The sequence below is a fragment of the Streptomyces sp. E-08 genome, from assembly GCF_049913095.1.
Taxonomy (GTDB): Bacteria; Actinomycetota; Actinomycetes; order Streptomycetales; family Streptomycetaceae; genus Streptomyces.
The window spans coordinates 2,032,817-2,939,943 of record NZ_CP183971.1 but is presented as its reverse complement, the minus strand read 5'-3'; the positions used below and the strand labels follow the sequence as shown (position 1 = coordinate 2,939,943).

Sequence of the window (907,127 nt, the reverse complement as noted above, 5' to 3'; positions counted from 1 at the left end):
CGCTTGGTCAGGCGCAGCGGGAAGCCCTGGTTGTCGATCCAGAACTCGGCCTGGGCCAGGGCCCGCAGGTACGGCCGGCTCCAGCGCTTGACGAGTACCGCGTCCTCCGGGAATCCGGTCGGCCGGGCCCCGGCGTAGGACCAGACGCCCTGGAAGGCGACGCCCTGGCGGCGCATCTCCTCGTAGATGGCCCGGGGGCTGTCGCTGTACTGCTTGCCGAGGTGGCTCTCGAAGACGACGAGTCCCTTGCGGATCGGCAGCCTGCTGTAGAGCCGGTGGTAGAGGCGGAGCTTCGTCTCCCCCGAGTTCAGGTTGCGCTTCGCGTGGAGCAGTCGCTTCAGTCCGGTCTTCGCGAGGCCGGCCGCGCGCCCGTGCATGGCGCCCTCGATCGCCGCCGAGGTGCGCACGGCCGCCCTGCCCTCGGCCGCGAGGACGTACGACAGGTTGCCCTTCCTGGTGACCTGGGGGACGAAGCGGTCGGAGACCAGCTGGGTCAGCCGGGGGCGGATCCGGACGGGGCCCGCCTCGTCGATGGGGGCGCCGCCGACGGAGACCCTGGTCCTGAGCTTCCTGCCGTCGACGGTGAGGACCAGCCGGACGTCCCAGACGGCGTCGATGATGCCGAGCGGGCGGACGCTCCGGGCGATGTCCACCCGGCCCTCCCACTCGATCCAGGCGCCGGCGTGGCGGACCGAGGTGACCGGGACGTGCGCGGCCTTCCCACTGACGCTGCGCCGGGCCGAGATCTCCAGGACGGCGCCGAGCTCCGCGTCGGGGGAGATCCGGCCCAGCGGGTTGACGACGCGCCCGGCGAGTTCGACGACACCGCCGGAGCCCGCGTACGAGGTCAGCCGGTTGCCCAGGGCGAGCGAGGTGAGCGGACGGGTGTCGTAGCCGGCGGCGGTGACGTCCAGGATCCGGCGGCCCTGCTCGGTGTCCAGGTGCTCGGCGCACCAGTAGACGCGCCCGTCCCGCTCGGCGAGCGCGGTGGTGAGGCGCCCCGGGTTGGTGAGCGCGTCGGTGGCCGGGAGGAGGTTGGGCCAGTCCTCCTTGCTCAGGAGGTAGGCGCAGATGGCGTGCAGGGGCTGCACCTCCTCGTACGCCCGTGGGTCGATCTCGGCGAGGTAGCCGTTGGCCACCTCGGCGAACTCGCGCCGGTAGTCGTCGCCGAGCAGCGGCAGGTCGCGCAGGTGCAGGACGAGGTCGTGCTTGAGGAACTTGATGTCCTTGCGGTACTTGAGCTCGTCGTAGCCCCTGCTCTCCAGGAGCGCGTCCACGCGGCGGTGGATCTCCATGCGGTGGACGAAGTTGGCGATCTCGTGGCGCCGGTTGCTGATCGACTTCGCGGAGGCGCTCTCCTGCACGTTCCAGTAGTAGACGTGGTTCGGGATGAGGGTGATGCGGCTCGCGGCGACATAGGCCTGCGCGGAGAAGAGCAGGTCCTCGTAGTGGATGCCGACGGGGAACTCCAGGCCCTGTTCGAGGAGGAACGCGCGCCGGTAGCACTTGTTCGTCGACAGCGTGTCGAAGACCAGCAGGTCGGACAGTTCGGTGATCGATTCGATCGTCCGGGTCCCGGAGTAGAGCCACGGGTACCACTCGGTCGTCTTGCGGTTGCGGCTGTCCAGGTGGACACGGACGCAGAGCCCGGAGACGAGGTCGGCGCCGGTGCTCTCGGCGGCGCCGAGCATGTTGCGGCAGGCGTTGCGCTCCAGGACGTCGTCGCTGTCGAGGAACATGACGTACGTGCCGGTGGCCTGTCGGATGCCGAAGTTGCGCGGCGCGCCGCAGCCGCCGCTGTTCCGCGGCAGCTGGAACGCCCTGACACGGTCCGGGTGTGCGGCGGCGAGCGCCTGGGCGACGGCGAAGGTGTCGTCCTTGCTGCAGTCGTCGACGATGACGACGTCGACGCCGTGCAGGGTCTGCTCCAGGACCGACCGTACGGCCGTCGGCAGACGCTCTGCGTCGTTGTAGGCGATGACGACCACGGAGACGTCAGGCACGTGCACCTCGATTCACTTGTCTTTGGCTGCACCCGCACTTCAAACTACCTGGCGTTCACCATCCGTTACGGCCTGTCACCCTTCGCAGAGGTGTACGAGTCACGGTCGGCCCAGTCGATCCACCCCGTAGTACCGGGCGGCGCACTGCGCGACCCAGTCCCGCGCGTACGCGTTCGTGAAGAAGGGCTCCGCGAGGCCGCCGACGAGCAGCGGACGGTACGTGACGACCGGGCGGCCGGCCGCGGCCTCCGCGCGGATCCGGGCGTCCTGCCGGTCCCAGGCCAGACTGCGCTCCACGGTCGTCGTCGTCAGCGTCCGCGTCGGCGGCACCAGGGCGGCCGTCCCCGCCACGGCGACGATCCCCGCGACCCCCGCCACGGCCGCCGCGAGTGCGGACCGGGCTCCCAGGCGCCGTCCGATCCGGTGGCCGAGCCACACCCCGTAACCGCAGAGCGCGATCAGGAACGGCACCAGGAAGCTGGTCCACGCGCGCGCGTACGTCCAGCCGCCCGCCCCGTAGCCCCCGCGCAGGCCGTACGCGGTCACCAGGCTCCCCAGCGCGATCAGCGGCACCGGCAGGACGGCGATCGCAAGCACCGTGCCGCGCGAGGGCCCGCCCGCCGCCCGGGGGGCGGGGCGCCGGCCCGTGAGCGCCACCGCCAGGCCGAGGAGCACCCCCGCGGCGCCCGCGCCCGCGTACGCCCACTGGCCGCCGATCGTCTCCCAGATCCGGGACCAGTCGTGGAGCGTCGCCCCGAGCTCCTCCAGGGACAGCGGCCGCTCGGGCTGCTGGGCGCGCCGCCAGCGGGCGCCGGGGGAGGTGTAGAGCACCACCGTGCCGACCACGAGTCCCAGGCACCAGGCGGCGCACCACGTCGACGCGAAGCGGTCGGAGGTGACGCGCAGCCGGGGGAGGCACAGCACGCCGGCCGTGGCGGCGAACAGCCCGGACATCGCGACGAAGGGCTCGCTCAGGGTGCCGACCGCCGCGCCGAGCACGACCGCCGAGCCGACGGCGACCGACCGGGCCCAGGGCCGCTGGCTGCGGGCCGCCCACACCCCGGACAGCGCCGCCCAGACGCCGATGACGCCCGGGAGCGTGTGGGAGATCGTGGCCGGAGCCCACAGCAGCACCTGGTACGACCGGGTCCCCGCGAGGAACAGCAGCGCCTCGACCACCAGGACCGCCGTCACGGCCGCCACCACCGGGAACGGCAGGCGCAGGGCGCGCAGCACCTCCCGGGCGAGGAGGAACAGGCCCACGCCCAGCGTGAGGATCAGGAACGCGGGCAGCAGCTTCGGCCCCCGCATCCCGTCGGAGTAGAGCAGGCCGGTGAGGAAGGCGTTGGTGACACGCCCGTTCTGGGTGCGGTAGAAGTCCGAGGTCGTCCCGAGGACGCCCAGGTCGCGGGCCTTCCAGAGGGCGCACCAGTCGTCCGAGGTGGGGCGTACGTAGACCCCGAGGAAGGCGCCGACCGAGAGCAGCGCCCCGGCTCCGGCGGCGACGACCGGCGCGATCCACGGCAACACCCGCCGGAGGCCGCTCTCCTGGCGCCCGGCCGGGTCCTCCGCCCCCGCGCCGGTCTCCGGGTCCGCCCCCGTTCCCGGCCCTCCGGAATCCGCGGTGTCGTCCCCCTCCATGCCGTCCTGCCCGCCGTTCCGCATGTGCGCGTCACCGTGCTCCGAGATGGTCGTCCTGCTCAACGGTCATCGCTCCAGCTGGCCAAGGTCCGTGGCGTGTCGCCCCTACGGGTGACAAATGGGTGAAAAAGCCACGTACATCAATATCTTCCCCGCATGCTTTGCTCCATGGACGACATGCCGACCAGGGGCGGCCACTCGGACGACGCCGGGCGGTCACCGCTCCGCCGTACCGTGGCCGCGCAGCTCGAAGGAGAGTCCGGTGGCGGTCCTTCCAGTCCCTCGGGACGTCCTCTCGCCCATCCCTCTGGAGTGACCGTTCCATGACCAGGCTTTCCGTCGTCGTCCCCTGCTTCAACGAGGAAGACGTCATCGAGCGGTTCGACGCGCGGATGCGACAGGTGCTCGACGCACTCCCGGTCGGATACGAGATCTGTTACGTCGACGACGGAAGCTCCGACGGAACGCTGGGCAGACTCCGCGAGATCGCCGCACGGCACCCGCAGCAGACCCAGTACGCCTCCTTCAGCCGCAACTTCGGCAAGGAGGCCGCCATGCTCGCCGGCCTGCGCAAATCCACCGGCGACGCCGTGGTCATCATGGACGCCGACCTCCAGCACCCGCCCGAGCTGCTCGCGCGCATGCTCGACCTCTACCACCAGGGCCACGACCAGGTGATGGCGCGGCGCACCCGCGAGGGCGACAAGAAGGTCCGTACGGCCCTCAGTCGTGTGTACTACCGGGCCGTCAACCGCTGGGTCGACGTCGAACTCACCGACGGCGTCGGCGACTTCCGTCTGCTCTCCCGGCCCGCCGTCGACGCCCTGCTGTCGCTTCCCGAGTACAACCGCTTCTCCAAGGGCCTGTTCTCCTGGATCGGCTTCGACACCGTCACCTTCGACTACCAGAACGCCGCGCGCGAGGGCGGTGAGACGAAGTGGCGGTTCAGCTCCCTGCTCAACTACGGCATGGACGGGCTGATCTCCTTCAACAACCGCCCGCTGCGCATCGCCCTCTGGCTCGGCATGATGCTCACCGGCCTCGCCGCCCTCTACGCGGTCTGGGTGACCGTCGCCGCGATCACCCAGGGCGTCACCGCGCCCGGCTACGTCACCCTCGTCGCGATCATCGTGGGGCTCGGGGGCGTGCAGATGGTGATGCTGGGCCTGATCGGCGAGTACATCGGCCGCATCTACTACGAGACCAAGCGCCGGCCGCACTTCCTCGTGAAGGAGACCCACCGCTCCTTCGGCCGCGCCGCCGCCGAACGCATCCGCGTCGTCACCGCCGAGCGGGACCGCTGATGGGGGCGGCCTTGGAGACCGGTTCCGCCACGCGCCGCGAGCGGCTCGCCGAGATCTTCCGGTTCGCCCTGGTCGGCGGGGTCAACACCGGCACCTTCTTCGGGTGTTACCTGATCCTGCACCCGTGGATGCCGTACTTCGCCGCGTACTCCCTCGCCTTCCTCCTCAGCATGATCGGGTCCTTCTTCCTCAACACCTACTTCACCTACCGCACCCGGCCGACCTGGAAGAAGTTCGCCCTCTTCCCGCTCACCAACGTCACCAACTACCTGGTGCAGAGCGTCGGCCTCTACGCGCTCGTCACCTGGGCCGGAATGGACGACAGGATCGCGCCACTCGCCGCGGCCGTCGTCGCGATCCCCTTCACCTACCTGATCTCCCAGCGGATCCTGGTGCCCCGCGGCACCGCCCGCTCCTCCGCCGACGCCGGTCCAGGGAGCGAAACGGACGAGCGGCAGCCCTCCCGCCTCGCGTAGATTGCCTGGCAGCCGCGGCGGGGAGCGCGCGGCGCGTGGGACAGCCGAGTGAGGACGACGCAGGTGGCGACGCAGGTGACGGGACAGACGGACGTGGCAAGGCAGTACGTGACGGAGGCCCGCAGGATCGTCGTCAAGGTCGGCTCCTCCTCGCTCACCACCGCCTCCGGAGGCCTCGACGCCGACCGCGTCGACGCCCTCGTCGACGTCCTCGCCAAGGTCCGCAGCGGCGGCGAGAAGGAGATCGTCCTCGTCTCCTCCGGCGCCATCGCCGCGGGACTCGCCCCGCTCGGCCTCACCCGCCGCCCCAAGGACCTCGCCCGCCAGCAGGCCGCCGCCAGCGTCGGCCAGGGCCTCCTCGTCGCCCGCTACACCGCCTCCTTCGCCCGCTACGGCGTCCGCGTCGGCCAGGTCCTCCTCACCACCGACGACACCAGCCGACGCGCCCACTACCGCAACGCGTGCCGGACCCTGGACCAGCTCCTCGCCATGGGCGCGCTGCCCGTCGTCAACGAGAACGACACCGTCGCCACCGACGAGATCCGCTTCGGCGACAACGACCGGCTCGCCGCCCTCGTCGCCCACCTCGTCCGCGCCGACCTGCTCGTCCTCCTCTCGGACGTCGACGGCCTGTACGACGGGGACCCGTCCAAGCCCGGCACGTCGAGGATCGCGCAGGTCACCGGCCCCTCGGACATCGCGCACGTCGAGATCGGCACCGCCGGCAAGGCCGGCGTCGGCACCGGCGGCATGGTCACCAAGGTCGAGGCGGCCCGGATCGCCGCCGCCGCCGGCATCCCCGTGGTCCTCACCTCCGCGAGCCGCGCCGCCGACGCCCTCGGCGGCCGGGACACCGGCACGTACTTCCACCGCACCGGCCGCCGCTCCGCCGACCGGCTGCTCTGGCTCGCCCACGCCTCCACCCCGCAGGGCTCCCTCAGCCTCGACGACGGAGCCGTACGGGCCGTCGTCGAGGGCAAGAAGTCCCTGCTCGCGGCCGGTGTCGCGGCCGTCGAAGGCGACTTCGTGGCCGGCGACCCCGTCGAACTCCGCGACGCCACCGGCCGGGCCGTCGCCCGCGGACTCGTCAACTTCGACGCCAAGGAGCTGCCCCGGATGCTCGGCCGCTCCACCCACGAGCTCGCCAAGGACCTCGGACCCGAGTACGAGCGCGAGGTCGTCCACCGCGACGACCTGGTCGTCATCCGCTGAGACGGCCGACGCCGAAACGGCTGAAAGTCTGGCCATCCGGAAGGGACGTTTACCAAAACCGCCCCATGTGCCGCCTCGGACTGGTCAACTTTGTCTCGGGGGTAAGACAAGGCGGGGTACAGCACCACACGCATCACACAGGAGGCCGCCGGTGAGACGAGCGCGCCCAGGGGCACCGCCCCGCGGGACTGCCGAACGCGCCCTGACCAGTGTCGAGGCCGGAGCCGACTTCGACGAGGCACGGGACAGGTCCACGGACAGGAAGACCGAGACCACCACCGAGACACGCGAGGAACGGCCGGTGTCCAAACTCTGGCACATCACCCTCAGCGTGTCGGGCGTGGAGTCACCGCTGAAGGAGGTGCGACGCGGGCTCGAACAGCTGGCCCACGACCACCCCTTCCTGCTGACCAGCCGCTATGCCAACGACCACGCCGAGATCCGGTACTGGGAGGAGGCCCGCGACCTGCACGACGCGGCGGCCGTCGCCCTGCGCCTGTGGGGCGAGCACCGGCAGACCGCCAAGCTTCCGCCCTGGGAGATCGTGGGCCTAGAGGTCATCGACCGCGAGACCTACCACCAGCGGATCGCGGAGGGCTACGGCCCGCCACCGGCCGCCCCCGTCGGCGTCCACCCCTACTGACGGCACCCACCCCGCCCGGCGGCGGGGGTACGTCTCGGAGTGCGGGATACGTGAGGGATGTCCGCAGGGGTGCCAGTACCCTGCGGGCATGACCTCGCTCACGCCCCTCGACAACCTCTCCCCGGTCACCCGGGCCGCCTACCGGGCCCGTGGCGCCGCCGCCGAAATCGCGCCACTCCCGCGCGCGGCCAAGGACGACGCGCTCCTCGCGATCGCGGACGCCCTCGAAGTCCGCACGGCCGAGATCGTCGAAGCCAACGCCGTGGACATCGCCAAGGCCCGCGAAGCAGGGACCAGCGAGGCCATCATCGACCGGCTGACCCTCACCCCGGAGCGCGTCCGGGCCATCGCCGCCGACGTCCGCGACGTCGCCGCGCTGCCCGACCCCGTCGGCGAGGTCGTCCGCGGCTCGACGCTCCCCAACGGCATCGACCTGCGCCAGGTCCGCGTGCCCCTCGGCGTCGTCGGCATCATCTACGAGGCCCGCCCCAACGTCACCGTCGACGCCGCCGCCCTCTGCCTCAAGTCGGGCAACGCCGTCCTGCTCCGCGGCTCGTCCTCCGCGTACGCCTCCAACACCGCCCTCGTGACCGTCCTGCGCGACGCCGTCGGCGGCGCCGGACTGCCCGCCGACGCGATCCAGCTCGTCCCCGGCGAGTCCCGCGAGTCGGTCCGCGAGCTGATGCGCGCCCGCGGCCTCGTCGACGTCCTCATCCCGCGCGGCGGCGCCTCCCTGATCAGGACGGTCGTCGAGGAGTCCACCGTCCCGGTCATCGAGACCGGCACCGGCAACTGCCACGTCTACGTCGACGCCCAGACCGACCTCGACATGGCCGTCGACATCCTGATCAACTCCAAGGCCCAGCGGGTCAGCGTCTGCAACGCCGCCGAGACCCTCCTCGTCCACCAGGACGTCGCCGGGGCCTTCCTGCCCAAGGCCCTCGCCGCCCTCGCCGAGGCCGGCGTCACCGTCCACGCCGACGAGCGGGTCCTCGCCCTCGCCGAGGGCTCCAAGGCCACCGTCGTCCCGGCCACGCCCGAGGACTGGGAGACCGAGTACCTCTCGTACGACATCGCCGCCGCGGTCGTCGACTCCCTCGACAAGGCCGTCGAGCACATCCGGATGTGGTCCTCCGGTCACACCGAGGCGATCGTGACCACCTCGCAGGCCGCCGCCCGCCGTTTCACCCAGCTGGTCGACTCCACCACGGTCACCGTGAACGCCTCCACCCGCTTCACGGACGGCGGACAGTTCGGCTTCGGCGCCGAGATCGGCATCTCCACCCAGAAGCTGCACGCCCGGGGCCCCATGGGCCTTCCCGAGCTCACCTCGACCAAGTACATCGTCACCGGCGACGGTCACGTCCGGTAACCCCTCCTTTCGGTACGGGGAGGGACGGGCGGGGAGGCTTCGCACTCTCCCTGCCCAAAACCCCCTCGCGGGTCTACTCTGAATCCGTGCCGGACGACGTGGGGGGCAGGCCGTTCCAGGACGGCGGGGACCCCGAGGACTCTGTCGACCGCGGAGGCGCCGACGAGGTCCACGCCGACGTGGTCTTCGACGAGGACTTCGTCAGGGCCGCCACCATCCACGAGCCCAGCGCGGTCGAGCGGCTCCTCGCCGCCGCCCAGGCCCGTGCGGAAGCCGAGGCCGCCCGCGCCCGCGCCGGCGGCGGATCCGTCGAGGACGACCCGTACGAGGACGGCCACGACCCCCTCGGCCTCACCTACGAGCCCGACGACATCGGCGACGACGCCAGCCCCTACGGCCGCCACGGCGGGGCCCTGCGCCCCTACCGGGGCCGGGCCCGCTGGCTCCGTCCCGTCGCCTGGGTCCTCGCCCTCGTCATGGGCGTCGGCATGGTCGCCCTCGCCTTCAGCGCCGTCTACCGGGGCGCCGCCGCCAACCACGAGGACCAGGTCCCGCCGCCGGCCACCACCGGCGTCGACACACCGAACCCGAACCCCGCTCCACCGGCCGCCCAGGCCCCCGCACCCGCCCCCGCGGCCGGATCGCCCGCCGGGTCCCCGGCCGGGGCGGCGTCACCCCGATAGGCGCCCCGCGCGCGCCGGGACACCCTGACGGCGGAATTCTTCCGAGCTTGTCGTATACCTGGACGTTTACCGAAGCCCCCGCGGACCTACCCTGAAGGTATGGCAGGGCGTGGCGACCCGCCTGAGGGGACACCCGAGGGGTTCCCCGGCGGTGGTGAGGACGAGTACCGATCCGTCGTCTTCGACGAGGCGTTCATCCGTGCTGCCCACCTCCAGGAGTTCTCGGCCCAGGAGCGGATGGGCGAGCACGCCCGCGCCGTCCGCAGCCGCTCCTCCTGGGAGAACCGGAGCGGCTCCCGCCAGGCGGTCCTGCTGGTGCTGCTGATCCTCCTCGCCTTCGGCACCGCCATCTACCTGGGCGTACGCAACCCGTACATGCCCCCCGTCGACCAGCGCGCGGAGCCCCTGCGGACCACCGTGGTCCCGCTCGCCCCCCGGGGCACCGTCCCGGGCGGCACGCCCGCCCAGCTCTTCGCCCACAGCCCCGCCGCCGAGTACCGCACCGGGGCCGCGGGCATCAACCTGCCCGTCGCCGGACGCACCTCCCACTTCGCGGAGAGCCAGGTCGTGGCCGGCCTCAGCATCGCCAAGGACTACCTGGTTGCCTCGTCCCTGGAGCCCGACGTCCTGTCCGGGGCGACCGTCCGGCCCGCGCGCCTGCTCCTCGACCCGGACCAGCTGGAACAGTTCGACCGGAGCGTCGAGTCCCCCGCCGACGACGGCCGGCACGCCCTCGCGGCCTGGCTGGTCCGCTTCGACCCCCGGCAGGTGGCGCTCGCGGAGCCCGCGGCCCGCGTGCAGGGCACCCTCCGCTTCGAGGAGACCGGCCCCGACACCCTGGACGTCACCGCGGACCACACGTACACCTACGCCCTCCGCCCGGCCGTCCGGGGCAGCGGCCCGGTCGCCGCGGCGTCCCTCTTCACGGTCCACCGCGTGGTGCACTTCCGCTTCGACCGCGAGGACCTGCGCATGCACCGCGCCGAGCTCCTGACCAGCACCGTGGAGGCCGGACCGCAGGCCTGCGGCGCCGACACCACGGGCTCCCTGAAGCCGCTCCTCGCGGGCACGCGGGCCTCCGACGCGGGCGGCGGCCCGGCGGTCACCGACCCGTACGCCACCGCCCGGCCCGCCGCCCCCGCGCTGTGCGGAGTGCTGGCGCCGAGCGCTCAGCCCTCGCTCTGACCGTCCCCGGTCCCGCCGTCCGCCTTTCCGCCGTCGGCGGGCTTGCCGTCCCCGGTCGGCGAGCCGTCCGACTTCTGGCCGCCCTGGCCGCCGCCGAACCGGTTGCGCAGCCGTCCGCCCAGGTCGCCCGCCAGGTCACCGGCGCCGCCGGCTATGTCCCCGACCAGCTTCAGCAGCGGATCCTTGCTGGTCCGCACCGTGTCGGCGTAGTGCCCCGCCGACTCGCGGAAGGAGTCCGTGACCGAGGTGTCCTTGTCCTCCGAGCGCTTCGGGTAGTGGCCGTCCATGATCCGCTGGTAGTCGCGGTTCTCCGACCACTTCTTCAGCTCCGCCGCCCGGACGGTGGTGAAGGGGTGCGAGCGCGGCAGCACGTTGAGGATCTTCAGGACGGAGTCCCGCAGGTCACCGGCCTTCTCGTACTCGTCGGCCTGGGCGAGGAACGCGTCCACGTTCATCTCGTGGAGATGGTTGCCGCCGGCGATCTTCATCAGGCCGCGCATCGAGGCCTGCACGTCCTGGCCGACGAGGAGCCCGGCCCGGTCGGCGGAGAGCTCCGACTTGCGGAACCACTCGCGCAGCGCGGTCACGATCGCCGTGATCGCGACCGTCCCCAGCGGGATCCAGGCGATCTTGAGCGCGAGGTTGGTGAGGAAGAGCAGGACCGTCCGGTACACGGCGTGCCCGGAGAGCGCGTGCCCGACCTCGTGGCCGACGACCGCCCGCATCTCCTCTTCGTCGAGGAGCTCCACCAGAGCGGTGGTGACCACGATGATCGGCTCGTCCAGGCCGATGCACATCGCGTTGGGCTTCGGGTCCTGGACGACGTACATCGGCGGGACCTTCTCCAGGTCCAGGATGTAACAGGCGTCCCTCAGCATGTCGTTGAGGTGGCTGAACTGCGCGTCGCTCACCCGGACGGAGTCCGAGAGGTAGAGGAGTCGAAGACTGCGCTCCGGCAGCAGCCCGCTGAGCGCCTTGAAGGCCGTGTCGAAGCCGCTGAGCTTCCGCAGGGCCACCAGGGCCGAACGGTCGGCCGGATGCTCGTAGGCCCGCGAGGAGATGCCCGGGAACCGCTTGCGCTGCCTGCTCGGCACGTTCCCCTGGTCGTTCTCGGTCATGGATGCCCCCTGTTCGTACGAGTCGGTGCTCGTCCCCCTGACTGAACCCAGCCTAGGGGCTGGCGCTACCGTGTGGCGGGGCCTGTGGATAACTGGGGCACCGAGGACGACCGAAGGGCACGACCGACATGCCGGACACCGCCGCCGCCACCGCGCAGCTCGCCGCCGCCGCCTCACAACAGGGGCTCGGCGACACGCTCCGGATCGTGCTGCTCGCCTCGATCGTGGGCGGGGCGCTGCTCGCCTGGCTCCTGCTCCGCGGATACCGCACCGACGACGGCGACGACAACGACGGCGACGCCGGTCGTGACGCCAACGCCTGAGTCGGCGTGAGCGCGCCGCGACCGCCCGCATACGATGTGCGCGAAGTCTCCGCTCCCATCCCCGATCGATAGGTCTGTCGAAGATGAGCCTCCACAGCACCGCCGCCAACCTGGTCACCCTCGCCGAGGGGGCCGAGCACGGCGGCAACCACGAAAGCCTCAGCCCCTACCTCACCGGCTTCGGCGCCTTCGGCGTCCTGCTTCTCCTGCTGTGGATCACCACCCGCTTCAACCGCGACCGCTGAACCGGAGACCGCTGATCCGGCGTCCGTCGCCGTGCCAGTAGGCTCTGCACGCATGGGAGAGCAGGAAGTGCCTACTGGCGGGCGCGGCAAGCGCCGACTCGGCGTGATGGGCGGAACCTTCGACCCGATCCACCACGGACACCTGGTGGCGGCCAGCGAGGTCGCCGCCCTGTTCCACCTGGACGAGGTGGTGTTCGTACCGACCGGGGAGCCGTGGCAGAAGAACCACAAGGTCGTCTCCGCGGCCGAGGACCGCTATCTGATGACGGTCATCGCCACGGCGTCCAACCCGCAGTTCTCCGTGAGCCGGATCGACATCGACCGCGGCGGCGCGACGTACACCATCGACACCCTGCGGGACCTGGCGTCCCTCAACAGCGACTCGGACCTGTTCTTCATCACCGGGGCCGACGCGCTGTCCCAGATCCTCACCTGGCGTGACGCCGAGGAGCTCTTCTCGCTCGCCCACTTCATCGGCGTCACCCGGCCGGGCCACGACCTTACCGACGACGGACTGCCCAAGGGCGGCGTCTCGCTCGTCGAGATCCCCGCGCTCGCGATCTCCTCCACCGACTGCCGGGTGAGGGTCGCTCAGGGCGATCCCGTCTGGTACCTGGTCCCGGACGGCGTGGTGCGCTACATCGACAAGCGCCAGCTGTACCGCGGCGAGTGAGCTTCGGGGAGGGGCACCGGTGAACGATCAGCAGCACCCGTACGACCCGTACTATCCGCAGCCGCAGATCATCGGCTACGACGAGTACGGGCAGCCGGTGTACCAGCAGCAGGCACAGCAGCAGGCGCCCGCGCAGCACTACGACCCGTACGGCGGGCAGCAGCAGCAGCCGCAGCAGCAGGCGTACGGCTACGACCCGTACGCCCAGCAGCCGGCCGCCCAGGAGCCCGTCCAGCCCGCGCCGTACGACCCGTACGGGCAGCAGGGCTACGCCTACCCGTCCTACGACCCCGGACAGCAGTGGGCCGCCCAGGCCGAGCCCGCGCCCGCCCCGGTCCAGGCACCCGTCCAGGCGCCCGCACAGGCCGCGCCGGCGGCCCCCGCGGGGCCGGCCGCCCCGGTCGCGGCACCGGCCGGGGTCCCCGGCCAGCGCCCCGCGTCCGAGCGCCCCGCCCCGCCGCGGCGGGACGAGGACGACCGCGCGTACCGCACCGAACAGTTCTCGTTCATCGAGGAGCCCGACGAGGACTCCGAGGACGTCATCGACTGGCTCAAGTTCACCGAGAGCCGTTCGGAGCGGCGCGAGGAGGCCAGGCGGCGCGGCCGCAACCGGATCGTCGCGCTCGTCGTCGTCCTCGTCCTCGCCGCCGCCGGAGGCGTCGGCTACCTCTGGTCCGCGGGCCTGCTCCCCGGTTCGTCCGACCCGGAGGCGAAGGGCGGGACCGCGGCGACCGGCCCGCAGCAGCGCGACACGATCGTCGTCCACCTCCACGACCTCAAGAACGGCACCACCTCCACCGCCCTGCTCGTGGACAACACGACCACCCGCCAGGGCACCACGGTCCTCATCCCCAACGCGGTCGTCGTCGCCGACGCCGAGGGCTCCGGGACCACCCTCGGGAAGTCCGTCGAGGACGACGGCTCCAGCGGCACCCGGGAGGCGATCGGCAACCTGCTCGGGACGGAGATCGCCGGCACCTGGCGGCTGGACACCCCGTACCTGGAGAACCTCGTCGAGTCCGTCAGCGGCATCGAGATCGACACCGACACGGACGTCCCCGACACCAAGAAGGGTGCCGACCCGCTCGTCAGGAAGGGCGAGAAGCAGACGCTGAACGGCCGCTCCGCCGTCGCCTACGCCACCTACCGGGCGCCCGGCGAGGCCGAGGCCGCGCAGCTCCAGCGCTTCGGGAAGGTCATGTACGGGGTGCTGCGCAAGTTCTCCAGCGACCCCGAGTCGGCCACGGTCACCATCGAGACCCTCCAGCAGATCCTCGACCCCTCGCTCCCCGAGAAGGACCTCGCCGCCTCCCTGGCCAAGCTCGCCGACCACGCCAAGATCGGCGACTACAAGACGGCCCTGCTCCCCGTGGGGCAGGACGGCGCCCTGACCGAGGGCGCGAGCGACAGCGTGGTCAAGGACATCCTGGGCGGCAAGGTCACCGCCCCCGAGGCGGGCGAGGTGCCGCGGGTCTCGGTCCGGGACGGATCCGGCAGGAAGGCGGCCGAGGCCGCCCGGGTCGCCCTGGTCAACGGCGGCTTCGCCTTCGTGGGCGGCGCCGACGCGCCGGCCAGGGAGGAGTCGCAGGTCCTCTACGGCGACGACGCCCAGAAGGCGACGGCGACCGAGGTGGCCAAGACGCTGGGCCTCCCCGCGGGCTCGGTGGCGAAGGGCAAGCCCTCGGGAACGATCGCCGTCACCGTGATCCTGGGCCAGGACTACAAGGCCCCGGGGGCCCGGTAAGGGGACCCCGGAAAACGCCGACAGGGCCGTCGGCGGTCCGTGAGACCCTGGAGGGGTACTGGACCGCCGACGAAAGCCTGCTTGTGACCGCTACGGACCGTTCCATCGAGCTCGTCAAGACCGCCGCCCAGGCGGCCGCCGACCGGCTCGCGCACGACATCATCGCGTACGACGTCAGCGACGTGCTGTCGATCACCGACGCCTTCCTGCTCGCCTCCGCGCCCAACGACCGCCAGGTCAAGTCGATCGTCGACGAGATCGAGGAGCGGCTGCAGAAGGAGCTCGGCGCCAAGCCGGTCCGCCGTGAGGGCGACCGCGACGCGCGCTGGATCCTCCTGGACTACGTCGACATCGTCGTCCACGTCCAGCACAGCGAGGAGCGGGTCTTCTACGCCCTGGAGCGGCTGTGGAAGGACTGCCCCGAGCTCGACCTGCCCGAGGACGCCCTGAAGACCCGCGGCAAGGCCGCCGAGCACGCCGCGCTGACCGGCGCCGACATCGAGGCCGGCTCCGGCCTTCCCGAGGGACCGGACGGTGAGCTGAGCTGAGCACCACCAAGGGCGGCAGCGGCCGCCGCATCGTCCTCTGGCGGCACGGCCAGACCTCGTGGAACCTGGAGCGCCGCTTCCAGGGCTCGACCGACATCGAGCTGACGGAGACCGGCGTCGCCCAGGCGCGCCGGGCCGCCCGGCTGCTCGCCGCGCTCCAGCCGGACGCCATCGTGGCCTCCGACCTGAAGCGGGCGGCGGCCACCGCCGCCGAGCTCGCCGCGCTCACCGGCCATGGCGTCGCGTACGACTCCGCCTTGCGCGAGACGTACGCGGGGGAGTGGCAGGGGCTGACCCACGACGAGATCGTCGCGCGGTACGGCGAGCAGTACGCCGCCTGGAAGCGCGGCGAGCCCGTGCGCCGGGGCGGCGGCGAGCTGGAGACCGAGGTGGCCGACCGGGCCGCCCCGGTGGTCCTGGAGCACGCCGACAAGCTTCCCGAGGACGGCACGCTCGTCGTGGTCAGCCACGGCGGCACCATCCGCACCACCATCGGCCGGCTCCTGGGCCTGGAGGCCGAGCACTGGGAGAGCCTGGGCGGGCTCTCCAACTGCTGCTGGTCGGTGCTCGGTGAGGGCGCACGCGGCTGGCGTCTGATGGAGCACAACGCGGGCACGCTGCCCGAGCCGGTCCTCGGCGACGACGACTGAGCCCCCCCGACCGGCCTGCCGGGCCAGGATTTCACTTTCCGGCAGGTCACAGGCTAAAGTTCTTCTTGTTCGCAGCGCGGAGCGCGAAGAACACGAGGGGCTATAGCTCAGTTGGTAGAGCGCCTGCATGGCATGCAGGAGGTCAGGAGTTCAATTCTCCTTAGCTCCACAGTCACCGGATCCCGTCCCCAGCAGGGGGCGGGATTCGTCGTTCCCCCACCTTCTTCTTCCTCCCCGCCTTCTCCGTCCTCCCCACCTCGGGCGTTCCCTCAGCTCGGCTCTCCTCGCCTCGGCGCCTTCGTGCGGCGCAGGATCTCGATCCCCTCCCGGCTCTCCTCGTCGGTCGGTGTGTACGTCACGATCCGGCACTCCGGCATCCCGTTGACCGAGAGGGAGACCGAGGTCAGCCTGACCTCGCCCACCAGGTCGTGCCGGAAGACCTTCACCCGGGTCCCCGGGGGCACCACGTCGCCGCTGCGCCAGAGCCGGGCGAACTCCGTGCTGTTCTCCGCGAGACGCCGTACGAACTCCTCCCACTCGGGCTCGCCCACATGGTGGCCGTACGCGCCCCGCAGCTGGGCCACCATCAGCGGCAGCTCCCGCTTCCGGTCGACGATCGGGCACTTGGGTCCCGGGACGCTGAAGAGCGCCCAGAGCACGTTGCGCACGCCGAACGGCCCGGTGTCCAGGCCCGGCCCGTCCTGCATCAGGAGCCGCTCGTACAGGGCGTTGGTCGCGAGCACGTCGTACCGCGCGTTGTAGAGCACCGCCGGGAGCGGGTCCAGGGCGTCGAGGATCCCCTGGATCTCCGGGCTGACCTCCGGGATGTCCGCGGCCGACCGGTCCGGGGCGTACGGCACTTCGGCGAGATGGTAGAGGTGCTCGCGCTCCGGCCGGTCCAGCCGGAGGGTGCGGGCCACCGCGTCGAGGACCTGCGCGGAGGCGTTGATCGGCCGTCCCTGCTCCAGCCAGGTGTACCAGGTGACGCCGACGCCGGAGAGCTGGGCGACCTCCTCGCGGCGCAGCCCCGGGGTGCGGCGGCGGAGCCCCGGCGCCATGCCCACGTCCTCGGGGGTCACCCTGGCGCGGCGGCTGCGCAGGAAGGCGGCCAGTTCCGGTCGTCTCCGCCGATGCGTCGGTAGTGCTGCCACAATCGTCACGCCCCCATGGTCGAGTCCCCGTGCCGCCGCTGCCAGGTGGTGTCAGTACCAGCATCGGCGGGCTCTCGTTACCCGTATCCGATCGCGGTCACGCTCGTCGCATGACCTCGACCGCAACACGTCCCGTACTCAGTAAAGACCGTGCCACCGACAACCGCCCCGGCCTGATCCTCGGGGTCGTGCTCGCCGCCCAGTTCATGGCACTCCTCGACGTCTTCATCGTCAACGTCGCCGCCCCCACCATCCGGACCGAACTCGCCGCGTCCGGCGGCGCGCTCCAGCTCGTCATCGCCGGATACACCATCACCTACGCCGTGTTGCTGATCACCGGAGCCCGCCTCGGTGACCTGCTCGGCCACCGCCGGGCGTACCTGGGCGGGCTCGCGCTGTTCACCGCGGCCTCCCTCGCCTGCGGACTCGCCGGGGACGCCGGTCAGTTGATCGCCTTCCGGCTGGTGCAGGGCGCGGGCTCGGCCCTGATGATCCCTCAGGTGCTGAGCCTCATCCAGCGCACCTTCACGGGCGAGGGCCGGGTCCGGGCCCTCAGCGCCTACTCCGCGGTCCTCGCCACCGGCGCGGCCGCCGGCCAGGTCGTCGGCGGCATCCTGGTGAGCGCCGACCTCTTCGGCACCGGCTGGCGGCCGGTCTTCCTGGTCAACGTCCCCATCGGGATCGCCCTGCTCGTCCTCGGCGCCCGGGTGCTGCCCCGTGAGGCCTCCGCCGGGTCCACGCGTGCGCGTGCCCTCGACCTGCCGGGTCTGCTCCTGCTCGCGGCCGCCGTGTCCCTGCTGACCGTCCCCCTGGTGCTCGGCCAGGAGCAGGACTGGCCGCTGTGGTCCTGGCTCTCCCTCGGCGGCTCTCTGGTGCTCGCCGCCGTCTTCGGCGTGTACGAGTCCCGGCTCGCCCGGCGCGGCGGCGCCCCGCTGATCGCCCCGCGCGTGCTGCGCATCCCCGGGATGGGGCGGGCCGTCCTCTGGATCTCCGTGGCGATGGGCGTCAACGCCGGTTTCCTGTTCACCCTCACCCTGCACCTGCAAGGCGGGCTCGGCCACAGCGCCCTGCGCGCCGGACTGACCTTCGGCCCCGCCGCCGTCGTCTTCGGCGCCGTCGGTCTGACCTGGCGGCGCTGGCCGGCGCGGCTGCACCGCGCGCTGGTCCCGGCCGGCTTCCTGCTCGCGGCAGCCGGGGCGCTCGCCGTCGGAGCGCTGCTCGGCGACGGCGGCACCGGCGGCTGGGGGCTCTACCCTGCCCTGGGCGTACTCGGCGCGGGGATCTCGTCGGCCTTCAGTCCGGCTCTGACCGGGGCGCTGGCGACCGTACGGCCCGAGGACGCCGCCGACGCCAGCGGACTGCTCGCCACCGTCACCCAGCTCGGCCAGCTCGTCGGCGTCGCCTCGTTCGGCACGCTCTTCCTCGGCCGGTACGCGGGTTCCGGAGCTCAGGACTCCGCCGACGCGCTGTGGGTGACGGCGCTGGCACTGGCCGCGGCCTCCGTCGTGGGCGCCCTCGCGGGACTGCCGCGACGATCGCGCTGACCCCCCTTGCGGGGCCATGGCAGAATCGGACGGCCGGAGGGGGACAGGATCCGGACGGGAGGGTGACCCAAGTGCTCGGCGACCACGGCAGGGTGTCCTATGGGTGCACGGCCTGCGGCCACAGCTGGAGCTGATTCATGGGTGCACACAGGCGGAAGTGCGACTGGTGCGGCAGCGGCACGCCCATCGTGCGCGACATGGATCCCGTCAATCCCGGGTTCCAGTACTGGTGCGAGGAGTGCGCGCGGGCGCTGATCATAAAAGGCGACCCCATCGAGACGTACCGCGAGCTGGAGGGGGAGCCGATCTACGGCCGGCTCCTCGACGAGCACTGCACCCTCAAGCGGTTCTACTCCTTCGCCACGGCCTGACGCGCTTCGTCCCGCCTGACGTCCTTCGCCGCCGGGTGACGTCCTTCGTCCTGCCCGAGGTCCTTCGCCGCCGGGTGACGTCCTTCGTCCTGCCCGAGGTCCTTCGCCGCCGGGTGACGTCCCTCGTCCTGCCCGAGGTCCTTCGTCCGGCCGGTCGTCCGCAGCGTCAGCGCGTAGCCCACGAGCAGCGCCGTCGCCGTCAGCGGATAGATCGCCGACAGCAGCATCTGCCCCGCGTTCTGGTCCAGTTCGGGGCGGCCCGGGTCGTGCGGGACCCACCACAGCGCGAACGAGGCGAAGGCCAGCGCCACCGCCCCCGTCACCAGCCACGCGCGCGTGGCGCGGTCCGCGAGCAGGATCAGCAGGGGCACGCACCAGACCCAGTGGTGGGACCACGAGATCGGGCTGATCATCAGCGCGGTGAACGCGCAGACGACCACGGCCACCGCCTTGTCGCCGCGCACCGCGGCCCGTACCGCGAGCACCATCGCGGCGCCGCCCAGGACGGCCGCCGTCACCGCCCACCACATGCCCGGGTCGTCCGTGTGCATCAGCCGGGCCAGGACCCCGCGGATCGACTGGTTGGCGGTCTCCTCGGCGAAGCCGACCCGGCCCGTCTCGAACAGGGTCTCCGTCCAGAACCGCTTCGAGTCCGCCGGCAGCGCGATCGCCACGGCCAGTGTCGTCGCGAGGAACACCCCGGTCGCCGTGAGTGCCGTGCGCAGCCACTGGTTCATGGCCCGGTCCCGGCGCCACAGCAGCAGGCCGGCGGCGAGCAGCAGGACCACGAAGAGTCCCGGTGTGAGCTTCACCGCGGTCGCCAGGCCGATGCCCAGGCCGGCCCAGCGGCTGCCCTCGCGCCGCGTGAGGTCCCAGAGCACCGCCACCGCTATGAGCAGGTTGATCTGCCCGTACCGCAGGGTCGTCCACACCGGCTCGCACCAGACCACGACGGCGGCGACCCAGAGCGTCGTGCGCCACAGATCCGTACGGGACAGCGAGGGGCGGACCAGCTGGAGCGACAGCTGAACCAGGGTGATCACCAGGAGCAGGTTCCCCGCGGTGGTGAGCGTGCGCATCAGCGGTACGCCCACCAGCGTCAGCGGGACGAACAGCAGGGCCGCGAAGGGCGGATAGGTCATGCCGAGGTTCGCCGAGGTCGCGCGCATCGCGTACAGATCGCCGCCCGCCCTGACCGTCTCGCCCTCGGCCCGGTAGACCATCACGTCGAGCATGTTCACGTGGGCGAGGCGTTGCGCCACCCAGAAGGCCGCGAACGAGAGCAGACAGACCGCCGCGGCGGTGGCCAGGGGCCACGGCCGGGCGCGGGTTTTGGAGAGCACGGAGACGGACACAGTCGGCGACCCTACCCGGGGGCCCCGACGGGGCGGAGAAACCGATTTGGCGATCTGCCGCGCGGGCCGTTACTGTTCTGTCCGTCGCCGCGAGCGAGATCGAAGCCGGGACGACAATCAAGGGGCTATAGCTCAGTTGGTAGAGCGCCTGCATGGCATGCAGGAGGTCAGGAGTTCAATTCTCCTTAGCTCCACAGAACGGGACTGAGCCATCCGCATCGGATGGCTCGTGCCGGTTCTGCGGAAATCTGAACATTCCCGCGTACGGGGCTATAGCTCAGTTGGTAGAGCGCCTGCATGGCATGCAGGAGGTCAGGAGTTCAATTCTCCTTAGCTCCACAGAAGAGAAGCGGGCCACCCTGATCAGGGTGGCCCGCTTCTTCGTCTCCACGGCCGTCCACGACCCCCGGCACCCCCTTCCGCTCCGTGGAACGCCGGTGCGGCCCGCTCGGGCCCTGCGGTACCCTGGCGCCATGCGTGCCGTACGCCTCCTGCTTACCGAGCCGCGCTGACCAGTCCCGACGGATGACAGACATCCCGTCGGAGTCGGCGCGGCATCCCCTCCTGTGCGAGGGGATTTTTCATTTCGGGCAGTTCGTGGCAGTGGGCAGAGACGATCGATGGAGCATCAAGGACCATGACCGAGATCACGACGGCCGCCGAGACGGCGGCCCCTCATCGCTACACGGCGGCCATGGCCGCCGACATCGAGGCACGCTGGCAGGACTTCTGGGACGCCGAGGGCACCTACGAGGCGCCGAACCCCACCGGTGACCTGGCGGGCGACCCCGCGGTCGCCGCCCTGCCCAAGAAGTTCATCATGGACATGTTCCCGTACCCCTCGGGTGCGGGCCTGCACGTCGGCCACCCGCTCGGCTACATCGCCACGGACGTCTTCGCCCGCCACGCGCGCATGACCGGCCACAACGTGCTGCACACCCTGGGCTTCGACGCCTTCGGCCTGCCGGCCGAGCAGTACGCCGTGCAGACGGGCACGCACCCGCGTGTGTCCACCGAGGCCAACATGGAGAACATGAAGGTCCAGCTGCGCCGGCTGGGCCTGGGCCACGACAAGCGCCGGTCGTTCGCCACGATCGACCCGGAGTACTACAAGTGGACCCAGTGGATCTTCCTGCAGATCTTCAACTCGTGGTACGACGACGAGGCCGCGAAGGCCCGGCCGATCGCCGAGCTGATCGAGCAGTTCGAGAACGGCACGCGTGAGGTTCCCGGCACGCGCGCGTGGAGCGAGCTGAGCGCCGCCGAGCGCTCCGACGTCCTGGGCGAGTACCGCCTGGCGTACGCCTCCGACGCGCCCGTCAACTGGTGCCCCGGCCTGGGCACCGTCCTGGCCAACGAGGAAGTCACCGCCGACGGCCGCTCCGAGCGCGGCAACTTCCCCGTCTTCAAGTCCAAGCTGCGCCAGTGGAACATGCGGATCACCGCCTACGCGGACCGCCTGCTCGACGACCTGGACGCGCTGGACTGGCCCGAGGCCATCAAGCTGCAGCAGCGCAACTGGATCGGCCGCTCCGAGGGCGCCCGCGTCGACTTCCAGGTCGGCGACACCGGGGCCATCACCGTCTTCACCACCCGCCAGGACACCCTGTTCGGCGCCACCTACATGGTCCTGGCGCCCGAGCACGACCTGGTCGAGAAGATCGTCCCGGCCGCCTGGCCCGAGGGCACCCACGAGGTGTGGACCGGCGGTCACGCCACCCCCTCCGAGGCCGTCGACGCCTACCGCAAGCAGGCCGCCTCCAAGTCCGACGTCGAGCGCCAGGCCGAGGCCAAGGACAAGACCGGCGTCTTCACCGGCGCCTACGCGACCAACCCGGTCAGCGGCCAGAAGGTCCCCGTCTTCATCGCCGACTACGTCCTGATGGGCTACGGCACCGGCGCGATCATGGCAGTCCCGGCGCACGACAGCCGCGACTTCGCCTTCGCGCGCGCCTTCGAGCTGCCGATGCGCTGCGTCGTCGAGCCCGGCGACGACCGCGGCACCGACCCGGCGACCTGGGACGACGCCTTCTCCTCGTACGAGGCGAAGCTGGTCAACTCGGCCAACGACGAGATCTCCCTGGACGGCCTGGGCGTCGTCGACGCCAAGGCGAAGATCACCGCCTGGCTGGCCGACCGCGGCATCGGCGAGGGCACCGTCAACTTCCGCCTGCGCGACTGGCTGTTCAGCCGCCAGCGGTACTGGGGCGAGCCCTTCCCGATCGTCTACGACGAGGACGGCGTCGCCCACTCGCTGCCCGAGTCGATGCTGCCCCTGGAGCTGCCGGAGGTCGAGGACTACTCGCCGCGCACCTTCGACCCCGACGACGCGGACACCCAGCCCGAGACCCCGCTGTCCCGCAACGAGGACTGGGTCCACGTCACCCTGGACCTGGGCGACGGCTCCGGCCCGCGCCGCTACCGGCGCGAGACCAACACCATGCCGAACTGGGCCGGCTCCTGCTGGTACGAGCTGCGCTACCTGGACCCGCACAACGCCGAGAAGCTGGTCGACCCGGCCGTCGAGCAGTACTGGATGGGCCCCCGCGAGGGCATGCCGACCGGTGGCGTCGACCTGTACGTCGGCGGTGCCGAGCACGCCGTGCTGCACCTGCTGTACGCGCGCTTCTGGTCCAAGATGCTGTTCGACCTGGGTCACATCTCCTCGGCCGAACCGTTCCACAAGCTGTACAACCAGGGCATGATCCAGGCCTTCGTCTACCGGGACGCGCGCGGGATCGCCGTGCCGGCGGCCGAGGTCGAGGAGCGGGACGGCGGCTTCTGGTACCAGGGCGAGAAGGTCAGCCGCGTCCTGGGCAAGATGGGCAAGTCCCTGAAGAACGCGGTCACGCCGGACGAGATCTGCTCCGAGTACGGCGCCGACACCCTGCGCCTGTACGAGATGGCGATGGGCCCGCTGGACGTCTCGCGCCCCTGGGACACGCGCGCGGTGGTCGGCCAGTACCGCCTGCTGCAGCGCCTGTGGCGCAACATCGTCGACGAGGCGACCGGCGAGGTCACGGTCGTCGACACGGCGGCCGACGAGGACACGCTGCGCGCCCTGCACAAGGCGATCGACGGTGTCTCCCAGGACATGGCGGCGATGCGCTTCAACACCGCCATCGCCAAGATCACCGAGCTGAACAACCACCTGACCAAGTCCGGCGGCGCGATCTCCCGGCCGGTCGCCGAGCAGCTGGTGCTGCTGGTCGCCCCGCTGGCCCCGCACATCGCCGAGGAGCTGTGGCGCAGGCTGGGCCACACCGAGTCGGTCGTCCACCAGGACTTCCCGGTCGCCGACCCGGCGTACGTCGTCGACGAGACCGTGACCTGCGTCGTGCAGATCAAGGGCAAGGTCAAGGCCCGCCTGGAGGTCTCCCCGTCGATCACCGACGCTGAGCTGGAGACGCTGGCGCTGGCCGACCCGCACGTGGTCGCGGCGCTGGGCGACGCACAGATCCGCAAGGTGATCGTGCGCGCGCCGAAGCTGGTCAACATCGTCGCCGGCTGACCATCGGGGCGACGACGGACCGCGGCCTTCCCCTAGGGGGAGGCTAGGGGCAGGTTGAGGGTTCGAAGGGAACCGTCGGCCTGCCCCTTCCGTTTACCGTGGAAGAACAACAGTCGAGGCCGGAGGGGCACACATGGAAGCCACGATTATCACGATCATGGCCCTGCTCTTCTTGTCCTTCGTGGCGCTCGGGGTGTTCGTCACCGTGAAGGTCGCGAAGGCCGCCAAGCGCGGGGTCGACCGCACCATCGACCAGGCCCGGCGCACGGTCGAGGACACCACCCTGCGGGCCAAGAGCATCGGCCAGGTCGGGGCCGCCGGTGAACTGGCCCGGCTGCGGCTCTCCCTGCGCACCTCGATGCGCGCCACGCAGGAGGCGCTCCAGGCAGGCGTCGGCGAGGACGCCTCGCTCAAGGAGTCGCTCGACCTGTTCCACCGGCTCAGCGCCCACGGGCTCGAACTGGACGCGGACCTCAAGCGCCTGGAGCGTGAGCCCGACCGGGCGTGGGTGGCCGGGCAGCTGCCCGAACTCGCCGCGCGGACCGAGCGGATCACCGGCTCGGCCGACGCGCTGCGCCGCGCCGCGCGGGACCGGGCGCTGAAGTTCGCGGAGGACGACCTGTCGACGCTCAGCGCGCAGATCGACGTCGAGGCGGGCGCCCTGCGCCACTGGACGGGCCCGGAGCCCACGCCGGGGACGACCGCCCGGACGGCGGCCGGTACCGGGGCGGGAGCCGGGGCGCCGGACGGGTCGACCGCCGACGGATGGGGACACCCCGCCCGGCCCGCGGGTCACGCCGGTCCGGGGACCGGCGGAGAGCCGTCCGCGATCACGGCGCCCGATCCGCGCCGGACCGCCTACCCCTGGGAGAAGTCGGCCCGCCCGGAGACCACCACCTGACCCGACGGCCCCACGCGAAGGCGCGGTGGGGCTCGAAGGCGCGTCCGGTGGGGGGCCGGGCTGCCGTGCGAAGGCCCCGGCGGGTAACCTCCCGCTCATGTCCCGGCATGTCGCGATCCTCACCGATTCCACGGCCTACCTGCCACGCCAGACGAGGGAGCGGCACGCGATCACCACGGTCCCGCTGACCGTCGTCATCGGCGACCGCGCCCTCGAGGAGGGCACCGAGATCTCGGCGAAGGCCCTGGCCGAGGCCCTGCAGAAGCGCCGGCCCGTCACCACGTCCCGGCCGAGCCCCGAGGTCTTCGCCGAGGCCTACCGCGAGGCCGCCGCGGCGGGTGCGCGAGGCGTCGTCTCGCTGCACCTGTCCGCCGAGGTCTCCGGGACCTACGACGCCGCCGTGCTCGCGGCCAAGGACGCCCCCGTGCCCGTACGGGTGGTGGACACCCGCATGGTCGGCATGGCGCTGGGCTTCTGCGCCCTCGCGGCGGCCCAGGTCGCGGAGGCGGGCGGTTCCCTCGACGAGGCGGTCGCCGCGGCCGAGAAGCGCGCCGGGGGAACCTCCGCCTACTTCTACGTCGACACCCTCGACTATCTGCGCAGGGGCGGACGCATCGGCGCCGCGCAGGCACTGCTCGGCTCCGCGCTGGCGGTCAAGCCGCTCCTCGAACTCGACGGCGGGCGGATCGAACTGCGGGAGAAGGTACGGACGGCCTCGAAGGCGATCGCGCGCCTGGAGGAGATCGCCGTGGAGCGGGCCGGTTCCGGTTCCGTCGACATCGCCGTGCACCACCTCTCCGCACCTGAGCGGGCCGCCGCGCTCGCCGACCGGCTCCGAGAGCGCGTACCCGGAGTCGAGGAACTCCAGGTCAGCGAGGTGGGTGCGGTCATCGGCGCCCACACAGGACCCGGGCTGCTCGCGGTCGTCGTCTCGCCGCGCTGAGGACGCCGGGCCCTCGCGCGAGCCTCTGCCATCCCCCTTGAGGGTGAGGGAGTTCTCCACAACGGAGCGGCTGTCCACGGAAGACGGATGAGCTCCGCACGGGCCGTCCGTGACTCCTACCGTCACGGACATGACTCCTCGTACACGCATCGCATCCACCACCCCCAGGACCTCCCGCGCGGCGGGTGCCCCGACGAGCGGGCCCGGACGGGCGCCCGGTTCGGACGGGCGTGCTCGTTCCGGAGGGCGCGGCTCGCCCCATGGGCGGGTGCGGGGGCGCGGCCGGGTCGGGAGGACCGCGGTGATGCCGGGAGGGGCCGTGCGGAGGCGGGGGGACGCCCTGTTCCCGACGGCGACACCGGCGACGCCGCCGGTCGTACCGCCTCCGGTGCGCGCGCCGGAGGTCCGGGAGGTGCCGGAGGCGCAGGAGCGTGGCTCCCCTCCGGGCGTGCGGGAGCGGCTGGCCGCGCTGCTCCGTGACCGCGCCCCGGTGTGGGTGCAGACCAGGTGCGGGCTCGAACCGAGGGCGCTCGGGGCGCTGACGGTGGTCCTGCTCGTCGCCGCGGTCGTCGCGGGCGGGTACTTCTGGACCGGTCGGCCCGAGCCGGTGCGCGCTCCTGAGCTCGTCCGTGCCGCTGCGCCCGTCGCCCCCGCGACCTCCGTGCCCGGGCCGGGAGCCGGTTCGCGGCCCGGTGCGGGGGCTTCTGCCGGGGCGCGGGTCGTCGTGGACATCGGCGGCAAGGTGCGCAGGCCCGGGGTGCTGACCCTGCCTGCGGGCTCGCGGGTGGCGGACGCCCTGTGGGCGGCGGGCGGGGCGGAGCCGGGCGCGGATCTCACCGGGGTCAACCGGGCGCGGGTCCTGTTCGACGGCGAGCAGGTCCTGGTCGGGCTGCCGGGGGCGCCGGCGGGCGGTTCCGGTCCGGGCGGCGGTGTCGGGGGCGGTGCGCCGGGGGTTCCACTGAGCCTCAACTCGGCCACGGCGGAGCAGCTAGACGGCCTCCCGGGGGTGGGGCCCGTGCTCGCGCAGCACATCGTCGACCACCGGACGGAGCACGGCGGCTTCCGGTCGGTCGGGGAACTGCGCGAGGTCGACGGCATCGGTGAGCGCAGGTTCGCCGATCTCGAACCGCTGGTCCGGCCGTGAAGCACGAGGAGGCGCTCGACGGGGCGCTCGGTGAGGAGCGCGGCGCGGGGCCGTCGGGTCGGCGGGAAGGGCCTGCCGATCTCCGGCTCGTTCCGCTCGCGGTGGCGGCCTGGGCGGCGGCGGCCTGGGCCGTGGGCGCCACCGGATGGTGGACGGCGGCCGGTGTCGCGGTCTGCGTGGGGGTGGCCCTGGCCCTGTCGGCGCGGGGGCGGGCCCGGGGGCGAGGCGACCCGGGCGAGGATCCGGGAGCCGCGGTGCCGGGGACCACGGCGGGGTGGAGGCTGCGGGCGACCGCGTGGGCCGGGGTGCTGCTCTGCGCGGCGGCCGGGGCCACCTCGGCGGGGCTGCACGCAGCCGACCTCCGGCGGGGACCGGTGCCGGAGCTGGCGCGGGAGTACGCGCGGGCCTGGCTGGACGTGGCGGTGACCTCCGATCCACGGCTCACCCGGCCCAAGGTGCGGGGCAACGCGATGGCGCCGGTCTCGATCGTCCTGGAAGGAGAGGTCACCCGGGTCGAGCGGCTGGACGGCTCGGTGCACCGGACCCGGACGCCGGTGCTGCTGATCGTGCCGTCGGGGGACGGGCGGGAGGAGTGGCTGCGGCTCCTGCCCACCACCCGGCTGAGGGTCGGTGCCCGGCTCGCGCCGCCGCTGCGGCCCGGCGAGCCCTTCGCGGCGGTGCTCAAGGTCGACGGAGGGGGACCACCGCGGATCGTGGGGCCGCCGAGCGCGCCGCAACGGACGGCGGGGGAGCTCCGCGCCGGGCTGCGGAAGGCGGCCGAGGGGCTCGGTCCGGATGCGCGGGCCCTGCTGCCCGGACTGGTCGTCGGGGACACCTCCCGGGTCGGTCCCGAGCTGCGGGAGGCGTTCGAGGCGACGGACCTGACCCACCTTCTGGCGGTGTCCGGAAGTAACCTCACCATCGTGCTGCTCCTGCTCATCGGGCGGCCCGGGCGGGCGCACCGGGTGGAGCGGGGCGGGCTCGCGCCACGGCTCGGGCTGTCGCTGCGGGTCACCGCGGTGGCTGGGGGAGGGCTGACGCTCGCCTTCGTGATCGTCTGCCGGCCCGATCCGAGCGTGCTGCGCGCGGCGGCCTGTGGGCTGGTGGCCCTGCTCGCGATCGGGACCGGACGCAGGAGATCGCTGATCCCCGCGCTGGCGGCGGCCGTGCTGCTCCTCGTGCTCTACGACCCCTGGCTCGCGCGGAGTTACGGCTTCCTGCTCTCGGTCCTGGCGACCGGGGCGCTGCTGACGATCGCCCCGCGGTGGAGCGACGCCCTGCGGCGGCGCCGGGTGCCGGACAGGCTGGCCGAGGCGCTGGGCGCGGCCCTCGCGGCACAGGCGGTGTGCGCGCCGGTCGTGGTGGTGTTCGCCGAGCGGATGAGTCTCGTCTCCGTCCCGGCGAACCTCTTCGCGGAGCTCGCGGTGGCGCCGGCGACGGTGTGCGGGTTCGCCACGCTCGCCCTGGCGGCGGTCTGGATGCCCGCTGCCGAGGCCCTCGCGTGGGTGGCGGGATGGCCGGCCGGGTGGATCGCGTGGGTGGCCCGTACCGGCGCCGCGCTGCCGGGGGCCGAGGTGGCCTGGCCCGGCGGGTGGTGGGGCGGTCTCGCCCTGGCGCTGCTCACGGCGCTGGTGGTCCTCGGGGCGCGCAGGCTGCCGTACCGGGGTGTGGTCGGTGCGGTCGTCGCGGGGCTGCTGCTGCTCGTGGTGGCGCGGCCCGTGCCGCTGGCCCGGTGGGTGACGGGGTGGCCGCCGCCGGGCTGGGTGTTCGCGATGTGCCAGGTGGGCCAGGGGGACGCGACGGTGCTCGCCGCGGGCGGGGACTCCGCCGTCGTGGTGGACGCGGGCCCCGACCCCGTACCGGTGGACCGCTGTCTGCGTGAACTCGGGGTGCGGCGGGTGCCGTTGCTGGTGCTCACCCATTTCCATGCCGACCATGTGGCCGGACTTCCCGGGGTGTTGCGGGGGAGGGAGGTGGGGGCGATCCAGACCACGGGGCTCGAAGAGCCGCCCGCCCAGGCGGCGTTCGTGCGGCGGACGGCGGCCGCCGCGGGGGTGCCGCTGGTCCGGGCGGAGATGGGTGAGCGGCGGAGGATCGGGGCCCTGGAGTGGCGGGTGCTGTGGCCGGGAGGCGGCTCCGAGGGGGTCGTCGAGGGGCCCAACGACGCCAGTGTGACGTTGCTCGTCCGTACCGGGGGAGGGCTGAGTCTGCTGTTGCTCGGGGACCTGGAGCCGCCGGCTCAGCGGGCGTTGGCGCGGGCTCACCCGGAGTTGGGGCCGGTGGACGTCCTCAAGGTCGCCCATCACGGTTCCGCGCACCAGGACCCGGGCCTGATGCGGGTCGTGCGGCCGAGGCTCGCGCTGGTGTCGGCGGGGCGCGACAACCCGTACGGCCATCCCTCGCCCCGGACGCTGGAGGCGCTGCGGGCGGGCGGCGCGCGGGTGCTGCGGACCGATCGGGACGGAGCCGTGGCGGTGGTGGGGGTGGGGCAGGGGCTCACGGCCGTACCGGGAGGGGGGTGAGGACGCGGGGGAGGCTCGTAGAGAAATGCTTGTAAAGAAGTCTTTCTAAAGATACCTTTTCATCATGCCGGAGACCAGCGCACCGCAACCCGGGGGCGAGCAGCAGCCCCGCAGCATCCGACTCACCGACCCGCGCGCCCTGCGGGCCTACGCCCATCCGCTGCGGATGTCGCTGGTCGGGCTGCTGCGCAGCAGCGGGCCGTTCACCGCGACCCGGGCCGCCGAGCTGACCGGCGAATCCGTGGCCAGCTGCTCGTACCACCTGCGGATACTCGCCAAATACGGACTGGTGGAGGAGGCGCCCGGCGGGCGGGGACGGGAGAAGCCCTGGCGGGCCACGGCCCGGTACACGGAGTGGCCCGAGTACAGCGAGGACGCCTCGGTCGCCGAGGCGGCCGACGCGCTCAGCACCGCCGTCGCCGAGCGTTACTTCGAGCGGGTCACCCGGGCCATGGAGAACCGGCACCGGTTGCCGAGGGAGTGGCGGGAGGCCGAGGAGTTCGGCGACTCCCTGCTCCACCTCACCCCCGAGGAACTGGCCGGCCTCGGGCGGCGGATCGACGAACTGCTCCGGCCCTACGAGGCGCGCGCGTCCGACCCGTCCCTCAGGCCGGAGGGCGCACGGCCCGTCAGCATCCTGCGGATCGCCTACCTGGACCAGGACATCCCCGACAGCGAAGAGGAGTGAGCGAGATGGCCCTCGTGGAACGCATACCGGCGCTGCTGCGCGAGCGGACCTTCCGCCGGTACTGGACCGGGCAGACCATCTCGCTCGCCGGGGACCAGATCTCGCTCATCGCGATCCCGCTCGCGGCCGTCCTGGCCCTGGGCGCGGACGCCACGGCCATGGGCCTGCTCAAGACCGCCGAGCTGCTGCCCGCCCTGCTGCTCAACCTGCCGCTCGGCGCCTGGGCCGACCGGCAGGCGAGCCGCAGACGCGCCATGATCGCGGCCGACATCGGGCGGGCGGCACTGGTGCTGACCCTCCCCGTCGCCTACGCGCTGGACGCGCTCACGCTCGGGCAGCTGTACGCGGTGGCCTTCGGGATCGGCGCGCTCACCGTGCTCTTCGAGGTCTGCAACGCCACGCTGTTCGTCGCGCTCGTCCCCACCGAGCGTTACGTCCAGGCGAACTCGCTGGTCAACGGCAGCCGTTCGATGGCCTGGCTCGCCGGACCCGGTGTCGGGGGCCTGCTCGTACAGTTCCTGACCGCGCCGTTCGCACTGGTCGCGGACGCCGCCACCTATCTGGTCTCGGCCGGCTACCTGACCCGCATCAAGCCGGTCGAACCCGCGCCGGCGCCCGTGGCCAAGGGGCACTTCACCGAGGGGCTGCGCTGGGTGATCCGGGAGCGTTCGATGCGCGCGCTCTTCGCCGCCTCCGGCACGGTCCAGTTCTTCAACCTCATGTTCCACACCCTCTTCGTCCTCTACGCGACCACCGAACTCGGCATCGACGCGGGCCTGCTCGGCCTCATGCTCGCCGCCGGAGCCGTGGGCGGTCTCCTCGGGGCGATGGTGAGCGGGGCGGTCGTCCGGCGGATCGGGATCGGCCGCTCGCTCGTCGCCGGCTTCCTCGGATTCACGGTGCCGCTGCTCCTGGTACCCCTCGCGGACGGACCGCTCCCGCTGGTGGTGGGCGTGCTCTTCGTCGCGGAATTCCTCTCCTGCGCAGGGGTGATGATCGTGGACGTCGCCGCGGGATCGTTCCAGATGGCCGTGATACCCGACGCCGTGAGGGCGAGGGTCATGGGCGCGTTCCGCACGCTCAACCACGGTTTCCGTCCGCTCGGCGCGCTCGCCGGCGGCCTGCTCGGCACCGCCGTCGGGCTGCGCCCCACGCTGTGGATCGCCACCGCCGGCGCCGCCCTCGCCGTGCTCTGGCTGCTGCCCTCGCCGCTGGCCAGGATGAGGGAACTCCCCGTGAGGGAAGGGGAATCGGAGCCCGCCGGGACGGAATTGGACGAGAGATCCGGATCGCCGGAAGGCAGACTGCCGGTATGACCACACATGAACCCGCCACCATCGACGCCTATCTGCGCCGCATCGGCGCGGAGCGGCCGGGACGCGCGGACGCCGCCGCGCTGCGCGAGCTGCATCTGCTGCACCTGCGGACCGTGCCCTTCGAGAACCTCTCCATCCATCTCGGTGAGCCCGTCGTCCTGGACGAGAAGGCGCTCCTCGACAAGGTGGTCGGGGCCCGCAGGGGCGGGTTCTGCTACGAGGTCAACACGGCGTTCGCCGTGCTGCTGCGGGGGCTCGGGTACGAGGTCGCGCTGCTCCAGGCGCGGGTGATCGGGCCGGACGGGACGCCGGGCATCCCGTACGACCACATGGCGCTGCTCGTGGAGACGGCGGAGGGGGACCGGTGGCTGGCCGACGTCGGGTTCGGCGACCACAGCCACTACCCGCTGGCCTTCGCATCGCGCGACGACCAGGTGGACCCGGGCGGTGTCTTCCGGATCGTGGAGACGGCGGACGGCGATCTGGACGTGCTGCGGGACGGGAAGCCGCAGTACCGGCTGGAGCGGCGGCCGCGGGAGCTCGCCGACTTCACGGCGGGCGCCTGGTACCACCAGACCTCGCCCGACTCGCACTTCCCGCGGTCGCTCATCTGCTCGCGGCTCACCGAGGACGGCCGGATCACCCTCAGCGCGCCGAAGCTGATCACCCGCACCGGGGGCGAGCGCGAGGAGCGGATCCTCGACGGCGAGGACGAGGTGAGGAGCGCGTACCGGGAACTGTTCGGCATCGAGCTGGACGTGCTGCCGTCCGTGCGGACCGGAACCCCCAATTCGGACCCTCGGTAACACTTGCCCTCACACACCCCGTTTGCCTCGAACGGTTCAATGGTGATCGAATGCGACTTCGTTGCATAGTGAACGAGTCGCACGGGGGTGCGTGAAGAATGTTCGATCGTCTCTTCGGGAAGCGTGCGGGGGGAGCCGCCCGCGGCGGCCCGCTCGCCGGCCTCGCGGTCCCCTCCTCGGCGGGTCTGCTCAGCTGCCGGGTGCTCGACCCCGTGCACGAACCCGTCCGGCAGGCCGAGTTCGTCGTCAGCGACACGGCGGGCCGCAAGGTCCTGGGCGGCGAGACCGACCCGTACGGCACGGTCCTCGCGACCGTGCCGGCCGGCGAGTACCGGGTCGCCGTCACCTCCGAGGGCTACACGCCCTACCACGGCAGCGCCGTCGTCGCCGTGGGCGAGCACCACGGCCTCGGCGACGTCCTGCTCCAGGTCGCGCCCCAGCCGCAGCTGCCGGCGCCCGGGGACTGGGAGATCGACCCCACGCACTCGCAGATCGGCTTCACCGCGCGGCACATCGGCCTGGCCCGGATCCACGGGCGGTTCAACGGCTTCGCGGGCGCGGTGCGGATCGCCGAACGCATGGAGCAGTCCGCGATGCACGTCGTCATCGACGCGGCCTCCATCGACACCGGGGTGCAGATGCGCGACGACCACCTGCGCTCCGGCGACTTCCTCGACGTCGGCGCCTACCCGACGTTGGAGTTCTTCAGCGAGCGCTTCGTCCACCGCGGCGGCAGCCGCTGGGCCGTCACCGGGGCGCTCACCCTCCACGGGGTGAGCCGCACGGTCACCTTGGACACCCAGTACCTCGGCCTCGGGAACGGCCTGGAGGGCGAGACCCGGGGGGCCTGCCGGGCCACCACCGAGCTGCACCGGGAGGACTTCACCCTCACGTGGCAGACACTGCTCGCGCGGGGCATCGCGGCCGTCGGGTCCAGCATCAGCATCGACCTCGACATCCAGATCGTTCCGAAGACGGGGCGCCCCCAACGCCCCTAAGGGGCTTCCAGCCAGCCCTCGTACTCGGCGGCCAGGGCGTCCAGCGCCGCCGGGTCGAGGCGGGCGTCCGGGTCCTCCACGACCACCAGCCACTGCGCGTCCTCGGCGTCGTCCTCGCCGGCCAGGGCGTCCCGCACGAGCTGCGGTTCCTCGGCCAGGCCGAAGCGGTCGGGGAGCTCCCCGGCGACCTCCTCGGCGGCGTCGCGGTCGGGGAGTACCAGTACGTGTCGTTCACTCACCCCGCCATTCTCGTCCCCCGTACGGGCGGGGGTGTCAGTGGCCCGTGGGATGCTGGATCGCGATGGCCACCAGAAAGACTTCCCCCGACGACCTCCTCGGCCCCGTGACGCTCGCCGTGGGGCAGGAGGACCTGCTCCTCGACCGCGCCGTGCGGGAGGTGGTGGCGGCTGCCCGGGCCGCCGACGCCGACACGGACGTGCGCGACCTCGCCCCCGAACAGCTCCAGCCCGGGGCGCTGGCCGAGCTCACCAGCCCCTCGCTCTTCGCCGAGCGCAAGGTGCTGATCGTGCGGAACGCGCAGGACCTCTCCGCCGACACGATCAAGGACGTCAAGGCGTACCTGGACGACCCGATCGAGGACATCTCGCTCGTCCTGCTCCACGCCGGCGGCGCCAAGGGCAAGGGGCTGCTCGACGCGGCGCGCAAGGCGGGGGCCCGGGAGGTCGCCTGCCCGAAGACGACGAAGCCGGCGGAGCGGCTGACGTTCGTACGGCAGGAGTTCCGGACGCTGGGGCGGTCGGCCACCCCCGAGGCCTGCCAGGCGCTCGTGGACTCCATCGGCAGCGACCTGCGCGAGCTCGCGTCCGCGGTTTCGCAGCTCACGTCCGACGTGGACGGGACGATCGACGAGGCCGTCGTCGGGCGGTACTACACGGGCCGCGCCGAGGCCTCCTCCTTCAACGTCGCGGACCGCGCCGTCGAGGGGCGGGCGGCCGAGGCCCTGGAGGCCCTGCGCTGGTCGCTCTCGACCGGGGTCGCGCCCGTGCTCATCACCAGCGCGCTGGCCCAGGGCGTACGGGCGATCGGCAAGCTCTCCTCGGCTCGGGGCGGGCGTCCCGCCGACCTGGCGCGGGAGCTGGGCATGCCGCCCTGGAAGATCGACCGCGTGCGGCAGCAGATGCGGGGCTGGACCCCGGACGGGGTGTCGCTCGCCCTGCGGGCGATCGCGGAGGCGGACGCGGGGGTGAAGGGCGGGGGGGACGACCCGGAGTACGCCCTGGAGAAGGCGGTGGTGGCGGTGGCGCGGGCGGCGAGGATGCGTCGGGGGTAGGCGGGGTTTGATCCCCCACCCCACCCCTTCCCGAAACCCTGCCGGGGGCTGGTGGGGGGTGAGGTCGTTGTTCTTCCCCGGGGGCTCCGCCCCCAGACCCCCGCAGAGGCTGCGGCGGCTTCGCGCCGCCCGCGGCGGCTGCCCCGCTGGGGTTGTGGCAGCCTCGCGCCCGTGTCAGATGCCTGGGCTCTGGTGGGGGAGGGCGGCGGCTTCCCGGGCCCCGGTGGGGGTGCGGCGGCTTCGCGCCGCCCGTGTTTGGTTGCTCCGGGCCCCTGTGGGGGTGCGGTGGCTGCGCGCCCTCCTGTGGTGGCTGCCCCCGGCCGCCGCCGCGACCGGCTTCGTGCCGCCCGCGTCAGCTGCCCGGCCCCCGTGCAGGCCTCGGCAGTTTCGTGTCGCCCGCGTCGGCCGCCCCGGCCCCCGAGCGGGCCTCGGCGGCTTCGTGTCGCCCGCGTCAGCTGCCCGGCCCCCGTGCGGGCCTCGGCGGCTTCGCGCCGTTCGCGGCGGCTGTCGGGTGTCTGGTCGGCCCTCGGGCCTCGGTGCGGACCGGCTGGTCGACCCGGTCGTGGCGCCGTACCGGCCGCTTGCTTCCGGGTACGGCGAAGGCCCCGCTTCTCCTGGGGAAGGAGAGGGCGGGGCCTTCGGCGTTGTATCGGGTGGGCTCACGCCCGCGTGGCGAACGCGTCCGTGCGCGAGTCCGGGTGGCCGGGCGGGAGCGGGAGAGAGGGCCCGCTGTGTCCCGTGCGGCCGGTTACATCAGAGCTCAGCCCTGGAGAGCGGCAACCTTGGTGGCCAGCGCCGACTTCTTGTTGGCGGCGGCGTTCTTGTGGATGACGCCCTTCGAGACAGCCTTGTCGAGCGCGCGGGAGGCGGCGCGGGAAGCCACGGTGGCCTTCTCGACGTCACCCGCGGCGACGGCCTCGCGGGCCTTGCGGATCGCGGTCTTGAGCGAGGACTTGACGGCCTTGTTGCGCAGGCGCGCCTTCTCGTTCGTCTTGTTCCGCTTGATCTGGGACTTGATGTTCGCCACGAAAAGAGCCTTTACAGGTTCGATGTTCCTTCTGGATGCGCCCCGCAGCTGAGAGGGCATGCGAGACACAGCTGTCCACACTATCAGCCACCCCCGGGGCCGCCCAAACCGGGCGCAGGGCGCCGGGCATGGGACCATGGTCTCTACGTGTCCGTTCTGAACATCGCCCGAGACGAGATCCCTGCGTGCCCGCGACTCCTACCAACGTGCCCGAGCCGAGCCGTACCGACCCGGCTCTGATCCGCAACTTCTGCATCATCGCGCACATCGACCACGGCAAGTCCACGCTCGCCGACCGGATGCTCCAGCTCACCGGTGTGGTCGACCAGCGGCAGATGCGTGCCCAGTACCTCGACCGCATGGACATCGAGCGGGAACGCGGCATCACGATCAAGTCCCAGGCGGTCCGTCTGCCGTGGGCGCCGACCGAGGGGCCGGCTCAGGGCAGTACGCACATCCTGAACATGATCGACACCCCCGGGCACGTGGACTTCACCTATGAGGTCTCGCGGTCCCTCGCGGCCTGCGAGGGCACGATCCTGCTCGTCGACGCGGCCCAGGGCATCGAGGCGCAGACTCTCGCGAACCTGTACCTCGCGATGGAGAACGACCTCACGATCGTCCCGGTCCTCAACAAGATCGACCTGCCGGCCGCCCAGCCCGAGAAGTTCGCCGAGGAGCTCGCGAACCTGATCGGCTGCCAGCCGGAGGACGTCCTCAAGGTCTCCGCGAAGACCGGCATGGGCGTCGAGGCGCTGCTCGACCGGGTCGTCCGGGACATCCCGGCCCCGGTCGGTGTCGCGGACGCCCCCGCCCGCGCGATGATCTTCGACTCCGTCTACGACTCCTACCGGGGTGTCGTGACGTACGTACGAGTCGTCGACGGCCAGCTCAACAAGCGCGAACGCATCCGGATGATGTCGACCGGCGCCACCCATGAGCTCCTGGAGATCGGTGTCTCCTCGCCGGAGATGACCGCCTCCGACGGTCTCGGCGTCGGCGAGGTCGGCTACCTCATCACCGGCGTGAAGGACGTCCGCCAGTCCAAGGTCGGTGACACGATCACCTCCCTGCACCAGGGCGCGACCGAGGCGCTCGGCGGCTACAAGGACCCGAAGCCGATGGTCTTCTCGGGTCTCTACCCGCTCGACGGCTCCGAGTACCCGGACCTCCGCGAGGCCCTCGACAAGCTCCAGCTCAACGACGCCGCGCTGGTCTACGAGCCGGAGACGTCCGCCGCGCTCGGCTTCGGCTTCCGCGTCGGTTTCCTGGGTCTGCTCCACCTCGACGTGATCCGCGAGCGGCTGGAGCGCGAGTTCGGGCTCGACCTCATCGCCACCGCGCCGAACGTGGTCTACCGGGTCGTGATGGAGGACGGCAGCGAGCACACCGTCACCAACCCGAGCGAGTTCCCCGAGGGCAAGATCGACGACGTGTACGAGCCCGTCGTGCGCGCCACGATCCTCGCCCCGAGCGAGTTCATCGGCGCGATCATGGAGCTCTGCCAGACCCGTCGCGGCACGCTCATCGGCATGGACTACCTCTCCGAGGACCGGGTCGAGATCCGCTACACCCTGCCCCTCGCCGAGATCGTCTTCGACTTCTTCGACCAGCTGAAGTCCAAGACCCGCGGTTACGCCTCCCTCGACTACGAGCCCACCGGCGAGCAGGCCTCCAGCCTCGTCAAGGTCGACATCCTGCTGCACGGCGACAAGGTCGACGCCTTCTCGGCCGTCACCCACAAGGACGCCGCGTACGCCTACGGTGTCCGGCTCGTCGCCAAGCTGCGCGAGCTCATCCCGCGGCAGGCCTTCGAGGTGCCGATCCAGGCCGCCATCGGCTCCCGGGTCATCGCCCGCGAGACCATCCGCGCCATCCGGAAGGACGTCCTCGCCAAGTGCTACGGCGGTGACATCTCCCGTAAGCGGAAGCTGCTGGAGAAGCAGAAGGAAGGCAAGAAGCGCATGAAGATGGTCGGCTCGGTGGAGGTGCCCCAGGAGGCCTTCATCGCCGTCCTGTCGAGCGACGAGTCCTCCGGCAAGAAGAAGTAGCCGGGCGGGCGAGAAGTAGCTGCCTTGTGCAACCAACGGGTCCACGCGCCATGTGCGCGTGGACCCGTTCGTTATGAAGCGACGTCCTGCAAGGCCTTACGCGCCGGTCCCGGGCCCCTTAGTCTGATCCCGGCTCGAAGGTTACTCGCCAGTTAGTTACGAACCACCAGAAGGCACCGCCGCCGCCCGGAGGACGTCGTGAGCGACACACAGACCCAGATCGAGAACCGGCCGCCCTCCGTGGCGTCGCTCTTCCTTGAGCGCGTCGGGCGGACCCCGGATGCGGAGGCCTACCGCTACCCGGTACCCGCCGCGTCCGGCACCGGCCCGGACGACTGGAAGTCGCTCAGCTGGGGACAGGCCGCCGAGCGGGTCTACGCGATCGCCGCCGGCCTCGTCGACCTCGGCGTCCAGCCCGAGGAGCGCGTCGCGCTCGCCTCCTCCACCCGGGTCGAGTGGATCCTCTCCGACCTCGGCGTAATGTGCGCGGGTGCCGCGACCACCACGGTCTACCCGCAGACCAACGCCGAGGAGTCGGCGTTCATCCTCTCCGACTCCGAGTCGAAGGTCCTCATCGCCGAGGACGCCGCCCAGCTGGCCAAGGCCGTCGAGCGCCGCGCCGACCTGCCCCACCTGCGGCACGTCGTGGTCGTCGACCCCGCGGGAGCGGACATCGACGGTGAGTTCGCCCTCTCCCTCGCCGATCTGGAGGCACGCGGCAACGCGTACCTGGAGGAGCACCCCGAGGCCGTGAAGGAGCGGGTCGGGGCCATCACCTCCACCCAGCTCGCCACGCTCATCTACACCTCGGGCACCACCGGCCGCCCCAAGGGCGTCCGCCTCCCGCACGACAACTGGTCGTACATGGCCAAGGCCATCGCCGCCACCGGCCTCGTCACCCAGGACGACGTCCAGTACCTGTGGCTGCCGCTCGCCCACGTCTTCGGCAAGGTCCTGACCTCGGGCCAGATCGAGGTCGGCCACGTCACCGCCGTCGACGGCCGCGTCGACAAGATCATCGAGAACCTGCCGGTGGTCCAGCCGACCTACATGGCGGCCGTGCCCCGCATCTTCGAGAAGGTCTACAACGGAGTCGCCGCCAAGGCCCGCGCCGGCGGCGGCGCCAAGTACAAGATCTTCCAGTGGGCGGCCGGTGTGTCCCGCGAGTACGCCAAGGCCACCCAGGACAACTTCCGGCGCACCGGTACCGCCGCCGCGCCCTTCGGCCTCTCGGCGAAGCACAAGGTCGCCGACGCCCTCGTCTACGGCAAGATCCGCGAGGCCTTCGGCGGCAACCTGCGCGCCTGCATCTCCGGCTCCGCCGCCCTCGCCCCCGAGATCGGCTACTTCTTCGCCGGCGCGGGGATCCACATCCTGGAGGGGTACGGCCTCACGGAGTCCTCCGCAGCCTCCTTCGTCAACCCGGGCGAGGCCTACCGCACCGGCACCGTCGGCAAGCCGCTCCCCGGCACCGAGGTCCGGATCGCCGACGACGGCGAGATCCTGCTGCGCGGCCCCGGCATCATGGAGGGCTACCACGGCCTGCCGGAGAAGACCTCCGAGGTCCTGGAGTCCGACGGCTGGTTCCACACCGGCGACATCGGCGAGCTGTCCGCCGACGGCTACCTCCGGATCACCGACCGGAAGAAGGACCTGATCAAGACGTCCGGCGGCAAGTACATCGCGCCGGCCGAGGTCGAGGGCCAGTTCAAGGCCGTCTGCCCGTTCGTCTCCAACATCCTCGTCCACGGCGCCGACCGGAACTTCTGCACCGCCCTCATCGCCCTCGACGAGCCCTCCCTCCTCGGCTGGGCCGCCGAGCACGGCCTCGGCGGGAAGTCGTACGCCGACGTCGTCGCCGACCCGCGGACCCAGAAGCTGATCCAGGGCTACGTGGACCGCCTCAACGAGGGCCTCCAGCGCTGGCAGACGATCAAGAAGTTCCGCCTGCTGCCGCGCGACCTCGACATCGAGCACGGCGAGCTCACCCCGTCCCTGAAGCTGAAGCGGCCGGTCGTCGAGCGCGAGTACAAGCACCTCATCGAGGAGATGTACGCGGGCTCGCGCGAGTCCTGAGCCGCGGAGCAGGACCGTCACCCCGGGCAGTACGGGACAATGGGGCTCATGCCTTCCGTACTGCCCGATGGTGAGTCCGTTCCCGACGACGGGGCGCTGCCCCCGCGCGCCCTCGAAGGAGCCGGGGAGCGGCCGCTCGGGTTCTACCTGCACGTGCCGTACTGCGCGACGCGCTGCGGCTACTGCGACTTCAACACGTACACGGCGAGTGAGCTGCGCGGCACGGGCGGTGTGCTCGCCTCCCGCGACAACTACGCCGACCAGGTCACCGAGGAGATCCGGCTCGCCCGCAAGGTCCTCGGGGACGACCCGCGACCCGTGCGGACCGTCTTCGTCGGCGGCGGCACGCCGACGCTGCTCGCCGCCGGAGACCTCGTACGGATGCTGGGGGCGATCCGCGACGAGTTCGGGCTCGCCGACGACGCCGAGGTGACGACGGAGGCCAATCCGGAGTCCGTCGACCCCGCCTACCTCGCCGAGCTGCGGGAAGGCGGCTTCAACCGGATCTCCTTCGGCATGCAGAGCGCCCGGCAGCACGTCCTGAAGGTCCTCGACCGCACGCACACGCCCGGACGGCCCGAGGCGTGTGTCGGCGAGGCGCGGGCCGCGGGGTTCGAGCACGTCAACCTCGACCTCATCTACGGCACGCCCGGGGAGACCGACGACGACTGGCGGGCCTCCCTGGACGCGGCCATCGGCGCCGGGCCGGACCACGTCAGCGCCTACGCCCTCATCGTCGAGGAGGGCACGCAGCTGGCCCGGCGCATCCGGCGGGGCGAGGTGCCCATGACCGACGACGACGTCCACGCCGACCGCTACCTGATCGCGGACGCGGCCTTCGAGGAGGCGGGCTTCTCCTGGTACGAGGTGTCCAACTGGGCCACCTCGGAGGCCGGGCGCTGCCTCCACAACGAGCTGTACTGGCGCGGCGCGGACTGGTGGGGCGCCGGGCCCGGGGCGCACTCGCACGTCGGGGGCGTCCGGTGGTGGAACGTGAAGCATCCCGGCGCGTACGCCGCCGCGCTCGCCGAAGGCCGCTCGCCCGGGGCCGGGCGGGAGATCCTCGCGGAGGCGGACCGGCGGGTCGAGCGGATCCTGCTCGAACTGCGGCTGCGCGAGGGCGTCGAACTGTCGATCCTCAAGCCCGCGGGGCTGGCGGCGTCGCGCAAGGCCCTGGGGGACGGTCTGCTCGACCCCGAGTCGTACGAGGCGGGGCGCGCCGTCCTGACCCTGCGGGGCCGACTGCTCGCGGACGCGGTGGTGCGGGACCTGGTGGACTGACGGCGCGGCGCCTCCGCCGGTGCCGTCGTGGGCAATCGTTCCTCCCCCAGAGGGACGATCGCCCACACGGCAGTGGGCGGCGGCCCGTGCGGGCGCGAGCTGCGGGTGCAGGCCCGAGCGGGTGCCGGCTAGGGCGCCGTCACGAAGTCGATCAGCTCTTCCACCCGGCCCAGCAGCTCCGGCTCCAGGTCCTTGTAGGACGTCACGCGCCTGAGGATCGCCTGCCAGACCGCGCCCGTGTTGTCCGAGGGCCAGCCGAGCGCGCGGCAGACGCCCGTCTTCCAGTCCTGGCCGCGCGGGACCGCCGGCCAGGCCGGGATGCCCAGCGCGGACGGCTTCACCGCCTCCCAGACGTCGATGTACGGGTGGCCGACCACCAGGACGTCGGGGGAGGTCACCTGCGCGGCGATCCGCGACTCCTTCGAGCCCGGCACCAGGTGGTCCACCAGGACGCCGAGCCGGGCGTCCGGCCCCGGGCCGAACTCCGCGACGATCGCGGGCAGGTCGTCGACGCCCTCCAGGTACTCCACGACCACGCCCTCGATGCGCAGGTCGTCGCCCCAGACCCGCTCCACCAGCTCCGCGTCGTGGCGGCCCTCGACGTAGATCCGGCCCGCCCGCGCCACGCGCGCGCGTGCGCCCGGCACGGCGACCGAGCCCGAGGCCGTACGGGTGGGGCGTGCCGGAGCCGAGACCGGCCGCACCAGCGTCACGACCCTGCCCTCCAGGAGGAATCCGCGCGGTTCCAGCGGGAAGACCCGGTGCTTGCCGAAGCGGTCCTCCAGGGTCACCGTGCCCGCCTCGCAGCGGATCACCGCCCCGCAGAAGCCCGTCGAGACCTCCTCGACCACGAGGTCGGGGTCGGCCGGGACCTCCGGGACGGGCGCCGACTTCTTCCAAGGGGGCGTCAGGTCCGGGTTGTAGCTGCGCATTTGCGCGACGTTATGACACCTCGAAGCGGCGTGCCAGTTCATCGCGCTGCGCCCTCACGAACGTGGCGTCCACCACAGCGCCGTGCCCCGGTACGTACGCCGCCTCCTCGCCGCCCAGGGCCAGCAGCCGGTCCAGGGCGTCGGGCCAGCGGGACGGGATCGCGTCCGGGCCCGCCTGCGGCTCGCCCGACTCCTCCACCAGGTCGCCGCAGAAGACGACCTCGCGCGCCCCCGGGACGCAGAGCGCCAGGTCGTGGCCCGAGTGGCCGGGGCCCACGTTCGCCAGGAGGACCTGGCGGTCGCCCAGGTCGAGCGTCCACTCGCCCGAGACCACGTGCCGCGGGGCCACCAGGACGTCCGCCGCCGCCTCCGCCGCCTCCGCGTCCAGTCCCTGCCCGACCGCGTCCGTGCGCAGCTCCTCCCGGGCCCGCGCCCCGCCCAGGAGGTCGTCCGAGCCCACCGCGCCGAAGACCTCCGCACCCGCGAAGACCGCCGTGCCGAGAACGTGGTCGAAATGCGGGTGGCTGAGTGCGATGTGCGTCACCTTCCGGCCGCCCGTGAGCGCCGAGATCTGCGCCCGCAGCTCGGCGCCCTCCGTGAGCGAGGCCCCCGTGTCGTACAGCAGCACCGCCCGTGAGCCCAGGACCAGTCCGACCGTGGCGTCCCAGACCGGCAGCCGCCGCCGGCCCACCCCGTCCGCGAGCCGCTCCCATCCGTGCGCTTCCCAATCGATGTCCATGGGGCGACGCTAACGGGTGCGGGCGCCGCCTCCTTGCCAGGAGCGATGTCCGCCGCCGTACACTGGCCGGGGGATCGCTGGCACTCGGACAGGTCGAGTGCCAAAAGCGGAGCAACCGGAACGACGACGACAGCTGGAGGTGCGCACGATGCTCAGCGAACGCAGACTCGAGGTCCTGCGCGCCATCGTCCAGGACTACGTCGGGACGGAGGAGCCCGTCGGCTCCAAGGCGCTCACCGAGCGCCACAAGCTCGGCGTGTCCCCCGCCACCGTGCGCAACGACATGGCCGTCCTGGAGGAGGAGGGCTTCATCGCCCAGCCCCACACCAGCGCCGGCCGCATCCCGACCGACAAGGGCTACCGCCTCTTCGTCGACCGGCTCGCCGGCGTCAAGCCGCTGTCGACGCCCGAGCGGCGGGCCATCCACAACTTCCTCGACGGCGCCGTCGACCTCGACGACGTCGTGGGCCGCACGGTCCGGCTGCTCGCGCAGCTGACCCGCCAGGTCGCCGTCGTCCAGTACCCCTCGCTGACCCGTTCGACCGTCCGGCACGTGGAACTGCTCTCGCTGGCCCCCGCCCGCCTGATGCTCGTCCTCATCACCGACACGGGCCGGGTCGAGCAGCGGGTCGTCGACTGCGGCGCACCCTTCGGCGAGACCTCGCTCGCCGACCTCCGGGCCCGGCTCAACAGCCGGGTCGTCGGCCGCCGGTTCGCCGACGTGCCGCAGCTGGTGCAGGACCTCCCCGAGTCCTTCGAGGAGCCCGAGGACCGCGCCACGGTCTCGACCGTGCTTGCGACCCTCCTCGAAACCCTCGTCGAGGAGCACGAGGAGCGGCTGATGATCGGCGGCACCGCCAATCTCACCCGCTTCGGACACGACTTCCCCCTGATGATCAGGCCCGTCCTTGAGGCTCTGGAGGAGCAGGTCGTGCTCCTCAAGCTGCTCGGCGAGGCCAAGGAATCGGGCATGACCGTACGCATCGGGCACGAGAACGCCCACGAGGGGCTGAGCTCCACGTCCGTCGTCTCGGTCGGCTACGGTTCGGGCGGCGAGGCAGTCGCCAAACTCGGCGTGGTCGGACCGACCCGCATGGACTACCCCGGAACGATGGGAGCGGTACGCGCAGTGGCACGTTACGTCGGACAGATCCTGGCGGAGTCGTAAGTGGCCACGGACTACTACGCCGTACTCGGCGTGCGCCGCGACGCTTCCCAGGACGAGATCAAGAAGGCCTTCCGGAGGCTCGCACGCGAGCTGCACCCGGATGTGAATCCCGATCCGAAGACGCAGGAACGCTTCAAGGAGATCAACGCCGCCTACGAGGTCCTCTCGGACCCGCAGAAGAAGCAGGTCTACGACCTCGGCGGCGACCCGCTCTCGGCCTCCGGCGGAGGCGGCGCGGGCGGCTTCGGCGCCGGTGGCTTCGGCAACTTCTCCGACATCATGGACGCCTTCTTCGGCACGGCCTCGCAGCGCGGACCGCGCTCGCGGACCCGCCGCGGCCAGGACGCCATGATCCGTCTGGAGATCGACCTCAACGAGGCGGCCTTCGGCACGACCAAGGACATCCAGGTCGACACGGCGGTCGTCTGCACCACCTGTTCGGGTGAGGGCGCCGCTCCCGGCACCTCCGCCCAGACCTGTGACATGTGCCGCGGCCGCGGCGAGGTCTCCCAGGTCACCCGGTCCTTCCTGGGCCAGGTCATGACCTCCCGGCCCTGCCCGCAGTGCCAGGGCTTCGGCACCGTCGTCCCGACCCCGTGCCCCGAGTGCGCGGGCGACGGCCGGGTCCGGTCCCGCCGCACCCTCACGGTCAAGATCCCGGCCGGTGTCGACAACGGCACCCGGATCCAGCTCGCGGGCGAGGGCGAGGTCGGCCCCGGCGGCGGCCCCGCCGGCGACCTGTACGTCGAGATCCACGAGACCCCGCACGAGACCTTCCAGCGGCGCGGCGACGACCTGCACTGCACGGTCACCCTCCCGATGACGGCGGCCGCGCTCGGCACCAAGGTGCAGCTGCAGACCCTCGACGGCCTCGAGGAGATCGACGTCCGTCCGGGCACCCAGTCCGGCCAGTCGATCCCGCTGCACGGCCGCGGCGTCACGCATCTGCGCGGCAACGGCCGGGGCGACCTGATCGTGCACGTCGAGGTGCAGACCCCGGGCAAGCTCGACGCGGAGCAGGAGCGCCTCCTGCGCGAACTGGCCAAGCTGCGCGGCGAGGAACGGCCGACCGGCCAGTTCCAGCCCGGGCAGCAGGGGCTGTTCTCGAGGCTCAAGGACGCGTTCAACGGGCGGTAGGCCTGTGCGTACGGGAAGGGGCGGCACTCCGGTGCCGCCCCTTTCCGTTGCTTCGGCCCGCTCATGACACGATGCCCATATGTCCACCACCGCACTGAACGATCTCTCTCGGTTTCCGATCGTGCAGGCCCCCATGGCGGGTGGCGCCTCCTCTCCCGAGCTCGTCGGAGCCGTCTGCGAGGCCGGGGCGCTCGGCTTCCTCGCCGGTGGGTACAAGACGGCCGGAGGCCTGTACCAGGAGATCAAGCGGGTGCGCGGGCTCACCGCACGCCCCTTCGGAGTCAACCTCTTCATGCCGCAGGACGGGCGGCCCGCCGACCCCGCCGCCGTCGAGGTCTACCGCCACCAGCTCGCCGGCGAGGCCACCTGGTACGACACCCCGCTCGGCGAGGCGGACGACTGCCGTGACGACGCCTACGACGCCAAGCTGGCCATCCTCCTGGAGGACCCGGTCCCCGTCGTCTCCTTCACCTTCGGCTGTCCCGCGCGCGAGACCTTCCACGCCTTCGACCGCGTCGGTACGTACACGCTCGTCACCGTCACCTCCGCCGACGAGGCCCTCGCCGCGGAGCGGGCCGGCGCCGACGCCGTCTGCGTCCAGGGCGTCGAGGCGGGCGGGCACCAGGGCACGTACCGCGACGACCCCGCCGACGAAGGCGCCCCCGGCACCGGGCTCCTCACCCTCGTCACCCAGGTCCGCGAGGCCGTCGCGCTGCCGATCGTCGCCGCCGGCGGGATCATGCGCGGCGCGCAGATCGCCGCCGTCCTCGCCGCCGGTGCCGACGCCGCCCAGCTCGGCACCGCCTTCCTCTGCTGCCCCGAGTCGGGCGCCCACCCGCTGCACAAGCGGGCCCTGACGGACCCGCTGTTCACCCGGACCGCCCTCACCCGGGCCTTCTCCGGGCGTCCGGCGCGCGGCCTAGTCAACCGCTTCATGCGCGAGCACGGGCCGTACGTCCCCGCCGCCTACCCCGAGATCCACCACCTCACCGCCCCGCTCCGCAAGGCCGCCGCCTCCGCCGGGGACGCCCAGGGCATGGCCCTGTGGGCCGGCCAGGGCCACCGCCTCGCCCGCGAACTCCCCGCCGGGCAGCTGGTCGAGGTGCTGGCCGCCGAACTCGACACCGCCCTCTCCGGGCTCGCCCACAGGAGCACCTCATGACCGCACCCGTCTTCGTCGTCGACACCGTCCCCGGTGCCGGGAGCTTCCTCCTGGACGGGCCCGAGGGGCGGCACGCCGTCTCCGTGAAGCGGCTGCGGGCCGGGGAGGAGCTCGTGCTGGCCGACGGGCGGGGCCGCTGGGCCGAGTGCGTCGTGGTCTCCGCCGAGGGCAGGGACGAGCTCACCGTGCGGGTCGACGAGGTCCACGAGGACCCCGAGGAGGAGCCCCGCATCACGGTCGTCCAGGCCCTCCCCAAGGGCGACCGCGGCGAACTCGCCGTCGAGACCATGACGGAGACCGGCGTGGACGCGATCGTGCCCTGGGCCGCCTCCCGCTGCATCACCCAGTGGAAGGGCGACCGGGGGCTCAAGGCGCTCGCCAAGTGGCGCTCCACCGCGCGCGAGGCCGGCAAGCAGTCCCGCCGCACCCGCTTCCCCGAGGTCGCCGAGCTCATGTCGACCAAGCAGGTCGCCGCGCTCCTCGCGGGCGCCGACTTCGCGGCCGTCCTGCACGAGGACCGCGACCACCCCAGCGGCGCCCTCGCCACCGCCGACCTCCCCGCCAAGGGCTCGGTCGTGCTCGTCGTCGGCCCCGAGGGCGGGGTCTCCCCGGACGAACTCGCCGCCTTCGAGGCCGCGGGGGCGAGGCCGTACCGCCTCGGCCGCAGCGTCCTGCGCACGTCGACGGCCGGCACGGCCGCCACGGCCCTGGTCCTGGGCCGCACGGGCCGCTGGAGCTAGGGCCTGTCGTCACCTTCCCGTGACGACACCCCCCAGAGCCCCTCGGGCGCCGTCAGCGTGTCGTAGAGGGGCCAGGCGTGCTCCTCGCGGACGCCGTGGGCGGTGGGGAGGAGGCCGCGGGCCCCGGCCTCCTCGAGGAAGCGGCGGGCGACGCCGGGCAGGTTCAGGTTCAGGACGTCGCCGTCGGCCGACGCCACGTCGCCCAGGCCGAAGGGGTATCCGGCCACGATCCGGCCCGGACCGTCCCGGAAGACCAGGCGGAGCTGCGCGTGGCGGTGCTCCGCGCGGCGCAGCGACAGCACGGTCCGGCAGTCGGGGTGGCGGTGCCGGACGTTCCACAGCCACACGGTGCCGTCCACGGTCATCCTGCGCGGTGCGGCCTCCCGTCTCATGGCCCGCACCCTACGCCCGGCGCCCTGCCGCACCCGGTGGACGGGGGAGCGGGCGGCTTTTCTAGGCTGGCCCGTATGGCCGACGAGTCCCCCCTCATCCGCAGTCTGCGCGCCGCCGTGGCCGCCGCCCCCGGTGACGTGCCCCTGCGCCTCCACTTCGCCGAGCTCCTCCTCGCGGAGGGCCGCAACGACGAGGCCGTCGCGGAGGCGGCCGTCGCGCTCCAGCACGCGCCGGGCGACGCGGACGCCCGCGCGCTCATGGTCCGGGCGATGGGGATGCCCCCCGCGCCCGCGCCGGCATCCGCGCCCGAGGTGCCCGCCGCACCCGCGCCCGCGCCCGAGGTGCCCGTCGCGCCGGCCGCCGTCGAGCCCCCGGCGCCCGAAGCGCCCGCCGCGCCCGCCCCGCCCGCCCCCTCGTTCGACTGGGACGCCGCCGAGCAGCAGGTCCAGGACCTCGTCGGGCCACGGTTCCTCGACGACCCGCAGGCCGACGGGGCCGCGGGGACCGCCGGGGACGCCGCCGCCTGGGACGTCGACGCCCCCGGGGCCGTACGCCTCGCCGACGTCGGCGGCATGGAGGAGGTCAAGGAGCGCCTGGAGGCCGCCTTCCTCGCCCCCATGCGCAACCCCGAACTGCGCAGGCTGTACGGCAAGTCGCTCCGCGGCGGCCTGCTCCTCTACGGCCCGCCCGGCTGCGGCAAGACCTTCATCGCGCGGGCCGTCGCGGGCGAGCTCGGCGCGAACTTCCTCACGGTCTCGCTCTCCGACGTCCTCGACATGTGGATCGGGGCCTCCGAGAAGAACATCCACGACATCTTCGAGACCGCCCGCCGCCAGGCGCCCTGCGTCGTCTTCCTCGACGAGCTGGACGCCCTCGGCGCCAAGCGCTCGCGCACCCACCACAGCGGCCTGCGCAACGTCGTCAACCAGCTCCTCACCGAGCTCGACGGCATCGCGAGCGGCGCCGGGAACGAGGGCGTCTTCGTGCTCGCCGCGACCAACGTGCCCTGGGACGTGGACATCGCGCTGCGCCGCCCGGGCCGCCTCGACCGCACCCTGCTCGTGCTGCCCCCGGACGCCGCCGCCCGCGAGTCGATCCTCCGCTACCACCTGCGGGAGCGCCCGATCGAGGCCGTCGACCTGGTCAGGCTCGTCAAGGCCACCGAGGACTTCTCCGGCGCCGACCTGGCCCACGTCTGCGAGTCGGCCGCGGAGGCCGCGCTCCTCGACTCCGCCCGCACCGGCTCCGTACGGCTGATCACCACCAAGGACCTGCTCGGAGCTGCCAAGCAGATCAAGCCGTCCACGGAGCCGTGGTTCGCCGCCGCCCGGAACGTCGCCATGTTCGCCAACGAGGGCGGTCTCTACGACGACCTCCTCGCCCACCTCAAGCGGAAGCGCAAGCTGTGACCGCCTCCACCGCCCTCGCCCGCGCCGAGGCGCTCTACGAGACCGGGCGGTACGCGCAGGCCGGCGAGCTCGTCGCCCGGCACCTGGCGGGCGAACCCGAGGACGCCGAGGCGCTCGTCCTGCTCGCCCGCTGCCACCACCGGGCCGGCGACCGGGCCGCCGCCCTGGACGCCGTCGACCAGGCGCTGCGGGCCGAACCCGAGCTGCTCGGGGGCTGGCTGATGCGCGTCCACGTCCTCCTCGCGGCCCGGCGGTTCCAGGAGGCCGAGGCCACCGCCCGGCACGCCGTCGCGCTCGCCCCGCAGTACTGGGGCACCCACTACGCGCTCGGCAGCGCCCTGGTCGAGCACGCCGAACACGCCCGCACGCCCGCGCGTACCGTCGAGGCGTACGAGGCGGCGCGGACCGCCGTCGGCCTCGCACCCGAGGAGGACTCCGCCCACTTCCTCGTCGGCCTCACCGCGCAGCGGCGCGGCGACCACGCCACCGCCCAGCGGGCGTACGAGACGACCCTGCGCCTCAACCCGCAGAGCAGCGAGGCCCACAACAACCTGTCGCTGCTGCGGCTGCGCCGCCGCTGGTTCCGGCGCGGTGCCTGGACCCAGGCCGCGGAGGGCTTCGTCGCCTCCGCCGCGCTCGACCTCCAGGACCGCAAGGCCCGCTACAACCTGGAGGCCATGGCCTGGAACACCGCCGCCGGGGCCCGCTGGGTCGCCCTCCTCGGCTTCCTGGCCTCCGCCGTCGCCCTCGCCGCGATCCCGGCCCCGGCGACCTGGGCCGACGCGGCCGTCGCGCTCCTGGTCGGCGGGGCCGTGATCCTCGGCGCCTGGGCCGGGTGGGCGGTGTGGATGGCCCGCCGGGTGCCGCCGCGGCTGCGCCGGCCGATGCTCCTCGTGGCGCGCAACTGCCGACCCGTGCTGTTCATGGCCGGGGCCGTGGGGCTCCTCGGCCTGTACTCGCTCGCCTCGCTGGCCCTGTGGTCCTTCGACTCCGGCCTGGTGAGCGGACTCGGCACGCCCCTGTTCTGGGGCGTGATCATCACGTACTGGGTGAGCCGCTCCGCGCTCAGTCGCCGCATGCCGAGGGAGTAGGGGAACGGGGCGGATAGCATGACCGGGCCGTGATCGTCAGCGATCGGCGGCAGTGATCGGCATCAGTGATCGGCATCAGACCGAGGAGGTCCGGGACATGGCCGGAGAGCCGCAGAGCGACTGCCTGTTCTGCAAGATCGCGGAGGGGGAGGTCCCGGCGACGATCGTGCGCGAGACGGAGACCACCGTCGCGTTCCGCGACATCAACCCGCAGGCGCCCACGCACATCCTCGTGATCCCGCGCGTCCACTACCCCGACGCCGCCTCGCTGGCCGCCGCCGCGCCGAGCGTCGCCGCCGACATACTGCGCGAGGCGGGCGAGATCGCCGCGCAGGAGAAGGTCGACGGCAGCGGCTTCCGGATCGTCTTCAACACCGGCGCGGGCGCCGGCCAGACCGTCTTCCACGCCCACGCGCACGTCCTCGGCGGCCGTGGTCTCAACTGGCCCCCCGGATAGCCCGTGTCCGTACGCGAACTGGTCGTCCTCGGGACCGCGAGCCAGGTCCCGACCCGGCACCGCAACCACAACGGCTACGTGCTGCGCTGGGACGGCCGCGGCATCCTCTTCGACCCCGGCGAGGGCACCCAGCGGCAGATGCTGCGCGCCGGGGTCGCCGCGCACGACCTCGACCGGATCTGCGTCACGCACTTCCACGGCGACCACTCGCTCGGCCTGGCCGGGGTGATCCAGCGGATCAACCTCGACCAGGTCCCGCATCCGGTCACCGCCCACTACCCGGCGAGCGGGCAGCACTTCTTCGAGCGGCTGCGGTACGCCACGGCCTACCGCGAGACCGTGCGGCTGACCGAGGCGCCGGTGTCCGCCGACGGGCCGCTCGCCGTCACCGAGGACTTCACCCTCGACGCCCGCCGGCTCTCGCACCCCGTCGAGTCCTACGGCTACCGGCTCACCGAGCCCGACGGGCGCCGCCTCCTGCCCGAGAAGCTCGCCGCGCACGGCATCAAGGGCCCCGACGTCGGCCGGATCCAGCGCGAGGGCAGCCTGGACGGCGTCGGTCTCGACGACGTCAGCGAGGACCGGCGCGGGCAGCGCTTCGCGTTCGTCATGGACACCCGGCTCTGCGACGGGGTCCACGCGCTCGCCGACGGCGCCGACATGCTCGTCATCGAGTCGACCTTCCTCGACGAGGACGTCCGGCTCGCCACCGACCACGGCCATCTGACGGCCGGACAGGCCGCCGCCGTCGCGCGGGACGCGGGCGTGCGGCACCTCGTCCTGACCCACTTCTCGCAGCGCTACTCCGACCCCGCCGCGTTCGAACGGCAGGCGCGGGCCGCCGGGTTCGAGGGCGAGCTGAGCATTGCCCAGGACCTCATGAGGGTCCCCGTACCGAAACGAACGTGAACATGCCCGTACCCAAGGCCGAACTGCACCTCCACATCGAAGGCACCCTCGAACCCGAGCTGGCCTTCGCGCTCGCCGCCCGCAACGGCGTCACCCTGCCGTACGCGGACACCGCGGCCCTCCGCGAGGCGTACCGCTTCAGCGACCTCCAGTCCTTCCTGGACCTCTACTACGGCCTGATGGCCGTCCTGCGCACCGCCGAGGACTTCACCGAACTCGCCGACGCGTATCTGGAGCGCGCCGCCGCGCAGGGCGTCCGGCACGCCGAGATCTTCTTCGACCCGCAGGCGCACACGGCCCGCGGGGTCCCGATCGGGACCGTGATCGAGGGGCTCGGCGCCGCCCTCGACCGGGCCGAGGAGCGGTACGGGATCTCCACCCGGCTCATTCTGTGCTTCCTGCGCGACGAGTCGGCCGAGTCGGCGCTCGCGACCCTGGACGCCGCGAAGCCGTACCTCCACCGGATCACCGGGGTCGGCCTCGACTCGGCGGAGGTCGGCCACCCGCCGGCCAAGTTCCGCGAGGTGTACGAGGAGGCCGCCCGGCTCGGCCTGCGCCGCGTCGCCCACGCGGGCGAGGAGGGCCCCGCCGCCTACGTGCGGGAGGCGCTCGACGTCCTCGGCGTGGAGCGCATCGACCACGGTCTGCGCTGCATGGAGGATCCGGCGCTCGTCGAGCGGCTGGCGCGCGAGCGGGTGCCGCTCACGCTCTGCCCCCTGTCGAACGTCCGGCTCCGCGTCGTCGACACGCTCGCCGACCATCCGCTGCGGGAGATGATGACGGCGGGGCTGCTGGTCACCGTCAACTCCGACGACCCCGCGTACTTCGGCGGGTACGCCGGGGACAACTTCGACGGGGTGCGGGACGCGCTGGGCCTGGAGCCGGAGCAGCTGCGCGAGCTGGCTCGGAACTCGTTCGAGGCGTCGTTCCTGGAGGACGACGAGCCGCGCCGGGAGCGGTACCTCGCCGAGGTGGAGGCCTACGAGTTCGGGGGCCGCTGACCCGGAGGCGCCGGGCGGACGTGTTTGCGGATTGCGGGTTTCCCGGTCCGGCCGTGGGGTGATACTCGGGCGACGACAGTTGTTTCGGGGGGAGCAGCACGTGTCAGACACGCCCGGTCCCGCAGGGGACACCGCGGCCACGCCGCCGAGTCCCGCCGCCTCGGGAGCAGCCCAGGGAGCCGCCCCGGCCGATCGGGCGGCTCCGCATCCGCCCCGGTGGGCCTGGTGGGTGGCCGGGGTGGTGGTGCCCCTGGTCGGTGCTCTCGCCACGGTCCTGACCCAGACGCAGCGCACGGGCAACACGACGGCGCCGCCGCCCGCACAGGACCTGCCCGCGGCCGTCTCGTCCACCACGAGCGGGACACCCGGCACGGGCCCGACGGCCGCGACGCCGTCCCCGACGGCAACCACGACCACGGCGCCGGGGACGGCCGCGCCCACCTCCGTACCGGCGCCGACCCGTGCCCCCACCCGGGCGCCGGAGACGACCCCGCCGGCCCGGCAGCCACCGACGCGGGTGCCGCCCCCGCCGCGGGACGGCGGCGTGCGGCCTCCGGTGGGGGTGTCCGTACGGATCGTGAACGGCAACAGCGGCCTGTGCCTCGCGGTGCCCGGCGCCTCGACCGCGGTCGTCGACCTGAACCAGTTCGCGTGCGGTTCGTACGCCGACCACTTCTGGCGCCTTCGGTCCGCCGGGGAGGACGGCGCCGGACGGGCCCGCTACCGGATCGTGAACGACAACAGCGGCTACTGCGCGGCCGTTCCGGGGGCGAGCAGGGACACTGCCGTGAACGTCAACCAGTACCCCTGCGGCGACTACCCGGACCACTTCTGGCGGGTCGAGTACCAGAAGCGGGACACGGCCGGACGCGCGCTCTACCGCATCGTGAACGTCAACAGCGGGCTCTGCCTCGCCGTCCCCGGGGCGAGCACCCGGCAGACCGCGCCGGTCAACCAGTTCCCGTGCGGCCCGTACCCCGACCACTTCTGGCGGTTCGGGCAGGGCTGACGGGCCCCTCCCCGGCCCTCCTACCCCCGGCCCTCCTACCCCCGGTCCGACGGCCTCGCCAGGCCGAACGACGATCGTGTCGGGCGGCGGGCGGACGACCGGACCCGGACCGCCGTCACCGTGAGGCCCGCCGTGGAGGTGTGCGCGTGGCGGGCGACCGCCGTCATCGGGGCCGCCACCAGCAGGAGCAGGGTGCACAGGGTCAGGCCCATGGCCGGGTAGCCGGCGCCGGCGGAGAGCAGGGAGCCGGCCGCCGGGCCGCAGGCCACGCCGAGCGAGGACGCCGCGCCGACCGTGACGGCCCAGCGGCCGCGCGGGTCCAGGGAGGCCGCCAGACCCAGGAGGTAGGACAGGACGACCGGGTAGACCGCGTTCCACAGGATCTCGCCGGTCGCGAAGGTGGCGAGGTCCCGGGCGGTCGAGCTCAGCAGGACGCAGCCCGCGATCGTCACCGTGCCCGCGCCGATCGGGACCGCCCGGCCCAGGCGCGGGCCGAGCGCGCCCGCCGCCGTGACGCCCGCGAGGCCCGCGCCGAGCGCCGCCGCGAAGACCGCGCCGACGGTGACCTCGGAGAGGCCGGCCTGGGTGAGGCCGATGCGGCCGCTCACGCCCCAGAGGGCGTTCTGCGCGAGGGACCAGCACAGGATGCCCCCGGCGAGGACGGCTCCGGAGCGCCGGTGGGGGAGGGGGCCCGAGGCGGCCGTCGTCTCCCGGACGCCGCGCGGGAGGGCCGGGAGGCGGGAGGTGACCGGCCACACCAGGACCGCCGCGCAGGCGATGGCGAGGAGCGGGGGCGTGTGGCCGCCGCCCACGTGCGGGAGCGCCAGGTAGAGGGCGCCCGCCGTCGCCGACACGGAGAGCAGGCCGAGGGTCGAGGCCCGGTGCGGGTCGCGCCGGCCGGCGATCCCGGCGACGGCCACGGCCGTCGCCGTGCCCGAGCCGAGGCCGCCGAGGACGGCGCCCGCGACCACCAGCGGCACGAGGCCGGTCGCGGCGGCGGAGCCGTATCCGACGGCCATCGCGAGCAGGCCCGCGCGGGCGGCCCGGCGCGGGGCGATCCGCTCCCCGCGCGCGGCGAGCGTGAAGCCGGCCGTGGAGGAGCCGAGGAGCAGGACGGAGCCGACCAGGCCCGCCCGGGTCGGGGTGAGGCCGAGACCGGCGGAGAGGCGGCCGACGACGGTCGGCAGGAGGTACGGGGCGAGGTAGCCGGCCGTGAAGAGGGCGACGAGGGCGACGAGGGCCCCCGAGCGGCGAGTCCGCGAGGACATGGGCGTTCCCGGAACGAAGGGGAGGGAGGGTGGAGCGCCCGGTGGTGTGCGCGGGGCACGGGGTCGCGGGACATGTGTATCAAGCAGGAGAGTGGCGGGAGAAGACGGTTTCCGCCCGTTCGGCATGTGATGTGGGTCACTATGGGTTTGGTGTACGGGTTCCTGGGTAAGAGGCGGCTCTTCCTGTGCGTCCCACCCGTCACCCCAACCCCATCGGGCACACTGATCTGATCCGCACCGCGACCGGGGAGCCTGCCGTGACCACAGCAAGGGGAGAGCAGCCGCAACACGACGCCGGGGTCGACCCGTTGGTGTGCCTGCGCGAGCCCACCGACCCCGCCTGCGACGTCTTCCTGACCGGCACCGTCTTCCTCGACATCATCTTCACGGGCCTCGACAGCGCCCCCGTCCGCGGCACCGAGTCCTGGGCCCGGGGCATGGGGTCGAGCCCGGGCGGCGTCGCCAACATGGCCACCGCCCTCGCCCGCCTCGGGCTGCGCACCTCGCTCGCCGCCGCGTTCGGGGACGACCACTACGGCGAGTACTGCTGGGACGCCCTGGAGCAGGGCGAGGGCATCGACCTCTCGCTCTCCCGGACCGTCCCCGGCTGGCACTCGCCCGTCACCGTCTCCATGGCCTACGAGGGCGAGCGCACGATGGTCTCCCACGGCCACGAGGCCCCGCCCCTCGACGGCGCCCTGCCCGCCTACCCGCCGCACGCGCGCGCGGCCGTCGCCTCCCTCGTGCCCGGCCGCTCCGAGGAGTGGGTCGCCCAGGCCGCCCGCGGCGGCGCCAAGGTCTTCGCCGACGTCGGCTGGGACGACACCGGCCGCTGGGACCTGGCCGGCCTCACCGACCTCCAGCACTGCGAGGCCTTCCTCCCCAACGCCGCCGAGGCGATGCGCTACACCCGCACCGACTGCCCCCGGGCCGCCGCCCGCGCCCTCGCCGACAAGGTCCGCTACGCCGTCGTCACCCTCGGCTCCGAGGGCGCCTACGCCGTCGACGGCGCCACGGGAGAGACCGCCGAGGTCCCCGCGATCCAGGTCTCCGCCCTCGACCCCACCGGCGCCGGGGACGTCTTCGTCGCCGGCTTCGTCACCGGCACCCTCGCCGACTGGCCGCTCGCCGACCGGCTCGCCTTCGCCGGCCTGACCGCCGCGCTGTCCGTGCAGGAGTTCGGCGGCTCGCTGTCCGCCCCCACCTGGGGCGAGATCGCCGCCTGGTGGCAGCACGTCCAGGGCCACGCCCGGCAGGACCCCGAGGCGCTGCGCGGCCGCTACGCCTTCCTGGAGCGGCTCCTGCCCGCCCCCGCCCGCCCGTGGCCGCTGCGCAGGGCGGTGCCGACGATCGGGTTCCGGGCCGCGGCCTCGTAAACCGCTACGGGCTCGCCGGACCCGAGTCGTAGGCTTGGTAGCCCAGAGGCCGTCGAGCGGCGACAGCCCTGCAACGGGAGGTGTGTGCAGGCCACAGTGCCGGCCCATGACTCAGACACCCACATCGCCCAACGGCGCGCCCGGCGAGGCCCGTGCCCACTTCACCGTCCCCGCCAAGCACCCGATGGTGACGATCCTCGGATCCGGTGACGCCCTGCTCCGCGTGATCGAGCGGTCCTTCCCGCAGGCCGACATCCACGTCCGGGGCAACCAGGTCAGCGCGGTCGGCGACGCGGCGGAAGTCGCACTGATCCAGCGCCTGTTCGACGAGATGATGCTGGTGCTCCGCACCGGTCAGCCGATGACGGAGGACGCAGTGGAACGCTCGATCGCCATGCTCAGGGCGAGCGAGAACGGATCGGCGGACGGCGGCGACGAGACCCCCGCCGAGGTGCTCACCCAGAACATCCTCTCCAGCCGGGGACGCACGATCCGTCCCAAGACGCTCAACCAGAAGCGGTACGTCGACGCGATCGACAAGCACACGATCGTCTTCGGCATCGGCCCCGCCGGCACCGGCAAGACCTACCTCGCCATGGCGAAGGCGGTCCAGGCCCTGCAGTCCAAGCAGGTCACCCGGATCATCCTGACCCGTCCCGCCGTCGAGGCGGGCGAGCGGCTCGGCTTCCTGCCCGGCACGCTCTACGAGAAGATCGACCCCTACCTGCGCCCGCTGTACGACGCGCTGCACGACATGCTCGACCCCGACTCGATCCCCAAGCTCATGGCGAGCGGGACGATCGAGGTCGCGCCGCTGGCCTACATGCGCGGAAGGACGTTGAACGACGCGTTCATCATCCTCGACGAGGCGCAGAACACGAACCCCGAGCAGATGAAGATGTTCCTCACCCGCCTCGGCTTCGACTCGAAGATCGTCATCACCGGTGACGTCACCCAGGTCGACCTGCCGAACGGGACGAAGAGCGGTCTGCGGCAGGTCCGCGACATCCTCGACGGAGTCCCGGACGTGCACTTCTCGACGCTCACGTCGCAGGATGTCGTCCGGCACAAGCTCGTCGGCCGTATCGTCGACGCGTACGAGCAGTACGACCTCCGCAACGAGAGCGGCGGCGACAGCCGCGGTGAGCACCGTCGCGGCCGCAACGGGAAGTAGAACGCAGAACACATGTCGATCGACGTCAACAACGAGTCCGGTACCGAGGTCGACGAGCAGGCGATCCTCGACATCGCCCGCTACGCGCTCGCGCGCATGCGCATCCACCCGCTCTCCGAGCTCTCGGTGATCGTCGTGGACGCGGAGGCGATGGAGCAGCTCCACATCCAGTGGATGGACCTGCCCGGGCCGACGGACGTCATGTCCTTCCCGATGGACGAGCTGCGCCCGCCGACGAAGGACGACGAGGAGCCCCCGCAGGGGCTCCTCGGCGACATCGTCCTCTGCCCCGAGGTCGCCACCCAGCAGGGCAAGGACGCGCCGACGCAGCACTCCATGGACGAGGAGCTCCAGCTCCTCACCGTCCACGGGGTGCTGCACCTGCTCGGGTACGACCACGAGGAGCCGGACGAGAAGGCCGAGATGTTCGGCCTCCAGGCGGCGATCGTCGACGGCTGGCGCACGGACAAGGGCCTCACCGGCCCGTCGCCGGCGCCGACCGTCTCCTGACCCGATGGACGTCTCGCTGATCCTCGGCGCCGTCGCGCTGGTCATCGTGGCCTGGCTCGCCGCCTGCGCCGAGGCAGGCCTCGCCCGCGTCTCCACCTTCCGCGCCGCCGAGGCCGTCCGGTCCGGGCGGCGCGGCGCGGAGAAGCTCGCGCAGGTCGCCGCCGATCCGACCCGCTACCTCAACGTGGCGCTGCTCGTCCGCGTCGCCTGCGAGATGGCCGCCGGCGTCCTCGTCACGTACGCCTGCCTGGAGGCCTTCCCGGAGACCTGGGAGGCGCTGCTCGTCGCGATCGTCGTCATGGTCCTCGTCTCGTACGTGGCCGTCGGCGTCTCGCCGCGCACCATCGGCCGCCAGCACCCGCTGAACACGGCGACCGCCGCCGCGTACGTGCTCCTGCCGCTCGCCAGGATCATGGGCCCGATCCCACAGCTGCTGATCCTCATCGGCAACGCGCTGACCCCGGGCAAGGGCTTCCGCAAGGGCCCCTTCGCCTCCGAGGCCGAGCTGCGGGCCATGGTCGACCTCGCCGAGCAGGAGTCGCTGATCGAGGACGAGGAGCGCCGCATGGTGCACTCGGTCTTCGAACTGGGCGACACCCTCGTCCGCGAGGTGATGGTGCCCCGGACCGACCTGATCTGCATCGAGCGGTACAAGACGATCCGCCAGGCCCTCACCCTCGCGCTGCGCTCCGGGTTCTCCCGGATCCCGGTCACCGGGGAGAACGAGGACGACATCGTCGGCATCGTCTACCTGAAGGACCTGGTCCGCAGGACCCACATCAACCGGGACTCCGAGGCCGACCTGGTGTCCACCGCGATGCGGTCCGCCGCCTTCGTGCCCGACACCAAGAACGCCGGTGACCTGCTGCGCGAGATGCAGCAGGAGCGCAACCACGTCGCCGTCGTCATCGACGAGTACGGCGGCACGGCCGGCATCGTCACCATCGAGGACATCCTGGAGGAGATCGTCGGCGAGATCACCGACGAGTACGACCGGGAGCTGACGCCCGTCGAGGAGCTCGGCGACGACCGCTACCGGGTCACCGCCCGCCTCGACATCGGCGACCTCGGCGAGCTCTACGGCTTCGGCCCCGACGAGTACGACGACGAGGACGTGGAGACCGTCGGCGGTCTGCTCGCCAAGGCGCTCGGCCGGGTCCCGATCGCGGGCGCCAAGGCGGTCGTGGAGCTCCCGGACGGGCGCTCGCTGCGCCTCACGGCCGAGGCCCCCGCCGGCCGCCGGAACAAGATCGTCACCGTGCTCGTGGAACCGCTGGAACCGGAGGAGAAGCCGGAATGACCCCCGACGAGCTGCGCGCCTTCTGCCTGGACTTCAACGACGCCGCGGAGGAGTTCCCGTTCGGGCCGGACACCTCCGTCTTCAAGGTCGCCGGGAAGATGTTCGCGCTCTCGTGGCTCGACGGCCGGCCGCTGCGCGTCAACCTCAAGTGCGACCCGGACGACGCCGTACGACTCCGCGAGGAGCACCCGGCGATCGCTCCCGGCTACCACATGAACAAGCGGCACTGGAACACCGTGACCGTCGGAGAGCTCCCGGACCGGATGGTCCGGGAGCTCGTCGAGGACTCGTACGACCTCGTCGTCGCCGGTCTTCCCAAGGCGGTACGGCTGCGCCTCGACCGCCCCTGACTCAGGACCGGCGCCGCAGGCCGAGGGCGATCAGGACCGCCGCGCCGACCACGATCGCCGCGTCCAGGGCGATGACCGTCCGGACCCCGTCGAAGAGGTCCGAGCCGGTGGTGGCGAGCACGCCGAGCAGCGGGATGCCGACGGTCAGACCGACCTGCTGGGTGGTGGTGACCAGGCCCGTCGCGAGCCCCTGCTCCTCGTCGCGGACGCCGGACGTGACGGTCACGCCGTACGAGATGATCGCGCCGAGGTGCAGCATCGACGCCAGGGAGACGGCCACCGTCGCCAGGACCGCGCCCGACTCCCGGCCGATGCCGAGCAGGGCGAAGGTGAGCAGGCCCTGGCCGGCGAGCGAGACCACCAGGGTGCGGTGGGCGCCGAACCGCCCGATCACCTTCGGGGTGACCATGCCGGCGAGGACCGAGAACGCGCCCTGGACGCCGAAGACGATGCCGGAGGCGAGGGCCGAGAGGCCGAGGGTCTCCTGCAGGTACAGGGTCAGCGCGAAGACGATCGTCGACATCATCGAGAAGGTGACCAGACCGCCCACGTTGCCGAAGGCGACGGTACGGCGGCGCAGCACCGGCAGCGAGACCAGCGGGGCCGGGTGCCGGGACTCGATCACGCCGAAGGCCACGAGCAGCAGGACGCCGAGGGCGAGGGTGACGGGGACGTCCACGCCGCCGAAGCCGCGCTCGGCCGCCGTCGTCAGGGCGTAGATCAGGGAGAGCAGACCGCCGGTGACGGTCAGCGCGCCGGGCACGTCGAGACGGGGCCGCTCGGGGGTTCGGGACTCGGGCAGCAGGCCCGGGGCGATCGGCAGCACGATCAGGGTGAAGACGGCGAGCAGGCCCATCGTGGAGCGCCAGCCGAGCGTGTCGGTCATGACACCGCCGAGCACCATGCCGATGGTGAAGCCGAGGGACATCAGCGTGCCGGAGATGCCGAGCGCCCGGGCCCGCAGCGGGCCCTCGGGGAAGGCGGTGGTGAGCAGCGCCATGCCGGTCGGCACGATCGCCGCCGCGCCGAGGCCCTGGAGTGCGCGGCCGGCGAGGAAGGCGCCGGGGCTCCAGGCGAAGGTGGCGAGCAGGGAGGCCGCGCCGAAGAGCACGAGACCGGAGAGGAAGAGCTTCTTGCGGCCGAAGAGGTCGCCGATCCGGCCGAAGAGGAGCAGGAAGCCGCCGGAGGGCAGGGCGAAGGCGGTGACCGCCCACTGGAGGGCGGACGGGTCGAAGCGGAGGTCGGCGCCGAGGACGGGCAGGGCGACGTTCAGGACGGAGAAGTCGAGCGCCACCATGAACTGGGCGGCGCACAGCACGAAGAGGACGAGCCGGTCGCGGCCCGACAGGGCCGGGGGAGCGGCGGGGGTCGCGGCGGCGGGGACGGTGGGGGCCGTGGGGGACTCGGGCGGTGTGGTCGTCGTTGCCATGCCCCCACCTTCGGGGGACGGGAACAACGCTGGGGAGCGGGAACTTATCCTGTTGGTCGCACCACCAGGCACCACCAGGCACCACCAGGCACCACCAGGCACCACCAGGCACCACCCGGCATCCGCCATTTGCGTCCAGGGGGAGGAAGCACACGTGGCCACCGCTCTCGAGAGCACCAGCGCGAAGCAGCACCGACTCGGGGAACTGCGCGAGTTCCTGATGAGCCGCCGGGCCCGGGTCAGCCCGGCCGAGGCGGGACTCCCGGACGGCGGTGCGCGCCGCCGCACGCCGGGCCTGCGCCGTGAGGAGGTCGCGGTCCTCGCGGGCGTCGGCGTCTCCTGGTACCAGTGGCTGGAGCAGGGCCGGGACATCACCGTCTCCGCCCAGGTCCTCGACTCGGTGGCGCGGGTGCTGCGGCTGAGCCCGGCGGAGCGCCGCCATCTGTACGTCCTGGCGGCGCTGAACCCGCCGGCCCTGGAGGCGGCCCCGGAGGACCGGGACATGTGCCACGGCCTGCGGCGGCTCATCGACGCGTGGATGCCGTTCCCGGCGCACATCATGGACCAGTACTGGAACACCGTGATGTGGAACGACGCGGCGGCGATCGTGCTCGGCATGCGCCAGGAGATCGTGCAGAACTGCCTGATCGCGTTCTTCACGGACCCGTTGTACCGCTCGCGGTCGACGCGCTGGGAGGAGCTCGCGCCGAAGGTCGTCGCGCAGTTCCGCTCGGCGTGCTCGGAGTGCCCGGACGACGAGGGCTTCCAGGCGGTGGTCGAGTCGGCCAAGGAGCAGAGCCCGGAGTTCGCGGAGCTGTGGGAGCGGCGGGACATCCTGCCGGGCGGCCAGAACCGCAAGGAGATGGAGCACCCGCTGGTCGGCACGCTGGTCGTGGAGGCCACCCAGCTGAGGGTCCCGGCCCGTCCGGACCTGGTCATCGTGATGCACACGCCGATGCCGGAGGCGAACACGGCCGAGAAGCTGGAGTGGCTGGTGTCGCCGGAGGGGCGCCGCGGGGCGATGTACCCGGTCGCGGGCTGATCATCCTCACGGATCTATGCTCGGTCCATGACACTCAGCAGCGAGCACGGCGACCTCGGCGCCGAGGACCTCAAGATCATCACTCTTGCGCGGAGTGCCCGCGCCCGTAACGGCGTGCCCGAGGGGGCGGCCGTACGCGACGAGACGGGCCGCACCTACGTGGCCGGCACCGTGGAGCTGGAGTCGCTCAAGCTGAGCGCGCTGCGGACCGCGGTCGCGATGGCCGTGGCCAGCGGGGCGCAGTCCCTGGAGGCGGCGGCCGTGGTGTCGAACGCCGAGGCGGCCTCCGACGAGGACCGCGCGGCGGTGCGGGACCTCGGCGGGCCTCAGACCCCGGTGCTGCTCGCGGGTCCGGACGGGCAGCTGCGCCTGGCGGTCACCGCGGGCTGAGGCGAGCGGCGGGAACAGGACAGCGGGGGCCCGGCGGCGCGCCGGGCCCCCGCTTCCTTGTGTCCTTGTGAGGATCACCGCATCTTCTCTTGCCTTCCCATGCCGTCTGCGCGTCAATGACAGCGGTTCGTCCGACGGACCGTCAGATCTCCACCATTCACGCAGTGTCCGCACCCCTGCGTTCGGTATCGGAAGGGGTTCGAACTCGCCATGAGAAGCAGAAGCACCTTAGGAACCGTCGCGGTACTCACCGGGGCGCTCGCCGCCGCCGGACTCGCCTTCGCGCCGACGGCCGGCGCGGTCGCGCCGGGCACGGCCACGGCGACGTACGACTGCGGCAGCTGGGGCGGTGGCACCGCCACCCTCACGGCCACGCAGAGCGGCACCGCCGCGACCATCACCATCAGCTCCTCCGTCACCACGCCGGTCGCGGTCGGCACCGACACGATCAGCTCGACCCTGACGCTGGCCAAGGCGGGCGGCGGCACCCGGGTCTTCACCGGGAAGAGGAACCCGTCCCGCACGGCCGGGCAGTCCGTGATCATGGGTCCGCTGAGCGGGACCGTGGCCTCGGGCGACAGCCTCAACTCGTACTTCGCGGGGGTCGCGCTCAAGATGGTGATCTTCGGGGTCACGGTGAACTGTGACGCGGTGACCTCGCAGTCGCCGGGTCCGTTCGTCTTCAGCTGAGCCCGTTCCCACCCGGACCGGTGTCGCCCTGGGCGGCACCGGTCTCTGTCGTGACCTGGGAATATGTCCCTCATATCGCGATCTTGACAGTATCTGATGGGTCATCAGTCAATGGAATCGGATTCCATTGACTTCTCTGAGCCCGCAGCCGTCAATGGCGCCCACTCATCCCTCAGGAGGGGGCATACCCATGGCACTCACCCGATCCCGGGCGGCGGCCCGAAGACGGCGCTGGACCGCCGCCCTCGGCGTCACCGCCCTAGCGGTCGCCGGCGGCGGCGCGCTCGCCGCCCCGGCCGGTGCGGCGACCACGTCGCAGTCGGTGGAATTCCAGACCCGCTGCGTCCCGCCGCCGATCGCCGGCATCCCGCCCATCACGGGAACCACCACCGCCGCGATCACGGTCGACAAGGCCAGTCCCAAGGTCGGCGAGACCGTGACCGTGACCTACACGATCACCAAGCCCGCCGCGTCCAACCCGGTCGACCTCGCGCTCCCGGCCGACATCATGACGCCCACCGGCAAGGTGGTCCTCGGCGGCGCCCAGACCGGCACGGTCACCGTCACCGGCCCCAAGAAGAACCCGCCGGTCCCCGGCAAGGGCTCCTTCCCGGCCTTCTCCATGACGGGCACCTTCACCGCCACCGAGGCCGGATCGATCACCCTCGCCCCCGGCGACTACAACATCCACACCAGCTACCTCATGGAGCTGGACACCCCCTGTACGGTGCTCGACCCGCCCGCCCCGGTCTCCGAGACGGTCGTCGCGAGCCCCGTCACCAGCCCCAACACCCGCGCGCTCCAGCTCGACAACGCCTCCGGCGACCCGGGCGTCCGGGTGACCGTCACCGGCTCCAGGTTCACCCCGCTGACCGAGGTCACCGTCGTCGGCCGCGCCGGAGCGGCGGAGACCGCCGACCGGATGACCGTCACGACCGACAGCGAGGGCGGCTTCGCCGCGCGCCTGAAGGTCAACGACGTGGCGACCACCGGGATCGTGGCGTACGAGGGCGCCGCCTGGGACTCCGAGAAGGGCGCGGGACCCGCCGCGTACAAGGTCATCGTCCCGGCTCCGCCGAACAGCCAGACGATCACCGCGGCCGTCACGCCCGGTGAGCTGTCCATGACCCAGGCCGGGGACGCCGTGCAGCTGTCGTCCGTCGACTTCGGCGCGGGCGGCGCGGCCACCGGCGCGCTCCAGACGGTGACCGTCAAGGACTTCCGCGGCGGCCCCGCCGGCTGGTCCCTGACCGGCAAGGTCACCGACTTCACCGGCCCCGGCGGCGCCATCGGAGCCGGGAGCCTCTCCTGGACCCCCGCCTGCACCGCCAAGGCCGGCAGCCCCAGCACCTGCGCCGCCGGCTCGGCGGGCCCGGTCGGCAGCGGCGGCGCGACCCTCGCCTCCACGCCGAACGGCACCCTCACGGGCGGCGAGTTCACCGTCGACGCGCAGCTCTCCCTCGACGTCCCGGCGTTCACCGCGCCCGGCTCGTACGCGGGCGTGCTCACGCTGACCCTGTCCTGACCGCCCCGCGGGCCGGGCGCGCACCCGGCCGGCCCGCCCCGATCCGCACCCCGGGGGTCCGCACCCGTGCGCACGAAGCCGTACGTCCTCCTCCTGAGCACGCTGAGCACGCTGAGCACCCTGAGCGCCCTCGCCGTGCTGCTCGGCCTCGCGCCGGGCGCCCAGGCCGCCGAGAACGGCGAGTGGGCCGTCTACCCGGCCGCCTCCCGGCTCGGCGGCCGCCCGTACTTCTACCTCTCCGCCGACCCCGGCACGAAGCTCACCGACCGGGTCACCGTCGCCAACAAGACCGCCGCCCCGCTCACTTTCCGGCTGTACGGCGCCGACGCCTACAACACCGACCGGGACGGCGGCTTCGCCGTCCGTACGCAGAAGGAGAAGCAGACCGGCGCCGGTGCCTGGATCAAGCCCGAGCGGACCCGGATCACCGTCCCCGCCCGTTCCGCCGTCACCGTCCCGTACACCCTGACCGTCCCCGCCGACGCCGACCCCGGGGACCACCCCGGGGCCCTCGTCGCCCTCGACGAGCGGATCGCCCCGGGCGGCAAGGGGGCCGTCGCCATGGGCGTCCAGCGCGCGGTCGGCGCCCGCGTGTACCTCCGCGTCAACGGGCCGACCGTCCCCGCCCTCGCCGTCGAGGACGTCACCCTCGACCAGGACCGGCCGCTGGTCCCCGGCACCCGGACGAGCAGCGCCCTCGTCTCGTACACCCTGTACAACCGGGGCAACGTCACCCTCAACCCCAAGGTCGTCCTGAAGGCCCGGGGCCTCTTCGGCCGCACCCTCCTCGACCGCGACCTGGCCGAGGTCCCCGCCGAGCTCCTGCCCCGGCAGAAGATCCGGCTCACCGAGCGCTGGACCGGATCCCCGCAGCTCGACTGGGGCGACGTCACCCTCACGGCCACCGCGAAGGACGTGAAGGAGAGCGGCACCGTGTCCTTCCTGGCCCTGCCCTGGCTCGCCGCCGCGGTCCTCGCCGTGGGCGGCGCGGCCGGGCTCTTCGGCCTGCGGATACGCCGCCGCCGGGCACTGAGTGCGTGAGGCGGGCGCTCATCGGGGACAATGGCCCCCATGAGCGCTCGCAACCAAGAAACCGAAGCCGTCCACCGGGCCGGCTTCGCCTGCTTCGTCGGCCGCCCCAACGCGGGCAAGTCCACCCTCACGAACGCTCTGGTCGGCCAGAAGGTGGCCATCACCTCGAACCGGCCGCAGACCACCCGGCACACCGTCCGCGGCATCGTGCACCGCCCGGAGGCGCAGCTGATCCTGGTGGACACCCCCGGCCTCCACAAGCCGCGCACCCTCCTCGGTGAGCGGCTCAACGACGTCGTGCGCACCACCTGGGCCGAGGTCGACGTGATCGGCTTCTGCCTGCCCGCCGACCAGAAGCTCGGCCCCGGCGACAAGTTCATCGCCAAGGAACTCGCCGGGATCAAGAAGACCCCCAAGGTCGCGATCATCACCAAGACCGACCTGGTCGACTCCAAGACCCTCGCCGAACAGCTGATCGCGATCGACCAGCTCGGCAAGGAGCTGGGCTTCGAGTGGGCGCAGATCGTCCCGGTCTCGGCCGTCGGCAACAAGCAGGTCCAGCTCGTCGCCGACCTGCTCATCCCGCTCCTGCCGGAGTCCCCGCCGCTCTACCCGGAGGGCGACCTCACGGACGAGCCGGAGCAGGTCATGGTCGCGGAGCTGATCCGCGAGGCCGCGCTCGAAGGCGTACGGGACGAGCTGCCGCACTCGATCGCGGTGGTCGTCGAGGAGATGATCCCGCGCGAGAACCGCCCGGCGGACCGGCCGCTGCTCGACATCCACGCGAACGTGTACATCGAGCGCCCCAGCCAGAAGGGCATCATCATCGGCCCCAAGGGCAGCCGCCTGAAGGAGGTCGGCATGAAGTCCCGCAAGCACATCGAGGCACTCCTCGGCACCCCGGTCTTCCTCGACCTCCACGTGAAGGTCGCGAAGGACTGGCAGCGGGACCCCAAGCAGCTGCGCAAGCTGGGCTTCTAGGCGATCTTCTAGGCGGAGTGCGGGGGCGCGTGCCAGCATGGCGCCGTGACAGAGATCGTCAAGGGGGGAAACCTGCCGGTCCCCGGGCAGGTGTGGCGGATCGCGGTCGTCCGGCGGGCCGCCGGCGACGGAGTGCCGGAGGTCGACGCCTCGGCGCTGCTGCTCGACGCCGGGGGCCGGGTCAGGGGCGACGGCGACCTGGTGTTCTACAACCAGCCCGCGCACGCGTCCGGCGCGGTGCGCCTGCTCGGGCAGGTGCGGGACGAGGAGCAGCGGGTCGCCGACTGGCTGGAGATCGACACCGCGCGCGTGGAGCCGGGCGTCCGGCGCATCGCGATCACCGCCTCCGTCGACGAGGGGACGTTCGGCCGGGTGCCGGGCCTGCACATCCGGACGATCAGCGCCGCCACCGGCGAGCAGCTGGCGCTGTACGAGGTCGACGACGCGAGCACCGAGACGGCGTTCGTCCTCGGCGAGTTCTACCTGCGTGACGGGGCGTGGAAGTTCCGCGCCGTGGGCCAGGGGTACGACTCCGGCCTCGTCGGCCTCGCCGAGGACTTCGGCATCGAGGGCAGGGACCCGGAGCCCGCCCCCGGGGCCGAGCCCGCCCCCGCCGACGAGCTCGCCCTCGACGACGGGCCCGCCCCCGAGGACGAATCCGCCCCCGCCGACGCCCTGCCGGAGGCCATCCCGGAGGAGCTCCTGGCCAAGGTCCGGGCGGCCGAGGCCGCTGTCCCGGCGCGGGCCAGGGTCCCCGTCCAGCGGCCCGCGGGCGTCGGCCCGCGGTCGGACGCCGAGCTCTTCGGCGGGGACTTCCCGGAGTTCGTCCGCGGCGGCAAGGGCAGGACGACCCTCACCGTCGACGTGCCGATCCCGGCCGGATATGTCGTGGTCGACTCCACCCGGGCCGGCGAGGGCTACTTCTGTGTGGAGAGCCTCGACGAGAAGGGCGACCCCAACGGTCTGCTGGCGAACACGACCCTGGCGGACTACGAGGGCCGCGGGCTGCTGCGGTACGACGGCCAAAGCCCGCTGCGCCTGCGCGTGGGGGCCGGCGCCAGTGCGTGGACGCTCGCCGTCCGGCCGGTCCGCACCGTGGAGGAACTCGGCCGCCGCGCCCGGGGAAGAGGCGGCGACGTGCTGCTGTACACGGGGCCGGCCGGCCACCTCTCCTCCCGGCTCCGCACGGGGTTCGACCACGCGTACTTCCTCGTCCAGGGCTACGAGCCGGACGGCAGCGACCACCTGCTCGCCAATGTGGCGAGCAGGCTCCCCCGGGACGGCCGCCCGTTGCCCGGGGGGCCCGTGCTCGTGCAGGTCGAGAGTGCCGACGGCGACTGGTCCCTGGAGGTCCGCCCGCCCCGCCAGAGCAGGTTCTGGCGCCGGGCCTAGGCCGACAGGGCCTAGGCGCCTTCCTTGAGGACCCTCGTCACGAGGGTCCTCTGGGCGTCCGTGAGGTGCGGGTCGCAGCAGCGGACCGTGCGGCCGTCGACGGTGATCTCGTACGAGAAGCCGTCCGGCACGCCCCGGGCGTCACCGCCGCTCTCCGCGAGGACGGCGGAGGACAGGGACTCCCACTCGGGTCCCGTGACCTCCACCTCCGCCGACCGCTCGATGCCCGCGAAACCGCCCGTGCGCCGCACTCGAATCCGCATGGGCCCTGTCTACCAGCCGGCTCAGGCCGTCGGTACTCCGACGCCCGACCAGGCGCGCCGCACGGCCTCGGCCGTCTCGTCGCCGTAGAGGTCCCGCGCCGTCGCCACCGTCGCCCGCGCGAACTCGGAGAACCGGGTCTCCTCGGTCAGCGTGCCGCCGGTCATGGTCGCGTACCAGATCCGGCCCGGCCGCTCCCAGGCGTTGCCGCCGAGCTCGGTGGCCAGCAGGTAGAAGGCGCGGTTGGGGATGCCGGAGTTGATGTGCACCCCGCCGTTGTCGGAGCTGGTGCGGACGTAGCGGTCCATGTGGTCGGGCTGCGGGTCCTTGCCGAGGACGTCGTCGTCGTACGCGGTGCCGGGGGCCTTCATGGACCGCAGCGCCGTGCCCTTGTCGACGGCGGGGCCGAGCAGCCCGGCCCCGATGAGCCAGTCGGCCTGCTCCACGGCCTGGCCGAGCGCGTGCTGCTTCACGAGCGTGCCGAAGACGTCCGACACGTGCTCGTTGAGCGCCCCCGACTGGCCGTAGTACGCGAGGTTCGCCGAGTACTGGGTGAAGCCGTGGGCCAGTTCGTGGCCGATGACGTCGACCGGGATCGTGAAGTCGAGGAACAGCTCGCCGTCGCCGTCGCCGAACACCATCTGCTCGCCGTTCCAGAAGGCGTTGTCGTACTTCTCGTCGTAGTGGACGGTCGCCGTCAGCGGCAGCCCGGCGCCGTCGATCGAGTCGTGGCCGAAGGCGTTCAGGAAGAGGTCGAAGGTGGCGCCGAGGCCGGCGTAGGCGCGGTTGGCCGTGTCGTCGGTGGTCGCCGGCTCACCCTCGCCGCGCACCTCGTGGCCGGGCAGCCGGGTGCCGTTCTTGGCGTCGTAGATCGTGCGCCGGGGCTTTCCGTCGGCGCCCTCGGCCGGGGCGGGCAGGGTCCGCTCGGTCCGGGTGGTGCGCTGGGCCAGGTCCACCGCGAGGGTGCGGCGGGCGGCTTCGGCGACGGCCGGGTCGGCGTGCTCGGCGAGCCGCTCCAGGACGTGCGGCGGGACGATCGAGCAGAAGACAGGCGTGTGGGAGGTCATGTCAGCAATGTGGCACTGCGTACCGTCGGTGTCACGGGTAGCGACGATGATTGGCGAAATGGAGTGATGGGTCACCTTTCGGGCTTGACGTGGGGGCCGTCCCGCATACTGAAACGGGACGTCCGCCTCGGCCGACCCTGGGCTATGGTGACGGACATCATGCGTTTCGGGCTGCTTCTCCTTAGCTGCCGCGGCGAGGGCCTGTAGTCGTAGGCCGACCCCCTCCCCGCGGGACCTGGTGTTGCGTTCGACAGTCGGCCGTCCCTCCCGCAGGACCCCGAGGAGCCCTACGCAATGTCTCAGTCGCCTTTCGTCAGCCGCCCGACGCCCATCACCAACGCGACCCACACGCAGCAGCCGTCCGGGATGCCGATCCACAAGTACGGCCGGTACGAGGCCGTCGTCATCCCCGACCGGACCTGGCCCGAGCAGCGCATCACCAAGGCGCCCCGCTGGCTGTCCACCGATCTGCGTGACGGCAACCAGGCGCTGATCGACCCGATGTCCCCGGCCCGCAAGCGCGAGATGTTCGACCTGCTCGTACGCATGGGCTACAAGGAGATCGAGGTCGGCTTCCCGTCCTCGGGCGAGACCGACTTCGCGTTCGTGCGCTCCATCATCGAAGAGGGCGCGATCCCGGACGACGTCACCATCTCCGTCCTGACCCAGGCCCGCGAGGACCTGATCGAGCGGACCGTGGAGTCCCTGATCGGCGCCAAGCGCGCCACGGTCCACCTGTACAACGCCACCGCGCCCACCTTCCGCCGGGTCGTCTTCCGCGGCTCGAAGGAGCAGATCAAGCAGATCGCCGTGGACGGCACCCGTCTGGTGATGGAGTACGCGGAGAAGCTGCTGGGCCCGGAGACCACCTTCGGCTACCAGTACAGTCCCGAGATCTTCACCGACACCGAGCTGGACTTCGCCCTGGAGGTCTGCGAGGCGGTCTGTGACGTCTGGCAGCCGGGCCCGGGCCGCGAGATCATCCTGAACCTGCCCGCCACCGTGGAGCGTTCGACGCCGTCCACGCACGCGGACCGCTTCGAGTGGATGGCCCGGAACCTGACCCGCCGCGAGCACATCTGCATCTCCGTCCACCCGCACAACGACCGCGGCACGGCCGTGGCCGCGGCCGAACTGGCCGTCATGGCGGGCGCCGACCGCATCGAGGGCTGCCTGTTCGGGCAGGGCGAGCGCACCGGCAACGTCGACCTGGTGACGCTGGGCATGAACCTGTTCTCGCAGGGCGTCGACCCGCAGATCGACTTCTCCCAGATCGACGAGATCCGCCGTACCTCCGAGTACTGCAACCAGATGGAGGTCCACCCGCGCCACCCCTACGCGGGCGACCTGGTCTACACCGCCTTCTCCGGCTCCCACCAGGACGCCATCAAGAAGGGCTTCGACGCCATGGAGGCCGACGCGGCCGCCCAGGGCAAGACCGTCGACGACATCGAGTGGGCAGTCCCGTACCTGCCGATCGACCCGAAGGACGTCGGCCGCTCCTACGAGGCCGTCATCCGGGTCAACTCGCAGTCCGGCAAGGGCGGCATCGCGTACGTCCTGAAGAACGACCACAAGCTGGACCTGCCGCGCCGGATGCAGATCGAGTTCTCGAAGATCATCCAGCAGAAGACCGACACCGAGGGCGGCGAGGTCACGCCGGCCGCGATCTGGGCCGTCTTCCAGGACGAGTACCTGCCCAACCCGGACAACTCCGCGGCTCGTTGGGGCCGCATCCAGCTGCGCTCCGGCCAGTCGACCTCCGACACCGACGGCACCGACACCCTGACCGTCGAGGCGGTCGTGGACGGCGTCGACACCGTCCTGACGGGCGCCGGCAACGGTCCGATCTCCGCGTTCTTCGCCGCGCTGCAGTCCATCGGCGTCGACGCCCGCCTGCTGGACTACCAGGAGCACACGATGAGCGAGGGCGCCTCCGCGCAGGCCGCCTCGTACATCGAGTGCGCCATCGACGGCCAGGTCCTGTGGGGCATCGGCATCGACGCCAACACCACCCGCGCCTCCCTGAAGGCGGTCATCTCGGCGGTCAACCGCTCCGCCCGCTGACCCCCGTCACCCCGCTGTCCGCTGCCCCGCACCCTTCCTCCCGGAGGGTGCGGGGCAGCGGCGCGTGTGAGCCGCGTCACGCTTATGAGGGGCTTCAGGTTCGCTTAAGGAAGATGATCCCGGCATGCCGGATTCGGCGTCATATCAGGTGAGTTGACGGCACATCGGGGAATGGCGGAAGGTCGGCACGTCCACTCGGACACACCCCCCACGCGCCCTCCCCGTACCTCCCTGACCTGGAGTTTCGCATGCGCACGACCGCTGCCGTGGCCGCCGTTCTCACGGTGACCGGTGCCGCCCTCGGCTGGGCCCCCGCCGCTTCCGCCGCCACCACGGAGTGCGCCGCCTCTCCGCTGGGCACGGCCGGTCTCTACGCCGAGTTCGTCGAGAAGGACTCGGTCCGCCACTCGGACTCCGAGGGCGCGGTCGCCGTCGGCGGCGACGCGTACTTCGGCGACGCGAAGACCGGCCAGGGGTTCTCCGTCGGATACCAGCTGACCCCCGCCGACCTCGCGAAGCTGCCTGGCGGGCACAGCCTCGTCGTCGCCGGCACGCTCCACGCCAACCAGGTCGTGATCACCAAGGGCACCGGCGTGTACGGCGAGCTCGACGACCGCTCCCACAAGGGCAGCGGCTTCGGCGTCGACGGCCCGAGCGCGAAGGGCGCCTCGCCGGTCGACTTCGGCAAGGAGTTCACGAACCTGCGGGCGCTGTCCACCGGCTGGGCCGCCACCGCGCCCCACGGCAAGGTCTCCACCGCCGGCGACGGCATCTTCCTCACCGGCACCGACAAGACCCTCAACGTCTTCGCCGTGAACGCCGCCGACCTGGAGAAGTTCCGCGCGATCACCTTCGACGTCCCGGTCGGCTCCTCGACCCTGGTGAACGTGCTCGGTGCCTCGTACGACATGAGCACCTCGGCCACCTACGGCGTCTACTACAAGAACCTCTCCGGCGGTGCGCCCGTCATCGACGACTACGACGTGCCCGGCGACGCGTACCGGCAGATCCGCTCCAAGCTGCTGTGGAACTTCCCGCAGGCCGGGAGCGTCAAGAAGAACTACACCTCCTGGCCCGGCACGATCCTCGCCCCGAACGCCAAGGTCGAGATGGGCGGCAAGAACGTCGGCCCCGGCCACGTCAACGGCTCCGTCATCGCCGAGGAGCTCGTCACCGTCCCCGGCGCCGAGACCCACCAGATGAACTTCACCGGCTGCCTCCCGAAGGAGCCGACGCCGGGCCCGGTCGTCACCCCCGAGCCGCCGAAGCCGACGGAGACCCCCGTCCCCACCCCGCCGGCCACCCCCGAGCCCACCCCGAGCGAGAGCGGCTCGACCCCGGGCGCCTCCGAGACCCCTTCGGGCTCCGCGTCCCCGTCCGCCCCGGCCACCCCGGCCACGCCGGGTGAGGACACCACCGCGCCCGCCACCGCCCCGACCCCGGCTCCGTCCGCCACCCCGGAGGGTGATCTCGCGACGACCGGTTCGGCCATCGGTCCCGGTGTCATCGGTGCCGCCGCGGCCTCCGTCGTCGTCGGCGGAGGCTTCCTGGCCTTTGCGAAGCGCCGCCGCCGCGCTTCCTGACCCCGCGCGAGGGATGACGTGTCTCGGCCAAGTCGGTGGTGATCTGACGACGGGGTGCTGACGCCACATCAAGGATGTGGCTAACATCACGCCAACGCCGGCAGTGCAGCCGGGCCGTTGAGGAGGTGCGTGTGCGGTCTGCCCGGAATTCACGTGGTGGGAAAGTGGGCGTCTGCGGAATCCGTACCTCCTGGAACACCGTCGGAGACGGCGAGTTCTTCTGCGAGGAGTGCGGGGGCGACCGGAACTACCGGCGCCGCACCGGCCGCCGCAGGTTCGCCGTCCTGGGCGTCCCCGTCCTGCCCCGGGGCTGTACCGGCCCCGTCGTCGAGTGCGCGGCCTGTCACACGCACTTCGGTACGGAGGTGCTCGACCACCCGACGACGAGCCGCTTCTCCGGAATGCTGCGCGACGCCGTGCACACCGTCGCCCTGGCCGTCCTCGCGGCCGGCGGCACCGAATCCCGCGAGGTCCTGGACCGGGCCGTCACCGCGGTCCGGTCCGCCGGCTTCGCCGAGTGCACGGCCGTCCAGCTCGTCGACCTCGTCGAGGCGCTGGAGGCCGACACCGGCCGCTTCATGCCCGAGGTGAACCCCGAGGGCACGCTCCTCTCGATCGAGCTCCACGAGGCCCTGGAGCCGCTCACCCCGCACCTGGCACCCTCCGGACGGGAGTCGATCCTGCTCCAGGCCGCCCGGATCGCGCTCGCCGACGGCGCCTACACCCCGGCCGAGACGGAGGTCCTCGGGACCGTCGGGAACGCGCTGGCGCTCGCCCCCGAGGACACCGTCCGCCTCCTCGCCTCGGCCCGCACCGTCCCCTAGGGTCACGGGACGATGTTCTGGTTCAGCCGGAACACGTTGTCCGGGTCGTACCGGCGCTTCACCGCGCGCAGCCGGTCGTAGTTCTGGCGGTAGTTCACCCGCACCCGGTCCTGGTCGTCGGTGTCCATGAAGTTCACGTACCCGCCCTCCTGGGTGTGCGGCCGCAGCGCCGCGTCGTAGGCACGGGTCCAGGCGATGTTCCGCTCCGAGTCCGCCGGGTCGGTCCACGTCCCGCCGAACGAGTGCGAGAAGACGGCGTCCCGGTAGGCGAACGCGGTCTCCTCCGGGCCCACGTCGTGACAGGCCCCGTCGATCGGGAAGATCGCCGTGTCCGACTCCATCGACGGCATCGTCGCACCGAACTCCACGTGGACCGCGATCGCTCCGTCCGACAGCTCGCGGCTGAAGTTGCCCTTCCAGTAGTGGTGGAGCCCGGGCGGCAGCTGCTCGTCGAACAGTGTGTTGATCACCGGGTACGGCATCCGGTCCATGAACCGGCCGACGACCGGCCCGAGACCGTCCAGACCGGCCAGGACCCTCTCGTCCTCCTCCGCCGGGCCGCTGTAGCAGGTGAACGCGGCGCAGATCGGGCGACCGTGCCAGCGCTCCGGCAGGAACGGCTCCTCCGGGCCCAGCGCCACGACGAGGATCACGTTCAGCTCGACCGGCGCGGCGGCGTTCAGCTCCCTCCAGGCACGGGCGACGTCCCCGTCGAGGGGGTAGCAGGTGATCCCGCCGAAGATCACGTCGACCGGGTGCAGCCGGTACGCGAGCGAGGTGACGACACCGAAGTTCCCGCCGCCGCCGCGCAGCGCCCAGAACAGGTCCGGGTTCCGCTCGGCGTCGCAGGAGACGAGCGTGCCCTCGGCGGTCACCACGTCCGCCGCGACCAGGTTGTCGCAGCTCAGACCGCAGCGCCGGGCCAGGTGGCCCATGCCGCCGCCGAGCGTCAGCCCGCCGACGCCCGTCGTGGAGACCACCCCGCCGGTGGTGGCGAGCCCGAAGGCGTGGGTGGCGTGGTTGAAGTCGCCCCAGGTAGCGCCGCCCTCGGCCCGCGCCGTACGGGCCTCCGGGTCGACCCGGACGCCGCGCATCCGGGACAGGTCGACGACCAGGCCGTCGTCGACGGTGCCGAAGCCGGCGACCGAGTGCGAGCCGCCGCGCACGGCCAGCGGGAGCGCGTGCTCCCGGGCGTGGCGCACCGCCGCGATCACGTCGCCGACGTCCACGGCGTGGACGACGACGGCCGGGTGGCGGTCGTGCAGGGCGTTGTAGACCCGCCGGGACGCGTCGTACGACGGGTCGCCACGGGTCACGACGGTGCCGCGCACGGCACCGCGGAGGGTGTCCAGGGGGTGGGTGGTGGTGGTCATGCGTCCGGTGTATCCCCCGGCGCCCGGGGCGCGCATCGCCGGAACGGCCCATGTGCGGGGACCCCGCATGGGCGGTTCGACCCAGGCCCCCGTGTGGGCAGGCGTCCCGCGGGGCGGGAGGGGTGGGCACACGGGACGGCGCGCTCAGCGGCGCATCCGCGTTCCGGGCCCGGACCCGCACCACCGGGGCGGCGCACCTGCCGGTGCGGGTCAGGCGCGGAAGCCGCCCACAGTCAGGGCGCGGAAGCCGCCCCCGACGGCGGGCGCGGGCGTCAGGTCAGGTCGTGGGCGTAGGCGTAGGCCGTCGCCGCCGCCCGCGAGCCGACGCCCAGCTTCGCGAAGATGTTGTTCAGGTGCCGCGCCACCGTGTGCTCGCTGATCACCAGCGTTCGCGCGATCTCCCGGTTCGTCCCGCCCGAGGCGACGAGGCGCAGCACCTCCGCCTCCCGGGCCGTCAGCCCGCCCGGCAGCCGCCGCCGCGATCCGCCGGTCAGCAGCGCCGCCGCCCGCCGTGCGTCCGGCACCGCCCCGAGCCGCTCGAACACGGCCCGCGCCGCGTGCAGCTCCAGCCGGGCCGCCTCCTCGTCGCCCACCGCCCGGTCGGCCGCCGCGAGCAGCATCCGCACCTGCGCCGCCTCGTACGGCACCCGCAGCCCCAGCCATCCGGCGAGCGCCCGGCGCAGCAGCCGCAGCGCGGGTTCCGGCCGGGCCTCCGCCAGGGCCACCGCGCCCCGCGCCGAGTCCGCCATCGCCCGGAGCAGCGGCACGTCCCCGGCGAGCACCTCCAGCTCGGCCGCCGCCCCCGCCGCCCCCGGCACGTCCCGGACCGCGAGGGCGACCTCGGTGCGGGCGGCGAGCAGCCGGGCCCTGCCGAGGACGTCGTGGCGGGCGTCGCCCTGGCAGGCGAGCGCCAGGTCGACGCCCGCCACCGCCGCGTCGGTCCGGCCCTGCGCGAGCCGCAGCAGCGCGAGGCCGGGCTGCGGGATGCGGCCGAGTTCATGGGCGTGCGCGTACGAGGCGGCGGCCTCCTCCAGGCGGCCCTGGCGCCGCTGGACGTCCCCGGCGGCGTAGTACGCGGCGGCCGCCGACTCCAGGCAGTCCACCGGCACCTCCCGGCACGCCTGCCGTGCCTCCGCCTCCGCGAGCGCCCATGATCCGAGGAGGTCGAGCACCTGGACGCGGTGCGCCCGGCAGGGTCCTCGGAAGGGGTTCTCGCCGGAGGGCACGGTCATCGGGGCGTCGGCCGTGACGGGGCTCGGCCCGGCGTCCGCCGGGCGGCCCGTCCACGGCGGCGCGCACCACTCCATCGCCGCGTTCGTCCATTCCACGGCTCGGCCGAAGTCGGCGGCCCGCATGCACTGGGTCAGCGCCAGGCAGTACAGCCAGCCCGTGAACACGCCGCTGAGTTCGCCGGCCGTGACCGCGCACATCGCGTCGTCGAGGAGGGCGAGGGCCTCGGCGCGGCGGCCGTCGGCGAGGAGGACCGAGGCCTCGGCCTGGCGGCTCAGGGCCAGCAGGTCCGGGCTGCCGGAGCGGACGGCGAGCCGGGTCATGCGCCGTGCGGCGGCGAGGGCCGCCGCACGGTCGCCGCGGGCCACGGCCTCCTCCGCGTCGGTCCAGGCGAGGAAGCACTGCTCGGGGCAGGGGGGCCGGCCGTCCAGGTGGTGGTGGGCCCGGTGCAGCCAGCCGGACGCCGCCGCGGGCCGCCCGAGGCCCTCGTACTCGTACGAGAGCCACCAGGAGGCGAGCCCGGCGCCCCGGTGGTCGCCGCTCGCCACATAGGCCGCGTGGGCCCGCAGCCGGGCGGTCACGGACTCGTCCACGTGGCCCGACCACCAGGCCGCGTCGGCCAGGACGGTCAGGTCGTCGGCGGTCAGCGCGCGCGAGGGGTGGGCGTCGTGGGCGCGCAGCAGCCCGTACGCCTCGGCCCAGGACTCCCGTGCCGCGGCGTCCCGCGCCTGCGCGATCCCGTCGATCGTGGGTGCGGACATGGCCCTCACCTCTTCCGGGTCCTTCCAGCGTAGGACCGGGAGGGGGCGAGGGCCCCGCGACCGGCTAGTCGATCGCGCCGCTCGCGCGCAGCATGTCCTCGCGCTCGACGATCTTCACGCGCTCGCGGCCCTGCGGCTCGCCGAGCGCCTTCTCGGCGGCGTCGAGGGCGTACCAGCCCTCCCACGTCGTGTACGTGACGCCCTTGCCCTCCAGGAAGGCCACGACCGCGTCCGTCTCCGGGGTGGCCGGCGTGAGCAGGCGCCCGTTCGCGAAGTCGTCCAGGAGGTTCGCCACGGTCTCGTTGGCGTCGCCCTTGGTGTGGCCGATGAGGCCGACCGGGCCGCGCCGGATCCAGCCGGTGCAGTAGGTGGAGGCCAGGTGCTCGCCGGTCTCCTCGATGACACGGCCGCCCGCGTCCGGGACGGTGCCGGACACGACGTCCCAGGGCAGCTTGGGCAGCTCGTCCGAGAGGTAGCCGACGGCGCGGTACACGGCCTGGACGTCCCAGTCGGTGGTGGCGCCGGTGCCCTTGACGTTGCCCGTGCCGTCGAGCTCGGTGCGCTCGGTACGGAGGCCGACGACCTTGCCGTCCTCGCCGAGGATCTCGACGGGCGACTCGAAGAAGTGCAGGAAGAGCTTGTGCGGGCGGTCGCCGACGTCGCGGATCGCCCAGTTCTCCAGGGTCTTCGCGACCATGTCGGTCTGCTTGTTCTTGCGGCGCTCGGCGATCGAGCCCTCGTCGTAGTCGATGTCCTCGGGGTTGACGATGACCTCGATGTTCGGCGAGTGGTCGAGCTCGCGCAGCTCCATCGGGCTGAACTTCGCCTGCGCGGGGCCGCGGCGGCCGAAGACGTGGATCTCCACGGCCTTGTTCGCCTTGAGGCCGTCGTACACGTTGGCCGGGATCTCGGTCGGCAGCAGCTCGTCCGCCGTCTTGGCGAGGATGCGCGCGATGTCGAGGGCGACGTTGCCGACGCCGAGGACGGCGACCTTCTCGGCCGACAGGTCCCAGGTGCGCGGGACGTCCGGGTGGCCGTCGTACCAGGACGCGAAGTCGGCGGCGCCGAGGGAGCCGTCCAGCTCCACGCCGGGGATCTTCAGCTCGCGGTCGGCCATGGCGCCGGTCGAGAAGATCACCGCGTCGTAGAAGGCGCGCAGGTCGTCGAGGTGCACGTCGGTGCCGTAGTCGACGTTGCCGAAGAGGCGGACCTGCGGCTTGTCGAGGACCTGGTGGAGGGCGGTGATGATGCCCTTGATGCGCGGGTGGTCGGGGGCGACGCCGTAGCGGATGAGGCCGAAGGGCGCGGGCATCCGCTCGAAGAGGTCGATCGACACGCCCGGCTCGGCGGCGGCCTCGGACTTCAGCAGCGCATCGGCGGCGTAGATCCCGGCGGGGCCGGCGCCGACGATCGCGACCCGGAGGGGGCGGGGCATGACGGGGTTTCCCTTCGCAAGCGACGTGGCGGCGGAGCCGCCGACACTTAGGCCACCCTAAATAACTCCTCGCGCGGAGTGGTACCCGCCCCCGGTCTATGGGCTCATAAGGCGAACTTATGACTTCCATAAGTCTCGCTAGGCCGCTCCGGAGATCGCCCCGGGGTCGGTGATCGCGATGACGGCCAGCGCGATCAGGCCGGCGAATCCGAGGAGGGCGACGAAGGCGAGGAACAGTCCCAGGGCGAGCTCCGCGCGCCGGAACAGGGCGGCCCGGGGAAGGACGACGTTCCCGGGGTCGGCCGGGTCGTAGCTGACCTTGACGGCGATGCCGCCCGCCCAGGTGAACACGTGGCGGATCCGGCCCGCCGGGTCCGTGTACAGGTACATCCCCGGCCGCTCCGGGGCCTCGGCGGCGAAGGCCGTGATGCCGTGCCGGACCAGCCGCCACTCGCGGTACCAGTTGGCCAGCGCGTTCGCGCCGACGGCGAGGGCCGCCGTCACGACGAGACCTCCCGGTACGAGGGCGATCATGGTGGCCGGGTCCCCGGCGACGCCGACGGCCACGCACGCGAGGACGATCACACCGAGACCGCCGGCCGACAGCCAGCCGATGCGGCGCAGCTTCCTCGTCCGCCGGCTCAGCGGGAGGGCGCGCGTCTCGACGAGGGCGGTCCCGTCCGCCGCGGTGTCCCGCCCGGGCGTCCCGGGCAGGGCGGCGTTCACGGTCGCGGCGAACAGGGCGGCCCCCGCCTCGCTCACCCCGCCGATCCGGTGCGCGTACCGCGTGGTCCCCGCGGGTGCCGTCAGCTCGACGGTGATCGACCGGCCCTCCGGCCGGATCCCCTCGATCGCCGCCAACGGGATGCGGGCCTCCTCGTGCGGAGTGCTCAGGAGCACGGCGTCGCCGTCGAGCCGGAGCGACGTCTTCCTGGAGCCCTGGACGACAGGCGTGGACGGGATGATCGACATGGCGCCGATCGTAGGGGCCGGGCGGGCCCGGTTGAACCCCTCGCGGAGGTACGGTCCACAGGACCGAAGCCGGACCTGAGGCAAAGAAGAGTGACTGGCGCGCCCGGAAACCATGCCGTTCCGCTCGACGAGACCGTCGACGCCCTCTCCGACGTCCTCGAACTGATCCATCTGCGCGGCGGAGAGCTGACCACGGTCCGCCCCGGCGACGGGGGAGAGGTCCGCCACCCGGCCGGCGGAAGGGTGCTGCACATCGTCGAACGGGGCCCGGTCGAACTGGCGGTCACCGGGGGAGAGGGCGCCGGTCTTGGCCAGGGCGACCTGGTGCTCCTCGCGACGGGGGCCGAGCACCGGCTCCGGGCGGTCGCGGGCGGGGCCTGGATGAGCGGCGCCTTCCTCGTCGAGGAGCAGGAGGCCGCACCCCTGCTCGCGGTGCTGCCGCCGGCCGTCGTCATCCGGGGCTCCGAGCCCGGACGGGAGTGGCCTCCGCTCTGCGCGCAGACCCTGGCGGCCGAACTCGCCGTCCCCGGCGCCGGCTCGAAGGCGATGGTGTCCAAGGTCCTGGACCTGCTGTTCATCCTCGCCCTGCGGACCTGGTCCGCCCCCGACGGCCCGCGCGAGGCGGGCTGGCTGACCGCCGCGCTCGACCAGCCGCTCGGGCCCGCCGTACGGGCCATCCACCGGCAACCCGAGCGGCCGTGGTCCGTGGCGGAGCTGGCGGGCCTCGCCTCGCTGTCCCGGGCGGCCTTCTGCGCACGCTTCGTCCGGCTCGTCGGCGAGCCGCCGGCCCGCCACCTGACCCGGCTGCGCCTCGCCCGCGCGGCCGACCGGTTCGCCGACGACGTCCGACGGGATCGGCGCGATCGGCAGGGCGGTGGGGTACGCCTCCGAGGCGGCCTTCTCCCGCGCCTCCGCCCGCGCGTATGGCAGCGCCCCGAGGGCCTGGCGCACCGCGCGGAAGGGATGACGTCCGAAGCGTCCGGGCAGAGAACGGCGGCGGTTCGGTCATGTCGCTTCGCCCGCTACGAGCAGCGCGGGCTGAAGGTGATCACCCCCGGCTACCCGGGCATCGAGCCGGGCACCGCCGGCGTCGAGGCGCTCCGCGCCGACCCGTCCCTCCGTCAGCCCGTGATCCCGGCCACGAACGCGGACCAGGCGGCGGCGGGCACGACGAGGACGGGCCCGTCGGCGACCTTGCTGTCCCGGACGGGGACGACGCCGGTGAAGCCGTACGCGACCTCGACGCAATCGCCGCCGTCGCCGTTGCTGTAGGAGCTCTTGAACCAGTGGGCGTTGTTCAGGTCGTACTGGCGCATCGTCTGTAGTCCTCCGCCGCCGATTCGATCAGGGCCAGGGACGCCTCCGGCGACAGCGTGGCGACCCTGAGCAGATCGTAGGCGCGCTGCGCTCGCTTCACCACCGCCGGATCATCGAGGAGAGTCCCCGAAAACGACGTCTCTGTATAGGCCGTTGGGAGCTGGTCCTCGAACTCCATCAGCTTGAGTGTTCCGTTCATGGAGGCGTGCGCACCCACGGTCCGCGGGAGCACGACCGCTCCCGGATCAGGGCTGTGATGGGGTCGAGCTGTCTGGCCATCACGCCCGGGCCGCCCACCGGCGTGCGTACCGCGTTCTCGTGGAGGATCACCCAGTACTCGGGCCTTGTCGCGTCCTTGAGGATGCGGGCTCGGTCCGTCCTGGCGGTGACCTTCTCCTCGATGAACTCCTCTGCGGCGAACGGGTGCATCGCCACCGTCACCGCCCGCGCGTACTCCGCCGTCTGCAGCAACCCCGGCACCACCGTCGGCGCGAACTCGCAGATCTTCGTCGCCACCGCCTCCAGCTCCGCCACCTCGCTGAAATAAGAGGCGTACGGTGACTTGTTGATGAGGTTGCGCCACGTGCGTTCGAAAATACCGCCGGTTTGTAGGACCTCGTCGATTCGCACCGCCACATCCCGTTGCGGCTTTCGAATTCCCTGCTCGAACAGGCCGATGTACGCCCCGGATACGAACACCCGTCTGCCCAGCTCGCTCTGTGTGAGCCCCGCCGTCTCCCGCCGTTCCTTCAGGAGATCGCTGAAGAACTCCCACGCGTCCTGCTGCTGGCTCTTGGCCATGACTTAACTCCCCGACCCTACGCGTCAGTTGTACGACCTGCGCATCTGCCGATTCTACGTATCCGCCCCCACCCTGGAGAGGCGAAGCAGGAAATGGATTCAGAAAGGCATACGTTGGTGAAGGAAGACATCATGAAGACGACCACGGGCGCACTCGGAACCGCTCAAGAGGCAGTGGCGGAATTGCGCGATGCCCTGGCGAGGGCGGGAATCACGCTCCCCTCGCTCGGGCTCGACGTCGTGACGCTCGCCGCGGAGCCCCCGCGGCCGCTCGTGGAATTGGGATGCTGCACGGTGGAAACGGCCCGGCTCCTCGCCGCCGCCGTACTGCCGAGGGAGGAGAGTCGTTCGTGACGCTGCCCATCGGGTCGTACGTCGTCGAGATCCTGACCGGACGTGTCGGAAGGGTCATGGGGCACGAGGGGCCCTACGTGCAGGTGCGCCCGCTCGGAGGCGGGCGCGAGTGGGACGTGGAGCCCGACGGGGTGCGGGAGGCGACCTCGGCCGAGCGGCTGAGCGCGGCCACGGCGCACGTGAACGCGCGCAGCCGCGGCGAGGTGCCGTGACGACGCCCAGGGGCCGGGTCAGCGGGCGCGGCGGCGGACCTGCTGGACCTCGCGGGTGATGGCCCAGGCGTCGGCGACCGGCCCGAGGTGGCCGAGCTTGTCGGGGTTGAGGACCGCGCGGATCGTCTGGACCTGGCCGTCGAGGACGTCGAGGACGATGGCCTGGAGGATCCGGCCGTCGCGGTCGCGGTAGAGCGCGCCGGGCTGGCCGTTGACCTCGCGCGGTTCGCAGGTGACGTCGAGCTCGGTGAGCACGGGGAAGGCGGTGCCGAGGAGTCGGGCCACCTTGTCCGCGCCGGCGATGATCCGGGCGAGGTTCGGGGCCTTGCCGCCGCCGTCGCCGACGAGCTGGACGTCGGCGGCCAGGAGGTCCTGGAGTCCGACGACGTCGCCGTTCTGGAGGGCGTCGAAGAACCGGGTGGCCAGTTCCCGCCGTTCCTCGCGGTCGGCCGTGAACCGGGGGCGTCCGTCGTGCATGTGGCGCCGGGCCCGTACGAGCAGCTGCCGGCAGGCCGCTTCCGAACGGCCCACCGCCTGGGCGATGTCCTGGAAGTCGAAGGCGAAGACATCCCGGAGGAGGAAGACCGCGCGTTCCAGGGGGCTGAGGCGTTCGAGGAGGAGCAGTGAGGCCATGGAGACCGAGTCGGCCAGCTCCGCCGCGCGTGCCGGGTCCTCGTACGGATCGCTGAGGAGGGGCTCGGGGAACCAGGGGCCGACGTACTCCTCGCGCCGGACCCGCGCGGAGCGGAGGACGTCGATCGAGAGGCGGGTGACCGTGGCCGACAGGAAGGCCTTGGTCGAGTCGGGCCGGGTCGAGGAGCCGTCGAAGCGCAGCCAGGTCTCCTGGACGGCGTCCTCGGCCTCGCCGACGCTGCCGAGGATCCGGTAGGCGATCGAGAACAGCAGCGGGCGCAGTTCCTCGAACTCCTCGACCTTGCTCATGACGACTTCCTCTCCCCGTTCCCGTACGTCCGCGCGACGCGGACGCTTCATGATCATCCAGGAGGGTGTCCCTCAGTGGAACCGGCCGACCTCGTAGTCGCCCGCCGGCTGCCGGGTGATGGCGTTCAGCCGGTTCGCCAGGTTCATGACTCCGATGTGGAGGACGAGGGCGGCGAGCTGGTCCTCGTCGTAGTGGAGGGCGGCGCGCTCCCACACCTCGTCGCTGACCCCGCCGGCCGCGTCGGCGATCCGGGTGCCCTCCTCGGCGAGCTCCAGGGCGGCCCGCTCGGCCTCGGTGAAGACCGTGGCCTCCCGCCAGGCCACCACCAGGTTCAGTCGCACCGGGGTCTCGCCGGCGTGGGCCGCCTCCTTGGTGTGCATGTCGATGCAGACGGCGCAGCCGTTGATCTGGCTCACGCGCAGCGCGACCAGCTCCTGGGTCGCGGCCGGCACCGTCGACTCCTTGATCGCCTTGCCCGCCGCCATCAGGTGCTTGAAGGCCTTGCCGGCGGTGGGGCTGGCGAAGAGGTCGAGTCGGGCGTCCATGGGGTGCTCCTCGGGGGTGCGTCATCGGCTGGCTACAACCCCTGAGACGAGGCAGCCCGGGCCCCTGTGACACGGGTGGATGTGACCTGCGTCTCTCCGGGGCCACGCGTCCTGTCCGCCGTCGCCGTACGCGAGAATGGGCCCATGAGTCTGTTCCGCGACGACGGCATCGTGCTGCGCACCCAGAAGCTGGGTGAAGCGGACCGCATCATCACGATCCTCACGCGCGGTCACGGCCGCGTGCGCGCCGTCGCGCGCGGCGTACGCCGGACGAAGTCGAAGTTCGGGGCGCGCCTCGAACCCTTCTCGCACGTGGACGTGCAGTTCTTCGCCCGGGGGAGTGAGCTGGTCGGACGCGGCCTGCCGCTCTGCACGCAGAGCGAGACCATCGCCGCGTACGGCGGCGGGATCGTCACCGACTACGCCCGGTACACCGCCGGCACGGCCATGCTGGAGACGGCCGAGCGGTTCACCGACCACGAGGGCGAGCCCGCCGTGCAGCAGTACCTGCTGCTCGTGGGGGGCCTGCGGACGCTCGCGCGGGGTGAGCACGCGCCGCACCTCATCCTGGACGCCTTCCTCCTCCGGTCCCTCGCCGTGAACGGCTACGCGCCGAGCTTCGAGGACTGCGCGAGATGCGGACTCGACGGGCCGAACCGGTTCTTTTCGGTCGCGGCGGGCGGGGTCATATGCGGCGACTGCCGCGTGCCCGGAAGCGTCGTACCCTCTGCGGAGGCCATCGGCCTGCTCAGCGCGCTGCTCACCGGCGACTGGGCGACGGCGGACGCGTGCGAGCCGCGTCACGTCCGGGAGGGCAGCGGGCTCGTGTCCGCCTATCTGCACTGGCACCTGGAGCGCGGACTGCGCTCCCTGCGGTACGTAGAGAAAAGCTAGGAGAGACCACTCATGGCCATCGCACGACTCCTCGGGCGCCAGCGTCGGGAGTACAGCGCCCCCGAGCCGCACCCGTCCGGTGCCCGCCCGCCGAAGCTCCAGTCGGAGCTGGTGCCGGAGCACGTCGCGATCGTCATGGACGGCAACGGCCGCTGGGCCAAGGAGCGCGGGCTGCCGCGCACCGAGGGCCACAAGGTCGGCGCCGAGCAGGTGCTCGACGTGCTCCAGGGCGCGATCGAGATGGGCGTGGGGTCGATCTCGCTGTACGCCTTCTCCACCGAGAACTGGAAGCGCTCGCCCGAGGAGGTGCGCTTCCTCATGAACTTCAACCGTGACTTCATCCGCAAGTCCCGCGACCAGCTCGACTCGCTCGGCGTCCGGGTGCGCTGGGTCGGCCGGATGCCCAAGCTGTGGAAGTCCGTGGCCAAGGAGCTCCAGGTCGCGCAGGAGCAGACCAAGGACAACACGAAGCTCACGCTCTACTTCTGCATGAACTACGGCGGTCGCGCCGAACTCACGGACGCGGCGCAGGCGCTGGCCGAGGACGTGAAGGCCGGCCGGCTCGACCCGTCGAAGATCACCGAGAAGACCATCCAGAAGTACCTCTACTACCCGGACATGCCGGACGTGGACCTGTTCCTGCGGCCCAGCGGCGAGCAGCGCACCTCCAACTACCTGATCTGGCAGAGCGCGTACGCCGAGATGGTCTTCCAGGACGTGCTGTGGCCCGACTTCGACCGCCGTGACCTGTGGCGGGCCTGTGTCGAGTTCGCCCAGCGCGACCGCCGCTTCGGCGGCGTCGACCCGGCCGACCTCGCCGTCCTCGAAAAGGGCTGAGCCGGCGGTGGGGGAGCGGCTGGAGCTCGTCTACTCGGCCGAGTTCGCCGAGGTGAAGGAGGCGGTACGGGTCCGGCTGCGGTCGACCCGCTGGTGGCCGTCGTTCCGGTGGGCCACCCGCGGTGTCTGCGCGCTGGCCTTCCTGGTCGGCGCCGCGGCCCTGTGGCAGGGCGACGTCCGGGTGACCGTCAAGCTCGTGTTCCTCGGCGCGGTGGCCGTGACCTGCGCCGAGCTGGTGCCGTGGGCCACCGCCCGGAGCCTCTTCCGGCTGATCGGGTCCCAGGGCGAGGCCCGGGCGGTCGTGGACGAGGACGGCGGGCGGTGGATCTCCCGGGACACCGACATGTCGATCCGGTGGGCGCTGCTGACCCGGTACGCGGAGACGCCCCGGCTCTTCGTGCTCTTCACGGACCGCAGCTCCGGCACCGGCTTCGCGTACCTGCCCAAGCGGGGGCTCGCCGGTCCGGCCGACGAGGACCGGCTGCGGGCGATCCTGGACCGGAACACCAGCCGGGCCTGAGACGCACGAGGGGCCCGCACCGAATGATCCGGTGCGGGCCCCTCGTATGTCAGGTCACTTCCCGGCGCACTCCGCGCACGTGCCGAAGATCTCGACCGTGTGCGCCACGTTCACGAAGCCGTGCTCCGACGCGATGGTCTCGGCCCACTGCTCCACCATGGGGCCCTCCACCTCCACGGCCTTGCCGCAGACGCGGCAGACCAGATGGTGGTGGTGGTCGCCGGTCGAGCAGCGGCGGTAGACCGTCTCGCCGTCGCTGGTGCGCAGTGCGTCGACCTCGCCCGCGTCCGCGAGGGACTGGAGCGTGCGGTAGACGGTGGTGAGGCCGACGGAGTCGCCGCGGTGCTTGAGCATGTCGTGCAGCTCCTGGGCGCTGCGGAACTCGTCCACCTCGCTCAGTGCCGCCGACACCGCGGCCCGCTGCTTGGTCGAGCGGCCGCGTACGGGGGGTCCTGCCGTCGCCACGGGGGCCTCCTTGGATGCTTGTCTGCCCCCGCCATTCTGCCAGCCCCCCGTGCCCCCGGGATCTGCCGCGGATCAGATCTTCACGTCGTCCGTCGGACGCCGGGTGGCCGGAACCTGCGCGTCGCAGTCCCGCGTGGCCGCTTCCGCGGCCCTGGCCCGCCGTTTGGCGAGCGGAGTGGCGAGCAGGGTCAGGACGATGAAGATCCCGATCGCGTACAGGACGATCGTCGCGCCGGGCGGCACGTCCTGGTAGTACGAGGTGACCGTGCCGGCCAGGGTGACGGTGACGCCGGTCGCCACCGCGAGGACGAACGTCGCGCGGAAGGACTTCGACAGCTGCTGGGCCGCCGCGACCGGGACCACCATGAGCGCGCTGACCAGGAGCAGGCCCACGACCCGCATGGCGACCGTGACGGTCACGGCGGCGGTGACCGCGATCAGCAGGTTCAGGGCGCGCACCGGCAGGCCGGTGACCCGGGCGAACTCCTCGTCCTGGCTGACGGCGAAGAGCTGCTTGCGCAGGCCGACCGTGACGAGGACGACGAAGGCGGCGAGGACGCTGATCGCCGTGACGTCCTCGGTGGAGACCGTGGACAGCGAGCCGAAGAGGTACGACTGGAGGTTGGCGTTGGAGCCGGTCTTCGAGAGGCTGGTCAGCATCACGCCGCCCGCCATGCCGCCGTAGAAGAGCAGCGCGAGCGCGATGTCGCCGCGGGTCTTGCCGTACGCGCGGATGAGCTCCATGGCGACCGAGCCGACGACGGCGACGAGGGTCGCCATCCAGACCGGGCTGGAGTTCAGCAGGAAGCCGAGGCCGACACCGGTCATGGCGACGTGGCCGATGCCGTCGCCCATGAGGGCCTGGCGGCGCTGGACGAGGTAGATGCCGACGGCGGGGGCGGTGATGCCGACGAGGACGGCGGCGAGGAGCGACCGCTGCATGAAGGCAGGTTCGAGGAAGTCCATGGTCAGGTCAGCAGTCCCGTGCGGAGCGGCTCGCCGGCCGCGTGCGGATGTACGTGGTCGTGGCCCGGCAGCGCGTGCTGGCCGACGGCCTCCGGCGGCGGCCCGTCGTGGACGACGCAGCCGTCGCGCAGGACGACCGCGCGGTCGATGAGGGGCTCCAGCGGGCCCAGCTCGTGCAGGACGAGGAGGACGGAGGTGCCGCCGGCGACCTGCTCCCGGAGGGTCGCGGCGAGGATCTCCTGGCTCGCGAGGTCCACGCCGGCCATCGGCTCGTCCATGATCAGGAGTTCGGGTTCGGAGGCGAGCGCGCGGGCGATCAGGACCCGCTGGTGCTGGCCGCCGGAGAGCGCGGAGACGGAGTCCTTGGCGCGGTCGGCGAGGCCGACGAGGTCGATGGCCCGCTCGACGGCGGCCCGGTCGGCCTTCGTCGTCCAGCCGAACCTGCGGCGGGAGAGGCGGCCCGAGGAGACGACCTCGCGGATGGTGGCGGGGACGCCGGCGGCGGCGGTGGTGCGCTGCGGCACGTAGCCGACGCGGGCCCAGTCGCGGAACCGCTTCCGCTCGGTGCCGAACAGCTCGATGGCGCCGCCGGTCAGCGGGACCTGGCCGATGACCGCGCGGACGGCGGTGGACTTGCCGGAGCCGTTGGCGCCGAGCAGGGCGACGACCTCACCGCGGTGGACGGTGAGGTCGACGCCCCGGAGGACGGGGCGCGCGCCGAGGGCCGCGGTGGCTCCGCGGACGGAGATGACGGGCTGGTCGTCGCTCACGACGTGTACCTCCTACTTGGCGCCGAGCGCGGTCTTCAGGGCGGCGAGGTTCGACCGCATGACCGCGAGGTAGTCATCGCCCTTGGACTTGTCCGTGATTCCCTCCAGCGGGTCGAGCACGTCGGTCCTCAGACCGGTGTCGCCCGCGAGGGTCTTCGCGGTCCTGTCGCTCGCGAGGGTCTCGAAGAAGACGGTGGAGACCTTGTCCTTCGCCGCGATGTCCTGGAGTTCCTTGATGCGGGCGGGGCTCGGCTCGGACTCGGGGTCGATGCCGGTGATGCCCTCCTGCTCCAGGCCGTAGCGCTCGGCGAGGTAGCCGAAGGCGGAGTGGGTGGTGATGAACGTCTTGGTGGCGGTGTTCTTCAGGCCCGTCTCGAACTCGGTGTCCAGGTCGCCGAGCTTCTTCACCAGGGCCGTGGTGTTCTTCTCGTAGTCGGCGGCATGGTCCGGGTCCGCCTTCTGCAGGGCGCTGCCGACGCCCTTGGCGACCTCGGCGTACTTCACGGGGTCGAGCCAGACGTGGGGGTCGGCGCCGGCCTCGGACGCGTGGTCGTGCCCGGCCTCCTCGCCCTCGTGGTCGTGGCCGACCTCGGTGCCGTGCTCTTCCAGCTTCGTGAGGGTGGTGGCGTCGACGGTGTTCTTCACGCCGGCCTGGGCGATGGCCTCGTCGACGGCGGGCTGGACGCCCTTGAGGTAGAGGATGACGTCGGCCTCGCCGAGCTCGCCGATCTGCTTCGGCTTGAGCTCCAGGTCGTGGGGTTCGACGCCGGGCTTGGTGAGCGTGTCGACGGCGACGTGGTCGCCGCCTATCTGCTCGGCCAGGTACTGCATGGGGTAGAACGACGCCACCACGTCCAGCTTGCCGTCGCTTCCCTTGTCCGCGGCGTCGGACGTTCCCGAGCAGGCGGAGAGGGAGACGATCCCGAGCGCGACGGCTCCGGCGAGGGCGGTGCGCGGTATGAGGCGACGTACGTTCATGACACTCATTTTCAACAAAACTGGAAACGGTTGTCAATTGCCCTCCGTGTGGTCCGTCCCACGCGGCCCTCGCGGGCCCCGGCCGCGGAACCGATTTGATACCGGGGGCGTGCGCGCCGGTAACCTGAGGCATTCGCACTTCGTCGTCGTAATGAAGAGAGCACCGTGGCCGCCGACAAGATCGACACCATCGTCAGCCTGAGCAAGCGCCGTGGCTTCGTTTTCCCCTGCAGTGAGATCTACGGCGGTCAGCGCGCCGCCTGGGACTACGGGCACCTGGGCGTCGAGCTCAAGGAGAACATCAAGCGCCAGTGGTGGCGTTACATGGTCACCGCGCGCGAGGACGTCGTCGGCATCGACTCGTCGGTCATCCTGGCCACCGAGGTCTGGGAGGCCTCCGGCCACGTCGCCACCTTCACCGACCCGCTGACCGAGTGCACCTCCTGCCACAAGCGCTTCCGCGCCGACCACCTGGAGGAGGCGTACGAGGAGAAGCACGGCCGTCTCCCCGAGAACGGCCTCGCCGACCTCAACTGCCCCAACTGCGGCAACAAGGGCACCTTCACCGAGCCGAAGAACTTCTCCGGCCTGCTCTCCACGCACCTCGGCCCGACCCAGGACAGCGGCTCCGTCGCGTACCTGCGCCCCGAGACCGCCCAGGGCATCTTCACCAACTTCGCCCAGGTGCAGACGACCGCGCGCAAGAAGCCCCCGTTCGGTATCGCGCAGATGGGCAAGTCCTTCCGGAACGAGATCACTCCGGGCAACTTCATCTTCCGCACGCGCGAGTTCGAGCAGATGGAGATGGAGTTCTTCGTCAAGCCGGGCGAGGACGAGCAGTGGCAGGAGTACTGGATGGAGCAGCGCTGGAACTGGTACACCGGCCTGGGTCTCCGTGAGGAGAACATGCGCTGGTTCGAGCACCCGCAGGAGAAGCTCTCCCACTACTCGAAGCGCACCGCCGACATCGAGTACCGCTTCTCCTTCGGCGGCAGCGAGTGGGGCGAGCTGGAGGGCGTCGCCAACCGCACCGACTACGACCTGAGCGCGCACTCCAAGGCCTCCGGCGCCAACCTCTCCTTCCTGGAGCAGGAGTCGGGCGAGCGCTACACGCCGTACGTCATCGAGCCCGCGGCCGGTGTCGGCCGCACCATGCTCGCCTTCCTCCTCGACGCGTACATCGAGGACGAGGCCCCCAACGCCAAGGGCGTCATGGAGAAGCGCACGGTGCTGCGCCTCGACCACCGCCTGGCCCCGGTCAAGGCCGCCGTCCTGCCGCTGTCGCGCAACCCGCAGCTCTCCCCGAAGGCCAAGGGCCTGGCGGCGGACCTGCGCCAGAACTGGAACATCGAGTTCGACGACGCCGGCGCCATCGGCCGCCGCTACCGCCGTCAGGACGAGATCGGCACCCCGTTCTGCATCACCGTCGACTTCGACACCCTCGACGACAACGCCGTGACCGTGCGCGAGCGCGACACCATGAAGCAGGAGCGCGTCTCCCTCGACCAGATCCAGGGCTACCTGGCCAGCCGCCTCATCGGCGCCTGAACCGTCTGACCGCGGGTACGGGAAAGCCCCCGGTCCCTTCCCTCGGGAAGGGACCGGGGGCTTTCCCGTGTCGTCAGGCGGTCGCGGCGCCGGAGGCCGCCGCGGCGACCGCCTCGGCCTGGCGGCGGGCCCCCTCAGCCGCGCGGCGCTTGCCGAACCAGGCCGTCCACACGCCGACGGCGCCGAGGACGCCGTAGATCATGATCGGGCTGAGCGTGACCATGGTCCTGGTGTCGAGGACGTACGTGAGGGCGATGCGGACCAGCGCCTCGGTCACGTACGCCACGCCCCAGACCAGCGTCATCGTGCGCATCGTGGAGCGGAAGCCCTCGAACTCCCACATGCCGTTCCACCAGGCCGTGGAGGCCGGGGTGCCGTCGGTCGCGAACTTGCGGCCGAAGTAGAACATCAGCGGGCGCGGCGCGAGCAGCGTCCCCAGGCAGAGCAGACCGAACAGGCCCGTCACCGACGAGTCCTTGACGAGGAGCGCGCGGGCGGTGTGCGGACCGACCAGCGAGACCACGGCCGTGATCACCAGGAAGACCAGGGTGACCATCGCGAACTCGTCGACCTTGCGGCGCCAGGCCACCATGATCGCGGTGTCGAGAACCGGCCACGCGCCGCTCAGGAGCAGCGCGGAGAACTCGGACCAGCCGTGGTCCTCCGTCAGCGTGTTGTACGTGAGGATCGGCGCGACGACGTTGAGGCCGATGGTGAGGACCCACCCGATCGCGGAGGAACCGCCTGAACGGGCCGGCTTGGCGGGTGTGGACATGGTTCCCCCTGGGATTGCTTACGGTCGCGGTGCGGGAGAACGCTAGTCATGCACCGGACAGGGAAGGGGAAACTCCAAGCCAAATGATCTTCAAAAGGGTGCGCTTCAGGCCTTCAGTGCCCGCTGCACCAGGGAGACGACCGCCGTGAACGCCTCCTCGGCACCCGGGGCCGACCAGTCGGCGGCGTGCGCCGGATTGTGGAAGCGGTCCGTGGCGTCGAAGACCGCGCGGGCCGTGGTCGCGAAGTCCCGCTCCGGCGCCGCGAACAGGCCCTCGCGGTGACCGTCCGCCAGGATGCGGGCGATCTGCTCGACCAGGTGCTCCTCGTGCCGGTCGACCACCGCGCTGTTCTCGCCGATCAGCACCTGGAAGGTGGCCATCAGCTCCGGGTCGCCGCCCGCCTTCTTCCGCTTCAGGCCGAAGAGGGCCGTGAGCCAGCCGGTCAGCCGCTCGTCCGCCGGACTCCCGGCCTCGACGTACGGCACGAGGGCGACGATCGTCCGCTCCAGCCACCGCTCGGTGACCGCCTCGCGCAGCGCCGCCTTCGTGCGGAAGTGGCGGTAGACGCTGCCGTGGCTGACGCCGAGGACCCGGGCCACGTCGACCACGGTCGCCTTCGCCGGGCCGTAGCGCCGCAGCACCTCCTCGGTGGCTTCGAGGATGCGCTCTGCGGTCAGGGTCTCGGTGGCGGCCATGGAACGACAGTACCCGTCAGTGCTCGCTGTCCAGGTGGGCCATCTGCGCCGCCGGGTAGCGGTCGCCGGATGCCGCGCCCGCCGGGACGGCCTCCTCGATCGCGGCCAGGTCGGCGGCGTCGAGCGTGACGTCCAGGGCGCCGAGCGCCTCGGTGAGCCGGTCCCGGCGCCGGGCGCCGACCAGGGGCACGATGTCCTGCCCCTGCGCCAGGACCCAGGCGATCGCCGTCTGGGCGACCGTGACGCCCTTGGACCCGGCGACCGCGCGCAGCCGGTCCACCAGGTCCAGGTTCCGGCCGAGGTTCTCGCCCTGGAAGCGCGGGGACATCCCGCGGAAGTCCCCGGGGCCCAGCTCCCGGTCCCGGGTGAAGTGGCCGCTGATCAGGCCGCGGGAGAGGACTCCGTACGCCGTGACGCCGATGCCCAGTTCGCGGGCGGCCGGCAGGATCTTCTCCTCGATGGACCGGGAGATCAGGCTGTACTCGATCTGGAGGTCCGCGATCGGGGCCACGGCCGCCGCCCGGCGCAGGGTGTCCGCGCCGACCTCGGACAGACCGATGTGCCGCACGTGCCCGGCCTCGACCAGCTCGGCGATGGCGCCGACGGTCTCCTCGATCGGCACGTCCGGGTCGACGCGGGCGATCCGGTAGACGTCGATGTGGTCGGTGCCGAGGCGCTGGAGCGAGTACGCCGCGAAGTTCTTCACGGCGGCCGGGCGGCCGTCGTAACCGGTGAAGCCGCCCTCGACCGTGCGCAGGGCGCCGAACTTCACGCTGGTCAGCGCCCGCTCGCGGGCGGCGGCGGGGGCGGTCCGCAGCGCCTCGTTGATGAGGAGCTCGTTGTGGCCCATGCCGTAGAAGTCGCCGGTGTCGAGCAGGGTCACGCCGGCGTCCAGGGCGGCGTGGATCGTCGCGACCGACTCGGCGCGGTCGCTCTCGCCGTACAGCGCGGACATGCCCATGCAGCCGAGGCCGAGCGCGGAGACGGCGGGGCCGGTGGTGCCGAGGCGACGGGTGGGGACGGGCTTCTTCGATGTGGTCGTCATGGAACAACCATGACATGTGCGATGACAGATTTCAATATCTGTCACTCCATCCTTCTGTTCGAGTCCTACTTCACCGTGCGGGGGAGGCGCAGGCTCAGCAGCAGCGTCAGCGCCACCACACCCAGCTGGACGAGGAGCGTCGTCCGCAGCGCCGAGCCCATGTCGGCCGGCGAGGCGGCCAGCGACAGGAACAGCGAGCCCAGCGTCGCCACGCCCAGCGTCAGCGCCGACTGCTGCGTGGTCACCATGACCCCGCTGCCCACGCCCGCCCGCTCCGACGGCACCTCGGAGAGCACCACCCGGAACAGCACCGGCAGCTGGAGCCCCTGACCGAGACCCGCCACCGCCATGCCCGGCACCAGGTCCCAGGCGGACAGCCCCTGCCAGTCGTGCCCCACCGACCAGGCGATCGCGGCGATCCCGAGCCCCTGGAGCAGCGCCCCCACCGGCACGACCCGGGTGCCCCAGCGCCGTACGAGACGCGGCCCCGCCAGCGAGGCCCCGAAGAACGCCAGCGCCATCGGCACCAGCGCCAGGCCCGAGGCCACCGCGCCCATCGCCAGGCCCTGCTGGAGCGCCACCGCGATCACGAACATGAAGCCGCTGAAGCCCAGCGAGAGCGGCAGCACCACCACCAGCCCGCGCCGCAGCGGCACCAGGGCCAGCAGGCTCGGCGGGACCAGCGGGGTCGCGCCCCGGCGGTCCGCCCGCCGCTCCACCCACCAGAAGGCCCCGGCCGCGAACGGGAACACCGCGAGCGACACCCAGGTCCACAGCGGCCAGCCCGCCGCCCGGCCCTCCGTCAGCGGGGCCAGCAGGGTGAGCAGTGCGAGCGCCAGGAGCAGCGTGCCCGGCACGTCCACCGGCGCCGGCCGCTCCGAGCGGGTCTCCGGCACGGTCCGCAGGGCGAGGGCGAGACCCGCCACCGCCACCGGCACGTTCACCAGGAACACCGCACGCCAGCCGGAGCCCGCGATGTCCGCGGTCACGAGCACCCCGCCCAGGATCTGTCCGCCCGCCATCGCGAGACCGGCGGTCGCCCCGTACAGGCTCAGCGCCCTCGCCCGGCGCGGCCCCTCGGTCGAGGAGGTGATGGTCGCCAGCACCTGCGGCAGCATCAGCGCCGCCGCGGCGCCCTGGGCCACCCGGGCCGCGACCAGGGTCCAGGCGTCCGGGGCGAGCCCGCAGGCGAGCGAGGTCAGTCCGAAGGCGGCCATGCCCACGAGGAAGAGCCGCCGGCGGCCGAAGAGGTCGCCGAGCCGCCCGCCGAGGACGAGCAGCACCGAGTACGACAGGCCGTACCCGGCGACCACCAGCTCCAGGAGCGCCGGGCCCGCGGCCAGGTCGTGGTCGATGGACGGCAGGGCGACGTTGACGATGAAGAAGTCGATGAGGGGCAGCGCGGCCCCGAGCAGGACGGTGAACAGGCCGAGGGTGCCGAGCGTGGGGGCCCGGCGGCCGGCCGGGGCCGCCGTACGGACGGAAGCGGAGGTCGTAGTCACGGGACCGAGCCTCCGCCCCCGCTCAGCCTGGTACCAGAGTGTTCTTATCCTGGTACAAGCACTACCTGGAAACGGGCTGACCGCCCCGGCACCCTGGAGGCATGACCGTCATGGCGATCAGCGGACCCGAGGCGCGCACCGAGCAGGACGTACGGCGGCACGAGCTCGCCGCCTTCCTGCGCAGCCGCCGCGAGCGCATCACCCCCGAGCAGGCCGGCCTGCCGAGGGGCCGGCGCCGCCGCACCCCCGGCCTGCGCCGCGAGGAGGTCGCGCACCTCTCCGCCGTCGGCGTCACCTGGTACACCTGGCTCGAACAGGCCCGCGACATCCAGGTCTCCCCGCAGGTCCTCGACGCCCTCGCCGGAGCCCTCCTGCTCGACCCGACCGAACGCAGCCACCTCTTCGCCCTCGCCGGGGCCGCCGACCCGCACCCCGAGGCGCCCTGCGCCGCCGTCACGCCCACCCTGCGCCGGCTGCTCGACCAGCTGGAGCCCGTGCCCGCCGCGATCCAGAACAGCCGGTACGACTTCCTCGCCCACAACCGCACCTTCGGCCGGCTCTTCTGCGACCTCGACGCGCTGCCCCGCGAGGACCGCAACTCCCTCTGGCTGGCCTTCACGAACGAGGACTTCCGCGCCTCGGTCACCGACCTGCCCGAGGTCACGCGCGCGCTCGCCGGGAAGCTCCGCGCCGCGATGGCCGAGCACCTGGCCGAACCCGCCTGGAAGGAGCTCGTACGGCGCCTCGAAGAGGCCTCGCCCGAGTTCCGGGAGATCTGGGCCCGGCACGAGGTGGTCGCCCCCGGCGGCCGGGTGAAGGTCATCCGCAACGCGCGCGTGGGGCTGCTGAGCTTCGAGCACACCAACCTCTGGCTCGGCCCGAACGCCGGGACGCACCTCGTCACGTACGTCCCCGTGGACGACGCCACCCAGGCCGGCGTCGCCCGCCTCCTCGACCTGGTGGTCCAGGAGCGGGAGGCTCACGAGGCGGACGCCCTGGCCGTGGCCTGAGGCCCCTCCCGCTCCTCCTCCGGCGCCAGGCACCGCGCCGTCCGCTCCGCCGTGCGCCGCGCCCACGGTCCGCTGGTCAGCGCCCCGACCACCAGCACGGCGAACCCGCAGCCCGTGATGATCCAGTAGCCCGGGCCGGCCGCCGCCACGAACGCCTCCGCGTCCGGCACGGCGCCGACCCCCGCCGCCAGGACCGTGCCGATCACCGCCACGCCCAGCGTCTGCCCCACCTGGCGGCTCGTCGAGGCCACCGCGGCCGCCACCCCGGCCTGCGCGCGGGGCATCCCGGAGACGGCGGTGTTGGTGATCGGGGCGTTCACCAGGCCGAAGCCGATGCCGAAGACCACGTACCCGGTGAAGAGCAGCGGATCGCTGGTCTCGGCGGAGAAGGCCGCGAAGAGCAGCGGCCCCGCCGTCATCGCCGCCCCCGCGAGCAGCAGCGAGGGACGCGGCCCGCGCGCCGCCGTGAGGCGTCCCGACAGCGGGGCGAAGACGAAGGTCATGCCGGCCATCGGCAGCATCCAGAGCCCGGCGTCGAGCGGGGAGAGCCCGCGCACGTCCTGGAGGTACAGCGTGTTCAGGAAGAGGAAGCCGCCGAGCGAGGCGAACGCGCAGACGGCGATGACGGTGGCCCCGCTGAAGGGCGCGCTGCGGAAGAACCGCAGGTCGATGAGGGGCTCGCGGCGGCGGGGCTCGTAGAACAGGAGGCCGGCGAGGGCGACGGCCGCGAACCCGGCGAAGAGCGGGTCGGTCTCGATGATCGCGTACGTGACCGAGGCGAGGAGCGCCGTCACCAGGAGCTGCCCGACGGGGTCGGGGCGCCGGGGCCGGGGCGCGCGGGACTCGGGGACGTACCGCAGGGTCAGGAGCAGGGCGACGAGGGCGACCGGCAGGTTCACCCAGAAGATCGACCGCCAGCCGACCGACTGGACCAGCACACCGCCCACCAGCGGCCCGGCGGCCATGGAGACGCCGACGACCCCGCCCCAGACCCCGATGGCACGCGCGCGTGCGGCCGGTTCCGTGAAGGTGTTGGTGATGATCGACATGGCGACCGGGTTCAGCATCGAGCCGCCCACGGCCTGGACCGCCCGGAAGGCGATCAGGGCCTCCAGGTTCGGCGCCAGGGAGCAGAGCAGCGAGCCCAGAGCGAAGACGGCCAGGCCGGTGACGAAGACCTTGCGGCGGCCGATCCGGTCGGCGGTGGAGCCCGCGAGCATCAGCAGGGAGGCGAGGACCAGGGTGTAGGCGTCGATCGTCCACTGCATGCCGGCGACGGTGGCGCCGAGATCCTCGCGCATGGCGGGCAGGGCGACGTTCAGCGCGGTGTTGTCCAGACTGACGATGAGCAGGCTCATGCAGCAGATCGCGAGGACGACGAGGCGGTGGCCGCGTGTGAGCTCTGGCATGTGCGGATCGTATGGCTGTCTAAGAAACTCCGCAGTGCGGGACAATGGCCGAATGACCGCGTTCACCCCTCTCGCCATCGGGCCGCACATCGTGCAGCCGCCGGTGGTGCTCGCCCCCATGGCCGGCATCACCAACGCCCCCTTCCGTACCCTCTGCCGTGAGTTCAGCGGCGGCAAGGGGCTGTTCGTGAGCGAGATGATCACGACGCGCGCCCTGGTCGAGCGCAACGAGAAGACGATGCAGCTCATCCGCTTCGACGAGACGGAGCAGCCGCGCTCGATCCAGCTGTACGGCGTGGATCCCGTGACGGTCGGCAAGGCCGTGCGGATGATCGTCGACGAGGACCTGGCCGACCACATCGACCTGAACTTCGGCTGCCCGGTCCCCAAGGTGACCCGGAAGGGCGGCGGCTCGGCCCTGCCCTACAAGCGGCCGCTGCTGCGGGCGATCCTCAACGAGGCCGTGGGCAACGCGGGCGACCTGCCCGTCACGATGAAGATGCGCAAGGGCATCGACGACGACCACATCACCTATCTCGACGCGGGCCGGATCGCCGTCGAGGAGGGTGTCACCGCCATCGCCCTGCACGGCAGGACCGCCGCCCAGCACTACGGCGGCACGGCCGACTGGGACGCGATCGCGCGGCTCAAGGAGCACGTGCCGGAGATCCCGGTGCTCGGCAACGGCGACATCTGGTCGGCCGACGACGCCCTGCGGATGATGCGGGAGACGGGCTGCGACGGCGTCGTCGTGGGCCGCGGCTGCCTGGGCCGCCCCTGGCTCTTCGGGGACCTGGTGGCGGGCTTCGAGGGCACCGGAACGTACGCCCAGCCGGGTCTGCGCGTGGTCGCGGACGCGATGGTGCGGCACGCGCGGCTGCTCGGGGAGTGGCTCGGCGACGAGGCACGCGGTGTCATCGACTTCCGCAAGCACGTGGCCTGGTACCTGAAGGGCTTCGCGGTCGGCTCCGAGATGCGCAAGAAGCTCGCCATCACCTCCTCCCTGGACGAGCTGCGCGCTCAGTTGAGCGAGCTCGACCTGGACCAGCCGTGGCCGGTGGGTGCGGACGGCCCCCGGGGCCGTACGTCCGGAAACAACCGAGTTGTCCTGCCGGACGGCTGGTTGAAGGACCCCTACGACTGCTCCGGGGTGAGCGAGGACGCCGAGCTGGACACGTCCGGCGGCTGAGATCCGGCCCTTCTGGGGGAGTGATCCTCGCCACCCTTGAGGGGGGTACTGCTCAGATGAGCAGGTTACGGATAGCTGCACAGCCTGAAGGGGTGGCACTGAGTGCCACCCCTTTTGCGTTCAAGAGTTGAACGCAAGTGCTCGATTGGGCGCTCATGTGAGCGTTTAGGTGCTGGATTCGGCCATGTGGCCTTCGGGGCGTGAAATCGGAATCTTCGGATCGGTAACTTTCGAAGTGCTGGCGGACGGGTGGTTAAGACCGCGTGACCGGTAGGCGTACCTCCCCAGAAGCCTTCGATCTGGGTATGTTCCTCGCCGTCAGGGCAGCCAACCGAGTCATCGAGGAGTCGGGACCCGTGTCGGAAAACAATGATCAGAAGTTCGTCTACGACTTCACCGAGGGCAACAGGGACCTGAAGGACCTGCTCGGTGGCAAGGGCGCCAACCTCGCCGAGATGACCAACCTCGGCCTCCCGGTGCCTCCGGGCTTCACGATCACCACCGAGGCGTGCAAGGTCTACCTCGAGAGCGGTTCGGAGCCGGTCGAGCTCCGCGACGAGGTCAGCGCGCACCTCGACGCCCTCGAGCAGCAGATGGGCAAGAAGCTCGGCCAGGCCGACGACCCGCTTCTCGTCTCGGTCCGCTCGGGCGCCAAGTTCTCCATGCCGGGCATGATGGACACCGTCCTCAACATCGGCCTCTCCGACGAGTCGGTGACCGGCCTCGCCCGCCAGGCCGACAACGAGCGCTTCGCGTGGGACTCGTACCGCCGGCTCATCCAGATGTTCGGCAAGACCGTCCTCGGCGTCGAGGGCGAGCTCTTCGAGGACGCCCTCGACGAGGCCAAGGCCGCGAAGAAGGTCGCCAGCGACACCGACCTGGACGCCGCCGACCTCAAGAAGGTCGTCAAGCACTTCAAGAAGATCGTGAAGGCCGCGACCGGCCGCGACTTCCCGCAGGACCCGCGCGAGCAGATGGACCTCGCCATCGAAGCCGTCTTCAACTCCTGGAACACGGACCGCGCCAAGCTGTACCGCCGCCAGGAGCGCATCCCGGGCGACCTCGGCACCGCCGTCAACGTCTGCTCGATGGTCTTCGGCAACCTCGGCCCGGACTCCGGCACCGGCGTCGCCTTCACCCGCGACCCCGCCTCCGGCCACGCCGGCGTCTACGGCGACTACCTGCAGAACGCGCAGGGCGAGGACGTCGTCGCCGGTATCCGCAACACCGTGCCGCTGGCCGACCTCGAGTCGATCGACAAGAAGTCGTACGACCAGCTCATGCACATCATGAACACGCTGGAGACCCACTACAAGGATCTCTGCGACATCGAGTTCACCATCGAGCGCGGCCAGCTCTGGATGCTTCAGACCCGGGTCGGCAAGCGCACCGCCGGTGCCGCCTTCCGCATCGCCACGCAGCTCGTGGACCAGGGCCTGATCGACGAGGCCGAGGCGCTCCAGCGCGTCACCGGCGCCCAGCTCGCCCAGCTGATGTTCCCCAAGTTCGACGAGGACGCCAAGGTCGAGCAGATCGGCCGCGGCATCGCCGCCTCCCCGGGCGCCGCCGTCGGCAAGGCCGTCTTCGACTCGTACACGGCCGTCAAGTGGTCCCGCTCCGGCGAGAAGGTCATCCTGATCCGCCGCGAGACCAACCCGGACGACCTGGACGGCATGATCGCCGCCGAGGGCATCCTCACCTCCCGCGGCGGCAAGACCTCGCACGCCGCCGTCGTCGCCCGCGGCATGGGCAAGACCTGTGTCTGCGGCGCCGAGGAGCTGGAGGTCGACACCAAGCGCCGCCGGATGACCACGGCCGACGGCCAGGTCGTCGAGGAGGGCGACGTCGTCTCCATCGACGGCTCCACCGGCAAGGTCTACCTCGGTGAGGTACCCGTCGTACCGTCCCCGGTCGTCGAGTACTTCGAGGGCCGCATGCACGCCGGCGCCGACGACGCCGACGAGCTCGTCGGCGCCGTGCACCGGATCATGGCCTACGCCGACCGCGTCCGCCGCCTCCGGGTCCGCGCCAACGCCGACAACGCCGAGGACGCCTCGCGCGCCCGCCGCTTCGGCGCCCAGGGCATCGGCCTGTGCCGCACCGAGCACATGTTCCTCGGCGAGCGCCGCCAGTACGTCGAGCGCCTCATCCTGGCCGACACGGACGCCGAGCGCGAGGAGTCGCTGAAGGCGCTGCTCCCGCTGCAGAAGCAGGACTTCATCGAGCTCTTCGAGGCCATGGACGGGCTGCCCGTCACGGTCCGCCTGCTCGACCCGCCGCTGCACGAGTTCCTGCCCGACATCACCGAGCTGTCGGTGCGCGTCGCCCTCGCCGAGTCCCGCAAGGAGCCGCACGAGAACGACCTGCGCCTGCTCCAGGCCGTGCACCGGCTGCACGAGCAGAACCCGATGCTGGGTCTGCGCGGTGTCCGTCTCGGCCTGGTCATCCCCGGCCTGTTCACCATGCAGGTCCGGGCGATCGCGGAGGCCGCGGCCCACCGCATCGACGCCAAGGGCGACCCGCGCGCCGAGATCATGATCCCGCTCGTCGGCACCGTCCAGGAGCTGGAGATCGTCCGCGAGGAGGCCGAGCAGGTCATCGCCGAGGTCCGGGCGCAGACCGGCGTGGACCTGAAGCTCGCGCTCGGCACCATGATCGAGCTGCCGCGCGCCGCCGTGACCGCCGGTCAGATCGCCGAGGCCGCGGAGTTCTTCTCCTTCGGCACCAACGACCTGACACAGACGGTGTGGGGCTTCTCCCGCGACGACGTGGAGGCCTCGTTCTTCACCGCGTACCTGGAGAAGGGCATCTTCGGCGTCAGCCCCTTCGAGACCATCGACAAGGACGGTGTCGGCGCGCTCGTGCGCAGCGCCGTCGAGGCCGGCCGCGCCACCCGCCCCGACATCAAGCTCGGTGTCTGCGGCGAGCACGGCGGCGACCCGGAGTCGGTGCACTTCTTCCACGAGGTCGGCCTCGACTACGTCTCCTGCTCGCCCTTCCGGATCCCGGTGGCGCGCCTGGAGGCCGGCCGCGCGGCGGCCGAGGCCAAGGGCAGCGACAGCCGCTGAGCCTGCTGAACCCCGGTTCAGCAGCGGCCTCCGAGCCTGCTGAACCGGGGGTCAGGAGCGGCGGTCGGGCCCTCCTGAACCCCGGTTCAGCAGCGGTTTCACACCACCGGGGCCGCCGTCGGTCACCTCTTGACCCTCACCGACGGGCGGCGGCCCCGGATTCACAAAAAGAGACGGGACGGACACCTTTGTGCGGAGGTGTCCGTCCCGTTGTTTGTTCGTTTGTTTGTCGAGCTGATGTGAGTCAATGTTCAATTGCGGCCGATTGAATTATTGGGCATTGAACTTGTTGGATTCATCGCCGCAAAGAACGGAGCGGGCGCGACCCCCGGATCCCCACCCGGAGGCCGCGCCCTTTACCGATGCCGGGCAGGTGAGCCGCAACCTCGCCGACCGCCGCCGGACGGGCAAAGCCCCCCACGGTCTTCACCACGTCACCTCGGTCCTGAAGGTTTCCTGCCCGACCCGTACAGCTTTTCGGTTCCGCCCTGATTGCCGCGATGCCTTTCAACTGTGGCTGAAACACCCTGGTAACGTGCAGTGATGCTGTGCATACTCGTCGTCGGGGGTGGTTGCGAGTGCACAGGTGGGGACGTTCATGCTGCGGATTCATTTCACCGGAAACGACTTGGCGGGGGTGCGGACGGCCGCCCGGCCGGACGTTCTGTGGGAAACGATTCTGAGCTTTCACCGTTTAAGGGACCGGCGCGGCCCCGTCGTCTACGGGGAATGGCGCGCCGACGCCCGGATGCGGCTCGGCGGCGAGACCCGGCTGCTCGCCGCGCTCGTCCCCAGCCGCGGATATTTTCCCGACTTCCTGACGCCCGCGGAGGGCGTCCACGGGCTCGACGAGGGCCTCCAGGCCATCCGCGCCACCGAGCAGGGACGGCTGCGCGGCGAGCTCTCGCTGCTCGCCGCCGACCGGTCCGGCGGCCGGACCGTGCCCCACTCGCTGCGCGCCCTCGCGGACGGCGGCGCGGAGCCCTTCGACCGGCTCGTGGGCGCCCTGCGGAGCTACCACCGGGCCGCCGTCGAGCCCTACTGGCCGCACATCCGGGCCCGCGTCGAGGCCGACCGGGCCCGCCGCGGCCGGGCCCTCCTGGACGGCGGGGCCGAGGAACTGCTCGCCTCGCTGCCGCCGATGCTGCGCTGGCGCGCGCCCGTCCTGGAGGCCGACTACCCGGTCGACCGGGACGTCCACCTCGACGGGCGGGGGCTGCTGCTCCAGCCCTCGTTCTTCTGCCGGGGGACCCCGGTGGTGCTGCGCGACCCCGCGCTGCCGCCGGTCCTCGTCTACCCCGTCACGCACGGCGAGACGCCGACCGTCCGCGCGCCGGGCGGCTCCTCGCTGGCCAAGCTCGTCGGCCAGACCCGCTCGGCCGTCCTGCACGCCATCGGGGACGGCGGGACGACCAGCGAGCTGGCCCGCAGGGCCGGGGTGTCCCTCGCCTCGGCCAGCCAGCACGCGGGCGTGCTGCGCGAGGCCGGGCTCATCGCGACCCTCCGCCACGGCAACGCGGTCCTGCACACCCTGACGCCGCTGGGCGCCGCCCTGCTCGGCGGCGCCCAGCGCCAGGTGGACCTGCGCTGCTACACGCGGAGCTACGCCCGGAACGGGCCGGTCACCTCGTAGCCACGCGCGGAGCCGGCGGCTACGCGCGGAACGGGCCCTTCACCTCGTACGTGATGCCGCCCGAGGAGCTGCCGCTCGTGCCGCGCTGGCTGGAGAAGTACAGCCGCGTGCCGTCGGGGGAGAAGGCCGGTCCGGTGATCTCGGAGCCGGACTGGCCGGTGATCCGCAGGAACGGCGCGACGACGTCGTCCGGCGTGATCACGCAGATCTCCATGTTCCCGCCGTCCTCGGCGACGAACAGGTCGCCGGAGGAGCTGCCGGTGATGTTGTCGACGCCGGTCAGCGGGGCGCCGCCGCCCGTCACCAGCGAGTCGTCGTAGGCCAGCTGGTACGTGCCGGCCGCGAGGTTCACCTGCCAGACGCGGTTGTCGCCCTTGGTGGTGAACCAGACGGTGTCGTCCGCGTAGTGGCAGCCCTCGCCGCCGTTGAAGCGCTTGGCGCCGGAGACCTGGCTGCGGGTGGTGGCCGGGGAGCCGTCCGGGTCCGGCACGTTCTGCCAGGTGAAGGCGCCGGAGGCGGCGGTGCCGGCCTTGAAGACCTGGAGGGTGCCGGAGGAGAGGTCGCCCCAGGTGGTGGGGACGAAGCGGTAGAAGCAGCCGTCCGTCTCGTCCTCGGTCAGGTAGACCACCTGGCGGACCGGGTCGGCGGCCGCCGCCTCGTGCTTGAACCGGCCCATCGCGTCCCGCCGGGTGGCGGTGCCGCCCCACGGATTCGTCTCGTAGACGTAGCCGAGGGACACCTCCTCGCAGGACAGCCAGGTGTTCCACGGGGTCTTGCCGCCCGCGCAGTTCTGGCGGGTGCCGGAGAGGATGCGGTACGCGCCGGTGATCACGCCCGCCGCGTCGAAGCGCACCGCGCTCGCGCCGCCGCTCGGGTTGATCTCCGAGTTCGAGACGTAGATCCATCCGGTGCCGTCGGCGAAGCAGGCGCCGCCGTCCGGGGCGCTGTGCCAGGCGTACGAGGTGCCGGTCACGGTCTGGCCGGACCGGGCGATCACCCGGCTGGTGAACCCGGCCGGCAGCTGGATGCCGTTCGCGTCCGCCGCGGCGAGCGCCCCGTAGGGGCCTGCGCCGGGCTGGGCGGGGGCGGCGAAGGCCGCGCTCTGCCACAGGCTGCCGCCGAAGGCGGCGGCCGAGGTGCCGATGACCGCTCCACGCAGGAAACTGCGTCGCTCCACGTCTCACTCCTGAGAGGGTGGGAACCGCCCCGCCGCACCGGTCGGGCGACGGGGTCGCGCGCTTCCGGAACCTAGAGGTACGGAATTGACCGGGCGTCAACGAGCGGTGAAGGGCAGACGGGCGCTCGCTGTCGGTGCGGGGCGCTCCACCGCCGGACGGCCGGCGGGCGGGGACCTTCGGCACTGGGCGCCGGACCCGGGGCGGGGGACACTGGGGAGCATGCGCGAGACCCCCGACATCCGTGATCGTCACGACCTCGACGTGCTGCTGCGGCGGTTCTACGGTGCCGCCTTCGCCGACCCGCTGATCGGGCCCTTCTTCACGCAGATCGCCGGGACCGACCTGGAGGCCCACCTGCCGCGCATCGCCGGCTTCTGGGAGCGCGCCCTCCTCCGTACCGCCGGCTACGGCCGTGACGCCTTCGCCCCGCACGCCGCCCTCCACACCGCCCGGCCGCTCACCGCCGCCCACTTCGGCCGCTGGGTGCAGCTCTGGCACGCGAGCGTCGACGGGCTCCACAGCGGGCCCCGGGCCGAGCGCGCCAAGGCGCAGGGCGAGCGGATCGCCGTCGCCATGCTGAAGCGGCTGGGCGACGGGTCGACGGAGGGCACCGGCGGCGGTTTCGTCCCGCTGGCGGCCCTGGAGCTGCGCTCGGTCGTCTGAGCGAAAAGAATCCTCGGGAGAGCGATGAGTTCCGAGGGGCAGGCCCGTCTTACCTCTCGACAGCACCGCACGAGAGAGAAGAGAGCGCCATGGCCCCGCAGATGATCTTCGTGAACCTGCCCGTCAAGGACGTCGACGCCAGCAAGGCCTTCTTCGAGAAGCTCGGCTACTCCTCGAACCCGCAGTTCAGCGACGAGACCACCGCCTGTGTGGTCTTCAGCGACACGATCTTCGCGATGCTCCTCGAAGAGCCCAAGTTCAAGTCGTTCATGGCGCCGGGCAAGGAGATCTCCGACGCGACCAGGTCCTCCGAGGTCCTGGTCACGCTGAGCGCCGAGAGCCGGGAGGAGTGCGACCGGCTCGCCGACGCCGCCCTCGCGGCCGGCGGCTCCCCGGCGAAGGAGCCGCTGGAGATGGGCTTCATGTACGGCCGCTCCTTCGCCGACCTGGACGGCCACCACTGGGAGGTCTTCTGGATGGACCCGGCGGCCGTCCAGGGCTGAGCGCCCGGAGCCGTACTCAGGCCGAGACGCCGCCGTCGATCACCAGGTCCGTGCCGACGGCGGAGCCCGCGTCGTCCGACGCGAGGTACAGCACCGCCGCCGCCACCTCGGCCGCCGACGAGATGCGGCCGAGGGGCGACTGCTCCTTCATCCGGACCTCCCGCTCGGCCTCGCTCTCGCCGGGCCGGAGCGACATCGTGGACTCCGCGGCGCCGGGGCTGACCGCGTTGATCCGGACCCCGTCCCCGATGTGGTCCAGGGCCGCGGCCCGGGTGATCGCGGAGACCGCGGCCTTCGAGACCTGGTAGCCGAAGAGCCCGGGGATCCGGACGTGCGGGCCCAGGTTGGACGCGATGTTCACGATGGCCCCGCCGCCGTTCGCCCGCATGTGGGCGACCTCGGCCTGGAGCGCGTGCAGCACGCCCGTGACGTTGATGTCGAGCAGCGTCTGCCAGTCCTCCAGGGGGAGGTCCGCGGCGCTGTGGCCGCCGCCCCGGAAGACCCCGGCGTTGTTCACGGCCACGTCCAGGCCGCCGAACAGCCCGACCGTGCGCCGCACCAGCTCCCGGGTGGACCCGGCGCTCGCCACGTCGGCGGTGACCGCGGCGGCGGTGCCCCCGGCGGCCTCGATCAGGGCGACCGTCCCGTACAGGGACTCCGCCGTACGGCCGGCGACGACGACCTTCGCGCCCTCGGCGGCGAAGGCGAGCGCGATGGCCCGGCCCAGACCGGAACCGGCGCCGGTGACGAGGACGGTGCGGTCGGTGAAGCGTGCGGACATGAGTGACTCCCCTGTGTCTTCTCAGTGGGTACGGATCATGGCGGCGGCGAGGACGGTGAACAGGACGGCCGCGGCCGCCAGCGACACCGCGTCGCCGCCGAGGGTGAGCAGGGCGGCGAAGAGCACGGTCGGCCCGAGCTCCATCGCCGTGTTCAGGACGCCTCCCGCGAGGCCCGCGCGGTGCGCCGGGACCCCGTCGGTGGCGAGGACGGCGGCACCCGCGAAGGACAGGGCGCCGCCGGCGGGCAGCAGGACCAGGCCGGGCAGCAGTCCGTACGCGTACGGGGCGGAGGTGTCGAAACCGGTCGCGGCGAGCAGCGCGAGCCCGGCGGCGGCCGTACCGAGCCCGGCGGCGGTCACCCGCCCGGGGCCGTACCGTCCGATCAGCGGGCCCGCGAGCCGGCCCGAGCCGAGCAGGGCGACCGCGAAGGGCACGAACGCGCCGGAGGTGAGCAGCGCGGACCAGCCGCGGCGCTGCTGGAGTGCGAGGGACAGCAGGACGAACACCGTGGCCGTGCCGGCCGCCGTGAGCCCGATCGCCGCGAGGCCCAGGACGCGGCGGCCGTCGCGCAGGAAGTCCGGCGGCAGGAGCGGGTCGGGGGTCCGCCGCTCGACGGCCCCGAAGGCGGCGAGCAGGACGAGGCCGGCGAGGAGCGGCACGAGGACCGGGGCGGAGCCCCAGGGGTGGGCGTCGGTGAGGACGAGCCCGTAACTGGCGAGCGTGATCCCGGCGGTGGCGAGCAGCGCGCCGGGCAGGTCGAGGGCGCGGCGGGCCCCGGGCGCGGTGTGGCCGGCGGACGGCTCGGTCGCCGGCAGCAGCCTCGGCGCCAGGAGCAGGGCCGTCGCCGTCACGGCCAGCGGGACCGCGAAGGTGGCGCGCCAGGAGGTGGCCGCCACGACGACCCCGGAGAGCAGGTTCCCCGCGGTCGCGCCGAGCACGGAGAGCCCGCCCCAGGTGGCCATCGCCCTGCCGTACGCGGCGGGTTCGGGGTGCAGCGCCCGCAGTACCGCCATCGCGGCCGGGGCGACGAGCGCCGCGCCGACGCCCTGCCCGAACCGGGCGGCGAGCAGCGTCCCGTAACCGGGGGCGAGCGGCGCGAGGGCGGAGGCGGCGCCGAAGACGAGGAGTCCGGCGGTGAGGGCCCGGCGTCCGGCGGAACGGTCCGCGAGCCGGCCGCCGAGGAGCAGCAGTCCGGCGAACGTCAGCCCGTAGGCGGCGCTCAGCAGGATCAGTTCGGCGCGGTCGAGCCGGAACTCGGCGCCGATGCGGGGGAGCGGCACGGCGAGGGAGGCGAGCGTGAAGATGAGCGTCATCTGGACGGCTCCGAGCAGGAGGAAGCCGTGGCGGGCGGGCCGGGGGCGGCCCGTTGCCCCGGGCCGCTCCCGCAGTCCTGTCGTCGCCATCCCAGCCCCCTGAATCCGTTCTGAACTTGACCGTTCATTCCATAATGCGCGCCGAAGAAAGGGCGCCCCCCGTGGGCGCCCGTTCCTCAGTCCAGCAGTCCCAGCGCCTGCTCCGCCGCGTCCAGGACCCTGCCCGGGTCGCTCGACGCCTTCCCGACCACCCGGATGCCCTGGAGCAGGACGAGCAGCATCCGCGCGAGCGCCTTCGGGTCGCGGTCGGCCGGGAGCTCGCCCCCGGCGCGGGCCCGGGCGAGCGCGCCGTGCAGGAGCGTCTCGATCTGCTCCCAGCTCAGCTCGACCCGGCGCGCGACCACGGTGTCGTGCGGTCCCAGCTCCGCCGCCGAGTTGGTGACGAAACAGCCGTTCAGGCGCTCCCCGTCCGCCGCCGCCTCGGCGGCGAAGCGGCGGACGAGCGCCCGCACGGCCGGCAGGGCCGGGCCCGGCGCGGACAGCTCCTCCACCATCCCCGGCTCGCGGGTCTCCAGGTAGCGGTCCATCGCCTTCAGGTACAGCTCGTGCTTGTTCCCGAAGGTCGCGTAGATGCTGGCGCGGCCGATGCCGAGGTGCTCCACGAGGTCCGACATCGTCGTCGCCTCGTAGCCGCGCGCCCAGAACAGTTCGAGCGCTGCCTGGAGCGCGGCCTCCGGATCGAATTCCTTGGTCCTGGCCACGAGAAGACCGTACGGCTATCTGGAACGAGCGGTCAAGTTACTTCTCCGTTGACGCCGGCCCGGACCGGACCGGATACACCGCCACCGCGACCTCCTCGTCGTCCAGGCACCGGCCCGTCTCCAGATCGAAACGCTGCTTCAGGAGCGGCGACGCCACGAACGGCCGCCCGTCCGCCGAGCCGACGAGCCCCCGGGACAGCACCTGCGCCCCCGTGAAGGGATCGCGGTTGTCGATCGCGTACGTCCGGCCCGACCGGTCCCGGAAGACCGCCGCCTGCCGGCCGTCCGGCAGCAGCGCCGCCACACCCCGGCCGGGCGTCAGCCGGGCCTCCTCGCAGACCGCCATCCAGGCGTCGGGGGACAGGGAGAGTTCGAGCGTCGTCATCGGGAGGTGGCTCCTTCCAGGTTGCCGATCGTGAGGATCGTGAGGTCGGGCTTGATCTGGTCGCGCTCCGGCACGAACCGCACCGACGGGTCCGGCGCCCCCGGCGCGTTCACGAAGGAGACGAAGCGCCGCAGCCGCTCCGGGTCGTCCAGGGTCTCGGCCCACTCGTCCCGGTAGCCGGCCACGTGCGCGGCCATCAGCGCCTCCAGCTCGTCGCAGAGGCCCAGTGAGTCGTGCACCACCACGTCCCTGAGGTGGTCGAGCCCGCCCTCCAGGCGCTCCAGCCAGGTCGACGTCCGCTCCAGACGGTCCGCCGTCCGGATGTAGAACATCAGGAACCGGTCGATCAGCCGCACCAGTTCCGCGTCCGACAGGTCCTGCGCGAGGAGGTCCGCGTGGCGCGGGGTCGCGCCGCCGTTCCCGCCGACGTACAGGTTCCAGCCGTTCGCCGTCGCGATGATCCCGAAGTCCTTCGACTGCGCCTCCGCGCACTCGCGGGCGCAGCCCGAGACCGCCGACTTCAGCTTGTGCGGGGCGCGCAGGCCCCGGTAGCGCAGTTCGAGGCCGATCGCCATCCGCACCGAGTCCTGGACGCCGTAGCGGCACCAGGTCTGCCCGACACAGGACTTCACCGTGCGCAGCGCCTTGCCGTACGCGTGCCCCGACTCGAAGCCCGCGTCGACGAGCCGCGTCCAGATCGACGGCAGCTGGTCCACCCGGGCGCCGAAGAGGTCGATCCGCTGACCGCCGGTGATCTTCGTGTAGAGCCCGAAGTCCCGGGCCACCTCGCCGATCACGATCAGCTTGTCCGGGGTGATCTCGCCGCCGGGGATGCGCGGCACCACCGAATAGGAGCCGTTGCGCTGCATGTTGGCGAGGAAGTGGTCGTTGGTGTCCTGGAGGGACGCCTGCTCGCCGTCCAGGATGTAGCCGTTGTTGAGGCTCGCCAGGATCGAGCCGACCGTCGGCTTGCAGACCTCGCAGCCCTCACCGCCCCGCGCCTCCTCCCGCCCGTGCGAGTCGAGCAGGGCGGCGAAGGAGGTCAGCCGCAGGGTGCGGGCGATCTCGTACAGCTCGCTCCGGGTGTACGAGAAGCAGCCGCAGAGCCCCTTGTCGGTCGCGGCCGGCAGCAGCTTCTCGATCACCTTCACGCAACTGCCGCAACCCGTACCGGCTTTGGTGCACTTCTTCACCTCGGGCAGGCTCGTGCACTGACCGATCGCGTGCTTCGTGACGTTGTGGCAGGAGCAGATCACCGCGTCGTCCGGCAGCGCGGACGGGCCGAGCGCCACCGGGGCGCCCGCGCCCGCCGGGAGCACCAGCTGCTCGGGCGAGACCGGCGGCACGGAACCGGTGAGCGGGCGCAGCAGCCCGTACTGCTCGGCGTCACCGACCAGGACACCGCCGAGCAGCACCCCGTCACCGGAGACGACCAGCTTCTTGTAGACGCCCGAGCGGGAGTCGGAGTACACGACGTCGAGGCAGCCCTCGGCCGTCCCGTGCGCGTCGCCGAACGAGGCCACGTCCACCCCGAGGAGCTTCAGCTTCGTCGACATGTCGGCGCCCGTGAAGCCGTCCCCGGCCTCCTCCCCGGCGATCACCGCCGCCGCCGTCTGCGCCATCTCGTAGCCCGGCGCCACCAGGCCGTACACCCGGCCGTCCACCGCCAGCGCGCACTCGCCGATCGCGAAGACCGCCGGGTCGGAGGTCCGGCACAGCTCGTCCACGGCGATGCCGCCGCGCTCACCCACGTCCAGGCCGCAGTCGCGGGCCAGCTGGTCCCGGGGGCGTACACCCGCCGAGAACACGACCATGTCCGTGGCCAGTTCGGAACCGTCCGACAGCCGCATGCCCGTCACGGCGCCGTCCGCCGTCACGACCTCCTGCGTGCCCGTCCCGGTGTGGACCGCCAGGCCCATCCGCTCGATCGTACGGAGCAGGGCCGTGCCGCCGCCCTCGTCGACCTGCACCGGCATCAGCCGCGGCGCGAACTCCACGACGTGCGTGTCGAGCCCGAGGCCCTTGAGCGCGCCCGCCGCCTCCAGGCCGAGGAGCCCGCCGCCGACGACCGCGCCGGTCGTCGCCGTCTTCGCGTACTCCTCGATCGCCAGCAGGTCCTCGATCGTGCGGTAGACGAAACAGCCGCGGGCGTCCTTGCCGGGCACGGGCGGCACGAAGGGGTACGAGCCGGTCGCGAGCACGAGCGAGTCGTACGCGAAGACCCGCCCCGAGCGGGCCGTGACCGTCCGCGCCTCCCGGTCGACCGTCTCGGCCGGGTCGCCCACGTACAGCTCGATGCCGTGCTTCGTGAGGAAACCGTCCTCGACCATCGACAGGTCGTCGGGCGTCTTCCCGGAGAAGTACGAGGTCAGCTGTACACGGTCGTAGGCCGGACGCGGCTCCTCGCAGAGGACCACGATCCTGGCCCGCTCGGTGACGCCACGGTCGGCGAGCGCCTCCAGGAACCGCTGGCCGACCATTCCGTGGCCGACCAGGACGATGGTGGGGGTGGTCATGAGGGGCCTCCGTCGTGGGTGAGCAGGTGGATCAGGGGGGCCTCGTCGGGCAGGGCCTCGTCGCCCTCCCAGGCCCGGGCGAGCGCGCCGACCGCGGCCAGGTCGCCGAGGAGGACGCCCCCGACGAGCCGGTCACCGCGGACGACGACCTTGCGGTAGGCGCTGCGCGTGGAGTCACTGAGCTCGACGACGTCGTCGCCGGGCCCGGCCGTCACCTGCCCGAAGGCGGCGAGGTCCAGTGGGCTGGGGCCGGTGAGGGTGAGCCGGGTGAGGGCGCGGGTACCGGTGTACCGCGCGGTGGGCGGTCGCCCTCCTGCCGTGGGCATGCGTTCCGCCCCGGCGGAACGATCGCCCGCACGGAGGTGGGCGGAGGTCTCCGCGAGCAGCCGGTCCGACAGGACGTCCGCCTGGTCCAGGGCCGGGCCCGCCAGGCCGTACACGCGGCCCGCGTGCTCCGCGCAGTCGCCGATCGCGTGGATCAGGGGGTCCGACGTCCGCAGCTCGTCGTCGACCACGATCCCCGTCGCGACGGACAGCCCCGCCTCCCGCGCCAGGGCCACCCGGGGACGGACCCCGCACGCCAGGACCACGACCCGCGCGTCGAGGACGAAGCCGTCGGCGAGTTCGACCGCCGTGACCGCCCCGTCCCGCTGCCGCAGACCGCTCACCCGGCACTCGGTGTGCACCTCGACCCCGAGGGCCTCGACGTGCTCCCGGAGCAGCGCCGAGGCCCGCTCGTCGAGCTGCCGTTCCATCAGGCGCTCGCCCTGCTGGGTGAGGACCACGTCCGCGCCCCGCTCGGCGAGAGCCCGCGCGGCGGAGACCCCGAGGAGCCCGCCGCCGACGACCACGGCCCGCACCCCGGGCCGTACGAGGGCGCGCAGCGACAGGCAGTCGTCGAGGGTGCGGAAGGGATGGACGCCGGACGGGAGGGCCGCTCCGCGCAGCCCGCGCAGCGGCGGGAGGACCGGGTTGGAGCCGGTGGCCAGGACCAGCCGGTCGTAGCCGACGCGCGAGCCGTCCGCGCACTCCACGGTCCGGGCCGCCCGGTCGATCCGTACCGCCCGCGTCCCGAGCCGCACCGGCTCCCGGGCCCCGGGCAGGGCGATGACCTCGGGGGCGTACCGTCCGGCGAGGACGTCGGCGAGGAGCACCCTGTTGTACGGGGCGTGGGTCTCCTCGCCGAGGAGGGTGACAGGCAGGCGCTGGGCGAGCCGGGCGCCCGCCGTTCCGCCCCCGACCACCACGATCCGTGTACTCATACCGGAAGGGTGCGGGGCGGGTGTTACCCGTCGGCATCCCGGCTGTTTCCCGTACGGAACGCTGATCTCCGTCCGGGGCGGGGCGCGCTGTGAGGCCCTCCGGATTAACGCGCGGTCAGTCTCGGCTCAAGGCCGCCTTAAGGAGGCCGTTTCCGTATACGGGCCGCCCTAGGGTGCCGGACGTGACCACCGAGGCCAGCCACCCCCTCTACTCCCCTCTGCCCGTCGAGCTGTCCGAGCGACCCCCGGCCGAGCTCCCGCCCGCGCCCGTCCTGCGGTTCGCCCCCGAGCGGCTGCGGAACGGGATCGCCGCCGGCGCCGGGGCCGTCGCGCTCCTGTGGGGCGTCCAGGCCCGGCCCTCCGCCCGCCTCGACGCGTTCTTCGCGACCGGCGCCCACCTCACCGGCCTCCTCGCCGGGTACGGCGTCCTCGTCCTGCTGCTGCTCATGGCCCGCGTCCCGGCCGTCGAGCACGGCGTCGGCGCCGACCGGCTCGCCCGCTGGCACGCCCTCGGCGGCCGGTACGTCCTCGGTCTGATCGGCGCCCACGCCCTCCTCGCCCTCTGCGGCTACGCGGTGCACACCCGTACCGACCTCGTCACCGCCACCGGCGACCTCCTCGCCTACGGGGCGATCGCCGCCGCCACCGCCGGCACCGGCCTCTTCGTCGCCGTCGGCGTCACCTCCGCCCGGGCCGTCCGCCGCCGGGTCCGCCACGAGACCTGGCGGGCGGTCCACCTCGGCGCCCTCCTCGCCGCCGCGCTCGGCTTCGTCCACCAGCTCGCCGGCCCCGACCTCGCGGGCGGGCTCCTCACCCGCTGGCTCTGGTCGATGGCCCACGGCACCGTCGCCGTCCTCCTCGTCTGGTACCGGCTCGTCGTCCCCGTCCGGGCCGCCCTCCGCCACGACCTGCGGGTCGCCGAGGTCCGCGACGAGGGCCCCGGGGTCGTCTCCGTCCTCGTCCGGGGCAGGGGAGTGGCCCACCTGCGCGCCGAGCCCGGCCAGTTCTTCCGCTGGCGCTTCCTGCGGCGCGGGCTCTGGGCGACCGCCCTGCCGTTCTCGCTCTCCGCGCCCGTCCGGGACGACACCCTGCGGATCACCGTGAAGGCGCTCGGCGACCACACCCGCCGCATCCGCAGGCTCCGCCCCGGCACCCGGGTCCTCGCCGCCGGCCCCTTCGGCGCGTTCACCGCCCACCTCCGCACCCGCCGCAAGGTCCTGCTGCTCGCCGGCGGGGTCGGCATCACCCCGCTGCGCGCCCTCTTCGAGACCCTGCCCGGGGCGCCCGGCGACGTGACGCTCCTCTACCGGGCCTCGGACGAGACCGGGCTCGTCCTGCGCGCCGAGCTGGAGACCATCGCCCGGGAGCGGCAGGCCGCCCTGCACTTCCTGCTCGGCCCCTCGGACGGCGCCTTCGACCCGCTGGCGCCCCGCGCGCTGCGCCACCTCGTGCCCGATCTCGCCACCCACGACGTCTATCTGTGCGGACCGCCCGCGATGTCCCGCGCCGCGACCGCCTCCCTGCTCAGGGCCGGGGTCCCGGCCTCCCGCATCCACAGCGAGGACTTCGACCATGCCTAGACACAGCGCGCCCCGCAGCAGCGTGGAGTCCGCCCGGAAACGGCTCGCCGCGGCGCTCCTCGGCACCGGGGCGCTCGCCGGGGCCCTGCTCACGGCCGTCGTCACCCCGGCGGCCCCGCCCGCCCCCGACCGGGAACCGGGGGCCGCAAGCTCAGAACTGGCTCAATCATCAGGAGATTGATGGACGGGGCAACGATCGCGTCCCTAGGCTCACGGCCATGCCCGACATCTCGCTGACCACCCTTGTCCTGCTCTGCCTCGCCGCGCTCGTGGCGGGCTGGATCGACGCCGTGGTGGGCGGTGGCGGGCTGCTCCAGCTGCCCGCGCTGCTGCTCGGGCTGCCGCACGTGCCGGCCGCGCACATCCTCGGTACGAACAAGGCCGTCTCCATCGTGGGCACCACCGGGGCCGCGATCACCTACGTCCGCAAGGCGCCCGTGCGGGTGTGGACGGCGGTGCGCATCGGGTTCGCGGCGCTCGCCGGGTCCATGGCGGGTGCCTTCTTCGCGGCCGGGATCAGCAGTGAGGTGCTGCGTCCGGTGATCATGGTGGTGCTGCTCGCGGTCGCGGCCTTCGTGATGCTGCGGCCCTCCTTCGGCGCGAAGGCCGAGGGGGAGGACCGGGCGCCGCTGACCCGGGCGCGGATCGTGACCGCGATCGTGCTCGTCGGCGGTGGCATCGGCTTCTACGACGGCCTGTTCGGGCCCGGTACGGGGACCTTCCTGGTCCTCGCCCTGACCGCCGTGCTCCACCTGGATCTGGTGACCGCCTCCGCCACCGCGAAGATCGTCAACGTCTGCACCAACGCGGGCGCGCTCGCCATGTTCGCGTACCAGGGCACCGTGTACTGGCAGCTCGCGGCCGTCATGGCCGTCTTCAACCTGGTCGGCGGGACGGTCGGGGCCCGGATGGCGCTGAGCAGGGGCGCCGAGTTCGTCCGCGGGGTGCTGCTCGTCGTGGTGCTGTCGCTGGTCGCGAAGCTGGCCTTCGACCAGTGGGCCTGACGCGCTACCTCACCCCGATGAGGTGGCCGAAGGCGACCACGTTGCCCTGGTAGCCGTTCTTCTTCGAGAAGCCGCCCCCGCAGGTGATCACCCGGATCTCGGCCCGGCCGGCCTCCGCGTACACCTTGCGGTCCGGGAAGTCCTTGTTGTCGTACACCTCGATCGCGTCGACCGTGAAGACGGCGGTCCGTCCGTCCGCCCGGTCCACCTCGATCCGGTGGCCCTTCTTCAGGGCGCCCAGGGTGTAGAAGACGGCCGGCCCGTCGGCGTTGTCGACGTGGCCCGCGACGATCGCGGTGCCCTTCGCGCCGGGCGTGGTGCCGTCCCCGTACCAGCCGGCCATGTTCCGGTCGGCGGCCGGCGGCACGTCGAGCGCCCCGTTCGCCGCGAGGCCGAGCCGCATCACGGGGGCGTCCACGTCCGTCTCGGGGATCCGCAGCCGGACCGGCACCGAGGGCGGCAGCGGGTCGGCGGCGGCGTCGGTGTGCACGCTCGGCCCGGCGGCGAAGGCCTGCGCGGCCGACGGCACGGGCGGGGTGACGTTCTCCGAGCCGTTCTGGACGAGCCAGAGTCCGACGCAGGCGGCCGCGGCTATGCCCCAGCCCTTGCTCCTGTTGCTCACCCGGTCTCCCTCGGTCGCCCCGGTCGTTCCACGGATGTGGCCCTGCCCCCGCCGGGCCGTGTTCGGGCGCGCGGCGGGGGCAGGACAGGCGGTGGTCTCAGTGGCTCCGCGCGCCGCTCGCCCGGCGCCGCATGAGCCAGACACCGCCGACGGCAGACGCGGCCAGCACCGCCGCGCCCGCCGTGATCTGGGCGGTGTCGGGGCCGACGCTGCCCCCGACACCGGTCTGGACGTGACCGCTCGGACTCCGGTGCTTGACGGTCAGGTCGCCCCGGGCCGTCTTGCCGTTGTCGCAGGCCACGCTGATCCAGTAGGAACCGGCCTTCGCGTGCTCCGGCACCCTGAACTGTCCGACCACGACCTCCTTGTGCGTGCTCGGGCTCAGCTGGAACTCGCCCGCGCCGAGCGAGTTCGCGTCCCCGACGCCGTGCCCGTGCTTGCCGCAGGCTTCCGTGTTCACGGTGACGGTCTCGCCCGGGGACACGGACGACGGGAAGATCTCCAGGGATCCGCGGCTCCCGCTCGACTCGTGGCTCTCGCTGTTCCACTCGTTGCCGTCGCCGCTCGCGTGGGCGGAGGGGGCGCCGAACGCGCCGATCGCGACGACCGCCAGTGCGGTACCGGTGAACAGGCGGGCAGTGGTGCGCATGGGGTCCTCCGGGGCGCGCGAGCGGTCATACCGGCTGGTCCTCCCGGGAGGGACGTCCCGGAGCCGGACCTTCTAAGACCGAGATAAGAGCCGCGCCGCCCGCCCCGCCTGCTGATGGGGCATCAGGATTGCGCCGTCCGATACGGTGTGTCGACTGGATTCCGGACGTTTTCGCAGGTCAGAGCGGTTTACTGGTCGTCAGCTGACGGCCCGTGCCGAACGGGTGACCGCCGCCGCGGTCCGGGCCTCAGACCGACGGCTCCGCCCCCGGGACCCAGTTGCCGTGCAGGCCCAGGGGGACCCGTACGGGCAGGTGGACGCGGGCGAGGGGCTCGCCGGTGAAGTCGCGGGCCGACAGGATCACCAGATCGGTCGCGGCCCGCTCCGGGGCGAAGACGTACGCCATCACATAGCCGTCGTCCTCGGCCACGGCCGACTCGGCGGGCACGAACACGCCCTCCCCGACGGTCCCGTCCCGCCCGAACTCGTGCGCCTCGGTCGTCCCCCGCTCCAGGTCGTGCTTGAGCAGGGCGTTGCCGAAGCCCTCCTCGGGGCGGTCGTCGTCCGGGCCCGCCGGGGCGGCGTACAGCTCGACGGCAGCCGTGTACCCGTACCGGTGGGGGCGGCCCGTCCGGCGCGAGTCCACGCGCGGGAACTCCTGCACCCGGTCGTCGAGCCGGTCCTCCCGCGCCGTCCCCCGGGCGAGGTCGAGTGTCCAGCGGTCCAGGGTCGGCCGGCTCGCGCCGACGTCACGGATGTCGAAGCCCTCGCCGTGCCGGACCACGTCGACGACGATCCGGCCGTCGCCCGTCTCGTACGCGTTGAGGGTGTGCCCCACCAGGCCGGGCGCGAGGCCGAACCAGCGCACCGCCCCGCCGCCCTCGCGCGGCAGGACGCCCACCCGCGCCCCGCGCTCCGGGTCCCAGGCGAACGGCACGCCCGTCGCCAGGTGGGCGGGGCTGAACACCACGGGCGAGTCGAAGAGCAGCACATGGTGCTCGGTCAGCGCGAAGTCGTGCATGTACGGGTTGCCGGGCACCCGGATCGTCCTCACCCGCCGCACGGTGCCGCCGGCGTCCATGACGATGTGCTGGACGTCGTCGGAGCCGTACCGGAAGGCCAGCGAGTGCAGTTCGCCGGTGTGCGGGTCGAAGAGGGAGTGGGCGTTGGCGCTGTACCCCTCCGGGGTCGCCCCCAGGTCGCAGGGGCCCAGGGTGTTCAGCTCGTAGTCGAGTTCGTACGGGCGGATGCCGCCCTCGATGAGCGCGAAGGTCCGGCCGGCGAACCCCGCGACCTGCACGTTCGGGGAGATGTCGAGGCGCTCGTCGACCGGGGTGCCGCGGCGCGGCTCGCCGAGCCGGTCGGCGACGGAGCCGGAGCGCACCCAGCGGTTGCGGTACCACTCGGCGCGCCCGTCGCGGATCCGTACGCCGTGGACCATGCCCGCGCCGAGCGTCCAGAGGTGCGCGGCCGGGTCCTCGACGCCGAGCGGGTTGGGGCCGTTCCGTACGTACCGGCCGTCGAGGTGGGCGGGGATCCGCCCGGTGACGGGCAGGTCGTGGGCGGTGACCTCCTCGGTGACGGGGGCGAAGCGGCCGGACAGGTAGCGGTTGCGGCGGGTGGTCGTCATCGGGAGGCCTCCTGCGGGAGTTCGGCCGGTGCGCCGTACGCGCGGCCCACCGCCGCCATCAGGGCGTCGTAGCGCGGCCCCGCCTCCTCCGGGGCGAAGTGCCCGGCGATCTCCAGGCTCACGGCGCCGTGCGACGCGGCCCAGAGGATCTTGGCGAGTTCCCGGGGGTCGCCCGGCCGGAGGGCCCCGGCGGCCATGCAGGCGGCGACGGCCGCGGTGGAGGCCTCGAAGGCGGTGCCGGCGACGGCGAGCGCCTCCGGGCCCGGCCGGAAACCGGGCACGGGCTGCTCGAACATCACCCGGTAGTAGGCCGGTTCGGCCAGCGCGTGGTTCCGGTAGGCCGCGCCGAGTGCCGTGAGGTGGGCGAGCGGGTCGTCGCCGCGGGGGACGCGCTCCTGGGCGCGCCGCAGCCGGGCGAAGCCCTCCCGGTACAGGGCGTCGAGCAGTCCCTCCTTCCCGCCGAACATCGTGTAGAGGACCTTGGTCGAGGCGCCGATGTCGGTGGCGATCCGCCGCATGGTGAGCGCGGCGGGTCCCTCGGCCACGAGCAGGGCGATGGCGCGGTCGAGGATCGTGGTGCGCACGGCGTTCTGGCCGTTGCGCTGGGCTTCCTGGTAGAGCGAGCTCATGGGTGACAACGTATCTGTGAGGTAACGCTGTTACCCCCCGAATGTGCCGCCACCGGGAAGATGGCCGGAACGGGCCGTAGCGGCCCGCCAGGGGCCCCTATGGCCGGATCTCGTCGCCCTCCACCGCCCCGTACGCCGCGAACACCCGCCCCATCAGCTCCTCGTCCACCGCGAACGTCACCTCGTCGATCGCCGTCACGGGCGCGATCGTCCGGGAGTTGGTCACGAACGCGGCCCGGTAGCCCCGGAGATCGGCCAGCGTGACCGGACGCCGGACCGACTCCAGGCGCGGCTCCAGAAGGGCCATGGTGATGCCGGCGAGGCAGGGCGCCGAAGGCCAGACCACCGAAGTTCCGTCCCAGAAGGCGATGTTGGTGACGGCGCCCTCGGCGATCTCGCCGTACGGGGAGGTCAGCAGGGCGTCGTCGAAGCCGGCCCGGCGGGCCGCCTCGCCGTGGTAGGCCTGGCCGAATCCGCCCAGGTGCTTGATGTGCGGCGCGGGCCGCCAGTAGTCGACGGCCGTCAGGCGCTGCGGCGCGCCGGGGCCGTCGGGGGCCGGGGCGGCGACGGTCACCACGGTGCGGACGCCCGGGTACACGTACACCCGGACCGAGGCGTCCCGCCGCCCGGCGTTCGCGAGGGCCCCCGTGATGAGCTCGCGCACCCGCTTGCCGTCCAGCTCCCGGCCGAACAGCTCGCGGGTGGAGCGGTCGAGGCGGTCGAGGTGGAGGGCGAGGCCCTTCGCCCGCCCGTCCCGTACCTGCATCGCCGTGAAGTGGCCGAAGCCGGTCAGGAGGGCGGCGAGGAGCTCCGGATCGGCCGCCGGGGTGCCGTCGATCTCGACGTGCGGGGGAGGAGTCGTCATGCCCTCACCGTACGGCGCCGGGGCGGCACTTGACCTCAAGTAAACTTGAGGTACCACGATCCTCGGCATGCTGTTCCGACTGCTCGCACCCCGCCTCCGGCCCCACCGGTCCCTCCTCGTCCTCCTCGTCGCCCTCCAGCTCGTCCAGACCCTCGCCTCCCTCGCCCGGCGCCGGCAAGACGACCCTGGTCAACCTCCTCATGCGGTTCCACGAGGTCACCGGAGGCCGGATCACCCTCGACGGCACCGACACGGCAGCGATGACCCGCGAGGAACTGCGCTCCGCCACCGGCATGGTCCTCCAGGACACCTGGCTCTTCGGCGGCGCCATCGCCGACAACATCGCCTACGGAGTCCCCGGCCAGGTCTCCCGCGAGCGGATCGTCGCCGCCGCCCGCGCCGCCCGCGCCGCCCACGCCGACCGGTTCGTCCGCACCCTGCCCGACGGGTACGACACCGACCTCGACGAGGACGGCGGCGGCCTCAGCGCCGGCGAGAAGCAGCTGGTCACCCTCGCCCGCGCGTTCCTCTCCGACCCGGTGATCCTCGTCCTCGACGAGGCCACCAGCTCCGTCGACACCCGCACCGAACGCCTCGTCCAGCAGGCCATGACCTCCCTGCGCGCCGGCCGCACCAGCTTCGTCGTCGCCCACCGGCTCTCCACGATCCGGGACGCCGACACGATCCTGGTGATGGAGAGCGGCGCGATCGCCGAACAGGGCACCCACGAGGAACTCCTCGCCGCCGGGGGCGCCTACGCCCGGCTGCACGCGGCCCAGTTCGCCCGTACGGTGGAGACGTGATCGTCACCGTCCGCACCACCACCGACGCGCGCGCCAAGGCAGACGCCCTGGCGCGCGGCGCCGTCGAGGCCCGGCTCGTCGCCTGCGCGCAGATCACGGGCCCCGTCACCTCCGTCTACCACTGGCGGGGCGCGATCGAGACCACCGAGGAGTGGGAGGTGGTGTTCAAGACCACCGAGGCCCGCTACCAGGCCCTGGAGGCCCACCTCCTCGCCGCCCACGACTACGAGACGCCCGAGATCCTCGCCACCCGCGTGACCCGCGTCAGCGAGGGGTACGCCCGCTGGGTCGAGCACGAGACCGAGGCGGCCGCGGTGACCGTGAGCCCCGCGAGCGACGAGCTGCCGTTCTTCGTGTACGGGACGCTGCGCCCCGGCGCGTACAACCACGACCGGTTCCTCGCCGGCCGGATCGGCACCGAGGCGGACGCCGTGCTGCACGGCGCGGTCCTGCACGACGGGCCCGGCTATCCGTACGTCGTCCCCGCGGACGAGGGCCGGGTCGTCGGCACCCTGCTGACCCCCTCGGCCGGCGACTACGGCGAGCTGTTCGGCCTGCTCGACCGCCTGGAGCTGCCCGTCGGGTACGAGCGGGTGGCGAAGGACGTCGTCCGGGTACGGGACGGGGCCCGGGTCTCCGCCTGGGTGTTCCTGGCGGCGCCGGACGCGCCCCTCGGCCCGGTCATCGAGAGCGGGGACTGGTTCGAGCGGAGTCCGGCACCGGCTCCAGACGCACCGCGCACACCTTGAACTCGGGCATCCGCGAGACCGGGTCCAGCGCCGGGTTCACCAGCGTGTTCGCCCGCCCCTCCCCGTACCAGTGGAACGGCATGAAGACCGTGTCCGGGCGGATCGACGCGGTGATCCGGGCCGGGGCGACGGCCCGCCCGCGCCGCGAGACCACCGCGAGCTCCTCGCCCTCGGCGACCCCCAGCCGCTCGGCGAGCCGGGGGTGCAGCTCCACGAACGGCCCCGGCGCGGCGGCGTTCAGCTCGGCGACCCGCCGGGTCTGCGCCCCCGACTGGTACTGGGACACGACCCGGCCGGTGGTCAGGACGACCGGGTAGTCGGCGTCCGTCTCCTCGGCCGCCGCCCGGTGCACCACCGGCACGAACCGGGCCCGCCCGTCCTCCGTCGCGAACCGGTCCAGGAAGAGGCGCGGCGTCCCCGGGTGGTCCTCGTCCGGGCACGGCCAGAAGACGCCCTGCTCCTCCTCGATCCGCCGGTAGCCGATGCCCGCGTAGTCGGCGGGCCCGCCCGCCGAGGCGCGGCGCAGCTCCTCGAAGACCTCCTCCGGATCGGTCGGGAAGCCCTTCTCCCGGCCGAGCAGCCCGGCGAGCGCGTGCAGCACCTCCAGGTCGCTGCGCACACCCGCCGGGGGAGTGAGGGCGCGGCGGCGCAGCAGCACCCGTCCCTCCAGACTGGTCATCGTCCCCGTCTCCTCGGCCCACTGGGTCACGGGCAGGACGACGTCGGCGAGCGCGGCGGTCTCGGAGAGCACGACGTCCGCGACGGCGAGGAAGTCGAGCGACCGCAGCCGCCCCTCCACGTGCGCGGCGCGCGGCGCGGAGACCACCGGGTTGGAGCCCATGAGGAGCAGCGCCCTCACCTCGCCGCCGAGCGCGTCGAGGAGCTCGTACGCGCTCCGCCCGGGCCCCGGCAGCGACTCCGGCGCGACGCCCCACACCCCGGCCACGTGCGCGCGGGCGGCCGGGTCGTCGAGCTTGCGGTAGCCGGGGAGCTGGTCGGCCTTCTGTCCGTGCTCGCGGCCGCCCTGGCCGTTGCCCTGGCCGGTGAGGCAGCCGTAGCCGCTCAGCGGCCGGCCCGCCTTCCCGGTGGCGAGGCAGAGGTTGATCCAGGCGCCGACGGTGTCGGTGCCCTTGGACTGCTGCTCGGGGCCGCGCGCGGTCAGCACCATGCCGGTCCCGGCCTCGCAGAACATCGCGACGGCCTCGCGGAGCTGCGGTACGGGGACACCGGTGATCCGCTCGACCTGCTCGGGCCAGTGCGCCATGGCCCCGGCGCGGGCGCCCTCCCAGCCGTCGGTGCGGTCCCGGACGAACTCCTCGTCGACCCGCCCCTCGGCGACCACGAGGTGGAGCATGCCGAGGGCGAGCGCGAGGTCGGTGCCGGGGCGCGGGGCGAGGTGCAGGTCGGCCTGCTCGGCGGTGCGGGTGCGGCGCGGGTCGACGACGATCAGCCGGCCGCCGTTCTCCTTCAGCTCGGTGAGGTAGCGCAGGGCGGGCGGCATGGTCTCGGCGAGGTTGGAGCCGACGAGGATCACGCAGCCCGTCCTCGGGATGTCCTCCAGGGGGAAGGGGAGCCCCCGGTCGAGTCCGAAGGCCCGCTGGTGCGCGGCGGCGGCCGAGGACATGCAGAAGCGGCCGTTGTAGTCGATCTGCGAGGTGGCGAGGACGATCCGGGCGAACTTGCCCAGCGTGTACGCCTTCTCGTTGGTGAGGCCGCCGCCGCCGAAGACCCCCACGGCATCGGGACCGTGGTCGGCGCGGGTCCGGCGCAGCCCGTCGGCGACGGCGGCGAGTGCCTCCTCCCAGGAGGCCGGTTCCAGGGCCCCTGTGCCAGGGCGTCGGACCAGGGGCTCGGTGAGCCTGACCCGGGAGGAGAGTACGGAGGGGGCGGTGCGGCCCTTGCCGCACAGGGCGCCCCGGTTGACGGGGAAGGCGGTCCGCTCGACCACCTCGGCGGGCAGTTCCGGGTCGCCGGTGGGGCGCAGCGACATGCCGCACTGCAGGGCGCAGTAGGGGCAGTGGGTGGGGACCGCGGAGGCGTCGGACATGCGGCCAGCGTGCGTCCGGCGTGTTACGCGGGGCGGCGCGGCGTATTACGGGCGCGGTGCCATGCCCTCCGCCGGGCGGGCGGGGCCGGGTGAGGCCGACGGCTGTGCGGCCAGCGCCTCGGCGACGCCCTTCTCCGCCGGGCCCAGGAAGTGCGGGTCGGGGCGCAGACCGGCGTCGAGGGCGGCCTTGCCGGCGGCGAAGAGCTCCCGCGTGGTGCCGTAGTACCAGGTGCGGTCGTGGGGCTCGGGGACCCCGACGCCGTACGCGTCCACGCCGGCGCGGTCGCACAGCGCGACGGCCCGCTTGATGTGGAAGTCCTGGGTGACGAGGACGGCCCGGTCGACGCCGAAGACCTTCCGGGCGCGGACGCAGGAGTCCCAGGTGTCGAAGCCCGCGTAGTCGCTGACGATCCGGTTGTCCGGCACTCCGCGGGCGGTGAGGTACGCGCGCATGGCGCTCGGTTCGTCGTACGAGGTGCGGCTGTTGTCGCCGGTGACGAGCAGGACCCGGACCTTGCCGGTGCGGTACAGCTCGGCGGCGGTGTCGAGGCGGTGCGCGAGGTACGGGGTGGGGCGGCCCTTCCACAGGCCGGCGCCGAAGACGACGGCGACGTCCCGGGCGGGCACGTCGGCGGTGGTGCGGAGCTTCCCGGCGGAGGCGGTCTGCATCCAGGTCGCGGGGGCGAGCGCGAGGACGGCGCCCAGCATCACGGCCTGGACGGTGCGGCGGCGGGCCCGGGTGGTGCGGGGGACCAGCCGCGTGAGCCGTGCCGGCATGCGGGAACCTCCCTGGTTCGGCGGCGTTCTGTCACCCCGTCCGACGCGCGCCGGAGGCGTTCGGTTCGCCGGACGCCCGGTCTGTTCCGTACAACACACCGGCGAGGCCCATCCCGAGCAGCATGCCGAGCAGTTGCGCGGCGGCGAAGGCGGGCACGGACGCGGGGGCGATGCCTGTGAAGGAGTCGGAGAAGGAGCGGCCGAGGGTGGCCGCCGGATTGGCGAAGGACCCGGAGGAGGTGAACCAGATCGCCGCGCCGATGTACCCCGCGACGGCGACCGGGGCGAGGCCGGGCCGCCCGATGTGCCGCAGGCCGCGCACGACGAGCACGAGCCCGGCCGTGGCGACGGCCTCCCCGAGCAGCAGGTGCGGCGCCGTGCGCGGCTCGGTGGCCCAGGAGCCGGGCGCCCGCCCGAACATGGCCTCGGCGAGCAGGGCGCCGGTCACGGCCCCGGCGATCTGGGCGGCGATGTAGACCAGCACGTCGCGCCCCCTGCCCTCCTGCCGGCGGGACCACCACTCGGAGAGCGTCACGACGGGGTTGAAGTGGGCGCCGGAGAGCGGGCCGATGAGGACGATGAGCAGCCCGAGGCCGAGGGCGGAGGCGGCGGCGTTGGCGATCAGCCGGACGCCGATGTCCTGGCTGAGGGAGTCGGCGCGGATGCCGGAGCCGACGACGACGGCGACGAGGGCGGCGGTGCCGATGAACTCGGCTGCGGCGCGCCGGGGGAGCGCGGGCGGGGACATTCTCATGGTGGAAAAGATATTCCGTGATTCGGAAGGAAAAAAAGGGGGGAGGGGAGGGGCGACGCCCGCCTACGATCCGAACCATGATCATCGATGACGTCCTCGGGGACGCGGTCCGCAACAACGCCGACTGGTGCCAGGCCATGTGCCGCGCCCACGGCCTCACCGGCACCTTCGGCCCGCGCGCCTGGACCAGCGCCGCCCGCACCCCGCTCTACTACCCGGACGCGGTGACGCTGACGGAGGACGCGGAGGCGAAGGACGTCCTGGAAGGCATCGACCGCTCCGTCCCCGCCGCCTCCGTCAAGGACAGCTACGCGCGCGTGGACCTGGCCGCCGAGGGCTTCCGGCTCCTCTTCGAGGCGCAGTGGATCGCCCGCCCCGCCGGCGCCCCGGCCCCCGCCGCCACCGGCGACTGGCGCCCCGTCCGCACCCCGGAGGAGCTCGCCGCCTGGGCCCTGGCCTGGAGCGGCGACGACGCCGAGGACGCGGCGCTCTTCCGCCCGGAGCTCCTCGCCGACCCCGCGACGACGATCGTCGCGGGGTACGCGGACGACGGCCGGATCCTCGGCGGCGGCGTCCTCAGCGCGAGCGCCCGCGTCACGGGCGTCTCGAACCTCTTCGCCACGGGGGACACGGACCCGTCCGTCACGTGGTCGGGCGTCCTCGCCGCCGCCCCGGCGGACCGCCCGGCCGTCGGCTACGAGTCCGGCGACGACCTGCCCCCCGCGCTCGCCGCCGGCTTCGCGGCGATCGGCCCCCTGCGGGTCTGGCTGGGCGCCTGACACCGCGCGCACGGAATCCGTGAGGTCACGGCAACCAGTCGTGACCCCCGCGCAACGGGCAGGCAACGTGCTCCGTCCAGGATCGGTCCATGACGGACCCGGACAGCACGTTCGACAGCGCCGCCGGGCTGCTCGGCAGGATCACCGAGCTGCTCGGGACCCGGCTCAGCCACCTCCCGCACCCGAGGACGCGCCCACCCATGAACGCCCCCACCCTCGTCGCCGTCGGCCACGGCAGCCGCGACCCCCGCGCCCGGGCCACCCTGAGCCGCCTCCTCGACCGGGTCCGCGAGCTGCGCCCCGGGCTCGACGTCCGCCTCGCCCACATCGAGCTGAACGCCCCGCTCGTCGGCGAGGCCCTCGCGCGGACGGCCGCCGACGGCCGGGACGCCGTCCTCGTCCCCCTCCTCCTCGCCCCCGGCCACCACGTCACCCACGACCTGCCCGCGGCGGCGGCCGCCGCACCCGTCCCCGCCCGCGTCGCCGCACCCCTCGGCGCCCACCCCCTCCTCGTCGAGGCCCTCGCCGACCGCCTCGCCGAGGCCGGCTGGACGCCCGGCCGGGGCGACGGCGTCGTCCTCGCCTCCGCCGGCTCCCGCGACCCCCGGTCCACCGCCGAGACCCGCCGCATCGCCGCCCTGCTCGGCGAACGCCTCGGCGGCGTCCCCGTCGTCCCCGCGTACGCCTCCGCCGCCGCGCCCACCGTCCCCGAAGCCCTCCGCGCGCTCGCCGCCCGGGGCCGGCACCGGGTCGCCGTCGCCTCCTGCTTCACCGCCCCCGGCCTCTTCGCGACCCGCACCGCCGCCCACGCCCCCTGGCTCGCCTCCGCCCCGCTCGGCGACCACCCGGCCCTCGCCCGCCTCGTCCTGCACCGCTACGACCGCGCCCGCACCCCCCTTCCGGCGAGGGAACTCGCCGCCGTCTGAGCTCTTCTGTCGGTCCCTCCGGTTACCTTCGAGACATGGAAGGCATCGAGGACACCAAGGACAGCGCAGACATCACCGACACCCCCGGATACGACTCCGCCGCGACCGCACGCTGGGCCGCGGAGCCCGACAAACGCCCCGGGCGCACCGCCTTCCAGCGCGACCGCGCCCGCGTGCTGCACTCCTCGGCGCTTCGCAGGCTCGCCGGCAAGACGCAGGTCGTCACGCCCGGCACCCGCAGCCACGCCTGGGACGCCAGCCCCCGCACCCGGCTCACCCACTCCCTGGAGTGCGCCCAGGTCGGCCGTGAGCTCGGCGCCGCCCTCGGCTGCGACCCCGACCTCGTCGAGGCCGCCTGCCTCTCCCACGACATGGGCCACCCGCCCTTCGGGCACAACGGCGAGCAGGCGCTCAACGACGTCGCCAAGGACTGCGGCGGCTTCGAGGGGAACGCCCAGTCGCTCCGGCTCCTCACCCGCATCGAGCCCAAGCGCTTCGTCAAGGACGCCGAGGGGGAGCCCGTCAGCGTCGGGCTCAACCTCACCCGCGCCGCCCTCGACGCCGCCACCAAGTACCCGTGGGCGCGCGGCGGTCACCCCGAGGACCCCGGCTCGCCCAAGTTCGGCGTGTACGAGGACGACCTGCCCGTCTTCGAGTGGATCCGGCAGGGCGCCCCCGCCGACCGCAAGTGCTTCGAGGCGCAGGTCATGGACTGGTCCGACGACGTGGCCTACTCGGTCCACGACTTCGAGGACGGACTGCACGCCGGGCACATCGACCCCAACATGCTGTACGCCGAGCCCGAGCGCGCCGACGTCTTCGCCGTCGCCATCGGCCGCTACGTACCGGAGGACACCGACCCGCAGGAGCTCGCCGAGGCCCTCGACCGGCTCGTCGACCAGGAGTGGTGGCCGCACGGCTACGACGGCTCGGCCGTCGCGCAGGCCCGCCTCAAGGACGCCACCAGCCAGCTCATCGGCCGCTTCTGCCTCGCGGCCGAGGGTGCCACCCGCGGGACCTACGGCTCCGGACGCCTCACCCGGTACGCCGCCGAGCTCGTCGTCCCCCGCGCCACCCGCAACGAGTGCGCGGTCCTCAAGGCCGTCGCCGACCGGTACGTGATGCAGCGCGCCGAACAGGAGGCGCTCCGCGCCGACCAGCGGATCGTCGTCGCCGAACTCGCCGAGGCCCTCGTCGCCCGCGCCCCCGACGGACTCGAACCGCAGTTCCGGGCCGCGTTCGACACGGCCCGCGACGACCGGGCCCGCAAGCGCGTCATCGTCGACCAGATCGCCAACCTCACCGACGCCTCCGCCCGCGCCCTGCACGCCCGCCTCCGCGTCCCGCGCTAGGGGGTGTCCGGCCCGATCGGCAAGACGCCCCAGGCCGGTACGGCCCTCTTCCGTCGCCTCCCTCCGTACGGGACCCTCGCAGGCACGGCCCGGAGCGGTACGACGGGACGAACGCCCGGGGGCGTAGGTTGGAACCGGTCGCAACGAGGAGGAAACGACGTGGTCGACGCAGATCAGACCTTTGTCATCGTCGGCGGGGGCCTGGCAGGGGCCAAAGCGGCGGAGACCCTGCGTGCCGAGGGGTACAACGGCCGGGTGATCCTCATCGGCGACGAACGCGACCACCCGTACGAGCGCCCACCACTCTCCAAGGGCTACCTGACCGGTGCCAAGGAACGCGACAGCGTCTTCGTCCACGAGGCCGCCTGGTACGCGGCGAACGACGTCGAGCTCCACCTCGGGCAGTCCGTCACCGCGATCGACCGCGAGGCCCGCACCGTCCGCCTCGGCGACGGCACCGTCATCCGCTACGACAAGCTGCTCCTCGCCACCGGCGCCGAGCCGCGCCGCCTCGACGTCCCCGGCACCGAGCTCGCCGGCGTCCACCACCTGCGCCGTCTCGCCCACGCCGACCGGCTCCGCCAGGTCCTCGCCGGCCTCGGCCGGGACAACGGCCACCTGGTGATCGCCGGCGGCGGCTGGATCGGCCTGGAGGTCGCCGCGGCCGCCCGCGGCTACGGCGCCGAGGTCACCGTCGTCGAGGCCGACCCCACCCCGCTGCACCGGGTCCTCGGCCCCGAGCTCGGCCAGCTCTTCGCCGACCTGCACAGCGACCACGGCGTCCGCTTCCACTTCGGCGCCCGGCTCACCGAGATCGTCGGCCAGGACGGCATGGTCCTCGCCGTCCGCACCGACGACGGCGAGGAGCACCCGGCGCACGCCGTCCTCGCCGCGATCGGCGCCGCCCCCCGTACCGTCCTCGCCGAGAACTCCGGGCTCGCGCTCGTCGACCGGGCCGACGGCGGCGGCATCGCCGTCGACGAGTCCCTGCGCACCTCCGACCCCGACGTCTACGCCGCCGGGGACGTCGCCGCCGCCCACCACCCGCTCCTGCACACCCGGCTCCGCGTCGAGCATTGGGCCAACGCCCTCAACGGCGGCCCGGCCGCCGCCCGCGCCATGCTCGGGCAGCACGTCTCGTACGACCGGGTGCCCTACTTCTTCTCCGACCAGTACGACCTGGGCATGGAGTACTCCGGCTGGGCGCCCCCGGGGACGTACGACCAGGTCGTCGTCCGGGGCGACACCGGCAAGCGCGAGTTCATCGCCTTCTGGCTCAAGGAGGGCCGGGTGCTCGCCGGCATGAACGTGAATGTGTGGGACGTCACAGGCCCGATCCAGGACCTCATCCGGGCCCGTACGGCCGTGGACCCGGAGGCTCTCGCCGACCCCTCCGTACCCCTGGAGAGCCTGATCTGAATGGGGTGGGACACCCGTAGACTTCATGCGTGGCAGGCAGGATCAACGATGACGACGTGAAGGCGGTACGGGACGCGGTCCCGATCGACGCCGTCGTGTCCGAGTACCTCCAGCTGCGCAACGCGGGCGGCGGAAACCTCAAGGGCCTCTGCCCCTTCCACGACGAGAAGTCGCCCTCCTTCCAGGTCAGCCCCAGCAAGGGACTCTTCCACTGCTTCGGCTGCCAGGAGGGCGGCGACACCATCGCCTTCGTGATGAAGATCGACCACCTCTCCTTCTCGGAGACGGTCGAGCGCCTCGCCGCGAAGGCGGGCATCACCCTGCGGTACGAGGAAGGCGGCTACAACCCCGGCCACCAGCGCGGGGAACGCATCCGCCTGATCGAGGCCCACAAGATCGCCGCCGAGTACTACGCCGGCCAACTCGACTCCGCCGAGGCCGAGATCGGCCGGAAGTTCCTCGCCGAGCGCGGCTTCGACCAGGCCGCCGCCGCCCACTTCGGCGTCGGCTACTCCCCGGCCGGCTGGGACCACCTCACCCGCTTCCTGCGCGGCAAGGGCTTCTCCGACAAGGAACTGATCCTCTCCGGACTATCCCAGGACGGCCGCCGCGGCCCGATCGACCGCTTCCGCGGCCGCCTCATGTGGCCGATCAAGGACGTCGGCGGCGAGATCGTCGGCTTCGGCGCGCGCAAGCTCCGCGACGACGACAACGGCCCCAAGTACCTCAACACGCCCGAGACGCCGGTCTACAAGAAGTCCCAGGTGCTCTACGGCATCGACCTGGCCAAGAAGGACATCGCCAAGGTCAGCCGGGCCGTCGTCGTCGAGGGCTACACCGACGTCATGGCCTGCCACCTCGCCGGCGTCACCACCGCCATCGCCACCTGCGGCACCGCCTTCGGCGGCGACCACATCAAGATCCTCCGCCGGCTCCTCATGGACAACGGCTCGGCCCGCGTCATCTTCACCTTCGACGGCGACGCCGCCGGTCAGAAGGCCGCCCTGCGCGCCTTCGAGGACGACCAGAAGTTCGCCGCCGAGACCTACATCGCCATCGCCCCCGACGGCATGGACCCCTGCGAGCTCCGCCTCGCCAAGGGCGACGAGGCCGTCGCCGAACTCGTGCAGCCCCGCACCCCGCTCTTCGAGTTCGCCCTCCGCCAGATCGTGCGCCGCTACGACCTGGAGACCCCGGCGGGCCGCGCCGCCGCGCTCGACGAGGCCGCGCCGATCGTCGCCAAGATCAAGAACATCGCCTCCCAGCACGAGGTCGCCGTCCAGCTCGCCGGCATGCTCGGCATCCTCGACACCCAGTTCGTGGTCCGGCGCGTCGCCCAGATCGCCCGCTGGCAGCGGCAGGGCGGCGAGCGCGGCCCCGGCCGGCAGCAGCAGTCCCAGCGGACGTACGACACCCCCGCTCCGGCCGCCGCCCCCTCCGGCCCCGCGCTCAACCTGCGCAGCCCCGCCCACCGCACCGAGCGGGAACTCCTCAAGCTCGCCCTCCAGCGGCCCGAACTGGTCTCCCCGGCCTTCGACGCCTACGGGGCCGACGAGTTCACCGCCCCGCCCTACGCGGCCGTCCGCCAGTGCGTCCAGGACGCGGGCGGCGCCACCGGCGCCCCCTCCGACTACCTCGACGCCGTCCGCGAGGCCGCCCCCAACGACTCGGTCCGGGCCCTCGTCACCGAACTCGCCGTCGAGACGATCTTCGCCAAGACCGTCGACGAGGCCTACGCCGGCGACCAGCTCGTCACCGTCCGCCTCCGCGCCGTCGACCGTCGCATCCGCGACGTCCAGGGCACCCTGGCCCGGCTCGGCGCGAACGGCGACCCCGAGCGGCTCGCCGCCGTGCAGAACGAGCTGTGGGTCCTCACCCAGTACGGCCAGTCCCTCCGGAACAACGGCGCCGCCGCACTCTGACCGTCGGTCACGGTCCGGACTCAAAAAGTCACCGCACGCCCCTCGTGGCGGCGATGTGTCGTACCCCACACTGGGTGACGGAGTCGTTCCGCCCCTCCTGGAGGTCGCCCGCCGTGCAGACCGAGATCCAGACCACCACCGAACCGGACGAGCCGGCCGAACTCCCGGAGATACCCGTCCAGCGCCGCCGCACCGGCGACCTCGGCGGCAACGGCCCCTCCTCCGACCTGTTCCGCCAGTACCTGCGCGAGATCGGCCGCATCCCCCTGCTCACCGCCGAAGAGGAGGTCGACCTCGCCCGACGCGTCGAGGCCGGGCTCTTCGCCGAGGAGAAACTCACCGGCACCACCGACCTGGACGACCGGCTGGCGAACGACCTGGACCGGCTCGTCGTCCTCGGCCGGATCGCCAAGCGCAAGCTCATCGAGGCCAACCTCCGCCTCGTCGTCTCCGTCGCCAAACGGTACGTGGGCCGGGGCCTCACCATGCTCGACCTCGTCCAGGAGGGAAACCTCGGACTCATCAGGGCCGTCGAGAAGTTCGACTACGCGCGCGGCTACAAGTTCTCCACGTACGCCACCTGGTGGATCCGCCAGGCCATGTCCCGGGCCCTCGCCGACCAGGCCCGGACCATCCGCGTCCCCGTGCACGTCGTCGAACTCATCAACCGGGTCATCCGCGTCCAGCGCCGCATGCTCCAGGAACGCGGCTACGAACCCACCGCGGAAGAGGTCGCCGCCCAGCTGGACCTCGCCCCCGAACGGGTCGGCGAGGTCCTGCGCCTCGCCCAGGAACCCGTCTCGCTGCACGCGCCCGTCGGCGAGGAGGAGGACGTCGCCCTCGGCGACCTCATCGAGGACGGCGACGCCGCCTCACCCGTCGAGTCCGCCGCCTTCCTGCTGCTCCGCCGCCACCTGGAGGACGTCCTCTCCACCCTCGGCGAACGCGAACGGAAGGTCGTCCAGCTCCGCTACGGCCTCGACGACGGCAGGCCCCGCACCCTGGAGGAGATAGGACGCATCTTCGGCGTGACGCGCGAACGCATCCGCCAGATCGAGTCCAAGACCCTCAACAAACTCCGCGACCACGCCTACGCCGACCAGCTCAGGGGCTACCTGGACTGACGAGGGGGTGCCCCGCCGGTCAGGCAGGACACCCCCCCGGGCCGGGCCGCGTCAGTCGACCTCGGCGACCGCCTGCGCGAACTGTGCCGTGTACAGGCGGGCGTAGGCCCCGCCGGACGCCAGCAGCTGCTCGTGCGTGCCCTGTTCGACGATCGAGCCGTTCTCCATCACCAGGATCACGTCCGCGTCCCGGATCGTGGAGAGCCGGTGCGCGATGACGAAGCTCGTCCGGCCGTGGGCCAGGCGCGCCATCGCCTTCTGGATCAGGACCTCGGTGCGGGTGTCGACCGAGCTCGTCGCCTCGTCCAGGACCAGGATCACCGGGTCGGACAGGAACGCCCGCGCGATGGTGATCAGCTGCTTCTCGCCCGCGCTGACCCCCGCCCCGTCGTCCTCGATCACCGTGTCGTACCCCTCGGGCAGGGTCCGGATGAACCGGTCGGCGTGCGCGGCGCGCGCCGCCTCCTCGACCTCGGCGCGGGTCACCGTGCGCGTGGCGCCGTACGCGATGTTGTCCGCGATGGTGCCGCCGAAGAGCCAGGTGTCCTGGAGGACCATGCCGATGCCCTTGCGCAGCTCCTCGCGGGACATCCTCGCGACGTCCACCCCGTCCAGGGTGATCCGGCCGCCCGTCACCTCGTAGAACCGCATGAGCAGGTTCACCAGCGTCGTCTTGCCGGCGCCGGTCGGGCCGACGATCGCGACCGTCTGGCCCGGGTCGACGGTGAGCGACAGGTCCTCGATGAGCGGCTTGTCCGCCTCGTAGCGGAAGGAGACGCCCTCCAGGGCCACCTTGCCCTTGAGGTCGACCGGCTTCTCGCTCGTCGGGGAGTCCGGCTCCTGCTCCTCGGCGTCGAGCAGCTCGAAGATCCGCTCCGCCGAGGCGACGCCCGACTGCACCAGGTTCGCCATCGACGCGACCTGGGTCAGCGGCATCGAGAACTGGCGCGAGTACTGGATGAAGGCCTGCACGTCACCGATGGACAGGCTGCCCGTCGCGACCCGCAGACCGCCGACCACGGCCACCAGGACGTAGTTGATGTTCGAGACGAAGAACATCACCGGCTGCATCACACCGCTGTTGAACTGCGCCTTGAACCCGGCCTCGTACAGCGCCTCGTTCTGCTCGCGGAAGTCCTTCGCGGACTCCTCCTGCCGGCCGAAGACCTTCACCAGGCCGTGCCCGGTGTACATCTCCTCCACGTGCGCGTTGAGGGTGCCCGTGGACTTCCACTGCTGCACGAAGTGCGGCTGCGAGCGCTTGCCGATCTTCGCCGCGACGAAGACCGAGACCGGCACCGTCACCAGCGCCACCAGGGCGAGCAGCGGCGAGATCCAGAACATCATGAAGAGCACGCCGACGATCGTGAGCAGCGAGTTGATCAGCTGCCCCATCGACTGCTGGAGCGTCTGCGAGATGTTGTCGATGTCGTTGGTCGCGCGGGACAGCACCTCGCCGCGCTTCGCCTTGTCGAAGTACGACAGGGGGAGCCGCGCCAGCTTCGTCTGGACGTCCTCCCGCATCCGGTAGACCGTCCGGTTGATCACCTTGATCGACATGCGGGTGGAGACCAGCATCAGCAGGCCCGCCGCCACGTAGATCGCGAGGACCCACAGCAGCACCTCGCCGACCGCGCCGAAGTCGATGCCGTGGCCGGGGGTGAAGTCGACCCCGGACAGCATGTCGGCCATGCCGCCGTCGCCGTCGGCGCGGAGCTTCTCCAGGGCCTGTGCCTTCGTGGCGCCCTCGGGCATGTTCCGCCCGACGACTCCCGCGAAGATCAGGTCCGTCGCCCTGCCGAGGATCTTCGGCCCGACCACGGAGGCCGCCACCGACAGCACGCCGGCGATCAGCATCACCCACAGCGTGCCGCGCTCGGGCGCCAGCTGCCGCAGCAGCCGCTTGCCCGAGCCCTTGAAGTCCATCGACCGCTGGTCGGGGCCGCCACCGGCCATCATGCGTCCGCCAGGACCGGCCATCAGGCTGCCTCCGCCTCGGTCAGCTGGGAGAGCACGATCTCCCGGTACGTCTCGTTCTCGGCCATCAGCTCACGGTGCCGTCCGGTGCCCACGACCCGGCCCTCGTCGAGGACCACGATCCGGTCGGCGTCGCGGATGGTCGACACCCGCTGGGCGACGATCACCACGGTCGAGTCCGCCGTCTCCTCGGACAGCGCGGCCCGGAGCAGGGCGTCCGTCTCGTAGTCGAGCGCGGAGAAGGAGTCGTCGAAGAGGTAGATCTCCGGCCGCTGCACGAGCGTCCGCGCGATGGCGAGCCGCTGCCGCTGCCCGCCGGAGACGTTGGTGCCGCCCTGCGCGATGGGGGCGTTCAGACCGCCCTCCAGCTTGGACACGAAGTCCTTGGCCTGTGCGACCTCGAGCGCGTGCCAGAGTTCGTCGTCGGTCGCGTCGGGCTTCCCGTACCGCAGGTTCGTCGCCACGGTGCCCGAGAACAGGTACGGCTTCTGCGGGACGAGCCCCACGGTCCGCGCCATCAGCTTGGGGTCGAGCCGGCGCACGTCCACGCCGTCGACGAGCACCTCGCCGCCGGTGGCGTCGAACAGCCGGGGCACGAGCCCGAGCAGCGTCGACTTGCCGCTGCCCGTCGAACCGATGATCGCGGTGGTCTCCCCGGGCCGGGCGACCAGCGCCACGTCCTTGAGGACCGACTCCTCCGCGCCCGGGTACCGGAAGTCCGCGCTCCTGACCTCCAGGTGCCCGCGCCGGAGCAGCTTCGTCACCGGCTCGGCCGGCGGCACGACGCTGGTCTCCGTACCGAGGACCTCCTCGATGCGCTCCGCGCAGACCTCGGCGCGCGGCACCATCATGAACATGAAGGTGGCCATCATCACGGCCATCACGATCTGCATCAGATAGGCGAGGAAGGCGGTCAGCGCGCCGATCTCCATCCCGCCGCTGTCGATGCGGTGCGCGCCGAACCAGACCACGGCGACGCTGGAGACGTTCACGACGGTCATCACCGTCGGGAACATCAGCGCCATCAGCCGACCGGTCGCCAGCGACACGTCGGTCAGCTCGCCGTTGGCCCCGCGGAAGCGCTCCTCCTCGTACCCGTCCTTCACGAAGGCACGGATGACCCGGTTGCCGGTGATCTGCTCGCGCAGCACCCGGTTCACGGTGTCGAGGCGCGTCTGCATGGTCCGGAAGAGCGGCCGCATCCTCCGGACGATCAGCGAGACGGCGACGCCGAGGACCGGCACCACCGCGAGCAGCACGCCGGACAGGGGGACGTCCTGGCCGAGTGCCATCACGATGCCGCCGACGCACATGATGGGCGCGGAGACCATCAGGGTGAACGCCATCAGGACCAGCATCTGGACCTGCTGCACGTCGTTGGTCGTACGGGTGATCAGCGAGGGCGCGCCGAAGTGGCCGAGCTCCCGGGCGGAGAAGGACTGCACCCGGTCGAAGACGGCGCCGCGCACGTCGCGGCCGAGCGCCGAGGCGGTCCGCGCGCCGTAGTACACGGCCCCGATGTTGCAGACGACCTGGACGACGGAGACGCCGATCATCAGGGCGCCGAGGCGCAGGATGTAGCCGGTGTCCCCGTTGACGACACCGTTGTCGATGATGTCCGCGTTCAGGGTCGGCAGGTAGAGGCTCGCGCAGGTCTGCAGGAACTGCAGCAGGACGAGCAGCGCGATGGGTTTTCGATACGGCCGCAGGTGGGTTCGGAGAAGTCTTATGAGCACGGCTCCTACTATCGCCCGCACCCCGTGAGCGTTACGACTCGGTTTCGGGGTGCGGGTGGAGCCCTGGTCAAGACTTTACGATCCGAACGCGCCCGGGTGGATCTGATCCCGCGTCGCCACGTACTGCTGCCGCACCGCCTGCCCCGCGGACAGGTCGTCGCCGGGCTCCAGGATCTGCGCGGCGGCGCCCTGCCAGGCCGGGGGAGCGGACGGGGACAGCGTGCCCCGCGCGACCCCGAGCGCCCAGGCGGCCTGCCGGGCCGCGCCGAGCGCCGCGTAGTCGGCCGGCTGGGGCACGACGACCTGGGCGCCGAAGAGCGCCGGAGCGAGGGCCTGCACGGCCGGGAGGGCGGCCGCCGCGCCGAGCAGGAAGACCCGCCGGACCTCGACGCCCCGGCCGCGCAGCACGTCCATGGCGTCGGTGAGCCCGCAGAGCATCCCCTCGAACGCCGCCCGCGCGAGGTGCTCGGGCTTCATCGACTCGCGCCGCAGCCCGCTGAGCGTGCCGGCGCTGTGCGGCAGGGACGGGGTCCGCTCGCCTTCCAGGTAGGGCAGCAGCACGAGCCCGGAGGCGCCCGGCGTCGAGGTGAGCGCCAGCGCCGACAGTTCGTCCAGCGACTCCAGGCCCAGCATCTCGGCGGTGCCGCGCAGCGCCCGCACCGCGTTCGAGGTGGAGACGACCGGCAGGTACATGCCGGTGGCGTCGGCGAAGGAGGTGATCATGCCGGTGGGGTCGGCGAGGGCCTCGTGGTGCACGGCCATCACGGAGCCGGAGGCGCCGAGCGAGACCACCGCGTCGCCGGGGCCGAGGCCCAGGCCGAGCGCGGCGGCCATCGTCTCGCCGGTGCCGGCGGAGACGAGGAGGCCCTCGGGGGTGATGCCGGCCGCGTCGGAGGGCCCGAGGACCTCGGGCAGCACGGCCTGGTGACCCAGGGCCAGCTCGACGAGGTCGGGGCGGTAGGTGCCGGTGCCGACCGACCAGTAGCCGGTGCCGGAGGCGGCGCCGCGGTCGGTGGTGCGGCGGGCGGGGCGGCCGAGGAGCTGCCAGACGAGCCAGTCGTGCGGCTGGAGGACCAGGGCGACCCGCTGGGCGTTCTCGGGCTCGCTCCGGGCCAGCCAGCGCAGCTTGGCGACCGGCTGCCCGGCGCCGGGCACGCTGCCGACGGCCTCGGCCCAGGCCTGCCGTCCGCCCAGCGACTCGACGAGGTCGGCGGCGGCGACCTGCGCCCGCTTGTCGTTGCGGACGAGCGCGGGCCGCACCAGACCGCCCTGCGCGTCGAGCGGCACGAGCCCGTGCTGCTGCGCGGAGACGCCGATGGCCTCCACGCCCTCCAGGAGCCCGCCGGTGGCGGCCTCCCCGAGCGAGAGCAGCCAGGTCTGCGGATCGACGTCCGCGGCCTTGGGTTCGCCGGGATGTGCGGCGTACCCCTGCCGCAGTACGGCACCCGTGTCCGTGTCACAGACGACGATGCGTGTGAACTCCGCAGAGCTGTCCAGTCCGGCGACTATCCCCATGACACATGATTCTGCCGCACGCGGGGCCTCAGGTGTTGCTGGTGCCCCAGTCCTCCTCGTCGACCTTGCCGTTGACCCGGCCGCGCCGGCGCAGCGTCTGGACCCGGTCGGTCACGGAGGACGGCAGCCGGTCACCCACCTTGTCGCCCACGAGGTGCGCCGCCTTGCCCGCGGCCTGCCGCCCGGTCTGGGCGGCGGACTCCGCGGCGTTCCGCACGGCCGGGTTCTGCGCGAACTCCTTCGCGGACTTCTTCATCTGTTCGTAGCGCTCGCGCCCGGCTCGTGTGCCGACCACGTAACCGAGGGCGAGTCCCACGACGAACGTCAGCTTGTAGCGCACGGCTGCGATCCTTCCCTGGAGGCCCTGGGGATACCGATTGGCGGAGCACCCCCCTGCTTGCGCTAATGTATGTCTCGCAGCGAGCGAGCGCCCTCCCGGTTCAGCCGGACTGGGTACGATCGGTGCACCGCAGCAATCCCCTGTAGCTCAATTGGCAGAGCAGCCGGCTGTTAACCGGCAGGTTACTGGTTCGAGTCCAGTCGGGGGAGCGCGATCCCCTGTAGCTCAATTGGCAGAGCAGCCGGCTGTTAACCGGCAGGTTACTGGTTCGAGTCCAGTCGGGGGAGCAGGACGGAAGAGGACCCTTCGGGGTCCTTTTTCGCGTCTCCGGGAACCATCCGGAGCGCTGCGCGGTCTTCATGGTCGAGCAGAGCCGATCATCCGGAGCAGGAGATCGTATGAGCGGCTATGCTGCGGCAGACGGCGCGCACACATGTACGCGCCTCACCGATCGGGGCGGTAGCTCAGCCGGTTAGAGCAGCGGACTCATAATCCGTCGGCCGTGGGTTCGAGTCCCACCCGCCCCACCACTGCATGACGCAGCAGAATCGATCGGACCAGGCACTTCACCGGTCAGACGTGAGCGCGAAGGGTCTTGGCGGCCCGTCCTAGGCAGGAAAGCACACCTGATTGGACAGCCGTTGGACGCGAGTCACACGACGCGCTCGAACCCCTCGTTCGGCGCATCGGTGAGCCCGTCCCGCGTCACCGGCGCCCCCTCGGCAGGGTCCAGAGCCGCGTGATCAGCGGCACATTTACCCGGACTGCGTGAGCTGCCCTTGCCCATGCCCGCGTCCCCTGCCCATCGCATCTGCCCCGACCGCGCGGTGCCTCCACCCCCGTCACCGTTCGAGGTCGATTACCTCTCCACCGGACACGCGAAAATCTATGTCGGCCGGAGTAGACATTGGGTGGTGGCGTAGTTATGGTTTCTCTCGTAGCCCAGAGAGATAGCAGGGCCTGGCAGAGACGAACTGCCGGCAAGTGGTACCAGCAGTAAAGGTAGTTGCAGTTCACAGGACGGTGCGGCGGTGGAGTTTCGAAGCCAGGGATGTTGTAGGACGGCGACGGGACTGACGGCCGGGCCGGGTGGCCCGCAGTGATCAGGGGCCGCCGGAGCGGGACCGCGGTCATGGCAGAGGCGGTACCCGCGAGCGCAGTTCGCGGTACCCCGCAGTGAAGTGAGTAGCGGTACCCCTGGTGAAGGCGTCGGCTGCGGACGCGCGCACCGGGAAGTTCGGCAGTGGGGTTCTAAGCCAGAGAAGACGCAGGACGGGCAACGGGGCTGACTGCCGAAGAGTGACGCTGTCACAGGTCGCTCAGCAGTACGCATCACCCGCAGTACGCAGTACCCCGATGGTAGGAAGTTGATCACCGAGGGAAGAACGGAGGAACGAAGCACCACCAGGATCGCCCGGACGGAAGTCTCGAGTACGGGTACCGCAGGACATCGATAGTGAGGTGGTCTCCGGTCAAGCAACCGCGATCCCCGCACTCCCGACAGCGACTTGGTCGGGTGGGCGGACGCAGAAGGCCGGCGCGGTATCAGGGCCGGCGGGTGGTGTAGAGGTTCCTTCGGGGCCCTGGTGCCGTACGGCACCAGGGCCCCTCCACGCGTTCCCGAGAGAGGTGCAGATGACAGCAGACGACTCGTACGGCCGTCTCGACGACGACGACTACCCCGCCTACACGATGGGCCGGGCCGCCGAGATGCTCGGCACCACACAGGGCTTCCTCCGCGCCATCGGCGAGGCCCGCCTGATCACCCCGCTGCGTTCGGAGGGCGGCCACCGCCGTTACTCCCGCTACCAGCTGCGCATCGCGGCCCGCGCTCGGGAACTCGTCGACCAGGGCACACCGATCGACGCCGCCTGCCGCATCATCGTCCTCGAGGACCAGCTTGAGGAAGCCCAGCGCATCAACGCCGAATACCGCCGCACCGCCCAAGCGGCCGACCCGCCGGCCGCGGCCTGAGACGGTGCGCGCCCCGCCGTACCTCGGCGGGTCCGTTCCCACTTGGAGGAGCCCTTCTGGTGACGGGGTGTGCGCATGTGTACCGCCCCCGTTAGCTTTCGTTGTTCGGAAGTTCCTTTTGCCCACGCCTTCGGCGTGGGCGTTTTGCTGTGCTGTGCCGCAGGAACCAGGGCGAACCGGGGGCGCTGGGCTCAGGGCGCACGGCTGCTTCGAGCGTTCCGAGTCGAGTGTCCCCGGAACGTGCTCATGGACTTGTCACCACCATGGAACTGGTGGAATGAGCGAGGCCCACCTCCCACGGTCGCTGCGAGGACACCGCGGTCCGTGTCCTCTTTCCCCTCGCCTCACCGCGTCCGCCTGCTCGGCGCCCTTGCTGTCCTGGCCGCCGTCTTCGTGGGCGGCTGCTCCACCGACTCTCGGCCGCGGCACTCCGAGCGGCTGCAGAAGGGCCGCCCGCCTGAAGACCCTCAACGTCGATGCGGCTACGCCGCGGTCTCAGTGATGAGCACGGCAGCGGTTGTCGGGACCTGGACGTCACTCGTGGCCGCGACGGTCACGGCGTCCCGGACGGCCCGGGCGACTTCCAGAGGATGACGGCCGGGTGCGACCGCGAGCTGGACCTGAATGTGTCGCGCGGGCGGATCGTCCTGGTGCGTCACCCTGACGGGGTGGCCGCCCAGTGGGGCGGTGAGGCGGGCGACGCCCGGCACGGCCGACGCGACGTCGGCCAGCTCTCCGATCGGCCCCCGCAAGGGTACGGTTTCGGTCGCGGGGGTCGAGCTTCGCGTGGTCGCTTCTTGGGCCGGGGGCGTCATGGCGTTCTCCGCGGCCTGCGGTCCTCCGTCTGCCTCCGTGCCCTCGTGGAGATCCGTGACGCGCAGATCGACTGTCACAGTCCTCAGGCCGAGTTCTTCGTCGGCCGCCTTGAGCAGAGTCGTCCTCAACTGTTCGGAGGCTTGAGGCACGGGCAGTGTCACGGACCCGGTGAAGGCCGCCTCGATCCTGAGCGGGCCGGGCGGGAGCGCGCCGGCAGGCGGGCGAACAGCTGGTTCGAGCACGGGCTCGAGCGGGAACGGTCCGATGCGCATGCTCTCCAGTCGAACACCGGGAACCCCGGCGGCCGTGCGCCCGAGAGCCCGGACGGCCGCCTGTTCGGTGATCCACGTGCCGTCGTCCGGCCCCCCGAGCGGCAGCAGTCGACCCAGGCCGAACCGACCACGTACTGACTGCATCAACGCCTCGGTCTTCACCTCTCCACCCTCTCCCTCGCTCGCGACGACCGGATAAAACGGTCTATAACGAATATAATTCGAACAAGGGATGCATGGCTGACTTCTCGAGGGAGGAGTGCCTGATGACTGAGCACACCGGCGCGCCCGGTTCTCGTGGCCGGACATCCATCGCCGATGTGGTGGTGGAGAAGATTGCCGGGATGGCGGCACGGGACGTGCGCGGCGTCCATGCCCTGGGCAGCGGGTTCGCGCGCTCGATGGGATCCATGCGGGAGCGGATGCCTGGCGCCGGTAGTGGCAAGTCCGTCACCCGCGGGGTCAGCGTCGAGGTCGGAGAGGTGCAGACGGCCATCGACCTGGAGCTCGTCGTCGACTACGGCGTCTCGATCACGGACGTGGCCGGGGCGGTGCGGGAGAACGTGATCTCCGCGGTGGAGCGGATGGCGGGTCGGGAAGTCGTGGAAGTCAACATCATGGTCAGTGATGTGAAGCTGCCCGACGAGGAGGACGAAGGGGAGGAGGGGCAGGAGCGGCAGCGGCTCCAGTAGCCCGACGGACTCGGCTACCAGGTGAAGGAGCGTGTGATGAGCAGATCCGTTGTGGGTTTGGCCGCCGGAATGGCGCTGGGTTTCGCCGCGTACTTCGGTGACTTCTGGGCCTTCCTGCTGGTGCTGGTGCTGGGCGTCGTCGGACTCGTGGTCGGGCGTGTGATGGAGGGCGATCTCGAACTCGGAGACTTCATACGCCGCCGGGACGATCAGGAACGTATTCGTGACGACCAGCGCCGGGCACGGAGAGACTGGCGGCAGTGACCGGGGAAGCCGAAAGGCGCCCGGCCGTGCCCCGCCGGGAGCGGGGTGCGACCTCCGTCGCCGACCGGGTCGTCGCGAAGATCGCCGCCCAGGTGGCGCGTGAGGCGCTGAGTCGTTTCTCCGGGTCGACCGGCCACGTGCCTCCTGGCCACCGCACGCCGCACGTGACGGCGATGGTGCGAGGGGCACCCGAGAGGAGCGGCTCGGAGAACGCAGGCGGTCCTGCCGGGAGCCGACCGATGTTGGGTCAGGTGCGGTTGAGCATCGCCGTGGAGCTGGGCTATCCGTCGGACATCGGGGCGCAGTGCGCGGCGGTGCGCCGAGAGGTGACCGACCGAGTCACGGCATGGGCCGGTGTGGAGGTTTCCGACCTCGTGGTGGCCGTCGAGAGGCTGCATTCGGCTCACTCGCGGCGGACAGGACGGGAGAGGGTGAGATGAGCGCGCACACGGGGCGGCTCGGCGACGGCGACCTTCCCCCGGAGCCTGCGAAGACGGCTTCCTCCGCATCGGACCAGGACACCGACGCGACACCGGCAGAGCGGGAACAGGCCGGATCGCCCCGTCGTTTCTGGTCCGTGCGGAGGGCCCCTGCGGTCATCGTGGCCCTGCTGTCCCTCGCGGCCGTCGGGCTGCTCCTGTACGACGTGGTCTCGGTGCGGGCGGGCCGGCCCGGAATGGGCTGGCGACGCCGGCTCGCGGACGAGCTGGCCACAAGGCCGCTGGACGACGTCTGGATGATCGTCGGGGCCGCGGTGTCGATGGCCCTCGGCCTGTGTCTCGTCGTGCTGGCGGTGACACCGGGACTGCGCAGACTGCTTCCCATGCGGCAGCCCACCGGCACCCGAGGAACGGGCGAGGTCCGCGCCGGTCTCGACCGCCGGGCGGTCGCCCTGATCCTGCGTGACCGGGCCGTACGGGTGTCCGGTGTCGAGTCCGCTCGGGTCGATGTCGGGCGCCGGAAGATCAAAGCCCGGGCGCGGGCGCATTTCCGCGATCTCGACGAGGTCCGCGCCGACCTTGATGCCGCGCTGGGCGAAGCCGTGGCGACCCTGGGCCTCGCCCGGCGACCCACGCTGACCGTCCACGTCCGACGCCCGAAGAAAGGCTGACGCTGATCCCGATGATCAAGACAGTGAACCGGGCGCTGCTGGGACTGCTCGGCCTCGGACTGTTCGCCCTGGGCGGCGCCGTGCTACTGGGCGGTCTGGACCTGCAGCGCCGATGGGGTTTCGACGTGCCGGGCTGGTGGCCCTTCCGCGGCCCGGCCGATGTCGTCCTGGGCGACGAGGGTCGCCTTCGATGGCGGGCGGAGGGCTGGTGGTGGCCGACCGTCATCGCGGTGCTCGCCGTGGCGCTGGTGCTGCTGCTGTGGTGGCTCTGGGTGCTCCTGCGCAAGGACCGGCTGCACCATGTCCTCGTCGACAGCCAGGACGGCACGGCGGCCCGGCTCAACGGCCGCGCCCTGGAGGACGTGATGGAGAAGGAGGCGCAAGCCTTGGACGGAGTCGCGCGGGCACGGGTGCGTCTGAGGGGTCGGCGTACCGCCCCGGTCGCGCAAGTGCGGCTGTGGCTGGAGCCTCACGCGGAACCGGAACGGATCCTGGACCGACTCGATCGGGACACGCTCACACGTGCACGGGACTCGACGGGCCTCGACCGTCTCCCGTCGGAGGTCAGCCTCCGGGAAGTCCGTCACCGCGCCCATCGGGTCGACTGAGAGTGCTGCGCCGTATCCAGGCACGGAATCCCACCCGCCGGCTCCCGGTCGCCACATCGCAGCTGATCGGCTTGCCGATCAGACAGCTTCTGTTCATGCCCGCTGGAAGCGGCAGGGAGTGACAGCCTGACAGGCCGCCTCGGCGGGTTGCGCCTACGCTGGAATCGAGGTACGTGCGAGGCCGGAGGTCACCATGATCATTCTCGGGATCATCCTGCTCGTCATCGGGTTCGTGGCCGGAATTTCCATCTTGTGGACGATCGGAATAATCCTGGTCGTCATCGGAGTCATCCTGTGGATCCTCGGGGCGGTCGGTCACGCGGTCGGCGGACGCCGTCATTACTGGTAGGCGGCTCGGCCCCGAGCCGACGCAGCCCCCTGGTCGAGTCTTCACAGGCCGTCCCGCCCCAGGGAGGCGTAGCGCCATGGTCCTCTTCCTGATTCTGCTCAGCAGCGCCATCACACTGATCGTCATCGGCGCCGTCGTGGACGGAATGCTGTACCTGGTCTCCATCGGAGTGCTGGTTCTCGTCGCCGCCGTGATGTACCTGCTGGTGCGCTCGATACTGCGCTCGCGCCGACGTAGGCCCACCGCGTTCTGACGGTGGGGGCCCGGCCCACCACGTTCCGTGGGAGTGGACCGCCGGCCCTCGCGTTGCGGTCCTCCCGAGGGCCGACGAGCGGGTGAGACGGCCCGCGTCCGCTCAGTGAGCGGCGAGAAGGATGGCGATGTAGTGGGCGGTGAAGGCTGCCACTGTCAGCGCGTGGAAGACCTCGTGGAAGCCGAACCAGCGGGGTGAGGGGTCGGGGCGCTGGAGGGCGTAGACGACCGCGCCCGCGCTGTAGAGAAGCCCGCCGGTCACGATCAGACAGACCACGGCCGCCCCGCCGCTGTGCAGGAAGTCGGGCAGGTAGCGCACAGGCGCCCACCCCAGAGCCAGGTAGCAGGGGGTGTACAGCCAGCGGGGAGCTCCGACCCACAGGACACGGAAGGCGATGCCGACCACAGCGCCCGTCCACACGATCCACAACAGGAAGGTCCACTGGTCGCGGGAGAGCAGGAGCACGGCGAGCGGGGTGCACGTTCCGGCGATGATCAGGAAGATGTTGGCGTGGTCGAGGCGGCGCAGAACGGCCTCACCGAGCGGTCCCCAGGTGCCGAGGTGGTAGACGGCACTCGTCCCGAACAGCAGCCACGCCGTCACGGAGTACACGGTGCAGGCCCGCACGGCCTGTGGCGTCCCAGCCAGGCAGATGAGGACGATGCCCGCCGCCAGCGACGCGGGGACCATGCCGGCGTGAAGCCAGCCACGTAGTTTCGGCTTGATGGGGATTACCAGATCGGCTGCCCGCTCGACCAGATCGGCCACCGGACGGGAGCCATCGGCTGCCTCGTCACGCGGTGGTTCCGAGGGAAGGCCGTCACTGCGGGATGCGGCGTCCTCTCGGGACACTGCTTCCCCTCCCGGGTCGGACTGCTGGGTGTCACGGGCAACCATGTGCACATGCTAGGAACCTGACCGCGACGGGAGCCCCAGAGGTCCCCTTCATCGCCTATCCGGTTCCGTCACCCTACGATCCCGACGGTTCGGAGGAGAGCGAAGCCGGCTACGCAGCCGTCGCCCCGCAGGTTGGTTTCGTGGAGACTTGTAGACGGACTCCGGTCCCCTGGAGTGATCCAGGCCCCTGGGTGCGGGACGGTCCGAACGTGGGTGGTGACTCCGACCCTGACCTGCGGCGCCCGCCCCGACGGAGGGTGCGCTGTTCAGGGGGTCCGGCACATGGAGGTGCCAGAAATGGAGCGCAGTCAGGGTATTCCGGCTCACCCCAAGTCGCGGGGACGGCGTGTGGCTGACAGTCGTGCGGTGGAGGTCGCGTCCAGGGTCGGGCTCTGCGCCCGGGGCGTGATCTACGTGCTGGTGGGGATTCTGGCCGTGCGAATCGGCCTCGGCAGCGACACCGGCCAGGAGGCCGACCGCTCCGGCGCGGTGGGGACCCTCGGCGAGCAGCCGTTCGGCCGGGCTCTGCTGTGGGCGCTGGTGGTGGGGCTGGCGGCGATGGCGCTGTGGCGGCTGTGCGAGGCGGCGTTCGGGCAGACGGTGGAGGGCGGGGAGAAGTGGTCTCGTCGTCTGGGTTCTTTGGGGATGGCGGCGTTCTACGCCGTGATCTGTGTCGGCGTGGTGCAGACGGCGCTGGTCGGCGGTTCCTCCGGGAGCCGTCCGAGTGACGAGACGTCGAAGGAGTACACCGCCAGGGTGCTGGACTGGCCGGGCGGTCGGGGGATCGTCGGCGTGTTCGGAGCCGTGCTGATCGTCGTGGGCGTGGTGATACTGGTGCGCAGCCTGATGCGGAAGTTCGAGAAGAATCTCCGCATGGACGAGATGCGCCCGGCGACGCGGCGGGTCGTCGCGTTCCTGGGCATCGTCGGCGGTGCGGCGTGCGGAGTGGTCGCGGCCGGGGCCGGCCTGTCCGTCCTGCTGGCCGCCGTGCGGTACGACCCCAGCGAGGCCAAGGGCCTGGACGAGACCTTGCGCTCGTTCGCCGCAACCCCCGCAGGGCCCGCCCTGCTGATCGCCGCCGCTGTGGGCCTCCTGTTGTTCGGCCTGTACTCGTTCTGCGAAGCCCGCTGGCGCAAGGCCGCCGAGCACAGGACGCCGGAGGAACAGCCGACCGGGGCTACAGGCCCGGGGCACGCCCCGGTGCGGCCTAGCAAGGGGAGCGACGAGGTCGATGATCAGCAGGCAGAACAGTCCTTCGGCGACCGCGCCGAAGATGCCCAGCACGATCGCGGCAATGACGAGGATCAGGAACAGCGTCACGGCTGAGCACCTCCGCAGGAAAGGCCGATCGCCCACCGTTCGCACCGGGTTGATAGGGCGGGCCTTTTCGGCCGCTTCTCGCCCTGGAGTCCGGCTGCGCCATCACTCGATACGTGCCGGTACAGAGCGGTGGGCCAGCTTCGATGGACACCGTGGCGCCGAACGCGTGCCGGCATCGCTTGGGCGGGGGTTTCCTCTTGGTGACGGGGTTGTCTCCCTATAGCCTGAGGGCAGACGTTGGGCCGACGACACGGCCGTGAGGCTCCGCCCCGAGTACGGGGGCGGAGCCTCTGCGCGTTGTAAAGGGAATCCGTCGGGCGAGAGTCCGTAGCGGCCTGGTGAGCAGGCTCGAAGCCCAGGCGGCACGGCGAATGGCCACGGATGGGACGGGGATTGGACAGCGATTGGACACAAGGACAGGAAAGGACTGACAAGGGCCGGAGAGGAGGAGGTCATGTCACCCCGCCTGACCAGGCAAAACGTCATTCCTGATCATCAAAAGGGCAAGGGCCGCCAAGATCCCCAAAGGACTCATAATCCGTCGGCCGTGGGTTCGAGTCCCACCCGCCCCACCGAAGAAAAACGTTCTGACCTGCGGAAGCGCCCCTGAGGAGGTGTTTCCGCAGGTATCGCGTCGCACCGGTGTGGCGAGACGGGCGGCGTCGACCTGCCTCGCCGGGATCGAACCCTCTGGACCTGCGGCTCCGGTGGGTCGTGGAGATGCGAAGTCGCGACGATCCTCCCACGGAGATCCCACGGCTCCCGCGTGTGACACGCCGCACATCGCCCCGAATGTCCGCGCCCTCGTCGAAGGCTGCTCGGTGCCCGCTCGGTACGGAACGGGCAGGGCCCCTCGTCGTGTCCGCGTGATGAGTGGACTCACCACGCCGACGACGAGGGGCCCTGCCGGCCGCCGAGGCGCTCCCGGTCAGGGAGCCGCGGCCGAGGTCAGGACTGCCGGGTGGCGAGCCGCTTGGCCGATGCGCGGCGTTGGGGCTGGAGAGGGTCCAGGAGGACGCCCGAGCCCTGGCCGGGAGTGTGGTTCCAGCCACGGATCTTCGCCGCGGTCCTGGTGAGGCGCTCGTCGCCGGGCGGCACGTCGATGGAGAACAGTGACTCGTCCGGCTTGGCGTCGTCACCACCCCAGCGCACCACGCCCTCGCAGTCGGCGAGGATGTCCCGGATCACCACCTCTTCCAGGGGGAAGAAGCCGCCGCGGGCCCCGGAGGGATAGGAGCCGGGCCGGATCTGGACGGCCGTGCCGGATGCCAGGTTGGACTCCGCCAGACCCTTGCGCACCGAACCGGGCGCGCGCCAGCCGACGACCTCTCCCGCGCGCAGGGCGTCGATCTCGTAGTGGAAGCGGGTGATCACGTGGACCAGGACGGTCTCCACGTCGGCCATGCGCATCTGGACCCCGTCGAGCGGGGTGCCGGGCACCGGCCTGGTGTAGATGTGACCGTGGTCGTCCGCGGTCCACTCCATCTCCCAGCCGTTCTTGGAGGGAGTACCCGTCAGCACGCGCTTGTTGCGCTTCTGCGCCTTGCGGATCTCGTCACGGATCTTGTCCGGATCCGGGGTGCTGCCCGCGGCGAAGGCGGGAAGGGACAGTGCCTGCGATGCGGCGACGCCGACCGCCAAGAAGGCGGCGCGTCGCAGGACGGCACGGCGATTGATGTCCACGGTCACTTCTTTGTCTCCTCGAATCGCTTCACAAGGGTGGGGCGCACGGCCACGTCAGACGTTCCGGGAGATGGAGTTGTACTTCTCCATGATCTGGTAAAGGGCCGTCCGCTGCCGGGCGTGATCGGTCGCCTCGGTGCCCTCGGCGCCCTGGTAACGGCGCAGGATCTGGTAGATCTCGCTCTCCGTGTAGTCCAGGCTGATGGGGCGCAGGGCCTTCTCCGGAATCGCGCTGCCCGGAGCACCGCCCGCGTTCCAGAGGTGGATCAGGGGGACGGTGGACATGGCGAACTGCTCGTCGAAGCGGCACTTGTTCCAGATGTTGTACTTGGCCTCGGCGTTGGTGACGTCGCGGATCTCACCCGTCTCGTAGCCGTTCCGGATGGCGTAGTTCCACGCCAGAGCGGCCGTCAGGCCGAACTGCTGGGCTATGCCGGTGGAGCTGTCCTTGAAGTAGCCGGTCGTCAGGAACGTGTCACGGACCACCTCGTCGACGGTCAGGTCGATCGGGTCGATGTGCCGCATCTCCCAGTAGGCGGTCGTCTGGATGAGGGCCTTGCGCATCTTGTACTTGTAGGCGAGGTAGGTGGTGACGGTGTCCCATTCGAGGACGACCCTCCGGAAGCACTCCTCGTGGGTGTGGGACCTGAGGCCGCCGTCGTTGGGGAAGCCGATCGACTCCATGTACTTGCCGACGTCCGTGCGCATCGCCGAGATGACGCTGGAGGAGAGGTTGGTGTCCGGCAGGGGAGTACGGGGCGCGTTGAACGAGCCCTGTCCGGTGTCGCGCCCCGAGGCGATGTTGACGTCGAGGTTGATCGCACCGTCGCCGCTGCCGATGGTGCGGGTGACGATCTGGTCGTAGGCCCAGTTCGCGGGCAGCGGATATCCGAAGTTGCCGGAGAACCCGGACGACATGTCGGAGACGAACGAGGCCGTGGCGTGACCGGCCTCGCCGACGCGCGTACAGACGTTCCGCGGTCCGTAGACGCCGATGCCGAAGCGGTTGCCGTCGTCGGCGATCGCGTCCGCGATGCCCTTGAAGTGCGGCAGGACGTTGCTGCTGACGTCCGCGTCGAGGGCGTCGAAGTCGACGGCGAAGAAGATCCGCGTCCCCGTCTTGAAACCGTGGTCCAGTGCCGCGTTGATGGCGGACTGGCCGGCGGCACGGCCCTGGGGGTAGCTGAAGTTGGAGGCGTCGCGGCCGAACGTCTGATAGATCGGGAAGCAGCGCAGCCCGTTGTCGGCGATGGTCTTCAGTTCGCCGGGCTGGATCGCCTTGTGACGCAGGGGGTCCTGGTCGTTCTCCGGCGGGACGGGGTTCGTGAGGTAGCGCCCCACGTACTTGATGCCGTTCGCCTTCAGCGTGGCCGCCCGCGCCGGGGTGATCAGCGTGATGCCGTCGCAGGCCTCGCCGTTACGGGACTGATCGCCGTACGAGACCAGCAGGGAAGCCCAGGTCGAGAAGTTGCCCGTGCCGGTGACCGGAAGCATCGCGAACGACTGGAAGGCGCTGACGGCGGAGGAGAGGCCACTGGTGAAGGTGGAGGTGAAGTCCACGGGCCGCTGGTTGAGGATCATGCCCGCCGAGAACAGCCGCACCCACGTGCCGGAGTCGCCCGTGGCGACGGGGTGGCTCCTCAGCCCGCTCTGCGTGCCGGGTCCGAAGACGCCGTTCGCCGTACCGTCGGCCATGCCCAGCTCGTACTGCACGGCGAACAGCATGGACTTGGCCACGTCCCGCGAGTGGTGGCCGTCTGCCGGAATGATGTTGAAGTCCCGGCGGTTCAGGTACGACCCGTTCAGCCATCGCTGCACGGCCCGGATGGATTCCGAGCCGCCGTTGACGGTGACGTAGGCGTCCATGTTGAGCAGGCCCTTGAAGACCTTGGGGACCAAGGAGTCGCCGGGGAAGGCGGATTCCACTCCCATGTCCCGCTTCAGGCTGGTGATGGACGCGGACACGCGGGAGTTGTACTTCCCGTCGATGTCGCCCCCGTCGTAGCCCTTGCAGTACAGGCCGGACTGGATGATCCGCGCGAAGTTCGCCGACGGCACCGTGCCGGCGTTGAGGGCCGGGTACTTCGACTGGAGGGTGTTCAGGGTCGTGGGGCCGAACGTGTCCGAGAGGGCCGTGATGCCGAGTTCGTACTGGAGGGCTCGGGTCAGCGCGAACATCACCTTCCAGCTGGTGATCCCGTTCTCGGCGAGGGGCTCGATGCCCAGCATTCCAGCGTAGGTGACGTTGATGAATTTCTGAGCTCTGAGCACCATCTCGTCGGCCATGCGGCAACTCCTGTCGATCGCGGCAGAGGCATGTCACGGCATGGCGATGCGACCTCCACGACCACAATGCCCCCCCGGCATTGGTTGGCGCCGTGCTCCGGCCCTCTGACCAGGACAGCACCGCGTTTGATCAACTTAAGTGCCGGAGTGCACACATGGCGGATCAGAGGGTGATTGGCGGGGAAGTTGGCCCGAAAAGGCCGGTCGGCGGCAGAGTCTGTCAGCAGGCCTGGCCGGGTGCGCACTCCATGGCGAACTCCCAGAAGAGCAACGCGAGGGCGCACACGACGAGGGACACCACACTCATGATCGCGAAGCGCCGACGGGCCGGTCGCCGCCGCGAGCGGAAGGCGATCAGGAGCCCGGCGGCGGGGGCGACCACCACGCCGCCGATCCCCGACCACAGCAGCACGACGGAGACGATCTCCCAGAACGGATCGCGATCGCGCGAGCCGAGGCCGACCACCGCGGAAAGGACGAAGGCGACGGGCGATGCCAGCCACCACAGGGACAACCCGGCGATGATCCGTCCGGTGGAGGTGGAGGTGGAGGTGCTGGGAGGGCTGCCGGACGGGGCGCTGTGAACGGGAGCGGAACTGTTGGACGGCATGGGGCGAACCGTACGTCCTCCTCCGTGCCGCGGGTCAAGGTGCGGCGGCCCGTGCGTCGACGACTTCGCTATGTGGCGGTTTGCCGGTGACGAGGTCGGTGCCGAAACCGACGGGAACGGAATTCCGGCCGAATCGGCGCCGTTCGTCGTTATCCGCTATCAGGCGGATCGTCGCCGGAATCCGGCGCGCGGGAATCAGTCCTGCCGGGTCCGGGTCTCTCCCGTGCACGCGGCACGGCCGAATGCGCCGATGGCGGTGGCGCGCTGGACGTGCTTGTCTCGGACGGTGAGCGTGCAGGACGCCTGTCCGCCCTTTTCGTCGAGGACGATGGTGACGGCCGGGGTCTTGTCGAGGGGCATCCGTACCGATGCGGTCCAGGGGAGCGTGACGCTTTTCTCGACCGTGGCCGTACCGGCCTCGCCGCGGGCGAGGTAGGAGATCTCCGCGGTCCCCGTCCCCGTGACGTCGTACGTCACCTCGGCGCTCGGTGCGGCGCCCCGCTGGGGCTGCTCGTCGGTACCGAGCAGGCCGTGGCCGACGAGTCCGACGAGTCCGGCGCAGGCCAGCAGGGCGACGCCGGCGATCAGCCACCCCCGCCGACCCGGGGAGCGGCCCGTGCCCTCGTGCTCGGTCTCCTCCGGCGCTGCGCTTTCCGCGGGTTCATGGGACGACATGAGAGAGCCGGCTTTCGGTCGGTGAGCAGATGAACCGGGCGTTTATACACCACGCCGCCGGTCGATTGCGAGCGACCGGAGGAATCGGGCGAACCGCATCCCCCCGGTCATTTATTTGTCCTTTATGTCTCGGGGGTTGACCGGGCCTCGCAGGAGTGGCTAGAAAGCCCGCTGCAATGCCTGTGAGCTCGTGGTTCTTACTTTCCACGATCACTCCGCATTGCTCCAAGCTGGGCGGAGATCTCCGCATCAGCTCGTTCGGCATGCCCATTTCGCGTGCAGCGATGCGGGTGTGACGATGCCGAAAGGTATTGAGGTGAAAGTTCCGTACAGGAGATACCTCTCCTGTGTTGTCGTGGCGACGGTAGCGGGCACACTGTGGCCGCAGGTCGCCTACGCGACTCCGCAGCCGTCGGCGGCGGGTGACGACAAGAGCGTCTCCGACACGATCGCCGGCTGGTTCTCGGGGGACGAGGACCAGGACGCGCCCCACGCGTCCGAGGCGCCGTCGACCGGTGGGGCTTCGGTGGTGCCGAGCCGGGAGAAGCTGCCGAGGGGCAAGGCGGCGGCGAAGGCGAAGCGTGTCGCGGAGCTGACGGGGAAGCGGACGGCGAACGCCCGCTACTGGCAGTTGTCGGACGGGCGGGTGCAGGCCGAGGTGTCGGCGGTGCCGACCGGGTACCGGGCGGGCAGGTCCTGGAAGGACATCGACCCGACGGTCGTCCCGTCCGGCGCCGAGGGCTTCGCGTTCTCCAACACGACGAACGCGGCGTCCAGTTGGTTCGGCGCGGACGCGGAGCGGCTGCTGCGTTTCCAGGCTGCCGGGCACACGGTGACCCTGGGTCTGAAGGGTGCGGGGAAGCTCACGCCGGTCGCCGAGGGTGACACGGTCACGTACAAGGACGCGGTGTCGGGTGCGGATCTTTCGTACGTGGTCGGTCCGGGGCGGGTGAAGGAGAACATCGTCCTGGACGCGAAGCCGTCCGGTCCGGTGTCGTTCACGTTCACGCTGGATGCGGGCGGGCTGACGCCGAAGCAGAACAAGGACGGCTCGCTCTCCTTCTTCGGTGAGGGCGCCGATCCGGTCCTGGTGATCCCGGCGGCGTTCATGACGGACGCGAGGAAGGACGCGAAGGCCGCGTACGGTTCCGCGTACAGCGGGAACGTGACCCAGAAGCTGACGCGGGCGGGCAAGGGCTGGGACCTCACGGTCACGCCGGACGCGTCGTGGCTGGCGGCGCCCGGGCGGCAGTATCCGGTGACGATCGATCCGACGCTGTCGATCGCGCCGACGCCGACGACGGCGCAGGACGTGATGATCTCGTCGGACGGTGCGACGACGAACTACGACGACAACTGGCGTCTGTCGGTCGGCAACACCTCCACCGGTACGTCGCGTGCGCTGATCCGGTTCCCCGTCGGCAGTATTCCGGCGGGCACGAAGCTGGACTCGGCCGATCTGAAGCTGTACTTCGACCAGACGCACACCACGGGTGACTCCGAGGTGCAGCTGGAGGCGCACCGCGCGACGCAGGCGTGGACGGAGTCCGGGGCGACCTGGAGCAATGCGAGCGCCATCACCGGTGAGCTGTCGGGCACGGCGGTCGTGGTGGACAACGCCGAGGCGGGTCGTACGGCGGCGGTGGGTGCGTGGCCGGCGTCGGGGAACACGGCGTATACGCAGTACGCGGTGAACCAGACGTACATGTACAACAAGGATGCGGTCGCGGGTGACTCGTACACCTGGCAGCCGAGTCTTCCCGAGGACGGCGTCTACCAGGTCGAGACGCATAACGTTCCGGCCTCGGATCGTGCGACGAACGCGCCGTTCACCGTCACCTACGACGGTGGGACGAAGCAGTACCTCGTCGACCAGCAGGCCGGTACGGCCGGTGTGTGGAAGACGCTGGGCTCGCATCCGTTCAAGGCGGGCACGCTCGGGAAGATCGTCCTGGGTGACGGGCCCGCGTCGGCGACGACTTCGGTGATCGCGGACGCGGTGCGGTTCACCAGGGGCGGTGTGGTCACCAAGCAGCCCGGTGAGCTGAACACCTGGCACTCCTTCCCCGTCACCAAGACGGTGCAGTCGTGGATCGACGGCACGAACGTCAACAACGGTTTCGTGATCAAGGCCGGTGACGAGTCCGCCAACGGCCCCAAGGGCGGACCCCGTTACGAGGGCAGCGAGTTCGGGTACGGCGGCGAGACCGCCAACTACCCGCGTCTGGTGCTGACGTTCGGCCGTCAGGGCGTCGACCTCGCCGCCCCGACGACCATCCACGACACCGGCGCGGAGCTGTCCTGGTCCGCGTACCAGGACAAGGACCCGGTCGCCACCGGCGACGACCTCGTCGAGTACCAGGTCCACCGCTCCGTCAGCCAGACCTTCACGCCTTCGGCCGCCACGCTCGTCGCGCCGGTCGCGCCGGGTACGACGTCGTACACGGACACCTCGGCGACGCCGACGAAGGCGGACGACGCCGACCCGTTCGGCCGGGCGTACTACTACATGGTCGCGGTCAAGACGAAGGACGGGCAGGTCGTCGCCGCCCCCACCCAGCTCGTCCGCCTGCCCAAGGCCGGCCGCACGACGAAGGTGTTCACCGCGACCCAGGACACCACCCTGTCCTCGGCCCAGACGACGCTTCCGCACGACACGATCGACGACAGCGGCGCGAAGAACTGGCTGAGCGTCGGCAACAACTCCGCCACCTACGGCGACACCCGCGCCCTGCTGAAGTTCCCGGCCCTCGGCATCCCCGCCACCGCCCGGGTCCTGGACGCCAACGTGCGCCTGTGGTCCACGCAGACCGCCCAGGACACCACCGGCGCGCTCTACGAACTCCGCCCGCTGAACCGTGACTTCGACGAGGCCACGGCGACCTGGGTCAAGGCCGACGCGGCCACGAACTGGACGACGGCCGGCGGTGACTTCGGCGCCTCCGTCGCCGACACCGGCGCGATGACGAACGACCCGGCCCGTCACGACTGGAACGTCACCTCGCTGGCACAGTCCTGGGTGAGCACCCCGGCCTCCCAGAAGGGCGTCGTCCTGAAGATGGCCGACGAGGCCGCCTCGCAGGAGCGCACCCTGTTCCTGTCGTCCGAGGGCACCGAACCGCGGCTCGCGCCCAGGATCGTGGTCACCTATGTCGACTCCACGACGGAGTCGACGTACTACGCGCCGCAGACCCCGGCGCGCATGACGCCGAACAGTGACTACACGGTCGACTTCACCCTGACGAACACCACCGCCTCCTCCTGGACGTCGGCGGACAACGTCCTGACCTACAAGTGGGCGCTGCCCGACGGTTCGGACGTCACCACCGGCGGCAACCAGGTCCAGACGGCGCTGCCGACGAACGTCGCCCCGGGCGGCTCGGTCAGCCTGCAGGCGCAGGTGAAGACGCCGATCAACTCGGACAACGGCAACAAGCGCACCGACTACGTGCTGACCTGGGACGTCTACAACAAGACGACCGGCACCTGGACCTCGGGCACCTCCGGCATCCCCGGCCTGAGCCAGAACATCGCGGTGGAGGACCCCACCTCGAACACCCTCGGCCTGGAGAAGTTCTACGGCTACACCGGCAAGAACACCGGCGCCGGCGCCAGCATGATGAACAACATGTCCTCCGGCAACGTGGTGTGGTCGTACAACGCGTTCAACAACCCCGGCCGGGGCCTGAACACGTTCTTCCGGCTGGCCTACAACAGCCTGGACACCTCCGACACGGTCTCCGGCTACGGCTGGTCCATGCAGGCGTCGGGGCCGATCCGCCTGGGCGCGCCGCTGGAGTTCCAGCCCAAGCCGAACCCGACCGAGATCCGTCTTCCCGACGGTGACGGCACGACCCACGTGTTCCGCTGGGACTCGGCCACGAGCTCGTGGAAGGCGCCGGCCGGTGTGCACTACAAGCTGACGGCGAAGCCCGGTCTGGACTGCACCCCGCTGAAGGACCCGATCCCGGACGCCTGGACGATGCTCCGTCCGGACGGGACCCGCTTCCTGTTCGGCTGCGACGGCTACCTGACCTCCACCGTGGACAAGAACGGCAACACCATGCTGTTCACCTACGAGGAGCGGAAGTCCAACAACAAGCCCACCAAGTTCCTGAGGTACATCACCGACCCCGCGTCGCGGCAGACGCTGACGGTGGACTACTTCAAGAAGGGCGACAACTCCTACGAGTACGTCACGGACACGGGCACCATCGCCACGGGTTCGAACCTGACCAACTCCAAGATCTACGACCACATCAAGTCGGTCACCGACATCTCCGGTCGCAAGATCAACTTCTGGTACACCGACAAGGGTCTGCTCGGCCGGTTCACCGACGGTGTGGGCTCCTCGCAGCCGAAGGTGTTCGCGTTCACCTACGACGCCACGCAGGGCAACAAGAACGTCAAGCTGGTGGCGGCCACCGACCCCCGGGGCAACGCCACCAAGCTGGGCTACTACGCGCCCAAGACCGGTGACGACCCGAAGTACCACTGGTGGACCAAGACCATCACGGACCGGCTGAACAACGACACGACGTTCGCCTACCAGGCGGACGCGACGAACCCGAAGTTCACCGACACCAAGGTCACGGACTCCGAGTCGCACTCCTCGGACTACGTCCTGGACGACTTCGGCCGCCAGGTGAAGGCCACCAACGCCAAGTCCGAGACCGTGGACATGTCCTGGGACGCGGACAACAACGTCATCCTCATGAAGGAGGCGAACGGCGCCCAGACCACCTGGACGTACGACCAGAAGACCGGCAACCCGCTGACGATGAAGGACGCGGAGGCCAACAAGAACGGCACCGCGGCCACGGTCTACACGTACCAGACCCGTGCGGACGGCTTCTCGGCCGACCTGTCCACCAAGACCTCTCCCGAGGGCCGCACGTGGCAGTTCGGCTATGACGGCTTCGGCAACCTGAAGACGGTCGCCGACCCGAAGGGCGTCGCCACCACCTCGGTGCCCGGCGACTACACCACGACGTACGACTACGACGCCTACGGACAGCTGGCCAAGGCCACCGACGCCAACGGCAACGCCACCGTCAACTCCGACTTCGACGTCATGGGCTACCCCCGGACGATCACCGACGCGGAGAGCCACGCCACCTCGTTCGTCTACGACGAGCGCGGTCAGGTCACCTCGGTGACCGACGCCCTGGGCACCACCACCACCCAGACCTACGACGCCTTCAAGCGTCCGCTGGTCAACAAGCTGCCCAAGGACCAGGCGCAGGGAGTGTTCATCACCACTCCGGCCCCGGTGTACGACGCCAACGACAACGTCACCACCAGCACCGCCGCGGACGGCGTGGTGTCCACCGCGGTCTACGACTCCGCGGACCAGGTGACCGAGTCGACCGGCCCGGACAACAACCTGAGCGGTCGCACGACGCGCTACACCTACGACAAGGTCGGCAACCTCAGGACCACGACCGAGCCCAAGGGCGTGGCGACGACCTCCGTGCCCGACGACTACGTCACCACCAACAACTACAACGAGATCTACCAGCTCATGTCGGTGGTGAACGCCCAGGGCGACAAGGTCTCCTACGCGTACGACAACGTCGGCAACCCGGTCACGGTCATCGACCCGAAGAAGAACGCCACCGCCGACACCACGGACTACACCAGCAAGACCTCCTTCGACCTCAACCACCGCGTCACCAAGGTCACCGACGCGGCGGGCAAGTTCACCACGAGCGAGTACGACAAGGACTCGCTGATGGTCAGGAGCACCGACAAGGAGGGCAACACCAGCGAGGTCGTCTACGACCAGCGCGGCAAGAAGATCGAGCAGCGCGTCCCGTACGCGGCCGGCACCCTGCGCGTCACGAAGTTCGAGTACGACCAGATGGGCAACGCCACCAAGGTGATCAGTCCGCGCGGCACCGCCACCGCGGCCGTGGACGACTTCACCAGCCGCACCGAGTACGACAGGCTCAACCGCCCGGTCAAGCAGTACCAGCCCTACGACCCGGCGGACGCGCGCTACAACGACCCCAACGTCTACACCCAGACGACCTACGACGCGGTCGGCCGCGCCTCGCGCGTCTCCGCGCCGCCGTCGGCGGGTCAGACGGTCCGCAACGACACCGACTACACCTACTTCGACAACGGCTGGACGAAGGCGTCCACCGACCCGTGGGACATCGTCACCTCCTACGGCTACAACCAGACCGGTCAGCAGATCTCGCGCACCCTCGCCTCCGCCGGCGGCTCCAGCTCGCGGACCCAGGGCTGGGCGTACTACCCCGACGGCAGCCTCCAGGCCCGCTCCGACGACGGCGTGCCGGTCGGTGCCCACGTGGTGGTGGCCGACGACTCCGACAGCCAGACCGTCGCGGCGACCGGCACCTGGGCCACGGCCTCGGCCACCGGCCAGCAGGGCTACGACCACCGCACCCACGCGGCGGGGACGTCGACGGACACGTTCACCTGGACCCTGAACGTCCCGCAGGACGGCACCTACACCGCCTACGCGAAGTACCCGACGACCTCGGGCGCCTCCACGGCGGCGAAGTACACCGTCACCCACGACGCCGGCACCACCGCCAAGACGGTCAACCAGACCACCGGCGGCGGCACCTGGGTCTCGCTGGGCTCGTTCGCCTTCAAGCAGGGGAACGCGTCCAGGATCACCCTGGGGACCGACGCCTCCGGCAAGGTCGTCGCCGACGCGGTGAAGATCGTCCGTACCGTCACCGAGACGGACAACGAGAAGAAGAACTTCACCTACGCGTACGACCTCAACGGCAACCTCACCTCGATCACGGACGCCTCCTCGGGTGCCAAGATCGACACGTACGCGATGACCTACACCGGCCTCAACCAGGTCCAGAAGGTCAGCGAGTCCCTGGCCGGCGTCGAGAAGAAGGCCACGTCGTTCACCTACGACGCCAACGGCCAGAAGGCGACGACGACCCACCCCGACCAGTACGCGCAGTACCTCTACGACCTGCGTGAGCTGGTCAAGACGGTGAAGGTCGGCAAGTCCGCCTCGGACGCCTCGCCGAAGATCACCGACTACACCTACACCGACCGCGGCATGCGGCTGAAGGAGACCAAGGCCAACGGCAACACGGTCGACTACACCTACTACCTCAACGCGGCGCTGAAGGCCCAGACCGAGAAGAAGCCCAACGGCACGCTGGTCTCCTCGCACACCTACGCCTACGACGCCGACGGCAACCAGGCGCAGGACGTCGCGTCCAAGATGAACGCCGACAACCACGGCGCGTATCTGACCTCCACCACGGACTACACCTACGACCCGGTCAACCGGCTCGCCCGGTCCGTGAAGACGGGAACCGGCGCGGGCACCGAGACCTACGTCCACGACAACAACGCCAACGTCGTCACCCAGACGATCAAGAACGTCACGACCGACTACACCTACGACCGCAACCGGCTCCTCAGCTCCAGCGTCGGCGCGGCCACCAACAACTACAACTACGACCCGTACGGCCGGCTGGACACGGTCGTCGCGGCCGGCAAGGTCGTCGAGGACCGGGACTACGACGGCTTCGACCACGTCGTGAAGAACGCCAAGCTGCAGACCGACGGGGTCACGACGAAGACCACCACCTACGTCTTCGACCCCCTGGACCGCACGGCGTCCAAGACGGAGGCCGGCAAGACCACCGACTTCAACTACCTCGGAACCTCCAGCGAGGTCCTCAACGAGGCGGTCGCCGGCGAGGTCACCAAGTCCTACCAGTACAGCCCGTGGGGCGAGCGCCTGACGCAGCTGAAGAAGAACACCGACGGCTCCGAGGAGCTCGGCGTCTACGGCTACAACGGCCACACCGACGTCGAGACCCTCACCGACACCAGCGGTGACACCAAGTCCACCTACGGCTACACGGCCTACGGCACCAACAACGACGCCGAGTTCACCGGCATCGACAAGCCCGACACGGCCCAGCCCGACAAGGAGGCGTACAACCCCTACCGCTTCAACGCGAAGCGCTGGGACGCCGCCAGCGGTACCTACGACATGGGCTTCCGCGACTACAGCCCCGGCCTGAACCGCTTCACCAGCCGGGACATGTACAACGGCGCCCTCGCCGACATGCGGCTGGGATCGGACCCCTTCACGGGGAACCGCTACGCCTTCACCGGTGGCAACCCGATCAGCAGCGTCGAGATCGACGGGCACAACTGGTGCGAAGGGGGAGCCTTCTGCCCCTGGGACGACAACTTCGCCTCTGCCTGGGTCGGCACCGTCGAGACCGTCGCCGACACGCTCGCCAGCCCCGTGATCGCCGCGGAGCCGCTCCTCCGGGAGCACTGCCCCGGCTGCTTCGGGACCCCCGGCAATCCCAATGGCGTGGACCTGGGATTCGAATGGGTCTCGGGCACCGGCCCCAAGCACCGGGACTTCGGCGGGAACGACGCCTTCACGCAGTCGCTCATGGACCACTACCACGTCCAGCGGGTGCGGGAGATCGCGGCCAGCAACGTCAACGGCGGAAACTACAACCTGGGTGCCGACGTCAAGCAGTGGACGGACAAGGACACGGGCGTCACGTACAACAACGGACTGAATCACTCGCTGAACTCCAAGACCGTCTTCATGGACTTCACGTCGAACATGTCCGCGGCGTTCCTGGGTTCCTACAACATGGACTACACGGTCAAGTCCGTCGACAAGGAGGCGGGGACCGCGACCATTCAGTTCCATGTGAGCAACGACAGCACCATGAACTCGGGGACCCATATCGCCCCGGAGCTCGGCGGGTACAGTGACTGGTGGAGCGAGAACATCGCCAAGCCCCTGAACTCGTATTACGATTCGGGGCGTTTCAGCACGAAATCGCAGGACATCACGTGGACGGAGACGGTCGACCTCGACGACCCCCAGTCTCCGTCGGCGCCATCGGGATCGTCCGGGTCGTCGGACTCGTCCGGCGGCGGCCTGCTGGACAGCATCACGAGTTGGGTCTCCAGCCTCTTCTGACGGAGGACTGACGGAAATCTGACGAAAACGGCGGGGCCGCCCACCAGGGGATCCCTGGTGGGCGGCCCCGCCGCCAGAACGACTGGAAGCAGACGGCATGAAGCTCGACGTATCTCGCATGGGCGCAGTCCTTGCGACCGCCGCTTTGACGGTGATCTCCTCGACCGCCTGCGGGCCGGGAAAGCCCGCCCCTGTGATCCCGAAGGCCGTACAGCATTCCGAACTGGTCGGCCGGTGGGACGGGGAGTCGAAATGCGGCTCGCCGGTCATCCGGCTGCGTGACGACTACACCTTTACCGGAAAGGACGTTCCGGTCGCGTGGGACGGCCCCGTGCCGGACGCGAAGGTGACGCGCCGTTCGGCCGACGGAAAATGGCATGCGGTCAATGACGACCCCGGGCTGCCGCCCTATCTGGTGCTTCGTTTCGACCACCGGAACGACCACCAGACTCTTTCGTTCACGTTGGTGCAGGGAAAGCTGCAGATGAACGGGAGCGTCGAGGCGGACGGGGGGGATCCCTATTCCTATCCGTGCCATTACAGGCGCACTTCCGCCGACCCGGAATTCGGCGGATAGCGTGCCGAAGGGGCGGACGGGTCATCGGACCCGTCCGCCCCTTCGTCGTCTTCCTAGTAGGTCAGGATGCCCGGGTCCGAGACGTCCGGGGTGCCCGTCTCGATGTGGCCGGCGAGGCGGCGGAGGTAGTCCGCGCTCGACGGGGTCGTGATCGTCACGTCGTACCAGCGGTGGCCGGCGGGCGGGGTGACGGTGTGGGTGACGGTGGCGCCCCGCGCGACCGAGAGGGTCGTGGGCGAGCCGCCGTAGGCGTTGGTGACGGTCACGGTGGCGGTGGTGCCCGCGTTGGTGAACGTGAGGTCGAGGCGGCCCGTGCCGGCGTTGTGGCGGGCGGTCACCTCGGGGACGGCCGTCTTGCCGGGGGAGCGGAAGCGGCGCAGGAAGCCGTTGGGGCCGTGGACCGTGAGGTCGGTCACGCCCTTGGAGTACTTCGTGTTCCAGGTGTCGGCGATCGACTTGTTCGCCTCCGCCGTGTACGTCCACGGCACGTCGGTGCGGTTGGCCGACGTCACGTAGAACTGGGCGCCCGCCGCCGGGCCGCCGCTGAAGGTGAGGCGGTAGGTGCCGGCCGTGGTGTCGGCGGAGCCGTCCACGTACGGGGCGTACTTCAGCGGGCGGGTGGGCTTGGCACCCGGCTCCTGGCGGGGCATCGTCCCGACGGCCGGGGCGGTGGCGGGGAAGTCGGGGTGGCGGTTCTTGTCCGGCGGGTAGTAGCCGGCCGTCGGCGGCAGCGGGGCGGGCTGCGTGTTCGTCCGCGTGAAGTCGAAGGCCGAGGTCAGGTCGCCGCAGATGGCCCGGCGCCAGGGCGAGATCTGCGGCTCGCGGACGCCGAAGCGGCTCTCCATGAAGCGGATCACCGAGGTGTGGTCGAAGGTCTCCGAACAGGTGTAGCCGCCGGTCGACCAGGGCGAGACGACGATCATCGGGACGCGCGGGCCGAGACCGTAGGGGCCGGCCACGTAGCCGGTCTTGCCGCCGAAGTAGTCCAGGGCGGTCGGGGCGGTGGACAGGCCCTGTGCCGCCGAGCCCGGGGCGTACGGCGGCACGACGTGGTCGAAGAAGCCGTCGTTCTCGTCGTACGTGATGAACAGGGCGGTACGGGCCCACACGTCCGGGTTCGAGGTCAGCGCGTCCAGGACCTGCGCGATGTACCAGGCGCCGTAGTTCGAGGGCCAGTTGGCGTGCTCCGAGAAGGCCTCCGGGGCGGCGATCCAGGCGACCTGGGGCAGCCGGCCGCCCTGCACGTCGGCGCGCAGGATGTCGAAGAAGCCCTCGCCGGCCTTGGCGTTCGTGCCGGTGCGGGCCTTGTCGTGGAGCGGGTTGCCCGGCTGGGCGTTGCGGTAGTTGTTGAAGTAGAGCAGGGAGTTGTCGCCGTAGTTGCCGCGGAAGGCGTCGTCGATCCAGCCCCACGAGCCGGCCGCGTTCAGGCCGTCGCCGATGTCCTGGTAGATCTTCCAGGAGACGCCCGCCGACTCCAGGCGCTCGGGGTAGGTCGTCCAGCCGTAGCCCGCCTCGGCGTTGTTCAGGACGGGGCCGCCGCCCGTGCCGTCGTTGCCGACGTGACCGGTCCACATGTAGTAGCGGTTGGGGTCGGTCGCGCCGATGAACGAGCAGTGGTAGGCGTCGCAGATGGTGAAGGCGTCGGCGAGCGCGTAGTGGAACGGGATGTCCTCACGGGTGAGGTGGGCCATCGTGGCCTTGGTCTTGGCCGGGATCCAGTTGTTGTACTTGGCCTTGTTGAAGGCGCTCTGGCCGCCCTGCCAGTCGTGGTTCAGGCCCTGGAGGTGCTCCATGCCCAGCTTGTCGCTGGTCGGGCGGAAGGGCAGCGTGACGTTCCCCGAGTTGTCCTCCTGGTTCCAGACGGACTTGCCGCTGGGGAGGGTGACGGGGCGCGGGTCGCCGAAGCCGCGTACGCCCTTCATCGCCCCGAAGTAGTGGTCGAAGGAACGGTTCTCCTGCATCAGGACGACGATGTGCTCGATGTCCTGGATCGTGCCGGTGGATCCCTGCGCCGGTATCGCGGCGGCGCGGGCGATGCTGTCCGAGAGCATCGTGAACGCGGCGGCGCCGCCGGTCAGCTGAAGGAACCGGCGGCGGTTGAGGTCGGCCATGGGGGAGTTGCCCTCCGGGTGTGAGTGCGTGCGTGGGGGTGCGGGTGCGGCGACCGTGCGGACGGGTCGACGGGCGCCCCACAGGAGAGCGCCCGCGAACCACCGCCCGGCGGCCGTCCCATGACTGCCCGTCGTACGGCAGACGAATCCCCCGTGCCCGAACGTGAAAACTCACAACCGAACGCCCCTGGTGGGTCGATGACCACCAGGGGTGTACGGGAACCAACAGAAGGCCACGCGCCGAACTGCGCGGAGAGCCGCTCGGAGGACTACTCGACGACGAGCTCGACCGCGATGTTCCCGCGGGTGGCCTTCGAGTACGGGCAGAAGGCGTGCGTCTTCTCCAGGAGGGCGAGGCCGGCCTCGCCCTGGAGGTGGTCGGGGAACTCGGCGCGCATCACGACCGCGAGGCCGAAGCCGCCGTCCGTCGCGTCCTTGCCGATGGAGACCTCGGCGGTGACGGAGGCCTCGGAGATGTCGATCTTCTCCTGGCGGGCGACGACACCCATGGCGCTGGCGAAGCAGGCCGCGTACCCGGCGGCGAAGAGCTGCTCCGGGTTGGTGCCCTGGCCGTTGCCGCCGAGCGCCTGCGGGTGGGCGAGGGGGAGGTCGATGTGGCCGTCGGAGCTGACGGCGCGGCCCTCGCGGCCGTTGGCGGTGGCGACGGCGGTGTAGATCGCGTCCATGGGGTCTTCCGTTCCTCGGAGGGTCCGTGTCGTGCTGCCCTCATATTGTTAGTGCGCGATTCAGTTGTGCACAACTCAATCGTGTGTGATGCGCGTCTCCCGTACCCTGGACCCCATGGACGAGGACTACCTCCGGCTCGACAACCAGATCTGCTTCTCCCTGCACGCCGCCACGCGCGCCTTCAACGGCGTCTACCGCGAGGCACTCAGGGAGCTCGGGCTCACCTACCCCCAGTACCTCGTCATGCTCGTGCTCTGGGAGCACGGCGAGCTGCCCGTGAAGGGCATCGGCGAGCGGCTGCGGCTCGACTCCGGCACCCTGTCGCCGCTGCTCAAGCGCCTGGAGGCGGCCGGCCACGTCGAGCGGCGCCGCAGCCCCGAGGACGAGCGGTCCGTCACCGTCCGCCTCACCGACGAGGGCGCCGCCCTGCGCGGGAAGGCCCTCGGCGTGCCCCGCCGGATCGCCGCCGCGACCGGCCTCGGCCTCGACGAGATCGGCGACCTGCGGGAGCGCCTCGACGCGCTGGCCTCCCGGCTCGACGCCGTCGACCCGAACGACCTCGCCTCCTGCGCGACGGGGCTCTGACGATCACCGCGCGGTGATCACCAGGGCCGCGTTGTGCCCGCCGAAGCCCACCGACGTGGAGACCGCGAGACCCAGCCGGGCCCCCCGGGCCGTCGTGGGGACGTCCAGGTCGATGCCCTCGCCCGGCTCCGCGAAGTTCGCCGTCGGCGGCACGGTGTCCTGCGCCAGGGACAGCACCGTCAGCGCCGCCTCCACCGCCCCCGCCGCCCCCAGCAGGTGCCCGGTCACGCCCTTCGTCGACGTCACCGGCGGCCGGTGCGGCAGCAGCGCCGCGAGCACCGCCGCCTCCACGGCGTCACCCCGCGGCGTACCCGTCCCGTGCGCGTTCACCAGGTCGACGTCGCCCGGCACCGCGCCCGCCTCGGCGAGCGCGCCCCGGACCGCCGCGGTCAGGCCCGAGCCGTCGGGCCGGGGCGCCACCACGTGGTGGGCGTCCGAGGTCGCCCCGTAGCCGCGGATCACCGCCCGGACCCCGGCCCCGCGCGCGGCGGCGTCCGCCGGGCGCTCCAGGACCAGGAACCCGGCGCCCTCCGCCATCACGAAGCCCTCCCGGTCCCGGTCGAACGGCCGCAGCCCGCCAGCCGGGTCGTCGAACCGGCGGGACAGCGCGCGCAGCCGGTCGAAGCCCGCGAGGTAGAACGGGCTCAGCGAGGCCTCCGCCCCGCCCGCGAGCACGATGTCGCAGCGCCCCAGGGTCAGCAGGTCCAGTGCGGTGCCGATCGCCGTGGCCCCCGCCGCGCACGCCGTGGTCACCGCCGCCGACGGGCCCCGGACGCCGAACTCGACGGCCAGCTGCCCCGCGACCCCGTTCGGCAGCGCGCCCGGCACCGCGAACGCGGACATGTCCCCGGGGCCGTCCGCCCGCAGCACCTCGCGCTGCGCCTCGAACGTGAGGACGCCGCCCGCCCCGATCCCGACGACCACGCCGACCCGCGCCCCGTCCCAGCCCGCGGGGTCGAGGCCGGCGTCGGCGAGCGCCTCCCGTGCCGCGACGAGACCGAGGAGCGCGCTGCGGTCGGGCCGCCGCGCCGTCACCGCCCGGCCGAGGTCCCCGGGCGGCTCCGGCGCCCGGCAGACGAGGTACCGCAGTCCGTCCCGCTCCTCCAGGACGGCGGTGGCCTTCCCGGTACGGACGGTCTCCCAGGTCGTCGCCGCGTCGGCCCCGGCCGGGGTGAAGAGGCCGACACCGGTGACGGCCGCCCCGGGGCCGGGCCGGCCGCCGGGCATCAGGCCACCTCCGCGTACCGGGAGACGAGCTCCTCGATCGCGGTGACCGTGGGGGCCGCGTACAGCTCCTCCTCGGGGACCGGGACACCCCGCTCCCTGCGCAGGACGAGCGCCAGCTCGGTCAGCAGGAGGCTGTCGAGCCCGGCCTCCTCGCGGGTGGACTCCGGGGTGATGTCCGCCGGGTCGAGACCGAGCGAGACGAGCACGGTCTTCAGATCGTCGAAGGTCATGGAACGTTCCTCAGGGAGTGGGGGAGAGGCGCGTGCCGCAGGCGCGCGCGTGGTTCAGGCCGAGCAGGACGCACACGTCCGTCAGGACGGGCACGTGGTACGTGAGCGGACGCGGCCCGACCTGGTCGGGCCGCGAGACGAAACCGCCGTCGGGGCGCTGCCGCTCCAGGAGGTGCCGCACGGCCCGCTCCGCCGAGGCCCGGGCGGACGGCGTCCGGGCGACGGCGATCAGCGCGTACGCCGTACTGATCGGATCGCTGGGGTCCGACGGCACATGGCCCCAGCCGCCGTCGGCGTTCTGGGTGTCGACGAGCCGGGCGACGGCCCGGGCCCGCGCCCGGGCGACCTCGTCCAGAGCCGGGTGGCCGGGCGCGGCCGCCCGGAAGGAGTCGTACGCGAGGACCGTACGGAACAGCGCGTTGCTCTCGTTGAGGCTCCAGCTGCGCTCGTACCGCCGGCCCGACTCCCGCGGAGCCATCAGGAACCGCACCGCCCCCTCGACCACCGGCAGGTACGCGGGCCCCGGCGCGAGCGCGTTCACGGCGCCCGCGGTCATCGCCGTCTCGGAGGCCGTACCGCGCTCGAACGTCGGGAAGCCGCCGTCCTCGCCGCGCCGGGCGAGCAGGTACCGCTCGCCGGCCGCCACCCGCTCCCGGAGCCGGTCCGGGGCGATCGCGCGCAGGAACTCCACGCAGTACGCGGTGTCGTCGACGTCGCTCTGGGCCACACCCCGGTCGAAACCCCACCCCCCGTCCGGGTTCTGCTGGAGGGCCAGCGCGTCCGCGAGGACGCCCGTCGTCGGCCGGGGCGCGCCCGCGCCCGCCAGGGCGAGCCCGCCGGTCGCCGTGGCGAACACGGCGAGACCGGTGAAGGCGGGGAGCCCGCCGTCCGGGCACAGCCACTCCCGCAGCTCCCGCGCCCGCGCCCGGACCCCGGCCGCGTACCGCGGGTGATGGCGGAGCGCCAGCAGCGCCAGTATCCAGGCCAGATGATTGCCGTACGGGGGCGGGCCGGGCCGCGAGCACGGCGCGAGGGCCTGCCAGTCCGGCGGGGCGACGCGCCCCGGTTCGCCGGTGCCGAAGGCGTGGAGGACCTTCAGCGCGGCCATCTCCACGGACAGCCACCGCTGTTGCCCCCGCGCGTCGAACGAGCGCTCCGGGTGCGGCAGTCCGAGGTGCGGGTGGGCGTCCAGCTCGGCCAGGATCGTCTGGAACATCAGCCGCTTGCGCCCGGCGGTGAAGTGGTCGAAGTCGCCGAGCAGCCGGTCGAGCGCGGCCCGTCCGTCCACGTACTCGCCCAGCGCCGCGCGGGCCGCGGCCTCCTGCACGGGGTCGGGGGCGCCCTCGTTCACGGCGGTCTTCAGGCGGCGGGCAAGCCGCTCCTGGCCGTCCGGGTCCACTCCCGTCACCGTGAGCAGCCGCAGGGCCAGGGCGGTCTCCAGGACCCGGCTGTCGCACGGGGCCCGCAGCAGCCCGTCGGGTCCGGCCGCCGCGAGCAGGCGGGTGGCGAGCCGGGCCCGGGCGCGGTCGAGCCGCTCGGTTCCCGGGACGGGTTCCGGCCGGGGACCGGGCACGGAGAGGGAAGGGCCGGTTAAGGGCAGCGCGCGGTACGTCATGGGGGAGGAGTCCTCACAGCGGTGTCGTACGAAGGACGAGGAGGGGATGGTCAGCGGGGGAAGAGGCGCCGTAGGGCCTCCGCGCCGGCCGGGACCAGCGGGGTGTAGCCGCCGGTCAGGACCGCGAGCGGCGCGACGAAGCCGCACCAGGCGATCTCGCGGGGATCGGGCAGGGGCGCCCGGTCCGCCGTCCAGCGGTGGACCGTCAGGAAGCAGGCGCCGTGCGGATCGTCGACGCGGGTCCGGTACGCCTCGGTGAGGCCGGGCGCCCGCTCCCAGCCCAGTTCCTCGCGGAGCTCCCGGAGCGCGGCCGCGCGGTACTCCTCGCCGCTCCGCACCGCCCCGCCGACCAGGACGTCGAAGTGGTCCGGGTAGGCCCGCGCCGAGGCGGTCCGCCGGTAGAGGAGGACCCGGCCGGCGCGGTCGGTGCAGACGGTGGCCGCGTACCGGCGGAGCAGCCCGGCGGGAGGCCCGGAGCCCCGGCCGCCCTGGGTCACCACCCGGTCCCGGCGGTCGACGTAGTCGACCCGCTCGGAGGACCAGGCGGGGGAGGTGCGGGTCTCGGGGGACCCGTACCCGGGCGGGCCGTACCGGTTCGCGTCGCGGTCGTCCGGGGCGGGCGCGTTCACGGGCGCTCGCGGACGCGTGCGTGCAGGGGTCCGGCCGGGCGCAGGTTGATGCCGAACACGGGCTCGCCCACCGGCCCGGTCGTCTCCACCGTGAACCGGGCGAGGAGCGCGCCGAGCAGCACCTCCATCTCCCGCATCGCGAACCGGGTGCCGAGACAGGCGCGCGGGCCGATGCCGAACGGCAGGTACGCGCCCGGCGGCAGCGGCGACCGGACCGGGAAGCGGCCCGGGTCGAAGGCCTCGGGCTCGGGCCAGACCTCCGGGTCGCGGTGGGTGAGGTACGGGCAGACGAGGAGGTCCGTACCGGCGGGGAGCGCCCAGCCGTCCAGCGTCCCGTCCGCCACGGCCGTCCGGGGCAGCAGCCAGCCCGTCGGGTACAGCCGCAGCGTCTCGGACAGCACCGCCTCCACGGCCCCGCTGTCCCCGGCTGCCCGCTCCATGACTTCCGGATGCCGGTCGAGCAGGACGAAAGCCCAGGTCAGCGTCCGGGCGCTGCTCTCGTACCCGGCGACGAGCAGGGTGACGAGCTCGTCGCGGATCAGCCGGTCCGTGTACGCGGGATCCGACGCGGCGGCGTCGAGCAGCCGGTCCAGGACGCTCACCCCGGCGCCGCCCGCCCGGTGGCGGGCCCGCGCGTCGGCGAGCGCCCGGAACATCCGCTCGTCGAGCGCGGCCAGCGCCGCCTCCGCCGCCGGCGGCAGTGTGGCCGTGCCGCCCACGTCGGCGGGGAGCGCCGCCACGATGTCCTGCACGGCCGCCAGGTCGACGTACGTCTCCCGGTCCAGGGGCCGGTCCGTGAGCGAGCGCCAGATCGTGTCGACGGTGAAGAACTGCACGTCCTCGGCGATGTCCGCCGGCTCGCCCCGGCGGGCCCGCTCCGCCCAGCGGTCGACGACGCACGCCGCCGCCCCCGCGATGTGGTGCTCCCACCGCTGGACGCCCCGGCCCGTGAACATCGCCTGGAGGACCCTCCGTTGGGACCGCCAGGCCTCGCCCGTCGCGCTCAGCATGCCGTCGCCGAGGAGGGGCCGGGCCCGGTGCGACCGCTTCACGTACCGGTCGCCGCCGACGCCGAGCACCTGGTGCACCTGCCGGGGCGCCGTGACCAGGACCGCCGACCGGCCGCCGCGACGGAATCCGGTCAGCCGGCCCGGGGCGTGCGCCTGACGGAGGAGGTCGACGAGAGGTGCTCCGGAGGCGGTCCAGGCCGCCACCGCCGCGTCGTCGAGGAAGTCGGGAGGCACGCCGTCCGTCACGCATTGCGCTTGCATGATGACGTATCGTAGCGGTCCGTGCGATCTTGTGATCCGACGCGACCCTCCCCGGCGGTGCCGCTCGCCACCCTCGACCGGCTCGTCCTCGACCTGGCGGCACTGCACGCCACGGACTCCGCCCTGCATCTCGGCGGCCTCGTCACCTTCGAAGGGGAACCCCCTGCACGTGCCGCGGTGTTGGCTCACCTGGCCGGTCGCGTCGGCCGGCTCCCGGAGCTCGCCCACCGCCTCGCGGGCGGCCCGGGACGGCCCCGCTGGGAGCCCGACCCCGGCTTCGACCCCGACCGTCACCTGCACGAGACGGCCGGAGGCGACGAGCCGTTGACGGTCGTCGCCGAGCTGCTGCGCCAACCCCTGCCGCGCGACCGCCCGTTGTGGGGGATCTGGCTCGTCCGCCGGGTGGGCGGCGGACGGTGGGGGCTCTGCTACCGGGCCCACCACGCCTTCCAGGACGGCGCCGCCGCCGTCGCGACCCTGGAGCGCCTCCTCGGCCCCGACGAGCCGCCGCGCGCCAGGGCGCTCACCTTCCGGCCGCCCCGGCCCGTGTCCTGGGCCGCGGTCCTCCCCGAGTTCCGGCCGGCGCGCCGCGTCACCTGGTGGCCGGCACTCGACGTCCCGCCCGCCCAGGCGTACGCCGCCTCCTTCGCGGACGTCGACACCGCCCGGCTGCACGCGCTCGGGCGGCTGACCGGGGCCACCGTCCCCCAGCTCTGCCTGGCACTGACGACCGAGGCCCTGCGCGCCTGGCACCCCGACAGCTGGGGACCCGGCGGCCCCGGCCAGGGCCGGGTGCTGCGCGCCAACCTCGGGATCGGCGTCCGCGACCCGGAGGACCCCCGCCCCCTGCTCGGCAACCGGGTCGCCGTCGCCGGGGTCGACCTGCCCTGCGGCGAGCCCGACCCGGCCCGGCGGCTCGCCCGCCTCGGACGCGCCCTCGACCACACCCGGCTCGCCCGCCTCGCTGACGCCCACCGGGTCGTCCTCGGCCGACTCCCCTACCGGATCGGCCGGTTGACGCTCCGGCACGGCATCGACCCCCGCCACACCCCCCTCACCGTCGCCGACCTGCGGGTCCGGCGGCCGCTCGGCTTCGCCGGAAACCCGGCGACCGGCGTCCACGCCCTGCCGATCATGACCCCGGGCCAGCCGCTCTTCGTCGCCTGGGTCACGCACCGCCGCCGCCTCCACGTCACCTTCCTCGCCGACCGCGCCCTCCCCGGCGCCGAACGGCTCCCCGAGGCCTGGGAATCGGCTCTCGCCGCACATGAACGGCGTGCGCGAGAAGGCGCGTTCGCGATGCCCTGCGGAGGGGCGGCCACGCGATGACCCGCCCGGCCGACCCGTCCCCCGTGTCCCCTCCGCGGTACGGGTGCGCCCCCGGGGGATGGCCGCTGCTCGGGCACCTGCCCCGACTGGTCTTCCGGCCGCTGGCCTTCCTCGACTCGCTGCCCGGTCACGGCGACGTGGTCCGGGTGCGGATGGGGACCCGGCTCGTCCACGTCGTGAGCCACCCCGAGCTCGTCCGCCGCGTCTTCACCGACCGCCGGTCCTTCGACCGGAGCGGTGTCCTGTACGAGAAGGTCCGCGCGCTCCTCGGCAACGGCCTCGCCACCTGCCCGAACGCCGAGCACCGCGACCAGCGGCGGGTCCTCCAGCCCGCCTTCCACCCCTCCCTCATGGACCGCTACGCCGCCGTGATGACGGCCGAGACCCAGGCCCTGACCGCGCGCTGGCGGCCCGGCGCGGTCGTGGACGTCACCGAGGAGGCGTTCCGGCTCACGACCGCCGTCGCCGTCCGCACCCTCTTCTCCGCCGGAATCACCCCGCGCGCGGCCGAGGAGCTGCGCGAGGCCCTCGAAGTGCTGCTGCGCGGGCTCTACACCCGGGTCGTGGCGCCCGCCGTCGACCGGGTCCCCTCCCCGGCCCGCCGCCGCTACCGCCGGGCCCTGGCCCGCTGGCGCACGGGCGTCGCCGCCATCGTCGCCGCGTACCGGGCGGCCGGGGTGGACCACGGCGACGCCCTCTCGCTGCTGCTCGCCTTCCGGGACGAGCGCGGCCGGGCGCTGTCGGACGCCGAACTCGGCGACCAGGTCGCCACCCTGGTCCTGGCCGGCGCCGAGACCACCTCCTCGGTCGTCGCCTGGGCCCTGCGCCTCCTGGCCGACCACCCCGGGGCCGCCGCCCGGCTGCACGCGGAGCTCGACGCGGTCCTCGCCGGGGGCCCGGTCACCCGGGCCGACCTGCCCCGGCTGCCGTACACCGCCGACGTGGTGCGCGAGGCCCTCCGCCTCTACCCGCCGGCCTGGGCGATCACCCGCACCACCACCCGCGGGACCGAGCTCGCGGGGATGCCGCTGCCGCCCGGGTCCATCGTGATCTGCTGCCTCTACCTGCTCCACCGGCGGCGCGAGCTCTTCCCGGAACCGGACCTCTTCGACCCGGGCCGGTGGGCGGCGGGGGAGGTGCCGCGGGACGCCTGGCTGCCGTTCGGGGTCGGTGCCGGCAAGTGCGTCGGCGACGCCTTCGGCACCGCCGAGGCCACCCTCGCGATCGCCGCGATCGCCTCCCGCTGGCACCTGACGCCGGTCGCCCCGCGCCCGCCCCGCCCGGTCCCGCGCCTCGTCCTCTCCCCGGGGCCCCAGCCGATGCGACTCGCGGAACGGACACCGGGGGCCGCCCGTTCATCGAATTGTAAGGAGCAGAAACCGTAATCGCTCCTATACTCGCTCCATGTCCGACATCAGCATCCGGCGCGCCACCGCCGACGACTCCAAGCGGCTCACCAGGCTCGTCCGGACCTCCGGTGCCTACCGCGGCGACTACGCCGCCATGGTCGAGGGCTACCAGGTCGGCGGTCCGTACATCGAGCACCACCCCGTCTACGTCGCCGTCGACGACGGCGACGACGGCCGCGTGCTCGGGTTCTACGCGCTCCTCGTCGACGAGGCCGAGCTCGACCTCGCGTTCGTCGCCGACGCCGCCCAGGGACTCGGCATAGGACGGCTCCTCATGGAGCACATGACCGAGCGGGCCCGGGCCGCCGGACTCCGCTCCGTGCGGGTCGTCGCGCACCCGCCCGCCGAGGAGTTCTACCTGCGCACCGGCGCCGTCCGCACCGGCACCGTGCCGCCCACCGGAAGCATCCACTGGGAGCGCCCCGAGCTGCGGTACGACGTCGCGTGACCGCCACCCAGGAACAGGACCGCCGCAAGGTCCTCGCCGACCTCACCCCGCTGCGCACCTCCGCGCACTACCGCCGCCTCTGGTTCGGGAACACCGTCTCCTGGGTCGGGCAGGGCATGACGGCGCTCGCCGTCTCCCTCCAGGTGTACGACATCACCCGCTCGCCCTTCTCCGTCGGGCTCGTCGGGCTCTGCTCCCTCGTCCCCCTCGTCGTCTTCGGCCTGTACGGCGGCGCCATCGCCGACACCGTCGACCGCCGCACACTCGGCCTCGCCAGCGCGAGCGGCTCCGCCGTGCTCTCCGTCGCCCTCGCCGCCGCCGCGTTCGCCGGCTTCCACCACGTCTGGTTCCTGTACGGGATCGTCGCCCTCCAGGCCATGTGCACCGCGCTCAACGCACCCGCCCGCTCCTCGATGATCCCCCGCCTCCTGCCGCCCGAGCAGCTGCGCGCCGCCAACGCGCTCAACTCGATGGTCATGACCTTCGGCACCCTCATAGGGCCGAGCCTCGGCGGCCTGATCGTCGGCTTCGCCGGCTACCAGACCGCATACCTCGTGGACGCCGTCGCCTTCACCGCGAGCCTCTACGCGATGTGGCGGCTGCCGTCCATGCTCCCCGAGCGGACCGGAGACAAGAGGGCCTCCGTCCTCGACGGGCTGCGGTTCCTCGCCACCCGCCCCAACCTGCGCATGACGTTCTTCTCGGACTTCTGCGCGATGATCCTCGCCCACCCCCGCGCCCTGTTCCCGGCCGTCGCCGTCCTCTGGTACGGCGGCGACGCCAAGACCACCGGACTCCTCGTCGCCGCGCCCGCGTTCGGGGCACTCCTCGGCGGGGTGCTGTCCGGCTGGCAGGGCCGCATCCGCCACCACGGGCAGGCGATCCTCCTCGCCGTCGCCGCCTGGGGCACCGCCATCGCCGTCTTCGGACTCACCCGGAACCTCTGGCTCGGGCTGCTCATGCTCGCCCTCGCCGGCTACTCCGACACCGTCTCGATGATCTTCCGGAACACGATGATGCAGGTCGCCGCCCCGGACGAGATGCGCGGCCGGCTCCAGGGCGTCTTCATCGTGGTCGTCGCCGGCGGGCCCCGCCTCGGCGACTTCCTCGCGGGCTCCGTCGCCGACCTCACCTCGCCGGCCGTCGCCGTCACCGGAGGAGGGATCGCCTGCGTCCTGGCGATCGGAATCCTCGCCCTGTACGGGCGCGGATTCCGCCGCTATGACGCCCTCGACCCGACTCCGTGACCATTCACCCCCGAACGGACCCTCCCGTCCTGGCGGTTGGCCGCCACGGCACATAACCGCCAGGAGCGACAGGGGTCAACACCCGCCCCACGGGCCAAGACTCCTCGCGGCACCCGGAAACACCCCCGACCCCGGGTCCGCGAGGAGTTCGAACGATGACGTCGAGGACCACACCCTTCGACAGAGGGAGGGCCGCGCTGATCGCCGCGGGCGTCTCCCTCGTGATGCTCTCGGCCGGGCAGACCGCCTCCGCCGCGAACACCGCACCCACCGTGCCGGACACCTTCAGGGCGTCCGCGACGAGCACCACCGTCACGCTCGTCACCGGCGACCGCGTCACCCTCACCGAACTCGGCGACGGGAACCGGACCGTCACCGTCGACCGGGCGAAGGGCGCCACCGGCGCGATACGCACCCGGACCGCGAACGGCCGCGTCACCGTCGTCCCCGACGAGGCCCGCCCCTACCTGGACTCCGGCGCGCTCGACCCGCGGCTCTTCGACGTCACCGGCCTCGTCGAGCAGGGCATCACCGGCGAACTCCCTCTGATCGTCAGCTACGGCGGGAAGGGCGCCCGCACCGCCGCCGCCCCGCGCGGCGCCGAGACCGTCCGCGCCCTGCCCAGCATCGGCGGCGCCGCCGTCACCGCCACCGACCCCGCCGCCTTCTGGCAGGGCTTCACCGCCCGCGGCACCGCTCGCGCCGCGGCCCCCGGCAAGGTCTGGCTCGACGGCCGCGTCAAGGCCGCCATGGCCGAGTCCAACGCCCAGATCGGCACCCCGAAGGCCTGGGAGGCCGGGCTCACCGGCAAGGGCGTCAAGGTCGCCGTCCTCGACACCGGCGCCGACCTCGGCCACCCCGACCTCGCGGGCCGGATCTCCGAGACCAAGTCCTTCATCGAGGGCCAGGAGGTCGCCGACCGCGGCGGCCACGGCACCCACGTCACCTCCACCGTCGGCGGATCCGGCGCCGCGAGCGACGGCAAGGAGAAGGGCGTCGCCCCCGGCGCCACCCTCGCCGTCGGCAAGGTCCTCAGCGACCAGGGCTCCGGCACCGAGTCGCAGATCATCGCCGGCATGGAGTGGGCCGCCAAGGACATCGACGCGAAGATCGTCTCGATGAGCCTCGGCTCCAGCGAACCCAGCGACGGCACCGACCCGATGGCCCAGGCCGTCAACACCCTCTCCGCCGAGACCGGCGCCCTCTTCGTCATCGCCGCGGGGAACTCCGGCTACCCCGGCTCCATCGGCTCGCCCGGCGCCGCCGACTCCGCGCTCACCGTCGGCGCCGTCGACTCCGCCGACCGCGCCGCCTACTTCACCAGCCAGGGCCCCCGCTACGGCGACCAGGCCCTCAAGCCCGACGTGTCGGCGCCCGGCGTGGACATCCTCGCCGCCCGCTCCCAGCTCGTCGCCGGCAGCGGCCTCTACACGACCATGAGCGGCACGTCGATGGCGACCCCGCACGTCGCCGGCGTCGCCGCGCTGCTCGCCGAGAAGCACCCCGACTGGACCGGCGCCCAGCTCAAGAACGCGCTCATGTCCTCGTCGAAGACCCTCGACGCCACCTCGTACGAGCTCGGCGCCGGCCGGGTCGACGTGGCCGCCGCGATCGCCGCGGACGTCACCGCCACCGGCTCCGCCGACCTCGGCTTCACCTCCTGGCCGTACGAGGAGAGCAAGCCGGTCACCAGGACCGTCACCTACACCAACTCCTCCGACGCCCCGGTCGAGCTGAACCTCGCCGTCGAGGGCATGCCCGCCGGCGTCGCCGCCCTCGCCGACACCGCCCTCACCGTCCCCGCCCACGGCTCGGCGTCCACCACCGTCACCGGCGACGGCACCAAGGCCCCCGTCGGCCAGTCCTCCGGCCGGATCACCGCCACCGTCGGCGGCGCGCCCGTCGCGCACACCGCCCTCGGCCTCGTGAAGGAGGAGGAGCGCTACACCCTCACCGTCCACGTCAAGGACCGCGACGGCGCCGCCACCCCCGCCTACCTCGGCGTGCAGCAGCTGACCCAGGGCGTGGACCCCTTCCCGGCCACGGTCGGCGAGTCCGGCACGCTCGAACTCCGCCTGAAGCCCGGCACGTACACCGTCGACACCTTCCTCGACGTGCGCGGCTCCCACGGCAAGGACTCCCTCGGCCTCGGCTTCCTCACCGCGCCGGAGATCACCCTCGACCGCGACCGCGAGATCACCCTCGACGGGCGGCAGCTGCGCGAGATCCGCGCCGAGGTCGAGAAGCGCACCGAGACCCGCCAGCTCCTCATGGAGTTCGACCGGAAGGCGAACGGCGCCTCCTACGGCGGAGCCGTCCAGGTCCCGCCGATGTACGACTCGGTCTTCGCCGCGCCCACCCGGAAGCCCGCCACCGGCACCTTCGAGTACCGGACCGTCTGGCGCCTCGGCAAGCCCATGATGGAGGCGAGCGTCGACGGCACCCGCCTCTCCGACGTCACGCCGCAGGCCGGCGCCACCCTCCTCGAAGGCGGTCACCGTCTCGGCCTCGTCGACGCGGGCACCGGCACCCCCGCCGAGTACACCGGCAAGAACGTCACCGGCAAGGCCGTCCTCGTCCGGCTGACCGAGGGCGCCGACCCGAAGCAGCTCGCCCAGAACGCCCAGGACGCGGGCGCCGAGGCCCTCTTCGTCACCGACGACCAGCCCGGCCGTCTGATGAAGTTCTTCGGCACCGCCGACTACGAGGACCGGCCGCTCGCCGTCGCCACCGTCAACACCGCCGACGCCCAGCGCCTCGCCACCGCCGCCGCCCGCGGCAAGCGCGTCGACCTGACCGGCACCCGCTTCACCCCGTACACCTACGACCTCTCCGAGGGACACCCCGGCGCGATCGGCAAGGACCTCGTCTTCCGGCCCGGCAAGGACGAACTCGCCACGATCGACTCCACGTTCCGCATGCCGACCAGGCGGAAGGAGCTCGGCGGCGAGTTCCGGTACTCGATCACCGACACCTTCCGGATCGGCTTCGGCTTCAAGGAGTGGATCGCCTTCCCGGCCGAGCGCACCGACTACGTCTCCACCGGCACCGGCCAGCGCTGGCACGAGTCCGTCGACCTCGGCGACTCCCTGGAGCAGCGCGGCGGCCAGTCCGTCTACCAGGGCGGCAGCCGCACGGACCTCGACTGGTTCGGCCCCGTCTGGCACCCCTGGCTGGGCACCGGCCTCGGCTGGGGCCAGCAGCGCACCGGCAACGACCTGCGCTTCAACACCCCCGGCTGGGGCGACTCCGGCACCGACCACACCGGCTTCGGCAACGTGTGGAGCGACGACACGATGACCCAGTACACCGAGGTGTACGTGAACGGCGTCCGTGTCGACCGCAAGAAGAGCTCCGGCGCCTACGCCTGGGACGCCCCGGCGGAGGAGGCCACGTACAAGGTCGTCACTGACACCGCGCTCGACGCGGACCGCTGGCGGCTCGGCACCAAGGGCCACAGCGAGTGGACGTTCCGCTCCGCCGAGACGCCCTCCGACAAGGTCACCTACCTGCCGATGCTCAACCTCGGCCTCGACGTCGACACCGACCTGAACGGCGACGTCCGCGCCGGCGGCAAGCTGCCCGTCGGGATCTCCGCCGAGTACGTGAAGGGCGCGGCCGGGACCGGCACGATCGGCACCGGCACCCTGGAGGTCTCCTACGACGAGGGCGCCACCTGGACGAAGGTCGCGCTCAAGAAGTCCTCGCACGGCGCCTCCTGGACCGGTGAGCTGCGGATCCCGAAGGGCGCGGGCTCCGTCTCGCTGCGGGCCGGGGCGAGCGACGACCGGGGCGGCTCCGTCACGCAGGAGCTGATCCGCGCGGTCGGCGTGAAGTAGCGGGCACGCGAGGCCGGGCCCCTCTGCTCCGAGGGGCCCGGCCTTCGTGCGTTCAACGGGCGTTCGGCAGCGCCTTCTTCAGGATCTTGCCCATGTCGTTGCGGGGGAGCGCGTCGAGATAGCGCACCACCCGGGGACGCTTGTGCGGGGCGAGCAGCCCCGCCACGTGGTCGGCGAGCTCCGCCTGCGCCGGCGGCCTCTCCCCGTCCTGCGGCACCACCCACGCCACGATCCGCTCGCCCAGGTCCGGGTCGGGCTCGCCGGTGACGGCCGCCTCCCGGACGCCCGGGTGGTCGAGGAGCGCGTTCTCGATCTCGCCCGCCCCGATCTTGTAGCCGCCGCTCTTGATGAGGTCGGTCGCCTTCCGGCCCACCAGACGCACCCCGCCGTCCGGCTCACGGACCGCCATGTCGCCCGTGCGGAACCAGTCGCCGTCGAAGGCCGCCGCGGTCGCCTCCGGCCGGTTCAGATAGCCGGAGAAGAGGTTCGGGCCGCGCACCTGCACCTCGCCGACGGACTCCCCGTCGAGCTCCTCGATCTCGGAGCCGTCCTCGTCCACGAGGCGCAGGTCCACACCCGCGAGCGGGAGCCCGACGGTTCCCGGACGCGGCTCCCCGCCCGGCACCACGCTCGTGTTCATCAGCGTCTCGGTCATCCCGTACCGCTCCACGACCGTCCGCCCCGTCGCCGCCGCGATCCGCTCGTGGTCGTGCACGGGAAGCGCGGCGGACCCGGAGACGAGGAGCCGGGCACCGGCCAGGGCCTCTCCGAGGCGGGCGTCCCCGTCGAGCGCGTCGGCGAGCCGGTGGTACATGGTCGGTACGCCGAACAGCATCGTGCCGCCGTTCTCCAGCTCCTCCGTGACCCCGTCCACCGAGAAGGAACCCAGGTGCCGGACCTCGCCGCCGCGCCGCAGCGGGCCCAGGATCCCGAGGACCAGGCCGTGGACGTGGAACAGCGGCAGCGCGTGCACGAGGACGTCGTCCGCCGTCCACGACCAGGCCCCGGCCAGCGCGTCGAGGGACGCGGCGACCGCCCGGCGGGACAGGAGGACGCCCTTCGGGGGGCCTGTGGTGCCGGAGGTGTAGACGATCAGGGCGGGCGACTCGGGGTCGACCGGCGCGGCCGCCTCACCGGACGCGGTGAGGTCCACGTCGATCCGGGGGAGCCCGGCGAGCCCGGCCGGCAGCGCGTCCTCCGGCCCCGCGAGCACCGCGTCGGGCGCGGAGTCGCCGAGGATGTGTGTCAACTCCCGCTCACCGGTGCGCGGATTGAGCGGTACGGCGGGCACGCCCGCGAGCAGGGCCCCCACCACGGCGACGGCCGTCCGGGCGGTCGGCGTGGCCCAGACGGCGACGCGCCGCGCCGCGCCGATCCGTCCGGCCAGGGCGCCGGCGGCCCGCGCGAGCTCCTCGTAGGTCAGGACGTCGGCGCCGAAGCGCAGGGCGGGGCGGTCGGACGGGTCCGTCAGGGCGGGGAAGAGCGCACTCACCGGTCGAACTCCTCGGGTCGTCGAGGGCAGGGGCTACCAGGAGGAATTCTGCCCGTGCCGCGGGGACGGCGCGGCCGACGGCCCGGGTCGGGGACGACTCCGCGCACTCCGCGGCGGGCGCGCGGCGACCACCGCGCACAGGACCGCGAGGGGGAGCTCCGCGCACACGGCCATGGCGACGGCGACGGCCAGTTCCGGGCCGGCGGCGGAGGTGGCGAGGTCGGCGCAGGCGTCCACGAGGAGGAGCGCCGCCGCCGCGGCCGCGGGCGCGCGGTGACGGCCGCCGCCCCGCAGCAGACGGCTGCCGGCGGTGAGCAGCGCGGCGGCCTCCAGGGCGTCGAGGGCGACCCAGGCGGCGGCCTCGGCGGGCGGGAGCGTACCGGCGAGATAGCCGAGCCAGGGCAGCAGGGCGAGGCCCGCACCCACGAGCACGAGGCCCTGCCGGCGGCGGGCGCGGCCGGGGCGGAGCTCGCCGTGCGCCGTGCCGCGCGCGGGGCGACTGCCGTCGGCGGCAACGGGGATGAAGGAGGCGAGGGTCATGGCGGAGGTCTCTTCCGGTGTCATGAACCCGGCCGTCGGGCTCGTGATCAACCCTCCGCTCGCCGCGCTCCGGAGTCAGTAACACCGGTGTCCGTCCTGGGGTGGTACTGGTTGCACCCCCGATGCGGACGACAGGTTCATGGCAGGCCGTCGGGACCGGCGCCTACGGTGGGGGGCATGAAGATCCGGACCCGGCTGCGGCGCGCGCTCACCCGCCTGACGCGCGACGCGTCCTTCCTCGCCCTGGGGGCGCCGCTCCATCTCCTCATGGTTTCCCTGCTGTCCGTGATCTTCGGCCTCCTGTGGGGGGTCATCGCGGGAGCGGACGACAGCGCGCCGATCGTCCTGGGGTTCGTGGTCGTGGTGACGGTGTTCTGCGTGCCGGCGCTGACCGTGGCTCAGTGCTGGCGTTTCCGGCGGCTGCTCGGCATCGACATCCCCCGCCCGGGATGGCGGCGGCCGTGGCGCCAGTTCGGCTACCACTCCCTGGCCGGGGCGCTGTTCGGCATGCTCGAAGCCGTGGTGGTGGCGCTGATCCCGGCCGGACTGGCCGTCTCCCTGACCTCGGTGTGGGTCTACGCGATCCCCTGGGAATGGCGGATCAAGCACCCCGGATACTCCACGCAGGCCGCCTTCCTCACCGTGACAGGACTGCTCGTGCTTGCCGCCGTCCCGTCCCTGGCCGCCGCCCTCGTACGCCTGGAGAGTCAGGTGGTCCCCACCCTGCTCGGGCGCAGCAGGGAGGAGGACCTGGCCCGGCGGGTCGAGGACCTCACCGAGAGCCGGGCCGGCGCGGTGGACGCCGCCGACGCCGAACGGCGGCGCATCGAACGGGACCTGCACGACGGAGCGCAGCAGCGACTCGTCTCGCTGGCGCTGAACCTGGGCATAGCCAAGGCCACCCTCGTGGACCTGCCGCCCGAGGCGCGCGAGGTGATCGACACGGCGCACCGGGAGGCGAAGGAGGCGATCGAGGAGCTGAGCAGCCTCGTGCGCGGCCTGCACCCCGCCGTCCTCGACGAACTCGGCCTGGACGCGGCCCTGTCGGGACTCGCGGCCCGCGCCCCGCTGACCGTACGGCTGAGGACGGACCTGCCGCGACGGCCGCCGCCGGCGATCGAGGCGGTCGCCTACTTCGTCGTCTCCGAGGCGTTGACGAACGTCGCCAAGCACGCACGCGAGGCGACCCGGGCCGATGTGACGGTCACCCGGCTGGGCGGGATACTACGGGTGGTGATCGAGGACGACGGCCTGGGCGGGGCCGACCCCGGCAAGGGAAGCGGCCTGACGGGGCTCGCCCAGCGTGTGCGGTCGGTCGACGGAACGTTCCGGATGAGCAGCCCGGTGGGGGGACCGACCATGATGAGCGTGGATCTGCCGTGTCAGAACTGAAGGGCGCGGGGCGCGAGGAGCGCGGTGTGCGGCGTGCGGTGATCGCCGAGGACTCCGTCCTGTTGCGGATGGGGCTGGTCAAGGTGGTCGAGATGGCCGGCTTCGAAGTGGCCGCCGAGGTGGGCGACGCCGAGGGCCTGCTCGCCGCGGTCGAGGAGCACCGGCCCGACCTGGCGGTGGTGGACGTCCGGATGCCGCCGGGCTTCACGGACGAGGGGGTGCGCGCCGCGCTGTCGATCCGCCGCAGCCGGCCGTCGATCGCCCTGCTGCTGCTCTCCCAGTACGTCGAGGAACGCTACGCGGCCGATCTGCTCGCCGCCAACACCAGCGGCGTGGGGTATCTGCTCAAGCAGCGGGTCGCGGACGTCGAGGAGTTCATCGAGGCGCTGCGGCGGGTCGCGGACGGTGGCACCGCGCTCGATCCGCAGGTCGTCGCCCAGCTGCTGGTACGGCGGTCGGACGATCCGCTGGAACGGCTGACGGCCCGCGAACGGGAGGTGCTCTCCCTCATGGCCGAGGGCCGCTCCAACGCGGGCATCGCCGCCCAGCTCGTCGTCAGCGAGAGCGCGGTCGCCAAGCACATCAACAGCATCCTCGCCAAACTCGACCTCCCCAGGGCGGACGCCGACCACCGCCGGGTCCTCGCCGTGCTGCGTTTCCTGGGAGTGGGCGCCTGAGGGCCTGGAAGGGACCTACGGCCGGCCCGCCGTGACCTCGGCGGGCTTCGGGTCCTGCGACTCGCCGTCCGGGCGGATCCCGCGCATCCGTCCGTACGCGTACACACACCCCGCCAGCGCCAGATCCGACAGCAGCATGAAGCCGATCGAGTACGAGCCCTTCGCGCTGTAGATCGCGCCCATCACCAGCGGCGGCAGGAACCCGCCGAGGCCGCCCATCGCGCCGACGATGCCGGTCACGCTGCCGACCTTGGCCTGGGGAGTGACCTGGGAGACCAGGGCGAAGACGGAGCCGCTCGCCGTGCCGAGCCCGGCGGCCATGATGAGCAGGGCGACCGTGCCGTCCGGGTTCAGCGGCGGGTCGAAGGCCTGGACGATCGCGAGGAGGGCGACCACCCCGAGGGCGGCGGAGGTCACGAGCGCCGGGTGGACGCGGTCCGAGAGCCAGCCGCCGATGGGCCGGCACACGACCGTGACCAGGGCGAAGCCGGCCGCCTTGGTGCCCGCGTCCGTCGGGTCGAGCTCGTACCAGGTCTTCAGGTACGTCGGCAGGTAGACGCCGAACGCGACGATGCCGCCGAACCCGATCGCGTACAGCGCCGACAGTTCCCACGTCACCCGCAGCCGCGCCGCCGAGCCGAGTCGGGTGGCGAGGGAGGCGGTGGGCACGGGCCGGTCCGGCCGGTCCGTGATGAGGAAGACGGCGAGCACCGCGTACGCGGCAAGGGCGATCGCGACCACGATGAACGGCAGGTTCTCGCCGTGCTTCGCGATCCGGGGCGTGAAGTATCCGGACAGCGCCACCCCGCCCATGCCCATGCCGAACACCCCGAGCGCGAGGCCGCGCTTGGAGGGCGGGAACCAGGAGTTGACCAGCGGGATGCCGATGGCGAACGTCGTGCCGCCGAGGCCGAGGAGGAAGCCGACGACCAGCATCAGGCCGTAGCTGTCCTTGGCCACGACCAGGAGCAGCACCGGGACGATCGTCAGCGCCGACACCAGCGGGAACATCAGCTTCGCCCCGTACCGGTCGGTCAGCGCCCCGGCCGGGATGCGGCCGACGGAGCCGACCAGCACGGGCACCGCCACCAGCAGCGACTGCTCGAAGGAGCTGAGGCCGAGCCGGTCGCCGTACCAGCTGGCGAGCGGCGCGATCAGGTCCCACGCCCAGAAGGTGAGCGTGAAGCCGATGGTGGCCATCACCAGGTTGCGGTAGGCCGCCGCTGTCGGGGGCTTGGTCTCGGTGGTCACGTCATCAGTCAAGGTCCGGGGGAGGGGCTCGGCGCGCCGAGTTGGGCCGTACGGGTCAGGGCCAGGTCACCGTGACCGGCGGAGCGGCGTCGTCCTCGACGCGCAGCCGCGCGCCGCCGTCCCCGGCCGACACCTCGACCGTGATCGCGCCGACCCCCGGCCGCCGGTGCGCCGCAGCGAGCGCCCCGCGCAGGACACCGAGGAGCCTCTCCGCCGTCGCCTCGTCGACGAGCGTGTCGACCGCTCCGGCGAAGTGCACGGACGGCTGGAAGCCGAGCAGGGCCGCGGCCCCGCCGGTCTCGCGCAGCACCCGTCCCCGGAAGGACGTGGGCGCGTCCGCCGGCGGCTGCTGGAGCGCGAAGATCGTCGTCCGGACCTCCTGGATCGTCGAGTCCAGTTCGTCCACGGCCCGGCCGAGCAGCGCGTTCTCTTCGGAGGAGCCGGCCGCCCGCCGCCGGGTGGACTCCAGCATCATCTCCGTGGCGAAGAGCCGCTGCACCACCAGGTCGTGCAGGTCCCGCGCGATCCGGTCGCGGTCCTCGAATACCGCGAGCCGCTCCCGGTCGTGCCGCGCGCCCGCGAGGACCAGCGCGAGCGCCGCCTGCGAGGCGAACTGCGAGGCGAGCAGCCGGTCCACCGCAGAGTAGGGCGGGCCGCCGCGCCGCCGGGGCAGGGCGAGGGTGCCGATGAGCTTCCCGCCGCTCTGCAGCGGCAGCATCATCGACGGGCCGAAGCGGGACCGTACGTGGGTGGTCATCCGGGGGTCGGTCGCCGAGTCCTCGACGAACACCGGCTCCCCGCCCAGGAGCTGGACCAGGACCGGGGAGCCGGGCGCGATCGTCGTGCCGACCAGGTCGCCCGGGTCGTCCGTGGTGGAGGCGGCGACGATCTCCATCCCGCCCTCCGCGGTGGGCTGGAGGACCACGCCGGCCGAGGCGCCGGCGAGGATGCGGGCCTGTTCGGCGACGGTCGTCAGGGCGTTCTCGGCGGTGGCGCCGGTGAGCAGGGCCGTGGTCACGGCGGCCGCGCCCTCGATCCAGCGCTCCCGCTGCCGGGCGGTCTCGTACAGGCGGGCGTTGCCGATGGCGATCCCGGCCTGGGAGGCGAGGACGCGGAGCAGGGCGAGGTCCTCCTCGGTGAAGCCGCCCGCGGGCTTCTCGGTGAGGTACAGATGGCCGAAGACCTCGGTGTGGACGCGGATCGGGACGCCGAGGAAGGTGCGCATCTCCGGGTGGCCCGCGGGCACGCCGCAGGAACGCGGGTCGGCCGTAAGGTCGTCGAGCCGCAGCGGCTGCGGGTCCTGGACCAGGACGCCGAGGAGCCCGGTGCGGCCGTCGGGGAGGCGGCCGATCCGCTGCCGCTCCTCCTCCGTCATGCCGGAGGTGAAGAGCTCGGTGAGGCGGTGGCGCTCGGGGTCGACGACCCCGAGCGCCCCGTAGCGGGCTCCGGTCAGCTCCGTGGCGGAGTCCACGATGTGCTGGAGCGTGGTGCGCAGTTCGAGGTCCGTGCCGACGCCGAGGACCGCTTCGAGCAGCATGGGCAGGCGGGGCGTTCCCGTGCCGTCGTCGGTGCCGGCGGCCTCGTCCATGATCGTCATGGTCTCATTGTCGTACGAATCATCCGGATTCGGCCGGTTCAGTCCTCGTCGTCGGCGAGCGGGTCCCGCTCCGCCAGCGGGTCGAGCACCATCGGCTGGACCTTGCCCTCCAGCATTGCGCCGAGACCCAGGACCGCGCACACGTCCGGCCGTTCGGCGATGTGCACCGGCATCCCGGTCGCCTCGCGCAGCATCTGGTCGAGGCCGGGCAGCAGGGCGCTGCCGCCCACCATCATGATCCCGCGGTCCGCGAGGTCGGCCACCAGGTCCGGCGGGCACTCCCGCAGCACCTTCCCGATGCCGTCGAGGACCGCCGTCAGCGGGGTGTGGATCGCCTCCCGTACGGCGGCGGTGTCGACGGTCACCGAACGGGCCAGCCCCGTGGCGACGTCCCGGCCGTGGATCTCCGTCCAGGCGGGCCCGTGCGTGGTCAGGCCGTTCCCGCTGAGGGCCAGTTGCAGCGGGCGCACCGACTGGCTCGGCAGCATCAGCTCGTGGTGGTGGCGCAGGTGCTGGATGACGGCGTGGTCGATGGCGTCGCCGCCGACCGGCATCCGCTCCGCCGTGACGATCGCGCCGAGCGACAGCACCGCGACCTGCGTGGTCGCCGCCCCGCACACCAGGATCATGGTCGCGGTCGGCTGTTCGACGGGAAGCCCGCAGCCCACGGCCGCCGCGATCAGGGTGTCGACGAGTTCGACCCGGCGCGCCCCGAGACCCACGAGGGTCTCCACGGCGGCGCGCTGCGCCAGCGGATCGCTGTCGTGCGGGGTGCAGGCGGCCGCGCGCAGCCGGGGCTTGCGGCGCAGCTGCCGGCGCAGCTTCTCGCCGAGGAGGTGACGGAGCATCCGCTGCGCCATGTCGATGTCGACGACCGTGCCGCCCGAGACCGGGCGGACGACCCGGATGTAGTCGGGGGTGCGGCCGGTCATCTTCTCGGCGAGGGCGCCGACGGCGATCAGCGCTCCGGTACGGGTGTTGACGGCGGCGACGCTCGGCTCGTCGACGACGAGTCCGGCGCCCTTGACGAAGACCCGGGTGCGGGCGGCACCCAGGTCGACGGCGACATGGCAACGACGCAGCTGCTCAAGGCTGACGGTCACGGCGGATCCTCCGGAGTGCGGTGCTGGCACGGGCGAGGCGGGTCGCGGCGATGCGCGGTCCTGTTCGCATCGTCCGGCCGTCCGGGGCTCGGCGCGCGTTGGGATGAGCCGCCCGGGGCGCCGGTGCGGGCGGTGTCGGAGGCCGCACTCCGGGTGAGGGGCCTTCCGGAGGCGATCCTTCCCGAAGCGGGAGAATCACGACGCACCGCCGACGACCTGCGGTTTCCACACAGGATCCTCACGTCTGTGCCTACCTGACGCCGCACCGGGCCGCATAGCCTGCGGGCCCCATGGACTACTGCCAAGCGTGCCGGCGGCATCTCAACGGGGCCCTCGCCTGTGCCGGGTGCGGGACTCCCGTCGAGGAACTGCGGTACGAGACCCCCCACGTACCGGTCCACACCCCGGACCACAGCTACGGCGAGCCCGACCGGCCCGCGGCGTACGGCGAGCCGGACCGGCCCGCGATCTACGACGAGCGGCCGGCGGGTCCCGGCGTGCCCGACGGGCCCGAGGCCCATGACGGGCCGGGCCGGGCCGCGCCCGAGCACGTCTACGAACTGGACGTCCTCGAACCGCCGCGCCCCGCGCCCGGCGGGCGCCGTGCCGCCCGCGTGGCCGCGCAGGACCGCGCCGGCCGGGGCCGCTCCGCCGCGCGGCGGGGGAAGAGGTCGCGCAAGCGCGGGGGCCGTACGGTCCTGGTGGGGACGGTGGGACTGGTCCTCGCGGCCGGGACGCTGTCCCTGGCGCGGCTCGCCCTGGAGGAGCCGCCGCCGAACGGCGCCGCCACGGCCGTGGAGGAGCTGGAGGCCACCGCGTCCCCGCTCTCGCCGGCGCCCGTCGAGACCTCCGAGACGCCGGAGGGGGCGAGCCCGGTCCCGGAGTCGGGCGCGCCGAGCGCCGTCCCCACGCGCCCCCGTCAGGTGAGCACGGGCTCCGGCCCGGGCCGGGGTACGGGCTCGGGCTCGGGCTCGGGATCCGGTACGCGCCCCGGCGCGGGCACAGGGTCCGGTCCGGGTACCGGCACCGGTCAGGGCGGTGACGGCGGCCCGACCTCCGCGCCGACGACCACCGGCCCGGCCTCGCCGTCCGCCTCGCCCACCGCCACCGTCTCCCCGACGGCGAGCGGTCCGACGCCGACCGGCCCGGGGACGCCCGGCGGACCCGCGCCCACGGCCACCGGTCCCACGCCGAGCCAGACCCCGACGCCCGATCCGACGCCGACGTGCACCCGATTCCTCTGGTGGTGCGTGTAGGCGTTACGCCGGGTCCGTGCCCAGCATCCGCTTCAGCAGGTCCCGCAGCAGGGTCCGCTCGGCCTCGGTCAGCTCGCCCAGCGGCTCGCGTGCGAAGTCCAGGGACTCGCGCAGCCGGCGGGCGGTGTCCCGGCCCTCGTCCGTGGGGACGGCCAGCTTGACCCGCCGGTCGTCCGGGTCGGGCCGCCGCTCGACCAGGCCGCGGGCCTCCAGGCGGTCGACGATCCCGGTGATGTTGGACGGCTCGCACTTCAGCTTCTGGGCGATGCGGCGCATCGGCAGCGGATCGAGCGAGAGCAGGCCGAGGACGCGGGCCTGTGCGCCGGTCAGCGCGTGCTGCGCGGCCGCCTGCTCGTACTCCTCGTAGTAGCGCGCCACGACCGTGCCGATCAGCTCGACGACTTCGAGGGTCAGGGGGTCCGTGCGTGAGGTGGCCATGGGCTCCATCCTACCCAGATGCTTGACAGCATGAAATATCCAGGCGCATGGTTGTTTCAGTCAGTGAATCTTTTGCGATGTCAAGCTTTCCCCGGAGGCCTTGCTCATGTCCGTTCTTCCCGCGTCCAGCCGTGAGTGGCACCTCGTCTCCCGTCCGCACGGCTGGCCCGTCCCGGCGGACTTCGCCCTGCGCGAGACCCCGGTCGCCGAGCCCGCCGAGGGCCGCGTCCTCGTGCGCAACCTGCACTTCTCCGTCGACCCCTACATGAGGGGAAGGATGAACGACGTGAAGTCGTACATCCCGCCCTTCAAGCTGGACCACCCGATGGACGGCGGCGCGGTCGGCGAGGTCATCGCCTCGAACGCCGAGGGCTTCGCCGTCGGCGACCACGTCCTGCACGGCCTCGGCTGGCGCGAGTACGCCGAGGTCCCGGCCCAGCACGCCACCAAGGTCGACCCCGAGCTCGCCCCCCTCTCCGCGTACCTCGGCGTGCTCGGCATGACCGGCCTCACCGCCTACGCCGGCCTCTTCGAGGTCGCCTCCTTCAAGGAGGGCGACGCCGTCTTCGTCTCCGGCGCGGCCGGCGCCGTCGGCAGCCAGGTCGGCCAGATGGCCCGGCTCAAGGGTGCCTCCCGCGTCATCGGCTCCGCCGGCTCCGACGAGAAGGTCAAGTTCCTCGTCGAGGAGCTCGGCTTCGACGCCGCCTTCAACTACAAGAACGGCCCGGTCAGGGACCAGCTCCGCGAGGCCGCCCCGGACGGCATCGACGTCTACTTCGACAACGTCGGCGGGGACCACCTCGAAGCCGCGATCTCCTCGCTCAACGTGCACGGCCGCGCCACCATCTGCGGCATGATCGCCCAGTACAACGACACCGAGCCGGTCCCGGGCCCGCGCAACATGGCCATGATCATCGGTAAGCGGCTGCGGCTCCAGGGCGTCCTCGTCGGCGACCACTACGGCCTGCAGAACCAGTTCGTCCAGGAGGTCGGCGGCTGGCTCGCCTCGGGCGAGCTGAAGCACCGCGAGACCTTCGTCGAGGGCATCGAGAACGGCGTGGACGCCTTCCTCGGCCTGCTGCGCGGCGACAACACCGGAAAGATGATCGTCTCGGCGACCCGCTAGTCTTCCCTCAGCCGTCGCGATCGTGGGCGCGAGTCGCGGCGAACCGCAGAAGGAAGTACCCAGCATGTCCATCCAGCAGTCCGACGTTCTCTACACCGCCGTCGCCACCGCCGAGAACGGCCGTGACGGGCGCGTCGCCACCGAGGACGGTCAGCTCGACGTCGTCGTGAACCCGCCCAAGGCCATGGGCGGCTCCGGCGCGGGCACCAACCCCGAGCAGCTCTTCGCGGCCGGCTACAGCGCCTGCTTCCAGGGCGCGCTCGGCGTCGTCGCCCGCAACGAGAACGCCGACATCTCGGGCTCGACGGTCACCGCCGAGGTCGGCATCGGCAAGAACGACGACGGCTTCGGCATCATCGTCAAGATCTCGGCGACCATCCCGAACGTGGACGCCGAGACCGCCAAGAGCCTGATCGAGAAGGCCCACCAGGTCTGCCCGTACTCCAAGGCGACCCGCGGCAACATCACGGTCGAGCTCGCCGTCTGATCCCGGACGCGCACCGCACGAGGGCCGCACCCCGACCGACCGGGGCGCGGTCCTCGTCGCGTCCGGACGGGCTTGCGGCATCATGTCCGTGTCGGTGGACGGGGGGAGCGCGGTCGTGGCGTACGACGGGTCGGAAAAGGTCGATCCCGAGCTGATCGGCGGGCGGTACCGGCTGGGCGAACGGCTCGGCCAGGGCGGCATGGGCATCGTCCGGCGGGCCACCGACGAGCTGCTCGGACGCCAGGTCGCGGTCAAGACCCTCGCGCTCGACTCCGGCGCCGACCCGGCAAGCGCCCTGCGGGAGGCCAGGGTCGTCGCGCAGGTCCGCCACCCCCATGTGATCGTCGTCCACGACGTCGTCGAGCACGAGGGCCGGCCCGCCCTGGTGATGGAGCTCGTCGAGGGCGGCTCCCTCGCCGACCGGCTGGCCGCCGGCGAGGTGTTCTCCCCCCGGGAGGCCGCCCGGCTCGGACTCGACCTGCTCGACGCGCTGACCGCCGCCCACGCCCGTGACGTGCTGCACCGGGACGTGAAGCCCGCCAACGTCCTCCTGGAGAAGGACAGCGGCAGGGCGGTCCTCACCGACTTCGGCATCGCCAGCCTCCCCGACGCCACCACGCTCAGCAGGACCGGGGCCTTCATCGGCACCCCGGAGTACACGGCGCCGGAGCGGATGCAGGGCGGCGACGCGGGGCCCGCCTCCGACCTGTGGTCGCTCGGCGCGGTCCTGTGCGCGGCGGCGACGGGCACCTCGCCCTTCCGCCGGGACTCGATCGGCGCCGTCCTGCACGCGATCGTGTACGAGGAGATCCGGCCGTCCGCGCGCATGGGACCCCTCGTGCCCGTCGTCCGGGGCCTGCTCGAACGGGATCCGGAGCTGCGCCTCGGGGCCGCCGAGGCACGCCGGCTGCTCGCCGCGTGCGCGGCGGGGGAGGACCCGGCGGCCCTCACCCCCCTCCCGACCCTGCGCGAGGACGCCCTGCCCGCCGCCGCCCCGGCGCCGGCGGGTGCGGACACGACCGCCGGGGGCCGGGGGAGCGGCCGCCGGCGAGCGGGGGCGCTGCCGTTCGTGACGGCCGCCGTCGCGGTCTGCGCGGCGGCGGCCACGGTGGCGGTACTGCTCGCGATGCAGGACGAGCCGCCGGCGGGGACGCCCGGCGCGACCGGCACCGGCTCCACGGCGACGTCGGCCCCGGCGACCACCCCTCCCCGAACCCCGGTCTCCGGGCCGGGGCAGCCGGTGTCCCGGCAGGTCACCGACGAGAGCGGCTTCACCCTGCTCGTCCCCTACGGGGCGATCCGCTCGACCGACGGCGAGCGGGTCGTCTACACCTCGCCCGACGGAGCCGTCCGGGTCGGGGTGCGGATCCGGCCGGTCCCGCCCGGCGGGGCGATCGGGGTGATGCGCGCCTCCGCAGAGGACGGTCCGAAGACCAACCCGGGGTACCGCGACGCCAGGGCCGAGGAGACGACGCACCGGGGGCTGCCCGCCGCCCGCTGGGAGTTCACCTGGGACGGCTTCACCCGCGCCGAGGGGGCCCGGCACACCTTCGACATCGCCTGGGAGGAGGACGGGACCCTGTACGACGTGTGGGTGTCCGCCCCGGTGAGCCGCCTGGAGGAGGCCCGGACCCGCTTCGGGGCGACCGTGGAATCCTTCCGCGCGACCGGCGGTTAGGGTGACCTCCATGCGTGATCTCGGGGTGGGTTTCAAGTACCTGTTGCAGGGCCAGAAGTGGGTGGGCCGGCACGGACGGTGGTTCGGCTTCGGGCTGCTGCCCGGGCTCGTGACGCTCGTCCTCTACGCGGCGGCGCTCGTCGGCCTCGGTTACGGCGCCGACGACCTGGCCGCGTGGGCGACGCCGTTCGCCGACGACTGGACCTCGCCCTGGCTCGGGATCTTCCGCGGCACCCTGACCGCCCTCGTCTTCGCCTTCGGCCTCTTCCTCGCGGTCATCACCTTCACCGCCGTCACCCTCCTCGTCGGCCAGCCCTTCTACGAGTCGCTCTCCGAGGAGGTCGACCGCAGCCAGGGCGGCGAGGTGCCCGAGTCGGGCCTTCCGCTCCTGCGCGAGCTGTGGATCTCGGCCCGTGACAGCCTGCGGATCCTGCTGCGGGTCGCGCTCTACGGCATCCTGCTCTTCGCCTGCGGGTTCATCCCCGTCGTCGGCCAGACCGTCGTCCCCGCCATCGGCTTCTGCGTCTCCGGCTTCTTCCTCACCGAGGAGCTGACGGCCGTCGCGCTCCAGCGCCGGGGCGTCGAGCTCAAGGAGCGGCTGCGGCTGCTCCGCGGGCGCCGGATGGCCGTCCTGGGCTTCGGCGTCCCGCTGACGCTCGCCTTCCTGATCCCCTTCGTGGCCGTCTTCCTCATGCCGGGAGCGGTCGCCGGAGCCACCCTGATGGTCCGTGACCTGCGCGGCGAGACGGCCGACGGCGAGGCGGACGGGGACGACGAGCACGACCGGAACGGCGGCGGCCTTCCCTCCGCGGGTGACGGGCGGGAGGCGCACCACCTCTCCCGCTGAGCCCGCTCAGCCCTCCAGGACCGGGTGCAGTTCCGGCCGCGCGTCCCACCACACCCGGTGGAAGGCGTTGTTGCCGACGTTCGCCAGATAGGCGCGGGCCGCCGCCCCGTACAGCAGCTCCGCCTGCGGGGCGGGGACCGCCGCCCGGTTCCAGGCGAGCCGGATCCGTCCCGTCACCGGGTCGCCCTCCAGGGGGCGCAGCACCGTGCCCTCCGCCGCCGGGGCCGTCGGCTGGCTCATCGAGATCGCCCGGCCCGACGCGATCAGGTCGTAGTGCATCTTGCGGTCCGCGACCCGGTGCCGGAGCGAGGGCGTGAACCCGGCCTTCTCACAGGCCGCGACCAGCGCCTCGGGGCCGCCGTCGTCGTCCTCCACCAGCGTCATCCAGGACTCGTCCGCCAGCTCGGCGAGCGCGATCCGCTCCCGGCCCGCCAGCGGGTGCGCCGCCGAGAGACGCACGCAGAACGGCTCCTTGGGGACGAGGGTGCGGGCCATCGTCCCCTCCGGCAGCGGCACCTCGTGGTCGTTGACCTCCCCGTACAGCACGGCGTCGTACCGTCCGGCGCCGAGCTGCCGGGTCAGTGTCGTCGCCGAGTGCTCCACGGTGACGGCGATCTCCTGCCCCGCCACGACCCGCTCCAGCTCCCCGAGCAGCCGGTCGACGAGGACGAGCAGGATGCAGCCGAGGCGCAGCGGGGTGTGCGGGGCGACGGCCCGCGCCCCGGCGGCCAGCGCGTCCATCTCGCCGAGCACGAGCCGCGCCTTGGAGAGCACGAACTCGCCGAGCGGGGTGGGCTCCACGCCGTGCCGGCCGCGCAGGAACAGCTCCCCGCCGGCGACCCGCTCGATGCGGCGGAGCTGCGCCGAGAGGGCCGGCTGAGAGACCCCGAGCCGCCCGGCGGCCCGCCCCAGGCTGCCCGCCTCCGCTATCCGGCAGACGGCCTCAAGATGCCTCAACTCCAGCTGCATCTCAGCAGCGTACGCAGCGGCGCACGGGCGCACCATAACCCGCGTCTTATGCCGCGTGAGATGTCCCGAACTGGCCATGTCCACGCCCATACTCGGCGCGACGATCCGTCTCCCCCACCACGATCCACACCCCGATCGGAGCAGACGTTGCACCCCACCAGACTCACGGCGACCGTGGCCGCCCTGGCGCTCTCGGCGAGCCTCGCGACCGCCCTCGCCGGCCCCGCCGCCGCGGCCCCGCAGGCGCAGCCCGTACCGCCCGGGCACGGCAGGTCCCTCGCGCTCGCCGCCGCGGACAAGGCCGCGGCGAGCGGTCTCGACGAGCTGCGGCACGGCGCCGACGAGGACCTCGTCCGGACGTCCGTCACCCCCTGGGCGAACGGCCTGTACTACGCCTCGTACGAGCGCAGCTACCGCGGCCTCCCGGTCGTCGGCGGCGACGCGGTCGTGGTCTCCGACAGCTCCGGCAAGGTCCGCGAGGTCACCGGCGCCACCGCCCCCGCCATCCGGGTCTCCACGAAGGCGACGGTGACGGCCGCCGCGGCCCTCGCCACCGCCCGCGGACAGCTGGCCTCGGTCGAGAGCGCGAGCACCCCGGAGCTCACCGTGCTCCTCAAGGGCGGCAAGGCCGTCCTGACCTGGCACACCCTGGTCATCGGCCGGACCGCGCAGGACGCCCCCAGCTCCCTCGACACCTTCGTCGACGCGCGCACCGGCTCCGTCGCCCGCGCCACCGACAAGATCCTGCACGCCGACGGCCGCGGCTACCACAACGGCAACGTCACCATCGACACCGCCGCGAGCTCGATGACCGACACGAGCCGCGGCTCCTTCAAGTGCGGCGGCCAGAACGGCAGCGCCTACACGGGCTCCTCGCCCTGGGGCAACAACGCCGCCAACGACCTGGTGACCGCCTGCGTCGACATCATGTACGCGGCGCAGAAGGAACACTCCATGCTCAAGGAGTGGTTCGGCTACAACGGCCAGAACGGCCAGGGCGGCATGGTCCCGGCCCGCGCCGGACTGAGCGAGGTCAACGCGTACTACGACGGTACGAAGACCACGTACGGCCGCAACCAGAACGGCACCATGCAGCTCACCGGCATCGACGTCGTGGCGCACGAGTACGGCCACGAGATCTTCGACCGGACGCCGGGCAGCTCGGGCTCGTCCAACGAGAACGGCGGCATGAACGAGTCGACGGGCGACATCTTCGGCGCCCTCACCGAGCACTACGCCAACAACCCGAACGACACCCCGGACTACACCGTCGGCGAGAAGCTGAACTTCACCGGCAACAACCAGCCGATCCGCAACATGTACAACCCGTCGCTCATCAACAACGACCCCAACTGCTACACCCAGCTGACCTCCGGCACCGAGGTGCACGCGGGCGCCGGTCCGCAGAACCACTGGTTCTACCTGCTCGCCGAGGGCTCCAACCCGGGCGGTGGCAAGCCCAACAGCCCGATATGTTCCGGCGGTCCGTCCTCCGTGACCGGCGTCGGCATCCAGAAGGCCGGCAAGATCTTCATGGGCGCCCTGCTCATGAAGACCTCCTCCTGGAACCACCTCGCCGCCCGCAAGGCCACCCTGACCAGCGCCAAGAACACCTACGGCAGCGCCGAGTGCAACGCGGTGAAGGCGGCCTGGAACGCGGTCGGCGTGCCGGCCCAGTCCGGTGAGACCGACTGCGGCGGCACCACCACGCCGGACTTCTCGCTCGCCCTGAACCCGTCCTCGGGCTCGGTCCAGGCCGGCGCCTCCGTCACCTCCACGGTGAACACCTCCACCACCGGCGGCAGCGCGCAGACCGTGCAGCTCTCCGCGAGCGGCGCCCCGAGCGGCGTCACCGTCTCCTTCAGCCCCGCCTCGGTGACCTCCGGCTCCTCGTCCACGATGACCGTCCAGGTCGCCGCGGGCACGGCCAACGGCACGTACCCCCTCACCGTCACCGGTACGGGCTCCGCCACCCACACGGTCACCTACCAGCTGTCGGTCGGCACCACGACCCCGCCCACCGGCTGCGACGGCACCGAGCACACGTACCAGGGCACCCTGGCCTCCGGTCAGGCCGCGGCCCAGCCGGACGGCTCGTACTACTACTCGGCGACCTCCGGCACCCACGTGGGCTGCCTGCGCGGCCCGGCCGGCACCGACTTCGACCTGTACCTGCAGAAGTGGAACGGGTCGACCTGGGTGGACGTGGCCGTCGGCGGCACGGCGACGGCCGACGAGGACACCAGCTACTACGGCACCGCGGGCTACTACCGGTACGTGGTCCACGCGTACAGCGGCTCCGGCGCGTACACGCTGGGCCTGAGCGCCCCGTAAGGGGACGAGCTCCCCGCAACGGGGGCGGGGGGCGTCGCGGACCGGGGGTTCCGTGACGGCCTCCCGGGGGCCGGACGGTCGTATGTCCCACGACCGTCCGGCCCTTCTCCCGTGCTCAGCGCACCTCGGCGAGGACGAACCCGGGCCCCTCGGTCCCGGCGTCCGCGATCCGCTCGCCGTCCGGACCCCAGGCCCCGGCCCGGCCGACGCCGACCCCGTCCTCGTTGGCGCCCAGGACGTTGCCGAGGACCACGTACAGACCGAAGTCGCGGGCCCGCACCGGATACACCTTCTCGAAGGAGTCGTTGCCGGCGCCCAGCACCGAACTCGCCAGGTACACCGAGCAGTCGTCGGCCACCGCCCGTTCGGCGAGCTCCGGGAAACGGTTGTCGTAGCAGGTGGCCAGGGCGAACCGGACCCCGTCGAGCGCGAACCGCCCGTCGGCGGCGCCCGGCGCGAAGACCTCCGCCTCGACCCCGTACAGGTGCCGCTTGTCGTAGCGGGCGAGGAGCGAGCCGTCCGGGCCGATCACGAGCGAGGTGATCCCGGCGCCCGGACCCTCCGTCCGTACCGGCCCGTTGACCACGGCCGCCGCGCCCACGGCCCGGCACGCCTCCCGTACGGGATCGAGGCGGGGGTCGTCCTCGGCGAGGACCAGCGCGGGCGTGTCCCGGATCAGGGACGGCTCGTACCCGGTGAGCGAGAGCTCGGAGAAGACCACGACCCGGGCCCCCTCCGCCCCGGCCGCCCGGACCAGACCGGCGATCGTACGGACGTTGGCGTCGATGTCCCCGGCGGCCGGGGTGAACTGGGTGGCTGCGACGATCATGGCCCCCATCATCCCGCGCCCCTCCGTAAGGATCAAGAGTGGGTAGTGGGTATTAGTTCCTCCGCCGTCTCGCGGAGCAGGCCGAGGAAGGCGGTCGCCGCGACCGTCGGGCTCGTCGGAGTGGCCGCGCAGATCCGGCGGTACGGGACGTCGTCCGGATGGATCGTGACGAGCGCGACGTCCCGGCGCACCGAGGCCGCCGCCAGCGCGGGCACGAGCGTGACGCCGAGCCCCGCAGCGACCGCCCCCAGCTTGGCGATCCAGTCGTGCGCGAGCAGCCCCGTGCGCGGCCGGAACCCGGCGGCGACCGCCGGACGGAACAAGGTGTCCTCCAGTCGCTCGTTGCCGACGATCCACTCCTCGTCGGCGAGGTCGGCGAGCCGCACCGCCCGCCGCCGTGCGTACGGATGCCGCTCCTCCAGGGCCACCAGCATCGGCTCGTCGAGCAGGTGATGCAGCGTCACGCCGGGCGGCGGGGCCGTGACGGGCGCCGGACTCACCACCGCGAGATCCTCCTCCCCGGCGACGACGAGCCCGAGGTGCTTGGCCGAGGGGCCCTCCACGCGCGTGACCACGACCCCCGGGTGCCGCTCCCGGAAGGCGGCCTGCGCGCGCGGTACGAGGGAGGCGGTCGCGCTGGAGAAGGCCCCGAGCCGCAGCAGCCCGCCGTCGAGCGTGCGCAGGGCGGCCAGTTCGGCCCGGGCGGCGGCCAGCCGGTCCCGTACCGCCTCGGCGTGCGGCAGCAGCACCCGGCCCGCCTCGGTGAGCCGCACCCCGCGCGGCAGCCGCTCGAACAGCTCCGCGCCCATCTCCTCCTCCAGGGCCTGGACCTGGCGGGACACCGCGGACTGCGTGAACCCGAGGGTGTGGGCGGCGGCGGTGAGGGAGCCCGCGCGGGCGACCGCGAGGAAGGCCTCGTACAAGCCATGCGAGACGGACATGGCAACCATGCTAGACATTCGCTTGTCGCATGCGGGAGCCGGGCCTAGCGTCGACGCCATGGAGAACACCCCGCAGAAGACCGCTTTCCTCGGCCTCGGATCCATGGGCCTGCCGATGGCCCGCCGCCTGCTCGACGCCGGACACCCCCTGACCGTCTGGAACCGCACCGCCGCCAAGGCCGACGCCCTCGTCGCCGGCGGCGCCGTCCGCGCCGCGACCCCCGCCGAGGCCGTCCGGGACGCCGACGTCGTCGTCACGATGCTCGCGGACCCGGCCGCCGCCCTCGCCGTCGCCGACGAGATGATCCCCGCCCTGCGCCCCGGCACCCACTGGATCGACACCTCGACGGTCGGCCCCGACACCGACGCGGCCCTCGCCGCCCGGGTCCCCGCCGGGGTCACCCTGATCGACGCGCCCGTCATGGGCAGCGTCGACCGGGCCGCCTCCGGCGAGCTGATGATCCTCGCGGGCGGCGACACCGCGCCCGTCGCCGCCGTCCTCGACCGGCTCGGAACCGTCACGCCCTGCGGCGGGCCCGGCTCCGGCGCCGCCCTCAAGCTGGTCCTCATCAACGCCGCGATCGGCGGGGTCGCCCTCGTCGCCGAGGCCCTCGCGCTCGCCGGCGCCCTCGGCCTGCCCCGCGAGCTGGCGCTCCGCACCCTCGGCGCGGGCCCCCTCTCCGGCGCCGTCGGCCGGGCCACCGCCACCGGTTCGTACTTCCCGGTCGCCCTCGCCGCCAAGGACGTCGCCCTGGCCACGTCCGCGGCGAAGCTCCCCGTCCTGGAGGCCGTCCACGCCCTCCTCACCGAGGACCCGGCCCTCCTGGCCGAGGACCTGGCGGCGGTCGCCCGCTAGCCGCGCTCCCCGGAGCCGTCCCCGCCGTGCAGCAGCCGCAGGAAGTCCCGGAAGGCGCCCGGCATGTCCACCGCCGACGGATCCAGGAGCCACTGGTACTGGAGGCCGTCCATCACCGCCGTGAGCAGCGGCGCCGCCCGCTCCGGGGTGAGGCCGCCCGGCAGCCGCTCGCCGAACTCCAGGCGCAGGACGTCCGCCATGTTGGCCCGCACCTGCGCGTACCGCTCGGTGAAGAACTCCCGCGCCGGATGCCCGTCGGTGACGCTCTCGCCGAGCAGCGCGGAGAAGGTCTGCACGATCCCCGGCCGCATCGCGTTGTACTCGACGAGGGACTCCAGGAGGTCGAGCCGCCAGCCCTCCCGGTCCCGGCCGCCGCTGGTGTCCCAGCGGTCCCGCTCCTCCAGGACCGCGACGAGCAGGGCCTCCTTCGTCGGGAAGTAGTGCAGCAGCCCCTGCTGGGTCAGCCCGACGCGCTCGGCGACGGAGCCGAGGGTGGCGCCCCGGTAGCCGCGCTCGGCGATCACTTCGAGGGCGGCGCGCAGGATGTCCGCGCGCCGCTCCTCGCTTCTGGCCCGCACCATCGCCGTGGCCCCCTTTCGCAGGTTCGTCCGACAGGACCGTACCTCCTCGCCGCGACCTTAAAGCAACAGAATGATAACGTCACCTACCGAACTACAGGTAGGTGGGTGCACGATGGGCGCATCGGGGTCATTCGGTACGTCAACGAGGAGGTACGGCCATGGCGGAGACCAGCGCGGAGACCGTGAGGAACACGGTCGTCGAGGCGGCGCTCGGCAAGCTCGACCTGGACGCCAAGACCCGGCTGCTGGCGGGCCAGGACATGTGGTCCCTGCCCGCCGTGCCGGAGATCGGCCTGCGGTCCCTGGTCATGTCCGACGGCCCCATCGGCGTCCGCGGCGTCCGCTGGACCGCCGACGACCCGTCGGTCGCGCTCCCGTCCCCGACCGCCCTCGCCGCCACCTGGGACCCGGCGCTCGCCCGCCGGGCCGGCCACCTCCTCGCCCAGGAGGCCCGCCGCAAGGGCGTCCACGTCCTCCTCGCGCCCACGGTCAACCTGCACCGCACCCCGCTCGGCGGCCGCCACTTCGAGGCCTACAGCGAGGACCCGTACCTCACCGGTGCCATCGGCACCGGCTACGTCCAGGGCGTCCAGGACGGCGGCGTCGGCACCACCGTCAAGCACTTCGTCGCCAACGACGCCGAGACCGACCGCTTCACCGTCGACAACCGGATCGCCCCGCGCCCGCTCCGCGAGCTCTACCTCGCCCCCTTCGAGACCATCGTCGAGAACGCCCGCCCCTGGGGCATCATGACCGCCTACAACCAGGTCAACGGCGTGACGATGACCGAGCACCACGAGCTCGTGAACGAGGTCCTGCGCGGCGAGTGGGGCTTCGACGGCTACAACGTCTCCGACTGGATGGCCGCCCGCTCCACCACCGGCGACATCCGGGGCGGCCTCGACGTCGCCATGCCCGGCCCCGACACCGTCTACGGCCCGGCCCTCGCCGCCGCCGTCCGCGCCGGCGAGGTCGAGGAGTCCCTGGTCGACACCGCCGTGCGCAACGTCCTGCGGCTCGCCGCCCGCGTCGGCGCCCTCGAAGGCGCCCCGCCCGTCGTCACCGAACACCCCGCCGCCCTCGACGGCGACGCCCTCGCCCGCGAGATCGCCCGCCGCGGCTTCGTCCTCGTACGCAACGAGAACGGCGCCCTGCCGCTCGCCGCGGGCACCACCGTCGCGCTCTCCGGCGCCGCCGCGCGCGACGCCCGGGTCCTCGGCGGCGGCTCCGCCCAGGTCTTCCCCGAGCACGTCGTCTCCCCGCTCGACGGTCTCACCGCCGCCCTCCCCGACGGCGCGCTGACGTTCACCGTCGGCGCCGACCCCAGCGAGGAACTCACCCCCGCCGATCAGGGCTTCACCCTGCGCGCCCGCTGCCGCGACGCCGAGGGCCGCCTCCTCGGTGAGGGCTCCCTGCCCAACGGCCAGGTCCAGTGGATCGGCGACGACCTCCCCGAGGGCGTCACCCACCGGGCCCTCGCCTCCATCGAGGTCGTCGGCACCTTCACCCCGCGCGAGTCCGGCGAGCACGCCTTCGGCACCCGCGGCCTCGGCGCCTTCACCCTCGCCGTCGCCGGCACGACCGTCTTCGACGGCGTCCAGGCCATGGGCCCCGAGACCGACCCCTTCGAGGCCTTCTTCGGCTCCCCGGTCGAGCGCGCCAAGGTCACGCTCACCGCCGGCGAGACCGTCGAGGTCTCCCTGCTCCACACCCTCGACAAGGAGTTCGCGGCCCCGCTCCCGGCCGTCATGTTCTCCTTCGTCCACCTCGGTCCCCGCCGTGACCCCGACGAACTGATCACCGAGGCCGTCGAGGCCGCCCGCGCCGCCGACACCGCCGTCGTGGTCGTCGCCACCACCGAGCGCGTCGAGTCCGAGGGCTTCGACCGCAAGGACCTCGCCCTCCCCGGCCGGCAGGACGACCTCGTACGGGCCGTGGCCGCCGCCAACCCGAACACCGTCGTCGTCGTCAACGCCGGCTCCCCGGTCGAACTGCCCTGGCGCGAGGACGTGGCCGCGGTCCTGCTCAGCTGGTTCCCGGGCCAGGAGGGCGGCGCCGCACTCGCCGACGTCCTCACCGGCGCAGAGGAGCCCGGCGGGCGCCTCCCCACCACCTGGCCCGTCGCCCTCGCCGACGTCCCCGTCACCGAGGTCACCCCGACCGGCGGGGAACTGCACTACACCGAGGGCGTCTTCATCGGCTACCGCGCCTGGGACAGGGCCGGGGCCGTCCCCGCGTACCCCTTCGGCCACGGCCTCGGCTACACCACCTGGTCGTACGACTCCCTGGTCGCGGCCCCCGGCACGGTCACCGCCCGGATCACCAACACCGGCGACCGGCCCGGCCGCGAGACCGTCCAGATCTACCTGGCGCCGGTCGACGACACCGTCGAGCGCCCCGCCCGCTGGCTCGCCGCCTTCGCGAACGTCGAGGCGGCGCCCGGCGAGACCGTCGAGACCGAGATCGCGCTGCCCCGCCGCGCCTTCGAGATCTGGGACGACGAGAAGAACGACTGGACCCTCGTCACCGGCGCGTACGAGGTCGTCGCCGCCCACTCCCTCACCGACGCGCGCCTGACCGCCACCCTGGAGATCTGACCTCCCGGGATCCCCGAGAACCGGCCCCGGGGCGGCACCTGACAACCGCCCCGGGGTCCCTCACTCCTTCGTGATCCGCCGGTACGCCAGCTCCGCGAGCCGCGCCTGCCCGTCCCTGCTCGGATGGAACCAGTCCCAGGGGCTCAACTGACCGCCGTCGAAGCGGAACCCGAAGACCGCCCCGCCGTCGTACCGGCAGCGCGCGTCCTTCGCGCAGACCTCCTCCAGGACCTCGTTGTACGCCACCACCCGGTCCCGCACCGCGGCCCGGCGCCGCTCCGCCGCCGCACCCAGGTCCTCCGCGTCGGCCAGCATCGCGCCGCAGATCCCCAACTTCCACACCTGAAGCCCCATCGGGCTCACCCGCCCCGTCGACCACAGGTGCTTCAGGTCCGGCACGCTCGCCACGTACACCTGCGCCTTCGGCGCACCCGCCCGCAGCCGGGCCAGGGCCGTCTGGAACGAGGCACGGAAATCGGCGACCGGGGTCATCAGGTCCGGCGTCGCCCGGCAGGCGTCGTTCGCCCCCATCATCACCGTCACCAGCTCCGGCTTCTCGGCCGCGGCCCCGGCCATCTGCTCCGGGAGCTCCGCCATCAGCGCGCCCGTCCGGGCCAGGTTCCAGCTGTGGGTGGCCACCTTCGCCGGGCCGAGCAGCCGCAGCGCCAGACTGTTGACGGCGGTGTCCGTCCCGGTCGCCCACGACACCTCGGGGCAGTCCGACAGGACGGAGCACGCGTCGAAGGCGCGGGTCACGGAGTCGCCGACGGCCGCGACGGACGCGGGGGAGACGTCCCACAGCGGCGTGGGTCTCGGGGTCGGGCGCGGGGTGGACCGGGCGCTCGGAGCCGCCGCCTCCGGGTCCCCGGCGGTGCAGCCGGAGAGCACACCGCCGCACAGCAGCGCGGCCGTCGCGGCGGCGACAGCGGTACGGAATCGGCGTCGGCCGCGCATCCCCGGCCCTCCTTCGGCGTCCTGGCGGGTGAAAGCTTCGTGTTCACTCGCCCCCGGACCGACCGTACGTCACACCGATGACGGTGCGGCACGGTAGCTTTTCCCCCGTCGAACCAGAGGCGCCTTCGCCGACCGGCTCCGGTAAATTACATCACGTCACATACTGTCCCCTTTTTGACGGTTTGCGGTGTTCTGCTCCTGATGCTGTTTACTGAGGCCGCTGGACAAGGCGAACCTCGTCCCACACTGGAGGTCCCGGTGACGACACGTGGAGTCCTGTACGTACACTCCGCACCGCGCGCGCTGTGCCCGCACGTCGAATGGGCGGTGGCGGGCGTCCTCGGTGCGAGGGTCCAGCTCGACTGGATCCGCCAGCCGGCGTCCCCCGGCACCTGGAGAGCCGAGTTCTCCTGGAAGGGCCAGACCGGCACCGCCTCGAAGCTCGCCTCCGCGCTCCGCGGCTGGCAGATGCTCCGCTTCGAGGTCACCGCGGAGCCCTGCCCCACCGCCGAGGGCGAGCGCTACAGCGCCACCCCCGACCTGGGCATCTTCCATGCCGTCACCGGCATGCACGGGGACATCCTGATCCCCGAGGACCGGCTGCGGGCCGCCCTCGCGCGCTCCGCGCAGGGCGAGACCCAGCTGGAGGCGGAGATCGCCAAGCTGCTCGGGAAGCCCTGGGACGACGAGCTGGAACCCTTCCGGTACGCGGGCGAGGGTGCCCCCGTCCGCTGGCTGCACCAGGTCGTCTGACACCCCCTCACCGGCGGCACCTGACCGACGGGCCGGGCGGCCCTCGTGTGCGCCCTGGTGAGCGGGGCGCTGGGGGCGACGCTCCTCGTGGGACGGCGGCGCGGCGGGACGCAGAGCCCCGGCCCCAGCCTCGACAAGGGGGACGCGAATCCGGCCCGGCCGGTCCTCGCTGGTCGCCGCCGCCGTGGTCTGGGCCCTCGCGCTCCTCGCGGGCGGCATCTGGGCGCTCACCGCCGGGGACGGCGACGCGGACGACACCGACCCGGCGGGCAAGGCACCCGCGAAGCCCTCTCTCGCCCCCCGGCCTGCCGTCGCGTGGACCGTGCCGCCCGCGGGCCGGGCCGGCGACGAGTCCGTCGGCTTCTGGGGCCTCGGCTCCGCCGTCGCCCAGGGCCGGACCGACGGCCTCTTCGCGTACGACGCCGCCGACGGCCGCGTCCGGTGGAGCGTGCCCGCGCCCACCCGCGAGGCGCTCTGCGCGATGACCCCGGACACCGAGGAGGGCGTCGGGCTCATCGCGTACGGCCGCCACGACAAGCCCTGCGCCACGAAGAAGGCGGCGATCTCCATCTATCCCGAACTCGTCCCGGTCCCCGGCGGACACGTCGTCCTCAACCAGATCCTGATGCACGCGGAACCAGCGGCCTACGCCCTCCGCTGACACACGACGAAGGCCCGCCCCCCGTGTGGGGAGCGGGCCTTCGTCGTGGGTGCGTCAGACGGTGCGGAACGCCAGGACCACGTTGTGCCCACCGAAGCCGAAGCTGTTGTTGATCGCGGCGATCGTGCCCTGCGGGAGTTCGCGGGGCTCGTCGCGGACGATGTCGGCCTCGACCGCCGGATCCAGGTCGTCGACGTTGATCGTCGGCGGGGCCAGGCGGTTGTGGAGCGCCAGGACCGTCGCGACGGTCTCGATGCCGCCCGCGCCACCCAGCAGGTGACCGGTCATCGACTTCGTCGCGGAGATCGCGACGTGGTCCAGGTCGTCGCCCAGGACCTTCCGCAGCGCCTTGATCTCGGCGACGTCGCCCTGCGGCGTCGACGTGGCGTGCGCGTTGAGGTGGACGACCTCGGACGGCTTGAGGTCCGTCGAGTCCAGCAGGTTCTGCATCGCGGCGGCGATGCCCCGGCCGGTCGGCTCGGGCTGCGCGATGTGGTGGCTGTCGGCCGACAGGCCCTGGCCGAGCACCTCGCAGTAGATGCGGGCGCCGCGCGCCTTCGCGTGCTCCTCGGACTCCAGGATCACGACGCCCGCGCCCTCGCCGAGCACGAAGCCGTCGCGGCCGGTGTCGTAGGGACGCGAGGCCTTCGTCGGCTCGTCGTTGTTCTTGGACATCGCCATCATGTTGGCGAAGGCGGCGATCGGCAGCGGGTGGATCGCGGCCTCGGTACCGCCGGCGACGACCACGTCGGCACGGCCGGTACGGATCATCTCGACGGCGTAGCCGATCGCCTCGGCACCCGACGCGCACGCGGAGACGGGGGTGTGGACGCCCGCCCGGGCGTTCACCTCCAGGCCCACGTTCGCGGAGGGGCTGTTCGGCATGAGCATGGGCACGGTGTGCGGGGAGACGCGGCGGACGCCCTTCTCCTTCAGCACGTCGTACTGGTCGAGCAGGGTCGTCACACCACCGATGCCGGAGGCGATGACGGAGCCGAGCCGCTCGGGCACGATCTTCTCGTCCTCACCGGCCGGGCCGGTGTAGCCCGCGTCGGCCCATGCCTCACGGGCCGCGATCAGCGCGAACTGCGCCGAGCGGTCCAGCTTGCGGGCCAGCGGGCGGGGCAGCACGTCGCCGGGGTCGACCGCGGCGAGGGCCGCGATCTTGACGGGCAGTTCGGCGAAGCGCTCGCCCTCGAGGGGCTTGACGCCGGAGCGTCCCGCGATCAGACCTTCCCAGGTCGATGCGGAGTCGCCACCCAGCGGTGTGGTTGCGCCGAGACCGGTGACGACCACGGTGCGATTGGTCGAGCTCACAGGAATTCTTTCTCCACGTGTGTGATGGTCGAAGTACGGCGCCACCGCCGGGTGGCGGACCGAGTCAGCGAGGGCCGAATCAGGCCTGGTGCTTCAGGATGTAGTCGGCGGCGTCGCCCACGGTCTTGAGGTTCTTGACGTCCTCGTCGGGGATCTTGACGTCGAAACGCTCTTCGGCGGCGACGACGACCTCGACCATGGACAGCGAGTCGACGTCCAGGTCGTCGGTGAAGGACTTGTCCAGCTGGACGTCCTCGACCGGGATACCGGCGATCTCGTTGACGATCTCGGCGAGGCCCTTGAGGATCTCTTCCTGGGTGTCAGCCATAGTGCTGCTCCTTCTTGCGGTTACTTCGGTACAGGGGCTTCCGGAAGATCCGGTGTGCCTAGGGGAGGGTAACGACCGTCGCGGCGTAGACGAGACCCGCCCCGAAGCCGATGACGAGCGCGGTGTCGCCGCTCTTCGCCTTCCCGGTCGCCAGGAGCCGCTCCATCGCGAGCGGGATCGAGGCGGCCGAGGTGTTGCCGGTGGTCTCCACGTCACGGGCGACCGTGACGTGCTCCGGCAGCTTCAGAGTCTTCACCATCGAGTCGATGATCCGCATGTTCGCCTGGTGCGGGATGAAGACGTCCAGGTCGTCCGCCGTGATGCCGGCGGCGTCCAGCGCCTGCTGGGCGACCTTCGCCATCTCGAAGACGGCCCAGCGGAAGACCGCCTGACCCTCCTGCGTGATGGCGGGGAACTTGATCTCGCCCTGCTCGTTGAGCGGCAGCTGCGAGACGTCGCCGACGTGGAACTCGTTCCACGGCACGGTCTGCTTGATCGTCTCGGACTTGTCGCCCTCGGAACCCCAGACCGTGGGGCCGATGTGCGGCTCCTCGGACGGGCCGACGACCACGGCGCCGGCACCGTCGCCGAACAGGAAGGCCGTCGCGCGGTCCTCCAGATCCGTCAGGTCGCTGAGCCGCTCCACGCCGATGACCAGAACGTACTCCGCCGAACCCTCGACGATCATGCCCTTGGCGAGCGTCAGGCCGTAGCCGAAGCCCGCGCAGCCGGCGGAGATGTCGAACGCGGCCGGCTTCCCGGCGCCGATCTTGTCGGCGATCTCGGTGGCGACGGCCGGCGTCTGCTTGAAGTGCGAGACCGTGGAGACGATCACGGCACCGATCTGCTCGGGGCTGATCCCGGCGTCGGCGATCGCCTTGCCCGAGGCCTCCACCGACATGGCGGCCACGGTCTCCTCCGGAGAGGCCCAGTGACGGGTGGCGATGCCGGAGCGCGAGCGGATCCACTCGTCGGACGAGTCGATCTTCTCGAGGATCACCTCGTTCGGCACGACCCGGGTGGGGCGGTAGCCGCCGACACCGAGGATCCGCGCGTACGGGGCGCCCTTGCTGGGCTTGATCTTCGACATGTTTCTCGACACTCCTTGTCAGACGGCCGCGTGCTCGGCGATGAGCGTACGGGCCGCGTCGAGGTCGTCGGGAGTCTTGAGCGCGACCGTGGCCACGCCCGGCAGGGCCCGCTTGGCGATACCGGTCAGGGTGCCGCCGGGGCACACCTCGATCAGCGCGGTCGCGCCGAGCGCCTGGAAGGTCTCCATGCACAGGTCCCAGCGGACCGGGTTCGCGACCTGGCCGACCAGCCGGGCCACGACCTCGGCGCCGTCGGTGACGACCTGGCCGTCCTTGTTGGAGACGTAGCGGGTGACCGGGGCGGCCGGGGACAGCTGCTTCGCCGCCTCCTCCAGCTTCGCCACGGCCGGGGCCATGTGGTGTGTGTGGAACGCGCCGGCGACCTTGAGCGCCACGACCCGGCGGACGCCCTCGGGCTTGTCCGCCTCCAGGGCGGCCAGCTGCTCCAGCGTGCCGGCGGCCACGATCTGGCCGGCGCCGTTCACGTTGGCCGCGGTCAGGCCGAGCTTCTCCAGGTGCGGGACGGTCACCTCGGGGTCGCCGCCGAGCAGCGCCGACATGCCCGTCGCGGTGATCGCGGCGGCGTCGGCCATCGCGAGTCCGCGGGTACGGACCAGGCGGAGCGCGGCCTCGTCGTCGAGGACGCCCGCGAAGGCGGCGGCGGTGAACTCGCCGACGCTGTGACCGGCGACGACGCCGGGGGCCACGTCACCGAGCGCGGCCGCGGACAGCAGACCGGCGGCGACGAGGAGGGGCTGTGCCACGGCGGTGTCGCGGATCTCGTCCGCGTCCGCCTTCGTGCCGTAGCGGACGAGGTCGAGCTCGATCGCGTCCGACCAGGCCGCGATGCGGTCGGCGGCGCCGGGGAGTTCGAGCCAGGGGGTCAGGAAGCCGGGCGTCTGAGCGCCTTGGCCGGGAGCGACGAGTACGAGCACCCTCACACTCTCTCTTGGGGACGGCTTCGAGCGCCCGTGGGGACAAGGACGAAGAACCGTCGGGGGAATTGTTGGTGTTCGACAAAAGTCTAGGACTGCTGATCTCCGTCGGCCAAGCGTCCGAGAATGAGGGCGATCCGCAGCGTGAACGCGGAGCGCACATCGGAGGGTGACCAGCCGGTGACGTCGGTCACACGTCGGAGCCGGTAGCGCACGGTGTTCGGGTGGACGAAAAGCATGCGGGCCGCGCCTTCCAGGCTGCTCGCCTGCTCCAGATAGACACTGAGAGTTTCGAGCAGCGCGGAGCCCGCTTCCTCCAGTGGTCTGTAGATCTCCTCCACCAGCTGCTCGCGCGCCGAAGGGTCGGAGGCGATGGCGCGCTCGGGGAGGAGATCGTCCGCCAGGACCGGGCGCGGCGCGTCCTGCCAGGCCGAGCAGGCCTTGAGCCCGGCGGCGGCGGCCTGCGCGGAGCGGGTCGCGGCGAGCAGGTCGGGGACGACGGGGCCGGCGACGACGGGGCCGGCCGCGTACGGCCCGATCAGCGCCTTGGCGACGGCGAGGGGATTGTCGTTGCCGCCCGCGATGACGACGAGCCGGTTGCCGAGGACGCCGGTGAGGACCTGGAGCTTGGCGTGCCGGGCGGCCCGGCGGATCGCCTCCACCGTCAGCTCGCTGTCCCCGTCGGGGGCGGTGCCGAGGACCACGCACACGTGGTCCGGCGAGTTCCAGCCGAGCGCGGCGGCCCGCGACACGGCGCCCTCGTCGGCCTCGCCGGAGAGCACGGCGTTCACCACCAGCGACTCCAGGCGCGCGTCCCAGGCGCCCCGGGCCTCGGCGGCCTGCGCGTACACCTGCGCGGTGGCGAAGGCGATCTCCCGGGCGTAGACGAGGAGCGCCTCGCGGAGCACGGACTCGTCGCCGGGGGCGGCGACCTCGTCGATGGCCGACTCCATGACCTCGATGGTCGTCCGGACCATCTCCACGGTCTGGCGCAGGGTGATCGCGCGGGTCAGCTCGCGGGGGGCCGTGCCGAAGACGTCCGTCGAGATGGCCTGCGGGGTCTCCGGGTGCCGGAACCACTCGGTGAACGCGGCGATGCCGGCCTGGGCGACCAGACCGATCCACGACCGGTTCTCGGGCGGCATCGCGCGGTACCACGGCAGCGTCTCGTCCATGCGGGCGATGGCGCCGGCGGCGAGCCTCCCGGACGACTGTTCGAGACGCTTCAGGGTCGCGGCATGCGGATGGGCGGCGTTCACGGGTTCAGGCACGGGGACAAGACTGCCTTATCGGGACGCCGGCGTGCGGGGTCGGGGCCGTTTCCCCGGGCTACGGTACGTCCGTGATACGCATCCAGCGCGCGGGCGACCGGTATCCCGGAGGCGACCCCGGGGCCGGGATCGAGACCCGGCACGCCCTGTCCTTCGGTCCGTACTACGACCCCGACAACCTCCGCTTCGGCGCCCTCCTCGCCTGCAACGAGGAGCGGCTCGCGCCCGGCGCGGGCTTCGACGAGCATCCGCACAGCCACACGGAGATCGTGACCTGGGTGGTGGAGGGCGAACTCACCCACGCCGACACCGCCGGGCACACCTCGGTGGTCCGCCCCGGCGACCTCCAGCACCTGAGCTCGGCGGGCGGCGTACGCCACGTCGAACGCAACGACGGCGACGTCCCCCTGACCTTCGTCCAGATGTGGCTCGCCCCGCTGACGCCGGGCGGGGAGCCGTCGTACGACGTGGTGCGGGGCGTCGAGGACCCGTACGCCCTCCCGGCGGCGGGAGCGGTCCTGCGCGTGGAGCGCCTCGGGCCGGGCGACTCCGCGACGGTCCCGGCGGCGGACTTCACGTACGTGCACGTGGTACGGGGCGGGGTGACGCTGGGCACGGAGGAACTGGGCCCGGGCGACGCGGCGAGACTCACGGCCGAGAAGGCCCTCGAAGTGACCGCCACGGCGGCCACGGAACTCCTGGTGTGGACGATGCGAACCCCCTGACGCCCCCGCCGCGGACGGCGCCCGCCGCCCGCCGCCCGCCGCGTGCGGGCGCGGGCACGGCGGGGCGTGGTGCGGGCGCGTCAGCGCAGGGCGCTCTTCGCCTTCCACTGCTCCCAGCTCAGATTCCACGCCCCGTAGCCGTTCCCCTCCGCCACGACCCCCTTCGTCTCCCGCCCCTTGATCTCGAAGGGGTCGCCCACGTTCACCGAGGCGTAGAACGACGCCGCGTTCTCGTCGCTCATGCCGATGCACCCGGAGCTCTTGTTCGCCTTGCCGAAGTACGGCGCGTTCCACGGGGCCGCGTGCGCGTACATGCCCGACCAGGTCAGGCGCATCGAGTAGTCCACGTCCTTGTCGTAGGCGTCCCCGAGGCCGACCGTCTCCGAGTTCATGTTGATGGTGCCCTCCTTCGCCATCAGCACGGCCGTGCCCCGCCAGGACCGCTTGTCGCCGCCCGGGGTGCCGCCGGAGACGGGGATCGTCCGCACGGTCCGCCCGTCCCGTACGACACTCAGCCGGTGCGCGTCGAGGTCGACCTTGACGACCTGCGAGGCGCCGACGGTGAAGCCGGTGCGGTAGTCGCGTACGAACCAGCCGCCGCCCGAGTCCGTACCGTCGAGGTCCGCTTCGAGGGTGACCTTCGTGCCCGGCTTCCAGTAGTCCCGGGGGCGCCAGTCCGCCCTGTCCCGGCCCGAGTAGTCCTTGACCCAGCCCCAGGAGCCCTCGGTTCCGTTCGAGGTGGTCACCTTGAGCTGCTTCTCCACGTCCGCCTTCCGCGTCACCGGCAGGTCGAAGACGATGGAGAGCGGATGCCCGATGCCGACCGTGGTGTTCTTGCCGGGGGCCAGCGTCACCTTGTTGACCTTCTCGGGCTCCGGGGTCGCGAACGACGACAGGCTCGTCGACTGCTTGCCGTCGGAGGTGCGGGACGTCACCTCGACCGTGTACGAGGTGCCCGGCGCAGCCTTGCGGTCCGAGGCCCAGCTCGTACCGCCCGCCCCCGTACGGCCCTTGAGGATCCCGCCCTCGCCGTCGACGACCTTCACCTCCGTGAGCGTCCCGCCGGTCGCGGTCACCGACACCGGCTTGCCGGCCGCCCGGTCCACGACGGTCACCTTCACCGGGGACGCGTCCTTCGCCGCCCCGGACCCCGAGCCGGACGAGCCCCCGTCCGCCGCCTGGGCCGTGCAGGCGGTGAGGGAGGCGACGAGCGCCACGGCGGCCAGGACGGGGCGGGACATGCGTATCGGCGGCGCGGTGCGTATCGGCAGCACGGAAGACCTCCGCGGTGTGAGGAAAAGGTGGGATGTCCTGGACTGTAGGACGCTCCTCCACCCCCGTGGGGCGCCGGACGCCTCTGTGACGAGGGCTGCGGCACAACCGTCACCGTCCCGTCACAATCACCGCGCGCACCCGTCGAATTCGGCTGTGAGCCTGCTGTGCGCCCCACCATCGAGGGGCGGAACAAGGAGGCTCCCGTTGTGTCAGCGCTGCTCGTGACGGCCGCACCCACCGACCGCCGCGCCCCCGCAGGACCGGTCAGGCTCGGGCCCGTGACCCCCGAGGCGTACCGCGCGTTCCTCGGCTCCCGCTCCGGCGCGGACGGGCCCAGCTTCCTCCAACTCCCCTCCTGGGCGCAGGTGAAGGACGGCTGGAGCCACCAACTCGTCGGCTGGGGACGCGAAGGGGCGGCGCTCTCCGGCGTCGCGCTCGTCCTCCTCCGTCCCTTCCCCGGCACCCGGAAGTACTTCGCCTACCTGCCCGAAGGGCCCGTCGCCGACTGGGCGGACCCCGACCTCGACGGCTGGCTCGCCCCGCTCCTCGGCCATCTGCGCTCCCTGGGCGCCTTCGCCGTCCGCATGGGGCCCGGGCCCGCCTACCGCCGCTGGAACGCCGCCACCGTCAAGGCCGGCACCGGACCCGGCAGCCGCCTCTCCGACGTCCTCGCCGACGAGGTCGACCCGCTGGGAACCGCCGTCGCCGAACGGCTCCGCGCCCGCGGCTGGCGCAAGTGCGGCGGCGACTCCGAGGACGGCGCCGACGCCCAGCCCCGCCACGTCTTCCAGGTCCCGCTCGCCGGCCGCAGCACCGACGACCTGTGGACCGGACTCAACCAGGAGTGGCGGCGCAACGTCCGCAAGGCCCGGAAGTCCGGCGTCGAGGTCGTCGTCGGCTCCGCCGCCGACCTCCCCGAGTTCTACCGGCTCCTGCGCATCACCGAGGAACGCGACGGCTTCCGCCTCGGCCGCTCCCTCGCCTACTACGAGCGCCAGTACGCCGTCCTCAACGCCGAGCAGCCGGGCCGCATGCGGCTCTACCTCGCCCGCCACGAGGGCGAGATCCTTGCCGCGCACACCATGCTCACGGTCGGCGGCCGCGTCTGGTATCAGACCGGGGCCTCCGCCGATCACCGCCGCGAGGTCCGGCCCTCCAACGCCCTCCAGTGGCGCATGCTCCTCGACGCCCACGCCCTCGGCGCCGCCGTCTACGACCTGCGCGGGGTACCCTCCACCCTCGATCCGGGCGACCGCGCCCACGGGCTGCTCCGCTGGAAGCTCGGGACGGGCGGACAGGTCGTCGAGACGCTGGGGGAGTGGGAGACACCTATGCAGGGCACGACCAACGGGGCGCTGTACCGCGCGTTCCAGGCCTACATGGCCCGACGATGACGGCGACGCTCACCACGGCACCACCGGCGCCGAAGACCTCCGCGCTGCGCAGCGGCGCCCTCATGGCCGCCGGCTCGCTCGTCTCCCGGGCCACCGGCTTCGTGCGGGCCTCGGTCGTCGCCGCCGCGCTCGGCGCGGGCCTCGTCGCCGACGGGTACGCGGTCGGCAACTCCGTCCCCACGATCGTCTACATGCTCCTCCTCGGCGGCGCCCTCAACGCCGTCTTCGTCCCCGAACTCGTCAAGGCCGCCAAGGAGCACGAGGACGGCGGAGTCGCCTACACCGACCGCCTCCTCACGCTCTGCGCGCTCGCCCTGACCGCGCTCACGGCGGTCGCCGTCCTCGCCGCTCCGCTGATCGTCGACACGTACACCGACTACGCGGGCGGACAGCGGGACATGACCGTCGCCTTCGCGCGCGCGTGCCTGCCGCAGATCTTCTTCCTCGGACTCTTCACCCTGCTCGGGCAGGTCCTGAACGCCCGGGGCCGGTTCGGCGCCATGATGTGGACCCCCGTCCTCAACAACGTCGTCGCCGTCACCGTCTTCGGCCTCTTCCTCGTCGTCAGCGACGGCGGCGAGCTCACCCCCGGGGAGACCGCCCTCCTCGGCTGGGGCACCACCGCCGGCATCGCCGTCCAGGCCCTCGCCCTGCTGCCCTCGCTGCGCGCCGCCGGCTTCCGCTGGCGGCCCCGCTTCGACTGGCGCGGCAGCGGCCTCGCCGCGCCGCTGCGCTCGGCGGGCTGGCTGGTGCTGCTCGTCCTCACCAACCAGGGGGCGTACTGGGTGACGACGTGGCTGGCGACCACGGCGGGCGACTCGAAGAACAGCGGCGGCACGGGCCTCGCCGCGTACAACAACGCCTACCTCCTCTGGACGGTCCCGCACGGCATCATCACCGTCTCCCTCGTGACGGCGCTGGTGCCCCGGATGAGCGGAGCGGCGGCGGACGGCGACCTGGCCGGAGTCCGACGGGACGTCTCGTACGCCCTGCGGACCAGCGCGGCCGCGATCGTCCCGGCTGCCTGTGCGCTCCTCGCCCTCGCCGTCCCCCTGATGACGGTCGTCTTCCGGTACGGGGCGACCACGGCCGACGACATCCGCGCCATGTCCTGGACCCTGATGGCGTTCGCGCCCGGTCTGGTCGCCCTCTCCGGCCAGTACGTGTGCACCCGCGCGTTCTACGCCCTGCGCGACACCCGGACCCCGTTCTTCCTGAACCTCGTCATCGCGGCCCTGAACGCGGGCCTCTCCCTGGCCGCGTACCACGTCCTGCCGACCCGCTGGGCGGTCACGGGCATGGCGGCGGCGTACTCGCTGGCCCTGTGGGCGGGCTGGGCGGTGACGGCGTACGCGCTCCGCCGCCGCCTGGGGGGCGCGTCCGGCGGGGCCTTCCCCGCGCTCGCCCGGCTCCTCGTCGCGGCGGTCCCGGCGGCCGGATACGGGCTGTTCGTGGCGGACGGGACGGCGGTGGCGGGGCCGGTCGTGGCGGGCCTGGCGGGCGCGGCGACGGTGCTCGCGACGTTCGCGCTGCTGTCGCGGCCGCTGCGCCTCACGGAACTCCAGACGCTCCTGGCCTCCGGCACGGCCCGCCTGCGCACCCTGACCCACCGAACCTGACACCGAGCACCCTCCCCGGCAGGGGACGCCATCGACCTTGGGATACTCCACACATGCCCCGCGTGCTCCTGATAGAAGACGACCCCTCCGTCCGTGAGGGCGTCGAGCTCGGCCTCCGCCGCCGCGGGCACGACGTGCGCACCGCCCCCACCGGCGAGGCGGGGCTCGCCGCGCTCGGCGAGTTCCGGCCCGACCTGCTGCTCCTGGACCTGATGCTGCCCGGCATGAACGGCGTCCAGGTCTGCCGCCGGGTCCGGGAGAGCAGCCAGCTGCCGATCATCATGCTCACCGCGCGCGGTGACGACTTCGACGTCGTCGTCGGCCTGGAGGCCGGGGCCGACGACTACATCGTCAAGCCCGCCCGTACCGAGGTCATCGAGGCCCGGATCCGCGCCGTGCTGCGCCGCATCGAGGAGCCCGCGGCCGGCCGGTCCGCCGTCGAGTTCCACGGGGAGCTCGCCATCGACCGGGTGGGTCTGACCGTCGCCAAGTCGGGCGAGCGACTCGCCCTCGCCCCGTCCGAACTGAAGCTGCTGCTGCACCTCACGGCCGCCCCCGAGCAGGTCTTCAGCCGCCAGCAACTGCTCGAACACGTCTGGGAGCACAGCTACCACGGGGACGCCCGGCTGGTGGACGCCTGTGTCCGCCGCCTGCGGAACAAGATCGAGGACACCCCGGGCGAGCCCCGGTACATCCAGACCCTGCGCGGCTTCGGCTACCGGTTCGGGCCCCTGTGAAGGCCTGTGTGAGCCCCGAGCCGGACGGCGCTCAAGAGGCGGCCGACACCGGACGGGCCCCGGGGCGCCGCCGCCGCGCCGGCACCCCCCGCCTGCGCCCCTTCGGCCTCCGCACCCGCCTGGTGCTCGCCTTCCTCCTCGTCGCGGCCGTCGGCTGCGGCACCACCGCCGCGCTCACCTACCGTGCCGCCCGCAACGCCATCCTGGAGCAGACCCAGAACACCGCCGTCTCCGCCCTGCGCGACCAGGTCGAACCGCTCGTCCTCACCCTGCCCGTCGACACCGGTCAGCTGCACGACGTGCTCCTCAGCATGGCGCGGCAGGGCAAACCGCGTCCCTGGCGCGTCTACGCCGAGTACGGCTCCGTCCACCTGTCCTCCACGGACCGCCCCACCTCGTCCGTCATCACGCCCGAGCTGCGGGCCCGCGCCCATGCCGGCTCGGCCACCGCGCACAGCAGCTTCCAGCGGGTCGTGAAGAACGGCACCCCGTACCTGACCATCGCCGTCCCCGCCGTCTTCCGGACGGACAAGGACAAGGGGACGGCGCAGCCCACCGGTCTCGTCTTCTACGCCGTCATGGAGCTCGACGACGAGGAGGCGAACATCGAGGCCATGGTCAGCGCCGCCCGCGACGGCGCCCTTCCGGCCCTCGCCGTGGCCCTGATCCCCGCGCTCATCGCCTCGCGCGGCGTGCTCCGCCCCGTACGGGAACTGCGGCACGCGGCGCACAGCATGGGGCGCGGCCGGCTCGACACCCGCATCCACGCGAAGGGCAGCGACGAACTCGCCGATCTCGCCCGGACGTTCAACGAGTCCGCCGCCGAGCTGGAACGTTCCGTCACGGAACTCCGCAACGCCGAGGCCCGTGCCCGCCGCTTCGCCTCCGACGTCTCGCACGAGCTGCGCACCCCGCTCGCCGGGATGCTCGCGGTCACCGAGGTCCTCGACGAGGACGCCGAGAGCCTCGACAGCGACACCGCCCGCGCCGTCCGGCTCATCAGCGCCGAGACCGGGAAGCTCGCCGTGCTCGTCGAGGACCTGATGGAGATCTCCCGCTTCGACGCGCGGGCCGCCGAGCTCCACACCGACGAGGTCGACGCCGCCGACTGCGTCCGCAAGACCCTCCAACACCGGCACTGGACCGATCCGGCGCACGTCGTCGCGTACCTTGGGCAGGGGATCAGGGCCCGGCTCGACCCGCGCCGTTTCGACGTGGTCGTCGCCAACCTCGTCGGCAACGCGCTGCGGCACGGGGCGGCGCCGGTGACGGTCAGGCTGTACGCGGAGGGGGACGAGCTGGTGACGGAGGTCGCCGACCGGGGGCCGGGCATCGACCCGGACGTCCTGCCGCACGTCTTCGACCGCTTCTACAAGGCGGACCGGGCGAGGACCCGTTCGGCGGGCAGCGGCCTCGGCCTGGCGATCACCCTGGAGAACGTCCGGCTGCACGGCGGCACCGTCCGCGCCGCCAACCATCCGGCGGGCGGGGCGGTCTTCACCGTACGGATGCCCCTGTGAAGCGCCACGGGGATGCCACCGTGCGGGGCCGTACCGACGCCCCCGCGAGGTGCCGGTACGGCCCCGCTGTCCCCGTGAGGCGCCGCGCGATCGCCGCGGCCCTGCTCGGCATCCTGTCGCTCGCCGCCTGCGGCATACAGGACAGCGACGTCGTCGAGGCGGGCGGCGCCGCGACCATCGCCGTCCCCCCGGCGCCCGAGTTCCGGATGGTGCTCTACTTCCTCGGGCCGGACGGCCGCCTGGTCCCGGTGGCCCGCGAGGTCGGGATGCCGGTCCCCGAGACGACGTTCGCCTGGGGCGGCACGGACAAGGAGGCCGAGCGGAAGGCCCAGGGGATGGGCTCCGGCCAGTCCTCGCAGGAGCACGGCGCCCGGGTCGTCACGGACAAGGTGCTCGCCGCGCTCCTCGCGGGCCCGGGCGGGGCCGACACCGCGGCGGGCCTGACCACGGACCTCCCGAAGTCGGCGCAGGCGCCGCGCACCGAGCAGGTCACGGCGGCCGGGCTGACCCCGGAGGGGCGCCACACCGTCCGGATCCGCTCGCCGTTCCCCGTCAGGGACCTGTCGGACGCGGCCGTCCAGCAGCTGGTGTGCACGGCCGCGTACGCGGAGGACGGCGGGGGCATGGTCGAGGTGATCCTCACGGGCGCCGACGGCACCCTCCCCGCGACCGCGTGCGAACGCTGAGCGGTGTGCGCGCGGTCAGCGCGCCCGCAGATCCGCCAGCACCGCGTCCGTGAACGGCGGCCACGCCTCGACCGCCCACGGTCCGAAGGGCCGGTCCGTGAGGGCCACGCAGGCGGCCCGCGCGTCCGGGTCGATCCACAGGAACGTGCCGGCCTGCCCGAAGTGCCCGAAAGTGCGCGGCGAGGAGCTCGCGCCGGTCCAGTGCGGGGACTTGCCGTCACGGATCTCGAAGCCGAGCCCCCAGTCGTTCGGCCTCTGGTGCCCGTAGCCGGGCAGGATGCCGGTGAGACCGGGGTACGTGACGGTCATCGCGTCCAGGACGGTCCGCGCGTCGAGCAGCCGCGGCGCCTGCACCTCGGCGGCGAACCGCACGAGGTCGTCCACCGTCGACACGCCGTCCTTCGCGGGCGAGCCGTCCAGGGTCGTCGACGTCATGCCGAGGGGTTCGAGGACCGCCTGGTGCAGGTACTCGGCGAACGGGATGTCGGTGGCCTTGGCGACGTGGTCGCCGAGGGCCTCGAAGCCGGTGTTGGAGTAGATCCGCCGGGTGCCCGGCGCGGCCATGACCCGGTTCTCGTCGAAGGCGAGCCCCGAGGTGTGGGCGAGGAGGTGGCGGACGGTCGCGCCCTCGGGCCCGGCCGGCTCGTCGAGGTCGATCGCCCCCTCCTCGTACGCGACGAGGACGGCGTACGCCGCGAGCGGCTTGGTGACCGAGGCGAGCGCGAAACGCTGTCCGGTGGGGCCGTGGGACCCGGCCACGGTGCCGTCCGCGCGGACGACTGCGGCGGCCGCGGTGGGGACGGGCCAGTTCTCGATCGACGCCAGGCTCGGCACGCTGCTCTGCATGGGGCCGAGCCTACTTGCTTCGAGTGCACTCCAACGTTTTAGCGTGGGGTCCATGAGCGTGATCGAGAGCGTCGAGAGCACGACGAGAACCGCCGGGAAGGACCGCTACACGATCAGCGAGGTGGCCGCGCTGACCGGTCTCACCGCGCACACCCTGCGCTGGTACGAGCGGATCGGTCTGATGCCGCACGTCGACCGTTCCCACACGGGACAGCGCCGCTTCACCGAGCGTGACCTGGACTGGCTGGCCTTCGTCGGCAAGCTGCGGCTGACCGGGATGCCGGTCGCCGACATGGTCAGGTACGCCGAGCTGGTGCGCGAGGGCGACCACACCCGGGACGCGCGGCGGGAGCTCCTGGAGGCCACCCGGCGGGACGTCCTCACCAGGATCACCGAGCTCCAGGACACGCTCGCCGTGCTCGACATCAAGATCAGTCATTACGGGACCGCATGCGGAGGAACGTCATCATGACCAGCGTGACCAGGATCGACACCGTTCGTCTCGGCGGCCAGGACGGGCCGGAGATCGGCGTCCAGGGCTTCGGCGCCATGGGCATCAGCGACTTCTACGGGGACACCGACGAGGCCGCCGCCCGCGACACCCTCGACGCGGCCCTGGAGGCCGGCGTCACCCTGATCGACACCGCCGACATCTACGGCAGCGGCGCCAACGAGGAGTTCCTCGCGCCCTTCCTCGCCGCCCACCGCGACGAGGTCACCCTCGCCACCAAGTTCGCCATCGAGCGCCGCGCCGACGACCCGGCCTACCGGGCCGTCCGCAACGACCCGGCGTACGTCAAGAAGGCCGCCGAGGACAGCCTCCGCCGCCTCGGCGTCGAGACGATCGACCTCTACTACATGCACCGCCGCGACCCGGGGATCCCGTTCGCCGAGTCCGTCGGCGCCATGGCCGAACTCGTCCAGGAGGGCAAGGTCCGCTTCCTGGGCCTGAGCGAGGTCACCGGGCCCGAGCTGCGCGAGGCCCACGCCGTGCACCCGATCACCGCCCTCCAGTCGGAGTGGTCCCTCTTCTCGCGGGACGTGGAGCGCAGCGCCGTCGGCGCCGCGGCCGAGCTCGGCGTCACCTTCGTGCCGTACTCGCCGCTCGGCCGGGGCTTCCTCACCGGCGCGTTCGTGGACGCGGCCAAGGACCTGACGGGCGGCGACTTCCGCCGGCACCAGCCCCGGTTCACCGGCGAGAACGCCGAGCGGAACGCCGCCCTCCTCGACCCGGTCCGCAAGATCGCCGCCTCCCACGGCGCGACCCCGGCCCAGATCGCCCTCGCCTGGGTCCAGCAGCGCGCCGCCGTGCACGGCCTCACCGTCGTCCCCATCCCCGGCACCCGCAAGCGCTCCCGCCTCCTTGAGAACGCCGCCGCCACCCGCATCACCCTCACCGCCGACGAACTCGCCGCACTCGAGCCGATCGCCGGCCTGGTGGCGGGCGACCGCTACCCGGACATGAGCTCCACGTCGGCGGCCCGGGAGGCCTGAGGTCCCGGGGAGCCCGAGGCCCGGGAGCCTTGGGACCGCGGGGAGCCCGAGGCCCGGGGAGCCCGAGGCCCGGGGGGCCTGAGGCCCCGGCGGGCCTCACGCCAGCCCCAGGGCGAAGACCGCGAAGCCCGCCGCGAGGAGACCCGCCAGGGTGCGCCGGGCCGGTCCGGTCTTCGCCCACGGGGACTCGAAGCCGCGCGCGTACCGGCCGATCAGGACCAGCAGACCGGCGAAGACCGGCATCCAGGCGAGCCGGGCGAGGATCCAGCCGACCGAGTCCGGCGCGCCGACCAGACCGGCGATCTCCCCGAAGTACGAGGCGGGGACCGCCGCGGCGAGCATCGCCGTCTGGTGCCAGCACAGGATCGTCATCGCGGACAGGTTGACCACGACGACCGGCGCCCACACCGCGGGCCGCTTCAGGAACCGGCCGAGCCGGTCCCGCAGCAGGATCGCCGCACCGCTCTGCGCGGCGGCGAGGGCCAGCACGAGCAGCGACGGCGGGTGCGAGTTGGTGCGCGCCTCGCCGGGGACGCCGACCATCGACGCCGGGTAGCCGAAGGCCAGGAGCAGGGCGGCGAACAGCGCGGCGCCGCCGAGCAGCAGCCCCCACGCGTGGCGCCGGGTGACCCGGCCCTCGCCCCACGAGACACCGAGCTGGTACGCGAACAGCCAGCCGGGCAGGATGTTCAGCAGGCTCAGCCAGGACGGCACGGCGTCGGCGTACGGCCCGTACCGCAGGAAGTCGACGACGGCGACCGAGCCGAGCAGCGGCGCCGCGGCCCACACCCCGAGGCGGCGGGCCGCCCGCACGCACAGCGGCGTCAGCGCGGTGACCACCGTGTACACCCCGACGAACCAGAGCGGCTGGATCACCAGCGTGGACGCCGTCCGCAGGGTGTCCACGGGCACCCCGAGACCGAAGTGCAGCACCGGCAGCAGCGCCGCCCACACGGCGGTGACCCCGAGCACCGGCCGCCCGAGCCGGGCGAGCCGTCCGCCGAGCCACGCGCGCATGGAGCCCTCGTGGCGCCGGTACGACAGGACCGAGGCGTAGCCGCCGACCAGGAAGAAGATCCCCAGCATCTGGAGGACCCAGCTGACGGGCGCGAGCCCCGCGAACGTGCCCAGCGGGCTCGCGTTGTGGATCGCGCCGTCGGAGGAGAGCGTGAATCCGCCGAGCAGCCAGTGCCCGGTCGGCACGGCGAGCAGCGCGAGGGCGCGGAGCCCGTCGATCGCCCGGTCGCGGTGGGCGGGGGTGGAGGACTCGATCTTCGCGACGAGCGTCTTCATCGGACATCCCCCTCGGCGATCGCGGCGAACGCGCGGAGGGAGGACGTGCCGGGCGCGAAGTAGCCGCCGTGCCCGTCGGCGTCCCCGGCCGGGATCCGGCGCGCCCCGAAGGCCGGGTCGGTGGGGTCGGCGCCGTGCCCGAGCCCCGCGAACTCGACGTTCGGGACGCGGTCGATCCAGTCGGTGGGATCCTTCGCCGCCCAGACCCGGGCGGACGTTCCGAGGTCGGAGACGTTCTCGGCGCGCATCCCGGGGGAGCCGAACACCACCAGGTCCTTGACCTTCAGCTGATGGGCGGCGAGACCGCAGACCACGGAGCCGTAGCTGTGGCAGAAGAGGGACGGCTCGGCCGCGCCGACCGCGGCGAGACCGTCCGTGAACCGGGTCAGCCGGTCCGCCCCGGCCTCGGCGAGCCGGCCGGTGGCCGCGTCCAGGCCGACGCCCCGGGGCGTCGTGTACCCGGCCCAGGCGACGACCGCCGTACGGCCGCCGGTCGCCCGGCGCAGCTCGGACGCCATGTCCGCGAGCGGCCGCACACGAGCCGCGTCGACGTCGGAGCCGGGCACGATCACGGCCACATGCTCGGCCCGCGCCAGGTCCCCGTAGACCAGCGCCACCTGCCCCCGGCCGCGCGGATCGTGGGCGAGGACCCGCGCCCCGCCGAACTTCCCGCGGGTGGAGCGGGCGTTGGCCTCGTACCGCAGCTCCAGGGGCGCCCCGTCGAGGTTCCCGACGACCGTGGGGTGCGCCCGGGCCAGCTCCCGCTGCCGTACGGGACTCAGCCCGGCGAAGAAGCGCGCGACCTCGGCCGGGCCCATCCGCTCCGGGTCCGGCAGCCCCGCCGCCCGCCACGCCGCGGTCCCCATCGGGGCCCCGGTGACGGCCTCCTGGCTGTTCCCGGACGCCCAGCCGGCGGTGCCGGCGATCACACCGGTCACCACCGCGGCGGTGATCAGGGTCCTCGTGAAGCGGCGCATCGGCCCGCCCTCCCTCGCTCTTCTCGTTGGCGAGAGGAAGGTAGGAAGACGACGGGTGACGACACGTCACACCGGGGGGCCAACTCCCCTTTGATACCGGGGTAGGGGGTGGAGGAGCAGCCAACCGGAGGGAAGGGGTGGGGCTAGCCCCCGGGTGCTAGGGGGTGTCTTGCCGATCAGGCCGGGCTCGCGGCGTGATCGACAAGGCACCCCCTAGCGCGAGTCCCCGGGCGTGACCAGGCCCGACTCGTACGCGAAGACCACCGCCTGCGCGCGGTCGCGCAGGTCCAGCTTGGCGAGGACCCGGCCGATGTGCGTCTTCACCGTCTGCTCGGCGAGGACCAGGCTGTCGGCGATCTCCTGGTTGGACAGGCCGCGGGCGATCAGCTCCAGGACCTCCGTCTCGCGCGGGGTGAGCCCGTTCAGGCGCAGCGCCGCGGTGTCCCGGCGCGGCGCCGGACGCGAGGCCGCGAAGTCGGCGATGAGGCGGCGGGTCACGGACGGGGCGAGCAGCGCCTCGCCCGCCGCCACCACCCGTACCGCCGCGATGAGGTCCGCCGGCGGCGCGTCCTTGAGGAGGAAACCGGACGCGCCCGCGCGCAGCGCCTCGTACACGTAGTCGTCGACGTCGAAGGTCGTCAGCATCAGCACCTTCGGCCGGTGCGTGACCCCGGCCGGCGGGTGCAGGATCTCCCGGGCGGCGGCGAGCCCGTCCAGCTCCGGCATCCGTACGTCCATCAGGACCACGTCCGGGTGCGCCGAGCGCGCCACGTCCACGCCCTGCCGCCCGTCCGGCGCCTCGCCGACCACGTCGATGTCGGGCTGCGCGGCGAGCAGCGCGGCGAAACCGGCCCGCACCATGGCCTGGTCGTCGACGATGATCACGCGGATGGTCACTCGGTGTCCTTCGTACGCAGGGGAAGCCGGGCCGCGACCCGGAAGCCGCCGTCCGGCAGCGGCCCGGTGTCCAGCGAGCCGCCGGTCAACCGTACGCGTTCCCGCATGCCGACGAGCCCGTGGCCGGTGCCGGGGACACCCCGCTCCACGGAGGAACGCTCCTCCAGGGACGGCCCGTTGACGACGAGGACCGTCAGACACCCCTCGTCGACCCGGACCGACACCCGGGTCGAGGCCCCCGGCGCGTGCCGCACCACGTTCGCCAGGGCCTCCTGCACGATCCGGTACGCGGACAGGTCCACGGCCTGCGGCACCTCCCCGAGGTCCGCGGCGAGCCGCAGCTCGGCCGGCACGCCCGCGCGTACGGTCGCCTCGACGAGCTGCTGGACCCGGTCGAGACCCGGCTGCGGGGCGCGCTCGCCCTCGCTGCCGTCACTGCGGAGCACGGAGAGCAGCCGGCGCATCTCGGCCAGCGACTCGCGGGCGCTCGCCGCGATGGACGTGAACTCCTCGCGGGCCGCGTCCGGGAGTTCCGGGATGCGGTACGGGGCCGAGTCCGCCTGCACCGTGATCACGGACATGTGGTGGGCCACGACGTCGTGCAGCTCCCGCGCGATCCTGGCCCGCTCCTCCAGGAGCGTCCGGCGGGCCCGTTCGGCCTCGTTGATGGTCTCCTGCTCGGCGAGCCGCCGCTGCGCGTCGCCGCGGGCGCGGACCGCCGAGGTGAGGAGCAGCAGCACGCCGCTGAGGACGAGCAGCAGGGCGTGGAGGCTGGTGAGCCCGGCGGGCTGGAACGCCTCCAGGGCGAAACCGGCCACGCCGGTGGCCAGCCACACCCCGAACAGCGCCCGGCGGGACTCGCGCAGCCCGAGCGCGACCATCAGCGCGCAGTAGCCGATGACGACCGGCGGGGTCCACGGCCACAGCTCCGCGTGGGGGCCGTCCGAGCCGAGCAGCACGAGCGCGCCGAGCACGTCGGCGGTGAAGATCACCCACCAGGCCTGGAGGGGGCGGGTGACGGCGAGGAGGAGCGGCGCGGCCTGGGCGGTGCCGAGGGCGCCGGCGAGGGCGCCGTTGACGCCGTAGTCGTTGACGAGGAGCAGGACGGTGGAGGGGAGGAGCGCGGCGCTGAACGCGACGGCGACGACGTACGGCAGCAGCCGCACCCACCGGCCCGAGGCACCCGCGAGCAGCGGGGCGCCCGGCGTGGTGGGCGTGGTGAGCGCGGCCCCGAGCCCCTGGAACATCTCGCGGGACCGGCCCCAGAGACGGCGGGCGGCGGGCAGGGAGGCGGAGGGCGGCTCGGGCCGCGATGCGGTAACCATGACCCGCCCAGCGTAGGCAGCCCGCCCACCCCCCGACGTCATACCGAGGACCGGACCGAGACCTGATACCGAGGTATGACCCCACCCCACCACGCACCCCCACCCGGCCCCGTTGTGGGCATGCGTTCCGCCGGGGCGATGGGGGTCCCCCCTGCTCGAGCGAAGCCGAGAGCTTGGGGGAGGGTGGGCACAACGGAACGGCGCCCATGCCGGCGCCAGAGGCTTCAGCGCCTGAACCCGCACCCGTGGTGACGGCACCCGGTGGTGCGGGTCAGGACTCCGGAGGCGCCGCGAAGGGCGCCGGACGGGCCCACACGGACGCGGGGCGGGCCCACGCGGGCGCCCGGCAAGGCGCGCCCCCTCAAAGCTCCGCCAGGAGTTCCGCCTTCTTCGCCGAGAACTCCGCATCCGTGACCAGCCCCGCCTGATGCAACTCCCCCAAATGCCGAATCCTTTCAGCCACCGCCCCAGGATCCCGGCGCTCCCCGCCCCCGCCCGCCGCGACGGGGACAGGCACGGGCGCGCGGTCCTTGCCCCGGATCGCGGCGAGGACCGCCGCGGCGAAGGCCAGGGACTCGTGGACCGGCCCGTAGCGCCCGAAGACGACGCACGACGGGTCCTCGTCGGGCCGTTCGGCCCGGGGCCCGCCGCCCCGTGGCACCAGCCGCAGGTACCCGTCGACGCCGTCCGGCGAGCGCCATTCGACCCCGCAGAGGTCCCGTACGGAGAAGACCTGGTCGCCGGCCTTCCACTTCTCCGTGGACGCCCCCGTCCAGGACCAGCGGAAGGCGACCTCGGAGGTCCCGTCGAAGGTGGCCTTCCCGTCGTACGCCTTGAAGGACTGCGGCCCCGTGGGGGGCGCCACCAGGAACCGGTCGGCGGGTGCGACGCCCCCGACGACCCCGTCGCCCGGCGCGTACGCCTCGTACCCGGCGGCCCCCGCGGCCCCCGCGTGCGCGGCGAGGAGCGCCCGCAGCTCGTCCCGGTGGCGCTCGGCGAGCGGCTCGCGTTCCGCCGGGAGCACCAGGCGGTACGGATCGCTGCCCTCCTTGAGCTGCCCCGCGGCTGCCTCCATCAGCGGATCGGCGCCAGGCCGCGGCACGGCGTGGAGCACGACGGTGCCCCGCTTCCCGGGCGTGAGCGTCACCGACGCCAGCGCCTCGAGCGGTACGCGTCTCTCACGCAGCGCGTGGAGGAGCTTCGGCGTGCGGATCCCCCGATCGAAGCGGATGACGAGGGCGTCGCTCTCGAGCTCCCAGGTGGCATGAATTCCGGCCAGCACATCACCCATACGCCTCATCGTAAGCGGCGCGTGCCCTGGCGTCGCCCCTGTGAAAGGTCCCGAAATCGCGCGATCTACGCGCGTCAGAGCCCTTCCGTGCCGGATATTCCGTCGTGGCAAGCGCTGTCGGCACGTGCGCAGACGACCCGCGGGTACGCCCCGACGCCTATCGCGGCGAAGTTGCCGAGGCTCTGGGTCCCCGGCTCGAAGTAGCCGCTGTGGCCGATCGCCCCGCGTGCGGAGAGCAGCCGGGCGCCGAACTCGGGCGCGACCGGGTCGGCCCCGTGCCCGAGCCCGCCCACCTCCAGGTGCGGCACGTCCGCTATCCAGTCGTCGGCGTCCCGCATGGCCCACACGCGCGCGGGGCTGTCGAGTTCGGCGGCCCGCTCGACCCGCATCCCGGGGCTTCCGGCCACGGCCACGTCGGTCACCCGGGAGGGCAGCCGGGGCGCGGCGACCCCGCAGAGCACGGAGCCGTAGCTGTGGCAGAAGAGCGCCACGCGCGCGTGCGGGGGCAGCGACTCGGTGAGTCCCACGAGGCGTATGGCTCCCTCCTCGGCGAGCCGGCCGGTCGCCGCGTCGACGCCCACGCCGGCGGGCGCGGTGTAGTCGGCCCAGGCGATCACGGCCACGCGCGTGCGGGGCGCGGCCCGCCGCTCGGCCGAGTAGAGGGCCTCGGCCATGCCGGCGGGGGCGCCGTACCGGCCGTGGGTCTTCTGGAAGGTGAGCAGGTTGGTGTCGACGCCGGGCACGATCACGGAGACGCGCCGGGCCCGCCCCAGGTCGCCGAGGACCTCGGCGGCCCGTCCCGTACCGCTCGGGTCGAAGGCGAGGACCTGGCGGCCCGGCCGCATCAGCGAGGCGAAGCGGTCGACGCGGCGGCGTGCCTCGTGGCGGCCTTCGGGGGAGAGTCGGGTGTCGTCGACCCTGCCCCGCTCGGCGGCGTACGCGCGCGCGAGGGTGATCCGGTTGGCGCGGTAGCGCAGGGTGACCGGGGCGCCGTTGAGGTTGCCGACGACGAGCGGATGCCGGGCGGCGAGCCGGGCGCCGTCGGCCGGGCCGAGTCCGGCGAAGAACGCGGCGACGGTGGCGGCCGGTGCGCCCGGGTCGGGCAGGGGACGGTGGTGGATGCGGTCCCGCACCCAGGCGGCGAGCGCGGCCTCGCGGGACGACCACGGCACGGGCTGGTGCCGGATCGTGGTCCACCCGGTGGTCGCGAGGAGCACGAACACGACGGCGAGCGCGAGGAGCGCGCGCGTGGCGACGAGCGCGGGCGAGGTGTCGACGGAGGTCACGGGCGGCCACCCTACGGGGCGTGGGTGACGGCACCGGACCTGCGGGGGGTCCTACCGCTCGCGGTCCCAGTGCGGGGCGAGCGCCGGGCCGAGGTGGTCGAGGTAGGCCTCGGTGAGCGCGCGGATGGCCTCCAGGCTCTGGTCCGTGCCCCGGCCCCACATCTGGCCGGTCACCCGCATCACCCCGCTGAACGCCGCGACCGCGATCCGGGGGCGGGGGTCCTCGTCGACGTCGAGGCCCTCGCGCGCGGCGATGATCCGGGCGATGGTCTCCTCCATCTCGGTGGAGCGGCGCAGATGGACGGCGAGCAGCGCGGGCGTCGACTCGATCATCCGGTACGTGCGCAGGTACAGCTCGACGGGGACGACCTCCGCGATCGCCTCGCCGATGGTGTCCCAGGCGGACAGGACGGCGTTGCGCATCGCGTCGAGGGGGGCCTCGTCCGGCGGCCGCTGCCCGAGGGCGTGCACGAACCGGTCCTCCACCATGTGCTGGACGGTGAAGGCGACCTCCTCCTTGGAGGAGAAGTACCGGAAGAAGGTGCGCTGGGAGACCTCCACGGCGTCGACGATCTCGTCGACGGTGGTCCGCTCGTACCCCTGCGTGGTGAAGAGCTCCAGCGCCACCCGGGTCAGCGCGTCGCGCGTGCGCTGCTTCTTCCGCTCGCGCAGTCCGGGCACGGTCACGTCGAGGTCCTCTTTCCAGCGTTTCGTCCTGCTCAGCGTACCTGTGAGCTACGTGACAGTTACCGACGCGTGAATCGCTTTGTCAATTGTCAGTGACTGTCACTAGCCTCGATCACATGACTAGTCAGACCACAGTGGAAAAGGCCCCGCAGGGTCAGGGGGGCGTCCGGGAACCCGTACCGGTCCCGGCGAAGGGACTGCGCGGCCACCCCTGGCTGACCCTGTTCGGCGTGGCCGTGGGCGTGATGATGGTCGCGCTCGACGGCACGATCGTCGCCATCGCCAACCCCGCCATCAAGACCGACCTCGGCGCCAGCCTCGCCCAGGTCCAGTGGATCACCAACGGCTATCTGCTCGCCCTCGCCGTCGCCCTGATCACCGCCGGCAAGCTCGGCGACCGCTTCGGTCACCGGCAGACCTTCCTCATCGGCATCGCCGGCTTCGCCGCCGCCTCGGGCGCGATCGGCCTCTCGGACTCCATCGGGGCCGTGATCGCCTTCCGCGTCCTGCAGGGCCTCTTCGGCGCCCTGCTGATGCCGGCCGCGCTCGGCCTGCTCCGCGCCACCTTCCCCGCCGAGAAGCTGAACATGGCCATCGGCATCTGGGGCATGGTCATCGGCGCGTCCACGGCGGGCGGCCCGATCGTCGGCGGCCTGCTCGTCGAGCACGTCAGCTGGCAGTCCGTCTTCTTCGTCAACGTGCCGGTGGGCGTCGTCGCGCTCGTGCTCGGCCTGCTCATCCTGAAGGACCACCGCGCCGAGAACGCGCCGCGCTCCTTCGACGTCCTCGGCATCCTGCTGCTCTCCGGCGCCATGGCCTCCCTCGTCTGGAGCCTCATCAAGGCCGGTGAGTCCTGGGGCTGGTCCAGCGGCAAGACCTGGGGCTGCCTGATCGGCGCGCTGTTCCTGTTCGCGGTCTTCGCCTTCTGGGAGACCAAGGTCAAGGAGCCGCTGATCCCGCTGGCCATGTTCCGCTCCGTGCCGCTCTCGGCCGGTGTGGTGCTGATGGTCCTGATGGCCTTCGCGTTCATGGGCGGCCTCTTCTTCGTCACCTTCTACCTCCAGGGCGTGAAGGGGCTCAGCCCGGTCGACAGCGGTCTGCACCTGCTGCCGCTGACCGCGATGATGATCGTCTCCTCGCCGCTGGCGGGCGCGCTCATCACCAGGTTCGGGCCGCGCGTGCCGCTCGTCGGCGGCATGGTCTGCACGGCCGTCGCGATGTTCGGCATGATCACCCTCACGGCCGGCACCGGCACCCTCGCCATGTCCCTCTGGTTCGCCCTGCTCGGCCTGGGGCTCGCCCCGGTCATGGTCGGCGCGACCGAGGTCATCGTCGGCAACGCGCCGCTCGAACTCTCCGGCGTGGCCGGCGGTCTGCAGCAGGCCGCCATGCAGGTCGGCGGCGCGCTCGGCACGGCGGTGCTCGGCGCCGTCATGTCCTCCAAGGTCGCCGACTCCTTCGCGGGGAACTGGAAGGAGGCCGGCATCCCGGCCCCGGTCAACCCGCAGCTGGAGCAGGCCGCCGAGTTCGGCATGGCCCCGCCGGAGCTGGCCCAGGCGCCGGGGATGACCCCTGACCTCCTCCAGCTGATCACCAAGGTCATCCACGACACGTTCCTCGACGGCATGGGCCTGGCCTTCACCGTCGCCGGTGGCGTCGCCGTCGTCGCGGCCCTGGTCGCCACGCTCACCAAGCGCGGCGAGAACGCGGAGGCGGGCGGCATGGGCGGTCACATCTGACGTCCGGCTCTCGGGGTTCCCGTAGGGGGCCGTCACCCGTTCGCGTGAACGGGGGCGGCCCCTCTTCCGTCGGCGGGGGACGTCCGGCATTCTCGTGATTACAGAGAGTGACGAAACGGGGGTTCATCAGCATGTATACGAAGACGACACTCGCGCTCGCGGCCGCCCTGGCCACGTTCCTGACCACCTTCCTGGCCACCCAGCCGGCGGGAGCCGCCGAGCCCGCCGGGGCCTCCCCGCCGACGCTCGGGGCCGCCGCGCCCGCCGGGCGCGTGCCGGGGGCGGCCGCGCCGACCGGGACCGTGCTCGGGGTCTGTGGGCCCGGTCGGCTCTGTCTCTGGCCCAAGCCCGACTTCAAGGGCAGGCCGTGGACGCACGAGCTGGCCACGACCGACATCGACAGCTGCGTCGCCCTGCCACCGGGCACCTCGGCGCAGTCCCTCGCGAACCGCACGGGGCGGCCCGTCACCACCTACCAGTCGGCCGAGTGCGGTGAGACGGGCGAGTTCGAGACGTACCCGGGGCGGGGGACGTGGGTGCCGCAGACGGCCTACGAGGTCAGAGCGTTCAAGCTCTGGGAGCGGTAGGCGAGGGGACCTCGCGCGGCTCGTTCGGCCCCGGCGGGGGCGAGAGCCGGGCCACCTCGGCGCGGAGCTCCCGGACCTCCAGGGTGAGCGCCTCCAGGAGCTCGGTCTGCCGGCGCTCCACCGCGTCGTCGCGGTCGAACCGCGAGATGAACCAGGCCGCGATGTTGGCCGTGACGACACCGAGCAGGGCGATGCCCGAGAGCATGAGGCCCACCGCGAGGACCCGGCCGAGACCCGTGGTCGGGGCGTGGTCGCCGTAGCCGACCGTGGTCATCGTGGTGAACGACCACCACACCGCGTCCCCGAGCGTCTTGATGTTGCCGTTCGGGGCGTCCCGCTCCACATGCAGCACGGCCAGCGAGCCGAACATCATCAGCCCGACCACCGCGCCCGCCACATAGGTGGTGAGCGTTATCTGCGGGGCCATCCGGGCCCGCCGGCCCACGAGGAGGAGCGTGGAGACGACCCGCAGCAGCCGCAGCGGCTGCACCATCGGGAGTATCACCGCGAGCAGGTCCAGCGGATGGCCGCGCACGAAGCGCCAGCGGTCCGGGGCGAGCCCGAGACGGACGAGATAGTCGAGCGCGAAGGCGCCCCAGACGACCCACTCGACATGGGTGCAGAGCCGGTGCACCCACGGTTCGGCGCCGGGAGCCACGATCGGCACCGCGTAGGCGAGGCCGAACGCGACCGCGAGCACCAGGAGCGGTGTCTGGGTGCGCTCTTCCCAGCGCAGCTTCTTGACGGGCATGACCGGCATCGTAAGGAATGACGAAGGGCGGCGGGACCGCGTCCCACCGCCCTCACCAGCCCGAACGAGCCACCACCGCCGGCCACCACCGCCGGCCACCGGCGCCGACCACCGGCACCGTCAGCGGTCCACCGTCAGCGATCCACCGTCAGTGGCCCACCGCCGACGGCCCACCGCAGACGGTCCACCGCCGACGGTCCGCCGCAGGCGGGCCCGCAGGCGGCCGGTCCCGTCGTCAGGCGTCGCCGCCCGCGGCGCCCGGGTCGGCGGCGGCCACGTCGAGGAGCTGGTAGCGGTCCACGGCCTGCTTCAGGGCCGAGCGCTCGACCTTGCCCTCGCGGGCGAGCTCCGTCAGCACGGCCAGCACGATCGACTGCGCGTCGATGTGGAAGTAGCGGCGGGCCGCGCCACGCGTGTCCGCGAAGCCGAAGCCGTCCGCGCCCAGCGAGGTGTAGGAGCCCGGCACCCAGCGGGAGATCTGGTCCGGCACCGCCCGCATCCAGTCCGAGACCGCGACGAACGGGCCCCCGGCGCCCTGGAGCTTGCGCGTCACGTACGGGACGCGCTGCTCCTCGTCCGGGTGGAGCAGGTTGTGCTGCTCCACGGCCACGGCCTCGCGGCGCAGCTCGGTCCAGGAGGTCGCGGACCAGACGTCGGCCCGGACGTTCCACTCCTCGGCCAGGATCCGCTGCGCCTCGATCGCCCACGGCACGGCGACGCCCGAGGCCATGATCTGCGCCGGGATCGTGCCCGCCTCGCCGGCCCTGAAGCGGTGGATGCCCTGGAGGATGCCGTCCACGTCCACGTTCTCGGGCTCGGCCGGGTGCTGGATCGGCTCGTTGTAGACGGTCAGGTAGTAGAAGACGTCCTCGGCCTCGGGGCCGTACATCCGGCGCAGACCGTCCTTGACGATGTGCGCGATCTCGAAGCCGAACGCCGGGTCGTAGGCGATGCAGGCCGGGTTGGTGGAAGCGAGGAGGTGCGAGTGTCCGTCCGCGTGCTGGAGGCCCTCACCGGTCAGCGTCGTGCGGCCGGCGGTGGCGCCGAGGACGAAGCCGCGCGCCAGCTGGTCGGCCATCTGCCAGAACTGGTCGCCGGTCCGCTGGAAGCCGAACATCGAGTAGAAGACGTACACCGGGATCAGCGGCTCGCCGTGCGTGGCGTACGCCGAGCCGGCGGCGATCAGCGAGGCCGTGCAGCCGGCCTCGGAGATGCCGTCGTGCAGCATCTGGCCGGTGGGCGACTCCTTGTAGGCGAGGAGGAGTTCGCGGTCCACCGCCTCGTACTGCTGGCCCAGCGGGTTGTAGATCTTGGCGCTCGGGAAGAACGCGTCCATGCCGAAGGTGCGGTACTCGTCGGGGGCGATCAGCACGAAGCGCTTGCCGATCTCCTTGTCCCGCATGAGGTCCTTCAGGATGCGGACGAACGCCATCGTGGTGGCGATCGACTGCTGTCCCGAGCCCTTCCTGGCGGCCGCGTAGGTCTTGTCGTCGGGGAGGGCCAGCGGCTTCGCCCGCACGACCCGGGTCGGGACGTACCCGCCCAGCGCCTTGCGGCGGTCGTGCATGTACTGGATCTCCTCGGAGTCCCGGCCCGGGTGGTAGTACGGCGGCAGGCCGTCCTCCAACTGCCGGTCCGTCACCGGGATGTGCAGCCGGTCGCGGAAGCGCTTGAGGTCGTCGACCGTCAGCTTCTTCATCTGGTGGGTCGCGTTGCGGCCCTCGAAGTTCGGGCCCAGTGTCCAGCCCTTGACGGTCTGCGCGAGGATCACGGTCGGCTGGCCGGCGTGCGCCTTCGCCGCCGCGTAGGCGGCGTAGATCTTCTTGTGGTCGTGTCCGCCGCGGCCCAGGTGCAGGACCTGCTGGTCCGACATGCCCTCGACCATGGCGCGCAGCCGGTGGTCGTCGCCGAAGAAGTGGTCCCGGATGTAGCCGCCGGTCTCCGTGGCGTACGTCTGGAACTGGCCGTCCGGGGTGGTGTTCAGCTTGTTGACCAGGATGCCGTCGCGGTCCTGCGCGAGCAGCGGGTCCCAGGAGCGGTCCCAGATGAGCTTGATGACGTTCCAGCCGTTGCCCCGGAAGATCGACTCCAGCTCCTGGATGATCTTGCCGTTGCCGCGGACCGGGCCGTCGAGGCGCTGGAGGTTGCAGTTGACGACGAAGGTCAGGTTGTCCAGACCCTCGCGGGCGGCGATGGAGAGCTGGCCGAGCGACTCGACCTCGTCCATCTCGCCGTCGCCGAGGAACGCCCAGACGTGCGACTTGGAGGTGTCGGCGATGCCGCGCGCCTCCATGTAGCGGTTCATCCGCGCCTGGTAGATCGCGCCGAGGGGGCCGAGGCCCATCGACACGGTCGGGAACTCCCAGAAGTCCGGCATCAGCCGCGGGTGCGGGTACGAGGAGAGGCCGTCCGGGAACTTCGACCGCTCCTGGCGGAAGGCGTCGAGCTGCGTCGCGTTCAGCCGGTCGAGGAGATACGCGCGGGCGTAGATGCCGGGGGAGGCGTGCCCCTGGAAGAAGATCTGGTCGCCGCCGTCGCCCTCGTCCTTGCCGCGGAAGAAGTGGTTGAAGCCGACGTCGTACAGCGAGGCGGAGGAGGCGAAGGTCGCGATGTGACCGCCGACGCCGATGCCGGGGCGCTGGGCGCGCGAGACCATCACGGCCGCGTTCCACCGGGTGGCGTTGAGGACCTTGCGCTCGATCTCCTCGTTGCCGGGGAAGAACGGCTCGTCCCTGGTGGCGATGGTGTTGACGTAGTCCGAGCTGCGCATCTCGGGCACGGCCACGCGCTTCTCGCGGGCCCGCTCGATCAGCCGGAGCATGAGGTAGCGGGCTCGCTCACGGCCCCGCTCGTCCACGGCCGCGTCGAGGGAGTCGAGCCATTCCTGGGTCTCTTCCGGGTCGAAATCCGGGACCTGGCTGGGAAGGCCGCCAATGATGATCGGGTTGCGATCGGATCCGGGAGCCACGCTCTTCCTTCGCTGTTCGGTGGTGCCCACGGGGCCACGGAAGTGGTCGGGATGTCCATCGTGTACCCCGCGTGCGCCAGGCGTCACACTTACCGAGGGGTAACCCCCAGGGGTGTCTCCGTGCGTCTGGGTGCGCTCAAATCGCAACCTTACGCCCAACCCGCGCATGCGTTTCGTCCGGGCGTTCGGCAGACTGAAACCGCAGAAGTCAGTAAACCGGGACGAATCATGTGTGCTTGATCACCGAGGAAGGTCCGACGATGCCGGAAGTTGCGGCGAGACGGCCCCAAACGTCACCGTTTCGGCGGTCTCGGCGGCCGGGTACTTGCGCGATCCGCCCCGGCACGTGTGGACTACGGCCAGCGCCGCGCGCATACGCGTGGCCCACAGGATTTTCCGAATGAGCAGGAGGCAAGCCGTGAGCGCGACCGCGGACCACGCGGAGGAGCGGACCAACCCGGCCGGCAGGCTGGGGTTCGAGCCCGGACAGGTGGTCCAGGAGATCGGCTACGACGACGACGTCGACCAGGATCTCCGTGAAGGCATCGAGTCCGTCATCGGAACCGACCTCGTGGACGAGGACTACGACGACGTCGCCGACGTCGTCGTGCTGTGGTTCCGGGACGAGGACGGCGATCTCACCGACGCCCTGGTGGACGCCATCGGTCTTCTGGAGGACGGCGGCAACATCTGGCTGCTGACCCCGAAGACCGGCCGTGACGGCTACATCGAGCCGTCCGACATCCAGGATGCCGCGCAGACAGCGGGTCTCTCCCAGACCAAGAGCATCAGCGTCGCCAAGGACTGGACGGGCACCCGCCTGGCCGCCCCCAAGCGCTGATCACCACGCTGCGAGTAGCCCCCGCCGGTCCACCGGCGGGGGCTTTCGTGCGCAGGCCGTAGGGTGGGGTCCACCCGGGTTCACCGATACGGCCCAAGGCCCGGACCCCGTCGGAAGGGACGCGTACGCGATGGCGATCGAGGTCGGCACCCAGGCCCCGGATCTCGAGCTCAGGGACAACCACGGCAGGACCGTGCGGCTCTCCGATCTCCGCGGCGAGAAGAACGTGGTGCTGCTCTTCTACCCCTTCGCCTTCACCGGTGTCTGCACCGGTGAACTGCGCGAGCTCCGCGACAACCTCCCGGCGTTCGTCAACGACGACACCCAGCTCCTCGCCGTCTCCAACGACTCCATCCACACCCTCCGGGTCTTCGGCGACCAGGAGGAGCTGGAGTTCCCGCTGCTCTCCGACTTCTGGCCGCACGGCGAGGCCTCCCGGGCCTACGGCGTCTTCGACGAGGAGAAGGGCTGCGCGGTCCGCGGCACCTTCGTCATCGACAAGGCGGGCGTCGTCCGCTGGACCGTCGTCAACGCCCTGTCGGACGCCCGTGACCTGGGCGATTACGTCAAGGCTCTCGAAGCGCTCTGAGCGCCCCGGAGCCGACACCCGCGGATTCACCGGGCGAATCGACTGTTTCGACCGGGAACCCGTCACTAGGATCCAGACGTTGATCCGATGCCAACGCACGACTGGGGGCGCTGCCCCTGGAAACCTATGGAGGGACTCGTGGGAGTCAGCCTCAGCAAGGGCGGCAACGTCTCGCTGACCAAGGAGGCCCCTGGCCTCACCGCCGTGACCGTCGGTCTGGGCTGGGACGTCCGCACCACCACCGGTACGGACTTCGACCTCGACGCCAGCGCCATCCTGGTGAGCGAGGAGGGCAAGGTCCGCAACGACCAGGACTTCGTCTTCTTCAACAACCTGAAGAGCGCCGACGGCTCGGTCGAGCACACCGGTGACAACCTCACCGGCGAGGGCGAGGGCGACGACGAGCAGGTCAAGGTCAGCCTGGCCACCGTGCCGGCCGACGTGGCCAAGATCGTCTTCCCGGTCTCGATCTACGACGCCGAGAACCGCCAGCAGTCCTTCGGCCAGGTGCGCAACGCGTTCATCCGCGTCGTCAACCAGGCCGGTGGCGCCGAGATCGCCCGGTACGACCTCTCCGAGGACGCCTCGACCGAGACCGCGATGGTCTTCGGCGAGCTGTACCGCCACGGCGCCGAGTGGAAGTTCCGCGCCGTCGGCCAGGGGTACGCCTCGGGTCTGCGCGGCATCGCGCAGGACTTCGGCGTCAACGTCTGAGCCGAACCGTTCGAACCGTCCGGCGCCGCACATCCCGTGCGGCGCCGGTCGTGCCTCGTCACCACCGGGGAGGAAACCTCGCCGGTCGTGCCTCGTCACCACCGGGGAGGAAACCTCGCCGGTCGTGCCTCATCACCACCGGGGAGGAACCGAATCATGGGCGTCACGCTCGCCAAGGGAGGCAACGTCTCCCTCTCCAAGGCCGCACCCAACCTCACCCAGGTCCTCGTGGGGCTCGGCTGGGACGCGCGCTCCACCACCGGAGCCCCCTTCGACCTCGACGCCAGCGCCCTGCTGTGCCAGGCCGGCCGGGTGCTCGGGGACGAGTACTTCGTCTTCTACAACCAGCTCCGCAGCCCCGAGGGCTCCGTCGAACACACCGGCGACAACCTCACCGGAGAGGGTGACGGGGACGACGAGTCGCTCATCGTGGACCTCACCAGGGTTCCGGCCCACTGCGACAAGATCGTCTTTCCGGTGTCGATCCATGACGCCGACAACCGCGGCCAGAGCTTCGGCCAGGTCAGCAATGCCTTCATTCGCGTCGTGAATCAGACGGACGGGCAGGAACTCGCCCGCTACGACCTCTCGGAGGACGCTTCCACGGAGACCGCGATGATCTTCGGCGAGCTCTACCGCTACAACGGCGAATGGAAGTTCCGGGCGGTGGGACAGGGGTACGCGTCAGGGCTCCGGGGCATCGCTCTAGACTTCGGGGTCAACGTTTCGTAAAGCCATGTAATTTCACGATGGGGTAGACAGTGGTTCTGAAAACCTTCGGCTGGTCGTTCGCGATCACTGCGCTCGGTCTGATCGCAGCAGTGCTCTACGGGGGGTGGGAGGCGTTCGGGATCGTCGCGATCCTGTGTGTCCTCGAGATCTCCCTGTCGTTCGACAACGCGGTGGTCAACGCCGGAATCCTGCAGAAGATGAATGCCTTCTGGCAGAAGATCTTCCTCACGGTCGGCGTGCTCATCGCCGTCTTCGGCATGCGCCTCGTCTTCCCCGTCGTGATCGTCGCCGTCAGTGCGAAGATCGGCCCCATCGAGGCCGTCAACCTCGCGCTCAACGACGCGGACCGGTACCAGGAACTGGTGACCGACGCGCACCCGTCGATCGCCGCCTTCGGTGGCATGTTCCTGCTGATGATCTTCCTCGACTTCATCTTCGAGGAGCGTGACATCCAGTGGCTGCGCTGGATCGAGCGCCCGCTGGCCAAGCTCGGCAAGGTCGACATGCTGTCGGTCTGCATCGCCCTCGTCGTCCTGCTGATCAGCGCGATGACCTTCGCGACCCACGCCCACCAGCACGGCGGCACGCACGTCGACAAGGCGCAGACGGTCCTGATCTCCGGCATCGCCGGCCTCATCACGTACCTCGTCGTCGGCGGTCTCTCCGGCTACTTCGAGAACAAGTTGGAGGAGGAGGAGGAGCGCGAGCACGAGGCCGAGGAAGAGGCCAAGCGCAGCGGCAAGAAGGTCACCGTGATCCAGCTCGCGGGCAAGGCCGCCTTCTTCATGTTCCTCTACCTGGAGGTCCTCGACGCCTCCTTCTCCTTCGACGGTGTCATCGGCGCCTTCGCCATCACCAACGACATCGTCCTGATGGCGCTGGGCCTCGGTGTCGGCGCCATGTACGTCCGGTCGCTGACGGTCTACCTGGTCCGCCAGGGCACCCTCGACGACTACGTGTACCTGGAGCACGGCGCCCACTACGCCATCGGCGCCCTGTCCGTGCTGCTCCTGGTCACCATCCAGTACGAGATCCCCGAGGTCATCACCGGCTCCATCGGCGTCCTCCTGATCGCCTGGTCCTTCTGGTCCTCCGTCCGCCGCAACAAGCGGCTCGCGGCGGCCGAGGGCGGATCGGGCTCGGACGACAAGACCGAGGTGCCGTCCGGGGTGTGACACCCCCGGCGGTGAGGAATGCTTCTCTGCGGGGCGGCCGGTGCATCCGGCCGCCCCGCAGGCATGTGCACGGTGTTGACGATCAGCGGTGTTGACGATCAGTGGGGGTGAAGGCGTCATGGCCTTCTGGGACAACCTGTTTCCGGGGAGGGCGGCGCAGTTCGACTCGGGCAGCGCGGCGTCGAACGCGATCGACCTGACGAAGCGGCGTCCGACCGTCTCGCTCACCAAACAGGGCGCCGCCACCGGCAACCTCCGGGTGAACCTCTCCTGGCGGATGCGGACCTCCGACATCGAGGGCAGGTCCCGGCAGAGCGGACGGCTGCTGCGGAACCCCGCCCTGTTCTTCAAGCCCGAGGTCGTCCAGGCCCACACCCAGGGCGTGGTCAACGTCGACCTCGACCTCGGCTGTCTCTACGAGCTGACCGACGGCAGCAAGGGCGTGGTGCAGCCGCTCGGCGGCTTCCTCGGAGACCTGAACGAGGCCCCGTACGTCCGCCTCAGCGGCGACGACCGCTTCGGCGGCTCCTCGGGCGAGACGATCTTCGTCAACCTGGACCACCGGGACGAGATCAAGCGGCTGCTGTTCTTCGTGTACATCTACGACCAGACGCCGGCCTTCGACCGTACGCACGCCAAGGTCACGCTCTACCCGAGCAACGGCCCCCGGATCGAGGTCGAGCTCGACGAGCGCGCCCCGCAGGCCCGCTCCTGCGCCGTCTTCTCCATGGAGAACGTCAAGGGCGAGCTGACCGTCCGCCGCGAGGTGCGCTTCGTGTACGGCTTCCAGGCCGAGCTGGACCGGCTGTACGGCTGGGGACTCCAGTGGGGGCGCGGCTACAAGACCAAGGCGTAGCCTTGCCCGCCGCTTCAGCTCCGGACGAACTGGGGGCCCATCGGCGGCATGCGGAACTCCGGCGCCGGGTTCTGCTCGGGGGCGGTCACCGGCTGTGGGTAGCCGTACGCCGGGACCGGGGCGTTGACCGGTTCCTGCGGGTAGCCGTAGGCGGGCGCCCGGTCCGGCATCGGCGGCAGGGTCGGCTGCGGCGGTACGGGGGTGTGGACGACGGTCAGATCGAGGTCGCGGTCGTGCGCCCCGGTGGAGCCCGTGGCGGGGGAGCCGCCTGCGGGGGCCTCCGGGAACCCGGGGACGCCCTCGCCGGGCCTCTCGGGCGCCCGAGAGGCCTCCTGGGCGGTCTCCTGGCCGCCCTCCCGGCCGGCGTCCTGAGCGGCGTCCTGAGCGGCGTCCTCGTCGACCGAGATGCCGAAGTCCGTGGCGAGGCCGACGAGCCCCGTCGGGTAGCCCTGGCCCACCGCGCGGAACTTCCAGCCGTCGCCGCGCCGGTACAGCTCGCCGCAGATGACCGCCGTCTCCTCGCCGGTCTCCGCCGTCACGTCGAACAGCGCCAGCGGCTCGCGGTCCGGCCCTGCCACCGCGTCGTACAGCAGGATCCGCAGGTCGGAGACGGACCGGAAGGTGCCGCCGTCGGAGGAGGCCGCGATGACCACCCGGTCGACGGAGACGTCGAGCCCGGCCAGATCGGCCTCCACGGTGTCGGTCAGACCCTCGGCGACCCGCTTCTTCGGCAGCCGCCGCACCAGGCCCGAGGGGTGGCGCGGCTGGTTGTAGAAGACGAAGTCCTCGTCGGACCGGACGCGGCCGGAGGGCCCGAGGAGCAGGGCCGAGGCATCCACGTCGGGGACCCCGGGGCCCGGGGTCCAGCAGAGCACGGCCCGTACGGCCGCGGTGTCGAGAGGGACGTTGGAGCCCTTCAGCATCGCGTGCGTCATGACCGCAATCCTGCCCTCCCGCCCGACCCGCGGACAACGCGGGGGCGCCACCGATACCCGGACGGGGCGACGGATGCCGACGAGTTACCTGAATTTCATGCACTGAGGGAACTACGGACACCCGCACCTACGTACTATTACCGGCCACATGTCATCAGGGCCCGGAGAGGCAGACGGGGGACTTACATGCGTCATTTCGGGCACATCCCGTCCGCGGTGCGGACCGGGCTGTTCCATCAGGAGCCGGCCGAGTTCACATCCGACTCGCCCGCCCGCACGCTTGCCGTGGCCCTGGGCGCCACGCTCTACAGCCCGGCCACACGGCCCCGGCTGGCCGACGCCGTGCGCAAACAGGCCGGGCGCGGAGTGGTCTCCATGGTCCTCTGCCTGGAGGACTCCATCAGCGATGCCGAGGTCGAGGCGGGCGAGGCCAACCTGGTCCGCCACTTCGCCGACCTCGCGGCCGGGACCGCGGCCGCCCCCGAGGCAGACCCCTCCGCCGGGACCGTGACGGACGCCGACACCGCCACGGACCTGCCCGAGACCGCCACGGACCTGCCCCTGCTCTTCATCCGGGTCCGCGAGCCGCGCCAGATCACCGACCTCGTCGACCGCCTCGGCGCCTCGGTGCGCCTGCTGTCCGGATTCGTACTGCCCAAGTTCACCGAGTCCCGCGGTCACGCCTTCCTCGAAGCGCTCACCCAGGCCGAGCGGACGACCGGCAGGCGCCTCTTCGCCATGCCCGTCCTCGAGTCCCCCGAGCTCCTCCACCTGGAGACCCGGGCCGAGACCCTCGCCGGGATCGCCTCGATCACCGACAAGTACCGCGACCGCGTCCTCGCCCTCCGGCTCGGCGTCACCGACTTCTGCTCCGCCTACGGGCTGCGCCGCTCGCCCGACATGACCGCGTACGACATCAAGATCGTCGCGAACGTCATCGCCGACGTCGTCAACGTCCTCGGCCGCTCCGACGGCACCGGCTTCACCGTCACCGGGCCCGTCTGGGAGTACTTCCGTCCCGGCGAGCGCATGTTCAAGCCGCAGCTGCGCCGCAGCCCCTTCCTCGAAGGCCGCGCGGAGGACCTGCGCACCGCCCTCATCGAGCACGACCTCGACGGCCTGCTGCGCGAGATCGAACTCGACCGGGCCAACGGCCTGCTCGGCAAGACCTGCATCCACCCCACCCACGTGGTGCCGGTGCACGCCCTCTCCGTCGTCAGCCACGAGGAGTGGAGCGACGCCCAGGACATCCTCCGGCCCGACCGGGACGGCGGCGGGGTGCTGCGCTCCGCCTACACGAACAAGATGAACGAGGTGAAGCCGCATCGCGCGTGGGCCGAGCGCACCCTCCTGCGCGCCGAGGTGTTCGGCGTCGCCAGGGAGGACGTCGGCTTCGTGGATCTGCTCACCGCCGGCCTGGCCGGCTGACGAAGGGACGTCGACGACGTGGTGTGGACCGGAACGTGGGTCGCGGAGCGACTGGGCGTCGAACTGATCGGCGACGAGGAGCTGCCCGCCCTGTTGGGCCTCGCACTGCGTCGCAACCCCAAGCGCGCGCACCTGCTGGTCTCCAGCGTGCTCGGCAAGCACGTGCCGCAGCGCCCCTCCGTCGTGTACGGCTCCGGCCTCGGCCTCGGCCGGCGCGTCCGGGAGCTCCTCGGCGACGAAGAGGCCGCCCGGTCCGTCGTCCTCGGCTACGCGGAGACCGCCACCGCCCTCGGGCACGCCGTCGCCGACGGCCTCGGCCTCGCCCCGTACCTCCACTCCACCCGCCGCCCCGTGGCCGGCGTGGCCCGCGCGGGCGGCTTCGAGGAGTCGCACTCCCACGCCACCTCGCACCTCCTGCTGCCCGAGGACCCCGAGCTCCTCGCGGGCGACGGACCGCTGGTCCTGGTCGACGACGAGTTCTCCACGGGCAACACGGTCCTCAACACCATCCGCGCCCTGCACGAGCGCTACCCGCGCGGGCGCTACGTCGTCGTGGCCCTCGTCGACATGCGCTCCGCCGCCGACCTCGGCCGCCTGGACGCCTTCGCGACGGAGATCGGCGCCCGCGTCGACCTGATCGCCGGAGCCGCCGGCACGGTCCACCTCCCGGACGGCGTCCTGGAGAAGGGCCAGGCCCTGGTCGCGGCACACGAGGGACCGGCCCCGGCCCCCGCGCCCCTCCCGCGCGAGGCGCCCGTGCGGGTGGACCTCGGCTGGCCCGAGGAACTCCCCGACGGCGGACGGCACGGCTTCACGACCGGCCACCGGGAGCACCTGGAGACGGCCCTGCCCGCGATGGCGAAGGCGCTGGCCGAGGCCCTGCCCGCCCCGGCCCCCGCGGAACGGCCCCGGGTGCTCGTCCTCGGCTTCGAGGAGCTGATGTACGCGCCGCTGCGCCTCGGCACCGCCCTGGAGGACGCCGGGCACGACGTCCGCTACTCCACCACCACCCGCTCGCCCGTCCTCGCCGTCGACGACCCCGGCTACGCCATACGCACCCGGCTCGTCTTCCCAGCCCACGACGACCCAGCGGACGGGCCCGGCGAGCGCTACGCCTACAACGTCGCGGGCGCGGGCTTCGACGCCGCCGTGCTCGTCGTGGACTCCGCCGCCGACACCCCGGCCCTGCACGCCCCGGACGGCCTGCTCGCCCAGCTCGCCGCACACATCCCACGCGTCGTGCTCGCGGTCGTCCCGTCCTACACACCCACGGTCCGCGTCACCGAAGTCACCGAAGCTCCCGAAAGGAGCTCCATGCTGCCCGAGCCCCTCCGCGGCCCCGCCTTCTCCTCGTACGCACCCGAAGAGGTCGGCTGGCTGCTCCAGGACCTCTCGGACGTCGAACTCGAAGCCCCCACCGAGGAGCGGGAGGAGGCCATCCAGAGCGGCGGCGCGCACTACGCCGAGTCGCTCCCCGTCGAGTACCAGCCCAGCGAGCGCTACCAGGAGCTCTTCCAGGCGGCCCTGGAGAGCTCCGCCGCCCGCATCGCCCGCGCCGTCGGCACGGTCACCGAGACCGTCCTCGCCGAGCGCTCCGCGCGACCGGTCCTGGTCTCCCTGGCCCGGGCCGGCACCCCCGTCGGCGTGCTGATGCGCCGCTGGGCGAAGGCCCGCCACGGCCTCGACCTCCCGCACTACGCCGTCTCCATCGTGCGCGGCCGCGGCATCGACGCCAACGCGCTGCGCTGGCTCGCCGCCCACCACGACCCGGCCGACGTCGTCTTCGTCGACGGCTGGACCGGCAAGGGCGCCATCACCCGCGAACTCGCCGAGGCCGTCAGGGATTTCAAGGGCTTCGACCCGGAGATCGCGGTCCTCGCCGACCCCGGCTCCTGCGTCCGCACCTACGGCACCCGCGAGGACTTCCTCATCCCCTCCGCCTGCCTCAACTCCACCGTCTCCGGCCTGATATCGCGTACGGTTCTCCGCTCCGACCTCGTCGGACCGGACGACTTCCACGGCGCCAAGTTCTACCGCGAGCTCGCCGGGGCCGACGTCTCCGGGGCCTTCCTCGACGCCGTCGCCGCCCGCTTCGACGAGGTCGCCGCGACCGTCGACACGGACGTCAAGGAACTCCTGGCCGCCGACCGCACCCCCACCTGGGAGGGCTGGGCGGCCGTGGAGCGGATCAGCGAGGAGTACGGCATCCACGACGTCAACCTGGTGAAGCCGGGCGTCGGCGAGACCACCCGGGTCCTGCTCCGCCGCGTCCCCTGGAAGATCCTCGCCAAGCGGGGCGCCGACGCCGACCTCGCGCACGTCCGGCTCCTCGCCGAGCAGCGCGGCGTACCGGTCGAGGAGGTCGACGAACTCCCGTACAGCTGCGTGGGCCTGATCCACCCTCAGTACACGAAGGGCGCCACAGGCGCCGACGGGAAGACGGTGGTGTCCCAGTGAGCACGTCCACGTCCGCCCGGACGCTGGTCGCGAGCGACCTCGACCGCACCCTCATCTACTCGACCGCGGCCCTCGCCCTCGGCATGCCGGACGCCCAGGCGCCCCGGCTGCTCTGCGTGGAGGTCCACGAGTCCAAGCCGCTCTCCTACATGACCGAGGACGCGGCCGACCTCCTGGCGCGGCTGACCGCCGAGACCGTCTTCGTGCCCACGACCACGCGGACGCGCAAGCAGTACCAGCGCATCCAGCTCCCGGGCACCGCACCGGCGTACGCGATCTGCGCCAACGGCGGGCACATCCTCGTCGACGGCGTCTCCGACCGCGACTGGCACGAATCCGTCGTCCGCAGGCTCGCCGACGAATGCGCGCCGCTCTCCGAGATCCGCGCCTACCTCACCGCCACCACGGACCTGTCCTGGGTGCGCAAGCACCGGGTGGCCGAGGACCTCTTCGCCTACCTGGTCGTCGAGCGGGAGCGGCTCCCCGAGGACTGGCTGGACCGCTTCGGCGCCTGGGCGGGCGACCGCGGCTGGACGGTCTCGCTCCAGGGCCGCAAGGTGTACGCGGTGCCGAAGCCGCTCACCAAGAGCGCGGCAGTCCGCGAGGTCGCCCGCCGCACCGGCGCGACGCTCACGCTGGCCGCCGGGGACTCGCTCCTCGACGCCGACCTGCTGCTCGCCGCGGACAGGGCCTGGCGCCCGGGCCACGGCGAACTGGCCGACAGCGACTGGACGGCCCCCCACCTCGACGTCCTCGCGGAGCGCGGGGTCGCGGCGGGGGAGGAGATCCTCCGCCGCTTCCGGGCGGCGGCAGCGGCCTAGGTGTATTGACCTGCGGCGTTGTTGACGCGGGTCAATACACCTAGGACCTGCCTTCCGGAACTCCCGGATCAGGTCCCGCGAGCCCGGCCCGATCCGAAGGCAGGCCCGAGGACTCAGCCGCAGCAGCCCCCACCGCAGCAACCGCCACCGCCGCCACCGCCCTGCGCGGGGGCGGCGGAGGCGCTTCCGCCGACGGCCACGGCCGAGAGCAGCTTCACGGTGTCGTCGTGCCCGGCGGGGCAGGCGGCGGGGGCGGAGGACTCGGCCATGGGACGGCTGAGCTCGAAGGTGTCGCCGCAGGTACGGCAGCGGTATTCGTAACGAGGCATGGGAACAGGCTAGCGGCGGACCGCACCAGGCATCAGTGCCACGCTCCTCACGTCAGTGCGCGCCGCCCCGGTCCTCCCGGATCTGGCCGACGACGCGCGCGGCCGCGGAGCGGACGGCCTCCAGCTCGGTCAGGAAGTGCCAGTAGTCGGGGTGGCGGCCCTCGAGACCGCCCACGGCCCGGTCGAGCCGGGCGACGGCCTCGTCGAGGGGCCGGGCGTGCCGGGGGTCGGGCGTGCTGCGCCCCGCCATGGCGAGCCGCTGGGCGTCCCGTACCGCGAACCGGGTGCGGTCGATCTCCGCCTTCGGGTCCTTCGCGACGGCGTCCAGGCGGCGCAGCCGCTCACCGGCGGCCGAGACGGCCTCGTCGGTCGAGTCGAGCAGCGCGCGGGCGGTGGAGAGCAGCGAGGTCGCGTCGGGCCAGCGCTGCTCGGCCCGCGCCTTCCCGGCCTCGGCGAGCCGGTCCCCGGCCTGCCGGAGGGTCACGACGGCCTGCTCCGGCACGTGCTGGAGGTCCTGCCAGCAGGCGGCCGAGTACCGGCGGCGCAGCTCGGAGAGCAGGGGCTCGACACCCCCGGCGCGGGTGGTGAGCGCCTCGGTGCGGGTACGCAGCGACACGAGCCGCTTGTCGATCTCGGCGGCCCGCTCGGGCAGCCGCTCGGCCTCGGCCCGTACGGCCTCGGCGTCCCGCAGGACACGGTCGGCCCGCTGGAGCGTCTCGGGGACGCCGTGCCGGCCGGCGCCCTCGTTGAGCAGGGTCAGCTCGGGTCCGAGCGCGGCGAGGCGCGCGGCCAGGTCGTCGGCGCGCAGCCCACCCTCCCGGACGCCGTCGAGGGCCCCGCTCGCACCCCGCAGGGCCTGCCGGGCGCGCTCGACGGCGGGCGCGAGGCGGGCGAGCTGGGTCTCGGCACGGTCGAGGAGCGGAGCGAGGCCCTCCTCGAACCGGTCCAACTCGCCCCTGACACGGTCGAGCTCCTCCTTGGCGCGGGTCAGATCGGCGCGGGCGCGGGAGGCGGTGGCGGCGTCGAGCTCGTCCCGGTCGAGATCATGAGCGTCGACGGCTCCGATGTAGAGGTGACTGACGTCATCGATCCGCCGCCCGAGCGCCGCGAACCCGTCGACGGCGCGCCGCGCCTCCGGCGAACTGTCGACGGCGGTGATCGTCTCGATGGAGATGCGGAGCCCGCGCTGGGCGGTGTCGAGCTCGTAGAAGGCGGCGGCCGCGGCGTCCTTGGCGGCCTGCGCCTCGGCCCGCTGGCTCTCCCCGCGCCCGCCGAACCAGCGGCGGGTCCCGCCGCCGGCGAAGGCCTGCGGCAGCAGCGCGCCCACCAGCAGGGGCAGCGCGAGCGCCAGCCGGAACGCGGAGGAACCCCTGGGCGCCGATGTGCCCCTATCGCTCGCCGCCACGTACTACTCCCCGTGCTGTGTCCGCCGTGCCCGGTCAGGCTTCATTCTCCCACCCGGTAAGGACGAACACACGGCCCGGTCAGTTCGCCGTACGGACGGTGACGTCCCCGTTGTCGCTGCGCAGGCTCACGACGCGCTCGCTGTCGTCCCGGCGGGGCACGTCGAGACGGACGTCACCGTTGTCACTGGAGCCGGCCACGGCGTACTCGGCCTCGGGCACCGTCACCGTGACGTCCCCGTTGTCGGTGACGACGTCGACCTTGCGGGGGACGACGCCGAGGGTGATCTGCACGTCGCCGTTGTCGGACCGTACGGAGACCTGGGACGAGGTGACCGAGTCCGCGACGTCGACGTCCCCGTTGCCGCTCCCGAGATCAAGCCCTCCACTGACCTTCCGGACCCGCACGTCGCCGTTGTCGGACCGCACCTTCAGGGGGGTGGTGAAGCCCTCGGCGGTGACGCCCCCGTTGTCGTCCTCGACGGAGACGGCGACCCCACGGGGCACCTGGATGCGGTGGACGGCCCCACAGCTGGCGGCGACCCCGTCGCAGTCGACCCGGAGCGTGAGCCGCCCGTCGACCAGCTTCCAGCTGGCCTCGGGCCCCGACCCCATGAACACCCACCCGTCGACCTGCCGCTCGACCCGCACGTCGTCGATGTCGGCGGGCGTGATCACCAGCTCGGAGTTGTCCGAGTCGATGGTGAGCGCGTCCCCGCCGAACGCGAACGCCTTCCGCTCCACCGGCGCCCCCTCGACATCGGCGGCCCCACACCCGGCGAGCGCGAACACGGCGACCCCGGAAGCGAGCAGCACACGGAACGGACGACCTGCGACCATGACGATTTCCCCCAGAGGCGACGCGACGATCCCCCGACGCTACGACCCCACCACCCCACGCCACGATCCGGCGACCCACCGTCCCGGGGGTGGGGCTACCCCCCGAGAGATACCGGTTTGCGGCACCCACCCCAGGTCCATGTAGGCTGTTGCCTCTTCCACGGGTGCGTAGCTCAGGGGTAGAGCGCTGCTCTTACAAAGCAGATGTCGGCGGTTCGAAACCGTCCGCGCCCACCAGCAGGTAGCAAGGCAAAGGCCCAGGTCACCGGTACTGAACCGGGAGCCTGGGCCTTGTTCGTTCCTCGGTGGGGGAGGGGCGTCGTGACAGTTGCGGGCCGGGTGGTTCGTCGGGCTCCGTAGGGAGGGCCTTCCTGATCTGCTCGTCGACGTGGGTGGCGATGGCGTGGTCGCGCCCGTTCGCGGTCCGTACCGACGAGTGCCCCATCCGCTCGCGCGTCGTGGCGCCCTCGGTCGCTGCGTCGTCGAAGGGGCCCGTCTGCGTCTCGAAGGCGGGGAGGGACCTGTCTCTGCTTCGTCGTTGTGTGAGTTGATGTTTACAACTGACATTTATGGCGGCCCCGCGCGGGCGTCCCGGCGCGTCCGAGTCGTTCGTGCTCGCCCTGGGGAACGGCCTCCGGTGCAGGTCAGGGCATGGATGTGGTCGTATGGGGGGATGAGTACCCTGTATGTGTTCGCCAGTGACGCCGAGCCCCTTTTCGACATCGCCCGTGTCATCGAGGACGCGCAGGCCGAGGGATGGGACGTCTGTCTCGGGCTCAGCCCCACGGCTGCCCGCTGGCTCGCCGGGTCGCTCGACGGGCTTGCCGCGCTCACCGGGCATCCCGTGCGCTGGGACTACCCGCTGCCCGGTGAGCCCGACGTGTGGCCGGCCGCTTCCGCGATCCTGTTCGCGCCGGCCACCTTCGCCGCGGTCAATCAGTGGGCGCTCGGCATCGCCGACACGTTCGTCGTCGGGGTCGTCGCGGAGGGCATCGGTCAGGGGATCCCGATGGTCGCGATGCCTTGCGTGAACGAAGCCCATGCCCGCCACCCGCAGTTCGAGCGGTCCGTCGAGACGCTTCGCGGCGCCGGGGTCTCGGTGCTCCTGCCCCATGAGCCGGCCGTGGGGTTCCCCTGGTCGCTCGCCCTCTCCGCCGTGCGTGAGCGGATCGTTGTCGGTTGAGGGGGCGCTGCTCGGGCACCCGGGCCAGAACGAACCGCACCCGCCCGAGCCGCCCGACGAGGCCGAGAACGACGTCGGAGGACATCACTCTTCTGCGGAGGGTGGGCAGCCGCGACGAGGTGCGCGTGTGGACGCGGGACGGGATCGGTGCGCTCGTCCGGGAGGCCACGTCGCATCTCTGAGCCCCGCAACGGGACGCGAGTTGACGGGGGCTCGTCCCTGACTGTGTACTCCCCGCATGGCTGAGGTGGGGGACGCGCCCGAACCCGGGCTGCACGGTGGCGAGATGACGCCGCAGCGGTACATGGAGACCAGACTCGCGCAGTACCAGGGGTGGTACGACGCCAAGGCGACCCGGATGAAGGCGATGCATCTGCGGATGCGGACCGTCTCCGTCGTCGGCGGGGCGCTCGTGCCCGTGTTCGTGAACGTCGATCTGGGCTTCGCGCGGATCATCGCCACGGTGCTGAGCGTGGTCGTCGTCGCCGCCGTGTCGCTGGAGAGCGTCTACCGGTACCGGGAGCAGTGGAAGAACTACCGGTCCACCGAGCAACTGCTCGGGCACGAGCGGGTCTACTTCGAGACCAAGGTCGGGCCGTACCACGACCTCGGCAGGCGCGAGGCGTTCGCCGTCCTCGTCTCCCGCGTCGAGAAGGCCATCGCCAACGAGAACTCCGCGACCCTGAACGTCATGACGCTCGGCGGGCAGGTCAACTCCGACGTGCAGCAGCACGGGGGCGGCGTTCCCGGCGCCCGGCAGGAGTCGGAGGCCTCCTGAGCGTGCCCGTGGGCCCCGGCTCGCGGGGCCCACGGAACGTCACGCCCGGTGAGGCGTCCGGGTCAGCACCACTTGTAGTCGACCCGCGTCGAGTTGTACGAGCAGGTGTCGACGGTCGTGCCGTTCGACTTGCGCAGCTTCGCCGTGTCCCGGTCGTTGTTCCAGACGTACGCGCCACGGTTCTGGTACACGTTCGCCGAGGTGTTCGTGCCGCGCCCCGTGCGGACCGTCACGATCTTGCCCTTGCCGAGCGTGTAGCTGCCGAAGGTGTACTTGTGGTTGGCCGCGTCCGTCAGCGTCCAACCCCGCAGGTTGACCGCCGCGCCGGTCGTGTTGCGTATCTGGACGTACTCGCCGTTCAGGCTGCTGTTGGAGCGGTTGTCCGAGCCCGGGCTGTCGTAGTAGATCTTGTACAGGTGGACCGAGCCGGCGGCCTGCGCCTGCGAAGGCAGCAGCAGGATGCCGGAGGCGGCGGCCGCGGTCACGGCCGCGAGCGTGCGTACGCGAAGCATGAATGTCCCTCAGTTCTCTGCCGGATGCCCGCCGATGGGACCCGGCGAGCACACAGGATACGCACGCCCTTCACCGGTTCCGCACAAGTTCCGGCCACTCGCCGGCAACCGGCCTAGACTCGGCCCATGGGCGACGACTTGCTGCGGATCACCGTCCTCGGGTCCGCCACCCCCTTCCCCCGGCCCGGCAACGCCTGCTCCGGCTATCTCGTCGAGGGCGGCGGCGTCCGCCTCTGGGTGGACGCCGGCACCGGCACCCTCGCCGAGCTCCAGCGGTACGTGGCACTCGGCGACGTCGACGCCGTGTGGATCTCCCATCTGCACGCCGACCACAGCGCCGACCTGCTCACCGCCTTCTACGGGCTGCTGTACGCAGGGCTCGACCTCCCGCACCCCCTGCCCCTCTTCGGCCCGCCCGGCATCGCCGACCGGCTCGCCGCCTTCCTCACCAGCGGACCCGACCGCAGCCCCGTCGAGAGCGCCTTCCGCGTGGAGGAGCTCTACGACGGACACGTCGCCCGCGTCGGCGGACTCGCCCTCCGGTCCCGTGCCGTCGAGCACGGCGGACCGCCCGCCTTCGCCCTGCGCGTGGAGGACGCGGTAGGGCGCTCCCTCGTCTACTCCGGGGACTGCGAGCCGTGCGACGCCCTCGTCGAACTCGCCCTCGACTGCGATCTGTTCGTCTGCGAGGCCGACGGCTGCGTGCCCGGGCACCACTCGGCCGCGCAGGCCGGCCGGAGCGCCGCCGACGCCCGTGCCGGCCGTCTCGTCGTGACCCACGTCGGGCCGGGCACCGCGCCCGCCGACGCCGTCGCCCTGGCCGCCGCCGAGTTCCCCGGCGACGTCACCCACGCCGATCCCGGGGCGCGGTTCGAGGTCCTCGCCGCCGGTGCCGGTGCCGGGGCGGAGTTCGGTGCCGGCGCCCTCACGCGTCGAAGTCGTACTCCAGGACGTACGACGACGAGTCCAGCGTCATCTCGTTGAGCTCCACCGCCACCCCCGGCCCCGTGAAGGCCGTGCGTCCGATCAGGACCACCGGCGTCCCGAACTCCAGGGAGAGCCGGTCCGACTCGTCCGCCGTCGGCATCCGGCAGCGGATCTCCTCCCGGAACCGCACCGGCCGGTGTCCCAGCTCCGTGAGCCGCGCGTAGGTGCTGCCCGGGCCCGTGTCCGGCTCGGTGATCGGCGTACCGCGGACCAGCTCGGCCGAGAGGTACGACACCGAGAGCAGCACCGGCTTGGCGTCGAGGACGAACCGGCGGCTGCGGACGCACACGGGCGTTCCCGGCGTCAGGTTCAGCGCACCCGCGACCCGGTCGCCGGCCTCCGTCTCGCCCACCTCGATCTGGTCGACGACCAGCTCCCGGTCCTCCACGTCCGCCGCCCAGACCGAGCGGCCGCTGCCCCACTGGTCCCCGGCGAGGCGCGGGATGCCCCGGCGCCGCAGCGGACGGAAGACCCGGACGAAGACCCCGGCACCCTTGCGCGCCTCGGCGAGCCCTTCCGTACGCAGCACGGAAAGGGCCTGGCGAGCGGTCATGCGGGCCACGTCGTACGTCGACATGAGGTCGTTCTCGCCGGGGAGCCGATCGCCCGGCGCGAAGGCACCCGAACGGATCGCGGTTCTCAACTCGTCGGCGATGCGCTGGTACTTGGGCCGACGAGCGCTGTCCTGGTCAGTCACGGGTGGACCACTCCCTTCGTCTGCGGGACACCCTACGGCGCGCTCATCGGCCCGGGGGCGCACCCGTACGCCGTCCCGGCCGGTCGATCCATCCATCGGGGGACATCTCTAGAGATACGTTGACAGGGCGGGGTCGCCGCGCTTCCCTGAGTGTCCCCAAGCTTCAGGAATCGGGACGGAGGGGATGCGTGCAGCCACTGCCCGAGGTCGGTGACCTCGTCCGCGACACCGCCACGGGGCGGGTCGGTTTCTATGTGGAGAGCGTCTCCGGGCGCCTTCGGATCCGCGCGGTCCACGGCGGCGGCGAGTGGGAGGCCGAGCCCCTCGACGTCCAGCCCGCCACGCCCCTGCACGAGCTGCGCGCCCGCACCGCCGAGATCAACGCACGGAGCAGACGCGGTTTCGGCGGGTAGCGGGTAGCTGGACGGGGCGGGGGGACGGCCCCCGTCGGCCTCCGGGCGGTTGTCAGTGGCGCGCGCCACACTGGAGGCATGTGCCGAAGCATCAAGACGCTCCGTCCGCCCGCGCTGCCCGAGGAGGCGACCGAGGACGACATCCGCGCCGCCGCCCTGCAGTACGTCCGCAAGGTCTCCGGCTTCCACGCCCCCGCCGCCCACAACCGTGAGGTCTTCGAGCGGGCCGTGGACGAGATCGCCGACGCCACCGCGAGACTCCTCGACGGCCTGGAGGTGCGCGGCGCGCACCCCACCGCCGCCCGGATCCGCGAGCCTCGGCCCGCCGCCGTCAGGCCGCGGTCGCGGGAGCCGCAGCCGGACGCCGTATGAGGTACGCGGCTAGACCGCCCGCCAGGAAGAGCGCGAGGGTCGACACCCCCGCGCTGAACCAGGTGGCGCCCAGCCACTGACCGCCCAGCCAGCCGAGCCCCACGCTGTACGAGGCCCAGACCACACCCGCCAGCGCCGACCACGGCAGGAACTCCTCGACCCGCCGCTTCGCCGCGCCCGCGCCCAGTGAGACCACGGAGCGGCCGGCAGGGGCGAAGCGCGCGAGCACCACGAGCAGGCCGCCACCCCGGGTGAGCGCGGTGCCGAGACGTTCCTGCGCCAGCGAGAGGCGGCGCGAGCGGGCGATGACCCTGTCCAGCCTCGCGCCCCCGCGCAGGGCGAGGCGGTAGGCCAGGAAGTCGCCGAGTACGGAGGCACTGGCCGCGCAGGCGAGCAGGGGGAGGAGCGACGGCACGCCGGAAGCGGCCCCGGTCGCCGTGGCCGCCGCCGTGGCGGCGGTGATCACCAGGAAGCCGCTCGGCAGCACGGGCAGGAAGACGTCGAGCAGGATCGACGTCGCCACCACCGGATAGATCCACGGGCCGGCGGTGAGCGACCGCAGCGAGCCCAGGCTGTCGAGCAGATTCACAGGGCCAGAGCCTACGCGGGGGCGGCGGCCCCGCGGTCGGTGGGTGCGGGGAGTCGGGGCGGGAAGGGGTTGGGCGGGGCGAGGCGGGAGGAGCCGGGGTGGGGCGGGGCGGGAGGAGCCGGGGTGGGGCGAGGTGGAAGGGGGGTGGGGCGGGGTGGGAGGAGTCGGGCGGGGCGAGGCAGGACGAGACGGAGCCGGGTGAGCCGGGACCGGGCCGGACGGGGCGGTACGGGATCGGAGGGGGTGGTGCGGGGAGGGTGAGTCGGGGCCGGGCCGGACGGGGCGGGCGCGACGGGGTCGGGTGGTTGCCGTGCGGCGGTTCCTCAGTTCTGGGCGGGGATGTCCAGGGCGGTCCCGTACAGGCGCGAGACCCGGACCAGGATGGTCACGCGCCGGTCGGGCAGCGGCTGCTCGCCGGGGGCCGCCCCGTCGGCCGGGTCCGCTATCTCCGCCTCTCCCTCCGCCACGGCGAACGACCAGACGTCCGGGCCGCTGACGTGCAGTGAGGTGTGCGGCTCGCGGCGCAACTGGCGGACCTTGAGGCGGTCGGCGGTGGAGGAGATCCGCAGGACGCGTTCCTCGGCGTTCCAGTCGTAGAGGACGGTCGACAGGTGCGGGTGGCCGGTGCTCCTGATGCTCGCGAGTACCCCGAACTGCTGCCGGCTCAACAGGTGGGAGAGCTCCTGGTCGGTGAGCACTCGGGGGGCCGGGCCGTCGTTCTGGGTGGTGCCGGTGGTGGTCTCGGCGGCGGTGTGCTCGCGCATGGCGGTCAGCCTTTCGGTCTCTCGACGGTCGGGGTGAGACGGGTGGGACGGGAGCAACGAGGAGACCGTAGCAGATAGTTTTGTTGCGGACTATTTGTTTCGGCCTCACTCATCCCGAGCCCGCGGCCCGACAGGCCGACAGCTCGCCATCCGACGAGAAGGGCCGGAAACCGCGCTGCGGAATCCGGCCCCTTCTGTCAGGCGGTGGGTGTGTCAGGCCGCGACCGGCGCGCCCCGCTCCTCGCGGGCCTTCGCGTCCGTCGCCTCCCCGGCGCCGAACAGCCGGTCGAGGGCCAGCGCTCCCGGGCCCGTGAACACGAGCAGCGCGAAGGCCCAGCAGAACATGGCCGCGCCCTCGCCGCCGTTCTGGAGCGGGAAGAGCGACTCCGGCTGGTGGACCTTGAAGTACGCGTACGCCATCGAGCCCGAGGCGAGGAACGCGGCGCTCCGGGTGCCGAGTCCGGCCAGGACCAGGATGCCGGCGCCGAGCTGGATGACGGCCGCGTACCAGCCCGGCCAGGTGCCGGCCGGTATCGCCGTGCCGCCGAGGAGGCCGAAGAGCGACGCGGCGCCGTGGCAGGCGAAGAGCAGGCCGACGACGATGCGGAAGAGGCCGAGCGCGTAGGGCTGTGCCCGGTTCAGGCGGGCGGTGAGGCTCGTGGGGGTGGGGGCGGTGGTGCTCTGGGCGGTCATGGGGGTGGGACTCCTTCGGCCTGGCCCCGTCCGTGGGGAACGGGGTGTGGGGGACGGAAACCGATGAGGCCGTAAGGTTAGGCACCCCTCACTAGTGCTTGCAAGTTCAACATTCGGACATCGGGGGGCGTGTGGCGAGGCTCACTCCCCGATGCCCGTCGCTGACGTGCGCTCAGTGGGCGTGTGCTCAGCAGCCGTTGAGGACGGACTGGAGCGCGCTCTTCTCGGCGGAGTCGACGCTGAGGTTCCAGTAGTACTTCACCTGCACCCACGCCCTGACGTACGTGCAGCGGTAGGCCGTCCGCGAGGGCAGCCACTTCGCCGGGTCCAGGTCGCCCTTGGCCTGGTTGACGTTGTCGGTGACGGCTATGAGCTGCGGCCGCGTGAGGTCGTTCGCGAAGGACTGGCGCTGGGCGGTGGTCCAGGAGTTCGCGCCCGAGCGCCAGGCCTCGGCGAGCGGGACCATGTGGTCGATGTCGAGGTCCGAGGCGGCGGTCCAGGTGGCGCCGTCGTACTCGGAGTACCAGCTGCCGCTGGTCGCGGCACAGCTGGAGTCGGTGACGACGTTCACGCCGTCGCGTTTGAGGACGGTCTCGCGCGTGTTGCAGGTGCCGGACTGGGTGATCCAGTGCGGGAAGAGGTCCCGGCTGTAACCCGAGGTGGAACCTTCCGCCTTGACCGTGAGGGCGGCCAGGTAGGTACGCGCGGTCGCCGCGCTGACCGGGGTGGGCATGGCGGCCTGTGCGGCCGGGGCGGTGGTGAGGAGACCCGTGACGGTGAGGGCGGCGGAGGTGGCGAGCACGGCGAGTCGACGCGCGTAGATCATGCCGATGGGCATGTGAACTCCCTTGGTGTGAGGGGACCTTGGCTGGCTGCCGTCCCCGCGGGGTGCCGGGCGGTGGGCCCGGTCATCGTGGCGGCGCCAGGTTTCGGTGGGGGGTGCGCCAGGTAACAGAGTGACGACATGGACACGTCACATCAAGGGGTGTGACGCACCTGATGGAGCGCCAGATTCCGCCCGGCGTCCAGCGGTTCGGGACGCGGGAGCCGGGGGGCGGGAGGCGGGAGCCTGGAGCCCGGAAGGGAGGCGGGAGCCGGGAGTCCGGAAGGAAGCCGGGAGTCGGGAGTCCGGAAGGGAGCCGGGAGTCCGGGGTCAGGGGCAGGGTGCCGAGTGTCGGGGCGACGGTTCGGAGCTCGACGGGAGTCCGCCCGGACCCGGAAACGCCTCGCGCGCGGCCGGAGTGTCCGGCCGCGCGCGAGGCGGAGAGAGGGGGAGGAAGCGGGTTACGCCAGGACGGTCAGCGTGATCGAGCCGTCCGCCGCGGGCTCCACTCGCAGCCGCGTGAGGTCGGCGACGTGCACGTCCGGAGCGAAGGCCGCCGCGCGGGGGCCCACGCCGACGACGCGCATGCCGGCCGCGCGGCCCGCCTGGATGCCCGCCTCGGAGTCCTCGAAGACCACGCAGTCCGCCGGTTCGAAGCCCAGCGCCGCCGCACCCTTGAGGAAGCCTTCGGGGTCGGGCTTGCTGGCGCCGACGCTCTCGGCGGTGATCCGGGTCTCCGGCGTCCGGAGCGCCGCCGCACCCATCCGGGCCGCGGCGAGAGCCCTGTCCGCGGAGGTCACCAGGGCGTGCGGGAGGTCCGCGATCGCGGCCATGAAGGCCTGGGCGCCGGGGACGGGGACGACCCCGTCGAGGTCGGCGGTCTCCTCGGCCAGCATCACCCGGTTGTCGGCGTGGTTCTCCGCCATCGGGCGGTCCGGGAGCAGGACGGCCATCGTCGCGAACCCCTGGCGGCCGTGGACCACCTTCAGGACGTCGGCCGCGTCGAGACCCTGGCGGTCCGCCCAGCGGCGCCAGCAGCGTTCGACGACGGCGTCCGAGTTGACGAGGGTGCCGTCCATGTCGAGGAGGAGGGCGCGGGCGGTGAGCGTTGCCGGGGTGGTGGCGGCCATCGGGTCTCCAGAAGGGGTGGCACGGAGAACGAAGCGGTCCCGCCCACCGGTCAGGGAGTGCGGGCGGGGCCACTTTGTTCTTCTACGATACAAAACCGGAGGCCGTCTTGGCCAACCGGCCGCCCGGCCACCCCCTACAGCCAGGTGCTCCGCTCCAGGGCCTCGCGCGTGTGGGGGCCGTACACACCCTTCGGGTCGCCCTCGATGTACATCCAGGACTGGTAGCTCTTCACCGCGCGCCAGACCTCCTGGTCGTACTCCCCGTCCACGTCTCCGTGGTACGCCCCCGCCAGGGTCAGCCGGGCCTGGAGCTCGACGACCTCGTCGCCCGACGAGCCGATGCTCAGCGTGACCGCCGCCTCATCGGTCTCCGGGGGCGGCTCCGAGGGCGGCGTGGCGGTCGTCGGAGCGGCGGTCGTCGGGGCGGCGGTGGGGGTCGCCGCCGGAGGGGCGGCGGAGCTCGCCGACGCGCTCGGGCTCGCGGTGGTACGGCTCGGGGACGGGGTGGCGGACGGTGACGCGGACGTCCGGTCCGGGGTCGGCGACGAGGTGGTCGGCTCCGGGGTCCCGGAGGAGGGGGACGGCGCCTCCGACACGGCGACGTTCAGCGACGCGCTCGTGGTCACCTCGGGCACGGCCGCCCGGTCGTCGGTGTCGTCCGCGCCGCCGAGGACGGCCGCCGCCAGGGCGGCGGTGCCCGCCACGGCGACGGCGGCCACCGCGGCGACCATCACGCCGCGCTTGCGGCCCCGCGCCCGCGCCGGCTCGTGCTCGTGGGCGTGGCCGTGCTCGCGCCCACGCTCGTATCCGTGCCCATGTCCATGTCCGTGTCCGGGTCCATGTCCGTGTCCGTGTCCGGGTCCGTGTCCGGGGGCGGGAGGTACGTCGCCGATGCCGCGCAGTAGCAGCGGCATCGTCTCGGAGGGGTCGCCCTCCGGCGCGGTGCCGGGGTGCGACTCCGGGCCCGAGCCCGACCCGTTCGGGTGGGCCGCCGGTACGGGTGTCGGCGCCGTGGGGCCGGCCTCCGGGCGTACGGCGGCCAACTGGGCGGTCGGCGGGTCCTCCGGCGCGTAGGCCGGCAGGTACGCCGTCGGGTCCTCCGGTGCGTAGGCCGGCAGGTGCCCCGTCGGGTCCTCCCGGCCCCCGGGCCCCTCCGGCCCCTCGGGGGCGTCCAGGGTCACGTACGGCCTGATCCGCAGCGGGTCGAAGTCCTCGGCCGCTGTCGTCTCGGCCGCCAGGCCCGCCGCCCTGGCGCAGGCGCAGCCAGGTCTGTGTACACCGCATTCAGGACAGACGTGTCCGGTCATGATGGGTCCCCTCCCCGAGACAACTGCGAGCGATTATGCAGCCCGCCCCTGTCCGACGGGCGAACGAGTGTGCCCTTCGGGAGGCCATATCGGGATATTCCGATCAGGATGGAGCCGCGGACGCGGGCGCGGACGCAGCCTCGGACGCAGATGCCGACGCACAAGGAGACCCAGCCGCACACACAGACACGGACCGAGACCGAGACGGAGTCGGAGACCCCATGGCCCAAGACACACGCCCGTCCCCACTCGGTGACGCCCCCGTGCCCGGCGCGGGCCAGAGCCGCCGCACCGTCCTCGTCGCGATCGGCGCACTGCTCCTCGGCATGCTGCTCGCCGCACTCGACCAGACCATCGTCTCCACGGCCCTGCCGACCATCGTCAGCGAGCTCGGCGGCATGGAGCACCTGTCCTGGGTGGTCACCGCGTACCTGCTCGCCTCCACCGCCGGAACCCCCCTCTGGGGCAAGCTGGGCGACCAGTACGGCCGCAAGAAGCTCTTCCAGGCCGCGATCGTCCTCTTCCTCATCGGCTCGGCCCTCTGCGGCATCGCCCAGAACATGCCGCAGCTCATCGGCTTCCGCGCGATCCAGGGCCTCGGCGGCGGCGGCCTCATGGTGCTGTCGATGGCGATCGTCGGCGACCTCGTCCCGCCCCGGGAACGCGGCAGGTACCAGGGCCTGTTCGGCGCCGTCTTCGGCGCCACCAGCGTCCTCGGCCCGCTGCTCGGCGGCCTCTTCACCCAGCACCTCTCGTGGCGCTGGGTGTTCTACATCAACCTGCCGATCGGGATCGTCGCCCTCTTCGTGATCGCCGCCGTGCTGCACATCCCCGTGCGGTCCACCCGGCACACGATCGACTACCTCGGCACGTTCCTCATCGCCGCCGTCGCCACCTGCCTGGTCCTCGTGGCCTCCCTCGGCGGGACCACCTGGGCGTGGGGTTCGCCGCAGATCATCGGACTCGCCTTCCTCGGAGCCGTACTCCTCGTCCGGTTCGTGTACGTCGAACGGCGGGCCGCCGAACCCGTGCTGCCGCTCAAGCTGTTCCGGATCCGGACCTTCGGCCTCGTCTCGGTCATCAGCTTCGTCGTCGGCTTCGCCATGTTCGGCGCGATGATCTACCTGCCGACCTTCCTCCAGGTGGTGCAGGGCGTCACGCCGACCATGTCCGGCGTCCACATGCTGCCGATGGTCCTCGGCATGCTGATCACCTCGACCGCCTCCGGCCAGATCGTCTCGCACACCGGCCGCTGGAAGGTCTTCCCGATCGCCGGCACCGCCCTCACGGCGCTCGGCCTGCTGCTCCTCCACCAGCTGACGGAGACCAGCTCGACCCTGTCGATGAGCGTCTGCTTCTTCGTCTTCGGCGCCGGGCTCGGCCTCGTGATGCAGGTCCTCGTCCTGGTCGTCCAGAACGCCGTCCCGTACGAGGACCTCGGCGTCGCCACCTCCGGAGCCACCTTCTTCCGCTCCATCGGAGCCTCGTTCGGCGTCGCCGTCTTCGGCACGGTCTTCACCAACCGGCTCACCGGCACGCTCGACGACGTGTTCGCGAGCGCGGCGAGCGCGGGGACGGAGCTCCCGCCGGGCCTCGGCCCCGGGCAGGTCGCCGCCGACCCCCGGGGCATCGCCGGGCTCCCGCCCGAACTGCGCCCCTCCGTGCTCCACGCCTACGCCACGTCCATCACGGACGTCTTCCTGTACGCGGTGCCGGTCGTCCTCGTCGCCTTCGTCGTCGCCTGGTTCCTGAAGGAGGACAAGCTGCGGGCCTCGGTCACCGTGCCCGACACCAGCCAGACGCTCGCCTCCCACCCCGTCGAGCGCTCCTCGTACGACGAGTGCGCCCGCGCGCTGTCCGTCCTCGGCTCCCGGGAGGGCCGCAAGGCGATCTACGTGGAGATCACCGACCGTTCCGGGCTCGACCTGCTGCCCGCCGCAAGCTGGCTGCTGCTGCGCGTCCGCCGCCACGGGACCGTCGAACCCTCCCGGCTCGCCGAGACCACGCCCGTGCCGCTGCGGGTCATCACGGAGGCCTCCCGGCAGGTGGAGGAGCAGCGTCTGGTGACCCGGGAGGGCGTCCAGCTGACCCTCACCGAGGAGGGGGTACAGGCGGCCACGGTCCTGGCCAAGGCCCGGGAGGAGTCGCTCGCCGAACTCCTCGGCGACTGGTGGGGGCCCGACCGGCCCACCGACCTCGTACAGCTGGTGGAGGAGCTGACGGCCGAGCTGTGCGGCTCGGACGGGGAGAGGCCCCACCCGTCGGAGCCGCCCCGGGACCATCAGGCGTAGACCGGCCGCTCGCTGCTCGGACGGGGAGAGGCCCCACCCGTCGGAGCCGCCCCGGGACCACCAGGCGTAGACCGGCCGCTCGCTGCTCAGAGCTCCTTGCCGTACCAGATGTCCATGTAGGGACCGGTGCAGTACGCGGGGATCTCCGCGTATCCGTGGCGGGTGTACAGGGCGCGCGCCTCGACCAGGTCGAGGCGCGTGTTGAGGACCATCCGGCGCGCCCCGAGCGCGCGCGCCTCGTCCTCCAGGCGGCGCAGCAGAGGACCCGCACCGCCGACGCCGCGGAAGGCGTGCCGGATGAAGACCCGGGTCAGCTCGGCGCGTTCGCCGTCGAGCATCAGCACCCCGCCGCAGCCGGCCGGCTTCCCCTCCAGGCGTGCCACCAGGAACTGCCCCGTCGGCGGGGTCAGCTTCTCGACCCCGTCGCCCGTCAGGCCCTCGTCGACCTCGGCCTCGGTCGCGGGCCGCTTCCAGTACCGGCCGGCGACGTCGGCGTAGTAGTCCCGCCGCAGGGAGGTGGCGTCCGAGGTGTCGACGCGCTCAGGGGAGAAAGTCCAGGTCATGCGGGTCATTCTGCGGCCCGCACGACCACGCTCGCCGCCGAATTACTTGGGCGACGCCTGCTGGACGACCTCGAACGACCACAGGGTGGAGCCGGACGCCGCGGGCTTGGGCCGCTCGCCACCCTCGCCGCCGCCCTGGTGGGCGGCCTTCATGGAACCGTTCATCCAGTTCTGGAAGTCCTCCTCGCTGCGCCAGCGCGTGTACACCAGGTACTGGTCGGTGCCCTCCAGCGGGCGCAGCAGCTCGAACCACTCGAATCCGTCGGACCCCTCCACGGCCCCGGCCCGGGAGGCGAACCGCTGCTCCAGCACCTCACGCTGCTCGGCCGGCACGGTCAGGACGTTGATCTTTACCACACTGGGCACTTGACACCTCTCAGGAAGCACGGGCCGGGCGCTGCGCCGAGCCTTGATCACCTCCGTGCAGTCTCTTACATCCACCGGTCAAAGTGACGTGAGGACGACTCGCGGGGGCGCCCGTGGCGCCCTTCGCCGGGCTGCCGCTCTTCGGCGGACGGCGGTCCGGCGTCCCCGTTTGACGATCCCGGTCGGCGGGCGTAGTCCGGAGTCAGGGGGTCCGGTCTGAGAGGAGTCCCACCATGCTCGGCGAACACTTGGGCACGATCTCCGGAGAGACGACGGGGCTGCGCGTCCTGTCCGCGGAGGGCGGTCACGCCGTCACGGAGACCTCGTTCATGGCGACGGGCACGCTGATCGGCGTGGCCATCAAGGACATGGGGACCTACGAGGCGGTCCTGCGGGCCGACGGCACGCTCTACGGCGAGGGCCAGGGCGTCAGCATGACCCAGGCCGGAGAGAGCATCACCTGGCACGGCACCGGTGTCGGCCGCTTCGACGATTCCGGCGGCGTGAACTGGCGCGGCGCGATCTTCTACGAGAGCGCCGCAGCCCAGTTCGCCCGGATCAACGGCATCGCGGCCGTCTTCGAGTTCGACACCGACGAGAGCGGAAAGGTGTCCGGGTCGATCACCGAGTGGAAGTAGCGCCGGTGGACGCAGTCGGTGTGGGTCGCCCGTGGACGCGGTCGGCCGGTGTCGGCCCGAGGGCGTGACCGGTCGGCCGGTGTCGGCCCGAGGGCGTGACCGGTCGGCCGGTGTCGGCCCTACGACGTGACCCGGGCCAGCAGCAGGCCGTCGTAGCCCTTCGTGCCGACCGTCTGGATCGCCGTCGCGTCGAGGCGGGGCTCGGCGGCGATCAGGTCGAACATCGCGCGGGTGCCGGTGATCGCCGGGTCGTCCGGCTGCTCGGTGGCGACCCGGCCGTTCCGGACCACGTTGTCGACGATGATCAGTGTGCCCGGGCGGGAGAGCTTCAGCGCCCAGGCCACGTAGTGCGGGTTGTTGACCTTGTCGGCGTCGATGAAGACGAGGTCGAAGGGGCCCGCGCCCTCCGTCTCCAGCAGGGGCAGGGTGTCCAGGGCCGCGCCCGTCCGGACCTCGACGATCTTGTCGAGGCCGGCGCGGGCGATGTTGGCGCGGGCGACGTCCGCGTGGGCGGGGTCGTACTCCAGGGTGATCAGCCGGCCGTCGGCGGGCAGCGCGCGGGCCAGCCAGATCGTGCTGTAGCCGCCGAGGGTGCCGATCTCCAGGACGTTCCGCGCGCCCTGCGTCGCGGCGAGCAGGTGGAGCAGCTTGCCCTGGTTGGGGGCGACGGCGATCTCCGGCAGGCCCGCCGCCGTGGAGTCGGCGAGCGCGGCCGTCAGCGCCTCGTCGGCGGGGGCGATCGTCTCGGTGAAGTAGTCGTCGACCGCGGTCCACTGAGGGTTCGTCATACGGCCGAACGTACACCCGCGTTCGGGCTCGGGCGTCGCCTGTTCACCCGTACGGCGAGCAGCGTCGCGAGCAGTGCCGTGAGCAGCAGTCCGGCGCCGACCGTCAGGAGCCAGACCGGGATGCCGGCGCCGACGGTGAGCAGCCGGTCGGTGTACTCGACCCGGCGGTACGGGGTGTCGGCGACGGTCCGCAGATGGTGGTCGTCGTCGATGCGCCCGGGGTGGGGGAAGTGCTGCTCCAGTACGGTGAGACGGGCCGGCCGGTCGCCCGTGAGGTCCGCGACCGCGCCCTCGGGGTGCTCGATCCGGCCCGCGAACGTCACCTCGGGGCGGTCGCCGCCGATGGGGGAGCGGGGCTCCATCCGGTGGTCGGCGAGGACGTACAGGCCGAGGGTCTGCGGGGTCTGCGCGAGGCGGGACAGCCGCATGGGGTAGACGAGTTCGGGGGAGGCGAAGGTGATCCGCAGCGGGGTCAGTTCGCCGTAGAGCGTCGCACCCTGCTCCTGCGGGGCGAGGCGGACGGCGACGTACTCCCACTTCCGATCGACGTACGGCCCGAGCGCGCCGGTGAGCCGTGCGGGCAGCTCGAAGCCGTTGGCGCGCAGCCAGTCGCCGAGGGCGTCGGGGTCGGTGGCGGTGAGCCGTGCCACATCGAAGGGGCCGAGCCGTTCGCGCCCGACGACGCCGACGCCGCCCTTGCCGGGCGGCGCGGCGGCGGCACCGTCCCCGGTGGAGACGTCGAACGGCCAGTCGCCCTCGCGCGGCCAGAAGTGGAAGCGGTCGCGCTGCTCGGGCTCCGTGAGCCGGTCGAGCTCGTCGAAGAGCGCCGGGTCGCCGAGGGCGACGTCGGCGCGGCCCGGCACCGGCATGATCCAGGCCGCCCGCCGGGCGTTGCCGTGCACGGAGAAACGCATGACGACGGTCTCGGTGCGCCCGTCCCAGCGGACGGCCGACTCCTCCCGGTCGACGCCGATGCGCTCGGCCCGGCTCGGGATCATGGCGCCGCAGCCGCAGGCGTACGCCGGTGCGACGAGCGAGCCGAGCTGGAGCGCGAGCAGCGCGACGATGGTGGTCAGGATCCTTCTGAGTGTCCCCCGCATGGGGGATCAGACGTGGCCGGTCGCGTTCCGGTTCCGCCTCCGGTTCCCCTTCGGGCTCCGTGCGTCCGGATCACGCGAGGTCCGGACCCGGAGTTCCCGTTCCGGTTCCGTGCGTCCGGATCACGCCGAGGTCCGGACCCGGAGTTCCTTCACCCCGTTCAGCCAGGCGGCCCGCAGCCGGCGGGGTTCGCCGGCGAGGGTGAGGTCGGGCAGGGCGTCGGCGATGGCGTTGAAGATCAGCTCGATCTCCTTGATCGCGAGGGACTTGCCGAGGCAGAAGTGGGGTCCGCCGCCGCCGAAGCCGAGGTGCGGGTTGGGGTCGCGGGTGATGTCGAAGCGTTCGGGGTCGGTGAAGACCTCGGGGTCGTTGTTGGCGGAGGAGTAGAAGAGGCCGACCCGGTCGCCCTTGCGGATCTTCTGTCCGCCGAGCTCGGTGTCCTGGGTCGCGGTCCGCTGGAAGGAGACGACCGGGGTCGCCCAGCGGACGATCTCCTCGGCGGCGGTCGCGGGGCGCTCCCGCTTGAAGAGTTCCCACTGGTCGGGGTGGGTGAGGAAGGCGTGCATGCCGTGGCTGATGGCGTTGCGGGTGGTCTCGTTCCCGGCGACGGCGAGCAGCAGCACGAAGAAGCCGAACTCGTCGGAGGAGAGGTTGCCCTGGCCCTCGGCGGCGACGAGCTGGCTGACGATGTCGGAGGCGGGGCACTTTTTGCGGGCGGCGGCCATGTTCATCGAGTAGCCGATGAGTTCCATGGCGGCCTCGGCGCCGATCTCCTCGGTGATGGCGTACTCGGGGTCGTCGTACGCGACCATCTTGTTCGACCAGTCGAAGATCCGGGAGCGGTCCTCCTGGGGTACGCCGATGAGTTCGGCGATGGCCTGGAGGGGGAGTTCGACGGCGACCCGGGTGACGAAGTCGAAGGTGCCGTCGGCGTCGGTGCCGCGCCGGGCCTCCTCGACGATGGAGCGGGCGCGCTCGCGCAGGGCGGTCTCCAGGTTCCGGATCGCGCGCGGGGTGAAGCCGCGCTGGACGATCTGGCGGACCCGGGTGTGCTCGGGCGGGTCCATGTTGAGCATGATCAGCTTCTGGACCTCGATCTGGTCCCGGGTGATGTGCTCGTTGAAGCGGATGACGGCGGTGTTCTCGTTCGAGGAGAACAGCTCGGGGTGGGTGGAGACGTACTTGACGTCCGCGTGGCGCGTGACCGCCCAGTACCCGCTGTCCGCGAAGCCGGTGACGCCGGCCGGCTGGGGGCACCACCACACGGGAGCGGTCTGCCGCAGCCGGGCGAACTCCGGGAAGGGGACGCGGTCGCGGAGCAGGTCGGGGTCGGTGGCGTCGAACCCTTCGGGGAGCCCCTCGGTGAGGTGCCCTTCGGGGAGCTGTCCTCCGGGGAGATGCGGGCAGGCCATCGGCAACACTCTCCATATCTGATGGACCATCAGAAGTTGCCGGGAAAGTTAGTAACGAGTTCTACAAGTAGCAAGGGGCGGAGCGGGAACTGTTGCTTCCCGGACCCTTGCGTACCGGCGGTAGCAGTCATAAGACTGCACTCAGAACTAGAACGCGTACTAGTTCCCCCGTGACGCCGACCGACCGGGGTGCCGGGACACCCCGTCCGGTCGAGGAGAGGACGAGCTCATGGCCGCGGAACCCGTCATCGTCGAAGCCGTACGCACCCCCATCGGCAAGCGCGGAGGCGCGCTCGCCAACCTCCACCCCGCCTACCTCCTGGGCGAGACCTACCGCGAACTCCTCGGCCGCACCGGCATCCACGCCGACTGCGTCGAACAGATCGTCGGCGGTACGGTCACCCACGCCGGCGAGCAGTCCATGAACCCGGCGCGCACCGCCTGGCTCACCATGGGCCTGCCCTACGAGACCGCCGCCACCACCGTCGACTGTCAGTGCGGCTCCTCGCAGCAGGCCAGCCACATGGTCGCCAACATGGTCGCGGCCGGCGTCATCGACATCGGGATCTCCTGCGGCGTCGAGGCCATGTCCCGCGTCCCGCTCGGCTCCGGCTCGAAACACGGCCCGGGCAAGCCGTTCCCCGACGAATGGAACGTCGACCTGCCCAACCAGTTCGAGGCCGCCGAGCGCATCGCCCGCCGCCGCGGCCTCACCCGCGAACGCGTCGACTCCCTCGGACTGCTCTCCCAGGAACGGGCCGCGATCGCCTGGTCCGAGGAACGCTTCAAGCGCGAGACCTTCGCCGTCCAGGTCCCCACCACCGAGGCCGAGCAGGCCGCCGGTCAGGGCATGTGGCGGCTCGTCGACCGCGACGAGGGCCTGCGCGACACCACCATGGAGGGCCTGGCCCGCCTCAAGCCCGTCATGCCCACCGCGATCCACACCGCCGGAAACTCCTCCCAGATCTCCGACGGCGCCTCCGCCGTCATGTGGGCCTCCAAGCGCATGGCCCGCGCCCTCAAGCTCCGCCCGCGCGCCCGGATCGTCGCCCAGGCTCTCGTCGGCGCCGACCCGCACTTCCACCTCGACGGGCCGATCGACGCCACGCGGGCCGTCCTCGGCAAGGCCGGGATGAGCCTGAAGGACATCGACCTCGTCGAGATCAACGAGGCCTTCGCGTCCGTGGTGCTCAGCTGGGCGCAGGTCTTCGACCAGGACCTGGAGAAGGTCAACGTCAACGGCGGCGCCATCGCCCTCGGCCACCCCGTCGGCGCCACCGGCGCCCGGCTCATCGCCACCGCCCTGCACGAGCTGGAGCGCACCGACAGGGAATTCGCGCTGATCACCATGTGCGCGGGCGGGGCGCTCGCGACGGGGACGATCATCCAGCGCCTCTGACCGGCCCGGGGGGCCCGGAAAACGCCGCAGGCCCCGCCCCTCCGTGAGGAGGGCGGGGCCTTGCGGATGCGCTGTGCGGCAGTGGTGCTTCTTAGTACCAGCCGTTGGCCTGCCAGAACGCCCAGGCGGCGTTCGGGGAGCCGTAGCGCTCGTTCATGTAGTTGAGGCCCCACTTGATCTGGGTGGCCGGGTTGGTCTTCCAGTCGGAACCGGCGGAGGACATCTTCGAGGCCGGGAGGGCCTGGACGAGACCGTAGGCGCCGCTGGACGAGTTCGTCGCGGTGTGGTTCCAGTGCGACTCGTGCTCGACGATCTTGCTGAAGGACGCGTACTGCGAGGCGGGGACGATCTGACGAGCGAGCTCCTGCGGGCTGGCGGCCGAAGCCGAGCCCGTCGTGCCGAGCACCGCACCCGACGCACCCAGCAGCACGGCTGCGGAGACGGCGATCTTCTTGTTGCGGGCAGAGGCACGAGTGGTGAGCGAGCGGATCAAGGTATCGACCTAACTTCGGGGACAAGGGGCGCGCCAGGCGTTTTCGGCAAGCCGGAACCAGAGCCCGGGGGACCCGGGAGCTGGGGGAGACCGGCTGTCCGTGGCGCTGCGATGAGCACCGGCTGCCTGGCGACGTCCACCAGACAAGCAGGGCCGGAACGCCGACGCAACGACCCCCTGTACGAGGAAGGTTCGGACCCGGGGGGCCTACGGCGGTGGGACACCCTATGGCGTTTCCGCAGGTCATGCGGGGATGTGGGGTGATTTGGCCCGGTGTGCGGGTCTACTACTCCCGTTCGTACGTGACGTAGGTCCTATGAGGCGCCTCACCCCGGGAGGGCGTTTCCGGGGCCTCGAATGTGACCTGGGCCTCGAAGTTCGCACGCCGCGTGGCCCGCCGCAGCGCCCTCAGGAGAGTCCCGCCGACGGTCAGGGTCAGAACGACGGTCAGGGCGGCCCGGCCGAGGTCCCAGCCGAGGGACGTGGCGAGGACGTAGGCGAGGAAACGGACCAGGTTCTCGTCGAGCGGCGCACCCGGCACGAAGGAGATCCCGCTGCTCAGACCCTGGAGCAGCACCCAGCCCTGCAGATTCATGACCGTGCCGTACGCGAACGCCGCCACGAACCCGTACGCGGACAGCATCAGCAGCTCGGCCCGCCCCCGCAGCCGCTCAGGGCCCGGCAGCAGCCCCGCGCCCATCGTGAACCAGCCCATCGACAGCATCTGGAACGGCATCCACGGGCCCACCCCGCCCGTGAGCAGCGCCGACGCGAACATCGTCACCGAGCCCAGGACGAAGCCGAAGCCCGGCCCGAGGACCCGGCCGCTCAGCACCATCAGGAAGAACATCGGCTCCAGACCGGCCGTCCCCGCCCCCAGCGGGCGGAGCGCCGCGCCCACGGCGGCGAGCACGCCCAGCATCGCCACCGCCTTCGCGTCCATCCCGCAGTCCGCGATCGTCGCCACCACCACCGCGACCAGCAGCGGCAGCAGCGCGGCGAACAGCCACGGAGCGTCACCGGCGTGCGAGGTGACCGCCGAGCCGGCGTCCGCGAAGAGAGGCCAGCAGAAGGCGAGGACCCCGACGAGCGAGACGAGGACCAGGGCCGCGACCGAGCGGGGGCCGAGGCGTACGGGACGGGTCGACCTCACAGCGCCGCCTCCACCTGCTCGACCGTGAGCCACGGCTGCGGGGCGAGGATCTTCGCCACCTGCGGCGAGAACGCGGGCGAGGACACGACGACCTCGGCCGTCGGGCCGTCCGCGACGACCTCGCCGTCCGCGATGATCACGACCCGGTGCGCCAGCTCGGCCGCCAGCTCCACGTCGTGCGTGGCGAGCACGATCGCGTGCCCGTCCGCCGCGAGGGTCCGCAGATGGGCGACCAGGCGGGCCTTCGCCGCGTAGTCCAGGCCTCGGGTCGGTTCGTCGAGCAGGAGCAGCGGCGGGCGGCCGGTCAGGACGACGGCCAGCGCGAGCGCGAGCCGCTGGCCCTCGGACAGGTCGCGGGGGTGGGTGTCGTCCGCCACCCCCGGCAGCAGCTCCTCCACCAGCGCCCGGCACGTCCCGGGCGTCACGCCCGCGTCCGCGTCCGCCGCCGCGCACTCTGCGGCGACGGTGTCCGCGTACAGCAGGTCCCGCGGCTCCTGCGGCACCAGGCCGACCTGGCGGATCAGCTCGCGGGGCGCGGTGCTGTGCGGAGGGCGGCCGGCGACGAGGACGGTGCCCGTCGTCGGCTCGATCATGCCCACGAGCGTGGAGAGGAAGGTGGACTTCCCGGCGCCGTTGCGCCCCATGAGCGCGACGGTCTCGCCGGGGGCGACCTGGAGGTCGACACGGCGGAGGGCCTCGACGCGGCCTCGGCGTACGCCCAGGCCTTCGGTGAGGAGAAGGGGGGCGGTGGTCGGGGTGGTGGGTCGGGTGCGGCGCCGTCGGAGGAGGGAGAATCCCCCACCCCGCCCCTTCCCGAAGCCGGGGGCCCCGCCCCCGGGCCCCCGCGCCTCGAACGCCGGCAGGGCTGAGTCGGACCCCGACGGGACTGCGTGTGGGCTCCGGCCTGGCGGGGCTGAGTCGGACCCCGACGGGACTGCGTGTGGGCTCCGGCCCTCCAGCCTCGCCTTCAACGGCGTCGCCCTCCGCCGCGCGTCCCGCACCGTCAGTGGCAGGGGGTCCCAGCCCGCCAGGCGGCCCAGGGACACCACCGGGGGGTGCACCGGTGAGACGGACATGATGTCGGCCGGGGGGCCCATCACCGCGTCCGGCAGGAGGAGGACCTGGTCCGCGTACTGGACCACCCGTTCCAGGCGGTGCTCCGCCAGGAGGACCGTCGTGCCCAGGTCGTGCACCAGGCGCTGGAGCACCGCGAGGACGTCCTCCGCCGCCGAAGGGTCCAGCGCGGAGGTCGGTTCGTCGAGGACGAGGACCTTCGGGTGCGGGGTGAGGACGGAGCCGATCGCGACCCGCTGGCGCTGGCCGCCGGAGAGCGTCGCGATCGGACGGTCGCGGAGTTCCGCGAGGCCCAGCAGGTCCAGGGTCTCCTCCACCCGGCGCCGCATGACGCCGGGCGCGAGCCCCAGGGACTCCATCCCGTACGCGAGCTCGTCCTCGACCGTGTCGGTGACGAAGTGCGCCGACGGGTCCTGCCCCACCGTGCCCACGAGGTCCGCGAGCTCGCGCGGCGGATGCGTGCGGGTGTCCCGGCCGTCGACCGTCACCCGCCCGGTCAGCGTGCCGCCCGTGAAGTGCGGGACCAGGCCCGAGACCGCGCCCAGGAGGGTCGATTTGCCGACACCCGAGGGGCCCACCAGGAGGACCAGCTCTCCCTCGGGGATCGCGAGGTCCACGCTCCGCAGGGTCGGCTCGGCGTCCTCCTCGTACCTCATCGAGACGTTCTCGAAGCGGATCACACGTTCTCCTTGGGGACAGGGGCCACGAACGCCGGGACCAGACCCACCAGCACCGACACCGCCGGCCACAGCGGCAGCTCCGGCGCCTCCAGGGGGACGACACCGGGGTGCAGCGCCTCCGGGGCGTAGGCGTTCGCCCAGATCATCAGGACCGCGACCGCCACCCCGGACCCCGAGACCAGCCAGGCCCGCGCGCCCCAGCGGTCGGGCCGGTAGCGCGTGCGGACGGTCCGGCGCCCGCCGAGCCGGAGCCCGGCCATCGCGGCGAGCAGTCCGGCGCCGAGCAGCGGGAGCCCGTACCCCGCGCCCTCCGCCGCCAGCAGCCCGTACGAGCCCGCGCAGACGCCGAGGAGCCCGCCCAGGGTCAGGACGTTCGTGGTGCGGCGCACCGCCGCCGGGACCCGGGCCGTGCGCCCGTACCCGCGCGCGTCCATCGAGGCCGCCACCGCGATCGACCGCTCCAGGGCGCCCTCCAGGACCGGCAGGCCGATCTGGAGCACCGCCCGCACCCCGCCGGTGGGCCGGCCGCGCAGCCGGCGGGCGGTCCGCAGCCGGACGACGTCGGCGACCATGTTCGGCGCGAAGGTCATCGCCACCACGACGGCGACCCCCGCCTCGTACAGCGCCCCCGGCAGCGACTTCAGCAGCCGCGCCGGGTTGGCGAGCGCGTTCGCGGCGCCCACGCAGATCAGCAGGGTCGCCAGCTTGGCGCCGTCGTACAGCGCGAACACCAGCTGCTCGGCCGTCACCCGGCCCCCGATCCGTACGCCCTGCGCCCAGTCCGGCAGCGGCACCTCGGGCAGCGTGAACAGCTCGTGCTCGCCGGGGATCGGGGAGCCCAGGAGGAGGGAGAAGGCGACCCGCAGGCCGACCACGAACAGGCCCAGCTTCACGAACGCGCCGTACGAGCGGGCCCAGGGCGCGTCCGTGCGCCGGGCCGCCACGACGTAGCCGGCCACTCCGACGAGCAGCCCGAGCAGCAGCGGATTGGTCGTCCGGGAGGCGGCGACGGCGAGGCCGAGGGCCCACAGCCACCACGCGCCCGCGTGCAGGGCGTTGGCCCGGCTCGCCGCGGGGGCCGTGAACACGCCGCGGAGCGACGCCGCCGCGCTGCGGGACGACCCTGCCGCCGTGCTACGGACCTTTCCTGCCGCCGCGCTGCGGGCCGACCCCGCCGTCACGCCGCGCGCCGACGCCGCCGTCACGCTACGGACCGACGCCGCCGTCACGCTACGGACCGTACTCATCCGCGACGGCGGGCCTTCCAGATCGCCGCCCCGCCGAGGGCCAGGACCGCCGCCCCGCCCGCGAGCACGCCGACGGACGGGCCGCCGCTCCCGCCCGACTCCTGCGAAGCCGTCGGCGCCTGGGTCTTCTTCCCGGCCTCCCCGGCGTCGCCGCCCACCTCGACCTGCTCGCCGCAGCCACGCGCCGGGTATCCCGCGATCCCGCACAGCATCGCCGCGCTGTCGTACCGCAGCGGCTTCGCCACCGCGGCCAGCGCCTCCGCGCCGGTCGCGTCCTCGCGGACCTCCGCGCAACCGACCTTGATCAGCTTCTCCGGAGGGGTCTCCCCGGGCGGCGCGTCGACCGGGCCGCCGAAGTCGACGACGACCGCGATCCGCTTGGTGCCGTCCTTCTTCTCCACGCCCTCGCAGATCCCCGCGAAGTCGGGGGCCACGGAGGGCTGCGAGGTGTCGTCCGTGCCGTTGCTGATCGCGAAGCGGAAGCCGAGGGCGTCGCCGTCGGCGGGCCGGGCGGTCGCCGGGCCCTGCGTGGCGTACGCCCAGGGCTTCCCGCCGTCGCTCTCCCAGAAGGACCAGTAGCGGTATCCGGCGGCCTGCGCCGGGGCCGCGGCGAGGGCGGTCAGGGTGAGGAGCGCCCCGGCCGTCGCGACCGCGGCCCGCATCCGTCCGCTCACTTCCTGCGGCCGCTCACGAGGAAGCCGATGCCGACGCCGACGACCGTGCCGATGCCGATGATCCACCAGATGTCGAAGCCGGAGTCCTCGTCGTCGCTGGTGGAGGAGGCGGAGGTGTCCGGGGTCTTGGGCGCGGGGCCGGTGGCGTTGAGCTGCTCGACCAGGTCCGCCGTGCCGAACTCGCGCGGGTCGGTCTCCGTCGCACGCGCGGCCAGGATCAGCTGCGCGTACGCGGCCGGGCCGCCCTCCTTCGCCCAGGCGGCGGAGTTCTTCTCCAGCCAGGTCAGGGCGGGCTCGGCCTGCTTCGTGGCGCCGGAGGCAGCGAGCGCGACGACGGCGTCGGCGGTGTTGCCGATGTCGGGCTGCTCGGTGGTGTCGGTGGCGCCGGGCATCGGCGGCAGGGTCAGGTGGCCGGTCTTCGCGAGGGCCTTCGCCAGGTAGGAGGCGCCGTTCAGGGCGGCCCGCTCGACGGTCGGCTTCGTCAGGTCGGTGCAGGCCGGCGGCTGGTCGGGGGAGGCCTTGGTGGCGACGACGCTCTTGCCGAGCCCGGCGAGGGTGGCCGCCGCGGTGGCGTCGGCGTTGGCGAGGAGCTTGCCGGTCTTGTCCGGCTGGTACGCGAACGCGCCCGCGCCGTCCTTGTCCGAGCAGGGAAGGGCGAAGGTGAGGAGCGCGTCGTACGGGGTGCGGCCCTCGGCGGAGGTGAACGAACCCGGGCGCACGCCGATCGCGGCGAGCGCGCCGACGACGACCGAGGTCGAATTGGCGTCGCTCGCGCCGCCCGCGCCGTAGCCCCAGCCGCCGTCCTTGTTCTGCACGGTCCGCAGCCAGTCGGAACCGGCCTTGACGGCCTTGTCGATGCTCTCCGGGGAAGCGGCCTGGCGGCGCACGGCGCGGAGCGCCTGGACGGCGACGGCGGTGGCGTTGGTGTCCCGCAGCGTCTTCGCGTCGCAGGGCTTCGACACGTCCGCGCGGTACGAGGCGAACGAGCCGTCGTCGCACTGCTGGCCCAGGAGCCAGTCCACGGCCTGGTCGGCGGGCTGGTAGCCGGTGCCGCGCTGGGCGAGGAAGGCGAGCGACTGCCGCCAGACACCGTCGTACGTCGGGTCCTTCGTGCCGTACAGGCCCGACGGGAGCGAGCCGGTCGAGGGGGTCGGGGACGGCGTGGCGGCGGCCGGGACGGCTGCTGCGGTGCCGAGCACGACTGCGGCGGCGGCGAGCGCGGCGGCGCCGCGGCGGACGGTGTTCATGGGGCCCTCTCCTGCGGCCGGGCACCGGCACGCCACGGGGGCACCAGGCTCCGGCTCCGTATTCCTCGACGGTGCCGGCGGTCACGTCCCGGGCGGGGCATTCCGACTCGCCCCCCGAAGGGTGGCTCACGGCGTGGGGTGTCCCCTGCTCGAGCGAAGTCGAGAGCTTGGGGAAGGGTCGGTGCCGGATTCGCACCGGCTTCCCCCCGTACGGGCATGATGACGACGGGCCCACTCTACCGGCCCGTAGGGCGGGTTCCCCGGGGGTGCGAGGCGCCTCACACGGGGGTGGGAAGGGGTTCGCCGATCTGATCCCCGGGAACTGATCGCTGTGCCATGCTGACGCCGCCACGACGGCAGGACGACGGCGTCTTCACGGGGGTGCGGTATGCGGGCGTTGACCGGGAGCGACCCGCGGAGGGTCGGTCCCTACCGGCTGCTCTACCGGCTGGGCGAGGGCGGGATGGGCCGCGTCTACCTGGGCCGCTCGCGGGGCGGCCGGACCGTCGCCCTCAAGGTCGTGCACGACACGCTCGCCGGCGACCCGGGCTTCCGGGCGCGCTTCGCCCGCGAGGTGCGGGCCGCCCAGTCGTTACGCGGAGCCGGTACGGTCCCGGTCCTCGACGCCGACCCGGACGCGGAGGTGCCCTGGCTGGCCACCGCGTACGTGCCGGGTCCCGCGCTCTCCGACGCGGTCCTCGCACACGGGCCGCTTCCCGAGCCGGCCCTCTGGCGGCTGTTCTCCGGCCTCGCGCACGCCCTCGACGGCGTGCACCGGGCGGGGCTCGTGCACCGGGACGTCAAACCGTCCAACGTGCTGCTCTCGCCGTCCGGGCCCCTGCTCATCGACTTCGGCATCGCGCGCTCCGCCGACGAGACGGCCCTGACGGGGACGGGCCTGGTCGTGGGCTCGCCCGGGTTCATGTCGCCGGAGCAGGCGGAGGGGCGGACGGTCGGGCCGGCCGCGGACCTCTTCTCGCTCGGTGCGGTGCTGGCGTTCGCGGCGACCGGGCGCGGGCCCTTCGGGGGCGGCTCGGTGGCGGAGCTGCTGTACCGGCTCGTCCACCACGAGCCGGACCTCGCCGGGGTCGAGGGGCCGTTCGCGGAGCTCGTACGGCGCTGCCTGGCGAAGGGGCCGGACCAGCGGCCGCCGGTGGCCGAGCTCGCCGCGACCGCGGACGCCCACCGTGAGGAGACGGGGAGCTGGCTGCCGGCTCCCGTGGTCGCGGCCATCGCGCAGAAGGCGGAGGAGCTGCTCAACGCGGAGGCGGAGGAGCTGCTCAACGCGGAGGCGGAGGAGCTGCTCAATGCGGAGGCGGAGACGGAGGCGGAGGGGGAGCCGGGGCCGGGGCCGGGGCCGAGGGGCGGGGAGCCCGGGCCCGCCCCCGGGCCGACCGCCGTCACTGTCGCCCTGCCGCCCACGGAACCGCCCCCGACGGCGGTCCTGCCCGCGCGGGAGACCCAGGGGGAGACCCGGCAGGATGCCCCGCGGCGGTCCGCGCCCCAGCCCCCGCCGGAGCCCGCCGCACGGCTGACCCCGCCGGAGCCCGCCGCACGGCCGGCCGCACCCACGCCCGCCCGGACCCCCTCCGTGCCCCGCAACCGCGCGGCCGTCCGCGGTCCCGCCGCCGAGCCGCGGGCCCGTGCCTCCTCGACCGGGGTGCCGACCGCGCGGGAGCGCGCCGTACGGACGCTGACCACGGGTCTGGGGAGGCCCCTGTTCGGGTTGTTCTACCTGGTGCCGATGGTCGCCTTCCTCGTGGGCGGGATCGACCTCCTGAGCCGGGCGGAGGCGTACCCCTCGCTCTCCGACCAGGCGCAGGGCCCCTACCAGTGGGCGATGAACGACGGGTGGCGCGTCCCCGCGACCCTGCTCCTGATCGCCGCGATGGTCGGCCTCCACGGTTACCGGCGGCGGCTGCTCACGGTCCGGCCCGGCGGGGTCCGGCTGTGGTCGGCCGGGGTCGCCGTCTACTGGATCGCGCTGATCGCCGTCCTGACCCTGCACCTCCTCTGGTTCCTGTTCGTCCACAACGGCTACGACCACTACGAGCACGGCGGGCAGCACTGGCTGTGGTGGGTGGCGGGTCCGGTGATGGTGCTCGGCGGCGGGATCTCCCCGCTGGTCCTGGTCATGTCCCTCATCCGCCTCTTCAAGGCGTGAGGCGGGGCCTCACACCGCCACGTACGTGACCGGGTCGGTGCCCGCCACCGGCTCGGCGCGGCCCAGCTTCACCAGGCGGCGCAGGTGCGCCTCGGCCTCGCTGACGGCGATGGTGCGGGAGCCGTAGGGGATCTGGTCCCAGGGGCGGTTCCACTCCATGCGCTCGGCGAGCTGCCACGGCGTGAGCGGGGTGGCGAGGAGGCCGAGGAGGCCGGTGAGGCGCTCCTCGTGGTGGTCGAGGAGTTCGCGGACCCGGCCGGCGGCGTCGGTGAAGGCGTACTGGTGGGCGGGGAGGACCTCGGCGACGCCGAGGCGGCCGATCCGTTCGAGGGAGTCGAGGTAGTCGCCGAGCGGGTCGGTCTCCGTGGCGTCGTCGGGGTCCTCGTACAGCCCGATGTGCGGGGAGATCCCGGGCAGCAGGTGGTCGCCGGAGAAGAGCCGGCCGTGGCCGGGCAGCCGGGACGGGTGCTCCTCCTCCAGGTGGAGGCAGACGTGCCCGGGGGTGTGGCCGGGCGTCCAGACGGCGCGTAGCCGGCGGCCGGCCAGGTCGAGGAGTTCGCCGGGGACGATCTCGCGGTCGGGGAGGGCCGAGCGGAGACCGGGCAGGGTCCGCATCCGGCCGGATGCGCGGGCGGCGCGCAGCGGGGCGATGTGGTCCTCGGGGGCGCCGACGGCGGCGAGTTTGCGGGCGAGGTAGTCGAACCAGGTGCCCGGTTCGGCCTCACGGGTGCGGCGGACGACGGCCGTGTCGGCGGCGTGCATGGCGATCCAGGCGCCGGACTCCTCGCGGACCCGGCCGGAGAGGCCGTGGTGGTCGGGGTGGTGGTGGGTGATGACGACCCCGTGGATGTCGCGGACGGAGAGGCCCAGGGCGGTGAGCCCGTCGGTGAGTTCGGTCCAGGAGGCGGGGTCGTCCCAGCCGGTGTCGACGAGGACCGGGCCGCGGCCGGTGTCGAGGACGTGGACCAGGGTGTGGCCGAGCGGGTTGTCCGGGATGGGCACCCGCAGGGACCAGACGCCTCCGCCGTGCTCGGTCACCTGGGTCATGAGCGTCCTCGTCTCTGTGTACCGGTACGACCATTGCCCACCATAACTAGAACTGGTATCAGTTCTGAAGCGTCGTCAGAAAGTCGCGGTGTCAGGGACTCGGGACATTCATCTCCTCGGGAGGCAGCGGTCATGACCGAGCTTGTGGAGCACGGAAAGCTGTTCATCGGCGGGGAGTTGGCCGATCCGCTCGGCGACGGGGTCATCGAGGTGATCTCCCCGCACACCGAGCAGGTCATCGGCCGTGTCCCGCACGCCGCCCCCGCCGACGTGGACCGGGCCGTGGCCGCCGCCCGCCGGGCCTTCGACGAGGGGCCCTGGCCCCGGATGACGGTCGAGGAGCGGATCGCCGTCGTCACCCGGATCAAGGACGCGATCGCCGTGCGGTACGAGGAGATCGCCCGCTCCATCAGCGCCCAGAACGGCTCCCCGTACTCCTGGTCCGTCCTGGCCCAGGCGCTCGGCGCCATGATGGTCTGGGACGCGGCGATCACCGTCGCCCGGGACTTCCCGTACGAGGAGCGGCGCGGCGGGGTCCTCGGACCGCTGCTCGTACGGCGCGAGCCGGTCGGCGTCGTCGCGGCCGTCGTCCCGTGGAACGTGCCGCAGTTCACCGCCGCCGCCAAGCTCGGGCCCGCGCTGCTCGCGGGCTGCACGGTGGTCCTCAAGCCCTCGCCGGAGTCGCCCCTCGACTCGTACATCCTCGGCGAGATCGCGGCGGAGGCCGGGCTCCCGGAGGGGGTCCTGTCGATCCTGCCCGCCGACCGCGAGGTCAGCGAGTACCTCGTCGGTCACCCCGGCGTCGACAAGGTCTCCTTCACCGGCTCGGTCGCCGCCGGCAAGCGGGTCATGGAGGTCGCCTCCCGCAACCTCACCAGGGTCACGCTCGAACTGGGCGGGAAGTCGGCCGCGGTGATCCTGCCGGACGCCGACCTGGAGGCGGCGGTCGCCGGGATCGTCCCGGCCGCCTGGATGAACAACGGCCAGGCGTGCGTGGCCCAGACCCGCATACTCGCGCCCCGCTCGCGGTACGAGGAGATCGCCGAGGCCCTCGCGGCGGCGGCCGGCGCGCTCGTCGTCGGCGACCCGCTCGACCCGGCCACCCAGGTCGGTCCGCTCGTCGCCCGGCGCCAGCAGCAGCGCTCCCTCGACTACATCGGGATCGGCCAGGCGGAGGGCGCCAAGCTGCTGACCGGCGGCGGCCGCCCGGACGGGCTCGAACGGGGCTGGTACGTCGAGCCGACCCTCTTCGGCGACGTCGACAACTCCATGCGGATCGCCCGCGAGGAGATCTTCGGGCCGGTCATCTGTCTCCTGCCGTACGGGGACGAGGCCGAGGCCCGGCGGATCGCGAACGACTCCGACTTCGGGCTCAGCGGCAGCGTCTGGACCGGGGACGTGGAGCACGGCATCGACTTCGCCCGGGGCGTGCGCACCGGCACCTTCAACGTCAACACCTTCAGCCTCGACATGCTCGGCCCGTTCGGCGGCTACAAGAACTCCGGCCTGGGAAGGGAGTTCGGCCCCGAGGGCTTCGGCGAGTACCTGGAGCACAAGATGATCCACCTCCCCGGCGGCTACGAGGGCGGCGCGTGATGGGGGACCGCTGGCACGTCGAGGTCGACCGGAGCGTCTGCATCGGCTCCGGCATGTGCGTCAACCACGCCCCGGCCGGTTTCCGCCTCGACACGGCCCGCCAGTCCCACCCGGTGGAGCCGGAGACGGACGCGGGCGAACGCCTCCTGGCGGCGGCCGAGGGCTGCCCGGTGGAGGCGATCCTGATCACCCTGGCGGACGGCGGGGAACCGGTGTACCCACCGGAGGAGTGACCGGGAAACCGCCTGCGGCGACACGGCCGGCCCGTGCCGCACTGCTCCCTCGCTCGGCCGGTTCGAGTCCGTGGTGGGCGAGTTGAGCGAGCCCGGCCTGATCGGCAAGACGCCCCATAGGCCGAGGGGATGGCGCAGACGGTTCTCGTGGAGCGCGGAGGGTCGCTCGTGGCGGAGTTCCGATCCCTTCCCGGGTCGGACCCGTACATCAGCCTGGCGGCCTTCGACCGGGCCTGTGTGAAGGAGAACGGTGGGATCAGCGCACCGCCCGGATCCCTTCGGGAGCGGAACAGCTCTGAACGCAGGCGGTCGGTGCGCCGCCCGGCCGTTCCCACGTGCAAAACTGGGCCCCTTGATCACGGGGGCAAGGGGCCTTCGTGCGCGCGGAATCGGGAGTGTTGTGCGCAAGGCGATGTGGGTGGCCGCGGCCGCCGGTGTGGTGCTGCTCGTCGCGGGCTGTGGCGCCGAGGGCGGCGCGGACAAGGGCGGTTCGTCCTCGGCCGGTTCGGCTTCGACGGGCGGTTCGGGCGAGGGCGGCTCGGGCAGCGAGAAGCTGGACGCGGCCGCCGTCAGCAAGCAGTTGACGGAGGCGGCGACGGAGGCCGGCTTCACGCAGGACGCCTCGGGCGAGCAGGTGCCGGCCGAGCTCAAGGACTGCATGGTCTCCTGGACGGCCGACGGCGAGAAGGCCGCGGACCCGAAGAAGTCCTACGCGGACACGGTCTCCACCCTGGCGGGCGGCGGCTGGACGGAGGCGCGGAGCTTCGAGCAGAGCGGCTCGCAGATCAAGACGCTGAAGAAGAGCACCTGGCAGCTCCAGGCGAGCAACCACTCGGCGGGTCCGCTGAAGCTGGTCATGTTCGTCGCCACGGACACCGGCCCGGAGTGCGCCGCGATCCTCGCGGAGAACAACGCGAAGAACAAGACCTCTTCCTGACCCGGGACCGCTCCCGCCCTTCGCGGGAGCGGTCCGTTCAGTCCGTCGTCGTCGGTACCGGCGCCGTCAGGTCGATCAGCCGGCAGACCGTCTCGATGTCGATCTTCACCTGTGCGATCGAGGCGCGACCGGACAGCCAGGTGATCAGCGCCGAGTGCCAGGTGTGCTCGATGACCCGGACCGCCGAGAGCTGGCTCGGCGTCGGGTGCTCCGCCCCCATCGCGTCCAGGATGATCGCGGTGGTCAGCCGGGACACCGTGTCGACCTCGGGGCTCACGCTGCGGTCCGCGAAGGTCAGCGCCCGCACCATCGCGTCGGCCAGTTGCGGCTCGCGCTGGAGCGCCCGGAAGGCGCGCATCAGGGTCTCGGCGACCCGTTCCGCCGGGTCCGCGCCCGCGGGCGGCCGTTTCCGCAGCGTGGTGTGCATGTGCTGGAGCTGGTCCTGCATGGTCGCCACGAGCAGGTGGATCTTGGACGGGAAGTACCGGTACAGGGTGCCGAGGGCGACCCCCGCCGCCTCGGCGACCTCCCGCATCTGCACGGCGTCGAAGCCGCCCCTGGCCGCGAGCTGGGCGCTGGCGTTCAGGATGCGGCGGCGCCGCGCCTCCTGGCGCTCCGTGAGGGGCGGCGACGCGGGTCTGTGGTCCGCTCTGTTGTCTGCGGTCATGAGGTCCCGTTCCGTGCGGTGGGGAGCGACAGTATGGCGCTGCGGCCGCCGTGGCGCGAATCACCTGTTCCGGCTCTCACCACGGAGCTACCTGCCGGTAGATTCTGTGCTCCTTGAAGGATCAAGAACGATCAAGTCTGTAACTTGTTCTAGATTAGCGCGAGCGGTTACGCTCCGGCGAAACGCACGCTCGAAGGGGGTCGCGCATGACCGCTGAGGCCATAGAGGCAAGCCCCCGACAGGGCGTCACCGCTGCCGGTGACGGTCCGTTGCGGATCGCTCTCCTCACGTACAAGGGGAACCCGTTCTGCGGTGGCCAGGGCGTCTACGTCCGCCACCTCTCCCGCGAGCTCGCCCGGCTCGGGCACAGCGTCGAGGTCATCGGCTCCCAGCCGTACCCCACCCTCGACGAGGGGGTCCCGCTGACCGAGATCGCCAGCCTCGACCTCTACCGCTCGCCGGATCCCTTCCGGACCCCGAAGCGCGACGAGTACCGGGACTGGATCGACGCCCTCGAGGTCGCCACCATGTGGACCGGCGGCTTCCCCGAGCCGCTCACCTTCTCCCTGCGGGCCCGGCGCATGCTGGCCGCCCGCCGCGGCGACTTCGACGTCGTCCACGACAACCAGACGCTCGGCTACGGGCTCCTCGGCGGCCCGCGCGCGATCGGCGCGCCGCTCGTCACCACGATCCACCACCCCATCACCGTCGACCGGCAGCTGGAACTCGACGCGGCCGCCGACTGGAAGCGCCGCGCCTCCGTCCGCCGCTGGTACGCCTTCACCGGCATGCAGAAGAAGGTCGCCCGCCGGCTGCCGTCCGTCCTCACCGTCTCCGGCACCTCCCGCCAGGAGATCGTCGACCACCTCGGTGTCCGCGAGGACCGCATCCGGGTCGTCCACATCGGCGCCGACACCGACCTCTGGTCCCCGGACCCGTCCGTCGTCGAGGTCCCGGGCCGGATCGTCACCACCTCCAGCGCCGACGTCCCGCTCAAGGGCCTCGTCCACCTGATCGAGGCGCTCGCCAAGCTCCGCACCGAGAACCCCGACGCGCACCTCGTCGTCGTCGGCAGGCGCGCCGAGGACGGGCCGGTCGCCGCCGCGATCGAGCGGTACGGGCTCGACGGCGCCGTCGAGTTCGTCAAGGGCATCAGCGACGCCGAGCTCGTCGACCTCGTGCGCTCCGCCCAGGTCTCCTGCGTGCCCTCGCTGTATGAGGGCTTCTCGCTGCCCGCCGCCGAGGCGATGGCCACCGGGACGGCGCTCGTCGCGACGACCGGCGGGGCGATTCCCGAGGTCGCCGGGCCCGACGGGGAGACCTGTCTGGCGGTGCCGCCGGGGGACGCGGGGGCGCTGGCCGCGGCGCTGGGGCGGGTGCTGGGTGATCCCGAGCTGCGGGCGCGGCTCGGCGCCGCCGGGCGCGAGCGGGTGCTGTCCCGGTTCACCTGGGCGCGGGCCGCGCAGGGGACGGCCGAGCTGTACCGCGAGGCCGTGGCCCGTCAGGGAGCCGGAGTCCGCCGGTGACGCTTCAGCCTGGTCGCCGGGTGCGGCCCGGTGGGTGGGTTGTGCCCACCCGTTCCGCCCCGGCGGAACGACTGCCCACCACCTTCCTCAACCTCGAAAGCAGGCTGTCCTCGTGCTGACCGTCGACTTCACTCGCTTCCCGCTCGCCCCCGGCGATCGTGTGCTCGATCTGGGCTGTGGTGCGGGCCGGCATGCCTTCGAGTGCTACCGGCGCGGCGCCCAGGTCGTCGCCCTCGACCAGAACGGCGACGAGATCCGCGAGGTCGCCAAGTGGTTCGCCGCGATGAAGGAGGCCGGCGAGGCCCCCGCCGGCGCGACCGCCACCGCGATGGAGGGCGACGCCCTCAACCTGCCGTTCCCCGACGAGTCCTTCGACGTCGTCATCATCTCCGAGGTCATGGAGCACATCCCGGACGACAAGGGCGTGCTCGCCGAGATGGTCCGCGTCCTCAAGCCGGGCGGCCGGATCGCGATCACCGTGCCCCGGTACGGCCCCGAGAAGGTCTGCTGGGCGCTCTCCGACGCGTACCACGAGGTCGAGGGCGGCCACATCCGCATCTACAAGGCCGACGAGCTGCTCGGCAAGATCCGGCAGGCCGGCCTCAAGCCGTACGGCACGCACCACGCGCACGCGCTGCACTCGCCGTACTGGTGGCTGAAGTGCGCCTTCGGCGTCGACAACGACAAGGCGCTGCCGGTCCGCGCGTACCACAAGCTCCTGGTCTGGGACATCATGAAGAAGCCCGCCCTGACCCGGGTCGCCGAGCAGCTGCTCAACCCGGTCGTCGGCAAGAGCTTCGTGGCGTACGCGACCAAGCCGCACCTCCCGAAGGCCGACGCCGTGGACGCGGGCAAGTGACGTCGCCCGAGCGCATCGCGGAGCACCTGGTCCTGCCCGGGGTGCTCACCGCCGAGCAGGCCGCCGAGACCGTCTCCGGGATACTCGCCGTGCAGCGCGAGGACGGCGCCGTCCCCTGGTTCCGGGGGCATCACCTGGACCCGTGGGACCACACCGAGGCCGCCATGGCCCTGGACGCGGCCGGCGAGCACGAGGCCGCCGCCCGCGCCTACGCCTGGCTCGCCCGCCACCAGAACCCCGACGGCTCCTGGTACGCGGCGTACCACGACGGCGACCCCGAGCAGGTCACGGACCGGAGCCGGGAGTCCAACTTCGTCGCGTACATCGCGGTCGGCGTCTGGCACCACTACCTGTCCACCGGCGACGACGCCTTCCTCGACCGGATGTGGCCCGCCGTGTACGCGGCCGTCGAGTTCGTCCTCGGGCTCCAGCAGTCCGGGGGGCAGATCGGCTGGAAGCGCGAGCCCGACGGCACGCCGGTGAACGACGCCCTGCTGACCGGCAGTTCGTCGATCCACCAGGCGCTGCGCTGCGCCCTCGCCATCGCGGAGGTCCGCGAGGAGGCGCAGCCCGACTGGGAGCTGGCCGCGGGGGCCCTCGGTCACGCGATCCGTCGGCACCCCGAGCGCTTCCTCGACAAGTCCCGCTACTCGATGGACTGGTACTACCCGGTCCTCGGCGGCGCGGTCACGGGGGCCGACGCGAAGGCCCGGATCGACGGCGACTGGGACCGTTTCGTCGTCCCCGGTCTCGGTGTGCGCTGCGTCGTCCCCAACCCGTGGGTCACCGGAGGCGAGAGCTGCGAGCTGGCCCTCGCCCTCTGGGCGATGGGGGAGTCCGACCGGGCCCTCACGGTCCTCCAGGACATCCAGCACCTGCGTGCCGGGAACGGCATGTACTGGACGGGGTACGTCTTCGAGGGCGCCACGGTGGCCGACAAGGCCGTGTGGCCCGAGGAGCAGACCGCCTGGACCGCCGGCTCCCTCCTCCTCGCGGTGGCGGCCCTCGGCGGCGAGGAGGCGACCGTCGCGGTCTTCGGCGGCGAGCGTCTGCCGAGCGGCCTGGAGCCCGACTGCTGCGCCTGAACTCCCGCCCCGATCCGGCCTGATAGGTGCTTGACACACGCATATCGGGTTGCGCGGAGCACCCCTTACAGCGCTCTAGGATATGCACGTCCATGGCTGGCATGGACATGCATATCAGGGAGAATCGGTCACAGATGGACCGTGCGGGGTCGGTCAAGGACCTGGCGGGCGAGCTGCTCGCGTTGAAGAAGGCATCGGGTTCGAGCTTCGTCCAGCTCAGCGAGAAGACGCACTACGCCAAGTCGTCGTGGGAACGCTGGGTCAACGGCAAGCAGTTCCCTCCGCGCGACGCCGTGGAGCGTCTCGCACGGATCTGCGGGACCGATCCGGCCCCGCTGCTCGCGCTCTGGGCCGAGGAGGACGCGCGGCGCTCGGCGGCACCGGAATCCGAGGACGCAACGGAAGTCGGGGCCGAGCCCGGAGCGGAAGCCGAGGACGGGAACGGGGCGGCAGCGCCAGCGCCCCGGAGGCGCCGAGTCCTGTGGGCCTCGGTCGTGCTCGCCGTCCTCCTCGTCGCGGGCGCGATCTCCTACGCCGCCCTCTCCGGCTCCGGCGAACCGCCGGCCGCCCCGCGCCCGAAGCCGGTCGTGACGGTCGCGGGACCGGCCACCGGCTGCACCCTCGCGGCGTGCGAGGGCCGCGACCCGAAGAAGATGAACTGCGGCGCCGACGCCGTCACGGTGCGCACCGGTTCCATCCCCAAGGACCTCGTCATCGAGCTCCGGTACAGCCGGGCCTGCAAGGCCGCCTGGGGCCGGATCTCGTTCGCCCAGGTCGGCGCCACCGTCGTGGTCAACAACTCCGACGGCGCCGCCCAGGCCGACGTCGTGCACTTCGACCGGGACGTCTACACGCCGCTGATCGCGGCGCCCGACGACGGCTCGGTCTGGGTCTGCGCCGCCCTCCCGAAGGACGTCCGGCGCAGCTGCACCGGACGCTTCATCCCGAGCGAGGAGAAGGCGCAGCAGCCGTAGCGGGTGCCGCGAGCACCTCGCGCGCCGCCTTGTCCTGGCGGGCGAGGAGGGCCGTCCAGTCCTTGGTGACGGCCGGGTTCCGGTCCAGCCAGTCCTGCTGGACGGCCGCGAGCCGGGTGTAGGCGAGGGTCAGATAGCCGGTCGTGCTCTTGCAGCTCAGGTCCGCCCGCAGGATGTCCCGGCCGCCGAGGCGGGCCCGCTGGGTGGGCAGGGTCTTCAGGAGCGCCTGAGGGTCGTTCTGGCCCGGGAAGCCGGCCCGGTCCATGCACTGCCGCCAGCGGCCCGTCGCGTCCCGGAACCTCGGGTCCTTCTCCAGGGCCGTACGGGCCTGCTCCTGCCCCTCGTAGAACAGGATCTGCGTCCGGATCCAGCGCGTCCGGCCGTCGCCGAGCATACGGGTCTCCGCCTCGGCGAGGCAGCCGTCTCCCGGCCGGGAGACGCGCATCCCGTGCTCGCCCTCGACGGTCACGCGCTTGTCCTGGTCGCCGAAGAGCGCCTTCGCGTACGCCGGGGAGGCTTCGGGACTGCCGGGCTTCGGCGGCTTCTCACCGGGCTCCGCCGGGGCGGGCGGGGGAGTCGAGGAAGGGGGCGTCTCCAGACCGAAGGGACGGGGGCGTTCGTCCTCGCCGGAGCCTGCCGGGGGCGTGGCCTTCGGGGCGTAACGGAAGCCCTGGCGAGCCATGCAGTCGATGGCGTACCGGCGCTGGGCCTCAGCGCTGCGGGCCTGGGCGTCGGTCCAGGCGAAGACGCGGTCGGTCACGGGTGGCATCCGGTGCAGCCGCTCCAGGGCGGCCGTCGACACGAGTGCCTCGGCGGAGTCCCGGGGCGCGTCCTGGGCGGAGGCGAGGAGCGTGCCGCCGACGACGGCCGCTCCGCCCGCCAGGACGGCGGTGAGCGTGAGCAGGGCACGGCGGGGACGACGGGTCCCGGTCATGGTGCGGATGCCTTTCGTCGGCGGTGGGGTGGGTGGGGGCCGGCGCACCCCCGTGGCACCGGCCCCCGTTCACGCGCGGAGCGCGCGGTTCACTCAGAAGCAGTGGATCGTCGTCGACGGGCGCAGCAGCAGGGAGCTGGCCGCGTCGCGCTGCCAGTCGGCGAGGCCGCTCATGTAGACCTCGCTGCCCGGGTTCACGCAGAACAGCAGGCCGCCGCCGTAGTTGATGTCCCGGTAGTAGTGGCTCTCGTAGCCGCCGGTGCTGGAGTTGCTCGCGGAGGAGACGTTGTCGTTGACGACCGCACCGGTGCCGGGCGCCGGGTTGTTGTCGTTGAAGTAGTCGTTGGTGAAGTTGGCGTCGCTGTTGTAGAAGTCGTGCGAGCCGCTGTCGCCCAGGTTGCCCCAGTACGCGCAGTGGTATCCGGCGCCGCACATGTAGCCCGCGGAGGCCGAGGTGGCGGTGACGACACCGCCGCCGACGAGCAGCGCGGTGGTGGCGGCGACGACAGCGGCCTTCTTGCGGAGCGCCGTGACCATGCTCATGTTTCGTTCCCTCTGTTGTCGGCGATGCGTGCGCGACCGCACGCGTGCGCAAGACTTCCGTGCGGCGCCCGGTCCCGTATTGGAGAAAATCGCCACGTCCGCGGCGTCATCCGGCGATCCAGGCGCTGGACGTCCCCCGCTCCGCGAGGAAGCGGCCCGGCGGCATCCCGGTCATCGCCTTGAACTCCAGGCCGAGGTGGGCCTGGTCGTAGTAGCCGCACCGGGCGGCGGTGTCGGCGGGCCTGCCGCCCGCCGACAGCAGCCGGATCGCGCGGTTCAGGCGCAGGATCCGGGCGAGCCGCTTCGGGCTGAGACCGATCTGCTCCCGGAAGCGGCGCTCCAGGTGCCGCAGGCTGGTGCCCGTGGCCGCCGCGACCTCGCGGATCTGCACGGCCCCGGCGGACCGCTCCAGGAGCCGCCACGCCTCCAGGACCGCCGGCGCGGGCCCGCCGTCCCCGGCTCCGTCCCCGGCCCACCGCAGCAGCGTCTCGTCGAGCAGCGCGAAGCGCTCGGCCCAGCCCGGGGCGTCCGCCAGGGCCTCGCCCAGGCTCCGGGCGCGGTCGCCCAGCACCTCGGCCGGGTCGGCGAGGACGTCGGTGAGCTCCGCCAGCGGCGTGCCCCCGAGGAACCGGCGCGCCGCCCACGGCGCGAGCGCGAGCTCCACGCCCTGGACGTCGCCGCCGTGCCCGAGGACCCGCGCGCGGGTGTGCAGCCCCGACACCAGCGAGGTGTGCCGGCCCGCCCCGCGCACCCGCAGCTCGCCGCCGAAGCCGATGAGCAGGGACACCCGTCCGCTCGGCACCACGAGCCGCTCCTGCGGCACGCCCGCCGTCGAGCGGAACCCCCGGTACGTACCGATGCCCGGCCCGAGACGGGCGTCCGGCCTCCCGTAGTACCACTGGCACCGGCCGCCCCCCGTACACACGCGGCGTCTCACCATCGACTCCTCGATCTCCCGCGCCCGGATCCGTCCCGGGCCGGAGATCCACTCTCGGGAGGGCGGGGAGACGGGGCCAGAGGTGGCGGCGTCCCAGGGATGTGGAGGGACGTCCCTCGGCCCTGACCTGCGGAGACGTCGAGCGGGAGGGATGCCGGAACCCGTACGGAGTCACACCGGTGGCAGGCTCGGCGGCCCCGGGTGAGGCTGGCGCCACAGCCATCAGGGAGGTCTCGTCTTGCCCAGAACCGTTTCGCGCGGAGTCGTGGCGCTGCTGCTGTCCTGCACGCTGCTCCTGACCACCGCGGCCTGCGACGACGACGACAAGGCGAGTGCGAGCTCCTCCTCGACCCCGACGGCCTCGGCGAGCTTCGAGCAGCAGAAGCTGGCGAAGACGCGGTTCGTGGCGAACGCGGGTCTGGCCGCGGGCGCCACGTACCAGTGGATCGTGAAGCCGTACCGCGCGGGCAAGTTCAAGAAGGGCGCGGACGGCCGGACCTTCGCCCTGGTGAAGGCGGGCCTCGCGGGCGCCTTCACGTACAACCGGCTCAAGGCGGCGGTGAACAACGCCAAGGGCGACCCGCTGCTGTCGAAGGCGGTCGCGCCGCTCACCGCCGGCATCGAGTCGCTCAAGGAGCTGGGGACGAAGCTCCGCAAGGGCGAGGTCGGCGACGCGGACGTCGGCGCCTTCGAGAGCGTCATCAACAGCGTCAAGGAGGCGGGGAAGAGCGCCGGCGCCGAAGTCAAGGACCAGATTCCCAGCACCTCGCAACTGGGCGGCTGAAGCCTATGCGTTGAGCTCCGCGAGGAGGCGGAGCGTGGCGGGGTCCGGTGCCGTGACCAGCAGGTCCGTCACCGGGCCCCGCCGCCACTCCTCCAGGCGCTCGGCGATCCGCTCCCGGGGGCCGACGAGCGAGATCTCGTCTGCGAAGGCGTCCGGCACGGCGAGCACCGCCTCCTCGCGGCGGCCCGCCGCGAACAGCTCCTGGATGCGCCGGGCCTCCTTCTCGTACCCCATGCGCCCCATCAGGTCGGCGTGGAAGTTCCGGGCCGCGTGCCCCATGCCGCCGATGTAGAAGCCGAGCATCGCCTTGACCGGCAGCAGCCCGGCCGCCACGTCCTCGCAGAGCCGCGCCCGCACCATCGGGGCGACGAGGAAGCCCTCCGGGAGGGCGTCCGGGAGGGCGTAGACCTCCGCCCAGCGGTCGGGCGTCCAGTAGAGGGGGAGCCAGCCGTCGGCGATGGCGAGGGTCTGCGCGATGTTCCTGGGGCCCTCGGCGCCCAGCAGGACGGGGACGTCGGCGCGCAGCGGGTGGGTGATCGGCTTGAGGGCCTTGCCGAGTCCGGTGCCGTCCGGACCGGTGTACGGGTGGGAGTGGTGGCGTCCGTCGAGCCGGACGGGGCCCTCGCGGCGCAGGACCTGGCGGATCACGTCCACGTACTCGCGGGTCGCGGTCAGCGGGGAGCGGGGGAAGGGACGGCCGTACCAGCCCTCGACGACCTGCGGCCCGGACAGGCCGAGCCCGAGCATCATGCGCCCGCCGGAGAGGTGGTCCAGGGTGAGCGCGTGCATCGCGGTGGTGGTGGGGGCGCGGGCGGCCATCTGTGCGACGGCGGTGCCCAGCCTGATGCGGCTGGTGTGGGCGGCGATCCAGGTCAGCGCGGTGAAGGCGTCGGAGCCCCAGGCCTCGGCGGTCCACACGGAGTCGTAGCCGAGCCGCTCGGCCTCGCGGGCGAGGTCGAGGTGGGCGGGGGAGGGGCCGCGGCCCCAGTAGCCGAGGGCGAGCCCGAGTCGCATGCTCCACATCCTTTCTGACGCTCCGTCAGGTCCGATGCGGGGACTGTACGGCAACGGCCCCCCACCCGGAAGGGATTCCGGGCGGGGGGCCGTCGGGTGGAGCGGGGGATCAGCCGCGCTGGATGCCGGTGGTGTCCTGGAGGACGCCGCGGCGGCCGTCCTGCGTCTGGGCCACCAGGCCCGGACCGCGCTGCTCGACCGCCAGGTACCAGGTACCCGGGGCCAGTTCGGCGATCGGCGCCTGCGAGCCGTCCTCCGCGTACAGCGGACGCGCGACCGGGACCGCGAACCAGAACGGGGAGAAGTCCCCGGCCGGCTGCGGCGCCGGAGCGGCGGCCTGCGGCTCGGGCTGCTGCGGGGCCTGCGGCTGCGGGGCGGCGGCCTGCGCGCCGAACGGCTGACCGGCACCCTGCGACGGGTCCTGCGGTCCGCCGTACGGCGGCTGCTGCGCGCCCGGGTAGCCGTAGCCGCCGGGGACGCCCGGCTGACCCGGCTGACCGGGCTGCATGCCGTACGGCTGCGGCGTCTGCGGCCTGGGCGCGCCGACGAGCGGGGCCTTGAGGGCCGGGACCATCGGACCGGCGACGGCGGCACCGGCCAGCACCAGGGAGGCGATGAAGCCGAGGATCAGGCCGGCGCCGGCGTCGACCTGGCCGAGGTCGATGATCGTCCAGAAGAGAGACCACGCGGTGAAGACCGTCGCGGCCGTGCCGAACTGGCCGAGGTCGAGGCCGACGACCTTGCGGGGCTGGGGCAGGGCGCGGGTGAGGACGATCAGGGCCGCACCGATGACGCCCACCATGTACACGCCGATGGCGTTCCCCAGTGATTCCCAGGCGTTCGGGGCGTCAACCGAGAGGCCCTTGTAGGAGAAGAAGTCCAGGAACGAGGCGATGAACAGCAACACCGCTGCACCGATCAGCACGCCATCGCCTCGGGTGAGGGAGCGGATATTCACGTAAGAGTCCTTCGTCGGGTCGTCGGTCGTCGCGTCGGGTGGCGCTCAGGTCGTGGCGCTCGGGTTCATGGCACGGGGGTGGGGCCCCATCGTACGGAGCGAATCTATCGCTCGCGGGTCCTACCCCCCGAGGTAGGTGGCGATGCCGTCGGCCAGTCCCTGGGCGGCCTTCTGCCGCCACGTCGACGACGTGAGCAGCTGTGCGTCCTTCGGATCACGCATATTGCCGCATTCGACGAAGACCTTGGGCACGGTCGAGAGATTGAGGCCGCCGAGATCGTCCCGTACGTCCAACCCCGTTCCGGAACCGATGTAGTTGGAGGGCGAGGTTCCGGTGGCGCGGGCGAACCTGTCGGCGATCCGCTCGCCGAGGGCGCGGGAGGGCGCGACGATCCGTGAGGTGTCGGCGGAGCCCGCCCGCACCTTCGCGGGGAGGATCACATGGAAGCCGCGGTTGCCGGCGGCCGAGCCGTCCGCGTGGACGGAGACGACGGCGTCGGCGCGGGCGGCGTTGCCGATCCGGGCCCGCTCGTCGATGCAGGGGCCCCAGGGGCGGTCGCCGTCGTGGGTGAGGACCACCTCGGCGCCGCGCGCCTTCAGGAGGTCCCGTAGCCGGTGGGAGACGTCGAGGGTGAACGAGGCCTCGGTGTAGCCCGCGTCGGTGGACGTGCCGGTGGTGTCGCACTCCTTGCGGGTCGTCCCGATATTCACCTTCTTGTTGATTTCGGTGGAATGACGGAAATTTCCGGAGTTGTGACCCGGGTCGATGACGACGGTCCTCCCCGCGAGCGAGCGGCTTCCCCGCGGAGGGACCGGCGAGGGGGTCGGCCGGGGCGCGGCGGAGGCGGAGACCGGCGGCCGGGACTGCGTCCCGCTCTCGGCCCGGGTCGCCAGGGACTCCGCGGCCTTTCCGTTCGGCGACGAGGCCTGTGAGGTCGCACACCCCGCGAGCACGGCGCAGCAGCCCGTGGCGGCGAGGGCGAGGGCGAGGGTACGGCGGGCGGTGTTCCGGTGGTCGTACGGCACCCCGCGACTTTAGGCCCTGTGGGGGGCGAAACGCCGCACGGGTACGTCGCAGGTTGGTCACCGCCTTCGCGGAACGGTGGACGCGTGTGAGCGAAGCGTGAAGGGTAGGGGGGAAAGGGCGACGGTGGGGTGTCACCGCGCATGGACCCACGAGGGGGAACCGTGGTGGGGGAAGAACCGAACGACGCACGTCCCGAGCCGACCGACAGACCTGCGGGCGACGGCGGCTTAGACCCGAGGAACCACGCGGCGGCCGAGCCGCCGTCCGGACCGGTGGCGGGAGGCACTTCGAGTGCGCCCCAGCCGCCGTGGGCGGCCCCGGCGCCGCCCGCCGCCGCACCGGGTGTGAGCCCGCCCACGCTCGCCTTCGGCCCGCCGCCGGACACGGCGCCCCCGGGATCCACCCCGGCAGGTGCCGGTGCCGGACCCTCGGGTGCCGTCCCGGCTGGTGCTGGTGCTGGTGCTGGTGCTGGTGCTGATGCCGGTGCCGGTGCTGGTGCCGCTGCCGGGCCCGCGACCGCGGCCGGGTGGGCCGGGTCCGGGACCGCACCGCCGCCGCCGGGCGCCCCGCCCGGCTTCGGACCGCCGCCGGGGTACGGCCCGCCCGGTTACGGCCCGCCGCCCGGTCAGAGCCCGCAGCCGCCCGCACAGCCGCCCGGCGACGCGAACCCGGCGCAGGCCGCCGCGATCGCCCTGCTCAACCTCTCGGGCCTCGGCCTCGGCTACGTCCTGCTGCGGAACTGGATCGGCGCCGCGCTCTGCTGGCTCGCCACCGCCGCCCTGCTCGTCGCCGCCCTTCCCGCCGACGTCGACGGCGTGCCCCTCGGCTTCCTCGTGGGCTACGGCGTCTTCCTGCTCGCCGCCGCCGCCGACGGCGCCCGCCGAGGACTGCGCGCCACGCTCCGGATCGGCGCCTCCTTCCGGCGCCTGGCCCTGCCGCTCGCCCTCGTGCTGCTCGCCGTGCCCGCCGGTGGCTCCCTCGCGTACGGCTCGGCCCGCGACGAAGCAAAGGAGCAGGCGCTCCTCGAACGGCTCGCGGCGGCGGACGCGCTGGTCGAGTCCGCCGACGACGGACTGACCTTCGACAAGGCCGAGCCGGTCTACCGCAAGGCGCTCGCCACCTACCAGGAGCTCGCCGCGAAGCACGCGGGTTCGCGGGCCGGGAAGCTGGTCCCCGCGCGCCTCGACACGTACTACGAGACGGTCTCCCGCCCGTACGCGAAGAAGGCGTACTGCGAGGCCGTCGCGCCGCTCAAGCACCTGCGGGGGCTGGCCGGCACGGTCGACAAGGAACTGCTCGGCACCCGGCCCGCCAAGACCGACGAGCCGCTCGCCGAGTCCCTCTTCAAGTGCGGGACGGATGCACTCGGCGTGACGGCCGCCGACCCGCCCGCCAGCGAGAGCCTCAACGCGCTCTACGACACCTTCCCGAAGTCGCCCCAGGCGACCCGGGTCGAACCGGCTGTCCGAGCGGCGATCAAGACCCGGACCTCTGCTCTCACCAGTGGCGCCACCCCCTGCGAGACCACCGAGGAACTCCGTACGCTCCACTCCTCCCTCGACAACATGACGGACCCCGGACTCGAGGACGCCACGGAGGAGGCGGCCGGTGCGGTCCAGCGGGGCGACTTCGCCTGCGGCAGTGCCCAGTTCAAGGACAAGGAGTTCGACGACGCGGTCAAGACCATGACCCAGTACGCCAAGGACTACCCGAACAGCCCGGACGCGGCGCACGCCCGCTCCATCGCCATCGCCGCCGAGATCGCCGAGGAGGAGCCCGCGGCCGGCAAGAGCCTGCCCCCGGCCGACGTCCCCGGCGGCGCCCGGATGGTCATGGTGATCAGCAACGACGGCCCCGGCGAGGTCGAGGTGCTCTACACCGGCCCGATGACCGGCAAGGTCACCCTGAAGGCGTGCGGCACCTGCACGAAGTACCCCAGCCCGATCTTCGCGGGTTCCAAGAAGATCAAGGCCTGCACCGGCCCGTCCTCGAAGTACCCGAAGGCGACCCTGCTGCTGCCCGCCGGTGACTACCACTTCCTCCAGAAGCGCGCGGCCACCGGCACCTCGACCGCCGGGGACACCAAGTCGAGCAAGACCAAGATCGAACCCGGCTACAGCTACACCAACTGCCTGTACGTGACGTCAGGCTTCTGACCGCAACTCAGCCCAGGCGGCGCAGGACCCGTAGCGAGTCGGTGACCGAGAGCTCCTCGAAGTCGCCCGACTCCAGCGCCCGCAGATAGATGCGGTACGGGGCCTGCCCGCCGTCCTCCGGGTTCGGGAACACGTCATGGATGACCAGCAGGCCCCCGGGGGCGACCTTGGGGGCCCAGCCCTCGTAGTCGTTCGTGGCGTGCTCGTCGGTGTGCCCGCCGTCCACGAACACGAGCCCGAGCTGCCCGCCCCAGGCCTTCGCGACCAGCGGCGAACGCCCGACGACCGCGATCACGTGCTCCTCCAGGCCCGCCTTGTGGAGCGTCCGGCGGAACGTCGGCAGCGTGTCCATCAGCCCCACCTCCGGGTCCACCACGGTCTCGTCGTGGTACTCCCAGCCCGGCTGCTGCTCCTCGCTGCCCCGGTGGTGGTCCACGGTCACCGCGACCGTCCCCGCCTGCCGCGCCACGTCCGCCAGCAGGATCGTCGACCGGCCGCAGTACGTCCCGACCTCAAGGAGGGGCAGCCCCAGCTTCGCGGCCTCGGCGGCCGCCGTGTACAGCGCCAGCCCCTCCCCGACGGGCATGAAGCCCTTGGCGGCCTCGAAGGCGGCGAGGATCTCGGGCGACGGCTCGGACATGGTCACTCCTACTGGCGGGTACGCGTCTACGGGCGCCCATGCTGCCCTATGCGTCGCACGCGAACCACACCGTCTTCCCGTCGGCCCTCTCCTCCACCCCCCACCGGTCCGTCACGGCCTCCACCAGCACGAGCCCCCGGCCGCGCTCGGCCAGCGGATCGGCGGCCTTCGCGATCAGCCCGCCGGGGACCCCGTCCGTCACCTCGACCCGCAGCCCCTCCGGCTCCCGCAGCATCAGCACGTGGCACCTGCGGTCCGGCACGTGCCGGACGACGTTCGCGACGAGCTCGGTGAGCGCGAGGGCCGCCGGGTCGGCGAGGTGGCCGAGCCCCCACCGCGTGAGGAACATGCGCAGGATGCGGCGCATGTGGCCGGCGGAGTGCTCACCGACGGTGAACCCCATGCGGTAGCTGTGGGTAACTTCCGCAGGGTAGAGGTCAGTTGCGTCATTCATGCCACCAGGTTGAAGCCTCTTCGTTACGCTCGGCTACGGACTGAACGCAACGCCTCACCGCGTGAGCTTGGGGGTGACCTCGCCGTGGTCAACATCCGCAACCTGGATCCGAGTGCCTCGCCGCTGGACTACTTCGGTTCGGAACTCCGCCGCCTGAGGGAGGAGGCCGGCCTCAACCAGCCGCAGCTGGGCAAGATCCTGTTCTGTACGGGCTCCCTCGTCGGCCAGATAGAGACGGCGAAGAAGGTCCCGACGCGGGAGTTCTCCGAGCGGCTGGACGCGGCGCTGATGACGAGCGGCTCGTTCTCACGGCTGGTGGGCCTGGTCCTGCGCAGCCAGCTGCCGACGTGGTTCCAGGCGTACGCGGAGATGGAGGCGCGGGCGACGTACCTCTCGACGTTCCAGGCCCAGCTGGTCTACGGCCTGCTCCAGACGGAGGAATACGCCCGCGCGGTCCTGGGCGTCAGGACGGAGGGGGACCTCGACACGAAGGTCGCCGCCCGAATGGAGCGGCAGCGGATTCTGCAGAGGGAGACGCCGCCCCTGCTCTGGGTGGTCATGTCCGAGGCGGTGCTCCGTCAGGAGATCGGCGGACGACAGGTGATGCGCTCGCAACTCGCCCATCTGTTGCGTGTGCAGGAGGAGGAGTGGGTGAAGATCCAGATCCTCCCGTTCGGGGCCGGGGCGCATGCCGGACTCATGGGCTCGTTCAACCTGCTGCGGTTCGAGGACGATCCCGACCTCGTCTACACCGAGGACTTCGTCCAGGGCCATATGACCGCCAATCCGGCCGCGTTCAGGGAGGGGTCGCTCCGTTACGATCACCTGCGAGCGGCCGGTCTCTCCCTGGAGGACTCGACCGCACTGATCGCCCGCGTGATGGAGGAGCACTATGGGGACCAACCAGAACCTGCCGGGCGCGCACTGGCGTAAGTCCTCGTACAGCGGCGACACCGGCGGTGACTGCGTCGAGTGCGCTCCTCTCGGTGCTGCCGCCTGGCGCAAGTCGTCCTACAGCGGCTCCAACGGCGGCGAGTGCATCGAGATCGCCGACCTCGCCGCCCACGTCGCCGTCCGGGACTCCAAGAACCCCGACGGGCCCGTCTTCCTCTCCGGGCCCGCCGCCTTCACGGCCTTCGTGAGCGCCGCCGCCCAGGGGCTCATCGGGCGCTGACCCGTGGTGACCCTCATAGGAATGGTGATCCTCGCCGTCGTCCTGCCGACGTGGGCGGGGATCACCTACGGGGGGCTGCGCCGGGCCCGGCGGGAGAACGCCGGGCTGCCCCCGCAGCCCCGCCCCCGCCGTACCCCCGCCAAGAAGGCCGCCTGGGTCGCCGCGCTCGCCTTCGTCGCGGGCGGGGCGCTGCACCTGTACGGACTCTCGTACCTGCCCTTCCTCCAGCCGGAGGACGCGTGCTGGTTCAACGCCGGGTACATGAAGGTGCCCGACTCCAGCAGCGCGCTCCCCGTGAGCCTGGTGTGCGCGGGCGAGGAGATCGTCCCGTGGTGGGTGAACCCGGGACTCCTCGTCCTCGCCCTGACCACCGCCTCCGCGACCGCCACGAGCATCGCGCTCGCCCTGAGGAGGAGCAGATGAGCGAGCACGGGTTCGACGTGCCGCCCAAGGCTCCGCCGGAACTCCTCGCCGAGTGGCACGACCTCGCGGACCGGGTCTGCCGTGAACTGACGCGGGCCGGGCTTCCCGCTCGCCGAGGGGACCGTGAGGGCGGCGGGGCGGGTGCCGGTGTCGAGGTCCACGTGGACCCGTTCGCCGACGGCGGGGGCGGGGTGTACGCGGACTGGCGGACGGACGAGGAGTTGACGACCGCCGTCGTCGAACTCTTCGAGAACGGCATCGACTTCACGGATCCGCCCCCGGTCGTGCGCCACCACCGGGACGTCCACCGGTTCATGCAGGAGGCCCTGTTGGGAATCCTCGCCTCGGCCGGATTCGAGGTCGAGGTGCCGGATCCGCACACGTACGGGAGCGCGGCGTACGTGAAGGGCTTCCGGGCCTGACCCGGGCGTCACGCCCCCGCGAGCACCGCCCTCAGCTTCCGTACCCCCGCCTTCCACTCCTCGCCGTCCGACTCCTCCCAGAGCTCCAGGAGTTCGGACGGCTCGACCAGGACCCGGTCCAGGGCCTCGACCGCCGCCGGACGCAACTCCGCCGGGAGTTCGGGCAGGGGCTTCTTCGGGCCGTACGAGGTGGTGACCGGGTCGCCGCCCGGGCACTGCGCCGCGACCAGGGCCGCCGACGCGATCGCCTCCACCGCGAAGTCCGCGTCGAGGTACTCCTCGCCCGTGCCGGTCACCTCGCGGAAGGCCGCCAGCAGGACCTCCGCGCGCTTCTCCTCCGGGGCCTCGTCCACCCGGTACGAGAAGTCCGCGGCGGTGTCGTTGTCGAAGGGGCCGATGTCCCAGGTGCCCATGGCGTTCTCGCTTCCCGTGTCGCTTCAGGTGTCCGGGAATCGTGGCAGGCGCCACTGACAATCAGTCGTCCGCGATGCCGAGGTCGGTCCGCATGGCCACCTTCAGCCTCCCCAGGTACGGCCAGACCTGCACGTGGAGCGCCGTTCCCAGTGCCGCCAGTTCGGCCGCGTACACGGCCGGGTCCGCCGTGTACTTCCGCAGCATGCCGTACGCCTCGTTCATGTGGTCCTTCGCGTCGCTGGACGCACGCGCCACCGCGCTCGGGACGATCATCTGGGCCTCCGCGTAGCTGTCGCGGTAGGCCGCCCTGCACTCCTCCAGGCGCTCCAGGGAGGCGGTGGCCTCCTCGCCGCGCCGCAGCGCGTGGATGTGGTTGGTCATCGCCGTCACGAACTGCCGTGCGGCGGTGTTCAGTGTGATGTAGCAGGCGCGCCGGCGCTCCAGGCTCTCGCTCGCCCGCTGCCGCTCCAGCTCCGCGTGTCGCAGCCGCTCGGCGTGGTCGCGTTCCTCGCGCCGCTGGTCTGCGGCGGCCTGGAGCTCCATGCGTTTGGTGCGGTCCGCGCGGTTCTGCGTGAGCAGCGCCGCTCCCAGAGTTCCGGCGACGCCCACCACGGCGATCAGCAGTGCCGTCAGACTTGCACCCACGATGTCCCCCCGCGTGGTCCGTTCCCCGCCTCGATGCTGCCACAGTTCCCCCCGCGTCAGGCGCCGGGGCCTTCGAGGTTCTCGATCATGCGCTCCAGGACGCGGACGGCCGTGCCGTACTCCTCGGGGCTGATGCCCTCGACGGACCGGGTGCGGAACGCGGCGACCTGCTCGCCGACCTCGGTCAGGCGGCGGGCGCCGTCGGGCGTCAGGGCGAGCCGGTCCGGGGCCGGGCGGGACGTCCAGCCGCCGGTGAGGGTGGTCTCGACGGCGGCGATGAGGGCGGGGGCGTCGGCGTTCGCCGAGAGGACCGTCAGGACCTCGGCGTCGGTCGTCCCCTCGCCGTCCGCGACGACGTTGAGGACCTGCCAGGCGAGGCGGCTGAGGCCGAACTCCCCGAGCGTGCCGTCCATGACACGCGTGAGGGCCTCGTCGGTGCGGTTGAGCAGGTAGCCGATGGGCTTCGGCTTCGGTGTGCGCTCCATGCGGGTCTCCAGGGCTACGGGCGGGCGGGCGCGGGCTGTGGCGTCAGTATCGACGTCCAGTCCCGCGTCCGGGCCCAGTCGGCGAAGCCGTGCCAGCCGACCTCGGGGAACTCGCGGCGCAGCCCGGCGACATCGACGTCGAGACCGGTCGTCGTGAAGTAGGAGAACATCGCGGCCAGGTCCGTGGAGCGGGTGCGGACGTAGTCCAGGGGAACCTCCCGGTACGTGACCGGGCGGCCCATCGCGGCCGCGAGGATCGTGGTCATCTCGCCGGGGGTGAGCTCGTCGGAGGCGATGTCGACACGACGGCCGGTGAAGTCCTCGCGGCGCCCGAGGGCGAGCGCGGCGAACGCGCCGATGTCCCGCGAGGAGATCAGGGTCAGCGGGCGGTCGGCCGGCATCGGCCAGGCGAAGGTGCCCTCGCGCAGGCCGTCGGCGGTCCAGCCGCCGGTGTAGTTGTCCATGAAGGCGGCCGGGCCGATCACCGTCCACGGCGTGCCGGAGGCGCGGAGGTGGTTCTCGACCAGTCGCTTGCTCTCGTAGTGCGGGACGCCGGTGTCGCGGTCGGCGTGAGCGACGGAGGTGAGGACGACGTGCCCGACGCGGGCGTCCGCCGCCGCGTCGACGAGGGTCCTGCCCTGGCGGACCTCGGCCTCGATCCCGGCCTCGAAGGCGGTGACGGCGAACAGCGAGTCGGCGCCCGCCAGGGCGGAGTCGAGCGAGGAGCGGTCGTCGAAGTCCGCGCACCGCACCTCGGCGCCGAGGGCGCGCAGGGCGGAGGCGGCGGGCGAGTCGGGTCGGCGGGTGAGGGCGCGCACCCGGTGGCCCGCGGCGAGCAGGCCGCGGGCGGTGGCTCCGCCCTGGGCTCCGGTGGCTCCGGTGACGGCGACGGTGAGCATGGTTCCCCCTGGGGTAGATTCGCCTGCGTGATGCATCATCTGCTTCACGCAGATGAATCTACCCCACCTTCTCTGCGTCATGCAGGTTTTCTTCGATCACGTTTCTGACCTTCCGTCAGAATGGAACGTGTTCTAGTCTGCGCCCCATGGGCATCGCCATCACGCACGAACAGCGGGAGCTCGCCCGATCCGTCCGGGGCTGGCTCACCCGCGCCGTACCTCCCGAGGAGGTCCGCAAGCACCTGGACGTCCCCGACACCGCCACCGGCCGCCCCACCTACTGGGACGCCGCCGCCGAACAGGGCCTCCTCGGGCTGCACCTCCCTGAGGAGCACGGCGGCGGAGGCGGTGACCTCGGGGACCTCGCCGTCGTCGTGGAGGAGGCCGCCCGCGCCCTGCTGCCCGGCCCCTACCTCCCCTCCGCGCTCGCCGCCGAGCTCCTCCACCGGTGCGGGCACCACGCCTCCGCGGGCGCGCTCGCCCGCGGGGAGCGGATCGGCGCCGTCGCCCTCGGCGGCACCGGCACCCTCACCGCCGTCCGCACCGCGAGCGGCTACCTCCTCGACGGCACCGCGCCCCCCGTCCTCGGCGGCGCCCAGGCCGACCTGGTGCTCCTCCGGGCCGCCACCGCCGAGGGCTCCGTCTGGCTCGCCGCCGCCACCGAGAGCCTCGCCGTCCGGCCCCACGACAGCGCCGACCCGACCCGGCCCACCGCCGAGATCACCGCCCGCGCCGCCCATGTGCCCGCCGCAGGCGCCCTGGACCTCGACACCGCCCTCGTCCACGACCTCGCCGCCGTCCTCTTCGCCGCCGACGCCTGCGGCACCGCCGCCCGCGCCGTCGACACCGCCGCCGAACACGCCCGCACCCGCGAGCAGTTCGGCCGCCCCATCGGACAGTTCCAGGGCGTCAAGCACCTCTGCGCCGACATGCTCGTCCGCCTCGAACAGGCCCGCGCCCTCACCTGGGACGCCGCCCGCGCCGGCCAGGACGAGGCCCGTTCCCTGACCGCAGCGCTCGCCGCCGCCACTGCCCTCGACACCGCGTACACCTGCGCCAAGGACTGCATCCAGATCCTCGGCGGCACCGGCTTCACCTGGGAGCACGACGCCCACCTGCTGCTCCGCCGCGCCCTCGTCGCCCGCCAGCTCCTCGGCACCGGCGACCACCACCGGCTCGCCGCCCTCCGGCACGCCGCCGCCGGCGTCCGGCGCGGCCTCCGGCTCGACCTGCCGCCCGAGGCCGACGCGTACCGCAGCGAGGCCCGCGAGGCCGTCGCCCCCGCCGCCGGGCTCGACCCGGCCGCCGCCCGGCGCGCCCTCGCCCCCACCGGCTACGCGGCCCCGCACCTCCCGGAGCCGTACGGACTCGGCGCCGGCCCGCTCCAGCAGCTCGCCGTCCAGCGGGAGCTGGACGAGGCCGGGATCACCGTCGCCGGACTCGGCATCGCCACCTGGGTCGTCCCCTCGCTCCTCGCCCACGGCACCCCGGAGCAGCAGGCCGAGCACCTCGGCCCGACCCTGCGCGGCGAACGCCTCTGGTGCCAGCTCTTCTCCGAACCCGGGGCCGGCTCCGACCTCGCCTCCCTGCGCACCCGCGCCGAACGCACCGAGGACGGGCGCTGGCGGATCAACGGCCAGAAGGTGTGGACGAGCGCCGCCCAGTGGGCCCACCACGGCATCCTGCTCGCCCGCACCGACCCCACCGCCCCCAAGCACCAGGGGCTCACCTACTTCCTCGTCGACATGCGCAACACCCCCGGGATCGAAATCCGGCCGCTGAAGGAGATCACCGGGGACTCCCTCTTCAACGAGGTCTGGTTCGACGACGCCCTCCTCCCCGCCGACGCCGTCGTCGGCGAGGTGAACGACGGCTGGCGGGTCGCCCGCAACACCCTCGGCAACGAACGCGTCCACATGGCCGACCAGGTCGCCTTCGACACCGGCCTCGAAGCCGTCATCGCCCAGGCCGACCGGGTCGACAGCTCCGTACGCGTACGGATCGGGGCGCTGCTCGCCGAGGCCCACGCGCTCGCGTGCATCGGCCTGCGCACCACCCTCCTCCAGGTGTCCGGCCTGGAACCCGGCGCGGGCGCCAGCGTCCGCAAGCTCGTCCAGACCCTCCACCAGCAGAGACTCGCCGAACTCACCCTCGAACTCCGCGGCCCCGAGGGCGCCGTGCGCGAGGGCCCCGGCGAACGGGCCGTCCACGGCCTGCTCATGTCCCGCTGCCTCACCATCGCGGGCGGCACCACCCAGGTACAGCTCAATGTCGTCGCCGAGCGCCTGCTCGGCCTTCCGAGGGACTGAGGGAGAAACGCGATGACCACCAAGGCGTACGTCGTCGGCGTCGGGATGACCAGGTTCGAGAAGCCGGAGACCCGGGACTGGCAGTACTGGGACATGGCGAAGGAGGCGGGCACCGCCGCCCTCGCCGACGCCGGCGTCCCCTACGCGCGCGTGGAGCAGGCCGCCGTCGGCTACTGCTTCCAGGCCTCCACCGCGGGCCAGCGCGCCGTGTACGAGCTCGGGCTCACCGGAATCCCCGTCTACAACCTCAACAACAACTGCGCGACCGGCTCCACCGCCCTCATGACCGCCCGCCAGTTCGTCGAGGGCGGCATCGCCGACTGCGTCCTCGCCCTCGGCTTCGAGAAGATGGCCCGGGGCGCGCTCGGCGGCGGCTCGGGAGCCGGGGACTTCAAGACCTCACCCGTCGCCCGGCACTACGGCATCATGGCCGCCGCCCACGGCTTCGAGATGTCCCCGCCCACCGCCCAGATCTTCGGCAACGCCGCGCGCGAGCACATGGAGCGGTACGGGACGACCGAGGTGCAGCTCGCCGCCGTCGGCGCCAAGAACCACCAGCACTCGGCGAACAACCCGAACGCCCAGTTCCAGGACGTCTACACGGTCGACGAGATCCTCGCCGCGAAGACCGTCCACCGGCCGCTCACCAAACTCCAGTGCTCGCCCACCTCCGACGGCGCCGCCGCGGCCGTCGTCGTGTCCGAACGCTTCGTCGACGAGCACGGGCTGCGGGGGAGGGCGGTGGAGATCGCCGGGCAGGCGATGACCACCGACACCGAGAAGTCCTTCGCCTCCGGCTCCTGCATCGACGCCGTCGGCCGCCCCATGTCCCGGGCCGCGGCCCGCCTCGCGTACGAGCGCTCCGGCCTCGGCATCGAGGACGTCGACGTCGTCGAACTCCACGACTGCTTCTCCATCAACGAGCTGCTCACCTACGAGGCGCTCGGCATGTGCGAGGAGGGCGCCTCAGGCAAACTCGTCCAGTCCGGCGCCACCACGTACGGCGGGCGCTGGGTCGTGAACCCCTCCGGCGGCCTCATCTCCAAGGGCCACCCGCTCGGCGCGACCGGCCTCGCCCAGGCCGCCGAACTCGTCTGGCAGCTGCGGGGCGAGGCGGGGCCCCGGCAGGTGGCGGGGGCGCGGGTCGGCCTCGCCCACAACATCGGCCTGGGCGGCGCGGCGGTGGTGACGCTCCTACGGAAGGCCTAGGACGGAATCCCCATGTACGGGGCGGACCCGGTCTGCGACCATCACACTCATGCCGCAGACCGACTCCGCCACCACGACCGCGCCCTCCGCCACCCGACTCCCGACCCGTCCCTGGACGGTCGTCCTGACCGCCTGTGCGGGGCAGTTCCTCGTCGTCCTCGACGTCTCCGTCGTGAACGTGGCCCTGCCGTCGATGCGGGCCGACCTCGGGCTCTCGGCGGTCGGACTGCAGTGGGTGATCAGCGCCTACGCGATCGCCTTCGCCGGGTTCATGCTGCTCGGCGGGCGGGCCGCCGACCTCTACGGGCGCAAGGCGATGTTCCTGCTCGGGCTCGGGCTCTTCACCGCCGCCTCCGTCGCGGGCGGCCTCGCTCAGGAGGGCTGGCAGCTCGTCGCGGGCCGCGCGGTCCAGGGCCTCGGCGCGGCCGTCCTCTCCCCGGCCACGCTGACCCTGGTCACCGGAGCTGTCACGGCCGGAGCGGCCAGGACCCGGGCCATCGCCACCTGGACGGCGGTGGGCGCGGCCGGCGGCGCCGCGGGCGGCTTCGTCGGCGGGCTCCTCGTCGACCTGCTCTCCTGGCGCTGGGTCCTCCTCGTCAACGTGCCCATCGGGGTCCTCGTCCTGGCGGGCGCGATGCTCTGGCTCCGCGAGAGCCGCACCGCCACCGGCCGCCGCCTCGACCTGCCGGGCGCCGTCCTCGTCACCGCGGGCCTCGCCACCCTCGCGTACGGCATCGTGCAGACCGAGGAGGCCGGCTGGAGCGACCCGTCGACCCTCCTGACGCTCCTCGGCGGCCTGGCGCTGCTCGGGGTGTTCGTGATCGTCGAGGCCCGCACGGCGGCCCCGCTGATGCCGCTGAAGCTGTTCCGTACGCGCGCGGTGTCGGCGGCCAACGTCGGGATCCTGCTGTGCGGTTCGAGCTCGTTCGGCATGTGGTTCTTCATGACGACGTACGCGCAGAGCGTCCTCGGCTACACCCCGCTGCAGGCCGGCCTCGCACTCGTCCCCAGCTCCCTCAGCGTCATCCTCGGTTCCAAAATGGCCCCGCGCCTCATGCCGGCGGTCGGCGCCCGGAACCTCGCGGCGGCCGGTGCGCTCATCGGGGCCGCCGGGTTCGCCTGGCAGTCCACGATGACCGCCGACGGCAGTTTCCTGACGACGATCCTCGGCCCCGGGATCCTGATGATGGGCGGCATCGGCCTGGCCACCACCCCGCTGGCCACCCTCGCCACGTCCAGCGCCGCCCCCGGCGACGCGGGTCTCGTCTCCGGCCTCGTCAACACCTCGCGCACGATGGGCGGCGCCCTCGGCCTCGCGACCCTCACCACGCTCGCGACCGCCGTCACCGGCCCGGCCGCGACCCCGGCCGCCCTCACCTCGGGCTACGCGGCGGCCTTCCGCGTCTCGACGGCCGTCCTCGTCGTCGCGGCCCTGCTGATGCTGCTCTGGCTCCCGAAGAGGACCACCAGGTTCTAGGTGTCTTGTCGATCAGGCCGGGCTCGCGGCGTGATCGACAAGACACCCCCTACAACCACCCCTGCCGCCGCGCCGCCCGTACCGCCTCCATCCTGTTCCGGGTGCCCGTCTTGCCGATCGCCGACGACAGGTAGTTGCGGACCGTGGACTCCGAGAGGTGCAGGGCGGCGGCGATGTCCGCGATCGTCGCGCCGTCCACCGAGGCCGCCAGGGCGTCCCGCTCACGCCCCGTCAGCGGGTTCGGGCCCGCGCTCAGGGCCGCCGCCGCGAGGGCCGGGTCGATGACCGTCTCGCCCCTCAGCACCTGCCGGACCGCCTCGGCCAGGTCCTCCACGGGACCGTCCTTCACGAGGAAGCCCGCCGCGCCCGCCTCCATCGCGCGGCGCAGGTAGCCGGGGCGGCCGAAGGTGGTGAGGATCAGCACCCGGCACTCCGGCACCTCGTCCCGCAGGGCCGCCGCCGCGTCCAGACCCGAGCGCCCCGGCAGCTCGATGTCGAGCAGGGCGACGTCGGGGCGGGAGAGCAGGGCCGCGTCGACGATCTCGTCGCCCCGGCCGACCTGGGCGACGACCTCGATGTCGTGCTCCATCCCGAGCAGCAGGGCCAACGCCCCGCGCATCATGCCCTGGTCCTCGGCGAGCAGAAGTCTGATCATCCGGTGGGCTCCCCCTCCAGCGGTACGGAGGCCTCCACGGGGAGTTCCGCGGTGACCCGGAACCCGCCCCGCGGAGCCGGTCCCGAGTCAAGAGTGCCGCCTGCCGCGGCGACCCGCTCGCGCAGGCCGCGCAGTCCGCTCCCCGGCGTGCCGTCCGCCGGGCCGCGGCCGTTGTCCGTGACGGTGAGCCGGACCCGGTCGGCCGAGCCGGAGAGGTCGATCTCGCAGCGGGACGCGCCGCTGTGCCGTACCGCGTTGGTCGCCGACTCCCGCACCACCCAGCTCAGCAGGGCCTCCGTCTGGGGTTCCAGGAGCGGGCCCGAGCGGCGTACGACCGGTTCGATGCCGGCGGTGGAGAGCGCGTCGCGCGCCCGGTCCAGCTCGGTGGCGAGGCTGCCCTCGCGGTAGCCGGTCACCGCCTCCCTGATCTCCGTCAGCGCCTGACGGCCCACCGACTCGATGTCCGCGACCTGCGCGAGCGCCGCGTCCAGGTCGCGCGGGGCGAGCCGCCGTACGACCTCCGACTTCACGACGATCACCGAGAGAGTGTGGCCGAGCAGGTCGTGCAGGTCCCGCGAGAACCGCAGCCGCTCCTTCTCGACGGCCGCCCTGGCCAGTTCCTCCCGGGTCTCCCGCAGCTGCCGGACCGTCTCGTCGAGCGCGAGGATCGCCGCCGTCACCATGATCGAGATGAACGTGCCGTACACGATCCCGATGGAGTTCCAGCCGTCCCGCCAGAACGTCACCACCCCGACCCCGAGGACCAGCGGGAAGGCGATCGCGGGCAGGAGCCGGCCGCGCCGGACCACCGCGCCGACCCCGAGGCCCAGGAGCGGGAAGAGGAGCAGCCACTCGCGGCCGTACCCGATGGCCAGGGCGAAGGTGAGCACCCCGAGAGAGGTGAGGAGTCCCCAGGTCAGGCGCGATTCCCGGCGGCGCGGGTCGAAGGCCCGGAACACGATCGCGATGTACAGCGTGTTGAAGGCGAGCAGGCCCGCCGCGCCGATCCACGGGTTGGGCGCCTGGCCGCCGAGGAGGTGGGAGAGCGCCCCCAGGCCCATCAGGAGCCAGGGGAGGAGGCTCAGCCCGCTGGGCCCCCGGTCCTGGCGCACTCGTGCCCGCGCTCCCCACAGCTGCCGGATCCTCATGTCCCTCTCCCTATGCCGTCTTCGCCGAACGACGGTACGAGACCGTGGCGTACGCGCCGAACAGTGCCGCCCAGACGGCGACGACCGCGAGCGCCGCCGCCCCGGGGGCGTGCCCGTCGGCGACCGAGACGCCGAGCTCGGCGAAGCGGTTGGTCGGGGTGTACTCGGAGAGCGAGCGGAGCCAGCCGGGGAAGAGGCTCACCGGGAACCACAGACCGCCGAGGACCGCGAGGCCCAGGTTGCAGGCGATGTTCACGACGCCGGTCGTCTGGGCGGTGAGCCGGTAGCCGTTGCCGATGCCGAGGAGGGTGAACGGGAGCGAGCCGAGCCAGAGGGTGACGGCGACCAGGGCCCACTGCCAGGCCGCCAGGTGGACGCCGTTGACGAGGCCGCCGGCGAGGAGGACCCCGACGATGGCCGGGAGCACCACCACCGAGCCGGTGAGGGCGCGTCCGGTGACGACCTGGCGCGGGGTCATCGGCGTGATCCGCAACTGCCGCAGCCAGCCGGACGACTTGTCCTCGGCGACGCCCGGGCCGATCGACAGGGCCGCGCCGAGGGCGCCGTACGCCGCCATGCCGACCATGGAGGCGGTCTTCCACTCCTCCTCGTTCTGGCCGCCGAGGTTGGTGAAGAGGAGGTACATCATCACCGGGACGGCGATGGTGCCGATGGCGAAGCCGGTGTCGCGCAGGGTGCGGCGGACTTCGAGGCGCACGTACTCGGTGATCATCGGGTCGTCTCCAGGGAGCGGGCGCGCGCGGCCGGGGCGTGCGCGGTGAGGGCGAGGAAGGCGTCGTTGAGGGAGACGGGGGCGACTTCGAGGCCCCGGATCGCGTTCCGTTCGGCGAGCGCGCGGACGGTCGCGTCGGAGTCGCCGGTGTGGAGCCGGGCGCGGTCGCCGCGGATCTCGACCGAGGTCACCCCGGGGAGCAGGTCGAGGCCCTCGCTGGGGCCGCCGGCCAGGTCGAAGGCGACGAGGCTGCCGCCGGCCGCGCGCTTGAGCTCGTCGGCGGTGCCGTCGGCGAGGACGCGGCCGGAGTCGATGACGACGATCCGGTCGGCGTGGGCGTCGGCCTCCTCCAGGTAGTGGGTGGAGAACAGGACGGTGTTGCCGCGCCGGGCGTAGCCGCGCATCGAGTCCCAGAAGACCTCGCGGGCCTCGACGTCGAGGGCGGCGGTGGGCTCGTCGAGGACGATCAGTTCGGGGTTGCCGGCGAGGGCGACGGCGAAGCGGACGCGCTGGACCTGGCCGCCGGAGAGGCGGTCGACGCGGCGGTCGGCGAGGTCGGTGAGGCCGGCGAGCGCGAGGGCCTCGGCGACCGGCAGGGGCTTCGGGTAGGTGCGGGCGACGAAGGTGACGAGCTCGCGGATGGTCACCCGGGGGACGGGGCGGCCGTCCTGGAGCATCGCGCCGGTCCGGCCGGCCGCGACGGCCCGCGCCGGGGTGTCGCCGAAGAGGCGCACCTCGCCGCCGTCGGGCTCGTCGAGGCCGAGGAGGAGGCCGATGGTGGTGGACTTGCCGGCGCCGTTGCGGCCGAGCAGGGCGACGGTCTCGCCGCGCCGGATGGTGAGGTCGATGCCGTCCACGGCGCGGACCGGTCCGAAGGACCGGGTGACTCCGGTGAAGGCGACCGCTGTCTCGTTCTTCATGGGGACGACGCTACGGATCGGGGGCTCCCGCCCGGCAGGCGTGGATGTACGGACCTGGCCGTGACAAATGTCCCGGGTGCCTTGCCCCGAACCGTTTCTGACATGTCGTCAGGAGGGTTCACAACTCCTTCCGCCTCGGCTATACATGGGGTCCACCGACCTAGAACGCGTTCTAGAACGGCCGCGTACGGGACGGTCCCCGCACGGCCTCGGTGCGGCCGACGGTGCGGACGGCCGCGCCGAGGTCTTCACCGCCACGAGGAGCAGCAGCCCGATGCCCATCGACCCCGCAAAGGCCGTCGCCGCGGAACCCCGCAGCGCCGAGATCTCCTGGGACCACAAGGACGTCCAGCTCTACCACCTGGGCCTGGGCGCCGGAACGCCCGCGACCGACCCCGACGAGCTCCGCTACACCCTGGAGTCCCGCCTCCACGTCCTGCCCAGCTTCGCCACCGTCGCGGGCGCCGGCATGGGCGTCGTCGGCGGACTCTCGGCCCCCGGCATCGACATCGACCTCGCCGCCGTCCTGCACGGCGGCCAGTCGATCACCCTCCACCGCCCCCTGCCCACGAGCGGCCGGGCCGTCTCCACCTCCCGAGTCGCCGCCGTGTACGACAAGGGCAAGGCCGCCGTCCTCGTCCTGCGCTCCGAGGCCGCCGACGCGGACGGCCCGCTCTGGACCAGCGACGCCTCGATCTTCGTACGGGGCGAGGGCGGCTGGGGCGGCGACCGCGGCCCCTCCGAGCGCCTCACGGTCCCCGACCGGGAGCCCGACGCCACCGTCGAACGGCCCGTCCGCGAGGAACAGGCCCTGCTCTACCGGCTCTCCGGCGACTGGAACCCGCTCCACGCCGACCCCGAGTTCGCCAAGCTCGCCGGCTTCGACCGGCCGATCCTGCACGGGCTCTGCTCGTACGGCATGACCCTCAAGGCGGTGGTGGACACGGTGCTCGGCGGGGACGTCACCCGCGTCCGCGCCTACCGCACCCGCTTCGCCGGGATCGTCTTCCCCGGCGAGACCCTGCGCATCCGGATGTGGGCCGGGGACGGCCGCGTCCAGGTGACGGTGACGGCCGTGGAGCGCGACGACGCCCCGGTCCTCGCCGACACCCTCGTCGAACACTCCTGATCGCCTGAACCCTCGATCTGCCTGATCGTCTGATGGGAGCCGCACCATGCGCGCAGCCGTACTGCACGAGATCGGCCAGGACAAACTCGAAGTCCTCGACGACGTCGAGGCGGTGGGCTTCGGCCCGGGCAAGGTGCGGATCCGGGTGAGGGCCACCGGCCTCTGCCACTCCGACGTCTCCGCGATGAGCGGCGTCCTCCCGCAGCCCGCCCCCTTCATCCCCGGCCACGAGGGAGCCGGCGAGATCCTCGACGTCGGCGACGGCGTCACCGGCCTCGGCCAGGGCCAGCGGGTGCTGCTCTGCTGGCTGCCCGCCTGCGGCAGCTGTCCGGCCTGCAGGCGCGGCCAGACCCAGCTGTGCCTGGCCGGCTTCATGAACGCCGGCACGCCCAACTTCAAGCGCCCCGGCGGGGACGTCTTCGGCTTCGCCGGCACCGGCACCTTCACCGAGGAGGTCGTCGTGGACGCCGGCTGCGCCGTCCCGATCCCCGACGACGTGCCCTTCGACATCGCCGCCCTCATCGGCTGCGGCGTCACCACCGGCCTCGGCGCCGCCATCAACACGGCCAAGGTGGAGGCCGGTTCGTCCGTCGCCGTCATCGGCTGCGGAGGCGTCGGCATCTCCGCCATCCAGGGCGCCAAGCTCCAGGGCGCCGCCCAGATCGTCGCCGTCGACCCCGTCGAGTCCCGGCGCGAGGCCGCGCTGAAGTTCGGCGCCACCGAGGCGGTCGCCCCGGACGCGCTCGCCGACGCCCGGCAGCGGATCACCGGCGGCGAGGGCTTCGACTACGTCTTCGAGGTCGTCGGCAAGTCCGCCACCGCCCGCACCGCGTACGAGACGACCCGGCGCGGCGGCACCCTCTGCGTCGTCGGCGCCGGCGCCCTCGACGACTACCTCCAGCTCAACATGTTCGAGCTGTTCTTCGACGAGAAGCGCATCCTGCCCTCGATGTACGGCGGCGGGGACGTGCTCCGGTCGTACGAGCGGGCCATCGCGCTCTGGCGGGCCGGCCGCATCGACCTGGAGTCGCTCATCACCCACCGGGTGCCGCTGGCGGGCATCAACGAGGCCCTGGAGCAGATGCGGACCGGCGCGGCCCTCCGTACCTGCATCGAGATCTGAGAGGACCCACCCGAGATGTCACTCCCCCTGGAGGGCCTGAGCGCCGTCGTCACCGGCGCCGGGCGCGGTCTCGGCCGCGCCGAGGCCCTGGAACTGGCCCGACTCGGCGCCGCCGTCGTCGTCAACGACTACGGGCAGCCCGGCCGCGACGGCTCGGGCGCGGCCTCCGCCGCGCCCGCCGAGGAGGTCGCGGCGGAGATCCGCGCGGCGGGCGGCCGGGCGGTCGCGCACCTCGGCGACGTCTCCGACTTCGAGACGGCGCGGGCCCTGGTCGACCTGGCGGTGGCCGAGTTCGGAAAGCTGGACGTCCTCGTCAACAACGCGGGCATCCTGCGCGACCGGATGGTCTTCTCGATGAGCGAGGACGAGTGGGACTCGGTCGTACGGGTCCACCTCAAGGGCCACTTCAACACCACCCACTTCGCGGCGGTGCACTGGCGCGGCCGCGCCAAGGCGGGCGAGGCCGGCGTCTACGGCCGCATCGTCAACACCTCGTCCGAGGCGTTCCTCGCGGGCTCGGCGGGCCAGCCCAACTACGCCGCGGCCAAGGGCGGCATCGTGGGCCTGACCACCTCGTCGGCGCTGGCGCTCGCCCGGTACGGCGTGACGGCCAACGCGATCTGCCCGCGGGCCAGGACCCGGATGACCGAGGACGTCTTCGCCGGCTTCGGCGAGCCCGGGGAGGGGGAGCTCGACCCGCTGTCCCCTGACCACGTGGCGCCGCTCGTCGGCTATCTGGCCTCCCCGGCGGCGGCCGGGGTCAACGGTCAGCTGCTCGTCGTGCACGGCGGGATGGTGGCGGTGGTGGACCGGCCGAAGGTCTCGGCCAAGTTCGACACGGCCAAGGAGACGTTCACGTACGAGGAGCTGGACTCCCTCCTGACCCCGCACTACGCGTCCCGCCCGGCGGGCGAGACCTTCGCCGCGACGGAGGTGCTGGGTCTGAAGAAGGGCTGAGCCACAGGGGTGGTGGGGAAGGAGCAGGGCCCCGGGGGAGACCCCGGGGCCCTGCTCGTCTCTTCTCCTACTGCGCGTGGGCGTCTGCCTCGCGGCGGTGCCGGCCGTGCGGCGAGGACGTGGAGTCCTCCGCCGGCGACGCCTGACCGCGATGCTTCCCGGAGCCGTGCGACTCCGTACCCTGCGTGCTTGCTTCCGACATGCTGGAACTCACCCCGTACGTCTTGCTCTTGCTGTGCGGCCGTGAGTCTAGCCAGCGGGCCTCCGGTCCGTCAGCGGAGCCTGCTGCAAAGGCACCGGACGGCACACCCGGGGCTCCTCGACGACCACCACGGGCTCGGCGGGCCCGGGTTCCGGCGGCACCTCCAGGCCCGCGAGCCCGCAGGGCACTTCGGCCGTCGCGTACGGCAGCCGCAGCTCGCCCCCGGCCGTCCACAGGCCCGCCCCGGCCAGCCAGCCCCGGGGCGCCGCCAGCTGGGCCATCCGGCGGGACGCGGGCTGCCAGGCGCCCACCCAGCTGCCGCCCGCCGCGTCGATGCGCAGCGCCACCGCGCAGCTCTCCGGCATCAGCACCTGCCCCGGCTGCACCGCGAACGGCGTCACCGCCGCGTCGTCGAGCCGCAGGCACTCCGGGAACCGCACGGGCAGCAGGCTCCCGAGCACACCCCAGCCGAGCCGGTCGTGCCCCGGGGACGGCGCGTCGGAGCGGATCAGGAGCAGCCCGCTGTCCGGGTCCGCGAGCAACAGCCGGTCGTCGCTCCCCTCGGTGATCTGGAGCAGCGGCGTCACCTCCCCGCCCCGCTCCAGATCGACGGCGACGGCCTTCACCGGCCCGCCGTCGAGGCGCCGGTCGAGCGCGAGCATCCGGCCCGTGCGGTCGAGCCACACCCCGCCCGTGCAGCGGCCCCGGACCTCGGCCACCCGCTCCGGGCCGAAGGCCCCGCCCGCGACCAGCCACAGCGTCGTCGTGCCGGGGCCGACGCACATCGCGTACGCGCAGATGCCGTCCGGCGAGGGCGGGAGCAGCACCAGGTGCTCGGAGCCGGGCGCCTCCACCGAGCCGAGCTGGAGCTCGCCGGTGGCCGGGCCGGTGGGGTAGAGCAGGGAGAACGTGTGGCGCCGTCCGTCCACGCGGCGGGCGACGAGGACCCGGCCGTCGGCGAGGGGCAGCAGCTGGGCGCCCGGCTCCTCCGGCTGGCCGAGGGGGAGCGGGACGGCGTACGGCTCCGGGCCGTCGAGCGTCCACCTCTCCACGTACAGGGCGTCACCGGCGCCCGCGAGCCTGGCCGCGTACGCGCCGTTGGCCGTGATCGTGAAGCCCGCCGGCCGGGCCGCACGGGGGTCGCGGTCGTCGTCCTCGGCCGTGGTCTCGATGGCACACGCTGTCATCGACTCGTCACCTCCGGCCACGAAGCTAGTTTTCGCACTTCCAGCCGAACAACACGAGCCGGGTCACTTCACACATAAGGGTGGCCCTGCGGCGGTTCTGCTGAGGGTGCGGGGGTGGTTGTGCTGGAGTGACCCATGGTGAGTAAGGTAAGGCGAACCTAAGCGGAGCTTGAGGCTCCGGTCGGTCGCGCCCGCATCCACGCCCGTCCCCGCCAGGACGACCCGTACAGGAGCCTTCTCATGTCCCTCCGCCGCCGCGGCACCGCCGCCGCCGTCGCCCTCGCCGCCGCACTCTCGCTCGCGGCCTGCGGAGGCGGCGACGGGTCCTCCGACCCCGCGAAGAAGGAGGACACCGCCAAGAAGAAGGACGTCGCCACCGGCGGCAAGGACTTCGGCGACGCCGCCGCCAAGACCGCGGCCATGGGCACCGACGCGAAGCCCGGCCAGTTCCCGCGCACCCTCACCCACGCCCTCGGCACGACCGAGCTCAAGGCCGCCCCCAAGCGGGTCGTCGTCCTCGACGTCGGCGAGCTCGACAACGTCGTCTCCCTCGGCGTCAAGCCCGTCGGCTACGCCCCCTCCGAGGGTGACGACGGCATCCCCGGCTACCTCGCGAAGGACGCCGGCACCCCGAAGTCCGTCGGCACCATCAACAACCTCAACCTGGAGGCCATCGCCAACCTCCAGCCCGACCTCATCCTCGGCAGCCAGCTCCGCGCCGCCGACAAGTACGACGAGCTGTCGAAGATCGCGCCGACCGTGTTCTCCATCCGCCCGGGCTTCACCTGGAAGGAGAACTACCTCCTCAACGCCGCCGCGCTCGACCGGACCGCCGAGGCGAGGGCGAAGCTCGCCGCCTACGAGACCAAGGCGAAGCAGCTCGGCACGGACATCGGCCCCGACAAGCCGACCGTCTCCATGGTCCGCTACCTCCCCGGCAAGATCCGCCTCTACGCCAAGGCCTCCTTCATCGGCACGATCCTGGAGGACACCGGCCTGCCCCGGCCGAAGAACCAGCAGATCGACGAGCTCGCGGCCGAGATCAGCCCCGAGAGGATCGACGAGGCCGACGCCGACTGGATCTTCACCGGCGTCTACGGCGACGCCAAGGCCACCAAGAAGGACAGCGCCCAGGCCAACCCGCTCTGGAAGAACCTCAAGGCCGTCAAGGCCGGCCGGGCGGAGGACGTCCCGGACGAGACCTGGTACCTCGGCCTCGGCGTCACGGCCGCGAACAGCGTCCTCGACGACCTGCGCGCCGACCTCGTGAAGAAGTAGCCCGGGGTCCCGGAGTCATCCACAGGGAAGAAGTGGCCCGGGGTCCCGGAGTCATCCACAGGCCCGGACGGCGGGGCGCGGTGGGCAGGTAGCCTTTCCCTCGTGCCCCGTCTGTCTGAAGTCATCGCCGAGCTCGACGCCCTCTGGCCGCCCGAGCGAGCCGAGTCGTGGGACGCCGTCGGCACCGTCTGCGGCGACCCCGACGCCGAGATCGGCCGCGTCCTCTTCGCCGTCGACCCCGTCCAGGCGATCGCCGACGAGGCGATCGCCCTCGGCGCCGACCTGATCGTCACCCACCACCCGCTCTACCTGCGCGGGACCACGACGGTCGCGGCCGGCCACTTCAAGGGCCGCGTCGTGCACACGCTCATCAAGCACGACATCGCCCTCCACGTCGCCCACACCAACGCCGACACCGCCGACCCCGGCGTCTCCGACGCCCTCGCCGGCGCGCTCGACCTCCGGATCACCGGACCCCTCGTCCCCGAGAACAACCTCGGCCGGATCTGCGAGCTCGACCACCCCGAGACCCTCGCCGACTTCGCCGCCCGCGCGGCCAAGCGGCTGCCCGCCACCGCGCAGGGCATCCGCGTCGCCGGCGACCCCGGCATGCTCCTGCGCCGCGTCGCCGTCAGCGGCGGCTCCGGCGACAGCCTCTTCGACGCCGTACGGGCCGCGGGCGTCGACGCCTTCCTCACCGCCGACCTGCGCCACCACCCGGTCTCCGAGGCCACCCAGCACTCACCGCTGGGCCTGGTCGACGCCGCCCACTGGGCCACCGAATGGCCCTGGTGCGAGCAGGCCGCCGCGCAGCTCGACTCGATCTCCGACCGCCACGGCTGGGACCTCCGCGTCCACGTCTCGAAGACGGTCACCGACCCCTGGTCCTCCCACCACACCTCTCCTGGAGCCCCCAACTGAACGCCGCGCCCGCCGACCAGATCCGCCTCCTCGACGTCCAGGCCCTGGACGTCCGCCTCCAGCAGCTCGCCCACAAGCGCCGCTCGCTGCCCGAGCACGCCGAGATCGAGGCGCTGACCAAGGACCTCACCCAGCTGCGCGACCTGCTCGTCGCCGCGCAGACCGAGGAGAGCGACTGCGGCCGCGAGCAGACCAAGGCCGAGCAGGACGTCGACCAGGTCCGCCAGCGCGCCGCGCGCGACCAGCAGCGGCTCGACTCCGGCGCCGTCTCCTCCCCGAAGGACCTGGAGAACCTCCAGCGCGAGATCGTCTCCCTCGCCAAGCGCCAGGGCGACCTGGAGGAGATCGTCCTGGAGGTCATGGAGCGCCGCGAGTCCGTCCAGGAGCGCCTCGCCGAGCTGACCGAGCGGGTCTCCGCCGTGCAGGCCAAGACCGACGACGCCACCACCCGCCGCGACGCCGCCCAGGCCGAGCTGGACGCCGAGGCCGGCTCCGTCACCAAGGAGCGCGAGCTCGTCGCGGGCTCCGTCCCGGACGACCTGCTCAAGCTGTACGACCGTCTGCGCGAGAAGCAGGGCGGCATCGGCGCGGCCCGGCTGCACCAGCGCCGCTGCGAGGGCTGCCGCCTGGAGCTCGACGTCACCGAGGTGAACGAGATCCGCGCCGCCGCGCCCGACAAGGTCGTCCGCTGCGAGAACTGCAGCCGGATCCTCGTCCGCACCGCGGAGTCCGGCCTGTAATGCGCGAGGTCGTGGTCGAGGCGGACGGCGGCTCCCGGGGAAACCCGGGGCCCGCGGGCTACGGCGCGGTCGTCCTCGACCCGGCGACGGGGGAGACCCTCGCGGAGGCCGCCGAGTACATCGGCGTCGCCACGAACAACGTCGCCGAGTACAAGGGTCTGGTGGCGGGCCTGAAGGCGGCCCGGGAGCTCTTCCCGGACGCCACCGTCCACGTCCGCATGGACTCCAAGCTGGTCGTCGAGCAGATGTCCGGCCGCTGGAAGATCAAGCACCCCGACATGAAGCCGCTCGCGGCCGAGGCGGGACGGGTCTTCCCGCCCGGCCGGGTCCGCTACGAGTGGATCCCGCGCGAGCGGAACAAGCACGCGGACCGGCTCGCGAACGAGGCGATGGACGCGGGCAAGCGGGGCCGCCAGTGGGAGCCGTCCGGCTCCACGGCCGCCCTGGACGCCTCGGCCGCCCGCAACGCCGCGACCCCGCCCCCGTCGGGGCCGCCGGGCGACGCGACAGCGGGCGCGGCGAGGGCCCGGGCGGCGCTGACCGCTTCCGCGTCGACGGCATCCACGGGCGGTACGGGCACGGCGACGGACCCGGCCGCCGGGACACGGGCCGGGACCCCGATCGGCTCCCCGACGGGCTCGGGCGCCTGGCCGGGCGCCGTGGCGCATCCGACCGCCGTGTCGCGCCCGGCGGCCCAGGACGCCGGACCGGACGATGGCCTCTTCGCCGCCGAGGAGGCCGTCACGGCCTCCGGCGACTTCGAGGCCGAGGCGGGCCTCCTGGCCCCGACGGGCCACGCGGCGCGCGTCCAGGTGCCCGTCCCGCCGACCGCACCCCCCGGGACGGGCGGGGCGACCCCCGCTCCCGCACAGAGCTCCGCCCCCCGCCAGGGCTGGGCCGGGCCCGACATGGGGGCGCCGGCCACCTTCGTGCTCCTTCGGCACGGTGAGACCGCGCTCACGCCCGAGAAGCGGTTCTCCGGGAGCGGCGGGAGCGACCCCGAGCTGTCGGCGGCCGGGCTCCGGCAGGCCGAGGCCGTCGCCGATGCGCTCGCCGCGCGCGGCACCATCCAGGAGATCGTCAGCTCGCCCCTGACCCGCTGCCGCCAGACCGCCGGCGCCGTCGCCGCGCGCCTCGGCCTCGACGTCCGCGTCGAGCAGGGCCTGCGCGAGACCGACTTCGGTGCCTGGGAGGGGCTGACCTTCGGCGAGGTGCGCGAGCGGCACCCCGAGGACCTCGACGCCTGGCTGGCCTCACCGAAGGCCGCGCCCACCGGCGGCGGCGAGAGCTTCGCGACCGTCGCCCGGCGCGTCGCCGCGACCCGGGACCGGCTGACCGCCGCGTACGCGGGCCGCACGGTCCTCCTCGTCACCCACGTCACGCCGATCAAGACCCTCGTCCGGCTCGCGCTCGGCGCCCCGCCGGAGTCGCTGTTCCGGATGGAGCTGTCCGCCGCCTCGATCTCGGCCGTGGCCTACTACGCCGACGGCAACGCCTCCGTACGCCTCCTCAACGACACCTCGCACCTCCGGTAGAGGAAACGGCGGCAACATCCGGAAGCACCGCGGTCCCCGGTCGGCGAACCCGGACCTCCGGAGAGGACACGGCGGCAACCGCGTACCTCCGGAAGCACCGCGGTCCCCGGTCGGCGACCCCGGACCTCCTGTAGCGCGCAAAGCGGTGGCGCGGGCCCCGTCCCCGTACCACCATCGCCCGCATGACGTGGTCCTTCACCGACAGCACCGCCGCCTTCCGGGCCGCCGCCGCGGGGCATCTCGCCGCCGACCCCGCGCGCAACACCGCCGTGCTCACGCTCCTGGACACGGCCGGACCGCTCGGCTGGTGGGCGGAGCCCGACGGCCGGGTCACCGGTGTCCTCGCGGTGTCGCCGTCCGGCGTGCCCGTCTTCGGGGCGGTGCCGGAGGAGGCGGCCCGCGCGCTCGCCCGCGTGGGACTTCCCGGCGGCGAGGAGCCGGCGGAGGTCCGCGGCGAGACCGCGGCCGTGGAGGCGTACGCGGAGGCCACCGGCCGCCCCTGGGCGCCCGCCGTCCGCATGCGGCTCTTCCGGCTCGGCGAGCCGGTCCCGCCGGACCCGGCCCCCGAGGGCCGCGCCCGGGTCGCCGGCGAGGCCGACGTCCCGCTCGTGGCGGCCTGGACGAGGGAGTTCGCCGTGGCCATCGGGGACGAGCCCGCCGAGGACTACACCGGCTTCGTCACCGAGCGGATCTCCGAGGGGCGGCTCCTGCTGTGGGAGGGGCCCGACGGCCGCCCGGTCTCGATGGCGGCGGTCTCCCGCACGATCGAGGGCCAGGCCCGTGTCCACCTCGTCCACACCCCGCCCGCCGAGCGCCGCCGGGGGTACGCGGCCGGTGTCACCGACGCGGTCGGCCGGGTCGCGCTCGACGGGGGCGTGGCGCAGGTCCTGCTCTTCACCGACCTCGCCAACCCCACCAGCAACGCCCTCTACCGGCGCCTCGGCTACCGCCCGGTCACCGACCACCTCGGCGTGAGGTTCACCGGCTGACGGGCCTTCCCAGCTTCGCCGCCCCCCGCGCGAGGGACTCCACCCGTGCCCAGTCGCGGGCCGCGAGCGCGTCGGGCGGCAGCATCCACGTGCCGCCGACGCAGCCGACGTTCGGGAGGGCCAGGTAGGCGGGGGCGGAGGCGAGCGAGACGCCGCCCGTGGGGCAGAAGCGGGCCCGGGGCAGCGGGCCCGCGAGGGACTTCAGGTACGGGACGCCGCCCGCCGCCTCCGCCGGGAAGAACTTCATGTCCGTGACGTCCTGTTCGAGCAGGGTCACGACCTCCGAGGCCGTCGAGACCCCCGGCAGGGACGGCACGCCCGAGTCGCGCATCGCGCCGAGCAGCCGCGCGGTCCACCCCGGGCTGACCAGGAACCGCGCCCCGGCGCCCACGGCCTCCGCGACCTCGGCCGCCGAGACGACGGTCCCGGCGCCGACGACGGCGTCCGGGACCTCGGCCGCGATCGCGCGGACGGCGTCGAGTGCGGCCGGGGTGCGCAGGGTGACCTCGATCAGCGGCAGCCCCCCGGCCACCAGGGCCCGCGCCAGGGGCACGGCGTCGGCGGCGTCCTCGATCACGACGACGGGGACGACGGCGGGGCCGTCCGGGGCAAGGTCGAACACGCTCGTCATGGGCGCCATCCTGCCCAGGGCGAGCGTCACCCGCAACGATCGTTGCGGAGGGTGCAACGAGAGCTAGTGGATCTCGTCCACGAGCACGTCCAGCGCGCCCGCCTTCCCGGTCTCCTCCACCACGTACCGCAGATCCCGCAGCGCCTCCGCCAGCTCCACCGGCGAACCCGGCTCCGCGCCCGCCTCCAGGAGGCTCCGCACGATCCGGCCCTTCGTCGCCTTGTTGAAGTGGCTGACCACCTTCCGGGTCGGCGCGTGCAGCACCCGCACCGTCGCCGTCCGGGCCGCGAGCTCCCCCTTCGGCTTCCATGCCGAGGCGTAGGCCGACGAGCGCAGGTCCAGGACCAGACCGTCCCCGGCCGCCTCCGGCATCACCGAGGCCATCGCGCCCCGCCAGTGCGCCCCCAGCGCCCCGAGCCCCGGCAGCTTCACGCCCATCGAGCAGCGGTAGGACGGGATCCGGTCCGTCACCCGCACCGCGCCCCACAGCCCCGAGAACACCAGCAGCGAGCTCCCCGCCCGCTTGCGGGCCGCCGCGTCGAGCGTCGCCAGGCCCAGCGCGTCGTACAGCACGCCCGTGTAGATCTCCCCGGCCGGACGCGCGCCCGCCGTCCGCAGACCGGTGTTCTTCGTGACCTCGCCGCGCAGCCCCTCACTGAGACCGAGCACCTCGCGGGCCTTGTCCTCGTCGGCGGCGCACAGCTCGACGAGCTCGTCCAGGACCGCCGCCCGCGCCTCCGCGAGCCCCGGCAGGGACAGCGACTCCGGCTTCAGCGGCGCCCCGCGCCCCGAGGAGGCCTTGCCTTCGGAGGGCGGCAACAGCACGAGCACGGTGGTTCTCCTTCGTCCGTACGGGGATGGGGGTGCGGCCCCGGCCGTCCAGCGTACGAGGTGCCGGGACGCGCCCGTGCCCGCGACCACTCGACGTGCCGCCCCCCACCCCGCGCCCTACGCTCGGTCCATGCCCCGCCGCCACATCCACGTGACCGGCGCAGCCGAGGCTCCGCTGCGGGCCGCCCTGCGCGCACTCCGTACCGAGCTCGCGATCCCCGAGGGCTTCCCGCCCGCCGTCCTCGCCGAGGCCGAAGCCGCCGCGAAGGCGCCCCGCCTTCCCCCGTACGACGCCACGGACCTGCCGTTCTTCACGATCGACCCGCCCGGCTCCACCGACCTCGACCAGGCCATGCACCTGGCCCGGCGGGCCGACGGCGGCTACCGCGTCCACTACGCCATCGCCGACGTCGCCGCCTTCGTCACCCCCGGCGGCGCGATCGACGCCGAGGCCCACCGGCGCGTCCTCACCCTCTACTTCCCCGACGGCAGGGTCCCCCTCCACCCGCCCGTCCTCTCCGAGGGCGCCGCCAGCCTCCTCCCCGGCGAACCCCGCCCGGCGCTGCTCTGGCGCATCGACCTCGACGCCGAGGGGCGCAGGGTCGCCACCGACGTCCGCCGTGCCCTCGTCCGCAGCCGCGCCCGACTCGACTACGCGGGCGTGCAGCGGGAGATCGACGACGGGACCGCCGAGGAGCCGCTGGCCCTCCTCCGCGACATCGGCCGGCTCCGCGAGGCCCTCGAGACCGAACGCGGCGGGATCTCCCTCAACGTCCCCGAGCAGGAGATCGTCGAGACCGACCACACCTACGCGCTCGCCTACCGTGCCCCGCTCCCCGCCGACGCCTGGAACGCCCAGATCTCCCTGCTCACCGGCATGGCCGCCGCCGACCTCATGACCGCCGCCGGCACCGGCATCCTCCGGACCCTCCCCACCGCCCCCGACGGCGCCGTCGCCCGGCTGCGCCGCTCCGCCCACGCCCTCGGCGTCGACTGGCCGCACCACGTCTCGTACGCGGACGTCGTCCGCTCCGCCGACCCCGCCGACCCGCGTCACGCCGCCTTCCTCCAGGAGTGCACCACCCTGCTGCGCGGCGCCGGATACACCGTCTTCACCGACGGCCACATCCCCAGCCCGGCCGTCCACGCCGCCGTCGCCGACGAGTACACACACTGCACCGCGCCGCTGCGCCGCCTCGTCGACCGGTACGCGGGCGAGCTGTGCGTGGCGGCCGTCGCCGGGGACGAGCCGCCCGAGTGGGTACGGGCCGCGCTGCCCGCCCTCCCCGACGAGATGGCCGGCGGCGCCCGCCGCGCCAGCACCGTCGAACGCGAGAGCGTCGACATCGTCGAGGCGGCGCTCCTGCGGGAACGGGTCGGCGAGATCTTCGACGCGTACGTCATCGACGTGAAGGAGCGCGAACCGGCCGTCGGCACCGTCCACCTCGACGACCCGGCGGTCGTCGCCCGGATCGAGGGCGGGGAGGCGAAGCTGCCGCTGGGGGAGTGGCTGCGGGTCAGGCTGTCGGAAGCGGACCCGGGGACGGCGAAGGTGCTGTTCGCGCCCGCGTGACCTCGTTCACGAGCGCCCGCGGGTCGTCGGCGTGCAGCCGGATCAGCCGTACGGGGCGGGGTGCGCCCAGCAGCCGGGGCGCGTCGACCGGCTCGGTCAGCTCGATCGTGACGGAGGTCTGGGAGCCGACGGCGAGGTTCAGCTCGCCGTCGCGCTTCTCGTGGGAGAAGAGCGACTCGCGGCGGACGCCCGCGATCCGGTCGAGCGGGACGCGGACGTCGACGTGCGCGGCCTGCCGGACCCGGAGGAAGCCTCCGGCGAGCGTGTGCGGACGGGTCACGGAGGCGGCGTGCAGCCCGAGGACGAACAGCACGGTGTAGACGTCCAGGACGAGGACGACCGCGTGGACCAGGGGCCAGTCGGCGAGCAGGTACGACATGCCGACCGTCTCCACCACGCACACGAACGCGAAGCCGTACATGAGGGCCGCCTGGTCCCGGGCGTGCGGGAACACGCCGTCCGCGCCCGCCACCCCGTGCGGCCGGCGCGCGACCCACCGTCCGAGCCCCGCCATGAGCCGCAGCTCGTGCCCGACCAGCCGCAGCACGGCCTCGGGCACCAGCTCCGCCAGGGCGGCCCGGGCGGACAGCCCGCTCCGGAGGAGCCGGAGGAAGACCGTGGCCTCGGTGACGAGGAGCCCCAGTACGAGCAGCTCGCCGACGAGGAGCACGGCCACGGGTATCCGCACCCCGGCGACCAGGCAGACGGCGAGCACGAGCTCGGCGGGCAGCACGGCGTACGCGACCGCGCGCAGGAACCGCAGCACGCGACCGCGCGGCCGGCGGGTGGTGTCCGTCATCGGTCCGCTTCCCCTCGTCCCGTCCCGTCCTCGCCCCGTCGTGCCGCCACCAGCTCCACCGCCCGCCGCACCGCCGCCGACTGGGCCGGGGCGAGGTCCGCGAAGAAGGTGTCGGCGAGACCCCCGGCGCCCGCCGGAGGCAGCTCCACCGCGATCCCGTCCGGCAGGACGGCGGCCAGGGCACGGGCGGCCCCGTCCACCCGGGGATCGTCCGGCGCCGCGTCGGCGAGGGCGTCGAAGAGCCCGTACACCTCCCGCGCGCTGCCGGCCACGTCGTGCATCAGCTCCATCAGCCGGGCCCGCTCGGCCTCGGGGGCGACGGCGTCGAGCAGGGTCAGGATCTCCCGGTCCTTCGCCGCCATCGGCGACCCGGGAAGCTCGCCGACACCCGCGAGCAGCGCCGCGAGCTCGGGCGAGACGGGTCCCTCGGCGGGCAGGCGCCCGGCGCGGGCCTCGGCGAGGAGGGGGGCCAGGCGCTCCCGGCGCTCCCGGATCACCGCCTCCTGCCGGGCCAGGTCGTCCGCCAGCTCCTCCAGGACGTCCACGAGCCCCCGCCCCTCGTCGTCCGCGAGCACGTCCCGCACCTCGTCGAGACCGAGGCCCAGTTCGGTCAGCCGCCGGATCCGGGCGAGCAGGACGGCGTCCCGGACCCCGTACTCCCGGTATCCGTTGGCCCGCCGCTCGGGCTCGGGCAGCAGCCCGGACTGGTGGTAGTGCCGCACGGCCCGGGGGGTGACCCCGACGAGCGCGGCGATCTCGCCGATACGCATGCGCCCAGTAGAAACCCTGACGCTGCGGCAAGGTCAAGCGGTGTCCGCCCCGCCAGGTAGCATGGTCGCCACGGCAGACGAGCCGGGCGGACGGCCGCGTGGAGATCCTCGGATCTTCCCGAGGAACGTCCGGGCTCCACAGAGCAGGGTGGTGGCTAACGGCCACCCGGGGTGACCCGCGGGACAGTGCCACAGAAAACAGACCGCCGGGGACCTCGGTCCTCGGTAAGGGTGAAACGGTGGTGTAAGAGACCACCAGCGCCTGAGGTGACTCAGGCGGCTAGGTAAACCCCACTCGGAGCAAGGTCAAGAGGGGACACCCCGGTGTCCCTGCGCGGATGTTCGAGGGCTGCTCGCCCGAGTCCGCGGGTAGACCGCAGGAGGCCGGCGGCAACGCCGGTCCTAGATGGATGGCCGTCGCCCCGACGACCGCGAGGTCCCGGGGCACAGAACCCGGCGTACAGCCCGACTCGTCTGTCGGCCCGTGTGGGAAGGGCCCCCGTCCAGGCATCCGCCTGGACGGGGGCCCTTCTCCGTGTCCGTCTCAGGGGCGCCGGACCTCGAAGTGGAAGCAGCCGTACTCGACCGCACGGACGTGGACCAGGGCGACGGAGGGGTCCGCGAAGGCCTCGGTGAGGGCCTCGTCGAAGCCGGTCCCGGGGGCCTCGGGGAGTTCCAGGAGGCGGCCGCCGACGATCCGGCCGGCCGCGTCGTAGCGGCGGAGCGTGCGGAGCGCTCCCGCGCGGGAGAAGGGGTACTCCTCCGAGGGCGCGGGGCCGCCGCAGTCGGCGGCGTGGATGAAGACCGGGCCCTGCTCGTCGTACGCGCCGGGCTCGGCACCGGTCTCCGCGGCCCAGCGGCGCAGCGGCGCGTACGAGACGAGGGCGATCCGCTCGCCGGGCGCCGACGCCCGCAGGCAGCAGCGCAGGGGATCGCCGCCCTCGGCGGCGGTGTGGGCCACGCAGGCGCGGCCGGCGTCGTCGGTGACGCGCAGCCGGTCGAGGGCGGCGGGGGAGATCGGGCGGGGGGAGTAGGTGGTCATGGCGCCAGCGTCGCGCGCGGCGGGGCCGGACCGCTGGCGCAATTCGGACGGCGAGCTGGGAGTGTGACTTCGCCGGGCGCGACGCCCCTCGCTTCGGTACCGTCGCCTCGCGAACCGCTACGAACGGAGCAGCCCGGATGAGCCGACGTTTCCAGGTCACCTTCGACGCCCACGATCCGCGGGCGCTCTCCTCCTTCTGGCGTGACGCGCTGAAGTACGTCCACCCGGGGCCGCCCGGGGTGGAGGTGCCCGAGGGGACCGATCCGCTGGACGCCTGGGACGAGTTCCTCGCCCGGATCGGCGTACCGGAGGACCAGCGCAACTCCCGGTCGGCCATCGAGGACCCGGAGGGGGAGGGCCCCCGCGTGTTCTTCCAGCAGGTCCCCGAGGACAAGGTCGCCAAGAACCGCGTCCACCTCGACGTCCGCGCCGCCCCCGGGCTCCAGGGGGAGGAGCGGATGGCCGCCCTGGAGGCCGAGTGCGACCGGCTCGTCGGGCTGGGGGCGAAGCGGGTGCGCCGCTTCGAGCCCGCCCCGCCGATGAGCGCCGGCCACATCGTGATGACCGACCCCGAGGGCAACGAGTTCTGCCTGGACTGACCGCTCAGCCGCGGCAGGGGGCCGTGTCCACGACGGCCCTCTGCCCGGACCGGCCCGGTCAGCTCCGGCAGAGCGCCGTGTCCACGACGGCCTCGACTCGCCGCGTGTCCTCGATCGCATCGGGGACGGTCGTCACCGCGATGTTCGCGGCGCGGCCGTCGTCCGTGACGCCGCCCCGTGTCTCGTACCCCACGATGTCGCCGCCGTGACCCCAGTACACGCCACCGCACGACAGCGGCCTGCTCATCAGGCCGAGGCCGTAGTGGGCGCCGGTGTCCGCCACCGGAACGGTCGTGCGCATCTGGGCGAGCTGGGCCGGGGGCAGGAGCCGCCCGCCCAGGAGCGCGGTGAAGAAGCGGTTGAGGTCGGAGTTCGTGGAGATCATCTGGCCCGCCGCCCAGGCCGCCGACGGGTCGATCTCCGTGTACTCGCGCAGCGGCTCGCCCGCCGCCGTCACGCGGTAGCCCTTCGGGTGGGGTTCCCTGACGGTCCGGTCGCCGGGGGCGGGGAAGTACGTGTGCCGGAGCGCGAGGGGCTCGACGACCCGGCGGTCGATCTCCTCGGCGAGCGGGCGCCCGGTGACCTTCTGGATGATCAGGCCGGCCACGACGTAGTTCGTGTTGCTGTAGCTCCACCGCGTGCCCGGGGCGAACACGGCCGGGTACTTCAGCGCGATGTCGACCAGGTCGCGCGGGTCGTAGTACCGGTCCCTGATGGCGTCGTCGCTGATGTGGTTCCCGTACTCGGGAAGTCCGCTGGTGTGCTGGAGGAGCTGACGGACCGTGATGCGGCGGCCGTCGATGCCCTTCCCGCGCACGAGGCCCGGAAGGTACCTGTCGACGGGGGCGTCGAGGCTGATCCTCCCCTCGCCGACCAGTTGGAGCGCGACCACCGCGGTGAAGGTCTTGGTGTTGCTCCCGATGCGTACCTGGCCGTCCACGGGCACCTTCGCGCCCGTGGCCAGGTCGCCCACCCCCGCGGTGTACGTGCGGAGACGGCCCGCGCGGTCCGTGACGCTCGCGAGGGCGGCGGGCTGCCCGCCGCGCACCAGCGCCTCCAGGCCCTCCCTGACGGTGTCCGGGCGGGCGGCGGCGGAGGCCGTGGGCGGGGTGAGGGCGCCGGTGGTGAGGGCGCCCGCGGTCAGCAGGGCGAGCGCCGCCGCGGTCACCAGCCTGCCGCGGCGTCCGCCGTGCCCGTGGATGAGGCCGTTCCGTTTCTGAGCGCGCATCGGTCGACTCCTGGGAGATCGTGGGGTGTCGATGCCCGGTCGTGACCGGCCGGGCAGGGCACGATCATCGATGCCGGGGGCTCCGGGGCACATCGCGGGAAAGCGGGAGACCGGGCTCCCCCGATCGGGGGAGGCCCCGGGCCGGCCGTGTGTCCATACTGGACGATCATGATCAAGGGAATGCGGACCCTGCTGCGCCGCTCCACGTACTCGGGTGCGCTGTTCGCCTTCGGCGCCGTCCCGCTGAGCCTCCCCGCGCTGTTCCTCGCGCTCGTTCCGGCGGCGGCGTGGCGGTCCGCCCCCGAGGGCGTGCGGATCGCCGTGGTGCTCTTCCTCTGGGCCGTACTGATCGGGCTCGCCGGGCTGGCTCCCACGACGCGACGGGTGCTGATCCGGTCCGCGCGGCTGCTGCTGAAAGCGCCGTTGCCGGACGCCGGTGCCCTGCGCGTGGCTCCCGGCCGCCGCTGGCGGACCCCTCTCTGGCTGCTGCTGCACGTGGCGATCGGCTGGACCGGGGCGGCGGCCGCCGGACTGCTGCTCCTCGTGGGCCTGACCCTGCCCGGGGGCTGGCTCGACGCCGAGTTGGGGCTGAGCCTCTCCGGGTGGAGCGTACGGGTGCGGGGAGGCTGGCAGAGCTGGGTCCTGGCCCTCGTCTGCCTGCTGCTCGCGGCGGTCGTGTGCGCGGTGGTGGCGAAGACCATGCGGTGGTCGGCGCCCCGGCTGCTCGGGCCGTCCGCGGCGGAGCGGCTCGCGCTGGCGGCCGAGCGGGAACGGCACCTCGCCGCACGTAACCGGCTGGCCCACGAGCTGCACGACTCGATCGGGCACACGCTGACGACCACCACGATCCAGGCGGCGGTGGCGGGCGAGGTGCTCTCCGCCGACCCGGTGGCGGCGCGGGCCGCCCTGCGCAGCATCGAGGAGTCGACGCGGGCGGCGCTGGAGGACCTGGACTACGTGCTCGGCGTCCTGCGCGAACGCGAGGCCCCGACGGCCCCGGCCCGCACGCTGGCCGATCTGCCCGAGCTGTTCGAGCGGTTGCGGCACGCGGACGCGGTGGTGGAGCCGGACGTGTCGGGCGACCTCGCCGGGGTGCGCGGGACGCTGTCCCGGGCCGCCTACCGGATCGTCCAGGAGGGCCTGACGAACGCGATGCGGCACGGAGCGGCCGGGCCCGTCGAGGTGCGGGTGGCGGTCGGGACGGAGTACCTGGAGCTGGGGGTGGTCAACCGGACCGGGGGGCCGGGCGGTTCACCGGGGACCGGACAGGGGCTGCCGGACGGTTCTCCGGGGCCGGGGCCGGGGCGCGGGCTGCCGGGTGGTTCCCCGCGGTCCGGGCGGGAGCTGCCGGGTGGTTCCCCGCGGTCCGGGCACGGGCTGCCGGGTCTCGCCGAGCGTGTGCGGCTGTTGCACGGGGAGATCGAGGCCGGGCCGGACGGGCCCCGGCACTGGCGGCTGGCCGTGCGGCTTCCCGTACGGTGGTCGGCATGACCGAGGACGTCGTCACCCTGCTGATCGCGGACGACGACGAGGTGACCCGCACCGGTCTGCGGACCCTGCTCGCGGCCCAGCCGGGGCTCGCGGTGGTCGGGGAGGCCGCCGACGGCGTCGAGGCGGTCGAGCAGGCCGTGCGGCTGCGTCCGGACGTGGTCCTGATGGATGTGCGGATGCCGCGCCGGAACGGGATCGAGGCCACCCGGCAGCTTCTCGCCGGGCCCGAACCGCCGAAGGTCGTGGTGATCACCACATTCGAGAACGACGACTACGTCACCGCCGCGCTCAGCGCCGGCGCCGGCGGGTTCGTGCTCAAGCGGCTGCCGGTCCGGCAGATCGCCGAGGCGGTGCGGGTGGTGGCGGCGGGGGAGGCGATCCTCTTTCCGGCGGCCCTGCGCCGGATGGTCGCCGCCCGCCCGCTGGAGGCGGCCCGGGCACTGCCGGGGGCGGAGCTGACGGGGCGGGAGGAGGAGGTGCTGAGGCTGATGGCGACCGGCCTGTCCAACCCCGAGATCGCGGAGTCGCTCACGGTGAGCCAGGAGACGGTGAAGACCCATGTCGGGAACGTGCTGGCCAAGCTCGGCGCGCAGAACCGGACCCATGCGGTCGTGATCGCGTACGAGTGCGGTCTGGTCGTCCCGGGGTTCACCGCCTGAACGCGATCGCCCACCCCCCTGGGCGCGGACGGCGAACGTGCAGGTCATACCCTGTGTGGCGCCGAGTCGTCGTCAGGGAGGGGCAGGGTCGGGTGGGCGTGTCGCCGGGCAGGGAGTCCGTTCGGGAGGAGCCGTGGTGGCGCCGCCCCGGGGCCGTCGTCTTCTGTCTGGTCCTGATGCCGCCCTTGGGTGTCTTCCTGGCCTGGCGCAGCCGTTGGTCGCCGGGGCGGAAGGTGCTGGCGAGCGTGCTGTCCTGCGTCTGGTTCGTGGCCCTGGGCACCAGCGGCCCGCCGGCGGACACGCCGGCGGCGGCCGGTGCCGGGCCGAAGCCCCGCGCGGTTCCGTCCTTCACCCCGTACACCCCGCCCACCCCCACGCCGACGCCCCTGGTGCGACGGGTGGTCGCCGACTACACCGGGCAGAACCTGGAGACGGCGTCGAGGGCGGCGTACGAGGCCGGGTTCCGGGCGCGTTCGCACGACGCCACCGAGGACGACAGGACGCAGCTCGTCGACGGCAACTGGAAGGTGTGCTTCCAGGAGCCGGCCGCCGGGGCGACCGCCACGACCGAGGAGGGGCGGCGGGCCGGGATCGAGTTCGCCGTGGTCGAGAAGAGCAGCCCGTGCCCGGCGCGGGACGGTGCGGCCGTGGTCTTCCCCGAGGTGCCGGACGTCGTCGGAAAGACCTTCGCCGCCGGTTCCGCGGTGCTCCGGAAGGCGGGCCTCACCGAGATCCGGGGCGCCAGTGCGTACACGGACGTCGACCTGGCGGCCCGTCACGACGACTGGCGGATCTGCTTCCAGGACCCGGAGGCGGGCGAGGACATCGAACGGCCCTCGTCCATGTCCGTACGGCTCTCCCTGACGCGCCCCGGCGTCTCCTGCCCCGGCGAGGACCACGCCCGACTGCACCCGGACCCCGACCCGGACCCGGACCCGGACCGCCACGGCTCCGGCTCGAACTCGGGCGGCTCAGGCTCAGGCTCAGGCTCAGGCTCAGGATCCGGCTCCGGCTCCGGCTCCGGCTCCGGCGGTTCGGGAGGCGGCGGGGCCGCCTACTACAAGAACTGCGACGCCGTCCGCGCCGCGGGCAAGGCCCCGATCTACGCCGGCCAGCCCGGCTACCGCTCGGGCCTCGACCGCGACGGCGACGGCAAGGCCTGCGACTGGTCCTGAGCGCTCCGGACCGGCTGTCGGAGGGACCTCACGGCCGGGGCACGGCGGGGGAAGGGCCCCTCGGGTGTACGGGTGAGGGGTGACCATTCCCGTGAAGCAGCTCAGTGATCCGGTCGTGCGTGCGTTCGTCACGGCCCTCAACGCCAACGACGAGCCCGGTCTCTTCGAGGTCCTCGCGCCCGGTGCGACCATGTCCGACGACGGGTCCGACCGTGATGTGCGGCAGTGGCTCGACAAGGAGGTGTTCGCCTCGCGCGGGCACATGGACGTGGAGAGCGAGGCCGACGACGGGCGATCCCTCGTCGCCGCCTACCGCAACGACACCTGGGGCGAGATGCGCACCAAGTGGGACTTCAGCGTCGAGGGCGGGAAGGTGTCGCGGTTCGAGACCGGGCAGGCCTGACCGTCCGGCCGGGGGTGGTTCCCGCCCCCGGCCTCATCACCGGCCTCACCCCCGGCCTCACCCCTGGCCTCATCCCCGGCCGATGTACGGCATCGCCGTCGCCATCACGGTCGCGAACTGCACGTTCGCCTCCAGCGGCAGCGCCGCCATGTGCACCACCGTCGCCGCCACGTCCGCCGCGTCCATCACCGGCTCCGCCGCCAGTTCGCCGTTGGCCTGCAGGATGCCGGTCTGCATGCGGGCCGTCATCTCCGTCGCCGCGTTGCCGATGTCGAGCTGGCCGCAGGCGATGCGGTAGGGGCGTCCGTCGAGCGACAGGGACTTCGTCAGGCCCGTCATCGCGTGCTTCGTCGCCGTGTACGCGATCGAGTGCGGGCGCGGCACGTGTGCCGAGATCGAGCCGTTGTTGATGATCCGGCCGCCCTGCGGCGACTGGTCCTTCATCGTGCGGAAGGCGGCCTGGGCGCAGAGGAACGCGCCCGTCAGGTTCACGTCCACGACCGCGCGCCAGGTCTCGGGGGCGAGGTCCTCGACCGGCGTGCCGCCGCCCGCGAACGTACCGGCGTTGTTGAAGAGCAGGTCGACGCGGCCGTAGTGGTCCCGTACCGAGGTGAAGAGGGCGGCCACCGCCTCCTCGGAGGTGACGTCCGTCGGGACGCACAGGAAGTCGCCGGAAGGGAGGGCCGCCGCCGTCTCTTCCAGGGCCTCGGCCCTGCGGCCCGCGAGGGCCACCGACCAGCCGGCCGCCGCGAGGGCCAGTGCCACGCTCCGGCCGATGCCCGAACCGGCTCCCGTCACCACTGCGATGCTCATGGGCGCGCAGCGTACGCGAGACGCATGCCCCATGAACTCATCCGTCCGACACGTGGATGTTCTGTACTCGACAATGAGAGGTCGTTCCCTCCCCCTCGAATGACGGCAGAACAGCATCCGTCTGGGGAGGGGCACATGCGTCACACGCTCGAACACTCCGAGGAACTCCGCGCCGCGGCACGCCACTTGGGACGCCGGCGGTTCCTGACCGTCACCGGCGCCGCCGCCGCGCTCGCCTTCGCCACCCAGCTGCCCGCGGCCGGCGCCGCGGCCGCCGCCGAGCTCGACGCCCGGCGTGTCACGGAGGACCCGTTCACCCTGGGCATCGCCTCGGGCGACCCGCTGCCCGGCTCCGTGCTCCTCTGGACCCGGCTCGCGCCCCGGCCCTTCGAGCCCGGGGGCGGACTGCCCGCCGAGCGGGTCTCCGTGCGCTGGGAGCTCGCCCACGACGAGCGGTTCACCCGGATCGTCCGGCGCGGGCGGGCCACCGCCCACCCCGAGTTCCGGCACACCGTGCACGTCGAGGTCGACCACCTCGACCCCGGCCGTGTCTTCTTCTACCGCTTCCGCGTCGGCGACTGGACCAGCCCGGTGGGGCGGACCCGTACGGCCCCCGCCCCCGGTGCGCGGAACAGCGAGCTGAAGCTCGCCGCCGTCTCCTGCCAGGCCTACCACGACGGCTACTTCACGGCCTACGGCCACCTCGCGGAGGAGGACGTCGACATCGTCTTCCACCTCGGCGACTACCTGTACGAGTACGCCGTGAACGCCACCGGCGGCGCCCGCGCCTACACCGACCGCCGCCTGCCCGACCTGTTCGACCGCGAGACCCTCACCCTGGAGGACTACCGGCTCCGCTACGCGCTCTACAAGTCCGACCCCGACCTGCGCGCCGCGCACGCCGCCCACCCCTTCGTCGTCACCTGGGACGACCACGAGACCGAGAACAACTACGCGGGCGACACCCCCGAGAACGACGTCCCGCCGGAGGAGTTCCTGCTCCGCCGCGCCGCCGCCTACCGGGCCTACTGGGAGCACCAGCCGCTGCGCCGCCCCCAGCGGCCCGAGGGCCCGGACATGCGGCTGTACCGGCGGCTGCGCTTCGGGCGGCTCGCCCAGTTCGACATCCTCGACACCCGCCAGTACCGCTCCGACCAGGCGTACGGGGACGGCTGGCAGGTCCCGGGGCCGGAGTCGGAGGACCCGGCGCGGACCCTGACGGGGGCGGCCCAGGAGCGCTGGCTGCTCGACGGCTGGCGCGGCTCCCGGGCCCGCTGGAACGTGCTGCCGCAGCAGGTCGTCCTCTCCGAGCGCCGTGACCGCGCCACCGCCGACTTCAAGCTCTCGATGGACTCCTGGGACGGCTACCCGGCCTCCCGGCAGCGGATCCTCGCGGGGGCCCGGGCCGCCGGCGTCGAGAACCTGATGGTGCTCACCGGTGACGTCCACGTCGGCTACGGCCTCGACATCAAGGCCGACTTCCGCGACCCGGCCTCCCGGACCGTCGGCACCGAGATCGTCGCCACCTCGATCACCAGCGGCAAGGACGGCGCCGACCGGCCCTCGAACTACGACAAGCTCATGCGGGCCAACCCGCACCTGAGGTTCTTCAACGGGCGGCGCGGCTACGTGACGGTCGCCCTCGGCGAGGAGAGCGCCCGCGCCGACTTCCGTACGGTGCCGTACGTGACCCGGCCGGGCGCCCCCGTCACCACCGCCGGCTCCTTCGTCACGGAGGCGGGCGACCCGGGCCTCAAGCCCGCGTGACCTCCTGCGGATAGCGGACGCCGACGCGGTCCCGTACCGCGTCGAGCGTCCGCATCACCGCGAGCGAACCGTCCAGGGGGACGAGCGGGGACTCCGTCGCGCCCGCCCGAAGGCAGCGCATCACCTCGGCGGCCTCGTGCCGGAGGGAGTGCGGGTCGTCCGCCGACACGAACTCCTCCGGCTCCCGGCCGGCGCGGTGCAGGGTGAACCGCTCGGGGAAGAAGAAGCCGCGCGGGACGTCGATGCGGCCCGCCGTGCCCGTCACCGAGGCCGTCAGCGGCGTGTCCGCCTCCAGCGAGCAGGACAGCAGCGCGGAGGCGCCCGAGTCCCAGCCGAGCAGCATCCCCGTGTTCAGGTCGACGCCCTCCGGCGAGATCCGCGCGTGCGCGTGGACCGCGGACGGCTCGCCGAGCAGCAGGTGCGCGAACGACACCGGGTACACCCCCAGGTCCAGCAGCGCCCCGCCGCCGACCGCCGGGTCCCGCAGCCGGTGGGCGGCGTCGAACGGGCCCGCGAGCCCGAAGTCGGCCTGGACCGTGCGGACCTCGCCGACCGCCCCGTCGCGGACCAGCTCCGCGATGCGCCGGATCAGCGGGTTGCAGTACATCCACATGGCCTCCATGAGGAAGAGGCCGCGGCCGCGCGCGAGGGTGACGAGTTCCTCCGCTTCGCGGGCGTTCAGTGTGAGAGCCTTCTCGCAGAGCACCGCCTTGCCCGCCTCCAGGGCGAGGCCGGCTGCCGCGCGGTGCGCGTGATGCGGAGTCGCCACGTACACCACGTCGACGTCCTCGTCGGCGACGAGCCCGGCCCACTCCCCGTACGCCCGCGGGATCCCGAACCGGTCCGCGAAGGCCTTCGCGGACGCCTCCGTCCGGGACGCGACCGCGACGACCTCGGCGCCGTCGAGCGCCCGCAGGTCCATGGCGAACCGTTCCGCTATACCGCCCGTCGCCAGGATTCCCCAGCGCACTGTCCTGTCCGCGTCCATCCCCACCCCACAGGTCTCGACCATGCCGGTCGAGCTGAGAGCATAGGCAAGGTTTCAACGAAATGGAGCAGTCGATGCCGGAGAGCGGCCAGAAAGCAACACAGGGACACATAACCGAACCCGCCCCGGTCGTCACCACCGCCCGGCGGACGGGGCTCCTCGTCACCCTCGTCCTCGGCGGGCTCACCGCCCTCCCCCCGCTCTCCATGGACATGTACCTCCCGGCGCTGCCGGAGGTCACCGGCGCGCTGCGGGCCCCCGCCGCGACCGTCCAGCTCACCCTCACCGCCTGCCTCGCCGGCATGGCCCTCGGCCAGCTCGTCGTCGGCCCCATGAGCGACAAGTGGGGACGCAGGCGCCCGCTGCTCATCGGCATGGCCGTGTACGTCCTCGCCACCGCCGTCTGCGCCCTCGCGCCCACCGCCGAACTGCTCATCGGCTTCCGGCTGCTCCAGGGCCTCGCCGGGGCCGCCGGCATCGTCATCGCCCGCGCCGTCGTCCGCGACCTGTACGACGGCGTCGAGATGGCCCGCTTCTTCTCCACCCTGATGCTGATCTCCGGCGTCGCCCCGATCATCGCCCCGCTCATCGGCGGCCAGATCCTGCGGATCACCGACTGGCGCGGAGTCTTCTACGTCCTCGCCGTGATCGGCGTCCTGCTCACCCTGATCGTCTGGCGCTTCCTCCACGAGACGCTGCCCCCGGAGCGCCGGCACGAGGGCGGGGTCGGCCAGGCCCTGCGCACCATGCGGGGGCTCCTCGCCGACCGGGTCTTCACCGGCTACATGCTGACCGGCGGGCTCGCCTTCGCCGCCCTCTTCGCGTACATCTCGGCCTCGCCGTTCGTGATCCAGGACCTCTACGGGGCCTCCCCGCAGACCTTCAGCCTGCTCTTCGGCCTCAACTCCGTCGGGCTCGTCGCCGTCGGCCAGATCAACGGCAAGCTCCTCGTCGGCCGCGTCAGCCTCGACAAGGCGCTCGGCTTCGGCCTCGGCACCCTCCTGCTCGCCGCCGTCGCGCTCACCCTCATGACCACCGGCGTCTTCGGCGAGACCGGGCTCGCCCCCATCGCCGCAGGGCTCTTCGTCCTGATGTCGGCGATGGGCCTGGCCATGCCCAACACGAACGCCCAGGCCCTGATGCGCACGCCGCACGCCGCCGGATCCGCCTCCGCCCTCCTCGGCACCTCCTCCTTCCTGATCGGCGCCGTCGCCTCCCCGCTCGTCGGCATCGCGGGCGAGCACACCGCCGTCCCCATGGCGGTCGTCCAGCTCGGCTGCGCCGTCCTCGCCCTCGCCTGCTTCCTGGGCCTCTGCCGACCCTGGCGCACGGCGGAGACCCAGGCCGGGCCCGCCTAGAATGTCTCGGTGAACGCCGTCTCCTCCGCCTCCGCCGACTCCCTGCGCGCGGCCCTCGCCGCCGTCCTCGACGGGCTGCCGCCCAACCGGGCGGCGCAGGCCGTCGAGCGGCTGATCGCCAACTACCGGGGCACCACCCCGACGGACGCCCCCGTGCTGCGCGACCGCTCCGACGTCGCCGCGTACGCCGCGTACCGGATGCCGGCGACCTTCGAGGCGGTACGGGGCGCCCTCGACGCCCTCAGGGCGGCCGCGCCCGACTGGGAGCCGCGCACCCACACCGACGTCGGCGGAGGCACGGGCGCGGCGAGCTGGGCCGTCGCCGAGGCCTGGGCGCAGGAGCCGCCCCGCACCACCGTCCTCGACTGGGCGGAGCCCGCGCTCACGCTCGGCCGCGAGCTGGCGGCCGGGGTCCTCGACGCCGAGTGGCGGCGCGAGCGGATCGGCTCCGCACTGAGCCTTGCCGAGGCCGACCTGGTCACCGTCTCGTACGTCCTCAAGGAGCTGACCGAGGCCGACCGGACGGCGCTCGTCACCGAGGCGGCCCGCGCCGCGCAGGCCGTCGTGATCGTCGAGCCCGGCACCCCCGACGGCTACGAGCGGATCATCGCGGCCCGCACCCGTCTCGTGGAGGCCGGTTTCACCGTCGCCGCGCCCTGCCCGCACAGCGGGGCCTGCCCGATCGTGCCCGGGACGGACTGGTGCCACTTCTCGGCCCGGGTGAGCCGCTCCTCGCTGCACCGGCAGGTGAAGGGCGGTTCGCTGCCGTACGAGGACGAGAAGTTCGCGTACGTCGCCGCCGTCCGGTTCCCGGTGACCCCGGCGCCCGCCCGCATCACCCGCAGGCCGCAGATCCGCAAGGGCCTGGTCCAACTGGAGCTCTGCGGGCCCGAGGGCCTCGGCCGGGACACGGTCACCAAGCGGCACGGGCCCCTGTACAAGCAGGCCCGTGACGCGGAGTGGGGCGACTCCTGGCCGCCCGAGGAGGACCTCTAGGACCTCAGGGGGCTACGGCCGCAGCTCCTGGGTGCAGCACTTCACGCTGCCGCCGCCCTTGAGGAGTTCGCCCAGGTCCATGCCGACCGGCTCGAAGCCGCGGTCGCGGAGCGGGCCGAAGAGGCCCACCGCGGCCTGCGGGAGCAGGACGTTGCGGCCGTCGCTGACGGCGTTCAGGCCGAGGGCCGCCGCGTCCTCCCCGGTCGCGATCAGGGCGTCCGGGAAGAGCCGGGCGAGCACCGCGCGGCTGCCGGGGGAGAAGGCGTCCGGGAAGTACATGACCTCGTCCCGGGCGTCGTCCAGGACGCACAGGGCCGTGTCGAGGTGGTAGTAGCGCGGGTCCACCAGCTCCAGGCCGATCACCGGGCGGCCGAAGAACTCCTGCGCCTCGTCGTGCGAGAGCGGGCTGGAGCGGAAGCCGCGGCCGGCGAGGATCCAGGAGGCGGTGACGGCGAAGTCGCCCTCGCCCTCGTTGACGTGCTCGGGGATCCGCACGTCGTCGTCCGCCCAACCGTTCCTGCGGAACCAGGCCAGATGGGCGTCGGCCTCGGCCGCGCGCTCCCGGTGGGCGAATCTCGCGCCGAGGACCCGGCCGTCGACCACGGTCGCGCCGTTCGCCGCGAAGACCATGTCCGGCAGTGCCGGGTCGGGGGTCAGGAGCTCCACGGTGTGGCCGAGCGAGCGGTAGCGGTCGCGCAGGTCCTCCCACTGGGCGAGGGCGAGCGGCAGGTCGACCGGTTTCGCGGGGTCCATCCAGGGGTTGATGGAGTACGTCACCGTGAAGTGCGTGGGTGGGCACATCAGATAACGGCGGGGCGAGGACGTGCGCGGAGTGGAGCGCAATGAAGCCTCCTCACGGAGAAACGGTCGCTGATCGGTGGACCCCATGGTCCGCTCTCGGCGGCCTTCGCGCTGTGGACCGTTCGGGTGGTTCGGGCCCCTTCGAACGGCGAGACGTCTCGTCTCGTCCACTGTTAGATTGAGGGCATGTCCGACACCAGGCCCGCCAAGGCCGCCCCCGACGCCTCCCGCCGCAGCGAGCGCTCCCGCCGCGCCATCTTCGACGCCGCCCTCGCCCTCGTCTCCGAGACCGGCTACGCGAAGACCACCATCGAGGGCATCGCCGCCCGCGCCGGCGTCGGCAAGCAGACCATCTACCGCTGGTGGCCCTCCAAGGCAGCCGTCCTCCTCGACGCCTTCCTCGACCTCGCCGCCCGCGCCAACGAGGCCCTCGGCGGTGCCGCCGACAGTGAGATCCCCGACACCGGTGACCTCGCCGCCGACCTCAGGTACGTCCTGCGCGCCACCGTCGACGAGATGACCGACCCCGCCTTCGACGGCCCCACCCGCGCCCTCGCCGCCGAAGGCATCGTCGACCCCGAGCTCGGCGCCCGCTTCACCGAGGCCCTGCTCGAACCCCAGCTCCAGTACTACGTCCGCCGCATCGAGGCCGCACAGGCCAAGGGCGACATCGACCCGGACGCGGACCCCCGCGTCGCCGTCGAACTCCTCGTCGGACCCCTCCACCACCGCTGGATCCACCGCACCCTGCCCCTCACCCACGCCTACGCCGACACCCTCGTCGACCTCGCCCTGCGCGGCCTCGCCCCCCGCTCCTGACCACTCCGGGCACCCCGGTTCCGCACTCCGGTCACCCGGGGCGCAGGATGGTGGGACCATGGGCAGAGCCGAACGGGCGAGCATGAGGTGTGAGGGGATAGATGGGCGACGGCATCGGCCGCTACCGCGGCACGGAGAGCAAACTCGCACAGTGGCTGCGCAGGCGCCCCAAACGCACCGCGGCCGACGACGGTGACGACCGCGAGAAGCTGCTCCTGGCCGTCGCCGCCGCCGGGCTCCCCCTGGCCCCCGCCGCGTACCCCGTCGGCTACAGCTGTTCCTGTGAGCGGATCGGCTGTCCCACCCCCGCCCGGCACCCCGTCTCCTTCGCCTGGCAGACGCAGTCGACCACCGACCGCGCCCAGATCGAGCGCTGGGCCCGCAACGAGCCCGCGGCGAACTTCATCACCGCCACCGGCATGGTCCACGACGTCCTCGACGTCCCGCTGGCCGCCGGCCGCGCCGCCCTGGAGCGCCTCCTCGCCGAGGGCGTCGAGGTCGGGCCCGTCGCCGAGTCCGCCGACGTCGACACGGTCGGCGGGCGGATGCTCTTCTTCACCGCGACCCGCGGCACCCCCGAGGACGAGGACGAGTGGTGGCCGTGTGAGCTGGACTGCCACCCCGAGACGATGGACGAGCACCCGGGGCTGCGCTGGCACTGCCGCGGCAGCTACGTCCTCGTACCGCCGGCCCGGCTCCCCGGCGACGAGGACGCCCATCCGGTCGTCGCCTGGGTCCGCGGCCCCGAGCACCCGCTGCCCGACCCGCTGAACCTCCTGGAGACCCTCCAGGACGCCTGCGCCCGCCACGCGGCCGAGCGCGGGGCGGACGGGGACGGCGGGCACCCGGCCCACGAGATCGCCTGGCCGCTGACCCGCTGAGCTGCCGCCGGGGCGGCGCGGGAAGGGCTACGAGCCCTCCGCGCCCACCACGCCCTGGAGCCGGCCCGCGACCGTGACCCCGTTCCGGTCCGTGCCCGCCGGCTTCACCAGGACCGCCTGGCTGGACACCCACTCCCGGGTGACCGTGTTCTTGATCTCGCCCGTCAGCAGCGCCTTGGTGTCGGCGCCGACCTTCGGCCGGTAGCCCTTCGCCGTCGTCTGCCGCTCGAAGTACCGGGTCGCGAAGAAGACGAGCGCGCCGCCGTCCCGGGTCCGCAGCCCGAGCGGCGCGAAGTCCCCCTGGTCGGTGACGCGGTCGATGTACTGGGTGGCGATGCCCGGCCGCTTGGCGGCCTTCTGCCGCTGCGCCCGCCACTCCGTGGTGTGCAGGCCCGGCGCGAACGGCCCCGCCTGCCCGTCCTTCAGATACGCGACGTACTTCTCGCCGAGGTCCCCGGGCGCGACCGCGAGCGCGTCGCTGTCCGCGGCGACCTGCACCGCGTACCCCTCCTCCTCCGCGAACTCGGGGACGTCACCCCGGGGGAGGATCGAGAGGTAGGCGGCCTCCCACGGCTGGTCGGGCCCGTTGCGCACGAAGGCCAGGAGCCAGCGCTGGTCGCCGGAGCTCCGGTTGGACGCCGTGTCCGCGACGAACCAGCGCGGCCAGCCCGCCTTCCGGGGCAGCACGAACCGGGCGTCCGTGAGGGCGAGGGGCTTGTGGTCCGGGTTGCCGCCGGGCGTGGTGATCGACCGCGCGCGCAGGCCCGCCTGGTTGATCGCCCCGAGCGGGCCGGTGACCCGGCTCGCGTCGAGAGCCGGGTCGTAGGCCTTGTCGGCCCGGTTGTAGGCCGCCGTGAAGTCGGCGAGCGCCTGCGTGGCCTCGGCCTTCGTCGCCGGCGGCAGCAGGGCCAGTTCGCCGTGCACGGTCACGCAGCCGCTCGCCGTCAGCGACAGGACGGTCGCCGCCGCCGTCGCCGCGAGGAACCTCGCCGGTCGGCGGACCCCCGGGGACGACAGCCGCTCAAGCGGTCGTCTCGGCGCTCGCCTCAGCCTCAGCCTGCTCATCGGTCGCCTTCTGCTTCTTCACCCGCACGGACGGACCCGACCCTATCGGGGCCAGGAACACCGCGAGCGTCGGGATCAGATACAGCGCCCACACCGTGACCTGAAGGACCGTCGGATCCGGCTGGAAGTTGAAGACGCCCTTGAGGAGCGTGCCGTACCAGCTGTCCGGCGGGATCGTCGCCGAGATGTCGAAGGCCTTGTCCGCGAGGCCGCCGAGGAAGTCGGCCTCCTGGAGGTCGTGGACACCGTACGCGAGCACGCCCGCCGCCACCACGACCAGCATGCCGCCGGTCCAGGTGAAGAACTTCGCCAGGTTGATCTTCAGCGCGCCCCGGTAGAACAGCCAGCCGAGGAGGACCGCCGTGACCAGACCGAGGAGGACCCCGATCAGCGGCGCGTACGTGCCGTCGGAGGAGGCCCGCACCGACGCCCACACGAACAGCGCCGTCTCCAGGCCCTCACGACCCACCGCCAGGAACGCGGTGGCGACCAGCGCGCCCGTGCCCATCTGCAGGGCCGCGTCCAGCCTGCCGTGCAGCTCGGACTTGAGGTGCCGGGCCGTGCGCCGCATCCAGAAGACCATCCAGGTCACCAGGACCACCGCGACGATCGACAGCGAACCGCCGAGCAGCTCCTGCGCCTCGAAGGTCAGCTCCTGGGAGCCGAACTCCAGGCCGGCACCGAAGGCCAGCGCCACGCCGACGGCCACGCCGATGCCGATCCAGATCGGCCTCAGCGCGTCACGGCGCCCGGTCTTCACCAGGTAGGCGATCAGGATGCAGACGACGAGACTGGCTTCGAGGCCCTCGCGCAGGCCGATCAGATAGTTACCGAACACGTCGGTTCCCCTCCTCGATCACGAGAACAGCGCCCGGCCCCACCAGTCGTCCTTGTCCCGGACGCCCGGCGGGATCGCGAACAGCGCCGAACCCACGTGCTGGATGTATTCGTTGAGGGCGTCGGACGCCAGCGAGGTCTGCACCGGGATGAAGCCGGTACGGACGTCCTTCTGGTAGGCCAGGAAGAACAGGCCCGCCTCCAGACGGCCGAGGCCGTCCGTGCCGTCCGTGAAGGAGTAGCCGCGGCGCAGCAGCGTCGCCCCGTGGTTGCTGTCGGGGTGGGCGAGCCGGACGTGGGAGTCCGGCTTCATCGCCTTCAGGAACGGCTCGTCGTGCTCCTTGGCCTTGCCGACCGGGGCACCCTCGCGCTTGTCGCGGCCGAAGATGTCCTCCTGCTCGGCGAGCGGGGTGCGGTCCCAGGTCTCGACGTTCATGCGGATGCGGCGGGAGACGAGGTACGAGCCGCCGTCCATCCAGGCCGCGCCGCCCTCGGCGTCCTTGCCGGAGACCCACACGTGCTGGGCGAGCCGGTCGGTCTCGGTGCCCGCGATGTTGCGGGTGCCGTCCTTGAAACCGAAGAGGTTGCGCGGGGTCTGGGCGTCCGGGGTCGTCGAGGACGTCTTGCCGAAGCCGAGCTGCGACCAGCGCACCGCGACCTTGCCGAACCCGATCCGCGCGAGGTTGCGGATGGCGTGCACGGCGACCTGCGGGTCGTCCGCGCAGGCCTGCACGCACAGGTCGCCGCCGCTGCGCGCCGGGTCCAGGTTGTCGCCCGGGAACCTGGGCAGGTCCACCAGGGCCCCGGGCCGCCTGTCCTTCAGCCCGAAGCGCCCGTCGAAGAGCGAGGGGCCGAAGCCGATCGTGAGGGTGAGACGGGAGGGCTTGAGGCCGAGGGCCTCGCCCGTGTCGTCCGGCGGGGCCTCCGGCAGACCGCCGTACGCCCCGTCGCCGACCTCGGCGCCGGCCGTCATCCGCTCGGCGGCCCGCGTCCAGTCCTTGAGGAGCTGGATCAGCTCGTCGCGGTCCTTCGTCTTCACGTCGAAGGACGCGAAGTGCAGACGGTCCTGCACGGCGGTGGCGATGCCGGCCTGGTGCGGGCCGTGGAAGGGCACGGCGCCGCCGCTGTCGGCGACCGGGACGGCGGTGTCGCCGTCACGGGTCAGCGCGACGGCACCGCCGGCCGCGGCGGCACCGAGCGCGAGCCCGGCACCGCCCCAGCCGATGACCGTACGGCGCGAGGGCGCGGCCGGCCCGGCGGCCGCGGTCTGCTCCTGGGTGTCCTCGGACATGTCGGTGTTCCCGTCCCTGATGACTCGGCGACTACTTGACGACCGCGGCGGCGAGCTTGGAGAGGGGCTCGGCCAGCGCGTTGACGCCGTCGGAGAGCTCCTTGCGCTCGGGCTTGCCGACCTTCTCGTACGAGGTGAAGACGTAGCTCGTCTTGTCCGTGCGGTACTTGTCGAGGAGCGTGTTCAGCGCGGCGAACTGCTTGTCGAGCTCGGCGACGAGCGCGGGGTCGTTCTTCGTGGCGACCGGCTTCAGCAGCTCGAAGGACTTCTGCGCGCCCTCGACGTTCGCCTTGAAGTCGACGAGGTCGGTGTGGGAGTAGCGCTCCTCCTCGCCGGTGACCTTGCCGCTCGCGACCTCGTCCAGGAGCTCCTTGGCGCCGTTGGCCATGGAGGTCGGGGTGATCTCGGCCTTGCCGACCCGCTTCACCCAGTCCGCGAGGTCCTTGTCGAGGAGGCCGGCGAGCTCCTTCTCGCGGTCGCCGATCTTCTTGTCCTGCCAGAGCGCCTTCTCCAGGCGGTGCCAGCCGGTCCAGTCCTTCGCCGGGTCCTGGCCGTCCTCCAGGCCGTCCTCGCGGACGTCGACCTTCGGGTCGATGTCGCCGAAGGACTCGGCGACCGGCTCGGTGCGCTCCCAGCCGATGCGGGACTCGGCGTAGGCCTTCTTCGCGGCCTCGACGTCACCGGCGCGGACGGCGTCGGTGAAGACCTTCACCTTGGGGAGGGTCGCGTCGGCCTGCGCCTGGACGTACTGGCGGTAGGCGGCGACGGCGGCGTCCATCTCGGGGGAGCGCTTCGCGGACGCGGCGCCCTTGCCGGTGACCTTGACCTGCTGGCGGATGCCGTCGCCCTTCATGCCGGGCTTGCACACGACGGCGTAGTCGCCGGCCTTGATCTCGGCGGTGAGCGTGGCCTTGATGCCGGGGCCGATGTTCTCGCGCTCGGCGACGATCCGGTCGTCCGGGTACAGGACGTAGACCTCGGTCACCTTGGAGCCGCGGTTCTCCACGTTCAGCTTCACGTGCCCGGCCGGGAAGTCCTTCTTCGAGACCTCGCAGGAGTCGTCCTTGGCGACGACGGTCACCGCGCCGTCCTCCGCCTTGGAGTCGCTTTTCTCGGCGCAGCCCGTGACGGCGGTCAGAGCGGCCGCGGTCGCGGCGGCGGTGACGACGGAGAGACGGACGGCTCGCATAGAGGACTCCAGGAACGCGGGGGACGGTGCTGAGGCGGACCTAACTTAACCGAGGCTTACCTCAGCAATACCCACCCGTCCAGTGATTCAGCTCTCAGGCCGGGCGTACCGGACACGGCCTGATCACGAAGGCTTCATGGAGTCCTCATGGCTTGGTCAAGAGAAGGTCAAGGAGGGTGTTTTGAGGTGAATTCAGCTACCTGTCGTTACAGATCGGTTCGGCTCGGTTCGGCTCGGTTCGACGAGGGGGCTGACCGCCGCCGCGGGCGCCGCCGTCGTCCTCACCGTCCGCCGCCGCGCCACGGCCTCCTGATCCGCTCCGCGGTCACCCCCCCCACCAGGCAGGGCCGCACCCCGGAAACGGCGGTGCGGCCCTGCCGTCTTCCGCCGGGTGATTCAATTCCGCCATGAACACGACGGCCACTGACATCGACGTCCTCCGGGTCTTCTGTGCGGGCGACGGCCGGCACGGCAACCGCCTCGGAGTCGTACGGGACGCCCGTACCCGTCCCGACGAGTCCTCCCGACAGGCACTCGCCAAGGAACTCGGCTTCAGCGAGACGGTGTTCGTGGACGACCCGGAGCGCGGGATCGTCGACATCTACACGCCCGGCCTGCGGCTGCCGTTCGCCGGGCATCCGCTCGTCGGCGCGGCCTGGCTGCTGGACCTGGAGGTCGTCCACCCGCCGGCCGGTGAGGTGTGGGTGCGCGGCGACGGGGAGTTCACCTGGATCGAGGCGCGCGCCGAGTGGGCGCCGCCCCGCACCCTGCGCCAGTACGGCTCCGTGGCCGAGGTGGAGGCCCTCGACGTGCCCGAGCCGGGAGAGTGGATCTACGCCTGGGCGTGGGAGGAGGAGGCCGCGGGCCGCGTCAGGGCGCGGGGCTTCCCGGGCCGCGGCGACGGCATCGACGAGGACGAGGCGACCGGCGCGGCGGCGCTGCTCCTCACGGCGGAGCTGGGACGGGCCCTGAACATCACGCAGGGCCGGGGTTCGCAGCTGCTCACTGCCCCCGGCCCTGACGGCATCGTGGAACTCGGCGGACGGGTCCGCCTGGAAGGAACGCTCACGCGCTGAATCGTTCACGCGCCGCTCATCGGGCGCGTGCTTCGGTCACCCGCAGCTCGCTCGGCGCGTGCGTCGGTCACGCGCCGCTCATCGGTCGCGTGAGTCGTTCAAGCGCAGCTCGCTCGGCGCGTGACCGTTCACGCGCTGAGCGAGTACTCCCCGCCCAGCTCGCGGAAGACCGCGCTGTTGAAGTCGAAGGCGCGCTTGCACTCGTCGACGATCCGCTGCTTCTCCAGGTCGTCGGCGTTCACCCCGTCGAGCAGCTCCCGGTACGCCCGCTTGAACGCCGCCGGGTTGGAGATCCCGTCGAAGACGTAGAAGCGGACGCCGTCGCCCTTGCGGTCGAAGCCCCAGGTCCGCTCCGCCTTGTCGCGGATGATCTGGCCGCCCGACAGGTCGCCCAGGTAGCGCGTGTAGTGGTGGGCCACATAGCCGGCGGGCCAGTCGCGGGCGCACTCGGCCACCCGCTCGGCGTACGCGACGGTGGCGGGCAGCGGGGAGACCCCGGCGCGCCAGTCCGCGCCGCGCAGATGGGCGAGGTCCTGCTCCAGGGCGGCCGTGCGGAACAGCTCGGGCTGTATGAACGGCCCGGCGACGGGGTCCTCGCGCAGCGCCTCCGCACCCTCCTCCAGGGCCCGGTACACGAACCAGAGCTGCTCCGTGTAGCGCGCGTACGCGTCGACCCCCAGGCGTCCGCCCAGCAGGTCACCCATGAAGGACGAGGTCTCCGCCTCCGTGTGCTGCTCGTGGGAGGCCGTACGGATGAGCGTCGAGAAGGGCGTGTCCAAGGCGTGCCTCCGAGACCGATGGGACGGGAACCAGTGACGATCCTGCCAAGTTAGGCTTACCTAAGTCAACTGGTTCCCGACGTCCTGTCGGTAAAAAGCTACCCACTCGGGGAGTCAGGGCAACGTAAGGATTTCCGCCCCGGTCTCGGTCACCACGAGCGTGTGCTCGAACTGGGCGGTCCGCTTCCGGTCCTTGGTCACCACGGTCCAGCCGTCGTCCCACATGTCGTAGTCGTGGGTGCCGAGCGTCAGCATCGGCTCGATCGTGAAGGTCATGCCGGTCTTGATCTCGGTGGTGTGGTGGGGCGAGTCGTAGTGCGGGACGATCAGGCCGGAGTGGAACGACGAGTTGATCCCGTGCCCGGTGAAGTCGCGCACGACCCCGTAGCCGAAGCGCTTGGCGTACGACTCGATGACCCGCCCGATGATGTTGATCTGGCGGCCCGGCCTCACCGCCTTGACGGCCCGGTTGAGGGACTCCCGCGTGCGCTCCACGAGCAGCCGCGACTCCTCGTCGACGTCGCCGCAGAGGTAGGTGGCGTTGTTGTCGCCGTGGACGCCGTTGATGAACGCGGTGACGTCCAGGTTCACGATGTCGCCGTCGCGCAGGACGGTGGAGTCGGGGATGCCGTGGCAGATGACCTCGTTGATCGAGGCGCACAGCGACTTCGGGAAGCCGCGGTAGCCCAGCGTGGACGGGTAGGCGCCGTGGTCGCACATGTACTCGTGCGCGACCCGGTCGAGCTCGTCGGTGGTGACACCCGGGGCGATGTGCTTGGCGGCCTCCTCCATCGCCTGGGCGGCGATGCGGCCGGCGATCCGCATCCGTTCGATGGTGTCGGAATCCTGCACCTCGGGCCCGGTGTACGGGGCCGGTGCGGGCTTCCCGACGTACTCGGGGCGGCGGATGGAGCCCGGGACGGAGCGATGGGGGGAGAGCTCCCCCGGTACGAGAAGCGACTGGCCAGACATGCCAGCGAGTCTAACGACCGGGTCTGGGGCAGCATGGTCCCGAAGGAAGGAGCCGAAGACGATGGCCCTGTTCAAGAAGCGCACCGTGGGCAAACCGGGCGAGTGGTACTACTGCCTGGAGCACAAGAAGGTCGAAGAGGGCCCCGAGTGCCCGGCGAAGAACCGCTTCGGCCCGTACACCAGCCGTGAGGAGGCCGCCCACGCCATGGAGACCGCCCGCGAGCGGAACCTGGAGTGGGAGACCGACCCGCGCTGGCACGAGTCCGCCGGGAAGGACACGACGCCGGAGGACTAGGGGACCCCTGGAGTCCGCAAGGGCCGCTCAGACGGCCCCTGCGGACTCCCTCCGGGTCGCCTCCTGCTGGGCCTTGCGGCGCAGCGAGTCCTCGTCCGTGGCGGAGTCGTACGTCAGGAGCTTCGGCAGCGCCAGACAGAGCAGCCCCACCGAGGCGACGCACGCCACGCCGCCCGTCCAGACGGCCGCCCGCGTCCCGGTCCAGCCGGCCATCGCGCCCGCCCGGACCTGGCCCAGCTGCGGGCCCACGCTGTAGGAGAGCACCTCGATGCCGGCCAGCCGGCCGCGCAGCTCCTCCGGGATCGTCTGGTTCCAGATCGTGGCGCGGCCGAGCCCGCTCAGCATGTCGCCCGCGCCCGCGAAGGCCAGGCACACCAGCACCAGCCAGATGTTCCCGAACCAGCCCGCGGCCGCGATCGCCAGGCCCCAGCCCGCCGCGCCACCGGCCACCAGCAGCCCGTGCCGGCGCACCTTCGAGGTCCAGCCGCTCGTCAGGCCCAGGACCAGCGAGCCCACCGAACCCGCCGCGTACATCAGACCGAGCGACCAGTCCGCGTCCAGCTCGTCCGCGAGGAACGGGAAGATCGTGTTCGGGAACGCGAAGAACATCGCCGCCAGGTCGATCACGTACGTGCCGAGCAGCACGGGCCGCGACCAGGCGTACCGCGCCCCCTCCGCGATGCCCCGCAGCGAGGGCTTCTCCGCGTCGTGCGCGGGCGGCGCGGGGGAGAGGCGGCGGCACATCAGGACCGAGAGCGCGAAACAGGCGATCGTCACCCCGTACGCGGGCGCGTGACCCGCGTACGCCACCACCAGACCCGCGACGGCCGGGCCCGCGATCGACCCGATCTGCCAGCGCAGCGAGTTCAGCGCGGCCGCCGCCGTCTGCTGGTCGTGCGGCACGATCCGGGCGAGCAGGGAGTCGAGCGCCGGACGCTGGAGCCCCGCGAGCGCCGACACCCCGGCCGCGACCACGTACAGCGGCCAGAGCATCGGGTCCGGCAGCAGCGCGTTGAGCAGCAGCAGGACGGCGAGCAGCCCGAGCCCCGCCTCCGTCCCCAGGATCACCTTCCGCCGGTCCACCGCGTCCGCGAGCGCACCGCCGTACAGGCCGAACACCACGAGCGGGACCAGCTCGACCGCGCCCATCGCGCCGACCGCGAGCGGCGAACCCGTCAGTTCCTTGATCTGGAGCGGCAGGGCGATCATCGCCATCGCACTGCCGAAGTACGTGACGAGCCCCTGGACCCACAGCAGCCGGAAGTCGGCCGACGCCCGCCACGGCGAGAGATCGGGAAGCAGGGCCGAGAGCCTGGTCAGGAGCGAGGCGCGAGGGGAGGACACGAGAGGCCATGCTCCGGCCGCCGGAAGCCGCGGGCAACCGAATTAGCAGCGCCCGGCCGCTCCCGTACGGGTGGAACCTTCCCGATCGCCCCCGCGCGGGCCCCGGCTCGGGCAGGATGCGGGCCCATGGATGCCGTACGGGTCGCCTTGCTGCGGGACGTGCTCGCCGGGACGGAGTGGCCCGGGGCGGCCCGCCGGTTCGCGGGCGCGCTCCGCTCCTCCGTCGTACCGCACCGGGGCGGACTGCTCCTGGTGGGCACGGAGGAGTACGAGCCCTGGCACCTGGCGGCGCACCTCGTCGACGAGTCCGCCTGGTCGGGGCTCCCGGAGCTGGCGCCGACACTGGTCCGCCACCGGGTGCGGCCCGGCGCCCCGGCCCACCTGGCCGTCGGCCTCGGCCGCCTGGAGGCCGCCGGGCGCGGCGCGACCCTGCTCATGGTCGCGCCGGCGCGGCCGGACGCGGGGCTGCTCCAGCGGGTGCACGACGCCCGGCGCGCGGGGGCGACGGTCCTCTCGCTCGACACGGGCGACGAGGAGGTGCGGGGCCTCGCGCACGAGACGCTCACCGTGGCGCAGGACGCTGGGGTCGACCTCGACACGGTCCAGCACCTGGTGAGCGCGGCGGCCGGGGAGAACAGCCTGCCGTCGCCACGGGGCGGCCGCCGCCTCCGGGACCGCCTCTCCGGCCTGGCGGACCGCCTGACGGCCCCGCCCCCGGCGCGCTGGTAGCGCGCGGAGGTTCCGTCCCGGCCGCGCCGACCGGTCGGTAATGTCGGGGCCATGACTTCGACTGAGAGCAAGCCCGCCCCCAAGGACCCCTGGGACCTCCCCGACGTCTCCGGACTCGTCGTCGGCGTCCTCGGCGGCACCGGCGACCAGGGCCGCGGCCTCGCCTACCGGCTCGCCAAGGCCGGCCAGAAGGTGATCATCGGCTCCCGCGCCGCCGACCGCGCCCGGGACGTCGCCGCCGAGATCGGCCACGGCGTCGAGGGCGCCGACAACGCCGAGACCGCCCGCCGCAGCGATGTCGTCATCGTCGCCGTGCCCTGGGACGGCCACGCCAAGACCCTGGAGTCCCTGCGCGAGGAGCTCCGCGGCAAGCTCGTCGTGGACTGCGTCAACCCGCTCGGCTTCGACAAGAAGGGCGCCTACGCCCTCAAGCCCGAGGAGGGCTCCGCCGCCGAGCAGGCCGCCGCGCTCCTCCCGGACTCCCGGGTCGCCGCCGCGTTCCACCACCTCTCCGCCGTCCTCCTCAAGGACACCACCATCGAGGAGATCGACACGGACGTGATGGTCCTCGGCGAGGAGCGCGCCGACGTCGAGATCGTCCAGGCCCTCGCCGGCCGCATCGCCGGCATGCGCGGCGTCTTCGCCGGACGCCTGCGCAACGCCCACCAGGTCGAGTCGCTCGTCGCCAACCTGATCTCCGTCAACCGCCGCTACAAGGCGCACGCGGGACTCCGGGTCACCGACATCTGAGCCGGTCCCGTCACGGACCGGGGCATGGGGGACACTGGACGGGCACGACAACGCCGTACCCCGACAGGAGCCGACCCCCATGCCCCGCCTCGCCCTCTACGCCCTCGTGGTCTGCGCCCTGGCCGTCGCCGCGGCCGTCGTCTCGTTCGTCGAGGGCAGCTTCCTCGGCATCGTCTGGGTGCTCCTCGCGGGCCTCTCCTCCAACATGGCCTGGTACTACATCCGCCGCGCGAAGGTGCAGGCCCAGGGCTAGGGGGTGTCTTGCCGATCAGGCCGGGCTCGCGGCGTGACCGACAAGACACCCCCTAGACCCGGCAGAACTCCGGCGGCGCCCCCTCCCAGAAGCGGAACAGCTGCGAGCCGCAGTACCGGCTCGCCTCGGGCACCCCGAGGGAGCGCAGCAGGGCGTCGATCGCGTCGAAGAACGCGTTGTTGACCGCCGGCACGAACAGCAGGGCGATCACGATGAAGAAGCCGTACGGCGCGTACGGCGCGATCTGCCGCTTCACCTTGTACGACAGCCAGGGCTCCACCACCCCGTAGCCGTCGAGCCCCGGCACCGGCAGGAAGTTCAGGAGCGCGGCCGTCACCTGGAGGAACGCCAGGAACGCCAGCGCGAACTGGAACGCGAACGGCACGCCGTCGAGCGCGCCCAGCCAGAACGGCGCCGTGCAGACGATCGCGAACAGCACGTTCGTCAGGGGGCCCGCCGCCGAGATCAGGCTGTGCTTCCAGCGGCCCTGGATCCGGCCCTGTTCGATGAAGACCGCACCGCCCGGCAGACCGATCCCGCCCAGGATCACGAACAGCACGGGCAGGACGACGCTCAGCACGGCGTGCGTGTACGCGAGCGGGTTGAGCGTCAGATAGCCCTTCGCGCCCACCGTGATGTCGCCGCCGTGCAGGGCGGTCCGGGCGTGCGCGTACTCGTGCAGACAGAGCGACACGACCCAGGCCGAGGTCACGAAGAGGAAGACGGCCACACCGGGCGAGGCGGCGAAGTCCGTCCACACCGCCCAGCCGGTGACGGCCATGACGGCGAGGATCGCCAGGAAGACGGGGCTGATCCGCCGTTCGTGGCGCCGGGTGGTGGCCGTGGTCATCTCGGGGGCTCCCAGGGGACGGAGGACTGAACCGTGCCCGGGAAACGTACCGGCCCTCGACCGAAGTTCCACCCCGCGCGTCGTGGGCTGCGCCCGCCCCGTTGCGGGCGGCGCCCCGCACGGCGCAGAGCCGCGGGGGCATCGGCCCACCGGGCGCGGGCCGCGTGGGGCCGGGGCGGGGGCGCGTGCGGACTCGCGGAGAATGGGGGCGTGCGTTACTTCGTCCTCGGGCCGACCCTCGCCCGCACCCCCGACGGCACCGACCTCCCCGTCGGCGGCCCCCGGGTCCGTGCGCTGCTCACCGTCCTCGCCCTGCGGGCCGGCCGGACCGTTCCCGTACCCGATCTCGTGGACGAGGTGTGGCACGGCGACGAGCCGCCCGCCGACGCGCCCGCCGCGCTCCAGGCCCTCGTCGGGCGGCTCCGCAGGGCCCTCGGCCGGGACCGGGTGGTGTCCTTTGAGGGCGGCTACCGGCTGGACGCCCGGCCCGAGGACGTGGACGCCCGCAGCTTCGAGCGCCTCGCCGCCGACGGCGTGGCCGCGCTCGGCACCGGTGACCCCGCCCGCGCCGCCGCCCTCCTCGACGAGGCGCTGGGGCTCTGGCGCGGCCCCGCCCTCGCCGACCTGCCGGACCGGGACGCGGAGGCCACCCGCTGGGAGGCCCGCCGTCTCGACGCCCGCCGCGCCCGGCTCGACGCGGCCCTCGCCCTCGGCGACGCGCCCACCGCCCTCCCCGAGCTCACCGCCCTGTGCGCCGCCCACCCGCTGGACGAGCCGCTCCAGGTCCTCCGGATCCGCGCCCTGCGCGACACCGGCCGGGCGGCCGAGGCGCTCGACGCCTACGAGTCGGTCCGCCGCGCCCTCGCCACCCGCCTGGGCACGGACCCGTCCCCGGTCCTGCGCGCCCTCCACGCGGAGCTCCTCGCCCCGGAACCCGCGCGGACGCCCCTCCGGGGCAATCTCCGCGCGCGGCTCACCAGTTTCGTCGGGCGCGACGAGGAGATCGCCCTCGTCCGGGACGACCTGCGCGGCGCGCGGCTCGTGACGCTGCTCGGGCCGGGCGGGGCCGGGAAGACCCGGCTGTCGCAGGAGGCGGCCGAGCGGGGCACCGAGGACTGGCCGGACGGCGTCTGGGTGGCCGAACTCGCGCCCGTACGGGACCCGGAGGCCGTCCCCGAGGCGGTCCTCGCGGCCGTCGGCGCCCGCGAGACCGTGCTGCGCGGCGCCGGGGCCGAGGAGCTGCGCGGCGGCGGCGACCCGCTCGGCCGGCTCGTCGAGCACTGCGCCGGGCGGCGCATGCTGCTCCTCCTCGACAACTGCGAGCACCTCGTCGGCGCCGCGGCCGAACTCGCCGAGACGGTCCTCGCACGCTGCGCCGGGGTCCGGGTGCTCGCCACGAGCCGGGAGCCGCTCGGCGTCCCGGGCGAGGCGGTCCGGCCCCTCGGACCGCTGCCGGACGGGATGGCGCTGCGGCTGCTCGGGGAGCGGGGCGCGGCGGTCCGTCCCGGCTTCCGCGTCGAGGACGACCCGGTCGCCGCGGGCGAGGTCGTGCGGCGCCTCGACGGCCTGCCGCTGGCCATCGAACTGGCGGCGGCCCGGCTGCGGATGCTGACCCTGCGCCAGATCGCGGACCGGCTCGACGACCGCTTCCGGCTGCTGACCTCGGGCGCCCGGACCGTCCTGCCCCGGCAGCAGACCCTGCGGGCGGTCGTCGACTGGTCGTGGGACCTCCTGGACGAGGCCGAGCGGGCCGTGCTGCGCGGCCTGTCGGTGTTCACGGGCGGCTGCGACCTGGACGCGGCGGAGGCGGTGTGCGCCGCCCCGGGGAGCCCCGGCGTCCTCGACGTGCTCGGGGCCCTGGTCGACAAGTCCCTCGTCGTCGCCGCGCCGGGCGAGAACGGCATGCGCTACCGGCTCCTGGAGACCGTCGCGGAGTACGCCGGCGAGCGGCTCGACGAGGCCGGGGACCGGGCCGCCGCCGAGCGCCGGCACCTCACGTACTACCGCGAACTGGCCTGCCGCACCGATCCGGAGCTGCGCGGCCCCGGGCAGGTGCAGGCCGTCGCCCGGTTCGGCACCGAGTACGGGAACATCCGCACCGCGCTGAGCCGGGCCATCGACGCCCGCGACGAGGACGAGGCGCTGGTCCTCGTCCACTCGCTGCTCTGGTACTGGCAGATGAGGGACCTGCGCGGTGACGCACTGCACTGGGCGGAGTCCGTCGCCGCGCTCGGCCCCGACCCGTTCGGGACTCCCGCCGCCCCCGTCGTACCGCTGCACGAGCCGTGCACCGCCACGGCCCCGCCGCTCTCCGAGGAGCAGCGCTGGGAGGCCCGGCGCGGGGTGCGGCTGATCGAGCTCCTCAACATGGACCACGAGACGGGCCGCTGGACGACCCCCGCGGGGATCGAGCGGCTGCGGCGGATCAACGCGGTCTACGCGCCGGGGCTCCCGCAGACCTGCCGCCTGCCCGGTTCCTTCGCGGTCTTCGCCGTCCTCCTCATCGGCGAACCGGGCCGGATGGGCGAGGCCCTGGAGGCGCACGTCGCCGCCTGCCGCCGCTACGGCTACGACTGGGAGCTCGCCAACGCCCTCCAGCTGCGCGCCAACATGCTCGCCAACCGGTCCGACCTGGCCGAGCGGGCGGGCGCCGACGCCGAGGAGAGCCTGGAGATCTTCGTACGCCTCGGTGACTCCTGGGGCGCGGCCGAGGCGCTGTCCTCGCGGGCCGAGGCCCGTGAGCGGCGGCTGGAGTTCGAGGGCGCCGCCCAGGACTACGCCGACGCCATCGCCTACGCGGAGCGGATCGGCGCGCAGTCCCAGATGGCCCTGCTGCGTGCCCGGTACGCCGACATGCTGATCGAGACCGGCCGCCGTGAGGAGGCGGAGCAGATCCTGCGCGAGGTGGTGGAGGGCGAGCACGGCCGGGGGCACGAGCCGATGCTCGCGGCCCGGATCTTCCTGGCGCTGCTGCTCGGCCGGACCGGCCGGACGGCCGAGGCCCGTGTCCATCTGGAGCGGCTGCTCGACGAGTTCAGCTCGGAGACGTTCTCCATCTTCGAGGGCTTCACGCTCGGCAGCCTGGCCTGGGTGTTCAACCTCGAAGAGCGGTACGGCGCGGCGCTCGGACTGTCCCGGAAGGCCTACGAGCGCTCCCTCGGCGCCCTGTCGCTGATGGTCGCCCCGCAGATGCCGGCGGTCCATCTGATCACCGCCGCCTGGGCGCTCGCCGGGCTCGGCGGCCCCTCGTCCCGTACCGCCGCCGTGCTGCTCGGCGCGTACGAGGGACTGCTGCCGCCCGGGCATCTGCCGCCGCCCATGGAGCGGGAGAACCGGGCGCGGGCGACGGAACTGGCCCGGTCCGCCGTCGGCGACGGGGAGTTCGAGGAGGCATACGCGGAGGGCGGCGGCCTCTCCCTGGAGGAGGCCGCCGCCCTGCTCGGTCGCGCCGCCGACGCGATCAGTGAGCGCGCCGAGTCATGATCCCCCGGTCGGGACTCAGGTCTTCTTGCGGAACTTGGCGACCGCGAGCGGCGCCGTCACGACGGTGATCAGTGCCGCCCAGCCGAGGGTCATCCACACCGAGTGGGCGACCGGCCCGCCGTTGATCAGGTTGCGGGCGGCGTCGGCCAGGTTGGACAGCGGGTTGTAGTCGGTGAAGGTCTCCAGCCAGCCGGGCATCGACGTCGGCGGGGCGAAGATCGAGGAACCGAACTGGAGCGGCATCAGGACCAGCATCGCCATGCCCTGCACGGCCTGGGCCGTCTTCATGGTGAGGCCGAGCAGGATGAAGATCCACATGAGGGACGCCCCGAAGACCATCGACAGGCCGATGGCGGCGAAGAGGTGGAGCACCGAGGTGTGGATCGTCAGGCCGAGCAGGAAGCCCATGCCGAGCAGGATCGAGGTGGCGATGAGCATGCGGCCCACCTCGACGAAGATCTTCGCGATGAGGACGGAGGACCGGGCGATCGGCATCGTCCGGAACCGGTCCATGACCCCCTTCTTGAAGTCGTCGTTGATGCCGACTCCGACGGCCATCGCGATGTTCATGCCCATCATGGCCATCAGGCCGGGCGTCACGTAGTTCACGTACGCGTCGTTGTTGCCCTTGCCGGCGATGGCGCCGCCGAAGACGTACACGAACAGCAGGATGAAGATGATCGGCATCAGGACGGCGTCGAACATCGACTCCGGGTCCTGCTTGATCTGGAGGGCGTTGCGCCGGGCCAGGGCGCCGATGTGGCGCAGGTTGGCCCGCAGGCCGATCCGGCCCTCGGCGGCGGGAGCGGTGCGCGTCGCGGCCGGACCCCGGGTGTCGGCGGGGGACTTGGTGACAGTGGTCGTGCTCACGCGGCGACCTCCTCGGTGATCGCGTCGGACAGTTCGGCATCGGCGGTCTTCTGGCCGGTGATCGCGAGGAACACCTCGTCCAGGCTGGGCAGGTGGGTGCCGATGTGGGCGATGCCGAAGCCGCGGGCGCCGAGCAGGGCCACGACGGCCGTCAGCTGCTCGTCGGCGAGGATCGGCACGTACAGCGCGCCCTCGTCGGGCACGACGGTCGAGCCGGCGACCCCGTCGAGGCCGGTCTCGCGGAGCGCGGCGGCCATGGCGGGCAGCTGGCCCGGGTCCACGGGGCGGACCTTCAGGGTCCGGCCGCCGACCTTGGCCTTGAGCTCGTCGACCCCGCCCCTGGCGATGACCTTGCCCCGGTCGATGACGGTGAGCTCGCTCGCGAGCTGCTCCGCCTCCTCCATGTACTGGGTGGTGAGGAGGACGGTCACGCCCTCCGAGACCATCCGCTGCACCTCGTCCCACACCTCGTTGCGGGTGCGGGGGTCGAGGCCGGTGGTCGGCTCGTCCAGGTAGAGGACGGCGGGCTGTCCGATCATCGAGGCGGCGAGGTCGAGGCGGCGCCGCATGCCGCCGGAGTAGTTCATCGCCGGGCGCTTGGCGGCGTCGGTGAGGGAGAAGCGCTCCAGCATCTCGTCGGCGCGTCGGCGGGCGTCGGCGCGGGAGAGGTCGAGCAGCCGCCCGATCATGTAGAGGTTCTCCCAGCCGGACAGCTTCTCGTCGACCGAGGCGTACTGACCGGTGAGGCCGATGGTGCGGCGCAGCTGGCGGGGGTGCTTCACCACGTCGTAGCCGGCGACGGTGGCGGTCCCGGCGTCCGGGACGAGGAGGGTGGACAGGCAGCGGACGAGGGTGGTCTTTCCGGCGCCGTTGGGCCCGAGGACCCCGAGGACCGTGCCCTCCCGGACGTCCAGGTCGACCCCGTCGAGGGCCTTCGTCTCGCCGAAGTGCTTCACGAGGCCCCGGACCTCGACGGCGTTGGTGTGTGATCGCGTCATGTCCACCATGGAACAGGGCGCCACCGACAATCCCCCGACAGACGACCGACAGCCCGCCGATGGGGGATGTCGGCGGGCTGTCGGGTGGTGCCGCAGTGGCTCGAAGCCCTTGAGGTGGGCGAGGGCGTGTTCGGCCCGTGCCCGCCGCTCGGCGAACGGCTTGCTCCTCGTCCTACTGGTGGTGACCTCGGATGCGCTGCGGTAGGCCCGGCCTCCGATGAGCAGCTGGTGACCGGTGAGCTGGTTGGGGATGGTCGCAGGGAGGCCGGCGAGGACGTACCTATGTCACGGGCAGCCTGTAGCGCATCCGGTAGCGGTGCGCAGCCTTCGTCATCAGCGTGACCTCGATCGGACGCCGGGCGTCGGAGTAGACCACCCGGAAGGCCACCAGTACAGGCATGTCTTTCGGGAGCTCCAGTGCCACGACCTCTTCCTCCGTCGGGATCTCGGAAGACAGCTCGTCCACGAACTCGCGTGGAGGAAAGCCCATCGAGTCGAGCAGAGCCGGCGTGCCGCCTCGGATCCGCTTCTTCTCCAGCACGGCCGTGCCCTCGACCAGGCTCAGTGGGTAGTACGACCTCGTGAGTTCCGTCGGCTCCTCATCCAGGAAGAGGATCTGCTTGCGGAGTACGGCTCGCTCGCCGTCCTCCAGCTCCAGGACTTCGGCCACCTCCTTCGGCGGGGCGACGACCTCGACGGCGAGGAGCTGCGACCTGCCGACCTGCTGCCGCTTCGCGGCTTCGGACATCCACGGGTAGGGCTCGTCAGGTCCGACCGGCCTCATGTAGACGCTCGGCTCGACGGACTGCTGGGCGTGCTGTCGCACGTACACGCCCTTGCCCGGGAGCCCTTCGAGGAGCCCCTCGGCCTTCAATGTCTGGAGGGCCTTCTGGACGGTCGTATTGGCCACGCCGCCGTACTGCTCCATCAGCTCGGCCGTCGAGCCCAGCTTGCTTCCTGGAGGGAGGTCTCCCCGGGTGATCTGCCGTCGAAGCTCCGCCGCGATCTTCTGGTGCGGTGATCTCGGATCTTTGAACTCCCTCGCCATCACGCGTCCTTCTTCCCGAGCCGGTATGTGAGGTGTCTGCCGGCCGGCATGGTCATCAGGGATGCCTCCATCGGTGTTCCGTCGGCGGTCAGTGTCAGGCGGAGCAGGTGGAGGACGGCGCTGCCCTCCGGCAGGTCCAAATGCTCGCGCTCCTCCTCGGTGGCGAGGGCGGCGCTCACGTCCTCGACGACCTCGGTGCCGGTGTACCCGAGTTCCTTGAGCAGGGTGAGGGCGCCGCCGGGCACCTTGCTCGGTTCCTCCAGGGGTGTGCCTGCGGCGATGGGCATGGGGTAGTAGGAGTCGGCCAGCTCCACGGGCTGGTCGTCGAGCAGGATCAGCCTGCGCCTGACGACCACGCGCTCGGTGTCGGACAACCGCAGGGCGGTGCGGACGGCGTCGGGGGCTTCCGCTTCGCCTGCCTGGAGGAGCCGTTGGCCGCCGCGGCGTCCACGGCGGGCGGCCTCGTCGGTCCATGCGTCGCTCTGGCCGGGCTTGCGAGGGGCCAGGTATGGCGCGGTCTCGCTGATCCATGCATCGCCCGACATGTTCCTACCTCCGGCTCACTTGTTGTCAGTGACCCTACTTGCTCGCTCTCGCAGGGAACCCGACCTTAAGTGCTTGCAACTTAAAGTCGGTTGCGCTTATGGTTGGTGCATGGAAGCGACGGATGCTGACGAAGCGCAGCATGGTGTTCCCGTACCGCCGGAGGGCTTGAGCCCGGCTCTCCGAGCTCGTGCCGAGGCCGGGTGGCAGAAGTTCCTCGACCGGTGGTTCGACGCCTGCGAGGAGTCCGAACGGTGAGCGCGCCGGGTGCCGAGGGCGGGGATGGTCACCCCCTCCTTCACCGGAGGGTTCGCGACATCGCCAGCCGAGGTGAAGGAGTGCTGACGGCCATCGTTCACGAGTGGCACGGCGGCCGGCTCCTGCGTTTCGCATACGTCCAGCCCGCCACCGGCGTCGCCTGGACGACGGCGGTCGACAACATCGGGCCCGCCTTGTGGCGTGAGGCATCGCCCGCCGAGGAACCCTCGGAAGGGGGCCCGGATTCATGACGTGCGCGAGATCCAGAAGGGCTTGCAGAGCATTGACAAGGGCAATTTTGAAGGGAGGTGACGGTCATGCGGCACGCCCAGGCGCAGCGGAAGTACCGGGGGAAGAGCAAGGCCCCGAAGTGGACCAAGCCCGACGGCGGGATCGTGTCCGTGATGGTGCTGCCCCTGGCCGTCACCGACCCCGCCGACATGGCCCGGATGGAGAAGCTGTTCGGCGCGATGTGGTCGGTCAAGCGGGCCGTCCAGCGCGACGCCCGCGCCAAGGTCGACGCGTACTGGGCCGCCTTCCACGAGCGCAACGAGCGCGGGGCGAAGGCCGTACGGCAGCGCCTCGGCCTGTCCCGTGAGGCCCTGGAGCGCTGCGCCTACAAACACCTCGAAGAGTCCGGGCATCTCAAGCACCACGCCTCCAAGGCCCTGGCCATGCACATGGCCGACGAGGTGTGGAACGGCGTGCAGCGGCACCTGTTCGCCGACACCACCAGCAACCGCCACGGCCGCCCCCGCGTCGGACGCCAGCACGACTTCACCCGCATCCCCGGCCGTGCCCGCTCCCACACCACCGCCAACAAGTGGGAGACCTTCCGCCTCGTCGGCACCCTCCACGGCCACGCCATGGCCTACGCCGACGGCGGTCGGCACGACCTGACGCAGCCCCGCCGGATGCCGACCCCGGCCAAGCCGGACGGCAAGATCCCCACTCACAAGGGGATGCGCAAGGCCACCTGGTGGGACCACACCGGCCCGCTCGCCGTGGTGTTTGCGGGCGGCCCAGACGGCAAGCGCGGTGACCTCGTCCTGCCCGTCCGCATCCCCCAGGGACCGGGCCAGGAAGCCCGCGCCCGGCACTTCCTTGAGGTCGGTGCTCGCTGGCACAAGGTGGACCTGGTACGCCGCCGCAAGGCGTCTGCGCCGGGCGGCTGGGCGTACGAGGCGCACCTGATGGTCCTCGGCCCCGGCTACGCCTCCCCGTCCGTCCGGCGGATGCGGCAGCAGGCCGCCGGGCTGGACCGCATCGGTGGGGTGGACGGCAACGTCTCCAACCTGTCCGTGGTGTCCTTCCCGGCGAACCTGGCCCCCTCGACCGGCACCGCCGTCTCCTCCGAGATCGTCCTCACCGACGCCGAGCGGGCGCGGCTGGAGAAGGAGGCGAAGAAGCGGCGCGGTCGGGCCAGGGCGCTGGAACGCTCCCGCCGGTCCACGAACACCGGACAGTACGGACTGTCGAAGAAGCAGGCCCGCCGGGCGGAGCGCAGGGCCACCAAGGGACTTCCGGAGAAGACCGTCACCGCGCCGGGGGGTGCCCGCGACTCCTGGATCGATGGGGTGCCGAAACAGGCGTTCCGCCGCGACCGGCTCTCCCGCGGCTACCGGGAGCTGCGCGCCCGCCAGGCCGAAGCCGCAGCCTCCGCGGCCGAGTACCGGCGTCACCGGGCCCGCGCAGTGGCCCGCGACGTCGTCGCCGCCCACGGCCCCCGCCTGACGGTGGAGGACTGCGACATCCGCACCTGGTACCGGCTGTGGGGCAAGCGCCTCTCCCAGACCACACCCGGCATGTTGATCTCCGCCCTGGAGATCGAGTGCCGGGCTGCCAGTGGCCGTCTCGTGCGTGCCTCCACCTGGTCCACGGCCCTGTCGCAGCACTGCCTGTGCGGCGAGCGCGTCATCAAGACGCTCCGGGACCGGGAACACAAGTGCACCGCCTGTGGACTCGTCGGCAAGCGGGACCTTGTCTCCGCCGCCCTGGCCGCCTTCGTGGACCTGACCGACCCCGATGACCCCAAGACCGCCCGACTGGACTCCGCCCGGTCGCGGCACGCGCAGATCGCGTACGGAGAAGGGCTGGAAGAAGCCCTGCGTGAGTCAACCACACCGTGCCAGAACACCCCTCGGGGTGCTGGTCGCGTGGCAGTCCCCGCCCAGCGGGTGACCTCTGCTCACCGAACCGCCGAACGACGGGACCGGGCAACCCCAGATGAGCCGCGCCACCTGCGCGACCACGCTGGAGCGCCCGGCACCCGAACGGCGTGCAGTCCGCAGCTCACCATCTGGTGAATTGCGGAACAAGTCTTAGTGGAAGGTGTGCTCCTCGGCGGGGAAGGCCCCGCCGCTCACGTCCTCGGCGAAGGCGCGGGCGGCGTCGCCGAGCGTCTCGCGGAGGTTGGCGTACTGCTTGGTGAAGCGCGGTACCTTGCCGCCGGTCAGTCCGGCCATGTCGGTCCAGACGAGGACCTGCGCGTCGGTGCCGGCGCCGGCACCGATGCCGATGGTCGGGATGTGCAGCGAGCGGGTGACCTCGGCGGCCAGTTCGGCCGGCACGAGCTCCAGGACGACGGCGAAGGCGCCCGCGTCCTGTGCCGCCTTGGCGTCGCTGAGCAGCCGGTGGGCGGCCTCGTCGGAGCGGCCCTGCACCCGGTAGCCCATGGTGTTGACGGACTGGGGGGTGAGGCCCAGGTGGGACATGACGGGGATGCCGGCCTGGACGAGCAGCTCGGTCTGCGGCAGCGAGCGCTCGCCGCCCTCCAGCTTGACCGCGTGGACGCCGGCGTCCTTGACGAGCCGGGTGGCGCTGCGCAGGGCCTGGACGGGCCCTTCCTGGTACGAACCGAAGGGGAGGTCGCCGACGACGAGGGCACGCTTCGTGCCCCGCACGACGGCGGCGGAGAGCAGGGTCATCTCGTCCATCGTGACGGGCACGGTGGTGTCGTAGCCGAGGTGACAGTTGCCCATCGAGTCGCCGACGAGGATCACCGGGATGCCGGCCTCGTCGAAGACGGAGGCGGTCATGGCGTCGTAGGCGGTGAGCATGGGCCACTTCTCGCCGCGCACCTTGGCGGCGGCGATGTCGTGGACGGTGATGCGGCGCGTGCCCTTCCCGCCGTACAGCGCCTTGCTGCTGTCGGCGGGCGGTTTCTGGGCAGCCTGAAGCGTCATGGTGAACGGCTCCTCTTGTCATCTCGAGGCGCCCTGTGGCGTCCCCGGACCACGTCCATGGTGGCACTTCGCCGGGCGGGCGGGGAAGTGGGCCGGAGTGGCGCTGTTCACACCGCCGCAACGTAAAGCCTTCCTCAGTTTTTTCGATACGAGACGGTCTCGTATCGAAATACCCCTAGGGTGGTGCCCATGTCACAACCGTCCACCGCACCCGCCGCACCCGCCGGGCCCCGCGTCCCCGAGGCCGTCCACCGGCGCCGCTGGGCCGTCCTCGGCGTCCTCATGCTCAGCCTGCTGATCGTCGTCCTCGACAACTCCATCCTGAACGTCGCCGTCAGGACGATCGCCGCGCCCGCGCCCACCGGCATCGGCGCCACGCAGAGCGAGCTGGAGTGGGCCATCAACTCCTACACGCTCGTCTTCGCCGGACTCCTCTTCACCTCCGGCCTGCTCGGCGACCGGCTCGGCCGCAAGAAGGTGCTGCTCTTCGGCATCACCGTCTTCGGCATCGGCTCCGCCCTCGCCGCCCTCTCCGGCTCCCCGGGCGAGCTCATCGCCTACCGGGCCGTCATGGGCCTCGGCGCCGCGTTCGTGATGCCCGCGACGCTCGCCGTCCTCATGAACGTCTTCGAGCGCGACGAGCAGCCCAAGGCCATCGGCATCTGGGCCGGCAGCGTCGGCCTCGCCATCGCGATCGGCCCCATCACCGGCGGCATCCTCCTGGAGCACTTCTGGTGGGGATCGATCTTCCTCGTCAACGTGCCCGTGGTGCTCCTCGCCCTCGCCCTGATGGTCTGGCTCGTGCCCGACTCCCGGGACCCGAACCCCGGCCGCGTCGACATACCCGGCGTGCTGCTCTCCGTCGTCGGACTCGTCCTCCTCGTGTACGGGATCATCCACGGCGGCGAGCTGGCCGACGTCACCGACGTGACCGTCTTCGCCCCGGTCCTCGGCGGCCTCGCGGTCCTCGTCGTCTTCGTCCTCCACGAGCGGCGCAGCGACCACCCGGCCATCGACATGTCGTACTTCAGGAAGCCCGCGTTCTCGGCGGCCGTCGCCGCGATCGCCCTCGTCTTCTTCGCCCTCATGGGCGTCACCTTCTTCTCCGCCTTCTACCTGCAGAGCGTGCGCGGCTACAGCGCGCTGGAGTCCGGGCTGCTCATCCTGCCGCTCGCCGTCGCGCAGATGGTCTTCGCGCCCCGGGCCCGGCTCGTCGTCGACCGCTTCGGCGCCCGGGTCGTCTGCACCGCCGGCATGCTGCTCGTCGCCCTCGGCCTCGCGGCCTTCTCCCTCTTCGACGCGACGACCCCGGTCTGGGTCCTGGAGGTCGTGTTCTTCCTCCAGGGCGCGGGCATGGCGCACATCATGCCGCCGGTCACCGTCGCGATCATGCAGGCGCTGCCGCGCGAGAAGGCGGGCTCCGGCTCCGCCATCAACAACACCTTCCGGCAGGTCGGCGGCGCGCTGGGCGTGGCCGTCCTCGGCTCGGTGCTCTCCTCCACCTACCGGGGCGAGATCGAGGGCCACCTGGGCCAGGTCCCGGCAGCCCTGCGCGACACGGCGGGCGAGTCCATCGAGGCGACGCTCACGGTCGCGGAGAAGCTCGGCCCGGCGGGCAAGGACCTGGTCGCCCCCGCGTACACGGCCTTCCTGGACGCGATGCACGTCACGGCGATCGCCTCGGCGGCGATAGCCCTGGCGGGCGCGGCGGTGGTGGCGGCCTTCCTCCCGGGCCGTGCCGTGACGGACGGCGGCGGTACGGGCACCGACGCGGCGCCGGACGACGGCGGTACGGGCACCGACGCGGCGCCGGAATCGAACCCGAGCAACCCCCGCGCCTCGACCCCGGCGCGTTAGCCCGACCACGGGGCGGGCCTCGCGCCGTGGCTGGTGGCGGCCCGCCAGGGCACGGGCCTCGCGCCCTGGCGGGCGGTGCCCGCCGCCGGGCGCGTGCCCGCGCACGCGGGGGCCCGGGGGCGTGGGGTGGTGCCGGGTGGGAGGGGCGCGCGGGAGAATCGGGGGACGGCAGGCAGTACCCGGATCAGAGACGGAGCGCACGTGTCCCTGCAGGACAGCGGGAACCCCGACCCCCAGGACGACGGGCCGAAGGCCGACGCACCCGCGCCCGAGGCGGCCCGGCGCGGGCGGCCCCGGTCCGAAGGTGTCGAGCGGGCGATCTTCGACGCCGTCGGCGGCCTCCTGGAGGAGGGCCTCCCGCTCTCCGAGCTGTCCATCGAGCGGATCGCCCGTACCGCCGGGGTCGGCAAGGCCACCATCTACCGCCGCTGGCCCGGCAAGGAGGAGCTCTTCGTCGAGCTGCTCCGCTCGCTGGAACCCCAGGACCCGGTGCTCACCGGCGTCTCCGTCCGCGAGGACCTCGTCATGCTCCTGGAGATGCTGCGGCAGCGCGGCCTCGCCAAGCGCTCCTCCGCCCTGCTCCACAACGTGTTCTCGCAGATGCAGGCCTATCCCCGGCTGTGGGAGGCCTACCAGAGCACCGTCATCGAACCGCGCCGCCGCCTCGGCCTCGACACGGTGCGGCGCGGCATGGAACTGGGGGAGATCCGCGACGACCTCGACGTCGAGTTCGTGAACGACCTCTTCACCGGGCCCCTGCTCCTCCGTACGGTCATCCGGCCCGGCGCCACCCTGGAGCCCGGCCTCGCCGAGCAGGTCGTCGACGCCGTCATGGAGGGCCTGCGTCCCCGAACCTGACGGACAACGCCCCTGACGGAGGACGTCCCCTACGGAAGACGCTCCGACGGAAGACGCTCCGGCGGGAACGTCTCCGACGGAAGCGGGAGCAGCCGCCCCGACCCGTACGAATGTGCGCGTTCTGTCACAGCCTCCCCGCCCGCGCCACCTGCAGGAACCCGCCACGCGCCCGTGTCGTCCCTGGGGGAGTACGACGGACCCGTCATCGCCTAGTGTCGACGTCGGGTCACGGAGCGGGACAGCGGTACGGCAAGGCAGCAAGGCAGTGAGGACAGTGCGATGGCGCGGGTGGACATGACGGAGACCGACCACGGCGGCACGGGGGGCGGGCGTCCCGGATCCCGGTTCCGGACCGCGCTCGGCGGGCTCCGGCACGACCGGGGGATCTGGCGCCGGGGCATCCTGCTCGCGGTGACCGCCGTGGCGCTCACGGCGCTCATGGTGTTCCACTCCGACATCCCCAACCGGATCGGCAACCTGGGCAGTCTCACCGAGACCTTCCTGCCCTGGCTCGGCCTCTTCGTGCCGGTCCTCCTCGTGCTCGCCCTCGTGCGGCGCTCCGCCACCGCACTGATCGCCCTGCTGCTGCCGGCCGTGGTCTGGCTCAACCTCTTCGGCGGTCTCGTCGCCGACAAGTCGGCCCCGGGCGGCGACCTGACCGTCGCCACCCACAACGTGAACGCCGACAACCCCGACCCCGAGGGCACCGCCCGCGCGCTCGCGGCCTCCGGCGCCGACGTGCTCGCCCTGGAGGAGCTGAAGGGCGACATGGTCCCGGTCTACGAGAAGGGGCTCGCCGAGACCTACCCGTACCACTCCGTCCAGGGCACGGTCGGACTCTGGAGCAAGCTGCCGCTGCGCGCCGCGCAGCCCGTCGACATCCACATGGGCTGGACCCGCGCCATGCGCGCCTCCGTCGTCACCCCGAAGGGCGAGGTGGCCGTCTACGTCGCCCACCTGCCCTCCGTCCGGGTCAAGCTGAACGCCGGCTTCACCGCCAACCAACGCGACTCCAGCGCGAACGCGCTCGGCGAGGCCATCGCCGACGACCGCCACGAGCGGATCGTCCTCCTCGGTGACCTCAACGGCACCATGAACGACCGCGCGCTCAACGCCGTCACCTCGCAGCTGCGCTCCACCCAGGGAGCGGCGGGCGACGGCTTCGGCTTCAGCTGGCCGGCCTCGTTCCCGATGGCCCGCATCGACCAGATCATGGTCAAGGGCGTGGAGCCGGTGTCCTCCTGGGCGCTGCCGGAGACGAACAGCGACCACCTCCCGATCGCCGCGCGCGTGAAGCTCTGAAACCTCTCCTTCACCCTCCGGAAGCCCCCGGGAAGGAAACGTCTGAGACGATTTGTTTCGTCGAAGAACTAATTCCCGGGAAAGGCCCCTCACCATGCCCCTGGCGCTGCTCGCGCTCGCCGTCTCCGCCTTCGGCATCGGCACCACCGAATTCGTGATGATGGGCCTGCTCCCGCAGGTCGCCGACGACCTCGGCACCTCCGTCCCCACCGCCGGGTACCTCGTCTCGGCGTACGCGATCGGGGTGGTCGTCGGCGCCCCGCTGCTCACCGCCCTCGGCTCCCGGATCCCGCGCAAGCGGATGCTGCTCCTGCTGATGGCGCTCTTCACGGTCGGCAACCTCGCCTCCGCGCTCGCCCCCGGCTTCGGCTGGCTCGTCGCGGGCCGGGTCCTCGCCGGGCTCCCGCACGGCGCGTTCTTCGGCCTCGGCGCGGTCGTCGCCGCGCGTCTCGTGCGCGAGAACCGACAGGCGCGGGCGGTCGCCACGATGTTCCTCGGCCTCACCGTCGCCAACATCCTCGGTGTGCCGGCCGCGACCCTGCTCGGCCAGCACCTCGGCTGGCGCGCCACCTTCCTCGTGGTCTCCGTCATCGGCCTGGCGGCCATCGCCGCGCTCGCCCGCCTCGTCCCGCACGTGCCCGTGGACGAGCGGCAGGGCCTCGGCCGCGAGGTGCGCGCCCTCGGCAGGCCCCAGGTGCTTCTCGGCCTGCTCACGGCCGTCTTCGGCTTCGCGGGCGTCTTCGCGGTCTACTCGTACCTCGCCTCGATGACGACCGAGGTGATGGGCTTCGGCGACTCCACCGTCACGGTCGTCCTGGCCCTCTTCGGCCTGGGCATGACCGGCGGGGCGCTCGCCGCGGGCCCGCTGACCGACCGGGCGCTGCGCCCCACGCTGTACGGCTCGCTCGCGGCCCTCGTCCTCGCCCTGGTCGCCTTCCGCTTCACCGTCCACGTGCCCTGGCTCGCCCTGGTCACGGTCGTCGTGCTCGGCGCGGTCGGCTTCATGACGACCACCCCGCTCCAGATGCTGGTCATGAACAAGGCGAAGGACGCCCCGACGCTCGCCTCCGCCTCCAACCACTCCGCCTTCAACCTCGCCAACGCGGGCGGTGCCTGGGCCGGCGGGGCCGCCGTCGCCGCCGGCTGGGGCTGGACCTCCCCGGCCCTCGTCGGCGCGGGCCTCACGGCCGTCGGGCTGGCGATCGCGGCGGTGGCGGGCCTGCTCGACCGGGGTACGGCGAAGGGGGCCTCCCGGGTCGTCACGGGAAGCCCCCTCACGGCGGAAGGCGCCGACGTCAGCCGGACGCCGTCTCCCGCCAGCCGTTCGTGATCGGCAGCCGCCGGTCCTTGCCGAAGCCCTTCGCCGAGATCTTGGTGCCCGGCGGGTACTGGCGCCGCTTGTATTCCGCCCTGTCCACCATCTGCAGCGTCCGCGCCACCAGCTCCTCGTCGAACCCGGCCGCCACGATGGCGTCGAGGCCCTGGTCCCGGTCCACGTACAGCGCGAGGACCGCGTCCAGGACGTCGTAGTCCGGCAGCGAGTCCGTGTCGACCTGGCCCGGCCGCAGCTCGGCGCTGGGCGGCTTGCTGATCGAGCTCTCCGGGATCGGCGGCGTCTGGCCGCGCTCCTCGGCCGCCCGGTTCCGCCAGCGCGCGAGCCGGAAGACGTCCGACTTGTAGACGTCCTTGATGGGGCCGAACGCGCCGACGGAGTCGCCGTACAGCGTCGAGTACCCCACCGCCAGCTCCGACTTGTTGCCGGGCGCCAGGACGATGTGGCCCTCCTGGTTGGAGAGCGCCATCAGCATCGTGCCGCGCAGCCGCGACTGGAGGTTCTCCTCGGCGAGCCCGGTGAGCCCGAGCGCACCCATGTACGCGTCGAACATCGGCTCGATCGACACCGTGCGGAAGTGCAGCCCGGTCCGGCGGGCCAGTTCGGCCGCGTCGCCGCGCGAGTGGTCGGAGGAGTACCTGGACGGCATCGACACGCCGTACACCTGGTCCGCGCCGAGCGCGTCGCAGGCGATCGACGCGACGAGCGCCGAGTCGATGCCGCCGGACAGGCCGATCAGGACCGAGCGGAAACCGTTCTTCGCGACGTACGCCCGCAGTCCGATCACCAGCGCCGAGTACACCTCCTCGTCGTCGTCGAGCCGGTGCGCGTAGCCGCCCGTCAGCTCCGGCTCGTACGCGGGCAGCGGCTCCTCCGACAGCACCACCCGGTCGATCCGCAGCCCGTCGTCCACCAGGCCCTCGGGCGCGTCGGCCCCGGCCGCCGGCAGCTCCAGATCGAGGATCACGCTGCCCTCCACGAACTGCGGGGCCCGCGCGACCACTTCGCCGGCCGCGTCCACGACGATCGAGTCGCCGTCGAAGACCAGCTCGTCCTGACCGCCCGTCATCGCCAGGTACGCGGTGACGCACCCGGCCTCCTGGGCCCGCTTGCGGACCAGTTCGAGCCGGGTGTCGTCCTTGTTCCGCTCGTACGGCGAGGCGTTGACCGACAGGAGCAGTCCCGCCCGGGCGCTGCGCGCCGCCGGCACCCGGCCGCCCTCCTGCCAGAGGTCCTCGCAGATCGCGAGGGCCACGTCCACGCCGCGGACGCGGACCACCGGCAGGGTGTCGCCCTGCACGAAGTAGCGGTACTCGTCGAAGACGCCGTAGTTCGGCAGGTGGTGCTTGGCGAAGCGCAGCACCACCTCCCCGCCGTACAGCACGGCGGCGGCGTTCTCCGGCGACCCGGCGGGCCTGCCGAGCCTCGGCGCGGCCCGCTCGGAGCGGTCGAGGTAGCCGACCACGACCGGCAGCTCCCCGAACCCCTCGTCCGCGAGCCGCCGGGCGAGCCCGCGCAGGGCCGTCCGGGACGCCTCGACGAAGGAGGAGCGCAGCGCGAGGTCCTCGACGGGATATCCGGTCAGCGCCATCTCGGGGAACGCGACGAGATGCGCGCCCTGCCCGGCGGCGTGCCGGGTCCAGTGCACGATCGTCTCGGCGTTCCCGGCGATGTCTCCCACGGTCGAGTCGATCTGATTCAGGGCGAGGCGTAGTTGAGGCACCCGCCCAGTGTAATCGTCAGACCGACGCTATGTCCTGGGGTACGTCCACTCCGACCACCGAAAGCCTTCCGCCGCACCCCGGCGTCCGAGCCGGTACGTCCGGGCGTGTCCCGCGTGCGGCCGGCGGTCTGCTCACGGACCGTCGGGCCACCCGGTGACGCGTGACCGCCCGGACGCGGTGGCCCGGGCGGTCCCGCGTACCGGTCAGGAAGCGGAGTAGACGCTCATGCAGAACGACTTGATCTGCTCGTCCGACAGGTGCTGGGCCAGATCGGCCTCGCTGATCATGCCGACGAGCCGCTTGTCCTCGATGACGGGAAGCCGCCGGATCTGGTGGCCCTGCATCTCCTCCAGGACGGCGCCGACGTCCGCGTCCGACTCGACCCAGCGCGGGGTGCCCTTCGCCATCTCGCCGCAGGTCACCTTCGCCGGATCGCGGCCCATGGCCACACAGCCGACCACGATGTCGCGGTCCGTGAGGATGCCGCAGAGCCGTTCGTTCTCGTCGGCGATGGGCAGTGCGCCCACGTTCAGGTTGCGCATCAGCTGGGCGGCGCGGTCGAGCGTCTCGTGTGCCGGGATCCACTGGGCCCCGGGATGCATGATGTCCTTCGCCGTGGTCATGGGGTGCGTACCTTTCGTCGAACACCGTCGTACGAACTCCCCGAGCCCACCCATTGTCGGCGGACGGCTCGGCCCCCGCGACCGCAGCGGGTCACGGGGGCCGAGCGCCTCGTCCGGCGGGGGTCAGGCCCCGCGCTTCCTCAGCATGTCCGCCATCAGCGCCATCTCGGACGTCTGCGCGTCGACCATGCCCTGCGCGAGGTTCCGCTCCAGGGCCACGCCGCACTTCTGGACGCAGCCCTCGGCCATGTGGACCCCGCCCCTGTGGTGCGCGGTCATGAGCTTCAGGTACAGGACCTCGGCCTTCCGGCCACTGGCCTTGCGCAACTCGTCCAGCTGCGCGTCCGTCGCCATGCCCGGCATCAGGGCCCCGTCCAGCGAGTCCGCGTCGGCCGAGACGCCCATGCCCATCCAGGTCATCGGCTCGACACCGGACTCGTTCTTCGGCAGGCCCCACAGGTCGAGCCAGCCGAGCATCATGCCCCGCTGGTTGGCCTGCGTGTTGGCGATGTCGTACGCGAGCCGCCGGACCTCCTCGTCCTTCGTCCGGTCCCGGACGATGAACGACATCTCGACGGCCTGCTGGTGATGGACCGACATGTCCCGGGCGAAGCCGGCGTCCGCCGACGTGGAGGCCGGGGTGTCCGGGGCCTCGTCGCGGTCGGCGGAGGCGACGGTGACCGCGCCCCCGGCGAACAGCAGCGCCAGCGCGACGGCGGTGACCGCCGCCCCCTGCGTCCGGTTGAGCCTCACTGGCCCATCCCCGTACCGCCCTGCCCGTCCGCACCGATGCCGCCGGTGCAGGCGGCACCCGGCTCCGGGGTCTGCGGACCCTGGACGTACTTCGTGAAGAAGGCGTCGACGCGCGGGTCGTCCGCCCCGTCCACGGTCACCTGCTTGCCCCAGGCGGACAGCATGATCGCCCCGGTCTGGTCGTCCATGGGGCTCATCAGCGAGTACTTGGTCTTGCCGACCTTGTCGGCCAGCTTCTTCACGTCGGCCTGGGACGCCTGCTTGTTGTACGTCACCCAGACGGCCCCGTGCTCCAGGGAGTGCACGGCGTTCATGTCGCCGACCTTCTTGTCGTAGACGACGCCGTCGCAGTTCATCCAGACCTGGTTGTGGTCACCGCCGACCGGCGGCTTCATGTCGTACTTCACGGTCGTGGTGACGTGGTTGCGGCCGAGCTTCTTCGCGTCCCACGTCTTCTCGCCGGCGATCGGGGCCTTGGCGGCGGCCTCGGCCTTGTCCTTCTTGTCGGACTCCTTCATCAGGATGAAGGTGCCGAAGCCGACGAGGCTCAGCACGACGACGGACGAGATGCCGATGGTGATCAGACGGTTGCGGCGCTCGCGTGCCTGCTCGGCGCGGCGCATCTCCTCTATTCGGGCGCGGCGGTCGGCGGTGGCGGAGCGGTTGGCGGCCATGGTGGTGTCGTCCTTCTTCAGGAGTGGGGTGGAGTTCGGGGGTGGACGTGCGGGGGCGGGGTCCGCCTCGTGGCGGGACGCCCGACGCCGTCACGTCCGGAGAACTTGAAGGACGTGCAGGTCCGGCGCGCGCGGCCGGGCGTCCGGGCGGCGCGCCGCCCCGTCACCGGAAGGCGGTGCCAGACGCGGCGACCCGCCCGTCGCCTGGAGCGGGGGGTCGAGCGGGGGCGCGCTGAGCACCGCGGGGGAGAGCGAGGGGAAGAGGGAGCAGCCGCCGCGGTCGTACGGGCAGACGTACTCGCCGGTGGCGGCCGTGGCCGCGGAGACGGCGGCACCGGCCGCGCCCGTGGCCCGCGGAGCCTCCTCGTGGTGGGTCCGTGCCCCGTCCGGCCCCGTCCCCAGACAGAGGAAGAGCGCGGCGAGGAGCGTCGCCACGGCACTCGCCAGTGCCATGGGACGCGCGTGTCGGGACAGGCGTACGAGCCGTGGGGCCCCCATGGGCGCAGATCGTAGTGGGCGGGAGGCCCTTGTGGGCCGAACGGGGTACCACTCGGTACCGGCGGGCAGACACCGGTCGGGTGCACAACCACCCGGATCCGGCCGTTCTCCCGTTACCTGAGTCACACCCGAGCAGGCAGTATGGGTGTGCAACGTGCGCGAAACCATGTGGTGGGATGCTCAGGTGCCCCCCGATGTACCGGAGGCGGTGGGAGCAGGCGGCCTGACCAGCGAGGATGGGTGTGGAAATGGACAAGCAGCAGGAATTTGTGCTCCGTACGCTCGAGGAGCGCGACATCCGCTTCGTACGTCTGTGGTTCACCGACGTGCTCGGCTTCCTGAAGTCGGTGGCCGTGGCCCCCGCCGAGCTGGAACAGGCCTTCGACGAGGGCATCGGCTTCGACGGCTCCGCGATCGAGGGCTTCGCCCGGGTGTACGAGTCGGACATGATCGCCAAGCCGGACCCGGGCACCTTCCAGATCCTGCCGTGGCGCGCCGAGGCCCCGGGCACGGCGCGGATGTTCTGCGACATCCTCATGCCCGACGGCTCGCCGTCCTTCGCGGACCCCCGGTACGTCCTCAAGCGGGCCCTGGCCAAGACCTCCGACCTCGGCTTCACCTTCTACACCCACCCCGAGATCGAGTTCTTCCTCCTGAAGGACAAGCCGCTCGACGGCACCCGGCCGACCCCGGCCGACAACTCGGGCTACTTCGACCACACCCCGCAGAACGTCGGCATGGACTTCCGCCGCCAGGCCATCACCATGCTCGAGTCGATGGGCATCTCGGTGGAGTTCTCCCACCACGAGGGCGCGCCCGGCCAGCAGGAGATCGACCTCCGCTACGCGGACGCGCTGTCCACGGCGGACAACATCATGACCTTCCGCCTGGTCATGAAGCAGGTGGCGCTGGAGCAGGGCGTGCAGGCCACGTTCATGCCGAAGCCGTTCTCGGACTACCCGGGCTCGGGCATGCACACCCACCTGTCGCTCTTCGAGGGCGACCGGAACGCGTTCTACGAGTCGGGCGCCGAGTACCAGCTGTCGAAGGTGGGCCGCTCCTTCATCGCGGGCCTCCTGAAGCACGCGGGCGAGATCTCCGCCGTCACCAACCAGTGGGTCAACTCGTACAAGCGCATCTGGGGCGGCTCGTCCCGGACGGCCGGTTCGGGCGGCGAGGCCCCCTCGTACATCTGCTGGGGCCACAACAACCGCTCGGCCCTCATCCGCGTCCCGATGTACAAGCCGGGCAAGACGGGCTCCTCCCGCGTCGAGGTCCGCTCCATCGACTCCGGCGCCAACCCGTACCTGACGTACGCGGTCCTCCTCGCCGCGGGCCTCAAGGGCATCGAGGAGGGCTACGAACTCCCGGCCGGCGCCGACGACGACGTCTGGGCCCTCTCCGACGCGGAGCGCCGCGCGATGGGCATCGAGCCGCTCCCGCAGAACCTGGGCGAGGCGATCGCCCTGATGGAGAAGAGCGAACTGGTCGCCGAGACGCTGGGTGAGCACGTCTTCGACTTCTTCCTCCGCAACAAGAAGCAGGAGTGGGAGGAGTACCGCTCCGAGGTCACCGCCTTCGAGCTCCGGAAGAACCTGCCGGTGCTGTGACGGGGGACGCTTCCCGGCGCGGTCCGGTCACGGAGCTCGTGCCCACGCGCGTCAACCGCGTGGCCCACACGGTGCTCGGTCTCGCGCCGGGGGCCGGCCTCCTCGCGTACGGGGTGGAGGCCGCGACCGTCCCGGAGCGGGCGGTGGCGGCCGTCGCCGTCCTGGTGTGCGGGGGCCTGGCCGTGCGCGGGTACCGCGCGGGGGTCCGGTGCGAGCCCGAGCGGCTCGTGGTCCGCGGGTTCCTGTGGTCGCGGGCGATACCGCGGGCGGCCGTCACCGGTGTCACGGGATTCCCCGCCGTCCGCTGGACCTCGCCCGGGGGCCGGCGCCGCCGGACGCCGGTCGCGGCGTTCACGACGGTCTCGGGGGAGACCGGCGGGGTCCGGTCGCGCAAGCGGGACAACACCGCGCGGCTGCGGCGCTGGGCGGCGCGCGGCTAAATCCGTTGCCCGCGTCCCCGGAGCCGCTTCACACTGCGGCAGTGAAGATCGAATCCGTCGCCACCGCGCGGCTCCTGTTGTATCCGTTGAGCGTGGACGAGGCCGAGCGCGTCGTCGCCCGGGAGTCCGGGCCCGGGGACCGCTGGGGGGAGGGCTATCCCGGTGACGGGGACGTCCGGGCCAACACCGGGTTCCTGCGGGGACTCGCCGAGCGCGGGGATCCGGGGCCGTACCGGACCTACGAGATACGGCTCGACGGCGTCGCCGTCGGCGGCATCGGCTTCCACGGGCCCCCGGACGAGATCGGCGTCGCGACCGTCGGGTACGGGCTCGTGCCGTCCGTGCGCGGGAAGGGCTACGCCTCCGAGGCGCTGCGGGCGCTCCTGGAGATCGCCCGGACGGCCGGCGCCGCCGGGGTGAAGGGCGACGCCGACCTGGACAACCCGGCCTCCCACCGGGTGATGGAGGCCGCCGGGATGCGGTGCGTCGCGGAGGACGACGAGCTCCGCCACTTCTACCTGGGTTTCTAGGGCCTACGGCTCCGCCCGCGCTAGCGTCGGGCCTCATGCGGGAACCCGAGAACCGTGTCTGGTACGCCGCCTACGGCTCCAACACGCACGCCGAGCGCCTGCGGTACTACCTCGACGGCGGCCGTCCGCCGGAAGCCGCGCGGGAGTTCCCCGGGTGCCGGGACCCGCGCCCGCCCGAGCGGTCCGTGCCGGTCGTGCTGCCCGGCCGGGTGTACTTCGCGGGCGACTCGCCCGTGTGGGGCGGCGGGCTCGCCTTCTACGACCCGGCGCCCGACGGCACCGCGTGGGGGGTCGCCCACCTGCTGACGGCCGGCCAGTTCTCGGACATCGCGGCCCAGGAGATGTACCGCGAGCCCGGTGACGACCTCGATCTGGCCGAGGTCGTCGCCACTGGGTGCGGCGCGCTCGGCCCCGGGCGGTACGAGACGCTCGTGTGCCCCGGTCTCCTCGACGGGCTCCCGGTGCTGACGTTCACCGCCCCGTGGTCGATGCCGCACGAGGACGGGCTGCGGGCGCCGTCCGCCGCCTACCTGCGGCACCTGGCGGCCGGGCTGGGACGGACCGGGGCCTGGGCGCACACCGAGGTCGCCGCCTATCTCGCCGCCTGTCCCGGTGCCGCCGGGCACTGGACGGCCGCGGCGGTGGCCGGTCTCAGCGTTCCGACAGCTCCGACGGGGCCTCCTGCACCACCCAGCCGTTGCCGTCCGGATCCGCGAAGGTCATGAACGAGTTCCAGGTCTCGCCCTTGCCGTCCTCCCAGCCCGCCGCACCGACGTGCATCATCGGCGAGACGCCGACCCCCCGGGCGACGAGCGCCTCCCGCGCCGCGTCGAGGTCCGTGACGCACAGCTGGAGCCCCTGCAGGCTGCCCGGAGCCATCTCCTTCGTGCCGGGCATCTGCGGCATGCCGCTGACCATCGCGATCGAGCAGCGCGAGCCGGGCGGCGTCGCCTGGATGACGCGCACGCCGGGCGCCACCTCGTTGTCCAGGTCGATCGTGAAGCCGCACTTCCCGCCGTAGAACTCCTTCGCCCGGTCCAGGTCGGTGACGGGGACCGTGACGACTTCCAGCGTGATGTTCATGGGGACCACGGTCCCGCACGGGACCGGTCCACGCACCCGGAACGGCGTACCGGAACGAGGTCAGCGTGCCGCCGGCGTCCAGTGCAGCCGGCCGTCCAGGCCGATCGCCGCCACCCCGTCCGTACCGGCGTCCGGAGCCCCGGAGAACAGGAACTTCTCCAGCGTCCACACCGGGCGCGTCCCGGCCCGCCCGTGCGGGGCCGTCGCCAGGAAGCCGGTGCGGGACCGGACCGCGAGGAGGCCGTCGCCGCCGCTGACCGGGCCGAAGCCCGCGACGCCGGTTCCGGCCAGCTCCGTGATCGGGGAGACCGGGCCCGCGCCGGAGAAGTCGGCGCTGCGCAGGTCGCCGGAGGCCGGCTTGCGGAACCAGAGCCGTACGCCGTCGCCGTCCGGCGCCGCGCCCGCGCTCAGCGCGAGGGTCGTCGGCGGCAGCCCGGTCAGGGACGGGCCGGTCAGCGGCCCGCCGGGGGTCCGCTCGGCCCAGGCGAGGACGGTGACGGGGGTGCTGGCGAAGACGTGGCCGCGGCCGTTCGCGTCCGTCGCGGCCACCGGGTCGCCGTAGACCTCGGTGCCGCCCAGCGACCGCCACGGGGCCCAGCCGCCGTCGGCCAGCTGCTCGCGGGCCGTCAGCCGGTGCAGGCTGTCCCGCACGATCACGGTGGCCCGGCCGTCGGCGGCCACCGTCACGGCGGGGGCGCTGATGTCCGAGGTCCCTTCGGCGTCGCTCCGCTCGGGCGTGCCGAGCGAGTTCCAGGCGCCGAAGGCGCCGCCGGGGGCCGACTGGACGGTGGTGACGACCTCGCGGCGGTAGGCGGCCGCGTCGCCGCCGAGCACCGTACGGGTGCCGAAGACGGCGATGCGGCCGTCCGGCAGGGTCACGGAGGTGACCCCGCTGTCGAGGCCCGCGCCGGGCAGCAGCTCAGGACCCCGCCAGGCCACGGCGTCGGCCGGCTTCCGCCAGGCCGCCAGGTGCCCGTCGAGGACGGAGAAGGCGTGCAGCCCGCCGTCGGGGTCGCGCTGGACCCAGGAGGTGGAGGTGCCCCGGGCGTAGCGGACGGTCTGGGTCCAGCCCCGCCCGCCGGGCCGCGCGGCGACCTTCAGGTCGCCGCAGCCGGCGTCGGTCTCGCAGTCGTGGACCCCGTCCAGCCAGGAGTAGGTCTTGAGGGTCTTCAGCTTCGCGTCGGCCGTCACGGGGTCGAGGGTGTGCGGCAGGACGCTGGTCGGGTAGCCGAGGTAGTTCTGCACGCCGACGTGCGGGTGCCCGGGCAGTTGCGCGTACCGGGCGAGCGCGGTCTGCACGAACCGCGCCCCGAACAGGTGGTCCTGGTGGTCCCGGAACTTCCCGCTCCCCGGGTACGTGCCGGGGCTCGGGTCCTGCATCCGTACGAAGGTCGGCCGGAACCGCTCCAGGATCCCGGTCAGCGTGGCGACGACCTGTTCCCTCGTGTAGGCGAAGTCGGCGGAGACCGGGGTGCCGGCGGAGCGCTGCGACTCCAGCGTGGTGATCCGGCCCGTCCACAGGCCGTGGAGACTGTGCGGCCGGTCGCCGTTGGTGGCGCCGGCCTCACGTATCTGCAGCCACACGAGCTTGATCTGCGGCCGGGCGCGCAGGGTGTCCAGCTCGGCCCACCCGCCGCCGGCCGTGGGTATCGCCTCCCGGTCCCAGACGGAGGTCCTGCTGCCGGTGGCCATCTCGGCGTACGCGGCGCGTATGCCGTTCTGCCGGGCCTCGGCGTAGCCGGCCTTGTCCCGCGGGGCGGCCTTGGCGTCGCGGGGGCGGGCGTTGACGCCGTCGGACTCGCCGGCGGTGAGGTAGACGCCGGTGAGGGGGCTGCCGGAGCGCAGGGACTGAGAGGTGTCCGGGTTCATGAAGAACAGGTCGTCGTCCGGGTGGGCCACGATCTGCACGACGGACACCGGGGACCGGGTCCCCCGTCCGGGCTTCCCGGCCTTCCCCGGCTTCCCGTTCGCCTCGGCCGGCAGGACCCTCGTCGGCGCGTGCGTCGCCGGGGACGTCGCCGGGGAGGTGGTGTCCTCCACCGCGTGCGCCGACGGCGTGCGCGGCGCCCCGGTCACCGTGAGGAGCCCGACGAACGTGCCGCCCACCAGGGCGGCCGTCACCACCGTGGCGGCGGTCCTGCGGCGGGACGGGCGGGCGGGGCGGCGGAGGACGCGCATGTTCGGTGGGGTGCTTTCCACAAGAGGTCGGACGAGCGGGACCGTCCCGCGGAAGGCAAGACGAACTTTCAAGGAATACGGTTCATCGGCCTCGAAAAGCCACCGATGTGCGAGACGTCACGTGCGATCCGCCGCGAACCGCAGGCCTGGACGCCCGCGCGTCCGGCGGGGGCTAGGCTCGATGTCCCGGGTTCGTCCCGGGGCTTGGACCTGCTCGGAGGGAGCGGCGGAATGACGGTGCCGGGACGCAGGAGCAGCACGTTCTCACGTCTGCTGCGGCACGGGTTCACCGACCCCTCGGGGGCCGAACGGCTCCTGGACGTGCCCGAGCTGTCCGCGCTGCGCGGCGACTCCGTCCTCCTCGACGCCCTCGGCGCCACCGCCGACCCCGATCTCGCCCTGCGCGGCCTGGTCCGGCTCGTCGAGGCCCAGCCCGAGACGGAGCGGGGGACCCTCACCACCACGCTGCTCTCCGCGAAGCCGTTCCGGGACCGGCTCCTCGGGGTGCTCGGCGCCTCCGAGGCGCTCGCGGACCACCTGGCCCGGCACCCCCGCGACTGGGAGACCCTCGTCACGTACGAGGCTGCCGACCTGCACCCGGGGGTCGCCGAGTTCGAGCAGGGGCTCGCCGAGGCCACCGACCCGGTGTCGCTGCGGGTCGCCTACCGCCGCTGCCTGCTCGCCATAGCGGCCCGTGACGTGTGCGGCACCGCCGACCTCGCCCAGACCGCCGCCGAGCTCGCCGACCTGGCGACGGCGACCCTGCGCGCCGCGCTCGCCATCGCCCGTACGGCCGAACCCGCCGACGCCGCGATGTGCCGGCTCGCGGTGATCGCCATGGGCAAGTGCGGCGGCCACGAGCTGAACTACGTCTCCGACGTCGACGTGATCTTCGTCGGCGAGCCCGCGGACGGCGCGGACGAGGGCAAGGCGATCCAGGCCGCCACGCGGCTCGCCTCCCACCTGATGCGGATCTGCTCGGAGACCACCGTCGAGGGCACCATCTGGCCGGTCGACGCCAACCTGCGCCCCGAGGGCCGCAACGGCCCCCTCGTCCGCACCCTCTCCTCCCACCTCGCCTACTACCAGCGGTGGGCGAAGACCTGGGAGTTCCAGGCGCTCCTGAAGGCGCGCGCGGTGGCCGGGGACCCGGAGCTCGGCGCCCAGTACATCGACGCCGTCTCCCCGCTCGTCTGGCAGGCCGCCGAGCGCGAGAACTTCGTCCCCGACGTGCAGAAGATGCGCCGCCGCGTCGTCGACAACATCCCGGTGGCCCAGGTCGAACGCGAGCTCAAGCTGGGACCCGGCGGACTCAGGGACGTCGAGTTCGCCGTGCAGCTCCTCCAGCTGGTGCACGGCCGCAGCGACGCCACGCTGCACAGCGGCACGACCCTCGACGCGCTCGCCGCCCTCGCCGCCGGCGGCTACGTCGGCCGCGCCGACGCCTCCCAGCTCGACGAGGCGTACCGCTTCCTGCGGTCCATGGAGCACCGCATCCAGCTCCACCGGCTGCGCCGCACCCACCTCGTCCCCGAGGACGAGGCCGACCTGCGCCGCCTCGGCCGCTCCCTCGGGCTGCGCACCGACCCGGTCTCCGAGCTCAACAAGGAGTGGAAGCGGCACGCGGCCGTCGTCCGGCGGCTGCACGAGAAGCTGTTCTACCGGCCGCTGCTCGACGCGGTCGCCCAGCTCGCCCCCGGCGAGATCCGGCTCAGCCCGAAGGCCGCCGGGCAGCGCCTCGAAGCCCTCGGGTACGCCGACCCGACCGCCGCCCTGCGCCACCTGGAGGCGCTGGCCTCCGGGGTGAGCCGGAAGGCCGCGATCCAGCGGACGCTGCTGCCGGTGCTGCTCGGCTGGTTCGCCGACTCGGCGGACCCGGACGCCGGACTCCTCGGCTTCCGCAAGGTCTCCGACGCCCTCGGCAAGACCCCCTGGTACCTGCGGCTGCTCCGCGACGAGGGCGCCGCCGCCGAGAACCTCGCCCGGGTGCTCTCCGCCGGGCGCCTCGCCCCGGACCTGCTGCTCCGCGCCCCCGAGGCCGTCGCGATCCTCGGCGACCCGGAGGGTCTGAGGCCGCGCGGCCGGGACCATCTGGAGCAGGAGGTCCTGGCGGCGGTGGGCCGCGCGGACGACGCCGAGCAGGCGGTGGCGGCGGCCCGCGGGGTGCGCCGCCGGGAGCTGTTCCGTACGGCCGCGGCCGATCTCATCGGCTCGTACGGCACCGAGGACAGCCCCCGCGAGCCCGACCCGGGCGCGCTCGTCGACCGGGTGGGGGAGGCCGTCACCGACCTCAACGCGTCGACGATCGCCGGCGCCCTGCGGGCCGCCGTGCGCGCCGAGTGGGGTGACGAGCTGCCGACCCGGTTCGTGGTCATCGGCATGGGCCGCTTCGGCGGCCACGAGCTGGGGTACGGCTCCGACGCCGACGTGCTGTTCGTGCACGAGCCGCGGGAGGGCGTCGACGAGCTGGAGGCGGCCAAGGCCGCGAACCGGGTGGTCGCCGAGATGCGACGGCTCCTCCAACTTCCCACCGCCGACCCGCCGTTGCTCATCGACGCGGACCTGCGGCCGGAGGGCAAGAGCGGCCCCCTGGTGCGCAGCCTGAAGTCGTACGAGGCCTACTACCGCCGCTGGTCGCTCGTCTGGGAGAGCCAGGCGCTGCTGCGCGCCGAACCCATGGCGGGGGACCGCGAGCTGGGCGAGCGGTTCGTCGAGCTCGTCGACCCGCTGCGCTACCCGGCCGAGGGGCTCGGAGAGGACGCGGTCCGCGAGATCCGCCGCCTCAAGGCCCGGATGGAGTCCGAGCGGCTGCCGCGCGGCGCCGACCCGACCCTCCACGCCAAGCTCGGGCGCGGCGGGCTCAGTGACGTCGAGTGGACGGTCCAGCTGCTCCAGATGCGGCACGGCTGGGTCGAACCGGGCCTGCGGACGACCCGGACCCGCGAGGCCCTGCGCGCCGCGCACGCGGCGGGCCTGATCCCGACGGAGGAGGCGCAGACCCTCGACGAGGCCTGGGTGCTCGCCACCCGCGTGCGCAACGCGGTGATGCTGGTCCGCGGCCGCCCGGGCGACACGTTCCCCTCGGATCCGCGCGAACTCGCGGCGGTCGCGCGGTACCTGGGGTACGAGCCGGGGCACGTCGGCGAGATGGTCGACGACTACCGGCGCATCACCCGCCGGGCCAGGGCCGTCGTCGAGGAGCTCTTCTACGGGGCGTAGCGGCGGCGCTCAGCCGAGCCCTTGGTGCACCCGGAGCAACAGGCCCTGGAGCAGGGCCCGTTCCTCCGGTTCCAGGGGGGCGAGCAGCTCGTCCTGGACGGACCTGGCCTCGGCGTCGAGCTCCGCGAGGAGGGCGCCGCCGGCGGGCGCGAGGGAGACGGAGACCCGCCGCCGGTCCTCGGGGTCGCGCGCCCGCTCGACGTATCCGCCGGTGGCCAGCTGGTCGACCAGCTTGGCCATGTCGCTCGCATCGACGCCGAGCCGGACGACGAGGTCGCGCTGCGCGTGCGGCCCGAAGTCGGAGAGGGCGGCGAGGACCGCCATGTCCCAGAGGCGCAGGCCGCGTTCGGCCAGGCGGTCCGCGAGGCGGCCCCGGGCGGCCTTGCCGATCCGGGAGAGCAGATAGGTGCTGAGGCCGAGCAGGGCGGGCGGGGTGGATCGCGCGGAGGACATGACAGAAGTCTAAGGTCCGCTCCTATAGTGGGTGCACACCTACTATTCTTCGAGGAGCCCGCCGTGGACGCCCCGTACCCCCGTCTGCTCGTCAGCCGCTTCGCCGACTGCTTCCGGTTCTACGCGGCGGTCCTGCCGCCGCTGACCGGCGCGGATCTCGACAAGGGCGCGCCGGACGGGCCGTACGCCAACTGGGAGGCCGACGGCAGGGCCGTCCTGGTGCTCTTCGACCGCGGCGCGATGGCCTCGGTCCTCGGCACCGGGGCCCTGCCGGCCCGCCCGGCACCCGCCCAGGACACCGCGATGCTCGTCCTGCGCGTGACCGACGTGGACACGGCCCTCGCCCTCTGCCTGGAGTCCGGCGCCGAACCCGTACGGGGTGCGGCCGACCGTCCGGAGTGGGGGCCCGGCCTGCGGACCGCCCATCTCCGCGACCCCGAGGGGCATCTGATCGAGCTGCAGTCCTACAGCTGATCCGCGTCGAGCAGCGTCCGGACGTGCTCCAGATAGCCGGCCAGGGCCAGCTCGAAGGCCTGGTCGGAGCGGGACTCCGGGGCCGCGCCGAGGGCGCGGGCCAGCTGGGGCGTGGCCGTCTCGTCGGCGAGCTCCCACATCGCCTCGGGAGCGGCCATGTCGAGGGCCGAGCCGAGGACGACGTTCTCCAGGGCGATGATCACCGGCATGACGTCCGCCAGGGCGAACCCCGCGTCGAGCAGGCGGCCGACCGCGCGCTCGTACTGGGCGAGGACCTTGGGCGCCCGCACCGGTGAGGTGGTGAGGAGCGGGATCGTGCGCGGGTGGGCGGCGAAGGCGGCCCGGTAGGAGCGGGCCCAGGCGGCCATGGCGGCGTCCCAGGGCTCCCGGTCGAGGGTCGCGCCGTCGATGGCGGCGGCCACCCGCTCGCGCAGCAGCTCGACGATGCCGTCCCTGCCGTCGACGTGGTGGTAGACGGAGGCCGTCTGCACCCCGAGCCGCCTGGCGATCTGCGGGACGCTGAACTCGCCCTGCTCGTCGACGATCTCGAGCGCCGTGGTGGTGATCCGCTCCCGGTCGAGGAGCGGTCTGCGCGGCCGGCCCATGAATCGTCACTCCCTGTTCGGCTGCTGCCGGTTCTGATGTTCGTCGGGTCTTCCCGAACGGTCGAGGCCGAGGCTACATTGCGCAAACCGAAAGCCTTTAGGTTTCCTGTCGCGGAAAGGCTTCCCCCGCCATGCCCTCACCCACCCCCGACGCCACCCCCGACGAACCCCCGGGCCTGAGAACCGGCACCCTCGGCACCGCCGACATCTCCTTCTTCGTCGTCTCCGCCGCCGCCCCGCTCACCGTCATGGCCGGCGTCGCCCCCGTCGCCATCCTCCTCGGCGGCATCGGCGCCCCCGTCGGCTACCTCCTCGCCGGCCTCACCCTCACCGTCTTCGCCGTCGGCTTCACCACCATGAGCCGCCACGTCCGCAGCGCCGGGGCCTTCTACGCGTACATCACCCGCGGCCTCGGCACCCCGGTCGGCATCGCCGCCGCCCTCGTCGCCATGCTCGGCTACAACGGCATGGAGATCGGCGTCTACGGACTCCTCGGCTCCGCCACCTCCGACACCGCCGCCGCCCTCGGCCACCACGTCCCCTGGCTCCCCGTCTCCCTCGCCGGGCTCCTGATCATCTGGTACGGCGGCTACCGCTCCATCGACTTCGGCGCCAAGGTCCTCGGCGTGCTCCTCGTCGCCGAGACGGGCATCCTCGTCCTCCTCGCCGGCGGCGTCCTCCTCGACGGCGGAGCGGACGGCCTCTCCGCCGGCGGCCTCGCCCCCGCGCACGTCCTCACCGGCGGCACCGCCGCCGTCCTCGCCTTCGCCTTCGCCGCCTTCACCGGCTTCGAGTCCACCGTGATCTACCGGCGCGAGGCGAAGGACCCCGAGCGCACCATCCCCCGCGCCACCTACATCGCGGTCGCCTTCCTCGGCCTCTTCTACGCCTTCGTCGTCTGGACCGTCATCCAGGCCTTCGGCGAGGACAAGGTCGTCCAGGCCGCCGCCGACGACCCCGGCGGCCTCTTCTTCGCCGCCATCACCACGTACGTCGGAGCCTGGGCCGCCGACCTCATGCACCTGCTCATCATCACCAGCGTCCTCGCCTCCCTCCTCGCCTTCCACAACGCCATCAACCGCTACGCGCTCTCCCTCTCCGAGGAAGGCGTCCTGCCGAAGACCCTCGGCCGGATCCACCCCCGCCACCGCTCCCCGTACGTGGCCGGAGCGGCCCAGACCGTGCTCGGCGCCCTCGTCGTCCTCGCCTTCGCGCTCGCCGGCGCCGACCCGTACCAGCAGCTCCTCCTCTGGGTGAACACCCCGGGGATGATCGGCCTGATGATCCTCCAGCTGCTCGCCGCGCTCGCCGTGCCCTGCTTCTTCCGGCGGATCGACCACCGCGAGGGCGTGCTGCGCACCGTCGTCGCCCCCGTGGCGGCCTTCGTCCTGCTCGCCGGGGCGATCGGCCTGGTCACCGCCCACGTCGACCTCTTCACCGGGGCCTCGACCACGGTCAACACCGTGCTCGTCTCCCTCGCCCCCGCCGTCTTCCTCCTCGGGCTCCTCCTCGCGCGCCGGCTCCGCCGCACCCGCCCCGAGGTCTACGCCCGCTTCGCCGCAGAACCCGACCCCGAAGGAGCAGACCCCTCGTGTCCGCACCCGACCTCGTCCTCGTCAACGCCCGCGTCCGCGACCCCGAGCCCACCGGCGCCACAGCCCTCGCCGTCCATGGCGGACTGATCACCGCCGTCGGCACCGACGCGGAGGCCCGCACCTGGGCCGGGCCCGGCACCGAGACGATCGACCTCGCCGGCGCCACCCTCACCCCCGGCCTCACCGACGCCCACAGCCACCCCGTCTGGGGCCTGGAGATGTTCACCGGCACCGACCTGTCCGGCGTCACCGACCTCGAAGGACTCCGCGCCGCCCTCCGCGCCGCCGAGCGCCGCGACGGCTGGGTCGTCGGCTTCGGCCTCGACCACAACGCCTTCGGCGGCCGCCCCGTCCACCGCGAGCTGATCGAGGACGCCCTCGGCGGAGCCCCCGCCCTCCTGCGCCTCTACGACGGACACTCCGCCCTCGCGAGCGCCGCCGCCCTCAAGGCCGCCGGCGTCGAAGGACCCCGCGCCTTCGCCCAGCACTCCGAGATCGTCTGCGACACCGACGGCCGCCCCACCGGACACCTCGTCGAGCACGCCGCCATGGACCTGATGACCCCGGTCCTGCCCACGCAGCCGTACGCCGAGCGCCGCGACCGGCTCGTCGAGCTCCTCGGCGCCATGGCCGCCACCGGCCTCACCGCCGCCCACGTCATGGACCTCGGCGGCCACGACGTCCCCGGCCTGCTCGCCGGCATCGAGGAGGACGGCGACCTGCCCGTCCGCCTCCGCCTCGCCCCCTGGTGCATGCCCGGCGCCACCGCCGAGGAGCTCGACGGATTCGTACGGCTCCAGGAGCGGGCCGGACGCCTCTGGGCGATCGGCGGCGTGAAGTTCTTCATGGATGGCACCGTCGAAGGCGGCACCGCCTGGCTGGAGCACGCCGACTGCCACGGCCAGGGCACCGACGCCTTCTGGCCCGACCCGGCCGCCTACTCCGCCGCCGTGCGCCACCTCCACCGGGCCGGGGTCGGCACCGCCACCCACGCCATCGGCGACGCCGCCGTCCGGCACGTCCTCGACACCGTGGAAGCCCTCGGCACGGGCGGCCCCCGCCACCGGATCGAGCACATCGAGACCGTCCCCGACGACCAGCTCGGCCGCTTCGCCGCGCTCGGCGTCGTCGCCTCGATGCAGCCTCCGCACACCGCGTACACCCGCGCCGACCACACCGACGAGTGGTCCCGACGGCTCGGCGACGAGCGGGCCGCCCGCGCCTGGCGCTGCCGCGACCTGCGCGACGCCGGCGCGCACCTCGCGCTCGGCTCGGACTGGCCCATCGCCCACTACGACGCCCGGCAGGTCCTCGCCACGGCGCGCGCCCCGCGCGGCGCGGCCTCGACCCACCGAGGCCTGACCGGTCTGATGGCGCTGGAGGGGATGACCACGCACGCGGCGGTCGCCGCGGGTGAGGAGACGGTCACGGGCCGGATCGCCCCGGGCTTCCGGGCCGACCTCGCCGCCTTCGCCGTGGACCCGGTCGAGGCCCCTGCGGACGAGACCGCCGAGGCCCCGGTCCGGCTGACGGTCGCGGGCGGCAGGGTCACGCACCGGGGCTGACCGGCGGCGGGATCACCTGCCGGAGCGGACCTGCTCCTCGGTGTCCTCCGGGGCGCGGTCCGTCCCCTTCGCCGGGGGCGGACCGCCCCGCTCGACGACGCCGACCTGCTCCACCAGCTTCGGCAGCCGGTGCGGGCGCGAGCCGTACCAGAAGTAGGAGACGGCGAAGCCGAAGGCCAGGCAGATCATGCCGCCGACCGCGTCCATCCAGAAGTGGTTGGCCGTGGCGACGATGACGACGAGGGTCGCCGTCGGGTACAGCAGGCCGAGGATCCGCGCCCAGGGCGCCTTGGCCAGCAGGAAGATGGTCACTCCGCACCACAGCGACCAGCCGATGTGCATCGACGGCATCGCCGCGTACTGGTTCGACACGTGCTTGAGGTTCCCCGAGGCCATCGAGCCCCAGGTGTGGTGGACGAGCACCGTGTCGACGAAGCTCTGGCCGTTCATGAGCCGGGGCGGCGCGAGCGGGTACAGGTAGTAGCCGACCAGGGCCACACCGGTGGTGGCGAAGAGGACCGTACGGAACGCCGCGTAACGGCCCGGATGCCCTCGGTACAGCCACACCAGCACACCGATGGTCACGACGAAGTGCAGCGTGGCGTAGTAGTAGTTCATCGACACGATCAGCCATGTCACCGAGTTCACGGCATGGTTGACGGCGTGCTCGAAGGCGAGACCGAGGGACTCCTCGGTCTTCCAGATCCAGTCGGCGTTCTTGAGCGCCTCGGCCTTCTGCTCCGGCACCGCGTTCCGGATGAGCGAGTACGTCCAGTAACTCACCGCGATGAGCAGGATCTCGAACCAGATCGTGGGGCGCCGGGGCGTGCGCGCGCGCAGCCGCGCGAACCTGCCCTCGTCGTTCACGATGGGTGACGACGGGGTCGTCCGGCTGTCCAAGCTCTTCACGGTCGTTTCACCCATAGCGAGAGAGTCTGCCAGATCCCGTCCCCCCGACCGATCATCCCTCGGTCGGGTTCCGGGTGCACCCGGTCCACCTCAGGAAGGAGTGCGCACGGGCGTCGGGGCGGATGCGGTCGAGCCGCGAACCACCAGCTCAGGCATGAAGACGAACTCGGAGTGCGGGGCCGGGGTGCCCCCCACCTCCTCCAGGAGCGCGCGGACCGCGGCCTGCCCCATCGCCTGCACCGGCTGCCGGATGGTGGTCAGCGGCGGATCGGTGAAGGCTATGAGCGGAGAGTCGTCGAAACCGACGACCGAGACGTCCCGGGGGACGTCCAGACCCTGCTGCCGGGCCGCCCGGATCGCGCCGAGCGCCATCATGTCGCTCGCGCAGACGACCGCCGTGCAGCCGCGGGAGATCAGCGCCCCCGCCGCCGCCTGACCGCCCTCCAGGGTGTAGAGGGAGTGCTGGATCAGTGCCTCGGACTCCTCGGGGCCGAGACCGAGCCGCTCCTGCATGCCCTGCTGGAAGCCCTCTATCTTGCGCAGCACCGGCACGAAGCGCTTCGGCCCGACGGCGAGTCCGATGCGGGTGTGCCCGAGCGCGGCCAGGTGCGTCACGGCGAGACGCATCGCCGCCCGGTCGTCGGGCGACACGAAGGGCGCCTGGACCTTGGGGGAGAAGCCGTTGAGGAGGACGTACGGGACGCCCTTGCCGCGCAGCTGGTCGTAGCGCGTCATGTCGGCGGTGGTGTCGGCGTGCAGACCGGAGACGAAGATGATGCCGGCGACACCGCGCTCCACCAGCATGTCGGTGAGCTCGTCCTCGGTGGACCCGCCGGGGGTCTGCGTGGCCAGGACCGGTGTGTATCCCTGCCGGGTCAGGGCCTGCCCGATGACCTGGGCGAGGGCGGGGAAGATCGGGTTGTCCAGCTCGGGGGTGATGAGGCCGACGAGCCCCGCGCTGCGCTGGCGCAGACGGACGGGCCGCTCGTAGCCGAGCACGTCGAGCGCGGCAAGGACGGACTCGCGGGTGGCGGCTGCCACGCCCGGCTTGCCGTTGAGCACGCGGCTGACTGTGGCCTCACTGACCCCCGCCTGGGCTGCGATGTCTGAGAGCCGCGCGGTCATGAAGGTGGACTGTACCGGTCACAGGGCGTATTGCCCACCGCTACCCCACAGACCGTCACGGCGCGAACCTTGCGCAAGCTCTTGCAGGCCTTGCGGGCGCTTTTCGGGGGCATAGGGGTGGGAACGGGAGCGGGAGAGGGGGGTGCCGACCCCTGTCAAGCGATCCTTCGGCAACCTTCGGGACACGCGGATGTAACGATCGCCGGGTCTTGCGGAAAGTTCTCGCAAGGTCTTTCGGCGCGTTTTCATCCCTGTTACGTTCCTGGCAACCCGGAGCGCCGCGAGGGAGCGGTCGCATGAGGAAGGTTCCAGCCCCTCGTCTCCCCGGGATCATTGAAGGAGTTCACATGCGGCGTGGCATAGCGGCCACCGCGCTGGTCGCGGCCCTGGGCGTGACCCTGGCGGCGTGCGGCGGAAGCGACAGCGGTTCCAACGGCGGCTCGAAGGGCTCGGGCGAGCTCTCCGGCACCGTGACGTGGTGGGACACCTCCACGGTCGGCTCCGAGGACAAGGTCTTCAAGAAGGTCGCCGAGGACTTCAAGAAGCAGCACCCCAAGGTCACCGTCAAGTACGTGAACGTGCCGTTCGGTGAGGCGCAGAACAAGTTCAAGAACGCCGCGCAGTCCGGCTCCGGCGCGCCCGACGTCATCCGCTCCGAGGTCGCCTGGACCCCCGAGTTCGCCGACCTCGGCTACCTCGCCCCGCTGGACGGCACCGCCGCCCTCAAGGACCAGGACGACTTCCTGGAGCAGGCCGCCGCCTCCACGAAGTACAACGGCAAGACCTACGCCGTCCCGCAGGTCATCGACTCCATGGGCATCTTCTACAACAAGAAGATCTTCAAGGACGCCGGCGTCGAGGTCCCCAAGACCATCGACGAGCTCAAGTCCGTCTCCGCCAAGATCAAGCAGAAGACCGGCAAGACCGGCCTGTACCTGCGCGGCGACGACGCCTACTGGTTCCTCTCCTTCCTGTACGGCGAGGGCGGCGACCTCGTCGACGCCGAGAACAAGAAGATCACCGTCGACAACCCGGCCGGCGTGAAGGCCTTCAAGGTCGTCAAGGACCTGGTGGACTCCGGCGCGGCCAAGACCGACGCCACCGACGGCTGGAACAACATGCAGACCGCCTTCAAGGAAGGCAAGGTCGCGATGATGATCAACGGCCCGTGGGCCGTCGCCGACACCTACGCCGGCAAGGAGTTCGCCGACAAGGCCAACCTGGGCATCGCCCCGGTCCCGGCCGGCTCGGGCGGCCAGGGCGCCCCGCAGGGCGGCCACAACCTCGCCGTCTACGCGGGCTCCAAGAACCTCGACGCCTCCTACGCCTTCGCCGAGTACATGACCTCGGCCGAGACCCAGGCGAAGATCTCGAAGGAGCTCAGCCTCCTCCCGACCCGCGAGTCCGTCTTCATCAAGCCGGACGTCGCGACCAACGAGATGATCACCTTCTTCAAGCCGGTCGTCGACAAGGCCGTCGAGCGCCCCTGGATCCCGGAGACCGGCAGCCTCTTCGCGCCGCTCGTCACCGAGTACACCAAGGTCCTGACCGGCCAGACCACCCCGGAGACGGGAGCCAAGACGGTGGGCGACGGCTACCGCAAGCTCCTGAAGGACTGGAAGTAACAGGAAGGCAGGCCGGCTGATGGCTGTGGACACCCCCAGCCAGTCGGTGGCGAAGGCCGCGGGCGACGACGTCGCCCGCGGCCGGAGCCGCGGAACTGGCAGTCACCGGGGCGCGCCGAAGCGCTCCCTCTCCACCCACTGGTACGCCTGGGCGATGGTCGCCCCGGTGACCGTGGTGATCGCCGTGATCATCGGCTACCCGCTGGTCCGCGGCATCTACCTGTCGCTGACCGACGCCAACGAGCGGAACGTCGCGCGGTCGATCGGTGTCAACGAGATCCCGGCCACCTACGAGTTCGTCGGTCTGGACAACTACACCGACGCGCTCACCGGGAGCCAGTTCCTCGGGACGCTCGGCTGGACGATCGTCTGGACCGTCTCCTGCGTGGCGCTGACCTTCGCCCTCGGCCTCGGCCTCGCCAACATCCTGAACCGGAAGATCGCCGGCCGCTCCTTCTACCGGCTGCTGCTGATCCTGCCCTGGGCCGTGCCCGGCTTCGTCTCCGTCTTCGCCTGGCGCTTCCTCTACAACCAGGACAACGGCCTGCTCAACAAGGTCCTCGCGGGCGGCGGCATCGACGCCGTCCCGTGGCTCAACGACCCCACCTGGGCCAAGATCTCGGTCATCGCGACCAACGTCTGGCTCGGTGTCCCCTTCATGATGGTCGCCCTCCTCGGCGGACTCCAGTCCATCCCCGGCGAGCTGTACGAGGCCGCCGAGATGGACGGCGCGGGCGCCTGGCAGCGCTTCCGGCACATCACCATGCCCGGACTGCGCTCGGTGTCGACGACGGTGATCCTGCTCTCCACCATCTGGACCTTCAACATGTTCCCGGTGATCTTCCTGCTCACCCGGGGCGGGCCCGGAGAGGCCACCCAGATCCTCGTCACCCAGGCCTACAAGTTCTCCTTCGAGGTCAGCCCCCGGGACTTCGCCCAGTCCTCGACGTGGGGCGTGCTCATCCTGGTCCTCCTGATGGTCTTCGCCGCGTTCTACCAGCGCGTCCTCCGCAAGCAGGGAGAAGTCTGGTGACCACCACGACCCCCACCCCCCAGGCCGTGAACGCCCCGGTCCGCGGCCGCCGTTCGCCGCTCGCCTCGGTCGCCCTGCACGTCACCCTGATCGCGGCGTCCGTGATCGCCGTCTTCCCGGTGCTGTGGGTGCTGCTGACCTCGCTGAAGCCGGCGCAGTACGCGACCACCACGGACTTCTTCAAAGAGACGACGTTCGAGAACTACACGAACCTGCTGAACGACACCCCGTTCCTCACCTGGTTCGGCAACTCGCTGCTCGTCGCGGGCCTCACCACCGTCGTCGGCGTCTTCATCTCCGCCACCACGGGCTACGCCGTCAGCCGCTTCAGGTTCCCCGGCAAGCGCGGCCTGATGTGGACGCTGCTCATCACCCAGATGTTCCCGGTCGCCGTCCTGATCGTGCCGATCTACAACATCATGGCGTCGATGGGCCTGCTCAACCAGCCGGCCGGCCTGGTCATCACGTACCTGACCATCGCCGTCCCGTTCTGCGCCTGGATGATGAAGGGCTTCTTCGACACCATCCCGCGCGAGATCGACGAGTCCGGCTACGTCGACGGCCTCACCCCCTTCGGCACGTTCTGGCGGCTCATCCTGCCGCTCGCCAAGCCGGGCATCGCCGTCACCGCCTTCTACTCCTTCATCACCGCCTGGGGCGAGGTCGCCTACGCCTCCGCCTTCATGGTCGGCGACGAGAACCTCACGCTCGCCGGCGGACTCCAGAAGTTCGTCAACCAGTACGGCGCCCAGTGGGGCCCGATGGCCGCGGCCTCCGTGCTCATCGCCGTCCCCGCCGCCCTGGTGTTCCTCTTCGCCCAGCGGCACCTGGTCACCGGCATGTCCGCCGGTGCCGTCAAGGGCTGAACCGCACCCCTCCCCATGTCCTTACGACCCAAGGAAGACATGACCCAGCACCTCGCCACCCCCGCCGCCGCCCCGACCACCGGCACGCACACGGGCTGGTGGAGAGACGCGGTGATCTACCAGGTCTACCCTCGCTCCTTCGCCGACGGAAACGGCGACGGCATGGGTGATCTGGAGGGCGTCCGCAGCCGGCTGCCGTACCTCAGGGAGCTCGGCGTCGACGCCGTCTGGCTCTCCCCGTTCTACGCCTCGCCGCAGGCCGACGCCGGCTACGACGTCGCCGACTACCGGGCCATCGACCCCATGTTCGGCTCGCTCCACGACGCCGACGCGGTCATCCGCGAGGCGCACGGGCTGGGCCTGCGCGTCATCGTCGACCTGGTCCCCAACCACTCCTCGGACCAGCACGAGTGGTTCCAGCGCGCCCTGCGCGAGGGCCCCGGCTCGGTGCTCCGCGAGCGCTACCACTTCCGCGCCGGACAGGGCGTGAACGGCGAACTCCCGCCCAACGACTGGGAGTCCATCTTCGGCGGCCCCGCCTGGACCCGTACGGAGAACCCGGACGGAACCCCCGGCGACTGGTACCTCCACCTCTTCGCGCCGGAGCAGCCCGACTTCAACTGGGAGCACCCCGCCGTCCGCGACGAGTTCCGCTCCATCCTGCGCTTCTGGCTCGACATGGGCGTCGACGGCTTCCGCGTCGACGTCGCCCACGGCCTGGTCAAGGCCGCCGGCCTGCCCGACATCGGCGCCCACGACCAGCTGAAGCTGCTCGGCAACGACGTCATGCCCTTCTTCGACCAGGACGGCGTCCACGAGATCTACCGCTCCTGGCGCAACGTCCTCGCCGAGTACGACGGCGAGCGCGTCCTCGTCGCCGAGGCCTGGACCCCCACCGTCGACCGCACCGCGAACTACGTGCGCCCCGACGAGATGCACCAGGCCTTCAACTTCCAGTACCTGGGCACCCACTGGGACGCCGCCGAGCTCCGCACGGTGATCGACGCCTCGCTCGACGCGATGCGCCCGGTCGGCGCCCCCACCACCTGGGTGCTCTCCAACCACGACGTCACCCGGCACGCGACCCGCTTCGCCAACCCGGCGGGCCTCGGCACCCAGCTCCGCGAGGCCGGCGACCGCGAGCTCGGCCTGCGCCGCGCCCGCGCCGCGACCCTCCTCATGCTGGCCCTGCCCGGCTCCGCCTACGTCTACCAGGGCGAGGAGCTCGGCCTGCCGGACGTCACCGACCTGCCCGACGAGGTCCGCCAGGACCCGTCCTTCTGGCGGGCCAGTGGCCAGGACGGCTTCCGCGACGGCTGCCGCGTGCCGATCCCGTGGACCGCCGAGGGCTCCTCGTACGGCTTCGGCGACGGCGGCTCCTGGCTGCCGCAGCCCGCGACCTGGGGCGCCCTGAGCGTCGAGGCGCAGACCGGCGACCCCGGCTCCACCCTGGAGCTGTACCGCAGCGCGCTCGCCGTGCGCCGCGAGCGCCCCGAACTCGGTGCGGGCGAGGCCGTCGAGTGGCTGGAGGCGCCCGAGGGTGTGCTCTCCTTCCGCCGCGACGGCTTCGTCTGCACCGCCAACACCACCGGCCGGGCCATCACCGTCCCGCTGCCCGGCCGGTATCTCCTGTCCAACGAGGAGATCAAGATCGTCGACGACGAGGCCGTCGTGCCCGCCGACACCACCGTCTGGTGGGCGGTGTGACGATCCCCCTGCCGCGGGGCGCCGGGAACGGCGCCCCGCGGCTCGCGGACATCGCGGCCCAGTCAGGGGTCAGCGAGGCCACCGTCAGCCGTGTCCTCAACGGCAAGGCGGGGGTGGCCGGCGCGACCCGGCACAAGGTGCTCGCGGCGCTCGACGTGCTCGGCTACGAGCGCCCCGTACGGCTCAAACGCCGCAGCGCGGGCCTCGTCGGGCTCGTCGTGCCCGAGCTCACCAACCCGATCTTCCCCGCGTTCGCGCAGGTCGTCGAACAGGTCCTCGCCGGGCACGGCTACACCCCGGTGCTCTGCACCCAGATGCCCGGCGGCGCCACCGAGGACGAACTCGTCGAACAGCTCGTGGAGCGCGGGGTGGCCGGCATCGTCTTCCTCTCCGGGCTGCACGCGGACGCCACCGCCGACCCCGCGCGCTACGCCCGGCTGTCGGCCCGGGGCGTCCCGTACGTGCTCATCAACGGCTACAACGAGCACATCGACGCCAACTTCGTCTCCCCGGACGACCGTGCCGCGGCCCGCATGGCCGTCCGCCACCTGGTCGAGCTGGGCCACGAGCGGATCGGCCTCGCCATCGGCCCCACCCGCTACGTCCCCTCGCGCCGCAAGGCCGAGGGCTTCACCGCCGAGCTGTACGAGCTCCTCGGCGTCGACCGCACCGAGGCCGAACGGTTCATCAGGCCGACGCTCTTCGGCGTCGAGGGCGGGCACGCCGCTGCCGAGATCCTGCTCCGCGAAGGCTGCACCGGCATCGTCTGCGGCTCCGACCTGATGGCGCTCGGCGTCATCCGCGCGGTCCGCGCCCGCGGCCTCGACGTGCCCGGCGACGTCTCCGTCGTCGGCTTCGACGACTCGCCGCTCATCGCCTTCACCAGCCCACCGCTCTCCACCGTGCGCCAGCCCGTGCAGGCCATGGCGACGGCGGCCGTCGGCGCGCTCCTGGAGGAGATCGAGGGGAACCCGGTGCAGCGCACGGAGTTCGTCTTCCAGCCCGAGCTGGTGGTGCGCGGCTCCACGGCGCAGCCGCCCGGCAGGCTTCCCCAACTCCTTTCGTAACAAGTCGCGTCGGGGCGTCCGGAGGGTTGACCGGGCGCCGGGGCACTCGTACGGTCACGGCTGAAAACAGTTGCTGAAGTTTTCGGCAACTTCTTGCGACAGTGAAGTCAGCAGGAGGAGACATGGCCAGAAAGACCGTGGCAGCTGCACTCGCCCTCGTGGCGGGAGCCGCTGTGGCCGTCACGGGCAACGCCCCGGCGCAGGCCGCCCCGCCCGGCGAGAAGGACGTCACCGCGGTGATGTTCGAGTGGAACTTCGCCTCGATCGCCCGGGAGTGCACCGACCGCCTCGGCCCCGCCGGATACGGATACGTCCAGGTCTCGCCGCCCCAGGAGCATCTCCAGGGCGGCCAGTGGTGGACCTCGTACCAGCCGGTCAGCTACAAGATCGCCGGACGTCTCGGCGACCGCACCGCCTTCAAGAACATGATCGACACCTGCCACGCGGCGGGCGTCAAGGTCGTCGCCGACTCCGTCGTCAACCACATGGCGAACGGGTCCGGCACGGGAACGGGCGGGACCCCGTTCTCCAAGTACGACTACCCCGGCCTCTACTCGGGCGCGGACATGGACGACTGCCGGTCCTCCATCTCCAACTACCAGGACCGCGCCAACGTCCAGAACTGCGAACTGGTCCAGCTCCCCGACCTCGACACCGGCGAGGACCACGTCCGAGGGAAGATAGCCGGCTACCTGAACGACCTGGCCTCGCTGGGCGTCGACGGCTTCCGCATCGACGCCGCCAAGCACATGCCGGCCGCCGACCTCGCGAACATCAAGTCGCGGCTGACGAACCCGGGCGTCTTCTGGAAGCAGGAGGCCATCTACGGCGCCGGCGAGGCCGTCTCCCCGAGCGAGTACCTCGGCAACGGCGACGTCCAGGAGTTCCGCTACGCCCGCGACCTCAAGCGGGTCCTGCAGAGCGAGAAGCTCGCCTACCTCAAGAACTTCGGCGAGGCCTGGGGCTACATGCCCTCCGCGCAGTCCGGCGTCTTCGTCGACAACCACGACACCGAGCGCGGCGGCGACACCCTCAGCTACAAGGACGGCGCGAACTACACCCTCGCCTCCGTCTTCATGCTTGCCTGGCCCTACGGCTCCCCGGACGTCCACTCCGGCTACGAGTGGACCGACAAGGACGCGGGCCCGCCCAACAACGGCCAGGTCAACGCCTGTTACAGCGACGGCTGGAAGTGCCAGCACGCCTGGCGCGAGATCTCCTCGATGGTCGCCTTCCGCAACACCGCCCGCGGGCAGGCCGTCACGAACTGGTGGGACAACGGCGGCAACGCGATCGCGTTCGGCCGCGGCTCCAAGGCCTACGTGGCCATCAACCACGAGTCCTCGTCCCTGACCCGCACCTTCCAGACCTCCCTGCCCGCCGGCGCCTACTGCGACGTGCAGAGCAACACCGCCGTCACGGTGAACTCGTCCGGTCAGTTCACGGCCACCCTCGCCGCGAACACCGCGCTCGCCCTCCACACCGGGGCCATGAACTGCGGCACCCAGCCGGTCACCGCCGGTGCCTCCTTCCAGGTGAACGCCACCACGGTCACCGGCCAGAACATCTACGTCACCGGCAACCGCGCCGAGCTCGGCAACTGGGCCCCCGCCGCCGCCCTCAAGCTCGACCCGGCCGCGTACCCCGTCTGGAAGCTGACGGTGTCCCTGCCCGCCGGAACGGCCTTCGAGTACAAGTACGTCCGCAAGGACGCGGCCGGGAACGTCACCTGGGAGTCCGGTGCCAACCGCACCGCGACCGTCCCCGCCTCGGGCCAGGTCGTTCTGAACGACACCTTCCGCAACTGACGTCCCCCGCACCGGACGTCCCCCGTCCCCCTTTCCAGGGAGCACCCCCGTGATACGCAAGAGAACGGCGGTCGCGCTGGCCGCCGCCCTGTGCGCCGCCCTCGTGCCCGCCGTCCCCGCGACGGCGGCACCCCGGCCGCCCGCCCCGCCCTCCGACCGGGCCCTCGCCGCACAGCCCGCCCGCCAGGACCTCACCCGCGAGCAGTTCTACTTCGTCCTGCCCGACCGCTTCGCCAACGGCGACACCTCCAACGACCGCGGCGGACTCACCGGCAGCCGGACGCAGACCGGCTTCGACCCGTCCGACAAGGGCTTCTACCAGGGCGGCGACCTCAAGGGCCTCACCCGGCGGCTCGACTACATCAAGGGACTCGGCACCACCGCCATCTGGATGGCGCCGATCTTCAAGAACCGGCCCGTGCAGGGCACCGGCAAGGACGCGTCCGCCGGCTACCACGGCTACTGGATCACCGACTTCACCCAGGTCGACCCGCACTTCGGGACCAACGAGGACCTGGAGAGGCTGATCGCCGCCGCCCACGCCAAGGGCATGAAGGTCTTCTTCGACGTCATCACCAACCACACCGCCGACACCGTCGACTACGCGGAGAAGAAGTACGGCTACCGCCCCAAGGGCGCCTACCCGTACCTCGACACCTCCGGCCGCCCCTTCGACGACCGCGCCGCGACGGGGAAGGTGAACGCGGACTCGTTCCCGTACACGCCGACGACGACCGGCGGCAAGGTCCCCGCCTGGCTCAACGACCCCACGATGTACCACAACCGGGGCGACTCCACCTGGGCCGGGGAGTCCGCCGAGTACGGCGACTTCGTCGGCCTCGACGACCTGTGGACCGAGCGCCCCGAGGTCGTCGAGGGCATGAAGAAGATCTACGAGAAGTGGGTCCGGGACTTCGACATCGACGGCTTCCGCATCGACACCGTCAAGCACGTCGACCTCGACTTCTGGACCCAGTGGGCCACCGCCCTCGACGCGTACGCGAAGAAGCGGGGCCGCGAGGACTTCTTCATGTTCGGCGAGGTCTACTCCGCCGACACCGCCGTCACCTCCCCGTACGTCACCCGGGGCCGGCTCGACGCCACCCTCGACTTCCCCTTCCAGGACGCCGCCCGCGCCTTCGCCTCCCAGGGCGCCGGAGCCGACCGCCTCGCCAAGGTCTTCGCCGAGGACTACCGGTACACCACCGACAAGGCCAACGCCTACGAGCAGGTGACCTTCCTCGGCAACCACGACATGGGCCGCCTCGGCACGTTCCTGAAGCAGGACAACCCGAACGCCTCCGACGACGAGCTCGTCCGCCGCGACCGGCTCGCCAACGAGCTGATGTTCCTCTCCCGGGGCAACCCGGTGATCTACTACGGCGACGAGCAGGGCTTCACCGGCCCCGGCGGCGACAAGGACGCCCGCCAGACCCTCTTCGCCTCGAAGACCGCCGACTACCTCGACGACGACCAGCTCGGCACCGACCGGACGCACGCCTCCGACGCGTACGACACCACGCACCCGCTGTACCGCACGATCGCCGCCCTGTCGAAGCTCACCCGGGACAACCCGGCCCTCCGCGACGGCGTCCAGCGCGAGCGCTACGCCGAGGGCTCCGTCTACGCCTTCACCCGCACCGACCCGAAGCAGCGCACCGAATACCTCGTCGCCACCAACAGCGCCACCACGCCGAAGACCGTCACCGTCCCCGTCGACTCCGCCGCCTTCCGCACCCTGTACGGGGGTCAGGGCGCCGTCGCGGCCTCCCGGGGCAAGATCACCGTCACCGTCCCGGCCCTCTCCTCCCTGGTCCTCAAGGCCGAGGCCCCGCTGCCCGCCCCGGCGACGAAGCCCACCGTGTCGCTGAAGGCCCCGGCCGCCGGCTCCACCGGCACCGTCGAACTCTCCGCCGACGTCACCGGCGGCGGCCTCGAACGGGTCGTCTTCGCCGCCCAGGTCGGGAACGGCCCCTGGCAGGTCCTCGGCACCGCCGACCACGCCCCCTACAAGGTCACCCAGCACGTCACCGCCCCCGCCGGCACCGCCCTGCGCTACAAGGCCGTCGTCGTCGACGCCGCCGGCCGCACCGCGAGCGCCCTCGCCGCCACCACGGCCGGCGCACCCCCGGCCCCCGAGAAGCCGGTCGCCGTCGAGCGCGCGTACGCCGTCGTCCACTACAAGCGCCAGGACGGGAACTACGACGGCTGGACCCTGAAGGCCGCCGGCCAGGACGCCGCCTTCACCGGACGCGACGCCCACGGCGCCTTCGCCTGGGTCAAGGTCCCCGAAGGCGCCTCCACCGTCCCGTACACCGTCGAGAAGGACGGTGCCGCCGACGGCCCGCAGCGCAGCATCAACCTCGGCCGGACCGGCGAGGTCTGGATCACGCAGGGCGCCGACGGCCAGTCCGACACCGACCCGGCCCCCGCCACCGCGGACAAGACGAAGGCCGTCATCCACTACCAGCGGGCCGACGGGAACTACGACGGCTGGGGCCTCCACACCTGGACCGGCGCCGCCCAGCCCACCGACTGGTCCAAGCCCCTCATGCCGGCCCGCTTCGACGCGTACGGCGCCGTCTACGAGGTCCCGCTCACCGAGGGCGCGAGCTCCCTCTCGTACATCCTCCACAAGGGCGACGAGAAGGACCTGCCCACCGACCAGTCCCTCGACCTCGCCACCTACGGCCACGAGATCTGGTCGCTCTCCGGACAGCCCGCGTACCTCCTCCCGACCGTCGGCGGCTCCCCGAACCTCGACCTCGGCAAGGCCGAGGCCCAGTGGATCGACCGGAACACCGTCGTCTGGAAGGTGAAGACCACCGACGCCACCAGCCAGCAGCTGGTGTACGCGAAGGACGGCGGGATCACCGTCACCGACGGCGCCCTGAACACCGAGGGCCAGTGGCTCCGCCTCACCCCGTCCACGCTCACCGACGCCCAGAAGGCGAAGTACCCCCACCTCAAGGACTACCCGGCCTTCACCGTCGACCCGCGCGACACCGACCGGGCACGGGACTCCCTGCGCGGCCAGCTCATCGCCACCCAGCGCGCCGCCAACGGCGCCCTGCTCGCCGCCACCGGCGTCCAGACCGCCGGCGTCCTCGACGACCTGTACGCGGCGAAGGCCACCGGCGCGGACCTCGGGCCGACCTTCCGGAACGGCCGCACCACCCTCTCCCTCTGGGCCCCCACCGCCCGGACCGTCGCCCTCGAACTCGACGGGAAGACCGTGCCCATGCGGCGCGACGACGCCTCCGGCGTCTGGTCCGTCACCGGCCCCCGCACCTGGACCGGCGAGCCCTACCGGTACGTCGTGACCGTCTGGGCCCCCACCGTCCAGAAGATCGTCGAGAACCGGGTCACCGACCCCTACTCCACCGCCCTCACCACCGACTCCGCCCGCAGCCTCGCCGTCGACCTCACCGACCCGAAGCTCGCCCCCACCGGCTGGAAGACCCTGCGGAAGCCCGCCGCCGTACCGCTGCGGGACGCCCAGATCCAGGAACTCCACATCCGGGACTTCTCCGTCGCCGACCCCACGGCGAAGGCCGACCACCGCGGCACCTACCTCGCCTTCACCGACAAGGACAGCAAGGGCTCCGAGCACCTGAAGGCGCTCGCCGCCTCCGGCACCTCCTACGTCCACCTGCTGCCCGCCTTCGACCTCGGCACCGTCCCCGAGAAGAAGTCCGCGCAGACCACCCCCGCCTGTGACCTGAAGGTCTACGCCCCCGACTCCGAGGAGCAGCAGGCCTGCGTCACCGCCGCCGTGGCGAAGGACGCCTACAACTGGGGCTACGACCCCCTCCACTACACCGTCCCCGAGGGCTCCTACGCCACCGACCCCGAAGGCACCCGCCGCACGGTCGAGTTCCGGCAGATGGTCCAGGCACTCAACGGCGACGGACTGCGCACCGTCATGGACGTCGTCTACAACCACACCGTCGCCGCCGGACAGTCCGACAAGTCCGTCCTCGACAGGATCGTGCCCGGCTACTACCAGCGCCTCCAGGCCGACGGCTCCGTCGCCACCTCCACCTGCTGCGCCAACACCGCGCCCGAGAACGCCATGATGGGCAAGCTCGTCGTCGACTCGGTCGTCACCTGGGCGAAGGAGTACAAGGTCGACGGCTTCCGCTTCGACCTCATGGGCCACCACCCCAAGGCCAACATCCTCGCCGTGCGGAAGGCCCTCGACGGGCTGACCGTCGAGAAGGACGGCGTCGACGGCAAGGCGATCGTCCTCTACGGCGAGGGCTGGAACTTCGGCGAGATCGCCGACGACGCCCGCTTCGTCCAGGCCACCCAGAAGAACATGGCCGGCACCGGCATCGCGACCTTCTCCGACCGGGCCCGCGACGCCGTCCGCGGCGGTGGCCCCTTCGACGAGGACCCCGGCGTCCAGGGCTTCGCCTCCGGCCTCTACACCGACCCCAACGCGTCGGCCGCCAACGGCACCCCCGAGCAGCAGAAGGCCCGCCTCCTGCACTACCAGGACCTCATCAAGGTCGGCCTCACCGGCAACCTCGCCGCCTACTCCTTCACCGACACCTCCGGGCGCACGGTGAAGGGCTCCGAGGTCGACTACAACGGCGCCCCCGCCGGATACGCCGCCGCCCCCGGCGACGCCCTCGCCTACGCCGACGCCCACGACAACGAGTCCCTGTACGACGCGCTCGCCTTCAAGCTCCCGGCGGACACGTCCCCGGCCGACCGCGCCCGCATGCAGGTCCTCGCCATGGCGACGGGCACCCTGTCGCAGGGCCCGGCGCTCTCCCAGGCCGGCTCGGACCTGCTGCGCTCCAAGTCCCTGGACCGCAACTCCTTCGACAGCGGCGACTGGTTCAACGCGATCCACTGGGACTGCCGCGACGGCAACGGCTTCGGCCGCGGCCTGCCGCCGGCCGCCGACAACAAGGCCAAGTGGTCCTACGGAAAGCCGCTGCTCACGAACCCGGCCCTCACCGTCGGCTGCGCGCAGATCGACGGCGCCTCCGCCGCCTACCGGGACCTGCAGAAGATCCGTACCACCGAGCCGGTCTTCTCCCTGGCCACGGCGGACCGGGTCCAGGAGGCCCTGTCCTTCCCGCTCTCCGGCCGCGACGAGACCCCCGGAGTGATCACCATGCGCCTCGGCGACCTGGTGGTCGTCCTCAACGCCACCCCGGGAAGCACCTCGCAGAAGGTCGACGGCCTCGCCGGGAAGGGCTACCGCCTCCACCCGGTCCAGGACGGCGGCTCCGACCCGGTCGTGAAGACGGCCGCGTACGACCCGGCGTCGGGCACCTTCACCGTCCCGGCCCGCACGGTCGCGGTCTTCAAGGCCGCCAACTGACCGGAGGCACTGGCCCGGCGCCCGTCACACCAGCGCCTTCTCCATGAGCCGCACCGCGTACCGTCGGCCGTCGGCCCCCACCTTCTCCAGGTGGGGGCCGGCGGCCGTGTACCCGGCCCCCTCGTAGTACGTGCCCAGGACGAGGTTGCGCGCCTCGCAGTCCAGCCGGGCCAGCGTCCGGCCCGCGGCCGCGATCCGCTCCTCCGCGTGCGCGAGCAGCGCCCGCCCCGCACCCGCCGGCGCCGCCTCCCGGTCGGTCATCAGCCGGTGCACGTACCCGGCCACCGGCGGCTGCGGCCCCCAGACCTCCCGGTCCTCCCACCACAGCTCGTACGCCCCCACCGTCCGGCCCCCGTGCACGGCGAGCCACACCTCGCCCTCGGCGATCCGCGCACGGAAGTGCCCGGGGCCCCGGGCGCCCGGCTTCCACTGGTCGATCCCGCCGCGCACCATCCAGCGCGCCACCCCGTCGAACAACTCCACCAGAAGGTCGAGATCGCCTTCGTCCGCCTGCCGGAAGGTCACTTGTGTCGTCATGGCGATCACCGTAAAGGTGTGGCCAGACATCCGTTCCCCCAGGAGTGACCCCCATGCCGCAGATCACCGTCGACTACTCCGCGCCGCTCGACCGGCGCGGCTTCGCGCGCGCCCTGCACCCGCTCGTCGTGGAGACGGTCGACGCGACGCTCGACGCCTGCAAGACCCGGTTCCGGGAGGTCGAGGAGCTGGTCGTCGGCGACGGAACGACCGACGACGTCATCGTGCACGTCGAGATCGCCCTGCTCGCGGGCCGTACGGACGAGGCCAAGGCCCGGCTCGCGGACGCCGTCCTCGACCTGCTCCCCGCCCACCTCAAGGCCACCGAGGGGGTCAGGCTCTCCGTCGAGATCCGCGACCTCGACGGGTCCTACCGCAAGCGCTGATCGGGCAGCACCGGCGACGCCTGCGGGACCAGCGCGGCGAGCCGGCCCACCAGCTCCCCGAAGGGGCCGTCGGCCGGCTCGTCGGCGAGGATGCCGACCAGGATCTCCGCCATGTCCGCGTCGTACGCGGCACTCACCGCGGCCAGCGCCGCGAAGTCGTGCACCAGCTGGAGCTCCAGCTCCGCGCGCGGGACCCGGCGGCCGTCCAGCCAGAGCAGTGCCGTCGACTCGGCGAGCGACACCCAGGAACGGACGACCAGTTCGAGCCGCGCGGAGGGCCGCTCGACCTCCAGATGCGCCAGGATCTGCTCGTACGCGGCCTGCCGGACCTCGTCGATCATCGCGTTCGTCGTGGACGAGCCCACCGCGGGGCCGCCGCGCATCAGCGCGGCGAAGCCGGGCCCGTGCTCGTCCACGAAGTCGAAGAACCGGCCCATCACCCGCAGCAGCCGCGCCCCGAGCGGCCCCTGCGGCGGCTCCACGAACCTGGCCGCGAGCTCGTCCGCCGCTCGCCGCAGCGCCGCCTCGTAGAGGCTCTGCTTGCCGGGGAAGTAGTGGTAGACCAGCGGCCGCGAGATGCCCGCGGCCGCGGCGATCTCGTCGATGGAGACCTCGTCGGGAGAGCGGTGGCTGAAGAGTTCGAGGGCCACCCCGATCAGCTGCTGCTTGCGCTCCTCGACGCCCATCCTGCGGCGTACCCCGGTCGTCATACGAACAGCCTAACCGCGTCCGTTACGCTCCTGCCCCATGAGCGCTTCCGACCAGGACACCCCGACGGCAGAGGCCCCGGAGACCGAAGAGCCCCGGGCGACCGGAAAGGCCCCGGGAACCCCCGACTCCCCTGCCCCGGAAGGGGAGGAGAAGTCCTCGGAGCCCGAAGGTGAAGGGGAGTCCGAGACGCCCGAAGGCGAGGAGGAGTCCGGGACGCACGCCGGCGAGGAGGAGTCCTCGCAGTCCCCGGAGTCCGAGGGTGAGGAGGAGCCTTCGGAGTCCGCCGGCGCGCTCACGCCCAAGCAGGCGCGACGGCTGCGCGTCGCCGCCGCGTCCGTGCTCCTCGTCGCCATGGCCGTGGTACTGGTCATCCGGCTCGCCAGCCGTACGTCCGTCCTGGTCGTCGGCGTGTACGGCCTCGCGATGATCCTCTGCGGGATCGTGATCGAGCTGTCCCGCAACGGCCGCACACGGCTCGGCACCTGGCTCCTGGTGGGAGGCCTCCTCGCCGCGCTGGCCCTGGACTGGCTGGTCCTTCCCTGACCGCTACAGGTCGAGGACGAGCCGCTTCCCGGCGCAGCGCGAGACGCAGATCAGCATCGAGCCGTCCCGCTCGTCGTCGGTGAGCAGCTCGTCCCGGTGGTCGATCTCGCCCTCCAGGACCCGCTGTTGGCAGGTGCCGCAGAAGCCCTGTCGGCACGAGTACGTGATCCCCGGCAGCTCCTCGCGGACCGCCGCGAGGACCGACTGGTCGGCCGCCACCTTCACCGTGCGCCCGGAGCGGCGCAGTTCTACCTCGAAGGCGGTGCCGCCGGCCGGCGCGGCGGCGCTGAAGCGCTCCAGGCGCGGCGCCCGGCCCTCGGGCATCGCCGCGGCCACCGCGTCCATCAGACCGTCCGGCCCGCAGCAGTAGACGGCCGTCTCGACGGGGAGCCGCCCGAGGAACTCCAGCTCCGGGAAACCGGATTCGTCCTCGGCGACGACGGTGACCCGGTCACCGCCCCCGATCCGCCCGATCTCCTCCAGGTACGGCATGGTGGCGCGGCTCCGCCCGCAGTACACGAGCCGCCAGTCCGCCCCGGCCGCCTCGGCGGCGCGCACCATGGGCAGCACCGGGGTGATGCCGATGCCGCCCGCGACGAAGACGTACGCGCGGGAGCCGACCAGCGGGAAGCGGTTGCGGGGCCCCCTGATCTCGATCTCCGCGCCCTCGTGGAGCTGCTCGTGGACCTCGCGGGAGCCGCCGCGCCCGTCCTCGATGAGACGGGTGGCGACGGTGTACGAGGACGGGTCGGCCGGGTCCCCGCAGAGCGAGTACTGCCGGACGAGCCCCGACGGCAGGACGAGGTCGATGTGGGCGCCCGGCTGCCAGGCGGGCAGTCCGTCGCCCTCCAGGCGCAGTTCGACGACTCCCTCGGCGGGTGTGGCACGGCCGGTGACCGTGACCTTGCGCGGGACGGTGCTGCCCCGCCCGTACCCGGAGACGGGTGTGTCGAGGGCGGGCATGGGCCAGAGCGGGGCCGTGGACATGCGGCTGCGGACGGCGCGGCGGACGAGCAGCGCGGCGCCCGCGACGAGGGCGACGGTGGTGAACCGGGGCATCAGCGGCCTCCGTTGGCGCCGGGGGAGGAGGCGAGGTAGGCCATGGCCTGCGCGGTGTCGCCCTCCTGGGAGGGGTGGTAGGCGCGGCTCAGGTAGCGGGGTATGGAGCGCAGCATGGCCGGGGTGGAGGGCAGCACGCCCTGCCGGCCCCTGCGGACGAAGTCCGCGAAGGAGGACTTCGGGTCGAGCAGGCTGGGGTCGTTCTCCATGAAGAAGCGGATGCCCCGCTGCCAGAGGAAGACGAGCGCGGAGAAGGCGAGTGCCCAGGTGCGGGCGCGGCGCCGGTAGCCGCCGTCGAGGTGCATGAACAGCTCGAAGGCGACGGCGCGGTGCTCGACCTCCTCGGCCCCGTGCCAGCGCAGCAGGTCCAGCATGGTCGGGTCGGCGCCGACCCGGTCGAGCGCGTCGGCGTTGAGGACCCAGTCGCCGAGGAAGGCGGTGTAGTGCTCGATGGCGGCGATCAGCGCGACCCGCTCCATCAGCCACCAGCGGCGCGGCCGACCGGGCGGCAGGGTCCGGTCCCCGAGGAGCTTCTCGAAGAACCAGTCGACCTGCGCGGTGTACGGGGTGGGGTCGAGGCCCAGCCTCCGCAGGTGGGGGAGGACGTCGTCATGGGCCTGGGAGTGGATGGCCTCCTGGCCGATGAAGCCGATGACGTCCTCGCGCAGCCGGTCGTCGGTGATGTACGGCAGCGCCTGCTTGTAGACGTGGACGAACCAGCGCTCGCCGGCCGGCAGCAACAGGTGCAGCACGTTGATGGTGTGCGTGGTGAAGGGGTCGCCCGGAACCCAGTGGAGCGGTGTCTCCTCCCAGTCGAAGGAGACCTTGCGGGCCTTGAGCTCGACGTGCTCCGACGCCACCGGTGCAGGCTGCGTATTAGACATGCCGTCAATGTACTGAGGGGTAAGGCGGTGACAACAGGCCTCGCGCACGTCTTTTTCCGGGATCAGCGCAGCGCGCCCACCCAGGTCCCGTCCCGCAGGGTGCCGTCCAGGTCGGCCCGCGCCCCCGCCGTCGCCCGCACCGCCAGGAGCGGGCCGTCGGAGCGGCCCCGCACCCCGCCCGAGGTCTCCAGGGACGTGAAGCCGCCGCCGCCCGCCGCCAGGACGAACCAGCCGCCCCCCGGCGCCCGCCACAGCACGCCCGCGAGGACCCGGGGATCGCGCACCCCGCAGGCCGGCGAGCCCTCGGAGACGGCCGCGAGCGCGGCGGGGACCCCGGGCGACGGGACCAGGAACTGGGCGAGGACCCTGCTGCCCGTGCCCCGCCAGGTCTCCGCGCGGGTGCACACCCAGGTGGCCGTCCCGGCGCCCTCCGGCAGCGGCTGCCGGGCGAACGGCCAGGCGTTCACGGACCGCACCCCGTGCGCCCGCACCGCCGTCAGCCGGCACGCCGTCCGCGCCCAGGCCCCCCGGGCCTCCGCCCCCGTCGCATCCACGGGCGAGGCGGGCGGCCCCCACAGCAGCCGGGCGGGCGCGAGCTCGCCGAGGTCGGTGAGGAGGCGCGCCCCTTCCCGGTCCCGCACCTGGACCGTGTTCCACCGGGTGCAGCCACCGGCCTGCGCGGGGGTCGGTACGGGATCGGTCACCCCGTAGGCGTCCCGAGCCAGCGCCCGGGGCTCCTTCGCGGGCGCCAGCAGGTCCCGTACGGCCGTCTCCCGCACCCAGGGGGCCGTCAGATAGCGGACGTTGCCCGCGGCGCGGGAGACGACGAGCGCCGAGGAGCCGACGGTGTCCGCCGCGTCCGTCCGCGCGAAGTCGAGCGCGGCGCCCGCGGTCCCCTCGACGGGCTCCGCGTACCGCACGGCCCGCAGCCCGTCGTGGAACAGCACCACGCGCATGGCGTCGACACGGCCCGCGAACAGCAGCTGCGGCGGCCCCATCGGCGGCCCGACGGGGGTCCCGGGCGTGGCGGAGGACCGCACGGACTCCCCGGGCCTGGCCCACACGGCGAGCGCCCGCCGCAACAGCGCGCTGTCGCCGGTCAGCCCGCCGCGCGCGGGCCACACGGAGAAGTCCTGCCGCGTCGCCCCCGGCCACACCGCGGGATCCACCCTCTTGACCGCGGTGGGGTCGAGGGCGGCCTCGGCGGCGGGGTTACGGGCGTACGAGGGGGCAGCAGCACCGTTTCTGCCCCAGCCGTCGCCGGGAAGCCCGAGCAGGGTCCCGCAGACGACGAGCGCCACGACGGCGACGACAGCGGCCCGGACGTGCTGACGCCGCCGCATCAGATCGGTGGGCCGCGCCTGCAGCGCACAGGGATCGAACTCGTCCGACTCGAGGAGCGCGGCACCACTGAGCCGCCGGCTGTCGCTGCCCGTGGTCCCGCGCGTCGCGGTCCGTTCGGGGGTGCCGTGGGCGGCGGGACCGGTGCCGTCAGCCGTTCCGTGCGCCCGCCCGCCGCCGTCACCGCCCGCGCGACCGTCCCGGTCCTCCCGGCCCGTGGCCGCGCCACGACGGCCCGCGGCCCGGCCCGGACCGGCCTGTTCACCGACCCGGTCGGAGCGACCGCCGGGGAGGTCGGAGCGACCGCCGCGCAGGTCGCTGGCCCGGTAGGAAGGGTCCCCGGCTCGGTCGGAAGGGTCCCCGACCCCGTCGGACCGGCCCCCGGTCCAGGGGTCGTATCCGTCCGGGCCGGCGGGCCCGCCGGCTCCGGCTCCGGCCCCGGCCGCGGGGGCCGCGTCGTCCTCCGTCGTGTCCAGCCCGTCCGCCTCCGCCAGGGCCGCAGGCGGGTCCTCGACGCCCGCCGCCGCCAGGACGCGCAGGACCTCCGGGTCGCCCTGCCGCTCCAGACCGCGGAGCACGTACGCGGCGCGGCCCGGGCCGGAGAGCCGGGACAGCCGCTGGTCCAGGGCGAGTTCGTCGGCGCCGCCCACCCGGGGGAAGAGCCGGAGCCCCCACACGTGCGGCAGGAGCGGCGGGAGCTGGGCCCGGCGCGGCAGCGCGAGGCGCCGGAGCGGCAGTCCGGCGATCAGCGCCTGACGCAGCACCTCGCCCCGTACGTACGCGTAGCCGGGATCCACCGCGTCCTCGGCCTGCCGGGGCCCCGGCACGGCGGGCCCCGGGACCCGGCGGCGCGGCAGCGACCGCTGGACGAGTGCGTGCGCGGTCAGCACCCGGCGGTTGCGCCCGAGCGCCGGCGGCAGGACGAGATAGGCGATGCGGACGAGCCGCGGGTACCGCTCGACGAGCGCGGCCTCGGCCTGCTCGACGTCGACGGGGCCCACGGGCGAGGGAACGAGATCCTGGGTGCTCACGTTCAGCAGAACGAGCGATTCTTCCGATGGTCACCCCGGGACCCGGCCCCCGCCCGGGCGTCAGGCCGCCGTGACCGTCAGCCGCTCGCGGATCAGGGCCGTCACCTCGTCCGGGACGCCGAGCCCCTCCCGTACGTACTTCTCCATCGACCCGTGCCGGACGGCCACTTCGTCGAGCGCCGCGTCCAGGTACTCCGGAACGACCCCGATCAGATCGAGCGCGAGCTCGGGGTCGCCGCCCTGGGCCGTGAACCCCTCGATCATCGGGGCGAACGCCAGCCGCACCGCCGGGTTGACCGACAGGTACTCGGCCCGCACGGTCTCCTCGTCCGCGCCGAGCAGCGACAGGACGACGGTCGCCGCCCAGCCCGTACGGTCCTTGCCCGCCGAGCAGTGGAAGAGCAGCGGCCCGGCGCCGGGGGTGCCGAGCTCGCCGAGCAGCGCGCGGTAGGAGGCACGGGCGGAGTCGCCGGAGACGAAGGTCCGGTAGGTCCGGGCGAAGGCCGCCCGGACCCGGCCCCCGCCGAGGTGCTCCTCGGCGAGCGCGGGGTCGGTGAGCAGGGCCTTCAGGCGCGCGGCGGGCGGCAGTCCGCTGCCGGCCAGGTAGTCGGCGAGGACGTCGGCGACGAGCAGCCGCGCGCCGGGCGGGAGCCGGTCCGGCCGGTCGCCGCGCTCGGTCTCCGTACGGAGGTCGACGACGGTACGGATGCCGAGTGCGGCCAGGGCGGGCTCGTCCGGGTCGAGCCGGTCGAGCTGCGCGGAGCGCAGGACGAGGCCGGGACGGACCGAGCGCCCGTCACCGAGGGGCAGGCCCCCGAGATCGCGGAGGTTGGCGACGGAGGTGGCGGGGATGGCGGGCATGGCGTCGACTCCTCCGATTCGTGCACGTTCGTGTCGACGGTAGTGGATCGTCCCGGTCCGGGCAGATCCGCGCCATGCGCCCCCTACCCCTTCGCGAGCGCCGCCAGGACCTCCGCCTCCCGCTCCGGGGTGAGACCGGCTCCCGCGCGGTCCGGGCGGTGCGGGGCGACGCCGCCGAGGGACTCCAGCCACGTCCACGTGCCCGCGACGGTCTCGTCCACCGGGCGGCAGCGCAGCCCGGCCGCGACGGCGCGGGAGACGTCGGCCGTGTGCATCGCGTCGTACATCTCGCCCGGCGGCAGCCACACCGGCAGCTCCGTCCAGGGCGCCGCCCCCGCCGCGATCAGCGCCTCCGGCTCCGTCCAGCGCAGTTCGGCGTCGCTCCTGGTCACCCGTACACAGGCGTCGAGCAGTTCGCCCATCGTCGTGTGCCCGGGCGGCGAAACCAGGTTGTACGGCCCCGAGAGCCCGGCCGCCACCGCGTCCAGCGTCCAGACGGCGAGGTCCCGGACGTCGATGTACTGGACCGGCGCCGTGCGCGGCCCGGGCGCGAGGACGGGGCCGCCGCGCGCGATCCGGCCCAGCCACCACGGCAGCCGGCCCACGTTCTCGTACGGGCCCAGGATCAGGCCCGCGCGCACGAGCAGCGTCCGGTCGGGCCCGAACGCGCCGGTGACGGCGAGCTCGCCGCCCCGCTTGGCCTCCGCGTACGGCACCTCCCCGTCGTCGGGCGAGCCCTCCACCAGCGGGCCGTCCTCCGCGAGCCCCGCCGCGGGCGGCCAGGCGTACACGGAGCGGCTCGACACGTACGCGAACCGCCCGACCCGGTCCGCGAGCAGCCGGGCCGCGTCGCGGACCGCCGAGGGCGCGGCCGACCACGTGTCCACGACGGCGTCCCAGGAACCGGTGGCGAGGGCGGCGAGACCGTCGGGTGCCGTGCGGTCCCCGATCAGCGACGTGACCCCCGCGGGGGCCGCGTGCCGGCCCCGGTGGAAGACCGTCACCTCCCAGCCCCGTTCGAGCGCGTCCTCGACGATCGCGCGGCCGACGAACTCCGTACCTCCGAGCATCAGCAGTTTCATGATCAGAGCGTGCACGGCGACGGCGGCCGGTACCAGGGCGTTCCGCTCCCGGAGGATTCCGCCACGGGAGGAACGGCACGGGGAGGGGGCCTGTCCGGCCACTTGGCCGGGATGACACCATGGCGGCGATGACGGATGCCCGGTCGCCCCTGCGCGCCCTGCGAGCCGCACTTTTCGCGGTCGTGTGCGTGACTCTGGCCGCCGTGGGGCATTCGTCCATGTCTGACCACCAGCTTCCGGCGACCACGCTGTCCGGCGCGTTCGCCGTGACGGCGGCGGCCGCCTGGGCCGCGGCCGGACGGCGCCGGGGCGCGCCCGCCGTCGCGGGGGCCATGCTGGTCCTCCAGGGCGCGCTGCACGTGCTGTTCGCGACGGCGGGTCACGCCGTGCCGGGGACGGACGGCACGCACGCGATGCCGGGCATGGAGGCGATGCCCGGCATGGGCGCCATGGACGGCATGGCAGGCATGCACGGCGCCGACGCCATGGACGGCATGGCAGGCATGCACGGCGCCGACGCCATGGACGGCATGGTCATGGCCACCGCCGACCCCATGGGCACGACCTCCGGCGCCGGCATGCTCGCCGTCCACCTCCTCGCCGCCCTCCTCTGCGGCCTCTGGCTCGCGCACGGCGAAGCCGCGTTCTTCACGCTCGCCCGCGCCGCCCTCGCGTACGCCTTCACCCCGCTCCGCCTCCTCCACGCCCTCGTCCCCGTCCCCGGGACCCCGCGCCGCCCGGTCCGCCGGGCCCGGCGGACCGCCCCGCGCCCGCACACCGTCGTCCTCGCGCACACCCTCTCCCGGCGCGGCCCGCCGCGGCTGTCCGTACCCCGCGCCACGGCCCTCGGAGCACACGTCTGACCCGGGGGTCGCTTCCCCCTGTCGAGACACCGACTCCAAGGACAGTCCGTCATGACCATCGACGATCTCGCGCGCCCGGAAACTCCCGGTTCCGAAGCGCCACCGTCATCGAAGACCCCCACCCGGCCCGGCACCTGGAGCGCCCTGCGCCCCCTCGTCCTGCGCCTCCACTTCTACGCGGGCGTCCTCGTCGCCCCCTTCCTCCTCGTGGCCGCCGTCAGCGGTCTGCTCTACGCGCTCTCCTTCCAGGCGGAGAAGGTCGTGTACGCGCACGAACTGGAGGTCCCCGTCGGCGACACCACCCTGCCGCTCTCCCGGCAGGTCGACATCGCCCGCGAGGCCAACCCGAACGGCACCGCCACCGCCGTCTGGCCCGGCGCCGAACCCGGCGCGACCACCCGGGTCCTGATGGCCGACCCCGACGTCCCCGAGGACACCTCGCTGGCCGTCTTCGTCGACCCGTACACAGGTGACGTACGCGGACAGCTGCCCAGCTACGGCAGCTCCGGTGCCCTCCCGCTGCGCACCTGGATCGACGGCCTCCACCGCGATCTGCACCTCGGCGAGCCCGGCCGCAACTACAGCGAACTCGCCGCGAGCTGGCTGTGGGTGATCGCGCTGGGCGGTGTGCTGCTCTGGGTCGGCCGCCGCCGGAAGAACCGCCGCGCCCTCGTCCTGCCCGAGCGGGGCCCGAAGTCCCGCCGCCGCACGCTCTCCTGGCACGGCTCGGTCGGCCTGTGGGCGGCGCTGGGCCTGGTCCTGCTCTCCGCGACCGGTCTGACCTGGTCGCGGTACGCGGGCGAGAACATCGGCACCGTCCAGGACGGTCTCGGCGGCGCGACGCCCACCCTCTCGGCGGGCGCGAACCCCGGTGCCGAGCACGAGGGCCACGGCGGCGCGCACCACGGCGGGACGACCCCGCAGGGCCCGGACATCGGCCTCGACAAGGCGGTCGACGCGGCCCGCGCGGCGGGCATCGACAGCCCGCGGATCTCGGTCGTGCTCCCCGCCGAGGGCAAGGGGTACGTGGTCAAGGAGACCGACACCCAGTTCCCCGTCGAGCTGGACTCGGTGGCGCTGAACCCGACGGACGGCACGGTCCTCGACCGACTGCGGTTCAGCGACTATCCGCTGCTCGCGAAGCTCACCCGCACGGGGATCGACGCGCACACCGGCGTGTTCCTGGGGCTGTTCAACCAGCTGGCCCTCGCGGCCCTCGCGCTCGCCCTGGTCCTGCTGATCCTCTGGGGCTACCGCATGTGGTGGCTGCGCCGCCCGGGCCGCCCGGTGGCGCGCGGGTCGTGGCGGAGGGTCCCCGTGACGCTGCTGCTGCCGCTCGCGGCGGCGACGGCGCTCGTCGGCTGGTTCGTCCCGCTGCTCGGTCTGAGCCTGCTGCTGTTCCTGGCGGTCGACCTCACCCTCGCCCTGACGGCGAAGGTGAGGTCGGGGTCCCGCACAACCGCCTGATCAGGGGGTGTACTTGTAGCCGACCCGCCGCACGGTCTGGATCGTGTGGCGGTGCTCGGCGCCCAGCTTGCGGCGCAGCCGGGCCACGTGCACGTCGACGGTCCGGCCGTCGCCCACGTGCCCGTACCCCCACACCGTCGTGACCAACTGGTCGCGGGTGTGCACCCGGTGGGGGTGTGCCACCAGATGGGCGAGCAGCTCGAACTCGAGGTAGGTCAGGTCCAGCGCCTCTCCGTTCACGAGGGCGATCCGCTGGACGCCGTCGATGGTGACCGGACCCTGCTCCTCCGCGGCGACGGGCGCCGTGACGGGGGCGGGGGCCACGGGCAGGTGCGGCTGCTGGTCGGCCGGGACGAGGACGAGGTACCCGACCATCGGCGGGCGCCCCGGCAGCGTCGGCAGCGCGTGCTGCGGCGCGGGCAGCAGGGTGGCGCCGGGCGGCAGGAAGTCCGCCACCTGGGAGAAGTCGACGACCTCGTTCGGATCGACGGCACGCAGTCGGTGCCGGCCGGGACGGACGGCCGTGAGGGAAGCGCTCTGGGTGTGGGCCATGGCAGGTCAGCTCTTTCGCGCGGGGAACGGACGGAGAGGTCTCGTACGTCGTGCGCGTGCGGCCGAAGGCCGGGATCGGAGCGTACCGATCGGGGCGTTAGAGGGCCGACGCGTTCCTCACGCGTCGACAGCACCGGTCGAAGTCGTGGTGCTGCCGGGAAGGCCAGAACGGCTCGAGGTCGTGGCGACCCGTCGCGGTGTCGTTCTGCTTGATGGCCATATCCCTATTGAACCAGAAGGGAATGCCCCCGACGACCCTCCGGCGCCCGGAATCCGTGTCGTCCATCCCACATGACGAGAGGGGCGCCCACCGTGTGAAACGGTGGGCGCCCCTCAGGCGTTGGTGCGGGAAGCGGTGCGGATCAGACCTGGCCGGCCTTCTCCAGGGCCTCGCAGCAGGTGTCCACGATGAGGCGGGTCACCACGTACGGGTCCACGTTCGCGTTCGGGCGGCGGTCCTCGATGTAGCCCTTCTGGTCCTGCTCGACCTGCCACGGGATGCGGACCGAGGCGCCGCGGTCCGAGACGCCGTAGGAGTACTCGTCCCACGGGGCGGTCTCGTGCAGACCCGTCAGGCGCTCGTCGATGCCGGCGCCGTAGTTCTTGACGTGGTCGAGCGGCTTCGAGCCCTGGCCCAGCGACTCGCACGCGGTGATGATCGCGTCGTAGCCCTCGCGCATCGCCTTCGTGGAGAAGTTGGTGTGCGCGCCCGCGCCGTTCCAGTCGCCCTTCACCGGCTTCGGGTCGAGCGTCGCCGAGACGTTGAAGTCCTCGGCCGTGCGGTAGAGCAGCCAGCGGGCGATCCACAGCTGGTCCGAGACCTCCAGCGGGGCCAGCGGGCCGACCTGGAACTCCCACTGGCCGGGCATGACCTCGGCGTTGATGCCGGAGATGCCGAGACCGGCCTTGAGGCAGTTCTCCAGGTGCGCCTCGACGACCGGGCGGCCGAAGATCTCGTCCGCGCCGACGCCGCAGTAGTAGCCACCCTGAGCGGCCGGGAAGCCGTTGACCGGGAAGCCGAGCGGACGGGTGCCCTCGAAGAAGGTGTACTCCTGCTCGATGCCGAAGATCGACTCCTGAGCGGCGTAACGGGTGGCGACCTCGGCCAGCGCGGCACGCGTGTTGGTCTCGTGCGGCGTCATGTCCGTGTTGAGGACCTCGCACAGCACCAGGACGTCGTTGCCGCCGCGGATCGGGTCCGGGCAGACGAAGACCGGCTTGAGGACGCGGTCCGAGGCGTGGCCCTTGGCCTGGTTCGTGCTGGAACCGTCGAAGCCCCAGATCGGCAGCTCGTCGAGCGCGAGGCCCTCACCGGCGATGATCTTCGTCTTGGAGCGAAGCTTCGCGGTCGGCTCGGTGCCGTCGATCCAGATGTACTCAGCCTTGAAGGTCACGGGTCTCATCCTTTGGCGTGCTGCTGCGGGTTTCCGCTGCGGCTCGCGGCACTGCGAGAAGCTGCGGTCTCTGCGCTGACTGCGCGGTGTGTGTTCGACCGCAGCTTGGCAACACGGGATTTCCCGTCGGTTGCCCGTTTGTGAACCCCGTGTTACTCAGCTTTTCCGATCGTCGCGCAGCCGCCGCACGGCAGGAGGTGTGGCGGGCCGACACCCGGGGTCCCGCGAAGCCCTCCCCGTCGTATACGGGGGCCGGCGCACCCCGCTCGTCCAGCGCGAGCCCCGGTGGCGGTACCGCCACCGCGGCCTGTCGGTGGTGCCCGGCAGACTGGGGGCATGGCGAAGAACCTCGGCGTGAAGCCCCGCATCGGACTCCTCGGCACCGGTCCCTGGGCCGCCCGTACGCACGCGCCCGCGATCGCCGGGCATCCCGGTGTCGAGTTCAGCGGGGTGTGGGGCAGGCGCCCCGAGGCGGCAGCGGCGCTCGCCGCCGCGTCCGGCACGCGCGCGTACGAGGACGTGGACGCCCTCTTCGCCGCGAGCGACGCCGTCGCCCTGGCCCTCCCGCCCGACGTCCAGGCCCCCCTCGCCGTCCGCGCCGCGGCCGCCGGATGCCACGTCCTGCTCGACAAGCCGGTCGCCACGACCGTGCCGCTCGCCCGCGAGGTGGCCGGGGCGGTCGAGGCGGCCGGGGTCGCCTCGGTCGTCTTCTGCACCCTGCGGTTCGCGGAGCCGACGGCCCGCTGGATCGACGAGCAGGCGGCCGCGGGCGGCTGGTTCCTCGGCGAGGCCCACTGGCTGGGTTCGCTCTACGGCCCCGGCTCCGCCAGCGCGTACGCGGCCTCGCCCTGGCGGCGGGAGAAGGGCGGCCTGTGGGACGTCGGCCCGCACGTCCTCTCCGTCTACCTGCCGGTCCTCGGCGACGTCACCGGCATCACCGCCGCGCCCGGCCCGGACGACACCCACCACCTGGTGCTGCGCCACGCCTCGGGGGCGAGCAGCACGGCCACGCTCACCCTGAGCGCGCCCCCGGAGGCGGCGGAGGCGGCCCTCACGTTCCACGGCTCCGGGGGCCGGGCCGACATGCCCCGCTGGGACGGCGCGGTGGGGGCGTTCGCCGCCGCCGTGGACGCCCTCGTCACGGCCGCCCGCACGGGCGAACCCCACGCCTGCGACGCCCGTTTCGGCCTCCGGATCACGGAGATCCTGACGGAGGCGGAGCAGCGTGCGGCCCGCGCCTGACGGCGGTGCGGGTGACGAGCGGGTCATGACGAAGAAGCCGGGCGCTGCCCCTTGAGGCCTTCCGCGAGGGCCTCGCACAGGGCGTCCAGGGCCGCCCCGTACAGCCGTTCCGGCGGGGTGGCGTAGCCGACGACCAGGCCGTCCGGGCGGGCGGGGCCCCGGGCATCGGGGTGGCGGTAGGAGGCCAGGCCCTCGGTGGCGACCCCGTGCCGGGAGGCCGCGGCGAGCACCGCGCGTTCCGTGCCGGGGGGCAGTTCGAGGACGGCGTGCAGACCGGCGGCGATCCCCGTCACCCGTACCTCCGGCACCCGTGCGGCGAGCACGGCGGCCAGCCGGTCGCGCCGTTCCCGGTGGCGGCGCCGCATGCCGCGGACGTGCCGGTCGTACGCGCCGGAGCCGAGGAAGTCGGCGAGGGTGAGCTGCTCCGTGGCCGAGGCGTACGGCTCGCGCGCGCCCTTCGCGGCGACGACCCGGTCCACGAGCGAGGCCGGCGGGCACATCCAGCCGAGCCGCAGCGCGGGGGAGAGGCTCTTGCTGACGGAGCCGAGGAGGACGGTCCGTTCGGGGTCGAGGCCCTGGACGGCGCCCACGGGCCGGCGGTCGTATCGGAACTCCCCGTCGTAGTCGTCCTCCACCACGAGCCCGCCGGAGCGCCGCGCCCACTCCAGGACGCCGGCCCGCCGCTCGGGGTGCAGGGGCCCGCCGGTGGGGAACTGGTGGGCGGGCGTGAGCAGTACGGCGCCGGCCTCCGGCGGGAGCTCCCCGGGCAGGGCCCCGTCCTCGTCGACGCCCACCGGCACGGTGCGGACCCCGGCCTCGGCGAGGAGGCCCCGGTGGAAGGGCAGCCCGTACGCCTCGACGGCCCAGGGGCGCTCGGTGCCGAGGACCCGCGCGAGCAGCCGCAGGGCGTGCCCGGCGCCGGAGCAGACCACGATCCGGTCGGGTGAGGTGCGGACGCCCCGCACGCGCGCGAGGTACTCGGCGAGCGCCCGGCGCAGTTCGACGCGGCCGTGCGGGTCGCGGGTCGCGAAGGCCTCGTGCGGCGCCTCGGTGAGGGCCCGCCGGACGGAGGCGAGCCAGGGGCCGCGCGGGAAGGCGCCGGGGTCGGGCCTGCCCTGGACGAGGTCGTACGGGAGGGGCGGCGGCGCGGCCGGCCGCACGGGCCCGGGGGCGGGCGCGGCGACGCGGTCGGCGACCCGGGTGCCGGAGCCCTGGCGGGACGTCAGCCACCCTTCGGCGACCAGCTCGGCGTACGCGTCGGCGACGGTGTTGCGGGCGATCCCGAGGTCGGCGGCGAGCGAGCGGTAGGGCGGCAGCCGCGTCCCGGGGGCGAGCCGGCCCTCGCGGACGGCCTCGCGCAGGGCCAGGACGAGCGCGGCCCGCCGGCCGCCGCCGGCACCGAGCTCCAGGTGCAGATCGTTCCCGAGCACGCCGGTGACCTCCCCTCAGCGGGACAGCGCGTCCCGCACGGCCTCCTCGGTGCGGCCGACGACGGCCGTGCCGTCCTCCGCCGTGATGATGGGCCGCTGGATCAGCCTGGGGTGCGCCGAGAGGGCCTCGATCCAGCGTTCGCGGTTCGCGTCGTCCCGGGGCCAGTCCTTCACGCCGAGCTCCTTGGCGTCGGCCTCCTGGGTCCGCGTGATGTCCCAGGGTTCGAGCCCGAGCCGGTCGAGCACGGCCCGGATCTCCTCGGGCTTCGGCACGTCCTCCAGGTAGCGCCGCACGGTGTATTCGGCGCCCTCCGCGTCGAGGAGGGTGAGGGCGCTGCGGCACTTGGAACAGGCGGGGTTGATCCAGATCTCCATGGCCCCCACGGTACCCCCCAAGGCTCTCTCCACCACCCCCCAAACCCCATCTGGCCAGGGGCGATTGTCAGTGGGGGTCTCTAAAATAGGGGGTGAAGGTGAGGGTCCCGGGGAGGGCCCGCACTCCACCGTTCGCCAGGAGGTAGCCCATGGCTCTCGCCGTGATCCGGACGCCGTCCCTCGAACCCTGGAAGCCGCTCCAGAGGAAGCCGCTGCCCGCGGGCCGCCCCCGCGAGTGGTACGTCTCGCACAACCGCCGTCTGAAGGCCATGCGCCTCGCGATCGCGCTCCTCGACGCCGGCGTCTACGTCCCGTCGAAGGCGACGAACGCGACGATACGCACGACGGCCGAGACCATCGGGATCCACCCGCCCTCGGACACCACCTGCCGGATGGTCCGGGCCCTGATCCGCTACGGCCGCTGACACCCGAGGGGCGCTGCCCGGCCCGTGCCGGGCAGCGCCGTCACCGGATCCCGCCCGCTACCAGGCCACCGGCAGCCGTTCGGGGAGCCGCTTCATGAAGTTGGTGCGCCACACCAGCTGCTCGACCGGCACCGCGAGCCGCAGCCCCGGCAGCCGGTCGAGGAGCGTCTCCAGGGCGATCTCGGCGTGCCGCTTGCCGAGCGCCGTCGCCGGGCAGTAGTGCCGCCCGCCACCGAAGGAGAGGTGGTCGGCGGCGTTCTCCCGGTCCGGCCGGAAGGACAGCGGGTCCGGGAAGTGCTCCGGATCGTGGTTCGCGGCCTCCACGAGCACCAGGACGAGGTCACCGGCCGGCACCTCGACCTCGCCGAGGCGTACGTCCTCCAGGGCGATCCGCGGCAGCCCGTCGCCGATCGACAGGTTCACCCGCAGCAGTTCGTCCATGGCCCCGGCGACCCCGTGCGCGCCGCCGGCGGTCAGGGCCTCCCGTACGTCGGGCCGGGTCAGTACCGACACGAGCGCCATCGCCAGGAACCCGGCGGTGGAGATCACCCCGGCGCCGAAGAGGGTCACGCCCACCGTCGCCAGCATCTCGTCCGTCAGGTGCGCGTAGTCGGGATCCTCGCGCAGCGCCGCGAGCTCCGCCATCAGCCCGCCCGTCGCCGGGTCGTCCAGGCGCTCGGTCATGTAGGCGATGTCCCGGTCCCAGTGGAGCCGGGCCGCCTCGATCTCGCGGGGTGCGTTCATGAAGGCCACGTCCAGGCTGCGCAGCAGCCGGGGTCCGTCCTCCTCCGGGATGCCCAGCATCCGGCAGTGCAGCCCCGTCGAGTACGGATCGGCGTAGGCGCTCCGCAGTTCCCCGGGCGCCCCCTCGGCGACGAGCGCGTCCACCAGGGTCCCGGCCCGCGCCCGCAGCCACTCCTCAAGGCCGGGCGCCTTGGGGTTGATCGCCTTCATGACGGCCTTGCGCAGCCCGGCCCCGGTGATGTTGCCCATGTTGTTCACCACGTGCGGCGGGATCGTCAGCGCGTACTGTCTGGGCGCTCCCGGGGCCGAGGTGTCCTTCAGGCTGAACCTGGGGTCATCCAGGACCTGTCTGCACAGTTCGTACGAGGAGACCAGCCAGGCGTCGGCCCCGGCGATGGTGCGGACCCTGCGGACGGGTTCGGCGCGCAGCGCGTCGATCTCGGCGGGCAGCCGGGTCCCGTCCCAGTCGAAGGGGAAGGCCGGCGGGTTCGTGACGGCGACGCTCATCGCGCGGCTCCTTCGACGGGGGTTCCGATGGGGGTGAGGATGCCGTGGCCCTGGTTGCGGGAGGCCCGGAGTCCCGGCCCCCGCCCGTACAGCAGGTCGGCCAACGGCAGTGCCTGGTGGTAGCAGTTGAGTGAGGACGGCACCCCGAGGATCGCGGGCGTGTCCAGGAACAGCGGCACCTCGGCGCAGATGTACGCCCGGCACACCTCGCGCTGCCGCTCGTCGGTCCGCTGTCCCGGCGCCAGCTTCCCGGCCAGGAAGATGCCGGTCAGCGCGTCGCAGGTCTCCCGCACCACGGGGTCTGCCGCCACCGCGTCGAGCACCCGGCGGTGCAGCTCGCGGTAGGCGGGGACGTCACCGAACTCCGACATCCCGCGGGCCCGTACCCGTACGCCCGTGGGATCGGCCTCGGCGACGGCCGTCCCGACCTTCGCCCGCACCCCCCGCAGGTTCTTGACGGCCTTGCGGCGCGCCTCGTCGGCCGCGTACCCCAGTGCCTCGTACATGTCGGCGACATGCAGATCGGTGTAGACGAGATCGACCTGTTCGAAGTGGTCCAAGCCCCAGCGCGTCAGCTCGCGCAGCCGCTGGGCGGTGAAGTAACTGTTTCCCGGGGAGACGCCGATGACCACGTGCGCGCCCTCGTCGGCGATGACGCGGCAGTGATCGGTGTACGGCTGGAGTCGGAGCGTCTCTGCAGGGGCGAAGGCCGCCTGAGTCACGTAGGAAGTCCTCATCGCGCCAACTAGTCCCAGCGGAGCCCAGTGCTCCGGGTGTGGCGGCAGCGACGACGACACGCTATCGGCCGGTCGCGGAGAGTGAACCCCTTACTCGCAGGTACGGACGATAGTTCGTCAGCTGTTCGCACTCTCGTGATCTTGGCCGGAAAACGGCGAGGCCCGCCGCCCCCTCGAAGGGGACGACGGGCCTCGGAAGAACCTCGCTCGCGCGGTACGGCCTAGAGGTCGAAGTAGAGCTCGAACTCGTGCGGGTGCGGGCGGAGCTGGATCGGGGCGATCTCGTTGGTGCGCTTGTAGTCGATCCAGGTCTCGATGAGGTCCGAGGTGAAGACGCCGCCGGCCTGGAGGTACTCGTTGTCGTCCTCGAGGGCGTGGAGGACGGCCTCCAGGTTGGTCGGGACCTGCTGGACGTTCGCGTGCTCCTCCGGAGCCAGCTCGTACAGGTCCTTGTCGATCGGCTCCGCCGGCTCGATCTTGTTCTTGATGCCGTCGAGGCCCGCGAGGAGCAGCGCCGAGAAGGCGAGGTACGGGTTCGAGGACGGGTCCGGCGCACGGAACTCGACGCGCTTGGCCTTCGGGTTCGAGCCCGTGATCGGGATGCGCATGGCGGCGGAGCGGTTGCGCTGCGAGTACACCATGTTGACCGGGGCCTCGAAGCCCGGGACCAGGCGGTGGTACGAGTTCACCGTCGGGTTGGTGAAGGCGAGCAGCGACGGGGCGTGCTTGAGGATGCCGCCGATGTAGTAGCGGGCGGTGTCCGAGAGGCCCGCGTAGCCCGTCTCGTCGTAGAACAGCGGGTCGCCGTTCGCCCACAGCGACTGGTGGACGTGCATGCCCGAGCCGTTGTCGCCGAAGATCGGCTTCGGCATGAAGGTCGCGGTCTTGCCGTTCCGCCAGGCGACGTTCTTGATGATGTACTTGAACAGCATCAGGTCGTCGGCCGAGGCGAGCAGCGTGTTGAACTTGTAGTTGATCTCGGCCTGGCCGGCGGTGCCGACCTCGTGGTGCTGGCGCTCGACCTGGAGGCCGACGTTCTCCAGCTCCAGGGACATCTCCGAGCGCAGGTCGGCGAAGTGGTCGACCGGCGGGGCCGGGAAGTAGCCGCCCTTGTAGCGGACCTTGTAGCCGCGGTTGTTCTCCTCCGCACCGGTGTTCCAGGCGCCCGCCTCGGAGTCGATGTGGTAGAAGCCCTGGTTCGCCGAGGTCTCGAAGCGCACCGAGTCGAAGACGTAGAACTCGGCCTCGGGGCCGAAGTAGGCGGTGTCGGCGATGCCGGTGGAGGCGAGGTACGTCTCGGCCTTCTTCGCGATGTTCCGCGGGTCGCGGCTGTAGGCCTCGCCCGTGATCGGGTCGTGGATGAAGAAGTTGATGTTCAGCGTCTTGTCGCGGCGGAAGGGGTCGACGCGCGCGGTCGACAGGTCGGCGCGGAGCGCCATGTCGGACTCGTGGATGGCCTGGAAGCCGCGGATCGACGAGCCGTCGAACGCGAGCTCCTCGGACGGGTCGAAGGCCGTCGCCGGGATCGTGAAGTGCTGCATCACACCCGGAAGGTCACAGAACCGGACGTCGACCATCTTGACGTCGTTGTCCTTGATGAACTTCTGGACCTCGTCGGCGTTCTGGAACCCGTTGTTCTGGGACATCCCACTCCTCCTACTCCCGGCCCGGGGAGGGGCGGGGTCTGCAGCGGTCGTGCGGCCAGTGCGGTGGCACACGCTGGACCCGACCATAGGCAGGCGGGATTTCTCAAGCATGACCCAATTGTTTCGTCGAAGTTAACCGGGCCGGGTGTGCCTACGCCGTCCGGCAGCCGTACTCCGACCCGGGCCGAAGTGATCAAAAACGGGCGCAGTACCGTGGTCGGGTGGACAACAGGCAAGCACTCGGATCTTGGCTCTCCGGCCCCCGCGCGGCGGCCGAGGACGCAGGCGTCGACTTCGGTTACCGCGGTGAGCAGCTCGGGCTGCCCGAGGAGGGTCCCGGCTCGATCGCCCGCCCCGGGCGGCGCCTCGGCGCCCTCGCCGTCGACTGGGCCCTCTGCATCCTGATCGCATACGGCTTGATCACCGACGGCTACAACCAGGCGACGGGCAACTGGGCGCTCGTCATCCTGTTCGTGCTCGGCGTCCTGACGGTCGGCACCGTCGGCTTCACGCCCGGCAAGCGGCTCTTCGGCCTGCGGGTCGTCTCCGTGCGGGGCGGGCGCCTGGGCCTGTTCCGGGTGGCGCTGCGCTCCCTGCTCGTCTGCCTGGCGATCCCGGCCCTCGTCTGGGACCGCGACGGCCGCGGCCTCCACGACCGCCTCTCCGGCGCCGTCCAGGTGCGGATCTGACCCACGCGCACGAGAAAGGCCCCGGACCGCGCGGTCCGGGGCCTTTCTCGCGCTCATGGGTGGGGCTGGTCGTCAGCGCGTCTTTCCGCCGCGCGGCATCCGCATGCCCTTCGGCATGGGGCCCTTGGGCAGCGGCATGTTGCTCATCAGGTCGCCCATCGCCCGCAGCCGGTCGTTGGCCGCGGTGACCTGCGGGCCGGTGAGCACGCGGGGCATCTTGAGCATGGTCGTACGGATCTTCTTGAGCGGCACCTGGCCCTCGCCGTCGCCGACGATGAGGTCGTGCACCGGCACGTCCACCACGACGCGGTTCATCCGCTTCTTCTCGGCCGCGAGCAGGGTCTTGACCCGGTTCGGGTTGCCCTCGGCCACCAGCACGATGCCGGCCCGGCCGACCGCGCGGTGCACGACGTCCTGGCTGCGGTTCATCGCGACCGCGGGGGTCGTCGTCCAGCCGCGCCCGACGTTCTGCAGCACCGCGGCCGCCGCGCCCGGCTGGCCCTCCATCTGACCGAAGGCCGCGCGCTCGGCACGCCGTCCGAAGATGATGGCCGCCGCCAGGAGCCCCAGGACGAAGCCCAGGATGCCCAGGTAGACCGGATGACCGATGAGGAAGCCGATCCCGAGGAGGACACCGAGTACGACGATGCCCACGCCCGCGACGACCAGACCGACCTTCGGGTCCGCCTTCCGGGTCATCTGGTACGTGAGGGCGATCTGCTTGAGCCGCCCTGGGTTCGCAGCGTCAGCGCTGCCCGTGTTTGCCTTCCTCGCCATGTCCTGAAGTTTACGTGGCCCGGGAAGCCCGACCGGACGCGACCTCCATCACGTGCTGGGCCTCGACCCGGTCCTTGGCGCGGCGGCGGTCCTCCAGGACGGAATTCCAGGCGTTGCGCCGGGCGGTGCGCTGGCCGGCGCCCAGGAGCAGGGCCTCCACGGCCTTCAGGGCGTCGGTGACGGACGGGATCGCGGTGACGCGGACGTGCGTCGATGCGGCCGGCATACGGGGTCCTCCCTCGATTGCGGGTGAGACGAGGCGGGGGTGTGAGCGGGTGGTGGCGGTGAGTGAAACCAGGCTCACAGATCGGTGTTACCAGGGCGTGACCCGGTGGTCAAACACTGATGAAACGTTGATGCGGCCGGTCGGGCGAGCCGGGAACGACCGTGCGGTCCGCACGTCCCCGCTGAGCTGCGGGGTCGTACGGACCGCACCGGATCCGGCCACTACTGGCCAGTAACTACTTGTGCGCCGATTCACACGGCGTGGGGCGGCCTCAGACCGCCTGCGTGGCGTTGTCCACCGCGCCGCGCTTCTCGATCGCCTGCTGGTACAGCCGGCCCGCGCGGTACGAGGAACGGACCAGCGGGCCCGACATCACGCCGGAGAAGCCGATCTCGTCGGCCTCCTCCTTCAGCTCCACGAACTCCTGCGGCTTCACCCAGCGCTCCACGGGGTGGTGGCGGACCGAGGGGCGCAGGTACTGCGTGATCGTGATGAGCTCGCAGCCCGCGTCGTGCAGCTGCTGGAGCGCCTCGCTGATCTCCTCGCGGGTCTCGCCCATGCCGAGGATCAGGTTCGACTTCGTGACCAGGCCGTAGTCGCGGGCCTGGGTGATGACGTCCAGGGAACGCTCGTAACGGAAGCCCGGACGGATCCGCTTGAAGATGCGCGGGACGGTCTCGACGTTGTGCGCGAAGACCTCGGGGCGCGAGTCGAAGACCTCCTTGAGGAGCTCCGGCACCGCGTTGAAGTCGGGGGCGAGCAGCTCGACCTTGGTCCGGCCGTCGGCGCGCTCCGCCGTCTGCTGGTGGATCTGGCGCACGGTCTCCGCGTACAGCCAGGCGCCGCCGTCCTCCAGGTCGTCGCGCGCGACGCCCGTGATCGTGGCGTAGTTCAGGTCCATCGTGACGACCGACTCGCCCACGCGGCGCGGCTCGTCACGGTCCAGCGCCTCGGGCTTGCCCGTGTCGATCTGGCAGAAGTCGCAGCGCCGGGTGCACTGGTCACCGCCGATGAGGAAGGTCGCCTCGCGGTCCTCCCAGCACTCGAAGATGTTGGGACAGCCCGCCTCCTGGCAGACCGTGTGCAGCCCCTCGCTCTTCACGAGGCCCTGCATCTTCGTGTACTCGGGCCCCATCTTCGCGCGGGTCTTGATCCACTCGGGCTTGCGCTCGATGGGGGTCTGGGCGTTCCGGACCTCCAGGCGCAGCATCTTGCGTCCGTCGGGTGCGACTGCGGACACATCGGCTCCTGTAGCTTCGATTCTTCGGCGTACACCAGGGTACGCCCGTTGCTTCCATGCCTTGCTTCTCCGTCTGGCCAACCCATGGCCAGAGGCCGGCATTCCTCAGGCCGAGGCGGGCTCCGGGGCCCGCTCCTCCACGTTCTCGCCCTGGCCCGCGCTCGCGCGCTCGACCTCCCGCGGCTTCAGCTCCGCGTTCTCCAGGACGTCCCGCAGGTGCCTCTCCACGACCGGGAGCACCTCCTCGATCGTGAGGTCCCGGCCCAGCTCGTTGGCGAGCGAGGTGACACCCGCGTCGCGGATGCCGCACGGGATGATCCGGTCGAACCAGGCGTTGTCCGGGTTCACGTTGAACGAGAAGCCGTGCATCGTGACGCCCTTGGCGACCCGGATGCCGATGGCGGCCAGCTTCCGGTCCTCGCGGCGCTGGCCGGCGTTGGACGGGGCGTACTCGGGGCCGTTCAGCCGCGGGTCGAACTCCTCGTCGGTCAGCCGCGGGTCGAAGTCGAGGGAGAGCCCGCCGATCGCCGGGCGCTGCTCGACCGGGTCGCCGAGCACCCACACGCCACTGCGGCCCTCGACCCGCGTCGTCGCCACGCCGAACTCGGCGGCGGTGAGGATCAGGGCCTCCTCCAGGCGGCGCACGTGCGCGACGACGTCCACCGGACGGGGCAGCTTCATGATCGGATACCCGACCAGCTGGCCGGGGCCGTGCCAGGTGATCTTCCCGCCGCGGTCGACGTCCACGACCGGCGTCCCGTCGAGGGGCCGCTCGTTCTCCTGAGTACGCCGCCCGGCCGTGTAGACCGGCGGGTGCTCGAGGAGCAGACAGGTGTCGACGATCTCGTCGGCGAACCGCGCGGCGTGCACCTCGCGCTGCTTGTCCCAGGCCACCTGGTAGTCGACGGCTTCCTCGCCGAACCCAAGGCGGACGAATCGCAGCTCACTCACGGCCATGCCTCCTCCTGGGTGCCGGGAGCCGGGGACCGGGGATCATCCCGGGCCGGCGCGGCACCATGCGTCATTCGCGCCCATGCCACTGTACGGCGGCGCGGCGGACACTCCTCCGGCAGGTGGACGGGGGCGCCTACGTCAGCGACGCCGTCAATCCTCACACGATCGGATGAATGTGGGGCGAAGGTGGCGGTACGGGCCGTGTGGACCGCTAAATTCACGCCGTTCCATGAGGGTCCGACCGGGACTGCCGCCCGGACCCGGAAGGCAGGAGACCGCACAGCTGATGACGGAACGACCACCGCAGCGCATCCCGAACCGCCAGCTCGCCGCGCTCATCGCCGAAGCGGGGTTCTCGAACGCGGGGCTCGCCAGACGGGTCGACCAGCTCGGTCTGGAACACGGGCTCGACCTGCGGTACGACAAGACCTCCGTGACCCGCTGGCTCCGCGGTCAGCAGCCGCGCGGTACCACCCCCGCCCTCATCGCCGAGGTCTTCACCCGCCGCCTCGGCCGCCGCCTCTCCGCCCAGGACCTCGGCCTCGACGCCTGCGCGCCCGTCTACGCGGGCCTGGAGTTCGCCGCCACCCCCGAGGAGGCCGTCGACATCGTCAGCGGCCTGTGGCGCAAGGACTCCGGCAGCCACGCCGAACTCCGCAAGATCGCCTTCACCCCCGCCGGGCTCGTCGTCCCCAGCCGCGACTGGCTGATCGGCCGCGCCGACGACCGGGTCGCCCGCGGCGAGCCCGCCCCCGCCGCGCCCCGCGCCGCCGCCGGAGCGGCCGCGCACGACCCCCGGGTCCCGCCCCAGAGCCGCTTCTCCGTCCCCCGCCAGCGCGGTACGGACAGGGGCCCCGGGCAGCGCGTCTCCAGCGGCGACATCGCCGCCCTCCGCTCCGTCGGCGAACTCTTCCGCACCCTCGACCACGCCTACGGCGGCGGGCACGCCCGGCAGGCCCTGGTCCGGTACCTGGAGCACGAGGCCGAACCCATGCTGCGCGGCACGTACGGGGAGAGCACCGGGCGCCGCCTCTTCGCCGCGGCCGCCGACCTCACCCGGCTCGCGGGCTGGACCTCGTACGACATCGCCGCGCACGGCCTCGCCCAGCGCTACTTCGTCCAGGCGCTGCGCCTCGCCCAGGCCGCCGGGGACCGGGCCTACGGCTCGTACGTGCTCCTCACCATGAGCTGCCAGGCCGTCTACCTCGGCCACGGGCGGGAGGCCGTGCAGCTCGCCCGGGTCGCCCAGCAGGGCGTCGGGCCCGCCGCGCCGCCCGTCGTCCAGGCGATGCTGCACGCCGTCGAGGCGCGGGGGCACGCGGTCCTCGGCGAGGCGCGCGCGTGCAGCGCCGCACTGGTCCGCGCCGAGCGGGCCCTGGAGGCGGCCCGGCCCGGCGACGAGGTCCCCTACTGGGCCCGCCACTTCGACGAGGCGCAGCTCGCCGACGAGCTCGGGCACTGCCACCGGGACCTCCAGCAGTACCGGCCCGCCGCCCAGCACGCCGAACGCGCCCTCCAGCTCAGGGCGCCCGGCTTCGCCCGCAGCCGCCTCTTCTGCCGGGTCGTCCTCGCCACCTCCCGGCTGGCCCTCGGCGAACTGGACCAGGCGTGCGCGCTGGGCGCGGAGGCGGCGCAACAGGCCTCCGAGATGCGGTCCGCGCGGGCGGTCGAGTACGTCCGGGACTTCGAGCGGCGCCTGGAGCCGTACCGCGACGCGGCGGCGGCCCGCACGTACCGCGACCGAGTGGCCGCGATCGGCTGACGCCCCCGAGGGGCCCGCAGCGGGGCGCGTGCCCGCTGCGGCGGGGGCGGGTCTCAGGCTGCCGCGTTCGGGGCCGACACGGGTGGGTGGGCGTCCAGGTCCGTCAGGAGGGCGGACGTCGCGCGGCGGGCCGACGTGAGCGCGCCCGACACCGTGGACGTGTCGCGGTGGTCGCCGCACACGTACAGGCCCGCCAGCAGCCGCACCGGCCGGTGCGCGTCGTGCGGCGGCGGCATCGCCGGGACCGCCTCCCGGGTGTGGTGGAGGGCCAGGAGCTCCCAGTCGTCCGTGGACGTCCCGTACAGCGTGGCCAGGTGCTTGCGGACCCGGCGTTCCGTGTCGTCCGGGGGTGTGCCGAGGACCGTGGAGGTGACGAGGACCCGACCGGCGGGCGCCCGGGTCGGGTCGACGGCGCTCATCACCGCCGTGTGGGCGACCGGGCCGCCCGGGTCGGACTCCAGGAGCAGGGTCGGGTCCGAGGCGGGCGCCACGGGCGCCGTGTGGTGGAGGACCGTGACCGGGTGGAAGGCGGGGACGCGGAGTCCCGGCAGCAGTTCCGCCGCCGTGCGCGCACCCGTGGCCAGGAGGACCGAGCGGCAGCCGAACACGCCGTGCCCGGCCGTCGCGACCCGGGTCACGGACACGTCCGTGACCCGGACGCCGGTGCGGACCGTGCCCGGCGGCAGCGCGGCGGCGAGCCGCTCGGGGAGCGCCGCCGCACCGCCCTCGGGGACGGCCGGCCGCCCCCGGGCGAAGGCCCGGAGCGCCAGGTCCGCCTGACGGCTCGACATGCCGAGGTCCGGGTCGGCGAGGAGCGCCGCGAGCAGGGGCCGCAGCACGCCCTGCACGGTCCGGGCGGGGAGCCGGGAGGTCAGGGCCTCCCGGGCGGTCCGTTCGGGCCGGGCGAGCAGCCGCTGCGCCGGTGTCGCGGCGAGCCGCACGAGCGAGGCGCCGAGGCGCGCCTGGTCGAGCGAGGCGGCCGGATTCCGGGGGGCGCTCGCGAGGGCGCGCGCCACGCTGAACGCTCCCCCCACGCCCCGGTGGACCCCGCCGCCCCGGTGGCCGGCCGTGCGGCGCGGGTGCGGGACGCCCCACCGCGCGTACCGCCCGTCGCTGTGCACGAGCACCCCGGGGGTGAAGGGGCGGAGTTCCAGGCCGTCGAGGCCCGGCGTGGTCCGCAGTTCCTCGGGGGAGAGGGTGAGCAGCGGGCCCACCCGGTCGAGCAGGAAGCCGTCGACGAGGTCGGTGGCCAGCCGGCCGCCGACCCGCGGCTCCGCCTCCAGGACGGCGACCTGCAGTCCGGCGCCGGTCAGCCGGTGCGCGGCCGCGAGACCGGCCGTCCCGGCTCCTACGATGACGACGTCGACGGCCTCCACGACGTCCTTGTGCTGTGCGCTGGTTGCGGTACTGAGCACGTGCCCCTCCCCAGGTCGGCGCCGCCGGTGGGAGGCGTTATGCCCCCGACAGGCCTCCGGAATGCCCGAGTTCGCGTTCGTATCGAACGGTGGTCTTCGAACGGTGGGCATCGAGCCTAGGCAGCGGCTCCCCGGAAGTCGGCCCGCGCGCGGCGGGGTTCACGCAGCACGGGGGAGCGCACCCCGCGGGGGAGGGGTGTCAGCGCAGTGCCGCCCGGATGGAGTCGTCGATCGTCGGGAAGGCGAAGTCGAAGCCGGTCTCCAACAGCCGTCCCGGCAGCACCCGCTGACTGCCCAGCACGTCCTGGGCGAAGTCGCCGAGCACGACCTTCAGGGCGGGTGCGGGGACGGTGAGGAGGGTCGGGCGGCGCAGTACCCGGCCCATCGCCGCGGTGACCTCGCGGTTGGTGACCGGTTCCGGGGCCGTCAGGTTCACCGGACCGGAGAGTCCGGGGGTGTCGACGAGGTGGCGCAGGGCGGCCACCTCGTCGTGGAGGGAGATGTACGACCAGTACTGGCGGCCGTCGCCCATGCGCCCGCCCACCCCGGCGCGGAAGACGGGGAAGAGACGTCCCCAGGCGCCGCCCTCGCGGGCCACCACCAGGCCCGTGCGGGCGTACGTGACCCGGATGCCGGCCTCCTCGGCGGGGGCGGCCGCGGCCTCCCACTCCACGCAGACCGAGGGCAGGAAGCCCGTCCCGGCGGGGGCGCTCTCGTCCACGGCGCGCGTGCCGGTGTCCCCGTACCAGCCGAGTGCCGTGCCGCAGACGAGCGTCTCCGGCGGGTCGGCGAGCGAGGCGAGCGCCTGGGCGACGGCCGTGGTGCCGAGGACCCGGCTGTCCCGGATCTCCTTCTTATACGCCTCGGTCCAGCGGCGCTCGCCGACGCCGGCGCCCGCCAGGTGCACGACGGCGTCGACGCCGACGAGCCCGGCGGCGTCCACGTACAGCCGCTTCGGGTCCCATTCGACCTCGTCGGCGGTGCGGGCGGGGCGGCGGACGAGGCGGAGGACGTCGTGGCCGTCGGCGCGCAAGGAGCGGACCAGGGCCGAGCCGATGAGCCCGGAGGCGCCGGTGACGGCGACACGCTTGCGGATCGCGGAACGCTGCATGGTCCCCATCCTGCCCTCCCCGGCCGGGTGCGTGGCACAGTGGCCGTCATGATCGTGCCGGAGACGCTGATACGGACCGCCGTGCAGGACGACGACGCCGCTCTCGCGGAGCTGGACCGCACCACCTGGTCGACGCTCCACGCGGTGCTGCCCGCCCCGGAGCCGGGCGCGCCGTTCTTCGACGAGCGCCATCCGCCCGCGGACTACCTGGTGGCGGTGCGCGGGGGAGCGGTCGTCGGTTACGTCCGGGTGGTGCCGCCGACCCCGCTCGCCGCCACCGCCCACGTCCGCCAGATCCAGGGCCTCGCCGTCGCCGGGTCCGCCCGGGGCGAGGGCGTGGCCCGGGCGCTGCTGCGGGCCGCCATGGACCGGGCCCGAGCGGAGGGGGCCGTCCGGATCACGCTGCGGGTCCTCGCGCACAACACCCCGGCCCGCGCGCTCTACGCCTCGGAGGGCTTCGCGGTCGAGGGCGTGCTGCCGGGGGAGCTGTTCCTCGACGGGGCGTACGTGGACGACGTCCTCATGGGCCGCTCGCTACGCGACTGAGGAGCCGTCCCGCAGCAGCCGCATGCCGCCCATCAGTTCGCGCAGGCAGCGGACCGCGAGGGCGGCCGGGGCGCCCTCCCCGCGCTCCGGGGCGTCCGTCTCGGCCCAGCTCTCCAGGGCGATCCGGATGGCGTCGGTGGCCGCCGCCGCCGCGAGCCGTACCTCCAGCGGGTCGGCGTCCGGTCCGGCGAGCCCGGCGACGACCTCCCGCAGCCGTTCCTCGGACTCCTGGTTGACCCGGTACCAGACGGCCCGGAGGGCGGGGTCCTCGGCGGCGGCCCGGAGCAGTCCGCGCGTCCAGCGCAGGCCCTCCTCCGCCGCCGCGGACTCCGGGGTGAGCGACGCGGCGATCGAGCGCTCCAGGGCCTCGGGCACGCCGGCGCCCGGTTCCGTCGCGGCGAGCTGCTGCCGCCAGCGGTCGGCGCCGCCCGCGAGGAGCGGGGCGACGGCGTCCTGCTTGGACCGGAAGTAGCGGTAGAAGGTGCGCAGGGCGACGCCGGCCCGCTGGGCGATCTCCTCGGCCGTGGTGCCGTCGGGTCCGCGCTCGGTGAAGAGCTCGGCGGCGGCGCGGGCGATGTCCAGCTGGGTGGCGGCCTTGCGGCGTTCCGTCAGCGAGGGGGAGGGGGGCGTGGCCCCCTCGGGCTTCGTGCTCACCCGTGAAGCGTACGCCCGCGACTGCCGTACATGCATGACGTGCAGGTGTGGCAAAACGTGCCACTCGGGCGTACGGTGGCAGCAATCCCCGGAAAGCTTGACATCGAGAGGTTGTCGACATGAACCAGCTGACCCGTTACGAAGGACGCCGCGCCCTCATCACCGGCGGCGGCTCCGGCATCGGCCAGGCCACCGTCCTGCGCATGCTCGCCGAGGGCGGCCGCGTCGTCGCCGCCGACATCAGCGAGGACGGCCTCAAGGACACCGTCGCCAAGGCCGGCGACGCCGCCGACCGCCTCACCACCACCGTCGTGAACGTCGGCGACGAGGCCTCCGTACGGGCCGGCGTCGCCGCCGCCGTCGAGGCGCTCGGCGGCCTGGACGTGCTGGTCAACGCGGCCGGCATCCTGCGCTCCTCGCACACCCACGAGACGAGCCTCGACTCCTTCGAGCAGGTGATCCGGATCAACCTCACCGGCACCTTCCTCATGATCCGCGAGGCGATCCCCGCCCTCCTGGAGGGCAACGGCTCCGCCGTCGTGAACTTCTCCTCCACCTCCGCGCTGTTCGCCCACCCGTACATGTCCGCCTACGCGGCCAGCAAGGGCGGCATCCAGTCCATGACCCACGCGCTCGCCGCCGAGTACGCCAAGCAGGGCATCCGCTTCACCGCCGTCCAGCCCGGCTCCATCTCCTCCGGCATGACCGACGGCACCGGCGCCAGCCGCCAGAGCGTCGGCCCCGGCCTCCCCGAGGACGCCGACCTCTCCCTCTTCATGAAGCTCGCCCCCGCCCTCGGCCAGGGCTTCGCCGGCCCCGAGACCGTCGCCGGCGTCGTCGCGATGCTCGCCTCCGACGACGGGCAGTTCATCACCGGCACCGAGGTCCGCATCGACGGCGGAACCCACTTCTGATGACCGCCGCCGAGGTCTTCCACGGCCGCACCGCCGTCATCACCGGAGCCTCCTCCGGCATCGGCGCCGGCCTCGCCCGGCACGCCGCCGGGCTCGGCATGAAGCTGGTCCTCGCCGACATCGCCGCCGACCGCCTCGCCGTCTTCGCCGAGGAACTCCGGGCCACCGGCGCCGAGGTGGAGGCGGTGGTGACCGACGTCGCCGACCCCGCCTCCGTCGAGGCCCTCGCCGACACCGCGTACACCCGGTTCGGCGTCGTCGACCTGCTCGTCAACAACGCCGGGATCATGGCCATGGGCTACTCCTGGGAGATCCCGGCGGAGCGCTGGGACGCCATGCTCCGGATCAACATCGGCGGCTACGTCAACGGCATCCGGGCCTTCGTCCCGCGCATGCTGGAGCGCGGCGAGAAGGCCTGGGTCGTCAACGTCTCCTCGGTCGGCGGCATGCTGCCGAGCCCGCTGATGGCCCCGTACAGCGTCACCAAGTTCGGCACGCTCGCCCTCACCGAGTCGCTGCACCACGAGATGCAGATGAAGGGCGCCCCGATCCAGGTGTCCGTCGTGACCCCCGGCTCCGTCAAGAGCGAGATCTTCAGGGCGGCCCCGCCGGGCGAGACCGCCCCGCCGGAGATCGCGGCCTTCAGCCGGCACCTGCAGGCGATGGCCGACGAGCACGGGCTCACGCCCGAGGAGCACGCCGAACGCGTCTTCGAGATGGTCGCGGAGGGCAGGTACTGGGCGATCCCCCAGCCCGAACAGCTCTTCCCGGCACTCCAGCCGCGCACGGACATGATCCTCGCGCGGGAGAACCCCCGGCTCCAGCCGGGCTGAACCACCCGGGGCGCGGAGCCCTCCCTCCGCGCCCCCGGGCCTCACACCGTCCCGAAGCGCTCCCACAGCCGGGGGAAGCGGGCCGCGAGCACGTCGTCGTCCTCCAGGTCGAAGGGCGCGCCCGACGGCTCCCCGCCCGGCATCGGAATCCCCAGATCGGGCGTCTCCGCACCGGTCAGCGCCTCGTACGCCTCGTCCGCCGCGAAGCCGATCTCCTCGCCGTCCCCGTCGATCTCCACGTCGAAGTCGCCGAGCAGCTCCGCCAGCGAGTCCGGATCGTGCACGCCCCCCTCGTAGACCTCCCGGCCCTGGCCGATCAGCCAGCAGCGGAACGAGTCGAAGGTCTCCTCGCCCGCCCCGTCGAAGAGCACCGCCGCCGCCCCCCACAGCTCCCAGAGGTACGCGCGGTTGAAACGGGCCTCGAAGTGGCGCGCGTAGTCGAGCACCGAGTCGGGGTCCAGCCGGGTCAGCCGCTCCACGAGCAGATCGGCCTGCTCCTCGGGGTCGCCCTCGGCGTCCTCGCGGGTGGCGTCGATCAGCTCCCAGAACTCGGTCTCGTCCATCACGGCACCAGCATCGTGGCTCGGGGAGTCCGACGCACCCGGAAACCCCGAAACGAATCCGGACAGAAGATGTCGTGCTTTCCTGTCAGCCTGGGGTCCATGACGACTGAAACGACACCCCTGCGCGGACGGATCTGCCTGGTCGCCGGGGCCACCCGGGGCGCCGGACGGGCCATCGCCGTCCAGCTCGGCGCCGCCGGAGCCACCGTGTACGTCACCGGCCGCACCACCCGCGAGAAGCTCAGCGAGGTCGGCCGCGCCACCGAGACCATCGAGGAGACCGCCGAACTGGTGACGGCCGCCGGCGGCGAGGGCGTCGCCGTCCCCACCGACCACCTGGAGCCCGGGCAGGTCCGCGCCCTCGTCGAGCGGATCGACCGGGACCACGGCCGGCTCGACGTCCTCGTCAACGACGTGTGGGGCGGCGAGCACCTCGTCACCTTCGGGAAGAAGACCTGGGAGAACGACCTCGCCGGCGGCCTCAGGATGCTCGAACTCGGCGTGAAGACCCACGCCGTCACCTCGCACCTCGCGCTCCCGCTGCTCATCCGCAACCCCGGCGGCCTCGTCGTCGAGGTCACCGACGGCACCGCCGCGTACAACACCACCCGCTTCCGCGAGAACCTCTACTACGACCTCACCAAGAACGCCCCCATCCGGATGGCCTTCGGACTCGCGAAGGAACTGGAGGAGTTCGGCGGCACCGCCGTCGCCGTCACGCCCGGTTGGCTCCGGTCGGAGCAGATGCTCGCCGGCTTCGGCGTCACCGAGGAGAACTGGCGCGACGCCACCGCGAAGATCCCCGACTTCGCCGTCTCCGAGTCACCGGTGTACGTCGGCCGGGCCGTCGCCGCCCTCGCCGCCGACCCCGACCGGCACCGCTGGACCGGCCGGTCGCTCTCCAGCGCCGACCTCGCGAAGGAGTACGGCTTCACGGACGCGGACGGCTCCCGGCCGGACGCCTGGGGCTTCATCGTCGCGGGCGAGACGGGGAAGCCGGACGTGGCCGACTACCGATAAGCCGGACGTGGCCGACCACCGATGAGCCGGGCGCGGCCGACCACCGACAGGTCGGACGCGGCCGACCACCGACAGGCGTCCGGGGCCGACTACCGATGAGCCGTACGGGGAGTACGGCCCTCCCCGTACAGCGCCGCCATGCCCCGGGCCGCCTCCGTGAACCTCTTCCGGAGCGCGTCCGGGGCCAGTACCTCCACCTCCGGGCCGAGGCCGAGCAGCTGACCGAAGGCGACCTCCTCGCTCTCCACCCGCAGGACGACCCGCAGCAGGCCGCCCTCGGCGGTCCCCGCCGCGAGCGCCTCCCCGGCGGCCGCGCGGTCCGTGACGTGCGGCAGCCGGCGGGCGCCCGCCTCCGTCAGCCGCACCACGACCTCGGCGCGCAGGATCGACCGGGCGAACTCCGCCGCCCGCTCCTCCCAGAAGACGGGCAGGTCGAAGTCCGGGTCCCGGTCGAAGCGCTCCTCGCCCACGGCGACCGCCGTGAACCGGTCCACCCGGTACGTGCGGAAGGCGGAGCCGGAGCGCGCGCACACGTACCAGACGCCCGCCTTCAGGACGAGGCCGTACGGTTCGAGCTCCCGCTCCACCTCCGTGCCGTCCCCGCGCCGGTACCGGGCCGACACCCACCGGTCGTCCCACACGGCCTCCGCCACCGGCGCGAGCAGCTCCGGGGTCTCGGGCTCCTGGTACCAGCCGGGCGCGTCGAGATGGAAGCGCCGGGCCGCCGACTCGTGCGCGTCCCGCAGGGACGGCAGCAGCGCCGCCGACACCTTCAGCCGGGCCGCCGAGGCCGCGTCCTCCAGGCCCATGTCCCGCAGTGCGCCCGGCAGTCCGGACAGGAACAGGGCCTCCGCCTCACCGCGCGCGAGCCCCGTGAGCCGCGTGCGGTAGCCGCCGACGAGCCGGTAGCCGCCGGCCCTGCCCCGCTCCGCGTAGACCGGCACCCCGGCCTCGGAGAGGGCGAGCGCGTCCCGCGTGATCGTCCGCTCCGACACCTCCAGCTCCGCCGCCAGTTCGGCCGCCGTCATCGACGGACGCGACTGGAGGAGCAGGACCAACTTGATGAGGCGGGCGGCACGCATGACTCCATCATGCGTGCCGCCCGCCTCTGCGGAGCAAGGACCTTTACAGGCCGTAGCGCTCGCGCGCCTCCTTCACGGCCGACGCCGGGACCTCGCCGCGGCGGGCCAGCTGGGCCAGGGCCGCGACGACGATCGACTGGGCGTCGACGCCGAAGTGGCGGCGGGCCGCGTCGCGGGTGTCCGAGAGGCCGAAGCCGTCGGCGCCCAGCGAGCTGTAGTCCTGCTCGATCCACTGCGCGATCTGGTCCGGGACCTGGCGCATGTAGTCGGAGACCGCGAGGACCGGGGAGTCGATGCCCTCCAGGGCCTTGCGGACGTACGGCACCTGCTCCTCGCCGCGCAGGAGGGCCGCGTCGGCCTCCAGCGCGTCGCGGCGCAGCTCGGTCCAGGAGGTCGCGGACCACACGTCGGCGCCCACGCCCCACTCGGCGGCGAGCAGCTTCTGCGCCTCCAGGGCCCAGTGGATGGCCGTACCGGAGGAGAGCAGCTGGATCCGCGAGGCGTTCGCGGGCAGGTCGAGACCGGCCGACTCCGCCGTGTTGAAGCGGTAGAGGCCCTTGACGATGCCCTCGTCGATGCCGGACGGCTTGGCCGGCTGCGGCATCGGCTCGTTGTAGACCGTCAGGTAGTAGAAGACGTTCTGGTCCTCGCCCTCGGCGGCCTCGCCGTACATCCGGCGCAGACCCTCCTTGACGATGACCGCGACCTCGTAGGCGAACGCCGGGTCGTACGTCAGGGCGGCCGGGTTGGTCGCCGCGATCACCGGCGAGTGCCCGTCGGCGTGCTGGAGGCCCTCACCCGTCAGGGTCGTGCGGCCGGCGGTCGCGCCGACGAGGAAGCCGCGGCCGAGCTGGTCGCCGAGCTGCCACATCTGGTCGGCGGTCCGCTGCCAGCCGAACATCGAGTAGAAGATGTAGAACGGGATCATCGCCTCACCGTGCGTGGAGTACGCGGTGGACGCGGCGATGAAGTCGGCCATCGAGCCGGCCTCGGTGATGCCCTCGTTCAGGATCTGGCCGTTGACGGCTTCCTTGTAGTACATCAGCTGGTCGCGGTCGACCGGCTCGTACGTCTGGCCCTTCGGCGAGTAGATGCCGAGCGACGGGAACAGCGACTCCATACCGAAGGTACGGGCCTCGTCCGGGACGATCGGGACCCAGCGCTTGCCGGTCTCCTTGTCGCGGATCAGGTCCTTGATCAGTCGCACGAACGCCATCGTCGTGGCCATCGACTGCGAGCCGGAGCCCTTGTCGAACGCGGTGAACGCCTTGTCGGCCGGGGCCGGCAGCGGGGCGAGCGGGTGCGTGCGGCGGGCCGGGGCCGGGCCACCGAGGGCCGCGCGGCGCTCCTGGAGGTAGCGGACCTCGGGGGAGTCGGCGCCGGGGTGGCCGTAGGGCACCTGGCCGTCGACGAACTGCGCGTCCGAGATGGGCAGTTCAAGAAGGTCACGCATGTTCTTGAACTCGTCCGTCGTCAGCTTCTTCATCTGGTGGTTCGCGTTCTTCGACGCGAAGCCCTCACCCAGGGTGAAGCCCTTGACGGTCTGCGCGAGGATCACCGTCGGCGCGCCCTTGAACTCCAGGGCGGCCTTGTACGCGGCGTACACCTTGCGCGGCTCGTGGCCACCGCGGGAGAGGTGGAAGCACTCGAGGATCTTGTCGTCGGACAGCAGCTGCGCCATCGCGACGAGCGCCGGGTCCTTGCCGAAGAAGTCCTGGCGGATGTAGGCGGCGTCGCGGGTCTGGTACGTCTGGACCTGCGCGTCCGGCACCTCGCGGAGGCGGCGGACGAGGGCGCCGGTGGTGTCGAGCGCGAACAGCTCGTCCCAGGCGTTGCCCCACAGCGACTTCACGACGTTCCAGCCGGCGCCGCGGAACTGGGCCTCCAGCTCCTGCACGATCTTGAAGTTGGCGCGGACCGGGCCGTCGAGGCGCTGCAGGTTGCAGTTGATGACGAAGGTCAGGTTGTCCAGACCCTCACGGGCCGCCAGGGCGAGGGCCGCGGTCGACTCGGGCTCGTCCATCTCGCCGTCACCGAGGAACGCCCACACGTGCGAGGCGGAGACGTCCTTGATGGCGCGGTTGGTCAGGTAGCGGTTGAAGCGCGCCTGGTAGATCGCGGAGAGCGGGCCCAGACCCATGGAGACGGTGGGGAACTCCCACAGCCAGGGCAGGCGGCGCGGGTGCGGGTAGGAGGGCAGGCCGTTGCCGCCGGACTCCTGCCGGAAGTTGTCGAGGTGGGCCTCGTCCAGGCGTCCGTCGAGGAACGCGCGGGCGTAGATGCCGGGGGAGGCGTGGCCCTGGATGTAGAGCTGGTCGCCGGAACCGTCGGCTTCCTTGCCCTGGAAGAAGTGGTTGAAGCCGGTCTCGTAGAGCCAGGCCGCGGAGGCGAAGGTGGCGATGTGGCCGCCGACGCCGTGCTTGGAGCCGCGGGTGACCATCGCGGCCGCGTTCCAGCGGTTCCACGCGGTGATCTTCCGCTCCATCTCCTCGTCGCCGCCGAACTCGGAGATCGAGGGCTCGGCGGAGGTGGGGATGGTGTTGACGTAGTCCGTCTCCAGGAGCTTGGGCAGGGCCAGGCCCGCGCCCTCGGCGTGCTGGAGCGTGCGGCGCATCAGGTAGGCGGCCCGGTGAGGGCCGGCGGCCTTGGTGACGGCGTCCAGGGAGGCCGCCCATTCGGCGGTCTCCTCGGTGTCACGGTCCGGGAGCTGGTCGAGCTCACTCGGAATCTTGCCTACGGGATCGGTCATGATCGCCGCCTTCCGGACAGGTGGGGTGGAGATGGTGGCCTTGTCTGGCAGGACAGGGCGAAGGGCCGGGTGTGGCCCGCCGAAGACTCTAAACCGGCGATCGATGATCGATCAAAGGGTTGAAGGGGAAAACCTCTTCAGATCGAGAAAGTCGGCACAGGGTGCCAAGGAAGAGGGCACCCGGTGCCTCGCTCTGTGGCCTGTTTTCGCAGGTCGGAAGCGTTGTCCGAGGGTTGTGCGCGCACGAATGAGCGGGCCCGTCGACGGACGGGCCCGCTCACTGTGCGTAAAGTCATGGCTCAGGCTCGCGGCGCGCAGCCCAGAACGTGCGCCTTCACGAGCGCACCGATGTTCGGGTCGCCCCGCCGGAAGGCCTCCACCAGCTCCTGGTGCTCCTCCGCGTACGACTTCTGGACCGTGCCCAGCCAGCGGATCGACAGGGCCGTGAAGACCTCGATGCCGAGCGTCTCCCAGGTGTGCAGCAGGACGCCGTTCCCGGCCGCCTTCACCAGCTCCCGGTGGAAGGCCACCGTGTGCCGCACCTGCGCCGTCCCGTCCGCGGCCGCGTCCGCCTCGTACAGGGCCGCCACGTGCGGCTCCAGGGCCGAGCAGTCCGCCGCGAGCCGCCCGGCCGCCAGCTCGGCCGCGATCTGCTCCAGACCGGCGCGTACGGGGTAGCTCTCCTCCAGGTCCGCCGCGGTGAGGTTGCGGACCCGGACGCCCTTGTTCGGCGCCGACTCGATCAGCCGCAGGGACTCCAGCTCGCGCAGCGCCTCGCGGACCGGGGTCTGGGAGACCTCCAGCTCGGTCGCGATCCGGCGCTCCACGATGCGCTCGCCCGGCTTCCAGCGGCCGCTGACGATCCCCTCCACGATGTGCTCGCGGATCTGCTCGCGCAGCGAGTGGACGACGGGGACGGTCATGAAGCGGCTCCTCGGGGAGTGTTGACCCTTAGACAATACGGCGGCGCCCCCGTCCGGAAACACTTCCGGACGGGGGCGCCGCAGGTGAGGCTCGTTACGTTGCCTTTCGGCGACGTGCCTTACAGACCGAGGTCGACCTCGAACTCGCCGGCCTCCAGGATCGCCTTGACGGCGGTCAGGTAGCGGGCGGCGTCGGCGCCGTCCACCAGGCGGTGGTCGTACGACAGCGTCAGGTAGGTCATGTCGCGGACGCCGATGACGGTGCCCTCAGCGGTCTCGATGACGGCCGGACGCTTGACCGTGGCACCGATGCCCAGGATGGCGACCTGGTTCGGCGGCACGATGATCGTGTCGAACAGCGCACCGCGCGAGCCGGTGTTGCTGATGGTGAAGGTCGCACCGGACAGCTCGTCCGGCGTGATCTTGCTGGCGCGGACCTTGCCGGCCAGCTCGGCCGTGGCCTTGGAGATGCCGGCGATGTTCAGGTCGCCCGCACCCTTGATGACCGGCGTCATCAGACCCTTCTCGGAGTCCACGGCGATGCCGATGTTCTCCGAGTCGAAGTACGTGATGGTGCCCTCGTCCTCGTTGATCCGGGCGTTGATGACCGGGTGGGCCTTCAGCGCCTGGGCCGCCGCCTTCACGAAGAACGGCATCGGGGAGAGCTTGACGCCCTCACGGGCGGCGAACGCGTCCTTGGCACGGGCGCGCAGCTTCATCAGCTTGGTGATGTCGACCTCGACGACCGAGGACAGCTGGGCCTGGCCGTGCAGCGCCTTCATCATGTTGTCGCCGATGACCTTGCGCATGCGGGTCATCTTGACCGTCTGGCCACGCAGCGGGGAGGCCTCCAGGGCGGGGGCCTTCGGCGCGGCGGCCGCCGGGGCGGTGGCGGCGGGAGCGGCAGCGGCGGCCTTCTTGGCCTCGGCGGCCGCGAGGACGTCCTGCTTGCGGATGCGGCCGCCGACGCCGGAGCCCTTGACGGCCGCCAGGTCGACCCCGTTCTCGGTGGCGAGCTTGCGGACCAGCGGGGTCACGTAGGCGCCATCCTCCGCCGGCGCAGTCGACGCAGCCGGCGCAGCCGGAGCGGCCGCGGGGGCCGCCGGGACCGGGGTGACCACGGCCGGGGCGATGGACGGGGCGGCGGCGACCGGAGCCGGAGCGGCGACCGGAGCGGCCGGGGCGACCGGCGCGGGGGCCGGAGCCGGGGCGGCCGGGGCCACCGGGGCCGGAGCGGCGGCGGCGGGGGCCGGGGCGGCGGCCGGGGCCGGAGCGGCCGGAGCCGGGGCGGCGGCCGGAGCGGCACCCGCGGCACCGATGACGGCCAGCTTGGCGCCGACCTCGGCGGTCTCGTCCTCGGCGACGACGATCTCCAGGAGAACGCCGGAGGCGGGGGCGGGGATCTCGGTGTCGACCTTGTCCGTGGAGACCTCGAGCAGCGGCTCGTCGGCCTCGACGGTCTCGCCGACCGACTTCAGCCAGCGGGTCACGGTGCCCTCGGTGACGGACTCGCCGAGCGCCGGCAGGACGACGTCGGTGCCCTGGGCGGCACCGGCGGCCGGAGCCGCGGCGGGCGCCTCGGCGACCGGGGCCGGGGCGGCCGGGGCCTCGGCCACGGGGGCCGGGGCGGCGGCGGGGGCGGCGACCGGCTCGGCGGCCGGGGCCGGGGCAGCGGCGGGGGCGCCGGTGCCGTCGTCGATGATGGCGAGCTCGGCGCCCACCTCGACCGTCTCGTCCTCGGCGACCTTGATGGAGGCCAGGATGCCCGAGGCGGGGGCGGGGATCTCGGTGTCGACCTTGTCGGTCGAGACCTCGAGCAGCGGCTCGTCGGCCTCGACACGCTCACCCTCGGCCTTGAGCCAGCGGGTGACGGTGCCCTCGGTGACGCTCTCGCCGAGCGCCGGCAGGGTTACGGAAACCGACATGGTTTCAGTTGCTCCTAACGAATTGCGGAAAGTGGTCGTCGCGCCCTGTGATGACGTGAGCGTCAGTCGTGGGAGTGCAGAGGCTTGCCGGCGAGGGCCAGGTGGGCCTCGCCGAGCGCCTCGTTCTGCGTCGGGTGGGCGTGGATGAGCTGCGCGACCTCGGCCGGCAGCGCCTCCCAGTTGTAGATCAGCTGAGCTTCGCCGACCTGCTCGCCCATGCGGTCACCGACCATGTGGACGCCGACCACGGCACCGTCCTTGACCTGGACGAGCTTGATCTCGCCCGCGGTCTTGAGGATCTTGCTCTTGCCGTTGCCCGCGAGGTTGTACTTCAGGGCGACGACCTTGTCCGCGCCGTAGATCTCCTTGGCCTTGGCCTCGGTGATGCCGACGGAGGCGACCTCGGGGTGGCAGTACGTCACCCGGGGCACACCGTCGTAGTCGATCGGGACGGTCTTCAGACCGGCCAGGCGCTCCGCGACGAGGATGCCCTCGGCGAAGCCGACGTGCGCGAGCTGGAGCGTCGGGACGAGGTCGCCCACGGCCGAGATCGTCGGCACGTTGGTGCGCATGTACTCGTCGACCAGGACGTAGCCGCGGTCCATGGCGACGCCCTGCTCCTCGTAACCGAGACCGGCGGAGACCGGGCCGCGGCCGATGGCGACCAGGAGGACCTCGGCCTCGAAGGTCTTGCCGTCGGCCAGGGTGACCTTGACGCCGTTGTCGGTGTACTCGGCGGACTGGAAGAAGGTGCCGAGGTTGAACTTGATGCCGCGCTTGCGGAACGCGCGCTCAAGAAGCTTCGAGCTGTTCTCGTCCTCGACCGGGACCAGGTGCTTCAGGCCCTCGATGACCGTGACGTCGGTGCCGAAGGACTTCCACGCCGAGGCGAACTCGACGCCGATGACGCCGCCGCCCAGGATGATCGCGGACTCCGGGACCCGGTCCAGGGTCAGCGCGTGGTCCGAGGAGATGATCCGGTTGCCGTCGATCTCCAGTCCGGGCAGGGACTTCGGCACGGAACCGGTGGCCAGGAGGACGTGACGACCCTCGACGCGACGGCCGTCCACGTCGACGGAGGTCGGGGAGGACAGGTGACCGGTGCCCTCGATGTACGTCACCTTGCGGGAGGCGACGAGACCCTGCAGGCCCTTGTACAGGCCCGAGATCACGTCGTCCTTGTACTTGTGCACGGCCTTGATGTCGATGCCCTCGAAGGAGGCCTTGACACCGAACTGCTCCGCCTCGCGCGCCTGGTCGGCGACCTCGCCGGCGTGGAGCAGGGCCTTCGTCGGGATGCAGCCGTTGTGCAGGCAGGTGCCGCCGAGCTTGTTCTTCTCGATCAGTGCGACGTCCAGGCCCAGCTGCGCTCCGCGCAGCGCCGCGGCGTAACCGCCGCTACCGCCGCCGAGGATCACTAGGTCGAAAACGGTGCTGGCGTCGTTCGCCACGTCACGTCCTCCATGCATGTGCGCTCGTCGCCGGTCGTCGACGACCTGGCGGCGGCTGGTGTCCGGCCGCTTTATTTCGGCCCTGTGGTGGGGGCCCTGTCCTGCCGAGAACCCATCTTCGCACTTGTTGACGGACGACGGGACGCGGGGCCGTGCTCTGAGACGGCCGATCGTCCGTCCGGCGGGGTCACGAGAGCGTACGAACCTACGGATTTCGTCGCGAGCGAACAGCCGCGGACGCATCGACGCGCCCGAAACGGGGGGAAGGCCCCGGAGCCGGAGCTCCGGGGCCTTCCGTCACGCCCGTCGTGCTCAGAGCTCGCCGGCCGCCGTGCGCTCGGCCAGCTTCACCAGGGTGCGGACCGAGGAGCCGGTGCCGCCCTTCGGGGTGTAGCCGTACGGGGCGCCCTCGTGGAAGGCCGGGCCCGCGATGTCCAGGTGGGCCCAGGTGATGCCCTCGCCCACGAACTCCTGGAGGAAGAGACCGGCGACCAGGCCGCCGCCCATCCGCTCGCCCATGTTGGCGATGTCGGCGGTGGGGGAGTCCATGCCCTTGCGCAGGTCCGCGGGGAGCGGCATCGGCCAGGACTGCTCGCCGACCTCGTCCGCGATCTCGTGGATCGCGGTCCGGTAGTCGTCGTCGTTGGCCATGATGCCGAAGGTGCGGTTGCCCAGCGCCAGGACCATGGCGCCGGTCAGGGTCGCCACGTCGACGATCGCGTCCGGGTGCTCCTCGGAGGCCCGGGTCAGCGCGTCGGCGAGGACGAGCCGGCCCTCGGCGTCGGTGTTGAGGACCTCGACGGTCTTGCCGCTGTACATGCGCAGGACGTCACCCGGGCGGGTGGCGGAGCCGGACGGCATGTTCTCCGCGAGGGCGAGCCAGCCCGTGACGTTGACCTCCAGGCCGAGGCGGGCCGCGGCGACGACGGAGGAGAACACGGCGGCGGCGCCGCTCATGTCGCACTTCATCGTCTCGTTGTGGCCGGCCGGCTTCAGGGAGATGCCGCCCGAGTCGTAGGTGATGCCCTTGCCGACCAGGGCGAGGGTCTTCTCCGCCTTCGGGTGGGTGTAGGCGATCCGGACCAGGCGCGGCGGGTTCACGGAGCCGATGCCGACGCCGAGGATGCCGCCGAAGCCGCCCTTGGTGAGCGCCTTCTCGTCGAGGACCTGGACCTTGAGGCCGTGCTCCTTGCCGGCGGCCTGGGCGGCGGCGGCGAACGCGGCCGGGGTCAGGTCGTTCGGCGGCTGGTTGATCAGGTCGCGGGAGCGGTTGATCTCCTCGGCGACGGCCTGGGCGCGCTCGGCGGCGGCCTTGTAGGCCTTGTCGCGCGGCTTGGCGCCGAGCAGGGCCACCTCGGCGAGGGGCTTCTTCGCGTCGGCGTTCTCCTGGTACGCGGTGTAGGCGTACGCGCCGAGCAGGGCGCCCTCCGCGATGGCGGCGGCGTCCTCGACGGCGAGGATCGGCAGCGCGAAGGCGGCCTTCTTCGTGCCGGTCAGGGTGCGGGCGGCGGTGCCGGCGGCGCGGCGCAGGGTCTCCGCGTCGAAGGACTCACCGTCCTCGGGGGCCGCGCCGAGGCCGACGGCCAGGACGACGGGGGCCTTGAGACCGGCGGGGGAGGGCAGCTTCGTCGCCTCACCTTCGGCACCCGAGGCGCCCAGGGTCTCCAGGACGGCGGCGAGCCGGCCTTCGAAGGCCTTGTCGACGGCCTCGGCGCCCGGGGCGACGACCAGCGTCTTCCCGGACTTCGCGACGCCGACGACGAGGGCGTCGGCGCGCAGCGTCGCCGCGCCGGCAGTGCTGAGAGTGAGAGCAGTCACGGTGGTGAAATCTCGCTTCCATTGAGTTCTGTGGCGGTCGAGGGATGGGCCGACCGTGCCCGCCGCATCGTATTTCGGCCCGGAGAGCGCCGAGAACGAGCCTACGCTCGCTCACCCGGTTCGCTCACGGCGGCGCTGATTCACTCATCCGTGGTGTCTCTTTCATGTTTACCCTTCCGGTCCTCGTCGCCCCGCCACACTCGCCTCATTCACGCAAGGACGACACACCGTTCTTCGCCTCATCTGCGACATCTCCACGGGTCCTGCCGCTCCGCGCGGGCCACGTCGAGGGGGGACACCAGCCATGGACTCCGGCCGAATCCGTACGCCCAGAACCGCGCCGCGCACCGCCGCCGGCGGCCGCACCGCGCCCCGTACGGGCAGGATCGCGGCCCTCGCCGCCGCCGCGCTGCTCGCCACGGTCGTCCCGTCCGCGCAGGCGGTCGCCGCCACGGCGCCCCGCGTGGACCTCACCGTCCTCGTCGTCGACGACGGCGGCAGCGCGGTCGGGGCGATCGCCGCCGAGCTGAAGGGCTCCGGCGTCCCGTACCGCAGGATCGACCTGAACGACCCGAACCGGCCGGTCCTCGACACGGCCTTCCTCAGCGACACGGTCGACGGGCGCCCCCGCGCCCGGTACCAGGGCGTCGTCCTGCCCCACGAGAGCGCCTTCGGCCCCGACTCCGCCGAGGCCGCCGCCCTCCACACGTACGAGCGGACCTTCGGGATCCCGCAGGTCGACGCCTACACCTGGTCGCACCCCGGCGTCGGCCTCGACTACACCGACCAGGGCGGCTGGTCCGGCGTCCTCGACGGCGTGACGGCCGGTGTCACCGCCGCCGGGCGGACGGGCCCCTTCCGGTACCTCGCCGGTGCGCTGACCTTCGAGGACAACGACCCCTCGATCGGCGAGAGTTACGGCTACGCGGGCCGCCCCCGCGCCGGCTACACCAGCTACCTCGACGTGCCCGCCGCCGACGGCGGCCGGGCCAGCCTCGTCGGCGAGTACGCCGCCGACGGGCGCCGCGAACTCGTCGTCACCTTCGCCTACAACGCCTACCAGCGGCAGTTCCGGGCGCTCGCCCGCGGCATCGTCGACTGGCTCACCCAGGGCGTCCACCTCGGCCAGAGCCGCAACTACCTCTCCGTCCACGTCGACGACGTCTTCGCCCCCGACGCCCGCTGGGACCCCGCGCTCGACTGCACCCCCGGCGACTTCGACTGCGTCGGCGACGACGGCGACGGCGTGAACCCGATCCGCATGACGGCCGCCGACGCCCAGTACGCCGCCGCCTGGCAGAAGTCCTCCGGCTTCACCCTCGACATGGTCTACAACGGCGGCCAGGGCGAGCAGTGGAAGACGGAGCACGGCGGCACCGACCCGCTCACCGACCGGCTCGTCGCCGACCGCGCCCAGTACCGGTGGATCAACCACACCTACACCCACCCCTTCCTCGGCTGCGTCCAGGACAACAGCGTCGTTCCCTGGCGGTGCGCCACGGACACCGCCGGCAAGACCCTCTGGGTCAGCCGCTCCGAGCTCTCCGGCCAGATCCGGAACAACCACAACTGGGCCGTCGGCAAGGGCATCTCCGTCGACCGCTCCGAACTCGTCACCGGCGAGCACTCCGGCCTGAGGACCCTGCCCCAGCAGCCCGCCGACAATCCCAACCTCGCCGGCGCCCTCGCCGACAACGGCGTGAAGTGGACCGGGAGCGACAACTCCCGCGAACCCCAGCAGCGCGCCGTCGGCACCGGCGCCGCGAAGACCGTGCCCCGCCACCCGATGAACGTGTACTACAACGTGGGCACCGCCGCCGAGATGGCCGACGAGTACAACTGGATCTACACCTCCCGCGCCGACGGCGGCAGCGGGATCTGCGAGTCCAACCCGGCCTCCACCTGCCTGCCCGCACCGCTCCCCACGGCCACCGGCTACGCCGACCACATCGTGCCGCAGGAAGCCCGCACCGCCCTCTCCCACGTCCTCGGCAACGACCCCCGGCCGCACTACGTGCACCAGTCCAACCTGGCCGAGGAGCGGCTGCTCTACCCCGTCCTCGACCGCGTACTCGCCGACTACCGGGCCCTGTTCGCGGCGAACACGCCCCTGGTGAACCCGGCCCAGCGGGACGTCGGCACCGAACTGGACCGCCGCGCCACCTGGGACCAGGCCGTCGCCACCGGAAAGGTCACCGCCTACCGCATCGGCACCACGGTCACCGTCAAGGCGCCCTCCGGCGTCACCATGCCCGTCACGGCCCCCGAGGGCACCCGCAAGAACCTCCTGCTCGGCACCACCGCCTTCGGCACCGCCTACGCGGGCACCCGCTCCGCCTGGACCACGCCCGAGCTGCTCCAGACCGCCGTCACACTCACGCTCCCGACCGCCTGACCAGCACGTCCTGGGGGGAATCCGCTCATGCCGAGCAGTGGCCGTCACGTCACCATGCTCACCGAAGGCACCTATCCGCATGTCCACGGCGGCGTCAGCACCTGGTGCGACCAGCTCGTCCGCGGCATGCCCGAGGTCGACTTCGAGATCCTCGCGCTCACCGGCAGCGGCCGCGAGCCCGTCACCTGGGAGCTGCCGCCCAACATCACCCGGCACACCGCCTACCCCCTCTGGGGACCCGCGCAGGGCCCGGCCGTGCGCCGGCCCCTGCGCGGGCGCGAACGCCGCCGCTTCCTCGACGCGTACGAACGCGTCCTGCTCGCCCTCCTCGACCCCGACGCGGGCTGCGACTTCGGCACCGGGCTCTACGAACTCGCCGAACTCGCCCGGCAGGGACGGCTGACCGCCGCCCTCCGCTCCGAGCCGGCCCTGCGCTCCCTGATGTGGATCTGGACCATGCCGCACCTGCCGACGCTCGCCGCCCGGCCCACCGTCCACGACGCGCTCACCGCCACCGACCTGCTGGAACACGCCCTGCGTCCGCTCGCCGCCCGGATATCCACCGGCGGGGTGGCGCACGCCGTCTCCAGCGGCCTCGCCACGCTGCCGGCACTCGCCGCGCAGCACTTCGAAGGGGTGCCCTTCCTGCTCACCGAACACGGCATCTACCTCCGCGAGCGCTACCTCGGCTACCGCACCGAAGCGCAACGCTGGCCCGTCAAGGCCCTCATGCTCGGCTTCTACCGCGAGCTCAACACCCTCGGCTACCGCAAGGCCGACCTCATCACCCCGTGCAACCAGTACAACCGGCGCTGGGAGGAGCGCGGCGGAGCCCCCGCCGACCGCATCCGCACCGTCTACAACGGCGTCGACCCGGCCCTCTTCCCCGAGGCCGGACCCGAACCCGAGACCCCCACCCTCAGCTGGTGCGGCCGCGTCGACCCCATCAAGGACCTGGAGACCCTGATCCGGGCGTACGGGATCTGCCGCGCCGAACTCCCCGCGCTCAGACTCCGGTTGTTCGGCCCGGTCCCGGCCGGCAACGAGGACTACCTCACCCGCCTGGAGAAGCTCACCGCCGAACTCGGCGTGGCCGACGGCGTCTCCTTCGAGGGCCGGATCAGCGACGTCCCCTCGGCCTACGCAGCCGGCAGCGTCGTCATGCTCTCCTCCATCAGCGAGGGCTTCCCCTTCTCCCTCATCGAGGCCATGTCCTGCGGCCGCGCCACCGTCTCCACCGACGTCGGAGGGGTACGGGAGGCCGTGGGCGACACCGGGATCGTCGTCCCGCCCCGCGAACCGGCCGTCATGGCGGCCGCCGTCTCCGCACTCCTCCACGACGGGGCCCGCCGCGCCGAACTCGGCCGCCGCGCCCGGCAGCGGGTCATCGACGAGTTCACCCTGCACCGCTCGGTCGACGGCTTCCGGCGGATCTACCGCGAACTGGCGGGCGCCGGCCCCGCCCCGACCACCCTCACCCCCGCGCCCCTGCGCCTGAGGATCCCCGCCCCGCGCCGCACCTCCCCGGCCCTCGTCCCCGGAGGCACCCCGGCATGAGCGGCTCCCTCTGGCTGAAACCCCCGAAGGCGGAGACCCCGCTCCCGGCGATCCCGCGCCCGCGCGGCGCCGGCCGCGCGGAACGCCCCGCACCCCCGCCCCCCGCCGAGGACGGCCTCGCCGCCGACCCCGTCGACGAACTCGCCCGGCGGCTCGACGGGTTCGTGGCCGTCGCCGTGCACCCCGACGAGATCGCAGCGATCCTCGAGTCCGACGGCATGACCGACGAGCACATCCGGCTCACCTACGGCCGCGCCGACTCCTTCTCCCTCGCCGAGGACCTCTACGCGCGCGTGGAGCGGCGCCACCCCGAACCGGCGGCCCCGCCCGCCGGCGCCTGGTACGGGGAACTCGCCGGCTGTCTGCTGCGCGGACTCGTCTTCGCGCTGCCCGGCCTCGCGTACGTCCTCGCCGCGCCCCTGCTCGCCGGCGCCCACGGCCGGTTCGGACTCCCCGCCGGAACCGTCCCGCTGCTCGCCGGGGCCGTCACCGGCTGGGTGTGGAACCAGGCCCTCTCCCACCGCGCCTACACCTGGCTCGGGCTCGGCGACCGGCCCGCCGCCGCCCGCGCCCTGCTCACCGGCGCCCCGGCCGGCGCCCTCGCCGGGACGGCCGTCGCCCTCGCGACCGCCGGGCCCGGCGAGATCCCGGCCGCCGTCTTCGCCGCCGGACAGTCGCTCTACCTCGCCGCCGCGACCGTGCTCCTGGTCCTCGGCCGCGAACGGGCCCTGCTCTGCGCCCTGCTGCCGCTCACCGGCGCCGTCCCCGCCTTCCGCTGGGACCTGCCGGACGCCCTGCGGGCCGCCCTCCTCCTCGCCTCCCTCGCCGCGTCCGTCGCCTTCGCCGCGCTCGTCCTGCGCCCGGGCGCCCGCCGGGGAGCGGCGGGCCGCGCCGGACCCCCGCGCGCCGCCTCCCTCCCGTACGGCCTCTTCGGCCTCGGCAGCGGCCTGCTCGTCCTCCGGGCCGGCGTGGGCGACACGACGGTGAGCGGGGCGGGGGCGGTCATCGCGCTCACCCTCTCCATGGGGCCCGCCGAATGGCTGCTCCACCGCTTCCGGGACGGCAGCCTCGCCCGGCTGCGGACCCTCACCACCGCCCGAGAGTTCCGCCGGGCGGTCACCGGAACCCTCGTCCTCTGCCTCGGCGGCTACCTCACCGTGCTCCTCGCCCTCGCCCTCGCCGCGGCCCTGGCCTGGCCGGGCGCGCCGTGGCCGACGCTCCCGCACCTGGTCACCCTGCTCCTGATCGGCACCGTGCTCTGGCTCGGGCTGCTGCTCCAGGCCTTCGGCGCGGTGCTCAGCGCCGCCACCGTCTGCCTCCTCGCGGCGGCGGCCCAGACCGTGGAACCGGCCGCGGGCCCGGTGGCCGCCGGGGGAGCGGCGGCGGTGCTCGCGGCCCTGACCTGTGCCCTGCTGGTACGACCGACCGCCCACCGCGCCTAGAGGTGTCATGACCGTCCCTTCCCTCCTGGTGCCGTACTACGAGCACCCGGCCGAGCGGCCCGAGGCCTGGTCGGCGCTCGTCGACGCGGCGCCGTCGCTGTACGGCGTCGTCCTCAACCCGGCGAGCGGCGCCGGCGCGGCGCCCGACCCGGCGTTCGCCGGGGCCGCCGGGCGGCTGCGGGCGGCCGGGGTGCGGGTCCTCGGCTACGTGGACACCGCCTACGGCCGCCGCCCGCACGCCGAGGTCGTCGCCGAACTGGTCCGCCACCGCGACTGGTACGGCGCCGACGGCGCCTTCCTGGACCAGGTGGCGACCGCGCCCGCCGCCCTCGCCCACTACCGCCGCGTCGCGGTCGCCGCCCGGGCCGCCGGGGCCGCCACCCTCGTCTTCAACCACGGCGCCCACCCGGACCCCGGCTACGAGGCCCAGGCCGACCTCCTCGTCACCTTCGAGGGCCCCTGGGACACGTACCGGACGCTCGATCTGCCGGTCGCCGCCCACTACTGCCACCTCGTCTACGCCGCCCCGCCCGGCGTCCGCCCGGCCACCCCGGTGCACTGTGCCGTCCCCGGCACCGGCGCGCACCCCTGGGGCACCCTTCCGCACCTCCTGGAGCCCGCCCGATGAGACGACCGACGGCGCCCCTCGTGGGGCTGCTCCTGCTCGCCACGGCCTGCACGGCGGCGCCCGACCCGGACCCGAAGCCCGTCGCGGACCGCTGGCGCCCGGCCCCCGGCCTCGCCTGGCAGTGGCAGCTCAGCGGCCGGCTGGATCCGGCCGTCGACGTCCCGGTGTACGACATCGACGGCTTCGACCACCCGGCGTCGGCCGTCGCCGACCTCCACCGCCGCGGCCGCAAGGTCGTCTGCTACCTGTCCACCGGCGCCTGGGAGGACTTCCGCCCCGACGCCGGCCGCTTCCCGAAGGCCCTCCTCGGCGAGGGCAACGGCTGGAAGGGCGAGCGCTGGCTCGACATCCGCCGCACCGACCTCCTCGGCCCGCTCATGGCGAAGCGCCTCGACATGTGCCGGGACAAGGGCTTCGACGCCGTCGAACCCGACAACATGGACGGCTACCGGAACCGCACCGGCTTCCCCCTCACCGGCGCCGACCAGCTCCGCTACAACCGCCTCATCGCGACCATGGCCCACGACCGGGGCCTGGCGGTCGGCCTCAAGAACGACCTGGACCAGATCCCGAAGCTGCTCCCGGACTTCGACTTCGCCGTCAACGAGCAGTGCGCGGAGTACGACGAGTGCGGCCGCCTCGCCCCGTTCACGGCGGCGGGCAAGGCCGTCTTCCACGTCGAGTACGGGCTGCCGACGGAGGAGTTCTGCCCGCAGGCCCGGAAGCTGGGCCTCAGCTCGATGCGGAAGCGGTACGAGCTGGACGCGTGGCGGAAGCCCTGCTAGGGCCTGTCGTCACCTTCCCGTCTGCCCCGCGACGCCTGGCACGCGCTCTCGCCGCACCGGGCGAAAGCCCGCGTACGTCCAGTACGCGGACTTCCCCCCCGGCGCACCGAGAGCACGCACCAGACGCCGCAGGGCCGCCCTTCGGGCGACGACGGGAAGGTGACGACAGGCCCTAGCCCAGGGTCAGCGCGACCAGCGCCACCGTCCCCGCCGTCTCCTCCACCGCGCCGAACACATCGCCCGTCACCCCGCCGAAGCGACGCACGCACCGGCGCAGCAGCAGCGCCGCCGCACCGAGCGCCGCGCCGGCCGCCAGGACGTTGCGGACGGCGTCGTACGAGGAGAGGAGGAGGCCCGTCGCGGCGCACAGCACCAGGAACAGGGCGGTCGTGAGGGTCGCGGGCCGTGTCGGGACCGTCTCCGCGACGATCGCCCCGAGGCCCTCGGGCCGGGCCGCGGGGACGCCCTGGCGGGACGCGTGGGTGAGGGCGAGACGGGCCACGGTGGCGGCGAGGACGGCGGCGATCACGCCGTGCGCCCAGCCCTCCCCGTACAGCCGGTACAAGGCGGCGACCTGGGCGAACAGGACGAGGACGAGGGCGATGACGCCGAAGGGCCCGATGTCCGACTGCTTCATGATCCGCAGCGCGTCCTCGGCCGGCTTGGCGCTGCCGAGGCCGTCGGCGGTGTCCGCGAGGCCGTCGAGGTGGAGGCCCCGGGTGAGCAGGGCGGGGACGGCGGTGGTGGCGACGGCCGCGAGCAGCGGACCCGATCCGAGCAGCAGGAGCACGCCTCCGGCCGCGGCGGAGCAGAGCCCGACGACCAGGCCCGCGAGCGGGGCCGAGAGCATGCCGGCGCGCGCCGCGTCCCGGTCCCAGCGGGTGATGCGGGCGGGGAACACGGTGAGGGTCCCGAAGGCGAAACGCAGGCCGTCCATCCGGGCAGGGTAATCGGCGCCACCGGACGGTAGATTGCGCATACCGCGCATATCGGATCGGGGTGGCATGGGTCACTGGTTCTCCCGGAACATCGTCGAGCCGGGCAAGCTCCCGACGCTGCTCGCTCTGACCTCCTTCGTCCTGACATTCCTGGTCACCCGCACCATCACCCGGCTGATCCGGGCGGGGAAGGGCCCCTTCAAGAACGTCTCCACGGGGGGCGTCCACATCCATCACGTCGTGCCCGGCGTGGTCCTCACGGTCCTCGGCGGCTTCGGCGCGGTGGCCAGCGACCGGCACGGCCTCGGAGCGGCGGTCTTCGCGATCGTCTTCGGGATCGGCGCGGGGCTCGTCCTGGACGAGTTCGCGCTCATCCTCCATCTCGACGACGTGTACTGGTCCGAGGACGGCCGCAAGAGCGTCGAGGTGGTCGTGCTCACCACGGCCCTCGTGGGACTGACGCTCAGCGGCTTCTCGCCGCTGGGCGTCAACGACATGACCGCCGAGGAACAGCAGGACCGGGTCACCTTCGTCCTGACCCTCGTGCTCAACTTCGCCCTCATCCTGGTCACGCTGGTGAAGGGGAAGTTCCGGATGGCCGTGTTCGGGGCCCTCGTCCCGTTCGTGGCGATCGTCGGCGCCGTCCGCCTGGCCCGCCCCGGCTCCTGGTGGTCCCGGAAGTTCTACCGGCGCCGCCACCGGGCCAGGGCCCGCTCCCGGATCCGCACGTACCGCCACGACAGGCGCTGGACCAAGGTGCGGCGCCGTCTTCAGGACCTGATCGGCGGCTTCCAGGAGCGGGTGCCCCGACGCGGCTCGACGCCGCCGTCCTGACGGCGCCCGCGCAGCGACTCGACCGCGATCAGGACGAGGACCGCGGCGATCGCCGCGAGGTGCTCCTTGCCCGCCAGGTTCGACTTGATCACCACCTCGACGGCCATCGCCACGACGACGAGACCGGCCGTCCAGTACGCCCGGTAGCGCCAGCAGACGTAGACCGCGAGGCCCACCACCGCGGCCGAGGGCCCCGTGTCGACGACCCGCGCGTCGGAGGCCGGAAGCCCGAACGGGCTGTCAGGACCGAGCGCGATCCCCACGCGCGCGTAGAGCGTGCCGGCCAGGGTGGCCAGGTACGCGACGCCCAGCGTCCGCCACCGCCCGAGGCAGATCTCGGCGATCCCGAACACCAGCAGCACCTGCGCGAGGGCGCCCCACACGGGCAGGTCGAGCGCGGGGACGAACAGCGAGAGCGGGGTCCGCAGCAGCGCGAGCCACAGCGGGTCCTCGGCCCGTACGGAACCGATGTCCTGGACCGGCTGATAGCCCCAGTCCTGGTTCTGCACGAGCTGGAACAGGGCGATGAGACAGACGGCGGCCAGCGTCATCGGGACCGCCCTCCACCTCCTGGTGACGAGCGCCGTCCGCACGGTGGTGAACAGCGGCCCCCACTCCCGGCGGGCGAACTCCCTGACGGCGTGTCTCAACGGCTGCTCTCCAGGTGCCTGCGGTGCAGCCACTTCGGCAGCCCCGGGGCCTCCAGGAAGCCCTCGGCCCGCCCTGCGGCGAGGCCGATGCGCAGCAGGTCCGCACTCTTCTCGAAGAGCATGAATCGGGGCTCCCAGATCGGTCGGTACTTGGCGTTGGCGCGGTACAGCGACTCGATCTGCCACCAGCGGGAGAAGAAGCTGAGCAGCGAACGCCACATGCGCAGCACGGGTCCCGCCCCGAGCTTCGAGCCGCGTTCGAAGACGGAGCGGAACATCGCGAAGTTGAGCGAGACCTGGGTGATCCCGATCTCCTTGGCGCGCTGCAGGAGTTCGATGACCATGAACTCCATCAGGCCGTTCTCGGAGTCCCGGTCCCGGCGCATCAGATCCAGCGAGAGCCCCTTCGGCCCCCAGGGCACGAAGGACAGCACCGCCCGCAGCTCACCGCGCTCGTCCATGCACTCCAGCATCACGCAGCGGCCGTCCCGGGGATCGCCGAGCCGGCCCAGCGCCATCGAGAAACCGCGCTCGGTGGCCCCGTCCCGCCAGTCGTCCGCCTTGCGCAGCAGCTCCGCCATCTCGTCCGCGGGGATGTCCTCGTGGCGCCGGATCCGGACCTCGTACCCGGCCCGCTTCACCCGGTTGAAGGCCTGCCGGACCGTCCGCATGGCCCGGCCGTCCAGGGTGAACTCGTCGGTCTCCACGATCGCCTCGTCGCCCAGCTCCAGGGCGTCCAGACCGTGCCGGGCGTAGATGACCCCGGCCTCCTCGCTCGCGCCCATCACCGCCGGGATCCAGCCGTGTTCGCGCGCCTCGGCGAGCCAGGGCTCGATCGCACCGGGCCAGGCCTCGGGGTCGCCGATCGGATCGCCGGAGGCGAGCGAGACGCCGCCGACCACCCGGTAGGCGATGGCCGCCTTCTCGCTCGGCGACCACACCACGCTCTTCTCGCGCCGCAGCGCGAAGTAGCCCAGCGAGTCGCGGTCGCCCTGCTTGTCGAGCAGGACCCGCAGCCGCTCCTCGTCCTCCTCGGTCAGCGGGTCGACGGCCCGCCGGGAGCGGAACGCGGCGAAGAGCACCGCGAAGAGCAGCAGCGTGGACAGGACGTTGATGGTGACGTCGACCCAGCCGGGGGTGTTGATCCCGGCGAAGCGCGAGTCGTCCGAGGCCAGGGTGATCAGCCTCATCACGCCGTACCGCCAGCGCTCCAGGAAGGTGGAGGAGGTGGTGGACGTGTTGGTGACGGTGACCAGGACGGCCGCGAGCAGCGAGGTGACGAGCAGTCCGCCGACCGCGACGATCGCGGCGAGCCACGGGTTGGAGCGGTCGCCCTTCGCGTAGAACTCCTTGCGGCCGAGCAGCAGCGCGAGGACGAACGCGGCGGTCAGGGCCAGCGAGACCCAGTTCTGGGCGTGCTGCCGGATCTCCGGGAAGAACATCACCAGCGCGAAGAGGAGCAGGAAGAGCCCGCCGAGCACCATGTTGAGGATCCACGCGGCCCGTTTGCGCCGCCGCATGGTGATCGCCAGGAAGAGGGTGAAGACCCCCGAGGCGAAGCCCGCCGTGAGCAGGTACGGGGTGAAGTAGTTGTCCTCGTTGTGGCGGCGCAGGTCCTGCCCGAACGAGACCCAGACGGCGCTCAGGAAATTGATGAACGTGACGACGCGCAGGTACCAGACGGCGAACGCGGCGCTGCGCCGTGAACGGGTGGTGCTGCCCCGGGGGGCGGTGCTCCGGGGTGCTGCTTCGGCAGACAAGCGGACTTCTCCCATGAAAAGCGATCATATGGGGCGGTACCTGCCGTACGGAGACGCCGGAGACGGCCACGCGCGCGTCGCGCGTGACCGCCCCGGAGTCGGCCGTTCCCTTCCGCCCGCTCAGACCTCCGAGCCGCTGTCGGCCTCCGGAGTGGTCGGATCCGGACGCTCGGGCAGCTCCGCGGCGAACGCCGCGGCGGCCTGGACGAGGGGAAGTGCGAGCAATGCCCCTGTTCCCTCACCCACATGGACGCCGTGGTCGAGCAGAGGGTTGAGCGCCATCCGGTCCAGTGCCTTCGCCTGCGCCGGCTCCCCGCTCACCTGACCCGCCAGCCACCAGTCCGGCGCCCGGAACGCCGCCCGCTGCGCCACCAGCGCACAGGCCGCACCCACCACACCGTCCAGGATCACCGGCATCCGCCGCACCGAGGCCTGGAGCAGGAACCCGGTCATCGCCGCCAGATCCGCCCCGCCGACCGCCGCGAGCAGCTCCAGCTGGTCACCGAGCACCGGCCGGGCCCGCCGCAGCGCGTCCCGGATCGCCGCGCACTTGCGCATCCACGCCAGATCGTCGATCCCGGCACCGCCCCGGCCGGTCACCACCGAGGCGTCCGTCCCGCACAGCGCCGCGATCAGCGTGGACGCCGGGGTCGTGCCGCCGACGCTCAGATCCCCGAGCACCACCAGATCGGTGCCCGAGTCCGCCTCCTCGTCGGCGATCGCGATCCCGAGCCGGACCGCCGCCTCGGCCTCCTCGACCGTCAGCGCGTCCGCCACGTCGATCCGGCCGCTGCCGCGCCGCACCCGGTGCCGCACCACCTCGGCCGGCAGCAGCTCCGGATCGCAGTCCAGACCGGCGTCCACGACCCGTACCGGCACCGCCATCGAACGGGCGAGCACCGCCACCGGGCTCGCCCCGTCGAGCACCGCGCGCACCAGCTCGTGCGCCGTGCCCGCCGCGCGGCCCGACACGTCGAGCGAGGCCACCCCGTGGTCGCCCGCGAACAGCACCACCTTCGGCTGCTCGATCGCCCGCACCTTCACCGAGGCCTGGGCCGCGGACAGCCACTCGCCCAGCTCGTCGAGCCGGCCCAGCGCCCCCGGCGGCACGGCCAGCCGCTCCCGGCGCTCCTCGGCATCACGCCGTATCCCGCCGTCGGGGCGCTCGATCAGATCGGAGAAGTCGTCCAGGTTCACGGGTTCCGCCTAGTGACAAGTCGCGAGGTCCATCAGCGATCGGAACCCTACCCGCGCAGCACCAGCGCCTGCCCCGCGACCACCAGGACGACCTCCTCGCACTCGTCCGCGAAGGCCGCGTTCAGCCGGCCCAGCTCGTCCCGGAAGCGCCGCCCCGCCGCCGTGGCCGGCACCACCCCCGACCCGACCTCGTTCGTCACCGCCACGACCGTCCGGCGCGTCGCCCGCACCGCGGCCACCAGCTCCGCCGTCCGCTCCCGCAGCGCCGCCTGCCCGCCGTCCCGCCACCGCTCGTCGTCCCAGGCACCCACCCGGTCCATGGCGTCCGTCAGCCACAGCGACAGACAGTCGACGAGCAGCGCGGGACCGTCCTCCGCGAACAGCGGTACGAGCTCGCAGGTCTCCGCCGTACGCCACGAACCCGGCCGCCGCTCCCGGTGCAGCCCCACCCGCTCCGCCCACTCCGGGTCGCCCTCCCGCGTCCCGCCCGTCGCCACGTACAGCACCTCGGGGAAGGTCTCCAGGCGCCGCTCCGCCTCCACCGACTTCCCCGACCGGGCCCCGCCCGTCACCAGGGTCCGCCGGGGCACGTCCGGCACCTCGTGGTAGTCGCCGACGTACAGCGTCGTCCCGTCCGGCACCGCCCGCGCCCCAGCCGCCGCGAGCCGCCGGTCCAGCTCGGCACCGGCCGGCGCGTCGTGGTCCAGGTGCACCGCGATCACCTCGGTCGCCGGGCCGACCGCTCCTGTCGCCCGCAGCCGGGCGAGCCCGTCCGGACGCCCGGTGACATCGGCCACGACCATGTCGTACGGCGCCAGGTGCTCGTCCGTGATCCCGGCGGGCGCGCCGCCCGGCGGCAGATAGAGCAGCCGCTCGCCGTCGGCCGAGGTCACCTCGTACCCGGTCCCGGGGGAGTCCATCGGCACCGCCCGCACCCGGTGCCCGCTGATCAGCGTCAACTCGCGTCCGTCCGGCACCCGCCCCGCCGTGGGAAGCCCCGCGGGCACCTCCACGGCCGGCCCGTCGTGCGGATGCGTCAGCAGCACCTGGCGCACCCCCACCAGCGAATGCCCCGACCGCGCGGCGGCGAGCGCGGCCCCGGGGGTCAGATCCAGCAGAAGGGCCCCGTCCACGAGCAGCGAGGTCGCGGCCCTCGCCCGCCCCCCACGGGACAGCGCGCACACGGCGCAGGGGCAGTCGGGGCGGGGGAGTCCGAGGGGCGCGCCGGTGCCGAGCAGAGTCAGTTCCACGCTCAGATCCTCCCGCGCCACCGCGAGGCGTGCGCGCCCGGCTACGCTGCGGGCAGGAAACCGATCATCCGGTGAGCGCCAGGAGGCTTGCATGGCATGGACGTGGCGGTTCGAGAAGTCCGACGGCACGGAGGTCGAGCCGGTGGTGACCCCCGAGGAGTTCACCACCCAGGGCGACGCGGAGAGCTGGATCGGGGAGAACTGGCGTGACCTCCTCGGCGGCGGCGCGGACCAGGTGACGCTGTCGGAGGACGGGACGAAGATCTACGGCCCGATGCCCCTGGACGCGGAGGGCTAGAGCCCCGTCGCGGGCGGTGCCCACCCGTCCCTCCCAAGGACTTCGTCCAGGGGGACCCCCATGCGGGACGATCGCCCACACGGCGGTGGGCACCGTCCCGCCAGGGCGCCCGCACGGCGGGTGGGTGCCGGGGCCCGGGGTCACAGCTCGCCCAGGGTGACCTCGGCCTCTCGGGTCGTCGTGCCCCGCACGTACGTCACCGTCACCTTCTCCCCCGGCGTCATCGACGCCAGCGCCTCCGACAGCGACGTGATCGTCGTGATGTCGGTGGCGCCGAGGCGCGTGATCACATCGCCCGGCTTCAGGCCCGCCTTCCCGGCCGCCCCGTCCGCCGGCGCCTCGACGACCGCCACGCCCGCCGGCCGGTAGTCGTCGTCGAGGACCGTACGGCCGGTGATGTTCAGGGCCGCCCGCCCGGAGTCCGTCACCCTGCCGTTCCTGATGATCTGGCCGGCGATCGTCCGCACCGTCGACGCGGGGATCGCGAAGCCGATGCCGGCCGCCGCGCCGCCGCCCAGTTCGGGGTCGGTCGCGGCGAGCGTGGGGATGCCGATGACCTCGCTGTCGAGGTTCACGAGGGCGCCCCCGCTGTTGCCGGGGTTGATCGCCGCCGACGTCTGGACCATGTTCGCGATCGTCGCGCCCGTGCCGCCGTCGGTCCGGCCCTCGCTGACCGTCCGGCCGGTCGCCGAGACGATGCCCTGGGTCACGCTGCCGGACAGGCCCAGCGGGGAGCCCATCGCGAGGACGATCTGCCCCATGTCGACGGTGGCCGAGTTGCCGAACCTCGCTGGCCTCAGCCCTTGCGGGACGCTGTCCAGCTTGATGACCGCGAGGTCCTGTTCGGGGTACGAGGAGACCAGCCGGGCCGTCACGGGCTGCCCGCCGGTGGCGGCCGTGACCTTGAAGGTCTTCTCCTGGCCGATCACGTGCGCGTTGGTGACGATGTGCCCGTTGCCGTCGTAGGCGACCCCGGAGCCGAGGCTGTCGCCCGCCTCGATCTGCACGACGGAGGGAAGGACGTTCCTGATGACGGCCTGGTAGTCGTCCTGGAGCTCGTTGGAGACGAGCGGCGCCGCCGCCTGGGTGGAGCGCTCCGGAGCGCCCGTGTCCCCGCCGGAGGACGAGCGGCCGCCGGCCAGTGCGACGACGCAGGCCCCGGCGGCGAACGCGGCGAGAGGGAGACGGGCGCGTCGGGCACGGGATACGTCCATGTCCGGAGTATCCGGTTCCGCCCCGCTCCGGGCCCGGCGAGCGCACCCGATCAGGGGTGCGCGACCGCCGCCCGCGCCTCCGTCAGCCCCGTACGCCGCACAGGTGAAGCAGCGCCGCTATCCGCCGGTACGGCTCCGTGCGCCCGGCCCGGTCCTCGGCGGCGAGCAGCCGCTCCAGCTCCTCGGCGGCGGGCAGGCCCGCGTCGGCGGGGACGTCGTCCGTGAAGACCCGCACCCCGTACCAGGCGTGCAGCGGCGCGGCGATCCCCGCGAGCGTCGACGTGAGCGCGTCCAGCCGGTCGGCCCGCACCTTCACGCCGTTGTCGTCCGTGTAGACGTCCGAGTCGAAGGCCGAGAGAGCCCCCGACCAGTCCCCGGCGAGCCCCGGCCGCATGGACAGGGCCTCCGCGTTCCGTACCACCAGGGACAGCAGGCCGCCGGGGGCCAGCATCCGGGCCAGGCCGGCGAGCAGCGCGTCGGGCTCGTCCGCGTACATGAGCACGCCGTGGCAGAGGACCACGTCGAAACTGCCGGGCAGGAAGTGCACCCCGGTCTCGCGCCCGTCGCCCTCGATCATCCGGACCCGCTCGCGGATCCCCGCGGGCTCCGTCGCCAGCGACTCACGGGCCGCCTTCAGGAGGTCCGGGTCGGCCTCCAGGCCGGTCACGGTGTGGCCGGCCCGGGCGAGGCGCAGGGCCTGGGTGCCCTGTCCCATGCCCGCGTCGAGGATCCGCAGCCGCTGCCCCACCGGGTAGCGGCCGGTTATCTGCTCGTCGAGCTGACGGGCGACGATCTCCTGCCGGATGGTGTCGCGCAGCCCGCCGGGACCGGCGGGCCAGTGGGCGACGGCCGGCAGCACCGGGGCGCCCGACTCCGACGTGGCCCCGCCGAACGCGCGGCCGCCGGACTCCGGCTCCGAACTGTCGGCGCTCAGGGCCGCTCTCCGCGCTTGACCTGCGGCTTCGGGAGACGCAGTCGGCGCATCTGGAGCGTGCGCATCAGGCCGTAGGCGATGGCACCGCGCTTCGGCTCGTTCGGGAAGCGCTCGTTGAGCTGCTTCCGCAGACGGATCCAGATGCCGATCGAGTCGATGACGATCAGGATGATCACACCGAGCCACAGCAGCAGGGAGATGTTCTGCAGGCCCCGGTTGGCGTTGCCGAACAGCGACAGCACGAGGATCACCACGGCCATCGGCAGGAAGAACTCGGCGATCACGAACCGCGAGTCGACGAAGTCGCGCACGAATCGGCGGACCGGGCCCTTGTCGCGGGCGGGCAGGTAACGCTCGTCGCCGTTGGCCAGCGCCTCGCGCTGCCGGGTCAGGTCCGAGCGGCGTGCCTCGCGCTGGCGCTTGGCGGCCTCCTTGCGGTCGGTCGGCACCGTCGCGGCGCGCCGGCGCTGGGTCTGCGCCTCGCTCCGCTTCGGGGTCGGGCGGCCCTTGGGGGCCTCGGGGTCGCGGGGCTGCTTGGTGGAGAGGTCCGCCGTCACCTTGTCGGTGGGGGCCTTCTCGTCCTTCGAACGGCTACGGAACACAAAACCCAAGGGTACGGGGTGGCGGGCATGAACCCCATGCCGGGCGGGAACGATCCGCTAACGGACTGCGTCTTCGGGCGTACGTACGGAGGACGGGCGCGGTCTCCCCCGAGATCCATCTACTCCCTGCGCGGGAGGGAACACCGCGCGCAGTCGTCCTTGGGGAGGAGCGCATCCCGCTCCGAACAGTGCGGTAATGGAGACAGGGCCCGTACTGTGGATCCTGTTGAAAGAGCTGGAGCCGAGTCCGTCAGAAGGGGGCGCGCGAAGCCCATGAGCGGTGTCATGAAGCGTATGGGGATGATCTTCCGCGCGAAGGCGAACAAGGCCCTTGACCGGGCCGAGGATCCGCGCGAGACGCTCGATTACTCGTACCAGAAGCAACTGGAGCTGCTGCAGAAGGTGCGGCGGGGCGTCGCCGACGTCGCCACCTCCCGCAAGCGGCTCGAACTCCAGCTGAACCAGCTGCAGGGCCAGTCCGCGAAGCTGGAGGACCAGGGCCGCAAGGCGCTGGCGCTCGGCCGCGAGGACCTGGCGCGCGAGGCGCTGTCCCGGCGGGCCGCGCTCCAGCAGCAGGTCAGCGACCTGGAGGTGCAGCACCAGACGCTGCAGGGCGAGGAGGAGAAGCTCACCCTCGCCGCCCAGCGTCTGCAGGCCAAGGTGGACGCCTTCCGCACCAAGAAGGAGACCATCAAGGCCACGTACACGGCGGCCCAGGCGCAGACCCGGATCGCCGAGTCGTTCTCCGGCATCTCGGAGGAGATGAGCGACGTCGGTCTCGCGATCCAGCGGGCCGAGGACAAGACCGCCCAGCTCCAGGCGCGCGCCGGCGCGATCGACGAGCTGCTCGCCTCGGGCGCCCTGGACGACCAGTCCGGGCTCGCGAAGGACGACATCCAGGCGGAGCTGGACCGGCTCTCCGGCGGCACGGACGTCGAGCTGGAACTCCAGCGCATGAAGGCCGAGCTGGCCGGGGGCCCCTCGGCGCAGCAGCAGGCCATCGAGGGCGGTGGCGCGGCCGCGCCGCAGGACCGCGCTCAGCAGCAGTCCCACCCGCGCTTCGAGAAGTAGGCGACAGACAGGACGCGTCATGATCGTACGGATCATGGGGGAGGGCCAGTGGAAGCTGGCCGACAGCCACCTCGTCGAGCTGAACAGGCTGGACGACGAGCTGCTCGAAGAGATGGAGTCGGGGGACGAGGAAGGGTTCCGGCGCACGCTGGGCGCCGTACTCGAAGCCGTCCGCCGGCTCGGCACCCCCCTGCCGGACGACGCGCTGGAGCCGTCGGAACTCATCCTCCCGGCCGGGGACGCCAGCCTGGAGGAGGTCCGGGCGATGCTCTCGGACGACGGACTGATCCCGGGCTGAATCCCCACCCGAAGGATCCCGCCCCCCACAGGGCAGCGGGATCCTTCCTATTTTCCCACCCCGTGCGCCCGCGCCCGGCCCCCGGACCTGGACCTGTCGGGGCGGGCGCCCCGCCCCGTACCGTTGTCCCCCGTGACCCCCTCCGGCCCCGGGCCCGCCACCGGCACCCTCTACAGCCGTCTTCGTGACTGGTTCCGCGCGCATCCGCTCGCCTTCGACGCCACGATCGCCGCCGGCGCGCTCGTCTGCATGATCGCCGGGTCCTTCACCGATCCGCACGGCAGCCCGGACGGGCCGACCTTCGGGGACCGCAGCCCCGGCGCGTGGAGCGTGCTGATCATGGTCCTGGGGGCCGCCGCACTCGTGATGCGCCGGCGCCGCCCCTTCGCCGTGCTCGCCTTCACCGTCGCGATCAGCCTCTTCGAGCTGGTCAACGACAACCGCCCGGCCCCGATCGCGATGGCCGCCGTCGTCGCGCTCTACACGGTCGCCTCGCGCACCGACCGGCCCACCACCTGGCGGGTCGGGCTCGCGACGATGGCCGTGCTGACCGCCGCGGCCATGGCCTTCGGGCCGACCCCCTGGTACGCACAGGAGAACCTCGGCGTCTTCGCCTGGACCGGGATGGCGGCGGCGGCCGGGGACGCCGTCCGCAGCCGCCGGGCCTTCGTCGACGCGATCCGGGAGCGGGCCGAGCGGGCCGAGCGGACCCGTGAGGAGGAGGCCGGACGGCGGGTCGCCGAGGAGCGGCTGAGGATCGCCCGTGACCTCCACGACGTCGTCGCCCACCACATCGCCCTGGTGAACGTCCAGGCCGGCGTCGCCGCCCACGTCATGGACAAGCGCCCCGACCAGGCGAAGGAGGCCCTCGCGCACGTCCGCGAGGCCAGCCGCTCCGCCCTGGACGAGCTGCGCGCCACCGTCGGGCTGCTGCGCCAGTCCGGCGACCCGGAGGCCCCCACCGAGCCCGCGCCGGGCCTCGCCGTCCTCGACGGGCTGCTCGACAGCTTCCGCAAGGCCGGCCTCCCGATCGCCCTGGCCCGCGCCGACGAGGGCCTGACGCTCCCCGCGACCGTCGACCTCGCCGCGTACCGGATCGTGCAGGAGGCCCTGACGAACGTCCGCAAGCACGCCGGTCCGGACGCGAAGGCGGAGGTGAGCATCGTCCGGGTGGGCCGTACGGTCGAGGTCACCGTCCTCGACAACGGCACGCCGAGGACCGACCCGCCGCGGGCCGTCGAGCAGCCCCCCGTCGGCGGCCACGGCCTGCTCGGCATGCGCGAACGGGTCGGCGCCCTCGGCGGCACCCTCACCGCCGCCCCCCGCTACGGCGGCGGCTTCCGCGTCCAGGCGATACTGCCGGTGACCCCCCGCACGGGGGGGACGGGGGAGGACCACGCATGACGATTCGCGTACTGCTCGCCGACGACCAGGCTCTGCTCCGCAGCGCCTTCAAGGTCCTGGTGGACTCCGAGCCCGACATGGAGGTCGTGGGGGAGGCGCCGGACGGCGCCGGGGCGGTCGCGCTCGCCCGCTCCACCCGGCCCGACGTCGTCCTCATGGACATCCGCATGCCGGGCACCGACGGCCTCGCCGCCACCCGGATGATCACCGCCGATCCCGAGCTCGCCGACGTACGGATCGTCATGCTGACCACCTTCGAGGTCGACGAGTACGTCGTGCAGTCGCTGCGCGCCGGCGCCTCCGGCTTCCTCGGCAAGGGGGCCGAACCGGAGGAGCTCCTCGGCGCGATCCGGATCGCGCACGCAGGCGAGGCGCTGCTCTCCCCGGCCGCCACCAAGGGGCTGATCGCCACCTTCCTCGCGCAGGGCCCCGGGGCGGAGACCGCGGGCGCGGGCGGCGGCGCCCGCACCGAGCGGCTCGGCGCGCTCACCGCCCGGGAGCGCGAGGTCCTCGTCCTCGTCGCGGGCGGCCTCTCGAACGACGAGATCGCCGAGCGGCTCGACGTCAGCCCGCTGACCGTGAAGACGCACGTCAACCGGACCATGGCCAAGCTCGGCGCCCGCGACCGGGCCCAGCTGGTGGTCACGGCGTACGAGTCCGGTCTCGTACGCCCCCGGGTGGAGTGAGCGCGTACTCCAGACGCGGTATGCGCGGGATAAGGAAGTGGACCCGGGGGCCGAGGATTTTCGGACGTGGATCGCTGATCGTGTAGGTGGGGGGTGCCGCGGTGTGCCCGCCTGTCGACGCGTACGCCACAGAAGAGAGACCCCATGTCCTGGCTGTCCAGATTCAGCCTCGCGCAACGGGCCCTGATCGGGCTGATGTCCATCGTCGCGATCGTGTTCGGCGCGATCGCGATCCCGCAGCTGAAGCAGCAGTTGTTCCCCTCGATCGAGCTGCCCATGGTCTCGGTCCTCGCCCCCTACCAGGGCGCCTCTCCCGATGTGGTCGAGAAGCAGGTCGTCGAGCCGCTGGAGGACAACCTGAAGGCCGTGGACGGCCTGAAGTCGGTCACCTCCACCGCCTCCGAGGGCATGGCCGTCGTCATGGCCTCCTTCGACTACGGCGACGAGTCGACGAAGCAGCTGGTCGCCGACGTCCAGCAGGCGGTGAACCGGGCCCGCGCCCAGCTGCCCGACTCCGTCGACCCGCAGGTGATCGCCGGTTCGACGGACGACATGCCGACCGTCGTCCTCGCCGCCGCCTCGGACAAGGACCCGCAGGCGCTCGCCGACCAGCTGGAGCGGACCGTCGTGCCCGCCCTGCAGGACATCGAGGGCGTCGGCCAGGTCTCCGTCAGCGGCGTCCAGGACCTCCAGGTCTCCGTCACCCCGGACGAGCGGAAGCTCGCCGAGGCCGGACTGAACACCATGAAGCTCGCCGAGGCCCTCCGCTCCGGCGGCGCCACGATGCCGGCCGGTGCCTTCTCGGAGGCCGGCAAGTCCCGCACGATCCAGGTCGGCGGCGGCTACACCTCGCTGCGGCAGATCGAGGACCTCCGCATCCCGGCGGCCGTCCCCGGCAAGGGCAGGGCGGTCCGGCTCGGCGACGTCGCCACCGTGAAGCAGGAGGAGTCGCCGCGCACCTCCCTCACGCGGACGAACGGCAAGCCCAGCCTCGCCGTCATGGCCACCATGGACAAGGACGGCAGCGCCGTCGCCATCTCCGACGCCGTCGAGGAGAAGCTGCCCGAGCTGCGCCGCGACCTGGGCGCCGGCGCCCAGCTGACCGTGGTCTCCGACCAGGGCCCGGCCGTCGCCAAGGCCGTCTCCGGTCTGACCACGGAGGGCGCGCTCGGCCTCGTGATGGCCGTCCTGGTGATCCTGGTCTTCCTCGCGTCGATCCGCTCGACCCTGGTGACCGCGGTCTCCATCCCGCTCTCGGTCGTCCTCGCGCTCATCGTGCTGTGGACCCGCGACCTCTCGCTGAACATGCTGACGCTCGGCGCGCTCACCATCGCCATCGGCCGGGTCGTCGACGACTCGATCGTGGTCCTGGAGAACATCAAGCGCCACCTGGGCTACGGCGAGGAGCGCGAGACCGCGATCCTCACCGCGGTCCGCGAGGTGGCGGGCGCCGTCACCTCCTCGACGCTCACCACCGTCGCCGTCTTCCTGCCGATCGGTCTGACCGGCGGCATGATCGGCGAGCTGTTCGGCTCGTTCTCGCTGACGGTCACGGCGGCGCTGCTCGCCTCGCTGCTGGTCTCCCTGACCGTGGTCCCCGTGCTCTCGTACTGGTTCCTGCGCGCCCCCAAGGGCACCTCGGAGGACCTGGCGGAGGCGCGCAGGCTGGCCGAGGAGAAGGAGGAGAAGAGCCGCCTCCAGCGCCTGTACGTGCCGGTCCTGCGGTTCGCGACCCGGCGCCGGTTCATGAGCCTGGCCCTCGCGCTCGTCGTCCTGGTCGTCACCTTCGGCATGGCCCCGCTCCTGAAGACGAACTTCTTCGACCAGGGCGAGCAGGAGGTCCTCAACGTCCGGCAGGAGCTGGCGCCCGGCACCAGCCTGAGCGCCTCGGACGAGGCCGCGAAGAAGATCGAGAAGGTCCTCGCGGCGACCGAGGGAGTCAAGGACTACCAGGTCACCGTCGGCTCCTCGGGCTTCATGGCGGCCTTCGGCGGCGGCACCGGCTCCAACCAGGCCTCGTACAAGGTGAGCCTGGACGACTCCGCCTCGTACGAGAAGACCCGTGACGCCATCGACAAGGGCCTCGGCTCCCTCGACGGCATCGGCGACACCACCATCGCCGCGGGCGACGGCTTCGGCTCGGGCGACCTGAGCGTGGTCGTGAAGGCCGCGGACCCGGAGGTCCTCAAGAAGGCCTCCGAGCAGGTCCGGTCCGCGATCGCCGGGATGAAGGACGTCACGGACGTCCAGAGCGACCTCTCGCAGTCCGTCCCGCGGATCTCCGTGAAGGCGAACGCCAAGGCGGCCGACGCCGGCTTCGACACCGCCTCGCTCGGCGCGATCGTCGCCCAGTCCGTCCGGGGCACCCCGGCGGCGAAGGCGATCCTCGACGACAGCGAGCGGGACGTCCTCATCACCTCGGCCCACCCGGCCACCACCCTGGCCGCGCTCAGGGCGCTGCCGCTCGGCCCGGTGAAGCTGGGCGACATCGCCACCGTCGAGCTGGTCCCCGGCCCGGTCTCGATGACCCGGATCGACGGCGCGCGCGCCGCGACGATCACGGCCAAGCCGGTCGGTGACAACACCGGCGCGGTGAGCGCCTCCCTGCAGTCGAAGATCAGCGCGCTCGACCTGCCGGAGGGCGCCACGGCGACCATCGGCGGTGTCTCCGAGGACCAGAACGAGGCCTTCCTCAACCTGTTCCTGGCGATGCTCGCGGCCGTCGCGATCGTCTTCATGCTGCTGGTGGCGACCTTCCGTTCGCTGATCCAGCCGCTGATCCTGCTGGTCTCGATCCCGTTCGCGGCGACCGGCGCGATCGGTCTGCTCGTGGTCACCGGGACGGCGATGGGCGTCCCGGCGATGATCGGCATGCTGATGCTCATCGGCATCGTCGTCACCAACGCGATCGTCCTGATCGACCTGATCAACCAGTACCGGGCGCAGGGCCTGGGCGTCGTCGAGGCGGTGATCGAGGGCGGCCGGCACCGGCTCCGCCCGATCCTGATGACCGCCCTGGCGACGATCTTCGCCCTGCTGCCGATGGCCCTCGGCATCACCGGCGAGGGCGGCTTCATCGCCCAGCCGCTGGCGGTGGTGGTGATCGGCGGCCTGATCACGTCGACGCTGCTGACCCTGCTGCTCGTGCCGACGCTGTACGCGATGGTGGAGCTCCGCAAGGAGCGCCGGAGGCTGAAGAAGGCGGGGAAGGGCGCCGCGGACGCCGTGGACGCCGTCGACAACGTCCTGGACGTCCTGGGCGCCTGATCCGTACGGCATGAGGAAGGGGCGGCCCCCGCGAGTGGGGCCGCCCCTTCCGGCGTACGTACGGGAGAACCGTTACGGCAGCGCCAGCATCCGTTCCAGGGCGAGCTTGGCGAAGCTCTCCGTCTCCTTGTCGACCTGGATCTGGTTGACGAGGTTGCCCTCGGCCAGGGACTCCAGGGTCCACACCAGGTGGGGGAGGTCGATGCGGTTCATGGTCGAGCAGAAGCAGACCGTCTTGTCGAGGAAGACGATCTCCTTGTCCTGGTCGGCGAATCGGTTCGCCAGCCGCCGGACGAGGTTCAGCTCGGTGCCGATCGCCCACTTGGAACCGGCCGGGGCCGCCTCCAGGGTGTTGATGATGTACTCGGTCGAGCCCACGTAGTCCGCGGCGGCGACGACCTCGTGCCGGCACTCGGGGTGGACGAGCACGTTCACGCCCGGGATGCGCTCGCGGACGTCGTTCACCGAGTCCAGCGAGAAGCGGCCGTGGACCGAGCAGTGACCCCGCCACAGGATCATCTTGGCGGCGCGCAGCTCCTCGACGGTGAGACCGCCGTTGGGCTTGTGCGGGTTGTAGAGCACGCAGTCGTCGAGGGACATGCCCATGTCGCGGACGGCGGTGTTGCGGCCCAGGTGCTGGTCCGGCAGGAAGAGCACCTTCTCGCCCTGCTCGAAGGCCCAGTCCAGGGCCCGCTCGGCGTTGGACGAGGTGCAGATCGTGCCCCCGTGCTTGCCGGTGAAGGCCTTGATGTCGGCCGAGGAGTTCATGTACGAGACGGGCACGACCTGATCGGCGACGCCGGCCTCGGTCAGCACGTCCCAGCACTCGGCGACCTGCTCGGCGGTGGCCATGTCGGCCATCGAGCAGCCGGCCGCGAGGTCGGGCAGGACGACCTTCTGGTCGTCACCGGTGAGGATGTCGGCCGATTCGGCCATGAAGTGCACACCGCAGAAGACGATGTACTCCGCCTCGGGCTTCGCGGCGGCGTCGCGCGCGAGCTTGAAGGAGTCACCGGTCACGTCGGCGAACTGGATGACCTCGTCGCGCTGGTAGTGGTGGCCGAGCACGAAGACCTTGTCCCCGAGCTTCTCCTTCGCGGCGCGGGCGCGCTCCACGAGGTCCGGGTCGGAGGGCGACGGCAGATCGCCGGGACACTCCACGCCGCGCTCGCTCTTCGGGTCGGCTTCGCGACCGAGCAGGAGCAGGGCGAGCGGCGTCGGCTGCACATCCAGGGGCTGGGCGGTGGTCACGTCACGCACCCTTTCTTCAGGGTCTTCGGGAAACGCTTTTCGTCGAAATGACGCTATCTATCATAACCGCTTCACGTCAGGATGACGATGGCCATAGTGTCGATGTGACGAATTCGCGGTCCGTGGTTCCTGGACAGGGTGTGCGAGCATGAAAGAGGGAAGACCCCACTCGGCCCGGAATGAATCCGGGGCACCGTCGGTTGCAACCGTCGGCAAGCAGTCTCCGTACACACCGGGAGAGAAGCAGATGTCCGTATCGGACGAGAAGACCACTGTCAGCGACGGCATCCTCCTGTCCGACGCCGCCGCGGCCAAGGTCAAGGCCCTCCTCGACCAGGAAGGCCGCGAGGACCTGGCCCTGCGCGTCGCCGTTCAGCCCGGCGGCTGCTCCGGCCTGCGTTACCAGCTGTTCTTCGACGAGCGCTCGCTCGACGGCGACGTCGTGAAGGACTTCGACGGCGTCAAGGTCGTCACCGACCGCATGAGCGCCCCGTACCTGGGCGGCGCGTCGATCGACTTCGTCGACACGATCGAGAAGCAGGGCTTCACCATCGACAACCCGAACGCCACGGGCTCCTGCGCCTGCGGCGACTCGTTCAGCTAAGCCTGTACGTGCGTGAGGGCGGTGGCCCCGGGAATGCCCGGGGCCACCGCCCTCACGTGTGCCCGGGGGCGCTCATCGCCGCGGCACGGCCTCCCCGCTCGCCGCGTCCACCACGGACCGGTCACCCAGCGGGCTCTGCAGCGTCACGCTCACCGTGATCTCCTTGGCGATCGCGATGCACACCCGTCCCGGGTCCGCCTTCTCGTCGATCCGCACGGTCACCTTCTCCGGGGTCTCCACGGCCTTGGCGGTGTACGTGCTGCACACCCCGCCCCAGAACGTGACCGTCAGCTTCCGGCCGTCCTCGGCCGTCCGGTACGACGTGATCTGCCGGGCCGGCGCCGTGCCCTCGTCCGGCGGCGTGGGCTTCGTCGGAGGAGCCAGGTGCTCCGGCGCCACCGCCGTCTCGATCACGGTGTACGGCGCCGCGTCCACCGGGTCCGCCGTGAACAGCCAGGAGGGTACGAGCAGCCGCTCGCCCGCCACGTCCTTCGCGGCCAGGCCGAAGACCGCAGCCGTCACCGGGACCTCGGTCGGCGGCGCCATCTCGGCGATCGACTGGCAGGGCGGGACCGGGTCCTTGCCGCTGCCGTCGACGGGGGCCGGGTCCTCCTTCCCGTTCCCGTCGACTCCGGCCGACGCCGGCGGGTCGGTCGCGCAGCCGCCGATGCCGACCGGGCCCGTGCCCTTCGCGTCCTCGTTCAGCTCCGCGAGCGCCTTCTCCGCCCCGACCACCGGGTACGTGTCGCCCTTCACCGGCTCCTTGAGCGTCCCGCTCCCGGCGACCGGCCGGCCGTCCGGGCCGATGTGCAGCCCCGTCGACCAGCCGTACGTCGGCAGCCCGCCCACCACCGGATCGGCGTTGACCACCCGCACCGAGCCGTCCATCACCTGCGTCGCGGTCACCTTCGCGTCGTCCTGGCCGAGCGCCTTCAGGACGGGCGCCGCCGCCGCCTTCGCCGCGGCCTCGCTCACCGGCGAACCGCCGCTCGGGGGCTTCACCTCTCCCGGCGGCGGGCACGCCCTGCCCTTGAGGCAGGAGTCGCCGACCGGGCCGCCGTCGTACCAGGAGTACGACCAGCTCCCCGGGGCGGCCTTCGCCACGTCCAGGCGCGGCCCCTGACCGTCCTTCTCCGGCCGGATCGTCCAGACGTCCCCGACCAGCACCGGCCGGCCCTCGACCCCGAGCGCCGCGGCCAGCCTGGTCACCTCCGCCGAGGTGACCAGGCCCTCGGGCCGGTGGACCGCGGCCGAGGAGGGCCCCTGGGGGAGTGGACCCTCGGCTTTGTAGACCGTCCCGCTCGGGCCGCCGCCCGGGTCCGGCTCGCCCGGCGCGATGCCGTGACCGCCGCCGCTGTCGCCGTTCCCCAGCCGCAGCGGCGGGGGCGACGCGGCCACGTCGGCGACCTTGCTCCCGGCCCCGGACGGCGTGGCGTCACCGCTCGCCGTCGCCGCGACGGCGAGATAGACGCCACCGCCCCCGGCGAGCAGCACACCCGCCGCCACCGAGGCGGCCAGGACGTTCCGCCGCCTCCGTACGTTCTCCGTACCGCTCACCGCAACGCTCCCTCGTCTCGACCGAACGCCGATGGGACGGAGCGGAGGCCCGGACGGTTCCCCTCCGTCAGCCGCCGTACTCGGCGGTGGCGTCGATCAGCCGGGCCGAGGCCGCCGGAACGACCACCCCGTGGATCGACGCGGGGGAGACCGGAAGGGGGGCCGGATCGGCCGGAGTCACCCAGTGGGGGGCCATCCGGGCACCGTCCCCGCGCAGCTGGGCGAGGCTGAACTCGGACTCGTGTCGCTCACGAGGAGCGGGGTAGATGGTCATGGGCGCACCGTATGCACCACACCGCTCCGGGGAAAAGGCCTACTCTGGGGTAGTTTCCACTGTTCGGCAGGGAGCGCCGCACCCGGTAGCGTGAACTGTCATTACCGCCTTCCCGCAGGAGCGCCCCGCCGTGCGTATCGCAGTCACCGGCTCCATCGCCACCGACCACCTCATGACCTTCCCCGGCCGGTTCGCCGACCAGCTGGTGGCCGACCAGCTCCACACGGTGTCCCTCTCCTTCCTCGTCGACAACCTGGACGTGCGCCGGGGAGGCGTCGGCCCGAACATCTGCTTCGGCATGGGCCAGCTCGGCGGCGCCCCGGTCCTCGTCGGCGCGGCCGGCTACGACTTCGACGAGTACCGCGCCTGGCTCGACCGGCACGGCGTCGACACCGGCTCGGTGCGGATCTCCGAGGTCCTGCACACCGCGCGCTTCGTCTGCACCACCGACAAGGACCACAACCAGATCGGCTCCTTCTACACCGGCGCCATGAGCGAGGCCCGGCTGATCGAGCTCAAGGCCGTCGCCGACCGCGTGGGCGGCCTCGACCTCGTCCTCATCGGCGCCGACGACCCCGAGGCGATGCTCCGCCACACGGAGGAGTGCAAGGACCGGGAGATCCCCTTCGCCGCCGACTTCTCGCAGCAGATCGCGCGCATGGACGGCGAGGAGATCCGCACGCTCCTCGACGGCGCCACCTACCTCTTCTCCAACGAGTACGAGAAGGGCCTCATCGAGTCCAAGACCGGCTGGACCGAGGCGGAGATCCTCTCCCGCGTCGGCCACCGCGTCACCACGCTCGGCTCGCGCGGCGTGCGCATCGAGCGCGTCGGCGACACGCCCATCGAGGTCGGCTGCCCCGAGGAGACCGCCAAGGTCGACCCGACCGGCGTCGGCGACGCGTTCCGCGCGGGCTTCCTGACGGGCCTGTCGTGGGGCGTGGGCCTGGAGCGCGCGGCGCAGGTGGGCTGCATGCTGGCGACGCTGGTGATCGAGACGCTGGGGACGCAGGAGTACACGCTGCGGCGGGCGAACTTCATGGAGCGCTTCACGAAGGCGTACGGCGAGGACGCGGCGACGGAGGTCCAGTCCCACCTCCTCTGACACGACGGCGCCCACCCACGAGCCCGCGCCGGGTGGGCACGCCTCGGCGGGCGGCGCCCCCGCCGTGTGCGCCCGCGCGGGGAGGCCCCCCGGGCCCGCCCGTTGCGCCCGTGCCCTGCAGGGCGCCGCCCCCGCCGCCGTGTGTGCCCGCGCCCGGGTGGGCGGTGCCCCGCTGCCGTGTGTGCCCGCGCCGTGGCCGGGCGGTGCCCACCGCCGTGTGGGCAATCGTCCCGCTGGGCGGGACGGGTGGGCACACGGGACGGCGCCCTTCGCGGCGCCTCCGCGTTCCGCGCCTGGACCCGCCCCCATGCCCGGTGCGCATCCGGTGCGGGTCCAGGCGCTACAGCCTCTGGCGCCGGCAAGGGCGCCGTCCGTTGTGCCCACCCTCCCCCAAGCTCTCGGCTTCGCTCGAGCAGGGGGACCCCCATCGCCCCGGCGGAACGCATGCCCACAACGGGGGGGGGCACCGCCCCGGCGGAACGCATGCCCGCAGCGGGCGGGGCGCAGCCCCCAGGGAACGCCTGCCCGCGACGGGCGGGGGTGCCGGCGCCGCCACGGGCGCGGGCCCGGCGCGGGCGCGGTCGGCGGTCACGTCGCGCGGCGGACCACGTAGGCCGTGCCTCCCCGGGGGGACGTCTCCTCGCCCACGTACACCTGCCCCCGCATCTCGCACCACGCCGGAATGTCCAGCCGCGCCGCCGCGTCGTCCGACAGGACCGTCACCGTCCCGCCCACCGGTACCTCTCCGATCACCTTCGCGAGTTCGATCACCGGGATCGGGCACCGCTTGCCCAGGGAGTCCACGACCAGGGAGCCCGAGGGCGCCGGCGCGGGCGTCACAGCCCCGGGGGCCCCCAGCCGCTCCCGTACCCCCGCCACCACGCCCGGCAGGACCGTGAGGAAGCGGTCCACGTCCTCCTCCGTGGTGCCGGTCGGCAGGGACACCCGTACGTTCCCCTCGCTCAGGACCCCCATCGCGCGCAGCACATGGCTGGGCGTCAGCGTCGAACTCGTGCACGACGAACCGGACGAAACGGAGAATCCCTCCCGGTCGAGTTCCGACAGGAGCGTCTCGCCGTCCACGTACAGGCAGGAGAACGTGACCAGGTGGGGGAGGCGCCGCACCGGGTCGCCCACCACCTCCACGTCCGGCACCAGCTCCGGCACCCGCGCCCGGATCCGGTCCACCAGGCCCCGCAGCCGTGCCGCCTCCGCCGCCGCCTCCGCCCGGACCGCCCGCAGCGAGGCCGCCGCCGCCACGATGGCCGGCAGGTTCTCGAAACCGGGCGCCCGCCCCGACTCCCGTTCGTCCGCGGGGCCTTGGGGCGCGAACCGGACGCCCTTGCGCACCGCGAGGAGGCCGACGCCCGCCGGGCCGCCCCACTTGTGCGCGCTCGCCGCGAGCAGTGACCAGCCCTCCGGCACCGGACCCCAGCCGAGCGACTGCGCCGCGTCGACGAGCAGCGGCACGGACGCCGCCCGGCAGGCCTCCGCGATCTCGGCCACCGGCTGCTCCGTCCCCACCTCGTGGTTGGCCGACTGGAGACACGCCAGGGCCGTCCCCGGAACGGCGAGGGCGGCCGTGAAGGCGTCCGCGTCCACCGCCCCCGACCGGCCCACCGGCACCTCGGTCACCGTGCCGCCGGCCGCCGCGAGCGACTCGCCCGCATGGAGGACGGAGGAGTGTTCGACCGCCGAGACCACGAGCCGGTTCCCGACACGCCGACGGCCCGCGAGCGCCCCGGAGATTCCGGCGTGAACCGCGCGCGTCCCCGAAGGAGTGAACACGAGCTCGTCCGGACGGCACCCCACGGCCTCCGCGGTGGCCTCCCGGGCGGCGTCGAGGAGCAGCCGGGCCCGCCGTCCCTCCCGGTACAGCCGGGCGGGGTCGGCCCAGCCCTCGTCCAGGGAGGCGAGCAGCGCCTGGCGGGCGACGGGGTGCAGCGGAGCCGCGGACGCGGCGTCGAAGTACGGCATCCGCCCACCGTAGAGGCCGGGGATCCGCGAGCGGCGGACCGGGATCCGGCACGGCCGCACCCCCGCAGCCCCGCACCCCCGCAGTCCTGCGGCTCCTGCCCCGAAGCCCCGCGCCCGAAGGCCCCCGGGCCCCCGCGCCCAAGGCCTCCGCGCCCGAAGGCCCCCGGCCCCCCACCACCCAAGGCCCCCGCCAGAGGCCCCCGGCCCCCGCGCCCAAGCCCCCGTCCCGCCCCCCGGGACCCGCCCCGCCCGAGCTCCCCGCCCCCTGAGGCGCTCACCCCGTGAGCCCTCGTCAGAAGCCCGCCCCGGTGCGTCGGCAGACGGCCGAACGGGCGTCTCGGACCCCCCTCCGGAACCCCGGAGTCCACCCCTTCGGGGACTCGGACGGCGCGTTGGGCACCCTCCCCGCGCGACCCCAAATAGCGTCCAGTAGGGTTTGGTCCGCATAAACATCCAAACCCCTGCCCGCGGCCGGGGCGGCGACCGACCAGCGAGACGGACGGCCGTGGCCGACCAACGCGGGCCGAGACTCTCGGGAAGGCGCTACGTGAGTCCCAACGGCTCCGACCGCTCGTCGCGGCGCCCGATGCGGCGGAAGCTGCCGCAGGTGCTGACTGCGGGCCTGATCCTGGCGACAGCCACGGGCTGCTCGTACAACTGGGAAGACTTCCCCCGCCTTGGTATGCCCACCCCCGTCACGGAAGAGGCTCCCACGATCCTCTCCCTGTGGCAGGGCTCCTGGGCCGCGGCCCTGATCACGGGCGTCCTGGTGTGGGGCCTGATCATCTGGTCCGTCATCTTCCACCGGCGGAGCAGGACCAAGATCGAGGTACCTCCGCAGACCCGTTACAACATGCCCATCGAGGCGCTGTACACGGTCACCCCGCTCATCATCGTCTCGGTGCTCTTCTACTTCACCGCGCGCGACGAGTCGAAGCTCCTCGAGCTCACCCCGAAGCCGGCTCACACGGTCAACGTGGTCGGCTACCAGTGGAGCTGGGGCTTCAACTACGTCGAGAACGTGCCCGGTGTTCAGGGTGACGCCAAGACGGACAAGAACCTCGCCTCGATCCCCGACAAGTTCCTCGAGGACTTCCCGGAGAACGCGGGCGGTGTCTACGACGCCGGTGTCCCCGGTGACCGGAACCCGCAGACCGGCAACCCGGGTCCGACCCTGTGGCTGCCGAAGGGTGAGAAGGTCCGGTTCGTCCTGACCTCCCGTGACGTCATCCACTCCTTCTGGGTGGTCCCCTTCCTGATGAAGCAGGACGTCATCCCGGGTCACACCAACTCCTTCGAGGTCATCCCGAACCAGGAAGGCACCTTCCTCGGCAAGTGCGCCGAGCTGTGCGGTGTCGACCACTCCCGGATGCTCTTCAACGTCAAGGTGGTCTCCCCGGAGCGCTACCAGCAGCACCTGAAGGAGCTGGCCGAGAAGGGGCAGACCGGCTACATCCCGTCCGGCATCGAGCAGACGGACCCGGCTAGGAATGCGGAGAAGCACCAACTGTGAGCATCCACAACGAAACCCAGGGTGCCGCCGCAGCTGAGGACTCGTACGAGAACGAGTTGCCCGTACGGCGCAAGCAGCCCGGCAACGTGGTCATCAAGTGGCTCACCACCACGGACCACAAGACCATCGGTACGATGTACCTGGTCACGTCGTTCGTCTTCTTCTGCATCGGCGGACTCATGGCGCTCTTCATGCGCGCCGAGCTGGCCCGTCCGGGTACGCAGATCATGTCGAACGAGCAGTTCAACCAGGCGTTCACGATGCACGGCACGATCATGCTGCTGATGTTCGCGACGCCGCTGTTCGCCGGATTCGCGAACTGGATCATGCCGCTGCAGATCGGCGCGCCCGACGTGGCGTTCCCGCGGCTGAACATGTTCGCGTACTGGCTGTACCTCTTCGGCTCGATCATCGCGGTGGCCGGCTTCCTCACCCCGCAGGGTGCGGCCGACTTCGGCTGGTTCGCCTACTCCCCGCTGTCGGACGCCGTCCGCTCGCCGGGTGTCGGCGCCGACATGTGGATCATGGGTCTGGCCTTCTCCGGCTTCGGCACGATCCTCGGTTCGGTCAACTTCATCACCACGATCATCTGCATGCGCGCTCCGGGCATGACGATGTTCCGTATGCCGATCTTCACCTGGAACGTGCTGCTGACCGGTGTCCTGGTCCTGCTCGCCTTCCCGGTCCTGGCGGCCGCGCTGTTCGCCCTGGAGGCGGACCGCAAGTTCGGTGCCCATGTCTTCGACGCGGCCAACGGCGGCGCCTTGCTGTGGCAACACCTCTTCTGGTTCTTCGGACACCCAGAGGTGTACATCATCGCCTTGCCCTTCTTCGGCATCGTCTCCGAGGTCATCCCGGTCTTCAGCCGCAAGCCGATGTTCGGCTACATCGGTCTGGTGGCCGCGACCATCGCGATCGCCGGTCTGTCCGTGACCGTGTGGGCCCACCACATGTACGTCACCGGTGGCGTGCTGCTCCCGTTCTTCTCCTTCATGACGTTCCTCATCGCCGTACCGACCGGCGTGAAGTTCTTCAACTGGATCGGAACGATGTGGAAGGGCTCGTTGTCCTTCGAGACCCCGATGCTCTGGACGATCGGCTTCCTGGTCACCTTCACCTTCGGTGGTCTGACGGGCGTCATCCTGGCCTCGCCGCCGATGGACTTCCACGTCTCCGACTCGTACTTCGTCGTCGCGCACTTCCACTACGTCGTCTTCGGCACCGTGGTCTTCGCGATGTTCGCCGGGTTCCACTTCTGGTGGCCGAAGTTCACGGGCAAGATGCTGGACGAGCGGCTCGGCAAGATGACGTTCTGGACGCTGTTCATCGGCTTCCACGGCACCTTCCTGGTGCAGCACTGGCTCGGTGCCGAGGGCATGCCGCGTCGTTACGCGGACTACCTGAACGCCGACGGCTTCACCGCGCTGAACACGATCTCGACGATCTCCTCGTTCCTGCTCGGTCTGTCGATCCTGCCGTTCCTCTACAACGTCTGGAAGACCGCCAAGTACGGCAAGAAGATCGAGGTCGACGACCCGTGGGGCTACGGCCGCTCGCTCGAGTGGGCGACGTCCTGCCCGCCGCCGCGGCACAACTTCCTCACCCTGCCGCGGATCCGTTCGGAATCCCCGGCGTTCGACCTGCACCACCCTGAGATCGCGGCAGTCGACCAGCTCGAGAACAAGCCGCACGAGGCCGCGGCCCTCACGGGCAGCAAGGAGGCCGGCAAGTGAAGATCCAGGGCAAGATGTTCATCTGGCTGAGCGTCTTCATCCTTGCCATGGCGGTCCTGTACGGCGTCTGGTCCAAGGAGCCGGTCGGCACGACGGCGCTCTTCCTGGCCTTCGGCCTGTCCATCATGATCGGCTACTACCTGGCCTTCACGGCCAAGCGTGTCGACGCGATGGCGCAGGACGACAAGGAGGCCGACGTCGCGGACGAGGCCGGTGAGGTGGGCTTCTTCGCCCCGCACAGCTGGCAGCCGCTCTCGCTGGCCGTCGGTGGCGCGCTCGCCTTCCTCGCCATCGCGATGGGCTGGTGGATCCTGTACTTCTCCTTCCCGCTGATCCTCGTCGGCCTGTTCGGCTGGGTCTTCGAGTTCTACCGGGGCGAGAACCAGAACCAGTAGCGGTACCCCGCTCCGCACCGGAGCACACCGAGGGGCCCGGACACTTCGTCAACGAAGTGTCCGGGCCCCTCTTTTGCAGCACTCGGCGCGCTGGTCGCGAGGATTGTCCTTAGCGTGAAGTCATGAACGACACGCCGCGCATTCGGACTGTTCTGAGCTGCACTCTTCTGGCCGTCACCGTCCACGCGGGCGCCACCGCGTGCGCGGGCTCCGACGGTCACCCGCTGTCGGAGAGGGCCTACGACGCTGCCGACCAGCTCGCGGTCAGCGCTCCCGCCGACGGCGCCAAGGCGGACCCCGAGAAGCCCCTGGAGATCACCGCCAAGGACGACGACGCCCGGATCACCGACGTCACCGCCATAGATTCCTCAGGCCACCACCTCGCCGGCGAACTCACCGCGGACGGGCAGCGGTGGCGCTCCACGGCCGCTCTGGCGGCCGGCGCCCGCTACACGGTCCAGGTGGCCACCGAGGACGAGGACGGCGCTCCAGGCGCCCGTACGTTCACTTTCGAGACGGCTCCGGCCAAACGGGCCCTGACCGTGACCTTCGGGCCGGAGGCGGGCACGTACGGCGTCGGACAGCCCATCACGGCGGAGCTCAGCCTTCCGGTCAAGGACCGGTCGGCCCGCGCCGTCGTCGAACGGGCCCTCAAGGTCCGCTCCACGCCCTCCGTCGAGGGGGCCTGGTACTGGGTGGACGACAAGAAGCTGCACTTCCGTCCGAAGGAGTACTGGCCGGCCGGGGCGCTCGTCACGGTCACCGGCAACCTGGACGGCCTCAAGGTGGGCGACAAGCTCTACGGCGGCGCGTCCAAGCCGCTGAAGCTCACCATCGGGGACCGGATCGAGGCCGTCGCGGACGCCGCGTCGCACTACATGACGGTGAAGCGCAACGGAGAAGTGATCAACACCATTCCGGTGACCACCGGCAAACCGGGCTTCTCCACCCGTAACGGCATCAAGGTGGTGCTCGGCAAGGAGTACTACGTCCGGATGCGGGGCACCAGCATCGGCATCGCGGAGGGCAGTTCCGACTCCTACGACCTGCCGGTGTACTACGCCACCCGGGTGACGTGGAGCGGCGAGTACGTCCACGCCGCGCCGTGGTCCGTCGGCTCTCAGGGCGTCGAGAACGTCAGCCACGGCTGTGTCGGCATGTCGACGGGGAACGCGGCCTGGTTCTTCGAGACCGTCCGCCCCGGAGACCTCGTCCGTGTCGTCAACAGCTACGGCGACACGATGGACACCTTCGGCAACGGCTTCGGCGACTGGAACCTGGAGTGGAACAAGTGGCGCCAGGGCAGCGCCCTGGTGGAGGCCGCCGGAAACCCCGTGGCCCCCACCGAGAAGGGCAACCTGAGGCCCTCGATCTGACTAGCGCACGCGCCCCGGACGGCTCACGCGTCGATCGACAGGCGTGAGCGCAGCAGGGACGCCAGGGACGCCGCGAACTCGACCGGTTCCACCGGAAGGGTCACCGCGGCGTCCGCGCGGCTCCAGGTGGCCAGCCAGGCGTCCTGGGGCCGCCCGATGAGCAGCAGCACCGGCGGGCACCGGAAGACCTCGTCCTTGATCTGCCGGCAGACGCCCATGCCTCCGGCGGGCACCGCCTCGCCGTCGAGGACGCACACGTCGATCCCGCCCTCGTCCAGGCGCTTCAGGACCGCGGGCAGCGTCGCGCACTCCACGAACTCGACCGGGGGAACGTCGGTCGCGGGCCTGCGTCCGGCCGCGAGCCGCACCTGTGCGCGGGTGTTCGCGTCGTCGCTGTAGACCAGGACCGTGGCACTCGACTGCATCGTTCCTCCGTGGGGAAGTCCGTGGGAAGGTCGTCGATCGATGCGCCGGATGCTACTCCGGTCCACACTCCGTCAACACCCGTTCAGCACCTGTTCGAACGGCGCCCGGGCGCCTCCGCACTGGGCCGTTCGGGCTGGACACGACCCCCTGACACTCCGAACGGCACCCCCCGGAGTGAGGGCGGGATAAGCGACCGACATAATGTCGGTCGTGGCGACAGTAACGACAGTAGAAACAGGGCACGCGCACCCGTCGGTCAATCGACCGAACCTCACCAGCGTCGGAACCATCATTTGGTTGAGCTCCGAGCTGATGTTCTTCGCGGCCCTCTTCGCGATGTACTTCACCCTGCGATCGGTGACGGGTCCCGAGTTCTGGGCGGAACAGGCCTCGGCCTTGAACTTCCCCTTCTCGGCGACCAACACCACGGTCCTGGTGCTCTCCTCCCTCACCTGCCAGCTCGGCGTCTTCGCCGCCGAGCGGGGCGATGTGAAGAAGCTCCGGACGTGGTTCATCATCACGTTCGTGATGGGTGCGATCTTCATCGGCGGCCAGGTGTTCGAGTACACCGAGCTGGTCAAGAAGGACGGCCTCTCGCTGTCCTCCGACCCGTACGGCTCGGTGTTCTACCTGACCACCGGCTTCCACGGCCTGCACGTGACGGGCGGTCTCATCGCCTTCCTGCTGGTCCTCGGCCGGACGTACGCCGCCAAGAGGTTCACCCACGAGCAGGCAACCGCCGCCATCGTCGTGTCCTACTACTGGCACTTCGTCGATGTCGTCTGGATCGGCCTCTTCGCCACGATCTACATGATCAAGTAATCGGCGCCGCCTCCACGGCGGACCGAGACATCCAGCAAGCATCGACGCAGAAGATCCTGACACCGGGGTAATCCGTGAAAAAGCTCTCCGCACGACGACGCCATCCGCTGGCGGCGGTCGTCGTCCTACTTCTCGCGCTGGCGGCCACTGGGGGGCTGTACGCCGCGTTCGCGCCCGCGGGCACGGCGAAGGCCGATGAAACCGCCCAGTCCCTCGCCATCGAGGAGGGCAAGAAGCTCTACTCCGTCGGCTGCGCCAGCTGCCACGGAACCGGCGGTCAGGGCACCACTGACGGCCCGTCCCTCGTCGGCGTCGGTTCGGCCGCGGTCGACTTCCAGGTCGGCACGGGCCGTATGCCGGCCCAGCAGCCGGGCGCCCAGGTCCCGAAGAAGAAGGTCATCTACTCGCAGGCTGAGATCGATCAGCTCGCGGCGTACGTCGCCTCTCTCGGTGCCGGTGCGATCACGCCGACCGAAGGCCAGTACAGCCCTGACGGTGCCGACATCGCCCGTGGTGGCGAGCTGTTCCGCACCAACTGTGCCCAGTGCCACAACTTCACCGGCGAGGGTGGCGCGCTGACCTACGGCAAGTACGCCCCGAGCCTCGAAGGCGTGAGCCCGAAGCACCTCTACGAGGCCATGCAGACCGGCCCGCAGAACATGCCCTCCTTCCCCGACACGACCATGCCGGAGAAGGAGAAGAAGGACATCATCGCGTACGTCCAGGCCGTCAACAGCGACAAGGCCGACAACCCGGGCGGTCTCAAGCTCGGTGGCCTCGGCCCCGTCAGCGAGGGCCTGTTCGCCTGGGTCTTCGGTCTGGGTGCGCTGATCGCAGTTGCCATCTGGGTCGCGGCCCACACCGCTAAGGCCAAGAAGTCATGAGTAGCCAAGAGATTCCAGAAGAGAACCTGCCGGCAGGGCAGGACACCGCGCACGGCGCGGTGAAGGTCGCCGACGACCCGTTCGCCGACCCGGGCCTCCCGCCCCACAAGCCCCGCATCCAGGACATCGACGAGCGGGCCGCCCGTCGGTCCGAGCGCGCGGTCGCCTTCATGTTCACGCTGTCGATGCTGGCCACCGTCGGCTTCATCGCCTCGTACGTGATCTTCCCGGTCGACAAGATCGTGTACATCTGGCCCCTCGGCCGGGTGTCCGCGCTCAACTTCGCCCTGGGTCTGACCCTCGGTGCCGCCCTCTTCTTCATCGGCGCGGGCGCGGTCCACTGGGCCCGCACCCTGATGTCCGACGTCGAGGTCGCCGACGAGCGTCACCCGATGGCGGCGTCGCCCGAGGTCAAGGCGAAGGTCATGGCGGACTTCGCGGCCGGTGCCGCGGAGTCGGGCATGGGCCGCCGCAAGCTCATCCGCAACACGATGTTCGGCGCGCTGTCGCTCGTACCGCTCTCCGGCATCGTCCTGCTGCGTGACATGGGCCCGCTGCCCGAGAAGAAGCTCCGGACCACGCTGTGGACCAAGGGGCTCCAGCTCATCAACATGAACACGCACGAGCCGCTGCGTCCCGAGGACGTCGCGGTCGGCTCGCTGACCTTCGCGATGCCCGAGGGCCTCTCGGAGCACGACGAGCACTTCCAGACCGAGATCGCCAAGGCCGCCCTGATGATCGTCCGGATCCAGCCGGAGGACATCAAGGACAAGCGCGAGCTCGAGTGGTCCCACCAGGGCATCGTCGCGTTCTCGAAGATCTGCACCCACGTGGGCTGCCCGATCTCCCTGTACGAGCAGCAGACGCACCACGTGCTCTGCCCGTGCCACCAGTCCACCTTCGACCTCTCCGACGGCGCCCGCGTCATCTTCGGCCCGGCCGGTCACGCCCTCCCGCAGCTGCGGATCGGCGTGAACGACAAGGGCTTCCTGGAGGCGCTCGGCGACTTCGACGAGCCCGTCGGTCCTGCCTTCTGGGAGCGCGGATGAGCACCGTGACGGAATCAAAGAAAGCACCCGCCGGTGAGCGGGTCGCGGACTGGGCCGACGGCCGCCTGGGGATCTACACGCTGGCCAAGGCCAACATGCGGAAGATCTTCCCGGACCACTGGTCCTTCATGCTGGGCGAGGTCTGCCTCTACAGCTTCCTCATCATCATCCTGACGGGCGTCTATCTGACGATGTTCTTCCACCCGTCGATGAACGAGGTGGAGTACGTCGGACCGTACGTCCCGCTCCAGGGACAGCTGATGTCCGAGGCGTTCAACTCGACCATGCACATCTCCTTCGAGGTGCGCGGTGGTCTGCTCATCCGGCAGATCCACCACTGGGCGGCGCTGATCTTCCTCGCCGGCATGTTCGTGCACATGATGCGCGTGTTCTTCACCGGCGCGTTCCGCAAGCCGCGTGAGATCAACTGGCTGTTCGGCTTCCTGCTGTTCTTCCTGGGCATGTTCACCGGCTTCACCGGTTACTCGCTCCCGGACGACCTGCTCTCCGGCACCGGTGTCCGCTTCATGCAGGGCGCGATCCTGTCCGTGCCGGTCCTCGGCACGTACCTGTCGATGTTCCTGTTCGGCGGCGAGTTCCCCGGCGGCGACTTCGTCGCCCGGTTCTACTCGGCGCACGTGCTGCTGCTCCCCGGCATCATGCTGGGCCTCGTGGTCGCCCACCTCATCCTGGTGTTCGTCCACAAGCACACGCAGTTCGCCGGCCCCGGCCGCACGAACAACAACGTCGTCGGCATGCCGCTGCTGCCCGTGTACATGGCGAAGGCCGGAGGCTTCTTCTTCCTGGTCTTCGGTGTCATCGCGGTCATCGCGGCGATCGCCTCGATCAACCCGATCTGGGCCATCGGCCCGTACCGTCCGGACCAGGTGTCCACCGGCGCCCAGCCCGACTGGTACATGGGCTTCGCCGAGGGTCTGATCCGTGTCATGCCGGGCTGGGAGATCAACCTGTGGGGCCACACGCTGGTCCTCGGCGTGATGATCCCGCTGGCGATCTTCCCGGCGGTCCTCGCGGCCATCGCGGTCTACCCGTTCATCGAGTCGTGGATCACCGGCGACAAGCGCGAGCACCACATCGCGCAGCGCCCGCGCAACGCTCCGACGCGCACCGCCTTCGGTGTCGCCTGGATCACCGCGTACATGATCATGCTCGTGGGTGGTGGAAACGACCTCTGGGCGACCCACTTCCACCTGTCGCTCAACTCGATCACCTGGTTCGTGCGGATCTTCTTCTTCGCCGGTCCGGTCATCGCGTTCGTCGCCACGAAGCGGATCTGCCTCGGCCTCCAGCGCCGCGACAAGGACAAGGTGCTGCACGGCCGCGAGTCGGGCATCATCAAGCGCCTGCCGCACGGTGAGTTCGTCGAGGTCCACGAGCCGCTCAGCCAGGGCGAGCTGCACCGCCTCACGGCGCACGAGCAGTACGACGCCGCGGAGCTGCCGCCGGCCGTCGACGAGAACGGCGTGGAGCGCAAGATCGGCCGCATGGAGAAGCTGCGGGTCAAGCTCAACAAGGGCTACTACGGCGACGACAGCCAGATCGCCAAGCCCACGGTCGAGGAGTACAAGGAGATCCAGAGCGGCCACGGCCACCACTGATCACCTTGAACACCTGACCAGCTGAAGGTCGCCACGGCGAGAGCCCCGTCCATTCGATGGACGGGGCTCTTTGCCGTCCCCGGAGGTCGATAGGGTTAAGCCGTCACCTATTGCGCACGCAACAGACCAGGAGCTGCCATGAGCGCTGCGACCCCCGCTGGAGGACCTACCACGGCGGGCCGCTCCTGGCCCGTCCTGCTGAACGGCCTGCTCGACGGCAGGGACCTCTCCGCCGACGACACCGCCTGGGCGATGGACCTGATCATGAGCGGCGAGGCGACCGACGCGCAGATCGCCGGCTTCATGGTGGCGCTGCGCGCCAAGGGCGAGACCGTGCAGGAGATCACCGGCCTCGTCCGGACCATGTACGCGCACGCCAACGTGATCGAGGTGCCGGGCCCCGCCGTCGACATCGTCGGCACCGGCGGCGACGGCGCCAAGACGGTCAACATCTCCACCATGGCCTCGATCGTGGTCGCCGGCACGGGCGCCAAGGTCGTCAAGCACGGCAACCGGGCCGCGTCCTCCGCCTCCGGTTCCTCCGACGTCCTGGAGAAGCTCGGCATCAACCTCGACCTGACCCCGCGCCGGGTCGCCGAGGTGGCCGAGGAGGCCGGCATCACCATGTGCTTCGCCGTGCGGTTCCACCCCTCGCTGCGGCACGTCGCCGCGGCCCGCGGCCAGCTGGGCATCCGGACCACCTTCAACGTCCTCGGCCCGCTGACCAACCCCGCCAAGGTGCGGGCCCAGGCCGTCGGCGTCGCCGACCCGCGCATGGCGCCCGTCGTCGCCGGGGTCTTCGCCGAGCGCGGCAACTCGGCCCTCGTCTTCCGCGGCGACGACGGCCTGGACGAGCTGACCACCACCTCCACCTCCCGCGTCTGGGTGGTCAAGGACGGCGGCGTCACCGAGGAGCGCTTCGACCCGCGCGACGTCGGCATCGAGCTCGTCCCCCTGGAGGCGCTGCGCGGCGCCGACGCCTCGTACAACGCCGACGTGGCGCGCCGGCTGCTCGCGGGGGAGACCGGTCCGGTACGGGACGCGGTGCTGCTCAACGCGGCGGCGGCGCTCACCGCCCTGGAGCCCGGAGCGGGCACCCTCGTGGAGCAACTCGCCGCGGGCATCGCGAAGGCGGCCGAGTCGATCGACTCCGGCGCGGCCCACCGCACCCTGGAGCGCTGGATCGCCGCCAGCAACGCCTGAGCCTGTGTGAACGGCGTATGTCGACCCCGTCCCGGATGCCGGGACGGGGTTGCGGCGTCCTGATCGACTGGCATAGGTTCTGGAACAGGTCATGAGTGACAGCTGCAAGGCCCCGGCCGGCTGTCCGGCAACCCTCCGTCCGTGGCGGGGTGCCCCGGGTGAAGACCAGGCCGTACGGCAGAAGCCTGCGGCAAGCGCGGACCCCTGCGCGTCACCCTGGGGTCCTTGGTCCTCTAGGGAGCGTTGTCTCGTGAGCAAGCGAATGCGTTAGGGCCCTTCAGGCCCCCTCTCTCCACCCTTCACCCGTACGCGGCACCCTTCGTTCGCGCTGCCCTGCGGGCCCCTTCACGCCTTTTCGCGCCCCTTTCATGCCGGGAGACACCGCTATGTCCGCACGCCCGAACGCCGCCACCGTAGCCACCGTCGACACTGCCGCAGACTCCGCCGAACCCTGCTGCGACGCCCCGCTGCCGGTCCTCGGCCGGGACGTCACCGTCCCGCTCGTCACCGGCGGCGAGGTGACCTACGCGGCGCTCGACTACGCGGCCAGCGCACCGGCGCTCCAGCGGGTCTGGGACGACGTGGCCGCCTACGCCCCCTACTACGGCAGCGTGCACCGCGGCGCCGGCTACCTCTCCCAGCTCTCCACCGACCTCTTCGAGAACAGCCGCGTCACCGTCGCCGAGTTCCTCGACTGCCGCCCCGGCGACCAGGTCGTCTTCACCCGCTCCACCACCGACTCGCTGAACCTGCTCGCCGCCACGATCCCGGCCGGCTGCCAGGTCTTCGTCTTCGAGACCGAGCACCACGCCTCGCTGCTGCCCTGGAGGGACGCCCGCGTCACCTACCTCAACGCGCCGCGCACCCCGGAGCAGGCCGTCGCGACCCTGGAGCGCGCCCTCGCCGACCGCGACCCGTACGGTCCCGCCCTGGTCTGCGTCACCGGCGCCTCCAACGTCACCGGTGAGCTGTGGCCGGTGAAGGAGCTCGCCGCCGCCGCGCACGCCCACGGTGCCCGGATCGTGCTCGACGCCGCCCAGCTCGCCCCCCACCACCCGGTCTCCGTGCGCGAGCTCGACGTGGACTGGGTCGCCTTCTCCGGGCACAAGCTGTACGCGCCCTTCGGCTCCGGCGTCCTCGCCGGCCGCGCCGACTGGCTCCAGGATTCCGAGCCCTACCTCGCGGGCGGCGGCGCCTCCCGCAAGGTGGCACGCCGGGCCGACGGTGGTGTGGACGTGGAGTGGCACACCACCGCGGCCCGGCACGAGGCCGGTTCGCCGAACGTCATCGGCGTCTACTCGATCGCCTCCGCCTGCAAGGCGCTCACCGAGGCCGGCTTCGACTCCCTCGTCGCCCGCGAGCGGCACCTGATCGACACCGTCCGCGCGGGCCTGGCCGAGGTGCCCGAGGTGCGGGTGCTCTCGCTCTTCGGCGACGACGCGCCCCGCGTGGGCGTCATCTCCTTCGTCGTGGAGGGCTGGAACAGCTCCCACTTCGCCGCCGCGCTCTCCGCCGAGTACGGCATCGGCGTCCGCGACGGCCTCTTCTGCGCCCACCCGCTGGTCCGCACCCTGCTCGGCAGCGACCCGCAGGACCCGGGCGAGTGCGGTGCGCCGGAGGCCGCCCCGGGGGAGCGTTCGCTCAACGCCATCCGGGTGAGCTTCGGCGCCGGTACGCCGGACGAGCACGTGGAGCGGTTCGTCGGCGCCGTGAAGGAGCTCGTCCGGGACGGCGCGCAGTGGAAGTACCGCACCGAGGACGGCCGCTGCGTCCCGGACCGCGGCTGATCGGTCACTCGTACGGGTGAAGGGGGCCTCCCGGTCGGGAGGCCCCCTTCGGTCGTGCTCGGGTGCGCGGTGTCAGGACTCCAGGCCGATGGCGAAGGCCGCCTCCAGGTCGTGCTGGGAGTACGTCCGGAACGCGACGTGCGTGTCCGTGGCCTCGACGCCCGGAATCTTGCTGATGCGGCCGGGGATGACGTCGGCGAGGTCGTCGTGGCGCGGGACCCGGACCATGGCGATCAGGTCGTATGTTCCGGTGACCGAGAAGACCTCGCTGACGCTGTCGAGCGCGGCGATCGACTCGGCGATCTCGGGAATGCGGTCCACGCTGGTCTTGATGAGCACGATCGCGGTGATCACGGCTGGCTTTCTCCCTCGGTCGCCGCGGCTGGGACTTTCACTCTATCCCCACCGCGGAAGCGCCCCCAGGCGTAGAGGAAGCCGACGGAGAAGCCCACGACGTGGGCCAGGTAGGCGACGCCGGGTCCGGCGCCCGCCGCCCGCGCGGCCATCCACTGGAGCGTGAACCAGAAGATCAGCACGATCCAGGCGGGGAAGCGCAGCGGCAGGAAGAACAGGAAGGGGAAGAGGCTCGTGACCCGGGAGCGCGGGAAGAGGAAGAGGAACGCCCCGAGCACCGCGGAGATCGCCCCGGAGGCGCCGACCAGGGTCTGCTCGCTGTCCGCGTGCGCCACCGCGTACCCGAGCAGGGCGACATAGCCGGTCCCCAGGTAGAAGAGGCAGAACTCGACGGGCCCCATGCGTTCCTCGGCCATCGCGCCGAAGACGTACAGGAACAGCATGTTTCCCAGCAGGTGGAGCCAGCTGCCGTGGACGAAGAGCGCGGTCAGCGGGGTGAGCAGGGCCCTGGAGTCGCCGCTCATCAGCTCGGCGGGGACGACGCCCCAGCGGCGGAAGTAGGCGCCCTGGGCCGCCAGGAGCTCGTCGCCCGTGCCGTACCCGGGGCTGAGTCCGGAGACCGGGCTGATCACGAAGAGCAGGCAGCAGGCGGCGATCAGTGCGTACGTCACGGTGGGTCCGCCGCGGGTGCCCCGCCAGGCCCCGAGCGCCGCGCCTCGCCAGTCGATCATGGACAGATCATGGCGTACCGGGGCCGAAGTGGACAGAGTGCCTCGCCGTGTCCCGCCCTCCCCGCGAGGCCTTAGTGTTACGGGCACCACCGACCGCAGTTCGACGGCGCACCGCGGCTCCCGCACCTGGTACCACGCAACAGGAAGAAGGACGGCACCGATGACGACGGTTCCCCTGCCGACCGACGAGACCCGCTGGCGCTGCACGCTCTGCGGCAATCTGACCCGCTTCGACGTGACCCGCTCCTCCAAGGTCGTGGAGTACGTCCATCTGGACCTCGCAGGAGACCCGACGGTCGAGGAGCGGCAGGTGGTCAGTGAGACCATCGAGTCGGTCCGCTGCCGCTGGTGCAACGCGGTGGACCAGATCGAACTGGTGGACAGGCCGGGCGCCGCCTCCTGAGGGACGGCGCGGACGACATAGGGGTGACGGATCGTGGAGCAGCCCGCGCACGGTGGTGAGCCGGCCGGCGCGGCAGGTGACGCTGCCGAGACGCTCGACCACCCGCTGCCGGAAGGCGTACGGCGGCGGGTCGTCGCGCTGGTCGCGGACGCCTTCGGCGGGCTGACCGTCGCGGAGCTGCCCGGACCCCTGCGGCAGTACGCCCGCTTCACCGCGAGCCGGCGGGCCAAGTTCGCCGGCAACGCGATGGCCGCCGCGCTGGAGAGCGACCCGCTCTTCCGGCAGCGGATCGGCGAACGGTTCAAGCAGGGCCAGCCCGAGCTGGCCGGGGCCGTGGAGACCGGCACCCCGCCCGCGGCCGCCGACCCCGTCGACGTGGCGGCGGCCGCCTATGTGCTGCGCCCGCCCGGCTGGGTCAAGCTGGTCGCCGCCGCCGGCGAGGAGGCCCAGCGGGCCGACGCCGAGCGGGCCGACGAGGCCGGACGGCGCGAGCTGGAGCGGCTGCGCGAGGAGCTCGCCGCCGCCCAGGACCGCTCCCGGGGCGAGACCGAGCAGCTCCGGCGCGACCTGGACACCGCCCGCAGGGAAGCGGAATCGCTTCAGCGCAAGCTGCGCAGCGCCCAGAGCGACGTCAAGCGCGGCGAGGCGGCGCTGCGCAAGGTCCAGGGCGAGATCGAGGCCGCGCGCGCGGAGTCGGCGACGCAGGTGTCGGCCGCCGAGAGCGAGACGCGGCGGCTCAGGGCCCGGCTCGGCGAGGTCGAGGCGGCCCTGGAGGCCAGCCGCAGGACCGCCCGCGAGGGGCGCTCGGTGGAGGACATGCGGCTGCGGCTGCTGCTCGACACGGTCCTCGACGCGGCGCAGGGGCTGCGGCGCGAACTCGCGCTGCCGCCCGTCTCGGTGCACCCGGCGGACACCGTGGACGCGGTGGAGCCGGGGCGGATGTCCCCGAAGGACATCGCGGCGCGGGCACTGTCCGAGACGGATCCGGCGCTGCTCGACCAGCTGCTCGCGCTGCCGCAGGCGCATCTGGTCGTCGACGGCTACAACGTCACCAAGACCGGCTATCCGACGATGCCCCTGGAGAAGCAGCGGCTGCGGCTGCTCGGCGGGCTCTCGGCCCTGGCGGCCCGCTCGGGCGCCGAGGTCACCTGTGTCTTCGACGGGGCGGAGCTGGCGGCCCCGGTGCTGCTCGCGCCGCCGCGCGGGGTGCGGGTGCTGTTCTCCAAGCCCGGTGTCACGGCGGACGAGTTGATCCGGCAGCTGGTCCGGGCGGAGCCGCCGGGGCGGCCGGTCGTGGTCGTCTCGACCGACCGCGAGGTGGCCGACGGCGTCGCGAAGGCGGGGGCGCGGCCGGTGGCGTCCGCCTTGTTGCTGAAGCGGCTTTCGCGGCTCTCGTGACACATCGCAACTCCTGAGCGGTATGCCCGAATTCTGGATGGCGCACCGTCAAGTGCTCATCACTGGCCGTGTGATGTATGTAAATAAAGTGGTGCGTGGGCGAGATTTTTGCCAGTGGGATTTGAACTGATCACAACTTGGTCACTAGGGTCGAGCCTCGAACCTTCGCGCGGTTGATCACCCATCCGGGGTGGCGGCGGAGGAACCGCCTGCCCGTGACCGGTTGGGCGGCTCTGAGGAAGAAGGAGCTCGCCTTCGTGGCGTCCCACCGTCGTCCCAAGCAGCCGAGCCGTACCCGTGTGACCGTGTTCACCGCGGCCGCGGCCGCTGCAGTCGCCCTCTCCGCCCAGTCCGGTGCCCAGGCCGCCCCCGCGCAGCCGAAGATCGACGACGTCAAGTCGAAGGTCGACAAGCTGAACCACGAGGCCGAAGAGGCCACGGAGCAGTACAACCTGGCCGACGAGCGCCGCGGCAAGCTGCAGAAGGAGATCGGCCAGCTCCAGGACAAGGTGGCCCGGGGTCAGCAGGAGCTCAACACCCTGCGGGACCAGATCGGTTCGGTCGCCAGCGCCCAGTACCGCTCCGGCGGCATCGACCCGGCGCTCCAGCTCTTCCTCTCCGCCGACCCGGACACCTACCTCGACAAGGCGTCCGCGATCGACCAGATCAGCGCCCAGCAGGCCGACGTGCTGACCTCGATCCAGGCCAAGCAGCGCACGCTCGCCCAGGAGCGGGCCGAGGCGACCACGAAGCTGGCCGACCTCGAGGACGTCCGCAAGACGCTCGGCGAGAAGAAGAAGAAGTTCCTGGGCAAGCTCGCCGAGGCCCGGAAGCTCCTCAACACCCTGACCGCCGAAGAGCGCGCCAAGATGCAGGAGAAGGAGCAGCGCGCCAGCCGCGCGGCCGGCGAGCGCGTGAACCTGGGCAACGAGGTCCCGGCCTCGCAGCGCGGCGCCGCCGCCCTCGCCGCCGCCGCCACCCAGATCGGCAAGCCGTACTCCTCCGGCATGGAGGGCCCCAACTCGTACGACTGCTCGGGTCTGACCATGTGGGCCTACGGCCAGGCGGGCGTCGACCTCACCCGCACCACCTACACCCAGCAGAACGACGGCGTGAAGATCGGCCGCAGCCAGCTCAAGCCGGGCGACCTGGTCTTCTTCAACGGTCTGCAGCACGTGGGTCTGTACGCGGGCAACAACACGGTCCTGCACGCCCCGTACCCGGGCGCCTACGTCCGCTACGAGTCCATGAACACCCTGGGCTCGTTCATGTTCGGCGTCCGCATCTGACGCACGCCGAACCGCTCCGCCATGCCGCCCGAACGGGTGGTTCGCGGTGACACGCGCTGACCTGACGCCCCGCCGGTGACCTGTGTTCTCCGGCGGGGCGTCACTTTGTGTGCCCGGCGCCTTCGTTGGACGAGGAGTGATCAGCGGCTACTGTCTGCCGCGCCAGTCTGCGTCGAGCCGAACGGAGCGCGATCCGTGGCGTCCCACCGCCGACCCGCCCGGGTCACCGTCCTCACCGCCGCCGCCGCGGCCACCGCGGCGGCGTCCCTCGGGGCCGTCCCCGCGAGCGCCGACCCCGGCGCCACGCCCGCGGCCACCCGCGCCACGGTCGACCGCCTCTTCGAGGAGGCCGAGAAGGCCACCGAGGGCTACAACCGGGCGGACGAGAAGGCGGACGCGCTGCGCCGGACGGTCTCCCAGGCGCAGGACAGCCTCGCCCGCGGCCAGGAACGCATCAACCGCATGCGGGGCGCGCTCGGTTCGGTCGCCGGGGCCCAGTACCGCTCCGGCGGCATCGACCCCGCCCTCGCCCTGCTGCTCTCCTCCGACCCGGACAGCTACCTGGACCGGGCCACCGCCCTGGACCGCGTCACCGCCCGCCAGAGCGCCGCGCTCGGCGAACTCCGGCGCGCGCAGCGCGGCCTGAACCAGAAGCGGAGCGAGGCCCGCACGGCCCTCGCCGAACTGGAGCGCAGCCGGGACGAGGTCGCCCGCCACAAACGCACCGTCGAGCGGAAGCTCGCCGAGGCCCGCCGGGTGCTCGCCTCGCTCACCGTCGAGGAGCGCGCCGACTACGACCGCGCCTCCCGCACCGGCGAGCGCGCCGAGGGGCCCGCCGAGGAGCTCCCGCCGCTCGCCGACCTCGGCCCCTCGCGGGCCGCCGCCGCGGTGATCGCCGCCCGCAGCGCGATCGGCAGGCCGTACGTGTGGGGGGCCACCGGTCCCTCGGCCTTCGACTGCTCGGGCCTGATGGTCTGGTCGTACCGGCAGGCCGGGATCAGCCTGCCGCGCACCTCCTCGGCGCAGCGTCACGCGGGCCGGCAGGTGCCGCTCTCGCAGGCGCAGCCGGGCGACCTCGTCACGTACCGCGGCGACGCCAGCCATGTGGCGATCTACGCCGGGAACGGCCAGGTCATCCACGCCCCCTATCCGGGCGCCCGGGTCCGCTACGACCCGGTGAACATGATGTCCCACGTCACCGTCACCCGCGTCTGACACCGCCCCCGTACGATCGGGGGCGTGGCGGTTCGGCTGAGTGGAGCGGTGCGCGGCGCGGCGGCGGTCCTGCCGGCCGTGGTGCTCGTCCTCGGCGGATGCGCGGCCCCCGCCCCGGACGGTCCGTCCTCCCGGGAGATCCAGAGCCTGCTCGACCAGCACGCGCGGGCGCTGCTCGACCGGGACGAGCCCGGCTACCTCGCCGCCCTCGACCCCGCGCTCGCGCCGGCCGCCCGCACCGAGTTCGACCGGCTCGCGAAGATCCCGCTGGGCGGCTGGTCCTACCGGGTCACCGACGTCGACCGGACCGGCGAGGGCCGGGTCACCGCCCGGACCGAGCTCGGCTACCGGATCAAGGGCTACGACTCCGGGCCGGCCACCACCGAGCGGGTCCTCGACCTCGCCGAGCGGGACGGCCGCTGGTACGTGACCGGGGACCGCGCCGCCGAGGGCGCCCCGCAGCAGCTGTGGCAGCAGGGCGAGGTCACGACCGTGACCGGCGCGCGCAGCCTCGTCCTGGGAGTGGGGCAGAGCCAGGAGCGGCTGCGGGAGATCGCGGCGGCCGCGGACCGGGCGGTGCCCGCGGTCGGGGACGCCTGGCACGGGAACTGGGCGGGCCGGGTCGTGGTCCTCGTGCCCGCCTCGATCGACGCCATGGGCCGGCTCCTCGGCGGTCCTGCCGACTCCTACCGGGGCATAGCGGCCGTCACGACCGGCCGGGCGGGCGGCGGTCCCACCGCGCCCGCGGACCGCGTGATCGTGAACCCGGACGCGTACGCGGTGCTCGGCGCGTTCGGCCGGCAGCTGGTCCTCACCCACGAGACCACCCATGTCGCGACCCGCGTCCAGACCACGAAGGCCACCCCGGTCTGGCTCTCCGAGGGCTTCGCCGACTGGGTCGCCTACCGGGGGACCGGCCGCACCGCCGCCCAGGCCGCCCCCGAGCTGCGCCGCGCGGTCCGTGCGGGCGACCTCCCGGCGGAGCTCCCCGACGACGAGGCCTTCGCCTTCGGTGGCGACGCGGACGCCCTGGCCCGGGCCTACGAGGGCGGCTGGCTGGCCTGCGAGCTGATCGCGGACCGCTGGGGCGAGGAGAGGCTGACGGCGTTCTACCGGGCGGTGGGCGCGCACCCGGCCCGCGACGGCGCGGTGGAGAAGGCGCTCCGCGAGGTCCTGGACACCACACCGGACGAGTTCACCGCCGACTGGCGCGCGTACCTGGGGGAGCGGCTGGGCTAGGGCCTGTCACCCCCTAGCTAGCCCTCGTCCAGCCGGGCGAGCGCCTCGGTCAGCCAGGCCTTCTCCTCGGTGCCCGTCGCGCGGGCGATCCGCAGCATCCCCTGGCGGAAGAGGTCGGGCTCCCGCTCGACGGTGACCGGGGTCCCGCCCTCGTAGAAGAAGCTGGCGGGAGTGTTCAGGAACTCCTGGCGGCGGCGGAGGACGGCCGCCTGGTCCGCCGCGTCGGGGAGGTGCCGCAGGAAGGCGAGCAGGGTGAAGAACCGCTGGCCGTCGGTGATCTCGGCGTCCTTGGGGGTGCGCAGCCGGGCGAGAAGCTCCTGGCGGCCTTCCGGGGTGAGCGAGAGCGTGCGGCGCGGGGCCGCGCTCGCGCCCGGTTCCGTACGGCTCTCGACCAGGCCGTTCTTCACCAGGCGGGTGATCGCCGGGTAGAGGGCGCCGTCGCTGACCGGGCGGACGTGGCCGCTGAGGCCCTGGATGCGTTCCTTCAGCTCGTAGCCGTGCAGCGGCTTCTCGTACAGGAAGCCCAGGATCGACAGCTCCAGCACCGGGGCACCGCTCCTTCTCGCTTGTCGGGTGACTGCTCGTCATGCTACCTCTTTTCGAGGTGCCTCTTTTCGAGGTATCTCGAAAAGAGGGGGTCCTTTCGCCATGTCCGCGCACCGCCGCACGCTCGTCCGGCTCGCCCGCCCGGTCTACTTCGAGCTCCTCGCCGGGGTCGCCGCCGGCATCATCAACATGATCTGGGTCGCCCGGCTCGGCGGGGACGCCGTCGCCGCCGTCGCCGTCGCCACCAACGTCGAGAACCTGCTCCTCGGCGTCGTCCTCATGGCCGGCTCCGGCACCACCGTCCTCGTCGCCCGCGCCCGGGGCGCCGACGACCCGGGAGCCGTCCGCGCCGCCGTCCACGGCGGCACCGCCCTCTGCGCCCTGCTCGTCCCGCCCGTCGCCCTCGGCGGATACGCGCTCCGCGACCCGCTCGCCGCCCTCCTGCTCGGCGGCTCCGGCCACCCCGCCCACGCCCTGGCCACCGCCTACTTCGCGATCTCGCTCCCCGGCACGGCCGTCTTCTTCGCCACCAACGTCCTCGACGGCATCCTCAAGGGCGCCGGAGACACCCGCACCCCCATGCGGCTCGCGTTCCTCGCCAACGGACTGATCCTCGTCCTCGACCCCCTGCTCATCCACGCGTACGGGGTGCCCGGCGCCGCCCTCGCCACCGTCACCGGCCGGACCGTCGCCCTCGCCGCCGGACTCCTCGCCCTGCGCCGCGACCCGCTGCTCAGGGCCGCCCGGGCCGCACGGGCCGCCGTGCCCACGGCCGCCGCGCTGCGCCGCACCGCCGCCACCGGACTGCCCATGGCCGTCGACTTCGCCGTCCGCATGGCCGGAGCCCTCGCCCTCGTCGCCGTCGTCGCCCGCCTCGGCGTCGCCGAGATCGCCGCCTACGGCATCGCCACCAAGGCCATGTACGTCGCCACCATGGCCTTCTACGCCGTCCGGCAGGCCGCCGCCATCCACAGCGCCCACCTCCTCGGCTCCGGCCGGGACGAGCGCCGTGCCGTCGGCCGGCAGGCCCTCCTGCTCGGCGGGACCCTCAGCGCGGGCGCCGCCGGGCTGCTGCTCCTCGGCGCCGGACCCGTCATGCGGGCCTTCGGCGCCGAGCCCGCGGTCGCGGAGGCCGGCACGCTCTTCCTGCGCTGCCTCGGCCCCTACCTGCTGCTCATGGCCGGGTACATCGCGCTCGCCGGGGTCTTCGAGGGCACCGGCGCGAGCCCGTACCTCGCCCGGATCACCGTCGCGGGCGTCCTCGTCCAGCTCCCGCTCGCGTACGCCCTCTCAGGCGCCGGCCTCCCCGGGATCTGCCTGGCCATGGCCCTCGCCATGGCGGCCCAGTGCGCGGCGCTCGGCCTGCTGCACCGCCGCACGGTCCCGGCGGCCGAGCGCGCTCAGAACGAGCCGGACAGGGCCTTCTCGCGCTCCGGCTGACCCGCCTGCGCGGGCACCTTCGCGGCGCCGGCGAGCCGCGGCTCCGTCACCGTGTGCCGCCACAGGATCCGGCAGGCGATGAGCGTCGCGGCGATCAGCAGACCGTTCCGCGTGAACAGCACCGCGATGCCCAGCGGATCGCTCCGCGTCACGTGCGAGAACCACACCGGGAACTCGAACTGCGTCACCGCCGTCGCCCACAGCACCAGGTGCGCGGGCTTCCGCATCCGGCTCGACCGGTACGCGAGGCACACCGCCGCCAGACCGACCAGCCACAGCATGTACTGGGGGGAGAGCACCCGGCTCGTCGTCGTGAACAGCAGCACCGCGACGAAGGCCGCGTCCGCCACCGTCGACGAGACGAAGCGGCGCGCCCGGAACCGCCACACGAGCAGCCAGCCGAAGGCGGCGACCGTGAGCACCAGCGCGGCCGTCGACACCGTGGACACGTACGGGCCGAGGAACTCGATCGAGCCGTAGTTCATCCGCGCCTCGCCCGACCAGCCGAAGTGCCGGACGACGTGGAAGACCATCGCGCCCAGCGACTCGACCTCCGTGCCCCGGTCGCGCTGGAAACCGAGGAAGGTCAGCGCCCCGGGCATCCACACCAGGCAGAACGCCAGCACCGCCGCCGCCGCGCCCACCGCCGCCGGCCAGGAGCGGAACGTCGCCCGCCCCTTCGGGGTGCCCGCGAGCAGCAGCACCGGCCACACCTTCAGGACCGCGCCGAACCCGGCCAGCGCGCCCAGCACCCGCGGGCTGCGGCCCGCCGCGAGCAGCGCCATGACCGCGACCGCGGTGACCATCACGTCGTACCGGGCGTACGCCGTCGGGCCGAGCAGCGGGACGCCCGCGAGCCAGAACCAGGCACCCCGCAGCGAGCGGCCCGCACGGCGGCCCGTGTGGACGAGCAGCCCGAACACCACCGCGTCGCAGAGGAAGGCGAGGACGAAGAACGCGGACGCGTAGCCGAGGAACGGCAGCAGACCGGGCGCGAGGATCGCGAACGCCGCGGCCGGCGGGTACTGCCACGTGACGTCGTCCAGCGGGTACGTGCCCGTCCGCAGGACCTCGTACCAGCCCTGGTAGATGTCCGAGACGTCGAACGTGATGTCCGGGCCCGGGATCACCACGATCTTGAAGACGCACAGCAGCAGCAGGATCCGGGTGAGACCCCACAGAGCGAGCGGAAGTCGCAGACCCGTGCGTGATCCGTTCCCCACGGCACCCGTCGTCACTGTCGCGTCCCTGTCCTGTCGGCCCGCGGTGGCGGGGCGGTCGTGTTGCCGGGCGGTGGATGCGATCGCGTACTGTCGGCCACGATGCACAAGACCCTGATCGTAACCAACGACTTCCCGCCGCGTCCCGGCGGAATCCAGGCCTTCCTGCACAACATGGCACTCCGCCTGGACCCCGACCGGATCGTGGTCTACGCCTCCACGTGGAAGCGCAGCCGCGAAGGGATCGAGGCGACGGCCGCGTTCGACGCCGAACAGCCTTTCACGGTCGTGCGGGATCGCACCACCATGCTGCTGCCGACCCCTCGCGTCACCGCCCGCGCCACCGCGCTCCTGCGCGAGCACGGCTGCGAGTCCGTGTGGTTCGGCGCCGCCGCGCCGCTCGGCCTGATGGCCCCCGCGCTGCGCCGGGCCGGCGCGAAGCGGCTCGTCGCCACCACCCACGGGCACGAGGCGGGCTGGGCCCAGCTCCCCGCCGCCCGGCAGCTCCTGCGCCGCATCGGCGAGGGCACGGACACCATCACCTACCTCGGCGAGTACACCCGCTCCCGGATCGCGACCGCCCTCACCCCGGCCGCCGCGGACCGCATGGTCCAGCTCCCGCCCGGCGTCGACGAGAAGACCTTCCACCCCGGCTCCGGCGGCGACGAGGTCCGTGCCCGCCTCGGGCTCAGCGATCGCCCCGTCGTCGTCTGCGTCTCCCGGCTCGTCCCGCGCAAGGGCCAGGACACCCTGATCAGGGCCCTGCCGCAGATCCTCCGCCGGGTCCCGGACGCCGTCCTCCTGATCGTCGGCGGCGGCCCCTACGAGAAGGACCTGCGCCGCCTCGCCGCCGAGACCGGCGTGGCCGGATCCGTACGCTTCACCGGCGCCGTGCCCTGGGCCGAACTGCCCGCCCACTACGGCGCCGGCGACGTCTTCGCCATGCCCTGCCGCACCCGGCGCGGCGGCCTCGACGTCGAGGGCCTCGGCATCGTCTACCTGGAGGCCTCCGCCACCGGCCTCCCCGTCGTCGCCGGCGACTCCGGCGGCGCGCCCGACGCCGTCCTCGACGGCGAGACCGGCTGGGTCGTCCGCGGCGAGTCCGCCGAGGACACCGCCGACCGCGTCACCACCCTGCTCCTCGACCCCGAGCTGCGCGCCCGCATGGGCGAGCGCGGCCGGGCCTGGGTCGAGGAGAAGTGGCGCTGGGACCTGCTCGCGGAGCGACTGCGCGCACTCCTCTAGGGCCTGTCGTCACCGTCCCGTCGCGGGGCAGACGGGAAGGCGACGACAGGCCCTGGGCGTACGGAAGGGGCCCGGGGCGGCGTGATCGCCCCGGGCCCCTTCCGTATCCGCCGCTACTTGGTGTAGATCGCCTCGATCTCGTCCGCGAACTCCTTCGCCACCACGTTCCGCTTCAGCTTCAGGGACGGGGTGATGTGGCCCGCCTCCTCCGTGAACTGGGCCGGGAGGATGCGGAACTTGCGGACCGACTCGGCCTTCGAGACCGCGGCGTTGCCGTCGTCGACCGCCCGCTGGACCTCCGCGATCAGCTCCGCGTCGTCCCGGAGGGACGCCGCCGTCGAACCGGCCGGCTTGCCGTGCTCGCTCGCCCAGCGGCCCAGGAACTCCTCGTCGATCGTGACCAGCGCGCCCACGAACGGACGCCCGTCGCCGACCACCATGCACTCCGCGACCAGCGCGTGCGCCCGGATCCGGTCCTCGATGACCGCCGGGGCGACGTTCTTGCCGCCCGCCGTCACCAGGATCTCCTTCTTGCGGCCGGTGATCGCGAGGTAACCGTCCTCGTCGAGCGTGCCGATGTCACCCGTGTGGAACCAGCCGTCCGCGAGCGCCTCGGCCGTCGCCGCCTCGTTGTTCCAGTACCGCGAGAAGATGTGCTCGCCGTGCAGCAGCACCTCGCCGTCGTCGGCGATCCGCACCACCGAGCCCGGCAGCGGCTGCCCGACCGTGCCGATCTTCTGCCGGTCCCAGGGGTTGAACGCGGTCGCCGCGCACGACTCCGTCAGGCCGTAGCCCTCCAGGACCGTGAAGCCGATGCCCCGGAAGAAGTGACCGAGCCGCTCGCCCAGCGGCGCGCCGCCCGAGATCGCGTACTCGCCGCGCCCGCCGAGCACCGCCCGCAGCTTGCTGAAGACCAGCTTGTCGAAGACCTTGTGCTTCAGCTTCAGACCGAAGGACGGGCCCTGCGGGGTGCCGATCGCCCGGCTGTACGCGATGGCCGTGTGCGCGGCCTTGTCGAAGATCTTGCCCTTGCCGTCGGCCTGGGCCTTCGCCCGCGCCGAGTTGTAGACCTTCTCGAAGACGCGCGGCACGCCCAGGATCAGCGTCGGCCGGAACGAGGCCAGCTCGTCCGTGAGGTTCTTGATGTCCGGGACGCAGCCCAGGCGGATCGGCGCCATCACGGACGCGACTTCGACCAGCCGCCCGAAGACGTGCGCGGCCGGCAGGAACAGCAGCACCGAGCACTCGCCCGTACGGAACAGGGGCTTGAGCCGCTCCACGATGTTGCCGCACTCGGCGAAGAAGGCCCGGTGGGACAGGACGCAGCCCTTGGGACGGCCGGTCGTGCCCGAGGTGTAGACGATCGTCGCCGGGTCGTCGGCGTTCGCCGCCGACATGCGCGCGTCGAGCAGCTCGTCCGAGACCTCCGCGCCGGCCGAGGTGAGCCGCGCGACCGCGTCGTCCTCGATCTGCCAGACGTCCTTGAGTTCCGGAAGGTGCTCCCGCACCGACTCCACGGCCGCCTGGTGCGCCGCGCTCTCGACGAGCGCCAGGGCGGAGCCCGAGTCGCCGAGGATCCACTGGATCTGCTCCGCCGAGCTCGTCTCGTACACCGGCACGGTCACCCCGCCCGCGCTCCAGATCGCGAAGTCGAGGAGCACCCACTCGTACCGCGTACGGGACAGCAGCGCGACCCGGTCGCCCGGCTCCACACCGGAGGCGATCAGACCCTTGGCGACCCCGCGGACCTCGGCGAGGAACTGCGTGGCCGTGACGTCCGTCCAGACGCCGTCGACCTTGCGTCCCATCACGGCGACGTCTGGGTGCTGGGAGGCGTTGCGGCGGATGAGATCCGTCAGGTTGCCGTCCGTGGGGACCTCGTACAGGGCCGGAAGGCTGAACTCGCGCAAGACTGCTGCTCCTCATCGGGCGCCGGCGCCACGGCTCTGTGTGATGCACCGGTGAAGTCCATGATCGGGCAGGTGCTCAGTGGGGGTGAGCACGACTGGACTGCCCCGGACGTTACCCACCAGTACATGGTTCCCGATAGGGGGTCCCGGCCAGATGTTCCGTGCGTCACACATGCGTGGCGGTGCTCTGCGCACAGTAATCCACCGGTTTCGCGACTCCCAAGTAACCGCAGGTGACACCCCCTAAGGTGGGCTCATGCGAGTCCATGTGGTCAGTGACGTGCACGGCAACGCCGGCGACCTCGCCAAGGCGGGAGAGGGCGCCGACGCCCTCATATGTCTCGGTGACCTGGTCCTCTTCCTCGACTACGCCGACCACAGCCGGGGCATCTTCCCCGACCTCTTCGGCACCGAGAACGCCGACCGGCTCGTCGAGCTCCGCACGGCGCGCCGCTTCGACGAGGCCCGCGACCTGGGCCGCAGCCTCTGGGCCGGCCTCGACGTCGACCGCGACACCGCCATCGAGGCCGCGGTCCGCCGCCAGTACGCCGAACTCTTCGCCGCCTTCCCCACGCCCACGTACGCCACGTACGGGAACGTCGACATCCCCGGGCTCTGGGCGGACTTCGCCGGCCCCGGCACCACCGTCCTCGACGGACAGCGGATCGAACTCGGCGGCCTCACCTTCGGCTTCGTCGGCGGCGGACTGCGCACCCCCATGCGCACCCCGTACGAGATCTCCGACGAGGAGTACGCGGCGAAGGTCGAGGCCCTCGGCGACGTCGACGTCCTCTGCTCCCACATCCCGCCGGACGTGCCCGAGCTGACCTACGACACGGTGGCCCGCCGCTTCGAGCGCGGCAGCCGGGCTCTGCTCGACGCCGTCCACCGCGTCCGGCCCCGGTACGCCCTCTTCGGCCACGTCCACCAGCCGCTGGCGCGCCGCATGCGCATCGGTGTCACGGAATGCGTGAACGTCGGCCACTTCGCCTCGACCGGCAGGCCCTACGCCCTGGAGTGGTGACGGCGCGGCCACGGGGGCGCGATAGCCTTCCGTCGGCACGTCTGTGCCCCTTTTACTTCCGCCGGACCGCACAGTGGAGGAGCCACCGCGATGGCCGAACACACCAGCTCGAGCATCACCATCGAGGCGGCGCCGGCCGACGTCATGGGCGTGATCGCCGACTTCGACCGCTACCCGGAGTGGACGGGCGAGGTGAAGGAGGCCGAGGTGCTGTCGGCCGACGAGGCCGGCCGCGCGGAGAAGGTCCGGCTGCTGCTCGACGCCGGCGCGATCAAGGACGACCACACGCTCGCGTACACCTGGACCGGGGACAACGAGGTCAGCTGGACGCTGGTCAAGTCCCAGATGCTCCGCTCCCTCGACGGCTCCTACCTGCTCAAGGCCCTCGGCGACGACCGCACCGAGGTCACGTACCAGCTGACGGTGGACGTCAAGATCCCGATGCTGGGCATGATCAAGCGCAAGGCGGAGAAGGTCATCATCGACCGCGCCCTGGCGGGCCTGAAGCAGAGGGTGGAGTCCGGCGCGTAACGCTGCGCGGGGTCCCGCGCCTTGGCGGGCGGCGCCAGGGTGGGCCCGCGCCCCGCGCTCGTGTGCGCCCGCGCCTCGCGTCGGCCGGCGCCCGTCGCCCACCGCCGCGTGTGCCCGCGCCCACCCCCGCGTGTGCCCGCGCCGGGCGGGGCGGTGCCCCGCCGCCGTGTGGGCAATCGTCCCGCTGGGGCGGGACGGGTGGGCACACGGGACGGCGCCCTGTGCGGCGCCTCCGCACCCTGTGCCTGGACCCGCACCACGCGTGGCGGCGCGCATCCGGTGCAGGTCAGGGCGCGGAAGCCTAGGCCCGGCACGGGGCGCCGTTCCGCCGTCCCGCCGGGTGCATGCTCGCAACGGGCGGGGTGCCGCCCGGCCAGGCGCGGGTGCGCTGTGGGGGCCCGGTAACGTTTCGAGGCATGGGGATCATGCTTGTCACCGGACCCGGCGGCGCCGGCCGCACCACCCTCGCCGCCGCCACCGCCCTCTCCGAGGCGAGGGCCGGCCGCAGGGTCCTGCTCGTCTCCGAGGACGACGCGCACGTGAGTGACGGGAACCTCCGGGTCCTGCGGCCGCGGCCCGGGAGCGACTTCCGGCGGGAGTTCCTCGACCTCCAGGCCCGTTCCTCTGCGGCCCTCGACCTCCTCGGCGCCGCCCCCTTCGAGGACGCCGAGCTCACCGAGCTTCCCGGGAGCCGTCCGTTCGCCCTGCTGCGGGCCCTGCGCGACGCCGCCACCGGTGACCACGACCTCGCCGTCGTCGATCTGCCCCCGCTTCCCGAGGCCCTCGCCCTGCTCGCCCTCCCCGGCCAGCTGCGCCGCTACCTGCGCCGCCTCCTGCCCCCGGAGCGCCAGGCCGCCCGCGCGCTGCGCCCGATGCTCGCGCAGCTCGCCGGCGTGCCGATGCCCGCGCAGTGGCTGTACGAGACGACCGCCCGCTGGGAGGCCGAGCTCGCCGCCGTGCAGGCCGTGATCGAGGACCCCTCCACCACCGTCCGGCTCGTCCTCGAACCGGGTCCCGCCGCCGCCCGCGCCCTGCGCGACGCCCGGCTCGGCCTCGCCGTCCAGCGCCTCGCCCTCGACGCCGTCGTCGCGAACCGGATCCTCCCCGCCGGCTCCGACGACCCCTGGCTCGCCGGGCTCGTCGCCGAGCAGCACCGGCACCTCGCGGAGCTCCGTACCGCCGCCACGGGCGAGTTGTACGAGCTGCCGCACCTCGGCCGTGCCCCGCGCGGGGCCGACGACCTGGTCCTCCTCGCGCCCGCCCGGACGGCGGAGCCTGTCCCCGTACCGGAGTGGGCCGTGGAGGACCGGCGGGAACAGGACGGCGTCCTCGTCTGGCACATCCCCCTGCCCGGGGCCGTCAAGGAGGAGCTCTCCCTCGTCCGCCGCGGCGACGAACTGCTCCTGACCGTCGGCGCGTTCCGGCGCGGCGTCCCGCTGCCGGGCGCCCTGCGCCGCTGCACCGTCACCGGCGCCGGGCTCGTCGACGGGGACCTCCGGGTGCGCTTCACGCCCGACTCCGGGCTGTGGCCCCGTACCCCCTGAGGCGCGTGTACCGTCGAAGTACGCAGCCATTGAGGAGAACGCCATGAGCGATTCGGACGCCTGGGCCAAGGCCTGTGCCGAGGACCTGGAGGCGGAGAAGGCCCGCCGCCGGGCGCAGCGCGCGACCGAGCCGGGCTCGCCCGCGGAGGAGTTCCGCAAGCTCTTCGAGGCCGTGGCCGGCAAGGTCTCCGGCGGCCTCGGGAACCCGCTCCTCGGCGGTCAGGCCGCGCAGACCGTGCAGCAGCTCGTCAACCAGGCGAAGGCCGTCGTCGAGCCCGTCATCGAGCGCAACCCGCAGGTCTTCGATCACCTCGCCGCCGCCGGCAGCGAGCTGCTCGCCGCGTACCGCTCGGCCGTCGAGGGCCACGAGAGCCGCTGGACCCGCGGAGGCGCGGGCGGCGCCGTCCCCGACGCGGACGACCCGCGCCGGGACGCGGACACACCGCAGGCCGGTGAGCACGAGGACGACCACGAGGACGACCACAAGGACGACCGCAAGGACGACGAAGGGCCCGGAACCGGCCAGCACATCGACCTCGACTGAGCGGTGGGCCACCTCCCCTCGGGTACGGTGGGCCTTAGCGGGGCTCGACCGAAAACTGAGGGACACATGGGACTCACCATCGGCGTCGACATCGGCGGCACGAAGATCGCGGCCGGCGTGGTCGACGAGGAGGGCAACATCCTCGACACCCACACCGTGCCCACCCCGCCGACCCCCGAGGGCATCGTCGACGCCATCTGCGCCGCGGTCTCCGAGGCCGGCAAGGGGTACCAGATCGAGGCCGTCGGCATCGGAGCCGCGGGCTACGTCGACGACAAGCGCGCCACCGTCCTCTTCGCGCCGAACATCGACTGGCGGCACGAGCCGCTCAAGGACAAGGTCGAGCAGCGCGTCGGGCTGCCCGTCGTCGTCGAGAACGACGCCAACGCGGCGGCCTGGGGCGAGTACCGCTTCGGCGCGGGCCAGGGCCACGAGGACGTCATCTGCATCACCCTCGGCACCGGCCTCGGCGGCGGCATCATCATCGGCAACAAGCTGCGCCGCGGACGCTTCGGCGTGGCCGCCGAGTTCGGCCACATCCGGGTCGTCCCGGACGGCCTGCTGTGCGGCTGCGGCAGCCAGGGCTGCTGGGAGCAGTACGCCTCCGGGCGTGCGCTCGTCCGGTACGCCAGGCAGCGCGCCAACGCCACCCCGGAGCGCGCGGAGATCCTCCTCGGCCTCGGCGACGGCACCCCGGAGGGCATCGAGGGCAAGCACGTCAGCCAGGCCGCCCGCGCCGGCGACCCGGTGGCCGTCGACTCCTTCCGCGAGCTGGCCCGCTGGGCGGGCGCCGGTCTCGCCGACCTGGCCTCGCTCTTCGACCCGTCGGCGTTCATCGTCGGCGGCGGCGTCTCGGACGAGGGCGACCTCGTCCTCGACCCGATCCGCAAGTCCTTCCGCCGCTGGCTGATCGGCGGCCAGTGGCGCCCGCACGCGCAGGTCCTCGCCGCCCAGCTCGGCAACAAGGCCGGCCTGGTCGGCGCCGCGGACCTCGCCCGCCAGGGCTGAGTCCCGCACCGGCATACGACGACCGCCCGCCGCGTCCTCCCGGACACGGCGGGCGGTCGTCGTATGTTGGCCGTCATGGCGATCAGTGAGCTGCCCAACTCCCGCACCGAGAGCGACGGTTCGGCCGTCCTCCGGGTGCTGAGCTACAACGTCCGCTCGATGCGCGACGACGAGGACGCCCTCGCCCGGGTGATCCGCGCCTGCGCCCCGGACCTCGTCTTCGTCCAGGAGGCCCCGCGCTTCTTCCGCTGGCGCAAACACGCCGCCCGGCTCGCCGCCAAGAGCGAGCTCGTCGTCCTGAGCGGCGGCGCCACCGCGGCCGGGCCGCTCCTGCTCTGCTCCCTGCGGGCCACCGTGGAGCGGACCGAGGACGTCCTGCTGCCGCTCACCCCGGGCCTGCACCGGCGCGGCCTCGCGACCGCCGTGGTCCGCTTCGCGGGGGCCCGGCTCGGGCTCGTCAGCTGCCATCTGAGCCTGCGGAAGGACGAGCGGTACGCCCAGGCCGGGATGGTCCTCGACCGGGTCGCCGCCCTCGGCACCCCGCACGCCCTCGTCGCCGGTGATCTGAACGAACGCCCCGGAGGCCCCGCCTTCACCCGTCTCACGAAGGAGCTGCGGGACGGCTGGGCGGTCAGCCCCTGGGGCGGCGAGCACACCTCGACCCCCGCCGACCCGCACCAGCGCATCGACGCGATCCTGGCGACCCCGGGCGTCGAGTTCCTCGGCTGCGGGGTCCCGACCGACCTCGACCCGCAGGACCTCCGGGCCGCCACCGACCACCTCCCGGTCCTGGCGGCGGTCCGGGTGCCCGCCACGCTCTGAGGCCCCGCACCCGGCCGGCTCAACCCGGCCCGGCCACCCGCCCGGCGGACGGAGTCCGTCGGGAGGATCCGCCGCCGGGAGGATCCGCCTCCTACACGACCGCTCCGCGGCCCGGGTCGTCGAAGCCGTCGTCGTCATCGTCGTCGTCGTGCTTCATACGGCCCACCAGGGTCGCGAAGCCGCCCAGGAAGCCGCCCACGCAGAGCGTCGTCAGCCACCAGGTCATGTCCCACTGGAGCAGGACGGCGAGCAGCATCAGGACCGGGCCGCCGACGACCGCGAGCCAGGCGAACTTGGTCGTCGCGTCCGCCTCCGGGAGCGGGGGTGGCTCCGGCGGGACGAAGTGGCCCTCGTCGGAGCCGCCCGGCGCGTCGTCCGGCTCGGCCGGCGCGTAGTCCCGCGGGCCCCCGGCCCGCACTCCGGGCGCGAACACGATCGAGCTGCCGAGCGCGGGCCGCTCGGGGCCCTCCTCCGGCTCCTCGTCCGCCTCGGGCTCCTCGGGCGCCGGTTTCGGCCTCGGCTTCCAGGCCGTGCCCTTGATGGGCCGGATCTCCGGGGCGCCGTCCTCCTCGTCCTGCTCCTCGGGCTCGGGCAGCGACAGGTTCTCGACGGGCCGGAAGGGCTTCGCCCCCGGGGGGTCCGCGGGCTCCTCGCCGTACCCGGCGACGATCGCGGCCCAGGCCGCCTCCTCGTCGATGGGCTGCGGCTCCCGCCCGTCGCCGTCCTGCTGCTCAGCCACCGCTCCTGCTCCCCTTCCCGTCGACCAGATCCGGGGCCAGACGCTCGACGAAGGCCAGGCTCTCGTCGAAGATCCGCTCCGCGTCATGGTCCAACGTCGCCACGTGGTAGCTCTGTTCCAGCAGGACCTCCCGGACGTCCGTCGAGGAGATGCGGGAGAGGATGCGGGCCGAGTCGACGGGCGGCACGACGTGGTCCTGGGGGCTGTGGAGCAGTACGACCGGCTGGGTGACCTGCGGGAGCTGCGCGTCCACCGCCCGGAAGAGCTGTCGCAGGGAGTGCGCGGCGTGCAGCGGCACCCGGTCGTAGCCGACCTCGACCGCGCCCTCCTTGGCGATGTCGCTGGCGATGCCCTTCGTGGACGGGACCAGGTGCCGGACGACGGGCAGTGCGTGCGCGGCGAGGCCGTGCACCTTGTTGCCGGGGTTGACGAGGACGATGCCCCGCACCGCGTCTCCGTGCTGGGCGGCCAGCCGCAGGGTCAGGGCCCCGCCCATGGAGAGGCCGAAGACGAAGACGGTCCGGCACCGTTCCAGGAGCTCGCGCAGGGCGCGGTCCACCTCCGCGTACCAGTCGTGCCAGGTGGTGAGCTGCATGTCCTGCCACCGCGTGCCGTGGCCGGGCAGCAGCGGCACCGAGACCGACAGGCCGCGCTCGGCCAGGTACTCGGCCCACGGGCGCATCGACTGCGGGGAACCGGTGAATCCGTGACAGAGAAGGACGCCGACCTCTCCGCCCTCATGGCGGTACGGCTCGGCTCCGGGAAGGACCGGCACCGGGGTCTCCTGTTCGGTTGCGACTCCGGCGTCCTCGGGGTGCGCCGGAGCGACGGCAATGGGGAAGGACCTTCACGGTACGCGACCGGACCGACACCGACCAGGGCCGTAGCGGGGGCCGTGCGTCGGTAGGGGATAAAGTCGTGGCGACGGCACACGGAAGGCATGGCGAATTGATCTACGGCGCAATGAAGTTCTCCATCGGAGGGTCCCTGAAGCTTGCCTTCCGGCCCTGGGTGGAGGGTCTGGAGAACATCCCCGCCGAGGGGCCCGCGATCCTCGCCAGCAACCACCTGTCCTTCTCGGACTCCTTCTTCCTGCCCGCCGTGCTGGACCGCAAGGTCACCTTCATCGCCAAGGCCGAGTACTTCACCACCCCGGGAGTGAAGGGCAAGCTCACCGCGGCCTTCTTCAAGGGCGTCGGCCAGCTTCCGGTGGACCGCTCGGGCGCCCGCGGCGCGGGCGAGGCGGCCATCAAGGCCGGCATCGAGGTCATCGAGGGCGGCGGGCTCTTCGGGATCTACCCCGAGGGCACCCGCTCGCCCGACGGCCGCCTCTACCGGGGCAAGCCCGGCGGTCTGGCGCGCGTGGCCCTGGCCACCGGCGCGCCCGTGATCCCCGTCGCCATGATCGACACGGAGAAGATCCAGCCGCCCGGCAAGGTCGTCCCCAAGCTGATGCGCCCGGGGATCCGGATCGGCAAGCCGCTGGACTTCTCCCGTTACCAGGGCATGGAGGGGGACCGCTTCATCCTCCGCTCGGTGACCGACGAGGTCATGTACGAGATCATGAAGCTGTCCGGCCAGGAGTACGTCGACATCTACGCGACCGCCGCCAAGCGGCAGATCGCGGACGCGGAGAAGGCGGCCAAGGAGGCCGTCAAGGCCGAGATCGCCGCTCGGGAAGAGTCCGGCGCGTAGGTCCCCGCGAGGGGTTTTCCGGGGGTGGGGGAGATGGCCAAGCGCGAGCGTGTCGTGCGCATGTCGGTCGAGCAGCCGCTGTGGCGGGCACTGACCGGCTACCGCGTCCTGACGATGGTCTACGCGGTCCTGCTGGTCGCCTTCGGCCGGGATCGGTACGAGCGGCCGTGGATCGCCGTCGTCTATCTGACGGTGCTCTGCTGCTGGACCCTGGCCACCCTGCCCAAGGTGGCGAACGCGGCCAGCTGCACCAAGCGCTTCCTCGGCGCCGACCTCACCGTCGCCCTCGTCGGCATCCTCCTCACCCCGCTCGCCGACGCCCAGGCCCAGTCGTTCGACGGCCCCACCCTGCCGTCGATATGGACGGCCGGTTCCGTCCTCGCGTACGCGATCAAGGGCGGCTGGCGCTGGGCCGGCGTCGCGTCCTCCCTGGTCGCCGTCGCCAACATCGTCGAGCGGGGGCATCCCAGCCGGGACACCTTCCACAACGTGCTCCTCGTCTGGGTCGCGTCCATCGCCATCGGCTACGTCGTCGAGGTCGCCCGCGCCTCCGAGCGCACCCTCGCCCGCGCCCTGGAGATCGAGGCCGCGACCCGGGAGCGGGAGCGGCTCGCCCGCGACATCCACGACAGCGTCCTCCAGGTCCTCGCGATGGTGCAGCGGCGCGGCACCGCGCTCGGCGGCGAGGCCGCCGAACTCGGCCGGATGGCGGGGGAGCAGGAGGTGGCCCTCCGCACCCTCGTCGCGGGCGGTCTCACCCGGCCCAGCCTGGTCTCCGAGGACGAGTCCGAGGGCGCCTTCGTCCGGGTCGTCGAGGTGGACGACGAACCGGACGACGACACCCCCGTCGACGTCCGCGTCCTGCTCGCCCCGCGCGCCGGGTCCCGGGTCACCCTCTCCGAGCCGGGCGCCCCGGTCCTCCTTCCGCAGCCCGCCGCCCGTGAGCTGGCCACCGCGGTCGGCGCCGCCCTGGACAACGTCCGGGTGCACGCCGGGGAGGACGCGCACGCGTGGGTCCTGATCGAGGACTGGCCGGACGAGGTCGTCGTCACCGTCCGGGACGACGGCCCCGGCATCCCCGAGGGCCGTCTCGCGGAGGCCTGGGGCGAGGGCCGGATGGGCGTCGCCCTGTCCATCCGGGGGAGACTGCGGGATCTGGGCGGTTCGGCCGAGCTGATCTCGGTCCCGGGCCAGGGCACGGAAGTCGAGTTGAAGGTTCCACGGGGGAAGGCAGGGGAGAAGTGAGCGAGCAGCGGATCAAGGTGATGGTCGTCGACGACCATCCGATGTGGCGGGACGCGGTCGCCCGCGACCTCGCGGAGGCGGGCTTCGACGTGGTCGCCACCGCAGGCGACGGCGAGCAGGCGGTGCGCCGCGCGGTCGCGGCCGTTCCCGAGGTCCTCGTCCTGGACCTGAACCTGCCGGTCAAGCCGGGCGTCCAGGTCTGCAAGGAGCTCGTCGGCGGCCGCCCCGAGCTGCGGGTCCTCGTCCTCTCGGCGAGCGGTGAGCACGCCGACGTCCTGGAGGCGGTGAAGTCCGGTGCCACCGGCTACCTCCTCAAGTCGGCCAGTACGGAGGAGCTGATCGACGCGGTGCGCCGGACGGCCGTCGGCGACCCCGTCTTCACCCCGGGCCTGGCCGGCCTGGTCCTCGGCGAGTACCGCAGGCTCGCCTCCGAGCCCGCCCCGGCGGCCGGCGCCGACGAGCCGAAGGCCCCGCAGCTGACCGAGCGCGAGACCGAGGTCCTGCGGCTCGTCGCGAAGGGCCTCAGCTACAAGCAGATCGCCGAGCGCCTGGTCATCTCGCACCGCACGGTGCAGAACCACGTCCAGAACACCCTGGGCAAGCTCCAGCTGCACAACCGTGTGGAGCTCGTCCGGTACGCCATCGAGCGAGGACTCGACGACGCCTGAGACGGCCGGGCGTCACGACGGGTCGTATATTCGCCGATATACGGCCCATCGTGACGTTGAGGGGAAACGCGTGGAGATCCTGGCATTCGGCGTGCAGGCGGACGAGAAGCCCCTCATCGAGAAGGCCTTCGAGGGACACCACGACGTCCGCTGCGTGGGCGTCTTCCTCACCGAGGACACCGCCCCCATCGCCGCCGGCTACGAGATCGTCTCCACCAGCGTCAACGCCAACCTGAACCACCGCGTCCTGCAGACCCTCGCGGCCGGCGGGACCCAGATGATCGCCCAGCGCTCCACGGGCTTCAACAACATCGACCTGGAGGTCGCCGAGCGCCTCGGCATCACCGTCGCCCGCGTCTCGTACTACTCGCCGTACTCCGTCGCCGAGTTCGCCTGGACCCTCGCCATGGCCGTCAACCGCCGGATCGTCCGCGCCTCCAACCGGACCCGCGACTTCGACTTCCGGCTCGACGGGCTGATGGGCCGCGACCTGCGGGGCCGTACCGCCGGCGTCCTCGGCACCGGCAAGATCGGCGAGGCCTTCACCCGGATCGCCCACGGCTTCGGCATGGACCTCCTCGGCTGGGACGTCGCCGAGAACCCCGCCTGCGTGGAACTCGGCATGACGTACGTCGACAAGGAGCGGCTCCTCGCCGAGGCCGACCTCGTCAGCCTCCACGTGCCGTTGCTCCCCGCCACCCAGCACCTCGTGGACGCCGCCGCCCTCAAGGCCATGAAGGACGACGCCATCCTGGTGAACTCCAGCCGCGGCGGGCTCATCGACACCGAGGCCCTCGTCACCGAGCTCAGGGCCGGCCGCTTCACCGGCGTCGGCCTGGACGTGTACGAGGCCGAGGCCGGGCTCTTCTTCCTCGACAAGTCCCTGGAGGTCGTCGAGGACGACACCCTGGCCCGCCTCGTCACCTTCCCGAACGTGGTGGTCACCTCCCACCAGGCGTACTACACGAGCGACGCGGTCGGCCAGATCATCGACACCACCGTCCAGAACGTCCTCGACTACACCGCCGGGCGCCGCAGCGAGAACGTCCTGGTCCCGAGGGCCTCCTAGGGGCTGTCGTCACCTTCCCGTCTGCCCCGCGACACCCCCTAGACCAGCACCCCCGCGAGCAGCGACGCCGTCAGCGCGGCCCCGTCCAGGGTGAGCACCGACTCCGGGTGGAACTGCACCCCGGCGAAGCCCGGTCCGCGCAGGGCGTGCACCTCGCCGGTCTCCGCGTCCCGGCTCACCTCGATGCGGTGCAGCGCCAGCTCCGTCGCCGTCCGGTCGTCGCAGCGGGCGGTGAAGCTGTTGTAGAAGCCGACCGTCCGCTCCTGGCCGAAGAGGTCGATCCGCAGCTGCGCCCCCTGGAACGGCGTCCGCTTGCGGACGATGTCCAGGCCCAGTTCGGCCGCGATCAGCTCGTGCCCGAGGCAGACGCCCAGGAGGCCGTGGCGGTGGCCCCGTACGAGCTCCGCCGTCAGGCCGCGCAGGAACCGCATCTTCGGGTCGGCGGCGTCCGAGGGGTTGCCCGGCCCCGGCCCCAGGACGACCGGCCCCTCGTGGGCGAGCGCCAGCTCCCGCAGCCCCGGCTCGTCGTACCGCAGCACCGACACCTCAAGGCCCGAGGAGCGCAGCACGTGCGCCAGCATCGCCGTGAACGTGTCCTCGGCGTCGACCACCAGCGCGTGCCCCGCCAGCTCCGCCGAGCGGACCTGCATCTTCAGCCAGAACGGCGCGAGGTCCGCGCGGCGCGCGTCCAGCGCGGCCCGCACCCGGGGGTCGTCGGCGAGCCGCGCGGGCGCGGTGGCGCTCGCCTCCGGAGCCGGCCGGCCCTCCCGCACCCCCAGGGCCGTCAGGACGCCCGCCGCCTTCGCGTGGGTCTCGGCGACCTCGCCCGCCGGGTCCGAGTGCCGCACCAGCGTCGCCCCGACCGGCACCCGGAGCCGGCCGTCGGACGCGATGTCGGCGGTACGGATCAGGATGGGCGAGTCCAGCGTCTGCGCCCCGCTCGCGTCCGTACCGAGCAGGGCGAGGGCGCCCGCGTAGTAGCCGCGCCCGCCGCTCTCGTGACGCTCGATCACCCGGCAGGCGTTCTGCACCGGGGACCCGGTGACGGTCGCCGCGAACATCGTCTCCCGCAGCACCTCCCGCACGTCCAGCGAGGAGCGGCCGCGCAACTCGTACTCCGTGTGCGCGAGATGGGCCATCTCCTTGAGTCGCGGCCCGACCACCACCCCGCCCATGTCGCCGACCGTGCACATCATCTTCAGCTCCTCGTCCACCACCATGGAGAGCTCCTCGGTCTCCTTGCGGTCGGCGAGGAAGTCCAGCAGGTCCTCGGCGGTCGGGGCGGCCCCGGCCGGGTAGCGGTACGTGCCGCTGATCGGGTTCATCACGACCGTCCCGCCCGACATCCGGACGTGCACCTCGGGGCTCGCGCCGACGAGCGTCCGGTCCCCGGTGTGCACCACGAACGTCCAGTACGCGCCCCGCTCGCCCGCGAGCAGCCGCCGGAACAGGGCGAGCGCGTCGGTGCGCCCGAAGCCCGGGATCTCGCCCGTGTAGGTGCGCCGGATGACGAAGTTGGCCCCCTCTCCGGAGCCGATCTCCTCGTCGATGACCCGCCGCACGGTCTCCGCGTAGGCCTCGTCGGAGACGTCGAAGCCGCCGCCCTCCACCCGTACCTCATGGCTCGGCAGTGCGGCGAGGGCCTCGTCGAGCGGCAGCTCGTGGGACTCGTCGGCGACGAGCACGGAGAGCGGGGTGCCGTCGTCCCGCACGTCGAAGCCGCGCTCGCGGATCTGCCGGAACGGCACGAGGGCGAGCGTCGGCAGCGGGCCCACGGGCAGCTCCGCGAGGCGCTCGGCCTCGTGGACCCGGCCGATCAGCACCTCGACGGTGTCGTGGTCACGGCCGGGGGTGCGGCGGCGGAGCAGGGCGAAGGGCGGGCAGGAGTCGTCGAGGAGACGGGAGAGGTCCATGGGGCGGGTCGTTCCTTCCGGGTGGTGTACGGAGAGGAGGAACGGCCCCGGGTACGAGAAAGGCCGCCCCTCGGGCGGCCTTCGCGTGTCAGTCGGTGTACGCGCGATCAGTGGGCCGCCGGATGAGCGGTCCACCACCAGTTCTGGATCTGCGACGTGTACGACATGCGAGCACTGTAACCCAGCCGGGCACGGGAACGGGGTCCGTCCCGCACCGTGGACGGTGTGGAACGGACCCCGCGGCCTTCCGATCCGATGGTGGGATCAGACGATCAGGTTGTAGGTCCCCCAGCCGCCGCCGACCGAGACGCGGGTGGCGTACGGGTTCGGGTAGCCGTTGGTGTTCTTGTAGAACCACAGGCCGCCGGCGGCGTCCCGGGCTATCAGGTCGGGCTTGCCGTCCTTGTCCAGGTCGCTCGGGCCGACCATGACGTTGTAGACGCCCCAGCCGCCGCCGACCTTGGCACGGGTGGCGTACGGGTTCGGCGAGCCGCCCGTGTTCTTGTACATCCACAGCGTGCCGGTCGTGTCGCGCGCGATCAGGTCCGGCTTGCCGTCACCGGTCATGTCACCGGTGCTGATGAGCTCGTTGTAGACGTTCCAGCCGCCGCCGACCCGGACCCGCGTCGCGAAGGGGTTCGGCGAGGCGCCCGTGTTCGTGTACAGCCACAGGACGCCCGAGGCGTCACGGGCGATCAGGTCCGGCCGCCCGTCGGCGTTCATGTCCCGCGCGCCGAGCAGCTTGTTGTAGACGCCCCAGCCGCCGCCGACCTTGAGCCGCGCCTTGAACGGGGAGGAGGGGTTGCCGCTGCCCTTGTAGTACCAGAGCACGCCGTCCTTGTCCCGGGCGACCATGTCCCCGGTCCCGTCGGCCCGCAGCGCCGTCATCGGCTGGATCGCGTTGTACACGCCCCACCCGGGCCCGACCCGGTACCGCGCCAGGAACGGCGAGGCACCGGAACCGGCACCCTGGTACTGCCAGAGGACGCCGTCCTTGTCGCGGGCGATGACGTTGTAGCGGTCGGTGGTGGCGACGGCCGGCTTGGCCGCGACCTCCTTGACGTCGCTCGCCTTCACCCACGCCAAGCGGTGGTTGTAGCGGATCGGGATGAAGATGTTGGTCGTGCCGACGACCCGGGTGCCGTCCTTGTTGTACGCGCTGTAGTAGTAGTCGCCCGGCACGGGGTTCCCGGCCTTCGCGTACGACTGCCCCGCCGGGAGGCTGTACTTGGTCAGCGACGCGTTGTTGTTGCTCTGGACCGGGACACCGGTGCCCGCGTAGGCGGCGTCCTCGGGGTAGGTGCGGCCGTAGACCGGGATCGACGCGGCCCCGTCCTTCGCGGTGATCGCCGTACCCGAGTTCACCGGGGCCGTGTACTGGCCGCCGGGGTTCTGGAACCAGGCCTTCTTGCCGCCGTACCAGACGGCGGTCCAGTCGGTCCGCGACTCGGCGACGACGTGGGTGCTGCCCGCCGTGACCTTGTTCGTCCAGTTGGCGCCCTCCTGCCAGTTCGCCGTGACGTACGGGTCGGTCAGCGCCTTGGTCTGGTCGGCCACCGGCTCCGAGTACAGGTAGCCGAAGTTGACCGGGAGCGGGACGGTGGTCTTGGTGACCCACTGACCGTCGACCTTCTCCGTGTACTTCATCGCCTGCTGGTTGGCCGACGTGAAGGGCGGGACGATCCGGACGAGCTGACCGGCCTGGAGGAGGCCGCCCGCACCGCCGGCACCGGTGGGCGCGCCCACCAGGCTCATGAAGTGGTTCCAGTCCCAGAACGGGCCCGGGTCCCAGTGGTCCTGGATCGTGGTGTCCAGGATGCTCGGCACGTCGTCGTGGCCGATGACGTGCTCGCGGTCCAGCGGGATGGAGAACTTCGCGGCCAGGTACTTCACGAGGGCCGCGGACGACTCGTACTCCGGCTCGGTGTACCAGCCGGCGTCGCCCTTGATGGCGTAGCCCTCGTGCTCGATGCCGATCGAGTGCATGTTGAGGGTCTTGTTGCCGGCGTGGTACGCCTCGTTCTTGGTCTCCACCATCTGCGTCACGCGGCCGTCGGCGCGGACGATGTAGTGGGCGCTCGCGTAGCTGAGCGGGTTCTGGAAGACCGCCACCGCGCCGTCGTGCGAACCCTCGATGTCGTGGATGACGATCTGGCGCACGTCGAAGCCGCCCGTGCCGCGGCTCGCGATGTTGTAGTTGCCGTCGTTCTGCGAGTAGGCGGCGGGGATGAACGTGCAGACGGGAGCCGTCGCCCCGGTCGGGCACTCGGCCGCCGGGGTGTCGGTCGCCGCGGCGGAGCTCGCGGTCAGCGGGACGTTCGACGGCTTGACGGGCTCCACCGACGGGTCCGCGGGCAGGACGACCTGCTCGCCGTCCGCGGTGACCTCCTGCTCACCCGTCCTGATCGACTCGAAGACGCGCTTGGCGAAGAGGTCCGCGCCCTTCCGGTCCGAGGACTGGCTGTAGCGCGCGACGGCCGGGTACCAGACGCCCGGGTCGTCGGACAGCTCCGCGCCGGCCTGCTTCTGGTAATCGGCGAGCAGGGCGGCGCCGGCCCGAATCGAGGCCTCGCTGTCCCGCTGGACCGTGTCGGTCGAGCCGTCGATCAGCTCGGCGGCCTTGTCCAGGGTGTGCAGCGCGGGGCTGGAGGTGTCGACCTTCTTCTCGGGGAGAGAGGCCAGCGCCTTCTTCTTGTCGAACTTCTTCTCGATGCGGGGGTCGCCGCTGCGGTTCATCAGATCGAGCAGCTGCTCGTCCGTGTCCTGCTCGACGTCCTCCGGGTCGACCTTGGTCAGCCCCATGACGTTGTACGCGCCGGTGGTGCTCGGCTGCCCGTCGTGGGACTCCCAGCGCGTCTGCCGGTACGACACGGCCATCAGCACGCTCTGCGGCACGTCGAACTCGCGCGCCGCGTTTGCGAACTGTTCCTGGAGGGAAGCCTCACCACCGGGCTTGTTGTCGCCCGCCGCGCCGAGAAGGCTCGGTGAGGCGACCGCGATGGTGCCGATCGTGGCGGTGGCGACGACGGCCGCCGCCGCTCCGTACAAGAGTCGTTTCTTCTTGCGATCCCTGCGGTGCCTCTGGGTCACGCCCACCCCTGTGAATTCGACTTTGCTCTTGTTAAACGGGCCAGAGGGTAACACCACTCGATGGAATGAAGATCCCGATGTGACATTTCGGGCGCGCGTCTCAGTCCATGGGCAGGGGGACAGGACCGGACGAAGAACCCCGTAATGTTGTGCATGTGACCGTGAACGCTGATTCCCACGCCGTCGCCAAGGCGACCTGGCGAGACCTGCCCGCGGCGCAGCAGCCCGAGTACCCCGATGCCGAGGCTCTGCGCGATGTGATCGCGGACCTCGAGTCGTATCCTCCGCTCGTCTTCGCCGGCGAGTGCGACCAGCTGCGCGCCCGGATGGGAGCCGTCGCCCGTGGCGAGGCGTTCCTGCTCCAGGGCGGCGACTGCGCCGAGGCCTTCGACGCCGTGTCCGCCGACCACATCAGGGCCAAGCTCAAGACGCTGCTCCAGATGAGCGCCGTCCTCACCTACGCGGCCTCCGTGCCCGTCGTGAAGGTCGGCCGCATCGCCGGCCAGTACTCGAAGCCCCGCTCCAAGGGCACCGAGACCCGCGACGGGGTGACCCTGCCGACCTACCGCGGCGACTCGGTCAACGGCTTCGACTTCAACGAGAAGGCCCGCATCCCGGACCCCGAGCGCCTGAAGCGGATGTACAACGCGTCCGCCTCCACGCTCAACCTGGTCCGCGCCTTCACCACCGGTGGCTACGCCGACCTGCGCCAGGTGCACGCCTGGAACCAGGACTTCGTGAAGTCGTCCCCCTCGGGCCAGCGCTACGAGGCGCTCGCCCGTGAGATCGACAACGCCCTGAACTTCATGAAGGCCTGCGGCACCGACCCCGCCGAGTTCAAGGCCGTCGAGTTCTACGCCTCCCACGAGGCGCTGCTGCTCGACTACGAGGGCGCCCTGACCCGTACGGACTCGCGCACCGGCAAGCTGTACGACACCTCCGGCCACATGGTCTGGATCGGTGAGCGCACCCGCCAGCTCGACCACGCCCACATCGAGTTCGCCTCGCAGATCGCGAACCCGATCGGCATCAAGCTGGGCCCGACCACCTCGGTGGACGACGCGCTCACCTACATCGACCGTCTCGACCCGGACCGCGAGCCGGGCCGGCTGACCTTCATCGTCCGCATGGGCGCCGACAAGGTCCGCGACAAGCTCCCCGAGCTGGTCGAGAAGGTCACCGCCTCCGGTGCGGTCGTCGCCTGGGTCACCGACCCGATGCACGGCAACACCTTCGAGGCCGCCTCCGGCCACAAGACCCGCCGCTTCGACGACGTGCTCGACGAGGTCAAGGGCTTCTTCGAGGTCCACAAGGCGCTGGGCACCCACCCGGGCGGCATCCATGTCGAGCTCACCGGTGACGACGTCACCGAGTGCGTGGGCGGCGGTGACGAGATCTTCGTCGACGACCTGCACCAGCGCTACGAGACGGCCTGCGACCCGCGGCTCAACCGCAGCCAGTCGCTCGACCTGGCGTTCCTGGTCGCGGAGATGTACCGCGATCAGTAAGTAGGTTCCTACGGAGATGGGGCACGGATCGCTGTGATCCGTGCCCCATCGTCGTATCCGGGGCTTTTGGGGCTCCGGGGTGCCGGGTAAGGTTAGGTTAGCCTTATGGATCCCGGTGGGAGGTGAACCGCGTGTACGTCTGCTCATGCTTCGGTGTCACGGAGAAGCAGGTCAAGGAGCACGCGGACGCGGGTGCCTGCACGCCCCGCCAGATAGCCTCCGCCTGCAAGGCCGGCACGGACTGCGGTTCCTGCGTCCGTCGCATCCAGGCCATTCTCGGGCGCGGCAGCTGCCCGCGACGCGACCTCCTGGACCAGGGCATGCCCGCCCTGACCACGGAGGCGGTCGCGGAGCTCGGGGAAGCGGCCTGAGGCCTCCGGGCGGGTCCTAGCTGGGCTGCTCGATGAGCGTCGAGATGTACAGCGCCTCACCCAGGGACTCGATCAGCTCCAGCTGCGTGTCCAGGTAGTCGATGTGGTGCTCCTCGTCGGCGAGGATCTCCTCGAAGAGGTTGGCGGACGTGACGTCCCCCTTGGCCCGCATGACCTCGATCCCGCGCTTCAGCCGGTCGATCGCCTCCACCTCGACCTGGCGGTCCGCCTGGAACATCTCGGTGAGCGTCTGGCCGACCCGTACGTGGAAGAGCCGCTGGTAGTTGGGCAGGCCGTCGAGCATCAGGATGCGCTCGGTCAGCTTGTCCGCGTGCTTCATCTCGTCGATGGACTCTTCGCGGGTGTACTTGGCGAGCTTCGTCCACCCCTTGTTGTCCTGGATGCGGTAGTGCAGCCAGTACTGGTTGATGGCCGTCAGCTCGCCGGTCAGCTGCTCGTTGAGGAACTCGAGGACCTCGGGGTCGCCCTGCATCGCTTCAGGATCCTTCCACGCTACGTGTCCACACCGTCACCGGGCGGGATGGCCGCATCCTCGCACCCCTAATGGGGGGCGTCCAGTAAGTGCAGGCTTAGTCGGAGTTGCCCGAATCGAGTCGCCCGGGTGGTCGCCTGGTCATGACCACCCCTCGCCGTCTGTCACCATGGATGACATGGGTCAGCCGGAGAGCGGAGTACACCGGGAAGCGGGTCAGCCGGATCGTTCGCCGGACCTTCCGCCGGATCTGCCGCCGGGACAGCGGCTCCAGCGCGGCTGGCCGGTCACCCATTACGGGCCCGTCCCCAAGTTCAAGCCCGACCGCTGGGAGTTCCGCGTCTTCGGGGCGACGGCCGACGGGGACAAGCGCTGCTGGAACCACGAGGAGTTCTCGGTCCTCCCGTTCTCCACGGTCGAGGCCGATCTGCACTGCGTCACGAAGTTCAGCATGCTCGGGGCCGAATGGGGTGGTGTCCGCGCCCGCACGGTCCTGGAGCTCGCTCCGCCCGCGCCCCACGTGACGCACGTGATGGTCTGGGCCGAGTACGGCTACAGCGCCAACATGCGGCTGGCCGACTTCGCCTCGGACCGTACGATCTTCGCCACCCACAAGGACGGGGAGCTGCTCACCGCCGAGCACGGTTTCCCGCTGCGGCTCGTCGTCCCGCACCTGTACGCCTGGAAGGGGCCCAAATGGGTCCGGGGCGTGGAGTACATGGCGGCCGACCGCCGGGGCTTCTGGGAGGAGCGCGGCTACCACAACCTCGGCGACCCGTGGACGGAGCAGCGCTACTCGTACCAGGAGGAACCGGGAGACGGCCCGGAGCTGTAGCAGCTCCGGACCGCCCGTCCGGTCCGTTCAGTGGTGGTACTGGTGGACCACCGCGTGGCCCTTGCCGCGGCCGATCATCCACTTGTTGACCGGGGTCGTGACCACGAACGCGGTGGCCAGCGAGATGGCCAGCACGACCCAGAAGAGCGGCTCGTCGAGGTGCGCGTCCATGGCGCCGGGCCAGAGCGCGATGACGCCGTTGTCGATGAGCTCCATGACGGCGATGGAGAGGGTGTCGGCGGCGAGGGCGACCTTGAACGCCGTCCTGAAGTCGACGCCGGCCGACAGGATGCCGCGCAGGGTGAGCGCGTAGCCGAAGAAGAAGGCCAGGACGATCGCGAGGATCATCGTCGGCACGTTGCCCCAGCCGAACGCCGTACCGATGATCATGCCGAGGACCTCGCCGATGGCGCAGCCGGTGAGGCAGTGGAGCGTGGCCTTGGCGGCCATGGACCAGGAGACCGTGCCGGGGGCGTGGTGGTGACCGGCGTGGCCTTCGTGACCGTGGTGGGCGGTGTGGTCCTCGTGGCTGCCGTGACCGGTGTGGTTCTCGTGACCGGCGTGGCCTTCGTGGCCGTCGTGGGCTTGATGGTGTCCGTGGTGCGCGTGTGCGTCGTGCTGCATGGGAGTGCCCCCAACCCCGAATAACCGTTCTGTCGTCGACAAGAACGGTATACCCCCCTGGGGTATTCCTCAAGGGGAGGTGATCATCAGCCCCGGCGCTCGCGGAGCTTCTTCAGGAGCTCGATGTCCGCGACGTGTCCCTCCTTGCCGCCCGGGGTCTCGATGATCAGCGGCACGTTCTCGGTGGCGGGGTGCCGCAGGAGCTTCGCGAACGCCTCCTCGCCGATGTGACCCGCGCCGATGTTCGCGTGCCGGTCCTTGTGGGCGCCGACGACGTCCTTCGAGTCGTTGGCGTGGATCAGCTTCAGGCGCCCCTCGCCGACCGTCTCCACCAGCAGGTCCAGGGTCTGCGTCGCGCCGTGCGGGCCCGCCAGGTTGTGCCCGGCCGCGAAGATGTGGCAGGTGTCGAGGCAGACGCCCAGCTTCGGGTGGTGGTCGAGGGCGTCGAAGTACGGGCCGAAGTCCCAGGTCCGCGAGCAGAGCGAGAAGCCCTGGCCCGCCGTCGACTCCAGGAGCAGGTACGGATCGTCCTCGTGCGTCAGCTCGTCGAGGAGCGGCAGCATCCGCTCCCGCACCTGGGCGAGGGCCACCTCGCGCGGGCGCCCGCCGGTCGCCGAGCCGGTGTGCACCACCACGCCCTTCGCGCCGATCTCCCGGCCCCGGCGCAGCGAGTGCCGCAGCGACTCCACCGACTTCTCCACGGTGGCCTCGGTGTGCGAGCCGAAGTTGATCAGGTACGGGGCGTGCACCCAGGCCGAGATCGACCCGGCCTCGCACTCGGCCCGGAACCGCTCGTCCTGGGCCGGGTTGCCGGCCGGGGTCGCCCAGCCGCGCGGGTTGGCGACGAAGACCTGCACGGTCTCGGCGCCGAGCTCGCGGGCGTAGCCGAGGCCGGTCGTGGCGAGGCCACCGGCCACGGGGACATGCCCGCCGACGGGGTTGCGCATGAGTCTCTAGAGTCCCTTGATCGTGAGGGTGATGGTGGAGCCCTCGGGAGCCGTCTCGCCGCCCTCCACGGACTGGCTCGCGACCGTGTCGCCGAGGTAGGGGAAGGACTTCTTGACCTCCACCTCGAAGCCCTCGTCCTCCAGGGCCGTGCGCGCGTCCGCGGTCGACTCGCCGGTCACGTCGGGGACCTCGACCAGCTTCGGGCCCTTGGAGACGGTGAGGGTGATGACGTCGCCCTCGGCGGCCCGGCTGCCGCCGGCGAGGGACTGGGCCGCGACGCTGCCGGCGTCCTCCGGGGAGTTGATCCGCTCCGGGGCGACCCTGACGGTGAGCCCCTCCTCCTGGAGGAGGGCCGTGGCGTCGGCCACGGTCTCCCCGCTGACGTCGGGCACGTCGATGGGCGAGCCCTTGCTGACGACCAGGGCGACGGCCGAGTCGGGGCTGCGCTCGGTGCCGGGCTCGGGGTCGGAGCCGATCACGGAGCCCTGCGCGACGGAGTCGCTGAACTCGCGGGTGATCACCCCGGGGGCGAGCCCCTCCTCGCGCAGGATGCGCTGGGCCTCGGCGAGCGGCTTGTTCCTGAGGTTGGGCACCTTCACGATCTCCGGGCCCCGGGAGAGCGTGAGGACGACGGTGGCGTTGCCCCGGACGCGCTCGCCGGGGGCGGGGTCGACGGCCATGACCGTGCCGCGCTCGTACACGTCGCTGAAGGCGCGCTTCGTGGTGCCGACGTCGAGACCGGCGTCGGTGATGCGTTTCGTCGCGGCGGCCTCGGTCTGGCCGAGGACGGCGGGGACGCGGGTGAACTGGCCGGAATTGATGTACCAGACGCCGGCGCCCAGACCGAGGGCGAGCAGGACGGCGACGACGATCAGGAGAGGGCCGCGCGGGGGACGCCTGCGGGCGGCGGGCGGTGCCTCCGGGGCGGGCAGCCGGTTGGTGTGCTCGGTCGCCGCCGGTACGGGGCGGGCGATCACGCTCGTCCGGTCCTCGGCGGTGTCCCGGGCCTCCGTGCGGGACAGCGGGGGCACCGCGTCCAGCTGCTCGTCGCCGAGCCCGGCGCGGGCCTCCCGGAGCAGGGCGAGCAGGGCGACCGCGTCGTGCGGGCGGAGCTCGGGGTTGCGGGCCGTGGCCGCGGCGACCAGGTCGTCCAGCTCCGGGGCGAGCCCGGGGACGGTCGCCGAGGGAGCGGGCACGTCGGTGTTCAGGTGCTGGTAGAGGACCTGGGCGGGGGTGTCGCCGGCGTGCGGCTTGCCGCCCGTCAGCATCTCGTAGAGGACGACACCGCAGGCGTACACGTCGGCGCGGGTGTCGGCGGTGCCGTGCTCGATCTGCTCCGGCGCCAGGTACGAGACCGTGCCGAGGACCGAGCCGGTGGTGGCGGTCGCCGAGCCCACGGCCCGTACGAGACCGAAGTCCGCGACCTTCACCCGGCCGTCGTCCCCTATCAGGACGTTCTCCGGCTTCATGTCCCGGTGCACGAACCCGGCCCGGTGCGCGGCGCCGAGCGCGGCGAGCACCGGCTCCAGGATGTCGAGGGCGGCACGGGGCGAGAGGGCGCCGCGCTCGCGCAGGACGTCGCGGAGGGTGCAGCCGGCGACGTACTCCATCGCCAGATAGACGTACGCGCCCTCGGCGCCCTGGTCGAAGACGCCGACGACGTTGGGGTGCGCCAGCCGTGCGACGGACTTCGCCTCGCGGATGAAGCGCTCGACGAAGGCGGCGTCGGTGGCGAGGGCGGGGTGCATCACCTTGAGCGCGAGGACGCGGTCGAGGCGGGTGTCGACGGCCCGGTAGACCGTGGCCATCCCGCCGACGGCGATGCGCGCGTCCACGCGGTAGCGGCCGTCGAGCAGCCGCCCGACGAGGGGGTCCTGAAGGGTCGTGTCCACGGCGACGAGTCTACGAGGGCGGTGCGGGGGGCTTGCGCGGTCGGCGACGACTGCAGCCCACCTGTGACGAGCCTCGCGCCCGGTCCGGCCCTGGGCGGCGCCCACCACCCGGTGCGGCCCTGCCCTCCGGCCCGCGCGGGCCCTCGGCAGACCGGCGCCCCCGTGTGCGCCCGCGCCCGCCGTCGGTGCGGGCCGGCCGCCCGCTGCCGTGCGTCCCGCGCCGGGCGGGGCGGTGCCCCGCCGCCGTGTGGGCAATCGTCCCGCTGGGCGGGACGGGTGGGCACACGGGACGGCGCCCTCGGCGGGCGCCTCCGCCCCTTGTGCCTTGACCCGCACCTCCAGGGTGCCGCCACCTGTGGTGCGGGTCCAGGCTCGGAAGCCTCTGGCGCCGGCAAGGGCGCCGTTCCGTTGTGCCCACCCTCCCCCAAGCTCTCGGCTTCGCTCGAGCAGGGGGGACCCCCATCGCCCCGGCGGAACGCATGCCCACAACGGGGGTGGGAACCGCCCCGGCGGAACGCGTGCCCACAACGGGGTGGGCGCCGGACCGGCGAAACGCCCGCATCGCGCGGTGCGCGGCGGTCAGAAGGCCGGGCGTTCTGGGTCCAGGTGGGGGCGGCCCTCTGTGGGGGACGATGCTTCGGCGAAGTGGCGGCGCGGGATCCGCCCCGCCCGCCACGCCAGCCGCCCCGCCTCGACCCCGTGCCGCATCGCCGCCGCCATCAGCACCGGCTCCTGCGCCCGGGTGACCGCCGACGCCAGCATGACCGCCGCGCACCCCAGCTCCATCGCGAGCGCCGCGTCCGAGGCGGTTCCCGCGCCGGCGTCGAGGATGACCGGGACGCCGGCCCGTTCGACGATCAGCTGGAAGTTGTGCGGGTTGCGGATGCCGAGTCCGGAGCCGATGGGGGAGCCGAGCGGCATGATCGCCGCGCAGCCCACGTCTTCCAGCTTCCGGGCGAGGACCGGGTCGTCGTTGGTGTAGGGGAGGACGGTGAAGCCGTCGTCGACGAGGGTCTCGGCCGCGGCGAGGAGTTCCTCCCCGTCCGGGAGGAGGGTCCGCTCGTCGGCCACGACCTCCAGCTTGACCCAGTCGGTGCCGAGCGCCTCCCTCGCCAGGCGGGCCGTGAGGACGGCCTCGCCCGCCGTGTAGCAGCCGGCGGTGTTGGGCAGGACCTGGATGCCGAGGCGTTCCAGGACGGAGAGGACCGAGCCCTGGACGGTCGGGTCCAGGCGCCGCATGGCGACCGTGGTGAGCTCCGTACCGCTGGCGACGAGGGAGCGTTCCAGTACGTCGAGGCTGGGGGCGCCGCCGGTGCCCATGACGAGGCGGGAGGAGAACTCCGTACCGGCGAGGGTGAACACGTCGTCGGACATCGCTCAGCCTCCCTGCACTGCCGTGAGGACTTCCACCCGGTCGCCGTCGCCGAGCAGCGTCGTCGTCCACTCGCCGCGCGGCACGACCGTCTCGTTGAGCGCGGCCGCGACGCCGGAGCGGGCCGTGGTCAGGGTCGCCACGAGGGCGTCCAGGGAGAGGGGTCCGGAGAGCTCGCGGGCCTCTCCGTTCACGGACACGTTCATGCGGGCTGCTCCTGACGTACGGGAGGGGCGGGGGAGAAGCGGCGGGGGGTGAAGGGGCGCGCCTCGTCGGGGAGGGTGCCCGTGGTGAGCACCTCCGCCATGACGTCGCCGGTGACGGGGGTGAGCAGCACCCCGTTGCGGTAGTGGCCGGTGGCCAGGTGGAGGCCGGGCAGGGCGGTGGGGCCGAGCAGCGGCGCGTTGTCGGGGGAGCCGGGGCGCAGGCCCGCCAGGGTCTCGGTGAGCGGCAGCTCGGTGATGCCGGGGACGAGCTCGTGGGCGTCGCGCAGCAGCTCGTACACCCCGCCCGCCGTCACCGTGGTGTCCCAGCCCAGTTCCTCGCTGGTGGCGCCGACGACGAGTTCGCCGTTCGCGCGGGGCACCAGGTAGACGTGGCTGCCGCGGACGACGGCCCGGACGGTGCGGGAGAGGAAGGGGGCGTACGGTGCCGGGACACGCAGGCGCAGGACCTGGCCCTTCACGGGGCGGACCCGCGGGAGCACCTCGTCGGGCACGCCCGCGAGCCGCCCGCTGAGACTGCCCGCGGCGAGCACGACCTGGTCGGCCGTCAGCTCCTCGCCGTCGGCGAGGAGGACCCCGCGGGCCCGGTCGCGGACGACCGTGAGCCGCTCGGCGAGCGTGCGGTGGAAGACGACGCCGGCTCGTTCGCAGGCGCGCAGGAGCGCGGCGGCCAGCCGGCGCGGGTCGACCTGGTGGTCGCCGTCGACCCTCAGCCCGCCCCGGACGCCGGGCGCCAGCATCGGTTCGAGGCGGCGGCACTCGCGGCCGCTGAGCCACTCCGAGACGAGCCCGCAGCGGGTCTGCAGGGCGTGCAGTTCGCGCAGGTGGGCCCGGTCGTCGGCGTCGAGGGCCACGGCGAGGGTGCCGCAGGCGCGGTAGCCGACGTCGTGCCCGGCGGCCTCTTCCAGTTCGGCGGCGAACGCGGGGTAGCGCGCGGCGGAGGCGAGGTTGAGCCCGAGCAGGGTCTCCTCGCCGTAGTGGAGTTCGGTGACGGCGGCGAGCATGCCGGCCGCGACCCGCGCGGCCCCGCCGCCCGGGTCCGGGTCGACGACGGCGGTGCGCAGTCCGCGCTGCGCGGCCCGCCAGGCCGTGACCAGGCCGATGATGCCGCCCCCGACCACGAGGACATCGGAAGAACGCATGGGCGTCCAGCCCCTCCCTTCGCCGGCATGACCCGGATCAGGTTCGTACGGTCGGAGGCCGTCCCAGCCTCCCTCTCAGCCCGGTGCGTCCGGGCTCCCGCGAGTGCTTTACGCCCGCCAGACTAGCCCGCGTCCGCGGGGGGCCACAGACCCCACCCTTCCTGACGGTCCGTCAGATGCGTAAGGTGGTCGGGTGAGCGAGCAGAAGCAGGCACAGCAGCACGTCGTGATCGTCGGCGCCGGAATGGCGGGCGTCCAGACCGCCGTCGCCCTGCGCGAGCAGGGCTTCGCCGGCCCCGTGACCCTCATCGGGGCCGAACCCCACCAGCCCTACGACCGGCCGCCGCTCTCCAAGGCGATCCTGCTCGGCAAGGCCGAGGACTCCGCCTTCGAGATCGACTTCGAGGACCTCCGCATCGAGCTCCGCCTCGGCCTGGACGTCACCGGGCTGCGCGCCGCCGACCACGAGATCGACACCGAGTCCGGACCCGTCGCGTACGACGTCCTGGTCCTCGCCACCGGAGCCCACCCCGTCACCCTGCCCGGCGCCGAGGGCGTCCCCGGGGTCCATCTGCTGCGCACCCTCGACGACGCCGTGCGCCTCGGGCCGGTCCTGGAGCGCCGCCACTCCGTCGTGGTCGTCGGCGCCGGCTGGATCGGCGCCGAGTTCGCCACCGCCGCGCGCGAGGCGGGCTGCGCCGTCACGGTCGTCGAGGCCGCCGACCGCCCCCTCGCCGCGGCCCTGCCCGCCGAGGTCACCGCCCCCATGGCCGACTGGTACGGGGCGAACGGCGCCGAACTCCTCACCCACGCGCGCGTGCACACCGTCGAGCCCGGTGCGCCCGGCCGCGTCGTCCTCGCCGACGGCCGCGAACTGGCCGCCGACGCCGTCGTCGTCGGCATCGGCGCCCGCCCCGCCACCGGGTGGCTCACCGGCTCCGGCATCGCCCTCGACCCGAGCGGGGCGGTCACCGCGGACGACCGGCTGCGCACCTCCCTGCCCGACGTGTACGCCGTCGGGGACTGCGCCTCCTTCCCCTCCGCCCGCTACGGGAAGCGGCTGCTCGTCCACCACTGGGACAACGCGCTCCAGGGCCCCCGCGCGGTCGCCGCGGCGATCACCGGGTCCGCCGACGCGCCCTACGACCCGGTGCCCTACTTCTGGTCCGAGCAGTTCGGCCGCTTCGTCCAGTACGCCGGACACCACGCGGACGCCGACGAGCTGCTGTGGCGCGGCGACCCGGCCGACGACGCCTGGTCCGTGCTCTGGCTGCGCGCCGGGGTGCCGGTGGCCCTCCTCGCGGTCGGCCGCCCGCGCGACCTGGCCCAGGGCCGCAGGCTCATCGAGGCCGCCGTCCCGGTCGACCCGGAGCGCGCCGCGGACCCGTCCGTCCCCCTGAAGGCCGCAGTCCGGTAGGGCCCGACTACCGGCTGTCAGTCCGGGATGGCAGGCTTGTCCTGTGACCGAGATTGACGTAAAGATCGATGCGCTCGTCCCCGCCTGGCTCTACGTGCCCGACATCGCGGAGATGCTCGATGTCGACGTGGTGCGCGTGCGACAGCTGATCAAGGAAGGCCAGCTCATCGCCGTGCGCCGCGGCGAGAACAACGCCCTGCAGATCCCCGCCGCCTTCATCCAGGGCGACAAGATCGTCAAGGGCCTCGTCGGACTGCTGACCGTCCTGCGGGACGACGGCTTCACCAACGAGGAGATGCTGGAGTGGCTCTTCACTCCGGACGAGAGCCTGCCGGGCACGCCCGCGCAGGCGCTCAACGAGAACCGCGGCACGGAGGTGAAGCGCCGCGCCCAGGCGCTCGCCATCTGACGCGCGCACGCACCGAAGACACCACCCGCGGGTGTCGCGGCGACCGGCCCGAGAGGGGCCGGCCGTCGCGGCACCGGCGACTCGAACGGGGGGACCCACCCATGCCCACGCCTCGTGAGCGGCTCGCCGACGCCCGGCTCTACCTGTGCACCGACGCCCGGAAGCGCCAGGGCGACCTGCCGGACTTCCTCGACGCCGTGCTCTCCTCCGGCGTGGACATCGTGCAGCTCCGCGACAAAGGCATGGAGGCCGGTGAGGAGCTGGAGCACCTCGCCGTCTTCGCCGAGGCCGCCCGCCGGCACGGCAGGCTCCTCGCGGTGAACGACCGGGCCGACGTCGCCCACGCCATCGGCTCCGACGTCCTCCACCTCGGCCAGGGCGACCTGCCCGTGCCCGCCGCCCGCGCGATCCTCGGCGACGAGGTGTTGATCGGCCGCTCCTGCCACGCCGAGTCCGAGGCCGCCGCGGCCGCCGCCGAGCCGGGCGTGGACTACTTCTGCACCGGCCCCTGCTGGCCCACCCCCACCAAGCCCGGACGGTACGCCCCGGGGCTCGACCTCGTGCGGTACGCGGCGGGCCTGAACCAGGACCGGCCATGGTTCGCCATCGGCGGCATCGACGAGACCAACCTCGACGAGGTGCTGGACGCGGGCGCCCGCCGGATCGTCGTCGTCCGCGCCATCACCGAGGCGGACGACCCGGCCGCCGCGACGGCCGCCCTGGCCAAGCGGGTCCGCGAGCGCGCCGGGGCCTGAGACCCCGGAGGACGCCACCGCGGGCGCTCGGCGGCGGTCCGCGGCGCGCCCGACCTCCGCCCGGCGCCCGGCCCCAGCCCGTCCGACCTCCGCCCCCCGACCTCCCTTCGACCTCCGTCCGGCGGCTGTCCGAAAAGGTGTCCACCACTCGGACGGGGAGTACGCGGCGCCACGCGCCGCGTCTAACCTGCCGGTATGGCCCTTGGTACCGCTTCCGTCCGCTCGGACCGCGCGCGCACCGTCCGCGAGATCCTCGCGGACGGCGACACGTCGTACTCCTTCGAGTTCTACGCGCCCCGGACCGAGAAGGGCGAGCAGGTCCTCTGGAACGCCATGCGCCGGGTCGAGGCGGTCGGCCCCAGCTTCGTGTCCGTGACCTACGGCGCCGGCGGCTCCACCCGCGGCGGCACCGTCAAGGCCACCCAGAAGATCGCCTCCGACACCACGCTCACCCCCGTCGCCCACCTCACGGCCGTCGACCACTCCGTCGCCGAGCTGCGGAACATTCTCGGCCAATACGCCGACGCCGGAATCCGCAACATGCTCGCCGTGCGCGGCGACCCGCCGGGCGACCCGCTGGGCGAGTGGGTCGAGCACCCGGAGGGCGTGAAGTACGCCGCCGACCTCGTCCGGCTGATCAAGGAGTCGGGAGACTTCTGCGTCGGCGTCGCCGCGTTCCCGGAGATGCACCCCCGGTCCACCGACTGGGACACGGACATCCGGCACTTCGTGGACAAGTGCCGCGCGGGCGCCGACTACGCGATCACCCAGATGTTCTTCGACCCGGAGAACTACCTGCGGCTCCGCGACAGCGTGGAGAAGGCGGGCTGCGAGACCCCGATCATCCCCGAGGTCATGCCCGTCGTGAACGTGAAGACGCTCGACCGGCTGCCCCAGCTGAGCAACGCCGCCTTCCCCGCGGATGTGAAAGACCGCATCCTCGCCGTCAAGGACGATCCCGCCGCTGTACGCTCCATCGGTATCGAGTTCGCGACGGAGTTCTGCGCGCGTCTGCTCTCCGAGGGTGTCCCCGGACTGCACTTCATCACGCTCAACAGCTCCACCGCGACGCTCGAGATCTACGAGAATCTCGGACTGCACCAGCAGTCGTGACCGGTCGTACCCGCCCCGACCCGCGGCGGTGACCGTGGAGAGGGGCGGCGGGGCATGGGGTGGACGGTCCTCTACATCGCGTTCGGCGTGGTCGCACTGTGGCTGCTGGGGGAGGTGCTCCTCCAGTACAAGGCGCGGCTGCGCTGGCGCCTGCTGGCCTTCGGCGGTTTCCTCTTCGTCGTCCTGGGCGTCCTGCTGCCCTCGGTCCTCGTCATCGTCGCCGGGGCCGTCGCCTTCGCCGTCGGCCAGACCTATGTGACGCTCTCCTTCCGCCGCGGCTTCTCCACCGGCTGGGCGATCGGCGGCAACCCGGGCGCGAGCCGCCGCCGAAAGGCCACCGGTCCGGCCGCGGCCGGCCCGACCCTGGAGGTCACCGAGGTCTCGTACGACACCATGGACGGGGCGTACGGCACGGAGGACGGGACCGGGCACGACCCGCACCCCGAGACCGCGGCCGAGACGACCGCCGTCTACGAGCCGCAGCCGATGCCGGAGGACACCGGCCAGTACGGGGTCTACGACGCGGCCGCCCAGGGTGCCGGAGCCGGGTACGGCACGGGGTACGACCCCTACGCGTCCGGGTACCAGCAGCCCGGGTACGAGCAGCCGGCCTACGAGCAGCCGGCCTACGAGCAGCCGGCCTACGAGCAGCCGGCCTATGAGCAGCCCGCCTACGAGCAGCAGCCGGCCTACGACTACGGCCACGCCGCGGGGCAGCAGCAGTACGCCGCGTACTCCGACCCGTACATCGGCCCCGGCACCGACGGCCAGCAGTACGGCTCCTACTACGCCGACCCCTACGCCCCCTCGTACACCTACGACACCCCGCCCGGCGGCGTCTGGGTCCCGCAGCAGCGCGACAACGAGCCCGCCCCGCAGCAGCAGGCCCCGTACGGCTACGAGCAGCAGCCGCACCCGGACGACCAGCAGCAGTACCGCTACTGAGCCCGCCCCCAGGTCACTGGGAGCCGCGGAAGTCCGCGCCCTCCACGATGAGTCCGGCGACCAGCGACCCCGACATGCCCGCGTGGGCGAGCCCGCCGCCCGGGTGCGACCAGCCGCCGGCGAAGTACAGCCCCGGGACGGGGGAGAGGTTCGCCGCCGGGAGGTACGTCCCCTGGGCGTCCGCGAGGGCGGGTCCCGGGATCTCGGCGGCCCCGGTGGCCGCCCGCACGTGCTCCGGCGTGCGGATCTCGCGCCAGAGCAGCCGCTCGGCGAGCCCCGGCACCGCCCGGCCGGCGGCCTCGACCATCCGGTCGGCGAGGCCGGTCAGGTCCTCGTCGGAGCCGAGGTCCAGCATCGTCGAGACGGTCACCGACTCGTGCTCCGCGTCGGGCCGCAGCTCCGGGTCGTCGGGCCGCAGCACGGTCACTCCGGGCCGGTCCCCGTCGCCGTGGACGACCGTGCGGTGCACGGCTCCCTCCTCGCGGGCCCCGCGCAGGGCCAGCAGGACCGTCAGGCGGCCGGTGGACCCGTGCGCGAAGGGCGGCCACTCGTCGCCGTGCTCCCACGGCAGGGTCTGCTCACGGTAGAGGGACGGCACCGGTGCGCCCGCCACCACGTGCGCCGCCTCCACCGTCTCGCCCGAGGCGAGCCGGATCCCGACGGCCCGGCCGGCCTCGGTCAGCAGCTCGTCCACGCACGCGTCGAAGACGAACTCCACCCGCCGCTCCCGGCACCGCTCGTACACCGCGTCCGCGAGCGCCCGGATGCCGCCAGCCGTGTACCAGCTGCCGAAGGTCTGCTCCATGTACGGCAGGACGGCGGCGGACGCCGGGGCGACCGACGCCGGGAAGCCGTACGCCTCCGCGTAGGAATCCAGGAGCGCGACCAGCCGCGGGTCGCGCAGCTCCCGCGCGCCCACCTGGGCGAGCTGCGTCGTCGGGCGGCGCAGGAAGCCCGCCTTGAGCGCCGGGTACGGCGCGAAGGCGAGGGCCTTCCGGTCGGCCGGCTGAGGTTCTTCGAGGAGCGGGCGCCGGGTCCGTTCCCAGGCCTCGCGGGCTCGCGTCAGGAAATCGCCCCAACGCTCGCCCGCGCCCGCGCCGAGCGCCGCGTCCAGGGCGGCGACCGTGCCGGCCCGTGAGGCGTTCGGCAGGTCGACGCGGGTGCCGTCGGCGAAGACGTGACGGGCCGCCGGGTCGACCTGGGTCAGCCCGACGTACTCCTCCAGGGGCTTCTTCCCGGTCTTCACGAACAGGTCCCGGTAGACGGCGGGCAGGTGCAGCAGCCCGGGGCCGGTGTCGAAGGCGAAGCCGTCGCGCTCGAAGCGGCCGACGGCGCCGCCGTACGTCGACGTCTTCTCGTACACCGTCACCGTGTGTCCGGCGACCGCCAGCCGGGCCGCCGCCGCCATGGCGCCGAGTCCCGCGCCGATCACCACAATCCGTGCCATGCGGGGGAGCCTATCCGGCGCCCCCGACGGCGGCCGCAGTCCGGTGGGCGGGGGTCAGAAGTGGTCGGACCCGTCGTTTGGTGGGGCCGGGGACCGTGGGCGCGTCCCCACGGCCGCGAGCCGTCTCTCGTCCCGCCGCTGGGACCAGCGCCGCCAGCCGCGGCGGATCTGCTTGGCCAGGAAGACCAGTATCGCCAGGCCCGCCACGAGCAGGACGGCCGCGATGGTCGCCGCCGCCACCGGATGGAAGACGGCGAAGGTGACGATCGCCGCCACCCCGAGGTCCTCCGCGAGGCTCAGCGCGATGTTCGAGAACGGCTCGGGCGAGGTGTTGACCGCCATCCTCGTCCCCGCCTTGACGAAGTGGCTGAGCAAGGCCGTCGAACCGCCGATCGCGCCCGCCGCCAGCTCCGGCAGCGAACCGTTCTGCCCGGCGAGCAGGGCACCGACCACGGCGCCCGCGATCGGCCGGATCACCGTGTGGACGGAGTCCCATATCGAGTCGACGTACGGAATCTTGTCCGCCACCGCCTCGCACAGGAACAGCACGCCGGCCGCGACGAGGACATCGGTGCGCTGGAGTGACTCGGGCACCTCGTCGGTCAGCCCGGTCGCGCCGAAGACGCCGAACAGCAGGACCACCGCGTACGCGTTGATCCCGCTCGCCCAGCCGCTGGTGAACACCAGGGGGAGTACCGACACGCCCGCGATCGTAACCAGGACTGAGTACCCGTACCTAGAGGGCGAGATGAGTAGGTGCGCGGATGGGGCCGGGCACGCCGGGAGGAGAGAGTGGAACCCAACGGAAGGAGCGCGGCTCCGGTACCGCCGGCACGGGGCTGCGGAACGGGGCCGCGCACCTGCCGGCACGGGGGTGCGAGAAAGACGCCGGTGCGGCGAGGCTCGGGGGGATCGAGCCTCACCGCACCGGCGTTTCGCGTGTCCGCGTCCGTCCCGTGTCCGGGTCAGCGGCCGCCGACGCGGCCGTGCAGCAGACGGGAGAGCGCCGCGTGCACGTCGTCGAGCGAACGCTCGCTCTGGAAGGCCTGCCAGTCGAGCGCCGCCACGAGCACCATCCCGACCAGCGCCGCGGCCGTCAGCTGGACGTCGATCTCCTCGCTCAGCTCGTCGGCCGCGACGGCCTCGCGCAGCACCCCCTCGACCACCGCGACGGCCTCCTGACGCACCACCAGGAGCGTGGAGTTCCAGGCCCGGTTGGTGCGCCAGAGCTCGGCCACGTACAGCTGGGTGAAGGCCGGGTAGCGGTCGATGAACACCAGACCCGCCCGGATCATCGCGTCCAGCGCGTCGATCCGGCTCCCGCCGCGCGCGGCGGTCTCCTCGGCCGCCGTGCGCAGCGAGGCGGTGAGCAGCGACACCCCGTGGCGCAGCAGCTCCTCGAAGAGCTCGGTCTTGCTCTTGAAGTTGTAGTAGACCGTGCCCTTGGCCACACCGGCCCGCTCCGCGATCTCGTCCACCGTCGTCGCGGAGAAGCCCTGCTCCGCGATGAGGGTGACGGCCGCCTCGTAGAGCTTCGTGCGCGTGGCCTGGCGTCGGGTGCTGCTGCTGTCCATGGCGTCGATTCTCACAGGTTCAGAGCGACAGTTCGGGGTGGAGCCGGTCGAGCGTCCAGACCTGCTTCCTGCGCGCCGAGAGGGCGGTCAGGGCCAGGGCGCCGACGGTGAAGGCCGCCAGGACCGCACAGGCCTGCCAGACCGGGCCGATCCCGCCGCCCGTGATCAGCCGGCGCAGCGCCTCGACCACGTAGCTCATCGGCAGGAAGGGGTGCACGGCGTTGAAGAAGGCCGGGCTGGTCTGGACCGGGTACGTGCCGCCCGCCGAGGTCAGCTGGAGCATCAGGAACGCGAGCACCAGGATCCGGCCCGCCGCGCCGAAGCGGGCGTTGAGCCACTGGATGATCGCGGCGAAGCAGCAGGTGACCAGGGCGAGGAAGCCGACCGTGCCGGCGGCCCGGGTCATCTGGAGGCCGAGGCCCCAGTGCAGGACCGACATCAGGGCCCCGACCTGGAGGACGCCGATCGCCGCCACGGGGAGCCAGCCCGCCAGGGCGATCCGCCAGGCGGAGCCGCCCGCGGCGAGGGCGCGCCGGTTCAGCGGCTGGATGATCATGTACGCGACCATCGCGCCGACCCAGAGGGAGAGCGGGATGAAGTACGGGGCGAAGCCGGTGCCGTAGTTCGGCGCCTTGTGCAGCGACTGGGAGGCCAGCTGCACCGGGTCGGCCATGACCTCCGTGCGCCGGTCGCGGTCCTGCCGGTCGTAGTCGGGGATCTGGTCGACCCCGTCCTTCAGACCGGTGGCGAGGGTGCCCGAGCCGTCGGCCAGCTTGAACAGGCCGCCGTCCAGGTCGCCCGCGCCCTTCTTGAGCTTGCCGACACCGGTGTCGAGGCTGACCGAACCGGCCCGCGCGTCGGTGATGCCGGTGTGCAGCCGGTCCGCGCCCGCCGCGACCTTCCTGGCGCCCGTGTTGAGCTCGTTGATCTTCCTGATGGCGCCCTCGACGTCCTCGTCGAGGTGCGGAGCGCGGGCGGCCAGCTCGTCGGCCTGCTTCACCAGCTTGGCCAGACGGGCGTCCAGGGTCTTCAGGTCGTCGGTGCTGCCGTTGGTGAGCTCGTGCACGTCGTCGGCGATCGTGGCCACGTCGTCGGCGGTGACCGAGGCCTTCTTGAGCTTCTCGCAGACCTTCGGGTCGAGCGGCGGGACGGTGGCGGGGGCGTCCACGCAGACCTCGCGGTGGATCCGGGCGAGGTCGTCGTCGGCCTTGTGGGCGGCGCCGCGGACCAGCGGCGCGCGCTTCACCAGGTCGTCCAGGTTGTGGCGGACGGCGGTGGCGGAGTCGGAGACCAGCCGGGCGGTGTCGCGGATCGACTTGCCGTTGTTCGCCAGGTACGGCCGGACCTTGTCCGCGGTGCCGTTGACCTTGTCGGCGAGGGTCTGGGTGCCGTTCGCGACCTTGCGGGAGCCGCTCTCAAGGTCCTTGGCGCCCTTGTCGAGCTTCTTCAGGCCGGCGGCCAGGTCGCCGCTGCCCGCCTTGGCGTCCGTGAGGCCCTCGGACAGGCTCTTGGAGCCCTTCTTCGCCTTGTCCACGCCCTGCTTGAGGTCGGCCGCGCCCTTGGCGGCCTTCGCGGTGGCGTCGTGGATGTCGGAGAACGAGATGAAGATCTTGTCGAGGAAGGTGCGCGAGGACTTCGTGGAGGCCGCGGTGCGCACCTCGGAGAAGACCGTCCGGGAGATCTGGCCGACGATGTAGTTGTTGGCGTCGTTCGTCCGCACCCGGAGCGCGCCGGTCTCGGGGGAGTCGCCGGAGCTGGAGGCGATGCGGCTGCTGAAGTCGCCGGGCATGGTCAGGGACAGGTAGTACGTCCCGTCCTCCACGCCCGCGCGTGCCTCCGCGTCGCTCACCCGGTGCCACTCGAAGGTCTCGCTCTCCAGGAGCCCTTCGGTGATGTCGGCGCCGGCGTTGATCTCCTTGCCGCCGGCGGTGGCGCCCCGGTCCTCGTTGACGAGGGCGACGGGGATCTTGTCGAGCCTGCTGTACGGGTCCCAGAACGAGTACAGGTACAGGGCGCCGTACAGCAGGGGCAGCAGCAGGATCGCGACGAGCGCGGCGCGCGGCAGCCTTCCCCTGCCGAAGCGCTTCAGCTCAAGCGCGGCCAGTTTCGGCGAGCGCATCGGCCGCCCCCTCCTCGGTCGTGGCGTCGGTGGTGTCCTCGGCCGCCGTCTCCCCGACGGCGGTCCGGTCGGCGGCCGTGCCGCCGGATGCGGTGACTTCGGCGGTGCGGTCCTCGGCGGAGCCGTCTTCCGCGGTGCCGTCTTGCTCGGCGGTGCGGCCTTCCGCGGTGCCGTGTTCCTCGGCGGTGCGGCCTTCCGCGGTGCCGTCTTCCGCGGCCCGTGCTTCGGCCGCCGGTGCCGCGGTGGTGCGCGTGCCGGAGAGCGTCGTGATGCGCAGGGCGTCCTCGGGGGCCTCGCTGCAGACGGCGAGGACCGTCGTCCCGGCGGCGGCCAGGGAGCGCAGCAGCGCCCAGGCCTCGGCGCGGTCGGCGTCCGAGAGCTTCAGGTCCGTGTCGTCCACGGCGAGCAGCCGGGGGCGGCCGATCAGGGCGAGGGCGATCGAGAGCCGCAGCGCCTCCAGGCGCTCCAGGTCCCGTACGGAGGTCCGCTCGCCCTTCGGGAGGGCGTCGAGGTCCAGACCCGCGGCCGCCACGGCCTCCTCGATCCGGGCCCGGGCGGTCGCCGCACGCTCGGCGGGGCGCCGCAGGAGTGCCCGTACGGAGCCGTCGAAACGGCGCTGGAGCAGGGCCCGCTCGCGCAGGTGCTCGGCGACCGTGAAGGCGGGGTCGAGCTCGCTGACGCCCGGGACCTGGCCGAGCGCGCTGATCCGGCGCACGGCGGCCATCCTGCGGGGCAGCGGGAGGCCCCCGACCTCGGCGGTGCCCTCCTTGGCCTTCATCCGGCCGGTGAGCGCGAGCAGCAGACACGTGCGCCCCGAGCCCGACGGCCCCTCGATCGCCACCAGCGCGCCGGGCTCCGCCCGGAAGGAGACCTCCCGGAACGCCCATCCGCGCGGGCCCTTCAGTCCGAAGCCGTCCGCGACGACGGCGGCGCCGTGCGGCTGCTCCTCGGTTTCCGCGCCCACGGACTCACCCCCCATTCCCCTTTTTGAACTGACCAGTCAGTTCAAAAGTTACCAACGGGTTGGGCTTCAGGCAAAACCCCAGGTGTCCGGTCCTCGCGAACCTGGCGGATGTGTACTGAACCTGGCGAAGTGTCCGCTTCGCGTCCCGCTGGAGTTGGCGAAAGTGGCGAAGGGGGCGGCCTCAGAGGAGCGAGACCAGATGTTCCTCAGGCCCGGAGTACCTGATCCGTATCCCCGTGATGCTCATCTGCAGACGCGGGCCGGGTCCATGTAGCGTCAGTGCCAGGGGGGATGAGATGAACTTCGACGAGAACGAACCGCAGTCTGTTCGAGAGGAGCGCTTTGCCGCAGAACGGGCCGACCGCAGAGAGGCACGCAAGGCTGCGTCGCTCGACTTGCGGGGAGCCCACCTCGGCGTGGCCATCGTGACCATCGCCCTGGCCCTCCTCGGCTGGAACGGGAAGCTGGTCGCCCTGGGCATCGTCGGCGGAGTCTTTCTGCTCTGGTTCTCCGCAGCCCTCGCATGGGCCTACGCCGACGGAGACCACGGCCGACACGCACTCCAGCGCGCGTACAACGTCACTTTCGGATGGGGCGACGGGTTCTGAGCACCAAGGCCAAAGCAGAGGGGGCGATTTGACGTTCGAGGTGTTGAGGTCCGCTCTGGCCCGGAACGGCTCCGTCAGCGGGCCCGCGGCCTTGGCTGCTCTGCTGTCGGGCGCGCGGTGGGAGGTCCCTTCGAATACGGCCTCGGCCCGCTCGTTGTGGGCGATCTGGTGCGACCGGCTGGACATGTTGGTGGAGACGGAAGGATCTGATCCGGGTCTGCTGGAGAGCCTGGCTCAGGCCGTGGACGGGCTCCACGATGCAGGAGACGCACGGGTGTACATGGCCACGGTGATCGACCCGCCACGCCGGTTTCACGTCTACCTCTCAGAGGACCTCGCCCACTGTGTCGGGGCGTGGGAGGGTCGCGTGAACGAGCAGGCTCCCCGAACGGCGACCTGAACCGAGGCGGCCAGGTCTTCCTGTGAGAACTGGCGAACCATGAACCGCTCGTCCCGGTGAATCTGGCGAAGGTGGCGAGCAAGGTGGTTCGTAGCTCGCCACCGTGGAGGCATGGGTGCGGTTTTGAGATCGGTGACCGGGGGCGTCCCTTCTCCGGGCGCTGGGTTCGAGGTGGCATACATCGACCGGGACGGTGGTGAACACCGCGTAGACCTGTGCGACGCGGCGGCGGTTCCGTTCGAGGGCTGTCGCCCGGTGAGGTCGTTCCCGTCGTGGAAGGGCCAGCGCAACTATCCGGGGTTGTGGTGGGCGGCCACGCTCGGCCGGCACGTCGGGTACGAGTCCTGGCTAGAACGGGATCACGCGATGCTGTTGGACTTCGACCAGCAGGTCACGGCGTTCGCGTCGCAGCCGATGTGGCTGTTCTGGACATCCGGCGGGCGCCGCCGCTCTCACGCTCCGGACTGGTTCGCGCGAAAGGCGGACGGCACCGGGCTGATGGTGGACTGTCGGCCTCTGAACCGGATCAGGCCGCGGGACGCGGAGGCGTTCGCCGCGACTGAGCAGGCCTGCCGGGAGATCGGTTGGGAGTTTCGTCTGGCCGGGGCGCCCGATGGCGTCTTGCTGGCAAACGTCCGCTGGCTGGCGGGATACAGGCATCCCCGCCATCTGGTGGGCGCCGTTGCGGACCGGCTGCTGGGTGTCTTCGGTCGAGAGAGGGCCTTGCGCGACGGGGTGGAGCGGGTGGGCGATCCGATCGCGGTCCTGCCAGTGCTGTTCCATCTGCTGTGGTCAGGACGCTTGGCAGCGGATCTATCCGTACTGCTGGGCGAGTACACCATGGTCCGCAGGGTGGAGGCGGCGTGATGGCTGGGCTGTCGTCCCGGCCGGGGGTGCTGCGCGTCGGTGACCGGGTGTTGTTCGAGGAGACCGAGCACACGGTGGTCGGCATTGAGGGCACCGCCGTGCGCTTGCACGGCGACGACGGGCGGGACCAGGTCGTCCTGCTGCCCTACATGCTGGCCTCGGACGGCTTCGTGCTGATCGGCTCTGCCTCGGACCCAGAGGAGTTCGCCGCGGTCGGGGTCCTGGAGGCGTTGCCGCCTGCGGCAGTGGCCGAGGCCCGGTTCTGGGAACGACATGTGACGGAAGTCGAGCACGGATTGCCTTGCGATGCCGCCCCAGGTAGCCGTCCCCGCCCGGATTACGATCCAGCCCGCACCTCGCTGGCGGAACGGGAACGGACCAAGGCCGATGAACTGGCGGTGCTTGGGCAGCCGGTGGGGAGACGGACGCTGCAACGGATGCGGGCCCGCTACCGGGCACAAGGCCTGCTCGGTCTGGTGGACCGTCGGGCGATGCGCCCGTCGTCTCCGACCGGACGAGCCGACCAGCGGGTGATCGATGCGATCGTCCGAGCAATCGGAGAGGAAACCGACGTATCGACGGGCACCCGATCGCGCCTGATGCGGCGAGTCGGGCAGATCCTGGACGACGAGCATGGGCCCGGAGCGGTCCCGATGCCATCCCGGACGTCCCTTTATCGCCTGGTCGACCAGCTGTCCGTGGGGCGACACACCTTCGCCGCGGCCACCACCCGGCGGCAGAACGCCAACCGGCCGACTGGTCCGTTCACCCTGACTATGGCGAGCCGTCCGGGCGAACAGATACAGATCGACACCACCAAGCTTGATCTGCTGGCCGTCCTCGACGACGGAACAGTTCGCCGGCCGGAGCTGACCATCGCGGTCGACATCGCCACGCGGACGATCTGCGCGGCAGTCCTGCGGCCGGAGAGCACGAAGGCGGTGGACGCCGCCCTGCTGCTGGCGAAGATGCTGGTGCCCGAGCCTATGCGGCCGACCTGGCCCCAGACCCTTGCCGCGTCGGCGTCCCGGCTTCCACACGCCCGGCTGATGGAGATCGACGCTCGGTTCGAGCACGCTGCTGCGAAACCGGTGATTGTCCCGGAGACCATCGTCACCGATCACGGCACTGTCTACTTGTCGCAGACGTTCACCGCCGCCTGCCAGCGTCTGGGTATCTCCGTTCAGCTCGCCCACCCTGGAACCCCGACCGACAAGGGCGTCGTCGAGCGGACGTTCTCCTCGATCAACACCCTGTTCTGCCAGTATGTCGCCAGCTACACCGGACGGGACGTCAGCCGGCGCGGCGTCGACCCGGCTCGCAAAGCGGCCTTCAGTCTTGCCGAACTCGACGACCTGCTCCAGGAATGGGTCATCGCCGGGTGGCAGATGCGTCCGCACGACGGGCTGGTACACCCCTTCCTGCCCGGCCGGTCCCTGTCACCCAACGACGCATACGCGCTCCAGGTCGCCGCCAGCGGCTATCTGCCGATACCGCTCGGTGCGTCCGACTACATCGAGCTGCTGCCGGTGACCTGGCGAGTGATCAACGAGTACGGCATCCGTATCGCCAACCGCACATACGACGCGTCTGAGCTGGCTGCCTACCGAAGGCAGTCCTCCGGTGTCGCGGTCCAGCGCGGCAAGTGGGAGGTCCACTACGACCCCCACGACCTCAGCCACATCTTCGTACGCAACCACCGCCAAGGCGGCTGGATCACTGCTGAGTGGACCCTGCTACCTCTCGTCGCCCGCCCGTTCTCCGACGCACTTTGGCGTCAGGCCCGGCGCCAGGCCGTCGAACGCGGCCAGGACGGCGACGACCAGACTGCCATCGCCAGGGCCCTGGACGCGCTGCTGCGACGGGCAGAACGACAGGCGGAGCCCCGCAAGATTCCGCCGCCCAGGGCGGGGACGAGGAACGCGCCTGAGGCGATTCCGCTGCGGACGGCCTCGGAACTCGACACGGACGACAGCGGCGACGACCAGGACGAGACCGCTCCGACGGAGCTGGCCAAGGTCATCCCGTTCGGCGTCTTCGACCCCTTCAGCGAGGAGGACTACCGGTGACCGCCACCGAGACGGCCGACCGCGAGTTCCCCCTGACCACGAAGGAGGGATGGAGTCGCTTCGTCCAATACGCTCCGGTCAGCACGCCCCCGTTGGACCGTTCTGCACTGCTGGCCCTCAGCGACATCGAGCGCGAGCTCTACGACGAGGCCCGGGCTGAGCACCACACCCAGCTGTTCGTCGCGAAGACCCCGACCATGATGGAAGTGATCCGCACCGGTCGGGAGCTGACCCTCCTCAACCGCCGCCAGGTCTCCGCCCGCCGCGGCCTGATCGTCTCCGGCGAGCCCGGCACAGGCAAGACGACCGCGATCACCCAGCTCGGCAAAGCCCACGAACAGCATGTCCGCCGCCGACTTCCCGCCGACAGCGGGCCCCGGCTGCCCGTCGCCTACGTGACCGTTCCCCCGGCCGCCACCCCGAAGATGCTCGCGGTCGAGTTCGCTCGGTTCCTCGGCATCCCCCTCTTGCAGCGCATGAACCAGACCGAGATCACCAATGCGGTCTGCGAGGTCCTGGCCGAACTGCGCTGCGAACTGGTCCTGGTCGACGAGATCCATAACATCTCGCTCACCACCAGATCCGGCGCCGAGGTATCCGACCAGCTCAAATACCTCTCCGAGCGGATCGCGGCCACGTTCGTCTACACAGGCATCGACGTGGAGTCCGCCGGACTGTTCGCCGGCACCCGCGGCAAGCAGATCGCCGGACGTTTCGTCAGCATCCACGCCGAAGCCTTCACCATCGCCACCGCCGCCCAGCGTCAGGAATGGCTCGCCCTGCTGGCCACCATGGAACAGTCCCTACGGCTCCACCGGCACACCCCCGGCCTGCTGGCAGCCCACGCGGACTTCCTCTATCAGCGGACCTCCGGCATGATCGGCAGCCTCGCGCACCTGATCAGGGCCGCAGCCCTACGGGCCATGACCTCCGGCACCGAGAAGATCACCAAACAGCTGCTGGCGGAGATCCCCCTCGACACCGCAGCCGAGACAAGCGCACCGCTCAGCGCCCGTTCGCGCCGAGCCCGCACCGCGCAACGACGCGCCGGATGAGCCGCGTCCAGCACGCCCCCGAAGCCTTGACCGTCGCGCGGAGCCTGTGCATCCCCGTCCGCCCCTGGGGAGGCGAGTCCCTGCCCTCCTACGTAGCTCGCCTCGCCCAGGCCAACCGCATCCCGCACACAGCCCTCTGGAGATACATCGGAGTGCCCCACAGAGCCGGAGCGAGCAGCACCACGCTGCCCTGGGAAGCCACCCTCAACCAGCCGGCCGTCGCACGACTCGCCGTCATGTCCGGGATCCCCGCCGAGCGGCTGCAGAGAGCACTGCCCGCACTCTCCTGGTCGACCCGAGAGGCGTCAGCGCTGCCCGCGGACGTTCCCACCGTGTGGATGCGCCAAGCTCACTCGCCCAACGCGGTCATCTGCCGCCCTTGCACCCTTCGTCGCGGCATCACAACCGAAGTCCGAGCGCACTTGGCCCTGCCCGACATCGTGTGTCACCGCCACCACGTCTGGCAGACGCCGAAACCTTGGGACATATCACCAGTCCCCGAGATCGGGCGAGCGCAGCAGAGCCTTCGCCGGCTCCAGAGGACCCACGGAAGCCACATCATGGCCCGCTGCATCAGAGATGCCCGCTGGATCATCGGAGGATGGGTCCACCTACCAGGCCGTGAGCCGAAATTTGAAGATCTTTGGCGACATCGTCGCGAGAAGCTGGGCCTGCCCGAGTGGTTTCGTCCCTGGGAGCTGCCCGCCCACATCATGACCCACCCGGAAGTCGTGACCCTTGCATCCGAGCTCGTGCCGATCCACGTGGACGTGGGCTACCTCCGCAGCCTCGGCCTCCAGAAGTGGAAGTTCAAGGCGCACCTGCGAGCTCGCCTCGGTCTGGACCCTCGGCGCCAAGTCAAGGGCGATCCCCTCGACAGGTTCTTCTACGTGGTCCAGATCGATCGGGCCCGCTGGCGGAACCCCAGAAGCGCCATGATCACTGAGATGGCGACACCGCGAATCGCTCAGTGATCATGGCGAGCTCCAGCTCAGGAGAGGCTCCACTCGCCACCATCACTGAGAAAGAACACCAGGTCAGAGCGATTGTCAGTGGGGCGCGGCACGATGAACACATACGGCCGCAGCGCCGTCACGCGACGACAGGAGGCTCGTCATGGCCCGCCCATCCGCAGCAGCCACGCCCCGCCGCCGTCCCACCCCCGGGGAGCCGGGCCCCGGGTCCGACATCCACCCCGTCCCGCGCCGCTCCGCGGCCCCGCCCGCCGCCCTCGACCTCCTCGCCAAGTCCCGCGCCGGACTCGCCGAGGCCGCCGTCCTCGACCGCCCCCACGAGCGGTACGCCACCGCCCACCTCGCCGCCCTGCGCGCCGCGGCCGCCGTGCTCGCCGCCCGTGCCAGACCCGACACCCGGCCCCGCCACCGGCAGCGGATAAGGAGCACCTGGGAGCTCCTGACCGACCTCGCCCCCGAGCTGACCGAGTGGAGCGCCCTCTTCGCCGCCGGGGCCCCGCGCAGAGCCCGCGCCGAGGCCGGCATCAGCGGAGCCGCCACCCGGCGCGAGGCCGACGACCTGCTCAGGGACGCCGCGCACTTCCTGCGCCTCGTCGAGCGGCTGCTCGCCCTCCCGCCCGTCCTGCCCCGCCAGAGCGGTACCGACGAGTCCGGAGGATGATCCGAAAGCCGGGAGCGAGGCCATAGGGTGGGGAGCGTCCGTACCCGTCACCGAGGAGTCAACAGCCGTGCCGGACCCTTCCCCTGTCTTCGGTCGAGAGACGTCGTCGCGCCCGTCGCGCGCCTCCCTGCGTACCGCCGTCGTCTGGGACGTCCTCAAAGACGCTCTGGACCGCCGGGTCGAGGCCACCGGGAAGGACGGCCTCGACGTCCTCGACACGGGCGGCGGCTCGGGCAACTTCGCGGTGCCGGTGGCCCGCCTCGGCCACCGGGTCACCGTCGTCGACCCCAGCCCCAACGCGCTCTTCGCGCTGGAGCGCCGGGCCGCCGAGGCCGGCGTCGCCGACCTGGTCACCGGAGTCCAGGGCGACATCCGCGGCCTCTTCGACGTGGTCGGACGCGAGGAGTACGACACCGTGCTCTGCCACGGCGTCCTGGAGTACGTCGACGACCCCGCCGAGGGCGTGCGCAACGCCGTCGCCGCGCTCCGCGCCGGCGGCAGCCTCAGCCTGCTCGCCGCCGGGGTCGGCGGCGCCGTCCTGGCCCGTGCGCTCGCCGGCCACTTCACCGAGGCCCGGCACGCGCTCGACGACCCGGCGGGCCGCTGGGGCACCGGCGACCCCGTGCCCCGGCGCTTCACCGCCGAGCAGCTCACCGAGCTGGCCGACGGGGCCGGACTCGCGGTCGGCGCCGTGCACGGGGTCCGGGTCTTCGCCGACCTCGTCCCCGGCGTCCTCGTCGACACCGAACCCGGCGCCGCCGAGGCCCTGCTGAAGCTGGAGGCCGCCGCCGCCGAGCTCTCCGCCTTCCACGCCATCGCCACCCAGCTGCACGTTCTCGGCGAGAAGCGGGCCTGATCAGGACGGCCACCCGATCGGCGGTGCGGGCCGCGGCGTGCCATGGAGTACGCCACAGCCCGCCCGATGAAGGGCTCCGCCCCGTATGATCGGGGGACACCATCCGGCATGACGGACAAGGGGCTGGGGAATCAACGCCTCAGCAACCGATCCGCATGGCGGCCCGGATTGGCTTTTCGGCATTGAGGGCGGGTTTCACGGGGGCGATTCCCTGCCTATCCTGAAAGGGCCGCAAACCGGTCGCCCCCGCGACCGACGACTAGGAGGACTCCGTGCCGCTCTCGGAGCACGAGCAGCGAATGCTCGAGCAGATGGAGCGAGCGCTGTACGCCGAAGATCCCAAGTTCGCGACAGCGCTCGAGGGAAGCGGACTGCGTACGTACACCCGGCGACGGGTTTACCAGGCAGTCGCCGGCTTCCTGGTGGGTATCGCGCTCCTCATGGCCGGAATGGTCGCACAGCAGATCTGGATCAGCGTGGTGGGTTTCCTCGTCATGCTGGGCTGCGCGGTCCTGGCGGTCACCGGATGGCGCAAGGCGCCCAAGCCGGGTGAGCAGCAGGCCAGGGGTGGGATGGCGGCCGGTGGCCGTCAGACCCGGCAGCGACGCTCCATGATGAACCGGATCGAGGAGCGGTGGCAGCGCCGCCGCGACGAGCAGCAGGGTGGCGGCCACTGACGGCCCCTGAGCGGTAGCCCCGCACCTCCGTAACGCCACCGAGCCCCGCAGAGCCCGCGCCTTAGGGCGCGCCCTCTGCGGGGCTCGATGCGGTCGGGGCGTGCCCGCGTCCGGTCGGGGCGGCGCCCCTGTGTGGGGCCGTCGCCCGCTGCCGTGTGGGGCCGTCGCCCACCGCCGTGTGGGGCCGTCGCCCGCTGCCCGTGTGGGCAATCGTCCCGCTGGGCAGGACGGGTGGGCACACGGGACGGCGCCCTGTGCGGCGCCTCCGCTCCCTGTGCCTGGACCCGCACCCCAGTGACGGCGCACATCCGGTGCGGGTCCGGGCGCGGAAGCCTAGGCCCGGCACGGGGCGCCGTCCGTTGTGCCCACCCGTTCCGCCCTGCGGAACGATTGCCCACAACGCGGTGGGTACCGCCCCGGCGGAACACACGCCCACAACGGGGGTGGGCGACGCCCACCGTGGGTGGCCGTCCGGTGCGGTGTGGGGCCGCAGCGGACGGCGTGCCGTCAGTTCGCTTCGCGAGGGGCGCGGCGGAGGCGGGTCGTCAGGGTGCGGCGCCGCTCCGACCATTCCGCCGACGTGGACGCCCACCGCGCCGACGCCGTCCAGCGGACGCGGACGGCCGAGCGCGGGGCCAGGAGCGCGCGGAGCCGCGTGCGGCGGTCGGCGCCCGCGTGGAACCCCGCGCGGACCCGCCCCGCCTCCTCGGCCAGGCCCGCCACCGGCTGCGGCCGGGGCGCGTACAGGACCTCCTCGACCGCCCGTGCCACCCGGTGCACCGCGTCGGCGGACTCGCCCCGCAGCTCGCCCAGGCGGACGATCCGCGCCGCGGCCTTCCTCGGCGTCAGCGAGTCGTCCGGCTCGACCCCGTGGTCCCAGGCCGTGTCGTTGATCTCCTCCCAGACCGCGAGGGTCCGCGCCGCCGTCTCCTCCGGGCCGCGGGCGCCGGTCGAGCCGAGCCGCCCGGCCCGTACCCGGGTCCGCCAGAGCAGGGGGAGGAAGGGGAGGGAGAGGACCAGCAGGGCCGCGAGCGACAGCAGGAGCACCGTCGTCACGTCCGGGCCCGAGCCGTCCGAGGACGCCCCGGCCACCGCCGCGTCCGGGCCGCAGTCGCCGAGCCTGCGCATCTGCGGGGTGCAGCTCTCCGAGGCGCTCGGCGCGGCGGACGGCTGCGCCGAGGCGCTCTGCTGCGGCTGGGCGGGCCCGGTGGCCGTGCCCGAGGGGGTGTTCTCCCGGGTGTAGGAGGGGGTGGAGCCCCGCGAGGGGGTCGGCTCGAACCGTGTCCACCCGGCACCCTCGAAGTACAGCTCGGGCCAGGCGTGGGCGTCCCGGATGCCGACCGAGACCGATCCGTCGGTCTGGGTCGTGCCCGGCATGAAGCCCACGGCCACGCGGGCCGGGATGCCGAGCGAGCGGGCCATCGCCGCCATGGAGAAGGAGAAGTGGACGCAGAAGCCCTCCTTGTCCTTCAGGAAGCGGGAGATCGCCTGCACGCCGGTGCCGGACTCGACGTCGACGTCGTAGCGGAAGCCGCCGTCCCGGGCGAACCAGTCCTGGAGCTTCACCGCCCGCTCGTAGTCGTTGCGCGCGCCCTTGGTGACGGTCAGGGCCGTGGCCCGCACGTCGGCCGGGAGTGACGCGGGGACCTTGGTGTACTCGCGGCGCAGCTTCTCCGGGGCGGGCCCGGAGACGGCGAGCTGACCGCCCGTCGGCTGCACGTCCAGGCTGGAGACCTGGTAGCGGGCGCCCTTGGTGGTCTGCTTGTCGTCGCCGACGAGCATCCGGCCGGCGGGCTCGTACCGCCAGCGTCCTTCGATGTCGACCCGGCCGGCCGGGTACGGCATGGGCAGCCACTTCTGCTCGTACGCCTCGGAGGCGACGAAGTTGCTGGTGATCTCGGTGATCTTGACGCTCTGGGAGAGGCCGTCCGGCCAGGGCAGCTGCTTGGGCACGTCCTCGATCGGGCGGACCGAGGACTTCCACGAGGTGCCGTCGAACTGGTCGAGCGCGACGAGCCGCAGGTAGAGGCCGCTCGTGTCACGGGCGTTGGTCCGGTAGCGGAGGACCTCCCGGTCCTCGGGCTGGCGCAGATTGTTCTGGAGGGACACCAGCGGGTTCACGGCCGAGATCGTGCCGCCCTTGCCGGCGCCCCCGCCGCCCTCGCCGTTCCCGCCGAAGAGCCCGCCGGAGAAGCCCGGCAGCGCGAACGGCACGACCAGCGCGACGCCCATGGCGACGGCGCCGATCCGGCGGCCGGTGCGGGCCGGCGCGAAGGCGGGGCCGCCGCCGGCGACGGAGGAGCCGGGCCGGCCGGAGCGCTGGGCGCCGCCGAAGACCCGCCCCCACTGGGAGAGCCGGTCACGGCCCTCGGCGAGGAGGAGCAGCAGATAGCCGGAGGCCGCGAGGAGGAACCAGAGCCAGCCCGCACCGCCGCCGGAGAGCCCGGCGGCCACCGAGTACAGGGCGAGCAGCGGCAGGCCGGCCGGGGCCGCCTTGCGGAAGGTGACCGCGAGGGCGTCCACCAGGAGCCCGATCGCGACGACGCCGCTGACCAGCATGAGCCGGATGCCCTCGGTGTCGGGCGCGGGGATCGCGTACCGCCCGACGTCGTCGGCGCCCGCCCCGAACAGTTCGACCGCGTGCGTGACCGCCTCGGGTCCCGGGACGAGCCACAGGAAGGCCTGCTCGCGGGCGAAGAACAGGGTCAGCGCGAGGAGCGCGGCGAGGATCTGGGCCAGGAGGGTCAGCGGCCGGGCCAGCGGCACCCGCCGGGCCAGCGTGCCCACCCCGCTCACCAGGGCGAGGACGAAGGCGGCCGTGAAGATCCAGGTCGCCGGCTTCACCAGGGGGAGCAGCGCCCCGGCCGCCATCAGGGTGGCGGCCCACGAAGCGAGCGTCAGCCGTGTGCGGCCGCTCATGACCATCCTCCGTACGTGTCGGCGGCGGTGTCCGCGCGGAGACCGGCGGCCTGCTGCCACAGGTCGGCGAGCGAGGCGCCGGGCGGTACGGCGAGGGCCGTCCAGCCCGCCTCCCGCAGCTGCCGCACCCGGTCCTCGACGGCTCCGGCGACCGCGCCGCCGGTGAGCCAGGTGCCGGAGTCCAGGACGAAGGCGACGGCCGCGCCGCTCCGCCCGCGCATCCGGGCGGTGAGGGCGGCCTGCTCCTCGTCGAGGTCGCCGAGGAAGGCGATGAGCAGCCCGTCGCCGCCGCCGCGCAGCACGTCGGAGGCGCGGGAGAGCCCGGCCCCCTCGGAGTGGTCGACGACCGCGAGGGTGTCCATCATCAGACCGGCCGCCTCGGCCGAGTCCTGCGCCGAGCCGGCGAAGCCCTCGGACCCCTCGCCGGGGATGGCGCTGCCGGTGTCGGTGAGCAGCCGGACCGCGTAGCCGCGCTCCAGCATGTGGACGAGGGCGGAGGCGGTGCCGGAGACGGCCCATTCGAACGCCGAGTCGGGGCCCGCGCCCTGGAAGGCGATCCGGCGGGTGTCGAGGAGGACGGTGCAGCGGGCGCGCTGGGGCAGCTCCTCGCGGCGGACCATCAGCTCGCCGTAGCGGGCGGTGGAGCGCCAGTGGACCCGCCGCAGGTCGTCGCCGTGGCGGTAGGTGCGCGGGATGACGTCGTCGTCGCCGGCGAGCGCGAGGGAGCGCGACTGGCCGTCCCCGTACCCCGAGGCCTCGCCGAAGAGCTTCACCGGCGGGAGGGCCTCGGTCCTGGGCACGACGGTGAGGGTGTCGTACGCGCTGAACGAGCGGGTCAGCTCGCACATTCCGAAGGGGTCGTTGAGCCGCAGCTGGAGGGGGCCCAGCGGGAAGCGGCCGCGCAGGTCGGAGCGGACCCGGTAGGACACCTCGCGCCGCCCGCCGGCCTCGACCCGGTCGAGGACGAAGCGGGGGCGGGGTCCCAGCATGTACGGCACGTGGTCCTGGAGCATCAGGAGGCCGGTGGGCAGCTTGGAGACGTTCTCCATCCGCAGCTGGACCCGTGCCTCGGTGCCGGTCTCCACCCGCTGGGGGGTGAGCCGGCGGGACGCGGCGACCCGGTAGCGGGTCCGGTGCAGCACGAGGACGCAGATCAGCGGGAGGGCGGCGAGCAGCAGCCCGACGCGCAGCAGGTCGGCCTGGCCGAGGACGTACGCGCAGGCGGCGGCCGCCACCCCCGCGGCGAGGAACGAACGGCCGCGGGTGGTGAGACCGCCCAGGGCGGCCCGCAGCCCGCCCCGGTCGTCCTCGTCGCCCCGCTGTCCGTCCGGCACGGCGGCGCCACTCATCACAGCCGCCGGGCGCCGGGCTGCTGCTGGCCGTAGAGCGGTCCGGTGGGCGGGGCCGCGGACGGGACGGGGGTGCGCTGCAGGATCTCCTGGACGACCTGCTCGGCGGTGCGGCGGTTCAGCTGGGCCTGCGCCGTCGGCAGCAGCCGGTGTGCGAGGACCGGCGCGGCGAGGGCCTGCAGGTCGTCGGGCAGGACGTACTCGCGGCCGCTGAGCGCCGCGGAGGCCTTGGCGGCCCGCAGCAGGTGGAGCGTGGCGCGGGGGGAGGCGCCGAGCCGCAGGTCGGTGTGGGTGCGGGTGGCGGCGACGATGTCGACCGCGTACCGGCGGACGGCGTCGGCGACGTGGACCCCGCGCACCGCTTCGATCAGCTTGAGGATGTCGTGGGCGTGGGCGACCGGCTGGAGGTCGTCCAGCGGGGAGACCGAGCCGTGCACGTCGAGCATCTGGAGCTCGGCCTCGGGGCTCGGGTAGCCGATGGAGACCCGGGCCATGAACCGGTCGCGCTGGGCCTCGGGCAGCGGGTAGGTGCCCTCCATCTCGACGGGGTTCTGGGTGGCGACGACCATGAACGGGCTGGGCAGCTCGTACGTCTGGCCGTCGACCGTGACCTGCCGCTCCTCCATGGACTCCAGGAGCGCGGACTGGGTCTTCGGCGAGGCGCGGTTGATCTCGTCGCCGATCACGATCTGGGCGAAGATCGCGCCGGGCTTGAACTCGAAGTCCCGGCGCTGCTGGTCGAAGATCGAGACGCCGGTGACGTCCGAGGGCAGCAGGTCGGGAGTGAACTGGATCCGGCGCACCGAGCAGTCGATGGACCGGGCCAGTGTCTTGGCCAGCATGGTTTTGCCGACGCCGGGCACATCCTCGATGAGGAGGTGCCCCTCGGCGAGCAGCACGGTCAGCGAAAGCCGTACGACCTCGGGCTTGCCCTCGATCACACTCTCCACCGACCGGCGGACTCGCTCCACAGTGGTGGTCAGATCAGCGAGGCTCGCTCGATCGTCATAGGTCGTCACCCCGGCCCTCCTCGGCCTTTCGGAACTGTCGTCCGAGCATTGTTGTTGCCGTGGCCGGGCCTGTCACTTGCGTACGGACAAGTGCGAGGGAAATGCCAGGGTTTGACGGGTTACGCCGGGTCGATCTCGCGCAGGAGACCCGTGGTCACGTCGAAGACGAAGCCCCTGACGTCGTCGGAGTGGAGCAGGAACGGGGAGGTCCGGACCCGCTGCATCGACTGCCGGACGTCCTGGTCGACGTCGCGGAAGGCCTCGACCGCCCAGGCGGGGCGCTGGCCGACCTCGTCCTCCAGCTCGTGCCGGAAGTCCTCGGTCAGCGATTCGAGGCCGCAGTTCGTGTGGTGCACCAGCATCACGCTGCGGGTGCCCAGGGCCCGCTGGCTGATGGTGAGGGAGCGGATCACGTCGTCGGTGACCACGCCGCCGGCGTTGCGGATGGTGTGGCAGTCGCCGAGTTCGAGACCGAGGGCCGCGTGCAGGTCGAGACGGGCGTCCATGCAGGCGACGACGGCGACGCGCAGCACGGGCCGCGCGTCCGTTCCCGGGTCGGCGAAGTCGGCGGCGTAGCGTCCGTTGGCCTCGACGAGACGGTCGGTGACCGTGGCGCCGGTGCGTATGGCGTCGGCGGAGGGGTGCGCGGAGGTCGACATGGTTCCGACGGTAATGGTCACGCCCCTTTCCGGCCCGCTGTGAGGACGGGCAAAGAGCGACAATGAGCCCTGTTGTGAGCTAAACCACAGATGGCGCTCTCCGGGTCACGCGGCGCGCCAGTCGGTTGATTGACCGGCGGGTCCCGTGGACTAAAGTGACGCGGAGTTCACGGAGACAACGAGCGATTTTCCGCGGTTTCTCCCCCGTGTGTGCGGCGGTACCTCCGGCTCGGCCCCATCCCGCGGTACGTGCCTCCGCGCCGGATCTGAGAGGGCGCTTTGAGCAACGACCGACACGTCCCGGTGATGCTCCAGCGGTGCCTGGACATGTTGGCCCCCGCCCTGCAGCGCCCCGGCGCGGTCGTCGTCGACTGCACCCTGGGGCTCGGCGGCCACAGCGAGGCCCTGCTCGAACAGTTCCCCGAGGCGCGGCTCATCGCCCTCGACCGCGACAAGGAGGCCCTGCGGCTCTCCGCCGAGCGGCTCGCCCCGTACGGGGACCGGGCCACTCTCGTCCACGCCGTGTACGACGAGCTGCCCGAGGTCCTCGACCGGCTCGGCATCCCCGCGGTGGACGGCGTCCTCTTCGACCTCGGCGTCTCCTCCATGCAGCTGGACGAGGCCGACCGCGGCTTCGCCTACGCCCAGGACGCCCCGCTCGACATGCGCATGGACCAGACGACCGGCATCAGCGCCGCCGAGGTCCTCAACACCTACCCGCCGGGCGAGCTGGTCCGGATCCTGCGCGCGTACGGCGAGGAGAAGCAGGCCAAGCGGATCGTCTCCGCGATCGTGCGCGAGCGCGCCAAGGAGCCCTTCACCGACAGCGCCCGGCTCGTCGACCTCATCCGCGACGCCCTGCCCCAGGCCGCCAAGCGCACCGGCGGCAACCCGGCCAAGCGCACCTTCCAGGCCCTGCGCATCGAGGTCAACCGCGAGCTCGACAGCGTCGAGAAGGCCATCCCGGCGGCCGTGAAGGCCCTCGCCGTCGGCGGCCGGGTCGTCGTCCTCTCGTACCAGTCCCTGGAGGACCGGATCGTCAAGGGCGTCTTCGCGGCCGGCGCGGCGACCACCGCCCCGCCCGGCCTTCCGGTCGTCCCCGAGAAGTACCAGCCCCGCCTGAAGCTGCTCACCCGAGGCGCCGAACTGCCCACCGAGGAGGAGGTCGCCGAGAACCGGCGCGCCGCCCCGGCCCGGCTCCGGGGCGTCGAGCGCATCCGGGAAGACGTCCTGTGAGCACGGCGAAGGGGCCCCTCAAAGGGCGGGCCGCGCGACTCGGACGGCTCATGCCGTCCGGGCCCAGCTCGGCCGCCCGCACCCCCTTCGTCCTGCTCGTCTTCGTCCTCCTCGGCGGCGGGCTGATCACCCTGCTCCTGCTGAACTCGGCCCTCAACCAGGGCTCCTTCAAGCTGAACGAGCTCAAGGACAAGACCACCGAGCTCACCGACGAGGAGCAGGCGCTCCAGCGGGACGTCGACGACTACGCGGCCCCCGACGCCCTGGAGCGGCGGGCCCGCGAGCTCGGCATGGTCCCCGGCGGCAGCCCCGCCTTCCTCGCCCCGGAGGGCAAGGTCCTGGGCGAGCCCTCGGTCGCGGAAGCGCCGAAGCCACCCCCGAGGCCCAAGCCGAAGCCGCCCGTCCAGAAGCCGCCGGCGACGTCCGCGACCACGCCCGCCACCCGGACCGGCACCTCGACGGGCCCCCGTACGTTCGACGGCCCGGCCGGCATCGCGGGAGCGACGGCGGACACCGGCACGAGTCCGGCCGACACCCTGCCCACCGGCGCCGGCCCGGCCGGCACCGCGGGAGCGACGGCGGACACCGGCACGAGTCCGGCCGACACCCTGCCCACCGGCGCCGGCCCCGCCCTCCCGGGCCCCACCGGCACCGGCCGGACACGGACGGAGCCGGGGCCGGACGCGCGTCAGACCGTGCAGGACCCCGTCCAGGAACCCGTACCGACACGACCCGGCAGGTGACCGCAGTGCCCCCCAAGGAGCCCCCGCGCCGCCGCGTCCCCGGACCCGCCCGGCCCGCGCGCCCCCGGCCCGCCTCCGCCGGAGCCCGTGCGTCCGGAGCCCGCCCGTCCCGGCCCGCCCCCCGCCCGGCGGGGAGGCGGCCCCCGGCCCGGCAGTCCCGCACCATCCGGCTCGGCAGCCCCCGGCCCCGGCTGCGTCTGATCTCCCTGGGCCTGACCCTCGTCATGCTGGTCTTCGTGGTCCGGCTGCTCCAGGTCCAGGCGGTCGACGCCAGTGCGTACGCGGCCAAGGCCGACAAGTACCGCTTCCAGGAGTACACGCTCTCCGCGGAGCGCGGCGAGATCACCGACCGCAACGGCATCGCGCTCGCCGCGAGCGTCGACGCGTACGACATCACCGCGGACCCCAAGCTCTTCACCCGCGAGGAGTCGAAGACCACCGACGCCCCCGAGCAGGCGGCCGCGCTCCTCGCCCCGATCCTCGGCAAGGAGCCCGCCGAGCTGGCGAAGAAGCTCCGCACCCCGAAGTCCCGCTACACCCTGCTCGCCCGCAAGCAGACCCCGCAGGTCTGGAACCAGATCAAGGACCTCAAGCGGGTCTACGGGCAGAAGGCCCAGGCCGTCGGCGGCAACGGGGTCAACCTCCTCGGCGGCATCCTCAGCGAGCCCAGCACCAAGCGCGTGTACCCGAACGGCGAGCTCGCCGCCGGGATACTGGGCTACGTCAACGCCGAGGGCAAGGGCGCCGGCGGCGTGGAGTCCATGCTCGACCCGGAGCTCGCCGGCAAGGACGGCAAGATCCGCTTCACCCAGTCCGGCGGACGCCAGGTGCCCACCGCGGGCTCCCAGGGCACCCCCGCCGTCCCCGGCTCCGACATCGAGCTGACCATCGACCGGGACATCCAGTGGGCCGCCCAGCAGGCCATCACCGAGCAGGTGAAGAAGTCCAGGGCCGACCGCGGCTACGTCGTCGTGCAGAACACGAGGACCGGCGAGGTCCTCGCCATGGCCAACGCCCCCGGCTTCGACCCCAACGACCTCTCGGCCGCCAACGCCGCCGCCATGGGCAACGCCGCCCTCCAGGACGCCTACGAGCCCGGCTCCACCAGCAAGGTCATGTCCATGGCCGCCGTCCTGGAAGAGGGCAAGGCGGCCCCGGACACGCACGTCACGGTCCCCAACCGGCTCCACCGCGGCGACCGGCTCTTCCAGGACGACATCGACCACATCACCTGGTACCTGACCCTCAACGGCGTCCTCGCCAAGTCCAGCAACATCGGCACCATCCTCGCCACCGGCCGGCTCGGCGACACCCAGGCGGAGGCCAACCGGGTCCTCCACGCCTACCTGCGCAAGTTCGGCATCGGCAGCCCCACCGGCCTGGACTTCCCCGGTGAGACACCCGGCATCCTCGCCAAGCCCCAGAACTGGTCCACCTCGCAGCAGTACACGATCCCCTTCGGGCAGGGCCTCTCCGTCAGCGCGATGCAGGCCGCCTCCGTGTACTCGACCATCGCCAACGGAGGCGTACGGATCGAGCCGACCCTCGTGCGCGGCACCAAGGGGCCCGACGGGCGCTTCGCCGCGGCCCCCGCGCCCAAGGAGTCCCGGGTGATCAGCGAGAAGACCGCCAGGACCCTCGCGCAGATGCTGGAGTCCGTCGTCAAGGACCGGGAGGGCACCGGCAACAAGGCCGCCATCCCCGGCTACCGCGTCGCGGGCAAGACCGGCACCGCCAACCGCGTCGACCCCGAGCTCGGCCGCTACAAGGGCTACACCGCCTCCTTCGCCGGGTTCGCCCCCGCCGACGACCCGCAGATCACCGTCTACTGCGCCATCCAGAACCCGACCAAGGGCAGCTACTTCGGTGGCCAGATCTGCGGACCCATCTACAAGAAGGTCATGGAGTTCGCCCTCAAGACCCTCCACGTCGCGCCAACGGGCAGCGACCCCGCTCGACTGCCGGTCACCTTCGAACCCACCCCGTGACACTCCGGGAGCACCAGTGACAACGATCACCCCCCATTCCGGGAACCGGAAATCGAACTCCGGCGAGGCCCCGGGCTCTTTTGGCCCCGCACAGGGTGCGCCCGGTACGCTCACCGCCGTGCCACACGCTGATCAGTACCGAAACACCCCACCCCGGCCGGAACAGGCCCGCCCGACACCCCTGGGCGACCTGGCCGCGCAGCTCGGGGCCGATGTCTCCGGGACCGCCGAGATCTCGGGGATCACGCACGACTCGCGGGCCGTGCGCCCCGGGGACCTGTACGCGGCCCTGCCCGGCGCCCGCACCCACGGAGCCGACTTCGTCGCCCAGGCCGCCGGACTCGGCGCCGTCGCGATCCTCACCGACCCGGCGGGCGCCGAGCGCGCCGCCGCGACCGGCCTCCCGGTCCTCGCCGTGGAGAACCCGCGCGGCCGGATGGGCGAACTCGCGGCCGCGATCTACGGCCGGCCCGGCGAGGACCTCCTCCAGATCGGCATCACCGGCACCTCCGGCAAGACCACCACGGCGTACCTCGTAGAGGGGGGCCTGCGCGCAGCGCTGTCGGCCAAGGGTGGTGGTGGGCGACGGGAGGGCCTGCGCGGCTCCGGACGGCGGACCGGCCTCGTCGGCACCGTCGAGATGCGGATCGGCGACGAACGCATCAAGTCCGAGCGCACCACCCCCGAGGCCACCGACCTCCAGGCGCTCTTCGCCGTCATGCGCGAGCGGGGCGTCGAGGCCGTCGCCATGGAGGTGTCCAGCCACGCCCTCGTGCTCGGCCGGGTCGACGGCTGCGTCTTCGACGTCGCCGTCTTCAACAACCTCAGCCCGGAGCACATGGAGTTCCACTCCGACATGGAGGACTACTTCCAGGCCAAGGCCGGGCTGTTCACGCCCCAGCGCAGCCGCCTGGGCGTGGTGAACCTCGACGACGCGTACGGCCGCAGGCTCGCCGCGGAGGCGACCGTCCCGGTCGTCACCTTCTCCGCCGAGGGCCGCGCCGAGGCCGACTGGCGCGCCGAGGACCTCGTCCTCGGCTCCCACGACTCGACGTTCACCGCCGTCGGCCCCGAGGGCGCGCGGATCCCCGCCACCGCCCCGCTGCCCGGCCCGTTCAACGTCGCCAACACCCTCGCCGCGATCGCCACCCTCGCCGCCGCCGGCCTGGACCCCAAGGCCGCCGCCGAGGGCGTCGCCGCCGTTCCCGGCGTCCCGGGCCGCCTGGAGCGGGTCGACGCCGGCCAGCCGTACCTCGCGGTCGTCGACTACGCGCACAAGACGGACGCCGTCGAATCGGTCCTGCGCTCCCTGCGCGAGGTCACCGAGGGCCGGCTGCACGTGGTCATCGGCTGCGGAGGCGACCGGGACACCACCAAGCGCGGCCCGATGGGCGCAGCCGCCGCCCGGCTCGCCGACACCGCCGTCCTGACCTCCGACAACCCCCGCTCCGAGGACCCCCTGGTGATCCTCAGCGCCCTGCTCGCCGGTGCCGCCGAGGTGCCGGCGGGGGAGCGCGGCGACGTCCTGGTCGAGCCCGACCGGGCCGCGGCGATCGCCGCGGCCGTCGCCCGCGCGCGGCCCGGCGACACCGTCCTGGTCGCCGGCAAGGGCCACGAGCAGGGCCAGGAGATCGCCGGGGTCGTACGCCCCTTCGACGACCGTCAGGTCCTGCGCGAGGCGATTCTCAGCCAGCAGAACCAGCAGGACGCACACCGTCACGAGAACAGTCAGGGATGAAGCAGTGATCGCCCTCTCCCTCGCCGAGATCGCCGAAATCGTCGGCGGGCAGGCGCACGACATACCGGATCCGGCCGCCCGGATCACCGGCCCCGTCGTCATCGACTCCCGCGAGGTGCGGGCCGGCAGCCTCTTCGCGGCCTTCGCCGGTGAGCACGTCGACGGCCACGACTACGCGGAGCGCGCCGTCGCGGCGGGAGCGGTGGCCGTGCTCGCCGCCCGCCCCGTCGGCGTCCCCGCCCTCGTCGTCGACGACGTCCAGACCGCGCTGGGGGCCCTCGCCCGCGCGGTCGTGGAACGGCTCGGCACCGATGTCGTCGCCCTCACCGGCTCGGCCGGCAAGACCTCCACCAAGGATCTGATCGCCCAGGTCCTCGAACGGCACGCGCCCACCGTGTGGACGCCCGGTTCGCTCAACAACGAGATCGGCCTGCCGCTCACGGCGCTCCGCGCGAGCGACGAGACCCGGCACCTGGTCCTGGAGATGGGCGCCCGCGGCATCGGACACATCCGCTACCTCACCGGCCTCACCCCGCCCCGCATCGGCCTCGTCCTCAACGTGGGCACCGCCCACATCGGCGAGTTCGGCGGCCGGGAGCAGATCGCCGTGGCGAAGGGCGAGCTCGTCGAGGCCCTGCCGTCCGCCGAGGACGGCGGAATCGCGGTCCTCAACGCCGACGACCCCCTCGTCCGTGCGATGGCGAGCCGCACCAAGGCCCGCGTGACCCTGTTCGGCGAAGCGGACGAAGCGGCCGTACGGGCCGAGAACGTCCACCTCACAGAGAACGGACAGCCTTCTTTCAGGCTTCACACACCCACCGGGTGCAGTGACGTGACCTTGCGCCTGTACGGTGAGCACCACGTGTCGAACGCGCTCGCAGCGGCCGCCGTCGCGCACGAGCTGGGCATGCCTGTCGAAGAGATCGCCACCGCGCTCTCCGAGGCGGGCACCCTTTCGCGCTGGCGCATGGAGGTCACCGAGCGTCCGGACGGCGTGACGATCGTCAACGACGCCTACAACGCGAACCCCGAGTCCATGCGAGCCGCCCTGCGCGCGCTCGCGGCCATGGGCAGGGCCGCACAGGCCCGAGGGGCTCGTACGTGGGCGGTGCTCGGCAAGATGGCCGAGCTCGGTGACGCATCGCTCGTCGAGCACGACGCGGTCGGACGGCTCGCCGTCCGGCTCAACGTCAGCAAGCTCGTGGCGGTCGGGGACAGGGAAGCGTCCTGGCTGCAACTGGGCGCATATAACGAGGGTTCGTGGGGTGAGGAGTCGGTGCACGTGTCCGACGCGCAGGCGGCTGTCGACCTGTTGCGCAGTGAGCTGCGCCCGGGGGATGTCGTCCTTGTGAAGGCTTCCAGGTCGGTCGGTCTCGAAAAGGTCGCGCTGGCGCTCCTCGACACCGAGGGCGAGGTCACCGGCCGATGAGGCAGATCCTCTTCGCGGGGGCCATCGGGCTCTTCCTGACCCTGATCGGCACGCCGCTGCTGATCAAGCTCCTTGCGCGCAAGGGGTACGGGCAGTTCATCCGGGACGACGGCCCGCGCGGTCACGCCGGGAAGAAGGGCACGCCCACCATGGGCGGCATCTCCTTCATCCTGGCCACGCTCATCGCGTACGCGCTGGCCAAGGTCATCACCGGTGAGGACCCGACGTACTCGGGCGTCCTGGTGCTGTTCCTCATGGCGGGCATGGGCCTCGTCGGCTTCCTCGACGACTACATCAAGATCGTCAAGCAGCGTTCGCTGGGGCTGCGGGCCAAGGCGAAGATGGCCGGCCAGCTGATCGTCGGCATCGCCTTCGCCGTGCTCTCGCTGCAGTTCGCGGACCTGCGCGGGCTCACCCCGGCGTCCACGAAGCTCTCCTTCATCACGGACTTCGGCTGGGCCATCGGCCCGGTGCTCTTCGTGGTCTGGGCGCTCTTCATGATCCTGGCCATGTCCAACGGCGTGAACCTGACGGACGGTCTGGACGGTCTGGCCACCGGCGCCTCGGTGATGGTCTTCGGCGCGTACACCTTCATCGGGCTCTGGCAGTTCCAGGAGTCCTGTGCCAACGCGGTGACGCTGACGAACCCCAACGCCTGCTTCGAGGTCCGCGACCCGCTCGACCTCGCGGTCGTGGCCTCCGCGCTGATGGGCGCCTGCTTCGGCTTCCTGTGGTGGAACACCTCGCCCGCCAAGATCTTCATGGGTGACACCGGCTCGCTCGCCCTCGGCGGCGCCCTCGCCGGTCTCGCCATCTGCTCCCGTACGGAGCTCCTGCTGGCCCTGCTCGGCGGCCTGTTCGTCCTGATCACGATGTCCGTGGTCATCCAGGTCGGCTCGTTCAAGATGACCGGCAAGCGCGTCTTCCGGATGGCACCCCTCCAGCACCACTTCGAACTCAAGGGGTGGTCCGAGGTCCTGGTCGTCGTCCGGTTCTGGATCATCCAGGGCATGTGCGTGATCGTGGGCCTGGGCCTCTTCTACGCGGGATGGGCAGCGGACAAGTGACAGAACAGCTCGACTGGAACGGCAAGCACGTCACCGTCGCGGGGCTCGGCGTCTCCGGAATCCCGGCCGCCCGCGTCCTGCACGCCCGCGGCGCGCTCGTGACCGTCGTCAACGACGGCGACGACGAGCGCTCCCGGGCGCAGGCCGCCGCACTGGAGGCGGAGGGCATCACCGTCCGCCTCGGCGACGGGGCGACCCTGCCGACCGGCACCGAGCTGATCGTCACCACCCCCGGCTGGAGGCCCGACAAGCCTCTCTTCGCGGCGGCCGCCGAGGCGGGCGTGGAGGTCTGGGGCGACGTCGAGCTGGCCTGGCGGCTCCGCGGCCCGGACGCCGCCCCCTGGCTCGCGGTCACCGGCACCAACGGCAAGACCACGACCGTGCGGATGCTCGCCTCGATCCTGGAGGCGGCCGGACTGCGGACCGCCGCCGTCGGGAACATCGGCGTCTCGCTCCTCGACGCCGTCCTCGGCGAGGAGGAGTACGACGTGCTCGCCGTCGAGCTCTCCAGCTACCAGCTGCACTGGGCGCCGTCCGTCCGCGCCCACTCGGCCGCCGTACTCAACCTGGCGCCCGACCACCTCGACTGGCACGGCACCATGGAGGCGTACGCCGCCGACAAGGGCCGGATCTACGAGGGCAACCGGGTCGCCTGCGTCTACAACGTCGCGGACAAGGCCACCGAGGACCTGGTGCGCGAGGCCGACGTCGAGGAGGGCTGCCGCGCCATCGGCTTCACCCTCGGCACCCCCGGCCCCTCCCAGCTCGGCGTCGTCGAGGGCATCCTCGTCGACCGGGCCTTCGTCGAGAACCGGCAGAAGAACGCCCAGGAGCTGGCCGAGGTCGCCGACGTCCAGCCCCCGGCCCCGCACAACATCGCCAACGCCCTCGCCGCCGCCGCCCTCGCGCGCGCCTTCGGCGTCGAGGCGAAGGCCGTACGGGACGGCCTCAAGGCCTTCCGCCCCGACCCGCACCGCATCGAACTGGTCGAGGAGATCCAGGGAGTCACGTACGTCGACGACTCCAAGGCCACCAACACCCACGCCGCCGAGGCCTCGTTGGCCGCCTACGACCCGATCGTCTGGATCGCCGGCGGCCTCGCCAAGGGCGCGACCTTCGACGAGCTCGTCCAGAGGTCGGCGAAGCACCTGCGCGGAGCCGTCCTGATCGGCGCCGACCGCGCCCTGATCCGCGAAGCCCTGGCGCGACACGCCCCGGAGGTCCCGGTGGTGGACCTCGACCGGACCGACACTGGGGCGATGTCCGAGGCGGTCCGCGAGGCGGCCCGGCTCGCCCGCCCCGGGGACACGGTCCTGCTCGCCCCGGCCTGCGCCTCGATGGACATGTTCACCAACTACAACAAGCGGGGCGAGGCCTTCGCGGACGCCGTCCGCGCCCTCGCCGCCACCGGGGACGCCTGACCCGACCAGCGGGAGGGTCCGGCCGGACCGGGCACGACTGGAGGGGACAGCGACCATGCCGAGCAAGATCGCCGGGACACGCCGGCCCTCCGCCGCACGCGGCGGAGGGCGGGCCCCCGCGACCCCGCGGCGGGCGCGCGGCGGCGGCGTACGGGGGATGTACGAGCGGCTCCGCAAGGCCTGGGACAGGCCCCTCACGGCGTACTACGTGATCATCGGCGCGGGGCTGCTCATCACCGCGCTCGGCCTCGTGATGGTCTACTCCGCCTCGATGATCACGGCGCTCCGCTACGACCTGGTGCCCTCGTACTTCTTCCGGAAGCAGTTCTTCGCCGCCCTCCTCGGCACCGGACTGCTCCTGGTCGCCTCCCGGATGCCCGTCAAGCTGCACCGCGCGCTCGCCTACCCGATCCTGGTCGGCGCGGTCTTCCTGATGGTCCTCGTACAGATCCCCGGGATAGGGCACGCGGTCAACGGCAACCAGAACTGGATCTCCCTCGGCGGCCCCTTCCAGCTCCAGCCCAGCGAGTTCGGCAAACTGGCGCTGATCCTGTGGGGGGCCGACCTGCTCGCGCGCAAGCAGGACATGCGGCTGCTGACCCAGTGGAAGCACATGCTGGTGCCGCTGGTCCCGGGCGCCTTCATGCTGCTCGGACTGATCATGCTCGGCGGCGACATGGGCACCTCGATCATCCTGGCGGCCATCCTCTTCGGCCTGCTGTGGACGGCCGGCGCGCCCACCCGGCTCTTCGTCGGCGTGCTCACGGTGGCAGGCGCGATCGGTGTGCTGCTCATCAAGACGAGCGCGAACCGGATGAAGCGCTTCGACTGCATCGGCGCGACCGACCCCGGCGGCGAGGGAGCCCCCTGCCTGCAGGCCGCGCACGGAATCTATGCTCTGGCCTCGGGCGGATGGTTCGGTTCCGGACTCGGTGCGAGCGTCGAGAAATGGGGCCAACTGCCCGAGGCGCACACCGACTTCATCTTCGCGGTCACCGGTGAGGAACTGGGTCTCGCGGGGACGCTGTCGGTACTCGCCCTGTTCGCGGCTCTAGGCTATGCGGGTATCCGCGTGGCCGGAGGCACGGAGGACCCCTTCGTGAGGTTCGCCGCGGGAGGTGTGACCACCTGGATCACGGCTCAGGCCGTGATCAACATCGGTGCGGTGCTCGGCCTGCTGCCGATCGCCGGTGTCCCGCTCCCGCTGTTCTCCTACGGAGGGTCGGCCCTGCTGCCGACCATGTTCGCCGTCGGGCTCCTCATCGCCTTCGCGCGACAGGAACCCGCCGCGAAAGCGGCCCTGGCCATGCGCCGCCCCGGCTGGGGCAAGCGGGCCGGGAAGAGATGGAAGTCGATGCGACGGCGCGTCAAGAAGCGCCCGTCCGGAGAGCGGTGAATTTCGGTGCATGTCGTACTCGCCGGCGGGGGGACCGCCGGCCACATCGAGCCCGCGCTGGCCCTCGCGGACGCCCTGCGCAGGCAGGACCCCAGCGTGGGGATCACGGCGCTCGGCACGGAGAAGGGTCTGGAGACCCGGCTCGTGCCCGAGCGGGGCTACGAGTTGGCGCTCATCCCCGCCGTACCGCTGCCCCGCAAGCCCACCCCCGAGCTGATCACCGTCCCCGGACGGCTGCGCGGCACGATCAAGGCGGCCGAGCAGGTCCTGGAGCGCACCAAGGCGGACTGCGTGGTCGGCTTCGGCGGTTACGTGGCCCTGCCCGGCTATCTCGCGGCCAAGCGCCTCGGGGTGCCCATCGTGGTCCACGAGGCCAACGCGCGGCCCGGCCTGGCCAACAAGATCGGTTCGCGGTACGCGGCCGGGGTCGCCGTCGCCACCCCGGACAGCAAGCTCCGCAACGCCCGGTACATCGGCATCCCGCTGCGGTACACGATCGCGACCCTCGACCGGGCGCGGGTGCGGCCCGAGGCGCGCGCCGCCTTCGGCCTGGACCCGAACCTGCCGACCCTGCTCGTCTCGGGCGGCTCCCAGGGCGCCCGGCGGCTCAACGAGGTGATCCAGCAGATCGCCCCGGTGCTCCAGCGCTCCGGCATCCAGATCCTGCACGCGGTCGGCCCGAAGAACGAGATGCCGCGTGTCGACAACATGCCCGGTATGCCGCCGTACGTGCCGGTACCGTACGTGGACCGCATGGATCTCGCGTACGCCGCCGCCGACATGATGCTCTGCCGCGCGGGCGCCATGACCGTCGCCGAGCTCTCCGCCGTCGGGCTGCCCGCCGCGTATGTCCCGCTGCCCATCGGCAACGGCGAACAGCGGCTCAACGCCCAGCCGGTGGTGAAGGCCGGCGGCGGACTCCTCGTCGACGACGCGGAGCTGACGCCGCAGTGGGTGCAGGGCAACGTCCTGCCCGTACTGGCCGATCCGCACCGGCTGTACGAGATGTCCCGCTCCGCCGCCGAGTTCGGCCGCCGGGACGCCGACGACCTGCTCGTCGGCATGGTGTACGAGGCGATCGCCGCCCGCCGGCAGGCGTAGCGGGGGACTAGGGAGACGCCAGGTGACAGCCGGACCGACGACCGCGGAGAAGAGCGGTACCAGAAAGCCGAAGGGGTCGTCGGAGCGGTCGTCCGGCTCCGGCACCCGGAACCCTCGGTTCCGGGTGCCCGCCCCACGGGTGCTCCTCGTGACGCTCGGCCTCGTCGCGCTCGTGGCCGGCGGGGTCTGGGCGCTCTACGGCTCGACCTGGTTCCGTGTGGAACGTGTGAAGACTTCCGGCACCCGGGTGCTGACGCCGACCGAGGTCGAGGCCGTCGCCGCCGTCCCGATGGGCGCCCCGCTCGTCACCGTCGACACCGACGCGATCGAGGCCCGGCTGCGGCAGAGGCTGCCGCGGATCGAGTCGATCGACGTCGTGCGGTCATGGCCGCACGGAATCGGGCTGAAAGTGACGGAACGGAAGCCCGTTCTCCTTGTCGAAAAGGGCGGAAAGTTCACCGAAGTGGACGCGACGGGGCTGCGGTTCGCCACCGTCGACACCGCGCCCCGCGGCGTCCCCCTGCTGGTGCTCGACAGCGCCTCCTCGCCGAGCCTCCGCCGCTTCGGCGCGGACCGCCTGCTCCAGGAGGCGGTGCGCGTCAGGGGTGAACTCCCGGCGGAAATCGCCCGGGACACTCGTGTCGTGCGCATCACCTCGTACGACTCCGTCACTCTGGAGCTGACCCGGGGCCGAACGGTCTTCTGGGGCAGTGGTGAGCACGGGCCGGTCAAGGCCCGGGTGCTCACCGCCCTCATGAAGGCCACCCCCAAAGCGGGGCACTTCGACGTAAGTGCCCCCACGGCCCCCGCCTCGTCCGGAAGTTGACGGGCATCTCCGCTGGCCAGCACCCTGGTTGGCCAGCGCTACGGGTGATCACATAGGGTGAAAAGAAAAACGGGAGGTTCGGCGTGTTCGTTGAACGTGCGCCACTTGTCGACTTAGTGTCCTGTTCGGAAGAGTCCAGCGAACAGAGACACTGGTAACCCTAAACTTCAACGTTAGGGTTTGGGTCGGCGTTTCGGACCGTCCCAATCGGCATCCGTCGGAGCGGCGCGACCAACCGCGCAGCGACGACACGTAACTCGAGGCGAGAGGCCTTCGACGTGGCAGCACCGCAGAACTACCTCGCAGTCATCAAGGTCATCGGTGTCGGCGGCGGTGGTGTCAATGCCATCAACCGAATGATCGAGGTCGGTCTCAAGGGCGTCGAGTTCATCGCGATCAACACCGACGCGCAAGCGCTGTTGATGAGCGACGCCGACGTCAAGCTCGACGTCGGCCGTGAACTCACCCGCGGCCTCGGGGCCGGGGCCAACCCGGCCGTCGGTCGCAAGGCGGCAGAGGACCACCGTGAGGAGATCGAGGAGGTCCTCAAGGGGGCCGACATGGTCTTCGTCACCGCCGGAGAAGGCGGCGGCACCGGCACCGGCGGCGCGCCCGTCGTCGCCAACATCGCGCGCTCGCTCGGCGCCCTCACGATCGGTGTGGTCACCCGGCCGTTCACCTTCGAGGGCCGGCGTCGCGCCAACCAGGCGGAGGACGGCATCGCCGAGCTCCGCGAAGAGGTCGACACCCTCATCGTCATCCCGAACGACCGACTGCTGTCGATCTCGGACCGCCAGGTCTCCGTGCTCGACGCCTTCAAGTCGGCCGACCAGGTCCTCCTGAGCGGTGTCCAGGGCATCACCGACCTCATCACCACCCCGGGTCTGATCAACCTCGACTTCGCCGACGTCAAGTCGGTCATGTCCGAGGCCGGTTCGGCGCTCATGGGCATCGGCTCCGCCCGCGGCGACGACCGCGCGGTCGCGGCGGCCGAGATGGCGATCTCCTCGCCGCTCCTGGAGGCCTCGATCGACGGCGCCCGCGGCGTGCTGCTCTCCATCTCCGGCGGCAGCGACCTCGGTCTCTTCGAGATCAACGAGGCCGCGCAGCTGGTCAGCGAGGCGGCCCACCCCGAGGCCAACATCATCTTCGGCGCCGTCATCGACGACGCCCTCGGCGACGAGGTCCGGGTCACCGTCATCGCGGCCGGCTTCGACGGCGGCCAGCCGCCGGCCCGCCGGGACAACATCATCGGCTCGGTCTCGGCCAAGCGCGAGGAGCCGGCCCCGGCGCCCCGCGTCACCGAGAGCGCCCGCCCGCTGGGCGGCATCGGCACCGTCGCCCCGCGCGAGGAGCCGGTCTCCCTCCCGGTCGAGCCCGCCCCGGCCGTCAACGAGGCCCCGCTGACGCCCGCCCAGCCGGTCGTCCCGCCGGCCCGTCCGTACGCGGACAGCCAGGCCGAGGAGCTGGACGTCCCGGACTTCCTGAAGTGATAGGACAGCGCTTCGACGCGAACGGCGCGCACTTCGCCTTCACCGACCGGTGGGGCGGAGTGAGCGCCGTTCCGTACGAGGAGCTCAACCTCGGCGGAGCGGTCGGGGACGATCCCGCGGCCGTCCTCGCCAACCGGGCGGCGGCCGCCGGGTCCCTCGGGCTCGACCCGGCGCGGGTGGTCTGGATGAACCAGGTCCACGGTGCCGGTGTCGCCGAGGTCGACGGACCGTGGGGGGACGGGGAGATCCCGTCCGTCGACGCGATCGTCACCGCCCGGCCCGGACTCGCCCTCGCCGTCCTCACCGCGGACTGCGTCCCCGTCCTCCTCGCCGACCCCGTCGCCGGAGTCGCCTCGGCCGCCCACGCGGGACGGCCCGGCATGATCGCCGGAGTCGTCCCCGCCGCCGTCGGCGCGATGGTGAAGCTCGGCGCCGACCCCGCCCGGATCACCGCCCGCACCGGCCCCGCCGTCTGCGGCCGGTGCTACGAGGTGCCGGAGGCGATGCGCGCCGAGGTCGCGGCCGTCGAACCGGCCGCGCACGCCGAGACCTCCTGGGGCACCCCCGCCGTCGACGTCGCCGCCGGAGTGCGCGCGCAGTTGGAGCGGCTCGGGGTCCGGGACATCGTGGACGCCGGGGTCTGCACCCTGGAATCGCGCGACCACTACTCGTACCGCCGGGATCGCACCACGGGGCGACTCGCGGGATATGTCTGGTTGGCAGGAAAGAGCTGATGACGGACCGCAAGTCGGAACTCGCCGCGAACCTGGCCCGGGTGGAGGAGCGCATCGCCGCCGCGTGCGCCGCCGCCGGGCGCGAGCGGGAGGAGGTGACCCTGATCGTGGTCACCAAGACCTACCCCGCGAGCGACGTCAGACTCCTGCACGAGCTCGGGGTGCGGCACGTCGCCGAGAACCGGGACCAGGACGCCGCCCCCAAGGCGGCCGCCTGCGCCGACCTCGACCTGACCTGGCACTTCGTGGGCCAGTTGCAGACCAACAAGGTCAGATCTGTGGTGGGTTATGCCGGTGTGGTGCAGTCCGTCGACCGCTTGAAGCTCGTTTCCGCCCTCTCCGCGGCCGCGGAGAAGGAGGGCCGCGAGCTCGGCTGTCTGATCCAGGTCGCGCTCGACGCCGAGTCCGGCGAGCGGGGCGACCGCGGCGGCGTGGCACCGGACGGGATCGAGGAGTTGGCCGCGGCCGTGGACGCCGCGCCCGGACTGCGGATCGACGGACTGATGACCGTCGCCCCGCTCGCCGGGGAGTACGCCGGACGGCAACGCGCCGCCTTCGACCGGCTGATGGATTTGTCGACTGCCCTGCGCGCGACCCGTCCGGCTGCGAACATGGTGTCAGCAGGGATGAGTGCGGACCTCGAGGAGGCCGTCGCGGCCGGGGCGACACACGTACGCGTCGGTACGGCGGTACTCGGTGTGCGCCCGAAGCTCGGGTAACGTCGCGAAGCAAGTCGGACCACAGCAGAAAATATGGTCATTCCGCAGAACGGCGGGGTGGCTCGTGGATCGCCGGAGCTTGGTGACAAGGCCGATCCACCACAGAGCGGAGGACTCAGAGCATGGCCGGCGCGATGCGCAAGATGGCGGTCTACCTCGGCCTCGTGGAGGACGATGGGTACGACGGCCGGGGCTTCGACCCCGACGACGACTTCGAACCCGAGCTGGAGCCGGAACCCGAGCGCGACCGGCGCCACACCCCCCCGCGACAGGTGGAACGCGAGGAGCCGGTACGCGTGGTGCAGCCGCCGGCCCAGCGGGAACCGATCGCTCATTCTGTCCCGGTACTCGCCGAAAGCGGACGTCCGGCCCGAATTGCCCCCGTGGCATCCATCACACCCGAACGCCCGAGCCTGGAGAAGAACGCACCGGTGATCATGCCCAAGGTCGTGTCCGAGCGGGAGCCGTACCGCATCACCACGCTGCACCCGCGGACCTACAACGAGGCCCGTACCATCGGGGAACACTTCCGTGAGGGCACCCCGGTGATCATGAACCTCACGGAGATGGACGACACGGACGCGAAGCGACTTGTCGACTTTGCCGCCGGACTCGTCTTCGGGCTCCATGGCAGCATTGAGCGCGTGACGCAGAAGGTGTTCCTGTTGTCGCCTGCTAACGTCGATGTCACGGCGGAGGACAAGGCCCGGATCGCAGAGGGCGGATTCTTCAACCAGAGCTGAGAACACGAGAACCGGACGGACCGGTCGCGAGGCGACCGGACAAGCGAGAGCACGAAAGCCAGGGGAGAGGGAAACGCGGGATGGGCGTCGCACTACAGGTGGTCTACATCGTGCTGATGTGCTTCCTCGTCCTCCTGATCGTCCGGCTTGTCATGGACTACGTCTTCCAGTTCGCCCGTTCATGGCAACCCGGTAAGGCGATGGTGGTCGTCCTTGAGGCCACCTACACTGTCACCGATCCACCGCTCAAGCTTCTGCGGCGACTCATCCCGCCGCTGCGTCTCGGGGGCGTGGCACTCGACCTGTCCTTCTTCGTTCTGATGATCATCGTCTACATCCTGATCTCCATCGTGAGCAGCTTCGCGAGGTGATGGTGGAGGAACAAGTGGACGATACGGTCTTGCCGACTGCCGACGACTACGTAGAGGTGAAGAAGAGATGCCGCTGACCCCCGAGGACGTGCGGAACAAGCAGTTCACGACCGTCCGCCTTCGAGAAGGCTATGACGAGGACGAGGTCGATGCCTTCCTCGACGAGGTCGAAGCCGAACTGACCCGCCTGCTCCGCGAGAACGAGGACCTGCGCGCCAAGCTGGCCGCCGCGACGCGTGCCGCCGCGCAGAACCAGCAGCAGCAGGGCATGCGCAAGCCCCCGGAGCCGCAGGATCGTCCCGTCGGTCCCGGCGCGCCCGTGCCCGCCGCCATATCCGGACCGCCGGCCCAGCAGCAGCAGCCGCAGATGGGTCCGCCGCAGCTTCCGTCCGGTGCCCCCGCGCTTCCCCCCGGCCCCATGCAGGGCGGCCCCATGCAGGGCGGGCCCATGGGCCCCGGCCCGATGCAGGGTGGCCCCATGCAGGGCGGCCCGATGGGTCCCGGCCCGATGCAGGGCGGCCCCATGGGTCACCCGCAGCAGCAGATGCAGCCGCAGATGCAGCAGCAGCCGCAGCAGGGCCCCGGTGGCGACAGTGCCGCGCGTGTCCTCTCGCTCGCCCAGCAGACCGCCGACCAGGCGATCGCCGAGGCGCGCTCCGAGGCCAACAAGATCGTCGGCGAGGCGCGTTCCCGCGCCGAGGGCCTGGAGCGGGACGCCCGCGCCAAGGCCGACGCTCTTGAGCGGGACGCGCAGGAGAAGCACCGCGTCGCGATGGGCTCCCTGGAGTCCGCCCGCGCCACGCTGGAGCGCAAGGTCGAGGACCTGCGCGGCTTCGAGCGCGAGTACCGCACGCGTCTGAAGTCCTACCTGGAGTCCCAGCTGCGTCAGCTGGAGACCCAGGCGGACGACTCGCTGGCCCCGCCGCGCACCCCGGCCGCGGCCTCCCTGCCGCCGGCCCCGTCCATGGCCTCGGCGGGCGCGAGCGCGCCGTCCTACGGCGGCAACGGCGCGATGGGTGGTGCGCCGTCCATGGGTGGCGCCCCGTCCTACGGCGGCCAGCAGCAGATGTCCCCGGCGATGACCCAGCCGATGGCTCCGGTCCGGCCGCAGGCACCGCAGCCGATGCAGCAGGCGCCGGCGCCGATGCGGGGCTTCCTGATCGACGAGGACGACAACTGAGGCGGCGGTCGCACGCGTGCTGAGCACGTAGCCGTCGGCAGGCCTTGAAGGGCCGGTTCCCCCTGGGGAACCGGCCCTTCGGCGTACCCCCGCCACCCGGGGCAGCGCCCCGGCCCCGCGCCCGCGCTGGGTGACGCCCCGACGTGTGGTCCGCGCCCGCGCTGGGCGTTGCCCCGACGTGTGGTCCGCGGCCCGGGCCCGTGCGGGCCTGGCCTGCCCCGGGCGGTGCGCTGGCCCCGCCGCGTGCCTGCGCCCCCGCGTGTGCCCGCGCCCACCGTCGCGTGTGCCCGCGCCTCCGCGTGTGCCCGCGCCCACCGTTGCGTGTGCCCTTCGCCCGCTGCCCGTGTGGGCAATCGTCCCGCTGGGCGGGACGGGTGGGCACACGGGACGGCGCCCTTCGCGGCGCCTCCGCTCCCTGTGCCTGGACCCGCACCACCAGCGACGGCGCGCATCTGGTGCGGGTCAGGGCGCGGAAGCCTAGGCCCGGCACGGGGCGCCGTTCCGTTGTGCCCACCCGTTCCGCCCTGGCGGAACGCATGCCCACAACGGGGTGGGAGCCGTCCGTGAGGGTGGGTACCGCCCCGGCGGAACGCCTGCCCACAACGGGGGTGGGCGACGACCACAACGCGGTGGGGCGGCGACCACGACGGGGTGGGTAGGGCGAAGGGCCCGGCGCCCGGGGTCGGTGCCGGGCCCTTCGGGAGGGGGTTACGCCTTGCGGAGGCGGAAGGTGAGAGGGAGGGTCTCGTCTTCGAACGGCGTGCCGTACGTGTCGTCGGCCCCGCCCTCCGCGTAGTCCGTGGACAGCACCTCGTCCGCGATCAGCTCCGCGTGCGCCGTCAGCGCGTCCGTCGTCTCCGGGGACGTGGACGTCCACCGCAGCGCGATGCGGTCCGCCACGTCCAGGCCGCTGTTCTTGCGGGCCTCCTGGATCAGGCGGATCGCGTCACGGGCCAGGCCCGCGCGCCGGAGCTCCGGGGTGATCTCCAGGTCCAGGGCGACCGTGGCACCCGCGTCGGAGGCGACCGACCAGCCCTCACGGGGGGTCTCCGTGATGATGATCTCCTCGGGGGTGACGGTGATCTCCTCGCCGTTCACCGAGAGGGTCGCCTCGCCCGAGCGGAGGGCCAGCGAGAGGGCCGCGGCGTCGGCCGCCGCCACCGCCTTCGCCACGTCCTGGACGCCCTTGCCGAAGCGCTTGCCCAGGGCCCGGAAGTTCGCCTTCGCGGTGGTGTCGACGAGCGAACCGCCCACCTCCGACAGGGAGGCGAGGGAGGAGACGTTCAGCTCCTCCGTGATCTGCGCCCGGAGCTCCGGCGACAGGGCCGCGAAGCCCGTCGCCGCGACCAGCGCACGGGACAGCGGCTGACGGGTCTTCACGCCCGACTCGGCCCGCGTCGCCCGGCCCAGCTCGACCAGGCGGCGCACCAGGAGCATCTGCTCGGAGAGGGTGCCGTCGATCAGCGAGGCGTCCGCCTCGGGCCAGGTGGAGAGGTGGACGGACTCCGGGGCGTCCGGCGTCACCGGCACGACGAGGTCCTGCCAGACCCGCTCGGTGATGAACGGGGTCAGCGGGGCCATCAGGCGGGTGACCGTCTCGACGACGTCGTGGAGCGTGCGCAGCGCGGAGGCGTCGCCCTGCCAGAAGCGGCGGCGGGAGCGGCGCACGTACCAGTTGGAGAGGTCGTCGACGAAGGCCGAGATGAGCTTGCCGGTGCGCTGGGTGTCGTACGTCTCCATCGCCTCGGTCGTCTCGGCGACCAGCGTGTTCAGCTCGGACAGCAGCCAGCGGTCGAGGACCGTGCGGTCGGCCGGCGCCGGGTCGGCCGCGGACGGCGCCCAGCCGGACGTACGGGCGTACAGCGCCTGGAAGGCGACCGTGTTCCAGTACGTGAGGAGGGTCTTGCGCACGACCTCCTGGATGGTGCCGTGGCCGACGCGGCGAGCCGCCCACGGCGAGCCGCCGGCCGCCATGAACCAGCGGACGGCGTCGGCGCCGTGCTGGTCCATGAGCGGGATCGGCTGGAGGATGTTGCCCAGGTGCTTGGACATCTTGCGGCCGTCCTCGGCGAGGATGTGGCCCAGGCAGACCACGTTCTCGTAGGACGACTTGTCGAAGACGAGGGTGCCGACGGCCATCAGCGTGTAGAACCAGCCGCGGGTCTGGTCGATGGCCTCGCTGATGAACTGCGCCGGGTAGCGGGACTCGAACAGTTCCTTGTTCTGGTACGGGTAGCCGTACTGCGCGAACGGCATCGAACCCGAGTCGTACCAGGCGTCGATGACCTCCGGCACGCGGGTGGCGGTCTTCGCGCACGTGGGGCACGGGAAGGTGACCGCGTCGATGAACGGGCGGTGCGGGTCGAGCTCCGACTGGTCGGTGCCCGTCAGCTCGGTGAGCTCCGCGCGGGAGCCCACGCAGGTCAGGTGGTCGTCCTCGCAGCGCCAGATCGGCAGCGGGGTGCCCCAGTAGCGGTTGCGGGAGAGCGCCCAGTCGACGTTGTTCGTCAGCCAGTCGCCGAAGCGGCCATGCTTGACGGACTCCGGGAACCAGTTGGTCCGCTCGTTCTCCGCGAGCATGCGGTCCTTGACCGCGGTCGTACGGATGTACCAGGACGGCTGCGCGTAGTAGAGCAGGGCCGTGTGGCAGCGCCAGCAGTGCGGGTAGCTGTGCTCGTACGCGATGTGCCGGAAGAGCAGGCCGCGCGCGTCCAGGTCGGCGGTGAGCGCCTCGTCGGCCTTCTTGAAGAAGACGCCGCCGACCAGCGGCACGTCCTCCTCGAAGGTGCCGTCGGGGCGGACCGGGTTCACGACCGGCAGGCCGTACGCCTTGCAGACCTTGAGGTCGTCCTCACCGAAGGCGGGGGACTGGTGGACCAGACCCGTGCCGTCCTCGGTGGTGACGTACTCGGCGTTGACGACGTAGTGCGCCTCGGCCGGGAAGTCGACGAGCTCGAAGGGGCGCTGGTACGTCCAGCGCTCCATCTCCGCGCCCGTGAAGGACTCGCCCGTGGTGACCCAGCCCTCGCCGAGCGCCTTCTCGACCAGCGGCTGGGCGACGACGACGCGCTCGTCGCCGTCGGTGGCGACCACGTAGGTCACCTCGGGGTGGGCGGCGACGGCCGTGTTGGACACCAGGGTCCAGGGGGTCGTCGTCCAGACGAGGAGCGCCGCCTTGCCCGCGAGCGGGCCGGACGTGAGCGGGAAGCGCACGTACACGGAGGGGTCGACGACCGTCTCGTAGCCCTGCGCCAGCTCGTGGTCGGAGAGGCCGGTGCCGCAGCGGGGGCACCAGGGGGCGACGCGGTGGTCCTGGACCAGGAGGTCCTTGTCGAAGATCTGCTTGAGGGACCACCAGACCGACTCGATGTACGAGGGGTCCATGGTCCGGTACGCGTCGTCGAGGTCGACCCAGTAGCCCATGCGGGTCGTGAGCTCGGCGAAGGCGTCGGTGTGCCGGGTCACGGACTCGCGGCACTTCTCGTTGAACTCGGCGATGCCGTACGCCTCGATGTCCTTCTTGCCGGAGAAGCCGAGCTCCTTCTCGACGGCGAGCTCGACGGGCAGGCCGTGGCAGTCCCAGCCGGCCTTGCGGGCGACGTGGTAGCCGCGCATGGTCCGGAAGCGGGGGAACACGTCCTTGAAGACGCGGGCCTCGATGTGGTGGGCGCCGGGCATGCCGTTGGCGGTCGGCGGGCCCTCGTAGAACACCCACTCGGGGCGTCCCTCGGACTGCTCCAGGGTCTTGGCGAAGACCTTGTTGTCGCGCCAGAAGTCGAGCACGGCGTGCTCGAGCGCGGACAGGTCTACCTGGGCGGGTACCTGGCGGTACTGCGAAGACATCGATCTTCCTCCGGCGGATGTTCCTCGTTCCGTCCGGAGGGACGAGAGCACTGCTCCCGCGGTACCACCCTCCTTGGCCCCGGGCGGACGCCCTGAGCCCCCTCATTGGGGTCGCGCTGCCGGGTCTAGTCGCCGCGCTGTCGTGCGGCTTTCTTCCGACGGCTCCGGGGTGATGCTTCACATCGGGCTCGCCCCCGGGCTCTCACCGTCCCCGGGTCGCTCATGGCTGCTTGCGACGCTACTCGTCCCCATCCAAGCCTTTCGCTTCCGCCAGTGTACGGGCCGCCGGGGGCGGCGGCAGACCGGTTTTCGCGTGACCCGAATGGCCACACGGGCCGTGTCCGACTTCGTGTGGGGCCATGTGGGGGAGTGGAGGGACGGATAACCGGGCGGGGAGCTGGGCACAACGGAGGCAGGCCCGCCCCGAGGGGAGCGGGGGCGGGTGGGAACGGCGGCGTGCCCCGTTGCCGCGGGCCTTGGGCCGATTTATCGTCCCAGCACGATTCGCGAGCAAGATCACAAAATGTGAAGGGGCCGCGACATGGTGGCGAAGAAGACCGCCGCGAAGAAGACCTCGGTCGCCGGTTCCACCGGTTCGGCCGAGGGCGCCAAGGACGTGTCCGGCAAGAAGTCGGCGGTCGACGGGAAGCCGGTCGCGGCCGCGAAGAAGACGGCCGCGAAGAAGACGGCGGCCAAGAGGACGGTCGCGAAGAAGACGGCCCCGGCCGGGAAGGCGGCCGCGAAGAAGGCGCCCGCCGGAAAGGCCGCCGCCCGGACGGCGGCCGCCGGGGACGCGGCCCCGGAGGACGCCGTCGCGGAGGAGGCCGGTGCGGCCTCCGCCCCGAGGACGCCGGCCAGGAAGGCCGTGGCGAGGAAGGCGGCCGCCAGGAAGGCGCCCGCCGCGAAGAAGCAGACAGGAGCCAGGACGGTGGCAGCGAAGAAGACCGCGGGTGGCGTCACGACCGTCGGGGACGGGGCCGCGGTACCCCCCGCGCGCGCCGGTGAGCTCGCGGTGCGTCCCGGCGAGGACCCGTGGACGCCGGAGGAGGTCGCCGAGGCCCGCAGCGGCCTCCAGGCGGAGGTGCTGCGGCTGCGCAGCGAGCTCGTCCACTCCCAGGAGGAGCTGACCGGTCTGATGCGGGACTCCGGCGACGGCGCCGGGGACGACCAGGCCGACACCGGCACCAAGAACATCACGCGCGAGCACGAGCTGGCGCTGGCGGCGAACGCCCGGGAGATGCTGGAGCAGAGCGAGCACGCCCTGGAGCGGCTCGACGCGGGCACGTACGGCCTCTGCGAGGTGTGCGGCAAGCCGATCGGCAAGGCGCGGATGCAGGCCTTCCCGCGGGCCACGCTCTGCGTCGAGGACAAACAGCGACAGGAGCGGCGCGGCTGACGATCTCGGCTGCCGGTCTCGTACGCCTGTGCCGTAGTCTCGGTGCACGGTCAGGCATCGAGGTCGAGGGACTCACTCACGTGGCAGAGGCGGAGCGCATCATCGGTACGCCGGATTCAGCAGGGGCCGACGAGACGGCCGTCCCCGACGACGGCACGGCCGCTCCCGACGGCACGGCCGCTCCCGAGGAGCGGCCGAGGGGCAGGCGCCGGATCGTCGCCCTCTTCGTCGTGGCCGTGCTCGCCTACCTGCTCGACCTCGGCAGCAAGATGCTCGTGGTCGCCAAGCTGGAGGGCCACGAGCCGATCGAGCTGGTCGGCGACCTGCTGCGGCTCGACGCCATCCGGAACCCGGGTGCCGCGTTCGGCATGGGCGAGGCCTTCACGATCATCTTCACCTGCATCGCGGCCGCCGTGATCGTCGTGATCATCCGGCTGGCGCGGAAGCTCTACAGCCTGCCCTGGGCGATCGCGCTCGGACTGCTGCTCGGCGGTGCGCTCGGCAACCTCACGGACCGCATCTTCCGCTCCCCGGGAGTCTTCGAGGGCGCGGTCGTGGACTTCATCGCCCCCGCGCACTTCGCCGTCTTCAACCTCGCCGACTCGGCGATCGTCTGCGGCGGCATCCTGATCGTCTTCCTGTCGTTCCGGGGCCTGGACCCCGACGGCACCGTCCACAAGGACTGAGCACGCAGGACCGAGCACTCCCGGCACAAGGCATACTCGACGGGTGAGCACGAGTCCCGAGATCCGCACCCTGCCCGTTCCCGATGGCCTGGAGGGCGAGCGCGTCGACGCCGCCATCGCCCGTATGTTCGGGTTCTCCCGTACGAAGGCGGCCGAGCTGGCCGCCGCCGGGAAGGTCCAGGTCGACGGCTCCGTCGTCGGCAAGTCCGAGCGGGTCAGCGGTGGCGCGTGGCTCGAGGTCGAGATGCCGGGCGCGGCCGCGCCCGTGCAGGTCGTCGCGGAGCCCGTCGAGGGCATGGAGATCATCCACGACGACGACGACATCGTCGTGATCATGAAGCCGGTCGGCGTCGCCGCGCACCCCAGCCCCGGCTGGACCGGCACCACGGTCATCGGCGGTCTCGCCGCCGCCGGGTACCGCATCTCCACCTCCGGCGCCGCCGAGCGCCAGGGCATCGTGCACCGCCTCGACGTCGGCACCTCCGGCCTGATGGTGGTCGCCAAGTCCGAGTACGCGTACACCTCGCTCAAGCGCCAGTTCAAGGAGCGCGTGGTCGACAAGCGCTACAACGCGCTCGTCCAGGGCCACCCGGACCCGATGAGCGGCACCATCGACGCGCCGATCGGCCGCCACCCGAACCACGACTACAAGTGGGCGGTCACCGCCGAGGGCAAGCCCTCCGTCACGCACTACGACCTGATCGAGGCGTACCGCTCGGCCTCCCTGCTCGACATCAAGCTGGAGACGGGCCGCACCCACCAGATCCGGGTGCACATGTCCGCCCACCGCCACCCCTGCGTCGGCGACCTCACCTACGGCGCCGACCCGACGCTCGCCAAGCGCCTCGGCCTGACCCGGCAGTGGCTGCACGCCGTCCGCCTCGGCTTCGAGCACCCGGGCGACGGGTCCTGGGTCGAGTTCGCCAGCACCTACCCCGAAGACCTGCAGAAGGCCCTCGACCGGATCGCCTCGGAGAGCCAGTGAGCGACACGTACGACGTCCGCGAGGCGGTCGGCGACGGCGACCTTGAGGCGTGCTTCGCGGTGCGCCGCGAGGTCTTCGTCGAGGAGCAGGGCGTTCCGCAGGACCTGGAGTACGACCCGTACGACGCGACCGCGGTGCACGTGCTCGCGGTCCGCGCGGACGGGGTGCCGCTGGGCACCGGACGCCTCCTGCACGGGGCGGACGCGCTCGGCAGGACCGGCGGGGACGCCTCCGTGGGCTCGCTCGGCCGGCTCGCCGTCGCGAAGGCGGCGCGCGGCCTCGGGATCGGCGCGGCGCTCGTGCGGGGCATCGAGGACGTGGCGCGGGAGCGCGGCCTGAGCGCCGTCGACCTGCACGCGCAGACCCACGCGCTGGGCTTCTACGAGCGGCTCGGGTACGTGGCGTACGGCCCCGAGTTCCCGGACGCGGGCATGCCGCACCGGGCCATGAGGCGCACGCTCTAAAGCCTCCAGTGGGGGCGATTGCCTTCAAAACGGGCGTACGTGACAGGGTGGGGCCGTGGATCAATTGGCCCTGCTCTTCCTGCTGCTCCTCGGCGCCCTGCTCACCGTGCCGCTCGGCGACCGGCTGGGACTGCCCGCGCCCGTCCTGATGACCCTCATCGGGATCGCGCTGGCCTTCCTGCCCTTCGTACCGAACGTCGACATCCCGCCGGAGTTCATCCTCCCGCTGGTGCTTCCGCCGCTGCTGTACGCCTCCGTGCAGCGCACCTCCTGGCGGCAGTTCGCGGCCAACCGGCGGCCCATCTTCCTGCTCGCGGTGGCCCTGGTCTTCGTCACCACCGCCGCCGTCGGCGCGGTCGCGCACTCGCTCGTGCCGGGTCTCCCGCTGGCCGCCGCGCTGGCCCTCGGCGCCCTCGTCGCGCCGCCGGACCCGGTCGCCGCGACCGCCGTGGCCGGCTCGCTCGGGCTGCCCCGCAGGCTGGTGTCGATCCTGGAGGGCGAGGGCCTCTTCAACGACGTCACCGCGATCGTGCTCTACCACGTGGCGATCGCCGCCGTCGTCAGCGGCTCCTTCTCCTGGCCCGACGCGCTCGGCGAGTTCGTGCTGTCCGCCGTGGTCGCCGTGATCGTCGGCCTGGCGCTCGGCTGGCTCTGCAACAAGCTCATCGGCCTCCTCGGCGACGTCACCCTGCAGACCGGCCTCACCCTGCTCGTCCCCTTCGTGAGCTACGTCCTCGCCGAGGAGCTGCACGGCTCCGGCGTCCTCGCGGTCCTGGTCACCGCGCTCTTCCTGGCCGAGCACGCGGCCGACGCCGACGACGTCATGGGCCGGCTCGCCGGACAGACCTTCTGGCAGATCGTCGACACCCTCGTCACCGGCATCGCCTTCGGCCTCATCGGCCTGGAGCTCATCCACGTCTTCGGCGTCGCCGAGGGGCGCGGCTGGCGGATGCTCGGCTGGGGCGTCGCCGTGGTCGGCGTGGTCGTCGGCGTCCGGCTCCTGTGGCTGCTCCCCGCCACCTGGCTGGCGAAGAGACTGCACACGTTCCGGGACGTCGACGAGGAGATCCCGATGAGCTGGCGGGAGACGGTCGTCATGTGGTGGGCGGGGATGCGCGGGGTGGCCTCGGTCGCGCTGGCGCTCGCCATCCCGCTCCGCACCGACGACGGCGCGCCCTTCCCCGGCCGCGACGAGATCGTCTTCATCGCCTTCTGCGTGATCATCGCCACCCTCGTCGTCCAGGGCCTCACCCTGCCCTGGCTGGTCAAGCGGCTCGGGGTGCGGGCCGACGCGGACGCCGAGCGCGCCCTGGAGCGGGACCTCGCGATCCGGGCCGCGAAGGCGGCCAAGCGCAGGCTGAAGGAGATCGAGGAGGTGGAGGAGCTGCCCGAGGAGGTCCAGGAGCGGCTGCTGCGCGGGGCGTACGACATCGGGGCGCGGATCAGCCCCGACATGGTGGACGACGAGCGGCGGGCCGCCTTCGTGGAGCGGACGAAGCGGTTCAAGGCGGTGCAGCGGATCCAGCGGGAGCTGATGTCGGCCGCCCGGCACGAGGTCCTCGCGGCGCGCAGCGAACCGGGCGCCGATCCCGAGGTGGTGGACCGGGTGCTGCGCCAGCTGGACGTGCGCAGCATGCGCTGACGGCCGGGCTCCCGGTGGCGGGTGGCAGGATGGGACGCATGGACATCATGCTCTTCCACTCGGCCTACGGGCTGACCCCTTCCGTCGAGGCGGCCGCCGATCGGCTCCGGGCCGCCGGGCACCAGGTCTGGACGCCGGACCTCTACGACGGCCGGACGGTCGGGACGGTCGAGGAGGGCGTGGTGCTGCGGGACGAGATCGGCAAGGACGAGCTGCTGAAGCGGGCGGTCCTGGCCGCCGCGCCCTACTCCGAGCGGGGCCTGGTCTACATGGGCCTCTCCCTCGGGGCCTCGATCGCGCAGACCCTGGCGCTCGGGGACGAGAAGGCGCGCGGCCTGCTGCTGCTCCACGGCACCTCGGACATCGCGGAGTCCGCCTCGGTGGACGAGCTGCCGGTCCAGCTGCACGTGGCCGAGCCCGACCCGTTCGAGACGGACGACTGGCTGTCCTCCTGGTACCTCCAGATGCGCAAGGCCGGGGCGGACGTGGAGATCTACCGCTACCGGGGCGCGGGGCACGTGTACACGGACCCGGAGCTGCCCGACTGGGACGAGGAGGCGGCCGAGCGGACCTGGGCGGTGGCGATGTCCTTCCTGGACAGCCTGTAGGACGGTACGGAGAAGGGGCGTGGCCCCCGGGGAGCTCCCCGGGGGCCACGCCTCTCCGCTTCGGGCACTCCGTCAGGCGCGGTACGCCGTCCAGGAGTCGTTCATGCGGGTCACCTGGCCCGAGGTGAACTGGTACATGCAGGAGTCGTACGTGTAGTCCATGAAGTTGTGGATCGGGTCCACGCCGGCCTTGGAGGTGCAGGAGTCACGGCCGGTCGGGCACTCGAACGCGGCGCTCTTCTCGGCCGGGGTGTCGGAGACGTAGTCGCCGTTGCCCGTGCAGCCGCCCTGGAAGGTGTGGTAGAGGCCCATCCAGTGGCCGACCTCGTGGGTGGCGGTGTCGCCCTCGTTGTAGTTGGCCGCGGAGCCGCCGGGCAGCGAGGCGTCGAGGATGACGACGCCGTCCATCTTCGGGCTGGCCTTGTACGAGGACGGGAAGGTCGCCCAGCCGAGCAGGCCGCCGCCGAGGTTGGCGGTGTAGACGTTCAGCGCGTTGGCGCCGCCCTTGCGGAGGGTGTTCTTCATGTCCTTCTCGGCCTGGGTGCCGTCGGACAGGTTGTACCAGGTGGCGTTGTCCGTGTAGTCGGTCCCGGCCAGGGTGAACTGGAAGTTGGTGTTCGCGTTGCCGGTGCCCTGGCCGCCGTAGGCCGCGTTCAGGACCGCCATCTGGTTGTTGATGGCGGTGGCGCTGAGCTTGCCCGTCGTGCCGCTGTGGATCACGTGGAAGTAGACGGGGACGGTGGCGCCGGCGGCGGCCGCCGTGGCGCTGAGCCGGCCGGAGGCGCGGGCCGCGGAGACCTTCTTCTTCAGGTCGTCGTCCATGGCCTTGGCCTTGGCGGCGGAGACCTCGTTGGGCTCGGCGGCGTGGTCCGCGGCGCCGCGCGCCTTGCGGGCGCCGGAGAGCGCCGTCGTGCCGTCCGCGCACTCCTCGGCGGAGGCCAGGGTGGCTCCGGCGGGGGCGGCCACGGGGGCGGACAGGGGGGCGATGGCCAGGGTTCCGGCCAGAACGGCGGTGCCCATCAGACGACGTGTCATACGCGGCGATATGCGGACAAGAGCACGCACGGTGACTCCTTGCGGGGGGTTGTGAAGAGGGACTTCCTCGCCACCGCCCGGAGATTACGCGTCCATGTCACAGGTCGTTGAGGATTGATCAAGCCCAATCATTCGTGGGGCAATTCGGGGCATCGGGAAGAAAAACTTGCGCCGCTTCCAGGGTTTGAGACACGGACGTAACGAGCCATGTGACGGAGGCGGGTGGTGTGTCCGGATTCGATCGCCGGAACCCACCACCCGCCGTAGCGATGTGATCTCCCGTTAACAAAGGGGATCATGGCTGAAAATCGCCGTCAGGAGGGCGATCACAGCACCGGCTGGTACACCCGCTCGACACGCTGCGTTCCGCTCAGCGTCCGGTACGAGCGCGCCCAGGCCGTCGTCGCGGCCGGGTCCGCCTTGTCGGAGACCGTGTAGTAGTCCATCTGCGAGCGCGCGGCGGTCACGTCCAGCACGCCGTAGCCGTGGTGGTCCATGTCCACCCACTTCACATGCCGGTTGGCCGCCTTCACGGCGCCCGCGGCCACCACCGAGAGCGTGCCCGGCGCCACGTGGAGCAGGTCGTCCAGGTTGTCCGAGGTCACCGAGGTGACCACGAACTCGGTCGCCGCCGAGGCCGAGAGCGGGTACGTCGCGGCCTTCACCGGCACGTCGTTGGCCCAGGCCATGTGGATGTCACCGGTCAGGAAGACCGTGTTCCGGATCGACCGCGCGGTCAGGTGCGCGAGCAGCTCCTTGCGGTCGTCCGTGTAGCCGTCCCACTGGTCGACGTTGACCGCGATCCCCTCCTTCGGCAGGCCGAGCAGCCCGGCCAGCGGCTCCAGGAGGTGGGCGGGCAGGGCGCCGAAGGCGACCGGCGAGATCATCACCGAGGTGCCGACCAGCTGCCAGGCCGCGTCCGAGCCGGCGAGCCCGGCCTTCAGCCAGTCCAGCTGCGCGCGGCCGGTGATGCTCCTCTCCGGGTCGTCGACCGTGCCGCTGCCCGTCTTCGCCGGCGCGGACCGGAACGACCGCAGGTCGAGCAGGTGCAGATCGGCCAGCCTGCCGAAGCGCAGGCGCCGGAAGACCGTGCCCTCCGTGGAGGCCCGGACCGGCATCCACTCGAAGTACGCCTGCTTGGCGGCGGCGACCCGGGCCGCCCAGTCGCCCTCGGCGCCCGGGGTGTGGTTCTCGGCGCCGCCCGACCAGGCGTCGTTGGCGAACTCGTGGTCGTCCCAGATCGCGATCACCGGGTGCGCCGCGTGCAGGGCCTGGAGGTCCGCGTCCGTCTTGTACTTCCCGTGCCGGGTGCGGTAGTCGGCGAGCGAGACGATCTCGTGGCGCGGCTCGTGCTGCCGGACGACGTACTTCGCCTCGGGGTAGGCGCCGGTGGCGTACTCGTACAGGTAGTCGCCGAGGTGCAGGACGGCGTCCAGGTCGGCGCGGGCCGCGAGATGGCGGTACGCGGAGAAGTGCCCGGACTCCCAGTTCGCGCAGGAGACCACGCCGAACCGGACACCGGGGGCGGCGGCGTCGGCCGCCGGCGCGGTGCGGGTGCGGGCGGTGGGGGAGACGGAGTCGCCCGCGGTGAAGCGGAACCAGTAGGCGGTGGCCGGGCGCAGGCCCCGGACGTCGGCCTTCACGGTGTGGTCGGAGACGGCGCTCGCCGTGGTGGTGCCGGAGGCGACGACCCGGGCGAAGGAGCGGTCCTCGGCGAGCTCCCAGCCGACCGGGACGTCGGGGCCGAGCCCGGATCCGGGCACGGCCTCGGGGGTGGGGGTGACGCGCGTCCAGAGCAGGACGCCGTCGGGCAGCGGGTCGCCGGAGGCGACGCCGTGGAGGAAGGCGGGTGCCCCGGTGTCCGCGAGCGCCGGGTACGCCGCGCCCAGGAGCGCGGGCGCGACGACGGCGGTGGCGGCGGCGGCCTTGACGACCGAACGACGGGTGGGGGCAGGGGATATGAAACGACTGGTCACGGGCAGTCAGATTACTGACGAGTACGCCCGAGGGGCAGGCGAATTCAGGAAGTTCGCCGACTCGTCGCCCCACGGACGCCCGAGCCGGGTGACACGCCGGCCCCGGACGCGTCCGAGCGGGGGTGCGCGCCGGCCCCGGACCCGTCCGAGCAGGAGGTACACCTCGGCCCCGGACCCGTCCGAGCAGGAGGTACACCTCGGCCCCGGACCTGTCCGGTCCGGGGCCGAGAGGAGGGGGGAGGGAGGGCGTCAGGCCTTCAGGGCCGCGGCGATCGCCGTGTCGAACTCGGCCACGGTCATCGGCGGGTTCTTCGTGCCCGCGACCGTGACCGCCTTGCCGTCCATCTTCAGCGTCGGGGTGCCCGTCACCCCGCTCGCGTCGAAGGCGCTCGACATCTTCATCGCCCACGCGTCGAAGGTGCCGTCCTCGACGTCCTTCTTGAACTCGGCGTTCCCCTTGAGGGCCGGGACAGAGTCCGCGACCTCGAGGAGGTAGGAGTCCTTCGCGAACTTGTCGTCCTTCTCCTCCGGGTGGAACTTCGTGGAGTAGAGGGCGGCCTTGTACTTCAGGAAGGCCTCCGGGCTCACGTCCAGCGCGGCGCCGAGGGCCGACAGGGCGTTCTTCGAGCCCTCGCCCGGGATGCCGTTGTCGATGAAGGTGGCACCGACGTACCGGATCTTGTACTTGCCGGCCTCGACGTCCTTCTCGACCGTCGAGCCCACGGTCTGCTCGAAGGTCGCGCAGACCGGGCAGCGCGAGTCCTCGTACAGCTCCAGCGTCTTCTTCGCGGAGTCCTTGCCGATGACGACGGTCGTGCCGTTCGTGCCCGTGGTGTTCTTCGGGGCCGTCACCGACTTCGCGTCGGCGGCCGCCTCCCAGCGGGAGGGCTTGTTCGACTGGACGACGGCGTAGCCGATGCCGCCGGCGGCGGCCAGGACGGCCACGGCCGAGACGCCGACGATCACCTGCCGGCGAACCCGGTCCTTCTTCGCCTGACGCTCGCGCTCCTCGCGCAGCCGCTCGCGGGCGGCGGCCTTGTTGGCGTGGCTGTTGCGTGCACTCATGATCGTGATCTCCGTGAAAGTGGGGAAAGGCAGGGGGACGCGCGGGACCCGCTCAGACGAGAGCGAGCACCTGACGCGGCGGCCCCCGCCGCCCGACGGAGTGCACGAGGAGCCGGGCACGGGAGGACCGGGGCCGCCCGGCCGGACGCCCGGCCCGCAGCGGCGCCGGACCCACGGCCCGGAAGAAGGCCACCACGAGGAGCAGCGGCCGGAACGCGAAGGCCTCCACCGCGCGCAGCAGCCGGGCCAGGGCCCGCTCCCCGCCGCGCAGCCAGCACGCCGCCGAGAGTCCCACGCCCACATGGGCCAGGAGCAGCAGCCACGGCAGCGCCGGGTCGGGGGAGTCGAGCAGCGCGGCCGCGTCCCCGCTCTGCGGGGTCGCCACACCGGGCAGCGGCGTGCCCACGGCGCCGCCGCAGAACACCTCCACCCCCACCGCACGCAGCGAACCGGCGACCGGGCCGCCCGCGGGGCCGTAACAGACCGCCTGACCACTGGTGAACAGGGTGTCGGCGGCCAGCTCCAGCGGGACGAGGAGCCCGGCGATCGGGCCGAGACCGCGCTCGCGGCCAGCCAGCGCGTACGCCACGGCGAAGACGCCGGCCGCGACCGGGACGACCGTCCCCAGCGGCAGCGGCACGCGGGAGAGCAGCACGTGGGACGCCACGGACAGCGTCACGACCAGTGCCGTGAAGAACGCCGCCCGCAGCGCCCTCAGCTGCGTCCCTGCCATGTCCATCGTCGTGGAGTGTCCCATGCCGGCCCGTAAGACGTCCTTAAAGGAAGTCTGTGGAGGGCCGCACCGGCCCCTACAGTCCCGGGATCCGGCCGTTGCGGAAGAGGTCCACGAAGATCTGGTGGTCCGCCCGCGCCCGCGCCCCGTACGTGTGGGCGAAGTCGACCAGGAGCCCGGCGAAGCCCTCCTCGTCGGCGGCGATGGCCGCGTCGATGGCCCGCTCCGTCGAGAACGGCACCAGGGAGTGGCCGCTCTCGTCGTCCGCCGCCGCGTGCATCGTGGCCGTCGCCCGGCCCAGGTCGGCGACGGTGGCCGCGATCTCGTCGAGGTCGTCGATGTCCGACCAGTCCAGGTCCACCGCGTACGGCGACACCTCGGCGACCAGCTGGCCGGCGCCGTCCAGCTCGGTCCAGCCCAGCCACGGGTCGGCGTGCGCCTGGAGCGCCCGCTGCGAGATCACGGTGCGGTGGCCCTCGTGCCGGAAGTAGCCCCGCACCGCCGGGTCCGTGACGTGCCGCGAGACCGCGGGGGTCTGCGCCTGCTTCAGGTAGATCACGACGTCGTTCTCCAGGGCGTCGCTGTTGCCCTCCAGGAGGATGTTGTACGAGGGGAGGCCGGCGGAGCCGATGCCGATCCCGCGCCGGCCGACGACGTCCTTCACCCGGTACGAGTCGGGGCGGGCCAGGGAGGACTCCGGCAGGGTCTCCAGGTAGCCGTCGAAGGCCGCCAGGACCTTGTACCGGGTGGCCGCGTCCAGCTCGATCGCGCCGCCGCCCGCCGAGAAGCGCCGCTCGAAGTCGCGGATCTCGGTCATCGAGTCGAGCAGCCCGAAGCGGGTCAGCGCCCGGGCCTCGCGCAGGGCGCCGAGCAGCGCCCCGTCGGCGGTCTCCAGGGTGAAGGCGGGGACCTCGTCGCCCTTGGCGCCGGTCGCGAGCGCGTGGATCCGCTCCCGGTAGGCCGCGGCGTAGACCCGGACCAGGTGGGTGATCTGCTCGTCGCTGAGCGCCTTGGCGTAGCCGATCAGGGCGAGCGAGGCCGCGAGGCGCTTCAGGTCCCAGGTGAAGGGGCCGACGTAGGCCTCGTCGAAGTCGTTGACGTTGAACACGAGCCGGCCGTTGGCGTCCATGTACGTGCCGAAGTTCTCGGCGTGGAGATCGCCGTGGATCCAGACCCGGCCGGTCTGCTCGTCCAGGTACGGGCCGGCATCTATGCTCCCGCCCACCCGCCCGGCGGTGTCGCGCTCCAGGTCCGAGTAGAACAGGCACGCCGTGCCCCGGTAGAAGGCGAAGGCGGATCCGGCCATCTTCCGGAACTTGACGCGGAAGGCCGCCGGGTCGGCGGCGAGGAGCTCGCCGAAGGCGGTGTCGAAGACGGCGAGGATGTGCTCACCGCGCTCGGCTGCGGTGGGCTGCGGGACCGACATCGAGGGTGCCTCCTGGTGCAATGCTGCTCATGACAAATGGGACAGGTGTTCCCGGTCCTCCAACGCGCGACCGTACCCCCGAGTGCCCGCGTGTTGTCAGTCGGCCGACGTAGACTTCCACGCTGTCCCCCCAGAAATTCAGTCGGAGGCCTCCCCCGTGACCAAGCCGCCCTTCACGCACCTCCACGTCCACACCCAGTACTCGCTGCTGGACGGTGCCGCGCGGCTGAAGGACATGTTCAACGCGTGCAACGAGATGGGCATGACCCACATCGCCATGTCCGACCACGGCAACCTGCACGGGGCGTACGACTTCTTCCACTCGGCGAAGAAGGCGGGGGTCACGCCGATCATCGGCATCGAGGCGTACGTCGCCCCCGAGTCGCGGCGGAACAAGCGGAAGATCCAGTGGGGACAGCCGCACCAGAAGCGGGACGACGTCTCCGGTTCCGGCGGTTACACCCACAAGACGATCTGGGCGGCCAACGCCACCGGACTCCACAACCTCTTCCGGCTCTCCTCCGACGCGTACGCCGAGGGCTGGCTGCAGAAGTGGCCCCGGATGGACAAGGAGACCATCTCCCAGTGGTCGGAGGGGCTCATCGCCTCCACCGGCTGCCCCTCCGGCGAGCTGCAGACCCGGCTCCGGCTCGGCCAGTTCGACGAGGCCCTCAAGTCGGCCTCCGAGTACCAGGACATCTTCGGCAAGGAGCGGTACTTCCTGGAGCTGATGGACCACGGCATCGAGATCGAGCGCCGGGTCCGCGACGGGCTCCTGGAGATCGGCAAGAAGCTCGGCATCCCGCCGCTGGTCACCAACGACTCGCACTACACGTACGCGCACGAGGCCGGCGCGCACGACGCCCTGCTCTGCATCCAGACCGGCAAGAACCTCTCCGACCCGGACCGCTTCCGCTTCGACGGCACCGGGTACTACCTGAAGTCCACGGACGAGATGTACGCCGTCGACTCCTCGGACGCCTGGCAGGAGGGCTGCCGCAACACCCTCCTGGTCGCCGAGCAGGTCACCACCGACGGCATGTTCGTCGAGAAGAACCTCATGCCGAAGTTCGACATCCCGGAGGGGTTCACCGAGGTCACCTGGTTCCGCGAGGAGACCATGCGGGGCATGCACCGCCGCTTCCCCGGCGGCATCCCCGACGACCGCATGAAGCAGGTCGAGTACGAGATGGACACGATCATCTCGATGGGTTTCCCCGGCTACTTCCTCGTCGTCGCCGACTTCATCATGTGGGCGAAGAAGCAGGGCATCGCCGTGGGCCCCGGCCGAGGCTCCGCGGCCGGCTCGATCGTCGCGTACGCCATGGGCATCACCGACCTCGACCCGATCCCGCACGGACTGATCTTCGAGCGCTTCCTCAACCCCGAGCGCATCTCGATGCCCGATGTCGACATCGACTTCGACGAGCGCAGGCGCGTCGAGGTGATCCGGTACGTGACGGAGAAGTACGGCTCCGACAAGGTCGCCATGATCGGCACCTACGGCAAGATCAAGGCGAAGAACGCCATCAAGGACTCCGCGCGCGTCCTCGGCTACCCGTACGCCATGGGCGACCGCCTCACCAAGGCCATGCCCGCCGACGTCCTCGGCAAGGGCATCGACCTCAACGGCATCACCGACCCCTCGCACCCGCGCTACAGCGAGGCCGGCGAGATCCGCGCGATGTACGAGAACGAGCCGGACGTCAAGAAGGTCATCGACACCGCCCGGGGCGTCGAGGGCCTGGTCCGCCAGATGGGCGTGCACGCGGCCGGCGTGATCATGTCCAGCGAGCCGATCGTCGACCACGCGCCGATCTGGGTGCGGCACACCGACGGCGTCACCATCACGCAGTGGGACTACCCGCAGTGCGAGTCGCTCGGCCTGCTCAAGATGGACTTCCTGGGCCTGCGCAACCTCACGATCATGGACGACGCCGTCAAGATGGTGAAGGCCAACAAGGGGATCGACCTCGACCTCCTGGCCCTGCCGCTCGACGACCCGAAGACCTTCGAACTGCTCCAGCGCGGTGACACCCTCGGTGTCTTCCAGTTCGACGGCGGCCCCATGCGCTCGCTGCTGCGGCTGATGAAGCCCGACAACTTCGAAGACATCTCCGCCGTGTCCGCCCTGTACCGGCCGGGCCCGATGGGCATGAACTCGCACACGAACTACGCCCTGCGCAAGAACGCGCAGCAGGAGATCACCCCGATCCACCCCGAGCTGGAGAAGCCGCTCGAAGAGGTGCTCGCGGTCACCTACGGCCTCATCGTGTACCAGGAGCAGGTGCAGAAGGCCGCCCAGATCATCGCCGGCTACTCGCTCGGCGAGGCCGACATCCTCCGCCGCGTCATGGGCAAGAAGAAGCCCGAGGAGCTGGCGAAGAACTTCACCATCTTCCAGGCCGGAGCCAAGAAGAACGGCTACAGCGACGAGGCCATCCAGGCCCTCTGGGACGTCCTGGTCCCCTTCGCCGGCTACGCCTTCAACAAGGCCCACTCGGCCGCCTACGGCCTGGTCTCCTACTGGACCGCCTACCTCAAGGCCAACCACCCCGCCGAGTACATGGCGGGACTCCTCACCTCGGTCAAGGACGACAAGGACAAGTCCGCGGTCTATCTGAACGAGTGCCGCCGCATGGGCATCAAGGTCCTGCCGCCCAACGTGAACGAGTCCGAGTCGAACTTCGCCGCCCAGGGCGACGACGTGATCCTCTTCGGCCTCTCCGCCATCCGGAACGTCGGCACCAACGTCGTCGAGTCGATCATCAAATCGCGCAAGGCCAAGGGGAAGTACTCCTCCTTCCCCGACTTCCTCGACAAGGTCGAGGCCGTCGTCTGCAACAAGCGCACCGTCGAGTCGCTGATCAAGGCCGGCGCCTTCGACGAGATGGGCCACACCCGCAAGGGCCTGGTCGCCCACCACGAACCCATGATCGACAACGTGGTCGCCGTCAAGCGCAAGGAGGCCGAGGGACAGTTCGACCTCTTCGGCGGCATGGGCGACGAGACGAGCGACGAGCCCGGCTTCGGCCTGGACGTCGAGTTCTCCGACGTCGAGTGGGAGAAGTCGTACCTGCTCGCCCAGGAGCGCGAGATGCTCGGCCTCTACGTCTCCGACCACCCGCTCTTCGGCATCGAGCACGTCCTGTCCGACAAGACGGACGCGGCGATCTCCCAGCTGACCGGCGGCGAGCACGGCGACGGCGCGGTCGTCACCATCGGCGGCATCATCTCCGGCCTCCAGCGCAAGATGACCAAGCAGGGCAACGCCTGGGCGATCGCGACCGTCGAGGACCTGGCCGGCTCCATCGAGTGCATGTTCTTCCCGGCCACCTACCAGCTGGTCTCCACCCAGCTCGTCGAGGACACGGTCGTCTTCGTCAAGGGCCGGCTCGACAAGCGCGAGGACATCCCCCGCCTCGTCGCCATGGAGCTGATGGTCCCCGACCTGTCGAACGCCGGGACCAACGCGCCGGTGATCCTCACCATCCCGACGGTGAAGGTGACCCCGCCGATGGTCAGCAGGCTCGGCGAGATCCTCAAGCACCACAAGGGCAACACCGAGGTACGGATCAAGCTCCAGGGCCCCCGGACCACCACCGTGCTCCGGCTCGACCGGCACCGGGTGACGGCCGACCCGGCCCTCTTCGGCGACCTGAAGGTGCTGCTCGGCCCGTCCTGCCTGGCCGGCTGAGTCGACTCCGGTCCCCGCACCGGGGCTCTCGCACACGCGCAAGGGGCGCGCCCGTCGTCACGGGCGCGCCCCTTTGCCGTCGAGAGCGTCAGTTGTGGCCGAAACGCTTCTGGCGACCCTTGCGTGCCATGTCACCCGGTGTGACCTGGCTCGCGCGCTGCTCGGCCTGCGACTCCATCGCGGACTGCTGCGCCTGCTGCTGGCCGCGCTCGGCCTGCGACGGCTGCTTCTGACTGCGGTTCTGGTTGCGGTTCTTGGCCATGGGGATGCCTCCTCAAAGGGACCTAGGGGCCAGGGCCGCTGTCAGACTCACACACCGTATGAACCGCCGCATTTTGGATCATTACGGAGGGTAGTGGCCCAGTGGGCGTGATACTCGCCACGCCGATGATCCAGTTCCGGACGTCAAGCACCTGGCCGTCGGGCAGACTCGAAGGAACCCGAAGCACCCTTTCGAATCCGAGGCTCCCGAAAGAGGGTGGAACACGTGGACCGCTGCGTCGTCCTGGTGGACGCCGGCTACCTGCTGGGCGCCGCCGCCAGTCTCCTCGCCGGGGAACCGGCCCGCTCCCGGATCACCGTCGACCACGCCGGCCTGATCCAGCAGCTGCGGCAGCGCGCCGAGGCCGAGACCGCCCTGCCCCTCCTGCGGATCTACTGGTTCGACGGCGCCCCCGACCGGGTGCCCCAGCCCGAGCACCGCAGACTCCGCGTGATGCCCCGGGTCACCGTCCGGCTCGGCGCCCTGACCAGGAGCGACGGGCGCTGGGCGCAGAAGGGCGTCGACGCGGCCATGCACACCGAGCTGACCGAGCTCGCCCGGAACAGGGCCTGCTCCGACATCGTTCTCGTGACCGGCGACGGCGACCTGCTGCCCGGCCTCATGTCGGCCAAGGAGCACGGCGTCGCCGTCCACCTCTGGGCCGTCCAGGCGGCCGACGGCGACTACAACCAGTCCGAGGACCTCGTCGCCGAGGCCGACGAGCGGCGGGTCCTCGACCGGGCCTGGATCACCCGCGCGGTCCGCGCCAAGGACCTCACCGGCATCTGCTCGCCGCCACCCGCCCCGCGCCCGGAGATCGCCGCCATCCTCTCCGCGCCGCTGCCCGAGGCGGCCCTCGCCGCCTCCGCGGAACGGGCCGCAGAGGCTGCCGCCGCGGCGGCCGCCCGGAACGGGTCACCGGCTCCCACCGACACGAACGGCAACGGCAACGGCGGCCACGGGCACCTGCGCGGCGACGGCGGTCACACGTACCCGCACGGCAACGGCCACGTCGACGGCGACGAGCACGTCAACGGCGGCGTCCCCGCCCCGGCCTCGCCCGGCAAGGGCGTCCCCACCCCCAAGGACCTGGCGGGGCTGCGCGGCCCCGGTGCCACCGGGACACCCGGCGGCGTCCCCGCCCCGGTCCCGCAGGGCGCGAGCGCGCTCCGCTGGTCCTCCGACCGGGGCTGGGTCGAGCGCCCCGCCCCCTCCCTCGGCGAGCCGGCCGAGACCGCGACCCTGCCCACCCTCGCCGCGCTCACCAGCGCGGAGCAGCGCTGGGCCGACCGCGAGGAGGACATCACCACCGTCGGCGGCGACCCCTTCGAGGTCGGACAGGTGTTCGCCCGCCGGTGGATGGAGCGGCTCCCCGAGCAGAGCCACGTCCAGAAGCTCTCCACCCTCTACCCGCGCATCCCGCACCGCATCGACGGCGAACTCCTCCGCTATGCCGCCCGTTTCGGACTTCTCGCCCACAAGGACGACCAGATCGACGAGCACGACCGGTACGCGATCCGGGCCGGGTTCTGGCGGGAGATCGACGTCCGGGCCGCCGCCGAACCCGCCCCCGCGCCCGGAGCGGGCCCGGCGACCCCGTAGGCTCTTCCCCCGTGAGTACGGTGTGCGTGGTGCGGGATCTGGTCAAGACGTACCCCGCCACGCGCGGCAGGCGCGGTGCGCCCGCGACCCCCGAGGTGCGGGCCACCGACGGGATCAGCCTCGACGTGCGCGGCGGCGAGATCTTCGGCCTGCTCGGCCCCAACGGCGCCGGCAAGTCCACCCTCGTCCGCCAGCTCACCGGGCTCATGCGCCCCGACTCCGGCACCGTCGAACTCCTCGGCCACGACCTCGTGCGCCATCCCGAGCGGGCGGCCCGGCTCCTCGCCTACCTCGGCCAGGAGTCCACCGCGCTCGACGAGCTGACCGTCTCCCTGGCCGCCGAGACCACCGGACGGCTCCGCGGACTCACCGCCCACGACGCCCGCGCCGAGCGCGACGCCGTCCTGGAGGAGCTCGGCCTCGGCGAGCTCGCCGGCCGCCCCCTCAAGAAGCTCTCCGGCGGACAGCGGCGGCTCGCCTGCTTCGCCGCCGCGCTCGTCGGCCGCCGGCCCGTCCTCGTCCTCGACGAACCCACCACCGGCATGGACCCCGTCGCCCGGCGCGCCGTCTGGGCCGCCGTCGACCGGCGCCGCGCCGAGCACGGCACCACGGTGCTCCTCGTCACCCACAACGTCATCGAGGCCGAGACCGTCCTCGACCGGGTCGCCGTCATCGACCGCGGCCGGGTCATCGCCTGCGACACCCCCGCCGGACTCAAGGAGCGGGTCGCCGGAGAGGTCCGCGTCGAGCTGGTGTGGCGCGACGCGCCGCCGCTCCAGCTCCCCGAGATCGCCGCCCTGCGCGGGCTCGCCCAGGAGACCGGCCGCCGCTGGCACCTCCGGCTCGCCCCCGACGAGGCCCGCGCGGCCGTCGCGACCGTCACCGGCGGGCCCGCGTTCGCCGCGCTCGACGACTTCACCCTGGCCACGCCCAGCCTGGAGGACGTGTACCTCGCCCTGGGCGGCGCGACCGAGGGACTGGTGAAGGTGTGACCCGACCCGCATCCGGTGGGGGCGTGACCCGACCCGTGCCGCAGACGTCTCACGTACGGCACACTTCTCACGTACCGCACGTCACCCTCAGGAGCTGCACGCAGTGAGCACCCTGCCCGCCGAGGCCCTGCCCACCGGCGCGCTCCCGGCCCGGTCCCACGGCGACGAGGACGGCGCCGCGCCCCTCGCCCCGCGCGCCCGGCTCCTCCCGGCCCTGGCCGCCGTCTACCGCGCGCAGCTCTCCCGCGCCCGCGTCGCCCGCATCCCGCTGCTCTTCGTCGCCACCTTCCAGTCCATCGGGATCATGGTCCTGATGCGCGGGGTCGTCGACGGAGGCTCCGAGGCGCGCGCCGTCGTCGCCGGCTCCACCGTCCTCGTCGTCGCCTTCGTCGCGCTCAACCTGCTCGCCCAGTACTTCGGGCAGCTGCGGGCCGGCGGCGGCCTCGACCACTACGCCACCCTGCCCGTGCCGCCCGCGGCCGTCGTCCTCGGCGCCGCCGGGGCGTACGCCTCGTTCACCGTCCCCGGCACCGCCGTCACCGCCGTCGCCGGTTCCGTGCTCTTCGGGCTGCCCCTCGGCCATCTGTGGATCCTCGCCGCCGTCGTCCCGCTCTCCGGGGCGGCCCTCGCCGGGCTCGGCGCGGCCCTCGGGCTCCTCGCGCCCCGCCAGGAGCTCGCCACCCTCCTCGGCCAGCTCGGCATGTCGGCGGCCCTGCTCCTCGGCGTCCTTCCGGCCGAGCGGCTGCCGGGGCCGATCGGCTGGGCGCGGGACCTGCTGCCGTCGACGTACGGTGTGGAGGCCCTGGCCCGCACCTTCGACCCGCACCCCGACTGGGCGGCCGTCGCCGTCGACCTCGCCGTGTGCGGGGCGGTCGGCCTCCTCTCGCTCTCCCTCGCCACCTGGGCCTACCGGCGGGCCGCCGTCCGCTGAGGCGGGCCACAGGCACACCTGGCACGATGGCGGGGTGACCGCACCTCTGACTCCGCCTCACCAGCCGCCGCACGATCCCGACTGGCCCCCGCCGCCTCCGCCGCTGCACGGACCGGCCGGTGACCCGATCACGGCGGCCGAGGTCGTGCAGGGCGTGCTGGTGACCCTCGCCTCCGCGGTCGCGGGAGCGCTCCTCGGGGTGCTGTGGCTGAACCTGGCCCCGCGCGTCCTGCTCATCTCGGACGGCAAGGGCGTCTACCTCCGGAACTCCGAGGGGGAGCAGGCGATCGGCGCCGACGGAACGTTCGTGCTCCTCGCGCTGGCCTTCGGCGCGGTCGCCGCGCTCGTCGTCTTCCTGCTGCGCCGCAAGGGCGGCGTCCCGCTCGTCCTCGGCCTGGCGCTCGGCGGCGGCCTGGGCTCGCTGCTCGCCTGGTGGATCGGGACGAGCTTCGGCCCCACCGACGACGTGGTCGCCCACGCGAAGGCGGTCGGCCCGAACGTCGCCTTCGAGGCGCCGCTCGAACTGAACCTGGCGGGCGTCGCGATGCTGGCCTGGCCGCTGGCCGCGATGATCGTCCACCTGGCGCTCACGGCGGTCTTCGGCCCCCGCGACCAGGAGCCGGAGCCCTGGGGGCAGCCGAAGCCGTACACGCAGGGCCCGGGCTCGCACTGACGGCCCCGGCGGAGGCCGCGCCGTACGTCAGGCGCGGCCGATCGGGGCCACGACCGCCGAGGTGAGGGCGGCGAGGTCCGCGGGGGAGAGCTCCACCTCCAGGCCGCGCCGGCCCGCCGACACGCACACCGTCGCGTGGTCCGAGGCCGAGGAGTCGAGGACGGTACGGAGCCGCTTGCGCTGGCCCAGCGGGGAGATGCCGCCCCGGACGTACCCCGTCGTGCGCTCCGCCGCCGCCGGGTCGGCCATCGCGGCGCGCTTCCCGCCGACCGCCGAGGCCAGGGCCTTCAGGTCCAGCTGGCCCGCCACCGGGACCACCGCGACCGTCAGCTCGCCGTCGACGTCCGCGACCAGCGTCTTGAAGACCCGGTCGGGGGAGACGCCGAGGGCCTCCGCCGCCTCCTCGCCGTACGAGGGCGAGGCCGGGTCGTGCTCGTAGGCGTGCAGCGTGAACGGGGTGCCGGCCTCCGCCAGGGCCACCGTCGCCGGAGTGCCTCCGCTGTTCTTCTTCTGCTTCTTCGCCACGCGCTCTTCCTCGGCTGGGTCGCTCCGGCGGGGGCCGGGTCAGTTCGGGTACGTCGGGGTCTGCGTCAGGTCCACGACCGGCAGCGACGGCAGGTGACGCAGCACCGCGGTCTCCGCGCGCAGCAGCGTCAGCTCCTCGCGCAGCCGGGTCGCCGTGTCCGGCGCCTGGAGCAGCCGCTGCTTCGACGGGGTGTCGAGCACCGCTGCCGCCGCGACCAGGTACGACACCACGGAGGGATCGTCCGGCAGCTCACTCGTCGTCAGTGAACGCTCCCGGGCACCCGCCAGGCGCTTCTGGTAGCTCCGGAAGGCCCGCAGCACCCCCTCGGCGAGGGTGCCCGCCTCCTCGCCCTGCTCCTCGGGGATCTCCTCGACCTCGGCCGTCAGGAACGGCCCGCTCGCGTCGACGGAGAGCAGCTTCACCCGGGTCGTGCCGGTCGCCATCACCTCGAAGCTGCCGTCGGCGCGCTCCCGGATCGACGCCGCGTCGGCGATACAGCCGACGCGGTGGAAGGACTGGATGGGATCGGAGCCGAAGCCCGCCGCCGGGCCCTTCTCCGGCAGTGCCGTCTGGTCGGGCATGCCCGGAGCCGTCGGCGCGACCTCGCGGCCGTCGCGGATGGCGACGACGGCGAAGCGCCGGGGCTCGGAGTCGTCGATCGAGAGCAGCTCGCGCATCATGGCGCGATAACGCTCCTCGAAGACGTTCAGCGGCAGCACGAGGCCGGGGAACAGCACCGCGTTGAGCGGGAAGAGAGGCAGGCTGGCGGTGGTCACAGCCGCCAAGCCTAATGGCCGCCGGGCCCGCCCCGTCCGGCGCTTCCACGACCCGGTCCCCTCAGCGGTGTCCGGCGGGCCAGTTCGCCCCGCACCCGGTCCCGCGCGGCCAGGAAACGGACGAGGGGGTCGCCCCCGCTGGAGCGAAGCCGGGAGCCCGGGGGAGGGTCCTGCGGTACGGAGCCCCGTGCGGCACCCCACGGGAAGGAGGTCGCGTGCGGGCCGACCCGCCCGAACTCCTCCCAGGCCTCCGCCCAGCGCCCCCGCTCGACCAGCACGTGCGCGAGCAGGTTGCGCACCTCGGCCGGCCACGGGTCGCCCGCGGGGAAGGCCGCCGACAGGGCCAGGGCGCGCACCACCGCCCGGTCGACGCGGGCGGCCGGCACGGACCCGTCGGGACCCGGCGGCACGCGGAGCCCGTCGTAGGCCGCGCGGACCGGGAGCGCCCCGACGAGCGAGTCCGGGGCGGCGTCGTCGGCGGCCTGTTCGGCGAAGTCGAAGGCGGCGCGGTGCGAGCCGTACCACTGCGCCGAGAGGTACTTCAGGGCGGCGACATGGCAGCCGTAGTGGTGCGGGGAGCGGCGCACGGCCTGCTCCCACAGCGACTCGAAGACCGCGGGCCCGGCGTGCGCCCCGCGCGCGTGGTCCAGGGCCAGCCGCCACGGCACCGGGTCGTGCGGGGCCTCCCGGGCGATGTCCTGGACCAGCGGGGCGAGCTCGCGCAGCCGCTCGGCCCGCGCCGGGGACTCCCAGGCCCTGCGGACGGCGAGCTGCGCCGTGACGAGGAGGACGTCGGGGTCGCCGGGGGCGGCGGAGTGCCACCGGGTGAGCCAGTCGTCCCTGGCGTACGCGAAGGTGGCGAGCCGGGTGACGTACCGGTCGCGGTCCTCCCACTCGGCGGCGTCCCGGGTGGTGGCGAGCAGCTTCGCGGCGGGCTCCGGGTCGCCGAGGGCGGCGGCGACCAGGGCGGGGGCGAGCCGCTCGTCCGGGGCGTCGAGCAGCACGTCGTCGTCCGGCACGAGCCCGGCGGCGAGCCGTGGTGCGTGCCGGGCCGAGCGGACGGCGCCGACCAGGGCGCGGAGCAAGGACATGGTGCTGTGCATTCTCTCCCGGCCGGGCCCACCGCGGCAGCCGCATCACGGGGTCGCGACAGCACCCTCACCGCACCGCGACACCACCCTCACCCCCTCCGCAGCAGCCGGGTCGCGCCCGCCGCCACCGTCGTCGCGAGGATCCAGCCGAGGAGGATCAGGGCCGCCGCCGCCCACTGCCACAGTCCTTCGAGCCGCCAGTAGCCGTCCTGGCCGAGGTTGATCACGGGCAGCAGCAGGTCCAGGGCGTACAGCGTGCCGTTCCACTCGGGCGCCTCGTCCGCCTTCAGCGCCGGCGGGCGGTAGTGGGAGAAGGCGACCGTGCCCGCCGCCCACAGCACGGCCATCCACAGCGCCGCCCGGCCCGGCCGGTAGCCGTACGCCACCGTCCAGTCCTGGACGTAGCCCCACAGCTTCCCCGCGATCGGCAGGGTCTCGCGTCTGCGCCGCTGCTTGGCGAGCAGCACCTCGCGGGCGTCCGCGTCCTCGCCGCTGTTCCGCAGGACCGTCGCGAGGCGTTCGTACGGCTCGGGGGCGTACTCCGGGGTCGCCGCCGCCACCCACTCCAGCCGCCGGGCCAGCGGGAAGTGCCCGTACGGCACGAGGTTCTCGTAGGCGAAGCCGCCCATCGCCAGCCCGCCGGGCCCCGGCCAGCTGGTCGACAGGTCGATCAGGGTGACGACCTTCGCGCCGTTCAGCACGACCCGCCCCTCCTCCGGCCGCTCCCCGTTGAACCGCAGCTCGGGGGTGACGATCCGGCGCAGCGACAGCTCCTCCCGGCGCGCGCCGTCCAGCAGGAAGCGCGCGTGGTGGAGGTCCACCGCGTCACCGAACCGGCCGTCGTCGAGCCGCACCCCGCCGTGGCACTCCACCGGCTTGCGCCGGGCGCCCTGGGCGGGCGTCACCCCGTACGGCGGAGTGGCCGTGGAGCTTCCCGCGGAGCCAGAGCTCCCCGACTCCTCGTACACCCAGGCCGCGTTCAGATAGAGCGAGCGCTCCACCGTCAGCTGCGGGGCGTTCAGCGCGCGGCGGCCCTGCGCCCCGCGCAGCACGCTGCCCCGCAGGCTGAGCGAGACGCCCACCTTCGCCCCGCGCAGGCTCAGCTCGCCATGGGCCTCGATCAGCTCGGCCTGGAGGTCCTGGGCGACGACCATCCCGTCCGCCGTGATGGCCCGCCCCCGCCGGTCCGGCCACACCTGGATCTGGTTGATCAGCAGGTCCGTGCCGATCTGGGCGTCCGTCAGGCGGATGCCCCACCGCACCCGGCAGCGCGGCAGGTGCAGGTCCCCCTCCGTGTGCAGCCGGGCCGCCTCGAGGCGCGGCAGCAGGCACTCGACCATCCGCAGGGTGCCGAAGCGGGCCTCCGGCAGCACCACCTCGCCGTCGAACCGGCAGCCGTGCAGCTCCACGTACGGCCCTATCGTCCCGCCCGCCAGGTTCAGCACGCCGGTGATCCTGACCCCGCGCAGCTTCAGCGCGGCCACCCGCCCCGACCGCGCCGGCGGTCCGTCGAGCAGCAGCAGCGCCACCACGTCGGCGCGGACACTCCGCTCCTCTCCCCACTCCCGTCCTCCGAAAGGGTCGTCCCGCTCCGCGATCCCCTCCGTCAGGTCGCAGGTCCTGCCGATCCGGAACGCCCGCCACACGGCCCGCTCAGGGCCCGTGAGACCGTCCGGCATCCCGTCCTCGTGCGGCTCGGTCACTGCCGCCCCCTCGCTCTCCCCGATGCGCTCCCACGATTCCGGTTTCCGGGATTCGTGGATTCGTACAGTCGTTCTTCCCGTGCTGTGACGGGCTGAACGCTAACGGTCAGGAGTGGCGAGGAGACGCCACCGTGGCGTGTATCAGCCAGTGATACGGGCGTCCGACGCTGTGGGCCGTCTGAGAGAATTGACCCGTGATCTCTCGAATCGATCTGCGCGGCGACACCCTCCCCGAGGGTTCCGCCCTGCGTGACCTGCTGCCCCGTGCCGAGTTCGACGTGGAAGCCGCCCTGGAGAAGGTGCGGCCGATCTGCGAGGACGTCCGGCATCATGGCGCGGCGGCGGTGATCGACTACGGGGAGAAATTCGACGGCGTCCGCGTCCCGGGCCTGCGCGTCCCGGCCGAGGCGCTCACCCGCGCCCTCGACGAGCTCGACCCGGCCGTCCGCGCCGCCCTGGAGGAGTCGATCCGGCGCGCCCGGCTCGTCCACCGCGAGCAGCGCCGCACCACCCACACCACCCGTGTCGTCCCCGGCGGCACGGTCACCGAGAAGTGGATCCCCGTCGAGCGCGTCGGCCTGTACGTGCCGGGCGGCCGCTCCGTCTACCCGTCCTCCGTCGTGATGAACGTCGTCCCGGCCCAGGAGGCCGGCGTCGAGGGCGTGGCCATCGCCTCGCCCCCGCAGAAGGAGTTCGGGGGCCTTCCGCACCCGACGATCCTCGCCGCCTGCGCCCTGCTCGGCGTCGACGAGGTGTACGCGGCCGGCGGCGCCCAGGCCATCGCCATGTTCGCGTACGGCACCCTCGACGGCACCGGGACGGCCGACGAGCCCGGCTGCGCCCCCGTCAACCTGGTCACCGGCCCCGGCAACATCTACGTGGCCGCCGCCAAGCGCCTCCTCAAGGGCCGCATCGGCATCGACGCCGAGGCCGGCCCGACGGAGATCGCGATCCTCGCGGACTCCACCGCCGACCCCGTGCACGTCGCCGCCGACCTCATCAGCCAGGCCGAGCACGACCCGATGGCCGCCTCCGTCCTCGTCACCGACTCGGACGAACTGGCCGCCGCCACCGAGGCCGAGCTGAAGACCCAGGTCGCCGCCTCCAAGCACGTCGACGACCGGATCGTCCCGGCCCTGTCCGGCCGCCAGTCCGCGATCGTCCTCGTCCGCGACCTCGCCGACGGCCTCAAGGTCGTCGACGCGTACGGCGCCGAGCACCTGGAGATCCAGACCGCCGACGCCGCCGCCGTCGCCGACCGCGTCCGCAACGCCGGCGCGATCTTCGTCGGCCCCTGGTCGCCGGTCTCGCTCGGCGACTACTGCGCCGGCTCCAACCACGTCCTGCCCACCGGCGGCTGCGCCTGCCACTCCTCGGGCCTCTCCGTGCAGTCCTTCCTGCGCGGCGTGCACATCGTGGACTACACGCGCGACGCCCTCGCCGACGTCGCCCACCACGTGGTGACCCTCGCCGAGGCGGAGGACCTCCCGGCCCACGGCGCGGCGATCAAGGCACGGTTCGGATGGAAGGTCCCCGAGAGCAAGTGACCGAGAACGACATCATCCAGATCGACGACCTGCCCGTCCGGGACGAGCTGCGCGGCAAGTCCCCCTACGGCGCGCCCCAGCTCGACGTCCCCGTCCAGCTGAACACCAACGAGAACCCCTACCCGCTGCCCGAGCCGCTGGTGGCCCGGATCGCGGAGCGGGTCGCCGAGGCCGCCCGCGGCCTCAACCGCTACCCCGACCGCGACGCGATCGAGCTCCGCACCGAGCTCGCCGCGTACCTCACCCGCACCGCGAAGCACCCGGTCGCCGTCGAGAACGTGTGGGCGGCCAACGGCTCCAACGAGGTCCTCCAGCAGCTCCTCCAGACCTTCGGCGGCCCCGGCCGCACCGCGATCGGCTTCGAGCCCTCGTACTCGATGCACGCCCTGATCGCGCGCGGCACCGGCACCGGCTGGATCTCCGGCCCGCGCAACGAGGACTTCACCATCGACGTGGAGGCGGCCGTCCAGGCCATCGCGGAGAACGCGCCGGACGTCGTCTTCATCACCTCGCCCAACAACCCCACCGGCACCGCCGTCGGGGCCGACACCGTCCTCGCCCTGTACGAGGCGGCCCAGGCGGCCAGGCCCTCGATGGTCGTCGTGGACGAGGCGTACGTGGAGTTCAGCCACCGGGACTCGCTGCTGCCGCTCCTGGAGGGCCGCCCGCACCTGGTGGTCTCCCGGACCATGTCCAAGGCCTTCGGCGCCGCCGGGCTCCGCCTCGGCTACCTCGCCGCCCACCCGGCCGTGGTCGACGCCGTCCAGCTGGTCCGCCTGCCGTACCACCTCTCGGCCGTCACCCAGGCCACCGCGCTCGCCGCCCTGGAGCACACCGACACCCTCCTCGGGTACGTCGAGCAGCTCAAGGCCGAGCGCGACCGGCTCGTCACCGAGCTGCGCGCCCTCGGCTGCGAGGTCACCGACTCCGACGCCAACTTCGTGCAGTTCGGGAGGTTCCCCGACGCGCACGCGGCCTGGCGCACGATCCTCGACCGGGGCGTCCTGGTCCGGGACAACGGCGTACCGGGATGGCTGCGGGTCACCGCCGGCACCCCCGAAGAGAACGACGCGTTCCTCGACGCGGTCCGTGAATTGATGAAGGAGCAGGAACGATGAGCCGCGTAGGCCGCGTTGAGCGCACCACCAAGGAGACCTCCGTCGTCGTCGAGATCGACCTCGACGGCACCGGAAAGGTCGACGTGTCGACAGGGGTCGGCTTCTACGACCACATGCTCGACCAGCTCGGCCGCCACGGGCTCTTCGACCTCACGGTCAAGACCGACGGCGACCTGCACATCGACTCGCACCACACCATCGAGGACACCGCCCTCGCCCTCGGCGCCGCCTTCAAGCAGGCCCTCGGCGACAAGGTCGGCATCTACCGCTTCGGCAACTGCACGGTCCCGCTGGACGAGTCGCTCGCCCAGGTCACCGTCGACCTCTCCGGCCGCCCGTACCTCGTGCACACCGAGCCCGAGAACATGGCGCCGATGATCGGCTCGTACGACACGACGATGACCCGGCACATCCTGGAGTCCTTCGTCGCCCAGGCGCAGATCGCGCTGCACGTCCACGTGCCGTACGGCCGCAACGCCCACCACATCGTGGAGTGCCAGTTCAAGGCCCTCGCCCGCGCCCTCCGCTACGCCTCGGAGCGCGACGTGCGCGCCGCCGGAATCCTCCCCTCCACGAAGGGCGCGCTCTAGTCGTGAACGGCCTCTCCACCATCCTGATCCTCGTCGGGCTCTTCCTGCTCGGCGGCATCTACTCCTTCGTCAAGCAGAAGATGCCCAAGGGCCTCGTCGTCCTGCTCGCCATCGGCGCCGCGATGTGCCTCTCCGCCGGCGTGCTGCGTCTGGACGTGTGGTCATGAGCACGGCTTCCCCGAAGAAGGTCGTCGTCTTCGACTACGGCTTCGGCAACGTGCGCTCCGCCGAGCGCGCGCTCGCCCGCGTCGGCGCCGACGTCGAGATCACCCGCGACTACGACACCGCCATGAACGCCGACGGGCTCCTCGTCCCCGGCGTCGGTGCCTTCTCCGCCTGCATGCGGGGCCTCAAGGAGGCCCGCGGCGACTGGATCATCGGCCGCCGGCTCGCCGGCGGCCGCCCGGTCATGGGCATCTGCGTCGGCATGCAGATCCTCTTCGCCCAGGGCATCGAGCACGGCGTGGAGACCGAGGGCCTCGACGAGTGGCCCGGTACGGTCGAACCGCTGAACGCCCCCGTCGTCCCCCACATGGGCTGGAACACGGTCGACGCGCCCGCCGACACCCAGCTCTTCGCGGGGCTCGACGCCGACGACCGGTACTACTTCGTGCACTCCTACGCGGTGCGCGAGTGGACCCTGGAGGTCGGCAACAAGAACATCCGCGCCCCCAAGGTCAGCTGGGCCACCCACGGCGAGCCCTTCGTCGCGGCCGTGGAGAACGGCGCCCTGTGGGCGACGCAGTTCCACCCCGAGAAGTCCGGCGACGCCGGAGCCCAGCTCCTCACCAACTGGATCGGAACCCTGTGAGCACTCTCGAACTCCTCCCCGCCGTCGACGTCCGCGACGGCCAGGCCGTCCGGCTCGTCCACGGCGAGTCCGGCAGCGAGACCTCCTACGGCTCCCCGCTGGAGGCCGCCCTGGCCTGGCAGCGCGCCGGCGCCGAGTGGCTCCACCTGGTCGACCTGGACGCCGCCTTCGGCACCGGTGACAACCGCGACCTGGTCCGCCAGGTGACCGAGGCCATGGACATCAAGGTCGAGCTCTCCGGCGGCATCCGCGACGACGCCTCGCTCGCCGCCGCCCTCGCCACCGGCTGCACCCGCGTCAACCTCGGCACCGCCGCCCTGGAGACCCCCGAGTGGGTCGCCAAGGTCATCGCCGAGCACGGCGACAAGATCGCCGTCGGCCTCGACGTGCGCGGCACGACCCTGCGCGGCCGCGGCTGGACCCGCGACGGCGGCGACCTGTACGAGACGCTCGCCCGCCTCGACTCCGAGGGCTGCTCCCGCTACGTCGTCACCGACATCGCCAAGGACGGCACCCTCCAGGGCCCCAACCTGGAGCTCCTGAAGAACGTCTGCGCGGCCACCGACAAGCCCGTCGTCGCCTCCGGCGGCGTGTCCTCCCTGGACGACCTGCGGGCCCTGTCCGGCCTGGTGCCGCTCGGCGTCGAGGGCGCGATCATCGGCAAGGCGCTGTACGCCAAGGCGTTCACCCTCGAAGAGGCGCTCGCGGCGGTGACGTCGTGACCTCCGAGGTCCGCAAGATCGTCACCGGCGCTCCCTGGGAGGAGCAGTTCGGCTACTCCCGCGCGGTGGAACTCCCGAACGGCACGGTCCTGGTCTCCGGCTGCACGTCGGTGGTCGGCGGCCAGATCGCCGGGGGAGGCCCCCACGAGCAGACGGTCAACTCCTTCAACGTGGCTTTCGACGCGCTGAAGCAGCTGGGCCTGGGCCCGGAGCACGTCGTCCGCACCCGGATGTACATCACGCACGCCCGGGACGTGGACGAGGTCGGCCGCGCCCACAAGGAGCTGTTCGACGCCGTCCGCCCCGCCGCTTCGATGATCATCGTCTCCGGTTTCGTCGACCCGAGCCTGGTCGTCGAGGTCGAGGTCGAGGCCTACAGGGGGGACGCCGCATGAGCCTCGCCGTACGGGTGATTCCCTGCCTGGACGTGGACAACGGCCGGGTCGTCAAGGGCGTCAACTTCCAGAACCTGCGGGACGCGGGCGACCCCGTGGAGATGGCCAAGCTGTACGACGCCGAGGGCGCCGACGAGCTGACCTTCCTCGACATCACCGCCTCCTCCGGCAACCGGGAGACCACCTACGACGTGGTGCGCCGCACCGCGGAGCAGGTCTTCATCCCGCTCACGGTCGGCGGCGGCGTCCGCTCGGCCGAGGACGTCGACAAGCTGCTGCGGGCCGGTGCCGACAAGGTCGGCGTCAACACCGCCGCCATCACGCGCCCCGAGCTGATCCAGGAGATCGCGGAGCGCTTCGGCCGCCAGGTGCTCGTGCTGTCCGTGGACGCGCGCCGCACCGCCTCGGGCTCCTTCGAGGTGACGACGCACGGCGGCCGCAAGGGCACCGGCATCGACGCCGTCGAGTGGGCGCACCGGGCCGCCGAGCTGGGCGCGGGGGAGATCCTGCTCAACTCGATGGACGCCGACGGCACGAAGGACGGCTACGACACCGAGATGATCGCGGCCGTGCGCAAGCACGTGACGGTCCCGGTGATCGCCTCCGGCGGCGCCGGCAAGCTCGCCGACTTCCCGCCGGCCGTGGCGGCGGGCGCGGACGCGGTGCTCGCGGCCTCCGTCTTCCACTTCGGAGACCTGCGGATCTCGCAGGTCAAGGACACGCTGCGGGAGGCGGGCCACCCGGTCCGCTGACCGGACGTTCCGCTTCCGGGAAGGGCCCCTTCGGGGGCCCTTCTTCTTTCCCGGATGCGCAGGATCAGTTGCGCAATTTCTGTTGCGCAAGTTTTCTTTCGTATCTAGGGTCGGTGTCATGACCTCGTCGGAGAACCGCCGGATCACCGATCTCGGCACCCTCAAAGCCATCTCGCACCCGCTGCGGATGCGTCTCTACCGCGCCCTCTTCGTGGCCCGCACGGCCACCGCCTCCCAGCTCGCCGACCAGGTGGACGAGGCCGTCTCCCTCGTCAGCTACCACCTGCGCAAGCTCGCCGAGCACGGCCTCATCGAGGAGGCCGAGACCCAGTCGACGGACGGACGCGAACGCTGGTGGCAGCCGAGCTCGTACGGCTTCAGCATCCGTGACGAAGACCTCCGCGACGCCCCCGAACTCGCCGCCGCGAGCGCCGCCTTCGGCCGTACGGTCGACGAGCAGCGCCACCAGATGTACGCCCGCTTCCTCGACGAGCGGCACACGTGGTCCGACGAGTGGCGCGCCGCCTCGGTCAGCTCCGAGTGGCTGCCGCGCCTCACCGCCGGGGAGCTCGCCGCCCTCGGTGCCGAACTGGACGCCGTCCTCAGGAAGCACGACCAGAAGGCCCGCGCCGCCGAGGCCGCCGGCGACACCGAGGGCCGCGAGAACGTCGCCGTCCACCTCCACGGCTTCCCGTACCGGGGCTGACCGACGATGACGACGATCACGACCACCGCCGCGCCCGCCGCCCGCCCCGCCCACCGCGACCCCCAGGTCCTGCGCTGGCTCGGCGCCTACACCGCCTCCACCCTCGGCGACAGCGTCTTCTACCTCGCCCTCTCCTGGACCGCGGTGAGCAGCGGCACCCCCGCCCAGGCCGGGCTCGTCATGGCCGTCTCCGCCGTGCCCCGCGCCCTGCTCCTGCTCGTCGGCGGAGCGATCGCCGACCGCCTCGGCCCGCGCCGGGTCGTCATAGCCTCCGACACCGTCCGCTGCCTGGTCGTCCTCGGCCTCGCCGCGACCCTCTTCCTCACCGCGCCCGGCCTGTGGGCGCTCGCCGCCGTCGCCCTCGTCTTCGGCGTCGTCGACGCCGTCTTCCTGCCCGCTGTCGGCGCCCTGCCGCCCCGGGTCGCCGCACGCGACCAGCTCGCCCGCGTCCAGGGCATGCGCGGCCTCTCCCACCGTCTCGGCGCCGTCCTGGGCGCCCCGCTGGGCGGCCTCGCCGTCGCCCTCGGCGGCTCCGCCACCGCCTTCGGCATCGCGGGGATCCTCTTCGCGTTCTCCCTGCCGCTGCTCGCCGCGCTCAAGCTCCGCCCGCTGCCCCGGGAGGACGAGGCGCGCGACGGCACGGCCCTGCGTGACCTCGCCGACGGCCTGCGCTACCTCCGCGGCCACCGTGTGCTCGGCCCGCTGATGATCGTCGTGCTCCTCAGCGACCTCGGCTTCGTCGGCCCGCTCAACGTCGGCCTCGCGGTCCTCTCCGAGCAGCGCGGCTGGGGCGCCTCCGGCATCGGCTGGGTCCTCGCCGGGTTCGGCGTCGGCGCAGGCGGCGCCTCCCTGCTGCTGACCGTCAAGGGCCACATACCCAGGACCGGCGTCGTCATGGGCTGGACCATGGTCGTCGGGGCCGTGTCGATCGGCGCCCTCGCCTTCATCCCCCAGCTGCCCTTCGCCGTCCTCGCCGCCCTCTCCATCGGGCTGCTCGCCGGACTCTCCGGAGCCCTCTGCAACGCCCTCGTGCAGACCGAGTGCGACCCCGCCTACCTCGGCCGGGTGAGCGCCGTCTCCAGCCTGGGCAGCCTCGGCATCGCCCCGCTGAGCTTCCCGGTCACCGGCGCCGCCCTCGGCGCCTGGGGCCCCGGCCCGGTCTTCGTCGTCAGCGCGGCGGTCTGCGCACTGTCCGGCGTGTACGCCCTCGCCGTCCGCGCCGTCCGCCGCGCCGAACTGCCGAAGAGCTAGATCCCCAGCTGCTTCGTCTCCCGCAGCCTCTCGATCGCGTCCGGCTCGCCCTCCAGGGCCACCTTCGCCGAGTCCTGGCGGCCGTACAGGTACATCACCAGCTCGCCCGGCTCCCCGGAGGCCGTCACCACCGGGGTGCCGCGGTGGGCGACCGCCGTCTGGCCGTTCGGGCGGCGGAGCACCAGACCCACCGGGGCCTTGCGCCCAAGCAGCCGGGCCATCCGCTCCAGGCGGGCCCAGAGGGCGTCCGCGAAGACCGGGTCGAGCTCGCGCGCCGACCACTCGGGCTGGGCCCGCCGGACGTCCTCCGCGTGCACGTAGAACTCGACGACGTTCGCCCCCTCGTCCACCTGCTTGATGGTGAAGGGCGAGAACCGCGGCGGACCCGACCGGATGAGCTGGATCAGCTCCTCGTACGGCTTGGCGGCGAACTCCGCCTGCACCCGGTCCTGCCGCGCCTTCAGCGCCGGTACGACAGAACCCGCCGCCGCGTCCGGACGCCGCTCCCGCACCACCACATGGGCCGCGAGGTCCCGCGTCCGCCAGCCCTCGCAGAGCGTCGGCGCGTCCGGGCCCGCCGCTTCCAACAGATCGGCGAGCAGAAGCCGTTCACGTTTCGCATGGGTCGACATGCCCGCCAGCGTACGACCGGCGCCCGCGGTCCGCCCAGTGGACGCCCCGCCGGACACCGCCCCGGATCGCGGCACAATGGCGCCATGAGCAGCACGCCCCGGACCCCCAGCGACCTCGACCCGGCCATCGCCGCGCGCCTCAAGCGCAGCCCCGACGGCCTCGTCCCCGCCATCGCCCAGCAGTACGACACCGGCGAGGTGCTGATGCTCGGCTGGATGGACGACGAGGCCCTCCACCGCACCCTCACCACGGGCCGCTGCACCTACTGGTCGCGCAGCCGCAACGAGTACTGGGTCAAGGGCGACACCTCCGGGCACGTCCAGCACGTCAGGTCGGTCGCCCTCGACTGCGACGCCGACACCCTCCTCGTCAAGGTCGACCAGGTCGGAGCCGCCTGCCACACCGGCGCCCGCACCTGCTTCGACGCCGACGTGCTCCCCGTCTCCCAGTAAGGTCCGGTGCCATGGATCTCGAGACCTTCCGCAAGCTGGCGGCCGACCGCCGCGTCATCCCCGTCAGCCGCAGGCTCCTCGCGGACGGCGACACCCCGGTCGGGCTCTACCGCAAGCTCGCCGCCGAACGCCCCGGCACCTTCCTCCTCGAATCCGCGGAGAACGGCCGCAGCTGGTCCCGGTACTCCTTCGTCGGCGTCCGCAGCGACGCCACCCTGACGGTGAAGGACGGACAGGCCCACTGGCTGGGCACCCCGCCCGTCGGCGTCCCCGTCGACGGCGACCCGCTCGCCGCCCTGCGCGCCACCGTCGAGACCCTCCACACCCCCCGCGACCTCGCGTCCGGGATGCCCCCGTTCACCGGCGGCATGGTCGGCTACCTCGGCTACGACATCGTCCGCCGCCTGGAGAAGATCGGGGACTCCACCCGCGACGACCTGGAGCTCCCCGAGCTCACCATGCTCCTCACCAGCGACCTCGCGGTCCTCGACCACTGGGACGGCACGGTCCTGCTGATCGCCAACGCGATCAACCACAACGACCTGGAGACCGGCATCGACGAGGCGTACGCGCACGCCGTCGCCCGCCTCGACGCCATGGAGGCCGACCTGGCCCGCCCGATCGCCACCGTGCCGACCGCGCTCCCCGCCTCCGCGCTCCCCGAGTTCTCCGCTCTCTGGGGCGGCCCGGCCTACCAGGCCGCCGTCGAGGACGTGAAGGAGCGCATCCGCGCCGGCGAGGCCTTCCAGGTCGTGCCCTCGCAGCGCTTCGAGACGCCCTGCACCGCCACCGCGCTCGACGTCTACCGGGTCCTGCGGGCCACCAACCCGTCCCCGTACATGTACCTCTTCCGCTTCGAGAACGGCTTCGACGTCGTCGGCTCCTCGCCCGAGGCCCTCGTCAAGGTCGAGGACGGCCGGGCCATGGTCCACCCCATCGCCGGCACCCGGCACCGCGGCGCCACCCCGCAGGAGGACCACGACCTCGCCGAGGAACTGCTCGCCGACCCCAAGGAGCGCGCCGAGCACCTCATGCTCGTCGACCTCGGCCGCAACGACCTCGGCCGGGTCTGCGCGCCCGGCTCCGTCGAGGTCGTCGACTTCATGTCCATCGAGCGGTACTCGCACGTCATGCACATCGTCTCCACCGTCACCGGCGACGTCGCCGAGGGCCGCACCGCCTTCGACGTCCTCACCGCCTGCTTCCCCGCCGGGACGCTCTCCGGCGCGCCCAAGCCCCGCGCCATGCAGATCATCGAGGAGCTCGAACCCTCCCGCCGCGGCCTCTACGGCGGATGTGTCGGTTATCTCGATTTCGCCGGCGACGCGGACACCGCCATCGCCATCCGCACCGCGCTGCTCCGTGACGGGACGGCGTACGTGCAGGCCGGAGCGGGTGTCGTCGCCGACTCCGACCCGGTCGCCGAGGACAACGAGTGCCGCAACAAGGCCGCGGCCGTGCTCCGCGCCGTCCACACCGCCAACCGGATGAACGCCGGCTGAGCACGTAGGGGATAGTGGGGTACGTGAGTGCCGTACCCGTACCCCAGCCCCGGGCCGCCCGTGTGGCCGCCCCCACCGGCGGCCGCCGCAGCCTGGCCGCGGCCCTCCTCCTCGGCGCCCTCGGCGCCACCGTCGTCCTGCTCTCCGCGGGCCAGATCTGGGCGGAGGGCACCGCGTCCGTCGGCGGCGGCACCGTCCCCGTCGAGGCCGACGGCGGCACCGTGACCGGCGTGCCGACCGCCCTCGCGATCGTCGGCCTCGCCGCGCTCTTCGCCGTCTTCGCCGTCCGCCGCACCGGCCGCACCCTCGTCGCCGCGCTCCTCGCGCTCAGCGGTGCGGGCGCCGCGCTCGCCGCGGTCCTCGGCGCCTCCGACAGCTCCGCGCTCGACGCCGAGGCGGCCAGGATCAGCGGCGACACCGCCGCCGCGGTCGCCGGCCTCACCCACACCGCCTGGCCGTACGTGACCGCCGCCGGCGCCGTCCTCATCCTGCTCGCCGGCCTCTTCGCCCTCCGGTTCGGCAAGAACTGGCCGGCGATGGGCGGACGCTACGAGCGCTCCGGCACCCCGCGGGCCGCGCGCAAGGCACCGACGGCCGACCCGGACCGGCCCGAGGACCTCTGGAAGGCCCTGGACCGCGGCGAGGACCCGACCCAGGGAGCCTGAGCGGGGGAGCCGACCGCGACGCGTGATCGTCCCGGTACCCCCGATTCATCCTCGCGTGCCCGCGTGCGGGACAATGAGCGCCGAGTGTCCGCGCACGCGAGACCTCACCATCGAGCAACTGCAACGAGGAGCAACTCATGGCGGGCAGCGCCCACGGACACACCCCGGCCGCCTGGACCGGTGTCATCATCTCCTTCATCGGCTTCTGCATCGCCGGCGTCTTCATGGTGGCCGCCAACCTGCCCGGTTTCTGGGCCGGCGTGGGCGTCATCGTCCTCGGCGGCATCGTCGGCGGCGCGATGAAGGCGGCGGGCCTCGGCATGCCGAAGGAGTCGGCGGCCGTCGCGGCCGCCCGCGAGGCCGCGACCGAGACCGCCCGGGCCCGCGCCTGACGCGACACGACGCATCCGAGGGCGCAGTCCGGCCGTGCCGGGCTGCGCCCTCGCGCGTCAGGGGCGAGAATCACCGGGTGGACGCGCAGCCGACGGCCGGAGCCGTGACCGATTCCCCCACCCAGCCGGGTGAACCTGCACGACCGAATGCCACGGCACCGGAGCCGGGCGGTGCGACCGTACCGCCGTGGGGAGCGGGCGGGGCCGTACCGCCGGGGCACGCCCCCCGGGACGCCACCTGGGCCGGTCCGTACGTGCCGGCCCCACAGCCCCCGGCCCGGTCGCTCGCGCGGCGGCTGCTCGCGCCCGTCGGCACCCTCGCCGGGGTCGCCGCCGCCTTCGCCTACGTCGGGACCGTCGATCCCAACGAACCCGGTCACTACCCCGTCTGCCCGCTCCTCCGCTTCACCGGCGTCTACTGCCCCGGCTGCGGCGGGCTCCGCAGCGCCCACGCCTTCGTCCACGGCGACCTCCCGGCCGCCCTCGGCTCCAACGCCCTCGCCGTCGTCGGCTACGGGATCTTCGCCGTCGTCATGGCCGTCTGGCTGGTTCGCGCCGTCCGCGGAGCGCCCATGCGCCTCGCGGTCTCCCCGTACCTGTGGTGGGGGATCGGGGCCGTCCTCGCCCTCTTCACCCTGGTCCGGAACCTTCCGTTCGGCTCCGCACTGGCCCCCTGAGGGCCCCACGCGGACCCGCGGGGACCCCGTCGGGAGTCCCAGCAGGTGGGACGCGACTCCGGCCGATGCGAGTCCGGGGCCGTCCTGCGGATAGGATCGAAGTGGCTGAACCTGGTTCATCATCACCGTCCCGGAAGGGGGCCCCTCGCGTGAGTGTGCTCGACGAGATCATCGACGGCGTGCGCGCCGACCTCGCAGAGCGGCAGGCGCGGGTCACCCTCGACGAGCTCAAGGAGCGCGCCGCCAAGGCGCCGCAGGCCAAGGACGGCGTCGCCGCACTGCGCGGAGACGGCGTCAAGGTGATCTGCGAGGTCAAGCGCTCCAGCCCGTCCAAGGGCGCGCTCGCCGCGATCGCCGACCCGGCCGGACTCGCCGCGGACTACGAGGCGGGCGGTGCGTCCGTCATCTCCGTCCTCACCGAGCAGCGCCGCTTCGGCGGCTCGCTCGCCGACCTGGAGGCCGTCCGCGCCCGGGTCGACATCCCGGTGCTCCGCAAGGACTTCATCGTCACCGCGTACCAGCTCTGGGAGGCGCGGGCGTACGGAGCGGATCTCGCGCTCCTCATCGTCGCCGCCCTGGAGCAGGAGGCGCTGGTCTCCCTCATCGAGCGTGCCGAGTCCATCGGGCTGACCCCGCTGGTCGAGGTCCACGACGAGGAGGAGGTCGAGCGAGCCGTCGACGCGGGCGCCCGCATCATCGGCGTCAACGCGCGCAACCTCAAGACCCTCAAGGTCGACCGCTCCACCTTCGAGCGCGTCGCCCCCGAGATCCCCGCGCACGTCGTCAAGGTCGCCGAGTCCGGCGTCCGCGGCCCGCACGACCTCATCGCCTACGCCAACGCGGGCGCCGACGCGGTCCTCGTCGGCGAGTCCCTCGTCACCGGCCGCGACCCGAAGGCCGCCGTCGCCGACCTCGTCGCCGCCGGCGCCCACCCGGCCCTGCGCCACGGCCGGAGCTGACCGAGTCATGACCCCCCGCCACGACACGCCGACACCCCCGGGCAGCGCCCGGGGGCCGGTCGGCGTGCCGTCGGCGACCTCCGTGGGACGCCGCCGCCTGCTCCGTACGGCCGCGTCCGTCCCCACCCACGCCCCCCTGGCCAGGGGCTGCCGTCCGCGCGGCTGCCGCGCGCCCGCCCGCCGTGTCCACGGCCGCCGGGTGCGGTACGTCATCGGCTCCGAGCCCGGCCAGGTCAACGGCATGCGATGGCGCCGGCGCCTCGCGCGCACCTTCACGTACGACGCCTAGCCACCGCCTCCGCCACGCCCGCCGTCCTGTGGGCCCGCCCCCGCCCGTGTGGGCAATCGTTCCGCAGGGCGGAACGGGTGGGCACACGGGACGGCGCCCTCAGCGGCGCCTCGCTCCCAGTGCCTTGACCCGCACCACCCGTGCGGTGCACCAGGGTGCGGGTCAGGGCGCGGAAGCCTCTGGCGCCGGCAAGGGCGCCGTCCGTTGTGCCCACCCGTTCCGCCCTTGCGGAACGTATGCCCACAACGGACGGGGCTGCCGTACGTGAGCGCGTCGCGCGCATAACGTGACCACCAACCCCACGTATCCCGGGGCGCACCCGCCCCGCGAGGAGCATCCGCATGTCCAGCGAGTTCTTCATTCCGGACCTGGACGGTCAGGTCCCCACCCCCGAGGGCTACTTCGGTGCCTTCGGCGGCAAGTTCATCCCGGAGGCGCTCGTCGCCGCCGTCGACGAGGTCGCCGTCGAGTACGAGAAGGCCAAGGCCGACCCCGAGTTCGCCCGCGAGCTCAACGACCTGATGGTCAACTACACCGGCCGGCCGAGCGCCCTCACCGAGGTGCCCCGGTTCGCCGAGCACGCCCGCGGCGCCCGGATCTTCCTCAAGCGCGAGGACCTCAACCACACCGGCTCGCACAAGATCAACAACGTGCTCGGGCAGGCCCTCCTGACCAAGCGCATGGGCAAGACGCGGGTCATCGCCGAGACCGGCGCCGGCCAGCACGGCGTGGCCACCGCCACCGCCTGCGCCCTCTTCGGCCTCGACTGCACCATCTACATGGGCGAGATCGACACCCAGCGCCAGGCCCTCAACGTGGCCCGGATGCGGATGCTCGGCGCCGAGGTCGTGGCCGTGAAGTCCGGCAGCCGGACCCTCAAGGACGCCATCAACGAGGCCTTCCGCGACTGGGTCGCCAACGTGGACCGGACGCACTACCTGTTCGGCACCGTCGCGGGACCGCACCCCTTCCCCGCCATGGTCCGCGACTTCCACCGGGTCATCGGCGTCGAGGCCCGCCGCCAGATCCTGGAGCGCGCCGGGCGCCTGCCCGACGCGGCCATCGCCTGCGTCGGCGGCGGCTCCAACGCCATCGGGCTCTTCCACGCCTTCGTCCCGGACGCCGACGTGCGCCTGATCGGCTGCGAGCCGGCCGGCCACGGCGTCGAGACCGGCGAGCACGCGGCCACCCTGACCGCCGGCGAGCCCGGCATCCTCCACGGGTCCCGCTCCTACGTCCTCCAGGACGAGGAGGGGCAGATCACCGAGCCGTACTCGATCTCCGCCGGACTCGACTACCCCGGCATCGGCCCCGAGCACGCCTACCTCAAGGACAGCGGCCGCGGCGAGTACCGGGCCGTCACCGACGACGCCGCCATGCAGGCGCTGCGGCTGCTCTCCCGTACGGAGGGCATCATCCCGGCCATCGAGTCGGCGCACGCCCTCGCGGGGGCCCTGGACGTCGGCAAGGAGCTCGGCAAGGACGCCCTGCTCCTCGTCAACCTCTCCGGGCGGGGCGACAAGGACATGGACACGGCGGCCCGCTACTTCGGGCTGTACGACGGGGAGGGCTCCAAGTGACGACCGGAAACATCCAGCTGCTCGGCGACACCCTCGCCAAGGCCAAGGCCGAGAACAGGGCCGCGCTCATCGCGTACCTGCCGGCCGGCTTCCCGACCGTCGACGGCGGCATCGCCGCGATCAAGGCCGTCTTCGACGGCGGAGCCGACGTCGTCGAGGTCGGACTCCCGCACAGCGACCCGGTCCTCGACGGCCCGGTCATCCAGACCGCCGACGACATCGCCCTGCGCGGCGGCGTGAAGATCGCCGACGTCATGCGGACGGTCCGCGAGGCCCACGCCGCCACCGGCAAGCCGGTCCTCGTCATGACGTACTGGAACCCGATCGACCGGTACGGCATCGAGCGCTTCACCGAGGAGCTCGCCGAGGCCGGCGGCGCGGGCTGCATCCTGCCCGACCTCCCGGTCCAGGAGTCCGCCGTGTGGCGTGAGCACGCCGACAAGCACGGTCTCGCGACCGTCTTCGTCGTCGCGCCCAGCAGCAAGGACGAGCGCCTCGCCACCATCACGGCCGCCGGCTCCGGCTTCGTCTACGCCGCCTCGCTGATGGGCGTGACCGGCACCCGCGAGTCGGTCGGCGAGTCCGCCGCGGACCTGGTCCGTCGCACCCGCGCCACCTCCGAGCTCCCCGTCTGCGTGGGACTCGGCGTCTCCAACTCCACGCAGGCGCGTGAGGTCGCGGCCTTCGCCGACGGCGTCATCGTGGGCTCCGCCTTCGTGAAGCGGATCCTCGACGCCGACGGCGACGAGGCGGCCGGGCTCACCGCCGTAAGGGAACTGGCGGCCGAACTCGCCGAGGGCGTCCGCCGCGATTCCTAGTCCGTTCGGGTGGATCTGGGACCGGGGAGGCGCGGATGTGCCTCCCCGGTTCGTTGCCTGGGGCGTGAGCGAGAACAAGCGGAACGGTCCGCAGAGTGCCCGGGAGCGGCTCAAGGAGCAGCGCGAGCGCGACAAGGCCCGAGAGAAGCAGCGGCGCGTCCTGATCGTGTCGGCGGCGGTGGTCGGTGTCCTCGGCCTGGCCGCGATCGTCGGCGTGATCGCCGCCGGCGGCGACAAGGACAGCGGATCCGACAAGGCGGGACCGGTGGTCGCGCCGACCGGGGCGACCGACGAGGACGCCAAGCCCGCGATCCCCACGGGCAAGGCGGACGCCCCGTCGACGCTCACGATCTGGGAGGACTTCCGCTGCCCGGCGTGCGCCCAGTTCGAGAACGTCATGCGGGACTCGATCCACGAGCTGGAGGCCTCCGGCGCCCTCAAGGCCGACTACCACCTCGCCACCCTCATCGACGGGAACATGGGCGGCAGCGGCTCGCTGCGCGCGGCGAACGCCGCCGCGTGCGCCCAGGACGCGGGGAAGTTCACCGCGTACCACGACACGCTCTACATCAACCAGCCGCCGGAGACGGACGACGCCTACGGCAAGAACGACAAGCTGATCGAGCTGGCGGCGAAGGTGCCGGGGCTCGACACGCCCGCCTTCCGCAGCTGTGTGAACGACGGCACGCACGACAGCTGGGTGAAGAAGTCGCACGAGGCCTTCCAGAACGGCGGCTTCCGCGGCACCCCGTCCGTCCTCCTCAACGGGGAGTCGATCTTCCCGACCAAGGGGAACGAGCAGATCTCCCCGGAGAACCTGAAGAAGTGGGTCGCCGAGGCCAACAAGGGCAAGAAGGCGGGCACCGCCTCCCCGTCGGCGGGCTAGCCGGGGCCCTCCTCGGACGATTGGTTACCCAGAAGTTGCCGGGCGGGCTGCCGTCCCGCCCGCCCGGCAGGGTAGCGTCGGTCCTGCCATGGACCTTGCCTACATTCCCAGCCCGTCGACCGGCGTGATCCACCTCGGACCGATCCCGCTGCGCGGCTATGCCTTCTGCATCATCATCGGTGTCTTCGTTGCCGTCTGGCTCGGCAACAAGCGCTGGGTCGCCCGGGGCGGCACAGCCGGCACCGTGGCCGACATCGCCGTCTGGGCGGTGCCCTTCGGCCTCGTCGGCGGACGCCTCTACCACGTGATCACCGACTACCAGCTGTACTTCAGCGAGGGTGAGAACTGGGTCGACGCCTTCAAGATCTGGGAGGGCGGCCTCGGTATCTGGGGCGCCATCGCGCTCGGCGCGGTGGGCGCCTGGATCGGCTGCCGCCGCCGGGGCATCGCGCTCCCGGCGTACGCCGACGCCATCGCCCCCGGCATCGCCTTCGCCCAGGCCATCGGCCGCTGGGGCAACTGGTTCAACCAGGAGCTCTACGGCAAGCCTACCGACCTGCCCTGGGCGCTGAAGATCAGCGAGGGCGCGAACCGTGAGGCCGGGCTCTACCACCCGACCTTCCTGTACGAGTCGCTCTGGTGCGTCGGCGTCGGCTTCCTCGTCATCTGGGCCGACCGCCGCTTCAAGCTCGGCCACGGCCGCGCCTTCGCCCTCTACGTCGCCGCCTACTGCGCGGGCCGCGTCTGGACCGAGTACCTGCGCGTCGACGAGGCGCACCACGTGCTCGGCCTGCGTCTGAACGTGTGGACGGCGATCGTCGTCCTCCTGCTCGCGGTGGTCTACCTGGTGCTCTCGGCGCGGATGCGTCCGGGCCGCGAGGAGATCGTGGAGCCGAAGAAGGCAGAGAAGGACGCGAAGGCCGGCGACACCGCGGACGCGGAGCCGGAGGACGCCGCCTCGGACACGGACACGGACACGGACGCCGGGAAGTCCGAGACGTCCGAGACACCCGAGGAACCCGATACGGAGAAGTCGGGCAACGGGGCCGGATCGGCCGCCAAGAGCTGATCACCACGGGTCGGAGGGCCGTCGGGACCGAGAGGTCCCGGCGGCCCTTTCCCGTGTGTCACCCCGTGCGGGCGGCGAGGGCGAGGACCCTGCGCGCGCCCTCCACCACCGCTGCGTCGACGAAACGGCCGTCCGGCAGGGCGAGGGCCCCCTGCCCGGTCGCGGCCGCCTCGACGACCTCACGGGCCGAGTCGATCTCCTCCTGGGTGGGCAGGTAGGCGCGCTCGATGACCGGGAGCTGACGGGGGTGGATGGCCGCCCGGCCGAAGAAGCCCATGGCCCGTCCCCGGGCGCAGCCGGCGGCCAGCGCGTCCAGGTCGCCGACGTCCGGGTGGACCGACTGGACGGGCGGCGGGAGGGCGGCCGCCCGGGCCGCGACCACCACGCGCCCGCGCGGCCAGTCGAGGCCGCTGTCCTCCCGTACCCCCAGGTCGGCGCGGAGGTCGGCCTCGCCGAGGGAGATGCCGCGGACGGCGGGGTGGGCGGTGGCGATGGCGTACGCGTGCTCCACGGCGAGGGCGTTCTCCAGGAGCGGATAGAGGGGGAGGCCCGGGGCGAGGGCCGCGATCCGGTGGATGTCAGTGGCGTGTGTCACCTTGGGTACACGGATACCGCGGAGGCCGGGGAGGGGGGCCAGGGTGGGGATGTCGCGCGGAGTGTGGACCCGGACGTGCACCGGGACGGGGTGGTCGTCGGCGAGGAGATCCGCCGTGGCGTCGAGGGCGTACGCCTTGCGGTGCGGGGCGACCGCGTCCTCCAGATCGACGATCACGATGTCGGCGCCGGAGGCCAGGGCCTTGCGGACGACCTCGGGGCGGTCGCCGGGGGCGTACAGCCAGGTGAGGGGGGTGCGCGGAGGCGCCGTGTTCCGCGGGGCGGGCGCGCCGGGCACGCCGGTCCGCCCGCCCGCGCCGGTCCGTTCTCGCTCGGCGGGGCCGTTGAGGGGGCTCATACCGCTCCCTGCTCGCGGAGGGCGTCGATCTCGGCGGGGGTGAGGCCGAGCTCGGTGAGGACGGCGGTGGTGTCCGCGCCGTGCGGCCGGCCGGGCCAGCGGATGCCTCCGGGGGTCTCGGAGAGCCGGAAGAGGACGTTCTGCATCTTGATCGGGCCGAGCTCGGGATCCTCCACCTCCGTCACGGTGCGGAGCGCCTGGTACTGGGGATCGGCGACGACGTCCCGGATGTCGTAGACGGGGGCGATGGCGGCCTCCGCCTTCTCGAAGGCCGCCATCGCCTCGTCACGGGTGTGGCGGGCGATCCACGAGCCCACCGCCTCGTCGAGCACCTCCGCGTGCTCGGCCCGGCCCGTGCCGTCGGCGAACCACGGCTCGTCGATCAGCTCCGGACGGCCGACGAGCCGCAGCACCCGCTCGGCGATCGACTGGGCGGAGGTGGAGACGGCGACCCAGGAGCCGTCGGAGGTCCGGTAGGTGTTGCGCGGGGCGTTGTTGCGGGAGCGGTTGCCGGTCCGGGGCTGGACGTATCCGAGCTGGTCGTACCAGAGGGGGTGGGGTCCGATGACGGAGAGCATCGGTTCGATGATCGCCATGTCGACGACCTGGCCGCGGCCGGTCGCCGTCCTGGCGGTGAGCGCGGTCATCACCGCGTACGCCGTGGCGAGGGCGGCGATGGAGTCGGCGAGGCCGAAGGGCGGCAGGGTCGGCGGGCCGTCCGGCTCGCCGGTGATCGCGGCGAAGCCGCTCATCGCCTCGGCGAGCGTGCCGAAGCCGGGGCGATGGGCGTACGGCCCGAACTGGCCGAAGCCGGTGACCCGGGCGAGCACCAGACGCGGGTTGACGGTGGAGAGCTCCTCCCAGCCCAGACCCCAGCGCTCCAGGGTGCCGGGGCGGAAGTTCTCCACGATGACGTCCGCGTCGGCGGCGAGCGCCAGCAGCGTGTCGCGGCCGCCCGGTGAGGAGAGGTCGAGGGTGATCGCCCGCTTGTTCCGGCCGAGGACCTTCCACCACAGGCCGATGCCGTCCTTGGCGGGGCCGTGGCCGCGGGAGGGGTCCGGCTTGCGGGGGTGCTCGACCTTGACGACGTCGGCGCCGAAGTCGCCCAGCATCATGGCCGCGAGCGGGCCGGCGAACAGCGTCGCCAGATCCAGGACGCGCAGCCCGTGCAGGGGCGGCGCGGGGTTCTCCGGCACGCTGGGACGCTTCGGCTCGGTGGGGTTCTCCGGCGCGGTGACCGGGGCGTGGGTGGTCATACGGCGTCCGCCTCCAGGATGTGGGGGGAGAGGAAGGCGGCCTCGATCTCGACGCGGTACGGCATCGAGGTCGACGCGCCCTCGCGCTGGACGGAGAGTGCGGCGGCCGTCTGCGCCCAGGCGAGCGCCTCCGGGGCGGGACGGCCCTCCCCGAGGGCGACCGCGAGGGCGCCGACGAAGGTGTCGCCCGCCCCCGTGGTGTCCACGGCCCGGACCCGGGGCGCGGGCACCGTGAGCGGTTCGGCGCCGCGCGCCGCGTACAGGCTGCCGGCCGCGCCGAGGGTGACGACCACCTCGGGGACGTCCCGCAGCAGGGCCTGCGCGGCGGCGCGCGGGTCGGTGAGCCCGGTGAGCGCGGCGGCCTCGTGCTCGTTGGGGACCAACAGGTCGGTGGCGGCGAGGAGTTCCGGCGGCAGGGGCTGCGCGGGGGCGGGGGTGAGGACGGTGCGGACACCGAGCCGGCGGGCGGTGGCGGCGCCCTCGACGACGACGGAGAGGGGGAGTTCGAGCTGGAGGAGCAGGGCGTCGGCGGTGCCGATGAGGGCCTCGTCGCCGTGCGAGAGGGAGGTGACGGTGCCGTTGGCGCCGGGGACGACGACGATCGCGTTGCCGCCCTCGTCGTCGACGACGACATGGGCGGTGCCGGAGGAGCCCTCGACGGTGCGCAGCAGATCGGTGTCCACCGCGCAGTGCTCCAGGGTGGCGCGGAGCCGTGCCCCGAAGTCGTCCGTGCCGACCGCCCCGATCATCGCCACCTCGGCGCCCGCGCGGGCGGCGGCGACGGCCTGGTTGGCGCCCTTGCCGCCCGAGATCGTACGGAAGGAGCGTCCGGTCACCGTCTCACCGAGGGCGGGGGCCCGTGGCACGTAGGTGACGAGATCCATGTTCGCGCTGCCGAGCACGACGATGCTGATCATGGGCGTACTGCCTCCGTGTGTGTCAGTTCGGCCAGGGTGTCGAAGCCGATGCCGTCGAAGGACGGCACCGAGGTCGCCAGACGATTCTTGAGGGGGGAGGTCCAGCGCTCGGGCAGCCGGTCCGGGTGGCCGGCGAGGAGCCCGGCGACCGAACCGGCGGTGGCGCCGTTGGAGTCGGTGTCCCAGCCGCCCGAGACCGCCGCGCAGACGGAGCGGGAGAAGTCGCCGTCGGCGTGGGTGAGGGCGGCGGCGAGCAGGGCGGCGTTGGGGACGGCATGCACCCAGTGGTACCCGCCGAGTTCCGCGTGCAGGCGGTCGACGACGGTGTCGAAGTCGGCCGTGTCCCGGGCCGCCGTGACGCCCAGCCGGACGGCCGCCGCCAGACGCGAGCGCGGCGGGATCACGCCGAGGCCGGCCGCGAGCGACCGGTGGACGTCGGCGGTGCCGGTCGCGGCGGCGGCGAGGGTGCCGGCGACGAACATGGCGCCGTAGACGCCGTTGGCGGTGTGCGTGAGCACCGCGTCCCGGTACGCCTGGGCGGCGGCGGCCGCCGGGTCGCCGGGGTGGGTCCAGCCGTGGACGTCGGCCCGGATCTGGGCGCCGATCCACTCGCGGAAGGGGTTGCGGCGGACGGCGGTCAGCGGGGGTTCCACGCCGTCCAGGAGGTTGCGGTAGGCGACGCGCTCGGCCGTGAAGGTGCGGCCGGCGGGGAGTTCGTCGAGCCAGAGGCGGGCGACGTCGGCGGTGGTGAAGTCGCTGCCGTACCGCTGGAGGAGCAGCAGGTTGAGGAGGGGGTAGTTGAGGTCGTCGTCCTCGGGCATGCCGTCGATGTTCTCGGCGAGGGAGGTGGCGGCGGAGCGGCGGTTCCAGGGGTGGGCGGCGAGCAGCTCCGGCGGGACGCCGCGGGCCGTGAACCAGGTGGTGAGGGGCCAGTTGCCGGCGGCGCGGGCGAGGGCGCGGAGGGCGGGGAGGGAGAGCTTCTCGACGGGCTTGCCGAGCAGGCACCCGGCGGCGCGGCCCAGCCAGGCGGCGTGGAGGCGGTCCCGTAGGGCGTTGCCCTCCGGCCCGGGGGCCGCACCCCCGGTCGGGGGAGGGGCGGTACGGGGGGCCGTCGAGGCCTGGATCGCGGGGAGGGACGTGGGCTCATGCGCCGCCAGGGGCGAGGGGAGGGACGCCAGGGTGTCCAGGAGTTCCTCCGCCAGGGGGCGGAGGGCCGGGCGGGGGGACTCCGATGCGCCCGCCGTCTCCGGGGCCGGGGGGCCGCCCGCCTGCTCCCAGCGGGCCGCCAGGGCATGGGCGTCGCGGCCGTCCTCCGCCGCCAGCCGGAGTTCGTGGCCCACCAGGTCCTCCGGCTGGACCCAGGTCAGGCGAAGGGTCACCGGTCCGCGCTCGTCAGCGTCGCGAAGGCCGACTCGTGGGCCCGGCGCACGTCCCGGTCCCGGGCGAAGACCTCACGGGCCACCTCCGCCAGCGCCCTCGCCGGGGCGTGCAGGTCCAGGCGGCTCGCCTCCGCCACCTGCTTCGCCCACGCGGACGGGACGGCGGACTCGCCGTGCAGGGCGCCCACGATCGCGCCCGCCATCGTGGCGATGGAGTCGCAGTCGCGGCCGTAGTTGACCGCGCCCAGGACCGTACGCCGGAAGTCGCCGCCGCCGACGAGCAGCATGCCGAGGGCGATCGGGAGTTCCTCGATCGCGTGAAGGCGGGAGGGGCGTCGGGCGCCGAGGGACGGGGCGCGGTAGTCGGGCCCGACCGTGTCGAAGGGGGCCACCGCCCTGCGCAAGGGGATCAGCGCGGTCTCGAAGTCCGTGTGATCGGCGGCGACTTCGGCGACCGCCCCGATCGCGGCACGCGTTCCGTCCTTCGCCAGGGACAGCGCCGCGGCCACCACCGACGACGGTGTCGCGCCCGGGGCGCAGGCCGCCGCGACCGCCGCCGCGAAGACGCCCGCCGCCTCCCGGCCGTACGAGGACTGGTGCGCGCCCGTCAGGTCGACCGCCTCGGCGTAGGCGGCCTCCGGGTGGGCGGCGTTGACCAGGCCGACCGGCGCCATGTACATCGCCGCGCCGCAGTTGACGACGTTGCCGTTGCCGGCCTCGCGGGGGTCCGCGTGGCCGTAGTGGAGCCGGGTCACGATCCACTTCTCGGCGAGGAAGATCCGCTGGAGGGGGAGCGCCTCGGCCTCCAGCTCCGGGATCCAGACGGGGGAGCCCATGAGTTCGGGGACGAGGTGGTCCGCGACCGCGTACGCGTCGAGGTGGCCGCGGACCTTCTCGTACACCCGGATCAGCGCGTGGGTCATCAAGGTGTCGTCGGTGACGTGCCCGTCGCCCTTGTGGTACGGCGCGATGGGCCGGGCGGTGCGCCACTCGCCGCCGTTCCAGGGGCCGACGATCCCGGTGACGCGGCCGCCGTGGCGCTCCAGGATCTGTTCGGGGGTGTAGCCCTCCACGGGGCCGCCGAGCGCGTCGCCGACGGCGGCCCCGAGGAGACTGCCGGTGATCCGGTCATCCAGGGTGGGCACATCCGGTGTGGGTGTCATGCCGGAATTGTCCACCTGGGGCGGCCGGTTCCGTGGCTCCCAGCAGCCCGGCGAGTTCCACCAGGTCCGTACCCGCGAGCCGGGGGAGCGCGCAGCCCGCGAGCGTCCTGCACGCCTCGCGCCAGCTCGCCGGGACCGAACGGCCGCCGCCCAGCGCGCCGGTGAGCGCGCCCGCGAGCGCCGGGGCCGAGTCGGCGACCCGGGACAGACAGGCGGCGGCCGGTACCGCCGCCGTCATCTCGCCCCGGGCGGCGGTGGCGAGGGCCAGGGCGACCGGGACGGTCTCGGCGGCGGCGATGCCGTAGCTGTAGACGTGGTCCACGATCTGGTGCTCCAGGAGCGGGACCAGCTCGAACGCCGAGCCGGCGGCCCGGGCCAGCTTCACGGCGTGCCGGGCGTTGCGGCCGATCTCGGTGACGGGCGGCAGTTCGGCGAGCGCCGCCTCGACGGCCTCGTCGACCGTCGCCCCGCCGAGGGCCGCGGCGACGGCCGCCGCCGTCGCGCGGGCGCCGTGAACGCCGTCGCCGTCCTGGGTGTACCGCGCGTCGAACTCGGCGAGTCCGGCGGCCGCGCGGGGGTCACCGGGGTGGACGACGGCGAGGACCGCGGCCCGGACGCAGGCCGCGTCGTCGAAGAAGTGCGGGTTGTCGTGGCCCGTGGCGGGCGGGCGCAGGCCGGTGGCGAGATTGCCGAGGCCCGCGTGGACCGAGATCCGGGCCCGGAGGGGAAGCACCGCCGACTCGACCTCGGGAGCGCGGTCCGCGGCGGCGGCGACCTGGCCCGCGAGGGCGTTCCAGGCCAGGTCGACGGCGGCGCGCAGCCGGCGGTCCGGCGGGAGGCCGGCGAAGACCGGGCCCGAGGCGGCGAGGACCGCCTCGGCGGTGAAGACCGCCCACTCGGCGTCGTCTGAGGGGCCGAGGCGGAGGGGCTCGGGGGGCTGGTTGAGGGCGATGGGGACGGGGAGGGTCGTCGTCGCGTTCTGCTCGGCGAAGGTGTCGAGTTCTCGGGTGAGGCGGCGGGTCCATTCGGGCATGCGGGCGGCGCGGTGCCGGGCGGCGGGCCAGCCGGCGGCGTCACCCGCGGCGATCCCGAGCAGCAGGCCCTCCGTCCTGTCGCGGGTCGCCCGGCGGGGGGCGCCGGGGTGCGGGGCGGTGTGGACGCCGCCCCACGAGCCGGTGCCGCGGACGGGGGCGGGAGCCTGCGCGAGGTCCTGCGGGGGCAGCCCCAGTGGCTGCGTGCCCGGCACCGGGGCGGGGCCCTGCGGGGCGTAGCCCGTTTCGTCCGTGGCCGGCACCAGGGCGGGGTCCTGCGGGGCGTAGCCCGTTTCGTCCGTGGCCGGCACCAGGGCGAGGTCCTGTGGGGCCGGTCCGCGTGCCGCCGTGCCCTGCACCGGGGTGTGGTCCTGCGGGTCACCGGGCAACGGGCCGGAACCCGGCATCGGGGGCTGCGCCCACCCTCCCCCGCGCTCTCGGCTTCCCTCGGGCAGGGGGGACCCCCCTCCCCCTGCGGGACGATGGTCCACGGCCGGGTTCGTCGTCGTCATGTCCGCGCTCATGCCGCCTCCTCCGGGGTCAGGAGGTCCGCGATGTCCAGGACGTGGTAGCCGCGCATCGACGGGAGGCAGCTGCCCGTCACCGGGGCGATGGCGGAGGCCCAGTCCCGCGGGATCGCGTCCACGCCGCCCGCCGCGCCCGCCAGGGCGCCCGCCACCGCCGCCGTCGTGTCGGCGTCGCGGCCCATGTTGACGGCCGTGAGGACCGCCGTACGGAAGTCGCCCCGGGCCGCCGCGAAAGCGCCGAACGCCAGCCCGACCGCCTCCGGGGCCAGGTCCGTCCAGGGGTAGCCGCCGATGACGACCGCCGAGCGGACCTGGCGTTCCCGGGTGAGCGGGTCCGGTTGGACGCGCTGGGCCGCGACGACCGCGCGGCGCAGCGAGCGGGCCGTCCAGGAGTCCATCGGGACGACGGAGAGGGCCGCCGCGATCACGGACGTGACGGTCGCTCCCGCCATCGCCGCCGCCACGCCCGCCGCCACCGCCTGGCCGCCGTAGATGCCCTCGCCGTCGTGGCTGACGCTGCCGTCGATCGCGACGAGCCGGGCCGCCTCCGCCGGGCGCCCCGCCGCGAACACCCCGAAGGGTGCCGCGCGCATCGCGAGGCCGTCGCTCCACGCGTGGCGGTGCTGGGCCGAGATGGGGGCCGCCAGGCCTCGGCGGAGGTTCTCCAGGGTGCCGCGCTCGGAGAATCCCGCGCCGCGGAAGGGGCCCTCGTCGAGGTCGGCGATCCAGTGGTGCCAGGCCCGTTCCACGTGCTGGACGGTGAGGGCGGAGCCGTGCCGGGCGAGGAGCAGCGCCGAGAAGATCGCGTACTCGGTGTCGTCGGTGCCCGCCGGGCTGTCCGTCACGAACCCCTCGATGCGGCCCCAGCGGCGGCGGATCTCGGAGGGCCGCATGTTCTCGGCGGGCGCGCCGAGCGCGTCGCCGACGGCGAGGCCGAGGAGTGCCCCCCTCGCCCGTTCACGCGTGTCGCAGGCCGTGCTGTTCACCATCTCGCGCCCCTTCCTCGGTGGAGGCGCCGACAGCGGCGCCCCGATGCCTGGATCTGTGCCACCCCGGGCCGCGAACTCGCCGAAGAAACGTCTCTGTCACCCGGCTGACACCTCGCCAGATAGGGGTGACCTCAGTGAGGCGGGCCTTAGTAAGTACGGCCTGGCTTGCTGGCGGACCCCTTACATCGCGCGTATTTTCGAGGTGTTGGGGGCGGCGGGTGCATCCCTGCCCGCCGGAACGAGGGGAGAGCCATGTCCATCATCGAAGCTCAGGCGCCACTGCACGAGGCCCACCGCGACAACCACACGCACCGCGACGTGAACGGCGGTTGGCTGCGCCCGGCGGTGTTCGGCGCGATGGACGGACTCGTCTCCAACCTCGCTCTGATGACCGGTGTCGCCGGTGGCTCGGTCTCCGCGCAGACCGTCGTCATCACCGGGCTCGCGGGCCTCGCGGCCGGCGCCTTCTCCATGGCGGCCGGCGAGTACACCTCCGTCGCCTCGCAGCGCGAGCTCGTACAGGCGGAACTGGACGTCGAGCGCCGCCAGTTGCGCAAGCACCCCATCGACGAGATGGAGGAGCTCGCCGCGCTCTACGTCTCCCGGGGCGTCGAGCCCGCGCTCGCCCGCGAGGTCGCGATGCAGCTGTCGAAGGACCCCGAGCAGGCGCTGGAGATCCACGCCCGCGAGGAGCTCGGCATCGACCCGGACGACCTGCCGTCGCCGATGGTCGCCGCCGTCTCGTCCTTCGGCTCCTTCGCGCTCGGCGCGCTCCTCCCGGTCCTGCCGTTCCTGCTCGGGGCGACCGTGCTGTGGCCCGCCGTCCTGCTCGCCCTCGTCGGGCTCTTCGCCTGCGGCGCGCTGGTGGCCCGCGTGACCGCCCGGGGCTGGCTCTTCAGCGGTATGCGCCAGCTCGTCCTGGGTGGTGCCGCCGCGGCCGTCACGTACGGGCTCGGCATGCTCTTCGGGGCCGCGTTGTAGCCCCCGTGGGGGATGTGCGGATTCCGTACCCACGCAGACGACCGAGAGGCCCCCGAAAGGGGCCTCTCGGTCTTTTCGCGACACCTTTTCGGGGCGAAACGCCCGTAAGCGCTGTGACGTATATCCCTGGTCCGATCCGCCGCTGCGATGAGACACTATGCGGGACGCCACATAAGTAGCCGGTTACCCGGCGGTTTCGAACCCGTGACCAACGGGAAAGAGGCCTGAGCGTCACCGGGCAACGAAGCCCACTTCCAGTGACGGGTCGCCGGAGACCCGAAGGTCTTCCGGACCCCCGATCCGTCCCCGCGGGACAGTCTCTGTCACCGCACCCCACAGGTGAACCCACACCACCGCTGCGTGTCGGCGGTGTCCGCATGCTGGAATGAGCTATCCACTTCGCGAGAAGCCAGCCATCATGTAACCTGCACGAAATTTCGCGGAGGGCCAACGTCGTCCCTCGGCAGTTGCATATGCCACGACGACGACGGGAGAGCCGATGCGTTCCGACGCCTGGTCGCCCATGGACGGTCGCCCCGCTCCGCAGGGGATGTACGACCCCCGTAACGAACACGACGCCTGTGGTGTCGGGTTCGTGGCCACCCTCACCGGTGTAGCCAGCCACGCGCTGGTCGAGCAGGCGCTGACCGTACTGCGCAACCTCGAGCACCGCGGCGCCACCGGCTCCGAGCCCGACTCCGGTGACGGCGCCGGCATCCTGCTCCAGGTCCCGGACGCCTTCCTCCGCGAGGTCGCCGGATTCGCGCTCCCCGAGGCCGGCGCGTACGCCGTCGGCATCGCCTTCCTCCCCGAGGACGGCACCGAGGAGACCGCCGCGAAGATCGAGACCATCGCCGCCGAAGAGGGCCTCACCGTCCTCGGCTGGCGCGAGGTCCCCGTCGCCCCCGAGCTGCTCGGCGCCTCCGCCCGCGCCACCATGCCGGTCTTCCGCCAGCTCTTCGTCGCCGACGGCGAGCACACGGGCATCGCGCTCGACCGCAAGGCCTTCGTCCTGCGCAAGCGCGCCGAGCGCGAGGCCGCGACGTACTTCCCGTCGCTCTCCGCCCGCACCATCGTCTACAAGGGCATGCTGACCACCGGCCAGCTGGAGCCCTTCTTCCCGGACCTGTCGGACCGCCGCTGCGCCACCGCCGTGGCCCTGGTCCACTCCCGGTTCTCCACCAACACCTTCCCGAGCTGGCCGCTGGCCCACCCGTACCGCTTCGTCGCCCACAACGGTGAGATCAACACCGTCAAGGGCAACCGGAACTGGATGACCGCCCGCGAGGCGCAGCTCGACTCCGGCGTCTTCGGCGAGGGCTCGCTGGATCGGATCTTCCCGATCTGCACCCCGGACGCCTCCGACTCGGCCTCCTTCGACGAGGTCCTGGAGCTCCTCCACCTCGGCGGCCGCTCCCTGCCGCACGCGGTCCTGATGATGGTCCCGGAGGCGTGGGAGAACCACGAGACCATGGACCCGGCCCGCCGCGCCTTCTACCAGTACCACTCCACGATGATGGAGCCCTGGGACGGCCCGGCCTGCGTCACCTTCACCGACGGCGTCCAGGTCGGCGCGGTCCTCGACCGCAACGGTCTGCGCCCCGGCCGCTACTGGGTCACCGACGAGGGCCTCGTCGTCCTCTCCTCCGAGGTCGGCGTCCTCGACATCGACCCCGCCAAGGTCGTCCGCAAGGGCCGCCTCCAGCCCGGCAAGATGTTCCTCGTCGACACCGCCGAGCACCGCATCGTCGAGGACGACGAGATCAAGGCCGCCCTCGCCGCCGAGCACCCCTACGAGGAGTGGCTGGAGACCGGGGAGATCGAGCTCTCCGACCTCCCCGAGCGCGAGCACATCGTGCACACCCACGCCTCGGTCACCCGCCGCCAGCAGACCTTCGGCTACACCGAGGAAGAGCTCCGCGTCATCCTCGCGCCGATGGCCCGCACGGCCGGCGAGCCGCTCGGCTCCATGGGCACGGACTCGCCGATCGCGGCCCTCTCCGCCCGGCCGCGACTGCTCTTCGACTACTTCACGCAGCTGTTCGCGCAGGTCACGAACCCGCCGCTGGACGCCATCCGCGAAGAGCTCGTCACCAGCCTCCGCTCCTCGCTGGGCCCCCAGGGCAACCTGCTCGAACCGACCTCCGTGTCGTGTCGCAGCGTCACCCTGCCCTTCCCGGTGATCGACAACGACGAGCTGGCCAAGCTCATCCACATCAACGCCGACGGCGACATGCCCGGCATGAAGGCCGCGACCCTCTCCGGCCTCTACCGCGTCTCCGGCGGCGGCGACGCCCTCGCCGCCCGCATCGAGGCCATCTGCGCCGAGGCCGACACCGCCATCGAGGGCGGCGCCCGCCTGATCGTGCTCTCCGACCGGCACTCCGACGCCGAGCACGCGCCGATCCCCTCGCTGCTGCTCACCGCGGCCGTCCACCACCACCTCATCCGCACCAAGCAGCGCACCAAGGTGGGTCTGCTGGTCGAGGCCGGTGACGTCCGCGAGGTCCACCACGTCGCCCTGCTCATCGGCTACGGCGCCGCGGCGGTCAACCCGTACCTGGCGATGGAGTCCGTCGAGGACCTGGTCCGCGCCGGCACCTTCATCGAGGGCCTGGAGCCCGAGCAGGCCATCCGGAACCTGATCTACGCCCTCGGCAAGGGCGTCCTCAAGGTCATGTCCAAGATGGGCATCTCCACCGTCGCCTCCTACCGCGGCGCCCAGGTCTTCGAGGCCGTCGGCCTGGAGGAGACCTTCGTCGCCACGTACTTCAACGGCACGGCCACCAAGATCGGCGGCGCCGGTCTCGACGTCGTCGCCAAGGAGGTCGCCGCCCGCCACGCCAAGGCGTACCCCGTCTCCGGCGTCCCCTCGGCGCACCGCGCCCTGGAGATCGGAGGCGAGTACCAGTGGCGCCGCGAGGGCGAGCCGCACCTGTTCGACCCGGAGACCGTCTTCCGCCTGCAGCACGCCACGCGCAACAAGCGGTACGACATCTTCAAGAAGTACACGGAGCGGGTGAACGAGCAGTCCGAGCGCCTCATGACGCTCCGCGGCCTCTTCGGCTTCACCACGGGTGCCGATGGCCGTTCGCCGATCTCCATCGACGAGGTCGAGCCGGTCTCCGAGATCGTCAAGCGCTTCTCCACCGGCGCCATGTCGTACGGCTCCATCTCCCGCGAGGCACACGAGACGCTCGCCATCGCCATGAACCAGCTGGGCGCCAAGTCCAACACCGGTGAGGGCGGCGAGGACCCGGACCGCCTCTACGACCCGGCGCGCCGCTCCGCGATCAAGCAGGTCGCCTCCGGCCGCTTCGGCGTCACCAGCGAGTACCTGGTCAACGCGGACGACATCCAGATCAAGATGGCCCAGGGCGCCAAGCCCGGCGAGGGCGGCCAGCTGCCCGGCCACAAGGTCTACCCGTGGGTCGCCAAGACGCGTCACTCGACGCCCGGCGTCGGCCTCATCTCGCCGCCGCCGCACCACGACATCTACTCCATCGAGGATCTGGCCCAGCTGATCCACGACCTCAAGAACGCCAACCCGGTCGCCCGCATCCACGTGAAGCTGGTCTCCGAGGTCGGCGTCGGCACGGTCGCCGCCGGTGTCTCCAAGGCCCACGCGGACGTCGTCCTCATCTCCGGCCACGACGGCGGTACGGGCGCCTCCCCGCTGACCTCCCTGAAGCACGCGGGCGGTCCCTGGGAGCTCGGCCTCGCCGAGACCCAGCAGACGCTGCTGCTCAACGGCCTGCGCGACCGGATCGTCGTCCAGACCGACGGCCAGCTGAAGACCGGCCGCGACGTGGTCATCGCCGCGCTGCTCGGCGCCGAGGAGTTCGGTTTCGCGACCGCGCCGCTCGTCGTCTCCGGCTGCGTCATGATGCGCGTCTGCCACCTGGACACCTGCCCGGTCGGCATCGCCACCCAGAACCCGGTCCTGCGCGACCGCTTCTCCGGCAAGGCCGAGTACGTCGTCAACTTCTTCGAGTTCATCGCCGAGGAGGTCCGCGAGCTCCTCGCCGAGCTGGGCTTCCGCAGCATCGAAGAGGCCGTCGGCCACGCCGAGCTGCTCGACACCAGCCGCGCGGTCACGCACTGGAAGGCGCAGGGTCTCGACCTGGAGCCGCTCTTCTACGTGCCCGAGCTGCCCGAGGGCGCGGTCCGCCACGCCCGGATCGAGCAGGACCACGGCCTGGAGAAGGCCCTCGACAACGAGCTGATCCAGCTCGCCGCCGAGGCCCTGGGCGCCGCTTCCGCGGAGGAGGCCCAGCCGGTCCGCGCCCAGGTCGCGATCCGCAACATCAACCGCACGGTCGGCACCATGCTCGGCCACCAGGTGACGAAGAAGTTCGGCGGCGCCGGCCTCCCGGCCGACACCATCGACATCACCTTCACCGGCTCCGCCGGCCAGTCCTTCGGCGCCTTCCTGCCGGCCGGTGTCACGCTCCGCCTGGAGGGCGACGCCAACGACTACGTCGGCAAGGGCCTCTCCGGCGGCCGTGTGATCGTCCGCCCGGACCGGGGCGCCGACCACCTGGCGGAGTACTCGACCATCGCGGGCAACACCATCGGCTACGGCGCCACCGGCGGCGAGCTGTTCCTCCGCGGCCGCACCGGCGAGCGCTTCTGCGTCCGCAACTCCGGTGCCCTGGTCGTCTCGGAGGGCGTGGGCGACCACGGCTGCGAGTACATGACCGGTGGCACGGCGGTCGTCCTCGGCGAGACCGGACGCAACTTCGCGGCCGGCATGTCGGGCGGCGTCGCCTACGTCGTCGACCTCGACCGGGACAACGTCAACTCCGGGAACCTGGAGGCGATCGAGGCCCCGTCGGACTCCGACAAGGCGTGGCTGCACGACGTCGTGCGCCGCCACTTCGAGGAGACCGGCTCGACGGTCGCCGAGAAGCTCCTCGCCGACTGGGACGCCGCGGCGGCCCGGTTCAGCAAGATCATCCCCACCACGTACAAGGCAGTGCTCGCCGCCAAGGACGCCGCTGAGCTCGCCGGTCTCTCCGAGACCGAGACCACCGAGAAGATGATGGAGGCTGCGTCCCATGGCTGACCCCAAGGGCTTCCTGACCACCGGGCGCGAAGTCGCCCAGACCCGGCCGGTGGGCGAGCGCGTCAGGGACTGGAACGAGGTCTACGTCCCCGGCTCCCTGCTCCCGATCATCAGCAAGCAGGCCGGCCGCTGCATGGACTGCGGCATCCCGTTCTGCCACAACGGCTGCCCCCTCGGGAACCTCATCCCCGAGTGGAACGACTACGCCTACCGCGAGGACTGGTCGGCGGCGCAGGAGCGCCTGCACGCCACCAACAACTTCCCGGAGTTCACCGGCCGCCTGTGCCCGGCGCCGTGCGAGTCCGCGTGCGTGCTCGGCATCAACCAGCCGGCCGTCACCATCAAGAACGTCGAAGTCTCCATCATCGACAAGGCCTGGGACGCGAACGACGTCAAGCCGCAGGTGCCCGAGCGCCTCTCCGGCAAGACCGCCGCCGTCATCGGCTCGGGCCCGGCGGGTCTCGCCGCCGCCCAGCAGCTGACCCGGGCCGGCCACACCGTGGTCGTGTACGAGCGCGCCGACCGCATCGGCGGCCTGCTGCGCTACGGCATCCCCGAGTTCAAGATGGAGAAGCGGCACATCAACCGCCGCATCGAGCAGATGCGCGCGGAGGGCACCAAGTTCCGCACCGGCATCGAGATCGGCCGCGACCTCACGTCGACGGACCTGCGCAAGCGGTTCGACGCCGTGGTCATCGCCGCCGGCGCCACCACCGCCCGCGACCTGCCCGTCCCGGGCCGGGAGCTCAACGGCATCCACCAGGCGATGGAGTACCTGCCGCTCGCCAACAAGGTCGTCGAGGGCGACTTCGTGGCCCCGCCGATCACCGCCGAGGGCAAGCACGTCGTCGTCATCGGCGGCGGAGACACCGGCGCGGACTGCGTCGGTACGGCACACCGCCAGGGCGCGGCCTCGGTCACGCAGCTGGAGATCATGCCGAAGCCGGGCGAGGACCGGAACGCCGGCCAGCCCTGGCCGACCTTCCCCATGCTCTACAAGGTCACCTCGGCGCACGAGGAGGGCGGCGAGCGGGTCTACTCCGTCTCCACCACCCACTTCGAGGGCGACGAGGACGGCAACGTCCAGTTCCTCCACCTCGTCGAGGTCGAGTTCGTCGACGGCAAGCTGACCCAGAAGCCGGGCACGGAGCGGAAGATCCCCGCCCAGCTGGTCACGCTCGCGATGGGCTTCACCGGCACGGACGTGGAGAACGGCCTGGTCGCCCAGTTCGGTCTGGACCTGGACGAGCGCGGCAACATCGCCCGTGACGCGGACTTCGCCACCAACGTCGACGGCGTGTACGTCGCGGGTGACGCCGGCCGCGGCCAGTCGCTGATCGTCTGGGCCATCGCGGAGGGCCGCTCGGCCGCCCGCGGCGTGGACCGCTACCTGACCGGCGCCAGCTCCCTGCCGGCCCCGATCCGCCCGACGGACCGTTCGCTGACGGTCTGATCCCACCGGATCACCCCGAGAACGTCCCGTACAACGACGTACGGAACTGAGCGCAGCACCTCCCGAATGTCCCCGACCGGACGCCTGGGAGGTGCTGCGGTGCGTTCCTAGCGCGCCCCGCGGAAGTGCGGGATCACGTGGGCGCCCCACTGCCGGATCGTCTCCAGGCAGGCCTCCTGGGGGACCGTGCCCATCTGGATCAGGCACATCACCTCGTCGACGCCGATCTCCCGGAGCCGTTCCACGTAGGCGATCGCCGTCGCCGCGTCCCCGTAGGCGTGGTCGGTGTTGTACGTGCCCGTGTCGACCGGGCGGGCCGGGATGTCCGCCTCGTGGAGGCGGGCGATCAGCTTCCGGCGCTCCTGGTCCAGTGCCTCCGCGTGGTCCTCGTGCTCCGCGTACCCCGTGGGGGCCGGGGCGCCGCCGTACCAGTGGGCGATCGACTCGGCGAAGAAGCGCTGCCCCCGGGTGCCGAGCCGCAGGGCTCGGGCGGCGTCGTCCAGGACGATCGTCGGGCAGAGCGCCGAGAAGTGGTCGTTGACCTCCGTGGAGACGAACCGGGACCCGTCCCGGGACGCGAGGGCCTCGTCGTACACCGCCCGCATCGCGCGGACGTCGTCGGCGCCCGCGAAGCCCATCACCAGCGCGCCGATGCCGAGTTCGGCCGCCTGCCGCAGGGAGTCGTGCTGCGAGCAGGCCATGAAGAGCGGCGGATGCGGCGTCTGGACGGGGCGGGGCAGGACCGCGCCGGGGCCGATGTCGAGCGTGCCGTGCCACTCCAGCTCCGGCTCCCGCCAGGCCGCGGCGAAGATCCGCAGGGCCTCCTCGGTCTGCGGCCGGGTGTCCTCCCGGCGCACCCCGAACATCCGGGTCTCCTGGCGCGTCGCGCCCCGGCCGGCGCCCACGTCGACCCGGCCGCCGGAGAGCACGTCGAGCATCGCGGCGCGCTCCGCGACCCGGACCGGGTGCTGGTAGCCGAAGGGCATGGTGACCACGCCGTGGCCGACGCGGATGGTCCGGGTGCGGGCGGCGACCCAGGTCAGGAAGATCTCGGACGCGCTCATGTGCGCGTACTGGGTGAGGGAGTGGTGCTCGACCGCCCAGATCCGGTCGAAGCCCATCTCCTCGGCGAGGACGGCCTGTTCGACGCAGTCGTGGATGACGCGGCGTTCGCGGTCGGGGGTCGGGTCGACGAGCTGTGCTTCGAAGATCATGGAGAACTTCACGGGACGCTCCTCCCGAAGGATTCTATGCCTAATCGAAATACTTCTAGCAGGCATAGAAGGAGGGGGGAAGGGTCGTAGACTGCCGTCCGTGGTGGACCGAGAGAGCGTGCCAGGACTTCCCGCGACCAGCTGGGCGGTGCTCGGACTGCTGTCCCACGGACGGGAGTTGTCCGGCTACGACGTCAAGAAGTGGTCCGACCGGTCCCTCGGCCTCTTCTACTGGAGCCCCTCCTTCAGCCAGATCTACAGCGAGCTGAAGCGCCTGGAGAACAGCGGTTACGCCACCTCCCGGCTCGTACCTCCCGAGGCCGGCACACGCGACAAACGCGTCTACCGCATCACCGGCGAAGGCCTCGACGCCGTCCGCACCTGGGCACGCACGGCCCCCCTCGACCCGCCCGTCCTCAAGCACGGGCCGATGCTGCGACTCTGGCTCGGACACCTCCTCGAACCCGAGCGGATGCGCGAGATCCTGCTCGCACACCGGGAGTACGCCGAGCGCATGCGGCGGCGCGCCGAGGCCGACGTGGCGGACGCGGGGGCGGACGAGGCCTGGGCCCACCCCCGGCTCACCCTGACCTGGGCCGAGCGGTACTACGCGGCCGAACGCGACCTGGCCGACGCCATGCTCGCGGACGTCGAAGCACTGGAGAGGGAGCGGTAGATGGCACTCAGCCTGCGGAAGGTCGAGGAGACCGCGCCCGCGCTCGTCAGCCTCTACAAGGAGGCGGGGGCCTCGCTGCAGCGGCACGGGATGGGCGGGCAGCGCGTCGCCGTCTACCTCGTCGTCGACTACTCGGGCTCCATGAAGCCGTACTACGCCGACGGCACCGTGCAGGCCCTCGCCGACCGGGTCCTCGGGCTCTCCGCGCACCTCGACGACGACGGGCGGGTACCGGTCGTCTTCTTCTCCACCGACATCGACGCCGAGACCGACATCCGGCTCGACGACCACGCCGGCAGGATCGACCGGATCGTCGCCGGGCTCGGCCACATGGGGAAGACGAGCTACCACCTCGCCATGGACGCCGTCATCGACCACTACCTGGACAGCGGCTCCACCGCGCCCGCGCTCGTCGTCTTCCAGACCGACGGAGGGCCGATCAACAAGCTCGCCGCCGAGCGGTACGTCTGCAAGGCGGCCCGGCTGCCGATCTTCTGGCAGTTCATCGGCTTCGGCGACCCCGGCAGCCGGCAGTTCGAGTTCCTGCGCCGGCTCGACGAGCTCGACGTGCCGGGGAAACGGCCCCTGGACAACGCCGGCTTCTTCCACGCGGGCCACGACCCGGGCCGGGTCCCGGACGCGGAGCTCTACGACCGGCTCGTCTCCGAGTTCCCCGTCTGGCTCGCCGCGGCCCGCGCCCAGGGCGTCGTCCGGTCATGACCCGCCGGCCGCGCGTCCGGAAACCTGGTGGAACCCGTCGCGGGCTCGGGCGATCATGACGCCATGAGTTCTCTCGTGCGACACGTGACCATCGACTGCGCCGACGCCTACGCCCTGGCGACCTTCTGGGCGAAGGCCCTGGACTCCAAGGTCTCCGACGACGACAAGCCGGGGGACGAGGAGGCACTCGTCGAGTCGGCCGGGGCGGGCCTCCTCTTCATCCAGGTCCCCGAGGCGAAGGCGGTGAAGAACCGGGTCCACCTCGACCTCCAGCCGCAGGACCGCACCCGCGACGAGGAGGTCGAGCGGCTGCTCGGCCTCGGCGCCACGCTCCTCGACGACCGCCGGAACCCGGACGGCACCGGCTGGGCGACCCTGGCGGACCCGGAGGGCAACGAGTTCTGCGTGGAGCGCAGCGCGGGGGAGCGCGCGGCCACCTCCTGACCCCGAACCGACCTCGCGGGTCCTGTCCGGCCCCGCCGCTCCGAAGACATCCGGAGTAATCCGGACCGTGGCTGTCGGGTATCCGGTGTTTCCTGGACCCATGGGAGACACCGGAACCACCTGGCCGGCCTTCGAGGCCGCCGAGCCCGAGTTCGCCGCGACCGTGCGGGAGCGCTTCGGGCAGTACACCCACCACGCCCTCGCCACCCTCCGGAAGGACGGCTCGCCCCGCCTCAGCGGCATCGAGGCGGACTTCCGCGACGGAGAGCTCTGGCTCGGCATGATGCCGAGCTCCCGCAAGGCCCTCGACCTGCGCCGCGACCCCCGGTTCTCGCTGCTCGCCAACCCGGGACCCGGCACCGACATGGGCGGCGGCGACGTCCGGATCTCCGGGCGGGCGGTCGAGATCACCGACCCGGAGGCACTGGACCGGTACGCGGCCGTGGCGGGCGCGCCCCAGCCCTTCCACCTCTTCCGCGTGGAGCCGACCGAGGTCGTACGGACCTGGGTGGACGGCGAGGAGATCGTCTTCCGCAGCTGGGCGCCGGGACACCCGCCGCGGACGATCCGGCGCGGCAACGACGACAGCCCGCCCCGCGAGGACGCCTGACCCCTGACCGGGCCGGCGCGGGTGGGACCAGAATGGGCACGTGCCGAACACAGCAAGCAAGAAGAAGACCCAGATGGGCGGGGGGCCCGAGCGGCGCCGTGAACTCCTGGACACGGCGGCCGAGGTCTTCGCCGCCCAGGGGTACAACGCCACCACCGTCCGCAAGATCGCGGACGCGGCCGGGATGCTCGCCGGCAGCCTCTACTACCACTTCGACTCCAAGGAGTCGATGCTCGACGAGATCCTCTCCACCTTCCTGAACGAACTGTGGGAGGGGTACGACACCGTCCTCGACGCCGGGCTCGGCCCCCGCGAGACCATCGAGGCCCTCGTCACCGAGTCCTTCCGGGAGATCGACCGGCACCGCGCCGCCGTCGCCATCTACCAGAAGGAGGCGGTGCACCTCGTCGACCTGCCCCGCTTCGGCTACCTCACCGAATCGCAGCGCAGGTTCGAGAAGGCCTGGCTCGGCACGCTGGAGCACGGTGTCGCGGCCGGGGTCTTCCGCGCCGACCTCGACGTCCGGCTCACCTACCGTTTCGTGCGCGACACCGTCTGGGTCGCCGCGTCCTGGTACCGGCCGGGCGGACAGCACAGCCCGGAGGAGATCGCCCGCCAGTACCTGTCCATGGTCCTGGACGGGATCGCCGTACGCGATCCGGAGGCGTCCGGGGCGTCCGGGGATCAGGGGGCCGGGGCGGGAAGGTCCTGAGGCGCACTATTGTTCCGGTAGAGACATCCGGGATCCGTATCGCGTTTTCCGGGAGACAGCCGGGGCCCGTATCTCGTGTTCCGGGTAGAACAGCCGGGGCCCGCATCGCGCAGGTGCGGGCCCCGGCTGTGCCGCGCACCGGCCAGGAAGGCACGAATGACCCGCTCCGAACGTTCCCAGAGGCGAGGCCCCCGCACCGCCCAGGCGAAGTCCACGTCCCAGCCGAAGGGCCCCCGCGGCGGCCGTCGTCCCGCCGCGCCCCCGCCGCCGCAGGAGTTCACTCCGCCGGAGACGGTGACGCCCGCGCTGCCTGCCGTGACCTCCTTCGAGGACCTGGACATGCCGGCCGCGCTGCTGCGGACGCTCACCGAGCAGGGCGTCACCGAGCCCTTCCCGATCCAGGCCGCGACCCTGCCGAACTCGATCGCCGGGCGTGACGTCCTCGGCCGGGGGCGCACCGGTTCCGGCAAGACCCTCGCCTTCGGGCTCGCGCTCCTCGCCCGCACCGCCGGCCGCCGCGCCGAGCCGACCGCGCCCCTCGCGCTGGTCCTGGTGCCGACCCGCGAGCTCGCCCAGCAGGTCACCGACGCCCTCACGCCGTACGCCTCCGCGCTGCGGCTGCGGATCACCACGGTCGTCGGCGGCATGTCGATCTCCCGGCAGTCCTCGTCCCTGCGGCGCGGTGCCGAGGTCCTCATCGCCACGCCGGGCCGGCTCCACGACCTCATCGAGCGTGGTGACTGCCGCCTCGACCAGGTCGCCGTCACCGTCCTCGACGAGGCCGACCAGATGGCCGACATGGGCTTCCTGCCGCAGGTCACGAAGGTGCTCAAGCAGGTCGAGCCGGGCGGGCAGCGGTTGCTGTTCTCCGCGACCCTCGACCGGAACATCGACCGGCTGGTCAAGATGTTCCTCGACGACCCGGTCGTGCACTCGGTCGACCCCTCGGCGGGCGCGGTGACCACGATGGAGCACCACCTCCTGTACGTGGCCGACGAGACCGACAAGAAGGCCGTCACGCTGCGGATCGCGGCCCGCGACGGCCGGACGATCCTCTTCATGGACACCAAGCGGTCCGTGGACCGGATGGTCAAGCGGCTCCTCGCCAACGGCGTGCGGGCCTCCGGGCTGCACGGCGGCCGCTCGCAGCCGCAGCGCAACCGGACCCTGGACCAGTTCAAGACCGGCCAGGTCACGGCGCTCGTCGCGACGAACGTGGCGGCCCGCGGCATCCACGTCGACGACCTCGACATGGTCGTGAACGTCGACCCGCCGATGGACCACAAGGACTACCTGCACCGGGGCGGCCGCACGGCCCGCGCCGGCGAGTCCGGCAGCGTCTTCACCCTGGTCCTGCCCGAGCAGAAGCGGGACATGGGCCGGCTGATGTCGAACGCGGGCATCAGCCCCCGTACGGCGCAGATCAAGTCCAGCGACGAGGAGCTCGTCGAGCTCACCGGCGCCCGGGAGCCCTCGGGCGTCCCCATTGTGATCGAGACCCCGCAGCCGACCCCGCCGCGCAAGGCGGCAGGGGCCGGCGCCGGCACGGGCGGCGGCCGTCGCCGTCGCCGTCCGGCCGGTTCCGGAGCCGGTGGTACGGGCACGGCCGCACCGGGCTCGGGCCGCGGCTCCGGCACGTCCGCCGGCCGCGGGTCCGCCACGTCCACCGGCCGGGGCTCCGGCGCCGCGACGGGCACGGGCCGGGGTTCCGGTGCCGCGGCCGCCGCGGGTCGCGGCTCCGGTTCGGGGCGGGGCTCCGGCGCCGGTGCGGGCGCCGGTCGAGGTGCGGCGGCCGGTGGCGGCCGGGGCGGGCGTCAGGCGCCCGGCGCCAGCCGTTCGCGGAGCGCCGCGAGCTCCCGCAGCTCCAGGCCGAGGCCGACCGACACGTAACGGAAGAGGCTGCCGTAGGAGGTGCGGACCTGGTCGAGGGCGGTGTCCAGGTACTCGGCCCGCACCTCCTGGAGCGGCACGATCAGCTCCGGGTTCTGCATGAGCCCGCCCTGCTTCAGGCCCTCCCGCACCCGCGCGTCGTACGCGGCGCGGAAGGTGTTGGAGGCCAGGTAGTCCGCGCGGGCGGAGCTCTCGGGCACCCCGAGCAGGGTGAGCAGGAGGTAGCTCGTCCAGCCGGTGCGGTCCTTGCCGGACGTGCAGTGCAGGAGCAGCGGTCCCCGGCGGGGATCGGCCAGGTCCCGCAGGGTGGCCGCGAGGGCGGCCCGGTTCGCCGCGTCGGTGACGAAGGGCCGGTACACCTCGCGCATGAAGGCGGCGGCGCGCCCGCCGCCGAGCATCTCCTCCTGCCGCACCGGGTCGCGGGAGCCGATCGCGGCCATCAGCTGCCCGAAGAGACCGTTGTCGGTGACGGGCCGGGCGACGCGGGCCGGGCCCGCGGGCAGCCGGTCGGCGCCGTCGTACTGGACCTCCTGCGCGATCCGCAGGTCGACCACGGTGCCGAGGCCGAGCCCGGCGAGGGTGGTGAGGTCGGCGTCGGTGAGCTTGGCGAGGTGGTCGCTCCGGTAGGCGAGGCCGTGCCGGACGCGGGCGCCGTCGTAGGTGACGTAGCCGCCGAGGTCGCGGACGTTGACCGCGCCCTGGAGCGGGATCTGGCGGATCGCGTTCGCGGCGCGGGGGCGGGCGCCCGCTTCCGCGGGCAGGGCCGAGAGCAGGACGGCGGCACCGGTGGTGGTGAGCAGTGCGCGGCGGGACAGGGGCATGGCTGGACTCCCTTGCGGACTGACGGACGTACGGCGCACAGGGCCGTACGGCTGACGGACTCGGGTGGGACAGCCGTGGGCGGACGGGCCCGCGGAACGCGCGGCCACTCTTCCATCAAACGTTAGTTAGGTGACCTGGCGGCAAGGAACGTAGCAGCCGGACGGGCCGAAGGGGAGGGGTCTGCGGCCACTGGCCGCGCGGGCCGCTCCGTGAGGGCCGTTCCGCGCGGGCCCCTCTGCAGAGGGGGTTCCGCGCGCGTTACTCCGCGAGGCGCTTGGTGGCGGCGCGCTGGCGTGCGGTCGCGCCCGTCAGGAAGCGGGTGATCGTCGCCAGCTCCTCGGTGGTGAACTCCTCGTAGAGCTCGTGCACCTCGCGCGCCCAGTCGTCGAAGAGCGGGGCGAGCTCGGCCAGCTTCTCCGGGCGGGGCTCGACGAGCACCCGCCGCTTGTCCGTCGGGTGCTTGACCCTGCGTACGAAGCCCTTGCGCTCCAGGCGGTCGACGAGTCCCGTGACGGAGGCGGGGGCCAGGCCCGAGTGCTCCGACAGTTCCTTGGCGGTGAGGGGGCCGTGCCGTTCGAGCAGGTCGAGCGTCTTGGTCTCGGTGGCGCCCAGGTCCTGCTGCGCCGCGATCGCCGAGTGGAAGGCGACGGATGCGGCGCTGGAGTCCCGGCCGGCGGCGGTGAGGGCGGCGATGGCCGCGCCCCGTTCCTGATCCTGCTCGCTCATGGCGGCAGTCTAGCGAAAATCATTTCGTTCGTCCGAACGAAAGACTTGTGATCACGGGTCCGTGCGTGGCACTTTTATTTCGTTCGCTCGAACTAAATACATCTCGCGAGAGATCGCGAGAGAGGAGGGCCGAGATGTCCACGACCGTCACGACCGCCGTCACCGGCGACCCGTCCACCGCCCACCCCCGCCGCTGGGCCGCCGCCGTCGTCATGATGGTCGCGGCCCTCATGGACCTCGTGGACGTCACCATCGTCAACGTCGCCCTGCCCTCCCTCGGGCACGGGCTCGGCGCCTCCGAGAGCGCCCTCCAGTGGACGGTGTCCGCCTACCTCCTGGGCTTCGCCGCGACCCTCGTCGTCGCGGGGCGGCTCGGCGACCGGTACGGCCGCAAGGCGCTCTTCCTCGCCGGCACCGCCGGATTCGGCCTCGCCAGCCTCGCCTGCGGCCTCGCCCAGAGCCCCGGTCAGCTGATCGCGGCCCGCGCCGTGCAGGGAGTCACCGCCGCCGTGCTCATGCCGCAGGTGCTCGGCTCCTTCCAGAGCCTCTTCCGGGGCAAGGACAGGGGCAAGGTCTTCGGGATGTACGGGGCGGTGGCCGGCTTCGCCTCCGCGATCGGGCTGCTGCTCGGCGGGATCCTCACCGACGCGGACCTCTTCGGGCTCGGCTGGCGCAGCGTCTTCCTCGTCAACGTGCCGATCGCCGCCCTCACCCTCGCCGCCGCCGTCGTCCTCGTCCCCGACACGCGCGAGCGCGCCGCCACCCGGCCCCCGCTGCCCGGCAGCCTCGTCCTCGCCGCCGGACTCGTCGCCGTCGTCCTGCCGCTCGTCCAGGGCCGCGGCTGGGGCTGGCCCCTCTGGGGCTGGGGCCTCCTCGCGGCCGGCGTCCTGGCGGTGGCCGGGGTCGCCGTGCGCGGCTCGGTGCTGCCCCGGCGCGTCTTCACCACCCCGGCCTTCTCGTACGGCCTCACCGTCCAGCTGCTCTTCTCCCTCGGCATGCAGGGCTTCTTCCTGGTCCTCGCGATCTGGCTCCAGGGCGGCCAGGGCTACAGCCCGACGCAGGCGGGCGTCCTGATGGCGGCCTTCTCGGCCGGCGGCTTCCTCACGGCACCCGCCGCCGAACCCCTCGCGGTCCGGCTCGGCCGGTACGTCCCCACCACGGGCGCCCTCCTCATGGCGGGCGGCTACGGCTGGGTCTGGTACGCGATGGAGGCGGCGGTCCCCGTCCACACCGGGGCCTGGCCCCTGGTCCCCGGCCTCGCCGTCGCGGGCGCCGGACTCGGCCTCCTCGTCGTCCCGCTCGTCGGCATCGTCCTGTCGGCCGCCCCGGCCGAACTCGCGGGCGGGGCCTCCGGCGTCTTCTCCACCGCCCAGCAGTTCGGCGGCGCCCTCGGCGCGGCGGCCATCGGCACCGCGTACTTCGCGGACCTCTCCCTCGCCGCCGCCATGCCCTGGGTCCTCGCGGCCTACGCGGGCGCCGCCCTGCTGAGCCTGCGGCTCCCGGCGGCCACGACGCCGGTCCAGGTGACCGACGGGGGGTGAGCCCGCGCCGGGGGAGGAGGCAGGATGGGCCGGGACGGAGAGGGGGAGACATGGGTACGGGCGAGGGGGCGGGCATGTCCGGAGGGTTGGCCGGGTTCGTCCCGGGCTGGCAATGGATCGGGCTCAACCGCGCGGTCCCCGACGAGCTGCTGCTCCGGCTCCTCACCGTCGATCCGGGCTTCCCCACCGCGACGACCTGCCCGCCGCCGTCGTCGAGGCCGCCGTGGGCCACCCCGACCGGACCGTCCGCGAGATCGTGTCCGCCGCCCGGTCGATGCTCACGCCCGAGCAGTGGGACCGGCACCTGGCCGCCGAGCCGTCGGCGGCCAGGCGCGCCGTGTTCGTCAAGGACGCCGCCCGCTCCCGTACGGTGCTCGCCCCCGGCGTCCGGCTCCGGCTGACCGGCGACGCCTCCCCGCTCGTCCGTGCCGAGGCGGCCCGGCTCGCCGGGCTCCCCGGGGAGCAGCTCCGTGTCCTCGCCGCCGACCCCGACGCCGCCGTACGGGCCGCCGCCTGCGAACCCGCCTGGCCGCACCTCACCGCCGCCGCCCGCGCGGCCCTGCTGGCCGACCGCGACGAACGCGTCCGCACCGCCGCCCTGACACGGCATCACCGCGACGAGCCCCTCGGCGAGGACGGCCTCGCGGCGCTCGGCGGGCCCGCCTTCCACGGCCTGGAGCACTGCCGGGTCGACCCCGCGCTCGCCCACCGCCTCGCCGCCCACGAGGACGCGGACGTCCGGCGGCGGATCGCCCGCCACCCGGACCTGCCGCCCGCCGCCGTCGCGCTGCTCGCCGAGGACCCCGAGGAGCGGGTCCGGCGGGAGACCGCGCTGCGGCCCGGCCTCACCGACGCACAGCGCGCCGCCGTCCGCGTCGACTTCGACCCCGACGGGCTGCGTTACGCCCTGCCCTGGGTGACGGCCCTCCACGGCGACCCCGCGGCCATGCGCCGGCTCGCCGCCTCCCCCCATCCGTACATCCGCAGCAGCGTGGCCCGCGCCCGCCGGCTCCCGCCGGACGTCGTGGCGCTCCTCGCCCGCGACGAGGACCGGATCACCCGGCTCTTCCTCGCCGAGTCCTGCGACGACGCCCCCGCGGACCTGCTCCTGGAGGTGTGGCAGTGGTGGACCGGCAGCCTCAGCCACCCGGGCCGGCCCCGCACGCACCCGAACTTCCCGCGCACCGGACTGCTCCGCTTCGCCGCCGACCCGAACCCCCGGCTCCGGCGCCTCGCCCTCGACGACCCGGACTCCACGCCGTCGCTCGTCGAGGAGTTCGCCCGTGACGCGTCCGAGGAGGTGCGCCGCGACGCCGCCCAGGACCCGCGGCTGTCCCCCGAGGCGGCCGCCCGGCTCGCCGACGACCCCGACGACTCCGTCCGGGCCTTCGCCGCCCGGCACCCCGCCCTGCCGGCCGACGTCCTGAGCCGGCTGCTGCACGACCAGGAGACGGCGAGGCACGCCATCCTCAACCCCTCCCTGCCCGTGCCCGCGATGCGGCGGATCATCGACGTGCTCGCCGCACTCGTGGACGAACGGCGAGGGGTTGCGAACGCCCGGTGAGCGGCGGTGAACGTCCGGCGAATTGAAGGCGGTCGGGCTTCCGGGCCCGGGTCTACGCGCGTCAGCATCTCCCCATGCGTATCCCCCCTCGATTCACCCTCGCCGGCGGTGTCGCCACCGCCCTCCTCTCCTCCCTCCTCCTCGGCGCCCCGGCCACCGCCGCGCCGGCCCCCGCGCCCGCCGCGGTCGCGTCCCCGTTCGCGGCGGTCGCGTCCGTCGGGGACATCTGCTACTCCGACCTGCCCAGCCAGGCGCACGACACCCTGCGGCTGATCGACGCGGGCGGCCCCTTCCCGTACAGCCAGGACGGGGTCGTCTTCCAGAACCGGGAAGGCGTCCTGCCCGCCCACACGTCCGGCTACTACCACGAGTACACGGTCACGACCCCGGGCGTCCCCACCCGCGGCGCCCGCCGGATCGTGACCGGCAGCGCGGCGGACGAGGACTACTACACCTCCGACCACTACGCCACGTTCGACCTCGTCGACCACACCTGCTGACCGCCGCCGGGGCCGGCGTCAGCCCCGGCGCGGCGTCGTCCACTCCAGGCGGGTCCTGACCCGCGGGTCGTGGACGTGCTCCAGGGCCGCGAGCGCCGTCTCGCGCGCCGCGCCCTCCGCCTCCCCGTCCGCCAGGATCGACGCCAGCGCGTCCACGGCGCGCGGATCCTGACGGATCGCGAGGCCGCGCGCCGCCTCGGCCGCGGTCTCCGGATCGGTGTCGCCGAGCCGCTCCGCGAGCCCCTCCCGTACGAGCGGGGTGTCGTCGGGCAGCTCGGCGAGCGCCAGCGTCGCCCAGTCCCGCACCCGGGCGTCGCCGTCCCGGCTCAGCGCGAGCAGCACCCCGAGCGCCTCGACGTGCCCGTGCGGCACGATCCCGGCGAGCGCCGCCGCGACCGCCCGGCGCACCACCGCGTCGGGATGCCCCGCCACCGCGAGCAGTTCGGGCACGGCCGACGCGTCCGCGCACTCCCCGAGCGAGAGGACCGCGGAGAGCAGCGGCTCCCGCGCCGGGGGCACGGCCTCCTCCACCAGGCGCCGCAGCACCGGGACCGCGCCCGGGCCGAAGCCCGGCAGTGCCCCGAGCACCCGCGCGCCGAGCGCCCGTCGCAGCGGATCCCGGTAGGCGCACCAGCCGGCCGCCGCCACGAACGTCTCCTCGTCGGCCCGGCCCGCCAGTTCGGCCACCGCCGTCGTCCAGTCGTCGAGCTCGGGGTCGCCGCAGCGCAGCGCCCGCGCCGCGAGCTCCTCGTGCGCGGTGTGCAGGCCGAGCGCCGCCTCCAGGAGGGTGGCGATCGCCGCGTGACCGGTCCCCCGGTCGTCGCCGCGCCCCGGTGCGCCGTTCTCGCGCAGCAGCTCGACGCACACGGTGATCCCGCCGTCCTCCCGGACCCGCCGGACGACCGCCTCGTACGTCTGCCCGCCCTCGTTCCCGGCGACGAGCCCGCGCCGCAGCTCGGCGGCGATGTCCGCGCCGATCCACCGCCGCGCCTCCCGCAGCGCCGCCTCCCGGGACTGCGCCCCGTGGTCGAGGAGCGCCCGGACGCAGCCGGTCGAGCCGCGCCGGGCGGCGGCGACGAGCGGGAGGAGCCCGTCGGGTCCGGGCCGGTCCGGGTCGGCGCCCTGCTCCAGGAGCACCCGGGCCGTGTCGGCGTGGCCGAGGCGGAGGGCCCAGGCGAGGGCGGTGAAGCCGAACTCCTCCTCCTGGTCGGCCGCCGCGCCCGCCGCGAGCAGGGCCCGCACCACCTCGGTGTGCCCGCCGCAGGCGGCCCCGCACAGCGGCAGGTCGCCGCCGTCCTCGCCGCTGTGCCGGGCCGGGTCGGCCCCGGCGGCGAGCAGGACCCGTACGATGCCGGCCTCGTCGCCGACGGCCGCCCGGTACAGGGCGGTCTCCCCGTCCTCCCGGCCCTCGGGGTCCGCCCCGTCCCGCAGGAGCCGTACGGCCCCGTCCTCGTCCCCGGCCCGGATCGCGTCGAACAGCGTGCTCATGCCCCGACCCTGACGCGCCGTCGGCGCATGGCGCAAATCGATTCGCGCGCCCGAGGGTCAGGAGGCGCACTCCAGGACCGAGCCGCACACCCCGCAGCGGGCCCGCAGGGACCGTCCGGCCGGGATCCTCAGGCGCTGGAGGCAGACCGGGCAGAGGAAGGAGACGCCGGTCGCCGGGGCCCCGCCCTCGAAGGTGTACGGGGCGTCCTCGCCGGCCCTGCCCCGGCGTCTCTGCAGGCCGTAGCGGCGGCGCTCGGCCCAGCCCGCCGCGGCCAGCGGCGGTGCGGTCCGCTCGCGCGCGGCCTCCGCCCGGCCCCGTACCCACGCCTCGTACGCCACCGCGCTGGTGAACCACGGAGAGGGGTCCTCGCCGAAGACCTCGGCGCGCTTGGCGAGGACGTAGCCGAACTCCTCCGGGGTCAGGTATCCGAGCTTCTGGCTCTCGACGCCGTCCCGCCGGTAGGCGTCGAGCAGCAGCCAGCCGGCGCCCAGGTAGGCCGTGGTCACGTCGGTGAGGACCTCGTTCTCGGCGGTGGAGGGGAAACCGAGGCCGAGCCGGTGCAGCAGCACGTGGGTGATCTCGTGGGCGAGGGCCGCGCCGATGTCCCGGCGGCGGGTCCGGAAGCGGTCGTTGAGCTCCACGAAGTACTCGGGGCCCGCGGTGAGCTCGACGGCCGCCGCGTACTCCATCGGCCGGAAGCTCACCACGATGCGCGCCTCGGGCAGCCGCAGGTGCCGGACGAGGGCGCGGGCCACCCGCTGGGTGCCGAGGTGGAGGTCCTCGTCGTCGCCGAGGGCCACGTCGTCGGCGGTCACGCTGGACGGGTAGCGGTGTACTCCGTCGGGGGAGAGGCGGCGGTAGAGCGCGGTGAGCGAGGCCCGCACCGTGGGGCGGTGCGGGAAGCCGTGGATGACACGGTCGGCCTCATGACGGTTCGGCATGCCGGATCCCCCCTCGCTTCCACTGTACGGTCCCTCCACCGGATCTGGCCGAAAAGGCTTTCTTGTGGCGGCAGTTGAGCGCTGTCCATAATCCGGACATGCCTTGACGAGCGCATGTCATTGCGGTGGGTCCCCGCCCGCCCGGCACCGCCCGTCGAGACCGACCCCCCACGAGAGAAGGAAGACACGTGAAGCAGAACCGCATGGTCCGTGCCCTCCAGAAGCTGGCAGCCGCCGGCGCCGTCGTCCTGGCGGCCGTCAGCCTCCAGCCCACCACCGCCTCCGCCGCCCCGGCCCCCGTCGTCGGAGGCACCCGCGCCGCCCAGGGCGAGTTCCCCTGGATGGTCAGGCTCTCCATGGGCTGCGGCGGCTCCCTGATCAGCCCTCAGGTCGTCCTCACCGCAGCCCACTGTGTGAGCGGCTCCGGCAACAACACCAGCATCACCGCCACCGCCGGAGTCGTGGACCTCCAGTCCGGCAGCGCCATCAAGGTCAAGTCGACCAAGGTCCTCCAGGCCCCCGGCTACAACGGCCAGGGCAAGGACTGGGCCCTGATCAAGCTCGCCAGCCCGATCACCTCCCTGCCCAACCTGAAGATCGCCGACACCACCGCGTACAACAGCGGCACCTTCACCGTCGCCGGCTGGGGCGCCGCCCGCGAGGGCGGGGGCCAGCAGCGCTACCTGCTCAAGGCGAACGTCCCGTTCGTCTCGGACGCCTCCTGCCAGGCCTCCTACGGCAGCGACCTCGTCCCGGCCGAGGAGATCTGCGCCGGCTACAGCCAGGGCGGGGTCGACACCTGCCAGGGCGACTCCGGCGGCCCGATGTTCCGCAAGGACAACAACGGCGCCTGGATCCAGGTCGGCATCGTGAGCTGGGGCGAGGGCTGCGCCCGCGCCGGCTACCCCGGCGTCTACACGGAGGTCTCGACCTTCGCCGCCGCCATCACGTCCGCGGCCGCCACGCTGTAACGGCGGACCGCCGAACGGGTGCGCCGTCACACGGCGGCGCACCGCACGACGTGCCCCGGAGCGGCCTCGGCTCCGGGGCACCCCGCCGTCTCAGAGGACGTCCAGCTCCACCGAGGCCGGCGCCCCGCCCTCCAGCTCCAGGACCCACACCTCGTTCGCGCCCTCCCGCAGCACCGGGCCCGGCACGAACAGCGCCTCCTGCGGGCCCGCCGCCCAGTAACGGCCCAGACAGAAGCCGTTGACCCACACGAAGCCCCGGGTCCCGCCCGGCAGCCGCAGCCACGCGTCGCCCGCCCCGGTCACGTCGAGCGTCCCCCGGCAGAGCCCCGGGCCACCGGCAACCGGCCCGAACGGCACCCGGCCGACCGCCGCCGCCTCGAACGCGTCCAACCGCAGCCCCCGGGCCCGCACCCCGTGCAGATACTGCCGCTCGTGCCGTACGCCGCCGGTGATCCCCTTCGGCTCCGCGAGACGCGGCCCGTAGTTGACCCGGCCCAGCGACTCCACCCACAGGTCCACCCGCGCCGGACCCGCCACCGGCCCGGGAAGGACGGCGTCCTCCCCGTCCGAGGTGTCAAGGACCCCCGCCGGCAGCCCGTCCACGTACACCACCGCCCGGTCCCGCAGCCCCGTCACGCCCAGCGGGTACGGCTGCCGGGGACCCGGCACCGCCACCCGGTAGCGGACCAGACCCCGGTCCACACCCAGCTCCTCGAAGGTCGGCGGCACCGGCGCCACCGTCTCCTCACCGCCGAGCACCTCCAGGACCCCGTCGAGGGACGCGAAGCCGTCGAGCACGCCCGAGACCGGCGCCCCCAGCCGGGCCGGCGGCTCCGGCACCTCCGGCAGCGGCCCCTCCGCGTACGCCGCGAGCACCTCGCGGAACGCCCGGAACTTCTCCGTCGGCCGCCCCGCCTCGTCCACCGGCGCGTCGTAGTCGTACGAGGTCACCGTCGGCCGCAGCGGACCGTCGTGCAGCTCACCGTCCCGGTTCGCGCCCGCCCAGCCGCCGAAGTTCGACCCGCCGTGCGCCATGTACACATTGACCGAGGCCCCGCACTCCAGGATCTCGCGCAGCGCCGCGGCCGCGTCCCCCGCCTCCCGCACGGAGTGCTCCGTGCCCCAGTGGTCGAACCAGCCGCACCAGAACTCCATGCACATCAGCGGCCCCGACGGCTGGTGCCGCCGCAGCGTCGCGAAGCCCTCCCGCGCCCCCGAGCCGAAGTTCGCCGTCGCGAGCACCCCCGGCACCGAACCGCCCGTCAGCATGTGGTCCTCGGGCCCGTCCGAGGTGAACAGCGGCACGCTCACCCCGCAGCCCCGCAGCAGCTCCGCCAGCCACTCCAGATAGGCCAGGTCGCTCCCGTAACTCCCGTACTCGTTCTCCACCTGCACCAGGACCACCGGACCGCCCCGGTCCACCTGCCGCTCCACCACCTGGGGCAGCAGCCGCCGGAACCAGGCCTCCACCGGCGCCAGGAACTCCGGGTCGAGGCTCCGCACCCGCCGCCCCAGGGGGCCCGTCAGCCAGTGCGGAAGCCCGCCGTTCTCCCACTCGGCGCAGATGTACGGCCCCGGGCGCACGATCGCCCGCATCCCGGCCCGCTGCACCGCGTCCAGGAACCGGCCGAGCGCCTCCACGTCCGCGTACCGCCCCGGCTCCGGCTCGTGCAGGTTCCACGGGACGTACGTCTCGACACAGTCGAGGCCCATCGCGCGCAGCATCCCGAGCCGGTGCTCCCAGTGCCCCTCGTGCACCCGGAAGTAGTGCAGCGCCCCCGACAGCAGGCGCACCGGCCGCCCGTCGAGCAGAAAGTCGTCGTCACCCACAGCGAACGTGCTCATGGCCTCACCCTGACCCCCTGGCGGAGGGACGGTCCATGGACAAAGATCGTCGCAGTTTGGACGTTACGGAGAGGCTCGGCGATGTACCACACCTGGATGCGTTACTTCACGCCCAGCCCCGTCCACCACCGCCTCGGCCTCGTCTGCCTCGGCGTCGGACTCCAGCACGGCACCCTGCCCACCGTCGGCCCGCGCACCCTCGACCACCACGTCGCCGTCGTCGTGTCCGCCGGCACCGGCTGGTACCGGGGCGCCGACGGACGACGCACCACCGTCACCGCCCCCGCCCTCCTCTGGCTCACCCCCGGCACCCCCCACCACTACTCCGCCGACCCCGGCACCGGCTGGGACGAGGCCTTCGTCGACTTCACCGGACCCGCCACCGCCACCTACACCGAACTCGGCTACATCGAGCCCGACCGGCCCGTCGTCCCGCTCTCCGACGCCGCCCCCGCCCGCGCCGCCATCGGCCGGATCGCCCGCGCCGCCCGCGCCGGCAACCCCCTCCTGGAGGTCGAGACCGGCGCCGCCGTCCACGAGCTGCTCGTCGCCCTGCGCAGGGCCCGCGCCGACACCAACGCCGACGGCGACCCCGTCCTCGCCGCCCTCGCCCGTGACGCCTTCCAGCCGCTCTCCGTCGCCGAGCACGCCGCCCGGTACGGCATGACCGCCGCCGAGCTGCGCAGCGCCGTCCGCCGCGCCGCCGGATGCAGCCCCAAGGACTACCTGCTCACCGTCCGCCTCGGCCGCGCCAAGGAACTCCTCGCCGCCACCGAACTGCCCGTCGCCGCCGTCGCCCGCCGCGTCGGCTACGACGACCCCGCCTACTTCTCCCGGCTCTTCACCCGCCGCGTCGGCACCGCGCCCATCCGATTCCGCGAGCAGCAGGGGCGCGCCGTGCACGGCGGCTGGAGCAACAGCGTTCCGGATCCCGAACACCCGCCCACGATCCTCCCGAGATCCGTCTAAGCTCGCAGATCATGAGCGACACCAGTGCCATCGACCCCACCGTCACCGCCGAGCTGACCCGGCTGCGCGAAAGCATCGACAACATCGACGCGGCGGTCGTGCACATGCTCGCCGAGCGCTTCAAGTGCACCCAGCAGGTCGGCTTCCTCAAGGCCGAGCACCAGCTCCCGCCCGCCGACCCGGCCCGCGAGGCCCGCCAGATCGCCCGGCTGCGAGAACTCGCCGAGAGCGCGAAACTGGACCCGGCCTTCGCGGAGAAGCTCCTCAACTTCATCATCGCCGAGGTCATCAGGCACCACGAGACGATTGCGGACGGAGCACGCTGATGGGCCGCGTCACGGTCTTCACCCTCGGAGGCACCATCTCCGCCCGAGGCGGTGACGCCGCCCGCATGACCGGTCAGGAGGTCCTCGCCGGGCTCGGAGCCCCCGAGGACGTCGTCCTGCGTGACTTCCGCCGCGTCCCCAGCTCCACCCTCTCGTTCGAGGACCTCGCGGCCCTCGCCGACGAGGTGCGGGGGGCCGTCGCCGACGGCTCCGGCGTGGTCGTCGTCCAGGGCACCGACACCCTGGAGGAGACCGCCTTCCTCCTCGACCTGCTCTGCACCACCGAACAGCCGATCGCCGTCACCGGCGCCATGCGCCGCCCCGACCTGCCCGGCGCCGACGGCCCCGCCAACCTCGCCGCCGCGCTCGCCGTCGCCGCCGACCCCGCCTGCCGGAACCTCGGCGTCCTCGTCGTCCTCGCCGACGAGATCCACGCCGCCCGCCTCGCCCGCAAGACCCACACCACCTCCCTCGCCACCTTCGCCTCGCCCGGCGCGGGCCCCCTCGGCACCGTCGTCGAGGGCGAACCCCGGATCCTGCTCCGCCCCGCGGTCCCCACCGCGCTCTGCCCGCTGAAGCTCGACCCGTCCGTACGCGTCGCCCTGGTGACCCTCTCCCTCGGCGACCGCGGGGAACTCCTCGAAGCCGTCGACCACCGCTTCCAGGGCCTCGTCGTCGCCGCCTTCGGCGCCGGACACGCCCCCGCGCCGCTCGTCGAACCCCTCGCCGAGATCGCCCGGCGCATCCCCGTCGTCCTCGCCTCCCGCACGGGCGGCGGCGCGACCCTCACCGACACCTACCGCAGCCCCGGCTCCGAGTACGACCTGCTGCACCACGGACTGATCCCGGCCGGCCCGCTCGACCCCGCCAAGGCCCGGATCCTGCTCCACACCCTCATCTCCAGCGGCGCCGCCGGACCCACCGGCTACGACCGCCCCCGCATCGCCGCCGCCTTCACCCACCTGAACGGATCCGGCCTGGCCTGAGCCGCGCATACCCCCTGCACCGGGACCGGGCGATCGGGCAGCATAGGGCCCATGTCCGTACTGACGCGCGACGAAGCGCAGACCCGTGCCCAGCTCCTCGACGTCCACCACTACCGCGTGGACCTCGACCTCACCGCCGGCGACGAGACCTTCGGGTCACGCAGCCTCATCCGCTTCACGGCCCGCGCCGCGGGGGACACCTTCGTCGAGCTCAAGCCCGAGACCCTCCGCTCCGCCCTGCTCGACGGCGAGCCCCTCGACGTCACCACCCTCGAAGGCAACCGGCTCCCGCTCAGCCTCACCGAGGGCGAGCACACCCTCCGGATCAGCACCACCATGCGGTACTCCCGCACCGGCGAGGGCATGCACCGCTTCACCGACCCCACCGACGGCGAGTCGTACGTCTACACCCAGCTGTTCATGGAGGACGTCCAGCGCGTCTTCGCCGCCTTCGACCAGCCCGACCTCAAGGCCGTCTTCGAGCTGAGCGTCAAGGCCCCCGAAGGCTGGACCGTGCTCTCCAACGGCATCACCGAACAGCAGCCCGACGGCCGCTGGCAGGCCGCCCCCACCCCGCTGCTCTCCACCTACTTCGTCTGCGTCGCCGCCGGCCCCTGGCACACCATCCGCACCGAGCACGCCGGCCTGCCCTTCGGCATCCACTGCCGCCGCTCCCTCGCCGCCCACCTCGACGCCGACGCCGACGAGATCCTCGCCGTCACCAAGGCCTGCTACGACCGCTACCACGAGAAGTTCGACGAGCCCTACCCCTTCGACTCGTACGACCAGGCCTTCGTCCCCGAGTTCAACGCCGGCGCCATGGAGAACCCCGGACTCGTCACCTTCCGCGACGAGTTCGTCTTCCGCTCCGCCGTCACCGTCACCGAGCGCCAGACCCGCGCCATGGTCATCGCCCACGAGATGGCCCACATGTGGTTCGGCGACCTCGTCACCCTGCGCTGGTGGGACGACATCTGGCTGAACGAGTCCTTCGCCGAGTACATGGGCTTCCAGACCGTCAACGAGGCCTGCTCCGACCTCTTCCCCGACACCTGGATCGACTTCGGCGTCACCCGCAAGTCCTGGGGGTACGAGGCGGACCAGCGCCCCTCCACCCACCCCGTCGCCCCCGACCCGGAAGCCGTCCCCGACACCGCCTCCGCGCTCCTCAACTTCGACGGCATCTCCTACGCCAAGGGCGCCTCCGCGCTGCGCCAGCTCGTCGCCTGGCTCGGCGAGAAGGACTTCCTCGCCGGCATCAACATCCACTTCAAGCGCCACAAGTTCGGCAACGCCACCCTCGCCGACTTCATCGACAACCTGGCCGCCGCCACCGACCGCGACGTCCACGCCTGGGCCGAACAGTGGCTGCGCACCACCGGCGTCGACACCCTCACCCCCCGCCTCGAAGGCGAGGGCACCCGGTGGCGCCTCCACGTCGACCGCGACGGCAGCCGCCCGCACCGGATCCGGGCCGGGATCTACGACCGGCAGCCCGACGGCGAACTCGCCCTGCGCGAGCGCCTCGAACTCGACGTCCCCCAGGAGGCGCCCACCGAGCTGACCGGCCCGCGGCCCGCCCTCGTCGTCCTCAACGACGGCGACCTCACCTACACCAAGCTCCGCTTCGACGCGGACTCCGAGGAGACCGCCCTGCGCGGCCTCTCCCGCATCCCCGACGCCCTCACCCGGGCCGTCGTCTGGAACGCCCTGCGCGACATGGTCCGCGACGGCGACCTCGCCCCGGCCGACTACCTCGAAGTCGCCCTCGCGCACCTCCCCGAGGAGACCGAACTCGCCCTCGTCCAGGGCGTCCTCGGCTTCGCCCGCACCCAGATCGCCGACCGGTACACGACCCCGGAGGAGCGCCCCGCCGCCCTCGCCACCATCGGCGAGATCGCCCGCGCCCTGCTGCGCCGCACCGAGGACGGCGAAGCCCCCGGCCTCCGTCTCACCGCCGTCCGCGCCTGCATCGACAGCTCCACCACCCCCGACAAGATCGCCTCCTGGCTGGACGAGGGCACCGTCCACGGCGGCCCGGAGCTCGACCCCGAGCTGCGCTGGCGGATCCTCGCCCGCCTCGCCGTCCTCGGCGCCACCGACGAGACCGTGATCACCGCCGAAGCGGAACGGGACCCGAGCGCCACCGGACAGGAGGGCGCGGCCCGCTGCCGGGCGTCCCTCCCGACCCCGGAGGCCAAGGCCGCCGCCTGGTCGTCCCTCTTCGACTCCGACGACCTCTCCAACTACCTCTTCACCGCCACCGCCCAGGGCTTCTGGCAGCCCGAACAGGCCGAGCTGGTACAGGAGTACGTGCCGCGCTTCTACGAGGCGGCCGTCGCACTCGGCGACCGCCGGGGGCCCGCCATGGCCGAGGCCGCCGGGCGCTACGCCTTCCCGGCGTACGCGATCGACGCGGAGTCGCTGGCGCTGGGCGAGACCCACCTCACCTCCGACACCATGATCCCCGCGCTCCACCGCAAGCTCGTCGACCAACTGGACGACCTGAAGCGATCCCTGAACATCCGCACCCCCTGACACCCCCGTCGCCGTCCCCCGTTCGGGTCACAAGCGGTGACTCGCCGGACACCGCCCCCCGGTGACCGCCACCCTGTCGTCCATGCGTGCCGCACCCCCGCCCCTCGCCGCCGACCCCGTCGCCCTCAGCCGTCTCCTGGGCACCGCCCTCGACGCCCTTCGGGAAGGGGCCGGGGTCAGGGGCGGGCCGCTGCCCGCCGGGGGGCCGGCGGCCGTGGCCCGACGGGTGGCGGGGCTCGGGGACGTGCTCCCCGAGACCGGCAGCGGCCCCGACGAGGCCCTCCGCACCATCGTCCAGGTCCTCGCCGAGGGCGCCGCCGACCCCGCCCACCCGCTCTGCGCCGCGCACCTCCACACCCCGCCCCTCGCGCTCGCCGCCGCCGCCGACCTGGCGGCCTCCGCACTGAACCCGTCCATGGACTCGTGGGACCAGGCGCCCGCGGCCTCCGCCCTGGAGGCGGCGGTCACGGCGGCCCTCGCCGCCGAGGTCTTCCCCGGCACGGAGAACCCCGACGCGCTCGTCACCACCGGCGGCACCGAGTCCAACCAGCTGGCGCTGCTCCTCGCCCGGGAGCGGCACGGCGCGGGCCTGCGGACCGTCGTCGGGGCCAACGCCCACCACTCCCTCCGCCGCGCCGCCTGGCTCCTCGGCCTGCCCGCGCCGCTCACCGTGCCCACCCCGGACGGCACCATGGCCCCGGCCGCCCTCGCCGGGGTCCTCGCCCGTACGGAGGGGCCCGTCCTGGTCGCCGCCACCGCCGGTACCACCGACGAGGGCCTGATCGACCCGCTGCCCGCGCTCGCGGACGTCTGCGCGGCCCACGGCGCGGAGCTCCACGTGGACGCGGCGTACGGCGGGCCCGTCCTCTTCAGCCGCACCCACCGCCCCCTCCTCGACGGCCTCGACCGGGCCCGAACCGTCACCGTCGACCTGCACAAGCTCGGCTGGCAGCCGGCCGCGGCGGGACTCCTCGCCGTACGCGCCGCCGACGACCTCGCCGTCCTCGGCCACACCGCCGACTACCTCAACGCCGACGACGACACCGAGGCCGGTCTCCCCGACCTCCTCGGCCGCTCCCTGCGCACCACCCGCCGCCCCGACGTCCTCAAGACCGCCGTCACCCTCCGCGCCCTCGGCCGCACCGGCCTCGGCGCGCTCGTCGACACGTGCACGGACCTCGCCCAGGAACTCGCCGGCCTGGTGGAGAAGGACCCACGACTCGAACTGCGCGCCCGCCCCACCCTCACCACCGTCCTCTTCCGGCCGGCCGGCGCCGCCGACGAGACCGTCGCGGCGATCCGCCGCACCCTCCTCGCCGAGGGCCGCGCCGTCCTCGGCCGCGCCGTGGCCGACGGCCGCCTCTGGCTCAAGGCCACCCTGCTCAACCCCCACACCACCCCCGGCGACCTGGCCCAGATCCTCACCCTCGTGACCCTCGCGGAAGGCAGCACGCACCGATGACCGGCAGCACCCCCCAGCAGGACCTCGATCAGCCCCACGACCTGGTGGGCGTCGGCATCGGCCCCTTCAACCTCTCCCTCGCCGCCCTCGCGCACGGCGTCCCCGGCGGCTTCGCCGCCACCTTCTACGAGCAGCGGCCCGCCTTCCACTGGCACCCCGGACTCCTCCTCGACGGCGCCACGCTCCAGGTGCCCTTCCTGGCCGACCTCGTGACCCTCGCCGACCCGGCGAGCCCCTGGTCCTTCCTCAACTACCTGAAGACCCGCGAGCGCCTCTTCCCCTTCTACTTCGCCGAGAAGTTCCACATCCAGCGCGCCGAGTACGACGCCTACTGCCGCTGGGTCAGCGAGCGGCTGCCCGGACTCCAGTTCGGCCACCAGGTCGACTCCGTCCGCTGGAACCCGGAACGGCGCCTGTTCGAGGTGGACTTCACCCAGCTCGACCCGGAGGGAGAGGCCGAGGCCCTGGGCCGCGCCTACACCCGGAACGTCGTCCTGGGCGTCGGCACCGAGCCGTACGTCCCCGAGCCGCTCCGCCCGCTCGCCGACGCCCCCGGCGTCCCGGTGATCCACTCCGCCGACTACCTGACCCACCGCGAGACGCTGCTGCGGGCCGGGCACGTCACCGTCATCGGCTCCGGCCAGTCCGGCGCCGAGGTCTTCCTCGACCTGCTGCGGGCCCGCCCCGCCGGAGCCGAGCGGATCCACTGGCTGGCCCGTACCGAGGCCTTCGCCCCCATGGAGTACTCCAAGCTCGGCCTGGAGCACTTCACCCCGGACTACACCCGCTACTTCCACGCCCTTCCCGAGCCGGTGCGGGGCGAACTCATGCCCCGCCAGTGGCAGCTGCACAAGGGCATCGACGCGGACACCATCGCCGCCATCCACGACGAGCTCTACCGCCGCACCCTGCACGGCGGCTGGCCGGACGCCGTGCTGACCCCGGGTGTCCGGGTCCGCACCGCAGGCCGGGTCGCCACCACCCAGGTCGAACTGCACCTGGAGCACGTCCAGGAGGGCAGCCGCTCCCGGCTCACCACCGACGCCGTCGTCCTCGCGACGGGCTACCGGGAGCGGCCGGTGGACCGGATGCTCGCCGGCCTCGACCCCTACCTGCGTCACGACTCCGCCGGGCGCCCCCGGATCGACGAGCGGTACCGGTTGGTCCTCGACCCCTCCGTCACCGGCTCCGTGTACGTACAGAACGCCGAGCGCCACACCCACGGCGTCGGCGCCCCGGACCTGGGCCTGGCGGCCTGGCGCAGCGCGACCATCCTCAACTCGGTCACCGGCAAGGAGCCGTACCCGCTGCCGCGCCGCACCGCCTTCACCCGCTTCGGTCTGGAGACGCGAGAGGCGCCGAGCATCCCGGCCCAGGACCGGAAGCTGACGCCCCTCGTGCAGCACTGACCCGCTAGAAGACCGAGACGCCGTCCCGGGTCAGCTTCCAGTCCACCGACGCGAAGGTGCCCGGGTCCACCGTCCCCCTGGCCTTCACCCACTGGATGATGGTGTTGCGGATCTCGTCAGAGTTGGCCCACAGCTGCTGGGCGCCCGCGACGTGCGGGAACGCACCGCCGCCGCTCGCCCGGTAGTTGTTCACCGCGAGGACGAACTTCGCCGCCGGGTCGAGCGGCCTGCCCTCGAAGGACAGGCCGGTGATCCGCTGACCGACCGGCTTCGCGATGTCGATGTCGTACGTCAGGCCGGACACGGAGTCGTAGTTGTAGTCCGGCGTGGCGTCCGCGTTCGTGAGCTTCGCGGTGTCGACGGGCGCGCCCGCCGGGGTCTGGACGTAGTACTTCGCCGAGTACTCCAGGTAGTCCTTCAGCTGGGCGCCCGTCAGGAGACGCGCCTCCAGGGTGTTCTCGAACGGGTAGAGGCCGGCGGCGTCCTTGATGCTGATCTCGCCGGCCGGGATCCGGGCCGTGCGCGAGAAACAGGAGGCCTGCGAGAGCACCGGCAGGGCGGCGTACGCGCCGCCCGCGAGGGCCGCCTTCACCGTCTCGGCCTGGACGACGTTGATCAGGTCGATGATCGGCTCGTCCTTCCACGGCGCGTCGGCCGTGGTCATGGCCGCCGTGGACGTGCCGATGACCTGGTTGACGTACGCCACGACCTTCTTGTGCTCGTCCGCGAGCAGACCGGTGATCTCCGGGTCCTCGGCGACCGTGTTGGAGTTGAGGACCTGCGCGCCGGCCTTCTCGACCACCCAGCGGCCCTTCTCCCACACCAGGTCGAAGTCGAAGAGGGTGAGGCGCTGGCCCCACTTCAGCGGCTCGGACAGGACGACGTCCTTGCCGGTCTCCTTGTTCTTCACCCGGTACTCGGGGATCTCGGTGTGCGCGTGGCCGACGAGGATCGCGTCGATGCCCGGCACCTGCTCGGCGACGAGCCCGGCCGCGTTCTCGATGTACGGGAGCTGGTCACCGTACGAGGACGTGCCGCTGGAGCCGGAGTGGGCCGACACGATCACGACGTCGGCGCCCATGGAGCGCAGCTTCGGCACCCACTTCGCGGCCTGCTCCTCCAGGCCGGGGAAGACCATCCTGCCGCTGACGTTCGCCTTGTCCCAGATGGCGATGCCCGGGTTGGTCAGACCCAGGACCGCGACCCTGACGTCCTTGCCGTGCGGGGTGCACAGGCGGTGCATGCTGTACGGGGCGAAGGCCGGGCGCAGGGTCTTGGCGTCGAGCGCGTTCGCGCCGAGCAGCGGGAAGTCGCACTGCTCCTCGAACTTCCGCAGGACCGGGATGCCGTAGTTGAACTCGTGGTTGCCGAGCGCGGCGGCGTCGTACCCGATGGCGTTCATGGCCTGGGCCATGGGGTGGACGGGGCCGCGGCGGGCGGTGATCGGGTCGACCTTGGCGTAGTAGTAGGACAGCTGGGTGCCCTGGATGGTGTCGCCGGCGTCGATGAGCAGGGTGTTGCGGCGGCCCTTCGCGGCGCGGACCTGGTCGACCAGGGTGGAGATCTTGGCGAGGCCGACGTCGTTGTGCGCCTTGTCGTCGAACTCCTTGTCCGTGAAGTAGTCCCAGTTGAAGACGTTGCCGTGCAGGTCGGTGGTGCCCATCACGGTGAACGAGTACCGCTTCTGCGGACGCGGGCGGCCGTGGCCGTCGTGGGCCTCGGCGGGAACGGCGACTGCTCCGGCGACGGCCACTCCGGCCCCGGCGGCGGCCGAGCGCTCCAGGAACGTCCTGCGGTTCAGCGGCATCTGATTTCTCCCCTTTGGTTCTGTGGCGCAGGCGCCGACCGTGGCGCACAACGCGCGTAGATTCTGGCTCAGACGGCACGTCGGCAACAGACCTTTCGGGTTACGGAGTGGGAAAGTGTTCGGTGGACGATCGCTGCCGAACACGGAGGACTCAGACGTGACACACGCACACGGGACCCCGGACGCGCCCCAGGTGACGGTGCGTGGGGAGGGTCGCCTGGACGTCGAGCCGGAGCTCGCCCGGATCTGGGTGACCGTCTCCGCGCGCGGTACGGACCGCGCGGAGACGCTCGCCGACCTCACCCGCCGCAACACGCGGGTGCTCGACCTGGTCAAGGCGCTCGGCGACGCGGTCGAGAAGCTGGAGACGGGGAGCTTCTCGCTCTCCCCGGAGCTGACCAGGAAGGGGCGCGGCGAGCGGGTCCACGCCTATACGGGCCGGGTGCGGGTGGCGGCGGAGCTGACCGACTTCACCGCGCTCGGCGAGCTGGTGACCCGGCTCGCGGACCTGGAGATGACGAGCGTCGACGGTCCGTGGTGGGAGCTGCGGCCGGCCTCGCCGGCGTACGCGGAGGCGCGCCGGCTCGCGGTCGAGGAGGCCGTGCAACGGGCGCGTGCCTACGCGGAGGCGCTCGGCACCTCGCTCTCCTCACTCCTCGAACTGTCGGACGCGGGTCTCGACCGGGGCCCGATGCCGAGGCGCGCCGGGTTCGGCGCGGCGACGGTGGCCTTCTCGGCGGAGGCAGCCGGCGAGGCGCCGCCGCTGGACCTCGAACCGCAGCGGCAGACGGTGACGGCCGAGGTGGTGGCACGGTTCACGATGCGGGCGCCCGCACTCTGAGACGGGCGCGCCGGGGGCGCTGAATTCGCTCATCGGAGCACCCCGGCGCACAGATTCAAGACTTGTCAACAACCTTTCACGGAAAGGTTGTTGAGTAGTCATGCCCAGCCAATTTCCTACTGGTGGGTAAGGCCTAGGCTCGACTCATGCGCCGAGCGAAAATCGTTTGTACCCTTGGGCCCGCCACCGAAACATACGACCAGATCAAGGCGTTGATCGAGGCCGGAATGGACGTGGCCCGCTTCAACCTCAGCCACGGCGGCTACGCCGACCACGAGAAGCGATACCAGCACGTTCGCGAGGCCGCCGACGAGACCGGCCGCAGCGTCGGTGTCCTCGCCGACCTTCAAGGCCCGAAGATCCGCCTCGGCCGCTTCCGCGAGGGGCCGGTACTCCTTGAACGCGGCGACGAGTTCACCATCACCGTCGAGCCGACGGAGGGCGACCGCCACTGCTGTGGGACGACCTACTCCGGCCTCGCGGAGGACGTGAACGCCGGCGAGCGCATCCTCGTCGACGACGGCCGCGTCACCCTGGAGGTCACCTCCGTCGACGGCCCCCGCGTGCACACCACGGTGATCGAGGGCGGCATGGTCTCCGACCACAAGGGCCTCAACCTGCCCGGTGTCGCCGTCTCCGTCCCCGCGCTCTCCGAGAAGGACATCGAGGACCTGCGCTGGGCGCTGCGCATCGGCGCCGACGTCATCGCCCTCTCCTTCGTCCGCAGCGCGCAGGACATCGACGACGTGCACCGCATCATGGACGAGGAGGGCCGCCGGCTCCCCGTCATCGCCAAGATCGAGAAGCCGCAGGCCGTCGAGAACATCGAGGAGATCGTCGCCGCCTTCGACGGCATCATGGTCGCCCGCGGCGACCTGGGCGTCGAGATGCCGCTGGAGCAGGTGCCGATCGTCCAGAAGCGCGCGGTGAAGCTGGCCAAGCGCAACGCCAAGCCGGTCATCGTCGCCACCCAGATGCTCGACTCGATGATCGACAATTCCCGCCCCACGCGCGCCGAGGCGAGCGACGTGGCGAACGCGGTCATCGACGGCACCGACGCCGTGATGCTCTCCGGCGAGACCAGCGTCGGCCGCTTCCCGATCGAGACGGTCCGCACCATGAGCCGGATCGTCGAGGCCGCGGAGGAGGACGTCCTCGCCAAGGGCCTCCCGCCCCTCACCGATCGCAACAAGCCCCGGACCCAGGGCGGCGCCGTGGCCCGCGCGGCCGCCGAGATGGGCGACTTCCTGGGCGCCAAGTTCCTGGTGGCCTTCACCCAGTCCGGCGACACCGTCAAGCGGCTCTCCCGCTACCGCTCGCCGATCCCGCTCCTCGCCTTCACCCCGGACCCGGCGACCCGTTCGCAGCTCAACCTCACCTGGGGCGTCGAGACCTTCCTCGGCCCGCACGTGGACTCCACCGACGCGATGGTGGCCCAGGTCGACGAGGAGCTGCTGCGGATCGGCCGCTGCCGGCCGGGCGACATCGTGGTCATCACGGCGGGCTCCCCGCCGGGCGTCGCGGGCTCCACGAACCTGGTCCGCGTGCACCACATCGGCGAGTCGCTGTCGTAGGGGTCAGTGCTTGGGGCCGACGTGCAGGTCCATGAGGGCGACGGATGCCTTGCGGGCGACGGAGATGTTCTGCGCGGTGCGCGACTGGTTCGCGGACTTCCACTCGACGCCGACGCGGTCGAGGGCGTCCGTGAAGAGCCCGATGATGTCGGCGGACGAGTTGGTGAAGAAGTAGCGGGGGTACTCGTACCGCTTCCGCTCGCCGCCTATGAGCCGGGTCGTCCAGTTCGTGATCCGGCTCCCGTCGGAGTGGACGAGCCCTCGGATGAAGTCCCACGGGTGCAGGCCGACGATCTCCTGCTGCCAGGCTTCGAGCACGATGCGCCGCTCGTGCTTCCTGCCGGGTCCGTGCTGCGGGAACAGGCATGTGAGGTGCTTGGAATAGATCTTGACCTCCGAGCACCCCTGCCGCTGGACCTTCGATGCGTGATTGCCGGGCAGTACGGATTGCATGGCCTGCACGCAGGCGTCGATGAGACCCGGCCAGCTGTCGGTGCACGAGACGGAGAGGCTCGGAACCCGCATCGCTCGGCTGTGGGCGATGTGGCCGTCACCGAGGTAGAGCCCCAGCAGATACGCGTACGCGACCTCGTCGAGCTCACGCCCGTCGCACCGTGGACACGAGGGGTTGTGCCTACCTGGGCACTCGTCCCGCTTCGCACGGTCCTTGTGCTTCCAGTAGCTGATGGTGCCCTGCGGGACGTTGAGCTTGCGGGCCACGTCCGCGTTCCTGGTGCCGTCGCGCAGCAGTGCGAGTGCTCGCTGCCGGACTTCTGTGCTGTGGAAGTTCATGCGATTACCCTGTGCAACGAAACGTCGCCGTGTGCAGCAAAAAGCGGACATTCACACGAAGGTGAACGTCCGCTTCAGAAGCTGTGCCGGGTGCGGGACTCGAACCCGCAAGCCCTCGCGGGCAGATGTGTTTGAGACATCCGTGTATGCCATTCCACCAACCCGGCAGATCGCCAATCGGAGTGTACCCGGTCACTGGTCCGGCCAGCAGCTAGGTAGGCTTCTTGATGCAGCGCACTGCCCCGCAACGAGGAGCCCCCGTGACCGCCCCCGAGTCGCCCCAGCCCGCCGACGACGCCGAGGCGTCGCACGTCCCGCCGCTGACGACCCGCGTCGTCATCGCCGAGGACGAGGCCCTCATCCGCCTCGACCTCAAAGAGATGCTGGAGGAAGAGGGCTACACGGTCGTCGGCGAGGCCGGAGACGGAGCCACGGCCGTCGAGCTCGCCCGCGAGCACCGCCCCGACCTCGTCATCCTCGACGTCAAGATGCCCGTCCTCGACGGCATCTCCGCCGCCGAGAAGATCGCCGGCGAGTCCATCGCCCCGGTCCTCATGCTGACCGCCTTCTCGCAGCGCGAGCTCGTCGAGCGGGCGCGGGACGCCGGCGCCATGGCGTACCTGGTGAAGCCGTTCAGCAAGAGCGACGTCGTGCCGGCCATCGAGATGGCGGTCTCCCGCTTCGCCGAGCTCCGCGCCCTGGAGAAGGAGGTCGCCGACCTCTCCCAGCGCCTGGAGACCCGCAAGCTCGTCGACCGCGCCAAGTCGATCCTCCAGACCCAGTACGGCCTGACGGAGCCGGCGGCCTTCCGCTGGATCCAGAAGACCTCCATGGACCGCCGCATGTCGATGCAGCAGGTCGCCGAGGCCGTCATCGAGGACGCCGAGGAGAAGAAGGCGGCCAAGGGGCAGTAACCGCCGCCCCCGCCCCGTACACGAGAAGGCCCGCCCCACGGCTCTGTGGGGCGGGCCTTCGGTTCGTGGTGCTCAGTCCTCGCCGAGGTACGCCTTGCGGACGGACTCGTCGTGGAGCAGGTTCTGCCCCGTGCCCGAGAGCACGATCTTGCCGATCTCCATGACGTGACCCTGGTCCGCCAGGGCGAGCGCGGCCTGGGCGTTCTGCTCGACGAGCAGGATCGTGGTGCCCTGGGCCTTCAGTTCGGCGATCGTCGCCATGATCTTCTGCATCATGATCGGCGAGAGACCCATGGAGGGCTCGTCGAGCATGAGCAGCTTCGGCTGCGACATCAGCGCCCGGCCCATGGCGAGCATCTGCTGCTCACCGCCGGAGAGCGTGCCCGCGGCCTGCTTGCGACGCTCGCCCAGGATGGGGAAGAGGTCGTAGGCGCGCTGGACGTCCTTGGCGATGCCGGGGGCGTCCTTCCGGAGGAAGGCACCGAGGAGGAGGTTCTCCTCGATCGTCATCCGGGGGAAGATGTGCCGGCCCTCGGGGGAGTGGGCCAGACCCAGCGAGACGATCTTGTGCGCGGGGATCTTGCGGAGGGACTTGCCCTCGAACTTGATCTGCCCGCCGACCGGCTTGAGGAGTCCCGAGAGGGTCCGCAGGGTGGTGGTCTTCCCGGCGCCGTTGGTGCCGATGAGGGTGACGACCTCACCGGCGTCGACGGAGAAGGAGATGCCCTTGACGGCCTCGATCTTTCCGTAGGCGACGCGCAGGTCCTCGACTTCGAGCAGTGCGGTCATGCGTCGTTCTCCTTGCCCGAAGCAGAGTCGTGCTTGGTGTCCTCCGAGGGCGCCTCGTCGGACTCTTCGGCTGCCGGGGCGGCGTCCGAGGGGGCCGCGTCGGCCGGAGCCTCGTCGGTCTCGGACGTCTCGTCGGCCTCGGGGGCCTCCGTGGCTTCCTCGGCTTCCTCGGTCTCCTCCGCCGCCGGAGCCGCCGCGGGGGCCGCCTCCGACTCGACCGGCTCGCCCAGGTACGCGGCGATGACGCGCTCGTCGCCCTGGACGGTCGCGCTGTCGCCCTCGATCAGCTTCTGGCCCTGGACGAGCACGGCGACCCGGTCGCAGAGGTTGAAGATGAACCGCATGTCGTGCTCGATGACCAGCACGGCGACGCCCATGTCCCGGATCTTGAAGATGAGTTCCTCCGCCGCCCGCGTCTCCTGCGGGTTCATGCCGGCGGTGGGCTCGTCGAGCAGGATCAGGCCGGGGTCGCTCGCGAGGGCGCGGGCGATCTCCAGCTTGCGCTGCTCTCCGTAGGGGAGGTTCTTGGCGAGGTGCTGCGCCTTGTCCTGGAGTCCGATGAACTCCAGGAGCTCCATGGCCCGCTGCTCGGCCTCGGCCTCGGTCTTCTTGAAGCCGGGCAGGCGGAGCAGCGCGGCCCAGAGGCCCTGCTTCATCCGGGTGTGGCGTCCGACGAGGACGTTCTCCAGGACGGTCATGTTGTGGAAGAGCCGGATGTTCTGGAACGTCCGGGCGATACCCGCGTCGGTGACCTTGAAGGACGTGGGCGGCAGGACCTTGCCCTTGTACCGGACCTCACCCTCGGTGGGGATGTAGAGACCGGTGAGGCAGTTGAAGAAGGTGGTCTTGCCGGCGCCGTTGGGGCCGATGAGACCGACGATCTCGCCGCTGTTCACGGTGAGGTTCACGTCGCGCACGGCGGTGAGGCCGCCGAACCGCATGGTGACCCCGCGTGCGTCGAGCACGGGCGTGCCGGCGGCCGTCTCCGTGGCCGTCTCGGCCTGGTTGGTGGTGGTCGTCATGGTTCAGGCACCTGCCTTGGCGAGCGTGGCGGGCGTCTCGTCCTTCTCGTGGAACTCCAGCTGGTTGCGCCGGTTGGCGATGATGCCCTCCGGGCGGAAGCGCATGAGCAGGATCAGCGCGACGCCGAAGGCGAAGAGCTGGTACTCGCCCATGAACTGCAGCTTGTTCGGGATGAGGAAGAGCAGGGACGCGCCGACCAGGGGGCCGCTCATGGTGCCCATGCCGCCGAGGACGACGGCCGCGAGCAGGAAGGCGGAGTTGGGCGGGATGGGACCGGCGAAGAGGTACTGCTCCGGGGTCACCGTGTAGGTGACGTGGGCCTGCACGGTGCCGGCGAGGCCGGCGAGGGAGGCGCCGAGCGCGAAGGCGATGAGCTTGACCCGGAAGCCGTTGATGCCCATGGCGAGGGCCGCGGTCTCGTCCTCGCGGATGGCGACCCAGGCGCGGCCGATGCGGGAGTTGCCGCTGCGCCGGAAGACCAGCACGACGACCGCCATGATCAGCAGCATCAGGAAGAAGTAGTTCGCGAAGCGGCCGATGGTGAAGCCGGCGATCGAGTGCTCGGCGCCGAAGTCGAACCCGAACATGCTCAGGTTCGGGATGGACGCGATGCCGTTGGAGCCGTTGGTGATGTCGGGACCGGAGGTGCCGTCGGTGTTCATCACGGCGATGCGGAAGATCTCACCGAAGCCGAGCGTGACGATGGCGAGGTAGTCGCCCCGCAGGCGCAGGGTCGGGGCGCCGATGAGGACACCGAAGACGAGAGCGGCTCCCGCGCCGACCAGGATGGCGGCCCAGAAGGGGAAGTGCACGCCGAACGGGGAGGTGGGGGCGCCCGAGACGAGGGCCGCCGCGTAGGCGCCGACGCCGAGGAAGGCGACGTAGCCGAGGTCGAGGAGACCGGCGAGGCCGACGACGATGTTCAGGCCCAGGGCGACCGTGGCGAAGATCAGGATGTAGACGCCGAGCGTCGCGTACTGGTCGTCGGTCTGGGTGAAGGGGAAGAGCGCCGCGGCGGTGAACGCGCCCGCGATGGACAGGTTCTGGTGCTTGCCGGTGAGCTGCGTGGCCTGCGCGATGAGACCCGACTTGCTGACCGCGGCGAAGCCGAGGCCGGCGGTGATCAGGAAGCCGAGGAACAGCTCGTCGTACTCGGTGCCGACACCGTAGGTGAAGACGCCGAGCGCCACGGCGAGGACGCCCGCGATGATCAGGATCTCGAGGGAGGAGTGCATCGTGGGCAGTCGGCGCACCGGGCCGGTGCCGGCGAAGGCCCCCTTGAAGTTGGTCCAGCTGTTGCCCGCGCGGTGCTTGAACTGGTCCCAGCCGGTGTCCTCGGGGTCCACCGGCAGCGTCTTCGGCCGCTCGAAGGGGAGGGCGAGGGCGCCGAGGAGGGCGAGCAGGGTGGCGAGTGCGACGACCGCGCCGCCCGGCTCCAGGTTGACCGGGCCGCCGAGCTCGACGCTGATGGCGCCGACCGTGAACCAGGCGGTGCCGAAGGTGGCGAGTGCGGCGAGCTTGAGGGCCGCGTCACCGCCGGCCGGGGTCAGCCAGCGGGTGCCCTTGACGCCGTACGACGAGAGGGCGAAGAGGGTGGTGAGCAGGCCGAGGACCAGGACCTGCATCTGGAGGCCGGCGGGGGAGCCGTAGAACGTGAGGTCGCCCGGGAACGTGGGCGTCCAGGTCCAGGCGAGGAAGCAGCTGGCGATCGTGAGGACGCCGCCGCCCAGGGTGAGGGCGCGGGCGATCCGGGCCGGCACGAAGCCGATGAGACCGGTGGCCTCTGCCGACTCGGGCGCCGCGGGCGCCGTCGTGTTCTCGGAGATGGTGGTCATGGTGCTCACGCCCTGTCCGCGACGCGCTCGCCGAGGAGGCCTTGTGGCCGGGCGAGGAGTACGACGATGAGGAGTACGAAGGCCCAGACGTCGGCCCAGGACTGGCCGCCGAGCTGATCCATACCGGGGATGTGGCTGATGTACGCCGTCGCCATGGTCTCGGCGACACCGAGGACCACTCCGCCGATCATGGCTCCGTAGATGTTGCCGATGCCGCCGAGGACGGCGGCCGTGAAGGCCTTGAGTCCGAGGAGGAAGCCCATCTTGTAGTCGACGACGCCGTACTTGAGGCCGTAGGCGACGGCGCCGACGGCGGCCATGGCGGCGCCGAGGGCGAACGCGATCACGATGATCCGGTCGGTGTTGACGCCCATGAGCTTCGCGGTGTCCGGGTCCTGCGCCGTGGCCTGCATGCCGCGGCCGACGCGGGTCCGCATGACGAAGAAGGCGAGGACGGCCATGCAGATCGGGGCGGCGATGAGGAGGAAGACGTCGCCGGTCTGGATGGTGACCGGGCCGAGCTCGATCGGGCCGCCGGGGATCTGCGGGAAGGTCCGGGCGGACTTCGCCTCCGGGTACCACACCCACACCGCGTACTGCAGGGCGAGCGAGAGACCGATGGCCGTGATGAGCGGGGCGAGGCGGGGGCCACCGCGCAGGGGGCGGTAGGCGAACCGTTCCGCTCCGATGGCTATGGTCGTCGCGACGACCACGGCACCGATGATCATGACGGGCAGCGCGACCCACATGCTGGTGCCGCCGGGCAGGATGAGCCAGACCGTGAGCGCCCCGAAGCCGCCGGTCATGAAGATCTCGCCGTGGGCGAAGTTGATGAGCTGGACGATGCCGTAGACCATCGTGTAGCCGACGGCGACGAGCCCGTACATGGATCCCAGTAGCAGGCCGTTGACCAGCTGCTGCGGCAGTTCGTTCACCGCATTGTCCTCCGAGACTTTCGACGGATGTGACACCGCGCGGGGCGCCTGGTGCGGCCCCCCGCGCGGTGAAAGTGGTGCTGAGTGGTACTGAGTGCTGCTGAGTGGTGCGTGGTGCTGAACGTGGTGCTGGGGATCAGCCGCCGAAGGTGCCGGACTTGACCGGCTTGAAGGCACCGCCCGTGACCTTGTAGACGGTCAGCTGCTTGTTGGTGGTGTCACCGAACTCGTCGAAGGCGACCTTGCCGGTCACACCCTCGAAGGAGACGCCCTGCATGGCCTCGACGACCTTGGCGCGCTCGGGGACCTTGCCGCCGTTGCCCTCGGTGGCCTTCTTGACGGCCTCGATGATGGCCCAGGTGGAGTCGTACGCGTAGCCGCCGTAGGCCTCGTAGGCCTCCTTGTAGCCCTTGGCCTTGTAGTTGGCCAGGAAGTCCTTGGCGGACGGGAGGGTCTCGATCGGCGAACCGACGGAGGTGGCGATGTCGCCCTCGGCCGCCGGGGCGCCCGCGAGCTTGACGTACTCGGGGCTGAAGATCGCGTCACCGCCGACGACGGTGACCTTCGCGCCGGCCTCCTTGATCTGCTTGGCCAGCGGGCCGGCGGCCGGGTACTCGCCACCGTAGTAGACGACGTCGGCGCCGGAGCTCTTCACCTTGGTCGCGACCGCGGAGAAGTCCTTGGTGTCGGGGTTGATGTGCTCGGTGCCGAGGACCTTGCCGCCGAGCTTCTCGAACTCGCCCTTGAAGGTGCCCGCGAGGCCGGCGCCGTAGGTCTTCTTGTCGTCGATGATGAAGGCCTTGGTCTTCTTGGCCTCCTTGACGACGTACTGCGCGGCGAACGGGCCCTGGATGGCGTCCGTGGTCGCGGTGCGGAAGTAGGCCTTGTAGCCGCGCTTCTTGTCACCGGAGGCCCAGTTGGCGCCCTGGCTCAGCGACGGGTTGGTGTTGGCCGGGGAGACCTGCACCAGCTTGGCGTCGTCGAAGACCTTCTGCATCGACTCGGACACCGAGGAGTTCAGCGGGCCGACGACACCGAGGACGGCCTTGTCGGCGACGAACTTGGTGGCGTTCTGCTGACCGGCGGAGGGCTGCGCCTGGTCGTCCAGGGACTCCAGCTTGAAGGTCACGCCCTTGACGTAGGCCTTCTCGTTGGCCGTCTTGACCGCGAGGTCGGCCGAGTTCTTGATGCCGAGGCCGAGGGCGGACAGCTCACCCGTGAGCGGGGCGTCGAGACCGATGGTGACGGTGACGTTGCCGTTGTCGCCGTTCTCGGCGCCGCCCTTGTCGTCACGCGAACCACAGGCGGTGAGCGTGAGCGCTCCCGCGGTGACCGCGGTGGTGAGTATGAGCAACGAACGGTTTCGCACGAAGGGTCCTTTCCCTGGCGCGGCCCCCTCGGAATGAGGCGGTGCCGTGAAGCAGCGGAGCGAGGGGTGCCGTTTTGGAACGCCGGGCCGTACTGGGTTGGTACAGGGCCGTGCAGTAGGACGCGCCCGGCGGCGCGGTGACTGGCGGTGACTCTAAGCGCAGGTGGGGAGGGTCGGGGAGCGGCGAGGTCAGGATGTGACTGTCTTGTTATGCCGACGGGGAAAGAGTGTGCGCGCCGACTGGGAAAACCGGGGCATAGGGGTCTGTAATGCGGTGTTCACATACTGAGAACGCGCAGTTCCGCTAAGGGGCTTGAGTGAATCTTGGTCCTGTCGCACCGCTCCCGCGACTCTCCGGATATCGGACAGTGGCAGAAACCTGAGCGGACGAAACGGCTCGCGCCCTTTCCTCTTTTCCACATGGTGCGAAGATCACGGAGAGTGATGAGGAGTGGGGTAGGGGACGGGGGCGAGGGGCAGGGGCGAGGAACGCCGAAGGGGCGGCACCCGTGGGTGCCGCCCCTTCGTGGTTCGTCCGTCGCGCGTCAGGCGCCCGTGACCGCCCCCGGCTCCGGGAGGTTCCCGGCGTCCTTGGCGGTGACCTCGCGCAGCAGGCAGGTCAGCCGCGCCGAGCAGACCCGCCTGCCCTGCTCGTCGCTGATCACGATCTCGTACGTGGCGGTGGTCCGCCCGCGGTGCACCGGGGTCGCCACACCCGTCACCAGGCCGCTGCGCACCCCGCGGTGGTGGGTGCAGTTGAGGTCGACGCCGACGGCGATCTTCGAGACCCCGCCGTGCAGCATCGAGCCGACGGAGCCCAGCGTCTCGGCGAGCACCGCGGAGGCGCCGCCGTGCAGCAGCCCGTACGGCTGCGTGTTGCCCTCCACCGGCATCGTGCCGACGACCCGGTCGGCCGAGGCCTCCAGGATCTGCACGCCCATCCGGTTCCCGAGGTGCCCGGCCGAGAAGAGCGCCGGGAGGTCGACGCCCAGCGCCGCGTACTCGTCGATGACCTCCTGCGGGAACTTCACGTGCTGCTGCTCACCCATGGGCCCGGCTCCGTTCGTCTTCGTACGGCTGCGTGTCGCGTCCGGCACTTGTCGCGTCGCGACCGCCTGAGCAAACGCTTAGGCGGACTGTGATTGTTCCAGACGCACGATCACGGACTTGCTCGCGGGGGTGTTGCTGACGTCCGCCGTCGACTCCAGCGGGACCAGGACGTTCGTCTCCGGGTAGTAGGCCGCCGCACACCCCCGGGACGTCGGGTAGTGCACCACCCGGAAGCCGGGCGCCCGCCGCTCGGTGCCGTCCGTCCACTCGCTCACCAGATCCGCGTACGCCCCGTCCTCGAAGCCGAACGCCGCCGCGTCCTCGGGGTGCAGCAGCACCACCCGGCGGCCGCCCTTGATGCCCCGGTAGCGGTCGTCCAGGCCGTAGATCGTGGTGTTGTACTGGTCGTGCGAGCGCAGCGTCTGCAGCAGCAGCCGGCCCTCGGGCACCCTCGGGTACTCGACGGGCGCGGCCGTGAAGTTGGCCTTGCCGGTCTTCGTGGGGAAGCGGCGCTCGTCGCGCGGGCCGTGCGGCAGCGCGAAGCCCCCCGGGCTCGCCGCGAGACGGGCGTTGAAGTCCTGGAAACCGGGCACCACGCGCGCGATGCGGTCCCGGATCGTGGCGTAGTCCGCCTCGAACTCCTCCCAGGGCGTGGCCGATCCGTCGCCGAGGACGGCCCGGGCCATCCGCGCCACGATCGCCGGCTCGGACAGCAGGTGCGGGCTCGCCGGCGGCAGATTGCCCCGGGAGGCGTGCACCAGGCTCATCGAGTCCTCGACGGTCACGAACTGCTTGCCGCTCTTCTGCACGTCCTTGTCGGTGCGGCCGAGTGTCGGCAGGATCAGCGCGCGCGTGCCCGTCACCGCGTGCGAGCGGTTCAGCTTCGTCGAGACGTGCACGGTCAGGCGCGCGTTCCGCATGGCCGCCTCCGTCACCTCCGTGTCCGGCGTCGCCCCCACGAAGTTGCCGCCCATCGCGAAGAACACCTTCGCCTCGCCGTCCCGCAGCGCCTGGATCGAACGCACCACGTCGAAGCCGTGGTGGCGCGGCGAGACGATCCCGAACTCCTTGTCCAGGGCGTCGAGGAAGGCGGGCGCGGGGCGCTCGAAGATGCCCATCGTGCGGTCGCCCTGCACGTTCGAATGGCCGCGCACCGGACACACGCCCGCGCCGGGACGCCCTATGTTCCCGCGCAGGAGCAGGAGGTTGACCACCTCGCGGATGGTCGGCACGGAGTGCTTGTGCTGGGTCAGACCCATCGCCCAGCAGACGATGGTCCGCTCCGAGGCGAGCACCATCTCCAGGGCCCGCTCGATCTCGGAGCGCCCGAGACCGGTCGCGGCGAGCGTCTCGTCCCAGTCGGCCGCCTTCGCCGCCGCCGCGAACTCCTCGTATCCGTGGGTGTGTTCGCGTACGAATTCCTCGTCGACCGCCCCGGCCGTCTCCAGGACCAGCTTGTTCAGGAGCCGGAAGAGGGCCTGGTCGCCGCCGATCCGGATCTGGAGGAAGAGGTCCGTGAGCGCCGCGCCCCTGAGCATGCCCTGCGGGGTCTGCGGGTTCTTGAAGCGCTCCAGGCCCGCCTCCGGCAGCGGGTTCACCGAGATGATCCGGGCGCCCGAGGCCTTCGCCTTCTCCAGGGCCGACAGCATGCGCGGATGGTTCGTCCCCGGGTTCTGCCCGGCCACGATGATCAGGTCCGCCCGGTGCAGGTCCTCCAGGGAGACGCTGCCCTTGCCGATCCCGATCGTCTCCGTCAGCGCCGAGCCCGAGGACTCGTGGCACATGTTGGAGCAGTCCGGCAGGTTGTTCGTGCCGAACTCGCGGGCGAAGAGCTGGAGCAGGAACGCCGCCTCGTTGCTCGTACGCCCCGAGGTGTAGAAGAGCGCCTCGTCGGGGGAGGACAGGGCCCGCAGCTCCTCCGCGATGATCGCGAACGCCCGCTCCCAGGTCACCGGCTCGTACCGCTCGCCGCCCTCCGCGAGCAGCATCGGCTGCGTGATGCGGCCCTGCTGGCCCAGCCAGTAACCGCTGCGGGTCGCGAGATCGGCCACCGGATGCGCGGCGAAGAACTCCGGGGTCACCCGGCGCAGCGTCGCCTCCTCGGCGACCGCCTTCGCACCGTTCTCGCAGAACTCCGCCACATGCCGCTTGTCGCCCTCCGGCCAGGCGCAGCCGGGACAGTCGAACCCGTCCTTCTGATTGACCTTGAGCAGGGTCCGCGCGGTGCGCCGCAGGCCCATCTGCTCCTGCGCGATCCGCAGCGTGTGCCCGATGGCGGGCAGGCCGGCTGCGGCGTGCTGCGGCTCCGTGACCTGCGGTGCGTCCTGGACCGGGTCACCGGCGGGCGGCTTGCTGACCATCGCGCTCTCCCTTGAGCGGTAATCCTTCGGCGTACGTCTCCGATCCTGTCACGCGGCACCGACGGACCGGCACCCCGACCGGTGTGGACGGGATTGTCAGCGGGCCGTGGCAGGATCGTCGTGTGGCCGAGACAGCATCGAAGAACCCCGCAGACACCCGCCCCCGCCTGCTCCTCATGGACGGGCACTCGCTCGCGTACCGGGCGTTCTTCGCGCTGCCCGCGGAGAACTTCACCACCGCGACCGGACAGCCGACGAACGCGATCTACGGGTTCGCCTCGATGCTGGCGAACACGCTGCGCGACGAGGCCCCCACCCACTTCGCGGTGGCGTTCGACGTCTCCCGCAAGACCTGGCGGTCCGAGGAGTTCCCGGAGTACAAGGCGAACCGCTCGAAGACCCCCGACGAGTTCAAGGGACAGGTCGAGCTGATCGGCGAGGTCCTCGACGCGATGCGCGTGCCGCGCTTCGCCGTCGACGGCTTCGAGGCCGACGACATCATCGCCACCCTCACCACCCAGGCCGAGGCCGAGGGCTTCGACGTCCTGATCTTCACCGGCGACCGGGACTCCTTCCAGCTGGTCTCCGACCGGACCACCGTGATCTACCCCATCAAGGGCGTCTCCGAGGTGACCCACTACACCCCGGAGAAGGTCCAGGAGAAGTACGGTCTGAGCCCCTCGCAGTACCCCGACTTCGCCGCCCTGCGCGGCGACCCGTCCGACAACCTGCCGAGCATCCCCGGCGTCGGCGAGAAGACCGCCGCCAAGTGGATCAACCAGTTCGGCTCCTTCGCCGAGCTCGTCGAGCGCGCGGACGAGGTCAAGGGCAAGGCCGGGCAGAACCTCCGGGACCACCTGGAGTCGGTGAAGCTCAACCGCCGCCTGACGGAGATGGTCCGGGACGTCGAGCTGCCGAAGACCGTCACCGACCTCGCGCGCGAGCCGTACGACCGCACGGCCCTCGCCCTCGTCCTCGACACCCTGGAGATCCGCAACCCCTCGCTGCGCGAGCGGCTCCTCGCCGTCGACCCGGGCGCCGCCGAGGAGGCCCCGCCCGCCCCCGCCGCGGGCATCGAGCTCGACTTCACCGTCCTCGGCGCCGGAGAGCTCGCCCCCTGGCTCGCCGAGCACGGCACCGAGCCCCTCGGCATCGCCACCGTCGACAGCTGGGCCCTCGGCACCGGGAACGTCGCCGAGGTCGCCCTCGCCGCCGCCGGGGGAGCCGCCGCCTGGTTCGACCCCAGCACCCTCGACGAGGTCGACGAGCGGGCCTGGGCCGCATGGATCTCCGACGCCGGGCGGCCGAAGGTCATGCACAACGCCAAGGGCGCCATGCGGGTCTTCCCCGAGCACGGCTGGAGCATCGCGGGCGTCACCATGGACACCGCCCTCGCCGCCTACCTGGTCAAGCCCGGCCGGCGCTCCTTCGCCCTCGACGCGCTCACCGTCGAGTACCTCCACCGCGAGCTCGCCCCGGCCGCCGCCGCCGACGGCCAGCTCGCCTTCGGCGCCGACGACACCGCCGAGGCCGAGGCCCTCATGAGCCAGGCGCGCGCCGTCCTCGACCTCGGCGGGGCCTTCGAGGAGCGGCTCGGCGAGGTCGGCGCCCGCGAGCTCCTCCACGAGGTCGAGCTCCCCACCTCCGCCCTCCTCGCCCGCCTGGAGCGGCACGGCATCGCCGCCGACCGCGACCACCTGGAGGCCATGGAGCAGCAGTTCGCCGGCGCCGTGCAGCAGGCCGTGAAGGAGGCCCACGCCTCCGTCGGCCACGAGTTCAACCTCGGCTCGCCCAAGCAGCTCCAGGAGGTCTTCTTCGGCGAGCTGAACCTGCCGAAGACCAAGAAGACCAAGACCGGGTACACGACGGACGCCGACGCGCTCGCCTGGCTGGCCGGCCAGACCGAGCACGACCTGCCGGTGATCATGCTCCGCCACCGCGAGCAGGCCCGTCTGCGCTCCACCGTCGAAGGCCTGATCAAGACCGTCGCCGCCGACGGCCGCATCCACACCACCTTCAGCCAGACGGTCGCCGCGACCGGCCGCCTCTCCTCGACCGACCCGAACCTGCAGAACGTGCCGGTGCGGACCGACGAGGGCCGCGCCATCCGGCACGGCTTCGTCGTCGGCGAGGGCTTCGACGCCCTCATGACCGCCGACTACAGCCAGATCGAGCTGCGCGTCATGGCCCACCTCTCCGAGGACGAGGGCCTCATCGAGGCCTTCGCCTCCGGCGAGGACCTGCACACCACCGTCGCCTCCCAGGTCTTCGGTGTCGAGCGGTCCGCCGTCGACGCCGAGATGCGCCGCAAGATCAAGGCCATGTCGTACGGCCTGGCCTACGGCCTGTCGGCGTTCGGCCTCTCGCAGCAGCTGAACATCGACCCGGGCGAGGCCCGCGGCCTGATGGACACCTACTTCGAGCGCTTCGGCGGGGTACGGGACTACCTGCGCCGCGTCGTCGACGAGGCCCGCGCCACCGGGTACACCGAGACGATGCTGGGCCGCCGCCGCTACCTCCCGGACCTCAACAGCGACAACCGGCAGCGCCGCGAGGCCGCGGAGCGCATGGCGCTCAACGCCCCCATCCAGGGCACGGCCGCGGACATCGTCAAGGTCGCCATGCTCAACGTCGACCGGGCGCTGACCGAGGCGGGCCTCGCCTCCCGGATGCTCCTCCAGGTCCACGACGAAATCGTGCTCGAACTCGCCCCCGGCGAGCGCGAGCCGGTCGAGGCCCTGGTCCGCGAGCAGATGTCGGCCGCCGCCGACCTCCGCGCCCCCCTGGACGTCTCGGTGGGCGTCGGCCCGAACTGGGACTCGGCGGCACACTGACCCGACCCGTCGTGGGCAGTCGTTCCGCGGGACGGCTGCCCGCACGGGGGCGGTGTGCGCCAGGTGGACCAGTCGGAGGGCGGCCCGGGCACCCGCCTCCCAAGACTGGGAGGCATGATCCGCCGCTCCCACCTCTCCACCTGCGCCCTCGTCGGCGCCCTCCTCGGCGCGTCGGTCACCGCATGCCCCCGGCCCGCCGAGGCCCACGCGGCGCCCGCACTCTGCACCTCGCCCCGCGAGCCCGCCCTCGCCGCCCGGCTGTCCCGGGACATCGCGGAGGCGCTCAAGGGCCGTGAGAGCACGGTCTCCCTCGCGGTCCACGACCCCGGGCGCGGCCTGCGCTGCCGACTGACCGACACCCTCGCGTACGACTCCGCCAGCATCGTCAAGGTCCTGATCATGCAGGCGGTCCTCGGGCGCGCGGAGGAGCTGGGCCGGGCGCCCACCCGGCCGGAGGCGCGGCGGCTGAAGGCGATGATCACCCGCTCGGACAACAAGGCCGCCACCGAGCTGTGGAACGGACTGTCCCGGGCCCGGCTGAAGAGGGTGCTGCGGGAGGCCGGCGCGGGGGACACCGTCCTCGGCCACGCCGGCTACTGGGGGCTCACCCGCACCACCGCACGCGACCAACTCGCCCTTCTCGCCGCGGTCTCCCGCCGTGCCGAGGCCCTGTCCCTGATGGGGCAGGTCGTTCGGGAACAGGCCTGGGGAGTCTCCGCGGGCGCGCCCCGCACGGTCAAGGTCCACCTCAAGAACGGCTGGCTGCCCCGCGCGACCCACGCCTGGCGCGTCCACAGCATCGGCATCGTGCGCCCGGCGACCACCGCGACGGCCCCGGGCACGCCCACCGGCGGCGGTACGAGTACGGGTACGGGTACGGACCGGGGCAACGGCACCGGCACGGACACGGACACGGACCGGGGCAATGGCACAGGCACCGGCACGGATGCAGGCACGGGCACGGACACCGGCAGGGACGCGGACACGGACTCGGGCACCGACACGGGCACCGATACAGACGCGGGCACCGGGACAGACGCGGGCACCGGGACAGACGCGGGCACCGGGACAGACGCGGGCACGGAGACCGACGTCGGGGCGGGGCACCCCACCGTCGACTACCGGATCGTCCTCCTGAGCCACGACAACCCCACCAAGCGGTACGGCGTCCGCACCCTGGAGCGCGTCGCCCTCGCCGTGCACCGCAGGCTCTCCGGTGGCGCCGCGGCCCGCGACTTCACCCCTCCCGAGAGGATCAGCGAGATCCCTGACGGGAGCGCTCCGGCAGAGCGTCCGGCTCCGGGCGGCCAGGGGGCGCCGGAGCGGCCGGGGGGCGTCGTCCGGGCCCGCGGCGATCCGAGGAGCCGCGCCCCCGTCCCGTACAGCACGAGCCCGACGGCGAGCCCCGCGCCGGCGCCGAAGCAGGCCGTCGGGATGACGTCGAGGGGCGTCTCGATCCGGTCCCATCCCCAGTACGCGGCCCAGCGCAGCACCCGGTGGGCGATTCCCGCCAGGACGCAGCCGCCGATCAGGGCGGCGGCGAGGAGCCGACCGCGCCGGCCCGGCACCGGGACCCGGGAGGGCGGCTCCGCCCCGGCGACGGAGGAGCGCAGGGCCCGCGCCGTGCACCAGGCGAGCAGCCCGAGGGCCAGCGCCGAACCCCCGTACTGCGCGTAGAGGTAGACGGGGAACCCGGCCACGACCTCACCGAGGAACGGGATCGCGCGGGTGCCCCACCGGTCGAGGTGGGTGAAGGAGTCCCACACCACGTGGGTCGTGGCGCCGAGCATCGCCGAGAGGCAGAACCACCCGGCGAGCGCGGCCGGATGCCGCTCACGCCAGGGGCGTCCCCGGACGAACCCGTGGACCCGGCCGCGCCACCGGGCGGGCAGCAGGACGACGAGCGGCTCGCGCACGGTCAGCCACAGGGCCACGAGCACGGCGGTGATCAGCACGTCGGCCGTGACGATCCCGAGGGGGGAGTGGGTGACGTCCCCGAGCTCCATCGCGCCGGGGAACGCCGTCGCGGCGAAGTAGGTCATGTCGGGCGAGAAGGACCCGGCGACGAGCGCGGACGCGACCAGCGGCCCGCGCGCGGTCCCGTCCCTGCGCAGCGCGGGCAGCACGGCGGCGGCATGGCTCAGCGTGAACGGCAACGGGAGTTCCCCCAGGGGTGCGGTGACGACGGCGGCCGGAGTGTCCGACGTGAGTGGTGTGGCGAGGAGTGTGCGGGGTCGGCCGGAGTGCAAGAGGGTGGGGGTGCTCCGGTCGGTTCCCGAACTCACCTGGTCGACAGGCGGCCAAGAGGTGACGAAACCGTGAAACACGGTCAGGAGCCGTTACTCGCCGGTCCGGAGTTGGCATAGGGTCGCCAGAGGTTTCACGCGGGGAGCGTGGGGCCGCGTCGATCGGGAGGGGACGACGGACATGGCAGCGAACATCGGCCACCGGCTGCGCAAGGGAGCCACCAGCGGTGTGGTGATGGCCGCGGCGGTCGCCGCGCTCGCCGCCTCGCAGGCACCTGAGGCGATCCCGCCGGCCGCGGACAACACCGGCGGCGACCACGCCATCGGCGCCGGTGACACGGCGCCGCCGTCGGGGGACCACTCCGCGACGGGCGACACCCCGTACTACACGGACCTGCCGACGCTGACCACGCCGAACAAGCCCGGGGCGAGCACCCAGCTGCCGGTCATCGCCGGCCCGGCCGAGGCCGGCATACCCGCGTCCGTCTACTCCGCCTACAAGCGGGCCGAGCTGTCGATACGTTCGACCGACCCAGGGTGCAACCTCCCCTGGCAGCTGCTCGCCGGCATCGGCAAGGTCGAGTCCGGTCAGGCCGGCGGCGGCAAGGTCGACGCCAACGGCACGGCGTCGCCCGCGATCCTCGGGCCCGCCCTCAACGGCAACGGCTTCGCCAACATCACCGACACCGACGACGGCGCCTACGACGGCGACAAGATCCACGACCGGGCCGTCGGCCCGATGCAGTTCATCCCGTCCACCTGGGCCACCTGGGGCCAGGACGCCAACAGCGACGGGAAGAAGGACCCGAACAACATCTACGACGCGGCGCAGGCCGCCGGCCTCTACCTCTGCGCCAACGACCGCGACCTGGCGCTCAAGGCCGACCTCGACCAGGCGATCCTCAGCTACAACCGCTCCCGGGAGTACCTGAACACGGTGCTGTCCTGGGTCGCCTTCTACGAGCGCGGCACCCACCAGGTCCCGGACGGCACGGGCGTGCTGCCGGTCGACCGCAGCGACAACGGCGGCCGGGGCAACCGTCCCGCCCCCGTCAGCCCGCTCCCGACCGTCCCCAAGACGCCGACCCCGTCGCCGAAGCCGGTCACCCCGACGCCGAAGCCCTCGGAGACCCGCCCCGGAACGGTCAAGCCGCCGACCGTTCCCACCAAGCCCCCGGTCACCCCGCCGGTGACGCCGCCCAGCATCCCGCCGGCCGCCAAGGTCACGCAGCTCGCGATCGTGGCCAACCAGAAGCTGACCGCGACCACGGGCAGCGCCTTCACCGGAGCCCCCCGGGTCGCGGCGCTCGACGCCTCGGGCAAGCCGGTCGCCGGAGTGAGCATCCGCTTCGAGATCACCGGGACCACCGACACCCGCTTCGCCGGCGGCGGCACCACCGCCACCGTCCCCACCGGGGTGACCGGCCTCGCCTCCTCGCCCGCCCTCCGGGCCGGCGAGAAGACGGGATCCTTCACGGTGCGGGCCACCGTCGTGGGCCGGACCCTGGCAGCGGCCGACTTCGCCGCCACCGTCACGGAGCGCCAGGCGGACACACTCACCCGGCTCGACGGCGCCGCCCTGTCGGCCACGACCGGCACCTCCTTCACCCAGCAGGTCCAGGTGAAGGCCACCGAGAAGGGCGCCCTCGCCCCCGGCGTCCTCGTCACCGCGGTGATCGTCACCTCGAAGGACGACCCCAAGGCGGCCACCGAGGGCCCGTCCTTCAAGGGCGCCGACGGCACGCAGGTCCGTACCGTCACCCTCAAGACCGGTACGAACGGACTCCTCACCTTCGCGTCGGGCGACCTCCTCGCGGGCGACAAGGCGGGCTCGTTCTACATCCAGCTCACCGCACCGGGCGGCGGCACCACCTTCGTCGACCTCACCGTCACCGCGCCCGCGACGCCGGACCCGGGGACGACCCCCGAGCCGACGCCCTCCGGCAGCGGCACGCCCGAGGCCACCCCCTCGCCCGACTCCTCCCCTTCGGCCTGACCGCTCGCGTCCGGCACCGGGCTCCCGGCGCCGGGTTCGTGGTGCTGGGCTCGTGGCACCGGGCTCCCGGTGCCGGGCCCGTCCGCGTCGCACCGCACCGCACCGCGTTCCTCGCGCCGCCTTCCTCCGCGCCGCCCCTCCGTCCGCACCGGACGAGGGGCGGCGCTTCGCGTTACCCGGGTGCAACGTGTTCTCATCTCGCGGTCGCGTTGCTACGGTGCCCCCGCCCTGACGACCTATCAGATCGCATTCCGGGAGGCCGACCATGCGCGCCCTCGTCGCCGCCGCCATCGGACTCGCCCCAGTCCTCCTCTTCGTCCTGCTCCTCGCCGTGGTCGATCTGCCGCCCGACGGTCCCACCTCGCCCAAGCCCCTGCTGACCGCCGATCCCGGCCTCAAGAAGTAGGGGGACGACCGTGCGCCGCCGAGCCAGCCTCGTCCTCCTCGCCCTCGCCGTCTTCTGCGCCGCGATGGCCCCGACCCTGCGCTGGTACGCGTTCCCCCGCCTTGCGAAGATTCCGGCGAACCAGTACCAGGACACCGTGCTGGAGGCGCGGCCCGCGACCCTCCTCAACTACTCCACGCTCAAGTCCGAGAAGGTCGACAAGATCACGATCATCCAGACCCTCAAGGGCAACGTGGAGGAGTCGCGGCGCATCGAACGCGACGCCGGGCGCGACGTCGTCGTCTGGGACGCCCTCGCCTACGTCACCGGACCCGACGGCAAGATGGTCTCCCAGGTCCCGGAGCGGTACATCTTCGACGCCCACACCCAGGACCCCGTCCACGCCACCGGCGAATCGGTCGACGGCGACCCGGTCCGGCGCGAGGGCATCGAGTTCAAGTTCCCCTTCCTCACCGAGAAGCGGGACTACCAGTACTTCGACGCCCAGACCCGCACCGCGGCCCCCATCCACTACAAGGGCACCCGCACCTTCCGCGGCATGGAGGTCTACTACTTCGAGCAGACCATCCCCTGGACGAAGGTCCCCATGCCCAAGGCCATGCCGGTCAAGGGCATCACCCCCAAGATCCTCGCGGACTCGGGCCTCACCCGCTGGTACACCACCAAGCGCATGTTCTGGATCGAGCCCGTCACCGGAGCCCCCGTCAACGGCGAGGAGATCCACAAGGAGGAGCTCCGCAACGCCGAGAAACTGATGGGGCGGGACACCCTCACCGTCTTCGAGGGCCACGTGAAGATGCGCGAGGACTACCTGGAGAGCGTCGGCGAGCTGGTCTCCTCCAACCGCCTCATGGTCCTCATGCTGGTCTCCTACATCCCGTGGAGCCTCACCCTCCTCGCACTCGCCCTCCTCGCCCTCGCCCTCTGGCTGGAGGCCCGCTCGCGCCGCCCCCGGCCGGAACCGCCCGCCACCCCCGCCCCCGTCCCGGTCAGCGCTCCCCTCTGAGCCGGGCGCTGGTGTGCCGGGTCGGCACCGCCGCGGACGGATCCTCCGGCCACGGGTGCTTCGGATAGCGCCCCCGCAGCTCCGCCCGCACCGCGCGGTAGCCGTCCCGCCAGAACGACGCCAGGTCGGCCGTGACCGCCGCGGGCCGGCCGGCGGGGGAGAGGAGATGGACGAGCACCGGGACCCCCGCCACCCGGGGCGTCTCGGCCAGCCCGAACATCTCCTGGAGCTTCACCGCGAGCACCGGCCGCTCACCCCCGTACTCGACCCGGATCCGCGAGCCGCTCGGGACCTCGATCCGCTCCGGCGCCAGCTCGTCGAGCCGGACCGCCTCGCCCGACGCCCACGGCAGCAGCCGCCGCAGCGCCTCCCCGGCGTCGATCCGCCCGAGGTCGGCCCGCCGTGACGCCCGGGACAGCTCCGGCTCCAGCCACTCACCGGCCCGGTCGACGAGCGCCCCCTCCGACACGTCCGGCCACGGCTCCCCGAGCTCCCGGTGGAGGAAGGCGAGCCGCTCGCGCAGCTCCTCCGCCTCCCGGCGCCACCGCAGCAGCCCGAGCCCCTCGCGCCGCAGGCCGTCGAGCAGCGCCTCCCGCACGAGAGCCGGCTCGGCGCCCGCCCCCAGGGGGCGTACCGTCAGCTCGACCGCGCCGAGCCGGTCCACGGACCGGGCGACCACGTCCCCGTCCTCCCAGTGGACCTCCTCGCCGGTGCTCCGCAGATGCCCGGCCGCCCGGCACGCCACGGCCTCGTCCACCACGGCCGCCAGCCGCACCCGCGCCGTGGCGTCCCGCGCGGTGCGGTCCGCCACCGCCACGGCGAGCCACGGACTGGACCGCAGCCGGGAACCCTCGGCGAGCCGAGCCCCGCTCCCCGACACCATCAGATAGCCGCCCTGATCCCGGGCCCTGGCCACCCGCTCCGGGAACGCCAGCGCCGTCACCAGACCGGCCACGGCGTCGTCGCCGTCCCCGGAAGCACCGACCCTCTCCTCGGAAGCACCGGCTCCGCCCCCGCCGAGCGCCTCGCCCGCCGACCGCTCCAGCCGGCGCACCTCCGTCCGCCACCGGGCGCCGTACCCGTCGGAGCCCTGACGGGCCGCACGCCAGGCCGCCACTAGGTCGTCCCCGTAGTCCCGCGGCGTATCCTCGCCGATCAGTGCCACCACCTCCGCCGCCCGCCGCACCCCGACCTCGGGCGCCCCGTCCAGGAGCGCGCGCCCCAGCCGGGGGTGCAGCCCGAGCCGGGACATCCGTACCCCCCGCTCCGTGGCCCGGCCGTCCCCGTCGACGGCCCCGATCGACCCGAGCACCGCGCGGGCCGCCGCCATCGCCCCGGCCGGCGGCGCGTCGAGCAGCGCGAGCCCCTCCGCCGTCGGGTCGCCCCAGCAGGAGGCCCGCAGGGCGAAGTCCGCCAGGTCGGCGACCTTGATCTCCGGCGCCGGGAAGCGCGGCCTGCCGCCGTCGCTCGCCTCCGCCCAGCAGCGGTACACGAACCCGAAGGCCTCACGGCCCGCCCGGCCGAGCCGCTGGGTGGCCGTCGCCTCGGACACCGTCACCGTCGCCAGCGAACCCAGGCCCCGGGCGTGGTCCATGCGCGGCTCCCTGGCAAGCCCCGAGTCCACGACGATCCGGACCCCCGGCACCGTCAGGCTGGACTCCGCCACCGAGGTCGCGAGCACCACCCTGCGCCGCCCGCCCGGCTCCGAACCGCGCAGCACCGCGTCCTGCACCGCCGCCGGGGCACGGCCGTGCAGCTGGAGCACCTCCGCGTCGACGCCGGCCAGCATCCCGGCCGTCCGCGCGATCTCCCCCGTACCGGGCAGGAAGCAGAGGACGTCCCCCTCGTGGCGCTCCATCGCGAGCCGGACGGTCGCGGCGACGTGCCGGAGCAGCGCCGGATCCACCCAGGTGCCGTGCGCGGGCCGGATGCCCGAGGGCGGCTCCGCGAAGAAGACCCGGGAGCCGTGGCCCTCCCCCTTGCTCCACACCACCGGCGCGGGCCCGCTGCCGTCCAGGACCGTGAGGAGATCGGCCCAGGCCGCCGCGTCGCTGGTCGCCGACGCGGCGATCAGCTTCAGCTCCGGCCGCAGGGTGGCCCGCACGTCCACCAGGAAAGCCATCGCCGTGTCGGCGTCGAGATGCCGCTCGTGGCACTCGTCGAGCAGCACCACGTCCACGCCCGCCAGCTCGGGATCGCGCTGGAGCCGCTGGAGCAGGATGCCCGTGGTCACCACTTCGACCCGGGTCGAGGGACCGGCCCGCCGCTCGCCCCGCACCGCGAACCCGACCGCGCCGCCGACCTCCTCGCCGAGCAGCCAGGCCATCCGCCGGGCCGCCGCCCGCACCGCCATCCGCCGCGGCTCGGCCACGAGCACCCGGCGCTCCGGTCCGTCCCCTATGAGCCCCGCCAGCGCCAGCGGCACCAGCGTCGTCTTGCCGGTGCCGGGAGGAGCGGACAGCACCGCCGTGCCGCGCTCCGCGAGCGCGGTGAGCAGCTCGGGGACGGCATGGCGGACGGGGAGGCGGTCGAGTGCGTCGTTTCGGATCACGCACTCAGTCTCGTACGCACAGAGAAGAAGGAGGGCCCCGTTGTCCACAGGGCCCTCCATTAATACGACGAACGAGCGGGGCTAGCCGTCCCGCTCGCAGACGAAGATCGCCGTCCCCGGGATCAGGTTCCCCCGCAGCGGGGACCAGCCGCCCCACTCCTGGCCGTTCCAGGCGGGCCACTCCGGCTCGACCAGGTCCACCAGCCGGAAGCCCCCGGCCACCACGTCGCGCACCCGGTCCCCGACGGTCCGGTGGTGCTCCACGTACACGGCCCGCCCCTGCTCGTCCTGCTCGACGTACGGCGTGCGGTCGAAGTAGGAGGCGGCGACCGAGAGGCCCTCGGGACCCGGCTCGTCCGGGAACGCCCAGCGGATCGGGTGCGTCACCGAGAAGACCCAGCGGCCGCCCGGCCGCAGCACGCGCCGCACCTCGCGGAAGACCCGTACCGGATCGGACACGAACGGCACCGCGCCGTACGCCGAGCACGCCAGGTCGAACGAACCGTCCCGGAAGGGCAGCGCCCCCGCGTCCGCCTCCACCAGCGGCACCTCCCCGCCGATCCGCAGCGCGTGCTGGAGCTGCCGGTGCGAGAGGTCCAGGGCCACCGGCCGCGCCCCCCGCGCCGCCAGCCACCGGGAGCACTGTGCCGCCCCCGCGCCGATCTCCAGGACGTCGAGGCCCTTCAGCGAGTCGGCCGGCCCGAGGAGTCCGGCCTCGGCCTCGTCCAGGCCCTCAGGGCCCCATACGAACCGGTCGTCGCCGAGGAAGGAACCGTGCTCGCTCTGGTACTCGTCGGCGTTCCGGTCCCACCAGCCGCGGCTCGCCCTGCTGCTCTCCGCGTCCCCCGCGTCACGCCGGGTCGCCTCGGCCTCGTCGGCGTCCCCGTCGACCGCGTCTTCGTGTCCGTACTCTTGGTTCATCTCGCCCGCCGATGTAGTTTGCGCTCAGTGCCGCCGTGCGGCGGACCACCGCCGTGGTGGCGCAAGAGCCATGACTTCTGCCGGAATTGAGCAGATCTGCCCAGGGTGCGCGCTTCGCGCATTGACCCTGTCCGGCCGCCCCCGTATGCTAAAGGTTGCGCTGCGGGCCTGCGCGCCTCAGACGGAGCAGGCCGCGCTCGTACCTGTTGTATGTCCCCTCGGTTTTCGAGGTTCCCTCCCGTTCGCGGAAGGGCACTTCATTGGCTGTCCGGCTTCTTGGTGCGATACGGGCTCTCGGCGTAGCAGTACCTACGACTTTCTGTCCGTAACCGGAGCCCTTTCCCACATGACGAGCAGCACCGAGACCACCGCCACCAGCACCACCCCGCAGGTTGCGGTCAACGACATCGGTAACGAGGAAGCCTTCCTCGCCGCGATCGACGAGACGATCAAGTACTTCAACGACGGCGACATCGTCGACGGCGTCATCGTGAAGGTCGACCGGGACGAGGTCCTGCTCGACATCGGTTACAAGACCGAAGGTGTCATCCCGAGCCGCGAGCTCTCGATCAAGCACGACGTCGACCCGAACGAGGTCGTCAAGGTCGGCGACGAGATCGAGGCCCTGGTTCTCCAGAAGGAGGACAAGGAAGGCCGCCTGATCCTCTCGAAGAAGCGTGCCCAGTACGAGCGCGCCTGGGGCACCATCGAGAAGATCAAGGAAGAGGACGGCATCGTCACCGGTACCGTCATCGAGGTCGTCAAGGGTGGTCTCATCCTCGACATCGGCCTCCGTGGCTTCCTGCCGGCCTCCCTCGTCGAGATGCGTCGTGTCCGCGACCTCCAGCCCTACGTGGGCAAGGAGCTCGAGGCGAAGATCATCGAGCTGGACAAGAACCGCAACAACGTGGTCCTGTCCCGCCGTGCCTGGCTGGAGCAGACCCAGTCCGAGGTTCGCCAGACCTTCCTCACGACCCTCCAGAAGGGTCAGGTCCGCTCCGGCGTCGTGTCCTCGATCGTCAACTTCGGTGCCTTCGTGGACCTGGGTGGCGTCGACGGCCTCGTGCACGTCTCCGAGCTGTCCTGGAAGCACATCGACCACCCCTCCGAGGTTGTCGAGGTCGGCCAGGAGGTCACCGTCGAGGTTCTCGACGTCGACATGGACCGCGAGCGTGTCTCCCTGTCGCTGAAGGCGACGCAGGAGGACCCGTGGCAGCAGTTCGCCCGGACCCACCAGATCGGTCAGGTCGTCCCGGGTAAGGTCACCAAGCTGGTTCCGTTCGGTGCGTTCGTCCGCGTGGACGAGGGCATCGAGGGTCTGGTCCACATCTCCGAGCTGGCCGAGCGCCACGTGGAGATCCCGGAGCAGGTCGTCCAGGTCAACGACGAGATCTTCGTCAAGGTCATCGACATCGACCTCGAGCGTCGTCGCATCAGCCTCTCGCTGAAGCAGGCCAACGAGTCCTTCGGTGCCGACCCGGCCTCGGTCGAGTTCGACCCGACCCTGTACGGCATGGCCGCGTCCTACGACGACCAGGGCAACTACATCTACCCCGAGGGCTTCGACCCCGAGACCAACGACTGGCTCGAGGGCTTCGAGACCCAGCGCGAGGCCTGGGAGACCCAGTACGCCGAGGCGCAGGCTCGCTTCGAGCAGCACCAGGCTCAGGTCATCAAGTCCCGCGAGGCCGACGAGGCCGCCGCTGCCGAGGGCGCTGCCGCCCCGGCCGCCGGCAACGCCGGTGCGGGCATCTCGGGTGGTTCGTACTCCTCGGAGTCGGACGACAACTCCGGCGCCCTGGCGTCGGACGAGGCGCTCGCCGCCCTCCGCGAGAAGCTCGCCGGCGGCCAGAGCTGAACAGGCTCTCCGCTGAGCGCTAGCCGCTAGCGAACCGAGGCCCGTTCCCCTTCGGGGGAGCGGGCCTCGGCCGTTTCCAGGGGTGCCCGGGCCCGTTCAGGGCGTGACGGCGATGTTCGTCAGACCGTTCCCGCCGGTCACCGTGTTCGAGGCGTACACCGTGGTCGTGCAGCCGCCGCCCTGGTTGGTGACGTTGATCGCGAGCCGCTGGGCCCCGGTCGCGCCGGTCAGATCCGAGCGGTTGCCCCGAAAGACCGTCCCGCAGCCCCAGCCGCTCTGCTGGGTGTGGGTCTCGAAGCCGTTGTTCGTCGTGTTCACGCCGGTGTTGTCCGCCACCAGGACGCCGTTGCCCTTCACGTCGACCCAGGAGTCGTCGAAGTTGGCGCCGGTCAGACCCCGCCCGTCGAAGGTGTTGCCGACGATCCTCGCCCCGGTCGTGCCCTCCTTGACGTCCACGCTCTCGCCGCCGACGTCCGGCCCGATGACGTTGTTCAGGATCTGCGCGTCGTCGCTCCGGTCGGAGAGATTGCCGGCGGTGCCGACGTACACCCCCTCGCCCATGCCCCGGCCGTCGTTCCCGGTGTCGTAGATCCGGGAGTCCCTGAGGACCCCGTTCCTGCTGGAATTGCGGAAGTGCACGCCCTCCATGTCCAGGCCGTGCACGGTCACCCCGTCGATCACCACGCCGTTCGCGGCGTCCGCCATGATCCCCTTCTGCCCGCCGGTCACGGTGATCCCCTCGACCGTCCAGTACGAGGCGCCGTTCAGGTGCAGCCCGTAGCCGCCGCCCGCCGTGAGCACCGCGCGCGTGGAGCCGGTCAGGGTGATCCGGGCCGAGGAGGTGCCCGGGGTCGTGGCCTTGAAGTTCCCGGTGTACGTGCCGTCCGCGAGGTGGATCGTGTCGCCGGGCCGGGCGTTGGCGAGTGCCGTCTTGAGCTGGGCCGCGGTGGAGACCTCGACGGTCGCCGCGGAGGCCGTCGCGGTGGCCGTCGCGGTGCCGAGGGGGACGGCGAGGAGCGCCGGGAGCAGGGGGAGGAGCAGCGTTCGGGTGCGCATGGGATGCCTTCCGGGCGGCGGACAGGGCAGGGGTGTTCCTGTATGTGCACGATGGTCGAGGTGCTGAACGCGATGCTGTCCCGAGACGGTAGGGAGGGCTCGTGGGCATGTCAAGGTCTGGACCAGTGGGCCGCCGTTCGTCCGTGCCGATTTCCGCTCCGGAAGATCGCGCGACCCGGGAATGGTCGTGCCGCGCCACGCGTTTTCAGAGAGAACACGAGGAGGAGCGGTAATCGTGCTTGATCCCCAGGATTTGTACGAATGGGACCCGAAGGGCGTGGCCGTCGTCGACCTGGCCCTCGCGCAGGAGTCGGCGGGGCTGGTCATGCTCTACCACTTCGACGGCTACATCGACGCGGGTGAGACCGGCGAGCAGATCGTCGACGGGCTGCTCGACACCCTCCCGCACCAGCTGGTGGCCCGCTTCGACCACGACCGGCTCGTGGACTACCGCGCCCGCCGCCCCCTGCTGACCTTCCGGCGCGACCGCTGGACGGCGTACGAGACGCCGACCATCGAGGTCCGCCTCGTGCAGGACGCCACGGGCGCGCCCTTCCTCGTCCTCTCCGGCCCCGAGCCGGACGTGGAGTGGGAGCGCTTCGCGATCGCCGTCCGCCAGATCGTCGAGCGCCTCGGCGTGCGCCTCTCCGTCAACTTCCACGGCATCCCGATGGGCGTGCCGCACACCCGCCCCGTCGGCCTCACCCCGCACGGCAGCCGCACCGACCTCATGCCCGGCCACCGCAGCCCGTTCGACGAGGCCCAGGTGCCCGGCAGTGCCGAGTCCCTCATCGAGTACCGGCTCTCCGAAGCCGGCCACGACACCCTCGGCGTCGCGGCCCACGTCCCGCACTACGTGGCCCGCTCCCCGTACCCGGACGCGGCCCTGACCGCCCTGGAGGCCGTCACCGCCGCCACCGGCCTCGTCCTCCCGGGCGTCGCCCACGCGCTGCGGACCGAGGCCCGTCGCACCCAGACCGAGATCGACCGCCAGATCGGCGAGGGCGACGAGGAGCTCGTGGCCCTCGTGCAGGGCCTTGAGCACCAGTACGACGCGGCGGCAGGCGCCGAGACCCGCGGCAGCCTGGTCGCCGAGCCGGTCGACCTGCCGTCGGCCGACGAGCTGGGCCGCGAGTTCGAGCGCTTCCTCGCGGAGCGGGAGGGCGACGCCTAGCCCGCACGCGGCAGGCCCTAAGCTGCCGCTCATGCTGAAGGTGGGCCTGACCGGCGGGATCGGCGCCGGCAAGAGCGAAGTGTCACGGCTGCTCGTCTCGTACGGAGCCGTACTGATCGACGCGGACCGGATCGCGCGCGAGGTCGTCGAGCCCGGCACCCCGGGGCTCGCGGCCGTCGTGGCGGCCTTCGGGGACGACGTCCTCACCGCCGAGGGGACGCTCGACCGGCCGAAGCTCGGCTCCGTCGTCTTCGCCGACGCCGAGCGCCTGGCGACCCTCAACGCCATCGTCCACCCGCTGGTCGGGGCCCGGTCGGCGGAGCTGGAGAGCCGCGCGGGCGCCGGAGACGTCGTCGTCCACGACGTACCGCTCCTCGCCGAGAACGGGCTCGCGCCGCTGTACGACCTGGTCGTGGTCGTGGACGCCTCCCCGGAGACCCAGCTCGACCGGCTGGTACGGCTCCGCGGCATGGCCGCGCCCGAGGCCGAGGCCCGGATGGCGGCCCAGGCCACGCGCGCGCAGCGGCTGGCCGTCGCCGACCTCGTGATCGACAACGACGGGCCCCTCGACGCGCTCGAACCGCAGGTGCGGAAGGTCTGGGACGAGCTGGCGCGCCGCGCCGAGGCCACGGTGGGCGGGAGCTAGGGCCTGTCGTCACCTTCCCGTCTGCCCCGCGACGCCTGCCCTAGCGGTGTCAGGAAGGTAGCGCCATCCGCCCGGAGGGCGGGGCTGGCGGCGGAATGCGGTCGCCGGGTCCGGTGTTCAACCACCGGATCGAGGGGAAGGATGCCATCGTGGCCGACAGGAACCCGGAAACGCACGTCATCGACTTCCGCGCCGCCGAGCATCTGCTGGCCGCGCGGGACCCTCGTGGGGCCGTGAAGCTGCTGGACTCGGTGATCGCCGCCCATCCCGAGAACACCGCGGCCCGCCTGCTGCGTGCCCGGGCGTTCTTCGCCGCCGCGCAGCTCCGCCCGGCACAGTTGGAGTTCGAGCTGGTCCTGGAGCGCGAGCCGGACAACGCCTTCGCGCACTTCGCGCTCGCCCGGACCTTCGAGCGCTCCGGACAGACCGCCCAGGCGATGCGCCACTTCCGCCTCGCCGCCGCGCTCGACCCGAAGCCGGAGTACCTCCAGGCGGCGGGCTTCGACACCCGGAACTGACGGGCGGGGCGTCAGCGCCGCGTACCGCCGTGATCCGGTTCGTACGGGGGGATGCTCCGGCCCGGCTGCCAGTGCGGGCCCCGGTGGATGTGGTGCGCCACCACCGCCAGGTCGACCGTGATCACCAGGAACAGCACCCCGCAGGCCGCCGCCCAGCCGGGGCGCCCCACCAGGGAGAACACGGCCGTGCCGAAGACGGCCCAGAGCAGCCCCCACACGCTCAGCCAGAACCGCAGGCGCAGGGCGCTCCGCGCGTTCGCCGGCTCGTTCCCGGTCCGCACGACGACCCATCTCCCCTCGGGGCTTCGAGGTCACTTCCAGCATGGACCCGGAGCGGGGGAAACGGAACGGCCGGCGGGAGGCCGGGGTGGCCGCTCAGTGGATGACGCTGAAGCTGCGCCAGGGCAGGGTGTCCGGGGCGATCCAGTTCGCGGAGTTGATGGGCACGTAGATGGAGTTGGGGCCCGTGCAGTCGCGGGTCCGCCACATCACGATGTCGGTCAGGGAGTTGTTCTGGACCTTCGTCACGCCCGAGGGCGCCAGGCGGTGGCAGCCGTTCACGGAGGGGCTGGTCACGGACACCAGGAGCTCACGCTCCGTCTCGTACTTGATCGTGCCCACGCTGGTGCGGCCGAGGCCCGAGCAGCCGGCGACGGCGAGAGTGAGCAGCACGGCCCCGGTGGCGGTCGTGAGACGCCGGCGAACGGACATGGCGGATCCTCTTCTCTCGTGTCTCTTCAGGCCACCATCCCGTCCGCGGAGACCGCTGTCATCCGCTGCTGGGCCGCCCGGGGGAACCGCCCGGCGCCCGTTGTCAGACCTCACCCGTAAGGTCGGAGGTCCTGGGAAACGACGGACAGCGGGAGGAGAGCGGAGCCGTGGCACACACCTGGACGACCAGCGCCGCCGTCTTCCTGCCGGCCGCCCTGCCCCGTGACGGCCGGGTCGCGTTCTGGGCCTCCGACGGCGGCGCGCCGCCGGAGCCGGGGGAGAGCGGGGCCGAGCGGGTCGAGCTGACCGTGGCCCGCCGGCACGGCAGCGGCGCCCGGGGCCGCTCCGTCCCCGCCGTGACCCTGCCCGTCGCGGCCGCCCTGCCGCATCTCGTCGCGGCCCGCCACCACCCGGCCGCGCACCCCGCCACCGCCGCCTGGGGAGCCGCGGCCCTGCACGCCCTGCACCTGGCCGCGCGCGGGCGGCTCCTGCCGGGACTGACCGCCGACGACCTGGACGCCTGGCGGGCGGGACCCCTGGACGCCGAGGACATCGCGCATCTGCGGGCCGTCGCCGCCGCCCTGCCGTACGAGGGGTACGCCGTGCCCGTGCCCGGGCGGGGGCCGCTGCGGCTCCCCGAGCCCGAGGCGCTCGTGCGCGCCTTCCTCGACGCCGTCGCCGACGTGCTGCCCCGCACTCCGGCCGCGGCCCACGCGGCCGGGGCGCCGTTCGCGGCGCGCGAGCCGCAGCACCTGCCCCGCGCGCGTGCCTGGGCCGCCGAGGCGGCGGCCGGGATGGACGCGGGGGTGCGGGTCTCGCTCCGCCTCGACCTGTCGCCGTACGAACTCTTCGACACCCCCGACGCCACGGAGAGCACGGGTGGGGGCGGGGCGACGGGCGGGGAGCGCCATGCCGCCGCCGCGCTCCTCCAGATCCACAGCCTCGCCGACCCGACCCTCGTCATCGACGCGGCGGAGCTGTGGGCGGGGGACGGCGAGCACTTCGGGCCCCGCGCCCGGATCGACGCCGTCCTCGCCCTGCGCCGGGCCGCCCGCGTCTGGCCCCCGCTCACCCGGCTCCTGGAGCGGGACGTGCCCGACGTCCTCGCCGTCACCGAGGACGAGCTGTACGAGCTGCTCGGCCCCGCCGCCGCCCGGCTCGCCGACGCCGGGGTCGCCCTCCACTGGCCGCGCGAACTCGCCCGCTCCCTCAGCGCCTCCGCGGTCGTCCGGCCCGCCCGCGCCGCGCCCGGCTCCGCCACCGACGGCACCTCCTTCTTCGACAGCGAGGAGCTCCTGCGGTTCAACTGGCAGCTGGCCCTCGACGGCGATCCGCTCACCGAGCGCGAGATGGACCTGCTGGCCGAGGCCCACCGGCCGATCGTGCGCCTCCGCGACCAGTGGGTCGTCGTCGACCCCGCCCTCGTCCGCAAGGCCCGCAAGCGTGAGCTCGGCCTGCTCGAACCGGTCGACGCCCTCGCAGCCGCCCTCACCGGCACCGCCGAGGTGGACGGCGAGTCCGTGCCCGCCGTCCCCGTCGGGGCCCTCGCCGCGCTCCGCGACCGGCTCCTGGCCGGCCCCGAGGACGTGCAGGCCCCGCCCGGCCTCACCGCCACCCTGCGCGACTACCAGCTCCGAGGCCTCGCCTGGCTGGACCTGATGACCTCGCTCGGCCTCGGCGGCTGCCTCGCCGACGACATGGGCCTCGGCAAGACCGTCACCCTCATCGCGCTCCACCTCCGCCGCGCCCGCCGCGCCCCCACCCTCGTCGTCTGCCCCGCCTCCCTCCTCGGCAACTGGCAGCGCGAGGTGCGGAGGTTCGCCCCCGACGTGCCCGTCCGGCGCTTCCACGGCACCGACCGGGACCTCGACGGCACCGAGGGCGGCTTCGTCCTCACCACCTACGGCACCCTGCGCACCAGCGCCGCCCGACTGGCCGAGCGGGAATGGGGGATGGTCGTCGCCGACGAGGCGCAGCACGTCAAGAACCCGTTCTCCGCGACCGCCAAGGCCCTCCGGGAGATCCCCGCACCCGCCAGGGTCGCCCTCACGGGCACCCCCGTGGAGAACAACCTCTCCGAACTCTGGGCGCTCCTCGACTGGACCACCCCCGGTCTCCTCGGCCCGCTCAAGGCCTTCCGCTCCCGCCACGCCCGGGCCGTCGAGAACAACGAGGAGATCGAGCACGCGCAGGCCGTCGAGCGGCTGGCCCGGCTCGTGCGGCCCTTCCTGCTGCGCCGCCGCAAGTCCGACCCCGGCATCGTCCCCGAACTCCCGCCCAAGACGGAGTCCGACCATCCCGTCGCCCTCACCCGCGAGCAGACCTCGCTCTACGAGGCGGTCGTCCGCGAGACCATGGCGCGGATCGAGGGCGCCGAGGGCATGGCCCGCCGGGGCCTCGTCATGAGCCTGCTGACGTCCCTCAAGCAGATCTGCAACCACCCCGCGCAGTACCTCAAGGAGCAGGCCCCGCGCGGCAGCGGCACCGCACGGCTGGCCGGCCGCTCCGGAAAGCTCGCCCTGCTCGACGAGCTGCTCGACACGATCCTCTCCGAGGACGGGTCCGTGCTCGTCTTCACCCAGTACGTGTCGATGGCGCGGCTCCTCGCCGACCACCTGGCCGCGCGCGGCATCCCGGCCCAACTCCTGCACGGTGGCACCCCGGTGGCCGAGCGGGAGCGGATGGTCGACCGTTTCCAGGCTGGCGAGGTGCCCGTCTTCCTGCTCTCCCTCAAGGCCGCGGGCACCGGACTCAACCTCACCCGGGCCGGCCATGTCGTCCACTACGACCGCTGGTGGAACCCGGCCGTGGAGGAGCAGGCCACCGACCGGGCCTACCGGATCGGGCAGACCCAGCCGGTCCAGGTCCACCGGCTCATGGCCGAGGGGACCGTCGAGGACCGCATCGCCGAGATGCTCCGCGCCAAGCGGGCCCTGGCCGACGCCGTCCTCGGCTCCGGCGAGGCCGCCCTCACCGAACTCACCGACCGGGAGCTCGCCGACCTGGTGTCCCTGAGGAGGCCCTCGTGAACCATGCCCGGGGCGCGCGGGCCGCACGGGGTGCCGCCCCCCGCCACGACGACCGCCGACGCAGCTTCCCGCCGGTCGCGCCGCGCTCGGCCCCCGACGGCCGGTTCGCCGCCTCCTGGTGGGGGAACGCCTGGGTCGCCGCCCTGGAGGCCACCGCCCTCGACCAGGCCCGGCTCGCGCGCGGCAAGGCCTACGCGGGGCGCGGCCACGTCGACGCGATCACGGTCACCCCCGGCCGGGTCGTCGCCTACGTCCACGGCAGCCGGCCCCGCCCGTACCGCACCGAGATCAGGATGCGGACCCTCGGCGACGACGGCTGGGAGCGGTTCCTCGACGAGGCCGCCGCCCGCCCCGACCACATCGCGGCCCTCCTCGACAAGGACGTGCCGCACGCCCTGGAGGCCGTCGCAGGGCTGCTGCCCGCGCCGGGCGACCTCGTGCCCGACTGCTCCTGCCCGGACGACGGTTACCCCTGCAAGCACGCCGCCGCCCTCTGCTACCAGGCCGCCCGGCTCCTCGACGAGGACCCGTTCGTCCTCTTCCTGATGCGCGGGCGCGGGGAGCAGGAGCTCCTCGCCGAACTCACCCGGCGCAACGCCGCCCGGAGTGCCGCGGAGACGGGTGCCGCCGCCCCGGTGATGCCCACGGTCCCCGCCCGGATCGCGCTGGGCGCGGCCACGGGTGCCGGGCTTCCGCCGCTGCCGCCCGAGCTGCCGGTCCCGGACCGGCCCGGCCGCCCTCCGGTCTTCCCGCCGGATCCGGACGCCCCCGATCCGCTCGCCCTCGACCTCCTCGCCACGGAGGCCGCCGCCCGCGCCCATGCCTTCCTCGCCACCGGGCGCGACCCGGTGGCCGCGCTCACGCCCTGGCAGGACGCCGTCCGGCTGGCCGCCGCGCACCCCGGTTCCGGGCTGACCGCGTCCTCCCGCGCGCTCTACCGCGACCTGGCGTACGCCCTCGACCGCACCCCCACGGACCTCGCGCGCGCCGTCGCCGCCTGGCGGCAGGGCGGTGCGGCGGGCCTCGCGGTCCTCGAAGAGCCCTGGGACCCGCCGGCCGGACCGTTCGACCGCGCGAGACCCGCGCTGCTCGCCGCCGACTTCCCGGCGCTCCGGCCCTGGCGCAACCGGCTCTCCGGGGAGGCCCTCCAGCTCCGGCTCGGCCGGGACGGCCTCTGGTACGGGTACGAGTCGGACGCCGGCCGCGAGGACTGGTGGCCGCGCGGCGCCCCCGACCCGGACCCGGTCGGCGCCCTCACCGATCTCCTGGGCCGCTGACGGGTGTTGACGGCCGTTGACGGGTTTCGGATGTGCGTCGAGGGTGCCGGAAGGTGTTGCCGGCGGGGACGGATGTTGACCCGACACTCGAACGGAGTCCCACTCGATGGAGTGAAACCCGTCAACGGCCGGATCCGGCACGCACGTTTGTCGCGTTGATTCCGGTACGGGCACTTGCCCGTGTACACCTCCGGAAGGCAGGAAGCCATGAGGCAGATTCGCCGAAGTGGTCTGGCCACACTGTTGGTCACGGGTGGAGCGCTCGCCCTCTCGGCGGGCGCCGCGCACGCCGACGCCGGCGCGCAGGGCGCCGCGGTCGGTTCGCCGGGAGTCGGTTCCGGCAACACGCTTCAGCTGCCGGTGCACGTGCCGGTCAACGTCTGCGGAAACACGGTCAACGTCGTCGGGCTGCTCAACCCCGCCGCGGGCAACAGCTGTGCCAACCGCTCGTCCGCGCCCGAGACCGGGGGCTACGGGGACGAGAAGGGCGGCGGTCACTCCCACAAGGACGAGCCCGGCACCCCGCGCGGCGGGGAGCAGGCCGGCGGTTCCCAGGGCGGCGGCTCGCACGGCGGCCCGTCCCACGGCGGCTCCTCCAACGACGGCGGGTCCACCGCCGAGACCCACGCCGCGGGCTCCCCGGGCGTCCTCTCCGGGAACGGCATCCAGCTGCCCATCGACCTCCCCGTGAACGTCAGCGGGAACTCGGTCAACGTGGTCGGCATCGCCAACCCGGCCATCGGCAACACCGCGGTGAACGGCCCGGCCAAGCCCGAGCAGCCGATCGAGAAGCCGACGCCCCGCCCGCAGACCCCCGTGCGGAACGTGCCGGTGCCGCAGGCCGAGACCGTGACCCCGCCCGCCCCGGCCCCGCAGGGTGAGACGAGCACGGCCTCGCTGGCCTCCACGGGTTCGGACGCCATGGGCCTCGCCGCGGCCGGAAGCGCCGCGCTGCTCCTCGGCGGCGCCGTGCTGTACCGCCGGGGACGCCGCACCGGCGACCAGGCCTGACGGTCCGCCCCTCGTGGTCCGGCCGGCACGCGCTGACGCCCGAGCCGTCAGCCGTGCTCCCGGCCGCCGGCCGTCCCGCCGCCCCCACGCCAGGTCCGGAGCACCGCCTCGACGGCTGGTGCGATCCTCGTCCGGGCCTGGTGCCGGGGAACCCCCTGCATCAGCAGGGAGTCGTACGGCGTGTCCACGTGCCGTACGGAGGCCCGCACCGCTGCGGTGACCGCGCCGCGGTCGAGCGAGCGGCCCGCCGCGGTCCGGCCCACCCGGCCCGTGCCCTTCGCCGACGCGTGGACGGCGATCTCCGTGGCCCGGTCACCCGGGCAGGACGGGAAGAGCCGCAGGATCTCCGTCCGGAGGACCTCGGTGATCTCGGCGTCGAGGGCCGCGCGCCGCACCGCGTCCCGGGCCCGCCGCGCGGCCCGCGCGTCCGCGTCCGCCAGGCAGGCCCGTTCCGCCTCGGCGAGGGCGGCCTCCTCGACGAGCAGGCCCTGGCGCTCGTACCGGGTGCGGCGCCGGTTGTGCCGTACGACCACGGCCCAGAGCGTGCTGGCCTCCCGGGCGCGGCGGGTGAGCGCCGTGTCGCCGCGGCGCAGGAAGACCAGATGGCCGAGGTCGGCGCAGTCCAGGCAGACCGGCGCGTTGAACTCGACGATCATCCGCTCCATGGGCCCCCGGTGGCATTCCGAGCAGCGGCGGCGCCTGAGCGGTTCGACGACGACGGGCGCGACGAGGTCCACGGCCGGTCCCCGCTCAGCGGACGCCGGGCGCGGCGGCGGCGATGAACACGGCGAGCGCCTCCTTCGCCTGCGCGGAGCGGCGGGCGCGGTCCGCCTCGTCGACGGCCTCGTGCATGCAGTGGGAGTCCACGAAGGCCGCCTCGGCGAGCCGGCGGACCTCCGGGTCGTCGCACACCAGCTGGACGCGGAAGAGGGCCTGCCGGGCGGCGGTGCGCTGCCGGTAGGAGGCGTGCCGGGACTCCTCCGCCTCCTCCGAGCCGGGCTGCCGGAGCGCCCGGAACCAGCGGTCGTTCTGGCTGTGCCGGTAGTCGACGACCGCGCCCGCGAAGGCGCTGTAGGTCGAGATCCGCTCCTGCCGGAGCTGTTCGGTGCGGGCGAGGGCGGCCGTGCGCTCGGTGGCCCGCCCCTGGAACCAGTGCGTGAAGACGACGCCCAACAGAGTTCCCGCCACGGCTATCAGCGCCGCATCCATGACCGGCCGCCCTCCCGTATCCCTCGGCCTTCAGACCCGTAGATCATGACAGGAGAGGGGGTCCTGCGTCACTGCCGGTAGCCGCTCAGGAATCGGCCGATGCGGCTGATCGCGGCGTCGAGGTCGTCGGCGTACGGCAGGGTCAGGATGCGGAAGTGGTCCGGGCGCGGCCAGTTGAAGCCGGTGCCCTGCACGACCTGGATCTTCTCCCGCAGGAGCAGGTCGAGGACGAACTTCTCGTCGTCGTGGATCCGGTGCACGGCCGGGTCGAGGCGCGGGAAGGCGTACAGGGCGCCCTTCGGCTTCACGCAGGAGACGCCCGGGATCTCGTTGAGCTTCTCCCAGGCCCGGTCGCGCTGTTCGCGCAGCCGCCCGCCCGGGGCGGTCAGTTCGTGGATGGACTGCCGGCCGCCGAGCGCGGCCTGGATGGCGTACTGGGCGGGGGCGTTGGGGCAGAGCCGCATGGAGGCCAGCATGGTGAGGCCCTCCAGGTAGTTCCTCGCGTGCTGCTTGGGTCCGGTGACGACCAGCCAGCCGGAGCGGAAGCCCGCGACCCGGTAGGTCTTGGACAGTCCGCCGAAGGTGAGGACGACCAGGTCCTGGGCGAGGGAGGCGGCCGGGTGGTGGACGACGTCGTCGTACACGATCTGGTCGTAGATCTCGTCGGCGAGGACCATCAGGCCGTGGCGGCGGGCGAGTTCGAAGATGCCCTCCAGGACCTCCTTCGGGTACACGGCGCCGGTGGGGTTGTTGGGGTTGATGACGACGACGGCCTTGGTGCGGTCGGTGATCTTCGACGCCATGTCGTCGAGGTCCGGGTACCAGTCGGCGGACTCGTCGCACAGGTAGTGCACGGGCTTGCCGCCCGCGAGCGTGACCACCGCCGTCCACAGCGGGTAGTCCGGGGCGGGTACGAGGACCTCGTCGCCGTCCTCCAGGAGGGCCTGGACGGCCATCGAGATCAGTTCGGACACGCCGTTGCCGAGGTAGATGTCGTCGACGTCCACGTCCGGCAGGCCCATGGACTGGTAGCGCTGGGCGACCGCGCGCCGGGCGGAGAGGATGCCGCGCGAGTCGGTGTAGCCGTGGGCCTTGGGGAGCATCCGGATCATGTCCTGGACGATCTCCTCGGGAGCCTCGAAGCCGAAGAGCGCCGGGTTGCCGGTGTTGAGGCGCAGGACGCTGTGGCCCGCCTCCTCCAGCGCGTTGGCGTGCTCGATCACCGGACCGCGGATCTCGTAGCAGACCTCGCTCAGCTTGCTCGACTGCCGGAACTCCATGTCCGACCTCCCCAGGTCCCCGGAATCAGTGTTGCTTGGTTTTACCAAGTTCGAGCTTGGAAAGTCCAACAACATGTCTAGACTGCGTCGCATGCCACGTCAGCCACGCCGCCGCAGCTACGACCAGCACTGCGCCGCCGCGCGCGCCCTCGACCTCGTCGGCGACCGCTGGACCCTGCTCGTCGTCCGCGAACTCCTCGCCGGACCGCGCCGCTACACCGACCTCCACGCCGACCTGCCCGGCGTCAGCACCGACATGCTCGCCGGCCGGCTCAAGGACATGGAGGGCGCCGAGCTCGTCACCCGGCGTCGGCTGCCCCCGCCCGCCTCGGCGTACGTGTACGAACTCACCCCGCGCGGACGCGACCTGCTGCCCGTCCTGCGCACCCTCGCCGCCTGGGGCGCGCCCGACCTCGGGGAGCCGCGGCCCACCGACGCCGTCCGCGCCCACTGGTACGCGATTCCGCTGCTCGGCGCGCTCGCGGAGCTCGGTGCGGGCGTCGTCCAGGTGACCCTCGACGAGGGCGAGTTCCACGTACGGATCGGGGCCGACGGAAGCGCGGCCTACGGGGACGGAGGGGTGGCCGCCCCCGACGCCCGGCTGCGGACCGACACGGCGACCTGCCGGGCCCTCGCCGCGGGGGAGCTGACGCTGGGCGAGGCGGTCGGGGCGGGCCGCGCCGCGCTCGAACGGACCGCGCCGGCGGGCGTGCCGGCCTGAGTTCAGGTCTGCGCGGCCAGGGCCTTCGCCAGCCGGTCGCGGGCCGCGGTCTGCGCCGCGATGCGCGCGTCGATCACGGCCAGCCGCTCGCGGGCGATCTCCAGCGCGCGGGCGGACGGCGGGACCGCGGAGACGTCCCCGTCCAGACAGGTGCGGAACGCGGACACGTCGTCCAGGGTGAACCCGGCGTCGAGCAGGTACCGGATGTTCGACACCCGCGCGACCGCGACCTCCTCGTACACCCGGTACCCGTTGGGCGCGCGGACCGACGCGATCAGCCCCGCCTGCTCGTAGTGGCGCAGCGCGCGGGCCGACACCCCGGTCCGCCGGGCCAGTTCACCGATGCGCAAGGACGCCACCTCCTCGCGCAGTCGTATCACGCGACCAGCGCACCGCCGTCGACGGGCAGGACGGTGCCGGTCAGGAAGGCGGCGTCCGGGGCGGCGAGCGAGGTGATCGCCCAGGCGACCTCCTCGGGCCTGCCGACCCGCCCCAGCGGGGTGTGCGCGATCTGCCACGCCCGTACCGCCTGCCGCTGCTCGGGGGAGAGACCCATGTGGTCCGCGATCGGCGTCTCGATCGCACCGGGCGCGACCGCCACGACCCGGACACCGGCCGGCGCGAGCTCCACCGCCCAACAGCGGGTCAGGGTCTCCAGGGCGCTCTTGGTCGCCGGATACACGGAGTTGGCGGGCCAACCGCGCTGACCGATCGTCGTCGTCACGTTCACGACGACGCCCCGGGACTCCCGCAGCGCGGGGACGGCCGCCTGGGTGAGCAGGACCGGGGCGACCAGGTTCGTCTCCAGGAGCGGGGCGATCACGGAACGGTCGAGGGTGCCGAGCGGGCCGCCGGCGGCGATCCCGGCGTTGTTGACGAGGACGTCGAGACGGCCGTGGGCCGCCAGCACGGAGCGGACGATCTCCTCGGCCGCGCCCTCCGCCGTGACGTCGGCGGTCAACGGGCGGATGCCCGGATGCCCCTCGGCGGTCTCCCGCAACGGCTCCTCCCTGCGGCCGACGGCGACGACCGTCGCGCCCTGCCCGGCGAAGGAGCGCGCGGTGGCCCGGCCGATGCCGGTGCCCGCGCCGGTGACGACGACGACCCTGGTGGGTGTGGTGGTGTCCATGAACCGATGGTCGGACCGTGACGCCAGTGACAAGGTCAAGCCGTGACGCGGGATCAGCGTGCGGGGCAGAGGAACTCCAGCCGGTTCCCGTGGCAGTCCGCGACGTAGAAGCGCCGGTGGCCAGGGAAGTCGTCGTCCCACGTCACCTCGACGCCCCGGCCGGTCAGCCGCTCCGCCAGGCCGTCGATGTCGCCGACCAGGATCCCCGGGTGCCCCTTGCGGGACGGCCGGAAGTCGTCCTCGACGCCCAGGTGGATCTCCAGCGCGTCCGAGCGCACCCAGAGGCCCCCGCGTGCCGCCAGGACCGGCGGCTTCCGGATCTCGGTCATGCCGAGCACGTCCACGTAGAACCGGCGGCACACCTCCTCCTCGCCCGGCGGCAGGGAGAGCTGCACGTGGTGCAGCCCGAGCCCGAAGGGCGTCGTCGTCTCCGTGGTCTCGTAGGGAAGCGCTTCCTGACGCGGGCTCATGGGGACCTCTCTTCCGGGGGTGCCGTACGGTCGCACGGCCAGGTCACCGTAATGCGGTGGGTGTCAGCCGGTACACGTCAGGGGGGCGACGGGCAGGATGAGCGGGATGCGATACGAGGCGATCACCTGGAACCGGCTGGCGGAGGCGCTCGCCGGCCACCTCGACGCGTCCCCCGCGGCGGAGGGCGACGCCTGGCTCAAGGTGGGCATCGACGGGCCGCCCGCCGCGCCCGGGGACGAGCTCGCCGGACTCCTGGCCGAGGCGCTGCGCAGCCGCGGGCGCGCGGTCCACGTCGTCGGCACCGGCGGGTTCCTGCGGCCCGCCTCCCTCCGGTACGAGTACGGGAAGCAGGACCCCGACGCGTACTACAGCGGGTGGACCGACACCGGAGCCCTGTGGCGGGAGGTCTTCGGCCCGCTGGACCCCGGCGGCACCGGGCGCGTGCTGCCCGACCTGTGGGACCCGGTCACGGACCGCGCGACCCGCAGCCCGTACGTCACGCTGCCGCCGCGCGGGGTGCTCGTGCTGCACGGGCCCTTCCTGCTCGGCCACTGGTTCCCCTTCGACCTCACCGTGCACCTGCGCCTCTCGCCCGCCGCCCTCGCCCGGCGCACGGAGGAGCCCTGGACCCTGCCCGCGTTCGCCCGGTACGAGGCGGAGGTCGGTCCCGCGGAGTCGGCGGACGCCGTCGTGCGCGCCGACGACCCGCGCCACCCGGCCTGGACGGGGCTCAGGTCGTAGGGGGGCGGACTGCCGGGCGTCGGGAGCCGACGGCCGTCAAGAGCCGCCGGAAGCCAGCAGCCGTCGGCCATCAGTAGCCATCAGTAGCCATCGGTCCTCAGCCGTCGGTCCTCAGCCGTCAGCCGTCGGTCCTCAGCCGTCAGCCGTCAGCCGTCAGCCGTCAGCCGTCAGCCGTCAGCCGTCCGCCGTCCGCCGTAGCCGTCGGCCGGGTCGGCCGGGGGTCTGCCGCCCACCGTGGTGACCGCCTCCGCGCCCGCGCGGCAGCCCGCCACGGCGGCCTCGGCCGCGTCCGCGCCCGCGAGCCGCGCGGCCAGGAACGCGCCGGTGAACGCGTCGCCCGCGCCCGTCGAGTCCACCGGCCGCGCCGGGGGTGCCGCCACGCGCGCGGTGACCGTGCCGCCTTCGGCGACCAGGGCGCCCGCCGCCCCGAGGGTGACCACGACCAGCGGGAAGCGCCGGCTCAACTCGGCCGCAGCCGACTCCGGTTCTCCGCAGCCGGTGAGCGACCGGGCCTCGTCGGCGTTGGGCAACAGCGTCTCGGCGTCCTCCGCCGCCGCCAGGAACCGGTCCGCCCCCAGCTCCGCCAGGAACCCCGCCGACGCCGGGTCCACACTGACCGGCACGCCCGCCTCCCGTGCGTCCCGCAGCGCCCGGCGGGCCGTCTCGCGGCTGGTCGCGGCGAAGAACAGGTACCCCGAGAGGTGCAGCCGGGCCACGCCGTCAAGGAGGGCGGGCGACCAGTCGGCGGGGGAGAGGCGCAGCGCGGCCCCGCTGTCCGTCAGGAAGGTGCGCTCCGCCGAGCCGTCCACGAGCGCGATCACGGTGGCCGTCGCCGCCTCCGGGTCCGGGACGAGCAGGGGGCGCACGCCCGCCCTCCGCAGCGCCCGCTCGTGCCACCCGGCCGCGTCCGCGCCCACCCGGCCGAGTATCCGCACCTCGGCGCCGCCCGAACGCGCCGCCCAGCAGGCCGCGTTGGCTCCGGCGCCGCCGGGAAGGGTCCGGATGTCCGCCGCCGTGTCCGTGGCGGGAGCGAGCGGGGTCCGGTGCCGGGCGACGACGTCGGTGACGACGTCCCCGACGACGAGCAGCGCGCCCCCGGTCCGGGTCACCGTCCGCCGGCGCCGGGCGCCGCCCCCGAGGCGTACGCGCCCGCGATGCTCGCCGCGAGCCGCACATTGCCCCGTACCGCCGCGAGGTTGGCCTCCAGGGACGCCCCTTCCGTGTGCACCATCAGGTATTCGAGGAGGAACGGCGTCACCGCCTGCCCGGTGATGCCCTTCTCCCTCGCCGCCGCGAGGCCCCGCCCGAGCACCCGGTCGTGCAGCGCGGGATCCAACTGCTCGGCCACCGGTACCGGGTTGGCCACGACGAGCGCCGCCCGGGGGCCGTCGAGACCGTCCTGTGCCCGTATCACCCCAGCCACCTCCTCCGGGGTGCGCAGGGTCCAGTCGACCGGCTCGCCCGAGGAGGACAGGTAGAAGCCGGGGAAGTGCTCCGTGTCGTAGCCGACGACCGTCACCCCCAGGGTCTCCAGGCGCTGGAGCGTCGCGGGCACGTCGAGGATCGACTTGACCCCGGCGCACACCACGGTGATCCCGACCCGGGCGAGCAGCCGCAGGTCGGCGGACTCGTCCTGCGTATCGCTCCACTCGCGGTGCACGCCGCCGAGTCCGCCCGTCGCGAACACCCGTATGCCCGCCGCGTCCGCCAGCCAGGCGGTCGCCGAGACCGTCGTCGCCCCGGTCGCCCCGGTCGCCAGGGCCGGGGCCAGATCGCGGTGGCCCAGTTTCCGCACCGACGGGTCCTCGGCGATCCGGGTCAGGGCCGCCCGGTCGAGGCCGATCCTGGCCGTGCCGTCGACCACCGCGATCGTGGCGGGGACGGCGCCCCCGGCCCGTACCGACTCCTCCAGCTCCTCCGCCACGGCGAGGTTGCGCGGGCGCGGCAGACCGTGGGCGATGAGCGTCGATTCCAGCGCGACGACGGGCCGGCCCTCGTGGAGCGCTTCCCGTACCTCTTCGGACACCTGTGTGGACATGTCCCATTCCTTGGCGCACTCACCGGCCCCGCAAACCTTGGCGGCGACCTCCCGCCACACGCCGGGAGGCCGCCGCGGAATCCGTGACGGACCGCTGGACGCCGGTGCCCGGGACGGCCGTGACGCCCTTGGGGCGCCGCGCCCGGGGGCCGGTGCGGATTTCGTCGCCGGTGCCGGTCCTTGGCATCGCGCCTGGTGGGAGCCGAAACGGAGGCTGTTCTTCCAGCCGGTCCCGGCCTCGGAACCCCTCCGGGGTCCGGCTACAGTCACCGCCCATGACGACTCATGACGCGCCTTCCTTCGCCGTGCACATCCCCGACGCGGAGCTCGAGGCCGAGCCCCTCGACCCCGCCCAGATCGTCTCCGGCACGCCCGAGGTGACGGGCAAGGTGCTGTGGGAGTCGGCCGACGGCAAGCAGCTGCGCGGCATCTGGCAGATCACGCCCGGCGTCGTCACCGACACCGAGGCCAACGAGCTCTTCGTGGTGGTCTCCGGGCGCGCGACCGTCGCCGTCGAGGGCGGCGACACCCTGGAGATCGGTCCCGGTGACGCGTGCGTGCTGCGGGAGGGCGACCGGACGACCTGGACCGTGCGCGAGACCCTGCGCAAGGCGTACCACATCAGCCTCTGAGGCCTCGCCCGCACCGCGTGAACTCGGGGCGGACGCCCAGGAGTCCGGGGGTCTGGTAGGAAACCTTCCTGTCCGCTAGTCTCCCCGGCAGCGGCTCGGCGCGGCGCCCCACCCGAGGGGCGTGACGCGCTCAGCGAGAGCTCTGACCCGGCCGCCGAGCACCGCTCCACCGCGTGGCGCCCGAATCGCCACCCGGCCGGTCGCCCGTGCCCGCACCACGCGGCACGGGCGACCCGGTCCGCGCCGTCCGACGCGGCCGTGGTGCCCGCACGGTGTCCAGCTCTCGCCGCCCCTCAGGCCAGGGAGCCCAGGTATGCGCCCGTTCGCCTCCGCCCCACCTCGCCGCACCACCACCGACCGTCCGCACCTCGTCCTCGCCGCCGTGCTGCTGCTCGTCGGCGGACTCCTGCTCGCCCTCCCGGACCGCGCCGGAGCCGCCGCCGACACTCTGATCTCCCAGGGAAGGCCGGCCACCTCCTCCTCCGTCGAGGACAGCACCCTCGGCCCGGAGAAGGCCTTCGACGGCAACGCCACCACCCGCTGGGCCAGCGCCGAAGGCTCCGACCCCCAGTGGATCCGCGTCGACCTCGGCCCCTCGGCCACCGTCTCCCGCGTCAAGCTCGTCTGGGAGGCCGCCTACGCCAAGGCCTACCGCGTCGAGATCTCCGCCGACGGCACCACCTGGACCCGGCTCGCCACCGAGACCGCGGGCAACGGCGCCACGGACGACTGGACCGGCCTCACCGGCACAGGCCGCTACCTCCGCGTGTACGGAACCGCGCGCGGCACCTCGTACGGCTACTCGCTCTACACCGTCGAGGTCTACGGCACCACCTCCAGCACGCCCCCGCCCACCGGCGCCTTCACCGTCGTCGCGGCCGGCGACATCGCCGCCCAGTGCACCGCCTCCAGCAGCTCCTGCGCCCACCCGAAGACGGCCGCGCTCGCCCAGCGGATCGCGCCGGCCTTCTACCTGACGATGGGTGACAACCAGTACGACGACGCCCTGCTCTCCGACTTCCGGAACTACTACGACAAGAGCTGGGGCGTCTTCAAGGCGAAGACCCGGCCCGTGCCCGGCAACCACGAGACCTACGACCCGGCCGGCCCGCTCGCCGGCTACAAGTCGTACTTCGGTGCCATCGCCTACCCGCAGGGCAAGCCGTACTACAGCTACGACCAGGGCAACTGGCACTTCGTCGCCCTCGACTCCAACTCCTTCGACGACGCCGCGCAGATCCAGTGGCTCAAGGACGACCTCGCGCGCAACACCAAGGGCTGCGTCGCCGCCTACTTCCACCACCCGCTGTACTCCTCCGGCGGCCACGGCAACGACCCCGTCTCCAAGCCCGTCTGGCAGATCCTCTACGGGGCCAAGGCCGACCTCGTCCTCAACGGACACGACCACCACTACGAGCGCTTCGCCCCGCAGGACCCGACCGGCCGGGCCACCGCCGACGGCATGGTCGAGATCGTCGGCGGCATGGGCGGCGCCGAGCCCTACGACATCGAGACGGTCCAGCCCAACAGCCAGAAGAGGATCAGCGGCACGTACGGCGTGCTCAAACTGGACCTCACCGACACCACCTACACCTGGCAGTACGTCGGCACCGACGACCAGGTCAAGGACTCCGGCCCGACCTACACCTGCCACTGATGTACCTCGCGACCACCGGTCGCCGCGACGCGCCGCCCGCCCCCTCGGGGGTCCGGCGGCGCGTCCCCGGCACCGTCCTCGCCCTCGGCACGGTCAGCCTCGTCACCGACGTCTCCTCGGAGATGGTGACCGCCGTCCTGCCGCTCTACCTGGTCCTCGGCCTCGGCCTCTCCCCGCTCCAGTTCGGGCTCCTCGACGGCCTGTCCACCGGCGCCACCGCGCTGGTACGGCTCCTCGGCGGCGCCACCGCCGACCGCGGCGGCCACCACAAGCGGATCGGCGGACTCGGCTACGCCCTCTCCGCCTGCTCCCGCCTCGGCCTCCTCCTCGCCGGCGGGGCGACCGGCTGGATCGCCGGGGCGCTCGCCGCCGACAAGCTGGGCAAGGGCGTCCGCACCGCCCCGCGCGACGCGCTCATCACCCTGCACAGCCCGCCCGAGGACCTGGGCCGCGCCTTCGGCACCCACCGTGCCATGGACACCACCGGCGCCCTCCTCGGACCGCTCGCCGCCTTCGCGCTGCTGTGGGCGACGGCCGACACGTACGAGGCGGTCTTCGCCGTCAGCTTCTGCGCGGGCGCCTTCGGCGTGCTGCTGTGGCTGCTCCTCGTCCCCGGGCGTGCGCGGAACACCTCGCCGAGCGGGACGGCGGGGCCACGCGCGCGGATCGGGCTCCTCGCCGCCTTCCGGCACTCGCCCGCGTACCGCCGGATCGTGCTCTGCGCCGCGCTCCTCGGCGCCGCCACCGTCGGCGACTCCTTCCTCTACCTGCTGCTCCAGCGGCGCCTCGCACTCGACCCCACCTGGTTCCCCTTCCTGCCGCTCGGCGCGGCCGGCGTCTATCTGCTGCTCGCCGTCCCCGCGGGCCGCCTCGCCGACCGCTTCGGGCGCCGCGGGCCGTTCCTGTACGGGCACGGGGCCCTGCTCCTCGCCTACGGGCTGCTCCTGGCCCCCGTGCCCGGCGAGGCGGCCCTCGTGGGCGTCCTCGTGCTGCTCGGCGTCTTCTACGCCGCCACCGACGGCGTCCTCATGGCCCTCACCGGACCGTTCCTCGCCGAAGGAGGGCGGGCCGGCGGCCTCGCCGTCGTCCAGACCGCGCAGGCCCTCGCCCGGCTCGGTGCCGCCGTCGCCTTCGGCGCCGTCTGGACGGCGAGCGGACCGGAGACGGCCCTCGTGGCGGCGCTCCTCGCCCTCGCGGCGGCCCTCTGCGCCGCCGCCCGGCTGCTGCCGTCCGGGCCGAACCCCGAAGGGACCACGACATGAACGTCCCCGCCTCCACGCGCGCGCGTGCGGCGATCCTCGTCCTCGCCCTCCTGCTGCTCGGCGGCGGAGCCACCGCCTACACCCTGCGGGCCGCCTCCGGACGGCCCGCAGCCACCGGGACCGCAGACCCCGGCTTCACCCTGGACACCGGCCCCGGCGCGCTCTACGTCCGGGACACCGCGAGCGGGCGCGTCGCCCGCGTGGACCCGGCCGCACCCGGCGGCCGGGTGGCCGGCGGCCCCTCCTGCGACCGCTTCCACGCGGCCGGGGGCACCGCCCTCTGCCTCCAGAAGCGGCCGGGCGTCCCGGCCCGCTCGTACGTCCTCGTGCTCGACCGGCGACTGCGCGAGGTCCGCCGCATCGGCCTGCCGGGCATCCCCAGCCGGGCCAGGGTCTCCGCCTCGGGGCGCATGCTGTCCTGGACGATGTTCGCCACCGGCGACTCGTACGCGCGCTCGGCCTTCTCCACCCGCACCTCGATCCTCGACCTGCGCACCGGCTATCTGGTGAAGAACATCGAGCAGATCCCGCTCACCCTCGACGGCCGCCGCCACCACGCCCCCGACGTCAACTACTGGGGCGTCAGCTTCGCCGCCGACGACAACCGCTTCTACGTCACCGTCTCGACGGGCGGCCGGACCCGTCTCGTCGAGGGAGACATGCGGAACTGGTCCGCCCGGGCCCTGAGGGAGAACGTCGAATGCCCCTCGCTCTCCCCGGACGGGAACCGCGTCGCCTTCAAGAAACGGGTGTCCGACGGCCCGCGCGAGCCCTGGCGGCTGTACGTGTACGACCTGCGCACCGGGCGCGAGCACGCCGTCGCCGAGCGGCGCGGCATCGACGACCAGGCGCTGTGGACGGACGCGAGGACCCTCGCGTACGGATACGGGGGAGCGGTCTGGTCGGTGCCGGCCGACGGTACGGGAGCCCCGCGGCGGCTGGCCGACGGGGCCTCGTCCCCGGCGGCGCCGCGCTGAGGACGCCGGCGGCCACCGCGGCGGCCGTCCGGATCAGGCCTTACGGAGCGCGCCCCGCAGCGCGAGCGCCGCCATCGGCAGCAACAGGCACGCGGCGATCGCGTTCAGCGGCCCGTAGCCCGCCTTCGCGACGATCAGGCCCGCCGCGAGGCCACCGACCCCGGCGGCCGTGTTCATGACGAAGTCGGAGAGCCCCTGGACGGCGGCCCGCGCGGCCTGCGGCACCGAGTCGGTGAGCAGGGCCGATCCGGACACGAGCCCCGCCGACCAGCCCAGGCCGAGGATGAAGAGGCCCAGGGCGGTCCGCCCGTGGGACGGCCCCGCCGTGCCCGCGACGAGCGCCGCCGTGCCGATCAGCCCGACCGCGAGCCCGATCACGGCGAGCCGGCCCAGCCGGTCGGACAGCCAGCCCATCAGCGGCGAGAACGCGTACATCCCCGTGATGTGCCCGCTGATCACGAGTCCGACCAGCTGGATGTCGGCGCCGTGATGGGTGAGCGCCACCGGCGTCATCGACATGATCGACACCATGGCGGTGTGCGTGCCGGCGATGGTGACGAGGGCGATCCGGGCCCGCGGGGACTTCCGCACCGCGTCCATCCCGGCCCGCAGGGAGTGGCCCTCCGCCGTCTCGCCCGCCCCGGCGTCCAGCGCGCGGGCGGTGAGCAGCGGGTCCGTGCGCAGCAGCACGGCCACCACGGCGGCGGCGAGCACGAAGACGCCGGCGGCCCAGACGAACGGGCCCGCGGCGGCCGGGACGCCCAGGCCCGAGACGCTCTTCCCGGCGGGCGCGGCGACGTTCGGGCCGAGCACCGCGCCGATCGTGGTCGCCCACACCACCGTGGAGATGGCCCGGGCCCTGCGGTCCGGCTCGGCCAGGTCGGCGGCGGCGAAGCGGGCCGCCAGGTTCGCCGAGGACCCGGCGCCGAAGCCGACGAGCCCGGCCAGCAGGAGGGGGAAGTTCCCGAGGACCGCCCCGAGCACCACCACACCGGCGCCCACCGCCGCGAGGAGGTACGCCAGGACGAGCCCCGCCCGGCGCCCCCGCCGGGTCATCAGCGTGGCCAGTGGCATGGCGAGCAGCGCGGAACCGGCGACCGACGCCGTCGACGCCAGACCGGACAGGGCCTCGGTGCCGCTGACGTCCCGCGCCAGGACGGCGGCGAGGGCGAAGCCGATGGCGATGCCGAGGCCTCCCAGGATCTGGGTGGCGATCAGCCCGGCCTGGACGCGCCGGCGGAGCGCGGGCAGCTCGGCGGGAGTGACAGGGACGGATATGTGGCCGGGCACGACGGCGTCAGGGGCGCTGGGGGTATGCGTCACTTACGTGAGTGTGCCAGCCGTCCCATCTGATGGGAACGCCGCCTCCCTCCCTGACGCCACCGGGCGCTCAGAAGAGTGGGGCGGGCAGCACGCCCTCCAGGGCCAGCAGCTGTCTCTTCGTCTCCAGGCCGCCCCCGAAGCCGCCGAGGCCGCCGTCGCTCTCGACCACCCGGTGGCAGGGCACCACCACCGGCAGCGGGTTGGCGCCCATCGCCGCCCCGACCGCCTGCGCCGCGCCCGGCTGCCCCACGCGCCCCGCCAGCTCCCCGTACCCGACGACCGTGCCGTACGGGACACCCGCCGCCAGCTCGCGCAGCACCTGCCGGTTGAAGCCGGTCGTCAGGGACCAGTCCAGCGGCAGGTCGAGGTCGTCCGGCTCGCCCGCGAAGTACCGGTCGAGACGGCGTATCGCCTCCGTGAGCCGTCCCGAGGCGCACTCCACCGGCTCCGCGCCGAGCTGCCCCGCAAGACGGTCGAGCATCCGCTCCCGCCGAGCCGGGTCGGCGTGGAACTCGACCCGCACGAGCCCCCGCCCGGTCGCGGCCAGGAAGAGCGGCCCGATGGCGCTCTCCACGACCGTCCACTCCACCGTGCCGGCCCGCTCCGGGCCCGCCGCCCCCGCTGCCGCTCCCGTGTCGATGTCCATGCCGCCCACGGTACGACCCGCCACCGACAACGCGGTCCGGAACCTTCACCGGCAGCGAGGCGCGGACCCGCCGCCGGTGGTGGGTCCGGGCCGATCGTCCGCGGCCAGGTCCCCGGAGCGGCGCCGGAAGCCGGTCCGGAGCCCTCACCGAGGTCACGGACCGGTCTCGCTCCGGTCTCGCGAACGGAAATTCCCCGGTCACGTGGTCGCCGGGGCCCCTGCGCGCCATAATCTCGCCCCGGTAGTACTACCCAGCGGTACCGACTGTTTTCGGACGACGTTGCACCAGGGGTGGAGGACACACGCTCATGCAGGGCACGGTCGACGGATTCAGCTACGGGCTCGTGACGCCGGTGGCCGCCTTTCTCATGGCCTGCCTCGGCGGCGCCCTCGGCCTGAGGTGCACCACCAGATCGCTCCGCCACCGCGACACCTTCAAGGCGGGCTGGCTCGCCCTCGGAGCGACCTCGATCGGCACCGGCATCTGGACGATGCACTTCATCGCGATGATGGGCTTCTCCGTCCAGCAGGCGCCCGTCACCTACGACCGCCCCCTCACCTTCGCCAGCCTGGGCGTCGCCGTCCTCATGGTCGGCATCGGCATCTTCATCGTCGGCTACCGCGGGGCGACCGCCCTCACCCTGGTCACCGGCGGCACCATCACGGGCCTCGGCGTCGCCACCATGCACTACCTCGGCATGGCCGGTATGCGCCTCCAGGGCCGGATCGAGTACGACACGCTCACGGTCGCCCTCTCCGTGGTCATCGCCGTCGTCGCCGCCACCGCGGCCCTCTGGGCGGCCGTCTCCGTGCATGGATTTCTGGCCAGTCTCGGCGCGAGCCTGGTGATGGGCGGAGCGGTCAGTGGTATGCACTACACCGCCATGGCCGCCGTCAGCGTCCACCTGCACGGCACCCAGGCCCGCACCGGAACCGGGGACACCGCGACCTCGCTCCTGCTGCCCATGCTGATCGGCCCGGCGGTCTTCCTGATCCTGGCCGCCGTCGTCGTCATGTTCGACCCGCTGCTCGTCATGGGCGACCCGGACTGGCAGCGGCCCGCCGCCCGGACCCCGCACCGCCCCGGCGTGCCCGCCCCGCGCCACGTGCCGTCCTACGGCGAGCCCGCCAACTGGACCTCCCGTCCCGCCCGCCGCCCCGCCGGACGGACCGGCCGCCGCTCCGCCGGCAGGAGCGTCCCGCGCGCCGGACACCGTTCCCAGGACTGGTGACGGGACGCCCCGCGGCCGGGCGGTGAGCCGATCACCGCACGACTGTCAGTGCAGGGTCGTACGGTGGTTGCATGCGGCCCGTTTCCAAGATCGAACGTTCGGTGGCGCCCTTCGAGGTCGTCAGTGAGTACAAGCCCAGCGGCGACCAGCCGACCGCCATCGCCGACCTCGAGCGGCGCATCCGCGCGGGGGAGAAGGACGTCGTGCTCCTCGGTGCCACCGGCACCGGCAAGTCGGCGACCACCGCGTGGATGATCGAGAAGCTCCAGCGCCCCACCCTGGTGATGGCGCCGAACAAGACGCTGGCCGCGCAGCTGGCGAACGAGTTCCGCGAGCTCCTGCCGAACAACGCCGTCGAGTACTTCGTCTCGTACTACGACTACTACCAGCCCGAGGCCTACGTCCCGCAGTCGGACACGTACATCGAGAAGGACTCCTCCATCAACGAGGAGGTGGAGCGGCTCCGCCACTCCGCGACGAACTCCCTGCTCACCCGCAGGGACGTCGTCGTGGTCGCCTCCGTCTCCTGCATCTACGGCCTCGGCACCCCCCAGGAGTACGTGGACCGGATGGTCCCGCTCAAGGTCGGCGAGGAGATCGACCGCGACCAGCTGCTCCGCCGCTTCGTCGACATCCAGTACACCCGGAACGACCTGGCGTTCACCCGCGGCACCTTCCGGGTGCGGGGCGACACCATCGAGATCTTCCCGGTGTACGAGGAGCTCGCCGTCCGCATCGAGATGTTCGGCGACGAGATCGAGGCCCTCTCCACCCTCCACCCGCTCACCGGCGAGGTCATCAGCGAGGACCACGAGCTGTACGTCTTCCCCGCCAGCCACTACGTCGCGGGCCCCGAGCGCATGGAGCGGGCAGTCAACGACATCGAGCGCGAGCTGGAGGGCCGCCTCGCCGAGCTCGACAAGCAGGGCAAGCACCTGGAGTCCCAGCGGCTGCGCATGCGCACCACGTACGACATCGAGATGATGCGGCAGATCGGCTCCTGCTCCGGCATCGAGAACTACTCGATGCACTTCGACGGCCGCGAGCCCGGCTCCGCGCCCAACACCCTCCTCGACTACTTCCCCGAGGACTTCCTCCTCGTCATCGACGAGTCGCACGTCACCGTGCCGCAGATCGGCGCCATGTACGAGGGCGACGCGTCCCGCAAGCGGACCCTCGTCGACCACGGCTTCCGGCTCCCCTCCGCCCTCGACAACCGCCCGCTGAAGTGGGAGGAGTTCCAGGAGCGGATCGGCCAGACCGTCTACCTCTCCGCCACCCCCGGGACGTACGAGCTCTCGCGCGGCGACGGCTTCGTGGAGCAGATCATCCGCCCCACCGGACTCGTCGACCCCGAGGTCGTGGTCAAGCCCACCGAGGGCCAGATCGACGACCTCGTCCACGAGATCCGGCTGCGCGCCGAGCGCGACGAGCGGGTCCTCGTCACCACCCTCACCAAGAAGATGGCCGAGGACCTCACCGACTACTTCCTGGAGCTCGGCATCCAGGTGCGCTACCTGCACAGCGACGTCGACACCCTGCGCCGCATCGAGCTCCTCCGCGAGCTGCGCGCCGGAGAGTACGACGTCCTCGTCGGCATCAACCTGCTCCGCGAGGGCCTCGACCTCCCCGAGGTGTCCCTCGTCGCGATCCTCGACGCCGACAAGCAGGGCTTCCTGCGCTCCGGCACCTCCCTCATCCAGACCATCGGCCGCGCCGCGCGCAACGTGTCGGGCCAGGTCCACATGTACGCGGACCGGATCACCCCGGCGATGGAGCAGGCCATCGACGAGACCAACCGGCGCCGCGAGAAGCAGGTCGCGTACAACACCGAGCACGGCATCGACCCGCAGCCGCTCCGCAAGAAGATCAACGACATCGTCGCGACCATCGCGCGCGAGGAGATCGACACCGAGGAACTGCTCGGCAGCGGCTACCGGCAGGGCAAGGAGGGCAAGGGTGCGAAGGCCCCGGTGCCCTCGCTCGCCGCGCACGGCCCCGCGGCCGGGGGCAAGGGCCGCAAGGCGGGCTCCACCGTCGAGCTCGGTGACCGGCCCGCCACCGAACTGGCCGCGATCATCGAGGAGATGACCGACCGGATGCGCGCCGCCGCCGCCGAGCTGCAGTTCGAGGTGGCGGCCCGGCTCAGGGACGAAGTGGGCGAGCTGAAGAAGGAGTTGCGCCAGATGAAGGAGGCGGGACTCGCCTGACGGGGCGGCAGCGGACCCGACGACGGGGCGGGGGCGGACTCGGCGACGGGGCGGGGGCGGACTCGGCGACGGGCGGTGCGGACGGACGGTCCGGTGTGTTGCAAGACCGACACAAAACCGGACCGTGCCTCCGCGGTGTCGGTGCCGCTGCGTAGGGTGCTCGACAACCGCACGCACCGGACAGCGGGCGCGGGGAATCGCCAACGAGAGGGGCAAACGCGTGTCGGTCAACATGACCAAGGGTCAGGCCATCAGCCTGGAGAAGAAGGGCGGGGGCAGCCTCACCCAGGTGCGGATGGGGCTCGGCTGGCAGGCCGCGCCGCGCCGCGGTCTCTTCGGCTCGCGCACCCGGGAGATCGACCTGGACGCCTCGGCCGTGCTCTTCGCCGAGAAGCAGCCGGTCGACGTCGTCTTCTTCCGTCACCTGGTCAGCGACGACGGCTCGGTCAAGCACACCGGCGACAACCTGGTGGGCGGCGCGGGCCAGGGCGGCGACGACGAGGCGATCCTCGTGGACCTGGAGCGGGTCCCGGTCCACATCGACCAGATCGTCTTCACGGTGAACTCCTTCACCGGGCAGACGTTCCAGGAGGTGCAGAACGCCTTCTGCCGGATCGTCGACGAGACGAACGGGCAGGAGCTCGCGCGCTATACCCTCGACGGCGGCGGCAACTACACCGCGCAGATCATGGCGAAGGTGCACCGGGTCGGCTCCGGCTGGCAGATGACCGCCCTGGGCAACCCGGCCAACGGCCGCACCTTCCAGAACCTGATGCCGGCGATCCTGCCGCACCTGTAGCCGGGCCCGGCACGGCACACCCGCAGCTCCCGGAGGCACCAGGCCGCCGGGAGCTGTCCCGCATGAACTTGCCCGGCACCAGGAAACGCTGAGGGGACAGAGACGATGACGGCCGAGCTGGTCCGGGGGCAGAACCACCCCCTGCCCGAGACCCGACTGGAGATCCGGGTGTCGGCCGGCCACCCCGTCGTCGCCGGGGTCACCCTCGGCGACGCACAGGGGCGGGTCGCGGGCGCGGAGTGGATCGCCCACCCCGGAGCCCCCGCCCTCCCGGGTGTCGGCGTGCCCGGGCCGGCCGCCGCCGACCACCGGCTCACCGTAGACCTGGACGCGGTCCCCGGCGCCGTCCACCGCCTCTCGGTCCTCCTCGCGCTCACCGGCTCCGCCGCCCGCTTCGGAGCCCTCGCCGCCCCCTTCGTCGCCGTCGCCGGCGCCGACGGCACCGAGATCGCCAGTTACACCCTCACCGGACTCGACCGGGAGTCCGCCGTCGTGGCTCTGGAGCTGTACCGCCGCCAGGGCGCCTGGAAGGTCCGCGCCATGGGCCAGGGGTACGAGGGCGGGCTCGCCGCCCTCCTCGGCGACCAGGGCCTGGAGCGCGCCGCGGAGCTGGCCGCGTCGATCCTGGCGGCGGTGGCACCCGAGCGGGACCGGCCGGCCGAGGCCCCCGCGCCCCGCGTCCCGCAGGCGGAGCGCGTCCACCACACGACACCGCCCACTGCGGACCCGGCGTCCACGCCCACGCCCGCCCAGGGCCCGGCACCGGCACCCGGCGGGCCCCTGAACTACGCCCACCCCCGGCGCCAGACCGCCGCCCCCGCTCCCGAACCCCGGCAGGCGCCGCCCGTGCCGGTCGCCGGGGACGCCTCGGGCTGGTCCATGGACGAGCGGCTCTACAACCAGGTGTGGGGCATGTTCGAGGACCTGGCCCGAACCGCCGCCGCCTACCGCAGCGCCTGCGACTTCGCGGAGTCCCGGCTCGACCGCGAGCTCGACGAGACGCTCACCGACTACCGGGCCCGGGCCGACGGCGCGAACGACGCCGCGCGGGCCGCCGCCCGAGCCCGGCACGACGCGCTCGTGGAGCGCGCCCGGGAGGCCCTGGACCGGGACCTCGCCCAGCTCGCCGCCGAGTCCGAGGTCGTCGAGCCCGCGCTGCCCGTCGCGTACGCCCGCTGGGACAGCCCCGTCTGGCACGCGTACCGCGTCCCGGGCGAGGAGCCGATGGCCGTCCGTCTCGGCGACCTCCACCTCCCCGAGCGCACCGACCTGCGGATCCCCATGCTCGTCCGGCTGCCGCTGGAGCGAGGGCTGTGGGTGGACTCCGGCCGCGACCGGAGTGAGGCGGCCGGGCTCCTCGACGAGACCGAACTGCGGCGGCTCGCCCTGGACAGCGCGGTGGCGCACGCGGCGCGGCTCCTCGCGGCGCACCCCGCCGGCGAGTTCACCGTCCATGTCGTCGACCCCGCGGGCGCGGGCGCCGCCGCGCTCGCGCCGCTCGTGGAGACGGGGGCGGCAGCGCCGCCCGCCCGGGGCGCGGCCGGTGTCTCGGCGGTCCTGGAGCAGCTCACCGAGCGGGTCGACCTGCTGCAGATGGCCCTGCGCGGCGGTGCGGCCGACGCGCTGCCGCCGGGTCTGGACGCGGCCCGGCAGTTGCTGATCGTGCACGACTTCCCGCACGGCTTCGACGACCGGGCGGTCACCCGGCTGCGGTACCTCGCCGACGAGGGCCCCTCGGTCGGCGTCCACCTGCTGATGGTCGCGGACCGGGAGGACGCGGCGGCGTACGGGCCGCTGCTCGACCCCCTGTGGCGTTCTCTGCTGCGGCTCACACCCGTGCCCGACGACCACCTCGCCGATCCCTGGGTCGGCCACGCCTGGTCGTACGAGCCGCCGGTCGTTCCGCAGGGCAGCGCGATCCTCCGTCAGGTCCTTGAGCAGGTGGCGGCCGCTCGCCATGGAAAGCGGCTCTGACCTGGTCTTTTGAGGCCTCTTTACCCTTTCCTTTACCTTCTCTTGGTCTTTCGGGTAGTCTTCTTGGTGCGGAGGGGAGTACTCCCCATTGCGCGGCGTACCCGTCAATACGGACGGATCATCATCGATCCGATCCCGGGGCGTCGGCCCGGCGGCCCGTCCGCCGCCCGGGTGGAAGAGACCTCCGGCAGCGACGACGCTGATCAGTAGCCGTACGACGCCGGAGGCGCAGTGGACGTTTCAATGACCCTGTGGGTAGTGACCATTCTTGGTCTCGCTGCCCTGATCGGTGCCGACTTCTTCATCGGGCGCAAGCCCCATGACGTGTCGGTCAAGGAAGCCGGAATCTGGACGGTCGTCTGGATCGTGCTGGCCGTGCTCTTCGGCCTCGGCCTGATGGTCTTCGGCACCAGCCAGGCGTCCGGGGAGTTCTTCGCGGGCTACGTCACCGAGAAGTCGCTCAGCGTCGACAACCTCTTCGTCTTCGTCCTGATCATGGCGAAGTTCGCGGTCCCCTCCCACCTCCAGCAGCGCGTGCTCCTCGTGGGTGTGGTGATCGCCCTGGTGCTCCGCACGATCTTCATCGCCGCGGGCGCCGCGATCATCGCGAGCTTCTCGTGGGTCTTCTACCTCTTCGGCGCGTTCCTGATCTACACCGCCTGGAAGCTCATCCAGGAGGCGCGCTCCGACGAGGAGGAGGACGACTGGGAGGAGAACCGTCTCCTCAAGATGGCCGAGAAGAGGTTCGGCGTCGCCGACCGCTACCACGGCACCAAGCTCTTCATCGTCAACAACGGCAAGCGGATCATGACCCCGCTGATGGTCGTCATGCTGGCCATCGGCACCACCGACATCCTCTTCGCCCTCGACTCCATCCCGGCGATCTTCGGCCTCACCCAGGACCCGTACATCGTCTTCACCGCCAACGCCTTCGCGCTCATGGGTCTGCGGCAGCTGTACTTCCTGATCGGCGGCCTGCTCAAGAAGCTGGTCCACCTCAGCTACGGCCTGTCGGTGATCCTCGGCTTCATCGGCGTGAAGCTCGTGCTGCACGCGCTGCACGAGTCCGGGGTGCACGTCCCGGAGATCAGCATCCCGTTCTCGCTGGCGGTCATCGGCGGTGTCCTGGTCATCACGACCGTCACCAGCCTGATCGCCTCCAGGAAGCAGGCCCAGCGCGAGGCCGCGGAGGCCGCCGCGACGCCGGCCGCCTCCCAGGACACCCCGAAGGACAGCGTCGAGGCCTGACGCCCTTCCGCACACACCGACGGCCGACCGGATCCCTTCCGGTCGGCCGTCGCCGTGCAGTGCGGCGGGAACCCGGGCCGCGGGAACCCGTGCCCCGGAACCCCCGCCGGGGGCTCAGGCGGTCGCGGGCTCGGGCGCCGGTTCGCCGGTGCGGCCCGGGAGGGTCTCCGGGAGGAGGGCGAAGCAGCCGAGGCTCACCAGGGCGACCAGGGTGAGGTAGGCCGCGACACCCCAGGGCGGGCCGGAGCCGCCCTCGGAGAGGGTCGTGGCCACGATCGGCGTCAGCGCGCCGCCCAGGACGCCGGCCAGGTTGTAGCCGACGGCGGCGCCGGTGCAGCGGACGCGGGGCTCGTACAGCTCCGGGAGGTACGCGGCGACCACCGAGAACATCGTGATGAAGGCCAGCAGCGAGCCCAGGAACCCGAGGAACATCAGGGGCGGCCGGGCGGTGTGCAGCAGGGCCACCATCGGGAACATCCACAGCGCGGAGCCCGCGCAGCCCGCCAGACAGAGCGCCCGGCGGCCCCAGCGGTCGCCGAGGAGCGCCACGAACGGGGTCACCACGCCCATGACGGCCACCGCCGCCATCACGCAGGCCAGCATCACGGTGCTGCTCACCCCGAGCTTCTCGGTGCCGTAGGCCAGGGCCCAGGTGGAGACCGAGTAGAAGACGGCGTACCCGACGGCGAGCGCCCCGGCCGTCAGCAGCACGAGACGCCAGTGGTCGCGCACGATCTCGGCCAGCGGGGCGCCCGCGCGCCGCCCGGACGCGGACAGCTCCTCGAACTGCGGGGTCTCCGCCAGCGAGGAGCGCAGCAGCAGCCCGACGAGCGCGAGCAGCCCCGCCGCCCAGAACGGCACCCGCCAGCCCCAGGAGCGGAAGTCCGCGTCGCTCAGCCCGGCGGTGAGCGCCAGCATCACCCCGTTCGCCAGGAGGAAGCCGATCGACGGGCCGATCTGCGGGAAGCTCGACCACAGTGCGCGCCGGTTCTCGGGGGCGTGCTCGGCGGTGAGCAGGACCGCCCCGCCCCACTCACCGCCCAGCCCGAGGCCCTGGAGGAAGCGGAGGGTGAGCAGGAGCGCCGGGGCGGCGATGCCGAGCGTCGCGTACGTGGGGACGAAGCCGACCGCGACGGTGGCGCAGCCGGTCAGGAGCAGCGAGGCGAAGAGGACCGGCCGCCGGCCGTACCGGTCGCCGACGTGTCCGAAGAGGACCGAGCCCAGGGGGCGGGCGAGGAACCCGGCGGCGAAGGTGCCGAAGGCGGCCAGGGTCCCGGCGAGGGGCGAGAAGGTGGGGAAGAAGAGCGGCCCCAGGACGAGGGCGGCGGCGGTCCCGTAGACGAAGAAGTCGAAGAACTCGATGGCGGTGCCGACGAGCGAGGCGGCGGCGAGCCGCCCCATCGAGGGCGTCCGGGGCGGCGACGGAGGGTGACTTTGGCGCATGTGGCGCCAACTACCCCGCCGCCGTCCCGGTTACGGGGGCGTACGGAGGTGCGCAGCTCGGGGGACACGCGCCGGGGGTCACCAGCCGCGCTCGTGCCACTCCGCGAGGTGGGGGCGCTCGTCACCGAGCGTGGTGTCCCTGCCGTGGCCGGGGTAGATCCAGGACTCGTCGGGCAGGACCGCGAAGAGCTTGGTCTCCACGTCGTGGATCAGGCTTGCGAAGGCCTCCGGGTCCTTCCACGTGTTGCCCACGCCGCCGGGGAAGAGGCAGTCGCCGGTGAAGACGTGCGGGTGGCCGTGCGGGTCGTCGTAGACCAGGGCGATCGAGCCCGGGGTGTGCCCGACCAGGCGGCGCGCGGTCAGCTCGACCCGGCCCACCCGGATCGTGTCGCCGTCCTCGACGGGCACGTCGGTCGCGACCGGGATGCCCTCCGCGTCGTACGCGCCCGCGTACGTCCTGGCGCCGGTCGCGGCGACGACCTCCTCCAGGGCCTGCCAGTGGTCGCCGTGCCGGTGGGTGGTGACGACGGCGGCGATGCCGTCGTCACCGATCAGCGTGAGGAGCGTCCCGGCGTCGTTGGCCGCGTCGATCAGCAGCTGCTCGCCGGTCGCGCGGCAGCGCAGCAGATACGCGTTGTTGTCCATCGGGCCGACCGCGACCTTCGAGATCATCAGGTCCGTCAGCTCGTGCACGTCCGCCGGGCCGCCGACCTTCACCACTCCGCTGTACGTCATGGCCTCAGACTAGCCCCGGGGGGTGACAGTGGCGGCTACAGCGGGGGGAGTTCCGGCAGGGGGCCGCCCTCGGTCTTCAGGGCGGAGCCGTCGCGCCGGCCGGCGAGCCAGCCGAGGAGCTCGGGGGCGGGGCCCGTCACGACGACCTCGCCGGACGTGCCGCCGGTGGTCCAGCCCTGTCCGTCGGAGGCCCGGAGGGTGGTGGCGGGGACGCTCTCCAGGCCCTTGAACCGCTCCGCCAGGAAGTCGATCTCCCGCAGGACGAACTCCTCCGGCAGGTCCTCCAGCTCGTAGCCGACGCCCAGGTCGACGTGGTGCAGGGCGACCTCCACCCAGCGGCGGAAGGGGATCCGGGAGGCGCTGTCGGTGACCCCGTTGCGGAGCTCGACCGTGCGGCTCCAGTCGGCGGGCTCCGCGCCGGCGGCCTGGAAGCGGTCGCCGCTTTCGCGCAGGTCGGCGAGGTGGACGTCGAGCGGACGGCCTGCGTCGCGCTCGATGTCGGCGTCCCGGGTCGCGGCGTCGGCGTACATCGGACGTCCCTGGAGGACGTTCACGAGGGCGTCGGCGTTGCGGGCGACGTGGGCGAGGACATGGCCGCGGGTCCAGCCCGGAAGCCGTGACGGCTCCGCCGTCGCCGCGTTGTCCCAGGAGGCGGCGGCGGCCAGCAGGCGGTCGGTCGCCTCGCGCACGGAGGCAAGGTCACGTTCGTGATCGATCATGGCGCCGACCCTAGCGCCGCCACTCGTTCGGGTGAAGCGGTCTCGGGACGGCCGGAAATCGAATGTGCGTGCTATAGGCTCGATGGAAGCATCCGGCATCCTTGGTTGTTGGGTGTGTCAGGCACATCCGCTCTCTCAAGAAAGGTGCGGACCGGCGTGGCCGACCGTCTCATCGTCCGTGGCGCTCGCGAGCACAACCTCAAGAACGTCTCGCTCGACCTCCCGCGTGACTCCCTCATCGTCTTCACCGGGCTCTCGGGGTCGGGCAAGTCCTCCCTCGCGTTCGACACGATCTTCGCCGAGGGGCAGCGCCGGTACGTCGAGTCGCTCTCCTCGTACGCCCGGCAGTTCCTCGGCCAGATGGACAAGCCGGACGTCGACTTCATCGAGGGTCTCTCGCCCGCCGTCTCCATCGACCAGAAGTCGACCTCGCGCAACCCGCGCTCGACGGTCGGCACCATCACGGAGGTCTACGACTACCTCCGCCTGCTCTTCGCCCGCATCGGCAAGCCGCACTGTCCCGAGTGCCGCCGCCCCATCTCCCGCCAGTCGCCGCAGGCCATCGTCGACAAGGTCCTGGAGCTCCCCGAGGGCAGCCGCTTCCAGGTGCTCTCCCCGCTCGTGCGCGAGCGCAAGGGCGAGTTCGTCGACCTCTTCGCCGACCTCCAGACCAAGGGCTACAGCCGCGCCCGGGTCGACGGCGTGACCGTGCAGCTGAGCGAACCGCCGACGCTGAAGAAGCAGGAGAAGCACACGATCGAGGTGGTCGTCGACCGCCTCACCGTGAAGGACGGTGCCAAGCGCCGGCTCACCGACTCCGTCGAGACCGCGCTCGGACTCTCCGGCGGCATGGTCGTGCTCGACTTCGTCGACCTCGCCGAGGACGACCCCGAGCGCGAGCGGATGTACTCGGAGCACCTCTACTGCCCGTACGACGACCTGTCCTTCGAGGAGCTGGAGCCGCGCTCCTTCTCCTTCAACTCGCCCTTCGGCGCCTGCCCCGACTGCACCGGCATCGGCACCCGCATGGAGGTCGACCCGGAGCTGATCGTCCCCGACGAGGACAAGTCCCTCGACGAGGGCGCCATCCACCCCTGGTCGCACGGCCACACCAAGGAGTACTTCGGCCGGCTCATCGGCGGACTCTCCCAGGCCCTCGGCTTCCGCACGGACATCCCGTACGCCGGGCTGCCGCAGCGCGCCAAGAAGGCCCTGATGCACGGCCACAAGACCCAGGTCGAGGTCCGCTACCGGAACCGGTACGGACGCGAGCGGGCGTACACCACCCCGGCCTTCGAAGGCGCCGTCTCCTTCGTCAAGCGGCGGCACACCGAGGCCGAGAGCGACTCCAGCCGCGAGCGCTTCGAGGGCTACATGCGCGAGGTGCCCTGCCCCACCTGCGAGGGCACCCGCCTCAAGCCGATCGTCCTCGCGGTCACGGTCATGGACCGGTCCATCGCCGAGGTCTCCGGGATGTCGATCAGCGACTGCGCCGAGTTCCTCTCCCGCCTCACGCTCAACGCCCGCGACAAGAAGATCGCCGAGCGGGTCCTCAAGGAGGTCAACGAGCGGCTGCGCTTCCTCGTCGACGTCGGCCTCGACTACCTCTCGCTCAACCGGGCGGCGGGCACGCTCTCCGGCGGAGAGGCCCAGCGCATCCGGCTCGCCACCCAGATCGGCTCCGGCCTGGTCGGCGTGCTCTACGTGCTCGACGAGCCGTCCATCGGCCTCCACCAGCGCGACAACCACCGGCTGATCGAGACCCTGGTCCGGCTCCGGGACATGGGCAACACGCTCATCGTCGTCGAGCACGACGAGGACACCATCAAGGTCGCCGACTGGGTCGTCGACATCGGCCCCGGCGCAGGCGAGCACGGCGGCAAGGTCGTCCACTCCGGCTCCCTGAAGGAGCTCCTCGCCAACGAGGAGTCGATGACCGGGCAGTACCTGTCCGGCCGCCGGGCGATCGCCACCCCGGACATCCGCCGGCCGGTGGACCCGGGCCGCCGGCTCACCGTGCACGGGGCCCGCGAGAACAACCTGCGGGACATCGACGTCTCCTTCCCGCTGGGCGTCCTCACGGCGGTCACCGGGGTCTCCGGCTCCGGCAAGTCGACCCTGGTCAACGACATCCTCTACACCCACCTGGCGCGCGAGCTGAACGGCGCCAAGTCGGTGCCCGGACGGCACACGCGCGTGGACGGCGACGATCTCGTCGACAAGGTCGTGCACGTCGACCAGTCCCCGATCGGCCGCACCCCGCGGTCGAACCCGGCGACGTACACCGGCGTCTTCGACCACGTCCGCAAGCTCTTCGCCGAGACGATGGAGGCCAAGGTCCGGGGCTACCTGCCCGGCCGCTTCTCCTTCAACGTCAAGGGCGGCCGCTGCGAGAACTGCTCCGGCGACGGCACGATCAAGATCGAGATGAACTTCCTCCCGGACGTCTACGTCCCGTGCGAGGTCTGCCACGGCGACCGGTACAACCGGGAGACCCTGGAGGTCCACTACAAGGGCAAGTCCATCGCCGAAGTCCTGAACATGCCGATCGAGGAGGCCCTCGACTTCTTCGAGGCCGTCCCGACCATCGCCCGGCACCTGCGCACGCTCAACGAGGTCGGACTCGGCTACGTCCGCCTCGGCCAGTCCGCGCCGACGCTCTCCGGCGGCGAGGCGCAGCGCGTCAAGCTCGCCTCCGAGCTCCAGAAGCGCTCGACGGGCCGCACGGTGTACGTGCTGGACGAGCCGACCACCGGTCTCCACTTCGAGGACATCTCGAAGCTGATCAAGGTCCTGTCCAACCTGGTCGACAAGGGCAACTCGGTGATCGTCATCGAGCACAACCTCGACGTCATCAAGACCGCGGACTGGGTCATCGACATGGGCCCGGAAGGCGGCAGCGGCGGCGGCCTCGTGGTCGCCGAGGGCACGCCGGAGGAGGTCGCCTCGGTCCCGGCGAGCCACACCGGCAAGTTCCTCCGCGAGATTCTCGGCGCCGACCGGATCAGCGACGCCGCGGGGACGATCCCGGCGGCCCGCGGGACGAAGAAGAAGACGGCGGCGAAGGCTCCCGCCAAGAAGACCGCGACCAAGGCGGTGGCGACGAAGACCGCCGCCGGCAAGGCCACGGCGACGAAGGCGGCGGCGACCAAGGGCACCGCCACCAAGGCGGCGGCGACCAAGGCCGCGGCCAAGAAGGCGACGGCCAGGACCCGCAAGGCATGAGGTCCCGGGCAGAGCCCCCACACGGGGGCCCTGCCCGGCCCTCGCACGGGGCCTTGCCCGGCCCTCGCACGGGGCCTTGCCCGGCCCTCGCACGGGGCCTTGCCCGGCCCTCGCACGGGGCCTTGCCCGGCCCCCGGACGGGGCCTTGCGCAGCATCGGGCCCGGCCGTCGGCGGGGGAGGGGGCGCCGGTATCGTCGGTTCGGTCAGCCGTGGGGGTCTTGTCCCCGATTCGAACCGTGGAGCGCTCATGTCCGGCCAGTCCAGCCGCCGCACCGTACTGAAAGGCGCGGCCCTCGCCGGAGCCGCCGGGCTGGGCGTCGCCGCCTGCTCCACCGAGTCCAAGCTCGGCCACGCCGAGGTCCCGACCCCGACCGCCCCGGTCCCGCTCGGCGCGCCCGACGAGATCCCGGTCGGCGGCTCCAAGCTCTACCGCGAGCAGCGGCTCGTGGTGAGCTGCCCGGCCAAGGGCCAGTACAAGGCCTTCAGCGCCCAGTGCACCCACGCCGGCTGCGTCCTCGACAAGGTCGAGGACAACGAGGGCAACTGCCCCTGCCACGGCAGCCGCTTCGACGTGACGACCGGCAAGGCGCTCCATGGCCCCGCCACCGTCCCGCTCCCCGAGGTCCCCGTCCGCGTCGAGGACGGCAGGCTGGTGGCCGGACCCGAGGCCGCCGCCCCCAAGGCCTGAGGCCTCACGCCCAGTCCCAGTCGACCCCCAGGATCCCCGGGCGCACCCCCTGCTCCACGACGTGCACCGTGCGGTGCCGGCCGCTCAGGGTCAGCTCCGCACGGCCGCCGCGCGGCGCCCCCGCGGAGACCTGAGCGAACCTCCGGCACCGCACCGGGAGCGCCGCCTCGTCGAAGCGGACCTGGAGCACGTACTGCCCGCCCGCGAAGCTGAACCCGCGCACGTACTCCCCGCTCGGACCCGCCGTACCGTCCTCGAAGCCGTACGAGAACAGGTATGTGTCCCCGGCCCGCAGCCGCGCGTCGAAGAGCAGCTCCGCGACCACCACGCCCGTCCCCGCATGCCACCGCACCCGGCCCGTCCGGCAGTTCTCCACCGCCCGCACCTCCACCCGGGACGGGTCGCAGCCGGGGTCCCCGTGGTGGATGGCCAGGTAGCGGTCCACGCCGTCCCGGTGCGCCCGCACCACGTGCTGCGACTCGCGCCCCACCAGCTCCCGGCCCGCCCCGATCCGTACCCGCTCGTGGTGCCCCACCGTGTGCAGCCCGCCGTCCGCCGGGGACTCCAGCTCGGCGAGCAGCTCCTCGACCGAGCCCGAGGCCTCCACCAGTGAGCGGTACGAGCGCCCCGCCGGGCGCTCCACCTCGGAGCGGGCGGCGCCGTCCCCCGTCAGGAGCCGCAGCAGCGAGTTCCCGGGCAGCTGGAGCACCTCCTCCAGGGCCCGGACGGCCTTCAGGGACTCCGGCCGCTGCGGCCGGCGGGCGCCCTGCTGCCAGTAGCTCAGACTCGTCACCCCGACCTTGACGCCCCGGTGCGCGAGATGGTGCTGGACCCGCTGGAGCGGCAGCCCGCGCACGGCCAGCGCGGTGCGCAGCGCCAGATGGAAGGGACCGGTGTGCAGCAACTGCGCCAGATCGGCCTCGGTGTGGCTCACGAGGTCTCCTCAGTGAACGTTCACGGCGGGGGCACGGACCGTCGCGCCGCGAGGGGTGGGCGGGCAGGTGGGCCGTGGGCGTCCGTTCACACCCGGGTCACACCGTTCACAGTCCGATGTCACCCCGCATTGAAGCGTGTTGACCCGTTCCGGACAACGGCCGATGCTCCTGACCAGCGTCCGGACGCGCTCCTCCACCCCCCACATCCCCACCCCCCCCACCTTCGGGAGGAACGCGATGCGCAGAAGAAAGCTGAACCTCGCGGCACTCGCCGCTGCCGCCCTCTTCCTCGTCCCCACGACCTCGGCCTCCGCCGCACCCGCCGGCGAGGACTCCGCCCTCGCCTCCAAGCGGCTGAACATCACCATGCAGGCCCAGCAGAAGACCAACTGGTGCTGGGCGGCGAGCGGCAACACCATCGCCACCTGGTACGGCCGGAACTACAGCCAGAACCAGTTCTGCAACGCCGCCTTCAACCGCCAGCAGGGCTACGACTGCCCCAACTCGCAGGCCACCCTCGGCAACGTCCAGACCGGACTGAGCTGGGCGGGCATCAGCCCCGGCTCGTACGTCGACGGCTGGCTGCGCTACTCGACCGTCCAGACCGAGATCAACGCCGACCGGCCCGTCGAGACGCGCATCCAGTGGTCCAGCGGCGGCGGCCACATGCACGTGATCTACGGCTACGACGACGCGAACAGCTGGGTCTACTGGGGCGACCCCTGGCCCTCCAGCGACCGCTACAACTGGGCCTCGCACGCCTGGTACGTCAACAACAGCTCGTTCTCCTGGACCCACTCGCTCTACCGGATCGGGGCGTGACGACGATGAGGACCGTACGGACGGCCGCCGCGCTCGGCCTGCTCACCGCGCTCGTCGCCCTCGGGGCGCTCCCGGCGGCCGCCGCCGAGAGCCTCCCGCCCGCGCCGACCCCCGAACAGGCCGCGTCCTCGCCGCAGACGCTGGACACCCTGTCCCGGTTCTTCGCCCGCGACGGGGCCCTCGCGCGCACGGCGGCCGCGCCGCGCGTCGACGGCGCCTCCGTTCCGGTACGGGTGCTCTCCCCCGACTTCGTCGCCGGGAAGCCCGGGGCGCCGGTCGCCCGCGTCGAGTTCCGCGCCAGCAGGGCCGTCGCCTCCGACGGGCAGAAGGCCTCGCTGTGGACGGTGAAGCAGCCGGGCGGCTGGCAGGTGGTGAACATCGCCACCGGCGACGACGAGATCCGCTACGCGGAGATGGGCGGCGGCGGTCTCGTCTTCCGCGAGCCGCAGATCGACGCCTGGTACGTCCAGAAGGGGGCGAAGGTGCTGCCGCTGGACGAGGACGCGGTACGGGCCGTCGGCCGCGACGGGACGAGCCTCGCGGCCTACCGGTCGCGGGTCGCCCACGCCTACGGCGACAAGCTGCCGGGCTCGGCCTACGCGAAGAAGGGCGCGGCCGGGGGCTACGAGGAGACGGCCGCGGCGGAGGCGAGGCCGGGGGCGGCGGGCACGGTGACGGCCGGCGTGGGTGCCGGCGCGGTCGGCGCGGTCGTGGCGCTCGCGGCGGGGACGGCGATACGGCGCCGGCGCCGAATCTGAGCCCCACCGCTGTGGGCCCGGGCCCGGCCCGTCGCGACCATGCGTCCCGCCGGGCCGGTGCCCGCCCCACCCCCCCGTCGCGGGCAGGCGTCCCGCCGGGCCGGTGCCGGCCCCCCCGTTGTGGGCAGGCGTTCCGCAAGGGGCGATGGGGGTCCCCCCTGCTCGAGCGAAGCCGAGAGCTCGGGGGAGGGTGGGCACAACGGACGGCGCCCCTGCCGGCGCCAGAGGCTTACGCGCCCTGGCCCGCACCCGTTGCGCACCGAGCGAGGGGTGCGGGTCCAGGCACAGGGAGCGGAGGCGCCCGCCAAGGGCGCCGTCCCGTGTGCCCACCCGTCCCGCCCCAGCGGGACGATTGCCCACACGGGGGTGGGTGACGGGCACCGCCCCGCCCCAGCGCGGGGACGCACGGCAGCGGGCGAAGGCCCGCACGGGACACCGTTCACACGGGGCCGGCCCACACGGCAGCGGGTGACGGGCCCACACGGCAGCGGGCGAAGGCCCGCACGGGCAGCGGGCGCAGGTCCGTGCGGGGTGGGCGTTCAGCGGGCCAGGTAGCCGCCGTCCACCGGGAGGATCGCGCCCGTGATGAAGGACGCCTCCTCCGACGCCAGGAACACGATCGCCGCCGCCACCTCCTCCGGCGTGCCGAAGCGGCCCATCGGGTGGCCCCGGGCGACCTCGGCCAGGTACTCGGGCCCGCCGGGCTCCACGCGCGCGGCGGCGACGCGTTCGGTCTCGATGGTGCCGGGGGCGACCGCGTTGACGCGGATGCCGTGCTCCGCCCACTCCACCGCCAGGTGCTTCGTCAGCCCCGTGGCCACGAACTTCGCCGGGCCGTAGACCGCCTGCCGGGCCTGGCCGGCGACGCCCGAGATCGACGAGGTGCACACGATGGCCCCGCCGCCCGAGTCGAGCATGGCCTCGATCGCGTACTTGCAGGTCAGGAACATGCCCCGGCCGTCGACGGCCATCACCCGGTCGAAGTCCGAGGCCTCCGCCTCGGTGACGGAGAGCAGCGGGATCACGCCCGCGTTCGCCACGAGGACGTCCAGCCGCCCGAAGCGTTCCACCGCCGTGTCGATCATCCGCCGGGCGTCCTCCTCGCGGGAGACGTCGCCGACCACCGGGGTCACCCCCGCGAGCGTGGCGAGGCGGTCCCCGTCCACGTCCGCGGCCACCACCCGGGCCCCTTCCCGGAGGAAGCGTTCCGCGGTCGCCCGCCCGATTCCGCTCGCCGCGCCGGTGATCACGCACGCCCGGTCCGCCAGCCGTCCTGAAGTGTCCTGAGCCATGCACGGCCAACGAGCGCGCCCGCTCTGAGTGTCGGTGCCCGCCAGTAGGGTGGGGAGCATGGCCGACCCCTCCAGCTACCGCCCCAAGCCGGGTCAGATCCCCGACTCCCCGGGGGTGTACAAGTTCCGCGACGAGCACCGCCGGGTGATCTACGTCGGGAAGGCGAAGTCCCTGCGCCAGCGGCTGGCGAACTACTTCCAGCCGCTCGCGAGCCTGCACCCGCGCACGGCCACCATGGTGACGACGGCCGCCTCGGTGGAGTGGACCGTGGTGTCCACGGAGGTCGAGGCGCTGCAGCTGGAGTACTCCTGGATCAAGGAGTTCGACCCCCGGTTCAACGTCAAGTACCGGGACGACAAGAGCTACCCGTACCTCGCGGTGACCATGAACGAGGAGTTCCCCCGCGTCCAGGTCATGCGCGGGCACAAGAAGAAGGGCGTGCGCTACTTCGGGCCGTACGCGCACGCGTGGGCGATCCGCGAGACCGTCGACCTGATGCTGCGGGTCTTCCCGGTGCGGACGTGCTCGGCGGGCGTCTTCCGGAACGCGGCCTCGGCCGGACGCCCCTGCCTCCTCGGCTACATCGGCAAGTGCTCCGCGCCCTGTGTCGCCCGGGTCACGCCCGAGGAGCACCGGGAACTGGCCGACGACTTCTGCGACTTCATGGCCGGCCGCACCGGCACGTACATCCGCCGGCTCGAGAAGCAGATGATGATCGCGGCCGAGGACATGGAGTACGAGAAGGCCGCCCGGCTCCGCGACGACATAGAGGCCCTGCGCCGGGCCATGGAGAAGAACGCGGTCGTCCTCGCCGACGCCACCGACGCCGACCTGATCGCCCTGGCCGAGGACGAGCTGGAGGCCGCCGTCCAGATCTTCCACGTGCGCGGCGGACGCGTCCGGGGCCAGCGCGGCTGGGTCACGGACAAAGTCGAGGCCGTCGACACCGCGGGCCTCGTGGAGCACGCGCTCCAGCAGCTGTACGGCGAGGAGAGCGGCGACGCGGTCCCCAAGGAGGTCCTGGTCCCGGCGCTCCCCGAGGACACGGAGTCCGTCGCGGCCTGGCTCTCCGGCCGCCGGGGCTCCCTCGTCTCGCTGCGCGTCCCGCAGCGCGGCGACAAGAAGGACCTGATGGAGACCGTCGCGCGCAACGCCCAGCAGGCGCTCGTGCTGCACAAGACCAAGCGCGCCAGTGACCTCACCACCCGCTCCCGGGCCCTGGAGGAGATCGCCGAGGCCCTGGACCTGGACTCGGCGCCGCTGCGGATCGAGTGCTTCGACATCTCGCACCTCCAGGGCGAGGACGTCGTCGCCTCGATGGTCGTCTTCGAGGACGGGCTGCCCCGCAAGAGCGAGTACCGCCGCTTCCAGATCAAGGGCTTCGAGGGCCAGGACGACGTCCGGTCCATGCACGAGGTGATCAGCCGGCGCTTCAAGCGGTACCTCGCCGAGAAGGACCGCACGGGGGAGTGGGGCGCCCTCGCGGAGGGGGAGGCCCCGCCCGGTGGAGAGCCCCCGGCCGGCCGTGAGGTCCTTCTCGGCGGTGAGGTCCCCGCCGAGGACGCCCAGGACGACGGGCGGCCCAAGCGCTTCGCGTACCCGCCGCAGCTCGTCGTCGTCGACGGCGGGCAGCCGCAGGTCGCCGCGGCCCGCCGCGCCCTCGACGAGCTCGGCATCGACGACGTCGCGGTCTGCGGCCTCGCCAAGCGCCTGGAGGAGGTCTGGCTGCCCGGCGACGACGACCCGGTGGTGCTGCCCCGCTCCAGCGAGGGGCTGTATCTGCTCCAGCGGGTACGTGACACGGCTCACGACTTCGCCATCCGCTACCAGCGGTCCAAGCGGACCAAACGCCTCCGGACCAGCCCGCTCGACGCCGTCCCCGGCCTCGGGGAGTCGCGCAAACAGGCCTTGATCAAGCATTTCGGCTCGGTGAAGCGGCTGAAGCAGGCGACAATCGAGCAGATCTGTGAGGTCCCCGGCTTCGGCCGGAAGACCGCGGAGGCGGTCGCCGTGGCCCTGGCCCAGGCGGCCCCCGCCGCACCCGCCGTGAACACGGCCACAGGAGAGATCATGGAAGACGACGGGGGCACCACCGCATGAGCGAGCGCGACACGCACCACCCGCACGACCGAGAAGACGGAGCAGGACACGTGAGTACGGGCACGAAGGAGACCCCCGGCGACAACGGCGCCGAGGCGGCCATTCCCGAGCTGGTGATCATCTCCGGCATGTCCGGAGCCGGCCGGTCCACCGCGGCGAAGTGTCTGGAGGACCTCGGCTGGTTCGTCGTGGACAACCTGCCGCCCGCGCTGATCCCCACCATGGTGGAGCTCGGCGCCCGCTCCCAGGGCAACGTCGCCCGGATCGCCGTCGTCGTCGACGTCCGCGGCCGGCAGTTCTTCGACAACCTCAGGGAGTCCCTCGCCGACCTGGACTCCAAGCAGGTCACCCGCCGGATCGTCTTCCTGGAGTCCTCCGACGACGCCCTGGTCCGGCGCTTCGAGTCGGTCCGCAGGCCGCACCCCCTCCAGGGCGACGGCCGCATCACCGACGGGATCGCCGCCGAGCGCGACCTGCTGCGCGAGCTGCGCGGCGACGCCGACCTGGTGATCGACACCTCCAGCCTCAACGTCCACGAGCTGCGCGCCAAGATGGACGCCCAGTTCGCCGGCGACGAGGAGCCCGAGCTCCGGGCCACCGTGATGTCCTTCGGCTTCAAGTACGGCCTGCCGGTCGACGCCGACCTCGTCGTCGACATGCGCTTCCTGCCGAACCCGCACTGGGTCCCCGAGCTGCGCCCCTTCACCGGCCTCAACGAGGAGGTGTCGAACTACGTCTACAACCAGCCCGGCGCCAAGGAGTTCCTCGACCGCTACACCGAGCTGCTCCAGCTGATCGCCGCGGGCTACCGCCGCGAGGGCAAGCGGTACGTGACGATCGCCGTGGGCTGCACGGGCGGCAAGCACCGCTCCGTCGCCACCGCCGAGCGCCTCGCCGCCCGCCTCGCCTCCGAAGGGGTCGAGACCGTCGTCGTCCACCGGGACATGGGGCGCGAGTGAAGCCGTACCGTCGGCGTACCTCCACCCTCGCGGTGCGGCGTACGCTCCGCAGGCGCGGCGCCCAGCCCAAGGTGGTCGCGCTCGGCGGCGGCATGGGCCTGTCGGCCTCCCTCGCCGCCCTCCGCCGGATCACCGGCGACCTCACCGCGGTCGTCACCGTCGCCGACGACGGGGGCTCCAGCGGCCGGCTCCGGGAGGAGCTCGGCGTGCTGCCCCCGGGCGACCTGCGCAAGGCGCTCGCCGCGCTCTGCGGCGACGACGACTGGGGCCAGACCTGGGCCCGGGTGATCCAGCACCGCTTCCAGTCCAAGGGCGAGATCAACGGCCACGCCGTCGGCAACCTGCTGATCGTCGCCCTCTGGGAGCAGCTCGGCGACCCCGTCCAGGCCCTCGACCTGGTCGGCCGGCTCCTCGGAGCCCAGGGCCGGGTGCTGCCGATGTCCGCCGTGCCCCTGGAGCTCGAGGCGCTGGTCAGGGGGCACGACCCGGAGCGGCCGGACGACGTGGACACCGTGCGCGGCCAGGCGACCGTGGCGCTCACCCCCGGCGAGGTGCAGTCCGTGCACCTCGTGCCGCACGACCCTCCGGCCGTGCCCGAGGCGGTCGCGGCGGTCCTGGACGCGGACTGGGTGGTGCTCGGTCCCGGCTCCTGGTTCTCCTCTGTGATCCCGCACCTCCTCGTCCCCGAGCTCCTCGACGCCCTGGCCGAGACGAAGGCCCGGAAGGTGCTCTCGCTGAACCTCGCGCCGCAGCCCGGAGAAACAGACGGCTTCTCCCCGCAGCGTCATTTGGAGGTTTTGGGACGACACGCCCCTAAACTCGCCCTGGACGTGGTGCTGGCCGACGAGGCCGCCGTGCCCGACCGCGAGTCCCTCGCCGATGCCGCCAAGCGGCTCGGTGCCGCGGTCGAGCTGGCGCCGGTGGCCGGGCCCGACGGCTCCGCGAAGCACGACCCGGAGCTGTTGGCCGCCGCGTACGACCGTATTTTTCGGATGCATGGAAGGATCGGCCCATGGCGATGACGGCAGCGGTGAAGGACGAGATCTCCCGGCTTCCCGTCACCCGGACCTGCTGCAGGAAGGCAGAGGTCTCGTCGATCCTGCGGTTCGCGGGCGGGCTGCACCTGGTGAGCGGCCGCATCGTGATCGAGGCGGAGCTCGACACCGCGATGGCGGCCCGCCGCCTCAAGCGGGACATCCTGGAGATCTTCGGGCACAGCTCCGAACTGATCGTGATGGCCCCCGGCGGTCTGCGGCGTGGCTCGCGCTTCGTGGTGCGGGTGGTGGCGGGCGGCGACCAGCTGGCCCGGCAGACGGGTCTCGTGGACGGCCGCGGCCGTCCCATCCGGGGCCTCCCCCCGCAGGTGGTCTCCGGCGCGACCTGTGACGCCGAGGCTGCCTGGCGCGGCGCGTTCCTCGCGCACGGCTCGCTGACCGAGCCCGGCCGTTCCTCCTCCCTGGAGGTGACGTGCCCGGGTCCGGAGGCCGCGCTCGCCCTGGTCGGCGCGGCCCGCCGGCTCTCCATCGGGGCGAAGGCCCGTGAGGTGCGGGGCGTGGACCGGGTCGTCGTCCGCGACGGCGACGCGATCGGCGCCCTGCTGACCCGGCTCGGCGCGCACGAGTCGGTGCTCGCCTGGGAGGAGCGGCGGATGCGGCGCGAGGTCCGCGCCACCGCCAACCGCCTGGCCAACTTCGACGACGCCAACCTGCGCCGCTCGGCCCGCGCCGCGGTCGCCGCAGGGGCCCGGGTGCAGCGCGCCCTGGAGATCCTCGGCGAGGAGGTGCCCGAGCACCTCGCCGCGGCCGGACGGCTGCGCATGGAGCACAAGCAGGCCTCCCTGGAGGAGCTGGGCGCGCTCGCCGACCCGCCGCTGACCAAGGACGCGGTGGCCGGCCGGATCCGCCGGCTGCTCGCGATGGCCGACAAGCGGGCGCAGGACCTGGGGATCCCCGGGACCGAGTCCAACCTGACGGAGGAGCTGGACGACAGCCTCGTCGGCTGACGGGATCCCTCCCCGTACGGAACGTGCGTACGGAACGGTGAACTCCGGGCTGCCGGTGCCTTTCTGAGGCGCCGGCAGCTTTTCCGTACGCCCGCGAGGCACCCTTGACAGGCCCATGAGTGCCCAAGAGCCTGGCGTCTGTTCACCTTCGTGACAGACAACAGCAAGGGGGGCTCATGAGACGCAGAGCGAGATCGATCCTCGCCGCGGCTTCACTGCTGATCGCCGGAGTGGCGGCGGCACCCGCCGCCGGAGCGCAGCCGAACGACCGGGACGGCGGCGACGCCCTCTCCGTCTGGCGTGCCGAGGTCACCAAGGAGCAGGTCCCGCTGCTCCTCGACGCCGGTGCCGACGCCCACGAACTCACCGAGCAGGTCCCGGCGAAGGGATCCGCGACGGTCGAGCTCTTCCTCACCGGCCGGCAGGCCGGGCAGCTGCGCGGCCAGGGCGTCGAGATCGCCGAGCACAGCATCGGCGCCCAGGCCGAGAAGCGGGTCGCCGCGGCCGGGGACGGCGTCTTCCGCCCGTACGGAGGCCCGAACGGCCTCAAGCAGGAGATCCTGGACACCGCGCGGGCCCACCCCGGACTGACCAAGGTCGTCTCCATCGGCAAGACCCTCAAGGGTCAGGACATCCTCGCCCTCAAGCTGACCAGGGGCGCCCAGCGCGCCAAGGACGGCTCGAAGCCCGCCACGCTGTACATGTCCAACCAGCACGCGCGCGAGTGGATCACCCCGGAGATGACCCGGCGGCTGATGCACTACTACCTCGACAACTACGGCAAGGACGAGCGGATCACCCGCATCGTCGACTCCACCGAGCTGTGGTTCGTGCTCTCCGCCAACCCGGACGGCTACGACTTCACACACGCCGACCCCGACCACCGGCAGTGGCGGAAGAACCTCCGCGACAACGACGGCGACGGGAAGATCGGCCCCGGCGACGGAGTCGACCTCAACCGCAACTTCGCCTACAAGTGGGGCTACGACAACGAGGGCTCGTCCCCCGACCCGGCGGACGAGACCTTCCGCGGCAAGGCCGCCATGTCGGAGCCCGAGACCAGGGCCCTGGACGCCTTCCAGAAGCGCATCGGCTTCGCGTACGGCGTCAACTACCACTCCGCCGCCCAGCTCCTGCTGTACGGCGTGGGCTGGCAGGTCGCCACCGACACCCCCGACGACGTGGCCCTCAAGGCCCTCGCCGGCACCCCGCAGAACTCCGCCGTGCCCGGCTACCGGCCGCAGGTCTCCTCGGAGCTGTACATCACCAACGGCGAGGCGGACGGACACGCCGCCAACGTCAACGGGATGCAGATGTTCACCCCGGAGATGTCGACCTGCACCACCGCCTCCCGCGTCGACCCGAACGACGCCTGGAACCCGGCCGAGTGCGCCTCCGTCTTCACCTTCCCGGACGACGAGAAGCTGATCCAGGCCGAGTTCGCCAAGAACGTCCCCTTCGCGCTCGCCGTCGCCGAGACCTCCGCCCACCCGGACCGGCCCGTCTCCCCGGTCGGCATCGACGCCCCCGACCTCACCCCGAAGACCTTCACCACCTCCTACGCCCGCGGCGAGGAGCAGGAGGTCGCCGTCACCGCCCGCAAGTCGCTGCGCGCCAAGACCCTCAAGTACCGGATCAACGGCGGCCGCACCCACAGCGAGGCGCTGGAGGCCTGGAGGGGCGGCGAGACCTACGGCGGCGACGACAACCTCTACTTCGACGAGTACCGCTCCGAGGTCGCAGGCGCCCGCCCCGGCGACTCCGTCGAGGTCTGGTTCACCGCCCGCACCCGGGAGGGCCGGGCCACCTCCTCCGCCCCCTTCACGTACAAGGTGGCCGAGCGCCCGCGCGGTGACGTGCTCGTCCTCGCCGACGAGGGCGGCACCACCGCCGCCCGGCACACCGCCGCGTACGTGAAGGCGCTCGCCGCCAACAAGCGCGGGGCAGCCGTCTGGGACGTCGCCACCCAGGGCGCCCCCGACGCCCTCGGCGTGCTCTCCCACTTCCGCACCGTCGTCTGGTACACCGGCGCCGAGCGCCCCGACGGCGCCGCACAGCTCGCCGTCCGCGCCTACCTCAACGAGGGCGGCAAGCTCATCAACGCCGGCGAGAAGTCCGGCGGGCTCACCGAGGTCGGCCTCGCCGAGACCAACGACTTCGCCCAGTACTACCTCGGCGCCTACCACCGGGCGGGCCTCAAGAACCCGCCCGCCTTCTCCGGCTCGGGCGCCTTCGCCGGCACCGGCGCGTCGCTCGCCGCCGCCGACGACAACCCCCTCGACAACGCGGGCGCGTACACCGTCACCTCGGACACCCTGAAGCCGAAGGACTTCCCGCAGTTCGCCGACAGCGCCTCCGCCGGTGACTACCCGGGCATCCGCACCCCCTTCGAGCCCGCCGAGGGCGCGACCTTCGCGGCCGTCAAGCACACCGACGACACCTGGGCCCGGCTCGCCAGGACCGTCGACCTCACCGCCGTCGCCGCCGCCTCCGGGCCGCGCCTGGACTTCCAGGTCAGCTACGACACCGAGCCCGGCTACGACAACCTCGTCGTCGAGGCCCACACCGTCGGCCAGGACGACTGGACCACCCTGCCCGACACCCACGGCGGGACGTCCACCGAGCCGCCCGCCGACTGCGGCGAGGGCTTCTACGTCCGCGGCCACCCCTTCCTCGCCCACTACCTCACCGTCGGCGAGGACGGCTGCGCGCCCACCGGCACCACCGGCGCCTGGAACGCCTTCACCGGCCCGTCCAACGGCTGGCGGCAGGCCTCCGTCGACCTGAGCGCCTGGGCCGGCAAGAAGGTCGAGCTCGCGATCTCGTACGTCTCCGACCCCGGTACGGGGGAGACGGGCGTGTTCGTCGACGACACCCGGCTCGTCACCGGGAGCAGCACCGAGGCCGAGGGCTTCGAGACCTCCCTCGGTGCCTGGTCCACGCCGGGCGCACCGGCCGGCAGCCCCGGCAACGCCTCCGACTGGACGCGCTCCGGAGCGCTCTTCCACTCCCAGGCCGCGGTCACCACGCGCGACACCGTCCTCCTCGGCTACGGCCTGGAGCACGTGCCCGGATCCGCGGAGCGCGCACGGCTCGTCGGCCGCGCCCTCGCGGTGCTCCGGCGCTGACGGAGAGTAGTGGGGACAAAGGTCCCACGTCGGCCCGTACCCGTTGGTAGGTACGGGCCGTCGGCCGTTCTCCCTCACTTTCCGGGCTCGTACGGCTGCGCGGGATGTCACCGGCGGGCAGCCGGGGAGGTAGGGTCGTAAGCGGTCGGGGACATCCCAAAAAACAAAAATCTCGCCGGCGTCGATACACCGGCGTTCCTAACGAGGAGATCGGTTCGTGACGATCCGCGTAGGCATCAACGGCTTTGGCCGCATCGGCCGGAACTACTTCCGCGCGCTCCTTGAGCAGGGTGCTGACATCGAGATCGTGGCTGTCAACGACCTCGGCGACACCGCGACCACGGCACACCTGCTGAAGTACGACACCATCCTGGGCCGTCTCAAGGCCGAGGTGACCCACACCGCCGACACCATCACCGTCGACGGTCACACCATCAAGGTGCTGTCCGAGCGCGACCCGGCCGACATCCCCTGGGGCGACCTGGGCGTCGACATCGTCATCGAGTCGACCGGCATCTTCACCAAGAAGGCCGACGCCGCGAAGCACCTCGCCGGCGGCGCCAAGAAGGTCCTCATCTCGGCTCCGGCCACCGACGAGGACATCACCATCGTCATGGGCGTCAACCAGGACAAGTACGACCCGGCGCAGCACGACGTCATCTCGAACGCCTCCTGCACCACCAACTGTGTCGCGCCGATGGCCAAGGTCCTCGACGAGAACTTCGGCATCGTCAAGGGCCTCATGACGACGGTCCACGCGTACACCAACGACCAGCGCATCCTGGACTTCCCGCACAAGGACCTGCGCCGCGCCCGCGCCGCCGCGGAGAACATCATCCCGACCACGACGGGCGCCGCCAAGGCCACCGCCCTGGTCCTGCCGCAGCTCAAGGGCAAGCTCGACGGCATCGCGATGCGCGTCCCGGTCCCGACCGGCTCCGCCACCGACCTGGTCGTCACCCTCGACCGCGACGTCACCAAGGACGAGGTCAACGCCGCGTTCAAGAAGGCCGCCGACGACGGCGACCTCAAGGGCATCCTGTTCTACACCGAGGACCCGATCGTCTCCTCCGACATCGTCAGCGACCCGGCGTCCTGTACCTTCGACGCCTCCCTGACGATGGTCCAGGACGGCAGCACGGTCAAGATCCTCGGCTGGTACGACAACGAGTGGGGCTACTCCAACCGTCTCGTCGACCTCACCGTCTTCGTCGGCGGCCAGCTCTAAGCTTCAGGGCAGGTTTTCGATGGGAGCAGGGCTCGGGCAGCGCGACGATGCGCTGTGCGAGCCCTGTTTGTGTGCTCCACCGCGTACCAAGGAGTCTGTTAACAGATGAAGACGATCGACGAGCTCCTCGAAGAGGGCGTCGAAGGCAAGCGCGTGTTCGTGCGTGCCGACCTCAACGTGCCGCTCGACGGCACCACGATCACCGACGACGGCCGCATCCGCGCCGTCGTCCCCACGGTCGAGGCGCTCGCCCGCGCCGGCGCCCGTGTCGTGGTCGCCTCGCACCTGGGGCGCCCCAAGGGTGCCCCGGACCCGGCGTTCTCGCTCGCCCCGGCCGCCGCACGCCTCGGCGAACTGCTGGGTGCCGAGGTGGCGTTCGCGACCGACACCGTCGGCGACTCGGCCAAGGCCACTGTCGCGGGCCTCGCCGACGGCCAGGTGGCCGTCATCGAGAACCTCCGCTTCAACGCCGGCGAGACCTCGAAGGACGACGCCGAGCGCGGCGCCTTCGCGGACGCCCTGGCCTCCCTCGCCGACCTGTACGTCGGCGACGGCTTCGGCGCCGTGCACCGCAAGCACGCCTCGGTCTTCGACCTCCCGGCGCGCCTCCCGCACGCCGCCGGCTACCTCATCGCCACCGAGGTCGGCGTCCTGAAGAAGCTCACGGAGGACGTCCAGCGGCCGTACGCGGTCGTGCTCGGCGGCTCCAAGGTCTCCGACAAGCTCGGGGTCATCGACCACCTCCTGGAGCGCGCCGACCGCATCCTGATCGGCGGCGGCATGGCGTACACCTTCCTCAAGGCCCAGGGCCACGAGGTCGGCAGCTCGCTGCTCCAGGAGGACCAGATCCCGGCGGTGCTCGAATACCTCAAGCGCGCCGAGGACAAGGGCGTGGAGTTCGTGCTCCCCGTCGACGTCGTGGTCTCCGCGCAGTTCCCGGACCTCAAGGGCAAGGCCCCGACCGAGCACCGCACGGTGCCCGCGGACGCCATGCCCGCCGGTTTCATGGGCCTGGACAACGGCCCCGAGACCGACAAGCTGTACGCGTCGAAGCTCGCCGACGCCGCCACCGTCTTCTGGAACGGTCCGATGGGCGTCTTCGAGCACCCCGACTACGCCGAGGGCACCCGGGCCGTGGCCCAGGCCCTCGTCGAATCCCCGGGCTTCAGCGTCGTCGGCGGTGGTGACTCCGCCGCGGCCGTCCGCACCCTGGGCTTCGACGAGAACGCGTTCGGACACATCTCGACCGGCGGCGGCGCCTCCCTCGAATACCTCGAGGGCAAGAAGCTCCCCGGCCTCGTCGCACTGGAGGACTGACCCCCTTATGACCACCCGCACCCCGCTGATGGCGGGCAACTGGAAGATGAACCTCAACCACCTCGAGGCCATCGCCCACGTCCAGAAGCTCGCCTTCGCCCTGACCGACAAGGACTACGACGCCTGTGAGGTCGCGGTCCTGGTTCCCTTCACCGACCTGCGGTCGGTCCAGACCCTGATCGACGGCGACAAGCTCAAGATCAAGTACGGCGCCCAGGACATCTCGGCGCACGACTCCGGTGCCTACACCGGCGAGATCTCGGGCCTGATGCTGTCCAAGCTGAAGTGCGCCTACGTCGCCGTCGGCCACTCCGAGCGCCGCCAGTACCACGCCGAGAACGACGAGGTCTGCAACGCCAAGGTGAAGGCCGCCTTCAAGCACGGCGTCACCCCGATCCTCTGCGTCGGCGAGGGCCTGGACGTCCGCAAGGCGGGCAACCAGGTCGAGTACACCCTGGCCCAGGTCGACGGCGGCCTGAAGGACGTCCCGGCCGAGCAGGCCGAGACGATCGTGATCGCGTACGAGCCGGTGTGGGCCATCGGCACCGGCGAGGTCGCCACCCCCGAGGACGCCCAGGAGGTCTGCGGGGCGATCCGCGGCCGCCTCGCCGAGCTGTACTCGCAGGAGCTGGCCGACAAGGTCCGCATCCAGTACGGCGGCTCGGTCAAGGCCGGCAACGTCGCCGCGATCATGGCGCAGCCGGACGTCGACGGCGCCCTGGTGGGCGGCGCGGCGCTGGACGCCGACGAGTTCGTCAAGATCGCGCGCTTCCGCGACCAGTGAGTATGCGGTAGCGGAGTTACGTCGTACCCTTGCGGGGGTCGGGCAGGTGCCCGGCCCCCGTCCGTATAAGTCCGAGGAAGTTGGTCCAGCCGTGGTTATGGGGTTCTCGATCGCCCTCATCGTCTTCAGCGGGCTGCTGATGCTGCTCGTGCTGATGCACAAGGGGAAGGGTGGCGGCCTCTCCGACATGTTCGGTGGCGGAATGCAGTCCTCCGTCGGTGGCTCCTCGGTCGCCGAGCGGAATCTGGACCGCATCACCGTCGTGGTCGGTCTGCTCTGGTTCGCCTGCATTGTGGTACTTGGTCTGCTGATGAAGTTGGACGGGTAACTCCAATCACTGGACGCGCGTTGGGCCTTACGTAGACTGGGGCATCTTCGAGCACCATCACGCAGGGAGTTACGACCGTGGCAAGTGGCAACGCGATCCGGGGAAGCCGGGTCGGAGCGGGGCCGATGGGCGAGGCCGAGCGAGGCGAATCTGCGCCGCGCGCCCGCATCTCGTTCTGGTGCTCGAACGGGCACGAGACGCAGCCGAGCTTCGCCAGCGACGCGGCGATCCCGGAGACCTGGGACTGCCCGCGCTGCGGCTTCCCGGCAGGTCAGGACCGGGACAACCCGCCGGACCCGCCGCGCACGGAGCCGTACAAGACCCATCTCGCCTATGTCCGTGAGCGGCGCAGCGACGCCGACGGCGAGGCGATCCTCGCCGAGGCGCTCGCCAAGCTGCGGGGCGAGATCTGAAGCCTGGTGTGACGGTGTGACGAACGGGCCTTGCCCGCGAACTCGGTTCGCGGGCAAGGCCCGTTCGCGCGTTCCGTTGTCAGTGGGGTCCTCTACCGTCGGTCGGAGAACGAGATCGACCGAGGGGGCGCCGTGGCGACGACGGAGGCAGTGGGCGGAACCAGGGCCGCGCCCGCGTGGAGGGGCGGCTTCGGGCGGCTGTGGACGGCCGCGGTGGTCTCGCGGTTCGGCGACTCGCTGCGCACGGCCGCGCTGCCGCTGCTCGCCGCCTCGCTCACCGACGACCCCTTCCTCATCGCCTCCGTCACCGCCTGCGGCTTCCTGCCCTGGCTCCTCTTCGGGCTCCTCGGCGGGGCCGTCGCCGACCGCGTCGACCAGCGGCGCGCCATGTGGGCCGTCGACCTCGTCCGCGGCGGACTCGTGGCCGCCTTCGCCGCCGCCGTCGCCCTCGGACACGCCACGATCGCCCTGCTGCTCGTCCTCGCCTTCGCCCTCACCACCCTGCAGACCCTCTTCGACAACGCGGCGACCGCCCTGCTGCCCGCCCTCGTCCCCGCCGACACCCTCGCCGGGGCCAACGCCCGCCTGATGACCGGTCAGCAGCTCGCCGGCGGCCTCCTGGCCGGACCCGCGGTGCCGGTCCTGCTCCTCGCCGGGCCCGCCGTCCCGTACGCGGCCGACGCCGTCACGTACGTCCTGGCCGCGCTCCTCATCGCCTCCCTGCGGACCGGCGTGCCCGAGCGACCGCCCCGCCCGGCCGGGTCCACCCTCCGCAAGGAGATGGCCGAGGGGCTCGCCGTCCTGCGCGCGGACCGGCACCTGAGACGGCTCTGCACCGCCACCACCCTCTGCAACGTCGGCATGGGGGCGCTCATCGCCACCCTCGTCGTCCACGTCACCGACGGCCTGCGCGCGGGGAACGCCGGATACGCCGCCACGATCACCGGCTACGCGCTGGGAGCCGTCGCCGGCGGCTTCCTCGCCCGGCGGATCGCCGAGCGGACCGGACGGATACGCGCCGTGTTCCTCGCCGGGACCGTCCAGACCGGCTGCCTGCTCCTGATGGGTGCGGTGCCCGTCCTCGCGGTGTCGATCGGGGCCATGGCGGTGTTCGGCTTCATGGGGACGGTGTGGAACGTCCAGCAGACGACCCTCATGCAGGAGCGCGCCCCCGAGGGGATGCTCGGCCGCATCGCCGCGGCCTTCCGCACCCTCGCCGTGGCGGGCGCCCCGCTCGGGGCCCTCCTCGGCGGCGCGGCGGCCGCCGGCCTCGGACCGCACACGCCGGCCCTCCTCGCGGCGGCGCTGTTCGCGCTCGCCGTCGCGTCGTTGGCCCCTCTGATCAATTAGGTTTGGGGGTGCAGCGGGGCAGACAAGCAGTATTGAGAAGGAATGGGCGATGTCCGAGATGACCAGCGAAGGCCGTACCAGGCTCAACCGGCTGCCCGAGTGGGCGGCTCTCGCCAAGCACCGTGAGCAGCTGGGCGACACCCATCTGCGCGAACTGTTCGCCGCCGACCCCGAGCGGGGCACCCGCCACACCCTGCGCGTCGGCGACCTCCTCCTGGACCACTCCAAGCACCTCGTCACCGACGAGACGCTGACCCTGCTGCGCGAACTCGCCGCCGTCACCGGCGTCGCCGAGCTCCGTGACGCCATGTTCCGCGGCGAGAAGATCAACACCACCGAGGACCGGGCGGTCCTCCACACCGCGCTGCGCGCCCCCCGCGGGGCCGTGATCGAGGTCGACGGGGAGAACGTCGTCCCCGGCGTCCACGCCGTCCTCGACAAGATGGGCGCCTTCTCCGACAGGGTCCGCGCGGGCGAGTGGACCGGTCACACCGGCAAGCCGGTCAAGAACATCGTGAACATCGGCATCGGCGGCTCCGACCTCGGCCCCGCCATGGCCTACGAGGTCCTGCGCTCGTACACGCAGCGGGACCTGACGCTCCGTTTCGTCTCCAACGTCGACGGTGCCGACCTCCACGAGGCCGTCCGCGACCTCGACCCCGCCGAGACGCTCTTCATCGTCGCCTCGAAGACCTTCACCACCATCGAGACGATCACCAACGCCACCTCCGCCCGAGACTGGCTCCTCACCGGTCTCGGGGCCGGTCAGGAAGCCGTCGCCCAGCACTTCGTGGCCCTCTCGACCAACGCCGGGAAGGTCGAGGAGTTCGGCATCGACACCGCCAACATGTTCGAGTTCTGGGACTGGGTCGGCGGCCGCTACTCCTTCGACTCCGCCATCGGCCTCTCCCTGATGATCGCCATCGGGCCGGACCGCTTCCGGGAGATGCTCGACGGCTTCCACCTCGTCGACGAGCACTTCCGCACCGCCCCGCCCGAGGAGAACGCCCCGCTGCTCCTCGGCCTCCTCGGCGTCTGGTACGGCGCGTTCTTCGACGCCCAGTCGCACGCCGTCCTGCCGTACTCCCACTACCTGTCCAGGTTCACCGCCTACCTCCAGCAGCTCGACATGGAGTCCAACGGCAAGTCGGTGGACCGCCAGGGCAACCGCGTCGACTGGCAGACCGGGCCGGTCGTCTGGGGCACCCCCGGTACCAACGGGCAGCACGCCTACTACCAGTTGATCCACCAGGGCACCAAGGTCATCCCGGCGGACTTCATCGGCTTCGCCCGTCCCGTCGACGACCTGCTGCCCGGCCTCGTCGCCCAGCACGACCTGCTCATGGCCAACTTCTTCGCCCAGACCCAGGCGCTGGCCTTCGGCAAGACGCCCGAGGAGGTCCGTGCCGAGGGCGTCGCCGAGGAGCTCGTCCCGCACAAGACGTTCCAGGGCAACCACCCGACCACCACGATCCTCGCGGAGGCGCTCACCCCGTCCGTCCTCGGCCAGCTGATCGCCCTCTACGAGCACAAGGTCTTCGTCCAGGGCGCCGTCTGGAACATCGACTCCTTCGACCAGTGGGGCGTCGAGCTCGGCAAGGTCCTCGCCAAGAAGATCGAGCCGGTCCTGACCGGGGGCGAGGGAGCCGAGCAGCTCGACAGCTCCACCGCCGCGCTGGTCTCCGTCTACCGCTCGCTGCGCGGACGGTAGACGCATGAGGGGGGAGAACGCGGTGCGGCTCAGGCCGCCCAGGAACGCCGTCGACGAGCGGGCCGTCACCTGGTGGCGGACCCGGCTGCTGGTGACCACCGCCGTCCCGGTGGTGGTCCTGGCCGTGCTCGGTGCGCTGATCGGGCCCGCCCGGTCCTGGCTGCTGCTCTCGGCCGGAGCCGTGGCGGCCCTGGGCCTCGCCTGCACCGCGTTCTTCCCCGCCTGGTGGTTCCGGGTGCACCGCTGGGAGGTCACCGACGAGGCCGTCTACGTGCGCACCGGAGCCCTCTGGCAGGAGTGGCGGATCGCCCCGATGTCCCGGATCCAGACCGTCGACACCGTACGGGGCCCGCTGGAGCAGGCCTTCCGGCTCGCCACCGTCACCGTCACCACCGCCTCCGCCAAGGGCGCCCTCCGCATCGAGGGCCTCGACCACGAGCTCGCGGCCGAGCTCGCCGAGCGGCTCACCCTCATCACCCGGGCCACCCCCGGGGACGCCACATGAGCGAGGAGTGGCGGCGGCTCGACCCGCGCACCCTCCTCGCCGGTGCCGCCGTCCTCTGCGGGGTGGCCGGCGGCGCGGCCCTCCCGGCGTTCGCCGGCCTCGCCGGGGGCAGGCCCCTGTGGCAGGCCGTCGCCTGGGTCCTCGCCGGTGCCGCCCTGATCGTCCTCGTGGGCACCGCCGCCGACTGGGTCCGGCTGCGCCGCACCCGCTACCGCGTCGGCCCCGAGCGGGTCGACCTCCACACCGGGCTCCTGCTGCTCAAGCGCCGTTCCCTGGCCCGTGAGCGGATCCGCAGCGTCGACCTCACCGCCCACCCGCTCCAGCGCGTCCTCGGCCTGGTCAAGGTCCGCATCGGCACCGGCGAGCACACCGGCGGCGAGTCCACCCTCGAACTCGACCTGGTCACCCGCGCGGAGGGCGAAAGGCTTCGCCAGGAGCTCCTCGCCCGTACCGCGGCCCCCGGGGACACCGGCCACGACAGCGCCCTGGCCACCCTCGACCCGCGCTGGATCCGCTACGCCCCCGTGTCCTTCCTCGCCCCCGCCCTCGGCGGTGCCGCCGCCGGTGCCGTCATGCAGGTCAGCGACTGGTTCGGCGCCCAGGGGAAGGTCATCGACTGGATAGGGGACCGCTTCCAGGACGTCTCCGTGACCTGGATGATCCTCGACCTGGTCCTGATCGCCACCGCCGCGGGGGCCGTCGGCGCCCTCGGCCTGTGGGTCGAGATGTGGTGGAACTACCGCCTGGAGCGCGAGCCCGGGGGCACGCTCCGCGTCCGCCGCGGCCTGTTCACCGCCCGCTCGGTCACCCTGGAGGAGCGCAGGCTGCGCGGGATCGAGCTCGTCGAGCCGCTCGGGGCGCGGCTGTTCGGGGCCGCCCGTGTCGACGCCGTCGCCACCGGCCTCGCCCAGGACGACGACGACAAGCACGGCGACCTGAAGAACCTGCTGCCGGCCGTCCCGCGCGAGCTCGCCGAGCGGGTCGCCGCCCAGGTCCTGAGCGAGCCGGAACCTCCGACCGGGGCGCCGCTCGCCGCCCACCCCCGGGCGGCCCGCGGCCGGCGGCTGCGCTGGGCCCTGTGGAGCGTCCTGGGGCCCACCGCGCTCCTCGCCGTCCTCGGCCCGCTCCTCACGCCGGTCCTGCTCTACGTGGCGGCCGGTTGGGCACTCGTCCTCACCCCGGTCGCCGTGCTCTTCGCCCTCGACGCGTACCGCGGGCTCGGACACGGCGTCAGCGGCGCCTACCTGGTGACCCGTTCGGGTACGGTCCGGCGCAGGACGGTCGCCCTCCAGCGCTCCGGCGTCATCGGCTGGACGGTCAAGCGGTCGTACTTCCAGCGCCGCGCCGGCATCCTGACCGTCACCGCCACCACGGCGGCGGGCGACGGCGCGTACGACATCCTCGACGCGGGCGAGAGCCAGGGCCTCGTCTTCGCCGCCGAGGCCGTCCCCGGGCTCCTCACGCCCTTCCTGGAACCCGTACACACGCCGGAGGCCCGGCTCACCGAGCGGTGAACCGGGCCTCCGGACAGGTGCGTCAGGCCGAGGCCGGCGGATACAGGCTCCGCGGCAGCTCCGACGCGGCGGCCGCGTCGAGCAGCCACAGCGTCCGCGAGCGGCCGTAGGCTCCGGCCGCCGGGGCCTGCACCTCGCCCGCGCCCGAGAGGGCGATCGCCGCGGCCTTCGCCTTGTCCTCGCCGGCCGCGAGCAGCCAGACCTCCTTCGCCGCCCGGATCGCCGGGAGGGTCAGCGAGACGCGGACCGGCGGCGGCTTCGGTGCGCCGTGCACCCCGACCACCGTCCGCTCGGTCTCGCGGACCGCCGGCAGCTCGGGGAAGAGCGAGGCCACGTGCGTGTCCGGGCCGACGCCCAGCATCAGCACGTCGAAGGACGGCACCCCGCCGTGGTCGCCGGGACCCGCGGCGGCGGCCAGCTCCTGCGCGTACGCCGCCGCGGCGGCGTCGACGTCGGAGCCGTACGGCCCGTCCGAGGCCGGCATGGCGTGCACCCGCGCCGGGTCGAGCGGCACCCGGTCGAGCAGCGCCGCACGGGCCTGGGTGACGTTCCGCTCGGGGTCGCCCTCGGGCAGGAACCGCTCGTCACCCCACCACAGGTCGAGCCGCGACCAGTCGACCGCGTCCCGCGCGGGCGCCGCACCGAGCGCCGCGAGCAGGCCGTTGCCGTTGCGGCCGCCGGTCAGCACGACCGAGGCGGAGCCACGGGAGGCCTGGGCGTCCACGATCCGGGTGATGAGCCGGGCCGCGGCGGCCTCCGCCATCAGCTCCTTGTCGCGGTGGACGACCAGCTGAGGGGTGCTCACTTGGCCGCCGCCTTCTTGGCCGGGGACTTCTTCGCGGCGGGCTTGGCCGCGGGGGCCTCCTCGACGACGGTCTCCTCCACGGCCACGGTCTCCTCGACGGTGGGACGGGCCGCCTCGGGGGCGGTGGTCGCCGCCTCCTCGTCGAGCCGTTCCAGACCGAACCTGAGCGCCGTCGCGTAGGTGTCGTCCGGGTCGAGCCGGCGCAGCTCCTCCGCGATCAGCTCGGCGGTGTCGCGGCGCTTGAGCGCCACCCCACGGTCGGGCTGGCCCTGGATGGAGAGCGTCGCGAGCGAGCCGTCCGGCCGGTCGAGCACGATCGGGCCGGAGCTGGTCTCCATCCGTACGGAGGTGAGACCGGGCCCCGCCGACTTCGAGCGCCGCACGGGCACCTTCAGCCGGTCCGCGAGCCACATCGCGAGCAGCTCGACGCTCGGGTTGAACTCCTCGCCCTCCACCTCGGCCGAGGTGACCTCGCAGACCACCTGATCGAGCGCGGCGGCCAGCATCGAGCGCCACGGGGTGATCCGGGTCCACGAGAGGTCCGTGTCGCCCGGGGTGTACGCGTCCGCGCGCGCGGTCAGCTCCTGGATGGGCTGCTCGGCGGAGTACGTGTCGGTCACCCGGCGCTGGGCGAGCGCGCCCAGCGGGTCGTTCGCCGGGTCGGACGGCGCGTTCACCGGCCACCAGACGACGACGGGGGCGTCCGGGAGGAGCAGCGGCAGCACCACCGACTGGGCGTGGTCGACGACCTCGCCGTACAGCCGGAGCACCACCGTCTCGCCGGTGCTGGCGTCGGCGCCGAGGCGGACCTCGGCGTCGAGCCGCGCCTTGGCACGGTCCCGCGGGGAGCGCGAGACCCTCTTGATGACGACGAGGGTCCGCGAGGGGTGCTCGCGGGACGCCTCGTTGGCCGCCTTCAGCGCGTCGTAGGCGTTCTCCTCGTCGGTGACGATCACGAGGGTGAGCACCATGCCGACTGCCGGCGTGCCGATCGCCCGCCGCCCGAGCACCAGCGCCTTGTTGATCTTGGAGGACGTGGTGTCCGTCAGGTCGGTCTTCATGGCCGGCGCCAGCTCCTGCCGTCTCGTGCGAGCATCTCGTCCGCCTCGACCGGACCCCACGTCCCGGACTGGTACTGCGCGGGCTTGCCGTGCGTGTCCCAGAACTGCTCGATCGGGTCGAGGATCTTCCAGGACAGCTCGACCTCCTCGACGCGCGGGAAGAGGTTGGAGTCGCCGAGCAGGACGTCGAGGATGAGCCGCTCGTACGCCTCGGGGCTGGACTCCGTGAAGGACTCGCCGTAGGCGAAGTCCATGGACACGTCCCGGATCTCCATCTGGGTGCCGGGCACCTTGGAGCCGAACCGCACCGTCACGCCCTCGTCCGGCTGGACCCGGATCACGATGGCGTTGCGGCCGAGCTCCTCGGTCGCGGTGTGGTCGAAGGGGGAGTGCGGGGCGCGCTGGAAGACGACCGCGATCTCGGTGACGCGGCGGCCCAGGCGCTTGCCGGTCCGCAGGTAGAACGGGACGCCCGCCCAGCGGCGGTTGTCGATCTCCAGCTTGATGGCCGCGAAGGTGTCGGTCTTCGACTGGGGGTCGATGCCGTCCTCCTGGAGGTAGCCGACGGCCTTCGCGCCGCCCTGCCACCCGGCCGCGTACTGGCCGCGGACCGTGGACTTGCCCAGGTCCTTGGGCAGCTTCACCGCGCCGAGGACCTTGGTCTTCTCGGCGGCCAGCGCGTCGGCGTCGAAGGAGGCGGGCTCCTCCATCGCGGTCAGCGCGAGCAGCTGGAGCAGGTGGTTCTGGATGACGTCACGGGCGGCGCCGATGCCGTCGTAGTAGCCGGCGCGGCCGCCGATGCCGATGTCCTCGGCCATGGTGATCTGCACGTGGTCGACGTACGACCGGTTCCAGATCGGCTCGAAGAGGGTGTTGGCGAAGCGGAGCGCCAGGATGTTCTGGACGGTCTCCTTGCCGAGGTAGTGGTCGATCCGGAAGACCGCCTCGGGCGGGAAGACCTCGTGAACGACCTCGTTGAGCTCCTTGGCGGACACCAGGTCGTGGCCGAAGGGCTTCTCGATGACCGCGCGGCGCCAGGAGTTGTCCTTCTGGTCGGCGAGGCCGTGCTTCTTGAGCTGCTGGACGACCAGCGGGAAGAACTTCGGCGGCACGGAGAGGTAGAAGGCGAAGTTGCCGCCCGTGCCCTGTGCCTTGTCGAGCTCCTCGATCGTCGACTTGAGCTGCTCGAAGGCCGTGTCGTCGTCGAAGTCGCCCTGGACGAACCGCATGCCCTGGATCAGCTGCTGCCACACCTCCTCGCGGAAGGGGGTGCGCGCGTGCTGCTTGACGGCCTCGTAGACCTCCTGCGCGAAGTCCTCGTCCGCCCACTCGCGGCGGGCGAAGCCCACGAGCGAGAAGCCCGGCGGCAGCAGACCGCGGTTGGCCAGGTCGTAGACGGCAGGCATCAGCTTCTTACGGGACAAATCGCCCGTGACGCCGAAGATCACCAGACCCGACGGCCCCGCGATGCGCGGGAGCCGTCGGTCTGCGGCGTCACGGAGCGGGTTGGCTCCGTGGACTGCGCTCAAAGTGCTTACGCCTCCGAAGATCCGCGGCGCGCCAGCTCCGCCTCGGTGGACTTGAGCAGGTCGTTCCAGGACGCCTCGAACTTCTCGACGCCCTCGTCCTCCAGGAGCTGGACGACGTCGTCGTAGCTGATGCCCAGCTTCTCGACGGCGGCCAGCTCGGCCCGCGACTGCTCGTAGGTGCCGCGGATGGTGTCGCCGGTGACCTCGCCGTGGTCGGCGGTGGCCTCCAGGGTCGCCTCCGGCATGGTGTTCACCGTGCCGGGCGCGACCAGGTCCACGACGTACAGGGTGTCCTTGTACGCCGGGTCCTTGACGCCGGTCGAGGCCCACAGCGGACGCTGCTTGTTGGCCTGCGCCTTGTCGAGGGCGGCCCAGCGCTCCGAGGAGAAGACCTCCTCGAAGGCCTCGTAGGCCAGACGGGCGTTGGCCAGGGCGGCCTTGCCCTTGAGCGCCTTGGCCTCGTCGGTGCCGATGCCGTCCAGGCGCTTGTCGATCTCCGAATCCACGCGGGAGACGAAGAAGGAGGCCACCGAGTGGATCTTGGAGAGGTCGAGGCCGCGCTCGCGGGCCTTCTCCAGACCCGCCAGGTAGGCGTCCATGACCGCGCGGTAGCGCTCCAGCGAGAAGATCAGCGTGACGTTGACGCTGATGCCGAGGCCGATGACGTCGGTGATCGCCGGCAGACCCGCCTGGGTGGCCGGGATCTTGATCAGGGTGTTGGGGCGGTCCACCAGCCAGGCCAGCTGCTTGGCCTCGGCGATGGTCGCGGCCGTCTCGTGGGCGAGCCGGGGGTCGACCTCGATGGAGACCCGGCCGTCCTGGCCGTCCGTCGCCTCGAAGACCGGCCGCAGGATGTCGGCGGCGTCACGGACGTCCGCCGTCGTGATCATGCGGATGGCCTCGTCGACGGTCACCTTGCGGGCGGCGAGGTCGACGAGCTGCTGCTCGTAACCGTCACCCGAGGAGATGGCCTTCTGGAAGATCGACGGGTTCGTGGTCACACCGACCACGTGGCTCTGGTCGATGAGCTCGGCCAGGTTGCCGGACGTGATCCGCTTGCGCGAGAGGTCGTCCAGCCAGATCGCGACGCCTTCGTCGGAGAGGCGCTTGAGAGCGTCTGTCATGAGAATTGCATCTCCATTAAGTCGTACGTATGGACGTCAGCGCGCGGCGGCGGCCACGGATTCCCGCGCGGCGGCGACGATCGCCTCCGGCGTGAAACCGAACTCGCGGAAGAGGACCTTCGCGTCCGCCGAGGCACCGAAGTGCTCCAGCGAGACGATCCGGCCGGCGTCACCGACGTACTTGTGCCAGGTGAGACCGATACCGGCCTCGACCGCGACCCGGGCCCTGACCGACGGCGGCAGGACGGAGTCCTTGTACGCCTGGTCCTGCTCCTCGAACCACTCGACGGACGGCATCGAGACCACCCGGGTCGGGACACCGGCGGCCTGGAGCTGCTCGCGGGCCTCGACGGCCAGGTGCACCTCGGAGCCGGTACCGATCAGGATGACCTCGGCGTCGCCGCCTTCGGCGTCGAACAGCACGTAGCCGCCCTTGACCGTGTCCTCGTTCGGCGCGTACGTCGGCACGCCCTGGCGGGTCAGCGCGAGGCCGTGCGGGGCACCCTTGCCGAACACCTTGGTGTGGCGCTGCATGATCTCGCGCCAGGCGATCGCCGTCTCGTTGGCGTCGGCCGGACGGACCACGTTGAGACCCGGGATCGCGCGCAGCGAGGCGAGGTGCTCCACCGGCTGGTGCGTCGGGCCGTCCTCGCCCAGACCGATCGAGTCGTGGGTCCAGACGTACGTCACGGGCAGGTGCATCAGCGCGGAGAGGCGCACCGCGTTGCGCATGTAGTCGGAGAACACCAGGAAGGTGCCGCCGTAGATGCGCGTGTTGCCGTGCAGCGCGATGCCGTTCATCTCCGCGGCCATGGAGTGCTCGCGGATGCCGAAGTGGATCGTGCGGCCGTACTTGTCGGCCTCCGGCAGCGGGTTGCCCTCGGGCAGGAACGACGAGTCCTTGTCGATCGTCGTGTTGTTCGAGCCCGCGAGGTCGGCCGAGCCGCCCCACAGCTCCGGGATGACCGCGCCGAGCGCCTTGAGGACCTGGCCGGAGGCGGCACGGGTGGCGACACCCTTGCCCGCCTCGAAGACCGGGAGCTTCTCGGCCCAGCCGGCCGGCAGCTCGTTCGCCTGGATGCGGTCGAACTCGGCCGCGCGCTCCGGGTTGGCCGTACGCCACTCGGCGAGCTGCTTCTCCCAGGCGGCGCGGGCCTCGCGGCCGCGGTCGCCCAGCGCGCGGGTGTGCGCGATGACCTCGTCGCCGACCTCGAAGGTCTGCTCCGGGTCGAAGCCCAGGACGCGCTTGGTGGCCGCGATCTCCTCGTCGCCGAGCGCCGAGCCGTGCGCGGCCTCGGTGTTCTGCGCGTTCGGGGCGGGCCAGGCGATGATCGAGCGCATCGCGATGAACGACGGACGCTCGGTCTCGGCCTCGGCGGCCTTGACCGCCGCGTACAGCGCGGCCGGGTCCAGGTCGCCGTTCGCCTGCGGCTCGACGCGCTGGACGTGCCAGCCGTACGCCTCGTACCGCTTCATCGTGTCCTCGGACACGGCGGTCTCGGTGTCGCCCTCGATCGAGATGTGGTTGTCGTCCCACAGCAGGATCAGGTTGCCGAGCTTCTGGTGGCCGGCGAGGGAGGAGGCCTCCGCGGAGATGCCCTCCTGCAGGCAGCCGTCACCGGCGATCACGTAGATCCGGTGGTCGAACGGCGAGGCGCCCGTGGCGGCCTCCGGGTCGAACAGACCGCGCTCGTAGCGGGCGGCCATCGCCATGCCCACGGCGTTGGCGACACCCTGGCCCAGCGGGCCCGTGGTCGTCTCGACGGCGGCGGTGTGGCCGTACTCCGGGTGTCCGGGGGTCTTCGAGCCCCAGGTACGGAACGCCTTCAGGTCGTCCAGCTCGAGACCGAAGCCACCCAGGTACAGCTGGGTGTAGAGGGTCAGGGACGAGTGTCCCGCGGAGAGGACGAACCGGTCGCGCCCGACCCACTCGGGGTCGGCCGGGTCGTGCCGCATCACCTTCTGGAAGAGGGTGTACGCGGCGGGCGCCAGGCTCATCGCCGTACCGGGATGGCCGTTGCCGACCTTCTGTACGGCGTCCGCGGCCAGGATGCGGGCGGTGTCGACAGCCCGCTGGTCCAACTCGGTCCACTCGAGGTCTGTGGTGGTCGGCTTAGTGCTCACCCTGGGTCAGGGCTCCTCTCCACATGTCTGTAGCCGGTGACTGAGGGTGTACCGGCGTTGTCGAGCCTACCCCCGCGGAACGCCCCTCTTTTCGTGTCCATGCCCCTCAAATGAGCGGAGAAATGAAAGGACACAGCAAGAGTGCCGGTGGTCGTGGGAGTTCGCCTCCCGAGCCGGGCCCGCAGCCGCCCCCGAACCGTGTCCACCCCTTGGGACGTACCGCACCAACACGACCCCACCCCCGCGAAGATCGGCGTCTGGGCAACGTCTACAGTGGCGTGGTACGCGCAAGCTTTACCCCGTCTTCACCCGGGGAGCTTGCTGGGAATTTCTCTGTCAGGGGTGTGCGTGACGGCCGTCGAGTCCCGACCCGCAGGGGTCGTCTTGACTCCCAGCCCGGGGGGCCATCGGCCGTTCGGGGCCCGCGTCAAGGCATTCGTGGCGCTGACCAAGCCGCGGATCATCGAGCTGCTGCTCATCACGACCGTTCCGGTGATGTTCCTCGCCGAGCAGGGCGTGCCCGACCTGTGGCTGGTGCTCGCCACCTGCTTCGGCGGCTACCTCTCCGCGGGCGGCGCAAACGCGCTGAACATGTACATCGACCGCGACATCGACGCGCTGATGGACCGCACGTCCCAGCGTCCGCTCGTCACCGGTGTGCTCACCCCGCGCGAGGGCCTGGTCTTCGGACTCACCCTCGCCGTGGTCTCCACGCTCTGGTTCGGGCTGCTCGTCAACTGGCTGTCCGCCGCACTCTCGCTCGGCGCGCTCCTCTTCTACGTCGTGGTCTACACGATGATCCTGAAGCGGCGCACCGCCCAGAACATCGTCTGGGGCGGCATCGCCGGCTGTCTGCCGGTGCTCATCGGCTGGTCGGCCGTCACCGACTCGATGTCGTGGGCCGCGGTCATCCTCTTCCTCGTCATCTTCTTCTGGACGCCGCCGCACTACTGGCCGCTGTCGATGAAGGTGAAGGACGACTACGCACGCGCGGGCGTGCCGATGCTTCCGGTGCTCGCCTCCAACAAGGTCGTCGCCAAGCAGATCGTGATCTACAGCTGGGTCATGGTCGCCGTCTCCCTGCTGCTCACCCCGCTGGGCTACACGGGCTGGTTCTACACCGCGGTGGCCCTGGTCACCGGCGGCTGGTGGCTCTGGGAGGCGCACGCGCTCCTCAACCGCGCCAAGGCCGAGGTGACGGGCGTCAAGCTCAAGGAGATGCGTCTCTTCCACTGGTCCATCACCTACGTCTCGCTGCTCTTCGTGGCGGTCGCCGTGGACCCCTTCCTGCGCTGAGCCACCCGCTCATCCGATCGCGTACGGCCGACGGCCGGGCCACGTGGGACAGCCCACACGGCCCGGCCGTCGCCAGTGGAACTACCCCTCGGTAGCATCCGTGTCATGGCAGAAACGAAGAAGGAAGAGCGCAAGGCGGCCAGGCTCGCCAAGGAGATCCAGGCCTTCTCGAAGGCGCACGGCGGCTCCGAGGGACACCTCGCGCACATCGGCCAGGCGGGCACCCGCATCGTCCTGGTCGGCACGGACGGCGGCTGGGGCGACCTCGTCGCGCCGACGTACGCGGTCGCGCAGCAGGCCGCCGAGAAGGCCGGCCTGACCCTCCACGAGGAGTTCGACGGCGAGTTCGCCGCCAAGGTCGCCACCGGTCCGTACGAGTGGACCCGGATGGCCGGTATCCAGATCGGCGGCGCCTCCCAGAGCTGAGGCAACAACCTCGCGCGGGGCTCACCCGTTAGGACGTGTGGAGACACGTCCACACAGGGAGCCCCCCGAGATGATCGACACGCCGAACCTGGTGGACCAGTACTGCCACGGGGTGCTCCGTACGGAGCTCGGCCTCGGCACCTTCGAGGCCCACCTCGGCGCCCATCTGAGCGCCCACCCGGGCAGTGCCGCGGTTCCGCCCGCCTCCGGAACCACCTTCTTCGACACCCAGACCGGCTTCGCGGTGCGCCGCTGGTGCCCGCCGCTCCTCGGCCTGGAACCGCACTGCCCGCCCGCCCGCTACCTCGCCCGCCGCAGGGAACTCGGCGCCGCCGAGGCCGGCCGCCGGCTGCTCCGCGCCTCCGGGATCTCCACCTATCTGGTCGACACCGGGCTCCCCGGCGACCTCACGCCCCCCGCCGAGCTCGGCGCCGCGGGCGCCGCCGAGGCCCACGAGATCGTCCGCCTCGAACGCCTCGCCGAACAGGTCGCCGACACCTCGGGCACCGTCGAGGGCTTCCTCGCCCACCTCGCCGAGGCCGTCCACGCGGCGGCCGCCGGAGCCGTGGCCCTCGCCTCCGTCTCGGGCGTCCGCCGGGGGCTCGCGAGCGCGCCCGACCCGCCGGGCCCGGGAGAGGTGCGCGGCGCCGCGGGGCGCTGGCTGGCCGCCCGCCCGGCCGGCGGCCCGCTCACCGACCCGGTCCTGCTGCGCCACCTGCTGTGGATCGCGGTCACCGCGGGGCGCCCCCTCCAGCTGCACACGGGCGACCGGGACCCGGCCGTCCTCGCGGACTTCGCCGCGGCCACCACGGGCCTCGGTACCGACCTCGTCCTGCTGCACGCCTATCCGCACCACAGGGCGGCGGCGCACCTGACCGGACTTCACCCGCACGTGTACGCCGACCTCGGCCCCGTCCTCGCCCACACGGGCGCCCGGGCGGCCGCCGTCCTCGCCGAGGTCCTGGAACGGGCGCCGTTCGGCAAGCTGCTGTTCTCCAGCGGCGCCCGGGGGCTGCCCGAGCTGCACGCGGTCGCGGCCGGAGCCTTCCGCGCGGCGCTCACCCGGGTGCTGGGCGAGTGGGTGAGGGACGGCGCCTGGTCCCTTACGGACGCGCAGCGGGTGGCGGCGATGATCGCGGCGGAGAACGCGCAACGGGTCTACCGGCTGGCGTGACCCGGCCGGACCGGGCTGTCGGTCCCCGTTGACAGCGTTCCCGCGCAAGATCGAACAGGGCACGGGGAGCGGAACATGCGGGAAGTGGCACGGCACGAGGTCGACGGGACGAGGGCCGGGAAGGAGTGCGCCCTCGGCGTGCTGGGCGTCGGCTGCTTCCCCGAGGGGGACTGGGACGTCCCGCTGCCCCTGGCCGACGAGACGCTCTCCAGTGACGACCAGCTCTTCGACGAGGGCCGGGACCGGGGCCACCGGGTGCCGACCGCCCGGACGTGGGTCGAGGTCTTCGGGCTGTGCCTGATCAGCGGGCTGATGTGGGAGCGGCGAAGGGTGATCGGCCCGCTGCTCCGGGAGGACTACGCCCCCGCGATCCGCTCCGGGGTGCCGTACTCGCGGTTCGACGCGGTCTCGGAGCCGGCCGACCTCGCCGAGATGGACGCGCTGTGCGCGTACCTGACCGTCGTGAGCGGCCGGTACCCCGGTTCCGTCCCCGGGCCCGTCCCGGTGGCCCGGCCGGGCGAGGAGGAGCGGGCGGGCGCGGCGCGGGCGCTCGACGAGGCGGGTGCGCTCGGTCCGGACCAGCGGCTGCTGCGCGTGCTGCTCGACGACGACCGCGAGGCCTTCGAGCGGGCGCTCGCGGACCGGCTGGAGGAGCACCGCGCGAGCGTCGGAGCCGATCCCGCGCCGCGGACCCTGCTGCCGGCGGGCGCCGTCACGCTGGCCGCGCTCGCGCACCTGGCGCACGGGTGGGAGCCGGGCGTCCGCTCCGGTTATCTGCCCGAGGCGCTGCTGCGCGCGCCGGTGTCCGTCCAGACGGAACCGCCGGGACCTGTGACGGGGCCCGGCGGTTCCGGATGGCGGCGGAGGTGGTCCGGGGCTCAGGCGGTCGCGAGCTCGGGGTCGGCCTGGGCGGGGATCTCCGGGGCGGTGGCCGGGCGCTCGCGCAGGCTCAGGGCCAGGCGCAGGACCGCGATCCACATCAGCGAGGAGCCGAGCATGTGGGCGGCGACCAGGAGCTCGGGGACGCCGGTGAAGTACTGGACGTAGCCGATGGCCCCCTGCGCGAGCAGCACGACCAGCAGGTCGCGGGCGCGGGCGCGGGTGTCGTCCGGGGCGTCCACCACGCGCAGGACCAGCCACATGGCGAGCGCGAGGGCGCAGACGACCCAGGCGGCGATCGCGTGGACGTGGGCGGCGTTCGTCCAGTCCCACGGCATGCGCGGGACGTCGCTGCTGTCACCGGCGTGCTTGCCGGCGCCCGTCACGGTCGTGCCGAGCACGATGAGGAGGGCGGAGACGATCGTGATCGCCCAGGACAGCTTCCGGACAGGGCGGGGCACGCGCGGCCGGGGGGCGGTGTCGCCCTCGCCGGTGCGGTGCCAGGTGATGACGGCGACCGTGAGAAGGGAGTTCGCGGCGATGAAGTGGCCGGCCACCGTCCACGGGTTGAGGCCCATCCACACCGTGATGCCGCCGATGACGGCGTTGCTCATCACGATCCAGAACTGGGCCCAGCCGAGCCGGGTGAGCCCGCGCCGCCACGGCTTGGTGGACCGGGCGGCGACGATCGCCCAGCCGACGGCCGCCGACAGGACGTACGTCAGCATCCGGTTGCCGAACTCGATCGCGCCCCGGTAGCCCTGCTCGGGCGTCACGATGAGGCTGTCGTCCGTGCACTTCGGCCAGGTGTCGCAGCCGAGACCGGAACCGGTCAGCCGGACCGCGCCGCCGGTGACGATGATGAGCACGCTCATCACGACGGCGGCGAGCGCGGCGCGCCGGAGCGTCCGGGGGGACGGGGTCCAGCGCTGGGCGATGGAGGCGAGGGGGGTCTGCACGGGCCCTATCGTAGGACGGCGCTTGTGCGCGCTTTCACGAGGGGGGCGTATATGGCGGAACGGAACCTTACGGTTACTCCCAGCGGAAGAACTTCGCCGCCGCGCCGAGGCCCAGGACCCCCCAGACGGCCAGGATCGCCGCGTCGCCCCACGGCATCGAGGCCCCGTCCCCGAGGACGTCGCGCAGGCCGTCGGAGAGCGCCGAGATCGGGAGCAGCGCGAGCACGTCGCCCGCGGCGCCGAACTTCTCCAGCGGGACGATGACCCCGCCGCCCACCAGGAGCAGCAGGAAGACCAGGTTCGCGGCGGCCAGGGTGGCCTCGGCCTTCAGGGTGCCGGCCATCAGCAGGCCGAGCCCGGAGAAGGCGGCCGTGCCGAGGACCAGGAGCACCAGGACGGACAGGGGGTTCCCGTGCGGGGACCAGCCGAGGGCCAGGGCGATCGCCGTCAGGAGGACGATCTGGAGGACCTCGGTGACGAGGACGGAGAGCGTCTTGGCGGTCATGAGCGCCCAGCGGGGGAGCGGTGAGGCGCCGAGGCGCTTGAGCACCCCGTACCGCCGTTCGAAGCCGGTCGCGATGGCCTGGCCGGTGAAGGCGGTGGACAGCACGGCGAGCGCGAGGACGCCGGGGGCGAGGAAGTCGACGGCCTTGTCGGTGCCGGTGTCGACGATGTCGACGGTGGAGAAGAGCACCAGGATCAGCGAGGGGATGATCACCGTCAGGAGCAGCTGCTCGCCGTTGCGCAGCAGCATCCTGGTCTCCAGGGCGGTCTGCGCGGCGATCATGCGCCCGACGGGGGCGGCCCCCGGCTTCGGCGCGTACGTACCTGTGCTCATCCGCGCAGCTCCTTGCCGGTCAGCTCCAGAAAGACGTCTTCGAGGGTGTGGCGTTCGACGGCGATGCCGTCGGGCATGACGCCGTGCTGGGCGCACCAGGTGGTGACCGTGGCGAGCAGCTGCGGGTCGACGGTGCCGGTGATGCGGTACGTGCCGGGGAGCGGTTCCGCGGCGGCCGAGCCGTCCGGCAGTGCCTTGAGCAGGGAGCCCAGGTCGAGGCCGGGGCGGCCGGTGAAGCGCAGGGTGTTCTCGGCGCCGCCGCGGCAGAGCTGCTCGGGGCTGCCCTGGGCGGCGACCCGGCCGGCGTCGATGATGGCGACGTCGTCGGCGAGCTCCTCCGCCTCCTGCATGAAGTGGGTGGTGAGGACCACGGTCACGCCGTCGGCGCGCAGCTCGCGGACCAGCTCCCAGGTGGCGCGGCGGGCCTGCGGGTCGAGTCCGGCGGTGGGCTCGTCGAGGAATGCGAGCTCGGGGCGGCCGACGACGGCCATGGCGAGCGCGAGGCGCTGCTGCTGGCCGCCGGAGAGCCGCCGGTAGGTGGTGCGGCCGCAGGAGCCGAGGCCGAGCCGTTCGACGAGGGCGTCCACGTCCAGGGGGTGGGCGTGCAGCTTCGCCATGTGGCGGAGCATCTCGTCGGCGCGGGCGCCGGAGTAGACGCCGCCCGACTGGAGCATCACGCCGATCCTGGGGCGCAGGGCCGCGGCGTCGGCGACCGGGTCGAGGCCGAGGACGCGGACGGTGCCGCCGTCGGGCCTGCGGTAGCCCTCGCAGGTCTCGACGGTCGTGGTCTTGCCGGCCCCGTTGGGGCCGAGGATTGCGGTGACGGTGCCCGCGCGCACATCGAGGTCGAGGCCGTCGACGGCGGTCTTGTTTCCGTACCGCTTCAGCAGGCCACGTACCCGGACGACGCTGCCGACGGACTCGTTTGACATGCCGGGAAGTCTAGAGAGCGGGTGCGGGGCGGTGGTGCCCGGGGCGGCGGATTCATCCCACGAATGATCGTTTACGCAGGTCAGGTAAGCCTTACCTGAGTGATGCATGGCACCGTGACCGGATCCGGCGCCGCTTGTCACCTTCCGATTAATTACGCAACAATGGCGTTGTGAAAAACGTTGGCGCGGCTCCCGTGGAGGAACTCGCGACCCGAGAGCGTTCGACGCGCAACCGGGTCGCGCGGTCGATCCTGGACCACGGTCCCTCGACCGTCGCCGATCTGGCCGAACGGCTCCGCCTCACCCAGGCGGCCGTCCGCCGGCACCTCGACTCGCTGGTCGCCGATAACGTCGTCGAAGCCCGCGAGAAGCGCGTCTACGGGACCCGGGCCCGCGGCCGCCCCGCGAAGGTCTTCGCGCTCACCGACTGCGGCCGGGACGCCTTCGACCAGTCGTACGACTCCCTCGCCGTCGAGGCGCTCCGCTGGATCGAGCGCAACGCCGGAGGGGAGGCGGCCGTCGCCGCCTTCGCCCGCGACCGGATCGAGGCCCAGGCCGGGGCGTACCGCGAGGCCGTCGAGTCGGCCGAGCCCGCCCACCGGACCGAGGCGCTGGCCAAGGCCCTCACGGTGGACGGGTACGCTGCCACTGCGCGGAACGCGCCGGTCGGCGAGCAGCTCTGCCAGCATCACTGCCCGGTGGCCCACGTCGCCGAGCAGTACCCCCAGCTGTGCGAGGCGGAGACGGAATTCTTCTCCCGCCTCTTGGGAACGCACGTCCAGCGTCTGGCCACCATCGCGCATGGTGACGGCGTCTGCACCACGTTCATCCCGCACAGCGCTCCACAGACCACCGAATCAGCATCCGTAAGCACGGCCGGGAGGAACCCCGCATGACCACCGAGATCAGCCACCCCGAGCTCGAGGGCCTGGGTCGGTACGAGTACGGCTGGGCCGACTCCGACGCGGCCGGTGCCACCGCCAAGCGCGGACTGAACGAGGACGTCGTCCGCGACATCTCCTTGAAGAAGAACGAGCCCGAGTGGATGCTGAAGCTGCGTCTCAAGGGTCTGCGTCTCTTCGGCAAGAAGCCCATGCCGACCTGGGGCTCCGACCTCTCCGGCATCGACTTCGACAACATCAAGTACTTCGTGCGGTCCACCGAGAAGCAGGCCGAGTCCTGGGAGGACCTGCCGGAGGACATCAAGAACACGTACGACAAGCTCGGCATCCCGGAGGCGGAGAAGCAGCGCCTCGTCGCCGGTGTCGCGGCCCAGTACGAGTCCGAGGTCGTCTACCACCAGATCCGCGAGGACCTGGAGGAGCAGGGCGTCATCTTCGTCGACACCGACACCGCGCTGAAGGAGCACGAGGAGCTCTTCAGGGAGTACTTCGGCACCGTCATCCCGGTCGGCGACAACAAGTTCGCCTCCCTGAACACGGCCGTCTGGTCCGGCGGCTCGTTCATCTACGTGCCGAAGGGCGTGCACGTCGAGATCCCGCTCCAGGCCTACTTCCGCATCAACACGGAGAACATGGGCCAGTTCGAGCGGACGCTGATCATCGTCGACGAGGACGCCTACGTCCACTACGTCGAGGGCTGCACCGCCCCGATCTACTCCTCCGACTCGCTGCACTCCGCGGTCGTCGAGATCATCGTGAAGAAGGGCGGCCGCTGCCGCTACACGACCATCCAGAACTGGTCGAACAACGTCTACAACCTGGTGACCAAGCGCGCCGTCGCCTACGAGGGCGCCACCATGGAGTGGGTCGACGGCAACATCGGCTCCAAGGTCACCATGAAGTACCCGGCCGTCTACCTCATGGGCGAGCACGCCAAGGGCGAGACCCTGTCCATCGCCTTCGCGGGCGAGGGCCAGCACCAGGACGCCGGCGCCAAGATGGTCCACATGGCCCCGAACACCTCCTCCAACATCGTCTCCAAGTCGGTGGCGCGAGGCGGCGGCCGCACCTCCTATCGCGGTCTCATCGAGATCGGCGAGGGTGCCCCGGGCGCCAAGTCCAACGTGCTCTGCGACGCGCTGCTCGTCGACACGATCTCCCGCTCCGACACGTACCCCTACGTGGACGTGCGCGAGGACGACGTCTCCATGGGCCACGAGGCCACCGTCTCCAAGGTCTCCGAGGACCAGCTCTTCTACCTGATGAGCCGCGGCCTCACCGAGTTCGAGGCCATGGCGATGATCGTCCGCGGCTTCGTCGAGCCCATCGCCAAGGAGCTCCCGATGGAGTACGCCCTGGAGCTCAACCGGCTGATCGAGCTCCAGATGGAAGGCGCGGTGGGCTAGAGCGCCCCGCAGACCAGGCAAACGACCCGGGCTCAGTCGCTGAGCCCCGCGAGCCCGCCGCACGACGGCAGGTCCCCGGCCGGCGCCGCAAGGCGTCCGGCCGGACCCGCCGCCCGCACGGGGCGGGCCCGTAAAGACGAGGCAGGAAGAGAGCAAGACGACAGCCATGGCTGAGGCTCAGAACATCCCGGCGGGCTCCACCACCGCCGGCTCGATCGCGGTGGCCGCCGAGTCCACCGTCGCCACGCGCATGAGCGCGCCCCCGTCCTTCGACGTCGCGGACTTCCCCGTCCCGCACGGCCGCGAGGAGGAGTGGCGGTTCACCCCGCTGGCGCGTCTGCGCGGCCTCCACGACGGCACCGCCGTCGCGTCCGGCGAGGGCGTCAAGGTCGAGGTCGAGGCCCCCGAGGGCGTCACCGTGGAGACCGTCGGCCGTGACGACGAGCGCCTCGGCAAGGCCGGCACGCCCGTCGACCGCGTCGCCGCCCAGGCGTACTCCTCCTTCGAGAAGGCCGCGGTCGTCACCGTCGCCAAGGAGGCGGTGCTCACCGAGCCGATCCGCATCTCCGTGCACGGCCAGGGCGGCGTCGCCTTCGGCCACCAGGTGATCGAGCTCGGCGCCTTCGCCGAGGCCGTCGTGGTCATCGACCACACCGGTGACGCCGTGCTCGCCGCCAACGTGGACTACGTCCTCGGCGACGGCGCCAAGCTGACCGTCGTCTCCGTCCAGGACTGGGACGAGAAGGCCGTCCACGTCGCCCAGCACAACGCGCTGGTCGGCCGTGACGCCTCCTTCAAGTCGGTCGTCGTCACCTTCGGCGGCGACGTCGTCCGCATCCACCCGCGGGTGCAGTACGCGGCCCCCGGCGGCGAGGCCGAGCTCTTCGGCCTGTACTTCACCGACGCCGGCCAGCACCAGGAGCACCGCCTCCTGGTCGACCACAACACCCCGCACTGCAAGTCCAACGTGGCCTACAAGGGCGCGCTGCAGGGCCAGGACGCGCACGCCGTCTGGATCGGCGACGTGCTCATCCAGGCCGCCGCCGAGGGGACCGACACGTACGAGCTCAACCGGAACCTGGTCCTCACGGACGGTGCCCGGGTCGACTCCGTGCCGAACCTGGAGATCGAGACCGGCGAGATCGCCGGCGCCGGCCACGCCTCGGCCACCGGGCGCTTCGACGACGAGCAGCTCTTCTACCTGATGGCCCGCGGCATCCCGGAGGCCGAGGCCCGTCGCCTCGTCGTCCGCGGCTTCTTCGCGGAGCTCGTCCAGCAGATCGGTCTGCCGGACGTCCAGGAGCGGCTCCTCGCCAAGATCGAGGCGGAGCTGGAGGCCTCCGTCTGATGGCCTTCGTCCGAGTCTGCGCGCTGAGCGAGCTGGAGGCCGACACCCCGAAGCGGGTCGAGGTCGACGGCACGCCGGTGTCGGTCGTGCACACCGAGGGCGAGGTGTACGCGATCAACGACATCTGCTCGCACGCGAACGTCTCCCTCTCGGAGGGCGAGGTCGAGGACTGCGCGATCGAGTGCTGGCTGCACGGCTCCAGCTTCGACCTGCGCACCGGCAAGCCCTCCGGCCTTCCCGCGACGCGCCCCGTCCCCGTATACCCCGTAAAGATCGAAGGGGACGATGTGCTCGTCTCCGTCACCCAGGAGTCCTGAGTCACCCATGGCTACGCTTGAAATCCACGACCTGCACGTCTCCGTCGAGGCGGAGAACGGCCCCCGCGAGATCCTCAAGGGCGTCGACCTGACCATCAAGCAGGGCGAGACCCACGCCGTCATGGGCCCCAACGGCTCCGGCAAGTCGACCCTGGCGTACTCCCTCGCCGGTCACCCGAAGTACACGGTCACCGGCGGCACCGTCACCCTCGACGGTGAGGACGTCCTGGAGATGTCGGTCGACGAGCGCGCCCGCGCCGGCGTCTTCCTGGCCATGCAGTACCCGGTCGAGGTCCCCGGCGTTTCGGTCTCCAACTTCCTGCGCACCTCCGCCACCGCCGTCCGCGGCGAGGCGCCCAAGCTGCGCACCTGGGTGAAGGAGGTCAAGTCCGCGATGGAGCAGCTCCAGATGGACCCGGCCTTCGCCGAGCGCAACGTCAACGAGGGCTTCTCCGGCGGTGAGAAGAAGCGCCACGAGATCCTCCAGCTGGAGCTCCTCAAGCCGAGGATCGCGATCCTCGACGAGACCGACTCCGGCCTCGACGTCGACGCCCTGCGCATCGTCTCCGAGGGCGTCAACCGCGTCCGCGAGACCGGTGAGGTCGGCACCCTGCTGATCACCCACTACACGCGCATCCTGCGCTACATCAAGCCCGACTTCGTGCACGTCTTCGCGAACGGCCGCATCGCCGAGTCCGGCGGCGCCGAGCTCGCCGACCAGCTCGAGAACGAGGGCTACGACAAGTACGTGAAGGGTGGCGCGTCCGCGTGACTTCTGCCCATCAGGGGCTCTCCGGCCTCCTCGACACCGAGGCGATCCGCAAGGACTTCCCGCTCCTGGATCGCGTGGTCCACGACGGCAAGAAGATCGTGTACCTCGACTCCGCGGCGACCTCGCAGAAGCCGCGGCAGGTCCTCGACGCGCTCAACCAGTACTACGAGCGTCACAACGCCAACGTCCACCGCGGCGTGTACACGGTCGCCGAGGAGGCGACGGCGCTGTACGAAGGCGCCCGTGACAAGGTCGCGGCCTTCATCAACGCGCCGAGCCGCGACGAGGTGATCTTCACCAAGAACGCCTCCGAGTCGCTCAACCTCGTGGCCAACATGCTGGGCTGGGCCGACGAGCCCTACCGCGTCGACCACGAGACCGAGATCGCCATCACGGAGATGGAGCACCACTCCAACATCGTGCCGTGGCAGCTGCTCTCGCAGCGCACGGGCGCGAAGCTGAAGTGGTTCGGCCTCACCGACGACGGCCGTCTCGACCTCTCGAACATCGAAGAGGTCATCACCGAGAAGACCAAGATCGTCTCGTTCACGCTGGTCTCGAACCTGCTGGGCACGATCAACCCGGTGGAGACCATCATCCGCCGCGCCCAGGAGGTCGGTGCGCTCGTCTGCATCGACGCCTCCCAGGCGGCCCCGCACATGGTCCTGGACGTGCAGGCGCTCCAGGCCGACTTCGTGGCCTTCACCGGCCACAAGATGTGCGGCCCGACCGGCATCGGCGTGCTGTGGGGACGGCAGGAGCTCCTGGAGGACCTCCCGCCCTTCCTCGGCGGCGGCGAGATGATCGAGACCGTCTCGATGCACTCCTCGACGTACGCGCCGGCCCCGCACAAGTTCGAGGCGGGTACGCCCCCGATCGCCCAGGCCGTCGGCCTCGGCGCGGCCGTGGACTACCTGTCGGCGATCGGCATGGAGAACATCGCGCGCCACGAGCACGCGATCACCGAGTACGCCGTCCGGCGCCTCCAGGAGGTTCCCGACCTGCGGATCATCGGCCCCACCACGGCCGAGGACCGCGGCGCGGCGATCTCCTTCACGCTGGGCGACATCCACCCGCACGACGTGGGCCAGGTCCTCGACGAGGAGGGCATCGCGGTCCGGGTCGGCCACCACTGCGCGCGGCCGGTCTGTCTGCGGTACGGAATTCCTGCGACCACGCGGGCGTCGTTCTATCTGTACTCCACCCCGGCCGAGGTCGACGCCCTGGTCGCGGGTCTGGAGCACGTACGGAACTTCTTCGGCTAGGGGACGGCTCGTGAAGCTGGATTCGATGTACCAGGACGTCATCCTGGACCACTACAAGCACCCGCACGGGCGCGGTCTTCGGGACGGCGACGCCGAGGTGCACCACGTCAACCCGACGTGTGGTGACGAGATCACGCTCCGCGTCAAGTACGACGGCTCGCGCATCGAGGACGTGTCGTACGAGGGCCAGGGCTGCTCCATCAGCCAGGCCTCGGCGTCCGTCCTCAACGAGCTGCTCGTCGGCAAGGAACTGGCCGAGGCGCAGAAGATCCAGGGCACCTTCCTGGAGCTGATGCAGTCCAAGGGACAGATCGAGCCGGACGACGCGATGGAGGAGGTCCTGGAGGACGCGGTCGCGTTCGCCGGGGTCTCCAAGTACCCGGCCCGTGTGAAGTGCGCGCTGCTCAGCTGGATGGCGTGGAAGGACGCGACCGCCCAGGCGCTGGGTGAAGCGGAGAGGAAGTCGGCATGACCGAGAACGCCGAGGCCACGATGAAGCCGGCCTCCGAGGAAGAAGTCCGTGAGGCGCTGTACGACGTCGTCGACCCCGAGCTGGGCATCGACGTCGTCAACCTGGGCCTGATCTACGGCATCCACATCGACGACTCGAACGTCGCGACGCTGGACATGACCCTGACGTCGGCGGCCTGCCCGCTGACCGATGTGATCGAGGACCAGGCGAAGTCCGCGACGGACGGCATCGTCAGCGAGCTGAAGATCAACTGGGTCTGGATGCCCCCGTGGGGTCCTGACAAGATCACGGACGACGGCCGCGAGCAGCTGCGCGCGCTCGGCTTCAACGTCTGATCGCGAACGTACGTGAGAACGGCCGCGCCCTTCGGGGCGCGGCCGTTCCGCGTCTCCGGAGCCGTCGCGGCTAGAGGAGTCCGGCCGCGCGGGCCAGTTCCGGCGCCAGGTTCTCCTTGCGGATGCGCTGGTCGACGTAGAGCAGGCCGGCGACGAGCGCGGGGAAGAGGGAGACGATCGCCTGGCTGACGAGCTGGCCGATGGCGAGGAAGCCGAAGAGGACCGCGAAGGAGGCGATCAGGGCGCCGGAGTCGTCACCGGAGAAGTCGACGGCCGCCAGGGGTGCCGTGATCAGCAGGGACAGCAGCTGCTGGATCACCCAGCTCGCCACGGAGGCCATCAGGCCGACGAGGAGCAGCGAGCCGAAGATGCGCCACCACGAGCCGCGGACCAGGACCGATGAGCGGCGCATCGAGGCGATGGCGCCCTGCCCTTCCATCACCGCCGCCGCCGGGGCCAGGCTGAACTTCACCCAGATCCAGAGCGCGAGCGGGGTGATGAGCAGGGCCACGACGATGGCGACCAGGGGAATGATCCACAGGCCGTTCTCCAGGCTGTCCGCGGAGTCGGCCGCGGTCGCGAGGAGCGCGGCGAACGTGCCGACGAAGGCCACGACGGCGAGGGCGAGCGGGATCGCCAGGGCCAGGCTCGTCAGCAGCACCGTGCCCAGGACGGACGGCATCCGGGCCCAGGAGCGGCGCCAGAGCGTGCCGAAGGCGAGGGGCCGGCCGAGGACGGCCTCCTGGAGCACGGCCGGGGCGGCCGCCGCCACGACGCCGTTGGCGCAGATCATCACGAGCATCGCGACGAGCCACACGCAGACGAAGGCGACGATCAGCGGGCGGATGTCGTCCCACCGCGGGTCCTGGCCGGACGGCACGTCGAACACGGCCGGGAAGAGGTCGCCGACGGCGGCGTACGCGATGCCGAGCGCCGCCCCGACGAGCAGCAGCGCGGCGCCGTAGACGGTCCCGGTCACGCCGAGCAGCTGCTTCCAGTGGCGGCCGAAGGCGCCGAAGGCCCCGGACAGGATGGTGCCGAGGGAGAGCGGCGCCAGGGGTATCACGCCGGGCTTCGGCGGCGGGGGCGGCGGCGGGTAGCCGTAGCCGTAGGGAGGGCCTGGCGGACCTGGAGGATACGTCATGCGGGACACCGTATCGGGGACCGTGCGTACGCCCGTGCCCATATATGTGTACGGCCGTACGCAACGCTGTGTACGCTCGTACGCATGGGTTACGGACTCCTTGCGGGCGCCATCGCTGCGGAGATACTCGCCACCACCTCGATGAAGTACAGCGAGGGCTTCACGAAGCTCTGGCCCTCGCTCGTCACCGGCGCCGGCTACCTCATCGCCTTCGCGCTCCTCGCCCAGGCGCTCAAGACGCTCCAGGTCGGCACCGCCTACGCCATCTGGTCCGGGGTCGGCACCGCCGCCGTCGCCGTCATCGGGTTCCTCTTCCTCGGCGAGAGCCTGGGCGCCGCCAAGATCGCCGGAATCCTGCTCATCATCGCCGGGGTCGCCGTCCTCAACCTCGGCGGCGCGCACTGATGGCCCGGACCCGGCGGTACGACCCCGGGCGGCGCGAACGGATCGTCGACGCGGCCCTCACCGTCGTCGGCCGCGCCGGGCTCGGCGGCCTCAGCCACCGCACGGTGGCCGCCGAGGCCGACGTGCCGCTCGGCTCCACCACGTACCACTTCGCCTCCCTCGACGAACTCCTCGTCGCCGCCCTCCGCAAGGCCAACGAGGGCTTCGGGCGGCTGCTCCGCGAGCACCCCGCCCTCACCGCCCCGGACACCGGCCTCGCCGCCGCGCTCGCCCGCCTCCTGGGGGAGTGGCTCGGCGGCGAACGCGCCCGCGTGGAGCTGGAGTACGAGCTCTACCTCGCCGCCCTGCGCCGCCCCGCCCTGCGCCCGGTCGCCGCCGAATGGACCGAGTCCGTCGTCACCGCCCTGGCCCACCGCACCGACCCCGTGAGCGCCCGCGCCCTGGTCGCCGTCATGGACGGCATCTGCCTCCAGGTCCTGCTCACCGACGGCGACTACGACGAGGAGTACGCGCGCGAGATCCTCGCGCGCGTCCTGAACGAAGCACCGAAACCGCCGCTCGCGGGCTCGTCGGAACCTCCCGCGGACCCGACCGACACCTGAGACCGGTTGGCCCGGGCGGGGGCCCGCCGGTTAGGTTTTCCGTCATGACCACTGCTCCTCGCACCACCGGCGCCGTCGCCGCCGGCCTCGCCACCATCGCCGGCGACGGCACCGTTCTCGACACCTGGTTCCCCGCCCCCGAGCTGACCGAAGCGGCCGGCCCGGCCGGCACCGAGCGCCTCACCCCCGACGAGGCCGTCAACGCCCTCGGCGAGGGCGCCGCCAAGGCCCTCGGCGTGGACGCCCGCCGCGGCGTCGAGGTGGTCGCCGTCCGCACCGTCATCGCCTCGCTCGACGAGAAGCCGATCGACGCCCACGACGCCTACCTCCGCCTCCACCTGCTGAGCCACCGGCTGGTCAAGCCGCACGGCCAGAGCCTGGACGGCGTCTTCGGCCTGCTCGCCAACGTCGCCTGGACCTCGCTCGGCCCGGTCGCCGTCGACGACATCGAGAAGGTCCGGCTCAACGCCCGCGCCGAGGGCCTGCACCTCCAGGTGACCTCGATCGACAAGTTCCCGCGCATGACCGACTACGTCGTGCCCGCCGGCGTCCGCGTCGCCGACGCCGACCGCGTCCGCCTCGGCGCGCACCTCGCCGCCGGCACCACCGTCATGCACGAGGGCTTCGTCAACTTCAACGCCGGCACCCTCGGCACCTCGATGGTCGAGGGCCGCATCTCCGCCGGCGTCGTCGTCGGCAACGGCTCCGACATCGGCGGCGGCGCCTCCACCATGGGCACCCTCTCCGGCGGCGGCAACGTCGTCATCTCGATCGGCGAGCGCTGCCTGATCGGCGCCGAGGCGGGCGTCGGCATCGCGCTGGGCGACGAGTGCGTCGTCGAGGCCGGTCTGTACGTCACCGCCGGCACCCGGGTCACGATGCCCGACGGCCAGATCGTGAAGGCCCGCGAGCTCTCCGGCGCCTCGAACATCCTCTTCCGCCGCAACTCGGTCACCGGCGCCGTCGAGGCCCGCCCGAACAACGCGGTCTGGGGCGGCCTGAACGACATCCTGCACAGCCACAACTGATGCCGGTGACCGTGCGTTGACAGAGCGCAGGGTCACCGCACGTGGACAAGGCGAGGAGTCGACATGAGGACGAGGCCCACGGTCACCGGAGTGCTCACGGCGGCGGCCGTCCTGCTGCCGGCCGGCACGGCCGCCGCGGACGAGACGCACAGCCACTCGCACAACGGACCGAACGTCTCCCTGATCTCCACCGGGCAGATCGACGACCCGCTGGAGGACGTCCTGGAGCACGCCGCGATCCTCGGTCACACCACCACGAGCGACTCCGCCTGAACCAGCGCCTCGTGCGCCGCCCGCAGCCCGTCGGCCGTCTCCCGGCCGGCGGGCTGCAGCGGTTCCCGCACCGGACCGCCGAGCAGCGCCTTCACGGTCACCGTGCCCGGCAGGCCCGAGGCCATCATCAGCTCCGCCAGCGGCAGCGTCCGGGCGTTGAGCCGGGCCGCGCCCGCGGTGTCGCCCGCGTCGAAGGCGTCCAGGACCGCGCGCAGCTGACGCGGCGCCACGTTCGCCACCGTACTGACGTAGCCCGCGCCGCCCACCGCGTACAGCGGCAGGTTCAGTTCCTCGCAGCCCGAGTAGTACGCGAGCCCCGTCTCCGCGATCAGCCGGGCCGAGCCGAGCAGGTCGTACGAGCAGTCCTTCACCGCCACGATCCGCGGGTGCCGGGCGAGCCGCCGCATCGTCGCGGGCTCGACCCGGGTGCCGGTGCGGCCGGGGATGTCGTAGACCATCACCGGAAGCCCGGTCGCGTCCGCGACCTTCAGGAAGTGCGCCTCGACGGCCGCCTGCGGGGGACGGCTGTAGTACGGGGTGACGACCAGCAGCCCGTCCGCGCCCGCCTCCTCGGCCTGCCGGGCGAGCTCCGCGGTGTGCCGGGTGTCGGCCGTGCCCACCCCCGCGACGACCGAGGGGCCGGAGCCGACCGCCGCGCGGACGGCACGGAGGAGCGCGGCCTTCTCGGCGTCCGTGGTGGTCGGCGACTCACCCGTCGTGCCGTTGAGGACGAGGCCGTCGCAGCCCTCCGCGACGAGCCGGGCGGCGAGCTCCCCGGCCGCGTCGAGGTCGAGCGCGCCGGCCGGGGTGAACGGGGTGACCATCGCGCAGAGGGCGCGCCCGAAGGGGCGTTCAGTGTTCATCCGAGAAGTCTGTGCGCGAACGACCGTGAAGGTCCACTTAGATCTGCTTGGTTCGAAAATTCAGTTTCTGTGAACGATGGCGTCTGGCATGATCGGCCGGGCGCGACAGGGGGAGAAGGAGAACAGCACACCATGAGCGAACAGCGCGTCGCACTCGTCACCGGCTCGTCCTCGGGCATCGGGGCCGCAGTCGCCCGACGGCTCGCCGACGCCGGCTACCGGGTCGTCGTCAACTCCGCGCGGTCCGTCGAAGCCGGTGAGGCGCTCGCCGCCGAACTGCCGGACGCCGTCTACGTCCGGGCCGACGTCTCCGACGAGGCGCAGGCCACGGAACTCGTCACGGCCGCGGTCGAGGCGTACGGCCGCCTCGACCTCCTCGTCAACTGCGCGGGCACCACCCGGTTCATCCCGCACGACGACCTCGAAGCCGCCTCGCCCGAGGTCTGGCGCCACCTCTACGACGTCAACGTCATCGGCGTCTGGCAGACCATCACCGCCGCCGTCCCGCACCTGCGGAAGACCGGCGGCAGCGTCGTGACCGTCTCCTCCCAGGCGGGCGTCCGGCCGGGCGGCAGCTCCATCCCGTACGCCGTCTCCAAGGCCGCCGTCAACCACATGACGAAGCTCCTCGCCAAGACCCTCGGCCCCGACATCCGCGTCAACGCGGTCGCGCCCGGCCTCATCGACACCCCCTGGTTCGACGGGGTGGAGGGCGCCGAAGCGGCCAAGGAGCACGTGGCCGGCGTCGTCCCGCTGCGCCGGGTCGGCCGCCCCGAGGACATCGCCGGGGCCGTCTTCGACCTCGCCCACGCCTCGTACATCACCGGCGAGGTGCTCCTCGTCGACGGCGGCGGGCACCTCCTCGGCTAGGGCCTGTCCTCCGGACCAGGCCAGGGCGCACGGGCCCTAGAGCGCCAGTTTGAAGCCGTCGTGGCTGCGGGCGAAGCCCAGCGAGGCGTAGAAGCGGTGGGCCTCGGTCCGTCGCTTGTCGCTGGTCAGCTGGACGAGCGCGCAGCCGCGTCCCCTCGCCCGCGCCACGGCACGCTCCATCAGCTCCCGGCCGAGTCCGCCGCCGCGCCGGTCGGCCCTGATCCGGACCGCCTCGATCAGGGCCCGCTCGGCGCCGCCCTTGCCCAGGCCCGGGATGTACGTGGCCTGGAGGCAGCCCAGGACGAGATCGCCGTCCATCAGGACCAGCATCTCGTTGCGCGGATCGCCCTCGATGTCCGCGAAGGCCCGCTCGTACGCCTCGGTGACGACGACTGCACCGGGGTCCACGACCCTCTCCTCGTCGGCGAGCAGGGCGAGGACGGCGGGCAGTTCGGCGCGGGTGGCGGGGCGAAGGATCATGGCGCGAAGTCTCCCACGGTGGAACCCCTTGACCTCAACCAAGGTTGAGGGAGGAGGGTCGGGTCATCGAACCGAGCAGGAGGAGACACCCCATGAACGCCGTCGCGCACCCCGATGCCCGCCCCGATCTGCACCGCCCCGGAGTCGGCGCCGTCCTCGTCAGCACCTGGCGGGTCGGCACCCCCGAGCGCCAGCGCGCCGCCGTCGAGGCCATCCGGACGGCCTGGGAGAGCCGCGCGTGGCCCGACCTCGGACTGCTCTCGTACAGCGTCCTCGCCGGCACCGACGGGGACACGCTGCTGCACTACTCGCAGTGGACCGAGCAGGGGGCCTACGACGACTTCGTGCGCACCTACCGCGACGACCGGAACGCCGAGATCGACGCCGCCGTCCCCGGCATCGAGCGGGTGGAGCTCCGCCGCTACGGGCGGATCCACCGTTCCACCGTCCGCCGCGCGACGAGCACGGGGGAGCTGCCCGGGGTCGTCGTGATCGTCGAGGCCGACTTCGACCCGGCAGGGGACGCGGCCGGCGCGGGACAGCGGGAGGACTGGGTGGACGGTGTGTTCGCCGCCCTGGACGAGGACGCGGCGACGCGGCCGGCGCCCGGCGGCGTCAGCGGCCAGTTCCATCTGTCCACCGACGGCGCCCGGGTCCTGAACTACGCCGAGTGGGAGAGCGAGCAGGCCCACGTGGACTGGCTGGCGGACGAGGCCCCGCTGAGCGAGGCCTGGAAGCGGGTGCAGCACGACCCGCGGCTCACGGGCGGCCGGGTGCGGCGGTACACGCCCGCGCTCAGTCTGAGCGCGGGCGTGTGACCTGACGTGCGACCTGACGTGTGGGCCGGGCGTCTGACCCGGCGGGCCGTCAGGGGCGGAAGCGCAGGACCTGCGGGTCGTGGTCGCTGTCCTGGTCGGCGAACTCCGCGTTGATGTGGACGCTGTCGTACTCGAAGTGGTGGACGCCCGGGCTGGTCAGGATCTGGTCGAGGACCTGGGTGTTGCCCTGGTACACGTACGAGTAGCGCTCGCTGCGCGGCAGCGACTTCACGGCCGGGTACAGCGCGCCGTCCTCGGTCAGCGCCTGCGTCGTCCCCGAGAACTCGAAGTCGTTGATGTCGCCGACCACGAGCACGTCGGCCTGCTTGTCGATCGCGGTGATGTCCTTCACGAAGGCGTTGACGGCCTGCGCCTGGAGCAGGCGCTTCGCCTCGGAGGAGCGGGTCGGCGGCTGGTGGTGGGAGACGATGGACTCGTCGCCGCCCTTCGAGCCGAAGTGGTTGGCGATCACGAAGACCGTGCGGCCGCGGAAGACGAACTCGCCCGCGAGCGGCTTGCGGCTGGCCTCCCAGGCGGCGTTCGCCGGGTCGACGCGGCCGGGGGAGAGGGTCAGCGCGGCGCGGCCCTTCGAGCCCGTCACGGCGGTGGCGGTGGTCGCGTCGCCGCCCGCGCGGTCCGTGAAGGAGACCCGCTCGGGGTTGAAGAGGAAGACCTGACGGATGTTGCCGCCGGGCTCGCCGCCGTCCTTGCCGTTCTCCGGGTCGATCGAGCGCCACTCGTACGCCGGGCCGCCGGCCGCCACGATCGCGTCCGTGAACTTCTTCACCGTCACGTCGGCCGCGACCGTGCCGTCGTTCTTGGCGCCGTTGTTGTCCTGGATCTCCTCCAGGGCGACGATGTCGGGCGAGGCGAGGTTCTCCACGACCGCCTTCGCGAGCGCGTCGAACTTCTCCTGCGGGTCCGTCGGGTCGAGGTTCTCGACGTTGTACGTCGCGACGGCCAGCTCGTTCTTGTGCTGCTTGTCCGTGGTCTCGCGCTCCAGGCCGTTGTCGACGACCGTGCCGAGGGTACGGGCGGTCAGGGTGTAGCCGCCGAACTGGTTGAAGTCGAGCGGGCCCTCGGTGGCGCCGGTCAGCCGGTCGCCCACGTTCGCCTTGGGGAACGGCTGCTGGGCCAGCGGGGTCAGCGACTGGATCTGGAGCCGGCCCGTGTTCTGGGACTCGTACGAGCCGTAGACCGTGCCGCCGCGCAGGTTGCGGTTCTCCCACGGCTTCACCGTCACCCAGAGCTCCGCGTACGGGTCGGTGGCGCCGACCACCCGCGAGGAGCCGATCGCGACGTTCATGCCCTCCAGGGACTCGTAGTGGTCCAGGGCGTACGTCTCGGGGTCCAGGGTCAGGCCGTTGATCGAGCCGCCCGCGGCCGGGTCGCCCTCGGGGGCGTACTCGTCGGGGACCGACCACGCCGAGATCGTCACCGGGGCCGGGACCGGGTTGCCCTTCGACACCACGGTGACCACGGGCTTCGAGATCTGGGTCAGCGACTGGTTGCCGGAGGTCAGGCCGCCGGGGACGTACTCGGTGACCGTGCCGTTCAGGCTGACCGCGTCGCCCACGGCGACGGTCGGGACCGAGCTGGTGAAGACGAAGACGCCCTCGCTGGTGGCCGGGTTCGCGTCCGCCTCCGGGTCCTGGATCCAGAAGCCGCGCGAACCGTAGGTGCGGACGCCGGTCACGATGCCCGTGACGCCGGTGACCTGCTTGCCGACGAGGGGGGAGACGCGCGTCGTGCCCTGGATGTCGTGGATACGGACGCCGGCGGCGTCCTCCGCGACGGCGCTCGACGAACCCGCGAGCAGGCCGGCGGCGAGGGCGGAGGCGACGACGGCGGAGACGGCCGCGAATCTCGGTATGGACGAAGACATCAAAGGCTCCGGAGGGTGCTTGGAGGAACGGCAGATGAATCTACGCGCGTCAATCTCTTGCGAGAGCGGTGGACTTGTCAAGAGTCGACGGGTGTACGAAGGCTGACGGATCCGTGAACCGACGGACGGGGGTCCGGATGCGTCTACGCTGAGGACCGCTCTCCGAGCCCCTTCACCATCACCCACGCACGCGTCGAGGAGACCCCCCAGATGTCAGCGGAGCACCCCACCCTTCCCCCCGTTCGGCTGCGTGCGGACGCGGAGCTGGCGCGGGACGCCCTGGCCGCCCCCCTCCTCGCCCAGGCCGTCCGGCTCGCCCGCTGGGCCGGGCCCGCGACCCGGGTCGACGCGGGCGGCGAGCTCGTCGACGAGCAACTCCCCGAGGCCGCCGAGGTCCTGGGCCTCGCCGACGACGAGGACGGCGAGACCTGGGCCGGCGACGCCTGGCGGCTCGCCGTCGACACCGGTCTCGTCGCCGTCGAGGACGGGGAGGAGCGCGAGGACGCCGACGTCCCCGGGCGGGCCGGTCCCGGCGAGAACCTCGCGCTGGTCACGGGCGGTTCGCCGCAGGACGTCCTCGGGCTCTGGCTGGACGGCTTCGACGCCGTCTTCGCCGACGCCGTCGCCCCCGTCCTCGACGACCTCGACGCGATCGTCGGCGAGGACGGCGAGATCGACTTCGAGGCGCTCGACTGGGACCCCGAGGCGGAGGCCGAGTTCCTGGAGGGCGTCCTCGGCAACCTCTACCTGCTGACCGTCAGCGAGGGCGGCGCCGGCGAGGGCCCCGTGCCGCTGCCCGCGCTCGCCGCGTCGATGGTGGTCCCCGACGACATGGGCGAGCCCACCGACGACGTCCTGGAGCAGGTCTCGGACGCGATGATGCGGCTCGACGAGCAGTTCCGGCTGCTCGAACCGATCGGGCTCGTCGAGTACCAGCCCGTCGACGAGGCCCTGATGGCCGAGGAGGGCGAGGAGCCCGAGCCGCCCGTCGACGACGAGGACGTCACCCGCTACGGCATGGTCCGGCTCACCCCGCTCGGCCTCTACGGCATCCGGGCCCGGATGCTGGAGGCCGGCGTGGACGCGCCCGCCGTCGGCGACCTGACGGACAAGGGCGCCGACGCGCTCCTCGACGGGATCGCCGGCTACCCGGAGGCCGCGGCCCGCGAGGAGACCGCCGCGTGGCTGGCCGGCCGGGACGCGCTCGGCGCGGCGCGCGAGCTGCTGCACGCCGCGCGGGGCGCCGACGCGGGCTCCCCGCTCCGCCGCCTCCACTGCCAGCAGACGCTCTCCCTCGTGGGCGCCGATGCGGAGCCCGCCGTCCGCGAGGTCCTCGACGACGCCGAGCTCGGCGGCCTCGCCCGGGTCTGGCTCGCCGAGCGCGGCGCGGCGGACGTGCCCGCGCCGCCGGAGTCGATGATCTTCTGGCTGGCGATCGACACGATCGCGGCCCAGCTCGACTCGGACGGCGACCTGCAGGAGCTCCAGGAGCTGATCGAGGGTCTGACCGGCCGCCACAGCGGCTTCTTCGAGGCGGCCTGGCGGGTGGAGCACCCGGCGACGGCGGAGGTCCTGGAGGCGATGGGCCGCCTGCACCGGGACAAGGCGACGGCGAAGGAGGCCCGCAAGTCGGCCTTCAAGGCCCGCTCCCGCACGGGCTCGCCGAGCGCCTGACGCCCGCGCGGGGCGTCGGCTCTGACCGGGGCGTCGGCCCTGACCGGGGCGTCGGGCCTGCGCGATGCCGGGCGGCACGCCGCCCGGCCCCGGGCCCCGGCGGCTGTGGGCCCGGCGCGCAGGGGCTGTGGGCCCGGCGCGCAGGGACGCTCGCCGTGCGGTCACGTGGGGGGAAGCCCGGTGGTGTTCCCGTGGTGTTCAGGCGGTGTTCTCGGAGGCGCGGGAGGGTGGCCCGCGAGATCCGGCCACCACAGGGAGACCCCACCACCATGCCGCTCAACCGCAGAGAGTTCACCAAGCAGTCCGCCGTCGCCGGTGCGGGCCTCGCCCTCACCGGTGTCGTCGGGGCTCTCGCCACCGCGCCCGAGGCGCTCGCCTCCGACGAGCCGGAGGCGTACGGGGCCGGGCACGGCCACGGTCACCACCACGGGCACGCGCTCGGGTACGGCCCGCTGGTCGCCGACCCCGACGGGATGCTCGCCCTCCCCGAGGGCTTCTCGTACCGCGTCGTCACCCACAGCGGCGTGACCCGCCTGGAGTCCGGCGAGTTCACCCCCTCCAACCACGACGGCACCGCCGCCTTCGCCGGCCCGCGCGGCACCACGTACCTCGTCAACAACCACGAGCTCAAGGGCCCCCGCGCCTCCTGGCCCCACCCCGTCCCGCTCACCGAGGGCCTCGTCTACGACCCGGCCGCGGCCGGCGGCTGCACCGTCGTCGAGGTGCACCGCGACGGCAGCGTCGCCGAGTGGGTCGGCATCGCCGGCACCTCCACCAACTGCGCGGGCGGCCGCACCGCCTGGGGCACCTGGCTGACCGGCGAGGAGACCGAGGACCTGGCCGGCAAGAACGGCATGACCAAGGACCACGGCTACATCTTCGAGGTCGACCCGCGCGACCGCCGCGCCAACCTCGCCCCGAAGCCGGTCAAGGCCTTCGGGCGCTACGCCCACGAGGCCGTCGTCATCGACCCCAGGCACGGCCACGCCTACCTCACCGAGGACGCGTCCGGCCCCAACGGGCTGCTCTTCCGCTGGGTGCCGCCGCAGGGCTTCGAGCACGGCCGCGGAAAGCTCCGTACCCTCGCCGACGACGCCGGCGTGCTCCAGGCCTTCAAGTGCATCGACGCCTCGGGCCGGTTCGTGGACGACCTGTCCCGCGCCACCCGGATCGGCACCGTCTACGGCGTCGACTGGGTCGACGTCCCCGACCGTGACGCCCGCACCACCCCCGTCCGCAAGCAGTTCACGGCCGGCCAGGTCACCCGCGCCCGCAAGCTGGAGGGCATGTGGTGGGCCGACGGCGGCGCCTACGTCGTCTCCTCCTACGCGCGCGAGGAGAGCCCCGGCACCGCGCACGACGGCCAGGTCTGGTTCTACGACCCCAAGCGCCGCACCCTCACCCTCAAGGTGCTCCTCGGGGTGAACGCGGCCCCGGACGAGGACGGCGCCTTCGACGGCCCCGACAACATCACCGTCTCCCCGTACGGCGGGCTCGTCATCGCCGAGGACGGCGAGGGCGTCCAGCACCTCTTCGGCGCGACCGACTCGGGCCGCACCTACCCGATCGCCCGCAACGACCTCAACGGCAGCGAGTTCACCGGCGTCGTCTTCTCGCCCGACGGCGACACGCTGTTCGCCAACATCCAGGACCCGGGCATCATGGTGGCGATCACCGGCCCCTGGCGCCGCCAGCCCCGACGCTGAGACAGTTGAGGCCGAAACTGATCTCTGGTCAGTCCATGGACTGACATCTAACATGTCAGTCCATGGACGCACTGCGGCCCGTGGGCCGGACCCTGCTGCGTGACCGGGCCTACGAGGCGCTGCGCGAGGCCATCGTGCGCGGCGACCTCGCCCCCGGCGCCTCGCTGAAGGACGCCGATCTCGCCGACCGGCTCGGGCTCTCGCGCGCACCCGTGCGCGAGGCCCTGGCCCGGCTCGGCGACGAGGGGCTCGTCGAGTCCAAGCCGCAGAGCTACACCCGGGTGACCCGGCCGGTCAGCCGGGTCGTCCGGGACGCCGCCTCGGTGGTGCGGGTGATGCACGAGCTCGCCGCCAGGACCGGCGTGCCGCTGCTCGGCCCCGAGGGCATCCGGACCATGCGCGAGGCCAACGAGCGCTTCGCCGCCGCCGTCCGCGCCTCCGACGTGGAGGCCGCCCTGGACGCCGACGACGAGCTCCACCAGGTCCTCGTCGTCGCCAGCGGCAACCACGCCGCAGCCGCCACCATCGCGCGGTACACCCCGCTGATCCGCCGTGTCGAGCGGCGTCTCTTCGGCGACGCCGGGAGCTGCGGATCGGCCGAGCTGCACGCCCGGCTCATCGAGGCGTGCGCGGCGGGGGACGCGGAGGAGGCGGTGCGGGTCACCACGGAGATCTGGGCCGCCCTCGAACAACTGGCGGACGACGCGATCGAGGTGGCCGAGGTCACCGGCATCCCGGCACCCGTCGATCCTCCCGAGCGGCCGTAGCGCGTCCAGGACCTCCAGCCGTCGCCACCCACCGGGAGCCGCCATGCCGATCACCGACTTCGACCGCTACCCGCTCCTCTTCGGGCCCTCCCCGGTCCACCCGCTGGAACGGCTCACCCACCACCTCGGCGGCGCCACCCTCTGGGCCAAGCGCGAGGACTGCAACTCGGGTGTCGCCTACGGCGGGAACAAGACCCGCAAGCTGGAGTATTTGGTCGCCGACGCCCTCGCCCAGGGCTGCGACACCCTCGTCTCCATCGGCGGGGTCCAGTCCAACCACACCCGCCAGGTCGCGGCCGTCGCCGCCCGCGCCGGCCTCAGGTGCGTCCTCGTGCAGGAGAGCTGGGTCGACTGGCCCGACTCCGTCTACGACAAGGTCGGCAACATCCTGATCAGCCGCCTCGCGGGCGCCGACGTGCGCCTGGTGAAGGCCGGGTTCGGCATCGGCTTCAAGGAGAGCTGGGAGCAGGCCCTGCGGGAGGTCGAGGAGGGCGGCGGGAAGCCGTACGCGATCCCGGCGGGCGCCTCCGACCACCGGCTCGGCGGCCTCGGCTTCGCGAACTGGGCGTACGAGGTGGCCGAGCAGGAGCGCGAGCTCGGCGTCTTCTTCGACACGGTCGTCGTCTGCTCGGTGACCGGCTCCACCCAGGCCGGCATGGTCGCGGGCTTCGCCGCGCTCGCCGAGGAGGGCGGCCCGGCCCGCCGGGTCATCGGGATCGACGCCTCCGCGAAGCCCGTGCCGACGCACGAGCAGATCACCCGGATCGCCCGGGACACCGCCGCCCTCATCGGCGTCGAGCGCGAGGTGACGGCGGCCGACGTGGAGCTGGACGAGCGCTATCACGCCGGGGTGTACGGCGTCCCGGACGAGACCACCCTCGACGCGATGCGGCTCGCCGCCCGCACCGAGGGCATGGTCACCGACCCCGTCTACGAGGGGAAGTCGATGGCGGGACTGGTCGACCTGGTGGACCGGGGGGAGATCGGCCGGGACTCGACCGTGCTCTACGCCCACCTCGGCGGCCAGCCCGCCCTCAACGCCTACAGCGCGCTGTTCTGAGGCCCGCCGGGCCCCGCCCGGGACCCGGGCGGGACCCTCAGCGCCGGTGCCTCGCTCCTACAGCGCCTGGGCGGCCGGCTTCACCATGCCCCGGACGGTCCGCGACTTCACGAACTCGCCCATGGCCGTCATCTCCCACTCGCCGGAGAACTGCTTGATCAGCTTGGCCATCATCACGCCGGTCTGCGGCTCGGCGGTGGTGAGGTCGAAGCGGACCAGCTCTTCGCCCGTCGCCGCGTCGATCAGCCGGCAGTAGGCCTTGGCGACCTCGGTGAACTTCTGACCGGAGAAGGAGTTGACGGTGAAGACCAGGCCGGTGGCGTCGGCCGGGAGCCGGCCGAGGTCGACCGTGATGACCTCGTCGTCGCCCGCGCCCTCGCCGGTGAGGTTGTCGCCGGAGTGCTTGACCGAGCCGCCGAGGATGGTCAGCTTGCCGAAGTAGCAGCTGTCCAGGTGGTTGCGCTGGGGGCCGTACGCGATGACGGAGGCGTCCAGGTCGATGTCCTTGCCCCGGTACGCGGGCTCCCAGCCGAGGCCCATCTTCACCTGGGAGAGCAGCGGCCGGCCGCCCTTGACCAGGGACACCGTCTGGTTCTTCTGGAGGCTGACCCGGCCCTTGTCGAGGTTGATCTTGCCGGTGGAGACGGGGGCGGCTGCCGGGGGCGCGGCCGGCGGGGCCGGGGCGGCGACGCGCGGGTCCACGGGGGCGGCGGGCGGCGCGGGCGGCACCGGCGGGGCGACGGGGGCCGGAGCGGCCGGGGCCGGGGCGACGGGTGCCGGGGCCTGGGCGGCGGCGGGCTCGTCGTCCACCGAGACGCCGAAGTCGGTCGCGATGCCGGCGAGCCCGTTCGCGTACCCCTGACCGACCGCACGGGCCTTCCACGCGCCGTTGCGCAGGTAGATCTCGACGACCACCAGTGCCGTCTCCGTGGCCAGCTGCGGCGGTGTGAACGTGGCGATCACGGTGCCGTCGTCCGCGTTCCGGATGGTGGCCGTGGGCTCGATGCCCTGGAAGGTCTGGCCCGGGGCGTCCGGGCTCGCGGTGACGACGATCCTCTCGATGCCGGCGGGGAGGGCGCCGGTGTCCACCTGGATCGCGTCGGGCGCGGTCCCGCCGCCGGAGCGGTAGGTGACACCGGGCCCGGCCGGCTGGTTGTAGAAGATGAAGTCGTCGTCCGAGCGGACCTTGCCGTTGGCGCCGAGCAGCAGGCCCGAGACGTCGAGCCGCACGGGGGCGGCCACGTCCACCGCCACGCGCGCGGCGGTGAGAGGGATGTTCGAGCCGGGGGTCATAGCGGTCATGCCAGGGCTAACGATCCGGGTCCCTTTGCCGTTCCCTTACCCGCGCCCGGTTCGGCCGGTCCGGTTACGCGGGTGGTCCCTGGCCTGGCGTTCGTTGCCGAAGCGGTACGCGCCCGTCCAGCGGGCCATGACCAGCTGGGCGTCGCCCGTCTCCACCTCGGCCAGGAACTTCGCGGCGCGCCCGCCGCGCAGCACGCCCGCGGCGCGGCCCCGGTGGGTGAGGACGACGGAGCCGTCACGGCGCTGTTCGTAGGTGAATCCCTCGGGTCGTGGCATGCCGCGCATCCTGCCGTTCCCGGTCAGATCCGTCATATGAATATTCTTTCGGTCCATGGGGAGTGTGGGGGCCGCGCGCGGCGCGGGTGCTGTGGGCGGGAGCTCGTTCCGGACGGGCGACGTGGACGAGGCGCGCGTGGAGCTCGACGCGCGCTACTACGCGAACCGCATGGCCGTCGTCGACCGGGAGCGGCGCCCCTTCGCGGCCCGCTTCGACACCGTGGCGCTCGGGCCGCTGGTCATCGGCGACCTCAGCTGCGGCGCCGACGTGCGGATGAGCTTCGGGGAGCTCGGCGCGTACCACCTGAACGCGCCACTGAGCGGGACGATGGAGATGCGCCAGGGCAGCGGCTCCCGGATCGTCGCGACGCCCGCGGAGGCGCTGCTCCTCGACCCGGCCGGGGACACCTTCCTCGACCGCTGGAGCGGGGACTGCCGGACCCTGTCGGTGAAGGTCGGGGCGGCCGAGCTGCGCGACCGCCTCGAACAACTGACGGGACGGCCGCCGCGCGGCCCGCTCGTCTTCGCGCCCCGTCTGGACATCACGCGCGGCCCGGGCCTGAGCTGGGTGCGCTTCGCCCGCCAGGTCGCCGCCGAGGCCCTGGCCGGTGAGGGCCTCGCCACGCACGAGCTGGTCGCCAGACCGCTCCAGGAGGCGCTCCTGAACGGACTCCTCCTTGCCGCCGAGCACCCCTGGCGCGAGGCGCTCGCGCACCCGGGTGAGGTGCGGCGCCCGGCCCCCGTCAAGCGCGCGATGGACGCGGTGCGGGAGCGCCCGGAGCACCCGTTCACGACCACCGAGCTCGCCGCCCTGGCCCGGGTGAGCGTGCGCCGCCTCCAGGAGTCCTTCCGGGAGTACGTGGGGATGTCGCCGATGGCGTACGTGCGGGAGGTCCGGCTGGACCGGGTCCGCGAGGAGCTGCGGGCGGCCGCGCCGGACGAGGTCAGCGTGAGCGAGGTGGCCTGGCGCTGGGGCTTCGCCCACCAGGGCCGGTTCGCGGCCCGCTACCGGGAGCGGTTCGGCGAGTCGCCGTCCCGCACGCTCCGGTCGGGCCGCTGACGGCCGCCGGGGGTGTCGGCACGGCCGCCCCGGCCTCCGGCGGGGTGACGGGGGCTCTGACGGGGTGACGGGGCCCTGACCGGGGCGACGGGGCCCTGACGGGGCGATCGGGGCCCTGACCGGGGCGCCGGGGCCCTGACGGGGTGACGGGGCGCGTTCACGGGTGGGCACGTGCTTCTTTGCGCCAACCCACCGCGCAATCCGGACAGCTGCCGCGTTCCGCGGCTCGCGATGATCTTCGGCCGCGCCTACGGTGAGCTGGTCAGGTGCGCCGAGGCGCGCACTGCGACCCGGGCCCCGGCCGGCTCCCCCGTATCAGTCCGGCCGGGTCCTGCGTAACCCCCGCTGCTCACGCCAGCCCTCCGTTGCTCATCAGCAGCTGCCCGTTGACCCACTGGCCCTCGGGGGGGCAGAGGAAGTCCACCAGGTGCGCGGTGTCCCGAAGCGTGCCGAGGCGGCTGAGTGGGGTCTGCCGGACCATCTCCTGCCGGAGCCCCGCCGTCATCCAGCCGGTGGCCCGGGGTGACGGCGTTGGCCGTGACCCCGAGATGCGCGAGCTCCCGCGAGCCGACGGTGCGGCCGACGCCGGTGACGAGGGCGAGTGGACGGGGCGCGGGGTGTCTCCTGAGTCGCTGCGGTCCGGCGGGCGGGTGTGGGCCGGGGGCCGGGTCAGTGCGGCCAGCGGGGCGGGTCCACGCAGAACCGGCCGCCGAGGTAGAGGTCGTCGGGGCTGCCCTCGGGCGGGAGGCCCTGCTCGGCGATCAGCTTCTCCGCGTACGGCTCCGAGTCGTCCCGCGGCGCGTAGCCGAGCGCCCTGGCCGCGGAGAGGTCCCAGTACGCGCGCGTGTTTGCGGACGAGCCGTACACGACGGTGTGGGCCACGTCCTCGGCGCCGAGCGCGGCGTGCAGGAGCCGGGCGCAGTCGGCGGGGCTGAGCCACAGCGAGAGCATCCGTACCGAGGTGGGCTCCGGGAAGCAGGAGCCGATGCGGAGGGAGACCGTCTCGATCCCGTGCAGGTCCCAGTAGAGCTGGGCCAGGTCCTCGCCGAAGCACTTGGAGAGGCCGTAGAAGGTGTCGGGCCGGTGCGGGGTGCCGACCGGGATCGGGTCCTCGCCCTCGCGCGGGCGCCGGGTGAAGCCGACGGCGTGGTTGCTGGAGGCGAAGACCACGCGCCGGACGCCCTCCTCGCGGGCGGCCTCGTAGAGGTGGTGGGTGCCGGCGATGTTGGCGGCCAGGATCTTCTCGAAGTCGGCCTCCAGGGAGATGCCCGCCAGGTGCACGACCGCGTCGACGCCCCGGACCGCCTCGCGCAGCGCCGCGCGGTCCGCGAGGTCGGCGACGATCGCGTCCGGTGCCCCGGGCACGGGGGCGGCGTCCAGGAGGCGGAGCGCGTAGCCGTACGGGGGCAGCAGCTCCCGCATCAGCGTGCCGACGCCCCCGGCGGCGCCGGTGAGCAGGACGGTGCGGGGTGCGGACATGGAGCGGGTCTCCTCCGTCGAGTGCCATGCACATGAGTGCGATTCACAACCGTGGACACGCTAGGGAGGGCTCCGACGGAGCGTCAAGAACCTTTATGGAGGTGTGCAATCGCCTTGACCGGCCGATCGGCGCTGCTCTAGCGTGCGTGAGGTCAGCGTTCATGCATATGGATGAAAATCATGACTGTGCACGACGGATTCTCCTGGGAGCACCCGTGACCACCGCCCCGCTCGCCGGCCGGCTCGACGGCCTGCTGTTCTTCCCCGTCACCGCCTTCGCCCCCGACGGCTCCGTCGACCTCGACGCCTTCCGCGCCCACGTCCGCGCCGGGGTCGAGGCGGGCGCCGGGGCCGTCTTCGCCTGCTGCGGCACGGGTGAGTTCCACGCCCTCACCCCCGAGGAGTTCCGCGACTGCGTCGCCGCCGCCGTCGAGGAGACCGCCGGCCGCGTCCCCGTCGTCGCCGGCGCCGGCTACGGCACCGCCCTCGCGATCCGGTACGCGCGCCTCGCCGAGGAGGCGGGCGCCGACGGGCTCCTCGCCATGCCCCCCTACCTCGTCGTCGCCGACCAGGCCGGGCTGCTCCGCCACTACACCGAACTCGCCGCCGCCACCTCGCTCGACGTCATCGTCTACCAGCGGGACAACGCGGTCCTCACCCCCGGCACCGCCGTCGCCCTCGCCCGCACCGACGGCGTCATCGGCCTCAAGGACGGCCTCGGCGACCTCGGCCTCATGCAGCGGATCGTCAGCGCCGTCCGCACCGAGGGACTCGACCTGCTGTACTTCAACGGCCTGCCGACCGCCGAACTCACCGGGGCCGCCTACCGGGGCATCGGCGTCACCCTCTACTCCTCCGCCGTCTTCTGCTTCGCCCCCGACCTCGCCCTCGCCTACCACCGCGCCCTCGCCTCCGGTGACGACGCCACCGTGGACCTGCTCGTCGACGGCTTCTACCGGCCCCTCGTCGAACTCCGCGCCCAGGGCAGGGGATACGCCGTCTCGCTCGTCAAGGCGGCCGTCCGCAGGGGGGGCCTCGACGTCGGCGAGGTGCGGCCCCCGCTCAGCGAACCCGCCCCCGAGCACGTCGACGCGCTGATGCGCCTCGTCGCGCGCGGCCGCGCCCTCCTCGCGGGGACCGGGGCGTGACGGCCGGGGGCACGCGCGCGGGAGCCTTCCTCTACCCCTGGGACGTCGACGGCGATCCCGCCGCCCCCGGGCTGCTCGCCGGACTCGGCCTCGCCCAGGTCACCCTCGCCGCCGCCTACCACTCCACCCGCGCGCTGACCCCCCGTCACCCGGCCCGCCGGATCGTCACGGCCGGACACGCCGCCGTGCTCTACCCGCCGGACCCCGGCCGCTGGGCGGGCCGCGGGCTCCGCCCGTACCCGGCGGGGGAGTGGGCCCTCGGCGACGCCTACGGGCGGGCCGCCGAGGCCCTCGCCGCCATCGGCCTGGAGGTGCACAGCTGGGTCGTCCTCGCGCACAACTCCCGCCTCGGCGCCGAGCATCCCGAGACCTCCGTCGTCAACGCCCACGGCGACCGCTACCCGTGGGCCCCCTGCATCGCCCGTCCCGAGGTCCGCGCGCTCCTCGTCGCCCTCGCCGCCGAGGCCGCCGTCCGGCCCGGCGCGGCCGGCACCGAGCTGGAGTCCTGCGGCTGGTACGGCCTCGCCCACCTGCACGCCCACGACAAGACCGCCGGGATCGCCCTGGGAGAGCGCGAACAGCTCCTGATGTCGCTCTGCTTCTGCCCCTCCTGCCGCGAGGGGTACGGGGGCGAGGGCGCCGACCCCGACGAACTGGCCGCCGCCGTGCGCGCCGCCCTGGCGCCCGTGTGGACCGGCGCGGGACCGGCGGGCGGGCTCGGCGCCCTGGAGGCCCCGGCCCTCGCCTGGCGCGCACGGACCGCCCGCGCCTTCCAGGAGGCCGCCGTCGCCGCCGTGCGCGCCGCCGCTCCGCCGGGCTTCCGCGTCCTGCTGCACGCCGACCCCGACCCGTACCGCTGCGGCGCCGACGCCGGCACGGACCCGGCGCATGTCCTGGGCCTCGCGGACGGCGTCGTCGCCCGGCCGCCGAAGCTCGCCGGCTTCGCGGCGCACGCCCGCCCGGGGAGCGTCCTCGCCGCCAACCTCCCGATCGTCGCCGGCCTGGGCGGCGCCCCCGGGCGGCTCGCCCGGGACGCCGGTCAGGCGCGCGAGGAGGGAGCGACCGAACTGCGCCTCTACCACGCGGGACTGGCCTCGGACGCCGACCTGGACGCCGTCCGCACGGCGCTGCGGGAGGCCGGCTAGCGGGCGTCCGGGGAAGCCGCCGGAGCAGCGGCCGGCGAGCGTCCGCGAAAGTCGCCGGCGCAGCGGTTAGCGGGCGTCCAGGGGAGCCGCCGTCGCAGCGGCTAGCGGGCGTCCAGGGGAGCCGCCGTCGCAGGGGTCTCCCCGTTCGCCGTCCGTCGCTCCTCGCGCCGGCGTCGCCAGGCGAGCGTGAAGCCGATCCCCGCGACGAGCGCCGGGACGGCCGCCTCCGCCGTCAGGGCCGAGACCCACTCGGGGTTGAGCCGCGAGGTCAGACCGCTCGCGTACCGGCAGGTGGCCTGGGGCGGGAAGAAGGAGTACTCCATTGTCGTCGGCGGGTGGTAGCGCCAGTCCCCGCCCCTGACGCAGGCCGACGACGGGCCCGCGAGCAGCTTCCATCCGGCCAGCGCGTACAGCAGCAGGAACACGGAGCCGGTCACGAAGAACGCCGTCTTCGTCCGGCTCAGCTTCTCGGTCCGGGACATCGGCCGCACCCAGCGGCCGCCGGGGCGCGGCTCGAACCACTCCGCGACCAGCGCCGCGAACAGGCAGACGACCAGGACCGCGAGAGCGATCCAGAGCAGCGGGCCGAGAACGCTCCAGCCGTCGAGGGACGAGACCTCGCCCCGCTCGAAGACGCAGACGGTGGCCGGGGGGAACGCCTGGTTCCGGGTCCGCAGCAGCTCGCCCGGGCCCCGGACCAGCCCCTGCATGCACTGCTCGTCGTACTCGAGCATGCCGAACAGGGCCACCCCCGAACCGAGCAGCAGAGCGCCGGACGCGGCCCCCGCCACGGCCCACAGCCCGCCCGTCCGGTAACCGCCGTGCGCCCGCGTGTCTGCCATCCCGGCACCCTAGCGGGTGACCGGTGCGCGTCCGGGACGTCCCGCCCGGCTCCGCTGTCCCGACCTGCCTCAGGCGGTCTCAGGCAGCTCCGCCAGCAGACGCAGGGTCGAGGTGCGGGTGTCGGCGACGTGGGCGCGGGCCAGGGTCTCCGCGCCGTCCTCGTCGCGGTCGCGCAGCGCCTCGAAGAGCCGCTCGTGCGCCCCGCACATCGGCTCGCCGTCCGACTGCGCCGAGGTGAGCCGGAAGAGGCGGCGCAGCCGCGAGTCGAGCGGGGCCATCAGGTCCACCAGGAGCGGGTTCCCGGAGAACTCGACGATCCGGCGGTGGAAGTCGGCGTTGAGCGAGACCGCCTCGCGCAGCCGCCCCGACTCCGCGGCCTTCCGCGCCCGCGCGAGGAGCCGCTCCAGGTCCCGGAGCCGCTCGGCGCTCGCGTGCCGGGCGGCGAGCCGCGCGGCCAGGCCCTCCAGGTTCTCCCGTACGTCGAAGAGGTACGCGGCGTCCTCCGGGCCGAACTCCGCCACCACCGACCCCCGGCGCGGCTGCACCGAGAGGAAGCCCTCCGACTCCAGGCGCTGCATCGCCTCGCGCACCGGCACCCGGGAGACCCGCAGCTCGTCGGCGATCTCCCGCTCCACGAGCCGCAGCCCCGCCGGGTAGTCGCCCTCGATGATCCGCTCGCGCAGCTCGACGTACACCCGCTCGCGCAGGGACGGATGGGTGTCCCCGATGGCGGTGCTGCGGCCGGCGGGGCGGGGGGTGGTCATCGGCGGGGCTCCAGTCGGCGGGGAGTGCGGGACGGCGGTGGTTCCCCGATCTTCGCAGACGGGTGCGAGCGGGTTCCGAACTGAGGGCCCTCCAGGCATTGCCTGGTATTCGGTATACCAATTACCTTTGCGCCACACCGCGGTCACCAGGGGGATCCCGACGCGCGCCCCCGCCACCCGTCCGTACTTCGCGAAGGAGACACCATGAGCGAGGCCTCCGCCCCGCCCGGGCCCACCGCCCTCCTCGGCGCCGCCCTCCCCGACGGCCGCACCGCCGACGTCCACCTCCACGACGGGCGGGTGAGCGCCGTCGAGGCGCACGACCCGGCCCGACCCGCCCCGCCCGGCGCCCTCCACCTCGGCGGCGCGCTGCTGCTGCCCGCCCTCGTCGACGGCCACGCCCACCTCGACAAGACCCTCCTCGGCGCCCCCTGGCGCCCGCACCGGGTCACCACCGCCCTGCGCGAGCAGATCGCCGCCGAGCGCGCCTCCCGCCGCACCGAGGAGGTGCCCGTCGCCGAGCGGGCCGCCGCCCTCGCCCGCCGGATGGTCTCCCTCGGCACCGGACACGTCCGCTCCCACGTCGACGTCGACCCCGACACCGGCCTCGACCACCTGCACGCCCTCCTCGGCGTCCGCGAGGCGTTCCGCGACCGGCTCGGCATCCAGCTCGTCGCCTTCCCGCAGTCCGGGATCGTCACCGCGCCCGGCGTCGCCGAACTCCTCGACGCCGCGCTCGCCGACGGCGCCGACCTCGTCGGCGGCCTCGACCCGGTGGGCTTCGACGGCGACGCCGCCGGCCAGCTCGACACCGTCTTCGGCCTCGCCGAGCGCCACGGCAAGGGCATCGACCTGCACCTCCACGACGGCGGCGAGACCGGTACCGCCCAGCTGCGGGACATCGCCGCCCGCACCGCCACCCTCGGCCTCGGCGGCAAGGTCGCCGTCAGCCACGCCTACGCCCTCGGCGACGTCGACGACGCCGAACTCGACCGCACCTGCACGGCCCTCGCCGCCGCCGGGGTCGCGATCATGACCAACGGCCCGAGCGGCTCCGTACCGCCCGTCCTCCGGCTGCGCGAGCACGGCGTCCGGGTCTTCGCGGGCTCCGACAACATCCGCGACACCTGGTGGCCCTACGGCACCGCCGACATGCTCGAACGCGCCACGATCATCGGTCTCAGGACCGGACTCATGACCGACCCCGAGCTGTCCCTCGCCGCCTCCCTCGTCACCGGCGAGGCCGCCGCCGCGCTCGGCCTCGCCGACTACGGCATCGCCCCCGGCGCCCGCGCCGACCTCGTCGCGGTCGCCGCCGCCTCCGTCCCCGAGGCCGTCGCCGCACACCCCCGCCGCCTGCTCGTGTTGCACGCCGGACAGGTCGTCGGCCCCTTCGCCGACGACACCTACCCCGCGCTCGTCCCGCCGGCGCTCCTCCCGTCCGCCGGAGGAGCCGCGTGAGCACCGACACCACCCCCCGTACGGCTCCGCAGGCCCCCGAGACGGCGGGGAAGCTCGCCGCCGGCCGGATCGGCACCTTCGACCTCGTCTTCTTCGTGGTGGCCGCCGCCGCGCCGCTCACCGTCCTCGCCGGCGTCGCCCCCTTCGCCATCGGCATCGGCGGCCCCGGAGCCCCGCTCGCCTACCTCGTCTCCGGCGCCCTGCTCGCCCTCTTCGCCGCCGGGTTCACCGCGATGAGCCTGCACGTGCGCAACGCCGGGGCCTTCTACGCGTACGTCGCCCGCGGCCTCGGCCGCACCCTCGGCGTCGGCACCGCCTACGTCGCCGTCGTCTCGTACAACCTCGTCACCCCCGGCGTCGCCGCCGCCTTCGGCTACTTCGCCGCCGGATCGATCCGCGACGCCACCGGCACCGACGTGCCCTGGTGGCTGCTCTCCGGGCTCTGCGTCCTCGCCGTCGGCGTCCTCGGCTGGCTGAAGGTCACGCTCAGCGCCAAGGTGCTCGGCATCGCCCTGGTCCTGGAGGTCCTCTCGCTCGTCGTCATGGACGGCGGCATCCTCGGCGAGCGCGGCACCGCCGCCCTCGACACCGCCTCCTTCGCCCCCTCCACGCTCGCCGCCGGCGGCGTCGCCGGCATGTTCGTCCTGGTCATCGGCGCCTTCACCGGTTTCGAGGCCACCGCGATCTTCGCCGAGGAGGTCCGCGAACCGCGCCGGACCGTCCCCCGGGCCACCTTCATCGCGATCGGCTTCCTCGCCGTCTTCTACTCCCTCGGCTGCTGGCTGATCATGGGCGCCTTCGGCACTGACGAGGCCGTGGAACTGGCCCGCGCCGCCGACGGCCCCGAACTCACCTTCCGGGCCGCCGAGCTGTACGCGGGACCCTGGCTGGCGGACGCCATGCACGGGCTCATCGTCGTCAGCGCCTTCGCCGCCACGCTCGCCTTCCACAACGCCGGAGCCCGGTACCTGTACGCCCTCGGCCGCGAGGGCCTGCTGCCCCGCCGCCTCGGCGCGGTCTCCGGGAAGCACGGCTCGCCCGGCGGCGCCGTCGTCGCCCAGACCGGCTTCAACCTCGCCGTCGTCGCCGCCGGTGCGCTCCTCGCCGCCGACCCGTACGGCGAGGTCTTCCTGTGGACCAACAGCGTCGGCGTCCTCGGCATCATGGGCATGCAGGCCCTCGCCGCGCTCGCCGTCTGGTCCTACTTCCGGCGCGACCGGAGGGGCCTCTCGGCCGCCCGGGTCGTCTGGGCGCCGCTGATCTCCTGCGCCGGCCTCGCCCTGCTCACCGTGCTCGCCGTGGTCCACTTCGACCTGCTCACCGGCCGCACCGGCGCCGTGAACACGGCCCTCCTGGTGCCGCTGCCCGTGGTCCTCGCGGCCGGCCTGCTCGTGGCCCTGCGCATCCGGCGCACGGACCCCGGGCGGTACGCCTCGCTCACGACGGTGGACGTGGAGCGGGACTGAGCGCGCGCGTACGGGGGTGGGGCGGCGCCCACCCCCGTACGGCTCACACCAGGCGGCCGTCCCGCGCCACCACGCGGCCCGCGCGGACCACCAGGTCGCGGCGGGGCAGGTCCACCACCGCCTGCGGCAGGCACTCGCCGTCGACGAGCATGAAGTCGGCGGGGGAGCCCGGCCGCAGGTCGGCCCGCTCCAGGCCGAGCAGCTCCGCGCCCCCGTCGGCGGCGAGCCGGAAACAGCCCTCCAGCTCCTCGTCGAGCCGCGCGTCCAGGGCCCAGGCGGCGAGCCAGGCGCGGTGCAGCATGTCCGCGTTCCCGAAGGGGCTCCAGCTGTCCCGGACCCCGTCCGAGCCGAGGCCGACCGTCACCCCGCGCTCGGCGAGCCGCCGGAACGGCAGGATCGTGGTCACGGACAGCGCGACCGTGGTGAGCGCGACCCCCGCCTCCGCGAGCAGGTCCGCCGTCTCGTCGAGCTCCGCGCCGGAGAGACCGGCGACCGCGAAGGCGTGCGCCACGCTCACCCGCCCCTGGAGCCCGAGGGCGCGGGTGCGGGCGGCGATGTCCCGCAGCGGCGCGAGGCCCTGCTCGCCCCGGTCGTGGAGGTGGATGTCGAGCCCGAGCCCGTGCTTCTCGGCGAGCCCGAACACCGTCCCGAGCTGGTCGCCGTCGGCCCCGTGGCCGCCGTCCGCGTCGAAGCCGGCCGGGTCGATGCCGCCGATGTGGGTGACGAGCCCGCTCGCGGCGGCCTCCGCCAGGAGCCCGGCCACGCCCGGCGTCCGGACCACCCCGTGCTGCGGGAAGGCGACGAGCTCCACGTCGACGATCCCGGCGAGCTTCCGGGCCGCCTCGGCGACCCCCTCGATGCCGGAGAGCCCGTAGGCCGGGGCCACGTCCGCGTGGGCGCGCATCGCCCGGGTGCCCTGGGTGGCGGCGTGCGTCATCAGCCGCAGCGCCCGCTCGGCCACCGGGGTCGGCAGGGCGCGGGCCAGCTCCACGTCACCGGCGACGTACTCGGCGATGCCGTGCGCGGGCCCGCGGCTGTGCCAGGGCTCGCCCCAGGAGGTCTTGTCGGGGTGGATGTGCGCGTCGACCAGGGTCGGCAGCGCCAGTCGGCCGCCGCCGTCGACCCGCTCGACGACGGCGCCCTCCGGGACCCCGTCGACGAGCAGTCCGTCCACGGCGACCAGGTCACGGGCCGGTCCGCCGAAGGGCCGGACGTCGTGGAACAGGGTGGCTGTGCGGGGCGGCGGGGTCACGGGGTCTCCTCGGGGTCACGGGAACGGGACTCCATTTGGTATACCAGAAGGTGTCTCCGGTCCCCCCGCGCCAGGGCCCCTCTCACCACGCCAGGTCCTCCAGTGCGTCCAGGTCCGGTACGACCATCGCCACCGGCTCGGAGCCGTCACCGTTCACCCGCAGCTCCGCCCAGATCGTCTTGCCCCGCCGGGCGTACCGCGTGCCCCACCGCTCCGCGTACTGGGCGACCAGATAGAGACCGCGCCCGCCCTCGTCCGTCGCCGCTGCGTGCCGCAGGTGCGGCGAGGTGCTGCTGCCGTCCGAGACCTCGCAGATCAGCGTCCGGTCGTGGAGGAGGCGTACGCGCACCGGATCCGCCCCGTACCGCACCGCGTTCGTGATCAGCTCGCTGAGGATCAGCTCCGCCGTGAACGCGAGCCCGTCGAGCCCCCACTCCGACAGCTTCGCCGCCGCCGCGTTCCGCACCGGCGACACCGCCGACGGGTCCCGGGGCACCTCCCACTCGGCGATCCGCTCCCGGTCCAGCAGCCGGGTCCGCGCCACGAGCAGCGCGATGTCGTCGCGCGGGGTCGGCGACAGCAGCGTCGCGAGCACGTCCGCGCAGGTCTGCTCGGGGTTCCGATCCGCCCGGGCGAGCGTCGAACGCAGCAGCCCGAGCCCCGTGTCCAGGTCCCGCCCGGGGTCCTCCAGGAGCCCGTCGGTGAACAGGACCAGCTTGCTGCCCTCCGGCAGCACCAGCTCCGTCGACTCGAACGGCGCGTCGCCCAGGCCGAGACCCAGCGGCAGCCCCGGCGCCAGCTCCGGGAACTCGACCCGCCCGTCCGGACCCACGAGCGCCGGACCCGGATGCCCCGCGCTCGCCACCGTGCAGTTCCCGGACGCAGGGTCGTAGATCGCGTACAGACAGGTCGCGCCCGTGATGCCCTCGTCCCGCCGCCGCCCCTCGCCGTCCGTCCCCTCGGACTCCTGGTCGTCGATCCGCGCCGTCAGCTCGTCGAGATGGCCCAGGATCTCGTCCGGCGGCACGTCCAGGGTCGAGAAGTTGTGCACCGCCGTCCGCAGCCGCCCCATCGTCGCCGCCGCGTGCAGCCCGTGCCCCACCACGTCCCCCACCACCAACGCCACCCGCGCCCCCGGCAGCGCGATCACGTCGAACCAGTCGCCGCCCACCCCGGCCTTCGCCGGGAGGTAGCGGTACGCCACCTCCACCGCGTTCTGCTCGGGCAGCACCCGCGGCAGCAGGCTCCGCTGGAGGGTCACCGCCATCGCGTGCTCCCGGGTGAACCGGCGCGCGTTGTCGATCGCGACCGCCGCCCGCGCCGCCAGCTCCTCCGCGAACGACAGGTCCTCCTCCCCGAACGGCTCCGGGGTGTCCGCACGCCAGAAGTTGGCCATCCCCAGGACCACCCCGCGGGCCAGCAGCGGCACCGTGAGCAGCGAGTGCATCCCGTACGCCAGGGCCTGCGCCGCGCCCTCCGGATCCTGCGCCCGCCAGCCCTCCGCCGCGGCCAGCTCCGCCTGCACCACCGCGTGCCCCGCGTGCAGGGCCGTCGCCATCGGGGTGCTGGAGACGTCGAAGCGGATGGTGTCCCCGACCGGCTGGAGCGGCTGGTCGGGCCGCAGCCCGCTCAGCGCCGTCCGCCGCATCTCGGTGGGCGTGGACGGGTCCGCGGCCTGCCGGGGCTCCTCCCCCCGCAGCACCGGTTCGAGCAGCTCCACCGTCGCGAAGTCCGCGAACCGGGGGACCGCCACCTCCGCCAGCTCCTCCGCCGTCCGTACGACCTCCAGCGTCGTCCCGATCCGCACCCCCGCCTCATACAGCAGCTGCAGACGGCCGCGCGCCACCGCCGCCCGGCCGGTCACCGCCGCGAGCTCGGTGGTGTCCCGCATCGTCATCACGCACCCCGACTCCGAGCCGTGCGGCAGGGTGGGCCGTACGCTCACCGCGAGGAGCCGGTCGCCCGCCGGGTGCACCACGTCCGTCGCCGACCGCCCCGACTCCAGGAGCTCGACCGTCCGCGGATCGAGGCCGAGCTCCGACACGTGCCGCCGCTCCGCGTCCGCCGTCAGGCCGAGCAGCCGGCGCGCCTCGTCGTTGGCGAGCAGTAGCCGGTGGTCGGCGCCCACGATCAGGACGCCCTCCCGCACCGCGTGCAGCACCGCCTCGTGGTGCTCCTTCATCCGGGTCATCTCCGCCGGACCGAGCCCGTGCGTCTGCCGCCGCAGCCGCCGGCTCACCAGCGCCGCCCCGCCCACGGCCGCCGCGAGCGCGCCGCCCGCCACGCCGACCAGCAGCGGCAGCCGCCCCTGCACCGCGTGCGAGATGCTCTCCACCTCGATGCCGCTGGTGACCATGCCGACGACCCGGCCGTGCGCGTCGAGCACCGGCACCACGGCCCGCACCGCGTCGTTCGGCGCGCCGTGGAACAGCTCCGTGAACGCCTCCCCGTTCACGGCCGCCCGCGAGAGGTCACCGGTCGCCTTCTGGCCGATCAACGCCGGCTCCGAGTCGGTGTACCGCACCCCCGTGGGGCTCAGGACCGCGATGAAGTCCACCCCCGTCGCCTTCCTGGTCGCCTCCGCCCGGCTCTGCAGCACCGCCGTCGGATCGGGCGAGGTCAGCGCGGCGTCGATGCCCGGCGCGTGCGCGAAGGCCTCCGCGACCGCGAGCGAGCGGACGCTGGCGTCCCGCTCGGTGTCGCTGCGCGCCTGATGGAACGTCACGAACACGGCCGCCGCGATCACCAGGAGCGCGATCAGCGCCTCCAGCGCGAACACCTGCCCGGCGACGCTCCGCAGCCCCGTACCGCGCCCCCTGTCCTTCTCCCGCCCCTGCCCACGGCCCCGGGTCATCCCGTGCTCCGCGCGATGAGGAGGGCCACGTCGTCCGGCGCGCCCGGCCGGCGCAGCGCCCGCAGGAGCCGGTCGCAGGTCTCCTCAAGGGGTCCGCGCGTCTCGTCGAGGAGCCGTACGAGCAGGGCGAGCCGGTCGTCGATCGAATCCGTACGGGTCTCGATCAGGCCGTCCGTGTAGAGCACCAGCAGGTCCCCGGGCCGGAAGGTCACCCGGGTGGTCCGGAAGGTCCCGCCGCCGACCCCCAGCGGCACGCCCGTGGAGAGCCGCACCAGCTCGGCCGGCCCGTCCGCCGGGACCCGCACCGGCGGCAGATGGCCCGCGTTCGCGATCCGGCACCGCTGCCGCACCGGGTCGTGCACGGCGAAGAGACAGGTCGCGATGTAGTGCTCCAGGCCCGCCGTGATCCGGTCCAGATGCCGCAGCACCTGGGCCGGGGACAGGTCGAGGTCCGCGAACGCGCACGTCGCCGTCCGCAGCCGGCCCATCGTCGCCGCCGCGTCGATCCCGCTGCCCATCACGTCCCCGACGACCAGCGCCGTCTTGTCGTCGGGCAGCGCGATCACGTCGTACCAGTCCCCGCCCACCTCGCTCGACGCGTGCGCCGGCTGATACCGGGCGGCGACCTCCAGGCCCGCCCGGTCCGGGGGAGCCCCCGGCAGCAGACTGCGCTGGAGCGTCACCGCCGAGTTCCGCACGCTCTGGTACCAGCGGGCGTTGTCGATGCTGACGGCCGCGCGGGCCGCCAGCTCCGTCGCGAGCAGGACGTCGTCCCCGTCGAAGGGCAGCGCGTTGCGGTCCCGCTTGAGGTCGAGCGCGCCCAGCACCTCGCCGCGCGCGATCAGCGGCACCGCCAGGTACGAGTGCACCCCGGCCCGCGCGAGCAGCTCGGCCGCCTCCGGGCTCCGGGCGATCCGCGCCAGGTCGCCGGGCCCCACGTGCTCCACCAGGACCGGCAGACCGGTGTGCACACAGCGGGTCACGAGCCGGTCCGCCCCGTACATCGCGACCTCCCCGGGCGGGTCCGCCGCGGGCAGGGCCTCCGTGCGGCCCTCGGCCTTCACAGCGAGCGCCCGGAACAGCTCGGGACCCTCCTCGGGCGCGCCGGGCCTGCGCAGCGCCAGGACGGAGTCGAGGACGTCGACGGCGGCGATGTCCGCGAGCTGCGGCACCACCACCGAGGCCAGCTCGTCCGCCGTCCGCTCCACCTCCAGGGTGGTGCCCACCCGGGCCGAGGCGTCCGCGATCAGCGCGAGCCGCCGCCGGGACCGGTCGGCGTCCGCGTCCGCCCGGTGCCGCTCGGTCACGTCGATCACCGAGGCCGCGACGCCCTGGACCCGGCCGTCGGGACCCTCCAGACGGTAGAAGGAGAGCGACCAGGTGCGCTCGTGCTCCGGATCCGCCGGGGTCCGGCCCACCACGGAGTGGTCGAGGATCGGCGTCCCGGTCGCCAGCACCGCGCGCAGTGCCTCCTCCAGGGCCCCGGTGTCGACCTGCGGGAGCATGTCGCCGATCCGCCGCCCGAGGTGCTCCGCCGCCGGGAGCCCGTTGATCCGCTCCAGGGCGGGGTTCACCAGGACGTAGCGCAGATCGGTGTCGAGGACGGCGAGGCCGATCGGCGACTGGGACACCAGCCGGTCGGAGAGCGCCAGCTCGGTCTCGATCCGCTCGACGGCGGCACCGTCGGCGGCGATGCCCAGGGCGTACAGGTCACCCACGTCGTCGGTGAGCCGCATGTTGCGGAACTCGATCCGCCGGACGGATCCGTCCTTGTGCCGTACGGGAAAGGTGCCCGCCCACGCGGCGCCGCCCCCCAGCACCTCGGCGAAGAGGCGCATCGCCTCCTGCCGGTGGTCCGCGCCGACGATCAGCCGGGCCACGTACTGTCCGAGGGCCTCGTCGGCGCGGAAGCCGAAGAGGGCCTCGGCCTGGGGGCTCCACAGCACGATCCGGCCGCGGGAGTCGACGACGATGGCGGCGACTCCGAGCACGTCGAGGAGCCCCTTGCCGTCGAGGGGCACACCGACCCGCCCCGCCGTCCCCGGGAAGGAACCGGCCGTCACCCTGCCCTCCTCCCGCCGAGCGCACACCTGTCTCCATGCTCCCCGCCCGCAGGTCCCCGCGCCCGTTGTGGGCGTGCGTTCCGCCGGGGCGGTGCCCGTCCCACTCCGTTGTGGGCAGGCGTTCCGCAAGGGGCGGAACGGGTGGGCACAACGGAACGGCGCCCTTGCCGGCGCCAGAGGCTGTAGCGCCCGGACCCGCGCCCCGCGCGCCGTCACTGGGGTGCGGGTCCAGGCACGGAACGCGGAGGCGCCGCGAGAGGGCGCCGTCCCGTGTGCCCACCCGTCCCGCCCAGCGGGACGATTGCCCACACGGGCAGCGGGCGACGGCCCACCCGGGCGCGGGCTCACACGGCAGCGGGCGGCGGGCACCGCACGGCAGCGGGCGACGGGCGCCACCCGGGCGCGGGCGTGGGCCCCTGCAGGCCGGGGCGTGGGCCCCGTGGTGCTACAGCGTCCCGCTCGCCCGTGCCAGGAGGCCCTGGCGGTACGTGCCCGTCAGGAGGGTGCCCGCCCAGGCGAGGCCCGTCGTGGCCAGCAGGGGGAGGAGGACGCGGACGTCGGTCACCGCGACCAGGCCCGCACCGAGCGCGATGGCCAGCGCGTTCGGGGCCATGACCAGGGTGTTCGCGCTCGCCGCCACCCGCCCGACCGCCTCCGCCGGGGCCTCCCGCTGGACGGCCGTCATCACCGCGACCAGGACCCATGGCATCCCCAGGCCGATCACCGCGCTCGCCGCCAGGGCTGTCGCCTCGTACGGCAGCGCTCCCCGTACCCCCATCGCCGCAGCGAACAGCGCGAGACCGACGGCGGCGAGGGTCCGCTCCGGGATCCTGCGGAGCAGGGGGCCCGTGAGCAGGCCCGCGAGGACCGAGCCAACGCCCTGGACCGCGTAGAGCACCCCGGCGTACGCGGGGGAGTGCCCGAGCCCCCGGTCCACCACGGCGTAGATCGCGGCGCCGTTCACCCCGGCGAGCAGCATCGTGAAGGCACCGGTCGCCACGAGCGGCCGCAGCACCCGCGAGGCCCGCAGCAGGCGCACGCCCTCGGCGGTCTCCCGCCACCAGTTCCGTGCCTCGGGCCGGGCGGGACGCGCCTCCCGGACCGGCATCAGGGCGAACACGGCCGCCGCGACCGCGAAGCTCGCCGCGTCGAGGAGGGCGACGGGCCCGCCGCCGTACGCGGCGAAGAGGCCCGCCGCGACCAGCGGGGCGATCAGCTTCATGGACTCGTTCGCCGTCATCCGCAGCCCGTTGAACGTGCCGAGCCGCTTCCCGTCGACCACGGACGCCACGAGCGCCTGCTCGGCCGCGTCGTGGACGGAGCCCTGTGCCCCGTACAGCACGAGGACGGCGAAGAGCAGCCACACCCGGTCCGCCGACTCCACCCACAGCAGCAGCGGCAGCAGGCCCGCCATCGCCAGGTTGAGGACGACGAGCAGCGGCCTGCGCCGCACCCGGTCGGCGAGCGTGCCGAGCAGCGGCCCGAGCAGCACGGGCGCCCAGAGGGCGAAGGCGGCCAGGGCCGCGAGACTGTCGGAGCCCGTGAGGGACTTGACCCAGACACCGGAGACCAGCCACATGGCCGTCGTGCCGAATCCGGACACCACGACACCTGTCAGATACCAACGCATGGCCGAAAGAGTGTCGGCTGAGGTGCCCCGAGCGGATCGGTCGGATGCCCTATCCCGCCGGCGTGCCGACCGGCACCGCCCGCTTCTCGTACCGCAGGGCGAGCCCCGTCACCACCGCGCCGAGCCCCTCCCACAGGCCCACGCCGACGAAGCCGGCCGGGGCGCGGCCGGTGACGACCGCCAGGGTGAAGACGGCGCAGGTGAGCAGCCGGAAGGGGACCGTCCAGCGGAAGAAGGGCTTCCAGTCGGCGAGGGAGGCCAGGACGTAGTAGACGCCCATGTTGAGCGCGGCCATCGAGGAGGCCGTCAGGAAGACCAGGGTGTGGTCTCCGTCCGCGCGCCCGCCCTCGGGCACCGGCTCGAAGCCCATGACGGTCAGCAGGGCGTCCGGGGCGACCAGACCCACCACCCCCAGGGCGGCGGCGAGCACGCCGAAGACCGCCATGGTCCAGCCGGACAGGGAACGGGGCAGGCGCACGGCGGTCCTCCGTGGGACGAAGAGCAGGGGCACACCCCGCGATCCGAGTACATGTACGAATCCCGGGATGTGCCCCCTGCATATCGTGTGACGGGACCCGGCGGCCAATCGGCCCCCGGCTCATGTCACTTCAGCGCCGCCTCCATCATCTTCTGCGCCACCGGGGCCGCCAGGCCGTTGCCGCTCACCTCGGAGCGGGCCGCGCCCGAGTCCTCGATCATCACGGCGACGGCGACCTGCTTGCCGGTCGACGCGTCCTTGGCATACGAGGTGAACCAGGCGTAGGGCGTCTTGCTGTTGTTCTCGCCGTGCTGCGCGGTGCCGGTCTTGCCGCCGACCTCGGCGCCGTCCACGGCCGCGTTGGTGCCGGTGCCCTTCTCCACCACGGTCACCATCGCGCTCCGCAGCTGCTCGGCCGTCGAGGAGGAGACGACCCGCTCGGTGTCCCCGTCCTCGAACGAGGTCAGCGGGTCGCCGTCGGAGTCGACGACCTGCGCGACCATGTGCGGGGCGGCGAGCAGGCCGTCGTTGGCGATCGCGGCCGACACCATGGCCATCTGGAGCGGCGTGGCGGTCACGTCGAACTGGCCGATGCCGGTGAGCGCCGTCTGCGCCTTGTCCATGCCGGAGGGGTACACGCTCGCGTAGGCGCGGACCGGGACGTCCAGCTCGGCGTCGTCGAAGCCGAACTTCTCCGCCATCGCCCTCACCTTGTCCTGCCCCAGGTCGGCGGCCATCTTGGCGAAGACGTTGTTGCAGGAGTACTGGAGCGCGGTGCGGATCGTGGCGTTCTCGCAGGGCGCGGAGGCGTTCTCGTTCCGCAGCACGGTCCGGGTGCCCGGCAGCGTGTACGGGTCGGGGCTCTTCGTCGCCGTGTCCACGGAGCCGTACAGGCCGTCCTCCAGGGCGGCGGCCGCGACGACCAGCTTGAAGGTGGAGCCGGGCGGGAGCGGCTGCCGGAGCGCGCGGTTCACCAGCGGCTTGTCCTCGTCGGTGGTCAGCTCCTTCCAGACGTCCCCGTCGTTAGTCCCGGAGATCTTCGACGGGTCGTAGGACGGGGTGGAGACCATGGCGAGGATCCGGCCGGTGGCCGGGTCGACGGCGACGGCCGCGCCCTTCTTGCTCCCGAGCGCCTCGTAGGCGGCCTTCTGCACGTCCGGGTCGATCGTGGTGACGACCGCGCCCGGCTCCTGCTGCTTGCGGGTGACGGCGTCCACGGGGTTCTTCAGCCGGTCGTCGGTGCCGTCGAGGACACCGGAGTAGATGCCCTCCAGCTGCGTGGCGCCGTAGGCCTGCGAGCTGTAGCCGGTGACCGCCGCGTACAGCTCGCCGTCCGTGTAGGTGCGCTTGTACGCGAGATCCGATCCCTCCGTCCTCTTCGAGCCGGTGACCGGCGAGCCGGCCACGACGATGTTCCCGAGCGGCTGCGCGTACTGCGCGATGGTCTTCCGCCGGTTCTTCGAGTCGTCCGCGAGCGCCTTGCCTTCGTATGCCTGCACCCAGGTGGCCCGCCCGAGGAGGGCGAGCACCAGGACCAGGACGAAGACCGACGTGTGCCTGATCGTCTTGTTCATCGCACTTCTGGGGACGAACGATGCGGTGCCGGACGTTCCGGATGTGGCCCGTTTCTCAGCGAACCTTCATGTCGGCGCGCCGTGTGATCATCATCAGGAGGGCCCTGGGGAGGGGCCGGAGACGTACGGGGCGAGGAGTCGGCGTGACCACGGGTGGGGAGAAGGACGGTTCGTCCGTGCCGGACGAGGTGTGGGCGGAGTTCCTGAGGACCTCCGCGGAGGGCGGGGCCGACGCGCCGAAGGAGCCGTCCGCGCGGGCCCGCGAGGTCGCGGGACGGCTCCGGGACCGGCCCGCGGAGCCGACGGCCTGGCGCGCCTACACGCCCGCGCGGCCCCGGCGGGGGAAGGGCTGGTACGTGGCGGGGCTCGTGGCCTCGCTGGTCCTGCTGGTCGTGGCCGTGGACCCGGGCGGCTTCATCGGCTGGTCCGGCGGCGACGCGGACGGGACGCCCCTCGCACAGGAGTCGGCGAGGCCCGAGCAGGCGCCTCCCGCGGAGCCGGGCGGGCGGGCCACCCTCGACGAGCCCTTCCGGGGCTCCCCGGCGGCGCGCTGGGCGGACGGCACGGCCGGCATCACCGTGCCCGCCGCGAAGGCGACCGGCTGGATGAGCAGGGCCGAGGTGGAGCGGGCGCTCGCGCGGACCCGCGACTTCCTCGCCACCTCCAACCTGGACCCGGCGGTCCGGCGCGGCGCCCGCCCGGAGAAGGCGATCGCCCTGATGAACCCGCACCAGAAGGACGTCATGACCTTCGTGACGACCTCGCTGCGCACCCCGGACGCGGACCACGACCCGCTGCTCCTCTTCAGCCGCTTCGACCCCGCGCAGGCGCGTCCGGCCGGGGACGTGGTGAAGACCCGCGGCCGCCTCTCCTACCGCGAGGGGCGGCTCGGCGCCCTGGAGGTGACGGCCGACGTCACGTACGTCTACCCGGTCGCGCCGGCCGGCGGCGGCGACGAGGTCGTGCGGGTGATCGTGCGGCGGGAGACCGTGGTGAGCTGGGACGATCCGGCGAAGGTCATCACCGAGAAGGGGACCTTCAGCCTCCTGTCGTACAAGACCGACATGACGAACGGCGGCTGCGACGAGACGACCGGATCCTTCCGGCCGGAGTTCGGCGGGGGAGGCGCGGACGCCGGCCCGAGCGGCGGGACGGTCGACCCGTACGACCGCACGGCCCCGATCGCCGAGGGCCACGGCGGCTGCGCGACCGCGACGCGCTCCTGAGCCGAGCGGCGCCCGGACCGCGCGTCCGGGGCTCCGCGGCTCCCCGGCCTCGCCCGGGGCTCGGCCTTCGTGGGTGGGGACAGGCTGCTCAGCCCGTCCGTACGAAGCCCGACTCGTACGCCAGGATCACCGCCTGGGTGCGGTCGCGGGCGCCCAGTTTCGCCAGGACCGCCGCCACGTGCGTCTTCACCGTGGCGGGGCCGACGCCCATCCGGCCGGCGATCTCGGCGTTCGTGAGGCCCGTCGCCACCAGGCGCAGGACCTCCGCCTCCCGCTCGGTGAGCCGCCCCGCCCAGGGCGGCGCCACCGGCGGCCGGCGGCGGGCGTGCTCCGCGGCCAGACCCCGTACCGCCGCCGGGTACAGCAGCGAGTCGCTCCGCGCGACCAGGCGGACCGCGCTCACCAGCTCCTCCGCCGCCGCCCGCTTCAGCAGGAAGCCCGCCGCGCCCACCCGCAGCGCGTCGTACACGTACGCGTCGTTCTCGAAGGTCGTCACCACCACGATCCGCGGCGGCTCCGCCATCCCGGCGAGGATCTGCTCGGTCGCCCGGATCCCGTCGATCTCCGGCATCCGCACGTCCATGAGGACGACGTCCGGCCGCTCCGCCCGCACCACCGACACCGCCTCGGCGCCGGTGGACGCCTCGCCGACGACCTCCAGGCCGTCCTCCGCGTCCAGGATGACCCGCAGGGCCGTACGGACCATCCGCTCGTCGTCGGCGAGGACGACCCTGATCGGGGCGCTCACCGCGGGATCCTGACCGCGAGGCGCCAGACGCCGTCCGCCGGGCCCGCCCCGGCGGTGCCGCCGAGCAGCCGGGCGCGCTCGGCGATCCCGCGCAGGCCGCGCCCGCCGTCGGGCCGGGTGACCGCGGGACGGTCGGGCAGGGGGTTCTCCATGGTGATCTCCAACTCCTCGGTACGGGCGTCGAGCCGTACGGTCACGGGCGCGCCGCCCGCGTGCCGGGCCGCGTTCGTCAGCCCTTCCTGGACGATCCGGTACGCCTCCCGGGACAGCGCCTCCGGTACGGAGCCCAGGGCGCCGTCCACCGTCAGCGCCACCCGCGGCCCGGCGCCCCGCGCCAGGGCCTCCAGGGCGTCGAGCCCCGGCCCGGGGCCCTGCTCCGGTGTTCCGTCGTTCCTCAGCAGGCCGAGGACCCAGTCCAGTTCGCCGACGGTGCGCCGGGTGGTCTCCTCGATCGCGGTCAGCGCCTCCCGTACGAACTCCAGGTCGGCCGCGCCACCGTCCAGGACCCGGCGGGCCGCCCCCGCCTGGAGGGTGACCGCGCTCAGGGCGTGGCCGACCGAGTCGTGCAGTTCGCGGGCGAGCCGGTTGCGGGACTCTGCCTCGGCGGCGCGCCGCTCGGCCGCCGCGAGCCGGTCCGCCGGGCTCGGCCCGAGCAGCCGGGGCGCCTGCCGGGCGAGCAGGGCGCCCGTCGCGGCGGCGACGGCGGCGAGCGCGAGCAGCATCAGGAGGCCCGCGGGCAGCGCCGCCCAGACCCAGGCCCGGTCGAGGCCCCAGTACCGGCCGAGTTCGGACGCGCGGAGACCCGGCGAGAACGGCAGCGCCATGACCGCGACCGCGAACGGCGGCAGTGCCAGCGTCGCCCCGCTGATCAGCGCCCCGGTGCCCAGGTGCAGGGTGAACCAGGCGGCCGTCCGGCCCCTGGCCTCCCGGCCGCGCGCCGGGCCGTCCGCGAACCGGTCGGCGTCCACCCCGCACAGCGCCCGCGCCGCCGCCACCGACATCGGCCGGGCCAGTGGGAAGAGCGCGACGACCGCGGCGAGCGGCAGCCCCACGGCGTACGCCAGGAACTGCACCCCGAGGTCGCCGGTGAACAGGCCGCCGCCGCCGAGCAGCGGCCCCGCGGCCAGGGAGCCGACCATCCAGAAGGGCATGAACAGCGCGCCGCCCAGGATCAGATGGAGCCAGCGCAGCCTGGCCCGCTGCCCGAACAGGGCCCGCGCCGGTCTCACGCCTCGGCGCTCCGCCGCCGCAGGAACAGCGCCACGCACGCGGCGAGAAGGAACCCGGTGATCATCTCGCCAGCGTAGGACAGCTGTACGAGCCCGGGGATGCGCTTCGTCGGATCCGGATCCGGCAGCAGGGCGACGAGCGACATGTAGGCGCCCCAGCAGCCGACGGCACCCGAGGCGGTCCAGGCCAGGGCGAGCGTGGTGCGGACCCGGAGGCGGGCGGGCCGGCGCAGCACCAGGAACAGGGTCAGGACGACGGCGGCGACGAGGAAGGCGGCCCACTGGGCCTCCAGGACGTAGAAGTCGGAGTCGCGTTCGGCGATCCGCCGGGCGGACAGGCCCGTGGTCGAGCCGGCCGCCCACAGCACGTGGAGCGCGGCGGGCACGAGGGCGACCACCGCCCCGGCCACGGCGAGGGCCCGCGCGCCGGGCCCGGACGTGCGGGCGGGCAGCTCGCCGAGCCGGCCCCGCCAGAGGTGGCCCCAGCGGTCGCGGGTGTACAGGGCGAAGAGGGTGCCGAGCGCGAGGCCCTGGAGGATGAAACCGCCGTAGACGACGGCGAAGACCCAGTCGTCCAGGAAGGGTTCGGCGGGCGCGGCGGCCTTCTCGTCGCCCGTGACGAGGGCGACCGCGAGCTGCGTCGGATAGCCGGTCATGATCGGGGTGAGCAGTCCGGTCGCCGCCCACATGGGGAGGGCGAGCAGCCAGGCGGGGAACCGTCGGCCCCAGGCCTGGGTGAGCAGCAGGGCCAGGACGACGACGAGGACGTCGGCGACGACCGAGACCGAGTTGGCGACCACCAGCAGCTGCCGGTGCTCCAGGAGCGCGCTCCCGGCCGGGATGCCGATCTCGCTGCCCGCCACCCAGGCGATCTTGAGCGAGATGTACGGGAGGCAGGCGAGGATCGCGAGGGTGCGCAGCGCCCGGCGGGCGGCGCTCGCGGGGTGGCCGGCGGCGGGTGCCGGGGTGAGGGGGGACGCGGTGCGTGTCATGGCTCCACGCTCCCGTGGGGGCCCCGTCCGCCACCTCCTGCCGGGAGGTGAACCGCCTCCGCCGCACGGGGGAGGAACCCTCCTCCCGGTCGTCGCGCGTGACTGGATTGACCCATGTTTCTCATGATCAATTGCCCCTGTCCGACGGGTCAATGACCTTCTAAAGTAGTGATCATGAACGAGATCGAGACCTTCGCCCCGCTCCTCACCCGCGCCGCCACCGCCGAGACCACGGCCGACCCGAGCAGCGTGATGACCCTCCTCGCCGACTCCGACACCACGGGCGGGCAGCTCACCAGCTACCGCTCCTCGTTCGCGAAGGGCGCGGTCGGCGCCCCGGCGCACTTCCACACCAAGGCCTCGGAGATGTTCTTCGTGCTCGGCGGCTCGCTCCAGGTCCTGGTCGGCGAGGAGCTGAGCGTCCTGGAGCAGGGCGACTTCCTCCTCGTCCCGCCGCACACCCCGCACGCCTTCGCGGCGGCGCCCGGCGCCGAGGCCGACGTCCTCTTCGTCTTCACGCCGGGAATGGCCCGCTTCGACTACCTGCGCCTCCTCGGCCGCGTCATGCGGGGCGAGGCGAGCTTCGAGGAGATCAAGGCCTCCTCGGAGCAGTACGACAACCACTACGTCGACAGCCCCGTGTGGCAGAAGGCCCTCGCCGACCGCGCGTGACCCGGCGGTTCAGAGGCGGCGGGTCGCCAGCGTCAGCCGGTCCCGCGCGTCGAACAGCGCGTCCTTGATCATCTGCTCGTGGGCCGGGGTGAGCCGCGCCACCGGCACCGAGCAGCTGATCGCGTCCCGCGCCGGGGTCCGGTACGGGATCGCGACGCCGAAACAGCGCAGCCCCAGGGTGTTCTCCTCGCGGTCCACGGAGTAGCCCTGCTCGCGGATGACGCGCAGCTCCTCGATGAGCTGCTCGCGGTCGGTGATCGTGTGCTCGGTCAGCGCCGGGAGCGTCTCCGGGAGCAGCTTGCGCACCTGCTCGTCGCTGTGGGTGGCGAGCAGCGCCTTGCCCAGTGAGGTCGAGTGCGCCGGCAGCCGGCGCCCGACCCGGGTGAACGGCCGCAGATAGTGCTGGGACTGACGGGTCGCCAGATAGACCACGTTGGTGCCGTCGAGCCGCGCCAGGTGGATGGTCTCCGTGGTGTCGTCGGAGAGCCGGTCGAGGGTGGGCCGGGAGGCGGCCACCACCTCGTCGCCGTCGATGTACGAGGTGCCGACCAGCAGCGCCCGCACCCCGATCCCGTACCGCGTGCCCGTCGCGTCCGTCTCCACCCAGCCCAGCTCGACCAGGGTGCGCAGCAGCATGTACAGGCTGGACTTGGGGTAGCCGACGGCCTCCTGGACGGCGGCGAGCGAGTGCATCCCGGGGCGCCCCGCGAAGTACTCGAGCAGCTCCACGGTCCGCACGGCGGACTTCACCTGTGCCCCACCCGCGTCGGCAGTCGCCATGGCCCTCGCCCCTTTTCCGTTGTCCGGCCGTCCACCGGCCGGCCCGGCCGGACCGGGCCCTTGTGGAGACGGCCGGGCCGTCAATAGAGTCCCGTCCAGATGCGTTCATCTACGGGAACTGTGTTCAGAATAGCGAACAGGGGCGTGGCGGTGGCAGCAGAACCAGTGTGGAGTGTGGACCCCCGGACGGGGAAGCCGCGCGAGCAGGTTGCGGTGGAGGCCACATCCGACGAGGTCGACCGCGCCGTCCGGGCCGCGCACGCCGCCCGCGAGGCCCTCGCCGACCGCGCCGTCCGGGCCGCCTTCCTCCGTACCGCCGCCGACCTCCTCGACGCCTCGGGCGAGCACGTCGTCGAGGCGGCCGACGCCGAGACCGCCCTCGGCCCCGTCCGCCTCACCGGAGAACTCGCCCGCACCACCGCCCAGTTGCGGGCCTTCGCCGAGGTCGTCGAGGACGGCTCGTTCCTCGACGTCCGGATCGACCTCCCCGACCCCGCGGCCACCCCGCCCCGGCCCGACCTGCGCCGCTGGAAGATCCCGCTCGGCGTCGTCGCCGTCTACGCCGCGAGCAACTTCCCGCTCGCCTTCTCCGTCCCCGGCGGCGACACCGCGAGCGCCCTCGCGGCCGGCTGCCCCGTGGTCGTCAAGGCCCACCCCGACCACCCGGCCACCTCCGAACTCTGCGCCTCCCTGCTGCGCCGGGCCGCCGCCAAAACCGGACTCCCCGAGGACGTCGTCGTGCTCGTCCACGGCTTCGACGCGGGCGTCGGGCTCGTCCGCCACCCGCTCGTCTCGGCGGCGGGCTTCACCGGCTCGATCCGCGGCGGCCGGGCCCTCTTCGACGCGGCCGTCGCCCGGCCCGTCCCCATCCCCTTCCACGGCGAACTCGGCTCCCTCAACCCCGTCGTGGTCACCGAGGCCGCCGCCGCGGAGCGCGCCGGGGAGATCGGCGCCGGGCTCGCCGGGTCCCTGACCCTGGGCGCCGGCCAGTTCTGCACCAAGCCCGGCTTCGTCCTCGCCCCCCGCGGAGAGGACGGCGACCGCTTCCTCGCCGCCCTCACGGCCGCCGTCAGCGACACCGAACCGGCCGTCATGCTCGACCGCCGCATGCGGGACGCCTTCGTCGCCGGGGTCGCCGAGCGCGCCGCGCTCGCCGGGGTCGACACCCCGGTCACCCCCGGGGCGGGCGGCGCCCACACCGTCAGCGCCGGAGTCCTCGCCGTCGACGCCGCCGCACTGTCCGGCGACGGCCACCGCCTCCTCCTGGAGGAGTGCTTCGGACCCGTCACCGTCGTCGCCCGCTACTCCACCCGCGAGGAGGTGACCGCCGTCCTCGGCCTGCTGCCGGGCAACCTCACCGCCACCCTGCACATCGCCGAGGATGCCGCCGAGGACCCCGACGCCGCCCCGCTGCTCGCCGCCCTCACACCGCTGGCCGGCCGCGTCCTCGTCAACGGCTGGCCCACCGGCGTCGCCGTCGCGCCCGCCCAGCACCACGGCGGCCCCTACCCGGCCACCACCTCCACCTCCACCTCGGTCGGCGCGACCGCGATCGAGCGCTGGCTGCGCCCGGTCACGTACCAGTCGACCCCCGGCCACCTCCTGCCGCCCGAACTCCGCGACGGCAACCCGCTGGGGCTCCCGAGGCGCTAGGGCTCCGAGGCGCTGGGCCGCCAGGGCTCCGAGGGGCTGAGGGGTCAGTGCTCCACCCGCACCACGATCTTCCCGAGGTGCGTGTTCGACTCCATCAGCCGATGGGCGTCGGCGATCCGCTCCAGACCGTCGAAGGTCTCGGCGATCACCGGCGCCAGGGAGCCGTCCCGCAGGCCCGAGCCGATGAACCCGGCCGCGCGCCGGCGCCCCTCCTCGGTCCTGGCCAGCGCCCCGTTCGCGTACCCGTGCGTGGTCAGCGGCCAGTTCCGCGACAGCTCCGTCGGCCGCGGGTCCAGCCAGCCGTACAGCACGGCGGTGCCGCCGGGCCGCAGCGCGTCCCCGAGCCGGGCGAAGCCGGGCCCGCCGATCGCGTCGAAGGCCAGGTCCGCGCCCGCCCCGCCGGTGATCCGCCGCACGTGCGCGACCAGGTCCTCGGTGTCCGTGGCGACCACGTGCGCGGCCCCCACGTCGAGGAGCCGCTTCCGCTTCCCCTCGCCCCGGGTGGTGGCGATCGGCACCGCGCCGACCCGCAGCGCGATCTGGATCGCGGCGGTGCCCACCGAGCTCGACGCCCCCGTGATCACCACGTGCTCGCCCGCGCCGAGACCGCCGGTCAGCACCATCCCGCCGTACGCGGTGAAGTAGCTCAGCCACACCGCCGCCGCCGTCACCGCGTCCACCCCGTCGGGCCGGGCCACCACGTACTCCTCGGGGAGCACCACCCGCTCCGCGTACACGCCGTACCGCCCGAAGTCGAAGTTGGCCGCCGCCATCACCGGGTCGCCCGGGGCGTACGCGGTGACCCCGGCGCCGACCGCCTCGACCACGCCCGCCGCCTCGTAGCCGAGCCGCGAACCCGGCAGCGTCGCCGGGTAGTAGTAGGTGCCCTCGCGGAACAGCGCCTCGGCGCGGTTGAGCCCGATCGCGTCGACCCGGACGAGCACCTCCCCGGGACCGGGCGCCGGCAGCGGCACCTCCTCGACCCTCAGCACCTCGGGGCCGCCCAGCTCGTGGAACAGAACCGCCTTCGTCGTCATGCCTGTTGTCGTCATGACCTCGACGTTAGGAGCGGTGAGGAAGACGATCCATGTCTCCTCGGCTTCCCACCATGTCCGATCGTCTCGCACGCTACCGTTCAGGTCATGGACGTACTGAGCGATGCCATCGCCGCCATGCGCACCGGGCGCCCCCACTCCTCCCGCACCGTCCGCTTCGCCCCCTGGGGCTTCCGCTTCCCCCCGAGCAAGGGCGCCGGATTCCACGTCGTCCTCCAGGGCGCCGCCTGGCTGCTGCCCCCGGACGACGGCGCCCCCGTCCGGCTCGGCCCCGGCGACGTCGTCCTCCTCGCCCACGGCACCGGCCACGGCCTCGCCGACCGGCCCGACACCCCGCTCGTCGACGCCCTGCCCGCCCCCGACGGCTCCTGGCCCACCCGCCCCGACCGGGGCCCCGTCGGCGCCGAGGAGACCCTGCTCCTGTGCGGGGCCTACCAGCTCAGCCGGGCCCGCGCGCACCCCCTGCTCACCGGCCTGCCGCCGTACGTCCACCTCCCCGCACGGGTCGGATCCCACCCCCGGCTGCGCGCCGCCGTCGACCTGCTCGGCGCCGAACTCGCCGAGCCCCAGCCGGGATCCGACGCCATCGTCCCCGCCCTCCTCGACACCCTGCTCCTGTACCTGCTGCGCACCTGGTGGCTCACCGAGCGCGCCGACCGCTCCACCGGCTGGTCGGCCGCACTGAGCGACCCGGCCGTCGCGGGCGCCCTGCGGGCCCTGCACGGCGAGCCCGCCAGGGCGTGGACGGTCGAGGAGCTCGGCGCGCTCGGGGGCCTCTCCCGCGCCGCCTTCGCCCGCCGCTTCACCGCCCTCGTCGGACGCCCGCCGCTCGCGTACCTCACCTGGTGGCGCATGACCACGGCGGGCCGTCTCCTCCGCTCCGACGACCTCCCGCTCCGCGCCGTCGCCGAACGCTCCGGCTACTCCTCGGAGTTCGCCTTCGCCAAGGCCTTCAAGCGCGCCTACGGGGTGGCACCCGGCCAGTACCGCAAGGGCGCCTAGGGCCTGTCGTCACCTTCCCGTCGCGGGGCGGACGGGAAGGTGACGACAGGCCCCAGGAGCGTCTATCGGCCTCCCCGGCGCGGCAGCCGCAGCGAGGCCAGTGTCGTCACGGTCAGCAGGCCGGCGCTGATCAGGAGGCTCGTGCGCAGGGCCGTCGCCATGTCCTGCGCCGCGAGCGAGCCGAAGACCGCGATCGCGAGGGCGCCCGCCGTCTGCCGGATCGCGTTCAGGAGACCCGCCGCCGTGCCCGCCCGCTCCGCCGGGACGGCCTCCATCATCGCCGCGATCAGCGGCGGCAGGGAGAAACCGGCGCCGAGCGCGAGCGGGACGAGGAGCAGCGCCTGCGCCACCCGCGAGGAGTCCGCGTCCACGGTCAGCAGGCCGAGCAGTCCGGCCACCGCGACCACCTGGCCCACCACGATCGGCAGCCGCGCCCCGTACCGCGCCGCCACCCGCGCCGACAGGATGTTCACCCCGGCGAGCAGCCCCGTCATCGGCAGGAACATCAGCCCCGCGCCGAGCGCCGAAAGCCCCAGCACCTGCTGGAAGAAGAGGCCGAACACGAAGACCATGCCGTAGAAGGCCACGCTGTTCGCCGAACCGGCCGCCACCGCCACCGCCACCGTCGGGTTCCGGAACAGCCCGAGCGGCACCATCGGATGCCGCCGCCGCGCCTCGATCAGCAGGAACGCGGCGAAGGCGGCCACCGCGATCCCCAGCGCCCACCAGGCTTCCGTCCCGCCCTCGATCGCCGCGAACGTCAGGGCCCCGAGCGCCGTCATCGCCGTCAGCTGCCCCGGCAGGTCCAGGGGGGCCGGCCTCCGCTCCGAGCGGGCCACCCGGGTCAGCAGGGCGAGCGCGAGGATCCCGAGGGGCAGGTTGATGAAGAAGATCCCGCGCCAATCCCAGGCCGTGGTCAGGGCCCCGCCCGCGACCGGGCCGAGCGCCACCGCGACCGTGCCGCCCGCCGCCCACAGCGACACCGCCCGCGCCCGTCGCCCCGGATCGCCGTACGCCTCCCGTACGAGCGCCAGCGAGGCCGGCAGCATCACGGCCGCCGCCGCGCCCTGCACGGTCCGGGCCGCCAGGAGCCCCGCGAGGCCGGGGGCCAGACCGCAGGCGGCCGAGGCGAGGGTGAAGACGACGACCCCCGCCCCGTACGCCCGGCTCGCCCCGACCCGGTCGGCGAGGGCCCCGCTGGAGAGCAGCAGCGCGGCGAAGGCCAGCGTGTACGAGTCGACCACCCACTGCAGGCCCGTCATGCCGGCCCGCAGGTCGGCGCCGATGGCGGGCAGGGCGACGTTGACGACGGACGTGTCGAGGGTGATGAGGGCGAAGCCGAGCATGGCGGCGGCGAGCGCGGGACCGGGGGAAGGAGCGCCGGGACGGACAACGGGCGCCTGGGTGACGAGTGTTGAGGACATGCGCCCAGCTTCGTGACCTGCGGGGCCGTACAGTAGTGGCTGGAATGCCATACGACCGGAGGTTCTGGCCATGTCCGTCGACACCCGGGTCCGGCGCGTCGCCGTGATCGCCGCCCAGCCCGTCTCGATGTTCAACCTGGCCATCCCGGAGATGCTCTTCGGCAAGGTCGAGATCGACGGCCGGCCCGGGTACGAGACGGTCATCTGCGCCCCCGACCCCGGGCCCGTCACCACCACCGGCGGCCTCGACCTGGTGATCCCGCACGGCCTCGAAGCCGTCGCCGGGGCCGACACCGTGATCCTCGCGGGCAGCGGCGCGTACGAGAAGCCCGACCCGCGCGTCCTCGACGTCCTGCGCGCCTCCGCCGACGGGGGCAAGCGGATCGCCTCCATCTGCACCGGCGCGTTCGCGCTCGCCGAGGCCGGACTGCTCGACGGCCGGTCGGCGACGACGTACTGGGCGTACCGGCCGCTGCTCGCGGCCCGGCACCCGGCCGTCGACCTCCAGGACGACGTCCTCTTCGTCCAGGACGGCCCCGTGCTCACCTCCTCCGGATACGCGGCGGGCATCGACCTCTGCCTGCACGTCATCCGCACCGACCACGGCGCCGCCGTCGCCAACACCGTCGCCCGGCTCGCCCTCGTCGCACCCGTCCGGCCCGGCGGCCAGACCCAGTTCACCCAGACCCCGCTGCCGCCCGAGCGCGGGGTCTCCTTCGCCGACACGCGCGCGTGGGTGATGGAACACCTCGACGAGCCCCTCGGCCTCACCGACCTCGCCCGGCACGCCGGTGTCTCCGTCCGCACCCTCTCGCGCCGCTTCCACGCCGAGACCGGCGTCAGCCCGCTCCAGTGGCTGCTCCACCAGCGCGTCGAGCGGGCGAAGGAGCTTCTGGAGACCACCTCCCTCGGCATGGACCAGGTGGCCCGCGCGAGCGGCCTCGGCACCGCCGACTCGCTCCGCCAGCACCTGCTGCGCCGCACCGGGCTCACCCCCAGCGCCTACCGGTCCACCTTCAGCCGCCTGACGGGCACCGGAGCCGTCTGATCCGGGGCCCGGAGCCACCTGATCCGGGGCCCGGAGCCACTTGATCCGAGGCCCCGGCGTGCGGTGGTCCGGAACCGTACGGGGCCGTGCGTGCGGTGGTCCGGAACGGGCGGGGGCCGTGCGTGTGTGGTGGTCCGGAACCGGGCGGGGGCGTGCGTGCGGTGGGTCCGGAACCGGATCGGTCGCCCCGGCGTTCGAACGTGCGTGATCAGACTCGCCACCGCCGCCGACGTCGACGCCGTCGTCGCCCTCCACGCCGAGGCCCGCGCCACCTACTACCGGGGCCACCTCCCGGCGGCCGAGTTCCTCGGCCCCGAGGCGGTCGCGGACTCCCGCGAGCGCTGGGCGGACGCCGTCGGCCGCGGCGCCGTGCTCTGCGCCGAGCGCGACGGCGTGATCGCCGGAGTCGCCGCGCACCGCGTCGACGGCGCCGCCGCCTTCCTCAGCCAGCTGCACGTCGCCCCCGCCCAGTGGCGCCGGGGCGTCGGCGGCGAGCTGCACGCGGCCTGCCTCGCGGCCTGGCGCGCCGCCGGCGTGACCTCGGTCCGCCTGGAGGTCTTCGAGAGGAACGAGCGCGCCCAGGCCTTCTACGCGGCCCACGGCTGGACGCCGGACCCGGAGACCCCGCGCTCCGGCAGGCACCTGGTGCTCCGGCTCACACCGGGGCCGGAACCGGAATGAACCGGACCGGCGCGTACGTTCCCGCACACGTACACCCCACCGGCAACCCCTCGGAGAGAAGTCACATGCGCGTCGAGATCTGGAGCGACATCGCCTGCCCCTGGTGCTACATCGGCAAGGCCCGCTTCGAGAAGGGGCTCGCGGCCTTCGCCCACCGCGACGACGTCGAGGTCGTGCACCGCTCCTTCGAGCTCGACCCGAACCGCGCCAAGGGCGACACCGGGCCCGTCCTGGAGATGCTCGCGACGAAGTACGGCCGCACCCTCGACGAGGCCCGCGCCATGGAGGCGCACGTCGCCTCGAACGCGCACTCCGAGGGCCTCGGCTACCGCACCGAGGGCCGCGACCACGGCAACACCTTCGACATCCACCGGCTCCTGCACCTCGCCAAGGAGCGCGGCCGCCAGAGCGAGCTCCTGGACCTCGCCTACCGGGCCAACTTCGCCGAGGAGCGCTCCGTCTTCGACGCCGAGACCCTGGTGGCGCTCGGCGTGGAGGCCGGTCTCGACGAGACCGAGGTCCGGACCGTCCTCGCCGACGCGACCGCCTACGCCGACGCCGTGCGCGAGGACGAGCGCGAGGCCGCCGAACTCGGCGCCAACGGCGTGCCGTTCTTCGTCCTCGACCGCCGCTACGGCGTCTCCGGCGGCCAGCCCGCCGAGGTCTTCACCCAGGCGCTGGAGCAGGCCTGGCAGGGTCGGGTCCTGCAGCCGGTCGGCACCGACGCGGAGGTCTGCGGCCCGGACGGCGCCTGCGAGGTCCCGCAGGCCTGAGCCTCTGACCTGCGGAGATAAGCGTGTCTTGGGTGTCCCCACGGTCGAATCGCCATTGACGGGTGATCGTGGGGAATCCAGGGTGGGGACATGGAATCCCTTGATCAGCCGCTCGGCGGCGCCGAGTTCGCGCCCAAGCAGACCTATCTGAACACCTCCGCGTGCGGACTGCTGCCCCGCCGGACCGTCGAGGCCGTCACCCTCCTCGCCGAGGAGACCGCCGACGGCCGCCCCGGCGGCGCCGGCGACTTCGACATCGTGGACGAGGCCCGCGCCGCCTTCGGCCGGATCGCCGGTGTCTCCGCCGAGCGGGTCGCCGTCGGCAGCTCGGTCGCGGTCCACTGCGGGATGATCGCCCAGTCGCTGCCCGCCGGGTCCGAGGTCCTCTTCCCCGAGGGCGAGTTCTCCTCCGTCATCACACCCTTCACGATCCGCGGCGACCTCAAGATCCGCTTCGAGCCGCTGGAGCGGCTCGCGGAGTCCGTCCGGCCCGGGACCGCGCTCGTCGCGTTCTCCGCCGTGCAGTCGGCGGACGGCCGCACGGCGGACTTCGCGGCGGTACGGGGGGCGGCGGCCGCCCACGGCGCGCGCACCCTCCTGGACGCCACCCAGTCGGCGGGCTGGCTGCCGCTGAACGCGGGGGAGTGGGACTACACGGTCGCCGGCGGCTACAAGTACCTTCTCTGCCCGCGCGGGGCGTCCTTCCTCACGGTCACGGAGGAGGCGCAGGACTCGCTCCTCGCGATCCACGCGGGCTGGGTGACGGGTGAGGAGATGTGGGTCAACAGTTACGGTCCGGTCAGGGAACTGGCCCGCTCCGCCCGCCGGTTCGACGAGCCGGCGGCCTTCCTGTCGTACCACGGGGCGGCCCGTTCGCTCGCCCTCCTGGAGGAGATCGGCATCGAGCGGATCGAGGCCCACGACAAGGGGCTCGCGGCACGCTTCCGCTCCGGGCTGCTCGCCCTCGGGCACGCGCCGGTCATGGACGACTCGACGGTCGTCGCCGTCCCCGGCCTCGGCGACCGGGCGGACGCCCTGCGCGAGGCGGGCGTCCTGCTGTCGGCCCGCGCGGGCAACCTGCGGGCGTCCTTCCACCTGTACAACACGGCGGCGGACGTGGACCGCGCCCTGGAGGTCCTGGCGGGCTGACCGCCACCGCGACCCGGCGGGCGGGGCGGTACGGCAGACGGAGGGGCGGCCCGGTCCGGTGTCGGGCGGGGGAGGCCAGGTCCGGGCGGGCGCCCGGTCCGGTGTCGGGCGGGAGCGGCCAGGTCCGGGCGCCCGGTCGGGCGTCGGGCGGGGGAGGCCAGGTCCAGACGTCCGGGCGGGAGCGGCCCCGGTCCGGGCGGCCGTCAGCAGACGGCGCCCACCTCGCCCTCCTCGCCCGCCTCCTTCGCCAGGTTCTCGCCCACGAGGCCGAGCAGGCGGGCGAGTTCCGCCGTGTCGGCCGGGGCGAGCCCGGTCAGGGTGCTCTCCTCCAGGCCCTTCCAGGCCCCCTCGACGCCGGCGCGCAGGGCGAGGCCCTCGTCCGTCGCCTCGACCAGGACCGCGCGCCGGTCGGCCGGGTCCGGGCTGCGGCGGACGTAGCCGCACTGCTCCATGCGCTGGAGCATCTTCGTCACCGTGGAGGGGTCCAGGCCCAGCGACTGGATGAGCTCCGACTGGCGGACCGCCCCGCAGTCCCACAGGCGCATCATCATCAGCTCCTGGCCCGGGTAGAGGCCGAGGTCGCGCAGCCGCCGGCCCATGGCGATCCGGTGGAGCCGCGCGACCCACGCCAGCGTGTGGCTGACGGTGCCGGTGCACGCGGCGGAGGGGTGCGGCCCGGCGGACGGGGCGGTACAGACGGGGTCGGTTCCTGACATGGGGGCTCCTCGGGACGGCTCTCCCCACAAGATTACCTTGGTCGGCCAATGAATGGGTTACAGTGGCAGCGGCCCAATTAGTTGGCCGACCACATATTCATGTGAGGGACAGCCGTGACCACTGCATTCGACCCCATCGACCTCGCCGGAACCCGCCTCGCGAACCGCATCGCGATGGCCCCCATGACCCGCAGCCGCGCCAACGGCCAGGACGGCACCCCTCCGGCGATCGTCGCCGAGTACTACGCCCAGCGCGCATCCGCGGGACTGATCATCAGCGAGGGCGTCCAGCCGGTCCCCGAGGGCCAGGGCTACCCCAACACCCCCGGCCTCCACAGCCGCGAGCAGATCGCCGCCTGGCGCGAGGTCACCACCGCCGTCCACGAGCGCGGCGGCCGGATCTTCGCCCAGCTCATGCACTCAGGCCGGATCGGCCACCCCGACATCCTCGACGGCGACCTCCACCCCGTCGGCCCCTCGCCGATCGCCGCCGCCGGCCAGGTCTACACCCACGAGGGCCCCAAGACCTACGTCGCCCCGCGCGAGCTCACCGGCGACCAGGTGCACGAGGCCGTCGCCGGCTTCGCCTCCGCCGCCCGCAACGCCGTCGAGGCCGGCTTCGACGGCGTCGAGATCCACGGCGCCAACGGCTACCTGATCCAGCAGTTCCTCGCCTCCGGCTCCAACCACCGCACCGACGAGTGGGGCGGCTCCGTCGAGAACCGCATCCGCTTCGCCGTCGAGGTCGTCAAGGCCGTCGCCGCCGAGATCGGCCCCGAGCGCACCGGCCTGCGCATCTCCCCGGCCAACACCCTCAACGACATCAGCGAGACCGACACCGAGGAGATCTACACCCGGCTCCTCACCGCGATCGAGCCCGTCGGCATCGCCTACCTCCACGTCCTGGAGACCGGCCCCGAGCGCCGTCCGCTCGTCCTCGACCTGCGCAAGCGTTTCGCCGGCACCTTCATCCTCAACCCCTCCACCGGCGACGCCCCGACCGGAGCCGAGTCCCTCGCCCTGATCGAGGACGGCGTCACCGACCTCGTCGCGTACGGCAGGCAGTTCATCGCCAACCCCGACCTGCCCGCCCGCCTGAAGACCGACGGCCCCTACGCCACCCCGGACCCCGCCACCATGTACGCCGGCGGCCCCGAGGGCTACATCGACTACCCCGCGCTCTGAACCCGGGTGCGCGAAAGGGGCGGGAGGTCCGGACCCCCCGCCCCTTCCCGTACGGGCTACCAGGCCTCCGTGACCGCCCGGCGCGCCGCCTCCAGGTCCACCGTCCGGCCCGACTCGCCGAGCGCCGCGCCCAGGGCGGCGAGCGAGGACTGCACGGCCCCCGGGGTGGCGTCCACCCCGTAGTGGTTGACCCGGATCATCTCCTTGGCCAGCGCCCCGCCGCCCGCGATCAGCGGCAGCGACGGATCGGCGGCGAGGGCCTTCGCCACCAGCTCCGAGGCGTCGAGACCCGCGGGCACGCGCAGCGTCGTCGCCACCGGCGCCGCGTCCTTCGCCTCGTACACGTACGGCTCCAGGCCGCCGCCCAGGGCCACCGCGCCCGCGCGGGTCGCGGCCGCCGCCGAGGCGTGCCGGGCCATCAGCGCGTCCAGGCCCTCGGCCTCGATCCGGTCCACGCAGGCCTCCAGGGCCAGCATCTCCAGCTGTGCCGGAGCGTGCAGGAGCGCCTTCCGGCCGCCGTCGATCCAGCGCTCCTTCCAGTCGAGGAGGGAGAGGTACGAGCGGCGCGGCGCGGCCGGGTTGGCGGCGAACCGCTCCCAGGCCCGTGCGCTCACCGACACCGCCGACACGCCCGCGGGGCCGCCCATCGCCTTCTGCGCGCCGATGATGCACATGTCCACGCCCCAGGCGTCCGGCAGCACCGGCTCGGCACCGATCGACGCGACCGCGTCCAGGTAGAACAGCGCGCCGTGCGCCCGCACGACCTCGCCGATCTCCGCCACCGGGTTGGTGTTCCCGGTCGCCGCCTCCGCGTGCACGAGCGACACGAAGTCGATCTCCGGGTGCTCGGCGAGCGCCCGCTCCACCTGCTCCGCCGTCACCGCCGCGTGGAACGGGACCTCCAGGTCGACCACGGTCGCCCCGCAGTCCCGCAGCCAGTTCCCGAAGGTCTGCCCGTACGGGCCGGTGACGACGTTCAGCGCGGTCGAACCGGCCCGCGCCCCGCTGCGGATGCACCCCTCCAGGGGCAGCAGCGCCTCGCCCTGGGTGATCACCACGTCCTGCTCGGTGGAGAGCAGCGCGGCGACCCGGCGCTCGATCGACGCGAAGTGCGCGGCGGTCAGCGGGGCCAGGTCCAGCAGCGGATGTGTCACGGTCACGGGGGTTCCTTCTTCGCGGTCGAATACGTGTCGCATACATCGGGACGCGACTCGTGCCAGCCTAAGCGTTCCGGCCGCCGCCCGGCGGGCGCGTACGGCCCGCCGGCCGAGGGCGCGGCCCGGGGAGGCGACGCGCCGTCACGATCGTGTGCGGAACATGTCACAGGGCTCGTACCGCGGGCCCGGGGTGCTTCCCCCGGAGCCCCGGCGGTGGGATGTTGCGGCCGGAGCGGCGCCGCAGGAGGCCGCCGGGAGGAACCGGGGTGGACACCATGTTCGAGAACAGAAGGAACGGCGAGAGCGGGAGAGACGCCGAGAGCGGAAGAACGCGCGGGAACGACGGGACGCGCGGAACGAGGTCGCGCCGCGCGGCCGTCGCCGCCGCCGCGGCGCTCGCCGTCGCCGCACCGCTGACCCTCGTCGCCTCGGGGGACGCGGGAGCGACCGGCACGGCGTGGGCGTCCGCGGCCCGCCCGATCGTCTTCGCCCGCTACGACGCGGCGGCGCCCGTCGAGGACCTGTACGCGATCGCCCCGGCCGGCGGCCTGCCCGTCAGGCTCACCCACACCCCCGCCGTCAGCGAGGTGATGCCCAGCTGGTCCCCGGACGGCAAGCGGGTGGCGTTCCTCCGCTACGGCTCCGGCGGGGCGATCGACGGCATCTGGACGATGAAGAGCGCGGGCGGCGACCTGAAGCCCGTGCCCGGCACCAAGGGCGCCTCCGACCCCGCGTGGTCCCCGGACGGCAAGCGGATCGCCTACTCGAAGCCGGTCGGCACCCAGCGCGAGATCTACGTCGCCGACGTCGACGGCAGCCCCGCCACCCGGCTCACCCACTCCCCGCAGGACGAGTTCCACCCGACGTGGTCCCCGGACGGCAAGAACCTGGCGTTCAGCCGCGCGGACACGGCGTCCGGGAACAGCAGGCTGATGCGGATCCAGCTGGCCACCCTGACGCAGACGCCGATCACCCTGGCGGGCTCCCACGACTGGACGCCCGACTGGTCGCGCACCGGCCGGATCGTCTTCAGCCGGGTGGACCCCACCGGCTTCGCACACCTCTACGTCATCCGGCCCGACGGCTCCGGCACGCAGCGCATCACCTCGGCCCGCGCCAACGACAAGTACCCCTCCTGGTCGCCGGACGGCAGGCGCGTGGTCTTCACCCGGGGCGGCACCGACGACGCGGACCCCGAGCACCTCTTCCTGGTCCGGGCCGACGGCACGGCGCTCACCCAGCTCACCAAGACCGACTCGCACGACCTGGAGGCCGACTGGCGCCCGTGAACCAGGCGCCCGCCCGCACGCCCGGCACGGCTCGTAGAGTGCGGGTATGAGCGATCACGTGGTGCTGCATGTGAAGGGGCGGGTGCTCGTCGGCCCGGAGGACGTCCGTGACGAACTGTGGTGCGTCGACGGGCGGATCACCTTCGAGCGGCCCGCCGCCGAGGCCGTGACGGTCGAGGGCTGGGTGCTCCCGGGCCTCGTCGACGCGCACTGCCACGTCGGCCTCGACCGGCACGGCCCCGTCGACGAGGCGACCAGCGAGAAGCAGGCCCTCACCGACCGGGACGCCGGCACCCTGCTCATCCGTGACGCGGGTTCGCCCTCCGACACCCGCTGGATCGACGAGCGCGAGGACCTGCCGAAGATCATCAGGGCGGGGCGGCACATCGCCCGCACCCGCCGCTACATCCGCAACTACGCCCACGAGATCGAGCCGGCCGACCTCGTCGCGTACGTCGGCCGCGAGGCGCGCCGCGGTGACGGCTGGGTCAAGCTCGTCGGCGACTGGATCGACCGCGAGGCGGGCGACCTCACCGCCTGCTGGCCGCGCGCCGAGGTCGAGGCGGCGATCGCGGAGGCGCACCGGCTCGGCGCCCGCGTCACCGCGCACTGCTTCGCCGAGGACTCCCTCCGGGACCTCGTCGAGGCGGGCATCGACTGCATCGAGCACGCCACCGGGCTCACCGAGGAGACGATCCCGCTCTTCGCGGAGCGCGGTGTCGCGATCGTCCCGACCCTCGTCAACATCGCGACCTTCCCGCACCTCGCCGACGGCGGTCAGGAGAAGTTCCCCCGCTGGTCGGCCCATATGCGCCGGCTCCACGAGCGCCGTTACGACACCGTCCGCGCCGCCTTCGACGCGGGCGTGCCCGTCTTCGTCGGCACCGACGCGGGCGGTTCCCTCGCCCATGGACTCGTCGCCGAGGAGGTCGAGGAACTGACCCGGGCGGGCATCCCGCCGATCGACGCGCTCGCCGCCACCGCCTGGGGGGCCAGGGCCTGGCTGGGCCGACCCTCCCTGGAGGAGGGGGCCCCGGCCGATCTCGTGGTCTACGGCGAGGACCCGCGCGCGGACGTCCGCGTCCTCGCGGCACCGCGCCGGGTCGTCGTCAACGGCCGGGTCGTGGGCTGAGCACCGCCGGGGGACTGCCGGCGGGGTCACGACCCGCAGAGGTCCCCCGTCGGCGCGGCCCGGTCGGCGGTCGGCCCGGTCAGCGGCTCAGGAAGGCCAGCCGGGCCCGCTTCTCCGGGATGAAGACGTCCGGCAGGTCCACCTCGGGGAGCACGACCTCCGGGCCGAGCACGAAACCGGCCCGCACCATGCGGGCGATCGCCTTCTCGTTGGCCGCGTCGGGCTCGATCACGATCCTGGTGCGGTCCTTCAGCGAGAAGTCGACGAGCGCGGTGAGCAGCCGGCCGGTGAAGCCGGGCTCGGGGGCGAGGCCCGGCGCGACGAACAGGTGCACGCCGATGTCGCCAGGCAGCACCTCGTAGCACTCGCTGACCCGGTCCGCGTCGGGGTCGTACGTCTGGAAGAGGGCGACCGGCTCCCCGTCCCGGCTGACCAGGTATCCGTGGTGCGTGGTCAGCGAGTCGAGGTGCGCGTAGATCTCCCGGACCTGTTCGAGGGTGGTCCCGACCATGCCCCAGAAGCGGGCCCGCTCCTCGTTGACCCAGCCGTGCAGGAGCGGGGCGTCGCCGTCGGGGTCGACGGGCCGGACCGTGACGGTTCCGAAGCCCTCGACGGTCTGGACGTGTACGGCGGTGGTCATCCCTGCTCCTTGGTGAGGTTCTGCCAGTCGGTGGTGACGGGGGCGAGCTCGCCCCTCAGCCACAGGGGGAGTTGGTCGTGGTGGTGCGGGTCGCCGGGGACGCCGGACGCGCCGAACGGCACGATCCAGCGGCTCCGCTCCCGGTCGGCGAGGTCCCAGACGTAGCGGGCGGCCGAGGCGCGGGCGCTGCGGTCGGTCCACCCGGGCACGCTGGACGTGGAGAGCACGCAGTCGTGGTCTCCGCCGAGCCCCGGCCACCGGTCGTCGTCCGGGTCGGGCAGCGCCTGCCAGGGCGCGAGCCGGTGCGTCACGCCCCAGGCGGCCGGCGGCTCGCCGGCGCCGACCTCGTCGAGCGCCTCGCCCACGATCCGGCCGACGTCCCCGGCGGGCACGGGCCCGGCCACGAGCAGCGTCTCCAGGGCGAAGGCGACGCGCGGCCCGAGCGCGAGCCAGGGCCGGAAGAGCTCGGGGTACGGGGCGGGTTCGCGCAGCGGCGCGAAGGCCTCGTGCGCGGCGAGGCGGCGCACGACGGCCCCGCGCACGGCGGCGTAGAGCCCGGCGTCGGCGCTCTCCGCGTCCATCCGCCGGTCCCAGCCGAGCAGCCGCTCCCGGGCCCGGGTGCCGCCGGGGGAGAGGGGCGCGTCCGCGCGGCGTACCGCCTCCAGGAGGCGGGTCGCCGAGGGGTTGTCGGTGTCCGAGTGGATCGCGGCGGTCGTCTCCGGCGTCCAGGCCGCCGAGGCGTCCAGCAGCTCCTCGATCCGGGCCGCCCGGTGCGGCGGGGCGAACTCGACGCCCAGGGGCGCGGCCAGGCCCCGGGCGTTGGCCATCACGGCGTGGCCGCGCACCTCGGCGCGCGGCAGCGGGGCCGGGGCGTCGGCCCAGGCGTGCGCCGGGTCCCAGGCGGGCACGATCCGCAGCGAGTTGGCCCGGTCCCGTACGGGCACGTGGCCGGCGACCCGGTGCAGGAGGCCGCCCCGGGTGTCGGCGGCCTGCACGACGTTCACGGGCTCGACCCAGCCGTCGAGGGCCGTGTCCACGTCGGCGACGGTCCGGGCGCGCAGCAGCGCGGGCAGTGCCCCGAAGCCGAGCTCGCCGGTGACCCGCGGCGGGTGGCGCAGGGCGAGGGCCTCCCAGGGGGAGGAGCTGTCCCCGGGCTCGTCGTCCACGCCGATGATGACCGGCCCCCGGGCCGTCTCGACCACCTCGATCACCACCGGCTCCCCGTCCGCGACCTCGATGGTCTCCGGGTGCGCGGCGGCCGGGGCCCAGCCGTCCGGGCCGAGGGCCTCGACGGTGCCGTCGGGGAGGCGCCGCAGCCGCTCCCGGTAGAGGTCCTGGTAGTCCGCCATCGCGTTGGTGATCGCCCAGGCCACCGGCCCGGTGTGGCCGAAGTGGGCGAGTCCGGGGACGCCGGGCACGGCCAGGCCGACCACGTCGTACGCGGGGCAGGCGAGCCGGATCTGCTGGTAGACGCCCGGCGCCTCGATGAACCGGTGCGGGTCGCCGGCCACCAGGGCCGCTCCGCTCGCGGTCCGCGCGCCCGCCACGACCCAGCCGTTGGAGCCGGCGGTGCCGGGCCCGTCGGTCGCGAAGAGCTCCGTCCACTCCTCGCCGAGCCGGCGGGCGACCTCGTCCCGCCACAGCTTGGTGGGGAAGCCGGCGAAGAGGATGTGGGTCGAGAGCCAGACGGCGAGCGGGGTCCACGGCTCCCAGCGGCCGGGCGTGAGTCCGGTCTCCGCGAACTCGGGCGCGTGGCCCGCGCCTTCGGCGAGGCCGTCGTTGACCCCGTCCACGTACGCGGACACCCACGCCGCCGTCGCCGGGTCGGTCTCCGTGAGGTGCGCGAAGCAGCGACGGGCGGTGTCGGCGAGCCGGGCGCGCCGGACGAAGGTGTCCCAGCCGAGCTCGGCGGCGCCGAGGAAGGCGGCGGTGGTGCCCTGCGCCCGGTGCCGCTCGACCTCCAGCTGCCAGGCGCGGTCGCGGGCGGTGACCCGCCCCTGGGCGAAGGCGAGTTCGTCCGGGTCCGCGGCGCGCAGATGGGGGACGCCCCAGGCGTCCCGGTAGACCTCGATGCTCACGGAGACCCCGATCCCGTCCATGTCCGACCGTACACATGCCGCCATCCCCGCTTAGGTTAGGCTGGCCTAAATTAATCTACAGGAGTGCGGGGGAGGGGTTCCCGGTGGGCCACGGCCGGCAGGGCGCGGTACTCAGGCTGATGCGCGGCAAGGACTCACGTTCACGGTGACGGGGGCCGAGCGGGTCACCGAGGACACGCGCTCGGTTACCGGCGCGCGACCTGAGCGCACCGGGTTGACGATCCGTGACCCGGGAGGTCCGCGGATCGTTCTCACCGATTCCGTGCACACCTCCCCGTACGAAACACGCGGGACAACCGGGAACGGTTGTGTCGAGAAAAATCGAAAATGAACACGGAAACCCCCCTTTGGAGTGAACTCACGTCAGGCGACCGCCGGTTCACTCTCCGTGCGTAAAGATTCCGGTGTCTCAAGTCGCCGAGGCCGCGCCGACCCACCGTCCCCGTGGTGAGCGGCCGGCGACGCCATGTCTCCTGTGGGGGTTCCACCATCTTGAACAGCAACACCTTCCGCATGCCCGTACGCCGTTCCGCCGCCGCCGCGACCGTCGCCGCCCTGGCCGTCGGCCCCGTGCTCCTCGCGGCCCCGGCGGCGCACGCCACGGGCGGTGAAGGGCGTGCCACCGCCGTCGTGCTCCGGACCGGCCTCGACGTCTCCCTGCTCGGCAAGACCGTGAACGTGCCGGTCCGGGTCTCCCTCAACGAGGTCAAGGCCCCCGCGAGCGAGAACGAGACCGCGCTCTCCGTGAAGGTGCAGGGAGCCGAGGGCGGGGAGCCCGTCGACATCCTCAAGGCCGACGTCGCCACCGCGGACGCGACCGTGGACGAGAAGAAGGCCGAGGGGCACGTCAACCTCGTCAAGGCCCGGGTGCACGTCCCCGGCATCCCGCTGCTCTCCCTGATCGAGGTCGAGAAAGTCACGTCCAGGGCGCTGTGCGAGGTGGGGAAGAAGCCGGTCGCCGAGTCCAACGTCCTCGGCCACGTCACCGTGTTCGGCAAGAAGACCACCCTGTCCGCAGGCGGCCGCACCCAGGTCAGCGTGCCCGGCGTCGGCGAGGTCACCCTGGACCTCTCCCGTACGTCCACGACCTCCCGCACCGCCGCGGCCACCGCGCTCGAACTCAACGTGGCGGTCAACCCGCTGGACCTCGGAGTCGCCAAGGTCAACGGCACGGTGACCCTCGCCGAGGCCACCTGCGAGACCCCCAAGGGCACCGCCCCCACGGAGAAGCCCACCGAGAAGCCCACCCAGCGGCCCACCGAGAAGCCGACCGAGCGCCCCGGTGAGCAGCCCACCCAGCAGCCCTCGGTCGAGCCGAGCGACGCCGGCGGGATCAAGACCGACAACGGCGGCACGACGCCCACCGAGAACCTCGCCGAGACCGGCGGCAGCTCCACCACCCCGTACATCGCGATCGGAGCGCTCGCGCTCCTCGTCGCCGGCGGCGGCGCCCTCGTCGTGACCCGCTCGCGCGGCCGCTCCCGCGGCTGACGGCCCGAGGGGGAAGCGCCGGGGGCGCCGGGAGGGAAGCGAGGGTCCGGGGAGGGCGGCGGTGACGACACCGCCCTCCCCGGACCCTTCCGCGTACGCCTCGGAGCCGGGCGGCTCAGCCGCCGATCAGCAGCGCCTGGTCGAGCGCCTGCAGGAAACGGTTCGTCGTCACCCGGTCCCGGACCGCGAGCCGCAGCCAGTTCCGGTCGAGCCCCGGGAACGTGTCGCCCCGGCGGGCCGCGAACCCGAGCGACCTCAGCCGCTCCCGCACCACGTCCGCCCCGTCGATCCGCAGCAGCACGAAGGGACCCTCCGCCCCCGCGACCGTCCGCACCTCGTCGAACTCGGCGAGCCCGGCCAGCAGATGGGCCCGCTCCACCCCGATCCGGTGCGCCGCGTGCTCCGCCTCCGCGAGCGCCGCCCGCGACATGCACGCCTCGGCCGCCACGAGCGCCGGCGTCGACACCGGCCACAGCGGCTGCGCCCGCTCCAGGGCCGCGACCGTCTCCGGCTCGGCGAGCACGTACCCGATCCGCAGCCCGGCGAGCCCCCAGGTCTTGGTGAGGCTCCGCAGCACCACGAGCCCCGGCACGTCGGTCCGCCCGGCCAGCGACTCCCGCTCGCCCGGCACCGCGTCCATGAACGCCTCGTCCACCACCAGGATCCGCCCCGGGCGGGCCAGCGCGGCGATCGAGGCGGCCGGATGCAGCACGGACGTCGGGTTCGTGGGGTTCCCGATCACGACCAGGTCCGCGTCCTCCGGCACCGCCGCCGGATCCAGCCGGAAACCGTCCTCCTCGCGGAGCAGCACCCGGCCCACCTCGTGCCCGGCGTCCCGCAGCGCCGCCTCCGGCTCGGTGAACTGGGGGTGCACCACCACCGGCCGCCGCACCGGCAGCGCCCGCGCGAGCAGCACGAACGCCTCCGCCGCGCCGGCCGTCAGGAGCACCCGGTTCGACGGCAGGTCGTGCCGCTCGGCGACCGCCGCCCGCGCGGCCCGGTCGTCGGGATAGGCCGCGAGACCGGTCAGCGAGTCGGCGATCCGCTTCCGCAGCCAGTCCGGCGGGGTGTTCGTCCGGACGTTGACCGCCAGATCGATGAGTTTCTCGTCCCTGACCTCGGCGTCACCGTGGTGGCGCAGGTCGTGGGCGTCGGTATGCGTGTGCGTGTCCATGGCCGCCGTCGTGTGGGGGGTGGGGATGGTGGGGGGTGAGCCAGGCTCGCCAGCGATGTACCCGTGAGTCCGGGGCAACAACCGTACGCCTGGAGCCTCTTCGTTCGGACGAACCGGGACGGAAGCAGCGAGAGCGCACGTTACGTACCGGGATTTCCGCTTCGGCACGACCAGAACGCCCGGCTCCCCGCCCGCTCCCGCCGCCAGCATGGCCGCCGCCTCCGCCACGGACGCCGTGCCCGTCGCGGCCAGCGGCAGCGCCGAAGGATGCGGTACGGGTACGGTCGCCAGCTCCCCGGCCGTGAAGGCGCGCACCGGCACCCCGAGCGCCGCCGCGGCCGCCACGATCCCCGGCTCCGCCGCCCGCGCGTCCAGCGTGGCCAGCGAGCCGACCCCGGCGCGCGTCAGGCCCGCCTCCCGCAGGACCGCGCCGACGAGCGCGAGGACCTCGTCCACCGGCACGCCCGACCGGGCCCCGACGCCGAGGTGCGCGGACGCCGCCCCATCCGATAGCAAAGGCCCATGGCTGTAGTCGTCGCGCTCGGCGCGTTCCTCATGACGCTGTTCGGCGGCTGGGTCGCGCAGCGCGTCACCGACCGCCGCCACCTCGTCCTCGGCCTCTCCGGCGGACTCATGCTCGGCGTCGTCGGACTCGACCTGCTGCCGGAGGCCCTCCAGGCCGCGGGGAAGGAGGTCTTCGGCGTCCCGGAGGCCCTGCTGCTCTTCGTCGGCGGCTTCCTCTTCGCCCACGTCGTCGAGCGGCTCCTCGCCGTCCGCCGTGCGGCGCACGGCGTCGGCGCCGACGAGAGGGTTCCCCAGGTCGGCCTGACGGCAGCCGCCGCGATGGTCCTCCACAGCCTCATGGACGGCATCGCGCTCGGCGCCGCCTTCCAGGTCGGCGGCGGCATGGGCGCCACCGTCGCCCTCGCCGTCATCACCCACGACTTCGCCGACGGCTTCAACACGTACACGATCACGAGCCTCTACGGGAACGCCCGCCGCAAGGCCCTCACGATGCTCGTCGCCGACGCCGTCGCCCCGCTCGTCGGCGCCGCCTCCACCCTGCTGTTCACCCTTCCGGAGGAACTGCTCGGCAGCTATCTCGGCTTCTTCGGCGGCGCCCTGCTCTACCTCGCCGCCGCCGAGATCCTCCCGGAGGCCCACCACACGCACCCGGCCCGCTCCACCCTGCTGTGCACGGTGGCGGGCGTCGCCTTCATCTGGCTCGTGGTGGGCGTCTCCGGCGGCTGAGCTCACGCGCAGTGCTCCACGAACCGCGCGGCGACCTCCGGGGACCCCGCCCAGTGGGTGTGCACGTAGCTGGCGTGCACCCCGCCCTGCACGAAGCCCTCCACGCGCCGCTCCGGCTGCCGCAGCCCCCAGGCCGCCAGCGCCCCGGCGCCCGGCTCGATCACCGTGCGGTGGAACTCGTGGCCCCGCAGCCGCGCCCCGGCCGGCGCGAGGACGCTGTCGTTCACGGCGACGGCGTCCCGGTACCCCAGCGTGAGCCGCTCCGACATCCGCGCGTCGGCGTCGAGCACCCCGCACATGGGCGTGCCGTCGAGCGACCGCGCCAGGTACAGCAGCCCGGCACACTCGGCGGCGACCGGCGCGCCCGAGGCGGCGAGCTCGGCCACGGCCTTGCGGAGAGGGGCGTTGGCGGACAGCTCGGCCCCGTACATCTCGGGGAAGCCACCGCCTATGACGAGCCCGCTCGTCCCCTCGGGGAGTCGCTCGTCCCGGAGCGGGTCGAACGTGACGACCTCGGCCCCTGCGGCGCGCAGCAGCTCGGTGTGCTCGGCGTACGAGAAGGTGAACGCCGCCCCGCCGGCGACGGCGATGACCGGCCTTCGGCCGGGCTTGTGCGCCGCCCGCGGCCCGGTGGTCGGGTCGTGCCCACCCGTTCCGCCCTGCGGAACGCCTGCCCACGACCGGTCGGCCTCCCAAGGCTCGGCGTTCAGCGGCGGCGCCGACCGCGCCAGCGCCAGCAGCGCCTCCATGTCGCACCCGGCGAGAACCTGCTCCGCCTGCGCCGCCACCGCGGCGACCGCGGCGGCCTGCCGCTCGGCCACCGGCACGAGCCCGAGATGCCGCGACGGCGTCGCCACGGCGGGGGCCCGCCGGAGCACCCCCAGCACCGGCACCCCCGACTCCCCGAGCGCCTCCCGCAGCAGGTGCTCGTGGCGGTCCGTCGCGACCTTGTTGAGGATCACGCCCCCGATCCGCACCTCCGGGTCCCAGGACGCGAAGCCGTGCACCAGCGCCGCCACCGACCGCGACTGCGAGGACGCGTCGACGACGAGCACCACCGGCGCCTTGAGCAGCTTCGCCACCTGCGCGGTGGACGCCAGCTCGCCCTGGTTGGCGGCCCCGTCGTACAGGCCCATGACCCCCTCGACCACGGCCAGGTCGCAGCCGCGAGCCCCGTGCAGGAAGAGCGGCGCGATCAGCCCCGTACCGCACATGTAGGCGTCGAGGTTGCGGCCCGGACGGCCGGTCGCGAGCGCGTGGTAGCCGGGGTCGATGTAGTCGGGGCCGACCTTGTGCGGGGAGACGGCCAGACCACGGCCGGCGAACGCGGCCATCAGGCCGGTCGCGACCGTGGTCTTGCCCGCGCCGGACGACGGCGCGGCGATGACGAGACGTGCTACCACTCGATGCCCCGCTGGCCCTTCTGACCGGCGTCCATCGGGTGCTTGACCTTGGACATGTCGGTGACGAGATCGGCGAAGTCGACGAGCTCCTGCGGCGCGTTGCGGCCGGTGATGACGACGTGCTGCTGCCCGGGACGGTCGCGCAGCACCTCGACGACCTCCTTGACGTCGATCCAGCCCCAGTGGAGCAGGTAGGCGAACTCGTCGAGGACGTAGAACTTGTACCGCTCCTCGGCGAGGTCCCGCTTGACCTGCTCCCAGCCCTCGCGGGCCTTCTCCTCGTGGGACTGCTCGCCCTCGGCGACCTCGCGTTGGATCCAGGACCAGCCCTCGCCCATCTTGTTCCAGGTGACCGTGCCGCCCTTGCCGGTCTCGCCGAGCGCCTTGAGGGCGTTCTCCTCGCCGACCTTCCACTTGGCGGACTTGACGAACTGGAACACCCCGATCGGCCAGCCCTGGTTCCAGGCGCGCAGCGCCATGCCGAACGCGGCGGTCGACTTCCCCTTGCCGACACCGGTGTGCACCATCACCAGTGCCCTGTTGCGGCGCTGACGGGTGGTGAGACCGTCGTCGGGCACGACGGTCGGCTGTCCCTGCGGCATTAAGCGGCCCTCCATGCTGTCTGCGTTGTCTGTCCTGCTGCCTGTACGTCCCTGACGAGGCCGGCGATCGAGTCGGCGCGCAGCTCGTCCAAGGTGACGGCGGTGCCGCCGAGTTCGCGCGCCAGCGTCCCGGCTAGACCGAGCCGCACCGGCCCGGTCTCGCAGTCCACGACCACCGACGCCGTGCCCTCGGCGGCGTGCAGCCGCGCCGCGCGGGCCGCGAGCGCCACCGGGTCGGCGCCGCCGCCGGTCGCCCGCCCGTCGGTCACGACGACGAGCAGCGGGCGGCGCGAGGGGTCCCGCAGCCGTTCGACCCGCAGCACGTCATGGGCCTTGAGCAGCCCGGCGGAGAGCGGAGTACGGCCTCCGGTCGGCAGCTTCTCGAGCCGGGCGGCGGCCGCGTCCACGGACGAGGTCGGCGGCAGCGCGACCTCCGCGTCCCGGCCCCGGAAGGTGACGAGACCGACCTTGTCGCGCCGCTGGTAGGCGTCGAGCAGCAGCGAGAGCACGGCGCCCTTCACGGCGCTCATCCGCTGCCGCGCCGCCATGGAGCCGGAGGCGTCCACGGCGAACAGCACCAGGTTCCCCTCGCGCCCCTCCCGGGTCGCCTGCCGCAGGTCGTCCCGGCGGACCACCAGACCCGGCCCGGACCGGCCGCGGGCCCGCTGGTGCGGGGCGGCGGCCTGGACGGTCGCGGCCAGGTGCAGCTTGGTGAGCGCACCCCGGGGCCGGGTGGAGCCGGTGGTACGGCCGTGCTCGGTGCGGGCCCGGGAGCGGCGGCCGGCCGCGCCCTCGCCGAGTCCGGGCACGCTCAGCACCTTCGTACGGAAGGGCTCGCCGGCCTTGACGGCGGCCCGCTCACCGGCGCCCGGGCCCTGCGGGGCGGGCGCGGGCGCGCTCTCCGGGGCCTCGGCGGACTCGGGGGCCGGGCCGTCGGGGCCCTCGCCCTGCGGGGGGACGCCGCCGCCCCCGCCGCCGCCCCCGCCGCCGTCCGGGCCGCCGTCCCCGGGCCCGTCCGGCTCGGGGTCGTCGTCGGGCGCGTCGCCCCTGAACTGCTCCAGGGTCTCGTCGAGCTTGTCCTCGTCGAGGCCGGGCGCGTCGAAGGGCGAGCGGCGCCGCCGGTGGGGGAGGGCCAGGAGCGCGGCCTGGCGCACGTCCTCGGAGGTGACCTCGGTCCGCCCGGCCCAGGCGGCGAGCGCGGTCGCCGTACGGGCCATCACGATGTCGGCGCGCATGCCGTCCACCTCGAACGCGGCGCAGGTCGCGGCGATCTGGAGCAGTACGGCGTCGCCGAGGGCCACCTGCGGCAGCAGCGTCCGGGCGGCGACGATCCGTTCGCGCAGGGCGGTCTCCTCGCCGGTCCAGCGCGCGGCGAAGGCGGCCGGGTCGTCCTCGAAGGAGAGCCGGCGCCGGACGACCTCGACCCGCTGCTCGGGGTCCCGGGAGGCGGCGACCTCCACGGTGAGGCCGAACCGGTCGAGCAGCTGCGGCCGCAGCTCGCCCTCCTCGGGGTTCATGGTCCCGACGAGCAGGAAGCGGGCGGCGTGCCGCACGGAGACGCCCTCGCGCTCGACGTGGGAGGCGCCCATGGCGGCGGCGTCGAGGAGGTGGTCGATGAGGTGGTCGCTCAGCAGGTTGACCTCGTCGACGTAGAGGATGCCCCGGTGCGCGGCGGCGAGGAGCCCCGGCTCGAAGGCCTTCACGCCGTCGGCGAGCGCCTTCTCGATGTCGAGCGCGCCGACGAGCCGGTCCTCGGAGGCGCCGACGGGCAGCTCGACCATGCGGGCGGGGCGGGCCGTGCCGGGCGCGTCGCCGTGCGGGCCGTCGGGGCAGCCGGGGTCGGGCGAGGCCGGGTCGCAGCTGAACCGGCACCCGGCGACCACCGGGACCTCCGGCAGCAGCTCGGCGAGCGCGCGGACGGCGGTGGACTTGGCGGTCCCCTTCTCACCGCGCACGAGCACCCCGCCGACGGCCGGGCTGACGGCGTTCAGCAGCAGCGCGAGCCGCAGGTCGTCCATGCCGACGACGGCGGTGAACGGATACCGGGTGCTCATCGGGTGGTCACTCCTTCGGTTTGCTGACGTTCGGACGACGAGCCACGGCCGCCGGCGGCGGGTGACCGCCCCCAGGGGCCACCCGCACGGTGTTCGACCCGTGGTAGGGCTCGTGCGGGTGGGGACCCCGGCGCGGCCGCGGGCCGGGCGCATCCCCACCGGCCCGCACCCGGGCCTCCACCCCGGCCCGCACCGAGCGCTCCGGCGCTCACGGCGCACCCGGCGGCACGAACGGCAGCCCCGCCGGAGCGCCCCGCTCGATCAGCCGCAGCAGCGCGTCCGTGTCCGCGTGTTCCTCGATCAGGTCGCCGAGCCGGTCGAGCTGCTCCTCCCGCAGCGCGCCGAACGACGTGTCGGGCGCGGGCACGAACCGCCGCCCCGCCGCCGCCGCGACCTCCCGCAGGAACGCCCGGCGGAAGCCGTCGCTCTCCAGCGAGCCGTGCCAGTGGGTGCCCCACACGGAGCCGACCCGGCAGCCGTCCAGGAACGGTTCCCCGCCCCGTACGTCCGCGACGCCGTGGTGGATCTCGTATCCCTCGACCCGCTCGCCGAGCGCCTCGCCGACCGGCCGGGCGAGGGTCTTCTCGACGCCGAACCGCACCCGTACGGGCAGCAGCCCGAGACCGTCGACCACACCCGCCTTCGACTCGACCTCGTCCTCGATGCGCTCGCCCAGGGCCTGGAAGCCGCCGCAGATGCCGAGCACGGGGCGGCCCTCGGCCGCGCGCCGGGCGAGGGCGTCCGCGAGGCCCCGCTCCCGCAGCCAGGCCAGCGCCTTGACCGTTCCCCGGGTGCCGGGCACGACGACGAGGTCGGCGTCGACGAGCTCCTCGGGCCGGTCCACGAACCGGACGACCACGCCCGGCTCGGCGGCGAGCGCGTCGACGTCGGTGAAGTTGGACATCAGGGGGACGGCGCAGACGGCGACCCGCAGCACGTCCGCGCCGACCGGCGGCGCGACGACCGACTCGCGGACGGTGCCCCGCAGGGAGACCCGCAGGCCGTCCTCCTCGTCGATGCCGAGCCCGTGCGCGTACGGCAGGACACCGAAGGTCCGGCGCCCGGTGAGCCCGTGCAGCATGTCGAGGCCCGGTTCGAGCAGCGTGACGTCACCCCGGAACTTGTTGACCAGGTATCCGGCCACGAGCGCCTGGTCCTCGGGAGAGAGCAGCGCCGTCGTCCCGAAGAACTGGGCGAAGACCCCGCCCCGGTCGATGTCCCCGACGACGACCACGGGCAGCTTCGCGGCCCGCGCGATGCCCATGTTCACGATGTCCGTGCGCCGCAGGTTGATCTCGGCCGGACTGCCCGCCCCCTCGCAGATCACGGCGTCATACGTGCCCCGGAGTTCCTCCAGGCACGCGAGGACCGGCTCGAAGAGTTCCTTCTGCCGGCCGCCGTGGTAGCCGCGGGCGCTCAGTTCGCCGACCGGCCTGCCCATGAGGACGACCTGGCTGGAGCGGTCGCTGCCGGGCTTGAGCAGCACCGGGTTCATCAGGGCGGTCGGCTCCACCCGCGCGGCCTGGGCCTGCATGGCCTGGGCCCGGCCGATCTCGGCGCCCTCCCGGGTGACGAAGGAGTTCAGGGACATGTTCTGGCCCTTGAACGGCGCGACCTTGACGCCCTGCCGGACCAGCCAGCGGCAGATTCCGGCCGTGACGACGCTCTTGCCCGCGTCGGACGTGGTCCCGGCGACGAGCAGCCCCCCACCCCTCATGCGTTCCTCCGCTTCAGCGCGCTCGCGATCATGCGGCCGCCCACGCAGGCGGCCAGGGTCAGTCCGGTGACCCGGCGGGAGAGCCGGACCGCGCGGTCGATGTCGGCGACCTCGACGGGCCGCCCCTCCCCGTTGAGGACGGGCCGGTGCTCGACCCGTCCGGCGTACGAGAGGGTCCCGCCGAGCCGCACGCCGAGGGCGCCCGCGAAGGAGGCCTCGACGGGGCCCGCGTTGGGGCTCGGGTGCTTCGCGGCGTCCGCCCGCCAGGCCCGTACGGCCCCGCGCGGGTTCCCGCCGGCGACGGTCGCGAGGACCGCGGTCAGCCGGGCGCCGGGCCAGCCGGCCACGTCGTCGAGGCGGGCCGAGGCCCAGCCGTACCTGCGGTACCGGGGGGACTTGTGGCCGACCATCGCGTCGAGGGTGTTGACGGCGCGGAAGCCGACCAGGCCCGGCACGCCCGCGACCGCTCCCCAGAAGAGGGCGCCCACGACCGCGTCGGAGGTGTTCTCGGCGACGGACTCCACGACCGCGCGGGCCATCGCGGGACCGTCGAGGGACTGCGGGTCGCGCCCGCACAGGTGCGGCAGCCGCTCGCGGGCGACCTCCAGGTCCCCGGCGGCGAGGGCGCCCCCGATCGCGCGGGCCTCGCGCCCCAGGGTCGTACCGCCGACGACGGACCAGACGGCGGCGGCGGTGAGCGCGGCGGATCCGGCACGGCTGCCCCGTACCGCACGGGCGGCGAGGGCGCCGGCCGCGACGGTGGCGCCGGCGCAGACGGCGGTGTGCAGGGCGCCCCACCCGCGGTGGTCGCGCCACAGGGCGTCCTCGACCCGGGCCGCGGCCCGGCCGAACGCGGCGACGGGATGGCCGCGGCGGGGGTCGCCGACGAGCAGGTCGACGGCGAGACCGGCGGCCGCGCCGTACGCGAATCCGTCCGGGGAAAGGCGGCTGGTTCTGGAGGGTCCGGGGCTGCGGCCGGGCATGGCGCTGTGTCCTCACTCAGGGTCCGCGCCCTGGATCGACGTGACCGGCGGCGAGAGTTCCTGACTCCCGGACCCTTCGGATCCGGTCACAGTGGCGGGACCGCGCCGGATTCGCACCGGACTTCCTCTACTGCCGCCGTAATGGCCTCGGCAGTCCACCACGGCCCGAGAACAGCCGTCAACTCACCCTTGACCTGCACCGCGTCACTGTGCGAAGCACCACAAACACGACGGCGGGGCGGTCCGCACACCGAAGGTGCGGACCGCCCCGCCGGTCACGCTCGACGCGTCAGGCGACGATCAGGTAGATGCCGTACGCCACGGCCGCCAGGCACAGGGCGAAGCAGGCGTAGGCGCCGGTGCGGGCCAGGGCGGCGGAGCCTCCCTGGGCGGCGGCCTGCTCCTGCTTGGAGAGGCCGATGACACCGAGGGTGAAGAGGCCCACGAGCGCGACGGTCGTCACGAGGCTGACTCCGAAGACGGAGCCGAGAGCTGCCCAGTCGATCTTCATGCTTGGTTCCAGTTCCTTAGACCGCGGCGGCGGGGGCCGGGGGAGCGGCCGGGTCCGTGGGGACCGGCGCGGGGATGGTGGTCTTCAGGTCCTCGTCCGCGACGGCGGCGACGGAGCCGGCCGGCGGCGGGGTGACGGCCGCGATCGCGGTGGTCACGACGCCCGCGGGCTCGGCGTCGCCGTCCAGGTCGTCGGCCGTGACGTTGTGCCGGTCGACCGGCTTGCGGCGGGACAGCGACCAGATCACGGCCGAGCCGGAGACCAGGAGGACCGCGACGGCGACGATGCCCCAGGGGCCCTGCTTGGTGAGGAACTCGGCACCGGCGCCGACGAGGCCGGCGGCGGGCAGCGTCAGGCCCCAGGCGACGAACATCCGGGTCGCGGTCGACCAGCGGACGACACCGCCCTTGCGGCCGAGACCGGCACCCATCACGGCACCCGAGCAGGACTGGGTGGTCGAGAGGGAGAAGCCGAGGTGCGAGGAGGCGAGGATGACCGTGGCGGCGCTGGTCTGGGCGGCGAAGCCCTGCTGCGGCCGGAGGTCGGTGAGGCCCTTGCCCATGGTGCGGATGATGCGCCAGCCGCCGAGGTAGGTGCCGAGCGCGATGGCCACACCGGCGGAGACGATGACCCACAGGGGCGGGTTCGAACCGGGGGCGACGACGCCCTGCGTGACCAGGGCGAGGGTGATGATGCCCATCGTCTTCTGGGCGTCGTTGGTGCCGTGGGCGAGGGAGACGAGACCGGCGGAGGCGATCTGGCCGACGCGGTAGCCCTTGGCGGTGCGCTTCTCGTCGGTCTTCGCGCCGATCTTGTACGTCAGGCGCGTGGCCAGCATCGCGGCGAGGCCGGCGACGATGGGCGCGGCGACGGCCGGGATGAGGACCTTGGTGACGATGGTCGGGGCGTTCACGGCGGACCAGCCGGCCGACATGACCGCGGCGCCGATGAGACCGCCGAAGAGGGCGTGGGACGAGCTGGACGGCAGGCCGAGGAGCCAGGTCAGCAGATTCCACAGGATGGCGCCCACGAGCGCCGCGAAGATCACTTCTGTACGAATGCCCTCTTCGTTGATGATCCCGCCGGAGATCGTCTTGGCGACCTCCACGGACAGGAACGCGCCGACGAGGTTCAGCACGGCGGACATGGCCACCGCCGTCTTGGGCTTGAGAGCACCGGTCGAGATGGTCGTGGCCATCGCGTTGGCGGTGTCGTGGAAACCGTTCGTGAAATCGAACACGAGAGCTGTCACGACCACAATGGCGAGCAGCAGCGTGATGTGTTCCATTTACCCAGGCAATCGTTTGACGTCAGTGGCTCGTCGAACGTAAGCAACCTGGGTGAACGGAAGATGAACTGGGGCGGGCGGCGTGGTGTCCCTATCCGGTGTCAAGAGGTTCCGCTTGTGGCCCCCGGGTGCCCGGTTGTCCACGATGCGGTCACCCGGCAACCATGGGTAATCCGGGCCCGTACGGGGCACGTACGACCTGCCCCGCTTCCTCCCCCGTCACCCGGTTCCGCTCCCTGGACAGAACCATCCGGCCGGGGGACCGCCAGGAGGAGACCCATGTCACTCCGCCGGGCGATCCCTCCGCTTCGCCCCTCCCCGGGCCGGGCCCGGGGAGCGCGGGGCCGGTCCAGGGCCGTCCGGGTCCGTCCGGTGGCAGCCCCACCCCGCCCTGCCGACACTGGGAGCGTGCGCCCGGCTACAGCGACGGCAGCGGCCGTCACCACTCTGATAGGTGTCGGCGCGGCCGCGATCGCGGCCGGCCGGTACGCCAGCGACGTCGCCCTCAAGGTGCCGTCCGGACGACCACTCCCCGGAGACCCCCGGCTCACCGTGCACGCCACGGGGCCCGAACGCATCACCCTCACCCGCAGCCTCGCGTCGCTGCGCCCCGGCACGTACGGGATGGAGGCCCACGGCCTGCACGCCGTCCTCGGCCCCGTACTCGACCGGGTCCCGCACACCGCCGACACCGTCGTCCGCCGCCTGGAGCGGGTCGAGCTCGGCGTCCTCGGGCCCGGCGCCCGCGTCCGGCTCACCCCCCAGCTGCACCGGGGCACCCCGATCAGCGCCCTCGGGCTCGCCCAGGAGGACGTCGAGATCCCCGGCGAACTCGGACCCCTGCCCGGCTGGCTCGTGGCGGGCCCCCGCACCACCTGGGTGATCGCCCTGCACGGCCTCGGCACCACCCGAGAGCACCCGCTCAACCTCGTCCCCTTCTTCCACCGGCGCAAGATCCCCGTCCTCGTCCCCGCCTACCGGGGCGACGAAGGTGCGCCCGCCTCCCCGGACGGCCTCGCCCACCTCGGCGAGTCCGAGTGGCGGGACGTCGACGCCGCCATCCGCTACGCCGTCCGCCGGGGCGCGCGGAAGGTCGTCCTGCACGGCTTCGGGACCGGCGCGTCGATGGCCCTGCGCGCCGCCGTCGAGTCGGGCGTGCGCGACCGGATCGGCGGCCTCGTCCTCGACTCCCCGGTCCTCGACTGGGAGGCCACCTTCCGCAACCTCGCGGCGGCCCACCACGTCCCCGGACCCCTGCTCCCGCTCGCCGTCCGCGCCGCCCAGGGCAGGACCGGCCCGCACGGGGACCTCCTCCAGGCCGCCTCGGAGCCGGGCGCCCTGCGGGTCCCCACCCTCCTCTTCCACGGCCCCGACGACACGATCGCCCCCTGGGAGCCCTCCGTCGAACTCGCCGCCCGGCGCCCCGACCTCGTCAGCCTCCAGACCGTGCGGCACGCCCCGCACGCCGCCATGTGGAACGCCGACCCGGTCCGCTACGAGGAGTCCGTCCGCCGCTTCCTCACCCCCCTCCTCTGAGCGCGGTTCCGAGGCCGTTCCGGCGCCCGATCCGACGGGGCGTCCGATTCCGATTGGGCTTTCGGGCCGTCAGCGGGAAGACTGCCCCCGTGACGTCTCGAAAGCCCGATGAACCATTGGCGCGCAACTCCAGACTCCGACTCGTCCGCCCGCGGGCGCTGGCCACCGCCCGACGGGCGGTGACGACCCGGCGCACCCGGCCGGCGCCGCGGCCGCCCGAGGGCACCCCGCCCCGCGCGGAGCTCGCCCGCCAGGCCCGGCACGTCCTCGCCGACGCCGTACGGATCGCCCGCTGGGCCGCCGTCGAGCGCGGCGCCGACACGGCACCCCGCACCGGCCCCGCCCAGGAACGGGCCGCGGCCGCACTGGACCTGACGCCCGGCCAGATCCGGGCCGGCTGGGACCGCGCCCGGCTCGCCGGGCTCGTCGAGCTGCACGGCGACACCGCCCGCCCCGGCTGGCGGCTGCACGCCTGGGACCGCGACGACTCGGCCGTCCTGCGCGGCTGGGTCGCCCTCTTCGACGCCTGGTCCCTCGTGCACCCGTCCCCCGGGGCGGTCGCGCCGAGCGCCGTCGCCGAGGTCGTCGAGGCCGTCCCGCAGGTGCTCTCGCTGCTCCAGCTCTCCCAGGGCCCGGTCCTCGTCCCCGCCCTCCTCGACCTCCTCGGCCAGCGCGTCGAGGAACTCCGCGAGGAGCGCTGCGAGGTCCCCGCGGCGGGTCCGGCGCCCGAGGCCGCGGACGCCCCCGCCCTCGATGGCCTGCCCGCCCTCCTCGACTGGGCCCTGGAAGGCCTGGCCGCCGTCGGCGCGCTCACCCTGGACCCCGGCACCGACGAGCGCCACGCCACCCTGACCCCGCTGGGGAACTGGGCGGTCTGGGTCAAGCTGGAGCAGATCTGCGTCGCCGCGCAGAGCCCCGCGGGAAACATCGAGCAGTCCGCCGAGGACATGCTCCGCGGCTGCGCCCGGCTCACCCCGGGCCCGGCCCGCGACGAGTACCGCGCCTGGCTCGCGGCCCGCACCCTGTCCAGCGCCGTCGGTGAGCTCCTGGCCGTCGCCCGCGGCGAGGACGCCCTCCTGCGCGGGCTCGCCTTCGAGGCGCTCCGCGTCGTCGGCGCGCCCGCCGAGGCCGAGGTGCGGGCCACCGTCGCCGAGCCCTCGCTGCGGCCGTACGCGCTGCTGTGGATCGCCGAGTACGAGGGGGCCGACCCCGACGACGCCCAGGAGGTGCTGACCCGCGAGGAGTCGACCTGGCTCTGGGTCGACACCGCGGCGGCCGTGGCCGACCACGGCGAGAGCGAGCTGCTCGTCCGGCACCTCGACTCCGCGGTGCAGGGCACCGTCCCGGCGCTGCTCGACGAGATCCGCGCCGTCGGCCACCCCCGTACCGTGCAGGTCCTGGTCGCCCTGGCCGCCGCCCACCCGGACCCGGCCCTGGCCAAGGCGGTCCGCCGGGCCGCCTTCCAGGTGCACACCGGGGGAGCCTGAGCCACCGGAGAGGCGCCGGCGGCGCCGGGCCCGCGTCACCGGCGGGGACCCGCCCGCCGGGCACGGACCTACCCGGAGGTGGCGCCGGGGGCGTACGTGCCGAAGCTCCACACGTTGCCCTCGGCGTCCCGGGCCGTGTAGTCCCGGGAGCCGTACTCCTGGTCCGCCGGGGCCATCACGATCTCGATGCCGTGCGCCACCGCCCGCGCGTGGTGCTCGTCGACGTCGTCCACGCGCACGTACACCGAGGCCGGTCCGCCGCCGGTCATCAGCTTGTCGAACGCGCTGCCGCTGCCCTTGCTGCCCAGCATCACCATCCCGTTCCCGCAGGTGAGCTCGGCGTGCATGACACGGCCGTCCTCGCCCTCGTACACGGCGTGCTCGCCGAAGCCGAAGCCCTCCGTGAGCTGCTTGATCGCCGCCTTCGCGTCCTCGTACCGCAGCGTCGGACAGATGTCGGGTGTCCCAGCCATCCCGATCACTCCCTCTCGATGTGACCCGGATCTCAGTCTGGCAGCCGGCGCCGACAACTCAGCGGAAGGTGTTGCACCGGGCCATGTCACCGGTCCGGTAGCCCTCGTAGAACCACTGCTGCCGCTGCGCGGCCGAGCCGTGCGTCCAGTTCTCCGGCGTCACCCGGCCCTGGAACCTCTCCTGGATCCGGTCGTCGCCCACCGCGGCCGCCGCGTCCAGGCCGTCCCGGATGTCCTGGTCGGTGAGCCGGGTGAGCAGCAGCCGGCCCGTCTTCTCGTCGGGGGTGGTCGTCGCGTGCCGCGCCCAGACCCCCGCGTAGCAGTCGGCCTGGAGCTCGACCCGCACGGCGTTGGAGTTCGCGCCGGTCCGCCCGTCCTGGGCGCGGCTCAGGGTTCCCATCAGGTTCTGGATGTGGTGGCCGTACTCGTGCGCCACGACGTACGCCTGGGCGAAGGGCCCGCCGCTCGACCCGAACGTGGTCCGCAGCTCGTCGAAGAAGCCCAGGTCGAGGTAGACCTGCCGGTCACCGGGGCAGTAGAAGGGGCCCACCGCCGAGGTCGCCCGGCCGCACGCGGTGTCGACCCGGTCGGTGAACATCACGGTGGTGGCGTTCCCGTAGGTGCCTCCCCGGCGTGCGTACTCGCCCCGCCAGTAGTCCTGGACGCTGTTCACGACGGCGACGGTCCGGCAGTCCTCGCGCGTGTTGGCGTCCGCGCCCTTCCTGCAGCTCTGGCTCACCTGGGCCGCGGACGAGGAGCTCGCGACCGGCTCGTCCCCGCCCGAGGAGAGCCCGAGCTGGTCGGGCCCCACCCCGAAGAGCACGCCGAGGACCAGGGCGATGAGACCGACGATGCCGCCGCCGACGGTCGCCCTGCCGCCCGGGATGCGGCTGCCGCGGACGTCCCGTACCTCCGAGGTGTCCAGGTCGGCGTCGTCGTCGAACTGCACGGTCCACCACCCTCCCGCGTCGCTGTCGCGGCGGTGGTCGCCGCCATGCGCCGAGTATCGGACGATCTACTGCGATCTGCCCCTTTTGCCATGCATCAGAAGGAATGTGAGAAAGCCCCGAGTTCGCCGTCCGTACCCGCATGGCCGAAAACCAGTTGCAGACGCCCGTTAGACTGGCCGCATGGCCATTCTCCTTTGGGTGCATTAGCGGCGTCGAAGCCCGCCACCAGTCGTCCTTCCGCCCTTTCCCACCGCCCTGGAGTCTGTCCGTGATCACCGCTTCCGGCATCGAGCTGCGCGCCGGCGCCCGAGTCCTCATCGAATCCGCTTCCTTCCGCGTCGCCAAGGGCGACCGCATCGGCCTCGTGGGCCGCAACGGAGCGGGCAAGACCACCCTCACCAAGTGCCTCGCCGGCGAGGGCCAGCCCGCCGCCGGTGCCATCGCCCGCTCCGGCGAGGTCGGCTACCTCCCGCAGGACCCGCGCACCGGCGACCTCGACGTCCTGGCCCGCGACCGCATCCTGTCCGCCCGCGGCCTCGACACCCTCCTCAAGAAGATGCGGATGAACGAGGAGCGCATCGCCACCGGCTCCGGCGCCACCCGCGACAAGGCCATGCGGCAGTACGAGCGCCAGGAGACCGAGTTCCTGACCAAGGGCGGGTACGCGGCCGAGGCCGAGGCCTCCACCATCGCCGCCGCCCTCGGCCTGCCCGACCGGGTCATGGGCCAGCCGCTGCACACCCTCTCCGGTGGTCAGCGCCGCCGCGTCGAGCTCGCCCGGATCCTCTTCTCGGACGCCGACACCCTGCTCCTCGACGAGCCCACGAACCACCTCGACGCCGACTCGATCGTCTGGCTGCGCGACTACCTGAAGACCTACCGCGGTGGCTTCATCGTCATCTCCCACGACGTCGACCTCGTCGAGACCGTGGTGAACAAGGTCTTCTACCTGGACGCCAACCGCTCCACGATCGACGTCTACAACATGGGCTGGAAGCTCTACCAGCAGCAGCGCGAGGCCGACGAGAAGCGCCGCAAGCGCGAGCGCCAGAACGCCGAGAAGAAGGCCGCCGCGCTCAACTCGCAGGCCGACAAGATGCGCGCCAAGGCCACCAAGACCGTCGCCGCGCAGAACATGGCCAAGCGCGCCGAGCGCCTGCTCTCCGGCCTGGAGGCCGTCCGCGCCTCCGACAAGGTCGCCAAGCTCCGCTTCCCGGACCCGGCGCCCTGCGGCAAGACCCCGCTGACCGCCGAGGGCCTCTCCAAGTCCTACGGCTCCCTGGAGATCTTCACCGACGTCGACCTGGCCATCGACAAGGGCTCGCGCGTCGTCATCCTCGGCCTCAACGGCGCGGGCAAGACGACCCTGCTGCGCCTCCTCGGCGGCGTCGAGCAGCCCGACACCGGCGAGGTCACCCCGGGCCACGGCCTGAAGCTCGGCTACTACGCGCAGGAGCACGAGACGCTCGACCCCGAGCGGACCGTCCTGGAGAACATGCGCTCGGCGGCGCCCGACCTCGACCTCGTCGACGTGCGCAAGACGCTCGGCTCCTTCCTCTTCTCCGGCGACGACGTCGACAAGCCGGCGGGCGTGCTCTCCGGCGGCGAGAAGACCCGGCTCGCGCTCGCGACCCTCGTCGTCTCCTCGGCGAACGTGCTCCTCCTCGACGAGCCGACGAACAACCTGGACCCGGCCAGCCGCGAGGAGATCCTCGGCGCGCTGCGCACGTACAAGGGCGCCGTCGTCCTCGTCACCCACGACGAGGGCGCCGTCGAGGCGCTCGACCCGGAGCGGATCATCCTGCTCCCGGACGGCGTCGAGGACCTGTGGGGCGCGGACTACGCGGACCTGGTGGCCCTCGCCTGACCCCCGGGGCCGTGCCCGGGGGCTCTGTGGGCCCCCGGGTGATCATCCCGGGCTGGATCATTCGGCTCATGGGTGATCCTTCATCTGAGTGAGGATCTCTCGTACATCCCGGCGCGGTGCTCTGCCGAATCCTTCCGGCAGACCCGCGCCGGACGTGTGTTCCCCCTGCCGCGCTGACCTGGCACTTCCCGTACCGCACGGTCCGGAGAGGCGTTTTCCCTCGTGCGGAATATCGTCTTCCGTTCGTGATGACGGCGTACTCGTCCACAAACCCGGCGGCACGGACCTTGTCGAATGGGTGGCCAGGACGCACGTAAGGGGTGATCATGAGAAGTCCAGAGCGCACTTCCCATGAGGAGGCACGGGTGGCCGAGACTCTGAAGAAGGGCAGCCGGGTGACCGGCGCCGCGCGCGACAAGCTCGCGGCAGACCTGAAGAAGAAGTACGACTCCGGTGCGAGCATCCGGGCGCTGGCCGAGGAAACCGGCCGCTCCTACGGATTCGTCCACCGGATGCTGAGCGAGTCCGGAGTCACGCTGCGTGGACGCGGCGGAGCGACACGGGGCAAGAAGGCGGCCTCGGCCTGACATCGGGGCGGCTCGACCGGTCCACCGGGACCTCCCGGTGGGCACCCGGTCGGCCCTGCGGTCGGCCGGGTGGTTACTGTGCAGTCACTTAGCATGTCGCATGCAGTGCTGCACCGGAACCGGAGGCGCCCCCATGACTACGCTCGACGACTCTGAGCTCGTATTCGACAAGGACGGTGTACGGCTCACCGTCGAGGACGCCGTTGCCACGGTGACCCTGACCAACCCGGCGAAGCGCAACGCCCAGTCTCCCGCTCTGTGGCGGGCGTTGACGGAAGCCGGCCGGTCGTTGCCCGGCAGCGTGCGGGTCGTCGTTCTGCGCGGCGAGGGCAAGTCCTTCTCCGCCGGACTCGACCGGCAGGCGTTCACGCCCGAGGGCTTCGACGGCGAGCCGTCCTTCCTCGATCTCGCGCGCGGTTCCGACGCGGACCTCGACGCGGTCATCGCCGAGTACCAGGAGGCGTTCACCTGGTGGCGCCGTAGCGATCTCGTGTCGATCGCGGCCGTCCAGGGCCATGCCATCGGCGCGGGCTTCCAGCTCGCCCTCGCCTGCGACCTGCGGGTCGTCGCCGAGGACGTGCAGTTCGCCATGCGCGAGACCAGCCTGGGCCTCGTCCCGGACCTGACCGGGACGCACCCGCTCGTCTCACTGGTGGGCTATGCCCGCGCGCTGGAGATCTGCGCCACCGGCCGCTTCGTGCACGCGGAGGAGGCCGAGCGCATCGGTCTCGCCAACCTGTCCGTGCCCGCCGAGGAGCTCGACGCGGCGGTACGGGACCTCAGCGCCGCGCTCGTCGCGGCGCCCCGCGACGCGGTCACCGAGACCAAGGCGCTGCTCCAGGGCGTCTCGGGCCGCTCCTACGAGGAGCAGCGCGCCGCCGAGCGCGCCGCCCAGGCCCGCCGCCTGCGCGACCTGGCGGGCCTCGGAGACTGACGCACGCGCGCGTTCAGCGCAGTTCCGACACCAGTACCGTGACCGCGGTCGCCCCTCCGGCGGCCGCGGTCGCGGCGCTCCGGGCGGCGCGGGCCACGTCCAGCGGGCGCCGCCCGGCCGTCACGGCCAGCTCGACCCGCACCTGGTCCGGGCCCCGGTGCACCGGTGGTCCCCAGGTGTCGGTCACGCCGGCCACGCCCTCGACCCGGAGGACCGCCAGGGCCACCGGGTCGTCCGTCGCCGGAGCCGGGCGCCCCGGCGGGGGAGCGGCCGGCCCCGTCTCCGGCGGCTCCGCGTCGAGCAGCTCCGTCACCCGCAGGTCCGCGGCCGTCACGCGCAGCCCGACGCCGTCGCGCGCCGCCCCGAGCAGGGCCGCCCGCAGCTCCTCGGCGAGGTCCGGCAGCGGTCGGCCGGCCACCGCCCCGAAGTCCGCGGTGATCCGCAGCGGTCCCGGCCCCAGCCCGCCCGGCGGCACGGGAAGGGGCCCGGCCGGTACCGCCCCGTCGTCCCCGGCGAGCGGGTCGGGCCCGATCCGGAGTGCGCCCGGGACCACTCCCCGTACCGCCGCGGCGGCCGGGCCGAGGACGCCCCGCGCCGCGCGCTCGGTGATCCACGCGCCGTCCCCGGCCTCCCCGAGCGGCAGCAGCCTGCCCGGCGCCAGGCGGTCTCGTACCGCCGCTGTCCAACCCTCAGCCGTCGTCATTCCCCCAGCCTGCCGTATCCCCGGGGCGTATCGGGGCAAATGACCTTAGTGTGGGCGAAGAGCCCTGAAATATCCCAGAAGGGTCTGAATCTGATGACGGACACCACTCACTCCGGGGGCCCCGCGGCGGAGGAACCGCGCCGCACCTCGGTGACCAAGCGGGGCGGCGGCGCACCGGCCTCCCGGGGCCGGACGACGATCGCCGACGGCGTCGTCGAGAAGATCGCCGGTCTCGCCGCGCGCGACGTCGTCGGCGTCCACGCCATGGGCAGCGGCCTCTCCCGCACGTTCGGTGCCGTCCGCGACCGGGTCCCCGGCGGGGGCGGCGGCAAGGCGAACGTCACCCGAGGCGTCAAGGCCGAGGTCGGCGAGGTGCAGACCGCGCTCGACCTGGAGATCGTCGTCGACTACGGCGTCTCCATCGCCGACGTCGCCGGCGACGTCCGGGAGAACGTCATCGCCGCCGTGGAGCGGATGACCGGCCTCGAGGTCGTCGAGGTCAACATCGCGGTCAGTGACGTGAAGCTGCCCGACGAAGAGGACGAGGAGTCGGAGCCCCGGCTCCAGTAGTCGTCGGAACCCCGGCGACAGGGGCCAGGAAAGGGGCTCGGTATGAGTATGGCGGCGGTCGGCCTGTTGGCCGGCATGGCACTCGGATTCGCCGGATACTTCGGTGGCTTCGGGGCGTTTCTGCTGGTCGCGGCCCTCGGGGCGATCGGCTTCGTGGCCGGTCGGTTCCTCGACGGAGACCTGGAGGTCGGAGACCTCTTCCGGGGCCGCGATCGCGGCGACCGGCGGCGGTGACGCGGGGTGGTGACGGATCTGGCAGACGGCCCGGCACGGGACGGGACACGGGACCGGGGGGCGACCACCATCGCCGACCGGGTCGTCGCGAAGGTCGCCGCCCAGGCGGCCAGGGAGGCCCTCGACGCGGTCCCCGAAGGGGGATCGAAGCCCCACGCCTCGGTCGTCGTCCACCGGGACGTCGCCCGCGTGTCGGTGAGCCTCGACCTCGACTACCCCTCCGACGTCGGCCGCCAGTGCGGCGCCGTCCGGAGCCGGGTACGCACCCGTGTGGAGCAGCTCGTCGGTCTGGAGGTCCACGAGGTGACCGTCCACGTCGAGCGCCTCCACTCCGCGCACACCCGCCACACCACTCCGAGGGGCAGCCTCGCATGAGCACCACGCCCCCCGAAGGCACCCCCGGGACGGGAGACCCCGCGCCCGTCCCCGCGGACCCGCCCGTGTCGCGCGTCCGCCGCTTCTGGGCCGTCCGCCGCATCCCCGCCGCCCTGCTCGCGGCCGTGGTCCTCGGCGGCGCGGGGCTGCTCCTCTACGACGTCGCGGCCGTGCGGGCCGACCGCCCCGCGATGTCCTGGCGGCGCGAGCTCGCCGACGCCCTCGCGACCCGGCCGCTCGACGACACGGTGATCGTCCTCGGCGCTGCCGTCGCCGTCGTCCTCGGCGTCTGGCTCCTCGTCCTGGCCTCCACCCCGGGGCTGCGGGACGTCCTTCCGATGCGCCGCGAGCACACCGACGTGAGGGCGGGACTCGACCGCGACGCCGCCGCCTTCACCCTGAGGGACCGCGTCATGGAGGTCTCCGGGGTGCAGTCCGTCCGGGTGCGCGTCGGCCGCGCCAAGGTCGCCGTCCGGGCGGTGTCCCACTTCCGGGCCCTCGACGAGGTCCGCGCCGACGTGGAGACCGTGCTCGCCGACGGCGTCGACGAGCTCGGCCTCGCCCACCCGCCCGCGCTGACGGTACGGGTGGCCCGGCCGTCCCGGAAGGAAGGGAAGGCCACGTGAACCACCGGAGAGGGAACAGCCCGTGACCGTCGTCCTCCGGCGCGTCAACCGCGTCCTGCTCGGGCTCGCCGGGCTGATCCTCGTGGTCGGCGGAGGCGCCGTCCTCGCGGCCGCCACCGACCTCGCCGTACCGTCCTGGTGGCCCTGGTCGGGCCCCTCCGACGTCCTGCTCACCACCGCCCAGCGGCAGCGCTGGCGGGACGAGGGCTGGTGGTGGCCGGTGGTCATCGCCGTCCTCGGGCTCGTCGTCCTGCTCGCCCTGTGGTGGCTGCTCGTCCAGTTCCGGCGGGCCCGGCTCGCCGAGGTCCTCGTCGACACCGGCGACGGCGAGGAGGCGGTGCTGCGCGGCCGGGCCCTGGAGAGCGTCCTGGAGGCGGACGCCGCCGCGCAGGACGGCGTGGCCCGGGCCAAGGTCGCCCTCACGGGCCGCCGCGGCGCCCCCCGGACCCGGATCGCGCTCCTCCTGGAGCCGCACGCCTCCCCGGGCGACACCCTGACCGCCCTCAGCGGCGAGGCCCTCGCCCACGCCCGGACGTCGGCGGGGCTGCCCGCCCTGCCGACCGAGGCGCGGCTGCGTGCGGTGAAGCACCGCGCCCGCCGCGTCGCCTGAGCGCCGCCGGGTCGTCCGCGCGCCGTCGATCCGCCGCGCCGCGGCCGCCCGGGGTCAGAACCCGGAGCGCGCCCCGCCGTCCACCGGCAGCATCAGGCCCGTCAGGTAGGAGGCGGCCGGCGAGAGCAGGAAGGCGGCCGTGCGCCCGAACTCCTCCGGGGTGCCGTAGCGGCGCAGCGGGATCGTCAGCTCGTTCGCCGCGCGGGACGCGTCCGCGTCGCCGGAGAGCGCGTCCAGGGAGCGGACCCGGTCGGTGTCGATCCGGCTCGGCAGCAGGCCGACGACCCGGATCCCGCGCGGGCCCAGGTCGTTGGCGAGCGACTTGGCGAAGCCGGCGAGACCCGGGCGCAGCCCGTTGGAGATGGTCAGGCCCGGGATCGGCTCGTGGACGGAACCGGACAGGACGAAGCCGATGACCCCGCCCTCGCCGAGCGTGTCGGAGGCCGCGCGGGCCAGCCGTACCGCCCCCAGGAAGACCGTGTCGAAGGCGGCCGCCCACTCCTCGTCGGTGTTGTCCGCCGCGAAGCCGGGCGCCGGGCCGCCGACGCTGATGAGGATGCCGTCGAAGCCGCCGAACCGGGCCCGCGCCTCGGCGATCAGCCGGGCCGGGGTGCCCGGGTCGGTGTTGTCGGCGGCGATCCCCGCCGCGCCGTCGCCCAGCTCGGCCACCGCGTCGGCGACCGTCTTCTCCTCGCGCCCGGTGACGAGCACCTTCGCGCCCTCCGCGAGCAGCGCCTCGGCCGAGGCGCGGCCGAGCCCCCGCGTCGCACCGGTCACCACGTACACACGGTCCTTCAGTCCCAGATCCATGGGCCTATCCTGCCGCCTCCCCGGGGTCGAGCGCGATGGCGGTCCCCACGAGTCCGATGTGGCTGAACGCCTGTGGGAAGTTCCCCAGCTGACGTCCCGCCACCGGGTCGTACTCCTCCGCCAGGAGCCCCACGTCGTTGGTGAGGGCGACGAGCCGCTCGAACAGCTCGCGGGCCTCCTCGGCGCGCCCGGTCAGCCGCAGCGCGTCCGCCAGCCAGAACGAGCACACCAGGAAGGTCCCCTCCTGTCCCGGCAGCCCGTCCACGGCCGTGGAGTCGGGGCTGTAGCGGCGCAGGAAGCCGCCGTGCATCAGCTCGTCCCGTACGGCGTCCACGGTCCCCACCACCCGGGGGTCGTCCGGCGGCAGGAAGCCGACCTGCGGGATGAGGAGGGTGGCGGCGTCCAGCTCGGGCGAGCCGTACGCCTGGGTGAAGGTGTTCCGCACGGGGTCGTACGCCCGCGCGCAGACCTGGGCGTGGATCTCGTCCCGCATCGCCCGCCAGCGCGCCGCGTCCCCCGGCAGCGAGGGGTCGGCCTCCAGCGTGCGGACCGCGCGGTCGGCGGCGGCCCAGGCCATCACCTTCGAGTGGGTGAAGTGGCGGCGCGGCCCGCGGACCTCCCACAGGCCCTCGTCGGGCTCCCGCCAGGTGGACTCCAGGAAGCCGAGCAGGCTCAACTGGAGGTTCCAGGCGTGCCGCTCCGAGGGGATCCCGGCCTCACGCGCGCGGTGGAGGGAGTCCATGACCTCGCCGTACACGTCGAGCTGGAACTGGTCCACCGCGGCGTTCCCGGTCCGGACCGGCGCCGAGTCGGCGTAGCCGCGCAGCCAGGGCAGGCTCGTCTCCGGCAGCCGGCGCTCCCCGGCCGGTCCGTACATGATCTGCAGGTCGGCGGGGTCGCCGGCGACCGAGCGCAGCAGCCAGTCCCGCCAGGCGGCGGCCTCCTCGTCGTATCCGGCGGCGAGCAGCGCGCCGAGGGTGAGGGAGGAGTCGCGCAGCCAGCAGGCGCGGTAGTCCCAGTTCCGCACGCCGCCGACCTCCTCCGGCAGGGAGGTGGTGGGGGCGGCCATGATCCCGCCGGTGGGGGCGTACGTGAGCGCCTTGAGGGTGATCAGGGAGCGCAGCACCGTCGCCCGGTAGGGGCCCCGGTAGGTGCAGCGGGCCGACCACTCGCGCCAGTCCGCGAGGCACACCTCCAGGGCCTCGAAGGGATCGACGAGGTCGGGGCGCGGCTCGTGCGAGGGGTGCCAGGTCAGGACGAAGGCCACCTTCTCGCCGGGGGTGACGGTGAACGCGGACCGGGTGGAGAACTGATGGCCCCAGGTCTTCACGTGCGGCTCGCTGCGCAGCCAGACCGAGTCGGGACCGGCGATCGCGACCCGGTGGCCGTCGGCCTTGCGCACCCAGGGCACGATCGAGCCGTAGTCGAAGCGGAGCCGCAGCACGGAGCTCATCTCGACACTGCCGCTGATCCCCTCCACGATCCGCATCAGGTCGGGGGCCTTGTCCCGCTGCGGCATGAAGTCGATGACCTTGACCGTGCCGGTACGGGTCTCCCAGTAGGTCTCCAGGACGAGGGAGTCCTCGGCGTAGCGGCGGGTGGCGCAGGTCGTGGCGCCCTCGGGCGCGATTCTCCAGTGGCCGTTGTCCTCGTCGCCGAGGATGGCGGCGAAGCAGGCGGCGGAGTCGAAGCGGGGCAGACACAGCCAGTCGACCGATCCGTCGCGGCCGACGAGCGCGGCGGTCTGGAGATCGCCGATGAGGGCGTAGTCGTCGATACGTTGCGTCACGCTCTGGGCTGTTCCCGGAAGCGGCGACGGTCAATCAGAGGGACGGGCCCGCCTGGGCGCCCGCCGGTTCGGGTTCCGGCGATCCGGGGACGTCGGAGGCGATGCCCGCCTCCCGGTCGTGCTTCTCCCGGCGGACCAGGATCACCCACCCGACGGGTACGCCCGCCACGAAGAGCCACCACTGCACGGCGTACGCCATGTGGGGGCCGATCGAGTCGTGGTCCGGCTCGGCGATCATCTCGGGGGTGCCGCCGGCCGGCTCGGGCGCGGTCAGCTCCAGGTAGCCGCCGAGCACCTCGCGGCCGATGAGCTCGGCCTGCTGGCGGCTGCTGATGAGCATGACCTGGCGGTCCGGCAGGCCCCTGAGGTCCTTGATGCCGCTGGCGCCGGTCGTCTCGTCCGCCTTGAGGCGGCCGCTGACGGTGACCTCGCCCTTGGGAGCGGGCGGCACCACCGGATAGGAGTGCTGGTCGGCGGCGGCCGGGACCCAGCCGCGGTTGACCAGGACGACCTTTCCGTCGCGGAGCACCAGCGGGGTCAGGACGTGCACGCCCACCCGGTCGTCGGAGGAGGTGCGGCGGCGGACGACCACCTCGTGGGCGGTGTCGAAGGTACCGGTCGCGGTGACGGGCCGCCAGTAGTCGGCGCGCGGGACGGTGTGCCCGGGGGAGGTGAGCCGCTCGACCGGGACCGGCTCCGCCTTGAGGTTGTCCGCGATCAGGGTGTTCTGGGCGACCCGGTGTTCGTGCCGGTGGAACTGCCAGAAGCCCAGCTCGATCATCGTGGGGATGAGGGCGAGGGCGACGAGGGTGAGGATCACCCACTGCCGGGACAACAGGAAGCGGTACACCCCATGACCGTACCTTTCGGGCCGCGGGGTGCACGCACGGGGGGTTCGGGTGGCTCGTGGCACCCGCCCGGGATCGTTTCCTCAGACCCTGTCGACGATGCCCACCCTTCCCTCCGCGCGGGCGCAGTGGCCCCCGCAGTACCAGCTGCCCTCGACCTCGACGCCCTGTCCGATGATCTGGACCCGGCAGTGCTCGCAGATGGGCGCCATGCGGTGGATGGCGCAGGCGAAGCAGTCGAAGACGTGCACCGCGCCCTGCGCGTGCACCTCGAAGGACATGCCGTAATCGTTTCCGCAGACCTCACAACGTGCCATGCGCCACAGGGTGGAGCGCCCGGCGGGCGCGCGCAGCTCGGCACGCCCGCAGGGCCGGGGGTGTCACCCGTCTGCCGGGCTCACGTCCCGCAGCAGCTGGGTGTAGGCGGCCTCGTCGACGACCGGGGTGCCGAAGGAGCGGGCCTTGAGCGTCTTGGAGGTGGCGGAGTCCGGGTCGTTGGTGACGAGCAGGCTGGTCAGCCGGGAGACGCTGCCGGCGACGTGCAGGCCGGCCTCGACGGTGCGGTCCTCCAGGAGCTCGCGGTCGACGGAGGTGTCGCCGGAGAAGGCCACCCGCATGCCCTGCTTGAGTGGTTTGTCCCACTCGTACCGACCGGGGTTGGGGTACGGGCACGGCGGGCGCTTCCGCGAGGGCCGCCAGCTGCCCGCCCGGTAGGAGGACTGCGCGCCGATCCGCGGCTGCGTGGGCGCCGAGGCCCACTCCGTCAGCGGCCGGCACTCCAGGAGCGGCAGCCGTACGTTCCTCTCGGCCGCCGCGTGCAGGCTCGGCCGGAACGCCTCGGCGAGCACCCGGGCGTCGTCGAGCGCGTTGTGCGCGCGCTGCTGCACGACGCCGAAGTGCGCGGCGAGCGACTCCAGCTTGTGGTTGGGCAGCGGCAGCGACAGCTCCTTCGCCAGCGCGATCGTGCACAGCCGCTGGCGCACGGGCGCCGCGGACTCCGCGCGCGCGTACTCCCGGGCGATCATCTGCCAGTCGAACATCGCGTTGTGCGCGACGAGCACCCGGCCGTCGAGCCGCGCCGCGAACTCCGCGGCGATCTCCGGGAAGAGCGGCGCGCCCTCCAGGACGTCGCTGGTCAGCCCGTGGATCCAGACCGGACCGGGGTCGCGCTCGGGATTGACGAGCGTGTACCAGTGGTCCTCGACGTTCCCCTGGGCGTCCAGCCGGTAGACGGCAGCCGACACTATCCGGTCGTCCCGTGCGAGTCCGGTGGTCTCCACGTCGACGACCGCGTACCCCTGCGGGTAGGCGGCCGGCCACATCGCTGCTGTCGTACGGTCGTCAAGCACGGTCACTGAGAATACGGCCCGCGACCGACAGCCCCGCCCTCGGTGTTCTTAATGTCTGCTATGTCCCTTGAGGTGCTCGCGAGCAGACCGTCCACCAGGGCCCGAACGGAGTCGGTGAAGAGCCGCTCGGTGTCGATCGGCGCCGCGAGCGCGCGCGCGAGGGGTCCGTCGGCCTCGGCCTCCTCGCCGCGCCACAGCTCCTCCTCGGCCGGGGACTGGGCGGGGGCCCGCTCCCGGTTGCGCTCCACCAGGACGTAGCCCACCACCTGGAACTGCACCGCGCGGACCGCCCGCGCGGCCCGCGCGCCCCGCAGCCCCGCCGCGTGCGCCTCGTGGACCAGGGCGCGCTGGGCCGGCAGGAACATGCGCTCCGTCAGCCCCCGTTCGTGCACCATCGCCACCAGGTGCGGGCGCTCGCGCAGCGCGCGCCGCAGCGCGCGGGCCACCGACACGATCCGCTCGGCCGGGGTCGCGCCCCGGGGGCGGATCGTGCCCAGGTCGGCGACCGTGCGGGCGACGAGGGCGTCGAGGAGCGACTCGCGGTTGCCGACGTGCCAGTAGATGGAGGTGACCGCGGTGCCGAGCTCGGCGGCGAGCCGGCGCATCGTGAGCGCGTCCGGGCCGTGCTCCCTCACCAGGGCGGCCGCGGTGTCCAGGACCTCGTCGCGGGTCAGTGCGGAGCGTGCCATCGGTTCCCCCAACTCCTCTGCGTGCAGACCTCTTTACCCTTCGGCGGCGGCGGTGTAACTGTGTTACAGGCCGACGATCCCGAAGGGTGGTACGTCATGGCACGAGTACGGTACGGGGCACGCAGCGACGCGGAGGCGGCGGCGGCCCGCGAGCGGTCCGCCAAGCTCCCCGACATCTGGTCCACCGGTGTGGTCGCCGTCTGGGAGACCGACCCGGACGTCGTGGCGGCGGTCCTGCCGCCCCCGCTGAAGCCCACCGCGCGCCCCCTCGTGCGCGCCAACATCAGCAAGGTCGACCTGCCCGGCTATCCGCTCGGCGCCGGCTCGGTGGCCGTGGCCGCCGCCCACGGCGGCCGCGAGGGCTGGTACCCGCTGGTCATGCCGATGACCCACGAGCGGGCCCTGATCGGCGGGCGCGAGGTCTTCGGCGAGCCGAAGAAGCTCGGCGAGGTCACGGTCGAGCGCGAGGGGCTCGTCGTGCGCGCCGCCCTCGCCCGGCACGGCATCGCCTTCGTGGAGGTGCGCGGCGCGGTCTCCGGGCCGCTGCCGCTGCCGGAGGCCGTCGAGAAGACCGACTTCTACTTCAAGTTCCTCCCGGGCGTCGAGGGCACCGGCTTCGACGCCGACCCCGTCCTCGTCCACTGCGTCCGCAACGAGAAGGTGCGGAAGCTGGAGCGGATCACCGGTGACGTGGTCCTGCGCGAGTCCATGTACGACCCGGTCGCCGACCTCCCCGTGCGCCGGCTCGTCGAGATCACGATCGGCGAGAAGACCACCGACCAGAAGGGCACGGTCGCCGAGCGCGTCTCCGCCCGGGACCTGCTGCCCTTCGTCCACCAGCGGTACGACGACCCGCTCCAGATCCTCGACGGACCCCCGGAAGGAAGTGCCTGATGGAGCTGCGCGAGGGGCAGGTCGCCGTCGTCACGGGCGCCGCGAGCGGCATCGGGCTCGCGATGGCCCGCCGGTTCGCCGCCGAGGGCCTCGCCGTCGTCCTGGGCGACGTCGAGCGGGCCGCCCTGGACGAGGCCGCCGACGAGCTGACGGCGAGCGGGGCGCGGGTCCTCGCCCGTACGGTCGACGTCTCCGACCCCGACGGGGTGAGGGCGTTCGCGGACGCCGCCTACGACGCCTTCGGCGCCGTCCACGTCCTCTGCAACAACGCGGGCGTCGGCTCCGGAGCCGAGGGCCGCATGTGGGAGCACGAGCCCAACGACTGGAAGTGGGCCTTCTCCGTCAACGTCTGGGGCGTCTTCCACGGCATCCAGGCCTTCGTCCCCCGCATGCTCGCGGGCGGCGAACCCGGCCACGTCGTGAACACCTCCTCCGGCGACGGCGGCATCGCCCCGCTGCCCACCGCCTCCGTGTACGCGGTCACCAAGGCCGCCGTCGTCACCATGACCGAGTCCCTCTACGCGCACCTGAAGGCCGAGCACGCGCGCGTGGGCGCCTCCGTCCTCTTCCCGGGCCCGCACATGCTCCGCACCGGCCTGTGGGAGTCGCACCGCAACCGGCCCGAGCGGTACGCCAAGCAGAGGCCGCGCAGGACCCCGTACCGCAGCCTCGACCAGTACGAGGCCGCGATGAAGGAGGCCGGCCACGAGGTGACCTTCACGCCGGTGGAGGACGTCGCCGAGCACGTCGTCGACGGCATCCGCGCCGACCGCTTCTGGATGCTGCCGGCGAGCGAGCACAGCGACCGTCAGATCACGGCCCGCTCGCGGTCCATGCTCGACCGCGCCAACCCGTCGTACCTGGAGAGCTTCATCCTCGACTGAGGGGCTTGACCATGAGCTATGAGGACCCGTATCTGATCATCTCCTCCGACTGCCACGCCGGGCTTCCCACCGAGGAGTACCGGCCCTATCTCGACCCCCGCTTCCACCGGGACTTCGACGACTTCCTCGCCGGGCGCGAGGCCCGCCGGGAGGCCATGACCCGGCTCGGTGTGCGCAACGAGGCCTTCGCGAACAAGTGGTTCAGCGACAACGAGGAAGGCCTGCGCGGCGGCTGGGACCCCGCGCAGCGCATCAAGGAGCTCGACGGCGACGGGGTGGCCGGCGAGGTCGTCTTCCCCGACGCGGACGCCGTCGACAGCCAGACCGCCGCGCCCTTCGGCGTCGGCCTCGGGCTCTCCGGCGACCAGGACCCGGAGCTCGGCATGGCGGGCGCGCGGGCGCACAACCGCTGGCTCGCCGAGTTCGTCTCCGCGAACCCGCACCGGCACCGCGGGGTCGCCCTCCTCCCCGTCACCGCCGACGTCCGCGAGGTCGTCGCCGAGATCCACCGGGCCAAGGAGTCCGGGCTCGGCGCGCTCATGATCCCCTCCATGTGGGTGGACAAGGCCCCGTACCACGACCGGCGCTACGACCCGGTGTGGGCGGCGGCCGCCGAGACCGGGATGCCGGTCGTCACCCACTCCGGGGCGGCACCGCGCGAGGAGTACGGCGACCACCTCGGGATCTACGTCTCCGAGGTCACCTGGTGGCCGGCCAGGCCGCTGTGGTTCCTGCTCTGGTCGGGCGTCTTCGAGCGCCACCCCGGCCTGCGGTTCGGGGTCGCCGAGTCCGGCTGCTGGTGGCTGCCGAACCTGCTCTGGTTCATGGACCGCCTCTACCTGGGCGCGCACGGCGGAAAGAAGCTGTCCCCGTTCGCCGAGCTGAAGCGACCGCCGAGCGAGTACCTGGACCGGCAGGTCTTCGTCTGCGCCACCAACACCAAGCGGCGCGAGCTCGCGCAGCGGTACGAGATCGGCGTCGACAACATCCTGTGGGGCTCGGACTTCCCGCACCCGGAGGGCACCTGGCCCGACACGCGCGCGTGGCTGCGGAAGACCTTCCACGACATCCCGGTCGGGGAGACCCGGCGGATGCTGGGCCTCGCCGCCGCCGAGGTCTTCGGATTCGACGTCCCGGCCCTGGACCCGATCGCCCGCCGGATCGGCCCCACCCCCGCCGACCTCGGCCAGCCCGCCGACCAGGCCGCCGTCGAGGCCTCCTGGGCCCGCTCGCGCGAGGTCGGCCGGCACTGGCTCACCGACCACGAGTTCCCGGTCCTGGGGGTGAACCCGTGACCGACCGCTACACCGTCGTCTCCGCCGACTGCCACGCCGGCGCCGACCTCCTCGACTACAAGCCGTACCTGGAGAAGAAGCACCACGACGACTTCGACGCCTGGGCGGCGACCTACGTCAACCCGTACGAGGACCTCCTCGCCGACACCGCCGACCGCAACTGGAACTCGCAGCGCCGGCTGCGCGAACTGGAGGCGGACGGCATCGTCGCCGAGGTCGTCTTCCCCAACACCATCCCGCCGTTCTTCCCCAAGGCCTCCCTGATGGCCCAGCCGCCCACCCGCGCCGAGTACGAGCAGCGCTGGGCCGGGCTCCAGGCGCACAACCGCTGGCTCGCCGACTTCTGCGCGGACGCCCCGGGACGCAGGGCGGGCGTGGCACAGATCCTCCTCAACGACGTGGACGCGGCGGTCGCGGAGATCCGCCGCGCCCGCGAGGCCGGACTGACCGGCGGCATCCTGCTGCCCGGTGTCCCGCCGGGCTCGCCCGTCCCCGAGCTGTACTCCGGGGCGTACGACCCGATCTGGGCCGTCTGCGCCGAGCTCGACGTCCCCGTCAACCACCACGGCGGCTCCGCGTCGCCGCCGCTCGGCGACGAACCGGCCGCCCGGGCGGTGTTCATGGTGGAGACCACCTGGTTCTCCCACCGGGCCCTGTGGCACCTGGTCTTCGGCGGCGCCTTCCGGCGCCACCCCGGGCTCAAGCTGGTCCTGACCGAGCAGGGCTCGGGCTGGATCCCGGGCGTGCTCGACATGCTGGAGTACTACCACCGGCGCCTGGTGTCGGCCGCGACGCGGGCCGCCACCGCCGAGTCCAAGTTCGGCGCCGGCCTCGCCGAGTCCATGGGCAAGGGCCCCAAGGAGGTCTGGCGGGCCAACTGCTTCGTCGGCGCGAGCTTCATGCGCCCCCACGAGGTCCCGCTGCGCGACCGGATCGGCCTCGACAAGATCATGTGGGGCAGCGACTACCCGCACGACGAGGGCACCACCCCGTACTCCCGCGAAGGCCTCCGCATCGCCTACGCGGGACTGCCCCGGGAGGAGGTCGCCGCCATGGCCGGCGGGAACGCCGCCCGCGTCTACGGCTTCGACCTCGCCCTCCTCGACCGCCTCGCCGCCGTCCACGGCCCGACGGTCGAGGAGATCGCCCAGCCGCTGAAGGAGGTCCCCGAGGGTGCCACCAGCCCGGCCTTCGCCCCGGGCGGGTCGGTCCGCGTGTGGTGACGCGGCGGGTGCGACCCTCCTGGGGTGACTGAAGCCCCCGCACACGACGAGGCCCACGGCGGTGGCCTCGGCGCCCGTCTCAACTGGCTCCGGGCCGCCGTGCTCGGAGCCAACGACGGCGTTGTCTCCACCGCCGGCCTCGTCGTCGGCGTCGCCGGCGCCACCGAGTCCCGGGCCGCCCTGCTCACGGCCGGCCTCTCGGGGCTGCTCGCCGGCTCGATGTCGATGGCGGCGGGGGAGTACGTCTCGGTCTCCAGCCAGCGCGACTCCGAGAAGGCCGCGCTGGCCCAGGAGAAGCGCGAACTGCGGGAGCGGCCCGAGGCCGAGCTCGCCGAACTGACCGGCCTGCTCGCCGCCCGCGGCCTCTCCCAGGAGGTGGCCCGCGAGGCCGCCGAACAGCTCACCGCCCGCGACGCGCTGCGCGCCCACGCGCGCGTGGAGCTGGGCATCGACCCCGACGCGCTCACCAACCCCTGGCACGCGGCCGGCGCCAGCTTCCTCGCCTTCACCGTCGGAGCCCTGCTCCCGCTGCTCGCGATCGTCCTCCCGCCCGCCTCCGCCCGCCTCTGGGTGACGGTCCTCTCCGTCCTCGCCGTCCTCGCCCTCACCGGCTGGTGGAGTGCCCGCCTCGGCAGTGCCCCCACGGCCCCGGCGATCCTCCGGAACGTCGCGGGCGGAGCCCTCGCGATGGCGATCACGTACGGTGCGGGATCCCTGCTCGGAGCGGTGGGCGTCTAGGGGGCGTGCGGCGTCCCGCCGGCCTTGTCGGAAGGTGCCAAAGCTTGCTGACAAGTCGTCTCACTTACTTGTAAGTAATCACGTCTAGTCGTGCCCGCCCGCCGCCTCTACCGTCATCGTCATGCCGCACCTGCCCGATGTCGTGCTCTGGTCCATACCGGCGTTCGTCCTGCTCACCGTCCTGGAGATGGTCAGCCACCGCATCCACCCCGACGAGGACGCCGCCGGGTACGAGACCAAGGACGCCGCCACCAGCATCGGCATGGGCCTGGGAAGCCTCTTCTTCGACGCGCTGTGGAAGATCCCCGTGGTCGCGATCTACACCGCCGTGTACGAGCTGACCCCGCTCCGCGTCCCCGTCCTCTGGTGGACGATCCCGCTCATGCTGCTCGCGCAGGACTTCCTCTACTACTGGCAGCACCGCGGACACCACGTCGTCCGCATCCTGTGGGCCTGCCACGTCGTCCACCACAGCAGCCGGAAGTTCAACCTCAGCACCGCCCTGCGCCAGCCGTGGACCGGCGTCACGGGCTGGCCGTTCTACCTGCCGATGATCGCCCTCGGCGTCCACCCGGCCGCCCTCGCCTTCTGCTACTCGGTCAACCTCGTCTACCAGTTCTGGATCCACACCGAACGCATCGACAGGCTGCCCCGCCCCTTCGAGTACCTCCTCAACACCCCCTCGCACCACCGCGTCCACCACGCCTCCCAGGGCGGCTACCTGGACCGGAACTTCGGCGGCATCCTCATCGTCTGGGACCGGATCTTCGGCTCCTGGACCGGCGAGACCGAGCGGCCCGTCTACGGACTGACCAAGAACATCGAGACCTACAACCCGCTGCGCGTCGCCACCCACGAGTACGCCGCCATCGCCCGCGACCTGCGCGCCGCGCACGGCTGGCGCGAACGGGCCGGACGGGTCTTCCGCGGCCCGGGCTGGCAGCCGGCGCCCCCGGCCACGACGGCCGGACCGGCCGCACCCGCCGCCCCGGAGGCCGCCGCGTGAAGACCTCCTCCCGCGCCCTGCTCGCCGCCTTCGCGCTCGCGGCCGCCGTCGACCTGGTCTCCCTGCTCGCCGGCGCCGAGCCGGGCCACCAGCTCGCCAAGCCGCTCCTGATGCCGCTGCTCGCCGCGTACGCCGTCACCCGCGGCGCACCGAAGCTCCTGACCGCCGCGCTCCTCCTCGGCTGGGGCGGCGACGTCCTCCTGCTCTCCGGCGCCGACTGGGCCTTCCTCGCCGGCATGGGCTCCTTCGCCGCCGGCCACGTCTGCTACCTGGTCCTCTTCGGCCGGAGGCGTACGTCCCCGGCGCTCGGCGCCCTGTACGCGGTCGCCCTCACCGGCACCGTCGTCCTCCTCTGGCCCGACCTCCCCGCCGAACTGCGGATCCCCGTCGCCGGATACTCCCTGCTGCTCACCGCGATGGCCTACCGCTCCAGCGCCCTCGGACCCCTGGCCGGCCTCGGCGGCGCGCTGTTCCTGCTGTCCGACACCCTCATCGCCACGGGCGTCGCCGAGTGGCCCCAGCTGCCGGCGCCCGACTTCTGGGTCATGCTGACCTACATCGCGGCGCAGTACCTGCTGACGGCGGGCACGCTCCACGCGATGTACGGTGAACGTCGTACAACCGTCTGACAGCAAGGACCGCCCCCCATGCGCGCCACCACCATCCACGCCCCGTTCGACATGCGCGTGGAGGACGTGCCCGACCCGGTGATCCAGGAGCCCACGGACGTCGTCCTGCGGGTCCTGCGCGCCTGCATCTGCGGCAGCGACCTCTGGGCCTACCGCGGCGAATCCGCCCGGCAGCCCGGCCAGCGCATCGGCCACGAGTTCATCGGCATCGTCGAGGCCGCCGGCTCCGACGTCACCGGCTTCGCCGCCGGCGACCTCGTCGTCGCCCCCTTCGTCTGGTCCGACGGCACCTGCGAGTACTGCGCCGAGGGCCTCCAGACCTCCTGCCCGCGCGGCGGCTTCTGGGGCTCCGTAGGCTCCGACGGCGGCCAGGGCGAGGCCGTCCGGGTCCCCTTCGCGGACGGCACCCTCGTCAGGCTGCCCGCCGAGGCGGCCGGCGACGACCGTCTGCTCACCGCGCTGCTCGCCCTCTCCGACGTCCTCGGCACCGGCCACCACGCCGCGCTCGGCGCGGGCGTCACGAAGGGCTCCACCGTCGCCGTCGTCGGTGACGGGGCCGTCGGCCTCTGCGGCGTCCTCGCCGCCAAGCGGCTCGGCGCCGAGCGGATCATCGCGCTGGGCCGGCACACCGCACGTACCGACATCGCCCGCGCCTTCGGCGCCACCGACGTCGTCGCCGAGCGCGGCGAGGCCGCCGAGGCCGCCGTCCGCGAGCTCACCGGCGGCCAGGGCGCCCACGGCGTCATCGAGGCCGTCGGCACCGAGCAGTCCATGCGCACGGCCGTCGCGATCGCCCGCGACGGCGGCTCCATCGGCTACGTCGGCGTCCCGCACGGCAGCGGCACCGGACTCGACCTCTCGGTCATGTTCGACCGCAACATCGCGCTGCGCGGCGGCGTCGCCCCCGTGCGCGCGTACATCCCGGAGCTCCTCCCGGACGTCCTGGCCGGCACGATCGACCCGTCCCCGGTCTTCGACCTGACGGTCGGCCTGGACGGCGTCCCGTCCGGCTACAAGGCGATGGACGACCGCACGGCCCTGAAGGTCCTGGTCAAGCCGTAACCCGACCGGCCCCCGTCCGCCCCGCGGGCAGGCGTCCCGCAGGGCGACGGGGGAGCCCCCGCACGGCCCCGGTGCCCATCACGCGGGCCGGGGCCCCGCCGGCCCGGTGCCGCAGGACCGGAACGGCTCACCCCGGCCGGGGCCCCGTGTCCCGCGAGGCTCTCAGGCCCCCGACCACTCCGGCGCGTCCGCGCCCGCGATCCCCGGCGCCCGGGTCCAGTCCGTCGGGCCGCCCTCGTACGACACCGGCGACAGGGCGTGCCGCAGGTGCCCCAGCGGGCCCTCCGACTCCGTGACGTACCGCTCCGGCGCGTACCGCGGCAGCGCGTGCGTCAGCCAGTGCCCCGTCTGGGCGAGGGCCAGGCGGACCAGCCGGCTGCCGCCCTCCGCGCGCTGCTCCGTCAGCGACCGCAGCACCGCCGCCGCCAGCAGATACCCCGTCCCGTGGTCCAGCGCCTGCGCCGGAAGCGCCCCGGGCTCCGCGGCCGAGCCCTCCGTCGCGGCGATCCCCGTCGCCACCTGCACCAGGGAGTCGAAGCCGCGCCGCCCGCCCCACGGCCCGTAGTCGCCCCAGGCGGAGAGCCGGGCGGTCACCAGACCCGGCCGCTCCAGGTCGAACCGGTCGAGCGCGCCCGGCCGGAATCCGGTGACGAGCACATCGGCGGAGTCGAGGAGCTCGTCGAAGGTGCGCCGGTCCGAGGGGCGGTCCAGGTCGAGCGCCGACGTCCGCTTGCCGACGCCCGTGTCCGCGTGCTGGTCCGGCAGTTCGGGGTTGCCCGGCGGATCGATCCGCAGCACGTCCGCGCCGAGCAGCGCGAGGGTCCGGGTCGCGACCGGCCCGGCGATCACCCGGGTCAGGTCCAGGACCCGCAGCGGGCCCGTACGGCCCCGGGCCGGGGCCTCGTCCAGCCGTTCCCGGGTGAGCAGCGGCCGCGCGGCCACCTCCCGGCCCTGCTCTCCCGCCGCCCACTCCTCGGGCGTGCGCAGCGCGACGGCCAGGCCCCCGGCCGCGTACACCGCCGTCTCGACCTCGACGGCCTTCCGCTCGCCGATCGCCGCCGCGACGGCCTCCACCGAGTCGGGGGCGCTCAGCGCGGCGAGCAACGCTGCTTTGTGGTGCGGGTAGTTGGCGTGCGTACGGACCCAGCCGTCGGCCGCCCGCCAGAACCGCGACAGGGGCGCGAAGTTCACCGGCGCCCGCCCGTCGACCCGCAGGTGACGCTCGCTCACGAAGGCGGTGGCGACGGCCCCGTCATCCACCCGTACCGGCCCCGGCAGACCCGCGTGCTCCACCGCGGCCAGCGAGCAGGCCGCGACCGCGCCGCGCGCCAGGTCCATCACCGGCAGCCGCGCGGGCAGCAGCCCGGAGACCCCGCCGAACTCCACGCGGTCGACGAGGGCGGGATCGCCGCCCAGCACCGACCACAGCAACTCCGTACTCGTCCGTACCGTGTTGTCCATGAGCGCAGTGTGGCACTCGGTGCCACGCGAAGGGCCCCGGTGTGGCGAACCACACCGGGGCCCTCACCGGACCGCGCGGACTTACCGGCGGACGGCGTCGAGCGCGTCGATCAGACCGGCCCCGTAGAAGCCGTTCTTGTTCTTGCCACCCTCGCAGACGGCGTCGATCTTGCCGTCGCCCTCGATGTCGTACGGGTTGGTGCAGGCGCGGTCGTCGGCCTGCGCGTACAGCAGCGCCTTCAGCGCCGCCGGGCTCGCGTGGGGGTGCGTCGACTTGATGAGCGCCAGGACACCCGCCGCGTGCGGCGAGGCCATCGACGTACCGGCCTTGTAGTTGTAGCCGCCGTCGACCGTGGTCGACAGGATGCGGCCGTTGACCGCCGGGGCGTCCGGCGTCTGGTACTCGGTGCGGTCACCGCCGGGGGCGGCGACGTCGATGACGCCGAGACCGTAGTTGGAGTAGGACGCCTTGAGGTCCTTGGCACCGGTCGCGGAGACCGTCACGACGCCCGGCAGCATGGCCGGGTAGTCGAAGCACTCCTTCGGGTCGATGACCCGGTCGCCCGGAGTGGTGTCGTTCGGGCTGCTGTTGTCGAGGATCGAGTCCGCCGCGAGGTCGAACTTCGAGTTGCCGGCCGCCGCGACGTTGACCGTGCCCCGGCGCTCCGCGTAGCGGGTCGCGCGGGTGACCGCCTCGATGAGGGCCTTCTGGTCCTCGTCGTTCTTGCAGGCGAACATCCACGGGTCGGTGTAGTAGCTGTTGTTCGTGATGTCGACGCCGTGCTCGGCCGCCCACACGAAGCCGCAGACGACGGCCTCGGTGTAGAAGAAGCCGTCCGGGGTCGACACCTTGATGCCCGCGAGCTTCACGCCCGGCGCGACACCGGTCACGCCGATGCCGTTCTTCGCGGCGCCGATGGTGCCCGCGACGTGCGTGCCGTGGTCGCTCTCGCCCGGGTTCGGACGCCACGAGCCGGCGGTCGTGTCCGGCTTGCCGGACACGCAGTTGGCGGACGCGGCGGCGTCGAAGTTCGGCGCCAGGTCCGGGTGGGTGTCGTCCACACCGGTGTCGATGATGCCGACGGTGACGCGCTTGCTGCCGAGCGTCTTCTGGTGGGCCTTGTCGGCCTTGATCGCCGGGAGGTCCCACTGCAGGGGCTCCAGCGGGTCCTGCTCGTCCGTCGCGCGGGCGGCGGCGGCCTTCGCCTCAGCGGCGGAAAGGGTCTGCGCGCCCTCGTCGACGGAGTCGTCGGACTGGACGGAGAGCGGGGCGGTCCGGGTCGAACCGGCCGACACCACGCCACGCGCCGTGCGGATCGTCTTCGCGAACTCGGGGTTCTGCGAGTGGACGACTATCACGCCTATCTGGTCGTACGAGATGACCACCTCGCCACCGGCGGCGGCGATCGCCTTCTTCACCGAGGCGGCGGTCCAGCGGCCCCCCTCGACGTTGACGACGTACGAGAGCTTCGGGCCGTTCGTGACCACGGTGGCCGGAGCGTCGCTCAGTTCCGCGGCGGAGGCGGCGCCGGGGGCGAGGAAGCCGAGCGAGGCCGTGAGCGCGAGACCAACCGGCAGAGCGAGAGCTCGGCCGCGCCTCGATCCCAGATGAGCCATGGGTTCTCCACATCATCCGTATGTACTGTCCACGCGCGGGTTTGCGCGCGGACAGGTGCATGACGAGTGAAGCTATCGCTGATCTTCCCGAACCTTCAATGAGTTGAGAAGACTTCATGAAGATATGTTCAAAGAAAACCCTCGGATGAACCGCGTCGCTTCCGGTTCCGTGCCGTTGGTCAGGGAAGGGGCTCCGCCGGCGCCCCGCCGACCGCACCCCGGTGAGGCTCCCTTGACCACGCCGTCCGCCCCCGCGTCACGAGGAGATTCCGTGGCTACCGAAGCACCGCCGCCGCCCAGAGACGGCACGGAGACCGACCACGGTCCCGCGTCGCCCACCACGGAGCAGTTCATCGAGGTCCAGGAGGGCGCGGAGTTCGGCGAACTGCGCCGAACGTACCGCTCCTTCGCCTTCCCCCTCACCCTGGCCTTCATCGCCTGGTACCTGCTGTACGTGCTGCTCTCCAACTACGCGGGCGGCTTCATGGGGACCAGGCTCTTCGGCAACATCAACGTGGCGCTCGTCCTCGGCCTCGGCCAGTTCCTCACCACGTTCCTCATCGCCTGGCTCTACTCGCGGCACGCGGCACGCCGGCTCGACCCCAGGGCCGACGCCATCAGAACCCGTATGGAGGGCGACGCATGAGCACCCCCGTCCTGCTCGCGGCGGGCAACGCCACCACCGAGCACCGGCCCCTGATCATCGCCCTGTTCGGCGCCTTCGTCGTCGCCACCCTCGCCATCACCGTCTGGGCCGGCCGCCAGACCAGGAGCGCCGCCGACTTCTACGCCGGCGGACGCCAGTTCACCGGCTTCCAGAACGGCCTCGCGATCTCCGGCGACTACATGTCCGCCGCGTCCTTCCTCGGCATCGCCGGAGCCATCGCCCTCTTCGGCTACGACGGCTTCCTGTACTCGATCGGCTTCCTCGTCGCCTGGCTCGTCGCCCTGCTCCTGGTCGCCGAACCGCTGCGCAACTCCGGCCGGTTCACCATGGGCGACGTCCTCGCCTACCGGATGCGCCAGCGCCCCGTCCGCACCGCCGCCGGCACCTCGACGATCGTCGTCTCCATCTTCTACCTGCTCGCGCAGATGGCGGGCGCGGGCGTCCTCGTCTCGCTGCTCCTCGGCATCACCAGCGACGGCGGCAAGGTCGCGATCGTCGCCCTGGTCGGCCTTCTGATGATCGTGTACGTGACGATCGGCGGCATGAAGGGCACCACCTGGGTGCAGATGGTCAAGGCGGTCCTGCTCATCGCGGGCACGCTCCTGATCACCTTCCTCATCCTGCTCAAGTTCCACTTCAACATCTCGGAGCTGCTCGGCGCCGCCGCCACCAACAGCGGCAAGGGCTCGGCCTTCCTGGAGCCCGGCCTCAAGTACGGCGCCACCGCCACCTCGAAGCTGGACTTCCTCTCGCTCGGCATCGCGCTCGTCCTCGGCACGGCCGGCCTGCCCCACATCCTGATCCGCTTCTACACGGTGCCGACGGCCAAGGCCGCCCGCAAGTCCGTGAACTGGGCCATCGGCATCATCGGCGCCTTCTACCTGATGACGATCGTCCTCGGCTTCGGCGCCGCCGCCCTCCTCAAGAACACCGACATCATCGCCTCCAACAAGGCGGGCAACACGGCCGCCCCGCTCGCGGCCCTGGAGATCGGCGGCGGAGCCGGCTCCACCGGCGGCGCGATCCTCCTCGCCGTCATCTCCGCCGTCGCCTTCGCGACCATCCTCGCCGTCGTCGCCGGGCTGACCCTGGCCTCCTCGTCGTCCTTCGCGCACGACATCTACGCCAACGTCATCCGGCGCGGGAAGGCCACCGAGAAGGAGGAGGTGCGGGCCGCCCGCTGGGCCACCGTCCTCATCGGCATCGTCTCCATCGCGCTCGGCGCCCTCGCCCGCGACCTCAACGTCGCCGGCCTGGTCGCCCTCGCCTTCGCGGTCGCCGCCTCGGCCAACCTGCCGACGATCCTCTACTCGCTCTTCTGGAAGCGGTTCACCACCCGGGGAGCGCTGTGGTCGATCTACGGCGGTCTGGTCTCCGCCGTCGTCCTCGTGCTCTTCTCGCCGGTCGTCTCCGGCAAGCCCACGTCGATGTTCAAGACGGCGGACTTCTACTGGTTCCCGCTGGAGAACCCCGGCCTCGTCTCCATCCCGCTCGGCTTCCTGCTCGGCTGGCTCGGCTCCGTCCTCTCGAAGGAGACGCCGGACAAGGGCAAGTACGCGGAGCTGGAGGTCAAGTCCCTCACCGGAGTCGGAGCACACTGACCGGAACGCACCGGACCGGATACGGTCCGCGACCGTCCGGAGGCCGCGTCGTAGAGTTCTACGACGCGGCCTCGCCGGTCCTCGTGACAATCTGCCCTGCTCGATGTCGGCACGCTCACGTAGGCTCGAAGCAACACGCATCCGGAATTCGGGGAGGGGGCCCACAGTGCTCATCGACACATACGGCCGTGTGGCCACTGACCTGCGCGTCTCGCTCACGGACCGGTGCAACCTGCGCTGCACGTACTGCATGCCGGAGGAGGGCCTGCAGTGGCTCGCCAAGCCGGACCTGCTCACGGACGACGAGATCGTCCGCCTGATCCGCATCGCGGTCACCGACCTCGGCGTCACCGAGGTCCGCTTCACCGGCGGCGAGCCGCTGCTCCGCCCCGGCCTCGTCGGGATCGTCGAGCGCTGCGCCGCCCTGGAGCCCCGCCCCCGGATGTCCCTCACGACCAACGGCATCGGGCTCAAGCGCACCGCCGCCGCCCTCAAGGCGGCCGGCCTCGACCGCGTCAACGTCTCCCTGGACACCCTGCGCCCCGAGGTCTTCAAGACCCTCACCCGGCGCGACCGTCACCAGGACGTCCTCGACGGCATGGCCGCCGCCCGCGAGGCCGGCCTCACCCCGGTCAAGGTCAACGCCGTCCTGATGCCCGGGCTCAACGCCGACGAGGCCCCCGACCTCCTCGCCTGGGCGGTCCAGGAGGGGTACGAGCTCCGCTTCATCGAGCAGATGCCCCTGGACGCCCAGCACGGCTGGAAGCGCGACGGCATGATCACCGCCGGGGACATCCTGGAGTCGCTGCGCACCCGATTCACCCTGACGCCCGAAGGCTCGGACGAGCGCGGCTCGGCCCCCGCGGAGCGCTGGGTGGTCGACGGCGGACCGCACACGGTCGGCGTGATCGCCTCCGTCACCCGTCCGTTCTGCCGGGCCTGCGACCGCACCCGGCTCACCGCCGACGGACAGGTCCGCACCTGCCTCTTCGCCACCGAGGAGACGGACCTGCGCGCCGCCCTGCGCTCGGACGCCCCGGACGAGACCGTCGCGGAGCTCTGGAAGAAGGCCATGTGGGGCAAGAAGGCGGGCTCGGGCCTCGACGACCCGAGCTTCCTCCAGCCCGACCGCCCGATGTCAGCTATCGGCGGCTGAGTCCCAGTCGGCCCACGGGACGACGTCCTTCAGGAAGCCCCGTACCCCCAGGAACTGGGAGAGGTGCTCGCGGTGCTCCTCGCACGCGAGCCAGGTCTTGCGCCGCTCGGGCGTGTGCAGCTTGGGGTTGTTCCACGCGAGGACCCAGACGGCGTCGGCGCGGCACCCCTTGGCGGAACAGATCGGCTTCTCTTCGCTCACGGGACCATTGATCACCGGACCATTGTCCAGCAACAGCGATGCCGGGCAGCCACGGGGGGAGCTGCCCGGCATCGGTCCGTCGCTCCGACGGGGGATGCGGAGCGCGTAGGCAGTATGTCACGGCACATGGGGTGCGGTGCACAGGATCGTCATGATTGATCTGAGCTTCCCTTGAGGTTCGAAGCCTCGAGCTCGGGGCGCGCCGGGGTCGGGACGAAGGTGGAGGGAAGGGACGGAGTCGACTCGCGTCCCGCGTTGGCGATCACCACGGCGATGTAGGGGAGCAGGATGCCCAGGGCCAGCGCCACGATCGCGACGTGCCGCTCCACGTTCCACAGCACCGCGGCGGCGATCACGGAGAGCGTCCGGACCGTCATCGAGATGACATAGCGCCGCTGCCGTCCCCGGACGTCGTCGGCGAGCCCCTGTCGGGCCCCCGTGATCCGGAAGACCTCGGTCCCGCCATGCTTCCGCATCGCCGTCCACCACCCACAGGTCATGCCGGACCCTCCCTGGTCCGGACCTCCTTCCACGGTACGCCCGCCGCCCCGGGCCGACGAGACCGGGGCACGTACGGCGCTGTCCGACATGCGCCGTATGGCCGATGGGCCGAAACTGGGCCCAGATCCGTACAAGGAGGCGACGATGAGTTGGTTGTGGGCGATCATCGTGGGATTCGTCCTCGGTCTGATCGCGAAGGCGATCCTGCCGGGGAAGCAGCAGATCCCGCTGTGGCTGACGACCGTGTTCGGCATTCTCGGCAGCGTGCTCGGCAACGCGGTCGCGACCTGGATCGGAGTCAACGACACCCGGGGCATCGACTGGACCCGTCACCTGCTCCAGCTGATCGGCGCCGTCGCCGTCGTCGGCGTGGGCGACATGTTGTGGGCCTCGATCAGGGGCAACAAGCAGCGCGCCTGACAACCCCGAGAACGACGAGAACGACGAGAACTCCGAGAACGACGAGAACTCCGAGAACGACGAGAACTCCGAGAGGCCCGGTACGGCGCACCGCGCGTACCGGGCCTCTCGCCGTGGTTCCGCCTACTCGCCGGCGAACTCGATCGCCGCCAGGTTCTTCTTGCCGCGCCGCAGCACCAGCCAGCGGCCGTGCAGCAGCTCGTCCGCCGACACCTCGGCGTCCTCGGCGGTCACCTTCGCGTTGTTCACGTAGGCCCCGCCCTCCTTCACCGTGCGGCGCGCCGCCGACTTGCTCGCCACGAGACCGACCTCGGCGAACAGGTCGACGACCTGGCCCAGCTCGGACACGCGCGCGTGCGGCAGCTCGGACAGCGCGGCGGCGAGCGTCGGCTCGTCCAGCTCGGCCAGGTCGCCCTGCCCGAACAGCGCCTTGGAGGCGTCGATGACGGCCGCGCACTGGTCCGCGCCGTGCACCAGGGTGGTGAGCTCCTCGGCGAGCGCCCGCTGTGCGGCGCGCGCCTGCGGCCGCTCGGCGGTCTGCGCCTCCAGCGCCTCCAGCTCCTCGCGGGACTTGAAGGACAGGATCCGCATGTACGTCGAGATGTCCCGGTCGTCCACGTTCAGCCAGAACTGGTAGAACGCGTACGGCGTGGTCATCTCCGGGTCCAGCCAGACGGCCCCGCCCTCGGTCTTGCCGAACTTGGTGCCGTCCGCCTTGACCATCAGCGGGGTCGCCAGCGCGTGCGCTTCCGCCCCCGGCTCCAGGCGGTGGATCAGGTCGAGGCCGGCCACCAGGTTGCCCCACTGGTCCGAACCGCCCTGCTGGAGCGTGCAGCCGTAGCGGCGGTACAGCTCCAGGAAGTCCATGCCCTGGAGCAGCTGGTAGCTGAACTCGGTGTAGCTGATGCCCTGCTCGGACTCCAGACGCCGGGCGACGGAGTCCTTGGTCAGCATCTTGTTGACCCGGAAGTGCTTGCCGATGTCCCGCAGGAACTCGATCGCCGACATCCCGGCGGTCCAGTCCAGGTTGTTCACCATGACCGCCGCGTTCTCCCCCTCGAAGGAGAGGAAGGGCTCGATCTGCGAGCGCAGCCGGTTCACCCAGTTCGCGACCGTCTCGGGGTCGTTCAGGGTGCGCTCGGCCGTCGGCCGCGGGTCACCGATCTGCCCGGTGGCCCCGCCGACCAGCGCCAGCGGCCGGTGCCCGGCCTGCTGGAGCCGGCGGACGGTGAGGACCTGGACCAGGTGGCCGACGTGGAGACTGGCCGCGGTCGGGTCGAAACCGCAATAGAACGTGACGGGACCGTCCGCGAGAGCCTTGCGCAGTGCGTCCTCATCGGTGGACTGGGCGAACAGCCCGCGCCACTTCAGCTCGTCGACGATGTCCGTCACGATCGTCCGTCTCCTCAGAAAGTTGTCAGTGGTACGACGACTCAGTCTAGGCGGGTCAGACCCCCTTGCTGACCGAGCTCATGTTGAAGTCCGGCACCCGCAGGGCGGGCATCGCGGCCCGGGTGAACCAGTCGCTCCACTCGCGCGGCAGCGTCTTCTCCGTCCGGCCCGCCTCCGAGGCCCGCGACAGCAGGTCCACCGGCGACTCGTTGAAACGGAAGTTGTTCACCTCGCCCACCACCTCGCCGTTCTCCACGAGGTAGACGCCGTCCCGGGTCAGCCCGGTCAGCAGCAGCGTCGCCGGGTCGACCTCGCGGATGTACCAGAGGCAGGTCAGCAGCAGGCCACGCTCCGTCGAGGCGACCATCTCCTCCAGGGAGCGCTCACCGCCGCCGTCCAGGATCAGGTTCCCCGCTCCCGGAGCCACGGGCAAGTGAGTAAGCCCCGCCGTGTGCCGGGTGGTGATCAGGTGCGCCAGGGCGCCGTCCTTCACCCAGTCGACCGGGGCGACCGGCAGACCGTTGTCGAAGACGGAGGAGTCGTCGCCCGAGGAGTGCGCGATCACGAACGGCGCGGACTCCAGGCCCGGCTCGTTCGGGTCGCTGCGCAGCGTGAGCGGCAGCGGGGAGAGCTGCTCGCCGAGCCGGGTGCCGCCGCCGGGCTTCGAGAAGACCGTACGGCCCTCCACGGCGTCCCGGGCCGTCGACGACCACAGCTGGTAGATCAGCAGGTCGGCCACGGCGGTCGGCGGCAGCAGCGTCTCGTAGCGGCCGGCGGGCAGCTCGATCCTCCGCTCGGCCCAGCCGAGGCGGGTCGCCAGCTCGGCGTCGAGCGCGGCCGGGTCGACGTCCTTGAAGTCCCGCGTCGAGCGCCCGGCCCAGGCGGAGCGCGACCGGTCGGGGGACTTGGCGTTGAGCTCCAGCGTCCCGTTGGGCTGGTCGTGGCGGAGCCGCAGCCCCGTGGACGTGCCCAGGTAGGTGGAGGTCAGCTCGTGGTTGGCGAAGCCGTACAGCTCACGGCCGCCCGCACGCGCGCGTGCGAAGGCCTCGCCGAGCGCCGGGGCGAAGTCGGTGAAGACCGCGGAGGAGGTCTCCGCCGGGGCGTCCGTGAAGTCGGGCGAGGCGGGCACGCCCTCCACGAGCGGCTGGGCGTCCTCGGCGGGCCCGGCGGCGCGGGCGGCGGCCTCGGCGGCCCGGACCAGGGGCTCCAGGTCGTCGACTGTCACGGCGGACCGCGAGACGACACCGGAGGCGGTGCCCTGGGCGCCGTCGACGGTCGCGATCACGGTGAGCGTGCGGCCCCGGGTCACACCGTTCGTGGTGAGCGTGTTCCCGGCCCAGCGGAGATTGGCCGAGGACTCCTCGTCGGCGATGACGACACACCCGTCGGCACGGGACAGCTCAAGGGCCCGCTCGACGATCTCGTACGGCTTGCTGACGCGGCTCATCGACCGGCCTCCTGCGTCGTGTTCAGACTGTGCTTACCCGGGGGACGACCCCCGGACCCCCGGCAATTGTCGTGGCGGGCGCTCATCGACCGGCCTCCTGCGTCGTGTTCAGGATGTTGACGCCCCGGAAGAGGGCGGACGGGCAGCCGTGCGAGACGGCGGCGACCTGGCCCGGCTGGGCCTTGCCGCAGTTGAAGGCGCCACCCAGCACGTACGTCTGCGGACCGCCGACCTGCTCCATCGAGCCCCAGAAGTCCGTCGTCGTCGCCTGGTACGCCACGTCCCGCAGCTGCCCGGCGAGCCGGCCGTTCTCGATGCGGAAGAAGCGCTGGCCGGTGAACTGGAAGTTGTAGCGCTGCATGTCGATCGACCAGGAACGGTCGCCGACCACGTAGATGCCGCGCTCCACGCCCCCGATCAGGTCCTCCGTCGACAGACCGCCCGGGTCCGGCTGGAGCGAGACGTTCGCCATCCGCTGCACCGGCACGTGCGCGGGGGAGTCGGCGAAGGCGCAGCCGTTCGACCGGCCGAGGCCCGTGAGCTTCGCGATCCGCCGGTCCAGCTGGTAGCCGACGAGCGTGCCGTCCTTCACCAGGTCCCAGCTCTGCGCCTCGACGCCCTCGTCGTCGAAGCCGACGGTGGCGAGACCGTGCTCGGCGGTCCGGTCACCCGTCACGTTCATGATCGAGGAGCCGTACGCCAGCTTCCCCAGCTGGTCGAAGGTGGCGAACGAGGTGCCCGCGTACGCCGCCTCGTAGCCGAGCGCCCGGTCCAGCTCGGTGGCGTGCCCGATGGACTCGTGGATCGTCAGCCACAGGTTCGACGGGTCCACGACCAGGTCGTACCGGCCCGCCTCCACGCTCGGCGCCCGCATCTTCTCGGCGAGCAGCCCCGGGATCTCGTCGAGCTCCTTGTCCCAGTCCCAGCCGGTCCCCGTCAGGTACTCCCAGCCCCGCCCGGCCGGTGGAGCGATCGTCCGCATCGAGTCGAACTCGCCGGTCGTCTCGTCCACGGCGACCGCCGTGAGCTGAGGGTGCAGCCGGACGCGCTGCTGGGTGGTCACGGTGCCGGCCGTGTCCGCGTAGAACTTGTTCTCGTGGACGGTCAGCAGCGAGGCGTCCACGTGCGCCACGCCCTCCGCCCCGAGGAGCCGTGCGCTCCAGTCGGAGAGCAGCGCGCTCTTCTCCTCGGCGGGCACCGAGAACGGGTCGATCTCGTACGAGGAGACCCAGGTCCGCTCCGCGTGCACCGGCTCCTCGGCCAGCTCCACGCGCTCGTCCGACCCGGCCGCCGCGATCACCTTCGCCGACAGCTTGGCCATGGCCACGGCCTGCGAGGCGACCCGCGCGGCCCCGTCCATGGTCAGGTCGACGCCCGACGCGAAGCCCCAGGCGCCGCCGTGCACCACCCGCACCGCGTAACCGAGGTCCGTGGTGTCCGAGGAACCGGACGGCTTGGCGTCCCGCAGCCGCCACGAGGCGCTGCGCACCCGCTCCAGGCGGAAGTCGGCGTGCTCGGCGCCGAGCGCGCGCGCTCGGGCGAGCGCCGCGTCGGCGAGCGCCCGCAACGGCAGCGCGACGAACGAAGGGTCGATCTGATGGACCACGAGCGGCCTCGCTCTCGGCGATCGGAAGACGGCGGTTGAACTGTCCCGGAAGTCAATCACGGGACGGACGGCCGAGGCGGCGCATTGGATTGCGCCCCCGGCGGAACCCGTCCCAACGGCCGTCCGCCCGGCGGTCCTTGAGGAACCGGAATAAGGCATTGGCATAGCCCCGCCACCGATCCGATGAGATGATCCACGCCATGCACGGGTGGGTGAACGGAGTCAGGTCCTGGCTGTCGTCGCTGGACGAGGACGCGCTCAGGTCCCTGCTGACCTGGCATCAGTGCTTACGCGGCGACAGACACGCCCACACGCCCGGCCGGCCCGCGCGCCGGACACCCCCCACGCGCAGGGAACTGCACACGGCCCGCGTACGGCTCGCCAAGGCGCAGCAGGCCCAGCTGACGAGCATCACCGCCTGCGGCCTCGTCTGGGCCGTGAAGGCCCTCCGGGACGAGTACGGATTCCCCGAGCGCGCCCTGAACGACCCCACCCTCGACGAACTCCTCGCCATGCTCCGGGTGCTCGACCCGCCCCTCGCGCGCTGCGCCCTCCACGGCATGCTCCTGCCCGGTACGAGCCGACTCCCGGTGGGACCCCTCGCGCGGGAACACGAGGCCGCGTTACAGGCGGCGGCCGACAGCACGCCGCCCCCCGACGCGCACACCATCGGTCCGGGCTTCGACGCCCCGCCCGACGGCGCGCGCGACCCCCTGACGAACACCCCTTCCGAGTGTGAGGACGCCGCTCCCGTGACCGCTCCCTCGCCGGACACCGCATCCACGGCCGACCTGCCCGCCTCGCTCGTACGGCTCCGCCGGTCCGGTGAACGGCTCGCCGCCGGCCTGCGCGCGGCGGCGGACGCCGTCGAGACCGGACTCCTCCCCGAGGGAGCCCCCGCCGACGGGATCACCGGGTGGACGGAGGAGCGCGAACGGCTCGCCGCCGCGCTCGCCGCCGAGGGGGTCGACTGGGGCCCCGGCCTCGGATACGCCGACGCCGAGGCCGGGTTGACACGCCTGCGCGAGGCGCGCGCCGAACAGATCGACGCCCTGCGGCGCAAGGCCGGCCGGTACGCCGAACTCCTCGAACTGGCCGACGACGAGGACGAGGCCTCGGACCTGCGCCGCCACCTGGAACGCACCGAGGCGCAGCTGCGCACGCTGGACGCGCCGACGCCGCCCGCAGCCCCGGGACGACCGGCCGCGCCGGAGGAGGCGACCGGGCCGGAGGGGGCCGCGGGACGGGAGGAGCCCGCCGCGCCGGAGGGAGCCGCGGGTCCGGGGCGGGCCGCCGCGTCCGTGGGCCCGGAGCACGCCGAGCCGCAGGGACCCGCGGAACCCGGGCCGTCCGCCGAGCCCTCCCCGCCGGAGCCCGACGGTGCCCCCGACGCCGGGTCCCCGCCCGGGCCGGCCGCGAAGGGCGTCGCCGGATCCCCGGCGGGGCCCACCGAGACCAGCCCCGCCGCGTCCCCGGCCGGACCGACCGAGCACGGCACCGGTGAAGCGGCCCCTCTCGCGGGGCGGGCCGCCGACCGGGTCCGCGCGGGTGCCTCCGCGATCGAGGCCGTCCGCCGGGCGGTGGAACCCCCGTCCCCGGCCCCCGTGCCGACCCGGCCGGGCCCGGGGCCCGCACCCCGGAAGCCCGCCACGGCCGCGCCCACGGAGCAGCCCTCGGTGGCCGCGCCCGGGCAGGCCACCGCGTCCGGTCCCGCGCCCACCGCCGTCCCCGAGCCGCGGCGCGCCGCCGTGCCCGCCCAGGCCGGCGCGTCGGGCCCGCCGCCGACCGCCGCCGTGCCCGTCCCGCGGCCCGCATCCGTACCCGGGCCGGCCTCCGCCGGGGTCCCGGCGCCCGTACCCGCCCCCGCGTCCGCCCCCGTCGAGGACGAGCCCTGGCCGCGTGGGGTCGAAGCGCCCGACTGGGATCCGTACGCGCCCTGGGACACCGGCAGCGAGCCGCCCGTCGCGCGGCTGCTGCGCGAGGGGCGGTCGGCGGAGGCGTACTGGATGACCGTCGCCTCCCGCGAGAGCGACGTCCGCGCGCGGACGCTCGCCTTCGCCGCCGCCGCGTTCGCCTGCGTCTCGGACAGCGAGGCCACCCCCGTACAGATGGCGCACGAGCTCGACCCCGCGCTCGCCGCCCAGGACCGCGAGGCCCATCTCGTGGCCCTCGCGGCCGCCCTGCGCACCGGGCTCACCACACGCTGGCCGCACGGCCTGGTCAGCGGCTTCGTCATGCCGTCCGGACTCAGCGGCGCCTGGCAGCACCTGCTGAACGTGCTCGTGGCCGCCGTCCGCGACGGCCGCGCCTTCGAACCCGGCATGCTCCAGGGCAGCGTGGAGGGCCAGCAGGCCGCCACCCGCGAGGAGATCGGCCTCACCGCCCGCCAGCTCCTCGACGACCTGCCGCGCCGCAAGATGAAGTACCAGCGGGCGTCCCAGGTGCTCCAGTACCTCCTCGGCCCCTCGGGCGCCGTGCGCCACGCGCTGAACGAGGTCATCGAGTGGTCGGGCCAGAGCCCCGCGCAGTACACCGGCGCCCCCGGCTTCCGGGCCCTCGGCGAGCAGCTGTGGCGCGCGGAGGACATCGACCGGCTCATCGAGGACACCGACGCCCTGTTCCGTACGTCGAAGCAGGCCAAGGAGCCGATCACCGCCGGAGCCCTCCGCCAGCTGCACACCGCCTGCCGCTGCGTCGGCGAGCTCCTGATGCGCGCCGAGGCCGCCCACACCGCCTCCCGGCCGCACCAGGGCGTGAGCGACCGCGGCATCCCGGAACTGGCCTCGGTCCTGCGGGACGTCGCCGGCGAGCCCGCCCCGCCCGGGACGGGCGGCGCCGCGCTCGGGCTGCTGCGCGCCTGGCTGACGGGCGAGCAGGTGCGGCCCGCGGACACGGCGGCCGACCGGCTCCGTGAGAACGGCGGGCCCGTTCCGCCCGCCGACGCCCTCCTCCGGCTGCCCGACCTGCCCCGTGACGCCCTCGGCGACCCGGACCTCGCCGACCCCCGGGCGGCCCGCCGGATCGCCGCCCTGCTCGTGCCGGCCGACGCAGAGTACGCCCTCGTCCGCTACCTGGGCGACGGCGACCTGCACCTCGCCCGGGCGCTGATCGCCGCCGTCGAGAGCGAGCCGGAGGAGTACGGCTGCACCGACCCCGAATGGGGCGAGACGGCGGCCCGCAGGCTCGCGCAGGGGCACGAGGACTGGCGGCGGGAGGTCGCCGAGCACCACCGCGCGGCGGCCGGACTCCTCGCCCAGATGCGGACCCTGAACCAGCTCGCGGCCGACCAGGAACGGGAGTTCGTGGGCCGGCTGCAGGAGTTCGCGGACGGCGAGGAGTCGGGCCGCTACCGCTTCGCCGTGGAGTCGCTGCGCGCCCTGGAGGCCGAACTCGTCACCCTCGTCGAGGACTACACCCGGCAGCTGCGGGAGAACCTGGCCCAGCTGCGCGCCCGCCCCGACCAGCCGCTCTCGGCCGGGGACCACGAGCGCATCGCCCGCCTCATCGACGAGGGCGACACGGTCACGGCACAGGAGTTCCTCGCCCTCGCGACCAGCCACACCCCGCTGCCCGAACGGGGCGCCCGCTACGACGACGGCTCCGAACTCGCCGCCTTCCTCACCGGCGTGACCGCCCCCGGCGCGCCCAAGGCCGGCGGGGAGGGCGTCGAGGCCGACTGGTGGGCGAAGCACTACGGCGACCCGGCCTCCTCGCTGACCCCCGCCGCGAGCAACGGCCTGGAGGCGTGGGCGGCGCTGTGCGGCCCGCGGGGGCGCCGCGGCGAACTGCCGCAGCACCTCTCCCGGCTGCTGCGGCTGCTCGGCCTCGACGTCTCCCCGGGCCAGGTCGTCGCCGAGCGGGTGGCCCTGGGCCAGGGCATGCGCCGCTTCAAGGTGCGCGCCCGGGTCGCCGAACGCCCCGGCTACGTCGCGGCGCTCGGTTCGCGGGCCTCCTCGTACACCGTCCTCCTCGTCTGGGAGGAGCAGCCCGCCGACGGCCCGCTCGCCCACCTGGAGGACGCCGACGTCGGCGCCAACATCGTCCTCTACCTGCACCCGCTCGGCCTGGAGGGACGGCGGGGCCTCGCCGAGTCCGCCCGCTCCTTCGCCCAGCAGGCGCTGGTCGTCGACTCCGCGGTGATGGGATGGATGGCGGCGCGCGCCCCCGGTTCCTTCCGCTCGCTCCAGCGCGTGACCCTGCCCTGGGCCGCGTACAACCCGTACACGCCGTTCGTGGCGGGCCTCGTGCCGCCCGAGGTGTTCTACGGCCGCGACGAGGAGATGCGGGAGGTCATGGGCCGCGAGGGCGGCATGTTCCTCTACGGCGGCCGGCAGCTCGGCAAGTCCGCGCTGCTGCGCCGGGTCGCGGAGATCTTCCCGAGCCGCGCCGACACCCACGTGGCCGTCTACCTCGACCTGCTGAAGGCCGAGATCGGCCACGCCGAGGCGCCCGACCGGATCTGGAGCCGGCTGGTCGAGGACCTCAAGCGCAAGGGCGTCTTCAACAACAAGATGTCCGAACAGGCCGGTCCCGACGTCGTCGTGCGCAACATCCAGGCATGGCTGGAGGAGGACGACACCCGGCGGATCCTCGTCCTGGCCGACGAGGCCGACGCGTTCCTCAACACCGACTCGCGCCGCGCCTACCGCCTCGGCAGCGAGTCGACCTTCCCCAACGTCATGCACTTCCAGCGGCTCATGGAGCAGACCGAACGCCGGTTCAAGATCGTCTTCGCGGGGCTCCACCAGGTCCAGCGCTTCGGACACCTCTCCAACGTCTCCACCGTGCACGGCGGCCCCGACGTCCTCGTCGGCCCGCTCGGCACCCAGGCGGCCGTCCGGCTCGTCACCGAGCCCATGTCCGCGCTCGGTCACTTCTTCGAGCGCCCCGAACTCGTCTGGCGGATCCTCGCCATCACCAACTACCAGGCCAACCTGGTGCAGATCTTCTGCCGCGAACTCGTCCGCGTCCTCCACGACCGCCCGTACGCCTTCTCCGACGGCCCGGTGCGGATCACCGAGGCCGACGTGCAGAAGGTCGCCGCCTCCGAGACCGTGCGCCGCCAGATCGCCGAACGGCTGCGCTTCACCATCAACCTGGAGGACCGCTACCGGGTCCTCGCCCTCGTCATCGCCCTGCTCAGCCTCGCCGACGGCTACCGCGGCGACTACTCCGCCGGGGAACTGCTCCAGAAGGCCCGCGAGGCCTGGCCCGAGGGCTTCGAGATGCTCAGCGCTAAGCAGGCGCAGATCTTCCTCACCGAGATGGTCGGCCTCGGCCTGCTCATCCAGCTCGGCGACCGCTCCCGCTTCGCCGTCCGCAGCCCCAACGTGGTCAACATGCTCGGCACCCGCGAGGAGCTCGAACTCGAACTCCGCGAGACCGAGTTCGGCCTGCCGTACGACTACAACCCGCACGCCGCCCGGCGCCTCCTCGGCCGCGACGCGCGGCACGTGCAGACCTACAGCCCGCTCACCGAGGAACAGCTCCACGAGACCGCGCAGTCCGGCGTCAGCCTCATCGGCACCACGGCCCTCCACCGGCCCGAACTGGTCCGCCGGGCCGTCACCGCCTTCGCCGAGAACCGCGGCGTCGACGTCGTCCCGTACACCCACGGCGAGGACCTCACCGCCCTCCTCAAGGGCCGCCGCCGCAAGGCCCACGTCATCATGGCCGATCTGCGGGGCGCGACCCCCGAGCGGCTCCGCGAGGCCGTCCGCTCGATGCTGGTCCACGCCGGCCCCGCCGCCGACCGGCTCGTCCGGCAGACCGAGCAGCGCAGCGGAGGCAACGAGAACCGCTCCGTCGTGGTCGTCGCCGACGCCGCCGCCCTCGCCGGCCTCGCCGCCGACGACGGCCACGAGGAGCTCGCCGTCCGGTGGCTGCGCCCCGAGCGCTGGACCGCGGACGCCCTGCGCGCCTGGTCGGAATGCCCCTTCGTCTCCCGGGAGGACCGCTACCGGCTCGTCGCCGCGACCGGCGGCTGGCCCCGCTGGATGGAGGCCGCGGTGACGGACGTGTCCGTGCACGGGGCGACCCTGGACAGCGCCGTCGAGCGGATCAGGGCGCTCATCGCCGGGCCCCGCAACATCGACGAGCACCTGCGGCTCTCGGGGCTCGACCTCGGCGACCTGGGGCTCCTCGCGGCCTGGACGGGGTACGTGGAGGAGGGCCAGGGCCTGCCGCGCGACGACGTGGCGGCCGCGGTCGAGCTCTCCGACGCCGACACCGACGCCTGGCTCCAGCACCTGGGCCTGCTCGGCGTCCTCGACGAGACCCCGGAGGGCTTCGCCGTGGAGCCGGTGACCTACCGCGCGGTGCGGTCCCGGGCGGCCGCCGGGGAGAAGTGACGTGACGGACGCCCGAGCCCTGGACCCGGCCGCGTACGCGGTGCGCGACCCGGCGGCGTACGCGGTGCGCGACCCGGCTGAGTATGCCGTGCGCGACCCGGCCGCCTACGCCGTGCGTCCGGGCGAGCTGCCGGGCGTACGGGCACGGGTCCGGGCCGTCGCCGCCGACCTCGCGGCCGGCCGGAACTGTCTCTGGCTGGTCACCGACGCGCTCGTGGAGTCGGGGCTCGCGGAGGAGCTGTACCGGGAGGCCCTGCGCTCAGGACCCGTCCACGTCGACGTCCCGGCGCCGGGCCCGGAGACCGCGTCCACGCGCGCGCGTGAGGCGCAACTGCACCCGGACCCGGACCCGGACCCGGACCCGCACCTGGACCCGCACCCGCACCCGGGTCCCGCCCAAGTGGACGCGCCGCCCTGGGGCGACGCCGACGAGCTGCCGTTCCTGGACCTGTCCGACGACGGCTTCGACCTCGACCTCGGCTGGTCCCTCCAGGCCGGTCCGCCCCGCCTCCCGGCACCCCGCCGGGCCTCCGACGGCCACCGACACGACCCGTACGGCCTCCTGGCCCGGCTCGGCAAGGAGCTCTCGGCGGAGCCCGACGAGGCGGTGGCCGCCCTGGTCGCCCCGGGCCGCGACCGTCGCACGGTCGTCGGCATCCGCGCCTGGACGGAACACGACGGCGATACGCGTACGGGTACGGGGACAGGCGCGGGTCCGGGCACGGACGCCGGAGCCACGCACCCGCGTGGCGCGCCCGTCGAGCGGCTCTTCCGGGCGCTGGCCGCCGCCGTGAAGGAGGCCGGCCTGCCCCCGGGCGAGCGTCCCCGGCTGCTGGTCGTCGCCCGGCTCCGCGACCTGCCGGAGACCCTCCCCGACGAGCTCCGGCACGGCCTCGGCGACACGACCGTGCACTGGTGGTGGGGCGCGCTCGGCCGGCACGACACGGCCGCCGCGATCGCCCCCGTCCTCGACCACGGGCCCACCGCCGGCGGCCGGGACCGCGATCCGCTGGGCGAGCGGATCCGCCGCGCCGTCCGCTCCGAGACCGTGGTCGAGATCTGCGGCCCCGACCTGGAGCTCGCCCGGCTCCTCGCCGCGGAGTGGGACGGCACCCAGCACACGCTCGGCGCCGCCCTCGGGCGCTGCCTCGCGTCGGTGCCCGGCCCCGCCCCGGCCGACTGCCCGCCCCTGCGCCGGATCGGCGCCCTCGCGCGGCCGGGCGCGGAGCTGCGCCGGGCCTGGGCCCGGGGTGCCGTCGTCGCCTGGGAGGGACTCCTCCGGCCGCACGTGGCCGTCTGGCACCCGGCCGCCCCCGCGTCCGCCTCCGGCGCGGACGTACGGGCGCGTCTCGCCGCGCACCTCTCCCAGGCCCAGCAGCGCGTCCTCTCCCCGTGGATCGAGGAGGCCAGGCAGCGCCTCGCCGCACGGGCCCTCGGTCACCTCAACCGCCCGGCGGCCGCCGTCGTGGCCGACCACGCCGACCGTCCGCCCGCGCACCTCGGCGGCGAGGCCGAGCGGTACTTCCTGGAGCTCCAGGTGGGCGAGCTGCTGCGCGCCCACATCAGCGGGGCCCTCGCGCTGCCCCCGGACGACGCCCGTCTCCTCCGGCTCCTCGTGATGGCTCGAAACGTACTCGCGCACCGCTCGGTGCTGTACGACCGGACGCTCGACGACCTGTGCGCCGAGCTCGCCGGGGCGGACCTGCGCGCCTAGGAGACCTCCCCGTACCGCTCCCGAGCTGTAGGGATCCGACAGTGACGCCCCTACGCCACTGTGGGAGGTCGATTCCTCATGTCGGGAGCGATACCGATAGGTTTTCGGCTACCAGACCGCTATCGAAAGGGTGATCCGTTGAGCCGCTCGGTTCTCGTCACCGGAGGAAACCGGGGCATCGGCCTCGCCATCGCCCGCGCGTTCGCCGAGGCCGGCGACAAGGTCGCGATCACGTACCGCTCCGGCGAGCCCCCGGCCGCCCTGGTCGAGCTCGGCTGCCTTCCCGTCAGGTGCGACATCACCGACGCGGAGCAGGTGGAGACGGCCTACAAGGAGATCGAGGAGAAGCACGGTCCGGTCGAGGTCCTCGTGGCCAACGCCGGCGTGACGAAGGACCAGCTCCTCATGCGCATGACCGAGGAGGACTTCACGTCCGTCCTCGACACCAACCTCACCGGCACCTTCCGGGTCGTCAAGCGTGCCAACCGCGGGATGCTGCGCGCCAAGAAGGGCCGCGTCGTCCTGATCTCCTCGGTCGTCGGTCTGCTGGGCTCCGCGGGCCAGGCCAACTACGCCGCCTCCAAGGCCGGCCTGGTCGGTTTCGCCCGCTCCCTCGCGCGTGAGCTGGGCTCGCGCAACATCACCTTCAACGTCGTCGCCCCCGGCTTCGTCGACACCGACATGACCGCGGTGCTCACCGACGAGCAGCGCGCGGGCATCGTGTCCCAGGTGCCGCTGGGCCGCTACGCGCAGCCGGAGGAGATCGCCGCGGCGGTGAAGTTCCTCGCCTCCGACGACGCCTCGTACATCACTGGAGCCGTCATCCCGGTTGACGGCGGATTGGGCATGGGTCACTGATCACCATGAGCGGAATTCTCGAGGGCAAGCGCATCCTCATCACCGGTGTGCTGATGGAGTCCTCCATCGCCTTCCACGCCGCGAAGCTGGCCCAGGAGCAGGGTGCGGAGATCATCCTCACAGCCTGGCCCCGGCCGACGCTGACCGAGCGCATCGCCAAGAAGCTGCCCCACCCCGACAAGGTGAAGGTCCTGGAGCTCGACGTCTCCAACGACGAGCACCTCGCCCGCCTGGAGGGCCAGGTCCGTGAGCACCTGGGCGACCGGCTCGACGGCATCGTGCACTCCATCGGCTTCGCGCCGCAGGACGCGCTCGGCGGCAACTTCCTGAACACGCCGTTCGAGTCCGTGGCCACCGCCATGCACGTCTCCGCCTTCTCCCTGAAGTCGCTGACGATGGCGCTGCTGCCGCTGATGTCCGAGGGCGGTTCGGTCGTCGGCCTCACCTTCGACGCGAAGTTCGCCTGGCCGCAGTACGACTGGATGGGCCCGGCCAAGGCCGCCCTGGAGGCCACGAGCCGCTACATGGCGCGCGACCTCGGCAAGCAGAACATCCGCTGCAACCTGATCTCGGCGGGCCCGCTCGGCTCCATGGCCGCGAAGTCCATCCCGGGCTTCGGCGACCTGGCCTCCGTGTGGGACAGCCGTTCCCCGCTGGAGTGGGAGCTCTCGGACCCGGAGCCGGCCGGCCGCGGCATCGTCGCGCTGCTCTCGGACTGGTTCCCGAAGACCACGGGCGAGATCATCCACGTCGACGGCGGTCTGCACGCGATCGGCGCGTAACCCCTCGGTACGGCAGTGAAGGGCCGTGTGTCCGCCCCGGTGGCGGACACACGGCCCTCGCCGTTCCGCAACTCCTGCACGGGTCGAAAATCAGCCCGAACGACCCCAGACTGAGGCAGAGCGTGACGTTCTGCTGCTGACGGGGAGGAGGTACGGGCATGCGCGCGATACGTCAGGGCTTCGGGGTCGTCGCGTCCGTCGCCGTCCTGATCACCGGGACAGCCGTGGCCGCCGAGCTCCGGGCCGCTCCCGCCCCGGCCGAGGACCTCCCCGCCGCCGCCCCGGCGGCCGGGGAACCGGAGGACTTCGGGGCCTCCTGCCGCACCGTCGTCGAGGGCTCCCGCGTCACCGCGCACTGCAGCAACCCGTACCCCCGCACCGACCGGATCCGCCTCCACGTCGAGTGCGACCGCTGGTGGGACGTCGACAGCGACAGCGCCCCCGTGGAGGTCGGACCCGCCGACTACGCCCAGGTCACCGGCCGCTGCTGGAAGGAGGTCCGGTCCGCCTGGGTCACGCACCAGCCCGCGGATCCGGCGCCCGCCCAGGGCTCTCCGTCTCTTCCGGTACGGGGCTCCTGAGGCACTGGAAGGGGTAGCCGGCCGCCTCCGTGCCGGCCCGCTCGGCGTCGCCCTCGCGGATCGCGTCCACCAGGCGCGCGTGGTCCATGTGGTTCTCCGGCCGCAGCACCTGCCCGACGTCGTCGCGCAGCCAGTCCCGCAGCAGATCGCCCAGGTCCGCGTAGAGCTCCGTCAGGACCTCGTTGCCCGAGGCGGCGACCACCGCGTGGTGGAAGGCCGCGTCGACCGTCACGAACCGTTCCGCGTCCCCGGACTCCCACGCCTCCTCGCGCCGCACCAGCAGGGCGTCCAGCTGCTTCAGGTCCCGCTCCGAGCGCCGCCCGGCCGCGAAGCGGGCCGCGGCGGACTCCAGCGTGGACCGCAGCTCGGCGACGTGCCGGGGGTCGGAGCCGGCGAAGCGCCGGTGCATGACGCCCGCCAGCTCGCTCGTGGCGACGACGTACGTCCCGGAGCCCTGGCGGATGTCGAGCAGCCCGTTGTGCGCGAGGGCGCGGACCGCCTCGCGCACCGTGTTGCGGGCGACGCCCAGCTGCTCGACCAGTTCGGGTTCGGTCGGGATGCGCGAACCCACCGGCCACTCGCCGGAGGTGATCTGGTTCCGCAGTTCGGCGATCACCTGATCGGAGAGACCGGTGCGCCGGGGGTGACCGAGGGCCATGGAGCGCCTTCCCATTCGTTCGAGATTGGACAACCAATCATCCCATGATTCTATGATGGCCTCATGCCTGACGAGCCGAAGACCCTCGACCCCGCCGCGACAGCGGCGGAGACCACCGCGCGACCGGCCGGGACCACCGCGGTGGCGGCCACCACAGCCGGGGATTCTCCCGCACCCGACCGCGCCGCTCCGCCGCGCCGGTGGCCCCTCGGCCTCGTCGCCGTCGGACTCGTCCTGGCCGCCCTCAACCTGCGCCCCGCCATCACCAGCCTCGGTGCCCTCCTCGAAGAGGTCAGCCAGGACCTCCACATGAGCGGCAGCGTCGCCGGCGTCCTCACCTCCGTCCCCCCGCTCTGCTTCGCGGTCTTCGGCATCACCGCCCCCCGCCTCGCCCGCCGCTTCGGCCCCGCCGCCGTCGTCTGCGCGGGCATGGCCGCGATCTTCACCGGCCTCCTCCTCAGGCCCTTCGCGACCGGCACCGCCGCCTTCCTCGCCGCCAGCGCCCTCGCCCTCATGGGCATCGCCGTCAGCAACGTCCTGATGCCCGTCATCGTCAAGCGGTACTTCCCCGACCGCGTCGGCAGCATGACCGGCCTCTACTCCATGGCGCTCGCCCTCGGCACCTCCGTCGCCGCGGCCGCCACCGTCCCCATGACCGAGGCCCTCGGCGGCGGCTGGCGCCTCGGCCTCGGCGTCTGGGCGGTCCTCGCCGCGCTCGCCGTGCTGCCCTGGCTCCCGCTCGTGCGCGACCGGGGCGCCGACCGGGCGCTTCCCACGGCCGCGGTCCCCGCCGCGGCACCGCCGGCCGGCGCGCCGCGCATCACCCGCAGCCGCACCGCCTGGGCGCTCGGCGTCTTCTTCGGCCTCCAGGCCACCGGCGCCTACATCACCATGGGCTGGATGCCGCAGATCTTCCGCGACTCCGGCGTCCCCGCCACCACCGCGGGCGTGCTCCTCGCCGTCACCATGGTCATGGGCGTCCCGCTCGCCTTCGTCATCCCCCGCCTCGCGACCCGGATGAAGAACCAGGGCCCGATCGTCGTCGCGCTCGGCCTGTGCGGACTCACCGGCTACACCGGACTGTTCCTCGCCCCCGCCGCCGGAGCCTGGGTCTGGGCGGTGCTCCTCGGCATCTCCAACTGCTCCTTCCCGCTCGCCCTCACGATGATCGGCATGCGCTCGCGCACCGGCGCCGGAGTCGTCCGGCTCTCCGCCTTCGCGCAGAGCGTCGGCTACCTCATCTCGATCCCGGGCCCGCTGCTCGTCGGCGTGCTCTACCAGCACAGCGGCGGCTGGGGACTGCCGATCGCCCTCATGGGCGGGCTGATGGTGCCGCAGATGATCGTCGGAACCCTGGCGGGCAGGGACCGGACGGTCGAGGACGAATGCTGAGATGTAAGACTGTTCCCATGCCAGTCCTCGAACCCAATCCCCAGAACGGCCAGAAGAAGCTGCTGATCGTGCTCGGCGCGATGCTCGGCATCTCGGTCGTCATCGCCGTCATCGCCTCCTTCGCCTCCCCGTGAGGCGACCGCGTGAGGCGACCCCGTGAGGCGACCGCGTGAGGCGACCCCGTGAGGCGACCCCGTGAGGCGACCGCGGGGTGGGACCCCGCGGTGGGACCCCGTAGGTGGGGGTAACCCCCGTATCCCCTAGGGGGCGGGTCTCAGGGTGAAGTGGGTGGATCACCGGATGGGCCGGATGACGCGCGATCCGTACGTTGGTGACAACGGCGAAAGCACGGAACTCACCCACGGAGGCGGTCATGTCGGCCCCCACGCACCCCGGCGTCCGGACCACGACCACCGGCGTCGACACCCGGCTGCCCTGGTGGGCCCTCGCCCTCCCCGCGGCAGCCTTCCTCGCCCTCCTGATCCTGATGGCCGGGCCCGGTGAGGCCCAGGCGGCGACGGGTGACCCGGTGGTCGGCCGGGTCCTCGAGCACCTCTGGCAAACGCTCTCTCTCTGAGTCGAAGTGGCCTGTTTCGTGCGAAGCTGTGGACCATGAGCGTCGACACACCCCGCAGGATCGTGCTGCTCCGGCACGCGAAGGCTGACTGGAACGACGAGTCCGACCACGAGCGACCCCTCGCCGAGCGAGGCCGCAAGGACGCCCCGGTGGCCGGCCGCAAGCTCGCCGACAGCGGCATCACCTTCGACCTGGCCCTCTGCTCGACCGCCGCCCGCACCCGTGAGACATGGAAGCTGGCCGTCCACGAGCTGCCCGCGCGCCCCAAGACGGTGTACGAGGAGCGGATCTACGAGGCCTCCCTCGGCGAGCTCATCGCCCTGATCAACGAGACCCCGGACAGCGTGAACGACCTGCTGCTCATCGGCCACAACCCCGGGATGCACGCGCTCGCCGACGCCCTCGCCGGCGAGTCCGAGGGCGACCTCCTGCCCCGCATGAACCGCAGCGGCTTCCCGACCTCCGCCTTCGCCGTCCTCACCTTCGACGGCTCCTGGAAGTCCGTGGAGCACGGCGTCGGCCGCCTCGTCGACTTCTGGACCCCGCACGCCTGAACCCGTACGGGTACGGAGGAGGGCCCGGGCGTCGACCGACACCCGGGCCCTCCTCCGTACCCCCACCGCTCAGTGCGGCAGGTCGTCCTCGCCGAAGTCCGCGGCCTCGACCTCTTCGCGCGTGATGCCCAGCAGGTACAGCACGGTGTCCAGGAACGGCACGTTCACCGCCGTGTGGGCCGCCCGGCGCACCACCGGCTTCGCGTTGAACGCCACCCCGAGCCCGGCCGCGTTCAGCATGTCCAGGTCGTTGGCCCCGTCGCCGATCGCCACGGTCTGCGCCAGCGGCACGCCCGCCTCCGCGGCGAACCGGCGCAACAGCCGCGCCTTGCCCGCCCGGTCGACGATCTCGCCGGTCACCCGGCCGGTGAGCTTCCCGTCCACGATCTCCAGCGTGTTGGCGGACGCGAAGTCGAGGCCGAGACGTTCCTTCAGGTCGTCGGTGACCTGAGTGAACCCGCCGGAGACGACCCCCACCTGGTAGCCGAGCCGCTTGAGCGTACGGATCAGGGTCCGGGCGCCGGGCGTCAGCCGCACCTCGGCGCGGACCTTGTCGACCACCGAGGCGTCGAGGCCGGCGAGCAGCTCCACGCGCGCGTGCAGCGACTGCTCGAAGTCCAGCTCGCCGCGCATCGCCGCGGCCGTCACCTCGGCGACCTTGTCCTCGCAGCCCGCGTGCGCGGCGAAGAGCTCGATCACCTCGTCCTGGATCAGGGTCGAGTCGACGTCCATGACCACGAGGCGCTGGGCCCGCCGGTGCAGACCGGCGGAGACCACGGCCACGTCCACCCCGACGCTGTGCGCCTCGGTGGCCAGCGCGGTCCGCAGGGGCTCGGTCTCGCAGCCGGAGACGGCGAACTCGACGGCCGTCACCGGGTACTTCGCGAGGCGGAAGATGCGGTCGATGTTGCCGCCGGTCTCGGCGATCCTGGCCGCTATGGCCGCCGTCTGCTCGGCGGTGAGCGGGTTGCCGAGCACGGTGACGTGCGAGCGTCCCTCACCGCGTGGACGGTTGTCGCCCGTGCCGGAGATGATCTCGGCCTGGAGCTTCAGCGACTCGGCCCAGCTGTGGATGGTGGCCCGGAGTTCGCCCTGCGGGGCGACCGTCGGCTCGGTGACGAGCGCGCACAGGACGAGGCGGCCGCGGGAGACCACCTGCTCGATGTCCACGACGTCGACGGAGTAGGCGGCGAGGGTGTCGAAGAGTCCCGCGGTGATCCCGGGACGGTCCTTCCCGAAGATCTTGACGAGAAGGGTGGGAACGTCTGAGGTCTGCGATGCGCTCATGGTGGTTCCACCGTATCGGGCACCGTGTGTCACCCGACCCCCCGTCCCGCCCTGCGGACACCCGAGTGGTCCAGGGCTTCCCCGGGGCTTGCACCGAAGGTCTTCACGCGGCCCGACTTTCCGAGACGGGACCGGGCCTGAAATAGTTCCCCAGGATGATTCGCCATCCCTGGACTCCCGACGACGGGGGGACATCGGGGGACAAGTAGTGGGGCATGGAGTGCCAGAACTCGTACTGGAATTGAACGGCAGGACCTGGACGCTCGATCCGTCCCGGTCGTACACCCTGGGCAGGGACCCTCAGGGCGACCTGGTCATCGACGACGCCAGGGTCTCGTGGCGCCACGCCACCATCAGCTGGGGCGGCCGGAGCTGGGTCATCGAGGACCACGGCTCCACGAACGGCACCTTCCTCCAGGGCCAGCGGGTCCACCAGGTGGAGATCGGCCCCGGGTCGGCCGTCCACCTCGGCAACGCGACCGACGGCCCGCGGCTGAATCTCGCCGCCGCCGGCGCAGCCGCCGCACCTCACCAGCAGGCGCCGCAGCAGCAGCAGGCCCAGGCCCCGGCCCACCAGGCCCCGGCCCACCAGGCCGCCGGCGCGGCCGCGGCGGCCCAGGCCGACTGGGCCACGCACCAGGCGCCGCCGCAGCAGCAGGGCTGGCCGCAGCAGGCCCAGCAGCCGGCCGCACAGCAGCAGGTCCCGCACCAGCAGGTGCCGCACCAGCAGGGACCCGGGCAGGGGCACCTCGGTGCCGCCGCGGGAGCGTCGTCGGCCTACGCCGACCGCAGCCCCACCACGTTCCACCAGCTGTCGCTCGGTCACGTCATGCGGATCGGCCGTGCCCTCGAGAACGAACTGGTCGTCTCCGACCTCCAGGTCTCGCGGCACCACGCCGAGTTCCATGCGACGCCCGACGGCCGCTTCGAGATCCGTGACCTCGGCTCGCACAACGGCACCTACGTCAACGGTCAGCCGATCCCCAAGGGCGGCTCTGCCCTCCTCGGCCCGCAGGACATCGTCGGCGTCGGCCACTCGACCTTCCGCATCATCGGCGGCCAGCTCGAGGAGTTCGTCGACACCGGTTCGGTCTCCTTCTCGGCCCGCCACCTCACGGTCACGGTCGACGGCGGCAAGGACATCCTCAAGGACGTCACCTTCGGCGTCCCCGAGAAGTCGCTGATCGGCGTCATCGGCCCGTCCGGCTCCGGCAAGTCGACCCTGCTCAAGGCGCTGACCGGCTACCGCCCGGCCAACGAGGGCGACGTCCTCTACGACAACCGCAGCCTCTACAAGCAGTTCGCCGAGCTGCGCCAGCGCATCGGTCTGGTCCCGCAGGACGACATCCTGCACAAGGAACTGACCGTCGTGAAGGCGCTGCGCTACGCGGCCAAGCTCCGCTTCCCCGGCGACACCGCCACGGCCGAGCGCGAGGCCCGCATCGACGAGGTGCTGCGCGAGCTCAAGCTCGACATCCACAAGGAGAAGAAGGTCACCTCCCTCTCCGGTGGCCAGCGCAAGCGCGTCTCCGTCGCCCTGGAGCTCCTCACCAAGCCCTCGCTGATCTTCCTGGACGAGCCGACCTCCGGCCTCGACCCGGGCATGGACCGCGACGTCATGCAGCTGCTCCGCGGCCTCGCGGACGACGGCCGCACGGTCCTCGTCGTCACCCACTCGGTGGCCGAGCTGGGTCTGTGCGACAAGCTGCTCGTCATGGCGCCCGGCGGCTCCGTGGCGTACTTCGGCCCGCCGGAGGAGGCGCTGAACTTCTTCGGCTACTCCACCTGGGCCGATGTCTTCTCCGCCTTCGAGAACTACCGCGACTACGACTGGGCGGGCCGCTGGAAGGGCTCGCAGCACTACCAGATGTACGCCGCGGACATCGACGCCGTCGCCGCGCAGCCCGTCCAGATGCCGCAGCAGGCGATGGCCAGGCCGCCGAAGCCGCAGGGCTGGGGCTCGCAGCTGTGGACCCTGATCCGCCGCTACGTCTCCGTCATCGCGTCCGACAAGGGCTTCATGGCCCTGATGGTGATCCTGCCGGCCGTCCTCGGTGCGGTGTCCGTCGTCATCCCGGCCGACTTCGGCCTCGGCAGGCCCACGCCGCCGTCCCGCTTCAACGGCGACGCCGGCACGATCATGCTGATCCTCGCGGTCGGCATGTGCTTCTCCGGCGCGGCCAACTCCGTCCGAGAGCTGATCAAGGAACGGGTCATCTACGAGCGGGAACGCGCCGTCGGCCTGTCCCGCTCCGCGTACCTGATGTCCAAGGTCATCGTCCTCGGCGTGATCACGGCCTTCCAGGGCGTCATCATCTGCGGCATCGGCTTCTCCACCCGCGCGCTGCCCGACGAGGGCCTGTTCATGCCGCCGGCCGTCGAGCTGTGCGTCCAGGTCATCGCGCTCGGCCTCACCTCCATGATGGTCGGCCTGGTCATCTCCGCGCTGGTGAAGACCGCCGAGAAGACCATGCCGCTGCTCGTCATGTTCGCGATCATCCAGGTCGTGTTCACCGGCATCCTCTTCCAGGTCTACGGCTCGCCCGGCCTGGAGCAGTTCGCCTGGCTCATGCCCTCCCGCTGGGGCATCGCCGGCGCCGGCACCACCCTGGACCTGGCGCACCTGATGCCGCCGTGGGACCACAAGGACCCCACCAACACCGACCCGCTCTGGGAGCACACGGTCGGCCAGTGGAGCCTGGACCTCGGCATCCAGCTGTTCATGGCGACGGTCTGCTGCGTCCTCGTGGCGCGGCTGCTGCGCCGCCACGAGCCCGAGGTCATGCGCAAGTAACCACGGTCGGACAGCGACAGCCCCGAAGGGCGGCACCCCACACGGGGTGCCGCCCTTCGGCGTGCCGGAGGCGACTCAGTACGCGCTGTTGACGTTGTCGATCGAGCCGTAGCGGTCGGCCGCGTAGTTGGCGGCGGCGACGATGTTGGCGACCGGGTCGTACTGGTCGAACTTGGTGCCGGGGATGTGGTACGCCTTGAAGGTCGGGTAGATCACCTGGAGCAGGCCCTTGGACGGGACGCCGTTGATGGCGTTGATGTCCCAGTTGTTGATGGCGTACGGGTTGCCGCTGGACTCGCGCATGATGTTCTTGTGCAGGCCGTTGTACGTGCCCGGGATGTCGTGCTTGTCCATGATGTAGAGCGCCTCGCGGATCCAGCCGTCGAGGTTGTTCGCGAAGACCGGGGTGCGGGCCACGGAACGGCTCGCGGCCGCCTTCTCCGCGGCGCGCTTCTTCGCGGCGGCCTTGGCCTTCGCCTCGGCCTTCGCCTTCGCGGCGGCCTTGGCGCGGGCGTCCGCCTTCGCCTTGGCGGCGGCCTTGGCCTTCGCGTCGGCCTTCGCCTTGGCGGCGGCCTTGGCCTTCGCCTCGGCCTCCTGCTTGGCCTTCAGACCGATCGTGGTCTGCTGCTGGTCGATGCTGGCGGCCAGCGCCTTCGCCTGCGGGCTGCTCGCGTCGTACGACCAGGCGACCTGCTGGGTTCCGGCGAGGGCCTGCGGCTCCGTCTCGGTGCCGCCGTTCCCGCCGGACACGAGGGAGAGGGTGAGGGCTGCGGCGCCCAGAGCGGCGACGCCGGCGATCGTGGCCTTGTGGGTCTTCTTCAGACCACGACTGTGGCCAGGGGTGTTCGCAGACATGCTGGGCTACCTCTTCGAATCGCTGGGGGTCGCTCGGCCGGGGCGGCGCTGCGCCTGCTCGGCGGCGACGGGGGCAATTCTTAGCGGCAGCAAAATCCCGTGGCAAAGGAGTGACGTACGATCCCGGGTAGTGGATCAGGGGCCTGTGCACAGGCCACACAAAGCCCCCTGTGGCCCGTTTCCTCCGCCCATATCGGGCATTCGGGTATCCACTAGGGGGCTTCGTAAGTGATCTGGGTCCTATGCGCGGCCTCACATCGGGCACGTAACAAACTCACCAGGCGTTGCGTCAGCAATGCGGAGGGTGAGGCTCCTCATCCGGCAGGAGGAGATGGACGTCGCCGAACTCGTGCCAGAGGTAGCGCCCCCGCACCGCCGCGGCGTACGCGCTCCGCAGCGCGGGCCGCCCCGCGACCGCCTCCAGCATCAGCAGATGCGAGGCCTCGGGCTCGTGCAGCCCGGTGAGCAGCCCGTCCACCACACGCACCCCCCGCGCGGGGGTCACCACCAGATCGGTCCATCCGGCGAAGGCCCGCACGCTCCCACCGGACCCCGTCCCCCGGGAGGGCCCGACCGCCGCCGACTCCAGCGCCCGCACCACCGTCGTGCCCACCGCGATCACCCGGCCGCCCCCGGCCCGGCCCGCGTTCACCACGGCCGCCGTCTGCGCGGGGACCTCGAAGCGCTCCGGGTAGGGCGGCTCGTGCGCCTCCGCCGACGCCACCCCCGTATGAAGGGAGAGCGGAGCGATCCGGACGCCCCGGCCGACCAGCTCCGCCACGAGACGGGCCGTGAAGGGCCGCCCCGCGCTCGGCATCTCCGCCGAGCCCGACCCGTCGGGGGAGGGACGCGCGAAGACCGTCCGGTACGCCGACAGCGGCTGGTCCCGCTCCGTGTACCCGTACCGGATCGGCCGCCCGTACCGCCCCAGCAGCTCCGGCACGTCCCCGCAGGCACGCGCCCACCACAGTCGCCCGCTCCCGGGCACCAGCGGCTCCCCGAGCACCAGTCGGGCCCCACCCGGCAGCCGTACCACCGCCCCGGCGGGACCGCCCCCACGCGGGCGCGTACTGCCCGCCCCGTCCGGCGCCCGCAGCTCCACGGCCCACCGCCCGTCGTCCCCGCGGGTCGAGAAGTGCACCACCACCGGCTCCCCGCCGGGCTCCGGCCCGAGCCGCCCGTCCACCGCAGCCGCCAGCGTCGTCGACGTGTTGACGACGAGCACGTCCCCGGCCCGCAGCAGCGCGGGCAGCTCCCCGAAGACGTGGTGCGACACCGCCTCGCCCCGCGACACGAGCAGCCGCACGTCGTCCCGGCCCCGCCCCGGCCCCCGCTGCTCGGCCGGCACCCGCGCCGACAGCTCCGCCGGCACCCTCAGCCCTTCGAGGCCGTCGGACAGCACGCTCACCGGACCGCCCCCGCCTGCTCCGCCGCCGCGTACCGTCCACTGGCAGGCCGCTCGTCGAGCAGCCGCAGGAACACGGGGACGACCTCGGCCGGAGCGGGAGTCCCGGACAGGTCCTCGCCGGGCTCCGCGGCGGCCAGCATGTCCGTCCGCATACTGCCCGGGTCCACCCACCAGACCCGCAGCCCCGGCTCCTCCACCGCCAGGACCGCCGACATCAGGTCGAGCGCGGCCTTCGTCGCCCCGTACCCGCCCCACGTCCGGTACGCCGTCACGGCCGCGTCCGAACTCAGACCGACCACCGCACCGGCGGGCGCCGCGCGCAGCAGGGGCAGCGCCTCCTGGAGCAGCCCCAGCGGCGCCACCACGTTGACCTCCAGGGCGGCCCGGAAACCGTCCAGCGGCTGATCGCCGAGCGGCACCAGCGGTTCCGTGCCCAGGACCGCCGCGTTGTTCACCAGCAGATCGAGCCCGCCGAGTCCCCGCGCCGCCGCCACGAGCTCCCGCCGGTGCCCCGCGTCCGTCACGTCCCCGGCCAGGGCCACCACCCGGGCTCCCCGCGCGCGTGCCGCCTCCGCGCTCTCCTCCAGTACCTCCGCCGTACGGGCGTCGAGCACCAGGTCCCAGCCCCGGCCGGCGAGCGCCTCCGCCAGCGCCCGCCCCAGCCCCCTCGACGCACCCGTGATGATCGCGACAGCCATGACGTCCGTCCCCTCTCCCTGTGGATGGCTCAAGCCTCCGACCGCGCCCCCGCCCGCCGCCTCGTCCCCTGGCCCGGACCGCCGAGGGCACTTCGACCTAGGTCCCGGGACCGGCCCCGCCCTCGTCCCCGGTCGGATACGGACCGTCACACCCCGCCGGTACCGTGAACACATGAGCCATCGACCCAGCTCCGGCCTGGCAGCCGTGAGCACCGCCCTGCTCGCGATGAGCCGCCACCTGGAGGTCCGCGACGTCCTCAAGACGATCGTCGCGTCCGCCCGCGAGCTGCTCGACGCCGAGTACGCGGCCCTGGGCGTCCCCGACGACCACGGCGGCTTCGCCCAGTTCGTGGTCGACGGCGTGAGCGACGAGCAGTGGAGGGCGATCGGCCCGCTGCCCCGGCAGCACGGCATCCTCGCGTCGATGCTCCACAAGGCCGAGCCCGAGCGGCTCGCCGACGTCCGCGAGGACCCCCGCTTCGAGGGCTGGCCCGACGCCCACCCCGAGATGTCCGACTTCCTCGGCCTGCCCGTCAGGGACGGCGACGAGATCCTCGGCGCCCTCTTCCTCGCCAACAAGCGCTGCCCGAAGCCCGGCGGCGGCTGCGGCTTCACCGCCGACGACGAGGCGCTCCTCTCGATCCTCGCCCAGCACGCGGCCATCGCCCTCACCAACGCCCGCCTGTACGAGCGCAGCCGTGAGCTCACCATCGCCGAGGAGCGCTCGCGCCTCGCCCACGAGCTGCACGACGCCGTCAGCCAGAAGCTCTTCTCGCTCCGGCTGACCGCCCAGGCCGCCGCCGCCCTCGTCGACCGCGACCCCGCCCGCGCCAAGGGCGAACTCCAGCAGGTCGCCTCGCTCGCCGCCGAGGCCGCCGACGAACTGCGCGCCGCCGTCGTCGAGCTCCGGCCCGCGGCCCTCGACGAGGACGGCCTCGTCCACACGCTCCGTACGCAGATCCAGGTCCTCGACCGCGCCCACTCGGCCCGGGTCACCTTCGAGAGCCCGGGGACCCGGGCCCTGCCGGCCGCCCAGGAGGAGGCCGTCCTCCGGGTCGCCCAGGAGGCCCTGCACAACGCCCTGCGGCACGCGGACGCGGAGCTCGTCACGGTCTCCCTCACCCGCAGCGGCCAGGGCGCGCGGCTCACCGTCACCGACGACGGCAAGGGATTCGACCCGCGTACGGTCCGCAGTGCCGGCCGCCACCTCGGCCTGGTCTCCATGCGGGACCGGGCGGGCGGCGTCGGCGGACGGCTCACCGTGACCTCGGCCCCGGGCGAGGGCACCACGATCGAGATGGAGGTTCCCGGTGGCTGACAAGCCGATCCGAGTCCTGCTGGTCGACGACCACCAGGTCGTCCGCCGAGGCCTGCGCACCTTCCTGGAGGTGCAGGACGACATAGAGGTCGTGGGGGAGGCCTCCGACGGCGCCGAGGGAGTCGCCCGCGCCGAGGAGCTCCGCCCCGACGTGGTCCTCATGGACGTGAAGATGCCGGGCACCGACGGCATCGAGGCGCTCAAACTGCTCCGCGAGCTCGCCAACCCCGCCAGGGTCCTGATCGTCACCAGCTTCACCGAGCAGCGGACGGTCGTCCCCGCGCTCCGCGCCGGAGCCTTCGGATACGTCTACAAGGACGTCGACCCGGACGCCCTGGCCGGCGCGATCCGCTCCGTCCACGCGGGGCACGTCCTGCTCCAGCCGGAGGTCGCCGGCGCGCTCCTGGCCCAGGACGAGTCCCAGGGCACGGGGCGGGGCTCGACCCTCACGGAGCGGGAGCGCGAGGTCCTCGGCCTGATCGCGGACGGCCGGTCCAACCGGGAGATCGCCCGCGCCCTCGTCCTCTCCGAGAAGACGGTCAAGACGCACGTCTCGAACATCCTGATGAAGCTCGACCTCGCGGACCGCACCCAGGCGGCACTCTGGGCGGTACGGCACGGCCTCACGCGCTGACGCGCCCCCTGCGCGCGGGGGCGCACGACCGTTCAGTCCTTCATACCGTCGTGTGTATGTCCCCCGTTCGGCGCAACCCGACGGGGGATACGGCGTTCTCCATGGCGTGCTGCGGCGGACCTGCCGCAGCGATGACCAGGAGGATGTACCAAGTGAAGAACCTCAAGAAGGCCGCTGCCCTCACCATGGTCGCCGGTGGCATCGTCGCCGCCGGTGCGGGTGTCGCCTCCGCGAACGCGGACGCCGCCGGGCAGGCCCTCCACTCGCCGGGCGTCGCGTCCGGCAACCTGGTGCAGGTCCCGGTCCACGTCCCCGTGAACGTCTCCGGCAACACGGTCAACGTGATCGGCCTGCTCAACCCGGCCTTCGGCAACGGCGCCGTCAACGGCTGACCACCCCAGCCGAACCCCCGCCCCCGGACGATCCCCCCGGGGCCGGGGGTTTGCCGTGTCCGCGGCACCGTTCCGCAGGACGGAACGGCCAGGCGCAACCCCCAGGGCGCACGCCTCAGGCTTCGGGGCGCTGCGGCGGACTCCGTCCGCCGGGCGCGGGGTGCGGGTCCGGTGGGGTTCAGCCCCCCGGTCCCGCACGGTCCGCCGACCTGGGCACGGGTTCAGAAGCCCCGGTCCCGTTCCCGTTCCTCCACGTACGCGTTGTACGCGGCGACCTGGGCCCGTCGGGCCACCCGCTCCACCGGCCGCAGCGCGTCTCCCCGCGCCGCCATTTCCGAGGCGCTCACCGCGCCCCCGTGGCCGTGGTCGTACGCCAGGTCCACGAGCAGGCCGATCCGCTGCGCCAGCTCCAGGACCCGTACCGCGCGCGGCGGGTAGCCCGGGGCCAGTACCTCGCGGCCCACCTCCGCCCGCGCCCGGTACGCCTCGCGCGCCGCGTCCGCCGCGGGGCCCGAGGCCGCCACGTCCAGCCGGGTCAGCACCGCCGTCGCGTCCCGCAGCGCCTCCGCCAGCTCCCGCTCCGCCTCGCCGAGCGAGGGCACGTCGGCCGGCGGGGCCTCCCGCACCGCCAGGCAGTGCCAGACCACCGAGACGTACACGTCACCCGCCGGGCCCGCCTCCGCGACCTCCGGCACGAGACCGTACGGCGCGCCGAAGCCCACCACCGCCTCCTCCGCCTCCAACGCGCGCGCGTTGAAGTCCGGCGGTCCGCTCAACCCCAGCGGATGCCCCGGCGCCGGCAGCGCGACCCGCCACCCGGTCACCCCGAGCCGCCGCAGCCGGCCCAGCGCGAGCGTCAGCCCCACCGGCCCCGCCTCACCCGGCAGCCCCTCCACGCGGTGCACCGCGTCCTCCCCGACAATCGCCGTCGCCGCCTCGTCGGGCGACACCGCCCCGGCCAGCAGGGCATTGCCCCAGGCGGCCAGACGTCCTGAGCGTGGTTCCGAAAGCATCCCCCCAGACTAGGGACTCAAAGGAAGCCCTACGGACCGGTCCGCTCCGTCGATAACGTAGGTTTTCCCCTGGACGCCGCGCCCATCGGTGCAAGGCGTCGACAAGACTCGACCCCAAGGGGAGACAACGCGCTCATGAGCGATGTACTGGAGCTGGTGGACGTATCCGTGGTCCGCGACGGACGGGCTCTGGTGGACGAGGTCTCCTGGTCGGTCAAGGAGGGCGAGCGCTGGGTGATCCTCGGACCCAACGGCGCCGGCAAGACCACCCTTCTGAACATCGCCTCCAGCTACCTCTTCCCCACCAAGGGCTCCGCCCGCATCCTGGGCGAGCAGCTCGGCGGCGTCGGCACCGACGTCTTCGAACTCCGTCCCCGCATCGGCGTGGCCGGCATCGCCATGGCGGAGAAGCTCCCCAAGCGCCAGACCGTCCTGCAGACCGTCCTCACCGCCGCGTACGGCATGACCGCCACCTGGCACGAGGACTACGACCCGGTCGACGAGGAGCGCGCCAAGGCCTTCCTCGACCGGCTCGGGATGAACGACTACCTGGACCGCAGGTTCGGCACCCTCTCCGAGGGCGAGCGCAAGCGCACCCTCATCGCCCGCGCGATGATGACCGACCCGGAGCTCCTCCTCCTCGACGAGCCCGCCGCCGGCCTCGACCTCGGCGGACGCGAGGACCTGGTCCGCCGCCTCGGCCGCCTCGCCCGCGACCCGTACGCCCCCTCCATGATCATGGTCACCCACCATGTCGAGGAGATCGCCCCCGGGTTCACCCACGTCCTGATGATCCGCCAGGGCAAGGTCCTCGCCGCGGGACCCGTCGAGACCGACCTCACCTCGCGCAACCTCTCGCACTGCTTCGGCCTCCCGCTCGTCGTCGAGCGCGTCGGCGACCGGTGGACCGCGCACGGCCTGCCCCTGAAGTGACCGGCCGGGCACCGGCGACCCGCACAGCCGCCCGCGCCCTGTCCCGGAAGGACCCCACCGCCCTACCATGACCATGTGGACATCGACGCATGGGTCTGGTGGCTGATCGGCGCGGTGGGGCTCGGCATCCCGCTGGTCCTGACCGCGATGCCGGAGTTCGGCATGTTCTCCGTCGGAGCGGTCGCCGGGGCGGTGACCGCCGCACTCGGCTTCGGCGTCGTCGCCCAGGTGCTCGTCTTCGTCGTCGTCTCCGTGGCACTCATCGCGGTGGTGCGGCCGATCGCCGCCCGCCACCGCGACGGCAGACCCGGACTCGCCACCGGCATCGACGCCCTGAAGGGCCGTCAGGCCGTCGTCCTGGAACGGGTCGACGGTGGCGGAGGCCGCATCAAGCTCGCCGGCGAGGTCTGGTCCGCCCGCACGCTCGACAGCGGACAGACCTTCGAACCGGGCGAACAGGTCGACGTCGTGGACATCGACGGGGCGACCGCGGTGGTCATGTGACCGAACCTCGCCCATGACGCCCCGCCGTCTGGGAAACTCGATCATCTGAAGAAACCCGGCAGACAACCGGCAGCGAAGGGCACGGGGAACACGATGTCAGCAGTCATCATCGTCCTGATCATTCTGGTGGTGCTCGTCTTCATCGCCCTGATCAAGACGATCCAGGTCATCCCGCAGGCGAGCGCGGCGATCGTGGAGCGCTTCGGCCGCTACACCCGCACGCTCAACGCCGGACTGAACATCGTCGTCCCGTTCATCGACTCGATCCGCAACCGGATCGACCTCCGTGAGCAGGTCGTCCCGTTCCCTCCGCAGCCGGTGATCACCCAGGACAACCTGGTCGTCAACATCGACACCGTCATCTACTACCAGGTGACCGACGCCCGCGCCGCGACCTACGAGGTCGCCAGCTACATCCAGGCGATCGAGCAGCTCACCGTCACCACCCTCCGCAACATCATCGGCGGCATGGACCTGGAGCGGACCCTCACCTCCCGCGAGGAGATCAACGCGGCCCTGCGCGGCGTCCTCGACGAGGCCACCGGCAAGTGGGGCATCCGCGTCAACCGCGTCGAGCTCAAGGCCATCGAGCCGCCGACCTCCATCCAGGACTCGATGGAGAAGCAGATGCGCGCCGAGCGCGACAAGCGCGCCGCGATCCTCACCGCCGAGGGCACCCGCCAGTCCGCGATCCTCACCGCAGAGGGCGAGAAGCAGTCCGCGATCCTCCGCGCCGAGGGCGAGTCCAAGGCCGCCGCACTGCGCGCCGAGGGCGAGGCGCAGGCCGTCCGCACGGTCTTCGAGGCCATCCACGCGGGCGACCCGGACCAGAAGCTCCTCTCCTACCAGTACCTCCAGATGCTCCCGAAGATCGCCGAGGGCGACGCCAACAAGCTCTGGATCGTGCCCAGCGAGATCGGCGACGCCCTCAAGGGCCTCTCCGGGGCCCTCGGCAACGCGGGCGGCGGCATCCCCGGCTTCAACGTCAAGGGCGACGTACCGTCCGCGCGGCGAGACGAACCGTCGGTTGACTGACACGTACACGTAATCTTCGTGCATGATCGGTGCGAGCCCCTCGACCCCGGCACCGCCAGGGCGGGGAGGCGAGCCACTGACCATGTAAGGAGATGGCGTTGTCCATCTGGGAAGCCCTGGCAGTCTTCGCCGCCGGCATCGGCGCCGGCACCATCAACACCATCGTCGGATCGGGCACGCTGATCACCTTCCCGGTCCTCCTCGCGACCGGACTCCCCCCGATCACCGCGAACGTCTCCAACGCCCTCGGCCTCGTCCCCGGATCCATCAGCGGGGCCATCGGCTACCGCCGCGAACTCAAGGGCCAGAAGAACCGCGTCCTGAGACTCGGCGCCGTCGCCCTCCTCGGCGGCCTCATCGGCGCGATCCTGCTCCTGGCCCTGCCGTCCCAGGCCTTCGACGCGATCGTCCCCGTCCTCATCGGACTCGCCCTCGTCCTGGTCCTGTTCCAGCCCCGCATCGCCGCCGCCGTGAAGCGCCGCCGCGAACAGAGCGGCACCGAGGCCCACCCCGACGGCGGCCCCGCCCTCCTCGCCGGCCTCTTCCTCGCCAGCATGTACGGCGGATACTTCGGCGCCGCCCAGGGAGTCCTCTACCTCTCCCTCATGGGCCTGCTGCTCCACGACGACCTCCAGCGCATCAACGCCGTCAAGAACATCCTCGGCGCCCTGGTCAACGGAATCGCCGCCGTCTTCTTCCTCTTCGTCGCCGAGTTCGACTGGACGGCCGTCCTGCTCATCGCCGTCGGCTCCACCCTCGGCGGCCAGCTCGGCGCCAAGGTCGGCCGCAGACTGCCCCCGGCGGTCCTGCGCGGGGTGATCATCGCCGTCGGCATCGTGGCGATCCTCCAACTGACCCTCGGCTAGACCGCATACGGAAGGGCCCGGCTCCCCACCAGGGGAGCCGGGCCCTTCCGCACGACCGCGGATCAGGGGTCACACGCCTACGCGGCGGACTTCGCCAGCCACTCCGGCAGCTCCGACCGCTCGCTCGCCCGCATCGCGAGCAGCATCGCGTCCGCCGGGGTCGGCTCGAACGGCTGGTGCAGCAGCGGCATCCCCGCCTGCTCCGGCGTCCGGTCCGCCTTGCGGTGGTTGTCCTCGGCGCAGGAAGCGACCGTATTCAGCCAGCTGTCCCCACCGCCCTGCGCCCGCGGCACGACGTGGTCGACCGTCGTCGCCCGCCGCCCGCAGTACGCGCACCGGTGCTGGTCCCGGACCAGCACCCCCCTCCTCGACCACGGAGCCTGTCTTCGGAACGGCACCCGCACGTACCGGCAGAGCCTGATCACCCGCGGCACCGGAAGGTCGACGGCGGCACCCCGCACCCGCAGCTCGGGATGGGCCTGCTCGACGACGGCCTTGTCCTGCAGGACAAGCACCACCGCACGGTTGAGTGTGACCGTCGAAAGCGGCTCGAAGCTCGCGTTGAGTACCAGCGTGTCCCGCATGTTGCCCACCTCCCGTATGCCGGCCCCGGCCCCGGAAGGGGACTTCGGGCTTGGATCAACGATGGCCGGGCCGGCCGGGTCGGACAACGCAATTTCTCGCGAAACAAAAGATGCCTGCTTCTGATCTCTCCAAGACCAGAAGCAGGCAAACAACAAACGAACGATCAGCCCGCCGCGGGAGCCGCGTACTCACCGACCAACTGGGCACGGCCCAGCGTGTGGAACCGCAGATTGAACCCGACGGCCGCCGGCGAGGTGTCGGCGTCAGGACCGAGCTTCTCCTGATCCACCGCGTACACCGTGAAGACGTACCGGTGCAGCTCTCCCGCCGGGGGAGCCGCGCCGCCGAAGTCCTTCGAGCCGTAGTCGTTCCGCGCGTGCACGGCACCGGTCGGCAGTCCCTCGAACGACCCGGACCCGGCACCCGCCGGCAGCTCCGTCACCGACACCGGGATGTCGAACAGCACCCAGTGCCAGAACCCGCTGCCCGTCGGGGCGTCCGGATCGAAGCAGGTCACGGCGAAGCTCTTCGTCCCCGCCGGGAAGCCCTCCCAGCTCAGCTGCGGCGAGATGTTCCCCTCCGCGTACACCTGAGCGTCCTTCAGAACCCCGCCCGGCGCGACGTCGTCGCTCACCACGGCGAAAGCCGCCACCGGCGGATGGAAGTCGTGGGGGAGCGGCGCCCTCTTGCCCTCGGACACGTCGAGTACCTCCGAATCGTCCGTCAACGCTGACGGAGCCGAGCCTAGAGCCAGTTGCGACGGCCGCCGACCTCGGCGAGCCACTGGTTCAGGTAAGCCGCCCAGTCGGTCGTGTGGAAGTCGTGCAGCCCCACCTTGAACGCACGGAAGGAGTCGCTGCCCTCGGTGAACAGACCGGGCTTCTTGTCCATCTCCAGGACGACGTCCATCTCACGGTCGTCCGCCACGAAGCTGACCTCGACCTGGTTCAGGCCCCGGTACTGCTGCGGCGCGAAGAACTCGATCTCCTGGTAGAACGGCAGCCTCTGCCGCGTCCCCCGGATGTGCCCGCGCTCCATGTCCGCGCTCTTGAAACGGAAGCCCAGCTGGAGGAAGGCGTCCAGGATCGCCTGCTGCGCCGGCAGCGGGTGCACGTTGATCGGGTCCAGGTCACCGGAGTCCACGGCCCGGGCGATCTCCAGCTCGGTCGTCACCCCGATGTTCATCCCGCGCAGCTGCTGACCGGACACCGAGGTGACCGGCGTCTCCCACGGGATCTCCAGACCGAACGGCACCACGTGCACGGCGCCGGCCTTGACCTCGAAGGCCCCGCCCAGACGCACCTTCACGAACTCGATGTCCTGCTTGTGCTCCTGGTCACCGCCCTCGACCTCGACCCGCGCCTGCAGCCCGACGGACAGCCCCTCGATCTGCTGGTCGACGCTGCCGCCCTGGATACGGACCTCGCCCTGGACGACCCCGCCCGGGACGACGTTCTCCTCGGTGAGCACCGTCTCCACGGTCGCACCGCCGGCACCCAGGCTCGCGAGCAGCTTCTTGAATCCCATGACTTCCACTCCTTCTAGGTCCTGACCCCTACATACGCGCGACGACCGTAGTCGGTTCCCCACTACGCTCGGACCGCATGAGCGAGAGCCCCGACCGTACGCCGCTCCCCCGTACCTTCTTCGACCGCCCCGTCCTGGACGTGGCCCCCGATCTCCTGGGCCGCATCCTCGTCCGCAACACCGACGAGGGACGGATGGAACTGCGCCTCACGGAGGTGGAGGCGTACGCCGGCGCGATCGATCCCGGCTCGCACGCCTTCCGGGGCCGCACGGCCCGCAACGCCGTCATGTTCGGACCCCCGGGACACGCGTACGTCTACTTCACCTACGGCATGTGGCACTGCCTGAACCTGGTGTGTGGCCCCGAGGGCCACGCGAGCGGAGTCCTGCTGCGCGCCGGCGAAGTCATCAAGGGCGCCGACCAGGCCCGCCCCCGCCGCCGCTCGGCCCGCTCCGACCACGAACTGGCGAAGGGCCCCGCCCGGCTGGCCACCGCCCTCGACATCGCCCTCTCCCTGAACGGCACGGACACCTGCGCGGGCCAGGACGGCCCGCTCGCCCTCCTCACCGGCACGCCCCCCGCGCCGGACCGCGTCAGCAGCGGCCCCCGCACGGGCGTCGGCGGCGACGGCGCCCCGCACCCATGGCGCTTCTGGATCACCGAGGACCCGACGGTGAGCCCGTACCGCGCGCACGCCGCCAGGAAGCGCCGCCTTGACTCGGGCCGCTCGACCTCGTAACGTAGCCCGAGCCGCTGGAAACGGTCTGCTTGTTCAAGCACCCCGCAGCGGCCACCCACTACTCGAGATGACACCCCAGCAGGGGCTTATTTCGGCGTGCCTGAATTCGAATTCGATCGGCTCGATTATGAGTCGCCGAAGAAATCAGCTAAAGTAGTGGACACGCCGGAAGGGCCCGGAGCGAAAGCAAAAGGGACCGGAAAGCACCGAGGAAATCGGGTCGGAAAGATCTGATAGAGTCGGAAACGAAGGAAGCGCCCGGAGGGCCTGGAAACAGGAACGAAGGAAGCGTCCGCACCTTGAGAACTCAACAGCGTGCCAAAAATCAACGCCAGATTAGTTGATACCCCGTCCATCTTCGGATGGCGAGGTTCCTTTGAAAGTCCTGCTGGCCCTCGTGGCGAGTAGGCAACATACACAGCGAGGACGCTGTGGACGGTCGGCCATATTCCGGCATGACTGTCCCGCTCAACGCGAGTGTCACCCGATTACGGGTAAACATTCACGGAGAGTTTGATCCTGGCTCAGGACGAACGCTGGCGGCGTGCTTAACACATGCAAGTCGAACGATGAAGCCCTTCGGGGTGGATTAGTGGCGAACGGGTGAGTAACACGTGGGCAATCTGCCCTTCACTCTGGGACAAGCCCTGGAAACGGGGTCTAATACCGGATAACACCGGCTTCCGCATGGGAGCTGGTTAAAAGCTCCGGCGGTGAAGGATGAGCCCGCGGCCTATCAGCTTGTTGGTGGGGTAATGGCCTACCAAGGCGACGACGGGTAGCCGGCCTGAGAGGGCGACCGGCCACACTGGGACTGAGACACGGCCCAGACTCCTACGGGAGGCAGCAGTGGGGAATATTGCACAATGGGCGAAAGCCTGATGCAGCGACGCCGCGTGAGGGATGACGGCCTTCGGGTTGTAAACCTCTTTCAGCAGGGAAGAAGCGAAAGTGACGGTACCTGCAGAAGAAGCGCCGGCTAACTACGTGCCAGCAGCCGCGGTAATACGTAGGGCGCAAGCGTTGTCCGGAATTATTGGGCGTAAAGAGCTCGTAGGCGGCTTGTCACGTCGGGTGTGAAAGCCCGGGGCTTAACCCCGGGTCTGCATCCGATACGGGCAGGCTAGAGTGTGGTAGGGGAGATCGGAATTCCTGGTGTAGCGGTGAAATGCGCAGATATCAGGAGGAACACCGGTGGCGAAGGCGGATCTCTGGGCCATTACTGACGCTGAGGAGCGAAAGCGTGGGGAGCGAACAGGATTAGATACCCTGGTAGTCCACGCCGTAAACGTTGGGAACTAGGTGTTGGCGACATTCCACGTCGTCGGTGCCGCAGCTAACGCATTAAGTTCCCCGCCTGGGGAGTACGGCCGCAAGGCTAAAACTCAAAGGAATTGACGGGGGCCCGCACAAGCAGCGGAGCATGTGGCTTAATTCGACGCAACGCGAAGAACCTTACCAAGGCTTGACATATACCGGAAAGCATTAGAGATAGTGCCCCCCTTGTGGTCGGTATACAGGTGGTGCATGGCTGTCGTCAGCTCGTGTCGTGAGATGTTGGGTTAAGTCCCGCAACGAGCGCAACCCTTGTCCTGTGTTGCCAGCATGCCCTTCGGGGTGATGGGGACTCACAGGAGACCGCCGGGGTCAACTCGGAGGAAGGTGGGGACGACGTCAAGTCATCATGCCCCTTATGTCTTGGGCTGCACACGTGCTACAATGGCCGGTACAAAGAGCTGCGATGCCGCGAGGCGGAGCGAATCTCAAAAAGCCGGTCTCAGTTCGGATTGGGGTCTGCAACTCGACCCCATGAAGTCGGAGTTGCTAGTAATCGCAGATCAGCATTGCTGCGGTGAATACGTTCCCGGGCCTTGTACACACCGCCCGTCACGTCACGAAAGTCGGTAACACCCGAAGCCGGTGGCCCAACCCCTTGTGGGAGGGAGCTGTCGAAGGTGGGACTGGCGATTGGGACGAAGTCGTAACAAGGTAGCCGTACCGGAAGGTGCGGCTGGATCACCTCCTTTCTAAGGAGCACAGTACCGATTGCAGGCAAACGTTCTGCACGGTCAGCTCATGGGTGGAACGTTGATTAGTTGGCACGGTCACGAGAATCTCTCACCAGTACTGCTTCGGCGTGGAACGTGAGAATGGTTCAACTGATCGTGCTTGGCACGTTGTTGGGTGTCTGAGGGTACGGCCGTAAGGTTCGTATCTTCGAGGATGCCGGCCCCAGTAAAGCATCGCTTTGGCGGTGTGTGATGGGTGGCTGGTCGTTGTTTGAGAACTACACAGTGGACGCGAGCATCTGTGGCCAAGTTTTTAAGGGCGCACGGTGGATGCCTTGGCACCAGGAACCGATGAAGGACGTGGGAGGCCACGATAGTCCCCGGGGAGCCGTCAACCAGGCTTTGATCCGGGGGTTTCCGAATGGGGAAACCCGGCAGTCGTCATGGGCTGTCACCCATGCCTGAACACATAGGGCATGTGGAGGGAACGAGGGGAAGTGAAACATCTCAGTACCCTCAGGAAGAGAAAACAACCGTGATTCCGGGAGTAGTGGCGAGCGAAACCGGATGAGGCCAAACCGTATGCGTGTGATACCCGGCAGGGGTTGCGCATGCGGGGTTGTGGGATCTCTCTTTCACAGTCTGCCGGCTGTGAGACGAGTCAGAAACCGTATGGATAGGCGAAGGACATGCGAAAGGTCCGGCGTAGAGGGTAAGACCCCCGTAGCTGAAATCTGTACGGCTCGTTTGAGAGACACCCAAGTAGCACGGGGCCCGAGAAATCCCGTGTGAATCTGGCGGGACCACCCGCTAAGCCTAAATATTCCCTGGTGACCGATAGCGGATAGTACCGTGAGGGAATGGTGAAAAGTACCGCGGGAGCGGAGTGAAATAGTACCTGAAACCGTGTGCCTACAAGCCGTGGGAGCGTCGGATACAGCTTGCTGTATCTCGTGACTGCGTGCCTTTTGAAGAATGAGCCTGCGAGTTTGCGGTGTGTTGCGAGGTTAACCCGTGTGGGGAAGCCGTAGCGAAAGCGAGTCCGAATAGGGCGATTCAGTAGCACGCTCAAGACCCGAAGCGGAGTGATCTAGCCATGGGCAGGTTGAAGCGGAGGTAAGACTTCGTGGAGGACCGAACCCACCAGGGTTGAAAACCTGGGGGATGACCTGTGGTTAGGGGTGAAAGGCCAATCAAACTCCGTGATAGCTGGTTCTCCCCGAAATGCATTTAGGTGCAGCGTCGTGTGTTTCTTGCCGGAGGTAGAGCACTGGATAGGCGATGGGCCCTACCGGGTTACTGACCTTAGCCAAACTCCGAATGCCGGTAAGTGAGAGCGCGGCAGTGAGACTGTGGGGGATAAGCTCCATGGTCGAGAGGGAAACAGCCCAGAGCATCGACTAAGGCCCCTAAGCGTACGCTAAGTGGGAAAGGATGTGGAGTCGCAGAGACAACCAGGAGGTTGGCTTAGAAGCAGCCACCCTTGAAAGAGTGCGTAATAGCTCACTGGTCAAGTGATTCCGCGCCGACAATGTAGCGGGGCTCAAGCGTACCGCCGAAGTCGTGTCATTGCAGTACATACCCCCAACGGGGACTGTGATGGGTAGGGGAGCGTCGTGTGCCGGGTGAAGCAGCCGCGGAAGCGAGTTGTGGACGGTTCACGAGTGAGAATGCAGGCATGAGTAGCGATACACACGTGAGAAACGTGTGCGCCGATTGACTAAGGGTTCCTGGGTCAAGCTGATCTGCCCAGGGTAAGTCGGGACCTAAGGCGAGGCCGACAGGCGTAGTCGATGGACAACCGGTTGATATTCCGGTACCCGCTTTGAAACGCCCAATATCGAGCCCATTAATGCTAAGGCCGTGAAGCCGTTCCGGACCCTTCGGGGAAAGGAAAGTGGTGGAGCCGTCGACCCAAGGTGGTAGTAGGTAAGCGATGGGGTGACGCAGGAAGGTAGTCCAGCCCGGGCGGTGGTTGTCCCGGGGTAAGGGTGTAGGGCGTGTGATAGGCAAATCCGTCACGCATTAAGCCTGAGACCTGATGCCGAGCCGATTGTGGTGAAGTGGATGATCCTATGCTGTCGAGAAAAGCCTCTAGCGAGTTTCATGGCGGCCCGTACCCTAAACCGACTCAGGTGGTCAGGTAGAGAATACCGAGGCGTTCGGGTGAACTATGGTTAAGGAACTCGGCAAAATGCCCCCGTAACTTCGGGAGAAGGGGGGCCACGTCTGGTGATGAGTCTTGCACTCTGAGCTGGGGGTGGCCGCAGAGACCAGCGAGAAGCGACTGTTTACTAAAAACACAGGTCCGTGCGAAGCCGTAAGGCGATGTATACGGACTGACGCCTGCCCGGTGCTGGAACGTTAAGGGGACCGGTTAGCTCTGTTTCGACAGGGCGAAGCTGAGAACTTAAGCGCCAGTAAACGGCGGTGGTAACTATAACCATCCTAAGGTAGCGAAATTCCTTGTCGGGTAAGTTCCGACCTGCACGAATGGCGTAACGACTTCTCGACTGTCTCAACCATAGGCCCGGTGAAATTGCACTACGAGTAAAGATGCTCGTTTCGCGCAGCAGGACGGAAAGACCCCGGGACCTTTACTACAGTTTGATATTGGTGTTCGGTTCGGCTTGTGTAGGATAGGTGGGAGACTTTGAAGCCGTGACGCCAGTCATGGTGGAGTCGCCGTTGAAATACCACTCTGGTCGTGCTGGATGTCTAACCTCGGTCCGTGATCCGGATCAGGGACAGTGTCTGATGGGTAGTTTAACTGGGGCGGTTGCCTCCCAAAGGGTAACGGAGGCGCCCAAAGGTTCCCTCAGCCTGGTTGGCAATCAGGTGTTGAGTGTAAGTGCACAAGGGAGCTTGACTGTGAGACCGACGGGTCGAGCAGGGACGAAAGTCGGGACTAGTGATCCGGCGGTGGCTTGTGGAAGCGCCGTCGCTCAACGGATAAAAGGTACCCCGGGGATAACAGGCTGATCTTCCCCAAGAGTCCATATCGACGGGATGGTTTGGCACCTCGATGTCGGCTCGTCGCATCCTGGGGCTGGAGTCGGTCCCAAGGGTTGGGCTGTTCGCCCATTAAAGCGGTACGCGAGCTGGGTTTAGAACGTCGTGAGACAGTTCGGTCCCTATCCGCTGTGCGCGTAGGAATATTGAGAAGGGCTGTCCCTAGTACGAGAGGACCGGGACGGACGAACCTCTGGTGTGCCAGTTGTCCTGCCAAGGGCATGGCTGGTTGGCTACGTTCGGGAGGGATAACCGCTGAAAGCATCTAAGCGGGAAGCCTGCTTCGAGATGAGTATTCCCACCTCCTTGAGAGGGTAAGGCTCCCAGTAGACGACTGGGTTGATAGGCCGGATGTGGAAGCCCAGTAATGGGTGGAGCTGACCGGTACTAATAGGCCGAGGGCTTGTCCTCAGTTGCTCGCGTCCACTGTGTTAGTTCTGAAGCAACGAACAGTTGCTGGTTTCTTGAGCTAGAACACAACTACAGAGTGTGCTTGTTCGCTCGAAACCGATAGGGTTTCGGTGGTCATAGCGTTAGGGAAACGCCCGGTTACATTCCGAACCCGGAAGCTAAGCCTTTCAGCGCCGATGGTACTGCAGGGGGGACCCTGTGGGAGAGTAGGACGCCGCCGAACAATTCTTCAGGACCCCTGGTCCCAGCGTTCACGCTGGGACCAGGGGTCCTTTTGTTTTTTGCTTGACTTTTTCCGATGCGCGGCCGAGTGCCGGCTGCGCGAGAATGACTGCAGTACCCGAAGACAGGAGTCACACCGATGTCCACCAACTCTCCCGACGACCGTCCGGAGCGCGAGCCGCGTCGCAGGGACGGTGCCGGTGGCGACCGGGGCGGCTTCCGCGGGCCGCGCCGTGACGACAACCGTGGCGGTGGTGGCTTCCGTCGCGATGACAACCGTGGCGGCGGTGACAACCGCGGTGGCGGCTTCCGTCGTGACGACCGTCCTTCCTACGGGCAGCGTGACGACCGTCGTGACGACAACCGTGGTGGCGGCTTCCGTCGCGATGACCGCGGTGGCGACAACCGTGGCGGTGGCTTCCGTCGCGATGACCGCGGTGGCGACAATCGTGGCGGTGACAACCGCGGCGGTGGCTTCCGTCGTGACGACCGCGGTGGCGACAATCGTGGCGGTGACAACCGCGGCGGTGGCTTCCGTCGTGATGACCGTCGTGACGAGCGTCCGTCGTCGTTCCGTCGTGACGACCGTCCTTCCTACGGGCAGCGTGACGACAACCGTGCCGGCGGTGGCTTCCGTCGTGACGACCGTGGCGGTGACAACCGTGGCGGTGGCTTCCGTCGCGATGACCGCGGTGGCGACAACCGCGGCGGTGACAACCGTGGTGGCGGTTTCCGTCGTGATGACCGTCGTGACGAGCGTCCGTCGTCGTTCCGTCGTGACGACCGCCCCTCCTACGGGCAGCGTGACGACCGCGGTGGCGACAACCGTGGCGGTGGCTTCCGTCGCGATGACCGCGGTGGCGACAATCGTGGCGGTGACAACCGCGGCGGTGGCTTCCGCCGTGACGACCGTGGCGGTGACAACCGCGGTGGCGACAACCGTGGTGGCGGTTTCCGTCGTGACGACCGTCGTGACGAGCGTCCGTCGTCGTTCCGTCGTGACGACCGTCCTTCCTACGGGCAGCGTGACGACAACCGTGCCGGCGGTGGCTTCCGCCGCGATGACCGCGGTGGCGACAACCGTGGCGGTGGCTTCCGTCGCGATGACCGCGGTGGCGACAACCGTGGCGGTGACAACCGTGGTGGCGGTTTCCGTCGTGATGACCGTCGTGACGAGCGTCCGTCGTCGTTCCGTCGTGACGACCGCCCCTCCTACGGGCAGCGTGACGACAACCGTGCCGGCGGTGGCTTCCGTCGTGACGACCGGCGCGACGAGCGTCCCTCGTCGTTCCGCCGTGACGACAACCGCGGCGGTGGCTTCCGCCGTGACGACCGTGGCGGTGACAGCCGTGGCGGTGGCTTCCGGCGTGACGACCGCGGTGGCGACCGTGGCGGGTTCCGTGGCCGTGACGACCGGGGCGGCGACCGCGGTGGATACCGTGGCCGTGACGACCGGGGCGGCGACCGTGGCGGATACCGTGGCCGTGACGACCGCGACCGTGGCGACCGCGCGCCCATCAAGCGCCTGCCGATCCCGCCGGAGGTCACCGGTGAGGAGATCGACCCCGATGTGCGCCAGGAGCTGATGAGCCTTCCCAAGGGGCTCGCCGAGGACGTCTCGCGCAACCTCGTCATGGTCGCGCAGCTGATCGACGAGGACCCGGAGAAGGCCTACGAGTACTCCAGGGTCGCCCTGCGGCTCGCGTCCCGCGTCGCCGCCGTCCGCGAGGCGGCCGGCTTCGCCGCGTACGCGACGCAGAAGTACTCCGAGGCGCTGGCCGAGTTCCGCGCGGCGCGCCGGATGAGCGGCGGTGTCGAGCTGTGGCCCGTCATGGCCGACTGCGAGCGCGGCCTCGGCCGTCCCGAGCGGGCGCTCGCCATGGCCGGTGAGCCCGAGACGCAGAAGCTGGACAAGGCCGGGCAGGTCGAGATGCGGCTCGTCGCCGCCGGCGCCCGCCGCGACCTGGGGCAGCTGGACGCGGCCATCGTGACGCTGCAGAGCCCCGAGCTCGCCTCCAGCGCCGTGCACCCGTGGACCGCGCGCCTGCGGTACGCGTACGCCGACGCGCTCCTCGCCGCCGGCCGTGACCGCGAGGCGCGGGAGTGGTTCGCCAAGGCGCTCGAGGCCGACAAGGACGGCGCCACGGACGCCTCCGACCGGCTCGCCGAGATGGACGGTGTCGAGTTCGTCGACGCGTTCGACGAGGACGAGGACGAGTCGGACGCGCCGGAGGGCTCCGAGGCCTCCGACGTCATCGACGTCGAGCTCGACCTCGATGAGGACGAGGACGACGAGGACGACGAAGAGGACGAGCTCGACCGCGACGGCGACAAGGGCTGATCCGGTGGAACAGTGAGAAGGGCGGCACCCTCCGGGTGCCGCCCTTCTTTCGTTTCCGTGACCTCAGTCCAGGGCCAGGCTTCTCAGGACCAGGCCCGTCGCCGGCTTCGGGCCGAAGGACGTCGACTTGCGGGGCATGGTGACGCCCTGGCGGGCGAGGTCGCGGACGACCTCCTCCCGTACCGGATGCATGAGGACCGCCGTACCGCCGCGGCGCTCCGCCTGGTCGACCGCCGCCACCGTGTCGTGGATGTAGGCGATGTCCTCGGGGGCGTCCGGGATGTGCCAGACGTGCTCCAGGAGCGTGGAGTGCAGGACCGTCGCGTCCAGGGTCCGCCAGGCCTGCGGGCGGTCCGTGCGGATCGTGCGGTCCAGGAGCGCGGGGTCCGGACGGTCGAGGAGGTGGAAGGCGCCGTCCCCCGCGAGGAGGAAGGCGTTGCCCTGCTCCGTGGCGGCCGCGAGGGCCTCCAGGGCCTCGGGGAGCGGCCGGTCGATGCGGCGCACCCGGAACGCGTCGCCGAGGGCCGCGAGGGCGTCGGCGACCGGCAGGCGGTTGAGGAGCCGGTGGATGGCGCGGACCCGCAGGGGGTAGCGGGCGGTGTCGATGAGGAGGACCAGGCCGTAGTTCCAGGGGCCGGGTGCCGCGTGCTCCTCGCGCAGCCGGAGGTACGTCGCCCAGCGGTGGTGGCCGTCGGCGATGAGGGCCTGGTGCCGGGTCAGTTCGCCGGCGATCGTGGCGAGTTCGGCGGGGTCCGTGACCGACCAGAGGCGGTGCTGGAAGCCGTCCTCCGTGGTGGTGGAGAGCAGGGGCTCGCGGTGGACGGTGCGCTCGATGACCGCGTCGGCGCCGCCCTCCTCCCCACCGACGTACGTGAGGAGCAGGGGCTCCAGGTTGGCGGCCGTTGTCCGCATCAGGGCGGCGCGGTCCTCGACGACGTGCGGCATGACGTCCTCGTGGGGGAGGACGATGCCCTCGTCCGGGGTGGAGAGCTCCAGGGCGCCGATGATGCCGCGCTGGAGGATGCCGTCGCCGTGCTGCTCGTACACGTAGAGCGCGGGCTCCGGGTCCGGGGCGAGGACGCCGTCCGCGAGCCAGCGGTCGAGGGTGACGGCGGCCTTGCGGTGGCGGGTGCCGGCGGTGATGGCCTGCGGGAGGATCAGCCGGACGATGTTGTGGGGATCGGCGGACTCCAGATGGAGCAGTCCGTCAGGTCGTACGACGACGTCGTAGGGAGGGGACGTCACGGCGGCGAGGCTGCCGACCCGCTCGGGAACGTACCGGAGTCCCCGGAACGGGGCCAGGCGCAGGCCTGTGGCGTCGTCGCGGACGTCGTCGGCCGCGTGACCTGATGTGTTCATCCTGTCATCGTATGTGGGCGGGCATGAGCGATGATCGGGAGAGTGGGGGAATTCACCCGGTGATCTGAGGAGTGCGCGGTGACGGTGCGGAACGGCCAGGGGCAGGCGGACGGCGGCAGGAAGTGCCCCGGGGGCAGCGCTGTCGCGCTGAGCGAGGCGTACGACACGGCGCTCCTGGACCTGGACGGTGTCGTGTACGCGGGCGGGGAGGCGGTGCCGCACGCCGTGGAGGCGCTCGGGGCGGCGCGCGCCGGCGGGATGCACCTGGCGTACGTCACGAACAACGCGCTGCGGACGCCCGGTGAGGTGGCGGAGCACCTGACGGAGCTGGGCGTCCCGGCCGAGGCCGGGGACGTCGTCACCTCGGCTCAGGCGGTGGCCCGGCTGATCGCGGACGAGGTGCCGGCGGGGTCCAGGGTGCTGGTCGTCGGCGGCGAGGGTCTGCGGGTGGCGCTGCGCGAGCGGGGCCTGGTGCCGGTGGAGTCGGCGGACGACGACCCGGTGGCGGTCGTGCAGGGGTACGGCGGACCGGGGATGCCGTGGGCGCGGTTCGCGGAGGCGGCCTACGCGGTGGGGCGGGGCGTGCCGTGGTACGCCTCGAACACGGACCTGACGATTCCCGGGGCGCGGGGGATCGGGCCGGGGAACGGGGCGGCCGTGGAGGTCGTACGGATCGCCACCGGGGGCCGGGCGGAGCCGAAGGTCGCGGGGAAGCCGCTGCCGCCGATGCACCGGGAGACGGTGCTGCGGACGGGGGCGGATCGGCCGCTGGTGGTGGGCGACCGGCTGGACACGGACATCGAGGGCGCGTTCAACGGCGGGGTGGACTCGCTGCTCGTGCTGACGGGGGTGACGGACGTGGCGCAGCTTCTCGCGGCGGTGCCGGCGCACCGGCCCACGTTCGTGGCGGCGGATCTGCGGGGGCTGCTGACGGGGCAGCCCGAGGTCGTCGCCGACGGGGACGGGGGTTTCGTGTGCGGGGGGTGGCGGGCTTCGGTGAGCGGCGGTGAGCTCGTCCTCGACGGCGTGCCGGGCGAGGGGGCCGATGTGATGGACGGGGTGCGGGCGCTGTGCGGGGCGGCGTGGTCGGAGGCCGACCGGCCGGGTGGGGGCGTGCCGGGCGCGGGGAAGGTGCTGGCGCTGCTCGGGGTGTGAGGGGGAAGGTGCCGGCGCTGCTCGGGGGGTGTGGGATCCCGGCTCCCTGGGCAGAACGTGAAGTTGGATAGGCTAACCTAACTCCGCGTGGGTCGTGGTCGTCACCGCCGGACCCGACCACGGACGAGAAAGCGGGAGTGCGGGTATGGACGGTCGGCAGCAGCAGCGTCTGAGCGCGGAATCGGTCACCCTGGCGTACGAGCAGCGGGTCATCGCCCGCGAGTTGTCCGTCGCGATCCCCGACAACTCGTTCACCGTCATCGTCGGGCCCAACGCCTGCGGCAAGTCCACCCTCCTGCGCGCCCTCTCCCGGATGCTGAAGCCCACCGAGGGCCGGGTCGTGCTCGACGGGCAGTCGATCCACACCATGCCCGCCAAGAAGGTCGCCAGGACCCTCGGGCTGCTGCCCCAGACGTCCGTGGCCCCGGACGGCATCACCGTCGCCGACCTCGTCGCGCGCGGCCGCTACCCGCACCAGGGGCTGCTGCGCCAGTGGTCGCCGGAGGACGAGCGCGTCACCCGTGAGTCCATGGCTGCGACGGGCGTCGCCGAGCTGGCCGACCGGTACGTGGACGAGCTCTCGGGCGGTCAGCGGCAGCGCGTCTGGATCGCCATGGCCCTCGCCCAGCAGACGCCGCTGCTGCTGCTCGACGAGCCCACCACGTACCTCGACATCCAGCACCAGATCGACGTCCTCGACCTCTGCGCCGAGCTGCACGAGACGCAGGGGCGGACGCTCGTCGCCGTCCTCCACGACCTCAACCACGCGGCCCGGTACGCGACCCACCTCATCGCGGTCCGCGACGGCGAGGTCGTCGCCGAGGGCCCGCCGGCGGAGGTGGTGACCGCCGAGCTCGTCGAGCGGGTCTTCGGGCTGCGCTGCCAGGTCATCGACGACCCGGAGACGGGTACGCCGCTGGTCGTGCCCGCCGGACGGAAGGCCCGCGCCCGGACGGCGGTCCCGGCGCAGGCCGAGGAGTCCGTCGCCCAGGAGCCCGCGCTGCAGAAGTGACGGCGCCGGTTACAGCAGCGACCGCAGCCGCAGCAGGTCTCGGAAGCCGGCCTCCAGCCTGACCCGGCCGGAGGCCCAGGCCTTCGCGAAGTTCAGCTCGCCGGCCACCATCGCCACCAGGTCGTCGCCGGTCATCGCGAGCCGGATCTGCGCCTTGTCCGGCGGCGGGCCGTCCACCGTCCCGTCGACCCGGATCCGGCCCTGCGTGAGACGGCCCGTGAAGGTCGTGTCGAGGTCGGTGACGTGGCAGCTCAGGCTGCGGTCGAGCGCGGCCGCACCGCGCACGCCGTCGTCCGCCCGCGCGAGATTGTCCGAAAGTCTGTCCAGTGCGCCGCGGCACTCCGTGATCGTCGCCATCGCCGTCGACGGTACCCCAGGGCTTCGCGGTAGCGTCGGGGCCATGAGCGACCCCCTCCCCGAAGCCCCGCAGGAGCCGGCCCCCGCCGAGGCGTACGAGCCCGCCGGGCCCGCGCCGCTCGGAGTCGCCCTGGAGCCCACCGGACATCCCGCCGTCGACGCCGGCCTGGCGCGTCTCGCCGAGGTGGACCACCTCCCGGCGGACGGACACCTGGAGGTGTACGAGGATGTACACCGTGGACTGCGCGCCGAGCTGACCTCGCTCGACACGCACCCCGCCCCCCGTCCGTACGACAACAGGAGCTGAACCGAACGTGGCAGGAGTGGCACGCCGCCGTCTCGACGCCGAGCTGGTCCGGCGCAAGCTCGCGCGCTCGCGCGAACACGCCAGCCAGCTGATCGCCGCGGGCCGGGTGACCGTCGGCAAGACCGTCGCCACCAAACCCGCCACCCAGGTCGAGACCGCCGCGGCCATCGTCGTCGTCCAGGACGACTCCGACCCCGACTACGTCTCGCGCGGCGGCCACAAGCTCGCCGGCGCCTTCGCCGCCTTCGTGCCGCAGGGGCTGAAGGTCGAGGGCCGGCGCGCCCTGGACGCCGGAGCCTCCACCGGCGGCTTCACCGACGTCCTGCTGCGCGCGGGCGCCGCCCACGTCGTCGCCGTCGACGTCGGCTACGGGCAGCTCGCCTGGTCGCTGCAGAGCGACGAGCGCGTCACCGTGAAGGACCGCACGAACGTACGCGAGTTGACGCTCGACGCGATCGACGGCGTCCCGGTCGACCTCGTCGTCGGCGACCTGTCGTTCATCCCCCTCGGTCTCGTCCTGCCCGCCCTCGCGGCCTGCACGGCCCCCGGGGCCGATCTCGTCCTGATGGTCAAGCCGCAGTTCGAGGTGGGCAAGGAGCGGCTCGGCACCGGCGGTGTCGTACGGTCCACCGAACTCCGCGCCGACGCCGTGAAGAACGTGGCCCGGCGCGCCGCCGAGCTCGGCCTCGGCGTGCTCGGCGTCACCGCGAGCCCGCTGCCCGGACCCTCCGGCAACGTCGAGTACTTTCTGTGGCTGCGGGCAGGCGCGCCCGCGCTGGATCCGGCGGACGTCGACCGCGCCGTGGCGGAGGGACCTCGTTGAGCTCAACGGCAGCAGCACCATCGGGAACATCACGCACCGTCTTCCTGCTCGCGCACACCGGCCGGCCGGCCGCCGTGCGGAGCGCCGAACTGGTCGTCCTGGGGCTGCTGCGCTGCGGCATCGGCGTCCGCGTCCTGGAGGCCGAGGCCGCGGACCTGCCGCTCCCGCCGTCCGTCGAGAAGGTGCCGGAGGCCTGCTCCGACGCGCTCGACGGCTGTGAACTCCTCGTCGTCCTCGGCGGCGACGGCACCCTGCTGCGCGGCGCCGAGTTCTCCCGGGCCTCCGGCGTGCCCATGCTCGGCGTCAACCTGGGGCGCGTCGGCTTCCTCGCGGAGGCCGAGCGCGACGACCTCGACAAGGTCGTCGACCGGGTCGTCACCAAGGCGTACGAGGTCGAGGAGCGGATGACCCTCGACGTCACCGTGTACGAGAACGGCGACGTCCTGCACCGCGACTGGGCGCTCAACGAGGCCGCCGTGCAGAAGGTCTCGCCGGAACGGATGCTGGAGGTCGTGCTCGCGATCGACGGCCGCCCGGTCACCGGCTTCGGCTGCGACGGGGTGATCTGCGCGACACCCACCGGCTCCACCGCGTACGCCTTCTCGGCGGGCGGCCCGGTCGTCTGGCCCGAGGTCGAGGCGCTGCTCATGGTCCCGATCGGGGCCCACGCCCTCTTCGCCAAGCCCCTGATCACCACCCCCGAGTCGGTGCTCACGGTCGAGGTCGAGCCGCACACCCCGCACGGGGTGCTGTGGTGCGACGGACGCAGGACCGTGGAGCTTCCGGCGGGGGCGCGCGTCGAGGTGCGGCGGGGCGCCGTGCCGGTCCGGCTCGCCCGGCTGCACCACGCCTCGTTCACGGACCGGCTCGTCGCCAAGTTCGCCCTGCCCGTCTCGGGATGGCGGGGCGCACCGCACTGACACCCCCCGGCGGGGCGCAACGAGTGGCGCCCCCGAGGGTTACGCCCGGGGGCGATGTCGCATCGGACCCGGGAAACCTCGTATGGTCTGGGGCGTGCTGGAGGAGATGCGGATACGGTCGCTCGGGGTCATCGACGACGCGGTGGTCGAGCTGTCGCCCGGCTTCACCGCGGTGACCGGTGAGACCGGTGCGGGCAAGACCATGGTCGTGACCAGCCTGGGGCTGCTGCTCGGCGGACGTGCCGACCCGGCCCTGGTGCGGATCGGCGCGGCGTCGGCGGTCGTCGAGGGGCGGATCAGCGTGCCCGCGGGCGCGCCCGTCGCCGTACGCGCCGAGGAGGCCGGTGCCGAGCTCGACGACGGCGTGCTCCTCGTCAGCCGTACCGTCTCGGCCGAGGGACGCTCGCGCGCCCACGTGGGCGGGCGCTCCGTGCCCGTCGGGCTGCTCGCCGAGCTCGCCGACGAACTCGTCGCCGTCCACGGCCAGACCGACCAGCAGGGCCTGCTCAAGCCCGCCCGGCAGCGCGGCGCGCTCGACCGGTACGCGGGCGGGGCCGTCTCCGTGCCGCTAGCCGCCTACGGCGAGGCGTACCGGCGGCTGCGCGCCGTCACCACCGAGCTGGACGAGATCACCACCCGGGCCAGGGAACGCGCCCAGGAGGCCGATCTGCTGCGCTTCGGACTCGGCGAGATCGAGGCCGTCGCCCCGCTCGCCGGGGAGGACGCCGAGCTCGCGGCCGAGGCCGAGCGGCTCGGCCACGCCGAGGCCCTCGCCTCCGCCGCCGCGCTCGCGCACGGCGCGCTCGCCGGTAACCCCGAGGACCCCGAGGCCGTCGACGCGACCACGCTCGTCGCGGGCGCGGGCCGGGCCCTGGAGGCCGTACGGTCCCACGACCCGGCGCTCGCCGGGCTCGCCGACCGGATGGGCGAGATCTCCATCCTGCTGTCGGACGTGGCGCAGGAGCTGGCCGGATACGCCGACGACCTGGACGCCGACCCGCTGCGGCTGGCCGCCGTCGAGGAGCGGCGGGCGGCCCTCACCCAGCTGACGCGGAAGTACGGCGAGGACATCGCCGCCGTGCTCGCCTGGGCCGAGGAGAGCGCCGGGCGGCTCGGCGAGCTCGACGGCGACGACGACCGGATCGAGGAGCTCACGGCCGAGCGGGACCGGCTGCGCGACGAGCTCTCGGTGCTCGCGCAGCGGCTCACCGACGCGCGCACGGAGACCGCCGCCCGGTTCGCCGACGCGGTCACCGCGGAACTCGCCTCGCTGGCCATGCCCCACGCGCGCGTGTCCTTCGCCATCGCCCAGACCGATGACCCGGAGGGCGTCGAGGTCGGCGGCCGGCGCGTCGCCTACGGCCCGTCCGGGGCCGACGAGGTCGAGCTGCTGCTCGCCCCGCACCCCGGCGCCCCGCCCCGGCCCATCGCCAAGGGCGCGTCCGGCGGCGAGCTGTCCCGGGTGATGCTCGCCGTGGAGGTCGTGTTCGCCGGGGTCGACCCGGTGCCCACGTACCTCTTCGACGAGGTCGACGCGGGCGTCGGCGGCAAGGCGGCCGTCGAGATCGGCCGACGGCTCGCCAAGCTCGCCAAGTCCGCGCAGGTCGTGGTCGTCACCCACCTCCCGCAGGTCGCGGCCTTCGCCGACCGGCAGCTGCTCGTCGAGAAGACCAACGACGGCTCCGTGACCCGCTCCGGCGTCACCGTCCTGGAGGGCGAGGAGCGCGTCCGGGAGCTGTCCCGGATGCTCGCCGGCCAGGAGGACTCCGAGACCGCCAGGGCCCACGCGGAGGAGCTGCTCGCCACGGCCCGGGCGGACGGGTGACGCGGGCCCCGGGGCGGATCGGCACCTTCGCCGCCGCGTTCGGCGCGACGCGCCTCGCGTACGGACAGCTGCGGCGGCGGCCGCCCGGGAACCCGGCCGACTGGGAACGCACCAACCACGCGGGCCGGCCGGTCGTCCTCCAGGGCGGCCCCGCCGCCGCGCTCGGCTCGGCCGCCGCCGTCCTGCCCACGGCACCCGCCGCCGCCCTGGCCGTCGCCGCGGCGGCCGTGTGCGGGCGGTACGACGACCTGCGGGGCGACCACCGGCGCGGGTTCCGGGCGCATCTGGGGGCGCTGCGCGGTGGTGAGGTGACCAGCGGGGCCGTGAAGCTGTTCGGCATCGGCGCGGCCTCCCTCGTGGCCGGGGCCCTCCTGAAGGAGAAGCCCGTCGACAAGGTCCTCGCCGGGGTCGTCATCGCCGGCACCGCGCACCTGGTGAACCTCGTGGACGTACGCCCCGGGCGCGCGGGCCTCGTCGTGCTCGGGCTCGCCGCGCCGGGCCTGCTCCGGGGATCGCTCGCCGCCGCGCCGATGGGGGCCGTGGCCGCGCTCCTCGGCGACGACCTCGGCGAGGAGACCATGCTCGGCGACGCGGGCGCGCACGCGCTGGGTGCCGCCGTGGGCAGTGCCGTCGCCGCCTCCAACGGGCGGCTGGGGCTCGCCGCGCACGCGGCCGGTCTGGTGGCCGCCGCCGTGTGGGGGGAGCGGGCGGCCACCGCCTGAGGGCGTGAGAGGTCCGCTCGTGCGCTCACCCGTGTGGGTGAACCCGTGGGGTGCGTGCCCGCGCCGCACGCCTACCGCACAGGGGAACGACGCCGTTTCGGTGCCGGAACGTGCGTACGGTCGAGGGCGCGGACTGGCATCCTTGGGCGCGTGACACAGCTCCGTACGGTCCAAGTGCTGGGCGGCGGCGGCGCGGGCAGCAGCGCACACGTCCGATCACTTGCCTCGGGGCTGGTGGCGAGGGGCGTGCGGGTGACCGTGTGCGCCCCGGCCGAACTCGACCGCGCATACGACTACCTGGGCGCCGGCGCGCACTTCGTGCCCCTGCCGCGCCTCGGCGACCCCGCGACCGTCACCGCGCTCCGCAACGCCTGCATCGGCGCGGACGTGGTCCACGCGCACGGCCTCCAGGCCTCCGTACGCGCCGCCCTCGCGCTCGCCGGCGGCGGCCCGGCGCCCCTCGTGACCACCTGGCACGACCGGAACCACCTGGACGGGGCACGGGGCGGGGTGCTGCGGCTCCTCGAACGGAAGACCGCGCGGGCCGCGACCGTCGTCCTCGGCACGTCCTCCGAACTCGTCGACCGGGCACGGCGGCGCG

General features: G+C 72.6%; 811 protein-coding genes, 8 tRNA genes, 3 rRNA genes, 1 other RNA gene, 10 pseudogenes and 3 riboswitches (2 of these 836 running past the window's edge). Of the genes and pseudogenes, 477 read left to right on the top strand and 356 right to left on the bottom strand.

Annotation, left to right across the window (positions count from 1 at the left end; all coding sequences use genetic code 11):
* On the bottom strand, window positions 1–2,009 hold the 5' portion of the coding sequence (locus tag ACN9MM_RS13460; protein ID WP_426363846.1) for a bifunctional glycosyltransferase/CDP-glycerol:glycerophosphate glycerophosphotransferase. Its footprint begins 862 nt before the window's first position; the window shows 2,009 of its 2,871 coding nt (coding positions 1–2,009); it begins with the start codon at window positions 2,007–2,009; its stop codon lies off the left edge, out of view.
* 93 nt (window positions 2,010–2,102) lie between these two features.
* Window positions 2,103–3,707, bottom strand: coding sequence for a hypothetical protein (locus tag ACN9MM_RS13455; protein ID WP_426363845.1), 1,605 nt, complete (start codon window positions 3,705–3,707; stop codon window positions 2,103–2,105).
* Between the two features lie 260 nt (window positions 3,708–3,967).
* Between ACN9MM_RS13455 and ACN9MM_RS13450 the strand changes: the two genes are divergently transcribed.
* The 7 genes from ACN9MM_RS13450 (at window position 3,968) to ACN9MM_RS13420 (ending at window position 10,519) form a co-directional block, all read left to right on the top strand.
* Window positions 3,968–4,948 carry a glycosyltransferase family 2 protein gene (locus ACN9MM_RS13450; protein ID WP_426363844.1) on the top strand — a complete coding sequence of 327 codons (981 nt, stop codon included), beginning with the start codon at window positions 3,968–3,970 and terminating at the stop codon, window positions 4,946–4,948.
* Window positions 4,948–5,424, top strand: a complete 477-nt coding sequence (locus ACN9MM_RS13445; RefSeq protein WP_426363843.1) for a GtrA family protein — start codon at window positions 4,948–4,950, stop codon at window positions 5,422–5,424. The genes ACN9MM_RS13450 and ACN9MM_RS13445 overlap by 1 nt, the downstream gene beginning before the upstream one ends.
* A gap of 108 nt (window positions 5,425–5,532) precedes the next feature.
* Window positions 5,533–6,636, top strand: coding sequence for a glutamate 5-kinase (gene proB, locus ACN9MM_RS13440; RefSeq protein WP_426368732.1), 1,104 nt, complete (start codon window positions 5,533–5,535; stop codon window positions 6,634–6,636).
* Window positions 6,637–6,787: 151 nt separating this feature from the next.
* Window positions 6,788–7,279 carry a hypothetical protein gene (locus tag ACN9MM_RS13435; RefSeq protein ID WP_225799839.1) on the top strand — a complete coding sequence of 164 codons (492 nt, stop codon included), beginning with the start codon at window positions 6,788–6,790 and terminating at the stop codon, window positions 7,277–7,279.
* Window positions 7,280–7,367: 88 nt separating this feature from the next.
* Window positions 7,368–8,651 (top strand): glutamate-5-semialdehyde dehydrogenase, encoded by a 1,284-nt coding sequence (locus ACN9MM_RS13430; RefSeq protein WP_426363842.1) that lies wholly within the window; start codon window positions 7,368–7,370, stop codon window positions 8,649–8,651.
* Window positions 8,652–8,737: 86 nt separating this feature from the next.
* Window positions 8,738–9,334, top strand: coding sequence for a hypothetical protein (locus ACN9MM_RS13425; RefSeq protein ID WP_426363841.1), 597 nt, complete (start codon window positions 8,738–8,740; stop codon window positions 9,332–9,334).
* A gap of 99 nt (window positions 9,335–9,433) precedes the next feature.
* Entirely contained in the window at window positions 9,434–10,519 is a 1,086-nt protein-coding gene (locus tag ACN9MM_RS13420; protein ID WP_426363840.1) for a hypothetical protein, read from the top strand.
* Here the strand turns inward: ACN9MM_RS13420 and ACN9MM_RS13415 are convergent.
* Entirely contained in the window at window positions 10,504–11,637 is a 1,134-nt protein-coding gene (locus tag ACN9MM_RS13415) for a M48 family metallopeptidase (protein ID WP_426363838.1), read from the bottom strand. The two genes, ACN9MM_RS13420 and ACN9MM_RS13415, sit on opposite strands and share 16 nt — an antisense overlap.
* Before the next feature lie 128 nt (window positions 11,638–11,765).
* On the opposite strand from ACN9MM_RS13415, the gene ACN9MM_RS13410 reads away from it, so the two are divergent.
* From ACN9MM_RS13410 to ACN9MM_RS13380, 7 genes are all read left to right on the top strand, one after another.
* On the top strand, window positions 11,766–11,960 hold the full coding sequence (locus tag ACN9MM_RS13410; protein WP_426363837.1) for a hypothetical protein: 195 nt from the start codon (window positions 11,766–11,768) through the stop codon (window positions 11,958–11,960).
* Window positions 11,961–12,043: 83 nt separating this feature from the next.
* Entirely contained in the window at window positions 12,044–12,205 is a 162-nt protein-coding gene (locus tag ACN9MM_RS13405) for a hypothetical protein (RefSeq protein ID WP_329855181.1), read from the top strand.
* A gap of 52 nt (window positions 12,206–12,257) precedes the next feature.
* Window positions 12,258–12,878, top strand: coding sequence for a nicotinate-nucleotide adenylyltransferase (gene nadD, locus ACN9MM_RS13400; RefSeq protein ID WP_426363836.1), 621 nt, complete (start codon window positions 12,258–12,260; stop codon window positions 12,876–12,878).
* 19 nt (window positions 12,879–12,897) lie between these two features.
* Window positions 12,898–14,622, top strand: a complete 1,725-nt coding sequence (locus ACN9MM_RS13395) for an LCP family protein (protein WP_426363835.1) — start codon at window positions 12,898–12,900, stop codon at window positions 14,620–14,622.
* An 83-nt stretch (window positions 14,623–14,705) separates the two neighbouring features.
* Window positions 14,706–15,170 (top strand): ribosome silencing factor, encoded by a 465-nt coding sequence (rsfS, locus tag ACN9MM_RS13390; protein ID WP_041129201.1) that lies wholly within the window; start codon window positions 14,706–14,708, stop codon window positions 15,168–15,170.
* Window positions 15,167–15,820 carry a histidine phosphatase family protein gene (locus ACN9MM_RS13385; RefSeq protein WP_426368731.1) on the top strand — a complete coding sequence of 218 codons (654 nt, stop codon included), beginning with the start codon at window positions 15,167–15,169 and terminating at the stop codon, window positions 15,818–15,820. The genes rsfS and ACN9MM_RS13385 overlap by 4 nt, the downstream gene beginning before the upstream one ends.
* Window positions 15,821–15,916: 96 nt before the next feature.
* A tRNA-Ala gene (locus tag ACN9MM_RS13380) sits at window positions 15,917–15,989 on the top strand.
* Window positions 15,990–16,089: 100 nt separating this feature from the next.
* Here the strand turns inward: ACN9MM_RS13380 and ACN9MM_RS13375 are convergent.
* A complete protein-coding gene (locus ACN9MM_RS13375) occupies window positions 16,090–16,980 on the bottom strand; it encodes a helix-turn-helix transcriptional regulator (RefSeq protein ID WP_426363834.1) in 891 nt (296 codons plus the stop codon).
* A 101-nt stretch (window positions 16,981–17,081) separates the two neighbouring features.
* Here ACN9MM_RS13375 and ACN9MM_RS13370 point away from each other — a divergent pair, with 101 nt between their 5' ends.
* Window positions 17,082–18,515 (top strand): MFS transporter, encoded by a 1,434-nt coding sequence (locus ACN9MM_RS13370; RefSeq protein WP_426363833.1) that lies wholly within the window; start codon window positions 17,082–17,084, stop codon window positions 18,513–18,515.
* 137 nt (window positions 18,516–18,652) lie between these two features.
* Window positions 18,653–18,886: a hypothetical protein gene (locus ACN9MM_RS13365; RefSeq protein WP_015033559.1), complete on the top strand. Its 234-nt coding sequence runs from the start codon at window positions 18,653–18,655 to the stop codon at window positions 18,884–18,886.
* Here the strand turns inward: ACN9MM_RS13365 and ACN9MM_RS13360 are convergent.
* Window positions 18,865–20,241: a glycosyltransferase 87 family protein gene (locus tag ACN9MM_RS13360; RefSeq protein WP_426363832.1), complete on the bottom strand. Its 1,377-nt coding sequence runs from the start codon at window positions 20,239–20,241 to the stop codon at window positions 18,865–18,867. The genes ACN9MM_RS13365 and ACN9MM_RS13360 overlap by 22 nt on opposite strands.
* Before the next feature lie 121 nt (window positions 20,242–20,362).
* Here ACN9MM_RS13360 and ACN9MM_RS13355 point away from each other — a divergent pair.
* From ACN9MM_RS13355 to ACN9MM_RS13305, 11 genes are all read left to right on the top strand, one after another.
* Window positions 20,363–20,435: transfer RNA gene (locus ACN9MM_RS13355), tRNA-Ala, on the top strand.
* A 72-nt stretch (window positions 20,436–20,507) separates the two neighbouring features.
* Window positions 20,508–20,580 (top strand) — tRNA-Ala (locus ACN9MM_RS13350).
* Between the two features lie 298 nt (window positions 20,581–20,878).
* Window positions 20,879–23,752, top strand: coding sequence for a leucine--tRNA ligase (gene leuS / locus ACN9MM_RS13345; RefSeq protein ID WP_426363831.1), 2,874 nt, complete (start codon window positions 20,879–20,881; stop codon window positions 23,750–23,752).
* Window positions 23,753–23,885: 133 nt separating this feature from the next.
* The gene (locus ACN9MM_RS13340; protein WP_426363830.1) at window positions 23,886–24,653 is read left to right on the top strand and encodes a hypothetical protein; all 768 of its coding nucleotides are present in this window, start codon (window positions 23,886–23,888) and stop codon (window positions 24,651–24,653) included.
* Window positions 24,654–24,750: 97 nt separating this feature from the next.
* The gene (locus tag ACN9MM_RS13335) at window positions 24,751–25,596 is read left to right on the top strand and encodes a DegV family protein (RefSeq protein ID WP_382856055.1); all 846 of its coding nucleotides are present in this window, start codon (window positions 24,751–24,753) and stop codon (window positions 25,594–25,596) included.
* Window positions 25,597–25,915: 319 nt separating this feature from the next.
* Window positions 25,916–26,740, top strand: coding sequence for a helix-hairpin-helix domain-containing protein (locus tag ACN9MM_RS13330; RefSeq protein ID WP_426363828.1), 825 nt, complete (start codon window positions 25,916–25,918; stop codon window positions 26,738–26,740).
* The gene (locus ACN9MM_RS13325; RefSeq protein WP_426363827.1) at window positions 26,737–29,262 is read left to right on the top strand and encodes a ComEC/Rec2 family competence protein; all 2,526 of its coding nucleotides are present in this window, start codon (window positions 26,737–26,739) and stop codon (window positions 29,260–29,262) included. Before ACN9MM_RS13330 ends, ACN9MM_RS13325 begins: the two co-directional genes overlap by 4 nt.
* A 64-nt stretch (window positions 29,263–29,326) precedes the next feature.
* Window positions 29,327–29,950, top strand: coding sequence for a winged helix-turn-helix domain-containing protein (locus tag ACN9MM_RS13320; RefSeq protein WP_426363826.1), 624 nt, complete (start codon window positions 29,327–29,329; stop codon window positions 29,948–29,950).
* A 5-nt stretch (window positions 29,951–29,955) separates the two neighbouring features.
* Entirely contained in the window at window positions 29,956–31,266 is a 1,311-nt protein-coding gene (locus tag ACN9MM_RS13315) for an MFS transporter (protein ID WP_426363824.1), read from the top strand.
* Window positions 31,263–32,072, top strand: a complete 810-nt coding sequence (locus ACN9MM_RS13310; protein ID WP_426363823.1) for an arylamine N-acetyltransferase family protein — start codon at window positions 31,263–31,265, stop codon at window positions 32,070–32,072. The genes ACN9MM_RS13315 and ACN9MM_RS13310 overlap by 4 nt, the downstream gene beginning before the upstream one ends.
* A 98-nt stretch (window positions 32,073–32,170) precedes the next feature.
* Entirely contained in the window at window positions 32,171–33,070 is a 900-nt protein-coding gene (locus tag ACN9MM_RS13305; protein WP_426363822.1) for a YceI family protein, read from the top strand.
* Here the strand turns inward: ACN9MM_RS13305 and ACN9MM_RS13300 are convergent.
* Entirely contained in the window at window positions 33,067–33,309 is a 243-nt protein-coding gene (locus tag ACN9MM_RS13300; RefSeq protein ID WP_086828707.1) for a hypothetical protein, read from the bottom strand. The two genes, ACN9MM_RS13305 and ACN9MM_RS13300, sit on opposite strands and share 4 nt — an antisense overlap.
* Window positions 33,310–33,371: 62 nt before the next feature.
* On the opposite strand from ACN9MM_RS13300, the gene holA reads away from it, so the two are divergent.
* Window positions 33,372–34,361: a DNA polymerase III subunit delta gene (gene holA, locus ACN9MM_RS13295; protein WP_426363821.1), complete on the top strand. Its 990-nt coding sequence runs from the start codon at window positions 33,372–33,374 to the stop codon at window positions 34,359–34,361.
* A gap of 760 nt (window positions 34,362–35,121) precedes the next feature.
* Here the strand turns inward: holA and rpsT are convergent.
* Window positions 35,122–35,388, bottom strand: a complete 267-nt coding sequence (rpsT, locus tag ACN9MM_RS13290) for a 30S ribosomal protein S20 (RefSeq protein WP_030317512.1) — start codon at window positions 35,386–35,388, stop codon at window positions 35,122–35,124.
* 185 nt (window positions 35,389–35,573) lie between these two features.
* On the opposite strand from rpsT, the gene lepA reads away from it, so the two are divergent.
* The 3 genes from lepA to hemW all read left to right on the top strand — a co-directional run bounded on the left by lepA (window position 35,574) and on the right by hemW (window position 40,796).
* Entirely contained in the window at window positions 35,574–37,439 is a 1,866-nt protein-coding gene (gene lepA / locus ACN9MM_RS13285; protein ID WP_426363820.1) for a translation elongation factor 4, read from the top strand.
* Window positions 37,440–37,637: 198 nt separating this feature from the next.
* The gene (locus ACN9MM_RS13280) at window positions 37,638–39,515 is read left to right on the top strand and encodes an AMP-dependent synthetase/ligase (RefSeq protein WP_426363819.1); all 1,878 of its coding nucleotides are present in this window, start codon (window positions 37,638–37,640) and stop codon (window positions 39,513–39,515) included.
* Window positions 39,516–39,563: 48 nt separating this feature from the next.
* Window positions 39,564–40,796, top strand: coding sequence for a radical SAM family heme chaperone HemW (gene hemW / locus ACN9MM_RS13275; protein ID WP_426363818.1), 1,233 nt, complete (start codon window positions 39,564–39,566; stop codon window positions 40,794–40,796).
* 128 nt (window positions 40,797–40,924) lie between these two features.
* Here hemW and ACN9MM_RS13270 read toward each other — a convergent pair whose 3' ends face one another.
* Together ACN9MM_RS13270 and ACN9MM_RS13265 are read right to left on the bottom strand one after the other, a co-directional pair.
* Complete coding sequence (locus tag ACN9MM_RS13270) at window positions 40,925–41,728, bottom strand: DUF3097 domain-containing protein (RefSeq protein WP_426363817.1); 804 nt, start codon at window positions 41,726–41,728, stop codon at window positions 40,925–40,927.
* 10 nt (window positions 41,729–41,738) lie between these two features.
* On the bottom strand, window positions 41,739–42,467 hold the full coding sequence (locus ACN9MM_RS13265) for an MBL fold metallo-hydrolase (RefSeq protein ID WP_426363816.1): 729 nt from the start codon (window positions 42,465–42,467) through the stop codon (window positions 41,739–41,741).
* 148 nt (window positions 42,468–42,615) lie between these two features.
* On the opposite strand from ACN9MM_RS13265, the gene hrcA reads away from it, so the two are divergent.
* The 4 genes from hrcA (at window position 42,616) to ACN9MM_RS13245 (ending at window position 46,674) form a co-directional block, all read left to right on the top strand.
* Window positions 42,616–43,635 (top strand): heat-inducible transcriptional repressor HrcA, encoded by a 1,020-nt coding sequence (gene hrcA / locus ACN9MM_RS13260; protein WP_426363815.1) that lies wholly within the window; start codon window positions 42,616–42,618, stop codon window positions 43,633–43,635.
* Entirely contained in the window at window positions 43,636–44,772 is a 1,137-nt protein-coding gene (gene dnaJ, locus ACN9MM_RS13255) for a molecular chaperone DnaJ (RefSeq protein ID WP_056559063.1), read from the top strand.
* 79 nt (window positions 44,773–44,851) lie between these two features.
* Window positions 44,852–45,934, top strand: a complete 1,083-nt coding sequence (locus ACN9MM_RS13250; protein ID WP_426363814.1) for a nitronate monooxygenase — start codon at window positions 44,852–44,854, stop codon at window positions 45,932–45,934.
* Complete coding sequence (locus tag ACN9MM_RS13245; protein WP_426363813.1) at window positions 45,931–46,674, top strand: 16S rRNA (uracil(1498)-N(3))-methyltransferase; 744 nt, start codon at window positions 45,931–45,933, stop codon at window positions 46,672–46,674. The genes ACN9MM_RS13250 and ACN9MM_RS13245 overlap by 4 nt, the downstream gene beginning before the upstream one ends.
* Here the strand turns inward: ACN9MM_RS13245 and ACN9MM_RS13240 are convergent.
* Window positions 46,671–47,066, bottom strand: coding sequence for a hypothetical protein (locus ACN9MM_RS13240; protein WP_426363812.1), 396 nt, complete (start codon window positions 47,064–47,066; stop codon window positions 46,671–46,673). The genes ACN9MM_RS13245 and ACN9MM_RS13240 overlap by 4 nt on opposite strands.
* A gap of 75 nt (window positions 47,067–47,141) precedes the next feature.
* Here ACN9MM_RS13240 and ACN9MM_RS13235 point away from each other — a divergent pair, with 75 nt between their 5' ends.
* The 6 genes from ACN9MM_RS13235 to ACN9MM_RS13210 all read left to right on the top strand — a co-directional run bounded on the left by ACN9MM_RS13235 (window position 47,142) and on the right by ACN9MM_RS13210 (window position 52,943).
* On the top strand, window positions 47,142–48,476 hold the full coding sequence (locus tag ACN9MM_RS13235; protein WP_426363811.1) for an ATP-binding protein: 1,335 nt from the start codon (window positions 47,142–47,144) through the stop codon (window positions 48,474–48,476).
* Window positions 48,473–49,567 carry a tetratricopeptide repeat protein gene (locus tag ACN9MM_RS13230; RefSeq protein WP_426363810.1) on the top strand — a complete coding sequence of 365 codons (1,095 nt, stop codon included), beginning with the start codon at window positions 48,473–48,475 and terminating at the stop codon, window positions 49,565–49,567. The genes ACN9MM_RS13235 and ACN9MM_RS13230 overlap by 4 nt, the downstream gene beginning before the upstream one ends.
* Before the next feature lie 97 nt (window positions 49,568–49,664).
* Complete coding sequence (locus tag ACN9MM_RS13225; RefSeq protein WP_426363809.1) at window positions 49,665–50,024, top strand: histidine triad nucleotide-binding protein; 360 nt, start codon at window positions 49,665–49,667, stop codon at window positions 50,022–50,024.
* A gap of 3 nt (window positions 50,025–50,027) precedes the next feature.
* Window positions 50,028–50,933: a ribonuclease Z gene (locus ACN9MM_RS13220; protein WP_426363808.1), complete on the top strand. Its 906-nt coding sequence runs from the start codon at window positions 50,028–50,030 to the stop codon at window positions 50,931–50,933.
* A 2-nt stretch (window positions 50,934–50,935) separates the two neighbouring features.
* Window positions 50,936–51,934, top strand: coding sequence for an adenosine deaminase (locus ACN9MM_RS13215; RefSeq protein ID WP_426368730.1), 999 nt, complete (start codon window positions 50,936–50,938; stop codon window positions 51,932–51,934).
* Between the two features lie 100 nt (window positions 51,935–52,034).
* Window positions 52,035–52,943, top strand: a complete 909-nt coding sequence (locus tag ACN9MM_RS13210) for an RICIN domain-containing protein (RefSeq protein ID WP_426363807.1) — start codon at window positions 52,035–52,037, stop codon at window positions 52,941–52,943.
* Between the two features lie 35 nt (window positions 52,944–52,978).
* On the opposite strand, the gene ACN9MM_RS13205 is transcribed toward ACN9MM_RS13210, so the two are convergent.
* A complete protein-coding gene (locus tag ACN9MM_RS13205; RefSeq protein WP_426363806.1) occupies window positions 52,979–54,211 on the bottom strand; it encodes an MFS transporter in 1,233 nt (410 codons plus the stop codon).
* Window positions 54,212–54,468: 257 nt separating this feature from the next.
* On the opposite strand from ACN9MM_RS13205, the gene ACN9MM_RS13200 reads away from it, so the two are divergent.
* The 5 genes from ACN9MM_RS13200 to ACN9MM_RS13180 all read left to right on the top strand — a co-directional run bounded on the left by ACN9MM_RS13200 (window position 54,469) and on the right by ACN9MM_RS13180 (window position 58,921).
* Entirely contained in the window at window positions 54,469–55,587 is a 1,119-nt protein-coding gene (locus tag ACN9MM_RS13200) for a carbohydrate kinase family protein (protein ID WP_426363805.1), read from the top strand.
* 106 nt (window positions 55,588–55,693) lie between these two features.
* Window positions 55,694–56,761, top strand: a complete 1,068-nt coding sequence (locus tag ACN9MM_RS13195; RefSeq protein ID WP_426363804.1) for a PhoH family protein — start codon at window positions 55,694–55,696, stop codon at window positions 56,759–56,761.
* A 12-nt stretch (window positions 56,762–56,773) separates the two neighbouring features.
* A complete protein-coding gene (ybeY, locus tag ACN9MM_RS13190; RefSeq protein WP_426363802.1) occupies window positions 56,774–57,271 on the top strand; it encodes an rRNA maturation RNase YbeY in 498 nt (165 codons plus the stop codon).
* Between the two features lie 4 nt (window positions 57,272–57,275).
* Window positions 57,276–58,571, top strand: coding sequence for a hemolysin family protein (locus ACN9MM_RS13185; protein WP_426363801.1), 1,296 nt, complete (start codon window positions 57,276–57,278; stop codon window positions 58,569–58,571).
* Window positions 58,568–58,921 carry an MmcQ/YjbR family DNA-binding protein gene (locus ACN9MM_RS13180; RefSeq protein WP_383668503.1) on the top strand — a complete coding sequence of 118 codons (354 nt, stop codon included), beginning with the start codon at window positions 58,568–58,570 and terminating at the stop codon, window positions 58,919–58,921. Before ACN9MM_RS13185 ends, ACN9MM_RS13180 begins: the two co-directional genes overlap by 4 nt.
* Window position 58,922: 1 nt before the next feature.
* On the opposite strand, the gene ACN9MM_RS13175 is transcribed toward ACN9MM_RS13180, so the two are convergent.
* Entirely contained in the window at window positions 58,923–60,350 is a 1,428-nt protein-coding gene (locus ACN9MM_RS13175; RefSeq protein WP_426363800.1) for an MFS transporter, read from the bottom strand.
* Window positions 60,351–60,570: 220 nt separating this feature from the next.
* On the opposite strand from ACN9MM_RS13175, the gene ACN9MM_RS13170 reads away from it, so the two are divergent.
* From ACN9MM_RS13170 to ACN9MM_RS13140, 7 genes are all read left to right on the top strand, one after another.
* The gene (locus ACN9MM_RS13170) at window positions 60,571–61,392 is read left to right on the top strand and encodes a helix-turn-helix transcriptional regulator (RefSeq protein WP_426368729.1); all 822 of its coding nucleotides are present in this window, start codon (window positions 60,571–60,573) and stop codon (window positions 61,390–61,392) included.
* A 27-nt stretch (window positions 61,393–61,419) separates the two neighbouring features.
* Window positions 61,420–61,782, top strand: coding sequence for a cytidine deaminase (locus ACN9MM_RS13165; RefSeq protein ID WP_382856147.1), 363 nt, complete (start codon window positions 61,420–61,422; stop codon window positions 61,780–61,782).
* Between the two features lie 210 nt (window positions 61,783–61,992).
* A complete protein-coding gene (locus tag ACN9MM_RS13160; RefSeq protein WP_426363799.1) occupies window positions 61,993–62,472 on the top strand; it encodes a hypothetical protein in 480 nt (159 codons plus the stop codon).
* A 190-nt stretch (window positions 62,473–62,662) separates the two neighbouring features.
* Window positions 62,663–63,997, top strand: a complete 1,335-nt coding sequence (locus tag ACN9MM_RS13155; RefSeq protein ID WP_426363798.1) for a beta-xylosidase — start codon at window positions 62,663–62,665, stop codon at window positions 63,995–63,997.
* Window positions 63,998–64,063: 66 nt separating this feature from the next.
* Window positions 64,064–65,038 carry a WxL protein peptidoglycan domain-containing protein gene (locus ACN9MM_RS13150; protein ID WP_426363797.1) on the top strand — a complete coding sequence of 325 codons (975 nt, stop codon included), beginning with the start codon at window positions 64,064–64,066 and terminating at the stop codon, window positions 65,036–65,038.
* 21 nt (window positions 65,039–65,059) lie between these two features.
* On the top strand, window positions 65,060–66,010 hold the full coding sequence (gene era, locus ACN9MM_RS13145) for a GTPase Era (RefSeq protein WP_373313716.1): 951 nt from the start codon (window positions 65,060–65,062) through the stop codon (window positions 66,008–66,010).
* A gap of 45 nt (window positions 66,011–66,055) precedes the next feature.
* Window positions 66,056–67,402: a TerD family protein gene (locus tag ACN9MM_RS13140; RefSeq protein ID WP_426363796.1), complete on the top strand. Its 1,347-nt coding sequence runs from the start codon at window positions 66,056–66,058 to the stop codon at window positions 67,400–67,402.
* Between the two features lie 11 nt (window positions 67,403–67,413).
* On the opposite strand, the gene ACN9MM_RS13135 is transcribed toward ACN9MM_RS13140, so the two are convergent.
* Together ACN9MM_RS13135 and ACN9MM_RS13130 are read right to left on the bottom strand one after the other, a co-directional pair.
* Window positions 67,414–67,665, bottom strand: a complete 252-nt coding sequence (locus ACN9MM_RS13135; RefSeq protein ID WP_426363795.1) for a protealysin inhibitor emfourin — start codon at window positions 67,663–67,665, stop codon at window positions 67,414–67,416.
* A gap of 21 nt (window positions 67,666–67,686) precedes the next feature.
* Window positions 67,687–68,730 (bottom strand): M4 family metallopeptidase, encoded by a 1,044-nt coding sequence (locus tag ACN9MM_RS13130; RefSeq protein ID WP_426363794.1) that lies wholly within the window; start codon window positions 68,728–68,730, stop codon window positions 67,687–67,689.
* Between the two features lie 294 nt (window positions 68,731–69,024).
* Between ACN9MM_RS13130 and leuA the strand changes: the two genes are divergently transcribed.
* The 3 genes from leuA to ACN9MM_RS13115 all read left to right on the top strand — a co-directional run bounded on the left by leuA (window position 69,025) and on the right by ACN9MM_RS13115 (window position 73,204).
* Window positions 69,025–70,797: a 2-isopropylmalate synthase gene (gene leuA / locus ACN9MM_RS13125; protein WP_426363793.1), complete on the top strand. Its 1,773-nt coding sequence runs from the start codon at window positions 69,025–69,027 to the stop codon at window positions 70,795–70,797.
* Between the two features lie 248 nt (window positions 70,798–71,045).
* Window positions 71,046–72,380 carry a choice-of-anchor A family protein gene (locus tag ACN9MM_RS13120; protein ID WP_426363792.1) on the top strand — a complete coding sequence of 445 codons (1,335 nt, stop codon included), beginning with the start codon at window positions 71,046–71,048 and terminating at the stop codon, window positions 72,378–72,380.
* A 131-nt stretch (window positions 72,381–72,511) separates the two neighbouring features.
* Entirely contained in the window at window positions 72,512–73,204 is a 693-nt protein-coding gene (locus tag ACN9MM_RS13115; RefSeq protein WP_385553763.1) for a TerB family tellurite resistance protein, read from the top strand.
* Between the two features lie 2 nt (window positions 73,205–73,206).
* Here the strand turns inward: ACN9MM_RS13115 and ACN9MM_RS13110 are convergent, their stop codons facing one another.
* From ACN9MM_RS13110 to ACN9MM_RS13095, 4 genes are all read right to left on the bottom strand, one after another.
* Window positions 73,207–74,577, bottom strand: coding sequence for an FAD-binding oxidoreductase (locus ACN9MM_RS13110; RefSeq protein WP_426363791.1), 1,371 nt, complete (start codon window positions 74,575–74,577; stop codon window positions 73,207–73,209).
* 272 nt (window positions 74,578–74,849) lie between these two features.
* Window positions 74,850–76,568 (bottom strand): LuxR C-terminal-related transcriptional regulator, encoded by a 1,719-nt coding sequence (locus ACN9MM_RS13105; RefSeq protein WP_426363790.1) that lies wholly within the window; start codon window positions 76,566–76,568, stop codon window positions 74,850–74,852.
* A gap of 64 nt (window positions 76,569–76,632) precedes the next feature.
* Window positions 76,633–78,003, bottom strand: coding sequence for an FAD-dependent oxidoreductase (locus ACN9MM_RS13100; protein ID WP_426363789.1), 1,371 nt, complete (start codon window positions 78,001–78,003; stop codon window positions 76,633–76,635).
* A gap of 138 nt (window positions 78,004–78,141) precedes the next feature.
* Window positions 78,142–78,975: a hypothetical protein gene (locus ACN9MM_RS13095; RefSeq protein WP_426368964.1), complete on the bottom strand. Its 834-nt coding sequence runs from the start codon at window positions 78,973–78,975 to the stop codon at window positions 78,142–78,144.
* Here ACN9MM_RS13095 and ACN9MM_RS13090 point away from each other — a divergent pair.
* Window positions 78,883–79,563 (top strand): annotated as a pseudogene (locus ACN9MM_RS13090) (cupin domain-containing protein); the annotation flags it as partial. The gene ACN9MM_RS13095 and the pseudogene ACN9MM_RS13090 sit on opposite strands and share 93 nt — an antisense overlap.
* Before the next feature lie 533 nt (window positions 79,564–80,096).
* Here the strand turns inward: ACN9MM_RS13090 and ACN9MM_RS13085 are convergent.
* Both ACN9MM_RS13085 and ACN9MM_RS13080 read right to left on the bottom strand, forming a co-directional pair.
* Complete coding sequence (locus tag ACN9MM_RS13085) at window positions 80,097–80,291, bottom strand: DUF397 domain-containing protein (protein WP_426363788.1); 195 nt, start codon at window positions 80,289–80,291, stop codon at window positions 80,097–80,099.
* Window positions 80,273–81,093, bottom strand: a pseudogene (locus ACN9MM_RS13080) (helix-turn-helix domain-containing protein). Before ACN9MM_RS13080 ends, ACN9MM_RS13085 begins: the two are co-directional and overlap by 19 nt.
* A 132-nt stretch (window positions 81,094–81,225) precedes the next feature.
* On the opposite strand from ACN9MM_RS13080, the gene ACN9MM_RS13075 reads away from it, so the two are divergent.
* Both ACN9MM_RS13075 and ACN9MM_RS13070 read left to right on the top strand, forming a co-directional pair.
* On the top strand, window positions 81,226–81,447 hold the full coding sequence (locus ACN9MM_RS13075; protein WP_426363787.1) for a hypothetical protein: 222 nt from the start codon (window positions 81,226–81,228) through the stop codon (window positions 81,445–81,447).
* Window positions 81,444–81,659 carry a hypothetical protein gene (locus tag ACN9MM_RS13070; protein WP_382856193.1) on the top strand — a complete coding sequence of 72 codons (216 nt, stop codon included), beginning with the start codon at window positions 81,444–81,446 and terminating at the stop codon, window positions 81,657–81,659. The genes ACN9MM_RS13075 and ACN9MM_RS13070 overlap by 4 nt, the downstream gene beginning before the upstream one ends.
* An 18-nt stretch (window positions 81,660–81,677) precedes the next feature.
* Here the strand turns inward: ACN9MM_RS13070 and ACN9MM_RS13065 are convergent, their stop codons facing one another.
* Entirely contained in the window at window positions 81,678–82,601 is a 924-nt protein-coding gene (locus ACN9MM_RS13065; RefSeq protein WP_426363786.1) for an RNA polymerase sigma-70 factor, read from the bottom strand.
* 72 nt (window positions 82,602–82,673) lie between these two features.
* On the bottom strand, window positions 82,674–83,147 hold the full coding sequence (locus ACN9MM_RS13060; RefSeq protein ID WP_426363785.1) for a carboxymuconolactone decarboxylase family protein: 474 nt from the start codon (window positions 83,145–83,147) through the stop codon (window positions 82,674–82,676).
* A 144-nt stretch (window positions 83,148–83,291) separates the two neighbouring features.
* Here ACN9MM_RS13060 and recO point away from each other — a divergent pair, with 144 nt between their 5' ends.
* Genes recO through ACN9MM_RS13045 form a run of 3 tightly spaced genes read left to right on the top strand, consistent with a single transcriptional unit; the run spans window position 83,292 to window position 85,398 of the window.
* Window positions 83,292–84,041 carry a DNA repair protein RecO gene (gene recO, locus ACN9MM_RS13055; RefSeq protein WP_426363784.1) on the top strand — a complete coding sequence of 250 codons (750 nt, stop codon included), beginning with the start codon at window positions 83,292–83,294 and terminating at the stop codon, window positions 84,039–84,041.
* Between the two features lie 12 nt (window positions 84,042–84,053).
* Complete coding sequence (locus ACN9MM_RS13050) at window positions 84,054–84,878, top strand: isoprenyl transferase (protein WP_426363783.1); 825 nt, start codon at window positions 84,054–84,056, stop codon at window positions 84,876–84,878.
* A gap of 7 nt (window positions 84,879–84,885) precedes the next feature.
* Complete coding sequence (locus ACN9MM_RS13045) at window positions 84,886–85,398, top strand: YcxB family protein (RefSeq protein WP_426363782.1); 513 nt, start codon at window positions 84,886–84,888, stop codon at window positions 85,396–85,398.
* A gap of 54 nt (window positions 85,399–85,452) precedes the next feature.
* On the opposite strand, the gene ACN9MM_RS13040 is transcribed toward ACN9MM_RS13045, so the two are convergent.
* The 4 genes from ACN9MM_RS13040 to ACN9MM_RS13025 all read right to left on the bottom strand — a co-directional run bounded on the left by ACN9MM_RS13040 (window position 85,453) and on the right by ACN9MM_RS13025 (window position 88,577).
* Window positions 85,453–85,863, bottom strand: coding sequence for a Fur family transcriptional regulator (locus tag ACN9MM_RS13040; protein ID WP_382856207.1), 411 nt, complete (start codon window positions 85,861–85,863; stop codon window positions 85,453–85,455).
* A gap of 72 nt (window positions 85,864–85,935) precedes the next feature.
* Window positions 85,936–86,829 (bottom strand): metal ABC transporter permease, encoded by an 894-nt coding sequence (locus tag ACN9MM_RS13035; protein WP_426363781.1) that lies wholly within the window; start codon window positions 86,827–86,829, stop codon window positions 85,936–85,938.
* 2 nt (window positions 86,830–86,831) lie between these two features.
* On the bottom strand, window positions 86,832–87,599 hold the full coding sequence (locus ACN9MM_RS13030) for a metal ABC transporter ATP-binding protein (RefSeq protein ID WP_426363780.1): 768 nt from the start codon (window positions 87,597–87,599) through the stop codon (window positions 86,832–86,834).
* Between the two features lie 12 nt (window positions 87,600–87,611).
* Window positions 87,612–88,577, bottom strand: coding sequence for a metal ABC transporter substrate-binding protein (locus ACN9MM_RS13025; protein WP_426363779.1), 966 nt, complete (start codon window positions 88,575–88,577; stop codon window positions 87,612–87,614).
* Window positions 88,578–88,742: 165 nt separating this feature from the next.
* Between ACN9MM_RS13025 and ACN9MM_RS13020 the strand changes: the two genes are divergently transcribed.
* Window positions 88,743–90,125 carry a glycine--tRNA ligase gene (locus ACN9MM_RS13020; RefSeq protein ID WP_426363778.1) on the top strand — a complete coding sequence of 461 codons (1,383 nt, stop codon included), beginning with the start codon at window positions 88,743–88,745 and terminating at the stop codon, window positions 90,123–90,125.
* 73 nt (window positions 90,126–90,198) lie between these two features.
* Here the strand turns inward: ACN9MM_RS13020 and ACN9MM_RS13015 are convergent, their stop codons facing one another.
* The 4 genes from ACN9MM_RS13015 to ACN9MM_RS13000 all read right to left on the bottom strand — a co-directional run bounded on the left by ACN9MM_RS13015 (window position 90,199) and on the right by ACN9MM_RS13000 (window position 94,143).
* Window positions 90,199–90,900 (bottom strand): VC0807 family protein, encoded by a 702-nt coding sequence (locus tag ACN9MM_RS13015; protein WP_426363777.1) that lies wholly within the window; start codon window positions 90,898–90,900, stop codon window positions 90,199–90,201.
* A gap of 105 nt (window positions 90,901–91,005) precedes the next feature.
* Complete coding sequence (locus ACN9MM_RS13010; protein WP_426363776.1) at window positions 91,006–91,596, bottom strand: TetR family transcriptional regulator; 591 nt, start codon at window positions 91,594–91,596, stop codon at window positions 91,006–91,008.
* 16 nt (window positions 91,597–91,612) lie between these two features.
* Window positions 91,613–92,641, bottom strand: coding sequence for an aldo/keto reductase (locus ACN9MM_RS13005; protein ID WP_426363775.1), 1,029 nt, complete (start codon window positions 92,639–92,641; stop codon window positions 91,613–91,615).
* A gap of 65 nt (window positions 92,642–92,706) precedes the next feature.
* Window positions 92,707–94,143: an MFS transporter gene (locus ACN9MM_RS13000; RefSeq protein ID WP_426363774.1), complete on the bottom strand. Its 1,437-nt coding sequence runs from the start codon at window positions 94,141–94,143 to the stop codon at window positions 92,707–92,709.
* A 101-nt stretch (window positions 94,144–94,244) separates the two neighbouring features.
* Between ACN9MM_RS13000 and ACN9MM_RS12995 the strand changes: the two genes are divergently transcribed.
* Window positions 94,245–95,153 carry a helix-turn-helix domain-containing protein gene (locus tag ACN9MM_RS12995; protein ID WP_426363773.1) on the top strand — a complete coding sequence of 303 codons (909 nt, stop codon included), beginning with the start codon at window positions 94,245–94,247 and terminating at the stop codon, window positions 95,151–95,153.
* Here the strand turns inward: ACN9MM_RS12995 and ACN9MM_RS12990 are convergent.
* Window positions 95,123–96,562 carry an MFS transporter gene (locus tag ACN9MM_RS12990; protein ID WP_426363772.1) on the bottom strand — a complete coding sequence of 480 codons (1,440 nt, stop codon included), beginning with the start codon at window positions 96,560–96,562 and terminating at the stop codon, window positions 95,123–95,125. The two genes, ACN9MM_RS12995 and ACN9MM_RS12990, sit on opposite strands and share 31 nt — an antisense overlap.
* 52 nt (window positions 96,563–96,614) lie before the next feature.
* Here ACN9MM_RS12990 and dusB point away from each other — a divergent pair, with 52 nt between their 5' ends.
* From dusB to ACN9MM_RS12975, 3 genes are all read left to right on the top strand, one after another.
* Complete coding sequence (dusB, locus tag ACN9MM_RS12985) at window positions 96,615–97,751, top strand: tRNA dihydrouridine synthase DusB (protein ID WP_426363771.1); 1,137 nt, start codon at window positions 96,615–96,617, stop codon at window positions 97,749–97,751.
* A 356-nt stretch (window positions 97,752–98,107) separates the two neighbouring features.
* Window positions 98,108–100,819 (top strand): pyruvate, phosphate dikinase, encoded by a 2,712-nt coding sequence (gene ppdK / locus ACN9MM_RS12980; RefSeq protein ID WP_426363770.1) that lies wholly within the window; start codon window positions 98,108–98,110, stop codon window positions 100,817–100,819.
* 598 nt (window positions 100,820–101,417) lie between these two features.
* On the top strand, window positions 101,418–102,452 hold the full coding sequence (locus tag ACN9MM_RS12975; RefSeq protein WP_426363769.1) for a helix-turn-helix domain-containing protein: 1,035 nt from the start codon (window positions 101,418–101,420) through the stop codon (window positions 102,450–102,452).
* A 19-nt stretch (window positions 102,453–102,471) separates the two neighbouring features.
* Here ACN9MM_RS12975 and ACN9MM_RS12970 read toward each other — a convergent pair whose 3' ends face one another.
* Complete coding sequence (locus ACN9MM_RS12970; protein WP_426363768.1) at window positions 102,472–103,629, bottom strand: PhoX family protein; 1,158 nt, start codon at window positions 103,627–103,629, stop codon at window positions 102,472–102,474.
* A 220-nt stretch (window positions 103,630–103,849) separates the two neighbouring features.
* On the opposite strand from ACN9MM_RS12970, the gene ACN9MM_RS12965 reads away from it, so the two are divergent.
* A complete protein-coding gene (locus ACN9MM_RS12965) occupies window positions 103,850–104,293 on the top strand; it encodes a group III truncated hemoglobin (RefSeq protein WP_426363767.1) in 444 nt (147 codons plus the stop codon).
* A gap of 89 nt (window positions 104,294–104,382) precedes the next feature.
* Window positions 104,383–104,796 carry a VOC family protein gene (locus ACN9MM_RS12960; protein WP_426363766.1) on the top strand — a complete coding sequence of 138 codons (414 nt, stop codon included), beginning with the start codon at window positions 104,383–104,385 and terminating at the stop codon, window positions 104,794–104,796.
* Window positions 104,797–104,812: 16 nt separating this feature from the next.
* Here the strand turns inward: ACN9MM_RS12960 and ACN9MM_RS12955 are convergent, their stop codons facing one another.
* The 6 genes from ACN9MM_RS12955 to ACN9MM_RS12930 form a co-directional block, all read right to left on the bottom strand.
* Window positions 104,813–105,577: an SDR family NAD(P)-dependent oxidoreductase gene (locus ACN9MM_RS12955; RefSeq protein WP_426363765.1), complete on the bottom strand. Its 765-nt coding sequence runs from the start codon at window positions 105,575–105,577 to the stop codon at window positions 104,813–104,815.
* A gap of 21 nt (window positions 105,578–105,598) precedes the next feature.
* Window positions 105,599–106,981: an MFS transporter gene (locus ACN9MM_RS12950; protein ID WP_426363764.1), complete on the bottom strand. Its 1,383-nt coding sequence runs from the start codon at window positions 106,979–106,981 to the stop codon at window positions 105,599–105,601.
* A gap of 86 nt (window positions 106,982–107,067) precedes the next feature.
* Entirely contained in the window at window positions 107,068–107,652 is a 585-nt protein-coding gene (locus tag ACN9MM_RS12945; RefSeq protein WP_382856262.1) for a TetR/AcrR family transcriptional regulator, read from the bottom strand.
* Window positions 107,653–107,689: 37 nt separating this feature from the next.
* Window positions 107,690–108,037: a nitrite reductase small subunit NirD gene (gene nirD, locus ACN9MM_RS12940; protein WP_426363763.1), complete on the bottom strand. Its 348-nt coding sequence runs from the start codon at window positions 108,035–108,037 to the stop codon at window positions 107,690–107,692.
* Complete coding sequence (gene nirB / locus ACN9MM_RS12935; protein WP_426363762.1) at window positions 108,034–110,553, bottom strand: nitrite reductase large subunit NirB; 2,520 nt, start codon at window positions 110,551–110,553, stop codon at window positions 108,034–108,036. Before nirB ends, nirD begins: the two co-directional genes overlap by 4 nt.
* Complete coding sequence (locus ACN9MM_RS12930) at window positions 110,550–111,815, bottom strand: NAD(P)/FAD-dependent oxidoreductase (RefSeq protein WP_426363761.1); 1,266 nt, start codon at window positions 111,813–111,815, stop codon at window positions 110,550–110,552. Before ACN9MM_RS12930 ends, nirB begins: the two co-directional genes overlap by 4 nt.
* Window positions 111,816–111,988: 173 nt before the next feature.
* On the opposite strand from ACN9MM_RS12930, the gene ACN9MM_RS12925 reads away from it, so the two are divergent.
* The 3 genes from ACN9MM_RS12925 to ACN9MM_RS12915 are packed head-to-tail and all read left to right on the top strand — an operon-like array spanning window position 111,989 to window position 114,399.
* Complete coding sequence (locus tag ACN9MM_RS12925; RefSeq protein WP_426363760.1) at window positions 111,989–113,395, top strand: ferredoxin reductase family protein; 1,407 nt, start codon at window positions 111,989–111,991, stop codon at window positions 113,393–113,395.
* Window positions 113,388–113,576 (top strand): hypothetical protein, encoded by a 189-nt coding sequence (locus tag ACN9MM_RS12920; protein WP_426363759.1) that lies wholly within the window; start codon window positions 113,388–113,390, stop codon window positions 113,574–113,576. Before ACN9MM_RS12925 ends, ACN9MM_RS12920 begins: the two co-directional genes overlap by 8 nt.
* 37 nt (window positions 113,577–113,613) lie before the next feature.
* A complete protein-coding gene (locus ACN9MM_RS12915; protein ID WP_426363758.1) occupies window positions 113,614–114,399 on the top strand; it encodes a sulfite exporter TauE/SafE family protein in 786 nt (261 codons plus the stop codon).
* A gap of 4 nt (window positions 114,400–114,403) precedes the next feature.
* On the opposite strand, the gene ACN9MM_RS12910 is transcribed toward ACN9MM_RS12915, so the two are convergent.
* From ACN9MM_RS12910 to ACN9MM_RS12890, 5 genes are all read right to left on the bottom strand, one after another.
* On the bottom strand, window positions 114,404–115,021 hold the full coding sequence (locus ACN9MM_RS12910) for a class F sortase (protein WP_382856283.1): 618 nt from the start codon (window positions 115,019–115,021) through the stop codon (window positions 114,404–114,406).
* A gap of 97 nt (window positions 115,022–115,118) precedes the next feature.
* Window positions 115,119–115,670: a hypothetical protein gene (locus tag ACN9MM_RS12905; RefSeq protein ID WP_426363757.1), complete on the bottom strand. Its 552-nt coding sequence runs from the start codon at window positions 115,668–115,670 to the stop codon at window positions 115,119–115,121.
* A gap of 247 nt (window positions 115,671–115,917) precedes the next feature.
* A complete protein-coding gene (locus ACN9MM_RS12900; RefSeq protein ID WP_426363756.1) occupies window positions 115,918–117,300 on the bottom strand; it encodes a carotenoid oxygenase family protein in 1,383 nt (460 codons plus the stop codon).
* Window positions 117,297–117,929: a TetR/AcrR family transcriptional regulator gene (locus ACN9MM_RS12895; protein WP_426363755.1), complete on the bottom strand. Its 633-nt coding sequence runs from the start codon at window positions 117,927–117,929 to the stop codon at window positions 117,297–117,299. The genes ACN9MM_RS12900 and ACN9MM_RS12895 overlap by 4 nt, the downstream gene beginning before the upstream one ends.
* A gap of 97 nt (window positions 117,930–118,026) precedes the next feature.
* Window positions 118,027–118,794, bottom strand: a complete 768-nt coding sequence (locus ACN9MM_RS12890) for an aminotransferase class IV (protein WP_426363754.1) — start codon at window positions 118,792–118,794, stop codon at window positions 118,027–118,029.
* 167 nt (window positions 118,795–118,961) lie between these two features.
* Between ACN9MM_RS12890 and ACN9MM_RS12885 the strand changes: the two are divergent.
* Window positions 118,962–119,597 (top strand): annotated as a pseudogene (locus tag ACN9MM_RS12885) (ABC transporter ATP-binding protein); the annotation flags it as partial.
* A complete protein-coding gene (gene cutA / locus ACN9MM_RS12880; protein WP_426363753.1) occupies window positions 119,594–120,346 on the top strand; it encodes a divalent cation tolerance protein CutA in 753 nt (250 codons plus the stop codon). The pseudogene ACN9MM_RS12885 and the gene cutA, both read left to right, overlap by 4 nt.
* Here the strand turns inward: cutA and ACN9MM_RS12875 are convergent.
* The 3 genes from ACN9MM_RS12875 to ACN9MM_RS12865 are packed head-to-tail and all read right to left on the bottom strand — an operon-like array spanning window position 120,279 to window position 123,924.
* Window positions 120,279–122,393: a molybdopterin oxidoreductase family protein gene (locus ACN9MM_RS12875; RefSeq protein WP_426363752.1), complete on the bottom strand. Its 2,115-nt coding sequence runs from the start codon at window positions 122,391–122,393 to the stop codon at window positions 120,279–120,281. The two genes, cutA and ACN9MM_RS12875, sit on opposite strands and share 68 nt — an antisense overlap.
* 45 nt (window positions 122,394–122,438) lie before the next feature.
* Window positions 122,439–123,170, bottom strand: a complete 732-nt coding sequence (locus tag ACN9MM_RS12870; protein WP_426363751.1) for a SanA/YdcF family protein — start codon at window positions 123,168–123,170, stop codon at window positions 122,439–122,441.
* Window positions 123,171–123,201: 31 nt separating this feature from the next.
* Window positions 123,202–123,924, bottom strand: coding sequence for an aquaporin (locus ACN9MM_RS12865; protein WP_426363750.1), 723 nt, complete (start codon window positions 123,922–123,924; stop codon window positions 123,202–123,204).
* A 77-nt stretch (window positions 123,925–124,001) separates the two neighbouring features.
* Here ACN9MM_RS12865 and ACN9MM_RS12860 point away from each other — a divergent pair, with 77 nt between their 5' ends.
* From ACN9MM_RS12860 to ACN9MM_RS12835, 6 genes are all read left to right on the top strand, one after another.
* On the top strand, window positions 124,002–124,703 hold the full coding sequence (locus tag ACN9MM_RS12860) for a hypothetical protein (protein ID WP_426363749.1): 702 nt from the start codon (window positions 124,002–124,004) through the stop codon (window positions 124,701–124,703).
* Between the two features lie 89 nt (window positions 124,704–124,792).
* Window positions 124,793–125,629, top strand: a complete 837-nt coding sequence (locus ACN9MM_RS12855; protein WP_426363748.1) for a sirohydrochlorin chelatase — start codon at window positions 124,793–124,795, stop codon at window positions 125,627–125,629.
* Window positions 125,630–125,664: 35 nt separating this feature from the next.
* Window positions 125,665–126,981: a deoxyguanosinetriphosphate triphosphohydrolase gene (locus ACN9MM_RS12850; protein ID WP_426363747.1), complete on the top strand. Its 1,317-nt coding sequence runs from the start codon at window positions 125,665–125,667 to the stop codon at window positions 126,979–126,981.
* Between the two features lie 159 nt (window positions 126,982–127,140).
* Complete coding sequence (locus ACN9MM_RS12845) at window positions 127,141–128,400, top strand: NAD(P)/FAD-dependent oxidoreductase (protein WP_426363746.1); 1,260 nt, start codon at window positions 127,141–127,143, stop codon at window positions 128,398–128,400.
* A gap of 29 nt (window positions 128,401–128,429) precedes the next feature.
* Window positions 128,430–130,322 (top strand): DNA primase, encoded by a 1,893-nt coding sequence (gene dnaG, locus ACN9MM_RS12840; protein WP_426363745.1) that lies wholly within the window; start codon window positions 128,430–128,432, stop codon window positions 130,320–130,322.
* Window positions 130,323–130,375: 53 nt separating this feature from the next.
* On the top strand, window positions 130,376–131,446 hold the full coding sequence (locus ACN9MM_RS12835; RefSeq protein ID WP_382856330.1) for an RNA polymerase sigma factor: 1,071 nt from the start codon (window positions 130,376–130,378) through the stop codon (window positions 131,444–131,446).
* A 51-nt stretch (window positions 131,447–131,497) separates the two neighbouring features.
* Here the strand turns inward: ACN9MM_RS12835 and ACN9MM_RS12830 are convergent, their stop codons facing one another.
* The 4 genes from ACN9MM_RS12830 to ACN9MM_RS12815 all read right to left on the bottom strand — a co-directional run bounded on the left by ACN9MM_RS12830 (window position 131,498) and on the right by ACN9MM_RS12815 (window position 137,014).
* A complete protein-coding gene (locus tag ACN9MM_RS12830) occupies window positions 131,498–133,426 on the bottom strand; it encodes an ABC transporter ATP-binding protein (RefSeq protein WP_426363744.1) in 1,929 nt (642 codons plus the stop codon).
* Window positions 133,426–135,159, bottom strand: coding sequence for an ABC transporter ATP-binding protein (locus tag ACN9MM_RS12825; protein ID WP_426363743.1), 1,734 nt, complete (start codon window positions 135,157–135,159; stop codon window positions 133,426–133,428). Before ACN9MM_RS12825 ends, ACN9MM_RS12830 begins: the two co-directional genes overlap by 1 nt.
* 75 nt (window positions 135,160–135,234) lie before the next feature.
* Complete coding sequence (locus tag ACN9MM_RS12820) at window positions 135,235–136,674, bottom strand: FGGY family carbohydrate kinase (RefSeq protein ID WP_426363742.1); 1,440 nt, start codon at window positions 136,672–136,674, stop codon at window positions 135,235–135,237.
* A gap of 28 nt (window positions 136,675–136,702) precedes the next feature.
* The gene (locus tag ACN9MM_RS12815) at window positions 136,703–137,014 is read right to left on the bottom strand and encodes a YtxH domain-containing protein (RefSeq protein WP_426363741.1); all 312 of its coding nucleotides are present in this window, start codon (window positions 137,012–137,014) and stop codon (window positions 136,703–136,705) included.
* Window positions 137,015–137,150: 136 nt separating this feature from the next.
* Here ACN9MM_RS12815 and ACN9MM_RS12810 point away from each other — a divergent pair.
* The 4 genes from ACN9MM_RS12810 (at window position 137,151) to ACN9MM_RS12795 (ending at window position 138,988) form a co-directional block, all read left to right on the top strand.
* Window positions 137,151–137,223: transfer RNA gene (locus ACN9MM_RS12810), tRNA-Asn, on the top strand.
* A 5-nt stretch (window positions 137,224–137,228) separates the two neighbouring features.
* Window positions 137,229–137,301: transfer RNA gene (locus ACN9MM_RS12805), tRNA-Asn, on the top strand.
* A 166-nt stretch (window positions 137,302–137,467) separates the two neighbouring features.
* Window positions 137,468–137,544: transfer RNA gene (locus ACN9MM_RS12800), tRNA-Ile, on the top strand.
* Window positions 137,545–138,649: 1,105 nt separating this feature from the next.
* On the top strand, window positions 138,650–138,988 hold the full coding sequence (locus tag ACN9MM_RS12795) for a MerR family transcriptional regulator (protein WP_361163403.1): 339 nt from the start codon (window positions 138,650–138,652) through the stop codon (window positions 138,986–138,988).
* Between the two features lie 482 nt (window positions 138,989–139,470).
* Here the strand turns inward: ACN9MM_RS12795 and ACN9MM_RS12790 are convergent, their stop codons facing one another.
* A complete protein-coding gene (locus ACN9MM_RS12790) occupies window positions 139,471–140,238 on the bottom strand; it encodes a hypothetical protein (RefSeq protein WP_361837086.1) in 768 nt (255 codons plus the stop codon).
* Between the two features lie 104 nt (window positions 140,239–140,342).
* Between ACN9MM_RS12790 and ACN9MM_RS12785 the strand changes: the two genes are divergently transcribed.
* From ACN9MM_RS12785 to ACN9MM_RS12755, 7 genes are all read left to right on the top strand, one after another.
* Complete coding sequence (locus ACN9MM_RS12785) at window positions 140,343–140,768, top strand: Asp23/Gls24 family envelope stress response protein (RefSeq protein WP_361163407.1); 426 nt, start codon at window positions 140,343–140,345, stop codon at window positions 140,766–140,768.
* Window positions 140,769–140,804: 36 nt separating this feature from the next.
* The gene (locus ACN9MM_RS12780; RefSeq protein ID WP_361163409.1) at window positions 140,805–141,032 is read left to right on the top strand and encodes a hypothetical protein; all 228 of its coding nucleotides are present in this window, start codon (window positions 140,805–140,807) and stop codon (window positions 141,030–141,032) included.
* Window positions 141,029–141,472, top strand: coding sequence for an Asp23/Gls24 family envelope stress response protein (locus ACN9MM_RS12775; RefSeq protein ID WP_426363740.1), 444 nt, complete (start codon window positions 141,029–141,031; stop codon window positions 141,470–141,472). Before ACN9MM_RS12780 ends, ACN9MM_RS12775 begins: the two co-directional genes overlap by 4 nt.
* Window positions 141,469–142,143: a DUF6286 domain-containing protein gene (locus ACN9MM_RS12770; RefSeq protein WP_361163411.1), complete on the top strand. Its 675-nt coding sequence runs from the start codon at window positions 141,469–141,471 to the stop codon at window positions 142,141–142,143. The genes ACN9MM_RS12775 and ACN9MM_RS12770 overlap by 4 nt, the downstream gene beginning before the upstream one ends.
* An 11-nt stretch (window positions 142,144–142,154) precedes the next feature.
* The gene (gene amaP / locus ACN9MM_RS12765; RefSeq protein ID WP_361163413.1) at window positions 142,155–142,751 is read left to right on the top strand and encodes an alkaline shock response membrane anchor protein AmaP; all 597 of its coding nucleotides are present in this window, start codon (window positions 142,155–142,157) and stop codon (window positions 142,749–142,751) included.
* Window positions 142,752–142,944: 193 nt separating this feature from the next.
* A complete protein-coding gene (locus ACN9MM_RS12760) occupies window positions 142,945–143,100 on the top strand; it encodes a DUF6131 family protein (protein ID WP_093878551.1) in 156 nt (51 codons plus the stop codon).
* Window positions 143,101–143,176: 76 nt separating this feature from the next.
* Window positions 143,177–143,353, top strand: coding sequence for a hypothetical protein (locus ACN9MM_RS12755; protein ID WP_361163415.1), 177 nt, complete (start codon window positions 143,177–143,179; stop codon window positions 143,351–143,353).
* Window positions 143,354–143,455: 102 nt separating this feature from the next.
* On the opposite strand, the gene trhA is transcribed toward ACN9MM_RS12755, so the two are convergent.
* Window positions 143,456–144,250 (bottom strand): PAQR family membrane homeostasis protein TrhA, encoded by a 795-nt coding sequence (trhA, locus tag ACN9MM_RS12750; RefSeq protein ID WP_426363739.1) that lies wholly within the window; start codon window positions 144,248–144,250, stop codon window positions 143,456–143,458.
* A 366-nt stretch (window positions 144,251–144,616) separates the two neighbouring features.
* On the opposite strand from trhA, the gene ACN9MM_RS12745 reads away from it, so the two are divergent.
* Window positions 144,617–145,576: a DUF1206 domain-containing protein gene (locus ACN9MM_RS12745; protein WP_361624075.1), complete on the top strand. Its 960-nt coding sequence runs from the start codon at window positions 144,617–144,619 to the stop codon at window positions 145,574–145,576.
* Window positions 145,577–146,518: 942 nt separating this feature from the next.
* Here the strand turns inward: ACN9MM_RS12745 and ACN9MM_RS12740 are convergent.
* From ACN9MM_RS12740 to ACN9MM_RS12725, 4 genes are all read right to left on the bottom strand, one after another.
* Window positions 146,519–147,259, bottom strand: a complete 741-nt coding sequence (locus ACN9MM_RS12740) for a hypothetical protein (protein WP_426363738.1) — start codon at window positions 147,257–147,259, stop codon at window positions 146,519–146,521.
* 48 nt (window positions 147,260–147,307) lie between these two features.
* A complete protein-coding gene (locus tag ACN9MM_RS12735) occupies window positions 147,308–149,539 on the bottom strand; it encodes a glycoside hydrolase domain-containing protein (RefSeq protein ID WP_426363737.1) in 2,232 nt (743 codons plus the stop codon).
* A 220-nt stretch (window positions 149,540–149,759) separates the two neighbouring features.
* Window positions 149,760–150,149, bottom strand: a complete 390-nt coding sequence (locus tag ACN9MM_RS12730; protein ID WP_426363736.1) for a hypothetical protein — start codon at window positions 150,147–150,149, stop codon at window positions 149,760–149,762.
* A 195-nt stretch (window positions 150,150–150,344) separates the two neighbouring features.
* Window positions 150,345–150,824 (bottom strand): hypothetical protein, encoded by a 480-nt coding sequence (locus ACN9MM_RS12725; protein ID WP_426363735.1) that lies wholly within the window; start codon window positions 150,822–150,824, stop codon window positions 150,345–150,347.
* 298 nt (window positions 150,825–151,122) lie between these two features.
* On the opposite strand from ACN9MM_RS12725, the gene ACN9MM_RS12720 reads away from it, so the two are divergent.
* Together ACN9MM_RS12720 and ACN9MM_RS12715 are read left to right on the top strand one after the other, a co-directional pair.
* Window positions 151,123–159,795 carry a DNRLRE domain-containing protein gene (locus ACN9MM_RS12720; RefSeq protein WP_426363734.1) on the top strand — a complete coding sequence of 2,891 codons (8,673 nt, stop codon included), beginning with the start codon at window positions 151,123–151,125 and terminating at the stop codon, window positions 159,793–159,795.
* Between the two features lie 97 nt (window positions 159,796–159,892).
* Entirely contained in the window at window positions 159,893–160,372 is a 480-nt protein-coding gene (locus tag ACN9MM_RS12715) for a hypothetical protein (RefSeq protein WP_426363733.1), read from the top strand.
* Window positions 160,373–160,425: 53 nt separating this feature from the next.
* On the opposite strand, the gene ACN9MM_RS12710 is transcribed toward ACN9MM_RS12715, so the two are convergent.
* Together ACN9MM_RS12710 and ACN9MM_RS12705 are read right to left on the bottom strand one after the other, a co-directional pair.
* Window positions 160,426–162,483, bottom strand: a complete 2,058-nt coding sequence (locus tag ACN9MM_RS12710) for a phosphocholine-specific phospholipase C (protein WP_426363732.1) — start codon at window positions 162,481–162,483, stop codon at window positions 160,426–160,428.
* Window positions 162,484–162,752: 269 nt separating this feature from the next.
* Window positions 162,753–163,169 (bottom strand): organic hydroperoxide resistance protein, encoded by a 417-nt coding sequence (locus ACN9MM_RS12705; protein ID WP_426363731.1) that lies wholly within the window; start codon window positions 163,167–163,169, stop codon window positions 162,753–162,755.
* Window positions 163,170–163,284: 115 nt separating this feature from the next.
* Between ACN9MM_RS12705 and ACN9MM_RS12700 the strand changes: the two genes are divergently transcribed.
* Window positions 163,285–163,755 carry a MarR family winged helix-turn-helix transcriptional regulator gene (locus ACN9MM_RS12700; RefSeq protein WP_426363730.1) on the top strand — a complete coding sequence of 157 codons (471 nt, stop codon included), beginning with the start codon at window positions 163,285–163,287 and terminating at the stop codon, window positions 163,753–163,755.
* Between the two features lie 3 nt (window positions 163,756–163,758).
* Here ACN9MM_RS12700 and ACN9MM_RS12695 read toward each other — a convergent pair whose 3' ends face one another.
* From ACN9MM_RS12695 to ACN9MM_RS12675, 5 genes are read right to left on the bottom strand one after another with little or no spacing between them, the layout of a single operon-like run.
* A complete protein-coding gene (locus ACN9MM_RS12695) occupies window positions 163,759–164,982 on the bottom strand; it encodes a beta-ketoacyl-[acyl-carrier-protein] synthase family protein (protein WP_426363729.1) in 1,224 nt (407 codons plus the stop codon).
* Window positions 164,982–165,212: an acyl carrier protein gene (locus tag ACN9MM_RS12690; RefSeq protein ID WP_426363728.1), complete on the bottom strand. Its 231-nt coding sequence runs from the start codon at window positions 165,210–165,212 to the stop codon at window positions 164,982–164,984. The genes ACN9MM_RS12695 and ACN9MM_RS12690 overlap by 1 nt, the downstream gene beginning before the upstream one ends.
* Window positions 165,213–165,222: 10 nt before the next feature.
* Window positions 165,223–166,827 (bottom strand): prenyltransferase/squalene oxidase repeat-containing protein, encoded by a 1,605-nt coding sequence (locus tag ACN9MM_RS12685; RefSeq protein WP_426363727.1) that lies wholly within the window; start codon window positions 166,825–166,827, stop codon window positions 165,223–165,225.
* Window positions 166,828–166,877: 50 nt separating this feature from the next.
* On the bottom strand, window positions 166,878–167,456 hold the full coding sequence (locus ACN9MM_RS12680) for an NUDIX domain-containing protein (protein ID WP_426363726.1): 579 nt from the start codon (window positions 167,454–167,456) through the stop codon (window positions 166,878–166,880).
* Complete coding sequence (locus tag ACN9MM_RS12675) at window positions 167,453–168,727, bottom strand: cytochrome P450 (RefSeq protein ID WP_426363725.1); 1,275 nt, start codon at window positions 168,725–168,727, stop codon at window positions 167,453–167,455. Before ACN9MM_RS12675 ends, ACN9MM_RS12680 begins: the two co-directional genes overlap by 4 nt.
* 57 nt (window positions 168,728–168,784) lie before the next feature.
* On the opposite strand from ACN9MM_RS12675, the gene ACN9MM_RS12670 reads away from it, so the two are divergent.
* From ACN9MM_RS12670 to ACN9MM_RS12650, 5 genes are all read left to right on the top strand, one after another.
* The gene (locus ACN9MM_RS12670) at window positions 168,785–170,056 is read left to right on the top strand and encodes a wax ester/triacylglycerol synthase domain-containing protein (RefSeq protein ID WP_426363724.1); all 1,272 of its coding nucleotides are present in this window, start codon (window positions 168,785–168,787) and stop codon (window positions 170,054–170,056) included.
* Window positions 170,053–171,441: a cytochrome P450 gene (locus tag ACN9MM_RS12665; RefSeq protein WP_426363723.1), complete on the top strand. Its 1,389-nt coding sequence runs from the start codon at window positions 170,053–170,055 to the stop codon at window positions 171,439–171,441. The genes ACN9MM_RS12670 and ACN9MM_RS12665 overlap by 4 nt, the downstream gene beginning before the upstream one ends.
* Window positions 171,442–171,460: 19 nt before the next feature.
* Window positions 171,461–171,913 (top strand): GNAT family N-acetyltransferase, encoded by a 453-nt coding sequence (locus tag ACN9MM_RS12660; protein WP_426363722.1) that lies wholly within the window; start codon window positions 171,461–171,463, stop codon window positions 171,911–171,913.
* Entirely contained in the window at window positions 171,910–173,160 is a 1,251-nt protein-coding gene (locus ACN9MM_RS12655; protein ID WP_426363721.1) for an MFS transporter, read from the top strand. The genes ACN9MM_RS12660 and ACN9MM_RS12655 overlap by 4 nt, the downstream gene beginning before the upstream one ends.
* A 155-nt stretch (window positions 173,161–173,315) precedes the next feature.
* Entirely contained in the window at window positions 173,316–176,999 is a 3,684-nt protein-coding gene (locus tag ACN9MM_RS12650; RefSeq protein ID WP_426363720.1) for a S8 family serine peptidase, read from the top strand.
* A gap of 52 nt (window positions 177,000–177,051) precedes the next feature.
* Here ACN9MM_RS12650 and ACN9MM_RS12645 read toward each other — a convergent pair whose 3' ends face one another.
* The gene (locus ACN9MM_RS12645) at window positions 177,052–178,491 is read right to left on the bottom strand and encodes an acyl-CoA synthetase (protein ID WP_426363719.1); all 1,440 of its coding nucleotides are present in this window, start codon (window positions 178,489–178,491) and stop codon (window positions 177,052–177,054) included.
* 33 nt (window positions 178,492–178,524) lie between these two features.
* Complete coding sequence (locus ACN9MM_RS12640) at window positions 178,525–179,055, bottom strand: hypothetical protein (RefSeq protein ID WP_426363718.1); 531 nt, start codon at window positions 179,053–179,055, stop codon at window positions 178,525–178,527.
* Between the two features lie 153 nt (window positions 179,056–179,208).
* Here ACN9MM_RS12640 and ACN9MM_RS12635 point away from each other — a divergent pair, with 153 nt between their 5' ends.
* Together ACN9MM_RS12635 and ACN9MM_RS12630 are read left to right on the top strand one after the other, a co-directional pair.
* A complete protein-coding gene (locus ACN9MM_RS12635) occupies window positions 179,209–180,423 on the top strand; it encodes a sensor histidine kinase (protein ID WP_426363717.1) in 1,215 nt (404 codons plus the stop codon).
* 38 nt (window positions 180,424–180,461) lie between these two features.
* On the top strand, window positions 180,462–181,100 hold the full coding sequence (locus ACN9MM_RS12630) for a response regulator transcription factor (protein ID WP_365218350.1): 639 nt from the start codon (window positions 180,462–180,464) through the stop codon (window positions 181,098–181,100).
* 15 nt (window positions 181,101–181,115) lie between these two features.
* Here the strand turns inward: ACN9MM_RS12630 and ACN9MM_RS12625 are convergent, their stop codons facing one another.
* From ACN9MM_RS12625 to ACN9MM_RS12615, 3 genes are all read right to left on the bottom strand, one after another.
* Window positions 181,116–182,300 (bottom strand): nitrate/nitrite transporter, encoded by a 1,185-nt coding sequence (locus ACN9MM_RS12625; protein ID WP_426368728.1) that lies wholly within the window; start codon window positions 182,298–182,300, stop codon window positions 181,116–181,118.
* Between the two features lie 106 nt (window positions 182,301–182,406).
* Window positions 182,407–183,948 carry a GAF domain-containing protein gene (locus ACN9MM_RS12620; protein ID WP_426363716.1) on the bottom strand — a complete coding sequence of 514 codons (1,542 nt, stop codon included), beginning with the start codon at window positions 183,946–183,948 and terminating at the stop codon, window positions 182,407–182,409.
* Window positions 183,949–183,986: 38 nt separating this feature from the next.
* Complete coding sequence (locus tag ACN9MM_RS12615) at window positions 183,987–185,051, bottom strand: rod shape-determining protein (protein WP_426363715.1); 1,065 nt, start codon at window positions 185,049–185,051, stop codon at window positions 183,987–183,989.
* 290 nt (window positions 185,052–185,341) lie between these two features.
* Here ACN9MM_RS12615 and ACN9MM_RS12610 point away from each other — a divergent pair, with 290 nt between their 5' ends.
* Window positions 185,342–186,307 carry an SCO2400 family protein gene (locus ACN9MM_RS12610; protein ID WP_426363714.1) on the top strand — a complete coding sequence of 322 codons (966 nt, stop codon included), beginning with the start codon at window positions 185,342–185,344 and terminating at the stop codon, window positions 186,305–186,307.
* A gap of 3 nt (window positions 186,308–186,310) precedes the next feature.
* Here ACN9MM_RS12610 and ACN9MM_RS12605 read toward each other — a convergent pair whose 3' ends face one another.
* Window positions 186,311–186,745 carry a MarR family winged helix-turn-helix transcriptional regulator gene (locus ACN9MM_RS12605; protein WP_426363713.1) on the bottom strand — a complete coding sequence of 145 codons (435 nt, stop codon included), beginning with the start codon at window positions 186,743–186,745 and terminating at the stop codon, window positions 186,311–186,313.
* Between the two features lie 106 nt (window positions 186,746–186,851).
* Here ACN9MM_RS12605 and ACN9MM_RS12600 point away from each other — a divergent pair, with 106 nt between their 5' ends.
* From ACN9MM_RS12600 to ACN9MM_RS12585, 4 genes are all read left to right on the top strand, one after another.
* On the top strand, window positions 186,852–187,871 hold the full coding sequence (locus ACN9MM_RS12600; protein ID WP_426363712.1) for an NADP-dependent oxidoreductase: 1,020 nt from the start codon (window positions 186,852–186,854) through the stop codon (window positions 187,869–187,871).
* 64 nt (window positions 187,872–187,935) lie between these two features.
* Window positions 187,936–188,358, top strand: a complete 423-nt coding sequence (locus tag ACN9MM_RS12595) for an organic hydroperoxide resistance protein (protein ID WP_426363711.1) — start codon at window positions 187,936–187,938, stop codon at window positions 188,356–188,358.
* A 115-nt stretch (window positions 188,359–188,473) separates the two neighbouring features.
* Entirely contained in the window at window positions 188,474–190,036 is a 1,563-nt protein-coding gene (locus tag ACN9MM_RS12590) for a serine/threonine-protein kinase (RefSeq protein WP_426363710.1), read from the top strand.
* Between the two features lie 10 nt (window positions 190,037–190,046).
* Entirely contained in the window at window positions 190,047–190,883 is an 837-nt protein-coding gene (locus ACN9MM_RS12585; RefSeq protein WP_426363708.1) for an EI24 domain-containing protein, read from the top strand.
* 6 nt (window positions 190,884–190,889) lie between these two features.
* On the opposite strand, the gene ACN9MM_RS12580 is transcribed toward ACN9MM_RS12585, so the two are convergent.
* The gene (locus ACN9MM_RS12580; RefSeq protein ID WP_426363707.1) at window positions 190,890–191,852 is read right to left on the bottom strand and encodes a LysR family transcriptional regulator; all 963 of its coding nucleotides are present in this window, start codon (window positions 191,850–191,852) and stop codon (window positions 190,890–190,892) included.
* Between the two features lie 147 nt (window positions 191,853–191,999).
* Here ACN9MM_RS12580 and ACN9MM_RS12575 point away from each other — a divergent pair, with 147 nt between their 5' ends.
* Complete coding sequence (locus ACN9MM_RS12575; protein ID WP_426363706.1) at window positions 192,000–194,186, top strand: M4 family metallopeptidase; 2,187 nt, start codon at window positions 192,000–192,002, stop codon at window positions 194,184–194,186.
* A 115-nt stretch (window positions 194,187–194,301) separates the two neighbouring features.
* On the opposite strand, the gene ACN9MM_RS12570 is transcribed toward ACN9MM_RS12575, so the two are convergent.
* Window positions 194,302–195,015: a carbon-nitrogen hydrolase family protein gene (locus ACN9MM_RS12570; protein WP_426363705.1), complete on the bottom strand. Its 714-nt coding sequence runs from the start codon at window positions 195,013–195,015 to the stop codon at window positions 194,302–194,304.
* Window positions 195,016–195,047: 32 nt separating this feature from the next.
* Window positions 195,048–195,965, bottom strand: a complete 918-nt coding sequence (locus tag ACN9MM_RS12565) for a LysR family transcriptional regulator (RefSeq protein ID WP_426363704.1) — start codon at window positions 195,963–195,965, stop codon at window positions 195,048–195,050.
* A gap of 49 nt (window positions 195,966–196,014) precedes the next feature.
* Between ACN9MM_RS12565 and ACN9MM_RS12560 the strand changes: the two genes are divergently transcribed.
* Window positions 196,015–196,812: an NAD(P)-dependent oxidoreductase gene (locus ACN9MM_RS12560; RefSeq protein WP_426363703.1), complete on the top strand. Its 798-nt coding sequence runs from the start codon at window positions 196,015–196,017 to the stop codon at window positions 196,810–196,812.
* Here the strand turns inward: ACN9MM_RS12560 and ACN9MM_RS12555 are convergent.
* The gene (locus tag ACN9MM_RS12555) at window positions 196,809–197,393 is read right to left on the bottom strand and encodes a TetR/AcrR family transcriptional regulator (RefSeq protein ID WP_383801043.1); all 585 of its coding nucleotides are present in this window, start codon (window positions 197,391–197,393) and stop codon (window positions 196,809–196,811) included. The two genes, ACN9MM_RS12560 and ACN9MM_RS12555, sit on opposite strands and share 4 nt — an antisense overlap.
* A 158-nt stretch (window positions 197,394–197,551) precedes the next feature.
* Here ACN9MM_RS12555 and ACN9MM_RS12550 point away from each other — a divergent pair, with 158 nt between their 5' ends.
* Window positions 197,552–199,990, top strand: a complete 2,439-nt coding sequence (locus ACN9MM_RS12550; protein ID WP_426363702.1) for a beta-glucosidase — start codon at window positions 197,552–197,554, stop codon at window positions 199,988–199,990.
* A gap of 60 nt (window positions 199,991–200,050) precedes the next feature.
* Here the strand turns inward: ACN9MM_RS12550 and ACN9MM_RS12545 are convergent, their stop codons facing one another.
* On the bottom strand, window positions 200,051–200,944 hold the full coding sequence (locus tag ACN9MM_RS12545; protein WP_426363701.1) for an SGNH/GDSL hydrolase family protein: 894 nt from the start codon (window positions 200,942–200,944) through the stop codon (window positions 200,051–200,053).
* Between the two features lie 258 nt (window positions 200,945–201,202).
* Between ACN9MM_RS12545 and ACN9MM_RS12540 the strand changes: the two genes are divergently transcribed.
* Together ACN9MM_RS12540 and ACN9MM_RS12535 are read left to right on the top strand one after the other, a co-directional pair.
* A complete protein-coding gene (locus tag ACN9MM_RS12540) occupies window positions 201,203–201,697 on the top strand; it encodes a DUF3145 domain-containing protein (RefSeq protein WP_382870380.1) in 495 nt (164 codons plus the stop codon).
* Window positions 201,698–201,881: 184 nt separating this feature from the next.
* On the top strand, window positions 201,882–202,358 hold the full coding sequence (locus tag ACN9MM_RS12535) for a hypothetical protein (RefSeq protein WP_426363700.1): 477 nt from the start codon (window positions 201,882–201,884) through the stop codon (window positions 202,356–202,358).
* 54 nt (window positions 202,359–202,412) lie between these two features.
* Here the strand turns inward: ACN9MM_RS12535 and fabF are convergent, their stop codons facing one another.
* From fabF to fasR, 5 genes are all read right to left on the bottom strand, one after another.
* Window positions 202,413–203,675 carry a beta-ketoacyl-ACP synthase II gene (gene fabF / locus ACN9MM_RS12530; protein WP_190103543.1) on the bottom strand — a complete coding sequence of 421 codons (1,263 nt, stop codon included), beginning with the start codon at window positions 203,673–203,675 and terminating at the stop codon, window positions 202,413–202,415.
* Window positions 203,676–203,754: 79 nt separating this feature from the next.
* Entirely contained in the window at window positions 203,755–204,003 is a 249-nt protein-coding gene (locus ACN9MM_RS12525; RefSeq protein ID WP_426363699.1) for an acyl carrier protein, read from the bottom strand.
* Between the two features lie 58 nt (window positions 204,004–204,061).
* Window positions 204,062–205,093 carry a ketoacyl-ACP synthase III gene (locus ACN9MM_RS12520; protein ID WP_426363698.1) on the bottom strand — a complete coding sequence of 344 codons (1,032 nt, stop codon included), beginning with the start codon at window positions 205,091–205,093 and terminating at the stop codon, window positions 204,062–204,064.
* 18 nt (window positions 205,094–205,111) lie between these two features.
* On the bottom strand, window positions 205,112–206,029 hold the full coding sequence (locus ACN9MM_RS12515; RefSeq protein WP_382870372.1) for an ACP S-malonyltransferase: 918 nt from the start codon (window positions 206,027–206,029) through the stop codon (window positions 205,112–205,114).
* An 89-nt stretch (window positions 206,030–206,118) separates the two neighbouring features.
* Entirely contained in the window at window positions 206,119–207,300 is a 1,182-nt protein-coding gene (fasR, locus tag ACN9MM_RS12510) for a fatty acid biosynthesis transcriptional regulator FasR (protein WP_426363697.1), read from the bottom strand.
* A gap of 71 nt (window positions 207,301–207,371) precedes the next feature.
* On the opposite strand from fasR, the gene ACN9MM_RS12505 reads away from it, so the two are divergent.
* Window positions 207,372–208,025, top strand: coding sequence for a pirin family protein (locus tag ACN9MM_RS12505; RefSeq protein WP_426363696.1), 654 nt, complete (start codon window positions 207,372–207,374; stop codon window positions 208,023–208,025).
* 80 nt (window positions 208,026–208,105) lie between these two features.
* Here ACN9MM_RS12505 and ACN9MM_RS12500 read toward each other — a convergent pair whose 3' ends face one another.
* Complete coding sequence (locus ACN9MM_RS12500) at window positions 208,106–209,266, bottom strand: Ig-like domain-containing protein (protein WP_426368727.1); 1,161 nt, start codon at window positions 209,264–209,266, stop codon at window positions 208,106–208,108.
* Window positions 209,267–209,506: 240 nt separating this feature from the next.
* Between ACN9MM_RS12500 and ACN9MM_RS12495 the strand changes: the two genes are divergently transcribed.
* The 5 genes from ACN9MM_RS12495 (at window position 209,507) to ACN9MM_RS12475 (ending at window position 215,256) form a co-directional block, all read left to right on the top strand.
* On the top strand, window positions 209,507–210,694 hold the full coding sequence (locus tag ACN9MM_RS12495; protein ID WP_426363695.1) for a lipid II:glycine glycyltransferase FemX: 1,188 nt from the start codon (window positions 209,507–209,509) through the stop codon (window positions 210,692–210,694).
* Window positions 210,691–212,313, top strand: coding sequence for a murein biosynthesis integral membrane protein MurJ (murJ, locus tag ACN9MM_RS12490; protein ID WP_426363694.1), 1,623 nt, complete (start codon window positions 210,691–210,693; stop codon window positions 212,311–212,313). Before ACN9MM_RS12495 ends, murJ begins: the two co-directional genes overlap by 4 nt.
* A gap of 53 nt (window positions 212,314–212,366) precedes the next feature.
* A complete protein-coding gene (locus ACN9MM_RS12485) occupies window positions 212,367–213,050 on the top strand; it encodes a response regulator (RefSeq protein ID WP_426363693.1) in 684 nt (227 codons plus the stop codon).
* An 8-nt stretch (window positions 213,051–213,058) separates the two neighbouring features.
* Complete coding sequence (locus ACN9MM_RS12480) at window positions 213,059–214,570, top strand: sensor histidine kinase (RefSeq protein ID WP_426363692.1); 1,512 nt, start codon at window positions 213,059–213,061, stop codon at window positions 214,568–214,570.
* Window positions 214,571–214,644: 74 nt separating this feature from the next.
* Window positions 214,645–215,256, top strand: coding sequence for a hypothetical protein (locus ACN9MM_RS12475; protein ID WP_426363691.1), 612 nt, complete (start codon window positions 214,645–214,647; stop codon window positions 215,254–215,256).
* A gap of 15 nt (window positions 215,257–215,271) precedes the next feature.
* Here the strand turns inward: ACN9MM_RS12475 and ACN9MM_RS12470 are convergent, their stop codons facing one another.
* Window positions 215,272–216,102, bottom strand: a complete 831-nt coding sequence (locus ACN9MM_RS12470; RefSeq protein WP_426363690.1) for a serine hydrolase domain-containing protein — start codon at window positions 216,100–216,102, stop codon at window positions 215,272–215,274.
* Window positions 216,103–216,154: 52 nt separating this feature from the next.
* On the opposite strand from ACN9MM_RS12470, the gene ACN9MM_RS12465 reads away from it, so the two are divergent.
* Both ACN9MM_RS12465 and ACN9MM_RS12460 read left to right on the top strand, forming a co-directional pair.
* Window positions 216,155–216,574, top strand: a complete 420-nt coding sequence (locus tag ACN9MM_RS12465) for a MerR family transcriptional regulator (RefSeq protein WP_426363689.1) — start codon at window positions 216,155–216,157, stop codon at window positions 216,572–216,574.
* Entirely contained in the window at window positions 216,571–217,596 is a 1,026-nt protein-coding gene (locus ACN9MM_RS12460) for an aldo/keto reductase (protein WP_426363688.1), read from the top strand. Before ACN9MM_RS12465 ends, ACN9MM_RS12460 begins: the two co-directional genes overlap by 4 nt.
* A gap of 96 nt (window positions 217,597–217,692) precedes the next feature.
* Here the strand turns inward: ACN9MM_RS12460 and ACN9MM_RS12455 are convergent, their stop codons facing one another.
* From ACN9MM_RS12455 to ACN9MM_RS12425, 7 genes are all read right to left on the bottom strand, one after another.
* The gene (locus ACN9MM_RS12455) at window positions 217,693–218,889 is read right to left on the bottom strand and encodes an acyltransferase family protein (protein ID WP_426363687.1); all 1,197 of its coding nucleotides are present in this window, start codon (window positions 218,887–218,889) and stop codon (window positions 217,693–217,695) included.
* Window positions 218,886–219,866, bottom strand: a complete 981-nt coding sequence (locus ACN9MM_RS12450; protein WP_426363686.1) for an alpha/beta hydrolase — start codon at window positions 219,864–219,866, stop codon at window positions 218,886–218,888. The genes ACN9MM_RS12455 and ACN9MM_RS12450 overlap by 4 nt, the downstream gene beginning before the upstream one ends.
* A gap of 213 nt (window positions 219,867–220,079) precedes the next feature.
* Window positions 220,080–220,763: a response regulator gene (locus ACN9MM_RS12445; protein ID WP_426363685.1), complete on the bottom strand. Its 684-nt coding sequence runs from the start codon at window positions 220,761–220,763 to the stop codon at window positions 220,080–220,082.
* Window positions 220,760–222,088 carry a sensor histidine kinase gene (locus tag ACN9MM_RS12440; protein ID WP_426363684.1) on the bottom strand — a complete coding sequence of 443 codons (1,329 nt, stop codon included), beginning with the start codon at window positions 222,086–222,088 and terminating at the stop codon, window positions 220,760–220,762. Before ACN9MM_RS12440 ends, ACN9MM_RS12445 begins: the two co-directional genes overlap by 4 nt.
* Window positions 222,089–222,449: 361 nt before the next feature.
* On the bottom strand, window positions 222,450–223,379 hold the full coding sequence (locus ACN9MM_RS12435) for a DUF4429 domain-containing protein (protein WP_426363683.1): 930 nt from the start codon (window positions 223,377–223,379) through the stop codon (window positions 222,450–222,452).
* A gap of 74 nt (window positions 223,380–223,453) precedes the next feature.
* Entirely contained in the window at window positions 223,454–224,665 is a 1,212-nt protein-coding gene (locus ACN9MM_RS12430; protein ID WP_426363682.1) for an alpha/beta hydrolase, read from the bottom strand.
* A 51-nt stretch (window positions 224,666–224,716) separates the two neighbouring features.
* Window positions 224,717–225,352 (bottom strand): TetR family transcriptional regulator, encoded by a 636-nt coding sequence (locus ACN9MM_RS12425; RefSeq protein ID WP_426363681.1) that lies wholly within the window; start codon window positions 225,350–225,352, stop codon window positions 224,717–224,719.
* 116 nt (window positions 225,353–225,468) lie between these two features.
* Between ACN9MM_RS12425 and ACN9MM_RS12420 the strand changes: the two genes are divergently transcribed.
* Window positions 225,469–227,091 (top strand): MFS transporter, encoded by a 1,623-nt coding sequence (locus ACN9MM_RS12420; RefSeq protein WP_426363680.1) that lies wholly within the window; start codon window positions 225,469–225,471, stop codon window positions 227,089–227,091.
* 131 nt (window positions 227,092–227,222) lie between these two features.
* Window positions 227,223–227,678: a peptidase inhibitor family I36 protein gene (locus ACN9MM_RS12415; protein ID WP_426363679.1), complete on the top strand. Its 456-nt coding sequence runs from the start codon at window positions 227,223–227,225 to the stop codon at window positions 227,676–227,678.
* Here ACN9MM_RS12415 and ACN9MM_RS12410 read toward each other — a convergent pair.
* Both ACN9MM_RS12410 and aceE (ACN9MM_RS12405) read right to left on the bottom strand, forming a co-directional pair.
* Window positions 227,659–228,438: a potassium channel family protein gene (locus ACN9MM_RS12410; protein WP_426363678.1), complete on the bottom strand. Its 780-nt coding sequence runs from the start codon at window positions 228,436–228,438 to the stop codon at window positions 227,659–227,661. The genes ACN9MM_RS12415 and ACN9MM_RS12410 overlap by 20 nt on opposite strands.
* A gap of 226 nt (window positions 228,439–228,664) precedes the next feature.
* Complete coding sequence (aceE, locus tag ACN9MM_RS12405; protein WP_426363677.1) at window positions 228,665–231,397, bottom strand: pyruvate dehydrogenase (acetyl-transferring), homodimeric type; 2,733 nt, start codon at window positions 231,395–231,397, stop codon at window positions 228,665–228,667.
* Between the two features lie 418 nt (window positions 231,398–231,815).
* On the opposite strand from aceE (ACN9MM_RS12405), the gene ACN9MM_RS12400 reads away from it, so the two are divergent.
* From ACN9MM_RS12400 to ACN9MM_RS12375, 6 genes are all read left to right on the top strand, one after another.
* Entirely contained in the window at window positions 231,816–232,238 is a 423-nt protein-coding gene (locus ACN9MM_RS12400) for a DUF3052 domain-containing protein (protein ID WP_329855367.1), read from the top strand.
* A 130-nt stretch (window positions 232,239–232,368) separates the two neighbouring features.
* Complete coding sequence (locus ACN9MM_RS12395) at window positions 232,369–232,827, top strand: peroxiredoxin (RefSeq protein WP_426363676.1); 459 nt, start codon at window positions 232,369–232,371, stop codon at window positions 232,825–232,827.
* 138 nt (window positions 232,828–232,965) lie between these two features.
* Window positions 232,966–233,541, top strand: a complete 576-nt coding sequence (locus ACN9MM_RS12390) for a TerD family protein (RefSeq protein ID WP_026058190.1) — start codon at window positions 232,966–232,968, stop codon at window positions 233,539–233,541.
* A gap of 156 nt (window positions 233,542–233,697) precedes the next feature.
* Window positions 233,698–234,273: a TerD family protein gene (locus ACN9MM_RS12385; protein ID WP_426363675.1), complete on the top strand. Its 576-nt coding sequence runs from the start codon at window positions 233,698–233,700 to the stop codon at window positions 234,271–234,273.
* 29 nt (window positions 234,274–234,302) lie between these two features.
* The gene (locus ACN9MM_RS12380) at window positions 234,303–235,448 is read left to right on the top strand and encodes a DUF475 domain-containing protein (RefSeq protein ID WP_382864491.1); all 1,146 of its coding nucleotides are present in this window, start codon (window positions 234,303–234,305) and stop codon (window positions 235,446–235,448) included.
* Between the two features lie 118 nt (window positions 235,449–235,566).
* Window positions 235,567–236,304, top strand: a complete 738-nt coding sequence (locus ACN9MM_RS12375; RefSeq protein ID WP_426363674.1) for a TerD family protein — start codon at window positions 235,567–235,569, stop codon at window positions 236,302–236,304.
* Between the two features lie 14 nt (window positions 236,305–236,318).
* Here ACN9MM_RS12375 and ACN9MM_RS12370 read toward each other — a convergent pair whose 3' ends face one another.
* Window positions 236,319–237,239 (bottom strand): TerD family protein, encoded by a 921-nt coding sequence (locus tag ACN9MM_RS12370; protein WP_426363673.1) that lies wholly within the window; start codon window positions 237,237–237,239, stop codon window positions 236,319–236,321.
* Between the two features lie 186 nt (window positions 237,240–237,425).
* On the opposite strand from ACN9MM_RS12370, the gene ACN9MM_RS12365 reads away from it, so the two are divergent.
* Genes ACN9MM_RS12365 through ACN9MM_RS12355 form a run of 3 tightly spaced genes read left to right on the top strand, consistent with a single transcriptional unit; the run spans window position 237,426 to window position 241,945 of the window.
* Window positions 237,426–238,667, top strand: coding sequence for an HpcH/HpaI aldolase/citrate lyase family protein (locus tag ACN9MM_RS12365; RefSeq protein WP_426363672.1), 1,242 nt, complete (start codon window positions 237,426–237,428; stop codon window positions 238,665–238,667).
* 18 nt (window positions 238,668–238,685) lie between these two features.
* Window positions 238,686–241,124, top strand: a complete 2,439-nt coding sequence (locus tag ACN9MM_RS12360) for a phosphoribosyltransferase (RefSeq protein WP_426363671.1) — start codon at window positions 238,686–238,688, stop codon at window positions 241,122–241,124.
* Window positions 241,121–241,945 carry an HAD family hydrolase gene (locus tag ACN9MM_RS12355; RefSeq protein ID WP_426363670.1) on the top strand — a complete coding sequence of 275 codons (825 nt, stop codon included), beginning with the start codon at window positions 241,121–241,123 and terminating at the stop codon, window positions 241,943–241,945. The genes ACN9MM_RS12360 and ACN9MM_RS12355 overlap by 4 nt, the downstream gene beginning before the upstream one ends.
* Window positions 241,946–242,058: 113 nt before the next feature.
* Here the strand turns inward: ACN9MM_RS12355 and ACN9MM_RS12350 are convergent, their stop codons facing one another.
* The 3 genes from ACN9MM_RS12350 to ACN9MM_RS12340 form a co-directional block, all read right to left on the bottom strand.
* On the bottom strand, window positions 242,059–242,274 hold the full coding sequence (locus ACN9MM_RS12350) for an FmdB family zinc ribbon protein (protein ID WP_385568088.1): 216 nt from the start codon (window positions 242,272–242,274) through the stop codon (window positions 242,059–242,061).
* Window positions 242,275–242,326: 52 nt separating this feature from the next.
* Window positions 242,327–243,625, bottom strand: coding sequence for a hypothetical protein (locus ACN9MM_RS12345; protein ID WP_426368726.1), 1,299 nt, complete (start codon window positions 243,623–243,625; stop codon window positions 242,327–242,329).
* Between the two features lie 133 nt (window positions 243,626–243,758).
* Complete coding sequence (locus tag ACN9MM_RS12340) at window positions 243,759–244,517, bottom strand: DUF4097 family beta strand repeat-containing protein (RefSeq protein WP_426363669.1); 759 nt, start codon at window positions 244,515–244,517, stop codon at window positions 243,759–243,761.
* Between the two features lie 162 nt (window positions 244,518–244,679).
* Here ACN9MM_RS12340 and ACN9MM_RS12335 point away from each other — a divergent pair.
* From ACN9MM_RS12335 to ACN9MM_RS12325, 3 genes are all read left to right on the top strand, one after another.
* Window positions 244,680–244,754: transfer RNA gene (locus ACN9MM_RS12335), tRNA-Val, on the top strand.
* Window positions 244,755–245,190: 436 nt separating this feature from the next.
* Complete coding sequence (locus tag ACN9MM_RS12330; RefSeq protein ID WP_426363668.1) at window positions 245,191–245,700, top strand: flavoprotein; 510 nt, start codon at window positions 245,191–245,193, stop codon at window positions 245,698–245,700.
* 238 nt (window positions 245,701–245,938) lie between these two features.
* The gene (locus ACN9MM_RS12325; RefSeq protein WP_426363667.1) at window positions 245,939–246,478 is read left to right on the top strand and encodes a DUF4231 domain-containing protein; all 540 of its coding nucleotides are present in this window, start codon (window positions 245,939–245,941) and stop codon (window positions 246,476–246,478) included.
* Window positions 246,479–246,540: 62 nt separating this feature from the next.
* Here ACN9MM_RS12325 and ACN9MM_RS12320 read toward each other — a convergent pair whose 3' ends face one another.
* A complete protein-coding gene (locus tag ACN9MM_RS12320) occupies window positions 246,541–246,990 on the bottom strand; it encodes a lamin tail domain-containing protein (protein ID WP_426363666.1) in 450 nt (149 codons plus the stop codon).
* Window positions 246,991–247,116: 126 nt separating this feature from the next.
* On the opposite strand from ACN9MM_RS12320, the gene ACN9MM_RS12315 reads away from it, so the two are divergent.
* A complete protein-coding gene (locus tag ACN9MM_RS12315) occupies window positions 247,117–247,974 on the top strand; it encodes an MBL fold metallo-hydrolase (protein WP_426363665.1) in 858 nt (285 codons plus the stop codon).
* Here ACN9MM_RS12315 and ACN9MM_RS12310 read toward each other — a convergent pair.
* Window positions 247,916–248,674, bottom strand: coding sequence for a GntR family transcriptional regulator (locus ACN9MM_RS12310; RefSeq protein ID WP_426363664.1), 759 nt, complete (start codon window positions 248,672–248,674; stop codon window positions 247,916–247,918). The two genes, ACN9MM_RS12315 and ACN9MM_RS12310, sit on opposite strands and share 59 nt — an antisense overlap.
* Before the next feature lie 188 nt (window positions 248,675–248,862).
* On the opposite strand from ACN9MM_RS12310, the gene ACN9MM_RS12305 reads away from it, so the two are divergent.
* Window positions 248,863–249,087 carry a hypothetical protein gene (locus ACN9MM_RS12305; RefSeq protein ID WP_426363663.1) on the top strand — a complete coding sequence of 75 codons (225 nt, stop codon included), beginning with the start codon at window positions 248,863–248,865 and terminating at the stop codon, window positions 249,085–249,087.
* A gap of 78 nt (window positions 249,088–249,165) precedes the next feature.
* Window positions 249,166–249,459, top strand: coding sequence for a DUF2277 domain-containing protein (locus tag ACN9MM_RS12300; protein WP_426363662.1), 294 nt, complete (start codon window positions 249,166–249,168; stop codon window positions 249,457–249,459).
* Here ACN9MM_RS12300 and ACN9MM_RS12295 read toward each other — a convergent pair.
* The 6 genes from ACN9MM_RS12295 to ACN9MM_RS12270 form a co-directional block, all read right to left on the bottom strand.
* The gene (locus ACN9MM_RS12295; RefSeq protein ID WP_426368725.1) at window positions 249,419–250,042 is read right to left on the bottom strand and encodes a DedA family protein; all 624 of its coding nucleotides are present in this window, start codon (window positions 250,040–250,042) and stop codon (window positions 249,419–249,421) included. The two genes, ACN9MM_RS12300 and ACN9MM_RS12295, sit on opposite strands and share 41 nt — an antisense overlap.
* Before the next feature lie 329 nt (window positions 250,043–250,371).
* On the bottom strand, window positions 250,372–250,812 hold the full coding sequence (locus tag ACN9MM_RS12290) for a pyridoxamine 5'-phosphate oxidase family protein (protein WP_426363661.1): 441 nt from the start codon (window positions 250,810–250,812) through the stop codon (window positions 250,372–250,374).
* A 213-nt stretch (window positions 250,813–251,025) separates the two neighbouring features.
* Window positions 251,026–251,505, bottom strand: coding sequence for a DoxX family protein (locus ACN9MM_RS12285; RefSeq protein WP_426363660.1), 480 nt, complete (start codon window positions 251,503–251,505; stop codon window positions 251,026–251,028).
* Window positions 251,506–251,692: 187 nt separating this feature from the next.
* The gene (locus ACN9MM_RS12280) at window positions 251,693–252,337 is read right to left on the bottom strand and encodes an HNH endonuclease family protein (protein ID WP_426368724.1); all 645 of its coding nucleotides are present in this window, start codon (window positions 252,335–252,337) and stop codon (window positions 251,693–251,695) included.
* A gap of 452 nt (window positions 252,338–252,789) precedes the next feature.
* Complete coding sequence (locus ACN9MM_RS12275) at window positions 252,790–253,458, bottom strand: HAD-IA family hydrolase (RefSeq protein ID WP_426363659.1); 669 nt, start codon at window positions 253,456–253,458, stop codon at window positions 252,790–252,792.
* Between the two features lie 134 nt (window positions 253,459–253,592).
* On the bottom strand, window positions 253,593–254,765 hold the full coding sequence (locus ACN9MM_RS12270) for a peptidoglycan-binding protein (protein ID WP_426363658.1): 1,173 nt from the start codon (window positions 254,763–254,765) through the stop codon (window positions 253,593–253,595).
* 221 nt (window positions 254,766–254,986) lie between these two features.
* On the opposite strand from ACN9MM_RS12270, the gene ACN9MM_RS12265 reads away from it, so the two are divergent.
* Window positions 254,987–257,056 carry a DHA2 family efflux MFS transporter permease subunit gene (locus ACN9MM_RS12265; RefSeq protein WP_426363657.1) on the top strand — a complete coding sequence of 690 codons (2,070 nt, stop codon included), beginning with the start codon at window positions 254,987–254,989 and terminating at the stop codon, window positions 257,054–257,056.
* Window positions 257,057–257,142: 86 nt separating this feature from the next.
* Here ACN9MM_RS12265 and ACN9MM_RS12260 read toward each other — a convergent pair whose 3' ends face one another.
* Window positions 257,143–257,628, bottom strand: a complete 486-nt coding sequence (locus ACN9MM_RS12260) for a GNAT family N-acetyltransferase (RefSeq protein WP_426363656.1) — start codon at window positions 257,626–257,628, stop codon at window positions 257,143–257,145.
* Between the two features lie 33 nt (window positions 257,629–257,661).
* Window positions 257,662–257,985 (bottom strand): antibiotic biosynthesis monooxygenase family protein, encoded by a 324-nt coding sequence (locus ACN9MM_RS12255; RefSeq protein ID WP_426363655.1) that lies wholly within the window; start codon window positions 257,983–257,985, stop codon window positions 257,662–257,664.
* Window positions 257,986–258,218: 233 nt separating this feature from the next.
* Between ACN9MM_RS12255 and ACN9MM_RS12250 the strand changes: the two genes are divergently transcribed.
* Window positions 258,219–258,623, top strand: coding sequence for a hypothetical protein (locus tag ACN9MM_RS12250; RefSeq protein WP_426363654.1), 405 nt, complete (start codon window positions 258,219–258,221; stop codon window positions 258,621–258,623).
* Between the two features lie 119 nt (window positions 258,624–258,742).
* On the opposite strand, the gene ACN9MM_RS12245 is transcribed toward ACN9MM_RS12250, so the two are convergent.
* The 3 genes from ACN9MM_RS12245 to ACN9MM_RS12235 form a co-directional block, all read right to left on the bottom strand.
* Entirely contained in the window at window positions 258,743–259,411 is a 669-nt protein-coding gene (locus ACN9MM_RS12245; protein ID WP_426363653.1) for an O-methyltransferase, read from the bottom strand.
* Window positions 259,408–260,511: a DUF2330 domain-containing protein gene (locus ACN9MM_RS12240; RefSeq protein ID WP_426363652.1), complete on the bottom strand. Its 1,104-nt coding sequence runs from the start codon at window positions 260,509–260,511 to the stop codon at window positions 259,408–259,410. Before ACN9MM_RS12240 ends, ACN9MM_RS12245 begins: the two co-directional genes overlap by 4 nt.
* Window positions 260,512–260,631: 120 nt before the next feature.
* Window positions 260,632–261,921, bottom strand: coding sequence for a cytochrome P450 (locus ACN9MM_RS12235; protein WP_426363651.1), 1,290 nt, complete (start codon window positions 261,919–261,921; stop codon window positions 260,632–260,634).
* A gap of 229 nt (window positions 261,922–262,150) precedes the next feature.
* Between ACN9MM_RS12235 and ACN9MM_RS12230 the strand changes: the two genes are divergently transcribed.
* The gene (locus tag ACN9MM_RS12230; protein WP_426363650.1) at window positions 262,151–263,320 is read left to right on the top strand and encodes a steroid 3-ketoacyl-CoA thiolase; all 1,170 of its coding nucleotides are present in this window, start codon (window positions 262,151–262,153) and stop codon (window positions 263,318–263,320) included.
* Window positions 263,321–263,411: 91 nt separating this feature from the next.
* Here ACN9MM_RS12230 and ACN9MM_RS12225 read toward each other — a convergent pair whose 3' ends face one another.
* The 6 genes from ACN9MM_RS12225 to ACN9MM_RS12200 all read right to left on the bottom strand — a co-directional run bounded on the left by ACN9MM_RS12225 (window position 263,412) and on the right by ACN9MM_RS12200 (window position 269,888).
* Window positions 263,412–263,813, bottom strand: a complete 402-nt coding sequence (locus tag ACN9MM_RS12225; protein WP_030688154.1) for a transglycosylase SLT domain-containing protein — start codon at window positions 263,811–263,813, stop codon at window positions 263,412–263,414.
* Window positions 263,814–264,099: 286 nt separating this feature from the next.
* The gene (locus tag ACN9MM_RS12220) at window positions 264,100–264,966 is read right to left on the bottom strand and encodes an ECF transporter S component (protein WP_426363649.1); all 867 of its coding nucleotides are present in this window, start codon (window positions 264,964–264,966) and stop codon (window positions 264,100–264,102) included.
* Window positions 264,963–266,720 carry an ABC transporter ATP-binding protein gene (locus tag ACN9MM_RS12215; RefSeq protein ID WP_426363648.1) on the bottom strand — a complete coding sequence of 586 codons (1,758 nt, stop codon included), beginning with the start codon at window positions 266,718–266,720 and terminating at the stop codon, window positions 264,963–264,965. The genes ACN9MM_RS12220 and ACN9MM_RS12215 overlap by 4 nt, the downstream gene beginning before the upstream one ends.
* Complete coding sequence (locus tag ACN9MM_RS12210; protein WP_426363647.1) at window positions 266,717–267,949, bottom strand: energy-coupling factor transporter transmembrane component T; 1,233 nt, start codon at window positions 267,947–267,949, stop codon at window positions 266,717–266,719. Before ACN9MM_RS12210 ends, ACN9MM_RS12215 begins: the two co-directional genes overlap by 4 nt.
* Window positions 267,950–267,963: 14 nt before the next feature.
* Window positions 267,964–268,629 carry an SCO2322 family protein gene (locus tag ACN9MM_RS12205; protein WP_426363646.1) on the bottom strand — a complete coding sequence of 222 codons (666 nt, stop codon included), beginning with the start codon at window positions 268,627–268,629 and terminating at the stop codon, window positions 267,964–267,966.
* An 8-nt stretch (window positions 268,630–268,637) separates the two neighbouring features.
* The gene (locus tag ACN9MM_RS12200; RefSeq protein ID WP_426363645.1) at window positions 268,638–269,888 is read right to left on the bottom strand and encodes a prenyltransferase/squalene oxidase repeat-containing protein; all 1,251 of its coding nucleotides are present in this window, start codon (window positions 269,886–269,888) and stop codon (window positions 268,638–268,640) included.
* Between the two features lie 388 nt (window positions 269,889–270,276).
* On the opposite strand from ACN9MM_RS12200, the gene ACN9MM_RS12195 reads away from it, so the two are divergent.
* Window positions 270,277–272,052 (top strand): serine/threonine-protein kinase, encoded by a 1,776-nt coding sequence (locus ACN9MM_RS12195; RefSeq protein WP_426363644.1) that lies wholly within the window; start codon window positions 270,277–270,279, stop codon window positions 272,050–272,052.
* Window positions 272,053–272,061: 9 nt separating this feature from the next.
* Here the strand turns inward: ACN9MM_RS12195 and ACN9MM_RS12190 are convergent, their stop codons facing one another.
* Window positions 272,062–273,099 carry an MBL fold metallo-hydrolase gene (locus ACN9MM_RS12190; protein WP_426363643.1) on the bottom strand — a complete coding sequence of 346 codons (1,038 nt, stop codon included), beginning with the start codon at window positions 273,097–273,099 and terminating at the stop codon, window positions 272,062–272,064.
* Between the two features lie 132 nt (window positions 273,100–273,231).
* Between ACN9MM_RS12190 and ACN9MM_RS12185 the strand changes: the two genes are divergently transcribed.
* The 3 genes from ACN9MM_RS12185 to ACN9MM_RS12175 all read left to right on the top strand — a co-directional run bounded on the left by ACN9MM_RS12185 (window position 273,232) and on the right by ACN9MM_RS12175 (window position 275,865).
* Complete coding sequence (locus ACN9MM_RS12185) at window positions 273,232–274,695, top strand: aldehyde dehydrogenase (protein ID WP_426363642.1); 1,464 nt, start codon at window positions 273,232–273,234, stop codon at window positions 274,693–274,695.
* Window positions 274,695–274,928, top strand: a complete 234-nt coding sequence (locus ACN9MM_RS12180) for a ferredoxin (RefSeq protein WP_382864170.1) — start codon at window positions 274,695–274,697, stop codon at window positions 274,926–274,928. The genes ACN9MM_RS12185 and ACN9MM_RS12180 overlap by 1 nt, the downstream gene beginning before the upstream one ends.
* A 400-nt stretch (window positions 274,929–275,328) precedes the next feature.
* Window positions 275,329–275,865 (top strand): hypothetical protein, encoded by a 537-nt coding sequence (locus tag ACN9MM_RS12175; protein WP_426363641.1) that lies wholly within the window; start codon window positions 275,329–275,331, stop codon window positions 275,863–275,865.
* Between the two features lie 37 nt (window positions 275,866–275,902).
* Here ACN9MM_RS12175 and ACN9MM_RS12170 read toward each other — a convergent pair whose 3' ends face one another.
* Window positions 275,903–276,532, bottom strand: a complete 630-nt coding sequence (locus ACN9MM_RS12170) for a TetR family transcriptional regulator (RefSeq protein ID WP_426363640.1) — start codon at window positions 276,530–276,532, stop codon at window positions 275,903–275,905.
* Window positions 276,533–276,738: 206 nt separating this feature from the next.
* Here ACN9MM_RS12170 and ACN9MM_RS12165 point away from each other — a divergent pair, with 206 nt between their 5' ends.
* From ACN9MM_RS12165 to ACN9MM_RS12150, 4 genes are all read left to right on the top strand, one after another.
* Complete coding sequence (locus tag ACN9MM_RS12165) at window positions 276,739–278,058, top strand: glycosyltransferase family 4 protein (RefSeq protein WP_426363639.1); 1,320 nt, start codon at window positions 276,739–276,741, stop codon at window positions 278,056–278,058.
* A 112-nt stretch (window positions 278,059–278,170) separates the two neighbouring features.
* Window positions 278,171–278,917, top strand: a complete 747-nt coding sequence (locus tag ACN9MM_RS12160; RefSeq protein ID WP_426363638.1) for a class I SAM-dependent methyltransferase — start codon at window positions 278,171–278,173, stop codon at window positions 278,915–278,917.
* Window positions 278,914–280,002, top strand: a complete 1,089-nt coding sequence (locus ACN9MM_RS12155) for a prenyltransferase (protein ID WP_426363637.1) — start codon at window positions 278,914–278,916, stop codon at window positions 280,000–280,002. Before ACN9MM_RS12160 ends, ACN9MM_RS12155 begins: the two co-directional genes overlap by 4 nt.
* 134 nt (window positions 280,003–280,136) lie before the next feature.
* Window positions 280,137–280,976 (top strand): DUF2690 domain-containing protein, encoded by an 840-nt coding sequence (locus ACN9MM_RS12150; protein ID WP_426363636.1) that lies wholly within the window; start codon window positions 280,137–280,139, stop codon window positions 280,974–280,976.
* On the opposite strand, the gene ACN9MM_RS12145 is transcribed toward ACN9MM_RS12150, so the two are convergent.
* From ACN9MM_RS12145 to ACN9MM_RS12135, 3 genes are all read right to left on the bottom strand, one after another.
* Window positions 280,942–281,910 carry a hypothetical protein gene (locus tag ACN9MM_RS12145; RefSeq protein ID WP_426363635.1) on the bottom strand — a complete coding sequence of 323 codons (969 nt, stop codon included), beginning with the start codon at window positions 281,908–281,910 and terminating at the stop codon, window positions 280,942–280,944. The two genes, ACN9MM_RS12150 and ACN9MM_RS12145, sit on opposite strands and share 35 nt — an antisense overlap.
* A 93-nt stretch (window positions 281,911–282,003) precedes the next feature.
* Window positions 282,004–282,453: a hypothetical protein gene (locus tag ACN9MM_RS12140; protein ID WP_426363634.1), complete on the bottom strand. Its 450-nt coding sequence runs from the start codon at window positions 282,451–282,453 to the stop codon at window positions 282,004–282,006.
* 106 nt (window positions 282,454–282,559) lie between these two features.
* The gene (locus ACN9MM_RS12135; protein ID WP_426363633.1) at window positions 282,560–283,390 is read right to left on the bottom strand and encodes a helix-turn-helix domain-containing protein; all 831 of its coding nucleotides are present in this window, start codon (window positions 283,388–283,390) and stop codon (window positions 282,560–282,562) included.
* A gap of 238 nt (window positions 283,391–283,628) precedes the next feature.
* On the opposite strand from ACN9MM_RS12135, the gene ACN9MM_RS12130 reads away from it, so the two are divergent.
* On the top strand, window positions 283,629–284,174 hold the full coding sequence (locus ACN9MM_RS12130; protein ID WP_426363632.1) for a hypothetical protein: 546 nt from the start codon (window positions 283,629–283,631) through the stop codon (window positions 284,172–284,174).
* A 3-nt stretch (window positions 284,175–284,177) separates the two neighbouring features.
* On the opposite strand, the gene ACN9MM_RS12125 is transcribed toward ACN9MM_RS12130, so the two are convergent.
* From ACN9MM_RS12125 to ACN9MM_RS12115, 3 genes are all read right to left on the bottom strand, one after another.
* Window positions 284,178–285,188: an LLM class F420-dependent oxidoreductase gene (locus ACN9MM_RS12125; RefSeq protein WP_426363631.1), complete on the bottom strand. Its 1,011-nt coding sequence runs from the start codon at window positions 285,186–285,188 to the stop codon at window positions 284,178–284,180.
* 109 nt (window positions 285,189–285,297) lie between these two features.
* Window positions 285,298–286,113, bottom strand: coding sequence for a DUF5336 domain-containing protein (locus ACN9MM_RS12120; protein ID WP_426363630.1), 816 nt, complete (start codon window positions 286,111–286,113; stop codon window positions 285,298–285,300).
* 153 nt (window positions 286,114–286,266) lie between these two features.
* Window positions 286,267–287,172 carry an N-acetylmuramoyl-L-alanine amidase gene (locus tag ACN9MM_RS12115; RefSeq protein WP_426363629.1) on the bottom strand — a complete coding sequence of 302 codons (906 nt, stop codon included), beginning with the start codon at window positions 287,170–287,172 and terminating at the stop codon, window positions 286,267–286,269.
* A 345-nt stretch (window positions 287,173–287,517) separates the two neighbouring features.
* Between ACN9MM_RS12115 and ACN9MM_RS12110 the strand changes: the two genes are divergently transcribed.
* Window positions 287,518–289,329 (top strand): hypothetical protein, encoded by a 1,812-nt coding sequence (locus tag ACN9MM_RS12110; protein ID WP_426363628.1) that lies wholly within the window; start codon window positions 287,518–287,520, stop codon window positions 289,327–289,329.
* A 7-nt stretch (window positions 289,330–289,336) separates the two neighbouring features.
* Here ACN9MM_RS12110 and ACN9MM_RS12105 read toward each other — a convergent pair whose 3' ends face one another.
* Window positions 289,337–289,969, bottom strand: a complete 633-nt coding sequence (locus ACN9MM_RS12105) for a class I SAM-dependent methyltransferase (protein WP_426363627.1) — start codon at window positions 289,967–289,969, stop codon at window positions 289,337–289,339.
* 46 nt (window positions 289,970–290,015) lie between these two features.
* Window positions 290,016–290,423, bottom strand: a complete 408-nt coding sequence (locus ACN9MM_RS12100) for an ATP-binding protein (RefSeq protein ID WP_426363626.1) — start codon at window positions 290,421–290,423, stop codon at window positions 290,016–290,018.
* Between the two features lie 84 nt (window positions 290,424–290,507).
* Between ACN9MM_RS12100 and ACN9MM_RS12095 the strand changes: the two genes are divergently transcribed.
* From ACN9MM_RS12095 to ACN9MM_RS12080, 4 genes are read left to right on the top strand one after another with little or no spacing between them, the layout of a single operon-like run.
* Window positions 290,508–291,356: a helix-turn-helix domain-containing protein gene (locus tag ACN9MM_RS12095; protein WP_426363625.1), complete on the top strand. Its 849-nt coding sequence runs from the start codon at window positions 290,508–290,510 to the stop codon at window positions 291,354–291,356.
* Window positions 291,316–291,597, top strand: a complete 282-nt coding sequence (locus ACN9MM_RS12090) for a DUF397 domain-containing protein (RefSeq protein ID WP_426363624.1) — start codon at window positions 291,316–291,318, stop codon at window positions 291,595–291,597. Before ACN9MM_RS12095 ends, ACN9MM_RS12090 begins: the two co-directional genes overlap by 41 nt.
* 21 nt (window positions 291,598–291,618) lie before the next feature.
* Window positions 291,619–292,020, top strand: coding sequence for a hypothetical protein (locus ACN9MM_RS12085; protein ID WP_426363623.1), 402 nt, complete (start codon window positions 291,619–291,621; stop codon window positions 292,018–292,020).
* On the top strand, window positions 292,017–292,442 hold the full coding sequence (locus tag ACN9MM_RS12080) for a hypothetical protein (RefSeq protein ID WP_426363622.1): 426 nt from the start codon (window positions 292,017–292,019) through the stop codon (window positions 292,440–292,442). The genes ACN9MM_RS12085 and ACN9MM_RS12080 overlap by 4 nt, the downstream gene beginning before the upstream one ends.
* Before the next feature lie 8 nt (window positions 292,443–292,450).
* Here the strand turns inward: ACN9MM_RS12080 and ACN9MM_RS12075 are convergent, their stop codons facing one another.
* The 4 genes from ACN9MM_RS12075 to ACN9MM_RS12060 form a co-directional block, all read right to left on the bottom strand.
* Entirely contained in the window at window positions 292,451–292,855 is a 405-nt protein-coding gene (locus ACN9MM_RS12075) for a DUF4259 domain-containing protein (protein WP_426363621.1), read from the bottom strand.
* 61 nt (window positions 292,856–292,916) lie between these two features.
* On the bottom strand, window positions 292,917–293,501 hold the full coding sequence (locus ACN9MM_RS12070) for a hypothetical protein (RefSeq protein ID WP_426363620.1): 585 nt from the start codon (window positions 293,499–293,501) through the stop codon (window positions 292,917–292,919).
* A gap of 56 nt (window positions 293,502–293,557) precedes the next feature.
* Complete coding sequence (locus tag ACN9MM_RS12065) at window positions 293,558–293,986, bottom strand: MarR family winged helix-turn-helix transcriptional regulator (RefSeq protein ID WP_426363619.1); 429 nt, start codon at window positions 293,984–293,986, stop codon at window positions 293,558–293,560.
* A 14-nt stretch (window positions 293,987–294,000) separates the two neighbouring features.
* Window positions 294,001–294,885, bottom strand: coding sequence for an NmrA/HSCARG family protein (locus ACN9MM_RS12060; RefSeq protein ID WP_426363618.1), 885 nt, complete (start codon window positions 294,883–294,885; stop codon window positions 294,001–294,003).
* Window positions 294,886–295,031: 146 nt separating this feature from the next.
* Between ACN9MM_RS12060 and ACN9MM_RS12055 the strand changes: the two genes are divergently transcribed.
* Genes ACN9MM_RS12055 through ACN9MM_RS12045 form a run of 3 tightly spaced genes read left to right on the top strand, consistent with a single transcriptional unit; the run spans window position 295,032 to window position 299,880 of the window.
* Window positions 295,032–297,194, top strand: a complete 2,163-nt coding sequence (locus ACN9MM_RS12055; RefSeq protein ID WP_426363617.1) for an acyl-CoA dehydrogenase — start codon at window positions 295,032–295,034, stop codon at window positions 297,192–297,194.
* Window positions 297,195–297,206: 12 nt separating this feature from the next.
* Window positions 297,207–298,403 (top strand): lipid-transfer protein, encoded by a 1,197-nt coding sequence (locus ACN9MM_RS12050; RefSeq protein ID WP_426363616.1) that lies wholly within the window; start codon window positions 297,207–297,209, stop codon window positions 298,401–298,403.
* A 49-nt stretch (window positions 298,404–298,452) separates the two neighbouring features.
* On the top strand, window positions 298,453–299,880 hold the full coding sequence (locus ACN9MM_RS12045) for an MFS transporter (RefSeq protein WP_426363615.1): 1,428 nt from the start codon (window positions 298,453–298,455) through the stop codon (window positions 299,878–299,880).
* Window positions 299,881–299,929: 49 nt separating this feature from the next.
* Here ACN9MM_RS12045 and ACN9MM_RS12040 read toward each other — a convergent pair whose 3' ends face one another.
* From ACN9MM_RS12040 to ACN9MM_RS12025, 4 genes are read right to left on the bottom strand one after another with little or no spacing between them, the layout of a single operon-like run.
* Window positions 299,930–300,535 carry a response regulator gene (locus ACN9MM_RS12040; RefSeq protein ID WP_426363614.1) on the bottom strand — a complete coding sequence of 202 codons (606 nt, stop codon included), beginning with the start codon at window positions 300,533–300,535 and terminating at the stop codon, window positions 299,930–299,932.
* The gene (locus ACN9MM_RS12035; RefSeq protein WP_426363613.1) at window positions 300,532–301,683 is read right to left on the bottom strand and encodes a sensor histidine kinase; all 1,152 of its coding nucleotides are present in this window, start codon (window positions 301,681–301,683) and stop codon (window positions 300,532–300,534) included. The genes ACN9MM_RS12040 and ACN9MM_RS12035 overlap by 4 nt, the downstream gene beginning before the upstream one ends.
* 10 nt (window positions 301,684–301,693) lie before the next feature.
* The gene (locus ACN9MM_RS12030) at window positions 301,694–302,416 is read right to left on the bottom strand and encodes an ABC transporter permease (protein WP_426363612.1); all 723 of its coding nucleotides are present in this window, start codon (window positions 302,414–302,416) and stop codon (window positions 301,694–301,696) included.
* A complete protein-coding gene (locus ACN9MM_RS12025; RefSeq protein ID WP_426363611.1) occupies window positions 302,413–303,336 on the bottom strand; it encodes an ABC transporter ATP-binding protein in 924 nt (307 codons plus the stop codon). Before ACN9MM_RS12025 ends, ACN9MM_RS12030 begins: the two co-directional genes overlap by 4 nt.
* A gap of 274 nt (window positions 303,337–303,610) precedes the next feature.
* Between ACN9MM_RS12025 and ACN9MM_RS12020 the strand changes: the two genes are divergently transcribed.
* Genes ACN9MM_RS12020 through ACN9MM_RS12010 form a run of 3 tightly spaced genes read left to right on the top strand, consistent with a single transcriptional unit; the run spans window position 303,611 to window position 306,545 of the window.
* Complete coding sequence (locus ACN9MM_RS12020; protein ID WP_426363610.1) at window positions 303,611–304,465, top strand: MaoC/PaaZ C-terminal domain-containing protein; 855 nt, start codon at window positions 303,611–303,613, stop codon at window positions 304,463–304,465.
* Between the two features lie 46 nt (window positions 304,466–304,511).
* Entirely contained in the window at window positions 304,512–305,588 is a 1,077-nt protein-coding gene (locus ACN9MM_RS12015) for a Zn-dependent alcohol dehydrogenase (RefSeq protein WP_426363609.1), read from the top strand.
* Between the two features lie 15 nt (window positions 305,589–305,603).
* Window positions 305,604–306,545: a 3-oxoacyl-ACP reductase gene (locus tag ACN9MM_RS12010; protein WP_426363608.1), complete on the top strand. Its 942-nt coding sequence runs from the start codon at window positions 305,604–305,606 to the stop codon at window positions 306,543–306,545.
* 249 nt (window positions 306,546–306,794) lie between these two features.
* Here ACN9MM_RS12010 and ACN9MM_RS12005 read toward each other — a convergent pair whose 3' ends face one another.
* The gene (locus tag ACN9MM_RS12005) at window positions 306,795–307,934 is read right to left on the bottom strand and encodes a hypothetical protein (protein WP_426363607.1); all 1,140 of its coding nucleotides are present in this window, start codon (window positions 307,932–307,934) and stop codon (window positions 306,795–306,797) included.
* Between the two features lie 240 nt (window positions 307,935–308,174).
* Here ACN9MM_RS12005 and ACN9MM_RS12000 point away from each other — a divergent pair, with 240 nt between their 5' ends.
* The 5 genes from ACN9MM_RS12000 to ACN9MM_RS11980 all read left to right on the top strand — a co-directional run bounded on the left by ACN9MM_RS12000 (window position 308,175) and on the right by ACN9MM_RS11980 (window position 313,397).
* The gene (locus ACN9MM_RS12000; protein ID WP_426363606.1) at window positions 308,175–309,212 is read left to right on the top strand and encodes an ABC transporter substrate-binding protein; all 1,038 of its coding nucleotides are present in this window, start codon (window positions 308,175–308,177) and stop codon (window positions 309,210–309,212) included.
* Between the two features lie 102 nt (window positions 309,213–309,314).
* Window positions 309,315–310,133: a Nif3-like dinuclear metal center hexameric protein gene (locus ACN9MM_RS11995; protein ID WP_426363605.1), complete on the top strand. Its 819-nt coding sequence runs from the start codon at window positions 309,315–309,317 to the stop codon at window positions 310,131–310,133.
* Complete coding sequence (locus ACN9MM_RS11990; RefSeq protein WP_426368723.1) at window positions 310,130–310,873, top strand: zinc ribbon domain-containing protein; 744 nt, start codon at window positions 310,130–310,132, stop codon at window positions 310,871–310,873. The genes ACN9MM_RS11995 and ACN9MM_RS11990 overlap by 4 nt, the downstream gene beginning before the upstream one ends.
* Window positions 310,873–312,408, top strand: coding sequence for a bifunctional RNase H/acid phosphatase (locus ACN9MM_RS11985; protein WP_426363604.1), 1,536 nt, complete (start codon window positions 310,873–310,875; stop codon window positions 312,406–312,408). The genes ACN9MM_RS11990 and ACN9MM_RS11985 overlap by 1 nt, the downstream gene beginning before the upstream one ends.
* 182 nt (window positions 312,409–312,590) lie before the next feature.
* Entirely contained in the window at window positions 312,591–313,397 is an 807-nt protein-coding gene (locus ACN9MM_RS11980) for a GNAT family N-acetyltransferase (protein ID WP_426363603.1), read from the top strand.
* Here the strand turns inward: ACN9MM_RS11980 and eda are convergent.
* Complete coding sequence (gene eda, locus ACN9MM_RS11975; RefSeq protein WP_426363602.1) at window positions 313,387–314,028, bottom strand: bifunctional 4-hydroxy-2-oxoglutarate aldolase/2-dehydro-3-deoxy-phosphogluconate aldolase; 642 nt, start codon at window positions 314,026–314,028, stop codon at window positions 313,387–313,389. The two genes, ACN9MM_RS11980 and eda, sit on opposite strands and share 11 nt — an antisense overlap.
* A gap of 63 nt (window positions 314,029–314,091) precedes the next feature.
* Window positions 314,092–314,859 (bottom strand): peroxide stress protein YaaA, encoded by a 768-nt coding sequence (gene yaaA, locus ACN9MM_RS11970; protein ID WP_426363601.1) that lies wholly within the window; start codon window positions 314,857–314,859, stop codon window positions 314,092–314,094.
* 130 nt (window positions 314,860–314,989) lie between these two features.
* Between yaaA and ACN9MM_RS11965 the strand changes: the two genes are divergently transcribed.
* Window positions 314,990–316,432 (top strand): RNB domain-containing ribonuclease, encoded by a 1,443-nt coding sequence (locus tag ACN9MM_RS11965; protein WP_426363600.1) that lies wholly within the window; start codon window positions 314,990–314,992, stop codon window positions 316,430–316,432.
* Here the strand turns inward: ACN9MM_RS11965 and ACN9MM_RS11960 are convergent.
* Window positions 316,377–317,231, bottom strand: coding sequence for a hypothetical protein (locus tag ACN9MM_RS11960; RefSeq protein WP_426363599.1), 855 nt, complete (start codon window positions 317,229–317,231; stop codon window positions 316,377–316,379). The two genes, ACN9MM_RS11965 and ACN9MM_RS11960, sit on opposite strands and share 56 nt — an antisense overlap.
* The gene (locus tag ACN9MM_RS11955; RefSeq protein WP_426363598.1) at window positions 317,228–318,001 is read right to left on the bottom strand and encodes a MerR family transcriptional regulator; all 774 of its coding nucleotides are present in this window, start codon (window positions 317,999–318,001) and stop codon (window positions 317,228–317,230) included. Before ACN9MM_RS11955 ends, ACN9MM_RS11960 begins: the two co-directional genes overlap by 4 nt.
* Before the next feature lie 78 nt (window positions 318,002–318,079).
* Between ACN9MM_RS11955 and rnpB the strand changes: the two genes are divergently transcribed.
* Window positions 318,080–318,478: RNase P RNA component class A (gene rnpB, locus ACN9MM_RS11950), an RNA gene on the top strand.
* A 67-nt stretch (window positions 318,479–318,545) separates the two neighbouring features.
* On the opposite strand, the gene ACN9MM_RS11945 is transcribed toward rnpB, so the two are convergent.
* On the bottom strand, window positions 318,546–319,043 hold the full coding sequence (locus tag ACN9MM_RS11945) for a DUF1203 domain-containing protein (protein WP_426363597.1): 498 nt from the start codon (window positions 319,041–319,043) through the stop codon (window positions 318,546–318,548).
* Between the two features lie 137 nt (window positions 319,044–319,180).
* On the opposite strand from ACN9MM_RS11945, the gene ACN9MM_RS11940 reads away from it, so the two are divergent.
* On the top strand, window positions 319,181–319,642 hold the full coding sequence (locus tag ACN9MM_RS11940; RefSeq protein ID WP_382869257.1) for a VOC family protein: 462 nt from the start codon (window positions 319,181–319,183) through the stop codon (window positions 319,640–319,642).
* A gap of 58 nt (window positions 319,643–319,700) precedes the next feature.
* On the opposite strand, the gene ACN9MM_RS11935 is transcribed toward ACN9MM_RS11940, so the two are convergent.
* Window positions 319,701–320,870 carry a serine hydrolase domain-containing protein gene (locus ACN9MM_RS11935; RefSeq protein WP_426363596.1) on the bottom strand — a complete coding sequence of 390 codons (1,170 nt, stop codon included), beginning with the start codon at window positions 320,868–320,870 and terminating at the stop codon, window positions 319,701–319,703.
* A 168-nt stretch (window positions 320,871–321,038) separates the two neighbouring features.
* Here ACN9MM_RS11935 and ACN9MM_RS11930 point away from each other — a divergent pair, with 168 nt between their 5' ends.
* From ACN9MM_RS11930 to ACN9MM_RS11915, 4 genes are all read left to right on the top strand, one after another.
* A complete protein-coding gene (locus tag ACN9MM_RS11930) occupies window positions 321,039–322,361 on the top strand; it encodes a sensor histidine kinase (RefSeq protein ID WP_426363595.1) in 1,323 nt (440 codons plus the stop codon).
* Window positions 322,358–323,020 (top strand): response regulator, encoded by a 663-nt coding sequence (locus tag ACN9MM_RS11925; protein ID WP_426363594.1) that lies wholly within the window; start codon window positions 322,358–322,360, stop codon window positions 323,018–323,020. The genes ACN9MM_RS11930 and ACN9MM_RS11925 overlap by 4 nt, the downstream gene beginning before the upstream one ends.
* Window positions 323,021–323,112: 92 nt before the next feature.
* Window positions 323,113–324,195: an excalibur calcium-binding domain-containing protein gene (locus ACN9MM_RS11920; RefSeq protein ID WP_426363593.1), complete on the top strand. Its 1,083-nt coding sequence runs from the start codon at window positions 323,113–323,115 to the stop codon at window positions 324,193–324,195.
* A 79-nt stretch (window positions 324,196–324,274) separates the two neighbouring features.
* Window positions 324,275–324,598, top strand: coding sequence for a nuclear transport factor 2 family protein (locus ACN9MM_RS11915; protein WP_426363592.1), 324 nt, complete (start codon window positions 324,275–324,277; stop codon window positions 324,596–324,598).
* Between the two features lie 69 nt (window positions 324,599–324,667).
* Here ACN9MM_RS11915 and ACN9MM_RS11910 read toward each other — a convergent pair whose 3' ends face one another.
* A complete protein-coding gene (locus ACN9MM_RS11910; RefSeq protein ID WP_426363591.1) occupies window positions 324,668–325,444 on the bottom strand; it encodes an SDR family oxidoreductase in 777 nt (258 codons plus the stop codon).
* 102 nt (window positions 325,445–325,546) lie between these two features.
* On the opposite strand from ACN9MM_RS11910, the gene ACN9MM_RS11905 reads away from it, so the two are divergent.
* Window positions 325,547–327,178 (top strand): alkaline phosphatase D family protein, encoded by a 1,632-nt coding sequence (locus ACN9MM_RS11905; RefSeq protein ID WP_426363590.1) that lies wholly within the window; start codon window positions 325,547–325,549, stop codon window positions 327,176–327,178.
* Here the strand turns inward: ACN9MM_RS11905 and ACN9MM_RS11900 are convergent.
* Window positions 327,165–328,190 carry a Gfo/Idh/MocA family protein gene (locus ACN9MM_RS11900; protein WP_426363589.1) on the bottom strand — a complete coding sequence of 342 codons (1,026 nt, stop codon included), beginning with the start codon at window positions 328,188–328,190 and terminating at the stop codon, window positions 327,165–327,167. The two genes, ACN9MM_RS11905 and ACN9MM_RS11900, sit on opposite strands and share 14 nt — an antisense overlap.
* 50 nt (window positions 328,191–328,240) lie before the next feature.
* Between ACN9MM_RS11900 and ACN9MM_RS11895 the strand changes: the two genes are divergently transcribed.
* Entirely contained in the window at window positions 328,241–329,524 is a 1,284-nt protein-coding gene (locus ACN9MM_RS11895) for a Bcr/CflA family multidrug efflux MFS transporter (RefSeq protein ID WP_426368722.1), read from the top strand.
* Between the two features lie 9 nt (window positions 329,525–329,533).
* On the top strand, window positions 329,534–330,520 hold the full coding sequence (locus tag ACN9MM_RS11890) for a small ribosomal subunit Rsm22 family protein (protein WP_426363588.1): 987 nt from the start codon (window positions 329,534–329,536) through the stop codon (window positions 330,518–330,520).
* Between the two features lie 12 nt (window positions 330,521–330,532).
* Here ACN9MM_RS11890 and ddaH read toward each other — a convergent pair whose 3' ends face one another.
* Window positions 330,533–331,408, bottom strand: a complete 876-nt coding sequence (gene ddaH / locus ACN9MM_RS11885; RefSeq protein WP_426363587.1) for a dimethylargininase — start codon at window positions 331,406–331,408, stop codon at window positions 330,533–330,535.
* A 99-nt stretch (window positions 331,409–331,507) separates the two neighbouring features.
* On the opposite strand from ddaH, the gene ACN9MM_RS11880 reads away from it, so the two are divergent.
* Window positions 331,508–332,140 carry a TetR/AcrR family transcriptional regulator gene (locus ACN9MM_RS11880; protein ID WP_383794478.1) on the top strand — a complete coding sequence of 211 codons (633 nt, stop codon included), beginning with the start codon at window positions 331,508–331,510 and terminating at the stop codon, window positions 332,138–332,140.
* 101 nt (window positions 332,141–332,241) lie between these two features.
* Window positions 332,242–333,021 (top strand): bifunctional DNA primase/polymerase, encoded by a 780-nt coding sequence (locus ACN9MM_RS11875; protein WP_382869233.1) that lies wholly within the window; start codon window positions 332,242–332,244, stop codon window positions 333,019–333,021.
* Between the two features lie 27 nt (window positions 333,022–333,048).
* On the opposite strand, the gene ACN9MM_RS11870 is transcribed toward ACN9MM_RS11875, so the two are convergent.
* The 4 genes from ACN9MM_RS11870 to efeO are packed head-to-tail and all read right to left on the bottom strand — an operon-like array spanning window position 333,049 to window position 337,403.
* Window positions 333,049–334,086: a hypothetical protein gene (locus ACN9MM_RS11870; RefSeq protein WP_426363586.1), complete on the bottom strand. Its 1,038-nt coding sequence runs from the start codon at window positions 334,084–334,086 to the stop codon at window positions 333,049–333,051.
* Window positions 334,043–334,924 carry an iron uptake transporter permease EfeU gene (gene efeU / locus ACN9MM_RS11865; RefSeq protein WP_426363585.1) on the bottom strand — a complete coding sequence of 294 codons (882 nt, stop codon included), beginning with the start codon at window positions 334,922–334,924 and terminating at the stop codon, window positions 334,043–334,045. The genes ACN9MM_RS11870 and efeU overlap by 44 nt, the downstream gene beginning before the upstream one ends.
* Window positions 334,925–334,942: 18 nt before the next feature.
* Window positions 334,943–336,214, bottom strand: a complete 1,272-nt coding sequence (efeB, locus tag ACN9MM_RS11860) for an iron uptake transporter deferrochelatase/peroxidase subunit (protein WP_426363584.1) — start codon at window positions 336,212–336,214, stop codon at window positions 334,943–334,945.
* Window positions 336,215–336,245: 31 nt separating this feature from the next.
* Window positions 336,246–337,403 (bottom strand): iron uptake system protein EfeO, encoded by a 1,158-nt coding sequence (gene efeO, locus ACN9MM_RS11855; RefSeq protein ID WP_426363583.1) that lies wholly within the window; start codon window positions 337,401–337,403, stop codon window positions 336,246–336,248.
* A 407-nt stretch (window positions 337,404–337,810) separates the two neighbouring features.
* On the opposite strand from efeO, the gene ACN9MM_RS11850 reads away from it, so the two are divergent.
* The gene (locus ACN9MM_RS11850; RefSeq protein WP_426363582.1) at window positions 337,811–338,479 is read left to right on the top strand and encodes a PhzF family phenazine biosynthesis protein; all 669 of its coding nucleotides are present in this window, start codon (window positions 337,811–337,813) and stop codon (window positions 338,477–338,479) included.
* Window positions 338,480–338,607: 128 nt separating this feature from the next.
* On the opposite strand, the gene ACN9MM_RS11845 is transcribed toward ACN9MM_RS11850, so the two are convergent.
* Entirely contained in the window at window positions 338,608–339,258 is a 651-nt protein-coding gene (locus ACN9MM_RS11845; protein WP_382869215.1) for a heme oxygenase (biliverdin-producing), read from the bottom strand.
* A 114-nt stretch (window positions 339,259–339,372) separates the two neighbouring features.
* On the bottom strand, window positions 339,373–340,230 hold the full coding sequence (map, locus tag ACN9MM_RS11840; RefSeq protein WP_426363581.1) for a type I methionyl aminopeptidase: 858 nt from the start codon (window positions 340,228–340,230) through the stop codon (window positions 339,373–339,375).
* A gap of 61 nt (window positions 340,231–340,291) precedes the next feature.
* Here map and ACN9MM_RS11835 point away from each other — a divergent pair, with 61 nt between their 5' ends.
* Window positions 340,292–340,525, top strand: a complete 234-nt coding sequence (locus tag ACN9MM_RS11835) for a hypothetical protein (RefSeq protein ID WP_426363580.1) — start codon at window positions 340,292–340,294, stop codon at window positions 340,523–340,525.
* Between the two features lie 27 nt (window positions 340,526–340,552).
* On the opposite strand, the gene ACN9MM_RS11830 is transcribed toward ACN9MM_RS11835, so the two are convergent.
* Entirely contained in the window at window positions 340,553–341,869 is a 1,317-nt protein-coding gene (locus ACN9MM_RS11830) for an MFS transporter (RefSeq protein ID WP_426363579.1), read from the bottom strand.
* A gap of 126 nt (window positions 341,870–341,995) precedes the next feature.
* Between ACN9MM_RS11830 and ACN9MM_RS11825 the strand changes: the two genes are divergently transcribed.
* The 3 genes and pseudogenes from ACN9MM_RS11825 (at window position 341,996) to ACN9MM_RS11815 (ending at window position 343,601) form a co-directional block, all read left to right on the top strand.
* On the top strand, window positions 341,996–342,598 hold the full coding sequence (locus ACN9MM_RS11825; protein ID WP_426363578.1) for a hypothetical protein: 603 nt from the start codon (window positions 341,996–341,998) through the stop codon (window positions 342,596–342,598).
* A gap of 51 nt (window positions 342,599–342,649) precedes the next feature.
* Window positions 342,650–343,348 (top strand): NADPH-dependent F420 reductase, encoded by a 699-nt coding sequence (gene npdG / locus ACN9MM_RS11820; RefSeq protein ID WP_426363577.1) that lies wholly within the window; start codon window positions 342,650–342,652, stop codon window positions 343,346–343,348.
* A gap of 24 nt (window positions 343,349–343,372) precedes the next feature.
* Window positions 343,373–343,601, top strand: a pseudogene (locus tag ACN9MM_RS11815) (hypothetical protein).
* Between the two features lie 52 nt (window positions 343,602–343,653).
* Here ACN9MM_RS11815 and ACN9MM_RS11810 read toward each other — a convergent pair.
* On the bottom strand, window positions 343,654–344,451 hold the full coding sequence (locus ACN9MM_RS11810) for a site-2 protease family protein (RefSeq protein ID WP_426363576.1): 798 nt from the start codon (window positions 344,449–344,451) through the stop codon (window positions 343,654–343,656).
* 210 nt (window positions 344,452–344,661) lie between these two features.
* Between ACN9MM_RS11810 and ACN9MM_RS11805 the strand changes: the two genes are divergently transcribed.
* Window positions 344,662–347,934, top strand: coding sequence for a BTAD domain-containing putative transcriptional regulator (locus tag ACN9MM_RS11805; RefSeq protein ID WP_426363575.1), 3,273 nt, complete (start codon window positions 344,662–344,664; stop codon window positions 347,932–347,934).
* A gap of 15 nt (window positions 347,935–347,949) precedes the next feature.
* Here ACN9MM_RS11805 and ACN9MM_RS11800 read toward each other — a convergent pair whose 3' ends face one another.
* The 4 genes from ACN9MM_RS11800 to ACN9MM_RS11785 form a co-directional block, all read right to left on the bottom strand.
* The gene (locus ACN9MM_RS11800; RefSeq protein ID WP_426363574.1) at window positions 347,950–348,804 is read right to left on the bottom strand and encodes an ABC transporter permease; all 855 of its coding nucleotides are present in this window, start codon (window positions 348,802–348,804) and stop codon (window positions 347,950–347,952) included.
* Entirely contained in the window at window positions 348,801–349,811 is a 1,011-nt protein-coding gene (locus ACN9MM_RS11795) for an ATP-binding cassette domain-containing protein (RefSeq protein WP_426363573.1), read from the bottom strand. The genes ACN9MM_RS11800 and ACN9MM_RS11795 overlap by 4 nt, the downstream gene beginning before the upstream one ends.
* A gap of 271 nt (window positions 349,812–350,082) precedes the next feature.
* Window positions 350,083–350,850 carry a GntR family transcriptional regulator gene (locus tag ACN9MM_RS11790; protein ID WP_426363572.1) on the bottom strand — a complete coding sequence of 256 codons (768 nt, stop codon included), beginning with the start codon at window positions 350,848–350,850 and terminating at the stop codon, window positions 350,083–350,085.
* Entirely contained in the window at window positions 350,850–351,395 is a 546-nt protein-coding gene (locus ACN9MM_RS11785) for a GntR family transcriptional regulator (protein WP_426363571.1), read from the bottom strand. The genes ACN9MM_RS11790 and ACN9MM_RS11785 overlap by 1 nt, the downstream gene beginning before the upstream one ends.
* A 573-nt stretch (window positions 351,396–351,968) precedes the next feature.
* Between ACN9MM_RS11785 and ACN9MM_RS11780 the strand changes: the two genes are divergently transcribed.
* Window positions 351,969–353,957: a zinc ribbon domain-containing protein gene (locus tag ACN9MM_RS11780; protein WP_426363570.1), complete on the top strand. Its 1,989-nt coding sequence runs from the start codon at window positions 351,969–351,971 to the stop codon at window positions 353,955–353,957.
* Window positions 353,958–353,972: 15 nt separating this feature from the next.
* On the opposite strand, the gene panB is transcribed toward ACN9MM_RS11780, so the two are convergent.
* Window positions 353,973–354,836: a 3-methyl-2-oxobutanoate hydroxymethyltransferase gene (gene panB, locus ACN9MM_RS11775; RefSeq protein WP_426363569.1), complete on the bottom strand. Its 864-nt coding sequence runs from the start codon at window positions 354,834–354,836 to the stop codon at window positions 353,973–353,975.
* A gap of 189 nt (window positions 354,837–355,025) precedes the next feature.
* Here panB and ACN9MM_RS11770 point away from each other — a divergent pair, with 189 nt between their 5' ends.
* The 4 genes from ACN9MM_RS11770 to ACN9MM_RS11755 all read left to right on the top strand — a co-directional run bounded on the left by ACN9MM_RS11770 (window position 355,026) and on the right by ACN9MM_RS11755 (window position 360,183).
* Complete coding sequence (locus tag ACN9MM_RS11770; RefSeq protein WP_426363568.1) at window positions 355,026–356,693, top strand: MFS transporter; 1,668 nt, start codon at window positions 355,026–355,028, stop codon at window positions 356,691–356,693.
* A gap of 201 nt (window positions 356,694–356,894) precedes the next feature.
* Window positions 356,895–357,551: a TetR/AcrR family transcriptional regulator gene (locus ACN9MM_RS11765; RefSeq protein ID WP_426363567.1), complete on the top strand. Its 657-nt coding sequence runs from the start codon at window positions 356,895–356,897 to the stop codon at window positions 357,549–357,551.
* A gap of 279 nt (window positions 357,552–357,830) precedes the next feature.
* Window positions 357,831–358,853, top strand: coding sequence for an endonuclease/exonuclease/phosphatase family protein (locus tag ACN9MM_RS11760; RefSeq protein WP_426363566.1), 1,023 nt, complete (start codon window positions 357,831–357,833; stop codon window positions 358,851–358,853).
* 94 nt (window positions 358,854–358,947) lie between these two features.
* On the top strand, window positions 358,948–360,183 hold the full coding sequence (locus ACN9MM_RS11755; RefSeq protein ID WP_426363565.1) for an MFS transporter: 1,236 nt from the start codon (window positions 358,948–358,950) through the stop codon (window positions 360,181–360,183).
* Here ACN9MM_RS11755 and ACN9MM_RS11750 read toward each other — a convergent pair.
* The 4 genes from ACN9MM_RS11750 to ACN9MM_RS11735 form a co-directional block, all read right to left on the bottom strand.
* Window positions 360,149–361,909 carry an NAD+ synthase gene (locus ACN9MM_RS11750; protein WP_426363564.1) on the bottom strand — a complete coding sequence of 587 codons (1,761 nt, stop codon included), beginning with the start codon at window positions 361,907–361,909 and terminating at the stop codon, window positions 360,149–360,151. The two genes, ACN9MM_RS11755 and ACN9MM_RS11750, sit on opposite strands and share 35 nt — an antisense overlap.
* A 204-nt stretch (window positions 361,910–362,113) precedes the next feature.
* Window positions 362,114–362,533 (bottom strand): CBS domain-containing protein, encoded by a 420-nt coding sequence (locus ACN9MM_RS11745; RefSeq protein WP_426363563.1) that lies wholly within the window; start codon window positions 362,531–362,533, stop codon window positions 362,114–362,116.
* Between the two features lie 123 nt (window positions 362,534–362,656).
* Entirely contained in the window at window positions 362,657–363,286 is a 630-nt protein-coding gene (locus tag ACN9MM_RS11740) for a DUF305 domain-containing protein (protein ID WP_426363562.1), read from the bottom strand.
* On the bottom strand, window positions 363,283–363,960 hold the full coding sequence (locus ACN9MM_RS11735; RefSeq protein ID WP_426363561.1) for a DUF3105 domain-containing protein: 678 nt from the start codon (window positions 363,958–363,960) through the stop codon (window positions 363,283–363,285). Before ACN9MM_RS11735 ends, ACN9MM_RS11740 begins: the two co-directional genes overlap by 4 nt.
* Window positions 363,961–364,706: 746 nt before the next feature.
* On the opposite strand from ACN9MM_RS11735, the gene ACN9MM_RS11730 reads away from it, so the two are divergent.
* From ACN9MM_RS11730 to ACN9MM_RS11715, 4 genes are read left to right on the top strand one after another with little or no spacing between them, the layout of a single operon-like run.
* Window positions 364,707–366,068, top strand: a complete 1,362-nt coding sequence (locus ACN9MM_RS11730) for a glutamine synthetase family protein (RefSeq protein ID WP_015033133.1) — start codon at window positions 364,707–364,709, stop codon at window positions 366,066–366,068.
* Window positions 366,069–366,106: 38 nt separating this feature from the next.
* Window positions 366,107–366,508, top strand: coding sequence for a hypothetical protein (locus tag ACN9MM_RS11725; RefSeq protein WP_426363560.1), 402 nt, complete (start codon window positions 366,107–366,109; stop codon window positions 366,506–366,508).
* Between the two features lie 41 nt (window positions 366,509–366,549).
* The gene (locus ACN9MM_RS11720) at window positions 366,550–367,038 is read left to right on the top strand and encodes a GNAT family N-acetyltransferase (RefSeq protein WP_426363559.1); all 489 of its coding nucleotides are present in this window, start codon (window positions 366,550–366,552) and stop codon (window positions 367,036–367,038) included.
* A gap of 35 nt (window positions 367,039–367,073) precedes the next feature.
* Window positions 367,074–367,763, top strand: a complete 690-nt coding sequence (locus ACN9MM_RS11715; protein WP_426363558.1) for a histone deacetylase — start codon at window positions 367,074–367,076, stop codon at window positions 367,761–367,763.
* Here ACN9MM_RS11715 and ACN9MM_RS11710 read toward each other — a convergent pair.
* Both ACN9MM_RS11710 and ACN9MM_RS11705 read right to left on the bottom strand, forming a co-directional pair.
* On the bottom strand, window positions 367,690–368,121 hold the full coding sequence (locus ACN9MM_RS11710) for a VOC family protein (RefSeq protein ID WP_426363557.1): 432 nt from the start codon (window positions 368,119–368,121) through the stop codon (window positions 367,690–367,692). The genes ACN9MM_RS11715 and ACN9MM_RS11710 overlap by 74 nt on opposite strands.
* Before the next feature lie 60 nt (window positions 368,122–368,181).
* On the bottom strand, window positions 368,182–370,299 hold the full coding sequence (locus ACN9MM_RS11705) for a PIG-L family deacetylase (protein ID WP_426363556.1): 2,118 nt from the start codon (window positions 370,297–370,299) through the stop codon (window positions 368,182–368,184).
* A 231-nt stretch (window positions 370,300–370,530) separates the two neighbouring features.
* Between ACN9MM_RS11705 and ACN9MM_RS11700 the strand changes: the two genes are divergently transcribed.
* On the top strand, window positions 370,531–373,518 hold the full coding sequence (locus ACN9MM_RS11700) for a bifunctional [glutamine synthetase] adenylyltransferase/[glutamine synthetase]-adenylyl-L-tyrosine phosphorylase (protein WP_426363555.1): 2,988 nt from the start codon (window positions 370,531–370,533) through the stop codon (window positions 373,516–373,518).
* 9 nt (window positions 373,519–373,527) lie between these two features.
* Here the strand turns inward: ACN9MM_RS11700 and ACN9MM_RS11695 are convergent, their stop codons facing one another.
* Window positions 373,528–373,971, bottom strand: a complete 444-nt coding sequence (locus ACN9MM_RS11695; protein ID WP_426363554.1) for a MarR family winged helix-turn-helix transcriptional regulator — start codon at window positions 373,969–373,971, stop codon at window positions 373,528–373,530.
* A 63-nt stretch (window positions 373,972–374,034) separates the two neighbouring features.
* On the opposite strand from ACN9MM_RS11695, the gene ACN9MM_RS11690 reads away from it, so the two are divergent.
* Window positions 374,035–374,445 (top strand): VOC family protein, encoded by a 411-nt coding sequence (locus ACN9MM_RS11690; RefSeq protein ID WP_426363553.1) that lies wholly within the window; start codon window positions 374,035–374,037, stop codon window positions 374,443–374,445.
* Here ACN9MM_RS11690 and ACN9MM_RS11685 read toward each other — a convergent pair.
* Window positions 374,436–375,050: a TetR/AcrR family transcriptional regulator gene (locus tag ACN9MM_RS11685; RefSeq protein ID WP_426363552.1), complete on the bottom strand. Its 615-nt coding sequence runs from the start codon at window positions 375,048–375,050 to the stop codon at window positions 374,436–374,438. The two genes, ACN9MM_RS11690 and ACN9MM_RS11685, sit on opposite strands and share 10 nt — an antisense overlap.
* Window positions 375,051–375,181: 131 nt before the next feature.
* On the opposite strand from ACN9MM_RS11685, the gene ACN9MM_RS11680 reads away from it, so the two are divergent.
* Window positions 375,182–376,732 carry an APC family permease gene (locus ACN9MM_RS11680; RefSeq protein ID WP_426363551.1) on the top strand — a complete coding sequence of 517 codons (1,551 nt, stop codon included), beginning with the start codon at window positions 375,182–375,184 and terminating at the stop codon, window positions 376,730–376,732.
* Window positions 376,642–378,210, top strand: a complete 1,569-nt coding sequence (locus tag ACN9MM_RS11675; protein ID WP_426363550.1) for an amidohydrolase — start codon at window positions 376,642–376,644, stop codon at window positions 378,208–378,210. The genes ACN9MM_RS11680 and ACN9MM_RS11675 overlap by 91 nt, the downstream gene beginning before the upstream one ends.
* Before the next feature lie 12 nt (window positions 378,211–378,222).
* Here the strand turns inward: ACN9MM_RS11675 and ACN9MM_RS11670 are convergent, their stop codons facing one another.
* Entirely contained in the window at window positions 378,223–379,134 is a 912-nt protein-coding gene (locus ACN9MM_RS11670; RefSeq protein ID WP_426363549.1) for a phosphatase PAP2 family protein, read from the bottom strand.
* Between the two features lie 75 nt (window positions 379,135–379,209).
* On the bottom strand, window positions 379,210–380,244 hold the full coding sequence (locus ACN9MM_RS11665; protein ID WP_426363548.1) for a LacI family DNA-binding transcriptional regulator: 1,035 nt from the start codon (window positions 380,242–380,244) through the stop codon (window positions 379,210–379,212).
* Window positions 380,245–380,591: 347 nt separating this feature from the next.
* Here ACN9MM_RS11665 and ACN9MM_RS11660 point away from each other — a divergent pair, with 347 nt between their 5' ends.
* The 7 genes from ACN9MM_RS11660 (at window position 380,592) to pulA (ending at window position 393,691) form a co-directional block, all read left to right on the top strand.
* Window positions 380,592–381,869, top strand: a complete 1,278-nt coding sequence (locus tag ACN9MM_RS11660) for an extracellular solute-binding protein (RefSeq protein WP_426363547.1) — start codon at window positions 380,592–380,594, stop codon at window positions 381,867–381,869.
* A 19-nt stretch (window positions 381,870–381,888) separates the two neighbouring features.
* Window positions 381,889–382,902, top strand: coding sequence for a carbohydrate ABC transporter permease (locus tag ACN9MM_RS11655; protein WP_426363546.1), 1,014 nt, complete (start codon window positions 381,889–381,891; stop codon window positions 382,900–382,902).
* Complete coding sequence (locus ACN9MM_RS11650) at window positions 382,896–383,768, top strand: sugar ABC transporter permease (RefSeq protein ID WP_426368721.1); 873 nt, start codon at window positions 382,896–382,898, stop codon at window positions 383,766–383,768. The genes ACN9MM_RS11655 and ACN9MM_RS11650 overlap by 7 nt, the downstream gene beginning before the upstream one ends.
* A 39-nt stretch (window positions 383,769–383,807) precedes the next feature.
* Window positions 383,808–385,475 (top strand): glycoside hydrolase family 13 protein, encoded by a 1,668-nt coding sequence (locus ACN9MM_RS11645; protein WP_426363545.1) that lies wholly within the window; start codon window positions 383,808–383,810, stop codon window positions 385,473–385,475.
* Window positions 385,463–386,542: a LacI family DNA-binding transcriptional regulator gene (locus ACN9MM_RS11640; protein ID WP_426363544.1), complete on the top strand. Its 1,080-nt coding sequence runs from the start codon at window positions 385,463–385,465 to the stop codon at window positions 386,540–386,542. The genes ACN9MM_RS11645 and ACN9MM_RS11640 overlap by 13 nt, the downstream gene beginning before the upstream one ends.
* Window positions 386,543–386,664: 122 nt before the next feature.
* Entirely contained in the window at window positions 386,665–388,350 is a 1,686-nt protein-coding gene (locus ACN9MM_RS11635) for a carbohydrate-binding module family 20 domain-containing protein (RefSeq protein ID WP_426363543.1), read from the top strand.
* Between the two features lie 49 nt (window positions 388,351–388,399).
* Window positions 388,400–393,691: a pullulanase-type alpha-1,6-glucosidase gene (gene pulA, locus ACN9MM_RS11630; protein WP_426363542.1), complete on the top strand. Its 5,292-nt coding sequence runs from the start codon at window positions 388,400–388,402 to the stop codon at window positions 393,689–393,691.
* Between the two features lie 24 nt (window positions 393,692–393,715).
* On the opposite strand, the gene ACN9MM_RS11625 is transcribed toward pulA, so the two are convergent.
* Window positions 393,716–394,228, bottom strand: a complete 513-nt coding sequence (locus ACN9MM_RS11625) for a GNAT family N-acetyltransferase (RefSeq protein ID WP_426363541.1) — start codon at window positions 394,226–394,228, stop codon at window positions 393,716–393,718.
* A gap of 53 nt (window positions 394,229–394,281) precedes the next feature.
* Here ACN9MM_RS11625 and ACN9MM_RS11620 point away from each other — a divergent pair, with 53 nt between their 5' ends.
* Window positions 394,282–394,614 carry a 5-carboxymethyl-2-hydroxymuconate Delta-isomerase gene (locus tag ACN9MM_RS11620; RefSeq protein ID WP_426363540.1) on the top strand — a complete coding sequence of 111 codons (333 nt, stop codon included), beginning with the start codon at window positions 394,282–394,284 and terminating at the stop codon, window positions 394,612–394,614.
* Here the strand turns inward: ACN9MM_RS11620 and ACN9MM_RS11615 are convergent.
* Window positions 394,599–395,324 carry a TetR/AcrR family transcriptional regulator gene (locus ACN9MM_RS11615; protein ID WP_426363539.1) on the bottom strand — a complete coding sequence of 242 codons (726 nt, stop codon included), beginning with the start codon at window positions 395,322–395,324 and terminating at the stop codon, window positions 394,599–394,601. The genes ACN9MM_RS11620 and ACN9MM_RS11615 overlap by 16 nt on opposite strands.
* Before the next feature lie 37 nt (window positions 395,325–395,361).
* On the opposite strand from ACN9MM_RS11615, the gene ACN9MM_RS11610 reads away from it, so the two are divergent.
* Window positions 395,362–395,868 (top strand): hypothetical protein, encoded by a 507-nt coding sequence (locus ACN9MM_RS11610; protein ID WP_426363538.1) that lies wholly within the window; start codon window positions 395,362–395,364, stop codon window positions 395,866–395,868.
* A gap of 3 nt (window positions 395,869–395,871) precedes the next feature.
* Here ACN9MM_RS11610 and ACN9MM_RS11605 read toward each other — a convergent pair whose 3' ends face one another.
* From ACN9MM_RS11605 to ACN9MM_RS11585, 5 genes are all read right to left on the bottom strand, one after another.
* Window positions 395,872–396,927 (bottom strand): PDR/VanB family oxidoreductase, encoded by a 1,056-nt coding sequence (locus ACN9MM_RS11605; RefSeq protein ID WP_426363537.1) that lies wholly within the window; start codon window positions 396,925–396,927, stop codon window positions 395,872–395,874.
* Entirely contained in the window at window positions 396,927–397,811 is an 885-nt protein-coding gene (locus ACN9MM_RS11600; RefSeq protein WP_426363536.1) for a metal-dependent hydrolase, read from the bottom strand. Before ACN9MM_RS11600 ends, ACN9MM_RS11605 begins: the two co-directional genes overlap by 1 nt.
* A 62-nt stretch (window positions 397,812–397,873) precedes the next feature.
* On the bottom strand, window positions 397,874–400,192 hold the full coding sequence (locus ACN9MM_RS11595; protein ID WP_426368720.1) for a hypothetical protein: 2,319 nt from the start codon (window positions 400,190–400,192) through the stop codon (window positions 397,874–397,876).
* A 51-nt stretch (window positions 400,193–400,243) separates the two neighbouring features.
* Entirely contained in the window at window positions 400,244–401,044 is an 801-nt protein-coding gene (locus ACN9MM_RS11590; protein ID WP_426363535.1) for a tyrosine-protein phosphatase, read from the bottom strand.
* A gap of 83 nt (window positions 401,045–401,127) precedes the next feature.
* Window positions 401,128–402,126 (bottom strand): NAD-dependent epimerase/dehydratase family protein, encoded by a 999-nt coding sequence (locus ACN9MM_RS11585; RefSeq protein WP_426363534.1) that lies wholly within the window; start codon window positions 402,124–402,126, stop codon window positions 401,128–401,130.
* Between the two features lie 218 nt (window positions 402,127–402,344).
* Between ACN9MM_RS11585 and ACN9MM_RS11580 the strand changes: the two genes are divergently transcribed.
* Window positions 402,345–402,989, top strand: coding sequence for a hypothetical protein (locus ACN9MM_RS11580; protein WP_426363533.1), 645 nt, complete (start codon window positions 402,345–402,347; stop codon window positions 402,987–402,989).
* A 51-nt stretch (window positions 402,990–403,040) separates the two neighbouring features.
* A complete protein-coding gene (locus tag ACN9MM_RS11575; protein ID WP_426363532.1) occupies window positions 403,041–404,456 on the top strand; it encodes a PepSY-associated TM helix domain-containing protein in 1,416 nt (471 codons plus the stop codon).
* Here ACN9MM_RS11575 and ACN9MM_RS11570 read toward each other — a convergent pair whose 3' ends face one another.
* Window positions 404,457–405,008 (bottom strand): winged helix-turn-helix domain-containing protein, encoded by a 552-nt coding sequence (locus tag ACN9MM_RS11570; protein ID WP_426363531.1) that lies wholly within the window; start codon window positions 405,006–405,008, stop codon window positions 404,457–404,459.
* 362 nt (window positions 405,009–405,370) lie between these two features.
* On the bottom strand, window positions 405,371–406,402 hold the full coding sequence (gene glnII, locus ACN9MM_RS11565) for a glutamine synthetase (RefSeq protein ID WP_426363530.1): 1,032 nt from the start codon (window positions 406,400–406,402) through the stop codon (window positions 405,371–405,373).
* A gap of 336 nt (window positions 406,403–406,738) precedes the next feature.
* On the opposite strand from glnII, the gene ACN9MM_RS11560 reads away from it, so the two are divergent.
* Window positions 406,739–407,644 (top strand): Gfo/Idh/MocA family protein, encoded by a 906-nt coding sequence (locus tag ACN9MM_RS11560; RefSeq protein ID WP_426363529.1) that lies wholly within the window; start codon window positions 406,739–406,741, stop codon window positions 407,642–407,644.
* Window positions 407,645–407,667: 23 nt separating this feature from the next.
* On the opposite strand, the gene ACN9MM_RS11555 is transcribed toward ACN9MM_RS11560, so the two are convergent.
* Together ACN9MM_RS11555 and ACN9MM_RS11550 are read right to left on the bottom strand one after the other, a co-directional pair.
* Window positions 407,668–409,074: a PLP-dependent aminotransferase family protein gene (locus ACN9MM_RS11555; RefSeq protein WP_426363528.1), complete on the bottom strand. Its 1,407-nt coding sequence runs from the start codon at window positions 409,072–409,074 to the stop codon at window positions 407,668–407,670.
* Window positions 409,075–409,089: 15 nt separating this feature from the next.
* The gene (locus ACN9MM_RS11550; RefSeq protein WP_426363527.1) at window positions 409,090–409,449 is read right to left on the bottom strand and encodes an arsenate reductase family protein; all 360 of its coding nucleotides are present in this window, start codon (window positions 409,447–409,449) and stop codon (window positions 409,090–409,092) included.
* 149 nt (window positions 409,450–409,598) lie between these two features.
* Here ACN9MM_RS11550 and ACN9MM_RS11545 point away from each other — a divergent pair, with 149 nt between their 5' ends.
* On the top strand, window positions 409,599–409,874 hold the full coding sequence (locus tag ACN9MM_RS11545) for a hypothetical protein (protein WP_189802157.1): 276 nt from the start codon (window positions 409,599–409,601) through the stop codon (window positions 409,872–409,874).
* Window positions 409,875–409,931: 57 nt separating this feature from the next.
* Here the strand turns inward: ACN9MM_RS11545 and ACN9MM_RS11540 are convergent, their stop codons facing one another.
* The 3 genes from ACN9MM_RS11540 to glnA all read right to left on the bottom strand — a co-directional run bounded on the left by ACN9MM_RS11540 (window position 409,932) and on the right by glnA (window position 413,508).
* Window positions 409,932–411,125: a cytochrome P450 gene (locus tag ACN9MM_RS11540; protein ID WP_426363526.1), complete on the bottom strand. Its 1,194-nt coding sequence runs from the start codon at window positions 411,123–411,125 to the stop codon at window positions 409,932–409,934.
* Window positions 411,122–411,847 (bottom strand): tRNA-dependent cyclodipeptide synthase, encoded by a 726-nt coding sequence (locus ACN9MM_RS11535; RefSeq protein WP_426363525.1) that lies wholly within the window; start codon window positions 411,845–411,847, stop codon window positions 411,122–411,124. Before ACN9MM_RS11535 ends, ACN9MM_RS11540 begins: the two co-directional genes overlap by 4 nt.
* Before the next feature lie 236 nt (window positions 411,848–412,083).
* Complete coding sequence (gene glnA / locus ACN9MM_RS11530; protein ID WP_382870247.1) at window positions 412,084–413,508, bottom strand: type I glutamate--ammonia ligase; 1,425 nt, start codon at window positions 413,506–413,508, stop codon at window positions 412,084–412,086.
* Window positions 413,509–413,729: 221 nt separating this feature from the next.
* On the opposite strand from glnA, the gene ACN9MM_RS11525 reads away from it, so the two are divergent.
* Window positions 413,730–414,197 carry an RDD family protein gene (locus ACN9MM_RS11525; protein WP_426363524.1) on the top strand — a complete coding sequence of 156 codons (468 nt, stop codon included), beginning with the start codon at window positions 413,730–413,732 and terminating at the stop codon, window positions 414,195–414,197.
* A 72-nt stretch (window positions 414,198–414,269) separates the two neighbouring features.
* On the opposite strand, the gene ACN9MM_RS11520 is transcribed toward ACN9MM_RS11525, so the two are convergent.
* The 4 genes from ACN9MM_RS11520 to lipB form a co-directional block, all read right to left on the bottom strand.
* Complete coding sequence (locus ACN9MM_RS11520; RefSeq protein ID WP_426363523.1) at window positions 414,270–414,974, bottom strand: DUF4191 domain-containing protein; 705 nt, start codon at window positions 414,972–414,974, stop codon at window positions 414,270–414,272.
* Window positions 414,975–414,984: 10 nt separating this feature from the next.
* Window positions 414,985–415,200, bottom strand: coding sequence for a hypothetical protein (locus ACN9MM_RS11515; RefSeq protein WP_041128875.1), 216 nt, complete (start codon window positions 415,198–415,200; stop codon window positions 414,985–414,987).
* Between the two features lie 271 nt (window positions 415,201–415,471).
* On the bottom strand, window positions 415,472–416,440 hold the full coding sequence (lipA, locus tag ACN9MM_RS11510; RefSeq protein WP_189802162.1) for a lipoyl synthase: 969 nt from the start codon (window positions 416,438–416,440) through the stop codon (window positions 415,472–415,474).
* Window positions 416,441–416,545: 105 nt separating this feature from the next.
* A complete protein-coding gene (gene lipB, locus ACN9MM_RS11505; protein ID WP_426363522.1) occupies window positions 416,546–417,391 on the bottom strand; it encodes a lipoyl(octanoyl) transferase LipB in 846 nt (281 codons plus the stop codon).
* Between the two features lie 289 nt (window positions 417,392–417,680).
* Between lipB and ACN9MM_RS11500 the strand changes: the two genes are divergently transcribed.
* Entirely contained in the window at window positions 417,681–419,156 is a 1,476-nt protein-coding gene (locus ACN9MM_RS11500) for a regulator (protein WP_426363521.1), read from the top strand.
* Between the two features lie 53 nt (window positions 419,157–419,209).
* Here ACN9MM_RS11500 and ACN9MM_RS11495 read toward each other — a convergent pair whose 3' ends face one another.
* Window positions 419,210–420,571, bottom strand: a complete 1,362-nt coding sequence (locus ACN9MM_RS11495; RefSeq protein WP_426363520.1) for an NAD(P)/FAD-dependent oxidoreductase — start codon at window positions 420,569–420,571, stop codon at window positions 419,210–419,212.
* Between the two features lie 199 nt (window positions 420,572–420,770).
* Window positions 420,771–421,691, bottom strand: coding sequence for a TIGR01777 family oxidoreductase (locus ACN9MM_RS11490; RefSeq protein ID WP_426363519.1), 921 nt, complete (start codon window positions 421,689–421,691; stop codon window positions 420,771–420,773).
* 39 nt (window positions 421,692–421,730) lie between these two features.
* Here ACN9MM_RS11490 and ACN9MM_RS11485 point away from each other — a divergent pair, with 39 nt between their 5' ends.
* Window positions 421,731–422,228, top strand: coding sequence for a GNAT family N-acetyltransferase (locus ACN9MM_RS11485; protein WP_426363518.1), 498 nt, complete (start codon window positions 421,731–421,733; stop codon window positions 422,226–422,228).
* Here ACN9MM_RS11485 and ACN9MM_RS11480 read toward each other — a convergent pair.
* Window positions 422,217–422,882: a TetR/AcrR family transcriptional regulator gene (locus ACN9MM_RS11480; RefSeq protein ID WP_426363517.1), complete on the bottom strand. Its 666-nt coding sequence runs from the start codon at window positions 422,880–422,882 to the stop codon at window positions 422,217–422,219. The genes ACN9MM_RS11485 and ACN9MM_RS11480 overlap by 12 nt on opposite strands.
* A 119-nt stretch (window positions 422,883–423,001) precedes the next feature.
* Here ACN9MM_RS11480 and ACN9MM_RS11475 point away from each other — a divergent pair, with 119 nt between their 5' ends.
* Window positions 423,002–423,796 carry an SDR family NAD(P)-dependent oxidoreductase gene (locus ACN9MM_RS11475; protein ID WP_426363516.1) on the top strand — a complete coding sequence of 265 codons (795 nt, stop codon included), beginning with the start codon at window positions 423,002–423,004 and terminating at the stop codon, window positions 423,794–423,796.
* Entirely contained in the window at window positions 423,796–424,629 is an 834-nt protein-coding gene (locus tag ACN9MM_RS11470) for an SDR family NAD(P)-dependent oxidoreductase (RefSeq protein ID WP_426363515.1), read from the top strand. Before ACN9MM_RS11475 ends, ACN9MM_RS11470 begins: the two co-directional genes overlap by 1 nt.
* Window positions 424,630–424,670: 41 nt before the next feature.
* Here the strand turns inward: ACN9MM_RS11470 and ACN9MM_RS11465 are convergent, their stop codons facing one another.
* On the bottom strand, window positions 424,671–425,192 hold the full coding sequence (locus tag ACN9MM_RS11465) for a DUF4240 domain-containing protein (protein ID WP_426368719.1): 522 nt from the start codon (window positions 425,190–425,192) through the stop codon (window positions 424,671–424,673).
* Between the two features lie 99 nt (window positions 425,193–425,291).
* Between ACN9MM_RS11465 and ACN9MM_RS11460 the strand changes: the two genes are divergently transcribed.
* Window positions 425,292–426,212: an SDR family oxidoreductase gene (locus ACN9MM_RS11460; RefSeq protein WP_426363514.1), complete on the top strand. Its 921-nt coding sequence runs from the start codon at window positions 425,292–425,294 to the stop codon at window positions 426,210–426,212.
* A gap of 89 nt (window positions 426,213–426,301) precedes the next feature.
* Here the strand turns inward: ACN9MM_RS11460 and ACN9MM_RS11455 are convergent, their stop codons facing one another.
* The 6 genes from ACN9MM_RS11455 to ACN9MM_RS11430 all read right to left on the bottom strand — a co-directional run bounded on the left by ACN9MM_RS11455 (window position 426,302) and on the right by ACN9MM_RS11430 (window position 436,160).
* Window positions 426,302–427,294, bottom strand: a complete 993-nt coding sequence (locus ACN9MM_RS11455) for a helix-turn-helix transcriptional regulator (protein WP_426363513.1) — start codon at window positions 427,292–427,294, stop codon at window positions 426,302–426,304.
* Window positions 427,295–427,337: 43 nt separating this feature from the next.
* A complete protein-coding gene (gene aceE, locus ACN9MM_RS11450) occupies window positions 427,338–430,043 on the bottom strand; it encodes a pyruvate dehydrogenase (acetyl-transferring), homodimeric type (protein WP_426363512.1) in 2,706 nt (901 codons plus the stop codon).
* Window positions 430,044–430,342: 299 nt separating this feature from the next.
* Window positions 430,343–430,966, bottom strand: coding sequence for a GntR family transcriptional regulator (locus ACN9MM_RS11445; protein ID WP_351186195.1), 624 nt, complete (start codon window positions 430,964–430,966; stop codon window positions 430,343–430,345).
* A gap of 119 nt (window positions 430,967–431,085) precedes the next feature.
* The gene (sucB, locus tag ACN9MM_RS11440) at window positions 431,086–432,891 is read right to left on the bottom strand and encodes a 2-oxoglutarate dehydrogenase, E2 component, dihydrolipoamide succinyltransferase (protein WP_426363511.1); all 1,806 of its coding nucleotides are present in this window, start codon (window positions 432,889–432,891) and stop codon (window positions 431,086–431,088) included.
* A 62-nt stretch (window positions 432,892–432,953) separates the two neighbouring features.
* On the bottom strand, window positions 432,954–434,342 hold the full coding sequence (lpdA, locus tag ACN9MM_RS11435) for a dihydrolipoyl dehydrogenase (protein ID WP_086830968.1): 1,389 nt from the start codon (window positions 434,340–434,342) through the stop codon (window positions 432,954–432,956).
* Between the two features lie 312 nt (window positions 434,343–434,654).
* Complete coding sequence (locus ACN9MM_RS11430) at window positions 434,655–436,160, bottom strand: leucyl aminopeptidase (protein WP_426363510.1); 1,506 nt, start codon at window positions 436,158–436,160, stop codon at window positions 434,655–434,657.
* A gap of 304 nt (window positions 436,161–436,464) precedes the next feature.
* On the opposite strand from ACN9MM_RS11430, the gene ACN9MM_RS11425 reads away from it, so the two are divergent.
* The 5 genes from ACN9MM_RS11425 to ACN9MM_RS11405 are packed head-to-tail and all read left to right on the top strand — an operon-like array spanning window position 436,465 to window position 442,967.
* Window positions 436,465–438,555 (top strand): hypothetical protein, encoded by a 2,091-nt coding sequence (locus tag ACN9MM_RS11425; protein ID WP_426363509.1) that lies wholly within the window; start codon window positions 436,465–436,467, stop codon window positions 438,553–438,555.
* A 27-nt stretch (window positions 438,556–438,582) separates the two neighbouring features.
* Window positions 438,583–440,112, top strand: a complete 1,530-nt coding sequence (gene pelF / locus ACN9MM_RS11420) for a GT4 family glycosyltransferase PelF (RefSeq protein ID WP_426363508.1) — start codon at window positions 438,583–438,585, stop codon at window positions 440,110–440,112.
* A complete protein-coding gene (locus ACN9MM_RS11415; RefSeq protein ID WP_426363507.1) occupies window positions 440,109–441,554 on the top strand; it encodes a hypothetical protein in 1,446 nt (481 codons plus the stop codon). The genes pelF and ACN9MM_RS11415 overlap by 4 nt, the downstream gene beginning before the upstream one ends.
* Window positions 441,555–441,561: 7 nt before the next feature.
* Window positions 441,562–442,182, top strand: coding sequence for a spherulation-specific family 4 protein (locus ACN9MM_RS11410; RefSeq protein WP_426363506.1), 621 nt, complete (start codon window positions 441,562–441,564; stop codon window positions 442,180–442,182).
* A complete protein-coding gene (locus ACN9MM_RS11405; RefSeq protein WP_426363505.1) occupies window positions 442,179–442,967 on the top strand; it encodes an endo alpha-1,4 polygalactosaminidase in 789 nt (262 codons plus the stop codon). The genes ACN9MM_RS11410 and ACN9MM_RS11405 overlap by 4 nt, the downstream gene beginning before the upstream one ends.
* Window positions 442,968–443,139: 172 nt before the next feature.
* Here ACN9MM_RS11405 and cobS read toward each other — a convergent pair whose 3' ends face one another.
* Window positions 443,140–443,904: an adenosylcobinamide-GDP ribazoletransferase gene (cobS, locus tag ACN9MM_RS11400; protein WP_426363504.1), complete on the bottom strand. Its 765-nt coding sequence runs from the start codon at window positions 443,902–443,904 to the stop codon at window positions 443,140–443,142.
* A gap of 67 nt (window positions 443,905–443,971) precedes the next feature.
* On the opposite strand from cobS, the gene ACN9MM_RS11395 reads away from it, so the two are divergent.
* Window positions 443,972–444,739 (top strand): hypothetical protein, encoded by a 768-nt coding sequence (locus ACN9MM_RS11395; RefSeq protein WP_426363503.1) that lies wholly within the window; start codon window positions 443,972–443,974, stop codon window positions 444,737–444,739.
* Here the strand turns inward: ACN9MM_RS11395 and ACN9MM_RS11390 are convergent.
* The 4 genes from ACN9MM_RS11390 to ACN9MM_RS11375 form a co-directional block, all read right to left on the bottom strand.
* Complete coding sequence (locus tag ACN9MM_RS11390) at window positions 444,676–445,389, bottom strand: hypothetical protein (protein ID WP_426363502.1); 714 nt, start codon at window positions 445,387–445,389, stop codon at window positions 444,676–444,678. The genes ACN9MM_RS11395 and ACN9MM_RS11390 overlap by 64 nt on opposite strands.
* Entirely contained in the window at window positions 445,386–447,164 is a 1,779-nt protein-coding gene (locus tag ACN9MM_RS11385) for a phosphatidylglycerol lysyltransferase domain-containing protein (RefSeq protein ID WP_426363501.1), read from the bottom strand. Before ACN9MM_RS11385 ends, ACN9MM_RS11390 begins: the two co-directional genes overlap by 4 nt.
* Window positions 447,165–447,269: 105 nt before the next feature.
* Window positions 447,270–448,346, bottom strand: a complete 1,077-nt coding sequence (gene cobT / locus ACN9MM_RS11380) for a nicotinate-nucleotide--dimethylbenzimidazole phosphoribosyltransferase (protein ID WP_426363500.1) — start codon at window positions 448,344–448,346, stop codon at window positions 447,270–447,272.
* A 47-nt stretch (window positions 448,347–448,393) separates the two neighbouring features.
* Entirely contained in the window at window positions 448,394–449,596 is a 1,203-nt protein-coding gene (locus ACN9MM_RS11375) for a bifunctional adenosylcobinamide kinase/adenosylcobinamide-phosphate guanylyltransferase (protein WP_426363499.1), read from the bottom strand.
* A 91-nt stretch (window positions 449,597–449,687) separates the two neighbouring features.
* On the opposite strand from ACN9MM_RS11375, the gene ACN9MM_RS11370 reads away from it, so the two are divergent.
* Window positions 449,688–449,894 (top strand): hypothetical protein, encoded by a 207-nt coding sequence (locus ACN9MM_RS11370; protein ID WP_319308805.1) that lies wholly within the window; start codon window positions 449,688–449,690, stop codon window positions 449,892–449,894.
* A gap of 140 nt (window positions 449,895–450,034) precedes the next feature.
* Here ACN9MM_RS11370 and ACN9MM_RS11365 read toward each other — a convergent pair whose 3' ends face one another.
* From ACN9MM_RS11365 to ACN9MM_RS11355, 3 genes are all read right to left on the bottom strand, one after another.
* Window positions 450,035–451,108 (bottom strand): S1C family serine protease, encoded by a 1,074-nt coding sequence (locus ACN9MM_RS11365; RefSeq protein ID WP_426363498.1) that lies wholly within the window; start codon window positions 451,106–451,108, stop codon window positions 450,035–450,037.
* Window positions 451,109–451,190: 82 nt separating this feature from the next.
* A complete protein-coding gene (locus tag ACN9MM_RS11360) occupies window positions 451,191–451,967 on the bottom strand; it encodes a class I SAM-dependent methyltransferase (RefSeq protein WP_383670189.1) in 777 nt (258 codons plus the stop codon).
* A 71-nt stretch (window positions 451,968–452,038) separates the two neighbouring features.
* Window positions 452,039–452,644, bottom strand: coding sequence for a DUF3043 domain-containing protein (locus ACN9MM_RS11355; protein ID WP_426363497.1), 606 nt, complete (start codon window positions 452,642–452,644; stop codon window positions 452,039–452,041).
* 273 nt (window positions 452,645–452,917) lie between these two features.
* On the opposite strand from ACN9MM_RS11355, the gene ACN9MM_RS11350 reads away from it, so the two are divergent.
* The 5 genes from ACN9MM_RS11350 to ACN9MM_RS11330 all read left to right on the top strand — a co-directional run bounded on the left by ACN9MM_RS11350 (window position 452,918) and on the right by ACN9MM_RS11330 (window position 459,370).
* On the top strand, window positions 452,918–453,715 hold the full coding sequence (locus ACN9MM_RS11350; protein WP_426363496.1) for a PspA/IM30 family protein: 798 nt from the start codon (window positions 452,918–452,920) through the stop codon (window positions 453,713–453,715).
* A 19-nt stretch (window positions 453,716–453,734) separates the two neighbouring features.
* Window positions 453,735–454,013 (top strand): PspA-associated protein PspAA, encoded by a 279-nt coding sequence (pspAA, locus tag ACN9MM_RS11345; RefSeq protein WP_426363495.1) that lies wholly within the window; start codon window positions 453,735–453,737, stop codon window positions 454,011–454,013.
* A 132-nt stretch (window positions 454,014–454,145) separates the two neighbouring features.
* Window positions 454,146–455,417 carry a sensor histidine kinase gene (locus ACN9MM_RS11340; protein ID WP_426363494.1) on the top strand — a complete coding sequence of 424 codons (1,272 nt, stop codon included), beginning with the start codon at window positions 454,146–454,148 and terminating at the stop codon, window positions 455,415–455,417.
* Complete coding sequence (locus ACN9MM_RS11335; protein ID WP_426363493.1) at window positions 455,414–456,103, top strand: response regulator; 690 nt, start codon at window positions 455,414–455,416, stop codon at window positions 456,101–456,103. The genes ACN9MM_RS11340 and ACN9MM_RS11335 overlap by 4 nt, the downstream gene beginning before the upstream one ends.
* 144 nt (window positions 456,104–456,247) lie before the next feature.
* A complete protein-coding gene (locus tag ACN9MM_RS11330; RefSeq protein WP_426363492.1) occupies window positions 456,248–459,370 on the top strand; it encodes an efflux RND transporter permease subunit in 3,123 nt (1,040 codons plus the stop codon).
* Window positions 459,371–459,442: 72 nt separating this feature from the next.
* Here the strand turns inward: ACN9MM_RS11330 and nadA are convergent, their stop codons facing one another.
* Window positions 459,443–460,621 carry a quinolinate synthase NadA gene (nadA, locus tag ACN9MM_RS11325; protein ID WP_426363491.1) on the bottom strand — a complete coding sequence of 393 codons (1,179 nt, stop codon included), beginning with the start codon at window positions 460,619–460,621 and terminating at the stop codon, window positions 459,443–459,445.
* A 247-nt stretch (window positions 460,622–460,868) separates the two neighbouring features.
* On the opposite strand from nadA, the gene ACN9MM_RS11320 reads away from it, so the two are divergent.
* Complete coding sequence (locus ACN9MM_RS11320) at window positions 460,869–461,225, top strand: HesB/IscA family protein (RefSeq protein WP_015033024.1); 357 nt, start codon at window positions 460,869–460,871, stop codon at window positions 461,223–461,225.
* A 72-nt stretch (window positions 461,226–461,297) separates the two neighbouring features.
* Here ACN9MM_RS11320 and ACN9MM_RS11315 read toward each other — a convergent pair whose 3' ends face one another.
* Together ACN9MM_RS11315 and ACN9MM_RS11310 are read right to left on the bottom strand one after the other, a co-directional pair.
* Window positions 461,298–462,782 carry a hypothetical protein gene (locus ACN9MM_RS11315; protein ID WP_426363490.1) on the bottom strand — a complete coding sequence of 495 codons (1,485 nt, stop codon included), beginning with the start codon at window positions 462,780–462,782 and terminating at the stop codon, window positions 461,298–461,300.
* Window positions 462,783–462,849: 67 nt separating this feature from the next.
* Window positions 462,850–463,056 carry a hypothetical protein gene (locus ACN9MM_RS11310; RefSeq protein WP_382869935.1) on the bottom strand — a complete coding sequence of 69 codons (207 nt, stop codon included), beginning with the start codon at window positions 463,054–463,056 and terminating at the stop codon, window positions 462,850–462,852.
* Between the two features lie 130 nt (window positions 463,057–463,186).
* On the opposite strand from ACN9MM_RS11310, the gene ACN9MM_RS11305 reads away from it, so the two are divergent.
* A complete protein-coding gene (locus tag ACN9MM_RS11305) occupies window positions 463,187–464,161 on the top strand; it encodes a carbohydrate kinase family protein (protein WP_426363489.1) in 975 nt (324 codons plus the stop codon).
* Window positions 464,162–464,749: 588 nt separating this feature from the next.
* On the opposite strand, the gene ACN9MM_RS11300 is transcribed toward ACN9MM_RS11305, so the two are convergent.
* Window positions 464,750–466,138 (bottom strand): cysteine desulfurase/sulfurtransferase TusA family protein, encoded by a 1,389-nt coding sequence (locus ACN9MM_RS11300; RefSeq protein WP_426363488.1) that lies wholly within the window; start codon window positions 466,136–466,138, stop codon window positions 464,750–464,752.
* A 547-nt stretch (window positions 466,139–466,685) separates the two neighbouring features.
* On the opposite strand from ACN9MM_RS11300, the gene coxB reads away from it, so the two are divergent.
* From coxB to ACN9MM_RS11280, 4 genes are all read left to right on the top strand, one after another.
* On the top strand, window positions 466,686–467,651 hold the full coding sequence (coxB, locus tag ACN9MM_RS11295; RefSeq protein ID WP_426363487.1) for a cytochrome c oxidase subunit II: 966 nt from the start codon (window positions 466,686–466,688) through the stop codon (window positions 467,649–467,651).
* Window positions 467,648–469,384 carry an aa3-type cytochrome oxidase subunit I gene (gene ctaD / locus ACN9MM_RS11290; RefSeq protein WP_382869927.1) on the top strand — a complete coding sequence of 579 codons (1,737 nt, stop codon included), beginning with the start codon at window positions 467,648–467,650 and terminating at the stop codon, window positions 469,382–469,384. Before coxB ends, ctaD begins: the two co-directional genes overlap by 4 nt.
* Complete coding sequence (locus ACN9MM_RS11285; protein ID WP_426363486.1) at window positions 469,381–469,779, top strand: cytochrome c oxidase subunit 4; 399 nt, start codon at window positions 469,381–469,383, stop codon at window positions 469,777–469,779. Before ctaD ends, ACN9MM_RS11285 begins: the two co-directional genes overlap by 4 nt.
* Window positions 469,780–469,901: 122 nt before the next feature.
* Window positions 469,902–471,155, top strand: a complete 1,254-nt coding sequence (locus ACN9MM_RS11280) for an Ig-like domain-containing protein (RefSeq protein ID WP_426363485.1) — start codon at window positions 469,902–469,904, stop codon at window positions 471,153–471,155.
* Window positions 471,156–471,178: 23 nt separating this feature from the next.
* On the opposite strand, the gene ACN9MM_RS11275 is transcribed toward ACN9MM_RS11280, so the two are convergent.
* A complete protein-coding gene (locus ACN9MM_RS11275; protein ID WP_189802204.1) occupies window positions 471,179–471,580 on the bottom strand; it encodes a hypothetical protein in 402 nt (133 codons plus the stop codon).
* Window positions 471,581–471,782: 202 nt separating this feature from the next.
* Between ACN9MM_RS11275 and ACN9MM_RS11270 the strand changes: the two genes are divergently transcribed.
* From ACN9MM_RS11270 to ACN9MM_RS11245, 6 genes are all read left to right on the top strand, one after another.
* Window positions 471,783–472,403, top strand: coding sequence for an aa3-type cytochrome oxidase subunit III (locus tag ACN9MM_RS11270; protein WP_382869919.1), 621 nt, complete (start codon window positions 471,783–471,785; stop codon window positions 472,401–472,403).
* Between the two features lie 74 nt (window positions 472,404–472,477).
* Entirely contained in the window at window positions 472,478–473,287 is an 810-nt protein-coding gene (locus ACN9MM_RS11265; RefSeq protein ID WP_352018946.1) for a cytochrome bc1 complex diheme cytochrome c subunit, read from the top strand.
* Entirely contained in the window at window positions 473,284–474,336 is a 1,053-nt protein-coding gene (locus ACN9MM_RS11260) for a Rieske 2Fe-2S domain-containing protein (protein WP_426363484.1), read from the top strand. Before ACN9MM_RS11265 ends, ACN9MM_RS11260 begins: the two co-directional genes overlap by 4 nt.
* Window positions 474,333–475,955, top strand: a complete 1,623-nt coding sequence (locus tag ACN9MM_RS11255) for a cytochrome b (protein ID WP_426363483.1) — start codon at window positions 474,333–474,335, stop codon at window positions 475,953–475,955. The genes ACN9MM_RS11260 and ACN9MM_RS11255 overlap by 4 nt, the downstream gene beginning before the upstream one ends.
* Before the next feature lie 138 nt (window positions 475,956–476,093).
* Window positions 476,094–477,158 (top strand): anthranilate phosphoribosyltransferase, encoded by a 1,065-nt coding sequence (gene trpD, locus ACN9MM_RS11250; protein ID WP_426363482.1) that lies wholly within the window; start codon window positions 476,094–476,096, stop codon window positions 477,156–477,158.
* Between the two features lie 87 nt (window positions 477,159–477,245).
* A riboswitch (SAM riboswitch) is annotated at window positions 477,246–477,361 on the top strand.
* Window positions 477,362–477,544: 183 nt separating this feature from the next.
* Complete coding sequence (locus ACN9MM_RS11245; protein ID WP_426363481.1) at window positions 477,545–478,945, top strand: aminotransferase class V-fold PLP-dependent enzyme; 1,401 nt, start codon at window positions 477,545–477,547, stop codon at window positions 478,943–478,945.
* Between the two features lie 72 nt (window positions 478,946–479,017).
* Here the strand turns inward: ACN9MM_RS11245 and ACN9MM_RS11240 are convergent, their stop codons facing one another.
* Both ACN9MM_RS11240 and ACN9MM_RS11235 read right to left on the bottom strand, forming a co-directional pair.
* A complete protein-coding gene (locus tag ACN9MM_RS11240; protein ID WP_017238849.1) occupies window positions 479,018–479,299 on the bottom strand; it encodes an Lrp/AsnC family transcriptional regulator in 282 nt (93 codons plus the stop codon).
* Window positions 479,296–480,030 carry a rhomboid family intramembrane serine protease gene (locus tag ACN9MM_RS11235; protein ID WP_426363480.1) on the bottom strand — a complete coding sequence of 245 codons (735 nt, stop codon included), beginning with the start codon at window positions 480,028–480,030 and terminating at the stop codon, window positions 479,296–479,298. The genes ACN9MM_RS11240 and ACN9MM_RS11235 overlap by 4 nt, the downstream gene beginning before the upstream one ends.
* Window positions 480,031–480,190: 160 nt before the next feature.
* Between ACN9MM_RS11235 and ACN9MM_RS11230 the strand changes: the two genes are divergently transcribed.
* The 5 genes from ACN9MM_RS11230 (at window position 480,191) to ACN9MM_RS11210 (ending at window position 485,574) form a co-directional block, all read left to right on the top strand.
* Entirely contained in the window at window positions 480,191–480,433 is a 243-nt protein-coding gene (locus tag ACN9MM_RS11230) for a hypothetical protein (protein WP_055644001.1), read from the top strand.
* A 33-nt stretch (window positions 480,434–480,466) separates the two neighbouring features.
* Entirely contained in the window at window positions 480,467–481,831 is a 1,365-nt protein-coding gene (locus ACN9MM_RS11225) for an NYN domain-containing protein (RefSeq protein ID WP_426363479.1), read from the top strand.
* Window positions 481,832–482,088: 257 nt separating this feature from the next.
* Window positions 482,089–483,120: an NlpC/P60 family protein gene (locus ACN9MM_RS11220; RefSeq protein ID WP_426368718.1), complete on the top strand. Its 1,032-nt coding sequence runs from the start codon at window positions 482,089–482,091 to the stop codon at window positions 483,118–483,120.
* 195 nt (window positions 483,121–483,315) lie between these two features.
* Window positions 483,316–484,335 carry an NlpC/P60 family protein gene (locus ACN9MM_RS11215; protein WP_426363478.1) on the top strand — a complete coding sequence of 340 codons (1,020 nt, stop codon included), beginning with the start codon at window positions 483,316–483,318 and terminating at the stop codon, window positions 484,333–484,335.
* 24 nt (window positions 484,336–484,359) lie between these two features.
* Window positions 484,360–485,574 (top strand): hypothetical protein, encoded by a 1,215-nt coding sequence (locus ACN9MM_RS11210; RefSeq protein WP_426363477.1) that lies wholly within the window; start codon window positions 484,360–484,362, stop codon window positions 485,572–485,574.
* Between the two features lie 17 nt (window positions 485,575–485,591).
* On the opposite strand, the gene ACN9MM_RS11205 is transcribed toward ACN9MM_RS11210, so the two are convergent.
* A complete protein-coding gene (locus tag ACN9MM_RS11205; protein ID WP_426363476.1) occupies window positions 485,592–486,119 on the bottom strand; it encodes a PadR family transcriptional regulator in 528 nt (175 codons plus the stop codon).
* A gap of 103 nt (window positions 486,120–486,222) precedes the next feature.
* On the opposite strand from ACN9MM_RS11205, the gene ACN9MM_RS11200 reads away from it, so the two are divergent.
* A complete protein-coding gene (locus ACN9MM_RS11200) occupies window positions 486,223–487,560 on the top strand; it encodes an MATE family efflux transporter (protein ID WP_426363475.1) in 1,338 nt (445 codons plus the stop codon).
* On the opposite strand, the gene ACN9MM_RS11195 is transcribed toward ACN9MM_RS11200, so the two are convergent.
* Complete coding sequence (locus tag ACN9MM_RS11195) at window positions 487,521–488,783, bottom strand: glycosyltransferase 87 family protein (protein WP_426363474.1); 1,263 nt, start codon at window positions 488,781–488,783, stop codon at window positions 487,521–487,523. The genes ACN9MM_RS11200 and ACN9MM_RS11195 overlap by 40 nt on opposite strands.
* 99 nt (window positions 488,784–488,882) lie before the next feature.
* On the opposite strand from ACN9MM_RS11195, the gene ACN9MM_RS11190 reads away from it, so the two are divergent.
* The gene (locus ACN9MM_RS11190) at window positions 488,883–490,025 is read left to right on the top strand and encodes a glycosyltransferase family 4 protein (RefSeq protein ID WP_382869895.1); all 1,143 of its coding nucleotides are present in this window, start codon (window positions 488,883–488,885) and stop codon (window positions 490,023–490,025) included.
* Window positions 490,026–490,138: 113 nt separating this feature from the next.
* Here the strand turns inward: ACN9MM_RS11190 and ACN9MM_RS11185 are convergent, their stop codons facing one another.
* Entirely contained in the window at window positions 490,139–491,935 is a 1,797-nt protein-coding gene (locus tag ACN9MM_RS11185) for an AMP-dependent synthetase/ligase (RefSeq protein WP_382873922.1), read from the bottom strand.
* Between the two features lie 256 nt (window positions 491,936–492,191).
* Between ACN9MM_RS11185 and ACN9MM_RS11180 the strand changes: the two genes are divergently transcribed.
* From ACN9MM_RS11180 to ACN9MM_RS11155, 6 genes are all read left to right on the top strand, one after another.
* A complete protein-coding gene (locus ACN9MM_RS11180; RefSeq protein ID WP_426363473.1) occupies window positions 492,192–492,959 on the top strand; it encodes a metallophosphoesterase family protein in 768 nt (255 codons plus the stop codon).
* Window positions 492,960–493,049: 90 nt separating this feature from the next.
* Entirely contained in the window at window positions 493,050–493,490 is a 441-nt protein-coding gene (locus tag ACN9MM_RS11175; RefSeq protein ID WP_382873927.1) for an SRPBCC family protein, read from the top strand.
* A 416-nt stretch (window positions 493,491–493,906) separates the two neighbouring features.
* The gene (locus ACN9MM_RS11170) at window positions 493,907–495,034 is read left to right on the top strand and encodes an ArsA family ATPase (RefSeq protein ID WP_426363472.1); all 1,128 of its coding nucleotides are present in this window, start codon (window positions 493,907–493,909) and stop codon (window positions 495,032–495,034) included.
* A gap of 43 nt (window positions 495,035–495,077) precedes the next feature.
* The gene (locus ACN9MM_RS11165; protein ID WP_426363471.1) at window positions 495,078–495,578 is read left to right on the top strand and encodes a DUF5304 domain-containing protein; all 501 of its coding nucleotides are present in this window, start codon (window positions 495,078–495,080) and stop codon (window positions 495,576–495,578) included.
* A 66-nt stretch (window positions 495,579–495,644) separates the two neighbouring features.
* Window positions 495,645–496,586 carry an ROK family glucokinase gene (locus ACN9MM_RS11160; protein ID WP_426363470.1) on the top strand — a complete coding sequence of 314 codons (942 nt, stop codon included), beginning with the start codon at window positions 495,645–495,647 and terminating at the stop codon, window positions 496,584–496,586.
* A 75-nt stretch (window positions 496,587–496,661) separates the two neighbouring features.
* Window positions 496,662–497,408, top strand: a complete 747-nt coding sequence (locus ACN9MM_RS11155) for an endonuclease/exonuclease/phosphatase family protein (protein ID WP_426363469.1) — start codon at window positions 496,662–496,664, stop codon at window positions 497,406–497,408.
* Window positions 497,409–497,499: 91 nt separating this feature from the next.
* On the opposite strand, the gene ACN9MM_RS11150 is transcribed toward ACN9MM_RS11155, so the two are convergent.
* Window positions 497,500–498,147 carry a hypothetical protein gene (locus ACN9MM_RS11150; protein ID WP_426363468.1) on the bottom strand — a complete coding sequence of 216 codons (648 nt, stop codon included), beginning with the start codon at window positions 498,145–498,147 and terminating at the stop codon, window positions 497,500–497,502.
* The gene (locus ACN9MM_RS11145; protein ID WP_426363467.1) at window positions 498,140–498,922 is read right to left on the bottom strand and encodes an alpha/beta hydrolase; all 783 of its coding nucleotides are present in this window, start codon (window positions 498,920–498,922) and stop codon (window positions 498,140–498,142) included. The genes ACN9MM_RS11150 and ACN9MM_RS11145 overlap by 8 nt, the downstream gene beginning before the upstream one ends.
* Window positions 498,923–499,110: 188 nt before the next feature.
* Here ACN9MM_RS11145 and ACN9MM_RS11140 point away from each other — a divergent pair, with 188 nt between their 5' ends.
* The 4 genes from ACN9MM_RS11140 (at window position 499,111) to ACN9MM_RS11125 (ending at window position 502,824) form a co-directional block, all read left to right on the top strand.
* Window positions 499,111–499,842 carry a lysophospholipid acyltransferase family protein gene (locus tag ACN9MM_RS11140; RefSeq protein WP_426363466.1) on the top strand — a complete coding sequence of 244 codons (732 nt, stop codon included), beginning with the start codon at window positions 499,111–499,113 and terminating at the stop codon, window positions 499,840–499,842.
* 33 nt (window positions 499,843–499,875) lie between these two features.
* Window positions 499,876–501,087 (top strand): MacS family sensor histidine kinase, encoded by a 1,212-nt coding sequence (macS, locus tag ACN9MM_RS11135; protein ID WP_426363465.1) that lies wholly within the window; start codon window positions 499,876–499,878, stop codon window positions 501,085–501,087.
* On the top strand, window positions 501,084–501,755 hold the full coding sequence (locus tag ACN9MM_RS11130) for a response regulator (protein WP_426363464.1): 672 nt from the start codon (window positions 501,084–501,086) through the stop codon (window positions 501,753–501,755). The genes macS and ACN9MM_RS11130 overlap by 4 nt, the downstream gene beginning before the upstream one ends.
* Window positions 501,756–501,825: 70 nt before the next feature.
* The gene (locus tag ACN9MM_RS11125; protein ID WP_426363463.1) at window positions 501,826–502,824 is read left to right on the top strand and encodes a 2-hydroxyacid dehydrogenase; all 999 of its coding nucleotides are present in this window, start codon (window positions 501,826–501,828) and stop codon (window positions 502,822–502,824) included.
* A gap of 38 nt (window positions 502,825–502,862) precedes the next feature.
* On the opposite strand, the gene ACN9MM_RS11120 is transcribed toward ACN9MM_RS11125, so the two are convergent.
* The 3 genes from ACN9MM_RS11120 to ACN9MM_RS11110 all read right to left on the bottom strand — a co-directional run bounded on the left by ACN9MM_RS11120 (window position 502,863) and on the right by ACN9MM_RS11110 (window position 507,785).
* On the bottom strand, window positions 502,863–504,737 hold the full coding sequence (locus tag ACN9MM_RS11120; RefSeq protein WP_426363462.1) for an anthranilate synthase family protein: 1,875 nt from the start codon (window positions 504,735–504,737) through the stop codon (window positions 502,863–502,865).
* A 107-nt stretch (window positions 504,738–504,844) separates the two neighbouring features.
* Window positions 504,845–504,904 (bottom strand): trp operon leader peptide, encoded by a 60-nt coding sequence (locus ACN9MM_RS11115; protein ID WP_382859564.1) that lies wholly within the window; start codon window positions 504,902–504,904, stop codon window positions 504,845–504,847.
* A 97-nt stretch (window positions 504,905–505,001) separates the two neighbouring features.
* Window positions 505,002–507,785 (bottom strand): N-acetylmuramoyl-L-alanine amidase, encoded by a 2,784-nt coding sequence (locus tag ACN9MM_RS11110; protein ID WP_426363461.1) that lies wholly within the window; start codon window positions 507,783–507,785, stop codon window positions 505,002–505,004.
* A 149-nt stretch (window positions 507,786–507,934) separates the two neighbouring features.
* Here ACN9MM_RS11110 and ACN9MM_RS11105 point away from each other — a divergent pair, with 149 nt between their 5' ends.
* Together ACN9MM_RS11105 and ACN9MM_RS11100 are read left to right on the top strand one after the other, a co-directional pair.
* On the top strand, window positions 507,935–509,335 hold the full coding sequence (locus ACN9MM_RS11105) for a class II 3-deoxy-7-phosphoheptulonate synthase (RefSeq protein WP_426363460.1): 1,401 nt from the start codon (window positions 507,935–507,937) through the stop codon (window positions 509,333–509,335).
* 122 nt (window positions 509,336–509,457) lie between these two features.
* Window positions 509,458–509,706 carry a (2Fe-2S)-binding protein gene (locus tag ACN9MM_RS11100; protein ID WP_426363459.1) on the top strand — a complete coding sequence of 83 codons (249 nt, stop codon included), beginning with the start codon at window positions 509,458–509,460 and terminating at the stop codon, window positions 509,704–509,706.
* Window positions 509,707–509,722: 16 nt separating this feature from the next.
* On the opposite strand, the gene bfr is transcribed toward ACN9MM_RS11100, so the two are convergent.
* Complete coding sequence (bfr, locus tag ACN9MM_RS11095) at window positions 509,723–510,199, bottom strand: bacterioferritin (protein WP_073806778.1); 477 nt, start codon at window positions 510,197–510,199, stop codon at window positions 509,723–509,725.
* A gap of 178 nt (window positions 510,200–510,377) precedes the next feature.
* Here bfr and ACN9MM_RS11090 point away from each other — a divergent pair, with 178 nt between their 5' ends.
* A complete protein-coding gene (locus tag ACN9MM_RS11090) occupies window positions 510,378–511,034 on the top strand; it encodes a sulfite oxidase-like oxidoreductase (protein ID WP_426363458.1) in 657 nt (218 codons plus the stop codon).
* Window positions 511,035–511,061: 27 nt separating this feature from the next.
* Here ACN9MM_RS11090 and ACN9MM_RS11085 read toward each other — a convergent pair whose 3' ends face one another.
* The 6 genes from ACN9MM_RS11085 to thiO form a co-directional block, all read right to left on the bottom strand.
* Window positions 511,062–511,658: a DUF4396 domain-containing protein gene (locus ACN9MM_RS11085; protein ID WP_426363457.1), complete on the bottom strand. Its 597-nt coding sequence runs from the start codon at window positions 511,656–511,658 to the stop codon at window positions 511,062–511,064.
* A gap of 86 nt (window positions 511,659–511,744) precedes the next feature.
* Entirely contained in the window at window positions 511,745–512,605 is an 861-nt protein-coding gene (locus tag ACN9MM_RS11080) for a deoxyribonuclease IV (RefSeq protein WP_426363456.1), read from the bottom strand.
* Window positions 512,606–512,611: 6 nt separating this feature from the next.
* On the bottom strand, window positions 512,612–514,498 hold the full coding sequence (gene pknB, locus ACN9MM_RS11075) for a Stk1 family PASTA domain-containing Ser/Thr kinase (RefSeq protein WP_426363455.1): 1,887 nt from the start codon (window positions 514,496–514,498) through the stop codon (window positions 512,612–512,614).
* A gap of 579 nt (window positions 514,499–515,077) precedes the next feature.
* Window positions 515,078–515,872 (bottom strand): thiazole synthase, encoded by a 795-nt coding sequence (locus ACN9MM_RS11070; RefSeq protein ID WP_426363454.1) that lies wholly within the window; start codon window positions 515,870–515,872, stop codon window positions 515,078–515,080.
* A 3-nt stretch (window positions 515,873–515,875) separates the two neighbouring features.
* A complete protein-coding gene (thiS, locus tag ACN9MM_RS11065; protein WP_426363453.1) occupies window positions 515,876–516,076 on the bottom strand; it encodes a sulfur carrier protein ThiS in 201 nt (66 codons plus the stop codon).
* Window positions 516,073–517,236, bottom strand: a complete 1,164-nt coding sequence (thiO, locus tag ACN9MM_RS11060; protein ID WP_426363452.1) for a glycine oxidase ThiO — start codon at window positions 517,234–517,236, stop codon at window positions 516,073–516,075. Before thiO ends, thiS begins: the two co-directional genes overlap by 4 nt.
* Window positions 517,234–517,347, bottom strand: a riboswitch (TPP riboswitch). Its footprint overlaps the gene before it by 3 nt.
* Window positions 517,348–517,480: 133 nt before the next feature.
* Here thiO and ACN9MM_RS11055 point away from each other — a divergent pair.
* The 5 genes from ACN9MM_RS11055 to ACN9MM_RS11035 all read left to right on the top strand — a co-directional run bounded on the left by ACN9MM_RS11055 (window position 517,481) and on the right by ACN9MM_RS11035 (window position 521,875).
* Window positions 517,481–518,653: an NAD(P)/FAD-dependent oxidoreductase gene (locus ACN9MM_RS11055; protein WP_426368717.1), complete on the top strand. Its 1,173-nt coding sequence runs from the start codon at window positions 517,481–517,483 to the stop codon at window positions 518,651–518,653.
* 43 nt (window positions 518,654–518,696) lie between these two features.
* Window positions 518,697–519,062, top strand: a complete 366-nt coding sequence (locus tag ACN9MM_RS11050; protein WP_189802243.1) for an Rv2175c family DNA-binding protein — start codon at window positions 518,697–518,699, stop codon at window positions 519,060–519,062.
* A 101-nt stretch (window positions 519,063–519,163) separates the two neighbouring features.
* Window positions 519,164–519,817: a thiamine phosphate synthase gene (gene thiE, locus ACN9MM_RS11045; protein WP_426363451.1), complete on the top strand. Its 654-nt coding sequence runs from the start codon at window positions 519,164–519,166 to the stop codon at window positions 519,815–519,817.
* A 195-nt stretch (window positions 519,818–520,012) separates the two neighbouring features.
* Window positions 520,013–520,930, top strand: coding sequence for a methylenetetrahydrofolate reductase [NAD(P)H] (metF, locus tag ACN9MM_RS11040; RefSeq protein ID WP_426363450.1), 918 nt, complete (start codon window positions 520,013–520,015; stop codon window positions 520,928–520,930).
* Window positions 520,931–520,984: 54 nt separating this feature from the next.
* Entirely contained in the window at window positions 520,985–521,875 is an 891-nt protein-coding gene (locus tag ACN9MM_RS11035; RefSeq protein WP_426363449.1) for a hypothetical protein, read from the top strand.
* Window positions 521,876–521,888: 13 nt separating this feature from the next.
* On the opposite strand, the gene ACN9MM_RS11030 is transcribed toward ACN9MM_RS11035, so the two are convergent.
* The 5 genes and pseudogenes from ACN9MM_RS11030 to ACN9MM_RS11010 form a co-directional block, all read right to left on the bottom strand.
* Complete coding sequence (locus ACN9MM_RS11030) at window positions 521,889–523,322, bottom strand: phytoene desaturase family protein (protein ID WP_426363448.1); 1,434 nt, start codon at window positions 523,320–523,322, stop codon at window positions 521,889–521,891.
* Between the two features lie 54 nt (window positions 523,323–523,376).
* Window positions 523,377–524,024, bottom strand: a complete 648-nt coding sequence (locus tag ACN9MM_RS11025; protein ID WP_426363447.1) for a DUF4126 domain-containing protein — start codon at window positions 524,022–524,024, stop codon at window positions 523,377–523,379.
* 263 nt (window positions 524,025–524,287) lie between these two features.
* Entirely contained in the window at window positions 524,288–524,896 is a 609-nt protein-coding gene (locus ACN9MM_RS11020; protein WP_426363446.1) for a TetR/AcrR family transcriptional regulator, read from the bottom strand.
* A gap of 19 nt (window positions 524,897–524,915) precedes the next feature.
* The gene (locus ACN9MM_RS11015; RefSeq protein ID WP_426363445.1) at window positions 524,916–527,015 is read right to left on the bottom strand and encodes a YhgE/Pip family protein; all 2,100 of its coding nucleotides are present in this window, start codon (window positions 527,013–527,015) and stop codon (window positions 524,916–524,918) included.
* 451 nt (window positions 527,016–527,466) lie between these two features.
* Window positions 527,467–527,994, bottom strand: a pseudogene (locus ACN9MM_RS11010) (ATP-binding cassette domain-containing protein); the annotation flags it as partial.
* A gap of 281 nt (window positions 527,995–528,275) precedes the next feature.
* Here ACN9MM_RS11010 and ACN9MM_RS11005 point away from each other — a divergent pair.
* The 9 genes and pseudogenes from ACN9MM_RS11005 (at window position 528,276) to ACN9MM_RS10965 (ending at window position 536,146) form a co-directional block, all read left to right on the top strand.
* A complete protein-coding gene (locus tag ACN9MM_RS11005; protein ID WP_147321106.1) occupies window positions 528,276–528,587 on the top strand; it encodes a hypothetical protein in 312 nt (103 codons plus the stop codon).
* A gap of 571 nt (window positions 528,588–529,158) precedes the next feature.
* Window positions 529,159–529,854, top strand: a complete 696-nt coding sequence (locus tag ACN9MM_RS11000; protein WP_426363444.1) for a TnsA-like heteromeric transposase endonuclease subunit — start codon at window positions 529,159–529,161, stop codon at window positions 529,852–529,854.
* Window positions 529,854–531,923, top strand: coding sequence for a Mu transposase C-terminal domain-containing protein (locus tag ACN9MM_RS10995; protein ID WP_426368716.1), 2,070 nt, complete (start codon window positions 529,854–529,856; stop codon window positions 531,921–531,923). Before ACN9MM_RS11000 ends, ACN9MM_RS10995 begins: the two co-directional genes overlap by 1 nt.
* The gene (locus tag ACN9MM_RS10990; protein WP_426363443.1) at window positions 531,920–532,978 is read left to right on the top strand and encodes a TniB family NTP-binding protein; all 1,059 of its coding nucleotides are present in this window, start codon (window positions 531,920–531,922) and stop codon (window positions 532,976–532,978) included. The genes ACN9MM_RS10995 and ACN9MM_RS10990 overlap by 4 nt, the downstream gene beginning before the upstream one ends.
* Window positions 532,975–533,427 (top strand): annotated as a pseudogene (locus ACN9MM_RS10985) (TniQ family protein); the annotation flags it as partial. The gene ACN9MM_RS10990 and the pseudogene ACN9MM_RS10985, both read left to right, overlap by 4 nt.
* 111 nt (window positions 533,428–533,538) lie before the next feature.
* Window positions 533,539–533,952 carry a hypothetical protein gene (locus ACN9MM_RS10980; protein ID WP_426368963.1) on the top strand — a complete coding sequence of 138 codons (414 nt, stop codon included), beginning with the start codon at window positions 533,539–533,541 and terminating at the stop codon, window positions 533,950–533,952.
* Between the two features lie 142 nt (window positions 533,953–534,094).
* Window positions 534,095–534,613, top strand: a complete 519-nt coding sequence (locus ACN9MM_RS10975; protein WP_426363442.1) for an SAV_6107 family HEPN domain-containing protein — start codon at window positions 534,095–534,097, stop codon at window positions 534,611–534,613.
* A gap of 67 nt (window positions 534,614–534,680) precedes the next feature.
* Window positions 534,681–535,469 (top strand): class I SAM-dependent methyltransferase, encoded by a 789-nt coding sequence (locus ACN9MM_RS10970; RefSeq protein ID WP_426363441.1) that lies wholly within the window; start codon window positions 534,681–534,683, stop codon window positions 535,467–535,469.
* 272 nt (window positions 535,470–535,741) lie between these two features.
* Window positions 535,742–536,146 (top strand): DUF3040 domain-containing protein, encoded by a 405-nt coding sequence (locus ACN9MM_RS10965; protein WP_189802254.1) that lies wholly within the window; start codon window positions 535,742–535,744, stop codon window positions 536,144–536,146.
* Window positions 536,147–536,653: 507 nt separating this feature from the next.
* On the opposite strand, the gene ACN9MM_RS10960 is transcribed toward ACN9MM_RS10965, so the two are convergent.
* The 4 genes from ACN9MM_RS10960 to ACN9MM_RS10945 all read right to left on the bottom strand — a co-directional run bounded on the left by ACN9MM_RS10960 (window position 536,654) and on the right by ACN9MM_RS10945 (window position 542,083).
* A complete protein-coding gene (locus ACN9MM_RS10960; RefSeq protein WP_426363440.1) occupies window positions 536,654–539,065 on the bottom strand; it encodes a transglutaminase TgpA family protein in 2,412 nt (803 codons plus the stop codon).
* On the bottom strand, window positions 539,062–540,414 hold the full coding sequence (locus ACN9MM_RS10955; RefSeq protein ID WP_426363439.1) for a DUF58 domain-containing protein: 1,353 nt from the start codon (window positions 540,412–540,414) through the stop codon (window positions 539,062–539,064). Before ACN9MM_RS10955 ends, ACN9MM_RS10960 begins: the two co-directional genes overlap by 4 nt.
* Complete coding sequence (locus ACN9MM_RS10950) at window positions 540,414–541,433, bottom strand: AAA family ATPase (protein WP_426363438.1); 1,020 nt, start codon at window positions 541,431–541,433, stop codon at window positions 540,414–540,416. Before ACN9MM_RS10950 ends, ACN9MM_RS10955 begins: the two co-directional genes overlap by 1 nt.
* 110 nt (window positions 541,434–541,543) lie before the next feature.
* Entirely contained in the window at window positions 541,544–542,083 is a 540-nt protein-coding gene (locus ACN9MM_RS10945; protein WP_426363437.1) for a beta-class carbonic anhydrase, read from the bottom strand.
* 279 nt (window positions 542,084–542,362) lie between these two features.
* Here ACN9MM_RS10945 and rsmH point away from each other — a divergent pair, with 279 nt between their 5' ends.
* The 16 genes from rsmH to ACN9MM_RS10865 all read left to right on the top strand — a co-directional run bounded on the left by rsmH (window position 542,363) and on the right by ACN9MM_RS10865 (window position 560,268).
* Window positions 542,363–543,319 (top strand): 16S rRNA (cytosine(1402)-N(4))-methyltransferase RsmH, encoded by a 957-nt coding sequence (gene rsmH, locus ACN9MM_RS10940; protein WP_426363435.1) that lies wholly within the window; start codon window positions 542,363–542,365, stop codon window positions 543,317–543,319.
* Window positions 543,316–544,062: an FtsB family cell division protein gene (locus ACN9MM_RS10935; protein ID WP_426363433.1), complete on the top strand. Its 747-nt coding sequence runs from the start codon at window positions 543,316–543,318 to the stop codon at window positions 544,060–544,062. Before rsmH ends, ACN9MM_RS10935 begins: the two co-directional genes overlap by 4 nt.
* A gap of 5 nt (window positions 544,063–544,067) precedes the next feature.
* Window positions 544,068–546,050, top strand: coding sequence for a peptidoglycan D,D-transpeptidase FtsI family protein (locus tag ACN9MM_RS10930; RefSeq protein WP_426368715.1), 1,983 nt, complete (start codon window positions 544,068–544,070; stop codon window positions 546,048–546,050).
* Between the two features lie 16 nt (window positions 546,051–546,066).
* On the top strand, window positions 546,067–547,788 hold the full coding sequence (locus tag ACN9MM_RS10925) for a UDP-N-acetylmuramoyl-L-alanyl-D-glutamate--2,6-diaminopimelate ligase (protein ID WP_426363432.1): 1,722 nt from the start codon (window positions 546,067–546,069) through the stop codon (window positions 547,786–547,788).
* 4 nt (window positions 547,789–547,792) lie between these two features.
* Window positions 547,793–549,217, top strand: coding sequence for a UDP-N-acetylmuramoyl-tripeptide--D-alanyl-D-alanine ligase (locus ACN9MM_RS10920; RefSeq protein WP_382859208.1), 1,425 nt, complete (start codon window positions 547,793–547,795; stop codon window positions 549,215–549,217).
* Entirely contained in the window at window positions 549,214–550,284 is a 1,071-nt protein-coding gene (gene mraY, locus ACN9MM_RS10915) for a phospho-N-acetylmuramoyl-pentapeptide-transferase (RefSeq protein ID WP_116161474.1), read from the top strand. Before ACN9MM_RS10920 ends, mraY begins: the two co-directional genes overlap by 4 nt.
* A complete protein-coding gene (murD, locus tag ACN9MM_RS10910; protein ID WP_426363431.1) occupies window positions 550,266–551,705 on the top strand; it encodes a UDP-N-acetylmuramoyl-L-alanine--D-glutamate ligase in 1,440 nt (479 codons plus the stop codon). Before mraY ends, murD begins: the two co-directional genes overlap by 19 nt.
* A gap of 55 nt (window positions 551,706–551,760) precedes the next feature.
* Window positions 551,761–553,101, top strand: a complete 1,341-nt coding sequence (gene ftsW / locus ACN9MM_RS10905) for a putative lipid II flippase FtsW (RefSeq protein WP_426363430.1) — start codon at window positions 551,761–551,763, stop codon at window positions 553,099–553,101.
* 6 nt (window positions 553,102–553,107) lie between these two features.
* A complete protein-coding gene (gene murG / locus ACN9MM_RS10900; RefSeq protein ID WP_376481608.1) occupies window positions 553,108–554,202 on the top strand; it encodes an undecaprenyldiphospho-muramoylpentapeptide beta-N-acetylglucosaminyltransferase in 1,095 nt (364 codons plus the stop codon).
* A 124-nt stretch (window positions 554,203–554,326) separates the two neighbouring features.
* Entirely contained in the window at window positions 554,327–555,028 is a 702-nt protein-coding gene (locus tag ACN9MM_RS10895) for a cell division protein FtsQ/DivIB (protein WP_426363429.1), read from the top strand.
* 278 nt (window positions 555,029–555,306) lie between these two features.
* Window positions 555,307–556,521, top strand: a complete 1,215-nt coding sequence (ftsZ, locus tag ACN9MM_RS10890; protein ID WP_426363428.1) for a cell division protein FtsZ — start codon at window positions 555,307–555,309, stop codon at window positions 556,519–556,521.
* Window positions 556,518–557,255, top strand: coding sequence for a peptidoglycan editing factor PgeF (pgeF, locus tag ACN9MM_RS10885; protein WP_426363427.1), 738 nt, complete (start codon window positions 556,518–556,520; stop codon window positions 557,253–557,255). The genes ftsZ and pgeF overlap by 4 nt, the downstream gene beginning before the upstream one ends.
* A complete protein-coding gene (locus tag ACN9MM_RS10880; RefSeq protein ID WP_382859227.1) occupies window positions 557,255–557,974 on the top strand; it encodes a YggS family pyridoxal phosphate-dependent enzyme in 720 nt (239 codons plus the stop codon). Before pgeF ends, ACN9MM_RS10880 begins: the two co-directional genes overlap by 1 nt.
* Before the next feature lie 122 nt (window positions 557,975–558,096).
* Entirely contained in the window at window positions 558,097–558,717 is a 621-nt protein-coding gene (locus ACN9MM_RS10875; RefSeq protein WP_426363426.1) for a cell division protein SepF, read from the top strand.
* A gap of 80 nt (window positions 558,718–558,797) precedes the next feature.
* On the top strand, window positions 558,798–559,088 hold the full coding sequence (locus ACN9MM_RS10870; protein WP_017238790.1) for a YggT family protein: 291 nt from the start codon (window positions 558,798–558,800) through the stop codon (window positions 559,086–559,088).
* A gap of 67 nt (window positions 559,089–559,155) precedes the next feature.
* On the top strand, window positions 559,156–560,268 hold the full coding sequence (locus tag ACN9MM_RS10865; protein WP_426363425.1) for a DivIVA domain-containing protein: 1,113 nt from the start codon (window positions 559,156–559,158) through the stop codon (window positions 560,266–560,268).
* Window positions 560,269–560,976: 708 nt separating this feature from the next.
* On the opposite strand, the gene ileS is transcribed toward ACN9MM_RS10865, so the two are convergent.
* Window positions 560,977–564,111 carry an isoleucine--tRNA ligase gene (ileS, locus tag ACN9MM_RS10860; protein WP_426363424.1) on the bottom strand — a complete coding sequence of 1,045 codons (3,135 nt, stop codon included), beginning with the start codon at window positions 564,109–564,111 and terminating at the stop codon, window positions 560,977–560,979.
* A 541-nt stretch (window positions 564,112–564,652) separates the two neighbouring features.
* Here ileS and ACN9MM_RS10855 point away from each other — a divergent pair.
* The 6 genes from ACN9MM_RS10855 (at window position 564,653) to ACN9MM_RS10830 (ending at window position 569,892) form a co-directional block, all read left to right on the top strand.
* Window positions 564,653–565,507, top strand: coding sequence for a TraR/DksA family transcriptional regulator (locus tag ACN9MM_RS10855; protein ID WP_426363423.1), 855 nt, complete (start codon window positions 564,653–564,655; stop codon window positions 565,505–565,507).
* A gap of 80 nt (window positions 565,508–565,587) precedes the next feature.
* Window positions 565,588–566,193 (top strand): signal peptidase II, encoded by a 606-nt coding sequence (gene lspA / locus ACN9MM_RS10850; protein WP_426363422.1) that lies wholly within the window; start codon window positions 565,588–565,590, stop codon window positions 566,191–566,193.
* A 43-nt stretch (window positions 566,194–566,236) separates the two neighbouring features.
* A complete protein-coding gene (locus tag ACN9MM_RS10845) occupies window positions 566,237–567,178 on the top strand; it encodes an RluA family pseudouridine synthase (RefSeq protein WP_426363421.1) in 942 nt (313 codons plus the stop codon).
* A complete protein-coding gene (locus ACN9MM_RS10840; protein WP_426363420.1) occupies window positions 567,175–567,642 on the top strand; it encodes a GNAT family N-acetyltransferase in 468 nt (155 codons plus the stop codon). The genes ACN9MM_RS10845 and ACN9MM_RS10840 overlap by 4 nt, the downstream gene beginning before the upstream one ends.
* 55 nt (window positions 567,643–567,697) lie before the next feature.
* The gene (locus ACN9MM_RS10835; RefSeq protein WP_426363419.1) at window positions 567,698–569,284 is read left to right on the top strand and encodes a Na+/H+ antiporter; all 1,587 of its coding nucleotides are present in this window, start codon (window positions 567,698–567,700) and stop codon (window positions 569,282–569,284) included.
* 38 nt (window positions 569,285–569,322) lie between these two features.
* Window positions 569,323–569,892: a dienelactone hydrolase family protein gene (locus ACN9MM_RS10830; protein WP_426363418.1), complete on the top strand. Its 570-nt coding sequence runs from the start codon at window positions 569,323–569,325 to the stop codon at window positions 569,890–569,892.
* Window positions 569,893–569,964: 72 nt separating this feature from the next.
* Here the strand turns inward: ACN9MM_RS10830 and ACN9MM_RS10825 are convergent, their stop codons facing one another.
* The 5 genes from ACN9MM_RS10825 to ACN9MM_RS10805 all read right to left on the bottom strand — a co-directional run bounded on the left by ACN9MM_RS10825 (window position 569,965) and on the right by ACN9MM_RS10805 (window position 576,127).
* Window positions 569,965–570,927, bottom strand: coding sequence for a zinc metalloprotease (locus ACN9MM_RS10825; RefSeq protein ID WP_426363417.1), 963 nt, complete (start codon window positions 570,925–570,927; stop codon window positions 569,965–569,967).
* Window positions 570,928–571,253: 326 nt separating this feature from the next.
* The gene (locus ACN9MM_RS10820) at window positions 571,254–572,903 is read right to left on the bottom strand and encodes an alkaline phosphatase D family protein (RefSeq protein ID WP_426363415.1); all 1,650 of its coding nucleotides are present in this window, start codon (window positions 572,901–572,903) and stop codon (window positions 571,254–571,256) included.
* 249 nt (window positions 572,904–573,152) lie between these two features.
* Window positions 573,153–573,968 carry a thioredoxin domain-containing protein gene (locus ACN9MM_RS10815; protein WP_426363414.1) on the bottom strand — a complete coding sequence of 272 codons (816 nt, stop codon included), beginning with the start codon at window positions 573,966–573,968 and terminating at the stop codon, window positions 573,153–573,155.
* A 52-nt stretch (window positions 573,969–574,020) separates the two neighbouring features.
* A complete protein-coding gene (locus ACN9MM_RS10810) occupies window positions 574,021–574,707 on the bottom strand; it encodes a hypothetical protein (RefSeq protein WP_426363413.1) in 687 nt (228 codons plus the stop codon).
* Between the two features lie 70 nt (window positions 574,708–574,777).
* The gene (locus tag ACN9MM_RS10805) at window positions 574,778–576,127 is read right to left on the bottom strand and encodes a DUF2252 domain-containing protein (protein WP_426363412.1); all 1,350 of its coding nucleotides are present in this window, start codon (window positions 576,125–576,127) and stop codon (window positions 574,778–574,780) included.
* A gap of 157 nt (window positions 576,128–576,284) precedes the next feature.
* Between ACN9MM_RS10805 and dnaE the strand changes: the two genes are divergently transcribed.
* The gene (gene dnaE / locus ACN9MM_RS10800; protein WP_426363411.1) at window positions 576,285–579,824 is read left to right on the top strand and encodes a DNA polymerase III subunit alpha; all 3,540 of its coding nucleotides are present in this window, start codon (window positions 576,285–576,287) and stop codon (window positions 579,822–579,824) included.
* 88 nt (window positions 579,825–579,912) lie between these two features.
* Here dnaE and ACN9MM_RS10795 read toward each other — a convergent pair whose 3' ends face one another.
* A complete protein-coding gene (locus ACN9MM_RS10795; protein WP_189802284.1) occupies window positions 579,913–580,086 on the bottom strand; it encodes a hypothetical protein in 174 nt (57 codons plus the stop codon).
* Between the two features lie 225 nt (window positions 580,087–580,311).
* On the opposite strand from ACN9MM_RS10795, the gene ACN9MM_RS10790 reads away from it, so the two are divergent.
* The 4 genes from ACN9MM_RS10790 (at window position 580,312) to ACN9MM_RS10775 (ending at window position 584,284) form a co-directional block, all read left to right on the top strand.
* Window positions 580,312–581,688 carry an NYN domain-containing protein gene (locus ACN9MM_RS10790; protein ID WP_426363410.1) on the top strand — a complete coding sequence of 459 codons (1,377 nt, stop codon included), beginning with the start codon at window positions 580,312–580,314 and terminating at the stop codon, window positions 581,686–581,688.
* Between the two features lie 20 nt (window positions 581,689–581,708).
* Entirely contained in the window at window positions 581,709–582,680 is a 972-nt protein-coding gene (locus tag ACN9MM_RS10785; RefSeq protein ID WP_426368714.1) for an ABC transporter ATP-binding protein, read from the top strand.
* 103 nt (window positions 582,681–582,783) lie between these two features.
* Window positions 582,784–583,611: an ABC transporter permease gene (locus tag ACN9MM_RS10780; protein WP_426363409.1), complete on the top strand. Its 828-nt coding sequence runs from the start codon at window positions 582,784–582,786 to the stop codon at window positions 583,609–583,611.
* Between the two features lie 34 nt (window positions 583,612–583,645).
* Window positions 583,646–584,284, top strand: a complete 639-nt coding sequence (locus tag ACN9MM_RS10775; protein WP_426363408.1) for a DUF2567 domain-containing protein — start codon at window positions 583,646–583,648, stop codon at window positions 584,282–584,284.
* 27 nt (window positions 584,285–584,311) lie between these two features.
* Here ACN9MM_RS10775 and ybaK read toward each other — a convergent pair whose 3' ends face one another.
* The 4 genes from ybaK to ACN9MM_RS10755 all read right to left on the bottom strand — a co-directional run bounded on the left by ybaK (window position 584,312) and on the right by ACN9MM_RS10755 (window position 588,380).
* Window positions 584,312–584,809 carry a Cys-tRNA(Pro) deacylase gene (ybaK, locus tag ACN9MM_RS10770; RefSeq protein WP_382859281.1) on the bottom strand — a complete coding sequence of 166 codons (498 nt, stop codon included), beginning with the start codon at window positions 584,807–584,809 and terminating at the stop codon, window positions 584,312–584,314.
* 39 nt (window positions 584,810–584,848) lie between these two features.
* The gene (locus tag ACN9MM_RS10765) at window positions 584,849–585,586 is read right to left on the bottom strand and encodes an LON peptidase substrate-binding domain-containing protein (RefSeq protein WP_426363407.1); all 738 of its coding nucleotides are present in this window, start codon (window positions 585,584–585,586) and stop codon (window positions 584,849–584,851) included.
* An 11-nt stretch (window positions 585,587–585,597) separates the two neighbouring features.
* Window positions 585,598–586,689, bottom strand: coding sequence for a hypothetical protein (locus ACN9MM_RS10760; protein WP_426363406.1), 1,092 nt, complete (start codon window positions 586,687–586,689; stop codon window positions 585,598–585,600).
* A 77-nt stretch (window positions 586,690–586,766) separates the two neighbouring features.
* Window positions 586,767–588,380 (bottom strand): oxidoreductase, encoded by a 1,614-nt coding sequence (locus ACN9MM_RS10755; protein ID WP_426363405.1) that lies wholly within the window; start codon window positions 588,378–588,380, stop codon window positions 586,767–586,769.
* Between the two features lie 194 nt (window positions 588,381–588,574).
* On the opposite strand from ACN9MM_RS10755, the gene hisD reads away from it, so the two are divergent.
* The 10 genes from hisD to ACN9MM_RS10705 all read left to right on the top strand — a co-directional run bounded on the left by hisD (window position 588,575) and on the right by ACN9MM_RS10705 (window position 596,272).
* Window positions 588,575–589,927: a histidinol dehydrogenase gene (gene hisD / locus ACN9MM_RS10750; protein WP_426363404.1), complete on the top strand. Its 1,353-nt coding sequence runs from the start codon at window positions 588,575–588,577 to the stop codon at window positions 589,925–589,927.
* A gap of 11 nt (window positions 589,928–589,938) precedes the next feature.
* Complete coding sequence (locus ACN9MM_RS10745; protein WP_426368713.1) at window positions 589,939–591,045, top strand: histidinol-phosphate transaminase; 1,107 nt, start codon at window positions 589,939–589,941, stop codon at window positions 591,043–591,045.
* Window positions 591,042–591,635, top strand: a complete 594-nt coding sequence (gene hisB / locus ACN9MM_RS10740; protein ID WP_030211590.1) for an imidazoleglycerol-phosphate dehydratase HisB — start codon at window positions 591,042–591,044, stop codon at window positions 591,633–591,635. Before ACN9MM_RS10745 ends, hisB begins: the two co-directional genes overlap by 4 nt.
* A gap of 2 nt (window positions 591,636–591,637) precedes the next feature.
* A complete protein-coding gene (locus tag ACN9MM_RS10735) occupies window positions 591,638–591,802 on the top strand; it encodes a hypothetical protein (protein WP_426363403.1) in 165 nt (54 codons plus the stop codon).
* Window positions 591,799–592,446 (top strand): imidazole glycerol phosphate synthase subunit HisH, encoded by a 648-nt coding sequence (gene hisH / locus ACN9MM_RS10730; RefSeq protein WP_426363402.1) that lies wholly within the window; start codon window positions 591,799–591,801, stop codon window positions 592,444–592,446. Before ACN9MM_RS10735 ends, hisH begins: the two co-directional genes overlap by 4 nt.
* Window positions 592,443–593,168, top strand: coding sequence for a bifunctional 1-(5-phosphoribosyl)-5-((5-phosphoribosylamino)methylideneamino)imidazole-4-carboxamide isomerase/phosphoribosylanthranilate isomerase PriA (gene priA / locus ACN9MM_RS10725; RefSeq protein WP_426363401.1), 726 nt, complete (start codon window positions 592,443–592,445; stop codon window positions 593,166–593,168). The genes hisH and priA overlap by 4 nt, the downstream gene beginning before the upstream one ends.
* Complete coding sequence (locus ACN9MM_RS10720) at window positions 593,165–593,563, top strand: RidA family protein (protein WP_426363400.1); 399 nt, start codon at window positions 593,165–593,167, stop codon at window positions 593,561–593,563. The genes priA and ACN9MM_RS10720 overlap by 4 nt, the downstream gene beginning before the upstream one ends.
* Entirely contained in the window at window positions 593,560–594,315 is a 756-nt protein-coding gene (gene hisF, locus ACN9MM_RS10715; protein ID WP_382859307.1) for an imidazole glycerol phosphate synthase subunit HisF, read from the top strand. Before ACN9MM_RS10720 ends, hisF begins: the two co-directional genes overlap by 4 nt.
* Window positions 594,316–594,433: 118 nt before the next feature.
* A complete protein-coding gene (locus tag ACN9MM_RS10710) occupies window positions 594,434–595,021 on the top strand; it encodes an ArsR/SmtB family transcription factor (RefSeq protein WP_426363399.1) in 588 nt (195 codons plus the stop codon).
* A 6-nt stretch (window positions 595,022–595,027) separates the two neighbouring features.
* A complete protein-coding gene (locus tag ACN9MM_RS10705; RefSeq protein ID WP_426363398.1) occupies window positions 595,028–596,272 on the top strand; it encodes an MFS transporter in 1,245 nt (414 codons plus the stop codon).
* Here the strand turns inward: ACN9MM_RS10705 and ACN9MM_RS10700 are convergent.
* Window positions 596,269–596,904 (bottom strand): TIGR03085 family metal-binding protein, encoded by a 636-nt coding sequence (locus ACN9MM_RS10700; RefSeq protein ID WP_426363397.1) that lies wholly within the window; start codon window positions 596,902–596,904, stop codon window positions 596,269–596,271. The genes ACN9MM_RS10705 and ACN9MM_RS10700 overlap by 4 nt on opposite strands.
* Window positions 596,905–596,988: 84 nt before the next feature.
* Between ACN9MM_RS10700 and hisI the strand changes: the two genes are divergently transcribed.
* The 11 genes from hisI to lgt all read left to right on the top strand — a co-directional run bounded on the left by hisI (window position 596,989) and on the right by lgt (window position 606,194).
* Window positions 596,989–597,357 carry a phosphoribosyl-AMP cyclohydrolase gene (gene hisI / locus ACN9MM_RS10695; RefSeq protein WP_352019037.1) on the top strand — a complete coding sequence of 123 codons (369 nt, stop codon included), beginning with the start codon at window positions 596,989–596,991 and terminating at the stop codon, window positions 597,355–597,357.
* A gap of 11 nt (window positions 597,358–597,368) precedes the next feature.
* Window positions 597,369–598,859 carry an anthranilate synthase component I gene (locus ACN9MM_RS10690; RefSeq protein ID WP_382859318.1) on the top strand — a complete coding sequence of 497 codons (1,491 nt, stop codon included), beginning with the start codon at window positions 597,369–597,371 and terminating at the stop codon, window positions 598,857–598,859.
* 14 nt (window positions 598,860–598,873) lie between these two features.
* Window positions 598,874–599,524 carry a TIGR02234 family membrane protein gene (locus ACN9MM_RS10685; protein ID WP_426363396.1) on the top strand — a complete coding sequence of 217 codons (651 nt, stop codon included), beginning with the start codon at window positions 598,874–598,876 and terminating at the stop codon, window positions 599,522–599,524.
* 137 nt (window positions 599,525–599,661) lie between these two features.
* A complete protein-coding gene (locus tag ACN9MM_RS10680) occupies window positions 599,662–599,916 on the top strand; it encodes an HGxxPAAW family protein (protein WP_389305864.1) in 255 nt (84 codons plus the stop codon).
* A gap of 254 nt (window positions 599,917–600,170) precedes the next feature.
* Entirely contained in the window at window positions 600,171–600,593 is a 423-nt protein-coding gene (locus ACN9MM_RS10675; RefSeq protein WP_426363395.1) for a DUF2752 domain-containing protein, read from the top strand.
* Window positions 600,594–600,742: 149 nt separating this feature from the next.
* Window positions 600,743–601,552, top strand: coding sequence for an indole-3-glycerol phosphate synthase TrpC (trpC, locus tag ACN9MM_RS10670; RefSeq protein WP_426363394.1), 810 nt, complete (start codon window positions 600,743–600,745; stop codon window positions 601,550–601,552).
* A 7-nt stretch (window positions 601,553–601,559) separates the two neighbouring features.
* Window positions 601,560–601,841 carry a tryptophan biosynthesis modulator TrpM gene (gene trpM, locus ACN9MM_RS10665; RefSeq protein WP_426363393.1) on the top strand — a complete coding sequence of 94 codons (282 nt, stop codon included), beginning with the start codon at window positions 601,560–601,562 and terminating at the stop codon, window positions 601,839–601,841.
* 341 nt (window positions 601,842–602,182) lie between these two features.
* Window positions 602,183–603,421, top strand: coding sequence for a tryptophan synthase subunit beta (gene trpB, locus ACN9MM_RS10660; protein WP_426363392.1), 1,239 nt, complete (start codon window positions 602,183–602,185; stop codon window positions 603,419–603,421).
* Window positions 603,418–604,239, top strand: a complete 822-nt coding sequence (trpA, locus tag ACN9MM_RS10655) for a tryptophan synthase subunit alpha (protein ID WP_426363391.1) — start codon at window positions 603,418–603,420, stop codon at window positions 604,237–604,239. The genes trpB and trpA overlap by 4 nt, the downstream gene beginning before the upstream one ends.
* A 64-nt stretch (window positions 604,240–604,303) precedes the next feature.
* A complete protein-coding gene (locus ACN9MM_RS10650) occupies window positions 604,304–605,125 on the top strand; it encodes a DsbA family protein (protein ID WP_426363390.1) in 822 nt (273 codons plus the stop codon).
* An 88-nt stretch (window positions 605,126–605,213) separates the two neighbouring features.
* Window positions 605,214–606,194, top strand: coding sequence for a prolipoprotein diacylglyceryl transferase (gene lgt / locus ACN9MM_RS10645; RefSeq protein ID WP_426363389.1), 981 nt, complete (start codon window positions 605,214–605,216; stop codon window positions 606,192–606,194).
* Between the two features lie 58 nt (window positions 606,195–606,252).
* Here lgt and ACN9MM_RS10640 read toward each other — a convergent pair whose 3' ends face one another.
* The 7 genes from ACN9MM_RS10640 to ACN9MM_RS10610 all read right to left on the bottom strand — a co-directional run bounded on the left by ACN9MM_RS10640 (window position 606,253) and on the right by ACN9MM_RS10610 (window position 614,408).
* Window positions 606,253–607,146, bottom strand: a complete 894-nt coding sequence (locus ACN9MM_RS10640) for an HpcH/HpaI aldolase/citrate lyase family protein (protein ID WP_426363388.1) — start codon at window positions 607,144–607,146, stop codon at window positions 606,253–606,255.
* Window positions 607,143–608,402 (bottom strand): CaiB/BaiF CoA transferase family protein, encoded by a 1,260-nt coding sequence (locus ACN9MM_RS10635; protein ID WP_426363387.1) that lies wholly within the window; start codon window positions 608,400–608,402, stop codon window positions 607,143–607,145. The genes ACN9MM_RS10640 and ACN9MM_RS10635 overlap by 4 nt, the downstream gene beginning before the upstream one ends.
* The gene (rbsK, locus tag ACN9MM_RS10630) at window positions 608,399–609,319 is read right to left on the bottom strand and encodes a ribokinase (protein WP_426363386.1); all 921 of its coding nucleotides are present in this window, start codon (window positions 609,317–609,319) and stop codon (window positions 608,399–608,401) included. Before rbsK ends, ACN9MM_RS10635 begins: the two co-directional genes overlap by 4 nt.
* Complete coding sequence (locus ACN9MM_RS10625) at window positions 609,316–610,698, bottom strand: ADP-ribosylglycohydrolase family protein (RefSeq protein ID WP_426363385.1); 1,383 nt, start codon at window positions 610,696–610,698, stop codon at window positions 609,316–609,318. Before ACN9MM_RS10625 ends, rbsK begins: the two co-directional genes overlap by 4 nt.
* Window positions 610,695–611,861, bottom strand: coding sequence for an ADP-ribosylglycohydrolase family protein (locus ACN9MM_RS10620; RefSeq protein WP_426363384.1), 1,167 nt, complete (start codon window positions 611,859–611,861; stop codon window positions 610,695–610,697). The genes ACN9MM_RS10625 and ACN9MM_RS10620 overlap by 4 nt, the downstream gene beginning before the upstream one ends.
* Entirely contained in the window at window positions 611,827–613,299 is a 1,473-nt protein-coding gene (locus ACN9MM_RS10615) for an ADP-ribosylglycohydrolase family protein (RefSeq protein WP_426363383.1), read from the bottom strand. Before ACN9MM_RS10615 ends, ACN9MM_RS10620 begins: the two co-directional genes overlap by 35 nt.
* 113 nt (window positions 613,300–613,412) lie before the next feature.
* Window positions 613,413–614,408 (bottom strand): ADP-ribosylglycohydrolase family protein, encoded by a 996-nt coding sequence (locus tag ACN9MM_RS10610; RefSeq protein WP_426363382.1) that lies wholly within the window; start codon window positions 614,406–614,408, stop codon window positions 613,413–613,415.
* 252 nt (window positions 614,409–614,660) lie between these two features.
* Here ACN9MM_RS10610 and ACN9MM_RS10605 point away from each other — a divergent pair, with 252 nt between their 5' ends.
* The 3 genes from ACN9MM_RS10605 (at window position 614,661) to ACN9MM_RS10595 (ending at window position 621,910) form a co-directional block, all read left to right on the top strand.
* Window positions 614,661–615,389: a VIT1/CCC1 transporter family protein gene (locus tag ACN9MM_RS10605; RefSeq protein WP_426363381.1), complete on the top strand. Its 729-nt coding sequence runs from the start codon at window positions 614,661–614,663 to the stop codon at window positions 615,387–615,389.
* A 499-nt stretch (window positions 615,390–615,888) separates the two neighbouring features.
* Entirely contained in the window at window positions 615,889–620,457 is a 4,569-nt protein-coding gene (gene gltB, locus ACN9MM_RS10600; RefSeq protein ID WP_426363380.1) for a glutamate synthase large subunit, read from the top strand.
* Window positions 620,450–621,910, top strand: coding sequence for a glutamate synthase subunit beta (locus ACN9MM_RS10595; protein ID WP_382859362.1), 1,461 nt, complete (start codon window positions 620,450–620,452; stop codon window positions 621,908–621,910). Before gltB ends, ACN9MM_RS10595 begins: the two co-directional genes overlap by 8 nt.
* Window positions 621,911–622,017: 107 nt before the next feature.
* Here ACN9MM_RS10595 and ACN9MM_RS10590 read toward each other — a convergent pair whose 3' ends face one another.
* Window positions 622,018–623,136, bottom strand: a complete 1,119-nt coding sequence (locus tag ACN9MM_RS10590; protein ID WP_426363379.1) for an LLM class flavin-dependent oxidoreductase — start codon at window positions 623,134–623,136, stop codon at window positions 622,018–622,020.
* 88 nt (window positions 623,137–623,224) lie between these two features.
* On the opposite strand from ACN9MM_RS10590, the gene ACN9MM_RS10585 reads away from it, so the two are divergent.
* The 6 genes from ACN9MM_RS10585 to ACN9MM_RS10560 all read left to right on the top strand — a co-directional run bounded on the left by ACN9MM_RS10585 (window position 623,225) and on the right by ACN9MM_RS10560 (window position 628,176).
* Entirely contained in the window at window positions 623,225–623,800 is a 576-nt protein-coding gene (locus ACN9MM_RS10585; protein ID WP_382859367.1) for a helix-turn-helix transcriptional regulator, read from the top strand.
* A complete protein-coding gene (locus ACN9MM_RS10580; protein ID WP_426363378.1) occupies window positions 623,801–624,520 on the top strand; it encodes a vWA domain-containing protein in 720 nt (239 codons plus the stop codon).
* Between the two features lie 63 nt (window positions 624,521–624,583).
* The gene (locus ACN9MM_RS10575) at window positions 624,584–624,964 is read left to right on the top strand and encodes a VOC family protein (RefSeq protein WP_426363377.1); all 381 of its coding nucleotides are present in this window, start codon (window positions 624,584–624,586) and stop codon (window positions 624,962–624,964) included.
* Between the two features lie 100 nt (window positions 624,965–625,064).
* Window positions 625,065–625,574, top strand: a complete 510-nt coding sequence (locus ACN9MM_RS10570; RefSeq protein ID WP_426363376.1) for a pyridoxamine 5'-phosphate oxidase family protein — start codon at window positions 625,065–625,067, stop codon at window positions 625,572–625,574.
* A gap of 73 nt (window positions 625,575–625,647) precedes the next feature.
* Complete coding sequence (locus tag ACN9MM_RS10565) at window positions 625,648–626,286, top strand: TetR/AcrR family transcriptional regulator (protein ID WP_426368712.1); 639 nt, start codon at window positions 625,648–625,650, stop codon at window positions 626,284–626,286.
* A gap of 156 nt (window positions 626,287–626,442) precedes the next feature.
* Window positions 626,443–628,176: a DEAD/DEAH box helicase gene (locus ACN9MM_RS10560; protein ID WP_426363375.1), complete on the top strand. Its 1,734-nt coding sequence runs from the start codon at window positions 626,443–626,445 to the stop codon at window positions 628,174–628,176.
* Here the strand turns inward: ACN9MM_RS10560 and ACN9MM_RS10555 are convergent.
* Both ACN9MM_RS10555 and ACN9MM_RS10550 read right to left on the bottom strand, forming a co-directional pair.
* Complete coding sequence (locus ACN9MM_RS10555; RefSeq protein WP_426363374.1) at window positions 628,101–628,997, bottom strand: tyrosine-protein phosphatase; 897 nt, start codon at window positions 628,995–628,997, stop codon at window positions 628,101–628,103. The two genes, ACN9MM_RS10560 and ACN9MM_RS10555, sit on opposite strands and share 76 nt — an antisense overlap.
* Before the next feature lie 259 nt (window positions 628,998–629,256).
* Window positions 629,257–629,724, bottom strand: coding sequence for a MarR family winged helix-turn-helix transcriptional regulator (locus ACN9MM_RS10550; RefSeq protein WP_426363373.1), 468 nt, complete (start codon window positions 629,722–629,724; stop codon window positions 629,257–629,259).
* A 134-nt stretch (window positions 629,725–629,858) separates the two neighbouring features.
* On the opposite strand from ACN9MM_RS10550, the gene ACN9MM_RS10545 reads away from it, so the two are divergent.
* The 3 genes from ACN9MM_RS10545 to ACN9MM_RS10535 all read left to right on the top strand — a co-directional run bounded on the left by ACN9MM_RS10545 (window position 629,859) and on the right by ACN9MM_RS10535 (window position 633,329).
* Window positions 629,859–631,265 (top strand): MFS transporter, encoded by a 1,407-nt coding sequence (locus tag ACN9MM_RS10545; RefSeq protein ID WP_426363372.1) that lies wholly within the window; start codon window positions 629,859–629,861, stop codon window positions 631,263–631,265.
* A 223-nt stretch (window positions 631,266–631,488) separates the two neighbouring features.
* Window positions 631,489–632,829, top strand: coding sequence for a PE-PGRS family protein (locus ACN9MM_RS10540; RefSeq protein WP_426363371.1), 1,341 nt, complete (start codon window positions 631,489–631,491; stop codon window positions 632,827–632,829).
* Window positions 632,830–632,903: 74 nt separating this feature from the next.
* Window positions 632,904–633,329: a ribonuclease domain-containing protein gene (locus ACN9MM_RS10535; RefSeq protein ID WP_426363370.1), complete on the top strand. Its 426-nt coding sequence runs from the start codon at window positions 632,904–632,906 to the stop codon at window positions 633,327–633,329.
* Between the two features lie 18 nt (window positions 633,330–633,347).
* Here the strand turns inward: ACN9MM_RS10535 and ACN9MM_RS10530 are convergent, their stop codons facing one another.
* Both ACN9MM_RS10530 and ACN9MM_RS10525 read right to left on the bottom strand, forming a co-directional pair.
* Window positions 633,348–634,817, bottom strand: a complete 1,470-nt coding sequence (locus ACN9MM_RS10530; protein ID WP_426363369.1) for an ankyrin repeat domain-containing protein — start codon at window positions 634,815–634,817, stop codon at window positions 633,348–633,350.
* Between the two features lie 57 nt (window positions 634,818–634,874).
* Complete coding sequence (locus tag ACN9MM_RS10525; RefSeq protein ID WP_426363368.1) at window positions 634,875–635,759, bottom strand: hypothetical protein; 885 nt, start codon at window positions 635,757–635,759, stop codon at window positions 634,875–634,877.
* 203 nt (window positions 635,760–635,962) lie between these two features.
* On the opposite strand from ACN9MM_RS10525, the gene ACN9MM_RS10520 reads away from it, so the two are divergent.
* Window positions 635,963–636,730, top strand: a complete 768-nt coding sequence (locus ACN9MM_RS10520) for a S1 family peptidase (protein ID WP_426368711.1) — start codon at window positions 635,963–635,965, stop codon at window positions 636,728–636,730.
* Between the two features lie 90 nt (window positions 636,731–636,820).
* Here the strand turns inward: ACN9MM_RS10520 and ACN9MM_RS10515 are convergent, their stop codons facing one another.
* Window positions 636,821–638,575, bottom strand: coding sequence for a glycoside hydrolase family 35 protein (locus ACN9MM_RS10515; protein ID WP_426363367.1), 1,755 nt, complete (start codon window positions 638,573–638,575; stop codon window positions 636,821–636,823).
* Window positions 638,576–638,656: 81 nt separating this feature from the next.
* Here ACN9MM_RS10515 and ACN9MM_RS10510 point away from each other — a divergent pair, with 81 nt between their 5' ends.
* From ACN9MM_RS10510 to ACN9MM_RS10485, 6 genes are all read left to right on the top strand, one after another.
* Window positions 638,657–639,544 (top strand): AraC family transcriptional regulator, encoded by an 888-nt coding sequence (locus ACN9MM_RS10510; protein ID WP_426363366.1) that lies wholly within the window; start codon window positions 638,657–638,659, stop codon window positions 639,542–639,544.
* A gap of 11 nt (window positions 639,545–639,555) precedes the next feature.
* On the top strand, window positions 639,556–639,870 hold the full coding sequence (locus ACN9MM_RS10505) for a chorismate mutase (RefSeq protein WP_426363365.1): 315 nt from the start codon (window positions 639,556–639,558) through the stop codon (window positions 639,868–639,870).
* Window positions 639,870–640,856: an asparaginase gene (locus ACN9MM_RS10500; protein WP_426363364.1), complete on the top strand. Its 987-nt coding sequence runs from the start codon at window positions 639,870–639,872 to the stop codon at window positions 640,854–640,856. The genes ACN9MM_RS10505 and ACN9MM_RS10500 overlap by 1 nt, the downstream gene beginning before the upstream one ends.
* 51 nt (window positions 640,857–640,907) lie before the next feature.
* A complete protein-coding gene (gene pepN / locus ACN9MM_RS10495; RefSeq protein WP_426363363.1) occupies window positions 640,908–643,394 on the top strand; it encodes an aminopeptidase N in 2,487 nt (828 codons plus the stop codon).
* An 82-nt stretch (window positions 643,395–643,476) separates the two neighbouring features.
* Window positions 643,477–644,856, top strand: a complete 1,380-nt coding sequence (locus tag ACN9MM_RS10490) for a pyridoxal phosphate-dependent decarboxylase family protein (protein WP_426363362.1) — start codon at window positions 643,477–643,479, stop codon at window positions 644,854–644,856.
* The gene (locus tag ACN9MM_RS10485; protein ID WP_383665291.1) at window positions 644,853–646,265 is read left to right on the top strand and encodes a lysine N(6)-hydroxylase/L-ornithine N(5)-oxygenase family protein; all 1,413 of its coding nucleotides are present in this window, start codon (window positions 644,853–644,855) and stop codon (window positions 646,263–646,265) included. The genes ACN9MM_RS10490 and ACN9MM_RS10485 overlap by 4 nt, the downstream gene beginning before the upstream one ends.
* Window positions 646,266–646,269: 4 nt before the next feature.
* Here ACN9MM_RS10485 and ACN9MM_RS10480 read toward each other — a convergent pair whose 3' ends face one another.
* Window positions 646,270–648,072, bottom strand: coding sequence for a bifunctional metallophosphatase/5'-nucleotidase (locus tag ACN9MM_RS10480; protein ID WP_426363361.1), 1,803 nt, complete (start codon window positions 648,070–648,072; stop codon window positions 646,270–646,272).
* A 157-nt stretch (window positions 648,073–648,229) separates the two neighbouring features.
* Between ACN9MM_RS10480 and ACN9MM_RS10475 the strand changes: the two genes are divergently transcribed.
* Window positions 648,230–648,913 (top strand): SIMPL domain-containing protein, encoded by a 684-nt coding sequence (locus ACN9MM_RS10475; RefSeq protein WP_426363360.1) that lies wholly within the window; start codon window positions 648,230–648,232, stop codon window positions 648,911–648,913.
* A 146-nt stretch (window positions 648,914–649,059) separates the two neighbouring features.
* Window positions 649,060–650,487 carry a pyruvate kinase gene (gene pyk, locus ACN9MM_RS10470; RefSeq protein ID WP_426363359.1) on the top strand — a complete coding sequence of 476 codons (1,428 nt, stop codon included), beginning with the start codon at window positions 649,060–649,062 and terminating at the stop codon, window positions 650,485–650,487.
* Window positions 650,488–650,490: 3 nt separating this feature from the next.
* On the opposite strand, the gene ACN9MM_RS10465 is transcribed toward pyk, so the two are convergent.
* A complete protein-coding gene (locus ACN9MM_RS10465; RefSeq protein WP_426363358.1) occupies window positions 650,491–651,279 on the bottom strand; it encodes a helix-turn-helix domain-containing protein in 789 nt (262 codons plus the stop codon).
* Window positions 651,280–651,363: 84 nt separating this feature from the next.
* A tRNA-Leu gene (locus ACN9MM_RS10460) sits at window positions 651,364–651,446 on the bottom strand.
* A gap of 93 nt (window positions 651,447–651,539) precedes the next feature.
* Here ACN9MM_RS10460 and ACN9MM_RS10455 point away from each other — a divergent pair.
* Entirely contained in the window at window positions 651,540–652,193 is a 654-nt protein-coding gene (locus ACN9MM_RS10455; protein ID WP_309052391.1) for an ANTAR domain-containing response regulator, read from the top strand.
* A 72-nt stretch (window positions 652,194–652,265) separates the two neighbouring features.
* Here the strand turns inward: ACN9MM_RS10455 and ACN9MM_RS10450 are convergent, their stop codons facing one another.
* The 7 genes from ACN9MM_RS10450 to ACN9MM_RS10420 all read right to left on the bottom strand — a co-directional run bounded on the left by ACN9MM_RS10450 (window position 652,266) and on the right by ACN9MM_RS10420 (window position 661,554).
* Complete coding sequence (locus tag ACN9MM_RS10450) at window positions 652,266–652,982, bottom strand: ABC transporter ATP-binding protein (RefSeq protein ID WP_382859428.1); 717 nt, start codon at window positions 652,980–652,982, stop codon at window positions 652,266–652,268.
* The gene (locus tag ACN9MM_RS10445) at window positions 652,979–654,004 is read right to left on the bottom strand and encodes an ABC transporter ATP-binding protein (protein ID WP_426363357.1); all 1,026 of its coding nucleotides are present in this window, start codon (window positions 654,002–654,004) and stop codon (window positions 652,979–652,981) included. The genes ACN9MM_RS10450 and ACN9MM_RS10445 overlap by 4 nt, the downstream gene beginning before the upstream one ends.
* 3 nt (window positions 654,005–654,007) lie before the next feature.
* Window positions 654,008–655,849 (bottom strand): branched-chain amino acid ABC transporter permease, encoded by a 1,842-nt coding sequence (locus ACN9MM_RS10440; RefSeq protein ID WP_426363356.1) that lies wholly within the window; start codon window positions 655,847–655,849, stop codon window positions 654,008–654,010.
* Window positions 655,846–656,775, bottom strand: coding sequence for a branched-chain amino acid ABC transporter permease (locus tag ACN9MM_RS10435; protein WP_426363355.1), 930 nt, complete (start codon window positions 656,773–656,775; stop codon window positions 655,846–655,848). Before ACN9MM_RS10435 ends, ACN9MM_RS10440 begins: the two co-directional genes overlap by 4 nt.
* A 136-nt stretch (window positions 656,776–656,911) precedes the next feature.
* The gene (locus ACN9MM_RS10430) at window positions 656,912–658,144 is read right to left on the bottom strand and encodes a branched-chain amino acid ABC transporter substrate-binding protein (protein WP_382859438.1); all 1,233 of its coding nucleotides are present in this window, start codon (window positions 658,142–658,144) and stop codon (window positions 656,912–656,914) included.
* A 545-nt stretch (window positions 658,145–658,689) separates the two neighbouring features.
* On the bottom strand, window positions 658,690–659,193 hold the full coding sequence (locus tag ACN9MM_RS10425; RefSeq protein WP_426363354.1) for a hotdog fold thioesterase: 504 nt from the start codon (window positions 659,191–659,193) through the stop codon (window positions 658,690–658,692).
* A gap of 78 nt (window positions 659,194–659,271) precedes the next feature.
* Window positions 659,272–661,554 (bottom strand): FdhF/YdeP family oxidoreductase, encoded by a 2,283-nt coding sequence (locus ACN9MM_RS10420; RefSeq protein WP_426363353.1) that lies wholly within the window; start codon window positions 661,552–661,554, stop codon window positions 659,272–659,274.
* Window positions 661,555–661,676: 122 nt separating this feature from the next.
* On the opposite strand from ACN9MM_RS10420, the gene polA reads away from it, so the two are divergent.
* Both polA and ACN9MM_RS10410 read left to right on the top strand, forming a co-directional pair.
* Entirely contained in the window at window positions 661,677–664,388 is a 2,712-nt protein-coding gene (gene polA, locus ACN9MM_RS10415) for a DNA polymerase I (RefSeq protein ID WP_426363352.1), read from the top strand.
* A 114-nt stretch (window positions 664,389–664,502) separates the two neighbouring features.
* Window positions 664,503–665,192, top strand: a pseudogene (locus ACN9MM_RS10410) (serine hydrolase); the annotation flags it as partial.
* Between the two features lie 314 nt (window positions 665,193–665,506).
* On the opposite strand, the gene ACN9MM_RS10405 reads toward ACN9MM_RS10410, so the two are convergent.
* A complete protein-coding gene (locus tag ACN9MM_RS10405; protein WP_426368710.1) occupies window positions 665,507–666,514 on the bottom strand; it encodes a DUF4184 family protein in 1,008 nt (335 codons plus the stop codon).
* Window positions 666,515–666,815: 301 nt separating this feature from the next.
* Here ACN9MM_RS10405 and ACN9MM_RS10400 point away from each other — a divergent pair, with 301 nt between their 5' ends.
* From ACN9MM_RS10400 to ACN9MM_RS10390, 3 genes are all read left to right on the top strand, one after another.
* Window positions 666,816–668,630 carry a lytic transglycosylase gene (locus tag ACN9MM_RS10400; protein WP_426363351.1) on the top strand — a complete coding sequence of 605 codons (1,815 nt, stop codon included), beginning with the start codon at window positions 666,816–666,818 and terminating at the stop codon, window positions 668,628–668,630.
* A gap of 265 nt (window positions 668,631–668,895) precedes the next feature.
* Window positions 668,896–669,036: an SPW_0924 family protein gene (locus tag ACN9MM_RS10395; RefSeq protein ID WP_382859456.1), complete on the top strand. Its 141-nt coding sequence runs from the start codon at window positions 668,896–668,898 to the stop codon at window positions 669,034–669,036.
* Window positions 669,037–669,046: 10 nt separating this feature from the next.
* Entirely contained in the window at window positions 669,047–670,042 is a 996-nt protein-coding gene (locus tag ACN9MM_RS10390; protein WP_426363350.1) for a DUF3068 domain-containing protein, read from the top strand.
* Here the strand turns inward: ACN9MM_RS10390 and hrpB are convergent.
* Window positions 670,026–672,593, bottom strand: a complete 2,568-nt coding sequence (gene hrpB, locus ACN9MM_RS10385) for an ATP-dependent helicase HrpB (RefSeq protein WP_426363349.1) — start codon at window positions 672,591–672,593, stop codon at window positions 670,026–670,028. The two genes, ACN9MM_RS10390 and hrpB, sit on opposite strands and share 17 nt — an antisense overlap.
* An 81-nt stretch (window positions 672,594–672,674) precedes the next feature.
* The gene (locus tag ACN9MM_RS10380) at window positions 672,675–673,514 is read right to left on the bottom strand and encodes a class I SAM-dependent methyltransferase (RefSeq protein ID WP_426363348.1); all 840 of its coding nucleotides are present in this window, start codon (window positions 673,512–673,514) and stop codon (window positions 672,675–672,677) included.
* A gap of 346 nt (window positions 673,515–673,860) precedes the next feature.
* Between ACN9MM_RS10380 and rpsA the strand changes: the two genes are divergently transcribed.
* Window positions 673,861–675,372: a 30S ribosomal protein S1 gene (gene rpsA, locus ACN9MM_RS10375; protein ID WP_015032828.1), complete on the top strand. Its 1,512-nt coding sequence runs from the start codon at window positions 673,861–673,863 to the stop codon at window positions 675,370–675,372.
* Between the two features lie 96 nt (window positions 675,373–675,468).
* On the opposite strand, the gene ACN9MM_RS10370 is transcribed toward rpsA, so the two are convergent.
* Window positions 675,469–676,428 carry a right-handed parallel beta-helix repeat-containing protein gene (locus ACN9MM_RS10370; protein ID WP_426363347.1) on the bottom strand — a complete coding sequence of 320 codons (960 nt, stop codon included), beginning with the start codon at window positions 676,426–676,428 and terminating at the stop codon, window positions 675,469–675,471.
* 235 nt (window positions 676,429–676,663) lie between these two features.
* On the opposite strand from ACN9MM_RS10370, the gene ACN9MM_RS10365 reads away from it, so the two are divergent.
* The 3 genes from ACN9MM_RS10365 (at window position 676,664) to ACN9MM_RS10355 (ending at window position 678,766) form a co-directional block, all read left to right on the top strand.
* Window positions 676,664–677,602, top strand: coding sequence for a PAC2 family protein (locus ACN9MM_RS10365; RefSeq protein ID WP_426363346.1), 939 nt, complete (start codon window positions 676,664–676,666; stop codon window positions 677,600–677,602).
* A gap of 31 nt (window positions 677,603–677,633) precedes the next feature.
* A complete protein-coding gene (gene coaE / locus ACN9MM_RS10360) occupies window positions 677,634–678,248 on the top strand; it encodes a dephospho-CoA kinase (RefSeq protein WP_426363345.1) in 615 nt (204 codons plus the stop codon).
* 149 nt (window positions 678,249–678,397) lie between these two features.
* Window positions 678,398–678,766 (top strand): tetratricopeptide repeat protein, encoded by a 369-nt coding sequence (locus ACN9MM_RS10355; RefSeq protein ID WP_382859476.1) that lies wholly within the window; start codon window positions 678,398–678,400, stop codon window positions 678,764–678,766.
* Between the two features lie 11 nt (window positions 678,767–678,777).
* Here ACN9MM_RS10355 and ACN9MM_RS10350 read toward each other — a convergent pair whose 3' ends face one another.
* Window positions 678,778–679,047 carry a DUF6343 family protein gene (locus ACN9MM_RS10350; protein WP_426363344.1) on the bottom strand — a complete coding sequence of 90 codons (270 nt, stop codon included), beginning with the start codon at window positions 679,045–679,047 and terminating at the stop codon, window positions 678,778–678,780.
* Between the two features lie 94 nt (window positions 679,048–679,141).
* Window positions 679,142–679,477 carry a hypothetical protein gene (locus ACN9MM_RS10345; RefSeq protein WP_426363343.1) on the bottom strand — a complete coding sequence of 112 codons (336 nt, stop codon included), beginning with the start codon at window positions 679,475–679,477 and terminating at the stop codon, window positions 679,142–679,144.
* 167 nt (window positions 679,478–679,644) lie between these two features.
* Here ACN9MM_RS10345 and ACN9MM_RS10340 point away from each other — a divergent pair, with 167 nt between their 5' ends.
* The 3 genes from ACN9MM_RS10340 to ACN9MM_RS10330 all read left to right on the top strand — a co-directional run bounded on the left by ACN9MM_RS10340 (window position 679,645) and on the right by ACN9MM_RS10330 (window position 684,794).
* Window positions 679,645–682,506, top strand: a complete 2,862-nt coding sequence (locus tag ACN9MM_RS10340; protein ID WP_426363342.1) for a DEAD/DEAH box helicase — start codon at window positions 679,645–679,647, stop codon at window positions 682,504–682,506.
* Window positions 682,503–683,783, top strand: a complete 1,281-nt coding sequence (locus ACN9MM_RS10335) for an SWIM zinc finger family protein (RefSeq protein WP_426363341.1) — start codon at window positions 682,503–682,505, stop codon at window positions 683,781–683,783. The genes ACN9MM_RS10340 and ACN9MM_RS10335 overlap by 4 nt, the downstream gene beginning before the upstream one ends.
* A 207-nt stretch (window positions 683,784–683,990) precedes the next feature.
* On the top strand, window positions 683,991–684,794 hold the full coding sequence (locus tag ACN9MM_RS10330) for a chaplin (protein WP_426363340.1): 804 nt from the start codon (window positions 683,991–683,993) through the stop codon (window positions 684,792–684,794).
* Between the two features lie 47 nt (window positions 684,795–684,841).
* Here the strand turns inward: ACN9MM_RS10330 and ACN9MM_RS10325 are convergent, their stop codons facing one another.
* The 3 genes from ACN9MM_RS10325 to ACN9MM_RS10315 all read right to left on the bottom strand — a co-directional run bounded on the left by ACN9MM_RS10325 (window position 684,842) and on the right by ACN9MM_RS10315 (window position 687,283).
* Window positions 684,842–685,531, bottom strand: coding sequence for a DUF2293 domain-containing protein (locus tag ACN9MM_RS10325; protein ID WP_426363339.1), 690 nt, complete (start codon window positions 685,529–685,531; stop codon window positions 684,842–684,844).
* 13 nt (window positions 685,532–685,544) lie between these two features.
* Entirely contained in the window at window positions 685,545–686,003 is a 459-nt protein-coding gene (locus ACN9MM_RS10320; protein ID WP_426363338.1) for a hypothetical protein, read from the bottom strand.
* Window positions 686,004–686,071: 68 nt separating this feature from the next.
* Window positions 686,072–687,283 (bottom strand): pyridoxal phosphate-dependent aminotransferase, encoded by a 1,212-nt coding sequence (locus ACN9MM_RS10315; RefSeq protein WP_426363337.1) that lies wholly within the window; start codon window positions 687,281–687,283, stop codon window positions 686,072–686,074.
* Window positions 687,284–687,374: 91 nt separating this feature from the next.
* Here ACN9MM_RS10315 and ACN9MM_RS10310 point away from each other — a divergent pair, with 91 nt between their 5' ends.
* Window positions 687,375–688,004, top strand: a complete 630-nt coding sequence (locus tag ACN9MM_RS10310; protein WP_426363336.1) for a winged helix-turn-helix transcriptional regulator — start codon at window positions 687,375–687,377, stop codon at window positions 688,002–688,004.
* A gap of 2 nt (window positions 688,005–688,006) precedes the next feature.
* Here the strand turns inward: ACN9MM_RS10310 and ACN9MM_RS10305 are convergent, their stop codons facing one another.
* From ACN9MM_RS10305 to ACN9MM_RS10295, 3 genes are read right to left on the bottom strand one after another with little or no spacing between them, the layout of a single operon-like run.
* Window positions 688,007–688,354, bottom strand: coding sequence for a MerR family transcriptional regulator (locus ACN9MM_RS10305; RefSeq protein WP_383695101.1), 348 nt, complete (start codon window positions 688,352–688,354; stop codon window positions 688,007–688,009).
* 26 nt (window positions 688,355–688,380) lie between these two features.
* Window positions 688,381–689,133: an SDR family NAD(P)-dependent oxidoreductase gene (locus ACN9MM_RS10300; RefSeq protein WP_426363335.1), complete on the bottom strand. Its 753-nt coding sequence runs from the start codon at window positions 689,131–689,133 to the stop codon at window positions 688,381–688,383.
* Window positions 689,134–689,186: 53 nt separating this feature from the next.
* The gene (locus ACN9MM_RS10295) at window positions 689,187–689,603 is read right to left on the bottom strand and encodes a VOC family protein (protein WP_426363334.1); all 417 of its coding nucleotides are present in this window, start codon (window positions 689,601–689,603) and stop codon (window positions 689,187–689,189) included.
* A gap of 106 nt (window positions 689,604–689,709) precedes the next feature.
* Here ACN9MM_RS10295 and ACN9MM_RS10290 point away from each other — a divergent pair, with 106 nt between their 5' ends.
* On the top strand, window positions 689,710–690,345 hold the full coding sequence (locus ACN9MM_RS10290; protein WP_426363333.1) for a uridine kinase: 636 nt from the start codon (window positions 689,710–689,712) through the stop codon (window positions 690,343–690,345).
* Between the two features lie 167 nt (window positions 690,346–690,512).
* On the opposite strand, the gene ACN9MM_RS10285 is transcribed toward ACN9MM_RS10290, so the two are convergent.
* Both ACN9MM_RS10285 and ACN9MM_RS10280 read right to left on the bottom strand, forming a co-directional pair.
* Window positions 690,513–691,454, bottom strand: coding sequence for a carbohydrate kinase family protein (locus tag ACN9MM_RS10285; RefSeq protein WP_426363332.1), 942 nt, complete (start codon window positions 691,452–691,454; stop codon window positions 690,513–690,515).
* A complete protein-coding gene (locus ACN9MM_RS10280) occupies window positions 691,451–692,383 on the bottom strand; it encodes a pseudouridine-5'-phosphate glycosidase (protein WP_426363331.1) in 933 nt (310 codons plus the stop codon). The genes ACN9MM_RS10285 and ACN9MM_RS10280 overlap by 4 nt, the downstream gene beginning before the upstream one ends.
* 275 nt (window positions 692,384–692,658) lie before the next feature.
* On the opposite strand from ACN9MM_RS10280, the gene ACN9MM_RS10275 reads away from it, so the two are divergent.
* The 4 genes from ACN9MM_RS10275 (at window position 692,659) to ACN9MM_RS10260 (ending at window position 696,911) form a co-directional block, all read left to right on the top strand.
* Complete coding sequence (locus ACN9MM_RS10275) at window positions 692,659–693,015, top strand: cupin domain-containing protein (protein ID WP_426363330.1); 357 nt, start codon at window positions 692,659–692,661, stop codon at window positions 693,013–693,015.
* Window positions 693,016–693,328: 313 nt separating this feature from the next.
* Window positions 693,329–694,672, top strand: a complete 1,344-nt coding sequence (locus ACN9MM_RS10270) for a discoidin domain-containing protein (protein WP_426363329.1) — start codon at window positions 693,329–693,331, stop codon at window positions 694,670–694,672.
* Window positions 694,672–695,934, top strand: a complete 1,263-nt coding sequence (locus ACN9MM_RS10265; RefSeq protein ID WP_426363328.1) for an MFS transporter — start codon at window positions 694,672–694,674, stop codon at window positions 695,932–695,934. Before ACN9MM_RS10270 ends, ACN9MM_RS10265 begins: the two co-directional genes overlap by 1 nt.
* A complete protein-coding gene (locus ACN9MM_RS10260; protein ID WP_426363327.1) occupies window positions 695,931–696,911 on the top strand; it encodes a TolB family protein in 981 nt (326 codons plus the stop codon). The genes ACN9MM_RS10265 and ACN9MM_RS10260 overlap by 4 nt, the downstream gene beginning before the upstream one ends.
* Before the next feature lie 33 nt (window positions 696,912–696,944).
* Here ACN9MM_RS10260 and ACN9MM_RS10255 read toward each other — a convergent pair whose 3' ends face one another.
* Window positions 696,945–698,234 carry an MFS transporter gene (locus ACN9MM_RS10255; RefSeq protein ID WP_426363326.1) on the bottom strand — a complete coding sequence of 430 codons (1,290 nt, stop codon included), beginning with the start codon at window positions 698,232–698,234 and terminating at the stop codon, window positions 696,945–696,947.
* A gap of 67 nt (window positions 698,235–698,301) precedes the next feature.
* A complete protein-coding gene (locus tag ACN9MM_RS10250; protein WP_426363325.1) occupies window positions 698,302–698,880 on the bottom strand; it encodes a methylated-DNA--[protein]-cysteine S-methyltransferase in 579 nt (192 codons plus the stop codon).
* A gap of 308 nt (window positions 698,881–699,188) precedes the next feature.
* Between ACN9MM_RS10250 and ACN9MM_RS10245 the strand changes: the two genes are divergently transcribed.
* The 5 genes from ACN9MM_RS10245 to ACN9MM_RS10225 all read left to right on the top strand — a co-directional run bounded on the left by ACN9MM_RS10245 (window position 699,189) and on the right by ACN9MM_RS10225 (window position 706,343).
* Complete coding sequence (locus ACN9MM_RS10245) at window positions 699,189–700,112, top strand: MHYT domain-containing protein (protein ID WP_426363324.1); 924 nt, start codon at window positions 699,189–699,191, stop codon at window positions 700,110–700,112.
* A 71-nt stretch (window positions 700,113–700,183) separates the two neighbouring features.
* On the top strand, window positions 700,184–702,322 hold the full coding sequence (gene uvrB, locus ACN9MM_RS10240) for an excinuclease ABC subunit UvrB (protein WP_426363323.1): 2,139 nt from the start codon (window positions 700,184–700,186) through the stop codon (window positions 702,320–702,322).
* A 220-nt stretch (window positions 702,323–702,542) separates the two neighbouring features.
* Window positions 702,543–703,121, top strand: a complete 579-nt coding sequence (locus ACN9MM_RS10235) for a TerD family protein (protein WP_382859536.1) — start codon at window positions 702,543–702,545, stop codon at window positions 703,119–703,121.
* Window positions 703,122–703,226: 105 nt separating this feature from the next.
* Entirely contained in the window at window positions 703,227–705,095 is a 1,869-nt protein-coding gene (locus tag ACN9MM_RS10230; protein ID WP_426363322.1) for a TerD family protein, read from the top strand.
* A 231-nt stretch (window positions 705,096–705,326) separates the two neighbouring features.
* Window positions 705,327–706,343, top strand: coding sequence for a TerC family protein (locus tag ACN9MM_RS10225; protein ID WP_426363321.1), 1,017 nt, complete (start codon window positions 705,327–705,329; stop codon window positions 706,341–706,343).
* A 114-nt stretch (window positions 706,344–706,457) separates the two neighbouring features.
* Here the strand turns inward: ACN9MM_RS10225 and ACN9MM_RS10220 are convergent, their stop codons facing one another.
* The 3 genes from ACN9MM_RS10220 to ACN9MM_RS10210 form a co-directional block, all read right to left on the bottom strand.
* The gene (locus tag ACN9MM_RS10220) at window positions 706,458–707,744 is read right to left on the bottom strand and encodes an MFS transporter (RefSeq protein ID WP_426363320.1); all 1,287 of its coding nucleotides are present in this window, start codon (window positions 707,742–707,744) and stop codon (window positions 706,458–706,460) included.
* Window positions 707,745–707,864: 120 nt separating this feature from the next.
* Window positions 707,865–708,521, bottom strand: a complete 657-nt coding sequence (locus ACN9MM_RS10215; RefSeq protein ID WP_426363319.1) for an MBL fold metallo-hydrolase — start codon at window positions 708,519–708,521, stop codon at window positions 707,865–707,867.
* A gap of 35 nt (window positions 708,522–708,556) precedes the next feature.
* On the bottom strand, window positions 708,557–709,240 hold the full coding sequence (locus ACN9MM_RS10210) for a maleylpyruvate isomerase family mycothiol-dependent enzyme (protein ID WP_426363318.1): 684 nt from the start codon (window positions 709,238–709,240) through the stop codon (window positions 708,557–708,559).
* A 156-nt stretch (window positions 709,241–709,396) separates the two neighbouring features.
* Here ACN9MM_RS10210 and uvrA point away from each other — a divergent pair, with 156 nt between their 5' ends.
* Both uvrA and ACN9MM_RS10200 read left to right on the top strand, forming a co-directional pair.
* Entirely contained in the window at window positions 709,397–712,465 is a 3,069-nt protein-coding gene (gene uvrA, locus ACN9MM_RS10205) for an excinuclease ABC subunit UvrA (RefSeq protein ID WP_426363317.1), read from the top strand.
* A gap of 248 nt (window positions 712,466–712,713) precedes the next feature.
* Window positions 712,714–713,154 (top strand): Rieske (2Fe-2S) protein, encoded by a 441-nt coding sequence (locus tag ACN9MM_RS10200; protein WP_426363316.1) that lies wholly within the window; start codon window positions 712,714–712,716, stop codon window positions 713,152–713,154.
* Between the two features lie 4 nt (window positions 713,155–713,158).
* On the opposite strand, the gene ACN9MM_RS10195 is transcribed toward ACN9MM_RS10200, so the two are convergent.
* Window positions 713,159–714,088 (bottom strand): hypothetical protein, encoded by a 930-nt coding sequence (locus ACN9MM_RS10195; protein ID WP_426363315.1) that lies wholly within the window; start codon window positions 714,086–714,088, stop codon window positions 713,159–713,161.
* A gap of 238 nt (window positions 714,089–714,326) precedes the next feature.
* Here ACN9MM_RS10195 and ACN9MM_RS10190 point away from each other — a divergent pair, with 238 nt between their 5' ends.
* On the top strand, window positions 714,327–714,911 hold the full coding sequence (locus tag ACN9MM_RS10190; RefSeq protein ID WP_382859562.1) for a papain-like cysteine protease family protein: 585 nt from the start codon (window positions 714,327–714,329) through the stop codon (window positions 714,909–714,911).
* Window positions 714,908–715,669, top strand: a complete 762-nt coding sequence (locus ACN9MM_RS10185; protein ID WP_426363314.1) for a hypothetical protein — start codon at window positions 714,908–714,910, stop codon at window positions 715,667–715,669. Before ACN9MM_RS10190 ends, ACN9MM_RS10185 begins: the two co-directional genes overlap by 4 nt.
* A 539-nt stretch (window positions 715,670–716,208) precedes the next feature.
* Here the strand turns inward: ACN9MM_RS10185 and ACN9MM_RS10180 are convergent.
* On the bottom strand, window positions 716,209–716,961 hold the full coding sequence (locus tag ACN9MM_RS10180; RefSeq protein ID WP_426363313.1) for an SDR family NAD(P)-dependent oxidoreductase: 753 nt from the start codon (window positions 716,959–716,961) through the stop codon (window positions 716,209–716,211).
* Between the two features lie 58 nt (window positions 716,962–717,019).
* Between ACN9MM_RS10180 and uvrC the strand changes: the two genes are divergently transcribed.
* The 14 genes from uvrC to ACN9MM_RS10110 all read left to right on the top strand — a co-directional run bounded on the left by uvrC (window position 717,020) and on the right by ACN9MM_RS10110 (window position 734,301).
* On the top strand, window positions 717,020–719,062 hold the full coding sequence (uvrC, locus tag ACN9MM_RS10175; protein ID WP_426363312.1) for an excinuclease ABC subunit UvrC: 2,043 nt from the start codon (window positions 717,020–717,022) through the stop codon (window positions 719,060–719,062).
* Entirely contained in the window at window positions 719,059–720,021 is a 963-nt protein-coding gene (gene rapZ, locus ACN9MM_RS10170; protein WP_383673551.1) for an RNase adapter RapZ, read from the top strand. Before uvrC ends, rapZ begins: the two co-directional genes overlap by 4 nt.
* Window positions 720,018–721,043, top strand: coding sequence for a gluconeogenesis factor YvcK family protein (locus tag ACN9MM_RS10165; protein WP_426363311.1), 1,026 nt, complete (start codon window positions 720,018–720,020; stop codon window positions 721,041–721,043). The genes rapZ and ACN9MM_RS10165 overlap by 4 nt, the downstream gene beginning before the upstream one ends.
* Window positions 721,034–722,023 carry a DNA-binding protein WhiA gene (gene whiA, locus ACN9MM_RS10160; protein WP_073806627.1) on the top strand — a complete coding sequence of 330 codons (990 nt, stop codon included), beginning with the start codon at window positions 721,034–721,036 and terminating at the stop codon, window positions 722,021–722,023. The genes ACN9MM_RS10165 and whiA overlap by 10 nt, the downstream gene beginning before the upstream one ends.
* Window positions 722,024–722,199: 176 nt before the next feature.
* Window positions 722,200–725,151, top strand: a complete 2,952-nt coding sequence (locus tag ACN9MM_RS10155) for a M14 family zinc carboxypeptidase (protein WP_426363310.1) — start codon at window positions 722,200–722,202, stop codon at window positions 725,149–725,151.
* 217 nt (window positions 725,152–725,368) lie between these two features.
* Window positions 725,369–726,379 carry a type I glyceraldehyde-3-phosphate dehydrogenase gene (gene gap / locus ACN9MM_RS10150; RefSeq protein WP_426363309.1) on the top strand — a complete coding sequence of 337 codons (1,011 nt, stop codon included), beginning with the start codon at window positions 725,369–725,371 and terminating at the stop codon, window positions 726,377–726,379.
* Between the two features lie 105 nt (window positions 726,380–726,484).
* Window positions 726,485–727,696, top strand: coding sequence for a phosphoglycerate kinase (locus ACN9MM_RS10145; protein WP_426363308.1), 1,212 nt, complete (start codon window positions 726,485–726,487; stop codon window positions 727,694–727,696).
* A 7-nt stretch (window positions 727,697–727,703) separates the two neighbouring features.
* Window positions 727,704–728,480, top strand: a complete 777-nt coding sequence (gene tpiA, locus ACN9MM_RS10140) for a triose-phosphate isomerase (RefSeq protein ID WP_426363307.1) — start codon at window positions 727,704–727,706, stop codon at window positions 728,478–728,480.
* Between the two features lie 97 nt (window positions 728,481–728,577).
* Window positions 728,578–728,808: a preprotein translocase subunit SecG gene (secG, locus tag ACN9MM_RS10135; RefSeq protein ID WP_017238647.1), complete on the top strand. Its 231-nt coding sequence runs from the start codon at window positions 728,578–728,580 to the stop codon at window positions 728,806–728,808.
* Between the two features lie 77 nt (window positions 728,809–728,885).
* Window positions 728,886–729,221, top strand: coding sequence for an RNA polymerase-binding protein RbpA (locus ACN9MM_RS10130; RefSeq protein ID WP_071891222.1), 336 nt, complete (start codon window positions 728,886–728,888; stop codon window positions 729,219–729,221).
* 132 nt (window positions 729,222–729,353) lie between these two features.
* On the top strand, window positions 729,354–730,571 hold the full coding sequence (locus ACN9MM_RS10125; protein WP_426363306.1) for an MFS transporter: 1,218 nt from the start codon (window positions 729,354–729,356) through the stop codon (window positions 730,569–730,571).
* Window positions 730,572–730,620: 49 nt separating this feature from the next.
* Window positions 730,621–732,282 carry a glucose-6-phosphate isomerase gene (gene pgi, locus ACN9MM_RS10120; protein ID WP_426363305.1) on the top strand — a complete coding sequence of 554 codons (1,662 nt, stop codon included), beginning with the start codon at window positions 730,621–730,623 and terminating at the stop codon, window positions 732,280–732,282.
* Window positions 732,283–732,286: 4 nt separating this feature from the next.
* Window positions 732,287–732,787, top strand: a complete 501-nt coding sequence (locus ACN9MM_RS10115) for a PH domain-containing protein (protein WP_426363304.1) — start codon at window positions 732,287–732,289, stop codon at window positions 732,785–732,787.
* A complete protein-coding gene (locus tag ACN9MM_RS10110; protein WP_426363303.1) occupies window positions 732,784–734,301 on the top strand; it encodes a PH domain-containing protein in 1,518 nt (505 codons plus the stop codon). The genes ACN9MM_RS10115 and ACN9MM_RS10110 overlap by 4 nt, the downstream gene beginning before the upstream one ends.
* Window positions 734,302–734,323: 22 nt before the next feature.
* Here the strand turns inward: ACN9MM_RS10110 and pgl are convergent, their stop codons facing one another.
* The 5 genes from pgl to tkt are packed head-to-tail and all read right to left on the bottom strand — an operon-like array spanning window position 734,324 to window position 740,944.
* Window positions 734,324–735,106 carry a 6-phosphogluconolactonase gene (gene pgl / locus ACN9MM_RS10105; RefSeq protein WP_426363302.1) on the bottom strand — a complete coding sequence of 261 codons (783 nt, stop codon included), beginning with the start codon at window positions 735,104–735,106 and terminating at the stop codon, window positions 734,324–734,326.
* The gene (gene opcA / locus ACN9MM_RS10100; RefSeq protein ID WP_426363301.1) at window positions 735,103–736,167 is read right to left on the bottom strand and encodes a glucose-6-phosphate dehydrogenase assembly protein OpcA; all 1,065 of its coding nucleotides are present in this window, start codon (window positions 736,165–736,167) and stop codon (window positions 735,103–735,105) included. The genes pgl and opcA overlap by 4 nt, the downstream gene beginning before the upstream one ends.
* On the bottom strand, window positions 736,164–737,696 hold the full coding sequence (zwf, locus tag ACN9MM_RS10095) for a glucose-6-phosphate dehydrogenase (RefSeq protein ID WP_382868126.1): 1,533 nt from the start codon (window positions 737,694–737,696) through the stop codon (window positions 736,164–736,166). The genes opcA and zwf overlap by 4 nt, the downstream gene beginning before the upstream one ends.
* Before the next feature lie 5 nt (window positions 737,697–737,701).
* Entirely contained in the window at window positions 737,702–738,820 is a 1,119-nt protein-coding gene (gene tal, locus ACN9MM_RS10090; protein WP_426363300.1) for a transaldolase, read from the bottom strand.
* Between the two features lie 36 nt (window positions 738,821–738,856).
* Complete coding sequence (gene tkt / locus ACN9MM_RS10085; RefSeq protein ID WP_426363299.1) at window positions 738,857–740,944, bottom strand: transketolase; 2,088 nt, start codon at window positions 740,942–740,944, stop codon at window positions 738,857–738,859.
* A gap of 348 nt (window positions 740,945–741,292) precedes the next feature.
* Between tkt and ACN9MM_RS10080 the strand changes: the two genes are divergently transcribed.
* From ACN9MM_RS10080 to ACN9MM_RS10065, 4 genes and pseudogenes are all read left to right on the top strand, one after another.
* A complete protein-coding gene (locus ACN9MM_RS10080; protein WP_426363298.1) occupies window positions 741,293–742,240 on the top strand; it encodes a heme o synthase in 948 nt (315 codons plus the stop codon).
* A 105-nt stretch (window positions 742,241–742,345) separates the two neighbouring features.
* Window positions 742,346–742,666, top strand: a complete 321-nt coding sequence (locus ACN9MM_RS10075; protein WP_426363297.1) for a hypothetical protein — start codon at window positions 742,346–742,348, stop codon at window positions 742,664–742,666.
* Window positions 742,667–742,736: 70 nt separating this feature from the next.
* Complete coding sequence (locus tag ACN9MM_RS10070) at window positions 742,737–743,840, top strand: amidohydrolase (protein ID WP_426363296.1); 1,104 nt, start codon at window positions 742,737–742,739, stop codon at window positions 743,838–743,840.
* Window positions 743,841–743,915: 75 nt separating this feature from the next.
* Window positions 743,916–744,617: pseudogene (locus ACN9MM_RS10065) on the top strand (immunity 49 family protein); the annotation flags it as partial.
* 101 nt (window positions 744,618–744,718) lie between these two features.
* Here ACN9MM_RS10065 and ACN9MM_RS10060 read toward each other — a convergent pair.
* The 3 genes from ACN9MM_RS10060 to ACN9MM_RS10050 form a co-directional block, all read right to left on the bottom strand.
* Complete coding sequence (locus ACN9MM_RS10060; protein WP_426368709.1) at window positions 744,719–745,687, bottom strand: COX15/CtaA family protein; 969 nt, start codon at window positions 745,685–745,687, stop codon at window positions 744,719–744,721.
* A 64-nt stretch (window positions 745,688–745,751) separates the two neighbouring features.
* The gene (locus tag ACN9MM_RS10055; RefSeq protein ID WP_426363295.1) at window positions 745,752–746,516 is read right to left on the bottom strand and encodes an ABC transporter permease; all 765 of its coding nucleotides are present in this window, start codon (window positions 746,514–746,516) and stop codon (window positions 745,752–745,754) included.
* On the bottom strand, window positions 746,513–747,448 hold the full coding sequence (locus ACN9MM_RS10050; RefSeq protein WP_426363294.1) for an ABC transporter ATP-binding protein: 936 nt from the start codon (window positions 747,446–747,448) through the stop codon (window positions 746,513–746,515). The genes ACN9MM_RS10055 and ACN9MM_RS10050 overlap by 4 nt, the downstream gene beginning before the upstream one ends.
* Before the next feature lie 170 nt (window positions 747,449–747,618).
* Here ACN9MM_RS10050 and ACN9MM_RS10045 point away from each other — a divergent pair, with 170 nt between their 5' ends.
* The 8 genes from ACN9MM_RS10045 to ACN9MM_RS10010 all read left to right on the top strand — a co-directional run bounded on the left by ACN9MM_RS10045 (window position 747,619) and on the right by ACN9MM_RS10010 (window position 754,265).
* Window positions 747,619–748,344 carry a helix-turn-helix transcriptional regulator gene (locus tag ACN9MM_RS10045; RefSeq protein WP_426363293.1) on the top strand — a complete coding sequence of 242 codons (726 nt, stop codon included), beginning with the start codon at window positions 747,619–747,621 and terminating at the stop codon, window positions 748,342–748,344.
* Entirely contained in the window at window positions 748,341–749,756 is a 1,416-nt protein-coding gene (gene sufB, locus ACN9MM_RS10040) for a Fe-S cluster assembly protein SufB (RefSeq protein WP_426363292.1), read from the top strand. Before ACN9MM_RS10045 ends, sufB begins: the two co-directional genes overlap by 4 nt.
* 166 nt (window positions 749,757–749,922) lie before the next feature.
* Window positions 749,923–751,104: a Fe-S cluster assembly protein SufD gene (gene sufD / locus ACN9MM_RS10035; RefSeq protein WP_352019154.1), complete on the top strand. Its 1,182-nt coding sequence runs from the start codon at window positions 749,923–749,925 to the stop codon at window positions 751,102–751,104.
* A complete protein-coding gene (locus ACN9MM_RS10030) occupies window positions 751,104–751,421 on the top strand; it encodes a bifunctional 3-phenylpropionate/cinnamic acid dioxygenase ferredoxin subunit (RefSeq protein WP_030692512.1) in 318 nt (105 codons plus the stop codon). The genes sufD and ACN9MM_RS10030 overlap by 1 nt, the downstream gene beginning before the upstream one ends.
* Before the next feature lie 7 nt (window positions 751,422–751,428).
* Entirely contained in the window at window positions 751,429–752,193 is a 765-nt protein-coding gene (gene sufC / locus ACN9MM_RS10025; RefSeq protein ID WP_033208829.1) for a Fe-S cluster assembly ATPase SufC, read from the top strand.
* On the top strand, window positions 752,190–753,458 hold the full coding sequence (locus tag ACN9MM_RS10020; RefSeq protein WP_391016647.1) for a cysteine desulfurase: 1,269 nt from the start codon (window positions 752,190–752,192) through the stop codon (window positions 753,456–753,458). Before sufC ends, ACN9MM_RS10020 begins: the two co-directional genes overlap by 4 nt.
* A 10-nt stretch (window positions 753,459–753,468) precedes the next feature.
* On the top strand, window positions 753,469–753,930 hold the full coding sequence (gene sufU, locus ACN9MM_RS10015; protein ID WP_190102712.1) for a Fe-S cluster assembly sulfur transfer protein SufU: 462 nt from the start codon (window positions 753,469–753,471) through the stop codon (window positions 753,928–753,930).
* Window positions 753,927–754,265, top strand: a complete 339-nt coding sequence (locus ACN9MM_RS10010; protein WP_030205917.1) for a metal-sulfur cluster assembly factor — start codon at window positions 753,927–753,929, stop codon at window positions 754,263–754,265. Before sufU ends, ACN9MM_RS10010 begins: the two co-directional genes overlap by 4 nt.
* A gap of 70 nt (window positions 754,266–754,335) precedes the next feature.
* On the opposite strand, the gene ACN9MM_RS10005 is transcribed toward ACN9MM_RS10010, so the two are convergent.
* Window positions 754,336–755,409: an oxidoreductase gene (locus ACN9MM_RS10005; protein ID WP_426363291.1), complete on the bottom strand. Its 1,074-nt coding sequence runs from the start codon at window positions 755,407–755,409 to the stop codon at window positions 754,336–754,338.
* An 84-nt stretch (window positions 755,410–755,493) separates the two neighbouring features.
* Here ACN9MM_RS10005 and ACN9MM_RS10000 point away from each other — a divergent pair, with 84 nt between their 5' ends.
* The 4 genes from ACN9MM_RS10000 (at window position 755,494) to ACN9MM_RS09985 (ending at window position 757,717) form a co-directional block, all read left to right on the top strand.
* Window positions 755,494–755,814 (top strand): DMT family transporter, encoded by a 321-nt coding sequence (locus ACN9MM_RS10000; RefSeq protein WP_382868137.1) that lies wholly within the window; start codon window positions 755,494–755,496, stop codon window positions 755,812–755,814.
* Complete coding sequence (locus tag ACN9MM_RS09995) at window positions 755,814–756,416, top strand: TetR/AcrR family transcriptional regulator (protein ID WP_426363290.1); 603 nt, start codon at window positions 755,814–755,816, stop codon at window positions 756,414–756,416. The genes ACN9MM_RS10000 and ACN9MM_RS09995 overlap by 1 nt, the downstream gene beginning before the upstream one ends.
* Before the next feature lie 44 nt (window positions 756,417–756,460).
* The gene (dapD, locus tag ACN9MM_RS09990; protein ID WP_426363289.1) at window positions 756,461–757,444 is read left to right on the top strand and encodes a 2,3,4,5-tetrahydropyridine-2,6-dicarboxylate N-succinyltransferase; all 984 of its coding nucleotides are present in this window, start codon (window positions 756,461–756,463) and stop codon (window positions 757,442–757,444) included.
* A gap of 63 nt (window positions 757,445–757,507) precedes the next feature.
* Entirely contained in the window at window positions 757,508–757,717 is a 210-nt protein-coding gene (locus ACN9MM_RS09985; protein ID WP_190102717.1) for a hypothetical protein, read from the top strand.
* Here the strand turns inward: ACN9MM_RS09985 and dapA are convergent.
* A complete protein-coding gene (gene dapA / locus ACN9MM_RS09980; protein WP_426363288.1) occupies window positions 757,690–758,580 on the bottom strand; it encodes a 4-hydroxy-tetrahydrodipicolinate synthase in 891 nt (296 codons plus the stop codon). The two genes, ACN9MM_RS09985 and dapA, sit on opposite strands and share 28 nt — an antisense overlap.
* 132 nt (window positions 758,581–758,712) lie before the next feature.
* Between dapA and ACN9MM_RS09975 the strand changes: the two genes are divergently transcribed.
* Window positions 758,713–759,450, top strand: a complete 738-nt coding sequence (locus tag ACN9MM_RS09975; RefSeq protein ID WP_426363287.1) for an SDR family NAD(P)-dependent oxidoreductase — start codon at window positions 758,713–758,715, stop codon at window positions 759,448–759,450.
* A 36-nt stretch (window positions 759,451–759,486) separates the two neighbouring features.
* On the opposite strand, the gene ACN9MM_RS09970 is transcribed toward ACN9MM_RS09975, so the two are convergent.
* A complete protein-coding gene (locus tag ACN9MM_RS09970) occupies window positions 759,487–759,930 on the bottom strand; it encodes a GNAT family N-acetyltransferase (RefSeq protein ID WP_426363286.1) in 444 nt (147 codons plus the stop codon).
* A 92-nt stretch (window positions 759,931–760,022) separates the two neighbouring features.
* Between ACN9MM_RS09970 and ACN9MM_RS09965 the strand changes: the two genes are divergently transcribed.
* Complete coding sequence (locus ACN9MM_RS09965; protein ID WP_426363285.1) at window positions 760,023–760,748, top strand: antibiotic biosynthesis monooxygenase; 726 nt, start codon at window positions 760,023–760,025, stop codon at window positions 760,746–760,748.
* Between the two features lie 49 nt (window positions 760,749–760,797).
* Here ACN9MM_RS09965 and ACN9MM_RS09960 read toward each other — a convergent pair whose 3' ends face one another.
* The gene (locus ACN9MM_RS09960) at window positions 760,798–762,633 is read right to left on the bottom strand and encodes an endonuclease/exonuclease/phosphatase family protein (protein WP_426363284.1); all 1,836 of its coding nucleotides are present in this window, start codon (window positions 762,631–762,633) and stop codon (window positions 760,798–760,800) included.
* A 210-nt stretch (window positions 762,634–762,843) separates the two neighbouring features.
* Here ACN9MM_RS09960 and ACN9MM_RS09955 point away from each other — a divergent pair, with 210 nt between their 5' ends.
* From ACN9MM_RS09955 to ACN9MM_RS09940, 4 genes are all read left to right on the top strand, one after another.
* Window positions 762,844–764,307 (top strand): hypothetical protein, encoded by a 1,464-nt coding sequence (locus ACN9MM_RS09955; RefSeq protein ID WP_426363283.1) that lies wholly within the window; start codon window positions 762,844–762,846, stop codon window positions 764,305–764,307.
* A 269-nt stretch (window positions 764,308–764,576) separates the two neighbouring features.
* Complete coding sequence (locus tag ACN9MM_RS09950; protein WP_426363282.1) at window positions 764,577–766,013, top strand: alkaline phosphatase PhoX; 1,437 nt, start codon at window positions 764,577–764,579, stop codon at window positions 766,011–766,013.
* Window positions 766,014–766,075: 62 nt separating this feature from the next.
* Window positions 766,076–766,780 (top strand): GntR family transcriptional regulator, encoded by a 705-nt coding sequence (locus tag ACN9MM_RS09945; protein WP_426363281.1) that lies wholly within the window; start codon window positions 766,076–766,078, stop codon window positions 766,778–766,780.
* Between the two features lie 43 nt (window positions 766,781–766,823).
* Window positions 766,824–767,840, top strand: coding sequence for a 1-aminocyclopropane-1-carboxylate deaminase (locus ACN9MM_RS09940; RefSeq protein ID WP_426363280.1), 1,017 nt, complete (start codon window positions 766,824–766,826; stop codon window positions 767,838–767,840).
* A 57-nt stretch (window positions 767,841–767,897) separates the two neighbouring features.
* On the opposite strand, the gene ACN9MM_RS09935 is transcribed toward ACN9MM_RS09940, so the two are convergent.
* The gene (locus ACN9MM_RS09935; RefSeq protein WP_426363279.1) at window positions 767,898–769,142 is read right to left on the bottom strand and encodes a TerD family protein; all 1,245 of its coding nucleotides are present in this window, start codon (window positions 769,140–769,142) and stop codon (window positions 767,898–767,900) included.
* Between the two features lie 36 nt (window positions 769,143–769,178).
* Window positions 769,179–769,418 (bottom strand): hypothetical protein, encoded by a 240-nt coding sequence (locus tag ACN9MM_RS09930; protein ID WP_382868186.1) that lies wholly within the window; start codon window positions 769,416–769,418, stop codon window positions 769,179–769,181.
* A 55-nt stretch (window positions 769,419–769,473) separates the two neighbouring features.
* On the opposite strand from ACN9MM_RS09930, the gene ACN9MM_RS09925 reads away from it, so the two are divergent.
* A complete protein-coding gene (locus tag ACN9MM_RS09925) occupies window positions 769,474–770,478 on the top strand; it encodes an AraC family transcriptional regulator (protein ID WP_426363278.1) in 1,005 nt (334 codons plus the stop codon).
* A gap of 349 nt (window positions 770,479–770,827) precedes the next feature.
* On the opposite strand, the pseudogene ACN9MM_RS09920 reads toward ACN9MM_RS09925, so the two are convergent.
* Both ACN9MM_RS09920 and ACN9MM_RS09915 read right to left on the bottom strand, forming a co-directional pair.
* A pseudogene (locus tag ACN9MM_RS09920) lies at window positions 770,828–771,044 on the bottom strand (SDR family oxidoreductase); the annotation flags it as partial.
* A 103-nt stretch (window positions 771,045–771,147) separates the two neighbouring features.
* Window positions 771,148–771,957, bottom strand: a complete 810-nt coding sequence (locus ACN9MM_RS09915; RefSeq protein ID WP_426363277.1) for an NAD-dependent epimerase/dehydratase family protein — start codon at window positions 771,955–771,957, stop codon at window positions 771,148–771,150.
* 215 nt (window positions 771,958–772,172) lie between these two features.
* On the opposite strand from ACN9MM_RS09915, the gene ACN9MM_RS09910 reads away from it, so the two are divergent.
* Together ACN9MM_RS09910 and ACN9MM_RS09905 are read left to right on the top strand one after the other, a co-directional pair.
* On the top strand, window positions 772,173–773,105 hold the full coding sequence (locus ACN9MM_RS09910; protein ID WP_426363276.1) for a 5-dehydro-4-deoxyglucarate dehydratase: 933 nt from the start codon (window positions 772,173–772,175) through the stop codon (window positions 773,103–773,105).
* On the top strand, window positions 773,102–774,250 hold the full coding sequence (locus ACN9MM_RS09905) for a hypothetical protein (RefSeq protein ID WP_426363275.1): 1,149 nt from the start codon (window positions 773,102–773,104) through the stop codon (window positions 774,248–774,250). The genes ACN9MM_RS09910 and ACN9MM_RS09905 overlap by 4 nt, the downstream gene beginning before the upstream one ends.
* A gap of 101 nt (window positions 774,251–774,351) precedes the next feature.
* Here the strand turns inward: ACN9MM_RS09905 and ACN9MM_RS09900 are convergent, their stop codons facing one another.
* Complete coding sequence (locus ACN9MM_RS09900) at window positions 774,352–775,092, bottom strand: hypothetical protein (RefSeq protein WP_426363274.1); 741 nt, start codon at window positions 775,090–775,092, stop codon at window positions 774,352–774,354.
* Window positions 775,093–775,161: 69 nt separating this feature from the next.
* Window positions 775,162–775,857 carry a GntR family transcriptional regulator gene (locus ACN9MM_RS09895; protein ID WP_382868156.1) on the bottom strand — a complete coding sequence of 232 codons (696 nt, stop codon included), beginning with the start codon at window positions 775,855–775,857 and terminating at the stop codon, window positions 775,162–775,164.
* A 204-nt stretch (window positions 775,858–776,061) separates the two neighbouring features.
* Between ACN9MM_RS09895 and ACN9MM_RS09890 the strand changes: the two genes are divergently transcribed.
* Together ACN9MM_RS09890 and ACN9MM_RS09885 are read left to right on the top strand one after the other, a co-directional pair.
* The gene (locus tag ACN9MM_RS09890) at window positions 776,062–777,318 is read left to right on the top strand and encodes an amidohydrolase (RefSeq protein ID WP_426363273.1); all 1,257 of its coding nucleotides are present in this window, start codon (window positions 776,062–776,064) and stop codon (window positions 777,316–777,318) included.
* Window positions 777,315–778,784, top strand: coding sequence for an APC family permease (locus ACN9MM_RS09885; RefSeq protein WP_426363272.1), 1,470 nt, complete (start codon window positions 777,315–777,317; stop codon window positions 778,782–778,784). The genes ACN9MM_RS09890 and ACN9MM_RS09885 overlap by 4 nt, the downstream gene beginning before the upstream one ends.
* A 43-nt stretch (window positions 778,785–778,827) precedes the next feature.
* Here the strand turns inward: ACN9MM_RS09885 and ACN9MM_RS09880 are convergent, their stop codons facing one another.
* From ACN9MM_RS09880 to ACN9MM_RS09855, 6 genes are all read right to left on the bottom strand, one after another.
* On the bottom strand, window positions 778,828–780,036 hold the full coding sequence (locus ACN9MM_RS09880; RefSeq protein ID WP_426363271.1) for an amidohydrolase: 1,209 nt from the start codon (window positions 780,034–780,036) through the stop codon (window positions 778,828–778,830).
* A gap of 82 nt (window positions 780,037–780,118) precedes the next feature.
* Window positions 780,119–782,890, bottom strand: a complete 2,772-nt coding sequence (locus ACN9MM_RS09875; RefSeq protein ID WP_426363270.1) for a SpoIIE family protein phosphatase — start codon at window positions 782,888–782,890, stop codon at window positions 780,119–780,121.
* On the bottom strand, window positions 782,887–784,953 hold the full coding sequence (locus ACN9MM_RS09870; RefSeq protein ID WP_426363269.1) for a SpoIIE family protein phosphatase: 2,067 nt from the start codon (window positions 784,951–784,953) through the stop codon (window positions 782,887–782,889). Before ACN9MM_RS09870 ends, ACN9MM_RS09875 begins: the two co-directional genes overlap by 4 nt.
* Window positions 784,954–785,398: 445 nt before the next feature.
* Window positions 785,399–786,583, bottom strand: a complete 1,185-nt coding sequence (locus ACN9MM_RS09865; protein WP_426363268.1) for an MFS transporter — start codon at window positions 786,581–786,583, stop codon at window positions 785,399–785,401.
* Window positions 786,584–786,632: 49 nt separating this feature from the next.
* A complete protein-coding gene (locus ACN9MM_RS09860; protein WP_426363267.1) occupies window positions 786,633–787,061 on the bottom strand; it encodes a hypothetical protein in 429 nt (142 codons plus the stop codon).
* Between the two features lie 125 nt (window positions 787,062–787,186).
* Window positions 787,187–788,635 carry a peptidoglycan D,D-transpeptidase FtsI family protein gene (locus tag ACN9MM_RS09855; RefSeq protein ID WP_426363266.1) on the bottom strand — a complete coding sequence of 483 codons (1,449 nt, stop codon included), beginning with the start codon at window positions 788,633–788,635 and terminating at the stop codon, window positions 787,187–787,189.
* A gap of 143 nt (window positions 788,636–788,778) precedes the next feature.
* Between ACN9MM_RS09855 and ACN9MM_RS09850 the strand changes: the two genes are divergently transcribed.
* Window positions 788,779–789,861, top strand: coding sequence for a hypothetical protein (locus ACN9MM_RS09850; RefSeq protein ID WP_426363265.1), 1,083 nt, complete (start codon window positions 788,779–788,781; stop codon window positions 789,859–789,861).
* Window positions 789,862–789,949: 88 nt separating this feature from the next.
* Here the strand turns inward: ACN9MM_RS09850 and ACN9MM_RS09845 are convergent, their stop codons facing one another.
* From ACN9MM_RS09845 to ACN9MM_RS09835, 3 genes are read right to left on the bottom strand one after another with little or no spacing between them, the layout of a single operon-like run.
* Window positions 789,950–790,567, bottom strand: coding sequence for a response regulator (locus ACN9MM_RS09845; RefSeq protein WP_426368708.1), 618 nt, complete (start codon window positions 790,565–790,567; stop codon window positions 789,950–789,952).
* A gap of 38 nt (window positions 790,568–790,605) precedes the next feature.
* Entirely contained in the window at window positions 790,606–791,838 is a 1,233-nt protein-coding gene (locus tag ACN9MM_RS09840; protein ID WP_426363264.1) for a sensor histidine kinase, read from the bottom strand.
* Complete coding sequence (locus tag ACN9MM_RS09835) at window positions 791,835–792,830, bottom strand: hypothetical protein (protein WP_426363263.1); 996 nt, start codon at window positions 792,828–792,830, stop codon at window positions 791,835–791,837. Before ACN9MM_RS09835 ends, ACN9MM_RS09840 begins: the two co-directional genes overlap by 4 nt.
* Before the next feature lie 174 nt (window positions 792,831–793,004).
* Between ACN9MM_RS09835 and ACN9MM_RS09830 the strand changes: the two genes are divergently transcribed.
* Window positions 793,005–793,502 (top strand): cupin domain-containing protein, encoded by a 498-nt coding sequence (locus ACN9MM_RS09830; protein WP_426363262.1) that lies wholly within the window; start codon window positions 793,005–793,007, stop codon window positions 793,500–793,502.
* Window positions 793,503–793,511: 9 nt separating this feature from the next.
* Here the strand turns inward: ACN9MM_RS09830 and ACN9MM_RS09825 are convergent, their stop codons facing one another.
* The gene (locus ACN9MM_RS09825; RefSeq protein WP_382868168.1) at window positions 793,512–794,282 is read right to left on the bottom strand and encodes an IclR family transcriptional regulator; all 771 of its coding nucleotides are present in this window, start codon (window positions 794,280–794,282) and stop codon (window positions 793,512–793,514) included.
* A gap of 150 nt (window positions 794,283–794,432) precedes the next feature.
* Between ACN9MM_RS09825 and ACN9MM_RS09820 the strand changes: the two genes are divergently transcribed.
* Entirely contained in the window at window positions 794,433–795,935 is a 1,503-nt protein-coding gene (locus ACN9MM_RS09820) for an aldehyde dehydrogenase (NADP(+)) (protein WP_426363261.1), read from the top strand.
* A 44-nt stretch (window positions 795,936–795,979) separates the two neighbouring features.
* Here ACN9MM_RS09820 and ACN9MM_RS09815 read toward each other — a convergent pair whose 3' ends face one another.
* Window positions 795,980–796,987: a zinc-dependent alcohol dehydrogenase family protein gene (locus ACN9MM_RS09815; protein ID WP_426363260.1), complete on the bottom strand. Its 1,008-nt coding sequence runs from the start codon at window positions 796,985–796,987 to the stop codon at window positions 795,980–795,982.
* A 90-nt stretch (window positions 796,988–797,077) separates the two neighbouring features.
* Here ACN9MM_RS09815 and ACN9MM_RS09810 point away from each other — a divergent pair, with 90 nt between their 5' ends.
* The gene (locus ACN9MM_RS09810) at window positions 797,078–797,992 is read left to right on the top strand and encodes an AraC family transcriptional regulator (protein ID WP_426363259.1); all 915 of its coding nucleotides are present in this window, start codon (window positions 797,078–797,080) and stop codon (window positions 797,990–797,992) included.
* A 62-nt stretch (window positions 797,993–798,054) separates the two neighbouring features.
* Here ACN9MM_RS09810 and ACN9MM_RS09805 read toward each other — a convergent pair whose 3' ends face one another.
* Complete coding sequence (locus ACN9MM_RS09805) at window positions 798,055–799,416, bottom strand: MFS transporter (RefSeq protein ID WP_426363258.1); 1,362 nt, start codon at window positions 799,414–799,416, stop codon at window positions 798,055–798,057.
* A 70-nt stretch (window positions 799,417–799,486) separates the two neighbouring features.
* Between ACN9MM_RS09805 and ACN9MM_RS09800 the strand changes: the two genes are divergently transcribed.
* The 4 genes from ACN9MM_RS09800 to ACN9MM_RS09785 all read left to right on the top strand — a co-directional run bounded on the left by ACN9MM_RS09800 (window position 799,487) and on the right by ACN9MM_RS09785 (window position 803,067).
* A complete protein-coding gene (locus ACN9MM_RS09800; RefSeq protein WP_426363257.1) occupies window positions 799,487–800,464 on the top strand; it encodes a GlxA family transcriptional regulator in 978 nt (325 codons plus the stop codon).
* Window positions 800,465–800,668: 204 nt separating this feature from the next.
* The gene (locus ACN9MM_RS09795) at window positions 800,669–801,145 is read left to right on the top strand and encodes a GNAT family N-acetyltransferase (RefSeq protein WP_426363256.1); all 477 of its coding nucleotides are present in this window, start codon (window positions 800,669–800,671) and stop codon (window positions 801,143–801,145) included.
* A 65-nt stretch (window positions 801,146–801,210) separates the two neighbouring features.
* Entirely contained in the window at window positions 801,211–801,918 is a 708-nt protein-coding gene (locus ACN9MM_RS09790) for a DsbA family oxidoreductase (RefSeq protein WP_426363255.1), read from the top strand.
* A gap of 90 nt (window positions 801,919–802,008) precedes the next feature.
* On the top strand, window positions 802,009–803,067 hold the full coding sequence (locus ACN9MM_RS09785) for an aminotransferase class V-fold PLP-dependent enzyme (protein WP_426363254.1): 1,059 nt from the start codon (window positions 802,009–802,011) through the stop codon (window positions 803,065–803,067).
* Between the two features lie 203 nt (window positions 803,068–803,270).
* Here the strand turns inward: ACN9MM_RS09785 and ACN9MM_RS09780 are convergent, their stop codons facing one another.
* Complete coding sequence (locus ACN9MM_RS09780) at window positions 803,271–803,783, bottom strand: MarR family winged helix-turn-helix transcriptional regulator (protein WP_426363253.1); 513 nt, start codon at window positions 803,781–803,783, stop codon at window positions 803,271–803,273.
* Between the two features lie 114 nt (window positions 803,784–803,897).
* On the opposite strand from ACN9MM_RS09780, the gene ACN9MM_RS09775 reads away from it, so the two are divergent.
* On the top strand, window positions 803,898–804,968 hold the full coding sequence (locus ACN9MM_RS09775) for an alkene reductase (protein WP_426363252.1): 1,071 nt from the start codon (window positions 803,898–803,900) through the stop codon (window positions 804,966–804,968).
* A gap of 56 nt (window positions 804,969–805,024) precedes the next feature.
* Here ACN9MM_RS09775 and ACN9MM_RS09770 read toward each other — a convergent pair whose 3' ends face one another.
* Entirely contained in the window at window positions 805,025–806,122 is a 1,098-nt protein-coding gene (locus tag ACN9MM_RS09770; RefSeq protein ID WP_382868188.1) for a pyridoxal-phosphate-dependent aminotransferase family protein, read from the bottom strand.
* 278 nt (window positions 806,123–806,400) lie between these two features.
* On the opposite strand from ACN9MM_RS09770, the gene ACN9MM_RS09765 reads away from it, so the two are divergent.
* Entirely contained in the window at window positions 806,401–807,414 is a 1,014-nt protein-coding gene (locus ACN9MM_RS09765; RefSeq protein ID WP_426363251.1) for a hypothetical protein, read from the top strand.
* Window positions 807,415–807,460: 46 nt separating this feature from the next.
* On the top strand, window positions 807,461–808,546 hold the full coding sequence (locus tag ACN9MM_RS09760) for an amidohydrolase family protein (protein WP_426363250.1): 1,086 nt from the start codon (window positions 807,461–807,463) through the stop codon (window positions 808,544–808,546).
* Window positions 808,547–808,625: 79 nt separating this feature from the next.
* Here the strand turns inward: ACN9MM_RS09760 and ACN9MM_RS09755 are convergent, their stop codons facing one another.
* Together ACN9MM_RS09755 and ACN9MM_RS09750 are read right to left on the bottom strand one after the other, a co-directional pair.
* A complete protein-coding gene (locus tag ACN9MM_RS09755) occupies window positions 808,626–809,186 on the bottom strand; it encodes a GNAT family N-acetyltransferase (RefSeq protein WP_426363249.1) in 561 nt (186 codons plus the stop codon).
* The gene (locus tag ACN9MM_RS09750; protein WP_426363248.1) at window positions 809,183–811,285 is read right to left on the bottom strand and encodes a penicillin acylase family protein; all 2,103 of its coding nucleotides are present in this window, start codon (window positions 811,283–811,285) and stop codon (window positions 809,183–809,185) included. The genes ACN9MM_RS09755 and ACN9MM_RS09750 overlap by 4 nt, the downstream gene beginning before the upstream one ends.
* A gap of 492 nt (window positions 811,286–811,777) precedes the next feature.
* On the opposite strand from ACN9MM_RS09750, the gene ACN9MM_RS09745 reads away from it, so the two are divergent.
* Window positions 811,778–812,776, top strand: coding sequence for an SCO1860 family LAETG-anchored protein (locus ACN9MM_RS09745; RefSeq protein WP_426363247.1), 999 nt, complete (start codon window positions 811,778–811,780; stop codon window positions 812,774–812,776).
* Window positions 812,777–812,891: 115 nt separating this feature from the next.
* Here the strand turns inward: ACN9MM_RS09745 and cobC are convergent, their stop codons facing one another.
* Window positions 812,892–814,412, bottom strand: a complete 1,521-nt coding sequence (gene cobC, locus ACN9MM_RS09740) for an Rv2231c family pyridoxal phosphate-dependent protein CobC (RefSeq protein ID WP_426363246.1) — start codon at window positions 814,410–814,412, stop codon at window positions 812,892–812,894.
* 60 nt (window positions 814,413–814,472) lie between these two features.
* Here cobC and ACN9MM_RS09735 point away from each other — a divergent pair, with 60 nt between their 5' ends.
* Window positions 814,473–815,201 carry a ZIP family metal transporter gene (locus ACN9MM_RS09735; RefSeq protein WP_426363245.1) on the top strand — a complete coding sequence of 243 codons (729 nt, stop codon included), beginning with the start codon at window positions 814,473–814,475 and terminating at the stop codon, window positions 815,199–815,201.
* 2 nt (window positions 815,202–815,203) lie between these two features.
* On the opposite strand, the gene ACN9MM_RS09730 is transcribed toward ACN9MM_RS09735, so the two are convergent.
* From ACN9MM_RS09730 to ACN9MM_RS09700, 7 genes are all read right to left on the bottom strand, one after another.
* Entirely contained in the window at window positions 815,204–816,604 is a 1,401-nt protein-coding gene (locus ACN9MM_RS09730) for a cobyrinate a,c-diamide synthase (protein ID WP_426363244.1), read from the bottom strand.
* Window positions 816,598–817,206 (bottom strand): cob(I)yrinic acid a,c-diamide adenosyltransferase, encoded by a 609-nt coding sequence (gene cobO, locus ACN9MM_RS09725; protein ID WP_392153313.1) that lies wholly within the window; start codon window positions 817,204–817,206, stop codon window positions 816,598–816,600. The genes ACN9MM_RS09730 and cobO overlap by 7 nt, the downstream gene beginning before the upstream one ends.
* Entirely contained in the window at window positions 817,206–819,260 is a 2,055-nt protein-coding gene (locus ACN9MM_RS09720) for a putative cobaltochelatase (protein ID WP_426363243.1), read from the bottom strand. Before ACN9MM_RS09720 ends, cobO begins: the two co-directional genes overlap by 1 nt.
* A 208-nt stretch (window positions 819,261–819,468) precedes the next feature.
* Window positions 819,469–820,977 (bottom strand): cobyric acid synthase, encoded by a 1,509-nt coding sequence (locus tag ACN9MM_RS09715; RefSeq protein WP_426363242.1) that lies wholly within the window; start codon window positions 820,975–820,977, stop codon window positions 819,469–819,471.
* Window positions 820,974–821,960, bottom strand: coding sequence for a cobalamin biosynthesis protein (locus ACN9MM_RS09710; RefSeq protein ID WP_426363241.1), 987 nt, complete (start codon window positions 821,958–821,960; stop codon window positions 820,974–820,976). The genes ACN9MM_RS09715 and ACN9MM_RS09710 overlap by 4 nt, the downstream gene beginning before the upstream one ends.
* Window positions 821,961–821,995: 35 nt before the next feature.
* A riboswitch (cobalamin riboswitch) is annotated at window positions 821,996–822,135 on the bottom strand.
* 114 nt (window positions 822,136–822,249) lie between these two features.
* Window positions 822,250–822,471, bottom strand: coding sequence for a hypothetical protein (locus ACN9MM_RS09705; protein WP_369143536.1), 222 nt, complete (start codon window positions 822,469–822,471; stop codon window positions 822,250–822,252).
* A 16-nt stretch (window positions 822,472–822,487) separates the two neighbouring features.
* Entirely contained in the window at window positions 822,488–823,759 is a 1,272-nt protein-coding gene (locus ACN9MM_RS09700; protein WP_426363240.1) for an anion permease, read from the bottom strand.
* A gap of 408 nt (window positions 823,760–824,167) precedes the next feature.
* On the opposite strand from ACN9MM_RS09700, the gene ACN9MM_RS09695 reads away from it, so the two are divergent.
* Window positions 824,168–825,295 (top strand): alpha/beta hydrolase, encoded by a 1,128-nt coding sequence (locus tag ACN9MM_RS09695; RefSeq protein ID WP_426363239.1) that lies wholly within the window; start codon window positions 824,168–824,170, stop codon window positions 825,293–825,295.
* An 89-nt stretch (window positions 825,296–825,384) separates the two neighbouring features.
* Entirely contained in the window at window positions 825,385–826,782 is a 1,398-nt protein-coding gene (locus ACN9MM_RS09690; protein ID WP_426363238.1) for a hypothetical protein, read from the top strand.
* 68 nt (window positions 826,783–826,850) lie between these two features.
* On the opposite strand, the gene ACN9MM_RS09685 is transcribed toward ACN9MM_RS09690, so the two are convergent.
* Together ACN9MM_RS09685 and ypfJ are read right to left on the bottom strand one after the other, a co-directional pair.
* A complete protein-coding gene (locus ACN9MM_RS09685; RefSeq protein ID WP_426363237.1) occupies window positions 826,851–827,255 on the bottom strand; it encodes a VOC family protein in 405 nt (134 codons plus the stop codon).
* A gap of 58 nt (window positions 827,256–827,313) precedes the next feature.
* A complete protein-coding gene (ypfJ, locus tag ACN9MM_RS09680) occupies window positions 827,314–828,204 on the bottom strand; it encodes a KPN_02809 family neutral zinc metallopeptidase (protein ID WP_426363236.1) in 891 nt (296 codons plus the stop codon).
* 269 nt (window positions 828,205–828,473) lie between these two features.
* On the opposite strand from ypfJ, the gene ACN9MM_RS09675 reads away from it, so the two are divergent.
* The 3 genes from ACN9MM_RS09675 (at window position 828,474) to ACN9MM_RS09665 (ending at window position 831,593) form a co-directional block, all read left to right on the top strand.
* Window positions 828,474–830,072, top strand: a complete 1,599-nt coding sequence (locus tag ACN9MM_RS09675) for an ABC-F family ATP-binding cassette domain-containing protein (RefSeq protein WP_426363235.1) — start codon at window positions 828,474–828,476, stop codon at window positions 830,070–830,072.
* 365 nt (window positions 830,073–830,437) lie between these two features.
* Entirely contained in the window at window positions 830,438–830,659 is a 222-nt protein-coding gene (locus ACN9MM_RS09670; RefSeq protein ID WP_006123601.1) for a helix-turn-helix domain-containing protein, read from the top strand.
* A gap of 133 nt (window positions 830,660–830,792) precedes the next feature.
* On the top strand, window positions 830,793–831,593 hold the full coding sequence (locus ACN9MM_RS09665; RefSeq protein ID WP_426363234.1) for an enoyl-CoA hydratase/isomerase family protein: 801 nt from the start codon (window positions 830,793–830,795) through the stop codon (window positions 831,591–831,593).
* Window positions 831,594–831,606: 13 nt separating this feature from the next.
* On the opposite strand, the gene ACN9MM_RS09660 is transcribed toward ACN9MM_RS09665, so the two are convergent.
* Complete coding sequence (locus ACN9MM_RS09660) at window positions 831,607–832,296, bottom strand: hypothetical protein (RefSeq protein WP_426363233.1); 690 nt, start codon at window positions 832,294–832,296, stop codon at window positions 831,607–831,609.
* A gap of 93 nt (window positions 832,297–832,389) precedes the next feature.
* Here ACN9MM_RS09660 and ACN9MM_RS09655 point away from each other — a divergent pair, with 93 nt between their 5' ends.
* From ACN9MM_RS09655 to amaP (ACN9MM_RS09635), 5 genes are read left to right on the top strand one after another with little or no spacing between them, the layout of a single operon-like run.
* Window positions 832,390–832,866 (top strand): Asp23/Gls24 family envelope stress response protein, encoded by a 477-nt coding sequence (locus ACN9MM_RS09655; protein WP_426363232.1) that lies wholly within the window; start codon window positions 832,390–832,392, stop codon window positions 832,864–832,866.
* 42 nt (window positions 832,867–832,908) lie between these two features.
* Window positions 832,909–833,100 (top strand): hypothetical protein, encoded by a 192-nt coding sequence (locus ACN9MM_RS09650; protein ID WP_426363231.1) that lies wholly within the window; start codon window positions 832,909–832,911, stop codon window positions 833,098–833,100.
* A 6-nt stretch (window positions 833,101–833,106) separates the two neighbouring features.
* The gene (locus ACN9MM_RS09645; RefSeq protein WP_426363230.1) at window positions 833,107–833,475 is read left to right on the top strand and encodes a hypothetical protein; all 369 of its coding nucleotides are present in this window, start codon (window positions 833,107–833,109) and stop codon (window positions 833,473–833,475) included.
* Window positions 833,472–834,101: a DUF6286 domain-containing protein gene (locus tag ACN9MM_RS09640; protein WP_426363229.1), complete on the top strand. Its 630-nt coding sequence runs from the start codon at window positions 833,472–833,474 to the stop codon at window positions 834,099–834,101. The genes ACN9MM_RS09645 and ACN9MM_RS09640 overlap by 4 nt, the downstream gene beginning before the upstream one ends.
* A 22-nt stretch (window positions 834,102–834,123) precedes the next feature.
* Window positions 834,124–834,711, top strand: coding sequence for an alkaline shock response membrane anchor protein AmaP (amaP, locus tag ACN9MM_RS09635; RefSeq protein WP_426363228.1), 588 nt, complete (start codon window positions 834,124–834,126; stop codon window positions 834,709–834,711).
* A gap of 54 nt (window positions 834,712–834,765) precedes the next feature.
* Here amaP (ACN9MM_RS09635) and ACN9MM_RS09630 read toward each other — a convergent pair whose 3' ends face one another.
* The 6 genes from ACN9MM_RS09630 to ACN9MM_RS09605 form a co-directional block, all read right to left on the bottom strand.
* Window positions 834,766–835,521, bottom strand: a complete 756-nt coding sequence (locus tag ACN9MM_RS09630) for an SDR family oxidoreductase (RefSeq protein ID WP_426363227.1) — start codon at window positions 835,519–835,521, stop codon at window positions 834,766–834,768.
* 4 nt (window positions 835,522–835,525) lie between these two features.
* The gene (locus tag ACN9MM_RS09625) at window positions 835,526–837,310 is read right to left on the bottom strand and encodes a glycoside hydrolase family 15 protein (RefSeq protein ID WP_426363226.1); all 1,785 of its coding nucleotides are present in this window, start codon (window positions 837,308–837,310) and stop codon (window positions 835,526–835,528) included.
* A 34-nt stretch (window positions 837,311–837,344) separates the two neighbouring features.
* Window positions 837,345–838,160, bottom strand: coding sequence for an SURF1 family protein (locus tag ACN9MM_RS09620; protein WP_426363225.1), 816 nt, complete (start codon window positions 838,158–838,160; stop codon window positions 837,345–837,347).
* Window positions 838,161–838,241: 81 nt separating this feature from the next.
* Entirely contained in the window at window positions 838,242–838,475 is a 234-nt protein-coding gene (locus tag ACN9MM_RS09615) for a hypothetical protein (protein WP_382869156.1), read from the bottom strand.
* A gap of 63 nt (window positions 838,476–838,538) precedes the next feature.
* Window positions 838,539–839,513 (bottom strand): DEDDh family exonuclease, encoded by a 975-nt coding sequence (locus ACN9MM_RS09610; RefSeq protein WP_426363224.1) that lies wholly within the window; start codon window positions 839,511–839,513, stop codon window positions 838,539–838,541.
* Window positions 839,510–840,196: a TetR/AcrR family transcriptional regulator gene (locus ACN9MM_RS09605; RefSeq protein ID WP_426363223.1), complete on the bottom strand. Its 687-nt coding sequence runs from the start codon at window positions 840,194–840,196 to the stop codon at window positions 839,510–839,512. Before ACN9MM_RS09605 ends, ACN9MM_RS09610 begins: the two co-directional genes overlap by 4 nt.
* Before the next feature lie 96 nt (window positions 840,197–840,292).
* Between ACN9MM_RS09605 and ACN9MM_RS09600 the strand changes: the two genes are divergently transcribed.
* The 8 genes from ACN9MM_RS09600 (at window position 840,293) to ACN9MM_RS09565 (ending at window position 847,927) form a co-directional block, all read left to right on the top strand.
* Window positions 840,293–841,090: an acetoacetate decarboxylase family protein gene (locus tag ACN9MM_RS09600; protein WP_426363222.1), complete on the top strand. Its 798-nt coding sequence runs from the start codon at window positions 840,293–840,295 to the stop codon at window positions 841,088–841,090.
* Window positions 841,090–841,974, top strand: a complete 885-nt coding sequence (locus ACN9MM_RS09595; protein WP_382869148.1) for an SDR family NAD(P)-dependent oxidoreductase — start codon at window positions 841,090–841,092, stop codon at window positions 841,972–841,974. Before ACN9MM_RS09600 ends, ACN9MM_RS09595 begins: the two co-directional genes overlap by 1 nt.
* An 11-nt stretch (window positions 841,975–841,985) precedes the next feature.
* On the top strand, window positions 841,986–843,269 hold the full coding sequence (locus tag ACN9MM_RS09590; RefSeq protein WP_426363221.1) for an amidohydrolase family protein: 1,284 nt from the start codon (window positions 841,986–841,988) through the stop codon (window positions 843,267–843,269).
* Window positions 843,266–844,492, top strand: coding sequence for an amidohydrolase family protein (locus tag ACN9MM_RS09585; protein ID WP_426363220.1), 1,227 nt, complete (start codon window positions 843,266–843,268; stop codon window positions 844,490–844,492). The genes ACN9MM_RS09590 and ACN9MM_RS09585 overlap by 4 nt, the downstream gene beginning before the upstream one ends.
* Before the next feature lie 24 nt (window positions 844,493–844,516).
* Window positions 844,517–845,230, top strand: a complete 714-nt coding sequence (locus ACN9MM_RS09580; RefSeq protein ID WP_426363219.1) for a VIT1/CCC1 transporter family protein — start codon at window positions 844,517–844,519, stop codon at window positions 845,228–845,230.
* 121 nt (window positions 845,231–845,351) lie between these two features.
* On the top strand, window positions 845,352–846,236 hold the full coding sequence (locus tag ACN9MM_RS09575) for a sterol desaturase family protein (protein WP_426363218.1): 885 nt from the start codon (window positions 845,352–845,354) through the stop codon (window positions 846,234–846,236).
* Window positions 846,233–846,865: a lysoplasmalogenase gene (locus ACN9MM_RS09570; RefSeq protein ID WP_426363217.1), complete on the top strand. Its 633-nt coding sequence runs from the start codon at window positions 846,233–846,235 to the stop codon at window positions 846,863–846,865. Before ACN9MM_RS09575 ends, ACN9MM_RS09570 begins: the two co-directional genes overlap by 4 nt.
* Before the next feature lie 18 nt (window positions 846,866–846,883).
* Complete coding sequence (locus ACN9MM_RS09565) at window positions 846,884–847,927, top strand: zinc-dependent alcohol dehydrogenase family protein (RefSeq protein ID WP_383695253.1); 1,044 nt, start codon at window positions 846,884–846,886, stop codon at window positions 847,925–847,927.
* A gap of 162 nt (window positions 847,928–848,089) precedes the next feature.
* Here ACN9MM_RS09565 and ACN9MM_RS09560 read toward each other — a convergent pair whose 3' ends face one another.
* Together ACN9MM_RS09560 and ACN9MM_RS09555 are read right to left on the bottom strand one after the other, a co-directional pair.
* Window positions 848,090–849,388 (bottom strand): CoA transferase, encoded by a 1,299-nt coding sequence (locus tag ACN9MM_RS09560; protein ID WP_426363216.1) that lies wholly within the window; start codon window positions 849,386–849,388, stop codon window positions 848,090–848,092.
* Window positions 849,389–849,469: 81 nt separating this feature from the next.
* Window positions 849,470–851,005 (bottom strand): S8 family peptidase, encoded by a 1,536-nt coding sequence (locus ACN9MM_RS09555; protein ID WP_426363215.1) that lies wholly within the window; start codon window positions 851,003–851,005, stop codon window positions 849,470–849,472.
* Between the two features lie 271 nt (window positions 851,006–851,276).
* Here ACN9MM_RS09555 and ACN9MM_RS09550 point away from each other — a divergent pair, with 271 nt between their 5' ends.
* The 3 genes from ACN9MM_RS09550 to moaA all read left to right on the top strand — a co-directional run bounded on the left by ACN9MM_RS09550 (window position 851,277) and on the right by moaA (window position 854,429).
* Window positions 851,277–851,651 (top strand): DUF485 domain-containing protein, encoded by a 375-nt coding sequence (locus ACN9MM_RS09550; protein ID WP_382869130.1) that lies wholly within the window; start codon window positions 851,277–851,279, stop codon window positions 851,649–851,651.
* Window positions 851,648–853,273, top strand: a complete 1,626-nt coding sequence (locus ACN9MM_RS09545; RefSeq protein WP_426363214.1) for a solute symporter family protein — start codon at window positions 851,648–851,650, stop codon at window positions 853,271–853,273. The genes ACN9MM_RS09550 and ACN9MM_RS09545 overlap by 4 nt, the downstream gene beginning before the upstream one ends.
* 166 nt (window positions 853,274–853,439) lie before the next feature.
* Window positions 853,440–854,429, top strand: coding sequence for a GTP 3',8-cyclase MoaA (gene moaA, locus ACN9MM_RS09540; protein WP_426363213.1), 990 nt, complete (start codon window positions 853,440–853,442; stop codon window positions 854,427–854,429).
* Here the strand turns inward: moaA and ACN9MM_RS09535 are convergent.
* Both ACN9MM_RS09535 and ACN9MM_RS09530 read right to left on the bottom strand, forming a co-directional pair.
* Window positions 854,412–854,630 (bottom strand): hypothetical protein, encoded by a 219-nt coding sequence (locus tag ACN9MM_RS09535; protein ID WP_382869124.1) that lies wholly within the window; start codon window positions 854,628–854,630, stop codon window positions 854,412–854,414. The two genes, moaA and ACN9MM_RS09535, sit on opposite strands and share 18 nt — an antisense overlap.
* A 149-nt stretch (window positions 854,631–854,779) precedes the next feature.
* A complete protein-coding gene (locus ACN9MM_RS09530; protein WP_426368707.1) occupies window positions 854,780–855,106 on the bottom strand; it encodes a DUF3099 domain-containing protein in 327 nt (108 codons plus the stop codon).
* A 169-nt stretch (window positions 855,107–855,275) separates the two neighbouring features.
* On the opposite strand from ACN9MM_RS09530, the gene ACN9MM_RS09525 reads away from it, so the two are divergent.
* Window positions 855,276–855,551 (top strand): GlsB/YeaQ/YmgE family stress response membrane protein, encoded by a 276-nt coding sequence (locus tag ACN9MM_RS09525; protein ID WP_426363212.1) that lies wholly within the window; start codon window positions 855,276–855,278, stop codon window positions 855,549–855,551.
* A gap of 123 nt (window positions 855,552–855,674) precedes the next feature.
* On the opposite strand, the gene tyrS is transcribed toward ACN9MM_RS09525, so the two are convergent.
* The 3 genes from tyrS to ACN9MM_RS09510 form a co-directional block, all read right to left on the bottom strand.
* Window positions 855,675–856,943 carry a tyrosine--tRNA ligase gene (gene tyrS, locus ACN9MM_RS09520; RefSeq protein ID WP_426363211.1) on the bottom strand — a complete coding sequence of 423 codons (1,269 nt, stop codon included), beginning with the start codon at window positions 856,941–856,943 and terminating at the stop codon, window positions 855,675–855,677.
* A gap of 55 nt (window positions 856,944–856,998) precedes the next feature.
* Window positions 856,999–858,390 (bottom strand): metallopeptidase TldD-related protein, encoded by a 1,392-nt coding sequence (locus ACN9MM_RS09515; RefSeq protein ID WP_382869116.1) that lies wholly within the window; start codon window positions 858,388–858,390, stop codon window positions 856,999–857,001.
* An 82-nt stretch (window positions 858,391–858,472) separates the two neighbouring features.
* On the bottom strand, window positions 858,473–859,996 hold the full coding sequence (locus ACN9MM_RS09510; RefSeq protein WP_426363210.1) for a TldD/PmbA family protein: 1,524 nt from the start codon (window positions 859,994–859,996) through the stop codon (window positions 858,473–858,475).
* Window positions 859,997–860,196: 200 nt separating this feature from the next.
* Between ACN9MM_RS09510 and ACN9MM_RS09505 the strand changes: the two genes are divergently transcribed.
* The 5 genes from ACN9MM_RS09505 to ACN9MM_RS09485 all read left to right on the top strand — a co-directional run bounded on the left by ACN9MM_RS09505 (window position 860,197) and on the right by ACN9MM_RS09485 (window position 870,281).
* A complete protein-coding gene (locus ACN9MM_RS09505) occupies window positions 860,197–866,346 on the top strand; it encodes a hypothetical protein (RefSeq protein WP_426363209.1) in 6,150 nt (2,049 codons plus the stop codon).
* 1 nt (window position 866,347) lies between these two features.
* The gene (locus ACN9MM_RS09500) at window positions 866,348–868,060 is read left to right on the top strand and encodes a hypothetical protein (RefSeq protein WP_426363208.1); all 1,713 of its coding nucleotides are present in this window, start codon (window positions 866,348–866,350) and stop codon (window positions 868,058–868,060) included.
* Window positions 868,061–868,198: 138 nt separating this feature from the next.
* Window positions 868,199–868,918, top strand: coding sequence for a 3-oxoacyl-[acyl-carrier-protein] reductase (gene fabG, locus ACN9MM_RS09495; RefSeq protein ID WP_426363207.1), 720 nt, complete (start codon window positions 868,199–868,201; stop codon window positions 868,916–868,918).
* 5 nt (window positions 868,919–868,923) lie between these two features.
* A complete protein-coding gene (gene fabI / locus ACN9MM_RS09490; protein WP_426363206.1) occupies window positions 868,924–869,700 on the top strand; it encodes an enoyl-ACP reductase FabI in 777 nt (258 codons plus the stop codon).
* Window positions 869,701–869,858: 158 nt separating this feature from the next.
* On the top strand, window positions 869,859–870,281 hold the full coding sequence (locus ACN9MM_RS09485; protein WP_426363205.1) for a hypothetical protein: 423 nt from the start codon (window positions 869,859–869,861) through the stop codon (window positions 870,279–870,281).
* Here ACN9MM_RS09485 and ACN9MM_RS09480 read toward each other — a convergent pair.
* Window positions 870,214–870,939 (bottom strand): FadR/GntR family transcriptional regulator, encoded by a 726-nt coding sequence (locus tag ACN9MM_RS09480; protein WP_426363204.1) that lies wholly within the window; start codon window positions 870,937–870,939, stop codon window positions 870,214–870,216. The two genes, ACN9MM_RS09485 and ACN9MM_RS09480, sit on opposite strands and share 68 nt — an antisense overlap.
* Before the next feature lie 63 nt (window positions 870,940–871,002).
* Between ACN9MM_RS09480 and ACN9MM_RS09475 the strand changes: the two genes are divergently transcribed.
* The 4 genes from ACN9MM_RS09475 (at window position 871,003) to ACN9MM_RS09460 (ending at window position 873,462) form a co-directional block, all read left to right on the top strand.
* The gene (locus ACN9MM_RS09475; protein WP_426363203.1) at window positions 871,003–872,331 is read left to right on the top strand and encodes a CynX/NimT family MFS transporter; all 1,329 of its coding nucleotides are present in this window, start codon (window positions 871,003–871,005) and stop codon (window positions 872,329–872,331) included.
* 17 nt (window positions 872,332–872,348) lie between these two features.
* Window positions 872,349–872,465, top strand: a complete 117-nt coding sequence (locus tag ACN9MM_RS09470) for an SGM_5486 family transporter-associated protein (RefSeq protein WP_382869099.1) — start codon at window positions 872,349–872,351, stop codon at window positions 872,463–872,465.
* Window positions 872,466–872,704: 239 nt separating this feature from the next.
* On the top strand, window positions 872,705–872,908 hold the full coding sequence (locus ACN9MM_RS09465; RefSeq protein ID WP_426363202.1) for a hypothetical protein: 204 nt from the start codon (window positions 872,705–872,707) through the stop codon (window positions 872,906–872,908).
* Window positions 872,909–872,943: 35 nt separating this feature from the next.
* Window positions 872,944–873,462 carry a SixA phosphatase family protein gene (locus tag ACN9MM_RS09460; RefSeq protein ID WP_426363201.1) on the top strand — a complete coding sequence of 173 codons (519 nt, stop codon included), beginning with the start codon at window positions 872,944–872,946 and terminating at the stop codon, window positions 873,460–873,462.
* Window positions 873,463–873,531: 69 nt separating this feature from the next.
* Here the strand turns inward: ACN9MM_RS09460 and serB are convergent, their stop codons facing one another.
* Window positions 873,532–874,749, bottom strand: coding sequence for a phosphoserine phosphatase SerB (gene serB / locus ACN9MM_RS09455; RefSeq protein WP_382869093.1), 1,218 nt, complete (start codon window positions 874,747–874,749; stop codon window positions 873,532–873,534).
* Window positions 874,750–874,957: 208 nt separating this feature from the next.
* On the opposite strand from serB, the gene ACN9MM_RS09450 reads away from it, so the two are divergent.
* Window positions 874,958–877,543, top strand: a complete 2,586-nt coding sequence (locus ACN9MM_RS09450; RefSeq protein ID WP_426363200.1) for an FHA domain-containing protein — start codon at window positions 874,958–874,960, stop codon at window positions 877,541–877,543.
* 75 nt (window positions 877,544–877,618) lie between these two features.
* On the opposite strand, the gene ACN9MM_RS09445 is transcribed toward ACN9MM_RS09450, so the two are convergent.
* The 3 genes from ACN9MM_RS09445 to ACN9MM_RS09435 form a co-directional block, all read right to left on the bottom strand.
* On the bottom strand, window positions 877,619–878,398 hold the full coding sequence (locus tag ACN9MM_RS09445; protein WP_426363199.1) for a transglycosylase SLT domain-containing protein: 780 nt from the start codon (window positions 878,396–878,398) through the stop codon (window positions 877,619–877,621).
* 289 nt (window positions 878,399–878,687) lie between these two features.
* Window positions 878,688–879,806 (bottom strand): S-adenosylmethionine:tRNA ribosyltransferase-isomerase, encoded by a 1,119-nt coding sequence (locus tag ACN9MM_RS09440; RefSeq protein ID WP_426363198.1) that lies wholly within the window; start codon window positions 879,804–879,806, stop codon window positions 878,688–878,690.
* Window positions 879,803–880,504, bottom strand: coding sequence for an SDR family NAD(P)-dependent oxidoreductase (locus tag ACN9MM_RS09435; protein WP_426363197.1), 702 nt, complete (start codon window positions 880,502–880,504; stop codon window positions 879,803–879,805). Before ACN9MM_RS09435 ends, ACN9MM_RS09440 begins: the two co-directional genes overlap by 4 nt.
* 172 nt (window positions 880,505–880,676) lie before the next feature.
* On the opposite strand from ACN9MM_RS09435, the gene ACN9MM_RS09430 reads away from it, so the two are divergent.
* From ACN9MM_RS09430 to ACN9MM_RS09420, 3 genes are all read left to right on the top strand, one after another.
* Window positions 880,677–881,822 (top strand): GAF domain-containing sensor histidine kinase, encoded by a 1,146-nt coding sequence (locus ACN9MM_RS09430; protein ID WP_383674985.1) that lies wholly within the window; start codon window positions 880,677–880,679, stop codon window positions 881,820–881,822.
* The gene (locus tag ACN9MM_RS09425; protein WP_426363196.1) at window positions 881,815–882,456 is read left to right on the top strand and encodes a response regulator; all 642 of its coding nucleotides are present in this window, start codon (window positions 881,815–881,817) and stop codon (window positions 882,454–882,456) included. Before ACN9MM_RS09430 ends, ACN9MM_RS09425 begins: the two co-directional genes overlap by 8 nt.
* A gap of 152 nt (window positions 882,457–882,608) precedes the next feature.
* Window positions 882,609–882,848, top strand: a complete 240-nt coding sequence (locus ACN9MM_RS09420) for a chaplin (RefSeq protein WP_329856343.1) — start codon at window positions 882,609–882,611, stop codon at window positions 882,846–882,848.
* A gap of 221 nt (window positions 882,849–883,069) precedes the next feature.
* Here ACN9MM_RS09420 and ACN9MM_RS09415 read toward each other — a convergent pair whose 3' ends face one another.
* Window positions 883,070–883,861: a hypothetical protein gene (locus ACN9MM_RS09415; protein ID WP_426363195.1), complete on the bottom strand. Its 792-nt coding sequence runs from the start codon at window positions 883,859–883,861 to the stop codon at window positions 883,070–883,072.
* A 135-nt stretch (window positions 883,862–883,996) separates the two neighbouring features.
* Between ACN9MM_RS09415 and ACN9MM_RS09410 the strand changes: the two genes are divergently transcribed.
* The 4 genes from ACN9MM_RS09410 to ACN9MM_RS09395 all read left to right on the top strand — a co-directional run bounded on the left by ACN9MM_RS09410 (window position 883,997) and on the right by ACN9MM_RS09395 (window position 887,199).
* Entirely contained in the window at window positions 883,997–884,794 is a 798-nt protein-coding gene (locus tag ACN9MM_RS09410) for an ABC transporter ATP-binding protein (protein ID WP_426363194.1), read from the top strand.
* Window positions 884,795–884,869: 75 nt separating this feature from the next.
* The gene (locus ACN9MM_RS09405; protein WP_426363193.1) at window positions 884,870–885,298 is read left to right on the top strand and encodes an NfeD family protein; all 429 of its coding nucleotides are present in this window, start codon (window positions 884,870–884,872) and stop codon (window positions 885,296–885,298) included.
* Between the two features lie 93 nt (window positions 885,299–885,391).
* On the top strand, window positions 885,392–886,333 hold the full coding sequence (locus tag ACN9MM_RS09400) for an SPFH domain-containing protein (protein ID WP_365219227.1): 942 nt from the start codon (window positions 885,392–885,394) through the stop codon (window positions 886,331–886,333).
* Between the two features lie 92 nt (window positions 886,334–886,425).
* Window positions 886,426–887,199, top strand: coding sequence for a sulfite exporter TauE/SafE family protein (locus ACN9MM_RS09395; protein WP_426363192.1), 774 nt, complete (start codon window positions 886,426–886,428; stop codon window positions 887,197–887,199).
* A 77-nt stretch (window positions 887,200–887,276) separates the two neighbouring features.
* On the opposite strand, the gene ACN9MM_RS09390 is transcribed toward ACN9MM_RS09395, so the two are convergent.
* The 3 genes from ACN9MM_RS09390 to ACN9MM_RS09380 form a co-directional block, all read right to left on the bottom strand.
* Window positions 887,277–887,783 carry an HNH endonuclease gene (locus ACN9MM_RS09390; protein WP_426363191.1) on the bottom strand — a complete coding sequence of 169 codons (507 nt, stop codon included), beginning with the start codon at window positions 887,781–887,783 and terminating at the stop codon, window positions 887,277–887,279.
* Window positions 887,784–887,947: 164 nt separating this feature from the next.
* On the bottom strand, window positions 887,948–888,484 hold the full coding sequence (locus tag ACN9MM_RS09385; RefSeq protein ID WP_426363190.1) for a YbhB/YbcL family Raf kinase inhibitor-like protein: 537 nt from the start codon (window positions 888,482–888,484) through the stop codon (window positions 887,948–887,950).
* 44 nt (window positions 888,485–888,528) lie between these two features.
* Entirely contained in the window at window positions 888,529–889,311 is a 783-nt protein-coding gene (locus ACN9MM_RS09380) for a sporulation protein (protein WP_426363189.1), read from the bottom strand.
* A 77-nt stretch (window positions 889,312–889,388) separates the two neighbouring features.
* Between ACN9MM_RS09380 and ACN9MM_RS09375 the strand changes: the two genes are divergently transcribed.
* The 6 genes and pseudogenes from ACN9MM_RS09375 (at window position 889,389) to ACN9MM_RS09350 (ending at window position 898,046) form a co-directional block, all read left to right on the top strand.
* Window positions 889,389–890,051 (top strand): DNA-3-methyladenine glycosylase, encoded by a 663-nt coding sequence (locus ACN9MM_RS09375; protein ID WP_426363188.1) that lies wholly within the window; start codon window positions 889,389–889,391, stop codon window positions 890,049–890,051.
* 501 nt (window positions 890,052–890,552) lie between these two features.
* Window positions 890,553–892,078: ribosomal RNA gene (locus ACN9MM_RS09370) — 16S ribosomal RNA — on the top strand.
* Between the two features lie 285 nt (window positions 892,079–892,363).
* Window positions 892,364–895,483 (top strand): 23S ribosomal RNA (locus ACN9MM_RS09365).
* 106 nt (window positions 895,484–895,589) lie between these two features.
* Window positions 895,590–895,706: ribosomal RNA gene (rrf, locus tag ACN9MM_RS09360) — 5S ribosomal RNA — on the top strand.
* The 16S, 23S and 5S rRNA genes sit together here, the layout of an rRNA operon.
* Window positions 895,707–896,015: 309 nt before the next feature.
* Window positions 896,016–896,972: pseudogene (locus ACN9MM_RS09355) on the top strand (hypothetical protein); the annotation flags it as partial.
* A gap of 258 nt (window positions 896,973–897,230) precedes the next feature.
* Window positions 897,231–898,046: a hypothetical protein gene (locus tag ACN9MM_RS09350; RefSeq protein WP_426368706.1), complete on the top strand. Its 816-nt coding sequence runs from the start codon at window positions 897,231–897,233 to the stop codon at window positions 898,044–898,046.
* Window positions 898,047–898,109: 63 nt separating this feature from the next.
* On the opposite strand, the gene ACN9MM_RS09345 is transcribed toward ACN9MM_RS09350, so the two are convergent.
* Window positions 898,110–899,405 carry a DUF1015 family protein gene (locus ACN9MM_RS09345; RefSeq protein ID WP_426363187.1) on the bottom strand — a complete coding sequence of 432 codons (1,296 nt, stop codon included), beginning with the start codon at window positions 899,403–899,405 and terminating at the stop codon, window positions 898,110–898,112.
* A 78-nt stretch (window positions 899,406–899,483) separates the two neighbouring features.
* Here ACN9MM_RS09345 and ACN9MM_RS09340 point away from each other — a divergent pair, with 78 nt between their 5' ends.
* Both ACN9MM_RS09340 and ACN9MM_RS09335 read left to right on the top strand, forming a co-directional pair.
* Window positions 899,484–900,560, top strand: a complete 1,077-nt coding sequence (locus tag ACN9MM_RS09340) for an HAD hydrolase-like protein (protein WP_426363186.1) — start codon at window positions 899,484–899,486, stop codon at window positions 900,558–900,560.
* Between the two features lie 145 nt (window positions 900,561–900,705).
* Window positions 900,706–901,572: an ABC transporter ATP-binding protein gene (locus ACN9MM_RS09335; RefSeq protein WP_426363185.1), complete on the top strand. Its 867-nt coding sequence runs from the start codon at window positions 900,706–900,708 to the stop codon at window positions 901,570–901,572.
* A gap of 9 nt (window positions 901,573–901,581) precedes the next feature.
* Here the strand turns inward: ACN9MM_RS09335 and ACN9MM_RS09330 are convergent, their stop codons facing one another.
* A complete protein-coding gene (locus ACN9MM_RS09330) occupies window positions 901,582–901,929 on the bottom strand; it encodes an SCP2 sterol-binding domain-containing protein (RefSeq protein ID WP_426363184.1) in 348 nt (115 codons plus the stop codon).
* 43 nt (window positions 901,930–901,972) lie between these two features.
* Here ACN9MM_RS09330 and ACN9MM_RS09325 point away from each other — a divergent pair, with 43 nt between their 5' ends.
* From ACN9MM_RS09325 to ACN9MM_RS09300, 6 genes are all read left to right on the top strand, one after another.
* A complete protein-coding gene (locus ACN9MM_RS09325; RefSeq protein ID WP_426363183.1) occupies window positions 901,973–902,236 on the top strand; it encodes a hypothetical protein in 264 nt (87 codons plus the stop codon).
* 7 nt (window positions 902,237–902,243) lie between these two features.
* On the top strand, window positions 902,244–903,059 hold the full coding sequence (locus ACN9MM_RS09320) for a TlyA family RNA methyltransferase (protein WP_382870599.1): 816 nt from the start codon (window positions 902,244–902,246) through the stop codon (window positions 903,057–903,059).
* Window positions 903,056–903,979 carry an NAD kinase gene (locus tag ACN9MM_RS09315; protein ID WP_382870597.1) on the top strand — a complete coding sequence of 308 codons (924 nt, stop codon included), beginning with the start codon at window positions 903,056–903,058 and terminating at the stop codon, window positions 903,977–903,979. Before ACN9MM_RS09320 ends, ACN9MM_RS09315 begins: the two co-directional genes overlap by 4 nt.
* An 82-nt stretch (window positions 903,980–904,061) precedes the next feature.
* Complete coding sequence (gene recN, locus ACN9MM_RS09310; protein ID WP_426363182.1) at window positions 904,062–905,804, top strand: DNA repair protein RecN; 1,743 nt, start codon at window positions 904,062–904,064, stop codon at window positions 905,802–905,804.
* Window positions 905,801–906,526 (top strand): hypothetical protein, encoded by a 726-nt coding sequence (locus tag ACN9MM_RS09305; RefSeq protein ID WP_426363181.1) that lies wholly within the window; start codon window positions 905,801–905,803, stop codon window positions 906,524–906,526. The genes recN and ACN9MM_RS09305 overlap by 4 nt, the downstream gene beginning before the upstream one ends.
* Before the next feature lie 150 nt (window positions 906,527–906,676).
* Window positions 906,677–907,127, top strand: the 5' end (the start) of a protein-coding gene (locus ACN9MM_RS09300; protein ID WP_426363180.1) for a glycosyltransferase family 4 protein. 632 nt of this gene lie beyond the right edge of the window; 451 of the gene's 1,083 nt are visible here — the first part of the coding sequence; it begins with the start codon at window positions 906,677–906,679; its stop codon lies off the right edge, out of view.

Excerpts from the sequence above, each read along its gene's own strand:
- trpM (WP_426363393.1), top strand. The coding sequence starts at position 601,560 with ATGACCCCCCGCCACGACACGCCGACACCCCCGGGCAGCGCCCGGGGG.
- ACN9MM_RS13130 (WP_426363794.1), bottom strand. The coding sequence starts at position 68,730 with ATGACCTCCCACACGCCTGTCTTCTGCTCGATCGTCCCGCCGCACGTC.
- ACN9MM_RS11410 (WP_426363506.1), top strand. The coding sequence starts at position 441,562 with ATGACCGTCCCTTCCCTCCTGGTGCCGTACTACGAGCACCCGGCCGAG.
- ACN9MM_RS10290 (WP_426363333.1), top strand. The coding sequence starts at position 689,710 with ATGCGATACGAGGCGATCACCTGGAACCGGCTGGCGGAGGCGCTCGCC.
- ACN9MM_RS10485 (WP_383665291.1), top strand. The coding sequence starts at position 644,853 with ATGACCGGCAGCACCCCCCAGCAGGACCTCGATCAGCCCCACGACCTG.
- ACN9MM_RS10050 (WP_426363294.1), bottom strand. The coding sequence starts at position 747,448 with ATGTCAAACGAGTCCGTCGGCAGCGTCGTCCGGGTACGTGGCCTGCTG.
- ACN9MM_RS09835 (WP_426363263.1), bottom strand. The coding sequence starts at position 792,830 with ATGACACGCACCGCGTCCCCCCTCACCCCGGCACCCGCCGCCGGCCAC.
- ACN9MM_RS09465 (WP_426363202.1), top strand. The coding sequence starts at position 872,705 with ATGTCGGCCCCCACGCACCCCGGCGTCCGGACCACGACCACCGGCGTC.
- ACN9MM_RS10320 (WP_426363338.1), bottom strand. The coding sequence starts at position 686,003 with ATGGATGCGGCGCTGATAGCCGTGGCGGGAACTCTGTTGGGCGTCGTC.
- ACN9MM_RS13320 (WP_426363826.1), top strand. The coding sequence starts at position 29,327 with ATGCCGGAGACCAGCGCACCGCAACCCGGGGGCGAGCAGCAGCCCCGC.
- ACN9MM_RS09480 (WP_426363204.1), bottom strand. The coding sequence starts at position 870,939 with ATGGCCCTCGGTCACCCCCGGCGCACCGGTCTCTCCGATCAGGTGATC.
- ACN9MM_RS10370 (WP_426363347.1), bottom strand. The coding sequence starts at position 676,428 with ATGCGCACCCGAACGCTGCTCCTCCCCCTGCTCCCGGCGCTCCTCGCC.
- ACN9MM_RS11120 (WP_426363462.1), bottom strand. The coding sequence starts at position 504,737 with ATGGACCTCTCCCGTCTCCTCGACGACTCCTGCCCGCCCTTCGCCCTG.
- ACN9MM_RS09705 (WP_369143536.1), bottom strand. The coding sequence starts at position 822,471 with ATGAAGATCGACTGGGCAGCTCTCGGCTCCGTCTTCGGAGTCAGCCTC.
- ACN9MM_RS12165 (WP_426363639.1), top strand. The coding sequence starts at position 276,739 with ATGACCGCTGAGGCCATAGAGGCAAGCCCCCGACAGGGCGTCACCGCT.
- ACN9MM_RS12340 (WP_426363669.1), bottom strand. The coding sequence starts at position 244,517 with ATGGTCGCAGGTCGTCCGTTCCGTGTGCTGCTCGCTTCCGGGGTCGCC.
- ACN9MM_RS12060 (WP_426363618.1), bottom strand. The coding sequence starts at position 294,885 with ATGCTCACCGTCGCCGTCACCGGAGCCACCGGAGCCCAGGGCGGAGCC.
- ACN9MM_RS09760 (WP_426363250.1), top strand. The coding sequence starts at position 807,461 with ATGAGCGATCACGTGGTGCTGCATGTGAAGGGGCGGGTGCTCGTCGGC.
- panB (WP_426363569.1), bottom strand. The coding sequence starts at position 354,836 with ATGACGCTTCAGGCTGCCCAGAAACCGCCCGCCGACAGCAGCAAGGCG.
- ACN9MM_RS12770 (WP_361163411.1), top strand. The coding sequence starts at position 141,469 with ATGAGCGCGCACACGGGGCGGCTCGGCGACGGCGACCTTCCCCCGGAG.
- coaE (WP_426363345.1), top strand. The coding sequence starts at position 677,634 with ATGCTGAAGGTGGGCCTGACCGGCGGGATCGGCGCCGGCAAGAGCGAA.
- ACN9MM_RS13405 (WP_329855181.1), top strand. The coding sequence starts at position 12,044 with ATGAGCCTCCACAGCACCGCCGCCAACCTGGTCACCCTCGCCGAGGGG.
- ACN9MM_RS11230 (WP_055644001.1), top strand. The coding sequence starts at position 480,191 with ATGACGACGGTTCCCCTGCCGACCGACGAGACCCGCTGGCGCTGCACG.
- ACN9MM_RS13420 (WP_426363840.1), top strand. The coding sequence starts at position 9,434 with ATGGCAGGGCGTGGCGACCCGCCTGAGGGGACACCCGAGGGGTTCCCC.
- ACN9MM_RS09960 (WP_426363284.1), bottom strand. The coding sequence starts at position 762,633 with ATGTCTTCGTCCATACCGAGATTCGCGGCCGTCTCCGCCGTCGTCGCC.
- ACN9MM_RS10705 (WP_426363398.1), top strand. The coding sequence starts at position 595,028 with ATGACGACGATCACGACCACCGCCGCGCCCGCCGCCCGCCCCGCCCAC.
- ACN9MM_RS09805 (WP_426363258.1), bottom strand. The coding sequence starts at position 799,416 with ATGTCCTCAACACTCGTCACCCAGGCGCCCGTTGTCCGTCCCGGCGCT.
- ACN9MM_RS10975 (WP_426363442.1), top strand. The coding sequence starts at position 534,095 with ATGGCCCGCCCATCCGCAGCAGCCACGCCCCGCCGCCGTCCCACCCCC.
- ACN9MM_RS11280 (WP_426363485.1), top strand. The coding sequence starts at position 469,902 with ATGAACGACACGCCGCGCATTCGGACTGTTCTGAGCTGCACTCTTCTG.
- ACN9MM_RS11235 (WP_426363480.1), bottom strand. The coding sequence starts at position 480,030 with ATGATCGACTGGCGAGGCGCGGCGCTCGGGGCCTGGCGGGGCACCCGC.
- ACN9MM_RS11935 (WP_426363596.1), bottom strand. The coding sequence starts at position 320,870 with ATGCGCGCTCAGAAACGGAACGGCCTCATCCACGGGCACGGCGGACGC.
- whiA (WP_073806627.1), top strand. The coding sequence starts at position 721,034 with ATGGCGATGACGGCAGCGGTGAAGGACGAGATCTCCCGGCTTCCCGTC.
- ACN9MM_RS12560 (WP_426363703.1), top strand. The coding sequence starts at position 196,015 with ATGGAGAACACCCCGCAGAAGACCGCTTTCCTCGGCCTCGGATCCATG.
- ACN9MM_RS11670 (WP_426363549.1), bottom strand. The coding sequence starts at position 379,134 with ATGGGTGAAACGACCGTGAAGAGCTTGGACAGCCGGACGACCCCGTCG.
- ACN9MM_RS11005 (WP_147321106.1), top strand. The coding sequence starts at position 528,276 with ATGAACTTCGACGAGAACGAACCGCAGTCTGTTCGAGAGGAGCGCTTT.
- ACN9MM_RS11715 (WP_426363558.1), top strand. The coding sequence starts at position 367,074 with ATGCGGGAACCCGAGAACCGTGTCTGGTACGCCGCCTACGGCTCCAAC.
- ACN9MM_RS12890 (WP_426363754.1), bottom strand. The coding sequence starts at position 118,794 with ATGACGACTCCTCCCCCGCACGTCGAGATCGACGGCACCCCGGCGGCC.
- ACN9MM_RS13085 (WP_426363788.1), bottom strand. The coding sequence starts at position 80,291 with ATGCGCCAGTACGACCTGAACAACGCCCACTGGTTCAAGAGCTCCTAC.
- ACN9MM_RS10000 (WP_382868137.1), top strand. The coding sequence starts at position 755,494 with ATGGGTTACGGACTCCTTGCGGGCGCCATCGCTGCGGAGATACTCGCC.
- ACN9MM_RS10315 (WP_426363337.1), bottom strand. The coding sequence starts at position 687,283 with ATGGAGTTCCGGCAGTCGAGCAAGCTGAGCGAGGTCTGCTACGAGATC.
- lgt (WP_426363389.1), top strand. The coding sequence starts at position 605,214 with ATGGACCTTGCCTACATTCCCAGCCCGTCGACCGGCGTGATCCACCTC.
- ACN9MM_RS12555 (WP_383801043.1), bottom strand. The coding sequence starts at position 197,393 with ATGGTGCGGGCCAGAAGCGAGGAGCGGCGCGCGGACATCCTGCGCGCC.
- efeB (WP_426363584.1), bottom strand. The coding sequence starts at position 336,214 with ATGTCCGAGGACACCCAGGAGCAGACCGCGGCCGCCGGGCCGGCCGCG.
- ACN9MM_RS12190 (WP_426363643.1), bottom strand. The coding sequence starts at position 273,099 with ATGACCCAGGTGACCGAGCACGGCGGAGGCGTCTGGTCCCTGCGGGTG.
- ACN9MM_RS09415 (WP_426363195.1), bottom strand. The coding sequence starts at position 883,861 with ATGCTTTCGGAACCACGCTCAGGACGTCTGGCCGCCTGGGGCAATGCC.
- ACN9MM_RS12245 (WP_426363653.1), bottom strand. The coding sequence starts at position 259,411 with ATGACGAACCCTCAGTGGACCGCGGTCGACGACTACTTCACCGAGACG.
- ACN9MM_RS12455 (WP_426363687.1), bottom strand. The coding sequence starts at position 218,889 with ATGAAGACGCTCGTCGCGAAGATCGAGTCCTCCACCCCCGCCCACCGC.
- ACN9MM_RS11685 (WP_426363552.1), bottom strand. The coding sequence starts at position 375,050 with ATGGGCCGGCCGCGCAGACCGCTCCTCGACCGGGAGCGGATCACCACC.
- ACN9MM_RS09970 (WP_426363286.1), bottom strand. The coding sequence starts at position 759,930 with ATGATCCTTCGCCCCGCCACCCGCGCCGAACTGCCCGCCGTCCTCGCC.
- ACN9MM_RS09325 (WP_426363183.1), top strand. The coding sequence starts at position 901,973 with ATGAGCGACCCCCTCCCCGAAGCCCCGCAGGAGCCGGCCCCCGCCGAG.
- ACN9MM_RS12265 (WP_426363657.1), top strand. The coding sequence starts at position 254,987 with ATGGCCCAAGACACACGCCCGTCCCCACTCGGTGACGCCCCCGTGCCC.
- ACN9MM_RS10960 (WP_426363440.1), bottom strand. The coding sequence starts at position 539,065 with ATGAGCGGCCGCACACGGCTGACGCTCGCTTCGTGGGCCGCCACCCTG.
- ACN9MM_RS11260 (WP_426363484.1), top strand. The coding sequence starts at position 473,284 with ATGAGTAGCCAAGAGATTCCAGAAGAGAACCTGCCGGCAGGGCAGGAC.
- ACN9MM_RS09525 (WP_426363212.1), top strand. The coding sequence starts at position 855,276 with ATGAGTTGGTTGTGGGCGATCATCGTGGGATTCGTCCTCGGTCTGATC.
- ACN9MM_RS10200 (WP_426363316.1), top strand. The coding sequence starts at position 712,714 with ATGTCCGGCCAGTCCAGCCGCCGCACCGTACTGAAAGGCGCGGCCCTC.
- ACN9MM_RS10465 (WP_426363358.1), bottom strand. The coding sequence starts at position 651,279 with ATGAACTTCCACAGCACAGAAGTCCGGCAGCGAGCACTCGCACTGCTG.
- ACN9MM_RS09375 (WP_426363188.1), top strand. The coding sequence starts at position 889,389 with ATGAGCGAGAGCCCCGACCGTACGCCGCTCCCCCGTACCTTCTTCGAC.
- ACN9MM_RS13035 (WP_426363781.1), bottom strand. The coding sequence starts at position 86,829 with ATGGACTTCCTCGAACCTGCCTTCATGCAGCGGTCGCTCCTCGCCGCC.
- ACN9MM_RS12330 (WP_426363668.1), top strand. The coding sequence starts at position 245,191 with ATGAGTACCCTGTATGTGTTCGCCAGTGACGCCGAGCCCCTTTTCGAC.
- ACN9MM_RS10515 (WP_426363367.1), bottom strand. The coding sequence starts at position 638,575 with ATGAGCACGTTCGCTGTGGGTGACGACGACTTTCTGCTCGACGGGCGG.
- hisF (WP_382859307.1), top strand. The coding sequence starts at position 593,560 with ATGAGCCTCGCCGTACGGGTGATTCCCTGCCTGGACGTGGACAACGGC.
- ACN9MM_RS11610 (WP_426363538.1), top strand. The coding sequence starts at position 395,362 with ATGAGCGCTTCCGACCAGGACACCCCGACGGCAGAGGCCCCGGAGACC.
- ACN9MM_RS11615 (WP_426363539.1), bottom strand. The coding sequence starts at position 395,324 with ATGACGACCGGGGTACGCCGCAGGATGGGCGTCGAGGAGCGCAAGCAG.
- ACN9MM_RS09825 (WP_382868168.1), bottom strand. The coding sequence starts at position 794,282 with ATGGCGACTGCCGACGCGGGTGGGGCACAGGTGAAGTCCGCCGTGCGG.
- ACN9MM_RS11200 (WP_426363475.1), top strand. The coding sequence starts at position 486,223 with ATGTCCGCGCACCGCCGCACGCTCGTCCGGCTCGCCCGCCCGGTCTAC.
- ACN9MM_RS10680 (WP_389305864.1), top strand. The coding sequence starts at position 599,662 with ATGGCGGGCAGCGCCCACGGACACACCCCGGCCGCCTGGACCGGTGTC.
- gltB (WP_426363380.1), top strand. The coding sequence starts at position 615,889 with ATGCGTTCCGACGCCTGGTCGCCCATGGACGGTCGCCCCGCTCCGCAG.
- ACN9MM_RS12180 (WP_382864170.1), top strand. The coding sequence starts at position 274,695 with ATGGGGGACCGCTGGCACGTCGAGGTCGACCGGAGCGTCTGCATCGGC.
- ACN9MM_RS11795 (WP_426363573.1), bottom strand. The coding sequence starts at position 349,811 with ATGGTGGACATGACGCGATCACACACCAACGCCGTCGAGGTCCGGGGC.
- ACN9MM_RS10280 (WP_426363331.1), bottom strand. The coding sequence starts at position 692,383 with ATGTCCACACAGGTGTCCGAAGAGGTACGGGAAGCGCTCCACGAGGGC.
- pelF (WP_426363508.1), top strand. The coding sequence starts at position 438,583 with ATGCCGAGCAGTGGCCGTCACGTCACCATGCTCACCGAAGGCACCTAT.
- ACN9MM_RS12090 (WP_426363624.1), top strand. The coding sequence starts at position 291,316 with ATGGGGACCAACCAGAACCTGCCGGGCGCGCACTGGCGTAAGTCCTCG.
- ACN9MM_RS12700 (WP_426363730.1), top strand. The coding sequence starts at position 163,285 with ATGGACGAGGACTACCTCCGGCTCGACAACCAGATCTGCTTCTCCCTG.
- ACN9MM_RS10215 (WP_426363319.1), bottom strand. The coding sequence starts at position 708,521 with ATGACGTACAGCGGAGTGGTGAAGGTCGGCGGCCCGGCGGACGTGCAC.
- ACN9MM_RS11140 (WP_426363466.1), top strand. The coding sequence starts at position 499,111 with ATGAAGTTCTCCATCGGAGGGTCCCTGAAGCTTGCCTTCCGGCCCTGG.
- ACN9MM_RS11070 (WP_426363454.1), bottom strand. The coding sequence starts at position 515,872 with ATGTCCGACGACGTGTTCACCCTCGCCGGTACGGAGTTCTCCTCCCGC.
- ACN9MM_RS11930 (WP_426363595.1), top strand. The coding sequence starts at position 321,039 with ATGATCAAGGGAATGCGGACCCTGCTGCGCCGCTCCACGTACTCGGGT.
- macS (WP_426363465.1), top strand. The coding sequence starts at position 499,876 with ATGGCCAAGCGCGAGCGTGTCGTGCGCATGTCGGTCGAGCAGCCGCTG.
- ACN9MM_RS10030 (WP_030692512.1), top strand. The coding sequence starts at position 751,104 with ATGGCCTTCGTCCGAGTCTGCGCGCTGAGCGAGCTGGAGGCCGACACC.
- ACN9MM_RS12450 (WP_426363686.1), bottom strand. The coding sequence starts at position 219,866 with ATGCGCCGCTTCACGAGGACCCTGATCACCGCCGCGGTGGTGACCGGT.
- ACN9MM_RS11700 (WP_426363555.1), top strand. The coding sequence starts at position 370,531 with ATGACGGTGCCGGGACGCAGGAGCAGCACGTTCTCACGTCTGCTGCGG.
- glnA (WP_382870247.1), bottom strand. The coding sequence starts at position 413,508 with ATGTCCCAGAACAACGGGTTCCAGAACGCCGACGAGGTCCAGAAGTTC.
- murD (WP_426363431.1), top strand. The coding sequence starts at position 550,266 with ATGGGCAGCGGACAAGTGACAGAACAGCTCGACTGGAACGGCAAGCAC.
- ACN9MM_RS12015 (WP_426363609.1), top strand. The coding sequence starts at position 304,512 with ATGCGCGCAGCCGTACTGCACGAGATCGGCCAGGACAAACTCGAAGTC.
- ACN9MM_RS12610 (WP_426363714.1), top strand. The coding sequence starts at position 185,342 with ATGGACTACTGCCAAGCGTGCCGGCGGCATCTCAACGGGGCCCTCGCC.
- ACN9MM_RS10190 (WP_382859562.1), top strand. The coding sequence starts at position 714,327 with ATGCGCAGAAGAAAGCTGAACCTCGCGGCACTCGCCGCTGCCGCCCTC.
- metF (WP_426363450.1), top strand. The coding sequence starts at position 520,013 with ATGGCCCTTGGTACCGCTTCCGTCCGCTCGGACCGCGCGCGCACCGTC.
- ACN9MM_RS09600 (WP_426363222.1), top strand. The coding sequence starts at position 840,293 with ATGGCACGAGTACGGTACGGGGCACGCAGCGACGCGGAGGCGGCGGCG.
- ACN9MM_RS11735 (WP_426363561.1), bottom strand. The coding sequence starts at position 363,960 with ATGGCCGCCAACCGCTCCGCCACCGCCGACCGCCGCGCCCGAATAGAG.
- ACN9MM_RS13015 (WP_426363777.1), bottom strand. The coding sequence starts at position 90,900 with ATGTCCACACCCGCCAAGCCGGCCCGTTCAGGCGGTTCCTCCGCGATC.
- ACN9MM_RS11320 (WP_015033024.1), top strand. The coding sequence starts at position 460,869 with ATGTCCGTATCGGACGAGAAGACCACTGTCAGCGACGGCATCCTCCTG.
- ACN9MM_RS12685 (WP_426363727.1), bottom strand. The coding sequence starts at position 166,827 with ATGACGTACCGCGCGCTGCCCTTAACCGGCCCTTCCCTCTCCGTGCCC.
- ACN9MM_RS11105 (WP_426363460.1), top strand. The coding sequence starts at position 507,935 with ATGGGCAGGGGGACAGGACCGGACGAAGAACCCCGTAATGTTGTGCAT.
- ACN9MM_RS11590 (WP_426363535.1), bottom strand. The coding sequence starts at position 401,044 with ATGCCCGCCATCCCCGCCACCTCCGTCGCCAACCTCCGCGATCTCGGG.
- ACN9MM_RS11900 (WP_426363589.1), bottom strand. The coding sequence starts at position 328,190 with ATGGTCGAGACCTGTGGGGTGGGGATGGACGCGGACAGGACAGTGCGC.
- ACN9MM_RS12965 (WP_426363767.1), top strand. The coding sequence starts at position 103,850 with ATGCGCGAGACCCCCGACATCCGTGATCGTCACGACCTCGACGTGCTG.
- ACN9MM_RS13195 (WP_426363804.1), top strand. The coding sequence starts at position 55,694 with ATGACTCAGACACCCACATCGCCCAACGGCGCGCCCGGCGAGGCCCGT.
- ACN9MM_RS11475 (WP_426363516.1), top strand. The coding sequence starts at position 423,002 with ATGAACCAGCTGACCCGTTACGAAGGACGCCGCGCCCTCATCACCGGC.
- ACN9MM_RS12460 (WP_426363688.1), top strand. The coding sequence starts at position 216,571 with ATGACCAGCGTGACCAGGATCGACACCGTTCGTCTCGGCGGCCAGGAC.
- ACN9MM_RS12520 (WP_426363698.1), bottom strand. The coding sequence starts at position 205,093 with ATGTCGAAGATCAAGCCCAGCAAGGGCGCCCCGTACGCGCGGATCCTC.
- ACN9MM_RS09785 (WP_426363254.1), top strand. The coding sequence starts at position 802,009 with ATGGAATCCCTTGATCAGCCGCTCGGCGGCGCCGAGTTCGCGCCCAAG.
- ACN9MM_RS11835 (WP_426363580.1), top strand. The coding sequence starts at position 340,292 with ATGGCCCTGTTCAAGAAGCGCACCGTGGGCAAACCGGGCGAGTGGTAC.
- ACN9MM_RS13120 (WP_426363792.1), top strand. The coding sequence starts at position 71,046 with ATGCGCACGACCGCTGCCGTGGCCGCCGTTCTCACGGTGACCGGTGCC.
- eda (WP_426363602.1), bottom strand. The coding sequence starts at position 314,028 with ATGACGAGCGTGTTCGACCTTGCCCCGGACGGCCCCGCCGTCGTCCCC.
- ACN9MM_RS12960 (WP_426363766.1), top strand. The coding sequence starts at position 104,383 with ATGGCCCCGCAGATGATCTTCGTGAACCTGCCCGTCAAGGACGTCGAC.
- ACN9MM_RS11255 (WP_426363483.1), top strand. The coding sequence starts at position 474,333 with ATGAGCACCGTGACGGAATCAAAGAAAGCACCCGCCGGTGAGCGGGTC.
- ACN9MM_RS12665 (WP_426363723.1), top strand. The coding sequence starts at position 170,053 with ATGACCCGCCCGGCCGACCCGTCCCCCGTGTCCCCTCCGCGGTACGGG.
- pepN (WP_426363363.1), top strand. The coding sequence starts at position 640,908 with ATGTCCGTACTGACGCGCGACGAAGCGCAGACCCGTGCCCAGCTCCTC.
- ACN9MM_RS11755 (WP_426363565.1), top strand. The coding sequence starts at position 358,948 with ATGCCCCTGGCGCTGCTCGCGCTCGCCGTCTCCGCCTTCGGCATCGGC.
- ACN9MM_RS12820 (WP_426363742.1), bottom strand. The coding sequence starts at position 136,674 with ATGGGGATAGTCGCCGGACTGGACAGCTCTGCGGAGTTCACACGCATC.
- ACN9MM_RS11745 (WP_426363563.1), bottom strand. The coding sequence starts at position 362,533 with ATGACCACGGCGAAGGACATCATGCATCCCGGGGCCCAGTGGATCCCG.
- ACN9MM_RS11425 (WP_426363509.1), top strand. The coding sequence starts at position 436,465 with ATGGACTCCGGCCGAATCCGTACGCCCAGAACCGCGCCGCGCACCGCC.
- ACN9MM_RS10605 (WP_426363381.1), top strand. The coding sequence starts at position 614,661 with ATGTCCATCATCGAAGCTCAGGCGCCACTGCACGAGGCCCACCGCGAC.
- ACN9MM_RS12835 (WP_382856330.1), top strand. The coding sequence starts at position 130,376 with ATGTGTCGTACCCCACACTGGGTGACGGAGTCGTTCCGCCCCTCCTGG.
- rpsA (WP_015032828.1), top strand. The coding sequence starts at position 673,861 with ATGACGAGCAGCACCGAGACCACCGCCACCAGCACCACCCCGCAGGTT.
- ACN9MM_RS12205 (WP_426363646.1), bottom strand. The coding sequence starts at position 268,629 with ATGCGGGCCGCGGTCGCGACGGCCGGGGCGCTCCTCACCCTGACCGCC.
- ACN9MM_RS12640 (WP_426363718.1), bottom strand. The coding sequence starts at position 179,055 with ATGACACCGGAAGAGACCTCCGCCATGACCCTCGCCTCCTTCATCCCC.
- recN (WP_426363182.1), top strand. The coding sequence starts at position 904,062 with ATGGTCTGGGGCGTGCTGGAGGAGATGCGGATACGGTCGCTCGGGGTC.
- ACN9MM_RS09720 (WP_426363243.1), bottom strand. The coding sequence starts at position 819,260 with ATGAGCACCCGGTATCCGTTCACCGCCGTCGTCGGCATGGACGACCTG.
- ACN9MM_RS12105 (WP_426363627.1), bottom strand. The coding sequence starts at position 289,969 with ATGTCCGAGCCGTCGCCCGAGATCCTCGCCGCCTTCGAGGCCGCCAAG.
- ACN9MM_RS10380 (WP_426363348.1), bottom strand. The coding sequence starts at position 673,514 with ATGAACCAAGAGTACGGACACGAAGACGCGGTCGACGGGGACGCCGAC.
- ACN9MM_RS10710 (WP_426363399.1), top strand. The coding sequence starts at position 594,434 with ATGACCTCGTCGGAGAACCGCCGGATCACCGATCTCGGCACCCTCAAA.
- hisB (WP_030211590.1), top strand. The coding sequence starts at position 591,042 with ATGAGCCGCGTAGGCCGCGTTGAGCGCACCACCAAGGAGACCTCCGTC.
- ACN9MM_RS10330 (WP_426363340.1), top strand. The coding sequence starts at position 683,991 with ATGAGGCAGATTCGCCGAAGTGGTCTGGCCACACTGTTGGTCACGGGT.
- ACN9MM_RS12030 (WP_426363612.1), bottom strand. The coding sequence starts at position 302,416 with ATGATCACCGAGTACGTGCGCCTCGAAGTCCGCCGCACCCTGCGCGAC.
- ACN9MM_RS10010 (WP_030205917.1), top strand. The coding sequence starts at position 753,927 with ATGACCGAGAACGCCGAGGCCACGATGAAGCCGGCCTCCGAGGAAGAA.
- ACN9MM_RS10760 (WP_426363406.1), bottom strand. The coding sequence starts at position 586,689 with ATGCACAGCACCATGTCCTTGCTCCGCGCCCTGGTCGGCGCCGTCCGC.
- ACN9MM_RS09655 (WP_426363232.1), top strand. The coding sequence starts at position 832,390 with ATGACGGACACCACTCACTCCGGGGGCCCCGCGGCGGAGGAACCGCGC.
- ACN9MM_RS11550 (WP_426363527.1), bottom strand. The coding sequence starts at position 409,449 with ATGGAGATCTGGATCAACCCCGCCTGTTCCAAGTGCCGCAGCGCCCTC.
- ACN9MM_RS12485 (WP_426363693.1), top strand. The coding sequence starts at position 212,367 with ATGCCCCGCGTGCTCCTGATAGAAGACGACCCCTCCGTCCGTGAGGGC.
- ACN9MM_RS11540 (WP_426363526.1), bottom strand. The coding sequence starts at position 411,125 with ATGAGCGTCGCCGTCACGAACCCGCCGGCCTTCCCCTTCGACTGGGAC.
- ACN9MM_RS12050 (WP_426363616.1), top strand. The coding sequence starts at position 297,207 with ATGACCACCAAGGCGTACGTCGTCGGCGTCGGGATGACCAGGTTCGAG.
- ACN9MM_RS11245 (WP_426363481.1), top strand. The coding sequence starts at position 477,545 with ATGTCCGCACGCCCGAACGCCGCCACCGTAGCCACCGTCGACACTGCC.
- ACN9MM_RS11625 (WP_426363541.1), bottom strand. The coding sequence starts at position 394,228 with ATGACGACACAAGTGACCTTCCGGCAGGCGGACGAAGGCGATCTCGAC.
- ACN9MM_RS13335 (WP_382856055.1), top strand. The coding sequence starts at position 24,751 with ATGTCCCGGCATGTCGCGATCCTCACCGATTCCACGGCCTACCTGCCA.
- ddaH (WP_426363587.1), bottom strand. The coding sequence starts at position 331,408 with ATGGGGTCCACCGATCAGCGACCGTTTCTCCGTGAGGAGGCTTCATTG.
- ACN9MM_RS10830 (WP_426363418.1), top strand. The coding sequence starts at position 569,323 with ATGGACATCATGCTCTTCCACTCGGCCTACGGGCTGACCCCTTCCGTC.
- ACN9MM_RS12100 (WP_426363626.1), bottom strand. The coding sequence starts at position 290,423 with ATGAATGACGCAACTGACCTCTACCCTGCGGAAGTTACCCACAGCTAC.
- ACN9MM_RS11910 (WP_426363591.1), bottom strand. The coding sequence starts at position 325,444 with ATGGGGCATGCGTCTCGCGTACGCTGCGCGCCCATGAGCATCGCAGTG.
- ACN9MM_RS09545 (WP_426363214.1), top strand. The coding sequence starts at position 851,648 with ATGAGCACCCCCGTCCTGCTCGCGGCGGGCAACGCCACCACCGAGCAC.
- ACN9MM_RS13245 (WP_426363813.1), top strand. The coding sequence starts at position 45,931 with ATGACCGCACCCGTCTTCGTCGTCGACACCGTCCCCGGTGCCGGGAGC.
- ACN9MM_RS09965 (WP_426363285.1), top strand. The coding sequence starts at position 760,023 with ATGAACGCCGTCGCGCACCCCGATGCCCGCCCCGATCTGCACCGCCCC.
- ACN9MM_RS10700 (WP_426363397.1), bottom strand. The coding sequence starts at position 596,904 with ATGTCGACCCATGCGAAACGTGAACGGCTTCTGCTCGCCGATCTGTTG.
- ACN9MM_RS12570 (WP_426363705.1), bottom strand. The coding sequence starts at position 195,015 with ATGATCGTCGCAGCCACCCAGTTCACCCCGGCCGCCGGGGACATCGAC.
- ACN9MM_RS09875 (WP_426363270.1), bottom strand. The coding sequence starts at position 782,890 with ATGACCCGGGGCCGTGGGCAGGGGCGGGAGAAGGACAGGGGGCGCGGT.
- map (WP_426363581.1), bottom strand. The coding sequence starts at position 340,230 with ATGTCTGGCCAGTCGCTTCTCGTACCGGGGGAGCTCTCCCCCCATCGC.
- ACN9MM_RS11085 (WP_426363457.1), bottom strand. The coding sequence starts at position 511,658 with ATGCAGCACGACGCACACGCGCACCACGGACACCATCAAGCCCACGAC.
- ACN9MM_RS09590 (WP_426363221.1), top strand. The coding sequence starts at position 841,986 with ATGAGCTATGAGGACCCGTATCTGATCATCTCCTCCGACTGCCACGCC.
- dusB (WP_426363771.1), top strand. The coding sequence starts at position 96,615 with ATGACCGCGTTCACCCCTCTCGCCATCGGGCCGCACATCGTGCAGCCG.
- ACN9MM_RS12995 (WP_426363773.1), top strand. The coding sequence starts at position 94,245 with ATGACCGTCATGGCGATCAGCGGACCCGAGGCGCGCACCGAGCAGGAC.
- ACN9MM_RS10210 (WP_426363318.1), bottom strand. The coding sequence starts at position 709,240 with ATGATCGATCACGAACGTGACCTTGCCTCCGTGCGCGAGGCGACCGAC.
- ACN9MM_RS11945 (WP_426363597.1), bottom strand. The coding sequence starts at position 319,043 with ATGACCACCTACTCCCCCCGCCCGATCTCCCCCGCCGCCCTCGACCGG.
- ACN9MM_RS11875 (WP_382869233.1), top strand. The coding sequence starts at position 332,242 with ATGGGCGACGGCATCGGCCGCTACCGCGGCACGGAGAGCAAACTCGCA.
- ACN9MM_RS09845 (WP_426368708.1), bottom strand. The coding sequence starts at position 790,567 with ATGGTCCGTACGGCCCTGCGGGTCATCCTGGACGCGGAGGACGGCCTG.
- ACN9MM_RS11190 (WP_382869895.1), top strand. The coding sequence starts at position 488,883 with ATGCACAAGACCCTGATCGTAACCAACGACTTCCCGCCGCGTCCCGGC.
- ACN9MM_RS09395 (WP_426363192.1), top strand. The coding sequence starts at position 886,426 with ATGGCGTTGTCCATCTGGGAAGCCCTGGCAGTCTTCGCCGCCGGCATC.
- ACN9MM_RS09485 (WP_426363205.1), top strand. The coding sequence starts at position 869,859 with ATGCGCGCGATACGTCAGGGCTTCGGGGTCGTCGCGTCCGTCGCCGTC.
- ACN9MM_RS12525 (WP_426363699.1), bottom strand. The coding sequence starts at position 204,003 with ATGGCTGACACCCAGGAAGAGATCCTCAAGGGCCTCGCCGAGATCGTC.
- ACN9MM_RS12260 (WP_426363656.1), bottom strand. The coding sequence starts at position 257,628 with ATGACCCGCATGACCTGGACTTTCTCCCCTGAGCGCGTCGACACCTCG.
- ACN9MM_RS12315 (WP_426363665.1), top strand. The coding sequence starts at position 247,117 with ATGGGCGACGACTTGCTGCGGATCACCGTCCTCGGGTCCGCCACCCCC.
- hrcA (WP_426363815.1), top strand. The coding sequence starts at position 42,616 with ATGCTCAGCGAACGCAGACTCGAGGTCCTGCGCGCCATCGTCCAGGAC.
- ACN9MM_RS09640 (WP_426363229.1), top strand. The coding sequence starts at position 833,472 with ATGAGCACCACGCCCCCCGAAGGCACCCCCGGGACGGGAGACCCCGCG.
- ACN9MM_RS10445 (WP_426363357.1), bottom strand. The coding sequence starts at position 654,004 with ATGACGACCACCACCAACCAGGCCGAGACGGCCACGGAGACGGCCGCC.
- ACN9MM_RS09515 (WP_382869116.1), bottom strand. The coding sequence starts at position 858,390 with ATGAGCCGCGTCAGCAAGCCGTACGAGATCGTCGAGCGGGCCCTTGAG.
- ACN9MM_RS11365 (WP_426363498.1), bottom strand. The coding sequence starts at position 451,108 with ATGGACGTATCCCGTGCCCGACGCGCCCGTCTCCCTCTCGCCGCGTTC.
- ACN9MM_RS09555 (WP_426363215.1), bottom strand. The coding sequence starts at position 851,005 with ATGGCTCATCTGGGATCGAGGCGCGGCCGAGCTCTCGCTCTGCCGGTT.
- ACN9MM_RS10450 (WP_382859428.1), bottom strand. The coding sequence starts at position 652,982 with ATGACCGCACTGCTCGAAGTCGAGGACCTGCGCGTCGCCTACGGAAAG.
- ACN9MM_RS13310 (WP_426363823.1), top strand. The coding sequence starts at position 31,263 with ATGACCACACATGAACCCGCCACCATCGACGCCTATCTGCGCCGCATC.
- ACN9MM_RS12550 (WP_426363702.1), top strand. The coding sequence starts at position 197,552 with ATGGCGGAGACCAGCGCGGAGACCGTGAGGAACACGGTCGTCGAGGCG.
- ACN9MM_RS12420 (WP_426363680.1), top strand. The coding sequence starts at position 225,469 with ATGACTAGTCAGACCACAGTGGAAAAGGCCCCGCAGGGTCAGGGGGGC.
- ACN9MM_RS09765 (WP_426363251.1), top strand. The coding sequence starts at position 806,401 with ATGTTCGAGAACAGAAGGAACGGCGAGAGCGGGAGAGACGCCGAGAGC.
- bfr (WP_073806778.1), bottom strand. The coding sequence starts at position 510,199 with ATGCAGGGCGACCCCGAGGTCCTCGAGTTCCTCAACGAGCAGCTGACC.
- ACN9MM_RS12915 (WP_426363758.1), top strand. The coding sequence starts at position 113,614 with ATGCCCGACATCTCGCTGACCACCCTTGTCCTGCTCTGCCTCGCCGCG.
- nirB (WP_426363762.1), bottom strand. The coding sequence starts at position 110,553 with ATGACCACCCCCACCATCGTCCTGGTCGGCCACGGAATGGTCGGCCAG.
- ACN9MM_RS12780 (WP_361163409.1), top strand. The coding sequence starts at position 140,805 with ATGAGCAGATCCGTTGTGGGTTTGGCCGCCGGAATGGCGCTGGGTTTC.
- ACN9MM_RS09735 (WP_426363245.1), top strand. The coding sequence starts at position 814,473 with ATGGCTGTAGTCGTCGCGCTCGGCGCGTTCCTCATGACGCTGTTCGGC.
- ACN9MM_RS12270 (WP_426363658.1), bottom strand. The coding sequence starts at position 254,765 with ATGACCGGACACGTCTGTCCTGAATGCGGTGTACACAGACCTGGCTGC.
- ACN9MM_RS10075 (WP_426363297.1), top strand. The coding sequence starts at position 742,346 with ATGGCAGAAACGAAGAAGGAAGAGCGCAAGGCGGCCAGGCTCGCCAAG.
- ACN9MM_RS10505 (WP_426363365.1), top strand. The coding sequence starts at position 639,556 with ATGAGCGACACCAGTGCCATCGACCCCACCGTCACCGCCGAGCTGACC.
- ACN9MM_RS12440 (WP_426363684.1), bottom strand. The coding sequence starts at position 222,088 with ATGGTTACCGCATCGCGGCCCGAGCCGCCCTCCGCCTCCCTGCCCGCC.
- ACN9MM_RS11165 (WP_426363471.1), top strand. The coding sequence starts at position 495,078 with ATGAGCGATTCGGACGCCTGGGCCAAGGCCTGTGCCGAGGACCTGGAG.
- ACN9MM_RS10145 (WP_426363308.1), top strand. The coding sequence starts at position 726,485 with ATGAAGACGATCGACGAGCTCCTCGAAGAGGGCGTCGAAGGCAAGCGC.
- ACN9MM_RS10395 (WP_382859456.1), top strand. The coding sequence starts at position 668,896 with ATGCGCGCCCTCGTCGCCGCCGCCATCGGACTCGCCCCAGTCCTCCTC.
- ACN9MM_RS09685 (WP_426363237.1), bottom strand. The coding sequence starts at position 827,255 with ATGGCTGGGACACCCGACATCTGTCCGACGCTGCGGTACGAGGACGCG.
- ACN9MM_RS10580 (WP_426363378.1), top strand. The coding sequence starts at position 623,801 with ATGGCACTCAGCCTGCGGAAGGTCGAGGAGACCGCGCCCGCGCTCGTC.
- ACN9MM_RS11710 (WP_426363557.1), bottom strand. The coding sequence starts at position 368,121 with ATGAACATCACGCTGGAAGTCGTCACGGTCCCCGTCACCGACCTGGAC.
- ACN9MM_RS10795 (WP_189802284.1), bottom strand. The coding sequence starts at position 580,086 with ATGGCCAAGAACCGCAACCAGAACCGCAGTCAGAAGCAGCCGTCGCAG.
- ACN9MM_RS13165 (WP_382856147.1), top strand. The coding sequence starts at position 61,420 with ATGACACTCAGCAGCGAGCACGGCGACCTCGGCGCCGAGGACCTCAAG.
- ACN9MM_RS11090 (WP_426363458.1), top strand. The coding sequence starts at position 510,378 with ATGGGTCAGCCGGAGAGCGGAGTACACCGGGAAGCGGGTCAGCCGGAT.
- ACN9MM_RS10270 (WP_426363329.1), top strand. The coding sequence starts at position 693,329 with ATGCGCCCGTTCGCCTCCGCCCCACCTCGCCGCACCACCACCGACCGT.
- ACN9MM_RS10995 (WP_426368716.1), top strand. The coding sequence starts at position 529,854 with ATGGCTGGGCTGTCGTCCCGGCCGGGGGTGCTGCGCGTCGGTGACCGG.
- ACN9MM_RS11415 (WP_426363507.1), top strand. The coding sequence starts at position 440,109 with ATGAGCGGCTCCCTCTGGCTGAAACCCCCGAAGGCGGAGACCCCGCTC.
- thiE (WP_426363451.1), top strand. The coding sequence starts at position 519,164 with ATGCCCACGCCTCGTGAGCGGCTCGCCGACGCCCGGCTCTACCTGTGC.
- ACN9MM_RS12865 (WP_426363750.1), bottom strand. The coding sequence starts at position 123,924 with ATGAGAATGTCCCCGCCCGCGCTCCCCCGGCGCGCCGCAGCCGAGTTC.
- leuS (WP_426363831.1), top strand. The coding sequence starts at position 20,879 with ATGACCGAGATCACGACGGCCGCCGAGACGGCGGCCCCTCATCGCTAC.
- ACN9MM_RS11405 (WP_426363505.1), top strand. The coding sequence starts at position 442,179 with ATGAGACGACCGACGGCGCCCCTCGTGGGGCTGCTCCTGCTCGCCACG.
- ACN9MM_RS10490 (WP_426363362.1), top strand. The coding sequence starts at position 643,477 with ATGCGTGCCGCACCCCCGCCCCTCGCCGCCGACCCCGTCGCCCTCAGC.
- ACN9MM_RS11350 (WP_426363496.1), top strand. The coding sequence starts at position 452,918 with ATGAGCGGTGTCATGAAGCGTATGGGGATGATCTTCCGCGCGAAGGCG.
- ACN9MM_RS12605 (WP_426363713.1), bottom strand. The coding sequence starts at position 186,745 with ATGGCCACCTCACGCACGGACCCCCTGACCCTCGAAGTCGTCGAGCTG.
- ACN9MM_RS09435 (WP_426363197.1), bottom strand. The coding sequence starts at position 880,504 with ATGGCTGTCGCGATCATCACGGGTGCGTCGAGGGGGCTGGGGCGGGCG.
- ACN9MM_RS13370 (WP_426363833.1), top strand. The coding sequence starts at position 17,082 with ATGACCTCGACCGCAACACGTCCCGTACTCAGTAAAGACCGTGCCACC.
- ACN9MM_RS12730 (WP_426363736.1), bottom strand. The coding sequence starts at position 150,149 with ATGCCGTCCAACAGTTCCGCTCCCGTTCACAGCGCCCCGTCCGGCAGC.
- ACN9MM_RS09935 (WP_426363279.1), bottom strand. The coding sequence starts at position 769,142 with ATGACCGCTATGACCCCCGGCTCGAACATCCCTCTCACCGCCGCGCGC.
- ACN9MM_RS12795 (WP_361163403.1), top strand. The coding sequence starts at position 138,650 with ATGACAGCAGACGACTCGTACGGCCGTCTCGACGACGACGACTACCCC.
- ACN9MM_RS11570 (WP_426363531.1), bottom strand. The coding sequence starts at position 405,008 with ATGGCCCACACCCAGAGCGCTTCCCTCACGGCCGTCCGTCCCGGCCGG.
- ACN9MM_RS12320 (WP_426363666.1), bottom strand. The coding sequence starts at position 246,990 with ATGCTTCGCGTACGCACGCTCGCGGCCGTGACCGCGGCCGCCGCCTCC.
- ACN9MM_RS11180 (WP_426363473.1), top strand. The coding sequence starts at position 492,192 with ATGCGAGTCCATGTGGTCAGTGACGTGCACGGCAACGCCGGCGACCTC.
- ACN9MM_RS12300 (WP_426363662.1), top strand. The coding sequence starts at position 249,166 with ATGTGCCGAAGCATCAAGACGCTCCGTCCGCCCGCGCTGCCCGAGGAG.
- ACN9MM_RS10055 (WP_426363295.1), bottom strand. The coding sequence starts at position 746,516 with ATGAGCACAGGTACGTACGCGCCGAAGCCGGGGGCCGCCCCCGTCGGG.
- ACN9MM_RS12715 (WP_426363733.1), top strand. The coding sequence starts at position 159,893 with ATGAAGCTCGACGTATCTCGCATGGGCGCAGTCCTTGCGACCGCCGCT.
- ACN9MM_RS12660 (WP_426363722.1), top strand. The coding sequence starts at position 171,461 with ATGTCCGACATCAGCATCCGGCGCGCCACCGCCGACGACTCCAAGCGG.
- ACN9MM_RS11470 (WP_426363515.1), top strand. The coding sequence starts at position 423,796 with ATGACCGCCGCCGAGGTCTTCCACGGCCGCACCGCCGTCATCACCGGA.
- ACN9MM_RS11370 (WP_319308805.1), top strand. The coding sequence starts at position 449,688 with ATGGCATGGACGTGGCGGTTCGAGAAGTCCGACGGCACGGAGGTCGAG.
- ACN9MM_RS12080 (WP_426363622.1), top strand. The coding sequence starts at position 292,017 with ATGAGCGAGCACGGGTTCGACGTGCCGCCCAAGGCTCCGCCGGAACTC.
- ACN9MM_RS09595 (WP_382869148.1), top strand. The coding sequence starts at position 841,090 with ATGGAGCTGCGCGAGGGGCAGGTCGCCGTCGTCACGGGCGCCGCGAGC.
- mraY (WP_116161474.1), top strand. The coding sequence starts at position 549,214 with ATGAGGCAGATCCTCTTCGCGGGGGCCATCGGGCTCTTCCTGACCCTG.
- ACN9MM_RS13340 (WP_426363830.1), top strand. The coding sequence starts at position 23,886 with ATGGAAGCCACGATTATCACGATCATGGCCCTGCTCTTCTTGTCCTTC.
- ACN9MM_RS12065 (WP_426363619.1), bottom strand. The coding sequence starts at position 293,986 with ATGGAGCGCACACCGAAGCCGAAGCCCATCGGCTACCTGCTCAACCGC.
- ACN9MM_RS12045 (WP_426363615.1), top strand. The coding sequence starts at position 298,453 with ATGCCGCAGACCGACTCCGCCACCACGACCGCGCCCTCCGCCACCCGA.
- rbsK (WP_426363386.1), bottom strand. The coding sequence starts at position 609,319 with ATGATCAGCATCGTCGTGCTCGGCAGCGCGAACATGGATCTCGTCACC.
- ACN9MM_RS09475 (WP_426363203.1), top strand. The coding sequence starts at position 871,003 with ATGCCTGACGAGCCGAAGACCCTCGACCCCGCCGCGACAGCGGCGGAG.
- ACN9MM_RS11605 (WP_426363537.1), bottom strand. The coding sequence starts at position 396,927 with ATGCCCCGGTTCACCACCGTCGCCCTCGTCGCGGGCGCCGCGCTGCTC.
- ACN9MM_RS11965 (WP_426363600.1), top strand. The coding sequence starts at position 314,990 with ATGCCCCGCCGCCACATCCACGTGACCGGCGCAGCCGAGGCTCCGCTG.
- ACN9MM_RS09470 (WP_382869099.1), top strand. The coding sequence starts at position 872,349 with ATGCCAGTCCTCGAACCCAATCCCCAGAACGGCCAGAAGAAGCTGCTG.
- ACN9MM_RS13170 (WP_426368729.1), top strand. The coding sequence starts at position 60,571 with ATGAGCCGCCGGGCCCGGGTCAGCCCGGCCGAGGCGGGACTCCCGGAC.
- pyk (WP_426363359.1), top strand. The coding sequence starts at position 649,060 with ATGCGCCGAGCGAAAATCGTTTGTACCCTTGGGCCCGCCACCGAAACA.
- ACN9MM_RS10245 (WP_426363324.1), top strand. The coding sequence starts at position 699,189 with ATGCAGGGCACGGTCGACGGATTCAGCTACGGGCTCGTGACGCCGGTG.
- ACN9MM_RS11655 (WP_426363546.1), top strand. The coding sequence starts at position 381,889 with ATGGCTGTGGACACCCCCAGCCAGTCGGTGGCGAAGGCCGCGGGCGAC.
- ACN9MM_RS13185 (WP_426363801.1), top strand. The coding sequence starts at position 57,276 with ATGGACGTCTCGCTGATCCTCGGCGCCGTCGCGCTGGTCATCGTGGCC.
- ACN9MM_RS12760 (WP_093878551.1), top strand. The coding sequence starts at position 142,945 with ATGATCATTCTCGGGATCATCCTGCTCGTCATCGGGTTCGTGGCCGGA.
- pgi (WP_426363305.1), top strand. The coding sequence starts at position 730,621 with ATGTCCGAGATGACCAGCGAAGGCCGTACCAGGCTCAACCGGCTGCCC.
- npdG (WP_426363577.1), top strand. The coding sequence starts at position 342,650 with ATGACTTCGACTGAGAGCAAGCCCGCCCCCAAGGACCCCTGGGACCTC.
- ACN9MM_RS10595 (WP_382859362.1), top strand. The coding sequence starts at position 620,450 with ATGGCTGACCCCAAGGGCTTCCTGACCACCGGGCGCGAAGTCGCCCAG.
- sufD (WP_352019154.1), top strand. The coding sequence starts at position 749,923 with ATGGCTGAGGCTCAGAACATCCCGGCGGGCTCCACCACCGCCGGCTCG.
- ACN9MM_RS12035 (WP_426363613.1), bottom strand. The coding sequence starts at position 301,683 with ATGAGGATCCGGCAGCTGTGGGGAGCGCGGGCACGAGTGCGCCAGGAC.
- ACN9MM_RS11270 (WP_382869919.1), top strand. The coding sequence starts at position 471,783 with ATGTCGGTCGTGGCGACAGTAACGACAGTAGAAACAGGGCACGCGCAC.
- ACN9MM_RS09855 (WP_426363266.1), bottom strand. The coding sequence starts at position 788,635 with ATGAACAAGACGATCAGGCACACGTCGGTCTTCGTCCTGGTCCTGGTG.
- ACN9MM_RS12600 (WP_426363712.1), top strand. The coding sequence starts at position 186,852 with ATGTCCGTTCTTCCCGCGTCCAGCCGTGAGTGGCACCTCGTCTCCCGT.
- ACN9MM_RS13105 (WP_426363790.1), bottom strand. The coding sequence starts at position 76,568 with ATGTCCGCACCCACGATCGACGGGATCGCGCAGGCGCGGGACGCCGCG.
- ACN9MM_RS09930 (WP_382868186.1), bottom strand. The coding sequence starts at position 769,418 with ATGCCACGACCCGAGGGATTCACCTACGAACAGCGCCGTGACGGCTCC.
- ACN9MM_RS13270 (WP_426363817.1), bottom strand. The coding sequence starts at position 41,728 with ATGCGCAGCTACAACCCGGACCTGACGCCCCCTTGGAAGAAGTCGGCG.
- ACN9MM_RS12200 (WP_426363645.1), bottom strand. The coding sequence starts at position 269,888 with ATGAACACCGTCCGCCGCGGCGCCGCCGCGCTCGCCGCCGCCGCAGTC.
- ACN9MM_RS11780 (WP_426363570.1), top strand. The coding sequence starts at position 351,969 with ATGCGGCACGCCCAGGCGCAGCGGAAGTACCGGGGGAAGAGCAAGGCC.
- ACN9MM_RS10805 (WP_426363412.1), bottom strand. The coding sequence starts at position 576,127 with ATGTCGGTCCCGCAGCCCACCGCAGCCGAGCGCGGTGAGCACATCCTC.
- ACN9MM_RS09925 (WP_426363278.1), top strand. The coding sequence starts at position 769,474 with ATGGGGAGTGTGGGGGCCGCGCGCGGCGCGGGTGCTGTGGGCGGGAGC.
- ACN9MM_RS12920 (WP_426363759.1), top strand. The coding sequence starts at position 113,388 with ATGCCTAGACACAGCGCGCCCCGCAGCAGCGTGGAGTCCGCCCGGAAA.
- sufB (WP_426363292.1), top strand. The coding sequence starts at position 748,341 with ATGACCACCGAGATCAGCCACCCCGAGCTCGAGGGCCTGGGTCGGTAC.
- ACN9MM_RS11665 (WP_426363548.1), bottom strand. The coding sequence starts at position 380,244 with ATGACCGCGCGGCTCTCAGACATCGCAGCCCAGGCGGGGGTCAGTGAG.
- ACN9MM_RS10425 (WP_426363354.1), bottom strand. The coding sequence starts at position 659,193 with ATGGGTGAGCAGCAGCACGTGAAGTTCCCGCAGGAGGTCATCGACGAG.
- ACN9MM_RS11785 (WP_426363571.1), bottom strand. The coding sequence starts at position 351,395 with ATGTCGGGCGATGCATGGATCAGCGAGACCGCGCCATACCTGGCCCCT.
- ACN9MM_RS10250 (WP_426363325.1), bottom strand. The coding sequence starts at position 698,880 with ATGGACATCGACACGGGAGCGGCAGCGGGGGCGGCGGGCCCGGAGCGG.
- ACN9MM_RS10610 (WP_426363382.1), bottom strand. The coding sequence starts at position 614,408 with ATGGTGAACAGCACGGCCTGCGACACGCGTGAACGGGCGAGGGGGGCA.
- ACN9MM_RS13175 (WP_426363800.1), bottom strand. The coding sequence starts at position 60,350 with ATGGCAACGACGACCACACCGCCCGAGTCCCCCACGGCCCCCACCGTC.
- ACN9MM_RS09565 (WP_383695253.1), top strand. The coding sequence starts at position 846,884 with ATGCGCGCCACCACCATCCACGCCCCGTTCGACATGCGCGTGGAGGAC.
- ACN9MM_RS12435 (WP_426363683.1), bottom strand. The coding sequence starts at position 223,379 with ATGGGTGATGTGCTGGCCGGAATTCATGCCACCTGGGAGCTCGAGAGC.
- ACN9MM_RS12620 (WP_426363716.1), bottom strand. The coding sequence starts at position 183,948 with ATGACGATCATGGACGAGGCCGCCGGCACCGACGACGGCACGGGAACG.
- ACN9MM_RS12905 (WP_426363757.1), bottom strand. The coding sequence starts at position 115,670 with ATGCGCACCACTGCCCGCCTGTTCACCGGTACCGCACTGGCGGTCGTC.
- ACN9MM_RS11575 (WP_426363532.1), top strand. The coding sequence starts at position 403,041 with ATGACCATCGACGATCTCGCGCGCCCGGAAACTCCCGGTTCCGAAGCG.
- ACN9MM_RS11275 (WP_189802204.1), bottom strand. The coding sequence starts at position 471,580 with ATGCAGTCGAGTGCCACGGTCCTGGTCTACAGCGACGACGCGAACACC.
- ACN9MM_RS12860 (WP_426363749.1), top strand. The coding sequence starts at position 124,002 with ATGATCATCGATGACGTCCTCGGGGACGCGGTCCGCAACAACGCCGAC.
- ACN9MM_RS13410 (WP_426363837.1), top strand. The coding sequence starts at position 11,766 with ATGCCGGACACCGCCGCCGCCACCGCGCAGCTCGCCGCCGCCGCCTCA.
- ileS (WP_426363424.1), bottom strand. The coding sequence starts at position 564,111 with ATGTCTTCGCAGTACCGCCAGGTACCCGCCCAGGTAGACCTGTCCGCG.
- ACN9MM_RS12545 (WP_426363701.1), bottom strand. The coding sequence starts at position 200,944 with ATGCGCGGCCGACGCCGATTCCGTACCGCTGTCGCCGCCGCGACGGCC.
- ACN9MM_RS13265 (WP_426363816.1), bottom strand. The coding sequence starts at position 42,467 with ATGGACATCGATTGGGAAGCGCACGGATGGGAGCGGCTCGCGGACGGG.
- ACN9MM_RS13315 (WP_426363824.1), top strand. The coding sequence starts at position 29,956 with ATGGCCCTCGTGGAACGCATACCGGCGCTGCTGCGCGAGCGGACCTTC.
- ACN9MM_RS12855 (WP_426363748.1), top strand. The coding sequence starts at position 124,793 with ATGACGGACCCGGACAGCACGTTCGACAGCGCCGCCGGGCTGCTCGGC.
- ACN9MM_RS11895 (WP_426368722.1), top strand. The coding sequence starts at position 328,241 with ATGCCGGAGAGCGGCCAGAAAGCAACACAGGGACACATAACCGAACCC.
- ACN9MM_RS11330 (WP_426363492.1), top strand. The coding sequence starts at position 456,248 with ATGTCCTGGCTGTCCAGATTCAGCCTCGCGCAACGGGCCCTGATCGGG.
- ACN9MM_RS13160 (WP_426363799.1), top strand. The coding sequence starts at position 61,993 with ATGAGAAGCAGAAGCACCTTAGGAACCGTCGCGGTACTCACCGGGGCG.
- ACN9MM_RS09900 (WP_426363274.1), bottom strand. The coding sequence starts at position 775,092 with ATGGCAGACACGCGGGCGCACGGCGGTTACCGGACGGGCGGGCTGTGG.
- ACN9MM_RS11585 (WP_426363534.1), bottom strand. The coding sequence starts at position 402,126 with ATGAAACTGCTGATGCTCGGAGGTACGGAGTTCGTCGGCCGCGCGATC.
- ACN9MM_RS10535 (WP_426363370.1), top strand. The coding sequence starts at position 632,904 with ATGCGTATCCCCCCTCGATTCACCCTCGCCGGCGGTGTCGCCACCGCC.
- ACN9MM_RS12955 (WP_426363765.1), bottom strand. The coding sequence starts at position 105,577 with ATGTCCGCACGCTTCACCGACCGCACCGTCCTCGTCACCGGCGCCGGT.
- ACN9MM_RS10300 (WP_426363335.1), bottom strand. The coding sequence starts at position 689,133 with ATGGACACCACCACACCCACCAGGGTCGTCGTCGTCACCGGCGCGGGC.
- aceE (WP_426363512.1), bottom strand. The coding sequence starts at position 430,043 with ATGACCGATCCCGTAGGCAAGATTCCGAGTGAGCTCGACCAGCTCCCG.
- ACN9MM_RS11395 (WP_426363503.1), top strand. The coding sequence starts at position 443,972 with ATGGGTCACTGGTTCTCCCGGAACATCGTCGAGCCGGGCAAGCTCCCG.
- ACN9MM_RS12240 (WP_426363652.1), bottom strand. The coding sequence starts at position 260,511 with ATGCGGGGGACACTCAGAAGGATCCTGACCACCATCGTCGCGCTGCTC.
- ACN9MM_RS10230 (WP_426363322.1), top strand. The coding sequence starts at position 703,227 with ATGACGGCCGAGCTGGTCCGGGGGCAGAACCACCCCCTGCCCGAGACC.
- ACN9MM_RS12375 (WP_426363674.1), top strand. The coding sequence starts at position 235,567 with ATGGCCTTCTGGGACAACCTGTTTCCGGGGAGGGCGGCGCAGTTCGAC.
- sucB (WP_426363511.1), bottom strand. The coding sequence starts at position 432,891 with ATGTCGGTTTCCGTAACCCTGCCGGCGCTCGGCGAGAGCGTCACCGAG.
- ACN9MM_RS11015 (WP_426363445.1), bottom strand. The coding sequence starts at position 527,015 with ATGCGCTCGCCGAAACTGGCCGCGCTTGAGCTGAAGCGCTTCGGCAGG.
- ACN9MM_RS12500 (WP_426368727.1), bottom strand. The coding sequence starts at position 209,266 with ATGTCCCGCCCCGTCCTGGCCGCCGTGGCGCTCGTCGCCTCCCTCACC.
- ACN9MM_RS10875 (WP_426363426.1), top strand. The coding sequence starts at position 558,097 with ATGGCCGGCGCGATGCGCAAGATGGCGGTCTACCTCGGCCTCGTGGAG.
- ACN9MM_RS11310 (WP_382869935.1), bottom strand. The coding sequence starts at position 463,056 with ATGACCATCTACCCCGCTCCTCGTGAGCGACACGAGTCCGAGTTCAGC.
- ACN9MM_RS12735 (WP_426363737.1), bottom strand. The coding sequence starts at position 149,539 with ATGGCCGACGAGATGGTGCTCAGAGCTCAGAAATTCATCAACGTCACC.
- ACN9MM_RS12275 (WP_426363659.1), bottom strand. The coding sequence starts at position 253,458 with ATGGCCGCCACCACCCCGGCAACGCTCACCGCCCGCGCCCTCCTCCTC.
- ACN9MM_RS09380 (WP_426363189.1), bottom strand. The coding sequence starts at position 889,311 with ATGGGATTCAAGAAGCTGCTCGCGAGCCTGGGTGCCGGCGGTGCGACC.
- ACN9MM_RS09830 (WP_426363262.1), top strand. The coding sequence starts at position 793,005 with ATGAACGAGATCGAGACCTTCGCCCCGCTCCTCACCCGCGCCGCCACC.
- ACN9MM_RS11175 (WP_382873927.1), top strand. The coding sequence starts at position 493,050 with ATGGCCGAACACACCAGCTCGAGCATCACCATCGAGGCGGCGCCGGCC.
- trhA (WP_426363739.1), bottom strand. The coding sequence starts at position 144,250 with ATGGTTGCCCGTGACACCCAGCAGTCCGACCCGGGAGGGGAAGCAGTG.
- ACN9MM_RS11560 (WP_426363529.1), top strand. The coding sequence starts at position 406,739 with ATGGCGAAGAACCTCGGCGTGAAGCCCCGCATCGGACTCCTCGGCACC.
- ACN9MM_RS13365 (WP_015033559.1), top strand. The coding sequence starts at position 18,653 with ATGGGTGCACACAGGCGGAAGTGCGACTGGTGCGGCAGCGGCACGCCC.
- ACN9MM_RS11955 (WP_426363598.1), bottom strand. The coding sequence starts at position 318,001 with ATGCGTATCGGCGAGATCGCCGCGCTCGTCGGGGTCACCCCCCGGGCC.
- ACN9MM_RS13450 (WP_426363844.1), top strand. The coding sequence starts at position 3,968 with ATGACCAGGCTTTCCGTCGTCGTCCCCTGCTTCAACGAGGAAGACGTC.
- ACN9MM_RS09335 (WP_426363185.1), top strand. The coding sequence starts at position 900,706 with ATGGACGGTCGGCAGCAGCAGCGTCTGAGCGCGGAATCGGTCACCCTG.
- ACN9MM_RS13010 (WP_426363776.1), bottom strand. The coding sequence starts at position 91,596 with ATGGCCGCCACCGAGACCCTGACCGCAGAGCGCATCCTCGAAGCCACC.
- ACN9MM_RS09560 (WP_426363216.1), bottom strand. The coding sequence starts at position 849,388 with ATGGACAACACGGTACGGACGAGTACGGAGTTGCTGTGGTCGGTGCTG.
- ACN9MM_RS11545 (WP_189802157.1), top strand. The coding sequence starts at position 409,599 with ATGGCTCTCGCCGTGATCCGGACGCCGTCCCTCGAACCCTGGAAGCCG.
- ACN9MM_RS12085 (WP_426363623.1), top strand. The coding sequence starts at position 291,619 with ATGGTGATCCTCGCCGTCGTCCTGCCGACGTGGGCGGGGATCACCTAC.
- ACN9MM_RS12725 (WP_426363735.1), bottom strand. The coding sequence starts at position 150,824 with ATGTCGTCCCATGAACCCGCGGAAAGCGCAGCGCCGGAGGAGACCGAG.
- secG (WP_017238647.1), top strand. The coding sequence starts at position 728,578 with ATGGGGTTCTCGATCGCCCTCATCGTCTTCAGCGGGCTGCTGATGCTG.
- recO (WP_426363784.1), top strand. The coding sequence starts at position 83,292 with ATGAGTCTGTTCCGCGACGACGGCATCGTGCTGCGCACCCAGAAGCTG.
- ACN9MM_RS13110 (WP_426363791.1), bottom strand. The coding sequence starts at position 74,577 with ATGACCACCACCACCCACCCCCTGGACACCCTCCGCGGTGCCGTGCGC.
- ACN9MM_RS12350 (WP_385568088.1), bottom strand. The coding sequence starts at position 242,274 with ATGCCTCGTTACGAATACCGCTGCCGTACCTGCGGCGACACCTTCGAG.
- ACN9MM_RS11695 (WP_426363554.1), bottom strand. The coding sequence starts at position 373,971 with ATGTCCTCCGCGCGATCCACCCCGCCCGCCCTGCTCGGCCTCAGCACC.
- uvrC (WP_426363312.1), top strand. The coding sequence starts at position 717,020 with ATGGCCGACCCCTCCAGCTACCGCCCCAAGCCGGGTCAGATCCCCGAC.
- ACN9MM_RS09750 (WP_426363248.1), bottom strand. The coding sequence starts at position 811,285 with ATGGACGGGATCGGGGTCTCCGTGAGCATCGAGGTCTACCGGGACGCC.
- ACN9MM_RS12690 (WP_426363728.1), bottom strand. The coding sequence starts at position 165,212 with ATGACCTTCGACGATCTGAAGACCGTGCTCGTCTCGCTCGGTCTCGAC.
- ACN9MM_RS09530 (WP_426368707.1), bottom strand. The coding sequence starts at position 855,106 with ATGCGGAAGCATGGCGGGACCGAGGTCTTCCGGATCACGGGGGCCCGA.
- tpiA (WP_426363307.1), top strand. The coding sequence starts at position 727,704 with ATGACCACCCGCACCCCGCTGATGGCGGGCAACTGGAAGATGAACCTC.
- ACN9MM_RS11490 (WP_426363519.1), bottom strand. The coding sequence starts at position 421,691 with ATGGGGACCATGCAGCGTTCCGCGATCCGCAAGCGTGTCGCCGTCACC.
- ACN9MM_RS13155 (WP_426363798.1), top strand. The coding sequence starts at position 62,663 with ATGGCACTCACCCGATCCCGGGCGGCGGCCCGAAGACGGCGCTGGACC.
- ACN9MM_RS09460 (WP_426363201.1), top strand. The coding sequence starts at position 872,944 with ATGAGCGTCGACACACCCCGCAGGATCGTGCTGCTCCGGCACGCGAAG.
- hemW (WP_426363818.1), top strand. The coding sequence starts at position 39,564 with ATGCCTTCCGTACTGCCCGATGGTGAGTCCGTTCCCGACGACGGGGCG.
- thiO (WP_426363452.1), bottom strand. The coding sequence starts at position 517,236 with ATGCGTTCTTCCGATGTCCTCGTGGTCGGGGGCGGCATCATCGGCCTG.
- ACN9MM_RS09330 (WP_426363184.1), bottom strand. The coding sequence starts at position 901,929 with ATGGCGACGATCACGGAGTGCCGCGGCGCACTGGACAGACTTTCGGAC.
- ACN9MM_RS10815 (WP_426363414.1), bottom strand. The coding sequence starts at position 573,968 with ATGAGTGCACGCAACAGCCACGCCAACAAGGCCGCCGCCCGCGAGCGG.
- ACN9MM_RS13430 (WP_426363842.1), top strand. The coding sequence starts at position 7,368 with ATGACCTCGCTCACGCCCCTCGACAACCTCTCCCCGGTCACCCGGGCC.
- ACN9MM_RS10810 (WP_426363413.1), bottom strand. The coding sequence starts at position 574,707 with ATGGACATGGCAGGGACGCAGCTGAGGGCGCTGCGGGCGGCGTTCTTC.
- uvrB (WP_426363323.1), top strand. The coding sequence starts at position 700,184 with ATGCGGCCCGTTTCCAAGATCGAACGTTCGGTGGCGCCCTTCGAGGTC.
- ACN9MM_RS11160 (WP_426363470.1), top strand. The coding sequence starts at position 495,645 with ATGGGACTCACCATCGGCGTCGACATCGGCGGCACGAAGATCGCGGCC.
- leuA (WP_426363793.1), top strand. The coding sequence starts at position 69,025 with ATGTCTCAGTCGCCTTTCGTCAGCCGCCCGACGCCCATCACCAACGCG.
- trpD (WP_426363482.1), top strand. The coding sequence starts at position 476,094 with ATGAGCGCTGCGACCCCCGCTGGAGGACCTACCACGGCGGGCCGCTCC.
- ACN9MM_RS12695 (WP_426363729.1), bottom strand. The coding sequence starts at position 164,982 with ATGCCCGGCGGCCGGCCCGGCCCCGGGGCGGCCGTCACCGGTGTCGGC.
- ACN9MM_RS11485 (WP_426363518.1), top strand. The coding sequence starts at position 421,731 with ATGATCGTGCCGGAGACGCTGATACGGACCGCCGTGCAGGACGACGAC.
- ACN9MM_RS12895 (WP_426363755.1), bottom strand. The coding sequence starts at position 117,929 with ATGAGCTCGCTCTACCAGGAAGCCCAGCGCAACGGCCAGAACGCCGTG.
- ACN9MM_RS10220 (WP_426363320.1), bottom strand. The coding sequence starts at position 707,744 with ATGGGGCGGCTCGCCGCCGCCTCGCTCGTCGGCACCGCCATCGAGTTC.
- holA (WP_426363821.1), top strand. The coding sequence starts at position 33,372 with ATGGCCACCAGAAAGACTTCCCCCGACGACCTCCTCGGCCCCGTGACG.
- ACN9MM_RS12710 (WP_426363732.1), bottom strand. The coding sequence starts at position 162,483 with ATGGCCGACCTCAACCGCCGCCGGTTCCTTCAGCTGACCGGCGGCGCC.
- ACN9MM_RS11850 (WP_426363582.1), top strand. The coding sequence starts at position 337,811 with ATGAACACGACGGCCACTGACATCGACGTCCTCCGGGTCTTCTGTGCG.
- dapA (WP_426363288.1), bottom strand. The coding sequence starts at position 758,580 with ATGAACACTGAACGCCCCTTCGGGCGCGCCCTCTGCGCGATGGTCACC.
- ACN9MM_RS12040 (WP_426363614.1), bottom strand. The coding sequence starts at position 300,535 with ATGATCAGACTTCTGCTCGCCGAGGACCAGGGCATGATGCGCGGGGCG.
- ACN9MM_RS13235 (WP_426363811.1), top strand. The coding sequence starts at position 47,142 with ATGGCCGACGAGTCCCCCCTCATCCGCAGTCTGCGCGCCGCCGTGGCC.
- ACN9MM_RS12975 (WP_426363769.1), top strand. The coding sequence starts at position 101,418 with ATGCTGCGGATTCATTTCACCGGAAACGACTTGGCGGGGGTGCGGACG.
- ACN9MM_RS12025 (WP_426363611.1), bottom strand. The coding sequence starts at position 303,336 with ATGAAGAACGAGACAGCGGTCGCCTTCACCGGAGTCACCCGGTCCTTC.
- ACN9MM_RS11960 (WP_426363599.1), bottom strand. The coding sequence starts at position 317,231 with ATGACGGACACCACCCGCCGGCCGCGCGGTCGCGTGCTGCGGTTCCTG.
- ACN9MM_RS09505 (WP_426363209.1), top strand. The coding sequence starts at position 860,197 with ATGCACGGGTGGGTGAACGGAGTCAGGTCCTGGCTGTCGTCGCTGGAC.
- ACN9MM_RS12010 (WP_426363608.1), top strand. The coding sequence starts at position 305,604 with ATGTCACTCCCCCTGGAGGGCCTGAGCGCCGTCGTCACCGGCGCCGGG.
- ACN9MM_RS11300 (WP_426363488.1), bottom strand. The coding sequence starts at position 466,138 with ATGCCGTACTTCGACGCCGCGTCCGCGGCTCCGCTGCACCCCGTCGCC.
- ACN9MM_RS09755 (WP_426363249.1), bottom strand. The coding sequence starts at position 809,186 with ATGACCACCGCCGTACACGTCCAGACCGTCGAGGGCTTCGGAACCGTC.
- ACN9MM_RS09975 (WP_426363287.1), top strand. The coding sequence starts at position 758,713 with ATGAGCGAACAGCGCGTCGCACTCGTCACCGGCTCGTCCTCGGGCATC.
- ACN9MM_RS12000 (WP_426363606.1), top strand. The coding sequence starts at position 308,175 with ATGTCCCTCCGCCGCCGCGGCACCGCCGCCGCCGTCGCCCTCGCCGCC.
- ACN9MM_RS11705 (WP_426363556.1), bottom strand. The coding sequence starts at position 370,299 with ATGCGCGTCCTCCGCCGCCCCGCCCGCCCGTCCCGCCGCAGGACCGCC.
- ACN9MM_RS11445 (WP_351186195.1), bottom strand. The coding sequence starts at position 430,966 with ATGACCGTCCCCGTCGTCCACTCGCTGCGCGAGCAGATCCGCGAGCAC.
- ACN9MM_RS09945 (WP_426363281.1), top strand. The coding sequence starts at position 766,076 with ATGGACGCACTGCGGCCCGTGGGCCGGACCCTGCTGCGTGACCGGGCC.
- ACN9MM_RS09665 (WP_426363234.1), top strand. The coding sequence starts at position 830,793 with ATGACTACGCTCGACGACTCTGAGCTCGTATTCGACAAGGACGGTGTA.
- ACN9MM_RS12465 (WP_426363689.1), top strand. The coding sequence starts at position 216,155 with ATGAGCGTGATCGAGAGCGTCGAGAGCACGACGAGAACCGCCGGGAAG.
- ACN9MM_RS09715 (WP_426363242.1), bottom strand. The coding sequence starts at position 820,977 with ATGAGGGGTGGGGGGCTGCTCGTCGCCGGGACCACGTCCGACGCGGGC.
- ACN9MM_RS12235 (WP_426363651.1), bottom strand. The coding sequence starts at position 261,921 with ATGGCCTGCCCGCATCTCCCCGGAGGACAGCTCCCCGAAGGGCACCTC.
- ftsW (WP_426363430.1), top strand. The coding sequence starts at position 551,761 with ATGCCGAGCAAGATCGCCGGGACACGCCGGCCCTCCGCCGCACGCGGC.
- ACN9MM_RS10640 (WP_426363388.1), bottom strand. The coding sequence starts at position 607,146 with ATGAGCCCCCTCAACGGCCCCGCCGAGCGAGAACGGACCGGCGCGGGC.
- ACN9MM_RS12325 (WP_426363667.1), top strand. The coding sequence starts at position 245,939 with ATGGCTGAGGTGGGGGACGCGCCCGAACCCGGGCTGCACGGTGGCGAG.
- ACN9MM_RS09575 (WP_426363218.1), top strand. The coding sequence starts at position 845,352 with ATGCCGCACCTGCCCGATGTCGTGCTCTGGTCCATACCGGCGTTCGTC.
- ACN9MM_RS09895 (WP_382868156.1), bottom strand. The coding sequence starts at position 775,857 with ATGACCACCCCCCGCCCCGCCGGCCGCAGCACCGCCATCGGGGACACC.
- ACN9MM_RS09780 (WP_426363253.1), bottom strand. The coding sequence starts at position 803,783 with ATGTCAGGAACCGACCCCGTCTGTACCGCCCCGTCCGCCGGGCCGCAC.
- ACN9MM_RS09890 (WP_426363273.1), top strand. The coding sequence starts at position 776,062 with ATGAGCGAGGCCTCCGCCCCGCCCGGGCCCACCGCCCTCCTCGGCGCC.
- ACN9MM_RS10265 (WP_426363328.1), top strand. The coding sequence starts at position 694,672 with ATGTACCTCGCGACCACCGGTCGCCGCGACGCGCCGCCCGCCCCCTCG.
- ACN9MM_RS09940 (WP_426363280.1), top strand. The coding sequence starts at position 766,824 with ATGCCGATCACCGACTTCGACCGCTACCCGCTCCTCTTCGGGCCCTCC.
- ACN9MM_RS11055 (WP_426368717.1), top strand. The coding sequence starts at position 517,481 with ATGGCGGGCGTCCAGACCGCCGTCGCCCTGCGCGAGCAGGGCTTCGCC.
- ACN9MM_RS10520 (WP_426368711.1), top strand. The coding sequence starts at position 635,963 with ATGGTCCGTGCCCTCCAGAAGCTGGCAGCCGCCGGCGCCGTCGTCCTG.
- ACN9MM_RS12415 (WP_426363679.1), top strand. The coding sequence starts at position 227,223 with ATGTATACGAAGACGACACTCGCGCTCGCGGCCGCCCTGGCCACGTTC.
- ACN9MM_RS13415 (WP_426363838.1), bottom strand. The coding sequence starts at position 11,637 with ATGACCGAGAACGACCAGGGGAACGTGCCGAGCAGGCAGCGCAAGCGG.
- ACN9MM_RS10420 (WP_426363353.1), bottom strand. The coding sequence starts at position 661,554 with ATGGTCAGCAAGCCGCCCGCCGGTGACCCGGTCCAGGACGCACCGCAG.
- ACN9MM_RS12580 (WP_426363707.1), bottom strand. The coding sequence starts at position 191,852 with ATGCAGCTGGAGTTGAGGCATCTTGAGGCCGTCTGCCGGATAGCGGAG.
- ACN9MM_RS12195 (WP_426363644.1), top strand. The coding sequence starts at position 270,277 with ATGCGGGCGTTGACCGGGAGCGACCCGCGGAGGGTCGGTCCCTACCGG.
- nirD (WP_426363763.1), bottom strand. The coding sequence starts at position 108,037 with ATGACGACGCTCGAACTCTCCCTGTCCCCCGACGCCTGGATGGCGGTC.
- ACN9MM_RS13205 (WP_426363806.1), bottom strand. The coding sequence starts at position 54,211 with ATGTCCTCGCGGACTCGCCGCTCGGGGGCCCTCGTCGCCCTCGTCGCC.
- ACN9MM_RS12595 (WP_426363711.1), top strand. The coding sequence starts at position 187,936 with ATGTCCATCCAGCAGTCCGACGTTCTCTACACCGCCGTCGCCACCGCC.
- ACN9MM_RS11020 (WP_426363446.1), bottom strand. The coding sequence starts at position 524,896 with ATGGACAGCAGCAGCACCCGACGCCAGGCCACGCGCACGAAGCTCTAC.
- hisI (WP_352019037.1), top strand. The coding sequence starts at position 596,989 with ATGAGCAGCACGCCCCGGACCCCCAGCGACCTCGACCCGGCCATCGCC.
- ACN9MM_RS10865 (WP_426363425.1), top strand. The coding sequence starts at position 559,156 with ATGCCGCTGACCCCCGAGGACGTGCGGAACAAGCAGTTCACGACCGTC.
- ACN9MM_RS12055 (WP_426363617.1), top strand. The coding sequence starts at position 295,032 with ATGGGCATCGCCATCACGCACGAACAGCGGGAGCTCGCCCGATCCGTC.
- ACN9MM_RS12230 (WP_426363650.1), top strand. The coding sequence starts at position 262,151 with ATGGCCGCGGAACCCGTCATCGTCGAAGCCGTACGCACCCCCATCGGC.
- ACN9MM_RS11155 (WP_426363469.1), top strand. The coding sequence starts at position 496,662 with ATGGCGATCAGTGAGCTGCCCAACTCCCGCACCGAGAGCGACGGTTCG.
- ACN9MM_RS09630 (WP_426363227.1), bottom strand. The coding sequence starts at position 835,521 with ATGGATCTGGGACTGAAGGACCGTGTGTACGTGGTGACCGGTGCGACG.
- ACN9MM_RS13305 (WP_426363822.1), top strand. The coding sequence starts at position 32,171 with ATGTTCGATCGTCTCTTCGGGAAGCGTGCGGGGGGAGCCGCCCGCGGC.
- ACN9MM_RS09615 (WP_382869156.1), bottom strand. The coding sequence starts at position 838,475 with ATGGCACGTTGTGAGGTCTGCGGAAACGATTACGGCATGTCCTTCGAG.
- ACN9MM_RS11925 (WP_426363594.1), top strand. The coding sequence starts at position 322,358 with ATGACCGAGGACGTCGTCACCCTGCTGATCGCGGACGACGACGAGGTG.
- ACN9MM_RS10565 (WP_426368712.1), top strand. The coding sequence starts at position 625,648 with ATGGGCGGGGGGCCCGAGCGGCGCCGTGAACTCCTGGACACGGCGGCC.
- ACN9MM_RS12285 (WP_426363660.1), bottom strand. The coding sequence starts at position 251,505 with ATGACCGCCCAGAGCACCACCGCCCCCACCCCCACGAGCCTCACCGCC.
- ACN9MM_RS12950 (WP_426363764.1), bottom strand. The coding sequence starts at position 106,981 with ATGGCGACGACAGGACTGCGGGAGCGGCCCGGGGCAACGGGCCGCCCC.
- era (WP_373313716.1), top strand. The coding sequence starts at position 65,060 with ATGGCCCCCATGAGCGCTCGCAACCAAGAAACCGAAGCCGTCCACCGG.
- ACN9MM_RS10575 (WP_426363377.1), top strand. The coding sequence starts at position 624,584 with ATGAGTTCTCTCGTGCGACACGTGACCATCGACTGCGCCGACGCCTAC.
- ACN9MM_RS11455 (WP_426363513.1), bottom strand. The coding sequence starts at position 427,294 with ATGCGTGCCGCCCGCCTCATCAAGTTGGTCCTGCTCCTCCAGTCGCGT.
- ACN9MM_RS11030 (WP_426363448.1), bottom strand. The coding sequence starts at position 523,322 with ATGGCACGGATTGTGGTGATCGGCGCGGGACTCGGCGCCATGGCGGCG.
- ACN9MM_RS09865 (WP_426363268.1), bottom strand. The coding sequence starts at position 786,583 with ATGCGTTGGTATCTGACAGGTGTCGTGGTGTCCGGATTCGGCACGACG.
- rapZ (WP_383673551.1), top strand. The coding sequence starts at position 719,059 with ATGAGCGAGCGCGACACGCACCACCCGCACGACCGAGAAGACGGAGCA.
- ACN9MM_RS10570 (WP_426363376.1), top strand. The coding sequence starts at position 625,065 with ATGGGAGACACCGGAACCACCTGGCCGGCCTTCGAGGCCGCCGAGCCC.
- ACN9MM_RS13100 (WP_426363789.1), bottom strand. The coding sequence starts at position 78,003 with ATGCCCCGCCCCCTCCGGGTCGCGATCGTCGGCGCCGGCCCCGCCGGG.
- fabI (WP_426363206.1), top strand. The coding sequence starts at position 868,924 with ATGAGCGGAATTCTCGAGGGCAAGCGCATCCTCATCACCGGTGTGCTG.
- ACN9MM_RS12020 (WP_426363610.1), top strand. The coding sequence starts at position 303,611 with ATGCCCATCGACCCCGCAAAGGCCGTCGCCGCGGAACCCCGCAGCGCC.
- ACN9MM_RS11465 (WP_426368719.1), bottom strand. The coding sequence starts at position 425,192 with ATGGACGAGACCGAGTTCTGGGAGCTGATCGACGCCACCCGCGAGGAC.
- ACN9MM_RS09790 (WP_426363255.1), top strand. The coding sequence starts at position 801,211 with ATGCGCGTCGAGATCTGGAGCGACATCGCCTGCCCCTGGTGCTACATC.
- ACN9MM_RS12075 (WP_426363621.1), bottom strand. The coding sequence starts at position 292,855 with ATGGGCACCTGGGACATCGGCCCCTTCGACAACGACACCGCCGCGGAC.
- ACN9MM_RS12170 (WP_426363640.1), bottom strand. The coding sequence starts at position 276,532 with ATGACCGCAGACAACAGAGCGGACCACAGACCCGCGTCGCCGCCCCTC.
- ACN9MM_RS10070 (WP_426363296.1), top strand. The coding sequence starts at position 742,737 with ATGATCGACACGCCGAACCTGGTGGACCAGTACTGCCACGGGGTGCTC.
- ACN9MM_RS13135 (WP_426363795.1), bottom strand. The coding sequence starts at position 67,665 with ATGCGGATTCGAGTGCGGCGCACGGGCGGTTTCGCGGGCATCGAGCGG.
- ACN9MM_RS11905 (WP_426363590.1), top strand. The coding sequence starts at position 325,547 with ATGCGTCACACGCTCGAACACTCCGAGGAACTCCGCGCCGCGGCACGC.
- ACN9MM_RS11810 (WP_426363576.1), bottom strand. The coding sequence starts at position 344,451 with ATGACCACGGCCACCACCCGGCGCCACGAACGGCGGATCAGCCCCGTC.
- opcA (WP_426363301.1), bottom strand. The coding sequence starts at position 736,167 with ATGAAGACCGACCTGACGGACACCACGTCCTCCAAGATCAACAAGGCG.
- ACN9MM_RS11730 (WP_015033133.1), top strand. The coding sequence starts at position 364,707 with ATGGACAAGCAGCAGGAATTTGTGCTCCGTACGCTCGAGGAGCGCGAC.
- ACN9MM_RS12370 (WP_426363673.1), bottom strand. The coding sequence starts at position 237,239 with ATGACGCACGCGATGCTGAAGGGCTCCAACGTCCCTCTCGACACCGCG.
- ACN9MM_RS12185 (WP_426363642.1), top strand. The coding sequence starts at position 273,232 with ATGACCGAGCTTGTGGAGCACGGAAAGCTGTTCATCGGCGGGGAGTTG.
- ACN9MM_RS12470 (WP_426363690.1), bottom strand. The coding sequence starts at position 216,102 with ATGCAGAGCAGCGTGCCGAGCCTGGCGTCGATCGAGAACTGGCCCGTC.
- ACN9MM_RS12145 (WP_426363635.1), bottom strand. The coding sequence starts at position 281,910 with ATGACCGGGACCCGTCGTCCCCGCCGTGCCCTGCTCACGCTCACCGCC.
- ACN9MM_RS12755 (WP_361163415.1), top strand. The coding sequence starts at position 143,177 with ATGGTCCTCTTCCTGATTCTGCTCAGCAGCGCCATCACACTGATCGTC.
- ACN9MM_RS12585 (WP_426363708.1), top strand. The coding sequence starts at position 190,047 with ATGCGTGATCTCGGGGTGGGTTTCAAGTACCTGTTGCAGGGCCAGAAG.
- ACN9MM_RS11870 (WP_426363586.1), bottom strand. The coding sequence starts at position 334,086 with ATGAGCAGGCTGAGGCTGAGGCGAGCGCCGAGACGACCGCTTGAGCGG.
- ACN9MM_RS13240 (WP_426363812.1), bottom strand. The coding sequence starts at position 47,066 with ATGAGACGGGAGGCCGCACCGCGCAGGATGACCGTGGACGGCACCGTG.
- amaP (WP_361163413.1), top strand. The coding sequence starts at position 142,155 with ATGATCAAGACAGTGAACCGGGCGCTGCTGGGACTGCTCGGCCTCGGA.
- ACN9MM_RS09605 (WP_426363223.1), bottom strand. The coding sequence starts at position 840,196 with ATGGCACGCTCCGCACTGACCCGCGACGAGGTCCTGGACACCGCGGCC.
- ACN9MM_RS13005 (WP_426363775.1), bottom strand. The coding sequence starts at position 92,641 with ATGACGACCACATCGAAGAAGCCCGTCCCCACCCGTCGCCTCGGCACC.
- ACN9MM_RS10310 (WP_426363336.1), top strand. The coding sequence starts at position 687,375 with ATGCCACGTCAGCCACGCCGCCGCAGCTACGACCAGCACTGCGCCGCC.
- ACN9MM_RS10275 (WP_426363330.1), top strand. The coding sequence starts at position 692,659 with ATGACGACTCATGACGCGCCTTCCTTCGCCGTGCACATCCCCGACGCG.
- ACN9MM_RS10400 (WP_426363351.1), top strand. The coding sequence starts at position 666,816 with ATGGCAGCGAACATCGGCCACCGGCTGCGCAAGGGAGCCACCAGCGGT.
- murJ (WP_426363694.1), top strand. The coding sequence starts at position 210,691 with ATGACGGCGACGCTCACCACGGCACCACCGGCGCCGAAGACCTCCGCG.
- ACN9MM_RS10510 (WP_426363366.1), top strand. The coding sequence starts at position 638,657 with ATGTACCACACCTGGATGCGTTACTTCACGCCCAGCCCCGTCCACCAC.
- ACN9MM_RS09660 (WP_426363233.1), bottom strand. The coding sequence starts at position 832,296 with ATGACGACGGCTGAGGGTTGGACAGCGGCGGTACGAGACCGCCTGGCG.
- ACN9MM_RS13445 (WP_426363843.1), top strand. The coding sequence starts at position 4,948 with ATGGGGGCGGCCTTGGAGACCGGTTCCGCCACGCGCCGCGAGCGGCTC.
- ACN9MM_RS11940 (WP_382869257.1), top strand. The coding sequence starts at position 319,181 with ATGAGCCGACGTTTCCAGGTCACCTTCGACGCCCACGATCCGCGGGCG.
- ACN9MM_RS10855 (WP_426363423.1), top strand. The coding sequence starts at position 564,653 with ATGGTGGCGAAGAAGACCGCCGCGAAGAAGACCTCGGTCGCCGGTTCC.
- ACN9MM_RS10555 (WP_426363374.1), bottom strand. The coding sequence starts at position 628,997 with ATGCCCCTGTCCCGCCGCGCACTGCTCACCACCACCGGTGCCGCCGTC.
- ACN9MM_RS10480 (WP_426363361.1), bottom strand. The coding sequence starts at position 648,072 with ATGCCGCTGAACCGCAGGACGTTCCTGGAGCGCTCGGCCGCCGCCGGG.
- ACN9MM_RS11880 (WP_383794478.1), top strand. The coding sequence starts at position 331,508 with ATGTCCGACACCAGGCCCGCCAAGGCCGCCCCCGACGCCTCCCGCCGC.
- tal (WP_426363300.1), bottom strand. The coding sequence starts at position 738,820 with ATGACAGACGCTCTCAAGCGCCTCTCCGACGAAGGCGTCGCGATCTGG.
- ACN9MM_RS13050 (WP_426363783.1), top strand. The coding sequence starts at position 84,054 with ATGGCCATCGCACGACTCCTCGGGCGCCAGCGTCGGGAGTACAGCGCC.
- ACN9MM_RS09650 (WP_426363231.1), top strand. The coding sequence starts at position 832,909 with ATGAGTATGGCGGCGGTCGGCCTGTTGGCCGGCATGGCACTCGGATTC.
- ACN9MM_RS13065 (WP_426363786.1), bottom strand. The coding sequence starts at position 82,601 with ATGAGCAAGGTCGAGGAGTTCGAGGAACTGCGCCCGCTGCTGTTCTCG.
- ACN9MM_RS09955 (WP_426363283.1), top strand. The coding sequence starts at position 762,844 with ATGTCAGCGGAGCACCCCACCCTTCCCCCCGTTCGGCTGCGTGCGGAC.
- ACN9MM_RS12675 (WP_426363725.1), bottom strand. The coding sequence starts at position 168,727 with ATGCAAGCGCAATGCGTGACGGACGGCGTGCCTCCCGACTTCCTCGAC.
- ACN9MM_RS11600 (WP_426363536.1), bottom strand. The coding sequence starts at position 397,811 with ATGTCTAATACGCAGCCTGCACCGGTGGCGTCGGAGCACGTCGAGCTC.
- ACN9MM_RS11385 (WP_426363501.1), bottom strand. The coding sequence starts at position 447,164 with ATGGGAGAAGTCCGCTTGTCTGCCGAAGCAGCACCCCGGAGCACCGCC.
- ACN9MM_RS11460 (WP_426363514.1), top strand. The coding sequence starts at position 425,292 with ATGACGACTGAAACGACACCCCTGCGCGGACGGATCTGCCTGGTCGCC.
- ACN9MM_RS10560 (WP_426363375.1), top strand. The coding sequence starts at position 626,443 with ATGACCCGCTCCGAACGTTCCCAGAGGCGAGGCCCCCGCACCGCCCAG.
- ACN9MM_RS11985 (WP_426363604.1), top strand. The coding sequence starts at position 310,873 with ATGCGCGAGGTCGTGGTCGAGGCGGACGGCGGCTCCCGGGGAAACCCG.
- hisH (WP_426363402.1), top strand. The coding sequence starts at position 591,799 with ATGAGCACGGCTTCCCCGAAGAAGGTCGTCGTCTTCGACTACGGCTTC.
- ACN9MM_RS12930 (WP_426363761.1), bottom strand. The coding sequence starts at position 111,815 with ATGAGTACACGGATCGTGGTGGTCGGGGGCGGAACGGCGGGCGCCCGG.
- nadD (WP_426363836.1), top strand. The coding sequence starts at position 12,258 with ATGGGAGAGCAGGAAGTGCCTACTGGCGGGCGCGGCAAGCGCCGACTC.
- trpB (WP_426363392.1), top strand. The coding sequence starts at position 602,183 with ATGTCCAGCGAGTTCTTCATTCCGGACCTGGACGGTCAGGTCCCCACC.
- ACN9MM_RS12830 (WP_426363744.1), bottom strand. The coding sequence starts at position 133,426 with ATGGCCGGTCCTGGCGGACGCATGATGGCCGGTGGCGGCCCCGACCAG.
- ybeY (WP_426363802.1), top strand. The coding sequence starts at position 56,774 with ATGTCGATCGACGTCAACAACGAGTCCGGTACCGAGGTCGACGAGCAG.
- ACN9MM_RS10295 (WP_426363334.1), bottom strand. The coding sequence starts at position 689,603 with ATGAGCCCGCGTCAGGAAGCGCTTCCCTACGAGACCACGGAGACGACG.
- ACN9MM_RS11645 (WP_426363545.1), top strand. The coding sequence starts at position 383,808 with ATGACCCAGCACCTCGCCACCCCCGCCGCCGCCCCGACCACCGGCACG.
- ACN9MM_RS10880 (WP_382859227.1), top strand. The coding sequence starts at position 557,255 with ATGACGGACCGCAAGTCGGAACTCGCCGCGAACCTGGCCCGGGTGGAG.
- ACN9MM_RS11620 (WP_426363540.1), top strand. The coding sequence starts at position 394,282 with ATGCCGCAGATCACCGTCGACTACTCCGCGCCGCTCGACCGGCGCGGC.
- ACN9MM_RS11170 (WP_426363472.1), top strand. The coding sequence starts at position 493,907 with ATGGGGATCATGCTTGTCACCGGACCCGGCGGCGCCGGCCGCACCACC.
- ACN9MM_RS11580 (WP_426363533.1), top strand. The coding sequence starts at position 402,345 with ATGTCTGACCACCAGCTTCCGGCGACCACGCTGTCCGGCGCGTTCGCC.
- ACN9MM_RS10620 (WP_426363384.1), bottom strand. The coding sequence starts at position 611,861 with ATGACACCCACACCGGATGTGCCCACCCTGGATGACCGGATCACCGGC.
- ACN9MM_RS11515 (WP_041128875.1), bottom strand. The coding sequence starts at position 415,200 with ATGCCGGCCGCATCGACGCACGTCCGCGTCACCGCGATCCCGTCCGTC.
- cobS (WP_426363504.1), bottom strand. The coding sequence starts at position 443,904 with ATGGACGGCCTGCGTTTCGCCTTCGGGACCCTCACCGTGTTCCCCGCC.
- ACN9MM_RS13095 (WP_426368964.1), bottom strand. The coding sequence starts at position 78,975 with ATGTCGATCATCCCGTCCACGCCTGTCGTCCAGGGCTCCAGGAAGACG.
- ACN9MM_RS09390 (WP_426363191.1), bottom strand. The coding sequence starts at position 887,783 with ATGCGGGACACGCTGGTACTCAACGCGAGCTTCGAGCCGCTTTCGACG.
- ACN9MM_RS10110 (WP_426363303.1), top strand. The coding sequence starts at position 732,784 with ATGAGCGAGGAGTGGCGGCGGCTCGACCCGCGCACCCTCCTCGCCGGT.
- ACN9MM_RS10635 (WP_426363387.1), bottom strand. The coding sequence starts at position 608,402 with ATGACCACCCACGCCCCGGTCACCGCGCCGGAGAACCCCACCGAGCCG.
- ACN9MM_RS11825 (WP_426363578.1), top strand. The coding sequence starts at position 341,996 with ATGGATGCCGTACGGGTCGCCTTGCTGCGGGACGTGCTCGCCGGGACG.
- ACN9MM_RS09445 (WP_426363199.1), bottom strand. The coding sequence starts at position 878,398 with ATGTCTGCGAACACCCCTGGCCACAGTCGTGGTCTGAAGAAGACCCAC.
- ACN9MM_RS09995 (WP_426363290.1), top strand. The coding sequence starts at position 755,814 with ATGGCCCGGACCCGGCGGTACGACCCCGGGCGGCGCGAACGGATCGTC.
- ACN9MM_RS11035 (WP_426363449.1), top strand. The coding sequence starts at position 520,985 with ATGGGGTGGACGGTCCTCTACATCGCGTTCGGCGTGGTCGCACTGTGG.
- ACN9MM_RS09345 (WP_426363187.1), bottom strand. The coding sequence starts at position 899,405 with ATGAACACATCAGGTCACGCGGCCGACGACGTCCGCGACGACGCCACA.
- ACN9MM_RS11790 (WP_426363572.1), bottom strand. The coding sequence starts at position 350,850 with ATGGCGAGGGAGTTCAAAGATCCGAGATCACCGCACCAGAAGATCGCG.
- dapD (WP_426363289.1), top strand. The coding sequence starts at position 756,461 with ATGACCACTGCTCCTCGCACCACCGGCGCCGTCGCCGCCGGCCTCGCC.
- ACN9MM_RS10345 (WP_426363343.1), bottom strand. The coding sequence starts at position 679,477 with ATGTCCGTTCGCCGGCGTCTCACGACCGCCACCGGGGCCGTGCTGCTC.
- ACN9MM_RS09810 (WP_426363259.1), top strand. The coding sequence starts at position 797,078 with ATGGACGTACTGAGCGATGCCATCGCCGCCATGCGCACCGGGCGCCCC.
- ACN9MM_RS12900 (WP_426363756.1), bottom strand. The coding sequence starts at position 117,300 with ATGACGACCACCCGCCGCAACCGCTACCTGTCCGGCCGCTTCGCCCCC.
- ACN9MM_RS10260 (WP_426363327.1), top strand. The coding sequence starts at position 695,931 with ATGAACGTCCCCGCCTCCACGCGCGCGCGTGCGGCGATCCTCGTCCTC.
- ACN9MM_RS09950 (WP_426363282.1), top strand. The coding sequence starts at position 764,577 with ATGCCGCTCAACCGCAGAGAGTTCACCAAGCAGTCCGCCGTCGCCGGT.
- ACN9MM_RS11500 (WP_426363521.1), top strand. The coding sequence starts at position 417,681 with ATGACGGAACGACCACCGCAGCGCATCCCGAACCGCCAGCTCGCCGCG.
- ACN9MM_RS11520 (WP_426363523.1), bottom strand. The coding sequence starts at position 414,974 with ATGGCGAGGAAGGCAAACACGGGCAGCGCTGACGCTGCGAACCCAGGG.
- ACN9MM_RS10180 (WP_426363313.1), bottom strand. The coding sequence starts at position 716,961 with ATGGCTCAGGACACTTCAGGACGGCTGGCGGACCGGGCGTGCGTGATC.
- ACN9MM_RS10545 (WP_426363372.1), top strand. The coding sequence starts at position 629,859 with ATGTCCACGACCGTCACGACCGCCGTCACCGGCGACCCGTCCACCGCC.
- ACN9MM_RS12990 (WP_426363772.1), bottom strand. The coding sequence starts at position 96,562 with ATGCCAGAGCTCACACGCGGCCACCGCCTCGTCGTCCTCGCGATCTGC.
- ACN9MM_RS10955 (WP_426363439.1), bottom strand. The coding sequence starts at position 540,414 with ATGAGTGGCGCCGCCGTGCCGGACGGACAGCGGGGCGACGAGGACGAC.
- ACN9MM_RS09800 (WP_426363257.1), top strand. The coding sequence starts at position 799,487 with ATGTCCGTCGACACCCGGGTCCGGCGCGTCGCCGTGATCGCCGCCCAG.
- ACN9MM_RS13225 (WP_426363809.1), top strand. The coding sequence starts at position 49,665 with ATGGCCGGAGAGCCGCAGAGCGACTGCCTGTTCTGCAAGATCGCGGAG.
- ACN9MM_RS13075 (WP_426363787.1), top strand. The coding sequence starts at position 81,226 with ATGAAGACGACCACGGGCGCACTCGGAACCGCTCAAGAGGCAGTGGCG.
- ACN9MM_RS10690 (WP_382859318.1), top strand. The coding sequence starts at position 597,369 with ATGGATCTCGAGACCTTCCGCAAGCTGGCGGCCGACCGCCGCGTCATC.
- ACN9MM_RS10870 (WP_017238790.1), top strand. The coding sequence starts at position 558,798 with ATGGGCGTCGCACTACAGGTGGTCTACATCGTGCTGATGTGCTTCCTC.
- ACN9MM_RS12565 (WP_426363704.1), bottom strand. The coding sequence starts at position 195,965 with ATGGTTGCCATGTCCGTCTCGCATGGCTTGTACGAGGCCTTCCTCGCG.
- ACN9MM_RS09815 (WP_426363260.1), bottom strand. The coding sequence starts at position 796,987 with ATGACGACAACAGGCATGACGACGAAGGCGGTTCTGTTCCACGAGCTG.
- ACN9MM_RS10945 (WP_426363437.1), bottom strand. The coding sequence starts at position 542,083 with ATGTCGACCTCCGCGCACCCCTCCGCCGACGCCATACGCACCGGCGCC.
- ACN9MM_RS12850 (WP_426363747.1), top strand. The coding sequence starts at position 125,665 with ATGGAAGGCATCGAGGACACCAAGGACAGCGCAGACATCACCGACACC.
- serB (WP_382869093.1), bottom strand. The coding sequence starts at position 874,749 with ATGAGCGCATCGCAGACCTCAGACGTTCCCACCCTTCTCGTCAAGATC.
- ACN9MM_RS10550 (WP_426363373.1), bottom strand. The coding sequence starts at position 629,724 with ATGAGCGAGCAGGATCAGGAACGGGGCGCGGCCATCGCCGCCCTCACC.
- ACN9MM_RS12625 (WP_426368728.1), bottom strand. The coding sequence starts at position 182,300 with ATGGCCACCATCGGCTTCACGCTCACCTTCTGGGCGTGGGACCTGATC.
- sufC (WP_033208829.1), top strand. The coding sequence starts at position 751,429 with ATGGCTACGCTTGAAATCCACGACCTGCACGTCTCCGTCGAGGCGGAG.
- ACN9MM_RS12125 (WP_426363631.1), bottom strand. The coding sequence starts at position 285,188 with ATGCGACTCGGGCTCGCCCTCGGCTACTGGGGCCGCGGCCCCTCCCCC.
- ACN9MM_RS12870 (WP_426363751.1), bottom strand. The coding sequence starts at position 123,170 with ATGCCGGCACGGCTCACGCGGCTGGTCCCCCGCACCACCCGGGCCCGC.
- ACN9MM_RS12650 (WP_426363720.1), top strand. The coding sequence starts at position 173,316 with ATGACGTCGAGGACCACACCCTTCGACAGAGGGAGGGCCGCGCTGATC.
- ACN9MM_RS12250 (WP_426363654.1), top strand. The coding sequence starts at position 258,219 with ATGCTCGGCGAACACTTGGGCACGATCTCCGGAGAGACGACGGGGCTG.
- ACN9MM_RS12410 (WP_426363678.1), bottom strand. The coding sequence starts at position 228,438 with ATGCCGGTCATGCCCGTCAAGAAGCTGCGCTGGGAAGAGCGCACCCAG.
- ACN9MM_RS13215 (WP_426368730.1), top strand. The coding sequence starts at position 50,936 with ATGCCCGTACCCAAGGCCGAACTGCACCTCCACATCGAAGGCACCCTC.
- ACN9MM_RS13025 (WP_426363779.1), bottom strand. The coding sequence starts at position 88,577 with ATGAACGTACGTCGCCTCATACCGCGCACCGCCCTCGCCGGAGCCGTC.
- thiS (WP_426363453.1), bottom strand. The coding sequence starts at position 516,076 with ATGAACGTGTCCGTGAACGGAGAGGCCCGCGAGCTCTCCGGACCCCTC.
- ACN9MM_RS11660 (WP_426363547.1), top strand. The coding sequence starts at position 380,592 with ATGCGGCGTGGCATAGCGGCCACCGCGCTGGTCGCGGCCCTGGGCGTG.
- ACN9MM_RS11335 (WP_426363493.1), top strand. The coding sequence starts at position 455,414 with ATGACGATTCGCGTACTGCTCGCCGACGACCAGGCTCTGCTCCGCAGC.
- ACN9MM_RS09400 (WP_365219227.1), top strand. The coding sequence starts at position 885,392 with ATGTCAGCAGTCATCATCGTCCTGATCATTCTGGTGGTGCTCGTCTTC.
- ACN9MM_RS11635 (WP_426363543.1), top strand. The coding sequence starts at position 386,665 with ATGGCCAGAAAGACCGTGGCAGCTGCACTCGCCCTCGTGGCGGGAGCC.
- ACN9MM_RS12385 (WP_426363675.1), top strand. The coding sequence starts at position 233,698 with ATGGGCGTCACGCTCGCCAAGGGAGGCAACGTCTCCCTCTCCAAGGCC.
- ACN9MM_RS12720 (WP_426363734.1), top strand. The coding sequence starts at position 151,123 with ATGCCGAAAGGTATTGAGGTGAAAGTTCCGTACAGGAGATACCTCTCC.
- ACN9MM_RS10615 (WP_426363383.1), bottom strand. The coding sequence starts at position 613,299 with ATGCCGGGTTCCGGCCCGTTGCCCGGTGACCCGCAGGACCACACCCCG.
- ACN9MM_RS11760 (WP_426363566.1), top strand. The coding sequence starts at position 357,831 with ATGGCGCGGGTGGACATGACGGAGACCGACCACGGCGGCACGGGGGGC.
- ACN9MM_RS12290 (WP_426363661.1), bottom strand. The coding sequence starts at position 250,812 with ATGCGCGAGCACACCGCCGCCGAGACCACCACCGGCACCACCCAGAAC.
- ACN9MM_RS12635 (WP_426363717.1), top strand. The coding sequence starts at position 179,209 with ATGAAGATCCGGACCCGGCTGCGGCGCGCGCTCACCCGCCTGACGCGC.
- ACN9MM_RS12395 (WP_426363676.1), top strand. The coding sequence starts at position 232,369 with ATGGCGATCGAGGTCGGCACCCAGGCCCCGGATCTCGAGCTCAGGGAC.
- ACN9MM_RS13250 (WP_426363814.1), top strand. The coding sequence starts at position 44,852 with ATGTCCACCACCGCACTGAACGATCTCTCTCGGTTTCCGATCGTGCAG.
- ACN9MM_RS12005 (WP_426363607.1), bottom strand. The coding sequence starts at position 307,934 with ATGACAGCGTGTGCCATCGAGACCACGGCCGAGGACGACGACCGCGAC.
- ACN9MM_RS09700 (WP_426363240.1), bottom strand. The coding sequence starts at position 823,759 with ATGGAACACATCACGCTGCTGCTCGCCATTGTGGTCGTGACAGCTCTC.
- ACN9MM_RS10980 (WP_426368963.1), top strand. The coding sequence starts at position 533,539 with ATGGCCCGCTGCATCAGAGATGCCCGCTGGATCATCGGAGGATGGGTC.
- ACN9MM_RS09985 (WP_190102717.1), top strand. The coding sequence starts at position 757,508 with ATGAGGACGAGGCCCACGGTCACCGGAGTGCTCACGGCGGCGGCCGTC.
- ACN9MM_RS11680 (WP_426363551.1), top strand. The coding sequence starts at position 375,182 with ATGCCCTCACCCACCCCCGACGCCACCCCCGACGAACCCCCGGGCCTG.
- ACN9MM_RS12705 (WP_426363731.1), bottom strand. The coding sequence starts at position 163,169 with ATGGACGCGATCTACACCGCCGTCGCCACCGCCAACGGCCGCGAGGGC.
- cobO (WP_392153313.1), bottom strand. The coding sequence starts at position 817,206 with ATGCCGCAGGGACAGCCGACCGTCGTGCCCGACGACGGTCTCACCACC.
- ACN9MM_RS11080 (WP_426363456.1), bottom strand. The coding sequence starts at position 512,605 with ATGCGCAACCCCGTCGGCGGGCATGTCCCCGTGGCCGGTGGCCTCGCC.
- ACN9MM_RS10115 (WP_426363304.1), top strand. The coding sequence starts at position 732,287 with ATGAGGGGGGAGAACGCGGTGCGGCTCAGGCCGCCCAGGAACGCCGTC.
- ACN9MM_RS10005 (WP_426363291.1), bottom strand. The coding sequence starts at position 755,409 with ATGACGTATCCTCCAGGTCCGCCAGGCCCTCCCTACGGCTACGGCTAC.
- ACN9MM_RS10500 (WP_426363364.1), top strand. The coding sequence starts at position 639,870 with ATGGGCCGCGTCACGGTCTTCACCCTCGGAGGCACCATCTCCGCCCGA.
- ACN9MM_RS09430 (WP_383674985.1), top strand. The coding sequence starts at position 880,677 with ATGAGCCATCGACCCAGCTCCGGCCTGGCAGCCGTGAGCACCGCCCTG.
- ACN9MM_RS12365 (WP_426363672.1), top strand. The coding sequence starts at position 237,426 with ATGCGTCATTTCGGGCACATCCCGTCCGCGGTGCGGACCGGGCTGTTC.
- ACN9MM_RS10155 (WP_426363310.1), top strand. The coding sequence starts at position 722,200 with ATGAGACGCAGAGCGAGATCGATCCTCGCCGCGGCTTCACTGCTGATC.
- ACN9MM_RS11980 (WP_426363603.1), top strand. The coding sequence starts at position 312,591 with ATGACGTGGTCCTTCACCGACAGCACCGCCGCCTTCCGGGCCGCCGCC.
- efeO (WP_426363583.1), bottom strand. The coding sequence starts at position 337,403 with ATGCGAGCCGTCCGTCTCTCCGTCGTCACCGCCGCCGCGACCGCGGCC.
- ACN9MM_RS12785 (WP_361163407.1), top strand. The coding sequence starts at position 140,343 with ATGACTGAGCACACCGGCGCGCCCGGTTCTCGTGGCCGGACATCCATC.
- ACN9MM_RS09710 (WP_426363241.1), bottom strand. The coding sequence starts at position 821,960 with ATGCCCGGCCGCAGCCCCGGACCCTCCAGAACCAGCCGCCTTTCCCCG.
- ACN9MM_RS12140 (WP_426363634.1), bottom strand. The coding sequence starts at position 282,453 with ATGAGCATGGTCACGGCGCTCCGCAAGAAGGCCGCTGTCGTCGCCGCC.
- ACN9MM_RS12150 (WP_426363636.1), top strand. The coding sequence starts at position 280,137 with ATGGACCGTGCGGGGTCGGTCAAGGACCTGGCGGGCGAGCTGCTCGCG.
- ACN9MM_RS10825 (WP_426363417.1), bottom strand. The coding sequence starts at position 570,927 with ATGACACGTCGTCTGATGGGCACCGCCGTTCTGGCCGGAACCCTGGCC.
- ACN9MM_RS09410 (WP_426363194.1), top strand. The coding sequence starts at position 883,997 with ATGAGCGATGTACTGGAGCTGGTGGACGTATCCGTGGTCCGCGACGGA.
- ACN9MM_RS10525 (WP_426363368.1), bottom strand. The coding sequence starts at position 635,759 with ATGCCGAACCGTCATGAGGCCGACCGTGTCATCCACGGCTTCCCGCAC.
- ACN9MM_RS13180 (WP_383668503.1), top strand. The coding sequence starts at position 58,568 with ATGACCCCCGACGAGCTGCGCGCCTTCTGCCTGGACTTCAACGACGCC.
- ACN9MM_RS11770 (WP_426363568.1), top strand. The coding sequence starts at position 355,026 with ATGTCACAACCGTCCACCGCACCCGCCGCACCCGCCGGGCCCCGCGTC.
- ACN9MM_RS10530 (WP_426363369.1), bottom strand. The coding sequence starts at position 634,817 with ATGAGCACGCTGTTCGACGCGATCCGGGCCGGGGACGAGGACGGGGCC.
- ACN9MM_RS12875 (WP_426363752.1), bottom strand. The coding sequence starts at position 122,393 with ATGTCCGACGCCTCCGCGGTCCCCACCCACTGCCCCTACTGCGCCCTG.
- ACN9MM_RS09915 (WP_426363277.1), bottom strand. The coding sequence starts at position 771,957 with ATGTCCGCACCCCGCACCGTCCTGCTCACCGGCGCCGCCGGGGGCGTC.
- pspAA (WP_426363495.1), top strand. The coding sequence starts at position 453,735 with ATGATCGTACGGATCATGGGGGAGGGCCAGTGGAAGCTGGCCGACAGC.
- ACN9MM_RS13060 (WP_426363785.1), bottom strand. The coding sequence starts at position 83,147 with ATGGACGCCCGACTCGACCTCTTCGCCAGCCCCACCGCCGGCAAGGCC.